Origin of the sequence: Hyphomicrobium sp. CS1BSMeth3 (assembly GCF_900117415.1) — a bacterium.
Lineage (GTDB): Bacteria > Pseudomonadota > Alphaproteobacteria > Rhizobiales > Hyphomicrobiaceae.
Window position 1 is genome coordinate 568,251 of the sequence record NZ_FPEI01000005.1, and the last position, 748,207, is coordinate 1,316,457.

Annotated in this window: 660 protein-coding genes, 4 tRNA genes, 3 pseudogenes and 1 riboswitch (1 of these 668 running past the window's edge); of the genes and pseudogenes, 329 read left to right on the top strand and 338 right to left on the bottom strand. The window is 64.4% G+C overall.

Annotated elements, in window-relative coordinates; all coding sequences use genetic code 11:
- The 4 genes from CS1BSM3_RS11830 to CS1BSM3_RS11845 all read right to left on the bottom strand — a co-directional run.
- Positions 1-712 carry the 5' portion of an amidohydrolase family protein gene (locus CS1BSM3_RS11830; RefSeq protein ID WP_072387292.1) on the bottom strand. 95 nt of this gene lie to the left of the window's left edge, so only the first 712 of its 807 coding nucleotides appear in the window; the start codon lies at positions 710-712; the stop codon falls past the left edge of the window.
- Between the two features lie 126 nt (positions 713-838).
- Positions 839-1,195, bottom strand: coding sequence for a PRC-barrel domain-containing protein (locus CS1BSM3_RS11835; protein WP_072387293.1), 357 nt, complete (start codon positions 1,193-1,195; stop codon positions 839-841).
- A gap of 115 nt (positions 1,196-1,310) precedes the next feature.
- A complete protein-coding gene (locus CS1BSM3_RS11840; RefSeq protein ID WP_072387294.1) occupies positions 1,311-1,829 on the bottom strand; it encodes a PRC-barrel domain-containing protein in 519 nt (172 codons plus the stop codon).
- A gap of 177 nt (positions 1,830-2,006) precedes the next feature.
- Positions 2,007-3,053, bottom strand: coding sequence for an Ldh family oxidoreductase (locus tag CS1BSM3_RS11845; protein WP_072387295.1), 1,047 nt, complete (start codon positions 3,051-3,053; stop codon positions 2,007-2,009).
- Positions 3,054-3,209: 156 nt separating this feature from the next.
- On the opposite strand from CS1BSM3_RS11845, the gene CS1BSM3_RS11850 reads away from it, so the two are divergent.
- Together CS1BSM3_RS11850 and CS1BSM3_RS11855 are read left to right on the top strand one after the other, a co-directional pair.
- Positions 3,210-4,508 (top strand): aspartate aminotransferase family protein, encoded by a 1,299-nt coding sequence (locus CS1BSM3_RS11850; protein WP_210188771.1) that lies wholly within the window; start codon positions 3,210-3,212, stop codon positions 4,506-4,508.
- Between the two features lie 222 nt (positions 4,509-4,730).
- Positions 4,731-5,015 (top strand): DUF2312 domain-containing protein, encoded by a 285-nt coding sequence (locus CS1BSM3_RS11855; protein ID WP_072387297.1) that lies wholly within the window; start codon positions 4,731-4,733, stop codon positions 5,013-5,015.
- Positions 5,016-5,024: 9 nt separating this feature from the next.
- Here the strand turns inward: CS1BSM3_RS11855 and CS1BSM3_RS11860 are convergent, their stop codons facing one another.
- The 3 genes from CS1BSM3_RS11860 to CS1BSM3_RS11870 all read right to left on the bottom strand — a co-directional run bounded on the left by CS1BSM3_RS11860 (position 5,025) and on the right by CS1BSM3_RS11870 (position 8,267).
- Positions 5,025-5,786 carry a peptidoglycan-binding domain-containing protein gene (locus CS1BSM3_RS11860; RefSeq protein ID WP_072387298.1) on the bottom strand — a complete coding sequence of 254 codons (762 nt, stop codon included), beginning with the start codon at positions 5,784-5,786 and terminating at the stop codon, positions 5,025-5,027.
- Positions 5,787-5,817: 31 nt separating this feature from the next.
- Entirely contained in the window at positions 5,818-7,284 is a 1,467-nt protein-coding gene (locus CS1BSM3_RS11865) for a PAS domain-containing sensor histidine kinase (protein WP_083528533.1), read from the bottom strand.
- 128 nt (positions 7,285-7,412) lie between these two features.
- On the bottom strand, positions 7,413-8,267 hold the full coding sequence (locus tag CS1BSM3_RS11870; RefSeq protein WP_072387300.1) for an SDR family oxidoreductase: 855 nt from the start codon (positions 8,265-8,267) through the stop codon (positions 7,413-7,415).
- 230 nt (positions 8,268-8,497) lie between these two features.
- On the opposite strand from CS1BSM3_RS11870, the gene CS1BSM3_RS11875 reads away from it, so the two are divergent.
- The gene (locus CS1BSM3_RS11875; RefSeq protein WP_143149180.1) at positions 8,498-9,037 is read left to right on the top strand and encodes a hypothetical protein; all 540 of its coding nucleotides are present in this window, start codon (positions 8,498-8,500) and stop codon (positions 9,035-9,037) included.
- Between the two features lie 163 nt (positions 9,038-9,200).
- On the top strand, positions 9,201-10,160 hold the full coding sequence (locus CS1BSM3_RS11880) for an alpha/beta fold hydrolase (RefSeq protein ID WP_072387302.1): 960 nt from the start codon (positions 9,201-9,203) through the stop codon (positions 10,158-10,160).
- On the opposite strand, the gene CS1BSM3_RS11885 is transcribed toward CS1BSM3_RS11880, so the two are convergent.
- Positions 10,161-10,943, bottom strand: a complete 783-nt coding sequence (locus CS1BSM3_RS11885) for a DUF502 domain-containing protein (RefSeq protein ID WP_083528534.1) — start codon at positions 10,941-10,943, stop codon at positions 10,161-10,163.
- A gap of 281 nt (positions 10,944-11,224) precedes the next feature.
- On the opposite strand from CS1BSM3_RS11885, the gene CS1BSM3_RS11890 reads away from it, so the two are divergent.
- The 5 genes from CS1BSM3_RS11890 to CS1BSM3_RS11910 all read left to right on the top strand — a co-directional run bounded on the left by CS1BSM3_RS11890 (position 11,225) and on the right by CS1BSM3_RS11910 (position 16,215).
- Positions 11,225-12,523, top strand: a complete 1,299-nt coding sequence (locus tag CS1BSM3_RS11890; RefSeq protein ID WP_072387303.1) for an ABC transporter substrate-binding protein — start codon at positions 11,225-11,227, stop codon at positions 12,521-12,523.
- A 110-nt stretch (positions 12,524-12,633) separates the two neighbouring features.
- Complete coding sequence (locus CS1BSM3_RS11895) at positions 12,634-13,359, top strand: ABC transporter ATP-binding protein (protein WP_072388113.1); 726 nt, start codon at positions 12,634-12,636, stop codon at positions 13,357-13,359.
- A gap of 181 nt (positions 13,360-13,540) precedes the next feature.
- Positions 13,541-14,245: an ABC transporter ATP-binding protein gene (locus CS1BSM3_RS11900; RefSeq protein WP_072387304.1), complete on the top strand. Its 705-nt coding sequence runs from the start codon at positions 13,541-13,543 to the stop codon at positions 14,243-14,245.
- A gap of 66 nt (positions 14,246-14,311) precedes the next feature.
- Positions 14,312-15,205, top strand: a complete 894-nt coding sequence (locus CS1BSM3_RS11905; RefSeq protein ID WP_143149181.1) for a branched-chain amino acid ABC transporter permease — start codon at positions 14,312-14,314, stop codon at positions 15,203-15,205.
- Positions 15,202-16,215 (top strand): branched-chain amino acid ABC transporter permease, encoded by a 1,014-nt coding sequence (locus CS1BSM3_RS11910; RefSeq protein WP_072387305.1) that lies wholly within the window; start codon positions 15,202-15,204, stop codon positions 16,213-16,215. The genes CS1BSM3_RS11905 and CS1BSM3_RS11910 overlap by 4 nt, the downstream gene beginning before the upstream one ends.
- Before the next feature lie 82 nt (positions 16,216-16,297).
- On the opposite strand, the gene CS1BSM3_RS11915 is transcribed toward CS1BSM3_RS11910, so the two are convergent.
- The 3 genes from CS1BSM3_RS11915 to CS1BSM3_RS11925 form a co-directional block, all read right to left on the bottom strand.
- Entirely contained in the window at positions 16,298-16,780 is a 483-nt protein-coding gene (locus CS1BSM3_RS11915) for a peroxiredoxin (protein ID WP_072387306.1), read from the bottom strand.
- Positions 16,781-16,919: 139 nt separating this feature from the next.
- Positions 16,920-17,714 (bottom strand): tRNA1(Val) (adenine(37)-N6)-methyltransferase, encoded by a 795-nt coding sequence (locus tag CS1BSM3_RS11920; RefSeq protein ID WP_072387307.1) that lies wholly within the window; start codon positions 17,712-17,714, stop codon positions 16,920-16,922.
- Positions 17,711-17,974, bottom strand: coding sequence for a putative signal transducing protein (locus tag CS1BSM3_RS11925; protein ID WP_072387308.1), 264 nt, complete (start codon positions 17,972-17,974; stop codon positions 17,711-17,713). The genes CS1BSM3_RS11920 and CS1BSM3_RS11925 overlap by 4 nt, the downstream gene beginning before the upstream one ends.
- Before the next feature lie 247 nt (positions 17,975-18,221).
- Here CS1BSM3_RS11925 and CS1BSM3_RS28255 point away from each other — a divergent pair, with 247 nt between their 5' ends.
- A complete protein-coding gene (locus CS1BSM3_RS28255; RefSeq protein ID WP_174263677.1) occupies positions 18,222-18,392 on the top strand; it encodes a hypothetical protein in 171 nt (56 codons plus the stop codon).
- Here the strand turns inward: CS1BSM3_RS28255 and CS1BSM3_RS11930 are convergent.
- The 5 genes from CS1BSM3_RS11930 to CS1BSM3_RS27985 form a co-directional block, all read right to left on the bottom strand.
- On the bottom strand, positions 18,389-18,991 hold the full coding sequence (locus CS1BSM3_RS11930; RefSeq protein ID WP_072387309.1) for a 2-hydroxychromene-2-carboxylate isomerase: 603 nt from the start codon (positions 18,989-18,991) through the stop codon (positions 18,389-18,391). The genes CS1BSM3_RS28255 and CS1BSM3_RS11930 overlap by 4 nt on opposite strands.
- 31 nt (positions 18,992-19,022) lie before the next feature.
- Complete coding sequence (mmsB, locus tag CS1BSM3_RS11935; protein ID WP_072387310.1) at positions 19,023-19,907, bottom strand: 3-hydroxyisobutyrate dehydrogenase; 885 nt, start codon at positions 19,905-19,907, stop codon at positions 19,023-19,025.
- 3 nt (positions 19,908-19,910) lie between these two features.
- Positions 19,911-20,795, bottom strand: a complete 885-nt coding sequence (mmsB, locus tag CS1BSM3_RS11940) for a 3-hydroxyisobutyrate dehydrogenase (RefSeq protein WP_072387311.1) — start codon at positions 20,793-20,795, stop codon at positions 19,911-19,913.
- Between the two features lie 47 nt (positions 20,796-20,842).
- Positions 20,843-22,285, bottom strand: a complete 1,443-nt coding sequence (locus CS1BSM3_RS11945; protein WP_072387312.1) for an FAD-binding oxidoreductase — start codon at positions 22,283-22,285, stop codon at positions 20,843-20,845.
- Between the two features lie 226 nt (positions 22,286-22,511).
- Positions 22,512-22,802 (bottom strand): hypothetical protein, encoded by a 291-nt coding sequence (locus CS1BSM3_RS27985; protein ID WP_143149182.1) that lies wholly within the window; start codon positions 22,800-22,802, stop codon positions 22,512-22,514.
- A gap of 333 nt (positions 22,803-23,135) precedes the next feature.
- Between CS1BSM3_RS27985 and CS1BSM3_RS11950 the strand changes: the two genes are divergently transcribed.
- The 6 genes from CS1BSM3_RS11950 to CS1BSM3_RS11975 all read left to right on the top strand — a co-directional run bounded on the left by CS1BSM3_RS11950 (position 23,136) and on the right by CS1BSM3_RS11975 (position 31,981).
- The gene (locus tag CS1BSM3_RS11950) at positions 23,136-25,490 is read left to right on the top strand and encodes a WD40 repeat domain-containing serine/threonine protein kinase (RefSeq protein WP_072387313.1); all 2,355 of its coding nucleotides are present in this window, start codon (positions 23,136-23,138) and stop codon (positions 25,488-25,490) included.
- A 180-nt stretch (positions 25,491-25,670) separates the two neighbouring features.
- Positions 25,671-26,789 carry a DNA polymerase III subunit beta gene (gene dnaN / locus CS1BSM3_RS11955; RefSeq protein ID WP_072387314.1) on the top strand — a complete coding sequence of 373 codons (1,119 nt, stop codon included), beginning with the start codon at positions 25,671-25,673 and terminating at the stop codon, positions 26,787-26,789.
- A 14-nt stretch (positions 26,790-26,803) separates the two neighbouring features.
- A complete protein-coding gene (recF, locus tag CS1BSM3_RS11960) occupies positions 26,804-27,982 on the top strand; it encodes a DNA replication/repair protein RecF (RefSeq protein ID WP_244540484.1) in 1,179 nt (392 codons plus the stop codon).
- A 164-nt stretch (positions 27,983-28,146) separates the two neighbouring features.
- Positions 28,147-30,603, top strand: coding sequence for a DNA topoisomerase (ATP-hydrolyzing) subunit B (gene gyrB / locus CS1BSM3_RS11965; RefSeq protein WP_072387315.1), 2,457 nt, complete (start codon positions 28,147-28,149; stop codon positions 30,601-30,603).
- A gap of 143 nt (positions 30,604-30,746) precedes the next feature.
- Positions 30,747-31,052, top strand: a complete 306-nt coding sequence (locus tag CS1BSM3_RS11970) for a hypothetical protein (protein ID WP_072387316.1) — start codon at positions 30,747-30,749, stop codon at positions 31,050-31,052.
- 140 nt (positions 31,053-31,192) lie between these two features.
- Positions 31,193-31,981: an HpcH/HpaI aldolase family protein gene (locus CS1BSM3_RS11975; RefSeq protein ID WP_072387317.1), complete on the top strand. Its 789-nt coding sequence runs from the start codon at positions 31,193-31,195 to the stop codon at positions 31,979-31,981.
- A gap of 75 nt (positions 31,982-32,056) precedes the next feature.
- On the opposite strand, the gene CS1BSM3_RS11980 is transcribed toward CS1BSM3_RS11975, so the two are convergent.
- The 5 genes from CS1BSM3_RS11980 to CS1BSM3_RS12000 all read right to left on the bottom strand — a co-directional run bounded on the left by CS1BSM3_RS11980 (position 32,057) and on the right by CS1BSM3_RS12000 (position 39,064).
- Positions 32,057-33,142 carry a YeeE/YedE family protein gene (locus CS1BSM3_RS11980; RefSeq protein WP_072387318.1) on the bottom strand — a complete coding sequence of 362 codons (1,086 nt, stop codon included), beginning with the start codon at positions 33,140-33,142 and terminating at the stop codon, positions 32,057-32,059.
- A gap of 90 nt (positions 33,143-33,232) precedes the next feature.
- Positions 33,233-36,721 (bottom strand): chromosome segregation SMC family protein, encoded by a 3,489-nt coding sequence (locus CS1BSM3_RS11985; RefSeq protein WP_072387319.1) that lies wholly within the window; start codon positions 36,719-36,721, stop codon positions 33,233-33,235.
- 63 nt (positions 36,722-36,784) lie between these two features.
- Entirely contained in the window at positions 36,785-37,513 is a 729-nt protein-coding gene (locus CS1BSM3_RS11990) for a DsbA family protein (RefSeq protein WP_143149183.1), read from the bottom strand.
- 118 nt (positions 37,514-37,631) lie between these two features.
- On the bottom strand, positions 37,632-38,348 hold the full coding sequence (locus CS1BSM3_RS11995) for a thioredoxin domain-containing protein (protein WP_244540485.1): 717 nt from the start codon (positions 38,346-38,348) through the stop codon (positions 37,632-37,634).
- A gap of 263 nt (positions 38,349-38,611) precedes the next feature.
- Positions 38,612-39,064, bottom strand: coding sequence for an SET domain-containing protein (locus tag CS1BSM3_RS12000; protein WP_072387320.1), 453 nt, complete (start codon positions 39,062-39,064; stop codon positions 38,612-38,614).
- Positions 39,065-39,475: 411 nt separating this feature from the next.
- Between CS1BSM3_RS12000 and lpxK the strand changes: the two genes are divergently transcribed.
- Entirely contained in the window at positions 39,476-40,522 is a 1,047-nt protein-coding gene (gene lpxK, locus CS1BSM3_RS12005) for a tetraacyldisaccharide 4'-kinase (RefSeq protein ID WP_072387321.1), read from the top strand.
- Between the two features lie 139 nt (positions 40,523-40,661).
- Here lpxK and CS1BSM3_RS12010 read toward each other — a convergent pair whose 3' ends face one another.
- Positions 40,662-41,483: an SDR family NAD(P)-dependent oxidoreductase gene (locus tag CS1BSM3_RS12010; RefSeq protein ID WP_072387322.1), complete on the bottom strand. Its 822-nt coding sequence runs from the start codon at positions 41,481-41,483 to the stop codon at positions 40,662-40,664.
- A 114-nt stretch (positions 41,484-41,597) separates the two neighbouring features.
- Here CS1BSM3_RS12010 and CS1BSM3_RS12015 point away from each other — a divergent pair, with 114 nt between their 5' ends.
- Positions 41,598-42,806: a CaiB/BaiF CoA transferase family protein gene (locus CS1BSM3_RS12015; protein ID WP_072387323.1), complete on the top strand. Its 1,209-nt coding sequence runs from the start codon at positions 41,598-41,600 to the stop codon at positions 42,804-42,806.
- Positions 42,807-42,831: 25 nt separating this feature from the next.
- A complete protein-coding gene (locus CS1BSM3_RS12020; RefSeq protein WP_143149184.1) occupies positions 42,832-43,692 on the top strand; it encodes an MBL fold metallo-hydrolase in 861 nt (286 codons plus the stop codon).
- A gap of 6 nt (positions 43,693-43,698) precedes the next feature.
- Here the strand turns inward: CS1BSM3_RS12020 and CS1BSM3_RS12025 are convergent, their stop codons facing one another.
- Entirely contained in the window at positions 43,699-44,481 is a 783-nt protein-coding gene (locus CS1BSM3_RS12025; protein WP_072388125.1) for an inositol monophosphatase family protein, read from the bottom strand.
- A 330-nt stretch (positions 44,482-44,811) separates the two neighbouring features.
- Between CS1BSM3_RS12025 and CS1BSM3_RS12030 the strand changes: the two genes are divergently transcribed.
- The 3 genes from CS1BSM3_RS12030 to CS1BSM3_RS12040 all read left to right on the top strand — a co-directional run bounded on the left by CS1BSM3_RS12030 (position 44,812) and on the right by CS1BSM3_RS12040 (position 47,833).
- Positions 44,812-45,024, top strand: coding sequence for a hypothetical protein (locus CS1BSM3_RS12030; RefSeq protein WP_072387324.1), 213 nt, complete (start codon positions 44,812-44,814; stop codon positions 45,022-45,024).
- Positions 45,025-45,292: 268 nt separating this feature from the next.
- Positions 45,293-46,366, top strand: coding sequence for an LLM class flavin-dependent oxidoreductase (locus tag CS1BSM3_RS12035; protein WP_072387325.1), 1,074 nt, complete (start codon positions 45,293-45,295; stop codon positions 46,364-46,366).
- Between the two features lie 21 nt (positions 46,367-46,387).
- Complete coding sequence (locus CS1BSM3_RS12040) at positions 46,388-47,833, top strand: amidase (RefSeq protein ID WP_072387326.1); 1,446 nt, start codon at positions 46,388-46,390, stop codon at positions 47,831-47,833.
- A 9-nt stretch (positions 47,834-47,842) separates the two neighbouring features.
- Here the strand turns inward: CS1BSM3_RS12040 and pbpC are convergent, their stop codons facing one another.
- The 4 genes from pbpC to CS1BSM3_RS12060 all read right to left on the bottom strand — a co-directional run bounded on the left by pbpC (position 47,843) and on the right by CS1BSM3_RS12060 (position 53,186).
- A complete protein-coding gene (gene pbpC / locus CS1BSM3_RS12045; RefSeq protein ID WP_083528536.1) occupies positions 47,843-50,137 on the bottom strand; it encodes a penicillin-binding protein 1C in 2,295 nt (764 codons plus the stop codon).
- A gap of 128 nt (positions 50,138-50,265) precedes the next feature.
- Entirely contained in the window at positions 50,266-51,177 is a 912-nt protein-coding gene (locus tag CS1BSM3_RS12050) for a DUF817 domain-containing protein (RefSeq protein ID WP_072387327.1), read from the bottom strand.
- Positions 51,178-51,341: 164 nt separating this feature from the next.
- The gene (locus CS1BSM3_RS12055) at positions 51,342-51,860 is read right to left on the bottom strand and encodes a hypothetical protein (RefSeq protein ID WP_143149185.1); all 519 of its coding nucleotides are present in this window, start codon (positions 51,858-51,860) and stop codon (positions 51,342-51,344) included.
- A gap of 195 nt (positions 51,861-52,055) precedes the next feature.
- Positions 52,056-53,186 carry an epoxide hydrolase family protein gene (locus tag CS1BSM3_RS12060; protein ID WP_072387329.1) on the bottom strand — a complete coding sequence of 377 codons (1,131 nt, stop codon included), beginning with the start codon at positions 53,184-53,186 and terminating at the stop codon, positions 52,056-52,058.
- 239 nt (positions 53,187-53,425) lie between these two features.
- Here CS1BSM3_RS12060 and CS1BSM3_RS12065 point away from each other — a divergent pair, with 239 nt between their 5' ends.
- On the top strand, positions 53,426-54,574 hold the full coding sequence (locus CS1BSM3_RS12065; protein WP_072387330.1) for a DUF3131 domain-containing protein: 1,149 nt from the start codon (positions 53,426-53,428) through the stop codon (positions 54,572-54,574).
- Positions 54,575-54,912: 338 nt separating this feature from the next.
- Entirely contained in the window at positions 54,913-58,320 is a 3,408-nt protein-coding gene (locus CS1BSM3_RS12070; RefSeq protein ID WP_072387331.1) for a polysaccharide deacetylase family protein, read from the top strand.
- Between the two features lie 62 nt (positions 58,321-58,382).
- On the opposite strand, the gene bcsS is transcribed toward CS1BSM3_RS12070, so the two are convergent.
- The 3 genes from bcsS to CS1BSM3_RS12085 form a co-directional block, all read right to left on the bottom strand.
- The gene (gene bcsS / locus CS1BSM3_RS12075; protein ID WP_072387332.1) at positions 58,383-59,186 is read right to left on the bottom strand and encodes a cellulose biosynthesis protein BcsS; all 804 of its coding nucleotides are present in this window, start codon (positions 59,184-59,186) and stop codon (positions 58,383-58,385) included.
- Positions 59,187-59,548: 362 nt separating this feature from the next.
- Positions 59,549-59,633, bottom strand: a tRNA-Leu gene (locus tag CS1BSM3_RS12080).
- Positions 59,634-59,927: 294 nt separating this feature from the next.
- Positions 59,928-61,598, bottom strand: coding sequence for a thiamine pyrophosphate-binding protein (locus CS1BSM3_RS12085; RefSeq protein WP_072387333.1), 1,671 nt, complete (start codon positions 61,596-61,598; stop codon positions 59,928-59,930).
- A 154-nt stretch (positions 61,599-61,752) separates the two neighbouring features.
- On the opposite strand from CS1BSM3_RS12085, the gene CS1BSM3_RS12090 reads away from it, so the two are divergent.
- From CS1BSM3_RS12090 to CS1BSM3_RS12100, 3 genes are all read left to right on the top strand, one after another.
- Entirely contained in the window at positions 61,753-62,820 is a 1,068-nt protein-coding gene (locus CS1BSM3_RS12090; RefSeq protein WP_072388129.1) for an MBL fold metallo-hydrolase, read from the top strand.
- A 108-nt stretch (positions 62,821-62,928) separates the two neighbouring features.
- Positions 62,929-64,056 (top strand): zinc-dependent alcohol dehydrogenase family protein, encoded by a 1,128-nt coding sequence (locus CS1BSM3_RS12095; RefSeq protein WP_072387334.1) that lies wholly within the window; start codon positions 62,929-62,931, stop codon positions 64,054-64,056.
- Between the two features lie 7 nt (positions 64,057-64,063).
- Positions 64,064-64,279 (top strand): DUF2842 domain-containing protein, encoded by a 216-nt coding sequence (locus CS1BSM3_RS12100; protein ID WP_072388131.1) that lies wholly within the window; start codon positions 64,064-64,066, stop codon positions 64,277-64,279.
- 20 nt (positions 64,280-64,299) lie between these two features.
- Here the strand turns inward: CS1BSM3_RS12100 and CS1BSM3_RS12105 are convergent, their stop codons facing one another.
- From CS1BSM3_RS12105 to CS1BSM3_RS12145, 9 genes are all read right to left on the bottom strand, one after another.
- The gene (locus tag CS1BSM3_RS12105; protein WP_072388133.1) at positions 64,300-65,040 is read right to left on the bottom strand and encodes a hypothetical protein; all 741 of its coding nucleotides are present in this window, start codon (positions 65,038-65,040) and stop codon (positions 64,300-64,302) included.
- Between the two features lie 142 nt (positions 65,041-65,182).
- Positions 65,183-66,256 carry a polysaccharide deacetylase family protein gene (locus CS1BSM3_RS12110; RefSeq protein ID WP_072387335.1) on the bottom strand — a complete coding sequence of 358 codons (1,074 nt, stop codon included), beginning with the start codon at positions 66,254-66,256 and terminating at the stop codon, positions 65,183-65,185.
- A 262-nt stretch (positions 66,257-66,518) separates the two neighbouring features.
- Entirely contained in the window at positions 66,519-67,490 is a 972-nt protein-coding gene (locus CS1BSM3_RS12115) for an alpha/beta fold hydrolase (protein WP_083528539.1), read from the bottom strand.
- A 24-nt stretch (positions 67,491-67,514) separates the two neighbouring features.
- Positions 67,515-68,627, bottom strand: a complete 1,113-nt coding sequence (gene leuB, locus CS1BSM3_RS12120; protein WP_072387336.1) for a 3-isopropylmalate dehydrogenase — start codon at positions 68,625-68,627, stop codon at positions 67,515-67,517.
- A 118-nt stretch (positions 68,628-68,745) separates the two neighbouring features.
- Positions 68,746-69,003 carry a DUF4170 domain-containing protein gene (locus CS1BSM3_RS12125; protein ID WP_072387337.1) on the bottom strand — a complete coding sequence of 86 codons (258 nt, stop codon included), beginning with the start codon at positions 69,001-69,003 and terminating at the stop codon, positions 68,746-68,748.
- Between the two features lie 265 nt (positions 69,004-69,268).
- Positions 69,269-70,222, bottom strand: a complete 954-nt coding sequence (gene ubiA / locus CS1BSM3_RS12130) for a 4-hydroxybenzoate octaprenyltransferase (RefSeq protein WP_072387338.1) — start codon at positions 70,220-70,222, stop codon at positions 69,269-69,271.
- 80 nt (positions 70,223-70,302) lie between these two features.
- Positions 70,303-72,780, bottom strand: coding sequence for an ATP-dependent helicase HrpB (gene hrpB / locus CS1BSM3_RS12135; RefSeq protein WP_072387339.1), 2,478 nt, complete (start codon positions 72,778-72,780; stop codon positions 70,303-70,305).
- A gap of 27 nt (positions 72,781-72,807) precedes the next feature.
- A complete protein-coding gene (locus CS1BSM3_RS12140) occupies positions 72,808-76,014 on the bottom strand; it encodes an efflux RND transporter permease subunit (protein WP_072387340.1) in 3,207 nt (1,068 codons plus the stop codon).
- Between the two features lie 157 nt (positions 76,015-76,171).
- A complete protein-coding gene (locus CS1BSM3_RS12145) occupies positions 76,172-77,035 on the bottom strand; it encodes a TIGR01459 family HAD-type hydrolase (RefSeq protein WP_072387341.1) in 864 nt (287 codons plus the stop codon).
- A 321-nt stretch (positions 77,036-77,356) separates the two neighbouring features.
- Here CS1BSM3_RS12145 and CS1BSM3_RS12150 point away from each other — a divergent pair, with 321 nt between their 5' ends.
- The 11 genes from CS1BSM3_RS12150 to folP all read left to right on the top strand — a co-directional run bounded on the left by CS1BSM3_RS12150 (position 77,357) and on the right by folP (position 90,187).
- Complete coding sequence (locus CS1BSM3_RS12150; protein ID WP_072387342.1) at positions 77,357-78,265, top strand: lysophospholipid acyltransferase family protein; 909 nt, start codon at positions 77,357-77,359, stop codon at positions 78,263-78,265.
- 4 nt (positions 78,266-78,269) lie between these two features.
- Positions 78,270-79,256, top strand: coding sequence for a lysophospholipid acyltransferase family protein (locus CS1BSM3_RS12155; protein ID WP_083528540.1), 987 nt, complete (start codon positions 78,270-78,272; stop codon positions 79,254-79,256).
- A 124-nt stretch (positions 79,257-79,380) separates the two neighbouring features.
- Entirely contained in the window at positions 79,381-80,433 is a 1,053-nt protein-coding gene (locus tag CS1BSM3_RS12160; RefSeq protein WP_072387343.1) for an HpcH/HpaI aldolase/citrate lyase family protein, read from the top strand.
- A 224-nt stretch (positions 80,434-80,657) separates the two neighbouring features.
- Positions 80,658-81,419: an outer membrane protein gene (locus tag CS1BSM3_RS12165; RefSeq protein WP_174263678.1), complete on the top strand. Its 762-nt coding sequence runs from the start codon at positions 80,658-80,660 to the stop codon at positions 81,417-81,419.
- Between the two features lie 153 nt (positions 81,420-81,572).
- Complete coding sequence (locus tag CS1BSM3_RS12170; protein WP_072387345.1) at positions 81,573-82,340, top strand: class I SAM-dependent methyltransferase; 768 nt, start codon at positions 81,573-81,575, stop codon at positions 82,338-82,340.
- Positions 82,341-82,387: 47 nt separating this feature from the next.
- On the top strand, positions 82,388-83,524 hold the full coding sequence (locus CS1BSM3_RS12175) for a THUMP domain-containing class I SAM-dependent RNA methyltransferase (RefSeq protein ID WP_072387346.1): 1,137 nt from the start codon (positions 82,388-82,390) through the stop codon (positions 83,522-83,524).
- Positions 83,525-83,622: 98 nt separating this feature from the next.
- The gene (locus tag CS1BSM3_RS12180; protein ID WP_072387347.1) at positions 83,623-84,837 is read left to right on the top strand and encodes an MFS transporter; all 1,215 of its coding nucleotides are present in this window, start codon (positions 83,623-83,625) and stop codon (positions 84,835-84,837) included.
- Positions 84,838-84,947: 110 nt separating this feature from the next.
- Positions 84,948-85,805 carry a pantoate--beta-alanine ligase gene (panC, locus tag CS1BSM3_RS12185; protein WP_072387348.1) on the top strand — a complete coding sequence of 286 codons (858 nt, stop codon included), beginning with the start codon at positions 84,948-84,950 and terminating at the stop codon, positions 85,803-85,805.
- Positions 85,806-85,865: 60 nt separating this feature from the next.
- The gene (locus tag CS1BSM3_RS12190; protein WP_072387349.1) at positions 85,866-86,777 is read left to right on the top strand and encodes a PP2C family protein-serine/threonine phosphatase; all 912 of its coding nucleotides are present in this window, start codon (positions 85,866-85,868) and stop codon (positions 86,775-86,777) included.
- A 286-nt stretch (positions 86,778-87,063) separates the two neighbouring features.
- Positions 87,064-88,995: an ATP-dependent zinc metalloprotease FtsH gene (gene ftsH, locus CS1BSM3_RS12195; protein WP_072387350.1), complete on the top strand. Its 1,932-nt coding sequence runs from the start codon at positions 87,064-87,066 to the stop codon at positions 88,993-88,995.
- A gap of 109 nt (positions 88,996-89,104) precedes the next feature.
- Positions 89,105-90,187: a dihydropteroate synthase gene (folP, locus tag CS1BSM3_RS12200; protein ID WP_072387351.1), complete on the top strand. Its 1,083-nt coding sequence runs from the start codon at positions 89,105-89,107 to the stop codon at positions 90,185-90,187.
- On the opposite strand, the gene CS1BSM3_RS12205 is transcribed toward folP, so the two are convergent.
- From CS1BSM3_RS12205 to CS1BSM3_RS12250, 10 genes are all read right to left on the bottom strand, one after another.
- On the bottom strand, positions 90,184-90,582 hold the full coding sequence (locus tag CS1BSM3_RS12205) for a DUF4267 domain-containing protein (protein WP_072387352.1): 399 nt from the start codon (positions 90,580-90,582) through the stop codon (positions 90,184-90,186). The genes folP and CS1BSM3_RS12205 overlap by 4 nt on opposite strands.
- 113 nt (positions 90,583-90,695) lie before the next feature.
- Complete coding sequence (gene rpoC / locus CS1BSM3_RS12210) at positions 90,696-94,931, bottom strand: DNA-directed RNA polymerase subunit beta' (RefSeq protein WP_072387353.1); 4,236 nt, start codon at positions 94,929-94,931, stop codon at positions 90,696-90,698.
- Between the two features lie 174 nt (positions 94,932-95,105).
- Positions 95,106-99,272, bottom strand: a complete 4,167-nt coding sequence (gene rpoB / locus CS1BSM3_RS12215) for a DNA-directed RNA polymerase subunit beta (RefSeq protein WP_072387354.1) — start codon at positions 99,270-99,272, stop codon at positions 95,106-95,108.
- A gap of 211 nt (positions 99,273-99,483) precedes the next feature.
- On the bottom strand, positions 99,484-99,855 hold the full coding sequence (rplL, locus tag CS1BSM3_RS12220; protein WP_072387355.1) for a 50S ribosomal protein L7/L12: 372 nt from the start codon (positions 99,853-99,855) through the stop codon (positions 99,484-99,486).
- A gap of 90 nt (positions 99,856-99,945) precedes the next feature.
- Positions 99,946-100,464 (bottom strand): 50S ribosomal protein L10, encoded by a 519-nt coding sequence (rplJ, locus tag CS1BSM3_RS12225; RefSeq protein WP_072387356.1) that lies wholly within the window; start codon positions 100,462-100,464, stop codon positions 99,946-99,948.
- Between the two features lie 354 nt (positions 100,465-100,818).
- Positions 100,819-101,568 (bottom strand): 50S ribosomal protein L1, encoded by a 750-nt coding sequence (gene rplA, locus CS1BSM3_RS12230; protein WP_072387357.1) that lies wholly within the window; start codon positions 101,566-101,568, stop codon positions 100,819-100,821.
- A gap of 5 nt (positions 101,569-101,573) precedes the next feature.
- Positions 101,574-102,002 (bottom strand): 50S ribosomal protein L11, encoded by a 429-nt coding sequence (gene rplK, locus CS1BSM3_RS12235; protein WP_072387358.1) that lies wholly within the window; start codon positions 102,000-102,002, stop codon positions 101,574-101,576.
- A gap of 239 nt (positions 102,003-102,241) precedes the next feature.
- Positions 102,242-102,775: a transcription termination/antitermination protein NusG gene (gene nusG, locus CS1BSM3_RS12240; protein ID WP_072387359.1), complete on the bottom strand. Its 534-nt coding sequence runs from the start codon at positions 102,773-102,775 to the stop codon at positions 102,242-102,244.
- Positions 102,776-102,838: 63 nt separating this feature from the next.
- Positions 102,839-103,036, bottom strand: coding sequence for a preprotein translocase subunit SecE (gene secE / locus CS1BSM3_RS12245; RefSeq protein WP_072387360.1), 198 nt, complete (start codon positions 103,034-103,036; stop codon positions 102,839-102,841).
- Between the two features lie 99 nt (positions 103,037-103,135).
- Positions 103,136-103,211 (bottom strand) — tRNA-Trp (locus CS1BSM3_RS12250).
- A 369-nt stretch (positions 103,212-103,580) separates the two neighbouring features.
- On the opposite strand from CS1BSM3_RS12250, the gene CS1BSM3_RS12255 reads away from it, so the two are divergent.
- The 3 genes from CS1BSM3_RS12255 (at position 103,581) to CS1BSM3_RS12265 (ending at position 105,679) form a co-directional block, all read left to right on the top strand.
- A complete protein-coding gene (locus tag CS1BSM3_RS12255; protein WP_072387361.1) occupies positions 103,581-104,135 on the top strand; it encodes a hydrolase in 555 nt (184 codons plus the stop codon).
- A gap of 63 nt (positions 104,136-104,198) precedes the next feature.
- Positions 104,199-105,404 (top strand): acyl-CoA dehydrogenase, encoded by a 1,206-nt coding sequence (locus CS1BSM3_RS12260; protein WP_072387362.1) that lies wholly within the window; start codon positions 104,199-104,201, stop codon positions 105,402-105,404.
- Between the two features lie 23 nt (positions 105,405-105,427).
- The gene (locus tag CS1BSM3_RS12265) at positions 105,428-105,679 is read left to right on the top strand and encodes a DUF1272 domain-containing protein (RefSeq protein WP_072387363.1); all 252 of its coding nucleotides are present in this window, start codon (positions 105,428-105,430) and stop codon (positions 105,677-105,679) included.
- Between the two features lie 13 nt (positions 105,680-105,692).
- Here the strand turns inward: CS1BSM3_RS12265 and CS1BSM3_RS12270 are convergent, their stop codons facing one another.
- Positions 105,693-106,445 (bottom strand): SDR family oxidoreductase, encoded by a 753-nt coding sequence (locus CS1BSM3_RS12270; protein ID WP_072387364.1) that lies wholly within the window; start codon positions 106,443-106,445, stop codon positions 105,693-105,695.
- A 180-nt stretch (positions 106,446-106,625) separates the two neighbouring features.
- Here CS1BSM3_RS12270 and CS1BSM3_RS12275 point away from each other — a divergent pair, with 180 nt between their 5' ends.
- Complete coding sequence (locus CS1BSM3_RS12275; protein ID WP_072387365.1) at positions 106,626-106,994, top strand: HPF/RaiA family ribosome-associated protein; 369 nt, start codon at positions 106,626-106,628, stop codon at positions 106,992-106,994.
- A 6-nt stretch (positions 106,995-107,000) separates the two neighbouring features.
- Here the strand turns inward: CS1BSM3_RS12275 and CS1BSM3_RS12280 are convergent, their stop codons facing one another.
- Together CS1BSM3_RS12280 and CS1BSM3_RS12285 are read right to left on the bottom strand one after the other, a co-directional pair.
- Positions 107,001-108,236: an SAM-dependent methyltransferase gene (locus CS1BSM3_RS12280; protein WP_072387366.1), complete on the bottom strand. Its 1,236-nt coding sequence runs from the start codon at positions 108,234-108,236 to the stop codon at positions 107,001-107,003.
- A 74-nt stretch (positions 108,237-108,310) separates the two neighbouring features.
- Complete coding sequence (locus CS1BSM3_RS12285; protein ID WP_072387367.1) at positions 108,311-108,781, bottom strand: GNAT family N-acetyltransferase; 471 nt, start codon at positions 108,779-108,781, stop codon at positions 108,311-108,313.
- Positions 108,782-108,879: 98 nt separating this feature from the next.
- On the opposite strand from CS1BSM3_RS12285, the gene CS1BSM3_RS12290 reads away from it, so the two are divergent.
- Together CS1BSM3_RS12290 and CS1BSM3_RS12295 are read left to right on the top strand one after the other, a co-directional pair.
- Positions 108,880-109,683 (top strand): DUF169 domain-containing protein, encoded by an 804-nt coding sequence (locus CS1BSM3_RS12290; RefSeq protein ID WP_072387368.1) that lies wholly within the window; start codon positions 108,880-108,882, stop codon positions 109,681-109,683.
- 242 nt (positions 109,684-109,925) lie between these two features.
- The gene (locus tag CS1BSM3_RS12295) at positions 109,926-110,957 is read left to right on the top strand and encodes a D-alanyl-D-alanine carboxypeptidase family protein (RefSeq protein WP_083528543.1); all 1,032 of its coding nucleotides are present in this window, start codon (positions 109,926-109,928) and stop codon (positions 110,955-110,957) included.
- A gap of 32 nt (positions 110,958-110,989) precedes the next feature.
- On the opposite strand, the gene CS1BSM3_RS12300 is transcribed toward CS1BSM3_RS12295, so the two are convergent.
- A complete protein-coding gene (locus CS1BSM3_RS12300) occupies positions 110,990-111,256 on the bottom strand; it encodes a hypothetical protein (protein WP_072387369.1) in 267 nt (88 codons plus the stop codon).
- A gap of 991 nt (positions 111,257-112,247) precedes the next feature.
- Between CS1BSM3_RS12300 and CS1BSM3_RS12305 the strand changes: the two genes are divergently transcribed.
- The 3 genes from CS1BSM3_RS12305 to CS1BSM3_RS12315 all read left to right on the top strand — a co-directional run bounded on the left by CS1BSM3_RS12305 (position 112,248) and on the right by CS1BSM3_RS12315 (position 115,400).
- Complete coding sequence (locus tag CS1BSM3_RS12305) at positions 112,248-112,934, top strand: MtnX-like HAD-IB family phosphatase (protein ID WP_174263679.1); 687 nt, start codon at positions 112,248-112,250, stop codon at positions 112,932-112,934.
- A 4-nt stretch (positions 112,935-112,938) separates the two neighbouring features.
- Positions 112,939-114,375, top strand: a complete 1,437-nt coding sequence (locus tag CS1BSM3_RS12310; RefSeq protein WP_072387371.1) for an aspartate aminotransferase family protein — start codon at positions 112,939-112,941, stop codon at positions 114,373-114,375.
- Positions 114,376-114,500: 125 nt separating this feature from the next.
- The gene (locus CS1BSM3_RS12315) at positions 114,501-115,400 is read left to right on the top strand and encodes an alpha/beta hydrolase (protein ID WP_083528615.1); all 900 of its coding nucleotides are present in this window, start codon (positions 114,501-114,503) and stop codon (positions 115,398-115,400) included.
- Between the two features lie 13 nt (positions 115,401-115,413).
- Here the strand turns inward: CS1BSM3_RS12315 and CS1BSM3_RS12320 are convergent, their stop codons facing one another.
- On the bottom strand, positions 115,414-116,373 hold the full coding sequence (locus CS1BSM3_RS12320; protein ID WP_072387372.1) for a zinc ABC transporter substrate-binding protein: 960 nt from the start codon (positions 116,371-116,373) through the stop codon (positions 115,414-115,416).
- Positions 116,374-117,016: 643 nt separating this feature from the next.
- Positions 117,017-117,095: riboswitch (SAM riboswitch) on the top strand.
- A 79-nt stretch (positions 117,096-117,174) separates the two neighbouring features.
- On the opposite strand from CS1BSM3_RS12320, the gene CS1BSM3_RS12330 reads away from it, so the two are divergent.
- From CS1BSM3_RS12330 to groL (CS1BSM3_RS12345), 4 genes are all read left to right on the top strand, one after another.
- Complete coding sequence (locus CS1BSM3_RS12330) at positions 117,175-118,416, top strand: homoserine O-acetyltransferase MetX (protein WP_083528544.1); 1,242 nt, start codon at positions 117,175-117,177, stop codon at positions 118,414-118,416.
- Positions 118,416-119,069, top strand: a complete 654-nt coding sequence (metW, locus tag CS1BSM3_RS12335; protein WP_072387375.1) for a methionine biosynthesis protein MetW — start codon at positions 118,416-118,418, stop codon at positions 119,067-119,069. Before CS1BSM3_RS12330 ends, metW begins: the two co-directional genes overlap by 1 nt.
- A 274-nt stretch (positions 119,070-119,343) precedes the next feature.
- Positions 119,344-119,634 (top strand): co-chaperone GroES, encoded by a 291-nt coding sequence (gene groES, locus CS1BSM3_RS12340; RefSeq protein ID WP_072387376.1) that lies wholly within the window; start codon positions 119,344-119,346, stop codon positions 119,632-119,634.
- Positions 119,635-119,700: 66 nt separating this feature from the next.
- Positions 119,701-121,344, top strand: a complete 1,644-nt coding sequence (gene groL, locus CS1BSM3_RS12345; protein WP_072387377.1) for a chaperonin GroEL — start codon at positions 119,701-119,703, stop codon at positions 121,342-121,344.
- 403 nt (positions 121,345-121,747) lie between these two features.
- Here groL (CS1BSM3_RS12345) and CS1BSM3_RS12350 read toward each other — a convergent pair whose 3' ends face one another.
- The gene (locus CS1BSM3_RS12350; protein WP_072388142.1) at positions 121,748-122,593 is read right to left on the bottom strand and encodes an EamA family transporter; all 846 of its coding nucleotides are present in this window, start codon (positions 122,591-122,593) and stop codon (positions 121,748-121,750) included.
- 279 nt (positions 122,594-122,872) lie between these two features.
- Here CS1BSM3_RS12350 and CS1BSM3_RS12355 point away from each other — a divergent pair, with 279 nt between their 5' ends.
- Positions 122,873-123,328 carry a c-type cytochrome gene (locus CS1BSM3_RS12355; RefSeq protein ID WP_072387378.1) on the top strand — a complete coding sequence of 152 codons (456 nt, stop codon included), beginning with the start codon at positions 122,873-122,875 and terminating at the stop codon, positions 123,326-123,328.
- Between the two features lie 105 nt (positions 123,329-123,433).
- Here the strand turns inward: CS1BSM3_RS12355 and bfr are convergent, their stop codons facing one another.
- From bfr to CS1BSM3_RS12390, 7 genes are all read right to left on the bottom strand, one after another.
- Positions 123,434-123,919, bottom strand: a complete 486-nt coding sequence (gene bfr / locus CS1BSM3_RS12360) for a bacterioferritin (protein ID WP_072387379.1) — start codon at positions 123,917-123,919, stop codon at positions 123,434-123,436.
- Positions 123,920-123,964: 45 nt separating this feature from the next.
- On the bottom strand, positions 123,965-125,167 hold the full coding sequence (locus CS1BSM3_RS12365; protein WP_072387380.1) for a DUF2325 domain-containing protein: 1,203 nt from the start codon (positions 125,165-125,167) through the stop codon (positions 123,965-123,967).
- Positions 125,168-125,194: 27 nt separating this feature from the next.
- Entirely contained in the window at positions 125,195-125,491 is a 297-nt protein-coding gene (locus tag CS1BSM3_RS12370) for a (2Fe-2S)-binding protein (RefSeq protein ID WP_072387381.1), read from the bottom strand.
- On the bottom strand, positions 125,488-126,033 hold the full coding sequence (locus CS1BSM3_RS12375; protein ID WP_072387382.1) for a hypothetical protein: 546 nt from the start codon (positions 126,031-126,033) through the stop codon (positions 125,488-125,490). Before CS1BSM3_RS12375 ends, CS1BSM3_RS12370 begins: the two co-directional genes overlap by 4 nt.
- Positions 126,034-126,077: 44 nt before the next feature.
- Complete coding sequence (locus CS1BSM3_RS12380) at positions 126,078-127,121, bottom strand: Fe(3+) ABC transporter substrate-binding protein (protein WP_072387383.1); 1,044 nt, start codon at positions 127,119-127,121, stop codon at positions 126,078-126,080.
- A gap of 189 nt (positions 127,122-127,310) precedes the next feature.
- The gene (locus CS1BSM3_RS12385) at positions 127,311-127,832 is read right to left on the bottom strand and encodes an RrF2 family transcriptional regulator (protein ID WP_072387384.1); all 522 of its coding nucleotides are present in this window, start codon (positions 127,830-127,832) and stop codon (positions 127,311-127,313) included.
- Between the two features lie 158 nt (positions 127,833-127,990).
- A complete protein-coding gene (locus CS1BSM3_RS12390; RefSeq protein WP_072387385.1) occupies positions 127,991-128,173 on the bottom strand; it encodes a hemin uptake protein HemP in 183 nt (60 codons plus the stop codon).
- 203 nt (positions 128,174-128,376) lie between these two features.
- On the opposite strand from CS1BSM3_RS12390, the gene CS1BSM3_RS12395 reads away from it, so the two are divergent.
- Positions 128,377-128,727: an antibiotic biosynthesis monooxygenase family protein gene (locus tag CS1BSM3_RS12395; protein ID WP_072387386.1), complete on the top strand. Its 351-nt coding sequence runs from the start codon at positions 128,377-128,379 to the stop codon at positions 128,725-128,727.
- Between the two features lie 137 nt (positions 128,728-128,864).
- Positions 128,865-129,233, top strand: coding sequence for a hypothetical protein (locus tag CS1BSM3_RS12400; protein ID WP_072387387.1), 369 nt, complete (start codon positions 128,865-128,867; stop codon positions 129,231-129,233).
- Here CS1BSM3_RS12400 and hisH read toward each other — a convergent pair.
- From hisH to hisB, 3 genes are read right to left on the bottom strand one after another with little or no spacing between them, the layout of a single operon-like run.
- Positions 129,217-129,870, bottom strand: coding sequence for an imidazole glycerol phosphate synthase subunit HisH (gene hisH / locus CS1BSM3_RS12405; RefSeq protein ID WP_072387388.1), 654 nt, complete (start codon positions 129,868-129,870; stop codon positions 129,217-129,219). The genes CS1BSM3_RS12400 and hisH overlap by 17 nt on opposite strands.
- An 11-nt stretch (positions 129,871-129,881) precedes the next feature.
- Positions 129,882-130,400 carry a DUF2628 domain-containing protein gene (locus tag CS1BSM3_RS12410; RefSeq protein WP_072387389.1) on the bottom strand — a complete coding sequence of 173 codons (519 nt, stop codon included), beginning with the start codon at positions 130,398-130,400 and terminating at the stop codon, positions 129,882-129,884.
- A 37-nt stretch (positions 130,401-130,437) separates the two neighbouring features.
- Entirely contained in the window at positions 130,438-131,046 is a 609-nt protein-coding gene (hisB, locus tag CS1BSM3_RS12415; RefSeq protein WP_072388144.1) for an imidazoleglycerol-phosphate dehydratase HisB, read from the bottom strand.
- A 389-nt stretch (positions 131,047-131,435) separates the two neighbouring features.
- On the opposite strand from hisB, the gene CS1BSM3_RS12420 reads away from it, so the two are divergent.
- Positions 131,436-131,672 carry a hypothetical protein gene (locus CS1BSM3_RS12420; protein ID WP_143149186.1) on the top strand — a complete coding sequence of 79 codons (237 nt, stop codon included), beginning with the start codon at positions 131,436-131,438 and terminating at the stop codon, positions 131,670-131,672.
- 33 nt (positions 131,673-131,705) lie between these two features.
- Here CS1BSM3_RS12420 and CS1BSM3_RS12425 read toward each other — a convergent pair whose 3' ends face one another.
- The gene (locus tag CS1BSM3_RS12425) at positions 131,706-135,029 is read right to left on the bottom strand and encodes a coiled-coil domain-containing protein (RefSeq protein WP_072387391.1); all 3,324 of its coding nucleotides are present in this window, start codon (positions 135,027-135,029) and stop codon (positions 131,706-131,708) included.
- Positions 135,030-135,179: 150 nt separating this feature from the next.
- Entirely contained in the window at positions 135,180-136,340 is a 1,161-nt protein-coding gene (locus tag CS1BSM3_RS12430; RefSeq protein WP_072387392.1) for a thiolase family protein, read from the bottom strand.
- Between the two features lie 266 nt (positions 136,341-136,606).
- Here CS1BSM3_RS12430 and CS1BSM3_RS12435 point away from each other — a divergent pair, with 266 nt between their 5' ends.
- The 3 genes from CS1BSM3_RS12435 to CS1BSM3_RS12445 all read left to right on the top strand — a co-directional run bounded on the left by CS1BSM3_RS12435 (position 136,607) and on the right by CS1BSM3_RS12445 (position 137,733).
- Entirely contained in the window at positions 136,607-136,990 is a 384-nt protein-coding gene (locus CS1BSM3_RS12435; RefSeq protein ID WP_072387393.1) for a carboxymuconolactone decarboxylase family protein, read from the top strand.
- 95 nt (positions 136,991-137,085) lie between these two features.
- Positions 137,086-137,412, top strand: coding sequence for a chorismate mutase (locus CS1BSM3_RS12440; RefSeq protein WP_072387394.1), 327 nt, complete (start codon positions 137,086-137,088; stop codon positions 137,410-137,412).
- Positions 137,413-137,436: 24 nt separating this feature from the next.
- Complete coding sequence (locus tag CS1BSM3_RS12445) at positions 137,437-137,733, top strand: hypothetical protein (RefSeq protein WP_072387395.1); 297 nt, start codon at positions 137,437-137,439, stop codon at positions 137,731-137,733.
- A 7-nt stretch (positions 137,734-137,740) separates the two neighbouring features.
- Here CS1BSM3_RS12445 and CS1BSM3_RS12450 read toward each other — a convergent pair whose 3' ends face one another.
- Positions 137,741-139,303: an AMP-binding protein gene (locus CS1BSM3_RS12450; RefSeq protein WP_072387396.1), complete on the bottom strand. Its 1,563-nt coding sequence runs from the start codon at positions 139,301-139,303 to the stop codon at positions 137,741-137,743.
- Positions 139,304-139,527: 224 nt separating this feature from the next.
- On the opposite strand from CS1BSM3_RS12450, the gene CS1BSM3_RS12455 reads away from it, so the two are divergent.
- From CS1BSM3_RS12455 to CS1BSM3_RS12480, 6 genes are read left to right on the top strand one after another with little or no spacing between them, the layout of a single operon-like run.
- Positions 139,528-141,324 (top strand): peptide ABC transporter substrate-binding protein, encoded by a 1,797-nt coding sequence (locus CS1BSM3_RS12455; RefSeq protein WP_072387397.1) that lies wholly within the window; start codon positions 139,528-139,530, stop codon positions 141,322-141,324.
- Between the two features lie 47 nt (positions 141,325-141,371).
- Positions 141,372-142,331, top strand: coding sequence for an ABC transporter permease (locus tag CS1BSM3_RS12460; protein ID WP_072387398.1), 960 nt, complete (start codon positions 141,372-141,374; stop codon positions 142,329-142,331).
- On the top strand, positions 142,297-143,238 hold the full coding sequence (locus CS1BSM3_RS12465; RefSeq protein ID WP_072387399.1) for an ABC transporter permease: 942 nt from the start codon (positions 142,297-142,299) through the stop codon (positions 143,236-143,238). The genes CS1BSM3_RS12460 and CS1BSM3_RS12465 overlap by 35 nt, the downstream gene beginning before the upstream one ends.
- A 46-nt stretch (positions 143,239-143,284) precedes the next feature.
- Positions 143,285-143,518 (top strand): VOC family protein, encoded by a 234-nt coding sequence (locus tag CS1BSM3_RS12470; RefSeq protein ID WP_072388145.1) that lies wholly within the window; start codon positions 143,285-143,287, stop codon positions 143,516-143,518.
- A gap of 21 nt (positions 143,519-143,539) precedes the next feature.
- On the top strand, positions 143,540-144,517 hold the full coding sequence (locus tag CS1BSM3_RS12475; RefSeq protein ID WP_072387400.1) for an ABC transporter ATP-binding protein: 978 nt from the start codon (positions 143,540-143,542) through the stop codon (positions 144,515-144,517).
- Between the two features lie 28 nt (positions 144,518-144,545).
- Entirely contained in the window at positions 144,546-145,550 is a 1,005-nt protein-coding gene (locus tag CS1BSM3_RS12480; RefSeq protein WP_072387401.1) for an ABC transporter ATP-binding protein, read from the top strand.
- A 115-nt stretch (positions 145,551-145,665) separates the two neighbouring features.
- Here CS1BSM3_RS12480 and CS1BSM3_RS12485 read toward each other — a convergent pair whose 3' ends face one another.
- On the bottom strand, positions 145,666-146,166 hold the full coding sequence (locus CS1BSM3_RS12485; RefSeq protein WP_072387402.1) for a single-stranded DNA-binding protein: 501 nt from the start codon (positions 146,164-146,166) through the stop codon (positions 145,666-145,668).
- A 276-nt stretch (positions 146,167-146,442) separates the two neighbouring features.
- Between CS1BSM3_RS12485 and CS1BSM3_RS12490 the strand changes: the two genes are divergently transcribed.
- Positions 146,443-147,114, top strand: a complete 672-nt coding sequence (locus CS1BSM3_RS12490) for an HAD family hydrolase (RefSeq protein ID WP_072387403.1) — start codon at positions 146,443-146,445, stop codon at positions 147,112-147,114.
- A gap of 2 nt (positions 147,115-147,116) precedes the next feature.
- On the opposite strand, the gene CS1BSM3_RS12495 is transcribed toward CS1BSM3_RS12490, so the two are convergent.
- The 3 genes from CS1BSM3_RS12495 to CS1BSM3_RS12505 all read right to left on the bottom strand — a co-directional run bounded on the left by CS1BSM3_RS12495 (position 147,117) and on the right by CS1BSM3_RS12505 (position 150,110).
- Entirely contained in the window at positions 147,117-147,989 is an 873-nt protein-coding gene (locus CS1BSM3_RS12495) for a succinate--CoA ligase subunit alpha (RefSeq protein WP_072387404.1), read from the bottom strand.
- On the bottom strand, positions 147,986-149,119 hold the full coding sequence (locus CS1BSM3_RS12500) for a succinate--CoA ligase subunit beta (RefSeq protein ID WP_072387405.1): 1,134 nt from the start codon (positions 149,117-149,119) through the stop codon (positions 147,986-147,988). The genes CS1BSM3_RS12495 and CS1BSM3_RS12500 overlap by 4 nt, the downstream gene beginning before the upstream one ends.
- Before the next feature lie 88 nt (positions 149,120-149,207).
- Positions 149,208-150,110 carry a polyprenyl synthetase family protein gene (locus CS1BSM3_RS12505; RefSeq protein ID WP_072387406.1) on the bottom strand — a complete coding sequence of 301 codons (903 nt, stop codon included), beginning with the start codon at positions 150,108-150,110 and terminating at the stop codon, positions 149,208-149,210.
- A 285-nt stretch (positions 150,111-150,395) separates the two neighbouring features.
- On the opposite strand from CS1BSM3_RS12505, the gene mtgA reads away from it, so the two are divergent.
- Positions 150,396-151,955 carry a monofunctional biosynthetic peptidoglycan transglycosylase gene (gene mtgA, locus CS1BSM3_RS28585; protein ID WP_072387407.1) on the top strand — a complete coding sequence of 520 codons (1,560 nt, stop codon included), beginning with the start codon at positions 150,396-150,398 and terminating at the stop codon, positions 151,953-151,955.
- Here mtgA and CS1BSM3_RS12515 read toward each other — a convergent pair.
- The 5 genes from CS1BSM3_RS12515 to epmA form a co-directional block, all read right to left on the bottom strand.
- On the bottom strand, positions 151,936-153,555 hold the full coding sequence (locus tag CS1BSM3_RS12515; RefSeq protein ID WP_072387408.1) for an NAD(P)/FAD-dependent oxidoreductase: 1,620 nt from the start codon (positions 153,553-153,555) through the stop codon (positions 151,936-151,938). The two genes, mtgA and CS1BSM3_RS12515, sit on opposite strands and share 20 nt — an antisense overlap.
- Before the next feature lie 3 nt (positions 153,556-153,558).
- Entirely contained in the window at positions 153,559-154,491 is a 933-nt protein-coding gene (locus CS1BSM3_RS12520; protein ID WP_072387409.1) for a DUF1932 domain-containing protein, read from the bottom strand.
- Between the two features lie 27 nt (positions 154,492-154,518).
- Positions 154,519-155,724 (bottom strand): pyridoxal phosphate-dependent aminotransferase, encoded by a 1,206-nt coding sequence (locus tag CS1BSM3_RS12525; RefSeq protein WP_072387410.1) that lies wholly within the window; start codon positions 155,722-155,724, stop codon positions 154,519-154,521.
- A gap of 66 nt (positions 155,725-155,790) precedes the next feature.
- On the bottom strand, positions 155,791-156,876 hold the full coding sequence (locus tag CS1BSM3_RS12530; RefSeq protein WP_072387411.1) for a lysine-2,3-aminomutase-like protein: 1,086 nt from the start codon (positions 156,874-156,876) through the stop codon (positions 155,791-155,793).
- Entirely contained in the window at positions 156,873-157,925 is a 1,053-nt protein-coding gene (gene epmA / locus CS1BSM3_RS12535; protein WP_072387412.1) for an EF-P lysine aminoacylase EpmA, read from the bottom strand. Before epmA ends, CS1BSM3_RS12530 begins: the two co-directional genes overlap by 4 nt.
- Positions 157,926-158,069: 144 nt before the next feature.
- Between epmA and efp the strand changes: the two genes are divergently transcribed.
- The 4 genes from efp (at position 158,070) to CS1BSM3_RS12555 (ending at position 162,711) form a co-directional block, all read left to right on the top strand.
- Positions 158,070-158,639 carry an elongation factor P gene (efp, locus tag CS1BSM3_RS12540; protein ID WP_072387413.1) on the top strand — a complete coding sequence of 190 codons (570 nt, stop codon included), beginning with the start codon at positions 158,070-158,072 and terminating at the stop codon, positions 158,637-158,639.
- Between the two features lie 167 nt (positions 158,640-158,806).
- Positions 158,807-160,747 (top strand): alkyl/aryl-sulfatase, encoded by a 1,941-nt coding sequence (locus CS1BSM3_RS12545; RefSeq protein ID WP_072387414.1) that lies wholly within the window; start codon positions 158,807-158,809, stop codon positions 160,745-160,747.
- 65 nt (positions 160,748-160,812) lie between these two features.
- Entirely contained in the window at positions 160,813-161,502 is a 690-nt protein-coding gene (locus tag CS1BSM3_RS12550) for an RraA family protein (protein ID WP_072387415.1), read from the top strand.
- Between the two features lie 213 nt (positions 161,503-161,715).
- Positions 161,716-162,711: a hydroxyacid dehydrogenase gene (locus CS1BSM3_RS12555; protein WP_072387416.1), complete on the top strand. Its 996-nt coding sequence runs from the start codon at positions 161,716-161,718 to the stop codon at positions 162,709-162,711.
- Positions 162,712-162,767: 56 nt separating this feature from the next.
- Here CS1BSM3_RS12555 and CS1BSM3_RS12560 read toward each other — a convergent pair whose 3' ends face one another.
- From CS1BSM3_RS12560 to CS1BSM3_RS12570, 3 genes are read right to left on the bottom strand one after another with little or no spacing between them, the layout of a single operon-like run.
- Positions 162,768-163,055: a DUF3303 domain-containing protein gene (locus tag CS1BSM3_RS12560; protein WP_072387417.1), complete on the bottom strand. Its 288-nt coding sequence runs from the start codon at positions 163,053-163,055 to the stop codon at positions 162,768-162,770.
- Between the two features lie 13 nt (positions 163,056-163,068).
- Complete coding sequence (locus CS1BSM3_RS12565) at positions 163,069-164,232, bottom strand: fumarylacetoacetate hydrolase family protein (RefSeq protein ID WP_072388147.1); 1,164 nt, start codon at positions 164,230-164,232, stop codon at positions 163,069-163,071.
- Positions 164,233-164,269: 37 nt separating this feature from the next.
- A complete protein-coding gene (locus CS1BSM3_RS12570; RefSeq protein WP_143149187.1) occupies positions 164,270-165,571 on the bottom strand; it encodes an MFS transporter in 1,302 nt (433 codons plus the stop codon).
- A 145-nt stretch (positions 165,572-165,716) separates the two neighbouring features.
- On the opposite strand from CS1BSM3_RS12570, the gene CS1BSM3_RS12575 reads away from it, so the two are divergent.
- Positions 165,717-166,088 (top strand): hypothetical protein, encoded by a 372-nt coding sequence (locus CS1BSM3_RS12575; RefSeq protein WP_244540486.1) that lies wholly within the window; start codon positions 165,717-165,719, stop codon positions 166,086-166,088.
- 162 nt (positions 166,089-166,250) lie between these two features.
- Here the strand turns inward: CS1BSM3_RS12575 and CS1BSM3_RS12580 are convergent, their stop codons facing one another.
- Both CS1BSM3_RS12580 and CS1BSM3_RS12585 read right to left on the bottom strand, forming a co-directional pair.
- Positions 166,251-166,949 carry an FkbM family methyltransferase gene (locus CS1BSM3_RS12580; RefSeq protein ID WP_072387419.1) on the bottom strand — a complete coding sequence of 233 codons (699 nt, stop codon included), beginning with the start codon at positions 166,947-166,949 and terminating at the stop codon, positions 166,251-166,253.
- A 143-nt stretch (positions 166,950-167,092) separates the two neighbouring features.
- Positions 167,093-168,265, bottom strand: coding sequence for a pyridoxal phosphate-dependent aminotransferase (locus tag CS1BSM3_RS12585; RefSeq protein WP_072387420.1), 1,173 nt, complete (start codon positions 168,263-168,265; stop codon positions 167,093-167,095).
- A 150-nt stretch (positions 168,266-168,415) separates the two neighbouring features.
- On the opposite strand from CS1BSM3_RS12585, the gene CS1BSM3_RS12590 reads away from it, so the two are divergent.
- Positions 168,416-169,369, top strand: coding sequence for a bifunctional helix-turn-helix transcriptional regulator/GNAT family N-acetyltransferase (locus CS1BSM3_RS12590; protein WP_072387421.1), 954 nt, complete (start codon positions 168,416-168,418; stop codon positions 169,367-169,369).
- A gap of 313 nt (positions 169,370-169,682) precedes the next feature.
- On the opposite strand, the gene CS1BSM3_RS12595 is transcribed toward CS1BSM3_RS12590, so the two are convergent.
- Both CS1BSM3_RS12595 and CS1BSM3_RS12600 read right to left on the bottom strand, forming a co-directional pair.
- A complete protein-coding gene (locus tag CS1BSM3_RS12595; protein WP_143149188.1) occupies positions 169,683-170,438 on the bottom strand; it encodes a hypothetical protein in 756 nt (251 codons plus the stop codon).
- Between the two features lie 170 nt (positions 170,439-170,608).
- A complete protein-coding gene (locus CS1BSM3_RS12600) occupies positions 170,609-172,000 on the bottom strand; it encodes a class II 3-deoxy-7-phosphoheptulonate synthase (RefSeq protein ID WP_072387423.1) in 1,392 nt (463 codons plus the stop codon).
- Between the two features lie 226 nt (positions 172,001-172,226).
- Between CS1BSM3_RS12600 and CS1BSM3_RS12605 the strand changes: the two genes are divergently transcribed.
- From CS1BSM3_RS12605 to CS1BSM3_RS12620, 4 genes are all read left to right on the top strand, one after another.
- Positions 172,227-172,301 (top strand) — tRNA-Thr (locus CS1BSM3_RS12605).
- 319 nt (positions 172,302-172,620) lie between these two features.
- Positions 172,621-173,646 (top strand): LLM class flavin-dependent oxidoreductase, encoded by a 1,026-nt coding sequence (locus tag CS1BSM3_RS12610; RefSeq protein ID WP_072387424.1) that lies wholly within the window; start codon positions 172,621-172,623, stop codon positions 173,644-173,646.
- Positions 173,647-173,735: 89 nt separating this feature from the next.
- Positions 173,736-174,746 carry a VOC family protein gene (locus CS1BSM3_RS12615; RefSeq protein ID WP_072387425.1) on the top strand — a complete coding sequence of 337 codons (1,011 nt, stop codon included), beginning with the start codon at positions 173,736-173,738 and terminating at the stop codon, positions 174,744-174,746.
- Positions 174,747-175,024: 278 nt separating this feature from the next.
- On the top strand, positions 175,025-175,810 hold the full coding sequence (locus CS1BSM3_RS12620) for a hypothetical protein (RefSeq protein ID WP_143149189.1): 786 nt from the start codon (positions 175,025-175,027) through the stop codon (positions 175,808-175,810).
- A gap of 49 nt (positions 175,811-175,859) precedes the next feature.
- Here the strand turns inward: CS1BSM3_RS12620 and CS1BSM3_RS28260 are convergent, their stop codons facing one another.
- The 7 genes from CS1BSM3_RS28260 to CS1BSM3_RS12650 form a co-directional block, all read right to left on the bottom strand.
- A complete protein-coding gene (locus CS1BSM3_RS28260) occupies positions 175,860-176,012 on the bottom strand; it encodes a hypothetical protein (RefSeq protein WP_174263680.1) in 153 nt (50 codons plus the stop codon).
- A gap of 183 nt (positions 176,013-176,195) precedes the next feature.
- On the bottom strand, positions 176,196-179,333 hold the full coding sequence (locus tag CS1BSM3_RS12625) for an efflux RND transporter permease subunit (protein WP_072387427.1): 3,138 nt from the start codon (positions 179,331-179,333) through the stop codon (positions 176,196-176,198).
- Positions 179,330-180,538, bottom strand: coding sequence for an efflux RND transporter periplasmic adaptor subunit (locus CS1BSM3_RS12630; RefSeq protein ID WP_072387428.1), 1,209 nt, complete (start codon positions 180,536-180,538; stop codon positions 179,330-179,332). The genes CS1BSM3_RS12625 and CS1BSM3_RS12630 overlap by 4 nt, the downstream gene beginning before the upstream one ends.
- Before the next feature lie 91 nt (positions 180,539-180,629).
- Positions 180,630-182,156 (bottom strand): Do family serine endopeptidase, encoded by a 1,527-nt coding sequence (locus tag CS1BSM3_RS12635; protein WP_083528546.1) that lies wholly within the window; start codon positions 182,154-182,156, stop codon positions 180,630-180,632.
- Positions 182,157-182,191: 35 nt separating this feature from the next.
- Entirely contained in the window at positions 182,192-182,755 is a 564-nt protein-coding gene (locus CS1BSM3_RS12640) for an HdeD family acid-resistance protein (RefSeq protein WP_072387429.1), read from the bottom strand.
- Between the two features lie 283 nt (positions 182,756-183,038).
- A complete protein-coding gene (locus CS1BSM3_RS12645) occupies positions 183,039-184,433 on the bottom strand; it encodes a sigma-54-dependent transcriptional regulator (protein WP_072387430.1) in 1,395 nt (464 codons plus the stop codon).
- On the bottom strand, positions 184,433-185,953 hold the full coding sequence (locus CS1BSM3_RS12650) for an ATP-binding protein (RefSeq protein WP_083528547.1): 1,521 nt from the start codon (positions 185,951-185,953) through the stop codon (positions 184,433-184,435). The genes CS1BSM3_RS12645 and CS1BSM3_RS12650 overlap by 1 nt, the downstream gene beginning before the upstream one ends.
- Before the next feature lie 250 nt (positions 185,954-186,203).
- Here CS1BSM3_RS12650 and CS1BSM3_RS12655 point away from each other — a divergent pair, with 250 nt between their 5' ends.
- From CS1BSM3_RS12655 to CS1BSM3_RS28265, 5 genes are all read left to right on the top strand, one after another.
- On the top strand, positions 186,204-186,671 hold the full coding sequence (locus tag CS1BSM3_RS12655) for a DUF7282 domain-containing protein (protein ID WP_143149191.1): 468 nt from the start codon (positions 186,204-186,206) through the stop codon (positions 186,669-186,671).
- 71 nt (positions 186,672-186,742) lie between these two features.
- On the top strand, positions 186,743-188,068 hold the full coding sequence (locus CS1BSM3_RS12660) for an MFS transporter (RefSeq protein WP_072387432.1): 1,326 nt from the start codon (positions 186,743-186,745) through the stop codon (positions 188,066-188,068).
- Positions 188,061-189,248, top strand: coding sequence for an HlyD family secretion protein (locus tag CS1BSM3_RS12665; RefSeq protein ID WP_072387433.1), 1,188 nt, complete (start codon positions 188,061-188,063; stop codon positions 189,246-189,248). Before CS1BSM3_RS12660 ends, CS1BSM3_RS12665 begins: the two co-directional genes overlap by 8 nt.
- Positions 189,245-190,852 (top strand): DHA2 family efflux MFS transporter permease subunit, encoded by a 1,608-nt coding sequence (locus CS1BSM3_RS12670; protein ID WP_072387434.1) that lies wholly within the window; start codon positions 189,245-189,247, stop codon positions 190,850-190,852. Before CS1BSM3_RS12665 ends, CS1BSM3_RS12670 begins: the two co-directional genes overlap by 4 nt.
- A 200-nt stretch (positions 190,853-191,052) precedes the next feature.
- On the top strand, positions 191,053-191,514 hold the full coding sequence (locus tag CS1BSM3_RS28265; protein WP_174263660.1) for a hypothetical protein: 462 nt from the start codon (positions 191,053-191,055) through the stop codon (positions 191,512-191,514).
- Between the two features lie 106 nt (positions 191,515-191,620).
- Here the strand turns inward: CS1BSM3_RS28265 and CS1BSM3_RS12680 are convergent, their stop codons facing one another.
- Both CS1BSM3_RS12680 and CS1BSM3_RS12685 read right to left on the bottom strand, forming a co-directional pair.
- Entirely contained in the window at positions 191,621-191,956 is a 336-nt protein-coding gene (locus CS1BSM3_RS12680; RefSeq protein ID WP_072387436.1) for a c-type cytochrome, read from the bottom strand.
- Between the two features lie 140 nt (positions 191,957-192,096).
- The gene (locus tag CS1BSM3_RS12685; RefSeq protein WP_072387437.1) at positions 192,097-192,435 is read right to left on the bottom strand and encodes a hypothetical protein; all 339 of its coding nucleotides are present in this window, start codon (positions 192,433-192,435) and stop codon (positions 192,097-192,099) included.
- Between the two features lie 632 nt (positions 192,436-193,067).
- Here CS1BSM3_RS12685 and CS1BSM3_RS28270 point away from each other — a divergent pair.
- Together CS1BSM3_RS28270 and CS1BSM3_RS12690 are read left to right on the top strand one after the other, a co-directional pair.
- Positions 193,068-193,226, top strand: coding sequence for a hypothetical protein (locus CS1BSM3_RS28270; RefSeq protein ID WP_174263681.1), 159 nt, complete (start codon positions 193,068-193,070; stop codon positions 193,224-193,226).
- Positions 193,227-193,360: 134 nt separating this feature from the next.
- Positions 193,361-193,660 carry a hypothetical protein gene (locus CS1BSM3_RS12690; protein WP_143149193.1) on the top strand — a complete coding sequence of 100 codons (300 nt, stop codon included), beginning with the start codon at positions 193,361-193,363 and terminating at the stop codon, positions 193,658-193,660.
- Between the two features lie 82 nt (positions 193,661-193,742).
- Here CS1BSM3_RS12690 and CS1BSM3_RS12695 read toward each other — a convergent pair whose 3' ends face one another.
- Both CS1BSM3_RS12695 and CS1BSM3_RS12700 read right to left on the bottom strand, forming a co-directional pair.
- Positions 193,743-194,021 (bottom strand): hypothetical protein, encoded by a 279-nt coding sequence (locus CS1BSM3_RS12695; RefSeq protein WP_072387439.1) that lies wholly within the window; start codon positions 194,019-194,021, stop codon positions 193,743-193,745.
- Between the two features lie 133 nt (positions 194,022-194,154).
- Positions 194,155-195,417, bottom strand: a complete 1,263-nt coding sequence (locus tag CS1BSM3_RS12700) for a flavin-dependent oxidoreductase (protein WP_072387440.1) — start codon at positions 195,415-195,417, stop codon at positions 194,155-194,157.
- A 155-nt stretch (positions 195,418-195,572) separates the two neighbouring features.
- On the opposite strand from CS1BSM3_RS12700, the gene CS1BSM3_RS12705 reads away from it, so the two are divergent.
- Positions 195,573-196,319: a maleate cis-trans isomerase family protein gene (locus tag CS1BSM3_RS12705; protein WP_072387441.1), complete on the top strand. Its 747-nt coding sequence runs from the start codon at positions 195,573-195,575 to the stop codon at positions 196,317-196,319.
- Between the two features lie 34 nt (positions 196,320-196,353).
- Here CS1BSM3_RS12705 and CS1BSM3_RS12710 read toward each other — a convergent pair whose 3' ends face one another.
- From CS1BSM3_RS12710 to CS1BSM3_RS27995, 4 genes are all read right to left on the bottom strand, one after another.
- The gene (locus CS1BSM3_RS12710; protein WP_072387442.1) at positions 196,354-196,563 is read right to left on the bottom strand and encodes a hypothetical protein; all 210 of its coding nucleotides are present in this window, start codon (positions 196,561-196,563) and stop codon (positions 196,354-196,356) included.
- A gap of 170 nt (positions 196,564-196,733) precedes the next feature.
- A complete protein-coding gene (locus CS1BSM3_RS12715) occupies positions 196,734-197,834 on the bottom strand; it encodes a 5-(carboxyamino)imidazole ribonucleotide synthase (RefSeq protein WP_072387443.1) in 1,101 nt (366 codons plus the stop codon).
- Positions 197,831-198,325, bottom strand: a complete 495-nt coding sequence (gene purE, locus CS1BSM3_RS12720) for a 5-(carboxyamino)imidazole ribonucleotide mutase (protein ID WP_072387444.1) — start codon at positions 198,323-198,325, stop codon at positions 197,831-197,833. Before purE ends, CS1BSM3_RS12715 begins: the two co-directional genes overlap by 4 nt.
- Positions 198,326-198,436: 111 nt before the next feature.
- Entirely contained in the window at positions 198,437-198,610 is a 174-nt protein-coding gene (locus tag CS1BSM3_RS27995; RefSeq protein ID WP_072387445.1) for a YdcH family protein, read from the bottom strand.
- 201 nt (positions 198,611-198,811) lie between these two features.
- Here CS1BSM3_RS27995 and CS1BSM3_RS12730 point away from each other — a divergent pair, with 201 nt between their 5' ends.
- From CS1BSM3_RS12730 to CS1BSM3_RS28795, 4 genes are all read left to right on the top strand, one after another.
- On the top strand, positions 198,812-199,153 hold the full coding sequence (locus CS1BSM3_RS12730) for a c-type cytochrome (RefSeq protein ID WP_072387446.1): 342 nt from the start codon (positions 198,812-198,814) through the stop codon (positions 199,151-199,153).
- A gap of 84 nt (positions 199,154-199,237) precedes the next feature.
- Positions 199,238-200,014 (top strand): 2-oxo-tetronate isomerase, encoded by a 777-nt coding sequence (otnI, locus tag CS1BSM3_RS12735; protein ID WP_072387447.1) that lies wholly within the window; start codon positions 199,238-199,240, stop codon positions 200,012-200,014.
- Between the two features lie 100 nt (positions 200,015-200,114).
- Positions 200,115-201,482, top strand: a complete 1,368-nt coding sequence (tolB, locus tag CS1BSM3_RS12740) for a Tol-Pal system beta propeller repeat protein TolB (RefSeq protein ID WP_143149194.1) — start codon at positions 200,115-200,117, stop codon at positions 201,480-201,482.
- Between the two features lie 382 nt (positions 201,483-201,864).
- On the top strand, positions 201,865-201,996 hold the full coding sequence (locus CS1BSM3_RS28795) for a hypothetical protein (protein ID WP_280174740.1): 132 nt from the start codon (positions 201,865-201,867) through the stop codon (positions 201,994-201,996).
- A gap of 204 nt (positions 201,997-202,200) precedes the next feature.
- Here the strand turns inward: CS1BSM3_RS28795 and CS1BSM3_RS12745 are convergent, their stop codons facing one another.
- Both CS1BSM3_RS12745 and CS1BSM3_RS12750 read right to left on the bottom strand, forming a co-directional pair.
- Complete coding sequence (locus CS1BSM3_RS12745; RefSeq protein WP_143149195.1) at positions 202,201-202,455, bottom strand: hypothetical protein; 255 nt, start codon at positions 202,453-202,455, stop codon at positions 202,201-202,203.
- A 242-nt stretch (positions 202,456-202,697) separates the two neighbouring features.
- The gene (locus tag CS1BSM3_RS12750; protein ID WP_072387449.1) at positions 202,698-203,552 is read right to left on the bottom strand and encodes a ChbG/HpnK family deacetylase; all 855 of its coding nucleotides are present in this window, start codon (positions 203,550-203,552) and stop codon (positions 202,698-202,700) included.
- Between the two features lie 145 nt (positions 203,553-203,697).
- Between CS1BSM3_RS12750 and gloB the strand changes: the two genes are divergently transcribed.
- The 9 genes from gloB (at position 203,698) to CS1BSM3_RS12795 (ending at position 211,895) form a co-directional block, all read left to right on the top strand.
- A complete protein-coding gene (gene gloB, locus CS1BSM3_RS12755) occupies positions 203,698-204,468 on the top strand; it encodes a hydroxyacylglutathione hydrolase (RefSeq protein WP_072387450.1) in 771 nt (256 codons plus the stop codon).
- Between the two features lie 29 nt (positions 204,469-204,497).
- Complete coding sequence (locus CS1BSM3_RS12760; protein WP_072387451.1) at positions 204,498-205,241, top strand: GNAT family N-acetyltransferase; 744 nt, start codon at positions 204,498-204,500, stop codon at positions 205,239-205,241.
- Between the two features lie 29 nt (positions 205,242-205,270).
- Entirely contained in the window at positions 205,271-206,623 is a 1,353-nt protein-coding gene (gene mnmE, locus CS1BSM3_RS12765) for a tRNA uridine-5-carboxymethylaminomethyl(34) synthesis GTPase MnmE (RefSeq protein ID WP_072387452.1), read from the top strand.
- 69 nt (positions 206,624-206,692) lie between these two features.
- Positions 206,693-207,058: a VOC family protein gene (locus CS1BSM3_RS12770; RefSeq protein WP_072387453.1), complete on the top strand. Its 366-nt coding sequence runs from the start codon at positions 206,693-206,695 to the stop codon at positions 207,056-207,058.
- A gap of 3 nt (positions 207,059-207,061) precedes the next feature.
- Positions 207,062-207,484, top strand: a complete 423-nt coding sequence (locus tag CS1BSM3_RS12775; RefSeq protein WP_072387454.1) for a bleomycin resistance protein — start codon at positions 207,062-207,064, stop codon at positions 207,482-207,484.
- Positions 207,485-207,568: 84 nt separating this feature from the next.
- On the top strand, positions 207,569-209,461 hold the full coding sequence (gene mnmG / locus CS1BSM3_RS12780; RefSeq protein ID WP_072387455.1) for a tRNA uridine-5-carboxymethylaminomethyl(34) synthesis enzyme MnmG: 1,893 nt from the start codon (positions 207,569-207,571) through the stop codon (positions 209,459-209,461).
- Positions 209,458-210,126: a 16S rRNA (guanine(527)-N(7))-methyltransferase RsmG gene (gene rsmG / locus CS1BSM3_RS12785; protein ID WP_083528549.1), complete on the top strand. Its 669-nt coding sequence runs from the start codon at positions 209,458-209,460 to the stop codon at positions 210,124-210,126. The genes mnmG and rsmG overlap by 4 nt, the downstream gene beginning before the upstream one ends.
- A 4-nt stretch (positions 210,127-210,130) precedes the next feature.
- A complete protein-coding gene (locus tag CS1BSM3_RS12790) occupies positions 210,131-210,964 on the top strand; it encodes a ParA family protein (RefSeq protein ID WP_072387456.1) in 834 nt (277 codons plus the stop codon).
- A gap of 49 nt (positions 210,965-211,013) precedes the next feature.
- On the top strand, positions 211,014-211,895 hold the full coding sequence (locus CS1BSM3_RS12795; protein ID WP_072387457.1) for a ParB/RepB/Spo0J family partition protein: 882 nt from the start codon (positions 211,014-211,016) through the stop codon (positions 211,893-211,895).
- 204 nt (positions 211,896-212,099) lie between these two features.
- Here CS1BSM3_RS12795 and hisA read toward each other — a convergent pair whose 3' ends face one another.
- The 3 genes from hisA to CS1BSM3_RS12810 all read right to left on the bottom strand — a co-directional run bounded on the left by hisA (position 212,100) and on the right by CS1BSM3_RS12810 (position 214,746).
- Positions 212,100-212,861: a 1-(5-phosphoribosyl)-5-[(5-phosphoribosylamino)methylideneamino]imidazole-4-carboxamide isomerase gene (gene hisA, locus CS1BSM3_RS12800; RefSeq protein ID WP_072387458.1), complete on the bottom strand. Its 762-nt coding sequence runs from the start codon at positions 212,859-212,861 to the stop codon at positions 212,100-212,102.
- Positions 212,862-212,959: 98 nt separating this feature from the next.
- On the bottom strand, positions 212,960-213,823 hold the full coding sequence (locus CS1BSM3_RS12805; protein WP_210188772.1) for an HpcH/HpaI aldolase/citrate lyase family protein: 864 nt from the start codon (positions 213,821-213,823) through the stop codon (positions 212,960-212,962).
- Between the two features lie 5 nt (positions 213,824-213,828).
- On the bottom strand, positions 213,829-214,746 hold the full coding sequence (locus CS1BSM3_RS12810) for an SMP-30/gluconolactonase/LRE family protein (protein WP_072388161.1): 918 nt from the start codon (positions 214,744-214,746) through the stop codon (positions 213,829-213,831).
- Positions 214,747-214,903: 157 nt separating this feature from the next.
- Here CS1BSM3_RS12810 and CS1BSM3_RS12815 point away from each other — a divergent pair, with 157 nt between their 5' ends.
- Complete coding sequence (locus CS1BSM3_RS12815; RefSeq protein WP_244540487.1) at positions 214,904-216,133, top strand: CaiB/BaiF CoA transferase family protein; 1,230 nt, start codon at positions 214,904-214,906, stop codon at positions 216,131-216,133.
- A 24-nt stretch (positions 216,134-216,157) separates the two neighbouring features.
- Here CS1BSM3_RS12815 and CS1BSM3_RS12820 read toward each other — a convergent pair.
- The 3 genes and pseudogenes from CS1BSM3_RS12820 to CS1BSM3_RS12830 form a co-directional block, all read right to left on the bottom strand.
- Positions 216,158-217,234: pseudogene (locus CS1BSM3_RS12820) on the bottom strand (homocysteine S-methyltransferase family protein); the annotation flags it as partial.
- Complete coding sequence (metF, locus tag CS1BSM3_RS12825; protein ID WP_072387460.1) at positions 217,231-218,169, bottom strand: methylenetetrahydrofolate reductase [NAD(P)H]; 939 nt, start codon at positions 218,167-218,169, stop codon at positions 217,231-217,233. The gene metF and the pseudogene CS1BSM3_RS12820, both read right to left, overlap by 4 nt.
- Complete coding sequence (locus tag CS1BSM3_RS12830; protein WP_072387461.1) at positions 218,169-219,182, bottom strand: ArsR/SmtB family transcription factor; 1,014 nt, start codon at positions 219,180-219,182, stop codon at positions 218,169-218,171. The genes metF and CS1BSM3_RS12830 overlap by 1 nt, the downstream gene beginning before the upstream one ends.
- A 219-nt stretch (positions 219,183-219,401) precedes the next feature.
- Between CS1BSM3_RS12830 and CS1BSM3_RS12835 the strand changes: the two genes are divergently transcribed.
- A complete protein-coding gene (locus CS1BSM3_RS12835) occupies positions 219,402-220,634 on the top strand; it encodes an MFS transporter (RefSeq protein WP_174263682.1) in 1,233 nt (410 codons plus the stop codon).
- 3 nt (positions 220,635-220,637) lie between these two features.
- On the opposite strand, the gene CS1BSM3_RS12840 is transcribed toward CS1BSM3_RS12835, so the two are convergent.
- Positions 220,638-221,861: an FAD-dependent monooxygenase gene (locus CS1BSM3_RS12840; protein WP_072387462.1), complete on the bottom strand. Its 1,224-nt coding sequence runs from the start codon at positions 221,859-221,861 to the stop codon at positions 220,638-220,640.
- A gap of 79 nt (positions 221,862-221,940) precedes the next feature.
- Between CS1BSM3_RS12840 and tesB the strand changes: the two genes are divergently transcribed.
- From tesB to CS1BSM3_RS12855, 3 genes are all read left to right on the top strand, one after another.
- On the top strand, positions 221,941-222,840 hold the full coding sequence (gene tesB, locus CS1BSM3_RS12845) for an acyl-CoA thioesterase II (RefSeq protein WP_072387463.1): 900 nt from the start codon (positions 221,941-221,943) through the stop codon (positions 222,838-222,840).
- Between the two features lie 270 nt (positions 222,841-223,110).
- Positions 223,111-223,449, top strand: coding sequence for a P-II family nitrogen regulator (locus CS1BSM3_RS12850; protein ID WP_072388167.1), 339 nt, complete (start codon positions 223,111-223,113; stop codon positions 223,447-223,449).
- Between the two features lie 179 nt (positions 223,450-223,628).
- On the top strand, positions 223,629-224,903 hold the full coding sequence (locus CS1BSM3_RS12855; RefSeq protein WP_244540516.1) for an ammonium transporter: 1,275 nt from the start codon (positions 223,629-223,631) through the stop codon (positions 224,901-224,903).
- Between the two features lie 380 nt (positions 224,904-225,283).
- Here the strand turns inward: CS1BSM3_RS12855 and CS1BSM3_RS12860 are convergent, their stop codons facing one another.
- A complete protein-coding gene (locus tag CS1BSM3_RS12860) occupies positions 225,284-225,730 on the bottom strand; it encodes a L,D-transpeptidase family protein (protein WP_244540488.1) in 447 nt (148 codons plus the stop codon).
- 203 nt (positions 225,731-225,933) lie between these two features.
- Between CS1BSM3_RS12860 and CS1BSM3_RS12865 the strand changes: the two genes are divergently transcribed.
- The 4 genes from CS1BSM3_RS12865 (at position 225,934) to CS1BSM3_RS12880 (ending at position 229,646) form a co-directional block, all read left to right on the top strand.
- Positions 225,934-226,620, top strand: coding sequence for a response regulator transcription factor (locus CS1BSM3_RS12865; RefSeq protein WP_072387465.1), 687 nt, complete (start codon positions 225,934-225,936; stop codon positions 226,618-226,620).
- 225 nt (positions 226,621-226,845) lie between these two features.
- Complete coding sequence (gene rpmF, locus CS1BSM3_RS12870; protein ID WP_072387466.1) at positions 226,846-227,031, top strand: 50S ribosomal protein L32; 186 nt, start codon at positions 226,846-226,848, stop codon at positions 227,029-227,031.
- A 167-nt stretch (positions 227,032-227,198) separates the two neighbouring features.
- Positions 227,199-227,612 carry a hypothetical protein gene (locus CS1BSM3_RS12875; RefSeq protein WP_072387467.1) on the top strand — a complete coding sequence of 138 codons (414 nt, stop codon included), beginning with the start codon at positions 227,199-227,201 and terminating at the stop codon, positions 227,610-227,612.
- A 225-nt stretch (positions 227,613-227,837) separates the two neighbouring features.
- Positions 227,838-229,646 carry a putative bifunctional diguanylate cyclase/phosphodiesterase gene (locus CS1BSM3_RS12880; protein ID WP_244540489.1) on the top strand — a complete coding sequence of 603 codons (1,809 nt, stop codon included), beginning with the start codon at positions 227,838-227,840 and terminating at the stop codon, positions 229,644-229,646.
- A 6-nt stretch (positions 229,647-229,652) separates the two neighbouring features.
- Here CS1BSM3_RS12880 and CS1BSM3_RS12885 read toward each other — a convergent pair whose 3' ends face one another.
- The gene (locus CS1BSM3_RS12885) at positions 229,653-230,546 is read right to left on the bottom strand and encodes an isocitrate lyase/PEP mutase family protein (protein ID WP_072387468.1); all 894 of its coding nucleotides are present in this window, start codon (positions 230,544-230,546) and stop codon (positions 229,653-229,655) included.
- Between the two features lie 197 nt (positions 230,547-230,743).
- Here CS1BSM3_RS12885 and CS1BSM3_RS12890 point away from each other — a divergent pair, with 197 nt between their 5' ends.
- Positions 230,744-231,226, top strand: a complete 483-nt coding sequence (locus tag CS1BSM3_RS12890) for a Crp/Fnr family transcriptional regulator (RefSeq protein WP_072387469.1) — start codon at positions 230,744-230,746, stop codon at positions 231,224-231,226.
- Between the two features lie 331 nt (positions 231,227-231,557).
- Here CS1BSM3_RS12890 and CS1BSM3_RS12895 read toward each other — a convergent pair whose 3' ends face one another.
- On the bottom strand, positions 231,558-232,286 hold the full coding sequence (locus CS1BSM3_RS12895; protein ID WP_072388173.1) for a LolA family protein: 729 nt from the start codon (positions 232,284-232,286) through the stop codon (positions 231,558-231,560).
- Positions 232,287-232,490: 204 nt separating this feature from the next.
- Between CS1BSM3_RS12895 and secB the strand changes: the two genes are divergently transcribed.
- On the top strand, positions 232,491-233,012 hold the full coding sequence (secB, locus tag CS1BSM3_RS12900; RefSeq protein ID WP_072387470.1) for a protein-export chaperone SecB: 522 nt from the start codon (positions 232,491-232,493) through the stop codon (positions 233,010-233,012).
- Here secB and dnaQ read toward each other — a convergent pair.
- Genes dnaQ through CS1BSM3_RS12925 form a run of 5 tightly spaced genes read right to left on the bottom strand, consistent with a single transcriptional unit; the run spans position 232,995 to position 236,756 of the window.
- Positions 232,995-233,729 (bottom strand): DNA polymerase III subunit epsilon, encoded by a 735-nt coding sequence (dnaQ, locus tag CS1BSM3_RS12905; RefSeq protein ID WP_072388175.1) that lies wholly within the window; start codon positions 233,727-233,729, stop codon positions 232,995-232,997. The genes secB and dnaQ overlap by 18 nt on opposite strands.
- A 43-nt stretch (positions 233,730-233,772) precedes the next feature.
- Positions 233,773-234,396 carry a dephospho-CoA kinase gene (gene coaE, locus CS1BSM3_RS12910; RefSeq protein WP_072387471.1) on the bottom strand — a complete coding sequence of 208 codons (624 nt, stop codon included), beginning with the start codon at positions 234,394-234,396 and terminating at the stop codon, positions 233,773-233,775.
- On the bottom strand, positions 234,396-235,238 hold the full coding sequence (locus CS1BSM3_RS12915) for a shikimate dehydrogenase (protein ID WP_244540490.1): 843 nt from the start codon (positions 235,236-235,238) through the stop codon (positions 234,396-234,398). The genes coaE and CS1BSM3_RS12915 overlap by 1 nt, the downstream gene beginning before the upstream one ends.
- An 8-nt stretch (positions 235,239-235,246) precedes the next feature.
- Complete coding sequence (locus CS1BSM3_RS12920; protein ID WP_072387473.1) at positions 235,247-235,912, bottom strand: Maf family protein; 666 nt, start codon at positions 235,910-235,912, stop codon at positions 235,247-235,249.
- Entirely contained in the window at positions 235,905-236,756 is an 852-nt protein-coding gene (locus CS1BSM3_RS12925) for a pyruvate, water dikinase regulatory protein (protein WP_072387474.1), read from the bottom strand. Before CS1BSM3_RS12925 ends, CS1BSM3_RS12920 begins: the two co-directional genes overlap by 8 nt.
- 463 nt (positions 236,757-237,219) lie before the next feature.
- On the opposite strand from CS1BSM3_RS12925, the gene hemE reads away from it, so the two are divergent.
- The 6 genes from hemE to CS1BSM3_RS12955 all read left to right on the top strand — a co-directional run bounded on the left by hemE (position 237,220) and on the right by CS1BSM3_RS12955 (position 243,121).
- A complete protein-coding gene (hemE, locus tag CS1BSM3_RS12930; RefSeq protein WP_244540517.1) occupies positions 237,220-238,239 on the top strand; it encodes a uroporphyrinogen decarboxylase in 1,020 nt (339 codons plus the stop codon).
- Positions 238,236-238,763, top strand: a complete 528-nt coding sequence (gene hemJ, locus CS1BSM3_RS12935; protein WP_072387476.1) for a protoporphyrinogen oxidase HemJ — start codon at positions 238,236-238,238, stop codon at positions 238,761-238,763. Before hemE ends, hemJ begins: the two co-directional genes overlap by 4 nt.
- A 296-nt stretch (positions 238,764-239,059) precedes the next feature.
- On the top strand, positions 239,060-240,346 hold the full coding sequence (gene rho, locus CS1BSM3_RS12940; protein ID WP_072387477.1) for a transcription termination factor Rho: 1,287 nt from the start codon (positions 239,060-239,062) through the stop codon (positions 240,344-240,346).
- A 22-nt stretch (positions 240,347-240,368) separates the two neighbouring features.
- Positions 240,369-241,121, top strand: coding sequence for a bifunctional 2-polyprenyl-6-hydroxyphenol methylase/3-demethylubiquinol 3-O-methyltransferase UbiG (gene ubiG, locus CS1BSM3_RS12945; protein ID WP_072387478.1), 753 nt, complete (start codon positions 240,369-240,371; stop codon positions 241,119-241,121).
- 240 nt (positions 241,122-241,361) lie between these two features.
- Positions 241,362-242,582: a CaiB/BaiF CoA transferase family protein gene (locus tag CS1BSM3_RS12950; RefSeq protein ID WP_072387479.1), complete on the top strand. Its 1,221-nt coding sequence runs from the start codon at positions 241,362-241,364 to the stop codon at positions 242,580-242,582.
- Between the two features lie 26 nt (positions 242,583-242,608).
- The gene (locus CS1BSM3_RS12955) at positions 242,609-243,121 is read left to right on the top strand and encodes an RNA pyrophosphohydrolase (RefSeq protein ID WP_072387480.1); all 513 of its coding nucleotides are present in this window, start codon (positions 242,609-242,611) and stop codon (positions 243,119-243,121) included.
- Positions 243,122-243,127: 6 nt separating this feature from the next.
- On the opposite strand, the gene CS1BSM3_RS12960 is transcribed toward CS1BSM3_RS12955, so the two are convergent.
- The 5 genes from CS1BSM3_RS12960 to CS1BSM3_RS12980 form a co-directional block, all read right to left on the bottom strand.
- Positions 243,128-243,964 (bottom strand): protein-L-isoaspartate O-methyltransferase family protein, encoded by an 837-nt coding sequence (locus CS1BSM3_RS12960; protein ID WP_072387481.1) that lies wholly within the window; start codon positions 243,962-243,964, stop codon positions 243,128-243,130.
- Between the two features lie 28 nt (positions 243,965-243,992).
- The gene (locus CS1BSM3_RS12965; protein WP_072387482.1) at positions 243,993-244,598 is read right to left on the bottom strand and encodes a thiamine pyrophosphate-dependent enzyme; all 606 of its coding nucleotides are present in this window, start codon (positions 244,596-244,598) and stop codon (positions 243,993-243,995) included.
- Positions 244,599-244,608: 10 nt separating this feature from the next.
- Positions 244,609-245,130 carry a phosphonopyruvate decarboxylase gene (locus CS1BSM3_RS12970; protein ID WP_072387483.1) on the bottom strand — a complete coding sequence of 174 codons (522 nt, stop codon included), beginning with the start codon at positions 245,128-245,130 and terminating at the stop codon, positions 244,609-244,611.
- A 605-nt stretch (positions 245,131-245,735) separates the two neighbouring features.
- On the bottom strand, positions 245,736-246,605 hold the full coding sequence (locus CS1BSM3_RS12975; protein WP_072387484.1) for a DMT family transporter: 870 nt from the start codon (positions 246,603-246,605) through the stop codon (positions 245,736-245,738).
- Positions 246,606-246,608: 3 nt separating this feature from the next.
- Positions 246,609-247,559: an L-threonylcarbamoyladenylate synthase gene (locus CS1BSM3_RS12980; protein WP_072387485.1), complete on the bottom strand. Its 951-nt coding sequence runs from the start codon at positions 247,557-247,559 to the stop codon at positions 246,609-246,611.
- A 120-nt stretch (positions 247,560-247,679) separates the two neighbouring features.
- Between CS1BSM3_RS12980 and CS1BSM3_RS12985 the strand changes: the two genes are divergently transcribed.
- Complete coding sequence (locus tag CS1BSM3_RS12985) at positions 247,680-249,446, top strand: acyl-CoA dehydrogenase (RefSeq protein WP_072387486.1); 1,767 nt, start codon at positions 247,680-247,682, stop codon at positions 249,444-249,446.
- A gap of 3 nt (positions 249,447-249,449) precedes the next feature.
- Here the strand turns inward: CS1BSM3_RS12985 and CS1BSM3_RS12990 are convergent, their stop codons facing one another.
- Positions 249,450-250,535, bottom strand: a complete 1,086-nt coding sequence (locus CS1BSM3_RS12990; RefSeq protein WP_072387487.1) for a D-TA family PLP-dependent enzyme — start codon at positions 250,533-250,535, stop codon at positions 249,450-249,452.
- 16 nt (positions 250,536-250,551) lie between these two features.
- Positions 250,552-250,827: a BolA family protein gene (locus CS1BSM3_RS12995; protein ID WP_072387488.1), complete on the bottom strand. Its 276-nt coding sequence runs from the start codon at positions 250,825-250,827 to the stop codon at positions 250,552-250,554.
- A 232-nt stretch (positions 250,828-251,059) separates the two neighbouring features.
- Between CS1BSM3_RS12995 and CS1BSM3_RS13000 the strand changes: the two genes are divergently transcribed.
- The 5 genes from CS1BSM3_RS13000 (at position 251,060) to CS1BSM3_RS13020 (ending at position 256,951) form a co-directional block, all read left to right on the top strand.
- The gene (locus CS1BSM3_RS13000) at positions 251,060-251,785 is read left to right on the top strand and encodes a Crp/Fnr family transcriptional regulator (protein WP_072387489.1); all 726 of its coding nucleotides are present in this window, start codon (positions 251,060-251,062) and stop codon (positions 251,783-251,785) included.
- A gap of 103 nt (positions 251,786-251,888) precedes the next feature.
- On the top strand, positions 251,889-252,536 hold the full coding sequence (locus tag CS1BSM3_RS13005) for a J domain-containing protein (protein WP_072387490.1): 648 nt from the start codon (positions 251,889-251,891) through the stop codon (positions 252,534-252,536).
- A 99-nt stretch (positions 252,537-252,635) separates the two neighbouring features.
- Positions 252,636-253,628, top strand: a complete 993-nt coding sequence (cobS, locus tag CS1BSM3_RS13010; RefSeq protein WP_072387491.1) for a cobaltochelatase subunit CobS — start codon at positions 252,636-252,638, stop codon at positions 253,626-253,628.
- Between the two features lie 238 nt (positions 253,629-253,866).
- Entirely contained in the window at positions 253,867-255,756 is a 1,890-nt protein-coding gene (gene cobT / locus CS1BSM3_RS13015; RefSeq protein WP_072387492.1) for a cobaltochelatase subunit CobT, read from the top strand.
- Positions 255,757-255,856: 100 nt separating this feature from the next.
- A complete protein-coding gene (locus CS1BSM3_RS13020) occupies positions 255,857-256,951 on the top strand; it encodes an esterase-like activity of phytase family protein (RefSeq protein WP_072387493.1) in 1,095 nt (364 codons plus the stop codon).
- A 5-nt stretch (positions 256,952-256,956) separates the two neighbouring features.
- Here the strand turns inward: CS1BSM3_RS13020 and hemN are convergent, their stop codons facing one another.
- From hemN to CS1BSM3_RS13045, 5 genes are all read right to left on the bottom strand, one after another.
- Positions 256,957-258,318, bottom strand: a complete 1,362-nt coding sequence (hemN, locus tag CS1BSM3_RS13025; protein WP_072387494.1) for an oxygen-independent coproporphyrinogen III oxidase — start codon at positions 258,316-258,318, stop codon at positions 256,957-256,959.
- 69 nt (positions 258,319-258,387) lie between these two features.
- A complete protein-coding gene (locus tag CS1BSM3_RS13030; RefSeq protein ID WP_072387495.1) occupies positions 258,388-258,993 on the bottom strand; it encodes a sarcosine oxidase subunit gamma in 606 nt (201 codons plus the stop codon).
- Positions 258,986-261,964, bottom strand: coding sequence for a sarcosine oxidase subunit alpha family protein (locus CS1BSM3_RS13035; RefSeq protein ID WP_072387496.1), 2,979 nt, complete (start codon positions 261,962-261,964; stop codon positions 258,986-258,988). The genes CS1BSM3_RS13030 and CS1BSM3_RS13035 overlap by 8 nt, the downstream gene beginning before the upstream one ends.
- Positions 261,961-262,236, bottom strand: a complete 276-nt coding sequence (locus CS1BSM3_RS13040; RefSeq protein ID WP_072387497.1) for a sarcosine oxidase subunit delta — start codon at positions 262,234-262,236, stop codon at positions 261,961-261,963. Before CS1BSM3_RS13040 ends, CS1BSM3_RS13035 begins: the two co-directional genes overlap by 4 nt.
- An 11-nt stretch (positions 262,237-262,247) precedes the next feature.
- Positions 262,248-263,498 carry a sarcosine oxidase subunit beta family protein gene (locus CS1BSM3_RS13045; RefSeq protein WP_072387498.1) on the bottom strand — a complete coding sequence of 417 codons (1,251 nt, stop codon included), beginning with the start codon at positions 263,496-263,498 and terminating at the stop codon, positions 262,248-262,250.
- A gap of 153 nt (positions 263,499-263,651) precedes the next feature.
- Between CS1BSM3_RS13045 and CS1BSM3_RS13050 the strand changes: the two genes are divergently transcribed.
- Positions 263,652-264,338, top strand: a complete 687-nt coding sequence (locus CS1BSM3_RS13050; protein ID WP_083528555.1) for a DUF2848 domain-containing protein — start codon at positions 263,652-263,654, stop codon at positions 264,336-264,338.
- Positions 264,339-264,353: 15 nt separating this feature from the next.
- Here CS1BSM3_RS13050 and CS1BSM3_RS13055 read toward each other — a convergent pair whose 3' ends face one another.
- A complete protein-coding gene (locus CS1BSM3_RS13055) occupies positions 264,354-265,559 on the bottom strand; it encodes an alpha/beta hydrolase family protein (protein WP_072387499.1) in 1,206 nt (401 codons plus the stop codon).
- A gap of 232 nt (positions 265,560-265,791) precedes the next feature.
- Here CS1BSM3_RS13055 and aat point away from each other — a divergent pair, with 232 nt between their 5' ends.
- Positions 265,792-266,472, top strand: a complete 681-nt coding sequence (gene aat / locus CS1BSM3_RS13060; RefSeq protein ID WP_072387500.1) for a leucyl/phenylalanyl-tRNA--protein transferase — start codon at positions 265,792-265,794, stop codon at positions 266,470-266,472.
- 27 nt (positions 266,473-266,499) lie between these two features.
- Here aat and CS1BSM3_RS13065 read toward each other — a convergent pair whose 3' ends face one another.
- Positions 266,500-267,792, bottom strand: coding sequence for an N-acetylmuramoyl-L-alanine amidase (locus CS1BSM3_RS13065; RefSeq protein ID WP_072387501.1), 1,293 nt, complete (start codon positions 267,790-267,792; stop codon positions 266,500-266,502).
- 425 nt (positions 267,793-268,217) lie between these two features.
- Here CS1BSM3_RS13065 and CS1BSM3_RS13070 point away from each other — a divergent pair, with 425 nt between their 5' ends.
- From CS1BSM3_RS13070 to CS1BSM3_RS13095, 6 genes are all read left to right on the top strand, one after another.
- Positions 268,218-269,795 (top strand): ABC transporter substrate-binding protein, encoded by a 1,578-nt coding sequence (locus CS1BSM3_RS13070; protein ID WP_244540491.1) that lies wholly within the window; start codon positions 268,218-268,220, stop codon positions 269,793-269,795.
- A 257-nt stretch (positions 269,796-270,052) separates the two neighbouring features.
- Positions 270,053-271,630, top strand: a complete 1,578-nt coding sequence (locus tag CS1BSM3_RS13075) for an ABC transporter substrate-binding protein (protein WP_072387502.1) — start codon at positions 270,053-270,055, stop codon at positions 271,628-271,630.
- 104 nt (positions 271,631-271,734) lie between these two features.
- Entirely contained in the window at positions 271,735-272,676 is a 942-nt protein-coding gene (locus CS1BSM3_RS13080; protein WP_072387503.1) for an ABC transporter permease, read from the top strand.
- Complete coding sequence (locus CS1BSM3_RS13085; protein WP_072387504.1) at positions 272,676-273,587, top strand: ABC transporter permease; 912 nt, start codon at positions 272,676-272,678, stop codon at positions 273,585-273,587. Before CS1BSM3_RS13080 ends, CS1BSM3_RS13085 begins: the two co-directional genes overlap by 1 nt.
- A 27-nt stretch (positions 273,588-273,614) precedes the next feature.
- Entirely contained in the window at positions 273,615-275,237 is a 1,623-nt protein-coding gene (locus CS1BSM3_RS13090) for an ABC transporter ATP-binding protein (RefSeq protein WP_072388181.1), read from the top strand.
- Between the two features lie 102 nt (positions 275,238-275,339).
- A complete protein-coding gene (locus tag CS1BSM3_RS13095) occupies positions 275,340-276,713 on the top strand; it encodes a hypothetical protein (RefSeq protein WP_072388183.1) in 1,374 nt (457 codons plus the stop codon).
- A gap of 3 nt (positions 276,714-276,716) precedes the next feature.
- Here CS1BSM3_RS13095 and CS1BSM3_RS13100 read toward each other — a convergent pair whose 3' ends face one another.
- From CS1BSM3_RS13100 to CS1BSM3_RS13120, 5 genes are all read right to left on the bottom strand, one after another.
- Positions 276,717-276,962, bottom strand: a complete 246-nt coding sequence (locus CS1BSM3_RS13100) for a MoaD/ThiS family protein (RefSeq protein WP_072387505.1) — start codon at positions 276,960-276,962, stop codon at positions 276,717-276,719.
- An 83-nt stretch (positions 276,963-277,045) separates the two neighbouring features.
- On the bottom strand, positions 277,046-279,325 hold the full coding sequence (locus tag CS1BSM3_RS13105) for a xanthine dehydrogenase family protein molybdopterin-binding subunit (RefSeq protein ID WP_072387506.1): 2,280 nt from the start codon (positions 279,323-279,325) through the stop codon (positions 277,046-277,048).
- Positions 279,326-279,327: 2 nt separating this feature from the next.
- A complete protein-coding gene (locus CS1BSM3_RS13110) occupies positions 279,328-279,804 on the bottom strand; it encodes a (2Fe-2S)-binding protein (RefSeq protein ID WP_072387507.1) in 477 nt (158 codons plus the stop codon).
- Between the two features lies 1 nt (position 279,805).
- The gene (locus CS1BSM3_RS13115) at positions 279,806-280,660 is read right to left on the bottom strand and encodes an FAD binding domain-containing protein (RefSeq protein ID WP_072387508.1); all 855 of its coding nucleotides are present in this window, start codon (positions 280,658-280,660) and stop codon (positions 279,806-279,808) included.
- A 216-nt stretch (positions 280,661-280,876) separates the two neighbouring features.
- Positions 280,877-281,704, bottom strand: coding sequence for a hypothetical protein (locus CS1BSM3_RS13120; RefSeq protein WP_072387509.1), 828 nt, complete (start codon positions 281,702-281,704; stop codon positions 280,877-280,879).
- A 163-nt stretch (positions 281,705-281,867) separates the two neighbouring features.
- Between CS1BSM3_RS13120 and CS1BSM3_RS13125 the strand changes: the two genes are divergently transcribed.
- Entirely contained in the window at positions 281,868-282,941 is a 1,074-nt protein-coding gene (locus tag CS1BSM3_RS13125) for a MaoC family dehydratase (protein ID WP_072387510.1), read from the top strand.
- Here CS1BSM3_RS13125 and gatA read toward each other — a convergent pair whose 3' ends face one another.
- Entirely contained in the window at positions 282,942-284,432 is a 1,491-nt protein-coding gene (gene gatA / locus CS1BSM3_RS13130) for an Asp-tRNA(Asn)/Glu-tRNA(Gln) amidotransferase subunit GatA (RefSeq protein WP_072387511.1), read from the bottom strand. It abuts the gene before it with no gap.
- Positions 284,433-284,436: 4 nt separating this feature from the next.
- Positions 284,437-284,724, bottom strand: a complete 288-nt coding sequence (gatC, locus tag CS1BSM3_RS13135) for an Asp-tRNA(Asn)/Glu-tRNA(Gln) amidotransferase subunit GatC (protein ID WP_072387512.1) — start codon at positions 284,722-284,724, stop codon at positions 284,437-284,439.
- A 108-nt stretch (positions 284,725-284,832) separates the two neighbouring features.
- Here gatC and CS1BSM3_RS13140 point away from each other — a divergent pair, with 108 nt between their 5' ends.
- Positions 284,833-285,330 carry a YbaK/EbsC family protein gene (locus tag CS1BSM3_RS13140; protein WP_072387513.1) on the top strand — a complete coding sequence of 166 codons (498 nt, stop codon included), beginning with the start codon at positions 284,833-284,835 and terminating at the stop codon, positions 285,328-285,330.
- Here the strand turns inward: CS1BSM3_RS13140 and CS1BSM3_RS13145 are convergent.
- Together CS1BSM3_RS13145 and CS1BSM3_RS13150 are read right to left on the bottom strand one after the other, a co-directional pair.
- Entirely contained in the window at positions 285,327-286,028 is a 702-nt protein-coding gene (locus CS1BSM3_RS13145; protein ID WP_072387514.1) for a class I SAM-dependent methyltransferase, read from the bottom strand. The two genes, CS1BSM3_RS13140 and CS1BSM3_RS13145, sit on opposite strands and share 4 nt — an antisense overlap.
- Positions 286,018-286,482: an Rrf2 family transcriptional regulator gene (locus CS1BSM3_RS13150; RefSeq protein ID WP_072387515.1), complete on the bottom strand. Its 465-nt coding sequence runs from the start codon at positions 286,480-286,482 to the stop codon at positions 286,018-286,020. The genes CS1BSM3_RS13145 and CS1BSM3_RS13150 overlap by 11 nt, the downstream gene beginning before the upstream one ends.
- A gap of 249 nt (positions 286,483-286,731) precedes the next feature.
- Here CS1BSM3_RS13150 and CS1BSM3_RS13155 point away from each other — a divergent pair, with 249 nt between their 5' ends.
- The 3 genes from CS1BSM3_RS13155 to CS1BSM3_RS13165 all read left to right on the top strand — a co-directional run bounded on the left by CS1BSM3_RS13155 (position 286,732) and on the right by CS1BSM3_RS13165 (position 289,750).
- A complete protein-coding gene (locus CS1BSM3_RS13155) occupies positions 286,732-287,289 on the top strand; it encodes a VUT family protein (protein ID WP_072387516.1) in 558 nt (185 codons plus the stop codon).
- Positions 287,290-287,302: 13 nt separating this feature from the next.
- On the top strand, positions 287,303-287,761 hold the full coding sequence (queF, locus tag CS1BSM3_RS13160) for a preQ(1) synthase (protein WP_072387517.1): 459 nt from the start codon (positions 287,303-287,305) through the stop codon (positions 287,759-287,761).
- 405 nt (positions 287,762-288,166) lie between these two features.
- Complete coding sequence (locus CS1BSM3_RS13165; protein WP_072387518.1) at positions 288,167-289,750, top strand: phosphoenolpyruvate carboxykinase; 1,584 nt, start codon at positions 288,167-288,169, stop codon at positions 289,748-289,750.
- Positions 289,751-289,766: 16 nt separating this feature from the next.
- Here the strand turns inward: CS1BSM3_RS13165 and CS1BSM3_RS13170 are convergent, their stop codons facing one another.
- From CS1BSM3_RS13170 to rpsF, 5 genes are all read right to left on the bottom strand, one after another.
- Positions 289,767-291,029 carry an SAM-dependent methyltransferase gene (locus tag CS1BSM3_RS13170; RefSeq protein WP_072387519.1) on the bottom strand — a complete coding sequence of 421 codons (1,263 nt, stop codon included), beginning with the start codon at positions 291,027-291,029 and terminating at the stop codon, positions 289,767-289,769.
- 264 nt (positions 291,030-291,293) lie between these two features.
- Positions 291,294-291,872 carry a 50S ribosomal protein L9 gene (rplI, locus tag CS1BSM3_RS13175; RefSeq protein ID WP_072387520.1) on the bottom strand — a complete coding sequence of 193 codons (579 nt, stop codon included), beginning with the start codon at positions 291,870-291,872 and terminating at the stop codon, positions 291,294-291,296.
- A 61-nt stretch (positions 291,873-291,933) separates the two neighbouring features.
- Positions 291,934-292,938, bottom strand: a complete 1,005-nt coding sequence (locus CS1BSM3_RS13180) for a DUF2232 domain-containing protein (protein ID WP_072387521.1) — start codon at positions 292,936-292,938, stop codon at positions 291,934-291,936.
- A gap of 168 nt (positions 292,939-293,106) precedes the next feature.
- The gene (gene rpsR, locus CS1BSM3_RS13185) at positions 293,107-293,364 is read right to left on the bottom strand and encodes a 30S ribosomal protein S18 (RefSeq protein ID WP_072387522.1); all 258 of its coding nucleotides are present in this window, start codon (positions 293,362-293,364) and stop codon (positions 293,107-293,109) included.
- A 3-nt stretch (positions 293,365-293,367) separates the two neighbouring features.
- Positions 293,368-293,955: a 30S ribosomal protein S6 gene (gene rpsF, locus CS1BSM3_RS13190; RefSeq protein ID WP_072387523.1), complete on the bottom strand. Its 588-nt coding sequence runs from the start codon at positions 293,953-293,955 to the stop codon at positions 293,368-293,370.
- Between the two features lie 274 nt (positions 293,956-294,229).
- Between rpsF and CS1BSM3_RS28000 the strand changes: the two genes are divergently transcribed.
- Entirely contained in the window at positions 294,230-294,820 is a 591-nt protein-coding gene (locus tag CS1BSM3_RS28000; protein ID WP_143149196.1) for a hypothetical protein, read from the top strand.
- 19 nt (positions 294,821-294,839) lie between these two features.
- Complete coding sequence (locus tag CS1BSM3_RS13200; protein WP_072387525.1) at positions 294,840-295,241, top strand: hypothetical protein; 402 nt, start codon at positions 294,840-294,842, stop codon at positions 295,239-295,241.
- A gap of 98 nt (positions 295,242-295,339) precedes the next feature.
- Here CS1BSM3_RS13200 and groL (CS1BSM3_RS13205) read toward each other — a convergent pair whose 3' ends face one another.
- The 3 genes from groL (CS1BSM3_RS13205) to CS1BSM3_RS13215 form a co-directional block, all read right to left on the bottom strand.
- Positions 295,340-296,995, bottom strand: coding sequence for a chaperonin GroEL (gene groL / locus CS1BSM3_RS13205; RefSeq protein ID WP_072387526.1), 1,656 nt, complete (start codon positions 296,993-296,995; stop codon positions 295,340-295,342).
- Positions 296,996-297,085: 90 nt separating this feature from the next.
- Positions 297,086-297,400 (bottom strand): co-chaperone GroES, encoded by a 315-nt coding sequence (gene groES / locus CS1BSM3_RS13210; RefSeq protein ID WP_072387527.1) that lies wholly within the window; start codon positions 297,398-297,400, stop codon positions 297,086-297,088.
- A gap of 198 nt (positions 297,401-297,598) precedes the next feature.
- Positions 297,599-298,795, bottom strand: coding sequence for a pyridoxal phosphate-dependent aminotransferase (locus tag CS1BSM3_RS13215; RefSeq protein ID WP_072387528.1), 1,197 nt, complete (start codon positions 298,793-298,795; stop codon positions 297,599-297,601).
- 160 nt (positions 298,796-298,955) lie between these two features.
- Between CS1BSM3_RS13215 and CS1BSM3_RS13220 the strand changes: the two genes are divergently transcribed.
- Positions 298,956-299,843: an ABC transporter substrate-binding protein gene (locus CS1BSM3_RS13220; protein WP_072387529.1), complete on the top strand. Its 888-nt coding sequence runs from the start codon at positions 298,956-298,958 to the stop codon at positions 299,841-299,843.
- Positions 299,844-299,876: 33 nt separating this feature from the next.
- Positions 299,877-300,608: a ribonuclease HII gene (locus CS1BSM3_RS13225; protein WP_072388185.1), complete on the top strand. Its 732-nt coding sequence runs from the start codon at positions 299,877-299,879 to the stop codon at positions 300,606-300,608.
- Here CS1BSM3_RS13225 and moaB read toward each other — a convergent pair.
- Positions 300,574-301,113, bottom strand: a complete 540-nt coding sequence (gene moaB, locus CS1BSM3_RS13230; RefSeq protein ID WP_072387530.1) for a molybdenum cofactor biosynthesis protein B — start codon at positions 301,111-301,113, stop codon at positions 300,574-300,576. The two genes, CS1BSM3_RS13225 and moaB, sit on opposite strands and share 35 nt — an antisense overlap.
- A gap of 223 nt (positions 301,114-301,336) precedes the next feature.
- On the opposite strand from moaB, the gene CS1BSM3_RS13235 reads away from it, so the two are divergent.
- From CS1BSM3_RS13235 to CS1BSM3_RS13255, 5 genes are all read left to right on the top strand, one after another.
- A complete protein-coding gene (locus tag CS1BSM3_RS13235) occupies positions 301,337-301,897 on the top strand; it encodes an HNH endonuclease (RefSeq protein ID WP_072387531.1) in 561 nt (186 codons plus the stop codon).
- A gap of 210 nt (positions 301,898-302,107) precedes the next feature.
- Positions 302,108-302,902, top strand: coding sequence for an HpcH/HpaI aldolase family protein (locus CS1BSM3_RS13240; protein WP_072388187.1), 795 nt, complete (start codon positions 302,108-302,110; stop codon positions 302,900-302,902).
- Between the two features lie 93 nt (positions 302,903-302,995).
- On the top strand, positions 302,996-303,745 hold the full coding sequence (locus tag CS1BSM3_RS13245) for a TSUP family transporter (protein ID WP_072387532.1): 750 nt from the start codon (positions 302,996-302,998) through the stop codon (positions 303,743-303,745).
- Positions 303,746-304,003: 258 nt separating this feature from the next.
- Positions 304,004-304,981 (top strand): L,D-transpeptidase family protein, encoded by a 978-nt coding sequence (locus tag CS1BSM3_RS13250; RefSeq protein WP_072387533.1) that lies wholly within the window; start codon positions 304,004-304,006, stop codon positions 304,979-304,981.
- Positions 304,982-305,162: 181 nt separating this feature from the next.
- Positions 305,163-306,353 (top strand): L,D-transpeptidase family protein, encoded by a 1,191-nt coding sequence (locus tag CS1BSM3_RS13255; RefSeq protein ID WP_143149198.1) that lies wholly within the window; start codon positions 305,163-305,165, stop codon positions 306,351-306,353.
- A 15-nt stretch (positions 306,354-306,368) separates the two neighbouring features.
- Here the strand turns inward: CS1BSM3_RS13255 and CS1BSM3_RS13260 are convergent, their stop codons facing one another.
- Positions 306,369-306,755 carry a nuclear transport factor 2 family protein gene (locus tag CS1BSM3_RS13260; protein WP_072387535.1) on the bottom strand — a complete coding sequence of 129 codons (387 nt, stop codon included), beginning with the start codon at positions 306,753-306,755 and terminating at the stop codon, positions 306,369-306,371.
- A gap of 128 nt (positions 306,756-306,883) precedes the next feature.
- Between CS1BSM3_RS13260 and sucC the strand changes: the two genes are divergently transcribed.
- The 3 genes from sucC to CS1BSM3_RS13275 all read left to right on the top strand — a co-directional run bounded on the left by sucC (position 306,884) and on the right by CS1BSM3_RS13275 (position 310,153).
- Positions 306,884-308,083 carry an ADP-forming succinate--CoA ligase subunit beta gene (gene sucC / locus CS1BSM3_RS13265; RefSeq protein WP_072387536.1) on the top strand — a complete coding sequence of 400 codons (1,200 nt, stop codon included), beginning with the start codon at positions 306,884-306,886 and terminating at the stop codon, positions 308,081-308,083.
- Positions 308,084-308,354: 271 nt separating this feature from the next.
- Positions 308,355-309,149 carry an enoyl-CoA hydratase gene (locus CS1BSM3_RS13270; RefSeq protein ID WP_072387537.1) on the top strand — a complete coding sequence of 265 codons (795 nt, stop codon included), beginning with the start codon at positions 308,355-308,357 and terminating at the stop codon, positions 309,147-309,149.
- Positions 309,150-309,178: 29 nt separating this feature from the next.
- On the top strand, positions 309,179-310,153 hold the full coding sequence (locus tag CS1BSM3_RS13275; RefSeq protein ID WP_072388189.1) for an NAD(P)H-dependent flavin oxidoreductase: 975 nt from the start codon (positions 309,179-309,181) through the stop codon (positions 310,151-310,153).
- On the opposite strand, the gene CS1BSM3_RS13280 is transcribed toward CS1BSM3_RS13275, so the two are convergent.
- Positions 310,154-311,164 (bottom strand): aldo/keto reductase, encoded by a 1,011-nt coding sequence (locus tag CS1BSM3_RS13280; RefSeq protein ID WP_072388191.1) that lies wholly within the window; start codon positions 311,162-311,164, stop codon positions 310,154-310,156.
- Between the two features lie 110 nt (positions 311,165-311,274).
- Positions 311,275-312,108, bottom strand: coding sequence for a 3-methyl-2-oxobutanoate hydroxymethyltransferase (gene panB, locus CS1BSM3_RS13285; protein WP_072387538.1), 834 nt, complete (start codon positions 312,106-312,108; stop codon positions 311,275-311,277).
- Between the two features lie 381 nt (positions 312,109-312,489).
- Between panB and CS1BSM3_RS13290 the strand changes: the two genes are divergently transcribed.
- The 6 genes from CS1BSM3_RS13290 (at position 312,490) to CS1BSM3_RS13315 (ending at position 319,850) form a co-directional block, all read left to right on the top strand.
- Complete coding sequence (locus tag CS1BSM3_RS13290) at positions 312,490-313,830, top strand: ABC transporter substrate-binding protein (RefSeq protein WP_072387539.1); 1,341 nt, start codon at positions 312,490-312,492, stop codon at positions 313,828-313,830.
- Positions 313,831-313,961: 131 nt separating this feature from the next.
- A complete protein-coding gene (locus CS1BSM3_RS13295; RefSeq protein ID WP_072387540.1) occupies positions 313,962-315,302 on the top strand; it encodes an ABC transporter substrate-binding protein in 1,341 nt (446 codons plus the stop codon).
- A gap of 182 nt (positions 315,303-315,484) precedes the next feature.
- The gene (locus tag CS1BSM3_RS13300; RefSeq protein ID WP_072387541.1) at positions 315,485-316,417 is read left to right on the top strand and encodes a carbohydrate ABC transporter permease; all 933 of its coding nucleotides are present in this window, start codon (positions 315,485-315,487) and stop codon (positions 316,415-316,417) included.
- The gene (locus CS1BSM3_RS13305; protein WP_072387542.1) at positions 316,414-317,322 is read left to right on the top strand and encodes a carbohydrate ABC transporter permease; all 909 of its coding nucleotides are present in this window, start codon (positions 316,414-316,416) and stop codon (positions 317,320-317,322) included. The genes CS1BSM3_RS13300 and CS1BSM3_RS13305 overlap by 4 nt, the downstream gene beginning before the upstream one ends.
- Before the next feature lie 12 nt (positions 317,323-317,334).
- Positions 317,335-318,435, top strand: coding sequence for an ABC transporter ATP-binding protein (ugpC, locus tag CS1BSM3_RS13310; RefSeq protein WP_072387543.1), 1,101 nt, complete (start codon positions 317,335-317,337; stop codon positions 318,433-318,435).
- Positions 318,436-318,566: 131 nt separating this feature from the next.
- On the top strand, positions 318,567-319,850 hold the full coding sequence (locus tag CS1BSM3_RS13315) for an MgtC/SapB family protein (RefSeq protein WP_072387544.1): 1,284 nt from the start codon (positions 318,567-318,569) through the stop codon (positions 319,848-319,850).
- 5 nt (positions 319,851-319,855) lie between these two features.
- On the opposite strand, the gene CS1BSM3_RS13320 is transcribed toward CS1BSM3_RS13315, so the two are convergent.
- Positions 319,856-320,905, bottom strand: coding sequence for a zinc-dependent alcohol dehydrogenase (locus tag CS1BSM3_RS13320; protein ID WP_244540492.1), 1,050 nt, complete (start codon positions 320,903-320,905; stop codon positions 319,856-319,858).
- Positions 320,906-320,974: 69 nt separating this feature from the next.
- On the opposite strand from CS1BSM3_RS13320, the gene mdoH reads away from it, so the two are divergent.
- Together mdoH and CS1BSM3_RS13330 are read left to right on the top strand one after the other, a co-directional pair.
- Positions 320,975-322,783 carry a glucans biosynthesis glucosyltransferase MdoH gene (gene mdoH / locus CS1BSM3_RS13325; RefSeq protein WP_072387545.1) on the top strand — a complete coding sequence of 603 codons (1,809 nt, stop codon included), beginning with the start codon at positions 320,975-320,977 and terminating at the stop codon, positions 322,781-322,783.
- The gene (locus CS1BSM3_RS13330) at positions 322,780-323,178 is read left to right on the top strand and encodes a DUF2306 domain-containing protein (protein WP_072387546.1); all 399 of its coding nucleotides are present in this window, start codon (positions 322,780-322,782) and stop codon (positions 323,176-323,178) included. The genes mdoH and CS1BSM3_RS13330 overlap by 4 nt, the downstream gene beginning before the upstream one ends.
- Before the next feature lie 61 nt (positions 323,179-323,239).
- On the opposite strand, the gene CS1BSM3_RS13335 is transcribed toward CS1BSM3_RS13330, so the two are convergent.
- The 4 genes from CS1BSM3_RS13335 to CS1BSM3_RS13350 form a co-directional block, all read right to left on the bottom strand.
- Positions 323,240-324,382, bottom strand: coding sequence for a tellurite resistance TerB family protein (locus CS1BSM3_RS13335; protein WP_072387547.1), 1,143 nt, complete (start codon positions 324,380-324,382; stop codon positions 323,240-323,242).
- Positions 324,383-324,474: 92 nt separating this feature from the next.
- On the bottom strand, positions 324,475-327,630 hold the full coding sequence (locus CS1BSM3_RS13340; RefSeq protein ID WP_072387548.1) for an efflux RND transporter permease subunit: 3,156 nt from the start codon (positions 327,628-327,630) through the stop codon (positions 324,475-324,477).
- Between the two features lie 3 nt (positions 327,631-327,633).
- Positions 327,634-328,857, bottom strand: a complete 1,224-nt coding sequence (locus tag CS1BSM3_RS13345; protein ID WP_083528558.1) for an efflux RND transporter periplasmic adaptor subunit — start codon at positions 328,855-328,857, stop codon at positions 327,634-327,636.
- The gene (locus CS1BSM3_RS13350; RefSeq protein ID WP_072387549.1) at positions 328,854-329,462 is read right to left on the bottom strand and encodes a TetR/AcrR family transcriptional regulator; all 609 of its coding nucleotides are present in this window, start codon (positions 329,460-329,462) and stop codon (positions 328,854-328,856) included. Before CS1BSM3_RS13350 ends, CS1BSM3_RS13345 begins: the two co-directional genes overlap by 4 nt.
- 369 nt (positions 329,463-329,831) lie before the next feature.
- Between CS1BSM3_RS13350 and glmU the strand changes: the two genes are divergently transcribed.
- A complete protein-coding gene (gene glmU / locus CS1BSM3_RS13355; protein WP_072387550.1) occupies positions 329,832-331,199 on the top strand; it encodes a bifunctional UDP-N-acetylglucosamine diphosphorylase/glucosamine-1-phosphate N-acetyltransferase GlmU in 1,368 nt (455 codons plus the stop codon).
- A 16-nt stretch (positions 331,200-331,215) separates the two neighbouring features.
- On the opposite strand, the gene CS1BSM3_RS13360 is transcribed toward glmU, so the two are convergent.
- The 10 genes from CS1BSM3_RS13360 to CS1BSM3_RS13405 are packed head-to-tail and all read right to left on the bottom strand — an operon-like array spanning position 331,216 to position 340,499.
- Positions 331,216-332,520 carry a TIGR02594 family protein gene (locus tag CS1BSM3_RS13360; protein WP_072387551.1) on the bottom strand — a complete coding sequence of 435 codons (1,305 nt, stop codon included), beginning with the start codon at positions 332,518-332,520 and terminating at the stop codon, positions 331,216-331,218.
- Positions 332,521-332,540: 20 nt separating this feature from the next.
- Positions 332,541-336,485 carry a baseplate multidomain protein megatron gene (locus tag CS1BSM3_RS13365; protein ID WP_072387552.1) on the bottom strand — a complete coding sequence of 1,315 codons (3,945 nt, stop codon included), beginning with the start codon at positions 336,483-336,485 and terminating at the stop codon, positions 332,541-332,543.
- On the bottom strand, positions 336,485-336,922 hold the full coding sequence (locus CS1BSM3_RS13370; protein WP_072387553.1) for an NlpC/P60 family protein: 438 nt from the start codon (positions 336,920-336,922) through the stop codon (positions 336,485-336,487). The genes CS1BSM3_RS13365 and CS1BSM3_RS13370 overlap by 1 nt, the downstream gene beginning before the upstream one ends.
- A gap of 4 nt (positions 336,923-336,926) precedes the next feature.
- Positions 336,927-337,829 (bottom strand): DUF2163 domain-containing protein, encoded by a 903-nt coding sequence (locus CS1BSM3_RS13375; RefSeq protein WP_072387554.1) that lies wholly within the window; start codon positions 337,827-337,829, stop codon positions 336,927-336,929.
- Positions 337,826-338,464 (bottom strand): DUF2460 domain-containing protein, encoded by a 639-nt coding sequence (locus CS1BSM3_RS13380; protein ID WP_072387555.1) that lies wholly within the window; start codon positions 338,462-338,464, stop codon positions 337,826-337,828. The genes CS1BSM3_RS13375 and CS1BSM3_RS13380 overlap by 4 nt, the downstream gene beginning before the upstream one ends.
- 8 nt (positions 338,465-338,472) lie before the next feature.
- On the bottom strand, positions 338,473-339,060 hold the full coding sequence (locus tag CS1BSM3_RS13385) for a phage tail tape measure protein (RefSeq protein ID WP_072387556.1): 588 nt from the start codon (positions 339,058-339,060) through the stop codon (positions 338,473-338,475).
- 9 nt (positions 339,061-339,069) lie between these two features.
- Entirely contained in the window at positions 339,070-339,237 is a 168-nt protein-coding gene (locus CS1BSM3_RS13390; RefSeq protein ID WP_072387557.1) for a phage tail assembly chaperone, read from the bottom strand.
- The gene (locus tag CS1BSM3_RS13395; protein ID WP_072387558.1) at positions 339,237-339,638 is read right to left on the bottom strand and encodes a gene transfer agent family protein; all 402 of its coding nucleotides are present in this window, start codon (positions 339,636-339,638) and stop codon (positions 339,237-339,239) included. Before CS1BSM3_RS13395 ends, CS1BSM3_RS13390 begins: the two co-directional genes overlap by 1 nt.
- Before the next feature lie 10 nt (positions 339,639-339,648).
- Positions 339,649-340,062, bottom strand: a complete 414-nt coding sequence (locus CS1BSM3_RS13400; RefSeq protein WP_072387559.1) for a phage major tail protein, TP901-1 family — start codon at positions 340,060-340,062, stop codon at positions 339,649-339,651.
- Positions 340,063-340,088: 26 nt separating this feature from the next.
- Positions 340,089-340,499, bottom strand: coding sequence for a DUF3168 domain-containing protein (locus tag CS1BSM3_RS13405; protein WP_072387560.1), 411 nt, complete (start codon positions 340,497-340,499; stop codon positions 340,089-340,091).
- 30 nt (positions 340,500-340,529) lie between these two features.
- Here CS1BSM3_RS13405 and CS1BSM3_RS28800 point away from each other — a divergent pair, with 30 nt between their 5' ends.
- Positions 340,530-340,655: a hypothetical protein gene (locus tag CS1BSM3_RS28800; RefSeq protein WP_280174744.1), complete on the top strand. Its 126-nt coding sequence runs from the start codon at positions 340,530-340,532 to the stop codon at positions 340,653-340,655.
- 17 nt (positions 340,656-340,672) lie between these two features.
- On the opposite strand, the gene CS1BSM3_RS13410 is transcribed toward CS1BSM3_RS28800, so the two are convergent.
- The 7 genes from CS1BSM3_RS13410 to CS1BSM3_RS13440 all read right to left on the bottom strand — a co-directional run bounded on the left by CS1BSM3_RS13410 (position 340,673) and on the right by CS1BSM3_RS13440 (position 347,029).
- Positions 340,673-340,999, bottom strand: coding sequence for a phage head closure protein (locus tag CS1BSM3_RS13410; RefSeq protein WP_072387561.1), 327 nt, complete (start codon positions 340,997-340,999; stop codon positions 340,673-340,675).
- Positions 340,999-341,577: a head-tail connector protein gene (locus tag CS1BSM3_RS13415; protein ID WP_072388195.1), complete on the bottom strand. Its 579-nt coding sequence runs from the start codon at positions 341,575-341,577 to the stop codon at positions 340,999-341,001. The genes CS1BSM3_RS13410 and CS1BSM3_RS13415 overlap by 1 nt, the downstream gene beginning before the upstream one ends.
- Before the next feature lie 287 nt (positions 341,578-341,864).
- A complete protein-coding gene (locus CS1BSM3_RS13420) occupies positions 341,865-343,106 on the bottom strand; it encodes a phage major capsid protein (protein ID WP_072387562.1) in 1,242 nt (413 codons plus the stop codon).
- A gap of 14 nt (positions 343,107-343,120) precedes the next feature.
- On the bottom strand, positions 343,121-343,837 hold the full coding sequence (locus CS1BSM3_RS13425; protein WP_348532899.1) for an HK97 family phage prohead protease: 717 nt from the start codon (positions 343,835-343,837) through the stop codon (positions 343,121-343,123).
- A 44-nt stretch (positions 343,838-343,881) separates the two neighbouring features.
- Positions 343,882-345,048, bottom strand: coding sequence for a phage portal protein (locus tag CS1BSM3_RS13430; RefSeq protein WP_072388199.1), 1,167 nt, complete (start codon positions 345,046-345,048; stop codon positions 343,882-343,884).
- 63 nt (positions 345,049-345,111) lie between these two features.
- Complete coding sequence (locus CS1BSM3_RS13435; protein ID WP_083528560.1) at positions 345,112-346,449, bottom strand: DNA-packaging protein; 1,338 nt, start codon at positions 346,447-346,449, stop codon at positions 345,112-345,114.
- Positions 346,409-347,029 carry a hypothetical protein gene (locus CS1BSM3_RS13440; RefSeq protein ID WP_072387563.1) on the bottom strand — a complete coding sequence of 207 codons (621 nt, stop codon included), beginning with the start codon at positions 347,027-347,029 and terminating at the stop codon, positions 346,409-346,411. Before CS1BSM3_RS13440 ends, CS1BSM3_RS13435 begins: the two co-directional genes overlap by 41 nt.
- Before the next feature lie 394 nt (positions 347,030-347,423).
- Here CS1BSM3_RS13440 and CS1BSM3_RS13445 point away from each other — a divergent pair, with 394 nt between their 5' ends.
- Positions 347,424-347,993, top strand: a complete 570-nt coding sequence (locus CS1BSM3_RS13445) for a TadE/TadG family type IV pilus assembly protein (RefSeq protein WP_072387564.1) — start codon at positions 347,424-347,426, stop codon at positions 347,991-347,993.
- Positions 347,994-348,017: 24 nt separating this feature from the next.
- Positions 348,018-348,659: a TadE/TadG family type IV pilus assembly protein gene (locus tag CS1BSM3_RS13450; protein WP_072387565.1), complete on the top strand. Its 642-nt coding sequence runs from the start codon at positions 348,018-348,020 to the stop codon at positions 348,657-348,659.
- Positions 348,660-348,737: 78 nt separating this feature from the next.
- Here CS1BSM3_RS13450 and rpsI read toward each other — a convergent pair whose 3' ends face one another.
- From rpsI to CS1BSM3_RS13465, 3 genes are all read right to left on the bottom strand, one after another.
- Positions 348,738-349,220, bottom strand: coding sequence for a 30S ribosomal protein S9 (gene rpsI, locus CS1BSM3_RS13455; protein ID WP_072387566.1), 483 nt, complete (start codon positions 349,218-349,220; stop codon positions 348,738-348,740).
- Between the two features lie 4 nt (positions 349,221-349,224).
- Complete coding sequence (rplM, locus tag CS1BSM3_RS13460; RefSeq protein ID WP_072387567.1) at positions 349,225-349,686, bottom strand: 50S ribosomal protein L13; 462 nt, start codon at positions 349,684-349,686, stop codon at positions 349,225-349,227.
- Between the two features lie 318 nt (positions 349,687-350,004).
- Positions 350,005-350,463 carry a PaaI family thioesterase gene (locus tag CS1BSM3_RS13465; protein WP_072387568.1) on the bottom strand — a complete coding sequence of 153 codons (459 nt, stop codon included), beginning with the start codon at positions 350,461-350,463 and terminating at the stop codon, positions 350,005-350,007.
- A 123-nt stretch (positions 350,464-350,586) separates the two neighbouring features.
- On the opposite strand from CS1BSM3_RS13465, the gene CS1BSM3_RS13470 reads away from it, so the two are divergent.
- Genes CS1BSM3_RS13470 through CS1BSM3_RS13485 form a run of 4 tightly spaced genes read left to right on the top strand, consistent with a single transcriptional unit; the run spans position 350,587 to position 352,982 of the window.
- Positions 350,587-351,123 carry a hypothetical protein gene (locus CS1BSM3_RS13470; RefSeq protein WP_072387569.1) on the top strand — a complete coding sequence of 179 codons (537 nt, stop codon included), beginning with the start codon at positions 350,587-350,589 and terminating at the stop codon, positions 351,121-351,123.
- A 49-nt stretch (positions 351,124-351,172) separates the two neighbouring features.
- Complete coding sequence (locus CS1BSM3_RS13475) at positions 351,173-352,003, top strand: enoyl-CoA hydratase (protein WP_072387570.1); 831 nt, start codon at positions 351,173-351,175, stop codon at positions 352,001-352,003.
- 2 nt (positions 352,004-352,005) lie between these two features.
- Positions 352,006-352,449: a VOC family protein gene (locus tag CS1BSM3_RS13480; protein WP_072387571.1), complete on the top strand. Its 444-nt coding sequence runs from the start codon at positions 352,006-352,008 to the stop codon at positions 352,447-352,449.
- Positions 352,446-352,982: a CoA-binding protein gene (locus CS1BSM3_RS13485; protein ID WP_072387572.1), complete on the top strand. Its 537-nt coding sequence runs from the start codon at positions 352,446-352,448 to the stop codon at positions 352,980-352,982. Before CS1BSM3_RS13480 ends, CS1BSM3_RS13485 begins: the two co-directional genes overlap by 4 nt.
- 41 nt (positions 352,983-353,023) lie before the next feature.
- Here the strand turns inward: CS1BSM3_RS13485 and CS1BSM3_RS13490 are convergent, their stop codons facing one another.
- On the bottom strand, positions 353,024-354,220 hold the full coding sequence (locus tag CS1BSM3_RS13490) for an MFS transporter (protein WP_072387573.1): 1,197 nt from the start codon (positions 354,218-354,220) through the stop codon (positions 353,024-353,026).
- Positions 354,221-354,493: 273 nt separating this feature from the next.
- Between CS1BSM3_RS13490 and rlmJ the strand changes: the two genes are divergently transcribed.
- From rlmJ to CS1BSM3_RS13510, 4 genes are all read left to right on the top strand, one after another.
- Positions 354,494-355,345, top strand: a complete 852-nt coding sequence (gene rlmJ, locus CS1BSM3_RS13495) for a 23S rRNA (adenine(2030)-N(6))-methyltransferase RlmJ (RefSeq protein ID WP_072388203.1) — start codon at positions 354,494-354,496, stop codon at positions 355,343-355,345.
- Positions 355,346-355,607: 262 nt separating this feature from the next.
- Positions 355,608-355,823: a cold-shock protein gene (locus CS1BSM3_RS13500; RefSeq protein ID WP_072388205.1), complete on the top strand. Its 216-nt coding sequence runs from the start codon at positions 355,608-355,610 to the stop codon at positions 355,821-355,823.
- 179 nt (positions 355,824-356,002) lie between these two features.
- A complete protein-coding gene (locus CS1BSM3_RS13505; RefSeq protein WP_072387574.1) occupies positions 356,003-357,073 on the top strand; it encodes a hypothetical protein in 1,071 nt (356 codons plus the stop codon).
- Between the two features lie 301 nt (positions 357,074-357,374).
- On the top strand, positions 357,375-358,697 hold the full coding sequence (locus CS1BSM3_RS13510; protein WP_083528563.1) for an FAD-dependent oxidoreductase: 1,323 nt from the start codon (positions 357,375-357,377) through the stop codon (positions 358,695-358,697).
- A 45-nt stretch (positions 358,698-358,742) separates the two neighbouring features.
- Here the strand turns inward: CS1BSM3_RS13510 and CS1BSM3_RS13515 are convergent, their stop codons facing one another.
- Entirely contained in the window at positions 358,743-360,845 is a 2,103-nt protein-coding gene (locus CS1BSM3_RS13515) for a DUF294 nucleotidyltransferase-like domain-containing protein (protein ID WP_072387575.1), read from the bottom strand.
- A gap of 325 nt (positions 360,846-361,170) precedes the next feature.
- On the opposite strand from CS1BSM3_RS13515, the gene CS1BSM3_RS13520 reads away from it, so the two are divergent.
- From CS1BSM3_RS13520 to CS1BSM3_RS13530, 3 genes are all read left to right on the top strand, one after another.
- Positions 361,171-362,256 carry an extracellular catalytic domain type 2 short-chain-length polyhydroxyalkanoate depolymerase gene (locus CS1BSM3_RS13520; RefSeq protein ID WP_244540493.1) on the top strand — a complete coding sequence of 362 codons (1,086 nt, stop codon included), beginning with the start codon at positions 361,171-361,173 and terminating at the stop codon, positions 362,254-362,256.
- A 257-nt stretch (positions 362,257-362,513) separates the two neighbouring features.
- Positions 362,514-363,272 (top strand): ribonuclease T2 family protein, encoded by a 759-nt coding sequence (locus tag CS1BSM3_RS13525; RefSeq protein ID WP_072387576.1) that lies wholly within the window; start codon positions 362,514-362,516, stop codon positions 363,270-363,272.
- A 167-nt stretch (positions 363,273-363,439) separates the two neighbouring features.
- Positions 363,440-363,886: a hypothetical protein gene (locus CS1BSM3_RS13530; protein WP_072387577.1), complete on the top strand. Its 447-nt coding sequence runs from the start codon at positions 363,440-363,442 to the stop codon at positions 363,884-363,886.
- A 545-nt stretch (positions 363,887-364,431) separates the two neighbouring features.
- Here CS1BSM3_RS13530 and CS1BSM3_RS13535 read toward each other — a convergent pair.
- The 4 genes from CS1BSM3_RS13535 to CS1BSM3_RS13550 form a co-directional block, all read right to left on the bottom strand.
- Positions 364,432-365,490: a COX15/CtaA family protein gene (locus CS1BSM3_RS13535; protein WP_244540494.1), complete on the bottom strand. Its 1,059-nt coding sequence runs from the start codon at positions 365,488-365,490 to the stop codon at positions 364,432-364,434.
- A 137-nt stretch (positions 365,491-365,627) separates the two neighbouring features.
- On the bottom strand, positions 365,628-366,704 hold the full coding sequence (locus CS1BSM3_RS13540; protein WP_072387579.1) for a hypothetical protein: 1,077 nt from the start codon (positions 366,702-366,704) through the stop codon (positions 365,628-365,630).
- A gap of 187 nt (positions 366,705-366,891) precedes the next feature.
- The gene (locus CS1BSM3_RS13545) at positions 366,892-368,277 is read right to left on the bottom strand and encodes a coiled-coil domain-containing protein (protein ID WP_143149199.1); all 1,386 of its coding nucleotides are present in this window, start codon (positions 368,275-368,277) and stop codon (positions 366,892-366,894) included.
- A 216-nt stretch (positions 368,278-368,493) separates the two neighbouring features.
- A complete protein-coding gene (locus tag CS1BSM3_RS13550) occupies positions 368,494-369,450 on the bottom strand; it encodes a DUF1134 domain-containing protein (RefSeq protein ID WP_083528565.1) in 957 nt (318 codons plus the stop codon).
- 299 nt (positions 369,451-369,749) lie between these two features.
- Between CS1BSM3_RS13550 and CS1BSM3_RS13555 the strand changes: the two genes are divergently transcribed.
- The 3 genes from CS1BSM3_RS13555 (at position 369,750) to CS1BSM3_RS13565 (ending at position 373,182) form a co-directional block, all read left to right on the top strand.
- Entirely contained in the window at positions 369,750-370,820 is a 1,071-nt protein-coding gene (locus CS1BSM3_RS13555) for a hypothetical protein (RefSeq protein ID WP_072387581.1), read from the top strand.
- A gap of 17 nt (positions 370,821-370,837) precedes the next feature.
- Positions 370,838-372,034: a M20/M25/M40 family metallo-hydrolase gene (locus tag CS1BSM3_RS13560; RefSeq protein ID WP_072387582.1), complete on the top strand. Its 1,197-nt coding sequence runs from the start codon at positions 370,838-370,840 to the stop codon at positions 372,032-372,034.
- Positions 372,035-372,204: 170 nt separating this feature from the next.
- Positions 372,205-373,182 (top strand): prohibitin family protein, encoded by a 978-nt coding sequence (locus tag CS1BSM3_RS13565; RefSeq protein WP_072387583.1) that lies wholly within the window; start codon positions 372,205-372,207, stop codon positions 373,180-373,182.
- Positions 373,183-373,339: 157 nt separating this feature from the next.
- Here the strand turns inward: CS1BSM3_RS13565 and CS1BSM3_RS13570 are convergent, their stop codons facing one another.
- Complete coding sequence (locus CS1BSM3_RS13570; protein ID WP_072387584.1) at positions 373,340-374,596, bottom strand: Zn-dependent hydrolase; 1,257 nt, start codon at positions 374,594-374,596, stop codon at positions 373,340-373,342.
- A gap of 433 nt (positions 374,597-375,029) precedes the next feature.
- On the opposite strand from CS1BSM3_RS13570, the gene CS1BSM3_RS13575 reads away from it, so the two are divergent.
- Positions 375,030-376,271 carry an NAD(P)/FAD-dependent oxidoreductase gene (locus tag CS1BSM3_RS13575; protein ID WP_072387585.1) on the top strand — a complete coding sequence of 414 codons (1,242 nt, stop codon included), beginning with the start codon at positions 375,030-375,032 and terminating at the stop codon, positions 376,269-376,271.
- A gap of 4 nt (positions 376,272-376,275) precedes the next feature.
- Here CS1BSM3_RS13575 and CS1BSM3_RS13580 read toward each other — a convergent pair whose 3' ends face one another.
- On the bottom strand, positions 376,276-377,274 hold the full coding sequence (locus CS1BSM3_RS13580; RefSeq protein WP_072387586.1) for a P1 family peptidase: 999 nt from the start codon (positions 377,272-377,274) through the stop codon (positions 376,276-376,278).
- 119 nt (positions 377,275-377,393) lie between these two features.
- Here CS1BSM3_RS13580 and pobA point away from each other — a divergent pair, with 119 nt between their 5' ends.
- From pobA to CS1BSM3_RS13620, 8 genes are all read left to right on the top strand, one after another.
- Positions 377,394-378,566 (top strand): 4-hydroxybenzoate 3-monooxygenase, encoded by a 1,173-nt coding sequence (pobA, locus tag CS1BSM3_RS13585; RefSeq protein ID WP_072387587.1) that lies wholly within the window; start codon positions 377,394-377,396, stop codon positions 378,564-378,566.
- A 99-nt stretch (positions 378,567-378,665) separates the two neighbouring features.
- Positions 378,666-379,364: a protocatechuate 3,4-dioxygenase subunit beta gene (gene pcaH, locus CS1BSM3_RS13590; RefSeq protein WP_072387588.1), complete on the top strand. Its 699-nt coding sequence runs from the start codon at positions 378,666-378,668 to the stop codon at positions 379,362-379,364.
- Between the two features lie 10 nt (positions 379,365-379,374).
- Complete coding sequence (pcaG, locus tag CS1BSM3_RS13595) at positions 379,375-379,968, top strand: protocatechuate 3,4-dioxygenase subunit alpha (RefSeq protein WP_072387589.1); 594 nt, start codon at positions 379,375-379,377, stop codon at positions 379,966-379,968.
- A gap of 48 nt (positions 379,969-380,016) precedes the next feature.
- Positions 380,017-381,402 (top strand): amidase, encoded by a 1,386-nt coding sequence (locus CS1BSM3_RS13600; RefSeq protein WP_072387590.1) that lies wholly within the window; start codon positions 380,017-380,019, stop codon positions 381,400-381,402.
- Positions 381,403-381,411: 9 nt separating this feature from the next.
- Complete coding sequence (locus tag CS1BSM3_RS13605) at positions 381,412-382,218, top strand: enoyl-CoA hydratase-related protein (RefSeq protein ID WP_072387591.1); 807 nt, start codon at positions 381,412-381,414, stop codon at positions 382,216-382,218.
- Positions 382,219-382,345: 127 nt separating this feature from the next.
- Positions 382,346-383,302, top strand: coding sequence for a glycine/sarcosine/betaine reductase selenoprotein B family protein (locus tag CS1BSM3_RS13610; protein ID WP_072387592.1), 957 nt, complete (start codon positions 382,346-382,348; stop codon positions 383,300-383,302).
- On the top strand, positions 383,299-384,522 hold the full coding sequence (locus CS1BSM3_RS13615; RefSeq protein WP_072387593.1) for a CaiB/BaiF CoA transferase family protein: 1,224 nt from the start codon (positions 383,299-383,301) through the stop codon (positions 384,520-384,522). Before CS1BSM3_RS13610 ends, CS1BSM3_RS13615 begins: the two co-directional genes overlap by 4 nt.
- Positions 384,519-385,268, top strand: coding sequence for an enoyl-CoA hydratase/isomerase family protein (locus tag CS1BSM3_RS13620; protein ID WP_072387594.1), 750 nt, complete (start codon positions 384,519-384,521; stop codon positions 385,266-385,268). Before CS1BSM3_RS13615 ends, CS1BSM3_RS13620 begins: the two co-directional genes overlap by 4 nt.
- Before the next feature lie 179 nt (positions 385,269-385,447).
- Here the strand turns inward: CS1BSM3_RS13620 and CS1BSM3_RS13625 are convergent, their stop codons facing one another.
- The 3 genes from CS1BSM3_RS13625 to CS1BSM3_RS13635 form a co-directional block, all read right to left on the bottom strand.
- Complete coding sequence (locus CS1BSM3_RS13625) at positions 385,448-386,740, bottom strand: ArgE/DapE family deacylase (protein ID WP_072387595.1); 1,293 nt, start codon at positions 386,738-386,740, stop codon at positions 385,448-385,450.
- 12 nt (positions 386,741-386,752) lie between these two features.
- The gene (locus CS1BSM3_RS13630; protein ID WP_072387596.1) at positions 386,753-388,096 is read right to left on the bottom strand and encodes an aspartate aminotransferase family protein; all 1,344 of its coding nucleotides are present in this window, start codon (positions 388,094-388,096) and stop codon (positions 386,753-386,755) included.
- Between the two features lie 112 nt (positions 388,097-388,208).
- Complete coding sequence (locus CS1BSM3_RS13635; RefSeq protein WP_244540495.1) at positions 388,209-390,533, bottom strand: YfhO family protein; 2,325 nt, start codon at positions 390,531-390,533, stop codon at positions 388,209-388,211.
- A gap of 178 nt (positions 390,534-390,711) precedes the next feature.
- Here CS1BSM3_RS13635 and CS1BSM3_RS13640 point away from each other — a divergent pair, with 178 nt between their 5' ends.
- Together CS1BSM3_RS13640 and CS1BSM3_RS13645 are read left to right on the top strand one after the other, a co-directional pair.
- On the top strand, positions 390,712-391,509 hold the full coding sequence (locus CS1BSM3_RS13640) for an alpha/beta fold hydrolase (protein WP_072387597.1): 798 nt from the start codon (positions 390,712-390,714) through the stop codon (positions 391,507-391,509).
- Positions 391,510-391,558: 49 nt separating this feature from the next.
- Positions 391,559-393,160 carry a gamma-glutamyltransferase gene (locus CS1BSM3_RS13645; protein ID WP_072387598.1) on the top strand — a complete coding sequence of 534 codons (1,602 nt, stop codon included), beginning with the start codon at positions 391,559-391,561 and terminating at the stop codon, positions 393,158-393,160.
- 18 nt (positions 393,161-393,178) lie between these two features.
- Here CS1BSM3_RS13645 and CS1BSM3_RS13650 read toward each other — a convergent pair whose 3' ends face one another.
- From CS1BSM3_RS13650 to CS1BSM3_RS13660, 3 genes are all read right to left on the bottom strand, one after another.
- Positions 393,179-393,691 (bottom strand): hemerythrin domain-containing protein, encoded by a 513-nt coding sequence (locus tag CS1BSM3_RS13650; protein WP_072387599.1) that lies wholly within the window; start codon positions 393,689-393,691, stop codon positions 393,179-393,181.
- Positions 393,692-393,892: 201 nt separating this feature from the next.
- A complete protein-coding gene (locus CS1BSM3_RS13655) occupies positions 393,893-395,206 on the bottom strand; it encodes a replication-associated recombination protein A (protein ID WP_072387600.1) in 1,314 nt (437 codons plus the stop codon).
- 94 nt (positions 395,207-395,300) lie between these two features.
- Positions 395,301-395,528 (bottom strand): sulfurtransferase TusA family protein, encoded by a 228-nt coding sequence (locus CS1BSM3_RS13660; protein WP_072387601.1) that lies wholly within the window; start codon positions 395,526-395,528, stop codon positions 395,301-395,303.
- A gap of 132 nt (positions 395,529-395,660) precedes the next feature.
- Between CS1BSM3_RS13660 and CS1BSM3_RS13665 the strand changes: the two genes are divergently transcribed.
- Positions 395,661-396,779, top strand: coding sequence for an arginase family protein (locus tag CS1BSM3_RS13665; RefSeq protein ID WP_072387602.1), 1,119 nt, complete (start codon positions 395,661-395,663; stop codon positions 396,777-396,779).
- Here CS1BSM3_RS13665 and CS1BSM3_RS13670 read toward each other — a convergent pair.
- The gene (locus CS1BSM3_RS13670) at positions 396,768-397,277 is read right to left on the bottom strand and encodes a GNAT family N-acetyltransferase (RefSeq protein ID WP_072387603.1); all 510 of its coding nucleotides are present in this window, start codon (positions 397,275-397,277) and stop codon (positions 396,768-396,770) included. The two genes, CS1BSM3_RS13665 and CS1BSM3_RS13670, sit on opposite strands and share 12 nt — an antisense overlap.
- Before the next feature lie 116 nt (positions 397,278-397,393).
- Here CS1BSM3_RS13670 and CS1BSM3_RS13675 point away from each other — a divergent pair, with 116 nt between their 5' ends.
- Positions 397,394-398,452 (top strand): radical SAM protein, encoded by a 1,059-nt coding sequence (locus CS1BSM3_RS13675; protein ID WP_072387604.1) that lies wholly within the window; start codon positions 397,394-397,396, stop codon positions 398,450-398,452.
- 67 nt (positions 398,453-398,519) lie between these two features.
- Here CS1BSM3_RS13675 and CS1BSM3_RS13680 read toward each other — a convergent pair whose 3' ends face one another.
- The 3 genes from CS1BSM3_RS13680 to CS1BSM3_RS13690 all read right to left on the bottom strand — a co-directional run bounded on the left by CS1BSM3_RS13680 (position 398,520) and on the right by CS1BSM3_RS13690 (position 402,358).
- Positions 398,520-399,269 carry an SDR family NAD(P)-dependent oxidoreductase gene (locus CS1BSM3_RS13680; RefSeq protein WP_072387605.1) on the bottom strand — a complete coding sequence of 250 codons (750 nt, stop codon included), beginning with the start codon at positions 399,267-399,269 and terminating at the stop codon, positions 398,520-398,522.
- A gap of 18 nt (positions 399,270-399,287) precedes the next feature.
- A complete protein-coding gene (locus CS1BSM3_RS13685) occupies positions 399,288-400,655 on the bottom strand; it encodes an MmgE/PrpD family protein (RefSeq protein ID WP_072387606.1) in 1,368 nt (455 codons plus the stop codon).
- A 74-nt stretch (positions 400,656-400,729) separates the two neighbouring features.
- The gene (locus tag CS1BSM3_RS13690) at positions 400,730-402,358 is read right to left on the bottom strand and encodes an AMP-binding protein (RefSeq protein ID WP_072387607.1); all 1,629 of its coding nucleotides are present in this window, start codon (positions 402,356-402,358) and stop codon (positions 400,730-400,732) included.
- A 150-nt stretch (positions 402,359-402,508) separates the two neighbouring features.
- Here CS1BSM3_RS13690 and CS1BSM3_RS28275 point away from each other — a divergent pair, with 150 nt between their 5' ends.
- Positions 402,509-402,853 (top strand): RidA family protein, encoded by a 345-nt coding sequence (locus tag CS1BSM3_RS28275; RefSeq protein WP_072387608.1) that lies wholly within the window; start codon positions 402,509-402,511, stop codon positions 402,851-402,853.
- Positions 402,854-402,906: 53 nt separating this feature from the next.
- On the opposite strand, the gene CS1BSM3_RS13700 is transcribed toward CS1BSM3_RS28275, so the two are convergent.
- A complete protein-coding gene (locus CS1BSM3_RS13700) occupies positions 402,907-403,386 on the bottom strand; it encodes a MarR family winged helix-turn-helix transcriptional regulator (RefSeq protein ID WP_072387609.1) in 480 nt (159 codons plus the stop codon).
- Positions 403,387-403,621: 235 nt separating this feature from the next.
- Here CS1BSM3_RS13700 and CS1BSM3_RS13705 point away from each other — a divergent pair, with 235 nt between their 5' ends.
- A complete protein-coding gene (locus tag CS1BSM3_RS13705; protein WP_072387610.1) occupies positions 403,622-404,422 on the top strand; it encodes an alpha/beta fold hydrolase in 801 nt (266 codons plus the stop codon).
- 190 nt (positions 404,423-404,612) lie between these two features.
- On the opposite strand, the gene CS1BSM3_RS13710 is transcribed toward CS1BSM3_RS13705, so the two are convergent.
- Positions 404,613-405,674 carry a patatin-like phospholipase family protein gene (locus CS1BSM3_RS13710; protein WP_083528568.1) on the bottom strand — a complete coding sequence of 354 codons (1,062 nt, stop codon included), beginning with the start codon at positions 405,672-405,674 and terminating at the stop codon, positions 404,613-404,615.
- 198 nt (positions 405,675-405,872) lie between these two features.
- Between CS1BSM3_RS13710 and CS1BSM3_RS13715 the strand changes: the two genes are divergently transcribed.
- Positions 405,873-406,619 (top strand): class I SAM-dependent methyltransferase, encoded by a 747-nt coding sequence (locus CS1BSM3_RS13715; RefSeq protein ID WP_072387611.1) that lies wholly within the window; start codon positions 405,873-405,875, stop codon positions 406,617-406,619.
- A gap of 108 nt (positions 406,620-406,727) precedes the next feature.
- The gene (hslV, locus tag CS1BSM3_RS13720) at positions 406,728-407,270 is read left to right on the top strand and encodes an ATP-dependent protease subunit HslV (protein ID WP_072387612.1); all 543 of its coding nucleotides are present in this window, start codon (positions 406,728-406,730) and stop codon (positions 407,268-407,270) included.
- Between the two features lie 88 nt (positions 407,271-407,358).
- Here hslV and CS1BSM3_RS13725 read toward each other — a convergent pair whose 3' ends face one another.
- The 3 genes from CS1BSM3_RS13725 to CS1BSM3_RS13735 form a co-directional block, all read right to left on the bottom strand.
- Positions 407,359-407,991 (bottom strand): GTP cyclohydrolase II, encoded by a 633-nt coding sequence (locus tag CS1BSM3_RS13725; protein WP_072387613.1) that lies wholly within the window; start codon positions 407,989-407,991, stop codon positions 407,359-407,361.
- A gap of 323 nt (positions 407,992-408,314) precedes the next feature.
- Positions 408,315-408,743, bottom strand: a complete 429-nt coding sequence (locus CS1BSM3_RS13730) for a GtrA family protein (RefSeq protein WP_083528570.1) — start codon at positions 408,741-408,743, stop codon at positions 408,315-408,317.
- Positions 408,740-409,708 carry a glycosyltransferase family 2 protein gene (locus tag CS1BSM3_RS13735; protein WP_072387614.1) on the bottom strand — a complete coding sequence of 323 codons (969 nt, stop codon included), beginning with the start codon at positions 409,706-409,708 and terminating at the stop codon, positions 408,740-408,742. Before CS1BSM3_RS13735 ends, CS1BSM3_RS13730 begins: the two co-directional genes overlap by 4 nt.
- Positions 409,709-410,215: 507 nt before the next feature.
- On the opposite strand from CS1BSM3_RS13735, the gene CS1BSM3_RS13740 reads away from it, so the two are divergent.
- Complete coding sequence (locus CS1BSM3_RS13740) at positions 410,216-410,965, top strand: YebC/PmpR family DNA-binding transcriptional regulator (protein WP_072387615.1); 750 nt, start codon at positions 410,216-410,218, stop codon at positions 410,963-410,965.
- A gap of 18 nt (positions 410,966-410,983) precedes the next feature.
- On the opposite strand, the gene CS1BSM3_RS13745 is transcribed toward CS1BSM3_RS13740, so the two are convergent.
- Positions 410,984-412,609: a thiamine pyrophosphate-binding protein gene (locus CS1BSM3_RS13745; protein WP_072387616.1), complete on the bottom strand. Its 1,626-nt coding sequence runs from the start codon at positions 412,607-412,609 to the stop codon at positions 410,984-410,986.
- Between the two features lie 152 nt (positions 412,610-412,761).
- Positions 412,762-413,544 (bottom strand): 2-keto-4-pentenoate hydratase, encoded by a 783-nt coding sequence (locus CS1BSM3_RS13750; protein ID WP_072387617.1) that lies wholly within the window; start codon positions 413,542-413,544, stop codon positions 412,762-412,764.
- Between the two features lie 183 nt (positions 413,545-413,727).
- Between CS1BSM3_RS13750 and CS1BSM3_RS13755 the strand changes: the two genes are divergently transcribed.
- Positions 413,728-414,792, top strand: a complete 1,065-nt coding sequence (locus tag CS1BSM3_RS13755; protein WP_072387618.1) for a DUF2865 domain-containing protein — start codon at positions 413,728-413,730, stop codon at positions 414,790-414,792.
- Positions 414,793-415,036: 244 nt separating this feature from the next.
- Positions 415,037-415,714, top strand: a complete 678-nt coding sequence (locus CS1BSM3_RS13760) for a GNAT family N-acetyltransferase (protein ID WP_083528571.1) — start codon at positions 415,037-415,039, stop codon at positions 415,712-415,714.
- 85 nt (positions 415,715-415,799) lie between these two features.
- Here the strand turns inward: CS1BSM3_RS13760 and gltX are convergent, their stop codons facing one another.
- The 4 genes from gltX to CS1BSM3_RS13780 form a co-directional block, all read right to left on the bottom strand.
- On the bottom strand, positions 415,800-417,170 hold the full coding sequence (gltX, locus tag CS1BSM3_RS13765; protein WP_072387620.1) for a glutamate--tRNA ligase: 1,371 nt from the start codon (positions 417,168-417,170) through the stop codon (positions 415,800-415,802).
- 213 nt (positions 417,171-417,383) lie between these two features.
- Positions 417,384-419,138 carry an NAD+ synthase gene (locus CS1BSM3_RS13770; RefSeq protein WP_072387621.1) on the bottom strand — a complete coding sequence of 585 codons (1,755 nt, stop codon included), beginning with the start codon at positions 419,136-419,138 and terminating at the stop codon, positions 417,384-417,386.
- A 105-nt stretch (positions 419,139-419,243) separates the two neighbouring features.
- On the bottom strand, positions 419,244-420,029 hold the full coding sequence (locus CS1BSM3_RS13775; RefSeq protein WP_072387622.1) for a DUF1223 domain-containing protein: 786 nt from the start codon (positions 420,027-420,029) through the stop codon (positions 419,244-419,246).
- A gap of 500 nt (positions 420,030-420,529) precedes the next feature.
- Positions 420,530-421,399: a L,D-transpeptidase gene (locus tag CS1BSM3_RS13780; protein WP_072387623.1), complete on the bottom strand. Its 870-nt coding sequence runs from the start codon at positions 421,397-421,399 to the stop codon at positions 420,530-420,532.
- 938 nt (positions 421,400-422,337) lie between these two features.
- Here CS1BSM3_RS13780 and CS1BSM3_RS13785 point away from each other — a divergent pair.
- From CS1BSM3_RS13785 to ggt, 4 genes are all read left to right on the top strand, one after another.
- Complete coding sequence (locus CS1BSM3_RS13785) at positions 422,338-423,249, top strand: ImuA family protein (RefSeq protein WP_143149201.1); 912 nt, start codon at positions 422,338-422,340, stop codon at positions 423,247-423,249.
- The gene (locus tag CS1BSM3_RS13790; RefSeq protein ID WP_072387625.1) at positions 423,179-424,885 is read left to right on the top strand and encodes a Y-family DNA polymerase; all 1,707 of its coding nucleotides are present in this window, start codon (positions 423,179-423,181) and stop codon (positions 424,883-424,885) included. Before CS1BSM3_RS13785 ends, CS1BSM3_RS13790 begins: the two co-directional genes overlap by 71 nt.
- Before the next feature lie 40 nt (positions 424,886-424,925).
- A complete protein-coding gene (locus CS1BSM3_RS13795; protein WP_072387626.1) occupies positions 424,926-428,210 on the top strand; it encodes an error-prone DNA polymerase in 3,285 nt (1,094 codons plus the stop codon).
- Positions 428,211-428,279: 69 nt separating this feature from the next.
- On the top strand, positions 428,280-430,121 hold the full coding sequence (gene ggt, locus CS1BSM3_RS13800) for a gamma-glutamyltransferase (RefSeq protein ID WP_083528573.1): 1,842 nt from the start codon (positions 428,280-428,282) through the stop codon (positions 430,119-430,121).
- A gap of 6 nt (positions 430,122-430,127) precedes the next feature.
- On the opposite strand, the gene CS1BSM3_RS13805 is transcribed toward ggt, so the two are convergent.
- The 9 genes from CS1BSM3_RS13805 to CS1BSM3_RS13845 all read right to left on the bottom strand — a co-directional run bounded on the left by CS1BSM3_RS13805 (position 430,128) and on the right by CS1BSM3_RS13845 (position 442,740).
- The gene (locus CS1BSM3_RS13805; RefSeq protein WP_083528574.1) at positions 430,128-431,024 is read right to left on the bottom strand and encodes an ABC transporter permease; all 897 of its coding nucleotides are present in this window, start codon (positions 431,022-431,024) and stop codon (positions 430,128-430,130) included.
- 12 nt (positions 431,025-431,036) lie between these two features.
- On the bottom strand, positions 431,037-432,011 hold the full coding sequence (locus CS1BSM3_RS13810; RefSeq protein ID WP_072387627.1) for an ABC transporter permease: 975 nt from the start codon (positions 432,009-432,011) through the stop codon (positions 431,037-431,039).
- A gap of 88 nt (positions 432,012-432,099) precedes the next feature.
- A complete protein-coding gene (locus CS1BSM3_RS13815; RefSeq protein WP_072387628.1) occupies positions 432,100-433,704 on the bottom strand; it encodes an ABC transporter substrate-binding protein in 1,605 nt (534 codons plus the stop codon).
- A 108-nt stretch (positions 433,705-433,812) separates the two neighbouring features.
- A complete protein-coding gene (locus CS1BSM3_RS13820; protein WP_244540496.1) occupies positions 433,813-435,882 on the bottom strand; it encodes an ABC transporter ATP-binding protein in 2,070 nt (689 codons plus the stop codon).
- Positions 435,883-436,121: 239 nt separating this feature from the next.
- Positions 436,122-437,798: a formate--tetrahydrofolate ligase gene (locus CS1BSM3_RS13825; RefSeq protein WP_072387629.1), complete on the bottom strand. Its 1,677-nt coding sequence runs from the start codon at positions 437,796-437,798 to the stop codon at positions 436,122-436,124.
- 129 nt (positions 437,799-437,927) lie between these two features.
- Complete coding sequence (locus CS1BSM3_RS13830) at positions 437,928-438,863, bottom strand: methionyl-tRNA formyltransferase (protein WP_072387630.1); 936 nt, start codon at positions 438,861-438,863, stop codon at positions 437,928-437,930.
- A gap of 93 nt (positions 438,864-438,956) precedes the next feature.
- Complete coding sequence (frc, locus tag CS1BSM3_RS13835; protein ID WP_072387631.1) at positions 438,957-440,234, bottom strand: formyl-CoA transferase; 1,278 nt, start codon at positions 440,232-440,234, stop codon at positions 438,957-438,959.
- Between the two features lie 11 nt (positions 440,235-440,245).
- A complete protein-coding gene (gene oxc / locus CS1BSM3_RS13840; protein WP_072387632.1) occupies positions 440,246-441,982 on the bottom strand; it encodes an oxalyl-CoA decarboxylase in 1,737 nt (578 codons plus the stop codon).
- Between the two features lie 71 nt (positions 441,983-442,053).
- The gene (locus tag CS1BSM3_RS13845) at positions 442,054-442,740 is read right to left on the bottom strand and encodes a GntR family transcriptional regulator (RefSeq protein ID WP_244540497.1); all 687 of its coding nucleotides are present in this window, start codon (positions 442,738-442,740) and stop codon (positions 442,054-442,056) included.
- 482 nt (positions 442,741-443,222) lie between these two features.
- Here CS1BSM3_RS13845 and CS1BSM3_RS13850 point away from each other — a divergent pair, with 482 nt between their 5' ends.
- The 3 genes from CS1BSM3_RS13850 (at position 443,223) to CS1BSM3_RS13860 (ending at position 446,490) form a co-directional block, all read left to right on the top strand.
- Positions 443,223-444,731 (top strand): tripartite tricarboxylate transporter permease, encoded by a 1,509-nt coding sequence (locus CS1BSM3_RS13850; RefSeq protein WP_072387634.1) that lies wholly within the window; start codon positions 443,223-443,225, stop codon positions 444,729-444,731.
- 118 nt (positions 444,732-444,849) lie between these two features.
- A complete protein-coding gene (locus tag CS1BSM3_RS13855; RefSeq protein ID WP_143149202.1) occupies positions 444,850-445,878 on the top strand; it encodes a Bug family tripartite tricarboxylate transporter substrate binding protein in 1,029 nt (342 codons plus the stop codon).
- A 93-nt stretch (positions 445,879-445,971) separates the two neighbouring features.
- Positions 445,972-446,490 (top strand): tripartite tricarboxylate transporter TctB family protein, encoded by a 519-nt coding sequence (locus CS1BSM3_RS13860; RefSeq protein WP_072387635.1) that lies wholly within the window; start codon positions 445,972-445,974, stop codon positions 446,488-446,490.
- A gap of 108 nt (positions 446,491-446,598) precedes the next feature.
- Here the strand turns inward: CS1BSM3_RS13860 and CS1BSM3_RS28280 are convergent, their stop codons facing one another.
- Together CS1BSM3_RS28280 and CS1BSM3_RS13865 are read right to left on the bottom strand one after the other, a co-directional pair.
- On the bottom strand, positions 446,599-446,775 hold the full coding sequence (locus CS1BSM3_RS28280; protein ID WP_174263683.1) for a hypothetical protein: 177 nt from the start codon (positions 446,773-446,775) through the stop codon (positions 446,599-446,601).
- A gap of 211 nt (positions 446,776-446,986) precedes the next feature.
- Positions 446,987-448,645, bottom strand: coding sequence for a thiamine pyrophosphate-binding protein (locus tag CS1BSM3_RS13865; RefSeq protein ID WP_072387636.1), 1,659 nt, complete (start codon positions 448,643-448,645; stop codon positions 446,987-446,989).
- Between the two features lie 246 nt (positions 448,646-448,891).
- On the opposite strand from CS1BSM3_RS13865, the gene hspQ reads away from it, so the two are divergent.
- Complete coding sequence (gene hspQ / locus CS1BSM3_RS13870) at positions 448,892-449,215, top strand: heat shock protein HspQ (RefSeq protein ID WP_072388225.1); 324 nt, start codon at positions 448,892-448,894, stop codon at positions 449,213-449,215.
- A gap of 101 nt (positions 449,216-449,316) precedes the next feature.
- Here the strand turns inward: hspQ and CS1BSM3_RS13875 are convergent, their stop codons facing one another.
- Both CS1BSM3_RS13875 and CS1BSM3_RS13880 read right to left on the bottom strand, forming a co-directional pair.
- Positions 449,317-449,778 carry a hypothetical protein gene (locus CS1BSM3_RS13875; RefSeq protein WP_072387637.1) on the bottom strand — a complete coding sequence of 154 codons (462 nt, stop codon included), beginning with the start codon at positions 449,776-449,778 and terminating at the stop codon, positions 449,317-449,319.
- 29 nt (positions 449,779-449,807) lie between these two features.
- On the bottom strand, positions 449,808-450,830 hold the full coding sequence (locus CS1BSM3_RS13880) for a class I fructose-bisphosphate aldolase (protein WP_072387638.1): 1,023 nt from the start codon (positions 450,828-450,830) through the stop codon (positions 449,808-449,810).
- A gap of 316 nt (positions 450,831-451,146) precedes the next feature.
- Here CS1BSM3_RS13880 and CS1BSM3_RS13885 point away from each other — a divergent pair.
- A tRNA-Pro gene (locus CS1BSM3_RS13885) sits at positions 451,147-451,224 on the top strand.
- Positions 451,225-451,496: 272 nt separating this feature from the next.
- Here CS1BSM3_RS13885 and CS1BSM3_RS13890 read toward each other — a convergent pair.
- Positions 451,497-453,011 carry a serine/threonine-protein kinase gene (locus tag CS1BSM3_RS13890; RefSeq protein WP_072387639.1) on the bottom strand — a complete coding sequence of 505 codons (1,515 nt, stop codon included), beginning with the start codon at positions 453,009-453,011 and terminating at the stop codon, positions 451,497-451,499.
- A 364-nt stretch (positions 453,012-453,375) separates the two neighbouring features.
- Between CS1BSM3_RS13890 and CS1BSM3_RS13895 the strand changes: the two genes are divergently transcribed.
- Positions 453,376-454,653: an AAA family ATPase gene (locus CS1BSM3_RS13895; protein WP_072387640.1), complete on the top strand. Its 1,278-nt coding sequence runs from the start codon at positions 453,376-453,378 to the stop codon at positions 454,651-454,653.
- Positions 454,654-455,463: 810 nt separating this feature from the next.
- On the opposite strand, the gene CS1BSM3_RS13905 is transcribed toward CS1BSM3_RS13895, so the two are convergent.
- The 22 genes and pseudogenes from CS1BSM3_RS13905 to CS1BSM3_RS14010 form a co-directional block, all read right to left on the bottom strand.
- Positions 455,464-455,691, bottom strand: a complete 228-nt coding sequence (locus tag CS1BSM3_RS13905; protein ID WP_083528575.1) for a helix-turn-helix transcriptional regulator — start codon at positions 455,689-455,691, stop codon at positions 455,464-455,466.
- Positions 455,692-455,707: 16 nt separating this feature from the next.
- A complete protein-coding gene (locus tag CS1BSM3_RS13910; RefSeq protein ID WP_072387641.1) occupies positions 455,708-457,369 on the bottom strand; it encodes an MFS transporter in 1,662 nt (553 codons plus the stop codon).
- Between the two features lie 5 nt (positions 457,370-457,374).
- Positions 457,375-457,905, bottom strand: a complete 531-nt coding sequence (locus tag CS1BSM3_RS13915; protein ID WP_083528576.1) for an acyl-CoA thioesterase — start codon at positions 457,903-457,905, stop codon at positions 457,375-457,377.
- A gap of 4 nt (positions 457,906-457,909) precedes the next feature.
- Complete coding sequence (locus CS1BSM3_RS13920) at positions 457,910-458,230, bottom strand: DUF736 domain-containing protein (RefSeq protein WP_072387642.1); 321 nt, start codon at positions 458,228-458,230, stop codon at positions 457,910-457,912.
- Between the two features lie 18 nt (positions 458,231-458,248).
- Positions 458,249-459,535, bottom strand: a complete 1,287-nt coding sequence (locus tag CS1BSM3_RS13925; protein WP_072387643.1) for a TraB/TrbI/VirB10 family type IV secretion system protein — start codon at positions 459,533-459,535, stop codon at positions 458,249-458,251.
- On the bottom strand, positions 459,532-460,533 hold the full coding sequence (gene trbG, locus CS1BSM3_RS13930) for a P-type conjugative transfer protein TrbG (protein WP_072387644.1): 1,002 nt from the start codon (positions 460,531-460,533) through the stop codon (positions 459,532-459,534). The genes CS1BSM3_RS13925 and trbG overlap by 4 nt, the downstream gene beginning before the upstream one ends.
- The gene (gene trbF / locus CS1BSM3_RS13935; protein ID WP_072387645.1) at positions 460,530-461,228 is read right to left on the bottom strand and encodes a conjugal transfer protein TrbF; all 699 of its coding nucleotides are present in this window, start codon (positions 461,226-461,228) and stop codon (positions 460,530-460,532) included. The genes trbG and trbF overlap by 4 nt, the downstream gene beginning before the upstream one ends.
- 16 nt (positions 461,229-461,244) lie before the next feature.
- Positions 461,245-462,534, bottom strand: coding sequence for a P-type conjugative transfer protein TrbL (gene trbL / locus CS1BSM3_RS13940; RefSeq protein ID WP_072387646.1), 1,290 nt, complete (start codon positions 462,532-462,534; stop codon positions 461,245-461,247).
- 347 nt (positions 462,535-462,881) lie between these two features.
- A complete protein-coding gene (gene trbJ / locus CS1BSM3_RS28590; RefSeq protein WP_244540518.1) occupies positions 462,882-463,706 on the bottom strand; it encodes a P-type conjugative transfer protein TrbJ in 825 nt (274 codons plus the stop codon).
- A gap of 93 nt (positions 463,707-463,799) precedes the next feature.
- Positions 463,800-466,208, bottom strand: a pseudogene (gene trbE, locus CS1BSM3_RS13950) (conjugal transfer protein TrbE); the annotation flags it as partial.
- On the bottom strand, positions 466,202-466,474 hold the full coding sequence (locus CS1BSM3_RS13955; RefSeq protein WP_072387647.1) for a VirB3 family type IV secretion system protein: 273 nt from the start codon (positions 466,472-466,474) through the stop codon (positions 466,202-466,204). The gene CS1BSM3_RS13955 and the pseudogene trbE, both read right to left, overlap by 7 nt.
- Before the next feature lie 13 nt (positions 466,475-466,487).
- Positions 466,488-466,778, bottom strand: a complete 291-nt coding sequence (locus CS1BSM3_RS13960) for a TrbC/VirB2 family type IV secretion system protein (RefSeq protein WP_072387648.1) — start codon at positions 466,776-466,778, stop codon at positions 466,488-466,490.
- 164 nt (positions 466,779-466,942) lie between these two features.
- On the bottom strand, positions 466,943-467,947 hold the full coding sequence (gene trbB, locus CS1BSM3_RS13965) for a P-type conjugative transfer ATPase TrbB (RefSeq protein ID WP_072387649.1): 1,005 nt from the start codon (positions 467,945-467,947) through the stop codon (positions 466,943-466,945).
- A complete protein-coding gene (locus tag CS1BSM3_RS13970; RefSeq protein ID WP_072387650.1) occupies positions 467,940-468,485 on the bottom strand; it encodes a hypothetical protein in 546 nt (181 codons plus the stop codon). Before CS1BSM3_RS13970 ends, trbB begins: the two co-directional genes overlap by 8 nt.
- Positions 468,485-470,473 carry an IncP-type conjugal transfer protein TraG gene (traG, locus tag CS1BSM3_RS13975; RefSeq protein ID WP_072387651.1) on the bottom strand — a complete coding sequence of 663 codons (1,989 nt, stop codon included), beginning with the start codon at positions 470,471-470,473 and terminating at the stop codon, positions 468,485-468,487. Before traG ends, CS1BSM3_RS13970 begins: the two co-directional genes overlap by 1 nt.
- Positions 470,474-470,820: 347 nt before the next feature.
- Positions 470,821-471,747, bottom strand: coding sequence for a DUF2493 domain-containing protein (locus CS1BSM3_RS13980; protein WP_143149205.1), 927 nt, complete (start codon positions 471,745-471,747; stop codon positions 470,821-470,823).
- A 254-nt stretch (positions 471,748-472,001) separates the two neighbouring features.
- Positions 472,002-473,054, bottom strand: a complete 1,053-nt coding sequence (locus CS1BSM3_RS13985) for a DUF7146 domain-containing protein (protein ID WP_072387652.1) — start codon at positions 473,052-473,054, stop codon at positions 472,002-472,004.
- Positions 473,054-477,379, bottom strand: a complete 4,326-nt coding sequence (locus tag CS1BSM3_RS13990; RefSeq protein WP_072388231.1) for a strawberry notch family protein — start codon at positions 477,377-477,379, stop codon at positions 473,054-473,056. Before CS1BSM3_RS13990 ends, CS1BSM3_RS13985 begins: the two co-directional genes overlap by 1 nt.
- Before the next feature lie 111 nt (positions 477,380-477,490).
- Positions 477,491-478,135: an antitoxin of toxin-antitoxin stability system gene (locus tag CS1BSM3_RS13995; protein ID WP_072387653.1), complete on the bottom strand. Its 645-nt coding sequence runs from the start codon at positions 478,133-478,135 to the stop codon at positions 477,491-477,493.
- Positions 478,128-478,466, bottom strand: a complete 339-nt coding sequence (locus tag CS1BSM3_RS14000; protein ID WP_072387654.1) for a hypothetical protein — start codon at positions 478,464-478,466, stop codon at positions 478,128-478,130. The genes CS1BSM3_RS13995 and CS1BSM3_RS14000 overlap by 8 nt, the downstream gene beginning before the upstream one ends.
- A 103-nt stretch (positions 478,467-478,569) precedes the next feature.
- On the bottom strand, positions 478,570-480,699 hold the full coding sequence (locus CS1BSM3_RS14005) for a ParB/RepB/Spo0J family partition protein (protein WP_072387655.1): 2,130 nt from the start codon (positions 480,697-480,699) through the stop codon (positions 478,570-478,572).
- 712 nt (positions 480,700-481,411) lie between these two features.
- Positions 481,412-481,855, bottom strand: a complete 444-nt coding sequence (locus tag CS1BSM3_RS14010) for an SOS response-associated peptidase family protein (RefSeq protein ID WP_072387656.1) — start codon at positions 481,853-481,855, stop codon at positions 481,412-481,414.
- An 83-nt stretch (positions 481,856-481,938) separates the two neighbouring features.
- Here CS1BSM3_RS14010 and CS1BSM3_RS14015 point away from each other — a divergent pair, with 83 nt between their 5' ends.
- The 6 genes from CS1BSM3_RS14015 to CS1BSM3_RS14045 all read left to right on the top strand — a co-directional run bounded on the left by CS1BSM3_RS14015 (position 481,939) and on the right by CS1BSM3_RS14045 (position 493,472).
- Complete coding sequence (locus CS1BSM3_RS14015; protein WP_072387657.1) at positions 481,939-482,160, top strand: hypothetical protein; 222 nt, start codon at positions 481,939-481,941, stop codon at positions 482,158-482,160.
- Complete coding sequence (locus CS1BSM3_RS14020) at positions 482,157-482,450, top strand: hypothetical protein (protein WP_143149206.1); 294 nt, start codon at positions 482,157-482,159, stop codon at positions 482,448-482,450. The genes CS1BSM3_RS14015 and CS1BSM3_RS14020 overlap by 4 nt, the downstream gene beginning before the upstream one ends.
- Before the next feature lie 295 nt (positions 482,451-482,745).
- Positions 482,746-483,987, top strand: coding sequence for a Druantia anti-phage system protein DruA (locus tag CS1BSM3_RS14025; RefSeq protein ID WP_072387659.1), 1,242 nt, complete (start codon positions 482,746-482,748; stop codon positions 483,985-483,987).
- 24 nt (positions 483,988-484,011) lie between these two features.
- A complete protein-coding gene (locus CS1BSM3_RS14035) occupies positions 484,012-486,825 on the top strand; it encodes a hypothetical protein (protein ID WP_143149207.1) in 2,814 nt (937 codons plus the stop codon).
- Between the two features lie 234 nt (positions 486,826-487,059).
- The gene (locus tag CS1BSM3_RS14040) at positions 487,060-487,920 is read left to right on the top strand and encodes a hypothetical protein (RefSeq protein WP_143149208.1); all 861 of its coding nucleotides are present in this window, start codon (positions 487,060-487,062) and stop codon (positions 487,918-487,920) included.
- The gene (locus tag CS1BSM3_RS14045; RefSeq protein ID WP_072387663.1) at positions 487,917-493,472 is read left to right on the top strand and encodes a DEAD/DEAH box helicase; all 5,556 of its coding nucleotides are present in this window, start codon (positions 487,917-487,919) and stop codon (positions 493,470-493,472) included. Before CS1BSM3_RS14040 ends, CS1BSM3_RS14045 begins: the two co-directional genes overlap by 4 nt.
- A gap of 390 nt (positions 493,473-493,862) precedes the next feature.
- Here the strand turns inward: CS1BSM3_RS14045 and CS1BSM3_RS14050 are convergent, their stop codons facing one another.
- From CS1BSM3_RS14050 to CS1BSM3_RS14065, 3 genes are all read right to left on the bottom strand, one after another.
- A complete protein-coding gene (locus CS1BSM3_RS14050) occupies positions 493,863-495,605 on the bottom strand; it encodes a DUF3363 domain-containing protein (RefSeq protein WP_072387664.1) in 1,743 nt (580 codons plus the stop codon).
- A gap of 494 nt (positions 495,606-496,099) precedes the next feature.
- Positions 496,100-496,417, bottom strand: a complete 318-nt coding sequence (locus CS1BSM3_RS14060; protein ID WP_072386870.1) for a DUF736 domain-containing protein — start codon at positions 496,415-496,417, stop codon at positions 496,100-496,102.
- 954 nt (positions 496,418-497,371) lie between these two features.
- Entirely contained in the window at positions 497,372-497,626 is a 255-nt protein-coding gene (locus CS1BSM3_RS14065; protein WP_072387666.1) for a helix-turn-helix domain-containing protein, read from the bottom strand.
- 115 nt (positions 497,627-497,741) lie between these two features.
- Here CS1BSM3_RS14065 and CS1BSM3_RS14070 point away from each other — a divergent pair, with 115 nt between their 5' ends.
- Positions 497,742-498,170 (top strand): hypothetical protein, encoded by a 429-nt coding sequence (locus tag CS1BSM3_RS14070; RefSeq protein ID WP_072387667.1) that lies wholly within the window; start codon positions 497,742-497,744, stop codon positions 498,168-498,170.
- 312 nt (positions 498,171-498,482) lie between these two features.
- On the opposite strand, the gene CS1BSM3_RS28595 is transcribed toward CS1BSM3_RS14070, so the two are convergent.
- The 12 genes from CS1BSM3_RS28595 to CS1BSM3_RS14130 all read right to left on the bottom strand — a co-directional run bounded on the left by CS1BSM3_RS28595 (position 498,483) and on the right by CS1BSM3_RS14130 (position 511,078).
- Positions 498,483-498,860 carry a helix-turn-helix transcriptional regulator gene (locus CS1BSM3_RS28595; RefSeq protein ID WP_244540498.1) on the bottom strand — a complete coding sequence of 126 codons (378 nt, stop codon included), beginning with the start codon at positions 498,858-498,860 and terminating at the stop codon, positions 498,483-498,485.
- Positions 498,861-498,952: 92 nt separating this feature from the next.
- The gene (locus CS1BSM3_RS14080) at positions 498,953-499,714 is read right to left on the bottom strand and encodes a DUF2285 domain-containing protein (RefSeq protein ID WP_072387668.1); all 762 of its coding nucleotides are present in this window, start codon (positions 499,712-499,714) and stop codon (positions 498,953-498,955) included.
- A 438-nt stretch (positions 499,715-500,152) separates the two neighbouring features.
- Positions 500,153-500,887: an NUDIX hydrolase gene (locus tag CS1BSM3_RS14085; RefSeq protein WP_143149210.1), complete on the bottom strand. Its 735-nt coding sequence runs from the start codon at positions 500,885-500,887 to the stop codon at positions 500,153-500,155.
- 153 nt (positions 500,888-501,040) lie between these two features.
- Positions 501,041-502,225: a CaiB/BaiF CoA transferase family protein gene (locus CS1BSM3_RS14090; protein WP_072387670.1), complete on the bottom strand. Its 1,185-nt coding sequence runs from the start codon at positions 502,223-502,225 to the stop codon at positions 501,041-501,043.
- 14 nt (positions 502,226-502,239) lie between these two features.
- The gene (locus CS1BSM3_RS14095) at positions 502,240-503,373 is read right to left on the bottom strand and encodes a CaiB/BaiF CoA transferase family protein (RefSeq protein ID WP_072387671.1); all 1,134 of its coding nucleotides are present in this window, start codon (positions 503,371-503,373) and stop codon (positions 502,240-502,242) included.
- Between the two features lie 64 nt (positions 503,374-503,437).
- Positions 503,438-503,902: a MaoC/PaaZ C-terminal domain-containing protein gene (locus CS1BSM3_RS14100; protein ID WP_244540499.1), complete on the bottom strand. Its 465-nt coding sequence runs from the start codon at positions 503,900-503,902 to the stop codon at positions 503,438-503,440.
- Between the two features lie 38 nt (positions 503,903-503,940).
- The gene (locus CS1BSM3_RS14105) at positions 503,941-505,107 is read right to left on the bottom strand and encodes an acetyl-CoA acetyltransferase (RefSeq protein WP_072387673.1); all 1,167 of its coding nucleotides are present in this window, start codon (positions 505,105-505,107) and stop codon (positions 503,941-503,943) included.
- A gap of 4 nt (positions 505,108-505,111) precedes the next feature.
- A complete protein-coding gene (locus CS1BSM3_RS14110; protein WP_072387674.1) occupies positions 505,112-507,283 on the bottom strand; it encodes an acetate--CoA ligase family protein in 2,172 nt (723 codons plus the stop codon).
- Between the two features lie 25 nt (positions 507,284-507,308).
- A complete protein-coding gene (locus tag CS1BSM3_RS14115) occupies positions 507,309-507,716 on the bottom strand; it encodes a Zn-ribbon domain-containing OB-fold protein (RefSeq protein WP_072387675.1) in 408 nt (135 codons plus the stop codon).
- Positions 507,717-507,734: 18 nt separating this feature from the next.
- On the bottom strand, positions 507,735-508,544 hold the full coding sequence (locus CS1BSM3_RS14120) for an SDR family oxidoreductase (protein ID WP_244540500.1): 810 nt from the start codon (positions 508,542-508,544) through the stop codon (positions 507,735-507,737).
- Entirely contained in the window at positions 508,541-509,350 is an 810-nt protein-coding gene (locus tag CS1BSM3_RS14125; protein WP_072387676.1) for an enoyl-CoA hydratase/isomerase family protein, read from the bottom strand. Before CS1BSM3_RS14125 ends, CS1BSM3_RS14120 begins: the two co-directional genes overlap by 4 nt.
- A 204-nt stretch (positions 509,351-509,554) precedes the next feature.
- Positions 509,555-511,078, bottom strand: a complete 1,524-nt coding sequence (locus CS1BSM3_RS14130) for a sigma-54 interaction domain-containing protein (RefSeq protein WP_244540501.1) — start codon at positions 511,076-511,078, stop codon at positions 509,555-509,557.
- A 440-nt stretch (positions 511,079-511,518) separates the two neighbouring features.
- Here CS1BSM3_RS14130 and CS1BSM3_RS14135 point away from each other — a divergent pair, with 440 nt between their 5' ends.
- The 14 genes from CS1BSM3_RS14135 (at position 511,519) to CS1BSM3_RS14200 (ending at position 526,365) form a co-directional block, all read left to right on the top strand.
- A complete protein-coding gene (locus CS1BSM3_RS14135) occupies positions 511,519-513,222 on the top strand; it encodes a class I adenylate-forming enzyme family protein (RefSeq protein ID WP_244540502.1) in 1,704 nt (567 codons plus the stop codon).
- 24 nt (positions 513,223-513,246) lie between these two features.
- Complete coding sequence (locus tag CS1BSM3_RS14140; protein ID WP_072387678.1) at positions 513,247-514,416, top strand: acyl-CoA dehydrogenase family protein; 1,170 nt, start codon at positions 513,247-513,249, stop codon at positions 514,414-514,416.
- A 41-nt stretch (positions 514,417-514,457) separates the two neighbouring features.
- Positions 514,458-515,690 carry an ABC transporter substrate-binding protein gene (locus CS1BSM3_RS14145; RefSeq protein ID WP_072387679.1) on the top strand — a complete coding sequence of 411 codons (1,233 nt, stop codon included), beginning with the start codon at positions 514,458-514,460 and terminating at the stop codon, positions 515,688-515,690.
- 93 nt (positions 515,691-515,783) lie between these two features.
- Complete coding sequence (locus CS1BSM3_RS14150; protein WP_072387680.1) at positions 515,784-516,506, top strand: ABC transporter ATP-binding protein; 723 nt, start codon at positions 515,784-515,786, stop codon at positions 516,504-516,506.
- Complete coding sequence (locus CS1BSM3_RS14155) at positions 516,499-517,203, top strand: ABC transporter ATP-binding protein (protein WP_072387681.1); 705 nt, start codon at positions 516,499-516,501, stop codon at positions 517,201-517,203. The genes CS1BSM3_RS14150 and CS1BSM3_RS14155 overlap by 8 nt, the downstream gene beginning before the upstream one ends.
- 11 nt (positions 517,204-517,214) lie before the next feature.
- Positions 517,215-518,081 (top strand): branched-chain amino acid ABC transporter permease, encoded by an 867-nt coding sequence (locus CS1BSM3_RS14160; RefSeq protein WP_072387682.1) that lies wholly within the window; start codon positions 517,215-517,217, stop codon positions 518,079-518,081.
- On the top strand, positions 518,081-519,085 hold the full coding sequence (locus CS1BSM3_RS14165) for a branched-chain amino acid ABC transporter permease (RefSeq protein WP_083528580.1): 1,005 nt from the start codon (positions 518,081-518,083) through the stop codon (positions 519,083-519,085). Before CS1BSM3_RS14160 ends, CS1BSM3_RS14165 begins: the two co-directional genes overlap by 1 nt.
- 600 nt (positions 519,086-519,685) lie before the next feature.
- Positions 519,686-520,465, top strand: coding sequence for an enoyl-CoA hydratase-related protein (locus tag CS1BSM3_RS14170; protein ID WP_072387684.1), 780 nt, complete (start codon positions 519,686-519,688; stop codon positions 520,463-520,465).
- A 17-nt stretch (positions 520,466-520,482) separates the two neighbouring features.
- Entirely contained in the window at positions 520,483-522,090 is a 1,608-nt protein-coding gene (locus tag CS1BSM3_RS14175; RefSeq protein ID WP_072387685.1) for a class I adenylate-forming enzyme family protein, read from the top strand.
- A gap of 12 nt (positions 522,091-522,102) precedes the next feature.
- A complete protein-coding gene (locus CS1BSM3_RS14180; protein ID WP_072387686.1) occupies positions 522,103-522,870 on the top strand; it encodes an enoyl-CoA hydratase/isomerase family protein in 768 nt (255 codons plus the stop codon).
- Entirely contained in the window at positions 522,863-523,570 is a 708-nt protein-coding gene (locus tag CS1BSM3_RS14185) for an SDR family NAD(P)-dependent oxidoreductase (protein ID WP_072387687.1), read from the top strand. Before CS1BSM3_RS14180 ends, CS1BSM3_RS14185 begins: the two co-directional genes overlap by 8 nt.
- Before the next feature lie 122 nt (positions 523,571-523,692).
- Complete coding sequence (locus tag CS1BSM3_RS14190) at positions 523,693-524,859, top strand: acyl-CoA dehydrogenase family protein (RefSeq protein ID WP_072387689.1); 1,167 nt, start codon at positions 523,693-523,695, stop codon at positions 524,857-524,859.
- The gene (locus tag CS1BSM3_RS14195; RefSeq protein ID WP_072387690.1) at positions 524,856-525,737 is read left to right on the top strand and encodes a 3-hydroxyacyl-CoA dehydrogenase family protein; all 882 of its coding nucleotides are present in this window, start codon (positions 524,856-524,858) and stop codon (positions 525,735-525,737) included. Before CS1BSM3_RS14190 ends, CS1BSM3_RS14195 begins: the two co-directional genes overlap by 4 nt.
- Before the next feature lies 1 nt (position 525,738).
- The gene (locus CS1BSM3_RS14200) at positions 525,739-526,365 is read left to right on the top strand and encodes a 3-hydroxyacyl-CoA dehydrogenase family protein (RefSeq protein ID WP_072387691.1); all 627 of its coding nucleotides are present in this window, start codon (positions 525,739-525,741) and stop codon (positions 526,363-526,365) included.
- 30 nt (positions 526,366-526,395) lie between these two features.
- Here the strand turns inward: CS1BSM3_RS14200 and CS1BSM3_RS14205 are convergent, their stop codons facing one another.
- From CS1BSM3_RS14205 to CS1BSM3_RS14280, 15 genes and pseudogenes are all read right to left on the bottom strand, one after another.
- A complete protein-coding gene (locus CS1BSM3_RS14205; protein WP_072387692.1) occupies positions 526,396-527,538 on the bottom strand; it encodes an acyl-CoA dehydrogenase family protein in 1,143 nt (380 codons plus the stop codon).
- 45 nt (positions 527,539-527,583) lie between these two features.
- The gene (locus tag CS1BSM3_RS14210) at positions 527,584-528,345 is read right to left on the bottom strand and encodes an enoyl-CoA hydratase/isomerase family protein (protein WP_072387694.1); all 762 of its coding nucleotides are present in this window, start codon (positions 528,343-528,345) and stop codon (positions 527,584-527,586) included.
- Positions 528,346-528,380: 35 nt separating this feature from the next.
- On the bottom strand, positions 528,381-529,505 hold the full coding sequence (locus CS1BSM3_RS14215; RefSeq protein WP_072387696.1) for a C4-dicarboxylate TRAP transporter substrate-binding protein: 1,125 nt from the start codon (positions 529,503-529,505) through the stop codon (positions 528,381-528,383).
- A 25-nt stretch (positions 529,506-529,530) separates the two neighbouring features.
- Positions 529,531-530,841, bottom strand: coding sequence for a TRAP transporter large permease (locus CS1BSM3_RS14220; RefSeq protein ID WP_072387698.1), 1,311 nt, complete (start codon positions 530,839-530,841; stop codon positions 529,531-529,533).
- Positions 530,838-531,332 (bottom strand): TRAP transporter small permease, encoded by a 495-nt coding sequence (locus tag CS1BSM3_RS14225; RefSeq protein ID WP_072387700.1) that lies wholly within the window; start codon positions 531,330-531,332, stop codon positions 530,838-530,840. The genes CS1BSM3_RS14220 and CS1BSM3_RS14225 overlap by 4 nt, the downstream gene beginning before the upstream one ends.
- Positions 531,333-531,924: 592 nt before the next feature.
- Positions 531,925-532,032, bottom strand: a pseudogene (locus CS1BSM3_RS28605) (hypothetical protein); the annotation flags it as partial.
- Between the two features lie 310 nt (positions 532,033-532,342).
- On the bottom strand, positions 532,343-533,527 hold the full coding sequence (locus CS1BSM3_RS14240; protein WP_072387704.1) for a thiolase family protein: 1,185 nt from the start codon (positions 533,525-533,527) through the stop codon (positions 532,343-532,345).
- 44 nt (positions 533,528-533,571) lie between these two features.
- A complete protein-coding gene (locus CS1BSM3_RS14245; protein ID WP_244540504.1) occupies positions 533,572-534,555 on the bottom strand; it encodes an amidohydrolase family protein in 984 nt (327 codons plus the stop codon).
- Between the two features lie 115 nt (positions 534,556-534,670).
- Positions 534,671-536,122 carry an MmgE/PrpD family protein gene (locus CS1BSM3_RS14250; RefSeq protein ID WP_072387708.1) on the bottom strand — a complete coding sequence of 484 codons (1,452 nt, stop codon included), beginning with the start codon at positions 536,120-536,122 and terminating at the stop codon, positions 534,671-534,673.
- 80 nt (positions 536,123-536,202) lie between these two features.
- On the bottom strand, positions 536,203-536,985 hold the full coding sequence (locus CS1BSM3_RS14255; RefSeq protein WP_072387710.1) for an aspartate/glutamate racemase family protein: 783 nt from the start codon (positions 536,983-536,985) through the stop codon (positions 536,203-536,205).
- 37 nt (positions 536,986-537,022) lie between these two features.
- Positions 537,023-538,114 carry an ABC transporter substrate-binding protein gene (locus CS1BSM3_RS14260; protein WP_083528581.1) on the bottom strand — a complete coding sequence of 364 codons (1,092 nt, stop codon included), beginning with the start codon at positions 538,112-538,114 and terminating at the stop codon, positions 537,023-537,025.
- A 53-nt stretch (positions 538,115-538,167) separates the two neighbouring features.
- Positions 538,168-539,001: an ABC transporter permease gene (locus CS1BSM3_RS14265; RefSeq protein WP_083528582.1), complete on the bottom strand. Its 834-nt coding sequence runs from the start codon at positions 538,999-539,001 to the stop codon at positions 538,168-538,170.
- On the bottom strand, positions 538,998-539,852 hold the full coding sequence (locus tag CS1BSM3_RS14270) for an ABC transporter ATP-binding protein (RefSeq protein ID WP_174263684.1): 855 nt from the start codon (positions 539,850-539,852) through the stop codon (positions 538,998-539,000). The genes CS1BSM3_RS14265 and CS1BSM3_RS14270 overlap by 4 nt, the downstream gene beginning before the upstream one ends.
- Before the next feature lie 40 nt (positions 539,853-539,892).
- Positions 539,893-541,671 carry an AMP-binding protein gene (locus CS1BSM3_RS14275; protein ID WP_072387713.1) on the bottom strand — a complete coding sequence of 593 codons (1,779 nt, stop codon included), beginning with the start codon at positions 541,669-541,671 and terminating at the stop codon, positions 539,893-539,895.
- A gap of 34 nt (positions 541,672-541,705) precedes the next feature.
- Positions 541,706-543,622, bottom strand: coding sequence for a flavin-containing monooxygenase (locus CS1BSM3_RS14280; RefSeq protein ID WP_072388241.1), 1,917 nt, complete (start codon positions 543,620-543,622; stop codon positions 541,706-541,708).
- A 134-nt stretch (positions 543,623-543,756) separates the two neighbouring features.
- On the opposite strand from CS1BSM3_RS14280, the gene CS1BSM3_RS14285 reads away from it, so the two are divergent.
- The 4 genes from CS1BSM3_RS14285 (at position 543,757) to CS1BSM3_RS14300 (ending at position 548,847) form a co-directional block, all read left to right on the top strand.
- Positions 543,757-544,530 (top strand): IclR family transcriptional regulator, encoded by a 774-nt coding sequence (locus CS1BSM3_RS14285; protein WP_072387715.1) that lies wholly within the window; start codon positions 543,757-543,759, stop codon positions 544,528-544,530.
- A gap of 699 nt (positions 544,531-545,229) precedes the next feature.
- Complete coding sequence (locus CS1BSM3_RS14290; protein ID WP_072387716.1) at positions 545,230-546,177, top strand: SIR2 family protein; 948 nt, start codon at positions 545,230-545,232, stop codon at positions 546,175-546,177.
- Positions 546,174-547,904 (top strand): hypothetical protein, encoded by a 1,731-nt coding sequence (locus tag CS1BSM3_RS14295; RefSeq protein WP_072387718.1) that lies wholly within the window; start codon positions 546,174-546,176, stop codon positions 547,902-547,904. The genes CS1BSM3_RS14290 and CS1BSM3_RS14295 overlap by 4 nt, the downstream gene beginning before the upstream one ends.
- Complete coding sequence (locus tag CS1BSM3_RS14300; RefSeq protein WP_072387719.1) at positions 547,885-548,847, top strand: hypothetical protein; 963 nt, start codon at positions 547,885-547,887, stop codon at positions 548,845-548,847. Before CS1BSM3_RS14295 ends, CS1BSM3_RS14300 begins: the two co-directional genes overlap by 20 nt.
- A gap of 332 nt (positions 548,848-549,179) precedes the next feature.
- On the opposite strand, the gene CS1BSM3_RS14305 is transcribed toward CS1BSM3_RS14300, so the two are convergent.
- The 3 genes from CS1BSM3_RS14305 to CS1BSM3_RS14315 all read right to left on the bottom strand — a co-directional run bounded on the left by CS1BSM3_RS14305 (position 549,180) and on the right by CS1BSM3_RS14315 (position 552,659).
- On the bottom strand, positions 549,180-550,607 hold the full coding sequence (locus tag CS1BSM3_RS14305) for a tyrosine-type recombinase/integrase (protein ID WP_083528584.1): 1,428 nt from the start codon (positions 550,605-550,607) through the stop codon (positions 549,180-549,182).
- A 450-nt stretch (positions 550,608-551,057) separates the two neighbouring features.
- Positions 551,058-552,206 carry a DUF6745 domain-containing protein gene (locus CS1BSM3_RS14310; RefSeq protein WP_072387723.1) on the bottom strand — a complete coding sequence of 383 codons (1,149 nt, stop codon included), beginning with the start codon at positions 552,204-552,206 and terminating at the stop codon, positions 551,058-551,060.
- A gap of 6 nt (positions 552,207-552,212) precedes the next feature.
- Positions 552,213-552,659, bottom strand: a complete 447-nt coding sequence (locus tag CS1BSM3_RS14315; RefSeq protein WP_210188776.1) for a hypothetical protein — start codon at positions 552,657-552,659, stop codon at positions 552,213-552,215.
- A 367-nt stretch (positions 552,660-553,026) separates the two neighbouring features.
- Between CS1BSM3_RS14315 and CS1BSM3_RS28285 the strand changes: the two genes are divergently transcribed.
- The 12 genes from CS1BSM3_RS28285 to CS1BSM3_RS14370 all read left to right on the top strand — a co-directional run bounded on the left by CS1BSM3_RS28285 (position 553,027) and on the right by CS1BSM3_RS14370 (position 565,611).
- The gene (locus CS1BSM3_RS28285; protein ID WP_174263685.1) at positions 553,027-553,170 is read left to right on the top strand and encodes a hypothetical protein; all 144 of its coding nucleotides are present in this window, start codon (positions 553,027-553,029) and stop codon (positions 553,168-553,170) included.
- Between the two features lie 9 nt (positions 553,171-553,179).
- A complete protein-coding gene (gene kdpF, locus CS1BSM3_RS14320; protein WP_072387725.1) occupies positions 553,180-553,269 on the top strand; it encodes a K(+)-transporting ATPase subunit F in 90 nt (29 codons plus the stop codon).
- Positions 553,270-553,283: 14 nt separating this feature from the next.
- Entirely contained in the window at positions 553,284-554,987 is a 1,704-nt protein-coding gene (gene kdpA / locus CS1BSM3_RS14325) for a potassium-transporting ATPase subunit KdpA (protein ID WP_072387726.1), read from the top strand.
- Between the two features lie 22 nt (positions 554,988-555,009).
- Entirely contained in the window at positions 555,010-557,124 is a 2,115-nt protein-coding gene (gene kdpB / locus CS1BSM3_RS14330) for a potassium-transporting ATPase subunit KdpB (protein ID WP_072387728.1), read from the top strand.
- A gap of 11 nt (positions 557,125-557,135) precedes the next feature.
- On the top strand, positions 557,136-557,741 hold the full coding sequence (locus CS1BSM3_RS14335) for a K(+)-transporting ATPase subunit C (RefSeq protein WP_072387730.1): 606 nt from the start codon (positions 557,136-557,138) through the stop codon (positions 557,739-557,741).
- Positions 557,742-557,768: 27 nt separating this feature from the next.
- Complete coding sequence (locus CS1BSM3_RS14340; protein ID WP_072387732.1) at positions 557,769-560,504, top strand: sensor histidine kinase; 2,736 nt, start codon at positions 557,769-557,771, stop codon at positions 560,502-560,504.
- Entirely contained in the window at positions 560,501-561,190 is a 690-nt protein-coding gene (locus CS1BSM3_RS14345; protein WP_072387734.1) for a response regulator, read from the top strand. The genes CS1BSM3_RS14340 and CS1BSM3_RS14345 overlap by 4 nt, the downstream gene beginning before the upstream one ends.
- Positions 561,191-561,236: 46 nt before the next feature.
- Positions 561,237-561,686, top strand: a complete 450-nt coding sequence (locus CS1BSM3_RS14350; RefSeq protein WP_072387736.1) for a PTS sugar transporter subunit IIA — start codon at positions 561,237-561,239, stop codon at positions 561,684-561,686.
- Positions 561,687-562,135: 449 nt separating this feature from the next.
- Positions 562,136-563,098, top strand: coding sequence for an ABC transporter substrate-binding protein (locus CS1BSM3_RS14355; RefSeq protein ID WP_174263686.1), 963 nt, complete (start codon positions 562,136-562,138; stop codon positions 563,096-563,098).
- Between the two features lie 98 nt (positions 563,099-563,196).
- Entirely contained in the window at positions 563,197-563,958 is a 762-nt protein-coding gene (locus tag CS1BSM3_RS14360; protein WP_244540505.1) for an ABC transporter ATP-binding protein, read from the top strand.
- A 5-nt stretch (positions 563,959-563,963) separates the two neighbouring features.
- A complete protein-coding gene (locus CS1BSM3_RS14365; protein WP_072387741.1) occupies positions 563,964-564,758 on the top strand; it encodes an ABC transporter permease in 795 nt (264 codons plus the stop codon).
- Positions 564,751-565,611, top strand: a complete 861-nt coding sequence (locus tag CS1BSM3_RS14370; RefSeq protein ID WP_083528585.1) for an ABC transporter permease — start codon at positions 564,751-564,753, stop codon at positions 565,609-565,611. The genes CS1BSM3_RS14365 and CS1BSM3_RS14370 overlap by 8 nt, the downstream gene beginning before the upstream one ends.
- Before the next feature lie 92 nt (positions 565,612-565,703).
- Here CS1BSM3_RS14370 and CS1BSM3_RS14375 read toward each other — a convergent pair whose 3' ends face one another.
- From CS1BSM3_RS14375 to CS1BSM3_RS14385, 3 genes are all read right to left on the bottom strand, one after another.
- Positions 565,704-567,662 carry a TRAP transporter permease gene (locus CS1BSM3_RS14375; RefSeq protein WP_072387742.1) on the bottom strand — a complete coding sequence of 653 codons (1,959 nt, stop codon included), beginning with the start codon at positions 567,660-567,662 and terminating at the stop codon, positions 565,704-565,706.
- Positions 567,663-567,666: 4 nt separating this feature from the next.
- Positions 567,667-568,644 (bottom strand): TAXI family TRAP transporter solute-binding subunit, encoded by a 978-nt coding sequence (locus CS1BSM3_RS14380; RefSeq protein WP_083528586.1) that lies wholly within the window; start codon positions 568,642-568,644, stop codon positions 567,667-567,669.
- Positions 568,645-568,766: 122 nt separating this feature from the next.
- Positions 568,767-569,882: an LLM class flavin-dependent oxidoreductase gene (locus CS1BSM3_RS14385; RefSeq protein WP_072387744.1), complete on the bottom strand. Its 1,116-nt coding sequence runs from the start codon at positions 569,880-569,882 to the stop codon at positions 568,767-568,769.
- Positions 569,883-570,179: 297 nt separating this feature from the next.
- Here CS1BSM3_RS14385 and CS1BSM3_RS14390 point away from each other — a divergent pair, with 297 nt between their 5' ends.
- On the top strand, positions 570,180-571,064 hold the full coding sequence (locus CS1BSM3_RS14390; protein WP_072387746.1) for a beta-keto acid cleavage family enzyme: 885 nt from the start codon (positions 570,180-570,182) through the stop codon (positions 571,062-571,064).
- 4 nt (positions 571,065-571,068) lie between these two features.
- Here the strand turns inward: CS1BSM3_RS14390 and CS1BSM3_RS14395 are convergent, their stop codons facing one another.
- The gene (locus tag CS1BSM3_RS14395; RefSeq protein ID WP_072388249.1) at positions 571,069-572,520 is read right to left on the bottom strand and encodes a pyruvate carboxylase subunit B; all 1,452 of its coding nucleotides are present in this window, start codon (positions 572,518-572,520) and stop codon (positions 571,069-571,071) included.
- Between the two features lie 133 nt (positions 572,521-572,653).
- On the opposite strand from CS1BSM3_RS14395, the gene CS1BSM3_RS14400 reads away from it, so the two are divergent.
- Positions 572,654-573,454: an SDR family NAD(P)-dependent oxidoreductase gene (locus tag CS1BSM3_RS14400; RefSeq protein WP_083528587.1), complete on the top strand. Its 801-nt coding sequence runs from the start codon at positions 572,654-572,656 to the stop codon at positions 573,452-573,454.
- Positions 573,455-573,556: 102 nt separating this feature from the next.
- On the opposite strand, the gene CS1BSM3_RS14405 is transcribed toward CS1BSM3_RS14400, so the two are convergent.
- A complete protein-coding gene (locus tag CS1BSM3_RS14405) occupies positions 573,557-573,991 on the bottom strand; it encodes a hypothetical protein (protein ID WP_072387748.1) in 435 nt (144 codons plus the stop codon).
- 314 nt (positions 573,992-574,305) lie between these two features.
- On the opposite strand from CS1BSM3_RS14405, the gene CS1BSM3_RS14410 reads away from it, so the two are divergent.
- From CS1BSM3_RS14410 to CS1BSM3_RS14420, 3 genes are all read left to right on the top strand, one after another.
- Entirely contained in the window at positions 574,306-575,241 is a 936-nt protein-coding gene (locus CS1BSM3_RS14410) for a YiiG family protein (RefSeq protein WP_072387749.1), read from the top strand.
- 69 nt (positions 575,242-575,310) lie between these two features.
- A complete protein-coding gene (locus CS1BSM3_RS14415; protein WP_072387751.1) occupies positions 575,311-576,231 on the top strand; it encodes a LysR family transcriptional regulator in 921 nt (306 codons plus the stop codon).
- Between the two features lie 17 nt (positions 576,232-576,248).
- Entirely contained in the window at positions 576,249-576,893 is a 645-nt protein-coding gene (locus tag CS1BSM3_RS14420; protein WP_072387753.1) for a polysaccharide deacetylase family protein, read from the top strand.
- 32 nt (positions 576,894-576,925) lie between these two features.
- On the opposite strand, the gene CS1BSM3_RS14425 is transcribed toward CS1BSM3_RS14420, so the two are convergent.
- The 7 genes from CS1BSM3_RS14425 to CS1BSM3_RS14455 form a co-directional block, all read right to left on the bottom strand.
- A complete protein-coding gene (locus CS1BSM3_RS14425; protein WP_072387755.1) occupies positions 576,926-579,019 on the bottom strand; it encodes a putative bifunctional diguanylate cyclase/phosphodiesterase in 2,094 nt (697 codons plus the stop codon).
- Positions 579,020-579,214: 195 nt separating this feature from the next.
- The gene (locus CS1BSM3_RS14430; RefSeq protein WP_072387757.1) at positions 579,215-580,159 is read right to left on the bottom strand and encodes a CysB family HTH-type transcriptional regulator; all 945 of its coding nucleotides are present in this window, start codon (positions 580,157-580,159) and stop codon (positions 579,215-579,217) included.
- 45 nt (positions 580,160-580,204) lie between these two features.
- A complete protein-coding gene (locus tag CS1BSM3_RS14435; RefSeq protein ID WP_072387759.1) occupies positions 580,205-580,765 on the bottom strand; it encodes a DUF934 domain-containing protein in 561 nt (186 codons plus the stop codon).
- Positions 580,758-582,452 (bottom strand): nitrite/sulfite reductase, encoded by a 1,695-nt coding sequence (locus CS1BSM3_RS14440; RefSeq protein WP_072387761.1) that lies wholly within the window; start codon positions 582,450-582,452, stop codon positions 580,758-580,760. Before CS1BSM3_RS14440 ends, CS1BSM3_RS14435 begins: the two co-directional genes overlap by 8 nt.
- Positions 582,453-582,465: 13 nt before the next feature.
- A complete protein-coding gene (locus CS1BSM3_RS14445) occupies positions 582,466-582,732 on the bottom strand; it encodes a DUF2849 domain-containing protein (RefSeq protein ID WP_072387763.1) in 267 nt (88 codons plus the stop codon).
- Positions 582,725-584,155: a siroheme synthase CysG gene (gene cysG, locus CS1BSM3_RS14450; protein ID WP_072387764.1), complete on the bottom strand. Its 1,431-nt coding sequence runs from the start codon at positions 584,153-584,155 to the stop codon at positions 582,725-582,727. The genes CS1BSM3_RS14445 and cysG overlap by 8 nt, the downstream gene beginning before the upstream one ends.
- Before the next feature lie 4 nt (positions 584,156-584,159).
- Positions 584,160-584,561, bottom strand: coding sequence for a 2Fe-2S iron-sulfur cluster-binding protein (locus tag CS1BSM3_RS14455; protein ID WP_083528590.1), 402 nt, complete (start codon positions 584,559-584,561; stop codon positions 584,160-584,162).
- 436 nt (positions 584,562-584,997) lie between these two features.
- Between CS1BSM3_RS14455 and CS1BSM3_RS14460 the strand changes: the two genes are divergently transcribed.
- Genes CS1BSM3_RS14460 through CS1BSM3_RS14470 form a run of 3 tightly spaced genes read left to right on the top strand, consistent with a single transcriptional unit; the run spans position 584,998 to position 587,872 of the window.
- The gene (locus CS1BSM3_RS14460) at positions 584,998-585,543 is read left to right on the top strand and encodes a TRAP transporter small permease (RefSeq protein WP_072387766.1); all 546 of its coding nucleotides are present in this window, start codon (positions 584,998-585,000) and stop codon (positions 585,541-585,543) included.
- A gap of 2 nt (positions 585,544-585,545) precedes the next feature.
- A complete protein-coding gene (locus CS1BSM3_RS14465) occupies positions 585,546-586,856 on the top strand; it encodes a TRAP transporter large permease (RefSeq protein WP_072387768.1) in 1,311 nt (436 codons plus the stop codon).
- Between the two features lie 41 nt (positions 586,857-586,897).
- A complete protein-coding gene (locus CS1BSM3_RS14470) occupies positions 586,898-587,872 on the top strand; it encodes a TRAP transporter substrate-binding protein (protein ID WP_072387770.1) in 975 nt (324 codons plus the stop codon).
- Between the two features lie 93 nt (positions 587,873-587,965).
- Here the strand turns inward: CS1BSM3_RS14470 and CS1BSM3_RS14475 are convergent, their stop codons facing one another.
- Positions 587,966-589,513 carry an acetolactate synthase large subunit gene (locus CS1BSM3_RS14475; RefSeq protein WP_072388255.1) on the bottom strand — a complete coding sequence of 516 codons (1,548 nt, stop codon included), beginning with the start codon at positions 589,511-589,513 and terminating at the stop codon, positions 587,966-587,968.
- A 368-nt stretch (positions 589,514-589,881) separates the two neighbouring features.
- On the opposite strand from CS1BSM3_RS14475, the gene CS1BSM3_RS14485 reads away from it, so the two are divergent.
- Positions 589,882-592,188 (top strand): ABC transporter substrate-binding protein, encoded by a 2,307-nt coding sequence (locus tag CS1BSM3_RS14485; protein ID WP_072387774.1) that lies wholly within the window; start codon positions 589,882-589,884, stop codon positions 592,186-592,188.
- A 15-nt stretch (positions 592,189-592,203) separates the two neighbouring features.
- On the opposite strand, the gene CS1BSM3_RS14490 is transcribed toward CS1BSM3_RS14485, so the two are convergent.
- A complete protein-coding gene (locus CS1BSM3_RS14490; RefSeq protein ID WP_072387776.1) occupies positions 592,204-593,295 on the bottom strand; it encodes an LLM class flavin-dependent oxidoreductase in 1,092 nt (363 codons plus the stop codon).
- Positions 593,296-593,573: 278 nt separating this feature from the next.
- On the opposite strand from CS1BSM3_RS14490, the gene CS1BSM3_RS28805 reads away from it, so the two are divergent.
- Positions 593,574-595,301 (top strand): OmpA family protein, encoded by a 1,728-nt coding sequence (locus tag CS1BSM3_RS28805; RefSeq protein WP_143149213.1) that lies wholly within the window; start codon positions 593,574-593,576, stop codon positions 595,299-595,301.
- 76 nt (positions 595,302-595,377) lie between these two features.
- Here the strand turns inward: CS1BSM3_RS28805 and CS1BSM3_RS28295 are convergent, their stop codons facing one another.
- The 5 genes from CS1BSM3_RS28295 to CS1BSM3_RS14515 form a co-directional block, all read right to left on the bottom strand.
- Positions 595,378-595,548 (bottom strand): hypothetical protein, encoded by a 171-nt coding sequence (locus CS1BSM3_RS28295; RefSeq protein ID WP_174263687.1) that lies wholly within the window; start codon positions 595,546-595,548, stop codon positions 595,378-595,380.
- Entirely contained in the window at positions 595,545-596,942 is a 1,398-nt protein-coding gene (locus CS1BSM3_RS14500) for an amidase (protein ID WP_072387780.1), read from the bottom strand. Before CS1BSM3_RS14500 ends, CS1BSM3_RS28295 begins: the two co-directional genes overlap by 4 nt.
- A gap of 28 nt (positions 596,943-596,970) precedes the next feature.
- Positions 596,971-598,320: a TRAP transporter large permease gene (locus CS1BSM3_RS14505; RefSeq protein WP_072387782.1), complete on the bottom strand. Its 1,350-nt coding sequence runs from the start codon at positions 598,318-598,320 to the stop codon at positions 596,971-596,973.
- A gap of 2 nt (positions 598,321-598,322) precedes the next feature.
- On the bottom strand, positions 598,323-598,919 hold the full coding sequence (locus tag CS1BSM3_RS14510; RefSeq protein ID WP_072387784.1) for a TRAP transporter small permease subunit: 597 nt from the start codon (positions 598,917-598,919) through the stop codon (positions 598,323-598,325).
- 111 nt (positions 598,920-599,030) lie between these two features.
- Entirely contained in the window at positions 599,031-600,167 is a 1,137-nt protein-coding gene (locus CS1BSM3_RS14515) for a TRAP transporter substrate-binding protein (RefSeq protein ID WP_072387786.1), read from the bottom strand.
- Positions 600,168-600,303: 136 nt separating this feature from the next.
- Here CS1BSM3_RS14515 and CS1BSM3_RS14520 point away from each other — a divergent pair, with 136 nt between their 5' ends.
- The 5 genes from CS1BSM3_RS14520 to CS1BSM3_RS14540 all read left to right on the top strand — a co-directional run bounded on the left by CS1BSM3_RS14520 (position 600,304) and on the right by CS1BSM3_RS14540 (position 604,260).
- On the top strand, positions 600,304-600,615 hold the full coding sequence (locus tag CS1BSM3_RS14520; protein WP_072387792.1) for a hypothetical protein: 312 nt from the start codon (positions 600,304-600,306) through the stop codon (positions 600,613-600,615).
- A gap of 258 nt (positions 600,616-600,873) precedes the next feature.
- Positions 600,874-602,202 (top strand): LLM class flavin-dependent oxidoreductase, encoded by a 1,329-nt coding sequence (locus CS1BSM3_RS14525; RefSeq protein ID WP_072387797.1) that lies wholly within the window; start codon positions 600,874-600,876, stop codon positions 602,200-602,202.
- Positions 602,203-602,596: 394 nt separating this feature from the next.
- Positions 602,597-602,839 carry a hypothetical protein gene (locus CS1BSM3_RS14530; protein WP_072387799.1) on the top strand — a complete coding sequence of 81 codons (243 nt, stop codon included), beginning with the start codon at positions 602,597-602,599 and terminating at the stop codon, positions 602,837-602,839.
- On the top strand, positions 602,836-603,030 hold the full coding sequence (locus CS1BSM3_RS14535) for a hypothetical protein (RefSeq protein WP_072387801.1): 195 nt from the start codon (positions 602,836-602,838) through the stop codon (positions 603,028-603,030). Before CS1BSM3_RS14530 ends, CS1BSM3_RS14535 begins: the two co-directional genes overlap by 4 nt.
- Positions 603,031-603,288: 258 nt before the next feature.
- Complete coding sequence (locus CS1BSM3_RS14540) at positions 603,289-604,260, top strand: NAD(P)-dependent oxidoreductase (protein WP_072387803.1); 972 nt, start codon at positions 603,289-603,291, stop codon at positions 604,258-604,260.
- 8 nt (positions 604,261-604,268) lie between these two features.
- On the opposite strand, the gene CS1BSM3_RS14545 is transcribed toward CS1BSM3_RS14540, so the two are convergent.
- The 6 genes from CS1BSM3_RS14545 to CS1BSM3_RS14570 form a co-directional block, all read right to left on the bottom strand.
- A complete protein-coding gene (locus tag CS1BSM3_RS14545) occupies positions 604,269-605,198 on the bottom strand; it encodes a metal ABC transporter permease (protein WP_072387805.1) in 930 nt (309 codons plus the stop codon).
- Positions 605,195-606,403 carry a metal ABC transporter permease gene (locus tag CS1BSM3_RS14550; RefSeq protein ID WP_072387807.1) on the bottom strand — a complete coding sequence of 403 codons (1,209 nt, stop codon included), beginning with the start codon at positions 606,401-606,403 and terminating at the stop codon, positions 605,195-605,197. Before CS1BSM3_RS14550 ends, CS1BSM3_RS14545 begins: the two co-directional genes overlap by 4 nt.
- A gap of 12 nt (positions 606,404-606,415) precedes the next feature.
- Entirely contained in the window at positions 606,416-607,249 is an 834-nt protein-coding gene (locus CS1BSM3_RS14555; protein WP_072387809.1) for a metal ABC transporter ATP-binding protein, read from the bottom strand.
- Positions 607,250-607,257: 8 nt separating this feature from the next.
- Positions 607,258-608,205 (bottom strand): metal ABC transporter solute-binding protein, Zn/Mn family, encoded by a 948-nt coding sequence (locus CS1BSM3_RS14560; protein WP_244540506.1) that lies wholly within the window; start codon positions 608,203-608,205, stop codon positions 607,258-607,260.
- A gap of 417 nt (positions 608,206-608,622) precedes the next feature.
- Positions 608,623-611,823, bottom strand: a complete 3,201-nt coding sequence (locus CS1BSM3_RS14565; protein WP_072387812.1) for an efflux RND transporter permease subunit — start codon at positions 611,821-611,823, stop codon at positions 608,623-608,625.
- 91 nt (positions 611,824-611,914) lie between these two features.
- Positions 611,915-613,153, bottom strand: coding sequence for an efflux RND transporter periplasmic adaptor subunit (locus tag CS1BSM3_RS14570; protein WP_244540507.1), 1,239 nt, complete (start codon positions 613,151-613,153; stop codon positions 611,915-611,917).
- 665 nt (positions 613,154-613,818) lie between these two features.
- On the opposite strand from CS1BSM3_RS14570, the gene CS1BSM3_RS14575 reads away from it, so the two are divergent.
- From CS1BSM3_RS14575 to CS1BSM3_RS14585, 3 genes are all read left to right on the top strand, one after another.
- Complete coding sequence (locus CS1BSM3_RS14575; RefSeq protein ID WP_072387816.1) at positions 613,819-614,409, top strand: TetR/AcrR family transcriptional regulator; 591 nt, start codon at positions 613,819-613,821, stop codon at positions 614,407-614,409.
- A gap of 309 nt (positions 614,410-614,718) precedes the next feature.
- Entirely contained in the window at positions 614,719-616,023 is a 1,305-nt protein-coding gene (gene paaK, locus CS1BSM3_RS14580; protein ID WP_072387818.1) for a phenylacetate--CoA ligase PaaK, read from the top strand.
- Positions 616,024-616,025: 2 nt separating this feature from the next.
- The gene (locus CS1BSM3_RS14585) at positions 616,026-617,423 is read left to right on the top strand and encodes an enoyl-CoA hydratase/isomerase family protein (protein WP_210188777.1); all 1,398 of its coding nucleotides are present in this window, start codon (positions 616,026-616,028) and stop codon (positions 617,421-617,423) included.
- Positions 617,424-617,433: 10 nt separating this feature from the next.
- Here CS1BSM3_RS14585 and CS1BSM3_RS14590 read toward each other — a convergent pair whose 3' ends face one another.
- Positions 617,434-618,132, bottom strand: coding sequence for a cyclic nucleotide-binding domain-containing protein (locus tag CS1BSM3_RS14590; RefSeq protein ID WP_072387820.1), 699 nt, complete (start codon positions 618,130-618,132; stop codon positions 617,434-617,436).
- Positions 618,133-618,379: 247 nt separating this feature from the next.
- Between CS1BSM3_RS14590 and CS1BSM3_RS14595 the strand changes: the two genes are divergently transcribed.
- From CS1BSM3_RS14595 to CS1BSM3_RS14645, 11 genes are read left to right on the top strand one after another with little or no spacing between them, the layout of a single operon-like run.
- Positions 618,380-621,139 carry a nitrate/nitrite transporter gene (locus CS1BSM3_RS14595; protein WP_072387822.1) on the top strand — a complete coding sequence of 920 codons (2,760 nt, stop codon included), beginning with the start codon at positions 618,380-618,382 and terminating at the stop codon, positions 621,137-621,139.
- 45 nt (positions 621,140-621,184) lie between these two features.
- A complete protein-coding gene (locus tag CS1BSM3_RS14600; protein ID WP_072387824.1) occupies positions 621,185-624,931 on the top strand; it encodes a nitrate reductase subunit alpha in 3,747 nt (1,248 codons plus the stop codon).
- A gap of 14 nt (positions 624,932-624,945) precedes the next feature.
- Complete coding sequence (gene narH / locus CS1BSM3_RS14605; protein WP_072387826.1) at positions 624,946-626,469, top strand: nitrate reductase subunit beta; 1,524 nt, start codon at positions 624,946-624,948, stop codon at positions 626,467-626,469.
- Positions 626,470-626,472: 3 nt separating this feature from the next.
- On the top strand, positions 626,473-627,225 hold the full coding sequence (gene narJ, locus CS1BSM3_RS14610) for a nitrate reductase molybdenum cofactor assembly chaperone (RefSeq protein WP_072387828.1): 753 nt from the start codon (positions 626,473-626,475) through the stop codon (positions 627,223-627,225).
- Between the two features lie 11 nt (positions 627,226-627,236).
- Positions 627,237-627,965, top strand: coding sequence for a respiratory nitrate reductase subunit gamma (gene narI, locus CS1BSM3_RS14615; RefSeq protein WP_072387830.1), 729 nt, complete (start codon positions 627,237-627,239; stop codon positions 627,963-627,965).
- 5 nt (positions 627,966-627,970) lie between these two features.
- The gene (locus tag CS1BSM3_RS14620; RefSeq protein WP_072388259.1) at positions 627,971-628,822 is read left to right on the top strand and encodes a peptidylprolyl isomerase; all 852 of its coding nucleotides are present in this window, start codon (positions 627,971-627,973) and stop codon (positions 628,820-628,822) included.
- Between the two features lie 9 nt (positions 628,823-628,831).
- Complete coding sequence (locus CS1BSM3_RS14625) at positions 628,832-629,182, top strand: hypothetical protein (RefSeq protein WP_072387832.1); 351 nt, start codon at positions 628,832-628,834, stop codon at positions 629,180-629,182.
- 19 nt (positions 629,183-629,201) lie between these two features.
- Positions 629,202-629,927, top strand: a complete 726-nt coding sequence (locus tag CS1BSM3_RS14630) for a carbonic anhydrase (protein WP_072387834.1) — start codon at positions 629,202-629,204, stop codon at positions 629,925-629,927.
- Between the two features lie 12 nt (positions 629,928-629,939).
- A complete protein-coding gene (locus CS1BSM3_RS14635) occupies positions 629,940-630,527 on the top strand; it encodes a DUF2478 domain-containing protein (protein WP_210188778.1) in 588 nt (195 codons plus the stop codon).
- Positions 630,528-630,579: 52 nt separating this feature from the next.
- The gene (locus CS1BSM3_RS14640) at positions 630,580-631,056 is read left to right on the top strand and encodes a group III truncated hemoglobin (protein WP_072387836.1); all 477 of its coding nucleotides are present in this window, start codon (positions 630,580-630,582) and stop codon (positions 631,054-631,056) included.
- Positions 631,057-631,065: 9 nt separating this feature from the next.
- Complete coding sequence (locus CS1BSM3_RS14645; protein ID WP_072387838.1) at positions 631,066-632,244, top strand: NnrS family protein; 1,179 nt, start codon at positions 631,066-631,068, stop codon at positions 632,242-632,244.
- Positions 632,245-632,271: 27 nt separating this feature from the next.
- On the opposite strand, the gene CS1BSM3_RS14650 is transcribed toward CS1BSM3_RS14645, so the two are convergent.
- From CS1BSM3_RS14650 to CS1BSM3_RS14670, 5 genes are all read right to left on the bottom strand, one after another.
- On the bottom strand, positions 632,272-633,213 hold the full coding sequence (locus CS1BSM3_RS14650) for an ABC transporter ATP-binding protein (RefSeq protein WP_244540520.1): 942 nt from the start codon (positions 633,211-633,213) through the stop codon (positions 632,272-632,274).
- Between the two features lie 76 nt (positions 633,214-633,289).
- Entirely contained in the window at positions 633,290-634,276 is a 987-nt protein-coding gene (locus CS1BSM3_RS14655; protein ID WP_072387842.1) for an ABC transporter ATP-binding protein, read from the bottom strand.
- A gap of 63 nt (positions 634,277-634,339) precedes the next feature.
- A complete protein-coding gene (locus CS1BSM3_RS14660; RefSeq protein ID WP_072387844.1) occupies positions 634,340-636,040 on the bottom strand; it encodes an ABC transporter substrate-binding protein in 1,701 nt (566 codons plus the stop codon).
- A gap of 79 nt (positions 636,041-636,119) precedes the next feature.
- Positions 636,120-637,007 carry an ABC transporter permease gene (locus CS1BSM3_RS14665; protein ID WP_072387846.1) on the bottom strand — a complete coding sequence of 296 codons (888 nt, stop codon included), beginning with the start codon at positions 637,005-637,007 and terminating at the stop codon, positions 636,120-636,122.
- Positions 637,007-637,963 carry an ABC transporter permease gene (locus CS1BSM3_RS14670; RefSeq protein ID WP_072387848.1) on the bottom strand — a complete coding sequence of 319 codons (957 nt, stop codon included), beginning with the start codon at positions 637,961-637,963 and terminating at the stop codon, positions 637,007-637,009. Before CS1BSM3_RS14670 ends, CS1BSM3_RS14665 begins: the two co-directional genes overlap by 1 nt.
- 148 nt (positions 637,964-638,111) lie before the next feature.
- Here CS1BSM3_RS14670 and CS1BSM3_RS14675 point away from each other — a divergent pair, with 148 nt between their 5' ends.
- Entirely contained in the window at positions 638,112-639,320 is a 1,209-nt protein-coding gene (locus tag CS1BSM3_RS14675) for an acyl-CoA dehydrogenase family protein (protein ID WP_072387850.1), read from the top strand.
- Between the two features lie 7 nt (positions 639,321-639,327).
- Here CS1BSM3_RS14675 and CS1BSM3_RS14680 read toward each other — a convergent pair whose 3' ends face one another.
- The gene (locus CS1BSM3_RS14680) at positions 639,328-640,518 is read right to left on the bottom strand and encodes a M24 family metallopeptidase (protein WP_072387852.1); all 1,191 of its coding nucleotides are present in this window, start codon (positions 640,516-640,518) and stop codon (positions 639,328-639,330) included.
- 132 nt (positions 640,519-640,650) lie between these two features.
- Positions 640,651-642,720, bottom strand: a complete 2,070-nt coding sequence (locus tag CS1BSM3_RS14685) for a BTAD domain-containing putative transcriptional regulator (protein ID WP_072387854.1) — start codon at positions 642,718-642,720, stop codon at positions 640,651-640,653.
- Positions 642,721-642,827: 107 nt separating this feature from the next.
- Between CS1BSM3_RS14685 and CS1BSM3_RS14690 the strand changes: the two genes are divergently transcribed.
- The 4 genes from CS1BSM3_RS14690 to CS1BSM3_RS14705 all read left to right on the top strand — a co-directional run bounded on the left by CS1BSM3_RS14690 (position 642,828) and on the right by CS1BSM3_RS14705 (position 646,263).
- Positions 642,828-643,673 carry a class I SAM-dependent methyltransferase gene (locus tag CS1BSM3_RS14690; RefSeq protein WP_072387856.1) on the top strand — a complete coding sequence of 282 codons (846 nt, stop codon included), beginning with the start codon at positions 642,828-642,830 and terminating at the stop codon, positions 643,671-643,673.
- Positions 643,674-643,729: 56 nt separating this feature from the next.
- Positions 643,730-644,203, top strand: coding sequence for a cupin domain-containing protein (locus CS1BSM3_RS14695; protein WP_072387858.1), 474 nt, complete (start codon positions 643,730-643,732; stop codon positions 644,201-644,203).
- Positions 644,204-644,365: 162 nt separating this feature from the next.
- The gene (locus tag CS1BSM3_RS14700) at positions 644,366-645,412 is read left to right on the top strand and encodes a PLP-dependent cysteine synthase family protein (protein WP_072387860.1); all 1,047 of its coding nucleotides are present in this window, start codon (positions 644,366-644,368) and stop codon (positions 645,410-645,412) included.
- Between the two features lie 32 nt (positions 645,413-645,444).
- Positions 645,445-646,263, top strand: coding sequence for an alpha/beta fold hydrolase (locus CS1BSM3_RS14705; RefSeq protein ID WP_072387862.1), 819 nt, complete (start codon positions 645,445-645,447; stop codon positions 646,261-646,263).
- Positions 646,264-646,289: 26 nt separating this feature from the next.
- On the opposite strand, the gene CS1BSM3_RS14710 is transcribed toward CS1BSM3_RS14705, so the two are convergent.
- Positions 646,290-647,657: an NAD(P)/FAD-dependent oxidoreductase gene (locus CS1BSM3_RS14710; RefSeq protein WP_072387864.1), complete on the bottom strand. Its 1,368-nt coding sequence runs from the start codon at positions 647,655-647,657 to the stop codon at positions 646,290-646,292.
- Positions 647,658-647,822: 165 nt separating this feature from the next.
- Here CS1BSM3_RS14710 and CS1BSM3_RS14715 point away from each other — a divergent pair, with 165 nt between their 5' ends.
- Entirely contained in the window at positions 647,823-648,899 is a 1,077-nt protein-coding gene (locus CS1BSM3_RS14715; RefSeq protein ID WP_174263688.1) for an LLM class flavin-dependent oxidoreductase, read from the top strand.
- 53 nt (positions 648,900-648,952) lie between these two features.
- On the opposite strand, the gene CS1BSM3_RS14720 is transcribed toward CS1BSM3_RS14715, so the two are convergent.
- The 11 genes from CS1BSM3_RS14720 to CS1BSM3_RS14775 all read right to left on the bottom strand — a co-directional run bounded on the left by CS1BSM3_RS14720 (position 648,953) and on the right by CS1BSM3_RS14775 (position 661,230).
- Complete coding sequence (locus CS1BSM3_RS14720) at positions 648,953-652,099, bottom strand: efflux RND transporter permease subunit (protein ID WP_072387868.1); 3,147 nt, start codon at positions 652,097-652,099, stop codon at positions 648,953-648,955.
- A 41-nt stretch (positions 652,100-652,140) separates the two neighbouring features.
- Positions 652,141-653,316, bottom strand: coding sequence for an efflux RND transporter periplasmic adaptor subunit (locus tag CS1BSM3_RS14725; protein WP_072387870.1), 1,176 nt, complete (start codon positions 653,314-653,316; stop codon positions 652,141-652,143).
- 58 nt (positions 653,317-653,374) lie between these two features.
- Positions 653,375-653,953: a TetR/AcrR family transcriptional regulator gene (locus CS1BSM3_RS14730; protein WP_072387872.1), complete on the bottom strand. Its 579-nt coding sequence runs from the start codon at positions 653,951-653,953 to the stop codon at positions 653,375-653,377.
- A gap of 182 nt (positions 653,954-654,135) precedes the next feature.
- Positions 654,136-654,828: a GntR family transcriptional regulator gene (locus tag CS1BSM3_RS14735; RefSeq protein ID WP_072387874.1), complete on the bottom strand. Its 693-nt coding sequence runs from the start codon at positions 654,826-654,828 to the stop codon at positions 654,136-654,138.
- A gap of 116 nt (positions 654,829-654,944) precedes the next feature.
- A complete protein-coding gene (locus CS1BSM3_RS14740) occupies positions 654,945-655,145 on the bottom strand; it encodes a hypothetical protein (protein WP_072387876.1) in 201 nt (66 codons plus the stop codon).
- Between the two features lie 20 nt (positions 655,146-655,165).
- Positions 655,166-655,936 (bottom strand): sterol desaturase family protein, encoded by a 771-nt coding sequence (locus tag CS1BSM3_RS14745; protein WP_072387878.1) that lies wholly within the window; start codon positions 655,934-655,936, stop codon positions 655,166-655,168.
- A 33-nt stretch (positions 655,937-655,969) separates the two neighbouring features.
- Entirely contained in the window at positions 655,970-656,899 is a 930-nt protein-coding gene (locus CS1BSM3_RS14750; RefSeq protein WP_072387880.1) for a phytanoyl-CoA dioxygenase family protein, read from the bottom strand.
- An 88-nt stretch (positions 656,900-656,987) separates the two neighbouring features.
- On the bottom strand, positions 656,988-658,310 hold the full coding sequence (locus tag CS1BSM3_RS14755) for a TRAP transporter large permease (protein WP_072387882.1): 1,323 nt from the start codon (positions 658,308-658,310) through the stop codon (positions 656,988-656,990).
- The gene (locus CS1BSM3_RS14760) at positions 658,311-658,847 is read right to left on the bottom strand and encodes a TRAP transporter small permease subunit (RefSeq protein WP_072387884.1); all 537 of its coding nucleotides are present in this window, start codon (positions 658,845-658,847) and stop codon (positions 658,311-658,313) included.
- Positions 658,848-658,916: 69 nt separating this feature from the next.
- On the bottom strand, positions 658,917-659,975 hold the full coding sequence (gene dctP / locus CS1BSM3_RS14765) for a TRAP transporter substrate-binding protein DctP (RefSeq protein ID WP_072387886.1): 1,059 nt from the start codon (positions 659,973-659,975) through the stop codon (positions 658,917-658,919).
- Between the two features lie 469 nt (positions 659,976-660,444).
- A complete protein-coding gene (locus CS1BSM3_RS14775; RefSeq protein ID WP_072387890.1) occupies positions 660,445-661,230 on the bottom strand; it encodes a YdcF family protein in 786 nt (261 codons plus the stop codon).
- Between the two features lie 205 nt (positions 661,231-661,435).
- Here CS1BSM3_RS14775 and CS1BSM3_RS14780 point away from each other — a divergent pair, with 205 nt between their 5' ends.
- The 27 genes from CS1BSM3_RS14780 (at position 661,436) to CS1BSM3_RS14910 (ending at position 691,852) form a co-directional block, all read left to right on the top strand.
- The gene (locus CS1BSM3_RS14780; RefSeq protein ID WP_143149215.1) at positions 661,436-661,843 is read left to right on the top strand and encodes a hypothetical protein; all 408 of its coding nucleotides are present in this window, start codon (positions 661,436-661,438) and stop codon (positions 661,841-661,843) included.
- Between the two features lie 136 nt (positions 661,844-661,979).
- Positions 661,980-663,521, top strand: coding sequence for an O-antigen ligase family protein (locus tag CS1BSM3_RS14785; RefSeq protein ID WP_072387893.1), 1,542 nt, complete (start codon positions 661,980-661,982; stop codon positions 663,519-663,521).
- A gap of 367 nt (positions 663,522-663,888) precedes the next feature.
- Positions 663,889-665,313 carry a sugar transferase gene (locus CS1BSM3_RS28445; protein ID WP_210188779.1) on the top strand — a complete coding sequence of 475 codons (1,425 nt, stop codon included), beginning with the start codon at positions 663,889-663,891 and terminating at the stop codon, positions 665,311-665,313.
- Positions 665,314-665,742: 429 nt separating this feature from the next.
- The gene (locus CS1BSM3_RS14795; protein ID WP_072388265.1) at positions 665,743-666,702 is read left to right on the top strand and encodes a UDP-glucuronic acid decarboxylase family protein; all 960 of its coding nucleotides are present in this window, start codon (positions 665,743-665,745) and stop codon (positions 666,700-666,702) included.
- Positions 666,703-666,964: 262 nt separating this feature from the next.
- Positions 666,965-667,492 (top strand): class I SAM-dependent methyltransferase, encoded by a 528-nt coding sequence (locus CS1BSM3_RS28615; protein ID WP_280174751.1) that lies wholly within the window; start codon positions 666,965-666,967, stop codon positions 667,490-667,492.
- A 44-nt stretch (positions 667,493-667,536) separates the two neighbouring features.
- Positions 667,537-669,366: an asparagine synthase (glutamine-hydrolyzing) gene (gene asnB / locus CS1BSM3_RS14805; protein WP_072387896.1), complete on the top strand. Its 1,830-nt coding sequence runs from the start codon at positions 667,537-667,539 to the stop codon at positions 669,364-669,366.
- Between the two features lie 3 nt (positions 669,367-669,369).
- Positions 669,370-670,440 (top strand): glycosyltransferase family 4 protein, encoded by a 1,071-nt coding sequence (locus CS1BSM3_RS14810; protein WP_072387897.1) that lies wholly within the window; start codon positions 669,370-669,372, stop codon positions 670,438-670,440.
- Positions 670,412-671,326, top strand: coding sequence for an ABC transporter permease (locus CS1BSM3_RS14815; RefSeq protein ID WP_083528596.1), 915 nt, complete (start codon positions 670,412-670,414; stop codon positions 671,324-671,326). Before CS1BSM3_RS14810 ends, CS1BSM3_RS14815 begins: the two co-directional genes overlap by 29 nt.
- Positions 671,326-672,642: an ABC transporter ATP-binding protein gene (locus CS1BSM3_RS27755; protein ID WP_083528597.1), complete on the top strand. Its 1,317-nt coding sequence runs from the start codon at positions 671,326-671,328 to the stop codon at positions 672,640-672,642. Before CS1BSM3_RS14815 ends, CS1BSM3_RS27755 begins: the two co-directional genes overlap by 1 nt.
- Complete coding sequence (locus CS1BSM3_RS14825) at positions 672,639-673,238, top strand: class I SAM-dependent methyltransferase (RefSeq protein ID WP_072387898.1); 600 nt, start codon at positions 672,639-672,641, stop codon at positions 673,236-673,238. Before CS1BSM3_RS27755 ends, CS1BSM3_RS14825 begins: the two co-directional genes overlap by 4 nt.
- A gap of 6 nt (positions 673,239-673,244) precedes the next feature.
- On the top strand, positions 673,245-674,210 hold the full coding sequence (locus tag CS1BSM3_RS14830) for a glycosyltransferase (protein ID WP_072387900.1): 966 nt from the start codon (positions 673,245-673,247) through the stop codon (positions 674,208-674,210).
- 11 nt (positions 674,211-674,221) lie between these two features.
- Positions 674,222-675,442 (top strand): glycosyltransferase family 4 protein, encoded by a 1,221-nt coding sequence (locus CS1BSM3_RS14835; RefSeq protein WP_072387902.1) that lies wholly within the window; start codon positions 674,222-674,224, stop codon positions 675,440-675,442.
- Positions 675,443-675,446: 4 nt separating this feature from the next.
- Positions 675,447-676,409 carry a glycosyltransferase gene (locus CS1BSM3_RS14840; RefSeq protein ID WP_072387903.1) on the top strand — a complete coding sequence of 321 codons (963 nt, stop codon included), beginning with the start codon at positions 675,447-675,449 and terminating at the stop codon, positions 676,407-676,409.
- Complete coding sequence (locus tag CS1BSM3_RS14845; protein ID WP_072387905.1) at positions 676,406-677,422, top strand: hypothetical protein; 1,017 nt, start codon at positions 676,406-676,408, stop codon at positions 677,420-677,422. The genes CS1BSM3_RS14840 and CS1BSM3_RS14845 overlap by 4 nt, the downstream gene beginning before the upstream one ends.
- A complete protein-coding gene (locus CS1BSM3_RS14850; protein ID WP_072387906.1) occupies positions 677,419-678,438 on the top strand; it encodes a glycosyltransferase family 2 protein in 1,020 nt (339 codons plus the stop codon). The genes CS1BSM3_RS14845 and CS1BSM3_RS14850 overlap by 4 nt, the downstream gene beginning before the upstream one ends.
- Positions 678,435-679,493: a glycosyltransferase gene (locus tag CS1BSM3_RS14855; protein ID WP_143149216.1), complete on the top strand. Its 1,059-nt coding sequence runs from the start codon at positions 678,435-678,437 to the stop codon at positions 679,491-679,493. The genes CS1BSM3_RS14850 and CS1BSM3_RS14855 overlap by 4 nt, the downstream gene beginning before the upstream one ends.
- Entirely contained in the window at positions 679,478-680,731 is a 1,254-nt protein-coding gene (locus tag CS1BSM3_RS14860) for a glycosyltransferase (RefSeq protein WP_072387908.1), read from the top strand. The genes CS1BSM3_RS14855 and CS1BSM3_RS14860 overlap by 16 nt, the downstream gene beginning before the upstream one ends.
- Positions 680,728-682,086, top strand: coding sequence for a glycosyltransferase family protein (locus CS1BSM3_RS14865; protein WP_072387910.1), 1,359 nt, complete (start codon positions 680,728-680,730; stop codon positions 682,084-682,086). The genes CS1BSM3_RS14860 and CS1BSM3_RS14865 overlap by 4 nt, the downstream gene beginning before the upstream one ends.
- Before the next feature lie 18 nt (positions 682,087-682,104).
- Positions 682,105-683,277 carry a glycosyltransferase family 4 protein gene (locus CS1BSM3_RS14870; RefSeq protein WP_072387912.1) on the top strand — a complete coding sequence of 391 codons (1,173 nt, stop codon included), beginning with the start codon at positions 682,105-682,107 and terminating at the stop codon, positions 683,275-683,277.
- A 77-nt stretch (positions 683,278-683,354) separates the two neighbouring features.
- Complete coding sequence (locus CS1BSM3_RS14875) at positions 683,355-684,824, top strand: hypothetical protein (RefSeq protein WP_072387914.1); 1,470 nt, start codon at positions 683,355-683,357, stop codon at positions 684,822-684,824.
- Entirely contained in the window at positions 684,824-686,035 is a 1,212-nt protein-coding gene (locus tag CS1BSM3_RS14880) for a glycosyltransferase (RefSeq protein ID WP_072387916.1), read from the top strand. Before CS1BSM3_RS14875 ends, CS1BSM3_RS14880 begins: the two co-directional genes overlap by 1 nt.
- A gap of 17 nt (positions 686,036-686,052) precedes the next feature.
- Positions 686,053-686,646, top strand: a complete 594-nt coding sequence (locus tag CS1BSM3_RS14885; RefSeq protein WP_210188780.1) for an LbetaH domain-containing protein — start codon at positions 686,053-686,055, stop codon at positions 686,644-686,646.
- 16 nt (positions 686,647-686,662) lie between these two features.
- A complete protein-coding gene (gene galE / locus CS1BSM3_RS14890; protein ID WP_072387918.1) occupies positions 686,663-687,634 on the top strand; it encodes a UDP-glucose 4-epimerase GalE in 972 nt (323 codons plus the stop codon).
- A complete protein-coding gene (locus CS1BSM3_RS14895; RefSeq protein WP_072388273.1) occupies positions 687,631-688,530 on the top strand; it encodes a glycosyltransferase family 2 protein in 900 nt (299 codons plus the stop codon). The genes galE and CS1BSM3_RS14895 overlap by 4 nt, the downstream gene beginning before the upstream one ends.
- A gap of 64 nt (positions 688,531-688,594) precedes the next feature.
- The gene (locus CS1BSM3_RS14900) at positions 688,595-689,617 is read left to right on the top strand and encodes an NAD-dependent epimerase (RefSeq protein WP_072387920.1); all 1,023 of its coding nucleotides are present in this window, start codon (positions 688,595-688,597) and stop codon (positions 689,615-689,617) included.
- A gap of 73 nt (positions 689,618-689,690) precedes the next feature.
- Complete coding sequence (locus CS1BSM3_RS14905) at positions 689,691-690,869, top strand: glycosyltransferase family protein (RefSeq protein ID WP_072387922.1); 1,179 nt, start codon at positions 689,691-689,693, stop codon at positions 690,867-690,869.
- Positions 690,866-691,852, top strand: coding sequence for an NAD-dependent epimerase/dehydratase family protein (locus CS1BSM3_RS14910; protein ID WP_072387924.1), 987 nt, complete (start codon positions 690,866-690,868; stop codon positions 691,850-691,852). Before CS1BSM3_RS14905 ends, CS1BSM3_RS14910 begins: the two co-directional genes overlap by 4 nt.
- 11 nt (positions 691,853-691,863) lie before the next feature.
- On the opposite strand, the gene CS1BSM3_RS14915 is transcribed toward CS1BSM3_RS14910, so the two are convergent.
- Genes CS1BSM3_RS14915 through CS1BSM3_RS14925 form a run of 3 tightly spaced genes read right to left on the bottom strand, consistent with a single transcriptional unit; the run spans position 691,864 to position 696,404 of the window.
- Positions 691,864-692,811: a dimethyl sulfoxide reductase anchor subunit family protein gene (locus tag CS1BSM3_RS14915; protein ID WP_072387926.1), complete on the bottom strand. Its 948-nt coding sequence runs from the start codon at positions 692,809-692,811 to the stop codon at positions 691,864-691,866.
- Positions 692,812-692,841: 30 nt separating this feature from the next.
- The gene (locus tag CS1BSM3_RS14920; protein ID WP_072387928.1) at positions 692,842-693,594 is read right to left on the bottom strand and encodes a 4Fe-4S dicluster domain-containing protein; all 753 of its coding nucleotides are present in this window, start codon (positions 693,592-693,594) and stop codon (positions 692,842-692,844) included.
- A complete protein-coding gene (locus CS1BSM3_RS14925; RefSeq protein WP_244540521.1) occupies positions 693,591-696,404 on the bottom strand; it encodes a molybdopterin oxidoreductase family protein in 2,814 nt (937 codons plus the stop codon). The genes CS1BSM3_RS14920 and CS1BSM3_RS14925 overlap by 4 nt, the downstream gene beginning before the upstream one ends.
- A 679-nt stretch (positions 696,405-697,083) precedes the next feature.
- Here CS1BSM3_RS14925 and CS1BSM3_RS14935 point away from each other — a divergent pair.
- The 7 genes from CS1BSM3_RS14935 to CS1BSM3_RS14965 all read left to right on the top strand — a co-directional run bounded on the left by CS1BSM3_RS14935 (position 697,084) and on the right by CS1BSM3_RS14965 (position 705,725).
- Positions 697,084-697,857, top strand: coding sequence for a crotonase/enoyl-CoA hydratase family protein (locus tag CS1BSM3_RS14935; protein ID WP_072387934.1), 774 nt, complete (start codon positions 697,084-697,086; stop codon positions 697,855-697,857).
- A 32-nt stretch (positions 697,858-697,889) separates the two neighbouring features.
- Positions 697,890-699,140, top strand: a complete 1,251-nt coding sequence (locus CS1BSM3_RS14940) for a sarcosine oxidase subunit beta family protein (protein ID WP_072387935.1) — start codon at positions 697,890-697,892, stop codon at positions 699,138-699,140.
- Positions 699,141-699,148: 8 nt separating this feature from the next.
- Entirely contained in the window at positions 699,149-699,451 is a 303-nt protein-coding gene (locus tag CS1BSM3_RS14945; RefSeq protein ID WP_072387937.1) for a sarcosine oxidase subunit delta, read from the top strand.
- Positions 699,451-702,459 (top strand): sarcosine oxidase subunit alpha family protein, encoded by a 3,009-nt coding sequence (locus CS1BSM3_RS14950; protein ID WP_072387939.1) that lies wholly within the window; start codon positions 699,451-699,453, stop codon positions 702,457-702,459. The genes CS1BSM3_RS14945 and CS1BSM3_RS14950 overlap by 1 nt, the downstream gene beginning before the upstream one ends.
- Positions 702,452-703,009: a sarcosine oxidase subunit gamma gene (locus tag CS1BSM3_RS14955; RefSeq protein WP_072387941.1), complete on the top strand. Its 558-nt coding sequence runs from the start codon at positions 702,452-702,454 to the stop codon at positions 703,007-703,009. Before CS1BSM3_RS14950 ends, CS1BSM3_RS14955 begins: the two co-directional genes overlap by 8 nt.
- Positions 703,010-703,053: 44 nt before the next feature.
- Positions 703,054-703,869: an amidohydrolase family protein gene (locus CS1BSM3_RS14960; RefSeq protein WP_072387943.1), complete on the top strand. Its 816-nt coding sequence runs from the start codon at positions 703,054-703,056 to the stop codon at positions 703,867-703,869.
- Positions 703,870-704,060: 191 nt separating this feature from the next.
- Entirely contained in the window at positions 704,061-705,725 is a 1,665-nt protein-coding gene (locus CS1BSM3_RS14965) for an L-lactate permease (RefSeq protein WP_072387945.1), read from the top strand.
- A gap of 5 nt (positions 705,726-705,730) precedes the next feature.
- Here CS1BSM3_RS14965 and cysQ read toward each other — a convergent pair whose 3' ends face one another.
- Entirely contained in the window at positions 705,731-706,558 is an 828-nt protein-coding gene (cysQ, locus tag CS1BSM3_RS14970; protein ID WP_072387947.1) for a 3'(2'),5'-bisphosphate nucleotidase CysQ, read from the bottom strand.
- Positions 706,559-706,826: 268 nt separating this feature from the next.
- Here cysQ and CS1BSM3_RS14975 point away from each other — a divergent pair, with 268 nt between their 5' ends.
- The 3 genes from CS1BSM3_RS14975 to CS1BSM3_RS14985 all read left to right on the top strand — a co-directional run bounded on the left by CS1BSM3_RS14975 (position 706,827) and on the right by CS1BSM3_RS14985 (position 709,646).
- Positions 706,827-707,468 carry a histidine phosphotransferase family protein gene (locus CS1BSM3_RS14975; RefSeq protein WP_072387949.1) on the top strand — a complete coding sequence of 214 codons (642 nt, stop codon included), beginning with the start codon at positions 706,827-706,829 and terminating at the stop codon, positions 707,466-707,468.
- A 91-nt stretch (positions 707,469-707,559) separates the two neighbouring features.
- Positions 707,560-709,011: an amidase gene (locus tag CS1BSM3_RS14980; RefSeq protein ID WP_072387951.1), complete on the top strand. Its 1,452-nt coding sequence runs from the start codon at positions 707,560-707,562 to the stop codon at positions 709,009-709,011.
- Positions 709,012-709,034: 23 nt separating this feature from the next.
- Entirely contained in the window at positions 709,035-709,646 is a 612-nt protein-coding gene (locus CS1BSM3_RS14985) for a methyltransferase family protein (protein ID WP_072387952.1), read from the top strand.
- Positions 709,647-709,991: 345 nt separating this feature from the next.
- Here CS1BSM3_RS14985 and CS1BSM3_RS14990 read toward each other — a convergent pair whose 3' ends face one another.
- Positions 709,992-710,567 carry a nuclear transport factor 2 family protein gene (locus tag CS1BSM3_RS14990; RefSeq protein WP_244540509.1) on the bottom strand — a complete coding sequence of 192 codons (576 nt, stop codon included), beginning with the start codon at positions 710,565-710,567 and terminating at the stop codon, positions 709,992-709,994.
- Positions 710,568-710,692: 125 nt separating this feature from the next.
- Positions 710,693-713,299 carry an ATP-dependent chaperone ClpB gene (clpB, locus tag CS1BSM3_RS14995; protein ID WP_072387956.1) on the bottom strand — a complete coding sequence of 869 codons (2,607 nt, stop codon included), beginning with the start codon at positions 713,297-713,299 and terminating at the stop codon, positions 710,693-710,695.
- A gap of 286 nt (positions 713,300-713,585) precedes the next feature.
- On the opposite strand from clpB, the gene CS1BSM3_RS15000 reads away from it, so the two are divergent.
- Positions 713,586-714,125 (top strand): hypothetical protein, encoded by a 540-nt coding sequence (locus tag CS1BSM3_RS15000; protein WP_072387958.1) that lies wholly within the window; start codon positions 713,586-713,588, stop codon positions 714,123-714,125.
- A 736-nt stretch (positions 714,126-714,861) separates the two neighbouring features.
- Positions 714,862-718,605 (top strand): vitamin B12-dependent ribonucleotide reductase, encoded by a 3,744-nt coding sequence (locus CS1BSM3_RS15005; protein WP_072387960.1) that lies wholly within the window; start codon positions 714,862-714,864, stop codon positions 718,603-718,605.
- Positions 718,606-718,701: 96 nt separating this feature from the next.
- On the opposite strand, the gene CS1BSM3_RS15010 is transcribed toward CS1BSM3_RS15005, so the two are convergent.
- Positions 718,702-719,433, bottom strand: a complete 732-nt coding sequence (locus tag CS1BSM3_RS15010; protein WP_244540510.1) for an RES family NAD+ phosphorylase — start codon at positions 719,431-719,433, stop codon at positions 718,702-718,704.
- Between the two features lies 1 nt (position 719,434).
- Entirely contained in the window at positions 719,435-719,857 is a 423-nt protein-coding gene (locus tag CS1BSM3_RS15015) for an MbcA/ParS/Xre antitoxin family protein (protein WP_072387962.1), read from the bottom strand.
- Between the two features lie 209 nt (positions 719,858-720,066).
- Here CS1BSM3_RS15015 and ilvA point away from each other — a divergent pair, with 209 nt between their 5' ends.
- A complete protein-coding gene (gene ilvA, locus CS1BSM3_RS15020; protein WP_348532900.1) occupies positions 720,067-721,623 on the top strand; it encodes a threonine ammonia-lyase, biosynthetic in 1,557 nt (518 codons plus the stop codon).
- Positions 721,624-721,653: 30 nt separating this feature from the next.
- Complete coding sequence (locus CS1BSM3_RS15025) at positions 721,654-722,358, top strand: SDR family oxidoreductase (RefSeq protein ID WP_072387964.1); 705 nt, start codon at positions 721,654-721,656, stop codon at positions 722,356-722,358.
- A gap of 53 nt (positions 722,359-722,411) precedes the next feature.
- Here CS1BSM3_RS15025 and CS1BSM3_RS15030 read toward each other — a convergent pair whose 3' ends face one another.
- Positions 722,412-723,356 (bottom strand): alpha/beta fold hydrolase, encoded by a 945-nt coding sequence (locus CS1BSM3_RS15030; RefSeq protein WP_072387966.1) that lies wholly within the window; start codon positions 723,354-723,356, stop codon positions 722,412-722,414.
- Positions 723,357-723,655: 299 nt separating this feature from the next.
- On the opposite strand from CS1BSM3_RS15030, the gene CS1BSM3_RS15035 reads away from it, so the two are divergent.
- The 5 genes from CS1BSM3_RS15035 to CS1BSM3_RS15055 all read left to right on the top strand — a co-directional run bounded on the left by CS1BSM3_RS15035 (position 723,656) and on the right by CS1BSM3_RS15055 (position 726,287).
- The gene (locus tag CS1BSM3_RS15035; protein WP_072388279.1) at positions 723,656-724,042 is read left to right on the top strand and encodes an AtpZ/AtpI family protein; all 387 of its coding nucleotides are present in this window, start codon (positions 723,656-723,658) and stop codon (positions 724,040-724,042) included.
- 13 nt (positions 724,043-724,055) lie between these two features.
- Positions 724,056-724,820: a F0F1 ATP synthase subunit A gene (locus CS1BSM3_RS15040; RefSeq protein WP_072387967.1), complete on the top strand. Its 765-nt coding sequence runs from the start codon at positions 724,056-724,058 to the stop codon at positions 724,818-724,820.
- 58 nt (positions 724,821-724,878) lie between these two features.
- Positions 724,879-725,106 carry a F0F1 ATP synthase subunit C gene (locus CS1BSM3_RS15045; protein WP_072387969.1) on the top strand — a complete coding sequence of 76 codons (228 nt, stop codon included), beginning with the start codon at positions 724,879-724,881 and terminating at the stop codon, positions 725,104-725,106.
- A gap of 105 nt (positions 725,107-725,211) precedes the next feature.
- Complete coding sequence (locus tag CS1BSM3_RS15050; RefSeq protein WP_083528603.1) at positions 725,212-725,772, top strand: F0F1 ATP synthase subunit B; 561 nt, start codon at positions 725,212-725,214, stop codon at positions 725,770-725,772.
- Between the two features lie 29 nt (positions 725,773-725,801).
- A complete protein-coding gene (locus CS1BSM3_RS15055; protein ID WP_072387970.1) occupies positions 725,802-726,287 on the top strand; it encodes a F0F1 ATP synthase subunit B family protein in 486 nt (161 codons plus the stop codon).
- A gap of 92 nt (positions 726,288-726,379) precedes the next feature.
- Here CS1BSM3_RS15055 and CS1BSM3_RS15060 read toward each other — a convergent pair whose 3' ends face one another.
- The 4 genes from CS1BSM3_RS15060 to CS1BSM3_RS15075 all read right to left on the bottom strand — a co-directional run bounded on the left by CS1BSM3_RS15060 (position 726,380) and on the right by CS1BSM3_RS15075 (position 730,441).
- Complete coding sequence (locus CS1BSM3_RS15060) at positions 726,380-726,673, bottom strand: hypothetical protein (RefSeq protein ID WP_072387972.1); 294 nt, start codon at positions 726,671-726,673, stop codon at positions 726,380-726,382.
- 127 nt (positions 726,674-726,800) lie between these two features.
- Entirely contained in the window at positions 726,801-727,607 is an 807-nt protein-coding gene (gene hisN / locus CS1BSM3_RS15065; protein ID WP_072387974.1) for a histidinol-phosphatase, read from the bottom strand.
- A 301-nt stretch (positions 727,608-727,908) separates the two neighbouring features.
- Positions 727,909-729,618: a mucoidy inhibitor MuiA family protein gene (locus CS1BSM3_RS15070; protein WP_072387976.1), complete on the bottom strand. Its 1,710-nt coding sequence runs from the start codon at positions 729,616-729,618 to the stop codon at positions 727,909-727,911.
- Positions 729,619-729,658: 40 nt separating this feature from the next.
- Positions 729,659-730,441 (bottom strand): SDR family oxidoreductase, encoded by a 783-nt coding sequence (locus CS1BSM3_RS15075; protein ID WP_072387978.1) that lies wholly within the window; start codon positions 730,439-730,441, stop codon positions 729,659-729,661.
- A 175-nt stretch (positions 730,442-730,616) separates the two neighbouring features.
- Here CS1BSM3_RS15075 and CS1BSM3_RS15080 point away from each other — a divergent pair, with 175 nt between their 5' ends.
- Complete coding sequence (locus CS1BSM3_RS15080) at positions 730,617-733,037, top strand: ATP-dependent helicase (protein ID WP_072387979.1); 2,421 nt, start codon at positions 730,617-730,619, stop codon at positions 733,035-733,037.
- Here the strand turns inward: CS1BSM3_RS15080 and CS1BSM3_RS15085 are convergent, their stop codons facing one another.
- The gene (locus tag CS1BSM3_RS15085; protein WP_072387981.1) at positions 733,038-734,564 is read right to left on the bottom strand and encodes a DUF4384 domain-containing protein; all 1,527 of its coding nucleotides are present in this window, start codon (positions 734,562-734,564) and stop codon (positions 733,038-733,040) included.
- A gap of 10 nt (positions 734,565-734,574) precedes the next feature.
- Positions 734,575-735,372, bottom strand: coding sequence for an alpha/beta fold hydrolase (locus CS1BSM3_RS15090; RefSeq protein ID WP_072387983.1), 798 nt, complete (start codon positions 735,370-735,372; stop codon positions 734,575-734,577).
- Positions 735,373-735,677: 305 nt separating this feature from the next.
- On the opposite strand from CS1BSM3_RS15090, the gene queA reads away from it, so the two are divergent.
- On the top strand, positions 735,678-736,766 hold the full coding sequence (queA, locus tag CS1BSM3_RS15095) for a tRNA preQ1(34) S-adenosylmethionine ribosyltransferase-isomerase QueA (RefSeq protein WP_072387984.1): 1,089 nt from the start codon (positions 735,678-735,680) through the stop codon (positions 736,764-736,766).
- Between the two features lie 60 nt (positions 736,767-736,826).
- Positions 736,827-737,981, top strand: a complete 1,155-nt coding sequence (gene tgt / locus CS1BSM3_RS15100) for a tRNA guanosine(34) transglycosylase Tgt (protein ID WP_072387986.1) — start codon at positions 736,827-736,829, stop codon at positions 737,979-737,981.
- Here tgt and CS1BSM3_RS15105 read toward each other — a convergent pair.
- Positions 737,971-738,909, bottom strand: coding sequence for a DMT family transporter (locus CS1BSM3_RS15105; RefSeq protein ID WP_072387987.1), 939 nt, complete (start codon positions 738,907-738,909; stop codon positions 737,971-737,973). The two genes, tgt and CS1BSM3_RS15105, sit on opposite strands and share 11 nt — an antisense overlap.
- A gap of 151 nt (positions 738,910-739,060) precedes the next feature.
- On the opposite strand from CS1BSM3_RS15105, the gene CS1BSM3_RS15110 reads away from it, so the two are divergent.
- Positions 739,061-740,095 (top strand): alpha/beta fold hydrolase, encoded by a 1,035-nt coding sequence (locus tag CS1BSM3_RS15110; RefSeq protein WP_072387989.1) that lies wholly within the window; start codon positions 739,061-739,063, stop codon positions 740,093-740,095.
- Positions 740,096-740,185: 90 nt separating this feature from the next.
- On the opposite strand, the gene CS1BSM3_RS15115 is transcribed toward CS1BSM3_RS15110, so the two are convergent.
- The 3 genes from CS1BSM3_RS15115 to CS1BSM3_RS28620 form a co-directional block, all read right to left on the bottom strand.
- A complete protein-coding gene (locus tag CS1BSM3_RS15115; RefSeq protein WP_072387991.1) occupies positions 740,186-740,524 on the bottom strand; it encodes a hypothetical protein in 339 nt (112 codons plus the stop codon).
- Positions 740,525-740,703: 179 nt separating this feature from the next.
- The gene (locus CS1BSM3_RS15120; RefSeq protein ID WP_072387993.1) at positions 740,704-742,026 is read right to left on the bottom strand and encodes an LLM class flavin-dependent oxidoreductase; all 1,323 of its coding nucleotides are present in this window, start codon (positions 742,024-742,026) and stop codon (positions 740,704-740,706) included.
- Between the two features lie 190 nt (positions 742,027-742,216).
- Positions 742,217-742,432, bottom strand: a complete 216-nt coding sequence (locus CS1BSM3_RS28620) for a hypothetical protein (protein ID WP_244540511.1) — start codon at positions 742,430-742,432, stop codon at positions 742,217-742,219.
- 9 nt (positions 742,433-742,441) lie between these two features.
- On the opposite strand from CS1BSM3_RS28620, the gene CS1BSM3_RS15130 reads away from it, so the two are divergent.
- The 6 genes from CS1BSM3_RS15130 to CS1BSM3_RS15155 all read left to right on the top strand — a co-directional run bounded on the left by CS1BSM3_RS15130 (position 742,442) and on the right by CS1BSM3_RS15155 (position 747,218).
- Positions 742,442-743,341 carry a cation diffusion facilitator family transporter gene (locus CS1BSM3_RS15130; protein ID WP_072387997.1) on the top strand — a complete coding sequence of 300 codons (900 nt, stop codon included), beginning with the start codon at positions 742,442-742,444 and terminating at the stop codon, positions 743,339-743,341.
- A complete protein-coding gene (locus tag CS1BSM3_RS15135) occupies positions 743,338-743,637 on the top strand; it encodes an ArsR/SmtB family transcription factor (protein WP_072387999.1) in 300 nt (99 codons plus the stop codon). The genes CS1BSM3_RS15130 and CS1BSM3_RS15135 overlap by 4 nt, the downstream gene beginning before the upstream one ends.
- A 149-nt stretch (positions 743,638-743,786) precedes the next feature.
- On the top strand, positions 743,787-744,683 hold the full coding sequence (locus CS1BSM3_RS15140; RefSeq protein ID WP_072388001.1) for a class II glutamine amidotransferase: 897 nt from the start codon (positions 743,787-743,789) through the stop codon (positions 744,681-744,683).
- Positions 744,684-744,709: 26 nt separating this feature from the next.
- On the top strand, positions 744,710-745,411 hold the full coding sequence (locus tag CS1BSM3_RS15145; RefSeq protein WP_072388003.1) for a GltB/FmdC/FwdC-like GXGXG domain-containing protein: 702 nt from the start codon (positions 744,710-744,712) through the stop codon (positions 745,409-745,411).
- Complete coding sequence (locus tag CS1BSM3_RS15150) at positions 745,411-746,748, top strand: FMN-binding glutamate synthase family protein (protein ID WP_072388005.1); 1,338 nt, start codon at positions 745,411-745,413, stop codon at positions 746,746-746,748. The genes CS1BSM3_RS15145 and CS1BSM3_RS15150 overlap by 1 nt, the downstream gene beginning before the upstream one ends.
- Before the next feature lie 32 nt (positions 746,749-746,780).
- Entirely contained in the window at positions 746,781-747,218 is a 438-nt protein-coding gene (locus CS1BSM3_RS15155) for a protein tyrosine phosphatase family protein (protein ID WP_072388007.1), read from the top strand.
- Positions 747,219-748,207: the final 989 nt, after the last annotated feature.

The following is a 748,207-nucleotide window of genomic DNA, read 5'->3' on the forward strand; positions in this document are numbered from 1 at the left end:
CGCACTGCTGCCACGAGCACGGCATCTTGGTGATGTCCGTGCCCCAGAAAAGCCGACGCGGACCGAACGCGTCGTAAAGTGCGCGATAGTGCTTGTGCAGGCTCCTGAAGGGATAGGAGTCGTCGGCATAGAATGGGCCGCCCGTCAGCTTGACAGCGACATTCGGCAACTTCGCCAGCGCCGTCAGATCCTTCATGTTCGCGAACGCTGCATCGCCGCCTTTGAAGATGCGCTCGGCCCCCATGTGGTCCACAATGAGCTTCAGATCCGGATATCGCGCCGCCACGTCGCCGAGACGCGGCAGCCAGTGATCCGCGAGCAATGCGATGGGCAATCCGGCCTTCTCAGCCGCCGGCCAGAGCCAGTCGATCGTGCCATCGAGCGGCCAGTTCCGCTTTACAGGATCGCTGAAATAAAAGCGCAAGCCCAGCATGCCGGGACGCTGCTTCCACGCCGGCACGAGCGCGCGGCTCTCGGGCTTGTCGAGCGGGAAGTTGCCGAGAATGGCAAAGCGGCCGGGGTAGGCCTTCACGGCCTCGGCTGCGAGCTCGTTCGAATCCGGATCCCACATGGGCGGATGCAGGACGGCGCCATCGATGCCAGCTTCGTCCATGCCGCGGATGGCCTCATCGGCGAGATAGGGCCGCTCGAGGTGCAGCTTCGTCGGAATACCCTTGGCCCATAAGTGCACCTGCGCGTCGATGATGGCCATGCCGATCTCCCTGCGATCTTTTCGTTCGATCGCGAAGGTAAGTCAGCGCACCCATCCCCACAACGCAAATGCGCCCGCCGATCGCTCGGCAGGCGCATCGTGCTCGTACTCGAGGCGCGTCACCTATCAGTACATCGGCACGCCATAGTGCTGGTGCGTGCGCGTCTCCCAGTTGCGATCGCCCCACTCATCATCGCTGAACTCGGGCGCATCGTGGAGCTGCTGCTCGGTTATGCCGGTTCGATATCCGCCGAGCGTGGGATCGTACTTCAGCGCCGCCCAAGGCACGGGATAGTGGCTGTGACCGAGCCCGAGGAATCCGCCGAAGCTCATCACGGCGTACGTGACCTTTCCTGAGAACTTGTCGATCATGAGATGATCGATCTCGCCGACCTTCGTGTCGCCTGCGCCGAAGACATTCGTGCCTTCGACATCCTCGCTCGAGATGAGCTGATGATTGGGATGCTGTGTCGCTGAGGCCATCTGGTCCTCCTCTCCTTCAGTTCGAGTTATGGGCCCGTGATCGGAGCGCGTGTCATGCCGCGCATCGCGCCGGCCCTGAACAGAAGGGGCGCCACGAGGCGCCCCTCCAGTCGCGTTAGCGGGTCGTACCACCGCCGCCACTACCGGACGGCGCGGGCGCCTGGCGCATGGCCTTGGCCGGCCTGACATAGTCCGGCGCAGCCATGAGCTGCTCCTTGGTAGCATTGACGGTGAAGTAGGGCTGGCCATCGCTGTGGACCATGCGCTTCACCTGACCGGGTTCCATGGAGACTTCCTTCTCGCCGATACCGAGGAAGCCTCCGACGCCGAGAATGACCGCCGTGACGCGCCCGTCGTCGATAAGGATGTCGTTGACGTCACCGATGCGCTCGCCGTTCATGTTGTAAACGCGGCTGCGCATGAAGTCCTTTACGTTCCAAGCACCCTTCACCTCTTCAGTCGGCGCCTGAGATTTCATCTGTGTCTCGCCACCCGGCGTACGCGCAGGCGGCGTTGCCGTCGGCGGCTGTGTCGTTGCAGGCGGTGTTGTCGCTGGCGGCGTTGTCGTCGTCTGCGCGATCGCTGATGTCGTCATCAGAAGCGCGGTGCAGACCGCAAGAACTGAGGCTTTCATAGGATCCACTCCTCGAAAAGTCGTGATGCGACGTGAACGGTCGAGGCGTGGAATGGTTCCGCTGATCCGCGTTTGAAAGCGCTTATAGAGAACGGCAAAAACAATAGCGGTTCAGCGTCCGTGGGATGCTGAACCGCGTGATCGATCGTTGTCTTCGCGAATCTTTCTACGTCGCCATCAGGCAACGAGACCATCTTTTCCGTATTTCGCCGCGAGATCGCCGAAATTCTTCCAGGTTTTCGCGTCGACCTCGATGCCGCTCTTCAGACGCTCCTGCTCGCGGCGATACTCGACCTCACCGGGATACATCACTTCCGAGTAGCCCTCGGCCGGCGGCGTCGCCTTGAGGTAGCGCGCGAAGTCCGCGACCTCGGCCTTGAATTGCGCGAGCGGACGGAAAGCCTCGACCTTGAACATCGCGAGGAAGCAGCCGTCGTTGTGACGGCCCGTCGGATCGACGCCGAATCCGAGACCCGGCAACACGGCAGAGAGCACCTCGACCACCGCCGAGAGACCCGAACCCTTGAAGCCCTCCGCGCCGCCGAGCGGAAGCAGCACGCCGCCCTTGTCGTAGTCGAAAGGATCGGTCGTCGGCTTGCCATCCTTGTTGACGATCCATCCTTCCGGGATCTTCGTGCCCTTGGCCTGCGCGAGCTTGATCTTGCCGACGGCAACGCCCGACGTTGCCATGTCGAGCACGAACGGACCGTCGAGATCAGAGGGAATAGCGATCGAGATCGGATTCGTGCCGAGACGCGCCTCGCGCCCACCGAACGGCGCGACTGCTTTGGGGCTGCGCCCGCTGTCGGCGGTCATGATCGCGATGAAGCCCTCGCGCGCCGCCATGAGCGGATAGGCGCCGAGGCGACCGACGTGGCTCTGGCGCAGGATCGTCGCCGCCGCGACGTTCGACTTCTTCGCCTTCTCCATGGTGAGCTTCGCCGTCTTCTCGGCGACGACGAAGCCGAAGCCCCAGTTGCCGTCGACGACGGTCGTGGTCGCCGTCTCCTGCTTGATCTCGAAGGGCGCGCCGGGAACGATGTGGCCCTTGCCCATGCGGTCGATGTAGGTCGGGATCGCGATGACGCCGTGGCTGTCATGACCCGCGAGGTTGGCGGCGACGCAGCCCTTCGCCACGGTATCGCCTTCTTCCTTCGACGCACCTGCGCATTGCAGCAATGTGCTGGCGATAGCAGTGAGGCGGTCGGCGGCAACGATCGGCATGGGCGTTTCCTCGGGTTTGACTAGCGGCGCGGCACGGCGCACGACGGACAGGACGCCGCCATGCACAATCCGCGACTTCAGTTGCGTGTGGCGGCAGTCTAAGCTCGCAGCAAACGTGCTGTCACCTGTCCAGACATGAACATGGGGAGCCCCGAGATGACCCAAATGCAACGCAGTGCTGCCGAGACCGAGCTTGCCGAACGAGCGCGCAAGGTCCTGCCGGCCGGCACATTCGGCAATACTGCCCTCGATATCGTGATCGCGCGCGGCAAGGGCGGGCATGTTTGGGACGTCTCCGGCAACGAGTACATCGACTATCTGCTCGGCTCCGGCCCCATGCTGGTCGGCCACTGTCACCCGAAGGTCGAGGCGGCCGTGCTGGAGCAGGTCCCGCTCGGGACGACCTTCTTCGTCAACAACGCCCAAGGCATTCGGCTCGCGGAGGAGATCGTCGCGGCTGTGCCGTGCGCTGAGCAAGTGCGCTTCGTCTCGTCCGGTTCGGAAGCCGACCTCTACGCGATGCGCGTCGCGCGCGCCTACAAGCGGCGCGAGAAGATCCTGAAGTTCGAGGGCGGCTATCACGGCATGAGCGACTACGGCCTCATGAGCCTCGCGCCGAAGCGCCTCGCGAACTTCCCCGCCGCCGTGCCGGATTCGGCCGGCATTCCGAAGGCCATTCGCGAAGAGATGATCGTGGCGCCGTTCAACGATCTGGCGGCTGTCGAAAGCCTCGTCGCGCAGCATGGCAAGGAGATCGCGGCGATCATCGTCGAGCCCTTCCAGCGCCTGATCCCGCCGAAGCCCGGCTTCCTCGAGGGTCTCAGAAAGCTCACTGAGCAGAACGGCATCGTGCTGATCTTCGACGAGGTCGTGACGGGTTTCCGCTTCGCCTATGGCGGCGCGCAGGCCTACTACGGCGTGACGCCGGACCTCGCGACCTTCGGCAAAGTGATCGGCGGCGGCTTCCCGCTGGCTGCGATCGCCGGCAAGACCGAGATCATGCGCCACTTCGACAAGGCAGCCGTCGGCGAAGAGGACTTCACCGTGCAGATCGGCACGCTCTCGGGCAATCCCGTGGCGTCGGCGGCCGGCCTCGCGACCATGGAAATCCTCAGGGAGCCCGGCGCCTACGACAAGCTCTTTGCGACCGGTCGCGCGCTCATGGACGGCATTTCGGAACGCATCCGCGCGGCCAAGCTCCCTGCGCAGGTCATCGGTGAGCCGCCGCTCTTCGATGTCGTCTTTGCCGAGGGCGACATCCGCGACTATCGCGCCACGCTGCGCAGCGACGCCAAGATGCAGGGTGCGATCAATCGCTCGCTGCTGGCATCCGGCATCCTGAAGGGTGAGAGCAAGTACTACCTTTCGCTCGCCCATACCGAGGCCGATGTCGCGAAGACGCTCGACGCCTGGGATGGCGCGATTCGCGCACTGAAATCCGCGAAGGCGGCGTAGCGGCAAGTGAAGGGGCGCCGCGTTGTAAAGGCGCCCCTCCTACTTATCCCGCGTTCTCCCCAGGACACACAGCAGCCCTGAGCGCGCCTTGCTGCGGCCGAGCTGCGCCCCTACCGTTGCTGAGGCGTACTGAGTCGCTGCGAGGGCATTGCAGCAGCGCTCGTGCGCGTCACGACAAGAGTTGCGTGCGCGACACGCTCGTCCAATGGTGGGGTAAGGGATATGACGTCGCTTCAAGCATCCGCGCAGGCGCAGTTGCGCCAGCTCATCGAGCAGCTCGAGCGCCTCGAGGAAGAGAAGAAGGCGCTGGCCAGTGACATTCGCGACAAGTTCGCCGAAGCCAAGGCCATGGGCTTCGATCCGAAGATCATGAAGCAGATCCTGCGCCTCCGGAAGCAGCCGAAAGACGATCGCGACGAGGAAGAGGCGATCCTCGCGACCTACATGCACGCCCTCGGGATGCTCGACGCGCTGCCGTCCGACCCGCCCATGATGGCGGCGGAATAACAGCCCTTACTACTGCCCTGCCGCCACGCGCGCGCGATTCTGCTGCAGGCGCGCCACGAGCGGCGCCGAGATCCGGCCTGTCAGTGTCAGCTGATGGGCCGTTTCGAATGCGCGGATGGCAGCGACCGTCGGCGCATCGGGCACACCGCTCGGCTGGCCCCTGAGATAGCCCGATGCGATCAACTGCTGCTGGACAGCCCTGACGAGGCTTCCGGCCGCCTCCGTCGGCTTCTCCCAGCGTGCGCCACCAGCGACCGGCCGCCCCGGCGCACGAAGCGCAGCGAGCAGGGCTTCACTAGCTTCTGCCGTCGCGGCAAGACCATGGTCATGCTCGAAGGCAAGAATGGCCGCACGGGTAACCGGACCAGCACTGCCGTCCGGCGCCCCAGGCTGATAGCCGCGCGCGGCAAGCGCCGCCTGAACTTCCCTGACAAGCGCCGCAGGCGCCGCTGCTGGCAGCGGTGCGACCTGGGGCTCGGCACTGAGAAGCTGGTCGAGTGTTGGGGCGGCCGCCGGGCCTGACGGCGCTCCCTGAGCGCGTGCCTCGCTCTGCTCGATCAATGCCGCGAGAGACAAGGTCATTGGACCTTGCGAACGGCGCGCCTCGACAACCGGCTGGGCACCCGGCAGCGGCACGTGCACGCCGACCGGAACAACCGCCCTGCGGCGATCGCGCGGGCCTTCCTGCAGATAAGCGACGTTCCAGACGACACCGCCGGCCAAGACCACGATGAACGCGCCGGCAATCCGTGCATCACGAGGGCTGGTCATGTCACGGTACTCCTACTGATTACTCCAAAACTCATGCGACAAGCGCGATGGGACGTGCGGGCGCCACTGCGGGCGCGGGCACTGCATCCTTCTGAGGCCTCTCGACCTCGGTAGCGGGGTCAGCGTCGTGCATCTCGCTATCCATGGGCAGGACGAGCCTGAAGCACGAGCCTTCGCCAAGCGTGCTCTCGATCCTGAGGCGTCCGCCATGCAGCTCCGCGAGCCCGCGGACGATCGCGAGGCCGAGCCCGGCTCCTTCGAGCTGGCGCGAATGCGACGAGTCGACTTGAAAGAAGGGCTCGCCGAGCCGGGCAACGTGGTCAGGCGCAATGCCGATCCCGCTATCACGCACCGAGAGCAGCACATTCCCGCCGTCGACCAGCGCACCGAGCTCGATGCGGCCGCCCTCGGGCGTGAACTTGCAGGCGTTCGACAGCAGATTCATGAGCATCTGCTTGCACGCACGCTGATCCGCGACCATCTCCCCGACATCGTCAGAGATGGTCACATCGAGCGCGATGGACTTCGCCGCCACAGCGGGGCGCAGCGTGTCGACGCTGCTTGCGATCACGTCCGACAGCCGGAAGGGCTCTTTGCAGATCGTGAGCCGGCCCGCTTCGATCTTCGAGATGTCGAGCAGATCCTTGACGAGGCTCATGAGATGCTCGCCGCTCTCGCGGATAATGCGGCTGTAGTCGGCGTGGCGGGCGGTGCCCCCCTCGGCGCCAAGCTCACGCTGCAACATCTCCGAGAAGCCGATGATGGCGTTGAGCGGCGTTCTCAGCTCGTGGCTGATCGTGGCAATAAACGCGGACTTGGCGCGGCTCGCGCTCTCGGCTTCCTCGCGCGCCTGGCGCATGGCAATGGCGTGCCAGCGGCGCGTGGTGATGTCCCGCATCACGGCGACCGCGCTCTCGCCATCCGACAGCGGCTTGCAGCGGAACTCGATCCAGCGTGCGGCGCCACCGACGCTGATTTCAACTTCCGCCGATGTCGGCGCGCCAAGCTCCAGGCACTGTGAAATTGCATCCTGGCAGCGCGCCGCGTTGCCGGTGCTCATCGCGGCCGACAAACCGTGGCGCATGAGGAGTGCAGGGGACGCACCGAGCAGCGCACTCGCGGCAGGCGAGGCGTAGGTGATCGCTCCTTGTGCATTGTGGCGCGTGACGAGGTCCGCGGCATTGTCCGCGACCAGATTGTGGATGTCGCGGCTGGCCTCGAGCTGCGCGAGGGTGGCGCGGTGGGTCTTGATGAGCGCGGCTGCCGAAAGTGCCGCCGCGAGGCAGGCCGCCAGCAGGGCAGCCATCAAGAAATCGCCGGTCAGAGCGTAATGGCCGGCAAAAATGAGAGCGATGATCAGGCCCGAAGCGGCGGGCGGGATCGGCAAAACAGCTTCAGGCGGAGTGCCGGCCTCGGCACTGCGGACCGGAGGATTTCCCCATCCGGTCATGAACTTGCTGAAGGAACGACCCGACCACCGACGCCAATCGAAGCTCACGCTCTACTCACCGCAAACGCAGCGCCCCCGTAACTCGACTGGGGGCACTGTGAATTATTAAGCTTAATGAACTCTCACCGAGCGCTTGCGGTTTGTATCTTTTGGATGCGGTGGTCGTCGGCCGAGCGTCAGCGTTTGCTGGTGGCCTGTGCGCGCATACGCGCCCAATCCTCCTCCGTCCAGTTCATGAGCTCGACCGTGCGGCTGCCGGCGTCACTCATGAACTGCTTGCCGCCGTCGATGGCAATGCACTCACCCGTGATGTAGCTCGCCATGTCCGAGAGCAGGAACGCGGCGAGGTTCGCGAGCTCGATATGCTCGCCGTTGCGCCGCAGAGGGATCTCGCGATCGACGACGGAGTCGCCGCCGCCGGGCGTCAGGCGCTGCGAGGCACCGGCCGTCGGGAACGGCCCCGGCGCAATGGCGACCGTACGAATGCCCTTCGGCCCCCACTCGACGGCGAGGCTTCGGATCATCGCGAGCACACCGGCCTTGGCCATGGCGGAAGGCACGCGGAAGGCCGCGCCCTTGAGCGCCGACAGCGTGAGAATCGAGAGCACAGTGCAGTTGCGCCGTCCCGCATCGATCCAGCGGCGCCCGGCCGCCACCGTGCAGTAGGCCGTGCCGTGCAGCACGGTGTTGAGGATTGCATCGATCGCGCGCGGCGAGAGCTTATGCGTCTCGGCGATGAAGTTCCCGGCTGCGTTGTTGAGAAGACAATCGAGCGGGCCGCTTTCCCAGATGCGGTCCATCATGGCTTCGACAGCAGCCGCATCGCGCACGTCGCAGGATATGGGCATGACCTTGCCGCCCGTCTCGCTCCGAAAGCGCGCAGCGGTCTCCTCGAGAACCTCGATCCGGCGACCGCAGATGACGAGATCGGCGCCAAGCTCGAGAAAGCGCCGCCCCATGGCTGCACCAAGCCCGGTGCCGCCGCCGGTGACAAGAATGCGCTTCCCCTTCAACAAACCGTCCTGAAACACGTGACCTCCTCGCTCATGATCGATGCTTTGGTCATCAAGGTTCCGCAATTGCAGCAACTAATCAAGGGCACCGGTGTTCCGGATGAACGCGACATGAATGCAGCCTGCAGACTGCGTTCATGGTGGCGCCGTCACCCTGCCATCGGAGGGAGGCGTGAGCAGGTCGAGAATCGCTTGTGGCGAGCGACTTCGGCCGGCAGGGACACCAGCAGCTCCAGGAGGTTCGAGGCATGAGACTGATCGCTATGGCGACCGGCGCCATCGCCCTAATGACCCTGGCGGGGGGTACACCCGCGCGCGCCGCCGACTTGGGATACGGCGAACCGTCCGATCGCTACAGATCGGCGTACGAGGATCAGCGCTATCGCGATCTCTACGGCCCCCCACCGGGCCGTGTATCGCGACGCTACGTCGAGAAGGAAGAGATCGAGGAGCGCTACGCCGTCGAGGATGACGACTACGACGACAAGCGGCTCGCGCCGCCAGCGCGCGTCTACGGCTATCAGGACCGGTTTGCGTACGATTGCACGCCGCGTCATGTGATCCGCGATCGCCTCTACCGCCAAGGCTGGCAGGACTTCCGCGAGATCGACGTCCGCCGGGAGGTGGCCGTGGTTGAAGCGCGGCGCCCGAACGGGCTTCCCTATCGCCTGAGGATCGATCGCTGCTCGGGTGACGTCGTTTCGGCGCATCCGCTCGCGCCCGTGCCAGGCGGCCCGTACGCCTACGGACCGCGGCGGTACTATGGGTATGGTCCTTATCTCCGCTGAGCTTCGCTTTTTGCAGGCATGAGCATTTCGACGGCAGAGGCCCCCACCTCTGCCGTTCTCCTTTTGGTGCGCCAGCAGGCGAAAGATCCTGCCGCGGCGCATTCCACTTGCTAAAGTGCCCAACATTCGATTCGCAGTACTCCTCTCAAATCATCGGTGGTTCATGCCCCTGGTCTCGCTCGCGAAGAACCCTGTTCCCAGCGGAGCAACAACCGGAGATTTTCCCGGATACGATGGCGCACCGCTGCGCTATGCGCGCTGGAGCGCAACGCGCGGACCAGCCCGCGGCACGTTCTGCGTGTTCACCGGCCGGAGCGAGTACATCGAGAAATATTTCGAGGTCATCGCCGATCTGAGGCGTCGCGGTTTTGCCGTCGCCATCCATGACTGGCGCGGGCAGGGCGGCTCGCACCGGATGCTGCCCAACCCGCGCAAAGGCCACATCAAAGACTTCAGCGAGTTCGATCGCGACCTCGCGGCGTTCATGCAGCAGATCGTGCTCCCTGAGTGCCCGCCGCCCTACTACGCGCTCGCGCACTCCATGGGCGGCAACATTCTGGCCCGGCACGCCGTCGCCACGGACTCGTGGTTCGAGCGCATCGTCCTTTCCGCGCCAATGTTCGAGATACTGGCCGAAAAAGAGCGTGTTCCTGCCGGGCTTGCGCGCTTCTTCGTCGAGACGGCGTGCCTTCTCGGCTTCTCGACGCGATATGTCCCGACGGGCTCCGATCAGCCCGCCGAAATGACGACGTTCGAAGGCAACATGCTCACCTCGGATCGCGAGCGCTACATGCGCAATCGCCAGGTGATCGAGGCGGCGCCCGAGCTCGCTCTCGGCTATCCGACCGATGGATGGACGAGAGCGGCTTACCGCTCGTGCGCTTACGTCATGGATCCTTCATTCGCGCGGCGCGTGAAGGTCCCGCTGCTGCTTTTCAGCGCCGCCAACGACCGCATCGTCTCCTCGCGTGCGATCGAGGCATTCGCGAGCCGCCTGAAGATCGGCGCACACGTGACCATTCCCCAGTCCCAGCATGAGATCATGCAGGAGAATGACACGATCCGACAGCACTTCTGGTCGGTCTTCGATGCCTATCTCGGCATCGACGCCAATGCGGCGTGACTACGCTCTCGGCGCTTTGCCATCACCCGCGACGCCGGCTTGCTCCTTGAGCTCGCGCAGACGGGCCTGCGTCTCGGGATTGACCATGCCGGCCGAGATGATGATCTTCGCGGCGTCCTCGACGCTCATGCCGATGATCGTGACGCTGGCGCGGGGCACGAAGCAGACGAAGCCAGTGGGGGGCAGCATTCCTGTCGGCATGAACACGCTGACCAGATCTTCGTCCGGATTGAGCGCTGCAATCTGGCGCGCCGCCTCACCGGTAACGAATACGAGCGACCAGATGCCTTTCGATGGAAACTCCATCAAGCCGACCTTCTGGAAGGGCTGCTCCGGCGTCGTCACGCTGACGACGCTCTCGAAGATCTGCTTCAGCGCGCGATAGAGATTGCGGACGATCGGCATCCGATCGAGCATCATCTCGCCGGCGCTGATGAGGGAGCGACCGAGCAGGTTCGCCGCCAGCGCCCCAATCATGATCAGCATCAGGATCGCGAACAGGAGCCCGATCCCGGGCACGGCGAAGGGCAGGTAGTTGTCCGGGTTGTAGATGTTCGGGATGTACGGCTTGACCCATCGGTCGACGATGTTGATGACGTACCAGGCGATGTAGACCGTGATGGTAACGGGGCCGACGACGACGAGGCCGGTGAGAAAGTAGTTCCGCAGCCGCGCGCCGACGCGCCAGCGATGGACCTCGACCGTTTCCACGGTCGTGGGCCGCGCCGGATCCTCGCCGGGCGCACCCTCTTCGGGCGCTGACCTCGACAGCTTGTCCTGCATCCCGTCCTTTCCCGCGCGTTCGCCACGTCCCGCCGGGGACAGCTTCATCTCCCGCGCAAGGTATATCCGAGGCAGGCGGCCCGTACCACCCGATTGCGCCGCGACTTTCGTCGGCAGGCCGCGCCTGAATATCGTGCAATGGGAATGGATACGAGCGCTGAAGCCACCGTCAGCCCGCACCTGAAAGCAATTGACAGTAGGGGCCTTCCTTCTCCAGTCTACCGGGCAACACGGAACATCGGGTTTAACCGAGCCAACGCACCTAGGGAGTAGGAAACGCCATGAGGTTTTTGAGGTCTGCTGCGGCCTGCGCAGCAGCTATTGGGCTCGTCGCGAGCGCCAGCCTGCCGGCGGCCGCGCAAAAGGAAATCAAGCTCGGCATTATTTACGACTACACCGGCCCGTTCGCCGGCGGCGGCTCGCTGCCGGCCGCGATCGCGACCAAGATTGCGGTCGACATGATCAACGAGCGCGGTGGCGTCGAGGGGCACAAGATCGTCGCGACGTACGCCGACGCGCAGTCGAAGACCGACGTCGCGATCAACGAGGCCGAGCGGCTCTTGAACGAGGTCAAGGTCGACGCGCTGATGGGCGTGTTCTCGTCGGCGCACTGCGTGCCGATGGCCGCCAAAGTCGACGCCGCCAAGAAGTTCATGTGGGCGAACGTCTGCGTCGCCTCCGCCGTCTTCAAGGGCAAGGGCCTGCAGTACGTGTTCCGCCCGCAGGTCCATTCCGACCAGTTCGGCGAGGCGTCATGCAGCTTCATCGCCGAGAATGCCAAGGCCAAGCTCGGCAAGGATGCGAAGGACATCAGCGTCGCCATCCTTTATGAGGACGGCCCCTACGGCACCGGCGTTGCCGCCGGCAACGAGGCCAAGTGCAAGGAGCTCGGCATCAAGATCGCGCACAAGGAAGGCTACGCGGCGACCTCGACCGACCTTTCGGCTCTCGTCACGAAGCTTCGCCGCGCACGGCCTGATGTCGTCCTCCACACGGGCTACAATCCCGACATCACGCTCTTCCTGCGTCAAGCCAAGGAAGCCGGTCTGAAGTTCGACGCGCTGATCGGTCATGGCGCGGGTTACGGCCAGATCGACAAGCTGATCGAGACCTTCAAGGGCGACGTGAACTTCTTCTACAACGTCGATCCGGTCGCAGCTCAGCTCCTCGATCCCAAGAGCCTCGCCGCCGGCATGGGCGACGTCACCGCCGAGATGGTCAAGCGCTACAAGGCCGAGACGAAAGTCTCCGAAGTGCCGCCTCACGCGTCGATGGGCTTCAACCAGCAGTGGATCTTCCTGACCGACGTGCTGCCGCGCGCGATCAAGAAGCATGGCGGGTTCGACCCGGAGGCACTGCGCAAGGCCGCGCTCGAGACCGATATCCCGAGCGGCGGCACCATCCAGGGCTATGGCGTGAAGTTCTTCCCGCCGGGCCATCAGATGTCGGGGCAGAACGAGCGTTCGAGCCCTGTCGTGATGCAATATGTAGACGGCGTAACGAAGATCGCATGGCCGTCTTCGCTGAAGACCATCGATCCGGTCCTTCCATTCCCCAAGGGCCACGCGTACGCGCGCTGACCCCATACGTTGCGACACCATCGCTGCTGCTCTCGCCGGAGAGCGGCAGCGGTGACGCCTTTTATTGCCTACTCGTTTTCTCCTGACCGCAGGCAACCACACGCATGGCGATGCTCAAAGTCGATGGCCTGACCAAGCAATTCGGCGGTTTTACCGCCGTGAGCAACGTCTCCTTCGATGTCGCGGAGGGCGAGATCCTCGGCCTCATAGGGCCGAACGGCTCGGGGAAGAGCACGACATTCAATTGCGTTGCCGGCATGTATGCGCCGACAGCCGGCTCGATCATGTTCGAAGGCGGCGAAATCGGTGGCCTCGCGGCCAATCAGGTCTGCCACAAGGGCATCGCGCGGACGTTCCAGATCCCGCGGCCCTTTCGCAACCTCTCACTTCTCGAAAACGTCGCGCTCTCGGCGCACTTCGGCTCGAATGCGCACCTCTCGCGCAGCCAATGCTGGGCCAGGGCCGAAGAGTCGCTCGCCATGGTCGGCCTGCCGACGGACGCGGAAACATTGACCGACGGCCTCGGCGCCGCCTCCCTGAAGAAGCTCGAGCTTGCCCGCGCGCTCGCGACCGGCCCGCGCCTCCTGCTCGCGGACGAGAGCCTCAACGGCCTCGACCATAGCGAGATGGACCAGGCCGCGGACATGCTGGAGCGCATCCGCAAGGAGAAGGGCATCACGATCGTCTGGGTCGAGCACATCATGGGCGTGCTGATGCGCGTGGTCGACCGCGTCGTCGTGCTCGATCACGGCGAGAAGATCTTCGACGGCAAACCGGCCGATGCACAGACGGACAAGCGCGTCGTCGAGGTCTACCTCGGCGAGAGCGAGCACTAAGGGCTCGTGTGATGATCGAGAAATTCGCCAGATCTCGCAGCCCGGTATCGAGCGAATTTCTCGATCTGAATCACACGAGCAAATCTATGGTTCTAGTGTCCCTTTTGATTCCGAAGTTCGCTCGGGACACCAGCATCGAGGTTGAGCGAACTTCGGAATCGGGACACTAGGGCGAGCTGAGATGCTGGACCTCAAGGGAGTTGATGCTGGCTACGGGGCATTCCAGGCCCTGTTCGGCATCTCGATGCGGGTCAATGCCGGCGAGGCCGTGGCCGTGATCGGTGCCAACGGCGCCGGCAAGACGACGCTCATGCGCGTCATCTCCGGGATGCTGCCGGCGTCCTCGGGCACGATGACCATGGAGGGCGCGGACCTGCGCACGACGCCGCCGCACAAGGTCGTCGAGCTTGGCATCGCGCACGTCCCGGAGAGCCGCCGGCTCTTCCCGCGCCTCTCGGTCGAGGACAACCTGCGGCTTGGCGCCTACATTCCCTCCGCCCGCGCGCACTTCGCCGAGCGGCTCGACTACGTCTACGGTCTTTTTCCGCGCCTCAAGGAGCGGCGCAGCCAGCTCGCCGGCACCATGTCCGGCGGCGAGCAGCAGATGTGCGCGATCGGTCGTGCGCTCATGAGCAAGCCGAAGCTCGTGCTGCTCGACGAGCCTTCGATGGGCCTCGCGCCTGTCATCGTTCAGCAGGTCTTCGATCTCGTCCGGCGCATCCGCTCCGAGGGCTACACCGTCCTGATCGTCGAGCAGAACGTCTCGCAAGTTCTCAAGGTGTGCGATCGCGCCTACCTGCTCGAGGTCGGCCGCATCGTGCAGTCGGGCAGCTCTGCCGAGCTCGCCGAAAGCGACGAGATCCGCAAGGCGTACATGGGCATTTGAGCGCACGCCGCAGAAATTTGACGGGCTGACGGCCGGCCGCCGCGCCGGCCGCGAGGGGAGAAGGGGATGCTCGGGTTGTTCTCAAGTCTCGACTGCTCGCTCGACGTCTTCTTTGTCGAAGCGCTGCTCAACGGCGTGCTGCTGGCCGGATTGCTCGCTCTCCTGGCGCTCGGCCTCAACCTCATCTTCGGCGTCATCGACGTCGTGTGGATCTGCTACGCCGAGCTCGTCATGATCGGCATGTACGCGATCTTCTACTTCGTGCAGGTCGCCGGCATACCCTTGCCCCTCTCCTTCCTGCTGGCGATCGGCCTTGTCGCGTGCGCCGGCACGATCCTGCACTACCTCGTCATTCGACCCGTGCTCGACCAGCCGCCGATCAACCAGCTCCTCGTGACGGGCGGCGTGCTGTTCCTGCTGCAGGCGGCGGCGACCATGGCGTTCGGCATCGAATTCCGGAACCTCGGCATTCGGCTCGGCTCGGTGAACATCGGCGACATGAGCTTCGCCTGGAGCCGGATCATCACGTTCGCCGTCGCACTCGGAGCCATGATCCTGCTCTGGCAGTTCCTCACGCGCACCTACATCGGCACCGCGATCCGCGCGATCTCGCAGGACCGCCAGATCATGCCGCTCATGGGCGTCGACCAGAAGAAGATCTATCTCGCGACCTCGGCGATCGGCGGCGGCCTTGCCGGCCTCGCGGCCTGCCTGATGGTTCTCCAGTACGACATCTATCCGCAGATCGGCCTGCAGTTCGGCCCGCTCACGTTCATGATCTGCGTGCTCGGCGGCCTCGGCAACATGGTCGGCGGCTTCGTTGCGGCCTTCATCATCGCCCAGTTCATCACCATCGGCGGATCGTGCGTCGCGACCGAGTGGGGCTACGCAGTGGCCTTCCTGTTCTTCATGCTCGTCATCTTCGTCCGTCCGCAAGGCCTCTTCGGAGCCAAGTCATGATCACCCAAAAGCACATCGCCTGGGCGGTCGGACTCGCTGCTCTGCTGCTGCTCCCCTTGCTGATCAGGATGATCTTCCCGGGCACGGATCGCTACTACCTGCACCTTGTCATCCAGATCCTGATCTGGGCGTTCATCTACACGGGCTGGTCGATGATGGGGCGCTTCGGCCTCACCTCGCTCGGCCATGGCGCTTTCACCGGCATCGGCGCCTACGTAACCGTGATGCTCTGGAACTTCGCCGGCATCACGCCATGGATCGGCATTCCCGTCGCCATGCTGGTGGCCACCATTGCGGGCGTGCTCGTCGGCTACCCGTGCTTTCGCATGCGGATCACGGGCCACTACTTCGCGCTGCTGACGCTCGCCTTCACGGAGTTCATCCGTCTCTGCATCATCGGCATGCGCGACTGGACGGGCGGATCGCTCGGCACGCAGCCGGCGCGCTATGGCGATGGGCTCTCGCTGTACGCCTTCCAGTTCGAGCCGAACCGCGTACTCGCCTATTATATCGTGCTCGCCGTCTGGCTCATCGGTCTCATCATCTGGGTGAAGGTCGACCGCAGCATGGACCGCTACGCGCTCGACGCCGCCTCACAGGACGAGGACGCAGCGGCCTCGGTCGGCATCAACGTGACGCGCGAGAAGCTCAAGATCACGGCGCTGTCCTCGGCCATGTGCGCCTTCGGCGGCGCCATCTACGGCCAGTACCAGATGTACATCGGCCCCGACACGATCGCCGGGCTCGGTGTCTCGCTCAACATCGTGTTCGCGGTCATCGCGGGGGGCATCTGGTCGCTGTTCGGGCCGACCTTCGGCGCCGTTTTCACGCAGGTGCTGGCAGAAACATTGCGCGTCGGGCTGCGCGGCTCCGAGACGCTGAGCAAGCTGCTCGGTCAGAGCGCATTGGCGCTCGACACCTTCATCTACGGCCTGCTGCTGGTGCTCTTCATCATCTACATGCCGAAGGGCGTCATCGGCACACTTGGCGAGCGCTGGAAGCGCAGGTGACGGCGGCGCTCTACCAGGCCCGGAATCAAAAACGGCCGGGTCGCCCCGGCCGTTTCGTCTCAATCCGTCTGACTGCGCGCGATCAGAGCATTCCGCACACGGTTGCCGCGCTCGACTTGTCGACCGTCGCACCTTCCTCGAGGTTCAGCGACTTCACGACGCCGTTCTCGACAACCATCGAGTAGCGCCGCGAGCGCACGCCGAGACCGCGGGCCGTCAGGTCGAACTCGAGGCCGATCTTCTTCGTGAAGTCGGCAGAGCCGTCCGCAAGGAAGACGATCTTGCCCTCGGCGCCCGTCTGCTTGGCCCAGGCATTGAGGACGAACACATCATTGACCGAGACGCAGGCAATCGTGTCGATGCCCTTGGACTTCATATCGCCGGCCATCTGGATGAAGCCCGGCAGATGCGTGTTGTGGCACGTCGGCGTGAAAGCGCCCGGCACGGCGAAGAGGACGACCTTCTTGCCGCCGAAGACATCGGCCGTCGTCATCGGCTTCGGCCCCTCAGGGCTCATGGTGTTGAACGTCGCGTCCGGCAGCTTGTCCCCGACCTTGATGGTCATGATGTGTATCCTTCCCGGTTTGGCTTGAACGAGCTCGCGCTGGAGGCGGAGCGGCGCGGGGCACACGCGGCGCCGCCGTCGGGACAACCATAGCGGCTCCTGATGATGCGGCCAAGCTCCTCGGCCTTCAGAGCAGCTCTTACCAATCGAGCGCGGCGCCCTCGCGCAGCACGGCGTCGATGCTGTGCACGAACGCATGACCCTCGCCATGCAGCACGAGCCCCTGGAGCAGGCTGAGCGGCGCGCGGCTCCCCTTGCGGCCCTGGATGATGACGCGGTGCGCTGCCTCGCCTGCACGCGAATGCAAGGGCAGCACGCGGAGCGCGCCGAAACGTCGAGCCAGCCCGTCGAGCAGTGCTCCGAGCGCGTCGGCGCGATGGATGATCGTCACGAGGCCGTCACTTGCCGCAGCCGTCGCGAGAAAGCGACACCACTGGTCGAGCGCGCCGTCCGCCATCTGATGTGATGCTGCCTTGAGGAGTGCCGGCGGCCGTGTCCCGCGCCCCTCGGCATAGTAGGGCGGATTGGCAATGACATGCGTGTAGGCGCCTGCAGGAACATCCTCCCCGGAGCCGCCAGCCTGCGCGCGATTGATGGCGGCGCCGCCCTCCGCGACATCCAGCTCGACGACCCGGACACGCGCCTCGAGCTGATTGCGTGCTGCATTCCGGCGGGCGATCTCGGCGAGCACCGGCTCGCGCTCGACGAGCGTCACGTGTGCATCCGCGACGCGGCGCGCGACGCAGAGGCCGGCAACGCCTACGCCCGCACCCGCGTCGAGCACCCGGGCGCCCTTGCCAGCCTGCGCGCCGCACGCGGCGGCAAGCAGCACAGCGTCGAGACCGGCACGGTAGCCCTCTGCGGGCTGCAGAATGGCGAGGGCACCGCCGAGGAAGGCGTCATCCGTCAGCGCGCCTGCTTCCGCAGCGTTCATGGACTTTCTTCGGGCGGCACAGGGCGCCGCCGTGCTCCCTCGCGCACGATCCACTGACCGAGATCCGCTTCCTCGAGAATCTGCGCGGCGCGCGCCCAGTCCTCGTCGAGCACCAGCACGCGACGCGGGAAGACGCCGATCGAGCCCTCGGTGATGCTCATGTGGGTATCGGCAATATGCGCGGCGATGCCGGCTTCACGGAACAGCGCTTCGACGAAGCTGATGAGAACTGGATCGTTCGCTCGGACGATGACCCGCATCGGCGCTCCTGGAAAAGCTAGCGATCACCACGTGTCGCACGAGCCGGCGCCGCGGTCACGCCTCTTGCTGCGCCGTGGAGGTCGATGCCGTTTCCCCAAATCCTCAGCATTCTTGAAGGGAATCAGTAACCAGAGAGGGACTTCCACAAGTTGCAATGATGAGAATCATGCAATCAAAGATTGCAGACGAAGCGCCCGTCCCACAGCCACGCGGCCGCGGCGTCACGGCACTTAGGGGAGAGCCGACATGTCGACACTGGAGCTGCCAGCCAGCATCGCCCTGATCCTCGTCATGGCGAACCTAGCCCTCTGTCTCAGTGCCGAACGCTGGCATCCTCCGGTGCGCTCGTTCGTCGGGCCGGTTGCTACGACCCCAGCAGGCATCACCGCCTGCGAACCCCACCTCGGTCCCTGCTAGCCCTTGGCCAGCGCGCGATCGAGGAACTCCAGCCGGTCCTGGCCCCAGAAGAATTCACCCGTGGGCAGCACATAGCTCGGCGCCCCGAAGACGCCGCGCTCGAGCGCCTCGGCCGTGTTCTGGTTGTGGATGCGATCGAGTTCCTCATCCGACGGCCCGGCCCTGCGAATGGCCGCCGCATCGAGGCCGGCACGCTTGGCGGCTTCGGCGACCACGGCCTCATCGCCGAGGTTACCTTCAAGCTCCCAAAGCGATCGGCCGAGCTCCTGCGCGAGCCGGCAGGCATCCTTGCCCTGCAGCGCCGCGGCGATCACGAGGCGCGTACCGATCGTCTCATCGGAGGGGAAATGCTTGGGCTCGAGCGTGATCGGCACCTTGCGGTAGTCGCGCCAGCGCTTGAGCTCCATCATGCGGTAGGCCCGCCGCTCCGGCGATCGCTTCGGCAGAGGCAGACCGCCGGTCTTCGGGAAGACCTCACCGTACTTCGTCGGCTTGATGCGCACGGTCGCTCCGTGACGCGCGGCGATCTCGGCAAAGAGAGCCGAGCCGAGATAGGTCCACGGGCTGTTGAGCGTCATGTAGTAGTCGATCGTCGTCATCGAACAGTCCTCCCGTCCGCGTGGTCGCCGGCTATTTGCCGGCGCCGCGGATCATTGTGTAGATGTGCGAGAAGTCCTTGCCGTCCTGGCCCGCGAGCGCGTGCAGCGCATAGAGCTGCACGGCGAGCGCGCCCAGCGGGCTCGTCGCGCCGACGGATGCCGCTGCCGACTGCGCAAGCTTCAGATCCTTGAGCATGAGTGCGAGCGCAAAGCCCGGCTTGTAGTCGTTGTTGGAGACCGAGCGTTCGACGAGGCCCGGCACCGGACAGAAGCCGGTAACGGCCGTCGATTGCCCCGACGACGTCGACACGACGTCGAACAGGGCCTGCGCCGAAAGCCCGAGCCGCTCGGCGAGCGCGAAGCCCTCCGACGCGGCCACCATGTTGATGCCGGCCATCATGTTGTTGCAGATCTTGGCTGCCTGCCCGAGGCCCGCGCCACCACAATGCACGACCTTGCTGCCGACCTTCTCCAGGATGGGCCGGGCGCGCGAGACAGCCTGTTCCGTGCCGCCGACCATCAGCGTCAAGGTCGCCGCCTTGGCGCCGGCCGTGCCGCCCGATACGGGCGCATCGACCACGTCGAGACCGCGCGCCGCGGCAATGCCGTGCGCTTCACGCGCACTCGCGACATCGATCGTCGAGCAGTCGATCATGAGCGCGCCGGCCGGCACGGCCTCGATGATGTCGCGCCACACGCTCAACACATGCTGGCCTTGCGGCAGCATGGTGATGACCACCTCGGCGTCTTTCACCGCGTCGCGCGCGGACGCGGCGATCTCGACGCCCTCGCGCTCTGCGGCGGCACGCAGATCCGCGACGAGGTCGAAGCCGCGCACCTTGTGCTGTGCCTTCACGAGGTTGGCCGACATGTAGCCGCCCATGTTGCCGAGGCCGATGAATGCAATGTTCGCCATGGCTCAGGCCTTTCCGCGGATCATGTTGATGATGCCGGAGAAGTCATCTCCGCCGTGACCCTGCGAAACGAACAGGTTGTAGAGCTGGCTCGCGGCCGCGCCCATCGGCGTTGACGCGCCGGCACTACGGGCCGCCTCCTGCGACAGCCCCAGATCCTTCTGCATGAGGGCTGCGGCAAAGCCCGGCTTGTAGTGGTTGTTGGCCGGCGACGTCGGCACGGGGCCGGGCACGGGGCAGTAGGTCGTCACGGCCCAGCTCTGGCCGGACGAGGTCGAAGCCACATCGAAGAGCGCCTCGTGCGAAAGACCGAGCTTCTCCGCGAGATTGAAGGCCTCGCACGTGCCGATCATCGTGATCGCGAGCATCATGTTGTTGCAGATCTTGGCCGACTGGCCGGCACCGGGATCGCCGCAGTGCACGACCTTCTTGCCGACGCCCGAGAGGATCGGCTGGCCCTTGGCGAAGGCTTCCTTGGTGCCGCCGACCATCAATGTCAGGGACGCAGCTTCCGCGCCGCCGACACCACCGGAGACGGGCGCGTCGAGCGAGAGCATTCCCGCCTTCGCCGCCATGTCGTGCGCCTTGCGCGCCGAGGCGACGTCGATCGTCGAGCAGTCGATGAAGATCGTGCCGGGCTTTGCCGCCGCGAGCAGGCCGCCGCCCCACACGTCGAGCACGTGCTTGCCAGCGGGGAGCATGGTGATGACGCAGTCCGCGTCCTTGGCGACGTCGGCGGCGCCGTGCGCCTTCTCGACCTTGCGCGCCACCGCCTTCTCGACGTTCGAATTGACGAGATCGAAGCCCAGGACCTGATGGCCCGCTTTGACGAGATTGCCTGCCATGGGCAAGCCCATGTTGCCGAGGCCGATGAAGCCTATGCGTGCCATACCGTTTCCTCCATTTCTTGAATGCGTGGTCGGCTCGTGCGTGCGCCTCAGCCGCGCAGCACTTTGCCGGGGTTCATGATGTTCTTGGGATCGAGCGCCTTCTTCACGGCCGCCATCATGCCGATCTCGACGGGGCTCTTGTAGCGGTAGTTCTCCTCGAGACGCAGACGGCCAATGCCGTGCTCCGCGCTGATCGAGCCGCCGAGCGAGACGACGAGATCGTGCACGATCTTGTTCATGTTCGGATACTCGGCATGGAATCGCTCGTACGTCCAATCCACGGGACGGATCGGGTTGTAGTGGAGGTTACCGTCGCCGACGTGGCCGAAGCAGCAGTGCCGGACGCCGGGATAGGCCTGCGCGACGGCCGCATCGGCCTTTTCGATGAACTCGGGAATGCGCGAGAGCGGTACGGAGATGTCGTGCGCGATCGAGCCGCCGGCAGACTTCTGCGCCTCGGCGAGGTCCTCGCGCATCTTCCAGAGCTTGCGCGCCTGCTCGCCCGAGGTCGTGATCATCGCATCGCGCACGAGACCGGCTTCCATGGCCGCACCCAGCGCATCGGCAAGCGGCGCGTTGAGCGTGCCCGGCTCGCCCTGCCCCGCGACTTCCATCAGCACGTACCAGGGATGAACGCTCGGCATGGGATCGCTGTGGCCGGGAACGCCCGTCAGCAGCAGGTCGATGATGGCGCGGCGCATCAGCTCGAAGGCCGAGATCGATTCGCCGAGCTTGCTGCGCAGGAGCGACAGAAGCTCCACGGCGGCTGTCGGGCTCTCGATGCCGATGTAGGCGCTGATCGTATCCGAAGGTTTCGGGAACAAGCGGAGCGTCGCGCCCGTGATGATGCCGAGCGTGCCTTCGGCGCCGATGAAGAGCTGCTTCATATCGTAGCCGGTATTGTCCTTGCGCAGGCCGCGCAGGCCATTCCAGATCTCGCCGTTCGCCAGGACGACCTCGAGACCGAGCACGAGGCTGCGCGTATTGCCGTAGCGCAGCACCTGGTTGCCGCCGGCATTCGTCGAGATATTGCCGCCGATCTGGCAGGAGCCCTCGGCGCCGAGGCTCAGCGGGAAGAGGCGGTTGGCGTCGGACGCCGCCTGCTGGATTTCCCTGAGGATCACGCCGGCATCGACGGTCATCGTGTCGTTCGCGATGTCGATGCCGCGGATGCGCTTCATGCGCTGCGTCGAGATGATGACCTCGCTGCGGTCCTCATGCGGCTGGCTGGCGCCGGTGAGGCCGGTGATCCCGCCCTGGGGCACGATCGCAGTGCCCGTTTCCGCGCAGATGCGGACGAGCGCGGCGACTTCCTCGGCGTTTGCGGGACGCAGGACGAGTGGCGCATCGCCAGCCCAAATGCCGCGCCAGGCACGACAATAAGGTGCGATGTCCGAGGGATCATCAATGGTACCGGCCGGCCCGACGACGCTCTTGAGGCGTTCGAGTACATCGTTCCCAACCGGGGCCCGCCGCGCAATCGTCGCCATGCCCGTGCTGTCTCCGCTTGTGTCGAAAATCAGGGCGGCACATTAGCAGCGCGGCTGGCAGCGGCAAACGCGACCGAGGGCTGATGACCGTACCCGCATGGGCCCTGCGCGCCCAATGCACGGCACCGCGACGGATTATTCGTCGGTGAGCGTTTGACCACAAACGGAAACGGCCGGCCGGCAAAGCCGACCGACCGTCCGTTTAGTCTGCAGTTAGTCTGCAGTCTTAGTGGTAGTGCCGCCGGTTGTAGCGGTGCGTCCAGTGGCGGTGCTGATAGTGCGGCCTCACATAACGGCGCGGGGCCGTGTAGTAGTGCCAGCGGACAACCGGGCGATGACGCCAATGGTTCCGATGGACGTAGCGGCGGTGGTGATAGCCATAGCCCGTAGTCTGCACAAGACTAGTCTCGGCCTCAGTGCTCTTCGGCACCGTAATCGGAGCTGCCTGCGCTGTAACCGCGCCGCCCACCAGTGTAATCAACCCACCCAATACTGCTGCCAGAAGAGTTCGCTTCATGCTTCACTCCTATGTATTCCTGCGACATCCCAGCGTTAGGTACGAATTTAGTGCCATCCATCTGAATGCGTGCTGAATTGCTTGTTCATCTCCTGGCGAGCTGCCGGACAAGAGTTCGCTCGATTGGCCCGTGCTTCCGCCACATTGTTGCCGGCAAATCGACGCTGCGTTATGGCCACTTCCGGGAGGGATTCGGTCGCCTGACCTTGTTTCTTGCCGATAAACGCGGAGGCCGGGGTCCGTGAGGGCAATGACGGGCACAGGATTGGCGAGATCGGGCACGCGCTGCGATCTCGGCGGCGGTGTTCGCTTTCGCGCGCGACGGCGGCGCGAATGACAAATCTTGCCGCCTTGCCCGTCGGCACCCACCTCGCGGACGACTATCGGATCGAGCGCGTTCTCGGCGCGGGCGGTTTCGGCATCACGTACCTCGCCGAGGAAGTGCCGCTCGCGCGCATGGTGACGATCAAGGAGTATTTCCCGGTCGATTTCGCCGTGCGCGACAACAGGCAGGCCGCACAGCCCCGCTCCGAGGACTGCACGGGCGACTACCAGTGGGGCCTCGAGCGCTTTCTCGATGAGGCGCGAACGCTCGCCCGCTTCGATCACCCGAACATCGTCCGCGTCTACCGCTTCTTCCGCGAGGCGAACTCGGGCTTCATCGTCCTGCATTACGAGGATGGAAAGAGCTTCAAGGCCTGGCTCAAGGGTCTCGGCCGCGCACCGCGCCAGCACGAGCTCGACCGGGTTGTACCGCCGCTATTGGACGCGCTGGCGCTGCTCCACGCCTCGGACTTCCTCCATCGCGACATCGCGCCGGACAACATCATCATCCGCAGCGACGGCTCGCCGGTGCTCATCGACTTCGGCTCGGCCCGTGGCGACATCGCCCAGCACTCGCGTACTGTCTCCGCGCTCGTGAAGCCGGGCTACAGCCCCTATGAGCAGTACGCGACCAATGCGCGTCAGCAGGGGCCGTGGACGGACATCTATTCGCTCGGCGCCACGCTCTATCAGGCGGTGACCGGGAAGCGCCCGCCAGACGCCCCCTCGCGCATGGTCGCGGACGAGATGGTGCCGGCGCGCGATGCCGCGATCAGCTCCTATCGGCCGGGTTTTCTGGCCGCGATCGATGCCGCGCTCGCCCTCGACATCACGGCGCGTCCACGCTCGATCGACGCATGGCGCAAGCAGCTCATGGCACCCGCCGGCAAGCCGGAGCCCGCCATGGAGCCGGAACCAGCAGCACCCGAGCCGGCCAAGACGCCGCGAACTGCCGGTAAATCGAAGGCAAAGCCGGCTGCCAAGGCAAAAGAGAGCGCGGAAGAGCGCGACGCGGCGGTCCCCAAGATCATCAAGGAAGCCAAAGAGGCCAAGAAGGCGCCGGCGAAAGCGGCGGTCGCGAGCGAGGCTCAGCCCCCACCCGCTGACGTGCCTCGCCGCCCGATCTCCGAAGGCAAAGTCGCGGCAATCTTCAGCGAATGGCGCGCCCGCCGCGCTGAGGCCAAGGCCAAGGAGCCCCCGAAGCCTGCGCCCGCCGCCGCACCCGCCAAGCCCGCAGCAGCAGTCGCCGCTGCAGCGGTTACCCCCTCGCCGAAAGCGAACCTGCCTGCGCCCGTACCTCGTCGCGCGCCCAAGCCCGCTCGACCGAAGAAGAAGCGCTCGTGGCGCCCACTCCTCTTCAAGGCCGCGATCGGCTTCGGCGTCGCCTGGCTCGCCGTTGCTTACCAGAATGCACCGCGCATCGAGCGGCAGGGCGCCGGCACCCTCTCCAGCGGAACCATCGCGTCGCATCAGGTCGGCGAGATCAAGGGCCACAAGGGCAGCGTAACCGGCGTCGGCCACTCATCCGACGGGCGCTTCGTCGTCACGACCGGCGAGGATGCCACGCTCAAGGTCTGGCAGGACGGCGGGCGAAAGCTGCTGCGATCCATCAACCTCGACGCCGGCAAGGCGACATCCCTGGCCGTCGGATCCACGCGCGCCGTGACCGGACACAAGGAAGGGCGCGTCACGCTTTGGGATCTCGAATACGGCCTGCGCGTCGCCGCCTTCAAGCGCAATGACGCCGACATCTGGTCCGTATCGTTCGCCGGCTCGCCCGAGCGCATTCTCGCGGCCGGCAACGACTGGAAGCTCACGCTGCTCGATGCCCGAACCCCGGTCCTTCCCGTGCACGTCTTCGACGGCCACGAGAATGCCGTGCAGGCCGTTGCCTTCTCCGGCCCGCGCAATCTGATCGCCTCCGGCGGCGCCGATCGCACGGTCCGCACCTGGAATGCGGAGACACTTGCCGAAACGCGCGTCTATCGCGGGCATCGCGACCATGTCGTCACCCTCGCGTTCGCCCCGGGCGGTCGCCAGCTCGCGTCGGGAGACCTCGCCGGCAACGTCCGCATCTGGTCGATGACGACCCGCCGCCTCGAGCGCTCCATCCAGGCGCACAAGGGGGCCGCGACCGCGCTCGCTTATTCAGGCGACGGGCGCTGGCTCGCCACGGCCGGCCAGGATGGCCGCGTGCGCCTTTGGGATACGACCCGGCTCCGGCAGCCCCGCACGCTCACCGGCCACACGGGCGAGGTTCGCTCCCTCAGCTTCGCGCCGGACGGCGCGACGCTCGCCTCGGCCGGTGTGGACGGGACCGTCCGCCTGTGGTCCACGGCCTTCATGACCCGTAGCGGCTCGTGACACGGTCCGCCTTTTCCGTCAAGGCCTTGTGGTAACAGCGCCGATTTGCTTGCCAAACGGGCTCGGGAAGTCCAAGTTTGAGCAACAACGAATCGTCGTTGGCGGACTCGGCATACAGTTGATGTGCGTCGGGGGTTTTGCTGTCTGCGGGCGCCGGGACGGATAGGTAGGTGGGCTAAAATGCGGTTTGTCATCGAACGTGGCGACCTTCTGCGCGCACTCGGCCATGTAGCAAGCGTCGTCGAAAAACGAACGACGATCCCGATCCTGTCCAACGTCCTGCTGAGGGCCAATGCCGAAGGGCTTCAGCTCAAGGCGACGGACCTCGAGCGCGAGGTCGTCGAGAGCGTCTCGGCCAACGTCGCGACGCCGGGTGCCGTGACGGTCCCCGCGCACATGCTCCACGACATCGTGCGCAAGCTTCCCGATGGCGTGCAGATCCGCATCGAGCGCGAGCCGGAGCGCGAGCGCGTCTCGATCACCGCCGGCCACGCACGGTTTGCCCTGCAGGCGCTGCCGGCCGATGATTTCCCGGACCTCGCCGCCGGTCAGATGTCGCACAGCTTCGAGATCGCCTCGGGTGATCTCAAACGCCTCATCGAGAAAACGCGTTTCGCGATCTCGACGGAGGAGACGCGCTACTACCTCAATGGCATCTACCTGCACCCGGCCAAGACCGGCGGCACGCCGAGCCTTCGCGCGGTCGCGACGGACGGCCACCGCCTCGCCCAGTTCGATCTCCCCCAGCCGGCAGGCGTCGACGGAATGCCGGGCATCATCATCCCGCGCAAGACGGTGCACGAGCTCTACCGCCTCATCGAGGCGAGCGATGCGCCGGTCCGTGTCGAAGTCTCGCCGGCCAAGGTGCGCGTCGAGATCGGCCCGATCACCATGACCTCGAAGCTCGTCGATGGCACGTTTCCGGACTACGGACGCGTCATCCCGCAGTCGAACGACAAGGTGCTCGAGGTCTCGAGCCAGGTGTTCATGGGCGCCGTGGACCGCGTCTCGACGATCGCGAGCGAGCGCGTGCGCGCCGTCAAGCTCAACATCGCGCCGGGCAAGCTCGTCCTCTCCGTGAACAACCCCGACGGCGGCAGCGCGACCGAGGAAGTCGAAGCGCAGTTCTCGGCACCCGCCATGGAGATCGGCTTCAACGCCCGCTATCTGCTCGATATTTCCGGCCAGCTCGAGAGCGACTCGCTCAAGTTCCTGCTCTCCGATCCAGGCTCGCCGACCATCCTCAAGGACGTCGGCGACGAGAGCGCTCTCTACGTTCTGATGCCGATGCGGGTGTGACGACACACGAAGGCATGGCTGAAGTTTCCGGCATGGTGGCGGCGAGCGCGGGCGCACGCGTATGGGTCGAGCGCCTGACGCTCACCGATTTCCGCAATCACGCGCGCCTGTCGCACACGTTCGACGCGCGCCCTGTCGTGCTGACGGGGCCGAACGGTGCCGGCAAGACCAATCTCATCGAGGCCATCTCGCTGCTGGCGCCGGGCCAGGGCCTCAGGCGCGCGCCCTATCCCGAGATCGCGCGGCGCGGGGCCGACGCCTGGGCTGTCGCCGCGCGCGTGCACACGCCCATAGGACCGGTCGACATCGGCACGGGCCTCACAGGCGCCAGCACAGCCTCGAATCGCGCAGGGCGCACCGTCCGCATTGACGGCGAGGCACAGAGCGGCTCCGGGATCCTCGCCGAGTACGTCGAGATGGTCTGGCTCACGCCGGCCATGGATGGGCTCTTCACCGGCGCGGGCGGTGATCGCCGCCGCTTTCTCGACCGCATGATCCTCTGCTTCGATCCGGGCTACCGCACGCGGGTCAATCACTTCGAACGGGCCATGGCCCAGCGCAATCGTCTGCTCGAGGAAGGCGTGCGCGATAACGCGCGCCTCGAGGGCCTCGAGATCGTCATGGCCGAGACGGGCGTCGCGATGGCAGCAGCGCGCGCGCAGACCGTCGCCGCGCTCGCGACCATGATCGAGGCACGACGCGACCGGACGACGGCCTCCGCCTTTCCCTGGGCCAAATTGGAACTGGAGGGCGAGCTCGAAGCCGCACTCGCCGTGCGCGCGGCCGTCGAGGTCGAGGATGCCTATGCCCGCACGCTCGCCAGCGTCCGCGAGCGCGATCGTGCCGCGGGCCGCGCGCTCGATGGCCCTCACCGCAGCGACCTCGTCGTCGGTCACGGCCCCAAGGATGCCCCGGCCCGCCAATGCTCGACAGGCGAGCAGAAAGCCCTGCTGGTCGGGCTCATCCTCGCCCACGCCGAGCTGATGGCCGAGCGTCGGCGGGGCGCGGCCCCGATCCTCCTGCTCGACGAAATCGCCGCCCATCTGGATGCCGCGCGGCGTGCTGCGCTCTTCGACGAGATCATCGCGATCGGCACCCAGGCCTGGATGACGGGGACGGATCTGGAGGCCTTTTCAGCCCTCGGCGAACGCGCCCAAAGGCTCACGCTCGGGGAGTATGGGACGCCTCAGTAAGGGTAAGTCCCGAGGCGCTCACCAATAGCTGCGTAATGCATTGAATATAAACGTATTTTATCGCTGGAAATCATGTCGCAGCGCGTACGATTTCGCACCCGTTTCAGCCATAGTCGTGATATAAGAATCTGCAGCAAATACAGGACCTCCAGGACACCTTTGACATGAGTGCTACGCCGGCCCAGCAGCGCAACGGCGCTGACGACTATGGCGAGGACGCCATCAAGATGCTCAAGGGGCTCGATGCCGTGCGCAAGCGCCCCGGCATGTACATCGGCGACACCGATGACGGCTCCGGTTTGCATCACATGGTCTACGAGGTCGTCGACAACGCGATCGACGAGATCCTGGCCGGCTACGCCAGCGAATGCCACGTCACGCTCAACGCCGACGGCTCGGCGACAGTGCGCGACAACGGCCGCGGCATCCCGGTCGGCATCAAGCAGGACGACGATCACGACCCGAAGCGCTCGGCCGCCGAGATCGTGTTCACCGAGCTGCACGCGGGCGGTAAGTTCGACCAGAACTCCTACAAGGTCTCCGGCGGCCTGCACGGCGTCGGCGTCTCGGTCGTCAACGCGCTCTCGACGTGGCTCAGAGCACGCATCTGGCGCCACGAAAAGGAGCATTTCATCGAATTCCACGACGGCGTCCCGGTCGCGCCGCTCAAGGTGCTGAACGAGGCGCCGGGGCAGAAGGGCACCGAGGTGTCGTTCCTGCCGAGCACGGCGACCTTCACGAAAGTCGAGTTCGACTACGGCACGCTGGAGCATCGCCTGCGCGAGCTCGCGTTCCTGAACTCGGGCGCCAAGATCGTGCTCACGGACGCGCGCCACGCGGACGTCAAGCAGCAGACGCTCGTCTACGACGGCGGCACCGCGGCGTTCGTGAAGTTCCTCGACCGCTCGAAGAAGACGCTCGAAGCCATCACCGAGCCGATCATGATCCGCTCGGAGCGGGACGGCGTCACGGTCGAGGTCGCGCTCTGGTGGAACGACAGCTACCACGAGAACGTCCTCTGCTTCACGAACAACATCCCGCAGCGGGACGGCGGCACGCATCTCGCGGGCTTCCGCGCCGCGCTCACGCGCATCATCAACAAGTACGCGGACGAGAGCGGCATCGCGAAGAAGGAAAAGGTCGACCTCACGGGCGAGGACTCGCGCGAAGGGCTGACCTGCGTGCTCTCTGTGAAGGTGCCCGATCCCAAGTTCTCCAGCCAGACGAAGGACAAGCTCGTCTCGTCCGAGGTCAAGCCGATTGTCGAAAGCATCGTCGGCGAGCAGCTCGCGGCGTGGTTCGAGGAGCATCCGCGCGAGAGCAAGTCGATCATCTACAAGATCGTGCAGGCCGCGCAGGCGCGCGAGGCCGCCCGCAAGGCGCGCGAAATCACGCGCAAAGGCGCACTCAATCTGAACTCGCTCCCGGGCAAGCTCGCCGAGTGCCAGAGCCGCGATCCCGTGGTGACGGAAATGTTCATCGTCGAGGGTGACTCGGCCGGCGGTTCGGCCAAGCAGGGGCGCAATCGCGAGTTCCAGGCCGTCTTGCCGATCCGCGGCAAGATCCTCAACGTCGAACGCGCGCGCATGGACAAAATGCTGTCCAGCCAGGAAATCGGCACGCTCATCACGGCGCTCGGCACCGGCATCGGGCGCGGCGAGGACGGCGGCTTCAATCTCGACAAGCTGCGCTACCACAAGATCATCATCATGACGGACGCCGACGTGGACGGCGCCCATATCCGCACGCTGCTGCTCACGTTCTTCTATCGCCAGATGCCCGAGCTCGTGCAGAAGGGCCACCTCTACATCGCACAGCCCCCGCTCTACAAAGTCGCCAAGGGCAAGAGCGAGACCTACCTGAAGGACCAGCGCGCGCTCGAGGACTACCTCATCGAGAGCGGTCTCGAAGGCGCCACCCTGCAGCTCGGCTCGGGCGAGCAGCGCACGGGCAATGACCTGCGCGACATCGTCGAGCAGGCGCGCGGCGTCTCGCGCATCATCGAGGACCTGCACTCGCGCTATTCGCGCTTCGTCGTCGAGCAGGCGGCGATCGGCGGTGCCTTCGATACCGAGCTGCTGCTCTCCGCGGCCAACGCGACGGCCAAGGCCGAGCAGATCGCGCAGCGCCTCGATACCATCGCGGAAGAGACGGAGAAGGGCTGGAGCGGCCGCTTCGGCAATGAAGGTTACAACTTCCGCCGGGAAGTGCGCGGCGTCACCGAGAGCCACACGCTCGACCGCTCGCTCATCCAGTCCGTGGAGGCACGCCGCCTCAATGATCGCCGCACGCATCTGCAGGAGATCTACGGCGGGCTCGCCAGCCTCAAGCGCAAGGACGGCGAAACACCCGTGTCCGGGCCCCGCGCGCTCCTCGAGGCGGTGTACGAGGTCGGCCGCAAAGGCCTCTCGCTGCAGCGCTACAAAGGCCTCGGCGAGATGAACCCGGAGCAGCTCTGGGAAACGACGCTCGACAAGGAAGCGCGCACACTCCTGCAGGTGAAGATCGGCGACCTCGACGAGGCCGACGAAATCTTCTCCAAGCTCATGGGCGATGTCGTCGAGCCGCGGCGCGAGTTCATCCAGGAGAACGCGCTGAGCGTCGCCAACCTCGACGTCTGATCGCTGCGCTGATGTATGAGCCGATCGCATTTCGTGATCGGCTTGAACCCTTCCAATCTGGCTTATTTGCTCTCCCGCCCGCTGCTGATCGCGGCTAGAGTGCCCGCGGGGGAGCACCACAGCTAATGACAGGAGGGGCTGTCATGATCATGCGACGGCTGCTGTTTTCGACGGGGAACATCTTCCTCTCGCTGATCCTTGGGGCGATCGCCTTCGGCTTCGTATTCCTCAAGTATCCCGACACCATGAACCAGATCCTCGACGCGGCCAGCGGTCTCAAGACCTGGCTCATCACGCGAGGTCTCTCCCCCGAGTACAACAACTGGATCCGCGTCCTGCTGGAAGAGCGCCAGCTCGCCTTCATGGGCTTCACGATCGCCGCCCGGATTGCCCTCTCGATCGTCACCGGCACGCTCACCTGGGTGTGGGACACCGTCCGGGGCAATTGAGCCCGAAGGGCCGCTGTCCTGACGCTGCTGTCCGTCCGCCTATGCGATTCTCGCCGAGCCAAGCGGCGCGCGGGCCAGTATATTGCCCGGCACGGCGCGTCTGCGCGCCCGACGAATGATCCCCAGGGAAGGAAACCTCGATGCGCAAAAACGAACTCAAGAAGGCCATTGCCGCGGGCACGCGCGCCCTCAACGGCTGGCTTGCCATTCCCAATTCCTACTCTGCCGAAATCATGGCGCATCAGGGCTGGGAGGCGGTCACCATCGACCTCCAGCACGGCGCGGTCGACTATCAGGCTGCGGTCGGCATGATGCAGGCCATCTCGACGACGAACGCGGTGCCGATGGCGCGCGTGCCGTGGAACGAGGCTGGCATCATCATGAAGATGCTGGACGCCGGCGCCTACGGCATCATCTGCCCGATGATCAACAACAAGGCCGAGGCCGAGCAGTTCGTCTCGTATGGGCGCTATCCGCCGATCGGCACGCGCTCCATGGGCCCGAACCGCGCCGTGCAGTACGGCGGCGCCGACTACTGGCAGGGCGCGAACGAGGAAGTCCTGCTGCTCGCCATGATCGAGACGCGCGACGGCCTCAAGAACCTCGACGAGATCCTGAGCGTGAAGGGTCTGAGCGGCGTCTACGTCGGCCCGTCGGACCTCTCCATGGCGCACGGCAAGCCGCCGACGCTCGATCCCTCGGATCCCGAAGTTGTCGAGGCCATCAAGCTCATCGCCAAGAAGACCGGCGAGAAGGGCCTCATTGCCGGCGTGCACACGGACGGGCCGAAGACGGCCCTTACCCGCTTCGAGCAGGGCTATCACTTCTGCACGATCCTGAATGACGCGCGCCTGCTGGCCGTGGCCGCGGCGCAGGCCATCAAGGACGTGCGCGGCGGCGGCGAGGTCGCCAAGCCGAAGACGTACTGAGCCTCGCAGCAAAGCACCCAAACGAAATGACCGGCCACGCGGCCGGTCATTTTGCTTTCAGCGTTCGAAGGACGATCAAGTCTCGGACATGAGCCAGCGCTCGAGTGCCTTGAGGCCGACGACAGCGCCGGCAACGATCGCCGCAAAGGTGACGAACGAGCCGAGCGCGAGCGTCGAGACGCCCGTGATGCCCTGCCCGACTGTGCAGCCGAGCGCCATCACGCCGCCGATACCCATCATCGCCGCCCCGAGCAGGCTGCGGACCGTGTCACCAGGATCGGAGAAGGTCAGAAGCCGGAAGCGCCCCATTGACTTCGCCGCGACGAACGCGCCGAGGATCGCGCCAAATACCGTCGCAACGCCGAAGCCCGGCATCGGCGCCGCCGTGAAGCGCTGCAGCCATTCGAGCGCATCGCCGCTCGGGCGGACGTAGGTGAGCGAGATCGGCTGGGTCGGCCGCTCCGCCATGTCGTCGAAGGCGAGGCCGGTAAGCGCCCAGCCCGCAACGGCGCAGAGCCCGACGGCAATGCCCGACAATATGTGCACGGGCGATGAGCGGAATTCCGGATCCTTGAAGCAGTAGGCAAGCCCGACGAGCACGATGATCCACGATGCGAAGATGCGGCCGAAGCCTGCAGAAAGCACCAAGGCACGATCGACGAGATCGCCGATGCCCTGGGTCGACGTCGGCAGCGTGATGTTCGTCGCCTGCTCGATGGCCGCGCGTGCCGGGCCGAGGAGGCCGCCGATGGTCATGTAGGCGAAGATGCCGACCACGACGAGCGTCAGCAGCGCGCGCAGATCACCGCCGCCGGCACGCGCGAGATTGCGGCTCGGGCAGCCGCCCGCGAAGACCATGCCAAAGCCGAAGATGAGCCCACCAGCGATGTGGCCGACCCAGTTGAAGGTCGCGCCGAGATACATCGACTTCGTGAGATCGACGACGCCGAGCCAGTGGAGCGCCTGCGCGCCAGCGAGCGCGACGACGGCCGCCAGTATCCATGCCCGGAAGCGGCGCCAGTCGCCGAGGTTCACGATGTCGGAGACCGAGCCCATGGTGCAGAAGTTCGTGCGAAAGACGACGGCACCGAACACGAAGCCAATGACGAGGCCGCCGATGGCCAGCCATTGCGGGCCGTTTTCGACGATCGCTTCTCTCATGTTCCCCTCCCCGGCGCGCGAGGTATCACACCAGCATATTCGCGAATGTGAATATACGAGCCGATTGGGAGGCGCAAGCTGCGCCGGACGTCACGCCGCGCCGGCCTGGGCGCCTTCGTGACCATTCTCGATGATCCGCTCGGCCGTCGCGAGGTCGACCGAGACGAGCTGCGAGACGCCGCGCTCGGCCATGGTGACGCCGAACAGGCGATCCATGCGCGCCATGGTCATGGGATGGTGCGTGATGACGAGGAAGCGGGTCTCGGTCTCGCTCGCCATGCGCTCCATCATGGAGCAGAAGCGGTCGACGTTCGCGTCGTCGAGCGGGGCATCCACCTCATCGAGCACGCAGATCGGCGAAGGGTTGGTCAGGAACACCGCGAAGATCAGCGAGAGCGCGGTGAGCGTCTGCTCGCCGCCGGACAGGAGCGACAGCGTCGCGGGCTTCTTGCCGGGCGGCCGCGCGATGATTTCGAGACCGCCTTCGAGCGGATCCTCCTCGCTCTCGATCATCTCGAGGCGCGCTTCGCCACCACCGAACAGCGTCCCGAACAGACGCTGGAAATGGCCGTTCACCTGATCGAAAGCCTCGCCGAGGCGCTTCTTCGCCTCGCGATTGAGCTGGCCGATGGCGCCACGCAGCTTGTTGATCGCCTGCTCGACGTCCAGCCGTTCGAGATCCATCGCCGCGAACTGCTCGTTCATCTTCTGCAGCTCGTCGTCTGCCGCGAGATTGACGCCGCCGAGGCGTTCGCGATCCGCCTTGAGGCGCTGGAGCGAGCGATCGACATCCGCAAGCGACGGGAGGGCCGCGTCGGGAGCAACCTCGGCCAGGGCGAGGCAGGCCTCCGGCGCGCACTCCATGGTCTCGCGGATGCGGCGCGCCTCTTCGGACCGCTTCTGGCGTGCCGCTTCGAGCTTCGCCTCGACCCGCGCACGCGACTCGCGCTCGTCGGAGACTGCAGCTTGCGCGGCCTTGAGCGCCTGCTGGCTCTCACGGTGCGCGGACTGGGCCTGGGCCAGGCGATCCGCCGCCGCACTCCGCTCAGCTTCCGCGGCCTGCATCTGATCGTGCAGCCTCACGCGCTGCGCCTCGAGCTCGGCCGGGAGTTCGGCCATCTCGGCAAGCTCACTCTCGGTCTCGCCCATGCGCGCGCTCAGCGTCGCGACATGGCTGCCGGCGTCCTCGCAGCGCGCCTCCCAGCGCGTTCGCTCGATCCCGATGGCATTGAGCCGCTCGGCGCGGACATGCGCATCGCGCTCGAGCCGCGAGAGGATCTGGCGGATTTCGCCGACCGTGCCGCGGTGCGCAGTCGTCTCGCGCTCGGCAGCCGCAACCTCGGCTTCGAGCGCATCGTCATTGTCGAGCGCGGCAATCGCCGCCTCGCTCTCGGCGAGACGCTCCTTGGCCTCGATAAGAGCCGCCTCGGCGGCGGTGCGGTTCTCGGCGACGGCCGCCAGCCGCTGCTCGGTCTCACGCGCCTGGCGCTCGATCACTGTGAGCTTCTCACGCGTGCGGGCAAGCTCGGCCTGGGTCTCGCGCCCGGCTTGGCGCAGGCGGCGCTCCTCGCTTTCCGCCATGCGGTGAACTTCGCGGGCCGTACGCGCCGCAGAGGCAAGATCCTCGGCCTCGCGCCGCGCCGCATCCTCGAGCACTTCGAGCTCGGACAGGCGGTTCCGCTCGGCAAGTCTGACCGCGGCCGCCGTCGGCGCCGTGGCGGCAACGGTGAAGCCATCCCAGCGCCAGAGATCGCCTTCCGGCGACACGAGCCGCTGACCGGTCCGCAGGTACGGCTGCAGCAGACGCCCATCCTCGCGCGCGACCACGCCGATTTGCGCGAGGCGCCGCGCCAGCTCGGGCGGCGCGTCCACTTCCAGCGCGAGCGGATGCACACCGACCGGCAGCGGCGGATCGTCCGCCACACGACCGACACGGCGCCAGTACATGTCCGCCTCTTCGGCGATCGGCGCGTCGAGATCGTCGCCGAGTGCAGCGCCGAGCGCGCGCTCGTAGCCCGGCGCAACGCGCAGCTCGTCGATCATCGGCGGCAGGCCGTCGTCGCGCACGGGAAGAAGCAGCTTCGCCAGCGTCTCCACTTCCGTACGGAGCTGCCCCGAGGTCAGCAGCGCGGCTTGGGCTTCCTGCTCGCGCGTCCGCCCCTCGATGGCGAGCTCGGCAGCGCGCTCCTCCGCCACCAGTGCCTCGTCCTCGATGGCGGCAGCTTCGCGCATCAAGCGCTGCCCCGCCTCGGTGAGCTGCTGCAGGCGCTCGGCATCCGGCGCCCGGGCCGCGATCTCGCGCGCCTGGGTCGCGAGCGAGGCGAGCTGGCTCTCGATGCGCTTGACCTGCCCCAAGCGTTCCGCGTGTGCACTTTCCAAGGCACGGCGGCGCGTACGCGCTTCGATGGCCCGCGCCGTCACCTCGGTCAGTCGCGCCTGCGCCTCGCCAAGCTTCGCCTCAGCTTCATCCAGGCGCGCGCGTGTCTCCTCCTCGGCGCGGCGGCCACCCTCGGCCTCGCCATTGATGGTCTCGGCTTCGGTCGCCAGCCGTTCGAGGATTGCGCGTGCTTCCGCGAGTTGCTGCTGCTCGCGCTCGATGTCGCGGCGCATCTGCTCGGCGCGCTCTTCGAGCTCGCGCTGGCGCTCGGCGAGACGGCGCGCCTCCTTCTCGAAATTCTCCTGCTCGATGCGGATGCGCGCGAGCGCTGCGCCCCGCCGCGCCTCATCCTCGCGGAGCGGATCGATCGCCGCTGCGCGCTCGGCTTCCTCGGTGACGAGCGCCGCTTCCCGCTCGGTCGCTGCCGCCAGCGCACCAAGCCCCTGCCAGAGGGCCGCCTCGGTCGCCACGACCTCGGCCTGGGCTGCAGTCCACGAGAGGTGCAGCAGCAGCGCCTCGGCCTTGCGGATCTCGCCGGAGATCTCGCGATAGCGCCTGGCCTGCCGCGTCTGGCGCTTCAGCGCCTCGATCTGGCTCGTGAGCTGCCCGAGCACATCATTGACGCGCGCGAGGTTGCCTTCGGCCGCCTTGAGCCGCAGCTCCGCCTCGTGGCGGCGGCTGTGCAGGCCGGCAATGCCCGCAGCATCCTCCAGAATGCGCCGCCGCTGCTCGGGCTTCGCATTGACGATCTCGGCAATCTGCCCCTGGCGCACGAGCGAGGGCGAGCGGGCGCCCGTCGCCGCATCCTCGAAGAGCAGCTTGATGTCGCGCGCACGTACCTCGCCGCCATTCACGCGATAGGCCGAGCCCGCGTCGCGCTCGATGCGGCGCGTGACTTCCAACACGTCGGCGTCATTGAGCTCAGCGGGCGCCGTGCGGGCCGCATTGTCGATCGAGATCGTGACCTCGGCCATATTGCGGGACGGCCGGGCGTTCGTCCCGGAGAAGATCACGTCCTCCATGGTCGAAGCGCGCATGGACTTGTAGGACGTCTCGCCCATGACCCAGCGCAGCGCCTCGAGAAGGTTCGACTTGCCGCAGCCGTTCGGCCCGACAACGCCGGTCAGTCCCTTTTCGATGACAAGCTCGGTCGGCTCCACGAAGGATTTGAAGCCGAGGAGCCGGAGTCGCGTGATCTGCACGTCAGCCCCCGCCTCTCAAGCGGAAATTGGCACCTCGTCCCAACGCCCTATACGGAAAAACGCTCAACGCGGCACGGACACCGATGTCGCGGCCGCGGTAGGGCCGGCAATGAGGGGATCGATGATCTCGCGAAGCTCGGCCAAATCGAGCGTTTTCTTGATCAGCCGGCCGTTGATGAAGAAATTCGGCGTCCCGATCACCCCAAGCTCCCGACCGCGGTCTTTCACCTGGTTCAGGGCACTGATCATGCCGTGATTCTGACGGCATTTGTCAAACTCGGAGGCCGTCAATCCAACACCTTGAGCGACCTTCAGGATCGGCTCGATGCGGACTTCCTGCGAGACCCACTGCGCCTGCGAGGAAAGGTAGCGCCCGTACAGCTCCAGGTAGCGGTCCATCGGCGCACAGCGCAGCGCGATCGTCGCCATGCCGCTGGTCTTGCCGATGGGGAACTCGCGGATGATGAAGCGGACCTTGCCGCGGTCGATGTAGTCCCGCTTCAGGACCGGGAAAACCTCCGCCTGGAAGCGGCGGCAGAAGGGGCACGTCAGTGAGGCGTACTTGATGATGGTGACCGGCGCGTCCGCATTCCCCATTGAGAACTCAGGGAGCGGTCCCGGCCGCACGACCTCGGCGAGCGTCGGGTTCTCGATGACCTGACGCATCGGCACCGAGGTCGCCAAGCTGTCGGAGAACGGATCGAAGGCCGGCTCCGGCGCACGCGCGGATGCGCCGACCGCCGCCGTCTCTACAGTCAGGTTGGAGGCGCGCCCCGGATCGAGCGCGTTCATGGCATCGCCCGAGCAAGCGGCGAGCCCAAACGCAACCGAAATCAGGGCGAGTGCCGCAGCACGCCGCCCCCGATTGCGCAAGAACATGCCGGTGGGCAGATGGGCGCGCACGGAGCCGTCAACCGCCGAGGAAGGGTGCGAGCGCCTGATCGAACGCCTCGATCGTATCGGACCGGCCGCGCAGCCGCTTGCCGTTGATGAAGAACGTCGGTGTGGCGTTGACCCCGAACTCGTCGCTCGCGCGCTGGCGGGCGGAGATCATCTGGTCGAGGGTCGCGTTGTCCTTGAGGCAGGTGTCGAAGCGCTCCTGGCTGAACCCTGCCTGCTGCGCGATCTTGAAGAGCTCCGGCACCGGGTTGCCTCGGACGAAGGCCCACTTGTCCTGGGTCTTGAAGAGCGCGCTGATCATGGCGACGGTCGCATCGCCGCCCGCGCACCGCGCCAGCATGGCCGCCGCGGCCGCCAGATTGTCGAGCGGGAACTCGCGCATGACAAGGCGCACCTTGCCGGTGTCGATGTACTTCTCCTTGAGCGCCGGGAAGACATTGTTGTGGAAATTGGCGCAATGGCCACAGGTCATGGAGGCGTACTCGACGATCGTGACCGGCGCATCGGCCTTGCCGACGACGATGTCCGGCAGCGCGCCGGGCTTCATGAGCGCCTCGACCGATACCTCGTCAAGGCCGCGGTCGCCGCGCCGCTGCGCCAAGGCCGGCGTCATGCCCACGGCGGTCGTGAGCGCGGCCACGCTTGCCGCACCGAGCAGAAATGCCCGGCGGTTGAGGCCACGCGCAAGGAAGGCAAATGGGTTCGCCGACACGTCGATCTCCTTCAAGACAAGGACTTCTCGCCGGCGCTCCGACCGCACGACCGGCGCACCCGACTACGTTTATTGGGCCGAAGCTTTACGGCATTTCGGCGCCCAGCGCCAATTGAACAGGTCGTGACCCGCCCGTGGGATGCTCCCGGCGGCAGCAATCCGCGGCCTGTAGCGAGAAATGCCCATGAGACGGCCGGCAACCGGCCGTTCCCTTCGGGGGCTGTGGGCAGAATTGCTCAGGGCCTCAGCGTGCCCTGAGCAATGCGCGATACGATAACCTAGAGGCTTGCGCTGATCCCGCTGCCGACGCCGTTCGGCTTCTGGACGGCATAGGCCGGCTCAACGGCGATCGCGGGCGCCTCGAAGCCCTGGAACGTGCGATCGAACTCGAAGTAATTGCAGATGAGTTCATCGCCCGGATGGATGTCCGCAATGGCGTAGCCGACGTCCGGCCGTGTGAAGTCGGTGTTCGGCGTCATGCTGTGGTTCATGAAGCGGCCGTTGTCGAGCTCGAGCACGACGAAGCCCTCCCGCTCCATGTGCGGGTATCCGTAGCGCGTGAAGTAGTCCTGCACGTTCTTCGGGAAGCTTGCGACCTCTTCCTCGGTGAAGACCTTGTCGAAGCGCTCGTCGAGCGCCCAGATCGGCGTCCCCGCCGGGATGAAGTCCACTGCAAATACGCCAACGCCTTCGATCGCGCTGGCACGCACGGACGTAGCGACGAGCATCATGATACTTGTCTCCAGCTATTCAGCATTTTCGAGAGAAAAGTGAGGTGATCGAGGGCAAGGTCCACTTGGCCCCGCAGTGCGAGCATTGTGTCCTGACGGACATGCGCAGGTAGTCTCCAGTCACCACCCCGCGCTGTCTTGCGGATCATGATGGACGCGCGTTCTTGGAGGACGACAACCGCCCGAGAGGTCTGGAGCAGGTCCGCATCTCTGCGGCGCCTCGTCCATGCCCCCCGAACCCGGAACCGACTTGGTCCCGATGCGCGGAGCTTGTAGAGCTGGCGTAGCGCATGTCAAATCCCATTTTGTACGGACTGTGAAACTGTCACCAACTTGCTACAAGCGGTCCTGGCCCAAATGGTTCCGCGACGAGCGTGACAATCGAGAACGCGAGGACTCAGGCCGGTGACGATGCGCGAGCCCAGGTGGTGGTATGCCCCCGCGCCCGGTCCGGTGAGTCGGCTGCTCGAGCCGGTCGGCGCGCTCTGGGGCTCGCTCGTGTGCCGGCGATTCGCGCGCGCCAAGTCGTATCGCGCGGCGGCTCCCATCATCTGCGTCGGCAATTTCACGGCAGGCGGTACGGGGAAAACACCGCTCGCGCTGGAGGTCGCCGGTCTCGTTGCCGGCATGGGCCTCACCTGCGCCTTCCTTTCGCGCGGCTATGGCGGACGCCTCGCCGGACCGCACTGGGTGGATCCCGAACGCGACCGGGCGCGCGACGTCGGTGACGAACCGCTGCTTTTGGCCGCAGCCCGGCCGACGCTGATCTGCCGCGACCGGGCAGCGGGCGCGCGTGCCATCGCGACAGGCGCGGCCGCCGTGGACGTCATCATCATGGACGACGGGCTGCAGAACCCAGGCCTCGTAAAGGATCTCACGCTCGCGGTCGTCGACGGCGCGCGCGGCGTCGGCAATGGCCGCGTCATCCCGGCCGGCCCGCTCCGGGCGCCCCTCGGCTTCCAGCTCGACCTGGTCGATGCCGTGGTCGTCAACCGCGGCTCCGAGGACAGCGCGGCTCGAGGGGATTTCGCGGACCTGCTGCGCCGCGACTTCGAAGGCCCCGTGCTCGACGCCCGTATCGTCCCTGGTGGCGCGACCGAGTGGCTGTCATCGGCGCCCGTCATCGCATTCGCGGGCATCGGCGTGCCGGAGCGATTCTTCGCGACCCTCGCCGCCCTCGGCGCCGACCTCATCGCGAAGGTCGCCTTTCCCGATCACCATGACTTCACGGCCGCCGACGCGACTCAACTGCTGGACCTTGCCCGCAGCCACGATGCCACGATCGTCACCACCGAGAAGGACCGCGCCCGTCTCGCCGGTGGCGAAGGTCCGGTCGCCGAGCTCCACGCGCGAGCACGGGCGCTACCGATCCGCCTCAAGCTCGAAGCGCGCGACGAGAGCCGCCTCGTTGCCCTGATCGAGGGGGCCGTCGGACGGCGGGCACAGAAGGCGCGTTAGCCTGCTTCCCCCTCTCCCAATGTCTTCAATGGGGAGAGGGTCGGGGTGAGGGGCGGCCACATTGCAAACGTCAGCGTTTGCCGCCGCCCCTCATCCTAACCTTCTCCCCGTAAGAACGGGGAGAAGGGACAGCGCACGCTCAGTTCCCCCGCTCGTAGCCGGGACGCGGCACCTGGCCCATGAGGATCGTGTTGGCGCCGCCATCGACCAGCACTTCCGTGCCGCTCACGTAGCCAGCCCGGTCCGAGACGAGGAACGTGATGACCTGCGCGAGATCGTCGGGCGTCGCGACCCGGCCGATGGGGACCAGCTTCGAGCGCGCCTCGAGCACGCCCGGCACCTGGTAGTAGCTCTCGCTCAGCGCCGTGCGGACGAAGCCCGGGCTCACGACATTCGAGCGCACGCCTTCCGGCCCCCACTCGTAGGCGAGCTGGCGCGAGAGCATGTGAACGCCGGCCTTGGCCGTGCTGTAGGCGCCCGAGAACGGCTGCGGCTCGGTCGCGGCGATCGAGGCAATGTGTACAATCGCGCCGCGCTGGCGCTGGCGCATGCCCTCGCCGAACGCTTGCGCCGCGAGGAGGTAGCCCGTCAGGTTCACGGCGAGGATCTTGTTCCAGTCGGCGAGCGAGAGCTTGTCGAGACCGCCGGGGCGCAGGATGCCGGCGTTGTTCACGAGGATGTCGGCGCCGCCGAGCGCGGCCTCGACCTCCTTGCGCGCGGCAGCGATGCTCGCCTCGCTGGTCGTATCGCAGGCGACGGCGATCGCCTTGCCGCCTGTCTCGGCGATCGTCTGGGCCGCCGCCTTGGCGCCTTCGAGATTGATATCGAGGAGCGCGACGGCCGCCCCGACGCTCGATAGGCTGTTGGCGGTCGCCCGACCGATGCCGCTCGCGCCACCCGTCACTACAGCGATGCGGCCACCAAGGCCGAGCCAATCGCCACCCGAAGCGTTCGCGCTCATTTTGTCTTCCTCCCGATTGCAGGCTCTTGGCTTCAGCCTAGCCCACACTAGGCAGCATTGGGTAGCGCAGCTAAGCTCGCTCCCAGAGGCAAACGCTCAAGAAGAAGGCTCCCAATGGCGAACTCGCTCCCTCTGGAGGGATTGCGCGTGCTCGACGTGAGCTCGTTCATCGCCGCACCCGCAGCGGCCGTCGTGCTCGGCGACTACGGTGCCGACGTCATCAAGGTCGAGCCACCCGGCGAAGGCGATCCGCATCGCGGCAACACCAATCTCACGAGCTTCCCCAAGTCCGAGGTGAACTACCCCTGGCACCTCGACGCCAGAAACAAGCGCTCGATCGCCCTCGACCTCAAGCACCCGGACGGGCGCGCCGCCCTCGACCGCCTGATCGACACGGCCGACATCCTGATCACCAACTACCCCTTTCCCGTGCGGGCACGCCTGCGTCTCAGCTACGAGGAAGTTGCCGCGCGCAATCCACGGCTGATCTACGCCTCCTTCTCCGGCTACGGCGAGGAGGGCGCGGATAAGGATCAGCCGGGCTACGACAGCAACGCCTACTTCGCGCGCTCCGGCCTCCTCGATGCCATCCACTTCGAGGGACAGCCGCCGGGCTTTGCCCTTCCTGCGCAGGGTGACCGCCCCTCGGCCATGGCGCTGCTCTCGGCCATTCTTCTGGCCCTCATCGACCGTGGGCGCACGGGCAACGGTACGTGGGTCGCGAGCAACCTGCTCGCCAACGGACTCTGGTCGAACGGCGTCTATGCCCAGGCCGCGCTGGTCGGATCGTATCTGCCGAACCGCCCGCCGCGCGAGCGGCCGCGCTCGGCCCTCGCCAATATCTACCTGACCGCGGACGATCGCTGGCTCCAGATCAACGTGACGAACGAGACCCGCGACTGGCCGGCGATCCTGGAGATGATAGAGCGGCCCGAACTCGTCGACGACCCTCGGTTCGCCGAGAGGAAGGCGCGCCACGCCAATGCTGCCGCGCTGACGGAGATCTTCGATAGCGCCATTCGGAAACGGCCCTTCGCGCACTGGAACCGGCTGCTCAAGGCGCGAGCCATCCCGCATTCGCGCATCAACCGCCTGCAGGACATTCCCGAGGACGCCCAGGCCGTCGCCGCGCGTGCGGTCGTGGCAAGCGACGCGCCCGACATGCCGCTGACGCTGGCAGCGCCCTTCCAGATCGGCCATGCTGCTCCCCGCCGGCCGGGCCCTGGCCCCGCGCTCGGTCAACACACAGATGTGATCCTGCGGGAGGCGGGCCTTAGCGAGAATGAGATCGCGGCATTGAGGGCGAGTGGGGCTGCCGCATGACGGCGTAACAGACTTGGAGGTCTCAATGCGCGTGAGGAAGTTGCTCGTCGCTGCCGCCATGTTCCTCGTGCCGGCAGTCCTGCTGATCCTCGGCGCCCCTCCAACCAGAGCCCAGACCCCTTCGCAGGGGAAGATCGCCCCCGACCTCTGTCTCGCGCTCGCCGAAGCACCGCCCCGCCGCGGCCCCGGCGGCATCACGATCCCCTCGCTCGTGCAGAAGGCTCAGCTCAAAATCGGCGAGACGCGGATCAGCTACGTCGGGCACTCGACGTTCCTGCTCGAGACGCAGCGCGGCGTTCGCATTGCGACGGACTACAACGACTACGTGCGCCCGTCCGTGATCCCCGAGATCGTCACCATGAACCGGGCCCACTCGACCCACTACACCAACCACCCCGATCCCTCGATCCGATATGTCCTGCGCGGCTGGAACCCCGAGGGTGGCCACGCCCAGCACGACATCACGCTGGAGGATGTGCGGGTCCGCAATGTCCCGACGAACATCCGCAGCTACTCGGGCGGCACGGACGTCTGGGGCAACTCGATCTTCATCTTCGAGACAGGCAACCTCTGCATCGGGCATCTGGGCCACCTGCACCACACGCTGACCACCCAGCAGCTCGCCCAGATCGGCCAGCTCGACGTGGTTCTGGTGCCGGTCGACGGCAGCTTCACGCTCGACGTGCAGGGCATGATGGAGGTCCTGAAGGCGCTCAGGGCGCCGCTCATGATCCCCATGCACTACTTCTCGTCCTACACCCTGGAGCGCTTCCTGCACGAGGCGCGCCCTCACTTCGAGGTCGAGATGAGCGAGGTGCCGACCGTCGTCGTCTCGCGGGCGACGCTGCCGAAGTCGCCGAAGATCCTCGTCCTGCCGGGGAGCTGACCGCTCTCAGGTGAGCAGCAGCCGACGGATATCCGCGGCGGCATCCTCGCTCGGCGCGATGACGAGACCGCCTGCATTGTCACCCGGACGATAGGGGCTGCCGTCGTGCTTCGAGAAAACGAAGCCGAGCTCGCTCGCGAGTGCGAGACCCGGCAGATGATCCCAGGGCTCGGATTTGTTGTAGATCGCGAAGTGGGCGCTCCCCGATAGCAGCCGCGGATAGTCGAGGCCGGCGCAGGAGACATTCTGAAGAGCCGCGAAAGCTTCGCCGCGCGACTTGATCTCCGCGCGACGCGCGTCGCTCATGTGGCGGCGGCCGAGGAGACCGATCAGCTCCTTGCTGAGTGTGGGAACCTCAGGCCGAGGAAGTCGCTCGACCCCACCATGGCGGACGCGCCAGGCACCACTTCCGCGCTCACCCATGTGCAGCTCGCCACTTACGGGCGCAAGGATCCATCCTGCAACGAGCTCCTCGCCGCGCACGAGCGCGACCATCACCGCGAATGCGGTCTCACCCTTGGCGAAGGCGCTCGTGCCATCGATCGGATCGATCACCCATACTGGATCGCCGCTCGCGAAGTGCTTCGTGACGGACGGATCGGCGTGAACGCCTTCCTCGCCGATGACGCGCGAGCCGGCGATGATCTCCGCAAGACGACGCGCGAGCTGCACCTCGGCAGCGCGGTCCGCGACCGTGACGACGTCGCTCGGACCGGTCTTCTCGACGACATCTCCACCTGCAAGATTGCGCCAGCGCGGCATGATTTCTTCCGCCGCAACTTCGCGCATGATTCGCGCAACATGCTCGATTTCGACCACTTCTTAGCCCTCGACAGCGCTTTCGCGCGCTTCTTCTCGCTCATCCTTGCGCGAAATTTTCGAGGCCGTCCAGATGCATCCGCGATCGTGTGAATATGGCCGGTTTTATTGCATTACTTTCATTTTTGCGTTAGAGAAAGCAGATTGAAAATTTATTCGGATTATCTCGGCCGAGTATCGAGATTTGATTTCATTAACTTCCCATTAACCACCGAATCTCCAAATTCATCCTTGCAAGTGGACACGATTCGTCTTGACAGGCGAGTGACTTGCTACCGGGAAGAGATAGGAGATATCAACATGGCTAAGGTTGCAAAGAAGACCACGAAGAAGGCGGCTCCGAAGAAGGTTGCCGTGAAGAAGACTGCGAAGAAGGCCCCCGCGAAGCGCGCTGTGAAGAAGACCGCTGTGAAGGCTGGCCCGGCCCGCCGCAAGACCGCTGCGGCGAAGACCCGCCGCGCCCCCGCCAAGAAGACGGCTGCCCGTAAGCCGGCTGCCCGCAAGCGCGCCTAGAGCGATTTCCCGTAGTCGCTCGCCGCGTTTCTTATGTCCCAGTCGACCGGTGCCGTCTCGATCGCGGCGCCGGTCGATTTACTTTCGGGGCCATTTCCAGGCTCCGATACGCCGAATAAGCATGTATGTCCCCCCGTGAGTGCGGCGCGACTCGATGCCTGCGGGGTTCCATTGCCTCCCCACCTCGGACAAACTGCCGGAAGCTCGGCAATTGCCAGGCCGCTGATGCGGGATCAACCTGCAGGCGATAAGGCGGGGAGGCGCACCCATGAATTTCGGCATCTTCAATCTCATGGGCTATCGCACGCCGGGAACGGCCGCGGCCGCACTTTATGATGGCGCAATTGCCCAGGTGAAAGCGGCCGAAGCCGCAGGTTTTGATATCGCCTGGTTCGCCGAGCACCATTTCTCGAATTATTGCACATGCCCCTCGCCGCTCATGATGGTGGCCCGGCTCGCCGGCGAAACCTCCCGAATCAGGCTTGCGACAGGGGTGGTCGTCGTCCCGCTCTATGATCCTGTCCGGCTGGTTTCCGAGATCGGGATGGTCGACCAGCTCACCCATGGCCGTCTCGTCCTCGGCATCGGCAGCGGCTACCAGCCCTATGAGTTCGAGCGCTTCGGTGAGGACCTCACCGATTCGGCCCCGAAGCTCGTCGAATTCGTCGACATCCTCGAGAAGGCGTTCTCGGGCGAGACATTCACTCACAAGGGCCGCTACTGGGAGCTCCCGGAGACCCACATCGCCCCGCGCCCGGTCGGCAAGCTCCCCGACATCTGGATTGCGGGTGACAACCGCACGCTTCAGGGCCTCGCCGCGCGCAAGGGCTGGCCGATCATGCTCACGCCGCGCCATGCCTCGGTTGCGCAGCTCACAGAGGTGAAAGTCCGCATCGGCGAGATCTATGCCGAGCAGGGCCTCGACCCGAAGCGCCCGGCCATCGCGCCCTTGCGCCACGTCTGCATAACGGACAGCAAGGCCGAGGCCGCTGAGTTCGTCGACAACGTCCGCCATCAGATCCGCCTCTCGCAGAGCCTGCGCCGCCGCGAGGAGCTGATCGACGGCGCCATGCTCATCGAGAAGCCCTACCAGGGCGAGCCGCCGCTCGACGTGCTCGCGAACTCGCTGCTGGTCGGCGATGCCGCCTCGGTCGCCGAGCGCATGGCAGCGCTGATCCGCGCGGCCGAGCCCGTGCACATGCTCCTCCAGTTCCAGGCCGGCGCCTCGCCGTTCTCCATGGCGCTGAAGTCCATCGAGCGCTTCGCCGGAGAGGTCGTGCCCATGCTGGAGCGCGCGCTCGGACCGCTGGACGAGATCGGCGCCGCACGCCGCCGCCACTGACTTGCAGGGGAAGGAAACCCAATGACCGATGAGCTCATTCGCATGACCGCACGCGAGGCCGTGCGCCGCCTCGGCAAGAAGGAGATCACCCCGCTCGATCTCATCGATGCCGCCGAGAAGCGCATCGCGGCCTGCGAGGGCGCACTCAATGCCCTGCCGACCCTCTGTCTCGACCGCGCGCGCGATCATGCCCGCGCCCTCATGCGCGGCGAGCGGCGCGAGGCCGAAGGCGAAGCGGGCTGGCTTGCCGGCCTGCCGGTCACCATCAAGGACCTGACGGACGTCGCGGGCGTGCGCACGACCTACGGCTCGCCGATCTTCAAGGACCATGTGCCGACGGCCTCGCACCCGCTCGTCGAGCGAATCGAGCGCAAGGGCGGCATCGTCATTGCCAAGTCGAACACGCCGGAGTTCGGCTCGGGCGGCTCGACCTTCAACGAGGTCTTCGGGCGCACGACCAATCCGTGGAACACCTCGCTCACCTGCGGCGGCTCGACGGGCGGCGGCGCCGCCTCGCTGGCGGCTGGCGAAGCCTGGCTCGCGCACGGCAGCGACCACGCAGGGAGCCTCAGGCGACCGGCGACCTACTGCAGCGTCGTCGGCTTGAGACCTTCCCCCGGACGCGTGACGCGCGGCACGTCCAACAATCTCTACGCGCCGCTCTCCGTGCAGGGCCCCATGGCGCGCAATGTGCCCGACGTCGCCCTCTTCCTCGACAGCATGGCCGGCTTCTGCCCGCGCGACCCGCTGACCTTCGATGCGCCCGCGCAGTCCTTCAGCGAGGCCGTAGCCGCGCGCAGGCTGCCGCGGCGCGTTGCATGGTCGGCCGACTTCGGCGGCGTGGCGCCCATGGACAGCGAGACGCGGGAGATCTGCGCCAAGGCCGCTCAGCGCTTCAAGGAGCTCGGCGCCACGGTCGAGGAGGCGGCACCCGATGTCGGCCAAATCGCCGATGCCTTCATGGTCTTGCGCGCGCAGTCGTACGTCGTGGACCGCGAGCTGCAGATCGCCCAGTACCCCGACAAGTTCAAGCAGGACATCATCTGGAACACCAAGCTCGGCCTCGAGGCGACGCCCTCGCGGATCGGCTGGGCAGAGCGTGAGCGCGCGGCCTTCTACCGGCGCGTGGCCGCCTTCTTCGAGACCTACGATCTGCTGATCACGCCGGGTGCCTCGACACCGGCCTTCGATGTCACGCGGCGCATGCCGGAGAAGATCGATGGCAAAGTCGTCGAGCACTATCTCGGCGGCTCGCTGATCACAGCGATCCCGACGCTCATGGGCGTGCCGTCGCTGGCCGTGCCCTGCGGCTTCGATCAGTACGGCCGGCCGGTCGGGTTGCAGATCGTCGCGCCGCCGCGCGGGGAGGCCGCCTTGCTCGCAGCCGGCACGGCCTTCGAGGAACTGACGGGCCTCGACAAGCAAGTGCCGATCGCCCCGCGCTCCGGCAAGGTGCCGCCCGCGTAAGACACGCGGCTACTTCAGCCGGATATCCACGCGGTCGCTCTTGCCCTTGGCATCGATCACGGTGATGCGCATGAAGCCGCGACCATCCGGGCGCCATTCGACCTCACGTCGCTGCGGATCGGACGAGATCGGCGCGCCATCGGCGAGCCACGTCAACGGCAGCGCGCCGCCCTCGGCCTTGAGCATCACCGCGGCGTCATCGCCGTCGTCATGCTCCAGCTCCGCGCGATCGGGCGGAAAGGCAATGCGCACGAGCGGCTCGACGAACGTCGCGACTTCCTGGGGCTGCGCCTCATTGCCAAAGCGCCGGAGCGGCGGCGGCAACGTACCGCTCGTCGCGCGGATCGCGCCCGGCGGCGCCGCGGGCAAGGGCGTCGTCTTCTCGGCGATGCGCGCGAAGGCATCGAACAGCAGCGGCGCCGCTGCCGTGTGCCCACTCAGGCCCGGTGTCGCCGTGCCGTCGGCGCGGCCGATCCACACGGCAATGACGTGCTTGCCGTCATAGCCGACGGCCCAGGCATCACGATAGCCGTACGACGTCCCGGTCTTGTAGGCGATCCGGCCCCCGCGCGCATTGGCCGGCGGCGGCGCATCCTTGAGGATGTCGGTCACGTACCAAGCCGCAACCGGCGACAGGAGCCGCGGGGGCGCCTTCGCAAGCGTACGCCGCTCGCCGCGCACATAGTTGAGCTCCATCGCACGCCCGCCGCTGGCGAGACCTGCATAGAGCGTGGCGAGGTCCTGCAGCCTGAGCCCGATGCCGCCAAGCGCTATGGCGAGCGTCGGCTGCGCCCCCGCAGGAAGCTCCGTCTTGAGGCCCGCGCGACGCAGGCGCCCATTGAGACGCGCCGGACCGATCTCGGACAGCACCTGCACGGCCGGAATGTTCAGCGAGAGGCCGAGCGCCTCGCGGATCGAGACTGTCCCGCGGAAGCCCTGGTCGAAGTTCTTCGGATTGTACGTACCGAAGCGCGTTGGCCGATCCTCGATCAGCGTCTCGGGATGCGCGCGGCCACCTTCGAAGGCAAGGCCATAGATGATCGGCTTCAACGTCGAGCCGGGTGAGCGCACGGCCTGCACCATGTCATTCGCACCGAGCCGGCCCGCGTCGAAGTAATCCGCCGAACCCACATAGGCGAGGATGTCGCCGGTCGTGTGGTCAAGGGCGAGCACCGCGCTCGAAAGCCGCGAGCCCAGGGCCTCGGTGTGCTCGCGCGCGAGCTGTTCCAGCGCTGTCTGCGCGTCGCGGTCGAGCGTCAGACGATGCACACGCTTGTCCGGCAGGCGGGCAACCTCGCTCTCTGCGAGATGGGGCGCGAGCATACCGAAGGCACGCCGCGCCGTCGGCACGGCCTCGACAAGCGCGGCGCGCGCCTCGTCCTCCTTGATCACGCCGGCCTCCATCGCACGCGCGAGCACGCGATCGCGGGCCCGTCGTGCGTTCTCGGGATTGCGATCGGGCCGGCGCATGGCAGGGCTCTGCGGGAGCGCGACCAGCAGCGCAGCCTCACCGGGTGAGAGCCGCCGCGGCTCTTTGCCGAAGTAGGCGAGCGAGGCCGCACGAACGCCCTCGATGTTGCCACCGAAGGGCGCGAGCAGCAGATAGAGATCGAGGATCTCGTCCTTTGTCAGCTTCAGCTCGAGCTGGCGCGCGCGCACCATCTGCTCGAGCTTGCCAGCGAGCGTGCGCGGATGCTCGCCACTCAGCAGGCGCGCCGTCTGCATGGTGAGCGTGGATGATCCCGAGACGATCCGCCCGTGGCTCAGGAACTGCCAGCCAGCCCGAAGCGTCGCCAGGGCGTCGACGCCGCCGTGAGACCGGAAGCGCCGATCCTCGAAAGCGAGGAGCATATCGAGATAGCGCCTGTCGACATCGCCGACCGCAACAGGCAGTCGCCAGATGCCGTCCGGCGTCGTGAAAGCACGCAGCAGACGATCGCGGCGATCGAGAACAATGGTGGAGGTGTGCCCCGCGCGCTCGAGGCTCGGTGGTACTGTCCAGCGCGCCGCCAGCTCAAGTGCGAGAAGTGGAGTGAAGATCAGCAGGGCGGCTGTCAGCGCACCGAACGCACTACGACGAACAATGGCGCCGCGGGATTGCGTCTTCGACGTCTCACCGCGGCGCCAGGGCGCCTGACCCGTGGTTGGCGCCTCCCCCGTGTCTCGCCGTCCCGTTAATACCTGTGACGAGCGGCGCCATGGTGGCCGCCGGAAGAGGGCAAAAGCGTGGCACGCCGGGCGATATGCCCAACGGAACCGCGACGATCCGTGCACGCGATCCGCGCCGGTCCGTTCGCCGTCCATGCGAGAAGTCTCCAATTTCCTTGCTTCTCGCATACATGGCACGAATTACGGCGGAAATCCTCGACGGCACGTGAGCTCCGGGCCCGATCATCAGCTCGCCCTTGCCTTTTCTTGCACTCCAACGCCGTTCAGCCGCGGGCATTGCCGGAATTGAGCGGCTTCGGGGCATGAACGGAGGCGACGAGCACGAAGCTGATGATCATCAGAAGGAACCACGCGCCGAGCTTGCCGAGGCTCACCGGCGACCACGCCTTGAGCTGATGCGGGTAGAGCCAGACGGCGGAGAACGAGCTGATGTTCTCGGCAAACCAGATGAAGAGCGACACGAGGAAGAAGCCGAGCAGCAGCGGCATCCGGCGCGGGACTTCGTCGATCGTGAAGTGAATGACCGTACGGCCGTAGATCAGCGCGGCGAAGGCAAAGAGGCCGTAGCGCAGATCAACGACGTAGTGGTGCGTGAAGAAGTTCACGTAGATGAGGGCAGCGAGAAGCCAAGTCGTCCAGATCGGCGGGTAGTGCGAGAAGCGGAAGTCGAACAGGCGCCAGCAGCGCGCGATGTAGCTCCCGACGGCGGAGTACATGAAGCCCGAGAAGAGCGGCACGCCGGCGATGCGTATGAGGTTCGCCTCCGGATAGATCCATGATCCCTTGGCCGTCTTGAAAAGCTCCATGATCGTCGCGACGACATGGAAGATGAGAATGACCTTGGCTTCCTCGATGCGCTCCATCTTGAGCGCGAGCAACGCGCCCTGGGTCGAGAGCGCGACGAGAAACAGGAAATCGTAGCGCGCAATGGGCGCCCCGAGCGGCCAGGCAAATTTCGTCGTGACGATCGCGAGGAGCAGAATGCCGGCGAAGAGGCAGGCCCAGGCCTGCAGGACGCCGAACAGCAGGAGCTCATGCCACACGCGGCCGAGCGGCAAGGGCAGAAGCCAGCGCTCCGAGTGGCGCTTCAGCGCTGCAAGCCAGATGTCCCGGCGGCGTATGTCTGCAGTGGCGGTCGTGCTGGCCGCTTCGGCGCGCCATGCCTCGTCATTCATGCCCGGTATCCTGAAGCGCCGTTTCTCAGCCGCGCGAAGACTGAGGCGACGATCAGGGCATCATGAGGGCTTGTCGCTGCATGAACGACAACAGGCGGCGAAGTGCGTTCGCCGCCTGCTCGATAGACAACCTGCGCATCCAAGGCTGGATGCGCGGTGTTAGATCACTTGCCCGGAGAGGCTTCCGGGCGGCAGGGCCGCGCCGTCAGACGGCAGCGGTAGAATACCTGCCCGACGACGGAGCCGACCGACGAACGGCCGCACTCGTAGGTGGCATCGTGCGCGTGCTCGCGAGCCATGTAGCGCTCACCCCACTGCCAGCGTGCGGTCTGCATCCAGGCCTTGTCGGCCTCGCCCTGCGCGCCGCTCTCGCTTGCGTACTGGTCACCGACGACGGCGAGCTGCGGACGGCACTTGTCCGCCGCGTCTACGACCGGCGCCGTGCGGATGATGCGGGCGCGCCGAATGTACCGCTCCTCGCGCCTCTCACGCCTCAGCTCCGCCGCCCGCTCCTGCTGGCGGACCACCCGACGATGCTGACGGGCCTGTGCCGCAACGGTGTCCCCATGTGCCTCAGCCTGCCAACGCGACTGCGCCGATGCACAGCCTGTCATCGCCGTCACGGCAATGGCGACCAGGCCGCCGGTCAGTGCCGCAGAGAAGATTGCTTTCCTCGAGCTCACGAACGCCCCCATCTGATCAACGCACGCACAAAAAAGCCACATTCCCCCCTCTAGCCAGCGCCCAAAGGGGGGTCAATCTGAGGGCGCGAACTCGGCGGTGGGTAACCTGTGCACAGTCCGGCGTGTGACATGGCGGGCACCACGCTCGATGCCCCGCGCAGCATGGGAACGCAATCGGAGCGCGCGCATCAAGCGCTACTCTGCAACCTCGCTGAAGAAGGCATGGATCTCGTCCGCCAGCGCTTCCGGCTGCTCGAGCGCGGCGAAGTGGCCGCCCTTCGGCACCACCGTCCAGCGGCGGATATCGGCATACGTCTTGGCGGCCAGCGACTGCGGCGGCCGCAGGATCTCCCGCGGAAAGGCCGCGTAGCCGGTCGGCACCTTGATGGTCTCGCCGAGCGGCAGGAACCACGGCCGGTGCAAGCGGGAGTAGTAAGGCCAGAAGGACGAGCCGATCGCGCCCGTGAACCAATAGAGTGAGATGTTCGCCAGCATGGCGTCCCGACTGATGGCATCCTCGGGTACGCCGTTGTTGTCGGTCCAGCGATGGAACTTCTCGGCGATCCACGCGGCGAGGCCGGACGGCGAATCCGTCAGGCCGAAGGCGAGCGTCTGCGGCCGCGTTCCCTGGATCCACTGGTAGCCGGTCTCCTCCTTCAGAAACTCGTTGAGCTCATTGAGGAACGTCTTCTCCTCCGGCGTCGGGTTGGCGACGAGCGATGGATCGCGGCGCACGGCCAGGAAATTCAGATGGAGGCCGATCAGCCGTTCCGGATACCGATAGCCGAGGATCGAACCGACGAAGGCACCCCAGTCACCACCCTGATAGGCGAACTTCTCGTAGCCGAGCACGCCGGTCATGAGCTCAGCGTAGAGGTCGGCGATCTCCTCGGCGCCGAAGCGCTCCTGGCCCGGCTTGAAGGAGAGCGTGTAACCCGGAAGCGATGGCGCGATGACCGTGAAGCGGTCCGTCAGGCGGTGGATCAGGTCGTGGAACTCGAACACCGATCCGGGCCAGCCGTGCGAGATCAGCAGCGGAATGGGATTGGGCCCGCGACCGGGCTCATGAATGAAGTGCAGGTCTATGCCCCCGATCGGCACCGTGAACTGGCGAAAGCCATTGAGCTTCGCTTCCCAGGCGCGCCAGTCGAACTCGGTCCGCCAGTAGTCGGCGAGCCCTTTGACATAGGCGAGGCTCGCGCCGGTCGACCATGGCGCGAGCGGCGGCTCGTCCGGCCAGCGCGTGCGTGCGAGCCGTTCCTTCAGGTCCGAGATGTCACCTTCTGGGACACTCAGTGTGAACGGCCGTGGCTTGTATTGGCTCATGGTCTCCTCCTCCGCCTGGGAGCCCCATCGATCGTCGCGGCGGCACGCTCTCTGCACTGTCCCTTCGCATCGGAATAGAAACCTGAACGCCACATGCCCCAGGCGTTCACGATTGGGACAGTTCAGCTATGCGTATGTCACGCCGCGATGCGATCCGGGCCGGTTTGTGCTTCGCTGGAACACTTTCCGCCCAAGGCTACTTTAACTCTGCGTTCGCAGTAAATCAGGTGGACGCCCCCTTGGTCCCTTCGCTCAAGAAGGATGCGGAAATTGCCTGGCAGTTCTTCACCATGAAGACGCCGGGCGCCCCCATCGGACTCGTGCCGGCGGCCGTGTGGCCCGAGGGGAGCAGCCTTGGCCGCTACAATATCCTGACCATGTGGGATGCAGGCTCCCTCATCCTCGCCTATATCTCCGCGCGCTCGATCGGCCTCATCGAAGAGAAAGAGTTCGATCAGCGGATGCGGACGGTCATGGCCTTCCTCAAGAACTCCACGTTCCGCTGGAGCCAGCTCTCACTGCCCAACTATCGCACGCAGATCGTCGGCGGCTCCGCCGCCGAGGGCGGCTACGACACGACCGATACGGGGCGCCTGCTTTTGGCCCTGCATATCCTCGACAAGGCAACGAACAGCGCCTACGGGGCGAAGGAGCAGGTTGCACGCTGGAATATCGCTGCCACCGTCAACAAGGGCCAGCCGTACGATATCAAGTCGTCATCCCGATATGAGGCGCGGTGCTTCAATTACATTCACTATATCGCGAGGTCCTACGCGCTCTGGGGCATCGAGGTCGATACCGGCTTCGATCGCGAGCTGAAAGAAGGCGATGAGAGCGCCCGCCAGGCTTTCATCGATCATGTCGCCGCGGTCGGGCCGATCGCGACCGAGCCCCATGCCAATGAGGCCATCGAGCTCGGACACTCGCCGCGCTCGCGCATTCTGGCGGACGCGCTCTATGCCGCCCAGCAGGAGCGATATGCCGAAACGGGACGCCTCACGAGCGTTTCTGAAGCACCGATCGACAAGCAGCCGTGGTTTACCTACCAGGGCTACAATCTGGACGCCTACGCAGGTCCCCAGTGGCCGGTCGACTCTGTCGTCACCGAGCGCAAATGGGCCACCAAGGAGTTCGCCGAGACCTACCGGATGACATCGAGCAAGGCGACTTACCTCTGGCTGGCCGAGCGCGGCGACGCCTACTCTCAGAAGCTGCGCAACTTCATCTCGGCAAAGGCGCCGAGCAACGGCTTTGGCTTCCATCCCGGCATCTACGAGGCCTCGGGCCGCGCGCCGCGGATCATGGACGTCAACACCAATGCGACCGTGCTCGAGTCCATCGCCTTCGTCCTCGGCGATCGCAAACCGCTCGTCGAGATGCGTCTCTAGTCCACGCATCCGAAGTAAGGCCGTGCTGTGCTTCCGCGTGCAACACGGCCTGGCCGCTCTTGAGCTTCCCCCGCCTCACGGGCGGCAGTGCGGCGACGCTTGTCGCCGCACACTCTTTTCTCAGCCGATCTCAGCCGATTTCGCGCATTTACGTTTCGTTAAACCTAAATTCTGATTGCCGCCTGTCTCACCCCGAACCGATCCTAACCGGTCCCTAATTTGCGTTCCGTTCTGACGGGTCTGCACGACAGCACAACCGTCCGTCCGGCCGACCCAGCACAGCAATGCGTACCGCCGCGCCCCAGGGCTCACGGCGGTCTGGGGTCAGACCGGTCAACATGTCCGAAAAGAGCAAGCAGGTTTTCTTCGACGCCTCAGGGCGCCGCTCACCAGTCGTGTACGGCCTCGTCGGCCTTCTGGTCGCCTTCATCGGCGCGCTGGTGACGGTCTTCAGCATCAGCGTCGCGACAACGCCGGCGCTTCCGTCGGTGAAACTCAATCTCGAGCGGGAGTACCTGTCCGTGCTCGCCGTCGCACACCGCACGCCGGTGCGCGGCCCCGCAGTCAACCTCGCGCACGCGCGCTCGCGCGTCGACAAGGCGACGTCGGGAACGGATCGCTTCGCCTTCTACGTCAACTGGGACAAGAACAGCTTCCTCTCACTCAGGACTGCGGTGAAGCAGCTCGACGGGCTCATGCCCGAGTGGCTCCACCTCTCCGGCGACCAAGGTGACATCGAGCTCGACGACGAGCGCGAGCAGCAGAACGTCGATGCGTGGCTCACGATCAACGCGCCCGAGCTGAAAGTCATGCCGGTCGTCAACAACTACGACCCGCGCAACGGCGCCTGGCATGGCGAAACCACCGCGCGCGTGCTCAAGTCTCCGGAGGCCCGCGCGCGCCTCGTCCGCAATCTCAAGAACTATCTCGCGAAGGGCGATTTCGAAGGCGTCGTCGTGGACTTCAAGGAGGTCCCCGCAGAGGATCAGGAGCATCTCGTCTCGTTTCTGGGCGAGCTGAAGTCCATCCTCGCTGCGGATCGCCGCCAGCTCTTCGCCGTGGTTCCAGCCTATGCGGAGCCGACGCATTTCCACCGGATCATCGAGGCCGTCGACCGCGTCGTCCTCCTCGTCTACGACCAGCACGCTCCCCATGAGCGTCCGGGCCCGATCGCCTCGCAGGTGTGGTTCGAGACGATGCTCGACAAGCACTTCGCGACCACGCACGGCAGCAAGCTGATCGTCGCCATCGGCTCCTACGCCATCGACTGGGACCGCCCGGGCAATGGCCGGATGGCGTCGATCCGCGAGATGTGGGACGTGCTGGACCGCTCAGGCGCCACCTTCACGTTCGACCCGCACGCGCTCAACCCGACATTCTCCTATGGTGAGAAGAGCACCGGCGCGACGCACACCGTCTGGATGCTCGACGGCGTCACCATGTACAATCAGGTTGCAGCCGCGCTCGCCATGGAGCCGGCCGGCCTGGCTCTGTGGCGGCTCGGCACGGAGGACCCGACGATCTGGTCGACGTTCGCCCGCGGCCGCGCCCCGGACGATGCCGCGCTCGCGGCGCTCGAGACGCTCGATCCGGGCAAGGAGGTCACGTACACGGGCAAGGGCGAGGTCCTGAAGTTCATCAACCAGCCGAGCGTCGGCAAGCGCTCGGTCACGCACCTCCCCAAGTCTAATCTCATCACGAACCAGACGATCGTGTCGGTCCCGAAGCCGATGCTGATTTCCCGCTTCGGTCTCAACCAGGACAAGGTGATCGCGCTCACGTTCGACGATGGGCCGTCGCGCCTCTACACGCCCGCCATCCTCGACGTCCTCAAGGAAAAGGACGTCAAGGCGAGTTTCTTCGTGCTGGGTACGGCCGCGGCCATGGAGCCCCAGGTCCTCAAGCGCGTCTACGACGAAGGGCACGATATCGGCAACCACACGTTCACGCACCCGGACCTCAGCGAGATTCCGAGCGCTCAGCTCGATCTCGAGCTCAACGCAACGCAGCGCGTGCTCGAGTCGAAGCTCGGCATCCGCACCGCGCTCTTCCGTCCGCCGTTCGTGCGCGACATTGAGCCTGAGACGTCGGAGCAGGCGCGCACGCTGCTCGCCTCGGCCGCACTCGGCTACATCACCATCGGCCAGCGCATCGACCCGCTCGACTGGGGGCGCCCTGGCGTCGAAGAGATCGTTCGGCGCACGGTCTCGTACGCCCATCGGCGGAGCGGCAATGTCGTGCTTCTCCACGACGGTGGCGGCGACCGCTCGCAGACGATCGCGGCACTCCCGAAGATCATCGATCAGCTCCGTGCGGACGGCTATCGCTTCGTCACGATCCACGAGCTGCTGGGCCTGCAGCGCAACGAGCTGATGCCGACGCTCGACAATGCGAGCACGGTCGTTCCCTACGTCAACGGCATCGGCTTCACGCTGATGCGCGCCTTCAATAGCTTCCTGAAGTTCCTGTTCGTGACCGGCATCGTGCTCGGCATCGGGCGGCTGCTCATCATCGCCTTCGTCGCCTACCGGCAGTCGCGCATCCAGAAGCCGCTGTCCACGCTCGCGCGTCGGCTGCCGAGCTTTGCCGTCATCGTACCCGCTCACAACGAGGAGCGCGTCATCGTCGACAGCATCGAGTCCCTGCTTCGCTCGCGGAACAAGGACTTCGAGATCGTCGTCATCGACGACGGATCGACGGATCGCACGTACGATGTCCTCCACGAAGCCTTTGGCCGCCATCCGCGTGTGCGCCTGCTCACGAAGCGGAATGGCGGTAAGTCGAGCGCGCTCAACTACGCCATCGAGCAGACCGACGTCGAGGTCGTGGTTTGCATCGATGCCGACACGCGCCTCGCGCCCGACGCGCTCGACATCCTCCTTGCCCACTTCCACGACGGCAAGGTCGGCGCCGTCGCCGGTGTCGTCACGGTCGGCAATCGCTCGACCATGCTCTCACGCTTCCAGGCGCTCGAGTACCTGACGGCGCAGAGCATGGACAGGCGCGCCTTCGAGATCGTGAACGGCATTGCCGTCGTCCCCGGCGCCATCGGCGCCTGGCGCCGCTGCGCGCTGATGGACGTCGGCCTCTATGACAGCGACACCGCAGCGGAAGACGCCGACATTACCTTCAAGATTGCGCGTGCCGGCTGGCTCGTGCGCAACGAGCCGCGCGCACTTGCCGTGACCGAGGCGCCGGAGAAGGTGCGGGAGTTCAACAAGCAACGCTTCCGCTGGATGTTCGGCATGATCCAGGTCGCGTTCAAGCACCGCGATGTCTACCTGCAGCGCGGCGCGCACGGCCTGAAGTGGTTCACGATCCCGAACATCGTCGTGTTCCAGTTCGTCTTCACGCTCTTCGCGCCGATCATGGACGCGCTGCTCATCGGCACCTTGATCTCGGATGCGTGGGCTCATGCGCATCACGGCGGCAGCTTCCTTTCGGAGCGCACCGTCGAGATCCTGGTGTACTGGGGTGTCTTCCAGGTGCTCGAGCTCGCGTTCGCCGCAGTCGCTCTGTGGCTGCATCGCGAGCCCGGCAACTGGCGCCTGCTGCCGCTCACCGTGCTGCAGCGCTTCTACTACCGCCAGCTCATCTTCTGGATCTCGCTGCGCACCCTCTTCGCCGTGCTCTGCGGGCACTTTACGGGCTGGGGACGCGCGAAGCGCCTGGGCCTGCCGAGCCTCGCGCGCCTGCCCGCGCCGCCTCCGCCCGTAGCAGCCCCGACGCTTCAGGCCGCGGAGTAGCCCCCCAAAAAGCAACGAGGCGCCCGAAGGGGCGCCTCGTCATGCCTGATCCAGGGGTCAGATCAGAACGCCATTCCGAGATTGAAGCCGACGTAGGCGCCTTCACCACCAGCAGACGAGCCGACAAACGAGCTGCTGCCGTGGTCACCGCTGAGGAACTGATAGCCGCCGTGGACCGTCAGCTCGGCCGGGTTCCTGGTGCCGAACATGTCGAGCTTGAACATCACGAATGCACCGAGGCGCTGTGCGTCGAAGCCTTCGTTGCCGAGCGCGCCACCCTCAGGACCGATGATGAAGCGGCCCGTGTTGATGCCGGCGCGAGCGCGCGACCAGTAGGTGTCGAAAGCGGTCGAGTAGTAGCCTTCGAGCGAGAAGTAATAGCCCGGTCCGACAAGGCGGAGATCGCCGCCGACCCGGAGGCCAAACTCGCTGCCCCTGACGCTATTCGACGGATCGCGAGGCGTCAGATCGTGATCGGTCCAGTCACCGCCGACGTAGAGGCCGAACGCCGCGCCCTGACGAACCCAGAGATAGCCGAGCATGGCCGCGAGCTGCGAAACGTCACCGTCGACTCGGCCGCCAGAAATGCTCGGGTTGTGGTACTCGTACGAGCCGTAGCCCGCAAAGCCCTGGAAAACCCAGCCGCTGCGCGACAGGTCGCGCTGGAGCGAGACGACCGCGCCGGAGTACGTATAGAAAGAGTCCTTGGCCCAATCAGCGCCGGTGTAGGTCGCGATCCATGTCGGCTGCTCTACATAGCCGCCGTCCTTGTAACCGCCTCCGCCGCCTCCTGCGAGCGTCGGCGTTGCAGTAGCAATCGCGAGCCCGATCACTGTCGCAGCAATTTTCAATGTCGAGGTGTTCATGGTGTCGTCGCCTTCGTTGGCGCAGATGCCCCGCGGCACGGATTTAGTGAAAGCCCCCGTGCAATGTGCCGCTGCGCACTTCCCCTGGAGGTGACAAGTGGCTGATTCGGGTTAATGGACAAGTGACACTTCATTTTCGTGCATAACCGCTCAAAAGATGGTCGGTACGCGTGGCAATTCGAGAACACTCCTACTTCGAAGGAAGAAGGAGTCACAAGAACAGGGCCTCTGAGAGCCTTGGGCGTGCTGATATCCCCGCAACCCACCGTGGCGACGGCGCAACTCGGGCGACGCGAGATCGGTCCGCCGGCGCACTGCGCGGGTCGGCGCGAGTTAAGGAAAGAGCGGGGATCTGAAGGGGATGGTGCCCAGAAGAGGACTCGAACCTCCACGCCTTGCGGCGCTAGTACCTGAAACTAGTGCGTCTACCAATTCCGCCATCTGGGCAGGCGGGCATCAGTTAAGGGGGTCGCGGGCGCTTGTCAACGGCAGGGCGGAAGAGGGCCTCCCACCCGGCCTCCAATAAGGGCGTGAAGCCCATGCGCCGCGGCAAGCACCCGGCCACCGAGGGGTATTCGCCACTTTAGCTGGAGATGATCGCCAGTAGCGGCCTTAGAAGATGACGCGCGAGGCCAGCTTGGCACCTCAGCGAACTGCCGGCCACTCATCGCAATTCGGACACGCGCCTTGCAGTGCGTGTCCGCGCTGATGCCGGGCTCTCGATCCACAATACCTTCGGGCCTACACATGCCCCTCGACGACGACCTCGAGGAGCTTGGCGCCGGGCATCGTCGTCGCCTTGCGGATCGCCGGCTCGAGGGCGGCGGGATCGGTGATGCGGTGCGCCTCGAGGCCCATGGACTTGGCGAGCGCCGTGAAGTCCACCGCCGGCTCGACGAAGTCCATGCCGACGAACTGCTCGTTGCCGTGGAACAGCTTCAGGCGCTGCTTGATGATGCGATAGCCGCCGTTGTTGCAGATGATGTACGTGATCGGCAGCTTGTGGTGCGCGGCCGTCCAAAGCGCCTGGATGGAATACATGGCCGAACCATCGCCGACGACGCACACGACGGGGCGGTCCTTCTGCGCGAGCGAGATGCCAACCGAGGCCGGCACGCTCCAGCCGATGCCGCCCGACGCGAGGCCGTGATAGCCGTAGCGGTCGCGGTAGGCGAGCAGGCTGTTGAGCAGGCGACCGCTCGTCAGCGACTCGTTGACGACCACGACATCCTTCGGGATCGATTCGACGATCCGCAATGTCATGAAGTCCGGGTTGATAGGCTTGCCCTTGATGATCTCGCGACCGTCGATCGTAGCGACGAGCTTCTTGCGCTTGGCCGTCCAGTTCTTCTCTTTAAGCTCGGCGAGCGACTTCTCGGCGCGGTCCTTGAGCGCCTTGCCGCCCTTCTTGACGAGGGCCGGCGTCAGCGCACGCAGCGTCTCGCGCACATCAGCGCGCACAGCCATCTCGGCTGAATAGTTCTTGGCCAGATCCCAGTCATTCAGACCGATCTGCACCGTCGCGAGCTCGGGCGGCATCGGATCGATCTCGCTCCACACGGACATGCGGATCGGGTCGGCGCCGAGGACGATCATCAGGTCATAGGGCGAGAGCGCCGCGCGCACGTCCGGCTGCTCGCGATTGAGACCGCCGATGTAGCAAGGGCTCTCGGAGAGGAAGTGGGCGCCATAAGCGACGCTCTGCTGCAGCACCGGGCAGCCGAACGCCTCGGCGAATGCAGCCGCTTCCTTGAGCGCATCGCTCTTCACGATCTCGTCGCCGACGATGATGACCGGCCGCTCGGCCTTCAGGATGCGCGCGGCTAGGGCGTCGAGCACCTCATCGGAGGGACGCACGCGGCTATCGATGCGCGTCGAGGAGCCGAGATCGATGCCGCCTTCCATGTTCAGGATGTCGCCGGGGAGCGAGATGAAGACCGGCCCCGTCGGCGGCGTCATCGCGACCTTGGCGGCGCGGCGCATGATGCGCGGCAGATCCTCGAGACGCGTGACCTCGATCGCCCATTTGACGAGCGGCTCCGCCATCGGCACGAGGTTGTCGTAGAGCAACGGCTCGGTGAGGCCGTGGCCCTGCTCCTGCTGGCCGGCCGTGAGGATGATGGGCGTGCCGGTAAACTTCGCGTTGTAGAGCGAGCCGAGGGCATTACCGAGACCCGGCGCGACATGGACATTGCAGGCGGTGAGCTGGCCCGAAGCGCGCGAGAAGCCGTCAGCCATGGCGACGACGAGGCTCTCCTGCATGGCCATCACGTAATTCATTTCCGGGTGCTCGGCGAGCGCGTGCATGATCGGCAGCTCGGTCGTGCCCGGATTGCCGAAAAGATGCGTGACGCCCTCGTCCTTGAGCACTGCGAGGAAGGCCGAACGGCCGGTGATCTGGTTCTTTGCCATCGAAACGTCTTCCTTCCCCGTTGTCGCAGAATTTTGAGGGCGCAGGCGATTGTGTCTGGACATATGATGCGCTACGAGCGCGGGCGACACAATCGGCGAGCCATGCGCTCCACGCAAGCCCAGGCGCATGGGCATCGAGCCCATGAGGAAATCCATGCGCCCGACCAGACGGCGCCTGATTAAGATGCTTTCTGCGACCGGCATCGTCGGAACCGGCGGTTTTGCCATGCTCAGAGCCGGCGCTGCGAACGCCTATTACCAAGGCCCGGCGAGCGATCACTTCGACGGGACGCTGTTCTTCAACCCCGGTGGCAAGCAGCCGGGCGGCACGCATCGTATTCTCCAGCTCTACTTCATGGAGAAATGGGAGAAATGGCCCACGAGGGTCGAGAGCCCGTTCAACGATAGGCCGCCCAGCGAGGTGACGGGCGCGCGGGCGCGGATCGCCTTCATCGGCCACGCGAGCTGGTTGATCCAGACCGGCGGCCTCAATGTGCTGATCGATCCGCACTGGTCGGACCGCGCGAGCCCGTTCACGAGCTGGGGACCGACGCGTTGCTGCGTGCCCGGCATCCGCTTCGAGGATCTGCCGCCGATCCATGCCGTGCTCGTCACGCACAATCACTACGATCATCTGGATCTCCCGACACTGGTGCGGCTCTGGGAGCGCGATCGCCCCCGGATCATCACGCCGCTCGGCAATGACGCGATCATGCAGCGAGGCATTCCTGGCCTCGTGGCGACAGCCGTGGACTGGGGCGACCACACGGACCTCGGAAAGGGCATTGTGGTGCACACCGAGCCGACGCAGCACTGGTCGGCGCGCGGGACGCGCGATCGCCGGCACGCGCTCTGGGCGAGTTTCGTTCTCGAAACCCCGGCAGGGCGGATCTACGCCGTCGGCGACAGCGGGCTCGGCGATGGCCGCACATTCCGCCACGTCGGCGCCCGTCATCCCGGCATCCGGCTCGCGCTGCTGCCGATCGGCGCTTACGAGCCACGCTGGTTCATGCGACACCAGCACATGAATCCGGCCGATGCCGTAGAAGCCTTCCAGCTTTGCGGGACCGAGATGGCGCTCGGCCACCACTGGGGAACATTCCAGCTCACGACCGAAGCACGCGACGCACCACCTCAGGCCCTCGCAGAGGCGCTCCGGCAGCGGCGCATCGCGCCTGAGCGCTTCCGTGCCGTGCAACCCGGCGAGGTCATCGAGATCTGAGCGCGGCACCCCGACGCGATGCATCGCGGCACTGCATTGCCGAGCCTCGCGAAGGCGTGCCGGGTGAGCTAACGTGCCAGTCAGCCAAATCGGGAGGATCAGCGAGCGATGAAGATCAGAGGTGCCGTCCTTTACGAGCAGGGCCTGCCGCGTCCCTATGCTCAGAGCCGTCCACTCAGGATCGAGACGCTCGACCTCGAAGGACCGCGTGCCGGCGAGGTGCTGGTCCAGGTCAAGGCTGCCGGGCTCTGCCATTCGGATCTTTCGACGATCGAAGGCGTGCGGCCGCGGCCCCTGCCGATGGTGGTCGGTCACGAGGGCGCAGGCGTCGTCGCGGAAGTCGGCGCGGGCGTGACCGACATCGCACCCGGTGATGCCGTCGTCTTCATTTTCGCGCCGAGCTGCGGGACCTGCCGCCAGTGCATCTCGCAACGGCCATTCCTCTGCACGACTTTCAATGCCGCGCGCCAGAAGGGCGATCTTGCGACAGGCGGCCGCCGCCTCAGCCTCAATGGCCAGTCGATCGCGCACAACTCGGGGCTTTCCTGCTTCGCCGAGTACGCGGTGGTGCCGCGCAACTCAGTGCAGAAGATCCCCTCGGATGTGCCCATGCACGATGCCGCGCTCTTCGGTTGCGCGGTCGTCACCGGCGTCGGCGCGGCGGTGAATACGGCAAACGTGAAACCGGGTGAGACGGTTGCGGTCGTCGGCCTCGGCGGCGTCGGCCTTTCTTGCCTGCTCGGTGCGATCGTTGCCGGCGCAGGACGCATTCTTGCGATCGATGTCTCCGACGAGAAGCTTGCGCTCGCCCGCCAGCTCGGCGCAACGGACACGTTCAACGCGCGCGACGCCGATTGCATCGAGCGCATTCTCGCGACGACCGATGGCGGCGTCGACTCGGCCTTCGAAATGGCCGGCACGATCAAGGCCATGGAGCTCGCCTACAAGATCACCGTGCGCGGCGGCCAGACGGTCTCGGCCGGGCTCTCGCCTGCAACGGCGCAGTTCCCGATCAATCACTACGCCATGGTCCAGGACGGCCGCACGGTGAAAGGGAGCTACATGGGCGGCTGCGTCATCGCCCGCGACGTGCCGCGCTATATCTCGCTCTACAAGGACCGCAAGCTACCCGTGGATCGCCTGCGCAGCGCGCTCGTCAGCCTCGACGAAGTCAACGAGGGCTTCGACAGGCTCGCAGATGCCGCCGTCGTCCGGCAGATGATCGTCTTCGATTGATATGGCCATGCGTGCGCGCACGAGAAAGCTGGTCGGGACGGTGCTTCTGCTCGTCGTCCTGATCATCTATTCGCTTCTGGTGATGCTGGCAGCCGCGGCTGTGCTGCCGGCCGGCGGCAAGATCGTCGAGCTGATCTTCTATGCCGTGGCCGGCCTCGCCTGGGTGCTGCCCGCCGGCTATCTCATCAAGTGGATGTACGGCGCGCCGCCGGACCACCCCTGAGGCTACGCAGTCCGGGCGGATCAATCCTCGCGCCAGTTCTCTGCAATCCAGGGCGTCGGCCTGACGTGCTTGTAGATCCGCTTGTACCAGGGCGCAGGCCAGATGCCGTCGCGTGCCTCGTCGGGATCGGGGTGGCCGGTGAAGCAGACGACCTTCGTCTCGGACGGCAGCTTTGCCGTCTGGAAGAAATTCAGCGGCCAAATCGGCATGAGCGAATGCTTGAAGCTGACGCACCACTCGGCGGGCCAGTATTCCATGCTCGTGACGATGCGCGAGATGTACGTCTGCTCGTTCGCGTACCGCCTCACGACGCCTTCGGGGTCGGCCTGCACCTGATCGTAGATGTAGGTGTGGGCTCCGACGCGAAAACGAAAGACCGATGTATTTCCGATCTTCTGGCCAACCTGCGTCCAGTTCTCGATGACGCAGAAGGTCGCCTCAGGTTTGAAATCGAAGAACGCATCGATCGAACCGGTGATGACCACATCGAGATCGAGGAAAAGGAGATCCCCCGAAAGGTACTCGACGCCTTCCTGCCAGAAGGTCAACTTGCGCCACGTCTGAGTGGCCTTCTCCGGGGGGAGCCTCACCTCGGGAATAGGCTGCGTGATGACATCCGGATGCACGCCGACTGGATCATCGGTAAAGCAGACGAGGCGGGTATCGCGTTTCGTATTGCGCCGGATCATCGCCCACAGACAGTTCACATACGTTGCGGGATACCGGGTGCCCCACTTCACACATATGACTGTCTGCGCCATCGAATCCGTCCCGCGCATGGCTTGGGCCGGTCCCATGCCGGCGCGGCGACAATTGGCATGAACAAAGTTCGGGAACAAGGCGTCGATGCACGACAAAACTGTCGCAGAGGTGACGCAGGAGATCGTCCGCCAGTGGAAGAACTCAGGCGGCAGAGGCCGACAGGCGGCGCGCGGGAGGCCCTCCCGAGCCGCGCCACATGGCAAAGGGTGCCCCGGTTAGCATCACTTTCACATAACGCGGCTTCTGGAGATCGCCGTCGAGCACGATGCGAGGGAGGGCCGCCAGCCCCTCGTCATGCTGAGGTTTAAGCAGGCCTTTCCGCGCCGTCACTGCCGTAAGAAGACCCGCCTCGCGGATGAGCTGGAACTCTCGCGCGCCCGCGCGGTCCACCTCCCCCTCGGGAATGCTGAAATGTCGGCAGGGTCGCCCCAGCTCGTGCGCGATGCGCCCGCAGCTCGCCTCGATCTCGGCACGCGCCTCCGCATAGGAAAGCTGTCCTAGGGGCAAATGACTGCGCGTGTGCGCGCCGATTGTCACCAGAGGGTCGCGCGCGAGATCTCTTATGTCGTCCCAATCCATTGCCAGCTCGCGGCACAGCCCGCTCGCGTCCATGCCGTGCATCCGGCAGAGATCGGCGACGATGTCGCGAGCATCGCGCTCGGGCAGCGATCTCAGCCAATGATGGATCGCCCTGTACGTGCGCAACTTTGCTCGGGGGCTCCCGCAACTGAAGCGCCGCGTCACGCCATCAAATTGGAACTCGACGGCATCGACGTCCCGCAGAAGGCACTCCAGCGCACGCCACCAAAGATTGCCGCAACCGTCCGCGAAATCGCTCGCGACATAGACGGCGAACGGCACACCATGACGCTTGAATACAGGATAGGCGTGCTGGAGGGCATCGCGGTACCCATCATCGATCGTAAAGCAGACAAAGGGCCGATCGAGATCGCCCTCGCCGAGGCGGGCGCGCGCGTCATCGAGCGATATGATGTCGTAGCCGCGCTCAAGCACGAGGCGAATAGTGCGATCGAGGAATTCGGGCGTGACTTCCAGATGGGCGTTCGGCGCGTACACCATCGGGGCGGCCGGCAGCACGTGATGGAGCATGAAGATCGCGCCGGTCCCGCCGGTCAGCGGCATCACGAGGCGATCGAGCCCCGTGTAGTGGAGAGCTGAAAGCGACGCTTTGAAAACGGTCGATCCGGGATTCATGGGTTTTACGCCCCGTACTGCTGCAACCCGATCATCGGATCATGCTGAGCAGGCACAGACGCGAAGTAAAGTGGCGGAACGGTACTATCCCCGATGAATGCTAAAGCAACGGACTTGAAATTCGCCTCACCTCGAGGTTGGGCAGGGAGCGAATTTCAAGTCCAAAGTTGCTTTAGAACCCATAAAGTCTAAAGCGTCTTTGGATCTCGAATACGACTTCGAGCCTGGCCCGAACCGTGGGTCGCATTTGAGGTCCGACGCTTTAGCTGATGTGACGTCCCATCCACGTCACATCGGCACGCGCGAGAAAATCCATGATGGCGTGGAGGCTCATCTCGTCGCGCAATAGCGGCGCGTGCCCCTGCTCAGGCACGGTCAGCAGCGTCAGATCCGGGTGCTCGCGCTGCATGCGCTCCGCCGTCGCGGTGCTCAGAATGTCGGAGAGCTCTCCGCGAAGCACCAGCACCGGCACCCGCGAGAGCGCCTTGAACTGCGGCCAGAGCTCCGGCAGCGGGCCATCCATGATCGACGCCGTGCGATTGAGCTCCTGGTCATAGCCGTATGCCGGTCGGCCCCCCTCGTCGTTGTACTGCTGACGCGCCAGGTCCTCCCACATGTCATCGGGAACGGCCGGGTACTGGCGCTGGCCCATGGCGCGGGCGAGCTCGCCGGCCTCGGCCCAGGTTGCAGGCAGCGGGATCCGCCCGACATAGCTGACGATCCTCAGCAGCCCTTCGCGCTCGATGAGCGGGCCGATGTCATTGAGCACCACGGCACCGATACTGGAGGGGCGCACCGCCGCCATGATCATAGCCAGGATACCGCCGCGCGACGTGCCGACGATCGCCGTGTCGCTGAGGCCTTCGATGGTCATGAAATCGAGCACGTCGAGCAGCTCGTTCATGACCTGGTAGTTGCGCCAGTCCGGATCGTAGGCGGAGCGCCCGCGGCCACGATAGTCGACCGTGTAGACATGACGCGGCGCCGGCTGCTGCGGGCTCGAGAGCACGCTCGCGAGCTGATGGAAATCGCGGCTGTTGCGCGTGAGGCCGGGAAGGCAGAGCACGGGGCGCAGCGACGAGCCCGGTGCCGGATAGTGACGCGCATAGAGGCGAAGGCCGTCGCGCGACGTGAAGAAGATGTCGCGCCAGTTCTGGCGATCGGGAATAGCCGGCAGCGTTGGCGCTGCCGAGCTCGTGCCGGGATTGGAGAACAGAGGACGGGACGAGCGCATCAGGTCTCCTTCCCCCTTTCAAAATTAGCCGATGAGGCGCTCCAGCTCGGTGACGATGGCCTTGCCCATCTCGGTCGTGCCGACGCTGCGCATGTTCGGCTGCATGATGTCGGCCGTGCGGTAGCCCTGGGCGAGCGTATTCGCGATCGCCTTGTCGAGCAGGTCCGCTTCCTTGACCATGTTGCAGGAGTAACGCAACGCCATGCCGAACGACGCCATCTGCGCGATCGGATTGGCGATGCCCTTGCCCGCGATGTCCGGCGCCGAGCCGTGGATCGGCTCGTAAAGGGCCTTGCGCAGGCCCGTCTTAGGATCGGGCGCACCGAGCGACGCCGAGGGCAGCATCCCGAGCGAGCCGGCGAGCATCGCGGCCTGATCGGAGAGCATGTCGCCGAAGAGATTGTCGCACACGATCACGTCGAACTGCTTCGGATTGCGCACGAGCTGCATGGAGCAGGCATCGGCGAGAATGTGCTGCAGCTCGACATCCTTGGCCTCGGCAGCGTGGACGGCCGTCACGACCTGGTTCCACAGCACGCCCGTCTTCATGACGTTGCGCTTCTCGGCGGAGTGCACCTTGTTCTTGCGCTTCCTCGCGAGGTCGAAGGCGACGCGGGCAATGCGCTCGATCTCGTGCGTCGTGTAGACCGTCGTGTCGACCGCGCGCTTCTGGCCGTTCTCGAGCGTCACGATCTCCTTCGGCTCACCGAAGTACGTGCCGCCGGTCAGCTCGCGCAGGATGAGGATGTCGAGGCCTTCGACCAGCTCGCGCTTCAGGCTCGAAGCTTCGGCGAGCGCCGGATAGCAAATGGCCGGGCGCAGGTTGGCGAAGAGGTCCAGCTCCTTGCGGAGCCGCAGCAGGCCCGCCTCGGGGCGGATCTCGTAGGCGACCTTGTCCCACTTCGGCCCGCCGACGGAGCCGAAGATGATGGCGTCGGCGGCCTTGGCCTTGGCGAGCACTTCCTCGGTGAGCGGCGTGCCGTGCTTGTCGATGGAGCACCCGCCGCAGAGCGCCTGCTCGGTCTTGAACTCCACCTTGCTCTTTTTGGCGAGGAAGGCGACGAGGCGGTCGACCTCGGCCATGACCTCGGGGCCAATGCCGTCGCCGGGGAGGAGGAGCAGGTTATGAGTCGCCATGAGGAGCCGCCGTCGGTTGTCAGGATGCGGGAAGGATTGGCCGTAGTGCTAGACCGGAGGGCGGCATGATGCAAGGCGCGGTGCGGTATGGCGCCTGCCCGGTAGCACGGTCCGCCGCTCAGCTCTGCGGCGGGCCCTTCTCGACGGGATCCAGCAGGCGGTGCATGTGCACGATGAAATAGCGCATCTGGGCGTTGTCGACCGTCTTCTGGGCCGCCGCCTTCCAGGCTTTGTGAGCCTCGGCATAGTTCGGATAGATGCCGACGATGTCGAGCTTGTCGAGGTCGGTGAACTCATGCTTGGCGATGTCGGACAACTCACCCCCGAAAACGAGGTGGAGGAGCTGACGGGGCTTGGTCGAGGTCGAATCGGGCATGGACGGTGCCTTCTGGGAATGGATTTAGGCCAAGAGACAATGCACATGGCGCCATCGGCGCCAAGCCCACCATCGTTGCATTCCCCTCCCGTGGCGACCTGTTTTGGGACGCGGCTTCGCGCTTCGGCCAGCCCTTCTTAAGCCAGTTTGAAGGGAGCTGTGCGACACTGCAAGCCTCATGGCCGCGCCAAGACGGCCACGAAAGATGAGCTCAGAAGTCACTGGTTGGAGCGGTCCGGCGCCGTGCCCCTCGGCGCCGGGCCGCTTATCCTGCCCTGAGCGCGGCGAGCCCCATGTCGGCAAGGAAGCCGGCAAAGATCAGCCAGCCGAGGTCACGGTTCGACCTGAAGCGCTTCAGGCAGTTCTCCGGATCAGAAATATCGAGCGTCGCGACCTGCCAGGCCATGTGCGCGGCGGCAGCGGCGAGCGCGATCATGCCGATCGCCCCGACGCCCGTCATCCAGGCGGCAAGGGCCCACATGAGAACGGCGAAACCATAGAAGCCGCTGACCCAGGGCCTCGTCTGCTCGCCGAAGCGCAGCGCCGTAGACTTGAGGCCGAGCGCGAGGTCGTCCTCCTTGTCCTGATGGGCGTAGATCGTGTCATAGCCGATCGTCCATGCCACCGAGCCGAGATAGAGCACGATCGCCGGCCATTCGAGTTTGCCGCGCGCGGCCGACCAGCCGACGAGCGCGCCCCACTTGAAGGTCAGCCCGAGCACGAGCTGCGGCCAGTACGTATAGCGCTTCATGAACGGGTAGATCGCCACCAGTGCCAGCGACGAGGCGCCGAGGACGACGGTGTACCAGTTGAATTGAAGGAGCACCGCGAGGCCGATCAGGCACAGCAGGACCATGAAGAGGGCAGCGGATTTGACCGTTACCTCGCCCGAGGGGATCGGCCGGCCGCGCGTACGCGCAACGCCCGCGTCGTACTCGCGGTCGACGATGTCATTATACGTGCAGCCGGCCCCGCGCATGACGAAGGCGCCGACCAGGAAAAGAATGACGAACCAGAGGGACGGGTAGGCCACACCGTTGGCGTGCTCGGCAAGCGCGAGCGACCACCAGCAGGGAAAAAGCAGCAGCCAGCCGCCAATCGGCCGGTCGAAGCGCGCGAGGCGCGCATAGGGCCGGAACCACGCCGGCGCGTAGCGGTGCACCCAGTTGTCAGGCGGCGCATCGGGGACGGTCGGAGCGTTGAGCGTATGGGGCTGCATGGGCCAAGTCACGTTCGCATCTGTTCAGGCAATCTTATGCGCGATCGGGGCGGCGGAGGCGAACCATTTTGCCGCGATACTCATGTTCCGCGCGGCTTGGCGCGGCTCGTCGGTGCGGCGGCGCGCGGATCCTCAGGCCAGAGGTGCTTCGGATAGCGCCCGCGCATCTCCGAGCGGACGTCGGCCCATGACCCCGCCCAGAAGCCTGGCAGATCTCGTGTGATCTGGATCGGGCGATGGGCCGGCGAAAGCAGGTGCAGGGTCAAGGGCAGACGACCATCGGCAATGGCCGGATGTGCGGCGAGACCGAACAGCTCCTGGACGCGAATGGCCAGAATGGGGGCGCCTTCGCTCTCGTAGTCGATGGCATGGCGGTTGCCGGTCGGCGCGGTGAAGTGGGTCGGCGCCAGCTCGTCGAGGCGTTGCCGCGCGCCCCAAGGGATCAGCGCATCGAGTGCGCTACCGAGCAGATCCGCATTGATATCCGCGAGTGAAGTTGCGCTACCGAGGAATGGCGCGAGCCAGCCCTCGGCTGTGGCGGCAAGTGCGGCATCCGAGAGATCAGGCCAATCGTTTGCGGCCCCGGCGGCGCTAACGAAAGCGACGCGGGCGCGCAACTGTTGCTGAGCCTTGCTCCACGGCAGGCGCTCAATGCCCATCCTGGCGATGCCGCGTGCGAGAACGGCGGCAATCTCGGGACCGGGCTTCGTCGGACGCGGCTCCGAGCGCAGCGTGATGGCGCCGAGCCGCTCCGTGCGCCGTGAACGAACGGCTGCAATCGCCGGCTCGAAGTCACTGGCCTCCGACAGCACAATGCGATCGGCAGCCATTGCGCGGATCCCGGCCTCATCGGTTGCCGCCGCGAGCAGGATGCGCGCCCGTGCAGCCGCGCCGGCGACCTCCGCGACGACGAGAAAAGGCGCGAGCGCCAGCGGATCGGCTGCATCCAGCGCCGCCGCCCGCCCGTTCGCCAGCAGGTACTGGCCCGATGCGCCGCGCGCCATGGCAAGCCGCTCGGGATAGGCGAGCGCGAGGAGCGCCGCGGTCGATGCCGGGCCGCGTGCGGTCGTGCGCAGATCGCTCTCGGCCTCCTTGGCCCAATTGCGGGCGAGCGCACGCATGTCGCTCGCGCGACGCGAACGATCGCGCGCGAAGGCGGCGAGGCGCTGGTCGAGATCCGTGGCATTGCCGCCAAGGCTGCGCTCGACGAGCACCGCCGCGATGTGAGCTGCGCGCGCAGCCTCGCCCATGTCCGCGGCGGCGACGATCATGCGCGCGAGGCGCGGCGGCAGGGGCAAGCGGCGTAAATGATGCCCGGCTTCCGTCAGCTTGCCCTGGGCATCGAGCGCACCGATCGTGACGAGCTCCTCGCGCGCCGCAGCCAAAGCGCCTGCCGGCGGGGGATCGAGCCACGAGAGCGTCATCGGATCGGTGACGCCCCAGGCCGCGCAATCCAGCAGCAGGCCCGAGAGGTCCGCGGCCCTGATCTCCGGCGCGCGGAAAGGCAACAGGCCCGCCGTCTGCGGCTCATCCCAGAGGCGCAGACAGACGCCGGGCTCCGTGCGGCCGGCGCGGCCACGCCGCTGATCTGCTGACGCCCGCGAAACACGCTGCGTCTCGAGGCGCGTGATGCCGACATCCGGCTCGTAACGGGGCACACGTTCGAGCCCACTGTCGACGACGACGCGCACGCCGTCGATGGTGATCGAGGTCTCGGCAATGGAGGTCGCCAGCACGACCTTGCGCTTGCCCGGCGGGGCCGGCTCGATGGCGCGAGCCTGCGTGCGGGCATCGAGAGCGCCGAACAATTGCACCACATCCACATCGGGCGGTAGCGGGCCCTCGCTGAGCCGCTCGGCCGTGCGCGTGATCTCGCCCTGCCCCGGCAGAAACGCGAGGACGGAGCCGGCTTCGCTCGCGAGAGCCGAGCGGATGGCGTCCGCCATCCTCGCCTCGATGCGGGCCCCGGTCTCCTGTCCGAGATAGCGCGTCTCGACAGGAAAGGCGCGGCCTTCGCTCGTGATGACCGGCGCGCCTTCGCCGAGAAGCTGCGCGACGCGCGCGCCATCGAGCGTCGCGGACATGATGAGAATACGCAGATCCTCGCGCAAGCCTGCACGCGCATCGAGGGCGAGGGCGAGCCCGAGATCCGCATCGAGCGAGCGCTCGTGGAACTCGTCGAACAGAACGGCGCCGATACCCGTGAGCTCCGGATCCGCGAGGATCAGTCGCGTGAAGACACCTTCGGTGACAACCTCGATGCGGGTCCGAGGACCAACGCGCGTATCGAGGCGTGCGCGCAGACCGACGCGCTCGCCGACCTTCTCGCCGAGCAGGAATGCCATGCGCTCCGCCGCCGCGCGGGCTGCGAGACGGCGCGGCTCCAATACGAGGATCTTGCGGCCCGCGAGCCACGGCGCATCGAGAAGGGCCAGCGGCACGCGCGTGGTCTTGCCGGCTCCCGGAGGCGCGACGAGAACAGCCGATGTGCCCGAGGAGAGCGCGCTCGCAATCTCGGGCAGCACATGCTCGATCGGCAGATCAGATGCGTGCGGCATCGGTCCGTTGTTCGCCGAACACACGCCCTATTCGGCGGGCGTTACCGAGGCGGCCCCGTGCCCGCTCGGACCCGCGCGCCGTCCCCGCCGCCACTCCGTGAGCTTGCGGATGACGATGTAGAACACCGGCGTGAAGACGAGGCCGAAGAGCGTGACCCCGATCATGCCCCAGAACACGGCAATGCCGAGGGCCTGGCGCATCTCGTAGCCGGCGCCCGTTGCCATATAGAGCGGCACAACGCCGAGCGTGAAGGCGAGCGAGGTCATGATGATGGGCCTGAGGCGCATACGGCACGCCTCCACCGTGGCCTCCACGATATTCTTGCCCATTTCCTCCTGCTGACGCGCGAACTCGACGATGAGGATCGCGTTCTTGGACGCGAGGCCGATCAGCACGACAAAGGATATCTGCGTGAGGATGTTGATCTCCTTCCCTTCCATCCACACGCCGAAGGTCGCCGCGAGCAGACACATCGGCACGATGAGGATGATCGAGAAGGGCAGCGCCCAGCTCTCATACTGGGCGGCGAGCGCCAGGAACACGAAGAGGACCGACAGCGCGAAGATGATGTAGCCGGTCCGGCCGGCCTTCTTCTCCTGATAGGAAAGATCCGTCCATTCGAAAGTCACGCCCGGCGGGAGTGCTTCGGCTGCGATCTTCTGCATGATGTCGAGCGCCTGCCCGGAGGACACGCCAGGGGCCGCCGTACCGTTGATCTCGACGGTCGGGAACAGGTTGTAGCGCGGCACGCGCTCGGGGCCGGATATTTCGCGGAACGTGACGAGCGAGCCGAGCGGCACCATCTGGCCGTCGGCATTGCGCACGCGGATGCGCGAGACGTTGTCGGGATCGGCACGGAAGCCCGCGTCAGCCTGCACGACGAGCTTGTAGGGCCGCCCGAACATATTGAAGTCGTTGACGTAGGCCGAGCCCATGTAGACGCGCAGCGCCTCGAATATGGTGCCGACAGGAACGCGCAGCATCTGCGCCTTCACGCGATCGACATCGACGAAGACCTGCGGCGTCGAGATCTGGAACGTGCTGAAGATATTGGAGATGCCCGGTGTCTGGCGCGCGCGCTCGATGAGATCCTGCGACGCCTTGTAGAGCGTCGCCGACCCCAGCGCCTGGCGGTCCTGCAGGCGCATGGAGAAGCCGCTCGCATTGCCCATGCCGCGCACGGCCGGCGGCACGAAAACGAGCACCTGCGCATCCTTGATCACGGCAAGGCGATTGCGGATGTCGCTGGTCATGGAATCGATGGTCAGGCCCAGCCTGTCGCGCTCGTCGTGATCCTCGAGCACGCTGAAGAGCGCTGCGGCATTCGAAGAGTTCGAGAATGTCGCACCGGATCGTCCGACGAAGCCCGACGTGTGCTTGTAGCCGGGTGTCGAGAGGATGATATCGTTGGCTTCCTTGAAGACCTCGTTGGTGCGCTCGATCGAGGCGCCCGGCGGAAGCGTCATGGAAATGGTGACGATGCCGCGGTCGGTCGCCGGAATGAAGCCCGTCGGCGTCGCCATGACGAGCATGACCGAGCCGGCCATCAACCCTGCATAGACCAGAAGCATGATGGGCGCGGTCCACGACAGGCCGCGCACGAAGTGCCCGTAGCCCCGCTCCAGCGCCCCGAAACCGCGATTGAACAGTCCGAAGCCCGCGTGCACGGGCCACATGACGATCTCGCCGACCGACTTGCGGCGATGGTGCGCCGCATCGTGATCTTCATGCGGCTTGAAGAGCCGGGCGCAGAGCGACGGTGAGAGCGTCAGCGAGACGAACACCGAAATGATCGTCGCCGTTGCGATGGTGACGGCGAACTGCCGGAAGAACGCGCCCGTGATGCCGCCGACGAAGGCCGATGGCACGAACACGGCGACGAGCACGAGGGCGATGGCGATCAGGGCGGCACCGACCTCGTCCATGGTGGCGCGCGCGGCCTCCATGGGCGAGAGGCCCTCTCGCAATCGGCGTTCCACGTTCTCGACCACGACGATCGCGTCATCGACGACGATGCCGACCGAGAGCACGAGACCGAACAACGTGAGCGAATTGATGGAATAGCCGAGGGCCAACATCACGGCGCATGTTCCGATCAACGAGATCGGGATCGCCAGCAGGGGGACGAGCGTCGCGCGCCATGTCTGGAGGAAGATGATGATCACCAGCACGACCAGTGCGATCGCCTCCAGGATCGTCTTCATGAGCGCTTTAATCGAGACCTCGATGAACTCGGTCGGATTGTAGATGATCCGATACTCGAGGCCCTTCGGGAAGTTCGGCGCGATCTGGGCCATGGTGTCCTTGACCACGCTCGCCGTCTTCAACGCGTCACTGCCGGGCGCCTGGGTCACGGCGAGCACGGTCGCCGGGACGCGGTCCATGTAGCCGTACGTGTTGTAGGAGATAGCGCCGAGCTCGACGCGCGCTGCATCCTTGAGCTTCACCGTGCGCCCGTCGGCGCCGGTCTTGATGACGATCTCCTCGAACTCGCGCGCATCGAGAAGGCGACCGCGAAGCTGCAGCGACTGCTCGAAGGCGCCCTGATTGGGCATTGGCGGCTCGCCGATGGAGCCGCCCGCGACCTGGACGTTCTGCTGACGTAGCGCGCCCAGGATTTCCTCGGCGGTGAGGTTCAGCGCCGCGATCCGTTCAGGATCGAGCCAGACGCGCATGGAGTATTCGCGCGCGCCGAACGCGTTGACCTCGCCGACGCCTGGAATGCGGGCGAGTACGTCACGCACGTTCAGCAGGGCGTAGTTCGAGATGTAGACTTGATCATATGTGCTGTCGGGCGACACCATGTGCACGACGAGCAGGAGGTCGGGCGAGTTCTTGCGCACCTGCACGCCGGATCGGCGCACTTCCTCCGGCAGGCGCGGCTCGGCCGCGGCGACGCGGTTCTGCACGAGCACCTGCGCCTTGTCGATGTCGTAGCCGACGTCGAAGGTCACGGTGATCGACATCGTGCCTTGCTGCGTCGACTGGGAGTACATGTAGATCATCCCGTCGACGCCGTTGATCTCCTGCTCGATCACGGCAGCGACGGTATCGGCGACGGTCTGGGCGCCGGCACCGGGATAGGTTGCGGACACGGTGATCGTCGGTGGGGAGATCTCGGGGAACTGGGTGACCGGCAGCCCCATGTAGGCAATGCCGCCGACGATCGTGATGAAGAGCGAGACGACGGCGGCGAAGATCGGCCGATCGATGAAGAACCTGCTGATGGGCATTCAGGAAGCACCCCGTCTATCGGCCGGGGCCGTGGCGGGCCTCCGAGCACCGTCGTGCCCAATACCTTGGGCGGAAACACGGAACTGTTAGCACGCCGCGGCGGCGTGCGCACCTTAAGGCATAGGACCTCGATGGGGTTTCTTCAGGCAGGCTGCCTCACCAGGCGAGGTGAACCATCGCTGCCACTGGGCGAGGGGCCGGCGGCGCCAGCAGATCGGCCAGACGGACGGGGTCGATAGCGCCGTTGGCCATGACGTCCTCGCGATGCAGGCCACCGGCGATGAGCAGCGCATCGACGCCAGCCCCTTCGGCCGATGCAAGGTCGGTCCGGATGGCATCGCCGATGCCGAGAACCTGGGAGGGATCCACCGGCCCGCCCAGCAGCTTGGCAGCGCGCTGAAGTGCCGTTCGATACGCGATCGGATGGGGTTTGCCGGCCCAGAATACCGGCCCGCCCCGCTCCTCATAGAGCGCAGCGATGGCTCCGGCGCAGGGCAGGAGGTCATCGCCGACGTGAACGGCAAGATCCGGATTGGCGCAGATGAACGGCAGGCGCCGCTCGAGAGCCTGTTCGAGCAGGGGGAGATAGACTTCAGGCTGCTCATGGCGATCGCGGTTGAGGCCGGTGCAGACGATGGCCTCGGCCTCATCGATGGGCGCGTGCGGCCCCGGCAGGCCCTCGAAAAAGGCGCTGTCCCGTCTTTCCGGGCCAATGCGATAGAGGCGCCTGTAGCCGGCTTCAGCGATGTGCGTAAGCGCGATGTCGCCGGAGGTTACGATGTCATCCCACACCTCGCGGACCACCGCCTTTTCGTCGAGCAGGTGGGCGACCGACGGTCCCGGGCGCGGCGCATTGGACACCAGAACGACCGTGCCGCCCGCCTTGCGAAACCGTGGCAGCGCATCGTTTGCGCCCGGATAGGCCCTGATGCCATCGTGGACGACGCCCCAGACGTCGCACAGCAGCACGCGATAGCGCTCGAGAAGCGGTCCGGCGCGCTCGATGATCGGAATGGTCATGTCTGTTGCGGAGATACCAGATGGATTGTTGCGGCGAAAGCACGCCCGTTAGTCTCTGCGGCGGCTCGGCTGGCCAGCATTTCCTGATGCGGCCGCGGAGACATAGTGACATGTAATTCGTTCATGTGACACCGCCAAAACCCACTGTTGTGGCACTGCGAAGGGTTGACGCGGCTGCCGCCTCGGCCCCATTCGGTCGCGAAAGTCCTGGCCCGAAATTCTCGGAGGTCAGCCCCGAGCACACGGGGTGGCCGCCCAGATACTAGGGCGCCATGCGCTTCGCCATCCTGAACAAGGGCGAACCCGGAGCGTCGGAGCCTCATGAACGCGCTGCTCAGGGATCTTCGCTATCGGTTGGAGTACGCGGTGCTGCGGCTCCTCGTTGGGCTCGTGCGCCTCATGCCCCTCGATACGGCGGCGAACCTCTCGGCCTGGGCATGGCAGAAGATCGCACCGCGCAGTCGGCGGCGCCATGAGCGGGCCCTGGCCAACCTCGCCATCGCCTTCCCGGAAAAGAGCGAGGCGGAGCGGGAGGCCATCGCCCGCGCCATGTGGGGGAACCTCGGGCGCGTCATGGCCGAGACCATGCAAATCGACAGGCTCATCAGCGAGCCGGATCGCATCGAGATCCTGAATCAGCAGGTTTTTTCCCGTTACAAGGACAAGCTCGGCCCGGCCATCGGCGTCTCGTTGCACATGGGCAACTGGGAGCTTGCAATTTGGCCACTGACCGTCGCGGGCGCCAATCCGGCGGCCGTCTACCGTAGTGTGAACAACCCTTATGTCGACGCTTTCCTGAGGCGCCAGCGCAAGGACCTCTATCCTGCCGGCCTGCTCGGAAAGGGGCGGATCGACGGGAGCCCGGAGGAAGGTCAAAAAACCGCGCGCATCATCATGGATTTCGTGCGCAAGGGGGGAAGACTCGGTTTGGTCTGTGATCTCTACGACAAATATGGCATGCCGGTGCCGTTCTTCGGCCAACTGGCGCCCTCGGTCGTCATCCCGGCCATGATTGCTCGCCGCGTCGGCGCGCGCATCTGGCTCGCTCGATGTCTGCGTGTCGGCAATCAGAGCCGTTTCACCATCGATATCAAAGAGCTCAAGGTGCCGCGTACGGCAAGCCAGGCCGAAGACGTGAAGTGGATCACGACGAAGATGCAGAGCGAGTTCGAGGCTTGGGTCCGGGAAGCGCCCGAGCAGTGGATGTGGTCCAACAGGCGGTGGTCCTAAAGGAATGGATCAGGTCGTACGCCCGCCGTCCGAAAGTCCGCTCGCGCAGCCACAGAGGCGTGCGGGAGCGCGTGCGCGCGACATCAAGCACCGCGTCGAGTTCGTGCTCGTCTGGATAGCAATCAAGCTCTTCCGCTTGCTGCCGATGCGCGTCGGGGTCGGCTTCGTCGCCGCCGTCTGCCGGACCGTCGGCCCATGGCTCCGCCAGAACCGGCGCGCGCTCGAAAACCTCGCCATAGCATTCCCCGATCGCAGCCCGGAGGCACACCAGGCGATCGCCCGCGCCATGTGGGCCAACATGGGCCGCGTCTTCGCCGAGACCTTTTACATCGATCGCATTCTGGCCGATCCGACACGGCTCGAGATCACGAACGAGCCGCACTGGCGCGCGGAGATGCAGGCAGCCAGCTCGCAGGTTGGCGTGACGGCGCACATCGGCAACTGGGAGCTTGCCATTTGGCCGATGACGAAGTTCGGCCTCGCACCGGCGGGCGTGTATCGGCCGCTCGCCAATCCCTACTTCGACCGCCTGCTGCGCGAACAGCGCGCGCCTCTCTATCCCTCGGGATTGCTTGGCAAGGGCGCGGAGACCGAGGCCGGGAGCGGACACAAGACGGCGCGCCTGCTCGTTGATCACGTTCGCCAGAGCGGCGCGATCGGCTTCGTCAGCGATCACTACGAACGCCGCGGCGTCGTGGTGCCGTTCATGGGACGCCACACGCGCGTCACGCCCGTCCCCGCGATGATCGCGCGCCACCTCGGCGCACGCGTATGGATGGGCCGCTGCCGCAGGATCGGCACGGAGAGCCGTTTCCGCCTCGATCTGACCGAGGTGCCGCTCCCCAAGACCAGCGCGCGCACCGCGGACACGAAGGCGCTCACCGCGGCCATGTTCGCCGTCTTCGAGGGCTGGATCCGCGAGAACCCCGAGCAGTGGATGTGGTGGAATACCCGCTGGGTCGCCGAGGCGGATACCAAGGATGAAGGTTGAGGGCTGAGGGCTTGCGCCAAGCGCCTGAGCGCTTGGCAGCCCGGCCAGATCCGTGCCTTTCGCATGTGCGAAGGCCGCGCTACAAAGAGGTCGACAGACCCACCGAGCGAGGATCAGGCGACCCATGAGCGTTACCCGCACCCCGGCAAAATTCTTCGCCCCTCTCGCGACCGGCGCTCCCGAGCCCTATCGCCAGCTTCCCGTGCGGCTCGAGCGCATGATCCACTTCGTGCCGCCGCACAATGCGAAGATCCACGCCCGTCTGCCCGAGCTGATCAATCAGGTGGACGTCGTGCTCGGCAATCTCGAGGACGCCATTCCCGCCGACCAGAAGGAGAATGCGCGGGCTGGTTTCATCGAGATGGCGGAGGCCAATGACTTCGGCAGCACGGGCCTATGGACGCGCATCAACTGCCTGAACTCGCCCTGGGGCCTCGACGACATCCTCGCGATCGTACCGGCGGTCGGCCGCAAACTCGATGTGATGATGCTGCCCAAGGTCGAAGGGCCGTGGGACATCCACTATCTCGATCAGCTCCTGGCCCAGCTTGAAGCCAAGAACGGCATCAAGAAGCCCATTCTCATTCACGCCATCCTCGAGACCGCGGAAGGCGTGAAGAATGTCGAGGCGATCGCCGTCGCCTCCCCGCGCATGCACGGCATGAGCCTCGGCCCCGCCGATCTCGCGGCATCGCGCGGCATGAAGACGACGCGCGTCGGCGGCGGACATCCTGACTATGGCGTCATTGCCGATGCGACCGCGGATGGCAGCAAGCGCGCCTTCGCCCAGCAGGATCTGTGGCACTACACGGTGCAGAAGATGGTCGATGCGTGCTTGAGCGTCGGCATCAAGCCCTTCTACGGGCCGTTCGGCGACTTCTCGGATCTCGCGGCCTGTGAGTCCCAGTTCCGCAATTCGTTCCTGCAGGGTTGTCTCGGCGCCTGGTCGCTGCATCCGACGCAAATCGACATCGCCAAGCGCGTTTTCAGCCCCGACCCTGATGAAGTCGCGTTTGCGAAGAAGATCCTCGCCGCCATGCCGGACGGCACAGGCGCCGCGATCGTCGATGGCAAGTTCCAGGACGACGCGACGTGGAAACAGGCGAAGGTGATCGTGGATCTCGCCAAGCTGGTCGCGACGAAGGACCCCGAGCGCGCGGCGCTCTACGGCTTCTAGGGCGATTTTCTCAGAACAAAAGAGCCAAACAAGGCCCACGCCGACGACCGATCGTCGGCGATCGTTGCACACCCGCTTGGCTCGGTTGGAAGCGGGACGCGTATCATATTGATATTTAACAAATATGACCGATGAACCGTGGCTGGCCGGGGACAGCCGGCCCATCTCCGCTCGGGTAAGAGGGACGCGCTCCGCGTGGAGCGAAAACCAGTTCGGGGATGCGTATGAGTATGCGTTGGATCGGGACGATTGCCCTTGGAGCGGCGCTGTGCGCTGGCGGGGCGCAGGCGAGTGAGCCGACACAGGAGGTGCTGTCTAGCTGGGCAGGGCCCTACATCGGAGCCCACATTGGATACGGCTGGGGCAAGAACGAGTGGCGCGATTTCATCGACCCGGTGAATCCGCCCAACGTCGTGCCGGGCCCGGATGCGGACTTCGCGCTCCGCGGCGTCTTGGGCGGCGGCCAGATCGGCTACAATTGGCAGTTCGGCTCCACCGTGTTCGGTATCGAAGCCGCAGCGAGCGCCGCCAACATCAATGGGACGGGCGACAACGCACCCAATCCAATCTTTGCCGGCGGCTGCCTCCAGCAGAACGACTGCAACACGAAGATCCAGGCCTTCGGCACGCTGACGGCCCGCATCGGCACGGTGGTCGACCGCGCACTCGTCTATGCGAAGGGCGGCGCGGCCTGGGGTGTGGCCAAGCACAGCACCGGCGCAAGCGATCCGGATTTCCCGAACGACCCATACGCAAACTACAGCGCTTCGGTGGATCAGACTCGCTGGGGCTGGACCATCGGCGCGGGCATCGAGTACGCGCTCGCCCCCGGCTGGTCGGCCAAGCTCGAGTACAACTACATCGACCTCGGCAAGGATCAGGCGACGTTCAGGTATCAGCCTGATCAGAGCTTCGCCGCGCGCGCCGACTCCGAGCTCAGCCTGCACACGGTCACACTCGGCGTGAACTATCGCTTCGGCGAGTGAGGAAGGTCGAGCCTCGCATTCTAGCGGTCGGTGCTGCGCCGACAGGATTGCGCGCAGTACCGATCGCCGGGACTTCAGGACGAGTCTCGGGTATCTCCTCGCCGTTGAATCGGCCAGTATGGCGTCCTGTTATGAGGACGCGAGGAGTACATAATGACTGCACCGACGACCGTCGGCTCCGGCATCCCCGCCGTCGATGCCTATCTCGAAGAGAGCTACGACAAGGTCATCGGCATGTCGTCGCGCTTCGCGGCGGGCATCTGCTGCGGGCTCATGCGCATTCAATCGGAGCTTGGCGTCAAGGGGCCGGTCGCGGAGCTAGGAGCGTTCGAGGGACGCTTCTTCATTGCCCTTGCCAAGGCGCTGCAAGATGGCGAGCGGGCGCTCGGCATCGACATCTTCGAATGGCCCAACCCACAGGTGATCGATCGTTTCGAAGCCAATTGTGTGCGCCAGGGTGTGCCGGCGGAAAAGCGCATCACGTGGAAGGCCGACAGCAACAAGATGGCGCCGGAAGAGCTGCTGGCGAAGCTCGACGGCAAGAAGGTGCGCCTCATTCATGTCGATGGCGAGCATACGCAGGCGGCACTGACCAAAGATCTGGAGCTGGCGACGGCCGTGATCGGCGATGGCGGCGTCATTGTGCTCGATGACATGCTGCATCCCGGCTATCCGACGCTCATGGTGGCCGTGCAGGCGTATCTGGACCGGCATCCCGAGATGACGGTTCTCTGCATCATCGACCGCGAGTCGATCTATGCCGCGACCAAGTTCATTCTCTGCCAGAAGACCTGGTTCAAGAAGTACGAGGCGGGCCTGCTCGACGCCTACCGCGCCAATGTCTGGCCCATGGGCTCCAACTTCGAGCCGCACTGGTGCCTCGTGCTCGCACTCGACACGCGACTTGCGCCGCTGGAGTGAAGGGGACACTTGACGCTTGGCGGTAAAGGGACGATGCCCTTGCCGCCATGCCTCCTGCTCCAGCACACAAAACCAAAACCGACCACTTCAAGATTTTCCTGGCGACTGCGCCGGGCCTGGAAGCCGTGCTGTGGGAGGAAGTGAAGTCGCTCCGCTTCAGGGCCGCGAAGCAGGTCGCAGGCGGCGTGACGGTCAACGGGAACTGGCGCGACGCCTGGCGCGCCAATCTCGAAGTGCGCGGCGCGAACAAGGTGCTCGCCCGCGTGGGCGCGTTCCGCGTCTTTCAACTCACCGAGCTCGACAAACTTGCCCGCCGCGTACCATGGGGCTCGGTTCTGCGCGCCGATGTGCCGTTCCGCGTCGAGGTGACGTGCAAGAAGTCGAAGATCTACCATTCCGGCGCAGCGGCACAGCGCATCCAGAAAGCGATCAGCGAGAGGCTTGGCGCGCCCGCCGCCGACGAAGCCGACGTTACCGTGATGGCGCGCATCGAGAACGATCTCTGCACCATCAGCGTTGATACCTCGGGCGAGCTGCTGCACAAGCGCGGCTTCAAGGTGGCCGTCGCAAAGGCACCCATGCGCGAGACCATGGCCGCGCTCTTCCTGCGCCAGTGCGGCTACGTCGGCACGGAGCCGGTCGTCGATCCCATGTGCGGATCGGGTACGTTCGTCATCGAAGCGGCCGAGATCGCCGCCGGACTGAAGCCCGGCCGCGAGCGGCACTTCGCCTTCGAGCAGCTTGCGACATTCGATGCGGCCGCGTGGGAGGAAATGCGGCGCGCAGCGCCCGAGGTGAAGCCCGCATTCCGTTTCTACGGCAGCGACCGGGATGCCGGCGCCATCGAGATGAGTCGTGCCAATGCTGCGCGAGCGGGTGTCGGCGATCTCGTCGACTTCCACCAGCACGCCATCAGCGATCTCGTGCTGCCGCCGGGACCGCCCGGCCTCGTCATCGCCAACGCGCCCTATGGCGACCGCATTGGCAACAAGAAGCGCCTCGAAGCCCTGTACCGCGCCTTCGGCGAGACGCTGCGGACCCGCTTTTCCGGCTGGCGTATCGGGCTCGTTACGGATGCCTCCTGGCTCGCCAAGGCGACGGGTCTTCCGTTCCTGCCGACGACGGCCCCGGTCGCGCACGGCGGCATACGGGTGACGCTCTTCAGGACGGAGGCGTTGCCTTAGGCAGTCCGGACAAAGCTCAGGCCAGCCCTGAATGCCCGCTATGCTGCAATCTATTGTCAGTTGACGGCCGGAGCGGCGAGCGTCATTCCTCCCCGGCCATGACAGCCACCCTCGCCAATGCCGCGTCCCGGCCGCTGCTGCCGATCCTGGTCGCCTTGAGCGGGGCGCACCTGCTCAACGACCTCATCCAGTCGATGATCCCGGCCATGTACCCTCTCATCAAAGAGGCGTACAATTTGGACTTCGCGCACATCGGCCTCATCACGCTGGCCTTCCAGGTCACCTCGTCGCTGCTGCAGCCCGTCCTCGGTCACGTCACCGACAATCGGCCGTGGCCCTATGCGATGGTCGCGGGCATGGGCGCGACGCTCATCGGCCTGTTCGGCCTGTCGTTCGCGCCGAACTACGCCATGGTCCTGCTCTCAGCGGCCATGATCGGGCTCGGCTCGGCCGTGTTTCACCCAGAGGCGACGCGCATGGCGCGCCACGCCGCTGCCGGGCAGCAGGGCCTCGCGCAGGGCGTCTTCCAGATCGGTGGCCATGTCGGCTATGCAGCAGGCCCGCTGCTCGCGGCGATGATCGTCGTGCCGCGAGGCCAGCAGAGCCTCGCGTGGATGTCGGTCGTCGCACTGATCGCCATGGTCCTCATGGCGTGGACGGGCGGCCGCTATGCTGAGATGCGCCGCGAGCAGGCGGCAGCGGCCGCCGCTGCGGCACCGCCGAGCAAGGGAACGAGTACGAGTGCCGCCGGTCCCATGCTGCCGACAGGCCATGTGCTGTTCGCCATGGCGATCCTCATTCTGATCCTGCTGTCGAAGAACGCCTACACGGCCGCGTTCACGTCCTACTACACGTTCTATCTGATCGAGCAGTTCGGCGTGTCGGTGCAGCTCTCGCAGATCATGCTGTTCATCTATCTCGTGGTCGGCGCGATCGGCGTGATCATCGGCGGCATGGTCGGTGACCGCATCGGGCGTCACCGGGTGATCTGGATCTCGATCCTCGGCGCGCTGCCCTTCGCCCTCATCCTGCCCTACGCGGACCTCTTCTGGACGGGCGTGCTGAGCGTCGTCATCAGCCTGATCATGGCGAGCGCGTTCTCGGCCATCCTCATCTACGCGATCGATCTCGTGCCGCATCGCGTGGGGCTCGTCGGTGGGCTGTTCTATGGTCTGGCCTTCGGGCTCGGCGGTCTCGCAGCTGCGGCACTCGGCCTGCTCGCCGACTGGATCGGCATCATTGCCGTGTTCAAGCTCGTGGCCTGGGTCCCTGCTCTAGGCCTGCTGACGTTCCTGCTCCCGCGGACGTCGTGAAACCATAGCACGCGATCGGCCTGCGGCGCCTTGACTTCTGCCCGCCAACGGACGATCGAAGCGCGAGAGCGACTGCGCGCGAGGACGCATCACGCATCCGGGAGCCCGAAATGCCCGACTTTCCCATTCCCGTCAGCGCCACTGTCGCCGATCTCCGGCTGCGCGTGCGTACATGGCGCAGCGAGGGCCTGCGCGTGGGCCTCGTGCCGACCATGGGCGCGCTGCACGAGGGGCATATCTCGCTCGTGCGCATCGCGCAGCAGACCTGCGATCGCATCGTCACCTCGATCTTCGTCAACCCGACGCAGTTCGCGCCGACCGAGGACTTTTCGACCTATCCGCGCACGTTCGACGACGATGTCGCGCAGCTCGCCGAGGCCGACTGCCATCTCGTGTGGGCACCGACGCCGTCCGAGATGTACCCCGAGGGCTTCGCGACGCGCGTCGTCCCGGCGGGTGCGGCCGAAGGGCTCGAAACGGATTTCCGCCCGCACTTCTTCGGCGGTGTCGCGACCGTGTGCACGAAACTCTTTCAGCAGGTGACGCCGGACATCGCCGTGTTCGGCGAGAAGGACTTCCAGCAGCTCGCCGTGATCCGCCAGATCGTGCGGGATCTCGATATGCCGCTCTCGATCGTCGGCGCGCCGACCGTGCGCGAGGCAGACGGTCTCGCCATGTCGAGCCGCAATCGCTACCTCTCCGCCGACGAGCGCCGGACGGCACCGCTCATTCACGAGGTGATCAGCGGGGTGGCAGCGCATGTTCTGGAAGGCGGCAATGCCGATTCCGCGTGTGCGGAGGCCGCGCGCCAGCTCACTGCCGGTGGCTTCCAGAAGATCGACTACATCGCGGTGCGCGATGCAGCGACGCTCGGCGCCTACGATCCCAAGAAGGGTGCGGGCCGGGTTCTGGCAGCGGCGTGGCTCGGCAAGACGCGCCTCATCGATAACATCGCGATCGAGTCCTAGCCCTGCGAACGCCTGCCTGTCCATTGGACAGCGGCTGCGCAACAGCGCACACTTCAGCGCATGATCGAGCTGGACATCGCCGAGGCTCAGACCATAGGCACGCGCGCCGAGCAGCAGGATGCGACGGCGATCGTGCGCATTGGCGATGCGGGCGATGCCGTCCTGCTCGTTCTTGCCGACGGTCTCGGCGGCCATGCAAACGGTGCCGAGGCGGCGCGCCTCGTGGCCGAAACGTTCCGCGAGCGCGTGCCCGGCGGTGGCTTCCGGAAACCAGAGGATCGGCGGCGCGCCCTGGACGAGACGATCCAGGAGGTCAATCAGCGCATTCTAGCCGCCAGCAATCCTGCAGACGGCGAACGCAGCATGGGAAGCACGGCGGTCGCCGCGATCGTCGCCGAGGGACGCCTGCGCTGGATCAGCGTCGGCGACAGCCATCTCTATGTCTGGCGGCGCGGGCGACTGGCAAAGCTCAATGCGGACCATTCACAGGCCGGCATCATGATCCGGCAGGGCTATGCCACCGACCATCCGGCCGTGCTGAATGCGCGCTCGCTGCTCGCCTCCGCGCTGACGGGAAGCTCCATCGAGGAGATCGACGCCCCCGTCGACGACCTGGCCCTGGCGCGCGACGACGTGGTCCTGCTGGCCAGCGACGGGCTCGATGGGCTAAACGGGACCGAAATCGCCCGGATCATCGGCGAGACCTTCGCCTCAGGGGCGGAGGCCATTGCGAACGCGCTGATCGCGGCCGTCATCGCCCATAGGTTGCAGCGGCAGGACAATGCCACGGTCGTGGTCGCGCGCGTCCTCGGCAGCGGCGCGCCGGCCCATAACGACGATCCCCTGCCCGACAGCGTCCCGACCCCGGCTGCCGTAGGTGATTACTCCGGGGCTGGACACGGGTGGTCCCTGACGGTCGGCGCCGCCGTGCTGCTGGCGATCCTCGCAGGCGTCATCATGACGCAAATTTAATGACGGCTCGGGCCGCAATTGCAGGTAATACCTGCTCTCGGAAAAAGGTACTCGAGGCCCTGACCGGCCAGCGGCGGTGGCCGGTCTCGGACGAACGGCTGGGCGGCGTTCACTGCTTTTGCGCAAGATCCGAATCGTAAGGTACGATTCGTCCACCAATTCTTGGCAAATTCGGTTCTCCAACCTATCTTAAGCCCAGCACTTGTGGACCGGGCCTTCCCGAGGCCATGCGATGTGTGCGGGATTGCCGTCGCGCACGATCTGGTGCCACCAGGAAGGGGTGCATATGAACACGCATTTCCGGAACTTCGCGATCTGGGTCATCATCGGCCTGCTGCTGATCGCGTTGTTCAATATGTTCCAGAACCCGTCCCAGACCCGGCGCGGGAACGAGATCAGCTATACGGAGCTGCTGGCTCAGGTCGATGCTGGCAACGTCTCCGAGGTGACCATCCAGGGCAATCGCCTGACTGGTCAGTATGCCGACAAATCACGCTCGTTCACCAGTTATGCTCCCGACGATCCAAACCTCGTCGAGCGGTTGAACAAGAAGGGCGTGCGCATCTCGGCGCGGCCGAAGGACGAGGACGTCCCGTCGATCTTCAATGTCCTGCTGTCCTGGTTCCCCATGCTGCTGCTCATTGCAGTGTGGATCTTCTTCATGCGCCAGATGCAGTCGGGCGGCGGCCGGGCCATGGGCTTCGGCAAGTCCAAGGCCAAGCTGCTCACGGAACGTCACGGCCGCGTGACCTTCGAGGATGTCGCCGGCGTCGACGAGGCCAAGGTCGACCTCCAGGAGATCGTGGAATTCCTCCGCGACCCGCAGAAGTTCCAGAAGCTCGGCGGTCGCATCCCGCGCGGCTGTCTGCTCGTCGGCCCTCCGGGCACGGGTAAGACGCTCATCGCGCGCGCCGTCGCCGGCGAGGCGAACGTGCCGTTCTTCACGATCTCGGGCTCGGACTTCGTCGAGATGTTCGTGGGCGTCGGTGCAAGCCGCGTGCGCGACATGTTCGATCAGGCCAAGAAGAACGCGCCCTGCATCATCTTCATCGACGAAATCGATGCTGTCGGCCGGCACCGCGGCGCGGGCCTCGGCGGCGGCAATGACGAGCGCGAGCAGACGCTGAACCAGCTCCTCGTCGAGATGGACGGCTTCGAGGCCAACGAGGGCATCATCATCCTCGCCGCCACGAACCGGCCCGACGTGCTCGACCCGGCGCTGCTGCGTCCTGGCCGCTTCGACCGCCAGATCACCGTGCCGAACCCGGATGTCGTCGGCCGCGAGAAGATCCTGCGCGTGCATATGCGCAAGGTGCCGCTGGCGCCCGACGTCGATCCCAAGACGATCGCGCGCGGCACACCCGGCTTCTCGGGTGCGGACCTCGCGAACCTCGTCAACGAAGCGGCCCTGCTCGCGGCCCGGCGCTCCAAGCGCATGGTCACGCAGGTCGAGTTCGAGGATGCCAAGGACAAGGTCATGATGGGGGCCGAGCGGCGCTCCATGGCCATGACCGAGGAGGAGAAGCTCGCGACGGCCTATCACGAGGCCGGCCACGCGATCCTCAATATCCTCGTTCCCGGCAACGACCCGCTGCACAAGGTGACCATCATTCCGCGTGGACGCGCGCTCGGCGTCACCATGAGCCTGCCCGAGCGCGACAAGCTCAGCTACTCCAAGCTGTGGTGCGAGGCGCGCCTCGTCATGACGTTCGGTGGCCGCGTCGCCGAGCAGATCATCTACGGCATGGATCACCTCAACACCGGTGCCTCGAGCGACATCACGCAGGCGACGAACCTCGCCCGCAGCATGGTGACCGAGTGGGGCATGAGCGACAAGCTCGGGCCGCTCCGCTACACGGACAACCAGCAGGAAGTGTTCCTTGGCCATGCCATCACGCAGCGCCAGAACATGTCCGAGGAGACGGCGCGTCTGATCGACGAGGAAATCCGCCGGATCGTCACCGCCGCACAGGCCAAGGCCTGGGAAGTGCTCGGCGCGAACCGCGACGCTCTGGAGGCAGTCACCCAGGCGCTCATGGAGCACGAGACCATCTCGGGCGACGAATGCCTCGCGGTTATGCGCGGCGAGAAGATCGTCCGTCCGACAGACGACGACACGACCAAGGGTCCGACCGGCTCGGCCGTTCCGGTTGCCGGTCAAGCCCGCCCCTCGCGGCCCGAGCCGGGCCCCGGCGGTATGGAACCGCAGCCGACGTGATCAGCGGATACCAGAACGTAGAGCATCGAGATCGGGCCCCTTCGCAGGGCCCGATTTTTTTGGCAAGTGTCGGGATGCTGGCGATATCAGCACGACCGCGGAAAGCATCATGAGCTCCCAGATCGATCAGCGAACCTACGTGCGACCGACGGCCCTGCTGACGCCTTCCGTGCACACGCCGCGCGACGGCGCGATCTGTATCGCCGGCCGTACGGATCTTGGCGCCACGACTGCCGAGCTGATCCGACGCCCGGTTGGTGCTCCTCGCAATCAGGCAAGGTATCTGACGGCGTCCGAACTGCGCGCGGTTTCTGCCGGCGACAGGGCCATCGCGGCTCTCCTCGCGCGCCATGAGGCGCCACGCCCGGCCCTTGCCGGGCTCACGCTCGACCGGCCGCGCCTCATGGGCATCGTGAATGTCACGCCGGACAGCTTCTCGGATGGAGGCGCGTTCTCGTCGGCGCAAGCCGCGATCGATCACGCGCTGCAGCTCGAAGCCGAGGGCGCGGACATCCTCGACATCGGCGGCGAGTCCACGCGGCCAGGCGCGCATCCTGTCAGCATCGAGGAGGAGCTTGCCCGCGTGATCCCCGTCATCGAGGGGCTCGCCGGCAAGACGAAGGCGCTCATCTCCATCGATACGCGCAAGGCGGAGGTCATGCGCCGCGCCCTCGCGGCCGGCGCGCATATCATCAACGACGTCGCGGCGCTCACGTACGAGCCCGAATGCCTGGAAGTTGCGGCGGCTTCGAACGCGCCGGTCATCCTCATGCACGCGCAGGGTGATCCGCGCACCATGCAGGCGGCGCCGCAGTACGACGACTGCCTGCTCGATGTGTGCGACTGGCTCGAGGCGCGCCTAGCAGCGTGCGAAGCTGCCGGCATCCCGCGCGATCGGCTTATCATCGATCCGGGTATCGGCTTCGGGAAGACGCTCGCGCACAATCTGGAGCTGCTGGCCGGACTCACGCTGCTGCACGGACTCGGCGTGCCTGTCCTGCTCGGGGCTTCGCGCAAGAGCTTCATCGGCATGTTGACGGGCGAGAAGGACGCGCGCCACCGTGTGCCCGGCTCGATCGCGGCGGCACTCGCGGGCGCCTCACAGGGCGCGCAGATCCTTCGCGTGCATGATGTCGCCGAGACGCGGCAGGCGCTCACCGTGTGGGAGGCCATGCGGCGCGGCGAAGGCTAAGTTGCCGTCTCGCGACGATGCTCCCGCCAGCAGGCAAATCCGAGCATCGCGCAGTAGATTCCCGAAGCCATATGGAAGGCGATCGAGCCAAGCCACGCCGTAGCATGAGCGACGATCAGGGCATCGGCAAAGCAGATCACCGCCCCCAAGCCGAGCCAGAGCGCGAGCGCCCGCCAGTCGCGCCAGCACGCGAATGCGATGATGAGAACGCCCAGCCAGATGTCGCGCACGGCGACGACATAGTGCAAATGCGCAGGATCCGGCGGCATATCGATGCCGAAGAAGCGCGCAGCCGAGCGCGGCATGAGCCCGAAGCGCACACCAATGAGCGCCAGCGCCACGCCCGCCGCAATTGCGAGCCCCTGCAGCCATCGCCGACGGATGTGGTCTTTCATTGAGCTTCACGCCTCGGGAAGCGGACATGACAAAGGGCCGGGGCATGATGATGCCCCGACCCTTGGCTTTGCCAGAACCAGCTCGCGATGGCCAGATCGCAGGTGAAAGCCGCTTACTCCGCGGCTTCCTCTGTCGTCCGACGACGACGGCGAGCCGGTGCGCCGACGCCTTCCTCAGGCCCCGACAGCGCGCGCTCGGAGGCGAGGCGTGCCTTCTCGGCCGCGATCAGCTCGTCGCGCTTCGCCGCAACACGGCGCAGGCGGCGCAGCATGCCGCCCGTACCGGCCGGGATGAGGCGGCCGACGATCACGTTCTCCTTGAGGCCCTCGAGCGTGTCGACCTTGCCGTTGACGGCAGCTTCGGTGAGCACGCGCGTGGTCTCCTGGAAGGAGGCCGCCGAGATGAAGCTGTTCGTCTGCAGCGACGCCTTCGTGATGCCGAGCAGAACGGGCTTGCCCGAGGCCGGACGCTTGCCCTCCTTGTGGAGGCGCAGGTTCTCCTCGTCGAGCTCGGACTTGTCGACCTGCTCGCCCTTGAGGAGATGCAGGCTGTCGCCCGGATCCTCGATCTCGATCTTCTGCAGCATCTGGCGAACGATCACCTCGATGTGCTTGTCGTTGATGGTCACGCCCTGCAGACGATAGACGTCCTGGACTTCCTTGATCAGGTAGCGCGCCAGCTCCTCGACGCCCTTGATGGCAAGGATGTCGTGCGGGGCCGGGTGGCCGTCATAGACGAAGTCGCCCTTCTCGACGCGGTCACCATGCTGCACGGCAAGGCTCTTGCCGCGCGGGATGAGGTACTCGACCGCCGTTGCGTTCTCGTCGTCCGGCTTGATCGTGATGCGCTGCTTGTTCTTGTAGTCCTTGCCGAACTCGACCGTACCTGAGATCTCCGCGATGATCGCGTGGTCCTTGGGACGACGTGCCTCGAAGAGCTCGGCAACGCGCGGCAGACCGCCCGTGATGTCGCCGGACTTCGCAGACGCCACCGGGATACGGGCGAGCACGTCGCCGGCCTTGACCTTGGCGTTACGGTCGACCGAGAGCACCGCATCGACGGGGAGCAGCGCACGGGCATCACCGCCACGCGCGAGCTTCACGTTCTTGCCGCCCTTGCCTTCCTTGATCACGACCGCCGGCTTCAGGTCCTGGCCACGCGGGCTCGCGCGCCAGTCCATGACGACGCGGTTCGTCGTGCCCTTGACCTCGTCCGTCTGCTCGTTGACCGAAACGTTCTCGACCAGATCCTCGAAGTCGACCACGCCGTCCACCTCGGTCATGATCGGCCGGGTGTAGGGATCCCACTGCGCGAGGCGCGTGCCGCGCTTCACCGTGTCTCCCTCATCGACGTGCAGGCGGGCGCCGTACGGCACCTTGTGCGTCGCCAGCTCCTTGCCGCCCTGGTCGAAGATCACGATGGCCGTGGCGCGCCCCATGGCAACGAGGCGGTTCTGGCTGTCGCGGACGACGTTGCGGTTCTTGATCCGCACCGTGCCGTTGAAGTTCGACTCGATGAACGACTGATCGACCGTCTGGGCGACGCCGCCGATGTGGAACGTGCGCATGGTGAGCTGCGTGCCCGGCTCGCCGATCGACTGGGCGGCGATGACACCGACCGCCTCGCCGATGTTGACCGGCGTGCCGCGCGCGAGATCGCGCCCGTAGCACTTCGCGCAGACGCCGATCTCGGTCTCGCACGTGAGCACCGAGCGGATCCGCACTTCCTGGACCTGCGCCTTGTCGATGATCTCGGCCTCGCGCTCCTCCATGAGCGTGCCCGAGGGCACGATCACGGCCTTGGTCGCGGGGTCGAGCACATCCTCGGCCGTCGTGCGGCCGAGCACGCGCGCAGCCAGCGGCACAATGACCTCGCCCGAGTCGACGACTGCCTGCACGCTGATGCCGTGATCGGTGCCGCAGTCCTCCTCGGTGATGATGCAGTCCTGCGCGACGTCGACGAGACGGCGCGTCAGATAGCCCGAGTTGGCCGTCTTCAGTGCCGTATCGGCAAGGCCCTTACGCGCACCGTGCGTCGAGTTGAAGTACTCGAGAACGGAGAGGCCTTCCTTGAAGTTCGAGATGATCGGCGTCTCGATGATCTCGCCCGAGGGCTTGGTCATGAGGCCGCGCATACCGGCGAGCTGCTTCATCTGCGTCGGCGAGCCGCGCGCACCGGAGTGGCTCATCATGTAGACCGAGTTCACCGGGAGCTGACGACCCGACTTCTGGTCGACCTGGGCTGCCGAGATACGGTCCATCATCTCCTTGGCGATGCGGTCCGTGCACTTGGACCAGGCGTCGACCACCTTGTTGTACTTCTCGAGCTGGGTGATCAGGCCGTCCTGATACTGCTGCTCGAAGTCGCGCACTTCGGCCCGCGTCGCCTCGACGATCGCCGTCTTGGTGCTCGGGATGAGCATGTCGTCCTTGCCGAACGAGATGCCCGCCTTGAAGGCGTGATAGAAGCCGAGACCCATGATGCGGTCGCAGAAGATGACCGTGTCCTTCTGACCGCAGTTACGGTAGACGGCATCGATCAGGCCGGAGATGGCCTTCTTCGTCAGCAGCTGGTTGACGAGCGCAAAGCGCACGCCCGGCCGCTTCGGCAGCAGCTCACCGAGGAGCATTCGGCCCGGCGTCGTCTCGACGATCTCCGTGACCTCGTTGCCCTCCGCGTCGTTCGAGATAACGCGGCCGCGCACCTTGGCGTGCAAGGTGACCGAGCCGGAGTCGAGCGCGTGGCGCGCCTCCGAGACCGAGCTCAGCAGCATGCCTTCGCCGGGCTCCTTCTCGCTCATGATCGAGACGTAGTAGAGCCCGAGCACGATGTCCTGGCTCGGCACGATGATCGGCGAGCCGTTGGCGGGATGCAGGATGTTGTTCGTCGACATCATCAGCACGCGCGCCTCGAGCTGTGCCTCGAGCGACAGCGGAACGTGCACGGCCATCTGGTCGCCGTCGAAGTCGGCGTTGAAGGCCGCGCAGACCAGCGGATGGAGCTGGATGGCCTTGCCCTCGATCAGCACCGGCTCGAAGGCCTGAATGCCTAGACGATGGAGCGTCGGCGCACGGTTGAGCATGACCGGGTGCTCGCGAATGACCTCGTCGAGCACATCCCAGACTTCACCCTTCTCCTTCTCGACGAGCTTCTTCGCCTGCTTCACGGTCGCGGCCTGGCCGAGGGCCTGAAGGCGCGCGTAAATGAACGGCTTGAAGAGCTCGAGCGCCATCTTCTTCGGCAGGCCGCACTGGTGCAGCTTGAGCTCGGGACCGACCACGATCACCGAACGACCGGAGTAGTCAACGCGCTTGCCGAGCAGGTTCTGGCGGAACCGGCCCTGCTTGCCCTTGAGCATGTCGGCGAGCGACTTCAGCGGACGCTTGTTGGCGCCCGTGATGACGCGGCCGCGACGGCCGTTGTCGAACAGCGCATCGACCGCTTCCTGAAGCATGCGCTTCTCGTTGCGGATGATGATGTCCGGCGCGCGCAGCTCGATCAGCCGCTTCAGACGGTTGTTGCGGTTGATGACGCGGCGATAGAGGTCGTTGAGATCGGACGTCGCAAAGCGACCGCCGTCGAGCGGCACCAGCGGGCGCAGCTCGGGCGGGATCACGGGGACGACGGTCAGGATCATCCACTCGGGGCGGTTGCCGCTCTCGATGAAGGCCTCGATGACCTTGAGGCGCTTGGCGAGCTTCTTCGGCTTCAGCTCGGTGGTGGCCTCGGCGATCTCCTGGCGGATCTCGTCCTTGATCTTGTGGAGATCCATGGACGTCAGAATCTCGCGGATCGCCTCGGCGCCGATGCCGGCCGTGAAGGCGTCAGCACCATGCTCCTCGATAGCCGCGTGATACTGGTCCTCGGAAAGGAGCTGCTTCTCCTTGAACGGCGAGACGCCCGGCTCGATGACGATGTAGCTCTCGAAGTAGAGCACGCGCTCGAGGTCCTTGAGCGTCATGTCGAGCAGGAGGCCGATGCGCGACGGCAGCGACTTCAGGAACCAGATGTGCGCGACCGGAGCTGCGAGCTCGATATGGCCCATGCGCTCACGGCGCACCTTGGCGAGCGTCACCTCGACGCCGCACTTTTCGCAGATCAGGCCCTTGTACTTCATGCGCTTGTACTTGCCGCACAAGCACTCGTAGTCCTTGATCGGTCCGAAGATGCGCGCGCAGAAGAGGCCGTCACGCTCCGGCTTGAACGTACGGTAGTTGATCGTCTCGGGCTTCTTGATCTCGCCGAACGACCACGAGTGGATGTCCTTCGGGCTCGCGATCGAGATGCGGATCTGGTCGAAGACGGGGAGCTGAACCTGCGGTTTGAAGATGTTCGGAATTTCGTTCATCGCGTCACTCCTCGATCGGGACGGGGGCGGCGTCCCTGATGGTCGGATCCTAGTCGTTCAGCGCGCCCGAGATCCGGAATTGGGCACGCGATCTGTTCTTTGTCCTTCAGCGCGGCTGACTGCACATCGGCTGAAGGGACCGCCGCCCGTACGCAATGGGCGGCGGCGCATTCATCACTCCGCGGCGGACGGGAGCTGCGGCTGAGCGCCGGGCTCTGCCGGTGTCTCGTCCTCGATCTGCGCCGTTTCGCTGTTGACCAGCTCGACGTTGAGACCGAGGGCGCGCATTTCCTTGACGAGCACGTTGAAGCTCTCGGGGATGCCCGCCTCGAAGGCGTCGTCGCCGCGCACGATCGACTCGTAGGCCTTGGTGCGGCCCGCAACGTCGTCCGACTTGACGGTCAGCATCTCCTGCAGCGTGTACGCCGCACCGTAGGCTTCGAGCGCCCACACCTCCATCTCGCCGAAACGCTGGCCGCCGAACTGCGCCTTGCCACCGAGCGGCTGCTGGGTGACGAGCGAGTAGGGACCGATCGAGCGGGCGTGGATCTTGTCGTCGACGAGGTGGTGCAGCTTCAGGATGTACTTGTAGCCGACCGTGACCTTGCGATCGAAGGGATCGCCGGTCCGACCGTCACGAAGCGTCACCTGGCCCGACGTATCGAAGCCCGCCTTCTTCAGCATCTCGACGATGTCCGGCTCGCGCGCGCCGTCGAAGACGGGCGTCGCGATCGGCACGCCGGTCTTGAGCTGCTCGCCGAGCTGCTCGAGCTCGTCGTCCTTCATCTTGGCAAGGCCATTGCCGTCGCCGTAGATGGAGGTGATCTGCTTCCTCAGCGCCTCGGCTTCGCCGCTCGCATGGAACTGCGCGAGGGCGTCGTCGATGGCACGGCCGAGGCCGCGGCAGGCCCAGCCGAGATGCGTCTCGAGGATCTGCCCGACGTTCATGCGCGAGGGCACGCCCAGCGGGTTCAGCACGACGTCGACGTGCGTGCCGTCCTCGAGGAACGGCATGTCCTCGACGGGCACGATCTGCGAGACGACGCCCTTGTTGCCGTGACGGCCGGCCATCTTGTCGCCGGGCTGGATCTTCCGCTTCACCGCGACAAAGACCTTGACCATCTTCATCACGCCGGGCGGCAGCTCGTCACCGCGCTGGAGCTTCTCGACCTTGTCGACGAAGCGGCGCTCGAGGCTCTTCTTGGCGTCCTCGTACTGCTTGCCGATGGCCTCGACGGCGGCCATGGCCTTCTCGTCCTTGAGGCCGATCTCCCACCACTGGCTGCGCGGGATCTCGCCGAGGATCTCGTCGTTGATCTCCGTGCCCTTGCGCGCGCCCTTCGGCCCCTTGGAGACCTCGCGGCCCATGAGCGCTTCGCGCAGACGGCCGTAGACGTTGCGATCGAGGATCTGGAGCTCGTCGTCACGGTCCTTGGCGAGACGCTCGATCTCCTCGCGCTCGATCGCCATGGCGCGCTCGTCCTTCTCGACGCCATGGCGATTGAAGACGCGCACCTCGACGACCGTGCCCGCAACACCCGGCGGCAGACGCAGTGACGTGTCGCGCACGTCGGAGGCCTTCTCGCCGAAGATGGCGCGGAGCAGCTTCTCTTCCGGCGTCATCGGGCTCTCGCCCTTCGGCGTGATCTTGCCGACGAGGATGTCGCCCGGCTGGACCTCCGCACCGATGTAGACGATGCCGGCTTCGTCGAGGTTCTTCAGCGCTTCTTCCGAAACGTTCGGAATGTCGCGCGTGATTTCCTCGGGGCCGAGCTTCGTGTCACGGGCGCTGAGCTCGAACTCCTCGATGTGGATCGAGGTGAAGATATCGTCGGCGACGACGCGCTCCGAGAGCAGGATCGAGTCCTCGAAGTTGTAGCCCATCCACGGCATGAACGCGACGAGCACGTTCTTGCCGAGCGCGAGATCACCGAGGTCCGTCGAGGGACCATCGGCGATGATCTCGCCGGCCTTCACGTGATCACCCACCGTCACCAGCGGCCGCTGGTTGATGCAGGTGTTCTGGTTCGAGCGCTGGAACTTGCGCAGGCGGTAGATGTCGACGCCCGGCTTCGAAGGATCAGTCTCCTCCGTCGCGCGGACGACGATACGCGTCGCGTCCACCTGATCGACGATGCCGGTGCGGCGTGCGGCGATCGCGGCGCCCGAGTCACGCGCGACGACCTCCTCCATGCCGGTGCCGACGAGCGGCGCCTCGGCGCGGAGCAGCGGCACGGCCTGACGCTGCATGTTCGAGCCCATGAGGGCGCGGTTGGCGTCGTCGTTCTCGAGGAACGGGATGAGCGCCGCGGCAACCGACACGAGCTGCTTCGGGCTCACGTCGATGTAGTCGACCTTGTCCGAAGGAACCAGCAGCACGTCGCCATTGAAGCGGCAGGTGATGAGGTCATCCGTAAGCTTGCCCTTGCTGTCGAGCTCGGCATTGGCCTGGGCGACGTGATGGCGCATCTCTTCCATGGCGGAGAGATACACGACCTCGTCGGTCACGCGGCCGTCCTTGACCTTGCGGTAGGGGCTCTCGATGAAGCCGTACTTGTTCACGCGCGCGAACGTCGCGAGCGAGTTGATGAGGCCGATGTTCGGGCCTTCCGGCGTCTCGATCGGGCAGATGCGGCCGTAGTGCGTCGGATGCACGTCGCGGACTTCGAAGCCCGCACGCTCGCGCGTGAGGCCGCCCGGACCCAGCGCCGAGAGACGCCGCTTGTGCGTGATCTCGGAGAGCGGGTTCGTCTGGTCCATGAACTGGCTGAGCTGCGAGGATCCGAAGAACTCGCGCACCGCGGCAGCCGCCGGCTTCGCGTTGATCAGGTCCTGCGGCATGACCGTGTCGATGTCGACCGAGCTCATGCGCTCCTTGATCGCGCGCTCCATGCGCAGGAGGCCGATGCGGTACTGGTTCTCCATGAGCTCGCCGACCGAGCGCACGCGGCGATTGCCGAGATGGTCGATGTCGTCGATCTCACCCTTGCCGTCGCGCAGATCGACGAGCGTGCGCACGACCGCCAGGATGTCCTGGGGCCGCAACACTCGGACTGTGTCTTCGGCAGGAACAAAATCCCTGATGTCGCCGAGGCGCATGTTCATCTTCACGCGGCCGACGGCCGAGAGGTCATAGCGCTCGGGATCGAACATCAGGCCGTGGAAGAGCGTCTCGGCGGCGTCGAGCGTCGGCGGCTCGCCGGGGCGCATGACGCGGTAGATGTCGAGCAGCGCTTCGTCACGGTTGGCGTTCTTGTCGACCTTGAGCGTCAGGCGGATGTGATCGCCGACCGTCACGTGGTCGATGTCGAGCACCGTGAACTCGCCGACACCGGCCTCGGTGAGCTTGTCGAGCAGCTTCTGGTCGAGCTCGTTCGCGGCTTCGCCGTAGATCTGGCCCGTCGAGAGATCGACGATGTCCTCGGCGAGGTACTTGCCGACCAGATCCTCCGGCGCGACGAGTACTTCCTTGACGCCGCTCTCGGCGAGCTCGCGCGCACGGCGCACGGAGACCTTCTCGCCAGCCTTGGCGACGACAGTGCCGGACTTGGCGTCGACGATATCGGCGACGGGCGTTACGCCGCGCATCTTCTCGGGGATGAACGGCATGGTCCATCCCTTCTTGGTCTGACGCACGAGGATGGAGCCGTAGAATGTGCCGAGGATCTGCTCGTCGTCGAGGCCCAGCGCATAAAGCAGCGTCGTCACCGGCAGCTTGCGTCGACGGTCGATACGCACATAGACGACGTCCTTGGCATCGAACTCGAAGTCGAGCCAGGAGCCGCGATAGGGAATGATGCGGGCTGCGAACAGCAGCTTGCCGGAGGCGTGCGTGCGGCCGCGGTCATGGTCGAAGAAGACGCCCGGCGAGCGGTGCATCTGCGAGACGATGACGCGCTCGGTGCCGTTGATGATGAAGGTGCCGTTCTGGGTCATGAACGGCATGTCGCCCATATAGACGTCCTGCTCCTTCACGCCCTTGATCGAGCGCGAGCCGGTCTCCTCGTTGATATCGAACACGATGAGGCGCAGCTTCACACGCAGCGGGGCCGCGTACGTCATGTCGCGCTGCTGGCACTCGTCGACGTCGAACTTCGGCGGATCGAAATCATAGCGGACGAACTCGAGCGTGGCCTTGCCCGAGAAGTCCGAAATCGGGAACACCGACTTGAACACCGCCTGCAGGCCGGTCTCAGGACGGCCGCCGGCCGGCTCCTTGACCATCAGGAAGTCATCGTAGGAGCTCTTCTGCACCTCGATCAGGTTCGGCATCTCCGCCACTTCGGCGATCGAGCCGAACCGCTTCCTCATCCGCCTGCGACCGGTGAAATTTTCAGCCATGTGCGCTCCTCTCGCGTCGCAGATGCCGGGATGGGGCTGGCCTCCCATCGGCGCATCTCGTGAATGTCATCTCGCGGGCGCGGAACCGGTCGCTCTCAACCGATCCTCGCGCAACTCGCCGGAAGGTCCCTTGCCGTGCTTGCCACAGCGGGGCCCTCGGGGGAGTTGCCCGGGCCGGCCCCCGTGAAGGAGCCGGCCCAGACACCCGTAATCACTTGATCTCGACGGTCGCGCCCTGGTCCTCGAGCTGCTTCTTGAGCTTTGCAGCCTCGTCCTTCGGCACGCCTTCCTTGACCGGCTTGCCGCCGGCCTCGACGAGATCCTTCGCCTCCTTGAGGCCGAGACCGGTGATGGCGCGGACCTCCTTGATGACGTTGATCTTCTTGTCGCCGGCCGTCTTCAGGATGACGGTGAACTCCGTCTGCTCCTCGACAGCGGCAGCAGCAGCGGCCGGAGCCGCAGCAACGGCGACAGCGGCCGCAGCCGAGACGCCCCACTTCTCCTCGAGCATCTTGGCCAGGTCAGCGGCCTCGAGAACGGTCAGCTTCGACAGGTCGTCGACGATTTTTGCGAGATCGGTCATTTCAGTGTTTCCTTGAGTTCGGTTCGAACCGCTCGGCGGTCCAGGTTCTGTTGTTCAATCGGCTCGCGGCGATCAGCGCCGCACCACTTCTCAAGCAGCCTCGCCCTTGCTCGCCTGCGCCTGGATGACGCGCGCGAGCTTGGCTCTCGGCTCCTTGATCGTGCGGGCGATCTTCGTCGCCGGCGCGTTGAGGAGACCGATGAGCTTCGCCCTCAGCTCGTCCAGCGAGGGGAGATCGGCGAGTGCTTTGACGCTCGCGGAGTCGAGGATGTTGCTCCCCATCGCACCGCCGAGGATCACGAGCTTCTCGTTCTCCCGGCTGTACTTGACGGCAATCCTCGCGGCCACCATCGGGTCGCTCGAGTAGGCAATAACCGTTTGCCCCTTGAACAACTTCGAGATGCCCTCTGAGTTGGTCTCCTTGAGCGCCAGTACCGCCAGCGTATTCTTCGCCACCTTGACCGTTCCGCCCGCCTCTTTCATGCGCTTGCGGAAGTCGGTCATCTGGGCGACGGTCATGCCGGCGTAGTGGGCCACGACAATCACGCCCGTGTCCTTGAACACGTCGTGGAGCGTCGTGACGAGCTCTTGCTTGGCAGCTCTATCCACCTGGCTACACTCTCCATCGTGCGGACACACCCTTGCGGGTGAGTTCGCGGGTTGCACCTTGCCGCCGGGAGCAGAGGACATTTCAGTCCCTAGCTGCGGCGACGCTGCGGTTCCTGTCCGCCCGCGCGTCGAAACCGACGGCACGGCGCTTCCCAAGAGGTTCGAACCGGCCCACGCCTTTCGGCAAAGGAGCGCCCTTTCGAGCGCCGGCTTCCGGCCGTCTCCCGTCTCATGCTGGCCCAGTTGGCTTAAGGTGACCGAGGCCACCACCAGCAATCTCGGACAGGTCGGAGAGAGGGCCTGAGCCTTCTCTCCTCTCCCGGATCTCGCGACCCGGAATTCTCATTCGAGCGATCAGGCCGGACCGGCCGTACCGCTCGTCACGCTCGCAGTGTCGAGCTTGACGCCCGGGCCCTGCGTGGAGGTCACAGCAACGCGCTTCAAGTAGGTGCCCTTGGCACCCGCGGGGCGCGCCTTCACCACGGCGTCGACGAACGCCTTGATGTTCTCGGCAAGCGCCTGCTCGGTGAAGCTCGCCTTGCCGACGCCAGCATGGATGATCCCCGACTTCTCGACGCGGAACTCGACGGCGCCGCCCTTGGCGCCCTCGACGGCCGCCTTGACGTCCATGGTCACGGTGCCGACGCGCGGGTTCGGCATGAGGCCACGGGGGCCGAGCACCTTACCCAGTCGGCCGACGAGGCCCATCATGTCCGGCGTCGCGATGCAGCGATCGAAGTTGATGACGCCCTTGCTGACCTGCTCGACGAGATCCTCCGCGCCGACGATATCGGCGCCGGCAGCCTTGGCCTCCTCGGCCTTGGGACCACGCGCGAACACGGCAACGCGCTGCGTGCGGCCGGAGCCGTGCGGCAGGTTGCACACGCCGCGGACCATCTGGTCGGCATGGCGCGGATCGACGCCGAGGTTCATGGCGATCTCGACGGTCTCGTCGAACTTCGCCTTGGCATTCGACTTCACGAGCTTCACAGCCTCGTCGATGCCATAGCTCTTGTTGCGGTCCACGGTCGCCTGGAGCTTGGCAAGACGCTTGCCGCCTGCGACGCGGGTCGCCTTGATGACTTCTTTGCTCGGTGCTGCCATCGCCGTTACTCCGTCACCCTAATGCCCATCGACCGAGCCGAGCCGGCGATAATGCGCGCGGCGGCCTCGAGGTCGTCGGTGTTGAGGTCCTTCATCTTCAGCTTGGCGATGTCGCGCACCTGGGCCATCGTCACGCTGCCGGCAACGGCGCGGCCCGTCTCCTTGGAGCCCGACTCGATGCCCGCCGCCTTCTTGAGGAAGTGAGACGCCGGCGGCGTCTTCATCTCGAAGGTGAAGGAGCGGTCGGAGAAGACCGTGATCTTGACCGGGATCGGAATGCCCTGCTCCATGTCCTTCGTCTTGGCATTGAAGGACTTGCAGAACTCCATGATGTTCACGCCGCGCTGACCGAGCGCAGGCCCGATCGGCGGTGCAGGATTGGCCTGGCCGGCCTTCACCTGCAGATTGATGTAGCCTTCTATCTTTTTCGCCATCTTTCTACTCTATCCCCTGTCTCTACGTTCGGAGGCCAAGGCCCCCAGGGTTAGCGGTCAATCGGGCCGGCTTCAGCCCTCCCGCACAGACGCGACACGAGGCCTTTGGCTTGCGCCATCCAGACTTCGCATCGTGCCGATTCTGTCGTCTCTCGCGGCCTGTTGCCCTCAACCTGAGCGCCGGCCGCCTTCATCCTCTCCATCCGGCCATCGCCCCGAGGGCGCTGCCGGAACTTGGCTCATCCCACCTTCTCGACCTGCGTGAACTCCAGCTCCACCGGCGTCGGCCGCCCGAAGATCGAAACCGCCACCTTGAGGCGGGAGCGCTCCTCGTCGACTTCCTCGACCAGGCCACTGAAGCTCGCGAACGGCCCGTCCGCCACCTTGACCTGCTCGCCGATCTCGAAGGTGACGGTCGGCTTCGGCCGCTCGACGCCTTCCTTGACCTGGTTGAGGATGCGCATGGCCTCCTCTTCCGAGATCGGGACTGCCTTGTTGTCCGCGCCGAGGAAGCCCGTCACCTTCGGCGTGTTCTTGATCAGCAGGAACGCCGGGTCGGTCATCTCCATCTTCACGAGCACGTAGCTCGGGAAGAGCTTGCGCTCCGCATGGACCTTGCGGCCGCGGCGCATCTCGATGACGTCCTCGGACGGAACCAGCACCTCCTCGAAAAGGTGATCGAGGCCGGCGGCCTTCGCCCGCTCCTTGATGGCCTCTGCGACCTTCTTTTCGAAGTTCGAGTAGGCGTGAACGATGTACCAGCGCTTTGCCATGCTGCCCTGCTGTCAACTAACCCATACGCGCCGGAACGGTCCAACCGACGACCGGCCGCCCCGTCAGCGGAACGCGTTCAGCACAAGCTGCACGAACCATCCAATGCCTTGATCCACAAGCGTAAAGAAAATCGCAGCAAGCGTGACCATGACGAGCACCATGGCTGTCGTGATCCAGACCTCCTTCCAGGTCGGCCACGTGACCTTGGCCGTTTCCTGCCGTACCTGCTGGAGAAATTCGAAGGGGTTCGTTCTCGCCATCGCCTCTCATTCCCTGCCTGTCCGCGGCGAGAGGATCACTCAGGACGCTCACGCTCAAATTCCAGCCTTCGCGAACACCGCTCTCGCTTCGGGGTGAACTGGCAGGGGCGGAGGGTCTCGAACCCCCAACCTTCGGTTTTGGAGACCGACGCTCTACCAATTGAGCTACACCCCTCGAGGTCCACCCTCGAACACGGTCGGGCATTCAAATTCAGGTGGATTGGCCTTCGCGAGACCCCGCAGTCCGCGCCGCAACAGACATCGCAAACGAAGTGCAGCCGACAACGCAGTTCCCGGGTTTCAAGTCCCGCCTGCTGCAATGTCGACTTTCGCTTGGATGTGTTTCGGACGCCTCTTATAGAGGTTACCCGCAGCCGATACAAGCCCGCTCATAACTTTTTTCTTGACTTCGGCGGCGGTGGCCGGCGGCACCTCTCCTGCCCTCCGCGCCAAGGCAGTTTTATATAAGAGCGGCGGCATCTTAGTTCAAGATCGGAGGCTCAGTCCGGCCTCCGGGGTGCGCCGTAAAGCCACGGAGTGCGACATGCTCATGGACCGCGATCGCGCCCAGCTCCTGCTGATCGATATTCAGGATCGGCTCGCACCCCATGTGGCGGGCGGCGAGGTCGTCACGGCTAACTGCGCGCGTCTTGCCCAGTATGCGCGACGCCTGGATGTGCCGGTGACCCTGACCGAGCACTATCCCAAGGGCTTGGGGCCGACGGCGCCGCCCGTGCTCGCCGCGCTCGGCAATGAAACGGCCGCCTTCGGCAAGATCGCCTTCTCCTCCTGGAAGGATCCGGCCATCCGCGCGCGCATCGAAGCGCTCCGGGACGAGGGCCGCACCCAAGTGGTCGTCGCCGGCATGGAGTCCCACGTCTGCGTCGGGCAAACCTCGCTCGACCTGATCGCGGCCGGGCTCGACCTCTTTCTGGTTGCAGATGCCGTGGGCTCGCGCTCGGCCGAGGTGCGCGATCTCGCAGTCCGGCGCCTGGAGCGTGCCGGCGCCCACATCGTGACGCACGAGATGGTCGCCTTCGAATGGCTGGGGCGCGGCGACACGAAGGAGTTCAAGGACCTCATCGAAGTGATAAAGTGATTTGAAGCGCCGGAGTGACTGGCGAACACGCTTCTCAACTTAAGACGATCGGAAAATAGGATCATGCAGGATAAAGCCGCCAAGGCCTCGCGCGCCGCCTTCCAGTGGGACGACCCGTTCCTCATCGAGGAGCAGCTCACCGAGGACGAGCGGATGATCCGCGACACCGCGCGGGACTACTGCCAGGACAAGCTCGCCTCGCGCGTCATCTCCGCCTACCTCGAGGAGCGCACGGACCGCGAAATCTTCACCGAGATGGGCGCGCTCGGCCTCCTCGGCGTGACGATCCCTGAGAAGTATGGCTGCGCAGGCGCGAACTACGTTTCCTATGGCCTCGTCGCGCGCGAGGTCGAGCGGGTAGACTCGGGCTACCGCTCGATGAATTCCGTGCAGTCCTCGCTCGTGATGTATCCGATCTATGCCTACGGCTCGGAAGAGCAGCGCATGAAGTACCTGCCGAAGCTCGCATCTGGCGAGTACGTCGGCTGCTTCGGCCTGACCGAGCCCGATGCCGGCTCCGATCCCGGCGGCATGAAGACGCGCGCGGAGAAGGTGGCGGACGGTTATCGCCTGACGGGCAACAAGACCTGGATTTCGAACGCGCCGATCGCCGACGTGTTCGTCGTGTGGGCGAAGTCTGCCGCGCACAATGATGAGATCCGCGGCTTCGTGCTCGAGAAGGGCATGAAGGGTCTCTCGGCGCCAAAGATCGGCGGCAAGCTGAGCCTGCGCTGCTCGATCACCGGCGAGGTCGTCATGGACGGCGTCGTCGTCCCGGAAAGCGCGATGCTGCCGAATGTATCGGGGCTCAAGGGGCCGTTCGGCTGCCTCAATCGCGCGCGCTACGGCATTGCCTGGGGCGCCATGGGTGCCGCCGAGGACTGCTGGCATCGCGCGCGCCAGTACACACTCGACCGGAAGCAGTTCGGCCGTCCGCTCGCGGCGACGCAGCTCGTGCAGAAGAAGCTCGCCGACATGCAGACGGAGATCTCACTCGGCCTGCAGGCGGCGCTCCGCTGCGGACGCTTGTTCGACGAAGGCCGTCTCGCGCCGGAAGCGATCTCGATCATCAAGCGCAACAACTGCGGCAAGGCGCTCGACATCGCACGCGTCGCACGCGACATGCACGGCGGCAACGGCATCCAGATCGAGTACCACGTGATGCGTCACGCGGCGAACCTCGAGACGGTCAACACCTACGAGGGCGCGCACGATGTGCACGCGCTCATCCTCGGCCGCGCCCAGACCGGGCTGCAGGCCTTCTTCTGATCGCGGAATGCGGGAGGTTCGAGATGCTGGCACTCAGGCCGAACTGTGAATGCTGCGACAAGGACCTCCCGCCTGACGCACCCGATGCGCTGATCTGCTCTTTCGAATGCACGTTCTGCGCAGATTGCGCCGAGCAGCGCCTGCCCGGCGGACGATGCCCCAACTGCGGTGGCGAGCTCGTGCGCCGTCCCGTCCGGCCAGCCGATCGGCTGACGAAATTCCCACCATCCGACAAGCGCGTCGTGAAAGCGCACGGCTTCTGCGGGAGCGCGTGACGCCGACGCGAACTTAAAGCCCGCGGCCGCCCGCAACGTCGATCGTCACGCCCGTCACGTAGGATGCTTCCGGCGAGCAGAGCCAGAGCACGGTCTCGGCGACTTCGCGTGCCGTGCCGCCACGCCCGATCGGCACGCTCGACGCGATGCGCGCAACGCGCCCCGGATCACCGGCGCTCGCGTGGATGTCGGTCTCGATCACACCCGGGCGCACGCCATTGACGCGAATGCCCTCGGCGGCGTGCTCCTTGGCGAGGCCGATGGTCATCGTATCGACGCCACCCTTCGACACCGCGTAGTCCAGGCACTCGAAGGCGCCGCCGAGGCGCGCCGCCATCGACGACATGTTGACGATCGCGCCGCCTTTGCCGCCAAGCCGTGTCGACATGCGCCGGATAGCCTGCTGATTGGCATGAAATGGGCCGGCGAGATTGACGGCGATCGTGCGCGCGAGCTGCTCGGCCGAGATATCGACGAAGCGCGTGTGCGGCCAGAGAATGCCCGCGTTGTTGAAGAAAGCATCGAGCCGGCCGAACGTGCGATCCACGGCCTCGAAAGCAATGCGGATCGCGACGGGGTCGGCGACATCGCACTGAATTGCGACAGCACGGCGGCCCATCTTCTCGATATCGGCGACCACGCTTTCGGCCGAATCCTTGCGGCCAATGTAGGTGAGCGCGACATCGTAGCCGCGCTCGGCCGCGAGGCGCGCAGCCGCGGCCCCGATGCCGCGCGAGCCGCCGGTAACGAAGAATATGCCGCTCATGTAAGCCCCTGAAGATATGGAGGTGCCGTCGCACTATGAAATCATCAAGCATCGAGCCGCAATGATCGAACGCAAAGCCCGGCGCAAGAAAATGATCGAGGCTCTTGATCCGACCGGGCCCGTCTCCCACGTCCATAGTATGGCCAGCCGATAAATCCGCATGAGAAAGGTTGCCTCAGCATGACGACACCCCTCGAGATCTCCTTCCACGGAGTCGACAAGAGCGAAGCGCTCGAGGCCCGAATTCAGGAGAAATTCGCCCGTCTTCATGGCCATTTCGACCGCATCACGCACGCCCGCGTGGTGGTCTCCTCGCCGAACCGCACGGATGCACGGGCGAAGATGTTCACCGTGAAGGTCGATATCGGAATGCCCGGGCAGCCCCCAATCGTGATCAACAGCGAGGGTGACTATACGGACGTCTTCATTGCGCTGCGTGATACCTTCAATGCAGCGCAGCGGAAGCTCGATGCAACCGCAGGCAAAATCACCAATACGGCAAAGCGCGAGCGAGCGCGTCGCAAGCCGGCGCCGAACGGCGCGGCCTGAGCGAGATCAGATCCCGCGTTCTCGTTCGATGCGCTCATACTCGCGCTGCACGTCGACGGCATAGTCACGAACGATCGGCGCCGCGTCGCGCTTCCTCGAGAGCTGCATGTGGAAGACCTCCTGAGATCCGGTGCGGAACATCATCTCCGCGCTGATCAGGTAGAACTCCCACATGCGGCAGAAGCGCTCGTCGTACATCTCAGCAATTCTCGCGCGGTTCGCATCGAAGCGCTGGTGCCAATGGCGCAGCGTCGTCGCGTAGTGCACGCGCAGGAACTCGAGATCCGTCACCCAGAGGCTATTGTTCTCAGTAGCCGGGAACACTTCAGACAGAGCAGGCGAATAGGCGCCCGGGAAGATGTACTTCCTGAGCCAGGGGCTCGCCGTGCCGGGCGGGCTCATCTTGCCGATCGAGTGCAGGAGCATGACGCCGTCATCAGGCATGAGCTCATTCACCTTGGCGAAGAACTCGCCGTAGTGACCGACGCCGACGTGCTCGAACATGCCGACGGACACGATGCGATCGAATTTCGTCGTGAGCTGGCGATAGTCCTGCAGCGCGAATTTCACACGTCCTTCGAGGCCCGCGGCTTTCGTGCGCTCGACGGCGAGCGCGTATTGCTCCTTCGAGAGCGTCACGCCCGTGACCTCGACGTCGGCAACGCGAGCGAGATAGCGCGCGAGCCCACCCCAGCCCGAGCCGATATCGAGCACTTTCATGCCGGGCTTCAGGCAGAGCTTCGCGGCAATGAGGCGGCACTTGTTGATCTGTGCCGCTTCGAGCGTCTCGTTCTCGTCACGGAAATAGGCGCACGAGTAGAAGAGCTCCTTGTCGAGAAAGAGCTCGTAGAAGGCATTGCCGAGATCGTAGTGGTGCGCGACGTTCTTCTGCGCCTTGCCGATCGGGTTTGCCTGCTGGAAGCGCTTGAGGCCGCGCGAGACGCTGCGCAGCACGCGCTGCAGCGGCTGATTGCCGAGCGAGAGACGGTTCACCGAGAAAAGCGTGAGGAAGGCGCGCAGTCCCGTGTCCGGGAATGTCAGGCGCCCGTCCATGTAGGCCTCGCCGGCGTGCAGCTCGGGATTGAAGAAGAGCTTTCTGTAGAGGCTCGGATCGGTGAGCTTCATGTTCGCGGTCGGCCCCGGCTTCACGCCGCCGAACACATGCGTCTTGCCCTCGGCATCGACGACCGTGAGCGTTCCGACCTTCACGAAGGAGCCCAACATTTTGGACAATGGGAACATGGCACACCCCCCGCTGTTTGGTGCGACGCTATTGATCCCGGACTTTGGCCCGCGATCGCCCCTCAGTCCACTGCCTATGACAGCGCACCCAGATGTTTCACCATGTGCGTCAGGGACCGGTCGCTGAGTTCCTCGATGCGCTCGATGGCAAATCCGTTGCGCGCGTACCAGTCCACGAGATGGCGCAGCACCGTGCCCGTATAGAGGCGGACCGTGCCGAGGCCAAGCTCACGCGCACGTGCATCGGCGGCCGCGAGCATCGCATGTCCGAGGCCGGCCTTCTGATTCGTCGGATCGGTGGCAATGCTCCAGATCAGCAGATCATCGGCGCGCGGTTCGAGGATGAGCACGCCGGCAATGGCGCGATCCGCCGTGACCCACACCTCATAGTCGCGGAAGATGGTTTCATAGTCGACCATGAGCGGCATGGGCTCCACACCGAGCAAACCGCGATTGCGGGCATAGGCCGCGCGCTGAAGCGCAATGACCCCGTCGAAATCGGCGCTCGTCGCGCGCCGCAGAACAAGATCGCCAGCAATGAGCATCAGCCATCCTCCCAAGCATGGGGCGGCACCTTGCACGGGGGTGAGCATCGGAACAATATCGGACCGAACATTAGAAACATGCCAGGGAGGTCCCAGCCATGACCGCACTGCACGCGCCGGAAGCGGCTACCTTCGACTACGCGAAACTCGCTGCCGACCTCGAGCGCCTGCTGCGACTGCGGTCGTTTCCCTTTGCCATGAAGCTCTACGAGGATCGGGCAGAGATGGAAGCCATCCCGCGCATCCGCCGCCCAAAGGCCGTGCACACGCTCGATCAGGTGGTGGCGCAGGCCTCGCGTCTCGGCTGGACAGTCGGCATCACGTCGGATGACCTCGTCGGCGCGCAGTGCCGTGCCGTTGTCGGCCTCGGAGCCGCGAAAGACCCCAAGTGGCAGTCCGGCGCGCACATGGTCAATGTCTGGTTCTCGACGCCGGAGGATGCGCGCCAGCATCAGGCCGCCATGCACTGCGTTCCCGATGGCAAGTACGAGGCGCTGGCCGTGGCGCCGCTCTCTGCCGGCCGTCTCGATCCGCCGGATATCGTGCTATTCTACGCGACGCCGGGCGCCATGATGTACTTCATCAACGGCCTGCAGTGGGCGGGCTACAAGAAGTTCGACTGGGGCGTGGTAGGCGAAAGCGCCTGCGCCGACAGTTGGGGACGCGCGCTCACCAAGCGTGAACCATCCTTGTCGATCCCCTGCTTTGCCGAGCGGCGCTATGGCGGCGTGCTCGATGACGAGATGCTGATGGCGCTGCCCCCCGATCAGCTCTCCAAAGCCATTGTCGGCATGGAAGCGCTCGCGAAGAACGGCTTCCGCTATCCCTTCGCGCAGTACGGCATCCAGAACGACGTGCGCGATGGCATGGCCCGCAGCTACCCGGATCGTGCGAAGAAGTAGACCCGGGCAACACGATTGCGAATTCCGATCGTGTCTTTGATGCCGCGGGCAGCGGCGAATGACCGCGACCTTTGCCAATTCCGCAAGTTGGCCATGAATCAGCCCGCGGATCAGGCTAGAGTGCTGCTTCGTCGGATAAGCTCGCCGCCGTCGTCAATCGAACGGCCGGCCGGCGGCCTACAGTGCCAATCGGAATTGACACTGGCCGCCACGAACGCGGAATTCGGAGAGGGTCAGGCATAATGGTCGTGCGGAAGACCGCCATTGCGCTGGCGTTGATGCTCGGCTGGATGGGCTCAGCGGCAGCCGGGCCGGCACTGCTGTTTGACGCAGCCAATGGCCGGGTCCTCTACGCGGAGGAGCAGGACCAGCCGTGGCATCCGGCCTCGCTGACCAAGATCATGACGGCCTACCTCGTCTTCGAGGCTCTGAAGACCAATACGATCACGCTCGAGCAGAAAATCCCGGTCAGCGCCAATGCCCACGCGCAGCCGCCGAGCAAGCTCGGACTTCCGGTCGGCGCCGAGATTACCGTCAATCTGGCGCTGAAGGCGTTGATCGTGAAATCGGCGAACGACGCCGCGGTCATGCTCGCGGAAGCCATCGGCGGCTCGGAAGAAGCATTCGTGCGCTCGATGAACGCAACGGCGTTGCGGCTCGGCATGACGCAGACGCGCTTCGTCAATCCGCACGGACTGCCTGCGCCCGAGCAGGTGACCACGGCGCGTGATCTGGCGCGGCTGACGAGAGCCGTCCTCACAGACTATTCGGACCGCTCGGAATTGTGGACGATGCCGGATATGCAGATCGGCCGCCGGCGCCTCAGAACCCACAACGGCCTGCTGCGCACGTACGAAGGCGCCGATGGCCTGAAAACCGGCTTCATCTGCGACTCCGGTTTCAACGTCGTCGCCACCGCAACGCGCGACAACCGGCGGCTCGCGGCGGTCGTGCTCGGCGAGTACACGTCGCGTGACCGCAGCCTGCGCGCAGCGAGTCTGCTGGAGCACGGCTTCCGCAACTATGGCTGGAAGGAGCTGTTCTCCAACGCCACGGTCGACAGCGTCCCGGTGAGCGCCGAGACATCGACGCCGCGCAGCGTCCGCGAGCTGGTCATGTCCTTTGCGTGCAATGGAAAACGCCAGGCGCGTGCGGTGCCGACCAAGGGCCAGAAGAAAGCCCGTGCCAAAAAGCGTGCGACGGCCAAGGCCGATGCGGCGAAGCGCCCCGAAGCCGGCAGCGCGTCCGAAACCGCCGCGGCAAAGAGCAACTGACCGCCAGATCACCCCGGCGGCCACTCAGCCCATCAGACGATCAGATCGAGCTTGTTCTCGCGATACCGGCACCCGGCGGGCGGCGGATCGAAACTATCGTCCGCACGGGCGGGAGGTTCGGCCTTCGGCTCGCGCGAGGGGCGCGCCTCTGTGGCCGCGGGCGGCGCAGGCTCGGTCCGCAGAGATTGATCATTGCGCTGGACTCCGCCATCCGCCGGCCCCGTGCTCTGGGCCGCCGCCGGCAGAATCAGAAAGAGGGAGAGGAAGCCCGCCGCAGCGGTCGCTCGTACAGGCGTCATGGAAGGCCGCTCACCAATTGTTGACTGGTTGTTGCTGCACTGCCGCGAACTGCACGCTCTGCAGGCCTGCCATGCGGCCAGACGCGCGGCACGTCCAAGCGAAACTAATGTGATGATCAAGAAATTCGCCAAGTCTCACGGAACCGTGCCGAGCGAATTTCTGAATCACACTAGCAAGATCATGATTCTAGGTCCCTTTTGATTCCGAAGTTCGCCGCACAATGATGCTGGTGTCGCGAGCGAACTTCGCTATCGGGAGACTAGTCCGCGGGGCCGTTTCCGGCAACCGTCATCAAGATCTTATGGGGACGTCTTTATCTCGACTGGACCTGCAGTATGCGGGTTCTGCGAGGAGGGCTTCCAGAATGCAGCTCCAATTGCCATGCCGGCGAGCGCCGTTACGACCGCAGCGACCAATACGTCGCGCGAGGAAAGCCGCAAACGGCGCCGGTAAGTCTCGGAAATTCGTGAAATACGCGCCATAGCTCCGTGCCCGGTTGCTTTTGTTAAACTATGGCGCTTAAGGGCATTGGCGCCAGGGCACGTTTGGCCGCGCGACAGAACATCTCATTGCGTTTCGGCGGCGGATGGCGCCTTTGCTCCCGGCGCCGCAAGCCACGTCGAACGGGCCCGACAAATACCCGTTACGAACCAATCACCATCCAAGGCTTGAACACGCGGCCGCTGATGCCAACTTACCAAACGAGGGCAAACAGTCGACAACAGTAGGCTGATTTGTTCTTTGAAGTGGGAAAACTGGGGCTACAACAACGAGATAGTTCAGATCATTCCGAGTGCAAATTGTTTTTGCTGAGGATGATCTGAGCACACCGAGGCAATCGGTGGGCAGCCATTAACGAAAAACGGCGGCCCTCGCTGCACGTAATCCCAAAAGAGTTGTAGAAATTCGGTCTTTGGGGTAGCAACCCCAAATCATCGGACACAATCAAAGAGTTCCAACAACGTGTCGAGTGGACGTTTGAAGTGCTGCGTGCTCGTCGATTTCGACGGGACAATCGCAACGGTTGATACGACAGACGCGCTGCTCGAGCGTTTCGCCGAGCCGGGCTGGCTTGATATTGAAGCCGACTGGCAGGCTGGCCGCATGGGTTCGCGCGAGTGTCTTGTGCGCCAGATCGATCTGATCAAGGCTTCGCCAAAGGAATACGACGAGTTCGTCGAGTCGATCGAGATCGACCCCGGCTTCATTCCCTTTGTCGAAGAATGTAAAGCGCGCGATCTGGATATCATGGTGGTTTCCGACGGCCTCGACAGGACCGTGGGCACCGTGCTCAAGCGCGCCGGCCTCGACCTTCCCTTTCGCGCCAACCGCCTCCAGGCGGTAGGAACGGACCGCTGGCGGTTGACCTTCCCCCATGCACGGGGTGACTGCCAGCCGCTCTCCGGGAACTGCAAGTGCCAGTTCGCCGACGCCGCCCGCGGCTCCGTCCGCGTCGTGGTCGGCGACGGGCGCAGCGATTTCTGCGTCGCCGGGCGTGCCGACCTTGTGCTCGCCAAGAGCTCTCTTGTCGAGCACTGCCGCAAGAACGCGCTCCCGCACTTCGCTATCTCGAACTTCGATGAAGCGACCGACATCTTCCTGCGCTGGCTCGACGACCGCGCCGGCCGCGTGGAAGACGGTCCGATGATCCTCACCGAGCAATCAAGAGACGAGTAGCCCCATGGACAAGTCCATCCACTGGAACGATGCCGGCGCCAACACGGCATCGGGCTCTGCCACGCCGAGGACCGAGGCCGAGCTTCTCGAGCTCGAGAACGTGTACTGCTCGCACGGCGACACGGTGCACTACACCAACCCGCCGAAGATCTTCGACCGCTGCGAGGGCTCGTTCATGTACGACGCCCAGGGCCGGGAGTTCCTGGACCTGCAGATGTGGTACTCGGCGGTCAACTTCGGCTACCGCAATCCGCGCCTCAACGACGCCGCTCACCGCCAGCTCGACCGCCTGCCGCAGGTCGCCTCGCAATACCTCCACCGCGAGAAGATCGAGCTCGCGACGATCATCGCGCAGGACGCCGAGAAGAAGTTCGGCATGAAGGGCCGCGTGCACTTCAACGTCGGTGGCGCGCAGGCCATCGAGGACAGCCTCAAGCTCGTGCGCAACTTCAAGAAGGGCAAGAGCCTGATGTTCGCGTTCGAGGGCGGCTACCACGGCCGCACGCTCGGCGCGTCCGCGATCACATCGTCCTATCGCTACCGCCGCCGCTATGGCCACTTCGGCGAGCGCGCGCAGTTCATCGAGTTCCCGTATCACTTCCGCGGCCCCAAGGGCATGTCGAAGGAGGAGTACGGTGAGCTGTGCGTGAAGAAGTTCGCGCGCCTCTTCGAGAGTGAGTACAACGGCGTATGGGACGCGAAAGTCGGCGAGGCCGAATACGCGGCCTTCTACGTGGAGCCTATTCAGGGCACGGGCGGCTACGTCATCCCGCCGCCGAACTTCTTCAAGGGCCTGAAGAAGGTTCTCGATGACCACGGCATCCTGATGGTCGCCGACGAAATCCAGATGGGCATCTATCGCACTGGCAAGCTCTGGTCGATCGAGCACTTCGGCGTGAACCCGGACATCATCGTGTTCGGCAAGGCGATCACGAACGGTCTCAATCCTCTCGCCGGCCTCTGGGCGCGCGAGGAGATGATCAACCCGACGATCTTCCCGCCGGGCTCGACGCACTCGACCTTCAACGCAAACCCCATGGGCACCGCGGTGGCGCTCGAGGCCATGCACATGATGGCCGAGACCAACTACGAGACCATGGTCGCGGAGAAGGGTGCCTACTTCCTCGAGGGCCTGAAGGATCTCCAGAAGCGTCACAAGGTCATCGGCGACGTGGATGGCCTCGGCCTCGCGCTGCGCGCCGAGATCTGCGAGGCGCACGACAGCTTCACGCCGTCGAAGCGTCTCGTCGACCTGATGGTGGACGAAGGCCTCAAGGGCGATATCGACATCGACGGGCGCAAGTACGGCCTCGTTCTCGATATCGGCGGCTGGTACAAGAACGTCATCACCTTTGCACCGAGCCTCCATATTTCGAAGAGCGAGATTGATCTCGCGCTTCGTCTGCTCGACGCGCTCATTACGCGCGTGACGCGCAACTAGAGGCCTTGAGAATCGTTTGACGCAAGAGGCGCCCGCTCCGAACTGCGGAGCGGCGGCCGGAGCTGGGGTTGCGAAGGTGGCCGGCCCGCCGACGCGGAAAATCAAAAAAGGACATGATCTCAATCATGCAGGTAGTAGAGAGTACAGGTAAGAACATTGCGACCGACCGGTATGTCTATGACCAACCGGGCTTCGGCGAGAACGGTCGCATCGGCTTTCTCCTCGTCCACGGCCTCGGCGGGACGCCGGTCGAGCTGCGCTTCGTCGCCCAGGGCCTGACCCGTGCGGGCTTCGCGGTGTACTGCCCGCTCCTCGAGGGGCATGGCGGCACCGAGGCCGAGCTCAACGCCACGACATGGCAGGATTGGTACGACAGCGTCGCGGCTGCGCACGAAGAGTTGCGCGCGCGTTGCGACATGGTCGTCGTCGGCGGGCTCTCGACGGGCGCGCTGCTGGCGCTGCATCTCGCCGCCGAGCGGCCGGATGATGTTGCGGCAGCGGTCCTCTTCGCGCCGACGCTCTGGCCGAACGGCTGGGCGGTCCCGCGCGCGCTGCGTCTGATGAAGTACGTTCCGCAGAAGCAGATCGCGAACTACTTCAGCTTCGCCGAGACGGCACCCTACGGCATCAAGGACGAGCGCATCCGCCAGTTCGCGCTCGACTCGTTGCAGGGCGAGGGCCGCTCGATGAAGGACGTCTTCGGTCGCAGCGGTTCCATGCTCTGGGAGCTTCGCTCTCTGCGCAACAGCGTGCGCAAAGAGCTCGGCGCCGTGAAGCAGCCGACGCTCATCCTCCATCCGCGCAACGACGACCAGGCTGATCTCTCGAACACGACGCAGATCCAGCGCGAGCTCGGCGGTCTCGTGGATGTGGTGGTACTGGACGACAGCTATCACATGGTGACGCTCGACCGTCAGCGCACGCTGGTTGCCGATCGCGCCGTCGAGTACGGTCAGCGCCTCGTCGCCAAGCTGCAGCCGCGCGAAGCCGCTACGCCGGCAACCACGCAGCTCGCCGCCGAATAAGGCGCGGCGAGCTTCACCCTTTCAGACACGCTTCGAGATCTGCTGCGAGGCTGCGCAGCAGCGTCGTATAGTGCGACGGACCGGCCGGGATCGATACGCCGAGCGGGTCGAGCACGCCGCGGCGGGCGTCGGTCTTTTCCGTGATCGTCACCACGAGCCGCGGCTCGAACTGCGGCTCCGAGAAGACGCAGACCGCCTTCAGCTCGCCGATCTTGCGGCGGAGCGCGGAGAGCCGCCGCGCACTCGGCGCGACGTCGGGGCTGACCGTAACGGAGCCCGCAGCCTCCAGCCCGAAGCGGCGCTCGAAATACTGATAGGCATCGTGAAAGACGATGAACGGGCGACCGGCGAGCGGCTTCGTCTTTGCTTCGAGCTCAGTCAAAAGCGCGCCCATCTCGCGGCCGAAAGCGTCGGCATTGGCCTTGAAACGATCTGCTCCAGCCGGATGCGCTTTGCCGAGCACGTCGGCCATGTACGTAGCGATCAGCCTGGCATTCGCGGGATCGAGAAAGAGGTGGCCGTCGGTCGCGTTCTTTTCGTCGTCGTGCGCATGGTCGTGCTTGTGTTTGCCGCCCTTGCCGTGGCCATGGTCATCGGCCTCGAAGGTGCCGCCGGTCCGCATGGGATAGAGCGTCAGGCCGGGCGCTTTCTCCAGCGTCACGACCTGTACCGACTTCGGCAGCGACCGCATCACCTTGATCATGAAAGGCTCGAGGCCGTCCGAGACGCGGAACACGACGCGCGCCGCGGCCAACGTCTTGGCATCCGAGGGCTTGAGGCTGAAGGTGTGTGGCGAGGCCGCGCCGTCGATCAGGAGCTTCGGTTCCGCCACGCCGGCCAGGACGGCCGCGGCAATAGAATGGATCGGCTTGATGGTCGTCACGACGCTCAGGTCGTCGGCCCTCGCAGCGCCGCTGCCCAGGGCCAGCACGAGCGCCATCAGCATCCCAATCCGAAACCTCGACTGCCGCATCGACCCGCTCCTGATCTCCAACTCCCAGGGCACCTTCTATAAGATGTTATAACGTAACTTGTCCAGGGATCGAATGGGGGGTCTGATGCACTGGTATGCCTGATGATCCGCAGCAAACCATAGTCCAGTTGCTTCAGTCCGAGCACGGGATCGCCTGGTCTAGGCTATTGCCGTCCTCACGCCTGCTGCATGATCTGCAGGTTGATGGAGACGACGCGGTCCAATTGTTTCAGAAACTTCACGATAGGTACGGGACGGACTTCAGGGCGCTCGGAGAGCAATGGTCGACTTTCTTCGGAAATGAGGGGCCGAGCATTGCGTACCTCCTGCTCTCGACAGCTGTCCTCGTTCCATCTATTGCAATTTCCGTCCCCCTGGGACTGTATCTTGACTTATCAAGCAACTCCGTCGGTTTGCTCGCTGCTTCAGTGTTCTTCGGCTCTATCTTGTTGTTTCACGGAGTTTGGCCCAAGAGCCAGAAGCGCCCGGTGACCATTGCCGGGCTTGCGGAAATTGTCCGGCGCGGCTCTTGGCCGAGCGACCCGTCGTTGGTGCGCTAAGTTTGAGCCCATCATCACGTGCAGCGCGGACTGAACCAATTCTGCGTCAGCACTTGACGTTCTACCGCAAGCTTACATATTAGCTTTTCACCCGTGGTGATTTGGCCGGCCGGCTTGCAGCCACGTTAAACAACTCGCTAAAGAGGCCGCGCGCATCCGGTTCTCGGTTGAGCACGGCATCCATGGCCGGCCACGAGTCCGGATTTTTTGTGTCGGCCTTGGCCGACCGCGCGGAGGACGCATGGCGAGCGTATCGACGGAGCCAAGCCGAAGGGCCACGTCGCACCCGGCAACAGCGCCATCACCCGAGACGTTGAAGCGGACAGCGCTCGAAGAGGCGCTGTCGCCGACGAGCCCGTCGGTCACGTTTCTGGCGTCCGACCCGCTGCCCCTCGACTGCGGCAAGTCCATCGCCCCCTTCACCGTCGCCTACGACACGGAGGGCACGCTCAACGCCGCGAAATCGAATGCCATCCTCATCTGCCACGCCCTGACGGGCGACCAGTACGTGCTGCGCCAGCACCCCGTGACGCGCAAGCCCGGCTGGTGGGACGAGATGGTCGGTCCGGGAAAGCCGATCGACACGAACCGGTTCTTCGTCATCTGCCCGAATATTCTCGGTGGCTGCATGGGCTCGACGGGCCCGGCCTCGATCAACCCGGCAACGGGGCGGCACTACGGCCTCGACTTTCCCGTCATCACGGTCCGCGACATGGTTCGTGCGCAGGTGCGCCTGATCGACCATCTCGGCATCGGCCAGCTCTTCGCCGTCGTTGGCGGGTCCATGGGCGGCATGCAGGTGCTGGAGTGGGCCGCGCACTACAGCGATCGCCTCCATTGCGCGATCCCGATCGCGACGGCGGCGTGGCACTCGGCGCAGAACATCGCTTTCCACGAGGTCGGCCGCCAGGCCGTCATGGCCGATCCCGATTGGGCGGACGGCCGCTATCAATCCGAAGGGCGCGTGCCGCGGCGCGGCCTCGCCGTCGCGCGCATGGCGGCGCACATCACCTATCTCTCGGAAACGGCGCTGCACGCGAAGTTCGGCCGCAATCTGCAGGACCGCGACGCGCGCACGTTCTCCTTCAATGCCGACTTCCAGGTGGAGAGCTACCTGCGCCATCAGGGCTCGACCTTCGTCGACCGCTTCGATGCCAACAGCTACCTCTACATCACCCGCGCAATGGACTACTTCGACCTCGCGGGCGAGTTCGACGGCGTCCTCGCGAACGCCTTCCGCGGCACCAAGGCGCGCTTCTGCGTCGTGTCGTTCACGAGCGACTGGCTCTACCCGACACACGAGAACCGGAAGATCGTGCAGGCGCTCAACTCCGTCGCCGCCAATGTCAGCTTCGTCGAGGTCGAAAGCGACAAGGGCCACGACGCCTTCCTGCTGCACGAGCCCGTTCTCTTCAAGACCATCACCGGATTCATCAATTCGGCGGCCGCGCGACACGGCATAGCGCCAGCAAGGAGCGCCTGATGCTTGCCCGTCACGAAGATCTGACGACCACACCTCCGCGCGTCGACCATCTGCTGATCACCGAGCTCGTGAAGCCCGGCGCCCGCGTGCTCGATGTCGGCTGCGGCGATGGCGCACTGCTCCAGCTTCTCGCCGATCGAAAGGATGTCGACGGCCGCGGCGTCGAGATCGAGCGCGACCGCGTCAATGCGTGCGTGGCGCGCGGCCTCTCCGTCATCCAGGGCGACGCCGACCTGGACCTGGACGCCTATCCCGACGACGCCTTCGACTACGCGATCCTCTCGCTCACCATCCAGGCGACGCGCAATCCCAAGAAGGTGCTCGCCAACCTGCTGAGGATCGGCCGCCGGGCGATCGTCTCGTTCCCGAATTTCGGCCATTGGAAAGTGCGCGCGAAGTTCATCACGACCGGGCGGATGCCTGTTACCGAGCACCTGCCGGACACCTGGTACGACACGCCGAACGCGCACCTCTGCACTATCAAGGACTTCGCCGACCTTTGCCGGCTGGTCGATGCCAAGGTCGAGCGGGCGGTGGCGTTCAACGTCTCGGGCCATCAGCTCGGCACCTGGGTGCGCCTGCCGCTCACCATCCATAACCTGCTCGGCGAAAAGGCCGTGTTCCTGCTCTCGCGGCGTTCGGCCGACAAGTGAGGGCAGAGGCGCCGTTTTCTTACCGAATTCTCAGCCCGGGCGGCCGATAGCCGGGCGCCGTTTACCAATCAGCAAGACTGGCCGGGTCAGATCGTCCATCCGGGGTTCCAGCGCCGCAATTTCGGCCGCAAAATCCTTGACAAGGCCCGGTCCGCGCAGCTACCTGCTGCGACGGCGGCTGGCACTCTCAATTAAGGAGTGCTAACAGTCGCCTCCGGCCGCACCCCGCGGCTCCTGAAACCAGAGCAAAAACCCAATTCGGAGCAGGCCCTCCATGAAGTTCCGCCCCCTCCACGACCGCGTGGTCGTGCGCCGCACCGACAGCGAGACCAAGACCGCTGGCGGCATCATCATCCCCGACACCGCCGCCGAGAAGCCCCAGCAGGGCGAAGTGATTGCGGTCGGCCCGGGCGCCCGCGACGAGAGCGGCAAGCTCGTTCCCCTCGACGTCAAGAAGGGCGACAAGGTGCTGTTCGGCAAGTGGTCGGGCACCGAGGTCAAGATCGACGGCAAAGAGCTGCTGATCATGAAGGAGAGCGACATCATGGGCGTGCTCGACAAGTAATCGAGCCCGGTCCCGTCCTCCCTCCCAGAGAACGTACTTCCCCATACCCCACCAGGAACCCTGCACATGGCAGCCAAAGACGTAAGGTTTTCCGCTGACGCCCGCGAGCGCATGATGCGCGGCGTCGACATCCTCGCCAATGCCGTGAAGGTGACGCTCGGTCCCAAGGGCCGCAACGTCATCATCGAGAAGTCCTTCGGCGCGCCGCGCACGACCAAGGACGGCGTGACGGTCGCGAAGGAGATCGAGCTCGAGGACAAGTTCGAGAACATGGGCGCCCAGATGGTGCGCGAAGTGGCCTCGAAGACCAACGACGTCGCCGGTGACGGCACCACGACGGCCACCGTCCTCACACAGGCGATCGTCCGCGAGGGTCTGAAGTCGGTTGCGGCCGGCATGAACCCGATGGATCTGAAGCGCGGCATCGACAAGGCCGTCGCCCAGGTCGTCGAGGAGATCAAGAAGCGCTCCAAGAAGGTCAAGAACTCGGACGAGATCGCCCAGGTCGGCACCATCTCGGCGAACGGCGAGAGCGCCATCGGCAAGATGATCGCCGAGGCCATGCAGAAGGTCGGCAACGAGGGCGTGATCACGGTCGAGGAGGCGAAGAGCCTCGAGACCGAGCTGAACGTCGTCGAGGGCATGCAGTTCGATCGCGGCTACCTGTCGCCGTACTTCATCACCAACGCCGACAAGATGATCGCCGAGCTCGACGATCCCTACATCCTCATCCACGAGAAGAAGCTCTCGGGCCTGCAGCCGATGCTGCCGCTCCTCGAGGCCGTCGTGCAGACGGGCAAGCCGCTTCTGATCATCGCGGAAGAGGTCGAGGGTGAGGCGCTGGCGACGCTCGTCGTCAACAAGCTGCGTGGTGGCCTGAAGATCGCGGCCGTCAAGGCCCCGGGCTTCGGTGACCGCCGCAAGGCCATGCTCGAGGACATCGCCGTCCTCACGAACGGCCAGGTCATCTCCGAGGATCTCGGCATCAAGCTCGAGACCGTGTCTCTCGACATGCTCGGCCGCGCCAAGCGCGTCTCGATCGACAAGGAGAACACGACGGTCGTCGACGGCGCCGGCAAGAAGAAGGACATCGAGGCCCGCGTCAACCAGATCAAGGTCCAGATCGAGGAGACGACCTCGGACTACGATCGTGAGAAGCTGCAGGAGCGTCTGGCGAAGCTCGCCGGCGGCGTTGCGGTGATCAAGGTCGGCGGTGCGACGGAAGTCGAGGTGAAGGAGCGCAAGGACCGCGTCGACGACGCGCTCAATGCGACCCGCGCCGCGGTTGAGGAAGGCATCGTCCCGGGTGGTGGCGTTGCGCTCCTCAAGGCCTCGCAGTCGATCTCGGTCAAGGGCGAGAACGAGGACCAGGAAGCTGGCGTCCAGATCGTTCGCCGTGCACTGCAGGCGCCGATCCGCCAGATCGCCGAGAACGCCGGCGTCGAGGGTTCGATCGTCGTCGGTAAGGTGCTCGAGTCGCGCGGCCAGACCTTCGGCTACGACGCCCAGGGTGACGAGTACGGCGACATGATCGAGAAGGGCATCATCGACCCGGCCAAGGTCGTGCGCACCGCGCTGCAGGACGCCGCTTCGATCGCCTCGCTCCTCATCACCACCGAGGCGGGCGTTGCCGAGGCGCCGAAGAAGGACAGCCACGGCGGCCACGATCACGGCGGTGGCATGGGCGGTATGGGTGGCATGGGCATGTAAGCCCGCCGCTCAGGCAGCTACGCAAAACGGAGGCCGCTTCGGGAAACCGAGGCGGCCTCTTTGTTGTTTTGCCGCGGGCTGCTGGGAAGGGGTGCTGCCGCGCTCCACTGTTGTGCCATGCCCGCGGCGGAGCTCTATCCTTGACCGCGGGCTGCCGGGAAGAGGTGCTTCTGTTCTTAGGCACGGCCTAACGGCCGACGCGCAGCCGCGCGCTCATGAAGTTGTGCTACCGCCTACAATCGTAGCTCCATGCCCGCGGCGGGCATGAGGGCTCTTTGTCCCTTCTCCCCGTCCTTCACGGGGAGAAGGTTAGGATGAGGGGCGGGAGCTTGCTGAAACGTCGGCGTGTGCCGCCGCCCCTCACCCTGACCCTCTCCCCGCAAAAGCGGGGAGAGGGAAAATTCTAGGCCATCCTGAGCAGCACCACGCCCGCCAGCACGAGCGCGCCGGCCATGATGCGCAGCCGCAGCAGCGGCTCGCCCAGAAACACGACGCCGATCAGCGCCGCAAAGAGCACGCTCGTCTCGCGCATCGCGCCGACAATGGCGATGGGCGCCTGCGTCATGGCCCACAGCGCGATGCCGTACGAGCCGATCGACATGGCCGCGCCGAGCAGCAGCATCCGCGCAGAGCCGGTGAAGGCGGTCACAAGGCCGCCGCGCCAGCGCCACCCGCCATAGACACTGAGCACGACGGCACCGGCCACGAAATTCCACGCGACGTACGCGCCTACATGTCCCGATAGGCGGACACCCATTCCATCGACGACCGTGTACGCACCGATGGAAGCGGCCGTCAGCAAGGCAAAGCCTACGGCGCGCACCTCGATCCGGCTCGAATCACGCGCGCCCTTCAGCGAGAGCAGGACGACACCCAGCGCAAGGGTCGTGACCCCTACCCAGCCGAAGATACCGATCCCCTCACCGACGAAGAACATGGCCCCGATCGCCGTCAGCAGCGGCGCACTGCCTCTCGCCAGCGGATAGACCTGCCCCAGGTCGCCCGTCTCGTAGGCAATGCCCAGAGATTGAAAATAGACGAGATGGATCAATCCTGAAGCGGCGAGGAAAGGCCATGCTGCAGGCGCCGGCAGTGGAAAGAGCAGGCAGAAAGGCAGCGCGACGATACCACCGGCAATGCCGAGCAGCGTGCTCGCGATCCGCGGCTCGACGCGCAGCTTGAGAAGCGCGTTCCATCCTGCGTGCAGCGCTGCAGCGAGCAGCATGACTGCGAAAACAAAACTATCCATGAGCTTGAACTGCCCGGAGCCGGCCGGCTCCGTCCCCCTGCGGATGGCACCGGTCGTGCGAGCAATCGCAGCGCCGGCGCCGCGTCCATTGTGACAGCAGTTGTCATCCGCACCAAGTGCGGCGGGCCGCGATCTTTCTTCACGGCGGCTCACTGGGCGTCGGCGCCGATCACGAAACCTTTAAGCCGTAGCCCCCCTGTTTCGCCTGATTAGAGTCGTTATAGATGAAGCGTCCAGCCCGAGCTCGGGCGTCGGACCAAATTGGCAGGGAGCATCCGTATGAAGAAGTCGAGTGTGTTGGCGGGGGTCGCTGTGCTCGCGACGATCGCCGTTGGCGCAACTGGCGTCAGCGTCGTCGCGCAAGATACGATCGCTCAGCGCAAGGCATTGATGAAGGCGGTCGGCGGCGCCAGCAAGACCGGCTCACAGATGGCCAAGGGCGAGGTGCCCTTCGACGCCGCCAAGGCCAGCGAGGCCATGGGCACGATCGCGACGAGCTGGGCAGCCTTCGCGAAGCTCTTCCCCAAGGGCTCGGAAACCGGCGGCGAAACGACAGCCTCGCCGAAGATCTGGGAAAGCTTCAAGGACTTCGAGGACAAGGGCGCGAAGCTCGCGAGCGATGCGACGGCTGCGCAGAAAGCTGCCGCGAATGGCGCCGACGCCTTCAAGGCCGCATTCGGCGACGTGACCAAGAACTGCGGCGGCTGCCACAAGCCCTATCGCATCCAGAAATAGAGCCGCCACCCATCCTCGAGAAAAACCAACGCCGGCCTCTCGGAACTCATTCCCGAGAGGCCGGCGTTTCTTTTGATGCCTGCAGCGATGACGCCGGGCGGGCGCTCAGTCGTGCTCGTCCGCCGATCCCGACTGGAGCTGGCCGTAGTTCTCGACACCGATCGACGCGAGGAGATCGAGCTGCGTCTCCAGGAAGTCGATGTGGCCCTCCTCGTCCTTCAACAGCTCCTCGAAGAGCTGCATGGACACGTAGTCCTCCTCGCTCCGGCAGAGCTCGCGGCCCTTCATGTAGAGGTCGCGCGCGATGTACTCGCCCTTCAGATCGCACTCCAGAACTTCCTTGATGTTCTGTCCGATCATGAGCGGTGCGATGTACTGCAGGTTCGGATGGCCCTCGAGAAAGATGATGCGCGTGACGAGCTTGTCCGCGTGCTCCATCTCCTCGATCGACTCAGCGCGCTCCTTCTTGGCAAGCTTCGTGAAGCCCCAGTCGTCGAGCAGCCGGTAGTGCAGCCAGTATTGATTGATCGCCCCCAGCTCCAGTTTCAATGCCTCGTTCAAAATATCGAGAACCGGCTTCTTGCCCTTCATAGCGATCCTCCGCTTGCCTCGGACGGTTGGTCTACCAATCAATGATCAACCGGCGCGCGCCGTCAATGACATAACGGCGCGCTCGAAGGAGGTCGCTCCAGCGGATCTCAATGGCAAGAAGGGTTTAGCGAACTTCCGGCATAGCACCTTTGCCCTGAGGCATGCCGAATGGCTCACGCAGTCGATCGGGCAAACCACGGCATCACAGCCCTCGATCATGCCGTCGATGCGGACAAGGGCGTGCTCTTCCCCGCCGTCGTGGTGCACGAGCTCGGCGCCCATGCGCGAAGCGACGCGGCGCAGGTTCTCGATCGCCCCGCTGCGCCCGCCGATGTAGAGAATGCGCCGCGCGATCGAGGTCCGGACCGTCTCGTCGCACACTTCGGCGCCAGGACAGGCGGGCATGATGCTCGCGGCTCGCATGCGCTGTTGCCATCGCAGGCGCTCGAGCTGACGCTGAAGATCGACGATCATGCGCTCGGCCGCACGCGCCCGCTCGCGAGCAACGGTCAGCGCGCGCTCGCGCCGGGCCGGCGGCTGGTCGGGGCGGCGTTCGCGACTACCGGGTAGCGCCACAGACGGCGCAGACGAGCGCGCGGTCTCGCTGAGCTGCGCGCGCACGGCATCACGCTCGATGACGACCTGGCGATGCCGCTCGGCCTGCCGCAGGAGCTTGGCCTCGAGATCGTCGAGGCGCGCCTGCAGCTCACTTGCGCGGCTTGCATTCTGATGCGTCACGCGCCCCAGCACGTGGCTCAGCATGTGAACGTCGCCAAAGATGCGCGTGCCGAGCGCGCTCGGCACATGTGCCGCGCTCATGAAGGCCCAATAGGCACCGGCCACGCGTCCGCCGTCGAACTCCTCTTCCCACAGCCGCGTTAGGCAGGCTTCATCGCGCGCGCCCTGAACGCGACGGATGATCCCCGCATGTCGCTGGTCGAGCACCTTCTGCACGGTGCGCGCGACCTTGCTATCCTTGCCGACCTGCTGGACGAAGTAGCTGTGGACCTCATAGGCGCGGGCGCCCTCGCGCGGACGAACGCCGGCCTTGCGACCGATGGCGACGAGATCCTCGTGCGAGAGGCAAGTGCCGATGATCGAGCACTGCAGCCCACCTTGGATTTCCCAGATCTTGTGGCGGGACGAAGCGCGGGCCTGCGGCTCCGGCTCGAGCGGCACGACACGCAGGTCAATGGCCGGGCGCCCGATGCGCGGTCCCTCTGCGGACCTTGTCGTGCGGCCCCGCATTCGGCTGCTTACTCGCTCTGCTGTTGTTCAAGCCGGCTGGTCGGCGGCGACGCGCGGTTTCTTTCGCCCCGAGAGGCGCGCGAGCTGCTTCTTGGTCGCTGCGCAGCGATAGGGACAGATGAGGCCCTGCTTCTCGAGGCGCTCCATGGCCGTATAGATCGTCTCGACGGCGAGCGGCGCGCACGAGCAGCAATTGAAGCGTTGGTTGAGCGTGCGATAGACGAGACCGGGCGTCGGGATCGGTGCGTCCGGGAGGTTCAGCAAGTAGAGGAGCGCCCTGCCGATATCGGCATCGCTGATCACATTGCAGTGGCAGACGATCATGACAGTCGTTCCGGACGGTTACGCGCGCGGAGCCGGCAAAGGCCGCGCTGACCGTCGAGCAGACGCATCGGCCAATCGGCCGACAACTCCAGGCCATTTTCCTTGAGGGTCGCGGCAAGCGCACACGACTGGCCCATTACATCTTCGCAGTCGCAGGTCTCGAGGAGCGCCTTCGTGCAGGCCTGCATCGCGGGACATACGCCGTGTTGCATCGACGCGACAAGCGATACAGCGACGCACTCGTCACGGCAGAAGCCGCGGCATGGCCCCGGAAAGACCTCGATCTCGCGCCGGCTCGCAGCCGTGATCGCGCGCACCCAGCACGACAGATCACCGACGATCCGTCGTGCGGCCTTAGGCCCGAGCTCGGCCTCGAAGAGCTGCCACGCCTGCTCCCAGCAGGCGATGTCGCTCGTCTGGTAGCCCGCAACCCAGTGGCGGAAACCGAGCGCCACCAGCCGGTCGGCGCCGGACAGATCCGGCACATAGCTGAACCGCGCCGGCCCGGCTGCCGTATCGTCCCGATCCTTGAGCATCGTCATGACGCAACTACCGTTCGGTGGCGCCTATCCCTGGGATCCGGCCGTCAGGTGCCGGGGCCCGCATCGAACTTGACCTTGTCGACGAGCTCCGAAGCTTTCTTACGCTGAGCGGCGATATTGGCGAGCGGGGTCTTGTCCGGCTCGAGCTTGCCCCAGCTCTGCACGAGCTCCGTCGGCGGCACCTTCGGATCGATCGGATACTCGCTGTTCGCCTCGGCGTAGAGCCGCTGGCCTTCCTCGGAAGCCAGGAAAGCCATGAGCTTCAGCGCCGCAGCCTTGTTCGGCGCGCTCTTGATCAGCGAGACCCCCGAAACATTCACGTGCGTACCGGTCGTGCCGGCATCGGGGAAGATGATCCGGACGCTCTCCGCCCACTCCTTCTGCTTCGGGTCCTTGAGCATCGCCGCCATGTAGTAGGTGTTGGCAAGCGCAATGTCGCAGAGCCCGGCCTTGACGTCGCGGACCTGCTCGCGATCGCCGCCGGCAGGCTTGCGGGCGAGGTTGTCCCGCACGCCCTTGAGCCACTCTTCCGTCGCCGCCTCGCCCTTGTGCGCGAGGACGGATGCGATCAGCGAGACGTTGTAGACGTGCTGGCCGGAGCGCGTGCAGATCTTGCCCTTCCACTTCGGATCGGCGAGCTCGGCATACGTAATGGCGTCCTGCTTGACGCGCTCCTTGGAGGCGTAGATCACGCGGCCGCGCAGCGTCAGCCCGAACCAGTGCCCCTCGGGATCACGGAAGTTGGCCGGGATTGCCGCGAGCTCCTTGACGTCGGTCACGGGGACGCCGGCCGTGATGCCGCGCTCCTTGGCTTCCGTTAGGCGCCCGATGTCGACGGTGAAGAGGACGTCGGCGGGGCTGTTGGCGCCCTCGGCCTGGATGCGTTCCTCGAGGCCCGCGTTGGCGAAGATCACGTTGGTCTCGATGCCGGTCTTGGCCGTGAAGGCCTTGAGCAGCGGATCGATGAGCTGGGGCTGGCGGTAGGAGTAGATGTTGACCTTTTCAGCGGCCGAGGCGGCGCTTGAGGTCAGCGAAGAAGAAAGCGCGAGGGCCGCAGCCAGTGCGCCCACGCAGGCAGTCAGTCTCATGTCGAGCTCCAGTGTCTCGGGAGTCAAGGTCCCGGGTCTGAGCGGATAAACTGTACTATGTCGGTAGAGAAATACCTGCGCGCACGCGCCTGTCAAGGGGCGGGATCAATCACTTAAGCGATTGGAATTCTTCTAAATATAAAGTGCCGCGCAGCGATTGGACGTACGCCTCGCGAAGCTCTTCAAGCGTCACGATTTTGGCGGTAGCGCACGCCCCGGCCGCTCGACGCGCACCGCGCGCGCAGCGGTGGTCTGCAGCGGCTTGCGGGACGATTTGCCGCGCGATTTCGCCGGCGTCCGGCCGCCTCGCGACGCGGGTTTTCCGGCATCGGCTGCTGCCGATGCCTCGCGCGCGACCATGTCGGCAAGCGAATGACGGTCGAGCACGGCGATGAACGCCTCGAGGGCATCATCGAGCACGCGCGTCACGCCGGCACCCGTATCCAGCGCAGGCTCGGTCGATTCCATCGCACGCACGATATCGCCGACGAAGATCGTCTCGGCAGGGCGGCTCAGGCGAATGCCGCCGTGACGCCCGCGCACGGCCGCCGTCAGGCCGGAACGCGAGAGAATGTGCACGATCTTGAAGACGTTCTGCATGGTGATGTCGAGCGACGCGGAGAGATCGACGACCTTCACCAGCGCACCTTCCGCGCGCGCGCAGGCGATCAGGATCCGGATGGCATCGCCGGTCGATTTATTGAGCCGCATGGTGCCAGAGCCTCAATGATTCCAATCGTGCCAACTTTGCCTTGCATCCGCGCCGGCCGGATCCTGCCATGGCCGCCTGCCGGGCATATCTACCGCACCTACAGCCCCTTGGCGAGGCAGACCCAAATAAATGCGCCCGAGCCTGGGAAGCCGCCCCGTCATTTGGTCAGGATCAGCTTGCCGTTCGACGTGACGCGCAGGCGGTAGTCGGAGCCATTGTGAACGATAATGGCCTCGCGACGCCCGCCGAGCAGGTCGGCCAGCTCGATCCGTATCGGATCCTGCCCACGGGACTGGCCCGCGGCATCGGGCTGAGCCCCCCCGGGACCCTTCGAGCTCATCTCCACACACTCTCCAGGACATGCCATGGGGCATCCTTGGTATACTTGACTCAAATGGTCAAGAAGAATGCGCGCGGCACCCCGCCGACCTGACGGCGGCGACCGGGGGCTGCGCATTTGCCGCGCGGGCGCCGGGCGGCGGATCGTCGTGCTATCCTCGGCCGATCACCATCCATGTGGACCTGAACCCCAGGGAGCACACGATGTATATCGCCATGAACCGCTTTCGCGTCATCAAGGAGCGCGCGAAGGACTTCGAGCAGGTCTGGACGAGCCGCGACAGCTACCTCCACGAGGTGCCGGGTTTCGTCGCTTTTCATCTCCTGCGAGGCCCCGAGCACGAGGACTACCAGCTCTATGCCTCGCACACGATCTGGCGGAGCCACGATGATTTCGTCGGCTGGACGAAGTCGGACGCCTTCCGCAAAGCGCACGCCCGCGCCGGCAATGAAACCACGCAGCCGCTGGTCGCCGGGCCGTCGCAGTTCGAGGGCTTTCAGGTCGTGCAGGAAGTGCGTCAGGACGGCAGCAAGATCCGCCATGTAAGCGACTGAGGCCGGAACGCAGGCGGGCCATGCGCAGTCGCCGCAGGAATGAGAACAAACAATAAACTTCCGGTCGACCAAACGGCCGAATCAGCGCATGTTCTTTCTACGTTCTCACCCCGCCCCGCAGACCACGGACCCTCGCCATGCGCACCTATCTCGTCTCCTACGACCTCGCCAATCCCGCCATGAACCAGCCCTACCTCGCCGACGCGATCATGACCCTCGGCGAAGCCTGGGCGCGGCCGCTCGCGAACGTCTGGTACCTCCGCACGGACACGAGCCAGGACGCGATCGAAGGCCGTCTTGCGCGGCTCCTCGACGAGCACGATGGCCTGCTTGTCCAGGCCGTGCGCGAGGAAGCCGCCTTCCGCAACACGGGCCTGCGCTGGTTCCGCCGCCGCCGTCGTGAGGAGGATCAGAGCAACGTCGTCGCCTTCCCGGCGCCTGCAGACGCCGCGTTCCCGCAGGGCGACGTGCTCGACGAGCCGGCGCCGCTCAGGGCCGCCAGCTAAGGAAGTTGGCGATCAGCGCGAGGCCGAGGCGCTGACTCTTCTCGGGATGGAACTGCGTTCCCGCGAGATTGTCGCGTGCGACCATGGCCGTGACCGGCCCGCCATAGTCGGTCACCGCCACGAGATCTGCCGGATCGGCCGGCGTCAGGTGATAGGAGTGCACGAAATAAGCGTGCAGCCCATCCGGGCCGGTCGAGATCCCCTCGAGCAGGGGATGCGGCCGGCGGACGTCCAGCGTATTCCAACCCATGTGCGGGATTTTGAGTGCCGGATCAGAGGGGTGGATCGCATCGACCTCGCCGCCGATCCAGCCGAGCCCCTCGTGCACGCCATGCTCGAGGCCGCGGCTCGCCATGAGCTGCATACCCACGCAAATGCCGAGGAACGGCCTACCCTTCTGGCGCACGGCGAGCTCGAGCGCATCGCGCATCCCGCTCACGCGGTGCAGCCCCTGATAGCAATCGGCAAAGGCACCGACGCCGGGCAGCACGACGCGGTCGGCCGACGCCACCACGTCCGGATCTGACGTCAGCACGATCTCCGCGCCTGACCCGCCCTCTCGCGCCGCCCGCTCGAAGGCTTTCAGTGCCGAGTGCAGGTTCCCGGATCCGTAGTCGATGATGGTCGTGCGCGCCATGACCGCCTTATTCACCGCCGCGCACTAAAAGGAAAGGCCGAACGCCAGCCGCCGCGGTCGCCCCTCATGCCACCGAGCGGCATGGAGGCTTCGCCACTCCCCGTGATCTGCGAGACCGAAAGCGTTTCCGGGCGCAGGAGCGGCTGATCCGGCAGCCAGGAATCGAAGAACCGGCGCTCGCACTCGACGACGTCGCGACCGGAGACCGTGCCGATCATCTCCCAGCCCTGGCGCTTCAGCGTCCAGCGCTCGATCGTGTCAGCCTCGAAGCCGACGAGCACGTGAAGGGCGATCATGAGGAGCGATTGTATCTCGTCGCCGAGCCCCAGTGCCTGAACGCCGAAGGTCAGAACCACTGCGACGATGACATAGACGAGCAGCGCCAGCCAGAAGCCACGAACGAGCAGCCAGAGCGGCGCAAAGATCGCCGCCGTCCAGGAAAAGCCGTCGCGGACGAAGCGCAGGGCCTCGGCCCGGTCGAGCCGGTCGGACGGCGGGTCCTTGGATTCATGCACGGTATAGACGCGCAACGCTCAACTCCTCGCGTGCAGGCCCAAGACGATGGCCTCAGACCGAAAGCGTGCCCTTGGTCGAAGGGACGCGCTGCTCCTGGCGGGGATCGATCGCGATCGCTTCCCGGAGCGCGCGGGCAAGTCCCTTGTAGCATGTCTCGGCAATATGGTGGTTGTTCTCACCGTAAAGGTTGGCGACGTGCAGCGTGATGCCGGCGTTCTGGGCGAAGGCCTGGAACCACTCGCGGAAGAGCTCCGTGTCCATCTCGCCGAGCTTCGGGCGCGTGAACGTCACATCCCAAACGAGATAAGGGCGGCCCGACACGTCGATCGCGACACGCGTCATGGCCTCGTCCATGGGGAGGTGGACGCTCGCGTAGCGCGTGATGCCGCGCTTGTCGCCGAGCGCCTTGGCCAACGCCTGGCCGAGCACGATGCCGCAATCCTCAACCGTGTGGTGGAAGTCGATGTGGAGGTCGCCCTCGGCCCTGAGCTCGATGTCGATCAGGGAGTGGCGTGCGAGCTGCTCGAGCATATGATCGAGAAAGCCGACGCCGGTCGCAACGTCGTAGGCGCCCGTCCCATCGAGGTCGAGGCTCGCGGTGATGCGCGTTTCCTTGGTCTGGCGGTCGATCGTGGCCCGGCGGGCCGCTGACGTCGTCATCGGAGCATCCTGGTTCTTCGTCGCCCACGGGTTGCTGATCCCGCGGGTCGGCGGCATTGCCACGCAGATGTGACAAGCAGGGTGCCGCCGTCAAGGGCGAAACCCTGCATTTTCATTTACTTCCAAAAACTACAAGAATTTGTAACGCGCTCTCTCTTAAGCATTTTTTGACGCCCTCATTTCGGCCGTGCAGCCATTATGCCAAGCATCAGTTGGCCGACTATTGCAGCGGTCGGCCCCTATCAGCTCGAAAGGCAATAGCCATGAGACATCTGTTCTCAGTCGGATTGGTAAGCGCAGCGATGGTCGGTATTGGAGCAGCGAGCACTTCCGCGGCACCGCTTTCACCGTCGGCAGCTTCGGTTGCAGCCGAAAACTACATTCAACAAGTGCAATACGAACTCCGCTATCGTGGCCGAAACTACGGCAACCGTGGCGGAAGCTACCGCTATCGTGGCCGAAACTACGTCTATCGCGGCCCAAGCTACGGCTATCCTGGCCGAGTCTACGGCTTTGCTGGCGAGCGCTACGGTGATCGTGTCTGGAGCTTCGAGAACTTTGGCGGGAGCTACGGCTATCTCGGAAGCTACGGCTATAGCCACCAGTACTATGGCTCGCGACCCTAGTACGCGCCGACGATCGACTTGCTGAAGTGTTGATCAGCCGTTCCGGCCGACCACGGTCAGCGTGGGGCCCTGCTCGTCGTAGTTGGCCAGCAGCCCCTCTACCGTTTCCCAGGAGGCGTAGTCGTCGCGCTTCTGGCGGGCGATCTCCATCGAGAGCAGGCGCATCTGGCCCTGCATCCGGTGGTCGACATCGCGATGGCCATTGTCCGGCGCGCCCGCTGCGTCAAGCTCCTCCAGGCACTGGCGGAGCGTCGTTTCGAACAGACCATCCGGAAGCAGCATCAGGATCGGCAGCGTGCGATGAACGGCATTCGCCGCCTCGCCGATCATACGGAGCCGCACCGCGTCGTGATGACCCGCCTCGCGCTCCAACCGCTCGGTTTCGCGGTCGAGCTGCTCCTTGCGCGCGCGCTCCAGCTTCCTCAACTGCTCACCGAGCCGCGTCCGCGTCACCATCAGCTTCTCGAGTGCATCGCCGGCCTTCAGCGGGCGCTCCTCGTCATCGGCGAGCAGCCACTCGAGGCGGTCGAAGTTCGCGTTGATGCCGAGGCGCCCGATCAGCGCATCGATGCACTCGTGAAGGGCAAGCTCCCTGACAGCGGGCTGGGCAGGCCTCTCCGAAAGATCGCCAATGCGCTGTGTCAGGCCTCGCGGCAGCGCATCATCACTGGATAGCTGGAGGCGCTCCTCCCGCAAGGCGCCGCCATGGCTGCGCCGCGCATCCTGGATCGCCGCGGGCGAAGGCCCGCGATGGCCGCCGTACTCGCCAGCGCGCATCAGCAGCAGCGTGCGATAGAAGTCGCTGCTGACGAAGTACCGTCCTTCATCGCGCTGGTCGCGCAGCACCGCGCCCGAGACCGTCGCGCCAGCGCCGAGCACGCCGCGCACGAGCCGCAGTCGCGAGGGCTCGGCGAGACTCTGGACATTCACCTCCGCGGCGTAGCCGGCGAGATCCGAGATCGGATGCAACTCCTCGATAACGGCCTCGGCCGCCCCCTTCGTATCCGGCAACAGGGCGACTCCGATCACCCGCAGCAGATCGCGCCGCGCGGCTTCCTCGCTCTTCTTCGGCCACTTCTTCTTCTGCGCAATGGCGATGTAGCGCGAGAGACCCGTCTTGATCTGGAACTGCGTGCGGCCATCGCCGAACGGGCGCACGGCACCGATCGAGGCGCCCGCGGTCAGCACGGCGCGCATGTCGTCGGCCAGCGGATCGTGGTCGTCGATCCAGACCTCCGAGGTGTAGCCGTTCGTCCCGGCGATCGGGCGCTGCGCCTGGAGCAGTGCGGAAAGCGTCCGCGCTGGCTCCGCCGTCTGCAGGAGCGTCGCGTCGATCGCCGCTTCGAGCTGCTCGGGCGTTAAATCATTGACGCCATCGAGGTCCGTCAGCGGTGAGCGCACGGCACCTGCACCGAACAGCGCCGCCATGAGGATCAGAGAGTCGATGCCGATGGCAATCGCGAGCGCGAGGTAGGCCAGCCGGTTGCCGTCTGTAAACGCATTGGCGCTCACGACGAACTTATGTGCCTTGTCGTCACGCGAGAGGTCGAGTGCGGAAAGGCGCGCAGCCAGCGGCGCGACCTCACGTGAGGCGAGACCTGCATCCTGCAGGCACTTGCGGCCGAACTGGAGCAGGGCATCGGTACCGCCCATCTGCGGCAGGCGCTCGCCGCCGGCACAGTTCTGTGCGTACGCCGCGAGGCCGACATTGAGCGCAAAGACGGGTGCCGCTGCCTCTGTGGCTTGCCTCGGATCGCAATCGATGGCGGCAGCCTCATTGCGCAGCGATGCGACTTTGAGGCTCACGCCCTGCATGGTGGTGCAAAGGGACTGCAGGCTGGCAAGCGTTGCCTGCTCCGGCTTCTGGCGGAAGTGCTGGCGCTCGCGCTCGAGCGCGGCGGCCGTCGCCGAAGGGTCGGTCATTTCCTGGCGGTCGCCCGTGCCGGCGGTCTTTGCAACGGCGATCATGCGCTGTGCGGTCTCGGCCTCGCCGATCAGCTTGGCGAGATCGCCGTCGATCTGGGCAATTTCCGAGCGCACAGTCGCAATGCGGCGATCGATGCCGGTGAGGCGCGTCTCGTGGCCCTTCAGACGCTCGCGCGCGACCTGCATCTCGGCTTGGATCTTGCCCTCTTCCTCGCGCGCAGCACGCCAGAACTGGCCACGACCCGATTTCCCTGAACCCTCGACGCCCTTCTCCTCGGCAAGCACCTTCGCGCGCTGCTCATCGAGTCGCTTCTCGATGCTGCTGACGACGCTCTTCTGCTCCTGTACGGCAACAGCGACTTCGGGCCGCTCCGCGGTGATACGCGTCAGCTCCTCGTTGAGCGCCGTCTTGCGCTGCGCGAGACCGGCCTGCCCGCCGGATGCATTGGCGCGTTGCTCTTCGAGACGCGCAATGCGGCTCTCCTGATCGCGGAGTGCGCGCACCATTTCCTCGCGGATCTTGTCCGGCGCGCTCGCGGCAAGCCGCGCGGCCTTGTCGAGCTCGCGCTCGTACGCGGCCCAGGCGGGTGACTGGAAGAGCACTTCGGCGTCCGCAATGCGCCGCCGCGTGGCCGTCGCGCCGATGTCGGAGACGACGCTCGCGACCTGGTTCATCGCGCGGATCTCGGCGGCGCGCTCGCGCTCCGAGGCCGGGAAGATCGCATCGAAGAGCGAGATGTACGAGAAGAACACGCTCGTGCCGGCGCAGGCGAGGAACATCACCCACAGCACGGCATTGCCGAGCACGATGCGCAATCCGTTGGCGTAGTCGCCGATGATGCCGCCGCTGCGGGCCATGAAAAGCGGCCCGATCAGCACGACGGCGCCGGCTGCGAACGCGACCTGATGAATGAGCTTGTCGGGCGCCGCGAAGTCCCAACCCGGGCGGCTCGGATCGATAAGTCCGAAGTAGATGGCGGCCAACAGCGCCACCGCCGCGAAGACGAGCCCGCCGACCACGAGCCCAGCGAGCCCGCCCGAGACGCGCCGGATGACGCCGTGCGCAGCCTTGGCGCGGCCCGCAGCGAGCCCGGCTGCGAAGCTTTCGCCGATCAGCCAGGCGATGATGAGCATCACGCCCTGGATGCCGAACGTGATGAGCGCCGACATGACCCAGTCGCCGGTGAACTGGCTCATGCCGTCCCACGTGCGATAGCCCGACGCAACGGAGAGCAGGAAGGCGCTCGTCGCGAGGATCGTGAGCTGCCAGTTCGTCGTGAAGGCGCTCTTGATCGTTTCCGAAAGGCCGCCGCGCAGCATCTGCGCGGCCACTCTCAGCGCGACCAGCACACTGATGAGGACGAGGGCGTTCCAGAGAAATTCGGACGACGACAGCCACCGCGAGACCGCGACCAGATCAATGTCCGCCATCCATCTCTCCGCCCAGCCCTGCACACACGTGCACGTTGCCCTCGCGCGGAATGTTAACCATGTCCCGGGGCGTTTTCACGCCGAGATTGCGGCCGCACTGTGCCTTGAACTGGAGCTGATCGCAGGGAGGCCGGCAGCCCGAGGAAGATCTCAGGTGCGCTCGAACAGCGCCGCGAGGCCGAGCCCGCCGTTGGCACCGAGCGCCGCCACGCCATAGCGCGCGCCGCGCGCCGCCTCATTGCGGATGAGCCGCGAGAAGAGCCGCGTCACGAGCACGGCACCGGCGGCACCGAGAGGATGGCCACGGACCACCGCGCCGCCTTCCGGATTGATCGCGGCCTCGTCGAGACCGAGCTGGCGACCGAGCGCAATCGCCTGCACGGCCGCCGCCTCGCTCAGCTCGAAGAGCGAGATGGCGCTGCGGTCGAGACCATTGAGCCGGCTGTAGAGCTTTTGCACCGCCGCGATCGGAGCTTCAGCCTCGAGACCCGGCTCGACGCCCAAGGCGGCATTGACGACAGGCCTCAATGCCGGCGGCCGGCCACGTCGCTCCCACTCGGCCTCCGAAACAACGAGCACGAAGGCGGCGCCATCATGGAGCGCGCTGATATTGCCGGCGGTGAGGGTCCCCATCTCGCCGGCGATCGGCTCGAGATCGGCGAGATCGTCGGCATCGGGCCCGACGGCGCTCTGATCGCGGGCCTCCTCCGTCGTCGCCCGGAGCGGCACGATCTCGCCGACGAAGTGCCGCGCCTCGCGCGCCTCGGCAGCCTTGCGATGCGAGGTAAAGGTCCATGCATCCTGCTCGGCGCGCGTGATGCCGAGGCGCAGGGCAAGCTTCTCACAGGAGATATGGGGCACGTGCTCCGCCATAGGCACCGCACCGGTCGGCTCGGGCCGGATGAAGTGGGGTGTCTGAAAGAGGTTCCGAGGCTTGGCGATGCGCCAGGGCGCGGTCGAAAGGGATTCGACACCACCCGCGACCACGATCTCCGCCTCACCGGCCGCGATCCGCCGCGCCGCCGCCAGGATCGCCTCGAGACCCGAGGCGCACTGCTGGTCGATGGTCGTCGCCATGGCCGTGACGGGCAGACCCGACGCGAGGGCGATCAGGCGCGCCGGGTTGTCGCCGGCCGTACAGTTGCCGACGATGATCTCGTCGACTTCGCTCGCCTCGACGCCGGTATCCTTGAGGACGGCCTCGACGACGGGCGCCGCCAGGTCCTCGACCCGGCGCAATCTGTGCAGGCCACCGATCCGCCCGATGGCCGTCCGTCGCGCCGCAATAATGTAGACGGGTAGGCTACGCATCTCCCAAACACGCTCTCAAAAAATGTCCGGCCACGAACTGTGGCTCGGCCGGCACCCGTATCCCACCCAATCGTCACGTAATGATGCGGACATTCTGGCGTCATCGGGGCGAACCCTGGGGATTGATGGGCTTGCACCGCCATTTGTGATCACCGCGCCACAAACCCCCCGTCGGCCCGACGGCTTGAGGCCTGGGCCAAAGGGTGTCAAAAGTCGCCCCGGACCGCATCGATGGCGATGGGGCGAGGAAACTCCGGGAGAAGAACATGGATCGCGAGTTGTGGGAGAAGGGCCTGAAGGCACGCAAGGCAACGCTCGGCGCCGAGTACGTCGAGAAGAACCTCGCGACGGCGGATGCATTCAACGCCGACTTCCAGGACATGCTGAACGAGTTCTGCTGGGGCAAGATCTGGGGGGATTCGACCATCCCGCCGAAGATCCGCTCCATGATGAACCTCACCATGCTCGCCTCGCTCGGCCGCATGCACGAGTGGGAGCTCCATCTGAACGGCGCCCTCAACAACGGCGTCACCCAGGACGAGCTGAAGGCCATCCTCCACCAGATCGCGATCTATGCGGGCTTCCCCGCGGGCGTGGAATGCTTCCGCATTGCACGCAAGGTGCTGGCCGAGCGCGCCGGCAAGAAGTAAGTCCGCTTGCCGCCGATGCGCGCCGCCTCGTAGGCCCGAGCCGCGCATCGGCGTCTCCATTTCCCGACATGCCGAAGACAAGAGATGAGCCCGCGATGACCAAGCGCCTCCCCCAGGACTGCAAGGACCTCTCCGAAGTCCGCGTCGAGATCGACCGCTGCGACACCGCGCTCGTCAGCATGATCGCCGAGCGCTTCGGTTACGTGGAGCGCGCCTGGCAGATCAAGCTCGGCCTCAACCAGGAAGCCAATGTTCCCTGGCGCAACCAGCAGGTCTTCGACCGCGTGCGCCAACTCGCCGAGGAGAAGGGCATCCCGCCCGACATGTGCGAGGCCCTTTGGCGACAGATGGTCGGATGGTTCATTCAGTACGAGGAAGAGAAGCTCAAGGACGAGATCACCGCCAAGGCCAACAAGAGCTGACCCGCACCGAGGAGGCCGGTGCTCATGCTCCGCAATATTCCGCCAGACCTCATCGAGATCATTACCCACGCGGTGATGAACCCCGGCACGATCGTCGCCGGCTATCTTGTCGGCAGGTTCGCCGACCAGCCCCAGAAGATCATCGTCGGCGCCTTTGCAGCGGGCATCGCGGGCGTCGCCTTCTCCTGGCTCATCATGAAGCTCGGGCTATCGCCCGACCACCCGCGGCTATTTCCGGGGATCTTCGTCCTCTCCTTCATCCTCGGCGCGGGCTGGGCATGGCTCGGCTATTTCGCCGGCAAATCGCGACGGGGGAAGTAGCTCCGCCTCACCCTGGCCGCGTGACCGTCACCTCGTCGAGCACGACGCGACCGTCGTCGATGTCCGAGAGCAGGCGGCGCATGATCTTGCCCGAGGACGTGATCGGCACGGTTTCCACGAACTGCACGCCGCGCGGGATCTTGTAGGCTGCGAGATGCTTGCGGCAATGCTCGGCAAGCTCCTTGCCGCTCGATGTCGCGCCCGGCTTCAGCATGACGTAGGCCTTGGCGAGCTCACCTTTTGCCTCATCCGGCACACCACGAACCGCCGCCAGTGCCACCGCCGGATGACCGCACAGAATGCGCTCGAGCTCCGCTGGATAGACGTTGAAGCCGGCCGTCAGGATCATGTCCTTCTTGCGGTCGACGATCGTGTAGTAGCCGTCCTCGTCGACGGTCGCGATGTCGCCCGTATGCATCCAGCCATCGGGGCGCAGCGTATCGCGCGTGCTCGCCTCGTTGCCGTAGTAGCCGTCCATGACCATGAGGCCCTTGACCATCAGCTCGCCGCGCTCGCCGGCCGGCATCTCCTTATCGGGATCCGTCACGTCGACGATCTTGCAGGAGAAGCCCGGGATCGGCACGCCGATCGTGCCCGGCTTGTTCGCGCCGTAGAAGGGGTTGAAGGTCGCCGCGCCGGCCAGCTCCGTCATGCCCCAAAGCTCGAGCACGGGCGCGCCCGTCCGCTCCGTCCACTCAAGCGACTTCGCGACAGGCAGCGTTTGTCCGCCAACGGTACAACGGGTCAGCGAGGAGAGATCGTAGCGCTCGAACTTCGGGTGCGCGAGCATGTAGTAGTAAGCCGTCGGAACACTATCGATGATCGTCGCGCGGTGCTCCTGAATGGCGGCGAACATGCCCTCCTCGCTGAAGCGCGGCAGGATCACCATCTTCGCGCCGACCAGGAAGGCCGCGTTGAAAACACAGCTCGAATAGACGTGCGGCGACGGCAGCGGCGACACGACCGTATCGGCGGCCGTGCGCGTGTTCATCAGTGCCGCGGCATAAGCCGCCACGACGATCGAGCGGTGCTGCTGAACGGCGCCTTTGGGATGGCCCGTGGTGCCCGAGGTATAGCAAATGGCACCCACGTCCTTCGGCGAACGGGGCACGGCATCGAAGCGCGCCGCGCCGAGCTTGAGCCAGAGATCAAAGGGAATGGCGCTCGTTGGCGGCTTTTCACCCCAGGCGACGATCTCGGTAAGCTCGCCTTTGCCTTTGAGGCCCATCAGCGGCTCGGCCTTGTCGGCTGATGCGACGATCACGCGAGCGCCGGAATCCTGAACGATGAACGCAACCTCCGACGGCGTCAGCATGACGTTGATCGGATTGACCACCGCCCCCGTCTTCGCAATCGCGAAGTAAGCGACCATCCACTCGATCGCATTGGGACCATAGAGCGTCACGCGATCGCCGGGCCGTACGCCGGCGCCGACAAGTCCGTTCGCGAAAGCATTGGAGGCTTCGTCGAGCTGCCGGTACGTGAGCTGATCGGTACCGATGATCAGGGCCGTACGGTCGCCATAGCGGCGTGCAGCGAAGGGCAGGACCTCGCCCAGCGTTGAAACCATGATGAGCCTCCCAGGAAGATGCTTTTTTTGCGAACCTGTCGTCGCCGGTTCTTCAGGCAAACTTAGCGGAGAGAACGTGCAGTCCACAATAAGCTTATCCCGTCGAGGCTCATTGACCGATCCGGGCCGGGCTGGTTTGATGGCATACAAGAAGACAACCGTCACTGCCGCACCGGGCGCCCTGCCCGGCCAAAGGGCAAGCTCAAAACCGCTGGAGTGTTCTCATGAAAGAGCATGAGTTGCGCGCACTGATCGACAACGTGAAGGACGGCAAGCTTACGCGCCGCTCCTTCGTCAATCGGATGCTGGCGCTCGGGCTGACTGCGCCGATGGCAAGTCAGATGCTCGACTTCTGTGGCGTCGCGCGCGCCGATACGAAATTCAACTACAAACCGACGAAACGTGGCGGTGGTGGAGCTCTGCGGCTCCTCTGGTGGCAGGCGCCGACGCTTCTCAATCCTCACTTTGCGACCGGCACGAAGGACCAGGATGCTTCGCGCATCTTCTACGAGCCGCTCGCCGGTTGGGACTCCGACGGCAATCTCGTTGCTGCGCTCGCCGCCGAGATTCCGAGCCGCGAGAACGGCGGCCTCGCCGCGGACGGCAAGTCCGTCACGTGGAAGCTGAAGCAGGGCGTGAAGTGGCACGACGGCAAGCCCTTCACGGCGGACGACGTCGTCTTCAACTGGGAGTTCTCGTCGGACCCGGAGACGGCGACCGTCACGAGCGGCTCCTATAAGGACGTCAAGGTCGAGAAGGTCGACGACTTCACCGTCCGCATCCTCTTCGACAAGCCGACGCCCTTCTGGGCCGATGCCTTCGTCGGCACCGCCGGCATGATCATTCCGAAGCACCTCTTCGTCGACTACAAGGGCGCGAAATCGCGCGAGGCGCCGACGAACCTGAAGCCGGTCGGCACCGGCGCCTTCAAGTTCGTCGACTTCAAGCCGGGCGACATGGTCCGCGCTGAAGCCTTCGCGGACTATCACATCCCGAACCAGCCCTACTTCGATACGCTCGAAATGAAGGGCGGCGGCGATGCCGTCTCCGCGGCACGCGCTGTCCTGCAGACGGGCGAGTACGACTATGCCTGGAACATGCAGGTCGAGGACGCGATCCTGAAGCGCCTCGAGACCGGCGGCAAGGGCGAGGTCCACGTCGTCCCCGGCGGCAACATCGAGTTCATCCAGCTCAACTCGACCGATCCCTGGACCGAAGTCGACGGCGAGCGCTCGAGCATCAAGACCAAGCATCCCGCCTTCTCGGACCCAGCCGTCCGTCAGGCCATGATGCTGCTCGTCGACCGCAAGTCGGTCGAGGATCACATCTACGGGCGCACCGGCGTCGCCACGGCGAACTTCCTCAACAATCCCGAGCGCTTCAACTCCAAGAACACGAAGTACGAGTTCAGCGTCGCCAAGGCGAACGAGCTTCTCGACAAAGCCGGCTGGAAGAAGGGTGCCGACGGCATCCGCGAGAAGGGCGGCGTCAAGCTCAAGTTCGTCTATCAGACGTCGATCAACGCGCCGCGCCAGAAGAATCAAGCGATCGTCAAGCAGGCCGCTCAGCAGGCCGGCATCGACCTGGAGCTGAAGTCGGTCGTCGCCTCGGTCTTCTTCTCGTCGGACGTGGCCAACCCGGATACCTATCCGAAGTTCTACGCCGACATACAGATGTACACGACGACCATGTCGCAGCCTGATCCCGATCGCTTCATGAACCAGTACTGCTCATGGGAGGTCGCGACCAAGGACAACAAGTGGCAGGGCCGCAACTCCTCGCGCTTCCGCAACGGAGAGTACGACAAGCTCTACAAGGAGGCCCAGGGTGAACTCGACCCTGTGAAGCGCGCCGCACTGTTCATCCGCATGAACGATATCGTCGTCGGACCGGAGAACGGCACGATCATTCCCGTCGTCTATCGTCCGCGCGCCCATTCGCGCTCCAAGACCTTGCGCGCGGATGTGAGCGGCTGGGACAATGATACGTGGGCCCTCGCCCGCTGGTACCGGGAGGCGTGAGGCACGGCGACTGACAGGCTCGGAAACGAGAACGGATCCAAGCACCGATGGGATATTACATCCTTCGCCGGCTTCTCATCGCCATTCCGAGCCTGCTCGGTATCAGCGTAGTGCTCTTCACGGTCCTGGCGCTCGCGCCAGGCGACCCCTTCGAGGAACTCGCCACAAATCCCGCAGTGCCGCCCGAAGTTCGGATGGCACTGCGCGCCAAGTTCGGCCTCGATGATCCAGTCGCGGTACGTTACGTCCGCTGGATCACGGCCATGGCCCAGGGCGACTGGGGCTACTCCTTCGTCAGCCGCATCAACGTCGATCAGCTCATCCTGCAGCGCCTCGGCGTGACGCTGTTCGTGATCGGCTCGTCGCAGATCCTGGCGCTGCTGATCGCGATACCGGTCGGGGTGATTGCGGCGACACGCCCGTACTCCGTCTTCGATCAGATCGCGAATACGCTCGCCTTCATCGGCTTCTCGCTGCCGACGTTCTTCACCGGCCTGCTCTTCATCCTCGTCTTCAGCATCTGGCTCGACTGGCTGCCGTTCGTCTATCAGGCGGACATAAAGGCCGTGGGCTGGCGATGGTATTGGGAGCACATCCGGCAGGCCATCATGCCGATTGCCGTGCTCGGTCTCTTCCAGGGCGCCTCGCTCGTCCGCTACGTGCGCTCGGCCGTGCTCGACGTGATCCGCCTCGACTACGTGACCACCGCCCGCGCGAAGGGCCTCGGCGAACGCGTCGTCATCGTCAAGCACGTCGTGCGCAACGCACTGATCCCCGTCGTCACGCTCGTCGCGCTGCAGATGCCGGCGATCTTCGGCGGCGCCATCGTGACCGAGCAGATTTTCCGCATCCCCGGCATCGGCTCGCTGCTCATCAGCTCCATCCTCGCCAACGACACGCCGGTCATCATGGCCGTGACATTCGTGTTCGCCTGTCTCGTCGTCCTCTTCAACCTGATCGCCGATATCCTGTATGGCTGGCTCGACCCTCGCATCACCTTCCGCTGAGGCGGCCGCACCCGCACAGCAGCGCGCGCCGACGTTCTCGCCGACGCGCGAGGCATGGCGCCGCTTTCGCCGGCACAAGCTCGCGGTCATCAGCGCCTTCATTCTCGGCCTCATGGTGCTCGCCATCCTGATCGGGCCGCTCATCTGGCGGATCCCGATCAATCAGATCGATTTCGCCGCGACCCTGCAGGGCCCATCCTGGAAGCATCCCTTCGGCACGGACGACCTCGGCCAGGATCTTCTCGCGCGCATGCTCTACGGCGGACGCATCTCGCTCGCGGTCGGGCTCGCCGCCATGTTCGTCGCGATCTTCGTCGGCACGATCATCGGCGCGATCGCCGGCATGTCGCGCGGCTGGGTCGGCTCGGCGCTCATGTGGCTCACCGACCTCTTTCTGTCGCTGCCGCAGCTTCCGCTGCTGCTGCTCGTCATCTACCTCTTCCGGGATACCCTCAAAGGTACGTTCGGTCCCGAGGGCGGAACGTTCATCCTGATCGTGATCGTGATCGGCGGCCTCAGATGGATGCCCGTCGCGCGCCTCGTGCGTGCGCAATTCCTGTCGCTCCGTGAGAAAGAGTTCGTCGAGGCCGCGCGCGCGCTCGGCGCCTCGAAAGTCCGCCAGGTCGTGCGGCACATCCTGCCCAATGCGCTCGGCCCCGTGATCGTCGCCGGCACGATCGACGTCGCCGCGGCCATCATCGCGGAGTCGACGCTCTCCTTCCTCGGCCTGGGCTTCCCGCCGGACATCCCGACCTGGGGCCGCCTGCTGTTCGATGCCAAGGACAACCTCGACTTCGCGCCGCACTGGGCGCTCTTCCCCGGCGCCGCGATCTTCCTGACCGTGCTGACGATCAACTTCATCGGCGACGGTCTGCGCGATGCCCTCGACCCGCGCCGCGTTCTGTGAGGACCCTGTGATCGACGCAGACGCGCCGCCGGACCGCACTCGCTCGATGCTCGGCCACTTGTCGTTCGGCGTCGAGGACCTCGCCCGTGCGACGGCCTTCTATGACGCCGCACGCGCGCTGTTCTCGCGTCCTGCCGTCGTCGCTTTTTACAGCGCAGCGCTCGAAGCCGGCGGCACCGACGCCGGCACACCGGGCTTGCGCGCCCACTATCGCCCCAGCTCCTACGCCGCCTTCGTGAACGATCCGGACGGCTGCAAGCTGGAGGCCGTGCACAAATAGCCCGCGCATCGGGGAGACCGTATGGACCAGCCTTTGCTCGAGATCCGGGGTCTCGAGACGCATTTCAAGACCGATGACGGCATGGTGCGCGCAGTCGACGGCGTGAGCCTCTCGATCTCGCGCGGCGAGACCGTCTGCGTCGTCGGCGAATCGGGCTGCGGCAAGACGGTGACCGCGCTCTCCGTTCTCAAGCTCATCGCGATGCCGCCAGGCAAGTTCGTCAACGGCCAGATCCTCTGGCAGGGACGCGACCTCATCCCGTTGCCGACGCAGGAGATGGACAACATCCGCTCCAAGGAAATCGCGATCATCTTCCAGGAACCGATGACGTCGCTCAATCCGGTCTTCACCGTCGGCGAGCAGATTGCGGAGGTCGTGCGCCGCCATGAGGGCCTGGGCCGTAAGGCCGCCATCGAGCGCACAGTCGAGATGCTCAATCTGGTGCGCATTCCCAATCCGCAGCGCCGCGTGCACGACTATCCGCACCAGTTCTCGGGCGGCATGCGCCAGCGCGTGATGATCGCCATGGCGCTCTCGTGCAATCCGAAGCTGCTGATCGCCGACGAGCCGACGACCGCGCTCGACGTCACCATCCAGGCGCAGATCCTCGAGCTGCTGCAGGATATGAAATCGCAGTTCGGCATGGCGATCATGTTGATCACCCACGCCATGGGCGTCGTTGCCGAGACGGCGCAGCGCGTCGTCGTCATGTATGCCGGCAAGGTCGTGGAAGAGGCAGGCGTCGAGCAGCTCTTCGCCAACCCGCGCCACCCTTATACGCAGGGCCTCATCCGCTCGATCCCGCGCATCGACACCGCCGCAACGCAGAAGGTCCGCCTCGAAGCCATCGGCGGCACGGTGCCGAGTCTGCTGAGGCCGCCACCGGGCTGTCGTTTCGCCGCCCGCTGTCGCTTTGCCCGCGAAGAATGCACCAAGGCACAGCCGCCACTGCGCGAGATCGAGCCCGGCCATAAGGTCGCGTGCATTCTTTATGACTGATCGGACGTCGCAAGGAGCCGGAGACCGAATGTCCTCAGATGGAGCCGCGCCGGTGACGACCAAACCGCTGCTGACCGTGAACGGTCTCGTCAAGCAGTTCCCCATTCGCGGGGGGCTCTTGTCGCGCGTGGTCGATCGCGTGCACGCAGTCGACGGCGTGAGCTTTCACATCGAGAAGGGCGAGACCTTGGGCCTCGTCGGCGAGTCCGGCTGCGGGAAGTCGACGACCGGCCGCTGCATTCTGCGCCTCATCGAGCCGACCTCGGGCGAGGTCTGGTTCGAAGGCAAGGACGTCGCGGCCATGGGCAAGAACGAGCTGCGCGCCGTCGCCCGCGACATGCAGATCATCTTCCAGGATCCGTTCGCGTCGCTCAATCCTCGCATGACCGTCGGCGCCATCATCGGCGAGGCGCTGGTGATCCACGGGCTCGCTGCCAATCGCAGGGCCCTGGAGGCGCGCGTCGTCGAGCTTCTGGAGCGCGTCGGCCTGCAGCCCGATCACATGCGGCGTTTCCCGCACGAGTTCTCCGGTGGTCAGCGCCAGCGCATCGGCATTGCGCGCGCGCTCGCGGTCGAGCCCAAGCTGATCGTGTGCGACGAGCCGGTGTCGGCGCTCGACGTGTCGATCCAGGCCCAGGTCATCAATCTGCTCGAGGATCTGCAGGAGCAGTTCGGCCTGACGTACCTGTTCATCGCCCACGATCTCTCGGTCGTCGAGCACATCTCGACGCGCGTCGCGGTGATGTACCTCGGGCGCATCGTCGAGATCGCGACGGCGCACGATCTCTACACCAACCCCAAGCACCCCTATACCGAGGCGCTGCTTTCGGCAGTGCCGATCCCCGACCCGAGCGTGAAGCGCAAGCGCGTGATGTTGCAGGGCGACGTGCCGAACCCGATCAACCCGCCGACGGGCTGCCACTTCCACACGCGCTGCCCCATCCGCCAGCTCCCGCTTTGCGCGAACGAGAAGCCGGAGCTGAAGACCGGCGCCAATGGCCACGCCGTCGCGTGCCACCTCAGGAGCACCTAGGCGGACGCCCTACTGGGACCGCGAGTTCTAAAGCGTCTTTGGACTTGAAATTCGCTCCCCGCTCAACATCGAGCTGAGGCGAATTTCAAGTTCGTTGCCTTAGCCCCGGCCCCTTTCAGAACGGGATTTCGTCGTCGAGCTTCTTGTCGAAGCCGCCCTTGCTGCCGCCGCCGCCACCACCCGAGCGGCGCGGAGGCTCGCTGTAGCCACCGCCGCCGTTGTCGCCGTAGTCGGACTGGGCGCTGTCGCTCATGCCGCCACCAGGCCGGCCGTCGAGCATGGTCAGCACGGCATTGAAGCCCTGCAGGACCACTTCGGTCGAATAGCGCTCCTGGCCCTGCTGGTCCTGCCATTTGCGCGTCTGCAGGGCGCCCTCGACGTACACCTTGGAGCCCTTCTTGAGGTATTGCTCGACGACCTTGCAGAGGGCCTCGTTGAAGATCACGACCGAATGCCACTCGGTCTTCTCGCGGCGCTCGCCGGAGTTCTTGTCGCGCCAGCTCTCGCTCGTCGCGATCCGCAGATTGGCGATCGGCCGCCCGTCCTGCGTGCGGCGGATCTCGGGATCGCGGCCGAGATTGCCGATCAGGATCACCTTGTTAACGGAACCGGCCATGGTCTCACTCCTTTGCTTTGGCCCTGTAGCTAAGCTTGCGCGCGACCTCAGCCGCGCCGGAACGCCCGCTTCCAGGAGCCCGATTCGTCCGGTAGAGAGTACGCGCTAACTAGGCCAAGCCTCGCGGCGAACCGATGCTTATGCACCAAATTCACGGCATTCTCGCCGCCTGCACTGCCGCCTCGGTGATGCCTGCCGCTGGCGCGCACATGTTCTCTTTCTGTTCACTCTATAGGAGTTGCCTTGCATGAGCAAGCGCCCGAGGAGAGTCTGCTCATGCGGGATCTGACCGTAGCCTTCGATCTCGACGGGACGCTCGTCGAGACCGCGCCGGACCTCATCGCCGCGACGAACCACGTGCTCGCTGCGGTGGATCTGGCACCTGTCGCGCCAGAGCTCATCAGGCCGTCGATCAGCTTCGGCGCAGCGGCGATGATCAAGGAAGGCTTCCGGCTGCACGGCCGGGAGATTGCGGCGCTTGAAGCGGCAGCCCATCTCGAGCGCTTTCTCGCCTACTACCGGACCAATATCGCCGCGACGAGCCATGCCTTTCCCGGGCTCGAGACCTCGCTGGACCGCCTGACGGCCGAGGGCGCACGGCTTGCCGTGTGCACGAACAAGCAGGCTGCGCTTTCCGAGCAACTCCTCGGCGATCTCCGGCTGCGCGCGCGCTTTGCAGCCCTGGCGGGGCGCGACACCTTCCCGGTCTGCAAGCCGCACCCCGACCACCTCATCGGCGCGATCCGCATGGCCGGCGGTGATCCGAACCACGCGATCATGGTCGGCGACAGCAAGACGGACATCGACACCGCCAAAGCGGCCGGCATCCCCGTCGTCGCGGTGACGTTTGGCTACACCGACGTGCACGTCCGCGACCTCGCGCCCGATGCCATCATCGAGCACTACGACGAGCTCATCCCGGCCATCGAGCGGCTGATCGGGCGCTGAGACTACCGCTTGAGCCGCGCCTTGAGCACGCCCGGCACCTCGTTCGGCGTCGCGCATACCGTGACGCCCGCCTCTTCCAGCGCCGCCTTCTTGCCGGCATAGGAGCCGCGATCGCCCATCACGATCGCACCTGCGTGGCCCATCTTCTTGCCGGGCGGCGAGGCGGCGCCGGCGATGAAGGCCGCCACCGGCTTCTTCATGCTCGCCGCGTACTCCGCTGCCGCCTCCTCCATGGCCCCGCCGATCTCGCCGACGAGCGCGATCGCCTTCGTCGCCGGATCCTTGTCCAGCGCCATGAGCGCATCGCGCGTCGTGGTGCCGATGATCGGGTCGCCGCCGATGCCGACGAACGACGAGATGCCAAGCCCCGCCTGCACGAGATTGAGGCAGAGCAGCGTGCCGAGCGAGCCCGAGCGCGAGATGACGCCGATATCGCCCTTCTGGAAGACGCGCTGGTTGAAGGCCGGCATGAAGCCGACGAAGCTCACGCCCGTCGTCACGAGGCCGGCCGTGTTCGGGCCGATGACTTGAGCCCCGCGCTCGCGCGCCGCGGCAAGAAAGTACATCGTGTCCTGCACGGGCACGTGCTCGGTAAGGCAGACGATCTTACGCACGCCCGCCGCGATGATGTCGAGCGCGGCTTCCTTTACGCCGAACGGCGGCACGAACATCACGGCCGCATCGATCTTCTGATCCTTCGCCGCATCCTGCGCCGAGGCCCACACGGGCAGATCCAGATGGCGTTCGCCCGCGCGGCGCGGATTGACGCCGCCGATGATCCTGGAGCCGTAGTCGCGCATGCGCTCGGACCAGAACGTCCCCTGCTTGCCGGTGATGCCCTGCACCAGCACGGTCTCCTTGCCGCCGATGATCATGCGCGCGCCCCCTTCGCCGCGGCGACAGCCGCCTTCACCGCGTCGTCCATGAGATCGTGCGGCTCGATGCCGAGCCGCTCGCGCACCATGGCAATGGCCTCATCCTCGCCCGTACCGTGGATCGTGAAAACGATCGGGATCTTCGGCTTGAGGTGCAGCCAGGCATTGATCACGCCCTCGGCCATGACGTCCGTGCGCGCGAAGGCCCCGCAGAAATTGACGAGCAGCGCCTTCACGTTCGGGTTCGCGAGCACGATCTCCAGCGCCGGAACGGCTTTCGTGTAGCTGTCGCCGCCGATCTCCATGAAGTTCGCCGGCTGGCCGCCGAAATGGCGGATCGCATCCATGGTCGTCATGGTGAGGCCGGCGCCGTTCGCGAGCACGCCGACTTCGCCGTCGAGCTCGATGTACTTGAGATGCAGCGCCTTGGCGCGCGCCTCGAGATCGGTCGTCTTGTCGGGCGTACCGGAGTGGGCGAGCGCCTCCTGGCGCGTCAGCGCGCTGTCATCGACCGTCAGCTTGCAGTCGAGCGCAATGAAGTGCCCGTCGCGCATCTGCACGAGCGGATTGATCTCCACGAGCTCCGCGTCGCTCGCACGATAGGCCTCGTAGAGCTTGACGAGGATGTCGGTGATGGCGCCGGCAGCCGGCGGATCGTAGCGCCGCACGGCGGCAGCGAGTGCCTCCTCGTCGAGCCCCTTGATGATGCTGATGGGAAGGCGCAGCAGCGCATGCGGGTGCTCGGCCGCGATCTCCTCGATATCCATGCCACCTTCGGGCGAGAACAGCAGGAGCGGCCCCTGCGTCTCGGGATCGTTGAGCACTGCGGCGTACATCTCGCGCGCGATGTTCACCTGCGGATCGACCAGCACGTGATCGACCTTATGCTCGCCGATCGTCATGCCGAGGATCGCACGGGCATGATTGGCGGCCTCCTCCGGCGTCGTCGCGAGCTTGATACCGCCCGCCTTGCCGCGCTTGCCGGTCAGCACCTGCGCCTTGATCACGCACTTGCCGATACGGCGCGCGGCATCGGCCACGTCCTCCGGTGTCCGTGCGACGATGCCCTCGGGCGTCGGGATGCCGGCCGCGCGCAGGGCGGCCTTTCCGGCGTGCTCGGTGAAGTTCATTCGGGCATTGCCTCCCAGCTTCTCTGCCGGTCCATCTGCCGAGACCGATTGGTCCACTATGGCACTGGAGCCTAGGGGCTGGCCACCCTCAGCCGCGCCTGTTGCTCACGAAGTCGATGGCGGCCGCCAGATGGTGCGCCCCTTCGCCGAACGGCGCCAGCGCCGCGCGGGCCTCGGCATTGAGCTCGGCGAGCCGCTTGCGGGCGCCAGCGATGCCCAACACCGTCACGAATGTCGCCTTGCCGGCAGCCGCATCCTTGCCGACGGCCTTGCCAGTCGCGCTTGCGTCGCCTTCGGCATCGAGAAGATCATCAGCAATCTGGAAGGCGGCGCCGAGCGCCTTGCCATAGACACGGAGCGCGCGGCGCTCATCCGGCGCGGCGCCGACCAGAATGGCACCCGCTTCGGCGGAAAAGCGGATCAGGGCGCCCGTCTTCATGCGCTGGATCGTGCTCACGCCATCGAGCGTGTGCAGCGCTGTCGCGTCGCCTTTCTCGGAGGCGAGGTCCAGGACCTGCCCGCCGACCATGCCGGCTGAACCGCCCGCTTCGGCGAGGCCGAGCACCAGAGCCGCCCGCACGGCTGCATCGGCGTGCGTCGATGGCCGTGCCAGCAGCTCGAAGGCGAAAGTGAGGAGCGCGTCGCCAGCTAGAATTCCTGTCGCCTCGTCGAAGGCCTTCCAGACGGTCGGCTGGCCGCGGCGCAGCTCGTCGTTGTCCATGGCCGGGAGATCGTCATGCACGAGCGAATAGCAATGCAGGCACTCGACGGCGCAGGCCGTGTCCACGGCCGCCATATCCGACATGCCGAGCACGCGCGCGCCCTCGATGACGAGGAACGGCCGAAAGCGCTTGCCGCCGCCGAGCACGGCATGGCGCATGGCGGCCCCCAGCACCGGCGGCGTCGCCCCGAGCGCATCCTGGCCAAGCAACGCGGCGAGGCGATTTTCGACGAGCGCGGCGATTTCGCCCAGCCGTTCCTCGAATGCCATTTCTTCTTCCTTGAGCCTATTCCCTGTGAACCATGCGGCCGCTCGTGTGATGATCGAGAAATTCGCCACCTCCCGGGCACGGTATCGAGCGAATTTCTCGATCTGAATCACACGATCAAGTTTATGATTCTAGTGTCCCTTTTGCTTCCGAAGTTCGCTCGGGACACTAGCATCAAGGTTAAGCAAACTTCGGAATCGGGACACTAGATACGTGCGCCGCTCCGGCGCCATTCTTATGATGCTATTTCCGAGGCGTCACGGGCGTTTGATAAGCTAAAATGGACCATGAACGACTACCGAGGCCCCTTCACCGGACCGGGCGACGAGCCGCCTGACGTCGTCCCCCGCACGGGGCCGCCGACGGGGCCTGCGGCTGCGCCCCTGCACGATCCGGCCATGCCGGCGGAGGGTCCGCCGCCCGTGGAGATGGGGGCCGTGGCGGAGGCGGAGGTCAGACCCGAACCAGCGGCCAGCCCCCAAGCCGATGTGCGCCCCGAGCTGCCTGCCGAGGCGGAGCTATATGCGGAAGTGCCGGCGTTGCCTCCACTCGACCTTCCCGAACCTCAGCCACCTGCATCAGAGCTGGATGTGGCGGATGCGACGCCGGAACCGGCGGCCGAGGCGATGCCCGCAGTTGACGGCGCAGAGCTCCCCACGGCCGAGTTGGCCTTGGAGGCCATCTCGACAGTGGCTGAAGCAGAACTGAGGGTGGAAGCGCCGGAAACCCGTTCGCCGGAGCCACCCGCACCCGAACTATTGCCCCGCGTGATGCCTGTGGCTGCGCGCACCGCGGACTTTGCCTTCGGCTCCGCGTTCGCGGCGGTGCCAGAACTTCGCCTCGAGCGTCCAGCCGCAGCGCCAGCCCCTCAGGCGCAGCCGCCCTCGCTGGAGCCTGCCAGCAGTACGCCACTCTTTGACGGGAACGGGCCCGCGCCATCGCTTGCCGTCGCGCCTATGGTCGCCGCCTCCATCGCGGCCGCAAGTCATCCCACTCTCGATGCACCGGCACCTCCCTTATCGACAGCGGCACCGCCGTCGCACTCGGTGTGGCCTCGCCGGATCCGGCGCGCAGTTCTCATGCTGATGGGCCTCGTGGTCGGCTATGTCGTGCTCGTGCTGGCTCTGATCGTCGCCTACCGCTGGATCGATCCGCCGCGCTCGGCGCTCATGATCACCACGCGTCTCTCTGGCCAGCCCGTGCTCTATGCGCCGGTGCCGCTCACGAGCATCTCGTCCTATCTCCAGCGCGCCGTCGTCACGTCGGAGGACGCGCGTTTCTGCCAGCACGGCGGCGTGGACTGGGGTGCGCTCTACGAGGCCATGAGCGAGTCGCGCGGTGGCAGCACGATCACCATGCAGACGGCGAAGAACCTCTTCCTGTGGTCCTCGCGAAGCTACGTCCGCAAGGCCATCGAGATCCCCGTCGCGCTGACCATCGACGCATTCTGGCCCAAGCGGCGCATTCTCGAGGTCTACCTGAACATCGCCGAATGGGGGCCCGGCATCTTCGGCGCGGAGGCGGCGTCGTACTATCATTTCGACAAGCCGGCCTCGCGTCTCACGGCGCACGAAGCGACCCTGCTCGCCGCGACGCTGCCGAATCCGATCGCCCGCGATGCCGGCGATCCAGGGCGCATCACCTCCGTGCTGGCTTCGCGCCTGCGCGGACGCATGGCGAACTCCGATGCCTTTGTTCGCTGCCTCGGCCTCAGATCCATGCCGCGCGCCGAGACGCCGGCACCTGCGAGGCCAGCCGCGAAAGCGCCGGCCAGACAGCCGGCAGCGGCAGACCAGAAGTCCTGGAAGACGACGACCGAGCCCGCCTTCAATCCTTGGCAAAATTGAGCGCGAGCGCTTCCGCGACGCGGATGCCGTCGACGCCCGCGGAGAGAATGCCGCCGGCAAAGCCCGCGCCTTCGCCTGCCGGATAGAGGCCGCGCGTGTTGACGCTCTGGTAGTCCTCGCCGCGCGGAATGCGGATCGGCGAGGACGTGCGCGTCTCGACGCCGGTCATCACGGCATCGGCCATGGCGAAGCCGGGAATACGCTTGTCGAAGGCCTGCAGGGCCTCGCGGATCGCGATCACGGCGAACTCCGGCAGGCATTGCGCGAGATCCGTCGGCGTCACGCCTGGCTTGTAGCTCGGAACCACATCACCAAGCGACGTCGAAGCGCGGCCGGCGAGAAAATCGCCAACTCTCTGCGCTGGCGCCGCATACGTGCCACCACCCACTTCAAAGGCCTTGGCCTCCCATTGACGCTGAAAAGCAATGCCGGCCAGCGGTCCGCCCGGAAAGTCCTCGTCGGGCGTGATGCCGACAACGATGCCGGCATTGGCATTGCGCTCGGCACGCGAGTACTGGCTCATGCCGTTCGTGACGACACATCCAGGCTCGGATGTCGCCGCGACGACCGTACCGCCGGGGCACATGCAGAAACTGTAGACCGAGCGGCCGTTACTGGCGTGGTGCACGATATGATAGTCCGCCGCGCCAAGGATTGGGTTGCCCGCGGATGGTCCGAACATACATCGATCGATCAGCGACTGCGGATGCTCGATGCGCACGCCGATGGAGAACGGCTTGGGGATGATCGTCACGCCGCGCGCGAGCAGCATCTCGAAGGTGTCGCGCGCGCTGTGGCCGACGGCGAGCACAACATGATCCGTTTCGATCGTGCTGCCATCCTCGAGCACGACGCCGCGCACGTGCCGCTTGCCGTTGCCGTCGTCCTCGATATCGAGATCGACGACCTTCGTGCCGAAGCGGTACTCGCCGCCGAGCGCTTCGATCTCAGCGCGCACGTTCTCGACAACGGTGACGAGGCGGAACGTGCCGATATGCGGCTTGGCGACGTAGAGGATCTCGTCGGGCGCTCCGGCCTTGACGAACTCAGTCAGCACCTTGCGGCCGTGATGATGCGGATCGCTGATGCCGCTGTGCAGCTTGCCGTCGGAGAACGTACCGGCGCCGCCCTCACCGAACTGAGCATTGGACGTCGGGTCGAGCACACCGCGCCGCCATAGCCCCCAGGTGTCTTTCGTACGCTCTCGCACGACCCTGCCGCGCTCGAGGACGATCGGACGAAAACCCATCTGCGCCAGAACGAGCGCGCACATGAAGCCGCATGGACCCGTGCCGATCACCACGGGGCGTTTTTCCACCCGCTCCGGCACACGCGCGACGAACTTGTAGGTTGTATTCGGTGATGGATTGACGTGACGATCGTCCTTCAGCCGCGCGCGCACGCGAGCCTCGTCGCGCACCTCGGCATCGATCGTGTAGACGAGCTTGATCGCGGATTTCTTGCGCGCATCCCAGGCGCGCCGGAACACGCTGAAGCTCAGCAGGTCTGCGGACGAGACCCCGAGCCGCGTCACCACTGCCTCCCGAAGTTCCTCCTCCGGATGGTCAAGCGGCAGCCGCAGCTCGGTGATCCGCAGCATCCGCTATTCGGCAGCTTTGGCCGACGACTGCGCCGCAAGGCCGGCACGCACATCATCGACGAACTCGGTAATCGAGCCCGGCACGCGCGTCGCCGCAGCGCGTTCCTTCATGCCGAGATCGGCGCACCACTGCAGGCGCCGCGACGTGGCCTCCGCCATCGTCGGATCGAGGCCGAGCTCGCGCAGCGTCGTCGCCACCTCGCGCATCTCACCTGCGCGCCGGCCCGAGTGCTGCGCGGCACCGCCGAGCTTCTTGCCGATGAAGACCGGCCAATTGATCTCGGGGATCGTCACCTGCAGCGACGACACGATACGATCGGTCACGCCCGCCGTCTCGGCCGCGACCATGCACTCCATGAGGATGGCATCGAGCCCCTTCATGAACACGCTGCGGCACATCTTGATCGTCGACGCCGCGCCGATGTCATCGCCCACGGACTTCATGTCGACGCCGTAGGGCGCAAGCTTGCCGATCAGCTCCTCCGCATCCTTGCCTGCAAGCAGCATCGGCACTTTGTGCTGCGAGCGCGGCACCAGATCCATGACCGCCGCCTCGACGGAGCGTCCGCCACCGGCTGTAATCGTCTTGGCCACATCGCGCTTCATGCCCGGCGAAGTGGAATTGCAATCGAGGAAGAGCGTGCCCTTTACGATGTGCGGCGCCATCTGGCGGGCTGCGACGAGGCTCTCTTCCGTCGTCACGAGGCTCAGGATGATGTCGCTCGCCTGCGCTAGCTCCGCGGCGGCGCCGACGGTCCTCACACCGATCTTGTCGGCGGCAGCCTTCAGCGGCGCGCCCTTCTCGTTGCTTGGGAGAAGGATGTCCCAGGTCGAGATCTCGATCGGATGCTCGGCCGTCGCGGACTTTTTCAATCCGGTGGCCACGCTCTGGCCAGCCTCGCCGAATCCCAGAATGCCTACGCGCAGTTTGGCCATTACGTGCTTCCTCCGTCGTTTCTCTGTTTATCGCAGTGCCGCGCAGGCCCGCTGGATGCGCTCACAGGCGCGCGTGATGTCCTCGGTCGAGGCGGCAAAGGACAAGCGGAAGTGCGGCGAGACACCATAGGCTGCCCCGTGCACGGCCGCGACCCCCTCTCCGTTCATGAGATACATGACGAAATCGCGGTCGCTCTCGATGACCTTGCCATCGGGCGTGCGCTTGCCGATGAGGCCCGCACAGCTCGGAAACGCATAAAAGGCGCCGGCCGGCTTCACGCAGCTGATGCCCTTGGCCTGATTGAGCATGGCCACGATCAGATCGCGGCGCTCCTCGAAGGCCGCGCGGTACGTCTCGACCGAATCCTGAGGGCCGGTGAGCGCGGCGAGCGCCGCGGCCTGGCCGACCGACGACGGCCCCGATGTCACCTGCGCCTGCAGCTTCGACATCTGCTTGATGACCTCGGCGGGGCCGGCAGCAAAGCCGATGCGCCAGCCGGTCATGGAGTAGGTCTTGGACACGCCGTTGATGATGACCGAGCGGTCCTTCATGTCGGGACACACGGCGACGAAGCTCTCGCAAGTGTGCCCGTCGAAGACAATATGCTCGTACATTTCGTCGACCATGACGGCGACGTTGGGGTGGCGGCGCAGAACTTCGGCGAGGCCGAGATAGTCCTCGCGCGTGTAGACGGCGCCGGACGGATTCGACGGCGAGTTCAGCACGAGCCAGCGCGTCGCAGGCGTGATCGCGCGCTCCAGCATCTCGGGCGTGATCTTGAACTTCGTCTCGGCCGGGCAGGGCACGACCACCGGCTTCGCGCCGGCATAGAGCACGCAATCCGAATAGGCGATCCAGAAGGGCGCCGGGATGACCGCCTCGTCGCCGGCCTCCATGGTCGCGACGATGGCATTGAAGATCGCCTGCTTGCCGCCGGTCGAGACCATGACCTCGTCGGTCGTGTAGTCGACACCGTTCTCGCGCTTGAGCTTGGCGGCAAGCGCGGTGCGCAGTTCGAGCGTGCCGGGAATGGCGGTATATTTCGTCTCGCCGCGCTTGGCGGCAGCGGCAGCGGCATCGATGATGTGGGCCGGCGTCGGGAAATCGGGCTCGCCAGTGGAAAGGGCGATGATGTCGCGGCCCTGGGCCCTCAGCTCGCGCGCACGCTGGGCAGCGACGATGCTCGGCGAAGGCTCGACCCTTTGCAGGCGCTTGGCGATCTTGAATTGCATGGCTTGTTTCACTCCCCGCAGGCGGCGCGCACATTACACGAAGCGGCGCGGGGGCATAGGGGAAAGTCAGCCCTTGTCGATGGGGCCGATCTCAGCCGGGATGGCAGGGTAGGGATGCTGGCGACCCGAGACGTCCATGACCTCGGTAAAGCCCTCGATTTCATTAACGTAATCCGGCCCGATGGGCACCTTGCCGAAGCCGCCGGGCACATCGAGGACATAGGTCGGCAGCGCGAGACCTGAGACGCGGCCACGGAGTGCGCGCATGATGGCCTGCCCCTCGGCAATGGACGTACGGAAATGGGCCGTGCCCGGTGCGAGATCGGCGTGGTGGAGATAGTAGGGCTTCACGCCATGCGCGATGAAGGCGCGGAACAACTCAGCCAGCGTCTCGGCATTGTCGTTGATGCCCTTGAGCAGGACCGTCTGGCTGATCAGCGGGAAGCCGGCGGCAGCAAGACGCCGAAGCGCGGCACGGGCGGCGTCGGTCAGCTCGCGCACGTGGTTGGCGTGAACGGCGATCCACACGACCTTTCTGGGCGTTTGCAGAGCTTCGACGAGTGTTAGTGTGATCCGTCCCGGGTCCACCACGGGCACGCGGGAATGCCAGCGGATGACCTGAACGTGCGGGATCTCGGCGAGACCACGTGTGATCTCGGCAATGCGGCGCGGGGCAAGCACCAGCGGATCGCCGCCCGTGACGATGACCTCGTGGATGGCCGGATTGGCGCGGATGTAGTCGAGGGCTGCCGCCAACTTCTCGCCCGCAAGCGCCTGTTCGCCCCCTGGGCCGACCATCTCGCGGCGGAAGCAGAAGCGGCAATAAACAGGGCAGGCGTGCGTCGCTTTCAGCAGCACGCGATCCGGATAGCGGTGCACGATGCCGGGCACCGGTGAATGCACGTCGTCGCCGATGGGATCGGCGCGCTCCTCGGGGCGCGTTTCGAGTTCGCGGACATCGGGCACGAACTGGCGGGCGATCGGATCATTCGGATCGGCTTGGTCGATCAATGCTGCGAGGGCGGGCGTGATCGCGATGGCATAGCGCGCCCCGACCTCTGCGGCCGCATCGAGCCCGTCCGCGCCGATCAGGCCTGCATCGAGCAGATCCTGCGGTGTCCGCAGCGTCTTTGGTGCGCCTCTGTCGCTCATGGCGTGGTCACCGGCGCCCAGAGGACCTGTTCGATATTCCGCGCGCCCGTCGCCAGCATGACGAGCCGGTCGAAACCAAGGGCGATGCCCGATGCCGGCGGCATGATGGCCAGCGCCGCCAGAAAATCCTCATCGATCGGATAGCGCTCGCCATAGACGCGCTGTTTCTCGGCCATCTCGGCCTCGAAGCGGCGGCGCTGCTCGGCTGGATCGGTCAGCTCGCCGAAGGCGTTCGCCAGCTCGACACCGCAGGCATAGAGCTCGAAGCGCTCGGCCACCCGCGGATCCTTGGGTGAGGGGCGCGCCAGCGCCGCCTCGACGGTCGGGTATTCCATGAGGATCGTCGCCTGCCCGCGTCCGATGCGCGGCTCGACGCAATCCACGATCACGCGGCTGAAAATATCGGACCACGTGTCGTCCGCCGCGATCCGCAAGCCGATGCCGAGCGCCTGCGCCGCAAGCCCGTCGCGATCGGGTGTCGCCCCGCCGAGCGTCGCGAGGAGATCAATGCGCGCATGGCGGCGAAAAGCCTCCGCCACCGTCAGCCGCTCCGGCGGCGCCAGGGGATCGACCGGCTCATCGCGGAACGTAAGGATGTCCGTTTCCGCGGCAGCGGCCGCCAGCGCCAGCAGCTCGGCGCAGTCGCGCATGAGGACTTCATAGGGCTCGCCAACGCGGTACCATTCGAGCATCGTGAACTCGGGATGATGCAGCGCGCCCCGCTCACGATTGCGATAGACCTGCGCAAACGTGAACAGCCGCCGTTCGCCGGCCGCCAGCAGCTTCTTGCAGGCGAATTCCGGCGACGTGTGCAGGTAGAGCGGCGCCATCCCGCCGCCCTCGGACCGCCATTCGGTCGAAAAGGCATGGAGGTGCGCCTCGTTACCCGGCGATACCTGAAGGGCGCTCGTCTCGACCTCGACGAACCCCCGGTCCTCGAACCAGCCCCGCAGCGCGGCCTTGATCCGCCCTCGCGCAAGCAGGAACGGCCGCCGGTCGGCGTGCTTGTCCGGATGCCACCACGGGCGTTCCTTAACGCGCTCGGTCATGAGGTCTGAACGGTCCTCGCCCCGTCATAAAGTCCGGGCCCGATTGGGGCCCCGACTTGGCCTCGCGCCCCGAAACAGCTATGAAGCCCGCCAAAGGACGAGTTTCAGCGGCCCCGCGCGGGGAAATGGACGGAGAACGGTTTCGTGGTCAAGGTTATCGCAAGCGAGGTCCGCAAAGGCAATGTCCTGGAGATCGACGGTGATCTCTGCACGGTCCTCAAGGCCGAAAGTATTCGCCCGGGCAAGGGCACCCCGACGACACACATCGACATGCGCCGCATCTCGGACGGCGTAAAGATCGTCAAGAGCTACCGCACGACGGAAACCGTCGAGCGCGCGTTTCTCGACGAGAAGGACTACGACTATCTCTATGAAGACGAAATGGGCTTCAACTTCATGGAGCCCGAGACCTACGAGCAGATCTTGGTTCCCAAGGACCTGCTTGGCGATTCCGCCCAGTGGCTCGTCGAGAACATGCGCTGCTCGATCAAGCTCTTCGAGGGCAGCCCGGTCGCCATCGAGCTGCCACAGCGCGTGATTTTCGAGATTGTCGAGGCTGATCCGGTGGTTAAGGGGCAGACCGCCTCCTCATCCTACAAGCCGGCGAAGCTCTCGAACGGCGCCCGCGTGATGGTGCCGCCTCATATCGAGTCCGGCACCCGGATCGTCGTCATGACCGAGGACGGGTCCTACGTCGAGCGGGCCAAGGACTGATCCCAGTTCTACCGGCAGCAGGACCTCTGCAGGGCACGCCTGCAGCGAATGCGATTGACCCTCGGCACACGTCCGAGTTGACTGCACGAGAAGAGCCAAGACGGTGATCGGGGGGCTTCATCCGCCGCCGGCAAGCCGCAATGCCAGACATCCACGAGGGAACGCCCATGACAGCATCTGAGGGCTCGGCGCCTGAGGGGCCAAAACCGGCCTCTGCCAGCGTCACCCGCCAGAATGCTGCGGTTCTTCGTGAACTCCCTTTCGATGATACCCAGGATTTCGAGGACGCCCGGCGCGGGTTCCTGGGCACGATCGAGGATGCGCACATCGTCGGACCTACGGGCCGCGTGGTCTGGACCATGCGGACTTACGGCTTCCAGCGCGACGAGGCCGCGCCGCCGTCCGTAAATCCGAGCCTTTGGCGCCAGGCGCGCCTCAACGCCATTCACGGCCTCTTCGAGGTCGTCCCCGGCATCTATCAGGTGCGCGGCTTCGACATCGCCAACATGACCCTCATCGAGGGCCAGTCGGGTGTGATCGTGGTCGACACGCTCACGGGGGTGGAGACGGCACGCGCGGCACTCGCGCTGTATCGTCAGCATCGCGGCAACCGGCCGGTCACCGGCGTCATCTACACGCACACGCACGTCGATCACTGGGGCGGCGCTGCGGGCGTCGTCGAGGCGAAGGACGTTGCCGCGGGAAAAGTACCGGTCATCGCGCCGGATCAGTTCATGGAGCACACCGTCTCCGAGAACGTGATCGCGGGCAATGCCATGCTGCGCCGCGCCCTCTACCAGTTCGGCGCGCTCCTGCCGCGCGGTCCGGCCCAGCACGTGGACTGCGGGCTCGGCAAGGCGATCAGCGCGGGCTCCGTCACGCTGATGCCGCCGAACGACATCATCACGCATACGGGCGAGAAGCGCACGATCGACGGCGTCGAATTCGTCTTCCAGATGGCGCCGGAGACCGAGGCGCCGGCGGAGATGCACTTCTATCTGCCGGCCTTCAAGGTGCTGAACCTCGCCGAGAACGCCACGCACAACTTCCACAATCTGCTGCCCTTCCGCGGCGCGCAGGTGCGTAACTCGCTCGACTGGTCGAAGTACATCCAGGAAGCGCTCGATCTCTGGGGAGACGAGGCAGAAGCGCTCTGCGGTCAGCACCACTGGCCTGCATGGGGACGCGCGCGCGTCGTCGGTCATCTCGAAGCACAGCGCGACCTCTACCGCTACGCGCACGACCAGACCGTGCGGTTGATGAATCATGGCTTGAAGCCGGCGGAGATCGCCGAGCAGATCGGTACGCCCCAATCGCTCGACGGCGCATGGGCGACGCGCGGCTACTACGGCCACATGCGGCACAATGCGAAGGCCATCTATCAGCACTATCTCGGCTGGTACGACGCCAATCCCGCCAATCTCGACCCGTTGCCGCCCGTCGAGACCGGCCGCAAGATGGTCGAGTACATGGGCGGGGCCGACGCGATCCTGAAACGCGCCCGCGCCGACTTCGACAAAGGCGAGTTCCGCTTCGTCGCACAGGCCCTTTCGCATCTCGTGTTCGCCGAGCCGGACAATACCGAAGCCCGCGCGCTGCTCGCCGATACCTTCGAGCAGCTCGGCTATCTGAGCGAGAGCGCGACGTGGCGGAACACCTACCTGTTCGGCGCTCTCGAGCTCCGACACGGCATGCCGAACGTGCCGTCGCGCTCGGCCATCGGCCCGCACATCCTGCGTGCGCTACCGACCGATCAACTGTTCGACTATCTCGCCGTCCGCTTGAACGGCCCGAAGTCCGAGGGCTATCGCACAACACAGAACTGGCTCTTCACCGACACGGGCGAGACGTTCTGCATCATCGTCTCCAACTCGGCGATGTCGATGTCCCCGCGCCGCCTGGCGGAAGCGCCCGATGCTACGGTGACGCTCACGCGCAAGGATCTCGACGCCGTCATCGCTGAAAAATCGACCTTCGAGGCCGCCATCGCCGCAGGCACGATCAAGATCGAAGGCGATCCATCGAAAGTTACCGCACTCTTCTCACTACTCGACACCTTCGAGCGCATGTTCGAGATCGTCGAGCCGCGCAGAAAGACCGTCACCTAGCATTCCATCAAGCCAAGCCGAATACTTTCGGCGTCCAGCCAACGTTCTCATATGGGTTTTCCTCCATGCTCAAAGATCCGCCGCTTCTTACCGTTCGCCGCATGTGGCAGCGCCCTGACGCCTTCACGATCGGTCGTTTCAAGGGCGTGCAGACTGGGCAAGCCGTCGATGCCATGGACGGACGCGGCGCGCTCGATGCGGCGATCAAGGCCATTGATCTTGCGAATGCTACCTTCCTCGGCACGGCGCTGCCCTGCGAGACCGGCCCCAACGACAACCTCGCCATCGTTGCCGCAATCGCCCTCGCCCAGCCCGGCGACGTGATCATGGCGGCCTCCGAAGGTTTCACACAGTCCGCCGTCGTCGGCGACAACGTCACCACGATCGCCAAGAGCAGGGGCGTGGCCGCGATCGTCATCGACGGCATGGCGCGCGACATCGCCGGCATCGTGCCGGTCGGTCTTCCGGTCTTCGCGCGCGGCATCACGCCGAACTCGTGCGTCCGTAGCGGCCCCGGCCGCGTCGGGCTGCCGATCGTGATCGGCGGCGTAGCGGTCGAGGCCGGCGACCTCGTGATCGGCGATGCCGACGGCGTGGTTGTCCTGCCGCGCAAGCACCTTCACACGATCCTGCCCTCCGTCGAGGAAGTGCTCGCCGCCGAGGCGGCCACGCAGGGCAAGATCAGGAACGGCTTCACGAACATCGGCGGGATCGAGGAGCTGCTCGCTTCCGACCGTGTCCGCTACGTCGACTAGTGTGATGATCGAGAAATTCGCCATATCTCGGGGCACGGTATGGAGCGAATTTCTCGATCTGAATCACACTAGCAAGTTTATGATTCTAGTGTCCCTTTTGATTCCGAAGTTCGCTCGGGAGGCTAGCATCGAGGCGTGGCGAACTTCGGAATCGGGACACTAGAGAAGTTCGCGGAACAGAACCGCAGAAGCGCTACCACCAGGAGGAAACGCATGGCGACCAACAAGAAGAAAGTGCTCTTCACGGATTCGATGGGCAAAGCCGGACGAGAGATTCTCGCAGCGCGCCCGGATGTCGAAGCCATCCCTTTCCCCAACATGGCCCAGGATGAGGAATATCGAGCCATCCTGAAGAAGCACGCGCCGGTCCATGCGACCATCCTCGGCGGGACGCGCTTCCGCCCTGCCGAGCTCGATGCGGCAGGCGGCATGCAGGTCGTCGCCCGCGTCGGCGTCGGCTATGACGCCATCGACATCCCCGGCATGACATCGGCGAAGGTGCCCGTCATGATCGCCGGCACAGCGAACTCACCCTCGGTTGCCGAGCACGCCATGAGCTTCATGCTCACGCTCGCGCGCAAGGGGCCGGAGCTTTCCGCGCTCGTGAAGGAAGGCCGCTGGGGCGATCGCCTCAAGCCGGCGATGGTCTCCAACGACATGTTCGAGAAGACTGTGCTCATCATCGGCTTCGGCCGCATCGGCACGCGTACGGCGAAGCGCTGTCTCGCCATGGAGATGCAGGTTCTGGTCTATGACCCGTACCTCAAGGCCGAGGCGATCAAGGCGGCCGGCTGCGAGCCCGTGACGAGCCTTGACGATGCCCTGCCGCGTGCGGACTTCGTGACCGTCCACTGCCCGAAGACGCCGGAGACGGTCGGCATGTTCGGCGCTAACCAGTTCAAAGCCATGAAGCGCACGGCCTACCTCGTCTCGACCGCGCGCGGCGGCATCATCGACGAGAAGGCGCTGCATGCTGCGCTGACGGACGGCACGCTCCCGGCCGCGGCGCTCGACGTTTTCGATCGCGAGCCGCCGGATCCGGCCAATCCGCTCTTCAAGCTGCCGAACCTCATTGCCTCGCCGCACATTGCAGGCGTGACGGCCGAAGCCATGGAGCGCATGTCGGCCGAGGCGGCGAAGAACGTGCTCTCGGTCTTCGACGGCACGCCGCGCAAGGAGAATGCGATCAACCCCGAAGTTTTCGGCTGAGTTGAGCAATGGAATGCAGCGGCCCGCCCAAGCCAACCTTGGGCGGGCCGTTTGCTTTATGCGCCCGACTTGCCGAGGAAGGCCTTGGCCGCGCCGGTGTCGATCAGCGGATAGACCTCGAAAGTTGCCGGGATGATCTCCGCCCATTCGTTCATGAGGCGGTGCAGCGTCTCGTTGTTCGGCACATCGAACAGGATCACGGCGCCGCGGCCGGTCCGCGCCCAGGCGCCCTTGCACATGCCGTTCGCCTCGAGCGGCGCCAGCCATTCCCAATAGGCTTTGCGGCTCGGCACCATCGTCGAGGGCTTCTCGGGACGCGGCGTCGATATCACCATGAAGAGCATTGCGGGTCCTCGATCAGATCAGATTGCGCTTGGCGAGATTGCGCATGAGGTCGGCGACGCCGAAGCGCCAGGGCGGCGCCTGGTCGGAAGTGGCCATCACGTTCGTGAGCGCGCCGAGCGGATCGGCATGAATGGTGACGACGTCGCCGACCTTGTGCGTGAAGCCCATGCCGGGATCGCCGCGGTCCTCGCTCGGCGCGAACATGGTGCCGAGATAGAGGATCGCACCGTCGGGATACTGGTGCGTCTTGCCGATGAGCTGGCTAACGAGATCGGCCGGATCGCGCGCGATCTCGCGCATGGAGGATTTGCCCGTGAGGCGGAAGCCCTCTGGACCGTCGACCGTCAGGTGCACGTCGAGCCCGCGCACCGTGTCGAGCGAGAACGTCGCATCGAAGAAGCGCACGAACGGGCCCACCGAGGCCGAGGCATTGTTGTCCTTCGCCTTGGAGAGGAGCAGCGCCGACCGGCCCTCGATGTCGCGGAGGTTCACGTCATTGCCGAGCGTCGCGCCGACGAGCGCGCCCTTCGAGTTGACGACCATTGCCACTTCGGGCTCGGGGTTGTTCCACGTCGACTTCGGATGCAGGCCCGCGGTCATGCCGTGTCCGACCGCCGACATGGGCTGAGCCTTGGTGAAGATCTCGGCATCCTCACCAATGCCGACTTCGAGATACTGTGACCACGCGCCGGCCGCGATCAGCGTCTGCTTGAGCGCCATGGCCTCCTTCGAGCCGGGCTTCAGCGTGCGCAGATCGCCGCCGAGCTGCGCCTGCACCTGCTTGCGGATGGCCTCGGCTTTTTCCGGCGCGCCCTTGGCCTGCTCCTCGATCACGCGCTCCAGCATCGAGCGCGGGAAGGTCACGCCTGCGGCCTTGACGGCCTGCAGGTCGATCGGCACCAGGAGCCAGGGCTTCTTCTCATCGCGGTAGACCTCGGGTGTGTTGGCGAGGATCTCGCCAAGCGAACCGATCCGCTCGCCCGCGCCGCTCTTCACGATCGCCGCAGCATCCGCGCGCTCGGCGAGATCGCGCATGGTCGGCGCGTGCCGGGAAATGTCGTAGAGGCCGTCAGCGCGTACGGCAACGACCGAGGGCCCTTCCACATCCGGCCGCCAGACGCGCCCGGCGAGCGCCCCCGCCGTTCCATCCGTCGGCAGCGTCAAAGCTTCGGTCATTCGCGTGCGCATGGCGTTTCCCTTCAGCTCCCAAAGATCATGCTCCGGTTGGTCCGGATTTGTCGCCAGCAGACGCCGGCATTGGATGGCCGGCCTGACTGCTCGGCCGGACGTCGCGCGCCGTAGCGTAGACCATGAGGCCCGCACCGAGCGCCGCGGCAATGGTAGCAAAGATCCATTGGTAGGCGACGGGAGAATATCCGGCGGCCGTCTGCGGGAACCAGTTCGGAATGTACCCCGTCACGACCGGCACCATTGCACAGCCGAAGAGCTGGGCCATGTTGGCGGTCGTCGCGCCGCGCCCCGCGAGATGATCGGGATAGAAGGTGCGCGCGTGCGTCACGACGGCGACGCCGTACGACGACGTCGCGCATACGCCGATGATGAGCGGGATGGCCAGCACCGTCGGTGGATTCGAGGCCAGAGCAAGCAGCACCAGGATCGTCGCGGTCGCTCCCGTAATGGCCACCCACTTTCGCGTATCGAAAATGCGATCCATGGGCCCGAAGGCGAGCACACCCAGGAATTGCGCACATGCCATGGCGATCAGGACGTTGCCGCGCGCCACCGCATCGAGCCCGTGCACATCGTGGAGATAGGGACCGGCCCACAGGCCCATGATCGTCGCCATTACGGCATAGGCCACCGTCTGCAGCCCGAGCACGCGCAGAAGGCCCGGCAGGCGCAGGATCGCGATGAAGCCGGCGAGCGCGGCGGCGAGCGTCTCCGGCGGATTGGGCGGCGGCACCTTGCCCGGCGGATCGTCGCGCACGAGCCATACGAAGAGCAGCCCGACAACCCCCGCCGCACCCGCCATGATCATGAAGGTCGTCCGCCAGCCGACCAGTCCGGCAGCGAGCGCCAGCGGCGTGCCGGCAAGTCCGACACCGATCATGCTGAGGCCGAACACCCAGCTCATGGCGGTGGCCCAGCGGGCGCGCGGATACCAGCGCGAGCAGAGCACGACCACCGACATGAAGCTGCCGCCGAAGCCGAGACCGAGCAGAAAGCGCGCCGCGATGAGCTCGCTGCCGTCGCGCACCACCGCGTGCAAGAGCGCACCCGCGACGCCGAGCACGGCGAGACCGCCAACGGTGAAACGCACGCCGATGCGGTCGAAAAGAATGCCCACAGGCACCTGCGCCGCCATCAGGGCGAAGAAGAAGATGGCGTTCGACATGCCGAGCGCTTCCGACGTCAGCTTCAGCTCAACGATCAGCTCGGGCGCGAGAACGGTGACGGACGAGCGGAAGAACTGCGAAAGGATCGTCGTCGCCGAGAGCATGACGATCAGGATCGCGGCAGCCCGCGCGGGTGGGTTCGAGGTTGCTGTCGTCACGCTGGGGGCTCGGATCTGTGAGGTGCCGGTCCGTGTGCCATCGCAGGAGGCAATAGGCAATGCGCTTCGCGGCCGGCCGCGCGGCGGGCAGACATGCGCGGCGCCCACGCGTTGCCGCAATGTTCTGTCAGGGTATAGTGGTCCGATGCGTCAGACCGAAGTCGTGTACCAGCCGATGATTGCCTCGTCCCTCGCCATCTCCGACATGACCTGCGCGCCCGTCGTTGCAGCGCGCGAGAGTGCGCCGCATCCTCTCGGCGAGGCCGACGCCATCGAGATCTGGATTGCGCGCTGGCTGCGCGTGCGGCGCAAGGATCTCATGGCGCGCTATGGCTGCGACCCGCGCCAGCTCTATGCCATCTGGTGGGGCGAGAAGTTTCCGGCGAGCCGCGAGAAGGCCGAGGCCGCGTTCCGCGCGCGTCACCCCGGCCTCGTCGATCGCGTGAGCTTCGGCTATCGCCGCATTCCGCGCGGGCCCGCGAAGGAGCCCGAGGGCCAGCTCTCGCTGTTTGAGTGATCGCAACGAGCTGCTAGCCACTGGCTCCAACGCGATCCCTCCCCCCTTGTGGGGGAGGCTAGGAGGGGGGATTGCAGGACAATAGCGGTAGGGGTTCCCCCCACCCCTAACCCCTCCCCACAAGGGGGAGGGGAATCGTCGCGGTTGTGTTGAGAGACTCGACTAGAGGAAGAGTACGTTCCGCGTCGCGATCGGCGTGCCCCAGGTCGTGTTGGAGTTGAGCGCGGCGATCGTCGTCATGGCATCGAGGCGCTTGCCCTTGTCCACGACGAAGGCGCTGTAGCCGTACTTCTCGCAGACCTCGCGCGTGACCGCGAGCGGATCCTGATAGGTGCCGGACAGCAGCTCGAGCAGCAGCGCCGGATGATCGCGCAGGATCGTCTCGCGCGCACCTTCGAGCACCTCCAGCTCGCTGCCTTCCACATCCACCTTGATGAACTGCACGTTGGTGAGCGCGAAGCTGTCGAGCGTCCGCACCTCGACCTTGATCACGGTCTGGCGCTCGAACTGGCTGTGCGAGTTCTTGAGATTGCCGGCGAGATGCAGCTCGCTGCCATCCTCGGCGAGCGGCACGAAGAACGAGGCATGGCCGGAGTCGTTCGACAGCGCGAGCTCATGCACCTCGGCGCGCTCGCCGAGCATCCGCTGGGCGAATTCCGCGAACCTCGGATTGGCCTCGAAAGCATGGACGACGGCGCCAAGCTCGCTCAGCGCGTAGGCAAAAATGCCTTCATTCGCCCCGATGTCGACGGCAACACCACCCTTGCCGACGAACGATCCGAGCATGGCCAGCTCAGGCTCGCCGCCCTCGACTTCTTCGCGCAGGCGACGGGCATAGAACTCATCCGGGGTTTCGCTCAAGCGTGCACCTCACTCGTAGTTCCCTATAGGCTCCATATATGGGGAGAGGGCCGGGACGGGAGAAGACAGCGACCGCGTGCCTCGGCGCGTGGCCGCGCTCTTACCCTTCGCATCTCCCCGCAGGCAGGGGGAACGTCTGGCTCCTACCGCTTTTCCATGAGCAACGTTCCCACGCGCTCGATGGCTTTGCGGATGTTCTCGATCGAATTGGCATATGAGAAGCGAATATAGCCTTCGCCATGGATGCCGAAGCTCGTGCCGGCAACAGTCGCGACGCCGGCTTCCTCCAGCATCCTGTTCTGCAGCTCGCGCGCGCTCATGCCCGTGCCGGTGATGTTCGGAAACGCGTAGAACGCCCCACCCGGATTGACGCACGTGAAGCCCGGCAGCTGGTTCAACATCGGCACGATGGCGCGACGGCGCTCGTCGAACGCCTTCACCATCTTGACCACGTCGTCCTGCGGACCTTCGAGCGCGGCAATACCGGCGAATTGCGTCGGCGCGTTGACGCAAGAATGGTTGTTTACGCACAGGCGCACGACCGTATCGACGATCGATTTCGGCCAGACGGAGAAGCCGAGGCGCCAGCCCGTCATCGCGTACGTCTTGGACCAGCCGTCGAGGATGATCAGGCGATCGCGGATCTCGGGATAGCGGAGGAAGCTCTCGTGCTCGCGCCCGTCGTACAGCATCTGGCTGTAGATCTCGTCGGACATGACCGTCACGTGCGGATGCTTCGCGAGACCCGCGACGAGCTTCGCCACTTCCTCCTTGGGCACGGCGCCGCCCGTCGGATTGCCAGGGCTGTTCAGAATGATAAGCGAGGTCTTCGGCGTGATCTGCGCGAGCACCTCGTCGGCGCTGAAGGCAAAGCCGTTCTCTTCCTTGAGCGCGATCGGCACGGCCTTGGCGCCCGAGTACTGGATCATCGAGCGATAAATCGGGAAGCCGGGATCTGGGTACATGATCTCCATGCCCGGCTGGCCGAACATGAGCACGGCGAAGAACATCGTCGGCTTGCCGCCCGGCATGATGACGATGTTGTCGGGGCTCACCTCGACGCCGTGGCGCTTGTGCAGGTCCTTCGCGACGGACTCGCGGAGCGGCAGGATGCCCTGCGCCGGCGTGTAGCCATGATGGCCGTCGCGCAGCGCCTTGATGGCGGCTTCGACGATATGGGCCGGCGTCTGAAAGTCCGGCTGGCCGATGCCGAGATTGATGACGTCCTTACCCTGCCGCTGCAGCTCGGCGGCGCGGGCCAGCACCTCGAAGGCCGTCTCCGTGCCCAGTCTTTTAAGGTTTTCGGCGAGCAGCATGGTTTCCTCCCCAGTATCGCGTTTGGGCGCTCTTATGCACGTCGCACCCGCGCTTGGAAAGAGAGCGCCGCGCGCGCGTCACGTGCTGGTGACGACGAGTTACTTGACTCAGTCAAGTAATTGATTGACTGTCATGGGTGGAGGTGCGCCATGACCCAACTCGCAGAAGCCCCGTCCTCGGGCCCGTCGCAGGACGATGTCGCCGCCATACGGCGCTTCAACCGCTTCTACACGCGCCAGCTCGGCCTGCTCGCCGAGAGCATGCTGGCGAGCCCCTTCTCGCTCTCGGAGGCCCGCGTGCTCTACGAGCTGGCCCACCGGCCCGAGGCGACCGCCAGCGACCTCATTCGCGAGCTCGGCCTCGATGCCGGATATCTGAGCCGGATGCTCAAGAAGTTCGAGGACCAGGGCCTCATCCGCCGCGCGCCCGCAGAGGACGATGCGCGCCGCGCCGTCATCGCGCTGACGCCCGAAGGTCGGGATGCCTTCGCCCCGCTCGATCGCGGATCGCAGGAAGGCGTCGTCGCCATGCTGGAGAAGATCGCGCCGCCGGATCGCGACCGGCTCGTCGCCGCGACCAAGACGATCGCGCGCCTGCTCGGCGAGCCCGCGCCGACGCCCGAGCCCTACATCCTGCGCGGCCTTGAAACCGGCGACGCCGGCTGGATCACGCATCGCCATGCGCTCATCTACGCGCGCGAGTACGGCTGGACGGATCCCCAGTTCGAGGCGCTTGTCGCCGAGATCCTGAAAACCTTCATCCTGAATTTCGATCCGAAGCATGAGCGCGCGTGGATTGCCGAGCGCGACGGCGAGGTGGTCGGCTCGGTCTTCATCACGCGCGCCTCACCCGAAGTGGCGCAGCTTCGCCTGCTCTATGTCGATCCTTCCGCGCGCGGGCTCGGCCTCGGCCGCCGCCTCGTCGATGAGTGCATCCGCTTCTCGCGCGCCAAGGGCTACAAGACGCTCATGCTCTGGACGCACGACATACTCGTGCCGGCCGTGCGCATCTATCAGGCCGCGGGCTTCAAGCTCATCAAGGAAGAGCGCCACAACGAATTCGGCCACGACGTGAACGGGCAGATCTGGGAGTTGGGGTTGTAGTTCATTGTCGCGTCCTGGTGGGAACCAGATGAAGCGCAGAGATCGCTTCAGACTTGTTTTCGTTTAAAATCTGCCATCCGGTAACGAATTCTCAATTAGGATTCGAGAGCTTCCTTCGGGGAGCCTCGCATGACTGCTGACCCGGTAATGACCATCGCGCGCCTTCGGGAACTAGGAGTTCCCGAGGATCACGCCTTTGCGGTCGCGACTATGATGCTTAAGCGATTCAAATGGGACTCGCAGGAGGCTGAAGTCGAGTGCCGTCGGTTTGCCAGCCGCTTCCTTGAGAAAGGCGACGATGATAACGCAGGCGTCATGCGCCTCGCTGCCCGCCTCTGTCTCTTCTACGGCTCTGGAAGGTAGCTGACCCCATATCCTTGTAGCCGCGCGTCACCCAGTCCTTCAGCGGGGAAAGCGGAAGATTGGAGAATGGAACATCCAAAGGCTCGACGATAAAGTAATCTGTTATGGCCTTTGCCTCTAATAGGCTGCCAAGAGCCTCCATGATTTCCTGGCATCGTAACGGATGCGTGAAACAGTAGCCGCGCAATTCTCTCCCTTGCCACACCGGTCGGTACTGCCCCAACGTACGCTTGATGCGTTCGTCCGCACGGTTGATACTGGCCTCGTCGGCTTCCTCGAAGATGACAAACAGCAGCTTCCTGCTCCTTGCAGGCGGGTCGTTCGAGGTGGGTAGCACATAGCGGATCAGTTGCTGGCTCGGTCTCTGCACTTCCACTTCGTACATCTCTGAATCGTCGTAGAGATCGAAATCATCATCTAAGTACTTCATTTCACGCAACGGCGGCGCGTGTGCAGCATAGTACCCGACTTGGATTATCTCAAAGTGTTCCACAATTGATGGCGGACCATCCTCATCGAAGACTGCTTCGGAGAGCATTTCGCCCGATTGCACCTCGACGCCCATGATGATTGTGTCGTGAGTGGTAACCGCCACCGATCTAACCGGTCGTGTTTCCTGCGATCCCCAATCATCAGCAGGAGCCGCAGGAAGTGCGGCCCACCAAGCGTATTTCGTCCGAATCAGCGCCAAGTGTGAAAAGCGCATCTATTGCCCCCGATATGAAGGGCGGAAGTTTAAGCTGATTCGCACTTTTTATGCGCGTCCACTCGACCGTCGATCACTCGTGTAGTTACAGCGATAGCTGAGCCAAAAGAAGAGCGCGGCACCTTTCAGCGCCGCGCTCCTGTTTTCATTCCGGCAAATGAGCCGTTGGCTCACTCCGCCGCCGCGATGGACGCCTCGTGCGGAGCCCGGGCGCCGCGCTCGGTTTTCAGCCTTTCGGCGACCAGGAAAGCAAGCTCCAGCGACTGGTCCGCATTCAACCGCGGATCGCAGTGCGTGTGGTAGCGGTCCGAGAGATCCGTCTCGCTGATCGCCACCGCGCCGCCCGTGCACTCCGTCACGTTCTGGCCGGTCATCTCGACGTGGATGCCGCCGGCGTGGCTGCCCTCCGCACGATGCACCGCGAAGAAGGTGTCGACCTCCTTCAGGATGCGCTCGAACGGCCGCGTCTTGTAGCCGTTCGCCGCCGAGATCGTATTGCCGTGCATGGGATCGCACGACCACACGACCTTGCGGCCGGCCTTCTCGACCGCACGCACCAGCTTCGGCAGGTGGCTCTCCACCTTGTCCGAGCCAAAACGGCAGATCAGCGTCAGACGCCCCGCGACGTTGTTCGGGTTCAGCACGTCGATCAGCTTAAGCAGCGTGTCGGGCTCGAGCGAGGGCCCGCACTTCATGCCGATCGGGTTCCTGATCCCGCGGAAGTACTCGACGTGCGCATGATCGGGCTGACGCGTGCGATCGCCGATCCAGATCATGTGGCCCGACGTCGCGTACCAGTCGCCGCTCGTCGAATCGAGCCGCGTCATCGCCTGCTCATAGCCGAGCAGGAGCGCCTCGTGGCTCGTGTAGACGTTCGTCGTGCGCAGTTGCGGCGTGTTCTCGGCCGTGATGCCGCACGCGCGCATGAACTCGAGCGTCTCCGAGATGCGGCTCGCCAGCTCCTCGAAGCGACGGCCCTGCGGGCTGTCCTTGATGAAGCCGAGCGTCCACTGATGCACGCGCTCGAGGTCGGCATAGCCGCCCTGGGCGAACGCGCGGATCAGGTTCAGCGTCGCCGCTGCCTGCCGGTACGCCTGGAGCTGGCGCTGCGGGTCCGGGATGCGCGACTCGGACGTGAACTCCGCGCCATTGATGATGTCGCCGCGGTAGCTCGGCAGCTCGACGCCATCCTTCTTCTCGAAGGGCGAGGAGCGGGGCTTGGCGAACTGGCCGGCAATACGGCCGACCTTCACCACCGGCACGCCGCCGGCATAGGTCAGCACGACCGCCATCTGCAGGAAGACGCGGAAGAAGTCGCGGATGTTGTCGGCGCGGTGCTCGAGAAAGCTCTCGGCACAGTCTCCGCCTTGCAGGAGAAACGACCGGCCCTCGGCGACCTCGCCGAGCGCCTTCGTCAGTTGCCGGGCCTCACCGGCAAAAACGAGCGGGGGAAAGGTCGCGAGCCGGCCCTCGACAGCAGCCAGAGCGGCCGCATCGGGATAGTCGGGCACCTGGACGATCGGCTTCGATCTCCAGCTGTCAGGCGACCATGGGGCAGGCATGACAAGTCTCCACTATAACCAAGGGGTAATGCCCCGGAGCGCCTTGGGCGTCCCGGGTTCCGTCTGCATCGTCCAGAGATTGGGCTTGCAGTGTCGCCTTATATGTCATTGCCGGCCCGAGGGCTAGGGCCGCGGTGCCACCCTCCGATCCGAGGTGGAAGCGGCCCGCGCCTTCGCGTATAAGGCGGGCGTTCGGCTGGCGCCCACAGGGTGGTTCAGCCCATATGCCGGCTTAGCTCAGTGGTAGAGCAGCGGTTTTGTAAACCGTTGGTCGGGGGTTCAAATCCCTCAGCCGGCACCATATTTCCGCTCACGCCGAATTCGCTCCGCTCATCGGCTCCGCGGGGGCGGCGCTCGCGCCGGCGCACACTCGCGCGCTCAGGAGAGCAGGTTAGCCAGCTCACGCCGAATTCGCTTCGCTCGCCGGCTCCGCGAGGGCGGCGCTGGCGCCGACGCGCAGTCGGGCGCTCAGGAGAGCAGGTTAGCCAGCTCCGGTACGCGCTAAGGCGTATGGGTTTCAAAAGCGCCCAGTCGCCACCATATGTGCGAGGAAAGCACTCTGACTCGCACGCCCGCGCGCCAACCGGCGCGCGTTTCGCGTTGCGGCTGGAACCCCCATCATGTCCCGAAAGAAGATCGGCTTCCTGTCCTTTGGACACTGGTCGCCCTCGCCCCACTCGCAGACGCGCACGGGCGCCGATGCCCTCCTGCAGTCCATCGACCTCGCCGTCGCGGCCGAAGAGCTCGGCGCGGACGGCGCCTATTTCCGCGTGCACCACTTCGCGCGGCAGCTCGGCTCGCCCTTTCCGCTGCTGGCCGCCGTCGGCGCAAAGACCAGCCGCATCGAGATCGGCACGGCTGTCATCGACATGCGCTACGAGAACCCGATGTACATGGCCGAGGACGCCGGCGCCGCGGACCTCATCGCTGGCGGTCGCCTGCAGCTCGGCATCAGCCGCGGCTCGCCCGAGCAGGTCATCGATGGCTGGCGCTACTTCGGCTACGCACCGGCCGAGGGCGAGACGGAGGCCGACATGGCGCGCCGTCATGCCGAGTTCTTCCTCGAGGTGCTGAAGGGCGAAGGTTTCGCCAAGCCGAACCCGCAGCCCATGTTCCCCAATCCGCCCGGCCTGCTGCGCATCGAGCCGCATGCGCCGGGCCTGCGCGAGCGCATCTGGTGGGGCGCCTCATCCAATGCGACGGCTGTCTGGGCAGCAAAGCAAGGCATGAACCTGCAGAGCTCGACGCTCAAGACCGATGAGACCGGCGAGCCCTTCCATATCCAGCAGGCCAGCCAGATCCGAGCCTATCGGGAGGCCTGGAAGACTGAAGGGCACACGCGCGCGCCGCGCGTCTCGGTCAGCCGCAGCATCTTCGCCCTGGTCGATGATCGCGACCGCGCCTACTTCGGTGGCGATCAGAGCGGCGACCATATTGGCTATATCGATCCGAGCACGCGGGCCATCTTCGGCCGCAGCTATGCCGCCGAGCCGGACGTCCTCGTGAAGCAGCTCGCGGAGGACGAGGCCATTGCCGAGGCCGACACGCTCCTGCTGACGGTGCCGAACCAGCTCGGCGTCGACTACAACGCGCACGTGATCGAGGCGATCCTGAAGCATGTCGCGCCTGCGCTTGGCTGGCGCTGAGGCGCTTGTGGGCCGCACGCAGTTGTGAAGTGCGGCCCCGCGCGCGCTACGCCACAAAGGCGCGACCCCAGCAGCCTCCATGAGCGGCCATGTCCGACAGCTTCACGCGACGCACCTTGCTCCAGCTTGCGGGCGCTTCCACGCTTACCGCCGCCATGGCGGGAGCTGTCCGCGCGGAAGGCGGCGCGCTCATGCCGTTCATCCATCGGACGCAGGCGCGCGACGCAATGCCCGCGGGCGAGCTTCCCTTTGCCAATCGGACGCCCGTACGATGCGGCCAGGCCGCACTACGCGTGCGCGATCTCGATGCGATGATCGCCTACTACCGCAGTGCTATCGGTCTTCACCTGCTCGAGAAGCCGGATGATCGCGCCGTGATGGGCGTGCCGGGCACGCCGCTGCTGCATCTCGTTTCGCGGCCGAACGCGCCGATCGAGCATCAGACCGAGGCGGGTCTTTTTCACATTGCCTTCCTCATGCCGACGCGCCTCGATCTGGCGCGATGGCTCATGCACGCTGCTCAGAAGCGCATTCCCTTGACCGGCTTTGCCGACCACAGCGTGAGCGAAGCCATCTATCTCGATGATCCCGAGGGCAACGGGCTCGAAATCTATAGCGACCGGCCAACGAACACCTGGCAGTGGCGCGATGGTGCGGTCACCATGGGCACGCATCAACTGGATCTCGACAACATCGTCGGCCTCGTCCGCAAGGAGCACGCGCCCTACGCACAAGCGCCGGATCAGCTTCGCATCGGCCACATGCACCTGCGGGTCGGCGACATCCCTTCGGGCCGGGACTTCTACGAGCGCACGATCGGCCTCGCCTCCACGCGCGGCCAGAGCCCGCATTCGGCCTTCCTGGCTTCGGGCGGCTATCATCACCATCTCGCGATCAACATCTGGCACAGTGAAGGCGCCGGCGCGCGCAGTGCGGAAAGCACCGGCCTCGACTGGTTCTCGCTTCATGTAACGCAGGATGAGCTGCTCGCCGTCCAACGCGAGCGCCTCAGCAAAGAAGGCGCGGCCGTCACCAATATCGAGGGCGGAATTGAGGTCGCCGATCCCTGGGGCACGACCCTCCGTCTGGTGAAGGTCTGAGCGCCGGCAATTCCGCTTGCGAGAAACGACCCCGAGCCGTAGCGCATCTGAAGTCGGGCGTAATGCACCAGGGGTCCCGGGTTGGTGGTTCCTGTCCACCAGACTTACAAGTCAGCCCTCCCGATCCTACATGAATCAAAGCATTAGTACGTGGCACGAAAGGTGCCTCGGAACGTCGACGCCGAACTTCGGCACAGGCGGATTTTGCCTCTCGACGCGCGCGTACTGAGCGACACTTCCGCAGCCGGCAACTCGGCAATTGCCAAGGGAGTAGCCCTATGCGTATGGCACAGCATATTCTCACCCCCATTCCGCACGTGCTTGCAGCGTCGGTTCTGGTCCTCGGTCTGACCGCCGGCGCCGAGCAATGCTTCGCCCGGGGCGGCGGTGGCTCGCACGGCTCATCGTTCCACTCGAGCATCATGCGTGGCGGCGGAGCGCCGTCGCCAGCAGGCCAGACATCGTTCGGACAATCGTTCGGGCATATGCCCGGTGGTCAGCTCACGACCGGCGCTCCGACGGCCCCGACGAACACGACGAGCACGATATCGGGCCCTCGCCAGGGGCAGCCTGGTTCCGATCCCCATCATCACCATCCGCCGCCACCCCCAGGCTCGGGCAGCGGCACACCGACCACGACGGGCAGCGGCGTAGTCGTCGTGCCTGACACGACGCCCCAGAATACGCTTCCCAACGTAGCGCCAGCCGAGTCGGCGGCTGCGGTGCCCGCCACACCCACCACGACGACAGCCACGCCCCCATCAGTGGGCCTGACGCAGGATGCGACCGTCGCGACGAGCGGCGGCACGCTCGCGCCGGTGCTTGCCGGTGGTGGCGGCGATACGCTGCCCGCCTGCATGGCGCTCTGGGATGTCAGCACGCACATGACCAAGGTGGAATGGCATGACACCTGTGTGCGCACGCTGAACGGCATGGATATTGGCGGCGGCGTGACCACGGAAGGGGGCCAGCCCAGCAACGCGATACAGGCCTCCACCGGAGGCCGCCGGGCCACCACCGCTCGGGTCATCAGGCAGCGCCAGCGCCCGACCCCGACGCAATAGAACCTGAGCAACCCCACGCAACGAACGAGCGCGCACCAGATGGTGCGCGCTAACGCGTCGTCGGCTGAAGCGGCGAGCAATTCGCGTGACCAGCCTCGACGCACATTTCGATGCGCACGCTCGTACGAAGCTGCGTGATGAGCCAGCCGCCCGCCACGAGGATGGCAATCAGCACAATGGCCGCGGCAATGTTCTGCCGCATGCGAAGGCGATCCTCCTCCTCGGCTCTTAGTCGCGCGAGATCACTACCCGGCGGCCGTTTCATCGCGCCAGCCCCTGCTTTGCGCTTGAAAGGAATGACCTGCGCACTCCGAGGTTCAGGTCCCTCGTGGTCCCCGTGATGATCAGTTCCCCGGTCCGGTTGGCGCATCGCACTCCCCATGCATCAGCGGGCGACTGTATGCCGTTCGGCGGCCTCTTCCCGAGCACTTTCCTCGACTGACGTGCCGCCAAGATAGCTCGCGAAGCGGTCGAGATAGATATAGATGACGGGCGTGGTGAAGAGCGTCAGTGCCTGGCTCACGATCAGCCCGCCCACCATGGCGTAACCCAGAGGCTGGCGAATTTCGGCACCCGTGCCGGCGCCGAGCATGAGCGGGACGGCGCCGAGCAATGCCGCCATGGTCGTCATCATGATCGGTCGGAAGCGGAGCAGGGCGGCGTGGCGGATGGCCTCCTCCGGCGAGAGATGATGATCGCGCTCGGCCGTGATGGCGAAGTCGACCATCATGATGCCGTTCTTCTTGACGATGCCGATCAGCAGAATCACGCCGATCATTGCGACGAGGCTGAAGTCGAAGCCGAACAGCATCAGCGTCGCGATGGCACCCGCGCCCGCAGACGGCAGCGTCGAGAGAATAGTCAGCGGATGGATGTAGCTCTCGTAGAGAATGCCGAGGATCAGATAGACGACGAACAGCGCCGCGGCGATCAGCATCGGCACGGTCCTCAGCGAATCCTGGAAAGCCTGCGCATTGCCCTGGAAAGTGCCGACGACGGTCGCGGGCATCTGTATTTCACGGATGGCCTGCTGGATGGCGGCCGTTGCGGTGCCGAGTGAGGCGCCTTGCGCGAGATTGAAACTGATGGTCACGGCCGGGAACTGGCCCTGGTGGCTGATCGACAAAGGCTTGGTGAGGCGCGTCGTCCAGCGGGCAAAGGCGGCGAAGGGCACCTGCTGCCCGGTCGTGGGTGACTTGATGTAAATTTTGTCGAGCGTATCCACCCGGCCTTGCAGGTCCGGGAGGATCTCCATCACCACGTGGTAGCTGTTCTGCTGCGTGAAGTATTGCGCGACCTGACGCTGCCCGAAAGCGTCGTAGAGCGTGTCGTCGATGAGCTGTGGCGTCAGGCCATAACGCGAAGCCTGGTCGCGATCGATAGTGAGTGTGAGGGACGTGCCGGACATCTGCTGGTCGGTCGCGACGTCGCGAAGCTCGGGGATGGTCTTCAGTTTATCGAGCACGCGCGGCGCCCAGGTATTCAGCTCATCGATATTCGCATCCTGTAGGGTGTACTGGAACTGCGTGCGCGCAAGTCGCCCACCAATGTTGACGTCCTGCGATGCCTGCATGAACAGTCGCGCGCCTTCGACCTTCTCCAGTTGCGGCCTCAGCCTGGCGATGACCTGGAAAACCGAGGCGTCGCGCTCACTCTTGGGCTTGAGCGTGATGAAGAAGCGTCCGTTGTTGAGGGTCGTGGTCGAGCCGCCGGCGCCGAGGGCCATGGCGTACGATGCCACGGCCGGATCCCTGCCGATGATCTCGCCGAGGGCCTCCTGCCGGCGCATCATGTCGGCGAAGGATATGTCCTGCCCGGCTTCCGAAATACCGGTAATGAGCCCCGTGTCCTGCTGCGGGAAGAAACCTTTGGGAATAATCGCGAAGAGATAGCCCGTCACCGCGAGGGTGCCGAGAAAGATGCAGAGAACCGCGAATTGGTGCCTGAGCACGGCATCGAGTGCGCGCTCATAGCCGCGCAGCATCGCGTCGAACATGCGCTCGGTCGCCTGATAGAAGCGACCGTGCCCGCCCGCTGTTTCATGTCGCAGGAAGCGCGACGCCATCATCGGTGTCAGCGTCAGGGCGACGAACGCAGAAACCGCGATACACATCGACACCGTGACCGCGAACTCGCGGAACAATCTGCCGATGATGCCGCCGAGCAGCAGAAGTGGGATGAACACAGCGACCAGCGAAATGCTGATCGAGAGAATCGTGAAGGCGATCTCGCCGGCACCCTTGTAGGCCGCCTCCATCGGGCGCATGCCGTCCTCGACATGACGCACGATGTTCTCGAGCATGACGATCGCGTCGTCGACCACGAAGCCGACCGAGATCGTGAGCGCCATCAGCGAGATGTTATCGAGGCTGTAACCCATGACGTACATCAGCCCCAGCGTGCCGAGCAGCGACAGCGGCACGGTCACACTCGGAATGACGGTCGCCCAGAACGTGCGCAGGAACAGGAAGATCACGGCCACGACCAGGCCGATCGTCAGGAGCAATGTGAACTGCACATCATCGACGGAGGCACGAATGGTCAGCGTCCGATCGCTCATGATGTCGACGTGCACCGATGGCGGAAGCGCGGCCCTCAGACGCGGAAGCTGCTCCTTGATGCGATCGACGGTGTCGATGACGTTCGCGCCCGGCTGCTTGAACACGATGAGAAAGACGCCGCGTTTGCCCGAGGCCCAGGCCGCCTTCTTGGCATCTTCCGGGCCCGCCACCGCCTGGCCGATGTCGCGCACGCGCAGCGGCGCGCCATTCCGGTAGGCGATGATGACGTCATTCCAGTCCTTGGCGACGGGAAGCTGATCGTTGGAGTAGATGGTGAAGCTGCGGCGGTCTCCGTCGATGATGCCCTTCGGCGTGTTGACGGTCGTCACACCGAGCTGCGCGCGCACGTCCTCGAGCGACAAGTTCTTGGCGACGAGCTTCGCCGGATCGATCTGGACGCGTATGGCGGGCTTCTGCTCGCCGCCGATCGTGACCTGGCCGACGCCCGCGAGCTGACTGATCTGCTGGGCGAGCTTGATGTCCGCGTTGTCGTCGAGCTCGGTCAGAGGCATCGTGTCCGAGGTCACGGAAATGATCAGGATCGGCGAGTCGGCCGGGTTCACCTTCCGGTAGGTCGGCGGCGAAGGCAGGTCGCGGGGAAGCTGGCCGGCAGCGGCATTGATGGCCGACTGGATGTCGTTCGCGGCGGCGTCGATATTGCGATCGAGATCGAACTGCACGGTTATCAGGGTCACGCCGAGGCCCGATGAAGACGTCGTCTGTGCGACGCCCGGGATCTGCGCGAACTGCCGCTCGAGCGGCTGCGCGACAGAGGATGCCATGGTCTCGGGGCTGGCGCCGGGGAGCTGGGCCGTCACCTGTATGGTCGGAAAATCAACCTTCGGCAGCGGCGCGACCGGCAGGTTGGGGTAGGCGACCAAGCCGACGAAGAGCAGCCCCACCATGATGAGCGAGGTGCCGATCGGGTAGCGGATGAATATTGCGGATAGGTTCGAGTTCATGGCTCGCCCGTCATGTTGCTACTCATGCTTTGGCTGTTGCCCGGGAGAACCTCGACGAGCGTCGCAGGCTGCAGCCGGTACTGACCGGCCGTGACGACGCGCTCTCCTGGCGCGAGGCCGTGCTCGACGACCGCCCAGCCGTCCTCTATCGGGCCGATATCGACGCTGCGAAGCTCCGCCTTTCCGTCCTTGTTGATGACGAAAGCGAAGAGGCCATTAGGCCCCCGCTGGACCGCGACATCGGGCACCGCCACCGCATTCTTGATGGTGGAAATGAGCAGTCGCGTCGTCACTGACAGCCCGGGCCACAGCGCATTGTCGGCATTGTCGAAGCTCGCCTTGAGCCGGATCGTGCCGCTCGCGGCATCCACCTGATTGTCGACAAGCGACAGCGTTCCATGCGCGAGCGTGCGCTTGCCATCCGACGTGAGGGCCGTCACTTGCAAGGGACCCGATTTCAGCGCCGCGCTGATGCTCGGAAGCTGCCCCTCCGGCGCCGTGAAGATCACCGAGATCGGCGTGAGCTGGGTGATGGTCAGAATGCCGTTCTGATCATTGGCGTGCACGATGTTGCCCGGATCGACGAGACGAAATCCCGCGCGCCCCGTCAGCGGCGACCGGATCGTCGTATAGGCGAGCTGAACCTTCGCGCTCTCGATGGCCGCCTGATCTGCTTGTATCTGCGCCGTGAGCTGCGCGACAGTGGCCGTGCGCTGATCGAACAGTTGCTGCGTGGCGTCACCCTGCTTGGCGAGCGTTGCGGTGCGCTGCAAGTCCTGCTTGGCATTGAGCAGCGAGGCCTGATCCTGCGCGAGCTTCGCCGTCGCCTGATCGAGCGTGGCCTGGAAGGGCGCCGGATCGATCTGCACGAGGAGGTCGCCCTGGCGCACGATTTGGCCTTCCTCGAAGGCGACTTTCTCGATCTGGCCGTCGACGCGCGATCTGACCAGAACCGAGTTGGTCGCCTGCACCGTCCCAAGCCCATTGAGGAATACGGGAATGTCGCGCGTGGTGACGGTCGTCGCCTGAACAGGCGTGGCGCTCACGGCGAGCTGCGACCGGGCCGCCACGCCTTTTTGCATCCCGGGCAGCCCGAGATACTGCCAAGCGACGCCCGCGGCGACGAGAAGCGCCACCGCTATGAGCGCCCATCGCCCTGGATGATGGCGGGTCTTGCGACCCGAGTCTCGTGTTTGCTTTTGCAAGCGTGTTTCCTTTCAAAGCCCGAACCGCGGGCAATCCACGCGACGCCGCCCCACGATCGGGTGGCGCGTCGCGTGGACTTTGAACGTCCTCTCAACCTCGTCCGATCGGCACGGCCACGAAATGCGTTTCCGTGGCCGTCTTGATGCGCAGCAGGACTGCGCGCTGACCGTTCTTCTGCGCGGCCTCGAGGTCGGTCGTCACATCTCGGGGCGTCGACACGCTCTTGCCGCCGACCTCGAGGATCACGTCGCCTGCCTGGATGCCCTTCTCAGCGGCGGTGCCCTGCGGATCGATGCTCACCACGACCACGCCCTCCGCGCCGGCGCCTTCCACTTCGCCCGCCGGTGCGAGCCATAGGCCGAGATTGGGCTGGCTCTGCCTCGACGGCTGAGCTGGAGGAGTTGGTTCGGTCGGCAGCGCGGCAACGGTCAGTCGGAGAGTCTGCTCCTTGCCGCTCTGCCAGATGCGGAGCGCGATCGACTTGCCCGGATCCTGCGCAGCGACCGTACGCGCCAGATCGCGCGCATCGGCGATGACTTTGCCGTCGATCGACAGGATCACGTCACCGGCCTTGAGACCGGACTTCGCCGCCGGCCCGCCCGGCTGAACCTGATCGACGAGGGCGCCCGTGGCCTGCTTAAGGTTCACGCTGTCGGCAACATCCTGCGTAACATTCTGGACCGCGACGCCCATCCAGCCGCGGGTGACTGCGCCCTTGGCTTCGAGCTGCGCCGCAACGGCCTTGGCCGTATCGGCGGGAATGTCGAACGCGATGCCGACCGAACCGCCGGACGGCGAGAAGATCGCGGTGTTAACGCCGACCACCTGGCCCCGGAGGTTGAAGGTCGGTCCGCCGGAGTTGCCCTTGTTCACCGGAGCGTCGATCTGCAGGAAGTCATCATAGGGTCCCGAGCCGATATCGCGGCCTTGAGCCGAGACGATGCCCGCAGTGACCGTGCCGCCGAGACCGAAGGGATTGCCGACGGCCAGCACCCAATCGCCGATACGCGGCACCGTCTCCGCGAATGTCACAGACGGGAATCCGGCTTTGCCATCGACCTTGAGCACGGCAAGGTCGGTTTTTGCATCCGTCCCGATCACCCGCGCGGGATAGGACTGTCCATCGATGGTCTTCACGTTCACGCTCTTGGCGTGATCGACGACGTGATAGTTGGTCAGGATGTAGCCATCCGGCGAAATGAAGAAGCCGGAACCCTGCGCCTGTATGATCCGCGGCGGCGCCTTGAGGCCCGGCTGGCCGAACTGACGGAAGAAGAATTCGAAGGGCGAGCCCGGCGGAATGACATTCTCGCCTTGCCCTTGCTCACCAAGCACCGACGCATCGCCCATCTGCTCGGCACTGACGTAGACCGACACGACGGTCGGCTTCACGTGCTCGGCGAGATCGGCGAAGCTCGGCATCTGCGCGAGCTGCCCCGGCGCAGCAACGGCAGCCGGGCTCGTCGTCGACTCGGTATTGGAGTTCTGCTCGGCTGCCCGGACGGCCCCAGCAACGATGGCGACGGCTGCGATGACGGCAACACTCGCGACCGGCCAGCCGCGTCCGATCGCGGGCCCTGGTTCCGGCCCTTTCGTCTGGCCTACGTGTTCGCTCATGATGTCTCTCCTTGGATGGTGAAGTTTCTTGACCCTCAGTGTTGCGCGGGGTGGGCGCCCAAGGCCGCGAGGATCAGCATGAGCCCCGCGACGGTGAGATTGATGCCCATGTAGAGGCCGAGCGCCCACGCAGCCGTGGTCGGCCACCCGGCGATGATGAGCGCGGCAAGCAGAAAGTCGGCGGCAGCGCCGAGTGCGATCCAGAACCAGTGATCAGTGGCGCCGCGGAGCGCGCCTGCTACGGCCAGGCTGGCGATGCCATGGGCGCAGAGGTAGATCACGAGGGCCAATGTCAGCGTGAGGACGCCATCGTACGGCGAGAGCACGAGAAGGGCGCCGAGCACGCTCGTGATCGCGGCCAGCAGAATTGAGCCCCAGTAGCCCGGCGCACCTTGCGCGCTGAAGATCGAGGCAAAACGGAAAAGCCCCGTGATCAGAAGAAGCCAGCCCAGGAGCAGATCGACGGCGAGAGCGGCAACCTTCGGCAGTATCACCGCGGCCATGCCGAGGACGACGAGCCCGCTCCCCTCGAGGATGACGAGCCGCCAGAAGTCCTGGAGCTGAGCTCCAGCTCGGCCGTTCGTTGCGCGCTCTCTCATCACGACGCGCTCCGAAATGTTCCGGAGGCGTCGCCACGTCTCAGCGGTGAATTCGGCTCCCTGTCACGATTGATCTCGTTGCTCTCAAGCATGGATGATGATCTCCGTCACTCGCCTGTCCACCCCAGTCAGCAGTGAGGCAAGCGGCGCCGAGCATCAGCCGTGCCATCCTTTCAGCGCGTTGATTCGACTAGGTTCTTCGTGGCGGCGTGCACGCGCGTGGTGGCCTCGCACCACCGCGCAGCCGGGACCGGTGGAAAGGCACCAGCGTAACGATCGTCGATCAGCTCTTCATCAGACCGTATTTCTGTATGCGGTAGCGCAGCGTCTCGCGGGTCGTGCCGAGCGCCCGCGCCGTGGCCATGACGTTGTAGCCGTGGCGCTCCAGCGCCGTCTGGATGATGTGCCGATCCATGTCGTCGAGCGCCATCGAGCCGTCGAGCGGCAGATGGATCCAGTCGCTGCCTTCCTGAACCACTCCGTGCTGCGAGGCCTGCGTCTCGTGCACCGGGGCAAGTTGCAGCCATTCTGCTGGCAGCTCCTCGTCATTGGAGAGGAGGATGCACCGCTCGATCACGTTGCGGAGCTGGCGAACATTGCCCGGCCAGTCGTGGGCTTGGAGCCGCGCCATGACTTCCGGGGGCACATGCCTCACGCGCTTGTTCGCCTTGGTGTTGAACTCGGCGACGAGCGCCATCACCAGCTCCTCGATGTCCTCCTTTCGCTGGCGAAGCGCCGGCAAAGTCAGCTCGAAAACACTGAGGCGATGATAGAGGTCCGCGCGGAACTGACCGTCGCCGACTGCGCTGACGAGATCCCTGTTGGTCGCGGCAATGACCTGGATATCGACCGTGATCTCGCGCTCCCCGCCGAGCCGACGCAGCTTCCGGCTTTCGATGGCCGTGAGCAGCTTGGCCTGCAGGGCTGGATCCATCTCGCTGATCTCGTCGAGGAAGAGGGAGCCGCCATCGGCCTGCTCCATCAGGCCGCGGTGGGGACCTTTGGCGCCGGTGAAGGCACCCTGCTCATGTCCGAACAGCTCCGATTCCAGGAGATCCTTCGGAAGGGCGACGCAGTTCACCTCGACAAAAGGTCCATCGGCGCGCACGCCCGAATAATGCAGGATGCGCGCGATGAGGCCTTTTCCCGTGCCAGTCTCCCCCGCGATCATGATGCTGGAAAGCGGCAGATCCTGAAGCCGCGCGACCAGCTCGCGCACGCGCCGCGCCGCAGGGCTCGAGCCAATGAACGCCTCAGGCGAATAGCGCAGACGCTCCGCGGATGCCTGGTCCTTGAGACGCCGCTGCGCGCGGGCACTGCGCACCGCGCCGGCAATGACGAGGTCGAGCGTCTTGAACTCGGTCGGCTTTTGGAGAAAGTCGAATGCCCCGAGCTTCTGCGCGCGCTCCGCATCCGTCGGCTCGCCGTAGCCCGTAAGAAATACCCACTCGCCTGTCTCGCCGAGAGCACGCGCCTTCTCGAGCAGGTCGAGCCCGTTGCCATCGGGAAGGTTCATGTCGGAGAGCACGACCAGCGGCGTGATGCGCGTGCGAAGCAGAAGGTGCTCCGCTTCCCTCAGCGTGGGCGCGAGCACAACATGCCAGCCAGCCCGCTGATAGTGGCGCTTCAGCTCACCGCCGAAAAGGGCCTCGTCCTCGATGATGAGCAGCGTATCCATCACGCCGCCTCGCTGCTGACGAGGCTCAGCGTCACGACAGCCCCGCGGGGCTCACGATTGGAAAGCTCGAGCTTGCCGCCCATTGCCTGCACCATGCGCTGCACTGTCGAAAGCCCGAGACCCGATCCGCCCGCGCGCTGCGTGAGGAACGGACGTACGCCGCCTTCGATGAGGTCCTTGGAAAACCCAGGCCCATCATCAACAACGGACAGGCGCAGCATCTGGTTCTCGCGACAGGCCGTCACACTGATGGTGCCCGGGCTCTCGCCAATGGCCTGGCTCGCATTGAGCACGAGATTGAGAAGCATCTGGCGGACCCCGTCCCTCTGCAGTCGGCAAACGACGCCCGCCGGCGTGCTGTTGTCGAGCGCGATCCGGTCCGGAACCTGGTAGCGCGCCAGCGCGAGAAGGTCCGAGACGAGCGCGCGAACATCGACTTCCGTCGGCGCCTCCGGCTGGCGGCGGGCCCTCACCAGCAGGTGGTCGAGAAGCCGCGCCATGCGGTCGACCTCCGCCGCGATGAGCTGCAGGCGCTCGCGCTGATCGTCGTCGACACTGTCCTGCGTGAGATTGGCGAGCGCTATCTTGATGCCGGCGAGAGGATTGCGCAGCTCGTGCGCCACGCGCGCGGACATCTCGCCGACGGCCGATAGACGATCCGCCTCGGCAATTTCGACGCGTTGCCTGACGAGGGTCTCGGCTGCTGCCTGCACCTGGGCCTGGAGCTGATCCTGGTAGCGCTTGTTCGTTTGCAGAGCTTTGGTAAGGCGATCCACCAAACGATTGTAGCCCTCCATGATGGGGCGGACCGTCACGGCCACGTCGCCGGCCGGGGCCGGCCGATATTGTGCCTCGCCGATCAGATTCAGCAGCCGGCTCAAATCCCGCAGCGGTCGCGTGATGTGATCCCGCAGGATGATCATCACGAGGAGCGCCGTGCAGGGCAGGACGAGAAGCGCGACGGCGGCCAGCATCAGCTCCGCCCGGGCGCCGTGCCGAATGCCGCTGAGCTCGCTGCGCCCTGCGGTTTTCTCGTGGTCCAGAACCTGACTGATGCGCGCGCGGGCATCCTCGGCGTTCTCCGCTGCAGCACGCGGGCTGTTGAGCGACTTGATGGCTTCGCGGAGGCGCTCCGCGCTGGTCGGGTCCGAGAAAACGTGCGCGCCGATGAGCTGCGTGAGCTGGACCTTCAGGAGGTCCATATCCGAGGAGCTCGGGTCGCTTCCTTTCACGGCGTGAAGAGCGAGGATGTTGTCGATCCGGCGCTCGATCTGCTGCAGGCGCTCCTGCTGCTCGAGGTGCACGTAGAATGGCTCGAGGCGCTGCAGTCCGCGCCAGGACACCGTGACGAGTAGTCCAAGCGCCACGAGCAGGGCCAACCCGCCGACCACAGCAAGAAGCTGGATGGGGCCCGAAAGCACGTCGTCGAGCACGGAACGCTGCGACGCGGCCGGTCGCGACGCGGCCTCGCGGGGCTCCGCAGCGGCCACATGGGCGATCGGGACGATGTCATCCGACATGTCGGTCTCCAGGAGGTTGTCCTCGACCACCCGCCGGCCCAACGGTGGTTGAAGGCCACCAACGCACCCTAGTCAAATATAAGAAATCTGCTGCAAATCAGCCTCTTAGATCGTCTGGCACAGGTGCTGCTGAAAGACCGACGAGAGACCTAGCAAACCGCAAGCGGCCGGGACTTCAGCGTGCGCGGACCGACCGCTCCGTCTCTCGATGAGGTGGTTGCAAACCATCGCCAACACAAGGACCCGGACCATGCCCACACGCGCGAAATCCATTATGTCGCTGATGATCGCTACCGTAGCGGGGGCCACATACGCCGGCTCGGCTCTGGCACAGACGCAGACGCCGGCACCAGCTCCGGCGCCGGCGCCGGCTCAGGCACAATCGCCCTCGATCGACGTATCGAACCAAAAGCTCACCAACAATACGGTCACGGTCAACGACGTTAACCTTCCGACGCGCGGCTATATCGCCATCCACACGACCAACGCCAACGGCGAGATGACGAACCGTATCATCGGCTATGCACCACTCCGAGCGGGAGACCACAAGAGCGTCAAGGTCCACCTGACCGGGAATCACAAGGCAGGCGAGACCCTCTGGGTGGCCGTGCATCAGCGGCGGCCCCGCCCCCTGATGGGTGCGCGCGGGAAAGGCCGCATCGGCGATCCATTCATGCAGATGGGTGTGCCGGTCGATAAGTCCTTCCAAACTCTCTAGCCCTGGAATGCAGCATCGGGGCCGGCCATGGCCGATCCGGCCGGAGCCGGCCCGCTCCGAGGAATAGTGTCATGGCCGCCATAGACGCTTCAGACTTAAACCTCACCGAACAACAGCATCGCGTGCAGCTGAGGCGTGCCGTGATCGCGAGTACGATCGGAACGACCATCGAGTGGTACGACTTCTTCCTGTACAGCACCGTCACCGGCCTCGTATTTGCGAAGTTGTTCTTCCCGCACTCCGATCCCCTCGTCGGAACGCTCGAGGCCTTCACCATCTATGCCGTCGGCTTTGCGGCAAGGCCCGTAGGCGCGGCCATCTTCGGCCACTACGGCGACCGCATCGGCCGCAAGGCGACGCTCATCGCGACCCTGATGCTCATGGGACTTGCCACCTTTGCCGTGGCGCTCGTGCCGACCTATGAGACGGCCGGCATCTGGGGTGCCGTCATTCTGACCGTGCTGCGCTTCCTGCAAGGCATCGGCGTCGGCGGTGAATGGGGCGGCTCTGTGCTCATGTCCATGGAGTGGGCGCGCACCAACGACAGTCGCGGCTTCATCACTTCATGGCCGCAGTTCGGCGTGCCCTGCGGGCTGTTCCTCGCCAACCTGGCCGTGCTCGCCTTCAGCCAGATGTCCGGCGATCAGTTCCTCGCGTGGGGCTGGCGTATTCCCTTTGCGCTCAGCATCGCGCTGGTCGGCGTCGGGCTCTACATCCGCCTCGGCGTCCTCGAGACGCCGACGTTCCGGCGCCTCATCGAGGAGCGAAAGATCGAGCGCACGCCCATCATCGAGGTCATCAAGCGCCAGCCTAAGGAAATCCTGCTGAGTGCGCTCCTGCGTATGGCGGAGCAGGCGCCGTTCTACATCTTCACGGCCTTCATCTTCGCCTACGGCACCGCGGCGCTCAACGTCTCGCGCGACTTCCTGCTCGTTGCCGTGCTGACGGCGGCGGTCCTGTCGTTCTTCTCCATCCCCTACTTCGGCCACCTGTCCGACCGCATCGGGCGCACGAACATGTACATGATCGGCGCCATCGTCACCGGTATCTTCGGCTTCATCTACTTCTGGCTGCTCGACACCGGCTCACCGACGCTCATCTTCCTCGCGATCGTGCTGTCGCTCGTGCCGCACGACATGATGTACGGGCCGCAGGCTGCCTTGATCGCAGAGGCTTTCACCGGTCGCCTGCGCTACAGCGGCGCATCGCTCGGCTATCAGCTCGCTTCGGTGATCGCCGGAGGCCCTGCACCACTCATCGCAACCTGGCTGTACAGCCGCCACCACTCGGGCATGGCGATCGCCGTCTACATCCTGTTCTGCGCCATTCTGAGCGTCGCAGCCACGGCGATGATGCACGACTACACCGGCAAGGACATTGGAAGTGAGTATGCCTGATGGGATCCCTGCTGGTTCGAGCCTCGCCTCGAAATTCGATGCGAGTGAGCCGGCAGGGGTGACCACCGAGCAGATCGAGGCATTCACAAAGCCTGCCGGCGCCCCTCCGGCTTCATCGACCGAACCCGGCAGTGCGTCGCCCGCACGGTCAGCAAAGAGCTGGCTGCGTTCCCATCCCATAACCTCCGCGGCCCTTGCGATCCTTCTCTGCGTGAGCGCCATCGCCGGCACGCTGTGGTGGCTCAACGCCCGTCACTTCGAAACGACCGACGACGCCTTCATCGACGCACGCCAGTTCTCGATCAGTGCCAAGGTATCCGGCTACATCGAGAGCGTCGCGGTGACCGACAACGAGCGGGTTGCCGCCGGCGCTCTCCTTCTCCAGATCGATAAGCGCGACTACGCCGTCGCTGTCGCGCAGGCCGAGGCGCAGGTCGCTCAAGCCGAAGCCAGCGTCACCAACAACAGCGCCCTGATCGCGGTGCAGAAGGCCCAGGTCGCCCAATTCAAGGATCAGCTCGCTTCGGCGGGGGCATCGCTCAGATACGCCCAGCAGCAGAACGATCGCTATCAGGCGCTCCTCCGCACGGGCACGGCGACCGTCCAAAGCGCGCAGCAGTTCCAATCGCAGTTCGAGCAGGCCGTCGCCGCCGAACGCAACGCCGCAGATGCCGTCGACGCTGCCGGCAAGCAGGTCGTCGCGCTCGAGGCACAAGAGACGAGCGCACGCGCCAACCTGCGCGCAGCTCAAACGCAGCTCGACCAGGCCAAGCTCAATCTTTCCTACACGACGGTCACGGCAGGCCAGGGAGGGCATGTGGCCCATCTTTCCGCGGCGAAGGGCGCCTATGTGCAGGCCGGCCAGAGCCTGATGATGTTCGTTCCTGACGATGTGTGGGTCACAGCCAACTTCAAGGAGACCCAGATCGCCGACATGCGTCCGGGCCAACCTGTCGACATCGATGTGGATGCCTATCCCGGACGCGCGTTCCGAGGTCATGTCGACAGCATTCAGTCGGGGTCCGGAACGGCTTTCAGCCTGCTGCCGCCCGAGAACGCAACCGGCAACTACGTCAAAGTCGTGCAGCGCGTGCCGGTCAAGATCGTGTTCGACCATATCCCGCAAGACGTGGTGCTCGGCCCCGGGATGTCGGTCGTCCCGAGCGTCAAGGTGCGATGAGCGCCGTTGCGACAGAGAGGACGGACGCGGCGGGCATCGGTCTCGACGGCACCCGGACTCCCTGGCTCATTGCCTTCGTGGTGTCGATCGCGACGTTCATGGAAGTGCTCGATATCTCGATCGCGAACGTCGCGCTCCGCCACATCGCGGGTAGCGTGGCCGCATCCTACGACGAGAGCACCTGGATCCTGACGAGCTATCTGGTCGCGAACGCCATCGTGCTGCCGATCAGCGGGTGGCTGGCGACTGTGATCGGCCGCAAGCGCTTCTACATGCTATGCGTGGCAACCTTCACGGCGAGCTCGCTGCTCTGCGGCCTCGCCTGGAGCCTGCATTCACTGATCTTCTTCCGCATTCTGCAAGGCATTGGCGGCGGCGGCATGGCCCCGTCCGAGCAGGCCATCCTCGCCGACGTCTTCCCGCCCGACAAACGCGGCCAGGCCTTTGCCTTCTACGGCGTGGCGGTCGTCGTCGCCCCCACCATCGGCCCGACGCTCGGCGGATGGATCACCGACACGGCGAGCTGGCATTGGATCTTCTTCATCAATGTTCCCATGGGCCTCATCTCGCTGCTGCTGGTCGGCGCACTTGTGCGCGAGCCGGCCGCCAGCGAAAACGAGCGCCAGCAGCTATTGGCGAAGGGCCTCAGGATCGATTTCCTCGGCTTCGTGCTGGTCGCGCTCGGCCTCGGTTGTCTCGAGGTCGTGCTCGATGAAGGTCAACGCAGCGACTGGTTCTCATCGCCTTTCATAGTCACCTTCGCCGTAGTGTCGGCCATATCGCTCATTGCGCTCGTGCCGTGGGAGCTCACGCGTGCAGACCCTATCGTCGATCTGCGATTGCTCGGGCGGCGACAGTTCGGCACGTGCTTCCTGGTGATGCTGCTCATCGGCGCGATCCTCATCAGCACGACCCAGCTCATACCGCAGCTCTTGCAGACGGAGTTCGGCTATACCGCCACGCTCGCCGGCATGGCGCTCTCCCCCGGCGGCGCCGTGCTCATGCTGCTGATGCCCATCGCGGGGCGCCTCACCGACAGTGTCCAACCGAAGTATCTGATTGCGACCGGCAGCGCGATCGTCGCGCTATCGATGTGGCACATGACCGGGTTCGACGGGAACATGACGTTCGCTTACGCGGCATGGGCACGTGTTTTCACGGCTGCGGGCCTGCCCTTCCTGTTCATTCCGCTCACGACCGCCTCCTATGGAGGGCTGCCCAAGGAGTCGACCAATCAAGCCGCCGGCCTTTTCAATGTTGCCCGCAATCTCGGCGGCAGCATCGGGGTGGCTCTAACGCAGACACTTCAGCAGCAGCGCGAACAGTTCCACCACAGCCGGCTCGTCGAGCACCTCGTTCCGTCAGGTATCCAGTACCAGGAGACGCTCAAGCAGATCACGGAACACTTTACGCGCTTGGGTTCGAGCAGTGCCGATGCGGCATCGCAAGCGATCAACTGGATCGGCGCCACGATCGAGCAGCAGGCGGTTTTTCAGTCCTACATCGATGTCTTCTGGGTGCTGGCGATCGTCTCGGCGTTCGCCATACCGGCAGCGTTCGTCTTGCGTCCGGTCGAGCTCGGCAAGGGACCCGGCGTTCATTGACACATGCGACAAGCCGGCGAACACCATCAATGATGCGTGAAACTACTGACGCGGGCATGGAAGTTGCAACGCGAAGCCACCATAGATTCAGTAGAGGAGCAGGCTTCGCGCAAAGTCCGTTGGCCTGCAGTGCTCATCAGAGCCTCCTGCACGATCACACGCATCGACCGCGACCTGTCTCCGCAGAAAGGAGAGTTCAAATGCTGCGTCGCTTGTCGATACTGTGTGCCGCATCTCTCATGTGTGCCGGCGCATCTGCTGCTTATGCCTTCTCCCCCGTTCAGCAGTTGTCCCCCGGCGCCGACGCGTATCTGACGTATGTGCGCGGCGGCGGCGGTGGTGGCGGCGGCGGAGGCCATGGTGGTGGCGGTGGATTTGGTGGTGGATTTGGTGGTGGCGGAGGCCATATGGGTGGCCCGAGCTTCGGCGGTGGTCATATGGGCGGCCCGAGCTTCGGCGGCGGCCATATGGGCGGCCGTGGCTTCAATGGCCCCAGAGGTAGCCACTCCTTTGTCAGCCACCGTCCGGGTCCCGGTGGCGGTGACCATGGGCGCAGGAACGGCCGCTTCATTGGCGGCGTGTGGATCTGGTACGCCGATCCCGGCTGGCCTGGCTGCTGGTACAGCGACTACTACGGTGGCTGGACCTGCGACTACTACTGACCCCACCGGCTGATCGTGCTCGCGGGGCAGGCGGCGAACTTCAGGCTGCCTGCCGACGCGGGATGCGCGCTGCTCGTGTCATTCGAGCTCGGCCATCACACCGGGATCAATTCCGCAGTGAGATGATGTACTCCGCGAGTTGGCGAAGCTCGCGATCCCCCAATGCGGGGCTCTCCATCGGACGATGCGGCAGTGCCAGCAACGCCTGCACCCTTTCTCGCGTCTGATGCGGGCGGTTCGCGATCTCGCTGAAGCTCGGCACGAGCGCGCCTTCGACCGTCACGCCCTTGGCGCTCCCGAGACCATGACAGCCCGCGCAGTCGCGAGTGGCGATCTGCTCACCGATCGCGCGTTCGCCGTCTTGGGCGAGAGCCGGCAGCGCTCCCGAGGCAGCAATCAGGAATGCAACCACGGCCCGTCCGGCCTTCGCAAAGCACTGCATCCAGCCAATCCCTTTCCAGCAGCGCATTCACGGCCCCGTGGTTCGCATGCTCGACGCACGCTGCCCGAGGCCAACAGCGAGCAGGGTCCTATCCGGTTCTCCCGATCGGACCCTGCTGCGACACTATCCAGTGCGGTTGATCAATTCATCTTGACCATGGGGGGCACCTTCGCGCCCGTCTTCTGCAGGTCGTTGAAGAACTTCTCCGCATCGAACGCCGCCGGCAATCTCGCGCCCGTCTTCTGCAGCTCATCGAAGAACTGCTGCGGACTGAACGTACGCGAGCTCGCGCCCTGCTTCTGCAGATCGTCGAAGAACTTCTGCGCGTCGAACGCCGCCGGCAGCGAGGCGCCCGTCTTCTGGAGTTGATCGAAGAACTGCCTCGCATCGAAGCCTGACTGCTGTGCGCTCGCCATACTCGTAGCCGCTGCAAAGGCGATACCGGCTGCGAGAACGACTTTGCCAAGTGCTTTACGCATGTGACCACTCCTTGGGACCATTTACATGTCGACAGATAAGAGCTGAATTCCACTTTTCGTTTTGATGCGGGTCAATACGGAGATGCCCTTAATTTTCGCGGCATTCTCCGCTCAAGGGTGGCGGCATAATATTAAGAGTGGCCATGTTTCGAGCGAGCGCGCGCACACTGCAGTGTCGACGAGACAGAAATCAGGAGAACTACCGATTGCCTAATTCAAACTTTTAAGACGGCCGCTCTTTTCGAGGCGATCGACAGCCGCACATCACCGGCGCTTGGGGCCGAAGCCCTCAACAATGACAAGCGGCTAGCGCGTCATATGTCGCCGCGTGCTTCACGGTATCGTGCTCGATATATTCGCGATCACGGCGATCGACCGCACCGACCCTAATAAGCAAGCCGCTCCAATCGCAATGCAATTCCAAGGGCAATCCCGAAAACAATGCACTGAATGGCAGCCTTCTGCGTGTCGCCCCCTCCGAATTTTTAGTGCTGTTCCGCGGAATAATTCACGCGCCGCTGATGTCTATTTTGACGTCGTACTGACGAGGGCTTGATGGTCCGGCTTCATATGTACGGCGAGCGAGCGGTGGCATTGGGCTTATCGCATCGCTCAACGGACAGGAGGAAGCCATGACGATGCTGAAGCAGATGATGATCGCTATCGCCGTTCTGGTCGCCCTTTCGGCACCCAGCTCTGCCAAGACCCTCGCAGACGAGATCTGGGACCAGATCAATCAGACCATGCCGAATCGGCCGAGCGCCGATGAGTTTCGGGATGCGCTTCCCTAGGGAAGAGCGAGCGGCGGGTGGGTCCACGCACCTCTCGGTTCTTGGATCCGCCCGCCGCTAGAGCACGGCGACGAAGAGGCATACAGTTCACTCCAAAATAAGGGCGGCCTCAGATGATGATCATAGACGAGCACATGAGCATCGACGCCGATGCAGGCGGAGCCCCCGCTCGGGCGCTCCAGTCCAGCCTTCTTCACGAGATGGGGCGGCTCACCGCCGATCATGACTTCATCTCGGCGTCTCTTACCCTCAGCAGCTTGCGCCGATGGCTTTGGCGTAGAACTTTCGCGGTATCTGTCGACGCAGCCGACGTCTCTCTCGCAGGAGTCGGCACGCACGAAGCGGCAATAGCCAAGGTCGAGCAGTATCTGCACGGGTCACACGAGATGAGAAGCCCTGTCGATCCTCATTCGCATCTGCCGTTCGATTTGTAGGGAGGCGGAGGCGAGGCAGCGCGCGCTACACGGTTTCACATCCGTGCGGCGCGCATGCCTTTTCGATCGCCGATCCCGCACCTCAGGAGCAACTCTGCTCCATTCTCCAGCCCTTGATCTTGCAGACTTCGCGACCTCGCGCGTCGTAGCTGCACACGCGGACCGGAAAGCGCCGATATGAGCAGTAGGTGCCGGGCTGCAGAAAGCCTTCGTAACCCCGGAGGGGGCGATCGCTCTCGTAGGTCCACTGCTCGAAGCGCCGACCGCGCGCTTCGGCCTCATCCGAGGCGAGCAGGGTTACGCCACCGATCGCGACGGCCATGGCGGCGAGCAGCGCGCGCCTGATCACATTCTTCGACATCACAATATCCTCTCTCGTGCGAGTGTTCTGTGCCGCGCCAGCAAGCCTGGCTGACAAGGCGTACTCGCAAAGAGGGACTGGCCGCTGTAACGCACGGAACAGGTAGTTGGATGAGCGGATGTCGTGGCCGATTTCAGCCTGCGGCCACGATCGGCGGGCGGCTGTTGAGTGTCTCGCGATCGAAGCCGGCGAGCCGCTTGTAGCCCGCCGCCGCATTCTCCAGCTCCGTGAGCGACAGCACGTCCTCGATGCGAGCGTAGCCTTGGGGCGCGCGCTCCTCGACGAGCTGCATGACCTGCTCGGGGCCATTGGCGCGATTGGCGAGCACAATGCGCGCCGTGGCCGGATTGCGCTCGGCCGCATAGGCGGCAAGCGCCGCCGGGCCAAGCCCATGCACCCGAATTTCGCGCGTGAGCACGCGCACATCGAGAATGGCCTGCGACGCACCATTCGAGCCGATCGGATACATGGGGTGTGCGGCATCGCCGAGCAGCGTGACGCGACCGCTGCCCCAGCTCGGCAGCGGGTCGCGGTCGACCATCGGGTACTCGAAGCACGCGCGCGCCCCGCGAATAAGACCCGGCACATCGAGCCACCCGAACTGCCAGTTCTCGAAGTGCGGCAGGAACTCATCGAGGCGGCCGGCGCGGTTCCAGTCCTCGCGCCGCCATTCGTGATCGGGGTCGTAGCGCAGCTCCGCGATCCAATTGACGAGCGCACGCCCCTCGTCCAGCGCACGGCGCGAAATGGGATAGCACACGAACTTCTGCCGCTCGTGCCCGGCCATGATCATGGTGCGGCCATCGAGATAGGGCGTGCTTTCCGTCACGCCGCGCCAGAGGATCGCGCCATTCCACTTCGGCGGGCCTTCGTTCGGCACGAGCTGCGCTCGAAGCGTCGAGTGAATGCCGTCGCAGCCGACCAGCACCGCGCCTTCCGCCGCCTCGCGCGGCGCGCCGCTGCGCCGGTCGATGAACTCGGCCCTGATGCCCGTGGCGGTCTGCTCGAAGGAGGAGAAGTGATGTCCCGTTCGCACGGCATCGGGCCCGAGGCGATCGAGCACCGCACGATAGAGGATCATCTGCAGCTCGCCACGGTGGATCGAGAACTGCGGCCAGTTGTAGCCGGCAGCCTGCCCGCGCGGCTCCGACCAGATGGATTGCCCGCGCTTCGAGACATAAGAGAGCGTCGAGGTCGGGATGGCCGTTTCGGCGATCTCATCGGCGAGCCCGAGCTCGGTGAGCTCGCGGACGGCGTGCGGAAGCAGGTTGATGCCGACACCGAGCGGCTCGAGCTTGTCGACGCTCTCGTAGAGGCGCGCCGCGATTCCGACCTGATGCAGGCTGAGCGCCAGCGTCAGGCCGCCGATCCCCGCGCCGACTATGACGACCGCCACGGCAGTGCCTCCCTCGCAGATTTTCTTGCCGCATAGGCAGCACAGATTTCAGCCTAGCGGAAGAGCGTACACGCCGCCCGCTCCGGCCGAGGTGGACGGTCCGTCGGCCGCGCGGCAAGATACCGGCATCCACCGCGCAAGATTGGATGCGAACCATGCCTGATGCTCTCGGATGGCGTTGCAAGCTCGGGGTCATGGCCCCCTCGACCAACACGATCGTCCAGCCCGACTTCGACGACATGCGCCCCCTGGGCGTCACGAACCACTACAGTCGCATTTTCACGCCGAACGTGAAGGCGCTGAGCAACGACTCCTTCCGTGCCGGCATCGACACCATCGGCAGCAATGTCATGGACGCCATCCGCAGCGTGATGACGTGCGAGCCCGATTATCTCGTCATGGGGATTTCGGCCCTATCGTTCTTCGGCGGTGCGAAGGGCGCAGAGGCGTTCTCGAAGAGGATCGTCGAGGAGACCGGCCTCAAGGTCACGACAGGTAGCCAAGCGACCTCGGCCGCAATCGAAGCCATCGGCGGCATCAGGCGGATCGCGGTGCTGACGCCCTATTGGCCGGTCATGAATGCCGAGGTGAAGCGCTACTTCGAGGATGTCGGCCTGACCGTCGTCCGCGACACCGCGCTTCAGTGCAAATCGTGGACGGGCATCGCGGAGGTGAGCACAGCCGAGTGCCGCGAGGCTATCCGCGCGCTCGACGGCGACGACGTCGATGCGATCATCCAGGTCGGCACGAACCTCTCGATGGTCCGCTTGGCGGCCGCTGCGGAGCTCTGGCTCGGCAAGCCGGTGATCGCGATCAATACCGCCACCTACTGGCACGCGCTCCGTGCAAACGGCATTCGCGATCAGAAGGCTGGATTCGGCCGGCTGCTCGAAGCATTCTGACCGGCGCTTCGAGCAGCCGCTGCAATCTCGACCCCTACTGCTTCGGGGTCTCCGTCGGCGGCGCAGCTTCCGTGGCCGCGGGCGGAGCCGGCTGCGCACCAGGCGGCGCAACCGGCTGGACTGTCGGCGCCGTCGCGGCGGGCGGCGTTATCGGCGTTTGCTCCTCGGGGAGCGGCACCGCGTACCAGGCCAGAGCCAGGGCCAGCACGACAGCCGCGATCAAAAGCGCGGTTCTGTTCATCATGTGGATTCCTTCCCTGTCGTTAGAGCGGCGCACGACGCCGCGTCCTCGGATGCCGGAGATGGCCGACACATGAGCGCCGGACCATTTGTCCGGACGGCCAACCTTCGCGCCTCATGCGACTATAGCATGACCATCGAGTGAGGATTGCGTGGCACGCAGGTGTGACGCGCTCAAGCCGAGCGCGGTGCGAGCCGCGTTACGTGCCCCATCTTGCGGCCCGGCCGCGCCTCGCGCTTGCCGTAGAGATGCAAACAGAGGTCACGATCGGCCGCGAGCGCGGGCCAGTCATCGGCGTCATGACCGATCAGATTGCGCATCTCGGCGTCGCTGTGCCGCGCCGTCGAGCCGAGCGGCCAACCGGTGATGGCGCGGATGTGGTTCTCGAACTGCGACACCGCGCAGGCATCCATGGTCCAGTGGCCGGAGTTGTGCACGCGCGGCGCGATCTCGTTGACGAGCAGCGGCGTCGCGGACTGCTCCCCGAGATAGAACATCTCGACGCCGAGCACGCCGACATAGTCGAGCGCCGTCGCGATATGTCCCGCGACGTTGCACGCCTGAGCCTCGATAACCGCGGGCACACCTGACGGCACGAGCGAACGGCGCAGGATGCCGCCCTCGTGCGTGTTGCGGGGGGCATCGTAGCAGGCGAGGCTGCCGTCGAGCGCGCGCACGGCAAGCACCGATATCTCGAAAGCGAAATCGATCCGGCGCTCCAGCACCGCCGGCACGCTGCCGAGGGAGGCGAAGGCGGCTGCGAGGTCGTCGGGACCAGCTACGCCCGCCTGACCTTTGCCGTCGTAGCCGAGCCGCGACGTTTTCAGGATGCCCGGCACCTTCCAGTCCGCCATCGTCTTCGACGCTGCGGCGAGATCGCCCGCGTCGCGGATCGCGGCGAACGGCGCGACAGGAATGCCGAGATCGGAGATGAAGGCCTTCTCGGTGCTGCGATCCTGCGCGACACGGAGCGCCTGCGGCCCCGGCCGCACAGGTACGCGACGCGCGAGATGCTCGGCCGCGATCACCGGCACGTTCTCGAACTCGTAGGTCACGACATCGACGGCGCGCGCGAACTCGTCGAGACGCGCGAGATTGTCGTAGGGCCCGATGAGATGGCTCGCCGCGATGTCCAGCGCCGGCCCCCAGTCATCGGAGTAGACGGCCGAGCGGAAGCCGAGCTCGGCTGCGGCCTGCACGAGCATCTTGGCGAGCTGGCCGCCGCCAAGAATGCCGATCACGCTGTGCGGGGCGAGCGGCGCTGCTGCCGTCATGGTCCTTCCGGCGCCTCGGGAATGCTCGCCGTCTGGCGGGCGCGCCAGGCGTCGAGACGCGCGGCAAGCGCGGCATCGGAGATGGCGAGGATCTGGGCGGCGAGGATGCCGGCGTTCGCGGCACCGGGCTCGCCGATCGCGAGCGTGCCCACCGGAATGCCCGCCGGCATCTGCACGATCGAGAGCAGGCTGTCCTGACCGGAGAGCGCGCTCGTCTTGATGGGCACGCCGAGAACGGGGAGCGGCGTCATCGAGGCCGTCATGCCGGGGAGGTGCGCGGCGCCGCCCGCGCCCGCGATGATGACCTTGAAGCCGGCCTCGCGCGCCTTGTGCGCGAAGTCATAGAGGCGCTTGGGCGTGCGGTGGGCCGAAATGACCTTGGCCTCGTAGCTGACGCCCAGCTCGTCCAGAACCTCGGCGGCGCGTTTCATGGTCGGCCAGTCCGATCGGCTGCCCATGATGATCGCCACGTCTGCCGCCGCCCCGGCCATTTCCCGCCTCTTTCGCTCTCGTTGGCAAAAAAGAGAAACTATTGATCCACCCCCGCCGCCGCAAGCGCCCCCGCTCGGCATGGTTGTGGACGATCGGCCCGCCCCGAGGGGTCAGGCGATGATGTCAGGGGTGATCTGGTCCTCGAGGGCGGTAATCCGGTCCTTCAGCAGGAGCTTCTGCTTCTTGAGCCGTTTGATCGTGACCTGGTCGTTCGAATGCTCCGCCTCGAGGCGCACGATCTGCTCGTCGAGGTCGCGATGCTCCGCGCGAAGCACCGCCAGCATCTCGCGGACCTCGCGTTCGTCTGGTCGTTGCGTCAATGGGCTCTGCTCCGCTAGTCCGTGGCCGAACAGTGCTTCGGCATATCCCTGGAGACGTCTCGGCGCAAGTCGGGCGTTGTGCGGCGCCGGTAGCCCTTGCGCACGGTGAGCCCAGGCGGCCATTCTCGGCGCCATGAGACCGGGGGCAACATTAAGGATTGATGGATGAACGCGGGGCGAGGGGTGGGGTTGCTCGGTGCGACAATGGTTGCCCTGTGGTTTGGCGCCGGGTCGGCCTCGGCCAACGATGACATCGCGAAGGGGCGCGCCCTTGCGGAGCGCCTCTGCGCGCGCTGCCATATGGTGGCGGGACAGGGCGAGAAGCGGGCAGCCAATGAGATCCCCGGCTTTGCCGCCGTGGCGCGGCGACGCAACCAGACGTCCGAGGGCATCGTCGCCTGGCTGCGGAGCATCCCGCCGATGATGCCGAACCATCATCTGAGCCAGGACGAGATGTATGCGCTTGCCGCCTTCATCATGACGCTCGGCGAGGGGGCGAAGCGCTGAGCGGGCGCCGGGATTGCTGACAACCGTCCGCGCCTCTGCAATGCTCGCCGGCAACGAAATGACGCGCTCGGGAGGAATCGGACCATGCCGCGCTTCGCCGCCAATCTCTCGTTCATGTTCCTGGAAGTGCCGTTTCTCGACCGCTTCGAGGCTGCGGCCAAGGCGGGCTTCCGCGCCGTCGAGTTCCTCTTTCCCTACGAGAACCAGCCCGAGGAGATCGCCGCGCGGCTGAAAGCCAACGGCCTCACTCAGGCGCTCTTCAATCTGCCGCCGGGCGACTGGACCAAGGGCGAGCGCGGTCTTGCCGCCATTCCCGGCCGCGAGGCCGAGTTCGAGCAGGCCGTGGCGATGGCGCTGCGCTATGCCGAGGCAACGGGATGCCGGCGCATTCATGCCATGCCGGGACTGCGCCATCACGGCGCCGAGCGGCGCACATACGTCGCCAACCTGAAGCGCGCTGCGCGGCTCGCGGCGAAGGACGATGTCGACGTGATCATCGAGCCGATCAACACGCGCGACATTCCGGGCTTCTTCCTGAACACGACGGGTGAAGCGCGCGCGGTCATCTACGAAGTGGGCGAGCCGAACCTCGGCCTTCAGTTTGACCTCTATCACCGCCAGATCCAGGAAGGCGACACGGCGATGGCCATCCGCGAGTTCGGCCACCTCGCCCGCCACTACCAGATCGCGAGCCCGCCGGACCGCGGCGAGCCGGATGATGGGGAAATGAACTACGCTTTCCTTTTCCGGGAGATCGACGCGACGGGCTTCTCGGGTTATGTCGGCTGCGAGTACAAGCCGCGCAGGGGCACGGTCGAAGGGCTCGGGTGGGCCGCAAAGTGCGGCGTCACGCTCGGTTGAGCCGGCGCCGCCGAGACCAAACGTCCGACCGCGGGCTTCAAACTTTCGACACCTTGGCGTCGCACAGCCTCCAAGGGATCTTCCGGGGACGGGCGAAATAATGTCTGGCACGACGATGAAGCGCACGCTGACGCGGCGGACGGCCCTTCAGTTGGGTAGCGCTGCGGCACTCGCGCCGGCGCTGGCACCTATGCTGCCGGCGTTCGCGCAGCAGCCGCCGTCGCGCGGACCGCTGCAGGTGGACATCGACCAGGCCAACCTGCGCCCGCGACCGATCGCCATTCCGCCCTTCCTCGGCGAGGATCCGCGATTTGCCGCCGATGTGTCAGGCGTCGTCACGGCGGACCTCGAAAGCTCCGGCCTCTTCCAGCCCCTCGATCCGCAGGGCTTCATCGAGCGGATCAACGACCTGAACGCCGCGCCGCGTTTCGCCGACTGGCGCAGCATCGGCGCCGAGGCGCTGGTCGTCGGGCGCGTTTCTCAGATGCCGGACGGGCGCGTCAGGGCCGAGTTCCGGCTCTGGGATGTCGTGCTCGGCAAGCAGGTGACCGGCCAGCAGTTTACGACCGCGGCGGCGAACTGGCGCCGCGTCGGCCACATCATTGCGGATCAGGTCTGGGAGAAGCTGACGCTCGAGAAGGGCTACTTCGACTCGCGCATCGTCTTCATCGACGAGACGGGACCGAAGCAGAAGCGCGTCAAGCGGCTCGCCATCATGGACCAGGACGGCTTCAACGTCCGCATGTTGAGCCAGGGCGGCGAGCTCGTGCTGACGCCGCGCTTCAGCCCTTCGACGCAGGAAATCACGTACATGTCCTACGGCGCGGGCTCGCAGCCGCGCGTCGTGATGCTCAACATCGAGACCGGCCAGCGCAGCGTCGTCGGCGATTTCCCCGGCATGACCTTCGCGCCGCGCTTCTCGCCCGATGGGCAGCGCATCATCATGAGCCTCCAGCAGGAGGGCGACAGCTCCATCCTCGAGATGGACCTGCGCAACCGTCAGATCCGGCGGCTCACGCAAGGGCGCGCGATCGATACGGGACCTTGCTACGCGCCCGATGGTCGCCAAGTCGTGTTCGAGTCCGACCGCGAGGGCCACCAGGCGCTGTACGTCATGGGATCGGACGGGAGTGCGCCGCGTCGCATCAGCCTTGGCGAAGGACGTTACTCGACCCCGGTCTGGTCGCCGCGCGGCGACTACATCGCGTTCACGAAGCAGCTCTCGGGGCGCTTCCTGATCGGCGTCATGCGCACGGACGGCTCAGGCGAGCGCGTGCTCACCGACGGCTATCACAACGAAGGGCCGACCTGGGCCCCCAACGGCCGCTTCCTGATGTTCTTCCGGGAGCAGCAAGGAGCCAACGGAGGCGCGCGGATCTACTCCATCGATCTCACCGGTCGGAACGAGCGAGTGATTCGCACACCGTCCTTCGCTTCCGACCCGGCATGGTCGCCGCTGCTCCGCTGAGAGCCCTCCAAAACCGTATTCGGATCGTTTTCGCCGTTCAAATAGCCTGCATTTCGCCAACTCATGCTCGCTGAACCCCTTTCCAGTGTCATTTTCGCATCTCTGACGGCACAAAACATCCACAGATGCTTCGCCGTATCTTGATCTGAACACCGCTCATAAGTACCCAGAATAGGGCGACTGCCGCGTCCAAAGATTGGGCCGTAACAGTGCCGTCATTCGTGACGCCTGGGGGGGATTCCAATTGCGGTCGTGGCCATTGGGACATGCGCGCACCCTAGTGTCGTATGCGCCAATGAGCGTGGCGCCAATGCGCCGGTGACGGAGCAGGGTCTGCGTTGAGAGTTGATCCCATCACGGGGTTTTCTAGGGGAGACTGACTATGAAGAGTGCTATCGTTCTTGCCACGGTTATCGCGGCCGTTGCTCTTGGCGCGTGCCGCAAGGAAGTGGCCCACGAGTCCTACAAGCTCGGCGCGGGCGATGTTGCGCCTGTTACGCAGCAGGTCCGCTAACTGACCCTATTCCGGGGTTTCCGTTTAACGGACCATCCCGGTATTCGGACAGCATCGAAGCCGCATTGTTTGCCTCCGGGCGCTCAGTGCGGCTTTGTTGCATTTGGAGCCGCGTTTCGAATGCGCGGAGATTGGGCCAAACGCGCTTCCGCATCGGCCCAAAATTAAAACAGGCAGTTTGGATTTGATTGGAGCGCTTCGCGCTCAGGCCGTAGCGCCACCGCCCAGAGTGGGCAGCCGTCCGCGCAGCCGTGCACCGAAAGCCAGCACGGGAGCCAGCAACTCGATGCGGCGGATGTCGAGGCGGTCAGTCTGGGAGATCACGGCAGGAAGATTGCCCGAGGCCGGCACATCTGCGCGCCGTGCGATGGGATCGCGATCCACACCTGGGTCGTCATCCGGGGCCGCCATAGCGAACCCGGCAGCCAATGCAGCGCGATGCAGTCGTTCGATACTCATGTCGCCGACCTCGCTTGACCACCACCGGACCACAACGCGATCCAGGGCCGACCCTCGATGTCCTGCAGAGGCCTGCACCTTCACAGAACATTGTGGATAATGTGCGACACTTTATCATCACGTCAAGTAAAAAATGGTAAACAACCGTGATGCTTTTGAACTAGGCGCCGCAAGGAATTGGCGGAATTTGCTCTCCTCCGACCATAAGCACGGCGCGTGCCAACTGAAAGCCGGCCGGGCACCTAAATCGCTTTGAACGGCGCGACCACGCAGCCGGCAGCAGCAAGCACCTTCGACCACTCGTCGCTGGCCAGAAACGCCAGCTCCGCGTCGCGCTGCGTGGTCATGGAATCGAGGCCCGTCAAAGTTGTATCAGAGTACCCAGGGTGGCACATCATGAGCGGCCGCGGCCCGAGGTGCGCAACGAAGCGGGCGAACAAATCCGCGAGAGGCTGCCCGCCACCTCCGAGATCGTAGGCGCCGCTGAAGCCGTTGTTCATGGCGAACCCCTCGGCAGCGGCCGTTCGCGCAAAGCCTGCCCCGAGCGCCGAGATCACGAGCGCCTTCTTCCAGGCTACACCGCGCGCCAACGCGCGGCTCAGCGGCTCATGACATGAGCGCAAGTAGGGCCGCGGCCCGCCCCGCCGGGACAGCACGCTCAGCAACGCGCCGCGCACACCCGGCAACTGATGCACGTGGTGATGACCATCGACATGGGCGGGCGGGCGCTTCCAAATGGCGACGAAGGCCTCGAGCTGCCGCTCGATCTCGGCCTCGATCTCTGCAGTCGGCAAGCGGCCGAGCAGACCCGCCCGCACGACTTTCCCGATCGGCGGCAGGCGACCGGACGGCGCGAACTCCGGCATCGCGCCGAGCGGCGCCTGATCGGTCAGCGTGAGATGCAAACCAATATCCGCGTCTCCCGCCACGGCTGCGAGGGCCGGTCCTTCTTCAGGCCAGTACGGACACACGGTCATGACGCTCGTCGCCGAGATGCGGCCCGCGCCGATGAGCTCACGGATCCCGCGGCTGACGCCCGGCGTCAGGGCATAGTCATCGGCGCAGACGACGATCCTCGTTCGTGCATCTTCAGCCATTCGATGGCACCCCTGCGCGCGTTGCCCCGCTGCGCCGGCGACGCGCCATTGGCAATGGGGGCAGACTGCGATACTGCAAATCCATGTGCGCAGCCAGCGCTGCTGCGCAGACTATGTCCCCGCAGAATTCCAACGGGAGGTCGACATGAGCCGCCTCGACGTACACCAGTTCATCTGCCGCAGCGACAACTTCGCCGTGCTGCTGCACGACCCCGAAACCGGAACGACCGCGAGCATCGACGCACCTGATGCGGCTGCCATCCGCCGCGAGCTCGCCAACAAGGGCTGGCGCCTGACGCACATCCTCGTCACGCACCATCATGGCGATCACACCGAGGGCATCGCGCCGCTGAAATCCGAGACGGGCTGCAAGGTCATCGGCCCGAAGGCCGAAGCCTCCAAGATCCAGGGTCTCGACCAGCTCGTTGACGAGGGCGATACGTTCAAGCTCGCCGGCCATCAGATCGATGTCATCGACACCCCAGGGCACACCGCAGGCCACATCAGCCTCGTGATGCCCGACCAGAAGATGGCCTTCGTCGGCGACACGCTTTTCGTCATGGGCTGCGGCCGCATCATCGAAGGCGATCCGCAGATGATGTGGAACTCGCTGCAGAAGATCGCGCGCCTGCCCAAGGACACCGAGCTCTATTGCGGCCACGAGTACACGGTCGCCAATGCGAAGTTCGCGCTCTCGATCGAGCCCGACAATCAGAAGCTCGTCGAGCGCGCCGCGCAAGTGACGGCCATGCGTGCGCGCAATGCGCTGACGCAGCCGACACGTGTCGACATCGAGCTCGAGACGAACCCCTTCCTGCGACCGCACGTGCCGGCCATCCGCGAGCGTCTCGGCATGAAGGACAAGAAGGACTGGGAGGTGTTCGCCGAGATCCGCGAGCGCAAGAACCGCAGCTGAGCCGCATCATCCCGCACAGGCAGCATCCCATGCAGACCATCCTCCACGAGAACCCCTCGCCGGGCATGAATACCCACGGTCAACCGATCGGCACCGCCGTGCCGGGCTGGACGCCGCGCGCGCAGCCGCCGCGCACGCCCATGAAGGGCACGCGCTGCGATGTCGTCATTCTCGATCCTGCCGCACACATCGACGATCTCTGGGAGGCATTCTCTGCCGACCCGAGCGGGCGGAGCTGGACGTATCTTTTCGTGGACCTGCCGGCGAGCAAGGAGGCCCTGCGCGCCTATCTCGATGCGCAATCGAAGCTGACGGACCCGCTCTGCCACACGATCATCGAGCGTGCGAGCGGCCGCGCCGTCGGCATCGCGAGCTTCATGCGCATCGATGTGAACATGGGCGTGATCGAGGTCGGCAACATCAACTACTCGGAGCGCCTCAAGCGCACGGCGATCGCGACCGAAGCGATGTACCTCATGATGAAGCGCGTCTTCGACGAGCTCGGCTATCGCCGCTACGAATGGAAATGCGACAGCCTCAATCATCCCTCGCGCAAGGCTGCCGAGCGCTACGGCTACATCTACGAGGGCACATTCCGCCAGGCCGTGGTCTACAAGGGCCGCAATCGCGACACCGCGTGGTTCTCGATCATCGACAAGGAGTGGCCCGCGCTCAAGCGCGCCTACGAAACGTGGCTCGATCCCGCGAACTTCGATGCTTCGGGCAATCAGCGTCGCGGCCTCGCCGAGCTGATCGCGGAGGCCAAGCGCTAGCCGCGCGGCTGGTCAAATCTGGTGCTCGCATGACGACCACATCCGAGAGCGCGACGCAGGATACGATCTTTGCGCTCTCGAGCGGCGCGGGTCGCACGGCACTCGCCGTTGTCCGCGTCTCGGGGCCTGCAGCAGGCATCGCCCTCGACCGTATCGCGGCGCCGCGCCCCAAGCCGCGCTTCGCCGCCTTCCGAAAGCTTCGCCATCCCGACACGGGTGAGGAATTCGACCACGCGCTCGTGCTCTGGTTCGCCGGTCCGAACACCGAGACCGGCGAGGACATGTGCGAGCTTCATCTGCACGGCGGCCGCGCGGTCCTTGCCGGCGCCTTTGCTGCGCTCTCCGCCGTTCCTGGATGTCGGCCGGCGACTGCGGGCGAGTTCGCGCGCCGCGCCTTCGAAAACGGCAAGCTCGATCTCACGGTGGCCGAAGGCATCATCGATCTCATCGACGCCGACACGGATGCACAGCGGCGCCAGGCGCTCCATCAGGCCTCGGGGGCGCTATCTCAGCTCTACGAGCGATGGCGACAAGAACTCATCGGCGCGCGTGCGCTGATGGAGTCCGCCATCGATTTCTCCGATGAGGCGGATGTCTCGGAAAGCGCGGAGAAGCAGGCACTGGCGGAAGCGGCGCGGCTCTTTGCAGAGATCAGCAATCACCTGGAGGACGGGCGACGCGGCGAGATCGTCCGCGAGGGTTTTCGCATCGTGCTCGCGGGGCCACCGAACGTCGGCAAATCGAGCCTGATGAATGCGCTCGCGCGCCGGGACGTCGCGATCGTGTCCGAAGAGCCTGGCACGACCCGCGATGTGCTGGAGGTGCGCCTCGATCTCGATGGTTACATGGCCATCGTCGCGGATACGGCGGGGCTGCGCGAAGCCGCGGGCGCCGTCGAGCAGGAAGGCATCCGTCGCGCCCTCAATCGCGCGGAAGAGGCGGATCTCGTCCTCTGGATCATCGACGCAACGGCGCCCCTGCCGGACGTCCCAACGGATCTCGGAGGCCGCGGGCGACGGGTACTGCGCGTCCTCAACAAGATCGATGCAGCGAGCGCGCGCCGCGATACACCTTCGGATCACGCGATCTCAGCCCGCACGGGCACAGGCATCTCGGAGCTGGTCGGAAAGCTCGGACGGATCGTGCACGAGGCCACGGACGGCGCCAACGACACGCCGGTGATCACGCAGCTCCGCCACCGCCAGCAGATCGAAGCGTGTCTCGATGCACTGAAGGCGGTCAGCTCGTCCAGCACGCACGGCCCGGAGCTCGCCGCCGAGCAACTCCGCATCGCGGCGGATGCCCTCGGCCGCATTGTCGGCCGGATCGACCCGGAGGATGTCCTCGATCAGGTCTTTGCCCGCTTCTGTATCGGAAAGTGAGAATTCGGGGCGCCCGGTAACGATTGTTTCACGTGAAACGTTCGCCCGGGCCTGTCTCAGAGGCCAATTATGAAGACCCGAGCAACGGCCCTCATCCCGTTCGTCCCCTCGGGACCGGACTTCGACGTTGCGATCGCCTTCTTCGCCGACCTCGGGTTCGAGACGGCCTGGCGGAATGGCGACATTGCCGGGCTGCGCTTTGGCGGCGCGTACTTCATGCTCCAGAACATCCACATCCCCGTCTGGCAGGAAAACCAGATGCACGTCGTCGAGGTCGACGATCTGGATGCCTATTGGGCGGAGATCGACGCCCTGGGCCTTCCCGCCAAATACGCCGGCGTACGCACCAAGCCGCCGACCGACTATCCCTGGGGCCGCGAGGTCCACATCATCGATCCGGCTGGCGTCTGCTGGCATTTCCGAAAGGCGAGATAGGCCATGCGCCCGCTGATCGTGCCCGAGTTGATCTGCAGCGACCTCGACAAAAGCCTAGCCTTTTACGTCGGCCTGCTCGGCTTCCGCATTCTCTATGACCGCCCAGAGGACCGCTTCGCCTATCTCGATCGGGGCGGCGCGGAGCTCATGCTCGAGCAGCCTCACGCGCAGGACCGGCTCTGGCCGCGCGCGCCGCTAGAGCGCCCGTATGGTCGTGGCATGAACCTCCAGGTCCGCGTCGAGGATGTGGAGGCTCTCCATGCCAAGGTCCTCGCAGCCGGCCTCCCCATGTTCCTGCCGCTGGAAGAGCGCTGGTATCGCCGCGACGACGCCGAGATCGGCGTGCGCCAGTTCGTCGTTCAGGACCCCGATGGCTACCTGATCCGCCTTCAGCAGCGCCTCGCCACGCGTTCAGTCCAGGGATAAGGCCGCCACCCTTTTGACCGCCGGCGCGGTTTGCCCTATGGCTCTGGGCTCACAGCAAATCAAGCGCCCTGAGCAGCACGGATCATGACCGAGGCGACCTACGATGTGATCGTCGTTGGCGGTGGCCACGCGGGCGTCGAGGCCGCGGCTGCGGCGGCGCGCATGGGCGCGCGAACAGCCCTCGCCACGCACAGCGCCGCGACCATCGGCGAGATGTCCTGCAACCCGGCCATTGGCGGGCTCGGCAAGGGCCACCTCGTCCGCGAGGTCGATGCGATGGACGGCCTCATGGGCCGCGTCGCCGATCAGGCCGGCATCCAGTTCCGCCTGCTGAACCGCTCCAAGGGTCCCGCCGTGCAAGGCCCGCGGGCCCAGGCCGATAGAAAGCTCTACCGCCAGGCCATGCAGGCCGCGATCGCCGCGACGGAGGGCCTGACGGTCGTCGAAGGCGGCGTGGACGACCTCATCGTATCGAACGGCCATGTCGCGGGCGTGGTTCTTGCGGACGGACGCATCTTCCGCACCGGCGCCGTCGTCGTGACGACGGGCACGTTCCTGCGCGGCCTCATCCACATAGGCGAGACACGCATCCCGGCCGGCCGCTTCGGCGCCGCGCCTGCGGTCAAGCTCGCCGAGCGGTTTGCTGCCCTCAACCTCCGCATGGGCCGCCTGAAGACCGGCACGCCCGCCCGGTTGGCCGGCCCGTCCATCGACTGGGCAAGCCTCGACATGCAGCCGGGCGACGATGATCCCGTACCCTTCTCCTTCCTGACGACGCGGATCACGCGGCCGCAGATCTCCTGCGGCATCACCACGACGACCGAGCGCACGCACGAGATCATCCGCGCGAACCTCTCTCGCGCCCCCATGTACTCGGGCGCTATCCAGAGCGTCGGCCCGCGCTACTGCCCCTCGATCGAGGACAAGGTGGTCCGCTTCGCCGATCGCGCCGCGCACCAGATCTTCCTCGAGCCCGAGGGCCTGGACGACGATACGGTCTATCCGAATGGCGTCTCGACCTCGCTGCCGGCCGAGATCCAGGACGCCTTCCTGCGCACGATCCCAGGCCTGGAAAAGGTCGAGATCCGGCGACCGGGCTACGCCATCGAATACGACTACGTGGATCCGCGCGAGCTTTGGCCAACGCTGGCGGTAAAGCGTCTGCCCGGGCTCTTTCTCGCCGGCCAGATCAACGGCACCACCGGCTACGAGGAGGCTGCCGCCCAGGGCCTGCTGGCCGGCCTCAACGCCGCGCGGTTTGCGGGCGGTGGGGCTGGCGGCGGCAACGGGATCACGATCTCCCGCACCGAAGCCTATCTAGGGGTGATGATCGACGATCTCGTAACGCGCGGGGTCTCGGAGCCCTATCGCATGTTCACATCTCGGGCGGAGTTCCGCCTGCGTCTGCGCGTCGATAATGCCGATCAGCGGCTGACGCCCCTCGCGATCGACCTCGGATGCGTCGGCCCCGAGCGCCGTGCTGCCTTTGCCGCGCGCAGTGGCGCGCTGGAGGCCGGTCGGGCGCTGCTTGACAATCTGAGCCTCAGCCCGAACCAGGCCGCGACGCAGGGCCTGGAGATCAACCGGGACGGCCGCCGCCGCACGGCCTTCGAGCTGCTCGCCTATCCCGGCATCGATCTGGCGCGCCTCCGTGGGATCTGGCCGGAGCTCGGCAGTCTCGACACACCAATTGCCGGGCAGCTCGAGGTGGACGCTCGCTATGCCTCCTATGTCGCGCGGCAGGAGGTGGACGTGGCGCTCCTCCAGCGCGAGGAAAGCCGGCATATCCCTGCTGAGCTGGATTTCGGCGAGATCAGCGGTCTCTCGAACGAGATCGTCCAGAAGCTCGAGCGCCACCGCCCAGCCACGCTCGCCCATGCCGGACGGATCGACGGAATGACACCCTCGGCGCTGCTGCTCCTGCTCGCCCACATTCGCAAATTGGCTCGGAAGCCCTCCGGGCGACGGGTCGGATGAGCCGTCCCGGCCCCCTCCCGAAGCCGATTTCAAGTCCCGAGGACTTCTGCCGGGCGTTCAATGTTTCACGTGAAACCATCGATCAACTGAAGATTTACGTCTCGCTGCTGGCTCAGTGGCAGCCGCGGATCAATCTCGTCGCCAATGCAACTCTTCCCGACGTCTGGCACCGCCACGTTGCGGACAGCGCCCAGCTCGTGGCCCTGGCGCCCCCAAGCCCGCGCACTTGGCTCGATCTCGGCAGCGGCGGCGGCTTCCCCGGCCTTGTGGTCGCGATCATGCTCCACGGTGCCGGAACCCAGGTTACGCTCGTCGAGAGCGACCGGCGCAAGTGCGCCTTCCTCGCCGAGGTCGCCCGTCAGACCGGAATCACTGTGGAGATTCAGACCGCCCGCATAGAACAAACGGCGACTCAGGGTATGCTGGGAGCGGTTGATGTTGTGAGCGCGCGTGCGTTGGCGCCTCTGGCGCGTCTCATCTCCCTGAGCCTGCCCTTCTTTGGTGCTGATACCGTTGGGATTTTCCCCAAGGGGCGGGCAGCGGAATCCGAGATCGAGGAAGCGCGCGCCACCTGGGCGTTCGATGTCGAGACGGTCCCGAGCCTGACCGATGAGGAGGCCCGGATCGTGCTCGTGCGGCACCCGCGAGCGATAACGGAGGGCTAGGCCCGTGACTGGCAGATACTCTGGAACGCACGGCCTGCGCATCCTGGCCATCACCAACCAGAAGGGCGGGGTCGGCAAGACCACGACCGCGATCAATCTCGGCACGGCGCTCGCCGCTGTCGGCGAGAACGTGCTCATCATCGATCTCGATCCGCAGGGCAATGCCTCGACCGGCGTCGGGATCGCGCCCGAGGCCCGGCACGTGACGTCCTACGACGTGATGACCGGCCAGGCTTCGCTGAGCGCCGCCCGCCTGCTGACGGCGGTCCCCGGCCTCTCCATCGTTTCGGCGAACGCCGATCTCGTCGGCCTCGAATCCGAGCTGATGGACGATGGTGCCAAACCCTATCGCCTCCGCGATGCCGTCACGGCCCTCATTGCCGATCAGCGCGCGCGTGCCGGCGAGCAGCCTTTCACCTACATCCTGATCGATTGCCCGCCGTCGCTGAACCTGCTGACACTCAATGCGCTCGTCGCGGCGAATGCGGTGCTGGTGCCGGTGCAGTGCGAGTTCTTCGCGCTCGAAGGCATCTCGCAGCTCAAGGACTCGATCGATCAGATCCGTTCGACCCTCAATCCGGGGCTCGAAATCCAGGGCGTGGTTCTCACCATGCACGATGCGCGCACGGCCTTCTCGCGCGAGGTCGCCGAGAACGTGCGCGAGTTCTTCGGACCCAAGGTCTACGACACGATGATCCCGCGAAACATCAAGGTCGCGGAGGCGCCGTCGCACGGCAAGCCGATCCTCCTCTACGACTATGAATGCGCGGGCAGCCAAGCCTACATCCGCCTCGCCACGGAGATCATCGAGCGCGAGCGCCAATACAAGGCGGCTTAGTTCGGTACGCGCGAGGCATGAGAGTTTTCGAGAAAGCGGGGGAAGTTGAATGAATGCGCCATTGCAGAAGAGCAGGCTCGGTCGGGGATTGGCGTCGCTGATCGGCGATGCGCCGGTCACGCAGCCGCGCATTCCGCCCGAAGGCGAGCAGCGCATGGTGCCGATCGAGCAGATCCGCGCCGGCAAGCTCAATCCGCGCAAGACCTTCAAGGAGGACGAGCTCGCGGAACTCGCGGATTCGATCCGCGAGAAGGGTCTCGTGCAGCCGATCCTCGTGCGGCCCGAGCCCGGCAGCAGCAACGGCTATGAGATCGTCGCGGGCGAGCGCCGCTGGCGCGCGTCGCAGCGCGCGGGGCTGCATACGGTGCCCGTCATCGTGCGCGATCTTGCCGATCAGGAAGTGCTCGAGCTCGCGATCATCGAGAACGTCCAGCGCGCCGACCTGAACCCGATCGAAGAAGCCGCCGGCTATCACGAACTGATCGAGCGCTACGCCTACACGCAGGAGCGTCTTGCCGAGGTGATCGGCAAGAGCCGCAGCCATCTTGCGAACACGCTGCGCCTGCTCAAGCTGCCGACGTCCGTGCAGTCGATGGTCGAGAACGGCAAGCTCACTGCGGGCCATGCCCGCGCGCTCGTCGGCCGCGAGGATGCCGAGGCGATGGCCGAGCGCATCATCGAGAGCCAGCTCAATGTGCGCGATGTCGAGGCGCTCGTGCAGGCCGGCACGGAGGCCGTGCAGACCACGCGCCGCGTGCGCGACAAGGATGCCGACACGAAAGCCTTCGAGAAGGAGCTCGCGGACATGCTCGGCCTGAAGGTCGAGATCCGGCGCGGCTCGGGCGAGAGCGGCGTGCTGCAGATCAAGTACGGCAACTTCGATCAGCTCGAATACATTCGCCTGCGCCTGATGGGCGGCCCCCCAGGGTAGCCGCGGGGATTGCTCCGCCGCCATGGCACCACGCCGACGGTGGAGACTTACTTTCGGGCAGGCGGCGGATAACAATGTAAAGCGGCGGCTCTAGCGGGCCGCCGCAAGTCTTTTCAGCGCTCTTCCCCTTCTCCCCGTGCTTAAGGGGAGAAGGTCGGGATGAGGGGCGGCACAATCGCGAACGTCGGCGTATGCCGCCGCCCCTCACCCTGGCCCTCTCCCCGCGCGCGGGGAGAGGGGATTTCCCGCAAGTCGTTTGAGCGCCGCGGCGGGATCAATGCGCCCGTCGTAGAGCGCGCGGCCGGAGATGGCGCCGGCGAGGATCGCGCACTCGGGCGCGAGCAGCGCGTCGATGTCCGCCATGGAGGCGAGCCCGCCCGATGCGATGACCGGGATCGACGTCTCGCGCGCGAGCGCCACCGTGCCCGGCAGGTTCAGCCCCTTGAGCACGCCGTCGCGCTCGATGTCCGTGTAGATGATCGCGGCGACGCCCGCGTCCTCGAAGCGCTTGGCCAGCTCGATGGCCGTCAGCTCGCTCGTCTCGGCCCAGCCCTCGACGGCAACCTTCCCGCCCTTCGCGTCAATGCCGACAGCGACACGGCCCGGGTGCTTCTTGCAGGCTTCGCGCACGAGCGCCGGATTGCGCACCGCGACCGTGCCGAGGATCACGCGCGCGATGCCCTTCCCGAGCCAAGCCTCGATCGTCGCCATGTCGCGGATGCCGCCGCCGAGCTGAGCTGGAATGCTGATGCTCCGGAGGATGCTCTCGACCGCGGCGGCATTCGCCGGCTTGCCCGCGAAGGCGCCGTCCAGATCGACGATGTGTAGATACTTGAAGCCCTGCTGCTCGAAGGTCCGCGCCTGCGCGCCGGGATCGTCATTGAAGACGGTCGCCGAGCTCATCTCGCCGTGCTTGAGGCGGACGCACTGGCCGTCCTTGAGGTCGATCGCCGGAAACAGAATCACGCGAAGCCGTCTTTCTTCTGAACGAAGTTTATTTAACGCAAGTCACACGCAAGGTTCGACCGGCAAGTCGATGCGCCCCCACGCGTTGCGTGCGCTTTCTATGAAACGAGCTTCAGCCGCCGCGCAAGGGCGATGGTGGCGCGGGCCTCGCGGAAGAAGGGCTCGTCGACCATCTGGCCGTCGACCGTGAAGGCGCCCTTGCCGACATTCTCCGGCAACTCACCGGCGGCGAGCACCTTCTGCGCCCACGCGATGTCCTTCTCGCTGGGCGAGAACACGCGATTGGCGATGTCGACCTGGGTCGGGTGGATACAGCTCTTGCCGAGAAAACCCATGGCGAGCGCGTCGCGCGCATCGCGCTCGTAGCCGGCGCGGTCGTTCACGTCGGTCCACACGGTGTCGTATGCCGGCACGCCCGCCTCGGCCGCCGCCATCTTCACGGCGAAGCGCACCGGCCCCAAAGCAGCAGCGTGCCGCTCGATGCGCAGCGGCGCGAAGAGATCCGCGAGGCCGACCTGCAACGCAGCGACGCGCTTGTCCGCGCTCGTGATCTCATAGGCGAGCCTCAGACCCTTCGGGCTTTCGACCGTCGCGAGGATGCCGATCGCACGATCCACGCCTTTGCGCTTTTCCGCCTCCGCGAGCACGCGTACGGCACGGTGCACCTCATCCGCGTTCTCGAGCTTCGGCAGGCTGATGTAGTCGAGGCGCGCGGATACCACCGCATCGACATCCTCCGCGAAGTCCGGGTGTGTTACGCCGTTCGTGCGCACGATCATCAGCTTCCCAAGCTGAATGTCTACGCCGCGCAGGAAATCGCCGATCGCGCGGCGCGCCGCAGGCTTCTGCGCCGGCGCCACACCATCCTCGAGGTCGAAGGTCAGCGCGTCAGCGGCCGAGCGCATGGCCTTCTCGAAGAACTCCGGCCGGCTTCCCGGCACGAACAACTTGGATCGCATCATGGCTTTCAGCTCCGTGAAACCGGGCCGAACATCGGCTTGCCGGCAAATGGCATGTCGGCCACGAGGATGTGGCCGGTCTCGGATTCGGTCATGTAGAGCTGCTTGCCCCTGAAGGCGATGTTCGTGACGAACTGGCCAACGGGCGGCTCGATGAAGTGCGTCGGCCGGCCGAGCCGGTCAAAGCGCCAAACGCCGAGCCCGATATGCGCGACCACGAGCCCGCCTTCCGCATCGAGCGCCATGCCGTCCGGTCCGCCGAGGCCGCCGGAAAGCTGGATCGCCAAGCCGACCTTCGACACGCCGCCATCGATCATCAGCGGGATGCGCCACACGGCATTGCCGCGCGTGACGGCGACGTAGACGACGCGTTCATGCAGATCGAGCACGATGCCGTTCGGGCTCGGGATCGTGTTCACGAGGCAGGTGAGCTGCCCTGCTGCGGTGTAGCGATAGACGCGACCCGTCGGATCATGCAGCCCGGTCTGGCCCTGGTCGGTGAAGTAGAGATCGCCGTTCGCCGCGAAGTGCAGGTCGTTGACGCCCTTGAAGCTCTCGGAGCGGATCGTCTCGATGAGCGGCGTCACCTTTCCGCTCGCCATGTCGAGCGTCATGATCCCGCGCTTGTAGTCCGTGATGAAGGCGCGGCCGTCGGCGTGGAACTTGAGGCCGTTCGGCCAGCCGTCGTACTCCGTCACCTGCGTCCAGGCCCCCGACGACGAGACCTTGAAGATGCGCCCGTGCGGAATGTCGGTGACGACGAGATGCCCATCCGCGTCGAAGCTCGGCCCCTCGAGGAAGCAGTCGACCGGCTGACCTGCCTTGTTGAAGTCGCCCCATTGCGTGCGCTTGGGGCGGCGCAGCTCATCGGGCATGCGCGAGAAGATCTCGGCCCGGATCACCGCGGGCGGCGCAAACAAGTTCATCATCCTCCGCATCTCCCCTGGCACCACATGCGCGCCATGCGCCCACCGTCTCCGCAGGAGACTTGGCGGGCCAAGCCGCGTCGTGCTCTATATTCTCTGAGTTCAGCGGGCATCAAATGGCCCCCTGCTGTAGGTGTCAAGAAACGCGAGGCGCTGCATGACAGCCCCGCCCGCCAGGGAGATGATCGCTGCCATGCCCGCCAATGATTTGCCGCTCGCCGGTGTCCGCGTGGTCGAGTTCTGCCACGTCATCATGGGCCCGACCTGCGGCCTCATTCTCGGTGATCTCGGCGCGGACGTGATCAAGGTCGAGCCCGCCCCCAATGGCGACAACACGCGGCGCATGGTCGGCTCGGGCGCGGGCTTCTTCGCGACCTACAACCGCAACAAACGCTCGCTTGCCCTCGACATGAAGACGCCTGAAGGCATGGAGATCGCGAAGAGGCTCATCGCGTCCGCCGACGTGCTCACCGAGAACTTCCGCCCCGGCGCCATGGACGCGCTCGGCCTCGGCTATGAGGAACTGAAGAAATCACACGAGCGCCTCGTTTACTGCTCACTGAAGGGCTTTCTCTCCGGCCCCTACGACAAACGCGCAGCCCTCGATGAGGTCGTGCAGATGATGGCGGGCCTCGCCTACATGACGGGCCCGCTCGGCCAGCCGCTTCGCGCCGGCGCTTCAGTCAATGACGTCATGGGCGGCATGTTTGCCGCGATCGGCATCCTTGCGGCGCTGCGTGAGCGCGATAGCACCGGCAAAGGGCAGCTCGTTCAGAGCGCCCTGTATGAGAACTGCGCGTTTCTTGTCGGCCAGCACATGATGCAGTACGTCGTTACAGGCACGCCCGCGGCCCCAATGCCGCAGCGTCTCCAGGCCGCCTGGGGAATTTACAATGTGTTCGACTGCGCGGACGGCCAGCTCTTCCTTGCCGTCGTGACCGAAACGCAATGGAAGATCTTCTGCGACGAGTTTGGCTTCGCTCACCTCCTGGCGGACGAGCGGCTGAAGACCAACGCCATGCGGGCGAATAATCGCGATGTTTTTCTGCCCTACGTCCGCGAGCAATTCGCGCAGTGGAAGCGCGACGACCTCGAAGCAAAGGTTGCTGCCGCGGGCCTACCCTATGCGCCAATCGCCAAGCCGCATGAGCTGTTCGACGATCCGCACTTGAACGAATCCGGCGGGCTCTTGCCGGTGACGCTTCCGGATGGCACCGAGACCGTGACACCCGCGTTGCCGATCGAGCTCGGAGGCCGCCGCCTCGGCACACGTCTCAACCCGCCGAAGATCAGCGAGCACGGCCGCGAGATCCTTGAAGAGCTTGGATACGGCGCCGACGCCTCCAGCGATCTCATCGCGCGCGGGATCGTCGCCGAGATGAAGTAGTGCTCTTGCTCACGCCCCGTGCACGAAGGGCTCGAGGCCCGAGAGCCGCATGCGCTGCTCGATCTTCGCGGGCTTCCTCGGCGGATGCTTCTCGACGTGCTCGCGGATGTGGCGGATGTGATCCGGCGTCGAGCCGCAGCAACCGCCGACGACGTTGAGCAGGCCATCGCGCGCCCAAGGCTCGATCTGGCAGGACATGTCGTGCGGCGTCTCGTCGTACTCGCCCATGGCATTCGGCAAGCCAGCGTTCGGATAGGCCGAGACGAGCGTATCCGCGACGTGCGCCAGTTCCGCGATGTACGGCCGCATCATCTCCGCACCGAGCGCGCAGTTGAGCCCGATCGAGAACGGCTTCAGATGCCGCATGGAGTACCAGAAGGCCTCCGCCGTCTGGCCCGAGAGCGTGCGCCCCGAGCGATCCGTGATGGTCCCCGAGATCATGATCGGTAACTCGACGCCCTTCTCGTCGTACACGTCGAGCACCGCGACACCGGCCGCCTTCGCATTGAGCGTATCGAAGATCGTCTCGATGATCAGGATGTCCGAGCCGCCATCGATGAGCCCGCGCACCTGCTCCGAATAGGCCTCGTGCAGCTCGTCGAAGGAGACATTGCGGAAGCCCGGATTGTTCACATCCGGCGAGATCGAGGCCGTGCGGTTGGTCGGCCCGATGGCGCCCGCGACCCATCGTGGATGCTCGGGCGTCGAGAATTTATCCGCGGCCGCCCGTGCGATCTTCGCCGCCTCGAAGTTGATCTCGTAGGCGAGCGGCTCCATGGCGTAGTCAGCGAGCGAGATGCGCTGCGCGTTGAACGTGTTCGTCTCGATGATGTCGGCGCCGGCTTCGAGATACTGCTCGTGGATCTTCTGAATGATCGCGGGTTGCGTCAGCACGAGGAGGTCGTTGTTACCTTTGACGTCCTTCGGATGATTGGCGAAGCGCGCGCCGCGATAGGCCGCCTCGTCCAGCTTGTACTGCTGGATCATCGTGCCCATGGCGCCATCGATGATCAGAATGCGCTCGCGCGAAGCCTGATGAAGCTCGACGATGCGCGCCTCCCGCTGGCGCGGATCCACGGGACTTGGGTTGGCGTCGTTCATGCTGCACCTTTGGCAACGACCGATCCTGCGCCTGTCGACTGCGGCCGCAACCCGAGCAGGTGGCAGATGGCGTAGACGAGATCGGCGCGGTTCAGCGTGTAGAAGTGGAACTGGCGGATGCCTTCATCGACCAGATCGATCACCTGCTCGGCAGCGACGGCCGCCGCGACGAGATGCGTGGTCGCAGGGTCGTCGTCGAGGCCCTCGTAGCGGCGCGCGAGCCACGCCGGCACGCTCGCGCCTGTCCGCGCGGCGAAACCCGAGACCTGCTTGAAGTTGTGAATGGGTACGATGCCCGGCACGATCGGCGCCCAGATGCCGCGTTTGCGGGCCGCTTCGAGATAGCGCAGAAAATGCGCATTATCGAAGAAGAACTGCGTGATCGCGCGGTCGGCACCCGCATCGATCTTGGCCTTGAGCGTGTCGAGATCGACGTCGACGGTCGCGCTCTCGGGATGCTTCTCGGGATAGGCGCTGACGGAGACGTCGAAAGCGCCGATCGCCTTGATGCCGCGTACGAGATCCGCCGTGCTCTGGTATCCGCCCGGATGCGGCTCGTAGCGCGCGCCGACACCCGCGGCCGGATCGCCACGCAGCGCCACAATGCGGCGGACGCCGGCATCCCAATACTCGCGCACGACCTCGTCGACTTCCTCGCGCGTCGCGCCGACACAGGTGAGATGCGCCGCGGGTGCGAGCTTCGTCTCCTGGACGATGCGGGCCACCGTCGCGTGCGTGCGCTCGCGCGTCGAGCCGCCCGCGCCGTACGTGACGGAGACGAACTCCGGCGCCAGGGGCTCGAGGCGGCGGATCGACGTCCAGAGCGCCTCTTCCATGCGCTCGGTCTTCGGCGGAAAGAACTCGAAGGAAACGGTGATCTCGCCGTCGCCGACGAGGCGGCTCCGCCGCTCGTGCAATTGCTGGACTGACTTCATCACCCGACAACCTCTACCTTTGAAATGCGCTCTGTCTGCCGGCTGTGGGCGTGCACGCGCAGGCGCTCCGCCGTCCACAGCATCACGGTCAGCTTTCCTTCGGGATCTCCCGCTTCAGGCGCGAGCTTGTTGACCGAAAGGACCTTCAGTCCGCTCTCCTGAAGCCACAGCTCCACTTGGGCGGGTGGGAATCCGAGGCGCTCGTGCGCCTGGCTCTCGCGCAGGAACTCGAGCTCGTGCGGGGCGAAGTCCACGATCAGCAGCCGTCCGCCCGGCTCCAGGATGCGCGCCGCCTCGCGAATGGCCTGCGCGGGATCACTGAGGAAGTGCAGCACCTGGTGCACGACCACGGCATCGGCGCTGCCATCCTCGAGACCGAGGTCGTAGAGATCGCCGTGGCGCACGCGCGCGTGGGCGACGCCCGCCGCCGTGAGCTTCGCGCGCGCATAGGCGAGCATGGCGTGGTTGATGTCGATGCCCGTGCCGCGCTCGAAGCGATCGGCAAAGAGCTGCAGGACGCGGCCCGTGCCGGTGCCCGCATCGACGAAATGACGGAACGGCCCGGCACCAAGCGCCGCACGCATCGCCGTCTCGACGGCACTCTCGGTCACGTGCAGCGAGCGGATCTCGTCCCACTGCGCGGCGTGTGACTCGAAATAGGTCTGCGCGGCTGCCTCGCGTTCGCGCTTCACGGCCTCGGCGCGGTTGCGGTCGCGCTGGAGCTGGGCATCGGCCAGATCGACGCTCTCGAGGAGGCGGCGCGCGAGCGCGCCCGCAGGCCCCGCGACGACGAGCTGGAAGTAGGCCCAGCTCCCTTCGCGCGTGCGCTCGATGAGGCCCGCTTCGGCGAGCAGCTTGAGGTGACGGCTGATGCGCGGTTGGCTCTGGCCGAGGATGCGCGTCAGGTCCTTGACGTTGAGTTCGCTGACCGCAAGCAGCAGCAGAATGCGCAGCCGCGTCGGCTCCGCGGCCGCTTTCAGGATGGTGACGACGCTCTGCGAGGACAGCGACATTGGGGCCCTTCTCCGGCTTCACTGCCGAGGGTCCTGAAATCATATAAAGATATCTTTATGTGTCAAGCGCCTTGCCGATCGGCTTTCCCGCAGACCGGCCTTACCGGACCAGGCGTTGACCAGCGCGGCGACCGTGCGCACGGTGCGGACAAGGCCACAAGGCGCACCCGAAGGCCCGCTCCGGCGGGGAAGCCCGCAGAGATCCAAAGGACCAGCACGTTGCCGGCGATCCATCTCCTCGGCTGGGCCACGGGTGCCCTGTTCTTCTTCTATGCCTGGATCCTGCGGGTCGCGCCGAGCGTCATGATCGACGAGATGATGCGCGACCTCGCCGTCGGCGGCGCTGTGATCGGCAATCTCTCGGCCGTGTACTTCTTCGGATATGCGGGCATGCAGGTCCCGGTCGGGATGCTGATCGACCGCTTCGGCCCGCGCCGCCTCATGACCATGGCCGCCCTCGGCTGCGTCGCCGGTTGCGCCATCTTCGCGCTCAGCGCCGGCATCTCGGGCGTCGCGGTCGGCCGCTTCGTCATCGGCGCGGCGGCGGCTTTCAGTCTGGTCGGCGCCATGGCGGTCGCGGGGCTGTGGTTCCCCGCCCAGCGCTTCGCACTCCTTTCAGGCCTCGCCATGATGATGGGGATGCTCGGCGGCGTGTTCGGCCAGGCGCCCTTCCGGCTCGTGGTCGAGGCCCTCGACTGGCGGGGCGCCATCCTCGCGCTCGCCATGGGCGGTGTGGGCCTCGCGGTGGCGGCCTGGGCAACGGTTCGCGACCGCCCGCACGAGGCGAGAGCGTCCGCGCCGATGCTCGCCGGCCTCGGGCGCGTTGCCCGCAATCGCCAGACCTGGCTCATCGCCATCGCGGGCCTCGGCACGACAGGACCCCTGCTCGGCTTTGCCGGCCTGTGGGGTGTTCCCTATTTCGTCACGACGCTTGGCATCGACCGGACCGCCGCGGCGTCGATCACCTCGACCGTGTTCCTCGGCTGGGCATTGGGCGCGCCGCTCATCGGCTGGGCCTCGGACCGCATAGGCCGTCGCCGCTCGCCATTCATTGCGGGGCTCGTCGTCTGCATTGCCGCCATGTCCGTCATTCTCTATGTGCCTGGTCTGTCGGTGCCCGCGCTGATGGCGCTCTGCTTCATCTGCGGGTTTGGCGGCGCATCGCAGATCGTCGGTTTCGCTGCCGCGCGCGAGAACAACCCGCCGGCGCTCAGCGCCACCGCCATCGGGCTGGTGAACGGCCTCGTGACTGGTGCGGGCGCGCTCTTCCAGCCCTTGCTCGGCTGGCTGCTCGATCTGAATTGGAAAGGCGAGATGGCTGCCGGGGCGCGGCTCTACGATGCAGGCGCCTACAGAACTGCGCTCAGCGTCATCATCGTCGGCTGCGTCATCGGCTTCCTCTGCACACTCGCCATGCGCGAGACCTACTGCCGGCCATTGGAGCAGCAGTAGCCGTCAAATCGCCAGCGCCTCACCCTTCAGCAGCTTCGGCACCTCGCCTGTCAGGCCCGCCGCTTCGCCGACGAGCGCGCGCTTGAGGCCGGGCATACGATCGACAATCCCGAGACCCGCATCGCGCACGGAGCGCAGCAGTGCATTGTCCTGCGAGAAGAGCGCATTGAGCGCGCTGAAGGCTGCCGCCGAGGCCGCGCCATCGAAGCGCCGCCAGCGCGCGTAGCGCTCGAGCGCCGTCGCATCGCCCACATCGAGGCCAACCCGCACCGCATCCACGAGGCACTCGCTCAGTGCCGCTACATCGCGCAGGCCGAGATTGAGGCCCTGCCCGGCGATCGGATGCACACCACGCGCGGCATCTCCCGCGAGCGCGAATCGCGGTGCGATCAGCTCGCGCGCGAGATGCATGGCGAGCGGCCAGCTTCCGCGCGGCCCGGCAAGTTCGAGCGCGCCGAGCCGGTGGCCGAAGCGCTTCTCGAGCTCGCTGAGAAATCCTGCATCATCGAGCGCGAGAATGCGCGCGGCCTCGCCGGCTTCTTCCGTCCAGGTCACGCACGCGCGATTGCCGGTCAGCGGCAGGATCGCGAATGGTCCGCCAGGAAGAAAATGCTGGACAGCGTGGCCACCGTGCGGGCGCTCGTGCCGAACCGTCGTGACGATGCCTGTCTGCTCGTAGCGCCAATCCACCGTCTTGATGCCGGCGGCCGTGCGCAGCGGCGAATTGCGGCCGTCGCAGGCGACGACGAGGCCCGCGTTCAATGACCGGCCATCGGCAAGCTGCACGGCGACACCACTTGCGTCCGCAGCCAGGCCGGTCGCCGTCGCGGAAATTTGCGTGACGCCTGCAACCCCCGCCAAGGCCGCCATCGCTGCCCGCTGGAGCGCATCCGCAGGCACGATCCACATGCCCGGCTCGCCCTCGGCGACAGCGGTGTCATAGCTCAGCAGGATCGGCCGGATGGCGTCAGTCAGGCTCGAATCCGTGATGTCGATGCCGCTGACCGGCTGAGCCTCACCAGCCACCGCGCTCCAGATGCCAACCGCCTCCAGCAGCCGACGCGAGCCGGCCGAGAGCGCGTAGCTCCGCGGATCCGCCCGGCCAGCGGCCCCGCCGGCATCGAGCAGGGCAATCCGGGCATCGCGACCGAAGACCCCGGCAAGCGTGCGCGCGAGGACGAGCCCGGTCAGCCCCCCGCCCGCAATGACAACGTCATGATCGCGCATTCAGCGCTCCAACTTTATGCTGTAGTGCGTACACCGAATTGCGACCCGCCCTGCCAACGATCCCGAGGATGCCGCCACCATGGCCAGAAAGAAAGCGTCCGAGTCCAGCGCCGTCGATGATCTCGTCTCTATACTGGACCTCGAGCGGCTGGAGCAGAACCTGTTCCGTGGTCGCGGGCCCAAAGCCGGCTGGCAGCGCGTCTATGGTGGGCAGGTGCTCGGCCAGGCTCTTGTCGCGGCCGTCCGCACGGTGCCGGAGGAGCGCGTCGCACATTCGGCGCACGCCTATTTCCTGCTCCCCGGCGATCCGGCCGAGCCGATCATCTACGACGTCGAGCGGATCCGGGATGGCGGCAGCTTCACCACGCGGCGTGTGAAAGGCATCCAGCACGGCCGCGCCATGTTCGCCATGAGCGTCTCGTTTCACAAGCACGAGGAGGGGTTCGACCACCACGCGCCGATGCCGGAAGCCCCCGCGCCCGAGGATCTCCCCAATGAGCAAGACCTCAAGGAGCGGATGCTCGACAAGCTCCCGGAGAACATGCGCCGCTATTGGGAGCGCGAGCGGCCGATCGAGATCCGCCCCGTCGATGTCTCCCGCTATTTCGCCCGCGACAAGCGCGAGCCGCGCCAGCTCATCTGGATGCGTGCGACCAAGCCGCTCCCCGATTCCTTCCCGCTCCACCAGTGCGTGCTGGCCTATGCCTCGGACTTCACACTGCTCGACACGGCGCTGATCGCCCATGGCAAGCTGATGTTCGACAAGGATCTCCAGCTCGCGAGCCTCGACCACTCCATGTGGTTCCACCGGCCATTCCGCGCCGACGAATGGCTCCTCTATGCCCAGGACAGTCCCTCGGCGTTCGGCGCGCGCGGCTTCTGCCGGGGAAGTGTTTTCACCCGCGACGGGCTGCTGGTCGCCTCGACGACCCAGGAAGGCCTGATGCGCCGCCAGCCGACCGGATTTGTGGTCAGCTAGCCCGACCCGAACTGTGAGTCGCATTCGAGGCCCGGCGCTTTAGCGGGCAAAACTGCCGTTTTGCCTGTTTTCCCGGCAATTATGATTGCCCAAATGGCTATCTTCTGCCCCCAGACGTCACATTAGTGCCATATATTTCAACGGCTTAATCGTTCCTCTCCAAATTGGCACGCCCCTTGAGTCTTAACCAAAGCCTGCTCTCCGCAGGCCTTGGAACGCGCACGTCTGCTGCTTCGTCGGGGGTGTGCCAAGACGCGAGGTCGGATGGCCATGAAGCTGATTACTGCGATCATTAAACCGTTCAAGCTCGAGGAGGTGCGGTCCGCGCTGACGGACCTCGGGCTGCAGGGCATGACGGTGTCCGAGGTCAAGGGGTATGGCCGCCAAAAAGGGCATACCGAGATCTATCGCGGCGCCGAGTACGCCGTGAACTTCCTTCCCAAGATCAAGATCGAGGTCGCCGTCACCTCGGCCGAGGTCGACAAGGCAGTCGCCGCCATCGCTAACGCCGCCAAAACCGGCCAGATCGGCGACGGCAAGATCTTCGTCTCTCCGATCGAGCACACGCTGCGCATTCGAACCGGCGAGACGGACGACAACGCTCTCTAGGAGACCCGACGCCGCGCCCGCCACTTGCCGGCCTGCCATGGCAGACGGGGGAGCAGTTCGGCTGGCGCGTCGACCTCGATGAAGCTCAAACCTCAAACCGGACTGGTGGCAGGAATAGACCCATGAAGACATGCATTCGTAAGATAACCAGCGTTGCGGCGATGACCGCCGCATGGGCCATGGTCAACATGACCACCGCGCTGCCCGCGCTGGCTCAGGCCGCCGAAACGAAGCCCACGCCGACGCTCAATTCTGGCGATACGGCATGGATGCTCACGTCGACCGTGCTCGTCCTGATGATGACGATCCCCGGCCTTGCACTCTTCTACAGCGGCATGGTCCGCAAGAAGAACGCGCTCGCAACCGTCATGCAGTCGTTCGCGGCTGCCTGCCTCCTCTCCATTGTCTGGATGGTCGTCGGCTACTCGATCGCTTTCGGCGATGGCGGTGCGCTCAATGCATATATGGGTGGCTTCGAGAAGATGTTCCTCGCGAGCATCGGCAAGGAGTCTCTGCAGGGAACGATTCCTGAGTCGGTGTTCGCGACGTTCCAGATGACGTTCGCGATCATCACGCCGGCCCTGATCGCCGGCGCGGTCGCCGACCGGATGAAGTTCTCGAGCTTCCTCGTCTTCATCACGCTGTGGCTGATCTTCGTCTACGCGCCGATCTGCCACTGGGTCTGGGGCGGCGGCTTCCTCGGCAAGGACGGCGTTCTCGACTTCGCCGGCGGCACGGTCGTGCACATCAACTCGGGCATCGCCGGCCTCGTTGCTGCGCTCGTCCTTGGCCGTCGTCGCGGCTATGGCGCGGAGAACATGGCGCCGCACAATCTCGTCTACACCGCAATGGGCGCGGCCTTCCTGTGGGTCGGCTGGTTCGGCTTCAATGCGGGCTCGGCCGCTGCTGCCAACGACTCGGCCGGCATGGCCATGCTCGTGACGCAGATTGCAGCCGCCGCGGCCGCTCTCGCCTGGATGTTCTCGGAGTGGATGACGCACGGCAAGCCCAGCATTCTCGGTATTGCCTCGGGTGCTGTTGCCGGTCTCGTCGCCATCACGCCGGCTGCGGGCTTCGTCGATCCGAAGGGCGCGCTGGTTCTCGGCCTCGCCGCGGGCGTCGTGTGCTTCATCGCTTCGACGGGCATCAAGCGCGCGCTCGGCTATGACGACAGCCTCGACGTGTTCGGTATCCACGGCATCGGCGGCATCGTCGGTGCACTCCTCACCGGTGTGTTCGCGGTCGAGGCGATCGGCGGCACCAAGGGTGTGCTCGAGGGCAACGTCGGCCAGCTCTGGATCCAGTTCTACGGCATCGTCGCCACGATCGTGTGGTGCGCGGTGGCGACCTTCGTGATCCTCATGATCATCCGGGTCACCATGGGCCTCCGTGTCGACGAGCAGACCGAGGTCGAGGGTCTCGACATCCGCCTGCATGGCGAGGTCGTGCCCTGAGGCTGAGTTCCGGATGCCTTCCGTCGGCATCCGGTCCGCTTCTTGACCCGTACTTTGTTGGGACCGTGCTAGCGTGATGATCGAGAAATTCGCCAGGTTTCGCGGAACCGTGCCGAGCGAATTTCTCGATCTGAGTCACACTAGAGAAATTCCGACACTAGTGTCCCTTTTGGTTCCGAAGTTCGCTCGGGACGCCAGTACTGAGGTGTGGCGAACTTCGGAACCGGGACACTAGGAACGGTCCCAATCTCCTCTCAAACATCCCGGCGAGACGACCTTCTTCCCGGGCGCCGGACGGTACCGCACCCTTGCGGTGCCGGACCGCGGGGCCTGAGCCGATTGCTCCCCCAGTGTCGTCGCTCACCCCGCGGTCTTTTTGCTCACGCGATCGCGATGCATGTGTTGCGCCCCGCCGCCGCAAGCACCAGGAGCAGGTGGCGCGGCGCAAGCGCAATGCACCCCTCGGTCGGGGCATATCCCGGCCGGGCCAGATGCACGAAGATGGCGCTGCCCGCCCCCTGCATCCGTGGGCGCCGGTTATGGTCCAACACGACGATCACGTCGTAGAGCGCGTCCAGGCGCCAGAGGCGCTCGGCACTTGCAGGATAAGGATGGCGCACCCAGCGATTGTAGTTTCTGTCACCTACGGCGTCGCACCATCCGTCGTCCGCCTTCAGCGGGCGCACGGGCAGGGCCGTTCTCGGCCGCTGTCGGCGGTCCGCCCGGTAGAGCACCAGCACCGGCCGCCATATTCCGCTCGGCGTCGCACCATCGCCCTCGCGCTTGATGGCCGATCGTCCGCTTCGTCCGAGTGCGCACGGAAGCATGAGCGAGCCGAGCCTGAGCCAGCCCTGCGCGGCCCCCCGAGAGCGCGCAGCAACCCAGATTCGGGAGCCGGAACAACGTGCCATATCTCTGGAATGGCAAGTCTCCTGACGCCGGATTGCCATCTTTGCCTCGATAGCTGTTTCCATTGGGCAACCAGTGATATGCTGCGCCCGCACAATTCGCCAATGGGGAGCGCTGCCACATGAGTACGGCACGGACGATCCTGCTCGTCGATGACGACGAGGAGCTTCGTGCTTCTCTGAAGGATCAGCTCGCGCTGCACGACGAGTTCCACATCCTGACCGCAAGCACGGCGAGCCAAGGCGTCGAGATTGCGCGCGAGACGCGCCTCGATCTCATTCTGCTCGACGTCGGCCTGCCGGACATGGACGGTCGCGAGGCCTGCAAGATCCTGCGCAAGTCCGGTTTCAAGAGCCCGATCATCATGTTGACCGGAAATACCGCGGATTCCGACGTCATCCTCGGCCTCGATGCCGGCGCCAACGACTACGTCACCAAGCCGTTCAAGTTCGCCGTGCTGCTGGCGCGGGTCCGTGCCCAGCTTCGCCAGCATGAGCAGAGCGAGGACGCTGTTTTCTCGATCGGGCAGTACACGTTCAAGCCGGCCTCCAAGGTGCTGATCGACACGACCGGCAAGAAGATCCGCCTGACCGAGAAGGAAACCTCGATCCTCAAATACCTCTATCGGGCCGGCGAGAAGGTCATCACGCGCGACGTGCTGCTGCACGAGGTCTGGGGCTACAACGCAGGGGTCACGACCCACACGCTGGAGACCCACATCTATCGCCTGCGCCAGAAGATCGAGAAGGATCCTTCGAGCGCCGAGCTGCTGATTACCGAGATGGGGGGCTACAAGCTGGTGCCCTGAACAACTGTTGATTCGGCAGCACCCCGAATCAGCCGCCAAACAACCACTGGCCAATTCCGGGGAAAGGCGCTATAAGCCGGCCCGATTGCGACGCTGGCCGCAGGGCGGCCGGCTGATCGCGACATCCCATTTTCAAGCCCGGGCCGTCACTCTGAAAGGTCGCGCCAGCTTGAGGCCGCCGCCTGCGGAAGCGTGGTGCGGCGCCCACACAGGAGAGTATGAACCATGGCCGTCCCCAGGAAGAAAGTGTCGCGGATGAAGCGCGGCAACCGCCGTTCTGCAGATGCGATCTCGGCGCCGACGCTGGTCGAGGACAAGAAGACCGGCAACATCCGCCGTCCGCACCATATCGACCTGAAGGCGGGCACCTATCGCGATCGCCAGGTCCTGCCGGCGAAGAGCGAGGTCTAGCGAGCTGCGGCCGGGTGCTGGTCTCAGCCTCGCGCCGCTTCGCGCTCCTCGGTCCCTTCGGGATATCTTCGGCAGCGCGCCGATCCCTTTGAACGGCCACTTCCGGCCATATTCGCACGATAGCGCGGTGAGCTTGCCGCCGCGGCGGCGCAACGAGGGAGATCGTCATGTCGCTGAGGGCTCTGCCGCTCATTGTTATCCCGTTTATTCTCTACAACATTGTCGTGCTGTTCAGCGGCGGTGCTCACGCGGACGACGTCCTGCGTAAGGTCATCTTCGAGCTCCCGATGGTCGGCGGCGCGCGGTGGCGCTTCTCGATGGGCGATCTGCTCATTCTGGTCACCATGTTCATGCTCTTCTTCGAGCTGATCAAAGCCACCTACACGTCCTCGGCTTCGCTGCTCGACCACGGCCTGTCGATGCTCGTTTTCATTGCCTGCCTCGTCGAATTCCTGCTCGTCCCGCAGGCGGCAACCTCCGTGTTCTTCTTCATCATGATCGCGACGCTTATCGACGTCGTTGCCGGCTTCATGATCGGCATCCGCACCGCTCGCCGCGATCTCAATATCGGCGATCACTGAACCGCCGATTGTAGCTCCCTGGGCACCTCGCCTACGCGATCCGATAGCTGATCGTCTGCGCCCGTTGGGCGGCAGCCGTGCTGACATGGCATGGCGATGGCCGCCCAATTCGCGCTGACTTGATCGCTTGTTAACTTGTTACCGGTACGGTTTCCCTGCCTCAGAGCGCTGAATTCCTTGAGAATCCAGATGCATACTGACGCCCGCACAACGGAATACTGTACCGTGTCATCCGTCCGCGATTTCGCCGAAGCACATACGCCCGCTCTACGCATGAGATCCGCAGGCGAACCATCGGGCAGCCGCGGCTTCGGTCGCGAGCCCCCACGCGAAGAAGCGGACGAGGCAGCGCCCCGCTCGGAGCTGGACCTTGTCGGCATCCTCTCGGCGGTCCAGGAAACAGCGTATACCTGGGATCTCGAGAGCGACCGCATCGAGTGGGCGGCCAACGCCGCCAAGGTGCTCGGCGTCCGCTCGGCTGAGCTCATAGCTTCGGGCGCCGACTTCCAGTTCCTTATCGCGCCAGAACATCATCAACGGCGCGCCGAGGCTGTCTTGGGTCCGGCCGGCGATCCCGTCGAGGGTAGCGTTCAGTTCCGCGTGCAGTACCGGTTCTCGCCCGGCGGACGGCGCACCGCCGGATCGCTTTGGCTGGAGGACCACGGGCAGAGCGTTCTGGACGAGAATGGCCGGCCGCAAACCGTGTGCGGCGTCATCCGCGTCATCAACGATCGCTACTGGGAAGAGCAGCGCCTGCTGCATCGCTCCGATCACGACGAGCTGAGCGGCCAGCTCAATCGTATCCGTCTCACCGAGGCCCTTGGCTCGATCCTTGCCCGGGCGGAACGCACCCGGCGGACAGCCTGCTTCCTCATGGTGGCCGTCGACAACATGGCGACCATCAACGACAGCTTCGGCTTCGAGGTCGGCGACGAAGTGCTCGCGGCCGTAGCCCAGATCATCCGCGCGCACATGCGTGTTGGCGATGCCGTCGGGCGCTACTCGTCCAACAAGTTCGGCATCATCCTCAATGACTGCGGTCCGGGGGCCATGCGCGTCGCGGCCGAGCGGCTCGTGCGCATCGTACGCGACACGACAATCCGCACGGCGGCCTGCCAGCTCTCCGCAACGATCTCCATCGGCGGCGTGCTCCTGCCCGACCAGGCGTCGACAGTTCCGCAGGCGCTGGGCCACGCGCTACAGGCCCTCGACAAGGCCAAGGCCCGCCGTCACGACGGCTTCGCCGCCTACGCGCCGTGCGTCTCCACCGAGGAGGCGCGCCAGCGCAATATCTCCATCGCCGACGAGGTCATCTCGGCCCTCGAGCAGAACCGGATGCTGCTCGCACTGCAGCCGATCGTCGATACGCGGACGCGCAAGCCCGCATTCTACGAGTGCCTGCTCAGGATGCAGCGTCCGGACGGCAGCATCGTCTCCGCCGGCGAGTTCATCCCACTCGCCGAGCAGCTTGGCCTGTCGCGCTTCATCGATCGTCGTGTGCTGGAGCTTGCCGTCGATTTCGCCAAGGAAAATCCGGCCATACGCCTGTCGATCAACGTCTCCGGCTACACTTCGAGCGACCACGAATGGCTGGTGGCGCTGCACCGGCTCACGGGCGGCCGCCGGCAGATCACCGAGCGGCTGACCATCGAGATCACCGAGACCGCAGCAATCCACGACCTCGACGTGTCGATCGCGTTCGTCGATACGCTGAAGGAGCTCGGCTGCCGCGTCGCCATCGACGACTTCGGCGCCGGCTACACGTCCTTCAAGAACCTGAAGACCCTCAACGTCGACATGGTCAAGATCGACGGCTCCTTCATCAGGAACCTCGCGTCCGAGCCCGACAATCAGGTGTTCATCAAGACGCTGGTCGAGATCGCGGAGACGTTCAATCTCGAAACCGTGGCCGAATGGGTCGGCGACGAGGAGACGGCGCAGATGATGGCCCGAGCCGGCATCACGCATCAGCAGGGCTTCTATTTCGGCCAGCCCATGCTCGCGAACACCTTCCCCGGCGTACCCAAGGACTAATCCAGCCTATTCCGCCGCGTCGCGCCCTGTCTTCGGCGGGCCCGCGTCGCGGAAAGCCGTGCGCCGCTGATCCCAGTCGGCAGCACCGACACGGGCGAAGGTCACCGAGGGGCCGCCGCCGCTGAATGTCGCCGGCGTCAGACCCGTGGCTTTGAGCTCGGCCAAGAGCTTGTCGCACAGCCCGATGATCGACGACATCAGCATGCCCGGCACGATCGCGAGCCGATAGCCCATACGTTCGATCTCCGGGTGCGGGATAGCCGGCGTCTTGCCGCTCAGCACATTATTGAAGAGGCACGGCCCCTTCACGGCGCGCGGCACGGCAGCCACTTCCTCGACGGACTGCGGCGCCTCGAAGAAGGCCATATCCGCACCGGCTTCCAGCGCCATGTTGCAGCGTGCGACCGCCTCGTTGAAACCTGCGACGCCGCGCGCATCCGTACGCGCGATGATCAGGAAATCGGCAGTCCTGCGGGCTACCGCAGCCGCCCGGATCTTGGCCGCATAATCCTCGCGGCTGACCAGCTCCTTGCCATCGAGATGGCCGCAGCGCTTCGGGAACACCTGATCCTCGATATGGATCGCCGACACGCCCGCCCGCTCGAAGGACTGCACGGTCCGATAGACGTTGAGCTCGTTGCCGTAGCCCGTGTCGGCATCGCTGATGAGCGGCACGCCGACCGTCGCGGCCATGCGACCGGCATTCGCGACCATCTCCGTCATCGTCAGCAGACCGTAGTCGGGGAGCCCATGCGAGACCGAGGTGCCGGCCCCGGTCATATAGACGGCCGGAAATCCGGCCTGCTCCACGAGGCGGGCGGTCAGGCAGTCGTACGCGCCCGGCGCGATGACCATCGGGCCCGAGCGGAGCATGGATTTGAGGGTGGCTGCTGCGGCCATTTTAGTTCCTCCCGATGGCGCGATTTATCTGTTGTAGGCGACCTTAGGGGTCACCTTTCCGGGCGTCCAGCCGTGGGAGCGCCGTGCTGGCCTGTGGGTTTCGAGGGGAAAAGGGATGGACCGGCCGTGCGGCCTTGGTGACGCCGCCCGAATCAGCCGAGCGTACCTAGGCCAAGCGTGGCAAGTGGAGTCCACCCATGTCCATCAGCGTGCTGGCGCGCCAGCTCATGTCGCAGGAGATCTTCAGAGGTTTGAGCCCTCTGCAGCTCACGGAGATCGTGCGGCAGTCGGAGCGCATCGTCTATGGCCCGGGGGAGACCATCGTCGAGGCGGGCGCCGCTGGAGATGCGGCCGTGCTGATCGTCGCCGGCGATGCCGTCCGCTTTCTGGACGACGAGCCGGCGGCCGGCCTCAACGCGCAGGCTATCGGCACCGGGTCGCTGTTGAGCGAGCTCGCCATGCTGGTCGAGCACGAGCACGGCGCGACGGTCGTTGCCCACACCACGGTCCGCGCCTTGCGGATCACGCGCACCGGCCTGCACGCTCAGATGCTCGATGACCCGGACCTCGCCGGTCATTTCGTCGATCGCATTACCGAGCGCCTCAATCGCGTCGCCGACGAGCTGCGACGTATCGACCACGCGCTGCTGGTAACCGAGGGCGTGCCTGCGCCCGCCTGAGATCTTGGGTTGCGCGCCCTTTTTATCTGCTTTAGAGAAGATGCAGTTCTGAAAAGGAAAAGCGCCCAACCCCGGGGGGAGAGGTTGGGCGCTGGAGCGCTTTTTCGGCGCTTCGCACCGGGAGGGAAGCCGGTGCAGCGGATTGATGTCTTCGGCTAGACGGGGGGCACTGCCGAGTGTGTGACATCCACCGCTCTACAGTCGAATTTAGTTGCCTGTGACCGAAAATCAAGGTCCGCCCAGCAAACACTCACGATTCTTTTACTGATTGTTTCAAGCGCCGCGCGAAGGGATTCGCGCAGCACCGAAGTCAAGCCATCAACTCGTTGATCTATTTCTGCTTTCTCAGCGCCGGGCTGATCACGCGGAATAATTCGACGTCCAGATCCTCGGGCCGGTCCAGGTTCGCAACCTCGACGCGCGTATCGGCGCCCTGCGAATCGGTCGTCACCCATTCCCTGAGTTCGAGCCCCGGCGTCTTCGTCATGAACAGGCGAATCTGGCCTGGCGCATCGGGGCTCTTGTCCTGCAGCGCGAGGATGATCAGGTCCTCCGCCTCCTGCACCTCGATGATGCTCGCATCCCGGAGCAGATCGACGTCCTTGCGCAGAAGCAGCCGGAACGGCGTCTGATCGAGCGCGATCCGATCATCCGATTGCACCTCGAGATCCTGGATCGCCAGCATTTTTCCGTCCGACACGATGAGCTGCCGACTCGGGCGATTGTACTCGAACCTGAGGCGCCCGGGACGCTTCACGAAAAACGTGCCGCGCATCCGCTTGTTGTCGGCGGTCGTCTGCACAAACGTGCCGCGTAGGTTCTCGAGACCATTGAAGTAACGACTGACCTTCCCGACCGTCTCGATCTGCTGCGGGTCTAGCGCGATCCCGGCGATCGTCGTTTCCGGTTTGACGTCCGTGTTCCAGGAAGGATTTCCGAGCGGACTGCTGCCTGCCGGCTTCCCCGGATTCTGCGCCGTGGCGGCGGACGCCCACGACAGTGCCAAAGCAGCGCAAAAGATCGCAGCGCCGCGTCCACCCAAACTCAGGAATGCACGCATACCAAGCCCCCAGCGCGAGATCATTGCATCCGCCCCACAAAGGTTCCAGTTCAGCATCCCATTCCCCCAAGATTGGGACGAGATCTAGGCGCCGGCAATCTCGCCAAAGGATTGCGACGTGCCGTCACGCGTGCTACCCGCCACCTGTGCTGAGCACATGACATCTTCACCCGATCACGTCCACTGTAGAGGCGCTGCATCACCATGCCGAAAAATCCGACACCTACATCCGGCAATGGTCCTGCCGCGTCCGCCGGTGCAGCGCAGCCCCAGCAGGTTCAGGTGCGCATTGCCGGCCAATACATCAAGGATCTTTCCTTCGAAAATCCCAATATCGGCAAGCTCATCACGAGCGCGCCCGAAAGCCCGAACCTCGACGTCGAGATCAATGTCAGCATCGCCGAGCTCGGCGCCAATCTCTATGAGTCGGCCATCGATTTCAAAGCACGCGCCGAGGCCAAAGATCTTGTGATCTACGAGTTCGAGGTCGTCTACGGCGGGGCCTTCCAGATCGAGAATGCGCCACCGCAGGCGCTCGAGCCCATGCTCTTCGTCAACTGCCCTTCGCTGCTCTTTCCATTCCTGCGCCGCGTCGTCGCCGACATCACGCGCGAAGGCGGCTTCCCGCCGCTGCTTCTCGATCCCGTTGATTTCGGGGCGCTTTACATGCGCAAGAAGCAGCTCGGCATGCCGCCCCAGGCCGGACCGTCAACCACTCTGTCCTGAGCTGTTTTCGCCACCCTCGGGACGTTCGAACCGGATCCACAGAGCCTCCGGGCCGAGCGTCTCGACGAAAGCACGATGCGCGGCGACGTCGGCTTCGCTCAGCCGGGCAGCAAGAGGCCGCGGCCGCGTGCGGATGGCGGAGATCGTCGCCACGCCCACGCTCCGTTGACGGGTCGCCGCCTGGGCCAGGCCCAATGTCGCCTGCCGTTCCCCGAGCAGCTCCAGATAGACCTCGGCGAGAAGCCACGAGTCCAGCAGTGCGCCGTGGAATGTGCGCTTGGAGTTGTCGATCTGGTAGCGTTTGCAAAGCGCATCGAGGCTGTTCGGGCCGCCCGGATACTTGCGCTTTGCCAAGGCGAGCGTGTCCACGACCCGGTCCATGCCGATCGCCGGATGGCGAAGGCGCTGAAACTCCGCATTGATGAAGCCGATGTCGAAGGCCGCGTTATGGATGACGAGCGGCGCATCGCCGATGAACTCGACGAATTTAGGCGCAACCTCGTGAAACTTCGGCTTATCGCGCAACTGGTCCATGGAGATGCCGTGGATGGCCTGAGCATCCGGATGGACGTCGCGATCTTCGGGATGAATGTAGTGGTGGAAGGTCTTGTCGGTCGGAATGCGATTGATCAGCTCGACGCATCCGATCTCGATGATGCGATCGCCCCGGCGAGCATCGAGACCGGTGGTCTCCGTATCGAGCACCACCTCGCGCAGCATGGAGAAGCCTTCCCCCGGATCCCGGAATTGAGACTGGGCCTCAGGCCCAGTATTTGGCGAACGCGGTCCCCGTTCGCCCGCTCAACTGGGCCATGATTCGATCGATCTGCGCTTCCGTCTCGGGAATGCTGCGCGAGGTATCCACAACGAAATCAGCGCGCTGACGCTTTTCCTCGTCCGGCATCTGGCGGGACAGGATCTGCTCGAGCTTCTCAGGCGTCATACCGGCACGCTCGAGCACGCGAAGCCGTTGAATGTCCGGCGGTGCGCTGACGACGACCGTCACGTCGACGCGCTGATCGCCGCCCGTCTCGAAAAGGAGCGGAACCTCCAGGACGAGCTTCTCGACGCCCTTGGCTGCCTTCTGCTGAAGGAACGCCCGCTCCGTTGCGAGCACGAGCGGATGAACAATGGCCTCGAGACGCGCATACGCACTCGGATCGGCGAGCAGTGTCGCGGCCAGTTTCTGGCGATCGATGCCGCCTTCCTCGTTGAGCGAGCCTGGAAATGCCGCCTCGATCGGAGCCACACCTGCTCCACCGGCCTTGTACAGCTTGTGCACAATGGCATCCGCATCGCAGACGGGAATGCCGAGCGTCCGTATGCGCGCTGCAGCCGTCGATTTTCCCATTCCGATCGAGCCGGTCAAGCCGATGAGCAGCATTACTTCCTCTCTATGTCGGCAACGAGAATATCGCGCAGAGCCTGCGTCACCTCGGGCCGCACGCCGAACCAGCGCGCAAAACCCGGCACGGCCTGATGCAGCAACATCCCCAGGCCATCCACTGTGCGATGTCCTCTTGCCCGCGCCCCGGAAAGAAGCGGCGTTTCCAGCGGCACGTAGACGATATCGGCCACGATCGCGTCCCTATCGAGCGCGGAAAGATCGAGGTCGAGCGGTGCATTGCCGATCATTCCAAGCGTTGTCGTGTTGACGACGACGCCGGCGTCCGAGACGCCCCGCGCGCGATCCGACCAGGCACAACTTTCGACGCGCGATCCGAAGTGCGCGACCAGCGCCTCGGCACGCTCGGGCGTCCGGTTGATCAGGCGAACCCGCTCCACACCGGCGTCGAGGAAGCCATAGACGATGGCGCGCGCCGCCCCACCGGCGCCAAAGAGCGCGACGGGCGCGTCCCGCTTGTCCCAGCCGGGGGCCGACTGGGCGAGATGCGTCATGAATCCGTAGGTGTCCGTATTGGCCACGCAGACCTTGCCGCCCTCGCGCCACACGGTATTGGCCGCGCCGACGGCCTCGGCGGAGGGATCACGCCAGTCGGCTGCCTCGAAGACGGCCTGCTTGTGGGGTGCCGTGACGTTGCAGCCTTCGAGGCCACGCGCCTCGAGCGAATGAATAAAGGCCGCAGCCTCACCCGGCGGCACCGCGACGCGGTCGTAGCGCCCGGCAATGCCGTAGGTCTTCAGCCAATGGCCATGAATGAGCGGCGAGCGGGATTGCTCGATCGGCCAGCCAATGACGCACGCTTGTTTTACTTCGCTATTCACGTCACCCATCACATCGACAATACGCCGCGCTCACGCAGCTCCTCGAGCAGGGGAAGCAGCGGCATGCCCAGTATGGTGAAGTAGTCGCCGGCTATTTCCTCGAAGAGCTGCACCCCGAGCCCTTCGAGCTGATAGGCACCGACCGACTCGCACACCCGCTCCCCCGCCCGCGACAGGTATTCCGCCAGAAAGTCGTCCGAGAAATCGCGCATGCTGAGCTCGGCACTATCCGTGCAGGTCCACAGCACCTCGCCACCCTGGGCAATTGCGACGGAGGCATGAAGCTGATGGGCGCGTCCCCGCAAACGCGACAAGTGCGCGCGGGCCGCTGCCATGTCCGCGGGTTTCTCGAAGATTTCGTAGCTCGCCGCGGTCCAGCGCTTGCCGCCGAACTCCATGCGGCGTTCAGTCGCGAGCGCCAGCACCTGGTCGCAGCCGATCACCAGCGCATCCGGCAGCCTGACGCTGACATCCACGGCCTTGGCAGCCGCCAGCATCTCGGCGACCTCGATCGGGTAGTCCTCGTCGAGCGCGCGCTCGGGCTCGAAGGTCGCACGCATGGCCGCCTCGTCGACGTCCGACGGCACGACATCGAAGATGAGCCCCGCCTGCTCGAGCATGGTCCGCCGGGAGCGGCTCTGCGAGGCAAGAACGACGCGCAAGCGCTCAGCCATCCGCCGGTTCCTCGTCGCGCATTTCCTCGCGCTCATGCATGAGCTTGATGATGGTCGCCGCCGTTTCCTCGATCGAACGTCGGGTCACGTCGATCACCGGCCAGCCGTGACGCGCACAGAGGCGCCGCGAATGGGCAATCTCCTCCGCAATACGCGTGCGGTCCACGTAATCGTCCAGGTCGCGGTCCGACATCATCATCGCGCGATGGCGGCGGATCTCGGCGATGCGGTCGGGGCTTGCGACCAGGCCGACGACGAACGCCTTGTGCGGCTCGAGCAGTGCGGGCGCGATTTCGATGCGGGGCACGAGCGGCAGGTTCGTCGTCTTGTAGCCGCGCTGGGCGAGATAAATGCTCGTCGGCGTCTTCGACGTGCGCGACACGCCGAGAATGATGATGTCGGCCTGGTTGAGATCGTCGGGCAGGCGCCCGTCATCGTGCGCCATGGTGAAATTCAGCGCATCGATGCGGCGGAAATAGTCGGCATCGAGCACGTGCTGGCCGGCGACGATCGGCGTCTTCGGCGCCCCGAGATAGCTCTCGAATATCTTCATGATCGGCTCGAGCACGTGCAGGCAGGGCACGGCAAGATCGCGGCAGCGCTGCTCGAGCGCCGTCTGCAACTGCTCGTTGACGACCGTGTACAGCACGATGCCCGGCGTCGACTCGATCTCCTGGAGCACGCGGTCGAGCTGACGCTGCGTGCGCACCAGCGGATGGACGTGCTCGATGGGCCGGACCTGGGCGTACTGAACCGCTGCCGCCTTGGCGATCGTGGTGAGCGTCTCGCCGGTTGCATCCGAGATCAAATGCAAATGGAAGTAGCTCGGCTGGGTGTGGGGCATTTGTTGATAGAGTTCCGACTTATCCAGCGCGGTGCCGTGGCCAGCGCCGGCACTCTACACCGTCCACCGATTGACCAACAGCACGATCAACAGGTCTCCCCGTGTGGATCCGCTGCCGGTCACTCGTGTGGGCGATCTTCGACCAGGGGTGGTGACTTCCGCATCTTTTCCAGCGGCCATCACCAGCCCGTTAGGCATATCTGGAGCTGCAACTGCGTCCGTAAGCCCATGGCACAGAATTCGGTTTTGTCGCTAGTAGGGGCATGGCTGCGGAGCTACCAGATCTGCGAGGGCGCGCGGGGCCCGCCCGAAGAACCTGTTGAGGCCCTTGTGACAGCCGGCCAATTCCCGCTACCCACAGCGGTAAGAAGAAGAAAAGAAACCTGAAGACTCTGAATTGAAAGATTAAGAGGCAGAGACCCGATCCGTGGACAAGTCCGATCCCAAAGACCGCCGCCGCTTCCTGCAGCCGTTCGCTGGCGAGGCTCTCGATCCACCACCGATCTGGCTCATGCGGCAGGCAGGTCGCTATCTGCCCGAGTACCGCGAGACGCGGGCGAAGGCCGGCGGCTTTCTCGATCTCTGCTACAGCCCCGCGCTCGCGGCCGAGGTCACCCTGCAGCCGATCCGGCGCTACGGCTTCGATGCAGCGATCCTGTTTGCGGACATCCTGCTGGTGCCCGATGCGCTCGGCCAATCCGTGCGCTTTGCCGAAGGCGAAGGGCCGCTGCTCGATCCGCTCCGCACCGCAGCGGATCTCACCCGCTTGTCACCGACGGCGACTCGACCCAAGTTCGAGCGCGTCTTCGAGACGGTTCAGCGCCTGCGCCAGGACCTGCCGGACGAGACGGCATTGATCGGTTTCTGCGGGGCACCATGGACGGTCGCGACCTACATGATCGAAGGGCGGGGATCGAAAGATCAAGCTGCCGCACGCCTTTTCGCTTATCGCGATCCGGATGGTTTTCAGAAGCTCATGGACGTACTCGTCGAGGCCTCCATCGAGTATCTCTCGGGGCAGGTGCAGGCTGGCGCCGATGCGCTGCAGATCTTCGATACCTGGGCGGGCAGTCTCCCCGATGACCAGTTCGAGAAGTGGGTCATCCACCCGACCCAGCGCATTGTCGAAGCCATGCACAAACAGCATCCGGACGTACCAGTCATCGGGTTTCCGCGCGGCGCGCAGGGCTCGGCCCTCTGGTATGTCGCCGAAACCAAGGTGGATGGCATCGGCTGCGACACCGCCATGCCGCCCTACATGATGGCCGAGGCCTTCGACGGCGAGAACGTCGTCGTCCAGGGCAATCTCGATCCGCTCCTGCTGGTTGCTGGCGGGGAGGCGCTCAAGACCCGCGTCGGCGAAATCCTCGAGCTCATGGAAGGCCGCCCCTTCATCTTCAATTTGGGCCACGGCATCGTGCCCGAGACCCCGCCCGAGCATGTGGCGGACCTCGTGCGCTGGGTTCGCGGGGGGGCTCAATGACAGGCGGCGACGATGCCGGCAGCCCTGCCCTCAGGGCGGCCGTGGCACTTGGGATCACGGCCATTGCCCTCGCCGCGGTGGTCCTCGTTCTGGGGGACGCCGCCTACATGTGGGTCAAGGCGGCCCACGTCGTTGCCATCATCTCCTGGATGGCGGGGATGCTCTATCTGCCGCGCCTCTTCGTCTATCACTGCGACGCGGCACCGGGCTCCGAGCTTTCCGAGACCCTGAAGGTCATGGAGCACCGCCTGCTCAGGGTTATCATCAACCCGGCCATGGTTCTTTCCTGGGTTCTGGGCCTGTGGCTCGCCTGGCGCGGCGGTTTTCTCATGGCCGGCTGGTTCCATGCCAAGCTGGCCCTCGTCATCCTGCTGTCAGGTTTTCATGGGTATCTTTCGGCGGCGACCCGACGGTTCTCACAGGATGCCAATACGGTTCCGGCGCGCCGCTGGCGGCTGCTCAACGAGGCGCCTGCCGTACTGATGATCGGGATTGTGGTGCTCGTGATCGTCAAACCGTTCTAAGCGCCGCTGCCGGTTCGTATCGTTTGTGCCAAAGCAGTGGGCAGAAACGAAAATTTGAGCATCTCGACACGCTGCCCCTTTGACTCCGAGGGAACCTCTGAGCTAGAGTTGCGTCTATCAGATCGAGTCGCTGTGTCGGCGTGACCATCGCTGAGCCACCAGCCGACGAGCCCGCACATTCCAAATCGCATCGGACCCCTAGCGCGGCTACCGCCGACAATGGGTTCCTTCCCGCACATCGCGATACGGTGCCCCCACCCCTCGGCGGCTCTTCGCACCCTCCCAACGAGTTTCCAATGCAAGACGTCATCAAAAAAGAAGTAAAGCTCCAGGACCTCAAGACAAAGACGGCGACGGAGCTTCTCAGCTTCGCCGAGGAAGCCGGTGTCGAGAACGCAAGCACCATGCGCAAGCAGGAGCTCATGTTCGCGACGCTGAAACAGCTCGCCTCCCAGGACATCGAGATCGTCGGAACCGGCGTCGTCGAGGTCCTGCAGGACGGTTTCGGCTTCCTGCGCTCGCCCGATGCCAACTACCTGGCCGGTCCGGACGACATTTATGTCTCCCCCTCCCAGATCCGCCGCTTCGCGCTGCGCACCGGCGATACCGTCGAGGGCCAGATCCGCGGTCCCAATACCAAGGAAGGCGAGCGCTACTTCGCCCTTCTCAAAGTCACCCGGATCAATTTCGAGGATCCGGAAGCGACCAAGCACAAGGTTCACTTCGACAACCTGACGCCGCTCTATCCCACCGAGTGGCTGAAGATGGAAATCGAGGATCCGACCATCAAGGATCTCTCGGCCCGCGTCATCGACATCGTGGCGCCGATCGGCAAGGGCCAGCGCGCCCTCATTGTCGCCCCGCCCCGCACCGGTAAGACGGTCGTTCTCCAGAACATCGCCCGGTCGATCTCGACCAACCACCCCGAGTGCTACCTGATCGTTCTGCTGATCGACGAGCGCCCGGAAGAAGTCACGGACATGCAGCGCTCGGTGAACGGCGAGGTCATTTCCTCGACCTTCGACGAGCCGCCCTCACGTCACGTGCAGGTTTCCGAGATGGTCATCGAGAAGGCCAAGCGCCTCGTCGAGCACAAGCGCGACGTGGTCATCCTCCTCGACTCGATCACGCGCCTCGGCCGTGCCTACAACACCGTCGTGCCCTCTTCGGGCAAGGTGCTGACCGGTGGTGTCGACTCGAACGCGCTGCAGCGCCCGAAGCGCTTTTTCGGTGCGGCCCGCAACATCGAGGAAGGCGGCTCGCTCACGATTATCTCGACGGCGCTGATCGAAACCGGCAGCCGCATGGACGAGGTCATCTTCGAAGAGTTCAAGGGCACGGGTAACTCGGAAATCATCCTGGACCGCAAGGTCTCGGACAAGCGCGTCTTCCCCGCGATCGACGTGGCCCGCTCGGGCACGCGCAAGGAAGACCTGCTCGTGCCGCGCGACCAGCTCAAGAAGGTCTATGTGCTCCGCCGCATTCTGAACCCCATGGGCACCATGGATGCGATCGAGTTCCTGATCGACAAGCTCAAGTCGACAAAGACCAACGGCGAATTCTTCCAGAGCATGAACACCTGATCTCAGGGCAGGAGGACGGGCGATGGCCGCGGTCCGCCCCGAGACGGCGACACTCGACGATGCCGAGGTCAAGCGCTTCGCGGCCCTCGCCGCGGAGTGGTGGGATCCGAACGGCAAGTTCCGCCCGCTCCATAAGCTCGGTCCCGCGCGCCTCGCCTTCGTGCGCCAGGAGATCGTGCGGCATTTTCCGCAAGCCACGGGTGGTCTCAGGCCCTTCGCGGGCCTGACCGTCCTCGATATCGGCTGTGGCGGCGGCCTTGTCAGTGAGCCTATGGCTCGTCTCGGCGCGTCGGTGACGGGCATCGACCCAGCCGCCGAGAATATCGAAGCCGCCCGCCGCCATGCCGACGGCCAAGGGCTGACGATCGATTATCGCTCCGCACTGGTCGAGGACCTGGTCGCGGAAGGCCGGACTTTCGACTGCGTTCTCTGCCTGGAAGTGGTCGAGCACGTCCCGGACGTCGCCGCCTTCATCGCGACCTGCGCCAAGCTCGTGCGCCCTGGCGGCCTGATGATCCTCTCCACGATCAACCGGACGCTGAAATCCTACGCACTTGCCATCGTCGGTGCCGAATACATCCTGCGCTGGCTGCCGGTCGGCACGCACCAGTGGGACCGCTTCGTCACGCCCGACGAGCTTACCCGCCATGCCGAGGCGGCTGGCCTCGCCACGTCCGCGCGCGAAGGCCTCGTCTACAATCCCCTGACGGATGCCTGGTCCCTCTCCCAGGACCTCGACGTGAACTACATGGCCAGCGCATCGCGGCCTGCATAGGTGCGCCCCTTGCGCCCGCAAGGACCCGCACTTAAGACTTTGGACAACCACTAAAGCGTCGGACCTCAAATGCGACCCACGCCTGGGCTGATCTCAAAGTCGCATTTAAGGTCCAGAGACGCTTTAGAGTCATAGCGTTCTAAAGCAACTCCGGACTTGAAATTCACTTCTCGCCCAGCCTCGAACTGAGGTGAATTTCGAGTCCGTTGCTTTAGCCACAAAACACATAAGGAATCGCCGATGCCGGGGCCCCTCTCGCACATTCGTGTTCTGGATCTGACGCGCGTTCTCGCCGGCCCGTGGTGCGCGCAGAACCTCGCCGATCTCGGCGCCGACGTCGTCAAGGTCGAGCGCCCCAAGAAGGGTGACGACTCCCGCGCCTTCGGCCCGCCCTGGGTGAAAGACGAGAGCGGCAAGGAGACGACCGAGTCCGCCTATTTCATGTGCGCGAACCGCGGCAAGAAGTCGATCACGATCGACGTATCGAAGCCCGCCGGCCAAGCCATCGTGCGCGATCTCGCGAAGAATGCCGACGTCTTCCTCGAGAACTACAAGACCGGCGACCTGGCGCGCTACGGCCTCGGCTACGAGGATCTGAAGAAGATCAATCCCCAGATCATCTACTGCTCGATCACAGGTTTTGGACAGACCGGCCCTTATCGCGAGAAGCCCGGCTATGACTTCATGGTCCAGGGCATGGGCGGCTTCATGAGCGTGACCGGTGAACGCGACAACAAGCCGGGCGGCGGTCCCCAGCGCGCGGGTGTGCCGATCGTCGACATCATGACGGGCATGTACTCGACCATCGCCGTTTGCGCGGCGCTCGCCCATCGCGCCGAGACGGGCCTCGGGCAGTACATCGACATGGCGCTCCTCGACACGCAAGTCGCCATCCTGGCCAACCAAGGCGGAAACTTTCTCGCGACCGGCGAGCCCCCGGGCCGCCTCGGCAACACGCACCCGAACATCGTCCCCTATCAGTCCGTGAAGACCAAGGACGGCAATATCATCCTCGCGTGCGGCAACGACAACCTGTTCAACAAGCTCTGCCAGGAAGCGGATGCCGTCCATCTGTCCAAGGATCCGCGCTTCGCGACCAACGCCGCCCGCGTGACGAACCGCGATGCGCTCGATGAGCTGCTCGAGCCGATCATGATGAAGCGTACGACGGCCGAGTGGGTGAAGGCACTGGAGGTGGCTGGCGTCCCCTGCGGTCCGATCAACAATCTCAAGGAAGTCTTCGAGGATCCGCAGGTCCAGGCTCGCGGCATGAAGATCGAGATGCCGCACAAGACTGCCGGCAAGGTTCCGCTGATCCGCGGTCCGATGCGCTTTTCTGCGACGCCCGTCGAGCACAAGATCGGCCCGCCCGTGCTCGGCGAGCACACGGACGAGGTTCTCAAGTCCCTCGGGAAGTCCGCCGAGGAGATTGCGAAGCTCAAGTCCGACGGCATCGTGTAGAGCAAAGCGCCACGATCGGATCAGACATGAGCAGCTCTCAGCTCGCCTATCGTCCCTGCGTCGGTATCATGGCCGTGAACCGCGCCGGGCTCGTCTGGGTTGGCCGGCGCGTCATCGGTCGCGCCGGCAAGGAGAGCGGCGGCTCGTTCGATCGCTGGTGGCAGATGCCCCAGGGCGGCATTGATGCGGGTGAGGAACCCGAGACCGCGGCGTTGCGCGAGCTGTGCGAGGAGACCGGCATGTGCTCGGTCTCGGTGCTAGGCCGCACGCATGACTGGCTGACCTACGATCTTCCGAAAGAGCTTCAACCCGTGACATGGGGCGGCAAGTATCGCGGCCAGAAGCAGGTCTGGTTCGCCGTGCGTTTTCACGGTGAGGAGAACGAGATCAACATCATCCCGCAGGCCGATCACGCCCAGGAGTTCGATGCCTGGCGCTGGGCGCGGGTCGACGAGCTCGTGGATCTGATCGTGCCCTTCAAGCGCGACGTCTACACGCGCGCGCTTGCCGAGCTCTCGTCCTACGCCCGGCCGGAATAACCGTACCTACGGTGTATTGGGCTCGGTCGACAGCCACCATCCTTCGCCGGCGTACCAGCACGAACCATCCGGCGCGTCTCTACGCAGAGATTTGACTTGGCGCCAGGTGCCGAGCGCGAAGGCCTTGGCGAGCTCGTCGCCCTCGCTATTGTCGCGGGCACCCTCGCAATAGATGAACGTTGCGGGTTGCACGAAACGAGCGTCGAACGAGCTGTCTGTCACGCGCGTGACGAGAAGCATGCCGCCCAGGCCGACATTGGGCGTCAGAGGAAACAGAAGGCGCCCGCCCGGGTTCAAAGCATCGAGCCACGCATCGGGCGGCCGCGTCGCACCGGCGCTGACATAGACGATGTCGCAGGCCGGAAGACGGCCATCGGTGGCAGATTGCGCGTTCACCGAGATATTGGGCCACGGCGCGAGGTTGGTTGCTGCTTTTGCAGCAAGATCCTGATCGATCTCATAAGCGATGACCGTTCCGGTCGGACCAACGAGATGCGCAAGAATAGCCGTGTAGTAGCCGGTGCCAGTACCGATGTGCACGGCCGTCTCGCCGTCCTTGATCTGCAATGCAGTGAGACACCGTGCGTGGAGTTGCGGCTCGCCATTGTTGAGCCGGCGTTCGGGAACGAGCGCTACGACGACGTCCTGGTAGATGTACACCGGATCGCTCGACGGCGTGTCGATGTAGCCGCCGAGGAAGTCATTGATCTTCCAGGGGCCAGGTCCGACGAAGCGCTCGCGCTCGATGGTCGCGAGCGCTTCGATGAGCTTTGGGTCGCTCGAGCCGGCTTTTCCAGCGATCAGACGGGCGTAGTAGGATCTGAGAGCCGCCGGCGAAACCATCGCGGAACCCTCCTCCTACGCCAATCCGTCAGGCCTTTGCCTTCATAGCCTGAAGAAAGCGCACGCGCGTCGACGCGGGGTCCATATCGCGCTTGAACTTCGGGCCATCCTCGGGCTTCACGCGCAGCAGCACGAAGCACGTGCCGTTGCTCTCACGGAGCATCCGCGCGCCAGCCGCGATCTGGTCCTGGGTTTCGACGGTCATCGTCGACTTGATGCCGGCGCCGATCGCCATCTGCTCGAGGTCGACGCCCTGGCTCGTGTGGCTCAACTGATAGCCGGTCTCGCCATAGTGGCCGTTGTCGACGCACAGAATGCGCAGGTTCGGCGGGTTCATGATGCTCGCTGTCGCCAGCGCGCCGACGTTCATGAGCAACTCGCCATCGCCGGTCGCGACGAACACTTTCTTGTCGGGGCGGGCGAGTGCGAGGCCGAGGCCCATGGCCACGGCGGCGCCCATGGCGCCGGCCATGCCGTAGTAGTTCGCCCCGTCATTGGTGATCGCGGCGAGATCCTTTGCGGTGCCCGCGAGGCCGCCGATGAAGAGGAAGTCTTCCTGCTTGCCGACGAGCTGAGGCACCACGACGCTGCGGTCGAGCTCGAACTTCGGCGCTGCTTTTTCTGCGTTGGCCATGATTTCCCCCTTAGAACTTCTTGGCGCCGATGAGCTTCTGCGTCAGCAGGACCGCGACGGCCTCGCCGGACTGGAAAGCCATGGTGCAGGCCGCGTCGATCGCGCGCTCGACCTCGTCCTTCTGCGTGATCTCGACGGTCACGAAGCCCATCGCGTCGAGGATCGGCCGGACGGCCTTGCCCATGCCCATCTGCCAGGGATTGCCCTCGCCATAGTCGCCGCGCATGGAGAGGATGGTCAGGAAGGGGAATTTGCCGCCCGTGATCATCGAGAAGAAGTTGATGCAGTTGCCGAGACCGCTGCTCTGCATGAGAAGGGCAGACTTTGCGCCACCCAGATGGGCGCCGGCCGCGAGTGCCACGCCCTCTTCCTCCGTGGTCAGGGCCACCGAGTGGACGTCCGGATCCGCCAGTGACAGGTCGATGGCCATGCGGTGGCCGGCGTCCGGGACATAGCTGAAAATCGTGACGCCGTTCTTCTTGAGCGTGTCGTAGACCACCTTCTGCCAGCGATCTTCTGTCGTGGCTTCCATCGTCTGCTCCTCCCTGGGATTTGGGCTCGCTTGATGGGCGGTGGCCCGCCGCGATACCCGCATATGTCCGGACTATTGTAGAGACGGCTCCGAGGACCTGCAAGCGCAGGCTATGGCGCCTCCGGAGGCTTTGGTGCAGGGGCCGTCTGCGACTTGTGCATGACTCTGGGCCCCAGGACAAACCGTTGCAACTGTGCACGCGATACGCGTCCAGATTTAGTCGGCGCCTGAAGTGCCAGGCCTCAAGCGGCTGAAGTTGAGGATTTATCGCAACACCTCGTGGGCAACATGTGAGCTTTTCACGGGAGTTTTCAATTTGCCTGTCAACATTCGCTTTGAAAAACAGCAATGCTTTTTTGCGCGCGAGTGATTCGTGCGTGGAACTCGACAGACACACGGAGATACTGAAATGGCGAAAGCTGCTGCGAAGAAGGCCCCGGCCAAGAAGGCCGCTGCGAAGAAGCCGGCCAAGAAGGCTGCCAAGAAGAAGTGAAGTGCCTGCGGGGTGCGCCTTTGGCAGCCCCGTTCGAAAGATTTCGCTGTTCGAGTTCTAGAGGCCGGAGGCTGCAGATTTCTGCCCTCCGGTCCTTGCTTTTTTAGGGCGCTTATTTCATCGCAACGAGCATCACGCCCGGAACGACGAGGGCGATCGTCGCCAGCATCCGCCACGAGAAACGCTCCCGGCGGAACACGAACAATCCCAGCAGCATCGTGAATACCGGGGTCGCCGATACGACCGGCACCACGGATACCAGGTCTCCGATTTGAAGGGCCGAATTCAGGAAATGCAGCGAGACCGCTGCAGACAGGCCCGAGGCGACAAACCATTTGAAGGATTTGGGCGTGCCGCTGATCGGCCGTCCTTCGATGCGGAAGGCCGCGCCTGCAATTGCCAGCGAGACGGTATTCGAGACCAGCACCGCGAAGGACGCACTGGGCACGTCCTCGAGGCCGAGTTTCGTTACGGCGTGGCCGCTGGCACGGATAAAGGCCGCGCCGACCGGCAGGACAATGGCCCAAAGGGGCCAGTCGCGGACGAGGCCCTGCCGGCTGTAGCTCGCGACCACGCCTCCCGCAATAACTGCCGCGATACCGATGGCGGTTTTGAAGTCGAGTGTTTCACCGAGCAGGGTGATGGCGAATAGCGCCCCGAATATGGGAGCCGATGCCGTCAGCGCACTCGTCAAGGTCGGCCCCATGACGTGAATGCTCTGGATGGCCAGCAGCGACGACAGTGATGGCCGGATGATGCCGACCATCGCAAAGAGCACCGTGCCCCAGGTGAACCAGTACCAGCTCTCGGCGACGAATGGCGCGAGCAGCCAGTAGAACACGGCTCCCGTCGCAATATTGATCAACGAGCCGGTGCGCGCATCCGAGCCCATGAGGCCGAGGCTCTGGAAATGGTTCGTCAGCGCGAACAGGAACGCGGAGGCGAGCGCGTAGACGATGGCAGCGTGCGGGAATGTGCTCATGGATCAGCGGACGGCCGCTCGGCGTAGCCGGTCGTTGATCGCTTCGCCCAGCCCCGTTTCCGGAATGGGCATCACGGCGATTGTGGTAGTGCCCGAGGCATCGAGCGCGCGGAGTGCGGCAAACAGATTGGCGGCCGCCTCGATCAGATCGCCGGACGGGCTCAGGTTGATCATGGGCCCATCGCTTTTTGTCGCATTTGGTCCAAATGCGAGAAATGCTTCCCCCGGTCGCGCTGTTGCAGCATCGAGCCGCACCGTCGCTCGCGGGGCATAGTGGCTCGCGAGCTGACCGGGCGAAACCGGACGGTCATTGTCATCGAGGTGCGCGGCGAGCGGTGCCCGAAGAACGGCTTCGATGGCTGCGCGCGTCACGCCGCCGGCGCGAAGCAGCATCGGCTCTGGCCCGGAAACATCCACAACCGTCGATTCAACGCCGATCGCGCAAGGTCCATCGTCGAGGATCATGACAACCTTGTCGCCGAGATCGGCCTCGACATGGGCCGCTGTTGTCGGGCTGACATGGCCCGAGCGGTTGGCGGAAGGTGCCGCGATCGGCCTGCCGGCTGCCCGTATGAGGGCGCGGGCGATCGGGTGCGACGGCACGCGTAATGCCACGGTGTCGAGGCCGGCCGTCGCGAGGTCCGCGATCGGGCAATCGGGCTGCTTCTTCAGAACGAGCGTGAGGGCACCGGGCCAGAAAGCCTCAGCAAGCGCCCGAGCCGCCGGTTCCATGACGGCAAAGCGTGCAGCATCCTCGGCATCTGCGACATGAGCAATGAGCGGATTGAACCGCGGCCGCCCCTTGGCCTCGAAAATGGCCGCCACCGCCCGCGCGTTCGTCGCGTCTGCGCCGAGCCCGTAGACCGTCTCCGTCGGGAATGCGACGAGCCGGCCCTCTCTCAGCGCCGCGGCGGCGTCGGCAATCGCATCGGTGGTGGCAGGGCGGATCGGCATCGGACTTCAGGTTGTGGGGTCGAGTGAATGGAACTGACGCGAGCGGTCTTCTCGGCTTGATGTCTTATGCCTATTGTGCGGGCAGAGAGAGCTTCGTCCCAGCACTGAGGACTGACCGCCATGACCTACCGCGCTCCAGTAGACGACATCGTCTTCGCGCTCAAGACCGCCGCCGGCCTGCCCGAGCTCGTGGCAAACGGAACCGTGGAGGTCGATGAGGACACCGTGCGCGCCGTCATCGAGGAGGCGGGCCGCTTCGCGAGCGAGGTTCTCGATCCCTTGAACGTCCCCGGCGACCGCACAGGCTCGCGTCTCGTCGAAGGCAAGGTCGTGACCCCGCCCGGCTGGAAGGAGGCCTACGAGGCGTTTTCCGAGGGGGGCTGGTCGGCACTGCCATGCCCGCCGGAGTATGGCGGCCAGGGCCTGCCGGAGATGGTCTCCATGGCGGCCTGCGAGATCTGGAATTCGGCGAATCTCTCCTTCGGTCTCTGCCCCCTGCTGACCCAGGGCGCCATCGATGCCCTCTGGCTGCATGGCTCGGAGGAGCTGAAGAAGACGTACCTCCCGAAGATGGTCTCGGGCGAATGGACCGGAACCATGAACCTCACCGAGCCGCATGTGGGCTCGGACCTCGGCCATCTCACCACCAAGGCCGTCAAGCAGCCGGACGGCACGTACCGCATCTTCGGCACGAAGATCTTCATCACGTACGGCGATCACGAGCTGACCGACAACATCATCCACATGGTGCTCGCGCGGCTCCCCGATGCGCCGCCAGGGACTCGCGGGATCTCGCTGTTCCTGGTGCCGAAGTATCTCGTGAATGCGGACGGCTCGCTCGGCGCGCGCAATGACCTCATCGCCGCAAGCCTCGAGCACAAGCTCGGTATTCACGCGAGCCCGACCGCCGTCATGAAGTACGGCGAGAAGGGCGAAGGCGCGATCGGCTATCTCGTCGGGGAAGAGAACCGCGGCCTCAACACCATGTTCATCATGATGAACGCGGCGCGCCTCGCCGTCGGTGTGCAGGGCGTTGCCGTCGCGGAGCGGGCCACCCAGCGCGCCCATGACTACGCCAACGAGCGCAAGCAGGGCCGCGGGCCCGGCACGCCGGCAAGCGTCATGAGCCCGATCATCGTCCACCCGGACATCAAGCGGAACCTGCTCACCATGCGGGCGCTGACGCAGGCCGCCCGCGCGATTTGCCTTGTCACGGCCCGCGAGGCGGACGTCGCCCACGGCGCGAAGGATGCCGACACGCGCGCCAAGGCCGCTGCCCGCGCCGCGCTGCTGACGCCCATCGCCAAGGCCTTCTCGACGGACATCGGCATGGAGGTCGCCTCGATCGGCGTGCAGATCCACGGCGGCATGGGCTTCATCGAGGAGACGGGCGCCGCGCAGCATTATCGCGACGCGCGTATTCTGCCGATTTACGAAGGCACCAACGGCATCCAGGCCATCGATCTGCTGACGCGCAAGCTGCCGCTCGAGGGCGGCAAGGTCGCCGAGGCCTATATCGGCGAGCTCGCACAGACCGTCGCCGAGGTGAAGGCCTCCAATCGCCCGGAGTTCGGCCGCATGGGCGAGCGGCTCGGCGCGGCCGTCGAGGCTCTTGCAGTTGCATCGCGCTGGCTCGGCGGCGCCCTGCAGAAGAACCCCGAAGCCGCGCTTGCCGGCGCCCAGCCGTATCTCCGGCTGTTCGGGCTCGCTGCCGGCGGCGTCTATCTGGCGCGCGGAGCGCTGGCTGTCGTCCGCGATGGTGCGAGCGATAGTGCGAACCGCATCGCGATCGCGCGCTTCTTTGCGGAGAACCTCGCAACCGCGGCGCCGGGCCTCGCCGACACCGTCACAACGGGCGCGGATACGGTGATCGCGGCGGCGGAGTAAGGCTTAGACGAGCTTTCCGCGGGCCGCCACTGGCAGCACGTCGACGATGTCGTCGCCGCGCACAGCAATGAGCTGGTCGACCATGTTCACGACCACGCACACGTGGTTCGGGATGATGCGCACGACCTCGCCGACGTTCGGCCGCTCGTTGGTGCGCGAGAGATCGAGGAAACCGTGCTCCTCGGCGAAGGCACCGATCCGCGCCTGCGGATACTCGAGAATATGGCCGAAGCCGTCGAGCCCGCCGCCGGGATCGGCCGTCAGCGTCTTCGAGCCCGAGTCGAGGATCCCGCGCGCCGGTCCAGCCCTGCTCACCACCGTCGCGTAGATGTGGAGCGCGCAGTCCTCCTCGGTCGCCCTGCCGCACGCGACCATCATGCGGTCATTGAAGATGTACGTGCCGGCGCGATGCTCAGTAGCGCCGACGAGCTTGCCGATATTCGGAAGGTTCGGTGTGCCGCCGGTGGAAATAATGCCGGGCTCGAGGCCCAGTGACCTGATGCCGGCAACGGCCTCGTCGTGGAAGCGCTGGGCGGCATCCCAGCCGGTTTCGGTCGGATAGAACAGCAGGCCCCGGAACTCGAGGCCTTCGGTGTCACGCACGGTCTTTGCGAGGTCGATCGCTTCCCTCGGCGTCTCGACGCCGGCGCGCTTGCGGCCCGTGTCGCACTCGATCATCACGCCGATCGGCGCCTGTGCTGATGCTGCCGCTTCGGCATAGGCCGCGAGCGTGACCGGGTTGTCGGCGCAGATCGTCACATCGGCCCGCTTTCTGAGCGCCGCAAGCCGGCCCGAGCGCGCCGCGCCGATGAGATTGTAGCTGACGAGGATGTTCTCGATGCCGGCATTGGCCATGACTTCGGCCTCGCCGAGCTTCTGGCAGGTGATGCCGCGCGCGCCGGCCGCAATCTGCAACTTGGCGAGCACCGGGCTCTTGTGGGTCTTGATATGCGGGCGGTTCGCGACGCCGGCCGCGTCGCAAAGCTCCTGTATGCGGCTGATGTTCTTGTCGACGCGGTCGAGGTCGATGACCACGGCCGGCGTGCCGAACTCGCGCGATATCCGCTCTTTTAGGAGATCGAGGCTCATAGGGGCATGTCCTGCTTCAGCGGATGGCTTCGCCGGGCGCATATGTCGCGAGCGCGAGCGCGTGAACCCGGCCGTTGAGCTCGTCTGCCAGCGCCTCGTTCACCATGCGATGGCGGGCGACGCGCGTCTTCCCGGAGAAGGCCGGGGAGACGATCAGCACGCGATAGTGGCTCTCGCCGGTGCCCGGCGAGCTGCGGTGTCCGGCATGGAGGTGCGACTCATTGATGACGTCCAGCCTCGTTGGCTCGAACGCGATCATGAGTTTCTCGCGAATTCTCTGGTCGGCAGACATTTGGTTGGTGGTCGCCCTGGTTTCAACGGGATGGATCGGCTCTCTCGCTAGAATGCATCAAGCCGAACCTAACCTGCGAGAACAAATGTTAAGGCGCACCTCAAATATACGGGATACGGACAATAAGCGAGACTACTAAACGCCGCGACCGTAAAAGACAGTCTGATCCGACTATAGTAATGGTCCGAGAAGGCTGGACATCCGCCATGCCCATTTCCCGACCTTTCGACTCATGTCACTCCTGAAATCCCTGCTGCTCAATCTCGGCCAGCACGACTCCGTATCCGGGGAGGAGGCGCGCCTCCTGTCGTCGGTGATCACCAAGGAAGCCTTGTTCTCGACCGGCGACGACATCGTGGCTATTGGCTCCCGGCCGATCTACAGCAGCCTGCTGGTCGATGGTTTCGCGGCTCGCTACAAAATGCTTGCCGATGGGGGACGGCAGATCACCGCCCTCCACGTCGCAGGCGATTTCGTCGATCTCCACGCCTTTCTTCTCAAGACGATGGACCACGGCATCGTCGCGCTTTCGCCCTGCCATGTGGCCTTCGCCGAGCACGGCGATCTGAAGATGATCACCGAGAAAGCGCCGCATCTCGCGCGCCTGTTGTGGCTCGATACGCTCGTGGACGGAGCCATCCACCGCGAATGGATCGTCGCCATGGGCCGGCGATCTCGAAAATCCCAGCTCGCGCACCTGATCTGCGAGCTCTATGTGCGTCTCCGCGGCGTCCAGCGCACGACGGACTGGAGCTTTCATTTCCCGCTCTCTCAAGCAGAAATGGCGGATGTGCTCGGTTTATCGGTCGTTCACATGAATCGCGTCATTCAAAGTCTGCGCCGGGAAGGCTTGATAAGTTGGACGCACCACACGATTTCTATACTCGATTGGGTGCGCCTTCAGGAGGTCGCGGAGTTCGATCCGACGTATCTCAGCATGATGCGGGAGCCGCGGTAGGCGGCAAGGCGCAAATTTCCGGTGGCATCGCAGCAACGCTTCCCCGTGGTGTCCGGGTGACCGCTTGTGCGCTGCGGTCACGCTGGATCATAATGCGAACCGAATGAAGCTCGAATCGAAATACTTCGACCAGATCAGGGTCAGCCCGTCCGAGCCCCGCCAGGCCGAGGAGCATACCCCTGTTTGCCAGTGGAAGGGCTGCCAGGCGCCGGGCGAGCACAAGGCGCCGATGGGACGAGGCCGCGAGAACGAGTATTATCGCTTCTGTCTCGACCACGTGCGGCAGTTCAACGCCTCATACAACTACTTCGCGGGCATGAGCGACGCCGAGGTTGAGGACTTCCGCAAGGGGGCCGTCACCGGCCATCGGCCGACATGGAAACTCGGCGCCGATAAGGGGGGTACGGACAACCTCTCCGAGGCCAATGTCGGCAACGCCAGGGCCCGCCGGTACGCCCAATTCGCCCGTCATGGCACGCAGGATCCTCATCACGTACTGGATGACAGCGATGCCGTAACGCATGGCACGGGGCGCCAAACCCCCCGCCGGGCGCTGAAGCCACTCGAGCGCAAAGCCTTCGAGACACTGCATTTGGCCGAAACGGCGCTGGGCCCGGAGATCAAGTCGCGGTTCAAGGAGCTCGTAAAACGGCACCATCCTGACGCCAATGGGGGGGACCGCGGCGCCGAAGACAAGTTGCGCGAGATCATTCAAGCCTATAATTACCTGAAACAGGCTGGTCTCGTTTGACCGGCCGATCAGCCAAACTCGATCGTCCCCCAGACATCAGCGATCCGTCGCGGGACAGCACGTGGGGGCGATTCCATGGACCTGCGGAACAGCACAGCTATGCGCGCTTCAGCTAACGCCGGTATGCCCGGCCTTCCGGACAAGACCGTCTCGGTCCGCGAGACGTTCGGCATCGATTCCGACATGGAGGTGCCGGCCTACTCGAAAGCTGACTCGCATGTACCGGACCTCGATCCCGACTACCTGTTCAACCGGGAAGTGACGCTCGCGATCCTCGCCGGCTTCAAGCACAACCGCCGCGTGATGATCCAGGGCTATCACGGCACCGGCAAGTCGACCCACATCGAGCAGGTCGCCGCGCGACTCAACTGGCCGTGCGTGCGCGTCAACCTCGACAGCCACGTCTCGCGTATCGACCTCATCGGCAAGGACGCGATCGTTCTGAAGGACGGCAAGCAGGTCACCGAGTTCCGCGAGGGCATCCTGCCCTGGGCGCTGCAGAACAATGTCGCGCTCGTTTTCGACGAGTACGACGCCGGCCGCCCGGACGTCATGTTCGTGATCCAGCGCATCCTCGAGGTCTCGGGCAAGCTGACGCTGCTCGACCAGTCGAAGGTCATCCGGCCGCATCCCGCGTTCCGTCTCTTCTCGACGACGAACACGATCGGCCTCGGCGATACCTCGGGCCTCTATCACGGCACGCAGCAGATCAACCAGGGCCAGATGGACCGCTGGTCGATTGTCGCCACGCTCAACTACCTGCCGCACGACGACGAGGTCGGTATCGTCCTCTCGAAGGCCAAGGCCTATCAGAAGACCGAGGCTAAGAAGAAGACGGTCAACAACATGGTGCGGGTCGCGGATCTCACGCGGCAGGCTTTCATCAACGGCGATCTCTCGACGGTGATGAGCCCGCGTACCGTGCTGACGTGGGCCGAGAACGCCGAGATCTTCGGCAATATCGGCTTCGCGTTCCGCATGACGTTCCTCAACAAGTGCGATGAGCTCGAGCGGCCGCTGGTCGCGGAGTTCTTCCAGCGCTGCTTCGGCGAGGAACTCCCTGAGAGCGCAGCCAACGTCGCGCTGAGCTGAGGCGCGGATAAATCCACGGCAACGCCCGCCGGATCGGACGGGTCCCGGGCGGTGCCGCGCGATGGAGCTAGTGTGATGATCGAGAAATTCGCCAGCTCTTGCCGCGCTGTGTCGAGCGAATTTCTCGATCTGAATCACACTAGCAAGTCTACAAATCTAGTGTCCCCTTTGATTCCGAAGTTCGCTCGGGACGCTAGCATCGGGGGCAGGCGAACTTCGGAATCGGGACACTAGCCGCGTGGCTACTCCTCCAAAGAAGAAAGAAGCCCCGACCGAGCCCTTCAAGCGGGTGCTCGGTCTTGCCGCGCGCGCCATCGCCGGCGACGACGAGATGCAGGTCACCTACGCGCCGGGCAAGCCCGAGCTCGACGGCAAGGCCATGCAGCTCCCCGAGCCGTCGCGCGCTCCTTCGAAGAAGGAAATCGCGGTCATCCGTGGCTGGGCCGACAGCCTCGCGCTGACGGCCGCCATGCACGACGAAAAGTTGCACAAGCGCCTCGTGCCGGGGGCGGGTCCTGCGCGCTCCGTCTTCGAGGCTGTCGAGCGCGCCCGCGTCGAGGCCATCGGCTGCAATCGTATGCAGGGCATGGCGTCGAACCTCACCGCGAAGGTCGAGGACCAGTACGCCCACGGCCGCTTTGCCCACGTGACCGAGCGCGCCGAGGCGCCGATCGAGGACGCCCTCTCGCTCATCGTGCGCGAGCGCCTCACCGGACTGAAGCCACCGGCCTCTGCGCAGGCTCTGGTCGATATCTGGCGCCCCTGGATCGAGGAGCGCGCTGCCACGACGCTCGAGCGCATGGGCGACGCGGCAACCAGCCAGTCCAAGTTCGGCCGGTTGATGCGCGACATGCTGCGCGATCTCGAGCTCTCCGAGGAACTTGCCGACGGCGAGAAGGAGGAGGGCGAGAGCGACGACGAGCAGCAGCCCGACGGTGGCGAATCCGAGTCGCAGGACAGCGACGAGGGAGCCGAGGCCGACGAGCAGCCGAACGACGAGCAGCAGGCTGAGGGCGAGGAAGGCGAGACCACCGAGGCCTCCGACGCCGGCGAGACCGAGGACTTCGACCTCGACGCCGAAGGCGATGAGAGCGCGGAGACCAACGAGCCCTGGCGTCCGAACACCAACGTTCTCGATGACCCGGAGCGCTTCGGCTACAAGGTCTTCAACAAGACCTTCGATGAAGAAATCGACGCGGCGGAACTTTCCACTCCCGACGAGCTCGAGCGCCTGCGCGCGTTCCTCGACAAGGAGCTGCGCAATCTCTCCAGTGCCGTCTCCCGGCTCGCCAACAAGCTGCAGCGCAAGTTGCTCGCGCAGCAGAATCGTGCCTGGGACTTCGACCTTGAGGAAGGCCTTCTCGACACCGCGCGCCTGACCCGCGTCGTCATCGACCCCATGCACGCGCTTTCCTTCAAGCACGAGCGCGACACCGACTTCCGCGACACGGTCGTGACGCTGCTGATCGACAACTCGGGCTCCATGCGCGGGCGGCCGATCATGGTCGCGGCCTGTTGCGCCGACATTCTCGCGCGTACGCTCGAGCGTTGCGGCGTCAAGGTCGAGATCCTCGGCTTCACGACACGGGCCTGGAAGGGCGGACAGTCGCGCGAGGCCTGGCTCGCCGCCGGCAAGCCGGCCGCGCCGGGCCGCCTCAATGATCTGCGCCACATCGTCTACAAGCGCGCCGACGCACCCTGGCGGCGTTCGAAGCAGTCGCTGGCGCTGATGATGCGCGAGGGTCTGCTCAAGGAGAACATCGACGGCGAGGCACTGGCCTGGGCGCACAACCGCCTGCTGGGGCGGACCGAGCATCGTCGTATTCTGATGATGATTTCCGACGGTGCGCCGGTCGATGATTCGACGCTGTCGGTGAATACGGGCTGCTATCTCGAACGCCACCTTCGCCAGGTGATCGAGGAGATCGAGACCCGCTCGCCTGTCGAGTTGATCGCCATCGGCATCGGTCACGACGTGACGCGCTACTATCGTCGCGCGGTGACCATCACCGACCCGACCGAGCTCGCCGGCGCCATGACGGACAAGCTCGTCGAGCTGTTCGAGGAAACGACCGGTCCGGCGCGTGGCGACGGGCGCAGTCGCCCCGCTGCAGCAGGCCGTAGGTAATCTCCACTCAGGTGGTGTAGGATAATTCCGGCGCCGGCATCAGAATGCCGGCGCCTTTCTTATGTATGCTGTGCTCGAATTCGCTCAACGGGATCGACCTATGCATCTCGCGCCACTTCGCCCACACACCTTTCGCGCCGTGTGCCTCGCTGCCGTGCTTGCCGCCGGTATGCTCACGGGCCTTTCGATGCCGGTCACGGCTCAGAAAAAGGCAATCTCAGCAACCGAGAAGATTTCCGCGCTCGAAATTTCGGCGCGGCGGCTAGACAGCTTCCAACGCGGTCTCGCCGGCACGAAGAAGTTCGGACGCCTCGAATTCCGCGGCGGTCTCGTTCTGACATCGTCCGACGAAAGGTTCGGGGGGATCTCGGGCCTGATCATCGCGCCTGACGGACGGCGCTTTCTCGCCATAACGGATCAGGGCCACTGGCTTTCGGCCGAGATCGCCTACGCGGGCGCGGCGCCGAGCGGCATCGAGAAGGCGCGGATGGGCCCCATTCTCGCGCTCAACGGCCGGCCGCTCACGCGCAAGCGCGATGCCGACGCGGAAGAGATCGCGCTACTTTCCGGCACGCTCAAGAACGGCGTTGCTCTGGTCGCTTTCGAGCGCAATCATCGCCTCGTGCGCCATCCAGTCATCGACGGAGCGCTTGGCCGGCCGACCGGCGTTGTCACGCTGCCGCCCGACGCACGCCGCATGAAAAGCAATAGCGGCCTCGAAGCCGTTACGGTTCTGCGTGGCGGTCCCAACCGCGGTGCGATCCTGGCGCTCGCCGAGGATTTCCGCGACGCCAATGATCATCACACGGGCTGGCTGCTCGGCAAAGGTGCGCCTCAGCGCCTGGCGATCAAGGACATCGGCGGCTTCGCGCTGACCGGCGCTGCGGCGCTGGATGACGGATCGGTATTGATCCTCGAGCGCCGCTTCCGCATGACGGAAGGCGTCAAAATGCGCCTGCGCCACGTACCAACGGACGAGCTGAAGCCTGGCCGTGTCATCGAGGGCGAAACGCTGATCCAGTCGGACATGAGCTACGAGATCGACAACATGGAGGCGATCGCCGTTCACACCGCGCCTGGCGGCGAGACGGTCATCACGCTCATGTCGGACGACAACTTCAACCCGCTCCTTCAGCGCAACCTGCTGCTGCAGTTCACGCTGCATCGGTCCGGCGCCAAGTCCTCGTCGCAGTAGCGGGATCACACCGCGCGTGCGTGGCGCGATGGCGCCATGCCATGCCCATCGAACGGGGCCGCGGCGAGCCGCAGGAACGGCCGCCCGTCTTCAGTGATGCGCACCGCACGCCGATCACGCTCTACCATGCCGTAGGCAGCAAGCTCATCGAGTTTCGCGAGATCCTCGTCGAAGAAGCTGGGGTCGGCGCCGTGCGTGTGCGCAAGCTCGGCGAGATCGACGGAGCCCTGGCACATGAGTTGCGCGATGGCGTCGCCCCTGAGCTTGTCCTCCGGCGAGAGGGCATAGCCTCTGACCGTTGCGAGCCGGCCGGCGTCGATGGCGCGATAGTAGGCGCCAAAGTCGGGTGCATTCTGCACGAAGCCCTGCGGCAGACGGCCGATCGCCGAAGCTCCGAGCCCGATGAGCGCGTCCGCCTCGTCGTCCGTGTAGCCCTGGAAGTTTCGATGGAGGCGCCCTTCCCGCGCCGCCGTTGCAAGCGGATCGTCAGCACGGGCGAAGTGATCGAGGCCGATGGCTTCATAGCCCGCCGTGGTGAAGGCATCGAAGGCAGCACGCGCCTGCGCGAGGCGCGCCTCGGCGCCCGGAAGCGCGCTCTCCGCGATCAGCCTTTGATGCGTCTTGAACCAGGGAACGTGCGCATAGCCGAACAGAGCAATGCGGCTCGGCGCCAGCGTCAGCGCGCGCGCGATCGACCGCTCCAGATCATGCTCGCTCTGCTCGGGCAGGCCATACATCAGGTCCATGTTGATGGCCGCTATGCCGGCCTCGCGCAGCGCATCGACGGTGCGCGCCACCATCTCAAACGGCTGAATACGGCCGATCGCGCGTTGCACATGCGGATTGAGATCCTGGACGCCGAGGCTAGCACGCGTGACACCCATGCCGGCGAGACCACGCGCGATGGCATTGTCGACATGGCGCGGGTCGAGCTCGACGGCGTGTTCCGAAACATGTGTGAGATCGAAGCGGCGCGCCAGACGCGCGACCACCTCGGCCATGCTCTCGACGCCAAGCATTGTCGGCGTGCCGCCGCCCCAATGCAGTCGGCGCACGACGCGGGCCGGTGTCAGATCGGCGATGAGATCGATTTCGGCCAACAGACGCGCGAGGTAACTGTCGATCGGCTCGCGACGGCGTACGACCTTCGTATGGCAGCCGCAGTAGCTGCACATCTCGGCGCAGAAGGGGACGTGAAGATAGAGAGACAGGGCCGCGTCGGAGGGGAGTGCGGCCAACCAGTCGGCATAGGTTGCAGCGCCGATCTCGGGCTTGAAGTGCAGCGCGGTCGGATAGGATGTGTAACGCGGCACGGCCCGCTCGGCGAGTGCCAGATCAGTCCAGGTGCTGCGCGCGTTCGAGGCCATTCGGCTCTGTCTCTGCTTCCGTTCTCGGGAAACGGAACGATGCCGAGCCAATCGACGCCTTGATGCAGGTCAAGCGACCGCGATGCCGTACTCCGCGGCGGAGGCGACGAGCCACGACCACAGGCTCTCGGCCGTGCTGCGCGCGGAAATGATCTCGAATGTCGGCGCCTCGTCGATCAGCGCGATCTGCAAGCCGATGTAGGACGTGCTTGTCTGCGCGGCATCGCCGACTTTGAAGGCAATGGCATCGAGATCGATCGATATGCCTTTCGCCAGCGCGTCGCGTGCGCGCGAGCCGGTGATCTCGAGGACCACGCGCCCGTCGCCTTGGTCCGTTGCGGCAGCGAGCCCATTGAGGTCATTGCGCAGGGTATCAAGCAGAGCTGCCGCGTCGGAACCGCGGCATAGGGCGAGCCATTGGCCGGGCGCTGTGCCGGTGACGGAGAGGGTTCCGTTGCCAGCTCGCTTCGAAGCATCAACAACCGGGATGCCCGCGTGACGCGAGAGCACTGCGGCGACGTCGGTCACGCGTCCGCGCCGTGCGATGATGCTCATGGCCGCGAAGTCCGTGACCTCGTGGATGCGCACGCCGGGATCGCCTGTCTGGGCGCCGAGAGCACCAGGCACGGCGACGCCGGCCAGCGCAGAGCGGTTCATAATCTTTCGATCAGCCATGGAGGCGTTCTCCCTTGGGATCGTAGAATATCGGATCGCACACCTCGGCCTCGACGTCGGTGCCGCGCAGCAGATCGACGAGCCGCACGCGCGTGCCGTGCTTCGAAGCGCCGCCTGCAATCAGCCCAAGGCCGATCCAGCGCTCGAGCGTCGGCGAGAAAGCGACCGACGTCACGTAGCCGAGATCGTTCGCCGTTGTTGCGGCCGCACCGATCGGGATCAAGTGTGCGCCGGCGCGGATGCGCACGGTCCAGTCCAACGATTTCAAGCCGACGAGGCCCCAGCGATCGGGCATGACGAGCGCAGGTCGCTCGGCAAGCACGCGGCCGATGTAATCCTTCTTTTTGGACATCATCTTGCCGAGGCCGAGATCGCGCGCCGTCGTCTGGCCGTTGATCTCGTTGCCGGCGACATGCCCTTTCTCGATGCGCATGATGCCCATGGCTTCGAGCCCATAGGGCTGAATGCCGAGATCCGCACCGGCCTTCATGATCGCTGTCGCTACAGCCGAGCCGACACCGGCCGGCACCGCCAGCTCATAGGCCAGCTCGCCCGAGTAGGAGATGCGAAAGAGACGCGCGCGCGTGCCGCCAAGGATCGTCACCTCGCGGGTCGTCAGATAGGGGAATGCGGCATCGGAAATATCGTGCTGGCGGTCCACGATGCGTGCGAACGTCTCGCGAGATTTCGGGCCGGCGATCGCCATCTGCGCCCATTGCTCGGAGATGCTTGCCATCTGCACGTCGAGGTTGGGCCAGAGACACTGGTGGCAGAATTCCAGATGCCGCATGATCCCGACAGCGTTCGCCGTCGTCGTGGTCATGATGAAATGATCGGGCGCGAGGCGCGAGGTCGTGCCGTCGTCCATGACGAAGCCGTCCTCGCGCAGCATCACGCCGTAGCGCGCGCGACCGGCCTGCAGCGTCGAGAACGTGTTGCAATAGACGCGATCGAGCAGCGTTGCAGCATCCGGCCCTTGGATGTCGATCTTGCCGAGCGTGGAAACATCCGTGAGGCCGACAGCCGAGCGCACGGCACGCACCTCACGCGCAGCACTTTCGAGCCAGTCCTTCTCGCCGGGTCGCGGGAACCATGAGGCACGCAGCCACGCGCCCGATTCAATGAAGACCGCGCCTTGCTCTTTCGCCCATGCGTGCAGCGGCGAAAGCCGCGTCGGGCGAAAATCCTTGCCGCGGTGGTGGCCGGCAAGCGCGCCGATCGCGACGGGCGTGTACGGCGGGCGATTGAGCGTCGTGCCGACGGAGGCGATCGGCTGCGCACGCTCGGAGGCGAGAATCGCGAGACCATTGATGTTCGACGTCTTGCCCTGGTCCGTCGCCATGCCGAGGGTCGTGTAGCGCTTGAGCAGCTCGACGCCGCGATAGCCCTCGCGGTTGGCGAGCCCCACGTCCTTGGCCGTCACGTCATTCTGGAAATCGATGAAGGCAGGGCCGCGCCCACCGGCGACATGCCACAGCGCACGGATGGCAGCCGGCTCGTCGTCGGCCTTCGGCAGTGGCGCTGGAGTTGCGTTGCGCCCGAGATCGCTCAGGACGCGCGCACCGGCATCGCGGCCGCTCGCGAGGCTTGCAGCGAGCGTCATCATGCCGTTAGCAGCGCCGATCACGCTCATGCCGGGCGGTAGCGTGCCCGGCACGAAGGCGGCCAGGGCCTCGTTCCACGCTGGCCTGCCGCCGAGATGGCTCGTCAAATGCGTGATCGGCGACCAGCCGCCAGATACGGCGAGTACATCACACGAAATGTTGGTGATGCGCCCGGAAGCCTCGCACACCTCGATGGCTTGCAGGCCGCGTGAACCGAAGGCACGCATGACTTGCGCACCGCGCAGGATGCGCGTCCCGTTCGCGGTGAGGTTCCTGCCAAGTGCTGGCGAAGCGTCCTCGCGACTGTCGATCACGGCCTCGATGCTGATGCCGGCAGCAGCAGCATCGATGGCCGTCCGCCAGCCATCATCGCAGCAGGTGAACACTGCAAGTCGCTGTCCGGGCGTTGCGGCGAAGCGATTGACGTAGCTGCGCACCGCGCCGCCCAGCATGATGCCGGGGCGGTCGTTGTTGGCAAACACGAGCGGCCGCTCGAGCGCGCCAGAGGCGAGTATTGCGCGCCTGGCATAGATCCGCCACGTGCGCTGGCGCGGCGCAAACGGTGGCGGCACGGCGACATGATCGTTCACGCGCTCGATTGCGCCGTACGTACCGCCATCATAGACGCCGAAGACGGTCGTACGCCGCATGAGGCGGACGTTCGACATCGATGCGAGCTCGGCTGCTGCTATTGCGGCCCACGCGCTGCCGGGCGCGCTGTCGATTTCATGACGCTCGGCGTTGAGCCGCCCGCCCGGCACGAAATCTTCATCCGCCAGAATGACGCGCGCGCCGCTGCGTGCAACCGTCAGCGCCGCCATCAGACCGGCAGGCCCGCCGCCGATCACCAGCACATCGCAATGCGCGTGCGCCTTCTCGTAGTGATCAGGATCTTCGGCGTCTGCGCTCCGCCCGAGGCCTGCAGCGCGGCGAATGAGCGGCTCGTACACCTTTTCCCAGAAGGCTGCGGGCCACATGAAGGTCTTGTAGTAGAAGCCCGCAGAGAGAAAGCTGCCGGCGAGACCGTTCAGCGCCAGCACGTCGAAGCCGAGGCTTGGCCAGCGGTTCTGGCTTTGCGCCTCGAGACCGTCGAACAGCTCGACGGTCGTCGCGCGTGTGTTGGGCTCGCGCCGTGCGCCAGCTCTCAGCTCGACAAGTGCATTCGGTTCCTCGCTGCCGGCCGAGAGAATGCCGCGCGGACGGTGATACTTGAATGATCGACCGACGAGGCGGACGCCATTGGCGACCAGAGCTGATGCCAGTGTATCGCCGGCAAAGCCGGACATGGTGCGGCCGTCGAAGCGGAAGCGGATTGGCCGCGCGCGATCGATCTGACCGCCGGAAGGCAGACGCATGGCGATGCTCATGCTGCCTCTCCGTCGCCGCGTGTGCTGGCCAACGCGACATCCGCGATGATGTGCGTGCGCGTGTCGCGCGTCACGACCAGCCAGCGCCGGCAGCCGGCTGAGTGATACCAGAGCTCGCGATGCTGCCCGGCCGGGTTCGTGCGCAGGTAGGCATAGTCGTAGAACGCGGCCGCATCGTCGCCGCTCGGGCGAGCCATCAGCGCATCGGCGTCGCCGAGCACGGTGAACTCGTCATTCGATCGCTCGCCGCAATACGGGCACCGGATGCGCATGTTCGTTTGCCTTAGTGCAGATTGGGCTGGGCGCCGGCGCCCTTCTCGTCGATGAGGCGACCGCTCGCGAAGCGGTCGAGGCGGAAGCCTGCGTTGAGCTCGTGCGGGGCATCGCGCGCGATCGTATGCGCGAAGCACCAGCCCGAGGCGGGCGTCGCCTTGAAGCCGCCGTAGCACCAGCCGCAATTGAGGTAGAGGCCGTCGATCGGCGTCTTGTCGATGATGGGCGAGCCATCCATGGACATGTCCATGACGCCGCCCCAGTGGCGCAGCATCCGCAGACGCCCGATGGCCGGCCAGAGCGCCATGCCCGCTTCGTGCACATCCTCGATGATGTAGAGGTTGCCGCGCTGGGCATACGAATTGTAGCCGTCGATATCACCGCCGTAGACGAGGCCGCCCTTGTCCGACTGGCTGATGTAGAAATGCCCGGCGCCGAAGGTGATGACCTGATCGATGGCCGGCTTGATGCCTTCGCTGACGAACGCCTGAAGCACATGGCTCTCGATCGGCAGCCTGAGACCCGCCATGGCGGCGACGCGCGAGGAATTTCCCGCGCAGGCAAGGCCGATCTTGCCGGCACGAATGAAGCCGCGTGTCGTCTCCACGCCGACCGCGCGCCCTGTTTCAACGCGTATGCCCGTCACCTCGGTATTCTGGAGAATGTCGACGCCGCGACTGTCGGCGCCGCGCGCAAAGCCCCAGGCGACGGCGTCATGGCGCACTGTGCCGCCGCGTCGCTGCAGGAGGCCGCCCTGAATGGGAAAGCGCGCGTTGTTGAAGTCGAGGAACGGCGCCATCGAGCGCACGCCATCTGCGTCGAGCAGCTCCGCATCGACGCCGGCAAGCCGCATGGCATTGCCGCGCCGCACGTAGGCATCGCGCTGGGCATCCGAGTGGTAGAGATTGAGGACGCCGCGCTGACTCACCATCGCATTGTAGTTGAAGTCCTGCTCCAGGCCCTCCCAGAGCTTCATCGACCACTCGTAGAAGTGCGTGTTGTCGGGGAGCAGGTAGTTCGAGCGGATGATCGTCGTGTTGCGGCCGACATTGCCGGAGCCGATGTAGCCCTTCTCGACGACGGCGACGTTCGTCAGGCCATGCTCCTTGGCGAGGTAGTAGGCCGTTGCCAGTCCGTGCCCCCCGCCCCCGACGATCACGGCGTCGTAGTGCGCCTTGGGCTCCGGTTCGCGCCAGGCGGGCGTCCAGCCCTTGCCGCCGCGCAGGCCCTCCCTCAAAACGGCGAAGATCGAGTACTTCATGTCTGCTCCCGGCTGGCCGAGCTGCGTGCAGGCGCCTCGCGGTCTTAGAGCGAGATCGCCGCCGAGGGAAGCGGTGCCTCCTGCATATCAGGGCTTGATCATTAGGCACCGGCGCCCGATCCTCGCGCTTTCAGAGATCCGGGGAGCACCTCCATGCCTGTCCTGACATTCGAGCGGCGATCGGGCGTCGCCCGCGACCGTGTGAGCTTCACGGCGAACGAACTCGTCGTCGCGGGCTGGACTGGAACGGACGAGAAGGGCCTGCTGCACCATATCGAGGAGCTGGCGGTACTCGGCGTGCCGCGGCCATCGTCGGTGCCGGTCTTCTATCGAAATGCCGTCTCGAACGTGATGCAGGTCGACCGTCTCCAAGTGCTGGGGCCTGACACCTCGGGCGAGGTCGAGCCGGTGGTGCTCGCGATGGATGACGGGCTCTGGCTGACGGTCGGCTCGGATCATACGGACCGCAAAGCCGAAGCCATGGGCATCGCGCTTTCGAAGCAGCTCTGCGCCAAGGTTATCGGGACCGTCGCCTGGCGGCTCGACGACGTCGCCGGGCGCTGGGAAAGCTTGATCGTGCGCGCCCACGCAACGATCGACGGCAAGCGGGTTCTTTATCAGGAGGGTACGCTCAAAAGCCTCCGCCATCCGTCCGATCTGATCGCGCGCTATGCCGGCGGCAAGCCACTCTCCGTGGGGACGGTGATGATGGGCGGCACCATGTCGGCGATCGGCGGGATCAGGCCCGCCTCGCGCTTCGAGATGGAGCTCGAAGACCCGACGACGGGCGAGCGCATAACGCACGCCTATGACATCGAAGCGCTGCCGGTCGTTACGTAATTCGCCGCGCCGCCCTCAGCAGGATCGGCGGCACTGGCGCTCGACCTGCTCGATGGGCGAGAAATCGCAGGAGTCATATTGGAAACGGCCCCAGTTGCGCTCGGTGGTGCTGCCCTTGCGCGTCGTCGTGGTGACCGTTTCGCCGCCCGCCTTGGCCTGCCGCAATGGCGGCCGCCGCCGCATGTCGCAGAGGATGCGCTTCGCGCCCTCGACCTCGCTGACCACGCGGGGCGCGCACGCACAGCTCTCGTGCGAGCTTCGGCGCTGGTTCTGGGCACAGCACAGCACCGTCCGGCCCATGGCGAAGGCCATGCCGCCGATCGCGTGCTGGCGCAGCGCCAGGTCCATCTCGTCCACGTTCTCTCGCCGACGGACGCGGATCCATTCGGCGCCATAGATCTGATGGTTGCTGCCCCATCCGAACAGCGTTGCCGGCGCACAGAGCGTATGGGTCAAGGGATCGCGATCCTCGCGGATGTCCACGACTTGGCTTTCCATGTAGGGCTCGGTGAAGCGGATCCGGTTGGTGACGCACGAGGTGTTGAAGACCACGGCCGTCGTGCAGGGGAAGCCGCGCGCGACGTGCACGGCGAGGCCGCCGCCGAGCGAATGGCCGGTGACGTGGAAACGCACGACCCGCCCTTCAGCCCGCGCGAAGGCCTGCTTGCGGATGTCCGCGAAGGCCTCGCGAGCCAGACGGTAGCGATCCCAGGGGTTGAACCACTGCGTAACCCAGGACGCATTCGCGAGTGCGTCAGCCGGCGTCGGCAGGACCTTCCACCAGCCCTCGCCGCCGATTTGCTCGGTGCCGCGGAAGGCGACGAGCACATGATCCTCGTTGTTGACCGTCCGTGAAAAGACGATGTAGCCGAGCCCGTTCTGGCTGAGGACCGGCTCGCCGACAACTTTCCAGCTCGGCTCGAACTTTACGAGATCGCCGCTCTGCCGGCCGCTGCCGCCATAGGCATTGAGGCTCGCGATCGCGTATGGGAGGAAGGTCGCCGAGATGTGCTCCTTGTTCTCGCAGCCATCGGGATCGTCGCACCCAGCCTCGGGGCCGCTGGTGGGAGCGGCGCGCAAATCCGGCAGGGCCGGCGCCCGGCACACGGCCGGCGCGGTGTTCTCCGCGGTGATGCCGAGCGAGGTCCGTGTGACAGGACCGCCATGCCAGGCGGCCAGTGCGACCAGCGGCATAATCAGAAACATGAAAAAACGTCGCATCGGATGCCCCCCCCGGACGGTCCTCTCAGAGTATCCGAGTTTGTACTTATGGGATGAATGCGACATTCGGCGGACTGTGTCGGCGCGAAGCCATGACTGTGGAAATCGAGTGTGGCCGGGCGGACGCGGCTGCGGCGGTCGAGATACGTACGCAGTGACCGCGCGTCGCCTCGCTCTTGCCGCGCCGGCAGATTAGAATTAGGCAAAAAGGGGCAGTACGGACCGAGCGCCCATGGCGTCCCACAACGACATCACCATTGAAATCACGCCGCAGGTCCTCCTCAAGGCCTACTCGTGCGGCATCTTTCCGATGGCCGAGAGCGCCGACGATCCAGCCCTCTACTGGATCGAGCCGCAGGCGCGCGGCATCCTGCCGCTCGAGGCGGTCCACATCCCGCGCCGGCTCGCGAAGACCGTTCGTCAGGGAACGTTCGAGGTCCGCATCAACAGCGACTTCGCCGCGGTGATCGACGGCTGCGCCGCCTCCAAGGCCGGGCGCCGCTCGACGTGGATCAACGCGCGCATCCGCAGCCTCTACGGCGCACTCTTCGCCCAGGGCTACTGCCACACGGTCGAGGCCTGGCGGGACGGGCGGATGGTGGGTGGCCTTTACGGTGTCGCGCTAGGCGGCGCCTTCTTCGGCGAGAGCATGTTCTCGACCGAGCGCGACGCGAGCAAGGTCGCCCTCGTCTATCTGTGCGCGCGACTGGCCTATGGCGGCTTCACGCTGCTCGATACGCAATTCGTGACGGACCACCTGCGCCAGTTCGGGACCATCGAGGTCGAGCGGCAGGAGTTCCACCGCCTGCTGGAGCCGGCCCTGGCGCGTGATGCGGATTTCCACGCCTTGTCGGCCGAAGCACCACCCGATCAGATCCTCGCGATCCTCAGGGCGGACGCGCTCCACCACTAGCCAACGCGAGCAGCAGATCGCGCCGGCTCACATGGGCAGGCGTGCGCCCTGATGGCTGAAATAATTGTCGATCGCGGAGCGGATCGAGCGGGCAACGTTGCGACGCCAGTCCTCCGAGCGGAGCTGCGCGGCATCGGCTCGGTTGGTCACATAGGCGAGCTCGATCAGCACGGCCGGCACCTTGGCCGTCAGGAGGACCTGGAACGCGGCGTTGCGATCCGGGTTCTCGTTCATGTTCGTGCTGCGTCCCATGTTCTCGATCACGGCGCGGGCAAAGATGCTCGTGCGGTCCCGGTTCGACTCGACCTCGCGCCCGGCAAGGTCGGCGAGGATGCTCTTGACCGCGGGGCCCTGGCGCCCGATCGACTTGAGGGAGGAGAGCTCACTATCCGAAAGGGCGTCGTTGGCGCTCTGCCGGCGGGCCGACGCCGCGAGGTTGCTGGCGACGGATTCGCGCAGCGAGTAGATGGTCGCGCCGCGCGCCCGCGAGGTCGCGTAGTCGGCATGGATGGCGATGAACAGTGCAGCCTTGCGGTCCTCAGCGAATTGGCGGCGCTCCTCGAGAGGAACGAACGTATCGTCCTCGCGCGTCAGGGCCACGCGATAGTGGCCGGTTGCCCGGAGCTGATCGCGGAGCGTGCGCGCGAAGGCAAGCACGACCTCCTTTTCGACGGTTCCATTGCGGATCGCGCCAGAGTCGTGGCCCCCATGGCCCGGATCGAGAACGATGAGCGGCTTGTAGGCATTGGCCGCGCGCTTGTCGGGCCGCTCGGCGGGGCGAGGTACGGGCGGCTGGATGGTGCCACCGGCGCTGGCCTTCTGCACGGCCGAGGCCGGCATGGACGCGGCCGCCTGCACCAGTGAGCCCATGTCGGTGGCGGCCGGAGCGATCTCCAGCGACAGAAGGACGGGCCCGTTACCGCTGCTCCCGAGGAACTCCGACTTCTCGACGATGACCGGCTCGGTCACATCGATGACGACGCGCATCTTGCCGGGCGCGCCAAGTCCGGCGCGAAAGCCGTTGACGATGCCGACAGGCTGGCCGGCCAGGGAAGGGGGAAGCCGCAGCTTCACGTTCGGCAGATCGACGATCACCCGGTTCGGATTGGGCAGCGACTGGACCTGATATTCGACCTTTCGCTCGAGCGCGATGACGAAGCGGGTTTTCTTGAGCCGCTCGGCGGGCGCCGCAGGAAGAGGGATGGTAGCTGCTGCGAGCTCGGTCGGCGCGGCGGCGAGCGCAGTTTGCGCCTCAGCCTTTCCGGCCCCCCCGGCTCCCATCGACGCTGCAACCGCGAGCACGATTGCCGACAAACGCATGTACGCACGCAGCCGGAAAAACGCCCGGCTACCCGCACCCGCCCGAACCATGACGACTAACCCCCGTCAACGCAACACCGGTTACAGTGGTGGCTTCAGTGAACCTAGACCCGGAACGTGGCCTTTTCCGGGTATTCCGAAGTTCTTGTTATGAAGCCGTAAAGGTTAAGATCCTGCAAAGCATCGTCACGAAAACGAAGCGCCGGCCGCGGCGCGCCCAGTCGCTGTCGCCTGTCCGCGGGTGTGCGATCGGCCAGTCGGGCCGGCTCGTCGGGCGCATCTCGCGCCCTGGTCCTCATTTGACTTTGTGGGGAAAGGCGTCGTCTTATTGCGTTGGCGAGGGCCGCAAGGTCCGTCCAAGAACTTCGGCAGCCGATACGCGAGTTGCCGGCTGCGGAGAAGCGTCAACAATAGGGAGGCTCATTATGAGCACAATGCGTCGCGCGCTGACCGTACTGACGGCAGCCGCTACAATTCCTTTTCTCGCTACCGTTGCCAATGCTCAGAAGACCCTGCGGTTCGTGCCGCACTCGGATCTGAAGATCCTCGACCCGATCTGGACCACCGCCTACGTGGTCCGCAACCACGGCTATATGGTCTACGACACGCTCTTCGGCATGGATGCCCAGGGCGAGATCAAGCCGCAGATGGTCGACACCTACAAGCTGTCGGACGACAAGCTGACGTGGACCATGACGCTGCGCGACGGCCTCTCGTGGCATGACGGCAAGCCGGTCACGACCGAGGACATCATTCCGTCGATCAAGCGCTGGGCGGCGAAGGATTCGATGGGCCAGAAGATGATGTCCTTCGTGGCTTCGATCGATGCCAAGGACCCCAAGACCTTCGAGATCAAGCTCAAGTCGCCGACCGGTCTCGTTCTGCTCGCGCTCGGCAAGCCCTCGTCGAACGTCCCCTTCATGATGCCGAAGCGCGTCGCCGAGACGGACCCGAACAAGCAGATCGAAGAGTTCGTCGGCTCCGGCCCGTACGTCTTCAAGCGCGACGAGTGGCAGCCCGGCAGCAAGATCGTCTACACGAAATTCGAAGGCTATAAGCCGCGCTCGGAGCCGCCCTCCGGCACGACGGGTGGCAAGGTCGTGAAGGTCGACCGCGTCGAATGGCGGCCGATCCGCGATCATCAGCAGGCGGTCAACGCCCTCATTGCCGGCGAGATCGACTATATCGAGTCCCCGCCCCACGATCTCCTTCCGCTGATCAAGAAGAGCAAGGACATCTACACCTTCAACTGGAACCCGCTCGGCAACCAGTTCACCTTCCGCTTCAACGTCCTGCACAAGCCCTTCGACAACCCGAAGGTGCGTCAGGCGCTCTTCTATGCCTTCAATCAGGAGGACTTCCTGAAGGCCGTTGTCGGTAGCGACGAGTACTACAAGCTCTGCAAGGCGATGTTCATCTGCGGCACGCCGTTCGGGACCGATGCAGGCTTCGAGGACAAGCTCGAGTCGAACTTCAAGAAGGCGCGCGAGCTGCTCGCCGAGGCGAAGTACGACGGCACGCCGATCGTTCTGATGCACTCGACCGATCTTCAGGTGCTGACGAACCTTGCGCCGGTTGCGAAGTCGCTGATGGAGCGAGCCGGTCTCAAGGTCGACATGCAGTCCATGGACTGGCAGACGGTCGTTGCGCGTCGCGCCAAGAAGGATCCGCCGGAAGCCGGCGGCTGGCACGCCTTCCTGACCTCGTGGGTCGCGGGCGACCTGCTCAATCCGGTGATGGCCGGCTTCCTGAACGCCGGCTGCGAGAAGGCCATGTTCGGCTGGCCCTGTGACGAGCAGATCGAGAAGCTGCGTGACGACTTCGCCAGGGAGACGGACGCGGCGAAGCAGAAAGCCATCGTCGAGGCCGTCCAGAAGCGCGTCGCTGAGTACCCGACGCACATCCATCTTGGCCAATGGTACAACCCCGGTGCGCTCCGCAACAACGTGAAGGGCATTGTGGCCGCGCCGGCGCCGGTGCTCTGGAACATCACGATCGAGTAATCAGCTCGGCGCATCCGCGCGTCGAGTGCATTCAATCGGCCGAGCAGGACACTCCCGTCCTGCCCGGCCGAATTGCTTTCGCATCTGCGCAATTCGATTGCGGTCCGCTAAGTGCCAATTCTACCAGCATTAATGACCGCTTTTTGTGCGGTGCAACGTTTGACTTCCAACGATCGGCCACCGCCATAATGCTCCCCATCGGCTTTTCGCCTGCTCGTCAAACTTGGCGAGTTTGTTAGCTCGAAGGGAGTCTATGAATGAGCACTTTGCGCCGTGCGCTGTCCGTCTTTGCGATAGCGGCCGCAGTTCCATTTCTCGCAACTGAAGCATCGGCGCAGAAGACCCTGCGTTTCGTTCCCCACTCCGACCTCAAGATTCTCGACCCGATCTGGACCACGGCCTACGTGGTCCGCAACCACGGCTATATGGTCTACGACACGCTTTTCGGCATGGATGCGCAGGGCGAGATCAAGCCGCAGATGGTCGACACGTACAAGCTGTCGGACGATAAGCTCACCTGGACCATGACGCTGCGCGACGGCCTCATGTGGCACGACAATCAGCCTGTCACGACCGCCGACATCATCCCGTCGATCAAGCGCTGGGCGGCGAAGGACTCGATGGGCCAGAAGATGATGTCCTTCGTGGTATCGCTCGAGGCCAAGGACGAGAAGACCTTCGAGATCAAGCTCAAGGAACCGACCGGCCTCGTCCTGCTCGCTCTCGGCAAGCCCTCGTCGAACGTCCCCTTCATGATGCCGAAGCGCATTGCCGAGACGGACTCCAGCAAGCAAATCGAGGAATTCATCGGTTCCGGCCCCTTCGTCTTCAAGCGCGACGAGTGGATTCCTGGGAGCAAGCTCGTCTACGCCAAATTCGAGGGCTACAAACCGCGCTCGGAGCCGCCCTCCGGTACGACGGGTGGCAAGGTCGTGAAGGTCGATCGCGTCGAATGGCGGCCAATCCGCGATCACCAGCAGGCTGTGAATGCGCTTCTCGCGGGTGAGGTCGACTACATCGAGGCGCCGCCGCACGATCTGCACCCGCTGATCAAGAAGAGCAAAGACATCTACATGTTCAACTGGAACCCGCTCGGGAGCCAGTACACCTTCCGCTTCAACGTCCTGCACAAGCCCTTCGACAACCCGAAGGTCCGCCAGGCTGTGCTCTATGCCTTCAATCAGGAGGACTTCCTCAAGGCGACCGTCGGATCCGAGGAGTATTACAAGGTCTGCAAGGGTCTCTTCATCTGCGGCACGCCGTTCGGGACCGAGGTCGGCTTCGAGGCCATGCTCGAGTCGAACTTCAAGAAGGCGCGCGAGCTTCTGACCGAGGCGAAGTATGACGGCACGCCGGTCGTGCTCATGCATTCCACGGACAATCAGTCACTCACGAATCTCGCCCCCGTAGCGAAGTCGCTCATGGAACGGGCCGGCTTCAAGGTCGACATGCAGTCCATGGACTGGCAGACGGTCGTTGCGCGTCGCGTGAAGAAGGATGCCCCGGACGCCGGCGGCTGGCACGCCTTCCTGACCTCATGGGTCGCCGGCGATCTGCTCAATCCCGTCATGGCCGGCTTCGTGAACGCGGCCTGCGACAAGGCCATGTTCGGCTGGCCTTGCGACGAGCAGATCGAGAAGCTGCGCGATGACTTCGCGAAGGAGGTCGACCCGGCGAAGCAGAAGGCGATTGTCGAAGCGCTTCAGAAGCGCGTGGCCGAGTATCCGACCCACGTCCATCTTGGTCAGTTCTACAATCACGGCGCGCTGCGCAACAACGTAAAGGGCGTTGTTCAGGCCCCGGCGCCGGTTCTCTGGAATATCACAATTGAATAATGGGGCAGGTGACGTATTGTAATCCCGGCGCTCGCGCCGGGATTACGGTCCGGCGTTAGAACGCCAGCCTCGGCAATTTGCAGTGTGACAGACTTAGGAATTCCATGGCCGGCTATATCCTGCGGCGGGTTCTTTCGACATTGCCGGTTTTGGCAATCGTGGCCGTGCTCGTGTTCCTCATGCTGCGGCTCACACCATCGGATCCAGCAGCGATCATCGCGGGCGACTACGCAAACCCGCAGCAGATTGAATTGATCCGCGAGCGCCTCGGCTTGAACGAGCCGATCTTGAAGCAGTTCATCATCTGGATCGGCGGCGTGCTGCAGGGCGATTTCGGCGAGAGCTTCTTTTACAAGAAGCAGGTTGCTGAGCTGATCGGCGAACGCCTCGAGCCGACGCTCTCGCTGTCGCTTCTCACCATTCTTCTCGTCGTCATGATCGCGGTGCCGCTCGGTGTGATCGCGGCTCACAATCACGGGACGTGGATCGATCGCCTCGTGATGGGCTTCTCGGTCCTCGGATTCTCCATTCCCGTATTCGTCGTCGGCTACATCCTCATCTACGTCTTTGCCGTCACGCTCGATTGGCTCCCCGTGCAGGGATACCAGCGCATAAGGGATGGCGTCGGCGGGTGGCTGCTGAGATTGATCCTTCCGTCGATGACGCTCTCGGTCGTGTTCATCGCATTCATCGCCCGCATGACGCGTACGAGCGTCCTCGAGGTGCTGAACGAGGACTACATTCGCACCGCGCGCGCCAAGGGCCAGACCGAGATGAAGGTGCTGGTCCGTCATGCGCTCGCCAACGCCGCCGTGCCGATCCTCACCATCATCGGCCTCACCGTCGCGATCCTGATCGGTGGCGTCGTCGTCACCGAGTCGGTCTACACGCTGCCGGGCCTCGGCCTGCTTACGGTCGATGCGGTGCTCGCACGCGACTATCCGACCATTCAGGCCGTGATCCTCCTCTTCTCTTTTGCCTATGTGCTCATCAACCTGCTGGTTGACGTGGCCTATACGTTCCTCGATCCCAGGATCCGCTATTGATGGCCACCATCGACGCAGCTCCGCCGGTCTCCCGACGTCGTTCCGTCTGGTCCACCGTGCTGCGCAATCCGAGCGTTCTTTTCGGCGGCTCGATTGCGCTGATCATGCTGATCATTGCCATCCTGGCGCCCTTCCTCGACACGCGCGATCCCGCTGAAATCAATCCTTCGGCGCGCAACCAGAAGCCCGGCTACACCGCCACGGTGCGCGACGACGAAGGAAAGCGCATCCAGGTCAAGTACCACCTCGGGACCGATAGCCTGGGCCGCGACATCTACAGCCGCGTGATCTACGGCGCGCGCGTCTCGCTCATCGTCGGCATCACGGTTGCGGTCATTGCCGTCTTCGTCGGGCTCATCATCGGCATGATCGCGGGCTACGTCCGTTGGCTCGACAGCATCATCATGCGCTTCATGGATGGGCTCATGGCGATACCCGAGATCCTGCTCGCCATCGCTCTCGTGTCGCTGTCGCGCGCCGGATTGCCGGCTGTCGTCATCGCGATCGTCATTCCGCAGGTGCCACGCGTCGTACGTCTCGTGCGCTCGGTGGTTCTCTCGATCCGCGAAGAGCCGTACGTCGAGAGTGCAATCACCGTCGGCACGCCGACGCCGACTCTGCTCTTCCGCCATGTGCTGCCGAACACGACGGCGCCGCTGATCGTGCAGGGCACGTTCATCTGCGCCAGCGCCATCCTGGTCGAGGCTATCCTGTCGTTCCTCGGCATCGGCATTCCACCCGAGGTGCCGACGTGGGGCAACATCATGGCCGAGGGGCGGACCTACTTCCGCATCCTCCCGCACAACATCCTCTACCCCGGAATCGCTCTGGCGCTCGCCGTGCTCGCGATCAACATGCTCGGCGACGGTCTGCGCGACACGCTCGATCCGCGCTTCGCCAAGAGGTTCTGACCGGCCATGCAAGAGGTTCTCACTGGCATGACTGAGCCCGTTCTCTCCGTTCGCAATCTCACGGTGCGTCTGCCAGGTGGCGCCGATCGTGAGAACGCGATCGAAGGCATCAGCTTCGACATCGGTCCCCGCGAGATCGTCTGCATTGTCGGCGAGTCGGGATCCGGCAAGTCGGTCACGGCCCAGGCCGTCATGGGTCTGCTGCCGAAGCGCGATCTGGTCGTCACCGCAGGCGAGACTCTCCTGCAAGGCGAAGACACGACCAAGGCGGGTATCCACCGTCTCCGCGCGCTGCGTGGCACGCGCATGGGCATGATCTTCCAGGAGCCCATGACCGCGCTCAATCCCGTACAGCGCGTCGGCCAGCAGATTGCCGAGGTGCTCGAGATTCACACGAAGCTCTCGGGGACAGAACAGCGTCAGCGCGTGCTCGACATCATGAAGGCAGTGCATCTGCCCGATCCCGAGCTGATGATCGACGCCTACCCGCACCAGCTTTCCGGCGGACAGCGCCAGCGCATCATGATCGCCGCCGCCTTGATCCTCGATCCGGCGCTGCTCATTGCCGACGAGCCGACGACCGCGCTTGACGTGACGACACAAGCCCAGATCCTGCGGCTCATCAAGGAAATGCAGTCCCGCCGGAACACCGGCGTGATGTTCATCACGCATGACTTCGGGGTTGTCTCCGAGATCGCGGATCGCGTCGTCGTCATGCAGCGCGGCCGCGTCGTCGAGCAGGGTACGCGCGATGAAGTGCTGCGGCGCCCGCGCGAGGCCTACACCAAGATGCTGGTAGCTGCCGTGCCGAGCCTCGTTCCGCCGAAGCGCGCGCCTGTCGAGGGCAAGCTGGCGCTCGAAGCAAAGAAGCTTTCCAAGATCTACGGGCGGCGCACATTCCTCAATCGCAAGGCGCGCATCGTCAAAGCGGCGCAGGACGTAAATTTCCACATCTGCAAGGGCGAAACACTCGGCATCGTCGGTGAGTCGGGCTCGGGAAAGACGACCGTGGCGCGCTGCATTGCGCGACTGATCGAGCCGAGCGAAGGCGAGATCCTCATCGAGGGCGCGAACGTCGCGCACCTGCCCGAGCGCGATCTCAGGCCCTACCGCCGCGACATCCAGATCGTCTTCCAGGATCCCTACCGCTCGCTCAATCCGCGCCGCACGGTCGGGCAGTCCATCATCGAGGGGCCGGTCAACTTCGGGATGACGCGCGAGAAGGCCGTCGGCAAGGCGCGTGAGCTCATGCAGCTCGTTGGCCTGTCGCCGGACGCGCTCGACCGCTACCCGCACCAATTCTCCGGCGGCCAGCGCCAGCGCATCTGCATTGCCCGTGCGCTTGCCATGGGGCCGACGCTGCTGATCGCGGACGAGGCCGTCTCCGCCCTCGACGTGTCGGTGCAGGCGCAGGTCCTGGAGCTGCTCGACAACATTCGCAAGCAGTTCGATCTTGCGGTGCTCTTCATCACGCATGACCTCCGCGTCGCGGCTCAGATCTGCGATCGCATCGCGGTCATGAAGAATGGCGTGGTGGTCGAGCACGGGACGACGGCGGACGTCTTCCGCAGCCCGCAGCACGAGTACACCAAGGCGCTGTTCGATGCTGCCCCCGGCCGCGACTTCGGCGTGCAGCAGTCCGTGGCCTGAGCCCACCCCTCTTCCCGCCGAACTTCAGCACGCTTAGTGCTTGACCCCCGTCGCCCGACCGGCAAAACGATGCCGTGGGGTTGAGTGGGACGGGGGATGAGCATGGACAGCCCAGCCGCGGTGGCGGTTGATCGGCGGGCCGCGGTGGCATCAGGCACGGCCGCGGCACCAGAAGATCAACACCCGCTCGTCATCACCGTCCACGGTACATTCGCCTCGAGCCCGAACGACGAGGGCGAGCAGTGGTGGCAGCGCGGTTCGGCTTTCACGACGGCGCTGGCCGCGCGTCTCGCAGTCAAGGGAATTCCCGAGGTCGCCGTGCGGCCCTTTCACTGGTCGGGCCTCAACTCCGATCAGGCGCGGTTGCGTGCCGCCGCGGGTCTGGCGAGCACGATCGCCACCGCCAAGCGCAACGGCAGGCCGGTGGCCGTGCTCGCCCACAGCCACGGCGGTAACGTCCTCATGGAGGGGCTGGTCCAGCGCCGCACGCGCCGTCCGCTCGCCGCCGTGCTCACGCTGGGGACGCCGTTCTTCAGGCGCCGGCTGAAGCCGCTGCCGACACTGATAGCCGCCTTCAAGGTTCTGCTTGGCCTCGCCGTGGCACCGGCCATGATCATGTATGCCTGGATGGCGCTGCCGACGGCACTCGATGGAAGCCGCATCGAGCTCATCGTGCTGCCGCTCCTCATACTTGGCTTGGTGTTGTGGGCGTTCCTCTCGGGTACACGGGCGCTCCTGCGCCAGCGGCGCGCCAAGCAGCGTGCGCGAATGGCGATTTCGCCGGATCGCTGGCTCGTCATCCAGAGCCCGCGCGACGAGGCCATGCGGCTCCTCGAGTCCGCCGTCGCGATCAAGCCGACCTATGTGACGCGAGACTCGGCGCACGGGCAGTGGGTACGCTTTGGCACGCTCGCCGGCGTCGTCGGAACCGTCACGTTCCTCTACTTTATGATGTCGTATTTCCTCGCGCCCATCATCGAGAAGGTCAGCAAGCGTGATTTCGGACCAGGCATCATTGCGGACTTCACGTTCCTGCTCGTCGTGCCGGTGATCTTCGCGTTGATCTACGTCGCGATCCGCCTGTTCTCGCGGCTCTGCGGCGCGCGGCTTCTATCGTCCCTGCTCAATGTCTCGATCCACGGCGGTATTGTCGGCGCGGCCTACGGCGGCGATGATGCTTATGCGCTCACCGGCGTTGCGCGCACACCGCCCTATCTTCCGGGGGTGCGGGAGCAGCGCGTGGCGGCCGCAAATCTCGGCGGCATCGACGACAATGCGATCATCGACGCGGCGCGGGAGTTCTATTCGGGGATCGTCGCGGAAGAAACCGCGGAGGTCGCCTTTGCGGACCCGGATCTGATTTTGAAGCGCATGACGGACGCGCTCTATCACAATGCCTATATGCGCGACGACGATATTGTCGAGGCCGTGGCCGAGCACCTGGCGCAAAACTTCCGCAACTGGCCGGCGGCCTAAGCGTCAGCCTCCGGCAATCTGCGGCAGGATGTGGACTTCGGACTCGGGTCCGATCGGTTCGAGCAGGGCGTCCTGATAGATCTGCCCATCGATCGCGACGGCGAGGCCTTCCTCGAGGTGCGGCGCCAGCTCCGGGAATTTCTCGCCGAGCTTGCGGAAGAGCTGACGTATGGTCGCGGCATCCACGTCGAGCGCCGTCACGTCGCCTGTGTACTGGCGCAGGTTTCCGATCAGTACGACGTGGGCCATCACCTCACTCCTTGCTGAAACAATCGGGCCCACACGTTGTGCGGGCCCGTTGTCACTCTCAGTGGTGCGGATGCACCCGCACGTCACGCCTTGCCGGCGGCCTTCATGGCCTTCAGCACCTTCGGCGGCGACATCGGCAGCTCGAAGAAGCGGACGCCCGAGGCGCGACGGACGGAGGCACCGATCGCGGCCATCGGCGGCACGATCGGCGTCTCACCGATGCCGCGCACGCCGTACGGGTGACGCGGGTTCGGCACCTCGACGATGATCGTGTCGATCATCGGCAGGTCCGACGCGACGGGCACGCGATAGTCGAGGAAGCCCGCGTTCTGCAGCTTGCCGTCCGGGCCGTAGATGTACTCCTCGTTGAGCGCCCAGCCGATGCCTTGCACGGCGCCACCCTGGAACTGCCCTTCGACGTACGACGGATGGATCGCGCGACCGGCATCCTGGATCGCCGTGTAACGCGTAACCGTGACCTTGCCCGTGCCGGGGTCGACCTCGGTGTCGGCGATGTGCACGCCGAAGCTCGGGGCTGCGCCCTGAGCGCTGATCGCCGCGTAACCGACGATGGCGCCGCCGGTCTTCCCCGCGATCTTGCCGATGTCGCTCAGCGTCATCGGCTTGTGCTTGCCGGCGTTCTCACCTGCCGGGCGGACCTCGCCGTCCTCCCAGGTCACGGCTTCCTCCGGGATCTCCCAGAGCTTTGCCGCGCGCTGGCAGGCCTGCTTGACGATCGACCGCGCCGCCTCGACGGTTGCCATGCCGCTCGAGAAGGCCGAGCGGCTGCCGCCGGTGAGGAAGTTGTAGCCGAGCGAGCTCGTGTCCGCGATGATCGGGCGGATCTTGTGGACGTCGACCTTCAGCTCCTCCGCCGCCATCATGCAGAGCGACGCGCGCAGGCCGCCGATGTCCGGCGTGCCGGCCATGAGCGTGAGCGTGCCGTCCTCGTTGAGCTGGAGCGACACGGTCGTCTCGCCGCCGATGTTGAACCAGAAGCCGGCCGCGATGCCGCGACCCTGGTTCGGGCCGAGCGGCGCCTTCCAGTGGTCGCTCTCCTTGGCGGCTTCGAGGCACTCGACGAGGCCGACGGGCCCGAACTTCGGTCCGTAAGCGGCCTTCGTGCCTTCCTTGGCGGCGTTCTTGAGCCTGAGATCGATCGGATCGATACCGAGCTGCTCGGCCAGCTCGTCGACGACGCTCTCGACGCCGTAGGTCGAGATCGGGCCACCGGGAGCACGGTACGCCGCAACCTTCGGGCGGTTCGACACCACGTCGAAGCCGATGACCTTCACGTTCTCGAGGTCGTAGTTGGCGAAGGCGCACATGCACGCCGGCTGCACCGGGCTGCCCTGGAAGGCGCCGGCCTGCAGGATGATCTCGCCCTCGGCGGCCGTGATGCGACCGTCCTTCTTGGCGCCCATCTTCACGCGGACCGTGCCGCCCGAGGTGGGGCCGGTCGACTTGAAGACTTCCTCACGGCTCATGACCATCTTGACGGGCCGGTGCGCCTTCTTCGAGAGCGCCAACGCAAGCGGCTCGAGGTAGATCACCGTTTTGCCGCCGAACCCGCCGCCGATCTCCGATGAGGTGACACGGATCTTCGTCACGTCCCAGCCGAGCAGCTTTGCGCAGTGAGCGCGCTTCACCCAGTGACCCTGCGTGGTGGTCCAGAGGTCCGCAGATCCGTCCTCGGAGACCGAGGCGAGGCATGCATGCGGCTCGATATAGCCCTGGTGCACGGCCTTGGTCTTGAACTCGCGCTCGATGATCACGTCAGCCTCGGCGAAGCCCTTCGCCGTATCGCCGAGCGTGAACTCGACGCGCTTTGCGACGTTCGACGCCTTCGTCGGTGCCGGCGTGACGCCCTGCGTGATCATGTCTTCCTGCAGGAGCGGCGCATCGGCCTTCATCGCCTCGATCTCGTCGATGACGTGCGGCAGCACCTCGTAGTCGACCTTGATCGCGTCGAGCGCGGCGATCGCGGCCTTCTCGCTGATTGCGGCGACGGCGGCGATCGCGTGCCCCTCATAGAGCACCTTCTCGCGCGCCAGGATGTTGCGCACGACATCGCGATAGTTGATCAGCATCTCGCCGGCCGGCACGAACTCGGAGGCCTGATCGGCGAAGTCGTCGCGCGTGACGATCGCCTTCACGCCGGGCAGCGCCAGCGCCTTCGACACGTCGATCGACTTGATGCGCGCGTGCGCGTGCGGCGAACGCAGCACCTTGCCGACGAGCTGGCCGGCCATCTTGAGGTCGGCGCCGTACTTGGCCCGACCCGTCACTTTGTCGACACCGTCCGGGCGGACCGGACGCGTGCCGACGACATCGAACTGGGGCTTCTTGACACGCTCTTGCATGATCAGGCTCCTCTCATCTCGGCGGCCGCGTCCATGACGGCACGTACGATCTTGTCATACCCCGTGCACCGGCAGAGATTGCCGGCGAGCCAGTAGCGGACTTGGGTTTCGGTAGGATCGGGGTTCTTCGCGAGCAGGGCCTTGGCAGCGACGAGGATGCCGGGCGTACAGATCCCGCACTGCAGGGCCGCGTGCTCGAGGAACTTGCGCTGGAGCGGGTGCAGCTCATCGCCCTGCGCCATGCCCTCGATCGTCTCGACGCTGCGGCCTTCGGCTTCCACGCCGAGGACGAGGCACGAGCAGACGAGGCGGCCGTCGAGCAGCACGCTGCACGCGCCGCAGTCGCCCGACGAGCAGCCTTCCTTGGCACCGACGAGGTCGAGCTCGTCGCGCAGGCAATCGAGCAGCGTCTGCTCGCTCTCGCAGAGATATTCGACCGGATCACCGTTGACGGTGGTCGTTACATGATGTTTGGCCATCTCAAACCTTTCTTGCGCGCTCGAGCGCGATCTTCGCGGTCCTCTTGGCGAGGGTGCCCGCGACATCGATGCGGAACTCAACCGTGCCACGCTTGTCGTCGATCGGCTTGCACGCTGCCCGGACGGCAGCTTCCAGCTTCGCGAGCGCGGCATCATCGACCTTGGTGCCGATCAGGGCCTTCGCACCATCCTCGACCAGCAGCGGCCGCGCCGCCACGGCGCCGAGCGAGACGCGCGCCGCGGTGCACGTCCCGCCGGCATCGAGCGCCAGCGCGACGCCGCAGCCGACCACAGCGATGTCCATCTCCGTGCGGGGGATGAAGCGCAGGTAGGCATCGCCCCCATGCGCCGGCCGCGCCGGGATCTTGAACGAGACGATGAACTCGCCCGCCGTCAGCGCCAGCTTGCGCGGGGCGAGCATGATGTCCTCGACCGGCAGTGTGCGCGTGCCCTTGGGGCCCGCGATCGTCGCGACGGCGCCCGCCGCGATCATGCCCGGCACGCTGTCGGCAGCGGGCGAGCCATTGCAGAGATTACCGCCGAGCGAGCAGCGGCCCTGCACCTGCGTCGAGCCGATGAGGTTGGCGGCCTCGACGAGACCGGGCCAGTCCTTGGAGAGTGTCGGATGCTCCTTGAGCTCGGCTCCGGTGACGGCGGCGCCGATCGTGTAGCCGCTTGCGTCCTTCGTGATCTTGCGGGTGGCGTCGATGCCCTTGATGTCCACAAGGACATCCGGGCTCAGGACGCGGGAGCGCATCTGCACCAGGAGGTCGGTGCCTCCGGCGAGGACCCGCGCCCCCTGGCCGGCCAGGAGGGCTGTTGCCGCCTCGACCGTCGTTGGTTTCTCATATCTCATGCCGTGTTTGCCTCGTGCGTTCGCTCGCCTGACATTGAATCCTGTGTTGAAATTGGACGCCGCCCGCGGGAGAGCCGCTCGCAATTGACCCAGTTGCGGCTGCCGGCGCCGGGTGTTCGCAGGTACACGTACATTCCAACCCGTCCGGGCCCAGGTTGGCAAGGGCCCATGTCACAACGGAGGCATGCCGGCCGTCACTTTGGCCTGAGGTGCGCCTTAGCCCGACACGTACGGCGCGCCCGCGGTATCCACGAGATTGTGAAGTCGGCGGCTGCCGGGAATCGAATGCGCCCCACCCTCTCGATCGACCAGAAGGCGGCGCGCGCGGTCGAGCCACATCGCGGAGGTCTTGCCGAGGTCCGGGGTCCGCCAGACGCACGCCTCGACAAAGGCGCGGGCGAGGTCGGTATCCTCCGGCGCGAGCAGCGCTGCCCGCTCGCGCAATGTCAGGCTTTCGCCGATAAGGGCCCGCATGCCCTCGCGGTCGGGAACATCACGGGCGACGCGCGCCGCATCTTCGAGGTGGGCCGCAAGCGTATCGAGCGCGTATGGGTCGCCGCCAGCCTCGACCTCCCGGCGATAGGCGGCAATGCCTGCCTGCATTTCGTCCAGCGCCTCGGCTGCCCGGGCGCCGCGCTGGTAGGCGTGCGCAATCGCAAAATGACTGGCGGCAAGCTCGATCGGGACTTCGACGGTCGCGCGGAACAGGTCGTCCGCCACAGCCATGCGGGCGAGCTGCTCGCGAATTCTCAGACCGAGCCTGAGGATGTCGACGCCCGGCTCCAGGCGCCCGCGCGCAAGATGTGCCTCGCCGGCGCGGTCGCAGGTGAGCGCGAGATCATGCATCCGCCAGTGCGCGTTCTCCGGCGCGGCAGCGGCGGCCAGAAGCGACCGCTCGATCGCCGCGACGAAGCGCGTCTGGGCTGTCTCGGCATTGCCCATGACGAGCGCCCGGCGCAGGGCTTCGAGCAGCGCCTCGACCGATCCGGGATCGGCGCCGGCGACGACCTGACGCGACGACAGGTGTTCGATCTCCGAGGTCATGGGCGACCCACGTTTTCTTACCCTGTGCGACCACTTGGCGATTGCCCGACCGCGGCATCCTCCGCAAAGTTGCGAAAAGAGTACCGACAATCCGACACAACACTATGATCATGCCGGCTCCGCGAGCGGATCCGGTTGGCCTCATGCTATCGGTAGACGAGCGATGACTTCAAGCACAACGAACTCGAAGACGGGCGCCGGGAACTTCTTTGAGATGTTTCGTGTCGGCCAGGTGATTGCCCACGCGACGCCGCGGACGATCACCGAGGGTGATACGGCCGTCTATCAAGGCCTCTATGGCAGCCGCTTCGCAGTGCAGTCCTCGGCGCCCTTTGCGCGCGCGATCGGATACCCGACGGCTCCGATCGACGATTTGATCGTCTTTCACGTCATTCTCGGCAAGACCGTGCCGGACATTTCGCTCAATGCGATCGCGAACCTTGGGTACGCGGATTGCCGTTTCCTCGCGCCTGTCTATCCGGGCGATACGCTGACGGCGACCTCCGAGGTCTTGGGCCTGCGCGAGAATTCGAGCGGCGACAGCGGCATCGTCTACGTCCGCACGAACGGGATGAACCAGGACGGCGTGACCGTCCTGACTTATGCCCGCTGGGTGATGGTGCGGAAGCGCGACAAGTCGGCGCCAGCGCCCACGCCGACCGTTCCCAAGCTCCCCGAGGCCGTGACGGCCGATCAGCTCGGCGCCGCCGTGCCGTCCCTCCACATTCCCTCATGGGACAAGACGCTCGCCGGATCGGCGCACTTCTGGGATGACTACGCGGTCGGCGAGAAGATCGACCATGTCGACGGCATGACCATCGAGGAAGCCGAGCACCAGATCGCGACGCGCCTCTACCAGAACACCGCGCGCGTGCACTTCAATCAGCACGTCGAGGGCCAGGGCCGATTCGGTCGGCGCCTCGTTTATGGCGGTGTCGTTATTTCTCTAGCACGCGCGCTGTCCTTCAACGGCCTTGCGAATGCGTTCCACATTGCCGCGATCAACGGCGGGCGGCACGTCGCGCCGGCTTTCGCGGGCGACACGGTCTATGCGTGGTCGGAAGTGCTGGACAAAGCGGAAGTGCCGGGGCGCAGCGATGTTGGTGCGCTGCGCCTGCGGCTCGTTGGCGTCAAGGATCTGGCGCCGGCTTCGTTCCCGCTCGAGACCGCGCCCGGCAAGTATGCGCCGGGCGTCATCCTCGATCTCGACTATTGGGCGCTGCTGCCGCGGGCGTGATCACGCCCACCATTTGCTAGGCACCGGGAAGCGACCGGCCGCATTCTCGATGACCTGTGCGGCGCGGAAGAGCGTTCCCTCGTCGAAGGGCTTGCCGATGAGCTGAAGGCCCATGGGCGTACCCTCGCCCGAGAGCCCGGCGGGCACCGAGATCCCCGGCAAGCCCGCCATGTTCACCGTCACGGTGAAGATGTCTTCGAGATACATCGCGATCGGGTCACCGGCCTTCTCGCCGAAGCCGAAGGCAGGCGACGGCGTCGTCGGTGTCAGCACCACATCGACGTCGCTCCAGGCATTGTCGAAGTCGCGCTTGATCAACGTGCGCACCTTCTGCGCCTTGAGATAGTAAGCGTCGTAGTAGCCGGCCGAGAGCACGTACGTGCCGATCAGCACGCGTCGCTTGACCTCCTTGCCGAAGCCTGCCTCGCGCGTCGCCTCGTACGTGTCGATGAGATCCTTGCCCGGCACGCGCAGGCCGTAGCGCACGCCGTCATAGCGCGCGAGGTTCGACGAGCACTCCGCCGGCGCGACGATATAGTAGGCCGGCAGCGCGTACTTTGTATGCGGCAGCGAGATGTCGTGGATGGTCGCGCCGGCATCCTTGAGCCAGGCAATGCCCTTCTGCCAAAGCGCGTCGACCTCGGCGGACATGCCGTCGACGCGGTATTCCTTCGGCACGCCGACGCGCAAACCCTTCACGCCGCGCGCAACCTCGGCCTCGTAGTCGGGGACCGGCATGTCCACGCACGTCGAGTCCTTCGGATCGTAGCCCGCCATGTGCCGCAGCATGATTGCGGAATCGCGCACGGTCTTGGCGATCGGCCCGGCCTGATCGAGTGAGGAGGCGAACGCCACGATGCCCCAGCGCGAGCAGCGGCCGTACGTCGGCTTGATGCCGACGGTGCCGGTCAGTGCCGCGGGCTGGCGGATCGAGCCCCCTGTGTCGGTCGCCGTTGCGCCGAGGCAGAGGTTCGCCGACACCGCTGCCGACGATCCGCCCGAGGATCCGCCGGGCACGAGCTTGGTGTTGTCGACTTTCCCGCCGCGCGTGCGCCGCCAGGGATTCACCACCGGGCCGAACGCGCTCGTCTCGTTCGACGAGCCCATGGCGAACTCGTCATTGTTGAGCTTGCCGAGCATGACGGCGCCAGCATCCCAGAGGTTCTGGCCGACGGTCGCCTCATATCGCGGCTTGAAGTCGTCGAGAATGCGCGAGCAGGCCGTGGTGCGGATGCCGTACGTGCAGAAAAGATCCTTGTTGCCGATCGGCAGGCCTTCGAGCGGGCGCGCCTCGCCCTTCGCGAGCCGCTCGTCGCTGGTCTTGGCCTGAGCGAGCGCGTGCTCGGGCGTCATCAGCACATAGGCATTGAGATGCGGGTTCGCTGCGTCGATGGCCTTGATGAAGGCCTGCGTCAGCTCGGTGGCGCTGAACTTCTTGGCGACAAGGCCATCGCGGGCCTCGGCGAGCGTCAGTTTGGTGAGATCGGTCACGCGCTCACTCCACGACCTTGGGCACGACGAAATAGTGGTCTTCGGTCATGGGCGCATTGGCGATGATGTCATCGGCCTTCTCGCCATCTGTGACCTCGTCGGCGCGCTTCTTGAGCTTCATGTCGGCGACGCGGGTCATAGGCGGCACATTGTCCGTATTGACCTCGTCGAGCTGCTCGACCCACGCCAGAATGCCCGACAGCTCGCCTTCGAGCGCCTTGGCCTCCTCGTCGGTGATCCTGATCCGCGCCAGCCGCGCGATCCGGCGGACGGTCGCCTCGTCGACCTGCATGATCTATCCTGCTCAATTGGGGACGGTTTCGTTGCCGAACTGATACCGGTGCGCCCCCGGCAGCGCAACATCGGCGTTAAGCCACGGTACAATGAGGGAAAAAGGATTATGAGCGAGCTGAAGCCGGCGCCGCGGCGCGTACAGCAGGCGGCCGACGGCCTGGGCCTTGCAGTCCGGGTCGTCGAGATGGCGCAGTCCACGCGCACGGCTGAGGATGCGGCCGCCGCCTGCGGCTGTGCCGTCGGGCAGATCATCAAGTCGCTGGTTTTCCGCGGCAAGCAGAGCGGAAAGCCGGTGCTGCTGCTGGTGTCCGGCTCCAACCGCGTGGATCAAGCGGGTGTCGCCTCCGTGATCGGCGAGGCGCTCGACCGGCCCGATGCGGCCTTCGTGCGCGAGGTCACCGGCTTCGCGATCGGCGGCATTCCGCCCTTCGGCCATGCCCAGCCCCTGCCGACGTGGCTCGACAAGGATCTGCTGCAATACGAGACCGTCTGGGCCGCCGCCGGCTCACCCGAAGCGGTCTTCGAGGTCGATCCGCGGCGGTTGGCGGAGGCCATTGGGGCGACGGTGATTGGTGTAGCGCCGAGTGGTGCCCAATCGAACTAGGCGTAGGCCACCCACCCGCGCCACGTGAACGCGGCATAGAATTGAGCGACCGCCGAAAAGCCAGCCTCCCCGAGGATGGCTTCGTCGTGTTCTGGGGTCAGCAAATGGAGATGCGCTTCGACCTTGGAACGTCCTTCGGCCGCCCGATCCGCATCTACACCTGAAGCAACGGCAAAGGCCGCATAACGCGACATCCATTGTCCGCGCTCTTCCGCTCCCTGAGGGAAGCTCGAATGGGCTACGACGAAGGGTGCTCCGGGAGCGAGGCGGCGGAGAATTTGGCGCGCGGTGCGGCGACGCTCGTCAGCATCGAGAAAGTGCAGCGTTAAGAGGCAAACCGCAGCGTCGAACGGCCCGTCAGGTGCGTCGTCGATGTATCCCTGTACGAGTTCGACGCGGGTGCCGAGCGGTCCGAGAGTGCGCTCAGCCAGCTTCAGCATTTCCGCGGCCGGATCGACGCCGACAAATGTCCAACCTTCGTGAGTCTCGGCCAACGCCTTCAGTTCGAGGCCGCCGCCCGCCCCGAGGACGAGCACGCGTGCGTTCTTTGGCGCGCGCTCCGCAATCAGAATTCCTGTCATTCGGTGGAGATCACTGAAACCCGGCACGAAGCGACGCGGACCGTCCGTGTATTTGGCGACGACGTTTGGATCGGAGAACGGCTCGAGCAGTGCTTTGGCTGTCGCGTCAGGACGCATGCACGGCCTCCAGATCAAGGCTGCCGCGCTTGTGCTTGAGGCGCCGGTGAATATCGACCCGCAGCGAAGCGAGGGTGACCTGAGCAAAGCGTGTCAGAAGGAGTTCTTCAGCCTCGCGCATGGCTTGGCTTACGGCAGTGTTGACCGCCTGCTCTACAAGGCACTTGGGCGCCTCGCTTCGGTTGCCGATTGCAAATATGGAGGACGGGCCGAGCGCGTCATGGACGTCCCGCAGCGAAATCGCTTCCAGATCCCGGGCCAGCGTCCAGCCGCCGCCGTGCCCCTTTTCCGATCGGACGTATCCCGGCTCGATCAATGCGGCCATGATCCGCCGTATCACCGCGGGGTTCGTTCCCATGGCTTTGGCAAGCATTTCAGATGTCACGGGGCCATCGTGCTCGGCCATGTGGAGAAGGACGTGAAGGATGTCCGACAGTCGACTGTTCAATCTCATGTAACAATTGATATTACGTGAGTGCCTCGAAGTCAAACCTGTGTGCGGGCTAAGGACGCTATCGCCCTCATTGCAGGGGTTGGTTGAATGCCGCCTTGAGGAATGACAGTCCTAGGCCCAAGCCGGAAACCATCACACGGCCCACACTAGCCTTTTCCCCCCAATTGCCCTATCCACACGGGCGCCGGGCCGACCCGGCGTGCCTCAGCGCGCCATCTCGTTGCGCTTTATAAATCGGAGATACATCCCATGCTCGACCGTCGTCGCGCTGAGGGCCTGCTGTTCCTCGCAGGCTTCGCGCTCTGTATTCCCGCCGCGAACTGGCTCATCGGCAACGTCGGCACGAAGTGCGTGCCGAACGGGCCGTGCCTGATGCCGGTCGGTTTCGGGATCATGGCGCCGACGGGCGTGCTGATGATCGGCCTCGCGCTCGTGCTGCGCGATCTCGTGCAGCGCCGCCTCGGTGTCGGCTGGTCGGCGGGTGCAGTCGTCGCAGGCGCGGCGCTCTCGGCATATCTGGCGCCGCCGTCGCTGGTGCTTGCGTCGGGCGCGGCCTTCCTGCTCGCCGAGATGGCCGATCTCGTCGTCTACACGCCGCTGCAGCGGCGCCGTCTCGTCACGGCCGTCGTCGCGAGCAGCTTCGTCGGCCTCGTCATCGACAGCATCGTCTTTCTGTATCTCGCCTTCGGCAGCCTGGACTATCTGCTTGGTCAGGTGCTCGGAAAATCCTGGATGGTGCTGGCGTCCATTCCCTTCATCACATGGCTGCGCCGTCGCGATGAGCGGCTCGGTCTCGTACCGGCATAGAGGAGGCATCGCCATGGCCTCAGCCACGGATCACACGACACTCGGCAAGCAGACAGCCCTGCCGCAGAGCCCTGAAGAGGCGGTGCTCGATCGCGTGCCGAACCCGCATCCCGACACGCTCTACGTCGCGCGCTTCACCGCGCCCGAGTTCACCTCGCTCTGCCCCGTCACCGGCCAACCCGACTTCGCGCATCTCGTCATCGACTACGTGCCGGGTGACTGGCTGGTCGAGTCGAAATCGCTGAAGCTCTACCTCGGCGCCTTCCGCAATCACGGCGCCTTTCACGAGGACTGCACGATCGCGATCGCCAAGCGGCTCGTCGAGCTCCTGGCGCCCAAGTACCTCCGTATCGGCGGATACTGGTACCCGCGCGGCGGCATCCCCATCGATGTGTTCTGGCAGACGGGCCCCTGTCCCGATGGCGTCTGGCTGCCCGACCAGGGCGTGGCGCCGTATCGGGGGCGCGGCTGATCGGGGCGGATACATCCGCGGCCCGCAGAGGAATTTGTCCTGCCGCGCCGTGCTAATCCGTCATTCACCAAGTCCGCAGGCAGTCGAAGTCCTCACGCGCTGCAGCATTGATATGTCACGCTGCTTGCATGGCGCGTGCTAAAAATGAGGGTGCTTGCAGACAATCGCTGATTGAACATCAATCGAAACGGCGGTCTGCGGGCGAGAGGCCGTGCGACCAAAGGCCGGGTTGTGAACAGCGAGGGGCTTGCTTAGAGGCGTGCCTTCTGGAAAGCATGAAGCCGACAGGATCGCGGGCGTGCCCACGCTCGGCGATCACTCTGCCGCTACCCGGCGGCCGTGAAGGCACCCTGCGGCAATCCGGGTTTTCAAGACGGCGATCCTCCGACGAGCAGCGATATCCGAATGAGCAATGAAACGTTTTCTTTGAGTGTTCCCTCGGCCGTCCGTCACAATCGGCCGCTTGTAGAGCTGATCGAGGAATCCATTCGCCGCGGCGAAGCGCATTTCGCTTCGACGGGCGCGCTCGTTGTCGAGACCGGCGCCCACACGGGCCGTTCGGCACAGGACAAGTTCACGATCCGCGACGAGGCGACGGAGCAGACCGTCTGGTGGGACAACAACAAACCCATCACGCGGAAACACTTCGACACCCTGCTGGAGGATTTCAAAGCTCATGCATCATCGCGTGAGCTTTTTGTTCAAGACCTCTTCGCTGGCGCCGATTCCAATCACCGCCTGAACACGCGCATTTTTGCCGAGTTCGCATGGCACGCGGCCTTCATCCGCCATCTGCTGCGCCGTCCGAGCGCCGCTGAGCTCGCGACCTTCAAGCCCGAGTTCACGGTCGTCAATCTGCCGAGCTTCCGCGCCGATCCTGCGCGCCATGGCTGCCGCACCGAAACGGTCATCGCCTGCGACTTCACGCGCCGCCTCGTGCTGATCGGCGGGACGTCCTATGCGGGCGAGACCAAGAAGTCGGTCTTCTCGTTCCTCAACTACCTGATGCCCGAGCGCGGCGTCATGCCCATGCACTGCTCGGCAAACGTCAGCAAGGACGGTGACTCGGCCGTATTCTTCGGCCTTTCCGGCACGGGCAAGACGACACTCTCGGCCGATCCGAGCCGCATTCTGCTCGGCGACGACGAGCATGGCTGGTCGCCGGAAGGCGTGTTCAACTTCGAGGGCGGCTGCTACGCCAAGACGATCCGCCTCTCGCAGGAGGCCGAGCCGCAGATCTGGGCCGCTTCGAACCAGTTCGGCACGGTGCTCGAGAACGTGATCCTCAACGAGAGCGGCGAGCCCGATTTCAACGACGGTCGCCTGACCGAGAACACGCGCTCGGCTTATCCGCTCGAGTTCATCGCCAATGCGAGCCCGACGGGCACTGCCGGCCATCCGCGCAATATCGTGATGCTGTGCGCCGACGCGTTCGGCGTCATGCCGCCGATCGCCAAGCTCACACCGAGCCAGGCGATGTATCACTTCCTGTCCGGCTATACGGCGAAGGTGGCGGGTACCGAGAAGGGGATGGGCAACGAGCCCCAGGCCACCTTCTCCACGTGCTTCGGCGCACCGTTCATGCCGCGCCATCCGAGCGCCTACGGCAACATGCTCCGCGAGCTCATCGCGAAGCACAACGTCGATTGCTGGCTGGTCAACACCGGCTGGACGGGCGGCAAGTTCGGCGTCGGCCACCGCATGCCCATCAAGGCGACGCGCGCGCTTCTCAACGCGGCGCTTTCGGGCAAGCTCAAGAGCCAGCCCATGAGGCTCGACCCGGCGTTCGGCTTCGAGGTTCCGACGGCGCTCGAGGGCGTCGATCCGAAGATCCTCGATCCGCGCGAGACGTGGGCCGACAAGGCCGCCTATGACGTCCAGGCGCGGGCGCTGGTGAAGATGTTCAAGGACAACTTCGCCAAGTTCGAGCAGCACGTGGATGCGGACGTGAAAGCGGCCGCCCCCGGCATCCGGGTCGCGGCCGAGTAGCCTTCGCCAAGCGTCCCTATTCTCCTGCCAGACGGGGCATCTGCACGCGGATGCCCTCCTGCTCCGCGTGCGCGAGCGCAGCCTCGTTGTGCATGATGTAGTCGCGGGTGAGGGGCAGGGCTTCGATGCGTCGCGTGAGCTGGATCTGGAACACGACGAGGTTCTGGTAGCGGAACGCTGTCTCCGATCCGGCCAGGTAGAATTCCCACATGCGGCAGAAGCGTTCGTCGCGGATGCGCGCGGCCTCCTCCCAGTTGGCGACGAAGCGCTCCCGCCAAGCCCTTAGTGTTTCCGCGTAGTGGAGCCGCAGGACCTCGACGTCCGTCGTGACGAGACCCGAGCGCTCGATGGCGGTCATCACCTCCGACAGCGCCGGGATATAGCCACCTGGGAAGATGTACTTCGCAATGAACGGGTTGGTGATGGCCGGCGGCTCCGATCGCCCGATGAAGTGGATGACCGCGACGCCATCGTCCTTCAGGAGCTCGCGAACCTTGCGGAAGTACGTGCCGTAGTGGTTGACGCCCACGTGCTCGAACATGCCGACCGAGACGATCCGGTCATACGGTCCGACGACCTCGCGGTAGTCCTGCAGACGGAAGTGGACGGCATTGGCGAGACCGGCGCGCCGTGCCCGCGCCTCGGCGATCTTGAGCTGCTCGACGGAAAGCGTCACGCCGTCGACGAAGCAGCCGGCAGCCTCCGCGAGATAGATCCCGAGGCCACCCCAGCCCGAGCCGATGTCGAGAACGTGCTGGCCCTCCGAAAGGGCGAGCTTGGCGGCCAGATGCCGCTTCTTGGCGCGCTGGGCGGCCTCGAGCGGTGTTTTGGCGTCGGGGAAGTAGGCGCAGGAATACTGCCGGTCGGCATCGAGAAAGAGATCGTAGATCGAGCCGTCGATGTCGTAGTGGTGCGCGACGTTGCGGCGCGAGCGGCTGGCCGGATTGAACTGTGCGAGCCGGCGCGTGAGGAAGCGCGCGACGTCCAGGCTCTGTGCCCAGCGCGGCAGCGGGTGCGCCATGGCATTCTCGAGCACCAGGGCCAGCAGGTCATAGATGCGCCCCTGCTCCATGATGAGCCGGCCATCCATGTAGGCCTCGCCGACGGCCAGATGCGGGTCGAGGGCGAGCTGGCGCTCGAGCTTGCGGTCCATGAGCCGCGCAGTCACCTGCGGGCCCTGGCCATCGCCAAAGCGGAATGTCTTCCCATTGTAGGTAATGAGGGAGAGATCGCCGTGCTCCACGATGCGACGGAGCAGGACTTCGAGCGGCTTGAACATGGCACGCCTCGACGCTACGCGCCCGCGTACGGGTCCCTCCCTGGTCCCGCGGACTTGGGCATTGGACTTCTGTATCGACCAAGAATAGCGCGGTCCTGACAATTTGTCACATGTTTGCCTTGCGCTGGCGCTTCGTCCTTAGACCGCCTTTCCGCAAACGTGCGAACCCGCCAAGTCGTTCCCCGGCGAACGCCGTTAACGAAAAGGGCGCACGACCGTCGGCCGCGCGCCCCAAGAACTTGAGTTGGCGTTATTTTCAGCCGATCAGACGTCCGGCTGCTCGCCGAGGCCCGGGGCGGCCGCGCCGTCGCCCTGATCCTCGCTGTAGGTCTCGATCTCCGGCAGCTCCTCGCGGATGACCGTGACATCTTCGCCGCGTGCCTGACGCTCGGCTTCATCAGCGGAGCGGGCCACGTTGATCGATACCTTGACCGCCACTTCGGGGTGGAGGGCGACGCGGACCTCGTGGAGGCCGAGTGCCTTGATCGGCTTGTCGAGGAGCACCTGGCGCCGCTCGACCGAGAAGCCGCCGGCGCTGATGGCCTCTGCGATGTCGCGGGTCGAGACCGAGCCATAAAGCTGGCCCGTGTCGCCCGCCTGGCGGATCGACACGAAGGTCTGGCCGTCGAGACGGCCGGCAATGCCTTCGGCTTCGGTCTTGAGCTCGAGGTTGCGTGCCTCGAGCTGAACGCGCTGGCCCTCGAAGGTCTTGCGGTTCGCTTCTGTTGCCCTGAGCGCCTTGCCCTGGGGCAGCAAGAAGTTGCGGGCATAGCCGTCCTTGACCTTGACGACGTCGCCCATTTGGCCGAGCCGCCCGACGCGCTCCAGCAGAATGACTTCCATGTTCAGCTCCTTGTTTGATCCTTGAGTGTTGTTCGAGATGGCGAATTCGGGATTGGCGCCGTCAGTCCGGGCCGCGCTGTGCGGGGGGCCCGGACGATGAGCGCGGCCAGCGCTTGAGCGGCGAGATGGGCTCGGCGATCGCGAGGAGCGCGATCACGGCAGCCGTCCAGCTATTGAAGAGGAGAAGGAGGAAGTAGACGCCCCATAGGATGAGCGGCCGCTGCGGCTTGCCGCGCGTCACGTAGTGAATGATGGCGAGCCCCATCAGCATGTAGGCGAAAAGCAGCGCGCCCGCGAAGCCGGAGGAGATGAGACCGGGGTAGCCCGGCAGGAAGGTGAAGGCGACCGCGATCGCCAGCCCGATAGCCATCCCCGGCGGGAACGTCATGGCGGCCAGATCCGGCCATGGGCGCACGAGCCGCCCGGAGGCGCTCGTGATCCGCCCGGCGAGCCACAGATTCAGGCTGAAACCCGCGAGCCACGAGGTCGCGGAGGCGGCCGGCAGCAGATAGAGGCCGAGCTGGGCAAGCGCGTCGATCTCCTGGCGCGTCAGCGGCTTGTCGCGCAGCGCGGCGAGATCCTGTGCGAAGACCTTTTCGATCATCTCGCGCAATGCATTGCGCACCTGCTCGAGGTCGCCGCCGAGCAAGAAGAGGCTCATCACCGACAGGCTGCCCGCAATGATGGCGCCGGCAGCGAGCAGACGGCCGACGGGATACCACTCGAGGGCCGGCGCGCCGCTTCCGTTATCGTCGCCTGCTGTCGCTGCCCCAACCGGCCTGTTGAGCAGCGCCAGATGGCAGAGAATGACGATCGGCAGCCCTTGGCTGACCAGGAAAACGAAAGCCGGCCAGATGCCGCCCAGAATGAAGCCGATGCCGGCCGATGCTGCGAGCGCGGCGACCAGCGCGGAAGGCGCACCCCAGCCGAGGCCCGCGAGGAAGCTCGGCAACGGCGCCAGAAAATAAAGGAGGACGCGCCCGGCCGGTCCGCCAGCGGTCGCTGACATAAAGAGCACGGCGGACGCAAAGCCGCCTGCAAGGCCGATGAGGGCGAAATAGGGCATGGCCCGAAGCTGTCCCGCGCTGGTGTGATGATCGAGAAGTCCGCACTATCATGCGAATTTCGCGATCAGGCCACTAGTGGCGGTTAGAGGCGGCCGACGATCGGCACGCCCCAACCCGTGAATGGAAAGGCCGCGCCAGCGGCCTTCCTGTCTTGTCGAAGTAGTGCCTTACTTGATCACGTAGGGCAACAGGCCGAGGAAGCGCGCACGCTTGATCGCCTTGGCGAGCTCACGCTGCTTCTTGGCCGAGACGGCCGTGATGCGGCTCGGCACGATCTTGCCGCGCTCGGAGATATAGCGGCCGAGCAGGCGCGCATCCTTGTAGTCGATCTTCGGTGCGCCCTCGCCCGAGAACGGGCAGGTCTTGCGGCGGCGATGGAAGGGCCGGCGCGCCGCGCCTGCACCCGAGCTGCTGGTATCGGACATGGATCAGCTCTCCTGATCAGGACGGGGAGGACGGGGACCACGCGGCGCATCGCCGTCGCGGGGCGGACGCGGGCCACGCGGCGCGTCGCCATCACGCGGCGGACGGTCACCACGATCGGCCCGGAAGCCGCCACCCTCGCGCGGCGGGCGATCGCCGCGATCACCACCGCGGAAGCCGCCACGGTCACCACCGCGATCGCCGAAGCGGCCGCCACCACCGCGCGGACCGCGGTCGCCGCGATCACCACGCTCGCCGCGCTCGTCCCGGTCGCCCTTGCGCATCGGCGCGGACGGCTCGGTCTCATGCGCCTCGACCTTGACGGTGAGGAAGCGGAGGATGTCCGTCGACAGGCTCATGCGGCGCTCCATCTCCGCAACCGCCGCCGGCGGGGCGTCGATGTTGAAGAGCGAGTAATGCGCCTTGCGGTTCTTCTTGATCTTGAAGTTGAGGGTCTTGAGACCCCAATACTCGGACTTGGCGACCTTGCCGCCGCCGGCCTCGATGATGTCCGAGAATTCCTTGGTAAGTGCCTCGACCTGCTGGGTCGAGACGTCCTGGCGTGCCAGGAACACGTGCTCATAGAGCGCCATGCTCAGCCTTTCTCTCGTTTCTGTCCCCTCCGGCGCAAAGCCCCTTATGGGCCCGGGAAAGGCCCACCAGGCACCCAAAGAGCGTAGACCCGGAAAGCCGGACCAGTGGTCCTGCGGCGATTGCCGCCTTTCCTCGAGCCTTCGACCGGAGCGGGTGATGGGGCGCTTTATACCTGGAATTGGGCCGGAGGCAAGGGTGTGCGACGTATGAATTCGGAGTTGCTCAGACATTCAGTGTGATACATTTCTGGTGTTCGATTCGTCAGGACGCATCATGAAAAGACCACAACTTCAGCTGATTGAAGGGTCTGGGTGGGAGCTGTCGCCGTGGATCGACTTGCCCCCAACGATAGCTGCAAAATCGCCGTTCGACCCTTCGGCGGCATGTTGCCATCGGGTTTCAGGACATGATGTGCGGAGGGCCGCGGAGAATGGCAGGCGACAGCCTGCGTTCGAGTTCTGGAGTGTTATCTGCGGTCAAGCGCCTCCAGTGAATAATGTGTTCTCTGCCGCCGGTCGCGTTGAAGCGGAGGCTGGCCTCATCTCTCTGAGTGAGGCGCATGCGTGCTTCAAGGGCATCAAGAGGCCGCTCGGAGAAGATGATGACGGTGCGGATTACGTTGTGTACGTACTAAGGCCACGGTTTTTTTACCGTTACGTACCAAGCATGGTTTGTGTGGCTGAGAAGGTGGAAGTGCCGGGCGACTTGCTGTTTACTGCGTATGCGCGGCTGGACCACCCCCCGGATGGTGGTGCAACCCTATTAATTGGAACCTTGACCCACTGGGACTTCGTTGAAGCTGATGCCAATGATCCCCGCTTGCCGGTGAGCTTTGGCAACAGGTACAGCGAGCGGTTGTGGTGATCGGTAAACGGACAACGCCATGAAGACGCGAGAGACCAGAATTGCGAACACTTACGAGCCGATCGCGATCTACTATAGCGATGCGGACTACGTTGAGTATATCCGCAAGGACGTCCCGTGCGTTCAAAGACGCGTCGATGAGTACCTGACGCTGTCTCTGGAGTTGTATTCACGCGAACTAGTTGGCTTCCGCATCAAGGGTTTCCGCAACCTGTATATCCAGCACCTTAGGGAAACTCAAAGGGTGCTCGATCACGAACAATTTCTTCGCCTTGTGCGTGTCATCGAGAAGACGGTTGAGCTCGTCGGGCATTCCGTTTTCGAGGAAGATAAAGTGCGTGCGGAAGCCTACAGAGCAGCTCACACGCTGGCGCAGGAAGATGATGCCGCGCTTCCTGAAATGGATGAGATTGCTGCTTAGCGGTTTCGTATAGGCCTGCGCAGTCCAGAAATAAGGCCGCCACGCGGGGTGCGCGGCGGCCTTCTTGCAGTGCCCGTAACTCTTGGCGTCGGCAGGATTTAGAAGTCCATGCCGCCCATACCACCCATTCCGCCCATGCCACCGCCGGGCATGGCCGGCATGCCGCTATCCTTCTTCGGCAGCTCGGCAACCATGGCCTCGGTCGTGATCAGAAGGCCGGCAATGGACGCGGCATCCTGCAGGGCGCAGCGCACGACCTTGGCCGGGTCGATGACGCCCTGGGCGACCAGATCGCCGTACTCGCTGCTCTGGGCGTTGTAGCCGAAAGCGTACTTGTTGTTCTCCAGCACCTTGCCGACGATCACGGAGCCGTCGTCGCCAGCGTTATGTGCGATCTGGCGGGCCGGCCACTGCAGCGCCTTCTTGACGATGTTGACGCCGACCTTCTGGTCCTCGTTGTCGACGTTGATCTTGTCGAGGGCCGCAATCGCGCGCAGCAGTGCCACACCGCCGCCCGGCACGACGCCCTCCTCGACCGCTGCGCGGGTCGCGTGGAGTGCGTCGTCGACGCGATCCTTGCGCTCCTTCACCTCGATCTCCGTGGCACCGCCGACCTTGATGACCGCAACGCCGCCGGCGAGCTTCGCCAGCCGCTCCTGCAGCTTCTCCCGGTCGTAGTCCGAGGTCGTCTCCTCGATCTGCGCCTTGATCTGCTTCACGCGGGCCTCGATGTCGGTCTTCTTGCCGACGCCGTCGACGATCGTGGTGTTCTCCTTGTCGATGGAGACGCGCTTGGCGCGGCCGAGCATGCCGATCGTCACGGTCTCGAGCTTGATGCCGAGGTCCTCGGAGATGACCGTGCCGGCCGTCAGCACAGCGATGTCCTCGAGCATGGCCTTGCGGCGATCGCCGAAGCCCGGCGCCTTGACGGCCGCGACCTTGAGGCCGCCGCGGAGCTTGTTGACGACGAGCGTCGCCAGCGCCTCACCCTCGACCTCTTCCGCAATGATGAGGAGCGGCTTGCCCGTCTGCACAACGGCTTCGAGCAGCGGCAGCATGGGCTGCAGGCCTGAAAGCTTCTTTTCGTGGATGAGGATGTACGGGCTATCGAGCTCCGTCGTCATCTTGTCGGCGTTTGTGACGAAGTACGGAGAAATGTAGCCGCGATCGAACTGCATGCCCTCGACGACGTCGAGCTCGGTTTCGAGGCTCTTCGCCTCCTCGACCGTGATCACGCCCTCGTTGCCGACTTTCTGCATAGCCTCGGCAATGATCTGGCCGACCTCGGAGTCGCCGTTCGCGGAGATGGTGCCGACCTGGGCGATCTCGGCGTTAGACGTGACCTTCTTCGCCTTGGCCTTCAGCTCGGCGACGACGGCGCTGACGGCGAGGTCAATGCCGCGCTTGAGGTCCATCGGGTTGGCGCCGGCAGCGACCGACTTCGCGCCTTCCTTGACGATCGCCTGGGCGAGAACAGTGGCGGTCGTGGTGCCGTCACCGGCAAGATCGCTAGTCTTGCTCGCGACCTCGCGCAGCATCTGCGCGCCCATGTTCTCGAACTTGTCGGCGAGCTCGATGTCCTTCGCGACCGTGACGCCGTCCTTGGTCACGCGCGGCGCGCCGAACGACTTCTCGAGCACGACGTTGCGGCCCTTGGGCCCGAGCGTCACCTTCACGGCATTGGCGAGGATGTCGACGCCACGCAGCATCCGCTCGCGGGCATCCTGGGAGAACTTGACGTCTTTGGCTGTCATCTTGGCTCACTCATGGGGTCTGGGGGGAACCAACCCGAACCGAGCCAAGGTGTTTGCGCCACCTGGCAGGTCCGGTACTCCGGTGCCTGATCAGGCGGCGGCTTTCGCAGAGGCCTTGCCTTCGAGAACGCCGAGGATGTCGCTCTCCTTCATGATGAGGAGATCCTCGCCGCTGATTTTCACTTCGGTGCCGGACCACTTGCCGAAGAGAACCCGGTCACCGGCTTTCACGTCGAGCGGGACGAGCTTGCCGGCTTCATCCCGTGCGCCCGGTCCGACGGCGATTACCTCGCCTTGCATCGGCTTCTCCTTGGCGGTGTCGGGAATAATGATGCCACCGGCGGTCTTGGCGTCCTCCTCGATGCGGCGGACGACCACGCGGTCATGCAGAGGGCGGAACTTCATGGGTTCATCCTCTTGAAATAGCGATGGTTTTCTGAATGTCGGGCCTCGTGATTGCCACAGCGGCGCGACTGCAGGGCTTCGCCGGGATCGGAGCCCGGTCGGCGCCGTCGGCGGCCCTGCGCCGGGTATATGCTGCCGGTCCTTGGCACTGTCAAGGCACGAGTGCCAAAAGTTGAAGGACCTGATCGAGCCTACTGGCTAGCGCTGCAACGCGTCCCAGCCCTGCAGGCGACGCGCGGCCTCGGCCATGTCCTCGGTCGAGCCGGCATACGAGAACCGAATGAACCGGCTGCCGCGGCCTCCATCGAAATCGACGCCTGGGGTCGCGGCAACGGCGGTCTCGTCGAGCATCCGCTTGGCGAAGGCGAGGCTGTCGTTCGTGTAGGCGCCGACGTCGGCATAGAGATAGAAGGCGCCGTCCGCGGGAACGATCTCGGTCAGCCCCGCCTTGGGCAGTGCCGCGAGCAGGAGATCGCGGTTCGCCATGTAGACGCGCTTGTTGGCTTCGAGCTCGTCGATGCCGTCGAAGGCGCCGAGCGCGGCGACCTGCGAGACGGCCGGCGGCGAGATATAGAGATTCTGCGCGAGCCGCTCGACCGGACGGACGAGCGCCTCCGGCACGACCATCCAGCCGACGCGCCAGCCCGTCATCGAGAAGTATTTCGAGAAGCTGTTGATGATGACGACGTCATCCGAATACTGCAGAGCCGTCGCCTGCGGCACGCCGTACGTGAGGCCCTGATAGATCTCGTCGGAGATGAACCACGTGCCCGTCTGCTTGCACGCGGCAATGATCTCGGCGAGGCGCTGAGGCTCGAGCATGGTGCCTGTTGGGTTTGATGGGCTCGCGATCAGCAGACCGGAGACGCGCTCGCGCGATGCGGCTTCGACAACCTGCGCGGCGGTCGGCATCCAACGCGATGCAGGGCCCGTTTCCAGCATGAGCGGGCGCTGACCGAGGGCCGTCAGGATATGGCGGTAGCACGGATAGCCGGGTGAAGGGAGCGCCACGGCATCACCTGCATCGAAGAGCGCGAGGAAGGCGAGCACGAACGCCGCCGACGAGCCGCTGGTCACGATGATCCGCTCAGGTGAGACCTCGACGCCGTACCAGTCGCGATAGAGCTGGGCGATCCGCGCTCTGAGCGGTTCCATGCCGAGCGCGAGCGTGTAGCCGAGCTTGTCGCTGTCGAGCGCGCGGCGCACGGCATCGCGGGCCGCCTTGGGCGCGGCGGTCGCGGGCTGGCCGACCTCCATATGAATGACGTGCGCGCCGGTTGCCTCCTTGGCCGCGGCAGCGCTCATCACGTCCATGACGATGAACGGGTCGATGCCACTGCGCTCCGAAGCGGCCAGCGCTCGGTGCGCGGCGGCCAGCTTGCTCGCGTCGCTCATGCCAGAAATCTCCTAGCGCCCGATGGTTGCGCTATCCGGGGCGTCTGGTGTCATAGTGCACCCGCGCGGGGATGGGAACATCCGGCGCCACGTTTCAGATCGTCACGATGCCGCCCTGCCGGCGCCGACCCGAGACCCAACCGAGGAGACGACCGCCGCCATGGCCGAGCCCATCAGCATCGAGTTCACCCGCTTCTCCGCCTTCTACAGCCCGCTGATCGCGACCTTCGCGGGCGGTTTCCTTCAGGATGAAGGCTTCGACGTGAAGCACGCGATCTCGCAGCCGGGAAAGTCCGCACTCACGGGCCTTGCGGATGGAAGCGTGCACGTGGCGCAGAATGCGGCGGGCTATGGCCTCATCGCGCTGGAGCGCGGCCAGAAGCCGAACATCCGTCACTTCGCGCAGATCAACGAGAGGGACGGCTTCTTCATCACAGCGCGCAAGCCCGATCCGAATTTCACCTGGGACAAGCTCAAGGAAGGGGAGATCCTCGTCGATCACGGCGATCAGCCGCTCGCCATGTTCAAATGGGCCTGCCACCGCATGGGGCTCGACTTCAAGAGCGCCAAAGTCGGTGATGCCGGCATGGGCAAGAACGACGCGGCTTTCCGCGCCGGCCGTGGCGGTTATGTCCACCTGCAGGGGCCGGGACCGCAGCAGCTCGAGCACGACGGCGCCGGCCATATTGTTGCATCGCTCGCCGATGCCGTCGGCCCGTGTGCCTTTTCGAGCCTCGCCGCGACGCCGGAATGGCTGAAGACGGACGCGGCTCATAAGTTCACGCGGGTCTATCGCAAGGCCCGCGCCTGGCTGATCGCCACGCCCGCTGCCGAGGTCGCGAAGAAAGAACTCAAGTATTTCCCCGGTATCGACGAGGGCGTGCTGCGGGATACGATCGCGGTCTACCAGAAACTCGGCAACTGGACGCCCCACGTCGAAATCACGCGTCCAGCCTTCGATGCCGTGCAGGACATTTTCATGCACGCGGGGCTGACGACGAAGAAATACAATTACGAGGACGTGGTCGCGCAACCGCCGGCTGGCTGAATTGCCTGAACAATGGGCGCCCCGGACTTTGACATGAACGACGAATCCTTCGATCCCTTCGATGAGGGATCGGGGGATGATATGGCGCTCAAAGCCACGTTCGAGCTTGAGCAGAGCGAGCTGCAACTCGGCAATGGGCCGATTGCGGGCGTTGACGAGGCCGGACGCGGGCCTTGGGCGGGGCCGGTTGTCGCTGCGGCGGTGATCCTGGACCCCGATAACATTCCGCCGGGAATTGCCGATTCGAAAGCGCTCGACCCCGATGCGCGCGAGGCGCTCTTTCCGCGTATCATGGAAAGTGCCCGCGTGGGCGTCGGCATTGCCGATGTCGTCCGCATCGACCAGGACAACATCCTCAACGCCACCATGTGGGCGATGACCGTCGCGGTGAAGGCTTTGCCGTCCGGCAAAGGTCAGAAGCCGAAGCTCGTCCTCGTCGATGGCAATCGCGCCCCGCGCTTTGCCTGCAAGGCCCGCACGATCGTCAAAGGCGATGCGCGATCGCTTTCGATTGCGGCAGCCTCGATCATCGCCAAGGTGACGCGTGACCGTCTCATGATTGCGCTGGGTCGTGAATTCCCGGGCTATGGCTTCGAACGCCACAAGGGCTACGGCACGCCCGAGCACGCAGATGCACTCTCGCGCCTCGGCGTGACGGAGCATCACCGGCGCTCGTTCCGGCCCGTGCAATTGGCGCTGGGCTTGGTAACGGAAGTGAGCGCGGAAGTGCTCAGCCTTTCCGATGCTCCTCAAGACGCGGCATGATCTCGACGAAGTTGCAGGGCCGGTGACGGTTGTCGAGCTGCCACTTCAGGATCTCGTTCCAGCCATCCTTGCAGGCGCCCGGCGAACCCGGCAGGCAGAAGATGTACGTGCCGTGGGCCACGCCGCCGCAAGCGCGTGACTGGATTGTCGACGTTTCGATCTTCTGAAACGAGATCATGTGAAAGAGGGCCGAGAAGCCGTCGATCTCCTTCTCGAAGAGCGGCTTTACCGCCTCCGGGGTCACGTCGCGCCCGGTGAAGCCCGTGCCCCCGGTCGTTATGACGACATCGATGGTCTTGTCGGCGATCCACTTCTCGACGCGGGCGCGAATGGCCGGGATGTCATCCTTCTCGATGGCGCGATCCGCGAGCTCGTGCCCGTCGGCGGCGATCAGGCCCGCGAGCGTGTCCCCCGATCTGTCGTCCTTGAGCGTCCGGGTATCCGATACTGTCAGAACGGCTATGCGGACGGGAATGAACGGGCGGGTTTCGTCGAGCCTGGGCATCGGTATTTCTCGGGCGGGTTATGAGCCGGAATTCATTTCATACTCTCAGTTTTGCACCGCAACGTCATCTGTTGCCGGCAGGCGACGCGGAACCTGTTTCGCACAGGTTCGTTATCGCAGTGCGGGATGCGCTTCACATCCGTGTCATGGCAGACTAGTATCCCGGCGCCGTAAACGAAATCCGAGTGCGATTCGGACAGGGAACTGTCAGGACTGCCTGCTCGTGAATCTTTCGACAGCGCAACCACATGCCTTTCCGGCTCTAGTCTTGAACGCCGATTTTCGGCCTTTGAGCTACTATCCGCTCTCCCTTTGGAGCTGGCAGGACACGATCAAGGCGGTGTTCCTTGATCGTGTGAACATCGTGTCCGAATACGACCGGGTCGTGCGCAGTCCCTCCTTCGAGGTGCGCCTGCCGAGCGTCGTGTCGCTGAAGGCCTACGTGAAGCCGGCCCTTTATCCGGCCTTCACGCGGTTCAATGTCTTTCTGCGGGACAGGTTCACCTGCCAATACTGCGGCTCCAAAAAGGAGCTCACCTTCGATCATCTGATCCCGCGTTCGCTCGGCGGTTTGACCCGCTGGGATAACGTCGTGACAGCGTGCTCGCCGTGCAATCTCGCCAAGGGCGGTTACCTGCCCGAGAAAATCGGGATGCGGCCGATGCAGTGGCCCTATCGGCCGACCGTATTCGAGCTGCACCGCAACGGGCGGCTTTTCCCGCCCAATTACCTGCACGAAAGCTGGCTCGACTATCTCTATTGGGATACCGAACTCGAGCCTTAGTTTTAGCGGCGCGGGCAGCCGGGAAGCGGTGCTGTCGCTTTCCGGTGCAGTGGCTTGCCCCGCGCGCACCATCAATCAGTCCCGTCGGATTTTCGGCGGCGACCCATGCGCTCGCATGTCTGGACAACGCGCGCCTAATTTGCGCGTATGAAGCCCGCCGCCTCCCGCGCCCGCGTCGAGGCCCACAAGACAAAACACCAGGAGGAAGCCATGGCCGCAGGCAAGGTGACGGTACGCAATCCCGCGCGTGAGCGCCTTCAGAAGGGCGAGCTCGCCATCGGCATCGGGCTGCGCCAGGCGCGCACCGTCGACATTGCGCCGATCATGGTTCAGGCGGGCTACGACTGGCTGTTCATCGATCTCGAGCACAATTCTATGACGCTCGACATGGCCGTGCAGATCTCGGTCACGGCCAATGCGGCCGGCATCTCGCCGATCGTCCGCGTTCCGAACGGCCAGTACGACATGGCGACGCGCGTCCTCGATGGCGGCGCCTTCGGCATCGTGATGCCGCATGTCGATACGGCGGACGAGGCGCGCACGGTCGTCGAGCGGCTCAAGTATCCGCCTGTCGGACATCGCTCGGCTGCCGGTGCCATGCCGCAGCTCGGCTTTGCCGCCATGCCGCCCGCCGAATCGACCAAGCTCGTCAACGACAACATGCTGGTCGTCGTCATGCTCGAGACGCCGACAGCCATCGCCAACGCCGAGGCCATCGCAGCCGTGCCCGGCATCGACGTGCTTCTTATCGGAACGAACGACCTGACGATGGAGATGGGTCTTCCCGGCCAGATCATGCATCCGGACGTCGCCAAGGCCTACGAGGCCGCCGGCGCTGCCTGCAAGAAGCACGGCAAGTGGCTCGGAATGGGCGGCGTCTACACCGACGAGGGCATGTCGAAGTATGTCGGCATGGGCGCCCGCTTCATCCTCGGCGGCAACGACCTCCCGCTTCTCGTGCAGGCCGCGACCGCGCGTTCCCAGTTCCTGAGGAAGTACCAGTAGCGCTTTCCCGATGCGGGGGGCAGCAGACGGGCATGAGGCCGACAGCCGGTCGCCGATGGCGGCTGGCGCGCGTGCCTCCGTCGGGGCGGCAACATGATCGGCGCAGCGACGGCGGGGATCATCGGCGTCTCGATCCTCGTCACCTCGTTCATATCCGGCATTTTTGGCATGGCCGGGGGGCTCATCCTCCTCGGCATCCTGCTGATTTTTCTCGACGTTGCGCCGGCGATGGTCCTGTTCGGGATCATCCAGCTCGGGGCGAACGGCTGGCGCGCGACGCTCTGGTGGCGGCTCGTGGAATGGCACATCGTCCGGCGCTATATCGTCGGCGCCGGTGTTGCCTTCGTGCTCATGCGGCTCATCGCGTTCGTGCCCGACAAGGCCGTCGTCTACCTCATGCTCGGCTCGATCGTGTTCATCGCCGATCGCCTGCCGAAGAACCTCACGCCAGATATCACCCGACCGGGTGCACCCTTCATCGCCGGCCTCTTCGTGATGACATTGCAGCTCATTGCGGGCGCCGCCGGCCACATTCTCGATCTCTTCTTCCAGAAGAGCCTGCTCGACCGTCGTGCGGTGGTGGCGACGAAGGCCGTCTGCCAGACCTTCGGTCATGTCGGGCGCATCGCCTATTTCGGCACGTTCGCCGCTGCCTGGGATACGTCCGTGCCCATGTGGCAGTACGTGGGTGCCATAGCGCTCGCGCTGATCGGCACGTCGGTCGCGGCGAAAGTCCTGCTCGGCATGACGAACGAGGGCTTTCGCCGCTGGAGCCGCTGGATCGTGGTCGGGATCAGCGTCGTCTACCTGATCCGCGGCGTGTCCCTGCTGATCACCGGCTAGGGTCTGGGCTCAGACGAGCGAACCCGCCCAAGACGAGGCAGTGTACAGCACGACCAAGAAAGTAATTACAGCGGCGAGAATGAACGCTCTCATACGCAACTCCTCAAAGAATATCTTAGATGCAACTTGGACAGCGCCAAACGCGCTCGAACGGCTCAATACACTTGTTGTTAACGGAATTTTAACGTAAACGAATTGTTTATGGTGATCAACGTGCGCCCTGGGGCACTGCGTACTGCTTCGATCATCAGGGGGACCATGGCTAAGATCAGCCGAGCGCTGGGTATTGCCGTCGTGGCCGGACTGTCGGCCGCTGTTCTCGCAGGCTGTGGCGGCGAGATCGCACCACCTCATCTGCGCCCCTTGTCCAAGGACGCCATGATGCTCCTTGGCAAAAAGGACATGCGTACCGACACGCAGATCTTCGTGCGCATCTTCAAGGAAGAGTCGGAGCTCGAGATCTGGAAGGCCCGCGACGACGGGCGCTTCTACCATTTCAAGACCTACCCGATCTGCACGTGGTCGGGGGAGCTCGGTCCGAAGGTTCGCACGGGTGACAAGCAGGCCCCCGAGGGGTTCTACACGATCACCAAGAACCAGATGAATCCGAAGTCCAGCTTCCATCTGTCCTTCAACCTCGGCTACCCGAACGCCTTCGATCGGGCGCAGGGCCGCACGGGTGACTTCCTCATGGTGCACGGCAAGTGCACGTCCGCCGGCTGCTACGCGATGACCGACGGTCTCGTCGAGGAGATCTATGCACTCGCGCGCGAGCAGTTCGAAGCTGGGCACGACTCCTTCGAGGTCCACGCATTCCCCTTCCGCATGACCGACGAGAACATGGTTCGGCACCGTGGGAGCCCCCACTACGGCTTCTGGCGGACGCTGAAGGAAGGCTACGATCACTTCGAGATCGCGCGCCAGCCGCCGAAGATCGCCGTGTGCGAGCGGCGATACATCGTCAATGCCGACTTCCGTGATCCCCGCGCCGGGCGCATCGATCCTGCGGCCCGCTGCCCGACCTATCAGGTCGCGCGGCCGGAGCCGTTCGTGCCGCGTGCTAACGACAAGGTGGCCTTCATGCCGCATGTCGTGGCGCCGGGTCTCAAGAGGCGCGACGTCATGATGAGCGCCATGCCGGGGGCAGGCCAGCGCATGGGCCTCGGCATTCCGCCTGAGCTTTTCGAGCTGACGGCAGAGCCGCCTCAATCGCCGGTCGTGCCAGCCAACCGCTAGCGGCTCTCCGCGGATGTGGCGTGCCCGAGACACTCGGCTGAGTTTTCAACATGGATGGCGGCTCGCAGGGTTGTCCCTGCGCGAGCCCTATGGTTCGTGATCGAAGCATAGGTAGCGTAGTTGCGGCGGGGGTCGCGTAGTGTACGGCGTCGGGTGGGATTCCGGTTTTGTCCGCGTGGTCATGCGGCCAGCATCGTTTGCCCTGCTTCTCGTTGTTGCATTCTGCGCTCCGGCGATGGCGCTCGTCGTCGAGCTCGACGATGTTGCCCCCGACAGGATCGAGCGGCAGCGGGCCTTTGCCCGCGGTGTCCTGCCGCCGTCCGGCGCCCCAGATCTCGAAGACCTTTCCGAACAGCTTGCCGCGAAGGGCATAAGCGAAGGCGCGCCGATCCTGATCCGCATCTTCAAGGCGGAGTCCGAGCTCGAGCTCTGGATGCGCAGCGGAAACGCCTTTGTGCTGAAGGCCACCTTTCCCATCTGCCACTGGACGGGCACGCTCGGTCCCAAGCTGCGGGAGGGCGACAAGCAGAGCCCTGAAGGCTTCTACACGATCGGGCGGCGTCAGATGCGCCATGTGGGGCGCTGGCGGGAGGCCTTCAACCTCGGTTTCCCGAACCTGCACGACAAGCGGCTGGATCGCACCGGCTCCTACATCCTCGTCCATGGTGGCTGCTCGTCCACCGGGTGCTACGCCATGACCGAGCCGGTGGCGAAAGTGATCCACCACCTTGCAGGCGCGGCGCTCCGCGGGCGCCAGGAGCACTTCCAGGTCCATATTTTTCCGTTCCGGATGACGGGCGCCAACATGGCGGCCCACGCGGATAGCCCTTGGGTCGATTTCTGGCGCGACCTCAAAGCCGGATACGATGCATTCGAGGAAACGCGCCTGCCGCCACGCATCGGCGTATGTCGGCAGCGCTATGTCGTTGCCAAAGCCAGCCCCGGCACACGCAGCGATGGCCCGTTGACACGCGTGGATCCCGGCAAGCCGAACGCTGCCGGCTTCGACATCAGCCGATGCGATGTCCCGGTCGTGGAGCCCGCCGAGCCTCTCGCCGCAGCGCCGGCGCCTCAGCCTGATGTCGGCCCGGTACGGTCCGACGCGACGTACTTGCCGACATCGGCGCGCACCGTCGCCCGGATCGAGCGCCGGGAGACTGTCGAAGCCGGATTGCCATCACCCGTGGAACGAGCTGACCATGGCCAGCGGGAGCGTGCTCTCTCTGAGCCTGAAGCGGACGCCCGCATGAAGGCCGAGGGCCCCGTGCGGGTCCAGACGCTCGAGCGGAAGCGGCAGAGGGCGCAGCGCCGTATCCATCGTGAGGCGATGTACGAAAACTATCGCCGAACGCTGGTCGGCACTTCTCAGTAGCGCCCCGGGATGGAGCTACGCGGGCTTGCGGTAGACGTCCTTGAGCGCGATGCGCCCATCCTTGAACGTATAGACCTCGACGCCTTCGTGGTCGCTGACGGCGCCGTCAGCTCGGCGCGTCTCGGTCATTTTGAAGGTCATGAACGAGACCTCGGGCAGGTGCTGGTAGACGACATCGCGGAAACGCACCTCGCTGAACGTTTCCCGCTGGCGCTCGAAGTGGGCGTGAATGGCCTCGGGACTCGCGAGCAGGCGCGGCGCGCCCTTCTCGTCCTGTCCCCGCCACTGGAAATCCGGCGCGACGACACGGTAGAGGGCCTCTACATCCTTCTTGAAGAATGCGCGGCCAAAGGCCTTGAACAGCTCCTCACGCTCCGCCAGCGCCGAGCCTGTAAGTGTCATTTTTCGAGACCTCCCGAGATCTTATGCTGGGTGTAGTGCAGGCGATTTGGACGAAAGCTGCCCTTTCTTGTGCGCCGAAGACGGGCTAAGAGGGACGCCGTAACCGGCCACCACGGGGATACGATGCCATGAACATCCATGAGTACCAAGCCAAGGAGCTCTATCGGCAGTATGGCGTGCCGACGGGCAAGGGCTTCCCCGCATTCACGGTTGCCGAGGCCGTCGAGGCGGCCAGGAAGCTCCCGGGCCCGGTCTGGGTGGTCAAATCGCAAATTCATGCCGGCGGTCGCGGCAAGGGCAAGTTCGAGGAGGCTTCGGCCGGCAGCGGCGGCGGCGTCCGGCTCGCAAAGTCCGTCGAGGAGGTCGAGGCTTTCGCCGGCCAGATGCTCGGCAACACGCTCGTCACTGTCCAGACGGGACAGGAAGGCCGGAAGGTGCAGCGCCTCTATATCGAGGACGGCTCGGCGATCGCCCGCGAGCTTTATCTCTCCGCCCTCGTCGACCGCGCCACGAGCCGCGTCTCGTTCATCGTGTCGACCGAAGGCGGCATGGACATCGAGCAGGTCGCCCATGACACGCCCGAGAAGATCCTTACGTTCTCGATCGATCCCGCGTCGGGCTACTTCCCCTATCACGGCCGCAAGGTTGCATTTGCGCTCGGCCTCACCGGCGATCAGGTCGGCCAGTGCGTCAAGCTCGTCGGCGACCTCTACCGGATGTTCGTCGAGAAGGACATGGCGCTGCTCGAGATCAATCCGCTCGTCGTGACGAAGGACGGCAAGCTGCTCGCGCTCGACGGCAAGATGAACTTCGATTCGAACGCGCTCTTCCGCCAGAAAGACATCGTCGCGATGCGCGACCTCGCTGAGGAGGATCCCTCCGAGGTCGAGGCGTCGAAGTATGATCTCTCCTACGTCAAGCTCGACGGCCAGATCGGCTGCCTCGTGAATGGCGCGGGCCTCGCCATGGCAACCATGGACATCATCAAGCTCCATGGCATGGAGCCTGCGAACTTCCTCGATGTCGGTGGATCGGCCTCGAAGGAGAAGGTCACGGCGGCCTTCAAGATCATTCTCAATGATCCGAGCGTGAAGGGCATTCTGGTCAATATCTTCGGCGGCATCATGCGCTGCGATATCATCGCAGAGGGTGTTGTTGCTGCAGCGCGGGAGCTTGGCGTGACAGTGCCGCTCGTCGTGCGACTCGAGGGCACCAACGTCGAGCTCGGCAAAAAGATCATGGCCGAGTCGGGCCTGCAGATTCTCAGCGCCGACAACCTCGCCGATGCGGCGAAGAAGATCACCGATGCGGTGCGCGCCGCCGGCTAGGCGCAGCGACGGTTAGAATTATTCTTCATCGCATGAGGCACGCGCCCTCCGCGCGTGGAGCGAAAGCTCGTCCGGTTTTCGGACGGACTGTAACGTGTGTGCCACGAGCCGCGCACTTAGAGCGTGCAGCCATGTTCCCGTGCGATTGCCAATCGCCGCGGCTTGTCAGAGGATAGGCTCGGCCTGAGCGGAAGCATCTGCTGCTTGCCGTCGGGACGCTCGCCCAGGCTGTCGCCCGCAGTCGATTCTGCGGCCCTCTTGGAGACCTCGCATGGACCTCGGTACGACGAAGATGCTCGCCCGCAAGGAGGGCGGCATCGGCTGGATGATCTTCAACCAGCCGGAGAAGCGCAACGCCGTCTCCTACGAGATGTGGGTCGCAATCCCGAAGATCATCGCCGACTTCGAGGCTGATCCGAACGTGCGCGTGATCGTGCTCACGGGCGCGGGCGACAAGGCCTTCGTGTCCGGTGCCGACATCTCGGAGTTCGACAAGAAGCGCGACCGCGAAGAGACCATCAAGATCTACGACCAGGCCGGATCGACGGCGCAGGCAGCCATCAGCAATGTGAGCAAGCCGACCATTGCCATGATCCGCGGCCTGTGCGTTGGCGGCGGCGTCGCCATCGCCCTCAATACCGATATCCGCATCTGCGGCCACGACAGCTTCTTCGCCGTGCCGGCCGCGCGGCTGGGCCTCGGCTATCGCGCGTCCGGGATCAAGCGTCTCGTCGACATCGTCGGGCCTGCCTTCGCCAAGGAGATCTTCTTCACCGCGAACCGCTTCACGGCCGAGGACGCGCGCATCATGGGCCTCGTCAACCGCGTCGTGCCGGCGGAGGAACTCGAAGCCTACGTGCACAAGTATGCGGCGACGATCGCCGATAACGCGCCCCTGACGATCAAGGCCGCCAAGCTCGCGATCCATGCCGCGACCCAGGATGCCGAGAAGCGCGACACGGCCACGCTCGACGCCGCGATCAATGCCTGCTTCGCGAGCGAGGACTATGTCGAGGGGCGCCGTGCGTTCATGGAGAAGCGTCGTCCGGTATTCAAGGGGCGGTAGATAGCGCGGGGCAGGCTGGAGGCATGTGGATGCGCATCGAAACGCGGCTAACACAGCAGCTTGGGATCCGGCATCCCATCATACTGGCGCCGATGGGATCGGCTGCGGGTGGTGCGCTGGCGAGCGCGGTGACGAATGCCGGCGGCCTCGGACTGATCGGCGGCGGCTATGGCGATGCCGCGTGGATCGAGCAGCAGTTCCGCGAGGCTGGGAATACGCGCGTCGGTGGCGGCTTCATCACGTGGTCGCTCGCCCAAGCTCCGCAGCTCCTGGACGGAATGCTCGCGCACAAACCTGCCGCGGTGTTTCTGTCGTTTGGCGATCCGCGGCCCTTCGCGCCCGCGATCAAGGCATCGGGGGCACTGTTGATCTGCCAGGTCCAGTCCCGCGGCGATTGCATGGAGGCGCTGGAGGCGGGCGCCGACATTGTCGTCGCGCAAGGCACAGAGGCCGGAGGGCACGGCGCACGGCGTGCGACCATCACTCTGGTGCCCGAGATCGCCGACCTGCTGGCGCGCGAGGCGCCTGAGGTTCTGCTCTGTGCGGCGGGCGGCATTGCCGATGGGCGCGGCTTGGCGGCCGTGCTCGCGCTCGGTGCCGATGGCGTGGTGGTCGGCACGAGGTTCTGGGCAGCGGTCGAGGCGCTCGTGCATCCGAACGTGAAAGCCGCCGGCGTTCGGGCGACAGGTGACGACACGCTGCGCACGTCCTCGACGGACATCGTGCGCGAGAGGTACTGGCCGGGCCGGTTCGACATTCGGGTGGTGCGCAACGAATTCACGGATCGCTGGCACGGCAAGGAGGAGGAGCTGCGCGCCAACCGACCGCCCGAGACCAAGCGCGTGATGTCCGCGATCGATGCCGGTGACCCCGCGTTCGCGCCGATCATTGCTGGCGAAGCCCTCGGCCTTATTGAAGAGATCGAGCCGGCCGAGGCCATCGTCTCGCGCATGGTGCACGAGGCTGTCGATACGCTCAAGTCGACGGCGCGGCTCGTACGGTAGCTACACGATCCTCGCGTAGCGCCCCTCGACCGGATAGCCGGGATCAGTATAGCCGGGCGATGACGGATGCCCTGGCCTGACGAGACTATCGACCAGCGCCTCGTCCTCCTTCGTCCATGAGAACTCCAGCGCGCCCGGATAGATCGACCACTGCTCGAAGGTGCGCGGACCGGCGATCACTGAAGTGATGGCTGAATTGTTGAGGACCCACGCAACCGCAAAGTGGATGAGGCTCACGCCCTTGGCGTCGCAATGCGCCTTGAGCCTGGCTGCGACGGCGAGCGACTCGGCCCGCCACTCGGTCTCCATCATGCGCTTGTCGTTGCGCCCGGCGCGCGTATCCGGCGGTGCGTTGCTGCCGGGCTGGTACTTGCCGGAGAGGATGCCGCGCGCGATCGGGCTGTAGGACGCGACGCCAAGGCCGAAGGCGCGCGCGGCTGGAAGCACCTCCACCTCGGGCATCCGGTTCATGAGATTGTAGTAGGGCTGGAGAACGATCGGTGTCGGTGCGCCGACGGCACGGCAGGCCGTGTCGATCACCGGAATGTGCCACGCGCGCACGTTCGAGAGGCCCCAGTAGCGGAGCTTGCCGGCGCGAATGAGGTCGCCGAACGTCTCCGCGACGCTTTCCCATGGCACGCTCGGATCGACGCGGTGAATGTACTCGACGTCGATATGGTCGGTGCCGAGCCGCTTGAGCGACGCATCGACGGCTTCGATCATGTGCCTGCGGGAAAGACCGCGGTCATTTGGCCCCGGTCCCATCGGCTGGGCGAGCTTGCTCGCAAGGATCCAGTGATTGCGCCGCGCTTTGATGATGCGGCCGGTGACCTCTTCGGAGCGGCCTTGCTCGTAGACATTCGCGGTATCGATGAAGTTGACGCCGAGGTCGGCGGCATTGTCGGCGATCCGCTGGGCCTCGGCCTGCTCGGTCGGACCGCCGAACATCATCGTACCGAGGCAGAGCTCGGATACCTTGAGCCCGCTGCGGCCCAGCGTGCGATAGCGCATGGCGGCCATGGTGTGCTCCTGCTGATTGAGGTCCAGGACTGAATGGGTCGCGGCAATCATGGCGGCGGCACCGTCGCGGCGCAAGCGCGCGCCAGACCCAAGCCGAGATTTCAGCCGCGTTTCGACTTGGCGCTTTCGCCGAAGACATGCTCGGGGCCCGGGAAGCTGCGCGCGCGCACCTCCTCGGCATAGGCCGCGATGGCCGCTTCGGCATCACGGCCGAGCTCCGCATAGCGCTTCACGAACTTCGGCCGGAAATCGGTGAAGATGCCGAGCACATCATCGATCACGAGGATCTGACCATCGCATGCGGGGGAGGCGCCAATACCGATGGTCGGTATGGCGACGGCTTCCGTAATCGAGCGCGCAAGCGGCTCGGTGACTTTCTCGAGCACGACGCTGAAGGCACCGGCCTCGCTGACGGCCTTGGCATCCTGGAGGATCTGGTCAGCGCTGGCACCGCGGCCCTGGACCTTGTAGCCGCCGAACGCGTTGACAGCCTGTGGCGTGAGCCCGACGTGCGCCATCACGGGAATGCCGCGGCGCGTGAGGAAGCGGATCGTCTCGGCCATGCTGTCGCCGCCCTCAAGCTTGACGGCGCCGCAGCCCGTCTCGGCCATGACGCGGGCGGCGCTGCGGAAGGCCTGCTCGAGGCTTTCCTCGTATGAGCCGAATGGCAGATCGACGACGACGAGGGCGCGCTCGGCGCCGCGGTGCACGGCCCGACCGTGCATGATCATCATGTCCAGCGTAACGCCGACAGTGGACGGAAGACCGTGAAGGACCATGCCGACGCTGTCACCGACGAGAATGAGGTCGCAGTGGCGATCGACGATGCGCGCGATGGGCGTCGTATAGGCCGTCAGTGAGGCAATGGGCGTACCGCCCTTGCGGGCCCTGATGTCAGGCGGGGTCAGCGCCCTGCTGATGGATGTTGCGCTCATGGTTCTGTCCTGCTGAGGGGGCATCGGCTTGGAGCCGGGTCCTTTCTGTTCTAGCGCGATTGCCAGGCCATCGGTACCGGCAGCGAGCACGGCGCCCTGCGCACCGAGGCCTATCCAATGCGCTGCAAATGCGCTTTACTGGCCGCGCCGGCCAGCCGGCTAATCGAGCGGCGATATTACCCGCGCGCCGCTGGAAGCATCAGAAGCGGGGAGTCGAGGAGTCGGAGAAACCGACCCCGAAAGCGGTATCCGCGCCGCAGGAAACGCCATGTACGGCCGTCGATCGATGCCCTCATCGAGCCAGCCCGCTGCCGCCTTTCGGTCAGCGAGCCGAGATCGCGCGCGTCCCTCTCATGGCGAAACCATTGGGAGGATTGAAGCATGCCTAAGAAGAGGATTTCACGTCGCCGTTTCATAGCCGGAACTGCGGCCACTGCAGCCGCCATAACCGCGCCGTACGTCAGCACGTCATATGCTGCGGGAAGCCTCTCGCTCGGCATGTGGGATCACTGGGTCCCCGGCGGCAACAAGATCTTCGATCAGATCGCCCAGGAATGGGCGGCGAAAGAGAAGGTCGATCTCACGATCGACTACCTCAGCACCCAGGGCAACAAGCTGTTGCTGACGATCGCCGCCGAGGCGCAGGCGCGCGCCGGCCACGACGTCATGGATTTCTCGGCCTGGGAGCCGGCGCAGTATTCCCGCCAGCTCGAGCCCGTCGGCGACGTGATGAAGGAGGTGCTGGCGACCAATGGCCCGATCACGGAGGCCATGCAGTATATCGGCACGTACACGGGTGACTGGAATGTCGTGCCTTCGACGCGCGGCTCGCTGATCCTGCCGCCATGCTCGCGCATCGACTACTTCAAGCAGGAAGCCGGTATTGATTTGCAGGCGATGTTTCCTGCCGGCAAGGATCCCGCACCCGAAGCGGCGAACTGGACCTGGGACACGTTCCTCGTCGCTGCGGAGAAGTGCCACAAGGCAGGACACTCGTTCGGCCTGCCGCTCGGCGCAACGACCGACAGTCTCGATTGGGTCGGCTCGCTGTTCTCGGCGTACGGCGCGGCACTCGTCGATGCCAAGGGGAACATCACGGTTGACACGCCCGAGGTGCGCCAGGTGCTGGACTATTCCAAGCGCCTCTACGCCTTCCTGCCGCCGGACGTCGCTTCGTGGGACAATGCCTCGAACAACAAATGGCTTGTTTCCGGCAAGGGCGCGCTGATCTTCAATCCGCCGAGCGCGTGGGTGGTCGCGAAACGCGATGCGCCGGATGTGGCCGAGAAGCTCTGGACGCACGCCATGCCGAAGGGGCCGAAGGGCCGCTTCGCGCCGCTGCTGCCGCGCTATCAGGGCCTGTGGAACTTCTCGAAGAACAAATCAGCGGCGAAGAGCCTGCTCGTCCACATCAACAAGCCGGACAACATCCGCAAGCTGGTGGCCGGCGCGGCGGGCTACGACATTCCGCCTTATCAGAAGCTCCTCGACTACAAGGTCTGGGATGATCAGGGCCCGCCTCCAGGCACGCTCTCGCACTATCCCAATCGCGGCGACCAGAGGAATGTCATGCCGTGTTCACCTGCGCCTCCGCCGATCGCGTCGCAGCTCTACACGAATGCGATCATGCCGAAGATGATGGTACGGATCGGCCGTGGTGAGAGCATCGACAAGACACTGGCTTGGGCGAGGTCGGAGATCGAAGGCTACTCGCGCCAGTAATGTGAAATATGACTGAAATTTGTAGTGGCGTCGGCCCCTGACACGGGCCTAATATGTCAATGCGAACTTCGGGACATCGCCGCGAAAAGAAGCGATGCCAGACAACTAAATTCAAACGGAGGAAACTGCCAATGAGTAAGAAGACTATCAGCCGTCGGCGCTTTGTAGCCACGGGTGCTGCGGCGGCTGCGGGCGTCGTCGCTGCACCCTACGTCAGCACGGCTCAGTCCGGCGGAACCCTGAAGCTCGGTCTCTGGGACCACTGGGTCCCCGGCGCGAACAAGGGCGCCGAAGATGTGATCCGCGCCTGGGCTGACAAAGAAAAGGTCAACGTCGAGATCGACTTCATCACGTCGCAGGGCAACAAGCTGCTGCTGACCATTGCTGCAGAGGCGCAGGCGCGCTCGGGCCACGACGTCATTTCGCTGCCGACGTGGCAGCCGGCTCGCAATGCCAATCAGCTCGAGCCCATGGACGACGTGATGGGCGATCTGATCAAGCAGTATGGTCCGGTCAACGCCACCGTCGAATACCTCGGCAAGATCAACGGCAAGTGGACATCGGTGCCCTCGACCGTTGGCAGCCAGATGAAGGGCCCGGAGTCCCGCATCGATCTGATGAAGCAGCACGCGGGCATCGACATCCTGGCGATGTATCCGGCCGGGGCTCCGCCGAAAGCGGACGGATGGACGCTCGACGTCTTCCTGAAGGCGGCGCAGGATTGCAACAAGGCCGGCCATGCCTTCGGCATCGGCCTCGGCACGACGTCGGACTCGGTCGATACGGCCGGCGCGTTCTTCAACGCCTTCGGTGCCGTGCTCGTCGATCAGAAAGAGAACATCACGGTCAAATCGGAGAAGGTGCGCCAGGCGCTCGACTACTGCGTCCGGCTTGCGAAGGAGTATCCGGCGGACTCGCCCTCGTGGGACGACGCCTCGAACAACCGGTGGCTCGTTTCCGGCCGCGGCGCGATGATCTTCAATCCGCCGTCAGCATGGGCCGTGGCCGTTCGCGATGCGCCGCAGATTGCCGAGCAGATCTGGCATCACGGCATGCCGTCGGGGCCGAATGGCCGCCACGCGCCGTTCCTGCCGTTCTTCTGGGGCATCTGGAACTTCAGCAAGAACAAGTCGGCGGCCAAGTCGCTGCTGCGGCATATGTCGTTGCGCGAGTCGGCCGAGAAGATGGTGGAGGCGAGCAAGGGCTACGATATCCCGGCGTTCACCAGCTTCACCAACTTCAAGACGTGGGCTGAAATCGGCCCGCCGAAGGGAACGCTGTACCACTATCCCAACCCGCACAACCACCAGATCCTGTCGATCGCTGCGGCACCGAGCCCGCATCGCATCGCGGAGCAGATCTACACGCAGGGTCTGATGACCAAGATGATCGTGCGGGGTCTGCGTGGTGACAAGGTTGAGAGCGTGCTCTCCTGGGCCGAGAGCGAGCTCGAAGGCTTCATGCGCACCTGATCTGTCGTTCTCGCGTCACTCTTCGCCGCTCGTGCGGCGGAGAGTGCGCAGGCTCACAGGATCGAGGGGCGTTTGGCCGCAGATTGCGGCCAGCGAAGGAATGCCTGGACGGTGCACGTCTGCACCGTTGCAGCGAGGCTGCGGTCCCTGAGGCCGCCCGCATTTCTCATGAGGCTGAGGCAATGGTTGACGCAACAATGAAGTCGGACGCTGCTGTTGCGCGCGGCCGACAAAGCAGCTCACTTCAGCGCACGTTCCAAAGGAAGTCGACAATCGCCTTCCTGATGACGCTGCCGCTCATTCTGCTGATCGCGGTATTGGTGATCTATCCGGCATTCTATGCCGTTCACCTCGCGACGCTGAACAAGACCATGGAGCGCTATGTCGGCTTCTCCAACTTCTTGTTCCTCTTCAAGCGCGAAACGTTCTGGATGGTCGTCTGGCAAAGCTGCATCTTTGCCATCACCGCCGTGATCTTCAAGGCGATCATCGGGTTCATCGTCGCACACCTCGTGCACAACATTCCGAGCAAGGGCCAGCGCAAGTGGCGCGGCATGCTGCTCATTCCGTGGGTCATCCCTCCGGCGATGAGCACGCTCGCGTGGCTGTGGCTGTTCGATCCCTCGTACTCGGCCTTCAACTGGATTTTCGAGCGGGTCGGCATCAGTCCGATCCCGTGGCTCGGTGACGTCTACTGGGCGCGCTTCTGCGTCATTCTCGTAAACGTCTGGATCGGCGCGCCGTTCTTCATGATCATGTATCTGGCGGCGCTCAAATCGGTTCCCGAGCAGCTCTACGAGGCTGCGAAGATCGACGGCGCCAACTGGTGGCAGACGATGCGCTTCGTGACCATTCCGATGATGCGCAACATCATCGCGATCACGGCGCTGTTCTCCACGATCGTCACGTTCGCCAACTTCGACATCGTGCGCGTTCTGACGCGGGGTGATCCGCTGGATCAGACGCATGTGTTCGCGACGTGGGCCTTCCGCGTCGGCATCGAGGGTGGCGACATCCCGCTCGGCGCGTCGGTCTCCCTGTTCATGGTGCCCATCCTGACCATCGGCGCGATCTTCATTCTGCGCGATATCGTGAAGCGGGGGAACGAAGCATGACGGCGGCGGCATCAACTGGAGCGGTTGCCGTCCACCCGAAGTACGGCAGCATGAGCAGCGACCGGAGGTGGGCCCTGCGCTGGTCCTACTTCTTCCTGATCCTGTTCGCGATCTTCTTCCTCACGCCTCCTGTCTACATGCTCATCACGTCGTTGAAGACGAGCCAGGAGATCTCGGCGATCACCAATCCGTGGTGGGTCTACAATCCGACACTCGATAACTATCGCGAGCTGCTGACCTCAAATCAGTATCTGAGGTTCTTCCTCAACTCGTCGATCGTGTCGGTGTCGGTGGTCACGATCACCATGCTGATCAGCGTGCCGGCCGCGTTCGCCCTCTCGCGAATGAAGTTCTGGGGCTCGACGCTCCTCGGAACGGGCGTGTTCCTCACGTATCTCATTCCCGAGACGCTGCTGTTCATTCCGCTTTTCAAGATGATGGCAGTGTTCAACGATCTGACCGGCATTTCCCTGATCAACAGGTGGTGGGTGCTGCTGATCCTCTACCCGACGCTCACGGTGCCGTTCTGCACCTGGATCATGATCGGCTACTTCGCCTCGATCCCGAAGGAGCTCGACGAGGCGGCGCTGATCGACGGCGCCACCTGGACGCAGACGCTGACGAAGATCTTCATTCCGGTTGCCCTTCCGGGGCTGATCGCGGCGACGATCTTCGCGTTCACGGTGAGCTGGGCGCAGTTCCTGTATCCGCTCGCCTTCACGACGTCGGAGAGTCAGCTCGTGCTGCCGGTCGGCATCATCACGACGCTCATCAAAGGCGACGTCTTCAACTGGGGTCAGATCATGACCGGTGCGCTGCTCGGTGCCGCGCCGCCGCTCATCATCTACGCCTTCCTCATGGACTACTACATCGCCGGCCTCACCGCTGGTGCCACAAAAGGGTAAGGGCGAGCATCGATGGCCGAAGTACATATCAGAAAAGTCGTCAAGAAGTACGATGAGGTGCTCGCCGTACGGGGCATTGACCTCGACATCCGCGACCACGAGTTCGTGGTTCTCGTCGGGCCTTCAGGGTGCGGCAAGACCACGACGCTGCGCATGATCGCGGGCCTCGAGGACATCACGGACGGCGAGATCGCGATCGGCGGTGACGTCGTCAATGACGTCCCGCCCAAGGACCGCGACATCGCGATGGTGTTCCAGAACTATGCGCTTTATCCGCATATGACGGTCCACGAGAACATGTCGTTCGGGCTCAGGCTCAAGAAGTTCCCGAAGGACGAGATCAACCGCCGCGTCGACGAGGCAGCTCGCATCCTCGACATCACGGAGCTGCTCGACCGCAAGCCGAAGCAGCTCTCCGGCGGCCAGCGCCAGCGCGTTGCCATGGGACGCGCGATCGTGCGCAATCCCAAGGTCTTCCTCTTCGATGAGCCGCTTTCGAACCTGGACGCGAAACTGCGCGTGCAGATGCGCATCGAGATCAAGAAGGTGCATCAAAAGGTGCGCACGACGACCGTCTACGTGACGCATGACCAGGTCGAGGCGATGACGCTGGCCGATCGCGTCGTCGTCATGAACAACGGGATCATCGAGCAGGTCGGCACACCGAACGAGCTCTACCATCACCCGAAGACGCGCTTCGTCGCGGGGTTCATCGGGTCGCCGGCGATGAATTTCATCCCGTGCAAGCTGCAGGACGAGGGCGGTCAGCTCAAGTTGCGTATCAACGACGGCCTGGCGCTGCCCATCCCGCCTGCCCGCGCGGGCCAGTATGGCCAGCACAAGGGCAACGGCAGCGTGCTCCTCGGCCTGCGACCCGAGCATCTCACCGATGCCCGTTCTCAGCTCGATCCGGGCGTGGTCGCCTTCGACGCCAACCTCGAAGTGACCGAGCCGATGGGTATGGAGACGCTGGTGTACTTCCCGATCAACGGGGAGACGGTGTGCGGCCGTGTCAATCCCGCGGCCGGCGCGAAGGACGGTGCGCCGCTCAAGATGGCGGCCGACCTCAATCAGATGCACCTTATTGATGCGAAGAGCGGTCTCGTCCTCTGATCTGACGAGATACATCGAAGGGGAGCGGCAGACGGTTCCCCTTCGTCCTCCCAGGCGCTATCCATAGTTGTTTCGCCGGCAGCAGGCAGCGGCTGACCGGTGCGTCGTGCTGTCCCTATGATCGAACGGCTATGGATACCTTCGAACTTTTTCAGCGGCTTTCGGTGGCGTTGGCGATCGGCCTTCTGGTCGGTCTCGAGCGCGGTTGGAGTGGGCGCACGGAGGAGGAAGGCTATCGGACGGCCGGCCTCAGGACGTTCGCGCTGAGTGGATTGCTCGGCGGCGTATGGGGAGCCATCGCGAAGGAAACCATCAACAGCGGCGGCGCCGTGGCGCTCGGTGCCGCGTTCGTCGTCTACGCGGCGATCTTCGCGTTCTTCCGTTATCGCGAGGTCGCTCACGATGGGACATTCGGTGCGACGACCGTCGTCGCGGCCATGCTGACATTTGCCCTCGGCGCGTTCGCTATTCTCGGGAGCATGGAGGTGGCGGCAGCGGGCGGCGTCGCCGTCACGGCTCTGCTCGCATGGAAGAGCCTGCTGCACACCTGGCTGAGAAGGATGACGCAGGAGGAGCTGCGCTCGGGTCTCGTCCTGCTGGCGATGACCTTCATCCTGCTGCCCGTGCTGCCGAACCGGACGGTCGATCCGTGGGATGCGCTCAATCCCCACGAGATCTGGCTGATGACGATCATGATCGCGTTCATCAGCTTCGTCGGTTACGTCGCCGTGAAGCTCGCGGGGGACAGGCAGGGCATCGCGATCACCGGCCTCGCGGGCGGACTCGCGTCCTCGACGGCCGTGACGCTGACCCTCGCGAAAGTCGCAAGCGAGAACGCGGGGCAGGCGCGTTTGTTGGCGGCAGGCGTGCTTTTTGCGAGCGCGGTGATGGCGGGGCGGGTGCTGGCGATCGCCAGCGTCATCAATCCGACTGTGCTGGTGGCGATCGCTCTGCCGATCGGCGCGGTCGGCGCTGCGCTGGCGCTTGGCGCGTTGGTGTTGATGCTGCGCAGCGCGGGGGGCGAGGCAGACCATGGCGAAAGGTCGATCGCACTCAAGAACCCGTTCGAGCTGGGTACGGTGCTGCAGTTCGGCGCGATTCTGGCGGCGGTCATTCTCGCAACGAAAGTGCTGACGGGCCTGGTCGGCTCGGCGGGCGCCTATCTCGTCGCGGCGGTGTCCGGGATTGCCGATGTCGACGCGATTACGCTGTCGATGGCGCGCAGTGCCGGCGGCGGTGGGGCGACGGTGGCCGTGGCGGCGGTGGCGATTTTCATCGCCGTGGTGGTGAACACGATCACCAAGGCCGTGATGGCGTGGTCGATCGGGGGCTCGGCCATGGGCTGGCCAATGGCGATCGTGTCGGCGCTCTCCATCATTGCGGGCGCTCTCGGACTGATGTTCGGCGCCAGATAGTCGGTTCAATAGCGGATGACCGGCGCGAGGCCGGCCGCGCCCGGAGCAAGAATGCGCGGCAGTGCGACAGGCGCATCGGCAAAGGCGATCTCTTCGGTGACGAGCACGTCAAGCGCAGGATCGGCGAGGAGCGCGAGCGCCTTCTCGATGCGGCGGCGGTAGCTCCAGCGCGGGCGCCGGCCGGGTGAGACCTGACCGACCTGCGAGGACTGCAGCTTGAGGCGCTGACTGTGGAAGGCGCCGCCGAGCGGCGACGGCACATCCTTGTTGCCGTACCACGAGAGCTCGACGACCGTTGCCTCCAGGCCGGCGCAGGCGATGGCGGTCGCAAGGCCCGCTGCGGACGCGCTGGTGTGGAACACCACATCGGCATTGCGTGGTGCGTCGGCGGGTGTCGCGAACCGCGCGCCAAGGTTTGTCACGATACCATGCCGGTCGGCGATATCGACGACGGTCACATCGGCTCCGGGCAGGCGCGCGGCGAGGTGGCCGACGAGGAGCCCGACAATGCCGGCGCCTACAACCACGATCCGATCGCCGGCGCTGGCACCGGAGTCCCAGATCGCGTTGAGCGCGGTCTCCATGTTGGCGGCAAGCGTTGCCCGTCGGACCGGCACGTTGTCGGGAAGCGGGACGAGCATCTCGACGGGTGCAATGAAGCGATCCTGATGAGGATGAAGGCAGAAGACGGTGCGGCCCGCGAGCGCCGCGGGGCCTTCCTCCACCGTCCCGGTCGCGCAATAGCCGTATTTTACTGGAAAAGGAAACGCGCCCTCTTGCAGGGGCGCGCGCATGCGCTCCCATTCCTCTTGGCCGACGGCGCCACTGATGACCAGTCGCTCGGTACCGCGGCTGATACCGCTGAATGCGGTCCGCACGAGGGCTTGCCCCGGCTCGAGCGACGGGAGCTCGCTCAAACGTATTTCCACCGCGCCCGGCGCCGTGTACCAGATGGCCCGGGCGGTTCGCGCCGGGTCGGTCGACCGGAACGAATGGGCCGGTGAGGCGTTGGCGAGAGGCAATTCTCGCGCGGTGTCTTTCGGTTTGTCGGCCATGGTCGATCCGTTCCGCGGCGTCCCGCCCTTCATCAGGGCATTCCCCTCAAAACCCCAGCAAGCACAGCAATGACCAACAACGTTGATGATGCGGCGCCGCGCGGCGCGAGGCTCGCAGGCGCTCCAAGCCTTAGCGTACCGACCGGGCTCCAGGCAAACGCCGAGCTCTCCCGCCGTCGCCTGATCATGATGGTGCTCAACGTCGTGACGTGGCTCGCCATGCTCTGGCTCGCAGCGAAGGTGCTCGGGGCCGGCGGCTGGACCATCGTCGATATCATCATGTTCGTCTGCTTTGCCTTCGGCACGCCGTGGACGGTCGTCGGCTTCTGGAACTCGGTGATCGGGCTGTGGCTCCTGCACTTCCACAAGGACCCTATGGGGGCGGTCGCGCCCTATGCGGGTGCAGGCGATGTGCCGACGCCGATCACGATCAAAACGGCCGTCTTCATGACGCTGCGCAATGAGGACCCCGCGCGCGCCATCCGGCGCCTCAGGATCGTGAAGGAGAGCATCGACGCGACGGGCGAGGGCGCGGCCTTCAGCTACTTCGTGCTGTCGGATACGAACAGGCCGGAGGTGGCGGCGGCCGAGGAGGCCGCGATCGCGGCCTGGAAGGCGCAGGATCCTGATGCGGCGCGCATCACGTACCGCCGCCGCGAGGAGAACAAGGGATACAAGGCCGGCAACGTCCGCGATTTCTGCGAGCGGTGGGGCAAGGACTACGAGCTGATGCTGCCGCTGGATGCGGACAGCGTCATGTCGGGTCCGGCGATCGTGCGGCTCGTGCGCATGATGCAGGCCCATCCGCGGATCGGCATCCTGCAGTCGCTCGTGGTGGGAATGCCGTCGTCGTCAGCGTTCGCGCGCATCTTCCAGTTCGGCATGCGCCACGGCATGCGCTCCTACACCATGGGACAGGCGTGGTGGGTGGGGGACTGCGGCCCCTTCTGGGGACACAACGCGGTCGTGCGCATCAAGCCGTTCGTGGAGGACTGCGACCTGCCGCTGCTGCCGGGCAAGCCACCGCTCGGCGGCCACGTGCTCTCGCATGATCAGGTCGAGGCGACGCTCATGCGGCGCGCGGGTTACGAGGTGCGCGTGCTGCCGGTCGAGAACGGCTCGTGGGAGGAGAACCCGCCGACCATGCTCGACTTCGCGCAGCGTGATGTGCGCTGGTGCCAGGGCAACATGCAGTACATCAAGCTGCTGGATCTGCCGGGGCTCTATGCCATGAGCCGCTTCCAGCTCCTGTGGGCGATCCTGATGTTCATCGGCATTCCGGCGTGGACGCTGATGATCGCGCTGCTGCCCATCGCCGCCTGGGAGGGGCAGTCGATCGCGAACTATCCGGTGGGACTGGCGATCTTCCTCTATGTGCTGTTCTTCGTGATGTACCTGAGCCCGAAGATTGCCGGCCTCATCGATGCGGTGCTCACGAAAGGCGGTGTAGCGCGCTATGGCGGCCCGGTGCGGTTCGCCGTGTCGGCGGTGCTCGAGCTCGTGTTCTCGTTCCTGCAGGGCGCGATCTCGACGATCCGGACGTCGATCTTCATGATCGGCCTGGCGTTCGGGAAATCGGTCGTGTGGGGCGGACAGTCGCGCGACGCCTATGGTATTTCTTGGGCGACGGCCGTGCGCAATCTCTGGCCGCAGACGTTGTTCGGCATCGTCGTGTGCGGCTTGCTGTGGTTGATCAACCCGGCCGTATTCTGGTGGAGCCTGCCGCTGACGGCTGGTTACCTCGTCGCGGTCCCATTCGCGGTACTGACCGCATCACTGGCGCTCGGCCGCTGGTTCAAGCGGATCGGCCTCGCCGGCATTCCCGAGGACTTCGAAGCTCCGCCTGAGATCCGTGCAGTACAGGAGGCGAGCGCATGACACTCCAACCTCTGCTTTCGGCGAGCCCCGCCATACAGATGCACGCCTTTGCGGCCATGGCGGCGTTCGGCCTCGGCCTCGTGCAGCTCACACGGCGCAAGGGCGATTTTCCGCACCGGACGGTCGGTTATATCTGGGTCGGTCTGATGCTCCTGATCGCGGGGAGCTCGTTCTGGATTCACCAGATGAACCAGTGGCACGGCTTCAGCGTCATTCACCTCTTGTCGATCTGGGTGCTCTTCATCACCCCATTCGCAGTGATGATGGCGCGCCGCGGAAATATCTCGGCGCACAGGCGCGGGATGATCGGCCTCTATGCCGGCGCGCTTCTGGTCGCCGGCTTCTTCACGTTCATGCCCGGCCGGATCATGCACGCCGTGCTGTTCGGCGGCTGACAGCATTTGCCGCCGGCTGCGGTGTCGTGCCGGCGGCCTTGCTGTCGTCGTCGATCGTGCCTTACGCGGCTTGCCGTGCCGTCGCGTCGATGTGCGCGATAAGCTGCTGATCGAGGTCGAGATCGTTGGCCAGGCGCACGAGGAAGTCGTGCTCTTCCTCGTTGTCGAGGTCGATCGCGATGCGCGCGGCGGTGTAGACCTGAACGGCTTCCGCTTCACCGTGAACGGCGCTGGCGAGCTCCTCAGGCGTTGCAGGATTATTGAGCTCGTTGGCGAGGAACTCCTCGGCGTCGCGATCGACGCCCATCTGCTTCAGCCCGCCGACGATCCTGTTCATTTCCTTCTCGTCGATGCGGCCGTCGGCAGCAGCGGCAGCGATCATCGCGCGGATATAGAGGAGCGCGGTGTCGTGGGTTATGGCACGGGCTTCGTAGCCTGAGCCCGCCGGCGCCTCGACAAGTGCCTGGGGTGTGCCGCCGCCGAGCACGGGCTTGCCGGCCTGATAGTTCTGCATGGCCTTGTAGGCGAGGCCACCAATCAGCGCGAGCGCGCCGAGCTTGAAGGCGCTGCCGGCAATCGCGCGGCCAGTCTGCGTGCCGAGCACGACGGCGCCGAGCCCACCTGCGGCTGCACCAGCACCGAGCTTGTTCTTCTCGACGAGCTCTTTCGCTGCGTTCATCAGCTCCTCGGGTGACTTGCCCGTGGTCCTGGTGAGGATGTCGCGGAGCTGGCCCGAAGCGCCGGTCGCATCGTCGATACGCTGCGCACCTTCCTTCGCGCCGGATGTCGCTTGCCCGAGGATCTGGCCGAGGATGTCCATCAGGTTGCCGCCGCCGGCGCCTTGGCCGCCGGAGCCACCCGATTGCGACTGCGTGAGATTGCGCAGGAGATCGTCGAGGAAGCCACCGCCGCCTTGGCCCTGGCCAGGGCTTGCGCCGGGTGCGGCATTCGGGGCCGCGGCGCGACTGCTGGCGGGCGCGCCGCCGCCCGAGAACTGACGCATGAGATCATCGAGGGCGCCGATACCGGATGAATTGCCCGCACCGCCGCGCGCCGGATCACCTTGCTGGCGCGCGCCGCCGAGCAATTGTCCGAGAAGATCTTCGAGGCCGCCTCCCTGCCCGGACTGAGCTTGGGGGGTATTCGGCGAATTCGGGGACGCACCCCGAACCATCATCTCGAGTAGGCTTTTTGCATCGAACATGACCGCACTCCGCTACTGATACGAGCAGTGTGCGCATTACGGTATGCTTGTGGTCTGTCGCGTACAACCCGCAGAGCGCCGAAGAAAAACACCTATTCCGCGGCGACGGGCCGTGCGGGCTGCTGCCCGGAGTGGGTGGCCGGCTCCGTGGTGGCCTGAGCTTGCGCGCCATGCGCTTCGTCGCTCGGGCCGACGAAGCGCCCGAAGATCCACCACATGAACCGCGAAAAGTCGTCCATCACAGCGAAGACCGCGGGCACGAAGAGCAGGCTCAGGAGCGTCGAGGAGATGAGGCCGCCGATGACCGCCACGGCCATCGGTACGCGGAACTCGCCGCCCTCACCTGCGTTCAGCGCCGCCGGCACCATGCCGCCGACCATGGCGATGGTGGTCATGACGATCGGGCGCGCGCGCTTGCGGCCGGCATCGACGATGGCCTCGGCGCGGCGCACGCCTTTCGCCATCTCCTCGACGGCGAAGTCGACGAGCAGGATCGCGTTCTTCGTCACGATGCCCATGAGCATCAGGATGCCGATCACGACCGGCAGGCTGACCGATTCATTGGCGAGATAGAGTGCGAAGATCGCGCCGCCGATCGAGAGCGGCAGCGAGAACAGGATGGTGATCGGCTGCAGGAACGAGCCGAAGAGGAGCACCAGCACCGCGTACATCATCATGATGCCGGCGCCCATGGCCTTGGCGAAGCTCTCGAACACCTCGCCCATGATCTCGGCATCGCCGAACTGACGCACCTCGACGCCGGCCGGCAGGTTCTGTGCGGCGGGCTGTGCGAGCACGGCGGAAAGGGCGTCGCCGAGGGCTGTGTGGCCTGCGAGATCGGCGCCGATCACCACCTGACGGCGGCGGTCGTAGCGGCTGATCGCCGTCGGCCCCTGGCTCATCTTGAAGTCGGCGACGACGCTCAAAGGCACCGAACCGCCCGTGGCCGTCGGAACCTTGAGGTTCTCGAGCGTGGATCTTTCGCTGCGGGCATCCTCGCTGAGCTGAACCCGGATCGGGATCTGGCGATCATCGATGTTCATCTTCGCGAGCGCGGCCGGAATGTCGCCGATGGTGGCGATGCGCACGGTTTCCGAGATGGTCTCGGTCGACACGCCGAGGTCGGCGGCGAGCTCCGTGCGCGGCACGACGAGTAGCTCAGGGCGATCGAGCTCGGCCGTCGAGACGACGTTGAGCAGCATCGCGTTGCCGTCCTTGTCGACGACACGCTTGGCATCCGACGTAAGGGTCGCGGCGACGCGGTCGACCTCGGCGCCTTCGCGGCCGGTTACGACGACAGTGAAGGCGCGCTGGCCATTGTCGCGCAGAAACCAGTAGCGGATGTCGGGGACGGTCGCGAGATCGGCGCCGATGGCCTCGGTGATCGTGATCTGATTGTCCTTGCGTCGGGTCTTCGGCACGAGATTGATCGTCAGCGTCGCTTTCCGCACTTCAGCGCCCGAGCCGAGGATCTGGCCGCCGGTCACGAAGACGCTCACGACGTCGGAGCGGCGCTTGATGCGGTCGGTGATGTCGTTCGTGATGCGCCGCGTGTCGTCGAGGCGCGAGCCGGGCGGCAGCTCGACGGCGAGCAGAATGCGGCCGGTGTCGTCGGTCGGCAGGAACGCCGACGGCAGCAGGAAGAAACTGCCGATCGAGGCTGCGAAGATGCCGAGGCCCGCAATCAGGGTCAGAAAGCGGTGGCGCACCGACCAGCGTGCCAGGCGCGTGTAGGCGCGCAGCCAGCGCGGCTCGTGATCGCTGTGCGGACGCGGGCGGAGGAAGTAGGCGGCGAGCAGCGGCGTCAGCAGGCGCGCGACGATGAGCGAGAAGAATACCGCGATCGCGACCGTCAGGCCGAACTGCTTGAAGTACATGCCGGCAATGCCACCCATGAAGCTCACAGGCGTGAAGACGGCGATGATGGTCATCGTGATGGCGATGACGGCAAGACCGATCTGATCCGCCGCATCGAGCGATGCGCGGTAGGGCGGCTTGCCCATGGCCATGTGGCGCTCGATGTTCTCGATCTCGACGATGGCGTCGTCGACGAGAATGCCGGTCGCGATGGTGATCGCGAGCAGACTGACGAGATTGAGGGAAAAGCCGAGCGCGTGCAGGACGAAGAATGCGGGAATGATCGATAGCGGCAGTGCAACGGCGGTGATGATCGTGGCACGCCAGTTGCGCAGGAACAGGAAGACGACGGCAATGGCGAGCAGCGCGCCCTCGACGAGCGTCTGCATGGTCGACGTGTAGGCGCCACGCACGGCCGTCGTCGTCGTGTCGATCATGGAGATCTGGACGTCGGGGTAGAGCTTCACGAGCGCCTGGACGGCATTGTGGACGTCAGTAGACACGGTCGTGTCGCTCGCGCCCTTGGCGCGCGTGATCGAGAAAGCGACCACCGGCTCCTTGTCGACGACGGCGAAGGCGCGCGGCTCCTCGTAGGAGTCGGAAACCGTGCCGAGCTCGTCGAGGCGCACCTTCCGACCACCGGGAAGGGCAATCATCGTCGAGGCGAGCTTCGCGACGGTCGTCTGGCCCGCAAGCGTACGGATGGCCTGTTCGCGACCACCGATCTCGCCGCGTCCGCCTGCAAGATCGACATTGGTTGCGCGGAGCTGTCGGTTGACATCTCCCGCAGTGACGCCGAGCGAGAGAAGGCGGTCGGGATCGAGCGCAACGCGGATCTCGCGCTTGACGCCACCGACGCGGATCACCTCGCCCACGCCCCGCACACCCTGCAGCGTGCGGACGACGACGTCATCGACGAACCAGGAGACTTCCTGCGGTGTCATCGCCGGCCCACGCACCGCGTAGGTGACGATCGGCAGGCCTTCGACGTCGAGACGCGCAATGACAGGCTCCTCGATCGTGCGGGGAAGCTCGGAGCGGACGCGCGCGATGGCGTCCTTCACATCGTTGACGGCGCGGTCGGTGTTCGTCTCGAGGCGGAACTCGATGACGGTCAGGGAAATGCCCTCGGTGACGGTCGACGTGATGTGCTTGACGCCGTTGACGCTGGCGATTGCGTCCTCGACGCGCTTCGTAACCTGCGTTTCCAGCTCGGCCGGGGCCGAGCCCGATTGGTAGATCTGCACGCGAACAATGGGGACGTCGATGTTCGGGAAGCGCGTGATCGGCAACTGCTTGAAGGCGATGGTGCCGAGCACCATCAGCACGAGAAAGAGCGTGAGCGGCGGAACCGGATTACGGATCGACCATGCCGAGACGTTGAAGTTCATGGCTTATCGCCCGTCTGCGATGGCGCGGGGAAGGACGACAGGGCGGACCCGATCGCCATGGCGCAGGAAGGTGCCGGACTTGGCGACCACGAGCGTGCCCTCGGTGACGCCGCTGCGGATCTCGAGCTTGTCCGCCTCGGCGAGGCCGAGCGTGACCGGGCGGGTTTCGATGGTCTCGTTCTCGACAACCTGGACGCTCGGTCCCGACTTGGTGAACAGGACGGCCGAGCGGGGGACGGCGAGACCTGAGCCGTGCGCGATCACGACCTCGCCGCGCGCGAACGTGCCGACGCGGAGATTCGGATCATTGCCGAGCAGGATGCGCACGCGGCCGAGGCGAGTCGTCGGATCGACGGCCGGCGAGACGAGGCGCACGGTGCCGTCGACTTCGCCGTTTCCGGGAATGGCGATGCGCGCCTTCTGTCCTGGTGCGAGGCGGACGAGGTGTGCCTGCGGGACCTCGGCGTCGAGCTCGATCTGGCCGTTCGCGACCATACGGAACATCGGCTCCTGAGAGACGAGTGCTGCGCTGGCGCCGATGCGGGCGCGTCGATGGCTGATGACGCCGTCGGCGGGGGCCGTGACCTCGGTTTTCGAGCGGCGCCAGAGGAGCTCGCGACGCTGGGCCTCGATGCTGGCACGGTCGGCTTCGGAGGCCTTGAGGCCGTCACGCGCCGCGAAAAGCTGAGCCTCCGCGAGCTTGAAGAGCGACTCGCGCTGATCGAAGACTGCCTCGGAGACGTGACCCGACTCTTTGAGCGTGCGTGCGCGGGCAATTGCGTTCTGCGCTTCCTTGAGACGCGCTTCGGCCTCGGAGATCGTGCTGCGTGCCTGCGCGGTCGCGGCGGCATTGCGGGCGAGCGCCGCTTCGTTCTGCGCAAGTTGGGCATCGAGCGTGTCCGGCACGAGCCGCGCGAGCACCTGGCCACGCTTGACCGCCGCGCCCTCCTCGACGAGCACGTCGAGGACGCGCAAGCTCTCGATCTCGGGGCCGATCAGGATCTCCTCCCGCGGAATGAGCGAGCCGCTGAGCGCGAGCGTTTCGATAAAGGCGTGCGGCGCGACGCGGACGACACTGACGCTGGCCTGGAGTTTTGGCGTCGCGTCCGGGGCCGGCTGCGTCTTCTTCTCGGCGGCAAGCGACGGCAGAAGCCCGGCCTTGTAGGTGAAGGCTCCGGCACCGGCGAGCACGACGACCAGTCCCCAGAGGAGCAGTTTCTTCTTCATGACTTGGCCTCGTGGGCTACGGGACGGAGAAGCGCCGCAACCGCCTCCAAGAGCGGGGGCAGGACGACATCAGCTTTGAAATTCTCATCGACGGCGCGGCGCCAGAGCATTCCGTCCGCGATCGTCATGAAGGCCTCGACGACGGTGTCGATATCGAAGACGGGGGCGATGCGGCCTTCGGTCTTCAACTTGGTGAAGAGGTCGTGGAAGGAGCCGCGGATGAAGCCTTCGACCGACTTCTGGATCTCACCGACTTTGGGATTGCGGGTGGCCTCGATGCCGACCTCGACGCAGAGAAGGCGGCGATGGAGCGGGTCCTCGAGGAATTGCCGGCCGAGGGCGGCGAGCGCGCCCATGAAGTCGGCCCCCACGGGCATCTCGGCGAAGCGGCTCGCGAACTCCGCGCGCTCGCGCTCGCAAATGCCGGCGATGAGGGATTCCTTGCTGTTGAAGTAAATGTAGAGGGCGCCGGGGCTGACCTCGGCCTCCCGGCAGATGTCCTGCATGGTGGTGCGGTGGAAGCCGGCGCGCGCGAAGCAGCGCCCCGCAGCGTCGAGGATATGGTCGCTGCGTTCCCGTAGGGTTTCTGGACTGAGCTTGGCCATGGCTGAAGACCGTCCGCCGCGTCTTGTGCGATGCAATAAAAACGAACGATCGTTCTTTTTCATGGCGGGGGTGGGGTCGTCAAGCGGCATTTTGGTGACGCACGAGGCTGTGAAGGTGCGATACGGAGAGGTGCCCGAACTGCTGGACAGCAATGGGGTGGTCCCGTGACGTTGTAGAGGCGCCTCAAGGGGGAGCTCGCGGCGCACGCGCGGCACGAGTGCGGCAGCAACCCGAGGGCTGCGGACTTTCAGGTGGGCAAGGTCGGCGGCTACAATTGACGGCGATAGCGGACATTGCCAGATGGAGGCAGCTCCGGGCGCGCAGTCTGCTCGCCGGTTGGCTCAGGCCCAAGCGAGGGAAAGCACGCCATGCCCGCACCTCTCCTGACTGTCGTGCTGGCCGCCGGCCTCGGCACGCGGATGCGCTCGGCCACGCCCAAGGTGCTGCACAAGATCGCGGGCCGCACGATGCTCGGCCACGTGCTCGATGCCGTGCGGGTGATGACGCCTGAGAGGCTGGCGCTCGTCGTCGGGCCGGGAATGGAGGATGTGGCCGCCGAGGGGCGAGCCGCCGCGCCGGCCGTCGAGACCTACATTCAGGCCGAGCGGCGCGGAACGGCCGACGCCGTGCTGGCCGCTGCCGCGGCGCTGGACGGGCACGCGGGCGACGTGATGGTCCTTTATGGCGATACGCCGCTGCTGACGCCCGAAACGCTTTCGCGGATGCGCGCGGCACTGGAGCAAGGCGCAGGCGTGGTCGTGCTGGGGTTCGAGGCCGCGGACCCGACAGGCTACGGCCGGTTGCTGACCGACGCGGGCGGCGGGCTCGTCGCGATCCGCGAGCACGCGGATGCCAGCGAGGCCGAGCGGCAGATCCGCCTGTGCAATTCCGGCGTGATGGCTTTCCGGGTGCGGGGGCTCGCAGCGCTGTTGCGCAGGATCGGAAGCAGCAATGCCAAAGGTGAGTTGTATCTGACCGACGCTGTCGAGCTGGCGCGATCGGACGGTTATGCGGCGCGCGTCGTGGTGTGCAGCGAGGAGGAAGTACTGGGCATCAACGACCGATCGCAGCTCGCTGCGGCGGAAGCGATCTGGCAGCGCCGCCGGCGGATCGAAGCCATGCGCAATGGCGCGAGCCTTGTCGCCCCGGAGACCGTCTGGCTCAGCTATGACACGATGATTGGCCGAGATGTTCTGATCGAACCGAATGTCGTGATCGGTCCAGGCGTGACGATCGAGGATCGCGTTACGATCCGGGCGAACTGCCACATTGTCGGAATTCACGGGAAGGATCGCGCGGGGCTGCGCATTCGCGAGGGCGCGATCATCGGGCCCTTCGCGCGGCTGCGTCCCGGTGCCGATATCGGGACCGATGTTCACGTCGGCAATTTCGTCGAAGTGAAGAACGCGGTGATGGAGGCCGGTGCAAAGGCCAATCACCTCGCCTACATCGGCGACGGGCGCGTCGGTGCCGACGCCAACATTGGCGCGGGCACTATCTTCTGCAACTACGACGGCTACGAGAAGCACCATACCGATGTCGGTGCTGGCGCTTTCGTCGGCTCCAACTCCGCACTGGTGGCGCCGGTGAAGATCGGCGATGGCGCCTACGTTGGATCAGGCAGCGTTATCACCAAGGATGTGCCGGCGGATGCACTGGCTGTCGGCCGCGCACCGCAGGAGACGCGCGAGGGCTGGGCCGCGAAGTATCGCGCGCGACGCCAGCGCCGGAAGTGACCTCGCGCCGACGCAATCAGAGGCTCGTGCGCGACGATCTTACTTGAAGCAGCGCGGTGGCGCGGGTCCGGCCGAACAGCGCCATGAGCGTGCCGATCAGGCCGCCGGCGGCCTGAATGACGAGGATGATGTTCTGGCCGATCTCCTCGGCGAGCTCAGGCGTGATGCTGATGCCGAGCACCACGCCGACGAGCGGCAGGACTGTCGTGATCGCGGTGAGAACCGTTCCCCAGATGGTCATGGATTGCCACCAGCTCTTGGTCTCGGTGGGCGCGTAGGGCTTTGTGGTCGGCGCATCGGTCGGTCCGGTCATGAAGGGAGTCTCCTCGGTTTGAGCGGGATCGCTGGAGGGTGGGACGAGGTGCGTGGCAGCAGCGAGGGTGGCGTCGACCCGGCGAAGCCAGCCGCGGCCGAAGCGCCAGAAGTGAGGAAGTGCGCGGTAGCGTTGCCGCCGGATCGCGGCGTATCGGGTGAGTGCCATGCGTGGCTCGGCTGTGCGCGCCGCGCCGAGCGTGATCGGGCCGATCTCGCCGTCGATCTCGACGCCGAGCGCTTCCTGAAGAAAACGCGCGGCCGTGCCGACGCCGTGATTGACGCTGGCATCGAAGTGCATGAGCGCGAGCGATGGCCGCAGCGCCGGGCAGCGCGAAGGCTGCCAGTAGCGGCTCTCGTAGATGCTGCGGACGAGGTCGTCGGGGATCGCGCGGAGGGCCGCTTTCAGCTCGGTGAGAGTTTGGCTCGTCACGTCGATGCCGCGCTCGCGGGCGTAGACGGCAAGCGTGATGCCCTTGTTGGTCGGGCCACCCGGATCGTGCGGGTCGTCCGTCCAGCCGCCTTCCATCGCAAGAACGTGGCGGAGGGCGAGATCGAATTTGTCGCCCCTCGTGTCCGTGGCAGGTGAGGATGCGGGCTGGCGGAACCCGAGGACGAGGCTTTGATCGAACGCGGATACGTTCACAGCATTCGCCTGATTGCCGCCGAGAATGACGACGTGCGTTCCCGTCATGCCGACGAGAAAGCCGACGTGGCCGAGTGCCGGATCACTGCCGCGCTGAAGCACGGCGATCGCGCCGACGCTCGGCGGGTCCGCAGGACCGCCCCAGCCGAGGTAGGAGCGGGCGCGCAGCGAGCGTGTGCTTGCGATGCCGGCGCGCTCCAGGCAGGCGCCGACAAAGGCGGCGCACCACGCTGTCTCGTCGCCGTGGCCGTGGTGGCCAAGCTCATCGAACATCGCGACGATGCGCGGGTTGTGCGCCGGTCCGCGAATCTCGGACTGGCCAAGCTCGCGCCAGGCCTCGGCCATCCAGGATGGCTGCTGCATGAGGAACTCCGATGCGGGGACTAGAGGACGGCGGCGGCGGGGCTGCCGCGGCCGTAGCTCGCGCTGAGCTGGCAGATGCGGACGGTGACCACCGCCGGCGGGTTGCCGAAATCGCTGGTCTGATCGGCGAGCGTATAGACTGCCGAGGGATGCGAAGCCGCGAGCGTGCGCAGGACGGCATCTCCGTCGAGCACGTCGATCTCGTAGAGCTCGCTCTCCTCGCCGAGCGGCACCTCGGCAGTTTCCCAACTGTCGCCGCCGATGCGCGTGCGGCGGATCCAGTCGATGTGGAGATCGCCGCCTTCCCGGCGCCCGCGCACGTGCACAGGCGCAAAGGGGCGGCGGCCGATGCCGGCAAAGGCGTGGACGAACGTGTCGTAGGACGGCGCGCCGAGATCGCGGTTCGAGGGACCGAAGCGCCAGTTGAATGGAAGGCCAATGTCGTCCGGTGCGAGGTCCAGGCTGGTGAGTGCCGCATCGAGGAGGACGAAGCGGGCGCCTGCAGGAAGCACGGCGCTGATCGTGCCTTCGGTTCCCTGCTGGCCGCGGATGAGCATCGTGAGTGCGTAGGTTGAAGGTGCGACGAGCGTCGCCTCGCGGAACTGGATGATTTCCCAGTGGCCGGGCGCGTGCTCGATCGCGGCGGCATTGGCGCCGGAGAGGAGAGCGAGATCGCTGGCCGAGGAGAGCGTCCCGTAGTCGAGGTGGACGCGCAGCACGTTGGCCTTGTCGAGCCGGCCTGGCGGTCCGGGCATGAGATCGTCGACGGTCTCGCCCATGGTCGCAGGGAGCGTCGCGAGTGCGCGCAGCGTGAAGCCAGAGGTTTCAGGCGAGCTATAGAGTGCGACGGCGCCGGGCCACGGCCTCATCATGGCGACGAAGTAACCAGCGTCGGGCGGCTCGTTGCCGAGCAACATCGGCAGATCGAGGAAGGCGACGGATGGCCGGCTCGGGATCGTGGCGAGCGGCGCATCGGCCTCGCGTGGTGCGGCGGTGATCGGCGCATAGACGTCGGGCTCGATGCGGATCGCATCGATCTCGCGAGAGCCATGGTCGCCGATCTCGGTGATGCGGAAGAGGCGGGGATCGCCCGGCCGATCGAGCGCGACGATGTCGCCCGGCTCGAGCGCGATCCGGCTCGGCGGCAGCGCGAACTGCGCCCGCTCGCGCGCCGCCCAGGTCTCGAACAGCCAGCTCTCGGCGATCTGGGATGCCTGATCGGCCTCCATGACGATGGCAAGCTCGGCAAGTGAGATGCGGCCGCTGGCCCCGACGAGGCGACGCGCTTCTGCAACAGCACGGCGGTAGTCGCGCTCGGAGGCAGCATAGGCAATGCGCGCAGAAGCGGGCAGATCGGTTTCCTGCGCGCGCGCAAGGGCAACGAGGTCGGCGCCCGGTTTGAGCTCGACCGTCTCGCTCGCCGTGAGGCTGAGGACCGGAGGATCAATCCCGCGATGACGGAAGACGATGCGGCCCTCGCTCTCGAGCGAGTCGAAGAAGTAGGCGAGCTCGAGCGGCTGCAGTGCCTCGCGCGCCGACATGATCTGGTCGATCACATAGCCGGGAACGACGCCAGCGAGATGCGTGTCGTCGCGGCGTTCGAAGGCGTGCGATCGCAGAATGTCGGAGACGACGGCGCTGAGCGGTTGACTGGCGATGCGACCGTTGAGCCAGTGGCCCTGCCGCCAGTTCGCGCCGTCTCCCCAAGCGAGTCGGTTGTTCGGAAAGGCCGGATAGGGCCGCGCATCCCAGGCATAGATATAGACGTGATCGAGATCGACCATCGGGGCGCCGTAGAGCGGCGAGGTCGGGTTTGCGTCGGCGATATAGCCGGGATGGGTGGGATCGAGTCCCTCGGTCAGCGCCTGGAGGTAGAGGCGCTGCATGAGGTCGTCGCGGTTGCCCGTAGAGAAGTAGGGACGCGCGCTTTCCGTGCTCTTGGGATCGACGAAGACATTCGGCTGGTTGGCGCCCTTGTCGATGGCCGGGCAGCCGATCTCCGTGAGCCAGAAGGGCTTTGATTGAGGTATCCAGGCGGTCGGCGTTGCGCTTTCGATGCCGCCGGGGCGATCGAAGTGCGCGTTCTGCCACCACGAGCGGATGTCCTTGAAGCGGAATACCCACGGCTTGCCGGCATGACCATCCGTGATGGGCGTGCGGATCTGGAGATCGCGATCGGCGGCGCTCGCGTAGTGCCAGTCGTAGCCCTCGCCGCCGACGAGGTTCGATTTGAGATAGCTGAGATCGTGGAGCACGCGATGGCCGGCGTGCCAGTCGGCGTGGTCGCGCCCGTCGCGCCAATCGGCGAGCGGCCAATAAGCATCGATGCCGATGGCGTCGATGTTGGGCGATGCCCAGAGCGGATCGAGATGAAAGAAGATATCGCCGCTGCCATCCTGAGGATGATGGCCGAAGTACTCCGACCAGTCGGCGCCGTAGGTGATTTTCGCTGCTGAGCCGAGGATTGCGCGCACATCGGCAGCGAGCGCGATGAGGGCGTCGACGAAGGGATAGCCGGAGGCGGATGCGCGCGCTTGCGTGAGACCGCGCAGCTCCGAGCAGAGAATGAAGCCGTCGACACCGCCGGCCGCGGCGGCGAGATGGGCGTAGTGCAGGATCATGCGCCGGAAGGACCACTCGGCGGGGCCCGCGTAGATGACCTGTTGGCCGACGATGGAGAAATGGTGGCGCGCCGCCGTGCCGACGAAGGCGGCGATCTGGCTCGCGGCGCCGCCGGTCTTGTCGGGCGAGCCTTCGATCGTGGGAGCAGGGTGAACTGTGATGCGACCGCGCCAGGGATACGTGGGCTGCGGGCCATCAGGATCGTAGGGGTTCGGGCGCGCGTTGTCCTCGGGCACGTCCATGAGGATGAACGGGTTCAGCGTGACTTTGTGCCCGCGCGCTTTCAGATCCTGGATGGCGGCGATGACCGTCTGATCGGAGGGCGTGCCGCCGTAGGCCGGGCGACCATCGTGATGGCTGATCAGCGGCGCGCTGCTGCGTGTGAGACCGGCGACGCTCCAGCTCAGCGGCTCCGTGCTCTTGTTCCGATTGTCGACGGCGGGGCGGACTTGGCACTGCGAGGCGCGAAGGTCCGTGCCGAACCAGCTCGCGACCAGCGAGACGGCGCCGACATTGGGGAGCGTGGATGCGAGCTGATCGAGGGAGAGATGCCAGTCCGTATGACCCTGCAGCGTGTGCGCGTTCTCGGTCTCGCTTTGTCCGGGGCCGACGCGACGGGTCACCGGCGTCGTCGCATAGACGAACTCGCCGGAGCCGGGGATCATGACGACCGCGCGCACGCTCTGCTCGAAGGGATCGACGGCGCGGAAGACCTCGAAGGAGAGTTGCGGCAGGCGGTTGCCGTAGGACTCGAGCAGCATCCGCTCGAAGATGATGTAGGCCGTGCCGCGATAGGCAGGTGCCTGCTCGACGCCCATGTGCGCGACAATGAGGTCGTCCTGCGCCTGCGTCTCGGTGCCGGTGTAGAGGCGCCAGGTGAGCTGCGTGAGGTCGAGCTCCTTGCCGTCGGCCCACACGCGACCGATCGAGGTGATGGTGCCTTCGCACAGAGCGACAGCGAAGTTCGCATGGTAGCGGTAGCTGCGCGTGCTCCCGCCGGAGCTTCCTCCTTTGCCGCCGCCGCTGCTGTTCTTGAGGATCTCCTCTTCGAGTGGCGAGGCCCAGATGACTTGGCCGCCGAGGCGTGCGCGGCCGATGAGGCGCGGAACCGCGGCGCCTTCCGTGGAAGCCGTGACATGCAGATCGTCGAGGCGCGGCCCGCCGCGGGCACTGGATTGGCCAGAGCCGCCGAGCAGCGATTGATCGATGTAGCTGCCGGCGAGCGCGCCGATCTGACCGCCGATCATGGCGCCGCTGAGCGTGGCGCCGAGCACGGTCACGCCAGCAGGCAGCAGCGCGGAGCCGACGGCAGCGCCGGCAACGGCGAGAGCGAGTGTGGCCATCAGGAGCGGATCCCGGGAAAGGAGAAGACGGCTGCCGTGTGACGGCGCCACCATGGCGTGAACGGCACCTCGGCGACGGCGCGCCCTTCGATGGCGTGGATCATCGTGAGGGGGCCGGAGAGAATGCCGACGTGCTTGGCGATTGCGTCCGCGCGATAGCGGAAGATGAGGATGTCGCCGTGCTCGGCGGCGATGCGGTCGCGCTCGATGAGATGGCGTCGGGCGGCGGCCAGCATGGTCTCGACGCCGGTCGCTTCGGCCCAGTCGCGAGAGTATGCGGGGACGGCTTCGGCCTCGGTGCCGTGCAGCGCGCGCCACACGCCGCGTACGAGACCGAGGCAGTCGGTGCCGATGCCGCGAAGGCTCGCCTGATGATGATAGGGCGTGCCGATCCAGCGCCGCGCCTCGGCGACGATGTCGTCACGCGAATAGGACATGATCTCAGGTTCCCGAAGCCGTGGAGCTGCCGGCAGGGCGGGGTGTGCTGCCGGGCTGAGCTACGGCGGTGACGAAGTCATTGCCGGGCATGTGCGGAAAGCCGCGATAGTTGACGGCGTTAGCGAAGCGCGCGGCGCACGTTTCGAAGCGCTTGTCGCAGCCGGCTGTGGCGGTGATGGTGTCGCCGATGGCGATGGGCTCGCCCATGGGCTGCCAGAGCTCGATCTCGATCATGCCGGCGCGGGCGCTGTGGCTTTTGACTTCGATGGATCGGCCGGCATTGGCGCCGCTGGTGAAGGCAATGATCCCGCGATTGAACCAGCCGATCTCGTAGTCGGCGAGGCCGTCGACGGCGATGCGGCGTGTGTCTCTGACAGCGAGAACCGTGCCGGTGGCACGATAGGCCGGCGACGAGAGATCGACATCGCAGCGCGTGTCGCCGAGGTCGGCATCGCAGGTGTACTGAAAGAGGCGGCCTTTGGGCTGCTGCAGATAGTGTGCGAGGCCGCGCACCTCGGCGCTGAAAGCCGAGCCAGCGCGGCGGACTTCGCCGAGCGATCCTGCGCGCATGAGAACGCGTTGGCTGGGATCGTGCCAATTGACGCGGAAGATTTCGACGGCGGCATCGTCGAAGTCGCCGGCGGCGAGGGAAATCTCGGAGAGGCGGTCGGAGATGAGGGCGCCCGTCACCTCGAGATTGTCGACGCTGAGGCCGACCTGATCGCGGATCTCGCTCGCCGTGAATCCGCTGGCGGCTTCGAAGTTCGTATCGTCGAAGGCGAGATCGCGATCGTGGTCAGTGAAGCCGAGCTTCGTGCCGTCGCGGCGCGTGAGGCGCCAGCACCAGCAAAGCGTTGTGGCGCCGGACTGGAGGTGCGCGGTGAAGGCTTCGCTGAGCTGCTTCATAGGCGGACCTCCACGATCGGGATCGAGGGAATGGCGCCGTGACTGAAGCCCTGCAGGCTCACCTCAAGCTTGTCGGTGTCGAAGCGAACCGGGACGTCGAACTCGAAGCCTGCGGTGATGACGGCGCCCTCGGCGGGGATGTGCTCGGGTTCGAAGGTGAGCGTGCCGGTAGTCGGGTCAACGGTGACGTGCGTGCCGACGATGACAGGCTCGCCGTCGACGGCGACGAGGATGGAGCCTGCGACGGGCTTCGCGATGCGGCGCGACCATGGTGCGTGCGTGCTGCCGTAGCGCTTGCAAAGCTGGAATGTCGAGGTCTCGCCGTCGCCGACACCGATTGGCTGGTCGAGCGCGGACGGAGTGATCGAGGGTGGGCACGAGCGGAAGTCCGCGTGGTCCTTCCAGCGAAAGCCATAGAGCCGGCCGCGCCGTTCCTCGAAGAAGGCGATGACGGCGTGGAGGTCGTCGAGCGTTTTGACGCCGTAGCCGGCATTGTAGCTGCGACGCGAATCCGCCCAGCGGCTGTTGCGCTCCTCGTGGCCCGAGCCGAGCGCGACGACATCCGTGCGGCGCTCGGGACCACCGGTTGCGCCACGCGAGATGGCGGTCGGGAAGCGGATCTCGTGGAAGCTCATGGCGGTTCCTAGAGATTGCGTTCGGCGCGGCCGAGTGCGCGGGCGACAAGGGCCGCGATCTGGGTCTCGGAGCGCGCGAAGCTCTCGACATCCGGTGTCGCGATATTGATCGTTATGCTTTGGCTGCCGGTGCTCGCGGCCGCGACACCGAGGCGGCCATCGGCCGTACGTGTGAGCGGCATGATGGCCTCAGGGCCACGTTCGCCGGCGAGGCCCGCGCGCCCGCCAGAGAGCGGAAAGGAGACCGGCGAGGCGATGACGCCGCCTTTGGCAAAAGGGATCGGCGTGCCGTGATGAAGAACGCCGCCCTTGGCGAAGCCGAGGCCCATGCCGCCGGAGAAGACGTTGCCGAGGAAGCGGCTCATGGCCTGGTCGAGCGGCTTGAAGGCGGCGCTCAGGACCATGCGCGAGAGGGACAAGCCGAGACTGCGCACGACATCGCCGAGCGAGCGGCCCTGCACGGCGATGCCTTCGAAGGCGGAGATCATCGAGCGGCTGAACTGGCGGCCGACGAGGGAAGTGCGTTGCAGCTCGGTGCGGAGTGCGCTGGTGTCGGCAGCGACGTTGATCTGCCAGTCGGCCACGGTTTCGGGCATGGGTCTCACTCATCTATCTGGATAGCGGGCCATGAGGCTCGCGAGCGACGGGCGGTCGATGGCGCCATCGCCGGGTGCGGGACCGAGGGCACCTTCGAGAGCGGTGGCGAGCTCGCGTGGCGTCATCGACCAGAGCGCGGCAGGCGAAAGGCGCAGCACGCCAAGCCCGACGCGCATCACGTCGCGCCAGGGAAAGGGCCGGTGGCGTGGCTCGCTTCTGCCGGCGCCGGCTCAAGTGGTTCGCCGGCTTTGGCCATGGGGGCATCGTCGGTCGTGCCGAAGGTAGCCGTCAGGAGGCGCGAGACGATATCGACAAAGCCGGCGGCGCCGCCTTCGGCGCGCATGCGGGCGACGGCATCGTCGGTGAACTGGTGGCCAGCGCCGCGCAGGCCGGCGCCGATGATGCGGACGGCGTCGCGGGCGCTGAGGCGGCCACGGCTGAAGCGCTCGGCGAGTGCGAGCATGTCCTCGTCGCCGAAGGTCGCCTCGAGCTCGGCAAGCGCGCCGAGCGTCAGGCAGAGGCGAAGGCTCTGGCCGTCGAGAACGGCATCGACCTCGCCACGGTGAAGGTTGGCCATCGGGTTTCCTTTAGGGCGCGGTGAAGGTGAGCAGGCCTGCGGATTCGAGTGTGATCTCGAAGGCGACCTCGGCATCGTGGCGCCCGGAAAGCTCGAACGACGAAATCTGGAAGAGACCTTCGATCGTGCCGAAGTCAGGGATCACGATCTGCCACTCGCGGATGGTGCCGTTGAAGACGTACGCGCGGATGACGGCATCGGAGGTGGCATCCTTGAAGATACCGGCGCCCGCGACGCGAGCACTCTTGACGCCTGCGCCGGCGAGCAGCTCGCGCCATTCGCCCGCGGACTCGGCGTGCGTGATGTCGACGGTCTCGGCGTTGAAGGAGATGGAGCGGGAGCGCAGACCGGCAACGGTCGAGAAGCTGCCGGTGCCGGTGGTGTCGACCTTGAGGAGTAGGTCCTTGCCTTTTTGAGCGGCCATCGCTGGGGATCCTTGGCTGGCGGAGATCAGGCGTTCGGTTCGAGGACGGCGCGGAAGCGGGCAGCCACGCGGTAGGTGTCGCCGTCGCGTTCGCGGTGCGTGCTCGAGGTTTCGTGGCGGAGGTTTACGAGGTGATGGCTGGCGAGGATGAGCGAGGCATCGTGGAGCGCGGCACGAGCGGCCTCGGCGAGGAGATGTGCCTGCTTGTGGCCAGCGCCGCGCGACCAGGCATTGACGGTGAAGATGATCTCGGCGCCGGGCTCCGTGCCGGTCGCCCAGTCGCGGGCGGTGAAGCCCGTGAGCGTGAGATAGGGGAAGGCGGCGCCTTGCGGCACGTCGTCGTAGACGCGCGCACTGCCGAGCAGCGCCAGCACATCGGTGTTGCCGGCAAGCGCGGTATGGACGGCTTGCTGAAGATCCCAGGCAGCGCTGGACATGCACTATCTCCTGCGATCGCGAGGTGGGCGATGGCGCGCGGGCGTCGGTGCTTCCGACGAGGCTGGATCGTCGTCGGTCTCGGATGCGGTGCGAGCGGCGCGTTCGCGTACGCGCTGCTCGATGCGCTCGGCAAGGCGTGCTTCGTCCTGGCCTGAAATGGTGATGGTGAGTTTCAAAGGCCGCGCTCCACGCAGAGGCATTTGAGCCAACGGCGACGCTCGTCGACATCGAGCACGGCCACGATCTCGAAGCGACGGCTCCCGATTGCAAGGCGCATGGCGGGCGTCACGCCGGAGCGATAGCGCATCGTGATCTCGTGAGCGTTGCGGCCGGACAGGCCGTCCGCGTCGACGCTCTCGCTGCCGCCTGTCGGGCGGATCTCGCACCAGACATGGGCGATTGTGGCCCACGTCTCGGCAGCACCGCCGCCGCCGTCGGGTGCGCGCGTCGCGGCCTCGAGCCTGAGACGGTGGCGCAGGCGACCGATCGAGGCGCGCATCAGAGGCGCCTCCGGCGATAGGGCGAGAGCAGCTCGGATACAGTACCCGGAATGGTGGTCGTGGTGGTGCCGATCTCGACGGGCTCGCGGTTCTCGTACCAGTGCGCGACGAGCAGCAGGAGCGCCTGGCGGACGGTCTGCGGTACGTCGGATGGCTCATCGCCGTAGCCGGCGACGAAGTCGATCTCGATGCCGTTGGCAGTGCGCCCGGGGATCGGGAGGCTGGCGCGGCCGCTCAGGACGAGACGCGCGGGATTGGCGGTGCCGTCGAGAATGAAGGCGGTGTTGTCGAGCGTCTCGCTCGTATCGGCATCGTCATAGACCTTCACCGCCGTGAGGCTCTGCACGGGACTGAGCGGGAAGTTCAGGGAGCGCGCGCGGGGCCAGCGGTCGAGATGCAGGCGCCAGGTTTGCGTGATGAGGGCCAGGTCGAGCGCTGCCTCGATATGCAGACGCGAGGCCATAATGAGGCTCTGGATCAGCGTGTCCTCGGCATTGGTATCGACACGCAGATGCACCTTGGCCTCACTGAGCGTGATCGGTTCGACAGCGGGCGCGCTGAGGAGGACGGTGGTCATGGCGAACTCGCGCAGCAAAGTGATGGGAAGAGGAATGCGCGGGCGGTACTGCCGCGGAGAAGGGCAGTGCCGCCCGCGCGCGCTTCGGTTGGCCGACTGTCAATTGCGCGGCGCCGGGAGGAGGCGTGCGCCGACGCAGCCGAGCAGGCGACGACGGACCGGCTGTGAGCGAGATCACCGGTGGTCGCGGAGAGCCTGATCGGGTCGGACAGTTGTGCGCAGGCCGTCGCCGTGGGGGAGTCCGGCGGCGGTCGCGTGGCTCAACCGAAGCGAGGTGGACGACGCGATCAGTCGCCGAACTGCAGAAGCTTGATCGCGTCGAAGTCCTGAACGCCGCCGCCGACGCGCTTCGTCGTGTAGAAGAGCACGTAGGGTTTCGACGAATAGGGATCGCGCAGGATGCGGATGCCGATGCGGTCGACGATCAGGTAGCCGCGGCGGAAATCACCGAAGGCGATCGCGTAGGCGTCCGCGGCGACATCCGGCATGTCCTCGGCCTCGGTGACCGGGAAGCCCATGAGAGACGGTGACTCGCCAGGCGCGATTGCGGGATGCCAGAGGTAGTGACCGTCGTCGTCCTTGAGCTTGCGCACGATGGCCTGCGTCGCGCGATTCATGACGAAGCGGGCATTAGCGCGATAGCCGGCTTTCAGCGTGTAGACGAAGTCGATGAGCTTGTCGCCCGGATTGGTTGCCGGGAAGGCTGCGTCGACGCCGGTCTTGATCGCGCCGATGTTGCCCCAGGTCCAGCTCGCCTCGGCGACCTTCGTGTAGTGCATGAAGCCCGTGGGGCGAGCGCTGCCGTTGCCGCTGACAAACGCCGTGCCTTCCTGCTCGGCGAAGGCTGAGCGAACTTCCTCGGCAATCCACTGATCGATATCGACTGCGGCATCGTCGAGGAGCGCCGGCGTCGCGGCCGGCATGGCGTAGAGCTCCATGGTCGGGAAGGAGAGCTCGGCGAGCGTCGGCGAGGTCGTGGTCGTGCGGCTGCCCGTTTCCGCGACCCAGCCCGCGCCGGCGCCCGCAACGGAGAACGGCTTCTTGTAGACGGAGCCGGAGACTTGGCGAACGCTGGCGATGGCGCGGATCGGGGAGATTTCCTTGAGCGCCATGTTGACGGTCGTCTCGGTCTCGGCGGGGACGAGATAGCCGCCGTCAGGACCGGAGCCGACAGAGAGCGCCTTGCTTTCGATGTCGATGAGGCCGGCGGTTTCGCCCTTGCGGACGTAGCCGTCGAAGGCGGCGCGATGCTCGCGTGCGAGGTGCGAGCGCGGGCCGTTCGAGGAGAGTGCAGGACGCGCAGCCTTGAGCGAGATTTCGTCGAGGCGGCGCTTGTTCTCGTCGAGGGCGCGATCGAGACGATCGAGCTTGTCGTTGGTCAATGGATCGACGGCCCCGCGCGTCTCGATGTCGGCAAGGCGGCGGTCGTTCTCCTCTTTGTAGGTCTCGAAGGCGCGGAGGAGATCATCGAGGGCGTGGTTCAGCTCGGGGCTGCTCTTGATTTCGAGGCCCGGTGTCGTGGCAGTCATGTGCGGTCTGTCCTTCAGATGGCAGGCGATGAGCGGAGATAGGCGGCGACGGCAGCGCAGCGGCTTGCGAGACGTGCTGCCTCGATGGGCGTGGCGGCTGCATCCCGCAGAGCGGCCAGACCCTTGAAGCCGGAGCGCAGGACGGCCCGGGCTTCGGTGCGCGTGAGCCCAGCGTCCTGCGTGAGCCAGCGTTCGAACTCACGTTCCGAAGGCCGCCGGTCGGCGAAAGGCCGCGCCTTGATGGAGGCGATGCGGGCCTCCGGCAGCAGCGGGAACGTGACGATGGAGATTTCCCAGAGATCGACTTTTTCGATGCGGCGGACGCCGCGCGAGCGGTCGCGATGAGCTTTGACGGTGCGGAAGCCGATGGAGAGACCGTCGATGGCGCCGGCGCGCATGAGCGAAAGCACCTCGCGGGCGCGGGCGACGGTCGGCATGATGCGGCCGCGGGCGAAGAGGCCTTTGGCGTCCTCGGCGAGCGTTTCCCAGATGCCGATCGGCTCGGAAGGATTGTGCTGGAAGAGCATTCGGACGCCGGAGGGGCCGCGGGTCGCGAGCGTGTCGCGAAAGGCGCCCGGCATGACGACGTCACGGCCGAGATCCTGCCTGCCGAAAATGGAGGCATAGCCTTCGAACGCACCGTCATCGGCAACGCTCTTCATGTCGAGGGCCGTGAACTTCGCTTCGTGTGGACGCGCGCGTTGGGGTGTCGCAGATCGAGGCTCGATCACGATGGAACGCTCCGGGTTCGGGGGTGGTTGCGTGGCGGGGAAAGTCAGGGCGCGGGTGTTAGCGTTTCGCTGTCGGCGAGCGGGCTGTATCCGGCTGCGGCGCGCTTCTCGTTGAGCGTGAGGAAGGACGCCTTTTCGAGACGCGCCCACAGTGCTTCGCGCTCCGGCGAGAGGGCTTCGACGGCATCGAGATCAGGACGCAGCTCCAGGTCGGCATCCCAGGCGGGGGCGAGCCAGCGCGAGAGAGCCTTCGACGTGCGGCCGACGAGCGGAATGATGGTCTGGCGCCAGAAGCCGCGTGTGGCTTCGGCCATGTTGGCGTAGGTGTTGTCGCCGGGAATGCCGAGCAGCATGGGCGGCACGCCGAGGGCGAGCGCGATCTCGCGGGCGGCGGCGTTCTTGGCTTCGAGGAAGTCCATGTCCTTGGGCGAAAGCGACATCGACTTCCAGTCGAGGCCGCCTTCGAGGAGAAGCGGCCGACCGGCATTGGCGGCACCCTGGAAGCCTTGCTCGAGCTCGGCCTTGAGGCGCTCGTACTGCTCGGTGGTGAGATTGCCGTCACGCGAGGTGTAGACGAGAGCGCCGGAGGGACGGGCGGAGTTATCGAGCAGCGCCTTGTTCCAGCGCGTCGCAGTGTTGTGGAGGTCGATGGCGGTCGCGGCGGCTTCGAGCGGGCTCATGCCGTAGTGATCGTGCGCGGCGTGGAAGAGCTTCATGTGGAGTACGCCGCGTACGCCGGGCACGCAATCGCCGGCGAGGCGCACCGAGCGGCCGGCGACGGTGTACTCGTAAGCTTCGGGCCAGCCGTCAGCGCCGGGCACGACCTTCATGCGGTCGGGGCGGAGCACGTGCAGCTCGCGGATTTCGTCATCGATGGCGACGGCCTCGATGTAGCTGTTGCCGGCGACGAGCAGGTGGCCGAAGAGCGTTTCGAGGAACTCGGGTCCGACCTGGGCCGGATTGGGCCGGTTGATCAAGTCGGGCAGCGCGTGCGCCTCGATCTCCTCCTCGCCGCGATATAGGAGCAGCGGCACCGAGGCGGCGGTCTCGGCGATCATGCGCACGCAGCGATAGACGATCGCATTGCCCATGAAGCCCTCGCGGGCGAAGGCGGCGTAGTCGCGCGGCGTCCACGCGGGCTGTCGAAGGGTTTCGAGCGCGATGAGCGGACCGACGGCGCTGGCCTTGGTTTCGGCCGGCGCGTGCGGCATGGCTCTGCCAACCCAGCGACCAAAGAGGGCGCCGAGCGAGATCGCAACGGAAGTCGGGGTCATTCAGAGCGTCCGTATGGTTGGGCTGCGCGGGTTTGTCAGCATGAGATCGGTGAGCGCCCACACGAGCGCATCGAGCCGATCCGGGCTCTTGCCTTGGGCGAGACCATCGGCGCCGAAGGCACACATCTGGCTTTCGAGCTCGGGCCATTCGCCGACGTGGATCACGCGGCCTTCGGCGTAGAGCGCGGAGACCGGCTCGGCGCGCACCCACTTGCCGCGCGTGGCGCGGACGGCGCGGATGGGTACCGAGGCATCGACCTGGCGCATGACGCCGACGACGAGATCACCGCCTTGGTTCACCTCGGCGACAATGCGGTCGGCGGCGAAATCGCGGTAGGCGGCGATGGCCGCGCGGGCCCACACGGTCGGCTCGCGGCCGCGGATGGTGCGGTCGGCGAGGACGTAGGCGCGGCCGTCCTCGCCGAGGCCGGCGACGATGATACCGCACGCGTCCGAGTTGGTGTTCGACGTGACGGGCGGATCGACGGCGACGACGATGCGCGCGATCTCAGGCGGCGCGGCGACGCGGTGCTGGTCGAGCCAGCTCTTGCGCCAGAGCCCGCCGCCGCGATCCTCGACGATCTCTCCGTCGATCTCCTGGCGGCCGAGAGCCGTACCGCCGTAGCGCTTCAGCACGCTCGAGAGGAACGACGGCGCGAGGTTTGCGGCATTGTCGGTCGTCTTGGCGCGCGATGTCACGGTGGCTTCGTCGGCCATGAGCTTTTTCAGCAGCGCGATGGAGCGCGGTGTCGTGGTGACGACGGATTGCGGGTGGCGTCCCAGGCGGAGTGCGAACTGCAGCATGTCCCAGGCGTGCTGGGCGCGGCGCCACTTGGCGAGCTCGTCGCACCAGGCGGCATCGAACTGGGGCCCGCGCAGGTTGTCCGGATCATCGGCAGCGTACATCTGGGCGATGGCTCCGTTCGACCATTGGATCTGATTGCGTGAGACGTCGAAGTGCGGGCGTTCATGCGGCGCGTGGACGGCGAGGAGGCCGGAGACGCCTTCGATCATGACGCTGCGGACCTGCGCGATGGTGAGACCGACAAGTGCGATGCGCCGCGCGGGCTCGTCCTGTTCGGTGCCGAGGCCGAGAGCGCGAGCGCGGACCCATTCGGCGCCGGCGCGGGTCTTGCCCGAGCCGCGGCCGCCGAGAATGAGCCACGTCTGCCAGGGCTGGCCGGTCTCGGTGGCGATGGGGGCGAGCTGGTCATCGCGGGCCCAGACCTGCCAGTCATGGGCGAGGCGGATGATCTCGATGGCCGAGAGCGCGGCGAGGGCTGCCTCGCGTTCTGGCTCAGGCCGGTCCGACAAGCCGAGCAAGACGCTCCGCAACATCTCGGCGGAAGCGCTCCGCCTCGTCGGCGAGCTGGCGGTCGCCTTGGCTGGTGGCGGGGTTTGAGGATCCGGGGAGGCGCTCGAGGTCAGCTTCCATCTCCGTTACGCGACTGAGGTTGGCAATGAGGGCGCCGATCGCGCGGGTGTCGCGCTCATGGTCTGCGGCGGTGGTGTCGGAGGTTCCTTCCTTGGTGGCGATGTCTTGCGCCATGCGCCTCTCCATCTGCTTGAGCTTGGTGTCGATCGCCTTGTAGAGCCGACGGACGAGCGCCCGCCGCGTCTTGAGCGAGGTGGTGCCGGGTGCGGCCACTTCCTGTTTGATGGCGGGGGTCGCGGCCTGCGGCGGTGCGCGCTTGTGGCCGGGGGCCGTTGCGGGCTTCTTTGTGTGCGATGCCGTAGCCGGGCCATCCCGAGCGGCTGGCCTGCGCCGAGGGCGCGCCGGCCAGCGCTCATTGCGGGCACGACGGGTAATCCGCTGGGCCGAGATGCCGTGTCGTCCGGCGATACAGGCGAGCGTGAGCTTGCCGGCAACGTACAGACGTCGGATCTCCGGCCAGTCGGGTTGATCCGAGCCGGTCATGCGGGACACCAGATTGTTTGCTGGGCGGCGTGATCTGAAACGTTCTGTGGGGCGGTCCGGCCGCCCGTCATCATCTGACGTTTTTCACGCGATACTGGATTTGTACCAAAACATCGTTGCGATGTCAATAATTGATTCAGGAATTTTCTGCGCCTTGGAAGTATAGTTCCAATATATACTTGGGCGCAAACACACGAATATCTCACGCGGCCTGTTGGGCGGGGATAAATTCTTATTGGGGCCGCGCGTGGAACAGATCAGGCCCGTTAGCTAGGGTTCAAGACATTTCATTTACCAGTCGGAAAGGCCGTGCCGCGAATTAAGCGATGATTCAGCAATCTCGTATTTCATGCGGGGTGATCTTCCGTGGCGTGAACGAGTGAGGCGTACGCCAATGCAGCCATTTTCCGACGCAGGCCCTGAGCGCTCCCGCGTGCGCCGGTCGCTGTTTGGGCGTTGGCGCCGCGATACGTCGGGCACGACGGCCATCGAATTCGCCTTCGTGGCAGGGCCGTTCCTCATGCTGCTGTTCGGCATCATGGGCGTCGGGCTCTTCTTCTTCACGACCTTCTCGCTCGAGAACGCGGTCGAGCGGACCGGGCGTCTGATCCGAACCGGCCAGGTGCAGCAGGGCGGAATGACGGAGCAGCAGTTCAAGGAAAAGGTCTGCGAGCTCGCGCCGGCCTTCGTCGACTGCGTGAACAAGCTTCGCATCAACGTTCTGAACTTCCCGGACTCCGAGGCGATCGGGCCCGGTACCACGGCGCAGTGTCTGGATGCCGCCGGCAACCTCAGCGACGTCACCCAATACAAGCCGGGCGATGCCGACCAGGTCGTCCTGATCTGGGTTTGCTACGAGTGGAGCATGGCCTCGAAGATCCCGTATCTCAATCTCGGAAATATGGGCAACGGCTCGCGCCTGATCCAGGCCGCGACGACGTTCCGAACCGAGCCATACAATTGATCGTTGATTGATGGGTGCTGCACGATGAAGAGCTTCATCACGCGACTCTCGAGCCGGCGCCGCACGAACGGCCGCAGCGGTCTCTTCGCCCGATTGCGCCGCGACAACAGCGGCCTCGCTGCAGTCGAGTTCGGCATGATCGTGCCGATCATGTTCTTCCTGTTCGTAGGCACCATCGAGTTCAGCCAGGCGCTCACCGTCGACCGTCGCCTCACGCTGGCGGCGAGCTCGACCGCCGATCTCATCGCGCGTGCGCCCAACTCGGGGCTGACGGCTCAGCAGGTGGACCGCGATCTCAAGATCATCGAGCAGCTCATCGCGCCTTATGATCTCCAGCGCCTCTACGTGAAGGTCATGAGCGTCATCGCGGCTGGGACGCCGGGCAATCCGAATGCCCTCACCTATACGATCGACTGGTCGCGCGATAACAACGGCGGCACGCCGCATCCGCGCGGCGAGGAATACAAGGACATTCCCCAGGGCCTCCTCGTTTCCGGCGAGAGCGTGATCGTCTCCGAAGCGCGGTACAACTACACGCCGCTGATCTTCAACTACTTCATCGAGTCGGCCTTCAACATGACCGAGCGCTTCTTCCTGAAGCCGCGCAACTCGAGCTGCGTGCACCTGAGGCCGATCAACTGCGTGACCGGCGGCACGATGTCCTGACGCCGCCGGCAGCGAGAAAAACGAAACGGCCCGCCGGACATCCGGCGGGCCGTTTTTCTTTGCGGGATTGCGGTCCGCTTAGCGCTTCGAGAACTGGAAGCTGCGGCGGGCCTTTGCCTTGCCGTACTTCTTGCGCTCGACGATGCGGCTGTCGCGCGTGAGGAAGCCGCCCTTCTTCAGCACGGTGCGCAGCTCCGGCTCGTAGTAAGTGAGCGCCTTCGACAGGCCGTGGCGGACGGCGCCGGCCTGGCCGGAGAGGCCACCGCCCGTCACCGTGGCGCGAATGTCGTACTGATCCATGCGCTCGGCGGCGACGAGCGGCTGCTTCAGGATCATCTGGAGGACAGGGCGCGCGAAGTAGGTCGTCACGTCCTTGTCGTTGATGGTGATCTTGCCGTGCCCGCGGCTGACCCACACGCGAGCAATGGCGTTCTTGCGCTTGCCCGTGGCGTAGGCGCGACCCTGGGCGTCGAGCTTCTGGATGTGCACGGGGGCGGCCGCTTCGCTGGCCTGGCCGGTGAGGTTCCCAAGGTCCTCAAGTGACTTGGCATCTGCGGTCATGGCGTCAGACTCTCTTGTTCTTGCGATTGAGCGCGGCGATGTCCAGCTTGGTCGGCTGCTGCGCCTCATGCGGATGGGACGGACCGGCGTAGACCTTGAGGTTGGTCATGAGGCGGCGCTGCAGGGGCCCGCGGGCGAGCATGCGCTCGACGGCCTTGAAGACGACGCGCTCGGGGAACTTGCCCTCGATGATCTGGCGCGGCGAGCGGGTCTTGAGGCCGCCGGGGTAGCCGGTGTGCCACTCGTACTTCTTGTCTTCGTACTTGTTGCCGGTGAACACCACCTTCTCCGCATTGACGACAATCACGTTGTCGCCCATGTCGACGTGCGGTGTGTAGGTCGGCTTGTGCTTGCCCTTGAGGCGGGTGGCGATGAGCGCAGCGAGCCGGCCGACGACGAGGCCTTCGGCGTCGATGAGCACCCACTTCTTCTCCACCTCGCCGGGCTTGGCGCTGTACGTCTTCATTTGCTTGGCCCTCGAGTATGGCGCCCGGGCCGGTCGGCTCGAAAGCCGGCGGCGTGGTCGCCAAAGTTCTGCTCAGTACGGTAGTTTTCGTTGCGGACGTGCGTGGACGAGTGCCGGGGCACCAGGCCGGTTTGCACGGCTGAAACAGTGAGCGGCGCGATCCTGCAATAGAGAGATCAAGCGCTGCGCGGCATCCTTCTAGGCTGCCTGAGCGCGCAGGTCAATGACATTCGGGTCCGGCGACAGGAAAATACTCCAATTATTTCAATGTACTACGTTGACGGTATCCAATTACCGCAGTTGCGGTATGGAGATACCTCATGCTTTCGGGATCGACGAAACAAGGGCATAGGTGCCGGTCGCGTGAGCGATCAGCTCGCTGCTGCCCTCGGAGTAGAGCGCGACCTCGGCATAGGCGAGCCGGCGGCCGACGCGCACAAGGCGGGCCTCGGCGATCACATCGCGGGCAGGCGGGCGCGTGAGGAATGTGATGTTGAGATTGCTGGTGACCGAAGGGATCGCTGCGGAACCAAGACGGCCGATGAGCGCTACGTAGATCGAGAAGTCCGCGACCGTGAACATGGCGGGGCCGGAGATGGTTCCGCCGTGGCGTGTGTTGTGTTCGCTGAGACGCATGCGAACGCGCGCAATATCGTGGCCGACGGATTCGATCTCCATCACGCGTCCTGAAGCATGGATCTGCGGAAAGGACGCGTCGATCAGCTCCGTGACAGCAGTGGCGGAAAGGTGACTCGTCTGTGGGGTATCAGTTGACATCCTTATTGGCGTCCCACTCTGGTGATCTGGTTCTGGTATAGGCACGCCGGCATCGAGGCCACGCTAGGCGATCTGCACAGGCAAACGACGCAGGCACGAGATTTCGAACGAGGAGAAGCCCCAATGCTCAGCAGGTTTGGAACTCTTGCCGCGTTTGCTTCGGCGCTGGCAATAGCTCTGTTGTCGCTCGTCGCCGCGCCGGCGGTCAAAGCCCAGGAGGCGTTCAATCAGCTCGAGCTCAGCGAGAAGCACGTCCAGGGCTTCATCTCGGCGCAACCCGATATTACGCAGTTCATCGAGCGCAATCCGGCCCAGGAAGGCACGGCACCGACGGACAAGCAGCAGGCTGAGCTCGACGCGATCGCGAAGAAGCACGGCTTCAAAGACTATACTGAATATGACGATGTGGCCTACAATATCTCGGTCATCTTGAGCGGCATCGACCCGGACACGGGCAAGTACACGGACCCGATCGAGCTGATCAAAAAGGAGATCGCTGAGATCAACGCCGATACGCAGATCAGCGCGGCCGAGAAGAAGCAGATGCTCGACGAGCTGAACGACGCGCTGAAGAACACGCCGCCGGTCAAGTTCCCCGGCAACATCGCGCTGGTCTCGAAGCATCGCGAGGCTCTGGAGAAGGCCCTCGGCCAGCAGTAAGCTAAGCGCGTTGAGGTGCCAAACCGGCACCACGCGCGAGGACGTCCAAATGCAGGACGGCGGACAGCAGCAGACCACCACGAAGGACGGCGCCTCGTTCCTGAGCGAGGCCCGTCATGATGCGGTTGCCGTCCTGACGCTGACGCGCCCGGCGGCTCGCAACAGCCTGAGCCTCGACATGCTGGCGGCCTTGCAGTCGGCGATCGACCGGCTGTCGGGCGAGCGCGGCGTCAGTGCCGTGGTTCTGGCGGCGACGGGGCCGGCCTTCTGCGCCGGGCATGATCTCAAAGAACTGACCGCACATCGCAGCGACGCGGACGGCGGGCGCGGGTTCTACGCGCTGACGATGATGCGCTGTGCGGCGGTCATGACGTCGATCATGCGCAGCCCGAAGCCATTCATCGCCGCTGTCGAAGGTGTCGCGACAGCAGCGGGCTGCCAGCTCGTGGCGACCTGCGATCTAGCCGTGGCGGGTGCGGCCGCACGATTTGCGACGCCCGGCGTCGACATCGGGCTTTTCTGCTCGACGCCGATGGTGGCGCTCACCCGCAACGTGCCGCGCAAGCGCGCCATGGAGATGTTGCTGCTCGGCGAGATGATCGGCGCGCGCGAGGCGGCGGACTACGGGCTGGTCAACCGCGTCGTGGCCGAGGGCGGGGCGCTCGACGGCGCGCTCGCGCTTGGCCGCACGATTGCGAGCAAATCTCCGGCGACGATACGGATCGGCAAGGAAGCCTATTACGCCCAGATCGAGAAGCCGGTCGCCGAGGCCTATGCTTATGCGAGCGATGTGATGGTGCGGAACATGATGCACCGGGATGCCGAGGAAGGCATCGGCGCATTCATCGAGAAGCGCCCGCCCGCTTGGAAGGGCGATTGAAAATGATACCGCAGCGGATGACGCTGGTGACACTCGGCGTTGCCGATGTGGCGGTTTTGCGCCGCTTCTATGAGGGCCTCGGGTTTCGCGCGGCGGGCTTCGACAGCGAAGGCGTGGCGTTCTTCGACATGAATGGCGTGGTGCTCGCGGTGTTCGGGCGCGAGGATCTCGCCGAGGACGCCAACGCCAAGCTCGAGAGCGGGAGCGCCCACGCGCGCATGTCGCTCGCCATCAATCTCGAGAGCGAGGCCGCGGTCGATGCAGCCATGGCCTTTGCGGCCGGGCACGGCGGGAGGGTCACGCAGCCTGCGCGCAAGGTGTTCTGGGGCGGCTACGCGGGCTACTTCGCCGATCCGGATGGATTTCTCTGGGAGATCGCCTACAACCCATTCTGGCCGCTGGATGCAGATGGCCGCCCGCAACTACCACCGCCGACGCGCCCATGAACCACGACCGCTATGACGACACCTACGTTGCCGCGATCCTGAACGAGAGCAAGGTGATCGCGATGGTGGGCGCTTCGGCGAACATCAACCGGCCGAGCTACTTCGCGATGAAGTATCTGCTGGGCAAGGGCTTCCGCGTGATCCCGGTCAATCCTAGCCTCGCGGGGAAGGAGATCCTCGGCCAGAAGGTGGCGGCGAGCCTCGCCGAGATCAATGAGAAGGTCGACATGGTCGACATCTTCCGCAACTCGGAGGCCGCACTCGAAGTCGTGCGCGAGGCGATTGCGCTCAAGGACAAGCTCGGGCTCAAGGTCATCTGGATGCAGCTTGCGGTGCGTAACGACATCGCGGCGGCCGAGGCAGAGGCTGCGGGGCTGAAGGTCGTGATGAACCGCTGTCCGAAGATCGAGTACGGGCGGCTCTCCGGCGAGATCGGCTGGGCGGGCGTCAATGCGGGCATGGTCAGCTCCAAGCGGCCGCAGCTCGGCACCGTCGGTGTGCAGAACCACGTCATCCGGCCGCGTTCGACATAGACCCACGAGCGGGCGATTGCGCGGATGCAACGCGGGCGATCTCAGCCGCCATTCTGATTCTTACGATACCAGCGGCCCATGAGCTCGATGGCGATCGTGGCCAGGAGGGCGCTGATGAAAAGGACCGTCACGCCGACCGTGCTGCCCCAGGTGTCGAGGATGAAGGCGTAGACCGTCGGCGCAAGGGCGCTGACGACGAGGATCGGCGTCGCGATCAGGCCGAGCACCCGCCCATAGCCTTCGGCGCCGAAGAGTGCGAGCGGCACCGCACCGCGCACGATGGTGATGACACCCTGCGAGGCCCCCATGAGCAGCGTGAAGGCGAGGATCGGCGCGAAGGCGCCTTCACTATAGAGAAGCAGCAGCAACGAGAAGGGCAGCGCGCCGATGGCAAAGCGCGCGACTGTAAAAGAGTGCAGATTGCGGCCGAAGACGATCTCGATGACGCGGCCGCCGAACTGCGCGAAACCTTTGAGCGAGGCGATCCAGACGGCCGTGGCGGTGGCCATGCCGGCGGTCTCGAACAGCGGCACGAGCTGGACCGAGACGACGCCGAAGACGAAGCCGTTGAGCGACATGATGAGCGCGAACAGGATCATGCCGATGGTCCGCGCGCGCCCCTTGAGCGGGGCGCCGTCGACCGCGCGGGCAGCCATCGTCGCGGCGGGGGCATTGTCCGGGCGGGTTTCGCGCACCGAGAGACCCCACCAGTTGAGCGGCAGGCAGACGACGAGGTTGATGAGCGCGAAAATGAGCAGCGTATTGCGCCAGCCCACGGCCTCGGAGAGCTGGTGGCCGATGACCCAGAACACGGAGGAGGCAAAGGCGCCGTAGAGCGTGAGATAGGAGATGGCCTTGCGTCCGCGGCTCGGCGCGACCTGTACGGCCGAGGCGAAGGCCGCATCGTAGAGCGACATGCGCATGGCAACGCCGAGGAAGGCCCACACGGCCAGATAGGCGATCCAGTGCGAGACCATGGCGAGAGCGGCGAGGCCGATCGCAATAAAGACGGCGCCAAGGCTCATAACCTGGCGGCCACCCCACTGATCCACGAGCCGGCCGATGGACGCCGAGACCAGCCCTTGCATGAGCATCGCGACCGTAAAGCCGAGGAACACGAAGCTGCGCATGAAGCCGAGCTCGTTCGCGATCGGGGTCGCGAGCACGCCGAGGCAGTAGAAGGCCGTGCCCCAGGCCGTGACCTGCGTGATGCCGACGGCATGAACCGTCCGATACATCGGGTCCCGCCACCAGGGGAGGCGCGGAGGGGCGGTATCGGATGGTTTTTGCATAGGTGGCGGGCGGGTAGGTATGGGCGCCGATGTCAGCAGACAGGCCGGTGGCTCTCCGATGCTCCGGGCGAGCCCCGATGCAACGCTTTTGTGACAATTGATGTATCTCATAGAGAAGAGGATTCTCAAACGAGAACAATTCGCGTCAGACATGACGATTGCGGGCGGCTGGGCCCGCCGCTTGACAAGCCGGCCGCCCGGGTGCTCGACGCTTCGCTCATGAACTACCGCCACGCCTACCACGCCGGGAACTTTGCCGATGTGCTCAAGCATGTCGTGCTGTCGCTCGTGCTCGTCCACATGGCGAAGAAGGAGGCGGCCTTCCGCGTGATCGACACGCACGCGGGGATCGGCATGTACGACCTCACGAGCATTGCGGCAGAAAAGACGGGCGAGTGGAAGGGAGGGATCGGCCGGCTGATCGGGCCGGAGGCTGCTCCTCTCCCAGAAGCTGCGGCGGCGCTGCTCGCTCCCTACCTGAATGCGGTCCATGCGCTCAATCCCGATGGCAGGCTGCACCGCTATCCTGGTTCGCCGTGCCTGGCTCTGGCGCTCATGCGCGCGCAGGACCGGCTCGTCGCCAACGAGCTGCACCCTGAGGACGCGGAAACGCTCACGCAGAATCTGGCCGGCGATCGGCGCGCCAAGGTGCTCGGCCTCGATGGCTGGCTCGCGCTCAAGGCGCAGCTTCCGCCGAAGGAGCGGCGCGGTGTCATTCTCGTCGATCCGCCGTACGAGGAGACCGGGGAGCTCGAGCGGCTGGCCCAGGGTCTTCAGAATGCACGGCGGCGATTTGCAGGTGGCGTGTACCTGCTGTGGTATCCGATCAAGGACCCGCGACTCATCGCGCGGTTCCATCAGGCGATCTCGAAGGTCGCGCCACCCGAGACATTGGCGGTCGAACTTCTCATCCGAGAGCCGTCGGATGCCGATCGACTCAACGGCTCGGGTCTCATTGTCATCAACCCGCCATACACGCTCGAGGCGGACCTCACAGAGTTGCTGCCCGAGCTGAGCGAGCGACTTGCCGTCGGCTACGGAGCACGCGCCGAGATCGTGCGACTCGGCTGAGCGATCTCTGCCGAGCCTTATCCTGCCTGGATTTCCGGCACGTTGCCTCTATGCCGTAGCTTCACGGAATTGTGCTTTGCCCGCATGATTTGACGGTCGGATATTTTTCGATGCGGGCTGGTGTGCCTGCGCCGACATGCATCAGTGGCCCGCCTGCCAATCGGCTAGGCAGGCGCGGGGGCATGGAGATGCGAGGGGCATTTGCGTCTCCCGAGCGGAAGGCAAGGGTTGCTCACCACCCTCGTGGAGAAGGATGGCAGGCATGCGGCAGACGGGCGTCGTCAAGTTTTTCAATCAGACTAAGGGTTACGGTTTCATTAAGCCAGACGAGGGCGGTGCAGATGTTTTCGTGCACGTCTCGGCAGTCGAGCGCTCCGGCGTCGGCTCCCTGACGGAAGGCCAACGCATTTCTTTCGAGACCGAGCCGGACAAGCGCGGCAAAGGTCCCAAGGCGATCAACCTGCAGATCTCGGGTTGATCCTCCCGCGCTTCGCGGAAGGCCGGCTTGGTTAGGTCACCCGGTGACCGGCCGCGCGGACCTTTTCGCGGTGTGTATTTGGGTCGCAACAGTCTGCGCAATTCTGAAATCTCTGTTTCCAGAAATGTAACCATATCCCCCTAGCCTCAGGTCGTGGTCACGGTCCTGGGTGAGGCGCTATGGGTATCTTGAATGGCGTTGCAGTCGACGAGATCAGTGCGCGTGGAAGCATTCGTGACAGCGACGTTGCGGCCATGCGGCGTGCGTTCAACGAAGACGGCACCATCTCGACATCTGAAGCCGAAGCGCTGCTGTCGCTGAACAGTGCCTGCCGCGTGACCGATGCCGCTTGGGCGCCTTTCTTCATCGAGGCGCTGACCGACTACGTCGTCCATCAGTCCGAGCCGGACGGCTACATCGTCGTCGACAAGGCCGACTGGCTCATCGCCCGCGTCAGCCGCGACGGCCACATCACCACGAATACCGAGCTCGAGTTGCTGCTCAACGTGCTCGACAAGGCGCGCTGGTCGCCGCCGAGCCTCGCCGCGTTCGCGCTCGCGCAGATCCGCGATGCGGTGATTTCGGGCGTCGGCGTGACGCGCGCCGGCCAGATGCTCAAGCCCGGGATGATCGGCCAGAGCGAGATCGACCTCATCCGCCGCATTCTCTACGCGTTCGCCGGCGACGGCGGCATCGCGGTGACGCGTGCCGAGGCCCAGGTTCTGATCGCGATCAACAAGGCGCTGGCCCCCGGCAAATGCTCGCCGGCCTGGACCGAGCTGTTCGTCAAGGCGGTCGGTGCCTCGGTGCTGGCGAGCCTCGGCCATCACATCCCGCCGCGCGAGGAGACGCTGAGGATCGAAGTCTGGGCGAAGGATGCCGATACTCGCGGCGCGAGCGTGCTTCTGGCAGACGCCGCCAGCAGCCGTGAGGCGGGAGCGACCGCGCGCGAGCGCATCGGCCATTTCCTCGGTCGCATGGTCGCGGGCGGCGCGGGGAGCGTTTGGAGCACGTTCCGCATGCAATCGAGCGAGGAGCGCGCGCTGGCGCGGCTCGAGCGGCAGCGCCTCGAGATCGTCACGCAGGAGCGCATCGACGATGCCGAATGCCAGTGGCTGATCGAGAACCTCGGCATCGGCGGCAAGCTCGACACCAACGAGCTCGAGCTCCTGGCTTTCCTCCAGCGCGAGAGCCCGATGCCGCATCCCGAGCTCGCAGCGTTCGCGGCACGGCACGGCGTGGCGGCCTAAAGCATCGACGCTTCAGGCACGCCGCTACAGTTTCGTGGCACGGGCGAGCATGGCTTGCCCTTGACCGAGCGTTCGGCAGTTCATACGGTTCCCGGTAGCTGCCATTTCTGGACGCCGTGCCCTGTCAGGGCCGTTTCACCGCACGAGGCCTGCGGTGGGTTCAGCCGGAACTGAAGCGGCTCATCACACACACTGCTGAAGCTTGGCTCGTCGCGCGCGATGCGGCGGCCCGCTGATGCGTTGCGATGCCGAACCTGGTCTCAGAGACCGGGGCGAACAGCATTTCTCATGGAGGAACCCCATGATCAATCGCCGCCAATTGCTCATTTCCGGCGTGGCCTCGATGGCCGCGGCGCCGGCCCTCGCACAACCGGCTGTCGTAACAGGGGAGGGAGCGCTGTTGCCGCGCGACGCCAGCGGGCGGCCGCGCATCGTCATTGCCGGCGGCGGCTGGGGTGGACTTTCGGCGGCGCGCCATCTGCGCGAGCAGGTGCCGAATGCCGAGGTCATCGTGCTGGAGCGCAATCCGGTCTTCTGGTCATGTCCTATCAGCAACAAGTGGCTGATCGATGTGGTCAACACCGACTACCTGCTGCACGACATGACACAGCCGGCGCGCAAGTACGGCTACCAGCTCGTGCAGACGGAAGTGATGGCCATCGAGCGCGATAAGAAGCAGGTGCGCACGGCCCACGGCCGCATCGACTACGACTACCTCATCCTGGCCGGCGGCATCCGCAATGCCTACGGCGCGTGGTTCGGTAATGACGCGAAGGCGATCAGCCATACGCGCAAGTCGTTCCCATCGGCCTACATCCCGAACAGCGAGCACGTCGCGCTGAAGAAAAAGATCCATGCCTTCAAGGGCGGCACGATGGTCATGACCCTGCCGCCGCCGCCGCATCGCTGCCCGCCCTCGCCCTACGAGCGGGCGTGCATCATGGCGTGGCACTTCAAGAAGAACAAAATTCCCGCGAAGATCGTCATCCTCGATCCCAAGCCGCGCATCATGCCGATCGGCGAGGGCTTCCGTATGGCCTTCCAGGAGCTCTACCCCGACATCATCCAGCATGTGCCGAATGCCGGCGTGAAGGAGGTCGACCCCTTCAACAAGAAGATCAAGACGGCGGCCGGCGAGTTCGATTTCGACGATGCGATCCTGATGCCGCCGCATCAGGCCGCCGACATGGTCTGGTCCGCCGATCTCATCGGCAAGAATGCCGAGGGCAAGCCGACGGGATGGGCGGATATCCATCCAACCATGCTGCATGCGAAGGCCGATGACCGCGTGTACGTCATCGGCGATGCCATGGGCTTCATCTCGAAGCAGTTCGGCCATTATCCCAAGAGCGGGCACGTCGCGAACTACATGGGCAAGATCGTCGCGACGTATATCGGCCAGCGCATCAAGGGGGCCGAGGTCAAGACGCTGCTGCCGGACAACCTCTGCTACATGATGGTCAACGGCGAGCCGCGCGAGGCGATCTCCGTGCAGTTCGACTACGAGCTGCTGCCCGACGGCACCGTCCAGCAGACGCAGCTCGATGTCGATATCCGTTCGCCGGATCTGCTGGAAGAGGACTTCAAGTGGGCGCAGCGCATGTACGGCGATTTCCTCGCCTGATGGTGCGCGGAAGGTCCGAGCTGCGGCCGGATTACGGGTCGCGGCTCAGAACCGGCCTTCCGAGACGAGGTCGGTCATCGTTTCGATGGCGGTGACCGCGCGTGTCAGGGCGGCGCGCGTGCGCTCGTTCAGCCGGCCGGGCGCGACACGCGACGAGAGCCGGATGCCCTGCTCGCCGTCCAAGAGTTGCTGCGTCAGCATGGCGGTCAGAATGGTGCGGTGAGCCTCGATCAGATCGGCGCCTTTGCTCTCGCCGACGAGCCCCAGATCGGCCAGTGCCTGAAGCCGTCCGGGTGTCGCGCGGGCGCGGACGCCGTGTTTGATGGCAAGCACGCGGGCTCCGGCGACGAGCGGGAAAAGGCCGTGCATCTTGAGGTCGATGCGTCCATCGCTGTCAGTCTTGAGATTGCGGAAGAGCGTGAGCGGGACGCGGGCACCGCGCGCGTTCTCCGATAGCAGTTTGATGAAGGAATGCGTGCGGCGGCCCTCATCATAGGCGTGATCGAGAAGGCCCTCCGCGAGAGATAGTGAGCCGTGGACACCAACGGCATCGAAGAAGATGTCGACATTCAGCAAGTCTTCGGGGCGCTGGCGTCTGACCCACCTGTCGATGGTCTCGAGCCAGCGCGCCCGGCTCATGCGCCAGGCGGCATTCTTGCTCATTACGCCGCCCTTGCAGAAGGGAATGCCGACCGCGTCAAGGATGTTCGAGATCTCCTCGCCGAGGGCGGCGAACCATTGATCTGCGGGCCCGTCGGGCTCGCCCTCTGCATAGACGATCGCGTGATCCTGATCGGCGGCGAGCAGGCTCTCGCCGCGTCCGGCCGAGCCGAGCACCATGAGCGCGTAGTCGACCGGCGGGCCGCCGCGGCCGGCATCGGCGAGGCGCCGCTCGGCCATGAGCGCGGCGCGGCGCGCAACCGCGCAGATCTCCGAGCTGATGACCGAGGAGACGAGGCGCGCATCGACCTCCTCCTCGAGCAGCATCCGCGCCATATGCGGGAGCTGCGCCCAGGCTTTCGCGAGCGCGGGGACGTCGGGCGCACTGTCGATCTGGTCGCCGAGCACCATGGCCGTCGTGGCGCGATGCCGGAGAAGATTGCGCGTGGTCAGCGCGCCAACCACGACGCCGTCGCGATCGATGACAGCGAGATGACGAATGGCGAGACGGTCCATACGGCCGATGGCGCGGTAGACGAAGGCGTCCTCGTCGACCGTGAGCAAGGGGCGCGTGGCGATGTCGTCGATCGGAGCGGCCAGCGCTGCAGTGCCACCGGTTGCCGTGGCTCTCAACACATCGCGCTCGGTGATGATGCCGAGGCCGTGCTGCGCTGATGTGACGATGACCGAGCTCACGCGCTTCTGGAGCAGCAGTGCCATCGCCTCCTGGAGGGTCGTCGTGCCGGGTGCGATGACGGGCGGCGTGCTCATCACATCCCGCACGCGATGGCGATAGGGGAAACTATCGACCTTGATGAGCGTGCGCGTGGGATCGGCGGCGGGCGGCACCTCGGGAACGACCAGGCCGCCGGCGGTCCGCCCGTCCTGTTCGGCCCGGGTGCGCGCCGCAGTCTCCAGCTCGGCCAGTGTTCTGATGCCGCGGGCACGCAAATGAGGGATGAGCGCAACAAAAGCCTCGGCGGCCGCTACCGCATCGCCGATGGCACTGTGCCGGTTCTTTATTTCGATGCCGAAGGCACTGCAGATGCTCTCGATATCGTCGTGCGGACCCGCTTCTGCCGTGAGGCGGGCGAGGAGCCGGACGTCGATCGTGCGCGGTTCCGTCCACTTCCGGCCGGCAAGCTGATACTCGCGGCGCAGGATCGCAATGTCGTAAGCGATCGTGTGGCCGATCAGAATCGCGCCGCCGAGAAATGCCTCCATGTCTGGTGCGAGCGTCGAGAAATCACCGGCGCCGACAAGGTGCTCGGCGGTGATGCCATGGATCTTGCTCGCCTGCGCAGGTATGGGGATGCCTGGATCGACCAGCGCATTCATGTGCTCGCGGTGCAGTACGGCACCACCATGGATGCGGACGGCGCCGAACTGGATCAGCCGCGCCGTCCTGATGTCGAGGCCTGTCGTCTCCGTGTCGATGGCGACGGCGTCGATGGCGACGAGCGGCGTGGAAGGTCCTGGCGAACGCATGACTGCAATATTCCCGATCGCACTTTAAACATAAGAGATAGAGCAGGATTCACGTTTCGGCCGAGGCGCCTCATTTGGACAAAACGATTCAATCCGAAACGATCCTGCTCTGGCAGGTCGGCGTTGCCCATGAGCCTATCCGATCTCGAAACGCGCGCGGTAGTATTCCTCGTCGGCGAGGCGCCGCGCAAAGCACGCGAGATGCTTGGCGGGCGTGCTGGCTGTGATAGGGAAGGTTGAGGGATCCGAATTCTGGCCGTCGCGCGTATGCCGGCAAGTTTGGTGTCGAGCGGGCGTCGATGCGGGAGGCCAAGGAGGCGTCAGGATGACCTTGTGGTCCATTCGGCCTTATGTCCGCAGGCTCGGCACTGTGGTCGGCGTCGTGTTGCTTGCGCTCGGCATGATGGCGGCCTGCCGGCCGGAGGTGCCGGGGTTGCCGGCGCTGGCGGCGCGGCTCGATGGCACGACGGTGTCGGGCGTGTCATCGGGCGCCTACATGGCCGGCCAGTTCCATCTCGCGCACAGTCGCATCGTCACGGGCGCGGCACTCATCGCCGGCGGACCCTATGGCTGTGCGCAGAGCGTCTACACGCGCGGGATCTTCGGGCCGGGCTCGGCCCTCATCAATGCCTCGCGGGCGATCAATGGCTGCATGGGGAATGATCTTGCCGCCTGGGGTGTGCCGAACCCGCAGCAACTCGCCGAGCAGGCGCGTGGCTTTGCGAGCGAAGGGCGCATAGATCCGCTCGACACGATGATCGGAGACCGCATCTATCTCTTCTCCGGCACCAAGGACGAGACCGTCCTGCCGGAGATCGGGGTCGCGGCGCTTCGCTTCTACGAGCGGATCGGCGTGCCGGCCGATCACATCAAGCGCGTCGCCGATATGCCTGCGGGGCACGGATTCATTGCCGAGGCCAAGGGCGTCGCCTGCAGCACGACGGCACAGCCCTACATCAACGACTGCGGCTACGATCAGGCCGGCGATCTGCTTAGCTTCTTGCTCGGGTCGCTCGCAAAGCCCGATGCAGCAGCCAAGGTCGAGCGGCTCGTCTTCGACCAGCACGCCTTCGCGAAGGATCTCATCGATCACGGCCTCGCGCGCGAGGGTGTCGTGCTCGTGCCCGAGCGTTGCCGGACGGAAGCCGGCTGCCGCATTCACATCGCCTACCACGGCTGCCGCCAGTCACGCGCGATCGTGGGTGACACTTTCATCGAGGACAGCGGGTATGGCCGCTGGGCCGGGCCGAACCGCCTGATCGTGCTCATGCCGCAGGCGGAAGCCAGCACGGCCAATCCCTATGGCTGCTGGGACTGGTGGGGCTACACGGGCACGGACTACCTCACCCGCAAGGGCCCGCAGATCGTGGCCGTACGCCGAATGCTCGACCGGCTCGCCGCGGCGAAATAGCTCTCCGATCATGCTAAGGCGTCGGACCTCGAATACGACCTGCGGTTGGGGCCGCGCTCGAAGTCGCATTCGAGGTCTAAAGACGCTTTGGACTCAATGGCTCTGAAGCAACTTTGGACTTGAAATTCGCTCCCTGCCCGCCTCGAGGTGAGGCGAATTTCAAGTCCGCTGCTCTAGCGCGATCCAATTGGCGTCCCTTGGTGCGGGAGATATAGTGCACGCCCGCTGAAATGGCGCTTCGCATGAGGGAACGGCCCATGATCTTGAGACGCATTGCTCTGCTGGCGCTGGCTGCGGCGTTGTTCGCTCCTGGGCCCGCAGCGGCGCAGTATGGCACCGGTCCTGGTGGCCGCGCTCCCTACGAGCGGCGCGACCAGGAGCGCAACGTGCCGGGGCGCTTCGACTATTACGCCCTCGTCCTCTCCTGGAGCCCGACCTTCTGCGCGTCGCTTCCGCGCGATCGCTACGAGCCGCAGTGTCATCGCCGCGGCGGCCGCCCCTATGCCTTCGTCCTGCACGGGCTTTGGCCGCAGCATGAGCGCGGATGGCCGGAGAACTGCCCGACGCGCCAGCGTCCGTTCGTGCCGCAGCCGCTCGTCGACAGCATGCTCGACATCATGCCGAGCTCGCGTCTTGTCATTCATGAATACCGCAAGCACGGGACCTGCTCGGGGCTGACGCCCGAGGGCTACTACGGCCTCGCGCGCCGCCTCTACAATTCGGTGACGATCCCGCAGCGCTTCGTTTTGCCGAACAATGACTTCACAGTCTCTCCGGATGCCGTCGTGCGCGCGTTCGTCGAGGCAAACCCGACGCTGCGGCCGGACATGCTTGCCGTTGCCTGCGGCGGCCCGGGCAATCGCTTGCGCGAGGTCCGCATCTGCTTCAACCGTGACGGCGGGCCGACGCGCTGCGGGCGCAACGAGGAGCAGGACCGGTTGTGCCGCGCCTCGAACATGCACGTGCCGCCGGCCCGTGGCATGCCGGCGCCTTCGAGCAGCGGCCGGCGCATCTGAGCCATAGGGCGCACGGGCTCGGGGCGTTTCCGCCCGTGAGCGCCATGCTGCGCCCTGTGGATAACTTGTCGATCCGTCGTCGAGCGAGGCGTCCGCGGCCTTGTCGACTCAATCGCGCATGGCCAATCATAAATCCCTCGGCAGAAAGCTGATTTGGGAGCGCATAGGTGCGCGGAGATGCTCACATCGAGACGGCTGCATCGGCTCCGGCCCCGCAGTCGCGCCATCGCCTCGACGATCTCGTGCGTGAGATCGGCAGAGGCGGGTTTTTCGGGAGGCGGGCTGCGCCGCTCGTGTGGGGCTTCGCCGGCTTCCTGATCGGGGCGATGTTCTGGCACGTCATCGGCTTCTGGGGCTTCCTCAGCGACGTCGTTCTCAAGGGGCCTGAGCCGCAGGCGAGTGTCGTCGTGAACGAAGCGCCGACCGCCATGCTGCCGAACTGCACGACGCTCGCGCTCAACCGCGCGACGGGCATGACCACCTCGGTTCCCTGCATCGAGCAGATGCCGCTGCTCGAGGAAGCCCGGATCGGCCGGCAGGATCTGGCCTTTGCCGAGATGCGCCTCGATGAGGTGAAGCCGGCATCCGTGGTCGTGGTCAGCCACCAGAACTAAGCTCTTCTGCTCGCGCGACGTTTATTGCGCCCTTGAGTCGAGACTTGAGTGGCGGTCGCTTGAACGCCGTCGATTCGTCGGCGTGCTGTCGCATTTGGGAGGCTTCATGAAGCCTCTTCAGGAGCGCAGCGGAACGCTCTTTCCCGGGATCGTGCGGAGACCGGGGATCGAGTGAGAAGCACTCTCGAGGAACGAGCGGCGGCTCCGGTGCTGCATTTATAGTCTCGCGTTGCAGCAGAACGGGCCGTCGCCAACGAATTTCGATCTCACGCCGATGCCTCGACAGAGGCTGGCGGAGCGAGCCGATGGAAACCGACAACCCCGCTCGTCGGAACATTGCATCGGCAGGTGGCCTCTACAGCGAGTACGCGTACTTAAGCCTGCAGAGCGTGCGCGGCTCGTCGATGGGTCACTGCCCGAAGGAACTGTCCGGCGCCGCATCGCCACACACCTCCCTCCCCACTGCGGTGTCGGACGGTTTCTTCCGGTTTTTTGTTTCCCGCCGGCTGCTGGAAAGAGGTGCTTCGCTGCCCGACTTTATCGGGTCACGCGACGGTGCCCCGTCGCGTCACAAGGAAAAGATGCCAGAGCGCAACGGCGGTAACGATCGCCGCCAAGCCTTGATGCGCAAGGCCGAGGCTCAGAGGCACCTGCGCAAGCAGCGTCCAGATGCCAAGAGCAGCCTGTCCCAATACGGCGATCGCGAGCGCGAAGGCTGAAGGCGCGAGCCGCCCGTCATCCGCGCGTGCCATGGACGCCGCGTGCCAAAGCACCAAAGCGACGATGACATAGGCGATCATGCGGTGATTGAACTGTATGGTCGTGGCATTCTCGAAGACATTCAAAAACCACGGCGACATCAGCCAGAGGCCGTCGGGTATGAGCTGCCCATCCATGAGCGGCCAGGTGTTGTGCGTGAGGCCGGCCTTGAAGCCGGCGACGAGTGCGCCCAGCACGAGCTGAAGGAAGATCAGCGCGACGATGAAACCGGCCATGCGCCGGTAGCGCGGCGCCGCGGGGCGGGCCACATGCTGCTCGGCGCGCGGTAACAGGCTCCATGCCGTCCATAGCAGCAGGGCGAAGATCACGAAGGCGACCGTGAGGTGAAGGGCCAGACGGTAGTGGCTGACGTCGATGCGATCGACGAGGCCCGAGCTCACCATGAACCAGCCGATGGCGCCCTGCAGGCCGCCGAGCGCGAGAATGCCGGCGAGCTTCCATGCGAGGGGCGCGTTGAGACGGCCGCGGACCAGGAAGTAGACGAAGGGGATCGCGAAGGCGAAGCCGACCATGCGGGCGAGGAAACGGTGGCCCCACTCCCACCAGAAGATGAACTTGAAGGCCTCGAGGCTCATGCCCTTGTTGACGAGCTTGTACTCCGGGATCAGCCGGTACTTCGCGAGGGCTTCCTGCCATTCGGCTTCATTCAGCGGCGGGAGGATGCCCATGATCGGCCGCCACTCGGTGATCGAGAGGCCGGAATCGGTGAGCCGCGTGGCGCCCCCGACAACGATCAGCGCGAAAACGAGCGCAGCAACGCCATAAAGCCACCAGCGCACGCCTTGCATGGGGTCCGCGAGCGTTCGTCCAGATCCGTCCGGCACGGCAAGTTCCTGACTTGAGGCAATAGGAGGCATACGACCTCATTACACAATTCGGCCGGTGCAGACGACGGCTGGAGGCGCGGCGAAGCGTCGTGCGGCGGATCGTCCGGCACGCAAGCCCGTCGGAAGCGTTGATTTCAGAGGACGACGAAGAGGACGCCGGCAATCACGACTGCGACGGCGAGCCCGACGAGAAATGCCGGGAGTGTGCTCGGCGGCGCGGCCACTGCAGGCCCCATGCGGCGGCCGCTCCGCTCGGCGCGGGCGCGCTGTATGATCATCGGCGAGTGCTCGGGAAGCACCGGCTCGGCGGCCGCGTCATCGCGCTCGCGCCGGGCTTGTACCTTCAGCGAGGGTGGCGGCAGCGCGATCTTTTCTGCGGGCGGGAGCGGTGGCGGCGCCTCGCGCTCGGCCTCGATCGCCGGCACGTCGATGACGGCAGGTGGCGGCGGCGCGAGCTGCTCGATGACCGAGGGGGGCTGGGCCTCGGCGGGCGCAGGGACCGGATCCGCAGTCTTCTCAAGCGTATCGTACGCCGGCGGGAAGCGGTTGAGCTGATCGAGCAAGGTCTGCTGGCGCCGGATGAGGTCGACGAGGCGAATATCGGGTGCCGATTGATCGGCGAGCATCAGCGGCTGGTCGCCGGCCATTGGCGCGGCAGTCGGTGTCTCGTCCTCGATTTCCGGGCGCGATAGCGTTTGGTCGGCGAACTGTGAAGCCTCGGCGGCGCCTTCGGACTTGAACAGTACGGTCGGCGCTTCGCCAGCAAGGCGCAGCGGTTCCGATGGTGTCGCGGCGGGCAGCGTGGCGACATCGATCGGCTCAGCGGGATCGCCAGCGTTGGCAGCCTCAGCAGCCTCGATCGACGGCGCGCTCACAAGCGCAACGAGCGGCGCAGCCGTGGCTGCATCACTGCTCGTGGGGGCGAGCGAATCGTCCGGCGTGTCCGGCGTTTGCTTGCGGCCGAGGGCGATTATGTCAGCGAGCGAAACAGGCTTGAATTCCGTGTCTGTCTCTTTGAGCGAGATCTTGTCGTCGGCGCCAGGCGGCGGCAGGAGGGCACCGGAGAGACGGGCCGCGAGCTCGTGCAGGCGTAGGGCGGCAATATCCTCGGGCGGCACAGTGGCATCCTCGCTCGTTCGCGCGAGAAGCAGCCGGGCACCGGCAGCGGGTTCCGCTGTCGTATCGAGCGTGGCGCGCTGTCGAGTGCTCATTAAATTGACCTGGGTAGAGGGCCACGCGGGACACTAGAAACATTATATGGCTAGTGTGATTCAGATCGAGAAATTCGCTCCATACCGCGCCGCGAGATCCGACGAATTTCTCGATCATCACATTAGTCGTAGCTTATCGTCCTCGGACTCTGCGGCAAATGTTTGCCCGGACGCGAAAAAAGCTCTCCTAGGCTTTCGAGAGATCCGAGATCCGGTCGAGCAGTCGGGATTTTATGCGCGAGGCGCGGCGATCCGGCTCGGCCCCCTTTGCCTCTCCGGCCGGGGTGCCGTTGGTGCCCTCATTGGCGGCTGCGGAAGGCCCCTCCGCCTTTGCCGGTGACGGGCTCTCGGCCGCGGGAGCGGCTTTGGGCTCGGCGTCTTTCGGCGGGCCTGCCTGCTCCTCGTCCTCGGCATCGCGCCGCGATTGGGCAACGCGCTCTGCAAGTGTCAGGCGGGGAATGGCACGGCGCTCGCGGGGGGCGCCGACGGCAGAAGTATCGGAGAGGGGCTGCGTCCCGCCACCGAGGCGACTGACGGCTGCGGCGTGCTCCGCAGCCTGCTGCGTGAGCTGCTCCTGCAGGCCCGCGATCTCGCTCTTCAGCGCCTTGATGGTCGATTCCTGCTGGCTAGCCTTTTCCTCGAGCGCCCCGAGGCTTGCCTTGAGTGCAATGCGGCTGTCGCCGCTGGACAGGCTCGCTTTTTCGTGGATCGCGACGGCCGCCTTGAGGCGCGCAATCTCCTGCTCCTGGGATGCGGTGAGGGCACGGGCCTCGCGAAGCCTCTTTTCGTCTTCGTCCGCGGACTTCGCGGCCGCGTCGGGGCGAAGAGGAATGGGCTTGCTGCCGTTGAGGCCCTGGGCGCGGGGTGCGGCGTCGGCCGTTTCGGCAATGGCCTTCTGCAGGCGGTCGATCAGCGCGCTTTGCTCGCGCGAGCGCGTGCGCAGCGCATCGAGCTCGGCGCGCATGGCGACGACGGCATCGGCGCCCGTATCCGCGGCGCCGGCGCCTGCCTTTGCGCCCGCCGTTTCGAGCGCAGTCGTGAGCCGCTGGACCTCGCGCTTCAGTTGCTCATTGATCGCGCCGGCTTCCTGGAGGGCCCGTGCCTGCCGCTCGGCGGCGCGGGTCAGGCCGGCGATCTCGTCGTCGCGGCCGGAGAGGTGCTGCTTGGCCTCATCAAGACGCTCGCCGAGGCGCGGCAGGCGGTCGGCAATGGTCTGCTCGAGGACGCTGCGGGCATTGAAGGCGCCTTCGAGCGAAGCCTTGAGCGCCTCGACATCGGCCTCGAGGCCATTGATGCGCGCATCGCGGCGATTGAGCTCGATGAGCTGGCGGGCGGCAGCCAGCTTGACCTCGTCGAGCTCGACTTGCTGGTGATGGATCTTCAGCGCGTACTCGGCGCGCATCCGATCCTTGTCGGCCCGGATCTCGGCCTCGGTGAGCGGCATGGATTCGCGCAGCCGCTCGCTCGTCAAGCGCACGGCGCGCGCCCAGAAGCCCGGTGCGGCCAGCAGCCAAAGCAGGCTCGCGGCGAGAAAGCCGAGCACCACGAACATCACTGATTGGATCGTGATCAAGCCCGAAATCCTCGGCCCCGAAATCCCCGGGTTGCTCCCACTGCTCGCCCGGACGGCAGAGCCGGGCTCCCAGGGGTCTCCCCCAAAAAGCCTCCCCGGTCAGGGCGGTTCGAACGGCAACGCCGATGCCTCCAGGAGACATCGATGCCACGCGGTCCTACCACGCCCGTCCGATGGGCTTGCGGGCCGGCATGGCTGCCGGCACCCTGCACCGCCTCAGAAGGGGTTCCAGGTCGGGCGACGTGTATACTTCAAATAGCCGATATTGGCACCCATGCGAAGGCCAATCCCGGAGCGGATCGGCGCCATGACCATGTCGTCGTTCGTCTGGAAGTTGATGCCGACGCCGCCGACGACATACGCGGAGCCCTCGACACCGGCGAACCGCCGGTAGATGTCGTGGGGGTCGCGCATCCGGTAGACGAGGATCATGGTCTTCGAGCCGTCGCCACCCGCGTCATAGCCGATGGATGGGCCCTGCCAGTAAACCGGGTGCTGGCCGGCGTCGCGCGTGTAGAGCGTGCCGCGACCATAGCGGAGGCCGGCGACGAAGGCCCCGCCCATGTCCTCACCGAGGATGTAGCCGTTCGGGCGGCCCTGCTTGCGGAAAGCGTATTCGATGACGCTGGCGAGCCCCTGGCTGACGGCACCGAAGAAACCGTGCCCCGCCCGCGTGATCTCGTGCATCGAATAGGTGCCGTCGCGCGGATCCTCGTCGTGATATCCCGGAGGTGGCGGCGGCGGATAGGCCTCGCCGCGGGGCGGCGGCGGTGCGTAGCCATCACCGCGATAGGGGGCCGCTTCCCGGTAGGGCGGTGCCGCAGGCGGAGGGGCCTGATAGTAGGGCTCAGGACGCGGGGCCGGCGGAGGACTGTAGGCATCGCCCCGCGGCGAGCCGTACGAAGGGACCTGGCGCCCCGTCTCGTAGGGCGGCCGGTAGGGCGGAGGATCGAGCGATTCGCGCTCGACGTAGCCGCCTGCCTGGGCGAGCCGCAACTGGGGCAGCGAGGCACCCGGCAGCGCCGCATCGCGCTCGCCAGCCGGGACGGCGTGGACAATCGGCGCCCCATCCTGATCGAGCGCAACGATCTGGGCCTTGGCCGAGGTAAGCCCCAAACCTAAGCCCAAGCCGAGCGCCAGCGCGCCCGCCTGCAGTCGCAGCAAAGTCGTCATAAGCATGGCTCGCCCGTAGGAGTGTGCAATCCCTCTGGCGGCCGCGTGCCCGCGGCCGTATGGTGAATAAAGTCTTGCCGGCAAAGTGTTACCAAACTGTGGCCTCGAGGGCCGATGCGCCCGATTTCGGCCGCAAGTTCGTTGGCTTCGGTACGACTTCCGGGCCGAGGCGCTGTCGCAACAGTGCCGTTGCACGTGTGGCAGACCGGCACTAATGCTTTATCGCATTCGAGCGGAACCACGCACGGTATGCCGTGCGGGCGAACGAAAAGTCAGGGAGCGACCGGGAAGGGGCTGCAATGGCAAAGAAATACAAGACGTTGGTCATGGGTGCGTCCTACGGGTCGCTGCTCGGTACGAAGCTCGCGATGGCGGGCCACGATACGGTTCTGGTGTGCCTCCCGGCAGAGGTTGAGAAGATCAACGCCGAGGGCGCGCTGGTGAAGATCCCGGTGCGCGGGCGCGAAGGGCTGGTCCAAATCAACAGCCGCAAGCTCCCGGGCAAGTTGAGCGCGGCCGGGCCGGCGGACGTCGATCCCAAGGAGTTCGACCTGATCGCGCTCGCCATGCAGGAGCCGCAGTACCGCACGCCGGGCGCCCGGGAGCTGCTGCAACTGGTCGCCAAGTCGGGCCGGCCGTGCATGTCGATCATGAACATGCCGCCGCTGCCGTACCTCGCCCGCATCCCGGGCCTCGACGTCAGCAAGCTACGCCACTGCTTCACGGACGCGACGGTGTGGGACGCCTTCGATCCCAAGCTCATGACGCTCTGCAGCCCCGATCCGCAGGCCTTCCGTCCGCCCGAGGAGCCGGTCAACGTCCTCCAGGTGCGTCTGCCGACCAACTTCAAGTCGGCGCGCTTCGAGAACCCGGAGCACACGGCCATCCTCCAGCAGATGGAGAAGGATATCGAGGCCGCGCGCTTCGACCTCGGCGGTGAGAAGATCGAGATCCCGGTGAAGCTCAAGGTGCACGACTCGGTTTTCGTGCCGCTTGCAAAATGGGCCATGCTGCTCGCCGGCAACTACCGCTGCGTGCAGAAGGATACCGTGCGACCCATCAAGGAGGCCGTGCATTCCGATCCGGCAGCGAGCAAGGCAGTCTACGAGTGGGTCGTCGATCTCTGCGTCTCGCTCGGCGCCGACAAGGCCGATCTCGTGCCCTTCGAGAAGTATGCGAATGCGGCGCAGTCTCTCTTGACGCCGTCATCGGCGGCGCGTGCCCTCGCGGCAGGTGCGCCGAACATCGAGCGCGTCGACCTGCTCGTGCAGGGCATCGCGGCGTCGAAGGGACGCTCGAACCCCGAGGTCGACCAGACCGTCGCCCTCGTCAACGGCTGGCTCGAGAAAAATCGCAAGAAAGCATCCTGAGGGGCACAAGAAGACCCATGCAAAAGGTCGACAATGCACAGGCTGTGAACCGTCTCATGCGGTTTCTGGCCGTAGAAGGTGTGACCGGGCGTGAGGCGGCGATCGGCAAGGAGCTGGTCGCTGCGCTCAAGGAAGTGGGTGTGCCGGCGCGCGCCATTCGCTTCGACGATGCGCACAAGCGCATTCCCGTACCCTGCGAGATCGGCAATCTGATCGTCGATCTGCCGGGCCGCGGGCGTCTCGGCAATCACCCGCGCATTCTGTTCATGACGCACATGGACACCGTGCCGCTCTGTGCCGGCGCCAAGCCGAAGATCCAGGGCCGCAAGGTCGTCAACACCGTGCGCACCGCGCTCGGCGGCGACAACCGCACGGGCTGTGGCGTGCTCGTCACGCTCGCGGCCGAGCTTGCCGCGCAGAAGCTCGATCATCCGCCGCTGACGCTGCTCTTCACCGTCCGCGAGGAGAGCGGGCTCTGGGGCGCGCGCTTCGTCGATCCGAAGGATCTCGGCGGCGTACGCATCGGCTTCAACTACGATGGTCGCTCGGCCTCCTACGTGACCGTCGGCGCCGTCGGTGCCGACCGCTGGGAGGTGGAGATCAGCGGCCGCGCAGCTCATGCGGGCGGCGCGCCGGAGCGCGGCATCAGCTCGACGCTGATCCTCGCCGAAGCGCTTTCCGACGTGCGGCGTGGCGGCTGGTTCGGCAAGGTCGTGCACGGCGACAAGGTCGGCACGAGCAACATCGGCGTCGTTGCCGGTCCCAACGGCGGCTCGGCCGGTGATGCAACCAACGTCGTGACGGACTACGTCAAGGTACGCGGCGAAAGCCGCAGCCACGACGCCAAGTTCCACAAGGAGATCACGGCGGCCTACAAGGCGGCTTTCGCCAAGGCGGCAGCCGGCGTCACGAACGTGCAGGGCCAGTCCGGCAAGGCGAAGTTCGTCTCGCACACCGACTACTATCCGTTCCGCATGAAGGACAACGCGCCGGTCGTGCAGCGCGCGATCGAGGCAGTGACGGCACAGGGCATCAAGCCGGAGATCCGGGTTGCCAATGGCGGTCTCGATGCGAACTGGCTGGTCCGCCACGGCATCCCGACGGTCACGTTCGGCGCCGGGCAGAACGAGCCGCACACGGTCGACGAGTGGATCGATCTCAAGGAGTACGAGGCCGCCTGCGGCCTCGCCGTGCAGCTCGCGACGATGAGTTAACCAGCCGCCACTAACCTCGCTCCAGTAAAGCAAAAAGTGATTCGCAGCAGGCTCTGCGCTCCCGCCTCGGCGGGCGGCGTGGCCGGCTGCGGCCGCAAATCGGGCGCGACCTCCCGCCAGACTAGGGAGGTAATTCCGCGCGCCGGGGCCAGCTTGCAGGAGCAATCATTATGCGAACGTCTACGCCTACGACACAGGGTCCAGGCGGCTCCGGCCGTTCGGGCCTGCCGAGCCTGAAGCTCGGGAGCTTCGGCCTCGCAGTCATCGCTGCTCTGGCGCTCATCACCATCTGGCTCGGCATCTACCGGATCGACGCCGGCCATGTCGGTGTCGTGAAGCGCTTCGGCAACGTGATCGACGTCGCCGATCCGGGATTGCACATCAAGCTGCCCTGGGCCGATACCGTCGAGGAAATGGAAGTGCGTGAGCGCGCCTTCAATATGACCCTCGAAGCGGCTTCCCAGGACCCGCTCGAGATTCCCATTCAGGTGACCGTCAACTGGCTCGTGAAGCGCGAGAAGGTCAAGGAGCTCTACATCCAGTTCGGCAGCCTCGATCAGTTCGAGAAGCGGATCATCCTTCCGCGCCTGAACGATACGGTGAAGGGCGTGACGAGCGCCTACACCGTCAACGACCTGCTGCGCAAGCGCACCGAGTATCGGGACCGGTCCATGGAGACTTTCGCCAAGCGCATGCCCGATGATGTCGAGATCACCGGCTTCTCCGTCGTCAACATCGGCTTCCCGCCCGAGTACACGAAGGCGATCCGCGACAAGCAGGTCGCGCGCGAGCAAGCCGAGACGGAGAAGTTCGTGCTCGAGCGCCAGCGCCTGACCTCGACACAGGTGACGCAGAGCGCTGAAGCACAGCGCGATGCCGACAAGGCGCGCGCCGATGGCCGCGCCTATGAGATCAAGGTGCAGGGCGAGGCGCAGGCCCAGGCGATCCGCATCATGGGTGAGGCGCTCGCTCAGAACCCGCTCGTTGTCGAGTACCGCAAGGTCGAGAAGTGGGGCGGCAATTTCCCGACGACATTCATGGGCGGCGACGCTGGCGCCAACACGCTCTGGAGCATGCCGGGAAGCGGAACGCCTCCAGCGACGGGCGGCCCGCCGCGTGCCGCAAACGCGCAGCCGCCAAGGCAGTGATGCGGGCGCGTGCCAAATGCCAACCTAGTTCCTCCCCCCTGGTGGGGGAGGTTAGGAGGGGGGGATTGCAGAGCACTAGCGGTAGGGGTTCCCCCCACCCCTAACCCCTCCCCACAAGGGGGAGGGGATTTGAGCGTCGTGCGGTGACGCAATCGCCTCAAGCCTTCCCGCTCACGACCTCGGCCTTTTCGAGCACGGCGTGCAGCAGTACGTCGGTGCCGGCGGCGGCCCATTCGGGCGTCATGTCCTCGGCCTCGTTGTGGCTGATGCCGCCAATGCAGGGCGTGAAGATCATCGCTGCCGGGGCAACGCGCGCGACGTAGACGGCGTCATGGCCGGCGCCTGAGGTGATGTCGCGGGTCGTGTAGCCGAGCTTGGACGCGGCATTGCGCACGGCCGTGACGCAGCTCGCCTCGAAGGGCTGCGGCGGGAAATCAGCGACCATCTTGATCTCAGCCGTGACGCCCGTGCGCGCGGCGATCTCCTCGAGGCCTTTGCGCAGCGCCTTGTCCATGGAGATGAGCTTCTCGCCATCGGGATGGCGGAAGTCGACCGTGACGAAAACGCGGCCGGGAATGACGTTGCGCGAGTTCGGATAGACCTCGACCATGCCGCACGTGGCGCAGGCGCTGGGATCGTGATCGTGACCGATCTTGTTCACGAGCTCGACGGTGCGCGAGGCGCCGAGTAGCGCGTCCTTGCGCCGGTTCATCGGCGTCGGGCCGGCATGGCTCTCGACGCCCGTCAGCGTGATCTCGTACCACTTCTGGCCGTTGGCCGCCGTGACGATGCCGATCTCGATGCCTTCTTCCTCGAGGATCGGGCCCTGTTCGATGTGCAGCTCGAAGAGTGCGTGGATCGGACGGCCGCCGACCTTCTCGGGGCCTGAATAGCCGATCCGGTCCAGCTCCTCGCCGAAGACTTTGCCCTCGGGATCGCGCGTCGCCAGAGCCTCATCGAGCGGGATCACGCCCGCGAAGACGCCCGAGGCAATCATGGCCGGCGCAAAGCGCGAGCCCTCTTCGTTCGTCCACATGCAGATCTCGATCGGGTGGCGCGTCTTGATGTCGAGATCGTTCAGCGAGCGCACAACCTCGAGCGCGGCCATCACGCCGAGCGCGCCATCGAACTTGCCGCCCGTCGGCTGCGTATCGAGATGGCTGCCGATCAGGACCGGCGGCAGGCTGTCGTCCGCGCCTGCACGCCGCGCGAACATCGAGCCCATGTGGTCGATCGAGATCGAGCATCCTGCCTTGCGGCACCAGTCCCCGAAGAGATCGCGCGACTGGCGGTCGAGATCGGTCAGGGTCAATCGATTGACGCCGCCTTTGGGCGTCGCGCCGATCTTGGCCATGTCCATGAGGCTGTCCCACAGCCGCTTGCCGTCGATCCTGAGGTTGCTGTCCGCGGTCATGACGTACTTTCTTTGATTTCGATCAACTGAGCTGCCTCGGAGCGGGCCCGATCCGGCCAATCGCCGCATGTCTATGCGCATGACGGGCCGGCGCCAAAGGACTATTGCCATTCGGGGCATACAATTGGAAGCTGGAAGGGTAGTGTGATGATCGAGAAATTCGCCATACTAGGCGGCACGGTACCGAGCGAATTTCTCGATCTGAATCACACTAGCAAGACTATGATTCTAGTGTCCCTTTTGATGCCGAAGTTCGCTCGGGGCGCCAGTATCGAGGTGGGGCGAACTTCGGAATCGGGATACTAGGCAGTCTGCCATCTGCAGGCACAGCGGAAAGGCGTCCGGTAGAGACGAATCCGGGAGCGAAACGACTGAAGATCGAAACCCATCCGCACGAAGCTCCATAGCATCACCTGAACCGGACCCTCCTCTCATGAGCAACGATGTGATCGTCCTTGGCGCCGGCATGGTCGGCGTGTCCACCGCGCTGCATTTGCAGGAACGCGGCCGCTCGGTGGCCCTGGTCGACCGCCGGGGTGTCGCCGAGGAGACTTCCTACGGCAACGCCGGCATCATCCAGCGCGAAGGTATCGTGCCGTACCTCTTTCCGCGCGAGTGGGCGACCATTCTGCGCCATGCACGCAACCAGTCGACGGAGGCGGCTTTCCAGTGGTCGTCGCTGCCGAGCATCGCGCCGTGGATGTTCAGGTACTGGCGCTGGTCGACCGATGAGGGAATGCACGCAACCGCGCGCGCCATGGCGCCGATCGTGACGCGCTGCGTCGACGAGCACGAGCACCTCATGAACGAGGCCGGCGTCATCGGTATGCTCCGGCGCACGGGCTATCTGCGCCTCTATCGTACCGAGGAGGGCCTCGAGAAGGCCATCCGCGAGGATTCACAGGTCAAGGCGAAGTATGGCGTCGTGGCGAAGGCGGTCGGCCGCTCGGAGCTGGCGGAACTCGAGCCGCACCTGAAGTCCGTGTATGTCGGCGGCGTCATGCTTCCCGATCCGTGCAGCGTCGCGGACCCGAGTGCGCTCGGAAAGGCTTATGGCGATCTCTTCGTGCGGCGCGGTGGTGCGCTCGTCGAGGGCGAGGCGCGCTCGCTGACGCGCGATGGCGCGGGATGGAAGGTCGCGACGCGCGATGGCTGGATCTCGGCGCCGGATGTCGTCGTCGCGCTGGGGCCGTGGTCTGACATGGTCACGAAAGCGCAGGGGATCAAGCTGCCGTTCGGCGTGAAGCGCGGCTATCACATGCACTACCGCCCCGAGGGCAATGCGACGCTCAATCGGCCCGTCATCGACACGACCGTCGGCTATGCCATGGCACCGATGAGCAAGGGTATCCGCATCACGACGGGCGCTGAGTTCGCGACGCGCGATGCGCCGCCGAACCCGGTGCAGCTCGAGCGCGTCGAGCCGCTCGCGCGGGCCGCCTTCCCGCTCGCGGAGCGCGTCGAGGCAGAGCCCTGGCTCGGGCGGCGCCCGTGCCTGCCGGACATGCTGCCGATCATCGGTCAGGCGGTGGGCAAAAAGGGCCTTTGGATGAACTTCGGCCACCACCATCTCGGCTTCACGCTCGGGCCGGTGACGGGCCGTCTGCTCGCCGAGATGATGACGGGCGAAAAGCCCTTCACCGATCCGCACCCCTACCGCGCCGAGCGCTTCTGAGCGCTCAGGCACCTTTCCCGAATTTGTCGCGCCACGCGGGCAGCGCGCCGTGGAAGGGTAGCGCCGTTGCCTCGTAGACGCCGCGGGCAATGGCGCGCGCGAGGCAATCGCCGGCTGCCATGCCGATCTCGGTCAGATCCGGTACGGGATCGGTGAGCACCTTCTTCTGCGTTGCCACGGCGAAGACGGTGTCGCCGTCCATGGGCGCGTGTGCGGGGCGAACGGCGCGAGCCAGCCCGTCATCGGCCATGATCGCCATGCGCTTGGCTTGTGCCTTGGTCAGGATTGCATCGGTCGCGACGAGACCGATCGTCGTTGCCGTCTGACGGCCGCCCTTCATGCGCAGCGCGAGGTCGGATGCGGACAAATGGGCCGGCATTCCGAGGCCGCCGAATTCCTTGCCGACTTCCACGGATGCGGCCCAGAAATGCGGCCCCGTGCCGATGGTCGCCGAGCCGACAGCATTCACGATGACGATGGCGGCGACCGTGAAGCCGCTCTCGGTGACCATGCTCGCCGAGCCGAGGCCGCCTTTCATCGTGACGGTCGTCGCGCCATAGCCGCCGCCGACCGTGCCGAGCGCGAATTCGCCGGCCGTCGCGCGTTCAGCCGCTTGCCAGCCGAGCTCCCAGTAGGGCGGCATCCGGCCCCAATCCTTGTTGCCGCCATTCAGCATGTCGAAGGTCGTGGCCTGGACCGCAATCGGGATGTTGATCGGCCCAATGCGGACGCCGGCCCCTTGCTCGCGCAGGCAGTTCACGGCGCCGCCGGCCGCATCGAGCCCGAACAGCGATCCGCCGGACAGGATCACCGCATTGACGCCGACGGCGCTCATTTCCGTATCGAGCAGTGTCGTGTCCCGGGTTCCTGGCGCGCCGCCCCTCGTGACGCCCGATGCCACGTTCTCGACGTCGATGACGATCGCCGTGATGCCGCTCGCGACCTTGGCATCATGGGCATTGCCGACGCGCAGGCCCTCGATGTCGGTGATGAGGTTTCTCACGATTGAGATGTCCTTCTAATTGCTGGCTGGCTCGCGTCCCGTTCTAAGTTAGACTGCCCAAAGGTTAACCGGTTGACGATGTCCAACAAAGATCACCGGGGCCGGGAGGCAAGCCCACTATGCGCAGGCAGGTCGTCATCATCGGCTCGGGGCCGTCCGGCCTGCTTCTGGGCCAGCTCCTTCATCGCATTGGCATCGATGCGCTGATCCTAGAGCGGTCCAGCAAGGAGCACGTGCTCTCGCGCGTGCGGGCCGGTGTGCTGGAGGAGGGGACGGTCGGCCTCGTGCGGGCGACGGGTCTCGCCGGCCGGCTCGATGCGCAAGGTCTGCGGCACGACGGCATCGAGTTTGCTTTCGATGGCCAGCGCCATCGCATTGATCTGCATGAGCTGAGCGGCGGCAAACGCGTCGTCGTCTATGGCCAGACCGAGCTGACGGCAGATCTGATGGCGGGCCGCGAGGCTGTCGGCGCCGAGACCGTCTATGAAGCCGCTGACGTCATGCCGCACGGCTTCGACACCGATACGCCTTATGTCACGTATGTCCACGGCGGCGTCACGCATCGCGTGGACTGCGATTTCATTGCGGGCTGCGACGGCTATCACGGCATCTCGCGTCGCGCCGTACCCGCCGGCGCGATCTCGACCTTCGAGCGCTCCTATCCCTTCGGCTGGCTCGGTCTCCTGGCCGAGGTGCCGCCCGTCAGTCATGAGCTGATCTACGCGAGCCACCCGCGCGGCTTCGCGCTCTGCTCCATGCGCTCGCCCACGCGCAGCCGCTACTACGTGCAATGCGACGGCGACGAGAAGGTCGAGAACTGGTCTGACCAGCGCTTCTGGGACGAACTGCGCCGGCGCCTGCCCGCGGATGCCGCCGATGCCGTGACGACGGGCCCCTCATTCGAGAAGTCGATCGCGGGGCTGCGCTCGTTCGTTGCCGAGCCCATGCGCTTCGGCCGCCTGTTCCTGTGCGGCGACGCCGCGCACATCGTGCCGCCGACGGGCGCCAAGGGCCTCAATCTCGCGGCGAGCGACGTCCATTATCTCTTCGAAGCACTCCGCGAGTTCTACGGCGAGCGTTCGGCGGCCGGCCTCGATGCCTATTCGCCGCGCGCGCTCGCCCGGGTCTGGAAGGCCGTGCGCTTTTCCTGGTGGATGACCTTGCTGCTCCACCGCTTCCCCGATGCATCACCCTTTGCCGAGAAGCTCCGGGCGACCGAGCTCGACTACGTGACGACGTCACGCCACGCAGCGGCGGCCCTTGCCGAGAACTATGTCGGCCTCCCCTACTGAGGGGCCTATTGAGCATGGCTCTCCGGCTTGTTTCGGCCGCTTGCTTACTGATAAGCTCCGGGAAAACAAGGGGATGGGGAACAACATGGGAGAGGGCCGATGACAGAGACCTACGCGCCGCGAGACTGGTCATCGCAGCCCCCTTACCTCCACCCGGACTACAAATCCACGGTGCTGCGCGCGCCGACGAAGCCGCTCATCCCGATCCGCCAGTCGCTCTCCGAAATCACCGGGCCGGTCTACGGTCATGAGAGCCTCGGCAAGCTCGACGCGGACCTCACGCGCAATGCCATCAAGGGCGGCGAGCCGATCGGCGAACGCATTGTCGTCACGGGCCGCGTGCTCGACGAGAACGGTCGGCCGCAGCCGAACATGCTGATCGAGATCTGGCAGGCCAATGCCGCTGGCCGCTACGTGCACGTCGTGGATCAGCACCCGGCGCCGCTCGATCCGAATTTCCTCGGGGGTGGGCGCTGCGTGACCGACAGCGAGGGCCGCTACAAGTTCACCACGATCAAGCCCGGCGCTTATCCCTGGGGCAACCACGAGAATGCGTGGCGCCCGGCGCACATCCACTTCTCGCTCTTCGGCCCGAGCCTTTCGACGCGCCTCGTGACGCAGATGTACTTCCCCGGCGATCCGTTGCTCGCGTTCGACCCGATCTACATGGGCACGCCGGCCGACTGCCGCGAGTTGCTGATCTCGCGCTTCATGCTCGAGCACACGCAGCCCTCGTTCGCGCTCGGCTACGAGTTCGACTTCGTGCTGCGCGGCCGTCGCCAGACACCGGTCGAATGAGGCGGATGGCATGAGCAAACTACGACAGACGCCATCGCAGACGGTCGGGCCCTTCTTCGCCTACGCGCTGACCCCCGAGCAGTACGGCTATGACTTCACGAGCATTGCCGGCGGCTCGCTCATCGAGGGCGATGTGCCCGGCCAGCGCATCCGCATCGAGGGGCGCGTGCTCGACGGCAAGGGCGAGGTCGTGCCCGATGCCATGATCGAGATCTGGCAGGCCGATGGAGAGGGGCGTTACGCGCACTCTGCCGATCCGCGCGGCTCCAATGTCGGCTTCAGGGGTTTCGGCCGCATGGGAACGGGCACGGACCCGCAATCGCGCTTCATCTTCGACACGATCAAGCCGGGCTCGGTCGACGGCGCGCAGGCGCCGCACATCAATGTCGTCGTCTTCATGCGCGGCCTGCTGCTGCACGCCTTCACGCGCATCTACTTCTCCGACGAAGCCGCTGCGAACGCCCGCGATCCCGTGCTCGCAAGTGTGCCGACCGAACGCCGCAACACGCTGATCGCTGTCAGGGATGAGAAATCCGCCGGTGCCGTCTACCGCCTCGACATTCATATGCAGGGGCCCAACGAGACGGTCTTCTTCGACGTCTGAGCGCCAGGGTGATCATCACACTAGGCGCTCTCCCAATAGGAGCACTCCATGTCCACGCCTGCCTATGATCCCGCCGCGCGGCGGCTGACGTTCTCCGACCGCGTCCGCGCCTTCGCCGATGGCAGTGACACGCCCCGCAAGTATCTTGAGCGCTGCCTCGAGACGATCGCCGCGCGCGAGCCCGTCGTGCAGGCCTGGGTGTGCACGAATGTCGATGGCGCGCGTTCGGCTGCGGACGAGGCAGGCGCGCGCTACAAGGCAGGCCGGCCGCTCTCTGGGGTGGACGGCTGTCCGATCGGCGTGAAGGACCTGATCGCCACCAAGGACATGCCCACCGAGATGGGCACGCCGGCCATGAAGGGCCGCGTCACGAACGAGGACTCCTCCTCCGTGCAGGCGCTGCGCCGCGGAGGCGCGGTCATCCTCGGCAAGCTCGTGACGACCGAGATGGGCATGTCTCATCCGGGCCCGACGACCAATCCGTGGGATCCCGCGCGTACGCCGGGCGGCTCGTCATCGGGCTCGGCGGCTGCCGTCGCGGCGGACATGGTGCCCGTCGCGCTCGGCACGCAGGTTGGCGGATCGATCATCCGCCCGTCGGCCTACTGCGGCAACATTTCGCTGAAGCCGACACAGGGCGCGCTCAATCGCGGCGAGCGCCAAGGCTACAGCCAGTCGACGGTCGGGCCGCACGCCAATTCGATCGAGGACATGTGGGCCTGCACCTGGCAGATCGGCGTCGATGCGGGCGGCGATCCGGGCTCGCCTGGGCTCTATGGTGATCCAACGCCGGCCGCGCCGCGCAAGCCGCGCCGTCTCATTGCCGTCGAGACCGAAGGCTGGGCTGTTGCCGACGCAGCCACGCATCAGGCCTTCGAGAAGATCTGCGCGAGCCTCAAGCAGGCGGGCGTGGAGATCATCACGCGCAAGTCCTCGGCGAAGATCGAGGCCTACGAGCAGTCGATCTCGACGGCGGGCGCAGGCACGGCCGTGACATGCGGCTGGGAAGCGCGCTGGTCCTGGCGGAACTTCGCCGAGCGCTATCCTGGCCAGATGTCGGCGAGCCTCGGCGAGCGCCTCAACCGCGCCGAGGGCTACACGCTCGAGACCTATCGCACGGCCGTCATGCGGCGCGAGGATATGCGCCAGCGCCATGCCGAGCTGATGGTCGATGCGGATGCCGTGATCGCGCTTTCGTGCCCTGGCATCGCGCCGCATTCGGGCCCGCCCGGCGGCAACGAGGTGCGCACGACCGGCAATGCCGCGTGCAACTACTTCACCTCGGCGATCGGCATGCCGGCGATCACGCTGCCGCTGATGGCCGTCGCTGGAATGCCCGTCGGCGTGCAGCTCTGCGGCGCCGTGCATGGTGATCATGCCCTGACCGGGCTCGCCGCCTGGGTGCTCGCCAACGTCAAGCCGGTTGCTGTCTAGGAGAATCACATGAGCGCACTCAAGAACGGCGAGTTCACCAAAGTCGATGTCGATGGCCGCATCCTGACGGTGACGATCAATCGCCCCGACGTCATGAATGCCGTGCATCCGATGGTGAGCCAGGAGATGTCGGCGATCTTCGACGCCTTCGCGGAAGATCCGGAGCTGTGGATCGGCATCGTCACCGGCGCCGGCGATCGTGCCTTCTCCGCTGGCAACGACCTCAAGTATCACGCGGAGCTGCGCGCGAAGTCCGGTGCGCGTCCGGCCTCCCCGACTTCGGGCTTCGGTGGCCTCACGAACCGCCACGACCTCGACAAGCCGCTGATCGCCGCGGTCAACGGCGTCGCCATGGGCGGCGGCTTCGAGATCGCGCTCGCCTGCGACATCATCATTGCCTCGGACAAGGCGCGTTTCGCGCTGCCCGAGCCGCGTGTGGGCTTGTCGGCAGGCGCGGGCGGCATGCAGCGTCTCGCGCGGCAGATCCCGCTCAAGAAGGCCATGGGCATGATGCTCACCGGGCGCCACGTTCCGGCCGCCGAGGGCTATGAGCTCGGCTTCGTCACGGCCGTGGTGCCGCACGCCGAGCTCATGAAGGAAGCGCGCCGCTGGGCCGACATGATCCTCGAGTGCTCGCCGATGAGCATACGGGCGACGAAGCAGGTGGTCATGCGATCGCTCGACAACCCGATTATGGAAGTGAGCATGAAGAACATGCGGTATCCGGCCTATGTCGCGCATCGCAACAGCGAGGATGCGATCGAGGGGCCCAAAGCCTTTGCCGAGAAGCGCAAGCCCAAGTGGACTGGCCGCTGAAGGCCCTTTCGAGCCCGGCAATGCATTGTTGGACGGCTGGGTTGCGCGCCGCCGTGGCGCGTGGCCTTGCGCGCGCCCCCGAACTGGCGACAATGCCCTCAAAGCACCAACACTGAGGAGAACGCCCATGAGCGTCCCTGCCGACGAGGATTTCGGCTTCGCGCCCGACCATTCCGAGCCCATTCCCTACAGGAAGCGCATTCGCGACTACTACGTCGGCCTCGGCTTTGGCGCGCCTTACAAGTGGGCGCACTACGACGATGTCCCGTTCGCGCCGCTCAAGAAGCCGCTCAGCCAGTCCAAGGTCACGCTGATCACGACGGCCGCGCTCTACCAGCCCGACAAGGGCGATCAGGGCCCGGGCTCGCCGTACAACTCGGCCGCCAAGTTCTACGTCGTCTATTCGCTGGATTCGTCGAAGGATCACGACACGCGCATCTCGCACGTCGGCATCGATCGCGCACACACCACGCAGGAGGACTCGGGCACTTGGTTCCCGCTGCCGGCATTGCGCGAGGCGGCAAAGCGCGGGCTGATCGGCGGGCTCTCGCCGCACGTGCACGGCCTTCCGACCAACCGCAGCCACCGCACGACGCTCGACGTGGACTGCCCCGAGCTGGTGCGGCGCGTACTGGCCGACAAGGCTGACGTCGCGATCCTCTGCGCGAACTGCCCGGTCTGCCACCAGAGCATCAGCCTCGCCGCGCGCGCGCTCGAAACGGCCGGCATCCCCACGGTCGTGATGGCCTGCGCGAAGGACATTGTCGAGTTCATCGGCGTGCCGCGCCTCGCCTTCAGCGATTTCCCGCTCGGTAATGCGGCCGGCAAGCCCAAGGACAAGGACTCGCAACGCAGGACGCTCGAGCACGCGCTGCGCGTTCTCGAGTCCGCGCCCGGTCCGCGCACGACCGTGCAGAACCCGATCCGCTGGAGCGACAATCCCGACTGGAAGCTCGACTATTCGAACCTCGAGCGCCTATCGGCCGAGGAGATCGCGCGCCGCAAGGCCGAGTTCGATCGCCAGAAGCAGATCGCCAAGGCCAAGCTCGCCGAGGACATGAAGCTCAAGGGGGCGGCCGAATGAGCCAGCCATTCACAGGCGTTCGCGTCCTCGATTTCACGCAGGTGTTTGCAGGACCCTTCGGCAGCTACCAGCTCGCGCTCCTCGGCGCCGACGTCATCAAGATCGAGCGGCCCGGCGGCGACGACATGCGCTATGGCCCGCCGAACAAGGAATGGTCCGACCGCGGTCTCGGCACGGGCTGGATGGCGATCAACGCCAACAAGCGCAACATCGCGCTCGACCTCACCAAGCCCGAGGCCATCGCGATCGTGAAGAAGCTCGCCGAGACGGCGGACGTCGTGATGGAGAACTTCCGTCCCGGCGTCATGGACAAGCTCGGCATCGGCTACGAGGCACTCTCCAAGGTCAACCCGCGCATCATCTACGCCGCGGTCTCGGGCTTCGGCCAGACGGGCCCCGAGCGCACGACCGGCGCCTATGACGGCAAGATCCAGGCCATGAGCGGCTTGATGTCGATCACCGGCTCCCAGGAGAGCGGGCCGACGCGCGCGGGCTTTGCGGTGTGCGATGCGATCGGCGGCATGTCGCTCGCGTTCGGTGTCGCGAGCGCGCTCTTCCAGCGCACGCACACGGGCAAGGGCCAGCTCGTCGATGTGGCCATGCTCGACTCGGCGCTGACCTTCATGTCGTCCTTCGTCGTCGACTACACGGTCGGCGGGCATGTGCAGGGGCCATCAGGGAATCGCGCGCAGAGCCGCTTGCCGACGGCCGATCTCTTCAAGGTCAAGGACGGGCACCTCCTGCTCGCGGTCAACAACGACAAGCAGTTCATCGCGCTCGCCAAGGCGATCGGCCATCCCGACCTGCCGAACGATCCGCGTTTCATCGACTGGCCCTCGCGCATCGAGAACGAGGTCGCGCTGCGCCAGATCATCGAGGAAGTGTTCTCGACGGCGGATGCGGCGACCTGGGATGAGCGGCTGACGGCGGCAAATGTGCCGTGCTCGCGCATCTGGTCGCTCGCCGAGGTGGTGAAGCATCCGCAGCTCGACTCGCGCACGATCCTGCAGAAGGTGGATTCGCCCTATGGCGAGGTCGAGCTGATCGCATCCGGTATCCGCTATGCGCACGGCGGCGCCGAAATCAGGCGCTTCCCGGTCATGCCGGGCGCGGATACGGACGCGGTGCTTGGCGAGGCGGGCTATTCGGCCGAGGAGATCGCGGCATTCAAGGCTGCTGGCGTGGCCACGAGCGGCATTCGCGCAGGGAGAAAGTCATGAGTGAGAGCCCAGCGGTCACCTATGAGCGCGAAGGCGCGGTTGCGATCATCACGATCAATCGCCCGGAGCGCATGAACAGGCTCGATGCCGAGATCGTCGATGGCCTGCACGACCGCTGGGTTCAGTTCATGGCCGATGACGCGGCGCGCGTCGCGGTGCTCACGGGGGCGGGCGACAAGGCCTTCTCCGCCGGCGCCGATCTGAAGGCCGTGCCGCACCATCTGTACCACGGCATTCCGGGCATTGGTTATCCGGTCGACAAGCCGGTGATCGCCGCGGTCGCGGGCTGGTGCATCGGCGGCGGCATGGTGCTGACGACCATGTGCGATCTCATGATCGTCGCCGAGAATGCGAAGTTCTCGTACCCCGAGGTGAAGATCGCCTTCTCCGGCGGGCTCATCTCCAACCTCGTGACGCGCATTCCGCACAAGATCGCCATGGAGCTGCTGCTCGTCGGCGATACCATCGATGCCAAGCGCGCCTACGAGGTTGGTTACGCCAACAAGATCGTGCCCATCGATCAGCTCATGCCGACCGCCATGGACTATGCGCGCCGCATCGCCGAGACAGCGCCCATGCCCTCGCGGATGCTCAAGCGCTTCGCCGCCGAGACGCTGCCCAAAGGGCCGACCGAGATCGCCGGTATCGCGCGCTCGCAGGTCGATGCGATCAACCGCAGTGAGGACTGGGTCGAGGGCCGCGCCGCCTTCGCCGAGAAGCGCCCGCCGAAGTTCAAGGGGAAGTAGGCGTGTGGGATGCGAGCGGCCTCGCTCATTCCCCTCCCCCTTGTGGGGAGGGGTTAGGGGTGGGGGGCATCCCTATCGCTGATGTTCTGCAATCCCCCCCCTCCTAACCTCCCCCACGTCGCGCCGAAGGCGCGCCTTCGGCGCTGGGGGGAGGAACGGGTTGAGCTAGAGGCGATCGCTCAAGACGACTTCAGCGGGGCGAGGCCGCACCAGCGCGCCGTGAAGAGCGCAATGGATTTCGTCGCCTGCCTGATGGTCGCGAGCTCCACGGCTTCGTCAATGCTGTGGATGTTGCGGCCCCCCGGTCCGTACACGAGCGTCGGGATCTTGTCGTAGAGGATGGTCACGCGCGCATCGAGATAGGCCGGCATGACTTGCTCTTGCAGGGGACTGCCGTGAATGGCCTCGTGTGCAGCAGCGAGCGTCTTCTCGGCATCGCTGCCGGGTTCCAGCACGAATCCCTCGCACGAGAAGCCCGTCCACTTGATGACCGGCGGCGTGTTTCCGCTGCCGGGTGTCCGGCGCGAGAAGTCGCTGATCGTCTGCTCGATGCGCCGCTTCAATTCTGAGGCGGGGACGCCCGGCAGCATGGAGAGCCGGCAGTGAACCGTGCATGAGGCCGGCACGGTCGAGTTCCAATCGCCGCCTTCGATCTGCCCGATATTGAGATTGATCGGGTGGACGAGATCCTTGAAGAGCGGGTGCTGCGCCGCCTCGACATTGAGCTGCTCTTCCAGCACGCGCAGGGCGGCGATCACCTGATAGGCCGCATCGATCGCGTTCAAGCCCGCCTGCATCTCGCGCGCGTGCGCGGGGCGGCCGTAGACGCGCACCGAGAACCACACGACGCCGACATTGGCGCGCGTGAGCTGGCCGCGCGTCGGCTCGGGGCAGATGGCGGCATCGGCGCGATAGCCGCGCACGGACGTCGCGAGTGTGCCGTTGCCGGTGCTCTCCTCCTCGGGTACGGACTGCACGTGGATGGTCGCGGCAGGCTCGAAGCCGGCGCGCTTGATGGCATCGAGCGCGAAGATGTTCGCGGCAAGGCCCGCCTTCATATCGCACGCGCCGCGGCCGTACATCCAGCCATCGCGGATGACGGGATCGTACGGCGGATGCGTCCACATATCCGTCGGGCCGGGCGGCACGACATCGATGTGCGCATTCATGATGAGCGAGCGGCCCTTCGTGGACTTCGGCCGATGCGTGCCGACGACCACCCACGCGTTCTCGTAGGAGACCGCGATCGGCGAGAAGCCGGGATGGTCCTTGATGTCCTCTTCGGTGACGCGCCAGCGATCCATGTCATAGCCGCGCCTGGAGAGCGCGTTGAAGACATAGTCCTGCACGGTGTGCTCGGCGCCGCGCACGGACGGACAGCGCACGAGATCCTGCAGGAAGGTCACCTCATCGTCGAAGCCGCGCTCGACCTCGTCGAGAATGCGCTGCTCCTCCGCGGTCACTTTGCTCATGAGCCGTTCTCTCTATTTCTCGATCTTTGCGAGCGTCTCGTTGAGCGTGCGCTCGACGATATCGACAATCTCGTTGACTTCCGCCGACGTAATGATCAGTGGCGGCGCCAGCATGATGTGATCACCCTCGTTGCTGTCCGCGCTACCGCCCGTCGGGTAGCAGAGCATGCCGTTCGCCATGGCCTGCTTCTTGTATGTCTCGGTAAGTTTGAGTGCCCGCTTGAAGGGCGCCTTGGTCGTACGGTCGGCGACCAGCTCGATACCGATGAAGAGACCGCGACCGCGGATGTCGCCGACGTGCGGATGCTGGCCGAGGCGCTCCTGAAGGCGCTTCTTCAGCTCAGCGCCACGCTCGCGACAATTGGCGAGCAGGCCCTCCTCCTCGATGACCTTCTGCACGGCGAGTGCGGCGGCGCAGGCCGTTGGATGCGCCATGTAGGTGTGTGTCCACTTGAGTGCGCCGGAGCCCTCGGCGAGCGGCGCGTAAAGCTCATCGCGCATGAGCACGGCGCCGATCGGCTGATAGCCGCCGCCGAGCCCCTTCGCGATTGCGATGAGGTCCGGCGAGACTCCATCCTCCTCGATGGCGAAGAGATAGCCGGTCCGCCCCATGCCGGACATGACCTCGTCTACGATCAGGAGCACGCCGTACTTGTCGCAGATCCGGCGGATTTCCTTGAAGTAGCCCGGCGTCGGCGTGGCGCAGCCGATGGATGAGCCGCTGACCGTCTCGGCGACGAAGCCCGCGATCTTTTCGGGCCCGACGCGCAGGATCTCCTCTTCGAGCGCGCGGGCGACGCGCATGCCATAGTCGGTCTCGCTTTCGTCCTCGCGCTTGTGGCGATAGGCGTAGCAGGGCGGGATGTGGCTGATGCTCAAGCTATCGCCGAACATGGGCTCGACGAGCTGGCGTGTCGGTCGCGGGCCGGCGAGCGCGATCATGCCGAGCGTGCCGCCGTGATATGACTGCCCGCGTGCGATGAAGTGCACGCGCTGTGGTTCGCCGCGCTCGATGTGGACCTGACGAGCGAGCTTGATCGCGGCTTCGACAGCCTCCGAGCCACCGGAGACGAACGCAACGCGGCCGAAGCCTTCCGGCGCGCGGGCGATGAGCCAGTCGGCGAGGTCTTCCGAAGGCTTCGACACGAAGAACGAGGTGTGGGCGTAGGCCGCCTGCTCGGCCTGTTCCTTGATGGCGTCGATGACTTTTCTATTGCCGTGCCCGATCGATGAGACCGCGGCGCCGCCGGATGCATCGATGTAGCTTTTGCCGTTCGTGTCGAACAGGCGAACGCCCTTGCCGCCGGCGACCGTGGGGTAGTCGTGATTGAACGTGCGGTTGATGAGATGTGTCATGTTGCTTTCCTGCGGCGGCTTCCGGCTCGGCGGGTGATGTCGCGCGATATGAGTGCAGCCAATGTGGCAGCGCGGTGCGTCGGCGTCGAGAGCTGTCGCGGCATGACAGTCCTCAGCGGCGCCGCAGTGAGCTCATGGCGCCCGCGAGGGGGCGGAAGGTGAACGTCACGCGATGGCGCCCTGGCGGCACTTCGACGGCACGGAAGAGCACGTTCGCGCGCAGGATGGGCACACGCCGGCCGTCGATCTCGGCGACCCACCAGGGGTGCGAGACGTCGTTGAGGACGACATAGCCGCCATCAGGGCTGTCGGCGTCGATCTCGATGCGCGTGTTGGCATAGGAGGCGAGTGTGGCCGTGCCCGGACGCCGTGGCTCCTGCCTCGGTTGTGCGCCTTCGATGAGGACGGTCGTGCGGTAGTCCTCATCGGGCCAGCTTCCATCATCGAGCATGATCTCGAAGGGGACGGATCGGGCGCGCGTCGCGAAGACGACACGCGGGAGGGCTTCGGGGTTCTCGTAGATCCAGGCATCCTTGGTCCGCTGACGAAGCGGTAGCGTATCGGGAAGCAGATGCTTGTCGATCTTCTCGATGGGCGCGCCGGCAACGATGTAGCGCAGGCCGAGCAGGTTCGAGAGCGGGCTGCGGTACGAGGGCATGAGGTGCGAGAACTTGCGCTGATCTGGAAGCGCCGCGTGATCCTCGGCGCCGGTCGCCTTCGTGTAGAGGCCGAGACGCACGGGATTGTAGCCGAGCGTATTCTCGAGCTGATGGGGAATGCTGGCATTCGGCCAATGGAAGCCGACACCGACCAGCTCGACACGATCGCGGTACGTGGCGTCCGTGCGCACGTGCGCCTTGAGCCAGGCAATGGTCTCATTGCGGCTCGCCGGATCGAGCACGTCGTAGTGCGCCGGTGGGAGGGCAGACGAGCCGTTGTTGCCATTGTTGAAGCCGAGGTCGGCGGCGGTGAAGCCTGCCAGCACGAGACCGGCGAGGACCGGCAGCAGCGCGAGGCGCGAGCGTGCCCAGGCGATCAGAAGCGCGGCGGCGGCGAAGATGCCGGCAGCAATGGCCTTCGGTTGCGGCACGCGTGGCAGGCGGTCGAGGCGCCAGCCGAAGAAAAGCGCGGCGCCCGCGGCGGTCACCAGCAGCAGCGCGACCACTGCGACCGCGACGTGGCTAGGCTTGATCCAAGGCGCCACGAACAGCCGGTGCGTTGCGTAGCCCGCGAGCACAGCGAACAGGGCGCCGATCAGGAAGACCGCATCGGCCGGCCGGCGGTAGAGATCGACGCCGGGGAATAGCGCGTACATCACGCGGAATGCCGGCGTGTACCACCCGAGCGCGTAGAGCAGCACGAGCATGAGCGCGATCGTGAAGAAGCGGATCTCGCGCGCCCAGAGCTGTCCGCTCAGCAGCCCGGTCGTGACGAGCAGGAACGGGATCGCGCCGACGTAGAGGATACCAACGTTCTGGGCCGTGAAGAGGCCGGTGCCACGCCACGTCCAGCTCGGCGGGCCCCAATAGTCGGCGCCGGCTGCGCCGAAGATGTCGGGGGAGATGAGCGTCAGCAGGAGTGCGGGATGCAGCGAGCCGCGACCAGCGCCGATGAAATCGATCGAGGGCCGATTGGATTCTGCTGCGAGCAGCAGCGTCATCAGAAGCGGCAACGCGACGAGCGCGATGCCGATGATACCGCCCAGGACGAGCGGCAGCAGCGCGCGCCGGATGGCGCGGGACGGCGCTTCGTCGCTCAGGAGTTGCCACAGGGCATAGCCCGTCGCGACGTAGAGCGCGAGCAACGCGACCTGGTCGCGGCCGAGCACGATGAGTGCGGCGAAGACGCCGGCGAGCAGGCCGCTGAGAACGGAGCCTCGCGCGATCGCCCGATCGATGCAGAGCAGCAGCCACGGCAGATAGGCGAGACTCACCACCTGACCGAAGTGTTGCAGCCGCCATGCCATGGCCGCGCCGAAGCTGAAGACGAGCGCGGCGATCAGCGCGCCTGCCCAGTGCCAGCCGCGATCATGGAAGTAGACGATCATGCCGATGCCGCCGAAGGCCATGGTGGTGAGCACGGTCATGTCGACGGCCCAGAGGCTCGGATTGCCATTCATCAGCGCCAGCAGCAGGAACGGCGGCGAGAAGATCATCGACTGCGGATCAGCGATCTGCGGATGACCGGCGAAGACATAGGGGTTCCACCAGGGCCAGTCGCCGCGGGCGAGGCTCTGCGCGAGGAACTGCACCTGCGGGTGGAAGTGCGCCTTGGCATCCCATGGGATCGTCGAGACACCCGCGATCCACCGCCATGCCATACCGGCGAAGAGGACGACGTAGGCCGCGATGATCGGCGCACGCGCCCAGTCGCCAGCCGCGCGTGCCGGCGTGAGGTCGGCCGCCAGATCGGAGAGGCGCAGGCGGCGAGATGGCATCGGGCGGGGCTTTCGCGGGTGAGGTGGGCCGAGGCTTCAGCATGGGAGAAACCGTGCCGGCGCGTCGCGGTCAAGCCGGTCCGAGGCCGCACACCGGCGCGCTGCATTCGCTTGCGCTCTGACGCCGGCACTCGCTAGGCTGCGGACCGCGAGGAAGAGGTCGAGAGAGGGTGCGGGAATGCTGCTGACGGTTGAAGGGCGCGAGGTCTATGCCGGGACCGGCGGGCGCCCGTTCGCGCCGGAGCGGCCGGCCATGGTTTTCATTCATGGTGCCGGGCTCGATCATACCTGCTGGCAGCTCCAGAGCCGCTGGTTCGCATGGCACGGCTGGTCCGTTCTGGCCGTCGATCTGCCGGGGCATGGGCGTTCGGCCGGGCCGCCGCGCGAGTCGATCGCCGATCTTGTCGCCTTTATTGAGGCGCTGCTCGCGGCGGCGGGCGTTGCCAAGGCCGCGCTGGTCGGCCACTCCATGGGCGCGATCGTGGCGATCGAGACGGCGGCGAAATCGCCCGACAAGGTCTCGCATCTGGCGCTGCTCGGTATTGCCTCGGCGATGCCGGTGCATCCGAACCTGCTGAAGAGCGCGCGCGAGAACCCGCCGGCGGCCTATGACATGATGACCGGCTGGTGCCACAGTCCGCCGGCCAAGCTCGGCGGCAATACGGCCCCCGGTCTCTGGATGACCGGCGGCTCGCGGGCATTGTTCGCGCATGGCCAGCAGGGATCGCTCGCCGTCGATCTTGCGGCCTGCGATGCCTGGAAGAGCGGCCCTGAGGCCGCCGCGAAAGTGCAGTGCCCGACGCTGTTTCTCTCCGGCGAAAGCGATGTCATGACACCGGCCCGAAAGGCGGCCGAGCTCGCCAAGCTCGTGGCCGGTGCGAAGATCACCACACTCCCGCGCTCGGGCCACATGATGATGTCCGAGCAGCCGGACGCCACCCTCGACGCTCTCATCGCGCATCTCGGCGCAGCCTGAGCCCTCCTCTCGACCCTCTCCAAGCATCACCGGAAAAGGCCACGTCCTCATGCCCAAGCCCACGAGCGCGCTCTCGCCCAACATCTCGCGCAAACGCACAGTGCGGAAGCCCTCGGCACGCTCGCGCGGCGGCATCGTCGTGACGCAGAACCGGATCGCGTCGGAGGCGGGTGCGCGCGTGCTGAAAGCCGGCGGTCATGCCGTCGATGCGGCTGTTGCAGCGTCGTTCGCCGTCGGCGTCGCCGAGCCCTGGATGAGCGGCATCGGCGGCGTCGGCGCCATGCTCGTCTACGAGGCGAAGACGGGGAAGATCCGCGCCTTCGACGGCGGCGGACGCAGCCCCAGGGCGCTCAAGCCCAGTGACTACGAGCTGACTGATCAGGCCGACGCGGGCAATCTCTTCGGCTGGCCGATGGTGAAGGGCAATATCAACACGGTCGGCGCCAAGGCGGTGATCGCGCCGACGCAGCCGGCATTGCTCGCGCTCGCGCACAAGCACTACGGCACCAAGCGCTGGCGCGATCTGATCAAGCCGGCGATCGCGCTTGCCGAGGAAGGTCAGCCGGTCGACTGGCACACGGCCCTCAACATCACGGCCGCGATGAAGGACCTTCAGAAGGACCCGGGTGCACGCGCGGTCTTTCTGCCGAACGGTTTCCCGCCCTATGTGCCTGCAGCCATGGACCCGCGGCCGATGGCGCGCCTGCCGCGTCCCGAGCTGGCACGCACGCTGAAGGCGATCGCCGAGGACGGTGCGGGTGTGCTCTACAAGGGGGCGCTGGCGCGCGCGATCGCGGAAGACGTCCAGGCCTTGGGCGGCTACCTCACCGAGGAAGATCTCGCCGCCGTCGCGCCGCCCGAGCGCGAGCCGCTCACGATCTCCTATCTCGACCGCACGATCCATGTGCTGCCGGAGCTGAACGGCGGGCCGACGCTGGCCGTCGCCTTTCGCGATCTCGTCAAGCGCCGCAAGAAGCCCGAGGCCAAGCCCAACGAGAAGACGTTCCTCGCGTATGCCGCCGCCATGCAGGCCGCGTGGAAGCACCGTTTCAAATACATGGGCGATGCCGGCGAGAAGACCGCGCCGACCTCGACGACGCACATTTCCGTGGTCGACCGCGAAGGCAACATGGTGACGCTGACGCAGACGTTGCTGACGCTGTTCGGCGCGCGCATCGTCCTGCCGAAGAGCGGCATCCTGATGAACAACGGCATCAACTGGTTCGATCCGACGCCGGGTGGGCCCAACTCGATTGCGCCTGACGCCCGTGCGCTCGCCAACTACGTGCCGGCCGTGATGACGGGTGGCGGCGCGACGATCGGCATCGGCGGCTGCGGGGGCCGGCGCATCCTGCCGGCCGTGTTCCAGCTCCTCGCCATGTCGGCCGACTTCGGCTTCGACCTCGATGAAGCCTTCCACCAGCCGCGGCTCGACATTTCCAATGTCAGCCCGATCATCATCGACCGGCGCCTGCCGCAAAAGGTGATCGATGCGCTGACGGCCGAGCACAAGGCGGTGATCGGCGAGCCTATCGAGTACCCCTCGAACTTCACGATTGCGGGAGCTGTGCGCCGCGAGCGGGGACGCAATGAAGGTGCGACGGAGCCCCATCACCCCTGGAGCGAAGCCGTCGCCGAGGACGAGGTGTAGGACGGGGAGCTGCTCAGGCTAGCCCAGGGTCGCGCCGCACGTGCACTTCTCGGGTTCGCGCGCCCGGATCCAGTCGCGCAGCATCGAGATGTCCTCGCTCGAAAGCAGGCGCCGCGCTGCCGGAATGAGGAAGGCGTTCTCCCACAGGACGTGCCGCCGCATGGGCACGAAGTGCGCGCGCAGGAGATAGCCGACCATCTCGGGGTTCTCGGGCGGACCGCCGCGAGCGAGATCATCGAGCGTATCCACGAGCTCCTGATCGAGGCTCGCGTCGTCGGCGTGCTCGAGCATGAGCTGATCGAGGCCTGCGAGAAGGTCGGGATTGCCGTGACGGTGGCGGGCGAGGATCGGAAAGAGTGCCTGCTCCTCGAAGGCCACGTGATTGGTCCAGCCGCGTTCGAGCGCTGTCGAGGCGAGCTGCGCAAGCTGCGGCGCGGCGTTCGCCGGGAGGCCGTCGGCGATGTGCTCCAGCAGGTCGCAGAGATCGAGCCGCAGGGCATTGTCCTCGTGCAGCAGGCGGATGGGATCCATTGCCCGACAGTTCGCCTCGGTGGGCGCACACGTTTGCCGGTCGTCTGTCACGGGTCTTGCCCTCTCTCCGCGAGCGCCGGCCTTTTCCCGCGGTCGGCAGACACTGCGGCATCCACCGCATCTCACGAGGCGAAGATATGTCACTGCTATGACAGGGACGCCTTGATGCGCATCAAGAGGGGAGGGGCGCGGCGAGGCCTCTCAGCGGCCTGATTTCTCGTCGCGGAGCCGCTGCCAATAGGCGAGGCGCTTCCTGATCTCGCGCTCGAATCCGCGCTCGGGCGGATCGTAGTACTGCTCGCGCTCCATCTCGTCAGGAAAATAGTCCTGCCCGGAGAAGCCTTCCTCCGTCGCGTGATCATACTCGTAGCCGGCGCCATAACCCTGCTCGGCCATGAGACGCGTCGGCGCATTGAGAATGTGCTTCGGCGGCGCGAGAGAACCGTTGTTCTTGGCGGCGCGCATGGCAGCCTTGTAGGCCGTATAGGCGGCATTCGATTTGGGCGCGGTGGCCATGTAGATCGTCGCCTGCGCGAGCGCCAGCTCGCCCTCCGGACTGCCGAGGAAATCGTAGGTGTCTTTCGCGGCCAGCGCCTGCGTGACGGCTGAAGGATCGGCGAGGCCGATGTCCTCGATGGCCATGCGCACGAGCCGGCGCGCGAGAAAGAGGCGGTCCTCGCCGCCGTCGAGCATCCGGCAGAGCCAGTAGAGCGCGGCATCGGGATCGGAGCCGCGCACGGCTTTGTGAAGCGCGCTGATCAGATTGTAGTGCCCGTCGCGGCTCTTGTCGTAGAGCGGCGCGCGGCGCTGGACGAGCGAGACGAGCGAGGCCGTCGTCATCGGCGGCTCGCCGGGCGCCACGGCTGCGAGCACTTCCTCGCAGAGATTGATGAGCGCACGCCCATCGCCATCGGCCATGCCGATCAGGGCTGCGCGCGCATCCGCATCGACCGGCAGCGCTCGCCCGGTCTCGTGCTCGACGCGCTCGATCAGCTCGCCCATGGCCGTCTCATCGAGGCGGTTCAGAACGAGTGTTGTCGCGCGCGAGAGCAGAGCGCCGTTGAGCTCGAAGGAGGGGTTCTCCGTCGTCGCGCCGACGAGCGTGATGGTCCCGTCCTCCATGTGCGGCAGGAAGCCGTCCTGCTGGGCGCGATTGAAGCGATGGATCTCGTCGATGAACAGGAGCGTGCCCCGGCCCTGCTCGCGGCGCGCCTTGGCGCGGTCGAAGGCCTTGCGCAGATCCTGCACGCCCGAGAAGATCGCCGAGAGCTGCTCGAACTCGAGCTTTGTCTCCTGGGCAAGGAGGCGCGCGATAGTGGTCTTTCCGACGCCGGGCGGTCCCCAGAGAATGAGGTTCGGCAGCCGGCCGGCGCGCAGCATCCGCGTCAACGAGCCCTCCGGCCCGACGATGTGTCCCTGACCGACGACCTCGGAGAGTTTCTTTGGCCGCAGACGATCGGCAAGCGGGCGCGGGGCACCCTGCTCGAGACCGGCAGCTTCAAAAAGGTTCGTCATGCTCTGAGCTCCGCCGCGCACATCTCCGACGCCACGGCGCGCTGACCGTGGCAAGGATGGAGCGGCGCCGTCAAGGGCGGCTCAGTGCAGCAGGTCAGGCCGTGCGCCGGATCAGGAAGCGATAGACGCCGCCCGCCTCGGAATGCTCGACCAGCTCGTGCTTGGTCTGCCGGCAGAAAGCCTGGAAGTCGGCGACGGCGCCGGGATCCGTGGCGAGCACCTCGAGCGTACCGCTGACCGGCACCTCGCCGATGGCCTTCTTGGCCTTCAGGATGGGCAGCGGGCAGTTGAGCCCCTTCGCGTCGAGCGTCTTGTCGGCCATGTTTGTCGAGCTCCGTGCGCTTCCCCGGCCTGTTCTGGATGCCACGTCCCTGTTGCGCGAGCCGCGGCGGCCGCTCCATATTCAAGGCTGCGTATAATTGAATGCGACAACGCCGTCGAGAGGCAGGACTGGGTGCGGCCGTTTCTTGTGACGCATGAGATCTTCCGGCGGCCTGCCTTCGGGCGTCATCATCCGCTGGCCACGGGGCGGCAGGCGGCTGTTCAGGACCTCATCGAGGTGCTCGGCTGGCGCGATCCGGCGTTGACGCGCGTGCCGGAGCTGCCGGGCCGGGCGGTGCTGGAGCGGTTCCATGAGCCCGAGTATCTGAGCGCCCTGGAGCAGGCGGACGCGGCCGGTCGGGCCACGGCCGAAATGCGCGAACGCTACAATCTCGGCACGATGGAATGCCCGGTCTTTCCCGGCCTTTGGGATCGCGCGCGGGCCACTGTCGGCGGCTCCATGCTGGCGGCGGAGCTGGTTCTCGGCGGCGGCATGGCTTTCCATCCGACGGGCGGCACGCATCATGGGATGCCCGGCCGCGCCTCGGGTTTCTGTTACCTGAACGATCCCGCATTCGCGGTGCTCCGCCTCCTCGATGGCGGGCTGGCGCGTGTTCTGCACGTCGATCTCGACGCGCACCACGGCGATGGTGTCGAGGCGGCCTTCGCGGATGACCCGCGTGTTTACATGGCCTCGCTCCACGAGGACGGCCGCTGGCCCGGTACGGGCCGGCCGGGGGATACGCTCGGCGGGCGCGCGCTGAACGTGCCCGTGCCGCGCGGCATCCATGACAGCGAGTACGCGCTCGTGCTCGAGCGGCTCGTCTATCCGTTCGTGCGGCGCGCTGAGCCCGAGGCGATCGTCGTGCTGCTCGGCGCGGACGGTCTCGCCGGTGACCCTCTCTCAGGAATGCAGCTCTCGAATGATGTGCTGTGGCGGGCTTGCCGGACGCTCGCCGCGATGGCGCCGCGCGCGGTGGTCCTCGGCGGCGGCGGGTACAATCCCTGGACCACGGCGCGGCTCTGGGCCGGCATGTGGGGCCTGCTTGCGGGGCACGACATTTCGAGCGAGCTGCCACCCTCCGCGCAGACCGTTCTCGCCGGTCTCGACTGCGATCTTGTCGACGACGAGGACCGCGATCCGGCATGGCTGACGACGCTCGCCGACGCGCCGAACGTCGGGCCGATCCGGCCGGAGGTCGGCGCGTTGATCGCGGGGCATCCGATGATGCGGGCGCCTTCAATCGCCTGAGAGTGCGCGCTCCATGTAGACGGCGTCGTCGCCATAGTCCTTCAGCTTCAGCCGCAGCGCCTCGGTGGTGGCATCGATGAAGCCGAGTTTCTTCCAGTAGCTGTCGGCGCCGCTGACTGCGATCAGCATGGCTGTCCGAAAGCCCTTGCTCCTGGCAACATCGAGAGCGCGCGCGCAGATATTCGCGACCACGCCGCCACCTCGCGCATCGGCATCGACGGCAACATCATGCACGTACCAGCAGTCCGATGCGGCGGGGATCTCGCCCAGCATCTCATGGAGCGCCGGCGGCTTTTTTCGCATCCACGGGTGGCTGCAGAAGTACCCGACGATGGCAGGGCCGCGTGCGAGCACGAAGCAGCCTTCGGGCGCGAGGCGAATGCGCTCGGCGAAGATCGCATCCCCTTCCGCATAGGGACCGAGGTGCGCTTTGGAGAGGCGCGCGATGTCGGCAACATCGGCGAGGAAGGCCGGTCGCCAGAGAGGCTGGTCGGGCATGGCTATCCGCATCGGAAACGAGAAAGGTGGTGCTTAGCGTCGCCGGCCCGCCGATTCAACCAGGCCAGCCTCACGCGCCGATTGCCCTATATTCGCAAATATGAATATGATTGCGCATGAACTGGATCGACAAGCTCTCGGCCATCGAGCCGCTCGAAGATGCCGAATTCGACGCGGCGCTCGTCGCGGCCATGCAGGAGGCTGCCGCAGCGCGCGGCGGGCTCGCCTCGATCCGTTTCTCGACGCCGACTTTCAAGGAATATACGACGTCGGAAATTCAGGGCTGCGGGAAGAATTCCTTTCCAGCGTTCTCCGTGACGGCTGGTGCCTGTGCGCTCGACTGCGATCACTGCCAGGCGAAGATCCTGGAACCGATGATCCCGGCGACGACGCCGGAGATGCTCGACGCGAAAGTGCGCGATCTCGTGCTGCTGCAGGACCTGCAGGGCTTCCTGCTCTCGGGCGGCTCCAACCGGCGCAATGAAATCAAGTACGAGAAGTATTATCCCGTCATCGAGAAGCTGAAGCGCGATTTCCCGCATCTGAAGATCGCGATCCACTCCGCGCTGCTCGACGAGCGCCGCGCGCGGCTTATGGAAAGTGCCGGCGTCGACACCGCCATGATGGATGTCATCGGTGCGCAGGAGACCATCCGCGAGGTCTATCATCTCGAGCGCTCGGTCGATGATTTCGAGGCGACGCTCGCGGCGCTGTGCGCGACGCGCATGGAGGTGGTGCCGCACATCGTCATCGGCCTGCACTACGGGCGCCTGCTTGGCGAGGCCAATGCGCTCGACATCTGCGCGCGCCACGGCATTCATAGTCTCGTGCTGGTGGTGGTCATGCCGTTCTATGCGCGCGCGGGCACGTTCGTGACGCCCTCGGCGCACGATGTGGGCCGCATTTTCCTCGAAGCGCGCCAGCGACTCGCGGAGAAGCCTGTGCTGCTCGGATGCGCGCGGCCGCCGGGGATGCACAAGCGGATCGTCGATGCTTATGCAGTGATGGCCGGCCTCGATGGGATCGCCTTCCCCGCCGAGGGTGTGATCGGCGTGTGCGAAGCGATCGGGCGGCCGTTCGAGCAGCAGCACGCGTGCTGCTCGATCAAAGTCGGCGGGAGCTTCGATCCGCGCGCGAAGAGTGCGTGCGTTGTCGAGAGCGCTGTCGCGGGGTAAGTGGCCGCCGCCGGCATAGCACTACGGCGATTGCGAGGAATCTTTTCCCGGCAGCCAGCGGCCAGCACTAAACAGCCGTAAACCCGCCATCGACCATCAGCTCGACGCCCGTGATGTAGGAGGCCTCGTCCGAGGCAAGGAACAGGTTCGCATACGCGACCTCGTCGATCTCGCCCGTGCGTCCCATGGGAATGCCGGCGAGCAGGTTCTTGCGCAACTCCGGATCGGCCGTGAGCTTCGATGTGCGCATGGGCGGCATGAAGCCCGGATGCACGGAGTTCACGCGGATGCCGTCCTTGGCGTACTGCACCGCGGCGGCCTTCGTCATGGTGCGCACGGCGCCCTTGGCGGCGTTGTAGCCCATGTGCACGTAGTCCTGCCCGAGCACGCCGCTGATCGAGGAGATGTTCACGATCGCACCGGCCTTCTGCTTCTGCATGACCGGGATGACTGCGCGCAGGCCGAGGAAGTTGCCGCGCGCGTTGATCGACATCTGCCGATCCCACATTTCGAGATTGAGCTTGTCGGGGATCGAGCCGCTGACGCCGGCGTTGTTGATCAGGATGTCGATGCGGCCATAGGCGGCGAGCGTCGCATCCACGACGCGCTGCCAGTCCGTATCGCTCGACACATCGTGCTTCTCGAAGCGCGCATTGCCGTTCGTGCGCACGATGTCGGCGGCGACGGCCGGGCCGTCCTTGTCGTCGACATCCGTGAGGACCACGATGGCGCCCTCGCGCGCGAAGAGGCGTGCCGTAGCCGCGCCCATTCCCGCCGCCGCGCCCGTGATGATCGCGACCTTGTCCTTGAGCCTCATGCCATTCCTCCCGGTCGGTCAGCCTGCCTTGCGCAGAGCATCTCCGGGAACAGCATAGAGCGTGTGCGGCTGATCTGCAGCCCAAAGCTCGGCGAGGAGGCGCTTCGCGGCGTCGGCGCCGAGCACGGGGCTCGCCAGCTCGAGGAACTTGTCGGACACGTCCGCGTCCGTGAGTGGCGCGTCGGGGTCGCCCTTGCGCGTCGGCTGGTAGTGCTCGAGCGTGCGGCCGTCCGCGAGCTCGATCGCGACCTTGGCCGAGCGGCGCTTGGGGAAGTCGGCGGCGCACTGCTCGTCGATTTTCAGCTCGACCTTGTCGGAAAGCGTTTGCACGCGCGCGTCGGCGAGCCGCTCGGGCTCATAGGCATTCAGGCGCACGCTGCCGTGGACGAGCGCACTCGCGACGAGGAAGGGCGTCGAGAACTTGCCCTCGAATGGCGTCGTCGCCTTCGGCACGCCGGCAACATCGAGCGTCGCGCGATAACCGCCGACGCGAATGCGCTTGATGGCCTCGGGCGCCAAACCGTGCTCGGCTTTGAGGTGCAGCGCGCCGTCGATGGCCGGGAAGGCGTGGCCGCAGCAGCCGTGGTTCTTGAAGGTCATCTGCGTGATGTTGTAGTGCGCGCCGAGACCGGCCGTGGCCTTCGACCAGTCGACGGTCGTGCTCATGGCGGCACCGAAGCCCGCCTCGCCTTCGAGCACGTCCAGCGTGCCGGTCATGCCGTATTCGGCGCTGAGCGCGGCCATGGCGCCGGCTTCGGCCGCGTGGCCTGCGTGCAGCGGCTTCGACATGGAATCCGAACGGAAGGCCTGCTGGAGCGCCGCTGCCATCGTCGCCGAGGTCGCGAGCGCGTGGGCAAACTGCGTCGCGTTGAGCTTCAGGATGGTGGCGACGGCCGCTGCGGCGCCGAACGTGCCGACCGTGCCCGTCGTGTGCCAGTACTTGTAATGCGAGGGCTGCACCGAGAGGCCGATGCGCGTCGAGACCTCGTAGCCGACGATGATCGCCGTCAGCAGCTCGGCGGCGGTCGCGCCCTTGGCCTGCGCGGCGGCAAGCGCAGCGCCGATCGTCGGGCAGCCGGGGTGATAGATGGCATCGCGGAAGATGTCGTCGAACTCGATGGTGTGCGAGGCCGTGCCATTGATGAGCGCTGCCGTCCGCAGCGGGCCGAACTTGCCCGAGCCGTAGACGTATGCCTTGCCGTGGCCCAGCTCGTCGCCGAGGCCCTTGATCATGGCCTGGGCAGGGTCGATCTCGGTGCCGGGCAGCAGCGATGCGAACCAGTCGATCAGCGCGCGCTTGGCGTGGTGGCGAACCTCCGGCGGCAGCGTGCGATCCCGCTCCGCGACCCCGTACTCGGCCAGCTTCTCGACAATGGTGCCCGCCATAATGCGCTCCCTCATGCCTGGTTGTTATGTCCGGACATGATACGCGGCAGGCGGCCGGTTGAAAAGAACGGGAACTACAGCTTGTCGGCCATCTGGCGCAGATCAACCCGGCGGATCTTGCCGGTCACGGTCATGGGCATCTCGGCAATGAAATGGACCCGGCGCGGGTATTCGTGGGCCGCCAGCCGCTCCTTCACGAAGGCCTGGATTTCATTGGCCAGCTCGGGTCCCGCGGCATATTCGGGCCGGGTCACGATGAAGGCCGTGACGGCCTCGCCGCGCAGCGGGTCCGGCGTGCCGATGACGCCGGCCAGCGCCACGGCCGGGTGCTTCTGGAGGCATTCCTCGACCTCGCCTGGGCCGATCCGGTAGCCGGCGGACTTGATGATGTCGTTGTCGCGGCCTTGGAACCAGAAGTAGCCATCGCTGTCCTTGGCGGCGATGTCGCCGAGCAGGCACCATTCGCCACGGAACTTGTCGGCCGTCGCCTCGGGCTGTTTCCAGTATTCGAGGAACATGACCGGGTCCGGCCGGCGCACGGCGACGATGCCGGTCTCGCCCGCGGGAAGGACATTGCCGTCGCGATCGACGATCTCGACAGTGTGGCCGGGGATGGGGCGACCCATGGAGCCGGGCTTGGCCGGGAAAACCGGTGGGCAGTTGCCGACGACGAGATTGACCTCGGTCTGGCCGTAGAACTCGCTGAGCGTGAGGCCGAACGTCTCGTGGCCCCAGTTGATGATGTCGGCGCCCATGGGCTCGCCGCCCGAAGCGAGCGAGCGCAGATTGTAGTCGTAGTGCGCGCGCGGATTGGGCACGGCCTGCAGCATCCTGAGCGCGGTCGGTGGCATGAAGATATTGCGCACGCCGTGCCGCGCCATGAGCGCGAAGGCCGCATCCGGCTCGAACTTGGCGAGGCGCTGCGCGACGACGGGCACGCCGAAATAGAGCGAGGGCAAGAGCACGTCGAAAATGCCGCCGGCCCAGGCCCAGTCGGCGGGCGTCCAGAAGCGATCGCCGGCTTGCGGAAAGAGATTGTGCGGCACCATCACGCCGGGCAGATGCCCGAGCAGCACGCGCTGCGCGTGGAGCACGCCCTTGGGATTGCCGGTCGTGCCCGAAGTGTACATGAGGTAGGCGGGATCATCGGGTGAGGTGTCCGTCGCGGTGCTGCTTGATGAAGCTGAGGTCGCAAGCTCCCAGAAGCCTTTCGCGCCGAGCGGCCCGGGTCCGTCGATCGAGATGATGTGGTGGAGCGTCGGCAGATCCGTGAGGCCGGCTGCAACGCGCCCGATGTTGTCGTCGGCGGTGACGAGAACGGCGGCGCCGCTGTCCTCGAGCCTGAAGCGGACGGCATCGGGGCCGAAGAGCGCGAAGAGCGGCATGGCAACTGCGCCGAGTTTGTGCACGGCGACATGTGTGATCAGGTTCTCGGGGCACTGCGAGAGATGGATCGCGACGATCGCACCGCGGCTGACACCGAGAGCCGTAAGCGCGTGCGCGAGCCGGTCGGCGCTCTCCTTGATACGCGAGAAGCTCCATACGTTGATACTGCCGTCGCCGGCTTCATGGATCAGCGCCGGGGCGTCGGGCGTCGCAGCGGCATGACGGTCGCAGATCGCGTGCGCGATGTTGAAGCGCGCCGGCACCTCCCAGCGGAAGCTGCCGTAGAGCTCGTCATAGGATGCGCCGGAGAGTTTCACGTGCGCGCCCTCCCTTTGGATTTTGTTTCCTCAGGTGGATGGGAACACATCCGAGAGGCCGAGGGCAAGACCGGCGACCACCCAGGCTTGCCAAGCTGCTCGGCCGGCTCGACATTGGCCCATATCGACCAACTCCGAGGAGCCTCGCTCATGATCAAGCGCTATACCGGCACGACCCCGACGCGCAGCCGCGCAGTTGCCCACGGCGGCATCGTCTATGCGGTCGCCACGGCCAAGGACAAGTCGGGGGCGCTCTACGCGCAGACGAAGGATGCGCTCGCCCAGATCGACGCGACGCTCGCCGAAGCCGGATCGAACAAGTCGCGCATCCTGCGCACCACGGTCTACATCACGGACATGAGCCAGAAGCCGGAGATGGACCGCGCCTGGGACGAGTGGGTCGATCGCGCGAACCCGCCGCAGCGCGCGTGCATCGGCGTCACGCTCTGGGATAAGGATCTGGTCGAGATCCTGGTCACGGCCGTCCAGGAATGAAAAAGGCCGGCGTAGCGCCGGCCCTTTCGATCTCGCTGCGATATGCCTGATCCTCAGGGCACCACGAGCCGCTCGGCCTGGGCCAGGAGGTCGTCGAGCGTGCGGCGGCTTTCGAGGCCCATGACCTCGACGGCCCGCTTCTGCGCGGCCTGCCAGAGCGGGAAAGCCTCCACGATCACCTGCTTGCCCTTGGGCGTGAGGTGCAGGCCACGGCCGCGGCGGCCCGCCGGCGGGTCCATGATGATATGGCCGAGCGCGAGCAGGCGCTTCAGGTTGCGCGAAAGCGTCGACTTCTCGATGTCGAGCGTGCTGCCGATCTCGGCGGCCGTGATGCCGTCCTGATTGGCGAGCTGTGTCAGCAGCGTGAACTGGCTGGCGGTGATCTTGTGGGGCCGCAGCGCATCGTCATAGACGCGGGTCACGATGCGCGAGAGCTGGCGCACACGCGTCGAGATGCAGGCCTCGGACGTTGCATTGGCAATCGCGCCGATGTCGAGGGGGACCTTGCTGCCGGCCGGAGTCATATCGTTCATCGCGTACCTTCCCGCTTGGTTCGCATGATGAGTCTCGTGCCAGTTGCTATGATTCGGGCTGTCTCGGCAACCATAGGTGGCTCTTCGGGCGGCGGTTTTGTGCGTGGTCGTACAACTCGACAGGGGTGACACCTTGCGGGGCCGCGATTGACGTTGCGGCCCGCTTCGCGCGAACCTCATCCGCGCCCGCCGAAGTAGGCCCGCAACAAAAACGCAACGCCCGAGGGAGATGCCCATGACCGTCCTCGATCACACCCGCGAAGGGCGGGGCCGTCCGACCATTGTCTTCGTGCACGGCTTCGGCTGCGCCCGCGACGACTGGCGGCAGCAGGTGGCGCACTTGCGTGGTCGCTTCGAGACGGTCGCGGTCGACCTCGGCGGCCACGGCACGACGCCCGGAACGGACGCGCACGAGATCATCGACACGCATGGTCGGGACGTCGCCGCGCTGCTTGGCGAGCTCGACATCGAGCGTGCCATCCTGGTCGGGCACAGCATGGGCTGTCGCATCGTTATGCACGCCATGAGCGAGCAGCCGGCGCGCGTGGCGGGGATCATCCTCGTCGACGGAAGCCGCCTCGGGGCTGCCGGCAGCACGGCGTACCTGGATCGGCGCAAGAGGGTTGCCGAGATCGGCTATCGCGCCTTCATCGAACCCATGTTCGCCCAGATGTTCCGGCCGGAAGCAGACCGGGCGGTCGCGCAGCCAATCATTGATCGCGCGCTCAACATGCCGGCCAAGCTCGCCGGCAATCTCTTTCCCAATATCGGCAAGTGGGACGCCGAACGCTTCGACGAGATTTTCGCGAAGGCGCGCGTGCCGCTGCTCGCGATCCAAACGACCTACATGACGCCGGCTGGCGAGCGCGCCTCGATGACCAAGGGGCAGTCCTCGGCCTATCTCGATGACGTGCGCCGCCTCGTGCCGGGCGCGCGCATCGAGATCATGGAGAACGCGGGCCACTTCCCGCAGATCGAGCAGCCTGCCGAGATCAACGCGTTCATCGACGACTTCATGACGAAGCTGAAGGTCTAGCGCGTGTTCATTTCATGCGGACGCGTGCAGCCCCATAAGCCGCTTTAATTCCTCCCCCCTTGTGGGGGAGGTTAGGAGGGGGGGATTGCAGAACATCAGCGGTAGGGATTCCCCCCACCCCTAACCCCTCCCCACAAGGGGGAGGGGGATTGCGCTTCCGTTTGAGCGAACAGCCTCTAAGGCGGCGGCCTTACAGGAAGGATCTGATATCGGTGGAGGACTCTTCGCCGATGCGATCGAACGAGTCATCGATCCATTGCGCCGCGCGCTTGCGACCGATGTCGCGAAGCTGCGTCAGGAACTCCCAGCTCGTGTTCATCTTGGAGACGGCGCTCAGCGTCTGCATAACGTCGTCGGCGGCGATGGAGTGAAGGAGCATCCGCTTCATCAGCCCTTCGGGAATTCTGCCCTGATCGATGAGCCGCGTGACGAAGGCGATTGCGCGCATCTCGCTGATGAGCGACGCATTGAAGCTGATCTCATTCATGCGGTTTTCGATCTCGAGCGCCGTGCGCGGCACGTCCGGCCGCACCAGCGGATTGACGTGCACGATGACCACGTCCTGCGAGGGGCTGTCGTAGATCAGCGGAAATATGGCGGGATTGCCCATGAACCCGCCGTCCCAGTAGGCCTCGCCGTCGATCTCGACGGCCTGGAACACTTGCGGCAGGCACGCCGATGCCAGGACGACATCCGCCGATACCTCCTTGGTGCGGAAGACGTGCACCTTGCCGGAGCGGACGTTGGTGGCGGTGAGAAAGAGATTGGTCCGCGGGCACGTGCGCAATCGTTCGAAATCGACGGTGGCTTCGAGGATCGAGCGCAGCGGATTGATGTTGAGGGGATTGAGCTGATAGGGCGACCAGCAGCGTGTCAGCAGGTCGAAGATCACGAAGGCCGGCGTGACCTCGCTGAAATAGCTGAGCGGCAATGGGAGCTGGAATGGGTGCGGGCCGATGTAGGAGCTCGGCTCACCGACCTTGCGCCAGAAGTCCGCAAGCGCCGCGCGGCCGCCCTCGCGCCCGCCCGTGCTCACGCCATGAGCTACGACGACCGCATTGACCGCGCCGGCACTGGCGCCCGATATGCCGCAGAGGTCGAGACGGCCATCCTCGAGGAGATAGTCGAGAACACCCCAGACGAAGGCGCCGTGAGCGCCGCCGCCTTGAAGCCCGACGTTGACGAGCTTGGTGATCTGTTGGGCTTGGGTCCGGGACCGGCGGTGCGGTTGTGACGGATCATCACTCGGCATGGAGACTCCGCTGAGAGGGATGTGGACAAGGCCATGCAGCCGGCATCAGCCTTCTGAATGTCGTGTCTCGCATCGACGAACACAAGCGGGCGCCACGTCGCTGCCGGGCGCACGGGTGTCGGCGCCGCTTTCAGCTGCGGCGCGTGTGGCTGCCGTCTGGTAAACGGGAGACGCGCGGCGGCCGGGAAGGCGACGATCATGGACTATGATGGAACGGGCATAGCGCGTGTCTACGACAAGGCACGCACCCTGGCGCCCGAGGCGCTCCGGCTCTGGCTGGATCTGGTGGGGCGCGATGCGGCGCCCGCGCCTGGATCGCTGATCATCGATCTCGGGTGTGGCACGGGGCGCTTTTCGGAGCCGCTCGCCGAGCGTTTTGACGCGCGCGTGATCGGCATCGATCCTTCGAGCAAGATGCTCGATCAGGCGCGCCGGAAGCTGCGGGGCGATCGGGTCGCGTTCGAGACTGCCTCGGCCAGTGCGCTGCCGATTGCGGATGGCGCCGCCGACCTCGTGTTCATGTCGATGGTCTTCCATCGTTTCGATGATGCCGCGGCCGCCGCCAGGGAATGCCGGCGCGTACTTCGGGCCGGCGGCCACGTGGCCCTGCGCAATAGCACGCGCGAAACCGACTTCCCCAAATACCATTTCTTTCCCGCGATCGAGCCCATTGTCGCAAAGGAGCTTCCGTCGCGGAGCCGGATTGCGGAGCATTTCGAAAATGCAGGCATGAGGCTCAGCGTGCACGAGATCGTGCCGCAGGTGGTGGCCGACGACTGGCAGGCCTATGCGCAGAAGACGTCCCTGCGCGCGGACTCGTTTCTGTCCCGCATTTCCGATGCGGACTTTGCGGCCGGCATGGCGGCACTTCGCGCCCATGCGGCCGAGGCGCCGCCCGGCGAGGCCGTCACTGAAGATGTGGATTGGTTCGTGTTCGTCGCCTGAGGGGCCGCCGAGCAGGCAAGTCTAGGCTCTTGATTCAGGCGCGCGGCGCCACCATACCAATCACCATCAGCATTTCAGCCCGGCTGAGCCGCCGCCGGAGGAGAGTTCATGGAAATCTGGCACGGCACGACAATTCTAACGCTCCGCAAGAAGGGCCGCGTCGTCATTGCCGGCGATGGGCAGGTCAGTCTCGGCGCGACGGTCATCAAATCAAATGCCCGCAAGGTACGGACGCTCGGCCGGGGCGATGTGATCGGCGGATTTGCCGGCGCGACGGCCGATGCATTTACGCTGTTCGAGCGGCTCGAGGCGAAGCTCGAGCAGTACCCGGGTCAGCTCACGCGGGCCTGCGTCGAATTGGCCAAGGACTGGCGGACGGACCGTTTCCTGCGCCGGCTCGAGGCGATGATGCTCGTTGCCGATCGCGAGCGGACGCTCGTCCTCACGGGCACCGGCGATGTGCTCGAGCCCGAGCAGGACATCATGGGGATCGGCTCCGGCGGCAACTACGCGCTCGCCGCGGCGCGGGCGCTGATCGATACGGATCTCGATGCCGAGACCATCGCCAGAAAGGCGATGGCGATCGCCGCAGAAATCTGCGTCTACACGAACGGGAACCTCGTCGTGGAAACGCTCGAGTCGGCGCGGTGAAGTTGCGCTAGGCCCTCGAACGCAAACGAGGCGCCACTCAGTGGCGCCTCGCTCGCGTGTTCTGTTCCGCGAAAGCTGCAGGCGGCGCTCAGAGCGCGTGCGCCATGCGCGCTTTCTTGGTCTCGAGATAGCGCACATTGTGGGCGTTGGGCGTGCACACGACCGGCAGTCGCTCGATCACGTTGATGCCTTCCGCACGAAGTGCGTCGACCTTGGCAGGGTTGTTCGTCAGAAGCCGGATCTCCGGCAACGCGAGATCGAACAGGATGTGTGCAGCCAGGTCGTAGGTGCGTGCTTCGATCGGTGCGCCCACGGCGACGTTGGCGTCGACCGTGTCGTAGCCCTGATCCTGCAGCGCGTAGGCCCGGATCTTGTTCACGATCCCGATGCCGCGCCCCTCATGGTAGGGCAGGTAGATCAGCACGCCGAGCGGCGATGTCGTGATCGTCTCGAGTGCCGACTGCAATTGCGGATAGCAGTCGCACTTGAGCGAGTGGAAGATGTCACCGGTTATGCATCCGCTGTGAACGCGCACGACCGGCAGCTCACTGTTTGCCTGGTTCGCCCTGTGGATCAGGACAAACGCTTGATTGTGGGGGTCATGGCCCTGGTAGGCGCGAGCCTCCAGGTGCAATTCCCGCCCACGAAACTCGATCGGCAGGATTGTCTGTGCCGACCAATCGAGCTCAAGCGCGTAGGACTTAACCGCATTCGACTTCATATTTGCGCCTCCAGACGCATTTCCAAGCGCTTACGCCATCGCACCAAATAACGTCCATAGCCCTGCTACGGTTCCGAAGATCCTTTTATGTTAGGTGGGGTCGTGCCGAGTACGCCCACACGCAGCCGATGTCTTCGCAGCACGTTCATCCGGCGCGCGCAGCGAGTTCGAACTGCTATAAATTCTTCTGGAGCGATGACAATGGAATGCCATCGCGGATGAATACTCTATGAATGTTTCCTGCCTCGGCATTCGGAATGCTGCACCTAGCGCTTGCCTGCTTGTGCTTTCTTCCACTCTATCCCGCGTTGTTCGAGAAGCCATCAGGTCCTCCCCCGAAAGACGCGGTAACGCATTCCCATATATGCGAAAAATGTGGCGAGAATTGACGCAAGCACAAGCGCCGCCAGCGGATGGGTTCCGGGCGACACGAAAAGCACTGCAGCAAACACGGCGTAGTTGATCGCGGCTGCCGCCCATGCCGTTGCAGAATACTGAGTAAACTCCCAGAGTGTCGGCGGGGAGGTTAGAGAAAAGGTTAACCGCCGATGGGCGAGCCAGCCGGCCACCATCGCCCCCGAGATCGCGACAAGCCGCGCGATCAGGGGACTGAGGCCGAGCGCCAGAATGCCGACCTGGAGCAGCAGCGCGTCCGAGGAAAGCGCGATCAGCCCGGCCAGCAGGAAGCCCCCCCAGTGACGGAGTGGCGGCAGATTGCGGGCTGGATCGTTCTCGGAGGATTCGCGGGTCATGGCTCCGCGGCTCTCCTCTCGCTGGCTCGAGAGGTGCGGCTCTCGTCGAGGCCGATCTCGCGGGCGACGACGAACAAGGGGCGCCCTTTGACCTCCTCGTAGACGCGGCCGAGATACTCGCCGATGACGCCGAGCGAGATGAGCTGCACACCGGCGAAGAACATCACAGAGATGATCAGTGTCGGGAAACCGGGCGCGTTGATGCCGAAGACGAGCGCCTCCACCAGGATGTAGAGGGCGAACATGAACGCGAACGCCGATACGATGAGACCGAGATAGGACCAGACCCTGAGCGGAATGGTCGAGAAGGAGACGAGCCCGTCGAGCGCAAAGCGAAAGAGCTGGCGCGGGCGGAAGCGGGAGCGGCCTTCGCCCCGCGCCTCGACCGTATAGGGCACGCCGATCGACTTGAAGCCGACCCAGGCGAAGAGGCCCTTATTGAAGCGCGCCCGCTCGTCCATGCGGTTGAGAACATTGAGCACCTTGCGGTCGACGAGCCTGAAGTCACCCGCACCCAGCGGTAGCTCGGTTCGGCTCATCTTATTGAAGATGCGGTAGAAAAACCCTGCGAACAGGCGATGGGCCTTCGTGTCGGTCGCCCGGCTCTCGCGCGTCCCGTAGACGACGTCGTAGCCCTGTTCCCACTGCCGGATGAACACCGGGATCGTCTCGGGCGGATGCTGCAGGTCGCCGTCCATGACGATCGCCGCATCGCCGATGGCGTAGCGCAGACCGGCGGCGACGGCGATCTCCTTGCCGAAATTCCGGCTGAGTACGACGGCCTTGAAGCGCGGATCGCGGGCGTTGAGCGCGGCGAGCGCGGCGGGGGTGCCGTCGGTCGAGCCATCGTCGATGAGGATGACCTCCCACGGCCGCGCGAGGCCATCGAGGACGGCGACGAGCCGCTCCACCAGGCGCGGCAGTCCGCGCTCCTCGTTCAGCACCGGTATGACGATGGAAAGCATTCTGGGTTCACCGGACGCCGGCGATCTGCTTGGTTCCGGTCTCGCTAGACTCGCCTGAGGCACGGCCCGAGTCTCGTTCAACGATCGCCCCACCTACGGAGGATCACCACAGATGCAGTCAAGACCCGCTCCTGCGTCAACTTGATGGCTCGCACAGGGCGGGACGCGCGCAATCGAGCGCTCGACGCTGGAAGAATCCCACGCAGGCCAGGTCATTAGCAAGGTCGGCAGGGGACGAGACGTCTCGCGGTCGGCAGATTTCTTATGGCTTCTTCGGGGCGCCCAGTCCGGTCGCGTATATAACGACAATCGGTGGATTTTGCACGAGGTGAAGCGTATAAACCCGCCGGTCGGCCCTGCGGCGTCGAGACACAGCGCCTTGTTGTGGCTGGCCGCTTGCCGGTTGGCCCTTCAGAAAAGGGCGAAATAACAAAAATTTAGGGGCATCTCCTCGAGCCGCACTTTCGGCGATGGGACGCCCGCTATTCGAGGCGCGACGGATCATCGATGGCTGGCCATTCGCAATTCAAGAACATCATGCACCGCAAGGGCAAGCAGGATGCTGCCCGCTCGAAGCTCTTCGCCAAGCTCGCCCGCGAAATCACGGTCGCGGCGAAATCGGGTCTCCCTGATCCCGAGATGAATGCGCGGCTTCGCCTCGCCGTGCAGAACGCGCGCGCCGAGAACATGCCCAAGGACAACGTCGAGCGGGCCATCAAGAAGGCGGCCGGCAGCGCCGACGAGACCTACGACGAGATCCGCTACGAGGGCTATGGCCCGGGTGGCGTCGCGATCATCGTCGAGGCGCTGACGGACAACCGCAACCGGACGGGCGGCGCGATCCGCGCCGTGTTTACCAAGCACAATGGCAACCTCGGTGCGACCGGCGCCGTCTCGCACATGTTCTCGCGGGTCGGCGAGATCATCTATCCGGCGGCCGTCGGCAGTGCCGATGCCGTCCTCGAGGCCGCCATCGAGGCCGGTGCCGATGACGTCGCCTCGGACGAGAGCGGCCACACCATCGTCTGCGCCTTCGAGAGCATGGGCGCGGTGGCGTCGGCCCTCGAGGCTACGCTCGGGGCGCCGCAGTCGGTGAAGGCCGTCTGGAAGCCCGTGACCACCGCGCCGCTCGACGAGGACAACGCGGGGCAGATCCTGAAGCTCATCGCCGCGCTCGAGGACGACGACGACGTCCAGGCCGTGTTCGCGAACTTCGAGATCGACGACGCGACCCTGTCCCGCCTGACGGCGGCCTGATCGCGTCGCGCTTTTCGCTCAGATTACCGGCGCCGCGATCGGCTCGATCATCACGTTGACGCACGCCGGTTTGCCCGATGCGATCGCGCGTTCGATGGCCACTGGCAGCGCGGCGGCATCCTCGACGAACTCGCCGTGTCCGCCGAGCGCCGTGACGACCTGGTCATAGCGCGTCGGCAGCAGGCTGCAGCCGTGCATGCGCTGGGCGCCGTAGTCGCGGAGCTGGATCTGGCTCTCCGCGTTCCACATGGCATCGGTGCCGACGATCGCGACGAACGGCAGATTGTGCCGCACGGCCGTGTCGAACTCCGACATGTGAAAACCGAACGTGCCATCACCGACGACGGTAATGATCGGTGCCTTCGGCTCCCACGCGCGCGCGGCAACGGCGAACGGAATGCCGGCGCCGATCGAGCCGGCGACGCCATTGACGACGCGCCGCGGCGGCTGGATCAGGCTCTGGCCCCACTGGGCGAACTCGCCGCCGTCGCAGATGAGCACCGTATTCGGGTCGCGCAGGACGATCGGCTTCAGTGCCGTGAAGACCTCGACGGCATGCAGGCGGCCGTTCTTGCCTTTGAGCGTGGCCCAGCTCTCGGGGCGATGATCGAGCAAACGGCGCGCCTCGGCGAGCCATGTCGCTGCGCGCGGCGTGGATTTGAGCCCGCGCTCCGTCAGCGTGCGCACGGCGGCGCGGGCTTCGCCGATCACGCCCAGAGCCAGACGCTCGCCGATCTCCCCTTGAGCCCGGTCCAGCAGCGCGGCCTCGGCATCGATGCTGATGACGCGGCACGTCGGCTCGACGACCGGCGGCTGCGCCCACTTCAGCGTGAAGTCGAGCGGCTTGCCGAGCAGCACGATCAGGTCGGTCTGCTTGAGGAGCTGTGAGAAGGCGCCGAGCGTCGCGTCGCGGATGCCGCGCGGGCTCTCCATGAGCACGACTGGCGCCTGAACGGCCTTCTCCAGCTCTGCCAGAATTGGCCGGCCGTGGGGTCCGGAGAGATGAGGGGCCGCGATGATGAGCGGCGCCCGCGCCTTCGCGATGGCGTCGAGCACCGCATCGGCGATGGCGTCCGGAAGGGCTACGGGCGCGGCGCCGGGCAGGCGATCGGGGATCGCGCCGCGCGCCGCATCAACCTCCTCGTCGAGCAGGTCGGAGGGCAGGCTCAGATGCACAGGACCCGGGCGGCCGCTGCGGGCGATGTGCAGTGCCTTGGCGACGTCCTCGCCGAGGGCAGCCGCCGATGTGGATGTCCAGGAGGCTTTGGCGACTGGCCGGGCTAGATCGGCCTGCGCGATCTCCTGGAAGCCGCCGCGTCCAAGCTCATCCGTTGCGGCATGGCCCGAGAGCAGCACCATCGGCGACTCGTTGGCCAGCGCGGTGTAGAGCGCGCCGACGGCGTTCGCATGGCCCGGACCACCGGTCACCATCGCAATGCCGGGCTCTCCTGTCAGGCGGCCCCAGGCGTCGGCCATATGGACGGTCGCGGCTTCGTGGCGCACATGGATCAGCTCGAGCTTCGTCTCCAGCGCCGCGTCGAAGATCGACATGATGTGATTGCCGGAGAGCGTGAAGACCTTCTGCGTCCCGAGCTTCTCCAGCGTGCGCGCGACGATGTCGGCGCCCCTGATCGTGTCGGCCATGGCCGGCGTTCCTTCCCATACGGCGGTGTGCCCGTGATCCGGGCGCGTGACTGTAGGGGCCAACGGGTAGCACGTCGGCCTGGGGCTTTGAATGGTGAGCGGCGCGCGAGGTCATACGCACGGCGCATGGCCGACGCGATCGCAGCGGCGCCTCAGCTGAAGCGGACCTCGACCTTGCCGAGCGCGCCGAAATCGGCGACGGCGGTTTGCCCCCTCTGCAGAGGGACGATGCCCGTGCAGGTCCCCGTCGAGAGGATCTCTCCCTGTCTCAGGGTAGTGCCGGCAGCTCTGAGCTTTTCGACGACCCAGTCGAGCACGTTCCGCGGATCGCCGAGACATTCGGAGCCGCTGCCCTCGCCCGTGACCATGCCGTCGATGCGGAGTTGAACGGGGTGGCGCGCCGCGTCGATCCCGCGCCAGTCGGTGATCGGGGTGCCGAGGATCATCGCGTAATTGAGCATGCAGTCCGCTACGGCGGAGGCCACGTCGTCGAAGGGCATGCGCACGAACCGCGGGCTGATGATCTCGAAGCACGGGATCACGGCGTCGATCGCGTCGAGGATCTCCTCGCGCGCATAGGGCGCGGGGCGTGCCGGCAGATCCTTGCCGAGGCGATAGGCGAACTCGCTCTCGATGGCCATGTGCTGGAGGCTGCCGGCGGTGGGCGTCGCCGGGCTCGTGTGCACGTCGCGGGCGAAGAAGGGGCCGTAGATGGGCTCGCTGACGCCGAACCTCTCCATGGTGACGTGCGAGGTGGCGCCGATCTTCCAGCCGGCGAGCTTGTCGGGCCAGGTCTTGATGAAGGCATTCTGGATCTCGTAGCCCTCGGCCAGGGACCGCGGGCGGCTCGCCTCCGGCAACCGCTCCAGCAGGCGGCCCTCACGCCGGACAGTGGCGAGGGTCTCAGCAGCGGCCTCGAATCTGGCGCTATCCATTGATTGGGCTCCATCCCTGGTGAAGTGCTTGTTTGGCGCAGGCCCACGTCAGGTTGTGCACGAAGGCGCTCGCCGCAATTGCTCCGCATTGACGGCCTAGTTCACCATCATCATCATGCGCCGGCAAGTGCGCCGCCCTGCTGTTGCGGCGCGCAATTCTCCAGGTGCGCCGAGAGGCCTTGAATGAGCGGTTGGCGCAATCTGCGCTTAAGAGCGATCGCCGGGGTGGCGGCTGTGCTGGCCGTTACCGCGTTCGTACCTTTGCTCGGACCCTCCTTCGTGCCGTCGGCGCAGGCCCAGAGCGGCTGGTGGCCCTTCGGCGGTGACGATCGCCCGCGCCGCCCCGAGCCGCGCGAGCCCATGTATCGCGGTCCGGCCCAGCCGGGGTGGGGGCCGCCGGTGCGAGAGGCGCCGCCGCCGATGGCCGGTGGCAACATCTGTTTGCAGCTCGAGCAGCGGCTCGTCGCCGAAGGTCAGCGCGGCAATCAGCCCCGCGACGTTCTGCCGAAGATCGAAGCGGAGATGCGCCAGCTCGATCGCGATATCCGCTCGGCTCAGCTCCAGCTCGACCGGAACGAATGCTACGAGACGTGGCTCTTCTCGCGCACGCTCAAGCGCAGCCGCGTCTGCGTGGACCTCGCCCAGAAGTCCGAGGACATGCGGCGCCGGCAGAGCGAGCTCGACATCCAGCGCCAGCAGATCATGGGCACGAGCACGCGCTCGATGCAGGATGAGATCATCCGCGAGCTGGCGCGCAACAATTGCGGTGCGAACTATCAGCAGGAAGCGCGCCGTCGCGGCGGGTCCAACAACCCCTTCGGCTCGTTCTTCTGGCAGGATGAAGAGTCCGGTGCGCGTCCTCAGACACCGAGCAATCAGTTCGGTGCGCTTCCGTACGCGACCTACCGGACGCTCTGCGTGAGGCTCTGCGACGGGTACTATTTCCCGATCAGCTTCGCGACGCTGCCGAACCACTTCTCGCGCGACGTGGATGCGTGCCAGTCACGCTGCGCGGCGCCGACCGAGCTCTACTATCACCAGAACCCCGGTGGTGCGGTCGAGGAGATGGTGTCGGTCGCCGAGAACAAGCCTTACACCAGCATGAAGAATGCCTTCCGGCATCGCAAAGAGTACGTCGAGGGCTGCTCGTGCAAGCAGGCCGAGTACGTCCCCACGGCAGGTGAGCCCGGCGAGCGAAAAGCCCAGGCCACGGAGCCGCGCCCGGCGCAGGCAAGTCAGCGCCGATAGTGCGATTTGCGCTTCGGTGCGCCGCATTGCGGCATTAAGCCCGTTAATTCGACAAATGCCCTAAGCCTGTGGTCCGAAGGCACCACTCGGCCGCGAATCATTTGTCTAACAGGCGTTTAGAAATTTCCCCGTATTGCCGTCGGATCGCCGGACAGCCTAGGTTGCAACGTATCCGAAAAACGGTTGTCACAATCTGTAGATTGTAGTCAGCCGATTACTGGTATCTGCGTACAGGTCTTGTGTCATGAGTAGCCTTGCACGCCCGCACGACGTCCAGCAGAGCAGCGCGCATGACGCTCATGTCGCGGGACTTGTGCAGCTCCGTTCCATCAGCATCGATGACTGGTCCGATGTGCGCTACGTCCACGGCAGCGCATTCCGTGCACTCATCGGGCCGCATGTAGCGCCGACGTACGTCGACGAGTTCATGACGGCTCTCGGAGAGCCGGAATACGTCGACGGCTTCGGCGGCAGCAATCTGACCGGCGCCTGGCTCAACGGTGAGCTTGCCGGCACAGTGGGCTGGCGGCCGAGCGCCAGCTATGGACGTGTCGCGCGGATCGAGGGGCTGTTCGTACAGCCCCTTTTCACGTTCATGGGTCTCGGCTCGTCGTTGCTGGCCCATGCCGAGCTCGAGGCACAGAGTGCCGGCTTCAGCTCTGTGACGGTGCTCGCGACGTCTCACTCGCTGCCCTTCTTCATGCGCCTTGGCTACGACATCTACGTGCAGGGCGCGGGGCTGGCTCACGGTGCAGGCGACTTGCCGATGTTCCTCATGCGCAAGCAGGACATCGTGTCCTCGTCGAAGGCGGTGGTTTTGCGCAGCGGACTGCGGCGATCCCCGGAGACAGACGCGCCGACTGACGCCGGCCTGCCGCGGCGTCCGTTGCAGGCGCCCGAAAGGGTGCTGGCCGAGGATTGAGTTTCAAGAGCCCGCGGGGGGAGCGGGCGGGGGTGAGGGGCGGCGGTCATGTACCGCGTAGGGCCGCCCCTCACCCTCACCCGGCTCAAGCCGGGCGCCCGTTGAGCCGCGCCTCCGCGCGCGAGCGCCCGATCAGCGGCAACAGTGCGCGCAATTCCGGGCCGGCCTCGCGGGCCGTCAGCGCAAGTCGCAGCGGATGAAAGAGCGCTCGGCCCTTGATGCCGGTCGCATCGCGCACGGCGGTCGTCCACGCACCCCACGTCTCCGCATTCCACGGCTCCGGCGGCAGCAAACCGGCGGCGGTGGCGCAGAGCTTTGCATCCTCGATGCGCGGCGTCAGTGGACCATTGACCACCTCGAGCCAGGTGCGCACCTCGCCGAGTGTCGTGATGTTGCCGCGCACTGCTTCCCAGAGTTCCGCGGAAACCTGCAGGCCCAATGTCGCGAGATGCCCGGCCACCGCTTCGTGCGGCAGCATGTGAAGCAGCTTCGCGTTCAGGGCGCGCAGCTCGGCAATGTCGAAGCGCCCGGGCGCACGCGAGACCTTCGAGAGATCGAGGCGCTGGGCCAGCTCATCGAGGCTCGTGTACGGCGCAACGGCCTCGGATGTGCCGAGCAGCGCTGCGTGGCAAAGAACGGCGAGCGGCTCCAGGCCGTCGTCGCGCAGGCCCTTGATGGAGAGATCACCCGCGCGCTTGGAGAGGGCATGTCCATCGGCGCCGATCAGCAGGCTGTGATGGGCGAACTTTGGCGGCTCCGCGCCAAGTGCCTCGAAGAGCTGGATCTGCACGGCCGAGTTCGTGACGTGATCCTCGCCACGGATGATGTGGCTGATGGCGAAGTCGACGTCATCGATGACGCTGGTGAAAGTGTAGAGCGGCGTACCATCGGCGCGGATCAGAACCGGATCGGAGAGCGAGCCGATGTCCACCGTCTGCTCGCCGCGCACGACATCATGCCAGGTAACGAGCGTCGGCTGGGGCGCAAGGCCGCGCGACGGCTCGGTATTCTGAAGAAAGAAGCGCCAGTGCGGCTTTTCGCCGGCAGCGAGGCGCTGCTGCACTTCCGCCGCCGTCAGTTTCAGCGCGGCGCGATCGTAAATCGGTGGGAGGCCGCGGGTGCGCTGACGTGCGCGGCGGCGCTCGAGCTCGTCCTCCGTCTCGAAGCAGGCATAGAGGCGCCCCGCGTGCTTCAGCGCCTTCGCGACCTCCTCGTAGCGCGCGAGCCGGTCGGACTGGCGCGCCTCGCGATCCCACACGAGGCCGAGCCACGTGAGATCCTCGCGGATGGCATTGGCAAAGGCCGCGGTCGAACGCGAGAGATCGGTGTCGTCGAGGCGCAGCATGAAGCTGCCGCCATTGCGGCGCGCGAAGAGCCAGTTCAGCACGGCCGTGCGGATATTGCCGATGTGCAGGCGCCCGGTCGGGCTTGGTGCGAAGCGGACGGAGACGGTCATTGGTATACTCGGCGAGAGCGGATGATAGATCGAAGGCGGGCGCTAGCGCGTCTTCCCCCTCTCCCCATTGTCTTCAATGGGGAGAGGGCCGGGGTGAGGGGCGGCGGCACTTTCCGACATTAGAGTTTGCCGCCGCCCCTCACCCTAACCCTCTCCCCGCAAGGGCGGGGAGAGGGGATGAGTCTCCTTTCCCCGCAGCCTTCAACGCGAAAATCAAGAAACCTCACCGCCGTCGGCGCGCGGCTGCACCAGTTGCGGTGTGCGTTGGGTCGCGGTGGCGCCCTCGGCCTTCGGTGCCGAAAGCTCCTCGCGGAAGCGGTTGGTGATCGGATAGCGCCGATCGCGCCCGAAGCCGCGGCTCGAGATCTTGACGCCCGGTGCCGCCTGGCGCCGCTTGTACTCGGCAAGATAGAGCAGCCGCTCGATCTTCTTGACGGTCTCGGCAGCATGGCCGCGTGCGACGATGTCGGGGAGCGGCATCTCGTGCTCGACAAGGCAGTTGAGGATGTCGTCGAGCACGGGATAGGGCGGCAGGCTGTCCTGGTCGGTCTGATTGTCGCGCAGCTCCGCGCTCGGCGCCTTCGTCAGAATGCGCTCTGGGATGACGATGCCGGCCGGGCCTTTGCCGCCGCGCGGCACATGGGCATTGCGCCAGCTCGAGAGGCGGTAGACCTCCATCTTGTAGAGATCCTTGATCGGATTGAAGCCGCCGTTCATGTCGCCGTAGATCGTGGCATAGCCGACCGACATCTCGCTCTTGTTGCCGGTCGTCAGCAGCATCGAGCCGTTCTTGTTGGAGATCGCCATCAGCGTCGTGCCGCGCACGCGGCTCTGGATATTCTCTTCGGTCGTGTCGGGGGCGCGATTGCCGAAGACCGGCGCCAGCATGTGGTAGAAGCCGTCGACGGCTTCCGCGATCGGCACCGTGTCATAGTGCACGCCGAGCGCTTTGGCGCAGGCGGCAGCATCCGCGAGGCTGTCGCTCGACGTATATCGATACGGCAGCATCACGCAGTGCACGCGCTCCGGTCCGAGCGCATCGACGGCCATCGCGGCAACGAGGGCGCTGTCGATGCCGCCGGAGAGACCGAGCACGACGCTCGGAAAGCGGTTCTTCTCGACGTAGTCGCGCAAACCGAGCACGGACGCCTGATAGCCGGCGGCATCATCCTCCGCGAGGCGCGCGCGCGGGCCGGTCTTGCAGCGCCAGCCGTCGTCGGTCTTTTCCCAGTGGGTGACGGCGATGTCCTCTTCCCAATCCGGCATCTGGACGGCGAGGCTCGCGTCCGCATTGAGGACGAAAGAGGCGCCGTCGAACACGAGCTCGTCCTGCCCGCCCGTCTGGTTGAGATAGGCGAGCGGCAGGCCCGTCTCAGTCACGCGCGCGACGGCGATGTTGAGGCGGACATGGCTCTTCTTCCAGTCGAAGGGCGAGCCGTTCGGGACGATGAGGATTTCGGCACCGCACTCGGCGAGACATTCGGTGACCTCGTCGGTCCAGATGTCCTCGCAGATGGGCACGCCGATCTTGACGCCGCGAAAGTTGATGGGCCCCGGGAGCGGTCCCGCGTCGAAGACGCGCTTCTCGTCGAACACGCCGTAGTTCGGCAGGTCGACCTTCATGCGCACGGCCGCGACCTTGCCTTCATCCAGCAGGGCGACCGCGTTGTAGACTTTGCCGTTCTCCGGCCAGACGGTGCCGATGAGCACGGCCGGTCCCGGACCGAGGTCGGCTGCGAGCTGTTCGACGGCTGCCCGGCAGGCCGCGGCGAAGGCCGGCTTGCGCACGAGATCCTCGGGCGGGTAGCCGCACACATACAACTCCGGCATCACCAGAAGATCGGCCCCTTGGCGGGCGGCATCGGCGCGCGCACGCACGAGCTTCGCCACGTTTCCGGCGATATCGCCGAGAACGGGGTTGAGCTGAGCGAGCGCGATTGAAAGAGAGCGGGCAGGTGTGTTCGACATGCTCGGAAAATAGAGCGAGGGGGGGCCGTGGTGCAACGCCGCTCTTGCGCTGCGGTGTCAGCCATGCAGGGCCGCAACGGCCCTGCGCCAGGGGCTAGCCGAGAGCTACCATTCCCTGAGGAGCGCCGCGCCCACGATAGCGCCGGCATCTCCGTGCTGAAGGATGATGGCACATCCGTCGGCGCCGGACTGCTTCACGGCGTGGTGAGCGATCTTGATCGTGGCGGCCGAGCCGTTCCACACGCCGACCGGCATCCACTCGCGGACGACGTTGTGGTAGACGCCGACCTTGCCGGTGTTCTCGCCCCGCTTGATCTTCACCTCGATCTCGCGACGGATGAGAGCGAGCCAGATGGTCGCCTCAGCGGCCTTGGAGGGATCGCGGGCGGCCTCCAGGTCGATCACGATATGCTCTTTGCCGCTGCGTACCTGGACGCCGACGCGCATCGGATCGATGTAAGGCGTGGTAGCCGCGATCGCCTTGTCGATGTCCTTCTCGCTCGAGCCCAGGGCGTGCTTCAGTCCATTGACGACGACCTGCGGCGTGTATACGCGGCCGTCGCCACGCGCCTTGGAGTAGGCGCGCTGGCGCGCGCTGAACTTCGGGCTTGCGAGCGTGTCCTTCCAGCCGAGGTAGTCCCAGTAATCGACGGGGAAGGTGAGCGCGACGACGTTGGGGCGCTCTGCAAGGGTCTTGAGGAGTGCGTCCGCCATCGGGCATGACGCGCATCCCTGGCTGGTGAAGAGCTCGATCACCGTGATCGCGGGAGTGCCTGCAGTGGCGGGCTTTCCCTCGGACTTTTCGAAGCCCGCTGCCGAAGCTGGTCCCGCCAGCATCGCACCGACCACGGCCAGCGCGAAATACCTCGACCAGTCAGTGAGTGCGCGCATGTATCCTCGGTCCGGTAGAGCCAGGGTTCTCATGCGACGCGCGGGAAGCGGCGCGGAAACGTACTCCGAATGACATCATCCACGACGCGCTCGAAGCGTTGCCCGTCTTGGCGAGAGACGCCGGAGCGCAGCAGCAATACTGCGGAGCGGCCAGCCGAATTAACGACGGCTCGGGGCGCGGGAATGGTGTCGGCATGGCCAAGTGATATCGCTCTTTGCCACTTCAATTGCGAGTCACGAATGCTTGACGAAGTCGGTGGTAGCCGCTGCCTCCAGCCGTTGCAAATCGAATGACCCAGCAGCGTAACCGTTCAAGGTTCGTGCGCCGCTGCGTGCAGCACGAAGGCCACATTGCGCGTGTGCAAAATGAGCGCGCCGAGACTCCGCAGCGCTGCATACCTGCGCGCAACGTGGCCACACTTCTGGAACGCAAAACGATTGCGGCCTGCCGATGAAGGCAGGCCGCATACATATCGTTGGTGTTCGTCCGCGAGACTTGCTCAGTAGACGGAGACGCTTTGCTGAGGTGCCACAGCGTTGCTGCTCACCGGCGTCTGCTCCTGCTTCTTCGGCGCATTGCCGCTGCTGACGGGCCGCTTCTGCTGAGCGCGCTGCTTGGGGCGCTCGGCGCGGCGCGGCGCGGGCTCCTCCTGGTCCATCCACGGGAAGATGAAGCCCGAGCCGAAGCCGGACGAGGCCGAGAAGCCCGACGAGCTGCGCGAGGCCGTGCGATCCACGACGCCGCTGCCACCGCCCCACGACGCAACGGGCGCCGCCGAAGTCGTGTAGCGGTTCCAGGTCACGGTGACGCGCGTGCCGACGGGGATACGATCATAGAGATCGATCACGTCCTTATTGTACATGCGGATGCAGCCCTTCGAGACTGCCTGCCCGATCGACCACGGCGCGTCCGTGCCATGAATGCGGTACATGGTGGCGCCGAGGTAGAGCGCGCGCGCACCCATCGGGTTCATCGGGTGGCCGCCCGGCACGTGCCGCGGCAGCTTCGGGTTCTCGCGCAGCATTTCAGCGGTCGGCGTCCACGGCGGATCGACGCGCTTCGAGGAGACCTGCAGCGTTCCCTGCCAGCGGCTCTGCTCGCGGGGAACGGCGATCGGATAGCTGATCGCTTCGCCGGGCTTGGTGACCCAGTAGAGACGGCGGTCGCCGAAGCTCACGATGACCTGGCCGGGACGATGCTGCACTCCGAAGCGCACGATCTCCTTGCCGCTGCCGCCTACCTGGCTGCCGCCTCCCCAGAGCCAGCTCAGGCCCTGGGCTTGCGCTGTGGTCGGTGCGACCGGCACGAGGGCCGCGAAGGCCAGGGCGGCGCCGGCGAGCAGAGTACGGGTGGATGCATAACCGATCATTCTCGTCTCCGGTCTTGTTCTTTTTGCCCCCCGCATGGTGCGCATGGGCTTAAGTTCATTTTCTCGGGCGCCAGGGGCAGTACCCTGTGCGCGTATGCCGTTCAGTTCTCGTCCGACGCAAAGAGCCGGCGTCACCATGACCAGGGCGCCAGCCCAAGTCGGTGAGACGTGGTGCGCGAGGAAGGCGCTGCGTGTGTACGGTGCCCCGTTAAGCTGAAATTATGGTTACGAGTCCCCGCCATCGCCGCTAGTTGGCCAGCATCACGGTGGCGTTGTCTCAACGCGCCATCGCCTGAGTTGTTGCTGGATCTCCCCCGCCAGTGATTGCGGACGACCTGTCTTCGGCTCGGTGGCTGCCCACCCTTTGTCCCACCGCCGGGTCTGGCAGCTTCGGTCCGAACCGATGTGGCCGTCATTCTGGCGACGCTTCGAAGTGGATGCAACGGCACGAGGGGTGATCTGGTCTTCACGAAGGCGAGATTGTGCGCATTTCAAGGAAAGTGTGTGAATCCGGTCACGTAACTCGCGGCTATAGCGGATTCATCTTCCGATATTCTGTTTGCAGATGAGGTGTTGGGAGCCTGTCGGCCGGCTGTTGGGAACGTGTGATTTTGTTGGTGGCGAAGGTCGACCTTGAAAGGGCCGCTGGGCCCGTTGATCTCTTTTTGTTCCTGATTTTCGTTGACATCCGACGGGGTTGGAGGTAAGAACAAAGGAAGAACTTGAGCTGCCCTGAGTGAGTCTCCAGTCAGTAACGGGGCGGTTCTGCGGTAGGTGGACCATACGCAGTTTCGAAGAGCGTACCCTTGGACAAGGAGCCCCGAGACCCCCTCTCACCCCAGCCCTTGGCCAGGCGGATCTTCGTAGTTCGTAGCAATACGGACGAAAGTGGCAGTGCGAGTACGAGTGTAAGTACCAGTAAGAGTACGAGTAGGCGTATGCGTCTCCCTGGCGGCGGTGCGGTTGCCCCCTTTTTCGCACCGCCGCCAGCCCCCCATTCCCAACAGGCCCGGCCCCAGCAGGCACGGCTCGAGCAGCTCAGGGCTTTGCTGGCAACACTCGAGCGACGTCCGGGTTTTGACCGTGGCCCGGCGAGCGTGCCTGCTGCAGAGCTCCCCGAAGAAGCCTGCTGGACTCTCGGTCACCCGGACGTGGACGGCTGGCTGCCCGGCCGGCATCTCGATGCCGCCAGCCTCGGCGAGATCAAGCCCGAGACCTACCGGGACCTCCCGGCCGCCCTCACCTTCGCCCTCCTGCTGGCGTCTCGCCGTCTCGGCATGGACCGCACAGGCAACGTGGCGCCGACTGTTCCACGCCCTGTCTCGCCGGGCCTCGTGGTGTGGTGCTGGCCGGCGCGGCTCGCTCGCGAGTGCGGCGGGCTCTATGGCCCCGGCCTCGTGCGCCTCGGACTCGATCCGGCGCGCGTGCTGCTGGTCGAGACGGCCACGCCGGCCGAGACCCTCTGGGCCATGGAGGAGAGTATCGCATCGGCCGCGGCGTCGATCGTTATTGGCAACCTCGATACGGTTGCTCTGACGCCGGCGCGGCGCCTTGCGCTGGCTGCGGCCGCGCATCGAACGCCGGCCCTCGTGGTGACGGCCGCCCGTTCGCCCGCCATGGCGGCCACCTTCGCCCGCTGGCGCATTGCCGCTGCCCCGAGTGCGCAGCATCCCCTCGATCCCGCTGCGCCCGGCGATCCGCGCTTCACGCTCACCCTCGAGCGCTGCCGCGGTACGGCGATGGGCGCAGCGTTGCAGTCTTCTGTTGTGGAGTGGAGTCATGACGCGCATCGTTTCCGTGTGGCTGCCGGCATGGCCGATCGAACGTCTGAGACGGCATCGTGGGCTTGAGGAAGTGCCTGCGGATCGGCCGCTGGCACTGGTCGCCCATGGTGCGCACGGGCTCGAGATCGCGGCTGCGAACGAGGCCGCACGGGCGCTCCGCGTGCAGACCGGTGCCGGGCTCGCCGATACGCGGGCGGCGCTCCCCGCCCTGATCACCTTGCCTGCCGAGCGCGACAGAGATCGCGATGATCTCCTGCGTCTCGCGCGCTGGTGCGGCCGCTATGGGCCGGCGCGGCACGTCGATGCTGAGGACGGCCTCTGGATCGACATCACCGGGGTCGGGCATCTCTTCTTGCCGAAGCTGGCAACCGGATCAGCCGCAGCGATGCCGCATGAAAATGACGAGGCCGGCGAGCGAGCGCTGCTCGCCGATCTCACAGCGCGCTTTTCGAGGCTCGGTCTGACGGCGCGAGCGGCGTGCGCCGACACGCTCGGTGCTGCGCACGCGCTCGCCCGATTCGCGGCGGAAGGCTCTTTCGTGATCGCACCGCGGGGAGAGGCGAGCTCCGTGCTCGCGCCGCTGCCGGTTGCTGCCTTACGCATTGACATCGACGCCGTCCGCTTGCTCGAGCGGCTCGGCCTTCGGCGCATTGGCCAGCTTTATGGTCTTCCGCGCGCCGCTCTCGAGCGCCGCTTCCGTGCTCTGAACCGCAAAGACAAGCCAGGGGCCGAGACGATTGCCACGGTGCTGCTGCGTCTCGATCAGGCGCTCGGTCACTATGGCGAGCCTCGTGCGCCGCTCGTCCAAATACCGGACTTTACTGCCCGCCTGTCATTCTCCGATCCGCTGCTCATTGCGGCCAGCGTCGAGGCGGCACTCGAGCGGCTGTGCAGCGACCTGGTCGGGATGTTGGTCGAAGCCGGTGCCGGCGGGCGTCGCTTCTGTCTCTCGCTCTATCGCTCGGATGGCACTCTCGGCGAGGTCGCGGTCGGCACCAGTACGCCCTGTCGGGACGAAGCGCACATCGGCCGTCTGCTGCGTGAGAAGATCGCGCACTTCGATGCCGGCTTCGGCATCGATCTGATGACGCTCGAAGCGCACGAGGTGGCGCCGCTCGACGCACGCCAGCAAGGGCTCGATGCGGATGCGACCGGCGAGCACGCGCGCGCGGCCGCCCGGCTCGTCGATCGACTCTCGGGCCGTCTCGGCACGCGCTGCGTCATGCGTCTCCTGCCTCGTGCGAGCCACATCCCGGAGGCCGCGCAGAAGCACGCGCCGGCCCTTGGGATGGATCAAGCGAAGATATCAGCCGCGTTCGAGGCTTCCTTGCCCACTTTCGACGGCCGCCGTCCCCCCTTCCTGCTGGATCCGCCCGAGCCGATCGAGGTCCTCGCGGCCATTCCCGAAGGTGCGCCGGCTCTCATCGTCTGGCGGCGCGTGCGCCGGCGGATCGTGCGCGCCGAAGGGCCCGAGCGGATTGCGCCCGCCTGGTGGGCAGCCTACGTGCCCCGCGCGCCCGAGGCGTGTGCCGGCGCGCGCCTGACCCGCGACTACTACTTCATCGAGGAGGCCAGTGGTGCGCGCTACTGGGTCTTCCGCGCCGGCCTCTACGACAAGGAGAGAGACGGGGAGTGTGGCGGGGATGACGATGATCCTCAGGCCCGGACGCCGCGCTGGTTCATGCACGGGCTGATGCCGTGAAGCTGATGCTCAGAGACTTGATACCAAGAGACTCGCTGTCATGAGCACCTATGCCGAGCTGCAGGTGACGACCAACTTCTCCTTCCTGCGCGGGGGCTCGCACCCTCATGAGCTGGTGAAGGAGGCGAAGGCGCTGGGTCTTGCGGCGCTGGCGGTGACGGACCGCAATACGCTTGCCGGCGTCGTGCGCGCGCATGTGGCCGCAAAGCAGGTCGGTCTCAAGCTCATTGTCGGCGTCCGGCTCGATCTCACCGACGCGCCGAGCCTCCTCTGTTTGCCGACGGATCGCGAAGCCTATGGCCGTCTTTGCCGTCTGCTTTCCCTTGGTCAGAGGCGCGCCGACAAAGGCCAATGCATTCTCTCGCTCGAGGACGTCGCTGCCGCCGCACATGGCCAGATCTTCATTGCAATTCCTCCAGAGGGCTGGAGCTGGCGCGAAGCCTCGGATCCCGCAGGTTTCGAAACTGAGCTGCGGCGCCTCAAGATGAGCCTCGCACCCGCCGCTCTCTATCTCGCCGCCACGCATACCTACCGCGGCGAGGATCGCGCGCATATCGCCGCGCTCGCCGCCCTGGCGCGGCGTTGCTATGTGCCGCTCGTGGCGACAGGCGACGTGCTTTATCACACGCCCCATCGCCGCCCGCTGCAGGACGTGCTGACCTGCATCCGCGAGGGTGTGTGCATCAGCGAGGCCGGATTTCGGCTCGCATCCAATGCCGAGCGCCACCTTAAGCCACCGCACGAGATGGCGCGGCTCTTCGAGGGGCACGAGGTGGCGCTGGCTCGCACGCTGGAGATTGCCGCCGCATGCACCTTCAATCTGGATGACCTCAAATACGAATACCCCGATGAGCCGGTGCCGCCGGGCAAGACACCGCACGCCCACCTCGTCGATCTTGTCGAGCTCGGGGCCCGCGAGAAATTTCCCGATGGCGTGTCGGAGAAAGTGCGCGGCCTCATCGACAAGGAGCTCGCGCTGATTGAGAAGCTGAATTACGCGCCCTACTTCCTCACGGTCCACGACATCGTCGCCTTCGCGAGGAGCCGGCAAATCCTCTGCCAGGGCCGCGGCTCGGCGGCCAACTCGGTGGTCTGCTACTGCCTCGGCATTACGGGGGTCAACCCGACGGAGGTCGACCTTCTTTTCGAGCGCTTCATCAGCGCCGATCGCCGGGAGCCGCCGGACATCGATGTCGATTTCGAGCACGAGCGGCGCGAAGAGGTCATCCAGCACATCTATAAGCACTACGGCCGCGAGCGCGCTGGGCTCGCCGCCACCGTCATCAGCTATCGCTCGCGCTCTGCCGTGCGCGAGGTTGGCAAGGCCATGGGCCTCAGCGAGGATGTCGTCGCGGCGCTCGCGGGCATGGTCTGGGGTACGCGCTCGGGCGGCGCGCTTCCCGATCAGCGCATCCGCGAGGTCGGGCTCGATCCTGAGGATCAGCTCTTACAACGCGTGATCAAGCTGACGGACGAGCTCGTCGGCTTTCCGCGCCATCTTTCCCAGCATGTCGGCGGCTTCGTGCTGACGCGCGGTCCGCTCGTGGAAACTGTTCCAGTCGGCAATGCGGCCATGGAGAAGCGCACGTTCATCGAGTGGGACAAGGACGATCTCGCCGCGGTCGGGCTGCTGAAAGTCGATGTGCTTGGCCTCGGGATGCTCACCTGTATCCGCCGCGCCTTCGACCTGATCGCGGTACACGAGAACAAGCACCTGACGCTCGCGACGCTGCCGCGCGAGGATCCCGCCGTCTACGACATGCTGTGCCGGGCCGAGGCCATCGGCGTTTTCCAGGTCGAAAGCCGCGCGCAGATGAACATGCTGCCGCGCCTGAAGCCGAGATGCTTCTACGATCTCGTCATCGAGGTGGCGATCGTGCGTCCCGGCCCCATCCAGGGCGACATGGTGCACCCTTATCTGCGCCGGCGCGACGGCATCGAGGAGGTGGACTATCCATCTCCACGGGAGGGCGATACCAACGAGCTGCGCAACATCCTCCACAAGACTCTCGGCGTGCCGCTCTTCCAGGAGCAGGCCATGCGCATTGCCATGATTGCCGCGTGCTTTTCAGATCCCGAGGTCAATGAGCTCCGAAAGGCCATGGCCGCTTTCCGCCGTCCGGGCACCATCGGCAAGCTCGAGGAGAAGATGATCTCCAAGATGGTCGAGCGTGGTTACACGCGCGACTTCGCGCAGCGCTGCTTCAACCAGATCAAGGGCTTTGGCGAGTACGGTTTCCCCGAGAGCCACGCCGCGAGCTTCGCGCTTCTCGTCTATGTCTCGGCCTGGATAAAGCACTATCACCCGGCAGCCTTCTGCGCGGCGCTGCTGAACTCACAACCCATGGGTTTCTACGCGCCGGCCCAGCTCGTGCGCGATGCGCGTGAGAACGGCGTCGAGGTACGCCCCGTGGACGTCAATCATTCCGATTGGGACTGCACGCTCGAACCGGGTGGCGCCGATGGTAAGCCGGCGCTGCGACTCGGCTTCCGTCAGGTCGACGGCATGGCCGAGGAGGAAACGCGAGAGAAACTGCTCGCCGCTCGCGCCGAGGCGTCCTTTGCCGATGTGTACGACCTCTGGCGCCGAGCCGGCGTCCGCCTAGAGACGATCGAGCGGCTGGCCGCGGCGGATGCCTTTCGCTCGCTCGGGCTCGATCGGCGCCAGGGACTTTGGGAGGTCAAGGCACTCGATGGCGCGACACCGCTGCCGCTCTTTGCCTGGAGCGAGACGCGTGAAGCCGGCCCCGAGCCGCCGGTCGCGCTCCCGCAGATGCCCCTCTCCGAGCACGTTGTCACCGACTACCAGACGCTGCGCCTGTCGCTCAAAGCGCATCCGGTGGCATTCTTGCGCGGTGGCCTGACGCGTCGGCGCATTCTCTCCTGCGCGGACCTGCGTACGACCCGCGAAGGACAATGGGTTGCCGTGGCCGGCGTCGTGCTCGTACGCCAGCGGCCCGGGTCGGCCAAGGGCGTGGTTTTCATGACCATCGAGGATGAGACGGGTATTGCGAATGCCGTCATATGGCCGAAGGCGCTCGAACGCTATCGTCGCGTCGTCATGGCCTCTCGCCTGATTGTCATTCGCGGGCGCATTCAGCGAAAGGACAACATCATTCATATCGTTGCTGCGCGGCTCGAGGACCGCACGGAATGGCTCGGCCTGTTGAGTGAATCGGGCAGGGAGACAAGGCCGACGCCGATCGCCCACGCCGAAGAAGCTCTGCGTCCTGATGCCGGTTCCGCCCGACCCAAGGAACATCCACGCTGGGCCGGACATCCACGCAACGAGCGTATCCTGCCGAAGTCGCGCGATTTCCATTGACCGCCCGCGGCGGCGCTGCGAGCGTGACCAGAGCCATGCTACGGCCTGCCGCGCGGAGCCTTTGCTGTCATGATGCTTCGCCGTTTCAATCTGCTGCGCCTCTCCCTCGCGGCTATTCTGGCATTTTCAGCACACGCGCTCGTCCCGCCGGACGCTTCTGCCCAACAACTCACGAAAACAGGCCCGACCCGCAGCGCACCCGAGGCCGCATCCGGGCGTCATGAGCAGCGCCTCGCCATCGCGCGTCGGCACATGGTCGCGGCGGCGAACCCCTATGCGAGCGAAGCCGGCCGCGAGATCCTGCGCGAGGGCGGAAGTGCCGTCGATGCGGCGATCGCGGTTCAGCTCGTGCTGAACCTCGTCGAGCCGCAGTCCTCGGGCATTGGCGGCGGTGCCTTCCTTCTCCACTTCGATAGCGCGACGCGCTCGCTCAAAGCCTACGACGGCCGCGAGACGGCGCCGGCAGCCGCCCAGCCGGACCGCTTTCTCGATGCGGCAGGGAGGCCCATTCCCTTCGCGACGGCCATCGCGTCCGGCGCTGCTGTCGGCGTTCCTGGTGTGCTCGCGATGCTGGAGCTTGCTCATCGCCAGCACGGCCGCCTGCCATGGGCGCGCCTCTTTGCGCCGGCAATCCAGCTCGCGCGCGATGGATTCGTTGTGTCCCCCCGGCTCGCCCTGCTGCTCCACTGGATGGGCGCCGAGGCCTTCTCGCCAGCAGCACGTCGCTACTTCTTCGACGCGAACGGCAAAGCCTGGTCTGCCGGCCATCAGCTCCGCAATCCGGAGTTTGCCGATACGCTCGAGATCATCGCGCGCGATGGCGCGAGGGCGCTCCACGAGGGGCCACTCGCCGAGCGTATTGTCGCCGCGGTCGCGGCCGGACCCGCACCGGCGGGTGATCTCACGCTGGCCGATCTCGCCGCCTACCAACCCCGCGAGCGCGAGCCGGTCTGCGTTCTCTATCGCGAGCGCCGTGTCTGTGGCATCGGGCCGCCCTCTTCCGGCGCGCACACGATCGGGCAGGTCCTGCGCCTGATCGAGCCGTTCGATCTCGGCCGCGGTCCGAGTGCCGCGCTCAATGCGCGTGCCATGCACATCATCGCCGAAGCCGAGAAGCTCGCCTATGCGGACCGCAATCGCTTCATCGCCGATCCAGAGTTCGTGCGCGTGCCGCTCGGCCTGCTCGGAACGCACTATCTCGAGCGGCGCCGCGCACTGATCGCGCCGCTGCGCGCTGCCGAGCGAGTGGAGGCGGGCAATCCCGGTGGGGACGGCGCGCACTGGTATGGCGAGGACGCTACGGTCGAGGCCTCTGGCACCAGCCACGTCTCGATCGTCGACGGCGCCGGCAATGCCGTGGCCATGACGACGACCATCGAGGCGGCGTTCGGCTCGCGCATCTGGGCCGCGGGCTTCCTGCTCAACAATGAGCTCACCGACTTTTCATTCCGCCATACGGACACTCAGGGCCGGCCGATTGCCAATCGCGTCGCGGAAGGAAAGCGGCCGCGCAGCTCGATGGCGCCGACGATCGTGCTCGACGCGGAGGGTGAGCTGAAGGCTGTCCTCGGCTCGCCGGGCGGCAGCCGCATCATTCTCTATGTCGTGAAATCCCTCGTCGCGCTGATCGACTGGGAGATGGATGCGCAGGCGGCCGCGGCGCTCGTCAACTTCGGCAGCCAGGGCCGCGGCTTCGAGCTCGAGTCGACGACGGCTTCGGCGTACGACGCCCTGACGCGGCCCTGGGCATGGGGCTCGACGATCTGGCAGGCGCTGCGGCTGAAGCCCTTCGGGCACCGGATCGACTTCGATCTCATGACCTCGGGCACGCACATAATCGTACGCCGCGGACCTACCCGCCTCGAAGGCGGCGCCGATCCGCGGCGTGAAGGCGTAGCGCTCGGCGATTGAGCCGTCTCAGGTCTTCATCTTCGGGTCGAGCCAGTCGCGCAGCGAGTCGCCGAAGAGGTTGAACCCGAACACGGCGAGCGTGATCGCGAGACCGGGGAAGATCGCGACCCAGGGCGCGCTCTCGGCATACTCCTGCGCGCCGCCGCGCAGCATGAGGCCCCACGCCGGCACCGGCTCCTGCACGCCGAGGCCAAGGTAGGAAAGCGAAGCCTCGATCAGGATCGCCTGGCCGACCTGCGCCGTGAGGATGATCAGGAACGGCGCCATCACGTTCGGCATCATGTGGCGGAAGATGATGCGGGTGTGGCTGAAGCCGTTGGCACGTGCAGCATCCACGTACGGCATTTCGCGAATGGCGAGCGCGCTCGCACGCACGATACGGGCTGCGCGCGGGATCACGGGGATCGTGATGGCGATGATGACGTTGACGACGCCCGTGCCGAAGATCGCGACCACGGCGAGCGCGAGGATGATCAGCGGGAACGCCATGAAGACGTCCATCACGCGCTGGAAGAGCAGGTCGAAGCGGCCGCCGAAGTAGGCCGACGAAACGCCGAGGATCAGCCCGAGGAAGCAGCCGGCAAAGGACGATACGAAGCCCACGAGGAGCGCCGTGCGGGCGCCGTAGATGATGCGCGAAAGGAGATCGCGGCCGAACTGATCGGTCCCGAGCCAGTGCTCCCAGTCGGGCGCCGAAAGCATTGCGCCGAAATCGTTGGCCGTCGGGTCATAGCTCGTGAGCAACGGCGCGAAGACCGCCATCACGCACATCGCGATGACGATGAAGCCGCCGAAGGCGCCGAGCGGATTGCCGCGGCAGAACGCGCCGAGCGTCCCGAGCATTGTCGGCTTGCGCGGGATGTCTTCGACGATCGTGCCGGGAGATGCGGTCTCAGTGGCCATGGTGCGCAGCCCTCAGCGAGTGTAGCGGATGCGCGGATCGAGCCACGCATAGCAGATGTCGACGACGAAGTTGGTGAAGGCGAAAATGGCGACCACCATCATCACCAGGAACTGGGTCATGGCATAGTCGTGGTTGAGAACCGACTCGACGAACAGCTTGCCCAGTCCATTGAGATTGAAGACCTGCTCGGTCACGACCAGTCCGCCCATGAGAAATGCGAACTCGATGCCGACGACGGTGACGACCGGCAGCAGTGCGTTCCTCAGCGCGTGGCGATTGATGACGAGCTTCTCATAGAGGCCCTTCGCGCGCGCCGTGCGCACGTAGTCCTCGCGCAGAACCTCGAGCAGCGCCGACCGCGTCATGCGTGTCGCGACCGCCGAATAGCGATAGCCGGTGGCCAGTGCCGGCCAGATCAGCATGGAGAGATTGTACCAGGGGTCCTGCCAGATCGGCACGTAGCGTATCGGCGGCATCCAGGGCACGCCGAACCAGGCTTTGCTGGTCACGAGAATGGTCAGGATGATCAGGATGCCGAGCCAGAACGACGGCATGGCGATGCCGGCAATCGTGAACGTGCGGACGAAATAGTCGATCCAGGTATTCTGCTTCACCGCGGCAATCGTGCCGAGCGGGATCGCGATCAGGACCGCCGTCAGCGTCGCCATGATGGCAACCTGAAGCGAGAGCTGAAAGCGCAACGCGATCTCATCGATGATGGGGCGGTTCGTCCACATCGACTTGCCGAAGTCGAATGTGATGAGACCTTTGATGAACGTCCAGAACTGCATCCACATCGGCTGATCGAGGCCGAGCTCGCGGCGGCAATTGTCCAGGACATCCTGAACGACCGAGCCGCCTCCCGCCGCGAGGCGGAGGTAGCAGATGTCGCCGGGTATCGTCCGCATCAGCAGGAATATGAGCACCGCCGCGCCGAACAGCGTCGGGATCATGAGCAGAAGTCGCTTGATCACGTAACGCAGCATGGTGGTTCAAGGTCCTGTGATGTTCGTTTGGTTGAGGGCCACGGCCTCATGGCCGTGGCCCGTTTCCGTTCAGCTCATCCGAGCCGGATCACTTGTCGATCCAGACGACGTCGAGCTGATTGTTGATGTAGTGGCTCGAGCTGATCTTCCACCCCTTCATGTACGAGCGGTGCGGAATGATGCGGTACCACCACAGCGAGATCGAGTTGTGCGCCTCTTCGTCGAGCACGATCTTCTCGAACTGACGCATGATCTTGCGCTGCTCGCCGACATCGGCGATCTGGTTCATCTTCGCGTGCAGGTCCTCGAGCTTCTGGCTCTTGTAGCGGCCGTACTGATCGCCGGCTGCAACGCCGAGGAACTTCGACGTATCGGACAGCGGGTTCACGACCGACTGGCAGTTGAAGTCGAGTGCGACATCGAAGTTGCCGGAGCGAAGCTGGGCATAGAACGGACCCGTTGCCTCGGCCTTCTGGGTCACCTCGACGCCGATCTGCTTCCACTGGTCGATCAGCCAGGTGCCGACAATGGTGTACGGCTGGTCGACGGCGCGGTTGGCGAGGGTGAACTTGAGGTTCTCCTGACCTGCCTCCTTCAGCAGGCGGCGGGCCTCAGCGCGCGACTTCTTGATGTCGGGCCAGTAGCCGGCCATCTGCTGCAGCTCTTCCTTGGTTGCTGCGAGCGGATGGTTCGGGAACACGATGCCGCCAACCGTCTTCACGATCGCGATCTTGGAGAGAGCCTCGGCACCGCCCCAGCGATCGACGGCGAGCGTCAGCGCGCGGCGGACGCGGGCGTCGTCGAAGGGCTTGCGCTCGTGGTTCGGCGACGTGATCAGCAGGCAGTTCCAGTCGCTCTCCTGGACGGTGATGTCCTTGCCGAGCGCGGCGACGAGATCGTCACGGCTCTTCGGCGGAAGGCCACGGAACTCGGCGGCGGCCTGATCACCGCGAATGGCCTGGACGCGGAGCGTCTGGGTCTTCGCGAAGATCGCCTCGAAGCCGTCGAGGTACGGCTGGCCCTTGTGATGGTAGCCGTCGTAGCGCTTGCCGGTGATGCGAGCGCCAGCCTCACGCACGTCGAACACGAACGGGCCGGAGCCCATGATGTTCTGCTCATACCACCGCGGATCGGCGTCCAGCTTCGCCTTCGAGTAGATGAAGTGGAACGGCGCGGCGAGCGCCGGGATGAAGGCACCCGACGGATGCTTCAGCTTGAAGACGACGGTGTCGGCGTCGGGAGCGGTCACGCTCTCGACCATCGAGAGCTGGGCCTGACGGGCGCTCGAGATGCCTTCCTTGGGGAAGATAATGCGCTGGAACGTCGCCAGCACATCCGCCGACGTCAGCGGGCTGCCGTCATGGAACTTGATGTCCTTGCGGATCTTGAACGTGAAGGTCTTGCCGCCATCGGCCGGCGAAGGCATCTCGGTGCACACGTCGCACTCGAACTTCGCGGGATTGTCGGGATCCTGCGGGTTCGGGCGGATGAGCACGCTGTAGAAAGGCGCGATCGGATGGATCAGCGCGAACGTCGTCTCGCGATGGCCATCGAAGCTCGGCGGCTCATCGGGCACGACGAACTTCAGAACTCCGCCCCTCTTGGGCGTTTGGGCGTCAGCGGGAGCGGTCAGGCCGGCTGCAGCAAAAGCCGCCGCCAGCGGTAATGCAAAAACACTCTTCTTCCACTTCATTACCAGTCCTCCTCAGTAAACTTCGAGCCGGATGCCGTTCTTTGATTCCATTATTCCGGCGGCCGTGATGGGTGCCTGCGTTCTGCAGGTCATCCGTCTTTGCACGGCCTACACCTCGCTGCAGGCGACCCAATGTTTCGGGCCGAGCTCCCGCAGCGCGGGGATCTCTTTGCGGCAATTCTCGACCGCAAGCGGGCATCGTGGATTGAACACGCACCCTGGCGGCGGACGTAGCGGGCTCGGCAACTCGCCGGTGATGATCCGGCGTGGGCGCGAGCGCTCGATCACCGGATCGGGGATCGGCGCGGCCGCGAGCAGGGCCTGCGTATAGGGATGCTTGGGATTGGCGAACAGCTCGTCCGCCGGCGCGTACTCGACGATCTTGCCGAGATACATCACCGCAACCTTGTGCGAGATGTGGCGGACGACAGCAAGATCATGCGCGATGAAGAGGTAGCTGAGGCCGAGCTTCTGCTGCAGCCCTTCGAGCAGGTTGATGACCTGGCCCTGGATCGACACGTCGAGTGCGGAGACGGCCTCGTCGCAGACGATGAACTTCGGATTGACGGAGAGTGCGCGCGCGATGCCGACGCGCTGGCGCTGGCCGCCCGAGAGCTGATGCGGATAGCGGTCGGCCATGTAACCATGCAGGCCGACCAGCGAGAGGAGCTCGGCTACGCGATCGTGGATCTTCTCCTTCGGCAGGATCTGATGGACGCGCATCGGCTCGGCGATGATCTCACCGACGGTCATGCGCGGATTGAGCGAAGAGAAGGGATCCTGGAAGATCACCTGCATCTTCTTGCGCACCGCGAGCATCTGATCAGCGCCGGCATTGGCGAGATCGGCGCCCTCGAACAGGATCTTGCCGTCCGTCGGATCGTCGAGGCGGAGGACGACGCGCCCGAGCGTGGATTTGCCGCAGCCCGATTCGCCGACGAGGCCGAGCGTCTCGCCGGGCGCGATGTCGAGCGTCACGTTGTTCACCGCCCGGACGAGCTTCTTCGCTTGGAAGAAGCCGCCGCTGATCGGGAAGAACTTCGTCACATCCTTGAGCTGCAGGATGGGACCGGACCCGCCATTGGCGACGGCGCCGATCGTCTCGTGGCTGGCTGCGACCGGCTTGTCGATGCTTTCGAGCTCGGCCGAGCGATGGCAGGCCGCGCAATGGCCCGGCTCGAACTCGACGAGCGGCGGATTGATCGTGCACTTGTCGATCGCGAAGCGGCAGCGCGGCCGGAAGCGGCAGCCCTCGGGGGGCTTGAGCAGGTTCGGCGGCGCGCCTTCGATGGTTTGGAGCCGCATGGCGCGGCCGCGATCGAGGCGCGGGACGGCAGACAGCAGGCCGCGCGCATAAGGATGGCGCGCATTGCCGAAGACCTCTTCTGCCGTGCCGCTCTCGACGATGCGGGCGGCGTACATGACGTTCACGCGGTCGGCGTAGCGCGCGACGATGCCGAGGTTGTGCGTGATGATGATGACCGCGATGCCGAGGCGGCGCGAGAGATCCTTCATCAGCTCGAGGATCTGCGCCTGGATGGTGACGTCGAGTGCCGTCGTCGGCTCGTCGGCGATGAGGAGCTTGGGATTGCAGGCAAGGCCGATCGCGATCATCACGCGCTGGCGCATGCCGCCGGAAAGCTGGTGCGGATACTGCTCGAGCCGGCTCTCGGGGTCGGTGATGCCGACGAGCGTCAGGAGCTCGATGGCGCGGGCCTTGGCCTCCTCGGGCGACATCTTCAAGTGAATGAAGAGCGGCTCCATGATCTGCAGCCCGATCTTGAGGACCGGGTTCAGCGACGTCATGGGCTCCTGGAAGATCATCGACACGTGATGGCCGCGGACGCGGCGCATCTCTTCGTCCGAGAGCTTCAGGAGGTCGCGGCCATCAAAGACAACAGTACCGGATGTGATCTCGGCTGTCTGCGCGAGGAGCCGCATGATCGTGAGCGCGGAAACCGACTTTCCCGAGCCGGACTCGCCGACGATCGCGACCATCTCGCCAGGATGGACGGTATAGCCAACATTCTCGACCGCGCGCACGAGGCCATGGGATGATCGGAACTGGACGCTCAGGTTCTCGATCTCGAGAACGGGTTTGCCCGTCTTCGCAGCCGCGTGGCTGGATAGCACTTCCCCGCTCAGGGGCTTCGCCGCCCCCTCCGCCGTCGTCTGCAAACTGGACCTCCCTAGTACACCCTCGGCAGCTCGCTCGCTGTCTGCCGTTTGCCGGATGCGCTCTACACATCATCCACCTGAGCTACATTGCTGTCTTTTCGCAGGGAATGCAACCCGCTGTCCAGACATTTGGATGCTGGGATTAATGGCAAGGGAATGCCGCAGTGCACCCTTTTTTAGAGGGCGCACTGAGCAATACTTTGACCGCTCGATGCGGACGAGAGCCGGCGGATGCGGGCCTAGAACAGACCTTCGATCTGGCCAGCCTCGTTGAAGCGGATCGTCTCCGATGCGGGGACCTTGGGCAGGCCCGGCATGGTCATGATCTCACCGCAGATGGCGACCACGAAGCCGGCGCCGGCGGAGAGCCTGACCTCGCGGATCGGCACTACGTGATCGACCGGCGCGCCGCGCAGGTTGGGATCCGTCGTGAACGAGTACTGCGTCTTCGCCACGCAGATGGGAAGATTGCCGTAGCCCATATCCTCCCAGGTCTTGAGCTGATCGCGCACGCTCTTGTCGGCCGCGACGCTACCGGCGCGATAGATCTTCTTCGCGATCGTCTCGACCTTCTGGAACAGGCCCAGCTCGTCCGGATAGAGCGGCGCGAACTTCGAGGTGCCGCCGTCGGCGATCTCGACGACGCGGCGCGCCAGCGCTTCGATGCCCTTCGAGCCCTGTGCCCAATGCTTGCAGAGGAAGGCCTCCGAGCCCTGCGCTTTGGCGTACTCCTGCACGGCGGCGATTTCCGCTTCGGTATCGGAAATGAAGTGGTTGATCGCGACCACCGCGGGTACGCCGAAGCCCTTAACATTCTCGATGTGGCGGCCGAGGTTGGCGAGGCCCTTCTTGACGGCCTCGACGTTCTCCGTGCCGAGGTCCTCGCGCTTCACGCCGCCGTTCATCTTGAGCGCGCGGACGGTCGCGACGATCACGGCCGCGGCCGGGTTGAGGCCGGCTTTGCGGCACTTGATGTCGAAGAACTTCTCGGCGCCGAGGTCCGCACCGAAACCCGCTTCCGTGACGACGTAGTCGGCGAGCTTGAGCGCGGTCTTCGTCGCGACGACGGAGTTACAGCCGTGCGCGATGTTCGCGAACGGACCGCCGTGGATGAAGGCCGGGTTGTTCTCGAGCGTCTGCACGAGGTTCGGCTGCATGGCCTGCGCGAGCAGCACGGTCATGGCGCCGTTGGCCTTGATGTCGCGCGCGTAGACCGGGCTGCGGTCGCGGCGGTAGGCGATGATGATATCGCCGAGGCGCTTCTCGAGATCCGCGATGTCCGTGGCGAGGCACAGGATGGCCATCACTTCGGAGGCGACGGTGATGTCGAAGCCCGCTTCGCGCGGGAAGCCGTTCGCGACGCCGCCGAGCGAGCAGACGATCTCGCGCAGCGCCCGGTCGTTCATGTCCATGACGCGGCGCCAGGCGACGCGGCGCGTGTCGATGTTCTGTGCGTTGCCCCAGTAGATGTGATTGTCGATCAGCGCCGAGAGCAGGTTGTGCGCGCTCGTGATCGCATGGAAGTCGCCCGTGAAGTGGAGGTTGATGTCCTCCATGGGCACGACCTGGGCATAGCCGCCGCCGGCTGCGCCACCCTTCATGCCGAAGCAGGGGCCGAGCGAGGGCTCGCGCAGGCAGATGGCCGCCTTCTTGCCGATCGCGTTGAGGCCGTCGCCGAGGCCGACGGTGGTGGTGGTCTTGCCTTCGCCCGCAGGTGTCGGGTTGATCGCGGTGACGAGGATCAGCTTGCCGTCCTTGCGGCTCTCCAGCGACTTGATGAATTCGGCCGAGACCTTCGCCTTGTCGTGGCCGAAGGGAAGAAGGTGCTCGCTGCCGATGCCGAGGCGGGATCCGATCTCCTGGATCGGCTTCTTTTTCGCTTCGCGGGCAATTTCGATGTCGGACTTTACGGCCATGGTGGGCTCCAGCGGATGGGCGTTTGCGGCGTGCGCTCGGGCCGATCTCTGTGACCTGACGCGCGTCTCTTGTGTTTCGCCTAGCCATCGGACGCGAGGCTCTGCCGCGTCCGTCGGCGCGCTGTGAAATCAGGCGGATGCTTTGGGCTGTGGTGCCGAGCAGACATCGCCGACCGCAAGGCCGACGGATTTCGCCCATTCGGCCGCCCCGATCTTCTTCGTGTCGGGGGCCTTGACGCGCTTTGCGAGGATCGCGCCGCCACTGCCGGCAATGGTGATGCCTTCATCCGAGATGGCGATCACCTCACCGGGCTTGCCGCTGCCGCTCGTGCGCGCGGCATCGTAGATGTCGAGCTTGGCGCCTTTCAGCGTGGTCCAGGCGCCGGGCGCCGGGTTCGCCGCGCGAATGATATTGTAGACATCCGCGACGGGCTTCGACCAATCGAGCTCGGCAAGATCCTTCTTGAACCAGCTCTCGTAGGAGCCGGCGGCGAGGTCCTGCTTGTGCTTGAGCATGACGCCGGCTTTGACGAGGTCGAGGCCCTCCATCATGGCGTCGACGCCCATGGGGAAGAGCTTCTTGAAGTAGACGTCGCCGAGCGTCTCGTCGGGGCCGACCTCGACGGACTTCTGGATGAGGACCGGGCCTTCGTCCAGGCCCTCGTCGGGCCAGAAGATGGTGAGGCCGGTGCGCGTCTTGCCCATGGCGATCGGCCAGTTGATCGACGAAGGGCCGCGGTGCGCCGGCAGCAGCGAGGGATGGTACTGGAACGTGCCGAGGCGCGGCGCATCGAGCACCGGCTGCGGCACGAACAGCAGGACGTAGGCCATGAGGCAGACGTCCGCGTTGAAGGACTTCATGAGCTCGAGGGCCTCGGGCGTCTTCCAGCTCTTCGGCTGGTGGACGGGTAGGCCCTTCTCATTCGCGAAAGTCTTCAGCGGGTCTTCCGGGCGGCCGGCCTTGTCTGGCGCGCAGCACACGGCCACGACGTTCTCACCGCGCTCGAGCAGCTTCTCGAGTACGGCCTTTCCGAAGGCCTCCTGGCCATGGACGACGATACGCATCGCTTATGTTCTCTCCCTGGTCCCGCATTGCACTCACGAGCACGCGGGTTTCATTCTCGCATTGATTGCACGCGACGATGTCAGCTCTTCTTCCTACTCCGCCGCTGCACGCTTCTGCGGCGGCTCGGTGGCGCCGGAGGCCTTGATCGATGCGACCTCATCGGCCGAGTAGCCGAGTACATCGCGCAGCACCTCCTCGGTGTGCTCGCCGAGCAGCGGCGAGCGCTTCACGTCGGCAGGCGAGTCCGACAGCTTGATCGGATTGCCGACCGAGAGGTACTTGCCGCGCTTTGGATGATCGACCTCGACGACGGTGCCGGTTGCGCGCAGTGACTGGTCCTCGGCGAGCTCCTTCATGGAAAGGATCGGCCCGCACGGGATGTCGAACTCATTGAGGATGTCCATGGCCTCGAACTTGGTCTTGGTCATGGTCCACTGCTCGATGCGCTCGAAGATCTGGTTGAGGCGCGGCAGGCGGGCTTTCGGCGTCGCGAAATTGGGATCGGTCTTCCAGGTCGGCTCGCCGATCACGTCGCAGATCTTCTCCCAGACGGGCGCCTGCGTGATGAAATAGATGTAGGCATCGGGATCGCCTTCCCAGCCCTTGCACTTCAGAATGCGGCCGGGCTGGCCACCACCCGAGTCATTGCCGGCGCGCGGCGTCGCGGAGCCGAATGGCACGCCCTCGCCGAACTGGCTGTACTCGGTGAGCGGACCGTGCGCGAGGCGCTGCTGGTCGCGCAGCTTCACGCGGCAGAGATTGAGCACGCCGTCCTGCATGGCGCAGGTCACGCGCTGGCCCTTGCCCGAGTGCGTGCGCTGGAAGAGCGCGGTCACGATGCCGAGGGCGAGGTGCAGGCCCGTGCCGCTGTCGCCGATCTGCGCGCCCGTGACGAGCGGCAGGCCATCACGGAAGCCGGTCGTCGAGGCGGCGCCGCCCGTGCACTGCGCGACGTTCTCGTAGACCTTGCAATCTTCGTACGGCCCCGGACCGAAGCCCTTGATCGAGGCAACGATCATGCGCGGATTGAGCTTTTGGATGGTCTCCCAGGGGAAGCCCATGCGGTCGAGCACGCCGGGTCCGAAATTCTCGACGAGCACGTCGCACGTCTTGATCAGCCGCTCGAGCACTTCCTTGCCCGTCTTGTTCTTCGTATCGAGCGTGATCGAGCGCTTGTTGTGGTTCAGCATCGTGAAATAGAGGCTGTCCGCGTTCGGCACGTCCATGAGCTGGCCGCGCGTGATGTCGCCCGTGCCGGGCCGTTCGACCTTGATCACGTCGGCGCCGAACCACGCGAGGAGCTGCGTGCACGTCGGCCCGGACTGGACGTGCGTGAAGTCGAGAATGCGAACGCCTTCGAGCGCTTTCATGGTGCCCTCCCTTACTTCTTCTTGAGTGCGCTTTGCGGATTGAGATTGCCGATGCGGCCGCTTTCGCTGCCGGCAGCGGGGTCGATAACAGCGTTGATGAGCGTGGGCTTGCCGGAGTCCATCGCCGCGTTCACGGCGCGGCGCAGCTCGTCGGGCGTCGTCGCGTTCACGCCGACGCCGCCGAAGGCCTCCATCATCTTGTCGTAGCGCGAGCCCTTGACGAACACGGTCGTTGCCGGATCGTCGTTGGCCTTGTTCACGTCCGTGCCGCGGTAGATGCCGTCATTGTTGAAGATGACGATGCAGACCGGCAGCTTGTAGCGGGCGATCGTCTCGACCTCCATGCCCGAGAAGCCGAAGGCGCTGTCGCCCTCGACGGCAAGCACGGGCTTGCCCGTCTCGATGGCGGCCGCAATGGCATAGCCCATGCCGATGCCCATGACGCCCCACGTTCCGACGTCGATGCGCTTTCTCGGCTGGTAGATGTCGATGATGCCGCGTGCGAGATCGAGCGTGTTCGCGCCTTCGTTCACGAGGATCGCGTCGGGGCGCTCCTTGATGACCGTGCGCAGCACGCCGAGCGCGCCGTGGTAGTCCATCGGGTTGTTGTTGTTCATGAGGCGCGGCGCCATCTTGGCCACGTTCTCATCGCGCTTCTTGGCGACGGCGCCCGTCCAGTCCGCCGGCGGCGCCGTCCAGTTCGTGTCCATGCCGTTGAGCAGCGCCGTCACGCACGAGCCGATGTCGCCGACGACCGGCGCCACGATCTCGATGTTCGAGTCCATCTCGCGCGGCTCGATGTCGATCTGGATGAACTTCTTCGGTGCGTCGCCCCAGGTCTTGCCCTTGCCGTGCGAGAGCAGCCAGTTGAGGCGCGCGCCGATCAGCATGACGACGTCGCTGTCCTTGAGCACCGTCGAGCGCGCAGCGCCCGCGCACAGCGGATGCGTGTCCGGCAGCAGGCCCTTGCCCATGCTCATCGGCAGGAAGGGAACACCGCTCTTCTCGACGAAAGTGCGGATCGCGTCATCGGCCTGCGCATAAGCCGCGCCCTTGCCGAGGATGATGAGGGGCTTCTTCGCGCTCTTGAGCACGTCGAGTGCGCGCTTGATCGAGTCGGGTGCCGGGATCTGCGCCGGCGCGGGATCGATGACCTTCACGAGCGATTTGCGGCCCGCCTCGGCATTCATGACCTGGCCGAAGAGCTTGGCCGGCAGATCTAGATAGACGCCGCCGGGGCGCCCCGAGACGGCGGAGCGGATCGCGCGCGCAATGCCGATGCCGATGTCCTGCGCGTGCAGGACGCGATAGGCGGCCTTGCAGAGCGGCTTCGCGATCGCGAGCTGGTCCATCTCCTCGTAGTCGCCCTGCTGGAGATCGACGATCTCGCGCTCGGACGAACCAGAAATGAGGATCATCGGAAAGCAGTTCGTCGTCGCGTGGGCGAGCGCGGTGAGGCCATTGAGGAAGCCCGGCGCCGAGACGGTGAGGCAGATGCCGGGCTTCTTCGTCAGGAATCCCGCGATCGACGCCGCGTAGCCCGCGTTCTGCTCGTGGCGGAAGGAGATGACGCGGATGCCCGCCGCCTGCGCCATGCGGCCGAAATCGGTGATCGGAATGCCCGGCACGCCGTAGATGGTGTCGAGGCCGTTGAGCTTCAGCGCATCGATGATGAGATTGAAGCCGTCGGTCAGCTCCTCCTCGCCTGCGGACACTTTGGTCTCAGCGCTTTGTGCTGTTGCAGACATTTCGCTTCCTTCCCACGCAATTTGCGTACTTTGTTGATCTGATTTTGTTTGGACCGGCCCGCCCCGGGGCCTCAGACGATGTTCACGAAGCGCTCGACGTGTTCGCGCAGCTTCAACGTGTGCTCGCGCACGAGCCGCTCTGCTTTTTCCGTGTCGCGGGCTTCGAGCGCTGCAACGATCTCCTTGTGGTCGACGATCGAACGACGGGCGCGGTCGTCCTCGAAGATCGTGCGCTGGCGGATGGCGCGGACATGGAAGAACAGGCTCTCCGTCATCTCGGCAATGAGGCCGCATTTGCCGAGCCTGATGATCGCCTGATGGAAGCGGATGTTGGCGTCCGAGTACTCGCCCATCTTCGCCGCGACCTTGTCAGTCGAGAAGCTGTCGACGAGCTCGTGCAGGCTCGCGATCTCCTCGTCCGTGGCTTCCTTGGTCGCAAGCCGGGCGGCCATGCTCTCGAGCGCCGCCCAGACCGTGATCATCTCGAGGATCTCGGCCTTCGTCCGTCGCACGATGAAGATGCCTTTGCGCGGCACGATGCGCACGAGGCCTTCCGAATCGAGCTGCGCGAGCGCTTCTCTCAGCGGCGTGCGCGACACGCCGAAGCGCGCCGAGAGATCGCGCTCGTCGAGCTTGAGCTCGGCATTGTCGTCGTAGATGTTCATGCGCAGGATCGCCGACTTGAGCGCGGCATAGGCCTTCGCCTTGAGGCTCAGGCTTTCGACGATCGGTGCAATTCTGATCTGAGTATCTGACAAGAGCTCACCCCTGAGCATCGAGCAAACTACGCGCGCCGAAGCCGCGCATCGGCGGCTGGTTCTTGGTATACCATACGCCGAGTTCAGCGGCCTGGACAAGCCCTCTATCCCGCATGTGCGTTCGTTCGGGGCGTGAGGAAGCAAGGCCGTAAGAGCTTTGGTGACTTGAGCGCGGGACGGAAAGTCTTTTGACGTCGATGTTTTCTTGAAGCGGCGGCTCATGCGGCACCGCGCAATCCATCTTCTTCCGCGCCGTCTTCGCGCCTGCGTTGTGGCTTCTTGTCACGGCGGCGGAGAGGGGTATATGGTATGCCAAAATATATCATCTCCGAGTGCCTGATCACGAAATTCAATCGATGATCAGGAAAATGATCTCGAGGATGAGCCCGCAACGACGGGCAGGGCGGGGAGCGAGGCGCCGGGGTCTCTGAACCAAGGACCTTCCCCGCACCAGGGCGGAACGCTAGGTGTGCGGAGGGAATGTGGAAGAGGTCGCCTCTCTGATGCAGGGCTTCAGCATTGCGCTGACGCCCTATAATTTGGCTCTGATGTTCATCGGTATCGTCCTCGGGGTGATCATCGGTGTGCTGCCGGGCCTGGGTGGTGCGAACGGCGTCGCCATCCTTCTCCCTCTCACCTTCACGATGCCGCCGACGTCGGCCATCATCATGCTCTCCTGCATCTATTGGGGAGCGCTGTTCGGCGGGGCGATCACCTCGATCCTCTTCAATATCCCGGGCGAGCCCTGGTCGGTCGCGACGACCTTCGATGGGCACCCCATGGCCCGCAAGGGCCAGGCCGACGAGGCCTTGACCGCTGCCTTCACCTCCTCGTTCGTCGGCGCCTTCGTCGCGGTCGTCGTCATCACCTTCCTGGCGCCGATCATCGCGCGCTTCGCGCTCAAGTTCGGGCCAGCGGAGTTCTTCTCCGTCTTCTTCCTCACATTCGCGAGCTTTGTCGGCATGGGGCGCGGCAGTCCCTGGAAGACGGTCGCGGCCATGGCGCTCGGTTTCGCGCTCGCAGCCGTCGGCATGGATGGCGTCACCGGCCAGCTCCGCATGACCTTCGGATACGATCAGCTCCTCAATGGCTTCGACTTCCTGATCGCGGTGATCGGCCTCTTCGGTATCGGCGAGATCCTCTCGTCGATGGAGGACGGGCTCAAGTTCCAGGGATCGCAGGCGAAGCTGCGCCTGCGCGTCGTGCTGACGACATGGAAGAAGCTGCTCGCGTACTGGTCGACCTCGATCCGCAGTTGCATCATCGGCTGCTGGATGGGCATCACGCCGGGCGGCGCGACGCCCGCGTCGTTCATGAGCTACGGCCTCGCCAAACGCATCTCGCCGCGCGGCAACAACTTCGGCAAGGGTGAGATCGAAGGCGTCGTGGCGCCGGAGACGGCGGCGCATGCCGCGGGCACCAGCGCCCTTCTGCCGATGCTGACGCTCGGCATTCCGGGCTCGCCGACGGCCGCAGTGCTGCTTGGCGGTCTGCTCATCTGGGGGCTTCAGCCCGGGCCGCTTCTGTTCGTCGAGCAGAAGGAATTCGTGTGGGGCCTGATCGCCTCGATGTACCTCGGCAATATCGTCGGTCTCATCGTCGTGCTGACGTGCGTGCCGTTCTTCGCGGCGATCCTGCGCGTGCCCTTCTCGATCATCGCGCCGGTGATTCTCGTGATCTGCGCGATCGGCGCCTACACCGTGAACAACAACATGTTCGACGTCTGGATGATGCTGGTATTCGGCGTCGTCGGCTACGTCTTCAACAAGCTGCAGTATCCGCTCGCGCCGCTCGTGCTCGCGATCGTGCTCGGCGACAAGGCGGAGGAATCCTTCCGCCAGAGCATGCTGCTCTCGCAGGGAAGCCTCAACATCTTCTGGGCCAATCCTCTTGTGGCCTCGATCATGACGCTCGGTCTGCTGATGCTGCTGTGGCCGCTCGCGAGCTCGCTCAGGGCGCGCTTCGGTGCGTCGCGTTCGGCAACGGCTTAGAGAGCGCCCACAGCGTACGTCCAGCCGGGCGCTCTGAGCATTGCGCTATTCCGCCTCCGGGACTGGGGCGGCAAGAAAGCCTCACAAACGGAGGCGGGTGAAACGGAGGAAAATGGCAATGCACTTTCGACGCACGATGTTGAGGCGCGGACTTGCCGGAGCCGTTCTGGCCAGCGCGGCGCTGCTCACCGGCGCCGCCTTACCGGCTCAGGCGTGGGAGCCGACCAAGCAGGTGACGTTCATCATCCCTGCCGGCACAGGCGGCGGCGCCGACCAGATGGCGCGGTTCATCCAGGGCGTCGTCGGCAAGCACAATCTCATGAAGCAGCCCGTCGTCGTCATCAACAAGGCGGGCGGGGCCGGCGCGGAAGGCTTCCTCGAGGTCAAGAAGAGCAAGGGTGATGCGCACCAGATCATCATCACGCTCTCGAACCTCTTCACCACGCCGCTGGCGACCGGCGTGCCCTTCAACTGGAAGGACATGACGCCCGTTGCGATGCTGGCGCTCGACCAGTTCATCCTCTGGGTGAACAGCGACACGCCGTACAAGACCGCCAAGGACTACATCGAAGCCGTGAAGGCCGGCGACGACAAGAAGTTCAAGATGGGCGGCACGGGCTCCAAGCAGGAGGACCAGATCATCACGGTGGCGCTCGAGGGCGTGACCGGCGGCAGGAAGTTCACCTATGTGCCGTTTGCCGGCGGTGGCGCGGTCGCCGTGCAGCTTGTCGGCAAGCACGTGGATTCGACGGTCAACAATCCTATCGAGGCCGTCGCGCAGTGGCGTGCGGGTTCGCTGCGCCCGCTCTGCATCTTCGACGACAAGCGCAGCACCTACACGACGAAAGTGACGGGCGCGATGGCATGGTCCGACATCCCGACCTGCAAGGAGTCGGGCGTCAATGTGGACTACCAGATGCTGCGCGGCATCTTCATGCCGGCCGGCGTCACCAAGGACCAAGTCGCGTTCTACGTCGATCTTTTCAAGAAGGTGCGCGAGACGCCCGACTGGAAGGAGTTCATGGAGAAAGGCGCCTTCAACAACACGTTCATGGCCGGTGACGAGTATGCCAAGTGGGTCGAAGCGGCGGAGAAGCGCCACTACGAGCTCATGAAGTCTGCGGGCTTCCTGGCAGCCGGAAAATAAAAATAAACACGCGGGGCGCGCGCTCAGCCCTGCCGCAGGCCTTCGCGCCGAACACACGTCGCGAAGGCCTCTGAGATGTGAGGGAGAAAGGCAATGCACGAGCAGGGTGATGCGACGGACGAGCCAGCTCTGGTTTCGAACCGGGTGATGGAGATCGTGGTGGCGTTGCTGCTTCTAGGCGTCAGCGCGATCATCATTACCGACAGCGTGCGGCTTGGCATTGGTTGGGCCGAAGGTGAGGGGCCGCGCGCCGGGTACTTCCCGTTCTACATCGCCGTGGTTCTGGGGACGGCCAGCATTGCCATTCTGCTCAAGGCGGTCATGGGCAAGGGTGAGGGTTTGAGCGAGGCGTTCGTCTCGCGGCCCGCATTCATGCGCGTGATCACGGTGCTCCTGCCGGCGATCGCCTATGTCGGCGCCGTCCAGTTCCTCGGCATCTATGCGGCCTCGGCCGCCTTCATCCTCTTCTTCATGATCTTCGTCGGTGGGGAGAGCGTGCTGCGCGCGATTTGTGTCGGCCTGGCCGTGCCGGTCTTCTTCTTCTTCATGTTCGAGAAGTGGTTCCTCGTCCCACTGCCAAAGGGCCCGATCGAGGCCCTGCTCGGGTACTGAAGGCGCCGCCTCCAACCTCTTCCGAAGCATTAAAAAGGCCCCCGCTTCGCGCTGAAGCGGGGGCCAGTTTGTTGCAGGAGATGAGCGGGAGTGAGGAGTCTAAGGAGATCAGAAGAGTCGGAGCGTGGGATTGGTCAGGTGGATCTGGGCGTCAGCCGACACGCGGGTCGGTGACATGAGGGAGCTCACCAGCAGGACGCAGGCAATCAGGAGGCAGATCACCGCGCAGATCCGCGCCGCACGCCCGAGGCGTCCGACCGACTGGAGGTTTGCACTGTGATCCATGGCTTGCGCCCTGCTGTGTCGTGTTTCGTGGTATACAATGAGTAATACATTTGGTGGACTTAGTCGATTGTTAGTAATCGCCTTGGTAAATGAGGTGAATATTAATTTAATTGCTTGTTTACGACTTGGCGGTCTCGGCGCGGGTATGAAATGATAACGGCCGCCCAGCCAGAGGCTGGGCGGCCGTTGAGGCCAAGTAGTTGGTTTTGCCTTACTTCTTGCCGCCAGCCTGGCGGATTTGGCTCATGGTCTGGCGCGGTGTCAGAGCCTCGGGATCGAGGTGGCATTCGATGATGGCGGGCTTGCCGGCATTCAGCGCCCGCTCGAAAGCCGGTTTGAAGTCCTCGGTGCGCTCGACGGTCTCGCCATGGCCGCCGAAGGCGCGCGCGTAGGCGGCGAAGTCCGGGTTGACGAGCGTCGTGCCGACGACGCGCTCGGGATAGTGCCGCTCCTGGTGCATGCGGATCGTGCCGTACATGCCGTTGTTGGCGACGATCGTCACGACATTGAGCCCATACTGCACGGCCGTCGCGAACTCCTGCGACGTCATCATGAAGCAGCCGTCGCCCGCGTAGTTGACGACCGTGCGCGTCGGGTCGGCGAGCTTGGCCGCGATTGCCGCGGGCAAGCCGTAGCCCATGGAACCTGACGTCGGCGCGAGCTGGCTCTTGTAGCCCTTGTACTGCGTGTACTTGTGAACGAAGCCCGCGTAGTTGCCGGCGCCGTTCGTGATGACCCCGTTCTCCGGCATCATGTCCGAGACCGTGCGCACGACCTCCGCGAACTGCACCGCGCCCGGGGTCGGAACCGGTTTCAGAGATTCTTCGTAGCTGGCGCGCAGCTCTTTGCGCAGCCCGCTCCAGGGCGTCGCCGCCGGTTTGCCGAGCCCATCGAGCGCGCGCGCGAATGTCTCCGCGGTCGCATTGATCGGCAGATCGGCGCGATAGACCGAGCCGAGCTCGTTGCCCGATGGATGAACGTGCACGAGGTACTGGCTCGGGTTCGGAATGTCGACGAGCGTATAGGTCGACGTCGTCATCTCGCCCAGACGCGCACCGATGACGATCAGCACGTCAGCGCCCTTGATCGCGTTCGCAAGCTTCGCATCGAGGCCGATACCTGCGTGACCGACGTAATTCGGATGCCGGTTGTCCATGTAATCCTGATAGCGGAACGCCGCCGCCACCGGCATGTCGTAGCGCTCGGCGAAGGCCTCGACGCTCTTCTGGATATCGCGGCTCCAGCCCGGGCCGCCGATGATCATCACCGGCCGCTTCGCCTTTGCCAGCGCGGCCTTCAGTTCGTCGAGATCGCCGGCGCTCGGTGCCGGATGAGCAAAGCGTGCGGGCTTGGCATCGGTCGCCTCGCCCGTGCTCGAGAGCATATCCTCGGGAAGGCCCAGCACTACGGGACCCGGCCTGCCGTTCTTTGCCGCGTGATAGGCGTGGCTGACGTATTCGGGAATGCGCGTCGTCGAGCGGATCACTGCCGCCCACTTCACGAACGAGGAGAAAAGCTGCTTGGTCTCGATCTCCTGGAAGGCCTCGCGGTCCTCGTGCTTCTCGCCGGGCAGGCCGAGGAACATGATCATCGGCGTCGAGTCCTGCTGCGCGACGTGCAGGCCCGCCATGGCGTTCGCCGCACCGGGGCCACGCGTCACGAAGCAGATGCCCGGCTCGCCCGTGACCTTGCCCCAGGCCTCGGCCATCATCGCCGCGCCACCTTCCTGGCGGCAGATCACCGTCTTGATGCGATTGGAGTCGTGAAGTCCGTCCAGGGCGGCAAGGAAGCTCTCGCCCGGGACTGTGAACGCCGCCGTCGCGCCCTGAGATTCAAGCTGGTCGATCAGGATCTTGCCGCCGTGACGCATGTTTCGTCTCTCTTCCTCGCCTAGGGGGTGGTTTGGGCTGCGTCGCGCCGGGGAAATTGGCGCGCGTCGTTGATCTCGCCGCGCAATCTAAGACGCCACGTCCGCCTGAGATAGTCCTATAGTGCCGAGCTGCCATTGCGGCGCGCGCGAGAACGAGGCGACCATTGACAGATTGAACGTGGATTGGCGATACCTCGAACCATGAGCTCAGCAAAACCGCCGAAATCGCGCCGGGCCGACCGCGGCATGCGACTGGCCAAGTTCCAGCTCGGCCAAGTCGTGCGCCATCGGATCTATCCGTTTCGAGGGATCATCTTCGACGTGGATCCGGTCTTCAATTCCACCGAGGAATGGTGGGAGTCGATCCCCGAGGAGATCCGCCCGAAGAAGGAGCAGCCCTTCTATCACCTGCTCGCTGAGAACGCCGACACCGAGTACGTCGCCTATGTCTCGGAGCAGAACCTGCTGCCGGACACGACCGGCACGCCGCTGCGCCATCCGCAGGTGAAGGAGCTGTTCGTCGCCGGTGCCGACGGCCGCTATCGCGCAAAGTTCCTCCAGCCGCATTGATTGGTGACCGCCGGCTGCTGGGAAGAGGCCTTCAACCACAATCGTGGTGCTATGCCGGCGGTGTCGCCTGACGGGAACGCCGCCTGCCGCGTGCGCCGAGATCAACTCGTCGGCCGCTCCTCGCACGTCGGTGCAGCATCATCGCGCCACATGCGGCCGTTCCAGTGCCCTTCAGCATTCGGCGGGGCAGGCGGCGCGGTGCCGCTCGTCGTGACGGCGTAGAGCTCGTAGCAGTTCGCGCCAATGCGCACGACGCGGAAGCAGCCTCCCGACATCGGCAGCTCGTAGCGGAAGCAGAACTGATCGCCGCGCATCCACCAGCGGCCTTCGCGTCGGTTTCCGCCTTCGCGGTAGTCGCTCGTGCCGTCGGCGCGGATGAGCTCACTCCACGGCAGGCCGCTCGGATAGATGCCGGAGAGTTGCTGATCGACAAAAGCCGCGACGATCTCGTCGCGGCTCATGGCATTGCGGTCGATGAAGCTCTGGGCCCGCGCGTCAGGGGTGACCCCGAAGGTCACAGCGAACGCGAGCCATGCGGCAAAGCCTGAAAGCCGTCCCCGCATCGCCCGCTGATCCTCGTGCCGAAGCGCGATTACGCGACAGCCTTTTCCTGCTGCTCGCTCCACTTTCCGGCAGCGGCGAGGCCGTTCATCTTCGCGCGGTGGCTGAAAGCGCGCTGACCGGCGGCGAAGTTCTCACCCTTGCCGCTCCAGGCCTTGAGCGCGGCAGCCTGCAGCGCGCGGCCATAGGAGAACGAGAGCTTCCAGGGCAGGTTGCCTATGGCGTTCATGAGATGGAGGTGTGCCGTCGCATCCTCGTCGGACTGGCCGCCGGAGAGGAACGCGATGCCCGGCACAGCCGCCGGCACACAGCGCTTCAGCACCATCACCGTCTTCTCGGCCACTTCCTCGCGGCTCGCCTGGCGTGCGCACTGCTTGCCGGCGATGACCATGTTGGGCTTGAGGATCGTCTGCTCGAGCACGACGCGGTTGTAGTAGAGCTCCTGGTAGACCTCCTTGAGCACCCACTCCGTGACCTCGGCGCAGCGATCGATGTCGTGCGCGCCATCCATCAGCACTTCCGGCTCGACGATCGGCACGAGGCCGCCCTCGATGCAAATCGCGGCATAGCGCGCCAGCGCGTGGGCGTTCGCCTTGATGCAGGTGTAGGAAGGAATGCCGTGGCCGATGTCGATCACCGCGCGCCACTTCGCGAACTTCGCGCCGAGGCCGACGTACTCCTTCACGCGGCCGGGAAGGCCGTCGAGGCCCTCGGTGACCACCTCGCCTTTGCAGAACTGGAGGGGCTTCGTGCCGCCATCGACCTTGATGCCGGGCAGCGCGCCCGTATCGGCGATAATCTTCGAGAGCGGCGTGCCGTCCTTGGCTTTCTGGCGGATGGTCTCATCATAAAGGATGACGCCGGAGATCGCGGTTTTCATCGCGTCGGTCGAGCGGAACAGCATCTCGCGGTAGTCGCGGCGGTTGTCCTCGGTGTTCTCGACCTTGATGCTGTCGAAGCGGCGCTTGATGGTGCCGGAACTCTCGTCGGCGGCAAGAATGCCCTTGCCGGGGGCGACCATCGCCTCTGCTACCTGTTCAAGCGTCATCGTCATGGTTTCCTCCGCTATGCTGGGGCCGCTCGGGGCGCGAATTCGGTGACCGTCGATTTAGCGCGGATGGCGCTCTGCCGCTAGCCTCGCACCATGGCTTATCCGTACGGGGTAAATCGGGCGGGCTCTTGCGAGTGCAACCGGTATGCGGCCCCCAAGTTCCTTGACGGGGTGCGGCGTGTCGAGTACCCGTGGGCGCGGTTCCCTGCCGGCATTTCTACAGGCGGGGGCCCTCAGCCCCGAGGCGCCGTGAAATGCACGGCAGAACAGGCGGCTGGGGCCCGGCTTGGCCCTCCATGGGGCAGGTCGGCAAACGGATCGGAGCGTAGCGCAGCCTGGTTAGCGCACCAGTCTGGGGGACTGGGGGTCGCGAGTTCGAATCTCGCCGCTCCGACCAATTAAAATAAGTCAATAATATCAGATCTTTATGAGTTAAGCCGATGGCGGATCAATTTCCCATTTGAACACTGTTTTTTCGCGGCGGGGACACATATGGGACGCAAAACGGCGAAGCTTCCCAGCGCTGGAAGAGAAGGCGTGATCGACCTTTTCGGGGGATGAGCAGTGCGTTCGTGCGCATCCGTTCTTGCCGCGAGGCCGTCGCCTTCCGTCTCTCGGTGCTGAGCATCTGCTAGGCTGTAGATTGGCGCAGCAAGCTGGACGCCTTGTTCAGGTGATCCGCCTAAAGTCCTGAACGGGCATAGAGCGTGGTCGTTCCAGTTGCCCTGCAGCAGCTTTGGCTACCAGACCAAGCCAACGCTCGGCGAACTCCCCTTCATTCTCGCCGTCAATCGCCAGCGGCCCGTAGGCGACCGCGACCGTGTGCATGGTGGGCGAGAGCGCCTGAAAGAAATCCACTTCGTGGATTTCGAGCGCATAGGGTTCGTCACGCTGTCCGCTGCGGCGGCTAAGGGCACTTGTGAAGAATGCGACCTCATACCAACGGTAGCCTGCGCCATCCCCGCGATCCGCATAGATCAATGTTGACGACCATGTGTAATTGCCACCGCTGTGCTGACGGCTCTGCGTCACGCCGATCGTCGACCAAGCCACCATGTCCCAGCGAAGCCGATCAACGAGCGACCGCAAGTCGCCGCGGTGCCACCAATGTTGGTCGATCGCCTCAGGCTCGCGCAGGATGCCGAACTGCGCAAACCCGAATTCCAACAAGCCCTTGTGGCTGGCCTTCGCACGCTCGTAGGATTGCTTGATCTCTTCACTGACGTTACCCACCAGCGCTTTCAAGTCGGCGATCGCGCTTTTGGCAAGCGCCGCCCGCCGCTTTTGCGCTTCTTCGCATTGCGCCCGTTCGGCATCTTCTCGCGCGGTTCGCTGCTCCACCTCCGCAGCCGCTTGCGTCAGAGCGTGGCGTGCAGGCGAAAGGGCCTTCGTCTCAATGTGACTCTCCGCGAAAATCTCACGGCAACGTCCGAGCGTAGGCCGCGCATCTGGCAACTTGCGAAGCATGAGGGAAGCGAAGGTTGCTAGGCGGGGTGGACATGTCGCGATCGCAGGCGGCGGGCTATTGAGATGCGCGTTGCGCACATGATCGAGGCTGCCAACGAAGGGCGGCTTGGCGGTCGTCAGCGCGTGGAGAATACAGCCGAGCGCGTAAACGTCGGTGGCGCTGGTCGGGCGTTCCAGGCGCCATTGCTCTGGAGCGGCGTAGAGTGGCGTCAGGCTGGAGCGAAGCGTTTCAAGCGAGGTTGAATCCTCGACGAACTTTGCAATGCCGAAGTCTGCCAGCTTCCACACACCCTCGTGACAAAGCACGTTAGCCGGCTTCAGGTCGCGATGCACAATGTCTTTCACTTCAAGGAGACCGGCAACGATGGCCCGCAGCGCTACGAGCGCTGCATCGAGCCCGAGGTTTTCGCCCTCTTTGTCGATGACATCCTGAAGGCTGTGATCGCACACCGGCATGACAATGAAATAGCGATCGCTCTCGGCGTCCTGCCCGGCATCGAGTATGGGGACGACGTTCTGAAGTGTCCGGCCTTTCAGGTTTCGGGCAATATCGAGTTCGCGGTGAGCTGCCTGGGTCGCGGTAAGCTTTAGGCGTTTAATCGCGACGTTTCCTGTCGAACCGACGCCACGAAAGACTTCGCCAAAGCCGCCGGCTTTGCCGAGCGGAGCGTTCTGATCAAATTGCCATTCCCCGCGTGGAAGCTTGATTTTTTGCATGCTTCTGGTCCTTGCTGCGCCGTTCGCCCTGCGTGGTCTTCGACCGGACTCAAGACGCGCTCGTCGCCTTCATTGAGGCGCCAGGAATGATGTCCACCCAGTGAAGTCCTCTCGCCCTTCGCATGGGATTTCTGCGGACATGCGAGCGCGTAGGCTCTGTTTCCCTGTCACGGCGGCTTGGTCTCCTCCGCGTCGCGCCCGGGATGGGCATCGACGGCTGGGCCGCAGTCGATCGGAAGGCGCAGGGTTAGTTAAGATCGGTTAATAAGGGCTGTGCTTAGCACCGGCATATGGGTTGTGCAAGAGATATGGATGGATTATTTGCAGAACTTGTGCAAATATCGACCTCAAACGAGGTGATATCATGCTGTTAGAGTTCCGCCTGCGCAACTATCGCTCCTTCGGTGAAGAGAGCACGTTCTCTTTGGTCGCAAGCAGCGACAGAGAGCACGCTGAGACTAATCTGACAGCCACAGGAGTAGCCGCGCTTCCCCGCGCTCTGCGGAGCGGCGTCGTGTACGGGGCCAATGCGAGCGGTAAATCGAACCTGCTGCGTGCGATGTTATTCATGCGCAATGTGGTGCTTGGCTCTTTCTCTCTACAGCCAACGCAGAAGCTTAATGTTCAGCCGTTCTTGCTCGACGAACAGCTCAAAACAGAGCCGACGCTCTTCGAGGTGACGGTGATCCTGGAAGGCGTGCGCTACCAATATGGCTTCAAGCTCACGCCGGACCGCATCGTTGGCGAGTGGCTATTCGTGTATCCAAAGTCAAAGGCTCAGCGATGGCTTGATCGCAACTATGACGCCAAGACGGATAAAGATGTCTACGAGACAACCTCCTTCCTGCTGGGGCAGAAGAAGGCTTGGCAAGATGCGACGCGCCCGAATGCGCTGTTCCTATCTACGGCTGTGCAATTAAACAGCGAGCAACTTGCACCCTTGCACCGCTGGTTTGCGGACTATCTCATCGTTCATCTGGACGGCGGCCATATCCCGTATGATTTCACGACGCGGATGGTGCAGGAAGCCGAGGGCGAGCTTGCCATTCGCTCGATGATGGGCTCTGCCGACCTTGCGATCGCTTCGATTGGGGCCGAGAAGCGCAAAGGATTTCAGCAGATGTTCCAGTTTGATCTCGCGACGGGGAGAGCAAACTCCAAGCGAGAGGAAGGGGAGCTTCTTTTTCCAATTTTCGAGCATCGTGCAGGCAAGACCACCGCAAAGTTCGAGTACGCGGACGAATCCCAAGGCACGCAGAAGCTTTTCTCGCTCGCTGGACCAATCCTGGACATCCTGAAGCACGGCAAAGTGTTGGTGATCGATGAACTTGATCGCAGCCTTCATCCGCTGCTTGTCCGCCAGATTGTGAATACCTTTCACGATCCTGAACAAAACAAGCGCGGCGCACAGCTCGTATTCACGACGCATGACACAAGCCTGCTCGACGGTCACTTGCTGCGGCGCGACCAGATTTGGCTTGCGGAGAAGCAACAGGATCAATCGTCGGCGCTCGTCCCCCTCACGGAATTTGCGCCGCGCAAGGGCGAGGCGCTTGAGAAGGGCTATCTCAGCGGCCGCTATGGCGGCGTGCCCATTCTAGCGGAGCGGCTTGCAGCTGGGGGGCAGCGTGGCTCGCCGTAGTCCTCGCAGCGCGAGAGACCTTAGACGAAAGCGCGGTCAACGGCCGCCTTATGACCGTGTCCTCATTGTATGCGAAGGTAAAAAGACGGAGCCTCAGTACTTAGAGGAAATTCGCAAAATCAACCGCGTTCCGCCTGTGCATGTGCGCGTCGTGCACGCAGGGCGAACCCAACCGCGACAGATTGTCGACGACGCAGAGGCACTGTTCAATGAAAGCAGGGAATACGAGCACGTCTATGCTGTCTTCGACCGCGACGATCATGCGACCTACCACAATGCATTGACGAGGGCGGAGCAGCTCGACAACACGCTCAGGAACGATGAGAAAAAACTCGTTAGGTTCTTTGCCGTCCCCTCTGTTCCCTGCTTCGAGCTCTGGCTTCTACTTCATTTCGAGAACGTCCTGGCGTTTTTTTTCGCGCAATGAGATCTTAGCGAAGCTGCGGGAATACCTCCCTGGCTACGACAAAGGGATGGCAGGGACCTACGCAGCCACGGAAGACCATCTGGCGGTCGCGAGCCAGCGTTCTGCTCGGCTGCGCGAAGATCACAGCCCTCATACGGGGACAGATCCCTACACAGATGTTGACATGCTTGTTGCCAAACTGAGAACTATCGTCGTCAAGCGATAGGCGGAGCATTCTCCCCGCAGCTGGGACGGTCTTAGAATGGGTTCAACTGAGGCTTCTGCGTGCCAGCTTTGTCGGCAACCTCCGCGATGAACTTCGCGAGCTATGATGTTGCGGTCGACTGGTCTGCTGCAATGCAAAGCGTATGGCGGAATCGAGCGCCGCGGGTACCGCTTCCCAACTATGCCTTGGGCTCAGGCCGGCTTTCACTCCATGCCTTCACCTCCGATGCGAGCCAGGCGACGCGATTGGGACCGATCTTCCGCCGGGCTGGGAACAGATCGAGCGCCATGTAGCGGTAGATTGACGCCGACGAGAGGCCTGTCTTCTGCCGTACTGTCTTCAGGCTCCAGAAGATGTCGTCGGACGCCGAGCTTGCAGTCGTGCTGACGTCCTGGTCGGTCGTCATTGTTATGTAGCTCCTTTCATTGCATTGACCTCAAGTAGGCGATCATACGCGCGGGCAAGGCATGAGCCGCAGCCACGGTGGGGTTTTCGCGCGATGTGAACTGCGCGAGTGGTGGTACTGAAGTGGAAGCCGGAAACAGGAGCGAGGAGCTGATCGCGGCCATGATCACGACCGACACCAGCGCCGTCGAACGCCATGCGGCTACTTGGCGCCGCGCGATCGCTTGTCGGGACCGCCAATCCTGCCGCGCCTGAAGGTAGGGAATGGCCACGGCGGCCGGCACGCCCAGCGTCCTGGCCAGCGCGTGGATGGGATGAGCCGGCAGGCTTCTTGCGAAGACTGTGCGTCGCCTCGGTCGCACGAGCCATAGGAACGCAGCGACTTGCAGCGCGAGGTTGATGCCGAGCGCCGTCTGGTAGGCCACGGGCGGATGGCGGCCAGAGTCGACCGGCCAAAGCTCGACGATGAAGCCTACGGTCACCTGCACGGCGAATGCACTACCAATGTGCAGGAGGTTGAGCGCGCCGTTGGCGCGTCCTGACGCGGATTTCGGAAAGAGCTCCGTCACGATGGCGTAGCTCAGGACTGTGCCGGCGCCCATACCGGCGATCGCGATCCAGGGGAGCCAGGCGGGGACTGGCCAGCGCAGAACCAGGGCGAGCTGCGCCAGCATGGCGAGCCCGGTAACGAACCCGAAGGTTGCCGAATGCGAGACGCCTCGTCGGCGTAGTCGATCGCCAGCAGTGCCAAAGATCAGCGCGGACGCACTGAGACCGAGCGCCATGAGCAGGAGGTGCATGACGACGTCGTGGCGCGGTAGTCCTTCGACTTCGTCAAGCCACGGCCCGGCCCACAGGCTCTGGAGCGCCCAGGCCGAGCCGATGGTTGTGGCTGAGAGCGGAGCGATGCGCCAGAACTGAGCATCTCGATAGACCGCTCGGATGGTCATGCCGGAAGCGGTCGTTTCACCTCGCCCTCGTGTGGGGCGTTCCGGCACGAACTGCAGGATCAGCAGAGCAGCACTCGCGGATAGAATCGCGAGGAGCAGGAACAGGCCGCGCCATCCGATGGATGCGATCAGCATCTCGGCCGGTGCTGTCGCCGTGACGGCGCCGAGCGCGCCCAATGTGATGAGCCAGCCGTTCGCGAGTGCGATGCGCTCGGTGGGAAACCACAGCACGAGAGCTTTGAGGCCAGCCATCAATGCGCCGGCGACGCCGAGGCCGATCAGAGCTCTCCCGAGGATCAGGCCGAGGAGATCGTGCGCGGAGGCAAAGACGGCGGCACCGATCGCAGCAACGGCAAGCAGAACAGCTTGCACGCGTCGCGGCCCGAAGCGATCGAGCCATACGCCGAGCGGAAGCTGAAGTGCGCCGAATGTCAGGAACAGGACGGCCGTGAGCACGCCAAGATCGGCTGCGGACAGGCCGAACTCATTGACGAGCGTGCCGGATATCAGCGCATTGATCGTGCGATAGAGATAGCTGAGATAGTAGCCTACGGCGAAGGGGAGCAGGACTGTGGCGACGAGATGCCAGAGACGCGGTCCATCGCCTGCTTCACTTGCTTGACCTGTTGGCCTGCTCAGGATCCGCGGCATCTGCTCGTCTGGATCGGCAACCAAGCCATGGGTGGCATGCAAATATGGATCGTGTGACCGTTCTACCGCGATCTCCATGCCGGCTAGCTCTCCTGTTCCTGCGAGTAGGGATGCAGCAGGCCATTCCCGTTCAGCGGAGCGCAGAACGCCTGGAGTGCAGAGGCCGTTTCCGGCGGCAGCGACGTCGCGCGGCGAGTCGTGCGATCCATCAGCACGACCGTTGATCTGGCACTTGCAGCACATCGCCCATCGACGAACAGGGCCTGTGCCATCATGAGCGACGTGCGACCAATACGCTCGCACCGCGTGCCGATCACGACCGTGCCCGGCCAGCGCATTTCGCCGAGGAAATCGATCTCGAGCCGCGCGATGACGAATTGGCCATCGATCGGCAGCGGAACGCGTCGCGGGTCGTGAAGCACCTCCATCCGAGCGTTTTGGCAGCAAACGGCGAACACGGCATTGGAGATGTGCCCGTTGCAGTCGGTATCTGCGAAGCGCAACTTTTCCGTTGTGCGGAGCGGATAGTCATCGAGGCTATGACGCAGGCGGTCGCGCTCCCCTTCCGGCAATGACCGGTGAGCGGTGCTCTTGATGGCATCGGAGGCAGACATGGGCTCAGGCTCCCTCCGGCTTGTCACGACGCCAGATCAGCCGGACAACGTCGTCCTCTGTTGCCTCGAGGAGGATCGCCCATATCGGCTGTGGCCAAGACGGATCGTCGATCCGCACGCGCAGGTAAGTCTGCTCGGAGCCCTTTCTTGTCTTGCGCCAGGCGGCCCCGATCTCCGTGTTGCCATGGACGATGCGGAAATCCGGTGCGCTCTCCGTCTCCTTACGGTCGTTGGCGAGGAATCTTATCGGCGCGTTCGTGCTGAGCGTGTGGAAGATGCCGGCGTAGCCGTTGTTGACGGCTGAGAAGGTTCCGATGACGGGCATGCTCTGCGTTCTCCTTGGTCAGTTAGCGGTGATTGGTGCGGCGGCGCGGTAGGGGCGCAAGATGATGTCCTTGTGGGCGATAATCCGAAGTGGCCAGCCCGGTCGCACGGTGATCGTTGGCTGGACGTTGAGATGACGCTCGATGAGGCGCTGGCCGGCGCGATTGGTCGTCGATTGCGTCGAGAGCTGCAGCGCGCGAATGAGATCGCTGTCGCCAGAGCCGCCGAACACAAGCTCGCTACCGACGCCGAGCACGGTCGCGAGTGCGACGCCCTTCAACAATTGCCAGGTGTGGAGGTCGACCTGATCGGCAAGGCCGGCATATCCGCCAGTGTCCGTGGCCGGCAGATTGTCGATGACCACAGACGAGCCGTCCGGCATGATGATGCGCTGCCAGACGACGAGCGCACGCTCCTGGCCGAAGGCGACGACGTTGTCATACCTGCCGATCAGACGAGAGCCCTGTGGGATCAGCAGAAATCGGCCGGAGACAGAATCGAAAATGTTCTCCGTCACCTGAGCAATGACGAAGCCCGGAAGATCGGAATTGAGTCCTGTCACGAGGCTGGCGGCGATGACCGTCCCGGCCATCAGCTGATAGGGGGAGACCGGCGTCTGCAAGCCATGCGGATTGTAGATCTCCTTCTCGGGGCCGGAGCGGAGGAACGTCAGCTTGCGCAGGCTTTCCGTCGCGTCCGTACCGGAGGGCTCCACGCCACCTGCGGTAAGCGCGCGAGGCTGGTCCGCCGTACGCAACGCGGTCAGCGCCGCAGAGTCGCCGGCGGTTGTTGTCGATCGCGATTGCGAGATCGGCTCGGCGCGGACCGCGTTCTCCTGCGGCGGTGCGTTCAATTGAAGACGGAAGAAGACCTGGGATTCCCGCGCCTGCCCCGCCATGCGCGCGAGCCGCGCGCGCTCCATCTGTTCCGTCTGGTCGATCGGATCTCCGCCAGGCTCGGTCAGTTGCGGGATGCCTGATGGCGGACGTACCGGCTCGGGCGGCCGCTCCGTGCGCACGCCGTCGTAAGTCGCCGGCAACCTGGAGAGGTTTTCTGTGATCGGCTTGTTCTCAACGTTGATGAACTCGCGCGGCGCGCCGACCTGGAGCTTGGGCGGCTGTAGCGCGACCAGCATCAGAAACGAAACCAGCAGGAGCACGACGGCCGCGCCACCGAACACAACCTTGCGGTTGATGCGGGTCACCGGTTGCGGCCGCGCGCGCAGCTCCAGCGTCTCGGGCGCGACCTTCTCCGTCTCGGCCTTCTTGTTGGGTTCGGGCTTCTTGTCGGGTTCGGTCTCGCTCATGAGCGTGTCTCCCGCCAGACCGCATCCGTGCGGACAATGCGCACGACACGCTGCGGGGCCGTGCCGAGACGCAGCTCGGCCGCGGCAAACAGACGATCGACGATGTAGGTGGTGCCGCGTACGCGGTAATTGACGAGTGCCGACTTGCCGTCCGGGCCGATGACGAACAGTGGCGGCGCTTCGCTCTGTGCAAGGCCAGAGGGGAATTGGATGTAAACTTTGGCGCCGTCATCGAAGACCTGTCGCGGCTTCCACGGCGCGTCGCCCTCGATTCGATAGCGGAAGCGCAGCTGATCGATGTTGACGCCACCATCCGCAATCGAAGCGAGCGAGGCGGCCGCTTCATCGCGCTGCTTGCGCAAGGAAACCAGCTCGGCGGCGGTATAGGTCCACGACACCGAGGCCATGTACGTCTTGTCGCTCGAGCGCATCTCAAGGTGATAGGTGCGCCGGTCGGTGGTGATGACCAGATTGGTCTCGAGGTCGGCACCGACCGGCTTCACCAGGATGTGGACCTGGGCGTCCTTGCCCTCGCCGCTGGTCGTATCTCCGACCACCCATCGCACCGTGTCGCCGGCAGATACCGAGACGAGCTTCTCACCCGCCTCGAGCGCGACGTCCGTCACTTGATTGACGGCGGCATAAAGCTGGTAGAGCGCACCCTTGGTGTAAGGATAGACTTGGATGGCATTGATGTAGCCATCCTTGACTGGCTCGAGACGCGCCGCGGCGTTGGCCCCTGCCACACGCTCCGACGGCGAACGGGTGTCCGTCCCCTTCTCGGCACGCTTGCCGACGGGCTTGAGCTGGCCGGGAAGAGGAAGCGGCGTTGGCACCTCGACATAGCGGACGGGCGGTTTCGGTTCCGGCTCGCGCCGTGCAGCTGCCATCGCCGGGCTGTCGAGGATCGGGATCTCCGGCACCCTGACGCTGCTGGCGCACGCGCCGAGGCCGCCCGACGTCATCAGCACAATCGCAAAGCTACGCAGCCTGCTCATTTGGACTCTCCGGTGGTGACGTCCTGCGACCAGTTGAAAGCGTGCACGTAGATGCCGAGCGGGTTCTTGCGCACGGCCTCGACGGTTCGTGGCGGGGTGATGACGATCGAGAAGAGGCCGGTGAGGTGCTTTGTATCCCTCACTGCTCCACCCTCGAAGGTCCGCTCCTGCCACCGCACCTGGAAGGAGGTGTCCGATGCGCGGACGACGCTCGTCACCTCGACAGCGACGGTCTGCCGGCCGACGCGCGAGAAAGGGTCGATCTCGCGGGCGTACTCGTTGAGCGTGACTGCGGCCGCGTTGGTCACGAGGTCGTACGCCTTGAGCCAGTTCTGACGGACGACAACGGGATCTATCGACAGCGCGCGCACGTGGTCGACGAAGCGGGACAGGTGAAAGGCGATATGCGCGTCGCTCGGCGTGTAAGTCTCGGCCGCTGGGCCTACGGTGCGCGTCCCGCCGCGCGAGTCCACCTCGACGATGTAGGGCACGACTGCGCCGGTCCGCCCAACCCAGAGCAGAATAGCCGCGAGCAGAAGGGAGAGCCCGAGACTGCCGACCGCGACGAGGCGCCAGTTGTGCGCTTGCACCCTTGCACTCCCAATGCGCTCGTCCCAGGCCTGCGCCGCCTTCTGGTACGGCGTCACTGGCTCGGGCGTTTCGCCGTAGCGCAAGGTCGACCGCTTGAACGACATGGTCTCTGTTCCCCTTCTAGGTCTTGTTCTTGAGATCCGGGCCGCTGCTCATGCCGGGGCGGTCGCCCTCCCTGAGCGCGTGCGCCGCCATCATTCCGGCCTGGGTCATGCGCTGTCGGCGGGCCATGCTCTGCGCCCAAGCCGGCGGTCCGGATGCGGGTGCACTGCCGCCCGGGCCATCGACACCGGGGCCTTGGCCGCCAACTTCTCCCGATGGGGCTGCATCGCGATATCCCTGCGCGGCGCCGTGACGGTAAGCATTGCGCACGGGCGCGGTTGCCGAAGACGCCATGCGCGAGGCCGGCCCGGAGACAGTGGCGCTTGCGATGCCGGCTGCGCCACCCGCCTCATAGGCCGCGCCGACACGGCCCGAGAGCGACGCGGCCGACTTGATCGCACCACCGGCCGCGCGGCCCGCCATGCGCGCCGCACCTGCCGTCGCAATGCCACCCGCAACCGCGACGCCGCCGAGTGCGGCCGTGGTCGCAACCGTGGCGCCGGCTCCGAGTTGCGGTGCGCCGGTGATCAGTCCGGCGGCAATGCCGGGCACGAAGATCGCAAGGCCGAACACAGCGATGGCGCCGAGGATGCACGACGCCGCCTGCGTCAGTGTCACCTCGCCAGTCGGGCGCATGACCGTGCCGAAGATCGACGACCCGATCCCGACCACGATCGCCAGCACCATGAGCTTGATGCCTGACGAGATCACGTTGCCGAGCACCCGCTCGGCGAGGAACGCCGTGTGGCCGAACAGCGCGAATGGCACCAGAACGAAGCCCGCCAGCACCGTCAGCTTGAACTCGATGATGGTGATGAAGAGCTGAACCGACAGCACAAAGAAGGCGAGCAGCACGATCACCCAGGCGAGCATCAGCACCGCGATCGTCACGAAGTTCGAAAAGAACGTCGTGATGCCGATCAGCTCGCCGGCCTTCTCCAGAAGCGGTTTCGACGCGGTGAAGCCGGTCGAGGCAACAAACCCCGGCCGCATCAGATCGGCCGAGGTCAGCGACGTACCCGTGGCCTTCAGCCCCAACCCCGCAAACGACTGGAAGATGATGTCGGCGAGGCTCTGGAAGTTGGACAGCAGAAGGGCAAAGAAGCCGACGTACAGCACCTTGCGGATGAGCTGCGCGATGACATTGTCCTCGCCCATCAGCGCCCAGAACAACCCCGCGAGCGTGATGTCGATCGCAATCAGAATGCTCGTCAGGAACGCCACGTCGCCGGCAAGCAGGCCGAAGCCGCTGTCGATGTAACGGCTGAATGTCGCCGTGAACTGATCAATGATCGCCAAATCGTCCATTCGCTTTTCGAGCTCCGGGCAAGGCTCCGCCGTCGGCGGAAATCGCGTTCGCCGTTACATTGTCGTCAGAGGTGAAGTGTCAGGCTGTGGCGAATATCATCGTCGTCTGCCGCGGCGGTGTCGCTGCGCGAGCGGGCTGCCGCCCGCACCCGCTTGAGGGACGTGTCCCTCAAACTCCCTCTTTTTTGGATATCGCAAGAGACGGTTGGTCCGGCCCGTGCGCGCTCGCGCATAATGATGTAGGCGGTTCTGCCGGCTGGGGTGCGGGCGATGCTGGACGCATGTTTCCGACATGGCTCGGCGTCGCGAAGTGAACATTGCGCGTTCCATCTCAATTTCTCCCATTCTCATCGACTTGCCGAATATCCGGATCCCGTACCAACGAAGGATTTGAAGCGCTGGCGGGCTTCGTCCTCAGTGGCGAGATCGCGGGCGCGGCTGACGGTTTCTGCGCGATGTTGCGCGGCCAGCAGTCCTTGCAGGGAGAGCGACTGTTTGACGGCGAGGCTGGTGAGCTCGTTGCCAGCCTGGGTGGCTTCCAGCGCACCGACGGCGTTGCGGGATCGCGTCATGGCATCGCCGAGCAGTCGCGTGTCCGTTTCGATGCCGTCGACGATCTGGCCTTGCAGGAGGGCGGCGCGTTTAAGGCCTGCGTATTCCTCGCCCCACCGTGTCTTGGCATTGCGAAGCACGTCGTCGGATGACAGCGCAGCCGAGACCTGGGCCGGGAAGAGGCGTTCGTAGGTGCTTTGCGTCTGCTGGAGTTTCAGAGCGATACCGTTGCCGGAGCGGAGCTGCGTTTGGATGGCGGTCAGAGTGCGCTGGAGATCAGGAGACAGGGTGCTTCCGAGGCGCGTCAGGTTCTGATCCATGCGCAAGATCATCTGCGCCTGGTTCTGCAAGGCCCGGATTTGGTTGTTGATCTGCTCGAGCGCACGGACGGCCGACAGCAGATTCTGCTGGTAGTTTACCGGATCGAATACGGTCAGCGCATGTGCTCGGGGCGGGATGGCCGTCGAGGTCAAGAGCGCCAGCGCGATCGCGGTGAGGACGCCACGTGCCGCGCGTCGGCGCTCAGCACGGTTGGGCTTGGCCGTTAACGGGGGTGGCGCCAGTCGCTCGAGCAGATCGTCGCGGGTTGGTGCTGTCGGCGCTGGCTCCGGCGCTCCCACCGCTTCCGGCGTGTCGGATTGCGGTGACGATGCCGTCGGCAGGGTGCGTGGCAGCGGCAGCGGCGGCGGTGTCGTCCGCGGACGGGGTGCGCCGGGGAAGGACTTCAGCAGATGGGCGGCCCAGTCGAGTCCCTTGGCACGAAGGAACGTATCCGCGAAGCCGGCCTCCGAAGCTTCCATGATGACGTCATCGATCAGCTTCTGGTCGTCGGGGGACGAGGCGGCGGTGAGTGCCAGCGCTATGGGACTGAGGCCGAGCTCGAACAGCCGGTTGCCTTGCGCCGACTGCACGTAGTAGTCGCGCTTGGGCGTCGCGAGACCGAGGATCTCGATCTGGCGGCCATTGAGGCCGAAGCGCTCGTAGACGGCACGCATCTGCGGCTCGAGCGCGCGATCATTGGGCAGGAAGATGCGCGTCGGGCAGCTTTCGATAAGGGCCGGCGCGATCACGGAGCGCTCGATGTCGGCGAGCGACTGTGTGGCGAACAGAACGGCGACGTTCTTCTTCCGCAGGGTCTTGAGCCATTCGCGTATGCGCGCCGCGAACATCGGTTCGTCGAGAAAGGTCCAGGCCTCGTCGAGGACGAGCAGCGTCGGCCGGCCGACGAAGCGCGCCTCGAGCCGGTGGAAGAGATAGGTGAGCACGGGCGGAATCAGCCGCTTGTGCTGCATAAGAGGCTCCATCTCCACATGCAGGACATCGGTGAGCGCCAGGTTCTCGGTTGCGCCGTCAAGCAAGCGGCCGTAGGGACCTTCAAGCGTGTACGGCGCCAGTGCCTGGCTCAATGCACTCGACTGCACGAGCACGGCGAGGCCTGTCAGCGTGCGTTCTGTTTTCGGCGCCGAGGCGAGGCTCTTCAGGGCGGTCCACAACGCATCCTTGATCTCGGGCGTGATCGTCACGCCTTCGTTGGTGACGAGACCGCTGACCCATTCGAGCGCGAAGGCGAGTTCGCCGGGCTCGTCGATGCGCGCGAGCGGCTGCAAGGACAGCGTGCCCTCGAGGCCCAGCTCGATGCTCTCACCGCCCATGGCGAGGGATGCCGCGCGCGCCGACCTGCCACGATCGAAGATCGCGACCTGGGCGCCGATGAAGCGGCGGAACTGGAGAGCCAGGAGGGAAAGAAGAACCGATTTGCCGGATCCGGTCGGGCCGACGACGAAGGCGTGCCCGACGTCGCCGCTGTGCAGGTCGAGCCTGAACGGGGTCGCGCCGCGCGTCTCCGTCATCATCAGCGGTGGTGCATCGAGATGGCGGTTGCGCTCCGGCCCGGCCCACACCGCCGAAACCGGCATCATGTGTGCGAGGTTCAGCGTGTGCACAATCGGCTGCCTCACGTTGGCATAGGGGTTACCGGGCAGCGAGCCGAGCCAGGCCTCGACGGCATTCAAGGTCTCTCGGATGGTCGTGAACCCACGACCGTTGATGATGCGCTCCAGTGCCAGGAGCTTCTCGTCGGCGCGTTTGGGATCAGCATCGCCGACGATGAGCGTCTTCGTCAGGTAGCCGAATGCGACATCGTCAGCGCCAAGTTCTTGCAGCGCCTCGTCCGCATCGGCCGCTTTGTTGTCAGCGTCCGAGTCGACGAGCGCCGTCTCGCGGTTGGACAAGACTTCGCGCAGAATGGCAGCGACCGACTTGCGCTTGGCAAACCATTGGCGTCGGAGCTTGGTGAGCTGCTTGTTGGCCTGGATCTTGTCGAGGGCGATCCAGCGCGTCGTCCATCGATAGGCAAAGCCGAGATCATTGAGCGCGTCGAGCAGGCCAGGTGTCGTCGTGTTCGGGAAGCCCGTCACGGTCAGCAGGCGCAGGTGCTGGCGGCCGAGCTTCGGCTCGACGCCGCCGAGGAACGGCGTATCGCACAGGATGGCATCGAGGTGCGTCGGAACGGTCGGCACCGCCACCGGATGACGCTTCTCCGAGATCGTGCCGTGCAGATAGGCGAGCGTCTCGGCATCGTCGAGCGCTACGGCCTCGGGAAGGATCGACGCCAAGAGCTCCAACGCCCGCGTCGTCTCGGTCTCGAACCAGGCGAGCTGACCCCAGACATCGGCCTCGTCGCTGTAGCCTTCCTGACGCTCATAGAGCAGCCGCTCAACGCGGCCGTGATGCTCGGGCGGCGGCAGATAGAGAAGCGTCAGATAATACCGGCTCTCATGATGTGCGCCGTCGGCCGAGAAGGCCGCATACCGCTCCTGGTCAACAAGCCACGAGGCGGCGTCGGCAAAACGATGGCCAGGATACTGGTTTGCGGGCACGCGCTCGGCCTCGAAGAACAAGGCCCAGCCCTCGCCGAAGCGGCGCAGCACGTTATTGAGGCGCGCCGAGACGGCAACGAGCTCCGCATCCGTCGCGCTGTCGAGATCGGGACCGCGGTAACGGATCGTGCGCTGGAAGGACCCGTCCTTGTTCAGCACGATGCCGGGCGCGACGAGGCAGGCCCAGGGCAGGTAGTCGGCAAGGCCGGTCGTAGTCTTTCGATACTCGGCGAGGTTCAGCATGAAAGCGCTCCCTTATGGCGGGCGTGACGGGACAGAACGGTGAGAAATTCGGCATCCTTCCGCGTGACCCACACCGCGAAGGCGTGGCCGACGAGCCAGATGATGAGACCGGCGATCCACAGCCTCAGGCCGAGGCCGATCGCAGCGGCGAGCGTGCCGTTGAGGATCGCGAAGCTGCGTGGTGCACCCGCAAGCAGGATCGGTTCGGTCAGCGAGCGATGTAGCGCGACTTCGAAGCCTGGAAGTGAGGTCGGTTGTCCGAGCATGGGTGTTTCCTGATCAGTCGATGAGCGCGCCGCCCGCGAAGGAGAAGAACGTCAGGAAGAACGACGTGGCGGCGAACGCGATGGAGAGCCCAAACACGATCTGCAGCAGCCGGCGCAGACCGCCGCCCATGTCGCCGAACGCAAGGCTCAAGCCGGTCACGATGATGATCACGACCGCGATCACCTTGGCCACCGGTCCCTCGATAGACTCGAGGATGCGCTGCAGCGGCGCTTCCCACGGCATGCCGGAGCCGGCGGCCGTGGCGGGTGTGACGATCAGCATGGTGATGACGAAAGCGAGCATTCGCTGCGCGAGCGGGCTATCGCCCACACCCATTCGGGGAGACCCCGAACCCCCTTCTTTTTGTGAACTGCAAAAGACGGGTGGTCCGGCGGGTGTCCCGCCGGGCGGGTTGCAGGGCGGCAGCCCTGTTGCGTAGCAAGCCGTTCCGATACGTGGGCGCATTGTCATGCTCCGGTCGGTCCGACAGGTCGAAGGATGGGTGTTCCGAGCGGCTTGAGCTGATAGTCGCCGCTGTCATCGAGGCCGGTGAGCTCGACGAGCGCGTCAAGCCGGCGGTTACCGCCGCGGCCCGCGAGGAAGGCGATGACATCGATGGCCTCGAGGATGAGATCGCGCGGGACCGTGATGACGGACTCCTGCACGAGCTGCTCGAGACGATAGAGTCCCGCTTCGGCGGAGTTGGCGTGGACCGTCGTGATGCCGCCGGGGTGGCCGGTGTTCCAGGCCTTCAGCATGTCGAGGGCTTCTGGGCCGCGCACCTCGCCGACGATGATGCGATCAGGACGCAAGCGCAGTGTCGAGCGCACAAGGTCGGCAAGGGACGCAACCCCTGGCTTGGTCCGCAGCGCCACGCAATCGGTGGCCGCGCATTTCAATTCGCGGGTGTCTTCCAGGATCAGCACGCGCTCGTCGCAATCGGCGACCTCGGCGAGCAGCGCGTTGACTAGTGTGGTCTTGCCGGAGGATGTGCCGCCGACGACGAGAATGTTGCGGCGCTCACGCACGGCCATCGTGAGGGCGTCGGCCTGCAAGGGCGACATGATGCGCGCGGCGACGTAGTCCTTGAGGCGGTAGAGAACGTCGGCCGGCTTGCGCACCGAGAAACACGGTGCCATGGCGACGGGCGGCATGATGCCTTCGAAGCGCTCGCCGGTCTCGGGGAGCTCGGCCGAGACGATCGGCGCACCGGCGTGCACCTCGCGATGCACATGGGCCGCGACGAGGCGGATGATGCGCTCGACCTCGGCGCTGCCAATCCTTTCGCCGCTGTCCTGGCGGCCGATGCTAGCGCGATCGATCCACAGCCGTCCGTCCGGGTTCACCATCACCTCGATCACGGTCGGGTCAGTCAAGGCGGCGGCGATCGCCGGACCGAATGCCGTTCGCAGCATCTGGCGGCGACGGCCTTGTGCCTCCAGGCTAGCGTGAAGGGATAGAAGATCAGCCATGGCCTGTATCCTCCTTGGAGTCGGTAGGCTCCTTCGCGGCAGGCACCTCGCGATAGGCGCCATTCCCGTTTCCGGCCTCCTGCCTACGCAGTGGCGCGTCGTCCGCAGCAGTCGCGAAGAGATCAGGATTGTTGCTGGTAATGGTCTCCAGCACCTCGGTTACGAGGCGGTGATCGGTGGCGAGGCGGCGGCCAACCTGGGCGACGAACACCTGGAAGCGCTCGCGTCCGAGCAGGCGGGCGGCCTCCTGCTCGCTTTGCGGCAACGGTGGCGTGATCATCAGGAAGTAGCGGACAAACAGCGCCAGGGTCTCGGTCACGATGGCGACGTCGCGATTGACGATACCAACGACCTTGTGCAGCTCGTCGAGACGCCGGACGAGAACCTCCTCGACGCCGGGCACCTTCTCTGGCTCGAGACATAAGCGGAGAGCTTCCTCGAGCATGGCCGACTTCGAGCCGTGCCGCTGCTCGGCAACGAGATCGAATTTGTTGGCAAGGGCGCGCGAGATGTAGAGCGCGTAACGCTTCTTGGCCATCAGCCCCGCGCGCCTCCCGGAAACGGCACGATCGTGTCGTCATCGTCGCGTGATGGGCCGACATGGGGTTGCGGCGCGGTTTTCGCCTCTGTCCCAAGATCGGCGAACAGGGGCAGGTCGCTAACCTGACGGGGCTTCGCTTTGGTCTTGGTGCGCGCGATCTGGCGGGTGCGGGGCGGATCTTCCTCAGCCGTTGCCGTCTCGGACCAGGCCTTGTCGAGCTTGGGATGCGTGGTGCGTGCTTTGCTCGGCCAATCGTGGGCACGGATTGGGGGCGCGTCCGCATAACCGCCTGAGGCGAGCGTCGGTGGTGGCAGCTGGCGTGCGAGGAAGTTGCGATCGGCATAATATTGCAGCTTCCGGGCACGGATTGGTGCCGCGCCGGAAACGAGGACAAGCGCATCGGTCGAGGGGAATTGCAGGATCTCGCCCGGCGTCAGCAGCGGCCGCGCTGTCTCCTGCTCCGACACGGTGACGTGCGATAGCCAGGCGGCGAGACGGCGGCCCGAGAGGTTCTTCTGCGCCCGAAGTTCGGTCGCGGTGCCGAGCGCATCCGAGAGACGCCGTGCCGTGCGCTCGTCGTTCGGGGCGAAGGCAACGCGGACATGACAGTTGTCGAGGATGGCGTGGTTGGGACCGTAGGCCTTGTCGATCTGGTGCAGGGATTGGGCGACGAGAAAGGCGCGCACGCCATAGCCGGCAAGGAAGGCGAGCGAGGACTCGAAGAAATCGAGCCGGCCGAGCGCGGGGAACTCGTCGAGCATGAGCAGCAGCGGTCGATCGGACACACTATTCTTCGGTAACGTCTCGGTCAGCCGACGCCCGATCTGATTGAGGATCAGGCGCACGAGTGGTCGCGTGCGGGAAATGTCGGACGGCGGTACGACCAGATAGAGCGAGACCGGCTGCCCGGCCTGCATGAGATCGGCAATCGACCAGTCCGAGGCCGCTGTCATCGTGGCGATGATCGGATCGCGATAGAGCCCGAGCAGACTCATGGCCGTCGAAACCACGCCGGAGCGTTCATTGTCGGCCTTGTTCATGAGCTCGCGCGCCACCGACGCGACGACGGGATGTACGATTGGAGTCGTATCCGTGCCCAGGTGATTGGTGGTCAGCATGATCGAGAGCGCGCGCCCGATAGAGCGCGTGGGATCAGAAAGGAAGGTAGCGACGCGGGACAGCGTCTTCTCCTGCTCGGCGTAGAGAACGTGCAGGATGGTGCCGACCAGTAGCGCATGCGCGGTCTTCTCCCAGTGATCGCGTTGCTCGCGTGCGCCTTCCGGATCGACGAGGATGTCGGCGATGTTCTGCACATCGCGCACCTCCATCGCGCCTTTCCGCACCTCGAGCAGCGGATTGAAGCGCGCCGAGAGCGGATTGGTCGGATCGAACAGCAGACAATGGGAGAAGCGCGAGCGCCAGCCGGCAGTCAGCGTCCAGTTCTCACCCTTGATGTCGTGGATGACGACCGAATGGGGCCACGTCAGCAGTGTCGGTACGACGAGGCCGACACCCTTGCCCGAGCGCGTCGGCGCTACGGCGATGACATGCTCGGAACCGTCATGGCGCAGGTACTGGCCATTCCAGAGGCCGAGGACAATGCCCTTCTCGCTCAGCAGTTGCGCATCGCGTACATCCGCGTCGTCCGCCCAGCGGGCCGAGCCGTAGGTTGTTATTGTGTTCTTACGGCTGGCCCGCCGGGCGGCTCCCCCGACAGCGACAGCGCCGCCGGCAATCCCCCCGAAGGCGGCAACGGCGCCGGCGCGTGCGAAGACGTCTGGTGCCTGGCTGTCGAAGGCCAGCCACCAGACGAAGAGCTTCCATGGCGCGTAGAGTTTGAGTCCGAAGATCTCGCACCATGCTGCGCCGAGAGCGGGTTGAGATCCCAGCATCGCAGCGGCCCACTGTGTGGCGACCACGAGCGACGTCGCGATAAGCGTGGTAGCGATGAGACCCTGGATGATCGCGGAGCGAAGCGGGAGCATGATCGGCGAGCCTTTCGGACGGAATGATCGTCGCAACGAAAGGGTCGCAAGAGAGCGCGCGCTTATTCAATCCAGTAAATTGCGCTCGATTGTGCTGAAACGTGAAGGGTCGTGCAGCCTTTGCGGCGGAATGTCGGCAGTGCCGTCCGTGCGTGCGAATGGAAGATACCAATACGACCGTTGATCGCAAATCGAATGTGAAGCTGCAGATTCGAACGTACAGGGAAATGACAATGAGAGATGTCGATCCGCTATGATGCTTGCTGTCAGCGACGCGAGCAGCGCTCGTCCAGCGGAGCTGGAATTGCTCCGATGAATTTTATCAATGATGTTGAGTGAAGCGGCGGCTACGTGCTGCCGCGGTTGCGGCAGTCGCACAGCGGAATGCCGCGCGCCTTCGCCTTATCGGCGAGGTTGCCGGTCACGCCGGAACCTGGGAACAGGACGACTCCAATCGGCATGGCATCCAGGAGCTGGTCATTGCGCTTGAAGGGCGCAGCCTTCGCATGGCGTGCCCAATCAGGTTTGAAGACGATCTGCGTGATCTTGCGCGCTTCCGCCCAGCAGGCGGCGATCTTCTCGGCGCCGCGCGGCGCACCGCCGTGCAGGAGGATCATGTCGGGATGCTTGGCCTGGACCTTGTCGAGGACTGCCCAGATGCCATGATGATCATTGCAGTCGACGCCGCCGGCGAAGGCAATCCTGGTGCCCTTCGGGAGCAGCGTCTCGGCGTCGACCCGGCGGCGGGCATTGATGAACTCCCGGCTGTCGATCATCGCGGCTGTCATCGTCGACCGGTTGACCATCGAACCGGCACGGGGGCGCCACACCGATCCGGTATGGATGCTGAACAGCTCGGCAGCGCCATCACGGATGAATTCGAAGCTGTTGCGACGTTCGATCAGCGTCAGCCCCTCTCGGATGAGCTTCTCGAGCTCGACGGAGCGGACCTCTGAGCCGTCCTGATCGCGCTGGCTTGTCCGCTGGGCGGCCTCGTTCTTGTCCAGCTCCTGTTCGATGCGGTCGATCCGGCGGTGGAAGACGTTGACCACCGACCACAGCAGGACCTCGAGGTCAGGCTCGAGACGGGTGTCCGACAAGGTCGCGACCAGCGCATCGAAGATGTCGGCGAGAGCGCCCTGGAGCTTTGCCGGCTCGGGCAACGGACGTGGATCAGCTTCATCGTCGAAGGGACGATGAGCGTAGAGCGCGAGCTCTTCGAGCAGATGGGCCGTTGGAGATGCGGTGGCGTCAGTGGTGTGATCGAAAGGCATGGAACACCTCTCCTCAGCGAGGCCGCGCCCATCGCGGCCTTCCGGCGACGGACCAGCCGGAACCGGCCGGGGCCAGCACCCAAAGGCGCAGCCTGCCAGGCCGGAGCGCAGCGGAGGAGGGCAAGCGCGGCCTCCGGCCGCGCGCCGCCCTTGCGGCCGCGACCGGTTCTGGCCCGATCGCCTCTTAGGAAGGCCGGGTGCGGCCCCGTCTGCGTGGAGTGCGGTCCGTGCCGCTCGACCACGGACGGCACAAATCACAGCCGGCCGGACGGCCCTGCGAGAAGGAAGCGTTCGGCATCACCCGGCGTGACTTGCGGACGTACGAGCGCGCGCAGATCGTTCAGGCCGAACGCGACGAGGTCCTCGTTGAAGTCGCCGAGGCGTGGCGACAGTGGGATCGTTTCGATGCCGGCCGCTGCAGCCCGTGCGGTCAGAGTCGTCATGGCACCATCGCCCGCGGCATCGATATCGCGAGCGATGTAAAGCCGGCGCAGCGTGTCCGGAAACAGAATGGCGGACAGATGCGCGGCCGACAGTGCCGCCATCAGCGACAGGCCCGGCAGGGCCATCCGCAAGGAGAGCATGGTCTCGATCCCCTCGCCGGCCGCCATGACGTCACCGTGGGGACCGAACCGAACGGCATTGCCGAGCAGTGAGCCCATCGCCTTGCGCGATGTCTCGAGCGGTGCCTTGCCGAGGCCGGATGGATCGAGCCACGTGCGGTGCGCGCCGGTGATGAGGCCGCCGAGATCCGTGACGCTCGCAATCATGGCAGGCCAGATCTGTGTCGGCCCATCATCCGGGCGATGATAGCAACGCGGATGATAGCGGAGCGCTCCGACGTCATGCAGATCATCAATGCTTCGATGCCGCAGGTAGGTCTCCACCAATGTGCCGTGGATCGTGTGCGATGCGGCGACCAGACGGCGGGCCGCCTCGGGCGAGCCGGTCGGTGCCGGTATCGTGTAGGTCTTGCACTGCGGATCGGGCTCCGGACGTGGCAACGAGAGGAAGCGACGCGCTTCGTCGGCCACATCTCGGAAGTCGATGAGCCCCAGGCTCTCGCGGATCACGTCGAGCAGATCTCCGCGCTCTCCCGTCGCGCCATCCGTCCAGCGCCCCGCTGCACCTTTGCCGCTCTCCGGGCCAAACAACCGGACGTACATGGAGCGCCCTGGTGTGTTGTGCACATCACCGACAATCCAATAGCGCCCCACGCGGCGACCGTTGGAGAGGTACTTGCGGCACACCGCCTCGGCCTCGCGCGCGAGGCGATGTGCAAGCTCTGACGCATCACGCCGGGCCATCAGGCGGCCTCCCGCTCGCCAATGCGCTCGACAGGGTAACGCTCCATCAGCTTGGCGATGATCGAAGGACCGCTAGTGTCGGTCGGCACGAACATCCTGAGCTTCCACGAGATGATCTCGTGGAAGAGGCCATACGCGGACAGACGGTTCCGCATGGCATCGGAGAAGCCGAGCAACTCGATGCGATGAGCACCCATCGCGCGAACGCGGCGAAGCTGGAGGCCTTCGGCCAAATCGAGGACCGTCCTCCCGTCCATCAGGGCCGAGAAAGCTTCTTCGGGTGTCAGCGTGGCGCGATCGGCAGAGAGCGTGCCCGCGACCCAGGCCGGTGAGACGCGCCGTCCGATCACGCGCTCGCCGTCGTTCGTCTGAAGTCGATAAACCCGCGTCGACTCGCCCGGCAGACGCTTCCATATGGGCAGCAGCAGACCGGCAACGATGTGCAGCGTGCTCTCGGAGAACTCGGGCACCTGTGCGAGCTCCGCGATCCAGCTTTGCCGGAACGGAGAGTGGTCGGCCTCGATCCAATGGCTCTCGGCCATAGCGCTGATCGGGACCGAAACCGTCTCCATCGGCCGGATGAGGCGCACGCGGCGTTCCATCTCGCCGTCGTCGAGCATGATGCTCGGCGCGGAGACCTGAACGGCCGCACGGCCTGATCGCTCGTTGACGAGCAGCCGGCCACTGCGATCGGACAGATGCGCGAGGGCCTCGTCGAGCGTTACCGGCCGGTTGCGCAGGCGTTGCAGGATCGTCAGGAGCCGCGTCTCGGCACCTGTGCCGGGATGCACATGGATCGTGCGCCGGTCGGTGATCTCAAAACTCTCCGCCCGCAGCGTCTCAAGGCCGATATCATAGGTGCCGGACGCGATGGCACCTTCGACACGCGCGTTCAGCAGTTGCTCGAAGGCGGTGAAGAGCACGCCCTGGAGCTCGATCGTCAATGCCAGCAGCCGATTGAGGAACGTGGTGATCGGCGGCAGTCCGTCCTTCATGCCATTGGAGTCCATAAGCGAGAGGCCCGTTGCCTGCTCGAAGGTCTGAAGCGAACAGCCTTCGACCTTGCCGCGCACGATCAGCGTGTAGAGCTGGCGCAGTGCATCGCGCGCATAGGGGCTCTCGAGATTGTCCTCCGGACGGAACAGACCCTGGCCGCCCGTCTGACGTTGGCCACGGGTGATCGCCCCGAGCGTATCGAGCCGGCGTGCGATGGTGCTGAGGAAGCGCTTTTCTGCTTTCACATCCGTCGAGATCGGACGGAACAGCGGCGGTTGCGCCTGGTTCGTTCGGTTCGTGCGGCCGAGGCCCTGGATGGCGGCATCGGCCTTCCAGCCCGGCTCGAGGAGATAGTGGATACGCAGGCGCTGGTTCCGCGCCGAAAGCTCGGCGTGGTAGCTTCTGCCCGTGCCGCCCGCATCGCTGAACACGAGAATACGCTTCTCGTCGTCCATGAACGCGGCTGTCTCGGCGAGATTCGCGGATCCCACACGACTTTCGACGACAAGCCGCTGACCTTTGCGGATGATGCGGCGGGAACGCCCCGTCACTTCCGCCACAATGTCCGTGCCGAAGCGCTGCACGATCTGGTCGAGTGCGCCCGGCACCGGCGGCAAGGACGCAAGCCGCTCGATCAACTCGTCGCGGCAGGCGACGGCCTCGCGACTTTCGACGGGTTGACCATCACGGAGCACGGGGCGCGTCGACAGATTGCCCTCGCTGTCCGTGTAGGGCTCGTAAAGCTGCACCGGGAAGGAATGGAGCAGATAATCGAGCACGTACTCGCGCGGGGTGATGTCGACCTGGATGTCGTTCCATTCCTCGGTCGGGATCTCGGCCAGCCGGCGCTCCATCAGGGCCTCGCCGGTCGAGACGATCTGCACGACGGCGGCATGGCCCTTCTCGAGATCGCGCTCGATCGATCTGACGAGTGTCGGCGTCTTCATCGACGTCAACAGATGGCCGAAGAAGCGCTGCTTGGCACTCTCGAAGGCTGACCGCGCGGCAGACTTGGCCTGGGCATTGAGCGTGCCCATCTCTCCCGTGATGTTTGTTGCACGCAAAGCCGCGTCGAGGTTGTTGTGGATGATGGCGAACGCTCCGGCGTAGGCATCATAAATGCGCGTCTGCTCGGGCGTGAGCTGGTGCTCGACGAGTTCGTATTCAACCCCGTCGTAGCTGAGCGACCGCGAGATATAGAGGCCGAGCGCCTTGAGATCGCGTGCGAGCACCTCCATCGCGGCGACGCCGCCCGCTTCGATGGCCTGGATGAACTCGGCCCGATTGGCGAACGGAAAATCCTCCCCGCCCCAGAGCCCGAGCCGCTGCGCGTAAGCCAGATTGTGGACGGTCGTCGCGCCGGTGGCCGAGACATAGACCACACGGGCATTGGGCAAAGCGTGCTGCAATCTGAGACCGGCACGTCCCTGTTGAGAGGCCTCCTGTTCGCCGCGCTCACCCTTGGCCGAAGCGGCGTTCTGCATGGCGTGCGATTCATCGAAGATGATCGCGCCATCGAAATCGGCACCGAGCCAGTCGACGATCTGGCGGACGCGCGATTGCTTCTCGCCACGCTCATCCGTGCGCAGCGTCGCGTAGGTGAGGAACAGGATGCCTTCGTTGAGGCGGATGGCCTTGCCCTGCGGAAAGCGCGAGAGCGGCGTGACGAGCAAACGCTCCATGCCGAGTGCGGACCAGTCGCGCTGCGCATCCTCGAGCAGCTTGTCGGACTTGCTGACCCAGATGGCACGGCGCCGTCCCTGCAGCCAGTTGTCGAGGAGAACGCCGGAGGCTTGGCGACCTTTGCCCGCGCCGGTGCCGTCGCCGAGCATGTAGCCGCGGCGGAACCGGACTGCATTCGGCGCTTCATCCGCCGCCGCGGCGACAACGTCGAAGGTCTCATCCACCGTCCAGGCGCCGGCGAGATGTTCGCTGTGCGCCTCGCCGGCATAGACGACGGATTCGAGCTGGGCGTCCGAGAGGAGGCCGTCCGCAATCACCTTCGCCGGTAGACGTGGCCGATAGCTCGCCTTCGGCGGAGCGACCGACGCCATGGCCGCCGATTGCACGAGCTTGGTCGGATGCCGCTGCGCACCGGGAATCCGGATCGATTGCAGCGCATAGTCTTCATAGATCGCGTCCGAGAGACGCGCGCCTTCGGGTGGAGTCCAATCAAGCGTCTCGTAGGCGAGCTCGATGCCATCGGGGACATTGCCGGCAACAGGAGCGGTGCGTGTCGGGACGCGCGTCGTTGTCGCCCGCCGTGTCCGCGAGACTGTCGCAGACATCGTGCGCGCGGGAGCCTGCACCGCCGAGCATGGCGGCCGCGGTGGGACGTGCGTGCCGATCCAGCCGAGAAGCGTGGCGACATCGGGGGCCGTACCGGGCGATGGCGGGAACTGCGTCGGATCGTCGGCGGGCTCCTTGTCGATGACGATGAGGCGCGTTTCGATGCTCGTGCCGTGCTTCGCATAGACCGAGCCGTCGATGGCGGCGGTGAAGACGACACGGCCGTGGGCTTGCAGCCGCTCGAAAGTCTCGCGCCACGTCGAGGTATCAGGTCCGAAGCTCGCGCCGGTGATGGCGACCAGCCGGCCACCATCGCCGAGGCGGGCCAGTGCGGAGGAGAGATGACGGCAGGTGGCATCGGCCACGCGGCCGCTAACGTTGGCGAGCACCGAGAACGGCGGGTTCATCAGAACGACCGTCGGCAGGATCGTGCGATCGAGATGATCGTCGATCTGCGCCGCGTCGAAGCGCGTCACGGAGATTTCCGGAAAGAGTTGGGGGAGCAGGCCGGCGCGGTTGACCGCGAGCTCGTTCAGGATGAGGGTGCTGCCGGAGATGTCAGCGAGGACGGCGAGCAATCCCGTGCCGGCTGACGGCTCGAGCACGCTGTCGCCCGGCACGATGGCGGCCGCGGTGAGCGCGGCAAGGCCGAGCGGCAACGGCGTCGAGAGCTGCTGGAAGGCCTGGGATTCCTCCGATCGCCGCGTATGGGTGGGAAGAAGATTGGCGATTTTCGCGAGCGTCGGCAGTGCGGCGGCGGGCGTGCCTGCCTTGCGCAGGATCGCCTTGCCGTATTTGCGCAGGAACATCACGGCCGCGGCTTCGCAGGCGTCGTAGCCCGTCTTCCAGGTCCAGGCGCCGGAGGCGTCGGACGCGCCGAAGGCTTGTTCCATGGCCGCCCGCAGCATCGCGGTATCGACGCGGCGGCCATGTTCGAGGTGAGCGAGGAGCAGACGTGCCGCCTCGGCGAGGCGAGCGGCGGAGTCGTCGTAGGAGGAACGTGCGAGCGGCGCGCTCGCGCGGTTGGCATGGGATGTCATGTCGATGAGCCTCAAGGAGAGCGGAAGATAGGCGAGCCGGCCGGCGCTCTCTCTCGACCACACCGGCTCAACCCGACCGCAGCCAACCTCTCCCTCGACTTCCGCCCGCCATCAACCGAAGCGATGGCCGTCCTCCGTGAAGGTATACGCGTTGGCGACGATCGCTTCGTCGACGACGGCGTCGGAGGTCAGATACTCGTATTCACCTTCGAGCTGGCGATAGAGCCAGCAGGCGAGATCGCGCAGCGCCTCGATGACGGCATCTTCGGCGCCGGTCGTCATCTCTTGCGAGACGGGGCTGTCGCGTTCGACCGAGATCGCCATGCTGAGCTCGTGGTGGGCGCGGCCGCGGTGGGTGACGACCGCGTGGAGCTGATAGAAGTTCCGGCGTTGGATAGCCTGGAGCGCATCGGCGATGCGGTGGAGCTCCTCATCCTTCGGCGCGTGCTCGCGAATCTTGCGAGGTGCCGCCTTGGCATGGCTATAGCGCCCTTCATAGCAGGCGCCATCACCCTGGCTCCAGAAGCCCGAGAACCAGATGCAGGGCTTACCTCGCGTGCCGCCGCCCCAGAGGCGAACGGAGCGCGTGTCGAGGCGGACACCAAGGATTTTGCAGATGCACTCGAAGTCCTCATAGACGCTCTCATACCAATCGTAATCGAACGCACCTTCGCGATACCAGGCGCGGGCCTTCTCCTTCGCCTCGTCCGAGAGCTCGTCGAGGAGATAGACAGCGGTTTCGATGATCTCAGGCATCTCGATCACCGCCTCCCAGCACCATGGCGAGCCAGGTGATGGCCGCAGTGGAGGTCAGGGCGAGAAGAGCGTCAAAGCAATCCGCCTTGCGCTGCACGAACTCGTCGAACTCCGAGGGGATCGCCAGCGTCGGCACGTCGTAAGGCTCGATGTCCTCCGGCCAAATGCCCGTAACATAGGTATGTCCCGAGCCGTCGATGTCCTCCTTCTGCTGGGACCAGTTGTCGTCCTGGATGGCGAGGCGGCAGGCTTCAGCGAGCGTGTCGGCCGCGTAGCGGCGGCGCCGATAGACGGGGAGACGGAAGGTTGTTTCGATGATGAAGATCGGCATGGCGAATACTCCAAAGATCGTCGCCCGCCGAGGACCGCGGGGCGCGAAAGCAGACTGATGGGGATGGGGCGGAGCGGCCCAGGGGCCACTCCGCCGTCGCGGCTCACTCGGCCGCAAGCACGGTCGATTGCGTGTCAGGCTCGTTCGGATCTTCCTCGTCGTCGCTGAGGAAGGCGGGCAGCGCACCGGCATCGTCCGTCGCCTCGCCATCACCACCGGCGTCGAGATCGAGACCGCGTAACGGCTCGGGAAGCCAATCGGTATCGGCGAGAAGCCGCTCGGCTTCCTTGGCCATGTCCGGCTTCTTCAGGTGATCGATCAGCTGGACCGCCTGCTCGCCTTTGGCCTCGCGCACGGATTCGAGAATGCGCGCCTTGGTGATGCGTCCGAAGTAGTTGGCGACCGTCGGCCGCCAGCCCACCTCGGCCATGTCGAGGCCGAGCGCATGGGCAAGGCGGTCGGCTTCGGCAATGCGCTGCCGGACGCCATGTGGCGAAATTGCGCTACCGCCATAGCGGTCGCCGCGCTCGTAGAGCGCATTGACGCCATAGCTGACGCAATGGGCCAACAGCGCCAAGCGGCTTGCTTCATCAAGTGCGTTCAGCCAGTCCCAGAGCGCGTCATCATCATCGGGAAGATCGCGCTTCCAGCCCACCTGGCGCTCTTCGACGGCCTTTGCCGAGGGGCTGTCGTTGAGCCCATCAGGTTGCGCGGGAAAATGCACCTCATGGACGGATGCGTCGAGGCACGAGATCGCGGTGCCATGACGGAATGTGTCGCGCACCAGCTTGTGGAGGAGCACCGTCATGGCAACGTGCGGATTGGCGGCAACGGCGTCGCGCAATGCCAGTGTGCGGGAGACGGTCAGCTCCGTGACGAGCCGTTCCGGCAGCGGCTTGATGCCATCCTCCTCTTCTTCCTCGTCGGCTTCGGTTGGCTTGCCGCCTAGCGTGATGACCGTGCGCTGGATTGAATGCGTCGAGGTGGGATCTCCATCGTCACCACTGCTGTATTCGCCATTCTCGCCATTCTCGATCGACTCGGGCTCTTCGTCTTCCGGCCGGACGAAGCCGCGCTCGACGCGGAGCCGGCCATCGGAGCTGACGCTGATGAATGTGCCGGCACGCTTGACCTCGTCCGGATCAAAGGTCAGTGGCCGTTCCTCGAGCGCTTCGATGGCCTCCTGGATCTCGTCGAGCCGCCGGTCGACCTCGTCCGGCACCTCCTCGGCATCCTGGTACTCGGCTTCGAGCTTGGCCTGCTCCGTGTTCAGGGCTTTGAGCGTCTTCTTCTCCTTGGCAATCATCTCCTTCTCGATACTATCGAGCTCGCGCAGAGCGCGCGTGTGGCCGTAGGGGAAATCGACGGCGACCTCGATCCACTTCCAGCCCTCGGCGGCGACGGTCTCGGCCTCCGCCTTCAGCTTGTCGGCAACCAGGCGATCGAGAAGCGCCGCGTCCTGCAGCCAGCCGCCATCATCGGCCTCGAACAGATCGCGCAGGACGAAGCCGCCGGCCGTCTCGTAGGCTGCGAGACCGACAAAGCGAGCCCGCTTGTCGGAGGCGCGCACGGTTTGCTCGGTGAGCATCCGGCGGATGTGATACGGCGTGTCGTTGTGTGAGTCCTCGATTGCGGCCCACACGTTCTCCTGCCGCGCATGATCGGTGCTCACGGTGAAGGCCATGAGCTGCTCCAATTCCATGCAATCGTCGGCATAGGCCTCGAGCAGCTTCTCCGACACGGCCGCCAGACGCAGGCGTTGGCGGACGACATTGACGCCGATGAAGAAGGTGGCGGCGATCTCCTCCTCGCTGAGCCCCTTCTCGCGCAGCGTCTGAAAGGCGCGGAACTGATCGAGCGGATGCAGCGGCGCACGCTGCACGTTCTCGGCGAGCGAGTCCTCCTCCGCCAGGGTCGCGGCGTCGGCGTCGCGGATCACGCAGGGAACTAGCGCGGTCTTCGCCATGCGCTTCTGTTTGACGAGAAGCTGCAGGGCACGATAGCGGCGCCCTCCGGCCGGCACCTCGTACATGCCGGTCTCGTTGCCGTTGTCATCCAGTTGCGGACGGACAGTGAGGCCCTGCAGCAACGAGCGTCGCGCGATGTCCTCGGCGAGTTCCTCGATCGAGATGCCCGCTCTCACGCGGCGGACATTCGCTTGGCTGAGAACGAGCTTGTCGAAGGGAATGTCGCGCGAGGACGACAGAGTGATCTTCGGTTCGGCTTTGGCCACGGCAGTTTCTCCGCGACGGGCCGGCGAGAGACCTTCTCTCACCTCTTCAGCCCGTCACGACAACCGCCACCTCCCTCTCGCTCTTTCCACGGCAACCGGCCGCCGACCGTCCGACCGCGCGCGTTGCGTTCCCGGCCTGCCCTGTTGCTCAGCGACATGGCCTTTTTGCGCATCGTGAACATCGCAACATCATGGTCCGCGCCCGGCTGACCGTTACCCGATAGGGCCGAGACCCGCCGTGCGGGGCTCGGGCGAGCGGCCGCAGGCCGCGAGGTAGGGCCCGATAGCGGCCGCCGCCGGCGGCCGCGAAGGCGCCCAAATGAGACTTACTCAAATCAGTGACCATCTGCGGAAGCATGTGCAAAGACAGCGATTCTACGATTGCATGAGGCGGGAAGTTTGAGGCAGTTCATTTGTTAGAACTAACTAGCAAACTAACTAACTAACCGCGCCGGCGATCGGATGGATAGGGGAGCAGATCGCGCATCACCGGACGGCTCCAGGGAGAAAGCACGCCGCCGCCCGCTGCGCTCTAAAACAATCGCTCCTGCCTTCTGGCCTTCGGCCGAGATGCTCGCCGCGCCGGTTGCTGCTCCGTCATCGTCCAGTTGCCGTCATCTTCGAACGTGCGCAGCAGCGACTTGACGTCTGCCGGCGAAGCGCCGGCTTCATGCGATCGGTGATCCGGGAGATGAGCGTGTTGCGGTCACCGTCACCTGCACGAAGGTGTCGAGCATTTCGGGGCCATTGAGTACTGTTCCCATATCACCGCAATGGCGATGGGCTGGCCATCACTCGGCGTGACGATCCACTGCTTGGTCCTGCTCTCGATCTCTTCGCCCTCGTTGAAGGTGTGGACCATCAGGACGCCGCGGCGTTCGGAGAACGCCTGCCGGAAGGCCGAAAGCTTGTCGATGGTCTCGGCGCGGGCGTGCATATGCTTAGGCTGCCGCAATGGCGTTGCGGATTTGCGGTCGGCAAAGCCCCAACGCATCGGTGCGTGCTCGCGGGCGCCACCAGCATTAAGGCGCATGACGTTGGCGAAGCGCATCGGCGTGGATGTCACGACCACATCCGCCGGCGCCTTTTCAACGAGCGGCTGGGAGAAGGCGTGAACCTCCTGCCAGGGCGCCAACTGTGTGAATTTCCCGCACATCTAAGCTGCATCCCGGCCAAACGGGCTGGACTCCACTCCCTAAAGCCAATAGAACATAACGAGAACATTCATGGAGCAAACTGATGCAGCGCATCGACATCCTAAAATCCTGGGAAGCCGAAGTCGAACAGGAATGGCTGGGTCTCATCGACGCCACGGTCGCTATCCTAGACCGTCTCGCCGCACGGAATGACAAACCGGCTGACACGGAAGCCGTCCGGGTGCTCAATGACCGTACCCTCGCTGTCAGCCGGCGGCGCGGCGAGCTATGGCGGCAGATTGCCGAGCTGGAGGGCCGGCCGTGAGCCGCGCCAGGGGACGTATGCCGGCGACCATGGCCAATGCACGCTGGCCGCATCAGATCGTGCTGCCGGCGGAGAAGGTCAATGGCCGGTGCCATCCGCCCGTCATGGCGTTCTGCAACGGCCTCGATAAAGATCCGCTCGGGCACAGCTATGCTCACGACGGTGGTTGGCATATCGTGTTCGCATTTGCGCAGCGGGAGGACGCGGAACGGTTTCAGGCGACGTTTGGCGGCGAGTGGACGGACCATGAGAAGCGGCGGGCGCTTAAGTCGAGGACCGCGTGCCGCTAGACGGCCAATAGCGTGTGGCCCACCACATTGAATTGCTGCGATTGGAGCCTAGGCCAGACCGGCCGAGCTACAGCAGGTCGCTTCCATCTGGAGATAGCTGGCGGGCATCGTTCTCCAGGCGCTCCGCCCCCAATCTACAGATTCAGCACGTAGGCTCCTTATCGGGGCCTGCGTGGCTCTTTCTGGGGGGGGGCGCACCGGCAAGTCTCGAGCCTCCCTTTCGAACACATATCTGCCTTTGGATGATTGCACAGCCCTCGGGATTGAGCCATATCTACTTGATTGGGGATGGGGCATGGCGCGACCAAAGAAAGGCGGGCGGCAAAGCCGCCAAAAAAAGAAATCTGCGGCAGTTATTCGTCTTACGCCAGAGGTGCGCCTCAAGCGCAATCTGACAACCCATCTTACGTCGCTGGGATTTGTGAGACAGCCTGACGGAACGCTGGAACTCCCTGGCGAGGACAAGGATACGGTCCGCGCGTTACATGCCACACAGCGAGCCGACCGTCTTTTGGCCAGCAATGACTTCTTGAAAACGGCGTGGGGGAAGTTCTCTCATCACTTCGCCGACGGCGCCGAGGTCATCCCAGACCGGATCGAATTGCGCCTTTCTCGGATCAAAGCAGGTACTTGGGAATCCGATCTGTTTCGGCTGGCTTGTATGAGTTGGTCGGTGCCGGTCTCCGCCGGATACGGTCGTCGCCTACGCTATCTAGTTTGGGATGCTCACAACGACAAACTCGCTGGAGTGATCGCGCTCGGGGACCCCGTATTCAACCTTGCCGTACGCGATAATCTGATCGGGTGGACTACAGCGGATCGCGGTCTTCGCCTCGTCAACATCCTAGACGCGTACGTTCTTGGCGCCATACCACCGTATTCACACCTGCTTGGCGGGAAGGCCGTAGCATGTCTCGTGCGATCGCGTGAGATCTACAATCACTTCTCCAGAAAATACGGTTCTATGGAGGGGGTCATCTCCGGTGCGAAAAAGAAAGCGCATCTCCTCGCTGTGACTACGAGTTCATCCATGGGCCGCTCGTCGATTTACAACCGCCTGAAAATTGGCGACGTGCAGTACTTTCAATCAATTGGCTTCACGGAAGGTTGGGGTCATTTTCACATTCCGGACGATCTCTTCCTGGACATGCGCCGCTACCTACGAACGATTAGGCACCCGTACGCCGATCAAAACCGCTTCGGCCAGGGTCCGAATTGGCGCCTGCGCTCAATACGGGCCGCGCTCGACGCGGTTGGCTATAGCGACGCAATACTGCGCCACGGCATAAAGCGCGAGGTATTCATGTGCCAACTCGCCGAGAACGCGACTTCGATACTAAAGAAAGGCCGGGGGCGCCCCAACCTCAAGTCACTCCAACATGCCCATGAAATCTCGAGGGCGGCGGTTGAGCGCTGGATGATCCCTCGCGCCCGCACGCGCCCGGACTTCCTCCACTGGACCCGCGAACAAATGCTCGCCCGCATTCTCGGTGACGGCCGCGCGCATCAAGCCGCTTCATTTGCTTCCACGGGGTAGCAGCCACGACGGGCGGAGGCGCCCATGCTAACGGCCTATCAGGGGCGACTAGCCTCTCACTTTGCGGATTTGCGAAAAGCCCGGGCTGGTACTGGAAATCCCGTATTCGCTCTTGAGCATCCACTGTCGACCGAGGAACTGCGGTCGGCGCGAGGCGAACTCTCAACGGCTCTGTCGGCTGCAGGCCGCTTAACGGATAGTCACTGGCTCATTTGGGCCGTCGTGGCTGCCGAGGTCGGATACGACTTCTCGGGCGACGAATATTGGCCATCACTCGCTCGCGCTGTGCCTGGCTGGATCCGTTTTGGGGAGCGGACGCGCATCAGGGATTGGTTCATTCGTTTTGCAGCGACCTATGACGGCTTCCGACCATTTGGACCATGGGCGGAGCATCGTTCAATCATCGCCTGGCCGATCACCCACGCGATCTTGCCCAATGATCTTCAAAGCGCATTCATGCGCGAGTTTCATGCTCTGCGTCATGTGCTCGCCGAAGCGTCGTCTTCGGACGCTGACCAACTGGGTCACTTATTCGCAGCGCGATCCTCGAACGTCTCTTCTCGCCTGCAATGCTTCCTTGAGCAGGCGCCGATTGTTGGCCGTCTTGTTATGAGCCTGGGTGACGGTGATATAGACCAAGCAACGGTGCCGATCTCCTCCCATGCTCTCCGACGCATTGTCCAAGATCTCAATCAGGATGAAGCCCGGAAGATCCGACTGATCGAAGCCCGCCGGACCTTCCATGATACGCGCCTGAGAATCTCTCGGCACCTCGAAGGCGCATCCGCCAGTGTACCCCTCAACGCATCGCCGACCCAGCGCACCCCAACGATATTGAACGCGGCTTCCCTTGTCGCTACGCGCACTGCCTCGGGCGAATGGTCACTTTGCGTCACGCTCCCAACGCTTCAAGACCTGGCCGGTCGGACCCCCGATCTCGCCGCTGCGCTCGGCAAAGGTGGCGTCAGATTTTTTGATTCACGCGACCGATTGAGGCCAGCGAGCCTGCTCCTACAAAGCCGCCTCGAGCGTCAACTGCGCCAACTCCCTCCTGAGGGCTTTTCGCTCGCAGAACTTGAGTTGGCAAACGCCGCTTTGAAGGAGCCAATCGATCTGGCATCCGCCTACAGGTTCCCGAATGGCTCCCGATGGCTGCTACGAGTACAGGCCGATGAGCGCGCCCGGCAGGTATTGGGCGCTTACGTCAGGCCATCCCAGGAATACATCATTGTTTCTCGCCAAGCCCTTCCTGAAGCAAAGGCACTCGCGTCCATTCTCTCTCCGTTGCCGTGCTCAACGCAGGGGGCTTACCTATACCAACTCCTGATGCCCGCCACAGTTGGGGAAGCACAGCTCAGCGAACTAGATGCGCTCGGGTTCGGTTACCGCCTGGCGCTGTCGGTTGAGCCTGTAGGCCTAGTGCCGCGCCGAGATTCGGAGAGCGGCGAGGCAGAATGGCTCACAACGGAGGAACCCATTCTCTCGCTCGCGGCCGACTATGATGTTCGCGAGTACGCTGTTGCAGTAGATGGCACGACAGCGCTTCGAATTCCCGTCGGGGAGCAGCGCTCGCCGGTACTGGTCTCGCTTGGGCGCCTGGCCGCCGGCACGCATAGCGTCACTATATCGGCTCAAGCCATGGGAGGCACCGCTGCCAGGGATTTGCAGGCATCGATTCGTCTTCACGTCACTCCTCCTGGTCGAGTGGAAGGGCAGACCAGTAACCACGCCGGTATCACCTGTGAACTCGTTCCAATCGACGCACGCCTTGAGGATCTGCTCGACGATAAGGCAAGGATAGCCATTGTAGGACCTCAAGCTCGAGAGGTTCTTGTTTCATGCAGCTACCTGGTCTCTAGGCATCGACCTGCCGAGACGATCCTGCTCGGTCGACTGCGATTGCCGATCAGCAAAGAGCGATTTCGACAAATCCTTGGAGATCATGAAGACACGCTGCTGTCCTCGGCTGGCGTCACTTTTTCGTTCGACTGCGGCGATCTGGGGCGTGCTCGCATTCCTGTTGTCCACGACACTGATCCACTCCGCTGGATAGCCCAACGAAACGACGGAAATCTAGGTGTCGCTCTTGCCGATGAGAGCGACGATCCAATGGTCAAGCTCCGCCAAGCCTCCGTTGCGCAACCAGATCGCCTTGTCCCGATAACTATCGATCCGCGAGTAGAACCCATCGATGTAGCCAGTCCTGGCACGCTGTTCTGCGCATCGTTGCCAGGCAGACAGTATGCTCTGTTCGTCAGCTCACCTGCGCCTGTTGGTCGCCTGGAGGACTTGCGGCTGCAGATCACGCTCAATCCGCACAAAGTCGGGCGCAATCATTTTAGCTACTATCTTGGTGTACTGAGGCTCTGGGCCAAAGCTCGCGTTGTCGGCAAACTCGGCATCGTCCGACGAGACCAGGTTGTTGATGCCGTCCTTCACCGCTTACTATCCATGGCCTGCTCAGACAGTTGGGTCAGGGCCCTGGCCAGAGCCCAGCCTGCCTCAGCCTCATCTGACGACGTTGATACCCTCCAACGCTCCATAGCCGCTCCCGGATTTGCAGCGAGGCTGAGGCGCGAGGACTGGAGTGCAGGGGGCGATGACCTTGTCCGACTCATCGATCAAATGTTCGAGGCGGCTGCCCTCTACCGGGTCTGCGCCGATAAACCTCTGATCACCGCTGCGATGACGTTGGCGTTCAGGCCGGATGCCCTCAGCCTGAGGCGTAGTGATCCCCTCGCCAATCGACTGCTAGACCATGGCATACTCATGCGCGGAGCTAGCTTTGCTGCCTTTCTCGCAAAATCAGCTGCCACGGCTAAGCGAATGGGCGGATAGGGGGCCACCATGCCGACGGAACAAATCACCCCTGAGGTCGCGCTCCGGCGAACTGCGATGTCGCTTGGCTTAGGCCCCGTAGTTGCCGACCCGAGGGTATTCGTTGCCGCAGCGCTGCGCCGTACGGCCGGTATCTTGGCCCCTTGTCGATCCTGGCAACTGGTCCGTGCAACGTGGAGCAGCTTGAGGCCGTTGGCCGAGGGCACTGACCTCAAGGAGAGCCTGGTAGAGGACATGCTCGACGAGCTCTTGATGATCGGGGACGTCGCCGAGGTGGCGTTTGGTGGAGACGATATCAATCTCGACGGACAGCTTCTCTTGTGCCTAACCCCGTATGCGTTCGTTCGCCGCCCTGGGGGATATGTAGCACTTCTGGGTGGCTCCGCCCATGATTCCGTGACGTTACCGAGCGAACTCGCGCTACGCGTTGCGCGCAATGGCGCCGCTCGAGAGATCGCTCCACTGCCCGATGAAGACCTCGCTCTGAAGCTCGCGGAATTCGGGCTTATTGAAATTGATGCCGATGCTTGGCAGCGCCTCCCAGCCAAGGAAGCCGCCCAAGCGCATATTGAAGCGCTCCGGGCCAGTATGCCTCCAGTATCCCTCCCAAGGAACATGGAAGCCATCAGAGTCATCGGCCCTGGTCGGTTCTATTCTGATCGCTGGTGCGAACCCAGCTCCGACCTCGACGGATTGTTCGTTGCACGGCGACCACAAGCCTTTGGGGCACCCGTGTGGTCGGCGGTCCTCCTCAATCGTGGGGGTGTCACCAGTTTGCTCGACCTCCATGCGCCGGGTTCGCGCTGGCGTCCCTGTGATCTTGCGTGGCAACTCCAGGCGGCCCTGGATGCCGTAAGCGGCTCTCCCCAAACCTTCGCGACCACTGCAGGCCCAAGCGGCAGCACGATACTCAAGCTGTTCGCGCCGATACCGAGTTGGGCCGAACGCAGATTGCGTCTCTCCGCAAGGCGCATGCCGATGCCGGGCTGCTTAATGGCCTTTGTCGTTCCGGAGCATCTAATCGTCGCCGAATACAAATTCCTGCAAGACTATCTTTGGATGCGCGAATGCGCAGCGGGGGAGGGGGTTGCATGAGCCGCACCATTCACGAGGCTATTGAGGAACTGAGACACACTCTCATTCGCTACATTGAGGCCAACTACCATATCGGCGATCCTCGTCTTGTGCATCAGCGTCGCGCTCTATTGGAGCAGGTGGGCGGCGTATTCCAGGTCCCCTTCATAGAGTCCACGCCACGGTATCGACCCGGTCAGCGTTTTGCCGATATGGCGAGCCTCCCCGTCGCGGCTCGTGAAGCGTACTGTCGATTAGCTCAGCAGCAAGGTGCTCGGCCGCCTCTTCTGTTCGATCCCCCATACACGCATCAAGGCCGCGCGATCGAAGAGATTTTGGTAGGCGGCCGCAATCTCATGATCACGACCGGCACTGGATCCGGAAAGACCGAGTCGTTTCTACTACCTATCCTTGGCAAGCTTGCCATCGAGGCACGGGAGCGCCCGGAAATATTCCGAGAGCAATCTGCTGTAAGGGCAATGGTCCTGTATCCAATGAACGCACTGGTCAACGACCAGCTTGGCAGGCTCAGACTACTTTTCGGGGATCAGCGTGTCGTCGACTTGTTTCAAGCTTGGGCAGGTCGCCCTGTTCGTTTTACGCGCTACACGAGCCGCACACCGTATCCTGGTGTGCGAACGACACGGGGCGATCAGGATCGACTGAGGCAAATCGGCGACTTCTATGCGACCATAGAAAGGGCCGCCACAAGAGGTGGCGAAGACGACGCCGAAGCAAGTGCAGCCAGGGCGCTCTACGAGGAACTCACTCGCCGTGGCAAGTGGCCGGCAAAGGAAAGCGTAGCGGCCTGGTACGGCGAGTCGAACACTCGATGGCAGGATAATCAGGGCAATTTCCGTCGTGCTGTAACGCGTCTGCGCGACGCTGAACTTCTCACCCGGCACGAAACCCAGATCGCGCCGCCCGACGTCCTCATCACCAACTATTCCATGCTCGAATACATGATGATGCGTCCGATTGAGCGAACGATCTTCGACGAGACACGGCGCTGGCTCAGCAACAACCCACACGAGCGCTTCCTCGTCGTGCTTGACGAGGCGCACCTCTACAGGGGAGCCGCTGGGGCTGAGGTGGGACTGCTCATGAGGCGGCTTAGGGAGCGTCTCGGCATCGAACAACAGCGATTTCAAGTCATATGCGCGACCGCAAGCTTTGGTCAGGCGGACTTAGCCGCTCAGTTTGGAGCGCAGCTGACGGGCTGCTCCGAGTCAAGCTTCTCGCAGATTTCTGGTGACCTGCTCACGCGCGAGCCTGCTGCGCCCGGTAGTGCGGATGATGCCCGAACCTTATCGGAGATCGAACTGGAGGCATTTTATTCCGATGACGAGCAACGTCAGCTTGGAGCCGTGGCTCAATTCCTGCGATACCGTGGTGTTACAGATGTACGTGATGTCGAACCGGCGCTGCACGCTGCGCTTGAGGCCTTTCCGCCGCTCAATCTGCTAGTGAATGAGACGATGCGGCAGGCGCGTCGATTGGACGAACTGGCGCCCGCACTTTTCCCAGACGCAGAGCCTTTGTTAGCCAATCGAGCGCTCACGGCTCTGCTTGCCACTGGAAGCAGGGCGAAGCCCGTCCAGACCGCGGCAAGCTTGATCCCGTGTCGCATTCACAGCTTCTTCCGGGGACTCCCGGGATTGTGGGCGTGCATGGACGCACAGTGCACCGAGTTGCCGTCCGAATCCCGCGGAGGCCTCGTGGGGAAGCTCTACGACCAGCCACGTGAGCGATGCGGCTGCGGTGCTCGCGTCCTAGAGTACTTTACGTGCAGAAACTGCGGTGCTTCATATGCTCGAGCATACACCAATGATCTCGCCGATCCCCACATGATATGGGCTGATTCCGGCGAGCGGCTCCATACGCAGCAGGGGCCGATCGAAGGTGTGCACCCTCTTGACCTCCTTCTCGAGGAGACCAGCCCCGACTTGGGAGAAGCGGCCTTTTTCGATCTGGAATCTGGTCAAATCAATCCCGGTCGTTTGCTCGCAAGGAGAAGGACGGTCTGGTTACCGCCTGGCAGCGCTCGCGGCGGAACCGGAGACGGTCGCGGCCATCTTGGACATGCGCCCGGCCAATTTGTTCCTTGTGGCGTGTGTCAGAGCGCGGCCGGTCACAATCGCTCCAGCGTCCAGGACCACCAAACGGAAGGCGACCAACCATTTCAGGCACTCGTAGCGAGTCAGATCGCCATCCAACCACCGGGGCCACAGGCCGCGACCCCCTTTGCTCCATTGCGGGGCCGCAAGGTTCTGCTCTTCTCAGATTCCCGACAGATGGCCGCAAGGCTCGCTCCAAGGCTCCAATCGTATTCAGCGAGGGACGCCGCAAGAAGCCTTGTGGCTTGGGGCTATTCCTACTTGCGGCAGTTCCCTCGCATTGCGCCGATGCTGACGCTTGAGAGCGCCTTTGCGGCTGCCATGGTCGCGGCAAATAGACTTGAGGTCAGCCTTCGTCCCGAACTCCGCGACGGAGAGGTCCTCCCGTCGCGGGAGATTGACGCTGCCGCGCGAAGGGGTGCGTTCGAGAATGAGGATCAACTCATTGAGCTATGGCTTGATCTTGCGCCGCGTGTTTGGCCGCGTGCAATCATCGAGACCCTAACGAAAGCAATTGCTGATCGTTTCCTTGGCCTCGAAGCCTTGGCTGTGGCCTCATTGCGAGAGCGCCCGAACATTACTCCTCTGCTGGATGCGCTCCCGGATTTGCCGGGCTTAGCAACCGACAATGTCGCGAAGCGAACTGTGGCGCGAGCATGGATACGCTGTTGGGTGTCCGGGCGGGCTCCGGCCGGCATCTGGTACAACAGCATGCCGCCAGAGTTCTGGACGCGTGAGGTGAGGGGCCACCGTGGTGCCTTTGGGCGCATGGACCGTGTGCTGGGCACCAACGAATGCCGCCGTGCATTCCAGCAGCGCTGGTTGCCGGTCCTAGCTGGCACTGCATCGCTCGTCGAGCGAACGCCCGATGGATCAAATCGCCTAGTTGCTCGCGCTCTTACTCTCGAGTTTGGTGGAGAGTGGTGCCGATGCCCCCGCTGCAAGTCCGTGCACCGCCCGATCCCCAATATTGCCGTTTGCATCGACTGTGGCAGCAACGGCGTTCTTCGGTTTGATCCAAATACGGATCCTGTCTTTGAGGCCCGCAAAGGATATTACCGGGCTCCCATTCTTGCATGTCTGCGGGATTCTAGTCGGGCACCGGTCGCGTTGATTGCCGCTGAGCACACAGCACAGCTCAATACGTCGCAAAGCGAAAGCGTATTTTCGGCCGCGGAGCGCCATGAGCTCCTGTTCCAGGACGTCGACCTTTCGAGGCTCGGCGGGCCTGAGACGACAAACGCCATCGACGTCTTGTCGAGCACGACGACGATGGAAGTCGGTATAGACATCGGCGCACTGTCCGGCGTCGCACTGAGAAACATGCCACCGGGGCGGGCAAACTATCAGCAGCGTTCGGGGCGTGCGGGACGGCGGGGCAACGCGGTCGCTACAGTAATGGCCTATGGGTCATCCGACAGCCACGACGAGCACTACTTCGCCAATCCGGCCGAGATGATTGCGGGACCGGTCGTAGATCCCCGGCTCACACTCGAGAATGCCGATATTGCGAGACGGCACATACGAGCATTTGTGCTGCAAAGATACCACGAGGCGCGGATCGTCGCCATCGTGCCAGGCCCCCAGCAGAACCTGTTCTCCGTCCTCGGCACGGTCGGGGACTTCCGCGACGGCACGGGAGTTCTAAACCGAAACGATTTCGTCGCGTGGCTCGGTGAGAACATTGCCGATTTGCAGGACGCGTTACGCCGCTGGCTGCCGACCGAACTGGCGACAGAGGATAGAGTGTCTTTGATTGCCGGTGTGCGCGACGACGTCATCCGTGAAATCGATCGGGCGATCAACTATGACCCAGAGCAAGACAGCGAGGGGCAACCCGATGACGATGTGGATGACGCTGATACAGAGGGTGCCGAGAATGAGGCTGAAGATACCCAAGGCGATGATAGTCGGCGCGTGGAGGATGGCCAAGCGGACCCACTAGCGCAAAATCTGCTTGAACGCCTCTTGTTTCATGGTGTGCTGCCGCGCTACGCCTTTCCCACAGACGTGGCCAGCTTCTACATCTTCGATCTCGAACGCTCGACACGCTTCAGGACTGTTACGCGCTTCGAGCCCTCGCAAGGCCTTCCCGTCGCTCTCAGTCAGTATGCGCCTGGCAAGCAAGTGTGGGTCGCCGGTCGTTGCTACACCTCCAAAGCAATCTACTCGCCTCACGGCAATGCCCGCCGTCAGTCATGGCGAAGCCGGGAACTCTACTTCGAGTGTCAGGACTGCGGGCACGCGCGAAAAGAACCCTTCGTCTTTGAAAACCTGCGCACCATCAGGGACTGCGAAGCGTGTGGGGCCCAGGGTAGATTCGGACCAGGGCGCGCGTGGTTCAGGCCTCCTGGCTTTGCACATCCAGCCGATATGCCGGCCGAGACCGAGCCAGACCGCGTACCGGAGGCTAGCCGTGCGACGCGCGCCAAGCTCACCATGCCGACCCCAGACGCGGGAATGGGCTGGATGCCCATTAACGAAAGACTCCGCTCCTTTCCGACCAGGGAGCGCCTCCTCGTCTCAAACACGGGGCTCAACGGCGAGGGCTATACCTACTGTCGCTTGTGCGGCCGCATCGAGTCGTCGCAAGCACCGGAAGTGGATCTATTCAATCCCCACAGTAGGCCCTATCCGGGCGACGAGCGGCCTTGCCCGGGGAGTCCGGCAATGCACACGATTTTGGGAACGGACTTTCCGACCGACGTGACCCTCTTCTCTTTGCTGCTGACCGCGCCATTTCGACTGGTCCCAGGAGTGGATGAGACTGCGGTTGCCTTGCGCACGATCTGTGAAGCCCTGGCCCTTGCCGCCTGTCGGATGTTGGAACTCGAGCAGGGTGAGATCCTCGCAGAGTTTCGGCCAGCATTGACCGTGCAGGGCGTGCGCGGGCATGAGGCTGAAATCTTCATCTATGACACGCTTCCCGGCGGTGCAGGGTTTTCCACCCAGTTGGCCGAGCGCGGCCGAGAGCTCTTCGAGGTTGCGCTCGGCATCATGACCGGTTGCTCGAGCGGCTGCGATGTATCCTGCTATCGATGCTTGAGAAGCTTCCGCAACAAGTTTGAGCACGCCCAGATTGATCGCTTTGTCGGTGCTCAGCTGCTCCGCCATGTTCTCTATGGTGGCATTCCGGAATTCGATCAAGAGCGCGCAGATCAGTCCGCCGATTTGCTCTTTAGTGATCTGATTCAGCATTCCACCGACACGTTCGCCTACGAACGTGGTGCCGAGCGGGACGCTGCGGATGGTCAACGGCTTCGGGTGCCGATCGTGGTCCGCCGGAATGCAACTGGTGCCGAGACATGGGTTGCAGTGTCGTCTCCAATCGCCGACGCGGTACCTGCTCATCAAGGTCTGACTGGCGTCACGGAAGCGATCGTGTGCGTGAATGAGATGATCGTGCGTAAAAATCTTCCGGCGGCCGTGCAATCAGTATTGGACAACGCGCGTTAGGATCCACCACGACGCACGAGACGCCTCGCGCGGTCGCCGACCGAATTGACCAATTGCTTGCTGCTTGGCTCCGGGCGCGCGAACCTGCCATGGCTCGGCTCGGCTCGGCAAGTGGGAGGCCCAGGTCGAGGCGAAAAACCTCTTCAACTTGGTCGTCCGAAATGCCGAAGGGGTAACAACGATTGCCCGCCACGAGTGGAGCCTTGTGCCTCCGGCCGCAGTGGCAGCCAGGGCGGCGTGATCCATCCTGTTACCTGCCAACTGCAGGCGAAGCCCAAATTCGTGAGTTGCCGGATGGCCTCATCCAGCAAGCACCTGTGCACTGAAAAATCCTGAGAACTCGCGATACTGCGCCCATTTCTCGTCTGGCTTCCCAGTTTGTGTCGGGCATCAGGCGCGCCCTGGCAGGCCCCTTCCACGAGCGTGCGTCCAGGTCATGCGGGTGGGTCCGACGATCCCCGCGACGGCTTGACCGCGGAAAGGCTCGAGCGCCGGTCGCCACGGCGCAAGCGTGAAGGTGTCCTCGCGGCGGATGACCGCGATCTTGCCCGTCGGCGTCGTGATGGCATGATCGTAGGTGCCGGTGATCCTGGCTCCGGACAGGGCCGGCACGAAGGCAGCGTTGAGGCGGCGCGAGACGTCGGCAGTGAGCTGCTGCGTCTCGGCCTGACGTAGCGTCTTCATCATGTCGGCGCGCGGCACGCGCCGTCCGTCCGGTGACTGCTCGATGAGCTGCCGGCTGACGAGCCAATCGGTGCGTGCCTTCAGGGCTTTGTCCGCCTCGGCTGTGAAGCCCGTCGTCCGGATCTCCGGCTGCCATCTGGTCACGATCGCCTGGTCCAGCCAGGTCGGCCCCTCGTAGGTCGTCTGCCGGTCGAGGTCGGTCGCGGACAGCAGATGCAGACGGGGCACAGACGATGGTTTCCCCTTGAGGCCGTCACCTGCGAGAGCGACAATGTTACCGCGTGCCGGAACGGCTTCCGCTTTGAGACGGCCGAGATCGGCGTAGTGAACGCGCCCGTCGACGGCATCGATGATGACCCAGGTGCGGTCGGTGATCTCGTCCACCATGCCGACGCCGACCACCTTGCCGACCAGCGGCACCTTGCGAGGCAGGCGCTCGAACAGCGCCATGGCGGCCGCGCCGCGCTCGATCCCGGCTTCCTTCAAGGCGCGCTGCATCATCTTGAACTTGTCGCCTCGCTCGCCGAGTCGGCGCAGCTTGGCTTCGACGTTGCTATCGAGTGACCAGACGCCCGCTTGCCGTTCGGAGGCGAGGCCCAACCGCTGCAGTGTCCTGAGACGGCCGATGCGCAACGTCCGCTGCGTTGGGTCGTTCTCCTCGGAGGCACTGATGACGAGGATGTTGTCCTTCGCACGCGCCATGAGTTGACGATCGAGGCGCGTCAGGCGCTCCTGGCCCACTTCGTCGAACAGCTTCTTCATGCGTTCGAGCTGTGTCTCGGGGCCGAGCTCCAATGTCACCAAGCCTTGGGCACGGGCACGCACGCCATGGCTGATGTAGTCCCTGGCCATGACAAGGTCGCGGCCCTGGTCGTCGCGGCCGCGGATGACGACGTGGGTGTGCGGATGGCCGGTATTGAAATGATCCACCGCGACCCAATCGAGCTTGGTGTCGAGATCGCGTTCCATCTGCGCAAGGAGATCGCGGATGAACGGCTTCAGGTCCGACAGCCGTGCACTGTCCTCTGCGGAGACGATGAAACGGAACTGATGCGGGTCGTTCTCCGAGCGATCGAGGAAGGCTTTGCCATCGACATCATCGTGCTGCGCATCGTACAGCCGCCCCACATCTCCCTCGCGGGTGACGCCATCGCGCTGGATGTATTTGAGGTGCGCACGCGCGGCGCCCATATCGCCAGCGGTGATGCGCGTGTAGCGCGCCTTGACGATGACGCGGCGACTACCGGGCGCGATGAGGCCGGCGGCGGCGCGCACGCCAGCACCCATGCCACGCTTCGGCATCGCCGATGTGATGTGGCCGCGTTGCCGCACCGCGCGCGCGCCACTTCGTCCGGTCTCTCTGAGCACTTGCGTGTTGGCCTGCAGTTGCGCATTGCTCGCGATGTCGCGAATACGTCCGAGCTTTGGTTTGAAGTCGTCTTGAGTCATGGTGATCCCCCAATGATGAAACGTGTGGGGGAGATGCGGAGGAGGCCCCAAATTTGCAAGACGGAGTCGCAAGAAGTGCCCGTATCACAAGGCTTATTTCGCGCGACGACTCCACGAGGAAAAATTTGGAGTCACGGGAGGCTTCGTAACTTCAACGCGTAACGCACGAATGACTCCATCTTTTTATCTAGATGTACTCTCCAGCCGTCTCAGACCTCACAAACTGTCCGAAATCACGTCTGCAGAACGCGCTCGAGATCACGATCGGTGACCTCCTCGCAGCGTATCGAACCGTCGCCGGAAAGGGGAGACGAGCCGTCGCAAATGCAGCGAGCACGACGGCGATGAGCGCGAGAAAGACAGGCGTCAGCCTGTTGCTCGCGCTCATCAGGGGCTGTGGCACAGACGCTCGTCTGGGTGGGCGGGTGGGCCTCTTCGCGGAACGCGAAGGAGCCCTCGCGCCGGTGTCGGCGCGAGGGCCTTGAGCCGGAGGCTCAATCCTGCGGGTTCCAGATCAGAGCGAAGACGTTCGGATCGGAACGGCCGGCGGCGCGGCCGAGGTTAGCGTAGAGCTTGCCGAGCTCGGGCGCCGAGATCGAGAGCGAGATGTACTCGACGCCAGAGGTCTTACCGATCCGCAGCCAGCCAGCGCCGATCTCGGTTCCGTTGGCGAGGACGCGGAAGTCCGGATGGTGCTCGGAGGGCTTGTCAGCGACCGGGACGATGCTGATTTGCGCCCGCCGCGAGAGGGTCCGGAGTTCGCCGTCGTAGCGGCCGTCCTCACGCTTGGTGACGTATCCGATCGTAGCCATGGTGTCGTTCCTCACGTTGTCCCGGCGGAGACCTATTCCCCGCCGGCGCCGTGCAGATCGTGGCAGGCTGGAGCTGGTGGCACCCGACGGAGCGAAGCCTTGCTTCGCGGAGACGGGCCGGAACGAAGTGGAGGGGCCGCGCGGCACGCGCGGGTTGCCGCCGAGGCGACGCCTGCCACATCGTCGCACGAAGCTATGCGGGGATAGGACTCTCCCCCGCGGCCAGAGGAGCGGCGGCTTGGTGTCCGGGACGGTGCCGGGCAGGACATGAGCGGAGTGGGCGACGGGGCAACGAGCTCCCGCCGGGCCGATCGCACGGCCGCCGGAGAAGACACGCGGTCGCCGACGCTTCGGCGCGCTACGAGCGAAGGCGCTGAGACGTCGCCGCGCGGTGAGGACAGAGCCGCAGGTGCGACATTCGTCGTGAAAGGCGAGAGCGTGCCACGGCGACCGCGGGAGGATCGTTACGCGAATGCGCCGAGACGCCGTCTTTACGGCGGCTCGGTCGAACGAGCTCGCAGAGCCGTGAGATAGAGCCGTACCGAGCGAGATCGCAGATCGAGTGAGGGACCGCCCAAATTTCCTTGCTGTCGAGGCAACGAGACTTGGGCATGGTTATGTTGCACCACCGTGGTTCATGGCAGCGGCGACGACGTCGTCCGCCGACGTTTCGAAGCAGGCGCATGGGACTGACCCCATTCGCCGATCACAAACCGCGGCCGCAACTGCCGGATGTTGCAGTCCCCACCTCCCGGCGCGCTACAGCGATGGGCATTTATCTTGGAACAGGAGAAGCAATTTTGGTCGAACGCGACACCAATCCGACACTACGGACGGGGTCAAATATGGTAAAAGATGCGCCGAGCGTTCGCACACATGGTTGTGTGGGACGCAAAGTCCTATTTGGTGCGGGTGCGCTCGATGGGCTCGATGGAAAGGCAAAAAGACGGCCATTCAGGTGGTGTCGCCATCCAGGACTTTCAGGAGTTGGCGCATGACGGCGACAGGCTCGAGGCCGAGTGCCTGCACGACGTCGATAAACTCGATCGCGCTCAGGTCCCGTTCCCCACCCTCGTACTTGGCGACGAAAGACTGCGGCTTGTTGAGGCGCGCGGCAACATCCGCCTGGGTCAGCCCGCGCTTCTCGCGACAGTCGCGCAGCAGCTTGCGGAGCTTGATTTGGCGCGGCGAGCGCAGCGTGTCGCGCATTGCGGGAAGCCGAGATCGAAGATGAAGGCTTCACTGCATAATCCTGATTTCGGATTATCCCATTTCGGGATATATTTATAGTGGACCGGGATCTGACTGTGGAGAGTAAAGTGTGATGACCGGAACGGAAGCAAAACCTTTCTTCGAGCGTGAAGACGACGGCATCGAGTATCTGCCGGCAGAGTGCTATGTGGTGGGCCTGCGGTCGTCGGACGACGAAGAGCCCACGGTCAGAATGACCCTGCCGACCGAAATCGTCGATCGGACCGTGCTGACAGGCGCGCGGCTCTGCGTGTGGCTGTCGGCCGGTAGTGGCAGGCTGATACTCGACGGGGAAGGCGTCGACAACGAAACACTGGACGCCGCTCTCGATGCCGGTCCCATGCGCGAGCAGACGCTGCTGACGCTGATCGAGGCGTGCATCGATCCGGATCATCTGGCGATGGAAGAGGATCCGGTTGGCGATCTCACCTCCTTGCGGAAGCAACTCGTCGAGGCGCTCTCCAAGGTCGACGGAGCCTTGGCGCGCCTGCAGCGCGGTTAGCGGGTCCAGATGGGAACTGCTGTTCCCAGCACGTTCCCACGCTCGATCGGCCCGAGATAGCGGCCATCAAAGCTGCCGCTGACAGTCGAAAGGACGAAGAACTCGGATGTCGCTAAGCGGCGGCATCCATGCCAACGCGGCAGCAGGCGTCGTCGCGCATCCTTTCCGTCGGCTATGGCGCGGAGCCGCCCGTTGATCGTCACGAACGGGCCATTCCGACATACGGTATCGCCGGGGGCGGCAGCGACGGGCTTGATAAGCACTGCGCGCCTTGGCAGATAGCCGCGTGCGTCGGCTAGGGCCCTTGCCGCCTCAGGGAGGCGGATAGCCGCCAGTTGGCCCTTCGGCGGGACTTGGCTTGTCAGCACGTAGAGACCAGTTGGGGTGCTTGCGCTGGTATTCCACAGTAGTCTTGGGGTGCTCGCCTCTGTCGCGGCGAGCGCGAGGGCGGTTACGGCCAGAATGACCAGACGACGACGTGCGGCTTTTCGTGTTCCGCGCCGCCACTCGGGCAGCGCGCTCCTCTGACCACGACAGGAGATCGCCACGACGGTAGACGATGCGGCCTCCGTGGCGTCGAAACTTCGGGCCGGTTCCCTTCCATCGATGATTGTCGAGCGTGCGCTTGGCCATGCGCAACTCTACGGCTGCTTCGGGAACAATGAGAAAGTCATCGGGATCGCCGGACATGGGGTTCCTCCTTACTATTGGAGCGCCAGTGTCCCGCATTTGAGTTCATCAGGGGACCGATCGTTATCGCTCCCCCATCAAACAGTCGCATCTCACTCCAGATATCGGCGCCAACCGCTCACAATGAACTGTTCGGCGCGTACCCAATCGCGACGCATGCGAGCGGGTAGTGCGTCTTTCCGCCAGTCGCGCGCAACGGCTTCCGGACCGTGAACAAACAGCGCCGCTTCCTTGTAGCGATGACCGGCGCGCCTGAAGTCGTGCACGATGAAGGCGTCGCGCATATTGCGGGTGCGAATCGTCCAGCGCAGGGCTGGAGATGTGGTCGCGCGGCGGGAGAGAATGCGGCGCAGATCAGCGATCTGCATTTCGGTCCGGCGGAGCTTGTCGAAGCCGCATGACTTCAGAGTCGGCACGACCGGCTTGCTCAGAATATCCGCGCCTTCGAATTCCAATTGAAGGACGGCACCATGGGCGCGCAAGAGCACGTGTTGACGCCCATCCGCGTCGATCAAAATATGCTGGATCCCCGGAAGTTCCGGGACGAAGACCGATCTCTTATCCGATCGGCAAACTGGCTCGACGGCAACAGAGAGAGTTTTGCACCCTGCCGGCAGTATCCAGATATGATTTGAGTCGGGGGCTGTCAGGAATGGATCGACGAAAGCAACGGAGCGCCCACGCCGCAGCACGAGGCGATGGCTCGTGCATCCGCGTGAGAAGCGCTCCGCTCTCCAGTCGAGTGCTGACCTGTCCGTCTGTCGAATGCGCTTGTGCGTCATCCTGATAAGCTGGAAGCCGTCGAAGGCCTTCCCACGCCAAATCACGGCGACGCAGTAGGCCGAGGTAGTCATAGGCATCCAGAGTCGGCCGCAATGATGGGCCGACGTAGTGCCTTACGCGATACATTTGCATCTCCGTTTTTCTTCCCACTGTCCGACTTGGCTTCTGATTGCGCAGCACATAATGAATGGAAGGAACGTTCTTCAATCTGGCCTTACCGATCTCGCGAGCACTTTCCTTCTAGGCTCCCTCGGGTGCCCCGCACTAGGTTGTGTTGAGTCGTTAAGATGATCGATGGCGCTTCGGCCTTGCGGGCACTCCTCGTGCATGTCGTATTTTGTTGCAAGTAGCGGGCGGTGCTAGCCTCGATAGGCCGTTCTTTTTTGCGGTCACAGTGCGGCCGATGCAAATATCTATGTCTGATGAACCTTCAATCATTGCTGAGATGACGTAATTGTTATTGAACATCATTGCGCACCATTGCGGTGATCCCGCGCGCTAAGGAAAGATCATTTCTGCTGACGTTCACTTGCGAGCTCCTCGATTACAAAAAACTCTCCGCCATAGCCAGCTTCGAGCGGGATTCGGAGAGTAACTTGGCTGTCCCTACGAGTGACGAATTCCGGGACGACCGTCACTACTGGCGTGCGCGAGACGTCGTCTAGAACCCTTTGAATAGTAATGCCTCCCATCAGGCGAAGCAGGTTCATACGGGTCGGAAACATAAGCTTGTGTAAGCCTGTTTCCGCATTCGCAACGGCAGCCTGGGGAGCGAGCCAACTCGACTCGATTGCTTCTGCTCCGTCGTGGGCGCCGGCATCGTGGCTCGGCGCACGCGCCAGGAAAAAGTGCGTATCAAATCTCTTGGGACGATCAACTGGCGTTATCCAGTGGGCAAAATGAATCAAATCTGAAGCAGAGAGAATAAGCTTCTCACTCGCGAGGAATGCGCCAAATGGCTTATCTGGCAGCCCCTCCAGATAGTCCCGTCGCAACGTGAGGATTTCGGCCGTGCTTAGCGCCGCGCCTTCGGCACGCTTGGCCAGCAGCAGGCCGCATTCCTCGAAGGTCTCACGAATGGCCGCAATCTTGAGCACGAGCATATCGAGGTCCTCACTGCCGGATCCGGTGCTGAGAACCTGGCCCATATCGACGGCAGTGCGGAAGTCATCCTCCTCTACACTGCCGCCGGGGAAAACAAGCGCGCCCGCCGCAAATGACATCTTTTGATTGCGAACTTGCATGAAGACCTGCAGCCCCGTCAGCGGGTCCTCGCGAAGGAGTACAAGAGATGCGGCCAAACGCGGGGACGAACGGGACACAGGAGCTTCCCTACTATCTGAGTTGGCCTTTAGGCGATCGTTGCAACGGCTCAACTCGTCTTCATTAAGGTATAGCTACATGGTGCCGGTGCGAACGATGCCCTCGGAGATCAAGTCGTCGATTTCCTTCGGCGAGTATCCGGCCTCCATGAGTATGGAGCGAGACTGCTGACCAATACCCGGAACAGCGGCACTTGTCGGATCCTCCTGGACGGCCGGTGTGCCGGGGATGTTTATTACCGGAAGCGTGCCGAAGCCCGGACAGTCAGAGTTGCTGTACGCGCGGACGCTGTTGACGTGACCATTCTCAAGCCAGTCGCCATAGTTGAGAATTTCCTCCGCCATTACTCCGACCGCCTGCAGTTTTTCGATCCACTCCGCGGTGGGGGCCTTCACGAACTCCCCACGTAACTCGGGCAGCAGCGCGCTTCTGTTCTCAACCCTGAGTTCTGTTGTCGCGAAGCGCGGATCGTCTCTTAGGTCGAGGCGTCGGACGACTTCACATAGCGAGTGGTAATGGGAAGTGCGCATGGCGCTCACGAGCATGCGCCCATCTTTGCTATCAAATATCCCTGAGGGAACGTATTGCGGTGGCGGATTTGGGCCTTCGACCTTGTACTCCATGATCTTGGCCGCCTGGAGAGCAGCTGCACTCTGCATTAGGCTTGCGTCAATGTAGCTGCCCTCGCCAAACCTAAGCTGCCGTATGATCGCCGCGCTCAGCGCCTGGAAAGCGTAGAGACCGGTGATCACATCAATCAGAACCATGTTGGTCCGATGCGGGTTTCCATCCACGGTCGCGTTCATGGTCATCATCCCAGAGAAAGCCTGGATGAGGCCGTCAACCGCGGGGCGCTCGCGATAGGGGCCCGCTTGGCCGAAACCAGAGACTGACATGTAGACGATATCGCTACGTGCTTTTCTGAGTTCGTCATAGTTCAGGCCAATGCGTGAGGCTACACCCGGGCGGAAGCTCTCCACGATGACATTGCATTCCCGTGCAATGCGTTGGCTTATTTCGCGCCCTCCCTTTTGGCGCAGATCAAATGAAATCGAACGCTTCCCTCTATTGTACGCGAGGAAGTGTATCGAGTACTCGCCGGATGGCTTGCCAAGGACACGACACCAGTCCCCCTCTGGGGGCTCGACCTTGATCACATCGGCACCATGCAGCGCCAAGAGCATGGTGGCGTGCGGGCCTGCTACACCTTGACTCGCGTCGTAAACGCGGATGCCATCGAATGCTTTTCGGGTGGGCACTGCTGCCTCTCACATCAAGAATTGCGGTCGGTCAGGCGCAGGAGATGATCGTGCTCACCCAGCAACGGATATCCTGCAGCCTCAGCGGGTTTTCGGAATTGGGGATCCAGCGGTACGTGGGTCGCTGGTATCTCCAGCCCGTCACTCTTCACATAGTGAGCGAATATGCCGCGAGCCTTGACGTGGTTGTCTGCCGTTGCCTCTTCAAGCGTGGCGGAGATCACGGCGCAAACATCCCGACCAGCGAACACTCCCCGCCAATGGCTGCTTGGTTTCCCGCCTATGATGCGCGCGACCTCGGCGATGCAGCCGGCTGGGTCACGCTCATCGTCATGCCACTGCGGAGAAAGACCAATAGCGTCGCAGAAAGTCAGCCAGAATCGCTGCTCCAGCGGGGCTGCGGCGACGTAGCGCTCGTCTGCGGTCTTGTAGATCTGGTAACGAGGTGATCCGCCTGTGAGCCGCTCGCGCCCTGGGATTGGCCAACGCCCATCAGAGAATCCCTCTCCAATCGCGGAGTAGGGGAACATGAGGAGGTTCTCGGCCATCGCCACGTCTACGTGGAGTCCAGCACCATGGCGCCGCCGATAGAGCAGCCCCATGAGGATATTGACGACTGCCGGCAGCGCGCCTCCGCCGAGATCTCCTAGAAGGGTATTTGGAAGGGTGGGAGCGCCGTCAGAACCGGTAGTCAGACTAAGCAGACCAGCTTCTGCAGCATAGTTTAGATCATGGCCCGCTACCGCTGCCTTTGGACCCGTCTGCCCGTATCCTGTGATGCTGCAATAGACCACACCCGGATTCAGCGCTTTGACCTGGCGATATCCGAGCCCCAGGCGCTCCATGACGCCGGGCCTGAATTGCTCAAGCAGGACATCGGCGTCCTTCAGTAAGGGTGTCAATGTGCTGATAGCATCTGGCTGCTTCAAATCTATGGCAATGCTCTTCTTGCCTCGATTGAGAAGGGCAAACGCAAGGGCGTCGGCGCCGAACTTAGGCAAGGCACGGCGCATTTCCTCTCCTTCGGGACGTTCGATCTTGACGACGTCTGCGCCGGCTTCTGCCAGTAAGAGACTTGCCATTGGTCCTGGGAGCAAGGTGCTGAAATCCAGAACCTTGACTCCGGATAGGGGAAGATCGCCTGACACTCTCTTTTCACCTTCTCAGGTTGCTATCCAGCTCGATGCTACAAAACTAGAGCTGCAGCACACGTCATGCTGGCTTACGGCGGTACATCAGAGTTGCCCTCATGGTCTGTGCGACAGTGCCGTTCTGCTTCACACACTTCCGGTCGAAAGTGACAACGCCGCGATCAGGCTTGCTGGTCTCCTTTTTCTCCACGACGGTCGACAGCAGGCGAATCGTGTCTCCATGCTTCACAACATCAAGCATCCGCCAGCCATCGATCTGGAGAAGTGCTAGAAGCGTCCCGTCATTTATTCCGCTGGCGTACTGCAGTCCGCCCATGATCGCGTATACGAGCGGCCCGTGCGCAATCGGCTCCTTGAACTGCGTGGTCTTGCAGTACTCGAAATTCGTGTGGACCTCATTGAAGTCACCTGAAAGGCAAGCAAAATTCACGATGTCGGTACTGGTCACGGTGCGAGCCGGACTTTCGAAGCTCTGACCCACAGTGAAATCCTCGAAGTACAATCCCCGTCTTTTCGGCTCTGTCACTAATCTCTCTCCGTGTGTGTGTGCGAATTGGGGCGCGATCATCTTTGCTGGTTGGCAAGAATGAGCGTGCAGTGCGATGACAGGATCCCGCCTTCGTTGTGCACCAATGCCGTTTCGGCCCCGTCGACTTGACGTGGGCCAAGCCCGCCGCGAAGCTGGCGTACGGCTTCTACGATCCCGAAAAGGCCACCCGCGGCACCAGCATGTGCGTGTGAGAGCATGCCGCCATGCGTGTTTACTGGCAGCTCGCCGCCAATAGCGGCCTTGCCGTCCGCGTAAAACGCGCCGCTCTCGCCGCGCTTGCAGAAGCCAAGTTCCTCGAGTTCGATCAAGGGAACGATGGTGAAGCAGTCATACAGTTCTGCGAAGTCCATATCGGAAGGCCCGAGGCCCGCCATCGCATAAGCGGCCTGGCCGGAGACCGAAGCACCGAATTCCGTCAGGCTCGGCGCGCACAGGAGATGTTCGTGGGTGTGGTACTCACCGATGCCCAAGAGATAAATGGGCCGTGAGGGCAGGTCACGGGCGCGCTCCGCTGAGGTGACGATGAAGGCTCCACCCGCGTCCGAAAGTAGGCAACAATCAAACATGCCAAGCGGATCGGCAATCGGCTTGGCGGCCAGGACGTCCTCCATCGCGAGTGGCTTCTTCATATGCGCGTTGGGGTGGAGTAGTGCGTGACGCCGGGCCGTAACCGCGACCTGTGCCAAATGCTCACGAGTCGTCCCATACTCAGCCATGTGCCGCTGGGCGATCATCGCGTAGAAGCCGGGGATCGAAGGGCCGTAGGGCTGCTCGAAGTAGGGGTGACCCACAGCGAGAAGTGCCGCGACAGCCTGATCGCGTGTCTGTCCGCTCGCTCTGTTCTCGCCTGCGCAGATCAGTACCGTTTCAGCGTGTCCTGCGGCGATTGCTTCTGCCGCGTGCTTCAACATGACAGCTGGTGAGGCTCCTCCAACAACCATCGATGCATTGTAACGGGGCTTCAAACCCAAGTACTCACACATGACCGAGCCCAACATGAAATACGGCTCAGTGAATGAGTAGGCCGTAAGCAGGCCATCAATGTCTGTAACCTTGAGCCCCGCATCATCGAGTGCACGTTTGGCGGCCTGAGCGTTAAGACCTAAGCCGGTCATGTTCGGAACCTTGCCGATGTCGGACTCTCCCACTCCGACAATGGCAATCTTGTTTCTTAGGGACATTCGCTCAGTCTCCCGTAGTTCCGGCTTTGATGATTAGGCTATCGACGATGAGGCAACCACTCGTGCTTAGCATTACGGGATTGACGTCGATTTGCTCGATTTCATCTCTCAGATCAGCGATCAGCTCAGATAGGCAGCACACGAGATCGGCAAACTCGTCCACGGCGAGAGCGGGCTGGTTCCGATAGCCCGTGAGCAGCTGAATGCACTTCAGCGACGACACCATGCTGCGGGCGAGATGGCGGTCCACGGGAGCCAGCGCCGTGACAACGTCCCGAAACACTTCCACCCCGACACCGCCGAGCCCACAAGTGACAAGGGGGCCAAACTGCGGATCGTTTCGAGCCCCGATGATCATCTCTGTGCCGCCGCGAACCATGCGCTGGACGAGCAATCCGTTAAGGCGAACGTCTTTGTGCATCGCCGCAATTTTACCGAGGATGTCCGTGCAGGCTGCGCTGACGCCCACCTCATCCGAAATATTGAGGTGCACCACGCCCGCCTCTGTCTTGTGCGGGATGTCCGGGGAATCGGCTTTCACGACTACGGGAAAGCCGATGCGGATCGCTGCCTGCACAGCCGCCTCCGCATTGGGCGCGAGCTCTTCTGCTGCGATGGGCAGGCCATAGGCCGCCAAAACCGACTTCGATTGATGTTCGCTAAGCACGCCCGTCGTCACGGAGCGCAAAAGGGCTTTGGCACGAACTGCAGCAGCAGTGGACGTGCGGCGCCGCTCACTAGAACGGAGCAGATCAGCGCGCTGAGCGTGATAGGAATTCCAGAGGGCCAGCGTTTGCATGCAGCGTCCCATGGAACGGAACATCGCGATATGCTGGCTGGAGTCGTAGATCTCGCTGCCCGGTCCTTCGAGCCATTCATTGATCCACACAAGACAGATCGGCTTGTCGAGATCGGCTGCAAGATCGCTCAAGTACTTCGCTCGATCAACTGTGATAGGCTTTTGGGCTGAAAGCATTGGTACGACCACCGCGCCGTAGCCCGGATCTTGCGCGAACGCCCGGATGCAAGACCCATAAAGGTCGAAACTCTTGAGCGTCTCTGCGGTCATATCGGTCGGATTGGAGATCGACCCAAAGTCCGGAACGTACTTTGCGAGTGTTTGTTTCGTGGGGTCCGTCGGCGGAGGCAGCTCAACCCCGAACTCCTCAGCCTTGTCGGCAGCCATTACAGCTGCACCGCCAGAGCTTGCCATCACACCGACGCCGCTTGCTCTTGGAGCATCGGCTCTCGCAAAGAAGCCGGCTGTCTCAAGCACATCCTCCCAGTTATCGAGCACGATGGCGCCGATCTTCCGGAAGGCGGCGCGATAAACCGCATCGGCACCGGTCAGAGAGCCCGTGTGTGACAGCGCTGTGCGCCGGCTGATCTCGCTGCGCCCCATCTTGTAGACAATCAATGGCTTGCCGGCAGCCAGGGCGCGTCTTCCGGCCTCCACAAGACGGTCGCCATCGCGCACACCCTCGAACATACAGGCGATTACGTGTGTGGCATCGTCTTCGACGAGATAGTTTATGAGGTCGCAGATATCGACATCGCAAGAATTCCCTGCAGACAGGAAATAGGAAAAGCCGATGCCACGCTGCATCGCTTGAATAATTGTGTAACCGAGCCCTCCGCTCTGAGATACGAGGCCAATCTTTCCTTGATGGATCGGCATATCGCTGAATTTCGGCATAAAGTGCAAGCCGACGTGCGAGACAAGATTCGCGATGCCGACTGTGTTGGGGCCAATTATTCGCAGCCCCGTTTCACGCGCGATGCCGGACAAGCGATCTTGCGCGGCACGGCTCGTGGCTGAGCCAGTCTCAGCGAAACCTGACGCATAGACGATCACGCCGCCTACGCCGAGTTTAGCGCATGTTGTAACTTCAGCTTCGACAGCTTCTTTGGGTACGGCGAGGATGACGCAATCGGGTACTTCCGGGAGCGCCTCGAGAGAGCCGAAACAGGGCATATCGAGAATACTGTTCCGGCGAGGGTTCACCGGGAACACTTTGCCTTGGTATCCGATGCGGATGTTTTCAAGCGTTCGCAGGCCGAAAGACCCCGGCGTTTCTGAAGCACCCACGACGGCGATGCTGTTAGGCGATATGACGCGAGCCAGCTCGCGCCTGCCAAAGAGCTCCCGCTTGAGAGGCGATGTGTCAGTTGTCATGTTAGGCTGAATTGGATCTGCCATGTTACGCGGACAGGAGCTTGAACTGGGGTACGGCACCTTCTCCTCGGCGCTCGAAGGTCACTTCGACTTCGTCACCTATCCTTATATTGAGAGCATTCTCTCCCACGATATTTGCCATCATGCGTGGTCCCTCGGAGAGATCTATCAAAGCAACCGCATAGGGCACCCGGTCGACAAATGCGGGTAGTGGTGCACGGCGGATGATGGTAAAGCTGTGAATCTTGCCACGACCGGTGGCCTCGACCCACTCCAGGTCATGTGACCAACAACTCGGGCAGACGGCGCGCGGCATGAAGTGCAACGCGTCGCAGGCGCGGCATTTTCGGATAACAAGCTTTTCCCGACGTGCGGCCTCCCAATACTGGGCAGAATCGGCGTTGATTGTCGGTGGTGGCAAATTGTCAGCCACAGGCTCCTCCCGTCGGGTTCATTGAGTGACGAATTTCAGCCACCGTCCGCCATCCACGACCAGGTTTTCCCCGGTGACGTAGTTTGCGAACGGTGAGGCGAGGTAGACGGCAGCGTTTGCGACATCGCGTTTGCTTCCGAACCTCCCCAATGCAACGCGCCTGCGTTCAAGGTCGGCTCGGGCACGCTCTTCGTATAGTCTGCGCACGCCCTCGGTATCGGCGATAGGGCCGGGGGAAATGGTGTTTACTCGGATGTTGTCTGGTCCCCACTCGACGGCCAAAGTCCGAGACAGCGAGAGTATGCCTGCCTTGGCGGCAGCCGCATGTGCGGCGCCGGGCCAGCCACTGAGAGCATTCATCGTGATGATGCTGATGATATTGCCGCCATCTTTCGATCGCTTCAGAAATTCGTAGGCCGCGTGACAACAATGGAAAGTGCCATTGAGGTCGATATCGACTACAGTACGCCAGCCATTCGGCGACAACTCGGCAGTTGGACAGAAGAAATTACCGGCGGCGTTGTTGACCAGAATGTCCAAGCTGCCGAACCGCTTGACAGCGATCTCAACCGCATTGCGGACTTCCGGATAGTTGCGCACATCGGCAGGGCAAGCGATTGCAACATCGCTGCCGCCGAGGTCTTTGGCGGCCGCCTCCAATCTTTCGGCGTTGCGGCTGGCGAGTACCACCCTTGCGCCAAGCTTGACGAATTGGCTTGCGATCTCGAGCCCGAGTCCGGTTCCGCCACCAGTAATAAACGCGACTTGGCCGCGCAGCGTGTCTGCTGGCAGCATAGGCTCGTCGTGGGCAAGTTTTCCGTTCATCATTCGGCTTCCTCCGCATTGGTTGCGCTTAGGAAGTCGGCGTTGCGCTTTTCAACCGCAGCAGAGAAGCCTTCCTTGAATTCAGCGCCAGACATTGCAAGCGCCTGCCCCAGTCCTTCAAACGCAAACATGTCAGCCATGCTCGTTTCGAAGCTGCGCGCCATGAGTGATTTGGCAAGTCCAATGGTCTCCGCGGGACCCGCTGCAAGGCGTCGTGCCTCTGCAAGGCCTGCAGCTTCGAGTTCATCGTCCGCAACAACTTTGGAAACCAAGCCGAAATCGTAGGCCTGCTGCGCTGAGAGGGTCGAATTTGCGAACAGGAAGTTCTTGGCGCGCGCCATGCCTATAAGGCGCGGCAAATGGTACATCATGCCGATATCGGGTACCGCGCCTAGTCGGAAAAAGCCGCTGACGAATGTGGCGCTCGCGCCGGCAATGAGGATATCACCGCTGAGCGCTAATCCCATGCCCCCACCTACGGCTGGGCCGTTGACGCCGACAACGACCGGTTTCTCAAGGTAGAGCAGCGGCAGCAGCCAACGCTGCAGCCCTCGGAATCGACGGTGGACCGACCAGGGATCGGATGCCTTCTGCAGCATCTTGAAATCACCCCCAGAACAGAACGTAGGTCCATTTCCTGTCAAGTAGACAGCGCGGACGGAACGATCCGTTTCCGCAGTCGCGACCACGGCGCCCAGTTCTTGTCGCAGCTCTGCGGTGAGCGAGTTGCGGGTCTTGGGGCTATCCAGCTTGATGACGAGGACGGCACCATCGCGGGAGATGTTGAGCGTCTTGAACGAAGTCTGCATTGGAAACTCTGCTAGTGCCCACCTGATCGGCCGCTCGGATAGGAGCGTTGCGCAGTAGCAAAGAGCAAGTGCCATGCCAGTGAATGAAAGAGCGCACAGCTGCGATGATGTGCGCGACGCGGCGGGGAAGGCTGTCCATATCACGGACAGTGTCGCGTTGATTGTGTGGCTGGCAGACAGCGCTAGGGCGGTCTATGCCGCCGACTACCCGAGCTCGCCTAGAATCTTGTAAAGGTAGGAACGCGATATACCCAGTTGCTGGGCCACTCGCTTTTTATTGCCCTTGTGTCGGACCAGAGCTTCGCGGACCATCTCTAATTCGGTCTTCGCAAGGGACTCCTTTAGAGTGATGGTTGCAGTCTTCTTCGCTTGTCCACCTTGCCCGACAGCATCGGACCTTGGCGGCGCATCGCTATACCGAGCGAGCGTCGCGGCGCTGATGGAATTGCTTTCAGCGAACACGAATGCACGCTCAATTTCATGTCGCAACTGCCGCACGTTGCCCGGCCACGCCTGATCCATCAAATAAGCCGTCGCGTCGCTGGCAATCTTCGGGCATGGCCGCCCATGGCGCCGGGCGACCTCGTTGAGGAACTGGTCCGCCAAAATTGGGATGTCCTCGATCCTGTTGCGGAGTGGAGGTACCTCGATAGTAATGGGAGAAATGCGGTAGTAGAGATCCAGTCGAAAATCGCCCTGCTCAATGGAATCATGCAGGTCGCGATTTGTCGCGGTGACAATCCGAAAATCCACCTCCCGCGGTTGACTGCCGCCGACGCGCTCGATCATGCGATCCTGCAACACGCGCAGCAACTTGGCTTGCATCTCTATCGGCATGTCGCCAATTTCGTCGAGGAATATTGTGCCGCCGGCGGCCTGTTCAAATTTGCCTTTCCGACCCTTGCGATCTGCGCCCGTGAATGCGCCAGGCTCGTAACCGAAGAGTTCGGCCTCAACAAGTGTCGCTGGCAAGGCAGCCGCATTCACGGTGACAAGGGATGCATCACGGCGCGGGCTCAGCCGGTGCAGCGCGTGGGCCACAAGCTCCTTTCCGGTGCCGCTCTCACCACGAATGAGAACCGGAATTTCAAGCGGCGCGACCTTGATGATCTCAGAACGCAAACGCTCCATGGCCGGGCTGTCGCCGACCAGAGCATCAAGCCCATAGGAGGAGCGGTCGCGAAGAGCTGCGGCCTCGGCCTTGTAGTATTCCACCTGCACTTCCAGGTCGTTGATCCGGCGACTCAACGCCTCGAGCTGCTCTGGTCCTTTGAACATAACGCGGCCGAAGGCGCCGACGATTGTCCCGTTTCTGCGAATTGGCGCCCGCGAGACAACGCGCTCTATGCCGTTCATGTGTTGGATCAGCCCGACCTCACTGCGGCCGGTCTTGACGACGCGATCTAGACGCGTGTTCTCGATTATGTCTCGTACGGGCCGCCCGGTCGCCTCTCCACGGCCAAGACCAAAAAATCGCTCGTGCACTGGCGAAATGAAGGCGATGCGTGCGCGATCGTCGACGATGATCATGGCGTCAAAGCGATCGGAAACGAGATGGTTTAGGATGTCATAGGCAAAGTCAACCGAGCCAAGAAAGTCAATCACGGCTTCGCCGGGAGAGGAGCTGAGCATCAAAACACTCCCGCCGTTCAGCTTGGAAGCGACGACCGCGTATTGAGTTTGTCCGAGGTTGATCGACAGCAGGCGGCGGTGGAGCGCGTTGGCCATCCACGCCTTATCCGTCGCGAGTGACCCCACGCGAGGATCCGCACCAGAACCCCAGGCGAAGAGCACTCGATCATCCGGCCCGAGTACGACTATCCCCTCGATCAACGGGGATTGCGAGTCCACCCTACATACCTTCTTTTGTGGAGTGTCTTTCTTGCGGTCATCTTAGCCCGATCACTGTCCGGCGCAACTACTTTCGCAGGCACAGCCGCTGGCAAGCCTCGGCCTAAGCCCGGGAAAATGCCTGTGGCACAACGATTGCTAAAGCAGATAGAGGCTCGCGCGACGACTGCGACGAGATGACCAGCTCAAGTGGTGGGGGAGCCGTTGTTCGGAATGAGTAGGACGCTCGCGGTGGTGTGCGGCAGTTGTCTCCTGCGGCCGTCGCGCCGTGATGGATTCTGACTTGCTGTCGCAATTGCGCTGAAGATGCCAGTGCGATGGTGCGCAAGCATGTGTCGGCTAGCCAGATAATGCCCGTGAAACCCGAAACAAGAGACATGCATCCGTATCTCACGCTTCATGATCCCGCGCGCGCGGCTGCCTACTATGCTGGTGGTCTCTGGCAGAGCGATACATTTTATGGACTGCTTTCACGTCATGCAGAAGCCCGGCCTGAAGCGCTGGCACTTCGGGATGGTCGGCACCAGTTGACATGGGGGCAGCTTCGCGAGTGGGTCGACGGCGTGGCGGCGGAGCTGCGGACTTACGGTCTGGCAGGCGGCGACCGCATGGCCATCTGGATGTCCAACCGCGCAGAGGCAATCGTAAGTTTCTTGGCCTGCTCACGAGAAGGGATCGCGTGCAATCCGTCTTTGCACCGAACCTATACGTGCCGTGAGGTCGGCATCTTGCTGGAAAGGCTTTCTTGTCGTGCGCTGCTGACCGAAAGCGGTTGGGGCGCGGATCGAGATCGGGCGAACTTCGATGCTGTGCTCTCCGGTGTGTCGTCGATAAAGGTCGTGTTCACTCCGCAATTGTTCCCGCGACCCGGTCCGAACCGAATGCCGCCTTGCGATACTCCGGATAAGGTTACGTATTTGGCCTTCACGTCCGGCACGACCGGAGCACCTAAGTGCGTCATGCACTCCGACAACACTCTGCTCGCCAACGCGCGTGATCTGGTTCGCGACTGGGGGCACGGTCCGGAGACGGTCATGATGTCGCTTTCCCCATTGTCTCATCACATCGCTTGGGTGGCTGTAGCGCAATGGTTGCTCACGGGCTGCCGTTTGGTGACCGATGATCCACCCGCTGGCATCAGCCAGCTGGACTGGATCATTCAGACAGAGGCGACTTATCTGCTTGGTGTGCCCACGCACGCGATCGATGTGCTGGCCGCACTTGATGCTTCGGGGCAACCAAAGCTTGGATCGGTAAAGCTGTTCTACATGGCAGGATCGGCGATCGCGCCATCACTGGCTGAAAGCTTGGTCCAACGAGGCATAACGCCCCAGAATGTGTACGGAATGACGGAGAACTCATCTCACCAATACACGCATCCGCTTGATGATCCCGAGATCATTGTAACGACCTGTGGTCGTGGCGGTAGGGCCTATGAGATTTGCCTGTTTGATCCATCTGATCCCGATCGCCCTGTTCCGCAAGGTGAGGTCGGGGAGATTGGGGGGCGAGGAGCCGCGCTGATGCTCGGTTACTTCGATAATCAGGGCGCAACAGAACGAAGCTTCAATCGCGACGGCTGGTTCCTCTCCGGCGATCTCGGGGTCGTGGACGAGCACGGAAACCTGCAGGTGCGGGGTCGGCTCAAGGAAGTGATAATTCGTGGTGGAAGGAACATCTACCCTGCGCACATCGAGAATGCCGCAGCGCGCCATGTCGGCGTTGAGGCAGCGATCTGCTTCCCTATAGCTGACGATCGGTTGGGAGAGCGTGTGTGCATAGCGATCATAGGCAATGTCAGCGCCACGCAACTGCTCGAGCATTTGGCCACGGAAGGCCTTTCCAAGTACGACATGCCGGAGTTTTTCGTGCGCGTTACTTCGTATCCGCTCACGGCAAGCGGCAAGGTCCTCAGACGCTCTCTCGTCGAGATGGTAAGGCGTCGGGAACTCGTCCCGGAGCCGCTGCGCATCATTCGATACTCCGTTTCTCAAAGGAGCTCGGCAGAGCAGGTTCACTAGTCACAAGGATAGTGAGGACAAGGCATGGAGTTCGCGGCCCTAAACGGCGGAGACACAACTTTCGGAGTAACGGAAGAACAACTGATCATGCGCACGAGCGTGTTAGCGCTACTTGAGCGCGCGTTGCCGGCCGCAAAGATCGCTGAACTGGACGAAAGCCGCGCTTTTCCGTTCGAAGCCTACCGAGCCCTTGCTGAGGCAGGTTGGATGGGCTTGCCCTATCCCAGCGAGCTCGGTGGTCTAGGAGGTACTTTTAAAGACCTTACGATCTTCATTGAGGCCGTCTCATACCACAATGCACAGATGGCTTCAGCGTATCTGACTACGGTCATATACGGTGGCATGCAGATTCGCCACAGTGCCAATCACGATCTTCGCCACCAGATCATGCCGGAGATCGTCAGCGGTCAAAAGAAGCTGGCGTTCTGCATGACAGAGCCCGGCACAGGCTCGGACGTGAGCGCGGTCAGCACACGCGCGGTTGTCGATGGAGGTGACTTCATCGTCAATGGGCAGAAGACGTACATCACATGCGCCCATGTTGCCGACTATTTGGTGGTGGTCGTGAAGACACGCGCTGATGCTGGTCACAAGGGCTTGAGCTTGCTCCTTGTCGATCGTGAAAGCGCCGGTGTCACCATTCGCCCGCTGAGAGCGCTAGGGCGAAGGATGATCCATACAAATGAAGTGTTCTTTGATTCCGTGCGTGTGCCGCGCACGCGTCTGCTTTCCGAGCTAGACGGCGGGTGGGCCAACATTATGCGCGGCTTGAGTATCGAGAGGCTGTGCTTGTCCGCGGCAGCCAGTGGCAACTGTCGCAGGATCATTGCGACTGCCGCCTCGTTTGCGCGCGATCGCGAACAATTCGGCAGACGTATCACCGAGTATCAGGCGATATCTCACAAGCTGGCGGACATGCGAATTCTCGCCGAAACCGCTCAGGTTCTGTCCTATCGCGTTGCTGAGATGCTTGATGCCGGACTCAACCCTGTGACTGAGACAGCGATCGCCAAGGTCGTCGCCACAGAGAACAACTTCCGCTGCGCTGACATGGGAATGCAGATCATGGGTGGCGCCGGATACATGATGGACAGCGAGATGCAGATGTATCTGCGCGACTCCCGAGTCGGCCCCATCGGCGGCGGCACGAGCGAAATCATGCGCAACGTAATTGCCCGTCAGATGCTGGCATAAGAGGTGGAAGAAGCAAACGATCAACTGGGAGGAAGAACAAGATGCATATTTCACGCAGAGGCTTCATTGGCGGGACACTCGCTTCAGGAGTTCTGGGCATCCCGGCTCACGCTACGTCCTCCGTCAAAGTCGGCATGATGCTGCCGGTGAGTGGCGTGCTCGCTCGATACGCCGCGGAGCAATTTCCTCCGTTCCGCTACATCATCGATAAGATCAATGCGGAGGGTGGAATCAAGAGCATGGGCGGCGCTCGCATCGAGCTTGTAGTCGCCGACAACGCGAGTACCACGGCGGGTACTGCAAGTGAGGGCCGCCGACTTGTCTCTCAGGAGAAGGTCAGCCTCATCGTTGGGCCGCTTATCACCACTGAGATGCTGGCTATTACCCCAATCATCGACCAGTACAAGATACCGACCTTATCCATGACCTCTGGCGGGAGTCGCTCAAAATACTTGTACTCGATCGGCTTCCCGTATGACGAAGGGTATGCTCGACCGCCGGTAGATTTTATCGAGTATTTGGCCAAATCCAAGGGACGGCCAATCAAAAGAGTTGCGCTCGTCTACTCCAACTACGAGGCAGGCCAGCAGATTGCCAATCTCATGGAGGGCCATCTCAAGGCAAAGGGCTTCGAGGTCGTGGGCCGCGTGCCGGTCGATCGGACTGCACCGGACCAGACGGCTGCTGTACTCAGAATCCGATCCCTTAAACCTGACGCAGTTACTGGACTCTTGATCGCGCGTGACGGTCTGCTGGTGCACAAGGCGCGCTTTGATCTCAACTATCACGATACGACCTTTGTCGGCCCAGGTGCAGGCTACGCGGATCCGCCGCTCTGGCGCGAGTTAGGTCCCGATGTTGCGAAGGCCGTTCTTACTCGCAACATGTTCGTGATGACGGGCTTTAATGATGATGTCGAGATACCTGCCACCAAGGCGCTGATGGAGGAACTGCGCGCGGATATGGTGAAGAACAAACAGGAGGGGCCCATCGGGCACTATCAGATCTGGGGTGCGCAAGCTGCTCGTATTGTTCAGGCGGCGCTTGAACTGGCGGCTTCTAGCGATCCTGAGGCCATTCGTGATGCATTCTCCAAGGTGAGGATTTCGACAGGTCACCCGCATCTCTATGCGCCACGTAAAGAGATTGCTTTCAACGCAGACAATTTGCTGACTGACTCGAGCGTGCTGTTCACGCAGTGGACCGAGGACGGAAAGCAGCAGACGGTCTGGCCCGAAGAATTCGCCCGCGTGGAGCCACGGGCCTTCCGATAGCCGTAGCCATCATTGCGGACAAGGTTTGGGCAGCTTGCCTGTGGCTGTCCAAACGTTCGCGACTGCAGTTCAGCATTCGATCCAAGGGCAGCAATGACCCCAATTCTTGAAGTCCGTCATGTGACGAAGCGTTTCGGAGGTCTTGTCGCCGTTGATGACGTAAGCTTCTCCGTTTCCCCTGGCGAAATCCTGTGTGTGATCGGCCCGAACGGTGCGGGAAAGTCAACGCTATTTTCGGTGCTATCGGGTTTCACCCGTCCTGAGCAGGGGGCAGTCTACTTCTGCGGCAAGGACATTACAGGCCATCAGCCGCATCGTATTGCGCGGATGGGACTGAGCCGAAGCTTCCAGATCGTTCAGTTCTTTCCGGACATGACGGTCGAGGAAACGATCGTGACTGCGGCCCTGCTGCGCCATCCGCTTCCCGTCGCTATACAGAAGGCCGACACACTTCTGCAGATTATGGGGTTACACGAGCAGCGTAACGCCAGCGCAGCAGCCATTCCGATCCAAGGCAAGAAGCGCCTCGAACTCGCCAAGTGTGTTGCGACCGAACCCAAGCTCATCCTTTTGGACGAGGTGATGGCCGGTCTAACATTGGCCGAAGCCGAGATACCAATACAGATCATTCAAACATTGCGCGACCAGGGCATGACGTTTGTCCTAGTGGAGCATGTCATGCCGGTAGTGATGAAGCTTGCAGATCGCATTGTGGTTCTGAACTTTGGCAAGTTGCTCGTCGAAGGCAGGCCCGCTGACGTCGTGCGGGATAAGACCGTCCAAGAAGCCTATCTTGGGGGCGAAGATCATGCTTGAACTGCAGAGTGTTCATGCTGGGTATGACGGCATTGAGGTTCTAAGCAATGTCTCACTATCTGTCGGCGACGGAGATTATGTCACGCTTCTCGGTGCCAACAACGCCGGCAAGAGCACGCTTGTAAACTGTATCAGTGGTTTGGTCCGTCCTACCAACGGTCGCATTATCTACAAGGGCAGCGATCTCGTAGGCGTGCCGCCGCACGAAATCACAAGCATGGGGATTTGCCAAGTGCCGGAAGGTCGGCAGCTGTTTCCCAGCATGACTGTCCTGGAAAATTTGTTGATGGGAGGCATAGCGCCGAACGCCCGTTCCCGGCGGCCTGAGCGGCTTGAGTTTGTCTTCGAGCTGTTTCCTCGCCTTGCAGAGAGGCGGAAGCAGCAGGCCGGAACCCTTTCTGGCGGCGAGCAGCAAATGGCGGCGATCGGAAGGGCGTTGATCGGTGGCCCGACATTGCTCGTACTTGATGAGCCGTCGCTCGGCCTTTCGCCGCTGTTCGTGAAAGCGATCTTCGAAGCATTGCGGGGCTTGCATCAAGGTGGCTTGAGCATCCTGCTTGTTGAGCAGAATCTGAGTGTAGCGCTCCGACATGCGCAACGCGGCTATGTGCTTGAGAGAGGAGAGATCGTCCTCGCTGGCAACAATGCAAAGTTGCGTGACGATCCGCACGTGCGCCGTGCCTATTTGGGCCTCTAGGACCGAACCAGATGGATCTCAGTATTCTTCCGCAGACTATTGCTCAGGGTGTGCTTGTTGGAAGCACATACGGGCTCATTGGCCTAAGCATGGGCTTGATGTACAGCGTCAGTGGCGCGATCAGTCTTGCTCAAGGGCACATGGTGAGTATGAGCATGTATCTCGTGCTCAGCTTGTACACCGGATTGCAACTGGACCCCTATGTCTCGGTGGCGATCACTCTGCCCGTTCTGGCGCTTGCTGGTGCCGCCCTCTATTGGTTTCTCATCCGGCCGCTGAGCGGCAATGCCATTATGGTGTTTCAGGCATCCTTGGGCCTGATGTTTCTCATCGAGAACGTCTTGCTCATGATCTACGGTGGTCAGTTCCACCAGGTGCCGTCGATAGTGAGCAATCGCTTTATAACGTTTGGTGACGCGATGATCATGAAGTTGCCATTGCTCATCGGCTTTGGCGTTACTGGGGCATTGGCTGGGATCCTCTTTGTCACGCTCGAGTATACAGACTATGGACGCAGCATGCGGGCCGTGCATCAGAATGAACGCTCAGCTGCCCTAGTCGGCGTCAATGTTCAGAAGGTTCGGTTGTGGGTTTTCGCTATGAGCGGCGCGGTTATCGCGATAGCCGGCGTGTTGCTTGTGCCTTCCACGCCCCTGCACCCTGCAGAGGGTCTGAAGTACACCCTCGTGGGGTTGATGCCACTCGTTCTCGCTGGAATGTCCAACTTCTTTGGTATTCTCCTAAGCGGGGTCATCATTGGTCTCGCAGAGGCAATAGGTACTGTCTATATCAGCGGGGCCATTGGCCTAAGTCTTCCCTACATCATCTTCATTCTCATTCTCATCTTTAGGCCGCATGGCCTATTCAAGGGGCATTGATGATGACCGAGCACAACGTCATGCGGGTGATGGGTGTGGCGGCGACCATAGTCGCTGTGGGTGTAGCCGGCTGGTTCCTGCCTGACTACTATCTCGGGATTGCCGTCAAGGCGCTTATATACATTGGATTGGCGGTCGCCTGGAATCTTATCGGTGGTTTTGCCGGGCAGCTGTCACTTGGGCACAGTGTGTTCATTGCCATCGGCGCCTTGCTGCCGAGCGCGCTTCTTCTCAAAGAGGGAGTGAACTTCTGGGCCGGTATGGCGATTGCGGCGATTGTTTCGGCCTTGCTCGGCGCCGTGATCTCCTGGATTGCCTTTCGTTTTCGGCTTGGTCACCTCTACTTTGCTCTGATTACGCTCGCGTTTGCGGAGCTCGGTTGGTTTGTGATCATCGGCACGGAATATCTCGGAGGTGCGTCTGGCTTCTTCCTAGCAAGCGGTCCAATGAACCTGGCGCGTTTTGAGTTCGCTACTACGCAGCAATACTTCGTAGTCGCATTCATGGCTGTGCTGGCGGCAATCGGGCTCAGCGCCTGGATATTCCATAGCAAGCTCGGATACTACCTGCGGGCTATTCGCAACAACGAGGATGCGGCCCAGGCAATCGGCATCAACCTACTGGCCTGCAAAGTTGTCGTCATGGTCATCAGTGCCGCTTTGAGCTCGGTGATCGGCTCCATCTACGCTCGCTTTTCGGGCTTCGTTGATCCTAACCTGTTTGCTTCGCCTCTGATCATAATCGAGATTGTCTTATTCACGGCAATAGGCGGAATCGGCACCGTTTGGGGCCCTGTTGTCGGAGCTGGATTGTTAGTGCCGCTCGGGGAGGTGTTGCGTGGCCATCTGGGAAACGCACTGCCCGGACTACACCTCGCGATCTATGGATTTCTCATCGTCATAGTGATTCTTGTTATGCCGGGCGGCATCACGCGAGGTGTGGCTTCAATACGCAAGGCCTTGCAGGGGCTCTTCACGAAGTCGAGGTCCGACGTCCCCGCATAGGCGTGCCAGTCGGTGGTCGTGCCGCAGACACTTTGTCCTGCGCCTGCCTGCAACGGAAACAGTTTGAGTGGATCATTGCGCACGCTATCGCGCCCGCATCTCTGGCACGGTGCTTGCTCCCATGGAGCTGTCAGAAATAGCAGGGCGGATAAAGTTCTCGATGAAGCATGACGCAAGAGTAGATCGCCACGCAAAGTCGCCCGCCGCTGGTCTACCGTTGCGCAAGGCGGCATATGGGAGATCTCGGCCGTTTGAAGGCGCTCGCGGGCTTGATCTTGCGACGTCGCTCGCCGAGCCACACATCACCACGCTGCTTGGTGAGGTGCGCGTCCCGGCAGGTCGGCTGAATTGCATAGGTGATGCTGCCGCTGATCAGCACTTAGTCGATCGCGGCCTCTTCTTTCATCTTTCTGATGCCGGCCGGTCAATTCCTCAGGTCGAATGGGCATCCCTTTTGACGGCGAGGCGAGCAATCGCCGTTGTCGGACACCAGCAATGGGAGAGCGTGCGCTAGTCGTCTTACCGGAATGGCTTGACCACAGCACGCGGCTGACAACGACGGGTGAGAGAGAATGAGCGCGAGATGGAGCGGGGAGTTCAATGCCCTTTGAGACGATTCTCTATGAGGAAGATGGCCCGATTGGCATCATCACACTCAATCGCCCCGATGATGGCAACATGTTCACAGCGGTCATGTGTCACGAGGTGCGTGATTGTATAAACGATATTCGCCGCGAAACGCGTACGCGCGTGGTCGTGCTGACTGGTTCGGGCGAGAAGTTCTTTTGCATCGGTGGACGCAAGGAGGGCATGGAGGATACGACACTCTATGCCGGCACGCTGCCGACATTGGACATGTACGAAGCGATCGAGAAGTTACAGAAGCCGGTGATCGCATCCGTGAACGGATTTGCTGTTGGTGGCGGTAACGTGCTGCAGATGCTCTGCGACTGCACCATCGCCAAGGAAAGTGCGGTATTCCGCCAGGTCGGGCCTATGATGGGCTCGTTCGATGCGGGCTATGGCACGTGGTATCTGGAAGATCTCGTGGGTAAGAAGCGCGCGAAGGAGATCTGGTTCCGCAATCCGAAGATCTCGGCTCGCGAGGCGCTCGCGATGGGTCTGATCAATAAGGTCGTACCTGACGCACAGCTCAAGGAGGCCACGCGAGAATTCGTACTTGAGATCGCTGAGCGCGGGGCCTTCGCCCTAGCATCCGTGAAGGCGGCGTTCAATGCCCGCCATGGCGGTGTGTCAGGGCTATCTCGTATGGCTCACGACCTGCTACTGCGGACCTATCTCACAACCGAAGAGAGCAAGGAACTCTCCAAGGCGTTTGCAGGCAAGCGCAAGCCCGACGCATCCAAGTTCGGCAAATAGGTCGGGGGAGCTCAGCGGTGCGTCCTTTCCTCACGCTGCATCACCCCACACAGGCCCAGCTGTACTACGAGCAGGGGGTGTGGCGCGCAGAGACTTTCTATGGGCTGCTTGCTCGTCACTCTGAGGAGAGACCGGAGGCAATAGCGCTACAGGACGGGCGGCGGAAGCTGACGTGGAAGGAATTGCGCGAATGGGTCGATGGTGTTGCGGCAGATCTTCTAGCCAGAGGTATTGCGGGCGGTGACCGCGTAGCGATCTGGATGTCCAATCGAGTCGAGCCCGTCGTCATGTTTCTCGCTTGCGCGCGGGAGGGATTGGCGTGCAATCCGTCGCTGCATAGGACATTTACGTGTGCCGAGATCGGGCAGCTTCTCGAGAGGTTGCGAGCTCGGGCACTGCTGACCGAGCCGACTTGGGGTGCTGATCGCGCGCACGCCGATTTTGATGCTGTCCTCGCCGGCGTCCCGTCGCTGAAGGCTGTCTACGCAGAGGGTAGCCTGCCGGGTCCAGCAGTGAATCTCGGTGCAGCCGTCGCCGATCCCGATCGCGTGGTCTACCTAGCCTTCACGTCCGGAACGACCGGAAGTCCCAAGTGCGTCATGCATTCGCACAACACTCTGCTTGCTAACGCGCGAGATATGGTGCGTGACTGGGGACATGGCCCGGACACGGTGTTGCTAAGTCTCTCGCCACTCTCGCATCACATTGCGTGGGTGGGCATCGCGCAATGGCTTGTCGCTGGATGCCGTTTCGTGACTAACGACCCACCGCATGGTGTCAGCACTCTTGACTGGATCATTCGGACAGGGGCGACATACGTGATGGGCGTACCCACGCACGCCATGGATGTGCTTGCGCAGCAGAAGGCAACTGGACTCGAGCGATTGGGCCGAGTTTCGGTGTTTTATATGGCGGGAGCGCCAATTCCGCCTTCCGTTGCGGCTGCGTTCGTGGCGCAAGGCATCAAGCCGCAAAATATCTACGGCATGACAGAGTGCTCATCACACCAGTACACGCATCCCGACGACGAGACAGAAATCTGCATATCCACCTGCGGACGCGGGGGAGCGGCTTATGAGGTGTGCTTGTTCGATCCCGCGGACAGGGATCGGCCGTTGGGGCCGTCGGAGACAGGCGAGATCGGCGGTCGCGGCGGTGCACTGATGCTCGGCTACTTCGACAACCAGACCGCCACGGAAGACAGTTTCAATCGTGACGGCTGGTTCATGTCGGGAGACCTCGGCTCGCTGGATGAGCACGGCAATCTCAAGGTGGAAGGCCGTCTGAAAGACCTCATAATCCGCGGCGGACACAATATCTATCCGGCGCATATCGAGGCGCTCGCCCTGCGGCACGCGGACGTAGAGCGTGTTGCGTGCTTTCCAGTGACAGACGAGCGGCTTGGCGAACGGGTGTGCATTGCCGTAACCGGCAACATCGCGTCGGGTGAGCTGTTGGGGCATCTAGAGCGCGAAGGCCTCTCCAGGTACGACATGCCCGAGTACTTTACGCGCCTCGACGAGTTTCCCCTGACGGCTAGCGGCAAGATCCTCAAGCGCGAGCTGATCGAGATGGTGAAGCGAGGTGCGATCGCACCAGTACTGGTGCGCTTCGAGGCTAAGTAGGACGGTATATTCATGTCTGTCGAATTAACCGAACGTGGCGACTGTGCGGTCATTACGCTCAACCGACCTGAGGCGTTGAATGCCTTGTCTTTTGGCGTTCTGAGGCGGCTGGGGGAAGTATTCGACGAGCTTGCCGAGACTAACGCGCGCGCTCTCATCGTCACAGGAGCGGGCACGAAGGCGTTTTGTGCAGGCGCAGATATCAAGGAACTGCGAGATCGTGATCTGAAGGCACAAAAGCGCGGTGCCGAACTGGGCCAGGCCGTATTCGCGAAGCTGGACAGGCTGTCGATGCCGTCAATTGCGGTGATCAACGGGTTCGCGTTTGGGGGCGGACTGGAATTGGCCTTGGCGTGCACGTTCCGGATTGCCACGCGTAATGCCAAGATGGGTCTTCCAGAGATCAAGCTTGGACTGATCCCCGGATACGGTGGCACCCAGCGATTACCCCGAGTGGTGGGCGAGGCACGCGCACTTGAGATCATTATGACCGGTCGCTCGGTTGCCGCCGATGAAGCGGAGAAAATTGGCCTTGTGCATCGGCTGGTGGATGGCGATGCGCTTGAGGCAGGATTGGCATTCGCAAGTGAGTTCACGAGCTACAGCTTGCCGGTCTTGCTGTTTGCCAGAGGTGCCGTAAGGCGTGCATTGGACGTGCCCATTCATGAAGGCCTAGAGATCGAAGCGGATCTGTCGACGCTCGCATTTCAAACCAAGGACGCTGCGGAAGGTACAGCGGCCTTCGAGGAGAAGCGCAAGCCGAGGTTTAGTGATGAGTAAAGGCATCATCATCGTGACCGGCGCTACGCGCGGCATAGGCGCGGCGATCGCCGCGGAGCTTGACGCGTTGGGCTTCAGGGTCGCAGGGCTCTCTCGCTCGGGAGAGACAGTTGCTGGCGAGGGGTTTGTCTGCGACGTATCGGATGAAGAGAGTATTGCGAACGCAGTCGCTGAGGTAGCGTCGCGCGGTAGGATTGTAGGTCTTGTCAACAATGCGGGCCTCTATCGGGAGCACAAGAGCGCCAACCTCTCCGGCGCGGAGTTCGAGCATCTGATGCGGACGAATGCCACGTCTGTTGTGGTCGCTTCTCGCGAAGCGTACTCGCACCTCAGAAACGGCGGCGGCGGCCTCATCGTCAACATCGGATCTTTCTTCGACAAGCTTGGTGTTGGTCGCAGTGTGGCCTATTGCGCATCCAAGGCTGCAATAGGTGCTATCACGCGCTGTCTGGCAGTTGAGTGGGCCAAGGACAATATCAGGGTGCTGGATGTGGCACCTGGCTATATCGCCACCAACCTCAATGCGGATTTTCTCAGCAAGGAAGCTGGAATGCGCTGGATCGAGGAGCGTATCCCGGTGAAGCGTCCCGGCCAACCGAGCGAGGTAGCGAAGCTCGTCGGGACGCTATTCACGTCCGATATAGGCTTTCTCACTGGCGAGACCATCTACATGGACGGCGGTCAGGGCATGCACCTCTGATGGATTTCGACATGACCGCACGGCGCTCCGCTGCCTCTCTTGTTGGCCATATGTGAGCGAGCGGGTCTGCGTCGGCTTGGATTGCCCAATCGCGAGCTTTGCGTAAGAATGAGGGGAGAAGCGTGAAGATATTCAGTCAGCTCGAGCGGAAGCGAGCATGGGAGCCTGAGGAGCAGGCGATCCTCGACGCTGTCCAGGCGGTGGTGAACGATGTGGTGGCCCCCAACGCAGCCGCCTACGACAAGAGTGGCGAGTTTCCATGGAAGAGCGTTGAGGCGCTCAATGGACTAGGGTTGAATAGCATATTCGTGCCGGAGACCTACGGAGGAAACCCGGTGCGCTATAAGCTCTATCTCGCAGTGGTGAAGATAATCTCTGAGGCTTGTGCATCCAGCGGCATCATCTACGCCACCAATTTCCACGGCATGAAGCCACTCATCGATTTCGGCACCGAGGAACAGAAGCAGCGATTGCTGCCACGGATCGCCGACGGCGGATTGGGCTCACTTGCAATCACCGAGCCTAATGCGGGTTCCGATGCGACAGGGATGAGGACGCGGTTCATACCGGACGGCGACCATATCGTGGTTGAAGGAGGCAAGATCTTCATCACTAGTGGCAACGCCGCTGACCTTCTCCTTGTATTCGGCAAGTGGAGCGAGATCGATGACCCGCGTCGCGCCATATCGGCGTTGATCGTTGAGAAGGATACGATCGGCTTTTCGGCGGGACGTCCGGAGGACAAGATGGGCCTGCGAGCTTCTGCCACCACGCCGCTTAATTTCGATAGCGCACGTGTCCCACGTGCAAATTTGCTGGGCGCGCCTGGCGACGGTCTTGCGATCTTGTTGGCCTCGCTCAATAGATCGCGACCAAGTATTGCGGCGCACGCGCTTGGAATCGCCGTGGCTGCATTTAAGGACATGACGGGATACATGAACACGCGTCGGCAATCCGGTCGGCGCATCGCGGAGTTTCAGGCCAATCAGTTCCTGCTGGCTGATTTGGCCAGCGAGCTCGCACTGTGCGAGGCCTGGCTCGACCATGTAGCTGATCTCGTCGACGGAGGATCAGATGATTTCGGCGTTGAAGCGTCCATCGCGAAGCTAAGAGCTTCCGATCTCGCCATGCGCATGACGACGGAGGCGGTACAGATGCATGGCGGCTACGGCTATATCCGCGACTATCGCGTGGAGCGCCTGATGCGCGACGCCAAGATTACGCAGATCTGGGAGGGCACCAATCAAGTGCATCGCCAGCTCATTGGGCGGAGCTTCGTAGAGAAATGAGCAAGCCGATCGCGACTGTAGCCGTTTGCGGCGCCGGGGGAACGATGGGCGCAGGCATCGCAATCGTTGCCGCGCGCGCTGGCTTCAGGACCATTTGCCACGACGTCGCCATTGAGGGTCTCGACCGCACTCTGAAGCAGACTGAAGGCTTTCTTACAAAGTCGGTCGAGCGCGGCAAGATGACCGGTGCCGACAAAGACGCCGCTATGAGCAGACTGTCGCGAACAACGGCGCTCGACGATCTCGGCGTTGCCGACCTCGTCATCGAGGCGGTATTTGAGGAGCTCTCTGTCAAGCGTGCGTTGTTCAAAAAGCTCAACGCGATATGCCCAGATAGTACGATATTCGCATCAAACACCTCGACCCTGTCCATAACCGAGATCGCCGGCGGATCTGGTCGTGACGATCGTGTTATCGGCCTCCATTTCTGTTTGCCGGCTCAGATGATGAAGCTGATTGAGGTGTCGCCTGGTATCAAGACGTCCGCCGCAACGCTCGAAGCAGCTTGGTTGTGGTGCGAGAAGGCGGGGCAGCTACCAGTTAAGACGCAGGACAAACCCGGCTTCATTCTCAATGCGCTACTGGTGCCCTTCAACAACGACTGCATCCGGGCAGTCGAAGCGGGCGTGGCCTCGCCCGAAGACATAGACAAGGCTATCAAGACCGGGCTCGGCTATAAAATGGGGCCTCTAGAGCTGGTTGACCTCGTAGGCCTCGATACGCAAGTGCGGCTCTGCGAGGCGTTCTATCCCATCACGCTCGATCCGCGAGCCGCAGCACCGCCGCTGCTTCGGCGTATGGTGGCAGCAGGTCTTTTGGGGCGTAAGACCGGTCGTGGATTCTTTACCTACAACTCGGGCAAGATGTTCGGAGCTTAGGATGCGCTATTCGATCCGTCAGCAAGGTGAGAGCCGATCGTTTCCACAAGGCGATGCCTTTCTGGCTGCCGCTGCGAGTGATGGCGAGGTCGTTATCTATCTCGGCGTGCCGCTTGAGACGGACGATACGAAGGGAGCCATTCTTATAGAGCTCGGCCTGGAGTGCCTCGGAGTGCACACTGGTGAGCGCGTCGGCGAAGAGGGTTCCAATGTGCTAGGGTTCGCGCGCTATCGGAATGGTGGTGATGCGCCAACTCAATTGGTTGAACTCGTCCGCCAACCCAACACTAGGCCCGACGCCATCGCAGCTGCGAGGGCTGTCTTTGAGGCATCAGGCTTTGTAGTAGTGGTGGCATCCGATCAAGCAGGCCGCATCATCGATCGACTCGTGCGCCCGAAGTACAACGCTGCGCTGCGCTTCTTGGATGAAGGCTTGGCCACCTCCAAGGACATGGACCTCACCTGCCGTTTGGGGCTAGGCTACCCGGACGGGCCGATCGAACGCGTCGAGCGTGGCGGGCTCGCCTATCACTACGATGTGACGGCCGCGCTTTTTGCAGTCACGGGCTTTGCGGCTTACGCTCCGGCGCGCCGCGCGATGGTGGCAAAGCAACGCGACGGTGCGTAGCGCACAGCGCAGGCAGACGTAGTAATTGGGCTAGAGCCCCAGTTCGCGGGCGATGAGTTCCCGCTGAATCTGTGACGTCCCGCCGCCTATGGTGGCATTGCGGCCGTCTCGCCAGTAGCGCTGCATATCGTGGTCATACGTATAGGCCGCGCCTCCGAGAATCTGCATGCCTTGCGTCGTTACTCGGTTGAGCATCTCGGAAACGAACAGCTTTGCCATGCAGGCCTCGCGCACGCACGGCAGACGTGCGTCGTAGCGCCACGCGGCCAACGCCGTCATCCATCGACCAGCTTCGAGATCTGTGGCCATGTCCGCCAGCATATGGGCGATCGCCTGAAACTTACTGATTGGTCTGCCGAACTGAGCTCGCTCGCGAGCATAGGCGGTGGCGTCTTCAACGGCACTCGAGGCGCTGCCTAGGTAGTTGGCAGCGAGCATGATGCGCTCACGCTCAAGATGGCGAACGATGTACTGCCAGCCCTCATTCACGTTGCCAACTAAGCCAGCATTGGGAATACGCACATCATCAAAATAGACCTCGCACAGACCGAGTATACGCCGGCCGATAATGTTCAAGCGTCGCACGGTCACGCCTGGAGTTCCATTGGGGACCAGGAAAAGGGAGATGCCGGCGTGTTTGGGCCCGTCAGTTCCAGTGCGCGCGGCCACAATGATCATATTGTCCTTGGCATGCGCGCCACTCGCATAAAGCTTCTGGCCATTTAACACCCAATCACCGTTTAGCTTTGCTGCGCGGGTCTGAAGCGATGCGGCATCTGAGCCCGATCCTGGCTCAGTCAGGCTGAAAGACAGTTTGACGGTTCCTTTTAGGACTCGGGGTAGAATCTCGCCCTTCATCTCATCGCTTGCGAATTCCGATAAGATCATAGAGCCCCAACTGATGAGTGCGAGGCGCGTCGCAAAATCGACACTTGGGCGCGCAATCTCTTCCAGTACGATGGCTATATCGGAGATGCGCGCGCCGACGCCCCCGTATGCCTCGGGCACTACCATAGCGATGTATCCAGCATCAACCATGGCTGCGTACAGTTCCTCCGGGAAAGTGCCCTCCTCATCCCATCGGCGCACCTCAGTTCGAGAGCAATGTTGCTTGATGAAAGCGGCAACTGAGTGTCGTAGAAGTTTCTGTTCTTCGGACGGCTCGAAGTTCATTTGTGGGTGACCTCTTCTGGACCTGAGATAGTCGGGCAAAGCTTCTCACTTTTGCCCGGGCACCTTCGATCGAACTCTTTCAATGGCTATTTTGTGCCCGTCCGTTGCCGTTACCAGGCCGAAAGCGTCTGCCTCGTGTGCAAACGCTGCCTCCATATTTGTCGCCCAGCATTGATGACACACAGCTTTGGTCAGCATCAGAGCCTCTGATGGGAGTTCACTCAACGAGAGCGCCAGCTCTCGGCTTGTTTGAAGCAACTGATCTTCTGGAACTACGCGACGTGTGAGCCCCAGCGACCGTGCTTCGTTGGCATCGAGAGATCCACCGCTTAAAAGGAGATCCTGTGCGATCGCTGGCCCTACCTTAGCCTGCAGTAGAAATGTGGCCCCTCCGTCCGGGATCACACCGAGCTTTACAAACGGGAACCCCAAACGCGCATTTTCCGATAGCACGAGGATATCGGCCGCTAGAGCGAGGGAGGCGCCGCCACCGAAGGCGGCGCCTTGGACTGCGGCGACAACTACCTTACCCATGCGCATCAAAGCCGTATGCTGTCGTTGTGCCAGGAGGACGCGATCCCGCCAAGCGAGAGGGCTTTCCGGGATCGTGTCGAGATCGGCTCCTGAGCAGAATGCCCGACCTTCACCCCGCAACAGAACAAGGCGCACGGCTGGATCGGCAGCAACGGTCTCGATACATTGGCCAAGCAGTTTGCGCATCGATGAGGAAAGCGCATTGAGTTTCTCGGGGCGGTTAAGCGCGATCTCCGCTACGCCATGCCGAATCTCCAGAAGTACATCGCCCATCGGATGCTGACCTATTTGCTGTACGTGCTTCGAGCTCAGAACTTGGTCTTGTCGTATATCTCACGACGAAGCGCGGCTTCGAACTTCTTTTCGTCCGCGCCGATTTCGTCGACGATACCCTCCCACTTCTTGAGAGCATCAAGGAAAGCCTGGATAGCAGCCTCGGGATTCTTAGCTCCCCTCCGCTTAGCCATTGCCGTGGCTTCTTTGATCTCATCGGCTTTATGCGCCGCGAGGAGATCGACAAAAGCCTTGTCGGGCGTCGACAGCGTTACGCCCTTGGCCTTGGAACGCCCGAGTACATCAGCGTCGTCCGTAACGTAGCCTACGGCAAGCTTCGCCAGGTAGGTCGGCATAAGCTTAAGGAACGTGCCCTTGTCAGCCGCGGAAAGTCGCGTCCAGCTATCGCTGTTCAAGTTGAGAAACGCACCTCCGAAGTACGCACCCTGAGGGACATCGACGACGTACTTGGCAGTATCCCAAAGCGAAAGCGTCTCGAGCCATGAGAGCGCACCGAGAACGCAATCGATCTGGCCTCGTTGGAGGGCCTCGTACGCTTCCGCATTCTCGATGTTGACTGGGACGCCGCCCATACGTATCGCCCATCGGCCATAGACATTGCCCGGGGCACGCAGCTTGAGAGACTTTACGTCGGCAAGGGACGGCACCGGCTTTCGGCACATCAACTTATACGGCGTTGTGGAGTAAGCGCCGAAATACATGATCTTGTATTTCTTGTACTCAGCCAGACAATCCGGGCAGCGCAACAAGACAGTCTCGTTAATGGCACCCATTACGGAAAGGGGATCGCGAGCAAGGAATGCAAGGTCAGAGAGAGCGGTATTCAGTGGGATCTCATTCTGCGCATAGAGGGAGACAATGAAGCCCCCGTCTGCCAATCCATCGCGAACAGCCGAGAGGGTGCCTTTGCCGGCCACCAAAGCGCCGCCAGGATGCAGGGTGATCTTGAGGCTACCCTTCGTTTCCTGCTCCAGGGCCGCGAACATCGGCTGCAAGGCATAGCGGTTCGTCGCATGACTTGGCGGTAAGTAGTTCGTATATGCCAAGTTTGACTGGGCACCAGCATCGACCGAAGCGAGACCCGATAGGAGCGCTGCCGCGATCGAGAGGGTGATCGGTAGTTTCAAATTCTGAGCCATCTTAGGGTTTCCTCCAGCTACTTTGTTAGGGGACCATGAGGTCAGGCAAAAAGAGACTGATTTGCGGATACTTGATCAATATGACGACGATGAATACTTCTGCTGCGATGAACCAGAGCAGGCCTCTGAAAATTGTCATCAGAGGTACTTTGTCTCCGACGACTCCGCTGACGACGTACGCATTCAATCCGACGGGCGGCGTTAGCAGCCCTATTTCGAGATACTTGATGACCAGGACGCCGATCCAGATCAGATCCATGTTCAAAGATTTGAACAACGGCAGCAGCACTGGCAGCGTGACCAGCATCAGCCCAAGCGGATCGAGAAACATTCCGAGGAAGAGGTAGAGCAGCGAAGCGCCAATAAGAACGGTTGTCTCGTTTAAGCCCCAGGCCACGATAGCATCGGCCAAGTACTTTGGGACGCCACTCAGCGCAAGAAAACGGGTCAGGAGAATCGCACCGATAGCCACAAAGAAAATGGTGCCAGTGCTCGTCGCTGTCTCCTTTATGCTGTCCTTGAAGTTCGTCCACGTCAGGCGCCCTTGCGCGAACGCAATCACGCAAGCAGCAAAAGCACCGATTGCAGCCGCTTCGGTCGCGGTGGCCAGACCCGAGTACAGGCTGCCAACAATAAATATCACCAGCACAGGCGTCGGCCAGACACTCTTCAGGGCAGCCAGCCGTAGGCGCCAATCCACTTTCTCATCAATTGCGGGTGCCAATGACGGATTGTGGATGCATCGACCAATGATAACAGCAGCGTAAACTACTGCAGTTAGTACGCCCGGCAAGATACCTGCGATAAGCAGGCGGTTGATGGGCTGCTCCGTAAAGATACCGTAGATGACCATAAGAATGCTGGGTGGAATTAGTGACCCCAGCGTGCCACTCACAGCAACCACGGCCGTGGCCAGGCCTGGATCATATCGGGACTTTAGCATTTCAGGGATCGCCAACCTACCCATCGCGGCTGCCGTCGCCATGCTCGATCCCGAAACACATGCGAAAGCCGCGCTCGCGAAATTGGTTGCGACCGCGAGGCCGCCAGGAAGCCGACTTAACCAGACGCGCGCCGCGTCATAGAGAGATCCTGTCAGCCCAGTGTGATAGGCAATCGAACCCATAAGAAGAAACATCGGAACCGCTGAGAGCGACCAATGTGCGACGAACTCATATGGAAGATTGCCCACTGCACTAATCGCGGCGTATGGCCCGCGAATTGCTGCAATTCCCAGGAGCGCAACAGAGCCGAGCGCAACCCCCACTGGGACACGCATAGCAATGAGGACGATAAGGCCACCGAGGCCCCAAAAGCCAATGGCAAGCGGTGTCATTTGCCGACACCACGAGTTTGAGACAATTCTTTTCCAAGCTGATAGAGGATCCAGAGGAACGTCACTGCGATCGCTAGAGGCACACACCATCGCGATGGCCACACCGGCAACTCGTAGTGCACAATTCCTGTCGTTTCGCCTACCGAAGTCGCGTGCATGGCTGACAAGGAGGCGGCCCACGCAAACACGGCTAGATAAGCGAGAGACAGCACGCGAGCAGCGTTCTCGATAATTGCCGCAATTCTCCGCGGTAAGAGATCGGTAAAGAGGCTGATTTCGATATTGTGGCGGTGCTGCTGCACATGTGCAAAAGAGCAGAATACGATAAGCGGCATGAAGTAGAATGCGACGCACTCTAACGTGCCGGGTATCGGTTGGTTCGCAGTGTACTTCAACAGGACGTCGAAGTTTATGAGAGCCAGCATGGCGACACACGCGAGCCCTGCGATGAACAACAACAGTCGGCTGATTTGCTGAAGGCCGAGTTCCATCTATCGCTTCGCTCCCTCGTGTTTGTCGGCCAGTTGATCGAGGCCGATCGTCCGTTATCGCCCTGCATGGCAAGGTTTGTGCCACTTCGGAGCAATAGAAGAAGTTCGCGCTTGACCTACGCTCGCGTATTGGGACAGGCCTTGAATGTGTCTTGCCCAACGACAGTTTGATGCAGGGCGTGTCTTGCGGGGGGACAAGAAGGCCTTGACGATCAGCCCTTGCAAGCTGCTTTGGCGAGCCGCTGCCAATCGACTCATCGCAGCGCAACTGGAAAAGGCTTGGGAGAAGGCGCTTCGGCGTGTCGAGGCGCGCCGGCAGAGGCTCGACGCCATGAGCATATCCGATACCGGCAACGTCCTTCCCGATCCCGCAGGATTGGCTGATGACCTGTCGGCACCGTGTCGGGTCGGTGCGGCGGGTCAACGGCATCCACGGCTATCGCTCCGCCAAGAAGAACGGTGAATGGTTGACGATGCGCGACGCGGCCGCGAAGCTCGGGGTCAGCCATCATCAGGTTCGTAAGTTGATCAAGGCAGGCGTCTTGCTGGGGATCAGCTTCAGCCGTGCCTCGAAACAGTCCGCCAGCCTGTCGAGCCTGGGTTTGGCCTGGGTGATCCTCACCGCGCGGCGCTCGTCCGGCGGCTTGCCGGCGATGGCGTGCTCGACGTCGAACAGCGCGCCGATCCGCTCCAGCGCCTCTCCTTGGCGGTGCTCAATCTGTTGACCTTGTGCACGGTCGCAGATCGCAGCAACCGACGCGTCCGGTCGCAGCAACTAGTCGAGAATTTTCACCTTCGCCTCTGGCGGCCGAAGCCACCGCCGCGCCACAACCGCGATCACCTCTGAGCTCATGTGCCTTGGCGTCCTTACGCACGTGAGTAGGGACAGTAACCGGCATGGCGATGCGGCATTGAGCAAGTCCGCGTCACCGCAGCTGTCAGCTGACGCTTATCAGCACGGCGACGCCGGGTCACTGGTGGGCGAGACCGGCGATGATGACGGGCCAAGGTTAGTGGAGCCGCTCTATGATTGTTGCGTTGGCCATCCCACCCGCCTCGCACATGGTCATGAGACCATAACGACCTCCGGTCTGCTCGAGAGCGTTGAGCATGGTCGTCATGAGCCGAGCACCCGATGCACCCAATGGATGGCCGAGTGCGATTGCACCGCCGCGCGGATTGAGGCGCTCTGTATCCACACCAATCTCTTTCTGCCAAGCCAGTGGGACGCAGGCAAATGCCTCGTTGACCTCAAAGTGGGCGATTTTATCTACCGCAAGGCCGCTTCGTGCTAACACGCGGCGAGTCGCCGGAATCGGTGCCGTCAGCATCAGAAGCGGGTCGTCACCGCAGACGTCAAACGCGACAAATCGGGCACGCGGCCGCAGACCGAGTCTGGCGGCAGCGCGCTCACTAGTGACGAGCAATACAGAGGCGCCGTCTGTGATTTGAGATGAGTTTCCTGCAGTCACGCACCAGTCGATCTCCGGAAAGCGCGCGGTCATGGCGTCATTTCGGAAGGACGCTTTCAGTTCGGCCAGGCCCTCGGCAGATGTCGCCGAGCGGATAGTCTCGTCCGCCACGATCGTTCCGTCGGGCGTCGTGACAGAAGCAATCTCGTTGTCGAATTGGCCAAGATCGCGCGCGTTGGCTGCAAGTCTGTGTGAACGCAGCGCATAATTATCGAGCTCTGCCCGGCTGATGCCCCATCGGCTAGCGACAAGTTCAGCCGAAACTCCCTGCGGCACCAAGCCGGGAGCGAATCGAGCCGTTACAGACGGGCCAAACGGATCCCCGCCCATGCGGGCGCTGCCCATGGGCACGCGGCTCATCGATTCCACACCGCCGGCGATAACCACCTCTTGCACGCCCGCCATAATTGCCTGGGCTGCAAAATGGATCGCCTGCTGGCTAGATCCGCATTTGCGATCGATCGTTGTTGAAGGAACATGGACTGGAAAGTCGGCAGCGAGCAGCGCCATTCGGCCCGGCGTGGCCGATTGCTCGCTCGCTTGGCTGACGCAGCCAACGATCACGTCATCGACGATGCCGGGATCGAGCGAGTTTCGGCGCACGATCTTCGATAGAAGCCCCGCAAGCAATTCGACGGCATGGACGGACGACAAGGCGCCGCCGGATTTGCCGCGTCCCATGGGCGTTCTGATGGCATCAATGATGACGGCATGCTCGGTCATTGCACATTGCTCTCGATTTCGAGGGTCTACCACCGATCAAGAAGTCACGATTGGGACCAGGCCGGTGTGAGGTCATATATCCGGCAGGCCGTGGCGCTGAAGAGGTCCACGCGCTCGTCAGCGGACGCTCCGGTGGTCAGTTTCTTGAACGCGTTCCAAAGCACCGTATAGCTGCAGGACCTTCGATCGACCGGAAAATTGCTCTCGAACATCGCCCGCTGAGTTCCAAACGCTTCAATGCATGTATCGACGTAAGGGCGCCATGCCGAGGCAAGGGTATCGGATGATGGGGGATCGGCGCGTTTGTCGAAGTCGAAGCCTAGCAGATGCATGCCTAAGCCACCGAGCTTCACTGTGACATTCGCCTCCGCGGCTACTGCCCGAATGCCCTCACGCCAGATCTTGAAGACTTCGTCGCGTTTGCCGGCGTAAGGGCCTACGCCCAATGGACAACCGCAGTGGTTCAAGACAATGCTCGTGTCGGGAAAGGATCGGGCGAACTCGGTAAACGCCGGCAGCTGCGAATGGAGAACCCATGCATCGAAGCTTAGCCGCAGCTTCCCGAGACGGGCAAAGCCCTCGCGAAAGGCGGGGTTCTGGAACTGGTCACCAGGAACGGCGAGTGACCCGACACGGACCTGCACGTGTGGGTCACAGGCAAGCAGATGTCGAATGCCGCGAAAGCGCCCGCCACCTGCCGCAATGTGAGCGAGAAGGACCTCCTCGACAGCAGCGCCGTTCGCAAGATTGGCATGCGACACGATAGCAGCACACAACTGCAATCCACCATGGCTCGAGGCGTGGTGATTCTCGGCGACGGATGCAGCAAACTCCGTTTCGCCGACCGGCCTCAACTGCCTGGGGCCGCTAGTCCGGTAGCCGACACCCGAATCGACGAACACGGTCGCAACGATGCGGTGCCCGGCGTTGGCATCTGCGACGACATCGTCCGCGCGATACGACGTCAAAGGGTTCGTCCAGATATGGTGATGCGTATCGACAACCGGCAGCTCGGGATCAATGGCCACCTCTGTGTGCTTGGCCAGCCATGCGAGATCTCCCGTCGAGAAGTCCCTGTCGAGCTGGACGATGTAGGCATCACTGTTCATCGTGAAATCCCCGCGCGGCACGCTCAGTTTAAGTTCATGCCGGCGTAGTGCCGCGGAATACCGCCGAACCGGTGCGAAACTCGACTTCGGACGCGGATATCGGACACGACAGCTCCATGAGCTCACTGACGTCGTTCTGATGCTCCAGTGCGCCGACGAACGCGACGATTCGGTCGCAAGACTCTCGTCCGATCTGTGGCTCGGCGCACGCCCGGAACTTGGCGGTGACTTCGTCCATCGTAAGAGGATTGCGGGGATGGCCCTTGGGATATTCCACACACCCCTCAATCCGGCGGCCGTCGGTGGTGAGGATCTCGACCTTTCCGGGCATCGGAAAGCGAGGCTTTCCCGGCGTGGGCATCCGAGGCTCAAGGATCACCTCCACTCGATCGATCATGGAAAGGATCTCTGGTGCGTCGAAATTCGCCGCGTCGATGGTGTCCTGATCGAGCTTTCTGGAAACCGCCACGGAAGCAAGGATGAAAGGAAGGCTGTATTGGGCATCGGCGGACGCCCGAGGCCTGCGCTTGCGATCATGAGGCAGCGTGATCAGCGCATGGATGTCTTCATTGTCGACCGTTGCGCGAATTCCGGCGATCTCGGCCGAACCGACAGTGTTCCGCCCCAAGCAGTCCGATAGCGCCTCGGCAAATCCATGCGTGAAGCGGCAGCAGGGATAGAGCGGCTTGATGCTGGCATCCAACGCCTGCCAGATCTCGCCGAGGGCGTCTTCGAGCGCGGAAGGCTCGTATTGGCCTCGATGAAAGAACTCGAAGTAGCCGAATTTTCCTTCGAAAGTATCTGGCGCCCCGGACAATCCGGCCCCAGCCATAAGCGCGGCAATTATCCCGCCCTCGGCGGCAATTCCCTGCATGATCTTGACCGTCGAGGCACCCGCAACCAGGCCGTGCTGATTGCCGCCAGCGCGCGCGTGAGCGATGCCGAGGGCATGCCGCGCCTCGTCTCGCGAAAGCCCGAACAGCTTCGCTGCCATAAGAGCTGTCGCATAGTACGGGCACTGGTAGGTGCGGGAGCTTCCGGTCTGTCCGTAGGAAATGCGTGGCGCTGCCGAGAGGCGACACACAATTTCCATGCCGACGGCGAGCGCAGTCAGCAATGCCTTGCCGGACACCGGCGCCCGCGCCTCGGCGATGGCCAGTGCTGAAGGAACGAGACTCGCGCTGACGTGGCAGGTGTTGTCTTCGTGCACATCATCGAGATCGAGTGCGCGCGCTGCAATGGCGTTGATCTGTGCGGCAAAAGGTAAGGCCGTCTTGCGGCCCGTGGTGACGAGGCGGGCGTCCGCTTTGGTGGACCAGTCGGCAACCAGGCTCGAAGCCCGCAAGACATCGGGGTCGTGCCGGCCCGCGATCATGGTTCCTAACGTATCGAGAAGCGCCGATCGGGCGCGCTCCCGCATCGGCGGGGCCACATCGGCGTAAGTTGTCGCGAGCGCAAACTCGATCAGTCCGTCGGAGATGCCCATCGCAGTCCGCTGCCTGTTCAGACCGCGCCCCTGGGCGGGACCAATTTCCAGCCAGGAGCACGGTGCTTCTCACACGATCCTCACGTCGGGATGCCGCGTACCTTCGCCACTTCCTTGAACATTGCCTCTGATGGCGCTTCGTAGAGCATCCGTCTGCTCACATGCACGCCCGTCAGCTTCTTCATCTTCACCATGACCTCACCCATCTTCGCCAGATAGGACTGCACGTCCAGCAGCGGCACTCCATCGATCTCGTTGACGCCATGCTGGCCGAGCAGGGCTGTCAGCGGGCCGGTGGCGATGATGACTTCCGATCCCTGGGCGATCGCGCGGCGAGATGCCCTGAGCGTCTCCTCAACCAACTGCGCGCCGGCATCTCTGTCGGCGAAAATCGCATCAAGAGACCTGATGTTGTTCACCTCGACGGCCTCGATGGCCGCCAGCCTGTGCCGCAGGCCATAGCCGACGACGATCTCGCGATAGCGCGGGATCATCCGCTCATTGAGGGAGATCAGACCGAAGCGTTCGCCCATCATGCACGCGACGTGGCATCCTACCTCCATGAAGGTAAGCACGGGGATATCGAGAAGTTCCCGCAGTTCCACAATGCCAGGATCCAGGGAATTGCCCACGAGGAACGCATCGTAGCCGCCGGACTTGCGGATCTTCAGCGCATTGTCGAGCACCTCCCTGACATCGTAGTGCCAGAACAGGCGATACTGATCCCCGAGCGCCCCATGTGTCGTTCCACGCACCTCGACGGTAGTGCCGGGCTCGACTGCTCTGTCACAAAGCGATTGGATCGCCTTGATCATGTGACTCATCTTTGTTTCCGAGGAAACGACCTGATACCAGAGCTTCATCTATAATCTCCCAGACTCGTTGCTCTCGATTGAGCGGTCACTTCTTGCCCCAGTTCCGCGCCATCTGCCGGATCTGCTCACGATCGAAGCTGTTTGCTTCCTTGAGCACACTTGGATCCCAGAATGTCACCTCCTCAGACGATCCTTTGACCACGCCGCCTCGGCGCAGAAGATCGATATAGCCCTTGATCTGTTGCTCCGTGGAAAGGCCGAACTGACCATCGACGTCGTAGACATTCAATAGGCGCGCCTTCAGGCTGGCGGCTGCCGTCCGCAGGGCCTCTTCTTCAGATACGCCGCGCTGGCGCGTCTCCGGAAACATCTCCCAGTGAATGCGAATGGCGGCCTCCGGATTTTCAAGCGTGAAGAGGGTGGCCTTTGCGAACGCGCTGGACAGATGAACGAAAAGCTCGCGCTTTTGCGCAAACAGCGTTTTTTTTGTGATCACAGCCCCGGTAAGGCCGACGCGCTCGCGAGATACCTCCGGGCTCGTAAGGAAGCGAATAGGAACGCCCGCGGCCTCGACCTGTCCGTAGAGTCCATCAAACAATGCCAGAACCTCCACGCGTCCCGACTTCAGCGCGTAGGCCGCCTCTGGACCGTCACCAACCGCGACGAAGTTGACTTTTGAACCGTCGCCACCGGTCATACCCACGAGCGCCCGCGTAAGCGGTACCTGCGAGTTCTCCAGGCCCTGAACTCCGATCGTCATGCCTTCGAGCTCGCGCAGCGTCTTGATTCGGCTCTCGGGCTTGACCGCAGGGAAGCTCTGAAATCCGTTGATGAAGGTGTAGAAACCGACGATGTCCGCATTCGGTACCTTGTCGAGATACGCGAGTGTTGCGGCCGTGGCGGGCATCGCAACGTCGATCTTGCCTGTCTCGAGCGCCTGCACAACGACACTCGCGCCCTGCATGCGTACGACGCGGACATTCAGCTTGTCCGGGTCAACGAAAAGCTTGAGCGGGACCGAGCTGTAGTAGGCGGTCGATGCAGGCATCGTTGCCGTCGGATACCCTATGGTCAGTGATTTTTCCGGCGAGGTTGCTTGAGAGAAGGCGTCCGCGCTCGTCAGAAGCAGGGCCGTGCCCACTAACAATGCGCATAGCGGGTTGGTAGATATTTTCATTGTTTCCTCCTGATGTTTTTTCTGAAGTCTGGGTCTGATCCCGATGCCTTGATTTAGATCTGGATGCGGGATTGGTCGTGCAGCCAGAACGAGATTCTCCGCTCCACCAGCGACGTGATGAAATGCAGAAGCAGGCCGACTGCCATGAGAAGCACGAGGCAGGCATAGACACCGGGAACGTCGAATTGCGCCTTAGCCTGTATAAGAGCAAAGCCAAGCCCGCTGTTCGCTCCAAGAAACTCGGCTACCACCGCGCCAATGAGTGCGAAGATCACGCCGATCTGGGCGCCGGCGGATATGAAAGGCACGGCATGAGGGAGCCGCATGCGAAAGAACATCTGGTGCGGCTTGGCGCCGAGCGAGCGGAAGAGATCGTAGTGATCCCGGTCGCGGACACGAAGCCCCTGCATGGTATTCACCATGATCGGAAAGAAGCAGACGATTGCGACGATCGTGACCTTCGAGAGATCACCGAAGCCGAGCCACAACACGATAAGCGGCGCGATGGCCACTTTTGGCAGGCTCTGGAACGCCACGATGAACGGCAGAAACACGCGCTCCAGGAACTGGCTACTCGTCAGAACGCTTGCCACAACAACGGCAGCAAGGAATGCACAGACGAAGCCGAGAGCGAGCGAGCTCAAGGTCGAGATGATGTGTTGCTGAAAGAACCCGGTGGAGAAGCCGTCAACAAGCACCCAAGCCACACGGCTCGGTCGCGGTAGGACAATATCGCTGATCCAGCCGGCGCGCGTGGCGTACTCCAGGAAGCCAACGAGCGCGGCTGCCAAGGCCACTGAAACAACGGGCTCGATCCGGAACGCAAGGCCGCTATGGTTCTTGTCCGCAGCCGGCAACGACTTCTCATCGACGGATACTGTTGTCATGGCACTAGCCTCCCGACCGTCCTTTTGTCGAGCAGCTGATGGATGCGCTCGACCACGGCGTAGAATTGCGGATCCTTCTTCGCAGCCAGCCCTCTCGGGCGTGGCAGCTTGACTGGGATATCGGCCACTATCCGCCCCGGATTGGCCGACATGACGAGGATGCGATCCGACAGCAGCGTGGCCTCTTCGATGTCGTGCGTGACGAAGAGCACTGTCTTCCCCTGCGACATGTGAAGTCGCTGAAGCTCCATATTGAGGTCAGCGCGCGTCATGGCATCAAGGGCACCGAAGGGCTCATCCATGAAGAGAAGATCGGGATCGTGCAGAAGGGCCCGCGCAAGCGAGACGCGCTGCTGCATGCCACCGGACAACTCGCTGGGGCGCTTTTGATGCGCATTGCCCAACCCGACCATATCGAGCAGCAATGCAGCTCGATCCTTCGCCTCCTTGATTGGCAGTCCGAGAATACGCGCCGGCAGCAGAACATTGTTGAAGACGGTCAACCATGGCAGCAGAGCCGGAACCTGGAACACAAATCCGTAGCTTCCCGGCTGCACCTTCTGCCCCGTTCGGCCGTGCACGATCTTGCCGCCGGAGAGCGACATGAGGCCGCTACACATCTTTAGAAGCGTCGTCTTTCCGCAGCCGCTCGGACCGACCAGACTGACGAACTCACCTTCGCGAACCTCCGCGTCAACAGGTGTGAGCGCGAGGAACTGTGGCCCGTTCGGCCGCTTGTATGTCTTGCAGGCCCCCTGGATCGTCAGAGCCGATGCACACCGCATTCCGGTCGCGAACTGCGCGTGGGTGCCTCCGTCTATTGTGGTGACCGGCGCGTTGCTCGTGTTCATGATACTCTCCGAAAGTCCAGGGCCGTCGCGCATCATCTCCTCAGCAGGGCGGCTTACGACTAGCGCTTGCCGGTCCGACCGACAGTAACGATGCGGCGGAGGAAGTGCCGAACTCATCTCTTGAACTGGATGCATTTGCGGAAGCCGAAGCTGTATTGGTTGCGCTTGTGCGCGAATGGCCAAATGCCTGGGTCTGAGCATCCCACTCGTCGGTACGGTCGGTGCGACGCCTTAGCAGATGCTTCTGCACGCGCTGTGAAGGCGTTCTCGGAAAATCACTGTAGAGCTGCACGTAACGCGGGACGGCAAATCGCGGCAGGTGGCTACGGCACCATTCGACGAAGGCTTGCGGAGAAAACGAACTGCCGGGCCGCAAGACGATGCACGCTTTGACTTCGTCCTCTCCCCCTTCGAAGTCGGACGGGACGCCGACGATCGCCACATCTTCGACCGCGGGGTGCTCTCGGATCGGCTCTTCGATCTCGAACGAGGAGATGTTTTCGCCGCGACGGCGGATTGCGTCTTTGATGCGATCCGAGAAGTAGAACCACCCCGAATCATCCTTTCGGAAGCCGTCTCCGGTGTGAAACCAAAAGTTCCGGAAGGCTTCCAGGCTGCGCTCCGGCATGCTCACGTACCCTTGATTCAACGTCCAAGGAGTTCGCGCACGGACGACGAGTTCTCCAACTTCGCCATTCGCTACCGGCGCGTCCGTTGCAGGATCGACGATCTGGAGATCGAACCACTGCTGCACAGCCACACCGCAGGCACCCTTTGGACGCTTGATCCCATAGGGCGACAGCAGAGGGAGGCAGATCTCCGTCTGCCCGTAACCTTCAACAATCTCGATCTCGCCAAAGCGTTCGCGAAAGGCTGCGAGCATGTCGTGAGGTGTGGGCGCGGCAAAAATGCAGCGCAGCCGGTGCGCTTTGTCCCGAGGGCTTGGCGGTTGCGCCATGACGAAGGGCAATGTCACGCCAACCGAGTTTACGATCGTCGCACCGGTATTGATCAGACGCTGCAGCCACTGGCCGGCCGAGAACTTCTCATAGAGAACGCAGCGAATGCCGTAGATGAGCGAGGGATAAATCGTGAGGAACTGGGCATTGGCATGATAGAATGGAAAGCTGGTAAGATAGACGTCGTCCTCGGTCATTCGAACGAGCTGCGCGCTGAGCTCTCCGAAGAGATAGAGCTGCGCGTGCGTCATGAGCACGCCCTTCGAGGGGCCAGTGGTTCCCGACGTGAAGAGAATGGCGGCGGTATCTTGCGGTAGAATCTCGCATTCAGGATTGCGTTCGTCGTCGACCTCGATCTGCTCAAAAGCAAAGACCTCGGCACCCTGCTGCAGCGACCGTTTGCTCCTGGCTCCCGGTGCGCCGATCACGATCAAGCGCTTCAGCGTTTGATATTCACCGAGATCCGCCTCGATCTCCTCAAGCATGTCGTGGGTGACGACGATCGTGTTCCCGCCGCTCGTCTCAAGCTGATGCCGCAGGAATCGATCGCGATACGACGGGTTGATGGCGACCTCGACGGCGCCGATTTTGTTCGCCGCAAACCACAGCAGAACATACTCGAGCGAGTTCGGCAGGAGCAGTACGACGCGATCACCCTTGGCCACTCCAGCCCTGCTCAACCCATGAGCCAGTCGGTTTGCCCTGCGATTGACTTCAGCGAACGACAGCGGCGCCTCGTCGTCCGTCCATTGCAGGAATGGCCGCTCCGGTATGCGCGCGGCCTGCCGTTCGAGGAGCCTCGGCACAGTCCAATCGGCCTCGGCGAAACGCGGTGAGAAATTGGGATAGCTGAGCTTCACGCTTGTTGCCTCGTGTTGGCCAACCAAATCAGCATCAGGTCCAGCCCTTGCTGGTTCGCAGGTGATATTCGAGAAGATCGGGGGTCCGCGTCATGTGCCAGTAGTCGACATGACGCCACGGCATCACGGAGAACACACGGCCTGCGCTGTTGCGGTACCAGTTGCGCATGCCGGGGTGCGTCCAGACGAGCTTGTCGTGCTCGGCGTCTAAGCGTCGGTTGTAATCGGCATGAACCTCGTCCCGAACGTCGATGCCGTCGATGTCGCCGTCGATCATTTCGACAAGACAGGACGCGATGTAACGAGCCTGACACTCCGCCTGGAATATGGCGCTTCCGCCGTGGCCCAGATTCGTGTTCGGTCCGTAGAGACAGAAGAAGTTTGGAAAGCCGGGCACGGTCATTCCAAGATATGCGGTCGGATTGTCTTCGCCCCACACGTCACGGATCGTCGAGCCGTGGCGTCCCCTGATTTCCATTGGGCTGAGCAGCCGCTGCGCTTCGAAGCCCGTTGCGAGCACGAGCACATCGAGCGTGTGTCGCCCGCCGGAATCATCGATGACATCAGACTCCTCGATGGCCTTGAGGGATGTGTCGATCAGTTCGACATTGTCGCGGCGGAGAGATTTGTACCAGTCGTTGTCGACCAGTATGCGCTTCCCATACGGCGGGTAGTCCGGCAGCGACTTCGCGATGAGATCCGGGCGTCCCTCGAGTTCGTTCAGAAGGTACTCGGTCATCTGCTGACGGTGGCGGTCGTTCGACCTGTTGACCGACCGCATGGGCTCCGGCCAGTCGGGATCGCGATAGAGGGACGGCAGAAGGCCGTCCGCGAAGCGCCAGAACAGTCCGAAACGGTACCATTGGTAATAGTAAGGTACGTTCTCGAAGAGCCAGATCGTGCCTGGATTGACCCGGCGATGGTAGTCGGCTGTCGGGCGGACCCACTGAGGTGATCGCTGGAAGATCGTCACATTTTTCGCTTGGCGGGCAACAGTTCGCAAGAGTTGCATGGCGCTAGCGCCAGTTCCGACGATGCCCACGCGCTTGCCGGTAAGATCGACATCCGTTCGCCACCGCGCAGTGTGAAAGCACGGCCCCGGAAATGTCTCAAGACCGGGGATCTTGGGTACTTTTGGCTGATTGAGCTGTCCAACGGCCGCGATGACCGCGTTCGCGCGAACTGTCTCTCGCGTACCATCCTTGCATTCCACCTCGACGTGCCACTTCGCAGTCGCTTCATCCCACTCCATTGCGGAAACGGTTTTCTCCAGCTCGCACGAGGCGCGTATCGCGAACCTGTCGGCCGTATCATGGATATAGTCGAGCACCTCGTTGCGCTTCGAGAAGTAGTGCGCCCATTTGTAGTTGGGCGCAAAGTCGTAGGAGTAGAAGTGGTTCGGCGTATCGACACCGGCCTCGGGATAGACGTTTTCGAACCAGGTGCCGCCAACGTCCGCGTTCTTCTCGAACAGGCGATATGGGATGCCGAGCCGCGAAAGAGCGATGGCCGCGCAGATTCCGGATAGACCCGCTCCGACAATGACAACCAGATGATGGTCGACCTTGGCAGGATCAACGCGCTTGACCGACGCATCAGGCGTCTGCAGGGCGAACTGCTCAATGATCATCGGAACGTACTCGCGGGGCACGTTTTCGCCCACGCAGATCGAAAGCATGCGCCCAAACAGCTCTGCGTCGATCGTTCCGTCGACAATACGCCGACCTACGCGGAGGTCCTCGATCAGGTCGATCATCGCGGCGCGCACCTCAGCTTGAACCTCGTCACTGAGGCCACCGCTGTCGTCGGCAAACAACCGGATGTCACGCTTGGGCGCGTACCGAGGCGATAGCCATTTAAGATCGCGCGTCAGCTGGACCAGGCACATGAGCAGCGCAGGGATGGACCCGTGCTCAAGCGCTGTCCTCAGCGCCCCAATGGATAGAGCCATGGCCTTCACAGTGCGTTCCTTCCCACGAGCGCTTTATCGGTTGGAGCTCAAGGCTCCCGCGCATGATGCTCGACTTGTCGATTTTGTCAATATGAGCTATCTATTGTCTATAGACAATATTCAGGAGAGCGTGAATGCGCATTCGGCAAGTCCCTGCAGTCAAGAAAGCGTCAGACATTTTGTTCTTCCTGGCCGGCGCCAAAGGTCCGGTGGCCCTCAGTGAGATCGCACGCGAGCTGGGCCTCATCCCGAGCAGCTGTCTCCATATTCTGCGCGAGCTGGCCCTTACTGGACTTGTAGAATTTCATGCCAATACGAAGCGCTACGAGATTGGCATCGGCGTTGTCGCACTGGCGCGGCGTCATGCGCAGAAGGATGTCTTCACTGCGCTCGCGCAGCCTCATCTGGAACATCTTGCCGCTACGCATCGATTGCGATTTGTCGCGAGCAAGAGCGACGGCAATGACGCCGTCGTTGTTCTGGCAGGCGCATCGGCCGCAACGAACGACGTCTATCTCGATACGCCCGTCGGATTTCGCGTTGAGCTCTTTGCGGGCGCCACGGGCCGCTGCGCCGCGGCTTTCGGAGGCTTCTCACAAGAGGAGCTGCGCCAGCGTTTCAAGTTCATCCGCTGGCAAACGCGCCCCAAGCTCAAGGACTGGCTTGCCAGCCTAGAGGAAACCAAGCGTCGCGGCTGGGCGATCGATGCCGGTATCTATCGGCGCGGAATTACTTCGATCGCCTGCCCAATCTTTGACAATGCACCTGATGCTAGGCATTTTATTAACGTTGTCGCGCTAACGCCTGAAGTGTCCGACGATCGCGCTATTTTAATCGCTACCTCGCTGGCTGACGCTGCGCAGCAGATCAGTAAGAGGTTGTTGGAACTCGAGACTGCACCGGCGTAATGTGAATAGCGTCAATCATGCAGCTCAGTACCTCCAGCCCCAGTCCGTACGTAGAGACGAACGCGAGATGTTCGTCAGTTCAGGATCTGCGATGCGATTGACGGAGGTGAGTGCATGGGGGGAGATCACGCTTCCAAAGCGCGAGCTGTCGTGACGCAACCAAATCGAGGCGATCTTGACGGAGCGAGTAGGTTGCATCTCTCTTCCGGAGCAGGCAGCTTCACCGTTATATCAATCGGTGCGTAGACTACACGCGTACGCGCTCGATATCGCGAAGTTCGCAAGCGCATTAGCTCGAAGACATCTTTCGAGCTGGCTTCACTGCCGGGGCGACGACGCTCGCATCCTCCGCCCTGGCGACAAGCGCATTACGCCATCCTGGATGGCGGGCCAGCGGAACCGGCCATCCTCGAGCCGCTTGGCCATCGACTTGATCGCAGCGTACCCTTTGAGATCATGTGATGAACCGCCGCTTTTCGATCTCAGAAGACGGGTTCCCTTGTAGGAACTCCGCCGCGAAGGCCCTGAGGTGCCCAGGAGGCTTAAACTAGTTCAGTTCCATTGTGCCGTGAATTGCGCTGCACGATCCCTTGTCTAGAAAAGCCTTGTGTCCCTAATCTTGCGCATATCGTCTTTCAACGATTCACCGCCCTTGTTCGCCGTCGGCCTGCACCGTGAGCACTCCTCTGGTCGTCCCTCATGCGCTTCATAGAGAACGGTTCCGATATTCCCGACGACCTCATTCGTACGGTTAGTGATGGGGATGCAGTGTTCTTGTGCGGGGCCGGCGCATCTATGCGCCTCGCTGACATGCCCTCGTTCCAGACGCTGACCGATCGCATTTACGCTGAGCTCGGCGAGTCGTATCAGAATGAGCCGGCCGAGCGCATTGCCTACGAGCGCAACGAGTTCGACCGCGCACTGCGCTCCCTAGAGAAGCGAACACTGTTCCCGAAGTCGCCATCGCGTGTTCGGGCGGCAACCGCACAAATCCTAGCAGCCAGAACGGTTGTCAACACAGCCGACCATCTCGCTCTGCTACAGCTGTCCCGCGACCATGACGGTCGGCCGAGGCTATTGACCACCAACTTCGATACGCTCTTCGAACGCGCCGCGCGAGATGGTGGGTTGGTCGATGCGCCAAGCCACGCGGGAAAGGCTCTTCCGAGCCCTGGTAGTGACAATGACTTCGGTGTCATGCACCTGCATGGCCGACTCCCGGACAGCGAACTGTCCCTTGCCCACACGGATCTGGTTTTGACCAGCGCCGACTTCGGCGACGCCTATCTTCGCGATGGCTGGGCGTCACGATATATCGAGGATCGGATGCGACAGAACACGCTGGTTCTGGTCGGCTACAAGGCCGAGGATGCGGCTCTACGCCTGCTGCTTGAGACATTGGACGCAAACCGGGATCGCTTCCGTGATCTCAAAGATATCTACGCGATCGATAAGCGGAGAGACGAGTCTGCTTCTATTTGGAAGGCCAAGGGAATCAAGCCGATCGAATTCGCGGACTACGATGCCTTATATTCAACGCTCCACGAATGGGCGCGTTATGCGCTCAAGCCGGCAGAGTACGGTCGCCGCCGAGTGAAAGCCATTCTGACAGGGCCGCCTGCACCTTCGGCAAGTGAGGGGGCATGACTGGCCGAGATCCCGGAAAGAGGCGGACGCCCGTTGATGCGTCGGAGTTCGAGCGCGAGCAGCTTCGTTTCTTGCTGGCGCGAGGCGACCTCACGGCGACGCTCACGGAGATCAACCCTTCGATAGCGTGGCTTCCATGGCTTTCCGAGGTGAAGCTTCTTCAGCCGAACACGCAACTCGCCCCGTGGATCGAGAAAAACTTCTTCGATCCGGACAGCGTGCGCGATGTTGCCGCCAGTATTCATTTCTTCAACGCGGACACAGCCGAAGTATTGGAATCCCGATTGAATCGGCAATCCGATACGCTGCCGCCGGTGCTTGCCCAATCCTGGCGCCTCATCGTTCAATACATGCGCGGCGCGCGAAGCGACACGTTGACCAGTGAATGGTTCGATATCGAGCCGCGCATCAGAAAGGGAGATCGCTCTCCGGAGATCATGGAGAGGCTCGCCCGGGCGCTAAGGCCAAAACTAAAAATCAGCAGATACTTCGCGTGGCGCCAAGAACCTCCTAAGTCGCCGAAGGCGCCCACCGACCTCATGTCCATCGAATTTGAGGTCGAGGACGGATTGGACGAGCAGGAAGTCCTCTCCACTTGGCCGGTCGATGCCCAGGCAGAAGTCGACGAGAAGTTGCTGGAATACCTTACTGTTTCCGTCAATGCGGCGCTCGCAAACGCCGTTGACGCGGGCGTCGAGAGCGATCGAGGGTACAGCACCTCCGATAGCGATGTACCTTCCATCGCAGCACACCACCAGAATGCGCATCATGGTGGTTTTCAGCCGATTGTGCGCGTCATGGCCGAGATCTGGAGCCGGCTGGCGAGCAAGGACGTAAGTCGTGCGCTTCGTATCTATGAGTTCTGGCGACAAAGCGCGTTCCGTCTCGGCAGGCGTCTGGCACTCTTTGCCGCCGCGAACCCAATTGTCTCGGCCTCAGCGGTGACGAAGATCCTCGCCGAGCTCCCGCAGAGCGAACTATTTCTTACAAGCGCCTCGGTAGAGATTCACCGGCTGCTGCGCCAGCGATGGCCCGATCTAGACACCAAGCAACGAGAGGCCATCGAGAGGCGCGTCGCCGAGGGGCCGCCCGCGGAGGCGTTTCGGGAGGGCAGCAGCACCGCTCGCTTCGTGGATCGCTGTCGCTTCGATCTCCTGGGCGACCTTGAACGGGCAGGGCTCGAGCTCACTGATGCGTCCAGAGAACTGCTGATTGAGCTGAGAAAGCGTTGGCCCGACTGGGAGCCTCGCCCTTCCGAACAGGCAGGCTTTCATGTGTGGAGTGGAGGCGCTGATTGGGTCGCCGGTGATGCGAAAGGATTGGAAAATGTCCCCGACGAACTCCTTGTTGCCGCAGCGCAGAAGGCCGCCGAGGCTGACCGTATCGGAAACGATCCTTGGCCGGTGATCTGCGAGAATGATCCTCGTCGAGCGCGCCGCGCTCTCGAAGCTCAAGCGACCCAAGAGCTGTGGCCAGTGTCGGCTTGGACTAATTTCCTGGGGGCGACTCGCAAAATTGAAGCACCTGAGGATGCCGACGCCATTGCCCGGCTGCTTCTTGGTATTCCTGATGCTTCATTTGTTGAGATTGCGTCGGCAGCGTCCTGGTGGCTCAGCAGCACAATCGACATTCTCGACGATGCCCTCCTCTGGGCCCTGTGGGACAAAATCGCAGTGTGCGCACGCAGAAGCGTGAACGAGGTTGAAGATGCCGGATCAGTTCACTGAGGCTCTCAATGCGCCAAGCGGGCGGCTTGCAGAAATACTTCTCAAGAAGCTGACGCGGACCGACGACGGCGGGGAGATGTCAGAGGAGATGCAGGCCAGATTCGAGAAACTCATCTGCGCCGAAGGCCAGTTTGGGGACCTGGCACGTGTGCGCCTTGCGGCGGACGTACCGTTCCTCTTTGACCGCGCACCCAGGTGGACGACCGAGAACATCCTCCCCCTCTTCGACTGGTCTTCTCCCGACGCACGCGCCGCATGGTCGTCGCGAAAGTATTCCACGAGCATCGGCTCTCCGGAGCTCGTGTCGCTCGTGAAAGAGCCGTTCCTCCAACTGTTCGGTAGGAGTGACATGGAGGAAAATGACATCGAGACGTTTGCCGATTGGCTCGTCGCGATGATGCTCGCGAACCAGTCAGGCGAGACAAACTATCCCATCAACGCCACCGAAGCGCGCGCTTCCTTGCGCCATGCTGGCGCACGAGGCATGCGCATCGTCGCCCATCGCCTCGCTCGGCAGATGGAGAAGGCCGAAGCCGATCAGAAGATTGAGCAGTGGCGGCATACCGTGGGACCGGTGTTCCAAAGCATCTGGCCGCTCGATGTCGAGCTGCAGTCCCCTTCTTTAACTTTCAAGCTTGTGCAAATCCTTCGCGCGACGGGAGCGGCCTTCCCCGAAGCTGCTGACGTGATTGTGCCGTTCATTCGCCCAGAGGATCCGCGGAGACACACGAGCGTCTACTCAATTTCGAAAGCGCCAGATATCCTATACTCGTCCTCACCTGAGAGAATGCTGGACCTCCTGTCCGCGATCGTCGGCGACGTACCAGGCCGTAGCTTCTACGCCATCAACGAAACTCTGGAGCGCATCCGTGGGCACAATGCGCGTCTAGCTGACACACGGAAGTTCCAGAGGCTCGGGGGCGCCGACGTCACCGCACCCTGAGCCAAAACCATCTGCGTTGCGCGAGGGCGTGAGCAGTGCCTCCTCCAGTTCATAAACGTCGACACGGGGATCTGACCCGGGATTGGGACGGCTATGCCTGAACTTCGACCGGAGGTGCGAGACGTCCTCGCAACGTGCTCATACGTGCTCCCGCAGGCTCATGCTTGCGCAAAATTTTTGTGGGGTAAAATGTGGGGTAGGCGTTTTGGGGAACGCTTTAAACATCAACTAAATCAGTAGTTTAGTGCCATTTCATTGGTGGAGCCGAGGCCAATCAAACACAAAAGCAATTGCCAGTGCCTCAACATCTTTCGCTCCTTCGTTCGCCGGTGTCACAGTGACAGGGTCTCCATTTGAGGTAGATTGTGCGTTTGTATGGTTTGCTCTTGTTCGGCTTCTGCTGGCACAGCCAACTCCTTCCGCCGAATGCGCCGCGGAACGGAGCGAATTCGTGCCCTGGCAAGAAGGCTCTTCCGGATGGTGGGTGAACTCTCCCCGGAGATGCGATGGACGTGGTCGGCCCATAACTGCATCGCAGAGCGGACAAATTTGTCCATGAGCGCGAAGTTATAGTGGCGCCGGGTTATGCTCTTCGGCTTGTGGTTGAGAATACGGTCGATGACGTCCGGCCGTACCCCTTGATCGCCAAGCCAGGTTGAGATCGCCGTTCGCATATCGTGGATCGTTACGTCATCGATCTCGAAGTCAGCTCTGAGGCGGCGCACGGCCTTGCTCACGCTTTCGCCGTGAATGTGTGGGAGACGCGTCTTCCCTTCCGGATCCCCTTTCTTGGGGGCGGCAGGGAAAACGAATGGCGATTTGCCCGCCAGGGCGACCGCTTCCCTGAAAAGCGTGACCGCCTGTTTCGATAGTGGCACGACCTGCGCCTTGCGATTCTTAGTGCGTCCCCGCACAACTCGCCCGGAGCGGCGAGTGTGCCCTGCTAGGGTCCAAATGGGCGTCTTACCGTCAAGCTCCAGCTCTGAAAGGCGAGCGCCTGCGACCTCCGTGCGGCGCTGCCCAGTGAGTATTGCGAGTTGCAGGATTAGCCGCATGCGCTTCGACAGCCACGCCTTTTTGGATTTGGTGGCGCGCCAGAAAGCACTCATTTCTTTGTCGCTGAGTACGCGATCTCGCTCCACACTTGAAGATCGCTTTCCCAGACCTGCGGTCGGGTTCGCCGTCATGGCATGCCGTTTGCGTCCCCAAGCGAACACGCCGCTGATCGCTGATTTGGTCCGATCCGCTTGGACCAACGAGCCGCGGTTCTCAATCTTGTCGAGTATGGGGACGATCTGTGCTGGTGTGACCTCATCAGCCGGGAGATTGCCGATCGCGGAATAGACGTCTGCCTCGAGTGCCTCGCGATAGAGTTTCTTTGAGCTGTCAGCTAGATCCGGGTCGCGATTGAAGCGATCTTCGGCAAGCTCCTTGAACGTGATGGCCGTCAACCGCTCTTCGGCGACCGCGACCGGATCGATGCCGTCAGCGATCTCGCGGCGTTTTTCGTCAGCGATGTCACTGGCCTTGTAGACGGTGATAGCGTCGCGGCGTCCGATCGCGAGCTTGCGGTGTATGCGCTTTGCGCCGACCTCGATTTCATAGCGAAGGACGTATGTCCCGACTCCCGACTCGCGAACGATGAGTTTCAGACCGCGTTCAGTCGCGATTTGATACTCGGTTCGCTTCTTATCGATCGCCTTTGCAGCGAGCGCAGCCTTATCGTTCAATGGCAGAACGTGATTTGCCTTCTTTGCCATCCTACTAGGCCCTTGAGCTAATACGCGGCCAATTGGTTCGTAGACGGATTAATTGGGACGCATATGGGACGCAAAAAGTGGGAGCTAGATGAGATTTTCTGATGCTAGCTGAGGAAGGAAAATGGAGTCAATGGATTGATTTATAATATGAAATGTCTCTCATAGCTTCTCAGGAAGTGTCAGATTTTTGCAACGCTCATCAAACTGGGGGACTGGGGGTCGAGAGTTCGAATCTCTCCGCTCCGACCATTAAAAATCAAGTAGTTAGGCCATGCCCTGATTTTTTCGGCACGCCTGCTGGGTCACGATTGGGTCACGGCTGGACACCCACTCGCAGGTGCGACGCAGATTACGGATGTGCGCAGGCAAATCCGACGTTTAGGGTTCTTTCCGCGGCACGGATACAGCTAGGCGCAATTTGCCATGCCGCTCGTTCGATGCCGCCCCTGCTCAGGTCCGTTTGCCCAAACGGGCGTACTCCTCAGCCGTCAGTCCATACGTCCAGGCGACGGCTTCCCGAGCTGTGCGCATCTGAGATGGTACACGCAGAAAATATGTTTTGTGGGTGCCGTCGGGCTCGGCAGTTCCGTTCCTCACCTCGACAGCCGCCCAGGCACCGGTGAGGGAGGTGGGATATCCCCACCGCTTGCGCCAGAGAACGCCGCACTCATCTTCGTGGACACGCGACGGCACACCGCTCTTCACGAAGCGTTCCGGCGTCATGATGTCGATCATGCAGTTGCGCAGGGCGGGATCCAGGGTGGAGGCAATGGCCGATCGCGTGATCCGCTCGGGCTCCTCAATCAGCCAGGCGGGAATCGGCACGCCTCGCCAGGCATAGGTGGACCAACCGTCGCGATAGCGTAGTGCGGGTCCGTCCGGACCATGCAGGTGACCCGTGGCATCGAGGCGCAACAGGTTCGGGCGCTCCGCGATCCAGCACACGCGCTTATGCGGAACGATCCAGCCGGCCGACGCGCCGATACGCCAGAGACCATGCAGGGAGCCCGTCACATCTTTCCGCGGCAGGACGTCGTGGAGATATTCATAGATGGCCAGCGATGTGAGCTGACTCGGGCCAATGGCGATCTCGTCGAAGCTCCACCTGGGCAAGAGCCGCGATTGCCCGCGCAGTCTTAGCAGGACGTGACGGACGCGTACGCCCAGTTGTGAGAGGGCTTCGCTCACGGCGTTGTCTACGCGCTCATTGATATCCGCGGCTGCCTGTCTGCACTTCTCGTACTCGTTGGTCGCCGTGCTTGCGCGCGAGAGATTGGCCAACTGCCTCTCGGCAATCGGGATCTCGTTGCGATAGATCTCGGACAGCAGGATGATCTTCTGCTGCAGATCGAAGTGGAGCTCGTTCCTGACGTTGGCCCCGATCACGGCATCGGCCGATGCCGAGGCCAACTGCGCCGCGATTTCGACGGGGCCGCCGCACCACACGATCGTGTCGGGTGGTGCGAGATTGGCAGCGCGATAGGCGCGGTGAATGCTTTCCTCTGCCGCTGACCGGTCGGCAGGCTCGCAGGAAAGATGCCTGATAGCCCAACTATTGAAGTAGTCTTTCAGACCTGCGAGCGGATCAGGAGCCGACATGAGCTCTTAGTCCTCGACGAATCCGGCCCGATCTTGAAGAGCGGCGTCCAGAGGCTCTAGTTGCCGTTGCCGCCGGATGCGGTATGTGCCCGCTGGAAGCGTGATGGTTGCGTGCTCTTCATGCTCGAGACGCGCTGTCGGGCTTTCAACGCGCACGTGCGTCACATACAGGCCGCCCGGGACGTCTCTCGCGAGAGCATCGTCGCGATACATGAGAATGGACCCGACGAGGCGGTGATGATGTCCGGTGGCTTCGCCCTCGGCGACGATCACGGACTCGCCTCGTTCTGATCGGCCAACGATTCCATCGATCGGGAGGGCAGCATCGATACGTTCGATGAGGATGTCGCCCTGCGCGTACAGACGGAGCTCGGTTGGACGACCGTCTGTTGCGTCACGCGTATTCTGGAAGGTTGCGGCCTGCGGGGTCGCTGACAGTGTGCGCCTGTACATGTTCCGCCTCCTGTCGTGGATCTTTGGATCCGGAAAGGATCGACCTCGCCGTATAGGAAATCGAGGGGGGCGGAGCGGCTTTCGCATAAATAAGAAATATAGGTGTAGGCGCACGATCGGCTGCGACCGTATTCCGCGCGCGTGCGGCAACACTCGAAGAAAAGGCGCTCGCCGCCGACCGTCCTTCACACATGGCGTCAGGAGATGGCCGCTTTTGGGGGCGCGCGCTTGCCTAAAGAAGCTGGGCGGTGGCCCTCATATATAGTTCCTATGCGATCGCCCCGCCGCTCCCTCTCGATTTCATATGCCGTCCCGCACAAGTATGTGCCGGCATCGGTGTATTGGCCCTGATCTTCAGACCAAGACCGTGCGCTTCGCGGCTCTCGTCAGCCGGCATCCTTTGCGCACGGATCGCAAGGAGCAACCCATGCTGGACGTGATCTTTCTGGTTGGTGGCATCGGCTTCTTCGCCGTCGCCATCGCTTATGCCTACGCCTGCGATCATCTGTAAGGAGGTCCCATGCTCGTCGAATACATTCTCGGCGGTGCCGTGACCGCGGCGGTGCTGCTCTACCTCGTCTATGCGCTGCTGCGTCCCGAGCGGTTCTGAGCGAGGTACCACGCATGACCATCGTCGGCTGGATTCAGATCGTCGCCTTTTGCGCTCTCGTCGTTGCGCTCGCGAAACCGCTCGGCGGCTACATGACGCGCGTCTTCACTGGTGAGAGAACCTTCCTGTCGCCCGTCCTGCGGCCGCTCGAGACCGGCCTTTACGCACTGGCCGGCATCGACGCCAAGCGCGAACAGCATTGGCTCACCTATGGCATCGCCATGCTGCTCTTCAATGCAATCGGCTTTCTCAGCCTTTACGTGCTGCTGCGCCTTCAGGCCGGCCTGCCGCTCAATCCGGCGGGCCAGTCGGCCGTGGCGCCCGATCTCGCCTTCAACACCGCCGTGAGCTTCGTCACCAATACCAACTGGCAGAACTACGGTGGCGAGACGACGATGTCCTATCTCTCGCAGATGCTCGGAATGACCGTGCAGAATTTCGCCTCGGCGGCGACAGGGATCGTGCTGGCGGTCGCGCTCATCCGCGGCTTCTCGCGTGTGTCGGCGGCGACGGTCGGCAATTTCTGGGTCGACCTGACCCGCTGTACGCTCTACGTCCTGCTGCCGATCTGCATAGTCCTCACGCTGTTCTTGGTCTGGCAGGGCGTTCCGCAGACGCTCGGTGCATATGTCGATGCAGCGACCCTCGAGGGGGCCACGCAGACCATCGCCGTCGGGCCTGCGGCCTCGCAGATCGCAATAAAGATGCTCGGCACCAACGGCGGCGGCTTCTTCAATGCCAATGCGGCCCATCCGTTCGAGAACCCGACCGCATTGTCGAACTTCGTGCAGATGCTGTCCATTTTCGCTATCGGCGCTGCGCTCACCAACGTGTTCGGCCGCATGGTCGGCAACCAGCGCCAGGGCTGGGCGATCCTCGCCGTCATGGGCGTGCTGTTCATCGCCGGCGTCACCGTCGCCTACTGGGCGGAAGCGCACGGCAATGATGCCTTTTCGGCGCTTGGTCTCACTGGCGGCAACATGGAGGGCAAGGAGGTCCGCTTCGGCATCGTCGCCTCCGCGCTCTTTGCGGTTGTGACGACGGCAGCGTCGTGTGGCGCCGTCAATGCCATGCACGACAGCTTCACGGCCCTCGGCGGCATGATCCCGCTCATCAATATGCAGCTCGGCGAGGTCATCGTCGGCGGTGTCGGCGCCGGCCTCTACGGGATGCTGCTGTTCGTCGTCATCGCCATTTTCGTCGCCGGCCTGATGGTCGGGCGCACGCCGGAGTACGTCGGCAAAAAGATCGAAGCCAAAGAGGTGAAGATGGCCATGCTCGCCATCCTGATCCTGCCGCTGATGTATCTCGGCTGGACGGCGGCTGCTGTCGTCATTCCCTCGGCCGCCGCCTCGATGGCCAATCCCGGACCGCACGGCTTCTCCGAGGTGCTCTATGCCTATACCTCGCAGACCGCCAACAACGGATCGGCTTTCGCCGGCCTCACCGGCAACACGCTCTGGTACAACACGACCGGTGCCATCGCCATGCTGGTCGGCCGCTTCCTGATGATTGTTCCGGCGCTGGCGATCGCCGGATCTCTGGCGGCAAAGAAAAGTGTGCCGCCCTCCTCGGGAACCTTCCCGACCACCGGCGCTCTGTTCGTCGGCCTCGTCGTCGGCGTGATCCTGATCGTCGGCGGCCTCACCTTCTTCCCAGCCCTCGCGCTCGGCCCCATCGTCGAGCATCTGGCCATGCGCGCCGGGACGGCATTCTGAGAGAACCACTCGGAGTCACTGCATGCAGACCTCCACCATGCTCCGTAAGGCGACCCCCACCACGGCTCTCCTCGATGCGCGGATCATCCTGCCGGCGATCCGATCGGCCTTCGTCAAGCTCGATCCTCGGGTGCAGATACGGAACCCGGTGATGTTCGTGCTCGAGGTCGTCTCGATTCTGACCGCCATCGTCCTGATCCGGGACCTGGTGATCGGCGGCCAGAATGTCGGCTTCACGTTCCAGATCGTCCTGTGGCTCTGGTTCACGCTGCTGTTCGCGAACTTCGCAGAAGCCGTGGCTGAAGGGCGCGGCAAGGCGCAGGCCGATACGCTGCGCCGCCAGCGCACGGAGACGCAGGCCAAGCGACTGCGGAATGAAAGCAAGCGGCAGTACGAGCTGGTTTCGGGCACCGACCTCGAAGTTGGTGACATCGTGCTCGTTGAAGCCGGCGACCTCATTCCGTCGGACGGCGAGGTGATCGAAGGTGTGGCTTCGGTCAACGAGGCCGCGATCACCGGCGAGTCGGCTCCCGTCATTCGCGAGTCCGGCGGCGACCGCTCGGCCGTCACGGGTGGCACGCAGGTGCTCTCGGATTGGATTGTCGTGCGCATCACGGCGGCGCCCGGATCGACGTTTCTCGATCGGATGATCAGGCTCGTCGAGGGAGCCGAGCGTCAGAAGACGCCCAACGAGATCGCGCTGAACATTCTTCTGGTCGGTTTGACGATCATTTTCGTCATCGCCACTGCCACCATTCCGAGCTACGTGAACTATGCCGGCGGCACTGTCTCGCTAGTCGTGCTGGCGGCTTTGTTCGTGACGCTCATTCCGACCACCATCGGCGCACTGCTCTCGGCCATCGGCATTGCCGGCATGGATCGTCTCGTCCGGTTCAACGTGCTTGCCATGTCGGGCCGGGCTGTCGAGGCTGCTGGCGACGTCGATACGCTGCTGCTCGACAAGACCGGCACGATTACGCTCGGCAATCGTCAGGCGACCGAGTTCAAGCCTCTGCGCGGCGTGAGCGAGCAGGATCTTGCCGATGCGGCGCAGCTTGCCTCGCTCGCCGATGAGACGCCGGAAGGGCGCTCCATCGTCGTGCTGGCCAAGGAGAAGTACGGTATCCGCGGGCGCGACGTGAGCGAGCTCAGCGCGCGGTTCATACCATTCTCAGCGCAGACGCGGATGAGCGGCGTCGTGCTCGGCACGACCTCGATCCGTAAGGGCGCCGTCGACGCGATCCTCGGCTATCTCAATGGCGGATCGGGGCGCGGGCATGGGGACGTCCAGGTCGCCACCAAGCCTCTGGTCAGCGCCGAGACCGCGCGCGAGATTCGCGCTATGGCCGACGATGTCGCCAAATCCGGCGGCACGCCGCTTGCCGTCGCGCGCGATGGCCGCTTGCTCGGCATCATCCACCTCAAGGATATCGTCAAGGGTGGGATCCGCGAGCGCTTCGCCGAGCTGAGGCGGATGGGCATTCGCACGATCATGATCACCGGCGACAACCCTACGACGGCGGCGGCGATCGCGGCGGAGGCCGGGGTCGACGACTTCCTCGCCCAGGCCACGCCCGAAGACAAGCTCAGGCTCATTCGTGCCGAGCAGGAAAAGGGAAAGCTGGTCGCCATGTGTGGCGACGGCACGAACGATGCCCCCGCTCTTGCGCAGGCCGATGTCGGCGTCGCCATGAACACCGGCACGCAGGCGGCCCGCGAGGCCGGCAACATGATCGACCTGGATTCCAACCCGACCAAGCTGATCGAGGTGGTCGAGATCGGCAAGCAGCTCCTGATGACGCGCGGCGCGCTCACTACCTTCTCGATCGCCAACGACGTCGCGAAGTACTTCGCCATCATCCCCGCAATGTTCGTGGTGTTCTATCCGCAGCTTCAGGCGCTCAACATCATGAACCTGACGACGCCGCAGAGTGCGATCCTGTCGGCCATCATCTTCAACGCGCTGATCATCATTGCGTTGATCCCGCTGGCACTGAAGGGTGTTGCTTTCCGCCCGATCGGCGCCGGTCCGCTGCTGCGGCGCAATTTGCTGATCTACGGCCTCGGCGGGATCCTCATCCCGTTCGTTGGCATCAAGGCGATCGACGTGGTCGTCACGACCCTGCATCTCGTCTGAGGAGAAGCACCATGTTGAAAGAGCTTCGTCCGGCGATTGTCGTTTTCGTGGGGCTCATGCTGATCACGGGCCTCGCCTACCCGTTGGCCATGACCGGTATCGCCCAGACATTGTTCCCCTGGCAGGCGAATGGCAGCCTGATCGAGAGAGATGGCAAGGTCATCGGCTCCGCTCTGATCGGCCAGCAGTTCGCCAGCGACCGCTACTTTCACGGCCGCCCTTCGGCCACGCTCGGCCCGGACCCGGCCGACGCGAGCAAGACCGTGCCGCAGCCCTACAATGCGGCGAACTCGTCGGGCTCTAACCTTGGGCCGACGAACAAGGCGCTGATCGACCGTGTCAAAGCGGATGTCTATAGGCTCAAGGCGGAGAATCCCGATGCCAAGGTGCCGGTCGACCTGGTGACGACGTCGGGCGGCGGTCTGGATCCTCACATTTCGCCGGAGGCAGCCTACTTCCAGGCGCCGCGCGTGGCCAAGGCGCGCAATTTGCCCGAGGTGCGCGTGCGGGCGCTGGTCGGCCAGCATATCGAGAGCCACTTCCTTGGCTTTCTCGGTGAGCCCCGTGTTAATGTTCTGGCACTCAACATGGCTCTCGACCGAACGGCGAGCGAATAGCCCATGAAGTGGCAGGCCTGATGCACCATGGCCGATCAACAGAGCGACTCTGAGCAGCGACCTTCGCCGGACGCTTTGCTGGCGGAGGCTCAACGCGAGGAGAAAGGCCGCTCCGGGCGGCTGAAGATCTTCGTCGGGGCCGCGCCGGGCGTCGGCAAGACCTACGAGATGCTGACCGCGGCCCACGCAAAGCAGAAGGAAGGCGTGGACGTCGTCGTCGGTGTGGTCGAGACGCACGGTCGCGAGGAGACCGAAGCGCTGATCAGCGGGCTGGAGGTGCTGCCGCGCAAGCTGACGGTGTATGCAGGTCGCGCGCTCGATGAGTTCGATATCGACGCCGCGCTTGATCGTCGTCCGAGCTTGGTTCTCGTCGACGAGCTCGCGCACACCAATGTCCCGGGGAGCCGTCATCCGAAGCGCTATCAGGACGTCGAGGAGCTGCTCGACGCGGGTATCGACGTCTACACCACGGTCAACATCCAGCACATCGAGAGCCTCAACGATGTCGTTGCGCAGATCACGCGCGTGCGCGTTCGCGAGATCGTTCCTGATGCCATTTTCGATCGTGCCGATGCGATCGAGCTCGTCGACTTGACCCCCGAAGATCTCATCCAGCGCCTCAAGGAAGGCAAGGTTTACGTCCCGAAGCAGGCAGAGCGCGCGCTCCAGCACTACTTCTCGCCGGCCAATCTCACTGCGCTGCGAGAGCTCGCGCTGCGCAGGACCGCAGAGCGTGTCGATGAGCAGTTGCTCGAGCAGATGCGCGCGCGTGCCATCCAGGGGCCGTGGGCCGCAGGCGAACGCATTCTCGTGTGCATCAATGAGGACCCGCGCTCAGCCGGCCTCGTCCGCTATGCCAAGCGCCTGGCAGATCGGCTGCACGCACCGGTGACGGCACTCTACATCGAGACGACGCGGAGCTTGGACTTCACGGAGGCCGATCGGGATCGCATAGCCGAGACACTGCGGCTCGCCGAACGCCTGGATGGTGAGGCTGTCTCCATTCCGGCGGTCGGGCGGCGGGTCGCCATGGACATACTGAGCTACGCGCGCAAGAGCAACGTAACGCACATCATCGTCGGCAAATCGGACCGGTCGCGCTGGTTCGAGATCCTGCACGGGTCTGTCGTCCATGACCTCGTGCGGCACGCCGGCGCGATCTCGGTGCATGTCATTGCCGGAGAGGCCTCCTCCGAGCCTGCGCCATCCCGTTCGGCGGCGACGACGACATCGGTTGCGTCGGATGCGGCTCGGACATTCGATGCTATGCCGTATTTCTTTGCCTTGCTGGCCGTGGCTGCCGCTCTCGGGATCAGCCTGCTCGTGACTTCATTTCTGGGATTGAATGTCGATCTCATCTTCCTGACGGCCGTTGTCGGCGTCGCCGTTCGCCTCGGCCTGGGGCCTTCGCTCGTTACGTCGTTCGTGTCGGCAGTTTGCTACAACTTCTTTTTCCTGCAGCCGACGTACACCCTCACGATCGACGATCCGAACAATGTCTCGGTGTTCCTGCTGTTCACCGCTCTGGCCGTGCTCATTTCGAGGCTTGCCGCGCGCGGCTGGCATCATACGGTTGCCGCGCAAGAACGCGTGCGCGTGGTGGAGACGCTATACGGCTTCAGCCGCAAGCTGGCCGGCGCGGGCGCGCTCGACGATGTCCTGTGGGCCACCGCCTATCAAATCGCGATGATGCTGAAGGTTCGCGTGGTGGTGCTGCTGCCGGATAACGACACGATCGCGGTGAAGGCCGGCTATCCACCCGAGGATGCGCTCGATGAAGCCGATCTGGCCGCTGCAAAGTGGGCATGGGAGAAGGGCCAACCGGCCGGTCGCGATTCCGATGCTTTGCCCGGGGCCAAGTGGCTGTTCATGCCCATGCGCACAGGGCGCGGAGCCATCGGTATCGTCGGGATCAGCCGGAACGGTACAGGTCCGCTTCTGCGCGCCGACCAGCGACGTCTTCTCGACGCGCTTGCCGATCAGGGTGCGCTCGCAATCGAGCGCGTGCACCTGGTCGAGGATATCGATCGGGTCAAACGGACCGCCGAGACCGAGCGCCTCCGCTCGGCTCTGCTGACTTCTATATCGCACGATCTAAAGACACCACTCGCCGGCATCATCGGCTCAGCCGGTGCGCTCCGCGATCTGTCGCAGTCGTTCGATGAGCTGGCAAAGGCCGATTTGCTCTCGACGATCATCGAGGAATCGGAGCGCCTCAACCGGTTCATCGCCAATCTGCTCGATATGACCAAGCTCGAATCCGGCGCAGTCGCACCCAACACGGCCGCACACGATGTCGGCGAGATCGTCGGGAGTGCGTTGGAGCGCGCAAGCAAGATCCTTGCTGAGCACCGTGTCGAGGTCGACATGAGCCCGAAACTGCCGATGGTCATGGTTGACGCGGTGCTGTTCGAGCAGGTGCTGTTCAACCTGCTCGACAATGCCGCCAAGTATGCGCCACCGGCGACCACGGTCCGCATTTCGTGCTGGCACGAGGACCAGCATGTAAAGCTGCAGATCCTGGACGAAGGGGATGGTATTCCCGACGTGGAGCTGGAGCGCATTTTTGACAAGTTCTACCGCGCGCGAAAAGGAGATCAGGTGCGTGCGGGCACCGGCCTGGGGCTCGCCATTTCGCGGGGCTTTGTCGAGGCCCTGAACGGCACTATTATTGCCGCCAATCGCACCGACCGTAAGGGCGCCGTGTTTACCATCACGCTGCCGGCGCCAAAAATTTACGAGCGAAAGAAAGATGCGGCATGAGCGCGACCTCCTTGAAGATCCTTGTCGTCGACGATGAGCCGCCCATCCGCAAGCTCCTGCGCATGGGGCTCACCTCGCAGGGCTATGAGGTGATCGAAGCGCCGAGCGGCAAGGTCGCTATCGAGCTGTTGGCCAAGAAGCCCGCGCTTGTGATCCTCGATCTCGGCCTGCCCGATATCGACGGCCTTGAGCTTCTGAGGCGCATCCGTCACCACGGCGACAATCTCCCCATCGTCGTGTTGTCGAGCCGTGGCGATGAAGCCGTCAAAGTGACGGCGCTCGATCTTGGCGCCGACGACTTCGTCACGAAGCCATTCGGTATGGATGAGTTGTTTGCTCGCATGCGCACCGCGCTCCGGCACCAACTGCAGGTGCAGGGAGAGCGCCCGGTGTTTCATCTCGGCGACCTGAGCGTCGATCTCGTGCGCCGGATCGTCAAGCTCGGCGAGGGGGAAGTGAAACTGTCACCCAAGGAGTATGATCTGCTGCGGCTGCTCGTTCAGCACGCAGGCAAGGTCCTCACGCACCGATTTCTCCTAGGCGAATTATGGGATGAGCTGACGGATGCTCAGTATCTGCGCGTGTATGTCCGCCAGCTCAGGCAGAAGATCGAGAAGGATCCAGAGCGTCCGCAGTATCTTCTTACCGAAACCGGAATCGGCTATCGGCTCCGCGCGCCTGACTGATTGACACGGGCGATGCCTGTTCGCCAGAACCACCCTTGGAATAGCAATGCAAATCTCTACCTTTCTCGCGCCGGAGAACGCGCTTGTCGATGTGGAGGCAAGTGACAAGGCGCGCTTGCTGACCGAGTTGAGTGCTCGCGCGGCGAGAAGCCTCTCGCTGGAGCACGAGCAGGTGTCGCAGGAAATTCTGAGGCGGGAGGAGCTGGGGTCAACCGGGGTCGGCGGTGGCGCGGCCATTCCGCATGCGCGCATTCCGGGCCTCACTTCTCCTTTCGGCATTCTTGCGCGCCTGCGCAAACCAATCGATTTCGACGCGATCGACGGAAAGCGGGTCGACGTGGTCTTTCTGCTGTTGTTGCCCGCGTCGTCAACCGGCTACCATCTGAAGGTGCTGGCAGCCGTGGCGCGCGCGCTGCGCAATGAGCCCGTCCTGAGCGCTCTTCGTCATGCCGAAGATGCCGCGGGGTTGTACGCCGCGATTACGTCTGCAACCTAGAGAGAGCGGCGCTTCAAGCGGCCCCGACACTGCATTCGTCGCGCCGCGTCCGCCCTCGCTCAGATCTGCAACTCATCAAATTCGACGAGAGCGTCGTTCTCCGTGCGGATCTGGTTCTGCGAGGATCCGGACGACCTCGCCGCCTGCGCCGGCGTGAATGGCACCGCAGAAGGCGTTCCACTCAACGGAACGACTCTGCTCTATTTCCGAGACATTCAAACTAAGCTATCAATGACGTTGCGTGTCAACGGCCAACAACAGTGTCGTGGCTGGTCGCCCGAGTGCATGGCCTTTTTCCGGAACCACGCAAAGCCACGGCAGACGGAGGTCAACTCCGCTGCGCAACGAGAGAGGAAACGCGAATGGGCTTGATGAAATCCTTACGGTACGTGGTGGCCGCCGCGGGCGCCGCGATGTGCTTGCTGTCCCTCGATGCTCGCGACACATCCGTGGCTGCGCAGACAAAGGACAAGATCCGTCTGGCGGCACAGGTCTGGTTCCCGAGCTTTCCACAGTACACCGCCATCGAGCGTGGCATTTATGCGAAGTGGGGCCTCGATCCGTCGATCAAGGTCTATCCTTCGGGTGCCCCCATCGTGCAAGCGGCGGCAACGAGCGAGTGGGACGTCGCTCATATCGGCCTGCCTCCGACAGTCCAGGGCGTCAAGCTCGGCTTGATCATTGCCGGCGTCATCAGCGAGGAGGCCATCATCCAGGAGATGATCGGTCGGGCCGACTACGTTGCCGCGGTGCAGAAGGATCCATCCAAGCTCAAAGGCGCGAAGATATTCATCACCACCGCGTCGACGGGGCACTTCATGATCGAGGGCTGCCTCAAGAAGCGCGGCATCGCGATGTCGGATGTGCAAATATTGCCATCCGAGCAGCAGGCGTCACTGTCCGCGTTTGTTGCCGGCAATGGCGATCTGGCTCAGCTCTGGCCGCCGCAGACGACCGCCGCCCGCGAGCGTGGAAATAAGAAGCTCTGCGACGGCGTCGAGGCCGGCCTGAAGATCCCGTCTGTCTGGGTGATTCATCCGGATTTCGCAAAGAAGAATCCCGATGCGGCCGTGCGCTGGCTGAGGGCCACCCTGGAAGCCGTGGACTGGGCGCGCAAGAACAAGGCCGAAGCGGCCGTGCTCTACAAGAAATGGGATCAGTTCCGCGGCACGCAGACGCCCGACAGCTTCCTGAAGGAAGAGGTCGATCTCGCCACCGATCTCTGGCCGATCGAGCAGCAGCTCAAGGCCATGAAGCCCGATGGTGCCAAGCCCGCGTACGTGAACGAGGCCATCGACGGCATCGCGCAGTTCTATGTCCGCATCGGTCGCATGAAGGAAGTCTCTCCGGCGATCTTCAAGATGATCGATACGAGCTGGATCGATAAGGCTGCCGCGCTGCCCGCCCGGTGAGCGGTATTCCCGCTGGGGTGGGCGCAAGCCCGCCCCAAAATCCTCACAGAGCGCGCAGTGGACAGATGCCGAACAACCTCTCGTATGAAAACGTCACCATGCGTTTCGAAGGACGATCGGGTGCCGTTCAGGCTCTCGATCGCTTCGATTTTCAGGTCAAATCGAGCGAATTTCTCGTCATCGTCGGGCCGTCCGGTTGTGGCAAGAGCACTCTGCTTCACCTGACGGCAGGGCTGTACAAGCCGCCGACCGGCCGCATTCTGCTCGGCGGCGAGGAGGTTCGAGAGCCTGGCCCCGACAAGGCGATCGTCTTCCAGAACTTCTCTCTGTTCCCCTGGAAGACCGTCCACGACAACATCGACTTCGGCCTGCGCATCAATGGCGTCCCCGCTGCCGATCGCGAGGATCAGATCAAGCGCGTGATCCGTTTGATCGGGCTCGACGGGTTCGAGAACCACTACCCGCGCCAGCTTTCCGGCGGCATGCAGCAGCGCGTGGCGATCGCGCGAAGCTTCGTCCTCAAGCCGCGAACGCTGCTCATGGATGAGCCTTTTGCTGCACTCGATGCTCAGAACCGCCAGATCATGCAGGAGGAGCTCGTCCGCATCTGGCAGACGCAGCGTCCGACGGTGATGTTCATTACGCACAGCGTCGAGGAAGCGGTGTTTCTCGCCGACCGGGTCATCGTCATGACGCGCCGGCCGGGTCGCGTGAAGGAAGTCATCGATATCGCGAACATCACCGGTGATCACCACTGGCGGGCCGATCCATTCGACGAAGTGATCCGACGGGCCGATTTTCAGGATGTGCGCTCGCGCATCTGGGGGCTTGTCAAAAGCGAGATCAGCGTCAGGAACTGAATGCGATGAACGGCTCCGCACGCAGCAATGCTCTCGCCCGCGCGCTGTTCGGCGCGCTTTCCGTCGGGTCTTTGCTCTTCACTTGGTGGCTGGTCACCTCGCTGGAGCTCGTAAAGCCGCTGATCCTCCCGCCTCCGGCGGACGTTTGGGTGGGCTTCCTCGACATCTGGTACGGCTATCTCAACGTGCCGTTCTGGAACCACTTCCTCGCGAGCATTTCGGTCATGCTCGGCGGCTACGCCATGGCAATTGCGATCGGCGTGCCGCTCGGGATTTTCATGGCGTGGAACCGCGCGGTCGATTGGGTTGTCGGACCGCTCCTGCAGATCCTTCGCCCCATACCGCCACCAGCATGGATACCACTCGCCATCCTCTGGTTCGGCATCGGCTACGCAGGAAAGATCTTCATCGTCTTCATTGCGGCGGCGGTGCCGTGCATCCTCAACAGCTACCTGGCGATCAAGCAGACACCGTCCGAGCTGCTGAGCTCTGCGCGGAGCCTCGGAGCGAAGCCGCATACGCTCCTGTTCGAAGTCGCGATCCCGTCAGGGCTTCCGACAATCATGACCGGCCTCAGGATTGCGCTTGGCATCGCCTGGGCGTCCATTGTCGCGGCTGAGCTCGTCGTGTCTCTTGCAGGCTTCGGCTTTCTGATCATGAACGGTTATCGCAATCTCGAGAGCAACATCGTGTTCGTCGGGATGGCGGCGGTCGCGCTTTTGGGGCTGCTCATGAACCTCGTCTTCCATCGAATTGAGCGCGCCATGCTTCCGTGGAGAGAGGATCAGGACAATGGCTGATGGGACGGCAGAGGCCAGCGTCAGCCGCTTGCCGACGGAAGCCGATCGGACATCGACCACGCGCACGCTCGGCGATCGGATCGAAGCACTGCCGAACGCGCTGCGCGTCGGCGTCATGCTCTTCTTCTGGCTGGCCGTGTGGTACGGCGTCGTCGAATTGTTCGCCGTGTCGAAGGATTTCCTTCCCAATCCGATCGACGTCATCAGCCGAATTGTGCGATTGGCGTGGGAGCCCGTGGGCGCCGGGCCGCTCCTGACGCACGCATGGGCCAGCATCGTCCGTCTGTTGTGGGGGTTCGGAGCTGCGATCGTCATCGGCGTGCCGCTTGGTCTTGCGATGGCCTACTTTCGTCCTCTGCAGTGGATCGTCGCGCCGCTCTTCGAGCTCTTCAGGTACATCCCGCCCATTGCCTGGGCGCCGTTTGCAATGTTCTGGTTCGGCGCCGGCAGCAGCGCGCAGGCCTACGTTATCTTTACCTCGTCTTTCGCGCCGATCCTGATCAACTCGTTTCGTGGTGTGCAGCTCGTCGATAGTCGTCTCATTGATGCGGCCCGCACGCTCGGCGCAAAATCATGGACTATCCTGTTCGAGGTAGCCTTGCCGGCGGCCTTGCCGCATGTCGTTACGGGATTGCGTATTGGTCTCGCTACGGGTTGGATGGCTCTGATCGCGGCGGAGATTGTTGCCGGCACCGGCAGTCGTGACGGGCTTGGATACCTGATCCTTCAGGGGCAGCAGCAGCTACACGCGGATCTCACGATCGGCGCCATGGTCCTCATCGGCATTCTGGGCTCGCTCATAGATCTCGCCATTCGCGCCGTAGAAGGGCGTTTCGCTTACTGGCGGAGCTGATTGGAAAGCAGGCGACCCCGAAGAAAAAGGGGCGCTCCGACTGTTCGAAAGTCGGAGCGCCCCGCTTTGGCCCTCGGCCAGCCTCCCAGCATCTATGATGGCGCAGAGTCCGGTGTGCGCATCGAGCGGAATTTGAGTACCGTGCCGACGGCTGCAAGAACTGCGAAGCCGGCGAGATCAGCCATCGCCGCCGGATAGAACAGCAGCAGCCCCGCGATCACGAGAGCGGCGCGCTCCCAGAGGCGCACGGCAGTCCAGAGCCATCCGCCCACGCCGGCGCCGATCGCCACGACCGCCAGCAAGGCTGTCGTGTTGGTCCAGATGATGTTCTCCCACGATCCCTCGAGCAGAAGTCCAAGTCCGTCAGGGCTGAGGGTGAACATGAACGGGACCACGAAGCACGGCAACGTGTAGAGCCACGTGATCATCGTCGTACGCCACGGATTGCCGCCCGTGAGCGCCGCCGCCGCCATGGGCGCCAGTGCGACCGGCGGAGAGACCTCCGACAGCAGCGCGTAGTAGAAGACGAACATGTGCGCGGCGACATCGGGGACGCCGAGCTTCGTCATGGCCGGAACCGTAATGACAGCCGCGACGACGTAGGAGGCCGTGATCGGCATCGCCAGGCCGATCACCATGAGAATGATGGCGGTCAGAATCAGCGTGATGACGAGGCTGCCACCTGCGAGGCCGAGGATGATGTCGGAGAATTTGAAACCGAGGCCGGTCAGGTTCACCGCTCCGACGAGCATGCCCGCCGCCGCACATATTGCCGCCACCGATAGCACCTCGCGCCCCGCATGATAGAGCGAGGTCACGGCGCGACCGGGCGTCAATCGGGTATCGGCGCGAAGATAAGAGAATGCCGCCGCTGCCACGATCGACCAGAGAATTGCGTACACGGTGGAGAAACCGACCACCATGAGGATGACGACGACGAAAAGCGAGGACAGGTGGAACCAGTACTTCTTCATCAGGTTCCACGCCGTATCTGGCGGCGTGTAGTCGATCCGGACACCCGCGACCTGCTGGCGGCGTGAGTCGGCTTCGATCATCACGAAGATGGCCACGTAGTAGAGGATCGTGGGCATCAGGGCCATCTTGATGACGGTCAGGTACGGTACGTTCAGCATCTCGGCGATGAGGAACGAGGCCGCGCCCATGACCGGCGGAGAGAGCACCGCGCCGATGCCGCCGGCGGCGAACAGCGCGCCGGCACGGTCCGGGCTGTAGCCCGCCTTTTTGAGCATCGGGTAGGCAACGGCACCGACGGTCAACGTCGTCGCCGTGCCGCTGCCGGATGGGCCGCCGAGCAGAAATGACGACAGGATCACCGAGCGCGTGACGCCGACCGTCGTCTTTCCCCGCGTCAATGCGAATGCAAAATCGAGGAAGAAGCGACCAGCGCCTGTCTGCTCAAGGATGGCGCCGTAGATCACGAAGAGCGTGATGAGCGTCACCGACACATCGAGCGGCACGCCGAATATGCCGTCCTGCGTGATGAAGAGATGGCCGATCAGCCTAACGATGCTGTAGCCGCGGTGTCCCCAGGGCGGCGGCAGATAGTTGCCGAAAAGGGCATAGGCGAGCACAGCCAGGATCACGATCACCAGCGGCCAGCCGACCGTGCGGCGGCATGCCTCCAGTGTCAGGACCATGATCGCGCCGCCGAAGAAGAGATCCCAGTTCGTCGGGATCACTGCCCGGTTCACGAAGTCGTCCAGATCGATGTGGACGTACGCCAACCCGGCGACGGCTATGCCAATGCAGATCCAGTCGAGGATCGATGGCTGCGTCTTGCTCCTCGATCCGGCCGGGAAGAGCCAGAAGATCCCGGCCAGAACGAGGCCCAGATGGACCATGCGGAACGTGTACGACTGCACCAGGTAGATGGTGCCGTACAGTGTCCACACAGCGACGAGCACACAGATGATTTGGAGCACACGGAAGCTCCACCCGTGCAGAACGCGCACGGGGGCCTCCTCCATGATGGGAGATACCGGAGCTGCGGCAGCACCGGCTTGCTCGGATTTGATGTCGGAGTTCTGCATCGGGCTACTTCAGCAAGCCTTTTTCCTTGAAGTAGCGCGCTGCGCCGCTATGCAGCGGCACTGGCGTATTGGCGGCGGTCTCGAGCTTGATGTTCCGCGCTTCCGGATGGATCTTTGCCAACTCGTCCAGGTTTTCCATCAGGAGCTTCGTGATCTGGTAGACGAGGTCTTCTGGCAGATCCTGGCGGACAAAGAGGCTGTTTCCACCGCCGACCATCGGTACTTCCGCGCTCTGGCCCTTGTAGGTGCCCTTGGGAAGCGTGAGCTTGAAGTAGACAGAGCTACCCCAGTCGTTCTGCAGACCGCCAACGGCGGCCGACGTGTCGAGGAACTTGATCGTCGTGCCTGGCGTGTTCGCTATGTCTTCCCAGGCCGGCTGCCTCTGTCCGGCAGTATGCAGCAGGGCATCGATGCGGCGGTCCTTCAGCGCTTCCGCGGCCTGCTGCGGTGGCAGACGCTCACGCTTGATGTCGCTCAGCCCGAGGCCGGCCGCTTTCAGGATATTGAGCGCGTCGAGCTCGCTGCCGCTGCCGGGATTGGACGTTGAGACGCGCTTGCCCTTGAGGTCGGCCAGCGTGTTGATGCCGGTTCCCTCGACGGTCACGGCCCAAAGGTACTGCGGATAGATATTGACGAGACCGGCGACCGGATACTTCGTCCCCTTGAAGGGGCCGTCGCCCTTCACGCCCTGGACGATCGCGACGCTGGTTCCGAAGCCGATGTCGGCCTGCTTGGTGCCGACGAGGCGCATGTTGTCCACTGACGCATTGGTCGTCTCGGCCGTGACGTCGACGCCATTGAGCTTCTCGCGAAGCAGCTTGGCCATGCCGCCGCCCAGCACATGGTAGATGCCGCCGATGGCGCCGGTGGCAATGCTGATGCGATCGACCTTCGCTGCGCTCTGCGCCCAGGATGCAGTGCTGAAGGAGCAGGCCAGAGCCAGCCCCACAGCAGTGAACTTCGCTAATGCACCTAGTTTCATTGTTTTTCCTCCCGGTCGTTGGATTGTTGGTGTTGGTTTTATTGTCGGTGTCCGGCCGCGTATGAAGCAATCCTGCGGGCACGCCGATGTAGGCTGCACCCGACAAGCTCTACGCGACTGCCTTAGGCAACCGCTGGCAATCTGTCCGCAATTCGTCCCTCGAAGTACGGCATGACTTTCTGGCTGAAGATGCGCGCCGCTTCTGCGTGCGGGTAGCCCGACAGGCAGAAGGTGGTGCAGCCGGCATCAACGAACTCCTGGATGGTCGCGGCCACCTGCCGAGGATCGCCCACGATCGCAATGCCCGCGCCGACGCGCACCGTGGAGATGCCGGCCCAAAGGTGGGGATGGATCCTCATGTCGTCGCCGGACTCATCGAGGAGCTGCCAGACGCGCCGATTGGCATCCGACGTCTTCTTGATGTCCTCGAAAGCGGCCGCCCCCGTGCGCATGTTCACGAAGTTGAACTTTCCCGCGCCTTTGATGAGGCGATGCGCTTCGTGCCAGGCCTCTTCCTCTGTATCGCGGCAGATGACCTGCAGGCGCATGCCGAAATTGATCACGTCCTCGCGCCCGTACTTGGCCGCGAGCGCGCGCATTTCCTTGACCTTCTCTGCAATGACCGTCGGCTTGTCGCCCCAGAACAGGTGGACCGTCGAGTGCTTCGCGGAGATCTCGGCGGCTTGTGGCGAACCGCCGCCGAGAAAGAACGGCGGGTGCGGCTTCTGGAACGGCTTCGGCTCGATGACCTGGTTCACCTTGTAGTGCTTGCCTTCGAAGGCTATGGGCTCGCTCGATTGCCAGAGCCGCTTCATGATCTCGACTTCCTCGTCCATCTTCTCGTAGCGGACGATCTTGTCATCGAAGACGCCATCGGCGACGGCATCGGCATCATTGAGGCCGGCAATGAGATTGATGCACAACCGACCATTCGACATTTGATCGAGCGTCGCGAACATGCGCGCGGCCAAGGTCGGGTTCATGTAGCCCGCACGAAGCGCGATCAGCGGCATGACGTTGCGCGTCTTGGCAACGTAATAGGAGGCGAGCACGGTCGCTTCCCAGCATGTCGTGTTCACGGGAATGAGCATGTACTTGAAGCCGCCGTTGTCGACGACGTTCACGATCTCATCGAAGACGGCGCGGCTCGATGGAATGCGATCTTTGGAGCTGCCGAGGGCGCTGGCATCACCACTCGAGGGAAGGAACCAGCCAAACGTCAGATCATCCCTCGCCATCTCGCGCTCCTTGCACGTTCGATCCCCGATGTTGGTTTCTTGTAATTTGAGACGAACGGTATTGAGCAGCGAGCCCTTGTGCAATCCCCTGCCGCCTGCGATTTTGAGGGAGCCATGCGCAAAAAGTCGACCTTCGCGCTGTCAGTTCCACGTGGCGGAATGACGGGCTCTCCGCTTGCTCATCGCATTTCTTGCGTGGCGCGCAGCTTGACATGGCTTTCACAGCTTTCCTAACGTTGGCTGGAAAATGAGACTGATCGTTCCATTAAATGGAATGCCGAGGAGGAGGACGTGGCCATGAAGCCGACCATACTTACCTGCGCCGTCACGGGGACCTTTCCGACCCGCGCACACAATCCGGCCCTCCCGGTCACGCCTCAGGAGATCGCGGACTCGTGCATCGGTGCGGCTAAAGCCGGGGCCGCCATCTGCCACATTCATGTGCGCGATCCGCAGAGCGGCGTGCCGAGCATGAAGCTCGAGTACTACCGCGAAGTCATGCAGCGCATTCGTGCGAGCGGCACGGACCTCATCATCAATCTGACGACAGGGCCGGGCGGGCGCTTCATCCCGAGCGATGACGAACCGGCCAAAGCCGCACCCGGCACGCTTCTGACGACGCCGGAGATCCGAACCGAGCATGTTGTCGAGCTGAAGCCGGAAATTTGCACGCTCGATCTCAACACCATGTGGTTCGGTGGCGGCGCGGTGATCAACACGCCGCGCAATCTCAGGGTCATGGCGGAGCGCATGTATGCCGCTGGCGTGAAGCCCGAGATCGAGGCCTTCGATACCGGCGACCTCGTGATGGCGCAGGATCTCATTGCGGACGGCACGATCAAGCTCCCGGCGCTCTTCCAGATCGTGACGGGCGTGAAGTACGGAATGCCGTCGACGCCGGAGACCATGCAGCTCGCCAAGTCACTGCTGCCGAAGGATTGCGAGTGGGCCGCTTTCGGGGCCGGGCGTCACGCCTTCACCATGCTGGCTCAGGCGTTCATCCTCGGTGGACATTGCCGCATCGGCATGGAGGACACGGTGCATCTTTCCCGTGGCGTTCCGGCGCCGAGCAATGCCGCTCTCGTCGAGAAGGGAGTGACCATCATCGAAAACCTCGGCGGCAAGATCGCGACCGTCGAGGAAGCGCGCAGCATCCTGCAGCTCAAGCCGCGGAAGGCCTAACAGGTCAATTGATCCCGAACCGGAATGCTCTGATGGTGGGCCGCGCCGCCAGCCCTTTGACGAGGGCCAGCAGAGGCGTGTCCATCAGCGGGTAGTCCGTGGCTATGGGGCCTGCATCCTTTAGCGCACGATACTGCGTGTCGTCATAGAAGGCCGCGAGCAGGAGATCATCGTCCGAGGCAAACGGCCCTCGCATCTTGCGGATGCGGTCGAGCGCTGGCGGGAGCAGCGCTCCGGGCCGCTCCTTGATCGGCGGAGCACCGCGCGTGATCTTGTCGTAAAGGTTCTGGTCGATCGGCCCCGCGATCTCGCCGTAGCCGCCGCGGACATAGAGACGCACCTCGTCGGGTACGGTGTCGTAGCGGGCATGACCCTTGTCGCGGCCGACCACGTTCAACACGGCCTGCGTGACGATGAATTGCGCAAAGGGGCTCACGACAATCGGATAGCCGAGATCTTCGCGAACGTGCCACGCCTCCTCCAGGATCTCCTCCAGGCGGTCGCGCAGTCCCATGGTCTCGAGCTGGTAGGCGAGGTTCGAGACCATGCCGCCGGGGCATTGATGCTGGAAATGGAACTCGTCGTACTCGTTGGGCGTGCCGACGGGCTTGTCCTCCTGCTTTGCAATCGCGGCGAGGCGCTCCGCCACCTCCTTGATGGCCGCGAGATCGATGCGCACATCGTGCCCACGCCGGCGCAGGTTGGCGACGACGCGCTCCGTCGGTGCGTGTGAGACCCCATTCGCGAGCGTCGAGGTCGCGGTGTGCACGACATCCACGCCGTGCTTGACGGCCTGCAGCAAAACATAGGGCGCCAGGCCCGAATTGCAGTGCGTGTGGAGCTGCAGGGGGCGATCTCCCAACACCTTCTTCACGGCAGGCACGAGCGTCGCGACGCGCTCGGGCGTCAACAGGCCGCTGGCGTCCTTGAGGAACACGGCATCAACGCCGAGCCTGACGAGGTCCCGCGCCTTGCGAACGTAGTAGTCGTCCGTGTGCACGGGGCTGAACGTGAAGACGAGGCCGCCGGCGACGTACATGCCATGCCGCTTTCCGGCTTTGATCGGGATCTCCAGGTTGCGCATGTCGTTCAGCGCGTCGTAGGGCGTGTGATAGCGCATGCCGTTTGCAGCGAAGCGCTCCGCCGCCAGCTCGACGATGTCGTCGGCAAAAAACTCGAAGGTGAAAAGGCTCTGCCCGCGCGTATGTATGATGAGCGGCGTCTGCTTCACCCATGACGACAGGAGACGCATCCTCTCCCACGGATCCTCCCGCAGGTAGCGGACGCAGACGTCAAAGACGGCGCCGCCGACGAGATCGATGGCCTCGAAGCCGGCCCGGTCGAGGCGAGGCGCCACGTCACGCATCATGGCCGTCGTCATGCGCGTCGCCCACAAGCACTGATGAGCGTCGCGAAGCGTCACGTCGATAAGCTTGATGGTCCTGCGATCAATCATGAGGTGACCTGCTTTGGCGATGGGCGGCATTCGTCCGCGTGGCGGTGCGGATGATCGACAATCTTCGGCGAAGAAACGCGCACGTCAAGAAACAAGACATAACGTCTCATTTTTGATAGGTCTTGAGGTGTGAGTGGCGACGCAGAGAGATGAGGCCGAGATGCTGGCCGGAGCAGATCCATATTTCACTGTTGCGGAGCACAATATTCTCGTGGCGGGCGGCGCGGGCGGCCTCGGCGCACCTTTGGCCCGCGCGCTCTCGGCACGTGCCGCTCGTATCGCCATTGCGGACGTCGACCCGGTGCGGGCGGCGGCACTCGCGGATGAGATTAAGGCTGCAGGAGGAGAGGCGCTTGCCGTATCTCTCGACGTGGTGGAGCAGGCATCCTGCACTGCCGCCGTCGATGCCGCGGTGCAGCAGTGGGGGCGTCTGGATGGTCTCGTCAATGCCAGCGGCATCTACAGAGTGGCGCCGGCGCTCGAGCTGGCGGACGCCGAGTGGGAGCGGACGCTCGACATCAATGTGAGCGGGGCCTTCCGGCTTGCGCGGGCGGCAGGCAAGGTGATGATCGAGCAACAGCACGGCTCGATCATCTCGCTGGCATCCGTATCAAGTGCGGTGGCGAACCCAAACTATGCCGCGTACGCGGCCAGCAAGGCGGCGGTTGCACACGTGACCCGCGTGCTTGCCGTGGAATGGGCGCGGCATGGCGTACGCGTCAATGCCATCGGCCCGGCGGTCACACCCACACCCTTGGCAGCGCCGATCCTCGCCGATGAAGCCACGCGCAGCTCGGCGCTCGCGCGAATTCCGATGGGACGCTTCGGGACGCCCGACGATCTGGTGGCAGCGACAATATTCCTGCTGTCGCCTGGGAGCGCCTTCGTGACCGGGCAGACGCTCTACGTTGATGGTGGCCGCACAATTAGCTGACGGCGGATGGCCTTAGTGGCAGGTCCGATGCCGAGGGACGCTTGAGCCCGCAGTCCCCCGGACCGGAATAGTCCTCCAAGGCTCTCCACCGTGACTGCCGGGCTATCTCAGCGAGATCGCGAGGCCGCTCAGATCGGCGTTCGCCATGAGCCCGACCTGGCGACCTGAGAGCTCCAGCACGGCGCCTTTCTGGTTGGTCAGGATGATCGCGCGGGCGCCCCGGCCGACAGCAAGGCCTGCGCCCGCCGCGCCATAGACGCCGGCGACATCAGACGGCCGCCGGATGTTCCTGACGTAGCCCCTGAGGACGGTCTTCGAGCCGCCAAACACGAGGCCGTAGTCGATCCCGCCAACCGACAGCGGGTAGCGCCTGCCCTGGAAGTAGAGCGTGCCGCCACCGCCCGAGCCACCGATGATCCACCCCGCCTTGTAGATCGTGAGCGTCACACCGCCGCTCTCGGCGAGGCTGGCGCGCGACATTCCGACGATGGCAACCAGCGCGATGAGCGCCGTGCGAAGGACTGATGAAATCCTCATGGAGCACCTTTCCCTGGAAGGTTCACTGCTGGCGGCGACGCAGAGCGAATCGCACGCGCTATTTAGCCCCTTGTTTGGGGAGACAAGATGTTCGCGATGATTGCCGAGGCGGACGTGTGCTTTTGACGCATCAGGGGAAGAGGCTCCTGCTGGCGCAGCGCTTCCGCAATCATCGTGCCCCCTAGGCAACGGCGGAAATACAAAGCTGGAAACCAAGGAGAAAACCGCCCGCTATCCTAGCCCGTGCCTTGCGAATAATGATCAAATAGTATTGTCGGAATACTTGGCACGAATTCGCTATTTGGAGTGGGGCTATGAAATCCGCCTGCGCGCTCGTTCTGGCCATCGGTGCGGCCGTCTTGTTCGGATCGCCTGCTGCGAGGCCTGCGCTCGCGCAAGGCTCATCGCTCAACGAAAAGATCAACGCCTACATCGGGTGCATCAACCGACTCTCCGAGCGCTCGTATGCCTCGCGCCAGCGCTACTTCAGTTGGGCTGCCAAGAGCGGCCCGACCGGCAAGGAGCGCATCATCTATGGGCTCTACACGATCTATGACACGACCGACTGCAGGCGGAACGTGGAGAAGGCGAACGAGCTCGAGCCGCGCGATGTCGAGCTCGAGACGGCAGCATCCAACTACGCCGAGGCTGTGACGGCGCTCGAAGCGCTGCTGAAAGAGGCGGACGACTATTACACGCAGGAGAACTACAAAGACGACAAGATGGCCAAGGGCAGAGCGCTCCATCCGCGTCTGGTCGCGGCGTGGGATACCTTCGCAGCCGCGGACCAGAAGCTGCGCACGGGCATCGACGAGCTTCAGGACGCCATGGCCGCTCAGCGCATTGCCGAGATCGAGCGCACGGAAGGCCTCAAGGATCGCTATCACGTCGAGGCCGTGATGCTCAGCGCCAAGCGCCTTATGCGCGCGCAGACGGCTTCGCAGCAGGATCTCAAGGCCGTCGCCAAGGCGCTCGATGACTACGAGGCCATTCTCAAGGCAACGGAGGCGTATGCCGAGGCCAACAAGGACGTAAAGATCGGCTCGAGCTTCATCAGCACGGCCAAGACCTACCTGACGACCGCAAAGCAGCTCATGCGCCGCGTGCGGGACAAGGTTCCCTACAACCAGGGTGAGAAGATGATGCTGGATACCGGCGGCGGTGCCTGGATGGTCGAGGGCTCGCCGGCCCGCGCGACGCGGGACTACAACCAGCTTGTGAGCAGCTACAATCGCGGGGCAAAATTCTAAAAGCGATCCGGGTCTGCCCCGGTTCATGATCAGGCGCAGGTCGATTGGCGCAGTACTCGGGAGGCACCGGTGCTGGACAAGCTGGAGTTTATGATTGCCCTCGCCCGCGAGAAGCACTTCGGGCGGGCCGCCGAGAGCTGTGGTGTGGCGCAGCCCACGCTCTCCCAGGGCATCCAACAGCTCGAGGAAATGCTGAACGTGCCGCTCGTGAAGCGCTCGTCGCGCTTTCTCGGCTTCACGCCGGAAGGCGAGCGCGTGTTGGTCTGGGCGCGCCGCCTCGTCGGGGACGCTCAGGCCATGCGCAAGGAGATCCTCGGGATGCAGCAGGGCCAGGGCGCCCAGCTCCGCATTGCCGCGATGCCTGCTGCCATGCCGCTCGTTGCCTCCCTGACGGCTCCCTTTCAGCTCCGCAATCCGACCGTGCGGTTCACCCTGCTCACGCGTACCTCGGACGAGATCATGAGCCTGCTGCACGAGCGCGAAATCGATGCGGGCGTTCGCTACATGAGCAGCGCGCCCAGCGGCGACGTCGACGAGGTCCCGCTCTATGAGGAGCGATACCTGTTGCTGACGACCGCGGGCGGCCGCTACGGCGACGCCACCGAGATTGCCTGGTCCGAGCTCGCGGCGCTCCCGCTCTGCCTCTTCGCGCCGAGCCTGCAGCAGCGGCGCATCATTGACGAAGCCTTACGCCGCCGAGGTGTCGAAGTACGCCCGGCCATCGAGACGGATTCCATTCTGGCGCTGACGACGCATGTGCGTACGGGACGCTGGGTCAGCGTCGTCTCGAGTCTGGTCGGAGATGCCATCGATTTGTCCGGCTCGCTGCGGGTTGCCCCCATCGTCGATCCCGAAGTCGTGAGCTCGATCGGCCTCGTGGTCTCGAAGCGCTTTCCGCTTCAGCCTGCCATGGCAGCGCTCATGGCCGAGGCACGCCGTGGCTTCACCTATGAGCCTGCATCGCAGCTCGATGGTCAGGCCAGTAACTGAGGCACTGAAACTTACTAATGGCGACCATCACACTGACTTTCGACAACGGGCCCGAGCCCGATGTGACACCGCACGTGCTCGACACACTGCGCCGGCACGATCTCAAGGCGACGTTCTTCGTTCTCGGCAGGAAACTCGTCGAGCATCGCGCTCTGGCGGAACGCGCCCATGGCGAAGGCCATTGGATCGGCAATCACACCTTCAATCATGCTGTGCCGCTTGGCCTGATGACGGGGCCGGGGGCCGCGGATGAGATTGCGCGGACGGAAGCGCTGATCGGTGACCTCGCCCATGAGCGCCGTTTCTTTCGTCCCTATGGCGGCGGCGGCCTGCTCGACAGGCGCCTCCTCAATGGCGAAGCGCGCGATCATCTGGCGGCGCATGGCTATACGATGGTTCTGTGGAATGCCATTCCCGAGGACTGGCGAGATCCTGAGGGCTGGGTGGCGCGTGCGATCGAGCAGTGCTTTGCGCAGGAAGAGACGCTGATCGTGCTGCACGATCTCCCGACCGGCGCGATGAAGCACCTCGATCGGTTCATCGTTGCCGCAAAAGATCGCGGCGTGGCCTTCCAGCAGGATTTTCCGGCAAGTTGTCTGCCGATGATCAAAGGCCGCGTCGTACTGCCGATCGACAACTACGTCAGCGAGGCCGCCGCCTGAGTGGGGCGTTAGGCGCGCCGCGTGTCGGGGCCTCAGCCGGCGCGGCGCCGTCCGCGTATGGGCCCGACATGGGCCTCTGCACGGGGCTCTGGCAGCTTACGGTCGACAGCCAGTTCTTTGGCGCTGTGAACCAGTTGCACCATCGGCTGCGGCTTCCCGAGCAGATAGCCCTGCGCCTCGTCGCAGCCTTCGCTGCGCAGGATGACAAGCTGCTGATCCGTCTCGACGCCTTCTGCGAGAACCTTGATCTCGAGCGTCTTGCCGAGGCTGAGCACGGCGCGCACGACGGCCTTGGCCTGCTGGCTATGCTCCACCTCGTTCATGAACGAGCGATCGAGCTTGATCTTGTCGAAGGGGAACTCGCGCAGCGTCGAGAGCGAGGAGTACCCCGTCCCGAAGTCGTCGATGGCGATCGTGACGCCGAGCGTCTTGAGCTGGCGCAGGATGTGCAGCGTCCGCGCCTTGTCGGCGATGATCGTCGATTCGGTGAGCTCGAGCTCGAGCCGGCTCGGCGAAAGATCAGTCTGGAGCAGCACCTCGTGCACAACGCGCGCGAGATCGGCATTGGCGAACTGGACCGGCGAAAGATTGACCGCAATCTTATGCGGGACGCTCCAGCTTGCAGCCTCGCGGCAGGCCGTCCGCAGCACCCATTCGCCGATCGGGAGGATCGCGCCCGTCTCCTCGGCGATCGGGATGAACTCGACGGGCGACACCATGCCATGCACGGGATGCCGCCAGCGGAGCAATGCCTCGTAGCCGCAGATCTCGCCGCTCGCGATGGACGTCTGCACCTGATAGTGCAGCTCGAGCTGATTGAGCTCGACGGCGTGGCGGAGATCCTGAGCCAGCGAATGGCGGGCGCGGGAGGCTTCATCCATGCGCGCTTCATAGAAGCACGTGATCCGCGTAGCGTCGGCAATGGCGCGATACATGGCGAGCTCGGCGTTGTTCACGAGCCGCTCCTGCGTATCGCCATCCTCTGGATAGACGGCGACGCCAAGGCTCGCGCCGGTCACCGTCTGGAAATCGCCGAGATGGATCGGCGCGAAGAGAACACCTTCGAGACGCGAGATGAAGTCGAGGAGATCGCCCTGCTCGCTGAAGCGCTTGGAAGCAGCAAACTCGTCACCGCCCGCGCGGGCGACGAATTCCCCGTCCCTCAGGAGCTGGCTGAGTCTCTGGCTGATGTTTCTCAGAGCCGCATCGCCTGCTTCGAGACCGCGCAGGTCGTTGATCTCCTTGAAACGGTCGAGATCGATGCCGATGACAGCCACCCGGCTGTTTTCGCTTTTGGCGCGTACGATCTCGTGGCCGAGATTTTCCGCGAAGCGGGCGCGATTGGGCAGGCCGGTCAGGGCATCATTGTGCGCCAGATGATGCAGGCGCTCGGCCATGTCCTCGGTCGCCTTCGTATCGATGATGTAGGCGGCCACGCCCGTGCCGGCGATGATGAGGCTGACACCTGCGATGGCGATGGCCATCGCCACGAGCAGCTCGGGATCGACAAGCGGTGCGCCAGTGGCAGGCGGCGTCACGCTGAGCGCTGTCATGCCGGTAAAGTGCATCGAAAGATCAGCGAGGACGAACAGGCCCATCGCTGCATGATGCGCGTGCGCCCAAGGCTTGCGAACGGCCTGGCGAAGAGCCATGGCGCAGAGCACTACGGCCATGGCGACCGACGCGACGACGTAGCCGGTGCTCCACGCGATGACGCCATCAATGCGATAGGCCATCATGCCCGTGTAGTGCATGGCCGCGAGAGCGAGCCCGATGAAAGCGCCGCCCGCTTCGGGGAGCTGCCCGTTCCTGTAGCGAAGGGCGATGTGAAAGCCCGTGCCGCAGCCTGCAATCGCGATCAGGAGCGAGAACATGGTCAGCAGCGGATCGAAGCTGATCGGCGCCCGGACGTCGAAGGCAAGAATGCTGATGAAATGCGTGCACCAGACGGAGGCGCCTGCCGCGACCGCTGCGAGGAACGTCCATCCATAGCGCTGCGTGCCGAGCTTTTCGCCGGCGCGATGGAACAAACCGAGCGCCACCCAGCTTCCGCTAAGGGCAACGAATGCGGCCAGAAGAACGAGCCGCAGATCATGCTCGGTGAGAAACACGGAAATGACGCGCATACCGGTGCCCCAATGCGAACGACCGCGCTCTCTCCCTCTGGGAGCGCATAAGTTCGAGCCTCGAGGCTAGCGGGCGAGGTGCTAATATTGAATAAAAACTATCGCTTATTTACCGCTCTAGCGCGGTAATTTATCGGCATCTTTCGCGCCGGGCGCAACGCGACAATCGAGATTGCGCCCGGCTGATGCGGCCCTTTACTTCGCGGTAACAACCTCGGCCGGCGGCACCGAGCCCTTTCGGATGGTCGCTTCGGTGAGCGTCGGCGAGCACAGCTCGATAAAGCGATAGGCATAGCGGCGCAGGTAGCTGCCGCGCCGCACAGCGATCCAGGTCGTGTTCGGCGGGAAGAGCCTATCCGCAGGGAGCAGCTTGAGCGGTGCATCGCGCTTCGCATCGAATGCCACCGACGCGATGATGCCGACGCCGAGACCAAGCCCGACGTACGTCTTGAGCACATCCGTATCCATCGCGGACATCACCACATCGGGGGAGAGGCCTGCCTCGTGGAAGGCCTTGTCGATGTTGCCGCGGCCGGTGAAGCCTTCGTGATAGGTGATGATCGGGTACTCGGCGAGGGTCTCGAGCGTAAGCGGGTCGGCGCGCTCCAGCTCATGCCCCTTGGGTATGACCACGCCGTGGTGCCAGGTGTAGTAGGGGAAGGTCGCAAGCTGCGGCGTCAGTGCAAGCGTCTCGGTGGCAATGCCGATTTCGGCCTGACCGCTCAGCAGCATGTCGGCGATCTCAGGCGGGCTGCCTTGGTGCAGGGCAAGATGCACCTTTGGGAAGGCCTTGACGAACTCCTGTACGACGCCGGTCAGCGCGTAGCGCGCCTGCGTGTGCGTCGTCGCGATGGTCAGCTTACCTTCGTCCTGATCGGCGTACTGCTGGCTGAGCTTCTTGATGTTGGCTGCATCGACCAGCATGCGGTCGACGATTACGGCCAGCTCCTTGCCGGGCTCGGTGAGGCCGAGGAGCCGTTTGCCGCGACGAATGAAGAGCTCGACGCCGAGCTCCCCCTCGAGATCGCGGATGTGCTTGCTGACGCCCGACTGCGATGTGTAGAGCGCACCGGCGACTTCGGTCAGATTGTAGTTCTGCCGGACAGTCTCGCGAATAATGCGCAGTTGCTGGAAGTTCATATCAGGACTCCCATCCGTCTTGTGAATATGCTCTGTGCAACGAGATCATTGCTGTGCCGCCCCGATGCCCGCTCGACGCGAGCGCCAGCCGCGTGTCGCAGTTTCAGCCCCGCTCTGATAGACGCGTGACACGGCAGGCAGGGGTGCAACTTCGAGGGCGTGAATGGTGGCCGCGTTGACGATCTCGAAGGTCGTGAAGCCCGCGCGCAGCATGAGCGGGAGCTGATCGAGCAGCACGTCGCCCGTGGCCCGGATCTCGCCCGCATAGCCACTCTCGCGCAGGCGCCGCGCCGTCGAGTATGCGCGGCCGTCCGTGAACTTCGGAAAGACGAGCGCAATCACGGCGAGGCGGTTGACGTCGTCCGTGTCGAAGTCGAGGGCTTCCGAAGATTGCACGACGACGCCGACCGGCGCTCCAAGTGCGGCCAGTGCGGGCTGCTCGGCTCGCCAGCGCGTGAGCGAGACAATAGCCTGACCGCCAATCGGGAAGGGCTCTGCATCGGCGATCGTGCGCCACGGATCGGGGACAAAGCTCGTTCCCGTCCACAGGCGCGGTTCGGTCGTGGCCGGCTTGAGCGGGCTGAAGAGCGGGGCGGGCTCAGACATGGGCAGCCTCCCTGTCGGCGCGCCGCGTTGGCTCGGGACCGTAGAGCGCCGTGCGGAACGGCACTTTGCCGAGGCGACGATAGGCCACGACAAAAGTCTCCGAGGCGTCGCGGCGCAGCGAGAGGTACGTTTCGACGATCTTCTCTATGGCATCGGGCACCGCGTCGGCCGTGAAGCTCGGGCCGATGATGTCTCCAACTTCGGCGTCGTCCTTCGGGCTGCCGCCGAGCGTGATCTGGTAGTGCTCGGTGCCTTTCTTATCGACGCCGAGGATGCCGATGTTGCCAGCATGATGATGCCCGCAGGCATTGATGCAGCCCGAGATGTTGAGGCGCAGCGGCCCGATTACCTCGGCGCGTGCGGGATCTGCGAAGCGCTTGGCGATCTCCTGCGCGATCGGGATCGATCGCGCATTGGCGAGATTGCAGTAGTCGAGCCCGGGGCAGGCGATGATGTCCGTGATCAGCTCGGTGTTTGCGGTCTCGAGTCGCTGCTTGATCAGTGCATCGTAGATGCGCGCGAGGTCTGCAACGGCAACTGTCGGCAGCACGAGGTTCTGCTGATAGCTGACGCGGATCTCGTCGTGGCCGTACTGCTCGGCGAGCGCGGCGACGGCCTCCATCTGCTCGGCCGTCGCATCGCCCGGCACCTTGCCCGGCTCCTTGAAGGAGATGTTGACGATGGCATAGCCCGGCACGCGGTGCGGCAGCACGTTCGTGCGGAGCCAGCGCGCGAAGAGCGGGTCGGTCGTGCGGCGCGCCTCTATGCCGGTGTCCTCCTGCGGGCGCGGCTTCAGCTTGCGCGGCGCGAAATAGGCCGCGATGCGCTGGAACTCCTCGTCGGGAAGGTCGATCGACGGGGCATCGAGCGTCGCCCACTCGGCCTCGACCTGGCGGCGGAACTCGTCGATGCCGAGCGCATTGACGAGGATCTTGATGCGCGCCTTGTAGATATTGTCGCGACGGCCATGCAGATTGTAGACGCGCATGACAGCCTCGAGATAGGAGAGCAGGCGCGCGCGCGGCACGAAGCGCGCAATCTCCTGCGCGACATAAGGTGTGCGGCCCTGGCCACCGCCGACGTACACGCGAAAGCCCGTCGCGCCTTCCGGTCCCTTCACGATCTTGAGGCCGATGTCATGGAAGAGGATCGCAGCGCGGTCCTCGGCAGCACCGGTGATGGCGACCTTGAACTTCCTCGGCAGGAACGTGAACTCGGGATGGATCGTCGACCATTGCCGCAGCACTTCCGCCCACACGCGCGGATCCTCGATCTCGTCCATCGCGACGCCGGCATAGGGATCGGCCGTGACATTGCGGATGCAGTTGCCGCTCGTCTGGATGGCGTGCATCTCGACTTCGGCGAGAGCGTCCAGAATGTCCGGCGCGTCTTCCAGCTTGATCCAGTTGAACTGGATGTTCTGGCGCGTTGTGAAGTGTCCGAAGCCGCGATCCCACCGCCGTGCGATCATCGCAAGCTGGCGGAGCTGGCGCGATGAGAGCACGCCATAGGGAATGGCAATCCGCAGCATGTAGGCGTGGAGCTGCAGGTAGAGGCCGTTCTGCAGCCGAAGCGGCTTGAACTGCTCCTCCGTGAGGTCGCCGGCGAGGCGGCGGGTCACCTGACCTCGGAATTGCCTCGCGCGTTCGGTGACGAAGCCATGGTCGAACTCGTCGTAGCGGTACATCGTGGAAAGTTCCTCAGACGGTTGGGGCGCCGGCAGCGCGGATCTTCTCGCGCACGGAAAGCGGCGTTGGGTGGCCATCGACGATGGCGACATCGAAGGCGTAGACGGCTGTGACTTCGCTCCGCTCGACGGCGGCGAGCGCGAGCTTCTCGAGCTTCGCGCGCGCGTCAGCATCGGGAGCAGCGGTGGCGTCGGCGAGCTTCTCGACCCAGGTGCCATCATCCTTGAGATAAACGACGGCGCCGGTGCGCAGGATGTTGGCGGTGACGATACTAGGCATGAACAACCTCGATATGATCCTGCTGCGCCAGCCGTTCGACGATGCCAGCCGCATCGAGGCCCGCGACCTCGCCAATGATCAGGAGTGCGGGCCCTGTGATGTCGAGCTTTGTCGAGGGCGCTGCAAGTACATCGAGAGTGATCGCGATCCGGCGCTCGCCAGGCTGGGAGACGCGGGACGCGATGATCACCGGCATGGCCGGCGACCAGCCGGCGTCGATCAACGTCCGCGCAAGGTCGCGGGACGTCGAAAGCCCCATGTAGACGGCAAGCGTTGCGCCCTGGTTCGCCAGTGCCGCGAGGTCGACCTGATCGAATTCGGGAGCGCCATCGCCGGCCGCGTGACCGGAGAGGAATGTCACCGAGCGCGAGAGATCGCGATGCGTCAGCGGGATCTGCAGGGAGGCGGCCGCGGCGGTTGCTGCCGTGATGCCGGGAACGACCTCGACGGCAACGCCCGATGCGCGCAGCATCTCGATTTCCTCGCCGCCACGGCCGAAGATGGACGGATCGCCGCCCTTGAGCCGCACGACCGTCTTGCCTTCGCGCGCGAGCGCGACGAGCAGGGCGTTGATTTCCGCCTGTGTCTTGGAGTGGCGACCCTTGGCCTTGGCAACCGAGATGAGCTGGGCCTCGCGGCGCGCATGATCGAGCACGCCCTCGCCCATGAGGCCGTCATGCACGATCACATCGGCAGATTTCAGCGCCCGCACCGCCTTGAGCGTCAGGAGATCCGGATCACCAGGGCCGGCGCCGACGAGGATCACGCGGCCGACCGGCGCCGTTTGCGCGCTCTCGCTCGAAAGAAGGGCCTCGATCGCTGTGCGGCCCTCGGCTTCATCGCCCTCGAGAATGGCGCGGGCGGCCGCACCGCCGAACACCTCATCCCAGAAAACGCGTCGAGCGGCGCCGGGCGCAATCGCGTCCGCAACGTCATCGCGATACGCGCGCGCGATATCCGCGAGGCGGCCGAGGCGCGGATGCAATTCCAGCTCGATGGACGAGCGAAGCCGCGTCGCAAGAACCGGCGCCGCACCCTCCGTACCGATCGCGACAGTCACGGTGCCGCGATCGACAATCGCACCTAGCGCGAACGTCGAAAGATGCGGCCGATCCGGCACGTTGACCGGAACACCGAACGATCGCGCCAGCTCGGACAGGCGCCTGTCCTCGGCATCGTCCTCCGTCGCTGAGATCACGAGGGGCCGACCGGGGAGCGATTCCCATAGCGTAGCCGGGTCGAGGCGCTCGACGTGGCCCTCATCGATCAGCGGCCGGAAGCCCTCGACGAGCGCTCCCGCCGCAACCGCCACGCGCTCGGCGCGCTTGAGCAGCAGGCGGACCTTGCTCAGAGCCAGATTGCCGCCGCCGACGACGAGAGGTGCGGTTCGGCCGACCTCCACAAAAATCGGAAATGTCGCCATAGACTCACCCTGCCACCCAATAGGTCTGTACGAGGCTGTCGGGCTGGATCTCGAACTCGAGGCCGTCCATCTCGTTGGTGGTTTCGATCTGGCAGGCGAGGCGCGAGGACTCGTCGGCCGTCGGGATGTCATCGAGCTTGGCAAGTTCCTCGTCAGTGGGCGGGGGAAGAACGTGCTGCCAGCGCTCGGGAATGCGGATGTGGCAGGTGCCGCAGACGCAGGCGCCGCCGCACTCGGCCTTCACTGGAAAGCCGTACATGCGGAGAAGGTCGAGAAGGCGCAGGCCCGCGATCGCTTCCCGCTGGAAGTGACTGCCGTCGGCCAGATAAATGTGGATCTTCAGGATCTTATCTTCGTCGTCTTCGACGAGGGGCGGCTCAATGCGGGCCACTGCGATTGTCTGCATCACACGCTCCGTTGATCGTGCAGTGCAACATAGTGGAAAAATAAACTAATGATAGCTCGTCTTGAAAATAAGAATAGAAAACCATTCCTAGTTATGGCGATAGGAGCGCGCGTATTTCTCCCCCAAGCCGCAAGAGGAACCCGATTGCCGGTCTCAGCGAGACAATAGGAAATCGTGCCTCCGGCCGCGGCCGGCTGGCCTTCGCTCCGTGACACGAGAGGGCGGGGCCGGCGCGTTCGCGGCTGCCGGCGTCGTAGATACGACTTTCAATCTGATAGACACTTGTGCAGGCCGATGCCAATTTGAGCGCGACATTCGTCATGGCCTTCAATAAGCCTGCAAGCTGCAGAGTGAAGGGCCCGGGAGTTCGACGTTGACTTATTGCGCATGGATACGTGTCAGGTTCTCGAAACCTGGCGCGGCAGGGGGGTGATCGATGTTGCGGCGGGCCCTCGATGCTCTCTATCTCGCTGCTGGTTATCTCGCCGGCCTCTTTCTGATCGCGATCTTTCTGCTGATGATGGCGCTGTCGCTCGGCCGCCAGGTCGGCGTCAATGTGCCATCGGGCGATGACTTCACGGCCTGGTCTCTTGTCGCGATGGCGTTTCTCGCCCTCGCACACACGTTCAAATCCTCCGAGCTGATCCGCATGGGGCTCGTCATCGAGCGCCTCAGCGGGCGGGCCCGGACGGCTATGGAACTCATCGCCTTGGGCATCGGCACGGCGATCGTCGCGACGCTCTCGTGGGCCGCGGTGACGATGACGTACGAGAGCTGGCTCTTGAACGACCTCTCCAGCGGCGTGGTCTCCGTGCCCCTCTGGATCCCCCAGCTCGGTTTCTCGGTGGGCTCGTCCATTCTCCTCATCGCCTTCCTCGACGAGTTCTACAACGTCGCGACCGGCGGCTATCCGCGCTATTCGAAGCCGCCGCCGAAGACCAAGGAAGAAATTGTCGAGCGGGCAGCATCGGGGAACCTGTGACGATGCAGCTCGAGCTTGTGGAAGTCGCCTTTGCGCTGCTGCTCGTTTTGGGCGTGGCGTTGGTTCTCGGCGTATGGGTGGGGCTGGCGCTCGTCCTCAGCGGCATCGCGGCCATGTATTTCGTCGCCAACGTGCCCATGACGGCCGTCATGGCGACCACCATCTGGAGTGCGAGCGCCTCTTGGACGCTTGCAGCCCTGCCGCTCTTCGTCTGGATGGGCGAAATCCTGTTTCGGACCCGGCTCTCCGAAGAGCTTTTCCGAGGGCTCGCGCCCTGGGTGGGGCGCCTCCCAGGCGGCCTCGTGCACGTCAATGTGCTGGCGTGCGGCATATTCGGGATGGTTTCGGGCTCTTCCGCAGCAACATGTGCCACGATCGGCAAGATCGCACTGCCGGAGCTTACAAAGCGCGGGTACGATGAGAAGCTCGCGATCGGATCACTCGCCGGCTCTGGAACGCTCGGGCTCCTGATTCCGCCCTCGATCATCATGATCGTCTACGCCGTCCAGGCCGAGGTGTCGCTTCTGCAGATGTTCCTTGCGGGCTTCCTGCCCGGCGCCGTGGTCATGGTGCTCTACTGCGGCTACATCGCAATTGTGTCCCTGCTCAATCCCGACAAGCAGCCGCCATCCGAGCCTTGGATGGGCTTCCGGCGGGCATTCAAAGAGTCGGCGAACCTTATCCCGACACTCCTCCTCATCCTGTTCGTCTTCGGGGCGCTCATATCCGGCTCGGCGACGGCAACGGAGTGCGCGGCCTGGGGTGTGGCAGGCGCTCTGATCATCGCGTGGCTGCAGGGGTCGCTGACCTTCCAGTCCTTCTGGGCGAGCGTGATGGGCGCGACCCGAACCACCGCGATGATCATGCTCATTCTCGGCGGTGCGGCCTTCATGTCTGCGGCGATGGCGTACACGCAGATACCGGCGGCCATTGCGGACGGCGTGTCTCGCTTGAACCTCGGCCCGGGAATGCTCATCGCGTGCCTGACGCTGTTCTACATCGTCCTCGGCATGTTCCTCGATGGCATCTCGATGATCGTGCTGACGATGGCGATCGTCCTGCCCTTGGTGCAGAAGGCCGGCTTCGATCTCATCTGGTTCGGAATCTTCGTCGTGCTCGTCGTCGAGATGGCGCAGGTTTCGCCGCCCGTCGGCTTCAATCTGTTTGTGCTGCAATCCATGAGCGGCCGAGACAGCTGGACGGTCGCGTATGCGGCGCTTCCCTTCTTCATTCTTTTGATTGTCGCCGTGGCGATCATCTATGCCTTCCCGCAAATTGCGCTATTCTTGCCGAGGCTGGTGTTCCCGGCTTGATGGCGTGCCCGCACGACCAGAAGACGAAATGGAGTAGATGGATGACGACATTCAAATTGATGCTGGCTGCGACCGCCGTCGTGGCGGCAACGGCGACGACGGCCACCGCTCAGACCAAGTGGAACCTGCCTGCCGCATACCCGGCGTCGAACTATCACACCGAAAACCTTGCCTGGTTCGCCGAAGAGGTGAAGAAGGCGACCGGCGGAAAGCTCGAGATAACCGTCCATGCGGGCGCCTCGCTATTCAAGGCGCCGGAAATCAAGCGCGCGGTTGCGACCGGCCAGGCGCAGATGGGCGAGGTGCTGATCTCGATCCACGAAAATGAGGACTCGGTGTTCGGCCTCGACACCATCCCGTTCCTCGCCTCGAGCTATCCCGAAGCAAAGAAGCTGTGGGAGGCGCAGCGGGCTGCGATCGCCAAGAAGCTCGACAGCCAGAACATCATGGTCCTGTTCGCAGTGCCGTGGGGACCGCAGGGCATCTACGCGAAAAAGGAGCTGAATACGGTTGCCGATATGAAGGGGCTCAAGTTCCGCGCCTACAATGTCGGCACGACGCGCATTGCCGAGCTCGTCGGCGGTCAGCCGGTCACGGTGCAGGCGGCGGAGCTGCCGCAGGCGCTCGCGACGGGAACTGTCAATATCTTCATGACCTCGGGTTCCACGGGCTACGACAGCAAGGCCTGGGAGACCATGAGCCACTTCTACGACGTGCAGGGCTGGATCCCGAAGAACGTGACCTTCGTCAACAAGGCCGCTTTCAACGGCCTGCCGAAGGATCAGCAGGAGGCAATCCTCAAGCTCGCCAAGGCGGCGGAGGAGCGCGGCTGGAAGATCGCGCCCGAGAAGGCCACCTGGTACAACGAGCAGCTCACCAAGAACGGCATGAAGGTCCTCCCGCCGAGCGCCGAGCTGAAGGCGGGGCTGAAGAAGATCGGTGACCAGCTCACCGAGGATTGGCTCAAGAAGGCGACTGACGACGGCAAGGCCGTGGTCGCGACCTATCGCAAGTAAAAAACGATCGGCCGGTCAGCGATGACCGGCCGATCGGCATGATTGCTGGAGCAATCGAGCGAGCCGTGCCCTTAGGCGCGGCTCGCTTCATTTTCAGAGCGCGACTTCGATGAGGTAGGGGCCCTGCGAGGCCAGGCCGGCATCGAGCGACTTTGCAAGCTGCGTGCAATCCGTGGCCCGGGAAGCCTCGACGCCCATGCTGCGCGCCATGTGCACCCAATCGATGGCGGGATTGCCGATCGTCAGCATGTTCACCGCGCGCGGGCCGGGATTGCGCACGCCGACGTTGGTCAGCTCGCCGCGCAGGATGTTGTACGAGTGGTTGGCGAAGACCAGCACAGTGACGTCGAGGCCTTCGCGTGCCATCGTCCATAGCGACTGGATCGTGTACATGGCGCTGCCGTCGCCCTCGAGCGCGATCACTTTGCGGTCCGGGCAGGCGACCGCAGCGCCGATCGCGACCGGCAGGCCATAGCCGATCGATCCGCCGCGATTGTTGATCCAGCTATGCGGCGGCGCACCCGCCGTCTCGGGAAAGAATTCGCGTCCCGTCGTCACGCTCTCGTCGACGACGATCGCGTTCTCGGGGATCTTCGCACCGAGGATCGAGGCAATGCCGGCCGGACCGATCGGCCCCGTCGGAAGGGCAGGGCGGCGCGGCGCTGCAACCCCGGCAGGCGGCGTGTTGATTGCGTCGAGCTCGATGGCGAGGGCCTCGAGCGCGGCTTCCATGTCGTCCTCGAGGCCGGCGAGCTTCGTGGAGCGCGCATCCTTCGGCATGAGCAGGCTGGGCTTGTTCGGATAGGCGAAGAAGGCGACGGGCTCGCGTGCGCCGACGAGGACGAGGTTGCCGGCGGCTTCCATCACCTTGAGTGCCTGATCGACGACATAGGGAATGCGGTTGACCTGGACCCGGCCGGCCCCCCGTTCGAGGCGCGTGTTCGCGCCCTCAGTGAGAATGCCGCAGCCGGTCTTGGCAGCGATACGACCCGCAAGCTCCAGCGGGCGCGCGCGCAGCGCTGCACCGCCCATGAGTAGGGTTGCTTTGGGGCTCTTGCGCAGCATCTCGGCCGCTGCCTTCACGGCATCGCCCGACACCTTGGGTGGCGCGACCCTCGGCGCCGTCTCGGCAATGCCGTTCGCAGGCCCCCAAGCCGTATCCGCAGGCAGGATCAGCGTCGCGATCTGGCCCGGTGTCTGGCGTGCCGCTTCGATCGCCAGCGCGCCGTCGGCTGCGATGCCGGCCGAGTTCGGCGAGGTCTTCACCCAGTGCGACATCGGCCGCGCCACGCCCTCGATATCGGAGGTGAGTGGGGCGTCATGGGTAATATGGTAGGTCGCGTGCTCGCCAACGATATTGACGATGCCGGAGCTCGCCTTCTTGGCATTGTGGAGGTTGGCAAGACCGTTGGCGAGGCCAGGACCCAGATGCAGAAGTGTCGATGCCGGCTTGTCGAGCATGCGGTAGTAGCCGTCCGCCGCGCCCGTCACGACACCCTCGAACAGGCCGAGCACGCAGCGCATACCCGGTACTTTGTCGAGCGCCGCGACGAAGTGCATTTCCGACGTGCCCGGATTGGTGAAGCAGACGGTCACGTCGCCTGCAATCAGTGTCCGTACAAGGCTTTCCGCCCCGTTCATCTCGCTCGACATCGGCCTACATGGCTCCCATTGCATGAAAAAGCCCGGCACCTGGAACGGCCGACGGGCGATGCCGCCGACTTTATGCCGAACCGCAGGGGGGTTCAAACCGCTGCTGTCGCACGGCCGCATCAGCAACGTGCATGGATGAGCTGGACTGGTTTCTGAGCAGTGGTGATGCACCCCTTCTGAGATAAGATGAATGCTCGAGGGTAGCGGCACACCGCGCGCGTGCCGTGAGAGTGGGGCGTTCGCCATCAGGCGGGCGGAATTCTTCTGGCAGTTTCGCATTCCGCTTCTTGCCGAGCTGGCTGTCGCGAGCGATGGCGGCGCGGCCGCGGATGGCGTCGTTAAAAGTGAGTGGCGACATGAGCGTGGCTGCTGACGGCATTGGATTGCGTGCCGCATGGCCGTCGGGGGTGTGGTGGCATCGGGCCCTGGTGGCGTTCGCGGCCGTCCTTTGGGTGGTCGGCTCTACGCTTCCAGCGGCGGCCATCAAAGAGGCGGAAGCCGCGCAAGGCCCGCCATATAATGTCGCGCTGCTCGTGAGCGCGCCGCGCGATGATCTCTGCCACGACCCTGGTGATATCGCCGCGATCCGTCGGCTGGCGGCGGACGAGCAGGCGCGCATCAACCAACGGGGCGGGATTGCCGGCAGACCCATAGCGATCAGGATCTTCGACGACGGCCGCGATGATGCGAAGGCCATCGCCAACATGCGCGCCGTTCTTGCTGACCGCAACATGATCGGCATGATCGGGCTCGGCAACGCGAGCCGGGCCAAGGCAGTGTTCGACGCGCTCGGCGAGGACATCCGGCGCAGCAACATACCGTTCCTTTCGGATATCGCCGTCAGCAGCATCTTCGCGGGCCACCCGAACGTCTTCACGACGCGCGCCTCGCAGGACGAGGAGCGGGCGCCCGTTATGGCCGCCTTCACGCGCAGCATGGGCTTCAAGCGGCCCGCTTTCATTGGCGCGTCGGGCATGGTCTCCAGCGAGGCGCTGCGCGAGAGTCTCGTCGATCTCATCGGCGAAGCCAATCTGAGTGGCGATCATCGAATGCGTCTCACCGACGGCAAACCTGACGCTAGAGAACTGGCCGCCGTCGTTGCCGATCTCGCTCAGCGTCAGCCTGATGTGATCTATCTCGCCGTCGGCTCGCGGGCCGGCGGTGAGGTCATGTCTGCGCTAAAGACGGCCGGGGTGACGCCGGCAATATTCATTAGCGGGCGCATCGACGCGCTCCCGCCAGCCGTCGCGATGTCCTATCCAAGCCCGCTCTATCAGATCTCATGGGACAACCTGCCGGAGCTCTACAACGGCCGCCTGCGCAAGCTCGCCGTGCTGGCACCTTCCAATCCCTGGATCTTCGAGGGGCGCAAGAACGCGCGCGCGCCCGGCTGGGCTAAGGGCGAATGCCAGGAGCGGGCCGAGACCCGCGGTATACGCGATCCCTTTGAAGCGGCGAACATGCGCGCCATTGCGACCGGTGCGCGCTACGCGGACATGATGGCGCTCATCGCCGACGTTTTGCGAACAGCCGATCGCAGTGCCGACATCGAGACGCTGCGCGCAGCCGCCGTGTCGCGCATCACGTCGGCCTACGCGGCCGGCCGCGGTGCCTTCAGGGGGACGTTCGAGAACTGGTCTTTCGATCCGACCACGCGTACGGCCACGCGCACGCCTTTCATCATCATTCTGCCGCGCGGTCTTGGCCGTTTGCAGCTCGCGCCCATCCAGTTCCGCCGCGCGCGCGACGGTACGTTCCGGCGCGTCGAGACGCTTTATATGGACATCGATCTCGTCAAGGCGCATCGCGTCGACGACAATGAGAAGGCCTACTTCGCGGAGTTCTATCTATCGCTCCACGCCAATCCTACGATCGACATCGGTGAGATCGAGTTCGCCAACGCCTACATCGATCCGCGCACCCATGGGCGCCAGCTCACGATCGAGCCCCTCCACGGCGGCGCCAGCGACCGCATCTATCCCGCTTCGATGAAAGTCTACAAGGTTGTCGGGCGCTTCCTGTTCGAGCCTCGTCTCGAGACCTTCCCTTTCGACACGCAGAGCTTCTCCATCGAGGTCCAACCGCGGCGCAGCGATGCCGCATTCATCGTTCAGCCACCTCCCGTTTCGTTGCGCGACGCACGCGTGATCACCGAAAGCTGGACGCCCATGGTGCACTATGTGGGCTATGACGAGGACTTCGTTCCTGTCGTCGACTCCTTCACCCATGAGGCAAGCGTCGCGCCCTTCTACAAGGCGAGCTTCGTGTGGCAGATGCGGCGCGAGACGACCGACTATTTCCTCCGCGTGGTCGTGCCATTGGGCTTCATTCTCGGCATCGCCTATCTTTCGATCTTCATTCCCATGGCGCGCTTCGACTCGATCGTGGCCATCCAGGTGACCGCCCTCCTGTCGGCAGTCGCGCTCTACATCTCCCTGCCTAAGCTCGACTCGGATACGGCGACACTGTCGGATCGCATTTTCGTCTTCGACTACATGATGGTGAGCCTCATGATCGCGATCACGGTCTTGAGGATCAATCCATTCGTCGCCAGCCGCCGGTGGCTGGTCAGCGTGCTCGAGTTCATGCACGTAGCCGTCGTGCCGGCCCTTGTGGTGGTCGCGGCGTACTATGCCTACGGCATGAGCATTGCCGCTCAGTAGGCCGGGGTGCTGCAACTAGACGTGCGGCATGACCTCTTCGGCAAGAAGCTTCATGGCGCGCTCAACGTGCGCCTTGTCGATGCCGCCGATGTTGAGCCAGAGCGCAAACTCGGTAATCCCGAAGCGCCGCTTCATATCCTTGAGCTTTGCGATGCATGTTGCAGGATCATCGGCGATGCAGGCGCCGTGCTCGTGCAGTTTCTCGAAGGAGAGATAGCCCATCTCGCGCGTGCGTTTGCCTTCGCGCATGGTGAGCTCGTAGCCCTTGACCTCGCCGGCTTGCGGCGCGCCGGCGAGCTGGTTCGCGGTCACCTTGGCATAGAACCACTCGACGTGCGTCTTGTAGATCTCGCGCGCCTTGGCCGCATCTTCATGTACGAAGAACGGCAGCAGGATCATGCGTTCGGCCTTCTTCGGATCTCTGCCAAGCTCTCTGCACACCGCGTCGTATTGGCCGCAGCTCTTCTCGAGTTCGTCCATCCAGGTCTCGCGATAGGTGCGGTACGTGAAAGGCGACGCCATTTGCAGGTTGACACCGCTCCGCGCAGCCTGCTCGAAACTTTCCGGGCTGATCGTCGCCTGATAGACCGGCGGGTGCGGTTTCTGCACGGGCTTCGGCAGCACCTCCACGGGCTCGGGGATCGTCCAGTACTTGCCTTTGTACGAGATCTTCTCCTGCGTCCACGACTTCAACACGATGTCGAGGCCTTCGGCGAGCATCGCGCGGCTCTGGTCCATCGGCAGGCCGAGACCGACGAACTCGTGCGGCTGGTAGGCACGGCCGACGCCGAAGTCGAGCCGCCCATGCGAGAGGACATCGACGAGCGCGTAGTCCGAGGCCGTCCTCAGCGGATGATTGAAGGGGATCGCACACACGGCCATGCCGATTCGCAGGCGCTTCGTGCGCTGGGCGATGGCGGCGGCATAGACCTGGGTCGAAGTGACGAGGCCGTAGGTCGAGAAGAGGTGCTCTGCAATCCAGACGCTGTCAAAGCCGAGTTGCTCGGCCAGCTCGAAGAGGCTCAGGTCCTCGTCGAAGGCTTCGACGACGCGCGAGAGATCCGGAACCTGACTGAGGCTGAAGATGCCGAATTTGGTTTTGCCCATTGCCGACGTTTCCCTGAATGCTTGTTCAGGAGTAATGGTGTTCTTGGAAGCTCCGGGCGTCAAACGACATTCGTGCGTCCGTAACTTGCCGCATGTGCATGGGGAGGAACTCTAAGGGTGCCAGAAGAGTTTTTCCTCGGGCACTCATGGGGATGGGGGTTCGGACATCATGCAGTCATGTCTCCGACACTTTTTGCCCGTAGCCGCGGACCGACGGATGCCGGTCGCATGGAAAGTTCCGTGCCGCAACGGTCCGCGCATTCAGAGAGCGAATAGCCATGACTCGACGTACTCGACGTACTAAGGGATCAAACATACTGCCGCTGGCGATGACGGTCGCGCTCGCAGGAACGAGCTGGATCGGCCTTGCGGGCGGGCCGCTGGTACCGCAAGCGCAGGCTCAGCGCTCGCAGGAGAAGGACCAGGACGATCAAGGGCGCCAGCGCGATCAGCGCCAGCGCCAGGAGCGTCCGCAGGAACGGCCCGGCGATCGTGGCGGTCAGGGGCGTGGAGAGGGGCGCGGCGATCCTGGGCGCCAAGGCGATCGCGCGGCGCCGCAGCGCCAGGAGCAGCCTCGCGGGCCCGGACGCGAAGAGCGCCGCGAGCGCGCCGCGCCGCAGCCTCAGCAGATGCCGCCGCAGCAGCAGCGCCCGCCTCAGCAGGTTGCGCCACAGCAGCCGCGTGCACCGCAGCAGGTCGCACCGCAGCCTCAGCCGCAGCAGCCGCGCGCACCGCAGCAGGTAGCACCACAGCCCCAGCCACAGCAGCCGCAGCGTCCCGACTTCGGTCGCGCGCCGCCGTCGGGTGCACCGACTGGCGATCCGCAGCAGCGTCAGGTCATGCCGCCGCGTGGGCCGCAGCCGGGAGGTGATGACGGTCGCCGTGGTCGCGGCCCGGAGCAGGCGCGTCCGACGCAGCCCGGGGGCGATGGCGATCGCGGGCGCCCGGGCCAGCCGCCGCAGCGCGAGGGCCGGCCCGATGGGCGTCCTGATGGGGGACGTCCCGATGGTGCGCGTCCCGCGGAAGGGCCGCGCGGTCCAGGGGCGCCGGATGGAAGAGCGGCCGAGCGGTTTCAGCGCGGCCCGATGCGCCTCGATGAGGTGAAACGCGGCCGTGTCGAGCGCAATGAAGGTGGCCGCCGCGTCATCGAGGAGCCGGGCAATCGCGTGATCATCCGCGAAAAGGATCGGATGGTTATCCGCCGCGACGAGGGTCGTGCCTTCGAGCGCTTCAGCCCGAACGCCCGGAGCCGAGATCTAGGCGAAGGACGGCGCGAGACCTGGTTCGAGCGCCCCGATGGCACGCGCGTCTACAGCGAGGTCGACCGCAACGGCCGCATCCTGCGCCGCTGGCGTCGCGATCGCGGAGGTCGCGAGGTCGTCCTGATCGACAACCGCCGCTTCTATCGCAACGTCGCAATCGGAATCGGCGTCGGCGCGCTCGGGATCGGCGTCGGCCTTGCGCTCGCACCGCCGGCGATCAGCATCCCGCGCGATCGCTACATCGTCGACTACGAGCAGGCTTCCGACGACGACCTCTACGAGGCACTCTCGGCGCCGCCGGTCGGCCGTCTCGAGCGTGGCTACTCGCTCGATGAGATCCGCTACAGCGCATCCCTGCGCGACTACATGCGCCGCATCGATCTCGACACGATCAACTTCGAGTTCGGCTCGTTCGAGGTCGCGCGGGACCAGTATCCGAAGCTCGCACGCCTCGCGCGCATCATCCAGCGGATGCTCGAGCGCAATGAGGCCGAGATGTTCCTCATCGAGGGGCATACGGATGCCGTCGGATCCGACGAGGACAATCTGACGCTGTCCGATCGTCGCGCCGAGTCGGTTGCCGACATCCTCGTCAATGAGTTCGGCGTACCGGTCGAGAACCTCGTTACGCAGGGCTATGGCGAGCAATATCTGAAGATCAACACGCAGGCGCCGGAACGGCAGAACCGACGTGTCGCGCTTCGCCGTATCACGCCCCTGCTCGGCGAATTGCACGATCGCTAGAGATCGCGGCGGACAAAAAACGAAGGGAGCCCTTGGCGCGGCCAGGGGCTCCCTTTTTTATTTCGTCGATATCCGGTCAGCGGCCGTTGCCGTTTGAGCGCAGCGACTGCACGAAGTCGTAGATCAGCATCGCCATGACGGCACACACTATGATGATCAGCGGCGGCGCGGGTACCCAGATGAGCATGAACGCCAGAAAGGCTATTACCAACGTTATGCCGATGATGCCGGTGATGAAGTTGGTCACTTGGCCCTCCTTTGGCTGGTCCGGCGGCCGGAGCTTTTTGATGATGTGGATTTGCGGTGGGGCTTGCCGCCTTCGGCAAGATGGCGGGAAAGCCAGCGCGCGGTCCTGAGAAGACGGGCATCGTTGCCACGCCGTCCGACGAGCTGCACGCCGATCGGCATCCCGTTCGGGCCCTCGAGCAGCGGCAGGGAAACGGCTGGCGTGCCGAGGTACGTCCAGAGCGAGCAGAAGATCGGGTTGCCTGTTGCAGTCCCGATGGGAGCCTCGCCTGGCGCCGACGCGGTCAGGATGGCATCGTACTCGTTGAACAGGTCGTCCAGCAGGCGGTTGAAAGTCTCGGCCGCTGTCGTTGCCTCGAGGTAGTCGAACGCCGTGTGCTGCTGACCGCGCGTGAGCAACTCGCGGAGCTGAGGGCTCAGAGCGTCGCCGCCCTTCGCGAGATCCCGGCGGAAGTTATGGGCCATGTCGGTGGCCATGACGATGCCGTGGAAGTCGATCGCGCGATCGAACGCGGTGCCGAGGTCGACGGGCTGGATGGTCTCACCGAGGGCGGCAACGAGCTCGGCAAATGCCTCGTCCAGAACCGGCTCGGCGGCTTTCCATGCGGGCCCCTTGACGAACGCGAAACGCGGCGGCAGGGGCGGCTCGCCGGCTGCCGTCATCGCAAGTTGCGGAGCCGCGATCGGCCGGGTGTCAGGATCCTCCTCATCATGACCGGCGAGGACATCGGCGATCAACGCCGCATCGACGATCGAGCGGGCAAACACGCCGACATGATCGAGTGCGCGAGAGAGGAGCAACGCGCCGGAGCGCGGGATGAGGCCGTGCGTCGGCTTGTAGCCGACGACGCCGCAGAACGCCGCGGGGCGGATCACGGAGCCATTGGTCTGCGAGCCGATGGCAGCAGGCACCATGCCGGCGGCAACGGCAGCAGCGGATCCGCTCGACGAGCCCCCGGGCGTGCGTGCCGGGTCGTGTGGATTCCGCGTCTTTCCTGGATGGTAGTAGGCGTATTCGGTCGTCACCGTCTTGCCGAGAATGACCGCGCCCGCCGCACGCAGACGCGCGACGGCGGCCGCATCATGCCGCGGTGTTCGACCCCGCCAGAGGGCGGAGCCGAACTCGGTCGGATAGTCCGACGTGTCGAAGATGTCCTTGATGCCGAGCGGCACGCCGTGCAGGGGCCCGAGCGCCCTGCCCGCCATGCGCTGATCGTCGGCTGCCTGCGCCTGCCGCAGCGCGTGATCGGGGTCGAGGAATGCCCAGGCCTGAACCTGTCCGTCGACCTCGCGCACGCGGCTGAGGCAGTCCTCGGTCAGCTCGACGGCGGTGACGCGACCCTCACGGATCGCCGCCGCCGCCTCAGCCACACTCAGATCTGCCAATCGCGTCATCTTCCGAGCCTTGTTGCCTCGCCGGCACCTAGCGTGACGTGTAGAGGTAGTCAGGCAGCCACAGTGCAATGCCTGGGAAGATGTAGACCAGGAACATCGTCAGGAACACCATGCCGACGAACGGCAGGGCGCCACGGAAGATGTGCGTGAGTTCCACTTGTGGTGGGGCCACGCCTTTTAAGTAGAAGGCCGCCATCGCCACGGGAGGCGTGTTGAAGGCCGTCTGCGTATTCAGCGCCACCAGGATGCCGAAGAAGATCGGATCGATCCCGAAGTTGTCCAGGAGCGGCAGGAAGATCGGCACGAAGATCACGATGATCTCCGTCCACTCCAGCGGCCATCCCAGAAGGAAGATGATGGTCTGGGTAAGCAGCAGGAACTGGATCGGTGACAGATTGAGGCCGAGAATGAAGTCCTCGACAACTTTCTGGCCGCCAAGAATTGCGAAGACCGAGGCGAATGTCCACGAGCCGATGAAGAGATAGCAGACCATCGCCGAAGCGCGGGCCGTCAGGTAGACGGATTCCCTCAGCATCTCGTAGTTGAGTGCCCGATATGCTGCAGCGAGCACGAGGCTCGCAAGCGCACCGGCTGCCGCCGCTTCCGACGGTGTCGCCAGGCCGAATAGGATCGCGCCGAGCACACAGACGATGAGGATCGCGAGGGGCAGGAAGGAAGTGAAGAGGGCCCGCAGCACCTCGCTGATCGGCACGTCCGTCTGCTCCTTCGGGAGCTTCGGGCACAATGCCGGATTAATGACCGCCCTGATGATGATGTAGAAGATGTAGAGTGCTGCCAGCAGAAAGCCCGGAAAGAAGGCCGCTGCGTAGAGCTTCACCGCGGACACGCCGGCTGTCGCCGCGTAGACGATCAGCAGAATGCTCGGCGGGATCAGGATGCCGAGGCAGCCGCCCGCGCACACGACACCTGTCGACAGTTTGATGTCATAGCCGGCGCGCAGCATGGCGGGCAGCGCGAGCAGCCCCATGAGCGTCACCACGGCGCCGACGATGCCGGTTGCGGTGGCGAACATCGCGCAGGTGATCATCGTCGCGACGGCGAGCGCCCCGGGTACGCGCGACATCGAGAGCTGCAGGGCATGGAAGAGGCGATCGAGGATGTTCGCCCGTTCTATGAGGTATCCCATGAACAGGAATAGCGGCACCGCGATCAGCGTATCGTTCGATGTCACCTCGAACGTCTTTTGAACAAGCAGCGTGAATATTCGATTCTCGAAGAACGCCTGGGTGGCATCGAAGTAGGCGTAGAAGCCGAAGCCGACACCCATGGCTATGAGTGTAAAGGCGATCGGAAAACCCAGCATGATGATGAAGATGAACAATCCCAACATCAGCATGCCAACTGCCGGGTCGGACATGCTTAGCCCCCCTTCGACGGATCGTGGAGCAGTTGCTCCTGTTGTTTTTCTCGAATGATGACGCTCTCGGTCTCCTCCACGTCGTGCAGCCGCTGCGGCCAGCTTCCTTCGCGGATGCAAATGATGCAGCGGATGATCTCGGCAGCGCCCTGCAGCAGCAGGAGCACGCCGGTCACGGGGATCAAGGTCTTCAGCGGAAAGATCGGAATGCCCGCCGGGCTGAAGATGCTCACTTCCTTGAAGCGGATCGAGGTCGCCGCGTACTTCCAGCCCGAATAGATCAGGGCGGCAACCGCCGGCAGGAAGAAGATCACGTAGAGGATGAGGTCTACGCTCGCCTGCGTTCGCGGTTTGAGGAAGCGGTAGACGACGTCGGCGCGGACGTGGCCGCCGCGTGAGAGCGTATAGGCACCGGCCATCAGGAACATCGCGCCGTAGTTGATGTAGCTGAAGTCGAAGGCCCAGGTGGTCGGCGCTCGGAACGCATAGCGCACAAGGACTTCGTAGCTGACGCCAAGCGTGAGAACCATGATGAGCCAGGCGAAGGCCTTGCCGGTCCACGTGCTGAGGGAGTCGATGAAGAAGAGGAAGTTTTTCATTTGCGCACCGATCTTCGGCGGATGCCGCCCAGGGGGCTGCCGTCAAAATATCGGGCGGCGCAACTCTACGCCGCCCGATACTTCGTCATGGCATGAAATGCCGAGGCCCGATCAGATCTTCAGGACGCCCGGGAAGTGGTGCTCGAAGGCGCCACGGTAGTCGGTGGCGTTGTACATGTTGTAGTACACGACGCGGCGCACCCAGGCCTTCTGCGAGTCCATCACCTTCTTCATGAAGGGGTCTTTCTCGAGGCCGGCGATCAGGCCGTCCCACGCCTTGATCTGGGCGTCGAAGACGTCCTTCGGCGTGCGCAGCACGCTGACCTTGTCCTTCGACATCAGCTCCTGCAGGTCCTTCGAGTAGTAGTCCATCGCCTTCCACTCGTTGGCGGAGGAGACGGCCTCGGCGGCGTACTGCAGGATGGCTTTGTGCTCGGCCGGCAGGGCGTCGAACTTGCCCTTGTTGAACATGATCTCGAAGTATTCGGTCGCCTGATGGTGGCTGCCCATCATGTAGTTCTTGGCGACGTCCTGGGCGCCGAAACGGCGGTCCGACGTCGGGTTGTTGAACTCGAAGCCGTCGATGACGCCGCGCTCCATGGCCGGCACGATCTCGCCGCCCGGAAGCTGGGCAACCGAGGCGCCCATCGCCTGGAAGAGATCGGCGGCAAGGCCGACCGTGCGATACTTGAGGCCCTTGATCTGCGCGGCCGAGGTGATCGGCTTCTTGAACCAGCCGAGCGGCTGGGTCGGCATGGGCATCGCGAAGAAGCTGACGATGTTGACTTTCATGATCTGCGTCTGCAGCTCATGGAAGAGCTCGCGCCCGCCGCCATTGTGGATCCAGCCGAGGCCTTCGTTGGCGTTGAAGCCGAACACGGGGCCGGTGCCGAACAGCGAGGCGGCCTTGTGCTTGCCGTACCAGTAGACCGTGACGGTATGGGCGCCGTCGATCTGGCCGCCGTGAACGCCATCGAACACCTGGAAGGGATGAACAACTGCGCCGCCAACGAGATAGTCGATCTTCAGACGACCGCCCGCCATCTTGTTGACGCGGTCGACGTAGTCCATCGCCATCTCGTTGAAGACGTCCTTCGCGCCCCACGAACCCTGCATTTTCAGGGTCACGGTCTGGGCGCGCGAGACGTTCGGCATGGTAACCGTGCCCGCCGCAGCGGCCGCAGCAAGCGCGCCACCCTTAAGAAAGCGGCGTCGGTTTACGCGCGTGGAATCAGAATTGTTAGTCATGGGCTTCCTCCAAATTGGTCGGTCTTTGCCGACGCTCGTTATTGGTGCGAACCATGGCACGCATGGTATGCCATATGCAATACCTGCCGTTTCATGTTTGGGCCGGCTGTCCTCAGTCCTTTGGACGATGTGCTGATTGTGCGACGCAGCGGCCTTGGCAGGCGCGTACGCGATAGCCAATCCGTTGCCCTGCGAGCGGATCTCTTCCCCCGGGCTCTATCCAATATTTTGTGTCTCAGACACTTTCCCGCGGCTGGCATCCCAGGTCTGGGATCGCATCCTGCTGCGCCTCTACAAGCAGGAGCTCAAGTCACGGGTAGCGACGACCCGCCCGATGTGTTGCGACGATCCGGGCGTCGAGCTCTCGATAGGGCGGGACGGCGACATCCAGAGACCTGACGAAGTGCTGCCGGTGCGTCCGGCAAAGAAATATGAAAAGAATGTCTAATGCTCGGGCCTGTTGCTACGCATTCCGCCGTAGCGTGAAGATCGCGATCAAAATTCGCCTTGGTGCTTACTGCGCAAAACGCACTTTCACCGATCGGCCGAGAATGAGATCCGCGTCCTTCACGCCGAGAATGCCCTGCTCTTCTTTCGACTGTTTGTGATTTGATTTGGCTTATCGTCCCTCGATAGTTGCCGACGACCAGCGTGAGCGCGATCGGTGATCCGCCCCGCCAGAAGTACCGAAATCAACGAGGCGAACATGAGCACATCACGGCAAATGCGGCTCGGCGCGTTCATGCGTCCGGTCAGCATTCACACGGCCGCCTGGCGCTATCCCGGCGGCACGCCCGACGCCAACTTCAACTTCACGCACCTGAAGCGCTTCGCGCAGAAGCTCGAGCAGGGGAAGTTCGATGCCTTCTTCATGGCCGACCACCTTGCCGTGCTCAACATGCCGACCGAGGGGCTGAAGCGCAGCGCGACCGTCACATCCTTCGATCCGCCGACGCTGTTGCCTGCGCTTGCTGTCGTCACCGAACGGCTCGGCCTCATCGCGACGGCTTCGACGACATTCGATCAGCCCTATCACGTCGCCCGGCGCTTCGCGGCGCTCGACCATCTGAGTGGCGGCCGCGCCGGATGGAATGTCGTCACGACCTCGAACCCGGACGCGGCTTTGAACTTCGGCCTCGAAGAGCACGTCGAGCATGGCGATCGCTACAAGCGCGGCCGCGAGTTCGTCGATGTCGTCAAAGGGCTCTGGGATAGCTGGGCGGACGACGCTTTCATCCGCGATGTCGAAAGCGGCATCTACTTCGATCCCGAGAAGATGCACGTGCTCGATCACAAGGGGCCCCATTTCTCCGTGCGCGGGCCGCTCAATGTCGCGCGTCCCATCCAGGGCTGGCCGGTGATCGTTCAAGCAGGCGCCTCCGAGGCCGGGCGTCAGCTCGCGGCCGAGACCGCCGAAGTCATCTTCGCGGCGCCAGGCAATCTCGCGGGCGGCAAGAGCTTCTACGCGGACGTCAAGGGGCGCATGGACAGGCTTGGCCGGCCGCGGGATCACCTGAAGATCCTTCCCGGTGCGCTGGTGGTCGTCGGCGATACGGTCGAAGAGGCGCGCGCCAAGCGGGCGCTTCTCGATAGTCTCGTGCACTATGAGAGTGCGATTGCGTCGCTTTCCATTGCCATCGGGCACGACGCCTCGAAGTTCGATCCTGATGGGCCGCTTCCCGATATTCCCGAGACGAACGCCAGCAAGAGCGGACGCGAGCGCGCGATCGCGCTCGCGCGGCGCGAGCACCTCACTGTGCGTCAGCTCGCGCAGCGCTTCGGCGGTTACGCGGGCCTTTCTTTCGTCGGTACGCCGAAGACGATCGCCGACGAGATGGAGCAGTGGCTTGTCGAGGACGGCAGCGACGGCTTCAATATCATGTTCCCGTACCTTCCCGCGGGGCTCGACGACTTCGTCGATCGGGTGGTTCCGGAGCTGCAGCGGCGCGGCATTTTCCGCCGCGAGTACGAGGGGCGCACCCTGCGCGAAAATCTGGGTCTTCCGCGCCCCCCGAACAAGTATTTCCCGGCCTGAGCGCCGCCGCTTGTCCTCGGCCAATGGAGCAATATGCTTCATAAGCATCTGAGAAACACTTCGTTGGCTGAGGACAAAATCCCCTTATGTTGTCAGTGTCGGCCCTTGCGGGGCCGGCCGCGGTGATTTGGGGCAAAGAGACTTGCGCCGCGTCATCAAACGCTAAGGTTTCGCGGGCGGCGCCCGTGAACTCCTGACGAAAGGAGCTCTGTGATGACGATTCTGACAGGTGCGATGAACGCACAAGATTTCGCCGTTCGCAGCATGTGTTGCGACCGCTGCTGTTGTTGCTGAGACGCATGCCGACCCGCGCCTCGCGCGGGGCATGATCCGCAACATCCCATCGACAATTCGATCAGCAGAGGCGTCGCGCATTCGCGGCGAACGGAGAGCTATGTCCGAAGGCTACACAGTGGAAGACACGCAGGGTGAGACTATTGGCATTGTCGTGCGGAAGGAAGGCGGGCGTGGATTCCGCTTCTTCTCTTCGGCGCGCGCATTCGATGTGCTCGACGGGCACATTTTCGCCAGCGCTCAGGCGGCACAGCGCGCCGCACGCGATATCGAGCGCGTCGGCAAGCGCGGTTGGCGCGCCATCTCGAGTTCGGATCAACGCACAATGGAGGCGGTCACATGAGTGGGTTGCTCGATGCGCTCCGCAACTTTGCGGCGTGGTGGCAGGAAGGCCTGACGAAGATCGGTGCGCAACTGCTGCAGGCCTATGACTGGCCTGGGGCGCCGATCGAGCCGGACAGCGATTCCGAGGCCGATCGCGAGGCCTGGGAAGAGGAGCGTGCGCGCCTCGCACTCTCCCCCTGGTGGATGTGACGGGCGTGTGCCCGGCTGCTTTGTCGAGATCACTCCGGGCGCATGACTTCCTGCGCCCGGAGTGCCGTCCCATGGATTTACATCTTTCCGATCGCCGCCTTCTAGGCCTGCGCGCCGTATGGCGCTGAGCGCGTTCCCCTCCAAGCTGTGCCATCCGCGCGACCGCGCCATGCGGGCGACACGTCCGCTGTCGCTCAAGCTCGGCGGACGTGCTTAGCTGGGGCACTGTCGCTCGACGGCACCTGGGAGGATCAATCAATGAAAGTCGGTTTCATCGGCCTCGGCACGATGGGCGCGTACATGGCGGCCAATCTGTCGAAGTATCTCGAGAGCTCGAACCACGGGCTCGTCGTGCATGACGTGCGGCGCGAAGCAGCCGAGCCCTTCCTCGCCAAGGGGGCGGCTTGGGCCGCGAGCCCGCGGGCGGTTGCCGAGGCCTGCGACGTCGTCTTTCTGTCGCTGCCCGGGCCGAAGGAGGTCGAAGCCGTCGCGACGGGCGATGGTAACGGTTTGCTCGAGGGCCTCAAGGCGGGAGGCGCCGTGTTCGACCTATCGACGAACGCGCCGAGCATGGTGCGGAAGATCGCCGCGCAGTTCGCAGAGAAGGGCTGCCACTTCCTCGACGCGCCGGTGAGCGGCGGCCCGAGCGGCGCACGATCGGGCCGGCTCGCCATCTGGGTCGGCGGCGACAAGGCGAGCTTCGACGAGTACAAAGTGCTCCTGGACGCCTTTGCCGATCAGGCGCGCTACATCGGTGCGATCGGCGCGGGCTCGGTTGCGAAGCTCGTCCACAATTGCGCGGGCTATGCGATCCAGACCGCACTTGCCGAGGTCTTCACCATGGGCGTCAAGGGCGGAGTCGAGCCGCTGGCCCTATGGGAAGCCGTGCGCACCGGCGCTGTCGGGCGCAGTCGTGCGTTCGACCGCCTCGTCGACCAGTTCCTGCCGAGCAAGTACGAGCCCCCGGCCTTCGCGCTCAAGCTCGCATTGAAGGACATGACACTTGCGACCGATCTTGGACGCGAGCTCGGCGTGCCGATGCGCCTATCCAATCTCGCGTACGCCGACATGGTCGAGGCCATGGGCCGCGGCTGGGAAGCGCAGGATTCTCGCTCGGCAATGAAGCTGCAGATCGAGCGTGCGGGTGTCGAGATCGCCGTCGATCCCGAGCGCATCAAGGCCGCCCTCGAGCGCGACCCGTCGGCGGCGGGTGACCCAAAGCGATCCTGAAGGAGGCGCTAAGCTCGGTTCGCCGCGACCTTGACGCCGCGGCGCCGTGGCCCGAACAGGCAGCACAGAAATAGGATGATGCCCGACACCGTGGCGATCATGCCGGCGGCGCTGACGCTCGAGCGTGCGCCAACCCAGAGCGGTCCGTAGCCGGCCAGAACGTAGCCGAGCACGGCCGAGAGGACGGCAAAAACGACGCTCCAGGCGATCTGCGGTCCCATGCGATCGGTCATCAGCCGTGCGGCCGCGGGCGGGCAGATGAACATGGCGATGACGATGATCGAGCCGACGGCGTCGAACGCTGCGACGGCGGCCACGGCGACCATGACGATGAGCGCATAGCTCGTAATGGTCGGCCGCGCGCCGATGCTTTCGGCAAAGGCAGCGTCGAATGTGCCGATCACCAGCTCCTTCCAGAAGATGGTGATGAAGCCTGCGACCACGAGTAAGACGAGCGCGAGGCGGGGAAGCTGGGGGGGAAGCTCGGCAAGTGCCGCCGGGTCGACCAGCGAGCCCCAGCCGTCGCCGGCGAGCCAGATCAGGCTTTCGAGATTGCCATAAAGTGCATGTTCGACATCGAGGTGCACCTTGCTCGTGTCGGAACGCTCGAGCAGCAGCACGCCGGCAGCAAACAGGGTTGTGAATACGACGCCCATCGCCGCGCCGGGCTCGATCTTGCCGACCTTGCGAATGAGCTCGATAAGCAGTGCCGCAACGACGGCGGAAGCGGCAGCTCCGATCAGCATCGGGCCGGCCGCGACGGTTCCCGTGATGAGGAATGCGACGACGATGCCGGGCAGCGCCACGTGTGCCACGGCGTCGCCGATCAGGCTCTGGCGGCGCAGAACGAGGAAATTGCCGACGAGCGCGCATGTCACCGACGCGAGCGTTCCGATGAGCATCGGCGCCAGGGAGAGCTGGACGAACTCGCTGCTCATGATGGCGCCTTTTGCACGGTGAGGTGGCGATCGAGCTCGGCAACGATGTCGGCTGGAAGGGCCTCGGTGATGGGTGTCACGCCGTGATGGGCGGCGTTGGCGGCGTCATCCGGAAAGAGCTTCTGGTAAAGCGACCAGCGGGCCTCGTCCAGCATCACGCCGGCCGCCGCGCCGCGCCCGGCGAGCGTGGCGACGCCATCGGCGCGGATGAACCCCTTACGTTTCAGAACCCGGAGTGTGAAGGTATCGTAGATGGGCTCGCCGCGCGCGAGGGCCATGAGCCCTTGCCGTTCATGCACCTCTCTCTGGAATGAGAGCCGCTTCAACGCGCTCGCGAGCAGTCCGCGACGCGGCGAAAGGAGAAGCGAGACGAGGAACAGTGCGAATGCGACGAGCACGATCAGCGCGCCGGTCGGCAGGCCGCGGTCGAGCGACGAGATGACGGCGCCGAGATAAGCGGCGACTGCACCGAGCGCGGCGGCGATGATCACCATGGGCTCCGGTCGGTCGGTCCAGAAGCGTGCCGCGGCGGGCGGGATGATCGTCAGCGCGACGATCAGCACGAGACCTGCAACCTTGAGCCCGATCACCGTGATCACGAGCAGGAGGCCCATCATCGCAAGATCCGTCGCGCGTACGTTGATCCCGCGAACGGCGGCGTACTCCTGATCGAAGCAGACGAGCGTCAGCGGACGACGCAGGGCGAAGATCGCAGCGCCGGAAATCAGCGCCGCGATCGCGATCGTCTCGGCTTCGCTGCGCAGCATTCCGGCTGTCGAGCCGACGAGATAGCTGGATATGCCCGCCTGCCGGCCGGTTTCGAGCGATTGAATGACCGTGAGCAAGACGATCCCGAAGCCGAAGAACACGGCCAGCACGGAGCCGATGGCCGCGTCCTCCGTCAGGCGCGTTCGCCGACCGATCCATTCGACGAGAACGAGGCCGAGACCTGCACTCGCGCCGGCGCCGATCATGAGGCCGGCGATCCAACGCCCGTCGCCCGTGAGAAGTGCCATGATGATGAATGCGAGGGCGAGACCAGGAAGTGTCGCGTGGCTGATAGCGTCGCTCACCAGAGAGCGTTTGCGCAGCAGGACGAAAGTACCGATGGCGCCCGCGCTCGCGCCGAGCAACGCGGCGCCTATGGTTACCAGGGCTGTGTTGTAGCCGGCTTGAAGAAGGAGTGCGCTGAGAAAGGCGTCCATTGGATGCGGTCGCTAATGCCGGGACGCTATGGTCGATGCGGCCTCGTCGGCAAGTGCCTCCACCTGCGTACTCGCAAGCCGTCCGCCGTAGGTCGCCTGAAGGTTCTCGGCCGTGAACGTCGTCGCGACGGGACCGGCCGCAATCCTGCGGACATTGAGTAGCAACACATGATCGAAGTAGTCGCGGACAGTCGAAAGGTCATGGTGGACGCAGATGATTGTCCTGCCCTGGGCATTCAGCTCCTTGAGCACGGACACGATCGCGCGCTCGGTCGCGGCATCGACGCCGGCAAATGGCTCGTCCATCACATAGAGCTCTGCGTCCTGGGCGAGCGCTCGCGCAAGAAACACGCGCTGCTGCTGTCCGCCCGAGAGCTGCCCGATCTGTCGATGTGCGAAGCTCGCCATGCCGACCCGCTCGAGGCATTCGAGCGCCCGCTGGCGATGCCGCCGTCCGGCAAAGCGCAGGAAACCGATCTCGCGATAGAGGCCCATGATCACGACATCGAGTGCCGTTGCCGGAAACTCCCAGTCGACGCTCGCGCGCTGTGGGACATAGGCAATGCGATGGCGCACCTTGTCATAGGCCTGGCCGAATGCTGTCACCTCGCCGCTGATGCGCGGCACGATGCCGAGCGCTGCCTTGATGAGGGTCGACTTGCCGGCGCCGTTCGGTCCGACGATTGCGACCATGCTGCCCGGCGGCGTGACAAAGTCGACAGAGAAGAGAACGGGCTTCTCACCGTAGGAAACCGTAAGCCCCGAGATCGCGAGCGGGCTATCTGAAATTGCCGGGGCAAGTGTGCGGCCATTCTGCGCGATGAGTTGCGGCGTGGCTTCGGTCATGCGCTCTCTCACATTGCGGCCAGTCTGTTGTTGAGGCCCTTTGCCGGTGCTTCGCCACCAAGCGCGCGGGTGATCACCGTCGTGTTGTGATCGATCATTCCGATGTAAGTGCCCTCGTACGTGCCGGGTGCCCCCATGGCGTCGGAAAAGAGCTCGCCGCCGATGACGACCTTGTGGCCTTTGGCAGCAGCGCCCTCGACCAGGGCCTTGATGTTGCGGTCCGACACCGACGACTCGATGAAGATGGCGCGGATCTCCTTGTCCACGATGACCTGGACGAGATCCTCGATCTGTTTCAGCCCGGCCTCGCTCTCCGTCGAGATGCCCTGAATGCCCAGCACCTCGTAGCCGAATGCCCGGCCGAAGTAGCTGAAGGCATCGTGAGCCGTCACCAGCACGCGGGACTTTTCCGGCACGTTGGCGAGAACGCGCTTGGCGTAGACAGTCAGCGCATCGACTTCAGCTAGGTGCCGTTCAGTGTTCGCCTTGAATTGCGCCGCGCCGCCGGGATCGAGCTTGATCAGCTCGCTGTACGCCGCCGAAATCACGCCCTTCCACAGTTGAGGGTCCATCCACACGTGCGGATCGTATCGGCCGGGATACTGAGCACTGCTGTGGAGCTTTTCCTTCGGCAGCGCCTCCGCGAGCGCGATGACCTTCTTGCGCTTGGCGAGATCCTTGAAGAAGGTCTCGAGCTGCGCTTCGAGATACAGACCATGCCAGAAGACGACGTCGGCCTTGGTCATGGCCACGATGTCGGATCGCGTCTGGCGATAGGTGTGTGGATCGACGCCAGCGCCCATGAGCGCCGAAACCTCGACACGATCGCCGCCGACTTGCTTGAGGGCATCGGCGATCATGCTGGTCGTGGCAACCACCTTGAGCTTCTGCTGCGCATTCGCCGGGGACACTGCGCAGGCAGCAACGAGCGCTGCGGCAAGCAGCCCTCCTGCCACTATTGCCCGTCGCCACCCCCCAATTGCCCTCTTCATCGTGCCTCGCCGACCTGAACTTGCCCGCGTCTCTCATCTGCCCCCTAGAGGCAGACGCAAGTGCAAACCATTTGCAGGAAGATCTGATAAGGCAATTGCGAATGATTTGCAAGAGAGATCGGTGGCCGGGTCCGAGGGGGATTGGGAAGGAACGCGCGTGCTGGCTGGGTCAGCGAACGCCACGCCCGGGCAAGATTATGCCAACATCACAGGAAGTTGGAGCGGGAGGCGTACATGCCGCCGCCGCTCTCGGCATGTGCAACTTGCATAGCCGTATGCTCGATGGTCGGGCATTGGCCGGTCATCGAGCCCGTGGATGGCGCCTCGCCAACTCCCCCGGGACACACTATGCCCCGGGGACTGCGGGCGGGCGACGTGCCCTTACTCTGCGGGGGCCGGCCGCGGCGCGTGGGCTTCGGCGATGGCCGGCGGCGCGCCGGTCTGCTTCAGCGGCCGGTTACCGGCGAGCGCACGGAGCATCACGTAGAAGAGCGGCGTCAGGAAAATGCCGAAGATCGTCACGCCGATCATGCCCGAGAAGACCGCGATGCCCATGGCCTTTCGCATTTCGGCGCCGGCGCCGACCGAGAGGACCAGTGGCACCACGCCCATGATGAAGGCGAACGAGGTCATCAGGATCGGCCGGAGACGCAAGCGACTTGCCTCGATCGCGGCCTGCAAAGGCGTGCGTCCCGCGAACTCGAGCTCGCGTGCGAACTCGACCATGAGGATCGCATTCTTCGCCGAAAGGCCGACCAGCACGACGAGGCCGATCTGCGTGAAGACATTATTGTCACCACCGCTGATCCACACACCCGCCAGTGCCGCCAGCAGGCCCATCGGCACGATCATGATGATCGACAGCGGCAGTGTCAGGCTCTCGTACAGCGCAGCAAGCACCAGGAACACGAGCAGCACTGACAGCGGGAAAATCAGGATCGCGGAGTTGCCGGCCAGGATCTCCTGGTAGGTGAGCTCGGTCCATTCGAAGGAAATGCCCTTCGGCAGTGTCTCGGCGGCAATGCGCTCGGCGGCAGCCTGGGCTTGGCCCGATGAAAAGCCGAGGGCCGGGCCGCCGGTGATGTCCGCCGAGAGAAAGCCGTTGTAGCGCATGGCCCGCTCCGGCCCCGATGCCTGCTGCACCTTGAGCAGCGCCGAGAGCGGGATCATGTCGCCCGACTTCGAGCGCACCTTGAGCTGGCCGATGTCGTCGGCGCGCGCGCGGAACGGGGCGTCCGCCTGAACGCGCACCGAGTACGTGCGGCCAAAACGGTTGAAGTCATTGGCGTAGAGCGAGCCGAGGTAGATCTGCATGGTTTCGAAGACATCCGTCACGGCCACGCCGAGCTGGCGCGCGCGTGTTCGGTCGATCTCCGCATAGAGCTGCGGCACGTTGATCTGGTAGCTCGTGAAGAGGCCGGTGATCTCCGGTGCCTGCATTGCGCGCGCAAGGAAGGCTTTCGTCGCCGCATCCAGCGCTTCATAGCCGAGGCCGGCGCGATCCTCGATCTGCAACTTGAAGCCGCCGACCGTACCGAGGCCGGAGACCGGCGGCGGCGGGAACATGGCGATGAACGCATCCTTGATGCCGGCATACTGCTGATTGAGCGCCATGGCGATGGCGGGACCGGAAAGCCCCGGCGATCGGCGTTCGCTGAAAGGCTTCAGCGTCGCGAAGACGATGCCGGCGCTCGCGCTGTTCGTGAAGCCGGCAATCGAGAGGCCAGGGAAGGCGACCGCATTCTCGACGCCCGGATGCTTCATGGCGATCTCGCTCATGCGACGGATCACGTCCTCGGTGCGATCGAGCGTGGCGCCGTCGGGAAGCTGCGCGAAGCCGATGAGGTACTGCTTGTCCTGCGCGGGAACGAACCCTGAGGGCACCGCCTTCAGCACGCCGAACGCAGCCGCGATCAGCACGAGATAAATGCCGAAGCCGGCAGCCTTGCGCGACAGCACACCCTTAACGCCGCCCGTGTACGCGTTCGTGCCGCGATGGAACACGGCGTTGAAGCCGCGGAACAGCCAGCCGAGCGTCAGATCGAGGAAGCGCGTCAGGCCATCCTTGGGCGCGTCATGGCCCTTGAGGAGGAGCGCTGAAAGCGCGGGCGACAGGGTCAGCGAGTTGATCGTCGAGATGACCGTGGAGATGGCGATGGTCAGGGCGAACTGGCGATAGAACTGGCCGGTCAGCCCGGTGATGAACGCGAGCGGCACGAACACGGCGACCAGCACGAGCCCGATTGCAACGATCGGTCCCGAAACCTCCTGCATGGCCTTGTACGTCGCCTCGCGCGGCGGCAAGCCCTCCTCGATATTGCGCTCGACGTTTTCGACGACGACGATCGCGTCATCGACGACGATGCCGATCGCCAGCACGAGGCCGAAAAGCGTCAGCGCATTGATCGAGAAGCCGAGCGCGTACATGACCGCGAATGTGCCGACGATCGAGACGGGCACGGCGGCGAGAGGAATGATCGAAGCCCGCCAGGTCTGAAGGAACAGTACGACGACGAAGACGACGAGCGCCACCGCCTCGAGCAGCGTCATGACCACGGCCTGGATCGAAGCGCGCACGAACTGTGTCGGGTCGTACACGATGCCGAAGTCCACGCCCTCCGGCATGTTCTGCTTGAGCTCGGCCATTGTCGCGCGCACGGTCTCGGAGATCTGCAGGGCATTGGAGCCGGGCGCCTGGAAGACGCCGAGGCCAACCGCGGGCTTGTTGTCGAGCAGTGCGCGCAGCGAATATTCGGAGGCGCCGAGCTCGATGCGTGCGATGTCGCGAAGGCGGACGATCTGGCCGTTGGCGCCGGCCTTCACGACGATCTCGCCGAAGTCCGCTTCACTCTGCAGGCGCCCCTGCGCATTGACGGGGAGCTGCAGATCGATATCGGCAGGGGCCGGCGAAGCGCCGATGACGCCGACGGCGGCCTGAATGTTCTGCGCGCGGATCTCGTTGACGACGTCGGCGGGAGAAAGGCCCACCTCCGCCGTCTTGGCCGGATCGAGCCAGATGCGCATGGCGTAGTCGCCGCCGCCGAAGATCTGGACCTGCCCGACGCCCTCGATGCGCGCCAGCCGGTCCTTGACGTTCAGCACGGCGTAGTTGCGCAGGTACGTCATGTCATAGCGGCCGTTCGGCGAGAGCAGATGCACGACCATGGTGAGGTCCGGCGCGCTCTTGACGGTCGTCACGCCGAGCCGGCGCACTTCCTCGGGCAGCCGCGGCTCGGCCTGCGCAACGCGGTTCTGGACGAGCTGCTGGGCCTTGTCGACGTCCGTGCCGAGCCGGAAAGTGACCGTGAGCGTCATCACGCCGTCGGCGGTCGCTTGGCTGCCCATGTAGAGCATTCCCTCGACGCCGTTGATCTGCTCCTCGAGCGGCGTCGCGACGGTCTCGGCGATGACTTTCGGATTCGCGCCCGGATAGACCGCGCGCACCACGATCGAGGGTGGTGCCACCTCGGGATATTCCGAGATGGGCATCACACGCAGCGCCAGAAGGCCGGCGAGGAAGATCAGCACCGACAGAACGCCGGCGAAGATCGGACGATCGATAAAAAATCTGGAGATGTTCATGACAGGCTCGCGGGGAGGCTTGGACCGCTCCCCGCAGGGCCGGTCAGTTGTGCTTGCACAATTCCGAGTTCACGATCGGCTGCCGGTAGCGTCAGTTCTGCGCGTCGGCGGACGTCACGCGGCCTGGAGGCGCTGGCTCGGGCTTGACGACGGCACCGGGCCGAACGCGCTGCAGTCCGCTCACGACGATCCGCTCGCCGGCATCGAGACCACTCGTGACGATGCGTTCGCCGTCGGCCATCGCACCGAGCGTAACCTCGCGGTAGGCGGTCTTGTTGTCATGGCCGACCACGATGACGAAACGCTTGCTCTGGTCCGTGCCGATGGCCCGTTCGCTGACGGCTACAACCGGAGCGTTTTGTGGCTGCGCCATGCGCACGCGCACGAACTGGCCTGGGATCAGGCGCCCGTCCGCATTCGTGAACACCGCGCGCAGGCGTACTGTGCCGCTCGTCGCATTGACCTGGTTGTCGATGAGCTGAAGCTTGCCGGCGGCCCAGGCGCCGTTCGCGGCCGGGTTCGAAATCTCGACAGCGACCTCGCCGACGTCCCCGGCGGCATTGGCCGCGGGGCTCTGTGCCGCAAGGACACGCGACACCGTCGTCTCATCGGCATTGAAGCTCGCGTAGATCGGATCGACGGAGACGAGCGTGGTCAAGACCGGCGCTCCCGGTCCCGCTGCGACCAGATTGCCGACGGTGATCTCCAGTCGTCCGACGCGTCCCGCCACGGGTGCGCGCACTTCGGTGTACTCGAGATTGAGGCGCGCAGCCTGAAGTGCGGCTTTGGCGGCCCGCAGCGTCGCGTCCGCTTCGTTGAACGCGTTCGTGCGCTGGTCGACATCGCGCTCCGAGAGGGCAGAGCTGCCGAGCAGGCGCCGGCCGCGGTCGACCTCGGTCCGCGTGAAGACAACGCGTGCTTCGGCGGCCGCAACCTGCGCCTCGAGGCGCTCGACCTCGGCCGCATAGGGGGCCGGATCGATCGTCAGGAGGAGTGCGCCCTTCTCGACGAGCGCGCCTTCGCGGAAGTGCACCTGTTGCACGCTGCCGGCGACGCGCGAGCGCACGTCAACACGCTCGACGGCCTCCAGACGACCCGAGAACTCGTCCCATACGGTTGCCTGACGCGGCGCGATGGTCAGGACGGAGACGGTGGGCGCGGGAGGCAGCATCGGTGCTGGGCCTTCTGAGTGCCCTGGTGCCGCCGAGTAAAGGACGGCGCCAGTTGCGGCGCTCGCAGCCAGTATGGCGGCCGAACCCCAGAACCAGCGGCGCCCACTCCTCGGCTGCCGATCGGCTCCCGACTGCATGTCATTGGGAGTACTGCTCATGATCATCTCCTAACGCTTGCCTGTTTCAGGCTTTTGTCTTTCGAGCGTCCGTTGCTCAGGCGGTTCGCTCTTCGTCTCGATCTTTGTGCTCGACTTGGGCCCGGCGTGCCGGATTGCCCAGTCAGTTCGTGCAACGTGCTGCTAAGTCTTGTTCTCTGTATCCCGCGCTCGGCTTTTCATCGCGCGGTGTGCTCATGCTCATCTCCACCTCTTCGAGTGGATTTGCCGTGCTCGTCATCGCTCGTCATCTAGGACGTTGGATCGCCGCTTCGGCCGACACGGGCGGGGCAACTTTATTTATGGGCCCGAGCAAAGGCGGCGTCCTGCCGCTGTGCTCAGTCTGCCCGCGTTTTGTGTCCTGTTTGAATCAACCGCCCGCGTGTATTGCTCATCCTTCTGTTGCCCTCGTCTGCACTGGCCGCTTCTCGACCACACCGATCATTCGCTCAATTACCCGCCACGTTATGGCCGGGTAGCCCGCCCGATTGGCGGGCTCCTGTCTGTCTTCACTGACGCGTGGGGAGGCTTGACCCGATAGACCCCGTCGCTAGGTATTTATATACCGATCGGTAAGTAATGGGTGACAAGGGATCTGTCAATGACTATCTATACCGATAAGTACTGAAATGCGATGATGCTCGCAGAGATGTGAAGGAGATCGTGTCGTGGCGAAGGGCCGTCCAAGAGAGTTCGATGCCGACGAGGCGTTGGACAAGGCCATGATCGTATTCTGGCAGCGCGGCTTTGAAGGCACTTCACTGACAGACCTCACGGAGGCCATGGGCATAAGCCGGCCAAGCCTTTATGCCGCGTATGGCAATAAGGAGGAGCTGTTCCACCGGGCGCTCCAGCGCTACTTGGAAACAGGCCCCGCTGCGATGTATCGCGCGGCGCTTCAGGCGCCGACGGCGCGAGGCGTCGTCGAGGAGTTGCTGCGTGGCGCGGCCCAGTGCCTTACGGATCCGTGCCATCCGGCCGGCTGCCTCTCGGTCCAGGGCGCGCTTTCGTGCAGCGAGGCCGCGCAATCCATAAAGAACGAGCTTTCGGCGCTGCGCTGCACAGGCGAGGATGAACTGCGGGCGCGCTTCGAACGCGCCAAGGCCGAAGGCGATCTTCCGGCCGCAAGCAACCCCGCCGCGCTCGCGCGCTATATCGCAACGATGCTGCAGGGCATGTCCGTGCAGGCAGCCGGCGGCGCCACACGAGAGCAGTTGCTGGACGTCGCCGAGATGGCGCTTGCCGCCTGGCCGGCGTAGCGGCACTCAATTCCCATCGCGTTGTTTAGGCGTTTTGGCTAAGCTCTAGTGTCCCGATACCGAAGTTCGCTTAACCTCGATGCCAGTGTCCCGAGCGAACTTCGGAATCAAAAGGGACACTAGAACCATAATCTTGCTAGTGTGATTCAGATCGAGAAATTCGCTCTACACTGTGCCGCGAGATTTGGCGAATTTCTCGATCATCACACTAGTCGCTAAGCCGACCTTGCCGCACGAGCTGGGTTATCCGGCTCCCCCCATACGGCATCGAGAACAGGCCACTCGTTTTCTATCAAGGGAGACGATGCCATGTCGCTGCGCGCTGAAGTCTATTCGTTCGACTCTTTCGAAACGGCCAGCATTGAAGAGCTTCGCGAACTCCAACTCGCTCGACTTAGCAGCATGCTCGCTCGCACGTATGAGCGGGTTGCTCACTACCGCCGCAAATTCGATGCGGCCGGTGTCCAGCCGAATGATCTGAGATCCCTCGCCGATCTCTCGAAGTTTCCGCTCACGACCAAGGAAGACCTGCGCCAGAACTACCCATTCGGCATGTTCGCCGTGCCCATGGACAGCATCGTGCGCGTTCACGCATCCAGCGGCACCACCGGTCAGCCGACGGTCGTCGGCTACACGCAAGGCGACATCCGCACGTGGGCCGGGCTCATTGCACGCTCGATCCGTGCGGCCGGCGGCAAGCCTGGAGACAAGATCCATGTGGCCTACGGCTATGGCCTCTTCACGGGCGGTCTCGGCTTGCACTACGGGGCCGAGCAGCTCGGCTGCACCGTCATTCCGGTTGGCGGCGGTTTCACCGAACGCCAGGTTCAGCTCATCACGGACTTCAAGCCCGACATCATCGCTGTGACGCCGTCCTATCTGCTCGCTATTGCTGATGAGTTCGATCGGCGAGGTATCGATGCGCGGAAGACGAGCCTGCGGATCGCGATTTGCGGTGCCGAGCCCTGGACGGACGGCATGCGCGACGAGATCGAGCGACGCATGGGCCTCCAGGCCGTCAACATCTACGGGCTCTCCGAGGTGATCGGTCCCGGCGTCGGTCAGGAGTATGTTGCCGACAAAGATGGTCTGACGATCTGGGAGGATCACTTCCTACCCGAGATCATCGATCCCGATACCGGCAAATCGCTTCCTGACGGCGAGGAGGGCGAGCTGGTCTTCACCTCGCTCACCAAGGAGGCTATGCCGATCATCCGCTACCGCACGCGCGACCTCACGCGCCTGCTGCCCGGTACGGGACGCGCGATGCGCCGCATCGAGCGCATCAAGGGTCGCAGCGACGACATGCTCATCATTCGTGGCGTGAACGTCTTTCCCTCACAGATCGAGGGGGTGTTGGCGAACATTCCAGAATTCGCGCCGCACTATATTCTGGAGGTGACGCGTCCCGGTCAGCTCGATGAGCTCGACGTTCTCGTCGAGACGCGCACGCCGGCGGCACCACATACCGAGGCCGCTCTGGCACGACAGGCAGAGCATATGATCAAGGCGCTCGTCGGCGTGACGAGCACGGTGCGCGCCATGCCGCCAGGGGGCATCGAGCGCTCGCAGGGCAAAGCGCGGCGGGTCATCGACAAACGTCCAAAGGGCTGAGCATGAGCGGGCCGAGCACAAGCGAACTCCTCATATCTGCCGGCTTGTCGTCCCGTGCGATCGCAGACTGGATCGCGGCGGAACCTTCCGGTGTTTCGGATTTTGCATCGGATCGCCGCGACTACAGCGAATATTGGGTGGCCAGTGCCCGCCTGCTTGCCGCACTTCCGAGAAAGCCGGCGCGGAACGATGCCGAGCGCGCGGCAGCAGAGGCCATTCTCTCGGCCGCCCGCGGTGCGCGCGACCGTTTCCTCGCCGTGCACGCCCGCGCGGTCTACGACGAATTGACCGCCGCGCGGATGCGCTTTGTGCGCCTCGAAGATCTGGTTTGGATGGCTGCCGAGGCCGTGCCTGGGCTCGTTCCCACGCGTCAGGAGGTTGCGGCGGAGGCGAAGCTCGATCAGCGCGACAAGGATGGAGTGGAGATCGACCAGGGGCTGTTCACATCGCGTGTTCTTGCCGACGAGCAGGCGGGTCTGCATCTCTGTCACGCCATGCTGCTGCCGCGCGAGGACGGTGCCGAGCCCGCGGCCCGCCTTGCCGCTGATGGCGCGCTCGATCTCGGCGCCGTGCGCCTCGAGCGTCACGGCCGCGCCCTTCATCTCATTGCGGTGAACGCGCGCTTCCTGAATGCAGAGGACGACACGACGCTCGACGCCATGGAGATCGCGACGGACGTCGCCACGCTCGATCCGGGAAGCGACATCATCGTCATGCGCGGAGGGCCGGTCGAGCACCCGAAGTACCGCGACCGTCAGATCTTCGGCGCCGGCATCAACCTCACTCATCTGTATCGTGGCGCTATTCCCTACCTCTGGTTTCCGCGCCGCGAGCTCGGCTATGTGCACAAGATCTTCCGTGGTGTGGCGCGGCCGGATGCACTCCCCGACGACGTGAGCGGTTTCGGCATCGAGAAGCCGTGGGTCGCCGCGGTCGATACGTTCGCCATTGGCGGCCATTGCCAGATTCTGCTTGCCATGGACTACGTCATTGCGGCTGCTGATGCGTTCATGACGCTGCCGGCGCGCAAGGAAGGGATCATTCCCGGATTGGCCAACCTGCGCCTGCCGCGCTTCGTCGGCGATCGCATTGCCCGGCAAGCCATTCAGTACGAGCGGCGCTTGCCCTGCGACTCGCCCGAAGGGCGGCTCATCTGCGACGAGATCGTCGCGCCTCAGGACATGGCCGTGAGCATCGAGCGCGTCGTCGGCGGCCTCACCAGCGCCGGCGCCGTCGGAGCGATCGGCAATCGCCGCGGGTTGCGCGTCGGTCAGGAGCCGATCGACGTCTTCCGGCGCTACGTATCGCTCTATGCGCGAGAGCAGGCCTACTGCCACTTCAGCCCGGCGCTCATTGCCAATCTCGAGCGCAACTGGGACGCGCAGAACCGCAAGATGTGAGCAATTGCGTTCAAATTCCCGGGTCGTCGATCGTCGCAGCCGGTTTGGCGAGCGTTCGCAAGGCTTCGAGGTCTCTGATCTCGACCACCGGACCCCGTACGACGACTTTGTAGGGCACGAGTGACGCGAATGACCGAGAGAGAACCTCCGGCGCCATGCCGAGGCGGGAGGCGAGGACCTTCTTCTCGAAGGGAAGCGAAAATCGCCCATTCGCGCCTGTCTCGGCGTCGTGAGCCAGCAGCCAGTTCGCCAGCCGCTCGAGGCTCGACCTGAGCTTCTGGTTCTTCAGCTCCTTGACGATCCCGCGGTAGGCATAGGCAAGCTCCTGCGCAAGCGCGCGGGCGAATGCGGCGTCGACTGCAAATGTGCGGCGCACTGCGGCGGCCGGGATCAAGAGAACGCGCGCCGACGAAAGGGTCCGCGCCGACTTCAAATAGACCCGGTCGAGGATCACCGCGGCGACGATGAAGCTCTGCCCCGGCCCGAGCACCGATACAGTCGTTTCCCGGTCGCGATAGGCCGAGTAGACCTCCACATGGCCATCGACGACCACATGCAGGAAGTCCGCCGGGTCGCCCTCGCGCGCGAGTTCCACGGCAGCAGGAAAGCGCTGCAGGAACGATACGCGCAGAAGCGCCTCGGCATGGGCTGGATCTACCTCGGCAAACAGCGGCAAATGCCGCATTTCCTCAATTTCTTCCGCGCGCATGGTTATGTTCCTCCCTTGGAGCACGCTAGCAGCGTCTCGCAAGCCGGAACTTGATCTTTATCATGTCTGGAATGGTTATTGTTCGGCGATCGCGATGATTTGCGTCCGCTCCTGATTGATATTTCTCCATCGTCTTCTTGCAAATTTGCGCACTGCAGCGGTCGTTGACCAAGGTCAAACGCGGCCGCGGCGCCCCCTCACATCGTCCCTCAGCAGATTTTTTGCGATTGAGGAGCAGAGGGAGCGCATGTCGATCAGTGCCGTCAGCCCATCGGACCAGAGCCGGGCACTTTGGCTTTCCACCATCGCCTTTACCGTCTGCTTCGCCGTCTGGACCATCTTCGCGATCATCGGCATTCAGATCAAAAACGATCTGGGCCTGACGGACACCCAGTTCGGCCTTCTGGTCGGCACGCCGATCCTGACCGGCTCGCTGATCCGCCTGATGCTCGGCATCTGGTCGGACCAGTACGGTGGCCGCGTCGTCTACACGCTGACGATGCTGAGCGCGGCGGTCATGACCGCGCTCCTCACGTTCGCCTACGACTATCCGACCTTCCTTCTTGCCGCGCTCGGCGTCGGCATCGCGGGCGGCTCCTTCTCCGTCGGCGTCGCGTATGTGGCGAAGTGGTACCCGAAGGAGAAGCAGGGCACGGCGCTCGGCATTTTCGGCGCCGGCAACGTCGGCGCGGCCGTGACCAAATTCGCGGCGCCGGTGATCATGGTCGCCTATGGCTGGCGCACGGTCGCGCTCGTGTGGGCTGCGGTGCTCGCGCTGATGGCTGTCGTGTTCTTCCTCATGACGAAGGACGATCCCGACCTCGCGCGCCGGCGGGCTTCAGGGCAGAAGCCCGAGTCGCTGAAGGCGATGCTGGAGCCCCTCGCGAACGTCCAGGTCTGGCGGTTCTCGCTCTACTACTTCTTCGTCTTCGGTGCCTTCGTCGCGCTCGCGCTGTGGCTGCCGCGCTATCTGATTGGCGTCTACGGTCTCGACATCAAGATGGCCGGCGCGATCGGAGCCATGTACTCCATTCCCGCGTCGGTCTTCCGCGCCTATGGCGGCCACCTCTCCGACAAGTACGGCGCGCGCAGGGTCATGTACTGGACCTTCCTCGTCTCCGTCGTCTGCACGTTCATCCTGTCCTATCCGCCGACGCAGTATGTCGTCGAAGGCATCCATGGACCGGTGACCTTCTCGACGCGCATGGGGATCGTCGGCTTCATCGTGACCGCGTTCGTGCTCGGCTTCTTCATGAGCCTCGGCAAGGCGGCCGTCTACAAGCATATCCCCGTCTATTACCCGGATCGGGTCGGCGCGGTCGGCGGCGTTGTCGGTCTCGTCGGTGGTCTGGGCGGGTTCGTTCTGCCGATCGCCTTCGGCGCGCTCAATGATCTCACCGGCGTATGGCAGAGCTGCTTCTGGCTGCTCTTCCTGATCGTCAGCGTCTCGCTCGTGTGGATGCACTTCGCCATTCGCGAGATGGAGCGGAGCGCCGCCGAGGCCGGCACGCCTGTGAGCAAGCTCCCCGAGCTGCCCGAGATGCAGCCCGTGCACGGGCCTGAGCTCGAAGGGGCGCTGGCGGCAAAGGGCGCCATCCAGGACTGGCGGCCGGAAGATCGCGGGTTCTGGGAGGAGCGCGGGCAGGCGATCGCTCGGCGCAATCTGTGGATCTCGGTCCCCTGCCTGCTGCTCTCCTTTGCCGTGTGGATGGTGTGGTCGGTGGTCGTCGCCAAGCTGCCGAGCGTCGGCTTCGACTTCACGAACGATCAGCTCTTCTGGCTGGCCGCTTTGCCGGGTCTCTCCGGCGCGACCTTGCGCATCTTCTACAGCTTCATGCCGGCCATCTTCGGCGGTCGACTTTGGACGACGCTCGCCACGTGGTCCTTGCTGATCCCGGCAATGGGCATGGGTTTTGCCGTGCAGAATCCCAATACGCCCTACTGGATCTTCCTCGGGCTCGCCCTGCTCTGCGGTTTCGGCGGCGGCAACTTCGCATCCTCCATGGCCAATATCTCCTTCTTCTTCCCGAAGGCGGAGAAGGGTAACGCGCTCGCCATCAATGCCGGGCTCGGCAACCTCGGTGTCAGCGTCGTGCAGTTTATCGTGCCGCTCGCCATTACGGCAGGCGTGTTCGGCTGGCTCGGCGGCGACCCGCAGACGGCGACCGTCGGCGGCGTCACCTCGACGCTCTGGCTGCAGAATGCCGGCTTCGTCTTCGTGCCGTTCATCATCGCATCGGCATTCGCGGCCTGGTTCGGCATGGACGACATCGCGAGCATGAAGGCGAGCTTTGCCGATCAGGCCGTCATTTTCCGGCGCACGCACAACTGGATCATGTGCTGGCTCTACACCGGCACCTTCGGCTCCTTCATCGGCTTCTCGGCGGCCTTCCCGCTGCTCGCCAAGATCCTCTTCCCGGAAGTCAACGCACTTCAGTACGCCTTCCTTGGCCCGCTCGTCGGCGCGGTCTCGCGGGCGCTCGCAGGAAAGGCCTGTGACCGCATTGGTGGTGGGCGCATCACGCTCTGGGTCTTCGTCGCCATGAGCCTTGGCGTGCTCGGCATCCTCTATGCCATCGGCATGAAGGGCGACCCGACGGCCTTCCCGGTGTTCTTCTCGAGCTTCCTCTTCCTGTTTGCGGCGAGCGGTGTCGGCAACGCTTCCACCTTCCAGATGATCCCGGCGATCATGCGCAAGGAAGTGGCGCGGCTGGAACCCAGCTTGACCGGCGAGGCACGAGCACGCCAGTCCGACAAGGAGTCCGCGGCGATCATCGGCTTCAGCTCGGCGATCGCGGCCTACGGTGCCTTCTTCATCCCGAAGAGCTTCGGCACCTCGATCAGCCTGACGGGCGGCGCGGAGAGCGCGCTCTACGCCTTCCTCATCTTCTACCTGAGCTGCATCGCGATCACGTGGTGGTTCTACACGCGGCGCGGCGGCCTGCTCTTCGATGTGGAGCGCGGCGGCGGCCCACAGACGCCGAGCTCCGCACTGAGACCGGCCTAGTAGCTAAAAGACTCAATCCCACACCTGCATTCGAGGCAAGCGACCATGAGCCAATTTCTCGACCGGCTGACCTTCTTCAACAAGGTCAAGGAGCCGTTCTCCAATGGCCACGGCATCACCACCGACGAGGACCGCGGCTGGGAGGATGGCTATCGCCTGCGCTGGCAGCACGACAAGATCGTGCGCTCGACCCATGGCGCCAACTGCACCGGTTCCTGCTCATGGAAGATCTACGTCAAGGGCGGCATCGTCACCTGGGAAACGCAGCAGACCGACTACCCGCGCACGCGTCCCGATCTGCCGAACCACGAGCCGCGCGGCTGCTCACGCGGGGCGAGCTATAGCTGGTATCTCTATTCCGGCAACCGCGTGAAGTACCCGTTGATCCGCTCGCGCCTGCTCAGGCACTGGCGCGCGGCGCGCAAGACCCTGGCGCCCGTCGCGGCCTGGAAGAGCATCGTCGAGGATCCAAAGAAGCGGCAGGACTACATCTCCGTGCGTGGTCACGGCGGCTTCGTTCGCGCCAAGTGGGACGAGGTCACCGAGATCATCGGCGCGGCGAATGCCTACACGGCGAAGACCTACGGTCCCGATCGCGTGATCGGCTTCTCGCCGATCCCCGCCATGTCGATGGTGTCCTACGCGGCCGGCTCGCGCTACCTGTCGCTGCTCGGCGGTGTCTGTATGTCGTTCTACGACTGGTACTGCGATCTGCCGCCGGCCTCGCCGCAGACCTGGGGCGAGCAGACGGACGTTCCTGAGAGCGCCGACTGGTACAATGCCGGCTTCATCATCCTGTGGGGCTCCAATGTCCCGCAGACGCGCACGCCCGATGCGCACTTCTATACCGAGGCGCGCTACCGCGGCACGAAGAGTGCCGTGATCTGCCCGGACTATTCTGAGGCCTCGAAGTTCGGCGACATCTGGCTCTCGGTGAAGCAGGGCACGGATGCGGCGCTCGCCATGGCCATGGGACACGTGATCCTGAAGGAATATCACGTCGACCGGCAGGCGAAGTATTTCCGGGACTACGTGCGCCAATACACCGACATGCCCTTGCTCGTGAAGCTCGTGCGGCAGGATGGGCGACTGGTGCCTGACCGCTTCCTGCGTGCGAGCGACTTCGCACAGAGCCTCGGCGAGGCCAACAATCCCGAGTGGAAGACGGTGGGCTTCGACGAGATCTCGGGTAAGGTCGTCGTGCCGAACGGCTCGATCGGTTTCCGCTGGGGCGAGACCGGCAAGTGGAACATCGAGGAGAAGGAGGCCGGTGGCCGGGCGACGACGCTGCGGCTTTCCCTTGCAGATATCAAGGACGAGTTCGCCGACGTCGCCTTCCCCTATTTCGGCAACATCGAGAACGAGCACTTCACGCATTCCGATCACGCGAGCGTTCTGAACCGGCGCGTGCCCGTGAAGAAGCTCGCGCTGGCCGAGGGCGAGACCCTGGTCACCACCGTGCACGATCTCTTCATTGCCAATTACGGCGTGGATCGCGGCTTCGGCGGCGAGAATGTCGCGAAGTCCTACGACGAGGACACGCCCTACACGCCCGCATGGGCCGAGCGGATCACGGGCGTGTCGCGCGACAAGATCATCCAGGTGGCGCGCGAGTTCGCGACGAATGCCGAGAAGACCAATGGCCGCTCGATGGTGATCATCGGCGCCGCCATGAACCACTGGTACCACGCCGACATGAACTACCGCGGCGTGATCAACATGCTGGCCATGTGCGGATGCATCGGCCAGTCCGGCGGTGGCTGGTCGCACTATGTCGGACAGGAGAAGCTGCGTCCGCAGGCGGGCTGGGCACCGCTCGCCTTTGCCCTCGACTGGGCTCGCCCGCCGCGTCAGCAGAACTCGACGTCGTTCTTCTACGCGCACACCGACCAGTGGCGCTACGAGACCATGCACACGTCGGACATTCTCTCGCCGACAGCGCCTCCAGGGCCGTGGGATGGCGCGATCATCGACTACAACATCCGCGCGGCGCGCATGGGCTGGCTACCGGCTTATCCGACGCTGACGCAGAACTCGCTCGGGATCGCCAAGCAGGCCGCCGACGTCGCGCTCGAGCCCAAGGACTACGTGGCGCGCGCACTCAAGTCCGGTGAGCTCTCCTTTGCCTGGTCGGATCCTGACAGCCCGCAAAACTTCCCGCGCAATATGTTCGTGTGGCGCTCGAACCTGCTCGGATCCTCCGGGAAAGGGCATGAGTATTTCCTGAAGCACTTGCTTGGCACGTCGCACGGCGTGCTCGGCAAGGATCTCGGCGAGGAAGGTCGCGAGAGGCCCAAGGAAGTGCGCTGGCATGACGAAGCGCCGCGCGGCAAGCTCGATCTGCTCGTGACGCTCGACTTCCGCATGTCGACGACGTGCGTATACTCCGACATCGTGCTGCCGACGGCCACCTGGTACGAGAAGAACGATCTCAACACCTCGGACATGCATCCCTTCATCCATCCGCTGACGGGTGCGGTGGACCCGGCTTGGGAAGCGAAGTCCGATTGGGAGATCTACAAGGCGATCGCCAAGGCCTTCTCGAAGGTGGCGCCGGAGGTGCTCGGCGTGGAGAAGGACGTCGTCCTCGCGCCGATCATGCACGACAGCCCAGGCGAGATCGCGCAGGCCTTCGAACCCAAGGACTGGAAGAAGGGCGAGTGCGCGCTGATCCCCGGCAAGACCATGCCGATGGTTACGGTCGTCGAGCGCGACTATCCGAACCTCTACAAGCGCTTCACGGCGCTCGGTCCGCTCATGGAAAAGGTCGGCAACGGCATCAAGGGCATTGCCTGGCAGACCGGTCATGAGGTCGAGCATCTGAAGCATCTCAATGGCGTCGTGACCGAGGAGGGACCGACCAAAGGCATGGCCCGCATCGACAGCGACATCGATGCGGCTGAAGTCCTGCTGATGCTGGCTCCCGAGACCAACGGCGAGGTCGCCGTGAAGTCCTGGGAGGCTCTTTCCAAGACGACGGGGCGCAAGCACGCGCACCTTGCACTACCGAAAGAAGACGAAAAGATCCGCTTCCGCGATGTCGTCGCGCAGCCGCGCAAGATCATCTCCGCGCCGACGTGGTCGGGCCTCGAGAGCGAGAAGGTCTGCTACAACGCCGGCTACACCAACGTCCACGAGCTGATCCCCTGGCGCACGCTGACCGGTCGCCAGCAGCTCTACCAGGATCATCTCTGGATGCGGGCGTTCGGCGAGGGCTTCTGCGTCTATCGTCCGCCGATAGACCTCCGCGCCGTCAAACCCGTGCAGGGCATGAAGCCCAATGGCGAGAAGGAAGTCGTCCTCAATTTCATCACGCCGCACCAGAAGTGGGGCATCCACTCGACCTACACCGACAACCTGCTGATGCTGACGCTGTCGCGTGGCGGTCCGATCGTGTGGCTCTCCGAGGTGGACGCGCGCAAGGCCGGCATCGTCGATAACGACTGGGTCGAAGCCTACAACGCCAACGGCGCGCTCGTTGCGCGCGCCGTGGTCTCGCAGCGCATGAAGGAAGGCACGCTCTTCATGTACCACGCGCAGGAGAAGATCGTGAACGTGCCGGGCTCCGAGATGACGGGGCAGCGCGGCGGCATCCACAACTCGGTGACGCGCACCGTGTTGAAGCCGACGCACATGATCGGCGGCTACGTCCAGCTCGCCTATGGCTTCAACTACTACGGCACGATCGGCACCAACCGCGACGAGTTCGTCGTTGTCCGCAAACTCCGCAATGTCGATTGGCTGGAGCGCCCGCTGCAAGGCGCGACGCCCGCTGTCGAAGCCGCCGAATAAGGGGAACCAGAAAAATGAAAATTCGCGCGCAAATCGCGATGGTGCTCAATCTCGACAAGTGCATCGGGTGCCATACCTGCTCGGTCACGTGCAAGAACGTGTGGACCAACCGCGAAGGCATGGAATACGCCTGGTTCAACAACGTCGAGACCAAACCGGGCATCGGCTATCCCAAGGAGTGGGAGAACCAGGATCGTTGGAAGGGCGGCTGGGTGCGCAAGCGCAACGGCCGCATCGAGCCGAAGATCGGCGGGAAGTGGCGCATTCTCGCGAACATCTTCGCCAATCCCGATCTCCCCGAGATCGACGACTACTACGAGCCCTTCACCTTCGACTACGAGCATCTGCAGAAGGCGCCGGAGCTGCAGGCCTTCCCGACTGCGCGGCCGCGCTCGCTCATCTCTGGCGAGCGCATGGAGAAGATCGAGTGGGGGCCGAACTGGGAGGAGATCCTCGGCGGCGAGTTCTCCAAGCGCTCGGCGGACGTCAACTTCGAAGGCGTGCAGAAGGAGATCTACGGCCAGTTCGAAAATACGTTCATGATGTACCTGCCGCGGCTCTGCGAGCACTGCCTCAATCCGGCATGTGTCGCATCGTGCCCGTCCGGCGCGATCTACAAGCGTGAGGAGGACGGCATTGTCCTCATCGACCAGGACAAGTGCCGCGGCTGGCGCATGTGTGTATCGGGCTGCCCGTACAAGAAGATCTACTTCAACTGGTCGAGCGGCAAGAGCGAGAAGTGCATCTTCTGCTATCCGCGCATCGAGGTCGGGCAACCGACCGTCTGCTCGGAGACCTGCGTCGGCCGTATCCGCTATCTTGGCGTGGTTCTCTACGATGCCGATCGCATCGAGGAAGCCGCCAGCGTGCCGAACGAGCAGGATCTCTACGAAGCGCAGCTCAAGCTCTTCCTCAATCCCAACGATCCGGCCGTGATCGCTCAGGCGCGCGCCGATGGCGTGCCTGACGCCTGGCTCGAAGCCGCGCGTAAGTCACCGATCTGGAAGATGGCCATGGAGTGGAAGGTCGCCTTCCCGCTCCATCCCGAGTACCGCACGCTGCCCATGGTCTGGTATGTGCCCCCGCTCTCGCCGATCACGGCGGCGGCCGAAGCCGGCAAGATGGGCACGGACGGCGCGATGCCGGATGTGCGCTCGCTGCGCATTCCGCTCAAGTACCTCGCCAATCTGCTGACGGCCGGTGACGAGAAGCCGGTGGCGACCGGCCTCGAGCGGATGCTCGCAATGCGCGCCTACATGCGCGCGAAGACGATCGATGGCGTGATCGACGAGGCTATCGCGAAGAAGGTCGGCCTCACGGGACTTCAGATCGAGGAGATGTATCACGTGATGGCGATCGCCAACTACGAGGATCGCTTTGTCATTCCGACGACCCATCGCGAGGTCACCGAGGATGCCTACGAGCTGCGCGGCCAGTGCGGCTTCAGCTTCGGTGATGGCTGCCTGCCGAGCGACAACCGCGTCAATCTGTTCGGCGGCGTGAAGCTCAAGAACGATCGCCCCAAGGTGGAGGCCTGATCCATGAAAACGCTCAAGGTCCTCTCGGCGCTGCTCAGCTATCCGAGTGATGAGCTCATCGATGCCGCGCCGGAGTTGAAGGCCGTTCTCACCAACGAAGGCGTCCTGCCGCGGCGCGATCTGGCGGCAGTTCTCGCGCTCGTCGACGATATCGGGGGACGTGATCTCTTCGATGCGCAGGAGCGCTACATCCTGCTGTTCGATCGCACGCGCTCGCTCTCCCTGCATCTCTTCGAGCACGTACACGGCGAGAGCCGCGATCGCGGGCAGGCCATGGTGGACCTCATCAAGCTCTATGAGGACGGCGGATATACGCCAACGATCGGCGAGCTTCCCGATTTCCTGCCGCTGTTCCTGGAATACGCCGCAACGCGAACGCCGGAGGAGGCCATCGAACTCATTGGCCAGCCCGGTCATGTGCTCGCGGCGCTGAAGGAGCGTCTTGTCAAACGCAGCTCGCCCTATGCCGCCGTGTTTGCCGCTCTGGTGTCGCTCTCCAAAGCGAGGCTGGACGAGGCCGCGCTCGCCGCGCTGCGCGCCGAGCCGGATCCCGAGCCCGATGACCTCGAAGCGCTCGATGCGGCCTGGGAGGAGGAGGAAGTTACCTTCGGGCCCGGCGCGGCCAAGGGCGATTGCGGCGTCGATGGTCTCGCCGCGAAGCTGCGCCAGGCGCGCCGTCCGGCTCCAGGCCTCGAGCCTGCGCCCGGAGCCGGCCCCCGTACTGTCATCACCACTTCGCCAGCATCTCGCGGCTGAGGAGAGCGGCCATGCGCGACACCATCTTCCATATCCTCTTCGTCTGGTATCCCTATTTCTGCCTGACGACTTTCCTCGTCGGCAGCCTGATCCGCTTCGATCGCGAGCCCTATTCGTGGCGGGCCGGATCGAGCCAGATGCTGAGGAAGCGCCAGCTCTTCTGGGGCTCGAACCTCTTCCACTTCGGCATTCTCTTCCTGTTCTTCGGCCACGCGGTCGGCCTGCTGACGCCGACTTCCGTCTACACGCTCGTGATGAGCGTCGAGCAGAAGCAGCTTCTGGCCGTGACCGCGGGCGGCATCGCCGGCGTGATCTGCTTCATCGGACTGACGCTGCTGCTGCATCGGCGGCTCTTCGATGCACGCATTCGCCAGACTTCCACGGTCATGGATCTTGCGGTGCTTGTCATCCTCTGGGTTCAGCTCACGCTCGGCCTGCTGACGCTGCCGTTCTCGCTCGGACACCGCGATGGCTCGGCAATGTTGATCCTGTCGCACTGGGCGCAGGGCATCGTGACGCTGCAGCCCGTTGATGCCAGGACGCTGCAGGATCTCGAATGGCCCTTCCGCGCGCACCTCGTTCTCGGCATGACGATCTTCCTCGTCTTTCCGTTCTCGCGCCTCGTGCACATCTGGTCGGCGCCCGTCTGGTATCTCGGTCGGCGCGGCTATCAGGTCGTGCGCACGCGCAGGCCGTTGGTATCCGGCGGCGCGCGGCGCCCAGTTGAGCCCGCGGAGTGATCGCCATGAGCACAGAGGTTGCGCACAACGGCTGCACGATCAAGCCGGCCATCACCACCAAGCAGAAGGCCGTCGCCGTCAATGGCGTCGTCATCTCGCGGGCAGCCATTTCGCGGGAGACGCAGAACCATCCGGCAGGCAAGCCGATCGAAGCCTGGCTGGCGGCGGCGCGTGCGCTCGTCGTCCGCGAGCTCCTGCTTCAGGAGGCACGGCGCATCGGCATCGCGGCCGAGCCCCTGGCTGATGCGGATGGCCGGCGCGAGACGGACGAGGAGGCGCTCGTGCGTACGCTTATCGTGCGCGAGGTCGTGACGCCGAGCGCCGATGAGCCTGCGACGCGTAGGTACTACGAGCAGAACCGGGCGCGCTTCCGCACACCGGATCTCCACGAGGTGCGGCATATTCTGCTTGCGGCACCGCCGGGCGATCATGAGGCGAGGCAGATTGCTCGCCAGCGCGCTGACGCGATCATTGCGATGCTGCGCGAGGCACCGTCTGCATTCGGCGATGTGGCGCGGGCGGAGTCCGCCTGCCCCTCGGGCAAGGTGGGCGGCGTCCTCGGGCAGATCGGTCCCGACCAGACCGTGCGGGAATTCGAGCGGGCGCTGACGTCGCTTCCCGTAGGGGAGATCGCGCCGGCGCCGGTCGAGAGCCGGTATGGCTTCCACATCGTCGTCGTCGATCGCCGTATCGCGGGACGTGAGCTGCCCTTCGAGATGGTGCAGGCGCGGATCGCCGCGTGGCTCGACGAGAAAGTGCGCCGCGTTGCGATCCGCCAGTACATCGGCATCCTCGCCGGGCGGGCCGAGATCACCGGTATCGCGCTCGATGCGAACACGACGCCGCTCGTGCAATAGGAGACATCCATGCAACTCGGCACGCTGATGGATCATCTGGCATTCGAGGAGGATGCGGCCGCTGCACTCGAGGCGCTCGGCGATATCGTCCTGTTTTCCAATGTGCAGACCATGGGAGAGCGCTTCGAGGAAACGCCTGGGGAGTACGTCGCGAACGCTGCACGCCGTTTTGCGGCCCTTGGCAGTGACGAAGAATGGCTCGGCCTCATGGCAGCAATGGAGCGCAGTGACGATCCCGCGCGCGCGGCCCTCGATCGCATGCTCCGCTGGGCCTTGAAGGTCGATGCCGCGGACACGCCGTCGGCGCCACATCCCGGCTGCACATGCGGCGGCGGGGCGTGCCACGATCAGCTCGGCTGAGAAGCGAGATCGCTGACCTATGTCCAGGACGCTCGACCACCTGCTCGACCAGAATGTCGCCTGGTCGCATCGCAAGACGCGCGATGATCCGGGCTTCTTTCGCCGCATGGCCGAGCAGCAGGCGCCCCGTTATCTCTGGCTCGGATGCTCGGACAGCCGCGTGCCGGCGAATGACGTGCTCGGCATGGATCCTGGTGAGGTGTTCGTTCACCGCAATATCGCCAACATGGTCCACACGAGCGATATGAACATCCTCTCCGTGCTCGAGTTCGCCGTCGAGCATCTCAAGGTGGAGCACGTCATCGTCTGCGGTCACTACGGATGCGGCGGCATTCAGCAGGTATTGGCCAACGAGCGCGGCTCGATGCTCGACCATTGGCTGCAGCCGCTGACCATGATGTACCACAAGCATCGCAGGCTCATAGATACAGTCCCAAGCGAAGCCGTGCGCCTGAACCGGCTCTGCGAGATCAACATCGAAATGCAGGTACGGCGTGTTGCTGCGACGCCGATCGTGGAGAATGCCTGGGCGCGCGGCCAGCGGCTGCACGTGCACGGCTGGATCTACGCAATCCATGACGGCCTGCTGCGCGATCTTGGTCCGCACCTCTCCTCGATCGCCGAGCGGGACGCGCTGCCGTCGATAGATCAGCGGGTATGTGATCCTGTTGAGCCTGTGAGTGCCATGCGCCGCCAGGCCATGGATGTCTTTGCGCCCGTCGCCCACGCCAACACACGGGGATAGGAGATGAACTATATGAGGCCATCGGCGCCGATCATGGCGATCGTCTATGACGACGGGCAACGCATCGCTCCGCTCATGGATCGGATCGTTACCTATCTTCGAGCGACGGGCTGCCAGCTTGCCGGCCTCCGGCAGATCGCGGTATCGCGACCGGGCCAGTCCCGTTGCGACATGATCCTCGAGGATCTCGCGAGCGGGGCGACGGCGGCGATCTCCGAGGACCGGGGGGAAGGCGCACGGGGCTGCCGCCTCGATGTCGATGCGCTGCTCAAGGCCATGGCGCGCGCACGCGATGCGCTCGATGAGCGCCCGGACCTGCTGCTCGTGAATAAGTTCGGCAAGACGGAGTGCGAGGGAGGTGGACTGAGGCCCCTTATTGTCTCGGCTTTGGAGCGCGAGGTGCCGGTTCTGGTCGCAGTGCCGAGAGGAAATATCGACGGCTGGCGCGCCTTTGCAGGTGAGCTTTCAGTCGAGCACGATCTCGCCGATCTGCCGGACGATGTCGCGCGCGTCGTCGATCTGCTTGGGCTGGAGATCGAGAGGCAAGGCAGCGAGCATAGGCCCCATGCGCTCTCGGGTATTGAATGGCCGGCCGCATAGAATGGGAATGGCCCCTCGCGCGGAGCGGTAGAATCAGGTGAGCGGTTGAGACATGAGCAGCGACAGGCCCAGACTGCGTGAAGCCGAGGCGCGGCGCGCGGCCTTTGCGGCGGATGTGCAGGCGCGCACGGGCATCAACGAGGAGATGATCCAGCGTTTGGTGCACACGTTCTACGATCGCATACGGGCCGACGAGGTACTCGGGCCGATCTTTGCTGCGCGCATCACGGACTGGGCGCCGCATCTTGAACGCATGTGCGCCTTCTGGTCGTCGGTGACGCTGATGACGGGCCGCTACCACGGCCGCCCCATGCAGGCACATGCATTTCTGCCGATCGGCGGCTCGCACTTCGACCGATGGCTTGCCCTCTTCGCACAGACTGCGGGCGAAGTCTGCCCCCGCGCCGCGGCTGACTATTTCGTCGAGCGTGCGCGGGCGATCGCAGAGAGCCTGGAGCTCGGGATTGCCACGGCGCGCGGTCTGATGCTCGCCAAGGGCGAGCGGTTGCCAGCACGCGAAATTTCCTAGGAGTGAGACATGGCCAGTAGTGCCGCGCAGATTCGCGCCTTCGAGGGACCGGCGCTGCTGAGCTACGGCTTCCGGCCGTTCTTTCTTTTCGGCGCCGTCTGGGCCGCTGCCGCCGTCGCTCTCTGGCTGCCCATGCTGAGCGGGCATCTTGCGCTACCGAGCGCATTCACTCCCGTCGAATGGCATGTGCATGAGCTCATCTTCGGTTATGTGCCGGCGATTGTGGCCGGCTTCCTGTTGACGGCCGTGCCGAACTGGACGGGCCGGCTGCCGGTGGTCGGCACGCGCTTGCTCATGCTGTTCCTCGTGTGGCTCGCGGGCCGGATCGCGGTGTTCTTTTCTCTCTGGATTGGGGCTTGGGTTGCGGCGATTGTTGATCTCGCGTTTCTCGTCGCGCTCGCCGGCGTGATCGGGCGTGAGATTGTTGCGAGCCGCAATACGCGCAATTTGAAAGTGCTTGTCGGCGTTGCGCTGTTGCTCGTGAGCAATGCCCTCTTTCATGTGGAGGCGGCGGCCGGTATCGGCGATGGCCACGGAACGCGGCTCGGCATCGCGGTTACGCTGATGTTGATCATGCTGATCGGCGGACGCATCATTCCGAGCTTCACGCGCAACTGGCTGGCGCGACGCGGACCGGGACGCTTGCCGGCACCCTTCGATCGCCTCGACATGGCAATCATGGGAGCGAGCGCGGTCGCACTCGTGAGCTGGATCGTGTTGCCGCACGCGCTGACCACCGCCATCCTGGCCGCGCTCGCGGGCGCCTTGAATACGGCGCGGCTCTTCCGCTGGGCAGGCGAGCGCACGGGCTCAGAGCCGCTCGTGCTGATCCTGCACATTGCCTATGCCTTCGTGCCCACGGGGTTCTTCCTGCTGGCCCTCGGCATACTGCGGCCCGACATTGTCCTGCCGAGCGGCGCGCTGCATGGTTGGACGACCGGCGCGATCGGCGCCATGACGCTGGCGGTCATGACGCGCGCAAGCCTCGGCCATACGGGGCAACCGCTCACGGCGACGCGCCCGATCCAGCTCATCTATGCAGCCGTCGTCATCGCAGCTCTGGCACGGATAGCCGCCGCATTCGACGTGATGAGGGAGCCGATGCTGCACCTCTCGGCGACAGCCTGGGTGGCGGCGTTCGTCGGCTTCGTCGTGGTCTACGCGCCGCTTCTCATGCGTCGAGCATAGAATTTCTCGCCCCCGATCGCGGCGGAATCAGCCCCGCACTGGCGCGTGAAGATGGCAGGCGACGGCGCGTCCGTTGCTGAGGTCGGTAAGCTCCGGATCGATCGTCTTGCAGACTGGCATGGCCGATGGACAGCGCGTGTGAAAGCGGCAGCCCGGCGGCGGTCTCAGCGCACTGGGGACTTCGCCGGTGACGATCATGCGCGGTCGTGCGGCCTCCACTTCCGGATCGGCGACAGGCACAGCCGCAAGCAGGGCCTGCGTGTAGGGATGCAGTGGCCGCGCATAGAGCTCGTCGCGCCGCGCGATCTCGACAATGCGGCCGAGGTACATGACGGCAATGCGATCCGAGATGTGGCGGACGACGGCGAGATCATGGGCAATGAACAGGTACGTGAGCCCGAGCCGCTCCTGAAGATCCATGAACAGGTTCACCACCTGCGCCTGGATTGAGACATCGAGCGCCGAGACCGGCTCGTCGCACACGATCAGTGTCGGCTCGAGTGCGAGCGCGCGAGCAATGCCGATGCGCTGGCGCTGACCGCCGGAGAACTCGTGCGGATAGCGATCGGCCATGTCGGGCAGCAGGCCGACGAGACGCAGCAACTCGTCGACGCGCGCGCGGGCCGCGGCTCGGTCGTCGGCGAGGCCATGCACCTCGAGCGGCTCCAGGATGATGTCGCGCACGGTCATGCGCGGATTGAGCGAGCCATAAGGGTCTTGATAGACCATCTGCATGCGCCGCCGGACGGCGCGCATGGCTGCGGCGTCGTGCTTGGCGATGTCAGCGCCCTCGAAGAGGATGCGCCCCGCAGTCGGCGTAAGCATACGCAGCACCGCGAGGCCGGTCGTCGATTTACCGCAACCGGATTCGCCGACAAGCCCGAGTGTCTCGCCGCGATTGAGCGCGAAGGATACGCCGTCGACGGCCTTCACGGTTGCGATTTCATGCTTGAAGAGCACGCCGCTCATGATCGGGAAGTGCACTTTGAGGTCACTGACGCGGAGAACCTCGTCGGTGGCACTCACGCGCGCGTCCGCCCGCACCTCACTGGACAACGAGTTCTGCATTGGCGAAGCACGCTTTCTGGTGAGTGGGCGAGACGGGTTCGAGCTTCGGTCGCTCATGATGGCAGCGCGCGACGGCGGCCCGGCAGCGCGGCGCGAAGGCACAGCCCGCAGGAAGCCGCGCGAGATCGGGCGGCTGGCCGTCGATCGGAATGAGGCGGCGGCGGGTATCGCCGTCGAGCCGCGGCACGGATGTGAGCAGGCCGACGGTGTAAGGGTGGCGGGGCTTCTTGTAGAGCTCGCGCGCTGGTGCCGTTTCGACAATGCGGCCGCCGTACATGACGATCACGCGATCGGCATAGCGTGCGACGACGCCCAGATCATGCGTGATCAGCATGAGGGCGGTGCCGCTCTCCTGCGTGATCTGCTTCAGAAGATCGAGGATCTGCGCCTGCACGGTGACGTCGAGGGCCGTCGTCGGCTCATCGGCGATGATCAGGCTCGGCGCGCAGCCGAGCGACATGGCGATCATGATCCGCTGGCGCATGCCGCCCGAGTACTGATGCGGGAAGGAGGCGAGGCGGCTCTGAGCATCGGGAATGCGCACACGTGAGATGAGTTCCGCAGCTTTCTCAAGTGCCGCCGCCCAGGGCGTGCGGCGGTGCTCGTTGATCGGCTCCGCGACCTGGATGCCGACCGTGAGCGATGGATTGAGCGACGACATCGGCTCCTGGAAGATCATCGCGATCTTGTTGCCGCGGATGTCACGGATGCTCGCGTTGTCCAGCTCCAGCAGATTGCGGTTCTCGAAGATGACCTCGCCGGCGGCGATGCGCCCCGGCGGCGACGGGATCAGGCGTAGGATCGAAAGTGCCGTCACGCTCTTCCCCGAGCCCGACTCGCCGACGATCGCGACCGTCTCGCCACGGCCGACATCGAAGGACACATCGTCCACGGCCGTCAGCTCGCCGCGATCTGTGCGAAACCGCGTCGTCAGTCCGCGAACCTGGAGGACCGGTGTGCTCATGCCGCCGATGGCTCCTTAGAAATGGTGCGGGCCGCGGAGAATTCCGCGGCCCGGCGGCCGGCTTCAGTAGCCCATCTTCTTCTTCAGATCCTGATCGATCCACATGCGTGCGTAGATCGGGCCGGGACGCACGGCGCCCGCACGCAGCTCACCGTTGTAGTTCTTCACCCACGGCCACCAGGCCGTATAGAGATACGGTGTCGGCAGCCAGATATAGGGCGCCTTGTCGAGGATCTCGATCGTCAGCTCCTTCAGCATCTTCTGGCGCTTCGCCTCGTCAGGCTCCTGGTACACCTCGTCCATCTTCTTGTCGTAGGCGGGGTCGGACCATCCCGAGGGGTTCCACGTCTGGCCGGTGGTGAACGACTTGCGGATCGTCGTCGTCGGATTCGTATGGCCGTTGTTCATGAAGTAGCCGGCCGTCATCTTGCGCGAGGTCATTGCCGAGAGGAACGCCGCGTACTCCATGGGCTGGATCTCGATCTTCACGCCGACCTGCTCGAGATAGGCGGCGATGAGCGGCAGCAGCTCCATGTGGTCGGGATTGCACGAGCAGACCTGCACCTTGAAGGTGAAGCCCTTGGGATGTCCGGCTTCGGCGAGCAGCTTCTTTGCCTTCGCGGGATCGTACTTGAAGAGCTCCTGCACGGACGCCGGCATTTCGGAGAGCGGCTGGAAGTAGCCCTTGTAGTCGGGGTGCATGGGATAGGCGAAGAGCTCGGCATGGCCATTGTAGTACGCCTTGACGATCTCTTCCTTGTTGACGGCGTAGTTGAGCGCGCGCCTCACGCGAATGTCGTCGAACGGCTTCTCGGCCACCTGAAAGGCGAGGAAGGTGCCCGACATGAAGAGCCAACGCGACCACTTGAGGTCCGGGGCGGTCTTCTTGAGGTTGTCCACGGCCTGCCAGCGGATAGTCTCGAGAATATCGAGCTTGCCGGTGCGCAGCGAGGCGTGCTGCGTCGCTTCATCCTTGATCGTGCGATAGATCACGGAGTCGATGAGCGGCAGCTTGACCTTCTCGCCGCCGATGGTGTCGCTGTCCCAGTAGTTGGGGTTCTTCGTGTAGGTGTTCGAGCTGCCGGAGACGAAATCCGTCAGCGCGAAGGGGCCCGTGCCATTGCCGTTCTTCCAGTTGGCGATGCCGGCGTCGACCACTTCCTTGGGATAGATGCAGGAAAAGTAGCCCCAGCCGAAGCGATAATCCCACTCCGCGAAGTTATGCTTCATATTGAAGACGATGGTGTGCTTGTCGGGCGTTTCGACCTTGTCGACGTGGTCGAAGTAGCCGCGAATGCGCTTCGGGCTCGCGTCGAGGCGGTTATAGGAAAAGAGCACATCCTCAGACGTGAACTCGCGGGCCTTCATCACCCCTTCCTTCTCGGGGAACATGATGCCCTTGCGCAGCTTGATCTCGACGCGGAGCGGGTTCTGCTTCCACTCCCAGCTTTCGGCAAGCTCGCCGCGGATCGCATCAGAGGGCAGCCAGGCATCGGCATAGAAGGGATGCGGGCCGCCATTCTTGACCGACTTCGTGAGGTCGGCGGCAAACAATTGCTCGCAGTAGTGGCCGATATCGTGGTTCTGCTTCCAGTTCCAGTCAGCCGGATCGAACGAGAGCGCGGAGATCGTGACATAGACCGTGCCGACGGTGAGCGTGCCGCCGGGCTTTGGCTTTTCTGCAGCGGCATTGCCCATGGAAATGGCAAGGCCGAGTGCCACTGCGGCGCCGAGCCGGAGCGGCTTTGCTAAATCGTGTCGCATTCTATCCTCCCAGTGTCATTTCAGTCTTCGGCCGTTTCGGCTTCTGTTGGTGGTGTCTGTGTCCGCTCCCACGGGCGGACTAGCGTGATCCTCTCATGCGTGGATCGAGCAGATCGCGGAGTGCATCGCCGAACATGTTCGTCGAGTACACGACGAGCGTCAGGCAAAGGCCCGGCGCCAGCGCGAGCCATGGTCCCTGGAACATGAATGTGCGACCGGAGCCCGAGAGCATCCCACCCCAGGTCGGCGCTGGTGGTGGTACGCCGAGCCCGAGGAAGGAGAGACCCGACTCGGCAAGGATGACGGTGCCGACGCGCGTCGTGAAGAGCACGATGATCGGCGGCATGACGTTCGGCAGGATGTGCCGCCAGAGAATGCGCGGCGTGCGCGCGCCGACCGATTGCGCAGCATGGACGTACATATTCTCGCGCACGGTGATGACGGCGCTGCGGATGATGCGCGAACCGGCGATCCCAAGCAGCAGCCCGAGCGTGCCGATGATCTGCGGCATTCCGGGACCCAGCACCGAAACGACGACGATCAGAATGATGAGATCGGGAAAGCTCATCCAGGCATCGACGAAGCGCTGCGAGATCATGTCGAAGCGGCCGCCGAGGTAACCGGTCAAAATGCCGAGCACGACGGAGATGATCGTCGCAAGACCCGCGGCACAGAAGCCGATGATGACCGAAAGCTGGGCGCCGTAGAGACAGCGCGAGAGCATGTCCCGGCCGAGGTTGTCCGTGCCGAAGGGGTGTTGCCAGGAGGGCGGTTTCAGGCGGTTCAGCGGCGAGATCTGGTTCATGCCGTAGGGCGCCAGAAAGTCCGCGAAGATCCCGCAGAACAGGAAGAGGAGGAAGATGATGGCGCCGGCCGCGCCGAGCGGCTTCTCCTTGAACAAGCGGACGAGGAAGGTGGCGAGGGGGCCGCGGCGTCGAATGGCTCCTGTCTCCGACGCGCTCGCCATCAGCGATACCTCACCTTGGGATCCAGGAGGCCGTAGCTCAGGTCGATAAGCAGATTGAGCAGCATGATCGCGACGCCGACGACGAGGAATACGCCGGTGATGATCGGATAATCACGCTGATAGACGGCATCGAGCAGCAGGAGGCCCATGCCCGGAATGACGAAGATCTGCTCCATGATGACGGCGCCGCCGATCAGCAGCGGGGCCTGTACGCCGATCAGCGTCACGACGGGAATGAGCGCATTGCGCAGGGCATGGCGCGAGACGACGAGGCGTTCGCTGAGGCCCTTGGCCCAGGCTGTGCGGATGTAGTCCTGCCGCAGAACTTCGAGCATCATGGTGCGCGTGAGCCGCATGGACACGGCCGAGAGGGCTGTGCCGAGGATGATCGCAGGAAGGATCATCTGTTTGAGGTTCTGGATGGGGTCTTCCATGAACGGGACGAAGCGCACTTCCGGCGACCAGCCCCACCAGATCGACGGAAACACCATGACCATGGTGCCCGTCCAGAAGCTCGGCACGGCCAGCATGAGAATGGAGAAGGAGCGCGCGACGTAGTCGCCGGGCGTGTCCTGGCGGATGGCCGAGTAGACGCCGATCGGAATGGCGACGGTGAGCGCAACGATCAGCGCGAGAAAGCCGAGCTCGAGCGTGATCGGCATGCGGGCAAGCAAGAGCTCGCTGACCGGCACGTTCTGCCAAAGCGACTGCCCGAAATCCCCGCGAAAGAGGATGCCGCCCATCCAGAGCGCGTACTGCTCCCACATGGGCTTGTCGAGCCCAAGGGCCGCGATCAACTGATCACGGGTGAGCTTGCTGGCGCTGACGTCGTTCTGGCTCAGCATGAGGTCGATCACGTCACCCGGGATCAACCGCACAGTCACGAACACGATCAGGCTCGCGAAGAACAACGTCGGCACCAGCGCCAGAAGGCGCCGGGCGACATACGTCTTCATTATACTTTTCTTCCTCCCTATTCCCGTCAGAATGCCCGCATGGGGCCGTCCTTGCAAGGATCGATTGGCGCGCGGCGCAACGAGAGACAAGGCCGGCCGCGTGAAGTACAAAATAGAAAAGCATCTGCGCTCGGGAGGACTGTGGCCAATGGCAAGTCGCAGGGAGAGGGGCGAGGAGCTGGCGGCCGGATCGGCACCGCCTGATGCCGTTGCGCGCGCTCATGGCATTGTCGAGACGCTGCGTGCGGCGGCCGACCGGATCGAAGAGGCGCGTGCGCTGCCGTCCGACATTATTGCTGCACTGCACGAAGCGCGTCTCTTTCGTATGCTCCTGCCGAAGTCGATCGGCGGCGATGAACTGCATTTGAAGACCCTTGCCGAGGTCATCGAGATCATCGCACGCGCCGACGCCAGCACGGCGTGGTGCCTCGGGCAGGCAGCGGGCTGTGCGATGTCGGCGGCGTACCTCAAGCCCGAGGCCGCGCGCCGCCTGTTCGGTCCCAAGGATGCCGTCCTCGCATGGGGCGCCGGCATCCAGGGCAAGGCGATCGCGGTCGATGGCGGTTATCGTGTGAGCGGCAAATGGACGTTCGCGAGCGGCTGTGCCAATGCGACCTTGCTCGGAGGTCACAGCTATGTTTTCGAGGCCGATGGCACGCCGCGCCGACGCGATGGCCGCCAGCTCGATCGCACAGCCCTCTTTGCGATTTCGAAGGCGCGCATTGACGACATGTGGTTCACGCTCGGGCTGCGCGGTACGGCGAGCTACACATTCGAGGTGCAGGATCTCTTCGTGCCCGAGGACGAGACGGTCGATCGCGACGAGCCTACGGAGCGCGCGGAAGACGGCACGCTTTTCGTCTTCAATGGAACTGCTGCCTACGCGTCGGCTTTCAGCGCATTGATGCTCGGCATTGCCCAGGGCATGGTGAGCGATCTTTCTGCGCTCGCGATGACGAAGACGCCTCGCGGGGCGCCGTCAGCGCTTATGGAAAGTCCGGTGTTCCAGTCCGAGCTGGCGCAGCTCGAGGCGCGGCTCAGGTCAGCGCGCGCTTACCTTCACACGACGCTCGACGAGATTTGGGAGAAGACGCGCGAAACGCGCGACTTTCCATTGATCGAGCGCGCGAACCTGAAGCTCGCCACGACCTACGTCATCAATCAGGGCGTACAGATCGCAGCCGATGCTTATCGCGCTGCAGGGCAGACCGCGATCTTCCCAGTCAATTCCTTCGAGCGGCGACTGCGCGATGCGTACTCGGCATCGCAGCAGATCCAGGGACGGCCCGCGAACTTCATCACGATCGGGCGGGTGTTCCTTGGTCTCCCGCCCGATTCGCCGGTCGTGCTCGGCTAAAATCCCTTCAGCCGCCGCCCGCCGCATTGTAGCCCCGGCCGCCGTCGCCGAGGGCTTCGTAGCCGTTGTCCGTGACGAGGATCGTATCCTCGAGCTTGACGAAGCCGCGCGTCGGATGGCCGATCGTCGTCTCGATGGAAATCACGTAGCCGGCCTCCAGCGGACGATCCTTGTCATAACCTTCGTAGGACATGCGCGGATGGTCCTGCAGGCGCGGCGCCTCGTGCGTCACGAGACCCATGCCATGAGCCATGAAGTGCGTGTATTTGCGGTGCGGCGAAGCGTCGAGCATCTTGTCGGCAATGGCAGCGATGTCGCCGCCGCGCGCACCTGCGCGGATCGGCTTGCGCACGGCCTGCTGCACTTCCTCGACGAAGGCGAGCAGATCCTCATATTCGGCGTCCACCTTCCCGCCGACGACGCCCATGCGGCAGAGATCGCCGATGTAGCCCTTGTAGTTGCCGCCCGAGTCGAGGGAGATGATGTCGCCCTTGGCGAGCCGCTGCTCGGAGGGCGCGCGGTTGAGGCTCGTGCCGGCTGTCATGAGGCAGTAGTCGAAGACGAGCCCGCGGTTCACTTCCTCGCGCCGCAGGGCCTCGACGACCTCGAGCTTGGTCGCACCCGGCACGCAGTGCTTGCGGAAGGTCGTCATCATGGAATCGACGACCCGCTCGGAGGCCTCGCGCAGATAGCCGATCTCCTCCGGCGTTTTCTTGGCGCGGAGGCGCTCGAGCGGGAAGACCGCGTCCACCACGTCCGCATTGGCGATGCCGCGTCGCAGCACGGCCTCGCCGTCGGCCGGCAGGAAGGCGGCCTCGACACCGATGCGGCGCACGGGGCCGAGCTTCGCGATGTGGCTCACCACTTCGCTCATGGTTGCCTGCGTGCCCGTGGTGCCAAGCTTCAAGGTCGGCTGCCAGAACTTGCCGAGTTCGCGCTCGAAGTTCTCCATGGTGCAGCCGACGTAGGCGGCATTCTCGGGCTTTCCCTTCTGGTAGACAATGGCCGGCAGATAACGCGTGGTGCCTGCCGCTTCCATGGTGTCGAAGAAGAAGAAGCGGTAGCCGCCGAGCAGGTACTGCACATTGTGCTTCGAGGTGGCGACCAGCACGTCGATGCCGGCGTCGTCCATCAGCTTGTCGAGATGCTTGGTATCGAACGGAATGGGCTTTTTGATTTCGGCTTCGGCAGCAGCCATGGGCGAACCTCCTGACACAGCGCGTCGAAATTTATGTGCCCCGGCCCGGTCGCGCGGCCGCCCGGCGGTCATCGCGACTATAGCGCTCTTGGGGGCGGCGCGACCACCGCTTTGCGCGCGAATGGCGCGCGTTCAGGCCATGCCGAGGCGCTTCGCACCTTTCCGGAACAGTTCCATTCCCGTCTCGTCGAACCGGAATGCGCGGAAAAAATCTTCGACGGAGTAGTCCGGCAGCGCGCGGCGAATTGAGGCGGCATAGATCTGTGCGTCCTCCATGCGGCCGGCGAGCGCCTGGCTGTAGGCTCCAATGGCGAGCACATGAGGGTGCGCATTGGGACGCGATGCGGCCTTGGCACCCCAGTCCGCCGCACTTTCGAAATCCTGAAGACGCACGAGGGCCATCGTGCGCGCGCCGAGCATGGCGAAGAGGAGGGGATCGAATGGGCTGAGGTGGCGGGAATGGTCGGAGGCATCGATGGCCGCCCGCGGATCACCGGCCTGGGAGCGCACGAATGCGAGCGCGTAGTGGCCGGCGGCAAAATTCGGGCTGAGGTCTACGGCTGTTTCCAGCTCTCTGACCGATTGGCCATGCTGGTTCCTGAGCCACAGAGCACGGCCCATGGCCCAATGCGCGGCGGGATCGCGATCGTCGGCCATCAGGCTCCTGCCGGCAGCGTCGAAGGCGAGGTTGGTTTCGAGCTCGCGTGGTGCCCATCCTTGAAACGCATTCTGCCAGTGCGTGAACGAAAGACCGGCGTAGGCGCGCGCAAACGTCGGATCGAGACGTACGGCCATCTGGAAGAAGTGGCGCGCCTGATCGTTGTCGGCCTTGTTGAAGCGATACATGTGCCAGAGGCCGCGGTGATGCGCCTCCCAGGCATCGAGCGAGTTCGGCGGCTTGAGGATCGCGCGATTGCGCTCGGCGGATTCGACCTCGCTGGCGATCGAGGCGACGATGCGATTGCCGATCTCCTCGAACGCGAGGAAGACGTCGTCGAGCTTTCGGCTGAACACGTCCGACCAGACGATGCGCGCGGTGCGGGTTTCGGAGAGCTCTACCGCGACCGTGATGTTCGGGCCTTCGATCTGCAAGGTGCCGGTGACGATGTAGTCGACGTTCAGCGCGCGGCCCGCAGCCTCCGGATCGAGGCGGCGTTCGTGCAGGGCAAACACCGTACCTGGAGCAATCACGAACAGACTGCGGAGCTTGGCCAGCCGCGTGATGACGTCGTGGACGAGGCCGGCGGCAAAAGCGCCGCGATCTCGCGTTCGATCGGCGAACGGCATCACGGCAACCGAGGCGCGGCGCGGGGCTGGTGGCGAGATCGCGGATGGTTCGGGGGCGGCCTCTGGCTCGCGTGACACCAAGGTCTGGAGCACCGATATGGGGGCCGCCGTAGTCGTCGGTGTCGCGATGGGCAGCGTGCGGGCGGCGCGCCATGCATGACGGAGCGGCGTCGCGTCCAGCCCTTCGGCCTCGAAGAGCTGAACCGTTGTCGCAAGATGTGTCTCGGCGTCAGGAATGCGACCGCGCCGGACGAGCGCCCGGAGCATCAGCTCATGGACGCTCTGATCAAAAGGCGCAAGCTCGAGCCATTTCTCGAGGTGGCCCAGTGCCTCTTCTTCGGAGGCGCGTTTGGCGAGATGCTCGAGTACAGCGGTGTGACGGGCGCGGAAGCGGCGCCGCTCAGCCGCCAGCCATGTATTGAAGTGGGGATTGCGGTCCATTTCCAGACCGTCGAGGAGATCTCCCGCGAACATCGCCGATAGAACACTGAGGCGCGGCGCATCGAGTGCCTCGATGCCGGTCTGTGTCGCGCTGGCGATCTCGATGACATCGACGAAGCAGTCCTCGAGGTCCAGCCGAACGGTATCGCCGTTGGTTTCGACGCGGCGCCGGTCAGGCGTATCGATGAGGCGCCGCAGCTTGCTGAGACACCAGCGCAACTCGCCGCGCGGATCGTTGGGAACGTCCCAAAGAAGCTCGCAGAGGCGGCTGCGCGATACCGGATGCGGAGCCAACGCCAGATAGGCGAAGAGCGCACGGACCTTTCGCGAGGACGGCAGCGCCAGCGCGACGCCGTCGCGGCGGATGGAAATTGGTCCGAGCAGGCGCACGTCGAGGCCTCCGGCGGCGCCGGATGCCGTCACGTCGTGCGTTTCCACGGGCTTTTCCACGCCGCCTCCAACGCTCGCGCCCATGCCGGGCGTCTAATTCATAGATCAGCCGACGGGCCCCGAATGCCAGGGCCGTATGCGGCGGAAATCAAAGGCGAATGCGCCATCCAGTCAATCAAAGGGAACACCCCATGGTTACAGCCCCTTCCGTAAACAGTCAAAATCCGCAGTCGGCTGGCCCCAATCTCGCGGCGGTAAAGGCGCGCCAGCAGGGCGCCTGGTCGTCCGGCGACTACGCCGTTGTTGGCACAACCCTTCAGATCGTCGGCGAGGACCTCTGCGAGGCGCTCGACCTCAGAGCGGGGCAGAAGGTGCTCGATGTCGCCGCAGGCAACGGCAACGTATCGCTCGCTGCCGCCCGCCGGTGGTGCGATGTCATCTCGACGGATTATGTCCCGGCGCTGCTCGAGCGGGGCCGCCAGCGCGCCGCAGCCGAGCGCCTCAAGATCGACTTCCAGGAGGCCGATGCTGAGGCCCTGCCGTTTGCCGACAATACCTTCGATGCGGTCGTCTCCACTTTCGGTGTGATGTTCACGCCGGACCAGGAGAAGGCGGCCTCCGAGATGGCGCGCGTTTGCCGTTCCGGCGGCAAGATCGGGCTCGCCAACTGGACGCCCGAGGGCTTCATCGGCCAGCTCTTCAAGACCCTCGGCCAGCACCTGCCGCCACCGGCCGGCGTGAAGTCTCCCGCGTTGTGGGGCAAGCGCGAGCGTCTGGCCGAGATCTTCGGCTCGGCCGCGGCGATCAAGGCCGAGCCTCGCGCCTTTGTCTTCCGTTATCGCTCGCCGCAGCATTTCCTCGATGTCTTCAAGAATTACTACGGCCCGCTCCTCAAGGCCTTCGAAGCCCTTGAGCCGCCCAAGCAGGCCGCACTCCATGCCGATGTGTTGGACCTCATCGCCCGCTTCAACCGTTCGGGTGACGACACGATGGTCGTCCCGAGCGAGTACCTCGAAGTGGTGATCACGAAGCGCTGACGCCAAGAGCACGTCAATAGCGACCGCTCGTTCGAAGACGCAAAAGGAATCTAGACATGAAGATTATAGCGCGCTCGATTTTCCTCGCGGCCCTGCTTTCGCTGCCGCTTGGCTACGTGGCCATGGGACAGCACCATGGCGACCACGTGATGGTCGTCCCCTCGGACATCAAATGGGGGCCTGTGCCTTCGCTACCTGCTGGTGCACAGATCTCGGTCCTCGAGGGGCCGCTCGACAAGGCGGGCCCGATTACGGCGCGGATCAAATTCCCCGCCAACTATCGCCTGCCGGCGCACACACATCCAGTAATCGAGCATGTCACAGTCCTCTCCGGCACTTTCAATATGGGTACGGGCGACAAGCTCGACATGGGCAAGACGAAACCGCTGACGCCGGGCGCCTTTGCGATCATGCAGCCGGGCACGCAGCACTTCGCATGGACGACAGAAGAAACGATCGTCCAGATTCACAGCGTCGGGCCGTGGGGTGTTACCTACGTGAACCCGGCCGATGACCCGCGTAAGAAATAAGGTCATGAGCAATGCCGGCCTGCCCGTTAACCGGGCAGGCTGGTGTCCGAGCAGCCCTGCTTTCAGGTCATGTCGGAAAACATAATGCGATGATAGCCTAGTCTCACGGTTAGTCATCCAAACGCAACTTTCAGAAAACACCTGATCAATGAGGAGACACCGATGGCCCGCTTTGAAAGCATCCTCGGAACAGTCGGCAATACGCCGGTTGTGCGCATCAATCGTCTCGCGCCCCCGGGCGTGAACCTCTACGTGAAAATCGAAGCCTTCAATCCGCTCGGTTCGGTGAAGGATCGTTTGGCGCTCGGTGTCATCGAGGCGGCAGAGAAATCCGGCGAGCTCAAACCCGGCCAGACTGTCATCGAGGCGACGAGCGGCAACACCGGCATCGGTCTCGCCATGGTGTGTGCGCAGAAGGGCTATCCGCTGGTCGTGACCATGGCGGAGCAGTTCAGTGTCGAGCGGCGCAAGCTCATGCGCTTCCTCGGCGCGAAGGTCGTGTTGACGCCGGCTGCGGGGCGCGCGGTCGCCATGGTCACCAAGGCCGTCGAGCTCGCCAAGACGCACGGCTGGTTCCTCACGCGTCAGTTCGAGAACGAGGCCAATGCCGACATGCACTCGCGCACCACGGCGCGCGAGATCGTCGAGGACTTCAAAGGCGACAAGCTCGACTACTGGGTGACCGGCTATGGCACCGGCGGCACGCTAAAGGGTGTCTCGCGCGTGCTCGCGAAAGAGATGCCGAACACGAAGGTCATCGTATGCGAGCCGGAAGATGCGTCGCTCCTGACGAGCGGCATCGTGCAGGAGCGCAATGCCGATGGTTCGGCGGCAGCGCCCCATCCCGCATTCAAGCCGCATCCCATGCAGGGATGGACGCCGGACTTCATTCCGAAGCTGACCAGCGATGTCGTCGACATGAAGGTGATCGACCGCATCATCCGCATTCCGGGCGCTGAAGCGCTTCGCCTCAGCATGGAGCTCGCGCAGAAGGAAGGCATCTTTGTCGGCATCACGGCGGGCGCTACCTTCGCCGGCGCGCTGAAGATCGCTGCAGAGGCGCCCAAGGGCACGACGATCCTGTGCATGCTGCCCGATACCGGCGAGCGCTATCTGAGCACGCCGCTGTTCGGCAATGTGCCGGCGGACATGACGCCCGAGGAGGCGGAGATCTCCCGCTCGACGCCGAGCGCGCAGTTCCCGGCCTGAGGACGACACGGCCCCGCGAGGGAGATGCGATCATGATCGAGGATCCCCGCGGGCGCATCGACTACGAGGAAAGCGGCACCGGACCGACGGTGGTTCTGGTGCCTGGCTCATGCAGCACGGGTGCAGCCTGGCGGCCGATGATGGCCGTATGGAACGGCTGCTTCCGCTGCGTGACGACGAGCCTGCTCGGCTATGGCGGCACGGCTGAGCGCCGCGACCCGAAGGCGCCAGCGATCGGGCCGGAGGCGGATGCGATCGAGGCGGTCGTGCAGAAGACTGGCGGCCCCGTTCATCTCATCGGACACTCGTTCGGCGGATCGGTGGCGCTGGTGACAACGCTGCGCAAGCGCGTCCCCGTCGCGAGCCTCAGTATAATCGAGGCGCCAGTCGCGCCCCTGTTGAGACATCTCGGCGAGGATGAGCTCTACGCGGGCTTTAACCGGATGACGGATGTCTACTTCGCGGCTTTCGAGCGCGGCGAGCCGGAAGCCGTCGCCGAGATGATCGACTTCTACGGCGGCGGCGGTACGTTCGCTTCATGGCCGCCGCGGCTCCGCGCCTACGCCATCGAGACGACGCACGTGAACATCCTCGACTGGTCGTGCGGCTATGCCTTTCCCGAATCCGCCGCGCAGCTTGCCGAGATCGACGTTCCGACGCTCATTCTTTGGGGTGGAGCCAGCCCACGGGCGGTGCAGCGCGCGAATGAGCTTCTGGCAGATCACGTTCCGGGCGCCGAGCGGATGACCATCGCTGGTGCCGCGCACTTCATGATCGCGACGCACGCCGTGGAGGTTGCGGAGGCCGTCGCGCAGCACGTGGCAAAAGCGGATCGGGCAGCCGCGGCCTAGCGCGGTGTGCGGCGAGCGCACTTGACCTAGAGATGTCCGCGGTGTGCCGTGCCCGCAGCCCCGGCCATGAGCCCCTCGTCCTCGTATCGCTCGAAAGAAAGCTGTCTGGCGAGCGTCGATGGCGCAGCGCCGGCAACCCAGCGGGCGCACATGTCGCCAGCCGCGCAGGCAGCCATGGTGCCGTAGCCCGATAGCGCCGTGATGAGGAAGACGCCGGGCGTCTTCGCAGGTCCGATGAGGGGCCAGTTCTCGCCGGTCATCGGGTAATACCCGCCATAGTGAATGCGTTCGCGCGGCATGGCCGCAATGTACGGTTTGAGGCGCGGATGCAGGCGACTGGCACCGCGCAGCACGATCTCTGGAAAATTCGGATCGAGCGGCGGTTCGAGCATCGGCGCACTCGGTGTGCTGTTGTACGCCCAGCCGAGCTTGATCCACGTGCCGCGCTCCCCGCCATCGGGCCGGCAGTGGATGTTGCCGGGCATGGGCTCCAGAAAGCGGGCGAGGTTTGGATCCGTCGCGAGGGCCTCGCGCTCCTCAGGCGTCCATTCAATGGACTGGCCGTCGAGATCGATAGAGAAGGGCATCTGGCGCGAGATGGCGCCCTGCTGATCGGGGAAGGCGATCTTCTGCTGAAGGACATTGATGATCGGCAGGCTCTCGCCATGCAGGGCCGAGACGTGCGCAGCAAAGGGGCCGGCAGCGTTGATGATGACATCGGCGCGCACGATCTCGCGGGCGCCGTTCGCCTCGGTCTCGAGCGTGAAACGGCCGTCCGATCTGATTGCCGTGACGCGCGCCTGACGGAAGCGGCCGCCCGCGGCCCGTATTTCCTCGAGCATGTACTGACCGAGCTGCTGGCCGCTGATATCGCCAGCGCGGCGCACATGCAGGATCGTCGCGATGTCGGGATCGAAATACGGGAAGTGCCGGCGGATCAGCTCGCGATCGAGCAGGACATCGACGCCGCCCGGTGCTGCCTCCCAATCGGCCGAGACCGGTGGCTCGTAACGCGCGTTCGCGCTCTCATGAATGCGGATGGTGCCCGCGGGTGCCGTGCCGTAACTTGCATCGAGCTGGCGGATCAGATCCTCAGGGCGAGGCCGGCGCGTCGCCAGGACATAGCCGCGCCGCGTCATATGAAAGCGATTGTTGGTCCGCCGCGCGATGTCCTCCATGAGACTGATGCTGGTGTCGGTCAGCGCGGTCATGGTGGGATGCGGCCACCAGTTCCGGTAGTTCTCGCCTGATGCAGCAGACGTGAGCGCCATGGGCTGGCCCATGTCGAGGATCAGGAGCCGAGTTCTCTTGTGCTCCGTTGCGAGGTAGTAGGCCGCGGCAATGCCGGCGATGCCCGCCCCGATGATCGCGACATCCACGTCGTATGATTGCATGCGCGTCGCCCCCTCGAATTGCGATCGGTACCTTTCCGGCCTGATGGAGCGGCATGGCAGCTAGGTTCCGCCGCTTCTGGAAGCCTACACGGGATGGTGGCACTGTGCATGGATATCGGCGAGAGACGTCTCGAGAACAGCAAGAACGAAGCGAGGAGCGACCATATGGAATTTGGGATCCTGTTCACCTCCCATCCCCACAGGGACCGCGAGCCCTATCCTCATCAGGCCGTCCACGCCCGCGTGACCGACGAGATCGTCACCGCTGACCGCCTCGGCTTCGACTACGCGTGGCTCGCCGAGCATCACTTCTCGACCGAATACGGCATCATGCCTGATGTCTGGGTCTATGCCGCGCACCTCGCAGCGCTCACGAAGCGTATCCGCCTCGGCATGGCCGTGGTCACGCTGCCGCTCGCGAACCCCGTGCGCGTCGTCGAGAACGCGAACTTCGTCGATATCCTGAGCGGCGGTCGCGTCGCTCTCGGCCTCGGCTCCGGCTATCGCAAGTACGAGTTCGACGGCTTCGGGCTCGACTTCGAAGTGCGCCGCGATATGCAGGACGAGGCGCTGGCCCTGATGGTGGACCTCTTCCGCACCGGCAAGACCAGCCGCAGGGGCAAGTACTTTACGGCCATCGTCGATGGCGACTACGAGCTGTTGCCGCAGCCCCTGCAGAAGCCCTATCCGCCGCTTTTTCTCGCCGGCGGAACGGACCGTTCGATCGGGGCCGCGGGCAAGCTTGGCTTCGGTCTCATGCTCTCGACGCTCACGCCGTTCGACACTCTGGCCAAGCAAACGGCGCACTACCGCGCCAACCTCGCCGAGGCGAGCGCAGATGCCCGGGCCAATCCCGCTTTTGGCCAGATCGATATCGCGCGCTGGGTCTATGTCGCCGAGAGCGATGCGCAGGCCAAGAAGGATAGCGAGGAAGGACTGCTCCGCCACCTCAGGCACTTCTCAGGCGGTCATCAGTCCGGCTATCTCGGGCAGGTCTCGCAGGGCAAGGACTCGATTTCCGATGCCCTCGACTATGATGCGCTCGCTCGCTCGACGATCATTCACGGCTCGCCGAAGACGGTCATTGCGCGCATCGAGGAGCTCAAGGCGAAGACGGGTCTCACCTCGCTCATGCTGCACTATCCGCCCTGGTATGGAAGCGAGAAGGCCAAGACGTCGCTGGAGCTCTTCGCGCACGAGGTGATCCCGCGGCTGCGCCCACCCGCCAAGGCGGCAGAATAGGCGCAGCAGTATCCGTGTGCGATCAGAGAGGGCGTGGGATGATCTCGCGCCCTCTAAGCGTTCGTGCTCTCGCCTTCCACCGGTGGCGTGTCGGCAACCGCATCCTGCATCTCGCGGCGGCTGAACAGGCGCATCACGAACACGTAGAACACCGGCACGAAGAAGATCGCGAGGACCGTCGCCGTGATCATGCCGCCGAGGACGCCCGTGCCGATCGCGTTCTGGCTCGCCGCGCTCGCGCCGACGGCACGCGCCAGCGGAACCACGCCGAGCGTGAAGGCAAGCGACGTCATGAGGATCGGTCGGAAGCGCAGATGCGCCGCCTCGATCGTGGCATCGAGCACGGACTTGCCTTCGGCGTGCAGATCCTTGGCAAACTCGACGATGAGGATGGCATTCTTCGCCGAGAGGCCGATGATCGTGATCAGGCCGACCATGAAGTAGACGTCGTTCGGCATGCCGCGGAGCGTGACGGCCAGCACCGAGCCGATGACGCCCAGCGGGACGACGAGCATGACCGCGAGAGGGATCGACCAGCTCTCATAGAGCGCCGCCAGCAGCAGGAAGACGAACAGGATGCTGAGCCCGATCAGGTAGGGCGCCTGCGATCCGGACTGGATTTCCTGTAGCGACTGGCCTGTCCACTCGTAGCCGAAGCCGGCGGGCAGCGTCGCCGCGAGCCGCTGCATCTCAGCGATCGCGTCGCCGGATGAGTAGCCGGGGCCGGCTTGTCCGCCAATGCGAACGGAAGGATAGCCGTTGTAGCCGACGACCTGCGCGGGCCCCTTTGCCCACTCGACGCGCGAGAAGGCGGAGAGCGGCACCATGCCGCCGGCCGCATTGCGGACGTTCAACTTGAGGAGATCCGGCGTCTGCAAGCGCTGTCCCGCCTCGGCCTGAACGGTCACGCGCTGCATGCGGCCCGCATTGGGGAAGTCGTTCACGTAGCTCGAGCCGAGATTGGCGCTGATCGTCGAATTGATGTCCGCGAACGTGACGCCGAAGGTGTTCGCCTTCTCGCGGTCGATGATGAGCGTGACCTGCGCAGCATCGGGAAGGCCTTCAACGCGCACGCCGGCGAGCTTCGGGTTCTTCGATGCCGCAGCCATGAGCTGATCGCGCGCGGCAGCAAGTTGTGCCTGCCCAAGACCGCCGCGGTCCTGCAGACGGAACGAGAAGCCGCTCGTCGTGCCAAGACCCTGGATGGGCGGCGGCGACAGCGCGAACGACAGCGCGTCGCGGATCTGCATGAGCTTGCCGTTGACGCGATTGGCGATCGCCTGGGCCGAGTCCTCCGGGCCGCGCTCGCTCCAGTCCTTGAGCGGCACGAACGCCAGCGCCGCGTTCTGCCCGGCGCCGGAGAAGCTGAAGCCGGAGATGGCAAACACGCGACTGACGCCCTTCTCCGCAAGGAAGGCATCCTCGATCTGGCGGATGACGTCGAGCGTGCGGTTGGCGCTGGCTTCCGGCGGCGCCTGGATATCCACGATCAGGTAGCCTTGATCTTCGTTCGGTAGAAATGCCGTAGGCAGCCGGACGTATGCCCATCCGAGACCGACGAGCAGCGCAAGATAGATGACCATGAAGCGCGCGGGCCGGCGTACGATATGGCCGACGGCGCCGCTGTAACGCTTCGACGTCCGCGAAAAGCCGCGATTGAACCAGCCGAAGAAACCGCCTTTCTCATGATGTCCCTGAGGAATGGGCTTGAGAAAGGTGGCGCAGAGCGCCGGTGTGAGCGACAGCGCCAGAAAGCCCGAGAATAGGATCGAGACGACCATCGTCAGGCTGAACTGCTGGTAGATGATGCCGACCGCGCCCGGAAAGAACGCCATCGGCACGAAGACGGCCGTGAGCACCAGCGTGATGCCGATGATCGCACCCGTGATCTGCCCCATGGCCTTGCGTGTCGCCTCGCGCGGCGACAGGCCCTCCTCGGCCATTATTCGCTCGACGTTCTCGATGACGACGATGGCGTCGTCGACCAGGATTCCGATGGCGAGCACCATGGCGAACATCGTCAGTACGTTGATCGAGAAGCCCGCGGCAAAGAGCAATGCACAGGTCCCGAGCAGCGCGATCGGCACGACGATCGTTGGGATGATCGTGTAGCGGAAGCTCTGCAGGAACAGGAACATCACGAGGAAGACGAGCACCATCGCTTCCGCGAGCGTGTGCAGCACCTTCTCGATCGACACCTTCACGAACGGCGATGTGTCGTAGGGGATGCTGTACTCGATGCCGGGCGGGAAGAAGCGAGCGAGCTCGTTCATCTTCGCCTGGATCGCGTTGGAGGTCGCGAGGGCGTTGCCGGTCGCCGAGAGCTGAACGCCGATGGCGGCTGTGGGCTGGCGATTGAGACGCGTGGAGAAGGCATAGCTTTCGCCACCGATCTCGATCCTGGCGACATCGCGCAGGCGAACGGACGAGCCGTCTGGATTGGCGCGCAGCACGATCGCGCCGAACTCATTCGTCGAGGTGAGCTGGCCCTGAACGAGAACCGTGGCGGAGATCTGCTGTGTGATCGGATTGGGCTGGGCGCCGATGGCGCCAGCGGCTACCTGCGCATTCTGGGCTCGGATCGCGGCCAGGATGTCGTTGGCCGTGAGGCGCAACCCGAGCATCTTGTCCGGATCCATCCAGATGCGCATGGAGCGCTGCGTGGCGAAGAGCGTCGCGCTGCCCACGCCGGAGATGCGTCGGATCTCGCCCATGACGTTGCGATTCAGATAGTCGCCGAGGCCGACGGCATCGAGGTTCCCATCAGTCGACCTGAGCGCAATGACGAGGAGGAAGCCGGTGCCGGCTTGCTCGACGCGCATTCCCTGCTGCACGACGGCCTGCGGCAGGCGCGGCTCGACGCGGCGAATGCGGTTCTGCACCTCGACCAGCGCTTCGCCGATGCGCGTGCCCGGCGTGAACGTCACCGTGAGCTGGATGCGGCCGGAGTTGTCAGAGGTCGATTCGAAATAGAGGAGCCCTGGAACGCCGTTGAGCTCTTCCTCGATCGGTCGTGTCACGCTCTGATACATGTCCTCGGGCGAAGCACCCGGGAAGGTCGTCTGCACCGAAATCTGCGGCGGGGCCACGTTCGGATACTGTGCGACCGGCAACAGCGGAATGGCGATCGCGCCGGCGATCATGATGAAGATCGCGACGACCCAGGCGAAGATGGGCCGCTGGATGAAAAAACTCGGCATGGTTCTGGACTTCTCGCTCGCTGAGGGCGTTGCGGTCGCGTCTACTTCTTGGGTGTGCTGCCGCCGTTGTTCGACGCGGCTTTCCACGGCTGGGGAGCGACCGGTGCGCCAGGGCGTAGTTTCTGGAAGCCCTCGGCCACCACCTGATCACCCGGCTGAAGGCCGCTCTCGATGACCCAGCGGTTGCCGAGGATGCGCCCTGTCAGGACGACGCGCAGCTCGGCTGTCTTGCCGTCTTTTACGACGTAGACCTGCGAGCGACCGCCGGCATCACGCTGCACGGCCTGCTGGGGGACGACGATGACATTGCGCTGGATGCCCTGCTGGATGAGGACACGCACATACATACCGGGCAGGAGATCGCCTTCCGGGTTCGGGAACTCACCGCGCAACGTGACCTGACCGGTCAGGGCGTCGACGGCGGCTTCGGAGAAGAGCAGTCGGCCCGAGTGCTGGTACGGCGTGCCGTCGTCCAGCAGAAGCCGAACGGGAGCTTCGCCCGCCTTGTTGCTCCCCAGCTCGCCGGCTTTCAGGGCGCGGCGCAGGTGGAGAAGCTCGTTGGCCGATTGCGTGAAGTCGGCATAGACGGGATCGAGTTGCAGGATGGTCGCCAGAATATCCGCAGCGCCAGTCCCGACGAGCGCGCCTTCGGTGATGAGCGCGCGACCAATGCGGCCGCTGATCGGCGCGCGCACCTCGGTGTACTGCAGGTTCAGCTCGGCAGCGGCGAGGCCAGCCTGGGCCGCTGCGACGTCGGCGTCGGCCGTCGCCAACGCCGCGACAGCCGTCTCGTACTGCTGGGCACTGGCGATATCGCGCTCGCGCAGCGCTGTTTGGCGGTCGGACTGCTGGCGAGCCTGCAGGCGTGCGGCCTCGGCCCGCTTGAGCGTGGCGCGCGCGCTGTCGACCTGAACTTTGAACTGCGCGGGATCGATGCGGTAGAGGACATCGCCTTGCTTGACGAGGCTGCCTTGCTCGAACACGCGTTCGATGACGATCCCCGACACCCGCGGACGGACCTCCGCGATGCGCGTCGGCGCGATGCGCCCGGGCAGCTCGTTGGTGATCGGCACGTCCTCGGGCGCGACCGTGATCACGCTGACCGGGACCGGCATGTTCGGGGGCATTTGTGCCGCAGCGGGCAAGGGGGCGGCGGCGCTTGCGAGCAACGCTGCCGCGCCCAATACAGCGCCCGTCTTCCTGAAGTTCATGACCATGGAGTATTTCCTGAATTGGTGAGTACTGCAGCGCTGCGGTCGTCGGTATGCACCAGCCTTACAGCGCCAGATCCTGCATCTCGTTCGGCGTCTCGGGGCGTAGGAGCGCACGGATATCCTCGAGTATCCGAGCGCGCTCCCCTGGCGGCCATTCGTACAGTCCGAAGGATTCGATGAGTTTCAGCCCCTCGACAGCCAAAAACGCCACGGTGCCCCGGCGCGGGTAGGTGGAGCTCGCCTGGATGGCCTCGATGAAGCTGCCGATGCTCTCTTGAATTGCGCACCGTAGATCATTGTGCTGATTGAGTGCGACGGCAAGGTCTAAAGCGACGTTCCTATGGAAAGCCGTCTCGTCGCTCTCGGCAGCCGCGATCAATCCCAGTATCGCGGCATTCGGTTTGTCGCCTTCCTTCTCGATGAACGCGTGGAGACGCGCGACCTCGGCGGCGGAGAGGTGCTCGATCACGGCCTTTATGAGGGCCTGCTTGGTCTTGTAGTCGTAGAGGACGCTCGCCTTGCTGATCCCGGCCTCGGCGGCAACGGCATCCAGCGTCAGCCGCGTGGCGCCGTCGCGGGCGACGACCCTCTGGGCAGCCTCGAGCATTGCAGTGCGATCAATCGTTCGGGTACGCGCCATAGGTCGCCCCATTTATTTCCGACCGGACGGTTATTTATGGGGGAGTTGTTCGACCGTCAAGACACTTTTCGATGAGCCCCGCCCGATTTGAGGAAAGGTTTTAAGGCGTTCTTGTGGCGTAATCCATTGAATTAGAATGATAATAATCTAATCTGCAAGCCATCCTGTCCGGTCGCAACGGCCTAGCGACGAAGGCCAACCGTGGCCCGAGTGAAGCTCTCGACATAGTCGAGCAGCTTGTCCGAGGCCGCCATGGCACGGTCGGTCTGCCCCTTGGCGATGGCGCGCGCTTCGTCGGCGTGCAGGCGCGCGCACTTCGGCAGGTCCGCGGCCTCCTTGTAGTGGAGGTACCAGAAGCGCCGCGAATGGCCATTGAGGAAGCGCATCGAGCGCGACGCGTACTCATTGTGCGCGGCCTGGATCAGCAGCGCGTTCATTTCGCGATCCAGCCTCATGAAGGTGATGTCGTCATTGGCGCGTGCGGCGGCTCCCATGCCCTCGGCAATGGCGAGGAAGCGCTCCCGCTCGGCGTCGGTGGCGCGTTCGGCACTCGTGCGCGCGAGAAGCCGTTCCAGCTCGCGGCGGACCTCGAGCACGAGAAGCTGGCGGCGCGGGTCCGTATCGGTGACGATGATCGCCTTGCGCGGCAGCACCAGCACGAGGCCCTCGTGGGCGAGACGCTGCAGGGCCTCACGAACGGGCGTGCGGCCGATGCCGAGCTCCGTGGCCAGCGCCTGCTCCGAGAGCACTGCGCTGGGCGGGAGCCGCAGGGTAACGATCATCTCCTCGAGACGATTGTAGGCCTGCTCCGTAAGCGTCTCTGATTTGGCTGCTGCAACCTGATCCGGCTTTTTGATCTGCAAAACACGCGTCATGGAATGTGCTCAGGTCCCAGGTCGCCGGGTTCTCTCCCCTTGTCGGACCATGAATAAGGCCGGCCCCACGAAAGGGCCAGCCACAACTCACGGGGTCTGCCGCGTGGCCACTCTGCTCAGCGTGGCTTCTTCGGCGGCATGTCGCCTTTCTTCACGCCGGCCTCGGGGAAGATCCACATGGCAACGACCGCGAATATGGCAAAGCCGATGACGAACCAGGCCGGCACGGTCCTGGCGATGGTCGCCTCCCAATAGGCGAAGGCCAGCGCCGCTAGCAGAGTTACCACCGAGACGATGGCTTTGACGTCGTTTGGCATGACGCTTCGCTACCGCTCTCTCAGTAGTTGCCCATGGTCGCTGCCGCCGCCTCGTCCGGCCGCTTCGGCGTGCCCCTCAGATCCTTTTTGAGGTGCGCCGTGTCGTAGCCGTTGAAGATATGGCCGAGCAGGCCGCGCTTGAGGTCCGAGGTCCCGAAGAACCAGTCTGCGATCGGGAAGGTGAGGTTCATGTTCACCTCCATCATCAGCCGCGCGTTGTGATGGGCGGTGTGATGGCGCCGCAGCGTGTTCACGAACGGGCAGTGGCGCACGAACCAGTTCTCATCCACGTGGCAGCAGAAATGCATGAACTCGTAGATGAGATACATGCCCGTCGTCGTGCACATGAAGAGCCAGCCGACATTCGGCGAGAACAAATACCCGAGGATCAGCCCGCCTGGGATCGACATCAGGATGAAGACGACGAGCGCGTAAGGCGGGAAGACGGTGACGCGCCAATCCTTGTGATCGCGGAAGCGCATTTCCTCGTCAGTGAAGAACTGGTGATGATTGAGCGTGTGGCGCTCGTACACGGAGCGCAGGCCTTTGATCGGGATCGGCCGGTGCATGATGTACTTGTGCACGAACCACTCGAAGACGTTGGTGAAGAGGAACGTGACGGGGATCGTGAGGAGCTCGAGCCAGGTCGGCGCGTGAATGTGCTGCAGGTAGATGTAGAAGGCCGCGGCACCCATTGCGTAGATGATCGCGATGTGCAGGTAGCCGTCGTAGAACCCCATGATGCGGTCGCGATACTGCGCCCGGAACTGCTTCTGGCGTTCTGTAATCATCTTTTCTTCCTCTCGTACCGTTGAGGCGGCCGGCTACATCATGCCGCCGGCTGCAACCTTGCGCTCTTTGGACCAGTCTTCCTCCTGCTGGAGGGCGAAGATCGATGTGTACCCGCCCGACCAATCCGGCGGCAGCAGGCAGGGTCGCGGATCATGATACGCCCATTGTGCGGGCTTGCCGCGCACGACGGCGCCATAGTACCGCGACTGCAGGGGGTTATACGTGTAGGGCATGGCGTTGGCTGCGGAATAGACGTTGAGCAGCAGCGGCCGCGGCGTCTCTGACCAGTTCGCCTTCGAATAGTGCAGCGTGCGGCAGTTGTGGATCGTCACCGATCCCGCCGGACCTTCGAGGTAAACGACCTTGCTCATGTCGATCGCTGCTGCGTCCTCGGGCTTCATGCAGCCGACCCACTGACCCTGATCATTGTATTGATCGACGACCGGGCCGTTGTGGCTGCCAGGCAGCACGCCGAGCGGTCCTTGATCGGCCGTGCAGTCGAACACGTACGTGCCGGCCGTGCATGGGCTGTAGTTGGTGTGCGGCCAGAAGGAAATGTCCTGGTGCCACTTCACTTCGTCGCCCCCCTTCGACCATTTGAAGTTGAGCTTGGAGTGGTGGAATTTGACGTCCGGTCCGACAAGATCGGCGATCGCATCGGGAAGCGGTGAGCGCGGCCCCGCAGCGTACTCCCAGTATGTGGGGTGGTGATCGTTCATGCTGGAGAGGCGGCGCAGGCGCGGCGTGTCTCTTGTGTGGCCCTTGTCGAGGTCCCAGACGGCATCCGACTTCGCGACGCCGCGGCTCTTGTCGACCATCTCGTCTGTCGTCGCGCGCAGGCGCTCGATCCACTCATCGGGGAGCAGCTTCTCGAGCAGAATGTAGCCGTTCTCGAAGTAAAACTCGCGCTGCTTCTGCGTCAGCACCTTGGGCTTGATGGCAAGGATCTCTTCGGGCGTCATCGGGCACTCCCTATCGTCGCGGAGCCGTCTGATATATCAGAAGTACATCATTATCGCTGTCATGGTCAACTGGACAGTTTCGTCTGCACTACCTGAAGCCGAGCAGCACCGTCGGCAGCCACAGCACGAGCTGTGGAAATGCTGCGACGATGATCAGGCAGACGAATTGAACCGTGATGAACGGCACGACGCCGAGGAACATGTGATTGATCGTTATTTCCGGCGGCGCGATGCCTCTTAGATAGAAGATTGCCGGCGCCATGGGCGGCGACAGGTAGCTGGTCTGGATGATGATCAGGAAGAGGACGCAGAACCAGACGGGATCGAAGCCCATCGACTTCACGATCGGCACGAAGACCGGAATGAAGATCAGCAGGATCGAGATCCAGTCGAGGATGAAGCCGGCCAGGAAGCAGATGAACAGGAAGACGGCCAGCGTCAGCCACGGGCCGAGATTGGCGGCGGCAATGAGCTTTTCGGTGGTCTGAACACCGCCGCCGGCGATGAAGACGCCGGCGAACATGTTGCCCGCCATCAGGATGGTGAGGATCATCACCGTGATCTTCAGCGTCTTGATCAGCGACTCGTTCAGGACCCGTAGAGAGAAATCGCCGTAGACCACAGAAAGCAGCAGCGCACCGAGCGCTCCAAGTGCGGCCGCCTCGGTCGGCGCGGCGATGCCGAACATGATCGAGCCGAGCACGGCCATGATCAGCAGCATCGGCGGCCAAAGCGCAATCGCCGAGATGCGCACTTTTTCGAGGAATGGCGGATCGTCAGGCGAGGGCGGGATACGCGGGCCCTTGTCTGGCCACACAACACACAGGACCAGGATGTACAAAATATAGAGCAGCGCGAGGAGCAGGCCAGGGATCAGCATCCCGAACATGAGGTCGCCAATCGACACGTTCGCCACCGGGCCGAGCAACACGACCACGATCGAGGGCGGGATGATCGTCCCGAGCGATCCTCCGGCACAGATCACGCCCGAGATAAGCGACTTGTCGTACTTGTACTTCAGCATCACTGGGATGGTCAGCAGGCCGACCACGGTTTCGGTCGCACCGATAACGCCCGACGAGGCCGCGAACACGACGCACATCAGCACCGTGCCGATTGCGAGGCCGCCAGGGAGGCGGCGTGTCCAGAGGTGAATGGCCTCGAAGAGCCGCTCCGCGATGCCGGCGCGCTCGAGCATTGCGCCCATAAAAACGAAAAGCGGCACGGCGGCGAGCACGAAGTTCGATGCCATGGCATCGACCTTCTGGATGAACTGGTAGATCACAGAAGGGCCGAAAGCCCAGTAGCCGAAGCCGAACGCCACGCCGATCATGGCAAAGGCAACGGGAAAGCCGATGAAGAGGGCAAAGAGCAGCGCAGGAAACATCAGCAGGGAGGCAGCACCGAGCATCTAGTGAGCCTCCGCCGAACGATTGCCCTCGTAGCTGGGGCGCTTGCCTGTGAGAAATAGGATTGCCTTGAAGATCTCCGCGAAGATCTGGAGCACCAAAAGTACGAAGGCGATGAAGAAGACGAGCTTGAAGGGCCAGATGATCGGGTTCCAGGCCGATTGGCCCGAGAGCTCGTTGGTCACAAAGGAGTGCCACCAGTAGCTCCATAGCGACCAAGTCATCCAAAGCAGGCACGGCAGCACGAACAGCGAATAGCCAACGAGATCTATCCAGGCCTTCGTGTTTTCGGAGAACATCTGCGAGAAGGCGTCGATGCGGATATGACCTCCCTCGCGGAGCGTGTAGGCCATGCCGAGGAGCGCATGCGTTCCCATGGCCATATAGGCAACCTCGTAGGCCCACTGCGTCGGCGAGTTGAACAGATAGCGTGCTCCGACGTCATAGACCGTGGCGAAAATGAGAGGTGCCACGAGCCAGGCTGTCACATAGCCGCTGATGCCGGAGATGCGCTCGATCGTGCGCACGAGAGATCTCATGCGGTCCCCCTTGAAGTTGGGCGGAAGTGATTGTGGGCCGAGCCCGAGGGGCCCGGTCCAGGGCGAAAATCAGTAGCGCGTGTTGCGGTAGCTCGACGCGTTGGCCCAGAGCGCCTCGAAGGCACGCTGGCTCTCCCAGACCTTCTTGAACCAGGGATTGGTCGCGGCCTGCTCCTCAGCCCATTTCACCGACATGTCCTTTGTCGCCTTTTGGACCTCGGGTGAGAGCTCGATGATCTCGTTCCCCTGCTCGCGGAAGAACTTGAGTGCCTTGGCATCCTCAGCACCAACGCGCATCCAGCTCTCGAGCGTGACCTGCTTTGCGGCCATCTCGACGAACTTCTTGTCTTTGTCGGAGAGCTTGCCCCAGGCGGCCTTGTTCACGCACAGCTCGAACGGCGCGGATGGCTGGTGCACGCCGGGGATGATCACGTACTTCGCGATCTTGTGAAATCCCATCGAGATATTCTCGTAGAGGGTTCCCCACTCGGTGGCGTCGATGGCGCCGCGCTCGAGCATTGGATAGGTCTCAGGCCCGGGCGTCGTGACCGAGGCTGCGCCAAGCGAGCGCGAGATCTCGAGCCAGGCTCCCGCCGTTCTGAGTTTCAGTCCCTTGAGGTCGTCCATCGTCCGCACGGGTTTGCGCGAATGCAAGAAGGCCTCGGCCGTTCGCGTGAAGAGCGGCATCGAGATGATGTTGAACTTCTCTTCGTTGAACTGACGCCACAGCTCGAGCCCGCCGCCCTCATAAATCCAGTGCAGCATACGCTCGCTGTCCATCGAGCCGGAGAAGCCGCCGAAAAGAACGGTGGTCTTGTCCTTGCCCCAGTCGTAGCCGATCCAAGTGTGGCAGGCTTCGGCAACGCCGTTGGCTACGGCCGTCCGCGACTCGAGCCCTTTGGAGAGCGTGCCGACCGGCAGCACCTGAACTTCGATGCGGCCATCGGTGAGCAGCTTGATGCGCTCGGCAAAGGCTTTGGCGCCGAGATCCATCAGCGGACCGCCGCCCCACTCGGTCTGCAGTTTCCAGTTGTGCTCGGCGGCTTGCACGAAGGTCGCCGGTGCCGCGAGCAGCAGGCCGGCGGTCAAGCCGACCGCTGCCAGAGAGAGCCCAAGGCTGCGTCTCATGTCTTCACTCCTTTGACGTTTCCCTATGTCGTTTTGTCGGGGCTCTGTTGTTGGCCCCTTCTGAACGCTCACGTGTTCATCTCAGTCTTCTTGATCGCGACCCTTTCTGTTGCGGCGCTGAAGGCACGCGGCGGCCGCAGTGGCCGACGGCGTCCGAGCGCAAGGGAGATGGTAGGGGAGGCAGCCGGCTTCGTCGTGCTCGTCACGGAGAACGCGCACGACAGTCACTTCAATAGTCATTCGATTGCTTGTGGACTTGGCCACGTGGCCCCCACCACGTTGATAATAGGCGAGTGATATATCATTGTGGGGTAGATTGGCCAGAGCCTCTGGCATTTTCAACCCCGATTTCGAGGCGGGCGGGGGGATGGGTGACCGATGGGCGCCAGCCCCGCGCGTTCACTGTGCAGGATCGGCAGCACGCAGCGCAATGCTGTCAGTACGCGCCGTTCGTGCTGAAGCTGTCGCCTCAGAGCCAGCCGCGCCACTTGTAGGCGTAGTATCCGATCCACTCGCGCAGGGCGCCGCTGGTCATGGCGAAGGCACTGGCTTGCGGCAACCAGTCGAGTGCCGTGCCGGTAAGCCGATCGCTCGCGCGAAAATCGCACGGCGCGGGCTCGGCCGGAAAGCCGGCCTTGCGAAATATGGCCAGCGCGCGCGGCATATGTGCGGCTGATGTCACGAGCAGGACGCGATCGAGGGGGATCCCGCGCAGGATTGATGCAGCCTCGGTTGCGTTCTCATAGGTATTCCGGCTGCTGGTGCCGACCATGATGGCTTCCGATGGCACGCCGAGCGTGACCAGCATGTCGCGTATGACCTCGCCCTCGGGCTGCGCCGCCTGTTCCCAGGGCAGTTGGCCGCCGACGACCACCATCCGTTTGACTTGGCCTGACCTGTAGAGGTGGGCCGCATACCAGACGCGGTCGGACGCATCATAAAGCTCCGGCGTCGGATGCGGCGCCTTGGGTGCGCTCACGGCCCCGCCGAGCACGATGGCAAGCTCGGCTTTGGGGAGCGCTGCCGAATTGGGCGGATACTGCCGCTCGAGCGTGCCGAGAAGCCAGTTGGCGAAAATCGGCATCGCACTCAACCAAAAGATGGCGAGCGCGAACACCGCGAGCACCCCGGCGATCCGCGTCGCCCGGAGGAGAAGAGCGAGACAGGCCCCGACAAGCGCAAGCGTCACCAGCCCTTCAGGAAGGAGCGTGAGTGGGAGGACCTTCGAGAGGAATAGCTGGAGTTCGGCGGGCATTGAGCTCCTTCGACCGGTTCATCGTGTGCGCACGGCAGACGTCGGCCATTTCGCGCAGCATAGTTCGTGCGCGTACACCGCACGAGCTGCAGCAATACGGCAACAGCAATGGCATAGACAGTGTTGCTGATTGTGACTACGGACTAGCTCTGCTGTCTGGCCGCTGGCTGGCTGCGGGCGCATGTGGGCAAGGGTGGACCCAGCGATGAAGGTGTTGTCAGTCGCCTTTTCCGCGATGCTCGCGACGATCATTGCGACATGCGTTGCGGCCGCGCAGGTTGCCGAAGTTCGCCCGGTCCGCGGTGAAATCCTGGTGAATACCGGTGTCGGTTTTCGGGCGATCACCGAGACAATGCAGCTCAAGCCGGGAGATGCGGCGCTTGCCGGAGACCAAGCTTCCGGCAGCCTCATTTATGAGGACGGCTGTCGCGTCGATGTGGTGCCGGGCTCCCTCGTCTGGGTTCGCCCTCGCTCTCCGTGCAGTGCCGATGCCGGTCCGCCGCCGCCCCGTGATCCGGAGCCGACGCTCGTACCTCGCACCAATTGGGACTCATCTTGGCTCGCGGGCGGAGCCGTCATGATCGACGGCCGCAAGCCGCCGGCAGGCCCCTGACGGCGTCGAGGATCGCGTGGTGAGAGGCGAGCCGTTGCAGGAACGAGCGAAATCTTCGGGACCTCGAATTTCGCGGTCGCGCGGACCGTTCACGCCATTCTTTGCGGCGGCTTCAGCTTACTTTGCGGCCTGCCTGATGTTGGGGGGCGGCACGCGAACCGGATTTCTCTCGGATGTCGTGCTGCAGGTGCTCGCCGTCCCGCTTGTGCTGTGGGCGGGCTGGCGACTGCTCGATGTGCCGCTAGAGGCCGGGAGCCGGCGTGCACGAGGAGCCTTGCTCGTTTGCCTCATGGTGGCGGCGCTCCCGATCGCACAGTTGGTGCCGCTTCCGCCGGAGCTATGGCGGGCGCTGCCCGGGCGTACCGACGTCGTCGACACGCTCGCGGCGGCCGGGCTCGAGGTCGGCTGGCTGCCCCTCAGCGTCGTGCCGACTGGAACATGGCTGAGTGCGCTTGCCGTTTTGCCGCCGATGGCGGTGCTGTTCAGCGTCTTGCAACTCGACTACGCCGAGCGGCGCCGACTATTGCTCGTTTTCCTGATCGTCGGCGTGCTCGGCGCCATTCTCGGCTTGGTGCAGCTCGCGCAAGGACAGGCCAGTCCATTGCGATTCTACGCCTTTACGAATCCGACGGAGACGGTCGGGTTCTTCGCGAACCGCAATCACCACGCCGCGTTGCTCAATTGCCTGCTGCCGATTACGGCCGCGTGGATTATCGCAGCCCTGAGCAAAGCGATGCGGACGGGCTCGATCTGGTCGCGACGCGCAACACCGCACCTGACAGCGGCAATCATTGCAACTTTGATCTTGCTCGTTGCGATTGCCGCGCAACTCCTGGCCCGCTCTCGCGCGGGTCTCGGTCTGATGCTTTTTGCTCTCGCCGGTGCGCTGGTGATCGCCTATGCGATCCCAAGTGGCACGGCCGATCCGAGGCCTGGAGCACGACGCAGCGGCGTGCTTCGCGTTTTCAACTGGCTCCTGTTGGTAGTGGTCGGACTTGCTCTCGTTTTAGCGGCGCAGTCGGCATTCGACGGAATTCGGGGACGCCTCATTGCGGATTTGCTGGCTGACGGACGCATCCCGCTGGCGCGCAACACATTCGACGCTGCGATGGCCTACATGCCATTCGGGTCCGGCATGGGGACATTCGTCCAGGTTTATCAATCGTTCGAGAGCGCGGCCGACGGTTTCACATTTTCCTACGTCAACCGCGCCCACAACGACTTCCTCGAGCTTTGGCTCGAGACCGGGCTCCCCGGACTGGTGGGAATGCTCCTTTTTCTGGCCTGGCTCGCACGTGCCAGCGTGCGTGTCTGGCGGCGCGGGCTGCCCGGCGCCGGCCATGAGAACAACCTGCTCGGATGTGCCGCGGCGCTCGTTCTCCTCCTGCTGCTGGCGCACTCCGCTGTCGACTATCCGCTCCGCACAACGGCCCTGATGGCTGTATTCGCTTCGGCGATCGCAATGATGATCGAGCCCGTCGGGAAGAGCCTCGCTTCAGGGCGGCCTTCCAATGCTGCGATCGCTACGGAGGAGGGTGTCGCTCTGCCCGAGGTATCGTCGATGGGGCAAGCTATGGGGCCATCCACCGGCTTCAGAGCGGCCACGCCGCCGAGCGGCGGATGGCCGGAAGCATGGCGGGCACGGCAGCACTCGGACAGGACCGATGCCCCCGGCTAAGGCTCGGTGGGCAATGGCCCAAACGAGTGCAAGTGCGAAGCCTGAGTGATCAGAATGCCACGATCCAGCCCGGCGCGGTCGAATCACGGAGGCGATCGCCAGAATCTAACAATCTGATTTATATGTATATTTCTCTTTTCCGCATTGAGCCTATGTGCGGCTTTTTTGTGTTGACTGTGTGGCACGCTTGGAGGAAGCATGCGGTTAACAAAGAATTAACGGCAAATGCTTTTCGCAGCGGACCATCGGGCGGGGCGGTGAGTTTTGCTCACCGGGTTAGTATGTCGACAGTTAGTCGGGGGCGTTACTTATTTCTTGATTTCTTGATTTATTGGTTGTCGGCCTGGCTTCGATCGCAGCCTTGGCCTTGCGCGAGAACTTTGCTCTCGCCGACGGCCGTTGGGGCGCATTCGTACCCTATCTCCTGTTCACGCTTGCGATCTCCGGGCCCATCCTGATCGTGCTGGAGCTGGACCGTTCCGTCTGGCGCTTCAGCGGGCTCGCCGACTACGGCCGGGTGGCGTTCGCCTCGGTGCTGATCGTGATTGGCGCGGTGGCCACGGGCTTCGTCGTGAATCGACTGGACGGCGTCGCGCGCTCGCTGCCGGTGCTGCAGGCGGTGCTCATGGCTGCGGGCTTGATCGGAACCCGCGTGCTGACACGCGTCGCCTACGAGCGTCGGCGCCGCGCGGGCGGCCACACACCGCTCGCGCTGCCAAGGGCTGACGACACGGTCCTGCTCGTTGGTTGGAGCAGCCTCGTCGAGCTCTATGTCCGCTCGGCTGCCGAATTTGGCAGCGGCCAGATCCATATCGCCGGCATTCTTTCGCCGCACGAGCGTCATGTCGGGCGCCTCGTGCAAGCGATCAGGGTCCTCGGCACGCCGGAGGACGCCGACAAGATCCTCACAGACCTCGATGTCCATGGCGTTCATGTCGGGCGGATCCTCATTGCCACATCGCTCGATCGTCTGTCCGACGAGGCGCAGCGCGTGTTGCGGGAAATCGAGAGCACGACGGACGTTCGCCTCGAATTCTTCGCGGAGCGGCTCGGGTTGACCGGCTCCAGCGAGGCGCTGTCAGCTCAGCGTCAAGAAAGCTCCTCGAACGCAAAGACTGATGTGGCCTCCGCACTCGCTGTCGAGGAGGCCGAATTCACGCAGGCTTTGCGCCGGCCGTACTGGCGGCTCAAGCGGATGATCGATGTGGCGGTGGCGCTGACGCTCATCCTTGTGTTGTCGCCATTGATTCTGCTGGTCGCGCTGTTTGTGGCGCTCGATGTCGGCCTGCCGGTGCTGTTCGTGCAGCAACGCCCCGGGCTGCGCGGAGCGCGCTTCAACCTCTACAAGTTCCGCACAATGAGCCCGCCGCATGACCGCGCAGGCCTCAGAGTATCGGATGAGGCGCGCATTTCCTGGGTCGGTGCCTTCTTGCGTCGCACACGTCTCGACGAGCTGCCGCAGCTTTTCAATATCCTCTTCGGCGACATGTCCTTCGTCGGGCCGCGTCCCCTGGTGGCACGCGAGCAGTCACGTGACGTCGTCGCGCGCCTGCTCGTGCGGCCTGGCCTCACCGGTTGGGCACAGGTGCACGGCGGCAGGACGGTCTCGGTGGCGGACAAGACGGCCCTCGACATTTGGTACGTGCGCCATGCATCGCTCATGCTCGACTTGAGAGTCGTCTTCGCGACGGTTCCGATGGTCCTGTTCGGTGAGCGCGTCGACGGGGATGTGGTCAGGCTCGCATGGCGGGATCTCCACGGCCTCGAAGGGCGCGGGCAAGTGCGCGAGTAGGGCCGGATGCGATGATCTCGGGCGTGCCACGGCTGAATGGCAGCATAGGCGGCTGGTGCGCGCAGCTCCGTGGCACATTGCGCCGCGAGACGCCGACGTGGAACGTTGATATGCGATATGGTGCGGGCTCGTTGGGCCGTGTTGCGGCGCGCAGGACGCCCGCTGGCGGCGTGCGGGGGGGCTCCGGGGCAGTGAGACCTTCGTCCCCGGTTAGCCTTGAAGGCAATAGGACTTAAGGGCGCTCGCTGGCGCGCCATGATCGCGCCGGAAATGGGCTGCTTCCTTGGGGTGTGCGTTCGGTTGTAGTTCGGGGGCCCGTTCACCCGAAGTGCGGTAGCTTTCCCTACGCACCATCCTCCACAAACTCGGCAATTGGAGAGAGACTTGCAGGCACGCACGACAGTACGAGTTCACGGCGACAGCGAGCACCTGGCTTCGCGCAAGACCGTATTGGTTACAGGAGGTGCCGGCTTTCTCGGCTCGCATCTCTGCGAGCGACTGATTGCCGACGGGCATGATGTTATCTGCCTCGACAATTTCTTCACGGGCGCCAAGCAGAACATCGATCATTTGCTCGCGCACCCGCGCTTCGAGATGATGCGCCACGACATCACGTTTCCGCTCTATGTCGAGGTGGACGAGATCTACAATCTCGCGTGCCCCGCCTCGCCGATCCACTACCAGCACGATCCCGTGCAGACGACGAAGACGAGCGTGCATGGCGCAATCAACATGCTCGGTCTCGCGAAGCGCCTCAAATGCCGGATCTTCCAGGCCTCGACATCTGAAGTCTATGGCGACCCCTCGATCCATCCGCAGACCGAAGACTACTGGGGCAACGTCAATCCGATCGGCCCGCGCTCCTGCTATGACGAGGGCAAGCGCTGCGCCGAGACGCTTTTCTTCGACTACTATCGCCAGCACCGCCTGGAGATCAAGGTGGCGCGGATCTTCAATACGTACGGTCCGCGCATGCATCCGAACGATGGCCGCGTCGTCTCGAACTTCATCGTTCAGGCCCTTCGCGGCGCACCGATCACAATTTACGGCGATGGCAGCCAGACGCGGTCCTTCTGCTATGTCGACGACCTGATCGAGGGCTTCGTCCGGTTGATGAACAGCCCCGCCGAGGTCACCGGCCCGATCAATCTCGGCAATCCGGGAGAGTTCACGATCCGCGAGCTGGCGGAGCTCACCATCGAGATGGTTGGCTCCAAGTCGAAGCTGACGTTCGAGGCACTTCCGCAGGACGATCCCAAGCAGCGCCGCCCGGACATCTCCCGCGCCGAGGCACAGCTCGGCTGGCGGCCGACCATTCCGCTGCGCGAGGGCCTGCAGCGGACAATCGCCTATTTCGATCGCTTCCTATCCGGCCGCGCGGGCACCTAGGGCAACGCTTGGGTCAGCAGCAGCCATTTGGCGATTGTAATGGGCAGACGCGATGCCTCTCGCGGCTGGCGGAGCTCGTGGCAAGACGACGCCGGTCGATGAGGATCGCCGCTGAGTATGTTGGTGCTTCGAGAGTGAGCTGAAGGTGCCTTCGGCGGACACCTATGTTCAATTTGGCTGTGGGTTTTCCGCGCCCGACGGATGGCGCAACTTCGATGCGTCTCCAACGCTGCGTTTTGAGCGTCTGCCGGTCATCGGGCGCATGTACACGCGCAATGCTGCGCGATTTCCGCTGAATGCCGAGTTCGGCGATATATGCAAAGGGCTTCCGCTTTCGTCCGGAAGCTGTGCCGGCGTGTACGCAAGTCACGTCCTCGAGCATCTGTCGCTCAAGGACTTCCACCTCGCCTTGGACGAGACGTTCAGGATACTGCGGGGTGGCGGCATTTTCCGGCTCGTGGTGCCGGACCTCTACACGATCGCCCGAGACTATGTCTCAGCCCACGACAATAGGGACACCGGCGCGAGCCTTTCCTTCATGCGCGCATCACATTTGGGACATCCAGCTCGCTCACGAGGCATCGGCGGGATAGTTCATGAACTGCTTGGCAATTCCAGGCATCTCTGGATGTGGGACGAGCTATCTCTTGCCGAAGCGCTTCAGAAGCATGGCTTTGTTGGCGTGCGCCGCGCGTATCTTGGCGACAGCGAAGATCTCGCTTTCGCACGCGTGGAAGAACCTTCGCGTTTCGACCACGCGTGCGCAATGCAGGCAGTCAAGCCATCATAGGATCGCGTAAGCATTTTAGGAGTTCATCGGGCCCTTGATCTGAGATGTGCGGCATCAACGGCATTCATGCCTTTCACTACGCGGCCAATCCGGTCGATCGCTCGGAGCTGATCCGCACGCGCGACCACATGGCGCCGCGCGGGCCCGATGGCGCAGAGGCTTGGTTCTCCGAAGACGGCCGCGTGGCGCTCGGACATCGGCGCCTGTCGATCATCGACTTGTCGGATGCTGGCACGCAGCCGATGGCGAGCTCCGACGGGCGCCTTGTCGTGACCTTCAACGGTGAAATCTACAATTTTCGTGCCCTGCGCGCGGATCTCGAAGCCAAGGGCCACGTCTTCGTCAGTCAGTCGGACACCGAGGTCCTGCTCCATCTCTATGCGAGCAGGGGCGAAGCCATGGTGCATGATCTCAGGGGGATGTTCGCCTTCGCTATCTGGGACAGCACGCGACAGGTGCTTTTCCTGGCGCGCGATCCCTACGGCATCAAGCCGCTCTACTATGCCGATGATGGGTGGACATTTCGGTTTGCCTCCCAAGTGAAGGCTCTGCTTGCCGGTGGCGCCATCTCCCGCGATCCCGATCCGGCCGGTCAGGTCGGCTTCTATCTATGGGGCAGTGTCCCCGAGCCCTTCACCACATGCGAGGCCATCCGCGCGCTGCCGGCCGGCTGCACCCTCACCGTCGACCGCATCGGCGCACGCGAGCCGCGTCGCTATCATTCCATCGCCGCGGTCTATCGCGAGGCCGATGCGCTGAGGCTGCCCCGACATGACGCCAGCGATGTCCGTGCAGAGTTGCGCGATGCCCTTGCGGACAGCGTGCGCCATCATCTGGTCGCCGATGTGCCGGTCGGCGCATTCCTTTCAGCCGGTATCGATTCCGGTGCGCTCGTCGGCCTCATGCGCAGTGTCGGCCAGCAGAGCATCCAGACGGTCACACTGGCGTTCGAGGAGTTTCGAGGACGCCCCGAGGATGAGTCACTGCTCGCCGCAGGTGTCGCGCGGGCCTTTGAGACACAACATACGACGCGCGTGGTGACGCAAGCGGAATTCGAGGCCGACCTGCCGCGGATTCTGGACGCGATGGACCAGCCGACAATCGATGGGATCAATACCTGGTTCGTGGCCAAGGCGGCACGCGAGCTCGGCCTAAAGGTTGCCATTTCAGGATTGGGCGGTGACGAGCTTTTCGGCGGCTATCCGTCGTTCCGCGACATTCCGCGATGGGTGAAACTGCTGGCGGTACCGTCGCACGTGCCCGGCTTTGGTCGCGTTGCCCGCCGGCTCTCTCAGCCTCTGGTCTCCGCCGTCGGTTTCAGCCCGAAGGTTCCAGGGCTCCTGGAATACGGCGGCACGTACGCCGGAGCCTATCTCGTGCGCCGCGGTCTCTTCATGCCGTGGGAACTGAGGCAGCTACTCGACCCTGATGTCGTCCATAGAGGTCTTCGTCGTCTCGCGCCGCTCGCCCGTGTCGAGGCTGAACTACCGCCGGCGCCGGCCAGTGCGCACGCCAAGGTCGCTTCGCTCGAATCGTCGCTCTACATGCGCAATCAGCTCTTGCGCGACACGGACTGGGCAAGCATGGCGCATTCGCTCGAGGTGCGCGTGCCGCTCGTCGACAGCGCGCTTCTACAGACGGTTGCCACCGCACGAGCGGCGGCGCCGGCGCAGGTGGGCAAGGAGCTGCTCGCCGAGAGCCCGAACGTGCCTCTGCCAACCGCTATCCGAGAGCGTGCCAAAACGGGCTTCACGACGCCGATTGGCCGCTGGATACGCGATGCGCGATTGGGCGCAGCGGCGAGGCGCGAACGTGGCTTGCTTGAAAATGCGCACTGGTCTCGGCAGTGGGCCGAGCGTCTCGCGGCGATCTGAGTGATGGAAGTCCTCGCCCTTCTCTCTGACGGCTTCGGGGCTGTCGGCGGCATTGCGCGCTACAATCAGGCTTTGATGACGGCACTCGGCGCGTGCCCGCATATTTCGGGCGTCACGATCCTGCCGCGCTTCGGCACGCCGACGTCTCCCTTGCCGGACGGCGTGGTCCAGCAGCCAGCCGCCGGGAAGTTCGCCTGGGCCGCTCGCGCACTGGCTTCGGCCGCGCGACAGAAGTTCGATCTCGTGTTTTGCGGGCATCTGAATACAGTCGTTCTTGCCGCAGCTATCGCCAAGGCCCGGCACATTCCGCTCTGGGTGCAAGTGCACGGCATCGAGGCTTGGGAGCCGCGCGGACGCGCGGTGCGCGCCGGGCTCGAAGCTGCGACGATAGTGACTTCCGTGAGCCGATACACGCGCCGCCGCCTGCTCTCCTGGAGCGACATTTCGCCGGATCGCGTCCGCGTCCTGCCGAATACGTTTACGGTGAGTTTCGTGCCGCGCAGCCGCAACACGGCGCTCGCCGAGCATTTGGGACTAGCCGGCAAACGCATCGTCCTTACTGTCGGGCGGCTTTCGGCTACTGAACGCTACAAGGGGCACGACCGCATTATTAGAGCCCTTCCCGAAGTTCTCCGGCAGGTGCCGGACGCCGCGTACCTGATTGTAGGAACCGGGGACGATCGCTCCCGCCTCGAGAAGCTCGCTATCGACGAAGGCGTTGCGCATGTCGTCAAGTTTGCCGGGGAAGTTCCCGAGGCCGATCTGCCTGATCATTTCGCGGTCGCAGATCTCTTTGCCATGCCCAGCACTGGCGAGGGCTTTGGCATAGTCTTTCTCGAAGCTGCCGCCTCGGGCCTGCCGGTGATCGGCGGCAATAGAGATGGCAGTTGCGACGCGCTCGCTGACGGCGCTATCGGTTGCGCTGTCGATCCAGATGATCGCGCTCAACTCGTCGAGGCGATCAGCGCGGCATTGCAGGGGCGCCAGGTCTCGCAGCCAGATGCCGTCTCGCGTTTCGCGATCGAAAATTTCGCAAGTCACGTCGATGAACTCGTTCGATCGCTTGCCCACTGACGGCGCGCGCGCAGTGCCCATCGCGGAAGATGCGCGATCCACTGCCTCCGCGGGCGCCCAGCCCGAGCGGCTTCTCATCCTCGAGGCCGGGCGCACCGAGCGCAACTATTGGCGGGACCTCTGGTACTATCGCGAGCTGTTCGCGATGCTCGCCTGGCGCGACGTCTCCGTCCGCTACAAGCAGACCGTGATCGGCATCGTCTGGGCCATCGTTCGCCCGCTGCTGACCATGGTCGTGTTCACGATCGTCTTCGGCAATCTCGCGAAATTGCCAAGCGACGGCGCGGTGCCGTATCCCGTTCTCGTCTTCGCCGGAATGCTGCCGTGGTTCCTGTTCTCGAGCATTCTCTCCGATGCCTCCAACAGCATCGTCTCGAACGCGAACCTGATCTCGAAAGTCTACTTCCCGCGCCTCATCGTGCCGTCGGCTGCAGGCGTCGTCGCATTGGTGGACTTCGCGATCAACATCGTGATCCTGTTCGCGATCATGGCCTGGTACGGCTTCATGCCGAACTGGCAGATCGTGTTCCTGCCGCTCTTCGTCGTGCTTGCCGTGCTGGCAAGTCTCGGCCCCGCGCTCTTCATCACGGCCCTCAATGTCAAGTACCGTGACTTCCGTTTCATCATCCCGTTCATCGTCCAGTTCGGGCTCTACGTCTCGCCCGTCGGCTTTTCGAGCGCCGTCGTCCCCGACGCGTGGCGCTTCTGGTACAGCCTCAATCCGGTGGTCGGCGTCATCGACGGCTTCCGCTGGTGCCTTCTCGGCGGCGAGAGCCAGCTCTATATGCCTGGGTTCCTCGCGAGCCTCGCCGTCGTCGCGGTTATGCTGTGGCTCGGCATCCGCCATTTCCGCAAAACCGAGAAGACATTCGCGGACCTGATCTGATGTCCGACGTCGTCATCCGCGCCGATGGTCTCGGCAAGCGCTACCTGATCGGCCACGAGAGCGAGCGCGAACGCTACATCGCGCTACGCGACGTGATCGCGCGCGGGGCGCGGAACCTCATGCGCTCGGCCAGCGACATGATGCGCGGCCGCCAGCTCATCGTGGGCGACGAGGTCGAGGAGTTCTGGGCGCTCAAGGATATCGACTTCGAGATCAAGCGTGGCGAGGTGGTCGGCATCATCGGGCGCAATGGCGCCGGCAAGTCGACGCTGCTGAAGATCCTCTCGCGGATTACCGAGCCGAGCACGGGGCGCGTCGAGATCCGCGGCCGCGTGGCGAGCCTGCTCGAGGTGGGGACAGGCTTTCACCCGGAGCTGACGGGGCGCGAGAACGTCTTCCTCAATGGCGCGATCCTCGGCATGACGCGGGCGGAGATCCGGCGGAAGTTCGACGAGATCGTCGCCTTCGCGGAGATCGAGAAGTTCCTCGATACACCGGTCAAGCGCTACTCCTCGGGCATGTACGTGCGGCTCGCCTTTGCGGTGGCTGCGCATCTCGAGCCGGAGATCCTCATTGTGGATGAGGTGCTCGCGGTCGGCGATGCGGAGTTCCAGAAGAAGTGCCTTGGGAAGATGGGTGAGATGGCCCACCACGGCAGAACCGTGCTGCTCGTGAGCCACAATATGATGGCGGTCAGGCAAATGTGCCGGCGCGCAATTGTACTGCGGGCGGGCAGCATAGTGTTTGATGGCGCGGCCGACAGTGCCGTCGACAACTACGCCGTGAACCAAATCGATCGGTCCCCGCGTGAGACGTGGTTGCGTCCTGCCTCGCGGCCGATTGAAGCACTGGGATTCTCCAAGATCGACGCGACGATATCCGGTCGACAACCAGATCATGTGCTCGAATGCAAAATCGATCTTGAAAGCGTCGCGGAATTTGCATCGGCCTTCGTCGCGATTGATATCCTGGATGAGGTAGGTGTTGCTCTGATGCAGGCCTTGCCGACGGTGCAGCCCTTCATTCTGGGCAAGCCGGGAAGACATCACATAGCCCTCGACGTGCAGTTGCCGCCATTGGTTCCAGGCACCTACACAACCGAATTTTGGGTCGGTTCACACAACACGCAAACCCTGGACGTCGTGAGAGACGAAATAGCGTTCGAGGTTCTAGAGACTCCCACGCCCGGTCGTACCTTTCCTCACACGAGGGATCACGGAGCTATCGTGCCGAAATCAGTTCAGCAGTACAGTTTTCTTGGTAGTTCCGACAGGCTTACTGAAGCTCACGTATCCGAGGGGCGACGGCCGGAATGACGTTCGAGCTCCAGCATCTGGTCGATGAGCTTAAAATTTATCGACATGGCATTCAGCGCCATATGTCGGTCTTCTCTCACACGTCCCGAGGCGAAAGATTAGCGCTCTATCAACTGGCGAGTATCCTCCCGCCCAATGCACGCGCGTTGGAAATAGGATCTCACATCGGATCGTCGGCGCTCTTCATCTGCGCGGGACTGGCGCGGGTCCATGGGCATCTTGTCTGCGTGGATACGTGGATGAATGAGACCATGCCTGATGGCGCAAAGGACACCTTTGCCGAGTTCCAGGCAAACACCGCTCCGTACCGCTCTATGATTACTCAGATCCGCAAGATGAGTGGTGAAATTACGGATGCCGATATCGGCGGACCGCTTGATTTTGCCTTTATCGATGGAGATCACGGGGAGGTTGCGGTTCGAGAGGATTTTCGGCGCGTCGCTCCCTGGGTGAAGGTAGGCGGCTACATCGCTTTCCACGATTTGGATCCGCTGTTCCCCGGGGTCTCCATCGTTTTTGGTGAAGCCCTTGCCAGCGGCAGTTGGCAGATTGTGCGCATCGTACGCAGTCTCGCAGTGCTCCGTAGGGTAAGTTAGCTCGGAATGGGCAGCATCAGCGTCGTCATCTGCACGCACAACCCGCGGGCGCATTTTCTCAAGCGCGTTCTCGCTGCTCTCAGGTCGCAGACGCTGCCACGTGAGGCGTGGGAGCTCCTGGTCATCGACAATGCATCAGCGGAGCCGGTGGCAAAGCGCTTCGATCTCTCATGGCATTCGGCCGCGCGGCATGTGCGCGAGGACGAATTGGGATTGACGCCCGCCCGGCTCCGCGGCATCGCCGAGACGAATGGCGATGTGATCGTCTTCGTGGACGACGACAACGTTCTGGATGCGAACTACCTCGCAGGGGTGCGCGACATCGCCGAGCAATATCCCCATCTCGGGGTGTGGGGTGGTTCCGTCCGACCGGAATTCGAAAGCCCGCCCGAGCCGTGGACCCATGCCTTCTTCGAGTTGCTGGCGATCAGGGACGCCGACCAGGTGCGCTGGTCCAACACGCTCGATGATTGGCGTGCCCAACCTGTTGGCGCCGGTCTATGCGTTCGCAGGCCTGTGGCAACGTACTATGCCCAACGCGTGCGCACCGATCCTTTGCGCCAGTTGTTAGGCAGACGCGGCGGCTCGATGACGAGCGGCGAGGACGTGGACCTTATCTATGGCACTCGCGACCTAGGACTGGGATTCGGCACGTTTCCGCAGTTGTCGCTGATCCATTTGATGCCGGAGGATCGCCTGTCAAAGGAGAAGCTGCTGAAGTTGGTGGAGGGAATTTCGACATCCAACGTGCTTCTTAGCAACAGGTACGGCCGCAGCATCGAGGAAACGGTGTTGTGGAAGACAATGCTGCGCTCGCTGCTTCTGTTGGTGACGAAGGGCTTCAGGGAGACGCAGTTCTATCTTGCCCGCAAGCGCGGCACCAAGCGGGGCAAGGAGTTGATTGCCTCATTGCAGAGGTCGTCCGCGGCGCCGGTTTCGAGCGATCCCCGCACGTCGAGCGTTGAGATTTGAGAAAGCGCGCGATGCGCATAGCGCTCGTCTCCTACGAGTACGCCGGCGGCGTCAATAGCGGCGGCATCGGCACATATGTGCGTGCGGCGGCGGCAATGCTCGCCGCACGAGGTCACGATGTCGAGGTTTTCACGTCAGGTGACGCATTCGGCAGCCACGGGGCATCGCAGGGACATTTGGTCCACACGGTGCCCGGATCGCGCGTGAGCTTCGCCGAGGCCATCTGCCCAGTGTTCTCACGTCGTCATGAAAGTCGCCCGTTCGATGTGGTCGAGGGGCCGGAGTACGGCGCCGACGCATCAGCAGTGGCGCGGGCATTTGCGGATCTGCCATTGGTCGTCAAACTGCATGCCCCGTCCTTCACCATTCAGGCGAGCAACGACAGCTACGTCGGCATGAGGGTTCGTAGTCGATACTATCTGGGCGCGCTCCGTCGCGGGCGCTGGCCGGACAATCCATGGCAGTATGATCCAGCGCAGGATGGTGAGCGCGAGCACACGCTCGCGGCGGACGAGATTGCGGCAAACTCTCGCGCAACAGCAGAGCGCGTCGTGGAGACGTGGGGCTTGCCTGGAGACAGGACGTCGGTTGTGCCGCTCGCTTTTGCGCCACCTCGCGCGCTGCTCGAGATAGATGCCGCCAATGAGACGAAGTGCGTGCTCTTTGTGGGCAGGCTCGAAGTCCGAAAGGGCGTGATCGAGCTCGCGAAGGCCATACCGCTCGTCCACCAGGCTATGCCGGGCGTCCGATTTCGCTTTGTCGGGCGGGACCTGCCGCACCCTGCCGATCGCGTTCCCGTTTCACAGCACATTCTGAAAGCCGCCGGCACGAGCGGGACCGTGGTTCAAATCGCTGGCGGCTTACCTCACGATCGCATCCCACCCGAGCTACAGAGCTGCGATGTCTGCGTCTTTCCGAGCGACTGGGAAGCCTCGGGCTATGTCTGCCTCGAGGCCATGGCGGCGGCGCGCGGCGTGATCGGTTCGAGCGCGGGCGGCATGGCGGAGATCATCGAGCATGGACGAACGGGCCTCCTCGTGCCGCCGCGCAAGCCCAAGGCTATTGCCGAGGCGATCATCGCCCTGCTTCGCGATCCCGAGCAGCGCATTGCCATGGGGCGTGCCGCGCGAGCGCACGTGATAACCGCTTATGCTCCTGAAGTGATCGGGCCGCTCCAGGAGGCCTCCTATATGCGCGCGATCGAGCGCGCCAGAGCTCGTTGTGCAGCCTGAACGCATGGCCGTCCCCGCGCTCACTGCCATCATCTGCACGCACAATCCGCGGATAGACTACCTCGAAGCGACGCTGGCGTCTCTTCGAAGCCAAGAGCCGCTCTCGAACGCTCGCTCATGGGAGCTCATTCTCATAGACAACGCGAGCGATCTGCCACTCTCGAAGCGCGTGGATCTAAGTTGGCATCAGAATGCGCGCGTCGTTCGGGAGGATCAGCTCGGGCTCAGCCACGCCCGTCTCAGAGGTTTCCGAGAGTCCCAGGCGGAGGTCCTCGTCTACATCGACGACGATAACCTGCTCGAGCCCAGCTACCTGCGCGAGACGCTCGGAGCGTTCGATGGCGACAAGAGACTCGGCGCGGTGGGCGGAAAGTCCATTCCCCGATACGAGATCACGCCACCGGCATGGTTTGCCGGCTTGGGCATATCGCTCGCGTGCCGTGATCTCGGCGATAGACCCATGATCGCCGACTGGTCCAATAAGAAGCAAGAGGGCCGAGTCTATCCTGAGTGCGCGCCGATTGGCGCCGGCATGGGCCTCCGTCGACGCGCATATGCCGCCTATATCGATGCCGCGCACAGCGACCCGGCGAGAATGGCGCTCGGCCGGCGTGGCGGGGATCTGGCATCGGCCGAGGACAACGACATCGTGCTCACTTTGCTCGCATCTGGTTGGAAGGTTGCCTACCTCCCTCAGCTCTACCTCGAGCACTTGATCCCGGCGGGCCGCCTCTCCACGGCGTATCTCGAGAGGTACGCGTACAGTTCCAGCAAGACGTGGGTGCAGGTCCTGAATGTGCATGGCATCGCGCCGTGGCCGGCCATATCGTCCTGGACGGTCATGTTGCGCAAAGTGCGCGCCTACGTGCGCCTCAGGGCGTGGGCGTCGATCGAAAACCGGATCGGTTGGCGCGGCGCCTGCGGCTTGATCGAGGGAAGAGCTGCAATAGGTGCTCGACGTCAATGAAGGCGGCGCCTGCACTGCGGGATCTGGTACGCCGGTTGAGCCTTGGACGTGCCGCGCTCACTCTTTATCACCGCCCCATCGGCCTCGTTCGCCAGTCGATTGCCGAGGGGGGGCCATGGGAGCAGCGGCGCACAGAGATGGGGCGTCGCGAAATGATGGAGGCGGCACGAGCGCTGCCGCCTTTCGATCCGCCCGCCGTAGATCTGGGCGCGCGCGTGGTCTTCCTGAGCGGTGCGCAGTATTGGTATCAGACCCTCTTCTGCTTTGCTTCCTTGCAGCGGCAGGTGCCCGAGCGCGTCACGCCGGTCATCCACGACGACGGCACGCTGGCGGAGGAGACGCGTGCGTTGCTTCGTCGCGTCGTGCCGTGGGTCGAGTTCATCGATTGCGCTCTCGTCAACGAACGGCTGGATCGCTTGCTGCCGGCAGCATCCTATCCCTCGCTGCGCGATCGCCGTCTCAAATATTTCCATCTCCGCAAGCTGACGGACATTCATGTCTGCGCGTCGGGTTGGACACTGGTCATGGACTCCGACATGCTGTGCTTCCGGCGGCCCGATGCGCTGCTTGCGTGGTTCAGGCGCCCGCATGCCATGTTCATGCAGGACGTCCACAAGAGCTATGGCTACTCGGATGAGCTCATGTCGGCGTTGGCCACTGGCTCGGTTCCAGAGCGCGTCAACGTCGGGCTCTATGCAGTTCACAGCCCGAGCATCGATTGGGGCCGTGTCGAGTACAACTGCAGGCGCCAGATCGAGCAGGAAGGTCCACACTATCTTCAGGAGCAGGCGCTCACGGCGCTGGTTCTCTCAGGCTTCGACGCCAAGCCTCTCCCGGAAGTGGACTATGTCGTCATGCCGTCGCTGGCCGAAGGCCGGGTTCCGAGAGCCGTGTTCCATCACTATGTCGCGCAGTCGAAAAGATCGTATTTCCAGCACGGCTGGCGCCACGTCGTGAAACTCCTCGAGAGCCGGGCTGGGCTTGTCCGCGCGCATCAGAGCATCGGCGCATGACCGAGGCTTCCGTGCCGAAAGTCTCGATCCTCATGCCCTGCTACAACGCGGAGCCGTACATTGCGGAAGCGCTGGAGAGCGTGCTCGCGCAAACCTGGCCGAACCAGGAGATCATCGTCGTCGACGACGGTTCGACGGACCGATCCGTTGCCGTCGCTCAGCAGTACGCGCCGCGCGGCGTCAGTATACTTGAGCAGAGGAACGCAGGCGCGGCCGCTGCGCGCAATCGGGCACTGGACGCCAGCACCGGGGACTTCGTGCTGTTCCTTGATGCCGACGATCTTGTGGGCCGAGAGCACATCGCAAGTCTCTACGCGGCGATTGTCGGAGCGCCGCGTTGCATTGCCATGAGCCAGTGGGACCGCTTTTATACCTCGCCGTCCGAGGCCGCGTTTCCGAGCAGGCGCAGCTACCGCGACGGATCCGGCGTTGATTGGCTCGTGCAGGATTGGGCCGATGCGCAGCCGATGATGCAGCCAGGCATGTTTCTCATTCCTCGCGGATTGCCCTCGCAACTTGGTGGGTGGAATGAGCGCCTGACATTGATAGATGATTTCGAATTTTTCGCTCGCATGATCGCCGGATGCGATGGTGTGCGCTTTGCCTCGCCTGCGCGCCTGTATTACCGATCGGGTCTGCAAGGGAGCTTGTCCGGCCGAAAAAGCCGAAGGGCCGTCGAATCGGCTTTTCTTTCAATCATGCTCGGCACGCAGCATTTGCTCGCGGCAGAGGACAGCCCGCGTACGCGCCGCGCGTGCGCCAATGTTCTGCAGAACTTCGAGTACACGTACTATCCGGACCACGATGACCTGCGGGCGAGAATTTGTGCGCGCATTGCCGAGCTAGGCGGCGCCGATCTCGCGCCGGACGGCCCGCCGGGCTTTCACCGGCTTAAGCGCATCATCGGCTGGCGCGCCGCGCGCCAGGCTCAGCATTTTGCCGAGCGCCTTGGACTGAATGGTGCTTCCCGCAAGCGCTTCGTGCGCGGGCTCGGTCCACTCATTTCTCGCGAATGATGCGCATCGCACTTACAGCGGATCCGGAGATTCCCGTCCCGCCGCGGCACTACGGCGGCATCGAGCGCATCGTCGATATGCTGGCGAGGGCGCTCGTGGAGCGCGGACAAGAGGTGACGTTGTTTTCTCATCCAGCATCCGAGTGTCCCGTCCCGCGCGTGGCATGGCCGGGCGCAGACAGCTTCAGCACGAGCGACACCGTTCGCAACGCGGCGACATTGGCGCGGCATGTGATGGCGGGGCGCTTCGACATCGTGCACAGCTTTTCGCGCATCGCCTACATGATGCCGATCCTGCCGTTTCCGGTACCGAAGATCATGACCTATCAGCGTGCGATCACGCCGCGCTCGGTGAAGCTGGGACATACGCTCTCGCGCGGCACGCTCGCCTTCACCGCCATAAGTGAATGGATGATGCGCGATGTTGCAGGCATCGGGCGTTGGTACGTGGTCCCCAACGGCGTGCCGCTCGATACATACACCTTCGTTCCGCATGTCTCGGAGCGCGCCCCGCTCGTGTTCCTTGGACGTGTCGAGGAGATCAAAGGGCCGCATCTGGCGATCGAGATCGCGCGCCGTGCCGGGTGCCCACTTGTCATTGCTGGCAATATTCCAGACGAGCATCGAGCGTGGGCCGAGGCGCACGTGCTTGCTCATGTCGATGGCGAGGCGGTCCGCTACATCGGCTCGGTGGATGATGCGCAGAAGAACGCCCTGCTTGGTGCGGCCGCGGCGATGCTCATGCCAATCGTTTGGGACGAGCCGTTCGGTATCGTCATGGCTGAAGCCATGGCTTGCGGTACGCCGGTGCTGGGTCTTCGACGCGGTGCTGTGCCAGAGGTGGTGGAGGACGGCATCACAGGCTTCGTGCGTGATGACGTGGACGGGCTTGTCGCGGCGGTCCATCAGCTTTCGGACATCGACCGCGCGAACTGCCGTGCGCGTGTGGCCCAACTCTATAGTGCGGAGGCGGTCGTCGAAGGCTATCTCGGTGTCTATCGATCCGTCATCGGCGTCGGCAAGAAGGCAGTAGGAGAGCAATGCGCGTCTGCCTGATTTCGCCGGGGCATCTCTCGACGAATCCCCGTCTCGTCAAGGAAGCGCAGGCTCTCAGCGCCTCCGGTTACAATGTCAGCGTCATCTGCGGCCGATACCTCCCTTGGGGTTGGGAGCAGGATCGGGCGCTGATCGATCCGCGCTGGAATGTCTCACATGTCCCCTTCGGTCCTGCTGAAGCACCGAGACTTACGTATCTGGCGCAGACGATTAAGCGCCGTGTCGCGACATCGCTCGTCCGCGCCGGCATTGGCGCAGGCTCAATTGTCAATACTGCGCACGGATCGGTCGTTCCGGCGCTGCAGCGGGCCGCGAGCGCCGTGCCAGCCGATCTCTACATTGCTCATTACGTCGCGGCGTTGCCTGCCGCCGCACGTGCCGCGAAGAAGCACGGCGCGGACTACGCTTTCGACGCCGAGGACTTTCATCTGGGAGATGCGGCGGAGACGCCTGACAACGTGCTCGAAAGGCGCCTCATCCGCGATATCGAGCAGCGCTATCTTCCAGGTGCGGCGTACCTTACGGCCGCCTCGCCCATGATTGCCGACGCCTATGTCGAGGCCTATGCCGTCAGTCGGCCAGAGGTCGTGCTGAACGTATTCCCGCGGCGCAATGCGCCTCCCGCACCAACCGCGCGCGGGACCGCGCAGCCGGCCCCCAGCCTCTACTGGTTCTCTCAGACCATTGGATCGGGCCGCGGGCTGGAGACTGCCATCGAGGCCATCGCCCGTGCCACCACCGCGCCACACCTCTACCTGCGCGGCACACCGACCGAGGGATATGTTGGCGCGTTGCGCGCACTGGCTGGCAGGCATGGCGTCAACGATCGCCTCCACATCCTAGCGCCAGAGGTGCCGAGCGAGATGGAGCGCATCGGCGCACAGTATGATCTTGGTTATTCGGGCGAGACCGGCTTCTCGCGGAACAACTCCCTCGCTCTCGGAAACAAGCTCTTCAGCTACCTGCTCGGCGGCGTACCCATCCTGGGCTCGGACATACCCGCCCATCGGGCCCTTGCGCCGGAGTTAGGGGACGCCATGACGCTATTCCCGATCGGCAATGCAGCGGCGCTCGCAGCGGCGCTTGATCGGTATCTGCTCGATCCGGGCCGCTTGGCCGCCGCGCGCGCTCGTGCATGGCGCCTCGGACAGGAGAGATTCTGCTGGGATGTCGAGCAGCAACGCCTCCTCGAGGTCGTCGAAGGCGCGCACTCGGGAGCAAGCCCGAAGGCAGCATGATGTCGGCAGCCACAGCAGCGCTCGAGATGGTGCCTGCCCGGGCAACTGCTCACGCGGGGCCGGAGCGGACAGTGCTCATTGTGTCGCCGCATTTTCCGCCGTCCACCCTCGCCGGGGTGCATCGCGCGCGGCATCTGGCCAAGCATCTGCCGTCTCATGGCTGGCGGCCGATCGTTGTTCGCGTCGATGATACGCACTACACCGAGCGCGCCGATGCCGCTCTCGCGGCGCTCGTGCCCGCGAGTGTGCAGCAGATCCGGTGTGGCGCCATCCCCGCCTCGCTCGCGCGACTGGCGGGCATCGGCGACATCAGTCTGCGCGGATACTTTCCCCTCCGCCGAGCTATAGCGGAAGCGGTTGTGGCGTATCGCCCCCACGCGATCCTCATCACCGGCTCGCCCTACTATCCGATGCTCTTGTCCTCGTGGATCAGACAGCACGCGAAGATCCCCGTGGTGCTGGACTTCCAGGACCCATGGGTATCAGCGGAAGGTGCGATGCACCGGACGTGGACGAAAGCCGGCCTCGTACACAGGCTCGCGGTCGCTCTGGAGCCGCGAGCGGTCCGGCAGGCGGATTTCGTCACTTCGGTGTCGGCGCGCCAGAATGCGGAAATGGCTCTTCGCTATGCCTGGCTCGATCCTCGGCACATGGCTGCGATACCGATCGGCGGTGATCCCGACGACTTCGATGCCCTGCGCAGTGGACCGCCCTCCGAGCTGCAGGTGCAGTTTGATCCTGACCGCATCAATCTCAGCTATGTCGGCACGTTCCTGCCGCGCGCCGAACATTTGGTGCGCACGATACTCCGCGCAGCAAGGGCTCTGAAGCAGACGCAGCCCGAACTCGCGGCGCGCATTCGTCTGAATTTCATCGGGACCAGCAATCAGCCGGATCGCACCGAGGCTTATCGCGTCCGTCCGATCGCCGAAGAAGAGGGCGTGGGAGATCTCGTCTCGGAGACGCCGCAGCGTGTGCCGTACCTGGAGGCGTTGTACCTGTTGGCCATGTCTCATGGATTGCTGCTGATCGGCTCCGATGAACCGCACTATACGGCTTCGAAAATTTACCCGGCTCTCATGTCGGGCCGGCCCTATGTCTCACTCTTTCATCGCCAATCCAGCGCGCACGACATTCTTGCTGGAGCCGGTGGCGGACGGACCTTCTGCTTCGACACGCCGGATGACCTTGCGAATTTGGTCCGTCCGCTCGCGGGGACGCTCGCGGATCTGGCGGCGTCGCCTGGCCAGTTCGGCCGCGCGGATCCAGCCGCTTATGATGCCTACACCGCCCATAGTGTGGCCGGCGATTTCGCGCGCGTGCTCGATCAAGTCGCAAGCTCTCAGTCTCGATAATCCGGACTTCTGCAGTACATGCGTCTCGCAGTCCTGACGTCGCATCCGATCCAGTATCAAGCGCCGATATTTCGCGCGCTGGCTCAGCGTTGTGACCTCACCGTGTTCTTTGCGCATTCCGCGACATCCGCGGATCAGGCTGCAGCGGGCTTCGGTGTGACCTTCAACTGGGATGTCGACCTTCTTGCCGGCTACAAGCACGTATTTCTTCGCAACGTTGCGACGCCGCCGGGCCTCGATCGGTTTTCCGGCTGTGATACGCCCGAGATCGGCAGCCGTCTGCGCGAAGGAAATTTCGACGCTCTGCTCGTGGCTGGGTGGCACTTGAAAACATTCATCCAGGCTCTTGCTGCCGCCAAGCGCATTGGCCTTCCGGCATTGGTCCGTGGCGACAGCCAACTCGAGACGCCGCGCTCGTTCTGGAAGAGGGGCGTCAAAACGGTCGCGTATCCGGTCTTCCTTCGTCTGTTCGACGCCGCGCTCTATGTGGGCGAGCGATCGCGCGCGTACTGGGAGCACTACGGATATCCACGCCAGCGCATGTTCTTCTCGCCGCATTGCGTGGACAATGACTGGTTTGCGGCCCGCGCAACGAAGGAAGCGCGCGCTGCCTTGCGCGCCCGGCTTAGCGTCAGCGAGGAGGCCAAGGTCATTCTCTTTGCCGGCAAGCTCGTGCCCTTCAAGCGGCCTCTCGATGTCATTGACGCCGCGGGCCTGATGCGACGCGACGGTCTCAGCGTCGAAGTGATGGTGGCGGGCAGTGGTGCGCTGGCTGACGAGATGACGAACGCCGCGGCGGCGGCTGGCGTACCTCTGCATCATCTCGGGTTCTGCAACCAGACGGAGATGCCCGCGGCTTATGCAGCCTCCGACGTTCTGGCTCTGCCCTCTGACGGTCGCGAGACATGGGGGCTCGTCGCCAACGAGGCGCTCGCCGCCGGCCGACCGATCGCCCTCTCGGACGCGGTCGGCTCCGCGCCGGATCTAGCCAGCGATGGTCGTGCAGGACGCGTGTTTCCCGTGGGAAATGTCGAGGCACTCGCGGAAGCACTCGCCAATGTCATAGGTAGCCCACCGTCGGCAGCGACCATCGCGGCCAAGTCGGCGCGCTATTCCATTGGCGCTGCTGTCGACGGGATCATGGATGCTGCTGCGAGTGTCCGCAGCCGGGGCCGGATGGTTGCGCTGTGAGCACACAATTCGAAGTTCGCAGCTCATGCGATCGTCGGCGGTCGGCAGAGCTACGACGAGACAAGACTTAGCCACCCATGCAAAGCGTAAGCTCCGATCTAGCTGACCGGCATGGATTTCGCATCCATCGCACGTTGCTGCCTCCCGGCGCGATCGTGGCAGCATTCGCGTTGCTCATTATCGGCGGCATGGGGCCGAACATTGAGCTTGCGCTTCTTTCGATCGTCGTTCTGATCGCGGGCTGCTTGCTTCTATGGCGACCGGGCGAGTCGCCGATCCTTCTTTTCATATTCGTGCTTCCGTGGCTGCAGGGATCGATTGCGATCTTTCATGCCAATTGGCTTGGCATGGGCGTGGAGATGCTCGCGCAGGTTCCCTCTGACATGCGCACGGCAATTCTGCTCACCCAGGCGGGCCTTCTCGTGCACGCTTTGGGCCTGCGTATCGGAGCGGGCCGATGGCGCCGCCAGGACGCGCATTTGATGCACGAACAGGCGCTGTGGCTCCCCACGAGACGTTGGGCGCAGGCCTACGCAGGAGCATGGCTGGTGAGTTTCGCGGCGCTCACCTTTGCCTGGCTTGTTCCTGGGCTCGCTCAGATCCTGCTCGCCTTTGTGACGCTCAAGTGGGCATTCTATTTCATGCTCGCATACGTGGCATTCGCGGGCGCGCCCGGAGGCCGGCATATTCTCGCCGTCGCCTTTCTCGTGGAGCTCGCGCTCGGGATCGGCGGGTTCTTCTCGGATTTCAAGACGGTCATCTTCGTGACCGCATTCGCGGCTGTCGCTTCGGGTGTTCGCATGACCGCGAAGAGGCTCTTCGGCATCGGCGCGCTCGCGATGCTCGTCGTGGCCCTGGCCATCGTGTGGACTGCAGTCAAGAGCGACTACCGCCGTTTCGTATCCGGAGGGGAGGTCGCCCAAATCGTCTCCGTCGACTACGGAGCGAGGATCAGCCATCTGGCAGGCTTGGTTGGCCAATTGGAGGGGCCGAACCTGTCGAAGGCTTTCGACGAAATGCTGGGGCGGCTGACGTACGTGGAGTTTTTTGGCGCAACGATCAACTATGTTCCCACCTATGTGCCGCACCAGCATGGTGACATCCTCTGGGATGCAATCTCCCGTCCGTTCATGCCGCGCCTCTTCTTCCCCGATAAGGCGCCTATCGACGACAGCGTTCGCACCAACGAGTTCACAGGATTGGGCGTCGCCGGCGTGGCGGAGGGGACGTCGATCAGCCTGGGCTGGATTGCAGAGGCGTATATCGACTTCGGTCGCTATGGGATGTTTCTCTCGATCCTGGCCATCAGCGTGTTCTACGGTTCGATCTATCGTCGGCTCATAAGGTGGGATCTGACCCGAGGCCTCTTCGGCGCTGCTCTCGCGACAGCGGTTCTCCAGGGGGCGGGATTTCTCGAATCCAGCATAACCAAGGTCTTCGGTGGCGTGATCGTGTCGCTCCTCATGGCATGGATGCTGGTGAAGTTCATCTTGCCGCGCATCGCGCCGTGGCTTTTGGCAAGATCTCCACGCCGCGCACGTCTTTGATGCTGCATCGTCCAGGACCTTACAGTGACGCTGGCACTTCATCGCAGGTGCTCGGCGTCACGCATGTGATCGCCAGTTTGTCCAGGGACGCGGGTGGTCCGTCCTACAGCGTGCCTGCGCTGGCAGCGGCGCTTGCGCAGCGCGGGGCCGCGGTGCGCGTCCGTACTGTAGAAACAGATGATGTGCCCCCGGATGCCGGCGATGACGTTGCGCGTTGCGCGCATCCCACTGCAGGGGGGCCTCTGGGGAAACTCCTGCGGGCGTCGCCAAGCCTGAAGGCTGCTCTCGCCGCCGATGCACATGACAATTCAATCCTGCACACGCATGGCCTTTGGCTCATGCCGAATATCTATCCAGCTCGACTGAAGCGGCGCTCGGATCGCCCCCTCAAGGTGGTCCATTCCCCGCGAGGTATGCTTGCGCCTGCGGCTCTCGGCATCTCTGCGTGGAAGAAGCGCCCATTCTGGTGGCTGCTCCAGAAATCCGCGCTGGAGACCGCCGACTGCATTCATGCCACTGCGGCCTCCGAGTACGAGGAGATCCGTGCCGCCGGCCTCGGCAATCCGGTCGCGATCATCCCGAACGGGATCGATCTGCCGCTTCTCGCCGAGACCTCGCGAGGGCAAAGCGACGGCAATGTCGTCCTGTCGTTCGGGCGCATACATCCCAAGAAGGGCCTGGATCGCCTGTTGCGCGCATGGGCCCGTATCGAGCACGAGTTCCCAACCTGGAAGCTCCGTATTGTCGGGCCTGCGGAGGTTTGCCACGACGAGGAGCTTCGTGCTCTCGCGCAAGCACTCGGAGTAAAGAAGGTCTCGATCGAGGGGCCGATTTACGACGCCGACGAGAAGCTCGCCATGTACCGCGATGCCGGCCTCTTCGTTCTTCCGACCCTCAATGAGAATTTCGCGCTGACGGTCGCGGAGGCACTGGGAGCAGAAGTGCCGGTGATTTCCACCAAGGGTGCCCCATGGTTGGGCCTCGAGAAGGAGCGTTGCGGCTGGTGGATCGATCATGGTGAGGAGCCGCTCGCCGCAACTCTCAGGAATGCCATGACGATCGGGCAGGCCGAGCGTCGCGCCATGGGGAAGCGCGGACGCGCGTGGATGGCGCGCGACTTTGGCTGGGACCGGATTGCCAGCGACATGCTCGAAGTTTACCGCTGGCTCAAAGACGGCGGTTCGCCGCCGCCGACCGTGCGATTGGGCTGACGAGAGTGGATCGAGAAGTGCAGCCCGTCACCGAGCTGACCGCTCGAGATATCAGCGCCAATCGCCAGGCGTCCAAGTGGACGCGGCAGGAGCTTGTGGGGCGTGTTCTATGGGGTCTCGCCCATCCGCTGTTTGCGTGGAGTCCGAGACCGTTCTGGGGATGGCGGCGCCTTCTGCTGCGGCTGTTCGGGGCCCGCATCGGACGGGAAGTTCATGTCCATCCGAGTGTGCGAATAACCATTCCTTGGAATATCAGCATCGGTGATCAGACTGCGGTCGGTGACCGCGCAATTCTCTATGCACTCGGCCCCATCATGCTGGGCGAGCGAGTGACCATCTCGCAGGGCGCGCATTTGTGCGCCGGCACGCACGACCATCGCGATCCTGCGATGCCGCTGCTCAAGCCACCGATTTCCATCGAGCGCGACGCCTGGATCTGCGCCGATGCCTTCGTCGGGCCTGGTGTTCGCATCGGCGCTCACGCCATCATTGGCGCCCGATGTGTCGCGATGAAGGATGTTGCTTCAGGCATGATTGTGGTGGGCAATCCGGCGCGCGCGATCGGCCATCGTTCGGAGCAGAAGAATAGGGCCAAGTCTCCTGATGTCTGAGGACCTAGCCTAGAGCGTGCAAACCGTACTCGTCACGGGTGGGGCAGGGTACATCGGCAGTCACGCATGCAAGGCGCTCGCGGCTGCAGGCTATCGGCCCGTGACGTTCGATTCGCTCGTGACCGGCAATCGTTGGGCAGTTCGATGGGGCCCCTTCGAGCACGGGGACATCAGGGATGTCGGACATCTAGCAGGCGTGCTTCAGGCCTATAAGCCTGTCGCCATCATGCATTTTGCAGCCTCTGCGTACGTGGGAGAGTCTGCTGTCGATCCGGAGAAGTACTACTCGAACAACGTGGCTGGAACGCTTTCGTTGCTGCGCGCGGCAAGACAGTGCGGGGTAGGAAGGATCGTGTTCTCGAGCACCTGCGCAACCTATGGCGAGCCGCAGCAGGTGCCCGTTCCCGAGACAGCGGCGCAAGTCCCCATAAACCCGTATGGGCGCTCCAAGCTGATGATCGAGCAGATGCTGCAGGACTACGTCCGGGCCTATGGCATGGGGACGACCGCGCTACGCTACTTCAATGCTGCCGGCGCGGATCCCGAGGGTGAGATTGGCGAAGAGCACGCTCCCGAAACCCATCTCATTCCGCTCGTATTGCAGTCCATCCTACAGCCCGAAAAGCCCGTCACCATCTTCGGCATTGACTATCCGACGCCCGATGGGACTTGTGTGCGCGACTACACGCACGTAACCGATATTGCGGCTGCGCATGTCCTCGCCCTGCAGACGTGCAATGGCGGGCTCGGCTTTCGCGCCTTCAATCTCGGCACGGGGGCCGGCCATTCGGTCCGCCAGATCATCGAGACGGCAGAGCGCGTATCCGGCAAGAAAGTGCACGCGAGCTTTGGACCCCGCCGCGCCGGAGATCCAGCCGCGCTCGTGGCGGACCCTACGATGGCGCGCCGGGAACTCGGATGGCAGCCTCGCCGCTCCGAGCTCCACGAAATCATTGGCACGGCATGGGCATGGATCACGAGACCATGAACGTCTCCGTCCTGATCCTGACATTCAACGAGGCCAAAACACTGCCGCGGTGTCTGGCGGCGCTCGAATGGTGTGACGACATTCTCGTCGTCGACTCGGGCAGCACCGACGGAACGGTCGCAATCGCCGAAAGCGCGGGCGCGCGGGTGATGTACCGACGCTTCGATGATTTTGCGAGCCAGCGCAACTTCGGCCTCATGTCCGGTGGGCTCCGTCACGAATGGGTTCTGCATCTCGACGCCGATGAGGTCGTGACGCCGGAGTTTCGGCAGAGCCTGCGTGATCTCTCACCGGCGGCGGGCATCGATGCCTATCGGGTACCTTCAAAGCTCATGTTGAATGAGACCTGGATTCGGTATGCCGGGATGTATCCGACCTATCAAGTGCGGCTAGGTCATCGCGAGCGGCTGCGCTTCAAGCAGGTCGGGCACGGGCAACGTGAAGATCTGCCGCCGGAGCGGGTCGGCACGTTCGAGGAGCCGTACCTCCACTACAACTTCTCGCATGGCTTGGCGAACTGGCTTCGCAAGCACGTCAAATATGCCGAGGACGAGGCTGATTTGCTGGTGCGAATGCGCAAAGGCGAGCCTCAGGCGGCAGATCCCGTCATGCGCGGCGACGCCACATCCCGGCGTCGGGCATTGAAGCAACTGGCCAATCGCATGCCCTTATTGCTCCGCCCCGTGGCGCGCTTCTTCTACATCCTCATCTGGCGGCGCGGCTTTCTGGACGGTCGTTACGGTGTTCTTTACGCACTCATGCTGTCTGTCTACGAAGCGATGATCGCTGTTCTTGCGGCTGAGAGGCTGATGCAGCATTCGCAGCGGAGAGCGGTCTCTTCGGCCGGAATCCGCCTTCGAAGCAATGCCGGCGACGACCTCGGCGGCCGATCATAGGTAGAGTAGGCTCAAAGCCGGTCTCTGAGAGGCGCCCAGACCCATTTCATGATAACAGTGTAAGATGAAGGTTCTCGTAACAGGTGCTGCAGGATTTATCGGCTTCCACGTCGCAAAGCGCTTGCTCGAGCGTGGCGATACGGTCGTCGGCATCGACGTGGTCAATGACTACTACGATCCGGCGCTCAAGGAGGCCCGGCTCTCGCTTCTCAATCAGGCAGCGGGCGGCGCGAACAGCGCGTGGACGTTCATCCGCGCGGATCTTGCCGATGCGGACGCCGTCAGTGGTTGCTTTGTCGCGCACGAATTCGATCGCGTCATTCATCTCGCGGCGCAAGCCGGTGTCCGGCACAGCCTGACGCATCCGCACGAGTATGTGCAGTCCAATATCGTGGCGTTCGTCAACATCCTCGAAGCATGCCGCCATGCGGGGACGCCGCATCTCACGTATGCGTCGACATCGAGCGTCTATGGCGCCAGCACGCGGATGCCGTTCTCCGAGCACGACGATGCCGATCATCCGCTCCAGCTCTATGCCGCGACCAAGCGGGCGAACGAGCTCATGGCGCATTCCTACAGCCACCTCTTCGCGCTGCCGACGACGGGGCTTCGCTTCTTCACCGTGTATGGCCCTTGGGGGCGCCCCGATATGGCGCCGATCCTGTTCACGCGCGCCATCGATGAGGGGCGGCCGATCCAGGTATTCAATCACGGCAATCACAGCCGCGACTTCACCTACGTCGACGACGTCGTCGAAGGCGTCGTGCGGATCTCCGACCGGCCGGCCGAGCCCGCACGGGACTGGGACAGCAGCAGGCCAGATCCAGCCATCTCGAATGCGCCGTTCCGCATCTACAATATCGGCAACAGCGCGCCGGTCCGGCTTGCCGATTTCATTTCGGCCATCGAAGCCGAACTCGGCAAGAGGGCCGTGAAGGAGTTGCTGCCACTGCAGCCCGGCGATGTCCCCGATACATTCGCTGATGTATCCGAGCTGGCGGGCGCTGTCGGCTACGCGCCGACGACTTCGGTTGCCGATGGCGTCGCCAAGCTGGTCGCGTGGTATCGCACGTACTATGGGCGATGAGTGATCGCGATTGGGTTCACTGATACGGTGTGCATCCTGATCGTCGGCACCGTCGCGTCTTGTCTATCGAGACATGAGCAATAAGCTGACGCGTCAGCGCGAGCGCCTGCTCTATTTGTGTGACTGGCTGCCGCCCGACTATGGCGCCGTGGGGCAGTACAGCCTTTTGTTCGCGCGCGAGCTTGCCGAAGAGGGACGGGACGTCGTTCTGGTCGGGCTTTCGTCGCGTGGGAGCAGCGACCAGTCGCAGACATTCGAGGCCGGTTCCTTGCGCGAGATGCGCCTCTATGCGCCCACGTACGACAAGGCCTCCAACCTGCGCCGGCTGCTGTGGACGGCTTGGACGAACACGCGTCTGATCTGGCACGCCCGGCGGGAATTGCGCGCGGCGGATACCGTTCTGTTCACCGGAAGCCCGCCCTACCTCCTGCACTGGCTCTCGCCGCTCAATCTGATATTGCGCAAGAAGCTCGTCTACCGGATCACGGATTTTCATCCTGAATGTCTCATGGCGCAGTACGAGAAGCCCGGGCTGCTTCTGCGCCTGATCTATCGACTGACCATGTTTTGGCGTCGTCGCGTACATGAATTCGAAGTACTCGGGCACGATCAGGCAAAGCGGCTCCAGGAGGCTGGCATTCGGCCCGAGCGATTGAGGCTCAAGCGCGATCCGTCACCTGTCGAATTCGTGCCGGGCACTTCGCCACTGCCGCGGCCTGCTGCCGCCGACGGCCGATTGCTGCTGCTCTATTCAGGCAACTGGGGCATGGCGCACGACTATCGCACATTCCTCGCCGGTTACGCGCTTCACCACCGCAAGGGCACGGGGCGTTTCATCCTCTGGCTGAATGCTGTGGGCGCTGCCGTAGGCACCATCGAGGAGGAGCTCAAGCGTCAGGCGCTGCCCTATGTGCGTGGGGCTCCGGTGCCGCTGCCGCACCTCGCGAGCCTCTTGCTCACTCCGGACGCGCATCTCATCACGCTGTCGGATGCATTCGTCGGCTATGTCCTGCCTTCGAAGGTGCACGCCTGCATCGCATCGGGAAAGCCGGTGCTGAACATCGGTAGTGCGCGATCGGATGTGCACGGCCTCTGCAGCGAGCTGATGCGCGCGCCTTATCGGCGTGTGGAGGTCGGCGACGCGGAAGCATGTCTGGCTGCTCTGGAAGGTTTGGCCAACGAGATCGATAGCGGAAGAGCCGGGCGCTCCGAAGAGGATGCCTGCCAATTGAACGTAGGAGTAAGAAGATGAAGCGGGCGTTGGTATGCGGTGCGGGCGGCTTCATAGGTAGCCATCTCGTCAAGAGACTGAAGCGGGAAAGCTTCTGGGTGCGGGGCGTCGATATCAAGTATCCGCGTTTCGCAGAAACGGAGGCCGATGACTTCATCAAAGGCGATCTGAGAGACTTCTCGACATGCTGCGATGCCGTCGACTGCCGCTTCGATGAGATCTATCAGCTTGCCGCCGACATGGGCGGGGCCGGCTATATCTTCACGGGTGAGAACGACGCCGACGTGATGCACAACTCGGCGCAGATCAATCTCAACATTCTCGAGGCGTGCCGCCGGCGGAACTCCAAGCGCATCTTCTATTCCTCGTCGGCGTGCATCTACCCCGAGCACATCCAGCGCGATCCCGACAATCCTGGGCTCGCCGAGCCCGATGCATACCCGGCCGCCCCTGACAGCGAGTATGGCTGGGAGAAGCTCTTCAGCGAGCGGCTTTACGGTGCGTATGCCCGCAACCACGGTTTCACGGTCCGCGTCGCGCGCTACCACAATATTTTCGGACCCGAGGGCGCATGGAACGATGGCCGCGAGAAAGCGCCCGCCGCTCTTTGCCGCAAGGTGGCCGAGGTCAAGGATGGTGGAGAGATCGAAGTCTGGGGCGACGGCGAGCAGACGCGTTCGTTCCTCTATATCGATGAGTGCCTTGAGGGCAGCATCCGCCTCATGCGCTCGGGCTGCACGGATGTGCTGAACATCGGCTCGGATGAGATGGTCTCTATCAACAAGCTCGTCGCGCTTATTGCCGGCGTTGCAGAGAAGAAGGTGCGCATCCGGCATATTCCCGGGCCCCTCGGCGTGCGCGGGCGCAACTCCGACAACAGGCTGATCCAGGAGAAGCTCGACTGGCGCCCCAATGCGCCTCTCGTACGTGGCGTCGAGCGTACATATGGGTGGATCGCCGAGCAGGTGGCGATCCTGCGGCAGCGGGGAGCTTCAGCGGCGTGAGGATTGCCGCCCTACGCCGCAGGCCGGCCGTAGTAGAGCATCGAGACGTGCTCGGCTTCTGCGAAAAAGAGCCAGCGCTCCATCGCGACACCCACACCTGCAGCGACGACCGCGAGCAGTGCCGCCAGCGTGCCGAGTAGCGCGCTCGGCGCGAGCGTGATCAGGCACAGCGCTCCAGGAACGAGGAAGGCGAGGAGGCGCACGTAGCCGCGCAGCTTCTCCGCGTGGTTGCGCGCCACGGCGAAGCCCATCTCGCGCATGACGAAGTTGGCCTGCGTGTGCGGGAAGTCGAGCACGCGCACCTGGCCGTGCTTGCCGAGGCCGGTCGCATCGCCGATCGTCCAGGTCTTCTTCTCGCTGTCGATCGTCGCCCAATAGCGCTGCTTCAGGAGCAGCGCGACGCCGACAAGCGCCGCGGTCAGGATTGAGAACCATGGACGCGTCGTACCGAAGAGGTACATGAGCGCGAGCATCAGCAGGCCGCCCGTCGCGAGCGCGAGCGCGATATAGATCCAGGGCACGAGCGGCTGGTTCCACTGGCGGATGGTCCTGAGCGAGGCATAGATCATGCCCGTACAGTAGACCGTGACGAGCGCGAGTGCCGCCGCCAGCAAGCCCATGAGCGCAAAGATGCCGTCCGTGCGCTCGAGAAAGACCCAGCCGATGCCGAGGAGGCCGGCGGGCACATAGGTCGCGACCGCCGCGACGCCTTCCCGAGAAAGCCACGAGCTGCGCCATTGCGAGAACGCGCGCCACGCGCGCTCGGGATGGCCGAGGTGGAATGTCGAGGCGAGCAAGCCGACAGTGATCAACGCGAGTGAGATCGCGAGCCCAGTAAAGCCGAGCCAGCGGTCGGCGGGGAGGACGCGGAAGGCGGACAGCACGCCGAGCCAGACAAGCAGGCCATAGCCGGCGCCGGACGCGGTGGTGAACAGGATGACCGAGTAGGCGGGATGCATCGAAGTCCAATGCCTAAGGCGTGAGGAGGTCTATCGCGAGAGCGCGCGATCGACCCAGGAGAAGAGACTTTCAATCGCGGTCGTCGGGGCCGCGATTTTTTGTTTCTGCGGGGTCTTGTCGGTGGCGACCGTGCGCGCGTCGCGCCGTTCACGCGGCGGCAGGTACTTGTTCACCGGCTTGTAGCCGAAGGCGCCGAGCAGATCGAAGCCGCCGCGCTCGGCGACGAGCTTCGAGACGTCGCTATCGGGATCACCGAGGTCGCCGAAGTGACGTGCGCCCGTCGGGCAGGCGCGTACACAGGCCGGAACCCGATCCTCGGGCGCGAGATGCTCGTTGTAAATGCGGTCGACGCACAGCGTGCACTTCTTCATCACGCCATGGCTCGGGTCGTACTCGCGTGCTCCATAGGCGCAGGCCCACGAGCAAAGCTTGCACCCGATGCAAAGATCGGGATCGACAAGCACGATGCCGTCCTCGGCGCGCTTGAAAGACGCGCCGGTGGGACAGACGGTCACGCAGTCCGGCGTTTCGCAGTGCAGACAGGAGCGCGGGAAGTGGACCGTGCGGCTGTCCGCACCGTCGCCGACTTCATAGCTGTGAATGCGGTTGAGCCAGGCACCATCGGGATCGGCGCCATAAGGATCGGTGTCCGAAAGCGGCGCAGAGTAGCCGCCCGTGTTCCATTCCTTGCAGCTCGTCGCGCAGCCGTGACAGCCGACGCACGTGTCGAGGTCGATGACGAGGCCGAGTTTGCGCTCCGTATGGGTGGGAAGGCAGGTCATCGACGTGCCCTCTTGAATTCGGCGCCATAGGCGATGACATCGGGATGGCCGCGGCCGATCGGATCATCGAACGGCTCGAAGCGCGGCTCGCTCTGCTCGATTGCCTCGGGCGAGGCTTTCTCGATGTGGACGCGCAGGTCGTACCACGCAGCCTGTCCCGTGATGGGATCCGAGTTCGAGTAGCGGTAGCCGCCGCCCTTGGCGGGCAACAGCTCGGAGATGAGATGGTTCAGCAGGAAGCCGCGCGTTGCTTCCGGCGCGTCGTTCGAGAGGCCCCAGGCGCCTTTGCGCTTGCCGATCGCATTCCACGTCCAGGCCGTCTGATCGTTCACGCCGTCCATGAGGCGAACCTGACAGCGCACGCGGCCGAGATAGCTGCTGATCCAGACCCAATCGTCATCGGCAATGCCGAGCTCCTTGCCGCGCGCGCGGCTCATGTAGAGCCGGTTCTGGCCGGTGATCTGGCGCAACCACGCATTCTGCGAGCCCCATGAGTGGTACATGTGCATGGGGCGCTGCGTGATCGCGTGCATGGGGAACTTGTCGGTATCGACCATCGTGCCTTCGAAGGGCTGATACCAGAAGGGCAGCGGGTCGAAGTATTTCGCGATGCGCTCGCGATGGCTCTCGGGCGGCTGCACGGGGCCATGGCCTTCGGCCGCGAGACGGAACGCCTGCAGCGGCTCGCAGTAGAGCTGGAAGGTCATCTTCGCATCGGCGGCGCGGAAGCCGACCGAGGCCGCCCAGTCCAGATACTCCTTGTTGGCGTGCTTGAAGTAGCGCTGGCTCGGCGGAAGATGATGCGCGTGGAAACCGCCGTTGGCGATGTAGCGATTGAGCTGGTCGGGATTGGGCGCGCCCTTGCCGAAGCTGTCGCCATTGCCGCGCCAGCCGGCGAGCGGGCCGATACCCGGCGCACGCTCGTGGTTCACGAGATAGTCGGCATAGCCGCCGGGGAACTGCGGTGAGCCATCCTCTTTCACGAGGCCCGGCAGCTTGAGGCGCGCGCCGAGGTCGAGCAGTACAGACTGGAAGCCGCGGACATCGCGGTCCGGCTCGATGACCGGATGGCGGATCGCGTCGCACGCCGCATCGGGCTCGGAGATCGGCCGGTCGAGCATGGAGATGCAATCCCACCGCTCGAGATAGGTCGTGTCGGGCAGGATGAGATCTGCGTAGGGCACCATCTCGGAGTAGTAGGCATCCGAGTAGATGATGCGCGGAATCTTGTACTCGCCGGTCTCGGGATTCTTGTCCGTCAGATACTTGAGCGTATCGCGGATGTTCATCGACGAGTTCCAGCTCATGTTCGCCATGTACATGAACAGGGTGTCGATGGGGTACGGATCGCCGAGCGCCGCGTTCGTGATGACCATGTGCATGAGGCCATGGGCGGCGAGCGGCGCATCCCAGCTATAGGCTTTGTCGATGCGCTGCGGTGTGTGAGCGGCGTCGATCAGCAGGTCGGCTGGGCTCGTCGGGAAGCCGAGATGCGGACCGGGAAGCGGCTCGCCGGCTTTGACCTGGCCGGGCTTGCCGGTCGGCTTCAGGCGAGGTGCGATCTCTTTCGGATAGGGCGGCTTGTAGCGGAAGCCGCCGGGGCAATCGATCGAGCCGAGCAGGATCTGCAGGATGTGAATGAGCCGGCAGGTCTGGAAGCCGTTCGAGTGGGCCGAGATGCCGCGCATGGCGTGCATGGCGACGGGACGGCCGACCATTTTCTCGTGACGGCGCCCGTGGATGTCCGTCCAGGGAACATCGAGCGTGATGGTCTGCTCGAAGGCGACCTTCGCCATTTCGTCGGCGTAGCGGCGGATCGTGGCGGCCGGCACGCCGCACTCTTTCTCCGCGCGCTCGGGTGAGTATTCCTCGCCGAGATAGCGCTCGGCCATCTTCTGGAAGACCGGGATGGCCGTGCGGCCATCGGGCAGTTTCACGGGCCCCGAGAGCTGCGGGACGACATCGGGTCCTTCGGCGGGAACGAGCGCGCCCGAGCGCTTGTCGAAGGCGAGCGCATTGCCCTTCTCGTCGCGCACGAACATGCCATGATCGGCAGCGCCCGGCGCCTCAATGACGAGCCAGGGCGCATTCGTGTAGCGCACGAGATAGTCGATATCGATGCGCTGCGTCCTGAGAAGCTCGTGAATGAGCGCGCCGACGAAAGCGCCGTCCGTGCCGGGCCGGATGCCGACCCACTCATCGGCAACGGCGTTGTAGCCCGTGCGCACGGGATTGACGGAGACGATCTTCGCTCCGTTCGCCTTGAGCTTGCCGAGGCCGATCTTGATCGGGTTCGAGCTGTGGTCCTCGGCGACGCCGAAGAGCATGAAGAATTTCGCGTGGTCCCAGTCCGGCTCGCCGAACTCCCAGAACGAGCCGCCGAACGTGTAGAGGCCGGCGGCTGCCATGTTCACCGAGCAGAAGCCGCCGTGGGCTGCGTAGTTCGGCGTGCCGTACTTGATGGCCCACCAGCCGGTCAGGGACTGCGACTGGTCGCGGCCCGTGAAGAAGGCGAGCTTCTTCGGGTCCTCGGCGCGGACCTTGCCGAGCCAGTCGGTGGCCGTCTGCAGCGCTTCTTCCCAGGAGATCTCCTTGAACTCGCCCGAGCCGCGCGGACCGACGCGCTTGAGCGGCGCCTTGAGGCGCGCCGGCGAGTAGTGCTGCATGATGCCGGCGGAGCCCTTGCCGCACAGCACGCCCTTGTTCACCGGGTGATCGCGGTTGCCGTCGATGTAACGGACCTTGCCGTCCTTGAGATAGACGTTGATCCCGCACCGGCAGGCGCACATGTAGCAGGTGGTCTTTTCGATCCTGTCAGCCGGGTTTTCGCTGAGGACGACGCCGTGTGCATCCGGCTCGGATGTCCGGGCGCTCGAGGTGGAAGTCTTGGCTGTCGCGCGATCCTGCACGGTCTAATGTCCCGATTCCGAAGTTCGCCCCGCCTCGATGCTGGTGTCCCGAGCGAACTTCGGAATCAAAAGGGACACTAGAATCACGGTCTTGCTAGTGTGATTCAGATCGAGAAATTCGCTCCATACCGAGCCGCTTGACGCGGCGAATTTCTCGATCATCACACTAGGCTCATGCTCCGTTCGGGCGATCAACGCCGTTTCCATCAAGGACTTGACTATATTCGATCCCTTGAATGTTCAACCCTGAGTGGGGAACGTTTGCACCGGGGATGAGCGATGCGTGCGGTGGCGTATTCGCATTGTCCGTGCGCTTGCGGAATGCAATTCCGCGCATGGGGTGGCGCGCCGAGGATCGGCAGCCGTGCACAATCTCGCGCGCCTTCAAAGTCTTATATAACACTTCTGCCGTGCCCCCGCTCGCCGCGACCTCGATCCGGTGTGCTTCCGGTTGCGAGATCGCCACTCCCCCCGCTATGCAATTTCAGATGAGAGCTATAGTCGCTCGGGAATGAGAAGAAAAGTATCGGAGAGCGATCCGCGATGCGGAACGCGCGAAGCGCCAATCGGAGGTGAGGCCATGACGTCAAAAGTCCGCGTCGAGCAGGATGGTCCCGTCACGACGGTCATCATCAACCGGCCCGAGGTCCGCAACGCCGTCGACAACGAGACGGCCGAGGCGCTTGCTGATGCATTCCGCGCCTTCGATGCCGATCCCGAGCAGCGCGTCGCCGTGCTCTGGGGCTCGGGTGGGGCATTCTGCGCCGGTGCCGATCTGAAGGCGATCGCATCGGGCGAGAGGCGCAAGCGCTACAGCCTCGATGGCGATGGTCCGATGGGGCCATCGCGGCTCAAGCTGTCGAAGCCGGTGATCGCGGCAGTGGCCGGCCACGCCGTTGCGGGCGGGCTGGAGCTGGCCATCTGGTGCGACATGCGCGTCGCCGAGGAGGATGCTGTATTCGGCGTGTACTGCCGGCGCTGGGGTGTGCCGCTGATCGACGGCGGCACCGTGCGGTTGCCGCGTCTCATCGGCCAGAGCCACGCCCTCGACATGATCCTGACCGGGCGGCCGGTCGGCGCTGAGGAGGCGCTCCGTATGGGGCTTGCGAACCGTGTCGTCGCCAGGGGCGAGGCGCGCGCAGCGGCGGAAGCGCTGGCGCGCCAGCTTGCCGAGTTCCCGCAGATATGCATGAACCTCGATCGTGCGTCCGTCTATCGACAGTGGGAGCTGCCGTTCGAACATGCGATGAAGGCGGAGTTCGCGCACGGCATTGCGGCGGTGGCGGCCGAGGGGCAGGCCGGCGCGGCGCGGTTCGCGGGCGGGGCCGGACGCGGCGGCAAGTTCGGCGAGTAATGCGGCACGCCGGGTTGGGGGCAGGGGGCTAGATGCGGTTTTCACTCTTCTCTCTGGCGCGCCAAGCGCTCGGTGGGCACGCGCGCTGGCCGGCGCAATGGCGTTCGCCCGAGCCCAAGGCGGCCTACGACGCGGTGATCGTCGGTGGCGGCGGGCACGGCCTCGGCACGGCTTACTATCTCGCCAAGGAGCACGGGCTCCGGAACATTGCGGTCGTCGAGAAGGGCTGGCTCGGTGGCGGCAACACCGGGCGCAATACGACGATCATCCGCTCGAACTATCTCTGGGAAGAGTCCGAGGCGATCTACGAGCTGTCTGTAAAGCTCTGGGAGACGCTCTCGGACGAGCTCAATTACAACGTCATGTACTCGCCGCGTGGCGTGATGATGCTGGCGCACACGATCCACGACATTCAGGTTTTCAAGCGGCACGTGCACGCAAACCGCCTTGCGGGCATCGACAACGAGTGGCTGACGCCGGAAGCGGCAAAGGATTTCTGTCCGCCGCTCAATATCTCGCCAAAGCTGCGCTATCCCGTGCTCGGTGCGGCCCTGCAGCGGCGCGGCGGCACGGCACGGCACGATGCGGTTGCGTGGGGCTATGCGCGGGCGGCGAGCGCGCTCGGCGTCGACATCATCGAGAATGCAGAAGTGACGGCCATCCGCCGCGATGCGAGTGGCGCCGTCGAGGGTGTCGAGACGACGCGCGGCGTCATCAAAGCGAAGAAGGTCGGCGTCGTCGCGGCCGGACACACGTCGGTGCTCATGGGCATGGCGGGCGTACGGATGCCGCTCGAGAGCTATCCTCTGCAGGCGCTCGTCTCCGAGCCCGTGAAGCCCGTGCTGCCGTGTGTGGTGATGTCCAACACGGTGCACGCCTACGTCTCGCAGTCCGACAAGGGCGAGCTGGTGATCGGCGCCGGCACGGACGTCTACACCTCCTACAGCCAGACGGGCGGCCTGCACGTCTCGGCGCACACGCTCGATGCGATCTGCGATCTCTTCCCGACCTTCCGGCGCATGAGGATGATGCGCAACTGGGGCGGCATTGTCGATGTCACGCCGGATCGATCGCCAATCATCGGGCTCACGCCGGTGCCGGGGCTTTATGTCAACTGCGGCTGGGGCACGGGCGGCTTCAAGGCAACGCCGGGCTCGGCATTCGTCTTCGCGGCGACGATGGCGCACGGCGAGCCGCATCCGATCGCGGCGCCATTCTCGCTCGAACGCTTCACCACTGGCCGCCTGATCGACGAAGCGGCCGCAGCCGCGGTGGCGCATTAAGGGTTCCCATGCTCCTGATCACATGCCCCTACTGCTGCACAGCGCGGCCCGAGTCGGAATTCCGTTACAGCGGCGAGGCGCATATCGCGCGGCCGCTGGAGCCTGCAACTGTTAGCGACGATGATTGGGCAGCCTTTCTCTACATGCGCACCAATCCGAAGGGACTGCACGCCGAGCGCTGGCGACACATTCACGGCTGCGGGCGCTTCTTCAATGCGCTGCGCAACACGGTGACCGATCAGATCTTGAAGACGTATCCGGCTGGAACACCGAGGCCCGGTCTCGGTGCACCTGCTGAGGGTGGTCGCTGATGGCCGGCCTGCATCGCACGAATGGTGGCGGTCGCGTCGATCGCACGAAGCGGCTCTCCTTCACTTTCGACGGCAAGGCCTACGAGGGGTTCGCCGGTGATAAGCTCGCTTCCGCGCTGCTCGCCAATGGCGTGCATCTTGTCGGTCGCTCCTACAAGTATCACCGCCCGCGCGGCATTCTCTCGGCCGGCGCCGAGGAGCCAAATGCGCTCGTGACCGTCGATCGCGGGAGAGGCCGCACCGCGCCGAACCTGCGCGCAACACAGGTCGAGCTCTATGATGGCCTCGTCGCCGAGAGCCAGAACCGTTGGCCATCGCTTGCCTATGATTTCGGCGCGGTGAACAGCCTGTTCTCGCCACTGCTGGCGGCGGGCTTCTACTACAAGACATTCATGGGGCCGCGCCTGCTCGGCTCGAACTGGGCGTGGCACAAGATCTATGAGCCGCTCATTCGGCGTGCCGCGGGCCTCGGCAAGGCGCCGTCGCTCCCCGATCCCGATCGGTATGCGAACCGCTTTGCACATTGCGATGTGCTGGTGATCGGCGCTGGGCCGGCCGGTCTCGCTGCGGCACTGGCGGCGGCTGAAGCCGGCGCGCGCGTGATCCTTTGCGATGAGCAGGCCGAGCTCGGAGGCTCACTGCTGAGCGAATGGTCCGTCGAGATCGACGGCGTGCCCGCTTCCTCGTGGGTCGATGAAGCGGTGCGCACGCTCGCGGCATCATCCCGCGTGACGCTGCTCCCGCGCACGCAGGCATTCGGTTACTTTGCGCAGAACTTTGTCGCGCTGGCGGAGCGGCTCACGGATCATCTCGGTAATCCCGATCCCGCCGCACCGCGCGAGCGGCTATGGCAGGTGCGCGCGAAGGAGGTCGTCCTGGCGACGGGCGCCATCGAGCGGCCGATCGTGTTCCCGGATAATGACCGGCCCGGCATCATGCTCGCGGATGCTGCGCGCACCTACGTCAATCGCTATGGCGTGCGACCGGGGCTTCGCGCGGTCGTGATCGCGGCTTGCGACAGCGGTTATGCGGCAGCCCTCGATCTTCATCGCGCCGGCACCGCCGTGGCGATGGTGATTGATCCGCGCGCGAATGGCGATAGCGGGCTGGCTGGATCCGTCCGCGCCGCGGGCATCGAGGTTCAGATCGGCGCGACCGTGACCGCGACCCGCGGAAGCCAGCGTGTGAGTGCGGTGCAGATCGGGCGCGCGGGCACCGAGGGGCGCGCGAGCACGGGGGAATGGGTGCCGTGCGATCATGTGGTCATGGCAGGTGGCTGGACGCCTTCAGTGCATCTGTTCTCGCAGTCGCGCGGCAAGCTCGCATGGAGTGACGACGCGCAGGCTTTCTTGCCGTCGGCCATCGCGCCCGGACAGGCGCAGCGCTCGGCGGGCGCGTGTCGCGGGGTGTTCGGCGTCGCTGCAGCACTCGATGATGGCTTCGCGGCAGGTCGCGCGGCGGTCGGCAGGGAGCCGCTAGGGCGCACGTTCAAGGTCACGCATGACATCACTGACTTCCGCGGCATCGCCGGGTCGCATGGTGCGGGCGCTCGCGGGAGCAAGGCGTTCGTCGACTTCCAGCACGATGTGACGGTGCGCGACCTGAAGCTTGCGGCGCAGGAGGGCTTCCGCGCCATCGAGCATGTCAAGCGCTATACGACGACGGGCATGGCCACCGACCAGGGCAAGACGTCGAACATCAATGCGCTCGCCATCGTCGCAGACCATCTCGGTAAACCGATTCCCGAAGTCGGCCTCACGACCTTCCGTCAACCCTATACGCCCGTAACGTTCGGCACGATCGCCGGCGCGAGCCGCGGTGATCTCTTCGATCCCGTGCGGCGCACGCCTTGTGATGCCTGGGCGCAAGCCCAAGGCGCGATGTTCGAGGATGTCGGCGCCTGGAAGCGCGCGCACTACTTCCCGCAAGCCGGCGAGGACATGCACACGGCTGTCGCGCGCGAGTGCAGGACGGTGCGCTCCGCAGTTGGCATGTTCGATGCCTCGACGCTCGGAAAGATCGAGGTCGTCGGGCCGGATGCGGCCGAGTTTCTCGAACGGCTCTACATCAATTCATTCCAGAAGCTGGGTGTCGGGCGCTGCCGCTACGGCGTCCTGCTGAACGAGGCCGGCTTCATCATTGACGATGGCGTGATTGGGCGCATTGCGGCGGATCGCTTTCATGTGACCACGACGACGGGTGGTGCGGCGCGCGTCCTGCACATGATGGAGGACTATGCACAGACGGAGTTTCCCGATCTGAAGGTGTGGCTGACTTCCACGACAGAGCAGTGGGCGGTGATCGCCGTGCAGGGTCCGCGTGCGCGCGACGTTCTCGCGCCGCTCGTGGATGGTGTCGATATTGGCGCTACGGACTTCCCGCACATGAGCGTCAAAGCCGGCCGCATTTGCGGTGTCGATGCGCGCATTTTCCGGGTGAGCTTCACGGGCGAGCTCGGCTTCGAGATCAACGTGCCGGCGGACTTCGGCGCCGATGTCTGGGAGGCCGTGTGGCGCGAAGTGCAGAAGCACGGCGGCTGCGCGTACGGCACGGAGAGCATGCACGTGCTGCGCGCCGAGAAGGGCTTCATCATCGTCGGCCAGGAGACGGATGGCACGGTGACGCCGGACGATGTGGGGCTCGGCTGGGCCACTGGCAAAGGCAAACGCGATTTCGTCGGAATGCGCTCGCTCTCGCGGCCCGACATGGTGCGCAGTGGCCGCAAACAGCTTGTCGGTCTGCTGACAGCGGATCCGAAACGCGTGCTCGAGGAAGGCTCGCAGGTGGTCGAGGGTTTGCGTCCGCCGGCCGGCACGCCGGCGCTTGGTCATGTCACGTCCGCGTACTGGAGTGAGGCGCTCGGCCGGTCCATTGCGCTGGCACTTGTCGCTGATGGACGGACGCGCATCGGCACGCGCCTCAATGTGCCCATGCCGGATGGCGATGTGGCCGTAGATGTCGTAACGCCCGTGTTCCTCGATCCGAAGGGAGAGCGGCTCAATGGCTGATCAAATCGCCAGACGTCGTTCGGTGCTCGATGGATGGGCGTTGCCGTCGCGAGCCGGGCTTGCCTCACTCACCAATGCCGGCACAGCGGCGCGGTTCGTCTATCGCGGGGCGCCCGAGCTGGTCGGCGATGCATTCGGCGTGTCGTTGCCGACAGTGCCGCTGCGGGCGCACGCACAAAGCGGGCGGGCGGCGCTGTGGCTCGGCCCAGATGAATGGCTATTGCTGAGCGCCGAGGCCGACGGATCGACGCTGGCAGTTGCGCTTTCGAGTGCGCTGAACGGCAAGCCGGCCGCGCTCGTCGATATCAGCCATCGCCAAGTTGGTTTGATCGTGTCGGGATCGAGCGTTGAAGCCCTGCTCAACGCCGGTTGCTCGCTCGATCTAGACATGACCACATTTCCGGTCGGCATGTGCACGCGCACGCTCCTCGCCAAGGCCGAAATCGTGCTCTGGCGCACGGCCGGCGATACATTCCGCATCGAGGTCGCGCGCTCGTTCGCACCCTATATCGTCGCTCTCCTGGACGAAGCCATGCACGGCATTGCATGAAGGCGCGGGCGCGGTAGAGTCGAATTTCTGCGGGAGGACGCCACATGCAGATCATCGACGCGCAGATCCATCTCTGGAACGAAGGCACGGTCGTGCCGCCGCACCGCACGACGCCGTATCTCACGGACGAGGCAATTGCGGATATGGATGCGGCCGGCGTGACGGGCGCGATCATCCATCCGCCGAGCTGGGACCCGCATTCCAACGAGCTGGCCATTGCCGCAGTGAAGGCACATCCCGAGCGCTTCGCGATCCTCGGGCGCATTCCGCTCGATGAGCCGGACAAGCGCCCGCTGATCGAGACATGGCTGCAGCAGCCTGGAATGCTCGGCCTGCGCTACACGTTCCTCAAGCCGCACATGAAGTCCTGGCCGCACGACGGCACCATGGACTGGCTCTGGCCGGCGGCCGAGCGTCTTGGCATTCCGATCGCGTTGCTGGCGGGAGACTTCCTGCCGCTCGTCGGGCAGATTGCGGAGCGCCATCCGCGCCTCAAGCTCATTGTCGATCACTTCGGCGTGCGGCGCCTCAATGTGGATGATGCGGCGTTCGTGACTATTCCCGAAGTGGTGGCGCTCGCACGCCATCCCAATATTGCGGTAAAGGTCACAGGTGGGCCGCAGTACGTGAGCGACAGCTATCCCTTCAACAGCCTCACGCCGCACTACAAGGCCATCTACGACGCCTTCGGTCCGCGCCGCATGTTCTGGGGTACGGACATCACGCGCATGCCCTGCACGTGGCGCGAGTGCGTGACGGCTTTCACGGAGCATCAGACGTGGATACCGGCGGCGGACCTGCCGCTGATCATGGGGCGCGGCATTGCCGATTGGCTCGGCTGGCAGCGGAAGTGGGATTAATGCCGTCCCGCCTATGAACTGACGCAACGCGACATTGCCCAGAGCCGTGCCGCCGGGGCGACGTCCGGCGCGTTTGGCCGGCCGGAGCCCTATTGGCCACGCGGATGTGACTTTGGGCCGTAAGGCCGATGCTCTAGAACCCTAAAATTACGATCTAAATTACGGGGGGACGAGACGAAGGAAGCTGTACCATGTGGCAGCAGGTCTATGACCCCTTCAACAATCAGGCCCTATCGACAATAGCGGCGGCTCTGCCAGTGGTGACGCTGCTGGCTCTCATCGCCACGAACAGGGTTAAGGCTCCCATCGCTGCCCTCATCGCGCTGGGTGTCGCTATCCTGGTCGCAATCGTCGCTTTCACCATGCCCGCGGGCCTCGCTTTGCGCGCAACCCTGCTCGGCGTGGTGACCGGCTTCTTCCCGATCGGATGGATCATCTTGAACGTCATCTTCCTCTATCGGTTGACGGTGGAGACAGGCGCCTTCAAGACGCTCCAGACCACGATCGGCGGTGTGACTGCCGATCGGCGGCTTCAGCTTCTTCTGATCGCATTCTCGTTCGGCGCCTTCTTCGAAGGTGCCTCCGGCTTCGGGACGCCCGTCGCCGTCACCGGCGCGATTTTGATCGGGCTCGGCTTCTCGCCGCTGGCTGCTTCCGGCTTGTCGCTCATCGCCAATACCGCTCCGGTCGCCTATGGCGCGCTCGGGACGCCGATCGCGGGCCTGGCGAGCGTCACCGGTCTGGATCCGTACATCCTCGGCGCGATGGTCGGACGGCAGCTACCGTTCTTCTCGCTCATCGTCCCCTTCTGGCTGATCTGGGTGTTCGCCGGACGGCGCGGGATGATGGAGATCTGGCCTGCGATCCTCGTGTGCGGCGTCTCCTTCGCCGTGCCGCAGTTCCTGATCTCGAACTACATCAATCCCTGGATCGTCGACATCGGCGCATCGCTCATATCGATGGCCTGCCTCATCGGCTTTCTGAAGATCTGGCAGCCGGCCAGGATCTGGACGTCGCCGGCATTGCGCAGCCGCGACGACTCGGCCGCGACGATGCCGCCCAGATCGGAGGCTTCGGTCGAGCAGCCGACATCGGGAGAGGTCTGGCTTGCGCTCATGCCGTGGATCATCGTCTGCGCCATCCTGCTGATCTGGGGCACAGGCTGGTTCAAGAACCTGGTGAACCCCTACGCCACCTGGAACTATGCGGTTCCCGAGCTGCACAACATGATCCAGAAGGTACCCCCGGTGGCTGCGAAACCCACGCCGGAGGCTGCCACGTTCGCGTTCACCTGGCTGACTTACACCGGCAGCGGCATGCTGATCGCTGCCATCATCTCCGGTTTCCTGATGGGCTTTTCGCCCTGGCGGCTGGTGACAGCCTACGGACGGACGCTGAAGGTCGTCTCGGCTTCGCTCATCACCATCTCGGCGATGCTGGCGATCGGGACGTTGACCCGCTATTCCGGCATCGATGCGACGCTTGGACTTGCGTTTGCGGGCACCGGCATCCTCTACCCGTTCTTCGGCACGCTCCTCGGGTGGCTGGGTGTGGCACTGACGGGCTCGGATACCGCCTCGAACGTGCTGTTCGGCAATTTGCAGAGGATCACGTCCGAGCAGCTCGGGCTGTCGCCGATCCTCATGAGCGCTGCCAACTCGTCAGGCGGCGTCATGGGCAAGATGATCGATGCTCAGTCGATCGTCGTGGCATCGACGGCGACAAACTGGTTCGGCCACGAAGGCGCGATCCTGCGGTTCGTGTTCTGGCACTCGATCGCGCTGGCGTGTCTCGTAGGCGGGCTGGTGATGCTCCAGGCCTACGTTGCGCCGTTCTCGCACCTGGTGATCCAGTAGCTGCGTTAAATGCGCGGCGCGAGCGGTTGCGGCGTGCCCCAGGCGATAAAATTCGGATTGCAGAGAGTGGCCATCGAGTTGCCGTAGCGGAGCGGCTTGCCGTCGAGTGTCGTGACGCTGCCGCCGGCTGCTGCGAGCACGGCGTGGCCTGCGGCCGTGTCCCACGCCATGGTCGGGCCCATGCGCGGGTAGATGTCCGCCGCACCGCGTGCGATGGCGCAGAATTTCAGCGACGAGCCGGCATTCGTTCGGGATGCAATGGCGAACTGCGCGAGAAGAGCTTCTGTCTCGGGCGTTGCGTGCGAGCGGCTCACGAGCGCGACGAGCGCCTTCGGATCGGGCGTGCGCGTGCGGATCGGCGTGAGGCCGATTTCGTCGAGTGTAACGGGGCCCTCGCGCGGCGCCACCTTCGCCATGGCCGCGACGTCGGGTGCGAGCGTCACGTAAAGCTCGTCACACGCGGGCGCGTAGACGATGCCAAAGACCGGGGCGCCGTTTCGCACGAGCGCAATGTTGACTGTGAACTCGCCGCGCTGCGCGATGAACTCGCGCGTGCCGTCGAGCGGATCGACGAGGAAGAACTCCGAGCCGAGCGCGGGGATCCGGCCAGCCGCGACTTCCTCCTCGGCGACAATGGGGATCCCGGGAGCGGCGGCCGCAATGGCGGCTACGAGCACCGCTTCGGCCTCGCGGTCGGCCGCCGTGACCGGGCTCGCGTCGGCTTTGGATTCGACGGCACAGCCTTCGCGGTAGTGACGCATCTCGATGGCGCCGGCGGTCAGGACTGCCGGCAGCAGGGCCGCGACGAGCTGTTTGTGGTCGATGGCCGGCATTGATTCCCCTGGGGGGCCACCGCGGATTGCGGCGATTTGTTGCCTCGCGACTTCTACTCCAAATGATTCGCCACGAGATGCGGCGATATTGCATCAGAGTTCTGTCAATTGCCGAGCAACTCTAGTCCACACTTGGCGCGAATCTCAGGCGCGTGTATCAGAACTAGGATTGAATTCGCAAGCGGTCGCCCCCGTTGCGCTCGCGTAGCGTCGCTAGAGCCCGGGCCAGTGCGAGCGCTTGTGCGACCAACTCAACGAGCCGGGGATCATGAGCCAGCCCGCATTTCCGAACGACTTGGAGCTTGCGGCGCTGATCGCCAGCAAAGTCTGCCACGACGTCATCAATCCGGTCGGCGCCATCAACAATGGCCTCGAGATGCTGGATGAGGAAGACGATCCGGAGTCTCGCGACTACGCCCTGGACATGATCCGCAATGTCACCAGCCAGGCGACGGCGCGGCTGAAGTTCGCCCGCTTTGCCTATGGCGCGGCGGGCTCGGCCGGCGATGCGATTGACCTGCGCATGGCGGAGGAGATCGCGCGCGAGTACGCGACCAAGGGCGGCAAGCACACGCTCGCGTGGCAGGGCCCTGTCGGCTACATGGCCAAGGACAAGGTCAAGCTGGTGCTGAACCTCGTCTCGCTCGGGCTTTCGGCGCTGCTCCGCGGCGGTGAGCTCACCGTGATGATCGACCAGCGGCCGGACCATCCGGCGTTCGCCGTGCGTTGCCGTGGCCAGGGTGCCCGGCCGCCGACGCACCTCATCGAGTTCCTGACGGGGCAGAACATGCCGCCGATCGATGCGCTGACCGTGCAGACGTACTACACGTGCCGGCTCGCGCAGCAGTGCCGCATGCGCCTCGAAGTGCTGCGCGATGGCGCCGACATCATCCTGAGTGCCCGCGCCTAAGGCAGCCAGCAGCCCCTTTCGCTTTTACAAGCCCGCTTGATGGGCATAGCTTTGTCGGCATGGATTTATCCTGCCGATGGAGCGTGTGCCCATGAAGCTCGACGAATATGCGTCCTATGACGGTCTCGGCCTAGGTGAGCTTGTCGCCAAGGGCGAGGTCAGCCCCAGGGAGCTGGCGCGGACAGCCGCGTCGGCCATCGAGGCTGCGAACGGCGAGATCAAGGCCGTCATCGAGACCTATGACGATCGTATCGACGCGCTCGACGAGAGCACGCTCGGCGCCGGGCCGTTCCGCGGCGTGCCCTTCCTCATGAAAGACGTGTTCGGCCACGAGAAGGGGCGTCTCATCGAGTTCGGCTCGCGCCTCTGCCGCGGCATGACCGTGACGACGAGCACGTATTTCACCGATCAGCTCAAGGCGGCGGGTGTCAATATTCTCGGCCGTTCGGCGGCGCCCGAGTACTCGATGTCGGCGACGACCGAGAGCGTGATGTTCGGCAATACGTCGAACCCCTGGAAGAAGGGCTATTCGGCGGGCGGCTCATCGGGCGGCGCGCAGGCGGCGGTGACGAGCGGCATGGTGCCGATCGCGCATGGCTCGGATATCGGCGGATCGATCCGCATTCCGGCGAGCTGGTGCGGCGGCGTCGGCCTGAAGCCTTCGCGCGGGCGCGTGTCCATCGGGCCGGTGGTGGACGAGGGCGGCCTCGGCTTCTCGTGCAATCACATCCAGGCCAAGACGCTGCGCGATGCCGCGACCATGCTCGACTGGGTGTCGAAGCCGCAGATCGGCGATCCGTTCGTGATCCCGCGCCCGACTCAGTCCTATGCCTCGTTCGTGAATGCGCCGAGCCCGCGCCTCAAGATCGGCATCGTGCTGAGCGAGCTGTTCGGCGTGCCGATCGATCCCGAGGTCGCCCAGGCGGTGAAGGATACGGGCAAGGTGCTCGAGCGCATGGGGCACCATGTCGAGATTGCCGAGGCGGACTTCGGCGGCATCGCAACGCTGCACCACATCAATGATCTCTTCTTCTTCGGCTTCGACGCGCGCCTCGACGGCTATGCGAAGCGCACGGGGCAGAAAGTCGGGCCGGATACGCTGGAGCCCGTGATCCTGTCGGTCTACGAGTTCGCCAAGCAGATCACGCCGGCGCGCTTTTTCACGGCGATGAGCGAGATCAACGTCGCGCGCCGCAAGCTCGCGCGCTTCTACGCCGATCATGACGTATGGCTCTCACCGACGACGTCGCGCGTGTCGGAGCCTTGGGGCAAATATCATCTGAGCAAGGCGGGCGTGGATGCGTCGAGCCTCGTCGAAAAGCTCTTCGCCGAGCCCTGCCAGTTCACCGTGCCCCACAACATCATGGGCACGCCAGGGCTCTCGCTGCCGCTCGCCATGCATTCGACGGGCGTGCCAATCGGCGTGCAGCTCGCCGGTCGGCCGGCAGAGGAGCACGTGCTGATCGGCCTCGGCGGTGCACTGGAAAAGGCGATGCCGTGGGCCAAGCGTGTGCCCGCGCTGCACGTGTCGAAGATGGGGTGAGGCGAAGCGAGAATACAAGATACATGTCGACGGCAGTGCTTGTGATCGGATTGGCGGTGGCAGGTATGTTGCTCTGCCTGCTCCTGCTGACGCTGCTCGCTAGCACCTTCCGCATTTGGCCGACGCCAGGGCCGGGTACGTGGCAGAGCTACGTGTTCTGGCCGCTCTTCCGAAGCCTCAACGTACTTTGCTTCGTCGTGGCTGTGCTCGATCGGGCGGGCTACCTTGGCCTGCCCATCTGGCTACGCACCGCCGCGTTTGCAGCGCTTGTGACCTCCACAGCGCTGTTCATCTACGCCTTCCGCGTGCTCGGCCGGGACAATAGCTATGGCGCCCGAGACGGGCTCGTCACCGGCGGCATCTACCGCTGGAGCCGCAACCCGCAGAACGCCATGCTGATCGTCGTCTACGGCTGTCTAGCGCTTGCGGCGGATGGCGGCGCGACGTTTCTGTTGTGTGCGGCCATGATGGCTGTCTACGTGCTGATGGTGCTCTGCGAGGAATCGTGGCTCGAAGGCGTATATGGCGCTCCGTACCGGAGTTACTGCCGGCGCGTGCCCCGCTTCTTCAACTGGAGACGCGCGCTTCTCATGGCTCGGTTTGCTTCGAAGCATCTCGGATCTAGGTCAACCTGACCTTGGTGTCCGAGGTTCTCGGAATTGGGCTTTACTCGTTGGCATTTGCTTGGCAGCATCCGGCGATCATTTCCTACTGGTCGATCCAACGGAGAATATGCCTGTGCCCAAGATGACAAACTCACGTCGTAAGCGCATCCAAGCGGCACAACGCAAGGCATCCAATGCCTTGCGACGCGCTGCCAAGGCGGAGAAACGCAACCGCAAAGCCAGCGCAGCGTCCAGCTAGTGGCATAGGCGACCACGGAAAAGTTGGCGTTGCGATGCTTCGAAGATAGGGACAGGCCAGCCGCGCCCGCAGGATTGCGGGCGTGGGTTGGGCGCGGACTGGCCTATTGCACGCGATCAGAGTTTCGTTGCTGCGCGAGAGAGAAGCTTCCAGTCTGCACCCTGCTTTTGCCAGTTCATCAGGATGTGCAGATTGGCGGAGCTCTTCTTGCCGTCGGCGACCGCTTCACTTTCGTGCATCCAGTGGAACCGTACGATCGCCGCGGGGCCTACGACTCGAATCGAACGGTCCTTGTATTCCAGCGACAGCATTTTCGATTTCCCGCTCGTGGCATTGGCGATGAAGGTCGCCTTGTCCTCGACGGCGCCGCTGGAATGACTGTAGCTGAGCTCTGCCGCGCAGAGCGCATCAAGCGCTTTGGCGTCGGCGGCGAACTGCGCTGCGCGGAAGGCCTCTAAGTTCTTTGCGACTTCATCCTCATCTGCCGAAGCTGCGAAGGCTGGGGCAGCGCCCAGGAGGCCGGCAGCAAGAGCGGATAACGCCAAGTGACGACGATTTATGTCCACTGTTTCCTCCGTTTGGTTTTTTATTTTGACGCCGGGACAGTCTTGCAGTCGCCTTCTTTCCTGTCCAGCGCCCGCTTCCGTTCCGCAATCACATTGCAGGGACAGACGGAAATCTGAGATCGCCATTCGCAGTTTTGGGTTCGCTCATCGCAGTGCCGGAACCAAAAACAAAAGCCCCTATCCCTCCGAGGTGAGAGGGATAGGGGCTGGCAGATGGTCAGCGCGATAGGTGGCGCTATCTCAGTAGTTGGCTACGCCGCCTTCCGCTGTGCTGCGTCGATCAGCACGAGGTCGCCATTGCGGACGGTGAGCGAGACGATCTCGCCATCCTTGACGCGGCCTGCGAGGATCGCCTCGGCGAGCGGATCCTGAACGTACTTCTGGATCACCCGCTTCAGCGGTCGCGCGCCATAAGCCGGCTCATAGCCGCGGTTGGCGAGCCACGTCCGCGCGCTGTCGTCGAGGTCGATCGTGATGTTGCGATCGGCGAGCAGCTTCGACAGGCGTCCGAGCTGGATATCGACGATCTTGCCCATCTGCTCGCGCTTGAGGCGATGGAACAGGATGATCTCGTCGATCCGGTTCAGGAACTCCGGCCGGAACTTCAGCTTCACCTCGGCCATGACGTACTCGCGCACCATGTCGCTGTCCTCGCCCTCCTTCTGGGAGACGAGGTACTCGGCGCCGATGTTCGACGTCATGATGATCAGCGTGTTCTTGAAGTCCACGGTGCGGCCCTGGCCATCGGTCAGGCGGCCGTCATCGAGCACCTGCAGGAGCACGTTGAACACATCAGGGTGCGCCTTCTCGATCTCGTCGAAGAGAATGACCTGATAGGGGCGCCGGCGCACGGCCTCGGTCAGCGCGCCACCCTCCTCGTAGCCGACATAGCCCGGAGGCGCGCCGATGAGGCGGGCAACGGAGTGCTTCTCCATGTACTCGGACATGTCGATGCGCACCATGGCCTGCTCGTCGTCGAACAGGAAGGCGGCGAGCGCCTTGGTCAGCTCGGTCTTGCCGACGCCGGTCGGGCCGAGGAACATGAACGAGCCGATCGGCCGGTTCGGATCCTGCAAGCCGGCACGCGCACGGCGCACCGCCGTCGAGACGGCCGCAACGGCCTCCTCCTGACCGATGACGCGCTTGCCGATGGCTTCCTCCATGCGGAGCAGCTTATCCTTCTCGCCTTCGAGCATCTTGTCGACGGGCACGCCCGTCCAGCGCGAGACGACGCTCGCGATCTGATCCGGTGTAACGGCCTCCTCGACCATGAGCTGGCCGGGATCCGCGCCTTCCCTGCTCTCCAGCTCCTTCAACTGCTGGGCGAGCTTCGGAATGATGGCGTGCTGCAGCTCGCCGGCGCGCGCGTAGTCGCTCCTGCGGACCGCCTGCTCCAGCTCGACGCGGCGCTGCTCCAGCTCTTCCTTGACCTTCTGGGCCGATCCGAGCTTGGCCTTCTCGTTTTCCCAGCGGCGCGTGAGCTCTGCCGATTGCTCTTCCAGATCGGCAATCGACTTGTCGAGCTTGGCGAGCCGGTCCTTGGACGCTGCGTCCGTCTCCTTGCGCAGGGCCTCGCGCTCGATCTTCATCTGCATGAGATCGCGGTCGATGGCGTCGAGCTCCTCGGGCTTGGAGTCGATCTGCATTTTCAGCCGCGCGCTCGCCTCGTCGATGAGGTCGATGGCCTTGTCGGGGAGGAAGCGGTCGGTGATGTAGCGGTTCGAGAGCGTGGCCGCAGCGACGATCGCGCTATCGGTGATGCGCACGCCATGGTGCATCTCGTACTTCTCTTTGAGGCCGCGCAGGATCGAGATCGTGTCCTCGACCGTCGGCTCGCTGATGAAGACGGGCTGGAAGCGCCGCGCGAGTGCGGCGTCCTTCTCGATATGTTTCCTGTACTCGTCGAGCGTGGTCGCGCCGACGCAGTGCAGCTCGCCGCGGGCGAGGGCCGGCTTCAGCAGGTTGCCGGCATCCATCGAGCCTTCGGTCTTGCCGGCACCGACGATCGTGTGCAGCTCGTCGATGAAGAGGATGATGCCACCGTTCGAGGCGGTCACCTCCTGCAGCACGGACTTCAAACGCTCCTCGAACTCGCCGCGGTACTTGGCGCCCGCGATGAGCGCTCCCATGTCGAGCGCGAGCAGCTTCTTGTCCTTGAGGCTTTCGGGGACGTCGCCTTTGATAATGCGCTGGGCGAGGCCTTCCGCGATCGCGGTCTTGCCGACGCCCGGCTCGCCGATGAGCACGGGATTGTTCTTGGTCCGGCGCGAGAGCACCTGGATGGTGCGGCGGATTTCCTCGTCGCGGCCGATCACCGGATCGATCTTACCCTCGGCAGCGGCGGCCGTGAGGTCGCGGGCGTAGCGCTTCAGCGCGTCATAGCCCTCCTCGGCGGACGCCGTGTCGGCCGTGCGGCCCTTGCGGATATCGTTGATCGCGGCATTGAGGGACTGCGCCGTGACGCCGGCATCCTTGAGGAACTTAGCGGCTTGGCTCGAGCCCTCGACGAGGATGGCGAGCAGCAGCCGCTCGGCGGTCACGTACTTGTCGCCGGCCTTCTCGGCGATCTTCTCGGCCTGGTCGAAGATGCGGGCGAGCTCCGGGGCCAGATAGAGCTGGCCTGCGCCGCCGCCGGAAACCTTGGGGCGCTGGGCAAGGGCGCGCTCGACGGCCTGAAGGGCAGCGCGGGGCTGTCCGCCGGCCTGTTCGATAAGCCCGGACGCCAGACCCTGGTCGTCGTCGAGAAGCACCTTCAGAAGGTGCTCGGGGCTGAACTGCTGATGTCCTTCACGCAGCGCAAGTGCCTGTGCAGCCTGAACAAAGCCCTTGGCGCGGTCGGTGTAGATGTCGAAGTTCATTGGTCCTCCTCGGCGCGCCCTCGCCGCCCCCTTTGGGCCCGGTCGAAAGCGCCGTCATCGAAAGAATGAGTGCGGCCCAGGTTCGGCGCCGCCCCGTTCATATGGGGTTAATCGGCCGCCGGAAAAGGGGCGTGCAGCGAAAGAGTTGCTGGCCATTCTCCTGCTCTGGCGGGCCCGTCGCGGTTGAAAGCTCCGTACTCGGGTCACACATACTACTAAGGGCAAAGCGCCCTCTTGAGATGGAGCAAACGGTGCCCCGAGCAAGGGGAACAGGGAGGAGGAGAGCATGGCCATCCGCATGCGCGACGAGGTGCGCGCGCTGAGCAATGACGAGCTGGAGATGGTGGTGAAAACGCACATCCCACTCATCCTGGATCTCTCCGAGGCGGAGCTTCGCGACCTCATCAAGCAGGTGCGCGAAAGGCGCAAGCGGGCCCGCGACGTCGCCAATCGCCAGCGCCGCGAGATGCGTGGCAAGGCCGGACGTCCCGGCGCGGCGCCGGCCAGGGAAAATGCCGGCACCAAGCACAAGGAAGCGGTGCTGGCCGGCGCGCTCAAGCGCCTGAATAACGAGAAGGAGCGTCGGGAGCGCCTGTCGGCCGTGCCCGAGCAGGTCCGCATTGCCAAAAGGGCACTGCAACTCAAGCGGGCTTCCGGCAAGGGCCACAGCGGCCCGAGCTACCGCACGGCTTCCAAGGGCATGCACAGCATCGAGAACCAGAAGCCCGAACGTCTGCTCCATCCAATGGAGATCGGGCGGGTCTCCCAGTTCGTGAAGGACGCCCAGGCGAAGCGCGACTCACAGCGCGCCGAAGCCGGGCGGTAGTGTCCGTGGGTTGAGAAGGCCCTCGTGCTGCCGTTCAAAGGTTGCGCGAGGGCCCCTCCCGCCGGTCCTCTCCTCTGATGCAGCCTCGCCACAGAGTGCCCCGTAGATGTGTGGGCGGAGGCAGCCTCTAGTAGGTCGAAAGCAGCCCTTGGAGCACTCTCCACGCTGCCTTCTGAACGGGCTTGACAAGCACGCTGACTGTTCCGCGTTCACGTCTCGGTCGGGGCGTGGTGCCGCAAATCCGCCGTAAATTGAAGGGGTCCGGCAATATTCGGGACGTTCAATTCTTGTGGGTCTTGCGGGCCGCGGATTTGGCGTCAAATGACTGGCACACAGTTTCTCCACCAGATGTACAGACCGACTAGATCTAGTGGCGGGACGCATCAGCAACCCCAATAGATCGTGACGAATGCCCTCGAATCACCGACATTGATGACAGCCGATGCGGCGCTCGGATGCGGGCCCCGTTGGCGGGGGAAATGAGGGGGCCTCGCGTTCTGCGAGGGTTCGGAAGAGTTTCCAAACTGTGGGCGTGAAGAGCGCGCGAGTCGATGACTTGCAGCGGTGAGCGTCCTTGTGCCTGTTGCGTTCAATTGCGTGGGACCGTCCAGCCGTGGGGGCATGGCTCGGACCGAGGGACAACAGAATCAATCGCACTGACGAGACGCTACAGGGTTTTGTGGCGCGTACCCTCGTCGGCCTCAACGGCAGTGCCCATGAACGAGCAGCAGGGCACATGAAAATCGCACGCGCCTTCACGGAAGCCGGTAAGTCACCCTACGATCGCATTGCCTTCCGCAAGGCGACCTCCGAGATCAAGAACCCCGACGGCTCCGTCGTCTTCCGTCTCGCAGAATTCAGCGTGCCCGAGCACTGGAGCCAGGTCGCCGCCGACATCCTGGCGCAGAAGTATTTCCGCAAGGCCGGCGTGCCGAAGAAGCTGCGCAAGGTCGAGGAGAGCAGCGTCCCCTCGTGGCTGTGGCGCTCCGTGCCCGACGAGCGCGCGCTGGCCGACCTTCCCGAGAATGAGCGCACGAGCGGCGAGACCGACGCCCGCCAGGTCTTCGAGCGCCTTGCCGGCACCTGGACGTATTGGGGCTGGAAGGGCGGCTACTTCACGACCGAGGAGGATGCGCGCGCCTTCTTCGACGAGCACTGCTACATGCTGGCGAACCAGATGGGTGCGCCGAACAGCCCGCAGTGGTTCAACACCGGCCTGCACTGGGCCTACGGCATCGACGGCCCCGGCCAGGGTCACTTCTATGTCGACTGGCAGACGGGCCGGCTCACGCAGTCGACCTCGGCCTACGAGCACCCGCAGCCGCACGCCTGCTTCATCCAGTCCGTCGAGGACGATCTCGTCAACGAGAACGGCATCATGGACCTCTGGGTGCGCGAGGCGCGCCTCTTCAAGTACGGCTCGGGCACGGGCTCGAACTTCTCGCTGCTGCGCGCCGAGAGCGAGCGCCTGTCGGGCGGCGGCAAGTCCTCCGGCCTCATGAGCTTCCTCAAGATCGGTGATCGCGCGGCCGGCGCCATCAAGTCCGGCGGCACGACGCGCCGCGCGGCCAAGATGGTCGTCGTCGACGTCGATCACCCCGATATCGAGGCCTACATCGACTGGAAGGTGCAGGAAGAGCAGAAGGTCGCGGCGCTCGTGACCGGCTCCAAGATCTGCCAGAAGCGCCTGAAGGCCGTGATGGCCGCCTGCGTGAACTGCGGGGCGGATGGCGTCACGCCGGAGGCGGGCGAACTTGAAGAGCGCTGCTTCGATCCGCAGAAGAACCCCGCACTCAAGCGCGCGATCCGCGACGCGAAGCGCGATTCCGTGCCCCAGAACTACATCCTGCGCGTCATCCAGTTCGCGCGGCAGGGCTACAAGGACCTCGACTTCGCGACCTACGACACCGATTGGGATTCCGAGGCCTATCTCACGGTTTCCGGCCAGAACTCGAACAATTCCGTCCGCGTGACGGACGAGTTCCTCAAGGCCGTGGAGGACGACAAAGACTGGGCGCTGACGGCGCGCCTCTCGAAGAAGACCATGAAGACGGTCAAGGCCCGCGAGCTTTGGGAAAAGATCGGCTATGCGGCATGGGCGTCGGCGGATCCCGGCATCCAGTACCACACGACCATCAACGACTGGCACACGTGCCCGAAGTCCGGCCCGATCCGCGCGTCGAACCCGTGCTCGGAGTACATGTTCCTCGACGATACGGCGTGCAATCTCGCCTCGTTGAACCTCATCCGCTTCCGCAAGGAGGACGGCTCGTTCGACGTCGCGGCCTACGAGCATTGCTGCCGCCTCTGGACGATCGTGCTCGAGATCTCGGTCATGATGGCGCAGTTTCCCTCGCGCCAGATCGCGGAGCTCTCCTATCGCTACCGCACGCTCGGCCTCGGCTTCGCCAACATCGGCGGCCTGCTCATGGCGGCGGGCATTCCCTATGACAGCGCCGAAGGCCGCGCGATCTGTGGTGCGATCTCGGCCGTCATGACGGGCGTCGCCTATGCGACGAGCGCCGAGATGGCATCGGAGCTCGGGCCCTTCCCCGGCTTCGGGCCGAACGCGGGCGACATGCTGCGCGTCATCCGCAACCATCGCCGCGCGGCGCACGGTGCGGCGGGCGGCTACGAGCAGATCAGCACGGATCCGGTGCCGCTCGATCATGCCGCGCTCAAGGATACGGCTCTCTCGGCGGCGGCGCGCCGCGCCTGGGATCGCGCGCTCGAGCTTGGCGAGCAGCACGGCTATCGCAATGCGCAGGCGACGGTGGTCGCGCCGACGGGCACGATCGGCCTCGTCATGGATTGCGATACGACGGGTATCGAGCCGGACTTCGCACTCGTGAAGTTCAAGAAGCTCGCCGGCGGCGGCTACTTCAAGATCATCAACCAGTCCGTCCCGCAGGCACTGCGCACGCTCGGCTATCGCGAGGCGGAGATCGCGGAGATCGAGGCGTATGCCGTCGGCCACGGCTCGCTCAAGCAGTCGCCGGGCATCAACCACACGACGCTGCGCACGAAGGGCTTCACGGACGAGGCACTGGCGACGCTCGAAGGCGCGCTGAAGACCGCCTTCGACATCAAGTTCGCCTTCAACCGTTTCACGCTCGGCGAGGACTTCCTCAAGACCTCGCTCAAGGTGCCGGCCGAGAAGCTGCTCGAGCCGACCTTCGACCTGCTCGCCTTCCTCGGCTACACGAAGAAGGACATCGAGGCCGCGAACAACCACGTCTGCGGCACCATGACGGTCGAGGGTGCGCCCTACCTCAAGGCTGAGCATCTGCCGGTGTTCGACTGCGCCAATCCGTGCGGCCGCATCGGCAAGCGCTTCCTGTCGGTCGAGAGCCACATCCGCATGATGGCGGCGAGCCAGCCCTTCATCTCGGGCGCGATCTCGAAGACCATCAACATGCCGAACGACGCGACGGTCGACGACTGCAAGAGCTCCTATCGCCTGTCATGGAAGCTCGCGCTCAAGGCCAACGCGCTCTATCGCGATGGCTCCAAGCTCTCGCAGCCGCTGAACTCGCAGATCCTCGCCGATGATCCCGACGAGGCCGAGGAAGTGGCGGCGGAGCTGGCTTCGGATCGTCCCGCGCAGCAGCGCGCGGCGGTCGCGGCCGAGCGCATTGTCGAGCGGATCATCGAGCGTGCCCGCGATCGCGAGAAGCTGCCTGGCCGCCGCAAGGGCTACACGCAGAAAGCCTCGGTCGGCGGGCACAAGGTGTACCTCCGGACGGGCGAATACAACGATGGCCGCCTCGGCGAGATCTTCATCGACATGCACAAGGAGGGCGCCGCCTTCCGCAGCTTGATGAACAACTTCGCCATCGCGATCTCGCTCGGCCTGCAGTACGGCGTGCCGCTCGACGAGTACGTGGATGCCTTCACGTTCACGCGCTTCGAGCCGGCCGGTCTCGTGCAGGGCAATGAGGCCATCAAGAACGCAACCTCGATCCTCGACTACATCTTCCGCGAGCTCGCCGTGTCGTACCTCGAGCGGCACGACCTCGCGCACGTCGATCCGACGCAGATCGTCGGCGCGACGGGGCTCGGCGCTTCGGATGAGGCGCTGGAGGATGAAGCCGAGGCGCCGATTGCTCCGCCGCCCGCGCGCTTCGTCAGCAAGGGCCTGCTGCGCGGCGTGCCTGTGCCGAATGTCACGACGATCAGCCGCAGCGCGCCGGCGACGGCGGTCGGCACTCTGCAGAAGGACGTGGCAACAGCGTTCGCGGGGAACACGGCGACGGCGCTCTATCAGCAGCGCACGGTCGAGACGGTGACGCATGTCACGGAAGGTTCGCTCGCGCTCAAGATGGAGACCGAGATGGTGTCTGCAGCCGACCGGCGCACGGAGGCGCGTCTCAAGGGCTACGAGGGTGAGGACTGCCGCGAGTGCGGAAACTTCACGCTCGTTCGGAACGGGACCTGCCTCAAGTGCGACACGTGCGGAAGCACGAGTGGGTGCAGTTGAGGTAGTAGGCGCGACCAACCACAAAGGCAGCCGTGGGGCACCACGGCTGCCTTTGTGCGCAGGGGCCCCCAGGCTACGCTCCGTTTAAGCGCGACCTTAGAGCTTCTTCCACTTCTCGGTCTCGTAATCGAACCAAGCGCTCACTCTTTCACCATCCCACTTGAGCATGATGTGTTTCGTTTGGATGGGAATGCCGACCACATCCGGCCAGAACGCGCCGACGCACTGGCCCCGCGCATGGCGGACGCTCGGATAGACAATGCCGTTGCTGCCGGCATCGCGGAGCTGCCTCCCGAGTTCTTGTGACGGGCCGTAGCTCGTCGGATCCAGGAAGCGCTGAAAGTCTCCTTTCCGTAGATCATGCAGGATGCTGTCGATCGCGCCTTGGTAAGTCCGGTAGGCTTCGTCGTGCGGGCCGTCACCCGTTGCTCCATAGAACTGCCCCATATGAAACGCGACTTCTCTGAGCGCGGTTTCGAATCTCATTCCAGCGTAATAGAGGCCATATGCGCCCGCAGAGAAACGTGACGGCCGATCCGGGCTGGCGTGTGTAAACGGGGCCATCACAACGGTAGCGCCCGGGCCGGTTACTCTTCTTCCCGGCGGAACAAGGCTGATTTCGCCGGCCTGTTGCCGCAGCCGAGGGTTTGTCATCCCTTCGAGCTCATAAAGAAGTTGCCAGTCTTCCGGGTCGGCAATGCGCTCGAAAACATCTATGGGCGGAAATCGTGACGGTACCAGCCGGAATGCAGATTTCCAGCGAACGCGGCGCGATGGAATGCCTTCGACGATCTTGGGATCAATGAAGAGGTCGGGGTGCCTCGCCACGTCACCAGCCGCCTCTGACGCTGTCCAGGTAGTTCCGCACGCTGGCTAGATCGACCATATGCCCGGCGCACATGCGATCCAGAGCGGATTGGTCACCAAATGCCTTGTTTGGCCGCCGTACCCACTCATCAGCCATTTCGGGGCGTTGATAAAGGATTTCCAGGGCTTTGAAGATGCCGAGTATGTAACTGATACGGCTCGCCAGATCGAAGCTGTGTGCCATATGGCTCACATTCCCACTCTTCCAGTTGTGGAACGTCGACCTGCTTGGATGACCCAACAGCGCCATGGCTTCTTCGTTGGAGAGTTTCCACTTTTCTGCGATCTGGAAAAAAGCCCGCATGCCTATGGCAAGTGTGTTGTCGTGAATACCCCGGCCTGGAAGCCGATCACGCTTGGTAGTTTTGGCGATGGTCGTTGGCATGGCTCACTCCCGACTACTTGGATATTGAGTGATGTCCAATATTATTCCATTCTGGAATATTTGTCCAATCTTGTACTCATGCACCATCCCAGATAAGCTCAATCCCTACTCCAAGCTCAATACCCATACCCCTCCGCCTCCATCCGCCCTATAAGCTCGCGTCATGACCTGGGTGCCTCCCGCGCCCACCGAACCGAGCCGAACGCACCATGTCCCAAGCCCGATCGCTGAGCGACTATGCTCAAGCCATCCTCACCGCGCGCGTCTATGACGTCGCCGAGGAGACCGCCCTCGATGCGATGCCGCGCCTCTCCGAGCGCCTCGGCCGCAGCGTCCTGCTGAAGCGCGAGGACCTGCAGCCCGTCTTCTCCTTCAAGATTCGCGGCGCCTACAACAAGGTCGTGCTGCTCCCAGAGGAGGCCCGGCGGCGCGGCGTGATCTGCGCATCGGCCGGCAACCACGCGCAGGGCGTCGCGCTGGCAGCCAAGAAGCTCGGCATCAAGGCGACGATCGTCATGCCGTTGACCACGCCTGCCATCAAGGTCGAGTCCGTGCGCCGGCTGGGTGGCAATGCGGTCCTGCACGGCGATGCCTTCGACGAAGCCTATGCCAAGGCGCGTGAGCTGGAAAAAGCCGAGGGCCTGACGTTCGTCCATCCCTTCGACGATCCCGATGTGATCGCGGGCCAGGGCACGGTCGGCCTCGAAGTGCTGCGCCAGCATCCTGATCGCATCGAAGCGATCTTCGTGCCGATCGGCGGCGGCGGCCTCGCGTCCGGCATTGCGGCGTTCGTGAAGTTCCTGAGCCCGACGACGAAGGTCATCGGCGTCGAGCCCGTTGGCGCGGCGAGCATGGCGGCGGCGATCACGCAGGACCAGATCGTGACGCTGAACCAGGTGGATCTCTTCGCGGACGGCGTTGCCGTGCGGCGCACGGGCGAGGAGACCTTCCGCCTCTGCCGCGAGCTGCTCGACGAGATCATCACCGTCGACATCGACGGCATGTGCGCCGCCATCAAGGATATCTTCGACGATACGCGCGCGGTCGCCGAGCCCTCGGGCGCGCTGAGCCTTGCGGGCCTCAAGATCTATGCCGAGCGCAAGGGCGCCGACACCGGCAGCCTCATTGCCATAAACAGCGGGGCGAACCTGAACTTCGATCGCCTGCGCACGATCGCGGACCGCGCCGAGGTCGGCGAGCACCGCGAGGCATTGCTGGCCGTGACGCTACCCGAGCGGCCCGGTGCCTACCGCGGCTTCATTCGCACGCTTCAGGGCCGTGGCATCACCGAATTCAATTACCGCTATGCGGATGCGTCCACGCCCGCGCAGATCTTTGCCGGTATCGCGCTCAATCGCGGTGAGGCCGAGAAGAACGAGCTCATCGCGCGCCTCAAGTCCGAGGGCTATCCCGTCCTCGACTTGAGTGAGAACGAAATGGCCAAGGAGCACGTGCGCTACATGGTGGGCGGGCGCGCGCCGGGCCTGACCGACGAGCTGATCTATCGCTTTCAGTTTCCCGAGCGGCCGGGGGCGCTGCTGACCTTCCTCGAAAGCCTGGCGCCGGAGTGGAACATCTCGCTCTTCCACTACCGCAATCACGGCGCGGACTACGGGCGCATTCTGGCCGGCATCCAGGTGGCGCCGGGCGCGCGCGACCAGCTCAAGGAGCGGCTCGACGCGCTCGGCTATCCCTATTGGGACGAGACCGACAATCCGGCCTATCGGCTGTTCCTCTCGGGCGACTATGAGGCTGCCGCGAAGTAGGACCGGCTTTCGACAAGCAAAGGACATTCCATGGCTGAGACAAAAGTGGCGGTCGTCACCGCCGGCGGTAGCGGCATGGGCGCGGGTGCCGCGCGCCGGCTCGCAGCGGACGGCTTCCAGATCGGCATTCTGTCCTCGTCGGGCAAAGGCGAAGCGCTGGCGAAGGAGCTTGGCGGCATCGGTATTACGGGCTCGAACCAGTCGAACGATGACCTCAAGCGGCTGGTCGATGCGGTGATGGCCCGTTGGGGGCGCATCGACGTGCTGGTGAACAGCGGCGGTCACGGCCCGCGCGGCCCGATCCTCGATCTGACCGACGAGGACTGGCACCGCGGGCTCGACGTCTATCTGATGAATGTCATCCGGCCGACGCGGCTGATCGCGCCGATCATGCAGAAGCAGCGCGCGGGCTCGATCATCAATATCTCGACCTTTGCGACTTTCGAGCCCGACCCGGTGTTCCCGACGTCGGGCGTGTTTCGCTCGGGGCTTGCGGCCTATACGAAGCTCTTTGCCGACAAGTATGCTGCGGACAACGTGCGCATGAACAATGTGCTGCCGGGCTTCATCGACAGCCTCCCGGAGAAGGAGGAGTTCCGCAAGCGCATTCCCATGGGGCGCTATGGCCACAGCTCAGAGATCGCGGCGACCATCTCGTTTCTGGCCTCCGAGGGCGCAGGCTACATCACCGGCCAGAACATCCGCGTCGACGGCGGTATCACGCGCTCGGTTTGAACGGGGGCCCGCCGTCGCGAGGACGGTGGGTCCAGAAGCTTAAGTCGTGATCTTCACTTCTTCCCCTTAACTTCCTCCGCCCAGCTCTGAGCCTTGCCGTAGCCGTCGAAGAACGGCAGCACGGTGCGCGGCAGCTCGGGGCTCATGAAAAGATCGTAGTGCGTAACGTTCGGCAGGATCGCGAGGCGGTTCTGCGGCATGGTCTCGCGCTGCCAGCCGGCATCGCGCAGGCCACCCCCGAGAAGCTGATAGAACTTCACGATGTGCTCGGGCCGGAACATGTCGCCGTCGCCATAGACGAGCATCACGGGCATCTTGAGCTTGGGCACCTCCGCGGACCAGTCGAAGGGCTTCTTGATCAGCACGCCCATGGCCTCGACGAGGCGCGGGAAATCCTCCGGCTTCGGCGCGATCGCCACGTAGGACTGGTACATCGGCGTGTCCTTCATCATCGCCGCCATCTCCGCGCCGAGATGAGCCTGCTGGGCGAGGATCTCGGGATAGAAGCCGTCGCGGGCCATGAGACCTGAAGCCAGGACGAGGCGGCGTACTTTGTGCGGGTGCTGGAGGGCAAGCTGGAAGCCGACGCCGCCGCCCATGGAATAGCCGAGCACGTCGGCCTGCTTGATGCCGAGGCTGTCCAGGATCGTCGCCATGTCGCGGCCCATGGCGTCGAGCTCGATCGGGCGATTGCCGAGCTCCGTGCGGCCGTGGCCGTGGAGGTCGACGCCGATCACCCGCCGCTTCTCGGCGAGCATCGGCAGGATCGGGGCGAACATGCCGGCGGAGCCGAGGCCGCCATGAAGGAGGAGCAGCGGCTCGCCGGAGCCGTGGATCTCGTAGTAGTAGCGGATGCCACCGGCTTCGACGTGGCCGGCCTCGATGCGCGCGGGCGCGGCAGCGGTCTTGCTCACGGTGGGCTCCTGGGCATGGGTGGGTGAGGTGAGAACGAGCGCCGCGGCAGCGGCATAAAGGGTGCTCAGCACAGAACGTTTCATCGGAAATCCCCTGCGATGACGCTTGCAGGTCGTTTGCCTGGCAGGTGATGCGGCGGACAATGACCTTGCTGGTCATAGGACGAGGCTGGACTGGCCGAGCCGACAGGGAAAAAGAGAAATTTTTGCAGGCCTCATCGATGCGTCCGCGAGCGCTGGCCGGCCCTGCGCGCTTTCGCCGCCTTTGCGGCCACCAGAGGGCCATCACGCTTTCTTGACACCCCCCTGGGGCCTATCTATGGTCCCCCGCGCAGCTGGAAGCGGCCGTGCTCCGATCCTCGGAGCGCGTCGAGGCAGCCAAAATGTCGGTCGACGGCAGCAAGCAACCCGATCCCCGCGGCGAGATCTCGCCGGAGGAGCGTGAGGCTCTGAGACGGCGATCGGAAGCGATTGGCCAGCGCCTGGACGAGGTCAAGCGCGAGCGCGAAGCGGTTCAACGGCCGAAACGCCCGGCGACCGCGGGACGCGCATTGCGTGCTTCTGCTGAGCTGATCGGCGGCATCGTGGCCGGCGGTCTGATCGGTTGGTATCTGGACGCATGGCTCGGCACTCAGAAGCCGGTCATGTTCGTCCTGTTCTTTTTGCTGGGCGCTGCCGCGGGCATCCTGAACGTCATCAGGGTCGCGATGCGCGAGAAGACGCCGCCGGCGCCGTCCGTCAGGGACGACGACGAGGACGAGAACAGGTAAGGGGCAGGGGCACGTGGCTGCTGGCGCTGACGGGGTACATAGTCCGATTGCACAGTTCGAGATCAAAAGCCTCGTTCCGCTGAGGCTCTTCGGTTTCGATACGTCCTTCACGAATTCCGCGCTGTTCATGGTCATCGCGGTGGGGCTGATTTCCGCCTTCCTCATCATGTCGATGCGCGGGCGCTCGCTCGTGCCGACGCGGATGCAGTCGGTCGCCGAGGTGTTCTACGAGTTCGTCGCGAATACGGTGCGCGACAACGTCGGCCACGAGGGGATGAAGTTCTTCCCGCTGGTCTTCTCGCTCTTCATTTTCGTGCTCGTCTGCAACCTGCTCGGCATGGTGCCGGGCATGTTCACGGTGACGAGCCACATCGTCGTCACGGCGGCGCTGGCGCTGCTCGTGATCGGCATTGTCATCGTTTACGGCGTCGCGACGCAGGGCACGCACTTCCTCAAGCTCTTCGTGCCGGACGTGCCGGCGCCGCTGCTGGTGCTCATGGTGCCGATCGAGGTCATCTCGTTCCTCTCGCGCCCGCTGAGCCTGTCGGTGCGTCTCTTCGCGAACATGCTCGCCGGGCACATCGCGCTCAAGATCTTCGCGGGCTTTGTCGGCTCGCTTCTGGCTGCGGGCGTGTGGGGTCTCATTTCGCCGCTACCGCTTCTGCTCGCCATCGCGCTGACGGCACTCGAGGTGCTGGTTGCGGTGCTGCAGGCCTACGTCTTCGCGGTGCTGACCTGCGTCTATCTCAACGATGCGGTGCACGGAGCCCACCACTAGGCGGCTCATCGCATCGACCCTATCAACCTACACAGTCGATCAACCCAGGGAGATCATCATGGATCCAGTGGCAGCAAAGTTCATCGGTGCGGGCATCGCGTGCCTCGGCATGGCCGGCGCCGGCATCGGTCTCGGCAACCTGTTCGGCCAGTTCCTCTCGGGCGCGCTGCGCAACCCGTCGGCGGCTGACGGCCAGCGTGGCACGCTGCTCCTCGGCTTCGCACTGACGGAAGCGCTCGGCATCTTCTCGCTGCTCATCGCGCTGCTGCTGCTCTTCGTCGTCTAATACAGACGATCCTTTCGGCGGCAGGTTGAGAAGCGGCGGCCGCGGCCGCCGCACCGCGTATTCCGGCATCGGCATCGGCTGGTGCCAAACCTAGGGCAAGGCGCAATGTCCATGTTGCTTCTCGGGGCGGTCGCAGTGACGACCGGCGAGTTCATTCCGAGCGCGGGTGCGCCGGATGTGTTCCCGCCGTTCGACCCGCGCACCTTCCCCTCGCAGCTCTTCTGGCTCGCCGTGACCTTCGGCGCGCTGTATTTCCTGATGGCGCGGATTGCGCTGCCGCGTATCGGCGAGGTCATCGAGGAGCGTCGCGACCGCATCCAGCGCGATCTCGACGAAGCTTCGCGCCTGAAGGCGGAGACGGACGCGGCGCTCAAGGCCTATGAGCAGTCGCTCGCGGATGCCCGCGGCAAGGCGCAGGGCCTCGCCAAGGAGACCCGGGACCGGCTCGCGGCCGAGACCGACGCCGAGCGCCATCGCGTCGAAGGCGAGCTCAACGCGAAGCTTGCCGAGACGGAGAAGCAGATCGCGGCGACCAAGGCGCGGGCGCTCGCCAGCGTCGACGAGATTGCCGCGAGCACGGCGGCGGACGTGGTCTCGCTGCTGACGGGCAAGGGTGCCTCGGATGACGAGGTGCGCCAGGCGCTCGCCAAGGCGCGGGCGGGCTGAGGCGGCCGGATACGAAGGAAGCGACAGCTATGTTCTTCAATCCTGAGTTCTGGGTCGCCATCGCGTTCTTCGCCTTCGTGGGTGTGCTCGTGAAGATGGGCGTGCCCTCGATGATCACGAAGTCGCTCGACGACCGCGCGGATGCCGTGCGCAAGGAGCTGGATCAGGCGCGCCGTCTACGCGAGGAGGCGCAGGATCTGCTCGCAGATTACCAGCGCAAGCAGCGGGCGGCTGACGAGGAAGCCAGGGCGATCATCGAGACGGCGCGGCGCGAGGCTGAAGCCATGAAGGCCGAGAGCGCGCGCAGCCTCAAGGAGCAGCTCGAGCGGCGCACGCGGCTCGCCGAGGACAAGATCGCGCGCGCCGAGGCGCAGGCTGTCAGCGAAGTTCGCGCTGCTGCAGTCGATATCGCGATGTCAGCGGCGGAGCGCCTGATCGGCGACAAGCTCAAGACCGACGGCGGCGCCGATCTGGTCAACCGCTCGATCCGTGATCTCAAGGGCAAGCTGAACTGAGGTTCGGCAGCGTCCTGCGGCGCGCTCAATCGATCAAATGAATTCGGGGCGCTCTTCGGCGCCCCGTTTTATTTGGTGCCCGGTGCTTGGTGCTAAGCCCGGCAGGGACGCGCGATGAACCGGCACGAGGTCCGCGCGCCGACCTTGCGGCAGATATCGCGGGCGCCGCGGGCGCGGCTCACCGAGGCATAGCGCGGGCCGAGCTGCCGGCGGACGGTCGTGCGCCACGTGTTGCGTGCGCTCAGGCGCGCACCGATGGCCGTGAGCGAGGTCTTGCCGACCGCAGTGACGACGTTCCTGGCGCAGACCTGCGCGTTTGCCGGGCCGCTCGCCGAGAGGGCGATGGTGACGGCAGCGGCCACACCGAGCGCGAATTTCTTGATCATGGCTTCCTCCTTCACTGCTCCACTTATGTGGGGCGGATAGAACCACTGGTGACGTGCGAAATGGTGGCCCTCCGATGAAAACGCATTCATCGGTCGCGAGGTCATCATAGAGGAGCTGGGCGCCGCCTCAGGCGTTCAGAATCTTCAGAACCTGCGCGTGGAGTGCCGGATCGCCGGCCGCGAGAATCCGGCCGCCGTTCGTCGCTGGTTCGCCCTCCCAGGTCGTAATGCGACCGCCGGCTCGCTCGATGATCGGGATCAGGGCCACGACGTCGTGCGGCTTGAGGCCCGTCTCGATCAGGACGTCCGTATAGCCGCCGGCGAGCAGGCAGTAGCCGTAGCAGTCGCCGCCATAGCGGGTGAGACGCGCGCGCGCCGAGACCTCAAAGAACTTCCTGCGGTCCTGCTCGCCGATCAGATCCGGGCTCGTGGTGGTGAGGATGGCTTGCGCGAGCTTCGGGCAGGCGCGGGTCTTGGCGCGGCGCGTGCGCCCGTCCGCCGTGCGCCAGTGGGTGCCCGTGCGGCTCGACCAAATGCGCTCGCCGGTGAATGGCTGGTTCATCATGCCGAGCAGTGGCGTATCGCCGTCGAGCAGCCCGATCAGGGTGCCCCAGAGCGGGCTTCCTGTGATGAAGGCCTTCGTGCCGTCGATGGGGTCGATCACCCAGCGGTATCCGCTCGTGCCGTCGCCGTCGCGACTGCCGTGCTCCTCGCCCACAATCGCGTGCGAGGGATGGTGGCGCAGCAGGTAGCGGCTGATCACGCGCTCGGCGTCGCGATCGGCGGCCGTGACGGGGTCGAAACCATGCGCGCTGCCCTTGTCCTCGACGGCGATCGGCCGGCGGAAGCGGCGGAGGATGAGCTCGCCGGAGAGGTCAGCGAGCGTGTGCGCGGTCTCGAGCAGGGCGGCAAATGAGGTGGTCGACGGCTTCATAGTGGGCGTCACAGGTGGTCTCGCGAGGGATGGGCAGTGCAGGGATCGTTGTGGCTTTTTGATCAATGATCAGTATCGGGATATGTGGCCTGTATGACGCACAAGGCTTTTCAACATGCGTCTTTCCGCATATTCTCGATGTGTTGACATTGCCGAATCAGCAGTGTGTTGGCATGGTCAAATCGTAGCTGCGATGACGATCTATCGTCGCTATTGCCCACTTCGGGCGTTTCCTCCCTAGACTTGGGCCGTTCTTTGGTGAGCGGCCCCTTTGTTCTCTAAGCGCCACAGCGCTTAGACTTCAGCGGCCGTACATAACGCGCTTACCTGCTGGCCACGACACCCGATAACCGAATTCGATCTGCCGCTCCTCGTCGGGCTGGAGCTGCGCTTCCCAGGCCAAAACCCCGCGCTTTTCATCGACATCACGTCGCGTCGGCGGCGTCTTGCCGGTCAGCTCCACCTTGATGTCCTGCTGCCGCGAGGTCGGAATATTGTCGAGCACGGAGACGGCAATGGCGCGCTCGTGGAGGTTCTTGATCGAGATGCGGAAGGCGCGCGTATCGGTCTGCTGTGAAGAAATGAGGCCGGTCTCCCCACGCTTGTCCTCGACGGTCGCATAGCGAATGCGGACCGAATCGTCCCCACCGAAACCGATTTCGTGCTCCTGTCCTGGCCCGAGCAGCGGCAGCTTGCCGGTGCCGACATAGGTCCCGTCGCGGAAGAGGGCGATCGTGCCGGGAAGGTAGGCCGCGGCCTTCGGCGCGGCGAGCTTGGCGTAGAGATAGGCCTGGGTTCGCAGGCGCGGCACGGCGCGCGCGAGGAGGCTCGGCTCGACCTTCGCCTCGTCGATCAGGGCGCGCTTGACCTCGCCGGTGGTGAAGACTGTCACCCGGCCAGGGATGTCGAAGCGGGCCTGGAAGGCGGAGATCTCGGCGCCTGCCCGCTGTTCGCCCATAGCAACTTCTTCATCCTGCAGTTTCTCCGCGGCTGCGGCTGCGGCTTCGCCGGCGGGGGCGCCGCCATCGGCGCGACGAGCCCTGCTGGCTAGTGCCGTCGGCGGCGGTGCGCTTGCGACCGGCCGTGGTTGCGGCAGGTCGGGGATGAAGTCCACGGCAATGGCATCGAGGGTTGGCGCCGAGGCACCATTTGCCGGCCGCGCTGTCGAAAGCGTCAACGCGACATCCCGCCAATCCTCGCCCGTACGCTGTTGGACAGCGGCGCGGCGCACGAGCGTCAGGCTCGGCGCCACATTCCGTGCGCCCGTGCTGAGGCGCGCATCATAGAGGGACTGCCAGGAGGCGGACGGGACCTGGTAGCGCAGCAGCAGATTGGCCTCGAGCGCTGCCGCGGCGGTCACGTGGACGCGTACTTCCGTGCGCGCATCCTCGATCGGAGCAAGGTCGGAGAGCGCGCGCTCGAGATCGGCGATGCGGCGGTCGAACTCGCGCACTTTCAGGCCAGCCGCGAGGCGTGCTTTCTCGGCCTCGGCGAGCCGGCTGCCGATCAGGACGAAGACATCGCCCCACGCTTCTCCCTTCTCTGCCTTGTCGTCCGGCTTCGCGCCGGGGCGCGACGGCAGCGCGACAAGCCCTTCGACGAAGCGCTTCTGGGCATCGGCGGCGTCCATTTCCGCGGCAACGAGCGCGCGCTCGTCCTGCAGCTTCTCGATGGCCTCCTCGAGCTTGCGCCGCTCGCTCTTGCTGACGACCGGGTCGAGATGCGGAATCTCGACACGGCGCGTGTCGACGGAGCCCATGTCGAGCTTGCCGGTGCTGCGGCCCTCGATGCGGATCGAGCCGTCGATGGCCTGCGCGGGGAGATCCTTGAAGACGATCAGATGCTCGCCCTGCGGAATCTTGAGCTGTGCCGTGCGCGTCACCTCGGCACCGCGAGAAAAGACCGTTACCGCCGTGATCGTGGACGTGCCGCCAATCTCCGCCGCGGCGACGGGCATGGCCGCCATCGCCACGGCGGCGGCCGCCACGAGCCACCGAACTTCGATACGCATTACCTGTGCTCCGGTAGGTGCATTCTGGGCTCGGCCAATGTCAGACTACCGGACAGGCGCCGCCGTCGATGTTGATGGCGGTGCCGGTGATATAGGAGCCCGCGTCCGACGCGAGGAACAGCACCATGTTGGCGAACTCCTCCGCGGTGCCGACCCGCTTCATCGGAATGTCCTTGCCCATGTCCTCGTAGTAGGCCTCGAGGCTGCGCCCCTTGTTCTCCTGGGCGTGACGCTGCACCCACTGGTCGCTCTCGATGCGCCCGACGAGCACGGCATTGACGAGCACGTTGTGGGGCGCGCCCTCGCCAGCCAGCACCTTGGTCAGCGCCATGCCGGCGGCGCGGGAAACGGCGGTCGGCGCCCGGCCGGCCGCGGGTGCCTTGGCGCTCGTGTTGAGGACATTGATGACGCGGCCGAATCCGCGCGCCTTCATGCCGGGAAAGGCGAGCCGGCAGAGACGAATGGCGGCGAACAGCTTGAGATCCAGGTCGGCCTGCCAGACTTCGTCCGTGATCGTCTCGAATTGGCCTGTCTTGGAGGTGCCGGCATTGTTGACCAGCACGTCGAGGGAGCCGAGCGCCTTTTCGGCGGCCGCGAAGACGCGCGCGCAGTCTTCCGCCTTGCCCATGTCGCCGGTGATTGTGACGATCTTGCCCGAGCCAGCCGTCTCGAGCTCGCGCTTGGCCGCATCAAGCCCCGCCTGGTTTCGGGCGACGATGGCGACATTGGCGCCCGCGCCGAGAAATGCCCTGGAAATGGCGAGGCCGATCCCCTTGCTGGCGCCAGTGATGAGCGCGTTGCGCCCGCGCATTTGAAGCTGCACGTGTTTCTCTCCCCGTAGACGGTCCTTCGCTGCGCCGGAACAGTACGCTGGGCCGCTCGGCAAAGAAAGCCGTGTTATCAGCCCGGTAGGGTTCTCCGGGGCGAGGAACAAACGCCGAATTGTTGCCGCCGATCCCGTGCTATAAGGCCCTGTCATGTCAGCGAATCAGGTAAAAATGAGTGGGCCGTCGGCCGAGGATGTCGACGAGCCGCCCTTCGACCTTCCCGAGGCGCCGGACGCTGCTGCGTCGGGGGCCGAACCGGTGGGACGACTCACGATTTCCGAGCGCGCGGCGGCGCAGGTTTCTGCGCCCTATCTTTCAGGCCTCAATCCAGAGCAGCGCCGGGCCGTCGAGACGACCGAGGGGCCCGTGCTGGTGCTTGCCGGCGCCGGCGTCGGCAAGACGCGGGTGTTGACGACGCGCATTGCCCACATTCTGGCGAGCCGCAGGGCGTACCCCTCGCAGGTGTTGGCCGTCACCTTCACGAACAAAGCCGCGCGCGAGATGAAGGAGCGCATCGGCACGCTCATCGGCGGTGCGGTCGAGGGCATGCCGTGGCTCGGCACGTTCCACGCCATCGGCGTGAAGATCCTGCGCCGGCACGCCGAGCTCGTCGGTCTCAAGAACGGCTTCACGATCCTCGACGTGGACGACCAGCTCCGGCTCATCAAGCAGGTCATCGAGGCCGAGGGCCTCGACAAGGACCGCTGGCCGGCGCGCCAGCTCGCCGGAATGATCGACAACTGGAAGAACAAGGGGCTCACGCCGGACAAGGTGAGCACCGGCGACTCGCAGGTCTTCGCCGGCATCGGGGCGCGGCTCTACGCGGCCTACCAGCAGCGCCTGAAGGAGCTCAATGCCGTCGACTTCGGCGATCTGCTGCTCGAGACGCTGCGGCTCTTCCGTGAGCACACGGATGTGCTCGCCGACTATCAGCGCCGCTTCCGCTACATCCTCGTCGACGAGTATCAGGACACCAACGTCGTCCAGTACCAGTGGCTGCGGCTCATCGCGCAGGTGCCGGGCGGTCAGCCGAACCTCTGCTGCGTCGGCGACGATGACCAGTCGATCTACGGCTGGCGCGGGGCGGAGGTCGACAACATCCTGCGTTTCGAGAAGGATTTTCCCGGTGCCGTCGTGATCCGGCTCGAGCGCAATTATCGCTCGACAGGCCACATCCTCGGAGCCGCCGCAGGGCTGATCCGGCACAATACCGGCCGCCTCGGCAAGACGCTCTTCACCGATGACGAGCTCGGCGAGAAGGTCTCGCTGCTCGGCGTGTGGGACGACGAGGAGGAGGCGCGCGCGATCGGCGAGGAGATCGAGCGCCTGATGAAGCGCGGCCATCGCCTCAACGAGATGGCGATTCTCGTGCGCGCTTCCTTCCAGATGCGCGTCTTCGAGGATCGCTTCATCACGCTGGGGCTTCCTTACCGCGTCATCGGCGGTCCGCGCTTCTACGAGCGCCAGGAAATCAAGGACGCCATCGCCTATCTGGAAATCACGCACAATCCGTCGAACGATCTCAAGTTCGAGCGCATCATCAACGTGCCGAAGCGCGGGCTCGGCGATGCAACCATCAAGCAGATCCACGACGTCGCGCGTGCCGGCGGTGTCCCGATGTTCGAGGCAGCGCGCCAGCTTGCCGAGAGTGACGAGCTGAAACCCAAGGCGCGGCGCGCGCTCGGCGATCTGGTTGCGGCGTTTCTGCGCTGGCGCGGGCAAGCCGAGGGCGTGAAGCACACCGAGCTTGCCGAGCTGATCCTCGACGAGAGTGGCTATACGGCCATGTGGCAGGCGGACAAGAGCCCGCAGGCGCAGTCGCGGCTCGAGAACCTCAAGGAATTGGTGCGCTTCATGCACCAGTTCGAGACCCTTGGCGGGTTCCTCGAGCACGTGGCGCTGGTCATGGACGCCGAGCAGGGCGACGATGGCGATCGCGTGTCGCTGATGACGCTGCACGCCGCCAAGGGCCTCGAGTTCGAGACGGTCTTCCTGCCGGGCTGGGAGGAAGGGCTCTTTCCGCACCAGCGCTCGCTCGACGAGAGCGGGCTCGCCGGCCTCGAGGAGGAGCGCCGCCTCGCTTATGTCGGACTCACGCGCGGCAAGCGGCGCGTCCAGGTGAGCTTTGCCCAGAACCGGCGCAATCGCGGGCTCTATCAGTCGGCGAGCCCGTCGCGCTTCATCGACGATCTGCCCGAGTCGCACATCGAGGTGCTCGAATCGCGGAGCCCCTTCGGTGGTGTCTACGCCGGCATGGGCAGCGAGCCGCGCTATGGCCGCGCCAACCCTTATGGCAAGAGCCGCTTCGACGATGCGCCCTCGCCCTTTGCGACGAGCTATACGACGCCTGGTTGGCAGCGGGCGCAGGAACAGTGGAAAGCCGCACGCCCCGCGCGGCCGCCGCCACAGACGATCGAGGGGCAGCTTGTTGCGTCGTCCGATCATGTCTCCGCGTTTGCGGAGGGCGATCGCGTGCGTCACCAGAAGTTCGGGCTCGGTACGGTCACATTGGTCGATGGCAACAAGCTCACAATCGACTTCGACAGCGGCGACCGGAAGCGCGTGATCGAGAGCTTCGTCGCGAAGGCTTAGCTAACGCACATCGATAACGATGCCCGTCCGCCAGATCTCGCTCTGCGGCACGTGCGTTGGCTTCTCGCGCTCGGAGCGCTCGCTCTCGGGAACCGTCGAGCGCTTCAGTGCGGCATCGAGAAAAGCGGCGTAGGGACCAAGCTCCTGGAAGCGCTGTCGCTCGAAGTCGTGGCGGATGCCGTCGACGCTCCCCTCACTTCTCGTACAGAGCGCGACGATCCGCTCGCGGCCCTTGTCCTTCAGTCGGAAACGATAGCGCGCGTTCGCGGCGGGGATCGAGACGCGAACCTGCGCGGCGATACGATTGTTGGTCGCGAAGTCATTGGGGAAGATGACGGTGCCGAAACCCGCGGCATCGACGCTGATCAGCGTCAGATGGCAATCGATATTCGTGCGGACCGACAGCCTCAGCTCGTCGCCGGCTGCGTAGCGCGCTCGATCCGGATATAGGATGAGCTCGATCGGGGTTGCGGATGTGATGACCGGCGGGGCGGCGTCCTTTGAAACAAGCGGCACGGCTTGTGCAGGCGGAACGACGCGGGCGAGACGCGCGATGAGCGGCCAGTTTTCCTCGACCTCATGGCGTGGGACCGTGCCGTAGATCAATTGCCGCAAGACGTGGCGCTCACCACGGGCCGCTGGCTCGAGGACGCGCGCGAGCGCGTCCGGGCGCATGGCGATTTCGGCTGCAACCCGAGGCAGGTTGAGTGGCGCGAGATGGTGGCGCGCCAACTGCAGCATCAGCTCGGCATTGCGCTCGAGCTTGTCCGGTGCGGTCACAGGACCGAGGATCCCGCGCGCGATTTCGCGGTCGGCTTTCTGCAGGACGTGTGCGACGAGCTGATCAGCCCGCACAATGAGAGGATCTGCAGAGCGCCGAACCTGTGGCTTCAAGCCAAGGACGGCACGCCATCGGTGAGCATCCCAGCCCAGGTCCTGGATGTCGAGGGCGAGATGATGGCCTTGCGCATCGAGTACGTGCGTTGCGACCGGATGTTTGACGCCCGCCACTGCGGCAAGAACCAGCTCCAGCATCTGCCGCCACTCGGCACGCTGCTCCGGCGTCGCGCAGCCGAGGTCCAGATGAGCGAGGCTCAGAACGCGCAGTGCCGCGACAGGTTTTCTGAGCTTCGCCCCGACGCGCGCGAGCTCGGCTTCGATGCGTTGGCGCGGAACGAAGGCTGCCGAGGGGCATGTCGCGGCTTCAGTGGGCAGGCTTTCGATCCAGGAGCGAAGGGCGCCAAGATCGTCGGGAGTTGGGCTCGGGCCGCTCGCCCCGAACTGGCGCAGCAGCGTGGTGTACGCGGGAGAGCCATCGGGATTACCGGGCCGGATGAGACCCGGGTCGCGCGCCATTGTCGCGAGGTCAGGTGCCGCGCCTGTGCTCGCATCGCGGCATAGGGCACAATGCGTCGCGAGAACGTCGCGCACGCGGGCAGCCAGGGCGTCGTCCGCGTGCGCTGGAAGAATTGCGGCGCCGGCTAGCAGCAGGACAAGAGCCAGCGCAATCAGTCCGGCGCGCATCATTTGCCTGCGCTTATTTTCCCGCGTGTGCGTCGAGGAACGGCAGGACATGCGAATGGAACAGCTCCGGCTCCTCATTGTGCAGCATATGCGAGACACCCGGCACGATGACGAGATCCGAGCCAGGAATGGCGTCGTGGATTGCTTGCGAAGCGGCAACGGGCGTTGCGGGATCGATCTCGCCGACGATCACGCGCGTCGGCAGGCGGATGGCGCCGAGGCGGTCGGTGACATTGAGGCCGCGGATGGCCTGGCACCAGCCCACATAGCCATCGATGGGCGTCAATTTGATCATCTGGCTCAGGCGCTCGACCAGGGCGGGGTTCTCCTTGATCGCGCGCGGTGAGACCCACCGCTGGATGGCGCCCTCGACCTGCGTGACCATGCCGCCGGTCGTGACCGCATGAATGCGCTGGTCCCAGAGTGGCTGCGCCTCGTCGGGGATGCGGCTCGAGGTCGAGACCAGCAGGAGGCAGTTGAAGCGTTCGGGATAAAGGAGACCGAGATACTGGCCGACCATGCCGCCCATGGAGAGGCCGAGGAAGCTCGCCTTCTGAACGCCACAGGCGGTCATCAGCTCGGCGACGTCCTTGGCGAGCGTCTCGAAGGCATAGGGGCCGGCCGGGGCGTCGCTCTTGCCGTGGCCGCGGGCATCAAGGCGCAGGACCCGGTAGTTGGGCTCGAGGGCCGCGGTCAACTCGTCCCAGCACGTGAGGTTCGTGGCGAGCGGATGGTGAAGGACCACGACCGGGCCGTCGGCCGCGCCGGACAGCTCATAGTTGATGTCGATGCCGTTGACGGTCGATTTCATCGCCTGTCCTCCTGAAAGTCCGCCGGGCCCGTCTGGCGCGGGTCTCGTTTGCTCTAAGGATCTAGTGTCCCGATTCCGAAGTTCGCCCCACCTCGCTGCTGGCGTCCCGAGCGAACTTCGGCATCAAGAGGGACACTAGAATCATTGTGCTGCTAGTGTGATTCAGATCGAGAAATTCGCTCCCACTGGGCCGCGAGATACAGCGAATTTCTCGATCATCACACTAGTACCCATGGGGCAGAAGGATGTACAGACCGGAGCGGCTGGTCCTTTGCCCGTGATCGGCTGGAAGTGATTGGATACTCATGCGTACGGCTGACTTCGACTTCGATCTGCCCGAGGACCGCATAGCCCTCCATCCGGCCGTGCCGCGCGATGCTGCGCGCTTGTTGGTCGTGCGGCCGGGCGGTGATCTGCTGCTCGAGGATCGTGTGGTGGGCGATCTTCCGGCACTGCTGAAGCCGGACGATGTCCTCGTATTCAACGACACGCGCGTCATTCCGGCAGCGCTCGAAGGTATACGCGTGCGCGGACCGCACGAGACGCCGGTGTCGTTCAATCTGACTAAGCGCGTGGACGAGAGCCGCTGGCGCGCCTTCGCGCAGCCGGCGCGGCGTCTCAATGCTGGTGACCTCATCCGCTTCGGCGCGGAGACGGACGGCCGTGTCTGCCTGCTCGGCACACTCGATGCGAGCGTCGCCGCCAAGCACGACAATGGCGAGGTCGAGCTCGCATTCTCCTTCCACAGTGCTTTTCTCGACGAGGCCATCGAAGCGCTCGGGCGCATGCCGCTGCCGCCGTACATCGCCTCGCGGCGGCCCGCTGGTCCCGAGGACCGCGAGAGCTACCAGACCATGTTCGCGAAGCGCGAGGGGGCGGTGGCGGCACCGACCGCGGCGCTGCACTTCACGCCAGCGCTGGTCGATCGGCTGAAGGCGAGTGGGATCGCGACCGAGCTCGTGACGCTGCATGTGGGGGCGGGCACGTTCCTGCCGGTGAAGGTCGAGGACACGGATGACCACCGCATGCATTTCGAGTGGGGCGAGGTCACGCCCGAGACCGCCGAGCATCTGAGTGCCGCGCGCCGAGCGGGGCGCCGCATTGTTGCGGTCGGGACGACGGCGCTGCGGCTCCTCGAGTCAGCGGCAGACCCTGATGGCACGATCCGGCCGTTCCGCGGCGAGACGGGCATCTTCATCACGCCGGGCTACCGCTTTCGCGCCGTTGACGTGCTCATGACCAACTTCCATCTGCCACGCTCGACGCTGTTCATGCTGGTCGCTGCCTTTTCCGGCCTCGAAACCATGAAATCCGCCTATACGCACGCCATCGCGCACGGCTATCGCTTCTACTCCTATGGCGATGCCTGTCTGCTGCACCCTGCGACCGCTTGATCGTTCAGCATAAGACAAAGCGGGCGTGCCAAGGCGCGCGTGCCGCGCTATAGGGCTCCCATGCTCGATGCACCGACTTCCAAGCCTGAGTTCCGCTACACCCTCCTCGGCGAGGACGGCTTCGCACGCGTAGGCGAGATCACGACGCCGCGCGGGATCATTCGCACGCCGGCCTTCATGCCTGTAGGCACCGTCGCGACTGTGAAAGCGCTCTATCCCGAGCAGGTCAAGGAGGCCGGCGCCGATATCCTGCTCGCGAATACCTATCACCTCATGCTGCGGCCGACGGCGGAGCGCGTTCATCGTCTCGGCGGACTGCACAAGTTCATGCGCTGGGAAGGGCCGATCCTCACGGACTCGGGTGGCTTCCAGGTGATGAGTCTTTCCAAGATCCGCAAGGTGACGGAGGAAGCAGCCGTCTTCCAGTCGCACCTCGATGGCTCGCGGCACACGCTGAGCCCAGAGCGCGCGATCGAGATTCAGTGCCTGCTCGGCGCGGACATCCAGATGCAACTCGACGAGTGCATCGAGCTGCCGGCGAGCCACGCCGAAACGGCACGCGCAATGGAGCTTTCACTGCGCTGGGCCGAGCGATGCAAGCTCGCGTTCGCGAAGAACCTGGAAAGCGGGCTCGCCAAGCCGGGGCAGGCGCTGTTCGGGATTGTCCAGGGTGGCATCGAGCACGACTTGAGGCGGCGCTCGGCAGAGACGCTCGTCGGCATGGATCTTCCCGGCTATGCAGTCGGTGGCCTCGCCGTCGGCGAGGGGCATGATGTCATGCTGCGCACGCTCGAAGGCGTGCTGCCCTTTCTACCGACGACCAAGCCGCGCTATCTCATGGGTGTCGGCACGCCCGAGGATCTCATCGAGGCGGTCGCGCGTGGTGTCGACATGTTCGATTGCGTGCTGCCGACGCGTAACGGACGGCATGGTCTCGCCTTCACCTGGAACGGGCGCGTGAACCTGCGCAACGCGAAGCACGCCGAAGATATGGCGCCGCTCGATCCCGAAAGCACGTGCCCGGCGGCGCGGGATTACTCGCGCGCCTATCTCCACCATCTCGTGAAGTCGGGCGAGCTGCTTGGCTCCATGCTTCTGTCGTGGGTGAACACGACCTTCTACCAGGAGCTGATGGCGGCGATGCGTGCCGCGATCCGCGAGAAGCGGTTCGCTGCCTGGGCCGAAGAAACAAAGGCGCGTATCGCTAAGAGCTAGAGGAAGACTGCTCTGCCTTCCGCCGCTCCTGAGCTGTCACGTGCTCGCGGTGAACGAGGTAGACGCCCGACGCGATGACGATCAGCGCACCGGAGATCGTCCATGCATCCGGGAGCTGGCCGAAGACGAGATAGCCGAGCGCGGTGTGCGTGATCAGTCCGAAGTAGATGAAGGGTGCGAGCGTCGGCGCGGGCGCGTGGCGATAGGCCAAGATGAAGATGTAGTGGCCGAGCCCGCCCCATAGGCCGGTCGAGAGCAGCAGCGCCCAGGTGAAGGCATCGGCCGGCCAGATCCATTCGGCAATGGCGAACGGCGCCATGACGAACACGCCCGCCAGCATCGAGTAGAAGATCGTCACCTCGGGCGGGTCGAAGCGCGTGAGATAGCGCGTGAGCAGCATGAAGATCGCATAGCAAAGCGTGCCGAGTGCGGCGAAGATCATGCCGAATTCGAATGCCGCATAGCCCGGTCGTACGACGACCAGAATGCCGCAGAAGCCGACGACGATGGCGACGAAGCGGCGCCAGCGGATCCATTCGCCGAGGAAGGGGCCGGCAAGTAGCGCGACGATGAATGGCGCCAGGAAGCCGATCGTCAGCGTCTGATCGAGCCGCAGCGTCTTCAGCGCCAGGAAGTTGAACATGGTCGAGCCGAGCATCAGGAAGGACCTGAATGCCTGGTGCATCCACTTGCGGCTGTAGAGCAGGCGCGGCACGGCGATGATGCCGAACGTCAGCACCACCAGCACGAACTGGCTCATGAAGCGTAGCCACGTCACCTGCGAGACGGGGAGGCCGCTTCGTGTGGCGATATATTTTGCGGTCGCATCGAGCGCCGAGAACAGCACCAGCGCCACGCACATGAGGCCGATGCCTCGGAGCGCGCTGGTCCCTGCCTGGGCTGTCTCGCCCGCCGCCTCGCGCTGCATGGCGCTCGTGTCCCGATTCGGATGTTCGCTGGGGTGATGATTTTCGCTGCTTCGGGCGGCTTATACCTGTTTCGGATGGCGCCCGTGAGAAAATGACGTGAGAATGCACATGCGGCACAGGTATGCCGGCACGCCAGAATAAGGGGGTGTCATGAAGTCGCTCTTTCCGGTGACCGAGCACACGATCGCGACGGCGCGGCACAAGACGTTCTTCCTTGCTTGTGGCGCTCCCGAGGCGCCGCCGATCATTTTCGTGCACGGTTGGCCTGAGCTGTCATTGAGTTGGCGACATCAGCTCCCCTGTTTCGCCAGCCTCGGCTTCCGCGCCATTGCACCGGACATGCGCGGATACGGGCGGTCTGCCATCTATTCCCGGCATGAGGACTACGCACTCGAGGTCATTGTCGAGGACATGCTGGAGCTCTTGTCCGCTCTCGGTCGCGAAAGCGCGATTTGGGTCGGACATGACTGGGGAAGCCCCGTCGTGTGGAGCATGGCGAGCCATCACGCCGATTGTTGCCGGGCTGTTGCGAGCCTTTGCGTGCCGCATTTCCCCGGCGGCTTCCGACCGGAGAACATGGTGCCGTTCGTCGATCGCAACGTCTATCCCGAGGCGCAATATCCGGTCGGGCAGTGGGACTATCAGCTCTTCTACGAGGAGAACTTCGAGAAGGCGCACCGCGATTTCGAGGCGGATGTCGCAAGCACCGTCAAGGCGTTGTTCCGGTCCGGCAATCCTGCGCACAAGGGCAAGCCGGCGCGCACCTCGGATGTGCGCCGCAGGGGCGGCTGGTTCGCGCCGCTCGATCGTGCGCCGCCATTACCGCTCGACACGCGCGTGCTGAGCGAGGAGGAGCTGGCCGTCTACGTCGCGGCGCTGGAGCGCAACGGCTTTTTCGGACCGGATAGCTGGTACATGAATCACCAGCGCAATGCGGCGTACGCCAAGCGTGCGCCGAACGGCGGGCGGCTCTCGATGCCTGTGCTGTTCCTGCACGGCGACTACGATGTCGTGTGCGAGACGACCGTGTCGCGGCTTGCCGATCCGATGCGGGCGGCGTGCGACGACCTTAGCGAAGTCGTCATTCCGTCAGGTCATTGGATGGCGCAGGAGCAGCCCGTGGCGGTGAATGCCGCGCTCGCGCGATGGCTGGCAACGAAGGTGCCGGACGCATGGCCGGCCTAGTGTGATGGTCGTCGGCTCCAGGATGTGGAGGGCCGCAGCGCGGCCCTCCGATCCGCCTTCATGCTTCGTCACTTGCCTGGGGATTGCACGTCAGCGGTAAGAGCGAATCAGTGCCTCGTGGCGGCGCTGGGCGGCATTCAGCTTGATCTTCTCGATGAACGTGATCCGCCCATCGGCAAAGGCTGCGCGCCTCTTCGCGGCGAGTTCCGCGGCGCTCAACTGGACCGGGCCGGGACGATAGACGGGGCGATAGACCGGCCGGTACTCGTGGCGATGGACGACGACGCGCGGCGATCCGCGGTAGATCTTGCCGGCCTGCGTGCCATGCGGCCTCCAGGTCGACTTATTGACGGTCTCCGCGAACGCGGCGCCAGAAGAAATGGTGATGGCGGCGGCGGCAGCAGCGGCGGCGAGCAAGGCGGTCTTCATGGCGTGATCTCCTTTGTTTCGGCCGCGCTGGCTCAACGCGGCGTGCACAAGGGAAACGCTATGGTGAATATCGATCCGTCGAGATTTTTGTAAATTTTTCAGTAGCTTAATGGCCATTCATGTGAATGAACGTTCATCAGCTATCGTGGCCATCTAACGCTTTGAGATTGCTCGCGGGATCATCTCGGGTCCACCGACGGTCGGTCGAGCCCGTAGTGCGCGCGCAGCGTTGTGCCCTCGTAAGCCGTGCGGAAGAGACCGCGCTTCTGCAGGATCGGCACGACCTCCGCGATGAACACATCGAGCATCCACGGGAGGATCGGCGGCATGAGATTGAAGCCGTCGGCGGCGCCGTTCTCGAACCAGTCGATCATCAGGTCCGCAACCTGCTCGGGCGTGCCGGCGAATGTGAAGTGACCGCGCGCACCGGCGAGACGCGCGAGGAGTTGGCGCAGTGTCGGTTGCTCGCGCCGCACGAGACCGATGATGACCTCCGTCCGGCTGCGCGCCGCCTCGTGTGCATCGGACTTCGGGAAGTCTTCGATGCGCAGCGGCTTGTCGAGCGGCAGATGCGAGAAGTCATGACCGCCGAAGCGGGCTGATAGCCGCTTGCGCCCGACTTCGGGATCGCTCAGCTCGTTGAGTTCGCGCTCGAGGCGCTGCGCTTCGGCCTCCGTCGACGCGATCATCGGGCTCAAGCCCGGCAGGATGAGCGCCTGATCCGCGCGCCGTCCGGTTGCGACGACGCGCGCTTTCAGATCGCCGTAGAACTCCTGCGCCGTCGTCTTTTCCATGTGCGCCGTGAAGACCGCTTCGGCGTGCCGCGCCGCGAAGCTGCGGCCGGTGTCGGACGAGCCCGCCTGCACGAGCACGGGTCGGCCCTGCGGCGAGCGCGGTACGTTGAGAGGGCCCGCGACCTCGTAGTTCTCGCCCTTGTGGTTGATCGGCCGAATGGCCGTGGCACGCGCGTACTTTCCGCTCGCGCGATCATCGAGCACGGCATCGTCGGCCCAGCTATCCCACAGCCCGCGTACGACCTGCATGAATTCCTCGCCACGCGCGTAGCGATCAGCGTGCGTGACCTGTCCGGCGCCGCCGAAGTTGCGTGCGGCAGCCGCCATCCATGATGTGACGATGTTCCAGCCGATGCGGCCGCCGCTGATGTGGTCGAGCGAGGCGAACTGGCGCGCGAGGTTGAAGGGCTCGGTATAGGTGGTCGAGGCCGTCGCAATGAGGCCGATGTGCGATGTCGAGACGGCGAGCGCGCCGAGCGCGGTGATCGGCTCGAGCCACGTGCGCGGCGCGCTCGCAACGTCATCGGGAAGCGCGAGCTGGTCGGCGAGGAAGATCGAATCGAAGTGCCCGGCTTCGGCCTTCCGGGCGAGCTCCTGAAAGTAGCGGACGTCGCTCAGCGCCAGCGGCGATGACTTCGGATGCCGCCAGGAGGCCTCGTGGTGCCCGCGGCTGTTGATGAACAGATTGAGGTGGAGCTGCCGCTTCATGATTTTCCGCCCGGTCTTGTTGTGCGCGTTTTGGTGCAGCCTACCGCGCTTGTACGGACATGACAGCCGTAGGTCCGCGAGGGCGGATATGCGCGGGCTGCTGGTGCCTCCCTCTCGCGCTCCCCCGATCCTCCAAATTGCCGCGGGAGGAGGACTTGCTTTCACTTGCTGACAATATATAAATATATATTCAAATATTGTGGCGTGACCGAAGTAGGTGGGTGAGATGAGCGGCAGTGGCGCGCGGGAAGAGAATAGGGGCGGCCCCGGCGAAGAGCGTCGTGGGCACGCGGATCATGCGGGCCACGCGCATGGGCCCCGGGAGGCGCATGACCATGGCCCAGGCCCAGGCCCAGGCCGCGGGCACGGCCACGATCATGACCACGGCAGCCACGACCACAACCATGCTCCGACCGTGACCGCCAGCAACGAGCGCACGGTCCTGCTCGCGCTGGTGCTGACGGCCTGCTTCATGGTCGCGGAAGTCGTTGGCGGCGTGCTCTCCGGCTCGCTCGCACTGATCGCGGACGCCGGTCATATGCTGACGGACGCCGTGGCGCTCGCGCTCGCCTGGGCGGGCTTCTACTTCGGCAAGCGGGCCGCGAGCGCGAGCAAGACGTTCGGCTACCTGCGCCTCGAAGTGCTCGCGGGCTTCGTCAATGCGGTAACGCTTCTACTGCTCGTCGCGTGGATCGCGTGGGAAGCCGTCGGCCGCCTGCTCGCGCCGTCGCCGGTTCTTGCAGGCCCGATGTTCGTGGTGGCGGTCATCGGCCTTGCTGTGAACATCGGGGTCTTCCTGATCCTGCGCCGCGCCGACACTGCTCACGTCAACATCCAGGGCGCGATGCTGCATGTGCTGGGCGATCTGCTCGGCTCGGTTGCGGCGATCATCGCGGCAGTGGCGATCTATTTCACCGGCTGGACGCCGATCGATCCGATCCTGTCGGTGCTGATCCTGCTGCTCATTCTCCGCAGCGCCTGGAAGCTCCTCAACAACTCGCTCCATATTCTTCTGGAGGGTACGCCGCCGCACATCGACATCGAGGTTATGCGGCGCCATCTCATGGAGAGCGTGGAAGGCGTCAGCGGCATAGATCATGTTCATGTCTGGTCGATTACGTCCGGCGTGCCCTCAGCGACGCTGGAGGCGAGCATCGCGCCCGGCGCGGACGCGCGCGCCGTGACCCGTGCCATCAAGCACGAGCTCGCGACACGGTTCGGCATCGGCCACAGCACGGTCGAGATCGTATGGGGTGACGAGGCGTCCTGTGCGCTGGACGCCAAGCCCGCCAGCACGGGGAGGCACCAGCATTGATCCCGCCGACCTCCGATCAGATCAGCGTCATAGCCGAGACCTATCGTCTGCTCGGCGATCCCACCCGTTTGCGCGTCCTGCTCGCCTGCCTCGAAGGGCCGATCGCTGTCGGCGACATCGCCAAGGCCGTGGAAGCGAGCCCGTCGCTCGTCAGCCACCATCTGCGATTGCTTCGTGCGGCGCGCCTCGTGCGCGGCACGCGCAAGACGCGCCAGATCTTCTACGAGGCCGCCGACGACCACATCCGGCACATGCTCATCGGCATGATCGAGCACGTCAGCGAGGACGACGCCTAGGCTTTCCGCTCGAAAAAGAGGCATGTCGCGCCTGCTGAGCAGATTGCCAGCAGGCCGATTGGCTATATTAGTAGTCATATGCCCAACGAAGGCGCAGCCGTGCGCCGCCGTGGGGTCGATCGCGGATGGCATGAAGCGGGACTACGCGCGTGTGCGGGATCGTCGGGTTGTTTCTGAAGGACAAGGCGCTGGAGCCGGAGCTCGGTCGCCTGACGGCAGCGATGCTGCATGAGATGTGCGGTCGTGGGCCGGATAGTGCGGGTTTCGCGATTTATGGCAGCGCGTCGGACGGCACGTCGAAGATCTGCGCCGTGCGGCGCGCCTCGACGCTGGACTGGGCTGACGTCGCGGCTCGCCTTGGCGAGGCCACTGGCCGCAAGGTCACGTACGAGACCATCGAGGACCACGCCATCATTCGCATCGACGGCGATGGCGCCGCCGCACGCGCGTGGCTGATCGAGAATGTGCCCGAAGCAACGGTGCTGAGCGAAGGCGAGGCCATCGAGATCTATAAGGGCATTGGCGATCCTGATGCGATCAGCCAGCGGCTGCGACTTGCCTCGTTCAGCGGCACGCACGCCATTGGCCATACGCGCATGGCGACCGAGAGCGCCGTGACGATCGCTGGCTCGCATCCGTTCTCGACCGGGCGTGACACCTGTCTCGTGCACAATGGCTCGCTCTCGAACCACAATCGCCTGCGCGAGACGCTGCGGCGTCACGGCGAGCGCTTCCAGACGGAGAACGATACCGAGGTCGCCGCGGGCTATCTCTCCTGGCGCATGAAGGAGGGCGATAGCCTTCAGCAGGCGCTGGAGCACGCGCTCGACGATCTCGACGGCTTCTACACGTTCGTCGTCGGGACACGCGATGGCTTTGCTGTGCTGCGCGATCCGATCGCGTGCAAGCCGGCCGTGATGGCAGAGACGGATGCATGGGTCGCGTTCGGCTCGGAGTTCCGCGCGCTCGCAGCGCTTCCCGGCATCGATGCCGCACGCATCTGGGAACCGGCGCCGGCCACAGTCTATGCCTGGAGCCGGAGCTGAGCATGTCGCCGTCGGTGCGAGTGGGAATGAAGGCGACGCACGAGACGCAGAATGCCGGTCTCGATATGGCGAGCCTGTCACTGCGGCAGGTGAACGAAAGCCTGCAGAAGGCCGAGGCTGGATCATTCGTGGTGTCGAACCCGCGCGGTGCGCACGCGCTGGCGGCCGGGCTCGTCAGTCCGATCGACGTCACCGTCGAGGGCCATGTCGGCTACTACTGCGGCGGCATGAACCAGAAGGCCAGCATCACGATCAATGGTAATGCCGGTACCGGCGTGGCTGAGAACATGATGTCGGGACGCGTGCACGTGAAAGGCGATGCCTCGCAGTCTGCAGGCGCGACCGGCTGCGGCGGGCTCCTCGTCATCGACGGCAATGCCTCGGCGCGACTCGGCATCTCGCTGCGCGGTCTCAATATCGTCGTCAAAGGCTCGATCGGCCATATGGCGGCGTTCATGGCGCAGGCCGGGAACATTGTCGTGCTTGGTGACGCGGGCGATGCGCTCGGCGACAGCATCTACGAGGCGCGCCTGTTCGTGCGCGGCAAGGTCAAGAGCCTAGGCACGGACTGCATTGCGAAGGAAATGCGCGATGAGCATCGCACGCTGCTGCGCGGCCTGCTCGACGCGGCAGGCATCGGCCCCGAGGTCGATGTCGCGGAGTTCACGCGCTACGGCTCGGCGCGCAAGCTCTACAACTTCCATATCGACAATCTGGGGTCCTACTGATGACCGGCGATGAGCGTTGGATCCACACGCCGCCGCGCGAGTCGGCGACCTTCGACCGCGCCACGATCGCGGAAATCCACCGCGCGGCCGCGACGGGCATCTACGATATCCGCGGCTTCGGCGCGAAGCGGAAGCTGCCGCACTTCGATGACCTCCTGTTTCTCGGCGCTTCGATCAGCCGCTATCCGCTCGAAGGCTATCGCGAGAAGTGCGGCACGAACGTCGTGCTCGGCACGCGCTTTGCGAAGAAGCCGATCGAGATCAAGATCCCGATCACCATTGCGGGCATGAGCTTCGGCTCGCTCTCGGCGCCGGCCAAGGAAGCGCTCGGTCGTGGCGCGTCGGCGGTCGGCACGTCGACGACGACGGGCGATGGCGGCATGACGGAAGAGGAGCGTGCGGCCTCGAGCCTGCTCGTCTACCAGTACCTGCCTTCGCGCTATGGCATGGAGCCCGATCAGATCCGGCGTGCCGACGCGATCGAGATCGTCATCGGGCAGGGCGCGAAGCCTGGTGGCGGCGGGATGCTGCTCGGGCAGAAAATCTCGGAGCGCGTCGCGACCATGCGCACGCTCCCGGCGGGCATCGATCAGCGTTCGGCCTGCCGTCATCCCGATTGGACGGGGCCCGATGATCTCGAGATCAAGATCCTCGAGCTGCGTGAGATCACGGGCTGGGAAAAGCCGATCTACGTGAAGGTCGGTGCGGCGCGGCCGTACTACGACACGGCGCTTGCCGTGAAGGCCGGCGCCGATGTCGTCGTTCTCGATGGCATGCAGGGCGGTACGGCGGCGACGCAGGACGTGTTCATCGAGCACTGCGGCCTGCCGACGCTCGCAGCGATCCGGCCGGCAGTGAAGGCGCTCACCGAGCTCGACATGCATCGGAAAGTGCAGCTTATTGTGTCCGGCGGCATTCGCTCGGGCGCGGATGTGGCTAAGGCGCTGGCTCTCGGCGCAGATGCCGTTTCGATCGGTACGGCGGCGCTGATTGCGCTCGGCGACAACCATCCGCGTTGGGAAGAGGACTATCGCAAGCTCGGCACGACGGCTGGCTGCTACGACGACTGGCACGAGGGGCGCGATCCGGCGGGCATCACGACGCAGGACCCTGAGCTGACCAAGCGCCTCGATCCGGTCGCCGCAGGCAAGCGCCTCGCGAACTATCTCTCCGTGCTCACGCTCGAATGCCAGACGATTGCGCGCGCGAACGGCAAGAGCCACGTGCACAATCTCGAGCCCGAGGATCTCGTCGCGCTGACGGTCGAGGCCGCGGCAATGGCGGGCGTGCCTCTGGCTGGAACGAACTGGATCCCGGGCCGCGGCCCGCAGGACTAATGACGAAGACTGCAAACTAGGGAGTCACTCCAATGAAAGAACCGACCAAAGTCAGCGCCACGATCAGCGCCGGCGGACAGCCGAGCGAAGAGGATATCGCCGCGCTCAAGGCAGCGGGCTACCGCAAGATCATCAATCTGCGCCGTCCGGGCGAGCAGAACCAGCCGCTCGATCCACAGGCTCAAGGCGAGGTGGTCACCGGCTTGGGCATGGCCTACGCGCACATTCCCGTCGATCCGAAGAACCTTCATCCCTCCTCTGCTGCCGCTGTGATCAAGGAGATCGAGGAAGCAGATGGCCCCGTCTACGTGCATTGCGCGGCGGGTGGCCGCGCCGTTACGCACGCATTGCTCGCCGATGGCAAGGGCAAGTCTGCCGACGCCGTCTTCAAGAAGGCCGAGGAGATCGGCGCGCCCGTCACGGATGAAGGATTCAAGGCCTTCGTCAACAAAGTCGCTGACGGGAAGTAGAGGCGCCTCGCATCAGGATCATCCATCGCCGGAGGGTTGGGCCGCATGTCACTGTCAGAGTATGCCAAGAAGAATGGGGTCAAGTATTTCCTGATCTCCTTCGTGGACCTCTTCGGCACCATGCGGGCCAAGATTGTTCCGGCGACGGCGATCGACAGTGTCGCGAAGTCCGGCGCTGGCTTTGCCGGCTTCGCGGCGTGGTTCGACATGACGCCGGCGCATCCCGATGTGCTGGTGTCGCCCGATCCTGAGACTGCCATTCAACTTTCGTGGAAGCCCGAGGTCGCCTGGGTGACCGGCGACCTCGTGATGGATGGCAAGCCTGTCGATCAGAACCCGCGGCAGGTCCTGAAGCGCGTCATTGCTTCGGCTGCCGCGGACGGCCTCGAAATGAAGACGGGCGTCGAGTGCGAGTACTTCCTCATCTCGCCGGATGGCACATCGATCTCCGACGCTGCCGACTTCCAGGCCAAGCCCTGCTACGACCAGCAGGCGCTCATGCGGCGCTACGACGTGATCAAGGAAATCTGCGACTCCATGATCGCGCTCGGCTGGGGGCCGTATCAGAACGATCACGAGGACGCGAACGGCCAGTTCGAGATGAACTGGGAGTACGACACGTGCCTCAAGACGGCGGACAAGCACGCCTTCTTCAAGTTCATGGTGAAGTCGATCGCCGAGAAGCACGGGCTGCGCGCAACGTTCATGCCGAAGCCCTTCGCGAACCTCACGGGCAACGGATGCCACGCACACGTGTCGCTGTGGTCGACGAGCAGCGGGAAGTGCGTTTTCGAGGATGTAGCGGGTGAGTTAGGCCTCTCGCAGCAGGCTTATAACTTCATTGGTGGGCTGTTGCATTCGGCAGGGTCACTTGCTGCGATCACGAATCCGACCGTGAACTCCTACAAGCGCATCAATGCGCCGCCGACGATGTCCGGCGCGACGTGGTCGCCGAGCTCGATCTCGTATGCCGTCTTCTGCTTGACAAA

Excerpts from the sequence above, each read along its gene's own strand:
- CS1BSM3_RS12470 (WP_072388145.1), top strand. The coding sequence starts at position 143,285 with ATGCTCGGCCACTTGTCGTTCGGCGTCGAGGACCTCGCCCGTGCGACG.
- mnmE (WP_072387452.1), top strand. The coding sequence starts at position 205,271 with ATGACGACCACATCCGAGAGCGCGACGCAGGATACGATCTTTGCGCTC.
- ugpC (WP_072387543.1), top strand. The coding sequence starts at position 317,335 with ATGGCCGAAGTACATATCAGAAAAGTCGTCAAGAAGTACGATGAGGTG.
- CS1BSM3_RS14310 (WP_072387723.1), bottom strand. The coding sequence starts at position 552,206 with ATGTCGGCTCCTGATCCGCTCGCAGGTCTGAAAGACTACTTCAATAGT.
- CS1BSM3_RS11840 (WP_072387294.1), bottom strand. The coding sequence starts at position 1,829 with ATGAAAGCCTCAGTTCTTGCGGTCTGCACCGCGCTTCTGATGACGACA.
- CS1BSM3_RS12815 (WP_244540487.1), top strand. The coding sequence starts at position 214,904 with ATGACAGCCCCGCCCGCCAGGGAGATGATCGCTGCCATGCCCGCCAAT.
- CS1BSM3_RS14645 (WP_072387838.1), top strand. The coding sequence starts at position 631,066 with ATGGCCAGTAGTGCCGCGCAGATTCGCGCCTTCGAGGGACCGGCGCTG.
- CS1BSM3_RS14705 (WP_072387862.1), top strand. The coding sequence starts at position 645,445 with ATGATCGAGGATCCCCGCGGGCGCATCGACTACGAGGAAAGCGGCACC.
- CS1BSM3_RS14425 (WP_072387755.1), bottom strand. The coding sequence starts at position 579,019 with ATGCGCGTCATTTCCGTGTTTCTCACCGAGCATGATCTGCGGCTCGTT.
- CS1BSM3_RS13280 (WP_072388191.1), bottom strand. The coding sequence starts at position 311,164 with ATGCGCTATCGCACGCTGGGCCGCAGCGGGCTCAAGGTATCCGAGCTC.
- CS1BSM3_RS13255 (WP_143149198.1), top strand. The coding sequence starts at position 305,163 with ATGCGGCCAGCATCGTTTGCCCTGCTTCTCGTTGTTGCATTCTGCGCT.
- CS1BSM3_RS12070 (WP_072387331.1), top strand. The coding sequence starts at position 54,913 with ATGTCCGAAAAGAGCAAGCAGGTTTTCTTCGACGCCTCAGGGCGCCGC.
- leuB (WP_072387336.1), bottom strand. The coding sequence starts at position 68,627 with ATGGCGACTCATAACCTGCTCCTCCTCCCCGGCGACGGCATTGGCCCC.
- CS1BSM3_RS14945 (WP_072387937.1), top strand. The coding sequence starts at position 699,149 with ATGCTCCTGATCACATGCCCCTACTGCTGCACAGCGCGGCCCGAGTCG.
- CS1BSM3_RS14205 (WP_072387692.1), bottom strand. The coding sequence starts at position 527,538 with ATGAACTTCGAGCCGTCCGAAGAACAGAAACTTCTACGACACTCAGTT.
- CS1BSM3_RS15025 (WP_072387964.1), top strand. The coding sequence starts at position 721,654 with ATGGCTGAGACAAAAGTGGCGGTCGTCACCGCCGGCGGTAGCGGCATG.
- CS1BSM3_RS15080 (WP_072387979.1), top strand. The coding sequence starts at position 730,617 with ATGAGTGGGCCGTCGGCCGAGGATGTCGACGAGCCGCCCTTCGACCTT.
- CS1BSM3_RS14835 (WP_072387902.1), top strand. The coding sequence starts at position 674,222 with ATGCGCATAGCGCTCGTCTCCTACGAGTACGCCGGCGGCGTCAATAGC.
- epmA (WP_072387412.1), bottom strand. The coding sequence starts at position 157,925 with ATGACCGAGCGCGTTAAGGAACGCCCGTGGTGGCATCCGGACAAGCAC.
- CS1BSM3_RS14650 (WP_244540520.1), bottom strand. The coding sequence starts at position 633,213 with ATGAGCGGCGTGCTCTTCAAGCATGAAATCGCAACCGTGAAGGCCGTC.
- hrpB (WP_072387339.1), bottom strand. The coding sequence starts at position 72,780 with ATGCCGCACGCATCTGATCTGCCGATCGAGCATGTGCTGCCCGAGATT.
- CS1BSM3_RS12990 (WP_072387487.1), bottom strand. The coding sequence starts at position 250,535 with ATGAGCCTCGATCTCCTAAAAGAGCGGATATCGCGCGAGTTCGGCACG.
- CS1BSM3_RS14165 (WP_083528580.1), top strand. The coding sequence starts at position 518,081 with ATGATGACCGAGCACAACGTCATGCGGGTGATGGGTGTGGCGGCGACC.
- CS1BSM3_RS12265 (WP_072387363.1), top strand. The coding sequence starts at position 105,428 with ATGCTGGCACTCAGGCCGAACTGTGAATGCTGCGACAAGGACCTCCCG.
- CS1BSM3_RS13790 (WP_072387625.1), top strand. The coding sequence starts at position 423,179 with ATGACGCGCATCGTTTCCGTGTGGCTGCCGGCATGGCCGATCGAACGT.
- CS1BSM3_RS12670 (WP_072387434.1), top strand. The coding sequence starts at position 189,245 with ATGAGCGCCGTTGCGACAGAGAGGACGGACGCGGCGGGCATCGGTCTC.
- CS1BSM3_RS14220 (WP_072387698.1), bottom strand. The coding sequence starts at position 530,841 with ATGACACCGCTTGCCATTGGCTTTTGGGGCCTCGGTGGCCTTATCGTC.
- CS1BSM3_RS14690 (WP_072387856.1), top strand. The coding sequence starts at position 642,828 with ATGGTTACAGCCCCTTCCGTAAACAGTCAAAATCCGCAGTCGGCTGGC.
- hisN (WP_072387974.1), bottom strand. The coding sequence starts at position 727,607 with ATGAAGCCGTCGACCACCTCATTTGCCGCCCTGCTCGAGACCGCGCAC.
- oxc (WP_072387632.1), bottom strand. The coding sequence starts at position 441,982 with ATGTCTGCAACAGCACAAAGCGCTGAGACCAAAGTGTCCGCAGGCGAG.
- CS1BSM3_RS14410 (WP_072387749.1), top strand. The coding sequence starts at position 574,306 with ATGAAATCCGCCTGCGCGCTCGTTCTGGCCATCGGTGCGGCCGTCTTG.
- CS1BSM3_RS14155 (WP_072387681.1), top strand. The coding sequence starts at position 516,499 with ATGCTTGAACTGCAGAGTGTTCATGCTGGGTATGACGGCATTGAGGTT.
- CS1BSM3_RS14490 (WP_072387776.1), bottom strand. The coding sequence starts at position 593,295 with ATGGGCAAAACCAAATTCGGCATCTTCAGCCTCAGTCAGGTTCCGGAT.
- CS1BSM3_RS13550 (WP_083528565.1), bottom strand. The coding sequence starts at position 369,450 with ATGACGACTTTGCTGCGACTGCAGGCGGGCGCGCTGGCGCTCGGCTTG.
- CS1BSM3_RS12890 (WP_072387469.1), top strand. The coding sequence starts at position 230,744 with ATGTCCATCAGCGTGCTGGCGCGCCAGCTCATGTCGCAGGAGATCTTC.
- CS1BSM3_RS13435 (WP_083528560.1), bottom strand. The coding sequence starts at position 346,449 with ATGTTGCGGAGCGTCTTGCTCGGCTTGTCGGACCGGCCTGAGCCAGAA.
- CS1BSM3_RS12520 (WP_072387409.1), bottom strand. The coding sequence starts at position 154,491 with ATGGCCAAACTGCGCGTAGGCATTCTGGGATTCGGCGAGGCTGGCCAG.
- CS1BSM3_RS14125 (WP_072387676.1), bottom strand. The coding sequence starts at position 509,350 with ATGCAGACTTCGTTCAAGACGCTCAACATCTCCCGCGATGGTGCCGTC.
- CS1BSM3_RS14625 (WP_072387832.1), top strand. The coding sequence starts at position 628,832 with ATGCAACTCGGCACGCTGATGGATCATCTGGCATTCGAGGAGGATGCG.
- CS1BSM3_RS12090 (WP_072388129.1), top strand. The coding sequence starts at position 61,753 with ATGCGCCCGACCAGACGGCGCCTGATTAAGATGCTTTCTGCGACCGGC.
- CS1BSM3_RS13780 (WP_072387623.1), bottom strand. The coding sequence starts at position 421,399 with ATGATCGGTTATGCATCCACCCGTACTCTGCTCGCCGGCGCCGCCCTG.
- queF (WP_072387517.1), top strand. The coding sequence starts at position 287,303 with ATGGCCTCAGCCACGGATCACACGACACTCGGCAAGCAGACAGCCCTG.
- CS1BSM3_RS12390 (WP_072387385.1), bottom strand. The coding sequence starts at position 128,173 with ATGAGCTCGAAGGGTCCCGGGGGGGCTCAGCCCGATGCCGCGGGCCAG.
- CS1BSM3_RS13275 (WP_072388189.1), top strand. The coding sequence starts at position 309,179 with ATGCGCATCGAAACGCGGCTAACACAGCAGCTTGGGATCCGGCATCCC.
- CS1BSM3_RS12585 (WP_072387420.1), bottom strand. The coding sequence starts at position 168,265 with ATGCTGCTCGCCGAAAACCTTAAAAGACTGGGCACGGAGACGGCCTTC.
- coaE (WP_072387471.1), bottom strand. The coding sequence starts at position 234,396 with ATGCTGCTCATCGGCTTGACCGGCTCGATCGGAATGGGAAAATCGACG.
- CS1BSM3_RS15000 (WP_072387958.1), top strand. The coding sequence starts at position 713,586 with ATGGCCATCCGCATGCGCGACGAGGTGCGCGCGCTGAGCAATGACGAG.
- CS1BSM3_RS14935 (WP_072387934.1), top strand. The coding sequence starts at position 697,084 with ATGACGTCAAAAGTCCGCGTCGAGCAGGATGGTCCCGTCACGACGGTC.
- CS1BSM3_RS12640 (WP_072387429.1), bottom strand. The coding sequence starts at position 182,755 with ATGAGAGAGCGCGCAACGAACGGCCGAGCTGGAGCTCAGCTCCAGGAC.
- CS1BSM3_RS13410 (WP_072387561.1), bottom strand. The coding sequence starts at position 340,999 with ATGCGCGCCTCGATCGGTCGCCTGCGCCACCGTCTCAGGCTCGAGGCC.
- CS1BSM3_RS11990 (WP_143149183.1), bottom strand. The coding sequence starts at position 37,513 with ATGAACGCGCTCGATCCGGGGCGCGCCTCCAACCTGACTGTAGAGACG.
- CS1BSM3_RS12445 (WP_072387395.1), top strand. The coding sequence starts at position 137,437 with ATGCTCCGCAATATTCCGCCAGACCTCATCGAGATCATTACCCACGCG.
- CS1BSM3_RS14500 (WP_072387780.1), bottom strand. The coding sequence starts at position 596,942 with ATGACGCGATTGGCAGATCTGAGTGTGGCTGAGGCGGCGGCGGCGATC.
- CS1BSM3_RS14780 (WP_143149215.1), top strand. The coding sequence starts at position 661,436 with ATGAAGGTGTTGTCAGTCGCCTTTTCCGCGATGCTCGCGACGATCATT.
- CS1BSM3_RS12660 (WP_072387432.1), top strand. The coding sequence starts at position 186,743 with ATGGCCGCCATAGACGCTTCAGACTTAAACCTCACCGAACAACAGCAT.
- asnB (WP_072387896.1), top strand. The coding sequence starts at position 667,537 with ATGTGCGGCATCAACGGCATTCATGCCTTTCACTACGCGGCCAATCCG.
- CS1BSM3_RS14300 (WP_072387719.1), top strand. The coding sequence starts at position 547,885 with ATGCCGGATCAGTTCACTGAGGCTCTCAATGCGCCAAGCGGGCGGCTT.
- CS1BSM3_RS13430 (WP_072388199.1), bottom strand. The coding sequence starts at position 345,048 with ATGCCGCACGCGCCGGCCGAAACCAAGGCCAGCGCCGTCGGTCCGCTC.
- CS1BSM3_RS13960 (WP_072387648.1), bottom strand. The coding sequence starts at position 466,778 with ATGCTCGCTTTCGTCATCACCATGCTGATCGTCACACCCGCCACGGCC.
- CS1BSM3_RS14370 (WP_083528585.1), top strand. The coding sequence starts at position 564,751 with ATGGCTGATGGGACGGCAGAGGCCAGCGTCAGCCGCTTGCCGACGGAA.
- CS1BSM3_RS14655 (WP_072387842.1), bottom strand. The coding sequence starts at position 634,276 with ATGAGCACACCGGTCCTCCAGGTTCGCGGACTGACGACGCGGTTTCGC.
- CS1BSM3_RS15070 (WP_072387976.1), bottom strand. The coding sequence starts at position 729,618 with ATGCGTATCGAAGTTCGGTGGCTCGTGGCGGCCGCCGCCGTGGCGATG.
- CS1BSM3_RS14120 (WP_244540500.1), bottom strand. The coding sequence starts at position 508,544 with ATGATGAACGGAAAACTTGCCCACGACGAGCCTATGCTGCCAGCAGAC.
- CS1BSM3_RS13830 (WP_072387630.1), bottom strand. The coding sequence starts at position 438,863 with ATGCGTATCGTCGTCCATGGCCAGGAGGCCTTCGGAAAGGCCGTACTC.
- CS1BSM3_RS13990 (WP_072388231.1), bottom strand. The coding sequence starts at position 477,379 with ATGACATCCCATGCCAACCGCGCGAGCGCGCCGCTCGCACGTTCCTCC.
- CS1BSM3_RS14660 (WP_072387844.1), bottom strand. The coding sequence starts at position 636,040 with ATGCGACACGATTTAGCAAAGCCGCTCCGGCTCGGCGCCGCAGTGGCA.
- rpoC (WP_072387353.1), bottom strand. The coding sequence starts at position 94,931 with ATGAACGAAATTCCGAACATCTTCAAACCGCAGGTTCAGCTCCCCGTC.
- metF (WP_072387460.1), bottom strand. The coding sequence starts at position 218,169 with ATGAAGTCAGTCCAGCAATTGCACGAGCGGCGGAGCCGCCTCGTCGGC.
- CS1BSM3_RS14720 (WP_072387868.1), bottom strand. The coding sequence starts at position 652,099 with ATGCCGAGTTTTTTCATCCAGCGGCCCATCTTCGCCTGGGTCGTCGCG.
- folP (WP_072387351.1), top strand. The coding sequence starts at position 89,105 with ATGAGCTCCCAGATCGATCAGCGAACCTACGTGCGACCGACGGCCCTG.
- CS1BSM3_RS13980 (WP_143149205.1), bottom strand. The coding sequence starts at position 471,747 with ATGCCTTTCGATCACACCACTGACGCCACCGCATCTCCAACGGCCCAT.
- frc (WP_072387631.1), bottom strand. The coding sequence starts at position 440,234 with ATGAAAGCGCTCGAAGGCGTTCGCATTCTCGACTTCACGCACGTCCAG.
- groES (WP_072387527.1), bottom strand. The coding sequence starts at position 297,400 with ATGAAGTTCCGCCCTCTGCATGACCGCGTGGTCGTCCGCCGCATCGAG.
- CS1BSM3_RS13000 (WP_072387489.1), top strand. The coding sequence starts at position 251,060 with ATGTCACTCCTGAAATCCCTGCTGCTCAATCTCGGCCAGCACGACTCC.
- CS1BSM3_RS14215 (WP_072387696.1), bottom strand. The coding sequence starts at position 529,505 with ATGGCTCAGAATTTGAAACTACCGATCACCCTCTCGATCGCGGCAGCG.
- panB (WP_072387538.1), bottom strand. The coding sequence starts at position 312,108 with ATGAGCGCAACATCCATCAGCAGGGCGCTGACCCCGCCTGACATCAGG.
- CS1BSM3_RS13345 (WP_083528558.1), bottom strand. The coding sequence starts at position 328,857 with ATGAAGAAGAAACTGCTCCTCTGGGGACTGGTCGTCGTGCTCGCCGGT.
- CS1BSM3_RS14585 (WP_210188777.1), top strand. The coding sequence starts at position 616,026 with ATGAGCGGGCCGAGCACAAGCGAACTCCTCATATCTGCCGGCTTGTCG.
- CS1BSM3_RS14360 (WP_244540505.1), top strand. The coding sequence starts at position 563,197 with ATGCGTTTCGAAGGACGATCGGGTGCCGTTCAGGCTCTCGATCGCTTC.
- CS1BSM3_RS13055 (WP_072387499.1), bottom strand. The coding sequence starts at position 265,559 with ATGCGACGTTTTTTCATGTTTCTGATTATGCCGCTGGTCGCACTGGCC.
- CS1BSM3_RS13710 (WP_083528568.1), bottom strand. The coding sequence starts at position 405,674 with ATGCCGAGTGATGATCCGTCACAACCGCACCGCCGGTCCCGGACCCAA.
- CS1BSM3_RS13250 (WP_072387533.1), top strand. The coding sequence starts at position 304,004 with ATGGCTAAGATCAGCCGAGCGCTGGGTATTGCCGTCGTGGCCGGACTG.
- CS1BSM3_RS13465 (WP_072387568.1), bottom strand. The coding sequence starts at position 350,463 with ATGTCAACTGATACCCCACAGACGAGTCACCTTTCCGCCACTGCTGTC.
- trbL (WP_072387646.1), bottom strand. The coding sequence starts at position 462,534 with ATGGACGATTTGGCGATCATTGATCAGTTCACGGCGACATTCAGCCGT.
- CS1BSM3_RS28260 (WP_174263680.1), bottom strand. The coding sequence starts at position 176,012 with ATGCGGCAGAACATTGCCGCGGCCATTGTGCTGATTGCCATCCTCGTG.
- CS1BSM3_RS13725 (WP_072387613.1), bottom strand. The coding sequence starts at position 407,991 with ATGAAGTCGAATGCGGTTAAGTCCTACGCGCTTGAGCTCGATTGGTCG.
- rpoB (WP_072387354.1), bottom strand. The coding sequence starts at position 99,272 with ATGGCTGAAAATTTCACCGGTCGCAGGCGGATGAGGAAGCGGTTCGGC.
- CS1BSM3_RS12145 (WP_072387341.1), bottom strand. The coding sequence starts at position 77,035 with ATGACCATTCCGATCATCGAGCGCGCCGGACCGCTTCTCGAGCGCTAT.
- CS1BSM3_RS13985 (WP_072387652.1), bottom strand. The coding sequence starts at position 473,054 with ATGGCCCGGCGTGATGCGTCAGAGCTTGCACATCGCCTCGCGCGCGAG.
- CS1BSM3_RS13385 (WP_072387556.1), bottom strand. The coding sequence starts at position 339,060 with ATGCCCGAAACCGTGGCCGACTGGCAGATCAACGTCGCTGCCGACACC.
- CS1BSM3_RS12035 (WP_072387325.1), top strand. The coding sequence starts at position 45,293 with ATGAATTTCGGCATCTTCAATCTCATGGGCTATCGCACGCCGGGAACG.
- groL (WP_072387526.1), bottom strand. The coding sequence starts at position 296,995 with ATGACAGCCAAAGACGTCAAGTTCTCCCAGGATGCCCGCGAGCGGATG.
- CS1BSM3_RS14475 (WP_072388255.1), bottom strand. The coding sequence starts at position 589,513 with ATGAACGGGGCGGAAAGCCTTGTACGGACACTGATTGCAGGCGACGTG.
- CS1BSM3_RS13865 (WP_072387636.1), bottom strand. The coding sequence starts at position 448,645 with ATGCGTCACGGCGGCAAGATCCTGATCGACCAGCTTGAATCTCAGGGC.
- rpsF (WP_072387523.1), bottom strand. The coding sequence starts at position 293,955 with ATGGCGCTCTATGAGCACGTGTTCCTGGCACGCCAGGACGTCTCGACC.
- CS1BSM3_RS12555 (WP_072387416.1), top strand. The coding sequence starts at position 161,716 with ATGGCGACCAACAAGAAGAAAGTGCTCTTCACGGATTCGATGGGCAAA.
- CS1BSM3_RS11835 (WP_072387293.1), bottom strand. The coding sequence starts at position 1,195 with ATGGCCTCAGCGACACAGCATCCCAATCATCAGCTCATCTCGAGCGAG.
- rsmG (WP_083528549.1), top strand. The coding sequence starts at position 209,458 with ATGAGCCGTCCCGGCCCCCTCCCGAAGCCGATTTCAAGTCCCGAGGAC.
- CS1BSM3_RS13100 (WP_072387505.1), bottom strand. The coding sequence starts at position 276,962 with ATGGCCCACGTCGTACTGATCGGAAACCTGCGCCAGTACACAGGCGAC.
- CS1BSM3_RS11855 (WP_072387297.1), top strand. The coding sequence starts at position 4,731 with ATGACGTCGCTTCAAGCATCCGCGCAGGCGCAGTTGCGCCAGCTCATC.
- kdpF (WP_072387725.1), top strand. The coding sequence starts at position 553,180 with ATGCTCGTCGAATACATTCTCGGCGGTGCCGTGACCGCGGCGGTGCTG.
- CS1BSM3_RS15145 (WP_072388003.1), top strand. The coding sequence starts at position 744,710 with ATGAAGGCGACGCACGAGACGCAGAATGCCGGTCTCGATATGGCGAGC.
- aat (WP_072387500.1), top strand. The coding sequence starts at position 265,792 with ATGGCGTCCCACAACGACATCACCATTGAAATCACGCCGCAGGTCCTC.
- CS1BSM3_RS14750 (WP_072387880.1), bottom strand. The coding sequence starts at position 656,899 with ATGACGCCCGAAGAGATCCTTGCCATCAAGCCCAAGGTGCTGACGCAG.
- CS1BSM3_RS11970 (WP_072387316.1), top strand. The coding sequence starts at position 30,747 with ATGATCATGCGACGGCTGCTGTTTTCGACGGGGAACATCTTCCTCTCG.
- CS1BSM3_RS12260 (WP_072387362.1), top strand. The coding sequence starts at position 104,199 with ATGCAGGATAAAGCCGCCAAGGCCTCGCGCGCCGCCTTCCAGTGGGAC.
- CS1BSM3_RS13365 (WP_072387552.1), bottom strand. The coding sequence starts at position 336,485 with ATGGCCACACTCGCTCTCGCCGTTGCCGGCGCTGCCGTCGGCTCCGCG.
- CS1BSM3_RS15120 (WP_072387993.1), bottom strand. The coding sequence starts at position 742,026 with ATGAAGCGGCAGCTCCACCTCAATCTGTTCATCAACAGCCGCGGGCAC.
- pcaH (WP_072387588.1), top strand. The coding sequence starts at position 378,666 with ATGACAGAGACCTACGCGCCGCGAGACTGGTCATCGCAGCCCCCTTAC.
- CS1BSM3_RS28255 (WP_174263677.1), top strand. The coding sequence starts at position 18,222 with ATGTCGACACTGGAGCTGCCAGCCAGCATCGCCCTGATCCTCGTCATG.
- CS1BSM3_RS13245 (WP_072387532.1), top strand. The coding sequence starts at position 302,996 with ATGATCGGCGCAGCGACGGCGGGGATCATCGGCGTCTCGATCCTCGTC.
- CS1BSM3_RS11845 (WP_072387295.1), bottom strand. The coding sequence starts at position 3,053 with ATGCCGATCGTTGCCGCCGACCGCCTCACTGCTATCGCCAGCACATTG.
- CS1BSM3_RS11880 (WP_072387302.1), top strand. The coding sequence starts at position 9,201 with ATGCCCCTGGTCTCGCTCGCGAAGAACCCTGTTCCCAGCGGAGCAACA.
- CS1BSM3_RS12355 (WP_072387378.1), top strand. The coding sequence starts at position 122,873 with ATGAAGAAGTCGAGTGTGTTGGCGGGGGTCGCTGTGCTCGCGACGATC.
- CS1BSM3_RS14340 (WP_072387732.1), top strand. The coding sequence starts at position 557,769 with ATGGCCGATCAACAGAGCGACTCTGAGCAGCGACCTTCGCCGGACGCT.
- CS1BSM3_RS28800 (WP_280174744.1), top strand. The coding sequence starts at position 340,530 with ATGGCGCGCGGGCGTCGGTGCTTCCGACGAGGCTGGATCGTCGTCGGT.
- clpB (WP_072387956.1), bottom strand. The coding sequence starts at position 713,299 with ATGAACTTCGACATCTACACCGACCGCGCCAAGGGCTTTGTTCAGGCT.
- CS1BSM3_RS13825 (WP_072387629.1), bottom strand. The coding sequence starts at position 437,798 with ATGGCCGTAAAGTCCGACATCGAAATTGCCCGCGAAGCGAAAAAGAAG.
- CS1BSM3_RS13445 (WP_072387564.1), top strand. The coding sequence starts at position 347,424 with ATGCAGCCATTTTCCGACGCAGGCCCTGAGCGCTCCCGCGTGCGCCGG.
- rho (WP_072387477.1), top strand. The coding sequence starts at position 239,060 with ATGCAAGACGTCATCAAAAAAGAAGTAAAGCTCCAGGACCTCAAGACA.
- CS1BSM3_RS14895 (WP_072388273.1), top strand. The coding sequence starts at position 687,631 with ATGAACGTCTCCGTCCTGATCCTGACATTCAACGAGGCCAAAACACTG.
- CS1BSM3_RS14700 (WP_072387860.1), top strand. The coding sequence starts at position 644,366 with ATGGCCCGCTTTGAAAGCATCCTCGGAACAGTCGGCAATACGCCGGTT.
- gltX (WP_072387620.1), bottom strand. The coding sequence starts at position 417,170 with ATGACCGTCTCCGTCCGCTTCGCACCAAGCCCGACCGGGCGCCTGCAC.
- CS1BSM3_RS14810 (WP_072387897.1), top strand. The coding sequence starts at position 669,370 with ATGGAAGTCCTCGCCCTTCTCTCTGACGGCTTCGGGGCTGTCGGCGGC.
- groL (WP_072387377.1), top strand. The coding sequence starts at position 119,701 with ATGGCAGCCAAAGACGTAAGGTTTTCCGCTGACGCCCGCGAGCGCATG.
- CS1BSM3_RS14460 (WP_072387766.1), top strand. The coding sequence starts at position 584,998 with ATGTTGCGGCGGGCCCTCGATGCTCTCTATCTCGCTGCTGGTTATCTC.
- rplI (WP_072387520.1), bottom strand. The coding sequence starts at position 291,872 with ATGGAAGTCATTCTGCTGGAGCGCGTCGGGCGGCTCGGCCAAATGGGC.
- ubiA (WP_072387338.1), bottom strand. The coding sequence starts at position 70,222 with ATGCAGCCCCATACGCTCAACGCTCCGACCGTCCCCGATGCGCCGCCT.
- CS1BSM3_RS12795 (WP_072387457.1), top strand. The coding sequence starts at position 211,014 with ATGAATGCGCCATTGCAGAAGAGCAGGCTCGGTCGGGGATTGGCGTCG.
- CS1BSM3_RS14565 (WP_072387812.1), bottom strand. The coding sequence starts at position 611,823 with ATGAACATCTCCAGATTTTTTATCGATCGTCCGATCTTCGCCGGCGTT.
- CS1BSM3_RS13515 (WP_072387575.1), bottom strand. The coding sequence starts at position 360,845 with ATGCGTTCGCCAGGACCTTCCACGCCGCTCGTCGCCATCGACGCCGTC.
- CS1BSM3_RS13890 (WP_072387639.1), bottom strand. The coding sequence starts at position 453,011 with ATGCAAAAAATCAAGCTTCCACGCGGGGAATGGCAATTTGATCAGAAC.
- CS1BSM3_RS14060 (WP_072386870.1), bottom strand. The coding sequence starts at position 496,417 with ATGGCTACGATCGGATACGTCACCAAGCGTGAGGACGGCCGCTACGAC.
- pcaG (WP_072387589.1), top strand. The coding sequence starts at position 379,375 with ATGAGCAAACTACGACAGACGCCATCGCAGACGGTCGGGCCCTTCTTC.
- CS1BSM3_RS13220 (WP_072387529.1), top strand. The coding sequence starts at position 298,956 with ATGGCCGAGCCCATCAGCATCGAGTTCACCCGCTTCTCCGCCTTCTAC.
- CS1BSM3_RS15055 (WP_072387970.1), top strand. The coding sequence starts at position 725,802 with ATGTTCTTCAATCCTGAGTTCTGGGTCGCCATCGCGTTCTTCGCCTTC.
- CS1BSM3_RS13560 (WP_072387582.1), top strand. The coding sequence starts at position 370,838 with ATGCAAAAGGTCGACAATGCACAGGCTGTGAACCGTCTCATGCGGTTT.
- CS1BSM3_RS14880 (WP_072387916.1), top strand. The coding sequence starts at position 684,824 with ATGCTGCATCGTCCAGGACCTTACAGTGACGCTGGCACTTCATCGCAG.
- CS1BSM3_RS14180 (WP_072387686.1), top strand. The coding sequence starts at position 522,103 with ATGTCTGTCGAATTAACCGAACGTGGCGACTGTGCGGTCATTACGCTC.
- CS1BSM3_RS14870 (WP_072387912.1), top strand. The coding sequence starts at position 682,105 with ATGCGTCTCGCAGTCCTGACGTCGCATCCGATCCAGTATCAAGCGCCG.
- CS1BSM3_RS13350 (WP_072387549.1), bottom strand. The coding sequence starts at position 329,462 with ATGGCCAAGCTCAGTCCAGAAACCCTACGGGAACGCAGCGACCATATC.
- CS1BSM3_RS14065 (WP_072387666.1), bottom strand. The coding sequence starts at position 497,626 with ATGCGCGACACGCTGCGCTCGCCGCGCCAAATCAAGCTCCGCAAGCTG.
- CS1BSM3_RS14760 (WP_072387884.1), bottom strand. The coding sequence starts at position 658,847 with ATGAGATCTCTCGTGCGCACGATCGAGCGCATCTCCGGCATCAGCGGC.
- CS1BSM3_RS14515 (WP_072387786.1), bottom strand. The coding sequence starts at position 600,167 with ATGACTAACAATTCTGATTCCACGCGCGTAAACCGACGCCGCTTTCTT.
- mmsB (WP_072387311.1), bottom strand. The coding sequence starts at position 20,795 with ATGGCACGCATAGGCTTCATCGGCCTCGGCAACATGGGCTTGCCCATG.
- CS1BSM3_RS15035 (WP_072388279.1), top strand. The coding sequence starts at position 723,656 with ATGTCGGTCGACGGCAGCAAGCAACCCGATCCCCGCGGCGAGATCTCG.
- CS1BSM3_RS13630 (WP_072387596.1), bottom strand. The coding sequence starts at position 388,096 with ATGACACATCTCATCAACCGCACGTTCAATCACGACTACCCCACGGTC.
- CS1BSM3_RS13065 (WP_072387501.1), bottom strand. The coding sequence starts at position 267,792 with ATGCGTTTGTCGGCAATCGTGCTCGCGGTTGCAGCGTCGATGGGAGCC.
- CS1BSM3_RS13735 (WP_072387614.1), bottom strand. The coding sequence starts at position 409,708 with ATGCTTTCCATCGTCATACCGGTGCTGAACGAGGAGCGCGGACTGCCG.
- CS1BSM3_RS14385 (WP_072387744.1), bottom strand. The coding sequence starts at position 569,882 with ATGGCGAGGGATGATCTGACGTTTGGCTGGTTCCTTCCCTCGAGTGGT.
- CS1BSM3_RS12770 (WP_072387453.1), top strand. The coding sequence starts at position 206,693 with ATGAAGACCCGAGCAACGGCCCTCATCCCGTTCGTCCCCTCGGGACCG.
- trbB (WP_072387649.1), bottom strand. The coding sequence starts at position 467,947 with ATGGCTGATCTTCTATCCCTTCACGCTAGCCTGGAGGCACAAGGCCGT.
- CS1BSM3_RS15085 (WP_072387981.1), bottom strand. The coding sequence starts at position 734,564 with ATGATGCGCGCCGGACTGATTGCGCTGGCTCTTGTCCTGCTGCTAGCC.
- CS1BSM3_RS13420 (WP_072387562.1), bottom strand. The coding sequence starts at position 343,106 with ATGACTGCCACGACACCGGGCCTCGAAATCAAGAGCAGCCCCGAGCTG.
- CS1BSM3_RS12030 (WP_072387324.1), top strand. The coding sequence starts at position 44,812 with ATGGCTAAGGTTGCAAAGAAGACCACGAAGAAGGCGGCTCCGAAGAAG.
- CS1BSM3_RS28615 (WP_280174751.1), top strand. The coding sequence starts at position 666,965 with ATGTACACGCGCAATGCTGCGCGATTTCCGCTGAATGCCGAGTTCGGC.
- CS1BSM3_RS14270 (WP_174263684.1), bottom strand. The coding sequence starts at position 539,852 with ATGAACACGAGCAACGCGCCGGTCACCACAATAGACGGAGGCACCCAC.
- CS1BSM3_RS14255 (WP_072387710.1), bottom strand. The coding sequence starts at position 536,985 with ATGAAGCTCTGGTATCAGGTCGTTTCCTCGGAAACAAAGATGAGTCAC.
- CS1BSM3_RS12730 (WP_072387446.1), top strand. The coding sequence starts at position 198,812 with ATGAACGCGGGGCGAGGGGTGGGGTTGCTCGGTGCGACAATGGTTGCC.
- CS1BSM3_RS14905 (WP_072387922.1), top strand. The coding sequence starts at position 689,691 with ATGAGCAATAAGCTGACGCGTCAGCGCGAGCGCCTGCTCTATTTGTGT.
- CS1BSM3_RS12435 (WP_072387393.1), top strand. The coding sequence starts at position 136,607 with ATGGATCGCGAGTTGTGGGAGAAGGGCCTGAAGGCACGCAAGGCAACG.
- CS1BSM3_RS12440 (WP_072387394.1), top strand. The coding sequence starts at position 137,086 with ATGACCAAGCGCCTCCCCCAGGACTGCAAGGACCTCTCCGAAGTCCGC.
- CS1BSM3_RS14990 (WP_244540509.1), bottom strand. The coding sequence starts at position 710,567 with ATGGCGATCTCAGATTTCCGTCTGTCCCTGCAATGTGATTGCGGAACG.
- CS1BSM3_RS14960 (WP_072387943.1), top strand. The coding sequence starts at position 703,054 with ATGCAGATCATCGACGCGCAGATCCATCTCTGGAACGAAGGCACGGTC.
- CS1BSM3_RS14850 (WP_072387906.1), top strand. The coding sequence starts at position 677,419 with ATGACCGAGGCTTCCGTGCCGAAAGTCTCGATCCTCATGCCCTGCTAC.
- CS1BSM3_RS12315 (WP_083528615.1), top strand. The coding sequence starts at position 114,501 with ATGCAGGTAGTAGAGAGTACAGGTAAGAACATTGCGACCGACCGGTAT.
- CS1BSM3_RS13405 (WP_072387560.1), bottom strand. The coding sequence starts at position 340,499 with ATGTCCAGCGCTGCCTGGGATCTTCAGCAAGCCGTCCATACCGCGCTT.
- CS1BSM3_RS14110 (WP_072387674.1), bottom strand. The coding sequence starts at position 507,283 with ATGACAACTGACACATCGCCTCTCAAGCGGGAGCTCTTTGGCAGGCGC.
- rplL (WP_072387355.1), bottom strand. The coding sequence starts at position 99,855 with ATGACCGATCTCGCAAAAATCGTCGACGACCTGTCGAAGCTGACCGTT.
- CS1BSM3_RS28795 (WP_280174740.1), top strand. The coding sequence starts at position 201,865 with ATGAAGAGTGCTATCGTTCTTGCCACGGTTATCGCGGCCGTTGCTCTT.
- CS1BSM3_RS12775 (WP_072387454.1), top strand. The coding sequence starts at position 207,062 with ATGCGCCCGCTGATCGTGCCCGAGTTGATCTGCAGCGACCTCGACAAA.
- CS1BSM3_RS12430 (WP_072387392.1), bottom strand. The coding sequence starts at position 136,340 with ATGCGTAGCCTACCCGTCTACATTATTGCGGCGCGACGGACGGCCATC.
- CS1BSM3_RS12810 (WP_072388161.1), bottom strand. The coding sequence starts at position 214,746 with ATGAACTTGTTTGCGCCGCCCGCGGTGATCCGGGCCGAGATCTTCTCG.
- hemJ (WP_072387476.1), top strand. The coding sequence starts at position 238,236 with ATGACAGGCGGCGACGATGCCGGCAGCCCTGCCCTCAGGGCGGCCGTG.
- CS1BSM3_RS12565 (WP_072388147.1), bottom strand. The coding sequence starts at position 164,232 with ATGACCGAAGCTTTGACGCTGCCGACGGATGGAACGGCGGGGGCGCTC.
- CS1BSM3_RS14555 (WP_072387809.1), bottom strand. The coding sequence starts at position 607,249 with ATGACCGAAGCCACGCCGCAACTCATCGCGCAGAATGGCCGCACACTT.
- CS1BSM3_RS12745 (WP_143149195.1), bottom strand. The coding sequence starts at position 202,455 with ATGAGTATCGAACGACTGCATCGCGCTGCATTGGCTGCCGGGTTCGCT.
- CS1BSM3_RS15155 (WP_072388007.1), top strand. The coding sequence starts at position 746,781 with ATGAAAGAACCGACCAAAGTCAGCGCCACGATCAGCGCCGGCGGACAG.
- rpsR (WP_072387522.1), bottom strand. The coding sequence starts at position 293,364 with ATGTCCGATACCAGCAGCTCGGGTGCAGGCGCGGCGCGCCGGCCCTTC.
- CS1BSM3_RS14590 (WP_072387820.1), bottom strand. The coding sequence starts at position 618,132 with ATGCGCGCGGAAGAAATTGAGGAAATGCGGCATTTGCCGCTGTTTGCC.
- CS1BSM3_RS14955 (WP_072387941.1), top strand. The coding sequence starts at position 702,452 with ATGGCTGATCAAATCGCCAGACGTCGTTCGGTGCTCGATGGATGGGCG.
- CS1BSM3_RS13375 (WP_072387554.1), bottom strand. The coding sequence starts at position 337,829 with ATGAAGCAGCTCAGCGAAGCCTTCACCGCGCACCTCCAGTCCGGCGCC.
- CS1BSM3_RS14640 (WP_072387836.1), top strand. The coding sequence starts at position 630,580 with ATGAGCAGCGACAGGCCCAGACTGCGTGAAGCCGAGGCGCGGCGCGCG.
- CS1BSM3_RS12970 (WP_072387483.1), bottom strand. The coding sequence starts at position 245,130 with ATGGAAGCCACGACAGAAGATCGCTGGCAGAAGGTGGTCTACGACACG.
- CS1BSM3_RS13875 (WP_072387637.1), bottom strand. The coding sequence starts at position 449,778 with ATGCGGGGACGGCTTTCAGGCTTTGCCGCATGGCTCGCGTTCGCTGTG.
- CS1BSM3_RS14530 (WP_072387799.1), top strand. The coding sequence starts at position 602,597 with ATGTCCGAAGGCTACACAGTGGAAGACACGCAGGGTGAGACTATTGGC.
- CS1BSM3_RS28280 (WP_174263683.1), bottom strand. The coding sequence starts at position 446,775 with ATGGATCACAGTGCAAACCTCCAGTCGGTCGGACGCCTCGGGCGTGCG.
- CS1BSM3_RS12920 (WP_072387473.1), bottom strand. The coding sequence starts at position 235,912 with ATGGCTGAGCGCTTGCGCGTCGTTCTTGCCTCGCAGAGCCGCTCCCGG.
- CS1BSM3_RS13670 (WP_072387603.1), bottom strand. The coding sequence starts at position 397,277 with ATGCCCGACCAGCCTCTCTGGCGACCGGCCTTCCTCGCCGATGTTGCC.
- CS1BSM3_RS12015 (WP_072387323.1), top strand. The coding sequence starts at position 41,598 with ATGGCGAACTCGCTCCCTCTGGAGGGATTGCGCGTGCTCGACGTGAGC.
- CS1BSM3_RS14710 (WP_072387864.1), bottom strand. The coding sequence starts at position 647,657 with ATGCAATCATACGACGTGGATGTCGCGATCATCGGGGCGGGCATCGCC.
- CS1BSM3_RS11950 (WP_072387313.1), top strand. The coding sequence starts at position 23,136 with ATGACAAATCTTGCCGCCTTGCCCGTCGGCACCCACCTCGCGGACGAC.
- CS1BSM3_RS13510 (WP_083528563.1), top strand. The coding sequence starts at position 357,375 with ATGATCAATCGCCGCCAATTGCTCATTTCCGGCGTGGCCTCGATGGCC.
- CS1BSM3_RS11850 (WP_210188771.1), top strand. The coding sequence starts at position 3,210 with ATGACCCAAATGCAACGCAGTGCTGCCGAGACCGAGCTTGCCGAACGA.
- CS1BSM3_RS13610 (WP_072387592.1), top strand. The coding sequence starts at position 382,346 with ATGAGCGTCCCTGCCGACGAGGATTTCGGCTTCGCGCCCGACCATTCC.
- CS1BSM3_RS13490 (WP_072387573.1), bottom strand. The coding sequence starts at position 354,220 with ATGTATCGGACGGTTCATGCCGTCGGCATCACGCAGGTCACGGCCTGG.
- CS1BSM3_RS14435 (WP_072387759.1), bottom strand. The coding sequence starts at position 580,765 with ATGTCTGAGCCCGCCCCGCTCTTCAGCCCGCTCAAGCCGGCCACGACC.
- CS1BSM3_RS14920 (WP_072387928.1), bottom strand. The coding sequence starts at position 693,594 with ATGACCTGCCTTCCCACCCATACGGAGCGCAAACTCGGCCTCGTCATC.
- CS1BSM3_RS15110 (WP_072387989.1), top strand. The coding sequence starts at position 739,061 with ATGAAGTCGCTCTTTCCGGTGACCGAGCACACGATCGCGACGGCGCGG.
- CS1BSM3_RS12505 (WP_072387406.1), bottom strand. The coding sequence starts at position 150,110 with ATGGCATTCGAGGAACGGCTGGGCGAAATCGCCGCGCTCGTCGAAAAT.
- CS1BSM3_RS14875 (WP_072387914.1), top strand. The coding sequence starts at position 683,355 with ATGCAAAGCGTAAGCTCCGATCTAGCTGACCGGCATGGATTTCGCATC.
- CS1BSM3_RS14550 (WP_072387807.1), bottom strand. The coding sequence starts at position 606,403 with ATGGACGCCTTTCTCAGCGCACTCCTTCTTCAAGCCGGCTACAACACA.
- CS1BSM3_RS14755 (WP_072387882.1), bottom strand. The coding sequence starts at position 658,310 with ATGCTCGGTGCTGCCTCCCTGCTGATGTTTCCTGCGCTGCTCTTTGCC.
- ubiG (WP_072387478.1), top strand. The coding sequence starts at position 240,369 with ATGGCCGCGGTCCGCCCCGAGACGGCGACACTCGACGATGCCGAGGTC.
- tgt (WP_072387986.1), top strand. The coding sequence starts at position 736,827 with ATGCTCGATGCACCGACTTCCAAGCCTGAGTTCCGCTACACCCTCCTC.
- CS1BSM3_RS12140 (WP_072387340.1), bottom strand. The coding sequence starts at position 76,014 with ATGCCCATCAGCAGGTTCTTCATCGATCGGCCGATCTTCGCCGCCGTC.
- CS1BSM3_RS14265 (WP_083528582.1), bottom strand. The coding sequence starts at position 539,001 with ATGACAACAGTATCCGTCGATGAGAAGTCGTTGCCGGCTGCGGACAAG.
- CS1BSM3_RS12400 (WP_072387387.1), top strand. The coding sequence starts at position 128,865 with ATGCGCACCTATCTCGTCTCCTACGACCTCGCCAATCCCGCCATGAAC.
- CS1BSM3_RS12180 (WP_072387347.1), top strand. The coding sequence starts at position 83,623 with ATGACAGCCACCCTCGCCAATGCCGCGTCCCGGCCGCTGCTGCCGATC.
- kdpB (WP_072387728.1), top strand. The coding sequence starts at position 555,010 with ATGCAGACCTCCACCATGCTCCGTAAGGCGACCCCCACCACGGCTCTC.
- rpsI (WP_072387566.1), bottom strand. The coding sequence starts at position 349,220 with ATGACCGCAGATGCCAAGTCACTTGAGGACCTTGGGAACCTCACCGGC.
- CS1BSM3_RS12385 (WP_072387384.1), bottom strand. The coding sequence starts at position 127,832 with ATGCGGCTCAATAAATCGACCGGCGATGCCATCCGGATCCTGATCGCC.
- CS1BSM3_RS14395 (WP_072388249.1), bottom strand. The coding sequence starts at position 572,520 with ATGATTGATCGCAGGACCATCAAGCTTATCGACGTGACGCTTCGCGAC.
- CS1BSM3_RS12600 (WP_072387423.1), bottom strand. The coding sequence starts at position 172,000 with ATGCCTGCCCCATGGTCGCCTGACAGCTGGAGATCGAAGCCGATCGTC.
- CS1BSM3_RS28805 (WP_143149213.1), top strand. The coding sequence starts at position 593,574 with ATGACTCGACGTACTCGACGTACTAAGGGATCAAACATACTGCCGCTG.
- CS1BSM3_RS14635 (WP_210188778.1), top strand. The coding sequence starts at position 629,940 with ATGAGGCCATCGGCGCCGATCATGGCGATCGTCTATGACGACGGGCAA.
- dnaN (WP_072387314.1), top strand. The coding sequence starts at position 25,671 with ATGCGGTTTGTCATCGAACGTGGCGACCTTCTGCGCGCACTCGGCCAT.
- CS1BSM3_RS12560 (WP_072387417.1), bottom strand. The coding sequence starts at position 163,055 with ATGCTCTTCATGGTGATATCGACGCCGCGTCCCGAGAAGCCCTCGACG.
- CS1BSM3_RS15030 (WP_072387966.1), bottom strand. The coding sequence starts at position 723,356 with ATGAAACGTTCTGTGCTGAGCACCCTTTATGCCGCTGCCGCGGCGCTC.
- CS1BSM3_RS13520 (WP_244540493.1), top strand. The coding sequence starts at position 361,171 with ATGACCTTGTGGTCCATTCGGCCTTATGTCCGCAGGCTCGGCACTGTG.
- CS1BSM3_RS11890 (WP_072387303.1), top strand. The coding sequence starts at position 11,225 with ATGAGGTTTTTGAGGTCTGCTGCGGCCTGCGCAGCAGCTATTGGGCTC.
- CS1BSM3_RS14160 (WP_072387682.1), top strand. The coding sequence starts at position 517,215 with ATGGATCTCAGTATTCTTCCGCAGACTATTGCTCAGGGTGTGCTTGTT.
- CS1BSM3_RS14290 (WP_072387716.1), top strand. The coding sequence starts at position 545,230 with ATGCGCTTCATAGAGAACGGTTCCGATATTCCCGACGACCTCATTCGT.
- CS1BSM3_RS12985 (WP_072387486.1), top strand. The coding sequence starts at position 247,680 with ATGACCTACCGCGCTCCAGTAGACGACATCGTCTTCGCGCTCAAGACC.
- CS1BSM3_RS12645 (WP_072387430.1), bottom strand. The coding sequence starts at position 184,433 with ATGGATACGCTGCTCATCATCGAGGACGAGGCCCTTTTCGGCGGTGAG.
- CS1BSM3_RS12690 (WP_143149193.1), top strand. The coding sequence starts at position 193,361 with ATGAGCATCGACGCCGATGCAGGCGGAGCCCCCGCTCGGGCGCTCCAG.
- CS1BSM3_RS13090 (WP_072388181.1), top strand. The coding sequence starts at position 273,615 with ATGACTGAGCCCGTTCTCTCCGTTCGCAATCTCACGGTGCGTCTGCCA.
- kdpA (WP_072387726.1), top strand. The coding sequence starts at position 553,284 with ATGACCATCGTCGGCTGGATTCAGATCGTCGCCTTTTGCGCTCTCGTC.
- moaB (WP_072387530.1), bottom strand. The coding sequence starts at position 301,113 with ATGCCCAGGCTCGACGAAACCCGCCCGTTCATTCCCGTCCGCATAGCC.
- metW (WP_072387375.1), top strand. The coding sequence starts at position 118,416 with ATGCTTGCCCGTCACGAAGATCTGACGACCACACCTCCGCGCGTCGAC.
- CS1BSM3_RS14135 (WP_244540502.1), top strand. The coding sequence starts at position 511,519 with ATGGTGCGCAAGCATGTGTCGGCTAGCCAGATAATGCCCGTGAAACCC.
- CS1BSM3_RS13300 (WP_072387541.1), top strand. The coding sequence starts at position 315,485 with ATGGTTGACGCAACAATGAAGTCGGACGCTGCTGTTGCGCGCGGCCGA.
- CS1BSM3_RS14730 (WP_072387872.1), bottom strand. The coding sequence starts at position 653,953 with ATGGCGCGTACCCGAACGATTGATCGCACTGCAATGCTCGAGGCTGCC.
- dctP (WP_072387886.1), bottom strand. The coding sequence starts at position 659,975 with ATGAGACGCAGCCTTGGGCTCTCTCTGGCAGCGGTCGGCTTGACCGCC.
- CS1BSM3_RS13110 (WP_072387507.1), bottom strand. The coding sequence starts at position 279,804 with ATGGCCAAACATCATGTAACGACCACCGTCAACGGTGATCCGGTCGAA.
- CS1BSM3_RS14950 (WP_072387939.1), top strand. The coding sequence starts at position 699,451 with ATGGCCGGCCTGCATCGCACGAATGGTGGCGGTCGCGTCGATCGCACG.
- CS1BSM3_RS15060 (WP_072387972.1), bottom strand. The coding sequence starts at position 726,673 with ATGATCAAGAAATTCGCGCTCGGTGTGGCCGCTGCCGTCACCATCGCC.
- pobA (WP_072387587.1), top strand. The coding sequence starts at position 377,394 with ATGCGCAGGCAGGTCGTCATCATCGGCTCGGGGCCGTCCGGCCTGCTT.
- CS1BSM3_RS13120 (WP_072387509.1), bottom strand. The coding sequence starts at position 281,704 with ATGACCTCGGAGATCGAACACCTGTCGTCGCGTCAGGTCGTCGCCGGC.
- CS1BSM3_RS11910 (WP_072387305.1), top strand. The coding sequence starts at position 15,202 with ATGATCACCCAAAAGCACATCGCCTGGGCGGTCGGACTCGCTGCTCTG.
- CS1BSM3_RS13760 (WP_083528571.1), top strand. The coding sequence starts at position 415,037 with ATGAGTAGCCTTGCACGCCCGCACGACGTCCAGCAGAGCAGCGCGCAT.
- CS1BSM3_RS12960 (WP_072387481.1), bottom strand. The coding sequence starts at position 243,964 with ATGGTTTCGCCGGCGGCTCTCAGATCCTACTACGCCCGTCTGATCGCT.
- rplK (WP_072387358.1), bottom strand. The coding sequence starts at position 102,002 with ATGGCGAAAAAGATAGAAGGCTACATCAATCTGCAGGTGAAGGCCGGC.
- CS1BSM3_RS13240 (WP_072388187.1), top strand. The coding sequence starts at position 302,108 with ATGGCCGCAGGCAAGGTGACGGTACGCAATCCCGCGCGTGAGCGCCTT.
- CS1BSM3_RS13200 (WP_072387525.1), top strand. The coding sequence starts at position 294,840 with ATGAAGACGCGAGAGACCAGAATTGCGAACACTTACGAGCCGATCGCG.
- CS1BSM3_RS28265 (WP_174263660.1), top strand. The coding sequence starts at position 191,053 with ATGCTGCGTCGCTTGTCGATACTGTGTGCCGCATCTCTCATGTGTGCC.
- CS1BSM3_RS12840 (WP_072387462.1), bottom strand. The coding sequence starts at position 221,861 with ATGCGCGATCATGACGTTGTCATTGCGGGCGGGGGGCTGACCGGGCTC.
- CS1BSM3_RS13390 (WP_072387557.1), bottom strand. The coding sequence starts at position 339,237 with ATGCGCGTCGGGCTTGGCGTGCTGCGCCTTTCGCCTGCCGCGCTCTGG.
- CS1BSM3_RS12295 (WP_083528543.1), top strand. The coding sequence starts at position 109,926 with ATGGTCGTGCGGAAGACCGCCATTGCGCTGGCGTTGATGCTCGGCTGG.
- CS1BSM3_RS12175 (WP_072387346.1), top strand. The coding sequence starts at position 82,388 with ATGCCTCCTGCTCCAGCACACAAAACCAAAACCGACCACTTCAAGATT.
- CS1BSM3_RS13470 (WP_072387569.1), top strand. The coding sequence starts at position 350,587 with ATGCTCAGCAGGTTTGGAACTCTTGCCGCGTTTGCTTCGGCGCTGGCA.
- CS1BSM3_RS14250 (WP_072387708.1), bottom strand. The coding sequence starts at position 536,122 with ATGGGCATCTCCGACGGACTGATCGAGTTTGCGCTCGCGACAACTTAC.
- narJ (WP_072387828.1), top strand. The coding sequence starts at position 626,473 with ATGAAAACGCTCAAGGTCCTCTCGGCGCTGCTCAGCTATCCGAGTGAT.
- CS1BSM3_RS13880 (WP_072387638.1), bottom strand. The coding sequence starts at position 450,830 with ATGACGATGACGCTTGAACAGGTAGCAGAGGCGATGGTCGCCCCCGGC.
- CS1BSM3_RS14015 (WP_072387657.1), top strand. The coding sequence starts at position 481,939 with ATGCAGCGCATCGACATCCTAAAATCCTGGGAAGCCGAAGTCGAACAG.
- CS1BSM3_RS13340 (WP_072387548.1), bottom strand. The coding sequence starts at position 327,630 with ATGAACTTCAACGTCTCGGCATGGTCGATCCGTAATCCGGTTCCGCCG.
- CS1BSM3_RS12860 (WP_244540488.1), bottom strand. The coding sequence starts at position 225,730 with ATGCTTCCGTGCGCACTCGGACGAAGCGGACGATCGGCCATCAAGCGC.
- CS1BSM3_RS14630 (WP_072387834.1), top strand. The coding sequence starts at position 629,202 with ATGTCCAGGACGCTCGACCACCTGCTCGACCAGAATGTCGCCTGGTCG.
- CS1BSM3_RS14260 (WP_083528581.1), bottom strand. The coding sequence starts at position 538,114 with ATGAAAATATCTACCAACCCGCTATGCGCATTGTTAGTGGGCACGGCC.
- CS1BSM3_RS14375 (WP_072387742.1), bottom strand. The coding sequence starts at position 567,662 with ATGCAGAACTCCGACATCAAATCCGAGCAAGCCGGTGCTGCCGCAGCT.
- bfr (WP_072387379.1), bottom strand. The coding sequence starts at position 123,919 with ATGAAGGGCAAGAAGCCGGTTCTCGATATTTTGAACGAGGCATTGAAA.
- CS1BSM3_RS14470 (WP_072387770.1), top strand. The coding sequence starts at position 586,898 with ATGACGACATTCAAATTGATGCTGGCTGCGACCGCCGTCGTGGCGGCA.
- CS1BSM3_RS13125 (WP_072387510.1), top strand. The coding sequence starts at position 281,868 with ATGACTTCAAGCACAACGAACTCGAAGACGGGCGCCGGGAACTTCTTT.
- CS1BSM3_RS12710 (WP_072387442.1), bottom strand. The coding sequence starts at position 196,563 with ATGATGAACAGAACCGCGCTTTTGATCGCGGCTGTCGTGCTGGCCCTG.
- CS1BSM3_RS13150 (WP_072387515.1), bottom strand. The coding sequence starts at position 286,482 with ATGAGATTGAACAGTCGACTGTCGGACATCCTTCACGTCCTTCTCCAC.
- CS1BSM3_RS14130 (WP_244540501.1), bottom strand. The coding sequence starts at position 511,078 with ATGGCCAACGCGCTCCACCGCCGCCTGCTGTCGATCAACCTCGGACAA.
- CS1BSM3_RS13295 (WP_072387540.1), top strand. The coding sequence starts at position 313,962 with ATGAGTAAGAAGACTATCAGCCGTCGGCGCTTTGTAGCCACGGGTGCT.
- CS1BSM3_RS12095 (WP_072387334.1), top strand. The coding sequence starts at position 62,929 with ATGAAGATCAGAGGTGCCGTCCTTTACGAGCAGGGCCTGCCGCGTCCC.
- CS1BSM3_RS14975 (WP_072387949.1), top strand. The coding sequence starts at position 706,827 with ATGAGCCAGCCCGCATTTCCGAACGACTTGGAGCTTGCGGCGCTGATC.
- CS1BSM3_RS13660 (WP_072387601.1), bottom strand. The coding sequence starts at position 395,528 with ATGGCCGACAAGACGCTCGACGCGAAGGGGCTCAACTGCCCGCTGCCC.
- CS1BSM3_RS14675 (WP_072387850.1), top strand. The coding sequence starts at position 638,112 with ATGGCAAGTCGCAGGGAGAGGGGCGAGGAGCTGGCGGCCGGATCGGCA.
- CS1BSM3_RS14670 (WP_072387848.1), bottom strand. The coding sequence starts at position 637,963 with ATGAAGACGTATGTCGCCCGGCGCCTTCTGGCGCTGGTGCCGACGTTG.
- CS1BSM3_RS12105 (WP_072388133.1), bottom strand. The coding sequence starts at position 65,040 with ATGGCGCAGACAGTCATATGTGTGAAGTGGGGCACCCGGTATCCCGCA.
- CS1BSM3_RS13145 (WP_072387514.1), bottom strand. The coding sequence starts at position 286,028 with ATGCGTCCTGACGCGACAGCCAAAGCACTGCTCGAGCCGTTCTCCGAT.
- CS1BSM3_RS13360 (WP_072387551.1), bottom strand. The coding sequence starts at position 332,520 with ATGCAGCAGCCATCCTGGATGGCCGAGGCCTGGCGCGAGCTTGGCCAG.
- CS1BSM3_RS12010 (WP_072387322.1), bottom strand. The coding sequence starts at position 41,483 with ATGAGCGCGAACGCTTCGGGTGGCGATTGGCTCGGCCTTGGTGGCCGC.
- CS1BSM3_RS13075 (WP_072387502.1), top strand. The coding sequence starts at position 270,053 with ATGAGCACTTTGCGCCGTGCGCTGTCCGTCTTTGCGATAGCGGCCGCA.
- CS1BSM3_RS14680 (WP_072387852.1), bottom strand. The coding sequence starts at position 640,518 with ATGGCTGCTGCCGAAGCCGAAATCAAAAAGCCCATTCCGTTCGATACC.
- CS1BSM3_RS12350 (WP_072388142.1), bottom strand. The coding sequence starts at position 122,593 with ATGGATAGTTTTGTTTTCGCAGTCATGCTGCTCGCTGCAGCGCTGCAC.
- CS1BSM3_RS12125 (WP_072387337.1), bottom strand. The coding sequence starts at position 69,003 with ATGCCCGATTCGACCTCGACCAAGCCCCGTCAGCTCCTCCACCTCGTT.
- CS1BSM3_RS14000 (WP_072387654.1), bottom strand. The coding sequence starts at position 478,466 with ATGCCGATCTTCATCATCGAAACAACCTTCCGTCTCCCCGTCTATCGG.
- hisH (WP_072387388.1), bottom strand. The coding sequence starts at position 129,870 with ATGGCGCGCACGACCATCATCGACTACGGATCCGGGAACCTGCACTCG.
- CS1BSM3_RS12275 (WP_072387365.1), top strand. The coding sequence starts at position 106,626 with ATGACGACACCCCTCGAGATCTCCTTCCACGGAGTCGACAAGAGCGAA.
- CS1BSM3_RS12655 (WP_143149191.1), top strand. The coding sequence starts at position 186,204 with ATGCCCACACGCGCGAAATCCATTATGTCGCTGATGATCGCTACCGTA.
- CS1BSM3_RS14025 (WP_072387659.1), top strand. The coding sequence starts at position 482,746 with ATGGCGCGACCAAAGAAAGGCGGGCGGCAAAGCCGCCAAAAAAAGAAA.
- groES (WP_072387376.1), top strand. The coding sequence starts at position 119,344 with ATGAAGTTCCGCCCCCTCCACGACCGCGTGGTCGTGCGCCGCACCGAC.
- CS1BSM3_RS14365 (WP_072387741.1), top strand. The coding sequence starts at position 563,964 with ATGAACGGCTCCGCACGCAGCAATGCTCTCGCCCGCGCGCTGTTCGGC.
- secE (WP_072387360.1), bottom strand. The coding sequence starts at position 103,036 with ATGGCGAGAACGAACCCCTTCGAATTTCTCCAGCAGGTACGGCAGGAA.
- CS1BSM3_RS14785 (WP_072387893.1), top strand. The coding sequence starts at position 661,980 with ATGTTGGGGGGCGGCACGCGAACCGGATTTCTCTCGGATGTCGTGCTG.
- CS1BSM3_RS12465 (WP_072387399.1), top strand. The coding sequence starts at position 142,297 with ATGGCTGGCTCGACCCTCGCATCACCTTCCGCTGAGGCGGCCGCACCC.
- CS1BSM3_RS14445 (WP_072387763.1), bottom strand. The coding sequence starts at position 582,732 with ATGCCTAGTATCGTCACCGCCAACATCCTGCGCACCGGCGCCGTCGTT.
- CS1BSM3_RS12020 (WP_143149184.1), top strand. The coding sequence starts at position 42,832 with ATGCGCGTGAGGAAGTTGCTCGTCGCTGCCGCCATGTTCCTCGTGCCG.
- CS1BSM3_RS13625 (WP_072387595.1), bottom strand. The coding sequence starts at position 386,740 with ATGAGCAAAGTGACCGCGGAGGAGCAGCGCATTCTCGACGAGGTCGAG.
- CS1BSM3_RS13165 (WP_072387518.1), top strand. The coding sequence starts at position 288,167 with ATGAGCAATGAAACGTTTTCTTTGAGTGTTCCCTCGGCCGTCCGTCAC.
- CS1BSM3_RS12975 (WP_072387484.1), bottom strand. The coding sequence starts at position 246,605 with ATGAGCACATTCCCGCACGCTGCCATCGTCTACGCGCTCGCCTCCGCG.
- CS1BSM3_RS13400 (WP_072387559.1), bottom strand. The coding sequence starts at position 340,062 with ATGGCCGCTCAAAAAGGCAAGGACCTACTCCTCAAGGTCGACACCACC.
- CS1BSM3_RS12715 (WP_072387443.1), bottom strand. The coding sequence starts at position 197,834 with ATGACGGCAGCAGCGCCGCTCGCCCCGCACAGCGTGATCGGCATTCTT.
- CS1BSM3_RS11900 (WP_072387304.1), top strand. The coding sequence starts at position 13,541 with ATGCTGGACCTCAAGGGAGTTGATGCTGGCTACGGGGCATTCCAGGCC.
- CS1BSM3_RS28620 (WP_244540511.1), bottom strand. The coding sequence starts at position 742,432 with ATGGTTGTGGTCGTGGCTGCCGTGGTCATGATCGTGGCCGTGCCCGCG.
- CS1BSM3_RS12485 (WP_072387402.1), bottom strand. The coding sequence starts at position 146,166 with ATGGCCGGTTCCGTTAACAAGGTGATCCTGATCGGCAATCTCGGCCGC.
- CS1BSM3_RS11860 (WP_072387298.1), bottom strand. The coding sequence starts at position 5,786 with ATGACCAGCCCTCGTGATGCACGGATTGCCGGCGCGTTCATCGTGGTC.
- CS1BSM3_RS14910 (WP_072387924.1), top strand. The coding sequence starts at position 690,866 with ATGAAGCGGGCGTTGGTATGCGGTGCGGGCGGCTTCATAGGTAGCCAT.
- CS1BSM3_RS14775 (WP_072387890.1), bottom strand. The coding sequence starts at position 661,230 with ATGCCCGCCGAACTCCAGCTATTCCTCTCGAAGGTCCTCCCACTCACG.
- gatC (WP_072387512.1), bottom strand. The coding sequence starts at position 284,724 with ATGCAGGTCGACGAGGCGACCGTCCGCCGGATCGCGCGGCTGGCGCGG.
- CS1BSM3_RS12885 (WP_072387468.1), bottom strand. The coding sequence starts at position 230,546 with ATGGCCGCAGCAGCCACCCTCAAATCCATGCTCCGCTCGGGCCCGATG.
- CS1BSM3_RS13860 (WP_072387635.1), top strand. The coding sequence starts at position 445,972 with ATGCACGAGCAGGGTGATGCGACGGACGAGCCAGCTCTGGTTTCGAAC.
- CS1BSM3_RS11915 (WP_072387306.1), bottom strand. The coding sequence starts at position 16,780 with ATGACCATCAAGGTCGGGGACAAGCTGCCGGACGCGACGTTCAACACC.
- CS1BSM3_RS14140 (WP_072387678.1), top strand. The coding sequence starts at position 513,247 with ATGGAGTTCGCGGCCCTAAACGGCGGAGACACAACTTTCGGAGTAACG.
- tesB (WP_072387463.1), top strand. The coding sequence starts at position 221,941 with ATGGCCAGAAAGAAAGCGTCCGAGTCCAGCGCCGTCGATGATCTCGTC.
- glmU (WP_072387550.1), top strand. The coding sequence starts at position 329,832 with ATGCCCGCACCTCTCCTGACTGTCGTGCTGGCCGCCGGCCTCGGCACG.
- CS1BSM3_RS12310 (WP_072387371.1), top strand. The coding sequence starts at position 112,939 with ATGGACAAGTCCATCCACTGGAACGATGCCGGCGCCAACACGGCATCG.
- CS1BSM3_RS14830 (WP_072387900.1), top strand. The coding sequence starts at position 673,245 with ATGGGCAGCATCAGCGTCGTCATCTGCACGCACAACCCGCGGGCGCAT.
- CS1BSM3_RS14740 (WP_072387876.1), bottom strand. The coding sequence starts at position 655,145 with ATGCCAAACGACGTCAAAGCCATCGTCTCGGTGGTAACTCTGCTAGCG.
- CS1BSM3_RS14350 (WP_072387736.1), top strand. The coding sequence starts at position 561,237 with ATGCAAATCTCTACCTTTCTCGCGCCGGAGAACGCGCTTGTCGATGTG.
- CS1BSM3_RS14695 (WP_072387858.1), top strand. The coding sequence starts at position 643,730 with ATGAAGATTATAGCGCGCTCGATTTTCCTCGCGGCCCTGCTTTCGCTG.
- CS1BSM3_RS11905 (WP_143149181.1), top strand. The coding sequence starts at position 14,312 with ATGCTCGGGTTGTTCTCAAGTCTCGACTGCTCGCTCGACGTCTTCTTT.
- CS1BSM3_RS12595 (WP_143149188.1), bottom strand. The coding sequence starts at position 170,438 with ATGCGCTTTTCACACTTGGCGCTGATTCGGACGAAATACGCTTGGTGG.
- hslV (WP_072387612.1), top strand. The coding sequence starts at position 406,728 with ATGGAAATCTGGCACGGCACGACAATTCTAACGCTCCGCAAGAAGGGC.
- CS1BSM3_RS11930 (WP_072387309.1), bottom strand. The coding sequence starts at position 18,991 with ATGACGACGATCGACTACTACATGACGCTCAACAGCCCGTGGACCTAT.
- CS1BSM3_RS14570 (WP_244540507.1), bottom strand. The coding sequence starts at position 613,153 with ATGAGCAGTACTCCCAATGACATGCAGTCGGGAGCCGATCGGCAGCCG.
- recF (WP_244540484.1), top strand. The coding sequence starts at position 26,804 with ATGGCTGAAGTTTCCGGCATGGTGGCGGCGAGCGCGGGCGCACGCGTA.
- CS1BSM3_RS13995 (WP_072387653.1), bottom strand. The coding sequence starts at position 478,135 with ATGCCTGAGATCATCGAAACCGCTGTCTATCTCCTCGACGAGCTCTCG.
- CS1BSM3_RS14380 (WP_083528586.1), bottom strand. The coding sequence starts at position 568,644 with ATGAAACTAGGTGCATTAGCGAAGTTCACTGCTGTGGGGCTGGCTCTG.
- CS1BSM3_RS14050 (WP_072387664.1), bottom strand. The coding sequence starts at position 495,605 with ATGACTCAAGACGACTTCAAACCAAAGCTCGGACGTATTCGCGACATC.
- CS1BSM3_RS14430 (WP_072387757.1), bottom strand. The coding sequence starts at position 580,159 with ATGAACTTCCAGCAACTGCGCATTATTCGCGAGACTGTCCGGCAGAAC.
- CS1BSM3_RS13575 (WP_072387585.1), top strand. The coding sequence starts at position 375,030 with ATGAGCAACGATGTGATCGTCCTTGGCGCCGGCATGGTCGGCGTGTCC.
- CS1BSM3_RS12285 (WP_072387367.1), bottom strand. The coding sequence starts at position 108,781 with ATGCTCATTGCTGGCGATCTTGTTCTGCGGCGCGCGACGAGCGCCGAT.
- CS1BSM3_RS13370 (WP_072387553.1), bottom strand. The coding sequence starts at position 336,922 with ATGTCCTATTCGCGTGACGACATCGTCGCCGAGGCGCGGCGCTGGATC.
- CS1BSM3_RS12280 (WP_072387366.1), bottom strand. The coding sequence starts at position 108,236 with ATGTTCCCATTGTCCAAAATGTTGGGCTCCTTCGTGAAGGTCGGAACG.
- CS1BSM3_RS12925 (WP_072387474.1), bottom strand. The coding sequence starts at position 236,756 with ATGCCCCACACCCAGCCGAGCTACTTCCATTTGCATTTGATCTCGGAT.
- CS1BSM3_RS13635 (WP_244540495.1), bottom strand. The coding sequence starts at position 390,533 with ATGCCATCTCGCCGCCTGCGCCTCTCCGATCTGGCGGCCGACCTCACG.
- CS1BSM3_RS12115 (WP_083528539.1), bottom strand. The coding sequence starts at position 67,490 with ATGCGCTCGTCCCGTCCTCTGTTCTCCAATCCCGGCACGAGCTCGGCA.
- CS1BSM3_RS12615 (WP_072387425.1), top strand. The coding sequence starts at position 173,736 with ATGTCCGACAGCTTCACGCGACGCACCTTGCTCCAGCTTGCGGGCGCT.
- CS1BSM3_RS12025 (WP_072388125.1), bottom strand. The coding sequence starts at position 44,481 with ATGCGCGAAGTTGCGGCGGAAGAAATCATGCCGCGCTGGCGCAATCTT.
- CS1BSM3_RS13080 (WP_072387503.1), top strand. The coding sequence starts at position 271,735 with ATGGCCGGCTATATCCTGCGGCGGGTTCTTTCGACATTGCCGGTTTTG.
- CS1BSM3_RS15105 (WP_072387987.1), bottom strand. The coding sequence starts at position 738,909 with ATGCAGCGCGAGGCGGCGGGCGAGACAGCCCAGGCAGGGACCAGCGCG.
- CS1BSM3_RS13685 (WP_072387606.1), bottom strand. The coding sequence starts at position 400,655 with ATGGCGGGCACCATTGTCGAGAAGCTGGCCGAGTACGGGGTCGCGGAG.
- CS1BSM3_RS12205 (WP_072387352.1), bottom strand. The coding sequence starts at position 90,582 with ATGAAAGACCACATCCGTCGGCGATGGCTGCAGGGGCTCGCAATTGCG.
- CS1BSM3_RS13905 (WP_083528575.1), bottom strand. The coding sequence starts at position 455,691 with ATGACGACCGACCAGGACGTCAGCACGACTGCAAGCTCGGCGTCCGAC.
- rpmF (WP_072387466.1), top strand. The coding sequence starts at position 226,846 with ATGGCCGTCCCCAGGAAGAAAGTGTCGCGGATGAAGCGCGGCAACCGC.
- CS1BSM3_RS12850 (WP_072388167.1), top strand. The coding sequence starts at position 223,111 with ATGAAGCTGATTACTGCGATCATTAAACCGTTCAAGCTCGAGGAGGTG.
- trbG (WP_072387644.1), bottom strand. The coding sequence starts at position 460,533 with ATGAGCAGGCTGCGTAGCTTTGCGATTGTGCTGATGACGTCGGGCGGC.
- CS1BSM3_RS12590 (WP_072387421.1), top strand. The coding sequence starts at position 168,416 with ATGACCCAACTCGCAGAAGCCCCGTCCTCGGGCCCGTCGCAGGACGAT.
- CS1BSM3_RS12955 (WP_072387480.1), top strand. The coding sequence starts at position 242,609 with ATGAGCAGCTCTCAGCTCGCCTATCGTCCCTGCGTCGGTATCATGGCC.
- CS1BSM3_RS14735 (WP_072387874.1), bottom strand. The coding sequence starts at position 654,828 with ATGACGCGTGTTTTGCAGATCAAAAAGCCGGATCAGGTTGCAGCAGCC.
- CS1BSM3_RS13270 (WP_072387537.1), top strand. The coding sequence starts at position 308,355 with ATGGACCTCGGTACGACGAAGATGCTCGCCCGCAAGGAGGGCGGCATC.
- CS1BSM3_RS12705 (WP_072387441.1), top strand. The coding sequence starts at position 195,573 with ATGCCTGATGCTCTCGGATGGCGTTGCAAGCTCGGGGTCATGGCCCCC.
- CS1BSM3_RS12270 (WP_072387364.1), bottom strand. The coding sequence starts at position 106,445 with ATGAGCGGCATATTCTTCGTTACCGGCGGCTCGCGCGGCATCGGGGCC.
- CS1BSM3_RS12895 (WP_072388173.1), bottom strand. The coding sequence starts at position 232,286 with ATGCGTGCATTCCTGAGTTTGGGTGGACGCGGCGCTGCGATCTTTTGC.
- CS1BSM3_RS13395 (WP_072387558.1), bottom strand. The coding sequence starts at position 339,638 with ATGGCCAACCTTCACCGTGGCGAGGTCGATGCCGTTCTCGACGGCCAG.
- CS1BSM3_RS13600 (WP_072387590.1), top strand. The coding sequence starts at position 380,017 with ATGTCCACGCCTGCCTATGATCCCGCCGCGCGGCGGCTGACGTTCTCC.
- CS1BSM3_RS14505 (WP_072387782.1), bottom strand. The coding sequence starts at position 598,320 with ATGTCCGACCCGGCAGTTGGCATGCTGATGTTGGGATTGTTCATCTTC.
- CS1BSM3_RS28275 (WP_072387608.1), top strand. The coding sequence starts at position 402,509 with ATGATCAAGCGCTATACCGGCACGACCCCGACGCGCAGCCGCGCAGTT.
- CS1BSM3_RS13290 (WP_072387539.1), top strand. The coding sequence starts at position 312,490 with ATGCCTAAGAAGAGGATTTCACGTCGCCGTTTCATAGCCGGAACTGCG.
- CS1BSM3_RS12300 (WP_072387369.1), bottom strand. The coding sequence starts at position 111,256 with ATGACGCCTGTACGAGCGACCGCTGCGGCGGGCTTCCTCTCCCTCTTT.
- CS1BSM3_RS13775 (WP_072387622.1), bottom strand. The coding sequence starts at position 420,029 with ATGCGCGCACTCACTGACTGGTCGAGGTATTTCGCGCTGGCCGTGGTC.
- CS1BSM3_RS13730 (WP_083528570.1), bottom strand. The coding sequence starts at position 408,743 with ATGACCCGCGAATCCTCCGAGAACGATCCAGCCCGCAATCTGCCGCCA.
- CS1BSM3_RS12425 (WP_072387391.1), bottom strand. The coding sequence starts at position 135,029 with ATGGCGGACATTGATCTGGTCGCGGTCTCGCGGTGGCTGTCGTCGTCC.
- cobS (WP_072387491.1), top strand. The coding sequence starts at position 252,636 with ATGCGCGCTTCAGCTAACGCCGGTATGCCCGGCCTTCCGGACAAGACC.
- CS1BSM3_RS12165 (WP_174263678.1), top strand. The coding sequence starts at position 80,658 with ATGAGTATGCGTTGGATCGGGACGATTGCCCTTGGAGCGGCGCTGTGC.
- CS1BSM3_RS12625 (WP_072387427.1), bottom strand. The coding sequence starts at position 179,333 with ATGAACTCGAACCTATCCGCAATATTCATCCGCTACCCGATCGGCACC.
- CS1BSM3_RS14315 (WP_210188776.1), bottom strand. The coding sequence starts at position 552,659 with ATGTACAGGCGCACACTGTCAGCGACCCCGCAGGCCGCAACCTTCCAG.
- CS1BSM3_RS13795 (WP_072387626.1), top strand. The coding sequence starts at position 424,926 with ATGAGCACCTATGCCGAGCTGCAGGTGACGACCAACTTCTCCTTCCTG.
- CS1BSM3_RS14715 (WP_174263688.1), top strand. The coding sequence starts at position 647,823 with ATGGAATTTGGGATCCTGTTCACCTCCCATCCCCACAGGGACCGCGAG.
- CS1BSM3_RS13640 (WP_072387597.1), top strand. The coding sequence starts at position 390,712 with ATGCTGCTGACGGTTGAAGGGCGCGAGGTCTATGCCGGGACCGGCGGG.
- CS1BSM3_RS14105 (WP_072387673.1), bottom strand. The coding sequence starts at position 505,107 with ATGTCCCTAAGAAACAAGATTGCCATTGTCGGAGTGGGAGAGTCCGAC.
- CS1BSM3_RS12490 (WP_072387403.1), top strand. The coding sequence starts at position 146,443 with ATGCGGGATCTGACCGTAGCCTTCGATCTCGACGGGACGCTCGTCGAG.
- gloB (WP_072387450.1), top strand. The coding sequence starts at position 203,698 with ATGAGCCGCCTCGACGTACACCAGTTCATCTGCCGCAGCGACAACTTC.
- CS1BSM3_RS15115 (WP_072387991.1), bottom strand. The coding sequence starts at position 740,524 with ATGAAGACCGCCTTGCTCGCCGCCGCTGCTGCCGCCGCCGCCATCACC.
- CS1BSM3_RS13705 (WP_072387610.1), top strand. The coding sequence starts at position 403,622 with ATGACCGTCCTCGATCACACCCGCGAAGGGCGGGGCCGTCCGACCATT.
- CS1BSM3_RS12635 (WP_083528546.1), bottom strand. The coding sequence starts at position 182,156 with ATGAGCGAACACGTAGGCCAGACGAAAGGGCCGGAACCAGGGCCCGCG.
- CS1BSM3_RS14865 (WP_072387910.1), top strand. The coding sequence starts at position 680,728 with ATGATGTCGGCAGCCACAGCAGCGCTCGAGATGGTGCCTGCCCGGGCA.
- CS1BSM3_RS14855 (WP_143149216.1), top strand. The coding sequence starts at position 678,435 with ATGATGCGCATCGCACTTACAGCGGATCCGGAGATTCCCGTCCCGCCG.
- CS1BSM3_RS12965 (WP_072387482.1), bottom strand. The coding sequence starts at position 244,598 with ATGGCCAACGCAGAAAAAGCAGCGCCGAAGTTCGAGCTCGACCGCAGC.
- CS1BSM3_RS14070 (WP_072387667.1), top strand. The coding sequence starts at position 497,742 with ATGACCGGAACGGAAGCAAAACCTTTCTTCGAGCGTGAAGACGACGGC.
- CS1BSM3_RS12525 (WP_072387410.1), bottom strand. The coding sequence starts at position 155,724 with ATGCAATTCAAGATCGCCAAGCGCCTGCAAAGGGTCGAGCCTTCGCCG.
- CS1BSM3_RS14465 (WP_072387768.1), top strand. The coding sequence starts at position 585,546 with ATGCAGCTCGAGCTTGTGGAAGTCGCCTTTGCGCTGCTGCTCGTTTTG.
- CS1BSM3_RS27755 (WP_083528597.1), top strand. The coding sequence starts at position 671,326 with ATGTCCGACGTCGTCATCCGCGCCGATGGTCTCGGCAAGCGCTACCTG.
- CS1BSM3_RS14440 (WP_072387761.1), bottom strand. The coding sequence starts at position 582,452 with ATGTACCGCTACGACGAGTTCGACCATGGCTTCGTCACCGAACGCGCG.
- CS1BSM3_RS12680 (WP_072387436.1), bottom strand. The coding sequence starts at position 191,956 with ATGCAGTGCTTTGCGAAGGCCGGACGGGCCGTGGTTGCATTCCTGATT.
- CS1BSM3_RS13920 (WP_072387642.1), bottom strand. The coding sequence starts at position 458,230 with ATGCCCGTCATCGGAACCTTCTCAGCCGTCAACAACGGCTACGCCGGC.
- CS1BSM3_RS13895 (WP_072387640.1), top strand. The coding sequence starts at position 453,376 with ATGCTGTTAGAGTTCCGCCTGCGCAACTATCGCTCCTTCGGTGAAGAG.
- CS1BSM3_RS13040 (WP_072387497.1), bottom strand. The coding sequence starts at position 262,236 with ATGCGCATCCGGTGCCCGTATTGCGGCGAGCGATCGAATGACGAGTTC.
- CS1BSM3_RS14455 (WP_083528590.1), bottom strand. The coding sequence starts at position 584,561 with ATGCAGACAATCGCAGTGGCCCGCATTGAGCCGCCCCTCGTCGAAGAC.
- CS1BSM3_RS12855 (WP_244540516.1), top strand. The coding sequence starts at position 223,629 with ATGGTCAACATGACCACCGCGCTGCCCGCGCTGGCTCAGGCCGCCGAA.
- CS1BSM3_RS12805 (WP_210188772.1), bottom strand. The coding sequence starts at position 213,823 with ATGATGCGATCCAAGTTGTTCGTGCCGGGAAGCCGGCCGGAGTTCTTC.
- CS1BSM3_RS14980 (WP_072387951.1), top strand. The coding sequence starts at position 707,560 with ATGAAGCTCGACGAATATGCGTCCTATGACGGTCTCGGCCTAGGTGAG.
- purE (WP_072387444.1), bottom strand. The coding sequence starts at position 198,325 with ATGGCCGGGGCGGCGGCAGACGTGGCGATCATCATGGGCAGCCGATCG.
- CS1BSM3_RS14815 (WP_083528596.1), top strand. The coding sequence starts at position 670,412 with ATGAACTCGTTCGATCGCTTGCCCACTGACGGCGCGCGCGCAGTGCCC.
- CS1BSM3_RS12190 (WP_072387349.1), top strand. The coding sequence starts at position 85,866 with ATGATCGAGCTGGACATCGCCGAGGCTCAGACCATAGGCACGCGCGCC.
- CS1BSM3_RS15050 (WP_083528603.1), top strand. The coding sequence starts at position 725,212 with ATGTCCATGTTGCTTCTCGGGGCGGTCGCAGTGACGACCGGCGAGTTC.
- rplA (WP_072387357.1), bottom strand. The coding sequence starts at position 101,568 with ATGGCAGCACCGAGCAAAGAAGTCATCAAGGCGACCCGCGTCGCAGGC.
- CS1BSM3_RS13415 (WP_072388195.1), bottom strand. The coding sequence starts at position 341,577 with ATGACCACCGTCCTCCTCAGCGCGCCCGCTGTCGAACCGATCACGCTC.
- narH (WP_072387826.1), top strand. The coding sequence starts at position 624,946 with ATGAAAATTCGCGCGCAAATCGCGATGGTGCTCAATCTCGACAAGTGC.
- CS1BSM3_RS14540 (WP_072387803.1), top strand. The coding sequence starts at position 603,289 with ATGAAAGTCGGTTTCATCGGCCTCGGCACGATGGGCGCGTACATGGCG.
- CS1BSM3_RS12155 (WP_083528540.1), top strand. The coding sequence starts at position 78,270 with ATGGATCAGGTCGTACGCCCGCCGTCCGAAAGTCCGCTCGCGCAGCCA.
- CS1BSM3_RS12000 (WP_072387320.1), bottom strand. The coding sequence starts at position 39,064 with ATGATGCTCGTCGCTACGTCCGTGCGTGCCAGCGCGATCGAAGGCGTT.
- CS1BSM3_RS13505 (WP_072387574.1), top strand. The coding sequence starts at position 356,003 with ATGGGTATCTTGAATGGCGTTGCAGTCGACGAGATCAGTGCGCGTGGA.
- CS1BSM3_RS14195 (WP_072387690.1), top strand. The coding sequence starts at position 524,856 with ATGAGCAAGCCGATCGCGACTGTAGCCGTTTGCGGCGCCGGGGGAACG.
- CS1BSM3_RS13540 (WP_072387579.1), bottom strand. The coding sequence starts at position 366,704 with ATGAGCACTCGACAGCGCGCCACGCTCGATACGACAGCGGAACCCGCT.
- sucC (WP_072387536.1), top strand. The coding sequence starts at position 306,884 with ATGAACATCCATGAGTACCAAGCCAAGGAGCTCTATCGGCAGTATGGC.
- CS1BSM3_RS13570 (WP_072387584.1), bottom strand. The coding sequence starts at position 374,596 with ATGACCGCGGACAGCAACCTCAGGATCGACGGCAAGCGGCTGTGGGAC.
- CS1BSM3_RS13525 (WP_072387576.1), top strand. The coding sequence starts at position 362,514 with ATGATCTTGAGACGCATTGCTCTGCTGGCGCTGGCTGCGGCGTTGTTC.
- CS1BSM3_RS12395 (WP_072387386.1), top strand. The coding sequence starts at position 128,377 with ATGTATATCGCCATGAACCGCTTTCGCGTCATCAAGGAGCGCGCGAAG.
- CS1BSM3_RS15015 (WP_072387962.1), bottom strand. The coding sequence starts at position 719,857 with ATGCCAACGACCATCGCCAAAACTACCAAGCGTGATCGGCTTCCAGGC.
- CS1BSM3_RS13115 (WP_072387508.1), bottom strand. The coding sequence starts at position 280,660 with ATGAGATATGAGAAACCAACGACGGTCGAGGCGGCAACAGCCCTCCTG.
- CS1BSM3_RS13330 (WP_072387546.1), top strand. The coding sequence starts at position 322,780 with ATGACACTCCAACCTCTGCTTTCGGCGAGCCCCGCCATACAGATGCAC.
- CS1BSM3_RS13955 (WP_072387647.1), bottom strand. The coding sequence starts at position 466,474 with ATGCTCGGACAACCGACCTCACTTCCAGGCTTCGAAGTCGCGCTACAT.
- CS1BSM3_RS14085 (WP_143149210.1), bottom strand. The coding sequence starts at position 500,887 with ATGCAAGTTCGCAATCAAAAGATGTCATTTGCGGCGGGCGCGCTTGTT.
- CS1BSM3_RS14150 (WP_072387680.1), top strand. The coding sequence starts at position 515,784 with ATGACCCCAATTCTTGAAGTCCGTCATGTGACGAAGCGTTTCGGAGGT.
- CS1BSM3_RS12695 (WP_072387439.1), bottom strand. The coding sequence starts at position 194,021 with ATGTCGAAGAATGTGATCAGGCGCGCGCTGCTCGCCGCCATGGCCGTC.
- CS1BSM3_RS12685 (WP_072387437.1), bottom strand. The coding sequence starts at position 192,435 with ATGCGTAAAGCACTTGGCAAAGTCGTTCTCGCAGCCGGTATCGCCTTT.
- CS1BSM3_RS12550 (WP_072387415.1), top strand. The coding sequence starts at position 160,813 with ATGCTCAAAGATCCGCCGCTTCTTACCGTTCGCCGCATGTGGCAGCGC.
- hspQ (WP_072388225.1), top strand. The coding sequence starts at position 448,892 with ATGCGACTGGCCAAGTTCCAGCTCGGCCAAGTCGTGCGCCATCGGATC.
- CS1BSM3_RS14200 (WP_072387691.1), top strand. The coding sequence starts at position 525,739 with ATGCGCTATTCGATCCGTCAGCAAGGTGAGAGCCGATCGTTTCCACAA.
- CS1BSM3_RS15090 (WP_072387983.1), bottom strand. The coding sequence starts at position 735,372 with ATGAAATCGACCGTCAACGGCATCGACATCAACTATGAGCTGTCCGGC.
- CS1BSM3_RS13070 (WP_244540491.1), top strand. The coding sequence starts at position 268,218 with ATGAGCACAATGCGTCGCGCGCTGACCGTACTGACGGCAGCCGCTACA.
- CS1BSM3_RS13915 (WP_083528576.1), bottom strand. The coding sequence starts at position 457,905 with ATGTCTGCCTCCGATGCCATCAAGAGCACCGCTCACCGGTCATTGCCG.
- CS1BSM3_RS12330 (WP_083528544.1), top strand. The coding sequence starts at position 117,175 with ATGGCGAGCGTATCGACGGAGCCAAGCCGAAGGGCCACGTCGCACCCG.
- CS1BSM3_RS12060 (WP_072387329.1), bottom strand. The coding sequence starts at position 53,186 with ATGAGCCAATACAAGCCACGGCCGTTCACACTGAGTGTCCCAGAAGGT.
- CS1BSM3_RS13745 (WP_072387616.1), bottom strand. The coding sequence starts at position 412,609 with ATGGCCGACACGATCAGGGGCGCCGACATCGTCGCGCGCACGCTGGAG.
- CS1BSM3_RS14965 (WP_072387945.1), top strand. The coding sequence starts at position 704,061 with ATGTGGCAGCAGGTCTATGACCCCTTCAACAATCAGGCCCTATCGACA.
- CS1BSM3_RS12750 (WP_072387449.1), bottom strand. The coding sequence starts at position 203,552 with ATGGCTGAAGATGCACGAACGAGGATCGTCGTCTGCGCCGATGACTAT.
- CS1BSM3_RS13715 (WP_072387611.1), top strand. The coding sequence starts at position 405,873 with ATGGACTATGATGGAACGGGCATAGCGCGTGTCTACGACAAGGCACGC.
- CS1BSM3_RS12320 (WP_072387372.1), bottom strand. The coding sequence starts at position 116,373 with ATGCGGCAGTCGAGGTTTCGGATTGGGATGCTGATGGCGCTCGTGCTG.
- CS1BSM3_RS12380 (WP_072387383.1), bottom strand. The coding sequence starts at position 127,121 with ATGAGACTGACTGCCTGCGTGGGCGCACTGGCTGCGGCCCTCGCGCTT.
- CS1BSM3_RS13440 (WP_072387563.1), bottom strand. The coding sequence starts at position 347,029 with ATGACCGGCTCGGATCAACCCGACTGGCCGGAGATCCGACGTCTGTAC.
- CS1BSM3_RS14535 (WP_072387801.1), top strand. The coding sequence starts at position 602,836 with ATGAGTGGGTTGCTCGATGCGCTCCGCAACTTTGCGGCGTGGTGGCAG.
- CS1BSM3_RS14285 (WP_072387715.1), top strand. The coding sequence starts at position 543,757 with ATGCGCATTCGGCAAGTCCCTGCAGTCAAGAAAGCGTCAGACATTTTG.
- tolB (WP_143149194.1), top strand. The coding sequence starts at position 200,115 with ATGTCTGGCACGACGATGAAGCGCACGCTGACGCGGCGGACGGCCCTT.
- CS1BSM3_RS13305 (WP_072387542.1), top strand. The coding sequence starts at position 316,414 with ATGACGGCGGCGGCATCAACTGGAGCGGTTGCCGTCCACCCGAAGTAC.
- CS1BSM3_RS27985 (WP_143149182.1), bottom strand. The coding sequence starts at position 22,802 with ATGAAGCGAACTCTTCTGGCAGCAGTATTGGGTGGGTTGATTACACTG.
- CS1BSM3_RS13485 (WP_072387572.1), top strand. The coding sequence starts at position 352,446 with ATGAACCACGACCGCTATGACGACACCTACGTTGCCGCGATCCTGAAC.
- CS1BSM3_RS14240 (WP_072387704.1), bottom strand. The coding sequence starts at position 533,527 with ATGACCGAGCATGCCGTCATCATTGATGCCATCAGAACGCCCATGGGA.
- CS1BSM3_RS11895 (WP_072388113.1), top strand. The coding sequence starts at position 12,634 with ATGCTCAAAGTCGATGGCCTGACCAAGCAATTCGGCGGTTTTACCGCC.
- bcsS (WP_072387332.1), bottom strand. The coding sequence starts at position 59,186 with ATGAACACCTCGACATTGAAAATTGCTGCGACAGTGATCGGGCTCGCG.
- secB (WP_072387470.1), top strand. The coding sequence starts at position 232,491 with ATGCCGAAAAATCCGACACCTACATCCGGCAATGGTCCTGCCGCGTCC.
- CS1BSM3_RS13785 (WP_143149201.1), top strand. The coding sequence starts at position 422,338 with ATGCGTCTCCCTGGCGGCGGTGCGGTTGCCCCCTTTTTCGCACCGCCG.
- CS1BSM3_RS11885 (WP_083528534.1), bottom strand. The coding sequence starts at position 10,943 with ATGCAGGACAAGCTGTCGAGGTCAGCGCCCGAAGAGGGTGCGCCCGGC.
- CS1BSM3_RS13650 (WP_072387599.1), bottom strand. The coding sequence starts at position 393,691 with ATGGATCCCATCCGCCTGCTGCACGAGGACAATGCCCTGCGGCTCGAT.
- CS1BSM3_RS13680 (WP_072387605.1), bottom strand. The coding sequence starts at position 399,269 with ATGAGGCTCAAGGACAAGGTCGCGATCATCACGGGCGCGGCGGCGGGA.
- CS1BSM3_RS13605 (WP_072387591.1), top strand. The coding sequence starts at position 381,412 with ATGAGCGCACTCAAGAACGGCGAGTTCACCAAAGTCGATGTCGATGGC.
- CS1BSM3_RS13615 (WP_072387593.1), top strand. The coding sequence starts at position 383,299 with ATGAGCCAGCCATTCACAGGCGTTCGCGTCCTCGATTTCACGCAGGTG.
- CS1BSM3_RS12980 (WP_072387485.1), bottom strand. The coding sequence starts at position 247,559 with ATGCCGATCCGCCCTGCCACCACCGATGCGATTGCCGACGCCGCCGCG.
- panC (WP_072387348.1), top strand. The coding sequence starts at position 84,948 with ATGCCCGACTTTCCCATTCCCGTCAGCGCCACTGTCGCCGATCTCCGG.
- CS1BSM3_RS14080 (WP_072387668.1), bottom strand. The coding sequence starts at position 499,714 with ATGACTACCTCGGCCTACTGCGTCGCCGTGATTTGGCGTGGGAAGGCC.
- CS1BSM3_RS12255 (WP_072387361.1), top strand. The coding sequence starts at position 103,581 with ATGCTCATGGACCGCGATCGCGCCCAGCTCCTGCTGATCGATATTCAG.
- CS1BSM3_RS14225 (WP_072387700.1), bottom strand. The coding sequence starts at position 531,332 with ATGGAACTCGGCCTTCAGCAAATCAGCCGACTGTTGTTGTTCATCGCA.
- CS1BSM3_RS13450 (WP_072387565.1), top strand. The coding sequence starts at position 348,018 with ATGAAGAGCTTCATCACGCGACTCTCGAGCCGGCGCCGCACGAACGGC.
- CS1BSM3_RS13500 (WP_072388205.1), top strand. The coding sequence starts at position 355,608 with ATGCGGCAGACGGGCGTCGTCAAGTTTTTCAATCAGACTAAGGGTTAC.
- CS1BSM3_RS14940 (WP_072387935.1), top strand. The coding sequence starts at position 697,890 with ATGCGGTTTTCACTCTTCTCTCTGGCGCGCCAAGCGCTCGGTGGGCAC.
- CS1BSM3_RS14280 (WP_072388241.1), bottom strand. The coding sequence starts at position 543,622 with ATGGCTCTATCCATTGGGGCGCTGAGGACAGCGCTTGAGCACGGGTCC.
- CS1BSM3_RS13700 (WP_072387609.1), bottom strand. The coding sequence starts at position 403,386 with ATGAACGATATGACTCCGGCCGGCAGCAAGGTCCCCCTCGACATCGGC.
- CS1BSM3_RS12650 (WP_083528547.1), bottom strand. The coding sequence starts at position 185,953 with ATGTCGGATGACATCGTCCCGATCGCCCATGTGGCCGCTGCGGAGCCC.
- CS1BSM3_RS12085 (WP_072387333.1), bottom strand. The coding sequence starts at position 61,598 with ATGGCAAAGAACCAGATCACCGGCCGTTCGGCCTTCCTCGCAGTGCTC.
- trbF (WP_072387645.1), bottom strand. The coding sequence starts at position 461,228 with ATGTCGTTCAAGCGGTCGACCTTGCGCTACGGCGAAACGCCCGAGCCA.
- CS1BSM3_RS12475 (WP_072387400.1), top strand. The coding sequence starts at position 143,540 with ATGGACCAGCCTTTGCTCGAGATCCGGGGTCTCGAGACGCATTTCAAG.
- CS1BSM3_RS13805 (WP_083528574.1), bottom strand. The coding sequence starts at position 431,024 with ATGGCCACTGAGACCGCATCTCCCGGCACGATCGTCGAAGACATCCCG.
- CS1BSM3_RS15005 (WP_072387960.1), top strand. The coding sequence starts at position 714,862 with ATGAAAATCGCACGCGCCTTCACGGAAGCCGGTAAGTCACCCTACGAT.
- CS1BSM3_RS14405 (WP_072387748.1), bottom strand. The coding sequence starts at position 573,991 with ATGAGGATTTCATCAGTCCTTCGCACGGCGCTCATCGCGCTGGTTGCC.
- CS1BSM3_RS14595 (WP_072387822.1), top strand. The coding sequence starts at position 618,380 with ATGTCGATCAGTGCCGTCAGCCCATCGGACCAGAGCCGGGCACTTTGG.
- CS1BSM3_RS13180 (WP_072387521.1), bottom strand. The coding sequence starts at position 292,938 with ATGCCCTATTTCGCCCTCATCGGCCTTGCAGGCGGCTTTGCGTCCGCC.
- CS1BSM3_RS11980 (WP_072387318.1), bottom strand. The coding sequence starts at position 33,142 with ATGAGAGAAGCGATCGTCGAAAACGGCCCGCAATGGCTGGCCATCGGC.
- CS1BSM3_RS12760 (WP_072387451.1), top strand. The coding sequence starts at position 204,498 with ATGCAGACCATCCTCCACGAGAACCCCTCGCCGGGCATGAATACCCAC.
- CS1BSM3_RS12365 (WP_072387380.1), bottom strand. The coding sequence starts at position 125,167 with ATGCGGGGCCGCACGACAAGGTCCGCAGAGGGACCGCGCATCGGGCGC.
- CS1BSM3_RS11920 (WP_072387307.1), bottom strand. The coding sequence starts at position 17,714 with ATGAACGCTGCGGAAGCAGGCGCGCTGACGGATGACGCCTTCCTCGGC.
- pbpC (WP_083528536.1), bottom strand. The coding sequence starts at position 50,137 with ATGGACGGCGAACGGACCGGCGCGGATCGCGTGCACGGATCGTCGCGG.
- CS1BSM3_RS14745 (WP_072387878.1), bottom strand. The coding sequence starts at position 655,936 with ATGATTACAGAACGCCAGAAGCAGTTCCGGGCGCAGTATCGCGACCGC.
- rplM (WP_072387567.1), bottom strand. The coding sequence starts at position 349,686 with ATGAAGACGTACAGCGCCAAGCCCGGCGAGGTGGAGAAGAAGTGGGTG.
- CS1BSM3_RS12950 (WP_072387479.1), top strand. The coding sequence starts at position 241,362 with ATGCCGGGGCCCCTCTCGCACATTCGTGTTCTGGATCTGACGCGCGTT.
- cysG (WP_072387764.1), bottom strand. The coding sequence starts at position 584,155 with ATGGCGACATTTCCGATTTTTGTGGAGGTCGGCCGAACCGCACCTCTC.
- CS1BSM3_RS13480 (WP_072387571.1), top strand. The coding sequence starts at position 352,006 with ATGATACCGCAGCGGATGACGCTGGTGACACTCGGCGTTGCCGATGTG.
- CS1BSM3_RS12575 (WP_244540486.1), top strand. The coding sequence starts at position 165,717 with ATGCGTCAGACCGAAGTCGTGTACCAGCCGATGATTGCCTCGTCCCTC.
- CS1BSM3_RS14185 (WP_072387687.1), top strand. The coding sequence starts at position 522,863 with ATGAGTAAAGGCATCATCATCGTGACCGGCGCTACGCGCGGCATAGGC.
- gyrB (WP_072387315.1), top strand. The coding sequence starts at position 28,147 with ATGAGTGCTACGCCGGCCCAGCAGCGCAACGGCGCTGACGACTATGGC.
- CS1BSM3_RS12995 (WP_072387488.1), bottom strand. The coding sequence starts at position 250,827 with ATGTCTGCCGACCAGAGAATTCGCGAGAAACTCATGATCGCGTTCGAG.
- CS1BSM3_RS13755 (WP_072387618.1), top strand. The coding sequence starts at position 413,728 with ATGAGCGGTTGGCGCAATCTGCGCTTAAGAGCGATCGCCGGGGTGGCG.
- CS1BSM3_RS13475 (WP_072387570.1), top strand. The coding sequence starts at position 351,173 with ATGCAGGACGGCGGACAGCAGCAGACCACCACGAAGGACGGCGCCTCG.
- CS1BSM3_RS14725 (WP_072387870.1), bottom strand. The coding sequence starts at position 653,316 with ATGGTCATGAACTTCAGGAAGACGGGCGCTGTATTGGGCGCGGCAGCG.
- CS1BSM3_RS12455 (WP_072387397.1), top strand. The coding sequence starts at position 139,528 with ATGAAAGAGCATGAGTTGCGCGCACTGATCGACAACGTGAAGGACGGC.
- paaK (WP_072387818.1), top strand. The coding sequence starts at position 614,719 with ATGTCGCTGCGCGCTGAAGTCTATTCGTTCGACTCTTTCGAAACGGCC.
- CS1BSM3_RS12530 (WP_072387411.1), bottom strand. The coding sequence starts at position 156,876 with ATGAGCGACAGAGGCGCACCAAAGACGCTGCGGACACCGCAGGATCTG.
- CS1BSM3_RS14860 (WP_072387908.1), top strand. The coding sequence starts at position 679,478 with ATGCGCGTCTGCCTGATTTCGCCGGGGCATCTCTCGACGAATCCCCGT.
- CS1BSM3_RS11945 (WP_072387312.1), bottom strand. The coding sequence starts at position 22,285 with ATGGCGACGATTGCGCGGCGGGCCCCGGTTGGGAACGATGTACTCGAA.
- CS1BSM3_RS12050 (WP_072387327.1), bottom strand. The coding sequence starts at position 51,177 with ATGAATGACGAGGCATGGCGCGCCGAAGCGGCCAGCACGACCGCCACT.
- CS1BSM3_RS13030 (WP_072387495.1), bottom strand. The coding sequence starts at position 258,993 with ATGGCTGATCGAAAGATTATGAACCGCTCTGCGCTGGCCGGCGTCGCC.
- CS1BSM3_RS14545 (WP_072387805.1), bottom strand. The coding sequence starts at position 605,198 with ATGAGCAGCGAGTTCGTCCAGCTCTCCCTGGCGCCGATGCTCATCGGA.
- CS1BSM3_RS14600 (WP_072387824.1), top strand. The coding sequence starts at position 621,185 with ATGAGCCAATTTCTCGACCGGCTGACCTTCTTCAACAAGGTCAAGGAG.
- CS1BSM3_RS12545 (WP_072387414.1), top strand. The coding sequence starts at position 158,807 with ATGACAGCATCTGAGGGCTCGGCGCCTGAGGGGCCAAAACCGGCCTCT.
- CS1BSM3_RS12610 (WP_072387424.1), top strand. The coding sequence starts at position 172,621 with ATGTCCCGAAAGAAGATCGGCTTCCTGTCCTTTGGACACTGGTCGCCC.
- CS1BSM3_RS13045 (WP_072387498.1), bottom strand. The coding sequence starts at position 263,498 with ATGAAGTACTCGATCTTCGCCGTTTTGAGGGAGGGCCTGCGCGGCGGC.
- CS1BSM3_RS13565 (WP_072387583.1), top strand. The coding sequence starts at position 372,205 with ATGCGAACGTCTACGCCTACGACACAGGGTCCAGGCGGCTCCGGCCGT.
- CS1BSM3_RS12110 (WP_072387335.1), bottom strand. The coding sequence starts at position 66,256 with ATGAATCCCGGATCGACCGTTTTCAAAGCGTCGCTTTCAGCTCTCCAC.
- CS1BSM3_RS12160 (WP_072387343.1), top strand. The coding sequence starts at position 79,381 with ATGAGCGTTACCCGCACCCCGGCAAAATTCTTCGCCCCTCTCGCGACC.
- CS1BSM3_RS13225 (WP_072388185.1), top strand. The coding sequence starts at position 299,877 with ATGAACGACGAATCCTTCGATCCCTTCGATGAGGGATCGGGGGATGAT.
- CS1BSM3_RS14485 (WP_072387774.1), top strand. The coding sequence starts at position 589,882 with ATGAGCGTGGCTGCTGACGGCATTGGATTGCGTGCCGCATGGCCGTCG.
- CS1BSM3_RS12495 (WP_072387404.1), bottom strand. The coding sequence starts at position 147,989 with ATGATCATCGGCGGCAAGGAGACCGTGCTGGTGCAGGGCATCACCGGC.
- CS1BSM3_RS13035 (WP_072387496.1), bottom strand. The coding sequence starts at position 261,964 with ATGAGCATCGCCATGCGTCTGCCTTCCGGCGGTCAGATCGATCGCGCG.
- mmsB (WP_072387310.1), bottom strand. The coding sequence starts at position 19,907 with ATGGCGAACATTGCATTCATCGGCCTCGGCAACATGGGCGGCTACATG.
- narI (WP_072387830.1), top strand. The coding sequence starts at position 627,237 with ATGCGCGACACCATCTTCCATATCCTCTTCGTCTGGTATCCCTATTTC.
- CS1BSM3_RS13810 (WP_072387627.1), bottom strand. The coding sequence starts at position 432,011 with ATGCTGCGTTACGTGATCAAGCGACTTCTGCTCATGATCCCGACGCTG.
- CS1BSM3_RS13260 (WP_072387535.1), bottom strand. The coding sequence starts at position 306,755 with ATGACACTTACAGGCTCGGCGCTGGCGGAGCGTGAGGAGCTGTTCAAG.
- CS1BSM3_RS12865 (WP_072387465.1), top strand. The coding sequence starts at position 225,934 with ATGAGTACGGCACGGACGATCCTGCTCGTCGATGACGACGAGGAGCTT.
- CS1BSM3_RS28000 (WP_143149196.1), top strand. The coding sequence starts at position 294,230 with ATGAAAAGACCACAACTTCAGCTGATTGAAGGGTCTGGGTGGGAGCTG.
- ilvA (WP_348532900.1), top strand. The coding sequence starts at position 720,067 with ATGTCCCAAGCCCGATCGCTGAGCGACTATGCTCAAGCCATCCTCACC.
- CS1BSM3_RS14035 (WP_143149207.1), top strand. The coding sequence starts at position 484,012 with ATGCTAACGGCCTATCAGGGGCGACTAGCCTCTCACTTTGCGGATTTG.
- CS1BSM3_RS13315 (WP_072387544.1), top strand. The coding sequence starts at position 318,567 with ATGGATACCTTCGAACTTTTTCAGCGGCTTTCGGTGGCGTTGGCGATC.
- CS1BSM3_RS14010 (WP_072387656.1), bottom strand. The coding sequence starts at position 481,855 with ATGTGCGGGAAATTCACACAGTTGGCGCCCTGGCAGGAGGTTCACGCC.
- ftsH (WP_072387350.1), top strand. The coding sequence starts at position 87,064 with ATGAACACGCATTTCCGGAACTTCGCGATCTGGGTCATCATCGGCCTG.
- CS1BSM3_RS12150 (WP_072387342.1), top strand. The coding sequence starts at position 77,357 with ATGAACGCGCTGCTCAGGGATCTTCGCTATCGGTTGGAGTACGCGGTG.
- CS1BSM3_RS13970 (WP_072387650.1), bottom strand. The coding sequence starts at position 468,485 with ATGGCCAAGAAGCGTTACGCGCTCTACATCTCGCGCGCCCTTGCCAAC.
- CS1BSM3_RS14840 (WP_072387903.1), top strand. The coding sequence starts at position 675,447 with ATGGCCGTCCCCGCGCTCACTGCCATCATCTGCACGCACAATCCGCGG.
- CS1BSM3_RS14295 (WP_072387718.1), top strand. The coding sequence starts at position 546,174 with ATGACTGGCCGAGATCCCGGAAAGAGGCGGACGCCCGTTGATGCGTCG.
- nusG (WP_072387359.1), bottom strand. The coding sequence starts at position 102,775 with ATGGCAAAGCGCTGGTACATCGTTCACGCCTACTCGAACTTCGAAAAG.
- CS1BSM3_RS13645 (WP_072387598.1), top strand. The coding sequence starts at position 391,559 with ATGCCCAAGCCCACGAGCGCGCTCTCGCCCAACATCTCGCGCAAACGC.
- CS1BSM3_RS12460 (WP_072387398.1), top strand. The coding sequence starts at position 141,372 with ATGGGATATTACATCCTTCGCCGGCTTCTCATCGCCATTCCGAGCCTG.
- CS1BSM3_RS13620 (WP_072387594.1), top strand. The coding sequence starts at position 384,519 with ATGAGTGAGAGCCCAGCGGTCACCTATGAGCGCGAAGGCGCGGTTGCG.
- CS1BSM3_RS14665 (WP_072387846.1), bottom strand. The coding sequence starts at position 637,007 with ATGGCGAGCGCGTCGGAGACAGGAGCCATTCGACGCCGCGGCCCCCTC.
- CS1BSM3_RS12450 (WP_072387396.1), bottom strand. The coding sequence starts at position 139,303 with ATGGTTTCAACGCTGGGCGAGGTCCTGCCCTTCGCTGCACGCCGCTAT.
- mtgA (WP_072387407.1), top strand. The coding sequence starts at position 150,396 with ATGAACGACTACCGAGGCCCCTTCACCGGACCGGGCGACGAGCCGCCT.
- CS1BSM3_RS12665 (WP_072387433.1), top strand. The coding sequence starts at position 188,061 with ATGCCTGATGGGATCCCTGCTGGTTCGAGCCTCGCCTCGAAATTCGAT.
- CS1BSM3_RS13155 (WP_072387516.1), top strand. The coding sequence starts at position 286,732 with ATGCTCGACCGTCGTCGCGCTGAGGGCCTGCTGTTCCTCGCAGGCTTC.
- CS1BSM3_RS13855 (WP_143149202.1), top strand. The coding sequence starts at position 444,850 with ATGCACTTTCGACGCACGATGTTGAGGCGCGGACTTGCCGGAGCCGTT.
- CS1BSM3_RS13555 (WP_072387581.1), top strand. The coding sequence starts at position 369,750 with ATGGCAAAGAAATACAAGACGTTGGTCATGGGTGCGTCCTACGGGTCG.
- CS1BSM3_RS14510 (WP_072387784.1), bottom strand. The coding sequence starts at position 598,919 with ATGAAAAACTTCCTCTTCTTCATCGACTCCCTCAGCACGTGGACCGGC.
- CS1BSM3_RS12170 (WP_072387345.1), top strand. The coding sequence starts at position 81,573 with ATGACTGCACCGACGACCGTCGGCTCCGGCATCCCCGCCGTCGATGCC.
- CS1BSM3_RS14170 (WP_072387684.1), top strand. The coding sequence starts at position 519,686 with ATGCCCTTTGAGACGATTCTCTATGAGGAAGATGGCCCGATTGGCATC.
- CS1BSM3_RS14045 (WP_072387663.1), top strand. The coding sequence starts at position 487,917 with ATGAGCCGCACCATTCACGAGGCTATTGAGGAACTGAGACACACTCTC.
- mnmG (WP_072387455.1), top strand. The coding sequence starts at position 207,569 with ATGACCGAGGCGACCTACGATGTGATCGTCGTTGGCGGTGGCCACGCG.
- ggt (WP_083528573.1), top strand. The coding sequence starts at position 428,280 with ATGATGCTTCGCCGTTTCAATCTGCTGCGCCTCTCCCTCGCGGCTATT.
- CS1BSM3_RS14845 (WP_072387905.1), top strand. The coding sequence starts at position 676,406 with ATGAAGGCGGCGCCTGCACTGCGGGATCTGGTACGCCGGTTGAGCCTT.
- CS1BSM3_RS11975 (WP_072387317.1), top strand. The coding sequence starts at position 31,193 with ATGCGCAAAAACGAACTCAAGAAGGCCATTGCCGCGGGCACGCGCGCC.
- CS1BSM3_RS13020 (WP_072387493.1), top strand. The coding sequence starts at position 255,857 with ATGCATCTCGCGCCACTTCGCCCACACACCTTTCGCGCCGTGTGCCTC.
- CS1BSM3_RS13005 (WP_072387490.1), top strand. The coding sequence starts at position 251,889 with ATGAAGCTCGAATCGAAATACTTCGACCAGATCAGGGTCAGCCCGTCC.
- CS1BSM3_RS12515 (WP_072387408.1), bottom strand. The coding sequence starts at position 153,555 with ATGCTGCGGATCACCGAGCTGCGGCTGCCGCTTGACCATCCGGAGGAG.
- CS1BSM3_RS13910 (WP_072387641.1), bottom strand. The coding sequence starts at position 457,369 with ATGGAGATCGCGGTAGAACGGTCACACGATCCATATTTGCATGCCACC.
- CS1BSM3_RS14335 (WP_072387730.1), top strand. The coding sequence starts at position 557,136 with ATGTTGAAAGAGCTTCGTCCGGCGATTGTCGTTTTCGTGGGGCTCATG.
- traG (WP_072387651.1), bottom strand. The coding sequence starts at position 470,473 with ATGCTCCCGCTTCGCTCCGCGATCATCCAGGGTCTCATCGCTACCACG.
- CS1BSM3_RS14210 (WP_072387694.1), bottom strand. The coding sequence starts at position 528,345 with ATGGGCGATGTACTTCTGGAGATTCGGCATGGCGTAGCGGAGATCGCG.
- CS1BSM3_RS13095 (WP_072388183.1), top strand. The coding sequence starts at position 275,340 with ATGGACAGCCCAGCCGCGGTGGCGGTTGATCGGCGGGCCGCGGTGGCA.
- CS1BSM3_RS12290 (WP_072387368.1), top strand. The coding sequence starts at position 108,880 with ATGACCGCACTGCACGCGCCGGAAGCGGCTACCTTCGACTACGCGAAA.
- CS1BSM3_RS14900 (WP_072387920.1), top strand. The coding sequence starts at position 688,595 with ATGAAGGTTCTCGTAACAGGTGCTGCAGGATTTATCGGCTTCCACGTC.
- CS1BSM3_RS13770 (WP_072387621.1), bottom strand. The coding sequence starts at position 419,138 with ATGTCGAACACACCTGCCCGCTCTCTTTCAATCGCGCTCGCTCAGCTC.
- CS1BSM3_RS13750 (WP_072387617.1), bottom strand. The coding sequence starts at position 413,544 with ATGGATAGCGCCAGATTCGAGGCCGCTGCTGAGACCCTCGCCACTGTC.
- CS1BSM3_RS27995 (WP_072387445.1), bottom strand. The coding sequence starts at position 198,610 with ATGCTGGCGGTGCTTCGCGCGGAGCATCGCGACCTCGACGAGCAGATC.
- CS1BSM3_RS13105 (WP_072387506.1), bottom strand. The coding sequence starts at position 279,325 with ATGCAAGAGCGTGTCAAGAAGCCCCAGTTCGATGTCGTCGGCACGCGT.
- CS1BSM3_RS12040 (WP_072387326.1), top strand. The coding sequence starts at position 46,388 with ATGACCGATGAGCTCATTCGCATGACCGCACGCGAGGCCGTGCGCCGC.
- CS1BSM3_RS12830 (WP_072387461.1), bottom strand. The coding sequence starts at position 219,182 with ATGTCGCTGTCCTCGCAGAGCGTCGTCACCATCCTGAAAGCGGCCGCG.
- CS1BSM3_RS14145 (WP_072387679.1), top strand. The coding sequence starts at position 514,458 with ATGCATATTTCACGCAGAGGCTTCATTGGCGGGACACTCGCTTCAGGA.
- CS1BSM3_RS12500 (WP_072387405.1), bottom strand. The coding sequence starts at position 149,119 with ATGAACTTCACCGAGCACGCCGGAAAGGCCGCCCTGCGCGCGGCCGGC.
- CS1BSM3_RS13675 (WP_072387604.1), top strand. The coding sequence starts at position 397,394 with ATGAACTGGATCGACAAGCTCTCGGCCATCGAGCCGCTCGAAGATGCC.
- CS1BSM3_RS12620 (WP_143149189.1), top strand. The coding sequence starts at position 175,025 with ATGCGTATGGCACAGCATATTCTCACCCCCATTCCGCACGTGCTTGCA.
- CS1BSM3_RS28270 (WP_174263681.1), top strand. The coding sequence starts at position 193,068 with ATGACGATGCTGAAGCAGATGATGATCGCTATCGCCGTTCTGGTCGCC.
- CS1BSM3_RS14825 (WP_072387898.1), top strand. The coding sequence starts at position 672,639 with ATGACGTTCGAGCTCCAGCATCTGGTCGATGAGCTTAAAATTTATCGA.
- CS1BSM3_RS13655 (WP_072387600.1), bottom strand. The coding sequence starts at position 395,206 with ATGACGAACCTTTTTGAAGCTGCCGGTCTCGAGCAGGGTGCCCCGCGC.
- rlmJ (WP_072388203.1), top strand. The coding sequence starts at position 354,494 with ATGAACTACCGCCACGCCTACCACGCCGGGAACTTTGCCGATGTGCTC.
- CS1BSM3_RS13815 (WP_072387628.1), bottom strand. The coding sequence starts at position 433,704 with ATGAAGTGGAAGAAGAGTGTTTTTGCATTACCGCTGGCGGCGGCTTTT.
- CS1BSM3_RS14915 (WP_072387926.1), bottom strand. The coding sequence starts at position 692,811 with ATGCATCCCGCCTACTCGGTCATCCTGTTCACCACCGCGTCCGGCGCC.
- queA (WP_072387984.1), top strand. The coding sequence starts at position 735,678 with ATGCGTACGGCTGACTTCGACTTCGATCTGCCCGAGGACCGCATAGCC.
- hemN (WP_072387494.1), bottom strand. The coding sequence starts at position 258,318 with ATGGCCTCGAACGCGCGCAGCACCTGGACTGATCTGGCACTCGCCGAG.
- CS1BSM3_RS13335 (WP_072387547.1), bottom strand. The coding sequence starts at position 324,382 with ATGTTCGATGCAAAAAGCCTACTCGAGATGATGGTTCGGGGTGCGTCC.
- CS1BSM3_RS14420 (WP_072387753.1), top strand. The coding sequence starts at position 576,249 with ATGGCGACCATCACACTGACTTTCGACAACGGGCCCGAGCCCGATGTG.
- cysQ (WP_072387947.1), bottom strand. The coding sequence starts at position 706,558 with ATGCCGGCCATCGACCACAAACAGCTCGTCGCGGCCCTGCTGCCGGCA.
- CS1BSM3_RS15045 (WP_072387969.1), top strand. The coding sequence starts at position 724,879 with ATGGATCCAGTGGCAGCAAAGTTCATCGGTGCGGGCATCGCGTGCCTC.
- CS1BSM3_RS12375 (WP_072387382.1), bottom strand. The coding sequence starts at position 126,033 with ATGACGATGCTCAAGGATCGGGACGATACGGCAGCCGGGCCGGCGCGG.
- CS1BSM3_RS14525 (WP_072387797.1), top strand. The coding sequence starts at position 600,874 with ATGAGCACATCACGGCAAATGCGGCTCGGCGCGTTCATGCGTCCGGTC.
- CS1BSM3_RS12875 (WP_072387467.1), top strand. The coding sequence starts at position 227,199 with ATGTCGCTGAGGGCTCTGCCGCTCATTGTTATCCCGTTTATTCTCTAC.
- CS1BSM3_RS14620 (WP_072388259.1), top strand. The coding sequence starts at position 627,971 with ATGAGCACAGAGGTTGCGCACAACGGCTGCACGATCAAGCCGGCCATC.
- CS1BSM3_RS12480 (WP_072387401.1), top strand. The coding sequence starts at position 144,546 with ATGTCCTCAGATGGAGCCGCGCCGGTGACGACCAAACCGCTGCTGACC.
- CS1BSM3_RS14305 (WP_083528584.1), bottom strand. The coding sequence starts at position 550,607 with ATGGCAAAGAAGGCAAATCACGTTCTGCCATTGAACGATAAGGCTGCG.
- CS1BSM3_RS14345 (WP_072387734.1), top strand. The coding sequence starts at position 560,501 with ATGAGCGCGACCTCCTTGAAGATCCTTGTCGTCGACGATGAGCCGCCC.
- CS1BSM3_RS28595 (WP_244540498.1), bottom strand. The coding sequence starts at position 498,860 with ATGTCCGGCGATCCCGATGACTTTCTCATTGTTCCCGAAGCAGCCGTA.
- CS1BSM3_RS14685 (WP_072387854.1), bottom strand. The coding sequence starts at position 642,720 with ATGGGCGCGAGCGTTGGAGGCGGCGTGGAAAAGCCCGTGGAAACGCAC.
- CS1BSM3_RS15150 (WP_072388005.1), top strand. The coding sequence starts at position 745,411 with ATGACCGGCGATGAGCGTTGGATCCACACGCCGCCGCGCGAGTCGGCG.
- CS1BSM3_RS13085 (WP_072387504.1), top strand. The coding sequence starts at position 272,676 with ATGGCCACCATCGACGCAGCTCCGCCGGTCTCCCGACGTCGTTCCGTC.
- otnI (WP_072387447.1), top strand. The coding sequence starts at position 199,238 with ATGCCGCGCTTCGCCGCCAATCTCTCGTTCATGTTCCTGGAAGTGCCG.
- CS1BSM3_RS13050 (WP_083528555.1), top strand. The coding sequence starts at position 263,652 with ATGCCTGTCCTGACATTCGAGCGGCGATCGGGCGTCGCCCGCGACCGT.
- CS1BSM3_RS11875 (WP_143149180.1), top strand. The coding sequence starts at position 8,498 with ATGAGACTGATCGCTATGGCGACCGGCGCCATCGCCCTAATGACCCTG.
- CS1BSM3_RS13215 (WP_072387528.1), bottom strand. The coding sequence starts at position 298,795 with ATGAGCGACGCGAGCAAGCTGGCCGCCGCGCACCGAGCGCTGGCCGCT.
- lpxK (WP_072387321.1), top strand. The coding sequence starts at position 39,476 with ATGCGCGAGCCCAGGTGGTGGTATGCCCCCGCGCCCGGTCCGGTGAGT.
- CS1BSM3_RS13320 (WP_244540492.1), bottom strand. The coding sequence starts at position 320,905 with ATGGCCGACAAACCGAAAGACACCGCGCGAGAATTGCCTCTCGCCAAC.
- CS1BSM3_RS11925 (WP_072387308.1), bottom strand. The coding sequence starts at position 17,974 with ATGCGGGTCATCGTCCGAGCGAACGATCCAGTTCTCATCAGCTTCGTC.
- CS1BSM3_RS12370 (WP_072387381.1), bottom strand. The coding sequence starts at position 125,491 with ATGATCGTCTGCCACTGCAATGTGATCAGCGATGCCGATATCGGCAGG.
- CS1BSM3_RS13925 (WP_072387643.1), bottom strand. The coding sequence starts at position 459,535 with ATGAGCGAGACCGAACCCGACAAGAAGCCCGAACCCAACAAGAAGGCC.
- CS1BSM3_RS14040 (WP_143149208.1), top strand. The coding sequence starts at position 487,060 with ATGCTCGACGAGCTCTTGATGATCGGGGACGTCGCCGAGGTGGCGTTT.
- CS1BSM3_RS13170 (WP_072387519.1), bottom strand. The coding sequence starts at position 291,029 with ATGTTCAAGCCGCTCGAAGTCCTGCTCCGTCGCATCGTGGAGCACGGC.
- CS1BSM3_RS14985 (WP_072387952.1), top strand. The coding sequence starts at position 709,035 with ATGTCGACGGCAGTGCTTGTGATCGGATTGGCGGTGGCAGGTATGTTG.
- CS1BSM3_RS14390 (WP_072387746.1), top strand. The coding sequence starts at position 570,180 with ATGAAGCCGACCATACTTACCTGCGCCGTCACGGGGACCTTTCCGACC.
- CS1BSM3_RS13380 (WP_072387555.1), bottom strand. The coding sequence starts at position 338,464 with ATGAGCTTCCACGAGATCCGCTTCCCGACCGCCATCTCGCGTGGCGCA.
- CS1BSM3_RS12100 (WP_072388131.1), top strand. The coding sequence starts at position 64,064 with ATGCGTGCGCGCACGAGAAAGCTGGTCGGGACGGTGCTTCTGCTCGTC.
- hisB (WP_072388144.1), bottom strand. The coding sequence starts at position 131,046 with ATGACGACGTCAGCGGCCCGCCGGGCCACGATCGACCGCCAGACCAAG.
- CS1BSM3_RS13140 (WP_072387513.1), top strand. The coding sequence starts at position 284,833 with ATGAGCGAGCTGAAGCCGGCGCCGCGGCGCGTACAGCAGGCGGCCGAC.
- mdoH (WP_072387545.1), top strand. The coding sequence starts at position 320,975 with ATGACCAACAACGTTGATGATGCGGCGCCGCGCGGCGCGAGGCTCGCA.
- CS1BSM3_RS13740 (WP_072387615.1), top strand. The coding sequence starts at position 410,216 with ATGGCTGGCCATTCGCAATTCAAGAACATCATGCACCGCAAGGGCAAG.